Annotated in this window: 692 protein-coding genes, 2 tRNA genes and 2 pseudogenes (1 of these 696 running past the window's edge); 244 read left to right on the top strand and 452 right to left on the bottom strand. The window is 34.9% G+C overall.

Features of this window, described 5'->3' with window-relative positions; all coding sequences use genetic code 11:
- From L3049_RS00515 to L3049_RS00570, 12 genes are all read left to right on the top strand, one after another.
- Positions 1–1,516: the 3' portion of an NAD(P)H-dependent oxidoreductase subunit E gene (locus L3049_RS00515; RefSeq protein WP_275107811.1), read on the top strand. 827 nt of this gene lie to the left of the window's left edge; 1,516 of the gene's 2,343 nt are visible here — the last part of the coding sequence; the start codon falls outside the window, past its left edge; its stop codon occupies positions 1,514–1,516.
- Positions 1,517–1,569: 53 nt separating this feature from the next.
- Positions 1,570–3,120, top strand: a complete 1,551-nt coding sequence (locus L3049_RS00520; RefSeq protein WP_275107812.1) for a 2Fe-2S iron-sulfur cluster-binding protein — start codon at positions 1,570–1,572, stop codon at positions 3,118–3,120.
- 609 nt (positions 3,121–3,729) lie between these two features.
- Positions 3,730–4,839 (top strand): beta-alanine-activating enzyme beta-propeller domain-containing protein, encoded by a 1,110-nt coding sequence (locus L3049_RS00525; RefSeq protein WP_275107813.1) that lies wholly within the window; start codon positions 3,730–3,732, stop codon positions 4,837–4,839.
- A gap of 382 nt (positions 4,840–5,221) precedes the next feature.
- Complete coding sequence (locus L3049_RS00530; RefSeq protein ID WP_275107814.1) at positions 5,222–5,905, top strand: ABC transporter ATP-binding protein; 684 nt, start codon at positions 5,222–5,224, stop codon at positions 5,903–5,905.
- A 60-nt stretch (positions 5,906–5,965) separates the two neighbouring features.
- Positions 5,966–6,157, top strand: a complete 192-nt coding sequence (locus L3049_RS00535; protein ID WP_275107815.1) for a hypothetical protein — start codon at positions 5,966–5,968, stop codon at positions 6,155–6,157.
- 67 nt (positions 6,158–6,224) lie between these two features.
- Complete coding sequence (locus tag L3049_RS00540; RefSeq protein WP_275107816.1) at positions 6,225–9,506, top strand: ABC transporter permease; 3,282 nt, start codon at positions 6,225–6,227, stop codon at positions 9,504–9,506.
- A gap of 29 nt (positions 9,507–9,535) precedes the next feature.
- Positions 9,536–10,753 (top strand): PQQ-binding-like beta-propeller repeat protein, encoded by a 1,218-nt coding sequence (locus L3049_RS00545; protein ID WP_275107817.1) that lies wholly within the window; start codon positions 9,536–9,538, stop codon positions 10,751–10,753.
- A gap of 45 nt (positions 10,754–10,798) precedes the next feature.
- The gene (locus tag L3049_RS00550) at positions 10,799–11,659 is read left to right on the top strand and encodes an ATP-binding protein (RefSeq protein WP_275107818.1); all 861 of its coding nucleotides are present in this window, start codon (positions 10,799–10,801) and stop codon (positions 11,657–11,659) included.
- Positions 11,660–11,714: 55 nt separating this feature from the next.
- Entirely contained in the window at positions 11,715–12,908 is a 1,194-nt protein-coding gene (locus L3049_RS00555) for a radical SAM protein (RefSeq protein ID WP_275107819.1), read from the top strand.
- Between the two features lie 107 nt (positions 12,909–13,015).
- Positions 13,016–14,596 (top strand): polyprenyl synthetase family protein, encoded by a 1,581-nt coding sequence (locus tag L3049_RS00560; protein WP_275107820.1) that lies wholly within the window; start codon positions 13,016–13,018, stop codon positions 14,594–14,596.
- A 305-nt stretch (positions 14,597–14,901) separates the two neighbouring features.
- A complete protein-coding gene (locus tag L3049_RS00565) occupies positions 14,902–15,885 on the top strand; it encodes a prenyltransferase/squalene oxidase repeat-containing protein (RefSeq protein ID WP_275107821.1) in 984 nt (327 codons plus the stop codon).
- 251 nt (positions 15,886–16,136) lie between these two features.
- A complete protein-coding gene (locus L3049_RS00570; RefSeq protein ID WP_275107822.1) occupies positions 16,137–17,942 on the top strand; it encodes a prenyltransferase/squalene oxidase repeat-containing protein in 1,806 nt (601 codons plus the stop codon).
- A gap of 111 nt (positions 17,943–18,053) precedes the next feature.
- Here the strand turns inward: L3049_RS00570 and L3049_RS00575 are convergent, their stop codons facing one another.
- Positions 18,054–19,352, bottom strand: coding sequence for an exonuclease domain-containing protein (locus L3049_RS00575; protein ID WP_275107823.1), 1,299 nt, complete (start codon positions 19,350–19,352; stop codon positions 18,054–18,056).
- A 185-nt stretch (positions 19,353–19,537) separates the two neighbouring features.
- Here L3049_RS00575 and L3049_RS00580 point away from each other — a divergent pair, with 185 nt between their 5' ends.
- Entirely contained in the window at positions 19,538–20,839 is a 1,302-nt protein-coding gene (locus L3049_RS00580; protein ID WP_275107824.1) for a M18 family aminopeptidase, read from the top strand.
- Positions 20,840–20,943: 104 nt separating this feature from the next.
- Here L3049_RS00580 and L3049_RS00585 read toward each other — a convergent pair whose 3' ends face one another.
- The 9 genes from L3049_RS00585 to L3049_RS00625 all read right to left on the bottom strand — a co-directional run bounded on the left by L3049_RS00585 (position 20,944) and on the right by L3049_RS00625 (position 34,871).
- Positions 20,944–21,633, bottom strand: a complete 690-nt coding sequence (locus L3049_RS00585) for a tetratricopeptide repeat protein (RefSeq protein WP_275107825.1) — start codon at positions 21,631–21,633, stop codon at positions 20,944–20,946.
- 286 nt (positions 21,634–21,919) lie between these two features.
- Positions 21,920–23,752, bottom strand: coding sequence for a sensor histidine kinase (locus L3049_RS00590; protein ID WP_275107826.1), 1,833 nt, complete (start codon positions 23,750–23,752; stop codon positions 21,920–21,922).
- Positions 23,753–24,199: 447 nt separating this feature from the next.
- Complete coding sequence (locus tag L3049_RS00595) at positions 24,200–25,750, bottom strand: phospholipase D family protein (protein WP_275107827.1); 1,551 nt, start codon at positions 25,748–25,750, stop codon at positions 24,200–24,202.
- Between the two features lie 519 nt (positions 25,751–26,269).
- Entirely contained in the window at positions 26,270–28,066 is a 1,797-nt protein-coding gene (locus L3049_RS00600; RefSeq protein ID WP_275107828.1) for an ABC transporter ATP-binding protein, read from the bottom strand.
- Between the two features lie 338 nt (positions 28,067–28,404).
- Complete coding sequence (locus L3049_RS00605) at positions 28,405–28,836, bottom strand: hypothetical protein (protein WP_275107829.1); 432 nt, start codon at positions 28,834–28,836, stop codon at positions 28,405–28,407.
- Between the two features lie 52 nt (positions 28,837–28,888).
- Positions 28,889–30,058 (bottom strand): PAS domain-containing sensor histidine kinase, encoded by a 1,170-nt coding sequence (locus L3049_RS00610; RefSeq protein WP_275107830.1) that lies wholly within the window; start codon positions 30,056–30,058, stop codon positions 28,889–28,891.
- Between the two features lie 206 nt (positions 30,059–30,264).
- A complete protein-coding gene (locus tag L3049_RS00615; RefSeq protein WP_275107831.1) occupies positions 30,265–31,881 on the bottom strand; it encodes a DUF5018 domain-containing protein in 1,617 nt (538 codons plus the stop codon).
- Positions 31,882–32,155: 274 nt separating this feature from the next.
- Entirely contained in the window at positions 32,156–32,536 is a 381-nt protein-coding gene (locus L3049_RS00620; RefSeq protein WP_275107832.1) for a hypothetical protein, read from the bottom strand.
- A 298-nt stretch (positions 32,537–32,834) separates the two neighbouring features.
- A complete protein-coding gene (locus L3049_RS00625) occupies positions 32,835–34,871 on the bottom strand; it encodes a gluzincin family metallopeptidase (RefSeq protein WP_275107833.1) in 2,037 nt (678 codons plus the stop codon).
- Positions 34,872–35,126: 255 nt separating this feature from the next.
- Between L3049_RS00625 and L3049_RS00630 the strand changes: the two genes are divergently transcribed.
- From L3049_RS00630 to L3049_RS00715, 18 genes are all read left to right on the top strand, one after another.
- The gene (locus L3049_RS00630) at positions 35,127–35,834 is read left to right on the top strand and encodes a YebC/PmpR family DNA-binding transcriptional regulator (RefSeq protein WP_275107834.1); all 708 of its coding nucleotides are present in this window, start codon (positions 35,127–35,129) and stop codon (positions 35,832–35,834) included.
- A gap of 246 nt (positions 35,835–36,080) precedes the next feature.
- On the top strand, positions 36,081–36,857 hold the full coding sequence (locus tag L3049_RS00635) for an enoyl-CoA hydratase/isomerase family protein (protein WP_275107835.1): 777 nt from the start codon (positions 36,081–36,083) through the stop codon (positions 36,855–36,857).
- Positions 36,858–37,014: 157 nt separating this feature from the next.
- On the top strand, positions 37,015–38,325 hold the full coding sequence (locus L3049_RS00640; protein WP_275107836.1) for a 3-hydroxyacyl-CoA dehydrogenase family protein: 1,311 nt from the start codon (positions 37,015–37,017) through the stop codon (positions 38,323–38,325).
- Between the two features lie 21 nt (positions 38,326–38,346).
- The gene (locus tag L3049_RS00645) at positions 38,347–39,591 is read left to right on the top strand and encodes a thiolase C-terminal domain-containing protein (protein ID WP_275107837.1); all 1,245 of its coding nucleotides are present in this window, start codon (positions 38,347–38,349) and stop codon (positions 39,589–39,591) included.
- 87 nt (positions 39,592–39,678) lie between these two features.
- A complete protein-coding gene (locus tag L3049_RS00650) occupies positions 39,679–40,818 on the top strand; it encodes an acyl-CoA dehydrogenase (protein ID WP_275107838.1) in 1,140 nt (379 codons plus the stop codon).
- Positions 40,819–40,924: 106 nt separating this feature from the next.
- Positions 40,925–41,674 (top strand): electron transfer flavoprotein subunit beta/FixA family protein, encoded by a 750-nt coding sequence (locus L3049_RS00655; protein WP_275107839.1) that lies wholly within the window; start codon positions 40,925–40,927, stop codon positions 41,672–41,674.
- Positions 41,675–41,700: 26 nt separating this feature from the next.
- Positions 41,701–42,669, top strand: a complete 969-nt coding sequence (locus L3049_RS00660; RefSeq protein WP_275107840.1) for an electron transfer flavoprotein subunit alpha/FixB family protein — start codon at positions 41,701–41,703, stop codon at positions 42,667–42,669.
- A 128-nt stretch (positions 42,670–42,797) separates the two neighbouring features.
- On the top strand, positions 42,798–44,060 hold the full coding sequence (locus L3049_RS00665) for a 4Fe-4S dicluster domain-containing protein (RefSeq protein WP_275107841.1): 1,263 nt from the start codon (positions 42,798–42,800) through the stop codon (positions 44,058–44,060).
- A 69-nt stretch (positions 44,061–44,129) separates the two neighbouring features.
- On the top strand, positions 44,130–44,924 hold the full coding sequence (locus tag L3049_RS00670; protein WP_275107842.1) for a (Fe-S)-binding protein: 795 nt from the start codon (positions 44,130–44,132) through the stop codon (positions 44,922–44,924).
- 16 nt (positions 44,925–44,940) lie between these two features.
- Positions 44,941–48,291, top strand: a complete 3,351-nt coding sequence (locus L3049_RS00675; RefSeq protein WP_275107843.1) for a methylmalonyl-CoA mutase family protein — start codon at positions 44,941–44,943, stop codon at positions 48,289–48,291.
- Between the two features lie 104 nt (positions 48,292–48,395).
- Positions 48,396–50,003: a carboxyl transferase domain-containing protein gene (locus tag L3049_RS00680; RefSeq protein ID WP_275107844.1), complete on the top strand. Its 1,608-nt coding sequence runs from the start codon at positions 48,396–48,398 to the stop codon at positions 50,001–50,003.
- A gap of 49 nt (positions 50,004–50,052) precedes the next feature.
- Complete coding sequence (locus L3049_RS00685) at positions 50,053–50,853, top strand: enoyl-CoA hydratase-related protein (protein ID WP_275107845.1); 801 nt, start codon at positions 50,053–50,055, stop codon at positions 50,851–50,853.
- 172 nt (positions 50,854–51,025) lie between these two features.
- A complete protein-coding gene (locus L3049_RS00690; protein WP_275107846.1) occupies positions 51,026–53,026 on the top strand; it encodes an acetyl/propionyl/methylcrotonyl-CoA carboxylase subunit alpha in 2,001 nt (666 codons plus the stop codon).
- A 72-nt stretch (positions 53,027–53,098) separates the two neighbouring features.
- Positions 53,099–54,436 (top strand): acyclic terpene utilization AtuA family protein, encoded by a 1,338-nt coding sequence (locus tag L3049_RS00695; RefSeq protein WP_275107847.1) that lies wholly within the window; start codon positions 53,099–53,101, stop codon positions 54,434–54,436.
- A 13-nt stretch (positions 54,437–54,449) separates the two neighbouring features.
- The gene (locus L3049_RS00700) at positions 54,450–54,917 is read left to right on the top strand and encodes an AtuA-related protein (RefSeq protein WP_275107848.1); all 468 of its coding nucleotides are present in this window, start codon (positions 54,450–54,452) and stop codon (positions 54,915–54,917) included.
- Positions 54,918–54,995: 78 nt separating this feature from the next.
- Positions 54,996–56,141, top strand: a complete 1,146-nt coding sequence (locus L3049_RS00705; protein WP_275107849.1) for an acyl-CoA dehydrogenase family protein — start codon at positions 54,996–54,998, stop codon at positions 56,139–56,141.
- A gap of 57 nt (positions 56,142–56,198) precedes the next feature.
- Positions 56,199–57,278, top strand: a complete 1,080-nt coding sequence (gene buk, locus L3049_RS00710) for a butyrate kinase (RefSeq protein WP_275107850.1) — start codon at positions 56,199–56,201, stop codon at positions 57,276–57,278.
- Positions 57,279–57,625: 347 nt separating this feature from the next.
- Entirely contained in the window at positions 57,626–58,678 is a 1,053-nt protein-coding gene (locus L3049_RS00715) for a multiheme c-type cytochrome (RefSeq protein ID WP_275107851.1), read from the top strand.
- Positions 58,679–58,764: 86 nt separating this feature from the next.
- Here the strand turns inward: L3049_RS00715 and L3049_RS00720 are convergent, their stop codons facing one another.
- Positions 58,765–60,267, bottom strand: a complete 1,503-nt coding sequence (locus tag L3049_RS00720) for a helicase HerA-like domain-containing protein (protein WP_275107852.1) — start codon at positions 60,265–60,267, stop codon at positions 58,765–58,767.
- Positions 60,268–60,704: 437 nt separating this feature from the next.
- Here L3049_RS00720 and L3049_RS00725 point away from each other — a divergent pair, with 437 nt between their 5' ends.
- Positions 60,705–61,142 carry a hypothetical protein gene (locus tag L3049_RS00725; protein ID WP_275107853.1) on the top strand — a complete coding sequence of 146 codons (438 nt, stop codon included), beginning with the start codon at positions 60,705–60,707 and terminating at the stop codon, positions 61,140–61,142.
- Between the two features lie 11 nt (positions 61,143–61,153).
- Positions 61,154–61,561, top strand: coding sequence for a DUF4332 domain-containing protein (locus tag L3049_RS00730; RefSeq protein WP_275107854.1), 408 nt, complete (start codon positions 61,154–61,156; stop codon positions 61,559–61,561).
- A 177-nt stretch (positions 61,562–61,738) separates the two neighbouring features.
- Here L3049_RS00730 and L3049_RS00735 read toward each other — a convergent pair whose 3' ends face one another.
- The 8 genes from L3049_RS00735 to L3049_RS00770 form a co-directional block, all read right to left on the bottom strand.
- Positions 61,739–62,053, bottom strand: a complete 315-nt coding sequence (locus L3049_RS00735) for a heavy-metal-associated domain-containing protein (RefSeq protein ID WP_275107855.1) — start codon at positions 62,051–62,053, stop codon at positions 61,739–61,741.
- Positions 62,054–62,091: 38 nt separating this feature from the next.
- The gene (locus L3049_RS00740) at positions 62,092–64,311 is read right to left on the bottom strand and encodes a TonB-dependent receptor (RefSeq protein WP_275107856.1); all 2,220 of its coding nucleotides are present in this window, start codon (positions 64,309–64,311) and stop codon (positions 62,092–62,094) included.
- A 131-nt stretch (positions 64,312–64,442) separates the two neighbouring features.
- Positions 64,443–64,892 carry a hypothetical protein gene (locus L3049_RS00745; protein ID WP_275107857.1) on the bottom strand — a complete coding sequence of 150 codons (450 nt, stop codon included), beginning with the start codon at positions 64,890–64,892 and terminating at the stop codon, positions 64,443–64,445.
- Positions 64,893–65,105: 213 nt separating this feature from the next.
- Complete coding sequence (locus L3049_RS00750; protein ID WP_275107858.1) at positions 65,106–65,720, bottom strand: cytochrome b/b6 domain-containing protein; 615 nt, start codon at positions 65,718–65,720, stop codon at positions 65,106–65,108.
- A gap of 1 nt (position 65,721) precedes the next feature.
- Positions 65,722–66,528 carry a cytochrome c3 family protein gene (locus tag L3049_RS00755; protein WP_275107859.1) on the bottom strand — a complete coding sequence of 269 codons (807 nt, stop codon included), beginning with the start codon at positions 66,526–66,528 and terminating at the stop codon, positions 65,722–65,724.
- A gap of 237 nt (positions 66,529–66,765) precedes the next feature.
- Positions 66,766–67,170: a c-type cytochrome gene (locus L3049_RS00760; RefSeq protein WP_275107860.1), complete on the bottom strand. Its 405-nt coding sequence runs from the start codon at positions 67,168–67,170 to the stop codon at positions 66,766–66,768.
- A gap of 27 nt (positions 67,171–67,197) precedes the next feature.
- Positions 67,198–68,097, bottom strand: coding sequence for a DUF5777 family beta-barrel protein (locus L3049_RS00765; RefSeq protein ID WP_275107861.1), 900 nt, complete (start codon positions 68,095–68,097; stop codon positions 67,198–67,200).
- Between the two features lie 11 nt (positions 68,098–68,108).
- Positions 68,109–68,480 carry a hypothetical protein gene (locus L3049_RS00770; RefSeq protein ID WP_275107862.1) on the bottom strand — a complete coding sequence of 124 codons (372 nt, stop codon included), beginning with the start codon at positions 68,478–68,480 and terminating at the stop codon, positions 68,109–68,111.
- A gap of 419 nt (positions 68,481–68,899) precedes the next feature.
- Here L3049_RS00770 and L3049_RS00775 point away from each other — a divergent pair, with 419 nt between their 5' ends.
- Positions 68,900–69,511 carry a Crp/Fnr family transcriptional regulator gene (locus tag L3049_RS00775; protein ID WP_275107863.1) on the top strand — a complete coding sequence of 204 codons (612 nt, stop codon included), beginning with the start codon at positions 68,900–68,902 and terminating at the stop codon, positions 69,509–69,511.
- Positions 69,512–69,548: 37 nt separating this feature from the next.
- On the opposite strand, the gene L3049_RS00780 is transcribed toward L3049_RS00775, so the two are convergent.
- Together L3049_RS00780 and L3049_RS00785 are read right to left on the bottom strand one after the other, a co-directional pair.
- Positions 69,549–70,517, bottom strand: coding sequence for a CobW family GTP-binding protein (locus L3049_RS00780; RefSeq protein WP_275107864.1), 969 nt, complete (start codon positions 70,515–70,517; stop codon positions 69,549–69,551).
- 6 nt (positions 70,518–70,523) lie between these two features.
- On the bottom strand, positions 70,524–71,039 hold the full coding sequence (locus L3049_RS00785) for a nitroreductase family protein (protein WP_275107865.1): 516 nt from the start codon (positions 71,037–71,039) through the stop codon (positions 70,524–70,526).
- Between the two features lie 153 nt (positions 71,040–71,192).
- On the opposite strand from L3049_RS00785, the gene L3049_RS00790 reads away from it, so the two are divergent.
- Genes L3049_RS00790 through L3049_RS00800 form a run of 3 tightly spaced genes read left to right on the top strand, consistent with a single transcriptional unit; the run spans position 71,193 to position 73,686 of the window.
- A complete protein-coding gene (locus L3049_RS00790; protein ID WP_275107866.1) occupies positions 71,193–72,335 on the top strand; it encodes an MFS transporter in 1,143 nt (380 codons plus the stop codon).
- A 2-nt stretch (positions 72,336–72,337) separates the two neighbouring features.
- The gene (locus L3049_RS00795) at positions 72,338–73,189 is read left to right on the top strand and encodes a hypothetical protein (protein ID WP_275107867.1); all 852 of its coding nucleotides are present in this window, start codon (positions 72,338–72,340) and stop codon (positions 73,187–73,189) included.
- An 11-nt stretch (positions 73,190–73,200) separates the two neighbouring features.
- Positions 73,201–73,686, top strand: a complete 486-nt coding sequence (locus L3049_RS00800; protein ID WP_275107868.1) for a YchJ family protein — start codon at positions 73,201–73,203, stop codon at positions 73,684–73,686.
- 54 nt (positions 73,687–73,740) lie between these two features.
- Here the strand turns inward: L3049_RS00800 and L3049_RS00805 are convergent, their stop codons facing one another.
- The gene (locus tag L3049_RS00805; protein ID WP_275107869.1) at positions 73,741–74,400 is read right to left on the bottom strand and encodes a hypothetical protein; all 660 of its coding nucleotides are present in this window, start codon (positions 74,398–74,400) and stop codon (positions 73,741–73,743) included.
- Positions 74,401–74,573: 173 nt separating this feature from the next.
- Here L3049_RS00805 and dapA point away from each other — a divergent pair, with 173 nt between their 5' ends.
- The gene (gene dapA, locus L3049_RS00810) at positions 74,574–75,461 is read left to right on the top strand and encodes a 4-hydroxy-tetrahydrodipicolinate synthase (protein ID WP_275107870.1); all 888 of its coding nucleotides are present in this window, start codon (positions 74,574–74,576) and stop codon (positions 75,459–75,461) included.
- Positions 75,462–75,477: 16 nt separating this feature from the next.
- Here dapA and L3049_RS00815 read toward each other — a convergent pair whose 3' ends face one another.
- Entirely contained in the window at positions 75,478–76,782 is a 1,305-nt protein-coding gene (locus tag L3049_RS00815) for a dicarboxylate/amino acid:cation symporter (RefSeq protein ID WP_275107871.1), read from the bottom strand.
- Between the two features lie 205 nt (positions 76,783–76,987).
- Between L3049_RS00815 and L3049_RS00820 the strand changes: the two genes are divergently transcribed.
- The 11 genes from L3049_RS00820 to L3049_RS00870 all read left to right on the top strand — a co-directional run bounded on the left by L3049_RS00820 (position 76,988) and on the right by L3049_RS00870 (position 91,538).
- Positions 76,988–77,770, top strand: a complete 783-nt coding sequence (locus L3049_RS00820) for a hypothetical protein (protein ID WP_275107872.1) — start codon at positions 76,988–76,990, stop codon at positions 77,768–77,770.
- 511 nt (positions 77,771–78,281) lie between these two features.
- Positions 78,282–80,375 carry a hypothetical protein gene (locus L3049_RS00825; protein WP_275107873.1) on the top strand — a complete coding sequence of 698 codons (2,094 nt, stop codon included), beginning with the start codon at positions 78,282–78,284 and terminating at the stop codon, positions 80,373–80,375.
- Positions 80,376–80,398: 23 nt separating this feature from the next.
- Entirely contained in the window at positions 80,399–81,460 is a 1,062-nt protein-coding gene (locus L3049_RS00830; RefSeq protein WP_275107874.1) for a DUF6340 family protein, read from the top strand.
- Between the two features lie 91 nt (positions 81,461–81,551).
- Positions 81,552–82,790 carry a M48 family metallopeptidase gene (locus L3049_RS00835; RefSeq protein ID WP_275107875.1) on the top strand — a complete coding sequence of 413 codons (1,239 nt, stop codon included), beginning with the start codon at positions 81,552–81,554 and terminating at the stop codon, positions 82,788–82,790.
- A gap of 5 nt (positions 82,791–82,795) precedes the next feature.
- Positions 82,796–84,034, top strand: a complete 1,239-nt coding sequence (locus L3049_RS00840; RefSeq protein WP_275107876.1) for a competence/damage-inducible protein A — start codon at positions 82,796–82,798, stop codon at positions 84,032–84,034.
- 243 nt (positions 84,035–84,277) lie between these two features.
- Complete coding sequence (locus tag L3049_RS00845) at positions 84,278–85,612, top strand: TolC family protein (RefSeq protein WP_275107877.1); 1,335 nt, start codon at positions 84,278–84,280, stop codon at positions 85,610–85,612.
- Between the two features lie 26 nt (positions 85,613–85,638).
- On the top strand, positions 85,639–86,724 hold the full coding sequence (locus tag L3049_RS00850; RefSeq protein ID WP_275107878.1) for an efflux RND transporter periplasmic adaptor subunit: 1,086 nt from the start codon (positions 85,639–85,641) through the stop codon (positions 86,722–86,724).
- 66 nt (positions 86,725–86,790) lie between these two features.
- Positions 86,791–90,042 (top strand): efflux RND transporter permease subunit, encoded by a 3,252-nt coding sequence (locus L3049_RS00855; RefSeq protein ID WP_275107879.1) that lies wholly within the window; start codon positions 86,791–86,793, stop codon positions 90,040–90,042.
- A gap of 12 nt (positions 90,043–90,054) precedes the next feature.
- Positions 90,055–90,363 carry a hypothetical protein gene (locus L3049_RS00860; protein ID WP_275107880.1) on the top strand — a complete coding sequence of 103 codons (309 nt, stop codon included), beginning with the start codon at positions 90,055–90,057 and terminating at the stop codon, positions 90,361–90,363.
- Positions 90,364–90,381: 18 nt separating this feature from the next.
- Positions 90,382–90,570 (top strand): YgaP family membrane protein, encoded by a 189-nt coding sequence (locus L3049_RS00865; RefSeq protein WP_275107881.1) that lies wholly within the window; start codon positions 90,382–90,384, stop codon positions 90,568–90,570.
- Positions 90,571–90,707: 137 nt separating this feature from the next.
- Complete coding sequence (locus tag L3049_RS00870) at positions 90,708–91,538, top strand: YecA family protein (RefSeq protein ID WP_275107882.1); 831 nt, start codon at positions 90,708–90,710, stop codon at positions 91,536–91,538.
- A gap of 43 nt (positions 91,539–91,581) precedes the next feature.
- Here L3049_RS00870 and L3049_RS00875 read toward each other — a convergent pair whose 3' ends face one another.
- Complete coding sequence (locus L3049_RS00875) at positions 91,582–92,154, bottom strand: porin family protein (protein WP_275107883.1); 573 nt, start codon at positions 92,152–92,154, stop codon at positions 91,582–91,584.
- A 208-nt stretch (positions 92,155–92,362) separates the two neighbouring features.
- Between L3049_RS00875 and L3049_RS00880 the strand changes: the two genes are divergently transcribed.
- Positions 92,363–92,824 (top strand): hypothetical protein, encoded by a 462-nt coding sequence (locus tag L3049_RS00880; protein WP_275107884.1) that lies wholly within the window; start codon positions 92,363–92,365, stop codon positions 92,822–92,824.
- A gap of 19 nt (positions 92,825–92,843) precedes the next feature.
- Here L3049_RS00880 and L3049_RS00885 read toward each other — a convergent pair whose 3' ends face one another.
- From L3049_RS00885 to L3049_RS00970, 18 genes are all read right to left on the bottom strand, one after another.
- A complete protein-coding gene (locus tag L3049_RS00885; protein WP_275107885.1) occupies positions 92,844–94,016 on the bottom strand; it encodes a DUF418 domain-containing protein in 1,173 nt (390 codons plus the stop codon).
- A 163-nt stretch (positions 94,017–94,179) separates the two neighbouring features.
- Positions 94,180–95,166, bottom strand: coding sequence for a Gfo/Idh/MocA family protein (locus L3049_RS00890; protein ID WP_275107886.1), 987 nt, complete (start codon positions 95,164–95,166; stop codon positions 94,180–94,182).
- Positions 95,167–95,224: 58 nt separating this feature from the next.
- The gene (locus tag L3049_RS00895; protein WP_275107887.1) at positions 95,225–97,327 is read right to left on the bottom strand and encodes a tetratricopeptide repeat-containing sensor histidine kinase; all 2,103 of its coding nucleotides are present in this window, start codon (positions 97,325–97,327) and stop codon (positions 95,225–95,227) included.
- Positions 97,328–97,651: 324 nt separating this feature from the next.
- Positions 97,652–98,080 carry a pyrimidine dimer DNA glycosylase/endonuclease V gene (locus tag L3049_RS00900; RefSeq protein WP_275107888.1) on the bottom strand — a complete coding sequence of 143 codons (429 nt, stop codon included), beginning with the start codon at positions 98,078–98,080 and terminating at the stop codon, positions 97,652–97,654.
- 139 nt (positions 98,081–98,219) lie between these two features.
- Positions 98,220–99,437 carry a hypothetical protein gene (locus L3049_RS00905; protein WP_275107889.1) on the bottom strand — a complete coding sequence of 406 codons (1,218 nt, stop codon included), beginning with the start codon at positions 99,435–99,437 and terminating at the stop codon, positions 98,220–98,222.
- Positions 99,438–99,874: 437 nt separating this feature from the next.
- The gene (locus tag L3049_RS00910) at positions 99,875–100,525 is read right to left on the bottom strand and encodes a DNA-3-methyladenine glycosylase family protein (protein ID WP_275107890.1); all 651 of its coding nucleotides are present in this window, start codon (positions 100,523–100,525) and stop codon (positions 99,875–99,877) included.
- Positions 100,526–100,608: 83 nt separating this feature from the next.
- Positions 100,609–101,415, bottom strand: coding sequence for an arylamine N-acetyltransferase family protein (locus L3049_RS00915; protein WP_275107891.1), 807 nt, complete (start codon positions 101,413–101,415; stop codon positions 100,609–100,611).
- 61 nt (positions 101,416–101,476) lie between these two features.
- On the bottom strand, positions 101,477–102,013 hold the full coding sequence (locus tag L3049_RS00920) for a GNAT family N-acetyltransferase (RefSeq protein ID WP_275107892.1): 537 nt from the start codon (positions 102,011–102,013) through the stop codon (positions 101,477–101,479).
- 140 nt (positions 102,014–102,153) lie between these two features.
- The gene (locus L3049_RS00925; protein ID WP_275107893.1) at positions 102,154–102,618 is read right to left on the bottom strand and encodes a hypothetical protein; all 465 of its coding nucleotides are present in this window, start codon (positions 102,616–102,618) and stop codon (positions 102,154–102,156) included.
- Positions 102,619–102,748: 130 nt separating this feature from the next.
- Complete coding sequence (locus tag L3049_RS00930; protein ID WP_275107894.1) at positions 102,749–103,051, bottom strand: hypothetical protein; 303 nt, start codon at positions 103,049–103,051, stop codon at positions 102,749–102,751.
- A complete protein-coding gene (locus tag L3049_RS00935) occupies positions 103,044–103,403 on the bottom strand; it encodes a hypothetical protein (protein ID WP_275107895.1) in 360 nt (119 codons plus the stop codon). Before L3049_RS00935 ends, L3049_RS00930 begins: the two co-directional genes overlap by 8 nt.
- A gap of 271 nt (positions 103,404–103,674) precedes the next feature.
- Positions 103,675–104,388: a pirin family protein gene (locus L3049_RS00940; protein WP_275107896.1), complete on the bottom strand. Its 714-nt coding sequence runs from the start codon at positions 104,386–104,388 to the stop codon at positions 103,675–103,677.
- A 247-nt stretch (positions 104,389–104,635) separates the two neighbouring features.
- A complete protein-coding gene (locus L3049_RS00945) occupies positions 104,636–105,037 on the bottom strand; it encodes a DoxX family protein (protein WP_275107897.1) in 402 nt (133 codons plus the stop codon).
- 4 nt (positions 105,038–105,041) lie between these two features.
- Positions 105,042–105,563 (bottom strand): NADPH-dependent FMN reductase, encoded by a 522-nt coding sequence (locus L3049_RS00950; protein ID WP_275107898.1) that lies wholly within the window; start codon positions 105,561–105,563, stop codon positions 105,042–105,044.
- A 107-nt stretch (positions 105,564–105,670) separates the two neighbouring features.
- Positions 105,671–106,345, bottom strand: a complete 675-nt coding sequence (locus tag L3049_RS00955) for a Crp/Fnr family transcriptional regulator (RefSeq protein ID WP_275107899.1) — start codon at positions 106,343–106,345, stop codon at positions 105,671–105,673.
- A 57-nt stretch (positions 106,346–106,402) separates the two neighbouring features.
- Positions 106,403–106,756: a nuclear transport factor 2 family protein gene (locus L3049_RS00960; RefSeq protein WP_275107900.1), complete on the bottom strand. Its 354-nt coding sequence runs from the start codon at positions 106,754–106,756 to the stop codon at positions 106,403–106,405.
- A gap of 80 nt (positions 106,757–106,836) precedes the next feature.
- Positions 106,837–107,265: a DUF1801 domain-containing protein gene (locus L3049_RS00965; RefSeq protein WP_275107901.1), complete on the bottom strand. Its 429-nt coding sequence runs from the start codon at positions 107,263–107,265 to the stop codon at positions 106,837–106,839.
- Positions 107,266–107,326: 61 nt separating this feature from the next.
- Positions 107,327–107,926, bottom strand: coding sequence for a DUF502 domain-containing protein (locus L3049_RS00970; protein ID WP_275107902.1), 600 nt, complete (start codon positions 107,924–107,926; stop codon positions 107,327–107,329).
- Between the two features lie 547 nt (positions 107,927–108,473).
- On the opposite strand from L3049_RS00970, the gene L3049_RS00975 reads away from it, so the two are divergent.
- The gene (locus L3049_RS00975) at positions 108,474–109,004 is read left to right on the top strand and encodes a PH domain-containing protein (protein ID WP_275107903.1); all 531 of its coding nucleotides are present in this window, start codon (positions 108,474–108,476) and stop codon (positions 109,002–109,004) included.
- Positions 108,997–110,478 carry a PH domain-containing protein gene (locus tag L3049_RS00980; RefSeq protein ID WP_275107904.1) on the top strand — a complete coding sequence of 494 codons (1,482 nt, stop codon included), beginning with the start codon at positions 108,997–108,999 and terminating at the stop codon, positions 110,476–110,478. The genes L3049_RS00975 and L3049_RS00980 overlap by 8 nt, the downstream gene beginning before the upstream one ends.
- A 213-nt stretch (positions 110,479–110,691) precedes the next feature.
- Here L3049_RS00980 and L3049_RS00985 read toward each other — a convergent pair whose 3' ends face one another.
- Positions 110,692–111,015 (bottom strand): hypothetical protein, encoded by a 324-nt coding sequence (locus L3049_RS00985; RefSeq protein WP_275107905.1) that lies wholly within the window; start codon positions 111,013–111,015, stop codon positions 110,692–110,694.
- 312 nt (positions 111,016–111,327) lie between these two features.
- Between L3049_RS00985 and L3049_RS00990 the strand changes: the two genes are divergently transcribed.
- On the top strand, positions 111,328–112,395 hold the full coding sequence (locus tag L3049_RS00990; protein ID WP_275107906.1) for a methyltransferase: 1,068 nt from the start codon (positions 111,328–111,330) through the stop codon (positions 112,393–112,395).
- Positions 112,396–112,482: 87 nt separating this feature from the next.
- On the opposite strand, the gene L3049_RS00995 is transcribed toward L3049_RS00990, so the two are convergent.
- From L3049_RS00995 to L3049_RS01025, 7 genes are all read right to left on the bottom strand, one after another.
- Positions 112,483–113,151 carry a peroxiredoxin gene (locus L3049_RS00995; RefSeq protein ID WP_275107907.1) on the bottom strand — a complete coding sequence of 223 codons (669 nt, stop codon included), beginning with the start codon at positions 113,149–113,151 and terminating at the stop codon, positions 112,483–112,485.
- A gap of 455 nt (positions 113,152–113,606) precedes the next feature.
- Positions 113,607–115,019 carry an efflux transporter outer membrane subunit gene (locus L3049_RS01000; protein WP_275107908.1) on the bottom strand — a complete coding sequence of 471 codons (1,413 nt, stop codon included), beginning with the start codon at positions 115,017–115,019 and terminating at the stop codon, positions 113,607–113,609.
- Positions 115,020–115,032: 13 nt separating this feature from the next.
- Positions 115,033–118,185: an efflux RND transporter permease subunit gene (locus tag L3049_RS01005; protein ID WP_275107909.1), complete on the bottom strand. Its 3,153-nt coding sequence runs from the start codon at positions 118,183–118,185 to the stop codon at positions 115,033–115,035.
- A 35-nt stretch (positions 118,186–118,220) separates the two neighbouring features.
- Positions 118,221–119,378, bottom strand: coding sequence for an efflux RND transporter periplasmic adaptor subunit (locus L3049_RS01010; RefSeq protein ID WP_275107910.1), 1,158 nt, complete (start codon positions 119,376–119,378; stop codon positions 118,221–118,223).
- A 202-nt stretch (positions 119,379–119,580) separates the two neighbouring features.
- Entirely contained in the window at positions 119,581–120,117 is a 537-nt protein-coding gene (locus L3049_RS01015; RefSeq protein ID WP_275107911.1) for a GbsR/MarR family transcriptional regulator, read from the bottom strand.
- Between the two features lie 123 nt (positions 120,118–120,240).
- On the bottom strand, positions 120,241–120,969 hold the full coding sequence (locus L3049_RS01020; RefSeq protein WP_275107912.1) for a LytR/AlgR family response regulator transcription factor: 729 nt from the start codon (positions 120,967–120,969) through the stop codon (positions 120,241–120,243).
- Positions 120,970–120,981: 12 nt separating this feature from the next.
- A complete protein-coding gene (locus tag L3049_RS01025; RefSeq protein WP_275107913.1) occupies positions 120,982–122,040 on the bottom strand; it encodes a sensor histidine kinase in 1,059 nt (352 codons plus the stop codon).
- A 223-nt stretch (positions 122,041–122,263) separates the two neighbouring features.
- Between L3049_RS01025 and L3049_RS01030 the strand changes: the two genes are divergently transcribed.
- The 6 genes from L3049_RS01030 (at position 122,264) to L3049_RS01055 (ending at position 131,105) form a co-directional block, all read left to right on the top strand.
- Positions 122,264–123,370: an efflux RND transporter periplasmic adaptor subunit gene (locus L3049_RS01030; protein WP_275107914.1), complete on the top strand. Its 1,107-nt coding sequence runs from the start codon at positions 122,264–122,266 to the stop codon at positions 123,368–123,370.
- Positions 123,371–123,430: 60 nt separating this feature from the next.
- Positions 123,431–126,559, top strand: a complete 3,129-nt coding sequence (locus tag L3049_RS01035; RefSeq protein ID WP_275107915.1) for an efflux RND transporter permease subunit — start codon at positions 123,431–123,433, stop codon at positions 126,557–126,559.
- 23 nt (positions 126,560–126,582) lie between these two features.
- Positions 126,583–127,830 carry a TolC family protein gene (locus L3049_RS01040; protein WP_275107916.1) on the top strand — a complete coding sequence of 416 codons (1,248 nt, stop codon included), beginning with the start codon at positions 126,583–126,585 and terminating at the stop codon, positions 127,828–127,830.
- Between the two features lie 17 nt (positions 127,831–127,847).
- Positions 127,848–128,711, top strand: coding sequence for a DUF6268 family outer membrane beta-barrel protein (locus tag L3049_RS01045; protein WP_275107917.1), 864 nt, complete (start codon positions 127,848–127,850; stop codon positions 128,709–128,711).
- 163 nt (positions 128,712–128,874) lie between these two features.
- Positions 128,875–130,584, top strand: a complete 1,710-nt coding sequence (locus L3049_RS01050) for a histidinol-phosphatase HisJ family protein (RefSeq protein WP_275107918.1) — start codon at positions 128,875–128,877, stop codon at positions 130,582–130,584.
- 14 nt (positions 130,585–130,598) lie between these two features.
- Positions 130,599–131,105, top strand: a complete 507-nt coding sequence (locus tag L3049_RS01055) for a hypothetical protein (RefSeq protein WP_275107919.1) — start codon at positions 130,599–130,601, stop codon at positions 131,103–131,105.
- 1 nt (position 131,106) lies between these two features.
- Here L3049_RS01055 and L3049_RS01060 read toward each other — a convergent pair whose 3' ends face one another.
- Together L3049_RS01060 and L3049_RS01065 are read right to left on the bottom strand one after the other, a co-directional pair.
- Complete coding sequence (locus L3049_RS01060; RefSeq protein ID WP_275107920.1) at positions 131,107–131,382, bottom strand: hypothetical protein; 276 nt, start codon at positions 131,380–131,382, stop codon at positions 131,107–131,109.
- A gap of 234 nt (positions 131,383–131,616) precedes the next feature.
- The gene (locus L3049_RS01065; RefSeq protein WP_275107921.1) at positions 131,617–132,435 is read right to left on the bottom strand and encodes a Rossmann-fold NAD(P)-binding domain-containing protein; all 819 of its coding nucleotides are present in this window, start codon (positions 132,433–132,435) and stop codon (positions 131,617–131,619) included.
- 303 nt (positions 132,436–132,738) lie between these two features.
- Between L3049_RS01065 and hemA the strand changes: the two genes are divergently transcribed.
- The 7 genes from hemA to L3049_RS01100 all read left to right on the top strand — a co-directional run bounded on the left by hemA (position 132,739) and on the right by L3049_RS01100 (position 139,608).
- Positions 132,739–133,992 (top strand): glutamyl-tRNA reductase, encoded by a 1,254-nt coding sequence (gene hemA, locus L3049_RS01070; protein WP_275107922.1) that lies wholly within the window; start codon positions 132,739–132,741, stop codon positions 133,990–133,992.
- A 103-nt stretch (positions 133,993–134,095) separates the two neighbouring features.
- Positions 134,096–135,022 carry a hydroxymethylbilane synthase gene (gene hemC, locus L3049_RS01075; protein WP_275107923.1) on the top strand — a complete coding sequence of 309 codons (927 nt, stop codon included), beginning with the start codon at positions 134,096–134,098 and terminating at the stop codon, positions 135,020–135,022.
- Between the two features lie 82 nt (positions 135,023–135,104).
- The gene (hemB, locus tag L3049_RS01080; RefSeq protein WP_275107924.1) at positions 135,105–136,094 is read left to right on the top strand and encodes a porphobilinogen synthase; all 990 of its coding nucleotides are present in this window, start codon (positions 135,105–135,107) and stop codon (positions 136,092–136,094) included.
- Between the two features lie 43 nt (positions 136,095–136,137).
- A complete protein-coding gene (gene hemE / locus L3049_RS01085) occupies positions 136,138–137,169 on the top strand; it encodes a uroporphyrinogen decarboxylase (protein ID WP_275107925.1) in 1,032 nt (343 codons plus the stop codon).
- 82 nt (positions 137,170–137,251) lie between these two features.
- Positions 137,252–137,395: a hypothetical protein gene (locus L3049_RS01090; protein ID WP_275107926.1), complete on the top strand. Its 144-nt coding sequence runs from the start codon at positions 137,252–137,254 to the stop codon at positions 137,393–137,395.
- A 112-nt stretch (positions 137,396–137,507) separates the two neighbouring features.
- Positions 137,508–138,782: a double-cubane-cluster-containing anaerobic reductase gene (locus tag L3049_RS01095; protein WP_275107927.1), complete on the top strand. Its 1,275-nt coding sequence runs from the start codon at positions 137,508–137,510 to the stop codon at positions 138,780–138,782.
- 79 nt (positions 138,783–138,861) lie between these two features.
- The gene (locus tag L3049_RS01100) at positions 138,862–139,608 is read left to right on the top strand and encodes an acyl-CoA dehydratase activase (protein WP_275107928.1); all 747 of its coding nucleotides are present in this window, start codon (positions 138,862–138,864) and stop codon (positions 139,606–139,608) included.
- 60 nt (positions 139,609–139,668) lie between these two features.
- On the opposite strand, the gene L3049_RS01105 is transcribed toward L3049_RS01100, so the two are convergent.
- From L3049_RS01105 to L3049_RS01130, 6 genes are all read right to left on the bottom strand, one after another.
- Entirely contained in the window at positions 139,669–140,067 is a 399-nt protein-coding gene (locus L3049_RS01105) for a hypothetical protein (protein ID WP_275107929.1), read from the bottom strand.
- 78 nt (positions 140,068–140,145) lie between these two features.
- Positions 140,146–141,252 carry a hypothetical protein gene (locus L3049_RS01110; protein WP_275107930.1) on the bottom strand — a complete coding sequence of 369 codons (1,107 nt, stop codon included), beginning with the start codon at positions 141,250–141,252 and terminating at the stop codon, positions 140,146–140,148.
- Positions 141,253–141,390: 138 nt separating this feature from the next.
- Positions 141,391–141,906 carry a hypothetical protein gene (locus tag L3049_RS01115; RefSeq protein WP_275107931.1) on the bottom strand — a complete coding sequence of 172 codons (516 nt, stop codon included), beginning with the start codon at positions 141,904–141,906 and terminating at the stop codon, positions 141,391–141,393.
- A 30-nt stretch (positions 141,907–141,936) separates the two neighbouring features.
- Positions 141,937–142,878 (bottom strand): pyridoxal-phosphate dependent enzyme, encoded by a 942-nt coding sequence (locus L3049_RS01120; RefSeq protein WP_275107932.1) that lies wholly within the window; start codon positions 142,876–142,878, stop codon positions 141,937–141,939.
- Between the two features lie 57 nt (positions 142,879–142,935).
- Positions 142,936–144,228: a glutamate-1-semialdehyde 2,1-aminomutase gene (gene hemL / locus L3049_RS01125; RefSeq protein ID WP_275107933.1), complete on the bottom strand. Its 1,293-nt coding sequence runs from the start codon at positions 144,226–144,228 to the stop codon at positions 142,936–142,938.
- Positions 144,229–144,240: 12 nt separating this feature from the next.
- Positions 144,241–144,945, bottom strand: a complete 705-nt coding sequence (locus tag L3049_RS01130) for a uroporphyrinogen-III synthase (protein ID WP_275107934.1) — start codon at positions 144,943–144,945, stop codon at positions 144,241–144,243.
- A gap of 305 nt (positions 144,946–145,250) precedes the next feature.
- Between L3049_RS01130 and L3049_RS01135 the strand changes: the two genes are divergently transcribed.
- The 3 genes from L3049_RS01135 (at position 145,251) to L3049_RS01145 (ending at position 151,917) form a co-directional block, all read left to right on the top strand.
- Positions 145,251–147,446: a RelA/SpoT family protein gene (locus L3049_RS01135; protein WP_275107935.1), complete on the top strand. Its 2,196-nt coding sequence runs from the start codon at positions 145,251–145,253 to the stop codon at positions 147,444–147,446.
- A gap of 221 nt (positions 147,447–147,667) precedes the next feature.
- Positions 147,668–149,446 carry a DNA polymerase III subunit gamma/tau gene (locus tag L3049_RS01140; RefSeq protein WP_275107936.1) on the top strand — a complete coding sequence of 593 codons (1,779 nt, stop codon included), beginning with the start codon at positions 147,668–147,670 and terminating at the stop codon, positions 149,444–149,446.
- Between the two features lie 245 nt (positions 149,447–149,691).
- Positions 149,692–151,917, top strand: coding sequence for an NADP-dependent isocitrate dehydrogenase (locus tag L3049_RS01145; protein ID WP_275107937.1), 2,226 nt, complete (start codon positions 149,692–149,694; stop codon positions 151,915–151,917).
- A 97-nt stretch (positions 151,918–152,014) separates the two neighbouring features.
- Here the strand turns inward: L3049_RS01145 and L3049_RS01150 are convergent, their stop codons facing one another.
- The 9 genes from L3049_RS01150 to L3049_RS01190 form a co-directional block, all read right to left on the bottom strand.
- Positions 152,015–152,938: an SRPBCC family protein gene (locus tag L3049_RS01150; RefSeq protein ID WP_275107938.1), complete on the bottom strand. Its 924-nt coding sequence runs from the start codon at positions 152,936–152,938 to the stop codon at positions 152,015–152,017.
- A 101-nt stretch (positions 152,939–153,039) separates the two neighbouring features.
- Entirely contained in the window at positions 153,040–153,993 is a 954-nt protein-coding gene (locus tag L3049_RS01155; protein ID WP_275107939.1) for a helix-turn-helix transcriptional regulator, read from the bottom strand.
- 97 nt (positions 153,994–154,090) lie between these two features.
- Positions 154,091–154,549 carry a GyrI-like domain-containing protein gene (locus L3049_RS01160; protein ID WP_275107940.1) on the bottom strand — a complete coding sequence of 153 codons (459 nt, stop codon included), beginning with the start codon at positions 154,547–154,549 and terminating at the stop codon, positions 154,091–154,093.
- 96 nt (positions 154,550–154,645) lie between these two features.
- Positions 154,646–156,253, bottom strand: a complete 1,608-nt coding sequence (locus tag L3049_RS01165) for a cation:proton antiporter domain-containing protein (RefSeq protein WP_275107941.1) — start codon at positions 156,251–156,253, stop codon at positions 154,646–154,648.
- Between the two features lie 185 nt (positions 156,254–156,438).
- Entirely contained in the window at positions 156,439–157,791 is a 1,353-nt protein-coding gene (locus tag L3049_RS01170) for a TolC family protein (protein WP_275107942.1), read from the bottom strand.
- Positions 157,791–158,546, bottom strand: coding sequence for a Clp protease/crotonase-like domain-containing protein (locus L3049_RS01175; RefSeq protein ID WP_275107943.1), 756 nt, complete (start codon positions 158,544–158,546; stop codon positions 157,791–157,793). Before L3049_RS01175 ends, L3049_RS01170 begins: the two co-directional genes overlap by 1 nt.
- Before the next feature lie 5 nt (positions 158,547–158,551).
- Positions 158,552–161,599 (bottom strand): efflux RND transporter permease subunit, encoded by a 3,048-nt coding sequence (locus L3049_RS01180; RefSeq protein ID WP_275107944.1) that lies wholly within the window; start codon positions 161,597–161,599, stop codon positions 158,552–158,554.
- Between the two features lie 4 nt (positions 161,600–161,603).
- A complete protein-coding gene (locus tag L3049_RS01185; protein ID WP_275107945.1) occupies positions 161,604–162,683 on the bottom strand; it encodes an efflux RND transporter periplasmic adaptor subunit in 1,080 nt (359 codons plus the stop codon).
- 152 nt (positions 162,684–162,835) lie between these two features.
- Complete coding sequence (locus L3049_RS01190) at positions 162,836–163,405, bottom strand: TetR/AcrR family transcriptional regulator (protein ID WP_275107946.1); 570 nt, start codon at positions 163,403–163,405, stop codon at positions 162,836–162,838.
- A gap of 246 nt (positions 163,406–163,651) precedes the next feature.
- On the opposite strand from L3049_RS01190, the gene L3049_RS01195 reads away from it, so the two are divergent.
- From L3049_RS01195 to lgt, 4 genes are all read left to right on the top strand, one after another.
- Entirely contained in the window at positions 163,652–164,164 is a 513-nt protein-coding gene (locus L3049_RS01195) for a ferritin (RefSeq protein WP_275107947.1), read from the top strand.
- A 135-nt stretch (positions 164,165–164,299) separates the two neighbouring features.
- Positions 164,300–164,653 (top strand): hypothetical protein, encoded by a 354-nt coding sequence (locus tag L3049_RS01200; protein ID WP_275107948.1) that lies wholly within the window; start codon positions 164,300–164,302, stop codon positions 164,651–164,653.
- Between the two features lie 109 nt (positions 164,654–164,762).
- Positions 164,763–168,059 (top strand): preprotein translocase subunit SecA, encoded by a 3,297-nt coding sequence (gene secA / locus L3049_RS01205; RefSeq protein ID WP_275107949.1) that lies wholly within the window; start codon positions 164,763–164,765, stop codon positions 168,057–168,059.
- 99 nt (positions 168,060–168,158) lie between these two features.
- The gene (lgt, locus tag L3049_RS01210) at positions 168,159–168,962 is read left to right on the top strand and encodes a prolipoprotein diacylglyceryl transferase (protein ID WP_275107950.1); all 804 of its coding nucleotides are present in this window, start codon (positions 168,159–168,161) and stop codon (positions 168,960–168,962) included.
- 70 nt (positions 168,963–169,032) lie between these two features.
- On the opposite strand, the gene L3049_RS01215 is transcribed toward lgt, so the two are convergent.
- The 3 genes from L3049_RS01215 to proB form a co-directional block, all read right to left on the bottom strand.
- Positions 169,033–170,841, bottom strand: coding sequence for a MutS-related protein (locus tag L3049_RS01215; RefSeq protein WP_275107951.1), 1,809 nt, complete (start codon positions 170,839–170,841; stop codon positions 169,033–169,035).
- A gap of 572 nt (positions 170,842–171,413) precedes the next feature.
- On the bottom strand, positions 171,414–172,661 hold the full coding sequence (locus L3049_RS01220; RefSeq protein ID WP_275107952.1) for a glutamate-5-semialdehyde dehydrogenase: 1,248 nt from the start codon (positions 172,659–172,661) through the stop codon (positions 171,414–171,416).
- A gap of 41 nt (positions 172,662–172,702) precedes the next feature.
- Positions 172,703–173,773: a glutamate 5-kinase gene (proB, locus tag L3049_RS01225; RefSeq protein ID WP_275107953.1), complete on the bottom strand. Its 1,071-nt coding sequence runs from the start codon at positions 173,771–173,773 to the stop codon at positions 172,703–172,705.
- Between the two features lie 1,279 nt (positions 173,774–175,052).
- On the opposite strand from proB, the pseudogene L3049_RS01230 reads away from it, so the two are divergent.
- From L3049_RS01230 to rimO, 7 genes and pseudogenes are all read left to right on the top strand, one after another.
- Positions 175,053–176,365 (top strand): annotated as a pseudogene (locus L3049_RS01230) (M3 family metallopeptidase).
- 346 nt (positions 176,366–176,711) lie between these two features.
- A complete protein-coding gene (locus L3049_RS01235; RefSeq protein WP_275107954.1) occupies positions 176,712–177,614 on the top strand; it encodes a YitT family protein in 903 nt (300 codons plus the stop codon).
- Positions 177,615–177,904: 290 nt separating this feature from the next.
- Complete coding sequence (gene rpmB / locus L3049_RS01240) at positions 177,905–178,147, top strand: 50S ribosomal protein L28 (protein ID WP_125032071.1); 243 nt, start codon at positions 177,905–177,907, stop codon at positions 178,145–178,147.
- A gap of 12 nt (positions 178,148–178,159) precedes the next feature.
- Positions 178,160–178,342, top strand: coding sequence for a 50S ribosomal protein L33 (gene rpmG, locus L3049_RS01245; protein ID WP_125032072.1), 183 nt, complete (start codon positions 178,160–178,162; stop codon positions 178,340–178,342).
- A gap of 8 nt (positions 178,343–178,350) precedes the next feature.
- A complete protein-coding gene (locus tag L3049_RS01250) occupies positions 178,351–178,506 on the top strand; it encodes a DUF4295 domain-containing protein (protein ID WP_275107955.1) in 156 nt (51 codons plus the stop codon).
- Between the two features lie 165 nt (positions 178,507–178,671).
- On the top strand, positions 178,672–179,622 hold the full coding sequence (ftsY, locus tag L3049_RS01255) for a signal recognition particle-docking protein FtsY (protein WP_275107956.1): 951 nt from the start codon (positions 178,672–178,674) through the stop codon (positions 179,620–179,622).
- Between the two features lie 146 nt (positions 179,623–179,768).
- Complete coding sequence (gene rimO / locus L3049_RS01260) at positions 179,769–181,067, top strand: 30S ribosomal protein S12 methylthiotransferase RimO (RefSeq protein ID WP_275107957.1); 1,299 nt, start codon at positions 179,769–179,771, stop codon at positions 181,065–181,067.
- A 35-nt stretch (positions 181,068–181,102) separates the two neighbouring features.
- Here the strand turns inward: rimO and L3049_RS01265 are convergent, their stop codons facing one another.
- The 3 genes from L3049_RS01265 to L3049_RS01275 all read right to left on the bottom strand — a co-directional run bounded on the left by L3049_RS01265 (position 181,103) and on the right by L3049_RS01275 (position 184,882).
- Positions 181,103–181,693 carry a 3'-5' exonuclease gene (locus L3049_RS01265; RefSeq protein WP_275107958.1) on the bottom strand — a complete coding sequence of 197 codons (591 nt, stop codon included), beginning with the start codon at positions 181,691–181,693 and terminating at the stop codon, positions 181,103–181,105.
- A gap of 60 nt (positions 181,694–181,753) precedes the next feature.
- Positions 181,754–182,269 carry a thiol peroxidase gene (tpx, locus tag L3049_RS01270; protein WP_275107959.1) on the bottom strand — a complete coding sequence of 172 codons (516 nt, stop codon included), beginning with the start codon at positions 182,267–182,269 and terminating at the stop codon, positions 181,754–181,756.
- Between the two features lie 111 nt (positions 182,270–182,380).
- Positions 182,381–184,882 (bottom strand): ATP-dependent Clp protease ATP-binding subunit, encoded by a 2,502-nt coding sequence (locus L3049_RS01275; RefSeq protein WP_275107960.1) that lies wholly within the window; start codon positions 184,880–184,882, stop codon positions 182,381–182,383.
- Positions 184,883–185,181: 299 nt separating this feature from the next.
- On the opposite strand from L3049_RS01275, the gene gyrA reads away from it, so the two are divergent.
- Both gyrA and L3049_RS01285 read left to right on the top strand, forming a co-directional pair.
- Positions 185,182–187,677 carry a DNA gyrase subunit A gene (gyrA, locus tag L3049_RS01280; protein WP_275107961.1) on the top strand — a complete coding sequence of 832 codons (2,496 nt, stop codon included), beginning with the start codon at positions 185,182–185,184 and terminating at the stop codon, positions 187,675–187,677.
- 102 nt (positions 187,678–187,779) lie between these two features.
- A complete protein-coding gene (locus L3049_RS01285) occupies positions 187,780–188,952 on the top strand; it encodes a tetratricopeptide repeat protein (RefSeq protein ID WP_275107962.1) in 1,173 nt (390 codons plus the stop codon).
- Between the two features lie 134 nt (positions 188,953–189,086).
- Here L3049_RS01285 and L3049_RS01290 read toward each other — a convergent pair whose 3' ends face one another.
- The 4 genes from L3049_RS01290 to L3049_RS01305 all read right to left on the bottom strand — a co-directional run bounded on the left by L3049_RS01290 (position 189,087) and on the right by L3049_RS01305 (position 193,681).
- Entirely contained in the window at positions 189,087–190,796 is a 1,710-nt protein-coding gene (locus tag L3049_RS01290) for a response regulator (RefSeq protein WP_275107963.1), read from the bottom strand.
- A complete protein-coding gene (locus L3049_RS01295; RefSeq protein ID WP_275107964.1) occupies positions 190,797–191,900 on the bottom strand; it encodes an FIST signal transduction protein in 1,104 nt (367 codons plus the stop codon). It abuts the gene before it with no gap.
- A 169-nt stretch (positions 191,901–192,069) separates the two neighbouring features.
- Positions 192,070–193,239 carry an adenylate kinase gene (locus tag L3049_RS01300; protein WP_275107965.1) on the bottom strand — a complete coding sequence of 390 codons (1,170 nt, stop codon included), beginning with the start codon at positions 193,237–193,239 and terminating at the stop codon, positions 192,070–192,072.
- Positions 193,240–193,309: 70 nt separating this feature from the next.
- A complete protein-coding gene (locus L3049_RS01305) occupies positions 193,310–193,681 on the bottom strand; it encodes a DUF7670 domain-containing protein (protein WP_275107966.1) in 372 nt (123 codons plus the stop codon).
- Positions 193,682–193,912: 231 nt separating this feature from the next.
- Between L3049_RS01305 and L3049_RS01310 the strand changes: the two genes are divergently transcribed.
- Genes L3049_RS01310 through L3049_RS01320 form a run of 3 tightly spaced genes read left to right on the top strand, consistent with a single transcriptional unit; the run spans position 193,913 to position 196,521 of the window.
- Positions 193,913–194,314: a hypothetical protein gene (locus L3049_RS01310; protein WP_275107967.1), complete on the top strand. Its 402-nt coding sequence runs from the start codon at positions 193,913–193,915 to the stop codon at positions 194,312–194,314.
- A gap of 5 nt (positions 194,315–194,319) precedes the next feature.
- Entirely contained in the window at positions 194,320–195,354 is a 1,035-nt protein-coding gene (locus tag L3049_RS01315; protein ID WP_275107968.1) for a glycoside hydrolase family 130 protein, read from the top strand.
- A 6-nt stretch (positions 195,355–195,360) separates the two neighbouring features.
- Positions 195,361–196,521: a glycosyltransferase gene (locus L3049_RS01320; RefSeq protein ID WP_275107969.1), complete on the top strand. Its 1,161-nt coding sequence runs from the start codon at positions 195,361–195,363 to the stop codon at positions 196,519–196,521.
- On the opposite strand, the gene L3049_RS01325 is transcribed toward L3049_RS01320, so the two are convergent.
- From L3049_RS01325 to L3049_RS01445, 25 genes are all read right to left on the bottom strand, one after another.
- Positions 196,518–198,005, bottom strand: coding sequence for a glycoside hydrolase family 130 protein (locus tag L3049_RS01325; RefSeq protein ID WP_275107970.1), 1,488 nt, complete (start codon positions 198,003–198,005; stop codon positions 196,518–196,520). The genes L3049_RS01320 and L3049_RS01325 overlap by 4 nt on opposite strands.
- Positions 198,006–198,079: 74 nt before the next feature.
- On the bottom strand, positions 198,080–198,685 hold the full coding sequence (locus L3049_RS01330) for a trimeric intracellular cation channel family protein (protein WP_275107971.1): 606 nt from the start codon (positions 198,683–198,685) through the stop codon (positions 198,080–198,082).
- 103 nt (positions 198,686–198,788) lie between these two features.
- Positions 198,789–201,050, bottom strand: coding sequence for an NADP-dependent malic enzyme (locus L3049_RS21620; RefSeq protein ID WP_275107972.1), 2,262 nt, complete (start codon positions 201,048–201,050; stop codon positions 198,789–198,791).
- 800 nt (positions 201,051–201,850) lie between these two features.
- Entirely contained in the window at positions 201,851–202,585 is a 735-nt protein-coding gene (locus tag L3049_RS01340) for a tetratricopeptide repeat protein (RefSeq protein ID WP_275107973.1), read from the bottom strand.
- A 128-nt stretch (positions 202,586–202,713) separates the two neighbouring features.
- A complete protein-coding gene (locus L3049_RS01345; protein ID WP_275107974.1) occupies positions 202,714–203,559 on the bottom strand; it encodes a glucosaminidase domain-containing protein in 846 nt (281 codons plus the stop codon).
- 145 nt (positions 203,560–203,704) lie between these two features.
- Complete coding sequence (gene cobC, locus L3049_RS01350) at positions 203,705–204,241, bottom strand: alpha-ribazole phosphatase (protein WP_275107975.1); 537 nt, start codon at positions 204,239–204,241, stop codon at positions 203,705–203,707.
- 1 nt (position 204,242) lies between these two features.
- Positions 204,243–205,004, bottom strand: coding sequence for an adenosylcobinamide-GDP ribazoletransferase (locus L3049_RS01355; RefSeq protein WP_275107976.1), 762 nt, complete (start codon positions 205,002–205,004; stop codon positions 204,243–204,245).
- Positions 205,005–206,054, bottom strand: a complete 1,050-nt coding sequence (gene cobT / locus L3049_RS01360; RefSeq protein ID WP_275107977.1) for a nicotinate-nucleotide--dimethylbenzimidazole phosphoribosyltransferase — start codon at positions 206,052–206,054, stop codon at positions 205,005–205,007.
- Positions 206,055–206,091: 37 nt separating this feature from the next.
- Complete coding sequence (gene cobT / locus L3049_RS01365; protein WP_275107978.1) at positions 206,092–207,147, bottom strand: nicotinate-nucleotide--dimethylbenzimidazole phosphoribosyltransferase; 1,056 nt, start codon at positions 207,145–207,147, stop codon at positions 206,092–206,094.
- Positions 207,148–207,174: 27 nt separating this feature from the next.
- Positions 207,175–208,308, bottom strand: a complete 1,134-nt coding sequence (locus L3049_RS01370) for a BPL-N domain-containing protein (RefSeq protein WP_275107979.1) — start codon at positions 208,306–208,308, stop codon at positions 207,175–207,177.
- A gap of 13 nt (positions 208,309–208,321) precedes the next feature.
- Positions 208,322–208,843 (bottom strand): bifunctional adenosylcobinamide kinase/adenosylcobinamide-phosphate guanylyltransferase, encoded by a 522-nt coding sequence (locus L3049_RS01375; RefSeq protein WP_275107980.1) that lies wholly within the window; start codon positions 208,841–208,843, stop codon positions 208,322–208,324.
- A gap of 89 nt (positions 208,844–208,932) precedes the next feature.
- A complete protein-coding gene (gene cbiB / locus L3049_RS01380; RefSeq protein WP_275107981.1) occupies positions 208,933–209,880 on the bottom strand; it encodes an adenosylcobinamide-phosphate synthase CbiB in 948 nt (315 codons plus the stop codon).
- A complete protein-coding gene (locus tag L3049_RS01385) occupies positions 209,859–210,881 on the bottom strand; it encodes a pyridoxal phosphate-dependent aminotransferase (RefSeq protein WP_275107982.1) in 1,023 nt (340 codons plus the stop codon). Before L3049_RS01385 ends, cbiB begins: the two co-directional genes overlap by 22 nt.
- Before the next feature lie 169 nt (positions 210,882–211,050).
- A complete protein-coding gene (locus L3049_RS01390) occupies positions 211,051–211,965 on the bottom strand; it encodes a dihydroorotate dehydrogenase (RefSeq protein WP_275107983.1) in 915 nt (304 codons plus the stop codon).
- The gene (locus L3049_RS01395; protein WP_275107984.1) at positions 211,959–212,720 is read right to left on the bottom strand and encodes a dihydroorotate dehydrogenase electron transfer subunit; all 762 of its coding nucleotides are present in this window, start codon (positions 212,718–212,720) and stop codon (positions 211,959–211,961) included. The genes L3049_RS01390 and L3049_RS01395 overlap by 7 nt, the downstream gene beginning before the upstream one ends.
- Before the next feature lie 61 nt (positions 212,721–212,781).
- Entirely contained in the window at positions 212,782–213,210 is a 429-nt protein-coding gene (locus L3049_RS01400) for a helix-turn-helix transcriptional regulator (protein WP_275107985.1), read from the bottom strand.
- A gap of 1,042 nt (positions 213,211–214,252) precedes the next feature.
- Complete coding sequence (locus tag L3049_RS01405; protein ID WP_275107986.1) at positions 214,253–214,633, bottom strand: hypothetical protein; 381 nt, start codon at positions 214,631–214,633, stop codon at positions 214,253–214,255.
- Position 214,634: 1 nt separating this feature from the next.
- On the bottom strand, positions 214,635–215,357 hold the full coding sequence (locus L3049_RS01410) for a M48 family metallopeptidase (RefSeq protein WP_275107987.1): 723 nt from the start codon (positions 215,355–215,357) through the stop codon (positions 214,635–214,637).
- 52 nt (positions 215,358–215,409) lie between these two features.
- Positions 215,410–215,697 carry a hypothetical protein gene (locus L3049_RS01415; RefSeq protein ID WP_275107988.1) on the bottom strand — a complete coding sequence of 96 codons (288 nt, stop codon included), beginning with the start codon at positions 215,695–215,697 and terminating at the stop codon, positions 215,410–215,412.
- Between the two features lie 202 nt (positions 215,698–215,899).
- Complete coding sequence (locus L3049_RS01420) at positions 215,900–216,403, bottom strand: RNA polymerase sigma factor (RefSeq protein WP_275107989.1); 504 nt, start codon at positions 216,401–216,403, stop codon at positions 215,900–215,902.
- 190 nt (positions 216,404–216,593) lie between these two features.
- Complete coding sequence (locus tag L3049_RS01425; protein ID WP_275107990.1) at positions 216,594–217,472, bottom strand: MerR family transcriptional regulator; 879 nt, start codon at positions 217,470–217,472, stop codon at positions 216,594–216,596.
- Between the two features lie 103 nt (positions 217,473–217,575).
- Positions 217,576–219,363 (bottom strand): fasciclin domain-containing protein, encoded by a 1,788-nt coding sequence (locus L3049_RS01430; RefSeq protein WP_275107991.1) that lies wholly within the window; start codon positions 219,361–219,363, stop codon positions 217,576–217,578.
- 108 nt (positions 219,364–219,471) lie between these two features.
- Complete coding sequence (locus tag L3049_RS01435) at positions 219,472–220,776, bottom strand: dicarboxylate/amino acid:cation symporter (protein ID WP_275107992.1); 1,305 nt, start codon at positions 220,774–220,776, stop codon at positions 219,472–219,474.
- Positions 220,777–220,879: 103 nt separating this feature from the next.
- Positions 220,880–221,422, bottom strand: a complete 543-nt coding sequence (locus tag L3049_RS01440) for an FKBP-type peptidyl-prolyl cis-trans isomerase (RefSeq protein WP_275107993.1) — start codon at positions 221,420–221,422, stop codon at positions 220,880–220,882.
- 140 nt (positions 221,423–221,562) lie between these two features.
- Positions 221,563–222,048, bottom strand: a complete 486-nt coding sequence (locus L3049_RS01445) for a thioredoxin family protein (protein WP_275107994.1) — start codon at positions 222,046–222,048, stop codon at positions 221,563–221,565.
- Positions 222,049–222,230: 182 nt separating this feature from the next.
- Here L3049_RS01445 and bioA point away from each other — a divergent pair, with 182 nt between their 5' ends.
- From bioA to mtaB, 8 genes are all read left to right on the top strand, one after another.
- A complete protein-coding gene (gene bioA / locus L3049_RS01450; protein ID WP_275107995.1) occupies positions 222,231–223,520 on the top strand; it encodes an adenosylmethionine--8-amino-7-oxononanoate transaminase in 1,290 nt (429 codons plus the stop codon).
- A 6-nt stretch (positions 223,521–223,526) separates the two neighbouring features.
- Positions 223,527–224,648 carry an aminotransferase class I/II-fold pyridoxal phosphate-dependent enzyme gene (locus tag L3049_RS01455; RefSeq protein WP_275107996.1) on the top strand — a complete coding sequence of 374 codons (1,122 nt, stop codon included), beginning with the start codon at positions 223,527–223,529 and terminating at the stop codon, positions 224,646–224,648.
- Positions 224,638–225,330, top strand: a complete 693-nt coding sequence (locus L3049_RS01460; protein ID WP_275107997.1) for a DUF452 family protein — start codon at positions 224,638–224,640, stop codon at positions 225,328–225,330. Before L3049_RS01455 ends, L3049_RS01460 begins: the two co-directional genes overlap by 11 nt.
- Positions 225,311–226,078, top strand: a complete 768-nt coding sequence (bioC, locus tag L3049_RS01465) for a malonyl-ACP O-methyltransferase BioC (RefSeq protein WP_275107998.1) — start codon at positions 225,311–225,313, stop codon at positions 226,076–226,078. The genes L3049_RS01460 and bioC overlap by 20 nt, the downstream gene beginning before the upstream one ends.
- A gap of 2 nt (positions 226,079–226,080) precedes the next feature.
- Positions 226,081–226,761, top strand: coding sequence for a dethiobiotin synthase (gene bioD / locus L3049_RS01470; protein ID WP_275107999.1), 681 nt, complete (start codon positions 226,081–226,083; stop codon positions 226,759–226,761).
- A 397-nt stretch (positions 226,762–227,158) separates the two neighbouring features.
- Complete coding sequence (locus tag L3049_RS01475) at positions 227,159–227,803, top strand: ferredoxin--NADP reductase (protein WP_275108000.1); 645 nt, start codon at positions 227,159–227,161, stop codon at positions 227,801–227,803.
- A gap of 12 nt (positions 227,804–227,815) precedes the next feature.
- Positions 227,816–229,159: a tRNA (N6-isopentenyl adenosine(37)-C2)-methylthiotransferase MiaB gene (gene miaB / locus L3049_RS01480; RefSeq protein WP_275108001.1), complete on the top strand. Its 1,344-nt coding sequence runs from the start codon at positions 227,816–227,818 to the stop codon at positions 229,157–229,159.
- Positions 229,156–230,433: a tRNA (N(6)-L-threonylcarbamoyladenosine(37)-C(2))-methylthiotransferase MtaB gene (gene mtaB / locus L3049_RS01485; protein ID WP_275108002.1), complete on the top strand. Its 1,278-nt coding sequence runs from the start codon at positions 229,156–229,158 to the stop codon at positions 230,431–230,433. The genes miaB and mtaB overlap by 4 nt, the downstream gene beginning before the upstream one ends.
- Before the next feature lie 39 nt (positions 230,434–230,472).
- Here the strand turns inward: mtaB and L3049_RS01490 are convergent, their stop codons facing one another.
- The gene (locus L3049_RS01490) at positions 230,473–231,330 is read right to left on the bottom strand and encodes a universal stress protein (RefSeq protein ID WP_275108003.1); all 858 of its coding nucleotides are present in this window, start codon (positions 231,328–231,330) and stop codon (positions 230,473–230,475) included.
- A gap of 494 nt (positions 231,331–231,824) precedes the next feature.
- Here L3049_RS01490 and rpsF point away from each other — a divergent pair, with 494 nt between their 5' ends.
- From rpsF to rplI, 3 genes are read left to right on the top strand one after another with little or no spacing between them, the layout of a single operon-like run.
- Positions 231,825–232,175 carry a 30S ribosomal protein S6 gene (gene rpsF / locus L3049_RS01495; protein WP_275108004.1) on the top strand — a complete coding sequence of 117 codons (351 nt, stop codon included), beginning with the start codon at positions 231,825–231,827 and terminating at the stop codon, positions 232,173–232,175.
- A 2-nt stretch (positions 232,176–232,177) separates the two neighbouring features.
- Positions 232,178–232,447 carry a 30S ribosomal protein S18 gene (rpsR, locus tag L3049_RS01500; protein WP_129254426.1) on the top strand — a complete coding sequence of 90 codons (270 nt, stop codon included), beginning with the start codon at positions 232,178–232,180 and terminating at the stop codon, positions 232,445–232,447.
- 24 nt (positions 232,448–232,471) lie between these two features.
- Entirely contained in the window at positions 232,472–232,915 is a 444-nt protein-coding gene (gene rplI, locus L3049_RS01505) for a 50S ribosomal protein L9 (protein ID WP_275108005.1), read from the top strand.
- Between the two features lie 96 nt (positions 232,916–233,011).
- On the opposite strand, the gene L3049_RS01510 is transcribed toward rplI, so the two are convergent.
- Positions 233,012–233,515, bottom strand: coding sequence for a CAP domain-containing protein (locus tag L3049_RS01510; RefSeq protein WP_275108006.1), 504 nt, complete (start codon positions 233,513–233,515; stop codon positions 233,012–233,014).
- Positions 233,516–233,729: 214 nt separating this feature from the next.
- Here L3049_RS01510 and L3049_RS01515 point away from each other — a divergent pair, with 214 nt between their 5' ends.
- Entirely contained in the window at positions 233,730–234,434 is a 705-nt protein-coding gene (locus L3049_RS01515) for a TapB family protein (protein WP_275108007.1), read from the top strand.
- A gap of 71 nt (positions 234,435–234,505) precedes the next feature.
- A complete protein-coding gene (locus tag L3049_RS01520; RefSeq protein WP_275108008.1) occupies positions 234,506–235,801 on the top strand; it encodes a cobyrinic acid a,c-diamide synthase CobB in 1,296 nt (431 codons plus the stop codon).
- Here L3049_RS01520 and L3049_RS01525 read toward each other — a convergent pair whose 3' ends face one another.
- From L3049_RS01525 to L3049_RS01535, 3 genes are read right to left on the bottom strand one after another with little or no spacing between them, the layout of a single operon-like run.
- The gene (locus L3049_RS01525) at positions 235,802–236,671 is read right to left on the bottom strand and encodes a fructosamine kinase family protein (protein ID WP_275108009.1); all 870 of its coding nucleotides are present in this window, start codon (positions 236,669–236,671) and stop codon (positions 235,802–235,804) included.
- Positions 236,668–237,138 (bottom strand): low molecular weight protein-tyrosine-phosphatase, encoded by a 471-nt coding sequence (locus tag L3049_RS01530; protein ID WP_275108010.1) that lies wholly within the window; start codon positions 237,136–237,138, stop codon positions 236,668–236,670. Before L3049_RS01530 ends, L3049_RS01525 begins: the two co-directional genes overlap by 4 nt.
- A gap of 39 nt (positions 237,139–237,177) precedes the next feature.
- Positions 237,178–237,387 carry a zinc ribbon domain-containing protein gene (locus L3049_RS01535; protein ID WP_275108011.1) on the bottom strand — a complete coding sequence of 70 codons (210 nt, stop codon included), beginning with the start codon at positions 237,385–237,387 and terminating at the stop codon, positions 237,178–237,180.
- A gap of 440 nt (positions 237,388–237,827) precedes the next feature.
- Between L3049_RS01535 and epsC the strand changes: the two genes are divergently transcribed.
- Positions 237,828–238,667: a serine O-acetyltransferase EpsC gene (epsC, locus tag L3049_RS01540; protein ID WP_275108012.1), complete on the top strand. Its 840-nt coding sequence runs from the start codon at positions 237,828–237,830 to the stop codon at positions 238,665–238,667.
- An 8-nt stretch (positions 238,668–238,675) separates the two neighbouring features.
- On the top strand, positions 238,676–239,542 hold the full coding sequence (gene cysK, locus L3049_RS01545) for a cysteine synthase A (RefSeq protein ID WP_275108013.1): 867 nt from the start codon (positions 238,676–238,678) through the stop codon (positions 239,540–239,542).
- Positions 239,543–239,688: 146 nt separating this feature from the next.
- Here cysK and L3049_RS01550 read toward each other — a convergent pair whose 3' ends face one another.
- The 8 genes from L3049_RS01550 to L3049_RS01585 form a co-directional block, all read right to left on the bottom strand.
- Entirely contained in the window at positions 239,689–242,901 is a 3,213-nt protein-coding gene (locus L3049_RS01550; RefSeq protein ID WP_275108014.1) for a ligand-binding sensor domain-containing protein, read from the bottom strand.
- 40 nt (positions 242,902–242,941) lie between these two features.
- Positions 242,942–246,076, bottom strand: coding sequence for a sensor histidine kinase (locus tag L3049_RS01555; RefSeq protein ID WP_275108015.1), 3,135 nt, complete (start codon positions 246,074–246,076; stop codon positions 242,942–242,944).
- 13 nt (positions 246,077–246,089) lie between these two features.
- Positions 246,090–247,088, bottom strand: coding sequence for a hypothetical protein (locus L3049_RS01560; protein ID WP_275108016.1), 999 nt, complete (start codon positions 247,086–247,088; stop codon positions 246,090–246,092).
- A gap of 20 nt (positions 247,089–247,108) precedes the next feature.
- Positions 247,109–249,190, bottom strand: coding sequence for a PKD domain-containing protein (locus tag L3049_RS01565; protein ID WP_275108017.1), 2,082 nt, complete (start codon positions 249,188–249,190; stop codon positions 247,109–247,111).
- A gap of 18 nt (positions 249,191–249,208) precedes the next feature.
- Positions 249,209–250,129, bottom strand: coding sequence for a PorP/SprF family type IX secretion system membrane protein (locus L3049_RS01570; RefSeq protein WP_275108018.1), 921 nt, complete (start codon positions 250,127–250,129; stop codon positions 249,209–249,211).
- A gap of 1 nt (position 250,130) precedes the next feature.
- Entirely contained in the window at positions 250,131–258,887 is an 8,757-nt protein-coding gene (locus L3049_RS01575) for a T9SS type B sorting domain-containing protein (protein ID WP_275108019.1), read from the bottom strand.
- A gap of 379 nt (positions 258,888–259,266) precedes the next feature.
- Positions 259,267–260,529: an ABC transporter permease gene (locus L3049_RS01580; RefSeq protein WP_275108020.1), complete on the bottom strand. Its 1,263-nt coding sequence runs from the start codon at positions 260,527–260,529 to the stop codon at positions 259,267–259,269.
- Positions 260,530–260,581: 52 nt separating this feature from the next.
- A complete protein-coding gene (locus L3049_RS01585; protein ID WP_275108021.1) occupies positions 260,582–261,808 on the bottom strand; it encodes an ABC transporter permease in 1,227 nt (408 codons plus the stop codon).
- A 401-nt stretch (positions 261,809–262,209) separates the two neighbouring features.
- On the opposite strand from L3049_RS01585, the gene L3049_RS01590 reads away from it, so the two are divergent.
- Complete coding sequence (locus L3049_RS01590) at positions 262,210–262,851, top strand: class I SAM-dependent methyltransferase (RefSeq protein WP_275108022.1); 642 nt, start codon at positions 262,210–262,212, stop codon at positions 262,849–262,851.
- Positions 262,852–262,867: 16 nt separating this feature from the next.
- Here L3049_RS01590 and L3049_RS01595 read toward each other — a convergent pair whose 3' ends face one another.
- The 11 genes from L3049_RS01595 to L3049_RS01645 all read right to left on the bottom strand — a co-directional run bounded on the left by L3049_RS01595 (position 262,868) and on the right by L3049_RS01645 (position 275,150).
- Positions 262,868–263,272, bottom strand: a complete 405-nt coding sequence (locus L3049_RS01595) for an acyl-CoA thioesterase (protein ID WP_275108023.1) — start codon at positions 263,270–263,272, stop codon at positions 262,868–262,870.
- Between the two features lie 115 nt (positions 263,273–263,387).
- Entirely contained in the window at positions 263,388–266,627 is a 3,240-nt protein-coding gene (carB, locus tag L3049_RS01600; RefSeq protein ID WP_275108024.1) for a carbamoyl-phosphate synthase (glutamine-hydrolyzing) large subunit, read from the bottom strand.
- Positions 266,628–266,652: 25 nt separating this feature from the next.
- Positions 266,653–267,744, bottom strand: coding sequence for a glutamine-hydrolyzing carbamoyl-phosphate synthase small subunit (carA, locus tag L3049_RS01605; RefSeq protein WP_275108025.1), 1,092 nt, complete (start codon positions 267,742–267,744; stop codon positions 266,653–266,655).
- 67 nt (positions 267,745–267,811) lie between these two features.
- Complete coding sequence (gene argH, locus L3049_RS01610) at positions 267,812–269,149, bottom strand: argininosuccinate lyase (RefSeq protein ID WP_275108026.1); 1,338 nt, start codon at positions 269,147–269,149, stop codon at positions 267,812–267,814.
- A 68-nt stretch (positions 269,150–269,217) separates the two neighbouring features.
- Positions 269,218–270,285: a M20 family metallo-hydrolase gene (locus L3049_RS01615; RefSeq protein WP_275108027.1), complete on the bottom strand. Its 1,068-nt coding sequence runs from the start codon at positions 270,283–270,285 to the stop codon at positions 269,218–269,220.
- A 9-nt stretch (positions 270,286–270,294) separates the two neighbouring features.
- Positions 270,295–271,074, bottom strand: coding sequence for an acetylglutamate kinase (argB, locus tag L3049_RS01620; RefSeq protein WP_275108028.1), 780 nt, complete (start codon positions 271,072–271,074; stop codon positions 270,295–270,297).
- Positions 271,071–272,204 (bottom strand): aspartate aminotransferase family protein, encoded by a 1,134-nt coding sequence (locus tag L3049_RS01625; RefSeq protein WP_275108029.1) that lies wholly within the window; start codon positions 272,202–272,204, stop codon positions 271,071–271,073. Before L3049_RS01625 ends, argB begins: the two co-directional genes overlap by 4 nt.
- 10 nt (positions 272,205–272,214) lie before the next feature.
- A complete protein-coding gene (gene argC / locus L3049_RS01630; RefSeq protein ID WP_275108030.1) occupies positions 272,215–273,180 on the bottom strand; it encodes an N-acetyl-gamma-glutamyl-phosphate reductase in 966 nt (321 codons plus the stop codon).
- Between the two features lies 1 nt (position 273,181).
- Complete coding sequence (locus tag L3049_RS01635; RefSeq protein WP_275108031.1) at positions 273,182–274,378, bottom strand: argininosuccinate synthase; 1,197 nt, start codon at positions 274,376–274,378, stop codon at positions 273,182–273,184.
- 45 nt (positions 274,379–274,423) lie between these two features.
- Positions 274,424–274,993 (bottom strand): GNAT family N-acetyltransferase, encoded by a 570-nt coding sequence (locus L3049_RS01640; RefSeq protein WP_275108032.1) that lies wholly within the window; start codon positions 274,991–274,993, stop codon positions 274,424–274,426.
- A gap of 16 nt (positions 274,994–275,009) precedes the next feature.
- Positions 275,010–275,150: a hypothetical protein gene (locus tag L3049_RS01645; protein ID WP_275108033.1), complete on the bottom strand. Its 141-nt coding sequence runs from the start codon at positions 275,148–275,150 to the stop codon at positions 275,010–275,012.
- An 806-nt stretch (positions 275,151–275,956) separates the two neighbouring features.
- Here L3049_RS01645 and L3049_RS01650 point away from each other — a divergent pair.
- The 3 genes from L3049_RS01650 (at position 275,957) to L3049_RS01660 (ending at position 282,664) form a co-directional block, all read left to right on the top strand.
- Complete coding sequence (locus L3049_RS01650) at positions 275,957–276,229, top strand: hypothetical protein (protein WP_275108034.1); 273 nt, start codon at positions 275,957–275,959, stop codon at positions 276,227–276,229.
- A 402-nt stretch (positions 276,230–276,631) separates the two neighbouring features.
- Positions 276,632–281,152 (top strand): glutamate synthase large subunit, encoded by a 4,521-nt coding sequence (gene gltB / locus L3049_RS01655; protein ID WP_275108035.1) that lies wholly within the window; start codon positions 276,632–276,634, stop codon positions 281,150–281,152.
- Between the two features lie 90 nt (positions 281,153–281,242).
- The gene (locus tag L3049_RS01660) at positions 281,243–282,664 is read left to right on the top strand and encodes a glutamate synthase subunit beta (RefSeq protein ID WP_275108036.1); all 1,422 of its coding nucleotides are present in this window, start codon (positions 281,243–281,245) and stop codon (positions 282,662–282,664) included.
- Between the two features lie 301 nt (positions 282,665–282,965).
- Here L3049_RS01660 and L3049_RS01665 read toward each other — a convergent pair whose 3' ends face one another.
- Complete coding sequence (locus L3049_RS01665) at positions 282,966–284,405, bottom strand: hypothetical protein (protein WP_275108037.1); 1,440 nt, start codon at positions 284,403–284,405, stop codon at positions 282,966–282,968.
- Positions 284,406–285,177: 772 nt separating this feature from the next.
- Between L3049_RS01665 and L3049_RS01670 the strand changes: the two genes are divergently transcribed.
- Positions 285,178–285,687, top strand: a complete 510-nt coding sequence (locus L3049_RS01670; protein ID WP_275108038.1) for a DUF6155 family protein — start codon at positions 285,178–285,180, stop codon at positions 285,685–285,687.
- Here the strand turns inward: L3049_RS01670 and L3049_RS01675 are convergent.
- From L3049_RS01675 to L3049_RS01705, 7 genes are all read right to left on the bottom strand, one after another.
- A complete protein-coding gene (locus L3049_RS01675; RefSeq protein ID WP_275108039.1) occupies positions 285,684–286,631 on the bottom strand; it encodes an NAD(P)H-dependent flavin oxidoreductase in 948 nt (315 codons plus the stop codon). The two genes, L3049_RS01670 and L3049_RS01675, sit on opposite strands and share 4 nt — an antisense overlap.
- Before the next feature lie 328 nt (positions 286,632–286,959).
- Positions 286,960–287,041: transfer RNA gene (locus L3049_RS01680), tRNA-Leu, on the bottom strand.
- Between the two features lie 246 nt (positions 287,042–287,287).
- On the bottom strand, positions 287,288–288,613 hold the full coding sequence (gene nhaA, locus L3049_RS01685) for a Na+/H+ antiporter NhaA (RefSeq protein WP_275108040.1): 1,326 nt from the start codon (positions 288,611–288,613) through the stop codon (positions 287,288–287,290).
- Between the two features lie 199 nt (positions 288,614–288,812).
- Complete coding sequence (locus L3049_RS01690; protein ID WP_275108041.1) at positions 288,813–289,466, bottom strand: response regulator transcription factor; 654 nt, start codon at positions 289,464–289,466, stop codon at positions 288,813–288,815.
- A 2-nt stretch (positions 289,467–289,468) separates the two neighbouring features.
- A complete protein-coding gene (locus tag L3049_RS01695; RefSeq protein ID WP_275108042.1) occupies positions 289,469–290,761 on the bottom strand; it encodes a sensor histidine kinase in 1,293 nt (430 codons plus the stop codon).
- A 266-nt stretch (positions 290,762–291,027) separates the two neighbouring features.
- Positions 291,028–291,975, bottom strand: coding sequence for a universal stress protein (locus tag L3049_RS01700; RefSeq protein WP_275108043.1), 948 nt, complete (start codon positions 291,973–291,975; stop codon positions 291,028–291,030).
- A 10-nt stretch (positions 291,976–291,985) separates the two neighbouring features.
- Entirely contained in the window at positions 291,986–292,813 is an 828-nt protein-coding gene (locus L3049_RS01705) for a hypothetical protein (RefSeq protein ID WP_275108044.1), read from the bottom strand.
- Between the two features lie 243 nt (positions 292,814–293,056).
- Here L3049_RS01705 and L3049_RS01710 point away from each other — a divergent pair, with 243 nt between their 5' ends.
- The gene (locus L3049_RS01710; RefSeq protein ID WP_275108045.1) at positions 293,057–293,386 is read left to right on the top strand and encodes a hypothetical protein; all 330 of its coding nucleotides are present in this window, start codon (positions 293,057–293,059) and stop codon (positions 293,384–293,386) included.
- A 150-nt stretch (positions 293,387–293,536) separates the two neighbouring features.
- Positions 293,537–294,160, top strand: a complete 624-nt coding sequence (locus tag L3049_RS01715) for a VTT domain-containing protein (protein WP_275108046.1) — start codon at positions 293,537–293,539, stop codon at positions 294,158–294,160.
- Positions 294,161–294,266: 106 nt separating this feature from the next.
- Here L3049_RS01715 and L3049_RS01720 read toward each other — a convergent pair whose 3' ends face one another.
- Positions 294,267–294,620, bottom strand: coding sequence for a hypothetical protein (locus tag L3049_RS01720; protein ID WP_275108047.1), 354 nt, complete (start codon positions 294,618–294,620; stop codon positions 294,267–294,269).
- A gap of 135 nt (positions 294,621–294,755) precedes the next feature.
- On the opposite strand from L3049_RS01720, the gene mnmE reads away from it, so the two are divergent.
- Positions 294,756–296,153: a tRNA uridine-5-carboxymethylaminomethyl(34) synthesis GTPase MnmE gene (mnmE, locus tag L3049_RS01725; protein WP_275108048.1), complete on the top strand. Its 1,398-nt coding sequence runs from the start codon at positions 294,756–294,758 to the stop codon at positions 296,151–296,153.
- Positions 296,154–296,980: 827 nt separating this feature from the next.
- Here mnmE and lacZ (L3049_RS01730) read toward each other — a convergent pair.
- From lacZ (L3049_RS01730) to L3049_RS01830, 21 genes are all read right to left on the bottom strand, one after another.
- Positions 296,981–300,154, bottom strand: coding sequence for a beta-galactosidase, LacZ type (lacZ, locus tag L3049_RS01730; protein ID WP_275108049.1), 3,174 nt, complete (start codon positions 300,152–300,154; stop codon positions 296,981–296,983).
- 22 nt (positions 300,155–300,176) lie between these two features.
- Positions 300,177–301,661 carry a Gfo/Idh/MocA family protein gene (locus tag L3049_RS01735; RefSeq protein WP_275108050.1) on the bottom strand — a complete coding sequence of 495 codons (1,485 nt, stop codon included), beginning with the start codon at positions 301,659–301,661 and terminating at the stop codon, positions 300,177–300,179.
- A gap of 282 nt (positions 301,662–301,943) precedes the next feature.
- Complete coding sequence (locus L3049_RS01740) at positions 301,944–303,371, bottom strand: arylsulfatase (protein WP_275108051.1); 1,428 nt, start codon at positions 303,369–303,371, stop codon at positions 301,944–301,946.
- Between the two features lie 91 nt (positions 303,372–303,462).
- Positions 303,463–305,058, bottom strand: a complete 1,596-nt coding sequence (locus tag L3049_RS01745; protein WP_275108052.1) for a sulfatase family protein — start codon at positions 305,056–305,058, stop codon at positions 303,463–303,465.
- Between the two features lie 75 nt (positions 305,059–305,133).
- Complete coding sequence (locus L3049_RS01750) at positions 305,134–306,714, bottom strand: beta-N-acetylhexosaminidase (protein WP_275108053.1); 1,581 nt, start codon at positions 306,712–306,714, stop codon at positions 305,134–305,136.
- 38 nt (positions 306,715–306,752) lie between these two features.
- A complete protein-coding gene (locus tag L3049_RS01755) occupies positions 306,753–309,035 on the bottom strand; it encodes a family 20 glycosylhydrolase (RefSeq protein ID WP_275108054.1) in 2,283 nt (760 codons plus the stop codon).
- 161 nt (positions 309,036–309,196) lie between these two features.
- Positions 309,197–312,385, bottom strand: a complete 3,189-nt coding sequence (gene lacZ, locus L3049_RS01760) for a beta-galactosidase, LacZ type (protein WP_275108055.1) — start codon at positions 312,383–312,385, stop codon at positions 309,197–309,199.
- A gap of 137 nt (positions 312,386–312,522) precedes the next feature.
- On the bottom strand, positions 312,523–313,701 hold the full coding sequence (locus L3049_RS01765; protein ID WP_275108056.1) for an AGE family epimerase/isomerase: 1,179 nt from the start codon (positions 313,699–313,701) through the stop codon (positions 312,523–312,525).
- 8 nt (positions 313,702–313,709) lie between these two features.
- Positions 313,710–316,406: a sodium:solute symporter family protein gene (locus L3049_RS01770; protein ID WP_275108057.1), complete on the bottom strand. Its 2,697-nt coding sequence runs from the start codon at positions 316,404–316,406 to the stop codon at positions 313,710–313,712.
- 166 nt (positions 316,407–316,572) lie between these two features.
- Positions 316,573–317,484, bottom strand: coding sequence for a dihydrodipicolinate synthase family protein (locus tag L3049_RS01775; protein ID WP_275108058.1), 912 nt, complete (start codon positions 317,482–317,484; stop codon positions 316,573–316,575).
- 12 nt (positions 317,485–317,496) lie between these two features.
- The gene (locus L3049_RS01780; RefSeq protein ID WP_275108059.1) at positions 317,497–319,581 is read right to left on the bottom strand and encodes a GDSL-type esterase/lipase family protein; all 2,085 of its coding nucleotides are present in this window, start codon (positions 319,579–319,581) and stop codon (positions 317,497–317,499) included.
- An 8-nt stretch (positions 319,582–319,589) separates the two neighbouring features.
- Entirely contained in the window at positions 319,590–320,372 is a 783-nt protein-coding gene (locus tag L3049_RS01785) for a creatininase family protein (RefSeq protein ID WP_275108060.1), read from the bottom strand.
- Positions 320,373–320,512: 140 nt separating this feature from the next.
- The gene (locus L3049_RS01790; RefSeq protein ID WP_275108061.1) at positions 320,513–321,403 is read right to left on the bottom strand and encodes a peroxiredoxin family protein; all 891 of its coding nucleotides are present in this window, start codon (positions 321,401–321,403) and stop codon (positions 320,513–320,515) included.
- A gap of 287 nt (positions 321,404–321,690) precedes the next feature.
- A complete protein-coding gene (locus tag L3049_RS01795; RefSeq protein ID WP_275108062.1) occupies positions 321,691–322,170 on the bottom strand; it encodes a NanQ anomerase/TabA/YiaL family protein in 480 nt (159 codons plus the stop codon).
- A gap of 48 nt (positions 322,171–322,218) precedes the next feature.
- Positions 322,219–323,769: an alpha-L-fucosidase gene (locus L3049_RS01800; RefSeq protein WP_275108063.1), complete on the bottom strand. Its 1,551-nt coding sequence runs from the start codon at positions 323,767–323,769 to the stop codon at positions 322,219–322,221.
- Positions 323,770–323,921: 152 nt separating this feature from the next.
- Complete coding sequence (locus tag L3049_RS01805; protein WP_275108064.1) at positions 323,922–325,046, bottom strand: sialidase family protein; 1,125 nt, start codon at positions 325,044–325,046, stop codon at positions 323,922–323,924.
- A 96-nt stretch (positions 325,047–325,142) separates the two neighbouring features.
- The gene (locus L3049_RS01810) at positions 325,143–327,176 is read right to left on the bottom strand and encodes a family 20 glycosylhydrolase (protein WP_275108065.1); all 2,034 of its coding nucleotides are present in this window, start codon (positions 327,174–327,176) and stop codon (positions 325,143–325,145) included.
- Between the two features lie 271 nt (positions 327,177–327,447).
- On the bottom strand, positions 327,448–328,704 hold the full coding sequence (locus L3049_RS01815; protein ID WP_275108066.1) for a PNGase F N-terminal domain-containing protein: 1,257 nt from the start codon (positions 328,702–328,704) through the stop codon (positions 327,448–327,450).
- 117 nt (positions 328,705–328,821) lie between these two features.
- Positions 328,822–329,502, bottom strand: coding sequence for a GDSL-type esterase/lipase family protein (locus L3049_RS01820; protein WP_275108067.1), 681 nt, complete (start codon positions 329,500–329,502; stop codon positions 328,822–328,824).
- 70 nt (positions 329,503–329,572) lie between these two features.
- Positions 329,573–331,081 (bottom strand): RagB/SusD family nutrient uptake outer membrane protein, encoded by a 1,509-nt coding sequence (locus L3049_RS01825; RefSeq protein WP_275108068.1) that lies wholly within the window; start codon positions 331,079–331,081, stop codon positions 329,573–329,575.
- A gap of 21 nt (positions 331,082–331,102) precedes the next feature.
- On the bottom strand, positions 331,103–334,384 hold the full coding sequence (locus L3049_RS01830) for a SusC/RagA family TonB-linked outer membrane protein (protein ID WP_275108069.1): 3,282 nt from the start codon (positions 334,382–334,384) through the stop codon (positions 331,103–331,105).
- A gap of 414 nt (positions 334,385–334,798) precedes the next feature.
- Between L3049_RS01830 and L3049_RS01835 the strand changes: the two genes are divergently transcribed.
- Complete coding sequence (locus L3049_RS01835) at positions 334,799–339,004, top strand: hybrid sensor histidine kinase/response regulator transcription factor (RefSeq protein ID WP_275108070.1); 4,206 nt, start codon at positions 334,799–334,801, stop codon at positions 339,002–339,004.
- A gap of 621 nt (positions 339,005–339,625) precedes the next feature.
- On the opposite strand, the gene L3049_RS01840 is transcribed toward L3049_RS01835, so the two are convergent.
- The 39 genes from L3049_RS01840 to L3049_RS02030 form a co-directional block, all read right to left on the bottom strand.
- Positions 339,626–341,131 carry an ankyrin repeat domain-containing protein gene (locus L3049_RS01840; RefSeq protein ID WP_275108071.1) on the bottom strand — a complete coding sequence of 502 codons (1,506 nt, stop codon included), beginning with the start codon at positions 341,129–341,131 and terminating at the stop codon, positions 339,626–339,628.
- Positions 341,132–341,256: 125 nt separating this feature from the next.
- Entirely contained in the window at positions 341,257–342,465 is a 1,209-nt protein-coding gene (locus L3049_RS01845; protein WP_275108072.1) for an L-serine ammonia-lyase, read from the bottom strand.
- A 133-nt stretch (positions 342,466–342,598) separates the two neighbouring features.
- Entirely contained in the window at positions 342,599–343,732 is a 1,134-nt protein-coding gene (locus tag L3049_RS01850; RefSeq protein ID WP_275108073.1) for a hypothetical protein, read from the bottom strand.
- Between the two features lie 10 nt (positions 343,733–343,742).
- Complete coding sequence (locus L3049_RS01855; protein ID WP_275108074.1) at positions 343,743–345,206, bottom strand: ankyrin repeat domain-containing protein; 1,464 nt, start codon at positions 345,204–345,206, stop codon at positions 343,743–343,745.
- A gap of 125 nt (positions 345,207–345,331) precedes the next feature.
- Complete coding sequence (locus L3049_RS01860; protein ID WP_275108075.1) at positions 345,332–346,789, bottom strand: RagB/SusD family nutrient uptake outer membrane protein; 1,458 nt, start codon at positions 346,787–346,789, stop codon at positions 345,332–345,334.
- A 41-nt stretch (positions 346,790–346,830) separates the two neighbouring features.
- Positions 346,831–349,845, bottom strand: a complete 3,015-nt coding sequence (locus L3049_RS01865; RefSeq protein WP_275108076.1) for a SusC/RagA family TonB-linked outer membrane protein — start codon at positions 349,843–349,845, stop codon at positions 346,831–346,833.
- Between the two features lie 461 nt (positions 349,846–350,306).
- Positions 350,307–352,061, bottom strand: a complete 1,755-nt coding sequence (locus tag L3049_RS01870) for a tetratricopeptide repeat protein (protein ID WP_275108077.1) — start codon at positions 352,059–352,061, stop codon at positions 350,307–350,309.
- A gap of 1,230 nt (positions 352,062–353,291) precedes the next feature.
- Positions 353,292–354,842, bottom strand: a complete 1,551-nt coding sequence (locus tag L3049_RS01875; protein ID WP_275108078.1) for a sulfatase family protein — start codon at positions 354,840–354,842, stop codon at positions 353,292–353,294.
- Positions 354,843–354,879: 37 nt separating this feature from the next.
- Entirely contained in the window at positions 354,880–358,125 is a 3,246-nt protein-coding gene (locus L3049_RS01880) for a glycoside hydrolase family 2 TIM barrel-domain containing protein (RefSeq protein WP_275108079.1), read from the bottom strand.
- Positions 358,126–358,230: 105 nt separating this feature from the next.
- Positions 358,231–360,450, bottom strand: a complete 2,220-nt coding sequence (locus L3049_RS01885) for a sulfatase-like hydrolase/transferase (protein ID WP_275108080.1) — start codon at positions 360,448–360,450, stop codon at positions 358,231–358,233.
- Between the two features lie 11 nt (positions 360,451–360,461).
- Complete coding sequence (locus L3049_RS01890) at positions 360,462–362,111, bottom strand: right-handed parallel beta-helix repeat-containing protein (RefSeq protein WP_275108081.1); 1,650 nt, start codon at positions 362,109–362,111, stop codon at positions 360,462–360,464.
- 15 nt (positions 362,112–362,126) lie between these two features.
- Entirely contained in the window at positions 362,127–363,542 is a 1,416-nt protein-coding gene (locus L3049_RS01895) for a sulfatase-like hydrolase/transferase (protein ID WP_275108082.1), read from the bottom strand.
- A gap of 87 nt (positions 363,543–363,629) precedes the next feature.
- A complete protein-coding gene (locus L3049_RS01900; RefSeq protein ID WP_275108083.1) occupies positions 363,630–364,640 on the bottom strand; it encodes a glycoside hydrolase family 43 protein in 1,011 nt (336 codons plus the stop codon).
- A gap of 70 nt (positions 364,641–364,710) precedes the next feature.
- Positions 364,711–366,090: a glycosyl hydrolase gene (locus tag L3049_RS01905; RefSeq protein WP_275108084.1), complete on the bottom strand. Its 1,380-nt coding sequence runs from the start codon at positions 366,088–366,090 to the stop codon at positions 364,711–364,713.
- Positions 366,091–366,346: 256 nt separating this feature from the next.
- Positions 366,347–367,891 (bottom strand): RagB/SusD family nutrient uptake outer membrane protein, encoded by a 1,545-nt coding sequence (locus L3049_RS01910; RefSeq protein WP_275108085.1) that lies wholly within the window; start codon positions 367,889–367,891, stop codon positions 366,347–366,349.
- Positions 367,892–367,910: 19 nt separating this feature from the next.
- Positions 367,911–370,970 (bottom strand): SusC/RagA family TonB-linked outer membrane protein, encoded by a 3,060-nt coding sequence (locus tag L3049_RS01915; protein ID WP_275108086.1) that lies wholly within the window; start codon positions 370,968–370,970, stop codon positions 367,911–367,913.
- A gap of 289 nt (positions 370,971–371,259) precedes the next feature.
- Complete coding sequence (locus L3049_RS01920) at positions 371,260–375,330, bottom strand: hybrid sensor histidine kinase/response regulator transcription factor (protein ID WP_275108087.1); 4,071 nt, start codon at positions 375,328–375,330, stop codon at positions 371,260–371,262.
- Between the two features lie 272 nt (positions 375,331–375,602).
- Positions 375,603–377,108 (bottom strand): sulfatase, encoded by a 1,506-nt coding sequence (locus tag L3049_RS01925; RefSeq protein WP_275108088.1) that lies wholly within the window; start codon positions 377,106–377,108, stop codon positions 375,603–375,605.
- A 612-nt stretch (positions 377,109–377,720) separates the two neighbouring features.
- Positions 377,721–379,865, bottom strand: a complete 2,145-nt coding sequence (locus L3049_RS01930; RefSeq protein ID WP_275108089.1) for a class I SAM-dependent methyltransferase — start codon at positions 379,863–379,865, stop codon at positions 377,721–377,723.
- Between the two features lie 14 nt (positions 379,866–379,879).
- The gene (locus tag L3049_RS01935) at positions 379,880–380,692 is read right to left on the bottom strand and encodes an NUDIX domain-containing protein (RefSeq protein WP_275108090.1); all 813 of its coding nucleotides are present in this window, start codon (positions 380,690–380,692) and stop codon (positions 379,880–379,882) included.
- Positions 380,693–380,718: 26 nt separating this feature from the next.
- Complete coding sequence (gene nadE, locus L3049_RS01940) at positions 380,719–382,599, bottom strand: NAD(+) synthase (protein ID WP_275108091.1); 1,881 nt, start codon at positions 382,597–382,599, stop codon at positions 380,719–380,721.
- A gap of 5 nt (positions 382,600–382,604) precedes the next feature.
- Positions 382,605–384,272 carry a hypothetical protein gene (locus L3049_RS01945; RefSeq protein ID WP_275108092.1) on the bottom strand — a complete coding sequence of 556 codons (1,668 nt, stop codon included), beginning with the start codon at positions 384,270–384,272 and terminating at the stop codon, positions 382,605–382,607.
- A 4-nt stretch (positions 384,273–384,276) separates the two neighbouring features.
- On the bottom strand, positions 384,277–384,999 hold the full coding sequence (locus L3049_RS01950) for a protein phosphatase 2C domain-containing protein (protein WP_275108093.1): 723 nt from the start codon (positions 384,997–384,999) through the stop codon (positions 384,277–384,279).
- An 11-nt stretch (positions 385,000–385,010) separates the two neighbouring features.
- Positions 385,011–385,694: a vWA domain-containing protein gene (locus L3049_RS01955; RefSeq protein WP_275108094.1), complete on the bottom strand. Its 684-nt coding sequence runs from the start codon at positions 385,692–385,694 to the stop codon at positions 385,011–385,013.
- 43 nt (positions 385,695–385,737) lie between these two features.
- On the bottom strand, positions 385,738–386,526 hold the full coding sequence (locus L3049_RS01960) for a cysteine hydrolase family protein (protein ID WP_275108095.1): 789 nt from the start codon (positions 386,524–386,526) through the stop codon (positions 385,738–385,740).
- A gap of 33 nt (positions 386,527–386,559) precedes the next feature.
- The gene (gene pncB, locus L3049_RS01965) at positions 386,560–387,720 is read right to left on the bottom strand and encodes a nicotinate phosphoribosyltransferase (protein WP_275108096.1); all 1,161 of its coding nucleotides are present in this window, start codon (positions 387,718–387,720) and stop codon (positions 386,560–386,562) included.
- Positions 387,721–387,742: 22 nt separating this feature from the next.
- The gene (locus tag L3049_RS01970) at positions 387,743–388,441 is read right to left on the bottom strand and encodes an NUDIX hydrolase (RefSeq protein WP_275108097.1); all 699 of its coding nucleotides are present in this window, start codon (positions 388,439–388,441) and stop codon (positions 387,743–387,745) included.
- Between the two features lie 480 nt (positions 388,442–388,921).
- A complete protein-coding gene (locus L3049_RS01975; RefSeq protein ID WP_275108098.1) occupies positions 388,922–390,922 on the bottom strand; it encodes a fructose-1,6-bisphosphatase in 2,001 nt (666 codons plus the stop codon).
- A gap of 128 nt (positions 390,923–391,050) precedes the next feature.
- Complete coding sequence (locus tag L3049_RS01980; protein ID WP_275108099.1) at positions 391,051–391,584, bottom strand: leucine-rich repeat domain-containing protein; 534 nt, start codon at positions 391,582–391,584, stop codon at positions 391,051–391,053.
- A 278-nt stretch (positions 391,585–391,862) separates the two neighbouring features.
- The gene (locus L3049_RS01985) at positions 391,863–392,630 is read right to left on the bottom strand and encodes a hypothetical protein (RefSeq protein WP_275108100.1); all 768 of its coding nucleotides are present in this window, start codon (positions 392,628–392,630) and stop codon (positions 391,863–391,865) included.
- 296 nt (positions 392,631–392,926) lie between these two features.
- The gene (locus L3049_RS01990; RefSeq protein WP_275108101.1) at positions 392,927–393,883 is read right to left on the bottom strand and encodes an ROK family protein; all 957 of its coding nucleotides are present in this window, start codon (positions 393,881–393,883) and stop codon (positions 392,927–392,929) included.
- A gap of 13 nt (positions 393,884–393,896) precedes the next feature.
- Positions 393,897–394,544, bottom strand: coding sequence for a sugar-binding protein (locus L3049_RS01995; RefSeq protein ID WP_275108102.1), 648 nt, complete (start codon positions 394,542–394,544; stop codon positions 393,897–393,899).
- A 60-nt stretch (positions 394,545–394,604) separates the two neighbouring features.
- On the bottom strand, positions 394,605–396,932 hold the full coding sequence (locus L3049_RS02000; RefSeq protein WP_275108103.1) for a glucosamine-6-phosphate isomerase: 2,328 nt from the start codon (positions 396,930–396,932) through the stop codon (positions 394,605–394,607).
- A 135-nt stretch (positions 396,933–397,067) separates the two neighbouring features.
- Positions 397,068–398,174, bottom strand: a complete 1,107-nt coding sequence (locus L3049_RS02005) for a phosphotransferase enzyme family protein (protein WP_275108104.1) — start codon at positions 398,172–398,174, stop codon at positions 397,068–397,070.
- A 7-nt stretch (positions 398,175–398,181) separates the two neighbouring features.
- A complete protein-coding gene (locus tag L3049_RS02010) occupies positions 398,182–399,495 on the bottom strand; it encodes a sugar MFS transporter (RefSeq protein WP_275108105.1) in 1,314 nt (437 codons plus the stop codon).
- Positions 399,496–399,540: 45 nt separating this feature from the next.
- Positions 399,541–400,920 carry a phosphoglucosamine mutase gene (gene glmM, locus L3049_RS02015; protein WP_275108106.1) on the bottom strand — a complete coding sequence of 460 codons (1,380 nt, stop codon included), beginning with the start codon at positions 400,918–400,920 and terminating at the stop codon, positions 399,541–399,543.
- A 10-nt stretch (positions 400,921–400,930) separates the two neighbouring features.
- A complete protein-coding gene (locus L3049_RS02020; protein ID WP_275108107.1) occupies positions 400,931–401,833 on the bottom strand; it encodes a nucleotidyltransferase family protein in 903 nt (300 codons plus the stop codon).
- Positions 401,834–401,924: 91 nt separating this feature from the next.
- Positions 401,925–402,050 (bottom strand): hypothetical protein, encoded by a 126-nt coding sequence (locus tag L3049_RS02025; protein ID WP_275108108.1) that lies wholly within the window; start codon positions 402,048–402,050, stop codon positions 401,925–401,927.
- 8 nt (positions 402,051–402,058) lie between these two features.
- Entirely contained in the window at positions 402,059–403,150 is a 1,092-nt protein-coding gene (locus L3049_RS02030) for an ROK family protein (protein ID WP_275108109.1), read from the bottom strand.
- A gap of 370 nt (positions 403,151–403,520) precedes the next feature.
- On the opposite strand from L3049_RS02030, the gene L3049_RS02035 reads away from it, so the two are divergent.
- Together L3049_RS02035 and L3049_RS02040 are read left to right on the top strand one after the other, a co-directional pair.
- Entirely contained in the window at positions 403,521–405,062 is a 1,542-nt protein-coding gene (locus L3049_RS02035) for a YjjI family glycine radical enzyme (RefSeq protein ID WP_275108110.1), read from the top strand.
- Complete coding sequence (locus L3049_RS02040) at positions 405,037–405,894, top strand: YjjW family glycine radical enzyme activase (protein WP_275108111.1); 858 nt, start codon at positions 405,037–405,039, stop codon at positions 405,892–405,894. Before L3049_RS02035 ends, L3049_RS02040 begins: the two co-directional genes overlap by 26 nt.
- A 271-nt stretch (positions 405,895–406,165) precedes the next feature.
- On the opposite strand, the gene L3049_RS02045 is transcribed toward L3049_RS02040, so the two are convergent.
- The 5 genes from L3049_RS02045 to L3049_RS02065 all read right to left on the bottom strand — a co-directional run bounded on the left by L3049_RS02045 (position 406,166) and on the right by L3049_RS02065 (position 417,953).
- A complete protein-coding gene (locus L3049_RS02045; RefSeq protein ID WP_275108112.1) occupies positions 406,166–407,038 on the bottom strand; it encodes a hypothetical protein in 873 nt (290 codons plus the stop codon).
- Positions 407,039–407,102: 64 nt separating this feature from the next.
- Positions 407,103–408,611, bottom strand: coding sequence for an alpha-L-fucosidase (locus L3049_RS02050; protein WP_275108113.1), 1,509 nt, complete (start codon positions 408,609–408,611; stop codon positions 407,103–407,105).
- Positions 408,612–408,786: 175 nt separating this feature from the next.
- The gene (locus L3049_RS02055; protein WP_275108114.1) at positions 408,787–410,382 is read right to left on the bottom strand and encodes a RagB/SusD family nutrient uptake outer membrane protein; all 1,596 of its coding nucleotides are present in this window, start codon (positions 410,380–410,382) and stop codon (positions 408,787–408,789) included.
- 32 nt (positions 410,383–410,414) lie between these two features.
- Positions 410,415–413,483 carry a SusC/RagA family TonB-linked outer membrane protein gene (locus tag L3049_RS02060; protein WP_275108115.1) on the bottom strand — a complete coding sequence of 1,023 codons (3,069 nt, stop codon included), beginning with the start codon at positions 413,481–413,483 and terminating at the stop codon, positions 410,415–410,417.
- A gap of 318 nt (positions 413,484–413,801) precedes the next feature.
- Positions 413,802–417,953: a hybrid sensor histidine kinase/response regulator gene (locus L3049_RS02065; protein ID WP_275108116.1), complete on the bottom strand. Its 4,152-nt coding sequence runs from the start codon at positions 417,951–417,953 to the stop codon at positions 413,802–413,804.
- Between the two features lie 418 nt (positions 417,954–418,371).
- Here L3049_RS02065 and L3049_RS02070 point away from each other — a divergent pair, with 418 nt between their 5' ends.
- Together L3049_RS02070 and L3049_RS02075 are read left to right on the top strand one after the other, a co-directional pair.
- The gene (locus L3049_RS02070) at positions 418,372–420,834 is read left to right on the top strand and encodes a DUF294 nucleotidyltransferase-like domain-containing protein (protein ID WP_275108117.1); all 2,463 of its coding nucleotides are present in this window, start codon (positions 418,372–418,374) and stop codon (positions 420,832–420,834) included.
- A gap of 20 nt (positions 420,835–420,854) precedes the next feature.
- Positions 420,855–421,244: an FKBP-type peptidyl-prolyl cis-trans isomerase gene (locus L3049_RS02075; RefSeq protein WP_275108118.1), complete on the top strand. Its 390-nt coding sequence runs from the start codon at positions 420,855–420,857 to the stop codon at positions 421,242–421,244.
- A 345-nt stretch (positions 421,245–421,589) separates the two neighbouring features.
- Here the strand turns inward: L3049_RS02075 and L3049_RS02080 are convergent, their stop codons facing one another.
- Positions 421,590–422,105, bottom strand: a complete 516-nt coding sequence (locus tag L3049_RS02080) for a hypothetical protein (protein ID WP_275108119.1) — start codon at positions 422,103–422,105, stop codon at positions 421,590–421,592.
- A 306-nt stretch (positions 422,106–422,411) separates the two neighbouring features.
- Here L3049_RS02080 and L3049_RS02085 point away from each other — a divergent pair, with 306 nt between their 5' ends.
- Together L3049_RS02085 and L3049_RS02090 are read left to right on the top strand one after the other, a co-directional pair.
- A complete protein-coding gene (locus L3049_RS02085; protein WP_275108120.1) occupies positions 422,412–422,936 on the top strand; it encodes a PP-loop family protein in 525 nt (174 codons plus the stop codon).
- Positions 422,937–422,979: 43 nt separating this feature from the next.
- Positions 422,980–423,195: a hypothetical protein gene (locus L3049_RS02090; RefSeq protein WP_275108121.1), complete on the top strand. Its 216-nt coding sequence runs from the start codon at positions 422,980–422,982 to the stop codon at positions 423,193–423,195.
- A gap of 106 nt (positions 423,196–423,301) precedes the next feature.
- Here L3049_RS02090 and L3049_RS02095 read toward each other — a convergent pair whose 3' ends face one another.
- The 3 genes from L3049_RS02095 to L3049_RS02105 all read right to left on the bottom strand — a co-directional run bounded on the left by L3049_RS02095 (position 423,302) and on the right by L3049_RS02105 (position 424,651).
- Positions 423,302–423,760: an RNA methyltransferase gene (locus tag L3049_RS02095; RefSeq protein WP_275108122.1), complete on the bottom strand. Its 459-nt coding sequence runs from the start codon at positions 423,758–423,760 to the stop codon at positions 423,302–423,304.
- A 110-nt stretch (positions 423,761–423,870) separates the two neighbouring features.
- Complete coding sequence (locus L3049_RS02100; RefSeq protein WP_275108123.1) at positions 423,871–424,167, bottom strand: hypothetical protein; 297 nt, start codon at positions 424,165–424,167, stop codon at positions 423,871–423,873.
- 82 nt (positions 424,168–424,249) lie between these two features.
- Positions 424,250–424,651 (bottom strand): hypothetical protein, encoded by a 402-nt coding sequence (locus L3049_RS02105; RefSeq protein ID WP_275108124.1) that lies wholly within the window; start codon positions 424,649–424,651, stop codon positions 424,250–424,252.
- Positions 424,652–424,887: 236 nt separating this feature from the next.
- Between L3049_RS02105 and L3049_RS02110 the strand changes: the two genes are divergently transcribed.
- Entirely contained in the window at positions 424,888–425,925 is a 1,038-nt protein-coding gene (locus L3049_RS02110; RefSeq protein WP_275108125.1) for a quinone-dependent dihydroorotate dehydrogenase, read from the top strand.
- A gap of 151 nt (positions 425,926–426,076) precedes the next feature.
- Here L3049_RS02110 and L3049_RS02115 read toward each other — a convergent pair whose 3' ends face one another.
- Entirely contained in the window at positions 426,077–429,022 is a 2,946-nt protein-coding gene (locus tag L3049_RS02115) for a DNA polymerase III subunit alpha (protein WP_275108126.1), read from the bottom strand.
- Between the two features lie 151 nt (positions 429,023–429,173).
- Complete coding sequence (dinB, locus tag L3049_RS02120; RefSeq protein ID WP_275108127.1) at positions 429,174–430,388, bottom strand: DNA polymerase IV; 1,215 nt, start codon at positions 430,386–430,388, stop codon at positions 429,174–429,176.
- A gap of 73 nt (positions 430,389–430,461) precedes the next feature.
- On the opposite strand from dinB, the gene L3049_RS02125 reads away from it, so the two are divergent.
- The 4 genes from L3049_RS02125 (at position 430,462) to L3049_RS02140 (ending at position 433,607) form a co-directional block, all read left to right on the top strand.
- A complete protein-coding gene (locus L3049_RS02125) occupies positions 430,462–431,172 on the top strand; it encodes an XRE family transcriptional regulator (protein ID WP_275108128.1) in 711 nt (236 codons plus the stop codon).
- 105 nt (positions 431,173–431,277) lie between these two features.
- Complete coding sequence (locus tag L3049_RS02130) at positions 431,278–431,913, top strand: flavodoxin family protein (RefSeq protein ID WP_275108129.1); 636 nt, start codon at positions 431,278–431,280, stop codon at positions 431,911–431,913.
- Between the two features lie 32 nt (positions 431,914–431,945).
- Positions 431,946–432,776 carry a nitroreductase family protein gene (locus L3049_RS02135; protein ID WP_275108130.1) on the top strand — a complete coding sequence of 277 codons (831 nt, stop codon included), beginning with the start codon at positions 431,946–431,948 and terminating at the stop codon, positions 432,774–432,776.
- A gap of 243 nt (positions 432,777–433,019) precedes the next feature.
- Entirely contained in the window at positions 433,020–433,607 is a 588-nt protein-coding gene (locus L3049_RS02140; protein WP_275108131.1) for a lactoylglutathione lyase family protein, read from the top strand.
- Here L3049_RS02140 and L3049_RS02145 read toward each other — a convergent pair.
- The 7 genes from L3049_RS02145 to L3049_RS02175 all read right to left on the bottom strand — a co-directional run bounded on the left by L3049_RS02145 (position 433,583) and on the right by L3049_RS02175 (position 445,720).
- Entirely contained in the window at positions 433,583–433,957 is a 375-nt protein-coding gene (locus L3049_RS02145; RefSeq protein WP_275108132.1) for a winged helix-turn-helix transcriptional regulator, read from the bottom strand. The genes L3049_RS02140 and L3049_RS02145 overlap by 25 nt on opposite strands.
- 133 nt (positions 433,958–434,090) lie before the next feature.
- Positions 434,091–434,951, bottom strand: coding sequence for a carboxylesterase family protein (locus tag L3049_RS02150; protein WP_275108133.1), 861 nt, complete (start codon positions 434,949–434,951; stop codon positions 434,091–434,093).
- A gap of 135 nt (positions 434,952–435,086) precedes the next feature.
- Positions 435,087–435,857, bottom strand: coding sequence for a LytR/AlgR family response regulator transcription factor (locus L3049_RS02155; protein ID WP_275108134.1), 771 nt, complete (start codon positions 435,855–435,857; stop codon positions 435,087–435,089).
- A gap of 95 nt (positions 435,858–435,952) precedes the next feature.
- On the bottom strand, positions 435,953–437,332 hold the full coding sequence (locus L3049_RS02160; RefSeq protein WP_275108135.1) for a RagB/SusD family nutrient uptake outer membrane protein: 1,380 nt from the start codon (positions 437,330–437,332) through the stop codon (positions 435,953–435,955).
- A gap of 38 nt (positions 437,333–437,370) precedes the next feature.
- Positions 437,371–440,763, bottom strand: coding sequence for a SusC/RagA family TonB-linked outer membrane protein (locus L3049_RS02165; RefSeq protein WP_275108136.1), 3,393 nt, complete (start codon positions 440,761–440,763; stop codon positions 437,371–437,373).
- A gap of 95 nt (positions 440,764–440,858) precedes the next feature.
- Positions 440,859–443,549: a zinc-dependent metalloprotease gene (locus L3049_RS02170; RefSeq protein WP_275108137.1), complete on the bottom strand. Its 2,691-nt coding sequence runs from the start codon at positions 443,547–443,549 to the stop codon at positions 440,859–440,861.
- 239 nt (positions 443,550–443,788) lie between these two features.
- Positions 443,789–445,720, bottom strand: a complete 1,932-nt coding sequence (locus L3049_RS02175) for a histidine kinase (protein ID WP_275108138.1) — start codon at positions 445,718–445,720, stop codon at positions 443,789–443,791.
- Positions 445,721–446,359: 639 nt separating this feature from the next.
- On the opposite strand from L3049_RS02175, the gene pflB reads away from it, so the two are divergent.
- The 3 genes and pseudogenes from pflB to L3049_RS02190 all read left to right on the top strand — a co-directional run bounded on the left by pflB (position 446,360) and on the right by L3049_RS02190 (position 450,360).
- Positions 446,360–448,585, top strand: a complete 2,226-nt coding sequence (gene pflB, locus L3049_RS02180) for a formate C-acetyltransferase (RefSeq protein WP_275108139.1) — start codon at positions 446,360–446,362, stop codon at positions 448,583–448,585.
- Between the two features lie 121 nt (positions 448,586–448,706).
- Positions 448,707–449,431 (top strand): annotated as a pseudogene (pflA, locus tag L3049_RS02185) (pyruvate formate-lyase-activating protein).
- A gap of 80 nt (positions 449,432–449,511) precedes the next feature.
- Positions 449,512–450,360 carry a formate/nitrite transporter family protein gene (locus tag L3049_RS02190; protein WP_275108140.1) on the top strand — a complete coding sequence of 283 codons (849 nt, stop codon included), beginning with the start codon at positions 449,512–449,514 and terminating at the stop codon, positions 450,358–450,360.
- Between the two features lie 736 nt (positions 450,361–451,096).
- Here the strand turns inward: L3049_RS02190 and purT are convergent.
- A complete protein-coding gene (gene purT / locus L3049_RS02195) occupies positions 451,097–452,266 on the bottom strand; it encodes a formate-dependent phosphoribosylglycinamide formyltransferase (protein ID WP_275108141.1) in 1,170 nt (389 codons plus the stop codon).
- A gap of 273 nt (positions 452,267–452,539) precedes the next feature.
- On the opposite strand from purT, the gene L3049_RS02200 reads away from it, so the two are divergent.
- Entirely contained in the window at positions 452,540–452,866 is a 327-nt protein-coding gene (locus tag L3049_RS02200) for a hypothetical protein (RefSeq protein WP_275108142.1), read from the top strand.
- A gap of 142 nt (positions 452,867–453,008) precedes the next feature.
- On the opposite strand, the gene L3049_RS02205 is transcribed toward L3049_RS02200, so the two are convergent.
- The 8 genes from L3049_RS02205 to L3049_RS02240 all read right to left on the bottom strand — a co-directional run bounded on the left by L3049_RS02205 (position 453,009) and on the right by L3049_RS02240 (position 462,750).
- Positions 453,009–453,653, bottom strand: a complete 645-nt coding sequence (locus L3049_RS02205; RefSeq protein WP_275108143.1) for a tetratricopeptide repeat protein — start codon at positions 453,651–453,653, stop codon at positions 453,009–453,011.
- Positions 453,641–455,107: a tetratricopeptide repeat protein gene (locus L3049_RS02210; protein ID WP_275108144.1), complete on the bottom strand. Its 1,467-nt coding sequence runs from the start codon at positions 455,105–455,107 to the stop codon at positions 453,641–453,643. Before L3049_RS02210 ends, L3049_RS02205 begins: the two co-directional genes overlap by 13 nt.
- Positions 455,083–457,305, bottom strand: a complete 2,223-nt coding sequence (locus L3049_RS02215) for an urea transporter (protein WP_275108145.1) — start codon at positions 457,303–457,305, stop codon at positions 455,083–455,085. Before L3049_RS02215 ends, L3049_RS02210 begins: the two co-directional genes overlap by 25 nt.
- A complete protein-coding gene (locus L3049_RS02220; protein WP_275108146.1) occupies positions 457,302–458,654 on the bottom strand; it encodes an alanine racemase in 1,353 nt (450 codons plus the stop codon). Before L3049_RS02220 ends, L3049_RS02215 begins: the two co-directional genes overlap by 4 nt.
- Positions 458,655–458,801: 147 nt before the next feature.
- Positions 458,802–459,848, bottom strand: a complete 1,047-nt coding sequence (locus L3049_RS02225) for an ATP-grasp domain-containing protein (RefSeq protein ID WP_275108147.1) — start codon at positions 459,846–459,848, stop codon at positions 458,802–458,804.
- Between the two features lie 4 nt (positions 459,849–459,852).
- Entirely contained in the window at positions 459,853–460,101 is a 249-nt protein-coding gene (locus tag L3049_RS02230) for a PqqD family protein (RefSeq protein WP_275108148.1), read from the bottom strand.
- A 192-nt stretch (positions 460,102–460,293) separates the two neighbouring features.
- Positions 460,294–460,899: a helix-turn-helix domain-containing protein gene (locus L3049_RS02235; protein WP_275108149.1), complete on the bottom strand. Its 606-nt coding sequence runs from the start codon at positions 460,897–460,899 to the stop codon at positions 460,294–460,296.
- 252 nt (positions 460,900–461,151) lie between these two features.
- Positions 461,152–462,750, bottom strand: a complete 1,599-nt coding sequence (locus tag L3049_RS02240) for a hypothetical protein (protein ID WP_275108150.1) — start codon at positions 462,748–462,750, stop codon at positions 461,152–461,154.
- 245 nt (positions 462,751–462,995) lie between these two features.
- Between L3049_RS02240 and L3049_RS02245 the strand changes: the two genes are divergently transcribed.
- Positions 462,996–463,679, top strand: a complete 684-nt coding sequence (locus L3049_RS02245) for a LuxR C-terminal-related transcriptional regulator (RefSeq protein WP_275108151.1) — start codon at positions 462,996–462,998, stop codon at positions 463,677–463,679.
- A gap of 115 nt (positions 463,680–463,794) precedes the next feature.
- Here the strand turns inward: L3049_RS02245 and L3049_RS02250 are convergent, their stop codons facing one another.
- The gene (locus L3049_RS02250) at positions 463,795–464,160 is read right to left on the bottom strand and encodes a group I truncated hemoglobin (RefSeq protein WP_275108152.1); all 366 of its coding nucleotides are present in this window, start codon (positions 464,158–464,160) and stop codon (positions 463,795–463,797) included.
- A 108-nt stretch (positions 464,161–464,268) separates the two neighbouring features.
- On the bottom strand, positions 464,269–464,514 hold the full coding sequence (locus L3049_RS02255; protein ID WP_275108153.1) for a hypothetical protein: 246 nt from the start codon (positions 464,512–464,514) through the stop codon (positions 464,269–464,271).
- 270 nt (positions 464,515–464,784) lie between these two features.
- Here L3049_RS02255 and L3049_RS02260 point away from each other — a divergent pair, with 270 nt between their 5' ends.
- The 4 genes from L3049_RS02260 to pepF all read left to right on the top strand — a co-directional run bounded on the left by L3049_RS02260 (position 464,785) and on the right by pepF (position 470,178).
- Positions 464,785–466,017, top strand: coding sequence for a pepsin/retropepsin-like aspartic protease family protein (locus L3049_RS02260; protein WP_275108154.1), 1,233 nt, complete (start codon positions 464,785–464,787; stop codon positions 466,015–466,017).
- 113 nt (positions 466,018–466,130) lie between these two features.
- Positions 466,131–467,345 (top strand): MFS transporter, encoded by a 1,215-nt coding sequence (locus L3049_RS02265; RefSeq protein WP_275108155.1) that lies wholly within the window; start codon positions 466,131–466,133, stop codon positions 467,343–467,345.
- A 105-nt stretch (positions 467,346–467,450) separates the two neighbouring features.
- Complete coding sequence (locus L3049_RS02270; protein WP_275108156.1) at positions 467,451–468,047, top strand: hypothetical protein; 597 nt, start codon at positions 467,451–467,453, stop codon at positions 468,045–468,047.
- 232 nt (positions 468,048–468,279) lie between these two features.
- Complete coding sequence (pepF, locus tag L3049_RS02275) at positions 468,280–470,178, top strand: oligoendopeptidase F (RefSeq protein WP_275108157.1); 1,899 nt, start codon at positions 468,280–468,282, stop codon at positions 470,176–470,178.
- Between the two features lie 74 nt (positions 470,179–470,252).
- Here the strand turns inward: pepF and L3049_RS02280 are convergent, their stop codons facing one another.
- Positions 470,253–470,906 carry an NAD-dependent epimerase/dehydratase family protein gene (locus L3049_RS02280; RefSeq protein WP_275108158.1) on the bottom strand — a complete coding sequence of 218 codons (654 nt, stop codon included), beginning with the start codon at positions 470,904–470,906 and terminating at the stop codon, positions 470,253–470,255.
- A gap of 189 nt (positions 470,907–471,095) precedes the next feature.
- On the opposite strand from L3049_RS02280, the gene L3049_RS02285 reads away from it, so the two are divergent.
- Entirely contained in the window at positions 471,096–471,557 is a 462-nt protein-coding gene (locus L3049_RS02285) for a nuclear transport factor 2 family protein (protein WP_275108159.1), read from the top strand.
- A gap of 782 nt (positions 471,558–472,339) precedes the next feature.
- Here L3049_RS02285 and L3049_RS02290 read toward each other — a convergent pair.
- Both L3049_RS02290 and L3049_RS02295 read right to left on the bottom strand, forming a co-directional pair.
- On the bottom strand, positions 472,340–473,638 hold the full coding sequence (locus tag L3049_RS02290) for a glycoside hydrolase family 117 protein (protein ID WP_275108160.1): 1,299 nt from the start codon (positions 473,636–473,638) through the stop codon (positions 472,340–472,342).
- Between the two features lie 10 nt (positions 473,639–473,648).
- Positions 473,649–476,171, bottom strand: coding sequence for a glycoside hydrolase family 2 TIM barrel-domain containing protein (locus tag L3049_RS02295; protein ID WP_275108161.1), 2,523 nt, complete (start codon positions 476,169–476,171; stop codon positions 473,649–473,651).
- Between the two features lie 205 nt (positions 476,172–476,376).
- Here L3049_RS02295 and L3049_RS02300 point away from each other — a divergent pair, with 205 nt between their 5' ends.
- Complete coding sequence (locus tag L3049_RS02300; protein ID WP_275108162.1) at positions 476,377–478,014, top strand: tetratricopeptide repeat protein; 1,638 nt, start codon at positions 476,377–476,379, stop codon at positions 478,012–478,014.
- 57 nt (positions 478,015–478,071) lie between these two features.
- Here the strand turns inward: L3049_RS02300 and L3049_RS02305 are convergent, their stop codons facing one another.
- Positions 478,072–479,304 (bottom strand): threonine/serine exporter family protein, encoded by a 1,233-nt coding sequence (locus L3049_RS02305; protein ID WP_275108163.1) that lies wholly within the window; start codon positions 479,302–479,304, stop codon positions 478,072–478,074.
- Between the two features lie 242 nt (positions 479,305–479,546).
- On the opposite strand from L3049_RS02305, the gene L3049_RS02310 reads away from it, so the two are divergent.
- Positions 479,547–481,178 carry a SulP family inorganic anion transporter gene (locus tag L3049_RS02310; protein ID WP_275108164.1) on the top strand — a complete coding sequence of 544 codons (1,632 nt, stop codon included), beginning with the start codon at positions 479,547–479,549 and terminating at the stop codon, positions 481,176–481,178.
- A gap of 79 nt (positions 481,179–481,257) precedes the next feature.
- On the opposite strand, the gene L3049_RS02315 is transcribed toward L3049_RS02310, so the two are convergent.
- The 10 genes from L3049_RS02315 to L3049_RS02360 all read right to left on the bottom strand — a co-directional run bounded on the left by L3049_RS02315 (position 481,258) and on the right by L3049_RS02360 (position 486,779).
- On the bottom strand, positions 481,258–481,674 hold the full coding sequence (locus tag L3049_RS02315) for an acyl-CoA thioesterase (protein ID WP_275108165.1): 417 nt from the start codon (positions 481,672–481,674) through the stop codon (positions 481,258–481,260).
- On the bottom strand, positions 481,671–482,558 hold the full coding sequence (locus tag L3049_RS02320; protein WP_275108166.1) for a P-loop NTPase: 888 nt from the start codon (positions 482,556–482,558) through the stop codon (positions 481,671–481,673). Before L3049_RS02320 ends, L3049_RS02315 begins: the two co-directional genes overlap by 4 nt.
- Entirely contained in the window at positions 482,551–483,426 is an 876-nt protein-coding gene (locus tag L3049_RS02325) for an ATP-binding protein (protein ID WP_275108167.1), read from the bottom strand. Before L3049_RS02325 ends, L3049_RS02320 begins: the two co-directional genes overlap by 8 nt.
- Positions 483,416–484,276, bottom strand: a complete 861-nt coding sequence (locus L3049_RS02330; protein WP_342753424.1) for a damage-control phosphatase ARMT1 family protein — start codon at positions 484,274–484,276, stop codon at positions 483,416–483,418. Before L3049_RS02330 ends, L3049_RS02325 begins: the two co-directional genes overlap by 11 nt.
- A 1-nt stretch (position 484,277) precedes the next feature.
- Positions 484,278–484,610, bottom strand: coding sequence for a NifB/NifX family molybdenum-iron cluster-binding protein (locus L3049_RS02335; RefSeq protein WP_275108169.1), 333 nt, complete (start codon positions 484,608–484,610; stop codon positions 484,278–484,280).
- A 137-nt stretch (positions 484,611–484,747) separates the two neighbouring features.
- On the bottom strand, positions 484,748–484,945 hold the full coding sequence (locus L3049_RS02340; RefSeq protein ID WP_275108170.1) for a DUF5320 domain-containing protein: 198 nt from the start codon (positions 484,943–484,945) through the stop codon (positions 484,748–484,750).
- 12 nt (positions 484,946–484,957) lie between these two features.
- Entirely contained in the window at positions 484,958–485,143 is a 186-nt protein-coding gene (locus L3049_RS02345; RefSeq protein WP_275108171.1) for a DUF5320 domain-containing protein, read from the bottom strand.
- Positions 485,144–485,154: 11 nt separating this feature from the next.
- Positions 485,155–485,472 (bottom strand): NifB/NifX family molybdenum-iron cluster-binding protein, encoded by a 318-nt coding sequence (locus tag L3049_RS02350; protein WP_275108172.1) that lies wholly within the window; start codon positions 485,470–485,472, stop codon positions 485,155–485,157.
- Between the two features lie 4 nt (positions 485,473–485,476).
- Positions 485,477–485,881: a DUF134 domain-containing protein gene (locus tag L3049_RS02355; RefSeq protein ID WP_275108173.1), complete on the bottom strand. Its 405-nt coding sequence runs from the start codon at positions 485,879–485,881 to the stop codon at positions 485,477–485,479.
- 133 nt (positions 485,882–486,014) lie between these two features.
- Positions 486,015–486,779 (bottom strand): SDR family NAD(P)-dependent oxidoreductase, encoded by a 765-nt coding sequence (locus L3049_RS02360; protein WP_275108174.1) that lies wholly within the window; start codon positions 486,777–486,779, stop codon positions 486,015–486,017.
- A gap of 371 nt (positions 486,780–487,150) precedes the next feature.
- On the opposite strand from L3049_RS02360, the gene trpB reads away from it, so the two are divergent.
- Together trpB and arfB are read left to right on the top strand one after the other, a co-directional pair.
- Positions 487,151–488,356 carry a tryptophan synthase subunit beta gene (trpB, locus tag L3049_RS02365; protein ID WP_275108175.1) on the top strand — a complete coding sequence of 402 codons (1,206 nt, stop codon included), beginning with the start codon at positions 487,151–487,153 and terminating at the stop codon, positions 488,354–488,356.
- A 166-nt stretch (positions 488,357–488,522) separates the two neighbouring features.
- Positions 488,523–488,939: an alternative ribosome rescue aminoacyl-tRNA hydrolase ArfB gene (arfB, locus tag L3049_RS02370; protein ID WP_275108176.1), complete on the top strand. Its 417-nt coding sequence runs from the start codon at positions 488,523–488,525 to the stop codon at positions 488,937–488,939.
- Between the two features lie 56 nt (positions 488,940–488,995).
- On the opposite strand, the gene L3049_RS02375 is transcribed toward arfB, so the two are convergent.
- From L3049_RS02375 to L3049_RS02390, 4 genes are all read right to left on the bottom strand, one after another.
- On the bottom strand, positions 488,996–490,600 hold the full coding sequence (locus L3049_RS02375; RefSeq protein WP_275108177.1) for a fumarate hydratase: 1,605 nt from the start codon (positions 490,598–490,600) through the stop codon (positions 488,996–488,998).
- A gap of 185 nt (positions 490,601–490,785) precedes the next feature.
- Positions 490,786–493,098, bottom strand: coding sequence for a bifunctional glutamate--cysteine ligase GshA/glutathione synthetase GshB (gshAB, locus tag L3049_RS02380; protein ID WP_275108178.1), 2,313 nt, complete (start codon positions 493,096–493,098; stop codon positions 490,786–490,788).
- A 5-nt stretch (positions 493,099–493,103) separates the two neighbouring features.
- Positions 493,104–494,456, bottom strand: coding sequence for an MATE family efflux transporter (locus tag L3049_RS02385; protein WP_275108179.1), 1,353 nt, complete (start codon positions 494,454–494,456; stop codon positions 493,104–493,106).
- 80 nt (positions 494,457–494,536) lie between these two features.
- A complete protein-coding gene (locus L3049_RS02390; protein ID WP_275108180.1) occupies positions 494,537–494,986 on the bottom strand; it encodes a MarR family winged helix-turn-helix transcriptional regulator in 450 nt (149 codons plus the stop codon).
- A 237-nt stretch (positions 494,987–495,223) separates the two neighbouring features.
- Here L3049_RS02390 and L3049_RS02395 point away from each other — a divergent pair, with 237 nt between their 5' ends.
- Entirely contained in the window at positions 495,224–497,143 is a 1,920-nt protein-coding gene (locus L3049_RS02395) for a RecQ family ATP-dependent DNA helicase (protein ID WP_275108181.1), read from the top strand.
- Between the two features lie 23 nt (positions 497,144–497,166).
- On the top strand, positions 497,167–498,477 hold the full coding sequence (locus L3049_RS02400; RefSeq protein ID WP_275108182.1) for an MFS transporter: 1,311 nt from the start codon (positions 497,167–497,169) through the stop codon (positions 498,475–498,477).
- A 169-nt stretch (positions 498,478–498,646) separates the two neighbouring features.
- Here L3049_RS02400 and L3049_RS02405 read toward each other — a convergent pair whose 3' ends face one another.
- Both L3049_RS02405 and L3049_RS02410 read right to left on the bottom strand, forming a co-directional pair.
- Positions 498,647–501,256, bottom strand: a complete 2,610-nt coding sequence (locus tag L3049_RS02405; RefSeq protein ID WP_275108183.1) for a TonB-dependent receptor — start codon at positions 501,254–501,256, stop codon at positions 498,647–498,649.
- A 60-nt stretch (positions 501,257–501,316) separates the two neighbouring features.
- Positions 501,317–502,153: a GLPGLI family protein gene (locus tag L3049_RS02410; protein WP_275108184.1), complete on the bottom strand. Its 837-nt coding sequence runs from the start codon at positions 502,151–502,153 to the stop codon at positions 501,317–501,319.
- 228 nt (positions 502,154–502,381) lie between these two features.
- On the opposite strand from L3049_RS02410, the gene L3049_RS02415 reads away from it, so the two are divergent.
- The 3 genes from L3049_RS02415 to L3049_RS02425 are packed head-to-tail and all read left to right on the top strand — an operon-like array spanning position 502,382 to position 503,972.
- On the top strand, positions 502,382–502,867 hold the full coding sequence (locus tag L3049_RS02415; RefSeq protein WP_275108185.1) for an RNA polymerase sigma factor: 486 nt from the start codon (positions 502,382–502,384) through the stop codon (positions 502,865–502,867).
- Positions 502,851–503,504: a hypothetical protein gene (locus tag L3049_RS02420; protein WP_275108186.1), complete on the top strand. Its 654-nt coding sequence runs from the start codon at positions 502,851–502,853 to the stop codon at positions 503,502–503,504. The genes L3049_RS02415 and L3049_RS02420 overlap by 17 nt, the downstream gene beginning before the upstream one ends.
- Positions 503,505–503,531: 27 nt before the next feature.
- Positions 503,532–503,972, top strand: coding sequence for a hypothetical protein (locus tag L3049_RS02425; protein WP_275108187.1), 441 nt, complete (start codon positions 503,532–503,534; stop codon positions 503,970–503,972).
- On the opposite strand, the gene L3049_RS02430 is transcribed toward L3049_RS02425, so the two are convergent.
- Positions 503,969–506,032, bottom strand: a complete 2,064-nt coding sequence (locus tag L3049_RS02430; RefSeq protein WP_275108188.1) for a helix-turn-helix domain-containing protein — start codon at positions 506,030–506,032, stop codon at positions 503,969–503,971. The two genes, L3049_RS02425 and L3049_RS02430, sit on opposite strands and share 4 nt — an antisense overlap.
- A gap of 338 nt (positions 506,033–506,370) precedes the next feature.
- On the opposite strand from L3049_RS02430, the gene L3049_RS02435 reads away from it, so the two are divergent.
- Both L3049_RS02435 and L3049_RS02440 read left to right on the top strand, forming a co-directional pair.
- Positions 506,371–506,985, top strand: a complete 615-nt coding sequence (locus L3049_RS02435) for an ankyrin repeat domain-containing protein (RefSeq protein ID WP_275108189.1) — start codon at positions 506,371–506,373, stop codon at positions 506,983–506,985.
- A 101-nt stretch (positions 506,986–507,086) separates the two neighbouring features.
- On the top strand, positions 507,087–508,175 hold the full coding sequence (locus L3049_RS02440; protein ID WP_275108190.1) for an acyltransferase family protein: 1,089 nt from the start codon (positions 507,087–507,089) through the stop codon (positions 508,173–508,175).
- 112 nt (positions 508,176–508,287) lie between these two features.
- Here the strand turns inward: L3049_RS02440 and L3049_RS02445 are convergent, their stop codons facing one another.
- Entirely contained in the window at positions 508,288–509,094 is an 807-nt protein-coding gene (locus L3049_RS02445) for a hypothetical protein (protein WP_275108191.1), read from the bottom strand.
- An 838-nt stretch (positions 509,095–509,932) separates the two neighbouring features.
- Here L3049_RS02445 and L3049_RS02450 point away from each other — a divergent pair.
- The 4 genes from L3049_RS02450 to L3049_RS02465 all read left to right on the top strand — a co-directional run bounded on the left by L3049_RS02450 (position 509,933) and on the right by L3049_RS02465 (position 514,300).
- Complete coding sequence (locus tag L3049_RS02450) at positions 509,933–511,096, top strand: hypothetical protein (RefSeq protein ID WP_275108192.1); 1,164 nt, start codon at positions 509,933–509,935, stop codon at positions 511,094–511,096.
- Positions 511,097–511,296: 200 nt separating this feature from the next.
- The gene (locus L3049_RS02455) at positions 511,297–512,541 is read left to right on the top strand and encodes a quaternary amine ABC transporter ATP-binding protein (protein WP_275108193.1); all 1,245 of its coding nucleotides are present in this window, start codon (positions 511,297–511,299) and stop codon (positions 512,539–512,541) included.
- A gap of 1 nt (position 512,542) precedes the next feature.
- On the top strand, positions 512,543–513,403 hold the full coding sequence (locus L3049_RS02460; RefSeq protein WP_275108194.1) for an ABC transporter permease: 861 nt from the start codon (positions 512,543–512,545) through the stop codon (positions 513,401–513,403).
- A 24-nt stretch (positions 513,404–513,427) separates the two neighbouring features.
- The gene (locus L3049_RS02465) at positions 513,428–514,300 is read left to right on the top strand and encodes a glycine betaine ABC transporter substrate-binding protein (RefSeq protein ID WP_275108195.1); all 873 of its coding nucleotides are present in this window, start codon (positions 513,428–513,430) and stop codon (positions 514,298–514,300) included.
- A gap of 234 nt (positions 514,301–514,534) precedes the next feature.
- Here the strand turns inward: L3049_RS02465 and L3049_RS02470 are convergent, their stop codons facing one another.
- The 6 genes from L3049_RS02470 to L3049_RS02495 form a co-directional block, all read right to left on the bottom strand.
- Complete coding sequence (locus L3049_RS02470; protein WP_275108196.1) at positions 514,535–515,371, bottom strand: endonuclease/exonuclease/phosphatase family protein; 837 nt, start codon at positions 515,369–515,371, stop codon at positions 514,535–514,537.
- Positions 515,372–515,406: 35 nt separating this feature from the next.
- On the bottom strand, positions 515,407–517,593 hold the full coding sequence (locus L3049_RS02475; RefSeq protein ID WP_275108197.1) for a GH92 family glycosyl hydrolase: 2,187 nt from the start codon (positions 517,591–517,593) through the stop codon (positions 515,407–515,409).
- Between the two features lie 255 nt (positions 517,594–517,848).
- Entirely contained in the window at positions 517,849–519,456 is a 1,608-nt protein-coding gene (gene xylE, locus L3049_RS02480; protein WP_275108198.1) for a D-xylose transporter XylE, read from the bottom strand.
- 59 nt (positions 519,457–519,515) lie between these two features.
- A complete protein-coding gene (gene xylA, locus L3049_RS02485; protein ID WP_275108199.1) occupies positions 519,516–520,841 on the bottom strand; it encodes a xylose isomerase in 1,326 nt (441 codons plus the stop codon).
- A 46-nt stretch (positions 520,842–520,887) separates the two neighbouring features.
- Positions 520,888–522,369 (bottom strand): xylulokinase, encoded by a 1,482-nt coding sequence (locus tag L3049_RS02490; RefSeq protein WP_275108200.1) that lies wholly within the window; start codon positions 522,367–522,369, stop codon positions 520,888–520,890.
- A gap of 89 nt (positions 522,370–522,458) precedes the next feature.
- Positions 522,459–523,454 (bottom strand): GntR family transcriptional regulator, encoded by a 996-nt coding sequence (locus tag L3049_RS02495; RefSeq protein ID WP_275108201.1) that lies wholly within the window; start codon positions 523,452–523,454, stop codon positions 522,459–522,461.
- A 133-nt stretch (positions 523,455–523,587) separates the two neighbouring features.
- Here L3049_RS02495 and L3049_RS02500 point away from each other — a divergent pair, with 133 nt between their 5' ends.
- The 4 genes from L3049_RS02500 to L3049_RS02515 are packed head-to-tail and all read left to right on the top strand — an operon-like array spanning position 523,588 to position 526,264.
- Positions 523,588–525,045, top strand: coding sequence for an SDR family oxidoreductase (locus tag L3049_RS02500; protein ID WP_275108202.1), 1,458 nt, complete (start codon positions 523,588–523,590; stop codon positions 525,043–525,045).
- Between the two features lie 11 nt (positions 525,046–525,056).
- Complete coding sequence (locus L3049_RS02505) at positions 525,057–525,482, top strand: VOC family protein (protein ID WP_275108203.1); 426 nt, start codon at positions 525,057–525,059, stop codon at positions 525,480–525,482.
- A gap of 11 nt (positions 525,483–525,493) precedes the next feature.
- Positions 525,494–525,940 (top strand): NUDIX hydrolase, encoded by a 447-nt coding sequence (locus L3049_RS02510; RefSeq protein ID WP_275108204.1) that lies wholly within the window; start codon positions 525,494–525,496, stop codon positions 525,938–525,940.
- Positions 525,941–525,952: 12 nt separating this feature from the next.
- Positions 525,953–526,264, top strand: a complete 312-nt coding sequence (locus tag L3049_RS02515) for an ASCH domain-containing protein (protein ID WP_275108205.1) — start codon at positions 525,953–525,955, stop codon at positions 526,262–526,264.
- A 5-nt stretch (positions 526,265–526,269) separates the two neighbouring features.
- On the opposite strand, the gene L3049_RS02520 is transcribed toward L3049_RS02515, so the two are convergent.
- The 3 genes from L3049_RS02520 to L3049_RS02530 form a co-directional block, all read right to left on the bottom strand.
- The gene (locus L3049_RS02520; RefSeq protein ID WP_275108206.1) at positions 526,270–527,439 is read right to left on the bottom strand and encodes a lactonase family protein; all 1,170 of its coding nucleotides are present in this window, start codon (positions 527,437–527,439) and stop codon (positions 526,270–526,272) included.
- Between the two features lie 39 nt (positions 527,440–527,478).
- Entirely contained in the window at positions 527,479–530,115 is a 2,637-nt protein-coding gene (locus tag L3049_RS02525; RefSeq protein WP_275108207.1) for a T9SS type A sorting domain-containing protein, read from the bottom strand.
- Positions 530,116–530,273: 158 nt separating this feature from the next.
- Complete coding sequence (locus L3049_RS02530) at positions 530,274–531,629, bottom strand: MATE family efflux transporter (RefSeq protein WP_275108208.1); 1,356 nt, start codon at positions 531,627–531,629, stop codon at positions 530,274–530,276.
- A 302-nt stretch (positions 531,630–531,931) separates the two neighbouring features.
- On the opposite strand from L3049_RS02530, the gene L3049_RS02535 reads away from it, so the two are divergent.
- The gene (locus L3049_RS02535; protein ID WP_275108209.1) at positions 531,932–532,765 is read left to right on the top strand and encodes a mechanosensitive ion channel family protein; all 834 of its coding nucleotides are present in this window, start codon (positions 531,932–531,934) and stop codon (positions 532,763–532,765) included.
- A gap of 18 nt (positions 532,766–532,783) precedes the next feature.
- On the opposite strand, the gene L3049_RS02540 is transcribed toward L3049_RS02535, so the two are convergent.
- The 9 genes from L3049_RS02540 to L3049_RS02580 form a co-directional block, all read right to left on the bottom strand.
- Positions 532,784–533,122, bottom strand: a complete 339-nt coding sequence (locus tag L3049_RS02540) for a cupin domain-containing protein (protein WP_275108210.1) — start codon at positions 533,120–533,122, stop codon at positions 532,784–532,786.
- 35 nt (positions 533,123–533,157) lie between these two features.
- Positions 533,158–533,826 carry a DNA alkylation repair protein gene (locus tag L3049_RS02545; protein ID WP_275108211.1) on the bottom strand — a complete coding sequence of 223 codons (669 nt, stop codon included), beginning with the start codon at positions 533,824–533,826 and terminating at the stop codon, positions 533,158–533,160.
- Complete coding sequence (locus L3049_RS02550) at positions 533,826–534,533, bottom strand: DNA alkylation repair protein (RefSeq protein WP_275108212.1); 708 nt, start codon at positions 534,531–534,533, stop codon at positions 533,826–533,828. Before L3049_RS02550 ends, L3049_RS02545 begins: the two co-directional genes overlap by 1 nt.
- 232 nt (positions 534,534–534,765) lie before the next feature.
- Positions 534,766–537,165, bottom strand: a complete 2,400-nt coding sequence (locus tag L3049_RS02555; protein ID WP_275108213.1) for a TonB-dependent receptor — start codon at positions 537,163–537,165, stop codon at positions 534,766–534,768.
- 331 nt (positions 537,166–537,496) lie between these two features.
- The gene (locus L3049_RS02560; protein WP_275108214.1) at positions 537,497–538,240 is read right to left on the bottom strand and encodes a LytR/AlgR family response regulator transcription factor; all 744 of its coding nucleotides are present in this window, start codon (positions 538,238–538,240) and stop codon (positions 537,497–537,499) included.
- Positions 538,237–539,292: a sensor histidine kinase gene (locus L3049_RS02565; protein WP_275108215.1), complete on the bottom strand. Its 1,056-nt coding sequence runs from the start codon at positions 539,290–539,292 to the stop codon at positions 538,237–538,239. The genes L3049_RS02560 and L3049_RS02565 overlap by 4 nt, the downstream gene beginning before the upstream one ends.
- Before the next feature lie 5 nt (positions 539,293–539,297).
- Positions 539,298–540,011 (bottom strand): LiaF transmembrane domain-containing protein, encoded by a 714-nt coding sequence (locus tag L3049_RS02570; protein WP_275108216.1) that lies wholly within the window; start codon positions 540,009–540,011, stop codon positions 539,298–539,300.
- A gap of 24 nt (positions 540,012–540,035) precedes the next feature.
- Positions 540,036–540,380: a LiaF transmembrane domain-containing protein gene (locus L3049_RS02575; protein WP_275108217.1), complete on the bottom strand. Its 345-nt coding sequence runs from the start codon at positions 540,378–540,380 to the stop codon at positions 540,036–540,038.
- A gap of 224 nt (positions 540,381–540,604) precedes the next feature.
- A complete protein-coding gene (locus L3049_RS02580) occupies positions 540,605–543,238 on the bottom strand; it encodes a PAS domain S-box protein (protein ID WP_275108218.1) in 2,634 nt (877 codons plus the stop codon).
- 515 nt (positions 543,239–543,753) lie between these two features.
- On the opposite strand from L3049_RS02580, the gene ligA reads away from it, so the two are divergent.
- The 5 genes from ligA to L3049_RS02605 all read left to right on the top strand — a co-directional run bounded on the left by ligA (position 543,754) and on the right by L3049_RS02605 (position 549,201).
- Entirely contained in the window at positions 543,754–545,763 is a 2,010-nt protein-coding gene (gene ligA, locus L3049_RS02585) for an NAD-dependent DNA ligase LigA (RefSeq protein ID WP_275108219.1), read from the top strand.
- Positions 545,764–545,825: 62 nt separating this feature from the next.
- Entirely contained in the window at positions 545,826–546,413 is a 588-nt protein-coding gene (locus L3049_RS02590) for an exonuclease domain-containing protein (RefSeq protein ID WP_275108220.1), read from the top strand.
- 109 nt (positions 546,414–546,522) lie between these two features.
- On the top strand, positions 546,523–547,062 hold the full coding sequence (locus L3049_RS02595; RefSeq protein WP_275108221.1) for a DUF6913 domain-containing protein: 540 nt from the start codon (positions 546,523–546,525) through the stop codon (positions 547,060–547,062).
- A gap of 85 nt (positions 547,063–547,147) precedes the next feature.
- Positions 547,148–547,732, top strand: a complete 585-nt coding sequence (locus L3049_RS02600) for a penicillin-binding protein activator LpoB (protein WP_275108222.1) — start codon at positions 547,148–547,150, stop codon at positions 547,730–547,732.
- Between the two features lie 50 nt (positions 547,733–547,782).
- Positions 547,783–549,201, top strand: coding sequence for a COG3014 family protein (locus L3049_RS02605; protein WP_275108223.1), 1,419 nt, complete (start codon positions 547,783–547,785; stop codon positions 549,199–549,201).
- Here L3049_RS02605 and L3049_RS02610 read toward each other — a convergent pair.
- The 3 genes from L3049_RS02610 to L3049_RS02620 form a co-directional block, all read right to left on the bottom strand.
- Positions 549,193–549,744 carry a heme NO-binding domain-containing protein gene (locus L3049_RS02610; protein WP_275108224.1) on the bottom strand — a complete coding sequence of 184 codons (552 nt, stop codon included), beginning with the start codon at positions 549,742–549,744 and terminating at the stop codon, positions 549,193–549,195. The genes L3049_RS02605 and L3049_RS02610 overlap by 9 nt on opposite strands.
- A gap of 135 nt (positions 549,745–549,879) precedes the next feature.
- Positions 549,880–551,064: an alpha/beta hydrolase-fold protein gene (locus L3049_RS02615; protein ID WP_275108225.1), complete on the bottom strand. Its 1,185-nt coding sequence runs from the start codon at positions 551,062–551,064 to the stop codon at positions 549,880–549,882.
- Between the two features lie 179 nt (positions 551,065–551,243).
- Entirely contained in the window at positions 551,244–551,843 is a 600-nt protein-coding gene (locus L3049_RS02620) for a YceI family protein (protein WP_275108226.1), read from the bottom strand.
- A gap of 324 nt (positions 551,844–552,167) precedes the next feature.
- Here L3049_RS02620 and L3049_RS02625 point away from each other — a divergent pair.
- A tRNA-Arg gene (locus L3049_RS02625) sits at positions 552,168–552,241 on the top strand.
- A gap of 320 nt (positions 552,242–552,561) precedes the next feature.
- Here L3049_RS02625 and L3049_RS02630 read toward each other — a convergent pair.
- From L3049_RS02630 to corA, 3 genes are all read right to left on the bottom strand, one after another.
- Positions 552,562–553,461 (bottom strand): restriction endonuclease, encoded by a 900-nt coding sequence (locus L3049_RS02630; protein WP_275108227.1) that lies wholly within the window; start codon positions 553,459–553,461, stop codon positions 552,562–552,564.
- Positions 553,462–553,553: 92 nt separating this feature from the next.
- Complete coding sequence (locus L3049_RS02635; protein ID WP_275108228.1) at positions 553,554–554,126, bottom strand: fused DSP-PTPase phosphatase/NAD kinase-like protein; 573 nt, start codon at positions 554,124–554,126, stop codon at positions 553,554–553,556.
- A gap of 69 nt (positions 554,127–554,195) precedes the next feature.
- Positions 554,196–555,266 (bottom strand): magnesium/cobalt transporter CorA, encoded by a 1,071-nt coding sequence (corA, locus tag L3049_RS02640; RefSeq protein ID WP_275108229.1) that lies wholly within the window; start codon positions 555,264–555,266, stop codon positions 554,196–554,198.
- A gap of 75 nt (positions 555,267–555,341) precedes the next feature.
- Between corA and L3049_RS02645 the strand changes: the two genes are divergently transcribed.
- A complete protein-coding gene (locus L3049_RS02645; RefSeq protein WP_275108230.1) occupies positions 555,342–556,229 on the top strand; it encodes a mechanosensitive ion channel family protein in 888 nt (295 codons plus the stop codon).
- Positions 556,230–556,291: 62 nt separating this feature from the next.
- Here the strand turns inward: L3049_RS02645 and L3049_RS02650 are convergent, their stop codons facing one another.
- Together L3049_RS02650 and L3049_RS02655 are read right to left on the bottom strand one after the other, a co-directional pair.
- Positions 556,292–557,248, bottom strand: coding sequence for a mechanosensitive ion channel family protein (locus tag L3049_RS02650; protein WP_275108231.1), 957 nt, complete (start codon positions 557,246–557,248; stop codon positions 556,292–556,294).
- Positions 557,249–557,281: 33 nt separating this feature from the next.
- Complete coding sequence (locus L3049_RS02655; RefSeq protein ID WP_275108232.1) at positions 557,282–560,188, bottom strand: hypothetical protein; 2,907 nt, start codon at positions 560,186–560,188, stop codon at positions 557,282–557,284.
- A gap of 227 nt (positions 560,189–560,415) precedes the next feature.
- Between L3049_RS02655 and L3049_RS02660 the strand changes: the two genes are divergently transcribed.
- Positions 560,416–561,246 carry a mechanosensitive ion channel family protein gene (locus L3049_RS02660; RefSeq protein ID WP_275108233.1) on the top strand — a complete coding sequence of 277 codons (831 nt, stop codon included), beginning with the start codon at positions 560,416–560,418 and terminating at the stop codon, positions 561,244–561,246.
- 80 nt (positions 561,247–561,326) lie between these two features.
- Here the strand turns inward: L3049_RS02660 and L3049_RS02665 are convergent, their stop codons facing one another.
- From L3049_RS02665 to L3049_RS02890, 46 genes are all read right to left on the bottom strand, one after another.
- Positions 561,327–562,688, bottom strand: coding sequence for an MFS transporter (locus L3049_RS02665; protein ID WP_275108234.1), 1,362 nt, complete (start codon positions 562,686–562,688; stop codon positions 561,327–561,329).
- A 468-nt stretch (positions 562,689–563,156) separates the two neighbouring features.
- Positions 563,157–564,116: a hypothetical protein gene (locus tag L3049_RS02670; protein ID WP_275108235.1), complete on the bottom strand. Its 960-nt coding sequence runs from the start codon at positions 564,114–564,116 to the stop codon at positions 563,157–563,159.
- A gap of 20 nt (positions 564,117–564,136) precedes the next feature.
- Complete coding sequence (locus L3049_RS02675) at positions 564,137–565,150, bottom strand: glycoside hydrolase family 2 TIM barrel-domain containing protein (RefSeq protein WP_275108236.1); 1,014 nt, start codon at positions 565,148–565,150, stop codon at positions 564,137–564,139.
- A gap of 37 nt (positions 565,151–565,187) precedes the next feature.
- Positions 565,188–566,675 carry a glycoside hydrolase family 30 protein gene (locus L3049_RS02680; protein ID WP_275108237.1) on the bottom strand — a complete coding sequence of 496 codons (1,488 nt, stop codon included), beginning with the start codon at positions 566,673–566,675 and terminating at the stop codon, positions 565,188–565,190.
- A gap of 93 nt (positions 566,676–566,768) precedes the next feature.
- Positions 566,769–567,998 carry a glycoside hydrolase family 5 protein gene (locus tag L3049_RS02685; protein WP_275108238.1) on the bottom strand — a complete coding sequence of 410 codons (1,230 nt, stop codon included), beginning with the start codon at positions 567,996–567,998 and terminating at the stop codon, positions 566,769–566,771.
- Positions 567,999–568,157: 159 nt separating this feature from the next.
- Positions 568,158–569,648 (bottom strand): MFS transporter, encoded by a 1,491-nt coding sequence (locus tag L3049_RS02690; RefSeq protein ID WP_275108239.1) that lies wholly within the window; start codon positions 569,646–569,648, stop codon positions 568,158–568,160.
- A 73-nt stretch (positions 569,649–569,721) separates the two neighbouring features.
- Positions 569,722–570,732 carry a glycoside hydrolase family 17 protein gene (locus tag L3049_RS02695; RefSeq protein WP_275108240.1) on the bottom strand — a complete coding sequence of 337 codons (1,011 nt, stop codon included), beginning with the start codon at positions 570,730–570,732 and terminating at the stop codon, positions 569,722–569,724.
- A gap of 89 nt (positions 570,733–570,821) precedes the next feature.
- Entirely contained in the window at positions 570,822–571,760 is a 939-nt protein-coding gene (locus L3049_RS02700; RefSeq protein WP_275108241.1) for a glycoside hydrolase family 17 protein, read from the bottom strand.
- A gap of 3 nt (positions 571,761–571,763) precedes the next feature.
- The gene (locus L3049_RS02705) at positions 571,764–572,693 is read right to left on the bottom strand and encodes a glycoside hydrolase family 17 protein (RefSeq protein ID WP_275108242.1); all 930 of its coding nucleotides are present in this window, start codon (positions 572,691–572,693) and stop codon (positions 571,764–571,766) included.
- Between the two features lie 82 nt (positions 572,694–572,775).
- On the bottom strand, positions 572,776–576,234 hold the full coding sequence (locus tag L3049_RS02710; RefSeq protein ID WP_275108243.1) for a hypothetical protein: 3,459 nt from the start codon (positions 576,232–576,234) through the stop codon (positions 572,776–572,778).
- A gap of 68 nt (positions 576,235–576,302) precedes the next feature.
- The gene (locus L3049_RS02715) at positions 576,303–577,859 is read right to left on the bottom strand and encodes a sugar porter family MFS transporter (RefSeq protein WP_275108244.1); all 1,557 of its coding nucleotides are present in this window, start codon (positions 577,857–577,859) and stop codon (positions 576,303–576,305) included.
- Positions 577,860–577,909: 50 nt separating this feature from the next.
- Positions 577,910–578,749 carry a glycoside hydrolase family 16 protein gene (locus L3049_RS02720; RefSeq protein ID WP_275108245.1) on the bottom strand — a complete coding sequence of 280 codons (840 nt, stop codon included), beginning with the start codon at positions 578,747–578,749 and terminating at the stop codon, positions 577,910–577,912.
- 24 nt (positions 578,750–578,773) lie between these two features.
- On the bottom strand, positions 578,774–580,114 hold the full coding sequence (locus L3049_RS02725) for a family 16 glycosylhydrolase (protein WP_275108246.1): 1,341 nt from the start codon (positions 580,112–580,114) through the stop codon (positions 578,774–578,776).
- Between the two features lie 111 nt (positions 580,115–580,225).
- A complete protein-coding gene (locus tag L3049_RS02730) occupies positions 580,226–581,629 on the bottom strand; it encodes a PKD domain-containing protein (protein WP_275108247.1) in 1,404 nt (467 codons plus the stop codon).
- A gap of 74 nt (positions 581,630–581,703) precedes the next feature.
- A complete protein-coding gene (locus L3049_RS02735; RefSeq protein ID WP_275108248.1) occupies positions 581,704–583,266 on the bottom strand; it encodes a RagB/SusD family nutrient uptake outer membrane protein in 1,563 nt (520 codons plus the stop codon).
- A gap of 27 nt (positions 583,267–583,293) precedes the next feature.
- Positions 583,294–586,335, bottom strand: a complete 3,042-nt coding sequence (locus L3049_RS02740; protein WP_275108249.1) for a SusC/RagA family TonB-linked outer membrane protein — start codon at positions 586,333–586,335, stop codon at positions 583,294–583,296.
- 309 nt (positions 586,336–586,644) lie between these two features.
- Positions 586,645–589,575 (bottom strand): helix-turn-helix and ligand-binding sensor domain-containing protein, encoded by a 2,931-nt coding sequence (locus tag L3049_RS02745; protein WP_275108250.1) that lies wholly within the window; start codon positions 589,573–589,575, stop codon positions 586,645–586,647.
- 228 nt (positions 589,576–589,803) lie between these two features.
- Positions 589,804–590,757, bottom strand: a complete 954-nt coding sequence (trxB, locus tag L3049_RS02750) for a thioredoxin-disulfide reductase (RefSeq protein ID WP_275108251.1) — start codon at positions 590,755–590,757, stop codon at positions 589,804–589,806.
- 25 nt (positions 590,758–590,782) lie between these two features.
- Positions 590,783–592,063 (bottom strand): L-cysteine desulfidase family protein, encoded by a 1,281-nt coding sequence (locus tag L3049_RS02755; protein WP_275108252.1) that lies wholly within the window; start codon positions 592,061–592,063, stop codon positions 590,783–590,785.
- A gap of 176 nt (positions 592,064–592,239) precedes the next feature.
- Entirely contained in the window at positions 592,240–595,041 is a 2,802-nt protein-coding gene (locus L3049_RS02760) for a M16 family metallopeptidase (protein WP_275108253.1), read from the bottom strand.
- 398 nt (positions 595,042–595,439) lie between these two features.
- Entirely contained in the window at positions 595,440–597,431 is a 1,992-nt protein-coding gene (locus L3049_RS02765) for a protein-disulfide reductase DsbD family protein (protein ID WP_275108254.1), read from the bottom strand.
- Between the two features lie 470 nt (positions 597,432–597,901).
- Positions 597,902–598,306: a thioredoxin family protein gene (locus tag L3049_RS02770; protein WP_275108255.1), complete on the bottom strand. Its 405-nt coding sequence runs from the start codon at positions 598,304–598,306 to the stop codon at positions 597,902–597,904.
- Between the two features lie 219 nt (positions 598,307–598,525).
- Entirely contained in the window at positions 598,526–598,996 is a 471-nt protein-coding gene (locus L3049_RS02775; RefSeq protein ID WP_275108256.1) for a protein-disulfide reductase DsbD domain-containing protein, read from the bottom strand.
- A gap of 142 nt (positions 598,997–599,138) precedes the next feature.
- On the bottom strand, positions 599,139–599,384 hold the full coding sequence (locus tag L3049_RS02780; RefSeq protein WP_275108257.1) for a hypothetical protein: 246 nt from the start codon (positions 599,382–599,384) through the stop codon (positions 599,139–599,141).
- Positions 599,384–599,527: a hypothetical protein gene (locus L3049_RS02785; protein ID WP_275108258.1), complete on the bottom strand. Its 144-nt coding sequence runs from the start codon at positions 599,525–599,527 to the stop codon at positions 599,384–599,386. Before L3049_RS02785 ends, L3049_RS02780 begins: the two co-directional genes overlap by 1 nt.
- Positions 599,528–599,828: 301 nt before the next feature.
- The gene (locus L3049_RS02790) at positions 599,829–600,341 is read right to left on the bottom strand and encodes an SRPBCC family protein (protein ID WP_275108259.1); all 513 of its coding nucleotides are present in this window, start codon (positions 600,339–600,341) and stop codon (positions 599,829–599,831) included.
- 206 nt (positions 600,342–600,547) lie between these two features.
- Complete coding sequence (locus tag L3049_RS02795) at positions 600,548–601,684, bottom strand: TlpA disulfide reductase family protein (RefSeq protein WP_275108260.1); 1,137 nt, start codon at positions 601,682–601,684, stop codon at positions 600,548–600,550.
- A gap of 37 nt (positions 601,685–601,721) precedes the next feature.
- Positions 601,722–602,975 (bottom strand): thioredoxin family protein, encoded by a 1,254-nt coding sequence (locus tag L3049_RS02800; protein ID WP_275108261.1) that lies wholly within the window; start codon positions 602,973–602,975, stop codon positions 601,722–601,724.
- A 206-nt stretch (positions 602,976–603,181) separates the two neighbouring features.
- Complete coding sequence (locus L3049_RS02805) at positions 603,182–604,336, bottom strand: thioredoxin family protein (RefSeq protein ID WP_275108262.1); 1,155 nt, start codon at positions 604,334–604,336, stop codon at positions 603,182–603,184.
- Between the two features lie 116 nt (positions 604,337–604,452).
- Positions 604,453–605,901, bottom strand: a complete 1,449-nt coding sequence (locus L3049_RS02810) for a RagB/SusD family nutrient uptake outer membrane protein (RefSeq protein WP_275108263.1) — start codon at positions 605,899–605,901, stop codon at positions 604,453–604,455.
- Positions 605,902–605,966: 65 nt separating this feature from the next.
- Positions 605,967–609,104: a SusC/RagA family TonB-linked outer membrane protein gene (locus tag L3049_RS02815; protein WP_275108264.1), complete on the bottom strand. Its 3,138-nt coding sequence runs from the start codon at positions 609,102–609,104 to the stop codon at positions 605,967–605,969.
- Between the two features lie 104 nt (positions 609,105–609,208).
- Entirely contained in the window at positions 609,209–610,642 is a 1,434-nt protein-coding gene (locus L3049_RS02820) for a DUF6242 domain-containing protein (protein WP_275108265.1), read from the bottom strand.
- A 332-nt stretch (positions 610,643–610,974) separates the two neighbouring features.
- On the bottom strand, positions 610,975–614,310 hold the full coding sequence (locus L3049_RS02825; RefSeq protein ID WP_275108266.1) for a SusC/RagA family TonB-linked outer membrane protein: 3,336 nt from the start codon (positions 614,308–614,310) through the stop codon (positions 610,975–610,977).
- Between the two features lie 236 nt (positions 614,311–614,546).
- A complete protein-coding gene (locus L3049_RS02830; protein ID WP_275108267.1) occupies positions 614,547–615,569 on the bottom strand; it encodes a FecR family protein in 1,023 nt (340 codons plus the stop codon).
- Between the two features lie 77 nt (positions 615,570–615,646).
- Positions 615,647–616,219 carry an RNA polymerase sigma-70 factor gene (locus tag L3049_RS02835; RefSeq protein ID WP_275108268.1) on the bottom strand — a complete coding sequence of 191 codons (573 nt, stop codon included), beginning with the start codon at positions 616,217–616,219 and terminating at the stop codon, positions 615,647–615,649.
- 104 nt (positions 616,220–616,323) lie between these two features.
- Positions 616,324–617,109: an SDR family NAD(P)-dependent oxidoreductase gene (locus tag L3049_RS02840; protein WP_275108269.1), complete on the bottom strand. Its 786-nt coding sequence runs from the start codon at positions 617,107–617,109 to the stop codon at positions 616,324–616,326.
- A gap of 66 nt (positions 617,110–617,175) precedes the next feature.
- Entirely contained in the window at positions 617,176–617,601 is a 426-nt protein-coding gene (locus L3049_RS02845; protein ID WP_275108270.1) for a BLUF domain-containing protein, read from the bottom strand.
- 113 nt (positions 617,602–617,714) lie between these two features.
- Positions 617,715–620,060: a TonB-dependent receptor gene (locus L3049_RS02850; RefSeq protein ID WP_275108271.1), complete on the bottom strand. Its 2,346-nt coding sequence runs from the start codon at positions 620,058–620,060 to the stop codon at positions 617,715–617,717.
- A 359-nt stretch (positions 620,061–620,419) separates the two neighbouring features.
- On the bottom strand, positions 620,420–622,579 hold the full coding sequence (locus L3049_RS02855; RefSeq protein WP_275108272.1) for a S46 family peptidase: 2,160 nt from the start codon (positions 622,577–622,579) through the stop codon (positions 620,420–620,422).
- A 90-nt stretch (positions 622,580–622,669) separates the two neighbouring features.
- Positions 622,670–625,027 carry a zinc-dependent metalloprotease gene (locus tag L3049_RS02860; RefSeq protein WP_275108273.1) on the bottom strand — a complete coding sequence of 786 codons (2,358 nt, stop codon included), beginning with the start codon at positions 625,025–625,027 and terminating at the stop codon, positions 622,670–622,672.
- A gap of 86 nt (positions 625,028–625,113) precedes the next feature.
- Positions 625,114–626,646, bottom strand: coding sequence for a hypothetical protein (locus L3049_RS02865; RefSeq protein WP_275108274.1), 1,533 nt, complete (start codon positions 626,644–626,646; stop codon positions 625,114–625,116).
- Between the two features lie 51 nt (positions 626,647–626,697).
- Positions 626,698–628,131: a RagB/SusD family nutrient uptake outer membrane protein gene (locus L3049_RS02870; RefSeq protein WP_275108275.1), complete on the bottom strand. Its 1,434-nt coding sequence runs from the start codon at positions 628,129–628,131 to the stop codon at positions 626,698–626,700.
- Positions 628,132–628,159: 28 nt separating this feature from the next.
- Entirely contained in the window at positions 628,160–631,132 is a 2,973-nt protein-coding gene (locus L3049_RS02875) for a SusC/RagA family TonB-linked outer membrane protein (protein ID WP_275108276.1), read from the bottom strand.
- A gap of 15 nt (positions 631,133–631,147) precedes the next feature.
- On the bottom strand, positions 631,148–633,037 hold the full coding sequence (locus L3049_RS02880; RefSeq protein WP_275108277.1) for a 4Fe-4S binding protein: 1,890 nt from the start codon (positions 633,035–633,037) through the stop codon (positions 631,148–631,150).
- 424 nt (positions 633,038–633,461) lie between these two features.
- Entirely contained in the window at positions 633,462–634,088 is a 627-nt protein-coding gene (locus L3049_RS02885) for a hypothetical protein (protein WP_275108278.1), read from the bottom strand.
- 256 nt (positions 634,089–634,344) lie between these two features.
- Complete coding sequence (locus tag L3049_RS02890; protein WP_275108279.1) at positions 634,345–635,409, bottom strand: helix-turn-helix domain-containing protein; 1,065 nt, start codon at positions 635,407–635,409, stop codon at positions 634,345–634,347.
- Between the two features lie 255 nt (positions 635,410–635,664).
- On the opposite strand from L3049_RS02890, the gene L3049_RS02895 reads away from it, so the two are divergent.
- Positions 635,665–636,411 (top strand): NYN domain-containing protein, encoded by a 747-nt coding sequence (locus L3049_RS02895; protein WP_275108280.1) that lies wholly within the window; start codon positions 635,665–635,667, stop codon positions 636,409–636,411.
- Between the two features lie 110 nt (positions 636,412–636,521).
- Here L3049_RS02895 and L3049_RS02900 read toward each other — a convergent pair whose 3' ends face one another.
- Positions 636,522–638,669: a M1 family metallopeptidase gene (locus tag L3049_RS02900; RefSeq protein WP_275108281.1), complete on the bottom strand. Its 2,148-nt coding sequence runs from the start codon at positions 638,667–638,669 to the stop codon at positions 636,522–636,524.
- Between the two features lie 550 nt (positions 638,670–639,219).
- Here L3049_RS02900 and L3049_RS02905 point away from each other — a divergent pair.
- The 6 genes from L3049_RS02905 (at position 639,220) to L3049_RS02930 (ending at position 648,717) form a co-directional block, all read left to right on the top strand.
- On the top strand, positions 639,220–641,877 hold the full coding sequence (locus L3049_RS02905) for a TonB-dependent receptor (protein WP_275108282.1): 2,658 nt from the start codon (positions 639,220–639,222) through the stop codon (positions 641,875–641,877).
- 28 nt (positions 641,878–641,905) lie between these two features.
- The gene (locus L3049_RS02910; protein WP_275108283.1) at positions 641,906–643,141 is read left to right on the top strand and encodes a DUF4876 domain-containing protein; all 1,236 of its coding nucleotides are present in this window, start codon (positions 641,906–641,908) and stop codon (positions 643,139–643,141) included.
- 161 nt (positions 643,142–643,302) lie between these two features.
- Positions 643,303–644,853, top strand: a complete 1,551-nt coding sequence (locus L3049_RS02915) for a DUF6850 family outer membrane beta-barrel protein (RefSeq protein ID WP_275108284.1) — start codon at positions 643,303–643,305, stop codon at positions 644,851–644,853.
- Positions 644,854–644,863: 10 nt separating this feature from the next.
- Positions 644,864–645,811 (top strand): ChaN family lipoprotein, encoded by a 948-nt coding sequence (locus tag L3049_RS02920; RefSeq protein ID WP_275108285.1) that lies wholly within the window; start codon positions 644,864–644,866, stop codon positions 645,809–645,811.
- Positions 645,812–645,935: 124 nt separating this feature from the next.
- Positions 645,936–647,258 carry a M16 family metallopeptidase gene (locus L3049_RS02925; protein ID WP_275108286.1) on the top strand — a complete coding sequence of 441 codons (1,323 nt, stop codon included), beginning with the start codon at positions 645,936–645,938 and terminating at the stop codon, positions 647,256–647,258.
- A gap of 4 nt (positions 647,259–647,262) precedes the next feature.
- Positions 647,263–648,717 (top strand): M16 family metallopeptidase, encoded by a 1,455-nt coding sequence (locus L3049_RS02930; protein WP_275108287.1) that lies wholly within the window; start codon positions 647,263–647,265, stop codon positions 648,715–648,717.
- A 116-nt stretch (positions 648,718–648,833) separates the two neighbouring features.
- Here the strand turns inward: L3049_RS02930 and L3049_RS02935 are convergent, their stop codons facing one another.
- Positions 648,834–651,695, bottom strand: coding sequence for a helix-turn-helix and ligand-binding sensor domain-containing protein (locus tag L3049_RS02935; protein WP_275108288.1), 2,862 nt, complete (start codon positions 651,693–651,695; stop codon positions 648,834–648,836).
- 285 nt (positions 651,696–651,980) lie between these two features.
- Between L3049_RS02935 and L3049_RS02940 the strand changes: the two genes are divergently transcribed.
- Positions 651,981–654,101: a tetratricopeptide repeat-containing sensor histidine kinase gene (locus L3049_RS02940; protein WP_275108289.1), complete on the top strand. Its 2,121-nt coding sequence runs from the start codon at positions 651,981–651,983 to the stop codon at positions 654,099–654,101.
- Between the two features lie 50 nt (positions 654,102–654,151).
- On the opposite strand, the gene L3049_RS02945 is transcribed toward L3049_RS02940, so the two are convergent.
- Positions 654,152–655,450, bottom strand: coding sequence for a hypothetical protein (locus L3049_RS02945; protein WP_275108290.1), 1,299 nt, complete (start codon positions 655,448–655,450; stop codon positions 654,152–654,154).
- 153 nt (positions 655,451–655,603) lie between these two features.
- Here L3049_RS02945 and L3049_RS02950 point away from each other — a divergent pair, with 153 nt between their 5' ends.
- The gene (locus L3049_RS02950; protein ID WP_275108291.1) at positions 655,604–656,032 is read left to right on the top strand and encodes a hypothetical protein; all 429 of its coding nucleotides are present in this window, start codon (positions 655,604–655,606) and stop codon (positions 656,030–656,032) included.
- A 62-nt stretch (positions 656,033–656,094) separates the two neighbouring features.
- Here L3049_RS02950 and L3049_RS02955 read toward each other — a convergent pair whose 3' ends face one another.
- The 4 genes from L3049_RS02955 to L3049_RS02970 all read right to left on the bottom strand — a co-directional run bounded on the left by L3049_RS02955 (position 656,095) and on the right by L3049_RS02970 (position 660,199).
- Positions 656,095–656,679, bottom strand: a complete 585-nt coding sequence (locus L3049_RS02955) for an indolepyruvate oxidoreductase subunit beta (RefSeq protein WP_275108292.1) — start codon at positions 656,677–656,679, stop codon at positions 656,095–656,097.
- A 37-nt stretch (positions 656,680–656,716) separates the two neighbouring features.
- Positions 656,717–658,339, bottom strand: a complete 1,623-nt coding sequence (locus tag L3049_RS02960; protein WP_275108293.1) for a thiamine pyrophosphate-dependent enzyme — start codon at positions 658,337–658,339, stop codon at positions 656,717–656,719.
- Between the two features lie 472 nt (positions 658,340–658,811).
- On the bottom strand, positions 658,812–659,606 hold the full coding sequence (locus L3049_RS02965) for an ABC transporter permease (RefSeq protein WP_275108294.1): 795 nt from the start codon (positions 659,604–659,606) through the stop codon (positions 658,812–658,814).
- Complete coding sequence (locus tag L3049_RS02970; RefSeq protein WP_275108295.1) at positions 659,603–660,199, bottom strand: ATP-binding cassette domain-containing protein; 597 nt, start codon at positions 660,197–660,199, stop codon at positions 659,603–659,605. Before L3049_RS02970 ends, L3049_RS02965 begins: the two co-directional genes overlap by 4 nt.
- Positions 660,200–660,526: 327 nt before the next feature.
- Between L3049_RS02970 and L3049_RS02975 the strand changes: the two genes are divergently transcribed.
- Positions 660,527–663,004, top strand: coding sequence for an FAD-dependent oxidoreductase (locus L3049_RS02975; protein WP_275108296.1), 2,478 nt, complete (start codon positions 660,527–660,529; stop codon positions 663,002–663,004).
- A 481-nt stretch (positions 663,005–663,485) separates the two neighbouring features.
- Here the strand turns inward: L3049_RS02975 and L3049_RS02980 are convergent, their stop codons facing one another.
- The 7 genes from L3049_RS02980 to L3049_RS03010 all read right to left on the bottom strand — a co-directional run bounded on the left by L3049_RS02980 (position 663,486) and on the right by L3049_RS03010 (position 670,473).
- Positions 663,486–665,636, bottom strand: a complete 2,151-nt coding sequence (locus tag L3049_RS02980) for a M20/M25/M40 family metallo-hydrolase (RefSeq protein ID WP_275108297.1) — start codon at positions 665,634–665,636, stop codon at positions 663,486–663,488.
- Positions 665,637–665,702: 66 nt separating this feature from the next.
- Positions 665,703–666,278 (bottom strand): glutamine amidotransferase-related protein, encoded by a 576-nt coding sequence (locus tag L3049_RS02985; protein WP_275108298.1) that lies wholly within the window; start codon positions 666,276–666,278, stop codon positions 665,703–665,705.
- A 137-nt stretch (positions 666,279–666,415) separates the two neighbouring features.
- Positions 666,416–666,754 (bottom strand): hypothetical protein, encoded by a 339-nt coding sequence (locus L3049_RS02990; protein ID WP_275108299.1) that lies wholly within the window; start codon positions 666,752–666,754, stop codon positions 666,416–666,418.
- Positions 666,755–666,795: 41 nt separating this feature from the next.
- Positions 666,796–667,773, bottom strand: a complete 978-nt coding sequence (locus L3049_RS02995; RefSeq protein WP_275108300.1) for a deoxyhypusine synthase family protein — start codon at positions 667,771–667,773, stop codon at positions 666,796–666,798.
- Entirely contained in the window at positions 667,763–668,617 is an 855-nt protein-coding gene (gene speB, locus L3049_RS03000; protein WP_275108301.1) for an agmatinase, read from the bottom strand. Before speB ends, L3049_RS02995 begins: the two co-directional genes overlap by 11 nt.
- Positions 668,614–670,023, bottom strand: a complete 1,410-nt coding sequence (locus L3049_RS03005) for a type III PLP-dependent enzyme domain-containing protein (RefSeq protein WP_275108302.1) — start codon at positions 670,021–670,023, stop codon at positions 668,614–668,616. Before L3049_RS03005 ends, speB begins: the two co-directional genes overlap by 4 nt.
- A 195-nt stretch (positions 670,024–670,218) precedes the next feature.
- Positions 670,219–670,473, bottom strand: coding sequence for a hypothetical protein (locus L3049_RS03010; RefSeq protein ID WP_275108303.1), 255 nt, complete (start codon positions 670,471–670,473; stop codon positions 670,219–670,221).
- 222 nt (positions 670,474–670,695) lie between these two features.
- Here L3049_RS03010 and acs point away from each other — a divergent pair, with 222 nt between their 5' ends.
- A complete protein-coding gene (gene acs / locus L3049_RS03015; RefSeq protein ID WP_275108304.1) occupies positions 670,696–672,609 on the top strand; it encodes an acetate--CoA ligase in 1,914 nt (637 codons plus the stop codon).
- A gap of 112 nt (positions 672,610–672,721) precedes the next feature.
- Positions 672,722–673,096, top strand: a complete 375-nt coding sequence (locus L3049_RS03020; RefSeq protein WP_275108305.1) for a VOC family protein — start codon at positions 672,722–672,724, stop codon at positions 673,094–673,096.
- A gap of 53 nt (positions 673,097–673,149) precedes the next feature.
- Here L3049_RS03020 and L3049_RS03025 read toward each other — a convergent pair whose 3' ends face one another.
- A complete protein-coding gene (locus tag L3049_RS03025) occupies positions 673,150–674,490 on the bottom strand; it encodes a cysteate synthase (RefSeq protein WP_275108306.1) in 1,341 nt (446 codons plus the stop codon).
- A gap of 322 nt (positions 674,491–674,812) precedes the next feature.
- Between L3049_RS03025 and L3049_RS03030 the strand changes: the two genes are divergently transcribed.
- The 5 genes from L3049_RS03030 to L3049_RS03050 all read left to right on the top strand — a co-directional run bounded on the left by L3049_RS03030 (position 674,813) and on the right by L3049_RS03050 (position 681,548).
- Positions 674,813–675,790 carry a Gfo/Idh/MocA family protein gene (locus L3049_RS03030; RefSeq protein ID WP_275108307.1) on the top strand — a complete coding sequence of 326 codons (978 nt, stop codon included), beginning with the start codon at positions 674,813–674,815 and terminating at the stop codon, positions 675,788–675,790.
- Positions 675,791–675,793: 3 nt separating this feature from the next.
- Complete coding sequence (locus tag L3049_RS03035; protein WP_275108308.1) at positions 675,794–676,264, top strand: hypothetical protein; 471 nt, start codon at positions 675,794–675,796, stop codon at positions 676,262–676,264.
- Between the two features lie 281 nt (positions 676,265–676,545).
- Positions 676,546–678,168 (top strand): AMP-binding protein, encoded by a 1,623-nt coding sequence (locus L3049_RS03040; RefSeq protein WP_275108309.1) that lies wholly within the window; start codon positions 676,546–676,548, stop codon positions 678,166–678,168.
- Positions 678,169–678,395: 227 nt separating this feature from the next.
- Positions 678,396–680,705 carry a GH92 family glycosyl hydrolase gene (locus tag L3049_RS03045; RefSeq protein WP_275108310.1) on the top strand — a complete coding sequence of 770 codons (2,310 nt, stop codon included), beginning with the start codon at positions 678,396–678,398 and terminating at the stop codon, positions 680,703–680,705.
- Positions 680,706–680,981: 276 nt separating this feature from the next.
- Positions 680,982–681,548, top strand: a complete 567-nt coding sequence (locus L3049_RS03050) for an acetate uptake transporter (protein WP_275108311.1) — start codon at positions 680,982–680,984, stop codon at positions 681,546–681,548.
- A gap of 538 nt (positions 681,549–682,086) precedes the next feature.
- Here L3049_RS03050 and L3049_RS03055 read toward each other — a convergent pair.
- From L3049_RS03055 to L3049_RS03085, 7 genes are all read right to left on the bottom strand, one after another.
- Positions 682,087–682,401, bottom strand: coding sequence for a putative quinol monooxygenase (locus L3049_RS03055; protein WP_275108312.1), 315 nt, complete (start codon positions 682,399–682,401; stop codon positions 682,087–682,089).
- Between the two features lie 65 nt (positions 682,402–682,466).
- Positions 682,467–683,921 (bottom strand): DUF3360 family protein, encoded by a 1,455-nt coding sequence (locus L3049_RS03060; RefSeq protein WP_275108313.1) that lies wholly within the window; start codon positions 683,919–683,921, stop codon positions 682,467–682,469.
- A 564-nt stretch (positions 683,922–684,485) separates the two neighbouring features.
- A complete protein-coding gene (locus L3049_RS03065) occupies positions 684,486–685,268 on the bottom strand; it encodes a DUF2202 domain-containing protein (protein ID WP_275108314.1) in 783 nt (260 codons plus the stop codon).
- A 106-nt stretch (positions 685,269–685,374) separates the two neighbouring features.
- Complete coding sequence (locus tag L3049_RS03070) at positions 685,375–685,830, bottom strand: hypothetical protein (RefSeq protein ID WP_275108315.1); 456 nt, start codon at positions 685,828–685,830, stop codon at positions 685,375–685,377.
- Positions 685,831–685,915: 85 nt separating this feature from the next.
- The gene (locus tag L3049_RS03075; protein ID WP_275108316.1) at positions 685,916–686,446 is read right to left on the bottom strand and encodes a Spy/CpxP family protein refolding chaperone; all 531 of its coding nucleotides are present in this window, start codon (positions 686,444–686,446) and stop codon (positions 685,916–685,918) included.
- Positions 686,439–686,876, bottom strand: a complete 438-nt coding sequence (locus L3049_RS03080) for a hypothetical protein (RefSeq protein ID WP_275108317.1) — start codon at positions 686,874–686,876, stop codon at positions 686,439–686,441. Before L3049_RS03080 ends, L3049_RS03075 begins: the two co-directional genes overlap by 8 nt.
- Positions 686,877–686,921: 45 nt before the next feature.
- The gene (locus tag L3049_RS03085) at positions 686,922–687,491 is read right to left on the bottom strand and encodes an RNA polymerase sigma factor (protein WP_275108318.1); all 570 of its coding nucleotides are present in this window, start codon (positions 687,489–687,491) and stop codon (positions 686,922–686,924) included.
- A 270-nt stretch (positions 687,492–687,761) separates the two neighbouring features.
- Here L3049_RS03085 and L3049_RS03090 point away from each other — a divergent pair, with 270 nt between their 5' ends.
- Both L3049_RS03090 and L3049_RS03095 read left to right on the top strand, forming a co-directional pair.
- Complete coding sequence (locus L3049_RS03090; protein ID WP_275108319.1) at positions 687,762–688,559, top strand: alpha/beta hydrolase; 798 nt, start codon at positions 687,762–687,764, stop codon at positions 688,557–688,559.
- Positions 688,560–688,617: 58 nt separating this feature from the next.
- Positions 688,618–691,422, top strand: coding sequence for an AAA domain-containing protein (locus tag L3049_RS03095; RefSeq protein ID WP_275108320.1), 2,805 nt, complete (start codon positions 688,618–688,620; stop codon positions 691,420–691,422).
- Between the two features lie 169 nt (positions 691,423–691,591).
- On the opposite strand, the gene L3049_RS03100 is transcribed toward L3049_RS03095, so the two are convergent.
- The 6 genes from L3049_RS03100 to L3049_RS03125 all read right to left on the bottom strand — a co-directional run bounded on the left by L3049_RS03100 (position 691,592) and on the right by L3049_RS03125 (position 695,956).
- The gene (locus tag L3049_RS03100) at positions 691,592–691,969 is read right to left on the bottom strand and encodes a DUF2200 domain-containing protein (RefSeq protein ID WP_275108321.1); all 378 of its coding nucleotides are present in this window, start codon (positions 691,967–691,969) and stop codon (positions 691,592–691,594) included.
- A 203-nt stretch (positions 691,970–692,172) separates the two neighbouring features.
- Positions 692,173–692,898 (bottom strand): tRNA-uridine aminocarboxypropyltransferase, encoded by a 726-nt coding sequence (locus L3049_RS03105; protein ID WP_275108322.1) that lies wholly within the window; start codon positions 692,896–692,898, stop codon positions 692,173–692,175.
- A 243-nt stretch (positions 692,899–693,141) separates the two neighbouring features.
- Positions 693,142–693,735, bottom strand: coding sequence for a hypothetical protein (locus L3049_RS03110; RefSeq protein ID WP_275108323.1), 594 nt, complete (start codon positions 693,733–693,735; stop codon positions 693,142–693,144).
- A gap of 146 nt (positions 693,736–693,881) precedes the next feature.
- Positions 693,882–694,457, bottom strand: a complete 576-nt coding sequence (locus L3049_RS03115; protein ID WP_275108324.1) for a hypothetical protein — start codon at positions 694,455–694,457, stop codon at positions 693,882–693,884.
- Between the two features lie 138 nt (positions 694,458–694,595).
- Positions 694,596–695,177: a hypothetical protein gene (locus L3049_RS03120; RefSeq protein ID WP_275108325.1), complete on the bottom strand. Its 582-nt coding sequence runs from the start codon at positions 695,175–695,177 to the stop codon at positions 694,596–694,598.
- Between the two features lie 299 nt (positions 695,178–695,476).
- Positions 695,477–695,956 carry a nuclear transport factor 2 family protein gene (locus tag L3049_RS03125; RefSeq protein ID WP_275108326.1) on the bottom strand — a complete coding sequence of 160 codons (480 nt, stop codon included), beginning with the start codon at positions 695,954–695,956 and terminating at the stop codon, positions 695,477–695,479.
- Between the two features lie 304 nt (positions 695,957–696,260).
- Here L3049_RS03125 and L3049_RS03130 point away from each other — a divergent pair, with 304 nt between their 5' ends.
- A complete protein-coding gene (locus L3049_RS03130; protein ID WP_275108327.1) occupies positions 696,261–696,914 on the top strand; it encodes a hypothetical protein in 654 nt (217 codons plus the stop codon).
- A gap of 29 nt (positions 696,915–696,943) precedes the next feature.
- Here L3049_RS03130 and L3049_RS03135 read toward each other — a convergent pair whose 3' ends face one another.
- From L3049_RS03135 to L3049_RS03160, 6 genes are all read right to left on the bottom strand, one after another.
- Positions 696,944–697,837, bottom strand: a complete 894-nt coding sequence (locus L3049_RS03135; RefSeq protein WP_275108328.1) for an SMP-30/gluconolactonase/LRE family protein — start codon at positions 697,835–697,837, stop codon at positions 696,944–696,946.
- A gap of 94 nt (positions 697,838–697,931) precedes the next feature.
- Complete coding sequence (locus L3049_RS03140) at positions 697,932–698,192, bottom strand: hypothetical protein (protein WP_275108329.1); 261 nt, start codon at positions 698,190–698,192, stop codon at positions 697,932–697,934.
- Between the two features lie 93 nt (positions 698,193–698,285).
- The gene (locus L3049_RS03145) at positions 698,286–698,801 is read right to left on the bottom strand and encodes a PLDc N-terminal domain-containing protein (protein ID WP_275108330.1); all 516 of its coding nucleotides are present in this window, start codon (positions 698,799–698,801) and stop codon (positions 698,286–698,288) included.
- Between the two features lie 96 nt (positions 698,802–698,897).
- The gene (locus L3049_RS03150; RefSeq protein WP_275108331.1) at positions 698,898–699,335 is read right to left on the bottom strand and encodes a hypothetical protein; all 438 of its coding nucleotides are present in this window, start codon (positions 699,333–699,335) and stop codon (positions 698,898–698,900) included.
- 407 nt (positions 699,336–699,742) lie between these two features.
- Entirely contained in the window at positions 699,743–700,768 is a 1,026-nt protein-coding gene (locus L3049_RS03155; RefSeq protein ID WP_275108332.1) for a hypothetical protein, read from the bottom strand.
- A gap of 148 nt (positions 700,769–700,916) precedes the next feature.
- On the bottom strand, positions 700,917–703,016 hold the full coding sequence (locus L3049_RS03160; RefSeq protein WP_275108333.1) for a hypothetical protein: 2,100 nt from the start codon (positions 703,014–703,016) through the stop codon (positions 700,917–700,919).
- A gap of 294 nt (positions 703,017–703,310) precedes the next feature.
- On the opposite strand from L3049_RS03160, the gene L3049_RS03165 reads away from it, so the two are divergent.
- Together L3049_RS03165 and L3049_RS03170 are read left to right on the top strand one after the other, a co-directional pair.
- Positions 703,311–703,547: a hypothetical protein gene (locus L3049_RS03165; RefSeq protein WP_275108334.1), complete on the top strand. Its 237-nt coding sequence runs from the start codon at positions 703,311–703,313 to the stop codon at positions 703,545–703,547.
- Between the two features lie 282 nt (positions 703,548–703,829).
- The gene (locus L3049_RS03170) at positions 703,830–705,590 is read left to right on the top strand and encodes an ATP-binding protein (protein ID WP_275108335.1); all 1,761 of its coding nucleotides are present in this window, start codon (positions 703,830–703,832) and stop codon (positions 705,588–705,590) included.
- Positions 705,591–705,781: 191 nt separating this feature from the next.
- On the opposite strand, the gene L3049_RS03175 is transcribed toward L3049_RS03170, so the two are convergent.
- Both L3049_RS03175 and L3049_RS03180 read right to left on the bottom strand, forming a co-directional pair.
- Positions 705,782–706,903: a DEAD/DEAH box helicase gene (locus L3049_RS03175; RefSeq protein WP_275108336.1), complete on the bottom strand. Its 1,122-nt coding sequence runs from the start codon at positions 706,901–706,903 to the stop codon at positions 705,782–705,784.
- A gap of 242 nt (positions 706,904–707,145) precedes the next feature.
- A complete protein-coding gene (locus L3049_RS03180; protein ID WP_275108337.1) occupies positions 707,146–707,622 on the bottom strand; it encodes a hypothetical protein in 477 nt (158 codons plus the stop codon).
- 351 nt (positions 707,623–707,973) lie between these two features.
- On the opposite strand from L3049_RS03180, the gene L3049_RS03185 reads away from it, so the two are divergent.
- The 12 genes from L3049_RS03185 to rlmF all read left to right on the top strand — a co-directional run bounded on the left by L3049_RS03185 (position 707,974) and on the right by rlmF (position 724,050).
- Positions 707,974–708,348, top strand: coding sequence for an HYC_CC_PP family protein (locus tag L3049_RS03185; protein ID WP_275108338.1), 375 nt, complete (start codon positions 707,974–707,976; stop codon positions 708,346–708,348).
- A 157-nt stretch (positions 708,349–708,505) separates the two neighbouring features.
- The gene (locus L3049_RS03190) at positions 708,506–712,267 is read left to right on the top strand and encodes an efflux RND transporter permease subunit (protein WP_275108339.1); all 3,762 of its coding nucleotides are present in this window, start codon (positions 708,506–708,508) and stop codon (positions 712,265–712,267) included.
- A 146-nt stretch (positions 712,268–712,413) separates the two neighbouring features.
- A complete protein-coding gene (locus tag L3049_RS03195) occupies positions 712,414–713,649 on the top strand; it encodes a TolC family protein (protein ID WP_275108340.1) in 1,236 nt (411 codons plus the stop codon).
- 71 nt (positions 713,650–713,720) lie between these two features.
- Positions 713,721–715,502 carry an efflux RND transporter periplasmic adaptor subunit gene (locus L3049_RS03200; RefSeq protein ID WP_275108341.1) on the top strand — a complete coding sequence of 594 codons (1,782 nt, stop codon included), beginning with the start codon at positions 713,721–713,723 and terminating at the stop codon, positions 715,500–715,502.
- A gap of 27 nt (positions 715,503–715,529) precedes the next feature.
- Positions 715,530–715,865: a heavy-metal-associated domain-containing protein gene (locus tag L3049_RS03205; protein WP_275108342.1), complete on the top strand. Its 336-nt coding sequence runs from the start codon at positions 715,530–715,532 to the stop codon at positions 715,863–715,865.
- 317 nt (positions 715,866–716,182) lie between these two features.
- Entirely contained in the window at positions 716,183–716,986 is an 804-nt protein-coding gene (locus L3049_RS03210) for a DUF4382 domain-containing protein (RefSeq protein ID WP_275108343.1), read from the top strand.
- A 130-nt stretch (positions 716,987–717,116) separates the two neighbouring features.
- Positions 717,117–717,500 carry a hypothetical protein gene (locus L3049_RS03215; RefSeq protein WP_275108344.1) on the top strand — a complete coding sequence of 128 codons (384 nt, stop codon included), beginning with the start codon at positions 717,117–717,119 and terminating at the stop codon, positions 717,498–717,500.
- A 343-nt stretch (positions 717,501–717,843) separates the two neighbouring features.
- Complete coding sequence (locus tag L3049_RS03220) at positions 717,844–718,578, top strand: peroxiredoxin (RefSeq protein ID WP_275108345.1); 735 nt, start codon at positions 717,844–717,846, stop codon at positions 718,576–718,578.
- Between the two features lie 262 nt (positions 718,579–718,840).
- A complete protein-coding gene (locus tag L3049_RS03225; protein ID WP_275108346.1) occupies positions 718,841–720,274 on the top strand; it encodes a TlpA family protein disulfide reductase in 1,434 nt (477 codons plus the stop codon).
- 260 nt (positions 720,275–720,534) lie between these two features.
- Positions 720,535–722,220 (top strand): asparagine synthase B, encoded by a 1,686-nt coding sequence (gene asnB / locus L3049_RS03230; protein WP_275108347.1) that lies wholly within the window; start codon positions 720,535–720,537, stop codon positions 722,218–722,220.
- 147 nt (positions 722,221–722,367) lie between these two features.
- On the top strand, positions 722,368–722,937 hold the full coding sequence (locus tag L3049_RS03235; RefSeq protein ID WP_275108348.1) for a hypothetical protein: 570 nt from the start codon (positions 722,368–722,370) through the stop codon (positions 722,935–722,937).
- A 126-nt stretch (positions 722,938–723,063) separates the two neighbouring features.
- On the top strand, positions 723,064–724,050 hold the full coding sequence (gene rlmF, locus L3049_RS03240; RefSeq protein ID WP_275108349.1) for a 23S rRNA (adenine(1618)-N(6))-methyltransferase RlmF: 987 nt from the start codon (positions 723,064–723,066) through the stop codon (positions 724,048–724,050).
- Between the two features lie 495 nt (positions 724,051–724,545).
- On the opposite strand, the gene L3049_RS03245 is transcribed toward rlmF, so the two are convergent.
- The 11 genes from L3049_RS03245 to L3049_RS03295 all read right to left on the bottom strand — a co-directional run bounded on the left by L3049_RS03245 (position 724,546) and on the right by L3049_RS03295 (position 746,813).
- Positions 724,546–725,514, bottom strand: a complete 969-nt coding sequence (locus tag L3049_RS03245) for a glycoside hydrolase family 130 protein (protein ID WP_275108350.1) — start codon at positions 725,512–725,514, stop codon at positions 724,546–724,548.
- Positions 725,515–725,561: 47 nt separating this feature from the next.
- Positions 725,562–727,427, bottom strand: a complete 1,866-nt coding sequence (locus L3049_RS03250) for a sodium:solute symporter family protein (RefSeq protein WP_275108351.1) — start codon at positions 727,425–727,427, stop codon at positions 725,562–725,564.
- 10 nt (positions 727,428–727,437) lie between these two features.
- The gene (locus L3049_RS03255; RefSeq protein ID WP_275108352.1) at positions 727,438–728,730 is read right to left on the bottom strand and encodes an MFS transporter; all 1,293 of its coding nucleotides are present in this window, start codon (positions 728,728–728,730) and stop codon (positions 727,438–727,440) included.
- A gap of 32 nt (positions 728,731–728,762) precedes the next feature.
- Positions 728,763–730,997, bottom strand: a complete 2,235-nt coding sequence (locus tag L3049_RS03260) for a GH92 family glycosyl hydrolase (protein WP_275108353.1) — start codon at positions 730,995–730,997, stop codon at positions 728,763–728,765.
- 185 nt (positions 730,998–731,182) lie between these two features.
- Positions 731,183–733,198 (bottom strand): glycoside hydrolase family 97 protein, encoded by a 2,016-nt coding sequence (locus L3049_RS03265; protein ID WP_275108354.1) that lies wholly within the window; start codon positions 733,196–733,198, stop codon positions 731,183–731,185.
- Positions 733,199–733,200: 2 nt separating this feature from the next.
- Positions 733,201–735,234: a kojibiose hydrolase gene (locus L3049_RS03270; protein WP_275108355.1), complete on the bottom strand. Its 2,034-nt coding sequence runs from the start codon at positions 735,232–735,234 to the stop codon at positions 733,201–733,203.
- An 89-nt stretch (positions 735,235–735,323) separates the two neighbouring features.
- Entirely contained in the window at positions 735,324–737,618 is a 2,295-nt protein-coding gene (locus tag L3049_RS03275; RefSeq protein WP_275108356.1) for a GH92 family glycosyl hydrolase, read from the bottom strand.
- A gap of 13 nt (positions 737,619–737,631) precedes the next feature.
- Positions 737,632–739,908 carry a GH92 family glycosyl hydrolase gene (locus L3049_RS03280; protein ID WP_275108357.1) on the bottom strand — a complete coding sequence of 759 codons (2,277 nt, stop codon included), beginning with the start codon at positions 739,906–739,908 and terminating at the stop codon, positions 737,632–737,634.
- Positions 739,909–740,140: 232 nt separating this feature from the next.
- Positions 740,141–742,003, bottom strand: a complete 1,863-nt coding sequence (locus L3049_RS03285; protein WP_275108358.1) for a LamG domain-containing protein — start codon at positions 742,001–742,003, stop codon at positions 740,141–740,143.
- 65 nt (positions 742,004–742,068) lie between these two features.
- Positions 742,069–743,631, bottom strand: a complete 1,563-nt coding sequence (locus L3049_RS03290) for a SusD/RagB family nutrient-binding outer membrane lipoprotein (protein WP_275108359.1) — start codon at positions 743,629–743,631, stop codon at positions 742,069–742,071.
- A 20-nt stretch (positions 743,632–743,651) separates the two neighbouring features.
- Positions 743,652–746,813, bottom strand: a complete 3,162-nt coding sequence (locus tag L3049_RS03295) for a SusC/RagA family TonB-linked outer membrane protein (protein ID WP_275108360.1) — start codon at positions 746,811–746,813, stop codon at positions 743,652–743,654.
- 434 nt (positions 746,814–747,247) lie between these two features.
- On the opposite strand from L3049_RS03295, the gene L3049_RS03300 reads away from it, so the two are divergent.
- Complete coding sequence (locus L3049_RS03300) at positions 747,248–749,767, top strand: hypothetical protein (RefSeq protein WP_275108361.1); 2,520 nt, start codon at positions 747,248–747,250, stop codon at positions 749,765–749,767.
- 128 nt (positions 749,768–749,895) lie between these two features.
- Here L3049_RS03300 and L3049_RS03305 read toward each other — a convergent pair whose 3' ends face one another.
- The 4 genes from L3049_RS03305 to L3049_RS03320 are packed head-to-tail and all read right to left on the bottom strand — an operon-like array spanning position 749,896 to position 754,665.
- On the bottom strand, positions 749,896–751,323 hold the full coding sequence (locus L3049_RS03305) for a glycoside hydrolase family 125 protein (protein ID WP_275108362.1): 1,428 nt from the start codon (positions 751,321–751,323) through the stop codon (positions 749,896–749,898).
- Between the two features lie 19 nt (positions 751,324–751,342).
- Positions 751,343–752,440 (bottom strand): ROK family protein, encoded by a 1,098-nt coding sequence (locus L3049_RS03310; protein WP_275108363.1) that lies wholly within the window; start codon positions 752,438–752,440, stop codon positions 751,343–751,345.
- 22 nt (positions 752,441–752,462) lie between these two features.
- Entirely contained in the window at positions 752,463–753,620 is a 1,158-nt protein-coding gene (locus tag L3049_RS03315) for an MFS transporter (RefSeq protein ID WP_275108364.1), read from the bottom strand.
- A 49-nt stretch (positions 753,621–753,669) separates the two neighbouring features.
- Positions 753,670–754,665 carry a LacI family DNA-binding transcriptional regulator gene (locus tag L3049_RS03320; RefSeq protein ID WP_275108365.1) on the bottom strand — a complete coding sequence of 332 codons (996 nt, stop codon included), beginning with the start codon at positions 754,663–754,665 and terminating at the stop codon, positions 753,670–753,672.
- Between the two features lie 260 nt (positions 754,666–754,925).
- Here L3049_RS03320 and proC point away from each other — a divergent pair, with 260 nt between their 5' ends.
- A complete protein-coding gene (proC, locus tag L3049_RS03325; RefSeq protein ID WP_275108366.1) occupies positions 754,926–755,723 on the top strand; it encodes a pyrroline-5-carboxylate reductase in 798 nt (265 codons plus the stop codon).
- A gap of 49 nt (positions 755,724–755,772) precedes the next feature.
- Here the strand turns inward: proC and L3049_RS03330 are convergent, their stop codons facing one another.
- Positions 755,773–757,860: a PKD domain-containing protein gene (locus L3049_RS03330; protein WP_275108367.1), complete on the bottom strand. Its 2,088-nt coding sequence runs from the start codon at positions 757,858–757,860 to the stop codon at positions 755,773–755,775.
- A gap of 248 nt (positions 757,861–758,108) precedes the next feature.
- On the opposite strand from L3049_RS03330, the gene L3049_RS03335 reads away from it, so the two are divergent.
- The gene (locus L3049_RS03335; protein WP_275108368.1) at positions 758,109–758,498 is read left to right on the top strand and encodes a response regulator; all 390 of its coding nucleotides are present in this window, start codon (positions 758,109–758,111) and stop codon (positions 758,496–758,498) included.
- Here L3049_RS03335 and L3049_RS03340 read toward each other — a convergent pair.
- The 5 genes from L3049_RS03340 to L3049_RS03360 form a co-directional block, all read right to left on the bottom strand.
- Positions 758,491–759,675 (bottom strand): SpoIIE family protein phosphatase, encoded by a 1,185-nt coding sequence (locus tag L3049_RS03340; RefSeq protein WP_275108369.1) that lies wholly within the window; start codon positions 759,673–759,675, stop codon positions 758,491–758,493. The two genes, L3049_RS03335 and L3049_RS03340, sit on opposite strands and share 8 nt — an antisense overlap.
- Positions 759,675–761,528 carry a [Fe-Fe] hydrogenase large subunit C-terminal domain-containing protein gene (locus tag L3049_RS03345; RefSeq protein ID WP_275108370.1) on the bottom strand — a complete coding sequence of 618 codons (1,854 nt, stop codon included), beginning with the start codon at positions 761,526–761,528 and terminating at the stop codon, positions 759,675–759,677. The genes L3049_RS03340 and L3049_RS03345 overlap by 1 nt, the downstream gene beginning before the upstream one ends.
- Positions 761,529–761,561: 33 nt before the next feature.
- Positions 761,562–761,813 carry an NAD(P)H-dependent oxidoreductase subunit E gene (locus L3049_RS03350; RefSeq protein ID WP_275108371.1) on the bottom strand — a complete coding sequence of 84 codons (252 nt, stop codon included), beginning with the start codon at positions 761,811–761,813 and terminating at the stop codon, positions 761,562–761,564.
- A gap of 123 nt (positions 761,814–761,936) precedes the next feature.
- Entirely contained in the window at positions 761,937–763,124 is a 1,188-nt protein-coding gene (locus L3049_RS03355; protein WP_275108372.1) for a SpoIIE family protein phosphatase, read from the bottom strand.
- 3 nt (positions 763,125–763,127) lie between these two features.
- On the bottom strand, positions 763,128–764,846 hold the full coding sequence (locus tag L3049_RS03360; protein ID WP_275108373.1) for a [Fe-Fe] hydrogenase large subunit C-terminal domain-containing protein: 1,719 nt from the start codon (positions 764,844–764,846) through the stop codon (positions 763,128–763,130).
- Between the two features lie 416 nt (positions 764,847–765,262).
- Between L3049_RS03360 and L3049_RS03365 the strand changes: the two genes are divergently transcribed.
- From L3049_RS03365 to L3049_RS03380, 4 genes are all read left to right on the top strand, one after another.
- Positions 765,263–766,495, top strand: a complete 1,233-nt coding sequence (locus L3049_RS03365; RefSeq protein ID WP_275108374.1) for a PQQ-binding-like beta-propeller repeat protein — start codon at positions 765,263–765,265, stop codon at positions 766,493–766,495.
- 51 nt (positions 766,496–766,546) lie between these two features.
- The gene (locus L3049_RS03370; RefSeq protein WP_275108375.1) at positions 766,547–767,743 is read left to right on the top strand and encodes a hypothetical protein; all 1,197 of its coding nucleotides are present in this window, start codon (positions 766,547–766,549) and stop codon (positions 767,741–767,743) included.
- Positions 767,744–767,981: 238 nt separating this feature from the next.
- Positions 767,982–768,926, top strand: coding sequence for an endonuclease/exonuclease/phosphatase family protein (locus L3049_RS03375; RefSeq protein WP_275108376.1), 945 nt, complete (start codon positions 767,982–767,984; stop codon positions 768,924–768,926).
- 121 nt (positions 768,927–769,047) lie between these two features.
- On the top strand, positions 769,048–770,610 hold the full coding sequence (locus L3049_RS03380) for a C1 family peptidase (protein WP_275108377.1): 1,563 nt from the start codon (positions 769,048–769,050) through the stop codon (positions 770,608–770,610).
- A gap of 60 nt (positions 770,611–770,670) precedes the next feature.
- Here the strand turns inward: L3049_RS03380 and L3049_RS03385 are convergent, their stop codons facing one another.
- Positions 770,671–771,048 carry a RidA family protein gene (locus L3049_RS03385; RefSeq protein WP_275108378.1) on the bottom strand — a complete coding sequence of 126 codons (378 nt, stop codon included), beginning with the start codon at positions 771,046–771,048 and terminating at the stop codon, positions 770,671–770,673.
- 69 nt (positions 771,049–771,117) lie between these two features.
- Here L3049_RS03385 and L3049_RS03390 point away from each other — a divergent pair, with 69 nt between their 5' ends.
- Entirely contained in the window at positions 771,118–771,693 is a 576-nt protein-coding gene (locus L3049_RS03390) for an anthranilate synthase component II (RefSeq protein WP_275108379.1), read from the top strand.
- 103 nt (positions 771,694–771,796) lie between these two features.
- On the opposite strand, the gene L3049_RS03395 is transcribed toward L3049_RS03390, so the two are convergent.
- A complete protein-coding gene (locus tag L3049_RS03395; protein ID WP_275108380.1) occupies positions 771,797–774,412 on the bottom strand; it encodes a putative LPS assembly protein LptD in 2,616 nt (871 codons plus the stop codon).
- Between the two features lie 164 nt (positions 774,413–774,576).
- Between L3049_RS03395 and L3049_RS03400 the strand changes: the two genes are divergently transcribed.
- The 9 genes from L3049_RS03400 (at position 774,577) to L3049_RS03440 (ending at position 785,023) form a co-directional block, all read left to right on the top strand.
- Complete coding sequence (locus L3049_RS03400; protein ID WP_275108381.1) at positions 774,577–775,767, top strand: N-acetylmuramoyl-L-alanine amidase family protein; 1,191 nt, start codon at positions 774,577–774,579, stop codon at positions 775,765–775,767.
- A 56-nt stretch (positions 775,768–775,823) separates the two neighbouring features.
- Positions 775,824–777,053: an MlaD family protein gene (locus L3049_RS03405; RefSeq protein ID WP_275108382.1), complete on the top strand. Its 1,230-nt coding sequence runs from the start codon at positions 775,824–775,826 to the stop codon at positions 777,051–777,053.
- Between the two features lie 389 nt (positions 777,054–777,442).
- Complete coding sequence (gene dnaA, locus L3049_RS03410; RefSeq protein WP_275108383.1) at positions 777,443–778,873, top strand: chromosomal replication initiator protein DnaA; 1,431 nt, start codon at positions 777,443–777,445, stop codon at positions 778,871–778,873.
- A gap of 113 nt (positions 778,874–778,986) precedes the next feature.
- Positions 778,987–779,847, top strand: coding sequence for a hypothetical protein (locus L3049_RS03415; RefSeq protein ID WP_275108384.1), 861 nt, complete (start codon positions 778,987–778,989; stop codon positions 779,845–779,847).
- 23 nt (positions 779,848–779,870) lie between these two features.
- Complete coding sequence (locus L3049_RS03420) at positions 779,871–780,482, top strand: IMPACT family protein (protein WP_275108385.1); 612 nt, start codon at positions 779,871–779,873, stop codon at positions 780,480–780,482.
- Between the two features lie 384 nt (positions 780,483–780,866).
- On the top strand, positions 780,867–781,772 hold the full coding sequence (gene pyrB, locus L3049_RS03425) for an aspartate carbamoyltransferase (RefSeq protein WP_275108386.1): 906 nt from the start codon (positions 780,867–780,869) through the stop codon (positions 781,770–781,772).
- Between the two features lie 33 nt (positions 781,773–781,805).
- Positions 781,806–782,264 carry an aspartate carbamoyltransferase regulatory subunit gene (pyrI, locus tag L3049_RS03430; protein ID WP_275108387.1) on the top strand — a complete coding sequence of 153 codons (459 nt, stop codon included), beginning with the start codon at positions 781,806–781,808 and terminating at the stop codon, positions 782,262–782,264.
- A gap of 136 nt (positions 782,265–782,400) precedes the next feature.
- On the top strand, positions 782,401–783,060 hold the full coding sequence (locus tag L3049_RS03435) for a hypothetical protein (RefSeq protein WP_275108388.1): 660 nt from the start codon (positions 782,401–782,403) through the stop codon (positions 783,058–783,060).
- Positions 783,061–783,520: 460 nt separating this feature from the next.
- On the top strand, positions 783,521–785,023 hold the full coding sequence (locus L3049_RS03440; protein WP_275108389.1) for a dihydrolipoyl dehydrogenase family protein: 1,503 nt from the start codon (positions 783,521–783,523) through the stop codon (positions 785,021–785,023).
- A gap of 76 nt (positions 785,024–785,099) precedes the next feature.
- Here L3049_RS03440 and L3049_RS03445 read toward each other — a convergent pair whose 3' ends face one another.
- Positions 785,100–785,471: a DUF805 domain-containing protein gene (locus L3049_RS03445; protein WP_275108390.1), complete on the bottom strand. Its 372-nt coding sequence runs from the start codon at positions 785,469–785,471 to the stop codon at positions 785,100–785,102.
- A gap of 254 nt (positions 785,472–785,725) precedes the next feature.
- Between L3049_RS03445 and L3049_RS03450 the strand changes: the two genes are divergently transcribed.
- Positions 785,726–786,040 carry a hypothetical protein gene (locus L3049_RS03450; protein WP_275108391.1) on the top strand — a complete coding sequence of 105 codons (315 nt, stop codon included), beginning with the start codon at positions 785,726–785,728 and terminating at the stop codon, positions 786,038–786,040.
- A 59-nt stretch (positions 786,041–786,099) separates the two neighbouring features.
- Here L3049_RS03450 and L3049_RS03455 read toward each other — a convergent pair whose 3' ends face one another.
- From L3049_RS03455 to kduI, 23 genes are all read right to left on the bottom strand, one after another.
- Positions 786,100–786,903: an FKBP-type peptidyl-prolyl cis-trans isomerase gene (locus L3049_RS03455; RefSeq protein WP_275108392.1), complete on the bottom strand. Its 804-nt coding sequence runs from the start codon at positions 786,901–786,903 to the stop codon at positions 786,100–786,102.
- 189 nt (positions 786,904–787,092) lie between these two features.
- Positions 787,093–787,758, bottom strand: a complete 666-nt coding sequence (locus L3049_RS03460; RefSeq protein ID WP_275108393.1) for a hypothetical protein — start codon at positions 787,756–787,758, stop codon at positions 787,093–787,095.
- A complete protein-coding gene (locus L3049_RS03465) occupies positions 787,751–788,266 on the bottom strand; it encodes an RNA polymerase sigma factor (RefSeq protein ID WP_275108394.1) in 516 nt (171 codons plus the stop codon). Before L3049_RS03465 ends, L3049_RS03460 begins: the two co-directional genes overlap by 8 nt.
- Positions 788,267–788,515: 249 nt before the next feature.
- On the bottom strand, positions 788,516–789,028 hold the full coding sequence (locus L3049_RS03470) for a hypothetical protein (protein ID WP_275108395.1): 513 nt from the start codon (positions 789,026–789,028) through the stop codon (positions 788,516–788,518).
- A 40-nt stretch (positions 789,029–789,068) separates the two neighbouring features.
- Positions 789,069–789,425, bottom strand: coding sequence for a hypothetical protein (locus L3049_RS03475; RefSeq protein ID WP_275108396.1), 357 nt, complete (start codon positions 789,423–789,425; stop codon positions 789,069–789,071).
- A gap of 3 nt (positions 789,426–789,428) precedes the next feature.
- Positions 789,429–789,644: a PLDc N-terminal domain-containing protein gene (locus L3049_RS03480; RefSeq protein WP_275108397.1), complete on the bottom strand. Its 216-nt coding sequence runs from the start codon at positions 789,642–789,644 to the stop codon at positions 789,429–789,431.
- Between the two features lie 25 nt (positions 789,645–789,669).
- Positions 789,670–790,344 carry a hypothetical protein gene (locus L3049_RS03485; RefSeq protein WP_275108398.1) on the bottom strand — a complete coding sequence of 225 codons (675 nt, stop codon included), beginning with the start codon at positions 790,342–790,344 and terminating at the stop codon, positions 789,670–789,672.
- A 92-nt stretch (positions 790,345–790,436) separates the two neighbouring features.
- Positions 790,437–791,189 carry a hypothetical protein gene (locus L3049_RS03490; RefSeq protein ID WP_275108399.1) on the bottom strand — a complete coding sequence of 251 codons (753 nt, stop codon included), beginning with the start codon at positions 791,187–791,189 and terminating at the stop codon, positions 790,437–790,439.
- 53 nt (positions 791,190–791,242) lie between these two features.
- Positions 791,243–791,524, bottom strand: coding sequence for a hypothetical protein (locus L3049_RS03495; protein ID WP_275108400.1), 282 nt, complete (start codon positions 791,522–791,524; stop codon positions 791,243–791,245).
- Between the two features lie 11 nt (positions 791,525–791,535).
- Entirely contained in the window at positions 791,536–792,930 is a 1,395-nt protein-coding gene (locus L3049_RS03500; RefSeq protein ID WP_275108401.1) for an SNIPE associated domain-containing protein, read from the bottom strand.
- Positions 792,931–793,276: 346 nt separating this feature from the next.
- The gene (locus L3049_RS03505) at positions 793,277–793,804 is read right to left on the bottom strand and encodes a GNAT family N-acetyltransferase (RefSeq protein ID WP_275108402.1); all 528 of its coding nucleotides are present in this window, start codon (positions 793,802–793,804) and stop codon (positions 793,277–793,279) included.
- A complete protein-coding gene (rsgA, locus tag L3049_RS03510) occupies positions 793,804–794,868 on the bottom strand; it encodes a ribosome small subunit-dependent GTPase A (RefSeq protein WP_275108403.1) in 1,065 nt (354 codons plus the stop codon). The genes L3049_RS03505 and rsgA overlap by 1 nt, the downstream gene beginning before the upstream one ends.
- A gap of 14 nt (positions 794,869–794,882) precedes the next feature.
- The gene (locus tag L3049_RS03515; RefSeq protein WP_275108404.1) at positions 794,883–795,671 is read right to left on the bottom strand and encodes a GNAT family N-acetyltransferase; all 789 of its coding nucleotides are present in this window, start codon (positions 795,669–795,671) and stop codon (positions 794,883–794,885) included.
- A 2-nt stretch (positions 795,672–795,673) separates the two neighbouring features.
- Positions 795,674–796,210, bottom strand: coding sequence for a TetR/AcrR family transcriptional regulator (locus L3049_RS03520; RefSeq protein WP_275108405.1), 537 nt, complete (start codon positions 796,208–796,210; stop codon positions 795,674–795,676).
- Between the two features lie 189 nt (positions 796,211–796,399).
- Entirely contained in the window at positions 796,400–796,693 is a 294-nt protein-coding gene (locus L3049_RS03525) for a hypothetical protein (protein ID WP_275108406.1), read from the bottom strand.
- 201 nt (positions 796,694–796,894) lie between these two features.
- Positions 796,895–797,842 (bottom strand): radical SAM protein, encoded by a 948-nt coding sequence (locus L3049_RS03530; RefSeq protein WP_275108407.1) that lies wholly within the window; start codon positions 797,840–797,842, stop codon positions 796,895–796,897.
- Positions 797,843–797,995: 153 nt separating this feature from the next.
- Positions 797,996–799,579 (bottom strand): beta-N-acetylhexosaminidase, encoded by a 1,584-nt coding sequence (locus tag L3049_RS03535; protein ID WP_275108408.1) that lies wholly within the window; start codon positions 799,577–799,579, stop codon positions 797,996–797,998.
- A 553-nt stretch (positions 799,580–800,132) separates the two neighbouring features.
- The gene (locus L3049_RS03540) at positions 800,133–801,455 is read right to left on the bottom strand and encodes an MFS transporter (protein ID WP_275108409.1); all 1,323 of its coding nucleotides are present in this window, start codon (positions 801,453–801,455) and stop codon (positions 800,133–800,135) included.
- Positions 801,456–801,484: 29 nt separating this feature from the next.
- On the bottom strand, positions 801,485–802,156 hold the full coding sequence (locus L3049_RS03545; RefSeq protein ID WP_275108410.1) for a bifunctional 4-hydroxy-2-oxoglutarate aldolase/2-dehydro-3-deoxy-phosphogluconate aldolase: 672 nt from the start codon (positions 802,154–802,156) through the stop codon (positions 801,485–801,487).
- A 111-nt stretch (positions 802,157–802,267) separates the two neighbouring features.
- Positions 802,268–803,308, bottom strand: coding sequence for a sugar kinase (locus L3049_RS03550; RefSeq protein ID WP_275108411.1), 1,041 nt, complete (start codon positions 803,306–803,308; stop codon positions 802,268–802,270).
- Between the two features lie 35 nt (positions 803,309–803,343).
- Complete coding sequence (locus L3049_RS03555; protein WP_275108412.1) at positions 803,344–804,612, bottom strand: DUF4861 domain-containing protein; 1,269 nt, start codon at positions 804,610–804,612, stop codon at positions 803,344–803,346.
- A 125-nt stretch (positions 804,613–804,737) separates the two neighbouring features.
- Complete coding sequence (locus L3049_RS03560; protein ID WP_275108413.1) at positions 804,738–805,529, bottom strand: gluconate 5-dehydrogenase; 792 nt, start codon at positions 805,527–805,529, stop codon at positions 804,738–804,740.
- A gap of 48 nt (positions 805,530–805,577) precedes the next feature.
- Entirely contained in the window at positions 805,578–806,420 is an 843-nt protein-coding gene (gene kduI, locus L3049_RS03565) for a 5-dehydro-4-deoxy-D-glucuronate isomerase (protein ID WP_275108414.1), read from the bottom strand.
- Between the two features lie 323 nt (positions 806,421–806,743).
- On the opposite strand from kduI, the gene L3049_RS03570 reads away from it, so the two are divergent.
- On the top strand, positions 806,744–807,763 hold the full coding sequence (locus L3049_RS03570) for a LacI family DNA-binding transcriptional regulator (protein WP_275108415.1): 1,020 nt from the start codon (positions 806,744–806,746) through the stop codon (positions 807,761–807,763).
- Between the two features lie 144 nt (positions 807,764–807,907).
- Here the strand turns inward: L3049_RS03570 and L3049_RS03575 are convergent, their stop codons facing one another.
- Both L3049_RS03575 and L3049_RS03580 read right to left on the bottom strand, forming a co-directional pair.
- Complete coding sequence (locus L3049_RS03575; protein WP_275108416.1) at positions 807,908–809,464, bottom strand: sulfatase family protein; 1,557 nt, start codon at positions 809,462–809,464, stop codon at positions 807,908–807,910.
- 326 nt (positions 809,465–809,790) lie between these two features.
- Positions 809,791–810,696 carry a hypothetical protein gene (locus L3049_RS03580; RefSeq protein ID WP_275108417.1) on the bottom strand — a complete coding sequence of 302 codons (906 nt, stop codon included), beginning with the start codon at positions 810,694–810,696 and terminating at the stop codon, positions 809,791–809,793.
- 221 nt (positions 810,697–810,917) lie between these two features.
- On the opposite strand from L3049_RS03580, the gene L3049_RS03585 reads away from it, so the two are divergent.
- Both L3049_RS03585 and L3049_RS03590 read left to right on the top strand, forming a co-directional pair.
- Positions 810,918–812,549 (top strand): DUF5060 domain-containing protein, encoded by a 1,632-nt coding sequence (locus L3049_RS03585; RefSeq protein ID WP_275108418.1) that lies wholly within the window; start codon positions 810,918–810,920, stop codon positions 812,547–812,549.
- A 75-nt stretch (positions 812,550–812,624) separates the two neighbouring features.
- Positions 812,625–814,280, top strand: a complete 1,656-nt coding sequence (locus L3049_RS03590) for a glycosyl hydrolase family 28-related protein (RefSeq protein ID WP_275108419.1) — start codon at positions 812,625–812,627, stop codon at positions 814,278–814,280.
- An 89-nt stretch (positions 814,281–814,369) separates the two neighbouring features.
- On the opposite strand, the gene L3049_RS03595 is transcribed toward L3049_RS03590, so the two are convergent.
- The 4 genes from L3049_RS03595 to L3049_RS03610 form a co-directional block, all read right to left on the bottom strand.
- Positions 814,370–815,473 (bottom strand): hypothetical protein, encoded by a 1,104-nt coding sequence (locus tag L3049_RS03595; protein ID WP_275108420.1) that lies wholly within the window; start codon positions 815,471–815,473, stop codon positions 814,370–814,372.
- Positions 815,474–815,605: 132 nt separating this feature from the next.
- A complete protein-coding gene (locus L3049_RS03600; RefSeq protein WP_275108421.1) occupies positions 815,606–817,270 on the bottom strand; it encodes a RagB/SusD family nutrient uptake outer membrane protein in 1,665 nt (554 codons plus the stop codon).
- A 74-nt stretch (positions 817,271–817,344) separates the two neighbouring features.
- The gene (locus L3049_RS03605; protein ID WP_275108422.1) at positions 817,345–820,371 is read right to left on the bottom strand and encodes a SusC/RagA family TonB-linked outer membrane protein; all 3,027 of its coding nucleotides are present in this window, start codon (positions 820,369–820,371) and stop codon (positions 817,345–817,347) included.
- Between the two features lie 481 nt (positions 820,372–820,852).
- The gene (locus L3049_RS03610) at positions 820,853–822,067 is read right to left on the bottom strand and encodes a glycoside hydrolase family 88 protein (RefSeq protein ID WP_275108423.1); all 1,215 of its coding nucleotides are present in this window, start codon (positions 822,065–822,067) and stop codon (positions 820,853–820,855) included.
- 474 nt (positions 822,068–822,541) lie between these two features.
- On the opposite strand from L3049_RS03610, the gene L3049_RS03615 reads away from it, so the two are divergent.
- Both L3049_RS03615 and L3049_RS03620 read left to right on the top strand, forming a co-directional pair.
- Positions 822,542–826,603 carry a hybrid sensor histidine kinase/response regulator transcription factor gene (locus L3049_RS03615; protein ID WP_275108424.1) on the top strand — a complete coding sequence of 1,354 codons (4,062 nt, stop codon included), beginning with the start codon at positions 822,542–822,544 and terminating at the stop codon, positions 826,601–826,603.
- Positions 826,604–826,726: 123 nt separating this feature from the next.
- A complete protein-coding gene (locus L3049_RS03620) occupies positions 826,727–827,944 on the top strand; it encodes a hypothetical protein (RefSeq protein WP_275108425.1) in 1,218 nt (405 codons plus the stop codon).
- An 803-nt stretch (positions 827,945–828,747) separates the two neighbouring features.
- Here L3049_RS03620 and L3049_RS03625 read toward each other — a convergent pair.
- The 4 genes from L3049_RS03625 to L3049_RS03640 form a co-directional block, all read right to left on the bottom strand.
- Positions 828,748–830,469: a family 43 glycosylhydrolase gene (locus tag L3049_RS03625; RefSeq protein WP_275108426.1), complete on the bottom strand. Its 1,722-nt coding sequence runs from the start codon at positions 830,467–830,469 to the stop codon at positions 828,748–828,750.
- Positions 830,470–830,497: 28 nt separating this feature from the next.
- Positions 830,498–833,713: a chondroitinase family polysaccharide lyase gene (locus tag L3049_RS03630; protein ID WP_275108427.1), complete on the bottom strand. Its 3,216-nt coding sequence runs from the start codon at positions 833,711–833,713 to the stop codon at positions 830,498–830,500.
- 225 nt (positions 833,714–833,938) lie between these two features.
- A complete protein-coding gene (locus L3049_RS03635) occupies positions 833,939–835,048 on the bottom strand; it encodes a glycoside hydrolase family 88/105 protein (RefSeq protein WP_275108428.1) in 1,110 nt (369 codons plus the stop codon).
- 30 nt (positions 835,049–835,078) lie between these two features.
- The gene (locus tag L3049_RS03640; protein ID WP_275108429.1) at positions 835,079–836,374 is read right to left on the bottom strand and encodes a BNR-4 repeat-containing protein; all 1,296 of its coding nucleotides are present in this window, start codon (positions 836,372–836,374) and stop codon (positions 835,079–835,081) included.
- A gap of 224 nt (positions 836,375–836,598) precedes the next feature.
- Between L3049_RS03640 and L3049_RS03645 the strand changes: the two genes are divergently transcribed.
- Positions 836,599–837,750: a hypothetical protein gene (locus L3049_RS03645; protein WP_275108430.1), complete on the top strand. Its 1,152-nt coding sequence runs from the start codon at positions 836,599–836,601 to the stop codon at positions 837,748–837,750.
- A 127-nt stretch (positions 837,751–837,877) separates the two neighbouring features.
- On the opposite strand, the gene L3049_RS03650 is transcribed toward L3049_RS03645, so the two are convergent.
- Positions 837,878–839,407 carry a sulfatase-like hydrolase/transferase gene (locus L3049_RS03650; RefSeq protein ID WP_275108431.1) on the bottom strand — a complete coding sequence of 510 codons (1,530 nt, stop codon included), beginning with the start codon at positions 839,405–839,407 and terminating at the stop codon, positions 837,878–837,880.
- 434 nt (positions 839,408–839,841) lie between these two features.
- Here L3049_RS03650 and L3049_RS03655 point away from each other — a divergent pair, with 434 nt between their 5' ends.
- Positions 839,842–840,894, top strand: coding sequence for a LacI family DNA-binding transcriptional regulator (locus L3049_RS03655; RefSeq protein ID WP_275108432.1), 1,053 nt, complete (start codon positions 839,842–839,844; stop codon positions 840,892–840,894).
- A gap of 73 nt (positions 840,895–840,967) precedes the next feature.
- On the opposite strand, the gene L3049_RS03660 is transcribed toward L3049_RS03655, so the two are convergent.
- Complete coding sequence (locus L3049_RS03660) at positions 840,968–841,258, bottom strand: tetratricopeptide repeat protein (RefSeq protein WP_275108433.1); 291 nt, start codon at positions 841,256–841,258, stop codon at positions 840,968–840,970.
- Positions 841,259–841,388: 130 nt separating this feature from the next.
- Here L3049_RS03660 and L3049_RS03665 point away from each other — a divergent pair, with 130 nt between their 5' ends.
- The gene (locus L3049_RS03665; protein ID WP_275108434.1) at positions 841,389–841,979 is read left to right on the top strand and encodes a flavin reductase family protein; all 591 of its coding nucleotides are present in this window, start codon (positions 841,389–841,391) and stop codon (positions 841,977–841,979) included.
- Positions 841,980–842,068: 89 nt separating this feature from the next.
- Here L3049_RS03665 and L3049_RS03670 read toward each other — a convergent pair whose 3' ends face one another.
- The 3 genes from L3049_RS03670 to L3049_RS03680 all read right to left on the bottom strand — a co-directional run bounded on the left by L3049_RS03670 (position 842,069) and on the right by L3049_RS03680 (position 846,219).
- The gene (locus L3049_RS03670) at positions 842,069–842,530 is read right to left on the bottom strand and encodes a DUF4293 domain-containing protein (RefSeq protein ID WP_275108435.1); all 462 of its coding nucleotides are present in this window, start codon (positions 842,528–842,530) and stop codon (positions 842,069–842,071) included.
- Between the two features lie 202 nt (positions 842,531–842,732).
- Positions 842,733–845,162, bottom strand: a complete 2,430-nt coding sequence (locus tag L3049_RS03675) for a DUF5916 domain-containing protein (RefSeq protein WP_275108436.1) — start codon at positions 845,160–845,162, stop codon at positions 842,733–842,735.
- A gap of 244 nt (positions 845,163–845,406) precedes the next feature.
- Complete coding sequence (locus L3049_RS03680) at positions 845,407–846,219, bottom strand: prohibitin family protein (protein ID WP_275108437.1); 813 nt, start codon at positions 846,217–846,219, stop codon at positions 845,407–845,409.
- A 193-nt stretch (positions 846,220–846,412) separates the two neighbouring features.
- Here L3049_RS03680 and L3049_RS03685 point away from each other — a divergent pair, with 193 nt between their 5' ends.
- Together L3049_RS03685 and L3049_RS03690 are read left to right on the top strand one after the other, a co-directional pair.
- Positions 846,413–847,288 carry a nucleoside phosphorylase gene (locus L3049_RS03685; protein ID WP_275108438.1) on the top strand — a complete coding sequence of 292 codons (876 nt, stop codon included), beginning with the start codon at positions 846,413–846,415 and terminating at the stop codon, positions 847,286–847,288.
- 88 nt (positions 847,289–847,376) lie between these two features.
- Positions 847,377–848,237: a transglutaminase family protein gene (locus L3049_RS03690; RefSeq protein WP_275108439.1), complete on the top strand. Its 861-nt coding sequence runs from the start codon at positions 847,377–847,379 to the stop codon at positions 848,235–848,237.
- A gap of 52 nt (positions 848,238–848,289) precedes the next feature.
- Here L3049_RS03690 and rny read toward each other — a convergent pair whose 3' ends face one another.
- The 3 genes from rny to L3049_RS03705 all read right to left on the bottom strand — a co-directional run bounded on the left by rny (position 848,290) and on the right by L3049_RS03705 (position 850,610).
- Positions 848,290–849,822: a ribonuclease Y gene (gene rny / locus L3049_RS03695; RefSeq protein ID WP_275108440.1), complete on the bottom strand. Its 1,533-nt coding sequence runs from the start codon at positions 849,820–849,822 to the stop codon at positions 848,290–848,292.
- Positions 849,823–850,013: 191 nt separating this feature from the next.
- Positions 850,014–850,304, bottom strand: coding sequence for a cell division protein ZapA (locus tag L3049_RS03700; protein ID WP_275108441.1), 291 nt, complete (start codon positions 850,302–850,304; stop codon positions 850,014–850,016).
- A gap of 9 nt (positions 850,305–850,313) precedes the next feature.
- Positions 850,314–850,610 (bottom strand): hypothetical protein, encoded by a 297-nt coding sequence (locus tag L3049_RS03705; RefSeq protein WP_275108442.1) that lies wholly within the window; start codon positions 850,608–850,610, stop codon positions 850,314–850,316.
- A 137-nt stretch (positions 850,611–850,747) separates the two neighbouring features.
- Here L3049_RS03705 and L3049_RS03710 point away from each other — a divergent pair, with 137 nt between their 5' ends.
- The 3 genes from L3049_RS03710 to rplS all read left to right on the top strand — a co-directional run bounded on the left by L3049_RS03710 (position 850,748) and on the right by rplS (position 854,955).
- Entirely contained in the window at positions 850,748–852,478 is a 1,731-nt protein-coding gene (locus L3049_RS03710; RefSeq protein WP_275108443.1) for a M23 family metallopeptidase, read from the top strand.
- 167 nt (positions 852,479–852,645) lie between these two features.
- Positions 852,646–854,361, top strand: a complete 1,716-nt coding sequence (locus L3049_RS03715; RefSeq protein WP_275108444.1) for a dipeptidase — start codon at positions 852,646–852,648, stop codon at positions 854,359–854,361.
- 246 nt (positions 854,362–854,607) lie between these two features.
- Entirely contained in the window at positions 854,608–854,955 is a 348-nt protein-coding gene (gene rplS / locus L3049_RS03720; RefSeq protein WP_275108445.1) for a 50S ribosomal protein L19, read from the top strand.
- Between the two features lie 80 nt (positions 854,956–855,035).
- Here rplS and L3049_RS03725 read toward each other — a convergent pair whose 3' ends face one another.
- From L3049_RS03725 to folP, 16 genes are all read right to left on the bottom strand, one after another.
- Positions 855,036–856,559 carry a carboxypeptidase regulatory-like domain-containing protein gene (locus tag L3049_RS03725; RefSeq protein WP_275108446.1) on the bottom strand — a complete coding sequence of 508 codons (1,524 nt, stop codon included), beginning with the start codon at positions 856,557–856,559 and terminating at the stop codon, positions 855,036–855,038.
- 438 nt (positions 856,560–856,997) lie between these two features.
- A complete protein-coding gene (locus L3049_RS03730; protein ID WP_275108447.1) occupies positions 856,998–857,531 on the bottom strand; it encodes a hypothetical protein in 534 nt (177 codons plus the stop codon).
- A gap of 73 nt (positions 857,532–857,604) precedes the next feature.
- A complete protein-coding gene (locus L3049_RS03735) occupies positions 857,605–859,446 on the bottom strand; it encodes a hypothetical protein (protein ID WP_275108448.1) in 1,842 nt (613 codons plus the stop codon).
- Between the two features lie 343 nt (positions 859,447–859,789).
- Positions 859,790–861,430 carry a hypothetical protein gene (locus L3049_RS03740; RefSeq protein WP_275108449.1) on the bottom strand — a complete coding sequence of 547 codons (1,641 nt, stop codon included), beginning with the start codon at positions 861,428–861,430 and terminating at the stop codon, positions 859,790–859,792.
- Positions 861,431–861,784: 354 nt separating this feature from the next.
- Entirely contained in the window at positions 861,785–863,248 is a 1,464-nt protein-coding gene (locus tag L3049_RS03745) for a CsgG/HfaB family protein (RefSeq protein ID WP_275108450.1), read from the bottom strand.
- 35 nt (positions 863,249–863,283) lie between these two features.
- Positions 863,284–863,706, bottom strand: coding sequence for a curli production assembly/transport component CsgF (locus L3049_RS03750; RefSeq protein WP_275108451.1), 423 nt, complete (start codon positions 863,704–863,706; stop codon positions 863,284–863,286).
- A 16-nt stretch (positions 863,707–863,722) separates the two neighbouring features.
- Entirely contained in the window at positions 863,723–864,193 is a 471-nt protein-coding gene (locus tag L3049_RS03755; protein WP_275108452.1) for a CsgE family curli-type amyloid fiber assembly protein, read from the bottom strand.
- A gap of 218 nt (positions 864,194–864,411) precedes the next feature.
- Positions 864,412–865,431 (bottom strand): PorP/SprF family type IX secretion system membrane protein, encoded by a 1,020-nt coding sequence (locus L3049_RS03760; protein ID WP_275108453.1) that lies wholly within the window; start codon positions 865,429–865,431, stop codon positions 864,412–864,414.
- Position 865,432: 1 nt separating this feature from the next.
- Positions 865,433–870,205 carry a T9SS type B sorting domain-containing protein gene (locus L3049_RS03765; protein ID WP_275108454.1) on the bottom strand — a complete coding sequence of 1,591 codons (4,773 nt, stop codon included), beginning with the start codon at positions 870,203–870,205 and terminating at the stop codon, positions 865,433–865,435.
- Positions 870,206–870,408: 203 nt separating this feature from the next.
- Positions 870,409–870,597 carry a helix-turn-helix domain-containing protein gene (locus L3049_RS03770; RefSeq protein ID WP_275108455.1) on the bottom strand — a complete coding sequence of 63 codons (189 nt, stop codon included), beginning with the start codon at positions 870,595–870,597 and terminating at the stop codon, positions 870,409–870,411.
- 157 nt (positions 870,598–870,754) lie between these two features.
- Positions 870,755–871,165: a hypothetical protein gene (locus tag L3049_RS03775; protein WP_275108456.1), complete on the bottom strand. Its 411-nt coding sequence runs from the start codon at positions 871,163–871,165 to the stop codon at positions 870,755–870,757.
- Between the two features lie 365 nt (positions 871,166–871,530).
- Positions 871,531–872,916 (bottom strand): sigma-54-dependent transcriptional regulator, encoded by a 1,386-nt coding sequence (locus tag L3049_RS03780; RefSeq protein ID WP_275108457.1) that lies wholly within the window; start codon positions 872,914–872,916, stop codon positions 871,531–871,533.
- A 22-nt stretch (positions 872,917–872,938) separates the two neighbouring features.
- Positions 872,939–875,395, bottom strand: a complete 2,457-nt coding sequence (locus L3049_RS03785; RefSeq protein WP_275108458.1) for an ATP-binding protein — start codon at positions 875,393–875,395, stop codon at positions 872,939–872,941.
- Positions 875,396–875,587: 192 nt separating this feature from the next.
- Positions 875,588–876,466, bottom strand: a complete 879-nt coding sequence (locus L3049_RS03790; protein WP_275108459.1) for a TIGR01777 family oxidoreductase — start codon at positions 876,464–876,466, stop codon at positions 875,588–875,590.
- A gap of 10 nt (positions 876,467–876,476) precedes the next feature.
- Complete coding sequence (cdaA, locus tag L3049_RS03795; RefSeq protein ID WP_275108460.1) at positions 876,477–877,268, bottom strand: diadenylate cyclase CdaA; 792 nt, start codon at positions 877,266–877,268, stop codon at positions 876,477–876,479.
- A 52-nt stretch (positions 877,269–877,320) separates the two neighbouring features.
- Positions 877,321–878,196 (bottom strand): dihydropteroate synthase, encoded by an 876-nt coding sequence (gene folP / locus L3049_RS03800; RefSeq protein ID WP_275108461.1) that lies wholly within the window; start codon positions 878,194–878,196, stop codon positions 877,321–877,323.
- A 98-nt stretch (positions 878,197–878,294) separates the two neighbouring features.
- Between folP and L3049_RS03805 the strand changes: the two genes are divergently transcribed.
- From L3049_RS03805 to L3049_RS03825, 5 genes are all read left to right on the top strand, one after another.
- Positions 878,295–878,840, top strand: coding sequence for a DUF1599 domain-containing protein (locus L3049_RS03805; RefSeq protein ID WP_275108462.1), 546 nt, complete (start codon positions 878,295–878,297; stop codon positions 878,838–878,840).
- Positions 878,841–878,853: 13 nt separating this feature from the next.
- Positions 878,854–880,098: a BT_3928 family protein gene (locus L3049_RS03810; RefSeq protein WP_275108463.1), complete on the top strand. Its 1,245-nt coding sequence runs from the start codon at positions 878,854–878,856 to the stop codon at positions 880,096–880,098.
- Positions 880,099–880,103: 5 nt separating this feature from the next.
- The gene (tpiA, locus tag L3049_RS03815) at positions 880,104–880,859 is read left to right on the top strand and encodes a triose-phosphate isomerase (protein ID WP_275108464.1); all 756 of its coding nucleotides are present in this window, start codon (positions 880,104–880,106) and stop codon (positions 880,857–880,859) included.
- A 101-nt stretch (positions 880,860–880,960) separates the two neighbouring features.
- Positions 880,961–881,803 carry a 50S ribosomal protein L11 methyltransferase gene (gene prmA, locus L3049_RS03820; RefSeq protein WP_275108465.1) on the top strand — a complete coding sequence of 281 codons (843 nt, stop codon included), beginning with the start codon at positions 880,961–880,963 and terminating at the stop codon, positions 881,801–881,803.
- Between the two features lie 129 nt (positions 881,804–881,932).
- Entirely contained in the window at positions 881,933–886,405 is a 4,473-nt protein-coding gene (locus L3049_RS03825) for a hypothetical protein (RefSeq protein WP_275108466.1), read from the top strand.
- 85 nt (positions 886,406–886,490) lie between these two features.
- On the opposite strand, the gene L3049_RS03830 is transcribed toward L3049_RS03825, so the two are convergent.
- Positions 886,491–886,718 (bottom strand): YwbE family protein, encoded by a 228-nt coding sequence (locus tag L3049_RS03830; protein WP_342753430.1) that lies wholly within the window; start codon positions 886,716–886,718, stop codon positions 886,491–886,493.
- A 155-nt stretch (positions 886,719–886,873) separates the two neighbouring features.
- Between L3049_RS03830 and L3049_RS03835 the strand changes: the two genes are divergently transcribed.
- The 5 genes from L3049_RS03835 (at position 886,874) to L3049_RS03855 (ending at position 892,608) form a co-directional block, all read left to right on the top strand.
- Positions 886,874–887,995: an aldose epimerase family protein gene (locus L3049_RS03835; RefSeq protein WP_275108467.1), complete on the top strand. Its 1,122-nt coding sequence runs from the start codon at positions 886,874–886,876 to the stop codon at positions 887,993–887,995.
- A gap of 117 nt (positions 887,996–888,112) precedes the next feature.
- A complete protein-coding gene (locus L3049_RS03840; protein WP_275108468.1) occupies positions 888,113–888,568 on the top strand; it encodes a hypothetical protein in 456 nt (151 codons plus the stop codon).
- Between the two features lie 104 nt (positions 888,569–888,672).
- Positions 888,673–890,766 (top strand): polyphosphate kinase 1, encoded by a 2,094-nt coding sequence (gene ppk1, locus L3049_RS03845; protein WP_275108469.1) that lies wholly within the window; start codon positions 888,673–888,675, stop codon positions 890,764–890,766.
- Positions 890,767–890,802: 36 nt separating this feature from the next.
- Positions 890,803–891,306: a SixA phosphatase family protein gene (locus L3049_RS03850; protein ID WP_275108470.1), complete on the top strand. Its 504-nt coding sequence runs from the start codon at positions 890,803–890,805 to the stop codon at positions 891,304–891,306.
- A gap of 735 nt (positions 891,307–892,041) precedes the next feature.
- Positions 892,042–892,608: a YdeI/OmpD-associated family protein gene (locus L3049_RS03855; RefSeq protein ID WP_275108471.1), complete on the top strand. Its 567-nt coding sequence runs from the start codon at positions 892,042–892,044 to the stop codon at positions 892,606–892,608.
- A gap of 199 nt (positions 892,609–892,807) precedes the next feature.
- On the opposite strand, the gene L3049_RS03860 is transcribed toward L3049_RS03855, so the two are convergent.
- The 4 genes from L3049_RS03860 to L3049_RS03875 all read right to left on the bottom strand — a co-directional run bounded on the left by L3049_RS03860 (position 892,808) and on the right by L3049_RS03875 (position 900,309).
- The gene (locus tag L3049_RS03860; protein ID WP_275108472.1) at positions 892,808–895,171 is read right to left on the bottom strand and encodes a type IA DNA topoisomerase; all 2,364 of its coding nucleotides are present in this window, start codon (positions 895,169–895,171) and stop codon (positions 892,808–892,810) included.
- A 114-nt stretch (positions 895,172–895,285) separates the two neighbouring features.
- Positions 895,286–895,687, bottom strand: coding sequence for a response regulator (locus tag L3049_RS03865; protein ID WP_275108473.1), 402 nt, complete (start codon positions 895,685–895,687; stop codon positions 895,286–895,288).
- A gap of 30 nt (positions 895,688–895,717) precedes the next feature.
- A complete protein-coding gene (locus L3049_RS03870) occupies positions 895,718–899,335 on the bottom strand; it encodes a BamA/TamA family outer membrane protein (protein WP_275108474.1) in 3,618 nt (1,205 codons plus the stop codon).
- A 41-nt stretch (positions 899,336–899,376) separates the two neighbouring features.
- The gene (locus L3049_RS03875; protein ID WP_275108475.1) at positions 899,377–900,309 is read right to left on the bottom strand and encodes an SdiA-regulated domain-containing protein; all 933 of its coding nucleotides are present in this window, start codon (positions 900,307–900,309) and stop codon (positions 899,377–899,379) included.
- Between the two features lie 181 nt (positions 900,310–900,490).
- Between L3049_RS03875 and L3049_RS03880 the strand changes: the two genes are divergently transcribed.
- The 5 genes from L3049_RS03880 to L3049_RS03900 all read left to right on the top strand — a co-directional run bounded on the left by L3049_RS03880 (position 900,491) and on the right by L3049_RS03900 (position 905,228).
- Entirely contained in the window at positions 900,491–901,684 is a 1,194-nt protein-coding gene (locus L3049_RS03880) for a Pycsar system effector family protein (RefSeq protein WP_275108476.1), read from the top strand.
- Positions 901,685–901,764: 80 nt separating this feature from the next.
- Positions 901,765–902,466: a 16S rRNA (uracil(1498)-N(3))-methyltransferase gene (locus L3049_RS03885; protein ID WP_275108477.1), complete on the top strand. Its 702-nt coding sequence runs from the start codon at positions 901,765–901,767 to the stop codon at positions 902,464–902,466.
- A 3-nt stretch (positions 902,467–902,469) separates the two neighbouring features.
- Complete coding sequence (locus L3049_RS03890) at positions 902,470–903,129, top strand: DUF4159 domain-containing protein (protein WP_275108478.1); 660 nt, start codon at positions 902,470–902,472, stop codon at positions 903,127–903,129.
- Positions 903,130–903,258: 129 nt separating this feature from the next.
- A complete protein-coding gene (locus L3049_RS03895; protein WP_275108479.1) occupies positions 903,259–904,461 on the top strand; it encodes a 6-phosphofructokinase in 1,203 nt (400 codons plus the stop codon).
- A 122-nt stretch (positions 904,462–904,583) separates the two neighbouring features.
- Positions 904,584–905,228: a hypothetical protein gene (locus L3049_RS03900; protein WP_275108480.1), complete on the top strand. Its 645-nt coding sequence runs from the start codon at positions 904,584–904,586 to the stop codon at positions 905,226–905,228.
- 10 nt (positions 905,229–905,238) lie between these two features.
- Here L3049_RS03900 and L3049_RS03905 read toward each other — a convergent pair whose 3' ends face one another.
- The 4 genes from L3049_RS03905 to L3049_RS03920 form a co-directional block, all read right to left on the bottom strand.
- Positions 905,239–905,424 carry a type II toxin-antitoxin system antitoxin gene (locus L3049_RS03905; protein WP_275108481.1) on the bottom strand — a complete coding sequence of 62 codons (186 nt, stop codon included), beginning with the start codon at positions 905,422–905,424 and terminating at the stop codon, positions 905,239–905,241.
- A 9-nt stretch (positions 905,425–905,433) separates the two neighbouring features.
- Complete coding sequence (locus tag L3049_RS03910; RefSeq protein WP_275108482.1) at positions 905,434–906,288, bottom strand: SPFH domain-containing protein; 855 nt, start codon at positions 906,286–906,288, stop codon at positions 905,434–905,436.
- A gap of 104 nt (positions 906,289–906,392) precedes the next feature.
- Complete coding sequence (locus tag L3049_RS03915; RefSeq protein WP_275108483.1) at positions 906,393–906,632, bottom strand: hypothetical protein; 240 nt, start codon at positions 906,630–906,632, stop codon at positions 906,393–906,395.
- 112 nt (positions 906,633–906,744) lie between these two features.
- Positions 906,745–907,335 (bottom strand): RNA polymerase sigma factor, encoded by a 591-nt coding sequence (locus tag L3049_RS03920; RefSeq protein WP_275108484.1) that lies wholly within the window; start codon positions 907,333–907,335, stop codon positions 906,745–906,747.
- Between the two features lie 203 nt (positions 907,336–907,538).
- Between L3049_RS03920 and uvrA the strand changes: the two genes are divergently transcribed.
- Complete coding sequence (gene uvrA / locus L3049_RS03925; RefSeq protein ID WP_275108485.1) at positions 907,539–910,328, top strand: excinuclease ABC subunit UvrA; 2,790 nt, start codon at positions 907,539–907,541, stop codon at positions 910,326–910,328.
- 32 nt (positions 910,329–910,360) lie between these two features.
- Here uvrA and L3049_RS03930 read toward each other — a convergent pair whose 3' ends face one another.
- Together L3049_RS03930 and L3049_RS03935 are read right to left on the bottom strand one after the other, a co-directional pair.
- Positions 910,361–910,792, bottom strand: coding sequence for a hypothetical protein (locus L3049_RS03930; RefSeq protein WP_275108486.1), 432 nt, complete (start codon positions 910,790–910,792; stop codon positions 910,361–910,363).
- 38 nt (positions 910,793–910,830) lie between these two features.
- Positions 910,831–911,688 carry a hypothetical protein gene (locus L3049_RS03935; protein ID WP_275108487.1) on the bottom strand — a complete coding sequence of 286 codons (858 nt, stop codon included), beginning with the start codon at positions 911,686–911,688 and terminating at the stop codon, positions 910,831–910,833.
- A 247-nt stretch (positions 911,689–911,935) separates the two neighbouring features.
- Here L3049_RS03935 and L3049_RS03940 point away from each other — a divergent pair, with 247 nt between their 5' ends.
- A complete protein-coding gene (locus tag L3049_RS03940) occupies positions 911,936–912,457 on the top strand; it encodes a hypothetical protein (protein ID WP_275108488.1) in 522 nt (173 codons plus the stop codon).
- 36 nt (positions 912,458–912,493) lie between these two features.
- Here L3049_RS03940 and L3049_RS03945 read toward each other — a convergent pair whose 3' ends face one another.
- The 4 genes from L3049_RS03945 to L3049_RS03960 all read right to left on the bottom strand — a co-directional run bounded on the left by L3049_RS03945 (position 912,494) and on the right by L3049_RS03960 (position 916,306).
- Positions 912,494–913,498: a dihydroorotate dehydrogenase-like protein gene (locus tag L3049_RS03945; protein ID WP_275108489.1), complete on the bottom strand. Its 1,005-nt coding sequence runs from the start codon at positions 913,496–913,498 to the stop codon at positions 912,494–912,496.
- A gap of 119 nt (positions 913,499–913,617) precedes the next feature.
- Positions 913,618–914,313: a YggS family pyridoxal phosphate-dependent enzyme gene (locus L3049_RS03950; protein WP_275108490.1), complete on the bottom strand. Its 696-nt coding sequence runs from the start codon at positions 914,311–914,313 to the stop codon at positions 913,618–913,620.
- 40 nt (positions 914,314–914,353) lie between these two features.
- Positions 914,354–915,052 (bottom strand): response regulator transcription factor, encoded by a 699-nt coding sequence (locus tag L3049_RS03955; protein ID WP_275108491.1) that lies wholly within the window; start codon positions 915,050–915,052, stop codon positions 914,354–914,356.
- Positions 915,053–915,061: 9 nt separating this feature from the next.
- Positions 915,062–916,306: a sensor histidine kinase gene (locus L3049_RS03960; protein WP_275108492.1), complete on the bottom strand. Its 1,245-nt coding sequence runs from the start codon at positions 916,304–916,306 to the stop codon at positions 915,062–915,064.
- Positions 916,307–916,515: 209 nt separating this feature from the next.
- Here L3049_RS03960 and L3049_RS03965 point away from each other — a divergent pair, with 209 nt between their 5' ends.
- Together L3049_RS03965 and L3049_RS03970 are read left to right on the top strand one after the other, a co-directional pair.
- A complete protein-coding gene (locus L3049_RS03965) occupies positions 916,516–916,896 on the top strand; it encodes a hypothetical protein (protein ID WP_275108493.1) in 381 nt (126 codons plus the stop codon).
- A gap of 115 nt (positions 916,897–917,011) precedes the next feature.
- Positions 917,012–917,590 (top strand): tetratricopeptide repeat protein, encoded by a 579-nt coding sequence (locus L3049_RS03970; RefSeq protein ID WP_275108494.1) that lies wholly within the window; start codon positions 917,012–917,014, stop codon positions 917,588–917,590.
- Here the strand turns inward: L3049_RS03970 and L3049_RS03975 are convergent.
- Complete coding sequence (locus tag L3049_RS03975; RefSeq protein ID WP_275108495.1) at positions 917,579–919,597, bottom strand: monovalent cation:proton antiporter family protein; 2,019 nt, start codon at positions 919,595–919,597, stop codon at positions 917,579–917,581. The genes L3049_RS03970 and L3049_RS03975 overlap by 12 nt on opposite strands.
- 401 nt (positions 919,598–919,998) lie before the next feature.
- Between L3049_RS03975 and L3049_RS03980 the strand changes: the two genes are divergently transcribed.
- Together L3049_RS03980 and L3049_RS03985 are read left to right on the top strand one after the other, a co-directional pair.
- Complete coding sequence (locus tag L3049_RS03980) at positions 919,999–920,964, top strand: hypothetical protein (RefSeq protein WP_275108496.1); 966 nt, start codon at positions 919,999–920,001, stop codon at positions 920,962–920,964.
- Between the two features lie 99 nt (positions 920,965–921,063).
- Positions 921,064–921,333, top strand: coding sequence for a 4a-hydroxytetrahydrobiopterin dehydratase (locus L3049_RS03985; RefSeq protein ID WP_275108497.1), 270 nt, complete (start codon positions 921,064–921,066; stop codon positions 921,331–921,333).
- On the opposite strand, the gene L3049_RS03990 is transcribed toward L3049_RS03985, so the two are convergent.
- Positions 921,330–922,169: a prephenate dehydratase gene (locus L3049_RS03990; protein WP_275108498.1), complete on the bottom strand. Its 840-nt coding sequence runs from the start codon at positions 922,167–922,169 to the stop codon at positions 921,330–921,332. The genes L3049_RS03985 and L3049_RS03990 overlap by 4 nt on opposite strands.
- Positions 922,170–922,746 lie beyond the last annotated feature (577 nt).

Raw genomic sequence — 922,746 nt, forward strand, 5'->3', positions numbered from 1 at the left:
TATTCCAAAGAGTTCAAATAGATATAACGCCAATGAAAAAGATACACCAATTGCAGAATTCTTAAAAGGTCAAATTAATATCGCAACCGAATATCGAGGTGAAATTCGACCTTCAGATTTTGAAGAATATAAGAGTAAAGAAGGATTCAAGGCTTTGGAAAAATGCTTGAAAGAAATGAATCCCGATCAGATTATAGATGAAATTGAGAATAGTGGACTGAAAGGTCGTGGAGGCGCTGGTTTTCCATCAGCCATTAAGTGGCGTTTGGTTAAGCAAGCTCAATCTGAAAAGAAATATATTATCTGTAATGGCGATGAGGGTGACCCCGGCGCTTTTATGGATAGAATGCTGTTGGAATCCTACCCATTCCGTGTAATCGAAGGAATTATCATTGCTGCTTATGCTGTTGGTGCTACAGAAGGACGATTGTACATTCGTGCAGAATATCCTTTGGCTGTAGAACGAATCAGAGAAGGCATTAAGATCTGCAGGGAGAAAGGTATTCTGGGTAAAAACATCTTAGGATCAGATTTCTCTTTCGATATGGAAATTTTCGAAGGAGCGGGAGCTTTTGTTTGCGGTGAAGAAACAGCTTTAATTGCTTCAATAGAGGGGCAACGAGGCATTCCAAAATTACGTCCACCTTACCCCGCAGAAAAAGGACTTTGGGAGCAACCAACCCTTATTAACAATACGGAAACTTTCTCATTGGTGCCATGGATTTTAAGAAATGGAGCAGATGATTTCAATAAAATTGGAACGGAGAAAAGTAAAGGCACCAAGGTGTTTGCTTTGGCTGGAAAAATAAATAGAGGTGGATTGATTGAAGTTCCAATGGGTATCACAATTCGTCAGATTGTTGAAGAAATTGGTGGTGGAATTGCAAACGGGAAAAAATTTAAAGCGGTTCAGATTGGAGGTCCATCGGGAGGTTGTATTCCGGCTGATATGGCTGATACAACCATCGATTTTGATTCCTTGAAGGAAGTGGGAGCCATGATGGGATCGGGAGGACTAATTGTTCTCGATGAATCCGATTGTATGGTTGATATTGCTCGTTACTTTTTGTCATTTACTCAGGAAGAATCTTGTGGACGATGTACCTTCTGTAGGATTGGAACCCGAAGAATGCTTGAAATTCTTGATAAAATTAAATCAGGAAAAGGCAAGCTTGAGGATTTAGATTTGCTAGAGAAATTAGCCATCAATACAAAGAAAGGAAGTATTTGTGGTTTGGGACAAACAGCACCAAATCCAGTTTTATCGACTCTGAAATATTTCAGACACGAATATGAAGCTCATATCAAGGGAACTTGTCCATCAGGTAAATGTGAAGATCTGATTTTGTATGAAATCGAAGACGAGTGTACAGGTTGTACGAAGTGTGCACAACGTTGTCCGGTTGATGCTATCGAGGCAAAGCCATATGAATTGCATAAAGTCGATAACGAACTTTGTATTAAGTGTGATATTTGCAGGCAAATTTGCCCTGTTGATGCCATTGAAATTAAATAACTAAAAGACCTGACAGGTTTTTAAAACCTGTCAAGTTTATAGATAATATAAAGATGCCAAAACTAACAATAGATAATATAGCCATCAATGTTCCGGAAGGAACAACAATTCTCAATGCAGCTCGATCTGTTGGAATCGATATTCCGAGCATGTGTTATTTGGATGGTTGTTCTAATCACCCAACTTGTATGGTTTGCATGGTGAAGGATACGCAGACAGGTAAAATGATGCCATCATGTGCAACAAAGGTTGTTGATGGGATGAATTTGGCAAGTGAGGATGCTGAAGTTTTTGAGGCAAGAAAAGAAGCGGTTGAACTTCTGTTAAGTGATCATGTTGGTGATTGTGAAGCACCTTGCCGAGTGGCTTGTCCTGCTTTTATGGATATCCCAAAAATGAATCGTTTCATTGCACAAGGGAAGTTCGATGAGGCTCTTGAAATTGTAAAAGAAGAAATTGCTCTGCCACATATTTTAGGACATATCTGTTCTGCTCCGTGCGAGAAAGTTTGTCGTAGAAAAGATGTGGATGAAGCGGTATCAATTTGTATTCTAAAAAGAATTTCTGCTGTAGAAAAATCGGATATTTATCTTCCAGAAAAGAAAGATGCAAGTGGGAAAAAACTTGCTGTTATTGGATCTGGTCCAGCTGGATTGTCGGCGGCTTATCATCTTGTTTTGGAAGGTCATTCTTGTGCGGTTTTCGAGAAGGAAAATAGCTTAGGAGGAAGCCTTAATTTATCTGTTAAAAATGGAGAGTTGCCTCAGGATATTTTGACTCATGAAATAGAACTGTTGAAGCAATTTGGTGTTGTTTTTCATACCAATCAAAAAATAGAAAAAGAAGACTTGAAAAAAATCAATTCTGATTTTGATGCAGTAATTCTAGCAATTGGAAATGTATCTGATGAGGGAGAGTTTTTAGGTCTAAAAGCAGCGAAGACTGGAGTGTGGGTTGATGCCGACACATTCGCTACCGAAACCAAAGGAATTTTTGCAACTGGTAGTATAATCCGACTTCAGAAAATGGCAGTGAAAGCAATTGCTATGGGCAAAGAATGTGCCTGGTCGGTAAATGAATTTTTACAAAAAGGAGAAGGGAAACCTACAAAGAGAGAATTTAATTCACGGTTTGGAACCTTGCGAAAAGCAGAGGTAGAGGAGTACCTAAAAGAGTCGGTTGAAGGAGATCGTATAGAAGCAAAATCTGACAGAGGATTCACAAAAGAAGAAGCAATTGCAGAAGCAAAAAGATGTCTTCATTGTGACTGTAGAAAATTAGATAATTGTAAACTTAGAACTTGTGCCGAAACACATCAGGCCGATCGCAGAAGATTTCTATTTGGTGAAAGAAACAATGTTGTGAAGTACTTCAATCATGAGAGTATTGTTTACGAACCAGAGAAATGCATAAAATGTGGTTTGTGCATAGAAATTGCAGGGAAACACAAGGAACAAACCGGATTAACCAATATGGGTAGAGGTTTTACCGTTAAAGTAGCAGTTCCATTCAATCAAGAAATTGATAAGGCATTAACTGTTGCGGCAAAAGATTGTGCTGAAGCTTGTCCAACAGGAGCGATATCGCTTCGCTCTAATTATTAATTACGAATTATCAATTAATAATAAAAAGAAAGACTTGACAGCGTTTAAATAGTAATTAAGAATTATCGATTAAGAATTAATAATTAAAAAATAAGTGAGGCATTTCGACATGAAGTCCGGAGATCGGGACCCATTTAGTGAAGATGGCGTTAAGAACAAAAATCTGTTTGATTCGATATAATTTAGCGGGACTCATCGATTTCGTTTCTCTCAATTGAGCAAAGCGAGTTCTTTTTGTTTAGTGTTCAAGCTATTAACGGGTGGTTGAGGACGAACGTCAAAGATTTTTTCTCTAGTTTTTTATCTTTAAAAAAGTAGAAGCCTGTCCGGCTAAAGGACAACGAAAAAAGTAAATGCAGAGGCTTGTTAAAATAGGCAATAGCATTGAAATGAATGTTGAAATAAAACCTCACCCTTAATCCCTCTCCTTAAGGAGAGGGAAATTAGAATCTAAATAAAGGTTGGGGAATATGAAATAACGATCAAAGCCAAGCTCCCCTTCGCCTTTAGGAGAAGGGGCTGGGGGATGAGGTTAATTAGAAATTATTAATACGAATTAATTTAAAACGACCTGACAGCGTTCTTGAACCTGTCAGAGTCTTGATAGTTATGAAGCAAATAATACTTAGCATATTAGCAATGGTTTTGAGTCTATCATCAATGGCCCAAAACAAGTACAACTGGTTATCATTTCGAGGTAATTCTAAGTTAACAGGTATTACTGAAGCAAGCATACCAAAGGCTCCAAAGCTTTTGTGGACCTATAAAACAGATGATGCGATTAAGTCGTCACCTATTATTAGCAATGGGACTGTTTTTGTGGGCTCCAATGATGGGAAAATGTATGCCATTTCAAAAGATGGTGAACTAAAATGGACATTTGATGCTAAGACTTCAGTTGAGGCTTCACCTCTTTATTTGGATGGAAATATATATATCGGATCCTTGGAGGGAAATTTCTATTGCTTAAATGCCACTACTGGCGAGCAAAAATGGAAATATACTACAGACGGACAAATCTCTGGATCAGCAAGTTGGTTTTACGATAAAAATACGAAAACGAAAAAAATACTTTTCGGTAGCTACGATTACTTCTTGCATTGTGTAGATGCCAAATCAGGGAAAGGTCTATGGAAATATGAGTCTAACAATTATATTAACGGCGCTCCTGCCTGCGACGGAAAAGTTGTAGTCTTTGGAGGTTGTGATGGCTTCATCCACCAAGTTGACGTAAAGACAGGAAAGGCTAAAAACAAGTTTGATATCGAAACCTATATCGCTTCATCTATTGCTTTAGATGATGTGCGCTGTTATTTTGGAAATCATGATGGTGAATTCTTTTGTATTGATTACGAGAAGAGTGTCATCAAGTGGAAGAAGGAGGGTGCAATATCGTATTTAGCTTCTCCGGCAATTTCTGCAGATCAGGTAATTATTGGAGCGGAGAACAGACAAGTATATTGTTTCGATAAGGCTAGCGGAAAAATCCAATGGCAATTCAAAACCAAAAATAAAATAGAAGCATCTCCTGTAATTGCAGGTAATTCGGTAGTTATTGGTTCTGGAGATGGCAGAATATATGTGCTGAATCGCAAAACGGGTCAACAAATTTGGTCGTACGAAATTGGTAGAGCCATTGTAGGAACGCCTGCTGTGGTAGAAGGAATGATTGTTGTTGCTTGTATGGACGGAAGCATTTATGCTTTCGGTGAAAAATAAGAGCGAATGTTCTTCCGAATTGATTCGCTGGCAAGCATGTAAGGTATAAAGAACAGCATGGAAGACATAAGGGCAAGCATGGAACACTTGAAAGTGAGCATGAAGGAGTCAAAGTTAATCCTGTAAGGTTTGAAGAGCAGTATGGAAGACATAACGGCAAACATGGAACACTTGAAAGTGAGCATGAAGGAGTCAAAGTTAATCCTGTAAGGTTTGAAGAACAGTATGGAAGACATAAAGGCAAGCATGGAACACTTTAAGGCCATCATGGAAGACATGAAGGCAAATGTATAAGACTTATAATTTGACAGGAGAGACTTGTAAGCAAAGATTGATATTTTGAGACTTGATAGGGTCTCATAACAATAGAAAGAAACAGATTATGATTGTAGAACTTAAGAACATCACCAAATATTACCAAAACTCTGGTAGTGCAGAGAAGAGAATCATTTTAGATGATCTTTCCTTAGCCATTGCAAAAGGAGAGAGTATCGCTATTGTGGGGCCTTCAGGATCCGGCAAAAGTACTTTGCTGAATGTGATTAGTTCATTGGATACCTGCAATTCTGGTAACATGATTTTTGATGCACAGGATTTATCGAAGCTAAATGAGAAGGAATTAGCCAATTTTCGCAATCAGAATTTGGGTTTTGTATTCCAATCTCATCATTTACTGCCGCAATTAAGCCTTCTTGAGAATGTCTTGTTGCCTTATCTTCCGGAAAAAGATAAAACTGTAAAGAAAGAAGCGGAGAAAAGAGCTTTGGACTTATTAGAGTTTGTTGGGTTGTCGAAACAGATTCATCAACGCCCAGGACAAATGTCGGGAGGGGAATGTCAGCGTGCTGCTGTAGTTAGAGCACTCATTCATCAACCCAAACTTATATTGGCAGATGAGCCAACAGGTTCTCTGGACAAAAAATCCGCTGAGCAATTGGGTGATTTATTGGTTGATATCAACGAAAAACAAGCTGTGTCCTTGGTAGTAGTTACTCATTCAATGGATTTGGCTAAGAAAATGAAGAAGATATACCAATTGGAGGATGGAAAATTGAATTTATTATAAACCTGACAGCTCGATTGTAGTAAGTGTTTCAGTAAAAATATCTATTAGAACCAATTATTAATGAATGATCCTGTTTTTAGTTTTATTGTTGAAATTCTAGGAGCCTTCGTAGTTTGGTCTTTTAATGGATTTAAAGGAAAGCTTTCAGATGAAATGGATGGGCCTTATGACTCGACAAAGAAGGGATACAGGAATATGATTATCTCTTTTATTATTCTGTTTATTGTATATCAAGTTGTAATTAATTTTTAGATAAAAATAACATCTGATAAGCTATTCGACACTAAACCTCTACTTTATAAACGCTATGTGCTAAAATATGACAATATTAAAATACATCATTAAAAGCTTTTGGTTCTTCAGGAAGCAGCATTTTGCAGTCTTTTTGGGAACAGTGGTAAGTACTGCGGTTCTTACGGGCGCTTTAATTATTGGTGATTCCGTAAAATATAGTTTGCGCGAATTGGTCGATTTGCGATTGGGAGAGGTAAACTATGCCATGCCAACTGGCGATCGTTATGTGAGAGCTGAACTGGCTACCGACTTAACGAAGGACATGACTGTGAATTTTGCAGCTGTTCTACAAGTAAAAGGCATTGTTATTCAGCCCGAAACACAGGCACGAACCAATAATGTTCAGGTGTATGGTATCGATGAAAATCTAAATTGGCTCGCCTTACAAGACTTGCCTAAACTTGAAGCTGATGAGGCTTTGCTAAGTGAGAATTTGGCAGAGAAAATGAAGTTATCACTTGGCGATGATTTTCTGCTTAGAGTAGAAAAGGGCAGTTTGATTCCTGCCAATGCACCTTTTGTTTCCGATGAGGATCAAACATTGGCTTTACGATTGAAAGTGAAAGCGATTGTAGGAGATAAGGAACTAGGTAGATTCAGTTTGAAAAGTAATCAGGTAGCACCTTTTAATGTTTTTCTATCGAGAGAATATTTGGCTCAAGAGATGGAATTGGAAGGACGAGCAAACCTATTACTTGCCAGCGATTCTGATAAAAGCTTAATCAAATTTAAAAATTACCTGGAGAACAATTGGCAATTGAAAGATGCTGGTTTAGAGCTTCGAGAGGTCAAAGGGAAAGATCAATTGGAATTGATATCCGATCGGGTGTTTATTGATACGCCACTTTCTGATACTATTGCAAACATGGATATTCAGCAACAAAGGCTACTTACTTATTTTGTAAATAGCTTTACTTGTCGTGATAAAGAAACACCTTATTCATTTGTTTCTGCCATTGATGGAGATTCTCATTTAGCAGATCTTTCACCGAATGAAATGATCATTAATCAATGGTTGGCAGATGATCTTCAAGCCAAAGTTGGAGACGAAATAAATCTAGATTACTTCGCTATTGGTGCCATGCGAAAGTTGGAGGAACGCAAACAATCTTTCATTGTTAAAGAAATATTACCTTCAAGTAATACTTTAATCGATCAGGCTATGATGCCTTCTTTTCCTGGCTTATCGGATGCAGGTAGCTGTAACGATTGGGAAGCAGGCGTACCTGTCGACTTCTCGAAAATCAGACCGAAGGATGAGGATTATTGGAAGAAATACAAAGGAACACCCAAGGCATTTATTGCCGAGGAAAAGGCGCTTGAATTGTGGAGTAACAAGTACGGAAAGTATACTGCAATTCGATTCGATAAAAAGGATTTGACCATTGCACAATTGGATTCAAGCTTACTTGCTGCTTTAAGTCCCGAGATGCTGAACCTTAGTTTTGCTTCGGTAAGGCAAGAGGGAAAGAATGCTGCCGATAATATGGTCGATTTTGGCGAGTTGTTCTTAAGTTTAAGCTTCTTTATCATATTTGCGGGTATTCTACTCACAATATTAATTTACTCTCTTAATCTGGATAGTAGAACCCAAGAAACGGGTATCCTTCTCGGATTAGGTTTCAGTAAAAGCAGAATTGTGCGAATCAGAATTCTAGAATCATTAATCACCATTATTTTGGGTGGTGCTATTGGTGTGTTAGGCGGAATACTCTACAATAAATTACTTCTTGATGCATTGAACTCGGTATGGACAGATGTTGTGAGAACCAATATGCTGAACGTCCACTTAAAAGGGAATACGCTGATTACGGGCTTTCTAATTGGATTGTTAATCGCTTTGCTATGCATTTTGGTGGTAACGAGAAAAAAGATGAAGAGATCGGCTCACTTGCTGATTAATGATGTTGCTGAGGATAGTGTTTCAGTTAAAAAGAGCAAGCTATCTATTTTGTTGGCTGTCGTATCCATTATAGGAACCTTTGCAATAATCGCTTATGCACTTGCATCTCCAAAGTTAAATGCAGAACTCTTGCTTTCGGCAGGTGGTTTATTCATGATTGGGGCATGTGCCATTTTCAATTGGTATTTGCAGCAATTGAGCGCTAAGAAAAGCATTACGACGCCTAGCTTGTATCAATTGGCAGTTAAGAATAGTGCAAGAAATCGAAAACGCAGTCTGGCAACCGTTGCTTTATTGGCCTTAGGTACATTCTCTGTATTAATCACAGGAGCCAACAGAAAAACCTTTTACGATACTGAAAATGCTGCAAGTTCAGGTACTGGAGGTTACGAGTACTTCTTCGAAACAAGTATGCCTGTCTTGTTCGATCTAAACACTGCTGAAGGCCAAGAGAAGATTGGCTTTTGGGAAGGTGATTTGGATAAAACGGTGAGCTTTGCTCAATTCAGAGCTTTAGATGGTGATGATGCTTCTTGTTTGAATTTGAATCAGGTTCAACGCCCAAGAGTTTTAGGATTTAATCCTAGTCAGTTTGATAAGGCTGGAGCCTTTTCATTTGCGATACTGCATAAAGATGTTGATCAAAAGCATCCATGGCAAGTTCTAGAAAAGGAATATGGTGAAGATGTTATTCCAGCTATAGCTGATCAAACGGTAATCGTTTGGGGATTGAAAAAAGCTGTTGGCGACACTTTATACTATCAGGATGAATATGGAAAAGAGGTGAAGCTTTTGCTGATGGGAGGCTTGAACAATTCCATCTTTCAGGGAAACCTTTTGATTGCTGATTCTTACTTTCAAAAGCATTGGCCTTCGGTTAGTGGTTCGAAGATATTGTTGGTTGATTATCCGAATGTTAGTGATGATCAATTCATGCAACAGTTTGAGAGTAATCTACAAGATGTAGGAGTAAGCGGAATGAAGACTTCTGATCGGTTGGCAGCTTTCTATTCTGTTGAAAATACGTATCTAAACATGTTTATGTTGCTGGGAGCATTAGGTGTGATGATTGGAACCTTAGGTTTAGGAATTGTTTTGATGAGAAACATATTGGAACGTAAAAAAGAGTTGGCTTTACTGGCCGCCATAGGATATCAACAAGGCAGTTTGTTTAAATTACTGTTTTTCGAAAATGTATTTTTATTGCTAGCAGGATTAGCGTGTGGTGTGAGTGCTGCTTTCATTGGAGTTCTGCCATCCATTCTTTCACCATCTTTTCAAATGCCAGTTGGCTACATTTTGTCCTTACTCTTTGGAATCTCAATTAGTGGATTAATCTGGATTTACATTCCAGCTCGCATGATCAAGAAATTTAAAATAGCAGAATCATTAAAAAACGAATAATAATTAACTATTACTATAAAACAAACCCAATGAAAAACCTAAGTATCGTATTAATCGCAGTATTATTTTTCGCTTGCAATGCAAAGCAGAAAAAAGTAACTGAATGGAGAGGTGAGAACCGCTCTGGTATTTATAACGAAACCAATTTGTTGAAAGAATGGCCAACAGAAGGACCTACTGCCTTGTGGGATGTCGAAGGAATTGGCAATGGATATGGATCGCCTGTAATTGCAGAAGGTAAGATCTTTTTGAATGGTGAAATTGATAGTGTAGCCTATTTATTTGCTCTCGATTTACAAGGGAAAACACTTTGGAAGACTGAGTTTGGTAGAGATTGGATGGTAAATTTTATTGGAAGCCGTTCAGCTCCAACTGTTGTTGATGATATGATTTATGTAGCTTCAGGTTTGGGAGATATTGCTTGTATACAGGCAGAAACAGGTGAATTGAAATGGAAAGTGAATATGCTAGAGAAATACAAAGGGAAGAATACTCGTTTTGGATATTCGCAATCTTTATTAATAGATGGTGATTTGGTATTTGCTGCCCCTGGAGGAATTGATAACAATATCATTGCTTTGAATCGTTTTACAGGCGAATTGGCTTGGACAAATCCAGGAGTTGGAGAGATTTCGGCTTACTGTTCTCCTTTGTTGTTAGAGTTCCCATCTCGAAAAGTTTTGGTAACTTTCTCAGACAATGCTTTAATGGGTATTGAATCGCAAACAGGAAAGATGTTGTGGACGGAACTGCAGGACACGTTATGCGATATCAATGGAAACACACCAATTTTTGAAGATGGTTATTTGTATTACGTTGCCGGATGTGGTAATGGAACTGTGAAAATGAAGGTTTCAGAAGACGGAAGTCAAATCACGGAAGTGTGGAGAAACAAAGAATTGGATAACATCATGGGTGGTGCTGTGAAATTGAATGGTAAAATCATTGCTTCCGGACATCGCAAGAAAGTTTGGAAAAGCGTTGATGCTGAGACTGGAGAAACAAGAGATACCTTGAAATTTGGTCGTGGTGCAACAATTGCTGCCGATGGAATGTTATATTGTTACAATGAAAGAGGTCAGGTAGGACTTGTAAACGTTACTCCTGAGAGTATGGATATTGTTAGCAAATTTAAAGTGACCAAAGGAACGAAAGAGCATTTTGCTCAGCCTGTTATCAACGATGGCGTTTTGTACATTCGTCATGGAGATGCTTTAATGGCATACGATATCAAGAAGAAGATTTAATAATCATTTTAGTGAGTAGCTAAAATTTGAAGTAAAGCAGAGAACATGAGCAAACAAATATTCATTTGCGGGTGCGAAAAGGATGGAAAGATCGAAAAGGAATCGGTTCAGAAGTTGAGAAGCACTTTGGAGGAGAAGAATATAGGCTATACCTATATCGAGGATATGTGCGGTACAATTTTAAAGAATCCCGACGATTTGGAAAGTTTGTACACCGCTGAGGATGCTATTGTATTTGGTTGTCAGGCTCGCGCGATGCAGCATTTAGTTGATAATTCAGGAAAAAAGATAGAAAAGAATGTTACCGAATATCATCACGTTGAGGATGAAAATCAGGAAGAAGTAATTTCTCAATTGGAATCCAATACAGGTGAACCTTTGAAAATAAAGTATACTGATTCTTGGAAGCCTTGGTATCCGGTTATCGATTATGAGCGTTGCAATGGCTGTCGCAAATGCTTGAATTTTTGTTTGTTCAGTGTTTATTCTGTTGAAGATGATGGAACTGTTGTCGTTTCTGCTTCGGCGAATTGCAAGGACATGTGTCCAGCTTGTGCAAGAGTATGTCCTCAAAATGCAATCATCTTCCCAAAACATGCCGAAAGTCCTATTGATGGAGGAGAAGGCGATGGAACAGAGAACGAAAAGACAGATATTCTGGAACAAATTCAAAATGAAGATGTTTATTCAGTATTGAGTGCTCGAAGAAAGAATTTTCAGGTATCATTGCTAAAGAATGATCAGTTTAAAATGGCGGAAGAAGAGCGACGAGCTTGTTGTAGTGGGCCGGATAAAAAAGAGGAAGTAAAGGAAGAAGAAAAATGTGATTGTGACTGCAATTGCAAGGAAGAACCGGAGAGTAAATGCGATTGCAAAGATGGAGATTCCAATTCAAGCTGTTGTTAAAATTAATAGACCTAATAGGTTTTTTAAACCTGTCAAGTCTGAATAATAGATATAAATGATATTTTCATTAGGAAGTAGAATATTGAGACAGGTAGATGCCCGATTACTTTGGAAACTTGGCTATAATCTGGGTTGGAAGGGAATGAAAGCCGTTTCGAAACACAAAAAACGACTGAAAAAGGGTGAGTTATTTCCTGCATTTTTAATGATTTCTTTAACTGACAATTGCAACCTGAGTTGTCAGGGCTGTTGGGTAAGTATCGACAATAAATCCAAAGGAATGGATGTTGACACCCTCAATAATGTGATTGAATCTGGAAAGAAGAAAGGATCTTATTTCTTTGGCTTGCTAGGCGGAGAACCCTTAATGTATCCTCATTTATTTGAGGTGATGGAGAAACACTCCGACTGCTACTTTCAACTCTTTACGAATGGCACGCTTTTATCTGATGAGTACGCTCAACGTATGCGCAAGTTGGGTAATGTATCGCCATTGGTTAGTGTTGAAGGATTAAAGGATGTCAGTGATGTTCGCCGTGGCGCTAATGATGTATACGGAAGAACTATGAAAGGTATAGAAGCTTCGGTCAACAATAAGCTTTTTACAGGTGTTGCAACTTCGGTTTGTAAATCGAATTTCAAGGAACTGGTTAATGAAGATTTTATAAATGCTTGCATCGACAAGGGTGTTCATTACTTGTGGTATTATATATACCGACCAGTTGGAGCTCGCCCAACGACAGATTTGGCTTTATCCGAAGAAGAAATACTGGAATTGCGCCAGTTTATGGTTGATATTCGTGTGAAAGCACCATTGATGATTATCGATACTTATTGGGATGGAGATGGCAAAGCCTTATGTCCTGGTGCGATTGGCTTAAGCCATCATATTAATCCCTTTGGAGATATTGAGTTTTGTCCACCAATTCAATTCGCAAAAGAGAAAATTGATAAGGACACCGATATTGTAAATCTGATTGAGAATTCGAAATTTATTGGTGGTTTGCGAAAAGGCATTAACGACTGTACCCAAGGATGTATTCTATTGGATAATCCACAGGAACTGCACACGATGCTAAAAGATACAAATGCCTATGATTCTTCGAAAAGAAATACTTCCTACGAAGAGTTAAAGAAAATGAAAGCATGTGCTGGCCATCATATTCCTGGGAAAGAGATTCCTGAGAAAAGTTGGCTGTACCGATTTGCCAAAAAGTATTCCTTTTTTGGGTTCGGTGCTTATGGATAGTATTGTGATAGAGACGCAAGGCATTGCGTCTGTACGATTGAAATTAATAGGGGTATTAGGATAATTGATATTTGTACTAGATGATTTTAAGAAACAACCAACCAAATATGAGCTTTGGAAACGATTTACCTCAGCATCCTGAAAAGCTGAAGCAGATTCGTGATTTAATTCGCGATTATGCTGCTGAGAGTGAATTGGTGCCACCCTTACAGGAAGAAGAAGTCATTTTTCATTCTGGAGAATTGATTCAAAAGCATCCTGAATTGTTTCTTTATCAAAAGCTCTTGGCTGTCATGATTAACAATTATGCTTGGAGCAATATTGTGGCTGGAATTCCATTTAATCGCCGGATCTTACTATTGCCAAAATGCATTAGCCATTCTACTAAATGTCCTGCAAAATATGATGAGCTGGGATTACTTTGCGAACAATGTGGACTTTGTGATTTAGCAGGAATCATTTCACAAGCTGATGAATTGGGTTATCATACCATCGTTAGTGAAGGAACAACATCTGCAAGTTTGTTACTTTCTTCAGGTCAGGTGGAGTGTGTTGTTGGTGTTGGCTGTTTGCATTCATTTGAACGCTCGTTTCCTTTGGCTGTAAAAGAAGCTGTTCCATCCATTGCAATTCCGCTTTACAACAATGATTGTAAGGATTCTAAAGTTGATAGAATTTGGTTAGATGAAGTTCTTGCAGTACGAAATGAAAGCAATTGGAAAGGCTGGATTAACTTAGATACGTTAAAAACGCTTGTGAAAGAATGGTTTGCGACTGATAAGCTAATAGCTCTTTTCGGAGAAAATGATCCAACTATTGATATTGCGATAAATTGGATGGAAAAGGATGGTAAACGCTGGCGACCTTTGATTATGGTAGCTGTTTACGATGCTTTTACTGGAAAATCTGGAGAATATGACGAAACAATACAGAAATTAGCTGTTTCTATTGAGTGTTTTCACAAGGCATCCTTGGTTCATGATGATATTGCAGATGAAGATGATGAACGTTATGGAAAGCCAACGCTTCACAAAGAATATGATGTTCCAGTTGCACTAAACGTTGGAGATCTACTGGTTGGGTATGGTTATCAAATGATAGCAGAATCAGGTGCTAAGCACATTCGGAAATTACTAAAAGTCGCTTCTCACGGACATCGTGATTTGTCTCTCGGACAAGGAGAGGAACTATTGTGGAGAAGCAATGAAAAATTGCTAACACAAGAAGAGATTCTACGCATTTTTAGTAATAAAACATCTCCGGCTTTTGAAGTGGCTTTGCAATTTGGAGCAATTTTAGCTGATGCAAATGAGGATGTTCAGCAAATAATCTCAAATTACAGTAAAGCATTAGGGATTGCTTACCAAATTAAGGATGATTTGGATGATTTCAGACAGGACAGTATTGCCAGTGGCTTTAATACTGTTCAGCCATCTTTGGTATCTACACTTTTAAATAAAAAGCATCCAGAAAAGATGCAAGAATGGTTCGATCGCATGCAAAAAGGAGATACAAGCATCGCAACAGAATTTTTACAGTGGGATGAAACAAAAGAGGCGATGAAAGCAACTGAAGAGATGTTGGTTGAATACAAGCGAAATACGCTGAAATCACTCAAACCATTAAAGCATCCGACATTAAAAATATTATTGACTCGCTTACTGAATCGGATTGTACCAGAAAGTTAAAAATACAAGGAGTCAAATTTTCGGAATTTAGTCCGGAAACCGGGACCCGTTTAGTGAAGAATGCGTTAAAAACAAAAGACTGTGTGAGCGGAGCGAGTTTCTTTTGTTTAGCTTTCGAACTATTAACGGGTGGTTGAGGACGCTATCCGTGGCCTTTTGTTTACTTTTTGGCAATAAAAAGTAAAAGCCCATCGGCTTGAGCTTGAGATAAAAAAATAATAATAGAGCTAATATTTAAATGTATTGGCCTTTCTTTTGAGTTATCGATAAAGAATAAAAATTCATAATTATCAATTCATATCATTTTGAATAAAAATATAAACTGTAATCAATACATTCTAGAAGCACTTCTAAAATCACAAGAAGTCTTGAGTGAAGAAGCACAGAATCATATTAAAACCTTCGTAATTACTCAGAAATGTGTTGATGGTGGGTTTAAGGATCGTTCTGGTAAGGCAGATTTATATTATTCTGTTTTTGGCTATACGCTAGCCTTGATTTTAGATTACAAACTAGATATCCTTGAAGAACGGAAATACTTGAGAAGGCTGAAGCGAGATGAGGAATTGGATTTTGTTCATTCCGTTTGTTTTGTTCGCTGTGATTTTTTGCTGCAATTAATAGAATTGAGACAAAGATCAGGCTTAAGCTCATCCAAATTTCTATCCATAAGCTTCGCTAAAGAATTAATCCTTGGTAAAGTAGTAAAATCACTGAAAAACAATTGTTCCGAATTATTATGGGATATTGAAGAGTATATAAGTGAAGATGGAGGATACAACCACAATAAAAAAGGTGCAGTGAGATCTACAATCTATGCAAATTACCTGATGTGGACACTTTATCAGGATTTACAAACCGAGCAAGAGGTTTTAGATGAGATTACCGATGCAAATAAAATATTGCGAGCAACGAACGGATCATTTGCTAATGAAGAAAATAGCACAGATGGTGTTACCTCTTCAACTGCTGCAGGATTAATCATGAGTATTGCTGGAAAGTCTGCAGAAACGGTTAAGACAAAGGAATGGCTGAACCAGATGTTATCTAAAAGAGGTGGGTTTATGGCAGCTAGAGAGGTGCCAATTGCAGATTTATTATCTACATCAACGGCATTGTTCGCTTTGAAGGTATCTGGAGAAAATATGCAAGAATATGCTGAAAATTCCGTAAATTTCATCAATCTTCACTGGGATGAGTCCGGTGGGTTCTTTGGCAGCATTGCCGACATGACTTGTGATGTGGAGTATACTTATTACGCACTTTTGGGTTTAGGAGTACTATCCTAACTTATGAGTTATGAGTTGCGGATTTCATTGTCATCCCGAGGAACCGAGGGATCTGTTGAATCTGAAGAGATCCTTCACTTCGTTCAGGATGACGATTTAAAGGGTATTATTTAAGTTACCTGTTGGCTGGCATTTATTTTAAGGAGCTTCTGTTTTTTGTATTTAAGACAAAAAATGAAGTCGGGTTTTGGCGGATAGCCCAATACAAAAAATAAATAGCGCAATATTGATTTGAAATTAGATTGGTTTAAATGACTACAAACTACGAGAACATGCAATCCCTCAAACAAAAATTAGATGAGCACATCATCTCTCTTCGAAATGAGGAAGGATATTGGGATGGGAAACTGTCTAGTAGTGCATTGTCAACGGCAATTGCAGTGTTTGCTTTGTGGGAGTACGATTCCAAAAAATACAAACATCAAATAACTCAAGGCTTAGATTGGTTGGTGAATAATGCCAATATTGATGGAGGATGGGGCGATACCATTCGAAGTAAGAGTAATTTAAGTACAACACTATTAGCTTGGGCTTGCCTGTCTATTGTAAAGCAACATTTGGTTTATGGTGATTGTATTCATAGTGCTGAAAGCTGGCTAAAAGGTCGTTTAAAAAAACTAGATCCAAAATCCATTAGTTCTGCCATATTGAGTCATTATCAGGATGATCAAACTTTTTCTGTTCCCATATTGGCCATGTGTGCTTTGTCAGGACGATTAGGAGAAGATGGTTGGAAACTCGTTCCACAATTGCCTTATCAATTGGCCGTTTTTCCAGATAAATTCTTCAAACTTTTGAATCTATCTGTTGTTAGTTATGCCATACCTGCATTAATTGCAATTGGTTTGGTGAGATCTGTCAATTCTAGGGCAAGTAAGCCTGTTGCTACATTCAATAAATCAATAAAAAATAAAGTTTTAAAGATTCTTGCTGAGAAGCAACCCGATAATGGAGGCTTTTTAGAGGCCACACCGCTAACTGGTTTTGTTCTCATGAGTTTAGTTGGCTCTGGGGAGAAAGAGCTTGAGGTTTGCTCTAAGGCTGCTGATTTCTTAGGTAAATCCATAAGAGAAGATGGATCTTGGCCAATCGATACGCATTTGGCAACTTGGGTGACTTCCTTAAGTCTAAATTCCTTAAGTGATGAGAATCTGGAAGCTTTATTAGAGAAAAGTAAAACGATAAATGCTTTGTTGGATCAACAACTGAAAGAAATACATCCTTTTACAAAGGCGGAACCTGGAGGTTGGGCCTGGACGCATTTACAAGGTGGCGTGCCTGATACGGATGATACTTCTGGAGCTTTGATAGCTTTACATCGTTTAAAAGAACATCAAGAAATTCCTATTCAGGCAATTGAAGATGGGATCAATTGGCTGATGAAATTGCAAAATAGTGACGGTGGAATGCCAACTTTCTGTAAAGGCTGGGGAAAATTACCATTCGATTGTTCTTGTCCGGATATTACAGCTCATGCTATTAAGGCTTTAATCTTGTGGAAAGATGAGTTGGATGAACTTTATCAGGCAAAGGTAAATCGTAGCATTAAAAATGCTTGGCGATATTTAATAAATTCTCAGCAAGAAGATGGATCGTGGTTACCCTTATGGTTTGGTAATGAAGATGATCTAAAACATCAGAATCCTGTTTATGGAACTTCTGTTGTTTTGTATTCTTTATCTGATTGCAAACTAGATAGTTTAGTGGATTCTGATGAAGTAAAAGATAAAGCGCTTCAATTCTTGTTAAAGGTTCAAAATCAGGACAGTGGATGGGGCGGAAATGCCTCTGTAATATCTACCATAGAAGAAACATCTTTGGCAGTTCGTGCCTTAAGTGCTTCTGGGAAATTAGACGAAACTAAGAAAGGAATTGACTGGTTGATGAAGAACTTACCGAAAGATTTATCTGAGATTAAAGCCACACCAATTGGCTTGTATTTTGCTTCACTTTGGTATTACGAAGATATGTATCCATTGGTGTTTGCTAGTTCTGCTTTGAACGAAGCTTTGGTGTCAATTAAGAAATACCAACTGGAATTAACGAGTGAGGTGTAAGCTATCCCAGATTTGTATTCTGGGATCATGGAGTTCTTAAATTTCTTAATTTAAGGATTGGAAATCCTAAATCTCAAGACCTGCCAATTACAAATTAGCAGGAACTTCCAATTATTCATCATCTACGATTACCCCAATCATCTCCCAAAAGATTCTTTCATCAATCACATTTACATGATACTCCATGGCTTTGCGGTTTTTGCGACCTTTGCCAGAGAATTGCTCAGCGTGAGCTGTAATTAGGTAATCAACATTTTTAGAAACGACACGTTTTACTCTTAAGCCACGTTCCTTAACTAGCTGCTGTGCTAATTCACGATCGATACGATTTCCATTGATTTTGCAATTGAGGTGACCAGAGAAGCAAACACTTTTACCAGCCAATGTTTTTAATTGCTTTTGAACTCCAGGAGTCGTAATTGGAATTTTAGTACGTTCGTATTTAATCAATAAATCCAATTCCTTTGGAAGGATGCAAAGCAACTCAGAAACCAAGTTAAGATCATCCATTTCTACATTGGTTAATATTTCATCAAGTAAATAAATACGGATTAACTTTCGCAGGTATTCTTCATGAATTTCCATTACCTGATCTTTCGAAAGCTTGTAGTCCTTTGCCAAATCAACCAATGAGATAATTTCTTTTTCTTCCAGAATTCGATCTGCCAAAGCACGATCCAAAACATTCAAATATTGACGCACTGGAACTGAATCTCCAGCGTTAGAAGTTAGACGATTTAATAAATCGTATAACTTCGTTTTTTGAATGGTTGCAATGTTTTTGGCCTCTTTACGCTTAATAAAGAGGTTTCTTTCTCTCGGACAATCTTCAATTTTTGTAAGATGAAGAAATCCCTCCATGAAGGTTTCGAGCTCGAACTGCTGCGAAAACAAATTCTTAAGGATAGAGAATAATTTAGCTGTTGCCAGTGAGTCTGATTTTGCCGAATGACGAAGAGATATATCAATATCGTAATAGGTACACAATTGTTCTAATCGACGTAAACCAGAATCTGGCGATACCAGATTGAAAAGCTTTAAAGTACAAATGCCTTTTAATTTTTGAATGTTGCCATTTAAGGCTGGTTCCAAAAAGCGAAGAGCAAAATCCAAATCGTGAGCAACTAAAGTTTTACCATTTAGCCTGGACAATATATCTGGTACAATCTCAGAAATAGAAGGAGCATTTTTCACCATCGCATCGGTAATACCATGAATTTGGAATCCTTCTACATCAATACCTGGATGAATTAAGGTTTCATAGCTATCGAGTAATTCACCGTTCCAATTCACCGTTTGAATGGCCAATTCGATTAAATGATCGCCATGTTGAGGCGAGATACCTGTGGTTTCCAGAGAAATAATGGCAAATTGATGCTTATAAAGTTCCAGTATTGGATCGCTTGTCATAGGTTGATTTTGCTTAGGGTTGTACGATTGGTAACAAATATAATATTATTGAATAAATTATAACGAAAATTATAAGTTATGAATGATAAATTATAATGAATAACTCATAAATAATAATTCCTAATTATTAAAATTAATGTAGTTTTGAAATTCAATTAATAGAAAACACAAAACATACATATACTATGAGTCTTGAAAAGCAACAAGCACAGGAACTGATTGATTTTATAGATCGCAGTCCTAGCACATACCATGCAGTAAACAATGTCAGAGAAGAGCTTATCGAAGGTGGATTCCAGGAACTAGATCTTCGTGATGAGTGGACGATTAATAAAGGTGGTAAATATTTTACTGGAAAGAATGGTTCTGCAATTTTCGCTTTCACAATTGGAGAAGGTGAGATTGAAGAAGAAGGATTTCAATTAGTTTGTGCACACAGTGATGCTCCAGGTTTCAAGATTAAGCCTAATCCTGAAATTGAAGTTGAAGGAAACTACATTAAACTGAATACTGAAGTTTACGGTGCCCCAATTCTAAGTACATGGATGGATCGTCCATTATCAATTGCCGGACGTGTTTGTGTACAATCAAACGATCCTCTTAATCCGGAACATTTATACGTTAAGATCGATCGTCCATTGATGGTTATTCCTAACCTTGCTATTCATCTTAACCGTGAGGTTAACGAAGGTGTTGCTTTAAACAAGCAAAAGGATATGCTTCCTTTACTTTCTATGATCACTGATGAGATGGAAAAAGAGAACTGTCTTATCAACCTTATTGCTGAAGAGTTGAAAATAAATGCACAATCTATTGTTGATTTTGATGTGACTTTATTTGAAGTTGAGAAAGGAAATATCTTTGGCTTAAACGAAGAGTTCATTTCATCTCCAAAGCTAGATGATTTAGCAATGGCACATGCTGGACTAAAAGCATTGCTAGACTCAAAAGGAACTAAGAAAACACAAATGCTAGCTATCTTCGATAACGAAGAAGTTGGTAGTGTAACAAAACAAGGTGCTGGCTCTCCAGTATTACGTCACCTATTGCAACGTATCGTTTATAAGTTAGGAAAGAATATGGAAGAGTTCCAGAGAGCTATTTATAACTCGTTTATGATCTCTGCAGATATGGCTCACGCTGTTCACCCTAATATTTCAGAAAAGCATGATCCTACTAACCGTCCAGTGATTAACAAAGGGCCAGTTATTAAGATTCACGCGAACAATAAATACACAACTGATGGTGATTCAGGAACTGTATTTGAGACTCTATGCAAGAATGCAGAAGTACCATACCAAAAGTTTGTGAACCGTTCTGATCTTGTTGGAGGAAGTACCTTAGGAAACGTTTCTACTGGACAAGTTGATATTCGTACTGTAGATATAGGAAACCCAATGTTTGCGATGCACTCTGTTCGCGAAACAGGAGGTGTTAAAGACAATGCTTACATCCGTCAAGTATTCTCATATTTCTTCAGTTTGTAAACCAAACCAATATGATATAGAAAAGGCAGCACACACGTGCTGCCTTTTTTTATTTTATCGGTCTTGCTAAGTTTCTTGGTATAGCAATCGGGATGAAAGAGTAATTAATCTTCAATTAGCGTATTCATCAACTTTACACAAGCTTTTTGACCTTTAATAATGTCTTTGTATATATTTTTATCTTGTACTGATTTATCAGCAGCTTCAAAGGCATCTACTGCTTTAATGTAATACTTCTTGGCAGCTAAGTTTCGGCTAAGCAAAGTACTTACATCAGCATAAATTAAAAAATCTTTATAATCAGGATTTTCCATTTGCTCTACCAACTCAATAATTTTTAATAAACTCGATTCAGCTTTAACCCTATGCTTTTCAGCAAAACTTAAAGGCAAATGATAATCTGTAAAAAGTGCAAAATGGGTACCTGCCTTACTTTTAAGGTAAATCGTGTTTTCAGGATCTAAAGTTAAGGCTTCATTAAAGCTTTTTAGAGCTTCTTGCTCTTGTCCTTTTTTATGCTGAATGGCTACTCCTTTGTAGTAATGTCCTGCTGCAACTTTTGGATCTAATTTAATAGCAGCATCAGCGTAGGTAGACAAATCATCAAAATTCTTAGTTCTTACCAGGCACTCACACGCAAGAAGGGCGAGTTCAATGTTCTCAGAATCATTATCTAATTCAATAAGAGTTTTATTTAATGTCGGTTTCACCTTACCAGAATAATACAAAGTTTTAAGTGTTTCATAAGTTTCTCCTTTTTTCACTACCTTTTTTTCTTTCTTCTCGTTACTCATGTATTCTATAAATTATGTTTTAATCTAATACCCTTCTAGTTGGTGGTGTTCATCTACGAACGCGACAAAGTTACAAATTGAAAAACTTATTATTGCTATTTTGAGGAATCTATTTGTCTATTTAAGTTGAAATATTACTTCATTCATCTCGCTTAAAGCGATAAAAATAAACAACTATAAGCTTGTAATTTCAGGAGGATTTTTAATTTATTAGAGCTCAGATGTTAGAAAAAGGAGCTCCAAGAGAAAACAGGATATATTGTGATTCATTGATTTGCCCATTGCCTCAAATTGCTTCTGAATCACTTTCTAATGGTATTGATACAATAAACTCACTACCCTTATTCACTTCGCTCTTAACAAGAATTGAACCTCCATTTCTTTCAATGAATTCTTTGCAGAGAATGAGTCCCAATCCTGTACCTATTTCATTGTTGGTTCCTTCGGTTGATATTCCTTTGTCTATTTTGAATAAATTATCAATTACCTCAGCAGTCATGCCAACACCAGTGTCCGTAATGATGAGTCTAATACTATTCTCAGTAAGCTGAGAATCAATTGTAATGCTTCCTCCTTTATGTGTGAATTTTATAGCATTGTTTACGATGTTTCTAATGAAGGTTAAAGCTGTATTTTCATCGATTGATATTATTAAATCAGCTTGTACTTTATTAAGAACACTAATGTTTTTGGAATCGGCATTTAATAAATAGGTCGAAATACTTGTCTCTACCAATTCTTTCAGATTTAAATTTTCTTTGTTGATTCTAATTTCATCTGTTTGAGTTCTAGCCCAAGTTAAAAGGTTATCGAGTAGGCGATAGGCAAAATGGGATGAGGTATTGATTTCTTGAATGCAATTTTTTCTTTCCAAGTCCTCAAATAAATCATAATCTGTATTTAATAATTCGGAAAAACCAATGATGCTATTAAAAGGAGTTCTAAGGTCATGAGAAATAATTTTAAGGAACTTATCCTTTGTTGCATTGGCACTTTCAGCCGCAGCTTTAGATTTTGTTAGTTCCTTTTCAATGTTTTTTTGTTCGCTTAAATTTGAATCAATAGAAGCGATGCCAAAAGGATTGTTTTCTTCATCAGTCAATAAGGAAAGCGTTATAAGAACAGGGATTTCCTTGCCATCCTTGTTCTTTCGCAAGCATTCAACATCACGAACCAATTTACCTTCCAAACAAAGTTCAATCAACTCATCCATTTTTTTATGCAACCCATCGGGCACCAGTAACTTAATCGATTTGTCAACCAATTCGGTTCTCGAAAAGCCATATACATTCACAGCCTCATCGTTCATTTCCAGAATATTGCCATTCAAATCTTCTATAAAGCTCGGATTTGTTCCATCCAAAAATACCTTAGAGAGTTTTCTAATTTCATTTTCGGCCAACTTTCGTTCGAATATTTCCTGTTCAAGTTGCACGTTTAGCTGCTTTCTTGTTGTTATTTCTTCTTTTAAGTCCTTATTAAGAGCTTCGTTACGAATGCCTAATTCAAACGCACGTGCACTAGAAGCATTCATCACTTTTCCAGCACGTAATAAAATTGCAATGAAGAACAAAGAAAGCAAAGCCATTAAAATGTAGAGTGTTCCTCCTTCATAGAAAAATCGTATTGATACTGGTAATGCAGAAAGAATTAGAAATGAAATGTAAGATGGTCGCCATGTATAATAGGTTGCAACCGCAGCGGTACTCATAGGAATAACAAAAATTGGCCATACCAACTGATATGTAAATTGCTCGCTTGGCCAGAAGAATACGAAAGGAATAACCCAGCTTAAGCCAGAAGAGATAACACCGATGGTATGGAGCTTTGCCCATCGATCAATATCTGCCTTTGCTGCATCCCTTTTTTTAAACGCAAATACATTTGCTGCTCTTGCTAAAGTGAGGAGAACGATTATTCCTGTCCACAAAGAAAGTTGCCATTGAGGAACAATCTCCCAAAAAACAATGCAGGCAGTAAGTGTAACACTAAGAACACCTAGTAGACCAGTATTGGTTTGCTTGTAAAGCAGTTTAACCTGGGCATTACGTACTTTTTCATCGATATTGGTGAATTCTTTTGCAACAGAATTGTCCATTATTCCATTATTCCTCGTCATAATGTCACTTTTGTAGATATTTGTCTTGATTCAGGTTTTTTCATGTTGACTCGCTCGTTTGAGGGAATCAATGTAAAATATCCTTAACTCTGTGGCCGTTAAAATAGAACAACACGACCGAACATCCTAATAAATTCTAAGTATTTGTGATACGCAATAGCATAAGAAAATGTTCTTTTGTTTTTGAAAATCGGGTGGGGCACATCACTGTTAAGTGACTTAATTTGACTCCTAAATACTTTTGATGTTTACCTTATTTTCAAAAAAATGTTACTTATTTGGATTGCAGAAAAAAAATATAAGAAAAGGTAACTCTTATAGATGTTGCCTTTCTTGATAAAATTCTTAGATTTTCAAATGCTACCGTACGATGGTATCGTTTGGTAAATGATCTAACAAATTGTTATAAAGTTTATAAAAACGCTTTCTACTACAACTGTACGAAGCTTATAAAATCGATTTAGGAAGAATTTTCCTTGTCCAGGTTTTTAAACGCTTGTACTTATTCACTTCTAAATCGGGATTGAACTCCAATGTTGTTTCCCAGGAATTCTCAGGTTTAAACTCTTCTTCCATACCATTTAATACACCTCTCGATACTTTATCGGAATGAACAATTACAACACATTCGGTATTTAAATTTGCACTTCGAGGATCAAGATTAAACGAACCGATAACGGTTATTTTTTCATCAATTACCATCGATTTTGCATGAAGTCCAAAAATGGGTTTGTGATTTAGCTTTTCTTGCAATTCTCCAGTCATTATTTTGGTTCGCTCTGCTGCATCAGGACGAAATTCGAAGATTTGAACACCTGTGTTCAATAACTTTTTGCGATCTGTTTGGTAGCTGCTAAATGCTTCCACATTATCTGTAGAGGCTAAACTGTTGGTTAATATTCTGATTTTCACACCTCGATTAACCGCTTCTCGAAATAAATTCTTACTCAATTCAGAGGTAATTAAATAGGGTGTTTGAATAACTATAGAAGATTTGGCATTTTTAATCAAGCTAATTAAAGCCGTTGTAGAGACACCGCCACCACCTAAACCCTTTGTTCCATCATTCTTCCCTGGTGCATCGGATATGAAATGAACATTATCTACCCAAACTAAGTCACCCGATTTTTTAATGGAATTAAAGGTTGCTGGCAAATTCTCTATTCTTTTTCTTACTTGAGGCCAAAAGTTAGCTGGATTGCAGGCATATTCATGAAGTCTTTTGTATCGATCTGCCGATTGGCTGTCCGTATCTTTATTTTTAACTAAGTTTTCAATCCCTGTAGTTAGGGAGCAGTTCCAAAACTCATTAAACGATTTAGTTACTTTCCTTGATTCTTTACCCACTAATAAAATATCTCGATCTCTGAAATTATACTCATGATCGTAATCAAAATATTCATCAGCAATATTACGACCACCTGTGATTACTACTTTGCCATCTACAATAAGGGTTTTGTTGTGCATTCGTTGATTAGCTCCTCTAAAATCGGTGGTTAATTTGCCGATTTTTTGAAATAGATTCTTGCCCAAATTAATCCCAGGGTTGTAAATTTTAATGCTAATATTTTCGTGCGATGCAACGCTTAAAAGATCTTGAATGTCGGCATCGAGCATGATATCATCAACAATGATTCTGATTTTAACTCCGCGATCCGCAGCTCTTATTAAGTAATCACAAGCAATCAAGCCAACATTATCTGTAGAGAAAATGAAATATTGAATGTCAATGGTCTTCTCAGCATATTCGCTAAGCCATGCTCTGGCTACCAAAGAACCACTTCCATCTTCAAGAACATATACTCCTGTTTTTGTCTCCATCAAAGGGGCAATTTCTTCAAGTGTCTTCGATAGAGTGATCTGATCATTCCGATGAATCTTCGAACAAAAACTAGTTTCCTGTGTGGTGTTCTTCTTTTCAGCACATGATACCAATAAAATTAGGGCAAGGAGATAGTAATACTTAAACTTTAGAATGGATTCAATTTGTTTTATCATAAGTTGCGTTGCCCTTTAATTGTAAAAGTTGATAAAGATAATAAAATTGACTGTTTACTTCGAATACTGAAATACCTTTGCGACTGCATGAGTCAGGTCTTTTATTAATTGCAGGATTTAGTTTGTGAATCGTAATGGGGCATTGAGTGCTTTAGCATAGTCCCGATAGCTGCAGGATTGATTCTTTTGTGGTAATGACTACCGATCCCGATTCATCGGGAGAGATCATGCACACCCGTGAAATAATCAGTGAATAAAAGAATAGCCCGTCCGGATTTAGGACAGAGAAAATATATTATCTAACACTGAGATCACCGAGTAACTCAGAGAAGAGAAATCTTTAATGAATGTATGCAGTGATATTTTGTTTTTTTTCTCTGAGTACCACCGTGTCATCTGTGGTTAATTTCCTTATTTACTCAAAGTTCAATATGAAATCTGATATTTTAGGTAGATTCGAAATCATCATTAATCATACGAAAACTTAAAAATCAGCGTCTTTTTTTATCATCTAAATGTCTAATTCGAATACTGCAATTGAATCAGTTTATTATATTTTCCTTCAGGTAACTCCATTAAGGTTTCATGAGTACCCTGCTCTACAATCTCACCTTGTTCCAGTACAATAATTTCATCGGCTTTTCTGACGGTAGATAAACGGTGCGCAATCACAATAGATGTTCTCCCAGCCATAAGCTTCTCAAGAGCTTCCTGAACCAATTGTTCCGACTCTGAATCCAAGGAAGATGTTGCTTCATCCAAAATCAGAATTTTAGGATCCTTCAGAATAGCACGTGCAATAGCTATACGTTGACGCTGGCCTCCCGATAGTTGTGTGCCACGCTCACCTACTATGGTATCAAACCTCTCAGGAAAACGGTCGATAAATTCCAAAGCATTGGCCTTTTTAGCTGCTTCGTATATTTCCTCCTGGCTTGCACCAGGTTTCCCATAAGCTATATTTTCCCCTATACTCCCACCAAACAGAAAAATATCTTGTGGAACTAATGAAATCTGCCCCCTTAAGGCCGATAAGGGAAAATCATGACTATCATGCTCATCGAAGAACAAACTGTTCTTTGGTGGCTGGTGCAACATAAGCAAGAGAGAAGCTAAAGTACTTTTCCCAGCACCACTATGCCCCACAAGAGCAATCATTTGATTACTTTTTATGTCTAGATTGATCTTATTCAGAACATCTTGTTCCAATCGCGAAGGGTAAGCAAAGGTCAAATTATTGAAACTAATTTCTCCCTGTAGCTTAAACTTAGGATCTATTTTCTGCATTTCTTGAATTTCTTCGGGTACCTCATCGTAAATCTTAAACAAATCTTCGGTAGCCCCTATAAATTTCTGAATGCTCGTATACACATTCGCCAATCCGCTAATGGTTCCCCCTACAAAAACCGAATAAATAACAAATGAGAACAAGTCTCCGGATTGCATTTCTCCTGCTTGCAATAAACGAGAACCTTGCCATACCATAGCAGCAATGGCACCAAATAGGCCTAGAATAATAAAAGAAGAAAAGGCTCCTCTATATTTACCTCTCGTCATGCCTAAGTCGGCTATCTCCAGGGTTTTCTTTTTGTAACGATTTATCTCAACATGTTCGTTGGTAAATGCTTTTACCGATTGTATACCCTGCAAAGTCTCCTCTATAATGGTATTGGAGTCAGCCAATTTGGTTTGTACATCCTTAGAGAATTTCCGAATAAATCGACCAAAGAAACGTGCTGCGACCATGGTAGGCGGTAAAGTGATCAGCATAAAAGCCGTTAGCTTTATAGATATAATACCCAAGAGGATAATCCCGCCCGTAATAACGATAATTTGACGGATAAAATCGGCCAAAGTGCTGGTCATGGTTTCCTGAAGTAAAATAACGTCGGCTGATATTCTACTATTAAGCTCTCCCACTCGTCTTCTTTCGAAAAATTGCAAAGGCAACTTGATTAAATGACGGTAAGTAGCTTGTCGTAAGGCTGCCAATGATTTCTCTGTAACATTAACAAACAAGACAATACGAAAATAGGCAAATGTGGCTTGAGCGATCAAAACAAGGGCAATCAGAATAGCCGTTTGATTTAAAGTCTGTCCCAATGTGGTGCTATTCCCCGTGTTCACCAAATCACCCAATAGTTTTGGGAAAGCCAAACTGGCCAAACTCGAACCTAACAAAAAGAAAATACCTAAAAAATATTGTCCTCGGTAGGGTTTAATATATTTGTAAAGTCGTAATGCACTTCGTAAACCGCTTTTGTTAATTTTTCCTTTCGGAGCATTTGAAGTATCTGCTGTATGTGTTCTAGACATTCTCTTTTATACCATTTAAATTTTAAAATAATTGAGGTATAATGCCGATATACATTTATATATCATTTAGAAACGAGCGTACTAAATGGTCGTTATGAATGATAATCGGTATCACTATTTGGTATTGTTCTTAATAATACGCAAAATTGCTGAGATAATGTTTTCCATAGCTTGTTTTTAATTGGCTGACTAAGATAAAAGCGGATGCAGTCGATTAAAATATAAGAACGGGAGCTATTCTTGTCTGATATGATAGATTAATGAGGTAGACTGCAGAGTTTACTGATGGGAAATGTTCTTTTTAAAACAGGTGTTTAAGAGAAGGTTTTAAGGTTTATTTAGGGTGTTGATAAAATTTCTATTTCTTTTTCGATAAAATCAAGATTTTCAAGATCGATATTAAGCCATTTAACAGATGCAGCTAAAGTGCTGAATGTTTTGTACTGAAGTGGGGATATGTTTTCGTTTAAGGAGAAGATGATTGTTTTCGTTACATGGTCGGGTGTAGAGGTTAATAAAACAAGCCTCATTAGTCCGGTTAGTTTTAAGTTTTCGTTCACCCAATTACCATATTCCAACAACTCATTTTCTGTTAAATTCACCTTTGCTTTTCTAATGTCAACAATAAATCCAAACTTAGGATTGAAATCTTTATCATTAATAATATTACTTTTAAGCTGTTTCATCCTTTCTTTAGTAATATTATTTTGATGGTATTGAATGATTAGCCCAACATCTTTTAAAATAGAGTATTTGTAGACATCTATCATAGTTTATTTAAATTAAATTATATTTTTTTAATGACTCGGGGAAATACGATTATTATTTATTTATAGCTTGTTTTGAATGATTTAAGGGTAATGTGAATTTGAAAACACTACCTTTTCCTCTTTCACTTTCAGCCCAAATTTCACCACCATGTTTTTCCACAAATTCTTTACATAGGATCAAGCCTAAACCAGATCCTTTTTCTTCTGCTGTGCCATTAGTTGAAATATTGGTATTTGTATCAAATATCTTTTTAAGAGTTTCATTATTTATCCCAACTCCATTGTCTGAAATAGAAATTTCAATATCGTTTTGTTTGGGAATTGTTGAAATGTTAATATTTCCTCCTGGTTTTGTGAATTTTATTGAATTTGAAATAAGATTTCGTAAAATAATCTGAATCATATTTTTATCTGCATTCACTACGATATCATCTGATTTAATCTGATTTAAAGATATGTTTTTGGTGTTTGCTATTGATGTTGAGTCTTGTATTATTTCTGTAATAATTGATGACAATAGTAATTTTTGTGGCTCATAGACTATTTGTCCTGTTTGTGATTTTGCCCAGGTTAATAAATTGTCGAGCAATACAAGTGTATTTTTTGTTGTAGAATTTATTATCCCTAAGTATTCTTCCCTTTCTAAAACATCTAAATCGGTTCCATCTGTAATTAGTAATTCCGAAAACCCTAAAATACTATTAAAGGGTGTTCTTAAATCGTGTGCAATTATTGAAAAAAGTTTGTCCTTTGTAGCATTAAGTTGCATTAGGTGCTTTTGGTTTTCTTTCAGAGTTTGTTCAGCCGTTTTACGTTCAGTGATATCAAGCATAATACCAACAATTCCACAAAACTCATTATTTTCATTAATGATATTGGCCTTGTGAAATAATATATCATGAATCGTCCCGTTGGCATATTTTACCTTACTTTCATAGCTCTGATTTTTCAAATTGTCTCGTAATTCGCAATCTGCATTATAGTATCTGTCTGCAAGTTCTTTAGGCGAAATATCATAGACGCTCGAGTTTATGATTTTCGTTTTGGGCAAGCCTAGATAGTTTGCAAAAGCTTCATTACAATTTGTATAGATAAAATCTTTATTCTTAACAAATAGTGGGTTTGGAATAGTATTAATCATTTTATCTTGAATTTGTAATTCAAGCTTCAATTTGATTATTTCTTTTTCCAATTCTTGATATGTAGGAGTTTCATTGGTCATGTAATATTTGTATAATAATTTCTATAAATAGGCATAACAAATATTTGTACGGTAAGCATTGTGTTCTTGTTTGCATTTTTAGATATTTTAATAAGTAAATGCATCTGAAATGACATGCAATAGTGAGAGGGATGACATTAAGAAAGGGCAATCCTTGCGGAATGCCCTTTGTAAATTATTCACATCTATACTAATTTAAACCAGATTTAATCGAATTCAATGATTGTATCTGGCAGTTTTAGTTGAAGAGCATCAATATCTTCCTGTGTTAGATTTATAGACTCATTTAAATATAGGAACTCTAGTTTAGAAAGGTTTTCTAGTAAGGAAAGATCCCAACAATTGGTGTTGCTCAAGTTTAAATGTGTTAAACCAACTAATGATTCCAATCCTGATAATACTTTAGCTCTTGTTCCCTGTGCATGAAATTGCTTTATGCTCGTTAGGCCTCTTAAAAACTCATAACCATTATTATAAATCTGATCTGTATAAACGTAACTCATTGCAAAAAATTCAAGTTTCGTAAGTTTCTCAAAAGATGGAAATGCTTCTATTGGATTGTTACCAAGCGAAAGATATTCGAGTTCAATAAGATTAGGGATCATAGAAATATCAACGATTTTGTTCCAGCTTAGTTGAAGATTATTAATTGTAGTCATATTTTCTAGTGCTGAAATATCTACAATTTCATTACTTCCTAGCCACAATACCTCCAAATTCTCAAGTTCAGACAATTGACTAAGAGTACTAATTTTATTGGTTGTAAGGTCTAAATGCTCTAAACTTGTTAGATATTCAATACCACTAATATCTGTGATGTTTTTATCAACAGCTTCGAGCTTTGTAATTTCTGAAACTTCTCTAAGATAAATATAGCCCTCAGGCTCTCCCGAATATCTCATTGCACCTCTTACAGCTAGTTCTAAGTTTGAATCTGCAATCTCTATTGGTAATACAATATTAACAGTATAAATTGTCTGGTAATCCTGATTCTGTGCTGTTATCGTATATTCAACAGGGTTTGAGAAGTCTTGAGATTCTTCAAGTGAAGGAAGAATTGTAGCCTCTTCCGAAATTTCTAGAGTTGGGATTAATTCGCTTAGCTCAACTCCTTTTTCAGCATAAATCAAGATGGTCTTATTCTCTTCATCAATAATTGTTTCGCGATACTGGTTTTGGATGCTAAAAGATGAAATTTTACTTTCCGTATTATCAAGCATTTTCACAGTTACTTCGTAAGACTTTACTTGCCCATCTTGAGCAGTTACAGTATAATTCACCGCATCCGAAAAATCAGTAACAATACCAGTTTCTGGTAAAATAGTAGCATCAGAAGAGATTTCAACTGTAGGTACTAAGTTGGTAAGGTCCGTACCGTAAACCACCTCAGCATAAATTGTCTCGCTATCTATTGCTGCAGTTACAAAAGGATCTAATTCATTAAAAACAAAGCTCAGAATATCTCGCTCTGTATTTTTAATAACTTCTACTTCAACAGTATATGTTTGAGTTTGACCATCCTCTGCAGTAACTGTATAGGTTACGGGTTTGGAAAAATCTTGCTTCACATTAGTATTTGGAGATATCGACGCTTTGTCTGATAATTCAATGGAAGCTGCCAATTGATTTACATCAGTGCCATAAGGAACCACTAATAGAATAGAATTTCCATTTATTTCTGCATGTACATTAGGATTAAGTTGATCGAAAGAGAAAGCTAAAATATCCATTTCAGAAGATTTACGATCTTCTTTATCACATCCAGCAAGCGTTATAGAAAATAATAAAAATAACAGAATAGATAGATGGTTCATTTTATTCATAATAAATAAATTTATTTTAGTTAGTGATTTTTAATCATGTAGATTTAGAAGTAGATAGAGGTGATTTTTTCCGCTTATTTATTTCATTACATAATTTTATATTTCAAAGTTTGAATATATATAAAATGAAAAAATAAATTTAACAATGGCTTTAGTTTATACTCATTCTTAGATTGCATTATAGATGCCTCAATTTGATGCAAATTATGAATCATAAAAAAGACCATCCTTCGGGGATGGTCTTTTTTATTTTGATTGCTCGTTAGAACAATTGCTAAGGCAACTGTTTCCATGCTTCATCAGGAGCATTTTCAATATCATTTGGAACAGGCTTATCAAGCAATAACTTTACTGTTTTAGGATGGTTGGGTAGAAACAAAACAAAAAATCTCTTGCCAATCAAATTGCGATCATATGTGTCAGTTTTAGAGAAATCAGTATAGATTTTGTTTTTATACTTAAAAGTAAAGTTAACAGATGCCGCAGAGTGACGATCGTCAATTATATGAGTAATTACACCAATGGAGTAAATACCTTTTTTCGGTAACTTCTTGTATCTAATAATATCTAGACTTGCAGGTATAATTATCCAAATAAGTACAATTAATGAGATGATACCAATTACTACATTCCTGCCTATTTGAGATTCGGTCATTTTTAAGAATAAGAGTTGAACAAATATAATCTAAAAAGATTGGTGAGAAGAAATTAATATCGATGTCTGTGACAATACTTTGTACTTAATGATCTTTTAAACCATCGAGATCATCGTTTTTGTTGTAATGAATACATGCGATTCAACTTTTTTTCCTCTGTGGAACTCCTTGCTCTCAGTGGTTAATTAAGTTTTCTCACCACAGAGTTCCCCGAGTAGTAGGAGGGTATAATAAAAAAGACCATCTCTTGCGAGACAGCCTTTAATATCATAAAGCGTAAGGCTAAATAGCAATAGCTTATTTAATTTCTTCCAAAGCTTCTTTAGCAGCTTTCAATAGTGGTTGAGCCGATAAATCATTACCAGTTGCTTCAACCATCCACTGGTTAGGAGTTAAACGACCTTGCTTAAAAATTCTATCAACCTCATTCGGGAAACTCTTACCCTTAAGTTGCTCCTCTAACTGGAATTCAATCACATTACCAAAAGCATAGTTCGATAAGTATAAAGGACTATTTAGCATGTGTGAATACACAGCAAGAATTGTCTGATCTTTCATTCCATAAACAGGCGCATAAAACTCATTCCAAACCTCCTTAGCAATTTGCATCGTTGCATCACGCAATTGAGCTGCATTTGCCTCAGGATTTGCATATAACCACTTCCAAACACGGATGTCAAGAACTGATACTCCCATAATCTCGTATGCACTCCAGAATAAGTCTAACTTCTTTAAAGCATCCTTCTCTGCCGATTCAACATTTCTCTCTAAAAGAACCATATCTCTCTTCTGAAAGATGAAAGCTAATGCCTCAGTAAATGCTGTATTTGGCACACCATTCATCGTGAAATTATCAACATCATACAAAGAAATGGTTTGCTCAACATTGTGTCCAAACTCGTGAATCGCAATATTATAACCTTTATAATCCATCCCTTTTTCGCTAATACGAGTACGAAGGTGAGCCTTCTGTCCTTTTTTAGCACCACCCCAAGCGTGTCCTGATCCTCTTGCCGGATCAACAGCAATATGGTCGGCAAGGAATTTAGCTCTGGCTTTATCGTAACCAAGCTTCACCAATAAGTTAGAAAGATCTGCTTCAAGGGCAGCCGCATTAGGATATAGTTTTCTAGTCTGAGCATCAAGCTTAGATTCATCCATACCGCTACGTGCTTTAAACCCATCGTACCAAATATCGAAAGGTTCAAGATCACGACCTAATCTCTTCTTAATTAACTCACCAACTTGCTTCGTTTCTTCAGATCTTAAGAAATCAGTAAAGATTTTCTCAGTATTCTCATGAGAAATCTCTTTAGCTCCAGCATATTGTCTTTCGATGAAAGTACTCTCACCTGGATAATAAGGGTCAATCGCCTTATTTGCGTGAAAATTATTTAAAATCTGCTGATATCTCTCATTTGGCTCCGGAGTCGCTTCAATCGTTTTACCATTCTTATAAACCACGTTTGCATATGGATCCCATTCAAAGTCTCCGCTATTGATTACTTTTTCAGGAATTTCCTGAGAAATAATGCGCTGCATTACCTGATAAATAATCTTCTGCTTCTCTAGTCCGTCTTTTGAATTTGCATAGTTTGCTTTAATCTCATCACGTAGATTCCAGTGCGAAAGAAGCACCTTATCTTCTGGGAAGAAACGCTTACCAGCTTCATCTGTCAAATGCCCCACATAAATATTGTAGTCCATAATATAAACATCAGATCCTGCTGCTGCCTTATTCGCATTCTGCAACAATTCTGCAGGAACTCTAGCTGTAAAGTAATCACCTAAACGAGCGTATGCCCATTCCTGACGTGTCCATTCGCCTGCCAATTTTTCTTTCTCTTCTAAACTAAAAGGAGGAAAATTTAAAGCAATAATGAAAGCTATTTTATTCTTATAGAAATCATCTTGCCAATGTGCACCAACACTGTAAGCACCAAACTGGTTATCAATAGTATGCTGTTCGAATGTATTCAAATGAACAGGCTCTAATAAATCAAGTGTAATTTTATTAAAATGCCCCGTAATGATTTCGATATTGCGAGATATTTTATTAAAAACCAATTCGCGCTCTACAGGATCAGCAATGTAGTTTTCCTTGCAGAATGCTTCAAATTCAGCTTCCGTACCATCACTTTCGCGCCATAAGTTAGCTGCATGTTTTACCCCTTTTGCAAGAAGCGTATTGTCCTCAATAGAGTTTGTATTGGTCATATCATTAACGAGTTGACTCAGAGCATTGGTTTTAATGTTCGAAACATCAGATCCCTGTTTATCTCCGAATGACGATAAAACTAGCCATGCCGAAAACAGAATTAAAAATTTTCTCATTTTATTAGCTTTGATATTGGTTTAAATATTTGTTGCTAAAATAGGAATTTACTAATGAGTAAACAATGAGCTTTTTCATACTTTATTACTAATTCAGAAGGAATGCATGAGAAATAATAAGAGGAGATAGGCTTCTTTTTCTTTGCTTTCTGCTTTTTCCCTTTTAAGCTTTCTCCTTTCTGTAAAAAAAATGTACTTTCGCTTTAAAGATTGAATAACATGTGTTACATTTGCCGAAAATTATAATCATAAATCATGGGAAGAGCATTTGAATTTAGAAAGGCACGCAAATTTAAGCGTTGGGATAAAATGGCTAAAACCTTTACCCGAATAGGAAAAGAAATCGTAATCGCTATTAAAGAGGGCGGACCTGATCCTACATCTAATTCACGTCTTCGTGCGGTAATTCAGAATGCAAGAGCAGCTAACATGCCTAAGGAGAATGTTGAGCGTGCGATTAAGAAAGCGACATCGAAAGATCAAAAGGATTTCAAAGAAATTGTATACGAAGGGTATGCACCACATGGTATTGCTGTTTTAGTAGAAACTGCCACAGATAACCATATGCGTACTGTTGCTGATGTTCGTTCTTACTTTAGTAAGACTAAGGGTAGCTTAGGAACTACAGGTAGTGTAGAATTTATGTTTGAGCATAAGTGTCACTTTAAAATAGAGAACACAGGTCAGGATCTTGAAGAGCTGGAGTTAGAAGTTATTGATTTGGGTGTAGAAGATGTTTTTGCTGAAGAAGATGGTATCATGCTTTACGGTAATTTTCCTGACTTTGGTAAGATTCAAGCTTATTTGGAAGAAAATGAAATGGGTGTTCTTGAATCTGGTTTCGAAAGAATTCCAATGGACACTAAAGAACTTAGCGAAGATCAGGTTGCTGATGTTGAAAAGCTTCTTGATAAATTAGAAGATAATGATGACGTATTACATGTTTTCCATAACATGGCATAAATATAAAGTATAATTAATTTATATTTTGATGATATAAAGCCTGATCCTATAAATGGATCAGGCTTTTTTATTTTAATCACTTTAATAAAAAGAATTGAAGATCTTTTTTAACTTTTTTATTTTCATAAAGCCTTGTAAATGTTATAGGTGTGAGCTAATTGTGTGCAAGTCAGAATTCTTGCCTTTTGTATCTTAAGAGTTTTTATTATATTTAGATATGTAGATGAAAAATGCTTAAACACACCTATGAAATTTAATTACTTAAAATTTGAAAAGAGAGACAAAATTGGAATTTTGACTCTTGACCGCCCAAACGCCTTAAACGCCTTAAATGAGGATGTTTTTAAGGAACTTACCGGTTTCTTCAATGATAAAGAAACCATTCAAACCATTCGTGCTTTGGTAATCACCGGAGAAGGAAAGGCTTTTATTGCTGGAGCAGATATCAAAGCAATGCAAGAGTATTCCACACAAGATGGATATGACTTTTCAGAAATTGGAAAAGGAGTATTTGATCAGATCGCTAACCTGGAAATCCCTGTAATTGCAGCGATTAACGGTTTTGCCCTTGGGGGAGGGCTTGAACTCGCACTGTCTTGCGATATTCGAGTTGCTAGTGAAAAAGCCAGATTAGGATTGCCTGAGGTAAATCTTGGTTTGATTCCTGGTTTTAATGGAACTCAAAGACTACCACGTCTTGTTGGAGCAGGAAATGCGATGTATCTAATGATGCTTGGTGAAGGAATTACAGCTAATGAAGCATACCAATTAGGTATTGTTCAAAAATTAGCAAAGCCGGAATCAGTTCTTGAAGAAACAATAGAACTAGCTGAGAAAATTGCTGGGAAAAGTCCAAATGCGTTGCGTTTAATTAAAAAGATGGTTCACCAAGGAGTTGAATTGAATTTTAAGGATGCAGGTAAAATGGAATCCAAGGAATTTGGTCGCTTGTTTAAAGAGGATCAGAAAGAGCGAGAAGAAGGAATAAATGCCTTTTTAGAGAAGCGTAAGCCAAACTGGTAAAAGAAATCAAAATTTAGTGGGGAGACTTATTGTATTGATTACAATAGGCGGGTAGTGCAGATGGGTTTTTGATTTAGCTCTAATGGAAGAGGTATATCATATAACAACTAGGAAAATCAAAACTAAAAAACAATAAAGTATGGATTTTGTCCAAAAAATGGAAAACGTAAGTGTTCTGGGAGCTGCTGGTAAAATGGGTAGCGGAATTCTTGTATTGCTATCATTTGAGATGGCGAAGCTTAAATTAGGCAAGAAGGAAGATAAAGAATTTGTCTTAAATGCGATTGATGTTTCGCCAACAGCATTGGTAAACTTATTGGGATATGTAAAATCACAATTGGTAAAGCATGCAGAGAAGAATATCGTAGAATTACGAGATTGGTATAAGGAGGATGAAAAGCTTATTTCTAACGAAGATGTCATCAATCAGTTTGTAGATGATGTTATGGCAATGATTCAAACATCTACACGTATTGAAACGGCTTACAATTCGCAATTAATCTTCGAAGCAATTAAGGAAGATAAGGATCTAAAAGTGAAATTGTTTTCACAGATCAAACAAAACAATCCAGATGCCTGGTTTTTAACCAATACATCTTCAATTCCAATTGGTGGAATAGAGAAGGATGCAAATTTAACCGGAGATATAATTGGTTATCATTTCTATAATCCTCCAGTAATTCAGAAATTATTAGAGATTATTAAGACAGAGAACACCAAACCAGAATTAGCTGAGTTCTCAGTGGCTTTGGCTAAATCTATGAGAAAGATTGTAGTTCAATCAAGAGATGTTGCGGGATTTATTGGCAATGGTCATTTTATGCGTGATGCTCTTTATGCATTGAAACAAGCAGAAGAATTGGCTAAAACAGAAGGATGGGCAAAAGCATTTTTCTTAATCGATACCATCAGTCGCGATCTATTGGTTCGTCCAATGGGTATTTTTCAATTACTTGATTATGTTGGAGTAGATGTAACTCGCTTTATATTAGATAGTATGCAGCCATCGTTTCCGAATGAGACTTTATCGCATGAAGCATTGAATCAAATGCTTGATAACGAGGTGAAAGGTGGTCAATATGCCAATGGAACTCAAAAAGATGGCATTTTTAAATATGAGAAAGGAAGAATAAAAGAAGTTTATGATCTGGGTTCACAGAAATATATAGCAACGGAAAGCATCGAAATGGAATGTGCTGCAATATTAGGTGAATTACCGACTCTGAAGATATACTGGAAATCAGTTGTTCGAGATAAAAATAAGGCGGAAATATTGCAGAAGTTTTTTGAAGAATTACACCAGATAGATAGTGTAGGAGCCAATATAGCAGTTGCTTATGGTAAGAATTCAAAAGCAATTGGACAGATGTTAGCCGATACAAATGTAGCGGAATCAACATCTGATGTGAATACCGTGATGGAAACGGGATTTTTCCATGCTTATGGTCCGGTTAACGATTTTTTCTAGAAACCCACTCAAACACTAACAATGAAAACTTTACGCAAAAAAATATTTATGGTAGCCGGTTACAACACCATTTCTATGGGAACTGGTAGGAAAGAATTTCATCCTAAAAAGCCTCGTCCAGATATGGAGCATTATATCAAAGAGGCGGGACAAGCAACGCTTGGAATGATTGGTGGAGCAGCTAATGTTGATGAGGGAGTTATCGGAAACTTTATGGCTTCTCGATTTAATAATCAGGCAAACTTACCAGCATTTCTTCCAATGGTTGATGAGGGTTTAAAATACAAGCCTGCAATTAGCGTTGAAGGTGCTTGTGCATCAGGTGGATTGGCGCTAGCAACCGGTATTAAATCGATTTTGGCTGAAACGGCAGATGTTGTCTTGGCAATTGGTTTTGAGGTTCAGAATACAATGAAAGCAATGTATGGTGCTGATGTTTTGGCAGGTGCAGGTTGGATGAAAACCAGAAAAGAGGGACATGCATATTATTTCCCTGGCGTTTTTAGCGATCGTGCAGGTGCCTATTACGAAAAGTATGGTAAAGAAACCACTCGTAAGGCTATGGCTAAATGGTATTGCAATGCCATTGAGAATGCTCGCTTGTGCAAGACAGCCCAGGAATTTCACAATAAGAACAAGGATTTGGAAGCTACGGCAAACGCTCCAATGAATCCAAGAGCTTTTGTTGAGAATTTGAACTACTTCGACTGCTCTAAAGTATCAGATGGTGCATCAGCAATTGCAATTGTTTCAGAGGAAGGATTAAAGAAGATTGGTGTAGAACCAAAAGATGCAGTTGAAGTCCTAGGTTTTGGTCAAGCTACAGCTGATATTACTGCCAAACCAGAAGTGCCAACTAAATTAACAACGACCCAAAAAGCAACAGAGAAGGCTATGCTAATGGCTGGAATTACTGTTGATGATATTGGAACCGTTGAGGCTCATGATTGTTTTTCCATTGCTGGAATTATGGCAACAGAGGCAATTGGATTTGCCGAAGAAGGAAAAGGTCCTGAGTTCGTGTTAGAAGGAAATACGGCAAGATGCGGTAAGGTGCCATTCAATACAACCGGGGGACTGATTGGCTGGGGGCATCCAACAGGGGCAACTGGTGTACATCAGGCTGTAACCGTATGGGAACAATTAACTGGTAAAGCGGGTGATGCACAGATTGAAATAAGTGCAGACAGACCGTATGCTCTTAGTATCAATATGGGAGGAGACGATAAATCGTTAGTAGCAATTGTTTACAAAAGAGGAGAATAATTAAAAGAATGAGATAATCATTATATAAAAAAAGCTAGTGGCTCTAGGTAGCCGCTAGCTAAATATCACACCTAAAAAGTTAATACTATGAATTTTGAACTCACCGAAGAACAAGAGATGATTCGAGATGCAGCACGTGATTTTGCTCAACGTGAATTATTACCAGGAGTTATTGAACGTGACGAAAATGCAATTTATCCTAAAGAACAAGTTAAGCGATTAGGAGAATTAGGTTTTCTTGGCATGCTCGTTGGAACAGAATATGACGGTGGAGGTATGGATACCGTATCCTATGTTCTTGCAATGGAAGAAATTTCTAAGGTTGATGCTTCAGTATCTGTTATTATGTCTGTGAATAACTCTTTGGTTTGCTGGGGAGTTCAAAAATATGGTAGCGAGGCGCAGAAAGAAGAGTTTTTAAAGCCAATGGCCAGGGGGGATAAAATTGGAGCTTTCCTTCTTTCCGAACCGGAAGCCGGATCGGATGCTACTTCTCAAAGAACAACAGCTGTTGATATGGGAGACCATTATTTAGTAAATGGAATCAAGAATTGGATAACATCAGGTGGAACGGCTTCAACTTACCTGCTTATTGCGCATACACATCCAGAGAAAAAACACCATGGTATTAATGCTTTCCTGATAGATTCAAACTTGGAAGGAATTAGTGTTGGCCCACATGAGAATAAAATGGGAATGCGTGCCTCTGATACGCATTCTGTGATGTTTAATAATGTAAAGATCCCTAAGGAGAATCGTTTGGGAGAAGATGGACAAGGCTTTAAAATCGCCATGAAATCACTTGAAGGTGGTCGTATTGGTATTGCGTCTCAAGCTTTAGGACTTGCCTCTGGTGCTTACGAATTAGCATTGCAATATGCTCAGGAACGAAAGACCTTCGGAAAAGAAATTATCAAACATCAGGCTATTGCTTTTAAACTTGCTGATATGGCAGTTGAAATTGAAGCAGCACGATATTTTTGTTTAAAAGCAGCTTGGTTAAAGGATCAGGGAAAACCATACGGACAGGCCAGTGCTATGGCTAAGCTTTATGCCGCAGAAACCGCAATGAAAGTTACGACTGAAGCTGTTCAAATTCATGGAGGAAATGGCTATGTGAAAGAGTACCATGTAGAACGCTTGATGCGTGAAGCCAAATTAACTCAGATTTATGAAGGAACCTCGGAGATACAAAAAATTGTTATTTCAAGGGGTTTAATGGATTGATAATTGAAATTGAGAAAGTTTTATATAGTTGATCTGTAGGTTTTAAGATCGACTTATCTAAATAAATAGAATACTATAAATAACTGATACTTAAATTAAACGCTATATGAAGATACTGGTTTGTATAAGTAACGTACCGGATACCACAACTAAGGTGAAGTTTAAGGAAGACAATACCTTATTTGATGATTCAGGGATTCAATGGATCATTAATCCATGGGATGAATTGGCTCTTACAAGAGCTTTGGAATTGAAAGAGAACGCTGGTAATTCGGTTGATGAGGTTTGTGTAATAAACGTTGGAAGTGCACAAACAGATGCAACATTAAGAAAGGCTTTAGCAATTGGAGCCGATAAAGCAATACGAATTGATGCATGTGCAGGAGATGCTTATTATGTAGCAGGTCAAATTGCAGAATATCTTAAAGAAAATCCATTTGATATCGTTTTTAGTGGGATTGAATCTAGTGATTACAATGGCTCTTCTGTTGGTGCCATGATTGCTGAGTTTATGGATTATCCAGGAATATCATCGGTAACTCATATTGATCTTGACGATGATGAGATTGTATTGCATCGTGCCATTCCAGGTGGAAAACAAAAAATAAAGACAGAAGCTCCTTTTGTTGCGGTTGTGCAAAAGGGAATTACAAATGAGCCAAGAATTCCGGCAATGCGTGGCATTATGATGGCTCGAAAGAAACCATTAGAGGTAAAACCAGCTGCTGAAATCGAAATGTTAACCAAGTCTGTAAAATTCGAGCTTCCAGAAGCGAAAGGAGCTTGTAAAATGATTGATGCAGAACAAGCGGAGCAGTTAGTTGGGTTTCTAAAAAATGAAGCTAAGGTATTGTAATTCAAAAAAAACTAAAAAAATAGCCTATGTCAGTAATAGCATTTGCCAAAAATTGGAACGGAAAATTTAAGGGTTCTACATATGAATTGGTTTCCTATTCAAAGAAGCTAGCTAGTGACCTAAGTGTTGGTCTAGTTGTCGTTTCTATCGGAGAGATAGCTGAAGAGGAACTTAAAAGTTTAGGGAAATATGGGGCAGACAGAATTATTTCTGTTAACGATCCTAAAATGAATATATTAACAAGTCGCGTTTATGCCGATGTACTTACAAAAATCTCTGAAAAGGAGAATGCAAGTGTCGTTGTCTTAAACGATAACAATAGTGGAAAAGCAATTGCACCTAGAATTTCGGTAAAAATGAAAGCTGGAATGGTTGCTGCTGTTCAAGAATTACCTGTTTCTCTCGACCCTTTTATTGTGAAGAAGAGAGTGTTTTCAGGAAAAGCATTTGGACATGTACAGATTGATTCACCCCAAAAAGTGATTACGATCGCTAAAAATTGTTTTGGTTTAGTTGAGATTCCAGTGGAATCCGTGGTAGAAGAATATATTCCAGAAGTTGATACGGCACTATTCAAAGTTCAGGTGTTGGAAGAAGAAGAGCAGAAGAATAAAGTAATTCTTTCGGATGCTGATATCGTGATTTCTGCAGGTAGAGGAATGAGGAGTCCTGATAATTGGGGACCAGTGGAAGATCTTGCAGAAGTTTTGAATGCAGCAACAGCTTGTTCTCGTCCAGTTTCGGATGAAGGATGGCGTGGTCATGAAGAGCATGTTGGACAAACAGGAAAAGTAATTGCACCAAATTTATACATCGCCGCAGGTATTTCAGGCGCGATACAGCATGTTGCAGGTATTAGTCGAAGCAAGTGCATTGTTGCCATCAATACAGACCCTGAAGCACCTATTTTCGGAGTTGCTGATTATGGAATTATTGGTGATGCTATGGAAATCTTACCAAGATTAACAGAAGCGTTTCGAAATTCAAAATCTTGAGGTAAGTATCAAGTAAAAAGTATCAAGAAACAAGAATTCTTGGTACTTGAAACTTGCTACTTCTTGACTTTTGCTCAGTGTTAAATACTAACATCATAAATTGTAAGTGAATTCTTAATATCTAGAATATGACCAAACAGATTCTCTTTATCATCGCATTGTTGATCACGCTTGGCGTCTTTGCCTATTCGGTAAGGCGATTGTGGTCATTTTTCAAATTGACCAAGCCATCTTATCCAATTCGAAACATTGGTGCTCGAATTTCACACACTTTAAATGTGGCTTTCGGACAAACGAAAATCTTTCGTAAACCAGTGATTGGTTTGATGCATGCATTGGTTTTTTGGGGCTTTCTTGTGATTACATTGGGAAGCGTTGAAATGGTTGTTGATGGTGTATCAGGAGTTGATAGAGCATTTGCTTTTACCGGATGGTTTTATGATGTGGTAATGGCCTCTGGTGATGTTTTTGCTTTGTTAATCATTATTTTTATCAAGCTTTTTAGCATTCGCAGAATGTTCATGAATGTTAAACGCTTTTCTGGCGTGGAGATGACTCCAAAAGCAAATTGGGATGCTCAATTGTCCTTGTTTTTTATTGGATTCTTGATGGTTTCCTTGATTTGTTTCAATATGGGATACATTAGTAATCATCCAAATGGATACGAAGGTGTTTACCCAGTTTCTGCTACTTTGGTTGATTTATTTGGCTGGAATTTTGGCTGGTTGCAAGAGCCAGGTTGGTGGATTCATATTTTATTGATATTCACATTTGCGAATTACTTACCGTATTCTAAGCATTTCCATGTGTTTTTATCCATACCGAATGTATTCCTAGCTAATCTGGAACCAATTACAAAGTATCCAAACTTAGAAAGCATTACTCGTGAAGTAAAATTGATGTTAGATCCAGAAGCAGCTTATGATGAGAATGCTGAGGTAGCTCGTTTTGGAGTAAAAGATGTGGAAGACATAAGCTGGAAAAACTATATGGATTCGCTGTCATGTACGCAATGTGGCCGTTGTACGGATGTTTGTCCTGCAAATATTACGGGTAAGCTATTATCTCCAAGAAAGATTTTTGTTGATGTCAGAAAACGAATGGATGAGAAAGGGCCATTAGCAGCATTGGGAAAAGAGGATAGCAAATCACTTTTACGAGATTACATTACCGAAGAAGAAATTTGGGCTTGTACAACTTGCAATGCCTGTGTTCAGGAATGTCCAATTGATATCAGCCATCCGAATTTAATCATGGATATGAGAAGATATTTAGTGATGGAAGAAGCTTCGGCACCGGCAGAATTAAATACCATGTTTACTAATATCGAAAACAACGGTGCTCCATGGCAATTCTCTCCTGAAGATAGAATGAAATGGACAGAAGAATAAATTGTAAGTTTTTATAGATAACAAGTGTAAAGACGTATTGCAATACGTCTCAACTAGAAATAAAAATAAATGACAGATATAAAACTACAAGTACCTGTAATGGCTGATGTTGTCGCAAAAGGCGAAACACCTGAATATTTGTATTGGGTTGGCTGTGCAGGAGCATTCGATGATAGATATCAAAAAGTAGCACGAGCTTTTGCTAAAATTTTAAATCATCTTGGTGTGACTTATGCAGTTTTGGGTAAAGAGGAAAGCTGTACTGGTGATGCTGCCAAAAGAGCTGGAAACGAAATGCTTTTTCAGATGCAAGCCATGCAAAATATTGAAATCTTGAACGGATATGAGGTAAAGAAGATCATTTGCACTTGTCCGCATTGCTACAATACACTAAAAAATGAATATCCAGAATTGGGTGGTAATTACGATGTGATCAATTACACCGTCTTCTTGGATGAAATGATTCGTACTGGGAAGTTAGATTTGGGAAACAATCCATTCAAAGGAGAAACCATTACTTATCACGATCCATGCTATTTGGGAAGAGGAAATGACATTTACGATGCACCGAGAAATGTTGTGAAGGCAGTTTTCGGAGAAGTAAAGGAGATGAAGCGAGCAAGAAGTTTTGCTTTGTGTTGTGGTGCTGGAGGTGCTCAAATGTTCAAAGAGGCCGAAAAAGGAGACAAGGAAGTGAATATTGAGCGTACGGAAGAGGTGATGGATACAAAAGTAGATAAAGTAGCTTCTGCATGTCCGTTTTGCATGACCATGTTGACGGATGGTATCAAGCTGAAAAATCAAGAGGAGAGTTTACAGAATTTAGATGTGGCAGAAATTATAGAGAAAGCGTTGGAATTGTAGAACTAAATCAAGGGGGATGACAGAAAATACAGCATATAAGCTGAAAAATACGGTTCGAATTGTAACGGCAACTTCTCTTTTCGATGGCCATGATGCTTCGATAAATATCATGCGACGTATTATTCAGGCATCGGGAGCGGAAGTAATCCATTTGGGACACAATCGTTCTGCAGAAGAAATTGTGGATTGTGCCATTCAGGAAGATGCACAGGCAATTGCAATTAGTTCCTATCAAGGTGGACACAATGAGTTTTTCAAATACATGTATGATCTACTGCAAGAGAAAAATGCTAGTCACATACAGATATTTGGAGGTGGTGGAGGTGTTATACTTCCCGCTGAAATTAAGGAATTAGAGGAATATGGCATAGCTGGGCTTTACTCTCCTGATGATGGAAGGAATTTGGGCTTGCAAGGAATGATAAATGAAGTTCTTCAAAAGTCTGATTTTGAATTCGAAAATTCAGAACTTCCTAAAATAAAAGAACTTAATGATGGTAATGTAAACTTATTATCGAGGTTGATTACATTAGCGGAACAGGATGAATTACAAAATACTGATCTGTTTGTAGAACTTAAAAATAAGGCTGAAATCAGTAATATTCCTGTTGTTGGAATCACTGGAACTGGTGGTGCAGGTAAATCTTCACTTACGGATGAACTGATTCGAAGAATTCAAATTGATTACCCTGAATTGAAGCTTGCTATTTTATCTGTAGATCCATCGAGAAAGAAGAGTGGTGGAGCTTTGTTAGGTGATAGAATTCGAATGAATGCCATCAATCATCCAAATATTTATTTGCGTTCATTGGCAACAAGAAGAGCAAATTTAGCCTTATCCAAACATGTAGGTGATGCTTTGATCTTGATGAAGGCTGCAGGATTTGATTGTATTTTTCTGGAAAGTTCAGGAATTGGGCAATCGGATACGGAGATTGTTGATTACAGCGATGTGAAATTGTATGTTATGACTCCTGAATTTGGTGCTGCAACTCAATTGGAGAAGATCGACATGCTTGATTTTGCTGATTTGATTGCCATTAACAAGTTTGACAAACAAGGAGCACAAGATGCCTTACGTGATGTGAAAAAGCAATATCAACGAAATAATCTTCTCTGGGAGCAAAATCCAGACGATATGCCAGTTTATGGGACAGTTGCTTCTCAATTCAACGATCATGGCGTAAATGAGCTCTATCATGCCTTAATTGAGTTTTTATCTGCAAACAAAGAGACTGCATTTGCAAAGAATGGGAAACCACTTCTGGAAGCCAGTCAAAAGATAGAAATTGTACCTCCAGCAAGAGTAAGATACCTTTCGGAGATAGCTGAGACTGTCCGCAGATACAATCGAAAGGCAGAAGAACAGTCTGAAATAGCTGATCAATTGTATGCTTTAAATAAAGTGAGTAAAGCACTTAAAGAAGAAGGTGTTAAGGAGGTTTTATTAAAAGAATATTCTAGTCTATCTAAAGGCTTTAAACATCAGGATGTTATTGACTCTTGGGAAGATAAAAAGAAAAGATACAAGGCTGATATTTTCTCCTATAAGGTGAGAGGTAAAGAGCTAAAGGTAGACACCCATTTCGAAACTTTATCTCATTCTCGCATTCCTAAAATTGTTCTGCCCAATTACAAATCATGGGGCGATATTCTTAAATGGAATTTGAGAGAAAATGTACCTGGAGAGTTTCCATATGCTGCAGGTGTTTTCCCATTTAAGAGAGAAGATGAGGACCCAACTCGCATGTTTGCTGGTGAAGGAGGCCCCGAAAGAACAAATAAACGTTTTCATTACTTGTCGAAAGGCATGCCGGCTGTTCGATTATCTACAGCTTTTGATTCTGTAACTCTTTACGGAGAAGATCCGCATGAGCGACCTGATATTTATGGTAAAATTGGTAATGCCGGTGTTTCAATAGCTAGTTTGGATGATGCTAAGAAATTGTATTCGGGTTTCGACTTGGTTTCGAATAAGACATCAGTTTCTATGACTATTAATGGCCCTTCCGCTGCAATGGTAGCCTATTTCATGAATGCTGCTATCGATCAACAATGTGAGATGTATATCCGAGAAAATGGATTGGAAGAAGAGGTTAAAGTAAAGATTGAAGAGATTTACGCTGGGCGAGACAGGGTAGTGTATGTAGGCAATTTACCAAAAGAAAATAATGGTCTGGGATTGATGTTGTTGGGACTTACTGGTGATCAGGTTTTACCGCATGAAGTTTATCAGAAAATTAAGACAGAAACCATTTGTAAGATAAGGGGAACGGTTCAGGCTGATATTCTAAAGGAGGATCAAGCTCAGAACACTTGCATTTTCTCTACAGATTTTTCTTTAAAATTGATGGGGGATATTCAAGCCTATTTTATTGATAATGAGGTTCGAAATTTTTATTCGGTTTCTATTTCGGGATATCATATTGCCGAAGCTGGGGCTAATCCGATTAGCCAACTGGCTTTTACTTTGTCGAATGGCTTTACTTACGTGGAGTATTATTTATCAAGAGGGATGAATATTAATGATTTTGCTCCAAACCTGTCTTTTTTCTTTTCGAATGGTATAGATGCAGAATATGCCGTTTTAGGACGTGTTGCTCGTTTGATATGGGCAAAGGCCATGAAATATAAATACGGGGCTAATGAGCGCTCTCAGAAGCTTAAATACCATATTCAAACCTCAGGACGATCCTTGCATGCACAAGAAATGGATTTTAATGATATCAGAACCACTTTGCAAGCATTATATGCGATTTATGACAATTGCAATTCACTCCATACGAATGCTTACGACGAAGCACTAACGACACCAACGGAGGAGTCTGTTCGTCGAGCTATGGCAATTCAGTTGATTATCAATCGTGAATTAGGTTTGGCTATAAATCAAAATCCTATGCAAGGTTCTTTTATTATCGAGGAATTGACTGATCTGGTTGAAGAAGCTGTATTGCTCGAATTTGATCGGATTACAGAGCGGGGTGGTGTATTGGGAGCGATGGAAACCATGTATCAGCGCAATAAGATTCAATCTGAATCATTACAATACGAAAGTTTGAAGCACAATGGTGGCTTGCCAATAGTTGGCGTGAATACTTTCTTGAGTAAGAAAGGTTCGCCAACAGTACAACCTAAGGAGGTGATTCGTTCTGATGAAGAAGAAAAGGTAAATCAAGTCAAATTCAAGGAGTTGGTGCAAGAGAATAACAAGGATAAGTCGGTTAAAGCTTTACTTGAACTTAAAGAAACGGCTTTGAAGAATGAAAACGTGTTTGCTGCATTAATGGAGGTGTGTAAGTACTGCACCTTAGGACAAATTACCAATGCATTGTACGAAGTTGGTGGTCAATACAGAAGAAATATGTAACTTAATATTACGCTAAGTAACCTAAAATGAAAAAATAGTTTTTTCTATTTTTTTAGATGTAAAAAAGAATAAAAGATCTGAAATAAACAATAAAACAAATAACATTGAATCAATTAGAATCAAAAATAGACGTGCAATCAGATGATTTTTTGAATAACAAAAAGTCATACGATAAGCTAATGAGTGTATATCGAGACCGATTGAAAGGGATTTTGAATGGTGTTGATGAAAAGGCTAAAGAACGCCATTTAAAACGTGGTAAGCTTTTGGTTCGAGATCGAATTGAGCTACTGCTCGATAAGAATACCCCATTTTTGGAGCTTTCTGCAATGGCTGCCTGCGATCAATATGAAAATCAATTTCCATCAGCTGGAATTGTAACTGGTATTGGTGTTATTCACGGAAGAGAATGTATAATTGTTGCTAATGATGCGACTGTTAAAGGCGGTACATACATTAAAGAGACCATTAAAAAACACATCCGAGCACAGGAAATAGCTATGGAAAATCATTTGCCATGCATTTATATGGTCGATTCTGGTGGCGTTTTCTTGCCCGAGCAATCCAAGGTTTTTCCTGATAAATATGATTTTGGTCGATTTTTCTTCAATCAGTCCAAGATGTCAGCAAGGGGAATTCCCCAAATCTCAATTGTGATGGGTTCATGCACTGCTGGAGGGGCTTACGTTCCTGCTATGAGCGATGAAACCATTATTGTTCGAGGACAAGGAACCATATTTATTGGTGGACCTCCTTTGGTTAAAGCGGCAACAGGCGAAGACGTTAGCGCAGAAGAATTAGGCGGAGCAGAGATGCACACTTCTATTTCTGGTGTTGCCGATCATTTGGCTGAAGATGATAGACATGCCGTTCAGATTTGTAGAAATATTTTTGAGAGTATGCCAAAGATTCAGAAATACAATTTAGAACGAGCTGAGGTAATAGAGCCAGTCTATCCAGCGAGTGAATTGTATGGATTGGCTCCTTTAGATCTTAAGAAACCTGTTGATGCGAGGGAGTTAATAGCCAGAATTGTTGATGGAAGCACATTTCAGGAATTCAAAGAAAGATATGCACCAACTATTGTTACTGGTTTTGCAAAAATCATGGGGTTTCCGGTAGGTATCATTGCAAATAATGGTATTATTTTCTCTGAAACATCTTTAAAAGCAGCCCATTTTATTGAATTGTGCAGTTTCCGGAAGATTCCATTGGTATTCCTGCAGAATATTACTGGTTTTATGGTTGGTAAAGAATATGAACACAAAGGGATTGCTCGAGATGGAGCTAAAATGGTTCATGCAGTTGCAAATGCTCAAGTGCCAAAATTCACCGTGATTGTTGGTGGTTCTTTTGGAGCAGGAAATTATGCAATGGCGGGTCGTGCTTATGAACCTAGGTTGTTGTTTATGTGGCCAAATGCCAAGATATCTGTAATGGGTGGAGAACAAGCGGCTGGTGTATTGGTTCAAGTGAAAGAGCAACAATTGCAAAAACGAGGACAAGAATTCCCAAAGGAAGAGCAAGATCAACTAAAGCAAAGTATTCTTGATAAATACGAGAAAGAAGGTTCTGCTTATTTCAGCACTTCACGATTGTGGGACGATGGAATAATTGATCCTGCTGACACTCGAAAGGTTTTGGCGATGGGTATTGCTTCTTCTTTAAACAAAGAGTTTGGTGATCCTGATTTTGGTGTATTCAGGATGTAGTATAATTTTTTAAGTCCTCTTTAGGGGATTTAGGGGTAAATCAAAGACAATGAAAGAATTTCAAACAATAGAATTCAATATAGAAAATCAAATTGGGACGATTACTTTGAATCGTCCGGATATTCACAATGCTTTTAACGAGGTGATGATTGGTGAAATCATCGATTGTTTTGAAGAAGTTGAGAAGATGGACTATGAAACTTTGCGAGTAGTAATCCTGAAAGGAAAAGGAAAATCTTTTTGTGCAGGAGCTGACCTAAAGTGGATGAAAGGTGTTGCCAATTATTCTTATGAAGAGAATTATGTGGAGAGTTACAAGCTATCGATGTGCTTTAATGCAGTTTATGCGTGTAAGTTTCCGACCATTGCTGTGGTTCATGGAGCTGCAATTGGTGGTGCAAATGGATTGTTAGCAGCATGTGATTTCGTTTTGGCACATAAGAATACGGTTTTCTCACTAAGTGAGGTGAAAATTGGAATTGTACCAGCTTGTATTTCACCTTACGTGATGAAACGTGTTGGCGAATACAAATCGAAAGAGTTGATGCTTACAGGAATGCGATTCGATGGGAAAGAGGCTAAACAAGCAGGTTTGGCTAATTGGTCCTTTGGGGAAAAGAAGCTAAAATCAAAATTAGAAGATTTGATTTCTAAATTAAAATCGAGTGGACCAATAGCAGTTTCAACTTGCAAACAATTGCTTTATGATGTTGAAAATGTCTGGAATCATGAAGAAGCAATGAAAAATACGGCTAAGATGATTGCTGAACTTCGCCAATCGGATGAAGGACAGGAAGGAATGAGTTCATTTTTGGAAAAACGCAAACCTAATTGGACTTTAGATAATTAAGAATTATTAATGTTTAATTAAAAATTTGGTCAGAATTAGATTAACGGCATTAAGCCTTGAAAAACACTTTACTATTTTATTTGGGTGCTTCGAGAAGCCTAAGCTGAGGAACTCTGCCAGATCTATCAATTTTCATGAATTAATAATTTATCATTGATAATTATCAATTAATATGTACTACAAACGACTACTCATAGCAAACCGAGGTGAAATAGCCCTTAGAATCATACGAACAGCGCGTGATTTGGGTATTCATACCATTGCACTTTATACTGATTTGGATCGCGAAGCGGAACACGTTTATCAAGCTGATGAAGCCTATCCATTGATCGGGAATAGTTTGCAAGAAACTTATCTCAATTCGAATCAAATTGTGGAGATTGCTAAGAAAGCACATGCAGATGCTATTCATCCAGGTTATGGATTTTTAGCAGAAAATGCCGTGTTTTCTCAATTGTGTAAGGATCATGACATTGATTTTGTTGGTCCGGATGCAAATGCTATCCAGTTGATGGGAAATAAAGTAAATGCCCGAGAGTTTGCCAAATCGATTGGTGTTCCAGTTCTTGAAGGAGTGGTTGGTAATGCCGAAAAATTGATAGCCGAGGCGGAAAAAATGCAATTCCCACTCCTAATTAAAGCTGCTTCAGGCGGCGGAGGTAAAGGAATGCGGATTGTTCATAAAAAAAAGGAATTGAGAACTGCCCTAGAAGCCACATCGCGCGAAGCGGCTACCTATTTTGGAGATGGAACGGTTTTAATTGAGCGATATATTCAGAATCCACGTCATATTGAAGTACAAGTTTTAGCTGATAAGCATGGAAGTGTAGTTCATTTATACGAACGCGAATGTTCCATTCAAAGGCGTTTCCAGAAAGTGATTGAGGAAGCTCCATCGCCTACGCTAACATCCGAATTAAGAAAGGAAATGGGGAATATGGTGGTTTTCCTAGCACAGGAAATGAATTATACCAATGCAGGTACAGTTGAATTTCTGGTTGATGAAGATTTAAATTATTATTTCCTGGAAATGAATACTCGTATTCAAGTGGAACATCCGGTAACGGAGATGATTACTGGTGTGGATTTGGTAGAGCAACAATTGCGCGTAGCTTCTGGTCGCAAACTGCAAATGAAACAAGAAGACATTCAATTAAATGGACATGCAATAGAAGCAAGGATATATGCTGAAGATCCGGAAAGGGATTTTATACCCTCACCAGGTGATATCAGTTTTTACAAGACACCTAAACTCTTTGAAGGGCGATTGCGTTTAGATTCTGCAGTGAAAGGGGCTTGTACGATACATCCTGATTATGATCCAATGATTGCTAAATTAGTAGTTTGGGATGAAAATCGTGATTTGGCGATTGAAGGTTTGCATCATGCCTTGCACGAATATGAGATACATGGTATTAAAAATAACATCATGTATTTGCACACTTTGCTGAATACAAATGATTTTAAACAAAATAAGATCTCCACTCATTTCTGTCAGGATCATGCGGATTCATTGCTTAAGAAAATGCAAGAGGAGAAACGAGAGATCCCTCCAGTTTTATTTCACATCAGTTTTGCATTGTTTGAATTGAATCGCGAAAAATCGAATAATGTTTGGGAGGAGATTGGTTATTGGAGGCAACAAGGGAAACGAGTAAGAATTGTTGATGAAGAGATTGTTGATATCGAAATATTGAAAGAAAATCCTTATTGTGTTCGAATTATTGATGATGATTATGTGCTTGAAAATCTAATAATTGGCGATGATCATCTATTGTTTGAGTTTAAAGGTGCAAGGTATCAGTTTTATCGTTCGAAAAATTCGGAAGGAAAGAGTTTTGTGAGCTGTAAAGGTATTGTTCATGAGCTAGAAAGGTGGTCTGAAATTCAATCAGAAATAAATGAAGGCAGTTTATCCGATCAATTGAGTGATGGAAGTATTTTAGCTCCGATGCCTGGAAAAGTTGTAAAAATTGAAGTGGTAGAAGGTCAAAAAGTGACTAAAGGAGATGTCTTAATTATTGTTGAAGCAATGAAGATGGAAAATAGCATACGTGCTCCTTTTGATGGAACAATTGAAAATGTATTTGTTAAGGAAGGGGATCAAGTGAAAAATGCAACAGAGTTAATGAAATTGGAAGCACTTGAAGTACCTGAAATAACTGCTTTGTAAAAGCTTTCTGCAAGTTGCAGAAAAAACTCAAGATGAAAATGATGGAATACTAAATATTAAAACACACTAACAATGAAAGACAAAATTCGAATAGCAAATGCCGGTGGCTTTTGGGGAGATGATCTTGGCGTTTTGAGACGTCAGTTGGAAGGTGGAGAAGTGGACTATATTTCTTCAGATTTTTTGGCTGAGGTTACCATGAGTATCCTTCGAAAACAGCAGTTAAAAAATGAAGCCATGGGGTATGTGGGCGATTTTGTTGATCAGATTGTTGATGTTGCAGCCCTGATGAAAGAAAAGAAGGTGAGAATGCTAACCAATGCAGGCGGTATTAATCCTTTAGCTTGTGCTCGCAAAATTCTATCAGAACTTAATAAAAAAGGTATAGATTTAAAGATTACAGTTGTTGTTGGCGATAATATAATTGAAAGGATTGATGAGTTTTATCCTGATAAAACCATGTTTACCGATATGGAAACGGGTGATGACTTTGCTCGTATCAAAGAGAATATTCAATCTGCAAATGTTTATTTAGGTGTACCGCCTTTATTAAAAGCTTTAGAAAGTGGAGCAGATCTAATATTAGCTGGACGTGTTACAGATACGTCAATTACTATGGCACCTTTTATTTATGAGCTTGGATGGGATCTCGGAGATTGGAATAAATTGGCTGCAGGTTTGGTAGCTGGTCATATAATAGAATGTGGTGCGCAGGCCAGTGGTGGTAATTTTACAGATTGGCAGAAGGTTAAGTCATGGAACAATATGGGTTATCCAATTGTTGAGATGAATAAGGATGGAAGCTTTGAAGTTTACAAGCACGCAAACACGGGTGGTTTAATTAGTTGTGATACCATACGTGAACAGCTAGTTTATGAAATGGGAGATCCTAAACATTATATTAGTCCAGATGTGGTTGCTGATTTTAGCCAATTGGAATTAACAGAAGTGGCTCCTAACCGAGTTTTAGTTAAAAATGCGAAAGGTCATCCTTCCACACACTTTTTGAAAGTTTCAATGGCATACGAAGATGGCTATAAGGCTGTTAGTTCTATTGTGATTTCGGGAGGAAGAGTTTTGAATAAAGCTCGTGAATTTGAAAAGATATTTTGGGAGAGATTAAATACAGATTATAAGAAAACCAATACGGAATATATTGGTTATAATGCTTGTCATCAGGATTTGGTAGAAGATATTGATCCTAATGAAATTCTTTTGCGTTTCTCAGTTTACGATGATGATTTAGAAAAGATTAAGGCTTTCTCAACAAGTATTGCTCCCTTAATTTTGAGTGGCCCTCCGGGTGTTGCTGTAACAGGTGGTAGAGCTCGTAGTCAACAGGTTATTACTTATTGGCCGACTTTAATACCCAAAAGAACACATCACTTCTGCTGTTCATATTTTAAATGACGAGGGAGAAGTTTTGGAGAGTTATGAAATTGGTTCCGTTTTAGGCAATGAAGAAGAGATGCTTGTAATGGACTTGAAGGAACATACTGAATATGTTGATCCTTCGTGGGAGGAAGATCGATTGATCACAGTTCATTTACGAGATATTTGTTTGGGTAGATCAGGAGATAAGGGTGATACGGTTAATGTTGGTGTGTTGGCAAGATCTGAAGAGATATATCAGTACTTAAAACATGATTTAACAGCCAAGAAGGTTAGGGAAATGTTTGGTAAAATGACAAAAGGAAAAGTAACCCGTTTTGAAATTGATAACCTATTGGCATTGAATTTCTTATTGGAAGAATCGCTAGATGGTGGAGGAACAAAATCTTTAATGATTGATGCTCAAGGAAAGACTTTTGCTTCTGCATTGTTGAATCAGGAAATCATGATTCCGGAAAAATTACTTTCATCAAAACAAAAGGCTGTATCACAAAAATAATTTAAGGAAAAGCCCATGATGATTGGGATAGTTTATGATTATTACTAACTTAAAAGTTAAGAAGATAAAGAGAAAAATATGAATTTTGATTTAAGTGAAGAACACAATACAATAAGAAAGGCTGTTCGGGATTTTGCCGAACGGGATATAAAACCATTGGCTGCAGAATTAGATGAGAAGGAGACATTTTCTGAAGAATTAACAAAGAAAATGGGAGAGTTAGGCCTATTTGGAATGACACTACCAGAAGAATATGGAGGTCAAGGAACTGATTATTTATCATACATTATTGCAGTTGAGGAAATTGCTAGGGTAGATGGATCTCATGCAGCTACTTTGGCTGCTCATAATTCACTTGGCATTGGTCCATTATATGAATTTGGTACAGAAGAACAAAAACTGAAATATCTTCCAGGCCTTTGTTCAGGAGATGAACTTTGGGCATTTGGATTAACGGAACCAGAAGCGGGTTCTGATTCGAGAGGATCTAAAACTTACGCTAAAGATTTGGGTGATCAATGGGAAATTAATGGATCGAAAATTTTCATAACCAATGGTTCGTCTAAATTGTGCAAAGGAGTAACTGTACAGGCAATAAGTGCAATTAATGACAATGAAAAGGAGTTTACAACTTTTATTGTAGAAAAAAATACGCCAGGATGGACGTCAAGAGCTATGCATGGGAAGATGATGTGGAGAGCTTCTGACACTTCGGAAATGTTTTTTGATACTTGTTGTATTTCTAAACAAAATATTCTTGGAGAACATGGAATGGGATCAAAAGTGATGCTAAAAACACTTGATTCAGGAAGATTGTCTATTGCTGCGATGGGACTTGGTTGTGCTCAAGGGGCATATGAACTTGCCCTTGCTTATGCGCAAGAGAGAAAACAATTTGGTAAACCGATATCGAAATTTCAAGCAATTTCTTTTAAATTAGCTGATATGGCTACCAAAATTGAATTGGCTCGCAATCTTTTGTACAAAGCGTGTTGGTTAAAAGACAATGGGAGAGAGTTTGCCAAGGAGGCTGCAATGGCTAAATTGTATTGTTCGGAGATTGCCAAAGAAGTTGCTGATGAAGCGGTTCAAATTCATGGTGGATATGGCTTAATGAAGGAATATCCGGTTGAACGTTTTTATCGTGATCAGCGTTTGCTTCAAATCGGCGAGGGAACATCGGAGATTCAGCGCTTGGTTATTTCAAGACACATTGGTTGTTGAAAGAAGAATAAAAACAATAAGACAATAAACATACTTGCTAACTAAATAGGACTAAAAATGAGTAGAGATCTTATACTTGCCTTAAATCCACGTATGCAATTTACGCGTATCGCGGTTTATCGGATGAATTCTCCGGTTTTTTTGAAGAAAATTAACCACAAAGAGGAAGAAATTGGTGAATTTGATTGTTTTTGTGATCAAACAGAAGTTCGTGCTAAAATTATTTTAGCCGAATTGAAAGCAAATGATATTCCTCTTGATGAAATAAAAATTATTATTGGACGCGGAGGATTATTAAAACCTGTAAAATCTGGTGTATATCGCGTTAATGATAAAATGCGTAAAGATCTTTCTGATTGTGTATATGGTAATGATGTTGTTAACTTGAGTGGCTTGTTAGCTGATTCAATCGCAGCACAAATAGATGGTGCAAGTGCTTTTGTTGCTGATCCAGTGGTGGTTGATGAATTGGAAGATATTGCTAGAATTACTGGACGTCCTGAGTTTAAAAAGCGCTCTATCTTTCATGCTTTGGATCAAAAAACGAGTGCGAGAAAATATGCTCAAAGCATTTATAAAAAATATGAAGAACTGAATTTGATTATTGCTCATCTTGGAGGTGGTATTAGTATTGGTGCCCATCAGAAAGGAAAAGTAGTCGATTCAAATCAGGCTTATGATGGAGATGGACCTTTCTCACCAATTCGAAGTGGTAGTTTGCCAATGGGAGAAATGATTCAGATGTGTTTTTCAGGAAAATATACTGAAGAAGAGCTAATGAAAATGCAAACTGGAGAAGGTGGTTTGTATGCTTATTTTAAAACCCACAGTGGATTTGCTGTTTGTAAAATGAGAGATGCAGGCGATCAGAAGGCGGCAGAAGTTCTTTCTGCAATGGCTTATCAAGTTGCCAAATCGATTGGTGCTATGTTTCCAGTTTTTGGATCTGAAGCTGTTGATGGAATCATCATTACTGGAGGAATGGCAAAAGATGAAACTTTTGTAAGGGAAATCAGAACAAGAGTAGAAAAAATTGCTCCAGTAACTGTCTATCCTGGAGCAGAAGTTTTAGGAGCTCTTAGTCATTATGGCAGAATGATTGAAAGAGGAGAGACTGAGATATTAGATTACGAATAGTAATTATCTTTATTTATAATCAATAAAAACCGGTAGTAGCCGGTTTTTTTTATGCTGTTAATTCAATACTAAATCCTTACTTCTGTTGTATTTAGTGCACTTTCGTGGATTTTTTTTTGACCAGAGAAAAAAGAGTCGACATAGATCGAAATTGTAAAGATAAAAATCGATTTTAAAACCAAATTTCTCGTTTTTTAAACAAAGTAAACCTCTTTATTCCCGTTTATAAATCTCGCTATCCTTTTATTGATAAGGTTTTTACATTCTTATATATTTAATAGGTATAAGGATGGAACTTCTTATAACCAATAAAATAACTACTAAATTTAAATCTTATATTCTCGATTATGAAAAAAACTCGCTTATTTTTTCAGTTTGTAGGAATTGGAGTTTTTGCAATTTCTCTTACAATAGCCAGTTGTACAAAAGAAGGACCGATGGGCGCTGCAGGTGCTGATGGAACCGATGGGGTGGATGGCACCAATGGTACCGACGGAACAACAAGTTGTTTAGCATGTCACAATACAACTACGCAAACTACAATAACGGCACAATACGAATCATCCACTCATGGTGGTAGTCAAAATTTTTATCCAGGTAGCCCATTGACAGTGGATTATGCTGGTGGTAGATATAATTGTGCTAAATGTCATTCACATGAGGGATTTATAGAAACACAATTAACAGGTATGGATACGACTGCTGCTGCGATTCCACTACCAACAAATATTACTTGTAATACATGTCATTCGACTCACGATTCGTTCGATTTTGAAACCGATGGACAAGATTATGCATTAAGTACAAGTATTCCAGTTGCTTTATTAATTGATAAAAATTCAGAACTTGATTTTGGTAACAATAGTAATTTGTGTGCTAATTGTCATCAACCAAGAACAGGACCAACAGTAGCAGATGTAGATGGTAATTTTGCTGTAACAAGTTCTCGTTATGGTCCTCATCATTCTCCTCAAGCAACTATGGTTGCAGGTATTGCAGGATATGAAACCTTAACGGGTAGTTATCCAGCAGCTGGAACAGCTACTCATGCTACAGCAGGTGCTTGCGTTCTATGTCATATGGCAGATAAAGATAATGTTGCAACACATGATTGGGTACCAACTATCGAATCTTGTCAAGAATGTCATACTTCTCTTACTACATTTGACCATAATGGATTTCAGACAAAGATTCAAGGATTACTTGATGATCTAAAAGCGGAACTTACTACTGCTGGATTACTTGATACAGATGGAAGTATTGTTTTGGCAACTTATCCAGCTGAACAAGCAGGAGCCTTATACAATTATAAAACGGTATTAGAAGATCAAAGTTTAGGAGTTCATAATCCTGGTTATACAGAAGCTCTATTAGTAGAATCTATTGCAATTTTCGATTAATAAACTTTTTTTTAAACTTATGTAAAAATATAAAATCCTGACTCGAAAGTCAGGATTTTTCTTTTACAGGTCATTCATTTCTTTCTTTATCTTTTTCTTCTTCTTGTGCTAGTTGAAATGCCAAAAACGCCTAAAATACCTCTGGTTAATTCACGAACAATGGTTGTGCCAATAGAACTACTCATAATTTTTTCAAACTGATTTTTTTCTCTTCTCTTTGTTCTTGGTCTAGCCTTACGTCTGTTTTTTTCTTCTTTATCTTCTTCATCCTTTTCAAGCATTTGTTCGATTCGCTCCATCAATATCTCATGGGCGCTTTCGCGATCTAATTCTTTGTTGTATTTAGCAATTAATTTTGAATCTTTTATAATGGTTTTAATTTCTACGGATTCTAGTATATCCATTCTAGAATAGGGTGGACGCATTAAAGAATGAACCAACGGTGTTGGTCTTCCTTTACGATCAAGTGAGGAGATTAAAGCTTCTCCAATACCCAATTCAGTAATTAGGTTCTCGACATCGTAAACATCACTTTCGGGAAAATTTTGTGACAATAGCTTAATTGCTTTCCGATCTTTTGCCGTGAACGCTCTTAAGGCATGCTGAATTTTAAAGCCAAGTTGACTAAGAATATTTTCTGGAATATCATCAGGTGTTTGTGTAATAAAAACAACTCCAATTCCTTTAGAACGAATTAATTTTATAATAGTATCCAGCTGATTAAGAAGTTCTTTGGATGCATTTTTGAATATTAAATGAGCTTCATCAATAAATATCATTAATTCAGGTTTATCGACATCTCCTTTTTCAGGAAACACTTCAAAAACCTCAGCAAGTAAAGCCATCATAAAGGCAGAGAATAATGCTGGTTTTGATTGAACATCCGTTAAACGTATAATATTTACCATGCCCAATCCATTTTCATCTGTCTTACATAAGTCATCTACATCGAATGATGGTTCTCCAAATATTCTATTTCCACCTTGTTGTTCCAATTGCGTTATTCTTCGCATGACAGCGTGTGCTGAATTGATCGGTACCAATCCGTATGTTTTTTGAATTTCAGATTTTCCTTCTCCAGCAGCATATCGAAGAACTGTTTTTAAGTCGTCCAAATCAAGTAAGGGGAGTTTTTTATCATCGCAGAACAGAAAGAGAATTGACAGAAGAGATGTTTGCGTGTCATTTAGAGAGAGAATTTTGCTTAAAATTACAGGTCCAAATTCAGATATGGTGCTTTTAAGAGATACGCCGGGTTCTTCTGATATGCTCATGAATTCGATTGGAAAGCCTTTCCCAATCCAATCCATTTGAATATGATGTGCACGTTTTTCAATTATCTTGTTTGTACTGCCTTTTGCACCCAAACCACTAATGTCACCTTTAATATCCATAACTAAAGAGGGTACACCTATTCCGGAAAGTTCCTCAATCAAAACTTGTAAAGATTTTGTTTTTCCTGTTCCGGTAGCACCTGAGATTAATCCATGTCTGTTTAATGATTTTGCGGATAATGTCACTCTTTGCCCATCAATTGGAGTGGAATCAACCATAACACCTCCAATTAATAATGTAGTTTCTTTTGTCATGTGTATTCTTCTTTAAGGCGAGTTAATTTTTATTTTTTTATACTACTAAATTTAATTAAATTAGTCTAAATAAACTAAATACTTTTGCAAAACTATTAGTAACGAAAGAGTTGAAATAGAACTTGAATTGTTTTTAGTTATTTGATCCGCCTTCAAATCGTGCTTCGAAAATAATGCATGATCCTTGAGAATTCTCTTAAAGAACTTTATGGAAAGTATTATTTGTTCACAAATTCAATACCCATAATTCTTCAAATCGATAAAAATAATTAGTGATCCTCTCGTTTCGCAATATTGAAACAAGACTTAAGTTCTCTGATTGCATGAAAGCATTTTGAGTATTCCATAGATACCATCAATATTGTTTGAAGGCAAATTAAATGACTACATGTTTTAATGCTGAATTAATATAGTTAATTCGATAATAAATAAACATAATGATTAAAGATTTAATAAGTAAAGCACTTAGTAGTGAAGGGGCAGGTTTACTGGAAGGAATGGGTTTACCTTCTAATAAAAGTGAAAAAGCATTGGATTTAGCTAAGGATAGTATTCTTGGTGGACTTACAGATTCTTTTACATCTGGAAATATTGGAGATATAACAAGTGCCTTTTCTGGAGGAGGATCTAGTTCGTTAATAACATCTATTACTTCAAAATATGGCTCTAGTTTGATTTCAAAGCTTGGAGTTAGTGATACAATGTCTAAGATGATTAGTTCGGCAATAATTCCAATGGTATTTAAATTCATCAATAATAAAGAAGAAGCACCAACTGATAGCGACGAAGGGGTAAAAGATTTGTTAGGTGATTTAGTTGGGGACAGTGTTAAAGAAAAATTAGGAGGAATGTTAAAAGATAAGTTTAATTTTTAATTTTTAAAAAGATGGCAAAAAAGATTTCAGAAATTGAAGGCATAGGGCCTGCTTACTCGTCAAAATTAGAAAAAACTGGCATAAGCACAGTAGATGCTTTGCTAAAAAAAGGTTGTACTAAAGCTGGTAGAAAATCTATAGCTACCGAAAGTGGTATTGATGAAGGCAAAATTCTTGATTTTGTTAATATGGCAGATTTATTCCGAATTAAGGGTATTGGAAGTCAATTCGCAGAGTTATTAAAAGTGTCAGGTGTTGATACTGTAAAAGAATTACGTAATCGAAATGCTGAAAATTTGCATTCTAAGTTGTGTGAAGTTCATGCAGAAAAGAAAGTTACTAGAGTTGTTCCTGGAGAGGGTCAGATTGAGGGGTTTATTGAACAAGCGAAGAACTTACCACCTATGGTAACTTATTAAATTACGCTCAAATTTGAAATAACCACTCCTAAAATGAGTGGTTTTTTTTATTGTATGATAACAGAAAATCAGCTTAATCGTTTCTAGAGGGTAGAATGAACGATCTTAAAGTTGTAGCACAAAAAAAACCGAGAAAATTCTCGGTTTTAAAAATAGTATTTTAAAGATGTGAAATCATTACCCTTTTATTTCTTCCACTTTAAATTTTAATTTTTCAATTGCTTTTTTTAAGTTGTCTTTATTCGTTTTGTCCGCTTTATAAGTAATGCTAACTTTTTGATTCTTAAAATCAACTTTGAAGTTTTTTACCCCTTTTTCGTAAGGTAAATTTTTCTCAATTTTTCCAGCACATCCCATACAGTCCATTTCAACTTTAAAAACAACTGTATCTACTTTTTTTACATCTTTGTTTCCTGCAAAAGCAATAGTGGTTAATACAACTAAGCTTAAAGCCATAATGGCCGTCTTTAGGTTTTTAGTTATTTGCTTCATCTTTATAATTTTATTGTTCCTGTTATTAAATGTTTGTTTTACTCTATCGTTAAACGGATTCCTAAATAGAATTTACGTTCCTGTATTGGTCCCCATATCATAGAAGCATCAAAATATTCACCATGAGGATTATCAGCTCCAATAATTGGATGTTTTTGAGTGTAATTACTTAGGTTTTCAGCTCCCAAATAAAGCTCCCAAATTCTAAATCGTTTTGTGATTTGTGCGTTTAGTAGTGCATACGCTGGTGATTTTTCCCTTCGCTGAAATTCACTTGGATTTTCTTGGGTCGAAGGAATTCTCATATCTCCATTAAATTGTGTTGTGAAATCGAATTGCCATTTGTTAAAATTCGTGGCGTATGATAAATTAATCAAACCTTTGTAACGATTCACATAAGGAACTTTTCTAAATTCATTATTGATATCAGCTTTCACATCAGAAAAACGAATCGCAGTAGTGACATCTAGTCTTTTGATTGGCTCGAATTTTATTTCAACTTGATAGTTATTGGCCCATGATTTTCCATTCAAATTATAAAATTGAACCTCGTTAACAGTTTGGTCTAAATCAGTAATAATTTGATTGTTAAATGTTGTTCTGTAGAAATCAGCAGAAGCTGTAAATCCTTTTCCAAATAAATTGAAATATTGTGTCATGCTAAGTCCAAAATTCCATGCTTTTTCTTGTTTCAAATCATCATCTATTGTAATTGATCGGTTTGAAGCTAAAAGAAAACTATTTTCAGCGATGGGATTTGACGTTCTTCGTCCACTTCCTGCAGCTAATCGGATTGTAGATTTAGGTGCATATTGATATCTGAAGTGTAAACGAGGGGTAACAAAGCCACCATAAACAGAATTGTGATCGTAGCGCAAACCTGTTTGCAAAGTAATTTCATCATTGGGCAAATAGGTGTATTCTATGTACGCACCAGCAACTTTCTCAGTTTTGTTTGTTCCTAAGTTATCTCCAGTCAAATAGTCCTTAAAATCATCGTAGATAAAAGATAAACCAGCTGTATACTTATGGTTTAGATTTCCGATATAAGATTGAAACAATAAATTAGCGTACAAATATTTCTGATCAGCATTGTAGTTTCTTAATCCATAAAATGATTTTTGCTCATGAGAAGAGAAGTTCGTAATCAGTGCGAAACTCTTATCATCATCCTTCGGAAACACATAACCGATCTTGGCAAATGCCTCATAACGACGTGTATCGATATCAATTCGATAAGCATTATTCATGTCGTTGGTTTTACTTTCATCATATCCTTTTTGACCACCAACTCTTGATTCATCGATAAATTTTACACCAAATTGAGTAATCCATTCTTTACTTGGTTTCCAGTGCCATCTGTTAACAATATTGTATTGACGTACCATTGGATCATCAAGGAAATTATCGTCATTGTGATCAATTTCTCTGGTATTATCCTGACCATGAGCCAAAATAGATGTAGAAAGTTTATTCGAAAACTTAACCCCTGTTATCAGGTTGCCTTCAGACATTCCCATACTATTGGTATACCCATTTAAATATAACTTTGGTGCATTCTGAGGTTTTTGATATTCAATATTAATTTGACCTGTAATTGATTCAAAACCGTTCACCACTGACCCAACACCTTTTGATACCTGAATAGATTCCATCCACGGACCGGGAACATAAACCATTCCATATACTGAGGCTAATCCTTTAAAATTCGGATTCTTTTCAGTCATCATCTCAATATACTTCCCTGTTAAGCCAAGCAGTTTTATCGATTTTGCACCAGTTGCAGCATCAGCATAAGATACGTCAACCGAGGCATTGGTTTCAAAACTCTCCGCCAAATTACAACAAGCCGCTTTACACAGCTCAGCGCCTGTAATACTTTGAGACTGAATTGGGTTTTCTCTATCTAAAACTGTTCCTAATTTTCTCTTGGAAACCGTTACTTCGTTTAGATTAATATTTGGTACTAATTCAATAATAATTTCTTCTTTATTGATATCATCTAGCTTAATTTCTTTAGAAGTATATCCAACAAATTGAACAACCAATGTATTGGATTTCACACTCGATGCTAGCTCAAAATGTCCATTTACATCTGCTGCGGTTCCTATATTCGTATTTTTCCAAAATATAGAAGCTCCAGGAAGTGCCACAATTTCTCCAGCCGATGATTTTTCAATAATCTTACCTTTAATAATAACACCAAATGATAATAATGGTAAGATAGAGAGTAGTACTGTAAGTATTTTAATTTTCATAATAGTACATTCTAACATAAGTATAGAGCATGTTAATGCTGCACTTATCCCAATTAATTTTAAAATAATATTGCGTATTGGTTTAAGAATCTACCGATTAGATAGATGTGTGGAATGAAATTGGTTTTGAATCAACACAGATAGGTACAAAGAAGATCCAGATCAGTTCCTGAATGCTTAAGAAGGTAAAACTTTGTATTCTCTGTGAGATTTGTCTCTGTCTGAATGGCTAGAAAATTAAAACTCGGCTGAATGAATAGAATATTTTCATTCGCCAATGGAGCCTTATTTTGTTTCGTTAAGATAGTTGTAGGACTATTCTTAAGGTAAATCAATTCGTAATCACAGCAAATTGTATTTTGATTATCATCAATTTTCGTTTGAGAATTATCTTTGGAATGATCGTGTTCGCCACAGGTGCAATTTTGATTATTTGTTTCAGGATTCTCATTTTGAGCTATTTGTATGCTAGAATGATCACATGATGAACAGCTGTGCTTCAATAAATGAATACCACAAAAGCCTGCAAGGTAAAATACCAGCAAAACCATGGAAATGATATTTTTTATTGGTTGCTTCATCTAAATAATATTGCCTTATTTCATGTTCTTCTAATGTAAAGACATTTAATTCTTGCAAAAGGGTGAACTAGAATTGACTTTTTTTTTGAAAATTGTTGAAATTCAATTTGGCAAAAATATCTATCTTATTTGTAAAATAATAATGTCTTAGGATTTTTTTAACAAAAAAACCGAACGAAATCGTTCGGTTCTGCTTTTTGATTGTTGTTTATTCTAATGCCAGCCTGTTATCATGCTTTTGAAATTGCTACTTATTGAGCTTCCTATTGTGCAAACATATAAATGGATAAATAAGAATAGAGATAAAATAAATCCAATAACTGAATGAAGCAAAGCAGTTACTAATATGCCACTAATGCCAAAGATTTGTGGAATTATAATTTCTGGAAAAAACAATGCTAAACCACTAACGATTATGATCGGAAAACCTACATACATTGCTGTAGCATAAATAAATCGCTGAAGTGGATTAAACTTATTCTCTACAGAAATAGGATAGGGGGCATCTTGTTTTTTAAACATACCGAACAAATAGAAAATACTTTGTTCATATAGTCTGGTAAACAGCCCTTTCGTTTTCATTTTGTACTGTTTTCCATTTGAAGTAAATAGGTTACCAATGAAGAATAGTAAATAGTTGATACTTATTAAAATTCCACATAGGTTATGCAATTGAACGGATAGTTCGAATGAAACCAACAATGGATTTTCTGGATTGGAATACTGCATACTAATTCCAGTAATCATCAACGTTATAAATAATACTGCGTTTAGCCAATGCCAAATTCGGATCCAAATCGGATAAAGATATATTTTGTCGTTTGCCATCTTATTTACGTTTAATTATTCTGAAAAGAGCATGAATGAATATTCCAAAAAGGACTAATCCAAAAAGAACAACACTTAAAATATTTAGGTATTTATTTCGGTTTGCACCAATTACATAGGAATCATTAATGATAACTGCATTTAAAAAGCCAACACTTTTTCGAGATTCCATACTTTTGTATTTGTATAGACTAGCCATTAAATGAGAATTTTCGGAATGACATTGAGTACATTCGCGAATTGCACTATCTTTAGGCATTACAACATGACTAACTAATAAACTGTCATTTAGTTGGGTGTGACATTCAATGCATCGTACATTTTTGAAATGCAATTCTTGGTTAGGCAACCATTCATGCGATTTAATAATGTTGATATTTTCCCTTTCGGTAAGCAATTCATATTGACTTACATCAGCATGACATTTTAAACAGATTTGATTGTCGTAAGTAACTGTTTCAGATATTTTTTCGCCAACTCTTGCTTGTGTTTTATAGGTGTGAGGATTGTGACAACTCCAGCAATTGAATGCATCAGGTGCTCGATTGTAATGCATGCTCTCATAAAATGCTTCCTCTATTTCATCAAAATGAAATTTGGCGTATTCAGGATCTCCTCCATGACAATCATTACACGCATACATCATTTCCATTCTCAGATTCCCAGCATGAGGAAATGTTTCATATTCGGGAGAGTGGCAGTCCGTACATTTGAACATTCCGTGGTTTGATTGGGCATATGCAATTGTATCAATTAGTCTATCGCCATACATCTTTTCTTTTATCTGAATGCCGAAATCTTCATTCATGTATTTGAATGTGTGATTACCATGGCATTTTATGCATTTTTGGTTTTCGGTATTATTGGCGAGGTTTTCCGTTTGAGTTTCTTGCGAGATACAATAAAGAGAAGAGCAAAGGAAACTGATTACCAGAAATAAATGTATTAAACTTCTTTGCCTCATAGCAATTGGGATTAAGAATGTAATTGTGATTAGTAAGAAAAAAAGGGTATAAATATTATACCCTTTTTTAATTAAATGAATTTACTTTTTAAAGGAGCGCATGTAGATAACAACTGCCCATCTGTCTTTTTTACTTGGAATTTTTTTCTCGTAATTTGGCATTTCATCCCTACCAATAATCGATTTATAAAGGATTTCTCCATCTGTTTGACTGTGGAATTCAACACTAGAAAAATCACCTGGAAATGTTTTTAGACGAGCTGCTTTTGGTCCATCTCCTAATCCTTTATTGCCATGGCATGAACGACAATGCTTCATGTAAACCATTTTACCTTTATTTACACTTGCCTTATCATTCGCAATAGGATTTTCCATGCTTTTGTACTCAGTAGGAACCTCCCAAGCTTCAGCTTTCTTTTGTTGTACTGTAAACGCAAATCCGATAAAGATAATTGCGATAAAAATTAGAAATTTGATTGTTTTCATATGTATTTTTTTTAATGAGAGAATTAGTTAAAATCGTACAAGGATATTAAATCCAAATAAGAAGTCTCCGTCTCCTATTTTATTTTTATTGTATAGTATATTCCTCTGTGGAGTTATTCCCTCATAGTTCGACATAAACACTTGGAATACGTGAGTACTAGTACCAATTTCCATACCAAAAGATAAATTTGCTTCAGGATCTGTTTGATCAGAATTGGTAAATTCTCTCATATCATCAATATTTAATGGATGATCGTATTCAAAAAATAGCGACATCGATGGACTAATCTTAGCTCTACCTGCAAAGTTTAAAGCAAATTTATCATGTTCAACCAAGGTATCTGTTTTGTTAAAGTGAGTAAAACTTGGTGCAAACTGTAAGGAGAATGTCTCATTAAATTTATGTGCTACTATTATCTGAGAGAAATAGCCTAATCGATCTGAAAAAGCGTAGTCGTTACCAAAAACGGCTTCATCTTGAGAATTAATGGCTAGATTTCCATAAACAGCAACAGAAACAGGAATGGAATTAGATTCTGTTTGTGTTAGTACTCTGTATTTACCATGAAATTCTTGAAGTTTATATTCTTTTGTATATCCATATCCAATCATGAACTTTTCAGTAACACCATAATCAATACCCATTCGAATGTTCGAAGTTGAATAGATTCCAAATACATCTTCTAACCCGTTTTCAACAAGTCCGAATCGATGTTGAACATGCAAGCCAAACTCTCCAGCATATGGAGTTACTGTAGTTTGTGTTTCTCCTAATAATCCTGATTCAAATGTGCCTGTTACCGGATCATTTGCAAATTCATCATCTTGAGCAAAACAGGTTTGAGATGCACTCAAGATAAAAACTACGAATAACGCCATGGATAATAGCCACGAGCAGGTAATTTTTGTATAATTAGATTTAAGCATAGTGTGAATTTTTAGTTGTTGTTAGCTCCTCGGGTTATCCATTCAAGAATCAATTGTTTTTCTTCTGCAGATGCACGAGTACTATGAGATCCTTCTAATAGTACTTTATACAATTCACTGTCAGAAGGGTTGTCAACGTTTAAGTATCCACCGTTAGTAAGAGAGTTGTATGCATTATTTGCTCGCAAATCTGGATCTATTCCTCCATCGTGGCAGTCGGTACAACCAGATGTGAAAATAGGAATGATATCTGAATCGAAACTAACTTCCTGATCTGGAGGTATTACAATCTGATCCTGTTCAATTATATCGTATTCGCAGCTAACTAAACAGAGGGTTACCAGGAAAACTAGTAAAAGATGTAAGTAATTGCTCTTTTGCATAGTATAAGGATTTAAGATTAAGTACTAACTAGTGATAATAAGAAGTTGACCTTCTTTTCTAAAGATAAATATTTGCCACTATTGCTCTCTTATTGTTATGACGAGATTTATTTTATGAAAAAAAGGAATTTGTCTTATTCAGATCGACATTTATCAGTAATTTACTAGGCTTATCCCTGTCTTTTAGTTATATTTAGTTTTTGTAATAAGAAAACTAGTTAACAATACGACCTTGCTTTAGTAATGTATTTTATAGGCTAATTTTTGTTTTTTTATTATGGAATTGACTACTAACTGATTAAATTAACTTATTGTTCTAACCCATTATGGCTAAATTCTCTAGATCTGATAATTGTAAAAATTGTGTAGATTGTAATACGCGTGTTCCGATGTTTAATTACTTGACAAATCAAGAGCTGATGGAACTAAATGATAGTCGTTTTGAAGTTAAGTTTAAAGCAGGTGAAACCATTTTTAAACAAGGAACTTCAGCAACTCACCTTTTAATTTTAACAACAGGATTGGCGAAATTATATGTAGAAGGTGTTCAGGATAAGCAATTGATAATTAGAATAATTAAACCATGGGAAGTGGTTGGGCAAGCATCTTTGTATTTTGATAATAGACATCATTATTCTATTGCAGCTTTAGATGATGTTACAGCATGTTTTATCGAGATAAATTCATTTAAAAAAGCAATCCAAACCAATACTCTTTTTGCAGAAGATTTCATTAAGAATTGTACTCAAAAAGGAATTTTCTCTTTTGAAAAAATGGTGAGTTTATCACAAAAACAAATGCATGGTCGTATTGCAGATGGCTTACTATATCTTTCTACTAAGATTTATGAAAATTTGAGTTTCAATTTACATTTATCGAGACAAGATGTTGCTGATTTAACGGGGATGTCAAAAGATAGCGCAATACGGATTTTAAAAGAATTTCATAATGAGGGAATTATAGAACTAGATGGAAGAAAGCTAACCATTATGAATTTCCAGCAGCTTGAACGAATAAGCGAAACAGGTTGATAATATAGTAAAGAGAGTGGATAGTTCCACTCTCTTTTTAATTTACTAAAAGTTCGTCGAGGTTTTTCTTTATGGCATCTCGATTTAGATTTTTCCCAATAATCACGATTTTACTTTCTTTTAAATCATCCTCTTTCCATGCTTTTCCAACCGTTGCTTGAATTTGGGTGTGAACCGACTGTAGCACAATTCGATTATTAAGACCAGCTAAGTTTAAAATGCCTTTTATTCGATATATACTATCTTGATTGAATCTCAAAAAAGCATCGAGCCACATCCCTAATTTTAATTGATCCATGGGTATTGTAGTAGAATAGATCATGTTTTCAATACCATGAGTAGAGCCTATTTTTTTCGACTCATCTTTTCTTACTCCAAGTACAAATTGATATATTTTAGTGGGATCGTAAGAATATGAATCTAAGATATCTTGATTGTTAGGTTTTGCGTGAACACATTCATCAATACGAGCAAATTGGTTTAAGGCTTTAAGCTCTTCTCTAAGACGATTTGTTTTTTCTGGACCGGCTAAATCTGTTTTGTTCAGTAAAATTTTGTCTGAAATGGCAATTTGCTTTTTTAGTATTTCTTCTTGCGTAATCATATGAGCAGCATTTTCAGCATCTACCAAACAAATAACCGCATCCAGTGCAAACTCTTTTTTAATAAAAGGATCAGTAACAAAGGAAGCCAATATGCTTCCAGGGTCAGCAATACCAGTTGTTTCTATTAATAGATGATTGAATTGATGATCCGATTTAATAAGATTCTGTAGAACAACATACAATTCATCGTTTAAACTACAGCAAATACAACCATTACTCAATTCAAAAATATCTTCATTCTTGATATTGGTAACGAGTTGGGAATCGATGTTTTCTTCACCAAATTCATTTTCGATAATGGCAAATTTCTTCGATGGATAAGTTTCAATAATATGATTCAGTAAACTAGTTTTACCTGCACCTAAAAAACCTGTGATAAGCGTAACTGGTATTTTAGCCATATCAAATTAAAATTTTTCCCAATGAACGATTTCTTCTAAAGATTTTCTTTTTTTGACAGGAGCCTGCTTGTTTTTTGGATATCCTAAAGAAAGGATTGCAATTGGCTCAATATGTTCTGGTAAATTGAAATAATCTTTACATTTTTCAACATAAAAGTTACAAATCCAGCAAGTTCCTAAACCTAGTTCTGTAGCTTGAAGAGTCATGTGATCAATGGCTATTGCGGCATCAATATCACAGTGATCTTTTCCATCCTCCTTACGTTTCCATGCTTGGTCATGATCTCCACAAACAACAATGTAAACAGGAGCTTCATTAAACCAATCTCTATGGTAAATCTCTGAAAATTGCTTGTGGTTTTCTGCTTCTTGAACAACAATAAAATGCCAAGGCTGATTGTTAACTGCAGAAGGAGCAATTTGACCAGCTTCAAGAATTGTTATTAGCTTTTCTTTTTCTACCTCTTTATCTTGATAAGATCGAACAGAATATCTTTGTTCTATAAGTTCTTTAAAATTCATACACTTTTGATTTTCTTATAATGTATGGCAAAAATGAGAAATATATTAGACATGTTCTATTGATTCTGTATTTTATTCGACATGTTGCATTTGTATATCTATTTTATCAACAATTTAGTACCTTTGGCATTCATTTTTTAGGAAGATATCTAGATGAATAAAGAGCTGAGGAAAAATATCATGTTCCAATACTTGATGTTGTTGGTAATTGCTGCTACTGCAGGTCACCAGGCATGGCGTACGCTTTTTAATAATTTGGCTGTTGATGAGGTTGGGATAAATGGGTTTCAATTGGGTGTTATTCAGTCGGTTCGCGAAATTCCTGGTTTTTTAGCTCTACTTGTTGTTTATTTATTATTGGTTATTAAGGAGCATCGTTTATCTGCTTTAGCGGTATTATTTGTTGGTTTAGGTGTTGCCTTAACAGGATTTTTTCCATCATTTATTGGTTTAATAGCGACTACCTTAATCATGTCAATTGGATTTCATTATTTTGAGACGACTAATAAATCTTTAACCCTGCAATATTTTAATTACGAGCAGGCGCCTTATGTTTTTGCTAAGCAAAAGAGCTGGGCAGCAGTTGCTAATATTGGTGTCGGGGCATTTATTTTTGGTATTGCTCATTTTATTTCTTTGCAAGCTAATTTTATTTTGATTGGTACTGTTATTTTTGGATTAGGAGTTTGGGCACTCTTTTGGAAACCAGCTGATAAAGAGATCGTGCCTCAAAATAAGGGTATGGTTTTGCGTAAGCGTTATTGGTTATTTTATGTTCTGAATTTTTTAAGTGGTGCCCGACGACAGATTTTTGTTGTGTTTGCAGTATTTATGCTGGTGCAAAAATATCATTTCAGTATACAGCATGTAGCTATACTTTTCATCATCAATAATATTATCACCTATTTCATATCACCCTATATTGCGAAGGGAATTAATCGCTATGGTGAACGGAAAATGCTAAGCTTAGAGTACATCTTTTTAATATTTGTATTTCTTGGTTATGCCTTTATCGAAAATGGTTTGGTAGTAGCTATCCTATACATTATCGATCATATTTTCTTTGGTTTTTCAATGGGAATCAACACCTATTTTCATAAAACAGGGGATAAGAAAGATATTGCACCATCTATGGCAGTTGGTTTTACAATTAATCATATATCGGCAGTTGTGATTCCAGTTTGTGGTGGTTTGTTATGGATGTGGCATTGGCAAATACCATTTATAGCAGGCGCTATACTGTGTGTGGTTTCACTTGCATTTGTGCAGAAAATACGAATACAGAATAAAATTTAATTATGACAGAAGAAAAAATATACAAGTCGCTAATAGAGACTTATAACAAAGGGATTGAAGCTAAAGATCCTAAGATGATTCGTGAATTTTTGGGTGATAAGTCGGTAGATGAACTTAGTGCAATGCCTCAATATTATCTAGAAATACTTCAATTGAGAGCAGGTGCATTTTCTTTATTTGGTGAGCTAATCGAAGCAGGAGAAGAGTATCGTAAAGGATACAATTCTTGTTCTAAAAATGGCAAATGGGTTTATGGATTAAATTGGGCATTACAGTACATGGCCGAATTTTCTTTTAAGCGTGGAGATGAAAAAATTCATGAAGCAATGACAAAAGGAGTGGAGGTTTTAAATCAGGCCATACTAGATCTTCCAGAGGACAAATACCATGGTTTTTATTACCTAAGTCTTATCAATGTAAAAGCTTTTATGCTTATGGCTTCTGGGGAAAAAGAAGAAGCAATTAAAGCTTATTCCGATTGTAAATTTACTCCTGTTCCAATCCCTGAATATAATGATAAAGAATCGCTTCAGATTTTATTTGCAAATTACACCAAAGGGATTGCGGTTGCTATCGAATTAAAGGATTACGACTTATTAATGAATTTACTGAAAGTGATTTCGGTTGATGATCAAATTTTACAGTCGGAAGGAATGCTTTTTAGATTGTTTTATGAGACTTTAGTAAGTGCATTTGATATGCGTGCTGAATTTATCACGGAATTTAATGCCATGTTCAAAATCAAAGAAGCTTTGGAGAGTTTGACTCCAAATTTCTCTAAGTTTTTGAGTTTAATCGGAGAACAAGACTTTGATAAGTTAGATTTGTTTTTTCAGGAGAATTATCAGCGATAAGAAGAAATAGGATGGTGCAGAACTGTTATTGTGGTAAGAAGTTTGAATACGAGCATTGCTGTGGGGCAATTCACTCTGGTAAAAGTGCTGCAACAACTGCAGAAGATTTAATGAGAACTAGATATTCAGCATTTGTGAAGGCAAATATTGATTACATTCTTGCAACTTATGCTTCCGAAACGAGACCTTTAGAGGAGAGAGATGATATTTTAGAATGGACAAGATCGGTTGAATGGTTGGGCCTTGAAGTTTTGAGTACGGAGAAAGGAAAGGTGAATGATTCCGAAGGTTGGGTAGAGTTTAAAGCTAGCTTTAAAGAGGATGGGCAAAAGCAGATAATGCATGAAAAATCTTATTTTCAAAAAGAAAATGGATGCTGGGTGTATGTTTCGGGAGAATATCCTAAAAAGGAACTTGAGCATAAATTGCCAAATCGAAATGATCCTTGTTTTTGTGGTAGCGGTAAAAAATTTAAGAAATGCTGTTTCAACAAATAGATATAAAACATGGGGATCTTTAAGGATCCCCATTTACTTGTAAGTTATTTTTGATCAGCTATTTCCCATGTTTTTAAGAACAGAAAATGTTTTATCAATATCTGCGTCATTCACAACTAATGTAAATTCATTGGTTGTTGAGATTACCTCTTTAATATTGATGCCTGCCCAAGCTATGTTTTTTAAGATAAAGTAGTAAAAACCAAGTTGTTGGCTGTTTGTTGATGGTAATTTAAGCGTTACTGATGATAAATTTTCACTTTTACTAACCAGTTGTTCTTCACTAAAAGTCTCGAGTACTTTTTGATGTAACATGTTGCTCACGACCAAGTTAGATTCAAAAACGCCTTGCACCATAGTATAGAAAAACTCTTGATTTGGTCCAATTGATTTTAACAATTCTGTGTGTTTTTCAATCAGCGTATTTGAGTTTTTATACGTGAAATCGACCAGTTGGGAGCGTACAATAATATCCCCAACATTTGTTATTACTTCTTTTAATCCAGGATTTATTTTCACTTCGAGGTTTGGTGCTAATCTATTTAAAGCCATTATTATAGCGCCAATCTTGACTGGTTTTTTTACACTGTCCTCAACTTGGGTTTGGATTTTACGCGCCAATGATGAAACGTTAATCAATCCTTCAACTAAAGCTTCCGCTAAAAAAGGTTGTGAGCTAACTATTTTTTCTACAACTTGTGGAATTGTTATCATGAATCGAAGTTTGTGTTGAAATTCTCTACAAATATGTTCAAAAATTAACAGAATGTAGAATTATTGAGTAAATTTTCTAAAAATTTCGTTCGCTATATTGTAGAATCTATATTTGCAGCCGTTAACAAAATCTTACAGATGGCTGTAAGTATTAATCAAGGAGTAAATATATAATGAGAAAAGCTTGGCAAGGATCTATTGTTGCTATTGTAACACCTTTTAATATTGATGGTAGTATTGATTATACTGCTTTCGATAATTTGATCGAATTTCACGTTGAAAATGAAACCGACGGAATCGTAGTTTGTGGAACCACTGGAGAAGCAGCAACTCTTAATAAGGAGGAGTATGCTAATTTAATCAAACATACAGTTGAAAAGGTAAATAAACGTATTCCAGTAATTGCTGGTACAGGAACTAATTCAACATCTGAAGCCATCGAAAATTCTTGTCTGGCTGAATCTCTTGGCGTAGATGGTATTCTAGTAGTAGCTCCATATTACAATAAGCCGAGTCGAAATGGATTAAAAGATTATTTCACTCAGATATCTAAAGCTGTTTCGGTACCAATTGTTCTTTATAATGTTCCTGGAAGAACGGCATGTAATATTCCTGTTGATTTGGTAGTTGAATTGGCTAATGAGTTAGATAATGTTGTTGGAATTAAGGAAGCATCTGGAAATTTAGAACAATTGGCTTGCTTATTAAAGGACAAACCAAGTGACTTTATGGTTTTTTCAGGTGATGATGCTTTGGCATTTCAGGCGGTTTGCATGGGTGCAGATGGTGTAATTTCAGTTATTGCCAACATAATACCAAAGGAGTTTCATACGTTGATGAATGCAGCTGAAAAAGGCGATTTGAATCAAGCACGAGCTATTTATTTTAAATACTTAAAGCTAATTCAACTTTGCTTTATTGAGTCGAATCCAATTCCAGTAAAAACAGGTTTGGCTGTGATGGATAAGCTTTCAGAAGAATTTAGATCTCCTATGTGCAGAATGATTGATGACAACAGAGATTTACTTGTTGCAGAAATGAGAAAACAAGGATTAATCTAAATCCAACTAAGATATTTTATTCAGAGCCACTTTTTTTAAGTGGCTTTTTTATTATCTGTCTTTCAACAATTGCTGCTCCTACGCTATCTCCCCATACATTAACGGTCGTTCGAAAGCGGTCTAACAACCAATCTATAGTTAGTAACAATCCAATGCCTTCTATTGGTAAATTCACCGCTTTTAAAACAATCACCATAGTAACAAGCCCAGCTTCTGGAATACCCGCTGCGCCTATAGCCGCAAGTGTAGCAGTTATAAATATAATAACTTGTTGACCAGTACTTAATTCAATGCCATATATTTGAGCAATGAAAATAGCTGCAACGGCCTCATATAGAGCTGTACCATCCATGTTTATTGTAGCTCCTAATGGAAGAACGAAATTACTAATTTTCTTAGATACTTTGTTTTCCTGTTGAACTCCTTGTATTGTTATAGGTAATGTTGCAGTACTTGAGGCAGTGGAAAATGCATTTAAGAGAGCAGCTCCAACACCTTTGCAATATGAGAAAGGGTTTTGTTTTCCAAAAAGTTTTAAAGCCAAGCTTAAAATAACAATTCCATGAAATAAAAGGCCCAAAAGCACTGTTAAACTGAATTTACCAAGAGATTGTAATTCTGGAATAAATCCTTCAAATCCGCCAGCTTTACCAATTCTTGCTGCAATAAGTCCGAGAATTCCAATAGGAGCCAAATACATAACCCAATTAACGAGTTGCATTATTCCATCATTTAATGTTGAAATGATATGAATTGTTTTTTTTGATTTTAAGCCTAAGGATGACAAAGCTCCGCCAAAAAACAGAGAAAATACAATTAGTGGAAGAATATCCATTTTAACCATGGCCAAAAATAGATTGTATGCAATCAATCCTTGTTGATCTTTAGCCGCGTTACCAACAATTAACTCCTTAATTGTATCTGTAACATTGGAGCTTTTGTTGATAATAGTAAAACTATCGTCGGGTAATAAAATATCAGCACCAACTCCAGGTTGAATAATATTAACTAAAATCATTCCAATACAAACTGAAATTGCTGTAGTTGAGAAATAATATAAGATAGTTTTACTTCCTATTTTTCCTAATGAGCGTAAGTTTTTAATACGGGCTATGCCAACAACCATAGATAGAATTACCATGGGTACAACTAGCATCATTAAGATATTAAGGAAAGCTTCCCCAAATATTGATAAATGAATAGAAAATTTAGGATAGATTCCACCTATTAAAAATCCTAGGGCAATAGCAATAACAATGCTAATAAGAAGATATTTTTCTTTTATTGATTTTGATGAAAGACTAGTGTTTTCTAAAAACATGGTGAAAAATTGAAACCAAACATCATTTTATAAGTACAAATACCTGTATTCTTTATCATTTTAAGTAGATACTGTAGAATACGGATGAGCCAATAATAGTAGTTACGACTGTAATTGCTTGTGGTTTCAAAACTTAGCAATTAGTTTGATTAATTAGAGAGTTAGGTTTACAATAATTATCTTTTAAGAAAGTAATATAGCATATATGAATAAAGATTTACTCTTTGCATTAATACAGAACCCTAATTTAATTCCTGGAATATATAATTATTGTGATGGCTGGTGTGATAAATGCAGCTTTAATAGTAATTGTCTTAATTATAAGATGATGGATGAAGGTGTACCTGAATTAAAAGAAAGCGATTCGGAAGCGAGTACAGCCATGGATAATTTGGACGAAATGTTTCAATTAAGCATGGAACTTTTACGACAGGCAGCTAAAGATTTGGGAATGGAATTTCCTGACACCCAGGAGGATTTTGATCCTGAAATAGAGGATGAGAAAGACAATCTTATTTTTAAGAGCCAAATAATGGTTCAAGCAGATCAATATTCAGAATTGGTTGATGACTGGTTTGCAAATTTTGAATCATCTCTATTTATTGGTAGTTCTAGTTTAAAAGAATTATTAGATTTCCAAGATCTTGAGGATATGTCTGATTGTCAGAAAGAGATCTTTAGTGCTTCAGAGAAAATACATTGGTATCAGTTTATTATTCCAAGCAAGCTATTTCGTTCATTAAGAAGTAAAGTTAATACTGAAGAAACAGCAAATGAATTTTATGAACATGATAGTGTTGCTTCAGCTAAGGTAGCTCTTCTTTCAATCGATAACTCGATAGATGCATGGACTTGTTTTATGAAATATTTTCCTAAAGCTGAAGATGAAATGTTGCCAATATTACTATTGCTATCTGGTTTAAGAAATTTAGTTGACATCGTGTTTCCTGAGTCCAAAGATTTTATTAGACCAGGGTTTGATATATAATGGAAATTAAAACAATGAGTGAAGAAATTGCTAGTTTTAATCGTATAACTACTCGATGACTTAGGTGTAGGAGATGAATTGTTGAATCCTTTTTTAAAGGAAACCACCACTTAAAAGTTGGTTTATGGTTAACTAATATTTGCAGATGATTGGGATTTATTTACAAAGGAAGCTTTGGAAATAATGAAAACTACACGAAGCAAATGAGCAATGATAATTAAAATATAGAGCACAAAAAAAGTCGGTAACCAGCCGACTTTTTTTATTCACTTTAAAACCCTAATTCTATATTATGAAAAAACTCTTTTTGTTCTTTTGTACACTACAAATGTATATAGGAATGAGGTTAATTGGTCTAAACAAGTGTTAAAGAAGATTAAAACGTTAAATTAATGCTTCAATTTTGAATTTAAATCTTAATTAAATCGAAAAATAGAGGATATTGTTGCTGTTAAAAACTAGCAATTAAACTTAGTTTGTTAAATTTGTTGAAACTCTAAAATTACATAAGTTGGATATCAACATTGTTACAGAACACTCTCTTTGGTGGGTGTTACCATTTATACTCGTTTCCTTTTTACTTGTGTTTTGGTTGTACTTTTATAAAAAACCATATCATAAGGACATATCCTTACCTAAAATTATCCTTTTGTCAATTCTAAAAGGGACTTATTTTTTCTGCTTGTTATTTTTGTTGTTAGGACCTAAATTGAAATATTCATCTAAGAGAATTGAAAAACCTATTTTGGTTTTTGCTCAAGATAATTCGCAGTCTATAAGCGTAGGTAAAGATTCCCTTAAATATCTTAATGAATATCCAAGTGTAGTTGAAAATTTTATTAAATCGGTAAGTTCAGAATTTACGATTCATCAATTAAGCTTTGGAAATAGAGTAGAAGAGTTGACAAGTTTTACTTTTTTAGATACCAATACTGATTTCTCTCAGTTAATTGAATATTTGAAGTCAACTTATGGGTACTCTTCAAATTTTCAGGTTCTTGTAGCAAGTGATGGAATTTATAATAAAGGAAGTAATCCTAATTATTTGTTGGATGATGTAAATTTCCCGATTCATACTTTGCAATTAGGAGATACAGCAAGGATAGAGGACTTGGCAATTTATTCCATTAGATCAAATAAATTGGGTTTTGTCAAAAGTAAACTACCCGTAAGAATTGAAATAAAGGCTCAGAATTTTAAAAATGAATTGGTAAAGCTTAGAATCTCTAATGGTTCTAAAACATTGGTGACAGATCAATTTAAAATTAGTTCGAATTCGTTTTTTGTCGAAAAAGATTATTTTGTTAGTCCAGATAAATCAGGATTACAGAGGTTTAAGGTTGATCTTGTTCTGAACAAAAATGAGCAAGTAAAAGAAAATAACCATCACGAATTTGTTGTTGATGTCTTAGATAATAAGCAGAACATTGCTGTTTGTTTTGATCAATATCATCCTGATGTCGCTGCACTAAAATCAGCTATTGATGACAACTTAAATTATACTAGCGAGACTATTAATTTATCGAAGAAGAAATTAGATCTTGAAAAATACAACCTTATTATTCTTTATCAAATTCCTTCGAAGCTTAACGCTTATGCTAGTTTGATTGAAAAAATGAAGAAAAAAGAGATTCCACTTTTAATGGTATTAGGTGGTACTTCTAATTTGAATGCAATAAATTCGAATGAGCTAGGTGTAAAGATTAGCAATGTTGAAGATTTATTTTCCGAGTCAAGTTTTAAAATGGCTGAGAATTTTAACTTATTTACTTTTAAAGATGAAGAGCAAAATATTCTTGAAGATTTACCTCCATTATTATCTCCAATTGTGAACTATGATTTTAATTCTGAATATCAGGTTTTCGGAGAGCAAGTTATTAAAACAATAGAGACGAAAATTCCACAAATTGCTTTTTCAAATATAGGAAACCAAAAAATTGGTTGGGTTTTTGGGGAAGGTTTATGGCGGTGGAAATTGTATTCTTATCGAATGAATAATTCGAGTGAATCTTTTTCTTCGCTTATCAATCGGATGATTCAATATTTGGCGTTGAAGGTAAAAAGAAGTCAATTGCGCTTAAGTTATCCAAGAAATATTGGAGAGGGAGAGGAAGTCGTAATCGATGCAGAATATTACAATAAAAGTTATCAATTGGTAAATGATGCGAATTTGGAATTTTTATTAAAAGATTCGCAGGGAAAAACCTTTAATTATCAATTTGAACAAAATTTGGATCGATATAACTTGCGGCTTAATTCATTGGCCAAAGGAAATTATTCATTTGTAATAAATTCTAATGATTTGGTTCCTGAGTTAAAACAAGAGGGGAATTTTATTGTAAGTTCAAATAATAATGAAGCGAGGAATCTGCAAGCGCAAAAAGAAACATTAGCTCAGATCTCAAAAATTACAAGTGGTAAATATTTTAATCAGGATGAAATACCTCAAATTGCAAATCACCTTTTAAAAAGTGAATATTCAAAATCGACCATTTCTGAGGAGACAAAGTATTCAAATTTGGTTGAAATGTTATATTTATTGATTATTATTATCATATTAATAATACTGGAATGGTTTTTGAGGAAATACTGGTTAGGAAATTGAATATGATTAAAAAAACATGAATGATGAATAAATCCTTTTCGACAATGCTCTTTAATATGAAAAGAGCAGTTTTATATCTTTTGCCATTGTTAATCTTAACATCTTGTCAAAGTTATTCTTTATACCAGTTTCAAGGCTTAGAGGCTCCTTCTATTGTAATCCCTTCCGATGTTAAAACAATTGGTTTTGTTGATCGAAATACAAGTTTCCCTATTGATTCCTTGAATAAGATCTATATGCTCGATGAAAATGTTTTGCGAGATACTACAGATTATAATGAAATATGTGCTGCTAATTGTTATTATGGCTTTGCTGAAAATTTCTCTGGTGAACTTGGTATCGATTCTATTCAATTTATTTCTTTGAAGCAGAAGGAAATTATGGGTGATCGAGATTATTCACCATTAAAATGGAGTGTTGTAGACAGTATCTGTTCAGCAACTACATCAGATATATTAGTTTGTTTAGAAGATTTACAAGTTTTTGTTAAATATTCGACTTTTAATAATGAGGGATATTATGGAATAACGGATATCAATCATTTTTCAGTTTGGAGAGTATATGATCCTTTAAATCAAATGATATATGATGAGCGCATTGTTGTGGATAGTTTATTTACAGAGGTGTATGCGAATTCATATTCAAAATTAATAGAAGATAAAATTCCAATTCGATCGGAAATAATTCCTGATGTATCTTATGAAATTGGACGTTCTTATGTTGATTTACTTTCACCCAAATGGAATAATTATACCAGAAAGTATTTTATATCTGGAGACAATCGTTTTTCTGTTGCAAAATATTATTTAGCTCAAGAAAATTGGGATGCAATGATAATTCTTTGGGAAGAAATAGCAAAAGAGGAAGATGATAAGTTAGCAGGAAGAGCATGTTACAATTTGGCTCTTGCTTATGAAGTTAAAGAAGATTTTATGGCTGCAAATCAATGGATTAGGAGGTCTATTTTTCATTATAAGAAAATGAAATCAAAATCTGTCGAATTTGAAATGGTCAAAGAATATACCATGGAGCTTATTAAGAGAACAAAAAATAAAAAGAAATTAGATTTGTTTTTTAAAGAGTAAACTCATTTTGAAATGAAATATATAACCCTGAAGGACAATATTCCTTCAGGGTTTTCTAATTTTGCAATACAATAATAAATTGATTTAAAAGATGACATCAACAACAGTACTTTATATTATTCTCGGAATTCTAATTGCCGATTTTATTTTAGAACGTTTTCTAGAGTTTTTAAATCAAAAAAAGTGGTCGCCAAATTTGCCAAAGGCACTAGAAGGAATTTACGATCAAGAAAAATATGAGCAATCGCAAAATTATCAAAAGGATAAGCTTTTACCTTCTTTAATCTCTTCAGCCCTAGGTTTTATAGGAACAGTCTTAATGATTGTGTTAAGTGGATTTGCATGGGTAGATGAATTGGTTCGAGTTTACTTTGAACATCCAATTGCAATTGCCTTATCGTTTTTTGGAGTGATCATGTTACTTTCAAGTTTGTTAGGCTTGCCATTTTCTTATTATTCAACATTTATTATTGAGGAAAAATATGGTTTTAACAGGACAAGTTTAAAAACTTTTATTCTTGATAAAATAAAAGGAGGTATTTTAAGTATTGTGATTGGAGGAGGGTTATTAGCTCTTTTGATATGGATCTATTTGCAAACTACAAATAACTTTTGGTGGATGGCATGGGCTGTAATCGCAGCTTTTATGATTTTCATGACGATGTTTTACTCCTCCGTTTTGGTACCTCTTTTTAACAAGCAAACACCATTGGAAGAGGGTGATTTAAAGAATGCGATTAGTCAATTTGCAAGTAAAGTAAATTTTAAGTTGGACAATGTCTATGTAATGGATGGATCGAAGAGATCATCTAAAGGAAATGCCTATTTCAGTGGCTTAGGTGCCAAAAAGAGAATTGTATTGTTTGATACTTTAATAAATGATTTGAGTAAAGAAGAAATTGTAGCTGTTTTAGCTCATGAAATAGGTCATTACAAGAAGAAGCATACGCTTAGTGGAATCATATTGTCATTATTACAAACTGGTTTGATGTTTTATATTTTTTCTTTGATTATTGCAAATCCATTGCTTTCAGAAGCATTTGGAGCCACACAACATGGTTTTCACTTAGGCTTAATTGCTTTTGGAATTCTTTATTCGCCGATATCCACTTTTTTAGGTCTGGGAATGAATGTTTTGTCTCGTAAAAATGAATATGAGGCAGATGATTACGCTTTGAAAAATTACGATGCAAAAGCTTTAGGAAATGCTTTAAAAAAGCTGTCTGTGAGTTCCCTTAGCAACTTAACACCACATCCGCTTTATGTGTTCTTTTACTATTCGCATCCAAGTTTATTGCAAAGATTAAAGGCGTTACAATTACTAAAATAAGCAAAATGCAAGCAGAAATAATTACCATCGGAGATGAAATATTAATTGGTCAAATTGTTGATACAAATTCTGCATGGATGGCCAAGGAGTTAAATGCCATTGGGATTAATGTAAGTAAGATTACAAGTATCTCTGATCAAAAAGAAGATATTGTTTCCTCGATGGAACAGGCAATGGAAAGAGTTTCTTTGGTATTAATTACTGGGGGCTTGGGACCAACCAACGATGATATTACCAAGAAAACATTAAGTGATTTTTTTGAGATGGCTTTAGTTCAAGATGATTTATTATACGAGAGAATAAAGGAAAGACTAGCTGCAAGAGGGATTCCAATGAATCGTTTTAATGAAGAACAAGCATTGGTCCCAGATCGAGCCAGAATCATTACCAATAATTATGGTACGGCGCCATGCATGTGGTTCGAAAAAGAGGGTAAAGTGATAATTTCAATGCCAGGTGTTCCTTTTGAGATGAAAGGCATCATGAGAAATGGCTTATTAGGAAATTTGACAACGCACTTTTCAACGTCAGAAATTCTTCATAAAACCGTAATGGTTCAAGGTATAGGTGAATCGGTTTTAGCCGAAATGCTTGAGGAATGGGAAGCAAATTTACCAACTTGTGTTAAGTTGGCTTACTTGCCTTCTCCAGGAGTACTTCGTTTGCGATTGAGTTTGATAGGGGAAGATCGAAAAGAATTGGAGAGAATTGTAGAAGAGCAAACAGCTAAATTGATTGAAATTATACCTGAAAATATATTCGGTTTTGATGATCAGCCAATGGAGTTAGCTGTTGCTAAGCTTTTATCTGATAAAGGAAAAACGGTAGGAACAGCAGAAAGTTGTACCGGTGGAAATATTGCACACTTATTTACTTCGCATGCGGGAAGTTCCATTTATTTTAAAGGTGCTGTGGTTGCTTATTCAAATGAAATAAAGGAAAGTGTTTTAAAGGTTAATGCTGATGTTTTGTTAAAATTTGGTGCAGTTAGTCAACAAGTAGTAGAACAAATGGCTATGGGTGTTCGAGATTTATTAAATGTCGATTATGCAATTGCTACTTCTGGTATTGCTGGACCTGATGGTGGAACGGATGAAAAACCAGTTGGAACCGTTTGGGTTGCCATTGCTGGACCGGACCATTTAAGCTCAACGAAGCTTGATTTATACAAAAACAGGGAACGGAACATAAAAGTTGCTTCCTTAAATGCATTGAATATGTTACGCAAATTATTAGAAAAATAAAAGACTCATACGTCTTTATATGCAAAGGCTTTCCTCAAATAGGAAGGTCTTTTTTTATGTCGTGATTATTTTCACATTATTTAAAATAATAATTGTTTTTTAGTCCGTAATCTGTTAAATTTCAATGTATATAAAGAAAATCAAATAGTATATAGAAAAATAAATAAAACCACACACATGTATATATTTGGATGTTTGGATATTCTTGATTAGATTTGAACCGAAATTAAAGAACATATAAAAATGCGAAACCTCACTATTTATTTCACTTGGCTACTATTATTGTTTTTCCCTTTAGCAGGAAAAGCTCAAGAGTCAGTATTGAAGTTAAGTTTGAAAAATGCTATTGAAAAGGCTTCCGAAAACAATTGGGAAATCAATAAAGCAAAAGAAAAAGGGCGAGCTGCTAAAGCAGATTACCGTCAAACGAATTCTGTTTTTTTACCTATTGTAAACCTTTCTCATACAGGTGTTATAACAAATGATCCTTTAGCAAGTTTTGGGTTTAAACTCAAACAAAAAACTACAACTCAAGCAGATTTTAATCCAATATTTCTTAATGATCCAGGAAGGAGTGAAAATTTCAATACTAAAATTGAAGTTCAGCAACCTCTAATTAATATCGATGGAATATATGGCAGAAGAGCGGCAAATGCTAAGATGCAAGCCATAGATTTTCAAACAGAACGAACAATAAAGTTTACCAAGTTTGAAGTTAAAAAGGCTTATTACCAACTGGAATTAGCACAAGAGGCTGTAATTGTATTGAATGCATCAAAAAAAATGGCCAATTCGGCTTTACAGGTAACCAAGAATAATTTAGATCAAGGATATGTACAAGAAGCAGATTTATTATCTGCTAAGGTGCGGGTATTAGAAATAGACAATCAACTTTCTGATGCCAAAAACAATAAAAGAAGAGCAGGAGAATATTTAGCTTATTTGTTAGGCCTAGATATAAATGTAATTATTGAAACTACAGATTCATTAAATAAGAAACCAAGTTTATTAAGTGGTTTAAATGAATCATTCCAGGTTGAAAATCGATCAGATATTAATGCTTATCGAAAAGGTGTTGAAGCTCGCGAAAGCATTTTGAAATCGCAGAAAATGCAATTCTTACCACGTTTAAATGCTTTTGGAGCCTATGAATGGAATGATGATCAACTATTGGGTAGCTCTGCTAATAATTACATGATTGGAGCAAGTCTATCGTGGAATTTATTTAATGGTTATAAGAATATTGCAAAAGTACAGAAGGCAAAGGCTGAATTGAAAATTTCAGAATTGGATTTTGCAGATTACTTGTCTAGAAATAGCATGGAGGTAAAATCAGCAAAAAGAGATTTGCAAGTTGCATACGATAAAATAGAGTTGAGTCGATTGGCTAAAGAGCAGGCAGAAGAAGCACTACGAATTAGAACCAATAGATATAAACAAGGTCTTGAAAAAACAACGGATATACTCTATTCAGAAACCATTTCTATGGCGAGAAACCTGGACTATATCAATAGCTTGTACAATTATCATGTAGCTGTTTTTCAATTGGAATTACTGCTAGAGAAAGAATTACAATAAACAATCTTACTAAAGAATTAACCGATATGAATTCAAAGAATCTTTTAATTATAGGACTTATAACTCTAGGAGGATTGACCTTACAATCTTGTGGAGAGAAAACGACCGCAAAGGAAACTGCAAAAGCAGATCTTATTGTATCCGTAAAGACTATAAAAATGGAAAACCAACCGGAATTGATGAGCTTTTCGGGTAAAATAGAGGCAGAAACACATTCGAATTTAAGTACTCGAATCATGGGTCAAATTGCAAAGTATAATGTAGAAACAGGACAAAAGGTTTCTAAAGGACAAGTTTTAGTTCAAATTCATGCTAAAGATATTGAAGCTAAAAAAGCACAAGTAAAAGCAAATAAATTGGCAGCAAATGCAGCTTATGAAAATGCTAAGAAGGACTTTGATCGATTCACTGTGTTGTTTGAGCAGAAAAGTGCTTCTCAAAAAGAGATGGATGATATCACAACGCAGTACAATATGACAAAGGCCAATTTAGAAGCTGCCAATGAAATGGGCGTAGAGGTTGAAGAAATGTTGCGATACACAAGTATAAAAGCTCCTTATAATGGTGTGGTTACACGTAAATATATGAATGAGGGAGATTTGGCTTCTCCAGGAATGCCATTGGTTGCCATTGAGAAACAAAATCAGTTTAAAGTAATGGCTAGAATTCCCGAAACTGAAATTTCAAAAATTAAAAAGAAGGATCCTGTTCTTGTAAAAGTAAGTGCTTTGGGTGATGTGCAAATTAGTGGTGTTGTTGCAGAGGTAAATCCATCGTCACAATACACCGGAAATCAATTCGAAGCTAAAATTGTTTTACAACCGACTAAGGAACAAATAGCAAAATTGTACTCGGGCATGTATGCCAATGTAATGATTGAAAAAGGGGGTATGCCTTCAATTGTGATTCCAAAAAGTGTGCTGGTTCATAAAGGACAGTTGACTGGTGTTTATACCCTCAGTCAAAGTGGGACAGCGATGCTTCGTTGGATTAGAACTGGAAAATCTTCCGGAGAGAATATTGAAGTTCTTTCAGGCTTGAGTGCAGGAGAGAAGTATATTTTGTCTTATAAAGGTAAAATATGGGATGGTGCCAAAGTAGAAGTTCAATAAAGAGGTTTATCAAGTTGATTTCCTTCTTACAGATAAAAGAAGGTTAAATTCTAAATCAGAAAAAACATGAAAATAGGATTTGCTGGCGGAATAGCCAAACTCTTTATAAATTCGAAGCTAACACCTCTATTGATGGTCGCATTTTTGATCATCGGAGCTTACAGCTCGTATCTAACACCTCGGGAAGAGGAACCTCAAATTGATGTACCTATAGCTGATATCTTTTTAGCTTATCCGGGTGCCAGTCCAAACGAGGTTGAATCAAGAATTGTAAAACCACTGGAAAAAGTGGTTGCGAATATATCTGGCGTAGAATATGTGTATTCCACATCTATGTCGGAACAAGCCATGCTTATTGTACAATTTTACGTGGGAGAGGATGTGGAACGTTCTCTTGTGAAAATGTATAACGAGATCATGAAGCATATGGATGAGATGCCTAAAGGGATATCATTTCCATTAATTAAAACACGTGCCATCGATGATGTTCCTGTTCTGGGATTAACGCTTTGGAGTGAGAAATACGACGACTTCCAGCTGCGAAGAATTGCTCAGGAATTGAATAATGAGGTTGAAAAAGTAAGCGAAGTTTCATCTACTGCAATTAGAGGTGGCCGTTCGCGACAGCTTCAGGTGATTTTGAATCGTGAGTTGATGGCTAGCTACCATATCGATGCTTTAAGTATCGCGCAAAAAATTCAAGTATCAAACCAACAAATGGGTTCAGGTTCATTTAATAATAACGATAATCAATTCTTGGTTAAGACGGGTAATTTTATTGAAAATGCCGAAGAGCTTTCGAATCTCGTTGTCGGCGTGAATAATGGAAGTCCTGTTTATTTAAAGCAATTGGCTCAGGTGAATGATGGTCCGGAAATTCCATCTCAATATGTGAGTTTTGGTTATGGTGATGTGAACGAAAAACAAGCCGCTTTTAAAGGTGAATACCCTGCAGTCACACTTTCAGTTGCAAAACGTAGAGGAGCCGATGCTATGAAAATTGCCGACCAGATTCTAAGCAAACTAGAATTGTTGAAAAAGGATTTGATCCCTTCTGATGTGCATGTTGAAGTAACTCGTAATTATGGAGCAACGGCATCCGATAAGGTGGCTGAACTTTTATTACATCTGTTGGGTGCAATTATAGCTGTAACTTTTGTGGTGATGTTAGCTATGGGCTGGCGTGGAGGTTTAGTCGTATTTCTTTCGGTACCTATCACCTTTGCATTAACCATGTTTAGTTATTACTATCTGGATTATACTCTAAACAGAATTACATTATTTGCACTGGTCTTTGTCACGGGAATTGTGGTGGATGATTCCATCATTATCGCCGAGAATATGCACCGTCATTTCAAAATGAAGAAAAAGTCCTTTATGGAGGCGGCCCTTCTTTCTATCGACGAGGTAGGTAACCCAACCATTCTGGCAACCTTCACTGTAATTGCAGCGGTTCTTCCTATGGTCTTTGTGTCAGGACTAATGGGACCATATATGAGCCCTATGCCTATTGGAGCTTCCATTGCCATGATATTCTCACTCTTAGTTGCGTTAACCATTACGCCATATTTAGCGTACCGTTTATTGCGTTTTAATGATGATGAAGACAAATCTAAAAAAGCATTTAAGCTTGAAGATTCTATCGTTTATAAAATGTACTCTGCAACGATTTTACCAATGTTAGAATCGAGATGGAAGCGCTGGACATTTATCAGTGTTGTTACAGTTTTATTACTTGCTTCTACCACTTTGGTTTATTTCAAGATGGTTGCCGTTAAAATGTTGCCTTTCGATAATAAAAATGAGTTTCAGGTGATTATTGATATGCCTGAGGGAACAACCCTTGAACGCACAGCAGCAGTAACCAAGGAATTAGCAGCTTATGTCGCTCAGCAAAATCATGTAATGGATTATCAGTGTTACGTAGGAACAGCAGCTCCAATGAATTTTAATGGCTTGGTTCGTCATTACGATTTACGTCGTGGAGCTAATATGGCTGATATTCAAGTGAATTTAACACATAAGCACGATAGAGACGAACAATCGCATGATATTGCTAAGGCAATGCGTCCGGGTTTGCAGAAGATTGGTAAGAAATTTAACGCCAATGTTAAGGTCGTTGAAGTTCCACCAGGACCGCCAGTGATGTCAACTCTTGTAGCTGAGGTTTATGGTCCTAATTTGGAAGGACAGCAAAATGTTGCTGAGCAGGTGAAGACTATTTTTGCGAAGACTGATGATGTGGTTGATGTGGATTGGTTGATTGAAGATGATCAGAAAGAATACCAATTTGATGTGGATAAGGAAAAGGCCATGTTAGCTGGTGTTAGCACTCAACAAGTTGTTCATACCTTAAATATGGCTCTTCGAGGTCATGAGGTTTCAAATTTGTACCAAGAGTCGGAACACGATCAGGTTGGTATTAACTTGCGCTTACAAGAGCAGGATAGAAGCAGTTTAACTGATCTTAAGAAAATCAATATTCTTACTCAATCAGGACAATTGATACCGTTGGGAGATATTGTAGAGATTAAAGAAAAGATTAAAGAGAAGAGTATCTACCGTAAGAATCAGAAGCGCGTTGTATATGTAACTGCCGATGTAGCCGGTAAACTTGAAAGTCCGGTTTATGGTATTATGGGCATTTCTGAGAATCTAGGTGAGATTCAAGTGCCTCAAGGCTTTTCTTTAACAGAAGAATACACACAACAGCCTTTATACGAAGATGATTATAGTCTGAAATGGGATGGAGAATGGCAAATTACTTATGAAGTATTTCGTGATTTAGGAACTGCTTTTGCTGTCGTTCTTTTAGTGATTTATATGCTGATTATTGGTTGGTTCCAGAACTTTAAAGTGCCATTTGTAATGATGGTATCCATTCCTTTATCCTTAATTGGTATTTTACTTGGTCACTGGTTAATGGGTGCTTTCTTTACAGCGACATCTATGATTGGTTTGATTGCCCTCGCGGGTATTATGGTTCGAAACGCCATACTGCTCATCGACTTTATTAATCTGCGATTGGCAGAAGGTAGCCCACTTAAAGAAGCCATAATTGAAGCAGGAGCGGTAAGAACCACACCTATTCTATTAACAGCAGGAACAGTTGTTATTGGAGCTGTAGTTATTCTATTTGATCCAATTTTCCAGGGTTTAGCAATCTCGCTTATGGGAGGAACAATTGCATCAACATTCTTAACGCTATTGATCGTTCCATTGATCTATTATATTACCGAGAAAAAGAACTATCCTGTAAAAAACAGTGATCAGTTATCAGAAAGCAGTGAAGAGGTATCAAATAAGAGTGATCAATAAAAACATGTCGATATGAAAGTTGTAATTATATTTTGTGTAAGTGCTTTTTACGATGATTTGAAAAAGATTTATCAAGCTTCAGGAGTAGAAGCTTATAGCGAGTTTGATGTGAAAGGTTATACACAAAAACACAATAAAGATTGTGAAGCACCCAATTGGTTTGCTTCAAGTAAAGACCATTACGATTCAACAGCAACTTTTGCCTTCCTAAACGAAGAAAAAGGTTCTGATTTAATGAATCAGATCTCAAAATTCAACAATGAAATAGATTGTTGTAGTCCAATTCATGCTTATATGCTGGATGTTGAAAAGTTTATTTAAAGTTTTAATTACAATAAAATGAGAGAACGAATTATTAGAGCGATTGCTGGAATTTTGGTGCTTGTTAGCATTCTATTGGCATTCTATGTTAATATTAATTGGTTGTTGCTAACTGCTTTTGTTGGCCTTAACTTATTACAATCATCAATTACCAAATGGTGTTTGATGGATGATATTTTACGAAAAGTTTTTAAAGTGGAGAATTAATCTCTATAGGTTTAGTTTTGAATTGTGAGCCCTGAATGTAAATTCAGGGCTTTTTTATGCTCGTTACTGTTGTAAAGAATCTAATTAATTCCTGATAAGAATGAATAATCTATATCTTTGCCGAATAATTTAGAATTATGATCCGATCCACAAAACACGCATTCGATACAATCGATACCCAATTAAAGGGAATTCCATATGAAGCAATTGATTTTTTGAGAAATCAGGAAAGCAATAAAGATATTAGTGAAAAACTAGTGTATGCACTTAAAAATGCCTACAATGGGGAAGCATTCTATTCCGATGAATACAGAATGATGATGCCAGCTCCTTTATGGTATTGTGTTGTTGCTGAAAAGCATTTGTCAACAGATTTAATAGCACCTTTATTAGATTTGTTTAACGTAGAAGAAGATTGGGATTTATTGAACGAACAGGCGGTTTATTTAGTAGGTTTATTGGCACGAGAATATCCAGAAAAGTGTGTAAGCGCAGTACTGGATTTTATTGAAGAAAACATCAAAGAGGACAATAAGAAACCATACATTTACTGTTTCGAGGCTTTGTATTATGCCCTTGAAAATCAGTTTAATCGCATTCATGCAATTCTAGAGAAAGAAAACTTTCATTGGGTAGATCATTATGTACGAGTACTAGGTGACTTGATGAGAGAAGATACGCTTGCCAAGTTTAAAAGCATGCGAAGTAAATTCGAGGGAAAGCATACTGCTATTGAATTGCAATACTATATTGATGTGATGGAAGGTAAAGTAAATGATTTTCAAAAAGGAAGTGCTTTTTGCGAAATGCGAGATCCAGAATGGAAAAATCATTACCAACACATGGAACACATATTTGCTTCAGCTGAAGCTCCAATTGAGCAAGGAGGGAAGATCAATAGAAATGATTCTTGTCCTTGTGGATCGGGGAAAAAATACAAACAGTGTTGCTTAAAGAATAAAGCTTAAGAGAATACTAGCCAAGAGAATTATCTTTTGGCTATTTTTTTGCTTAAAAACGAAACGCCAGACCTAGTGAAAAAGCTGAATTCTTAGCTGATGATTTTATTTCAGATTGATTGTAAAAATCAGACAGGCCTAAGTAATACCTGACATCAATTGAAAATTGTTCAGATAGTTGGTATTCCATCCCAACAGTAGCTCCATAATCCAATTCCTCAAAGTTTGATTTGTCGGTATCGCTATCTCCATCAATCGTGATATTGGAATCTAATAAGTAAGAAATCTGTGGGCCAATAATTAATTTGAATTGTTCGTAATTGTTTAATGTAATCTTTAGAAGAATAGGTATTTGTAGGTATCCAAGTGAAGTTTTAATTTTAGTGTCGTTTATGGTGTCTCTGTGGCCTATTCTAGCGTAAACTAATTCCGTTTGAACTTCAATATTTTGATTTATTTCATAGTTCGAAAATACACCTGCATATCCACTTAACTTGTATTGACCTCCATCATTTTCTCCACGATAGGTGCTTAAATTTAAACCGCTTTTTAATCCAAATTTGAAATCTTGAGCATTGCAGAAAAAAGGCGATATCAGTAATAAGAGTATAGTAAGATATTTCATTTGTTGTAATTTTATTGTGATAGAGTCATGATTTTAAAATTTACAACATTTTCTTCAAACAACACATCTTAGGGCTTTCTAAATTATAGTTTGAACTTAGAATTGAGTAACTAAATCAATATAAAAACAGAAGAATGGATACATTTAAATAAATTAGTCAGCCTTCGCTGCAATCTATTTGTTAAATTAGCCGAAAATAAAGGATGCTATGCATAAGCTTACAGATATAAAAAAAGGATTGTACCAAACTGCCTGTCGATTAATTGGAGAGAAATTGGATCGAAACAGGAGCACATTATCAGAATTAAAAGAGTCGGCTGGAAGTGAGACAAAGAGCAGTGCAGGAGACAAACACGAAACCGGGCGTGCAATGGTTCACTTGGAACAAGAAAAAGCTGTAAAACAAATGGCAAACAATCAGGCTCTTCAAAATGTATTGGATAAAATAGATGTTACTTTATCCACGCCGATGGTTTCAATCGGTTCACTGGTAATAACCGATAAGGTTCATTTTTTTATTTCAGTACCATTAGGTAAATTAAATTTTGACGGACAAGATTATTTTCTAGTTTCGCTCACTTCTCCTTTTGCCAAGAGTTTTGTTGGCAAACAAAGGGGAGAAAGAGTTTTCTTCAACGGACAAGAATATCTAATAGAAGAGATTTTATAGCCCGTATTGCGTTTTAGGTCTACTTTGATCCAATCCAAGTAGCTTTGTGCCAAATTGCCTCTAACGGACCGCGCGAGTTATTTTTATCCCACCAATAACAAAATACTCCTAGTACGATTGCCAAGAAGATACCGATTAGCATACTTTGACTTGCTCCTGTGTATTGATACATGCTCATGCCAAATCCATAATAGATACAAGAACCTAGAATTGATTGGAATACATAGTTGGAGAGACTCATTTTTCCGATTGGTGAAAAAATGCCTAATATTTTATTAAATCGCTTGGTATTGAATAGTAAAACAAAGCCAGATACTAGAAAAACCATAAAATAAAGATTAGTCCAAGAAGTTAGAATTGTTTTGACTGATCTTAAAATAGCCTTGCTGCTAAGAATGGAATTTAAGTTCATTTGCAAAAGGAACAAAGGAATAAAAACAACGATGGATATTATCAGAGCCTTGGTCCAAAATTTTTTGTTTTTATCTGAAATAGCAAATAGGTTGAGTCGGCCAGCTAACATTCCAAATAAGAAGGTGGCTAGTATGTGAAAGAAGCGTCCATTTTCCCAACTCCAGTTGAGTACAGCCATTTTCCCATTGGTTAGATTTCCATAAGCTGTTGCGAAAAATGAATCTGCTTTAATGTACTCATTCATTTTACCAAAATAAGTCCATGATTTTGGGTTTGCAATCTTTAGATCTGGTGTTTGAATTGCGGTAAACAATTGAAAGAGTTCGTAGGGTTGTAAAAAAAGAAGTAAGGCAATGGCTAAAATCCATTTGTTGTTTAGTTTTACTAATGGAATTAGAAATAAGCCAACAAAAGCATATAATGTTAATATATCTCCTTGGTAAAAAATGGAGTTGATCATACCAAATAGAAAAAGGAGGACCAAACGCCATGCAAAACGAGCTCTAAAATCATTTCCCCGTTTGTTTTGGTTATTGGTTTGGATGAAAAAGGTTAAGCCAAACAGAAGAGCAAAGATAGCATATGATTTACCAGCAAAAATAAAGAACAAGGTATCCCAAATCATTTTATCCATGCTAACCATCCAAGTTGGAAGGTTGGGAGGTAAAAAATATACATCGAAGTGCTCTAGATTATGAAGTAGCATAATTGAAACAAGAGCAAATCCTCTCAAGGCATCAACAACATGAAATCTGCACTTAGGGCTGGGAGCGTTCATTATCTGTTTTTTGAAATTAAATTAACAGATGATAAAATTATAAAGTTTTTTATGCTTTACAAGAAGATAATATGCAAAAGAAGGGGGGATGCTTCAACGATTAATATTTTATTATTGAAAGCTGTTAGAATAGACTATTCAAATAGTAATTATTGGGCTACTATTAATTTGACTTTCGAACATTAAGTATTTGATCCATAACCCAAGCGGTGTGTGCTGCACTTTGTCCTGTTGATGGATGTTTACTATTACCCAACAAATGTTCCCTTATGTTTTTAACATGGTAGAGCTGAATGTTTTCTGGATTTTCGATAAATAACTCATTCTTTCCTTTTGCAGTTGTTAGTTGCAAGGATTTTTCATCGAATACAGAGAATTCAATTTTCCCTTTACTGCCATATATTTCAACAGAATCTTCACGAGTATTACAGCCAAAATTCCAACTTCCCGAACCAGTCACTCCATTTTCGTGTATCCAGCATGCAGTAACGGCATCTTTTGAAGAATATAAATCTTGTTGGTTTAGGCTTAGCCCAGTAACGGTTTTAATATCGCTAAGCAAAAAACTAAATAAGTCGATACCATGACTGGCCAGATCATCAAAGTAACCGCCAGCTGCAATCTTAGAATCGGTTCTCCAGTTGTATTTTTCAGACAGATCAAGTTCATTGGCCGGTTTGCTTAAGTGCCATCTAATGTGTCTTACTTCACCAATAAAGCCTTTATATAACCAATCTTTTACCTGTTTAAAACGAGGCAATGACCTTCGGTAATAGGCTACAAATAAAGGCAATTCCTTTTCTTTAAAAGCATCACAAATTTCTATGCAATCCTGAGCATTAGGTGCCATAGGTTTTTCGATGCAGCAAATTTTTCCAGCTTCGGCTACTTTCAATGCATAGTATTTATGCGAATCGGGCGGGGTAGCAATATAAATTGCATCAATTTCAGGATCTTGAATAATTGCATCTGCATTGGTATTGTATTTTTCAATGTTATGTCTAGAGGCATAATCTTCTAGTTTAGCTTTATCGCGTCTCATTACAGCTTTCAGCTCAAAGCCATTTATTTTTTGATAAGCCGGCCCACTTTTCACTTCAGTAACCTTTCCACAGCCAATAATTCCCCAACGAATATTTCCTTCACTCATTTCAGTATCTTATATTTCGATAGCACAAGCATATTTTATTAAGTGTCATTCGGGAATTTTAATTCGTTGTATAAAGTGGTAAAGAAAAATACAGTTCACTACCTACACCAACTTCACTTTTAACCCAAATTTCGCCATTGTTTTTGTTAACGAATTCCTGACAAAGAATTAAACCCAATCCAGTACCTTGTTCTTCTGCAGTTCCTTCTCTTTGTACATTCTTTTCGATTTGGAAAAGACCATCCATAATCTGTTTGCTCATACCAATACCAGTATCTTGAGTGCAAACCTCAACATTTCCATTGTTTAGTTTACACGCTAAGTTGATTTCACCACCCGCATTGCTAAATTTAACCGCATTATTAAACAAGTTAGAGATTACAATTTTCATTGTTTCCTTATCTGCCAGAATATTAATATCATCAGCAATGCTATTGTTGACATGAATGTTTTTAATTTCTGCAGCTCCAACGTAAGCGGAAATACTTTCTTCAACAAGCTTTTTAAGAGAATGAACTTCTTTGTTGATTTCGATAAAACCACTCTGTGATCGAGACCAAGTGAGTAGATTTTCTAGAAGTGAGAAGGTTGATTTAGCCGCTTCGCCAACGACTCTAATCATCATTTTACGTTCTTTATCATCGTAGTCTGAATAATTAAGAGCTAACTCTTCATTAAAACCAAGAATTGCACTAAAAGGACTTTTTAAGTCGTGAGCAATAATAGAGAAGAATTTGTCTTTGGTAGCGTTTAGTTTTTGTAAAGTTGATTCACTCAATTCCAACTTCTGAATGTTTTCTTCAAGTAATACCTTTTGCTCATTAATCAACTTGTGTTGATATCTTAACTTTTGATTGTTCTGTCTTGACTTAAGGTAAAATCGTGTTACTATGCTAATTAGTAATATCAGCAATACAATAGTGATTATAGCGATGTGGTACCTGTTATTGATTTTAATTGTGGCATTTTCAGCTTGCTGCTCTTTTAGGGCTAATTCTAGTTTTTGCTGGTTTAATTCTTCCTTAGCTTTTTGAGCTTCAAATTCATCAAGGAAGGTTGCCACTTTTTTTGATTCTAAAGAATTTAAAGCAACATTAGATTTTTGTAAAGATTTGTATGCTTTTGAATATTCTCCTAATTGGGCATATGCCTCAGCCTTCATTTTATAAATTCGCGGAAATTCTTCAGAAATTCCAATTGTCTCTGATAATTCGATACCCTTATCGTAATATTGAATACTTTTTTTATATTTCTTTTCCTTCAAAAACAACTCTCCATATTGGCGATAAACCCTAGCTAATATATGTTGATAGTTGTTTTTAATACAAATTTCATTCGCTTTTGAAAGGTATTGTTTTGGAAGTTCAAACTCGTTAATCCCAGTGTAATACGCTGCTAAAGAAATGTAAAGATAGGCTACAGTATAATTGTTTTTAATTTTGGGGAGTAATTCTGTAATTTTATGATAGTCAGCAGAAGCCTCTTTAAATTTTTTATGCTTTACCTTTAAAATACCCATATTGGAATAAGTAATTGCCATATCTTGAGGATTCTGACTTTTTTTCTCAATTTCAAGGGTTTTTTCGAAGTAATGAATGGCAGGTTGATAATTGTCTAAACCAATATAAATGGTAGCAATGTTGTTGTAAATGATAGAAAGACTAAGACTATCATTTAATTTCTCTGCTATATCTAATGCTTTTCTATTGTAATCAAGACTTGCTAATTGATTACCGCTATAGGAGACAACGTAGGACATACCTCTATATATATCTAAGATATTTAAAGAATCAGCTTCACTTAGAAATATTTCAAGAGCATTATCGTAATGTTCAAGTGCAACTTTCATTTCACCAATCTGTGCATTTGCTCTAGCTACGTACGAGTGAGATACTCCTAAGCCGTGAGTATAATTAATATTTTTGGCAAGTTCTATTCCTTTTTTGCTATATACTAAAGAACTGTCAATACTAATTATTCCATAAGTTACTGCTATTTCATTGCTTAGATCAACTAGTTTAAATTGGTCGGTTTCTACCTTATTTAGTTCTTTTAAGGAATCAACTTTTATTTGCTCTTGTTTTATATTTTGAGTTGATGCATAACCAGCGAGAAGGTTGATGCAGGTAAATGCAAAAGTGAGGGCTAGAACTTTTCTCATACCAGAGGTTTAAATAGTGTGCTTAAAAGTAGCAAAAAATATGAAAACTCAGCTTAGTGTTTGGAATAAATATTACTTGTATGAGTTTAAAATAGGGCGATTGGGCTATTTTATGTAGCTGCTAAATAACACTTATATGATATGAGCAAAACTGTTGGTTTTGTCCTGTTGTTGGTAAGTAGTTTTAGATTCTGACTTAATCTTTATAGTTAGAAGATATTTATTTTTTATAAAGGGAAATGAATAAAAAGCATATAATTCCGAAATATGATAGCAAGTAGCTTGTAATTTGTTGCTTTTTAGATTTTAAAAAGGGAAGAGTCACTAAATTCTTTCCCAACTTTCTATTTCACCCTTTACCATTTTAAATAGTGGGTGGATTTCGTAAGTATGAATCTCTTTTATTTGATTGTACGTCTTGGGATCTCTTTCTTTTAGTTTAGATCGTAAATGATTCATTTCAAATTCGAGTTGATCAGAATTCACTGTGATTTTCTTAATGGAGCCTACTTCGGAGAATTTGCTGCTATCGAAATTGTAATTTCTTTTACAAGCTTCTTCCCATACAACTTGCAGATAAAAATTAATGGATTGTAAAGCATTTTCACCTTGCTTAAAGCGGATCAGCTGGGGATGATTTTTATATCCTTTTGTTTTATTCTCTAATACATTTTTAGCCAATAAAGTTTCACGCCAAAGTGCTACTAATCCTTTGGCATCTAGATATTTTGGGTGTAAAGACCATATTCTCATTTATCAAAGCTTTAATTGAAATATATTTTCACTCAACTTAAAGATACAAACATCGATTGGGGATAACAAGAAAGCCCGCCAGGATTGAAACTCCTGACAGGCCTTATCAAATTATGCTATAATGTGCGCTTTGTACTTTTTAAAAAATTCGATATCCAAAGATTACAGACATTGTTTTATAATCAGATCCCCAATAGGTGTAGCCATTCAAAATATCTCTTTTCGTTTGATATCTAATTTCTAAACTATATTTATTATAAGTGTACCCAGCACCAATGGCTAAATTTTTATTTGCTTTAATTTTTAGGTCAAATATATCTTTCCTTTCCGATTGTATTGTACTTGAGGATGGAAAATCAAAAATGTACGAAATATTAAAAAATAATTTTGAATGATCATTAATAAATGAATAGTGTCTAATTCCAATAGGAAGTTCAATTGAACTATAATCAACTTCTACATTTGCTGTACTTGCATGCGTTAACGTTTCGGCAAATACTGTTTCTTTTTCTGATTTATAGTATTGATAGGTTGGTTCAATTAGGACAGCCCATTTATTTTTGTTGTATGGTAAGATAAATTCAGCTTCAATACCAAATCGAAATGCTAATTTAGTGTCAAAATCAATATTTCTGCCCTCTGCAGAACCATTTCTGATCGTTAGAGAAGAGTGATTTAAGCCGGGGCGTAGGTTTAAATTAAATAATTTTTTTTCTTGTTTTACTGCCAAATTGAGATACTCTGAATTATTCTTTTCATTGTATTTGATAAAGAAATCTACTAAATCCTTTTTGTTGTAATCAACTTTTTTAATTTGAGATTGAGTAAGATCTTTATATTTTAAATTAGAAAATAGTTGATGTTTGTACCAATTGTTTTTAGAAATTTTCTTTTTAGATACCTGATAAGTTTTAAATATTAGTTGCTTTACTTCAGAGTCCTGATTATTATAAAAGTATCTCTTAAAAGTCTTATTTTGATATTTATATAAATTAGCTTTTCCTTCTACTAACACCTTAAAAAAAAGCTGTTGTTCTTCATATATGGGATCTTTTTGCTTGCTCAGGTGACTAATGTTCTCACTTGAGATATCAATCTTAACAGTAAATCGGACAAATTTAGAAATTCCATATATTCCAAATTCTTTGACTGATTTTAGTTTCAAAGTTTCAGGAGTTGCATCTTTCGAAAGTATAAATTTAAATTCTGTAGGATTATTCTTCCAATCAAGATTTTTAATTAAACAATCTGTTTTTTCACCTTTATTATTAATAAAATAACCTTCTTCGAAAGTGATTTGAGAATAACAATTAAAAGTTAAAATAATAAATAAGAAAAATAGAAGTTGTTTTTTCATTTTAGTGTGATTTGTGTATTAAAATTAGATATTGTTAATTGCTTTTAGTCAGGGATTTGCTTCTTACGTAGTTAGTGAATAAAATATGACTGTTTTCATTTTGCTCCATAGATGCTAAAAAAAATGAAAGTAAACATCTTTTTTTTATGCAACAAAGGAATCATAAGAAAATATATGAGTAGATTATTTGGAGAGGATGTTGAATTGAAAAGCCCGTTAGGTGAACGAAAAAACGGATGGGGAGAAGAGGGTGATATTAAACAATAGTTCCTAATATTTTATTATTTCAATTATAAGACAAGTGTTACTGGTAAAATGATTTGTTTGAAAACCTAGTTTGTTACATCTATATTGTTATCATTGTTGTTGATTAATAATGAATCATTTGCATTTAAGCGGTAACTATTGAAGTTGGTAAACTTTAGTATTGGGCTTTATTACTTTTTCTTTTGTGGTGCATAATCTTTCATTTCGGGAATAGCGCCACCTGCAATAGCCCATAAGTAGAGGCTGGCTACAGATCCATTCGGCCTGTATCTTCTTTTGTATTTAGCAAACTTTTCTGGTGTAATTTCTCTGTGATGATAAAGCATTCGCATGCCTCTCACAATTGCCAAATCACCGAAGCTTACAATATTTTTTCTTTGCATGGAAAAGAGCATTATCATTTCAGCTGTCCATATGCCAATGCCTTTAAGCTTTGATAATTCAGAACAAACTTCATCATTTGTTAAGAATTGTAATTTTGATAAATCCAATGCCCTCGTATGTACTTTTTCTGCAATATTCTTAATGTATTCAACTTTTCGGAAGCTTAAGCCTAAACTTTGCAATTCTGTATCCGACAAACTTAAAATTGATTCTGGATTGATATCTATTAAAGCGGTTTGCATCCGTTTCCAAATGGTTTTTTGTGCTTTAGTAGAGATTTGTTGACCAACAATTGCATTGATTAAAGCACTAAACAAGTCAGGATTTACACCTCTTTTTATCATTCCAATTTTATCGATGACTTCAGCTAGCTTTTTGTCGTTCGATTTTAGCTCATCAATTTCAGCTTGACCATATATAAAATATTCAGTTTCCATTTTTATAAAGGTTTAGTCAATCAACTTGTTAGCGGGTTTAGTATCAAATTTAAATACCAAAGTATAACTTACAATATAAGAAATTAACTCTCTTTTTGTAATGGTTTTAAATCTTCAAAATTAGCATCGATTACGATTCCAAACTCTTGTTTTAGGATGTTCAAGTAAGACTGATTTTCATCAAGCAAAGCTGTGTATTCCATTCCATTAATTGTTTTCTTGAGCTTGTTGTTAAGTATTGTTACGCTACCATTTTCAATTGGAAGGGCTGCAACTCGCGAGCTAGTAAAGAAAGAGTTTTGGTTTGTAGAGGTATAATGATTTCCGTATTCGATATCTCCTTTACAGACGTAGTTCAAATCAAAACTGTATAAGTTTTTCCAATCATTCTCTTGCTTGGTTTGAAGCATGTAACCGTACAACTTGCTTTCTGTTAATCGAAAGGTCTGATTCTTAAATGAAACGGGTTTATTATATACTAAGGGTATGGGAATAGATGGAGATTCCGACCCAAATCCTAAATCTACCATCCACTGTTTGTCTTCAATTGTAACTAAAGTAACTTGATGGCTTCTACCTGTTGGCTCACCTGTTTTATGAACTCTACCCAGTAGCGCACGTGCTTCGAATCCGAAAGATGTAAGAGCCAATAAAAGAAGTCCATTCAACTCAAAACAATAACCGCCTCGTTTATTTTTCACCAATTTATGCACCAATGCTTTTGGTTCAAGCTCGATATTTCTTCCAAGACAGATATCAAAATTTTCAAAAGGAATAGTTCCGTGCTGAGCATGGTGAATTGCCTTCAAAGTCTCAAAGTTATTTGCAATTACCCCTTCAAAATTGATACGTTTTAAATATTCCTCTTGATTAAAAATGGCATCATTCATTTCGCTGTTGTATTAAATTGTGCCTCGCTGTATTGCCACGTTTCTATGGGTTATCAGGATTCTATTTTTCAGTTTTTAATTTGCTGTATACTACTAAGTCAGTAAAAATGTCTCCTGTCAACAATTCACCCTGTCGTTCAATTCCCTCAAACTTAAACCCAAGTCTTTTCGGGATGTTTATACTTGATTTGTTCTCAATAGCACATTTTATTTGAATCCTATTCATGCCTTGCTTGTTGAAGGCAAAATCACAGAGCTTTTCAACTGATTTCGTTACAATCCCTTTTTTTAGATGGTTTTTGGAAAGCCAATATCCAATTTCTGTCTTTTTATTTAATTTATCGGAATCTTTATATCCAATCAGTCCAATAAACTCTCCTTGTTTCCTAATAGTGAATATGTATTCTAAACTTTCCTTGGGAGCATTTACAATTTTTGATACGAAATTTTCAGTATCACTAAGTTTTTTAGTGAATTCAACAAAAGGCAACCATTTTCCAAAATGCTCTCTTTGACTATCAATCATTATAAAAATATCATCAGAATCTGATTGTTCTAATTGCCTCAATTCTATGTTTGTATCTACTTTTATTATCATGTTTTTTCTTTTGGTTCTGTATTACAGCTAACGATTATATTATTTTCTTGGACTTCTGGTAGCTATTGGGATCAAACTGCTCGTCAGCATCCATGACAATTTCGCTTTTGTTGGGCGTTGGCTTTATTTACTTTTTCAATTTATATGGTATTGTTTTTAATCTTTTCATTCAATACACCAGAGAATTCAATAAACTCCCTTTTGGATAAACTTATCAATTTCCGTATAGTTTTGCCATTTGTTCTTTTCAAAACCAACCACTTAAATGTAAGAGCTATGCTTTTTATCTTATATTCATAAATATTTTCAAATACAATCCCAAATTCATTAACTAGGTTTGGATGCGGACCAAATTCTCTTAAAACAATTGCATCAATATGAATTTTCAGATTTAAAATTTTAAAATACCAACCGATCGCAAGTGTTAAGGTTGGAACTGTAACGAATACTACCCAATCAAATTTAGAATTCCAATTAGGAAGAAACTCTAGGATTGAAAAAGCAAGTAGCATCATGCGAAGTGTAACCAGAAATAATAATCCCCAAATTGTTATAACAAAGGTATTTCTCAAATAGTTTCTATATTGAAAAAGAGGTTTCTCCATATATAATTTCTTTGTACTTCAGCATTAGCTTGCGCCTAACGGTCTTGCTAAAATTTGTGGGCGATTTATAACTGTCGCCTTATCAAAGCCGCCTATGTTTATTGTTTTTGTTGCTTTATCTAACTGAGCGTCAACGCCCATTAATTTTAACTTTTGTTGTAGGGCGTTTTATTAATGTTTTTATCACTCTATAAATCACATATCCAATAATTATCAGATTGATTACATGCCATATATTCAATCCTATATAATTAGCTTTTTGCCAAAAAGTCATACTTTCTAAGCTCCAATATTCCCCTTTGCTTTCATCATAGAAATCGTCATAATTCATTAGCATTAGCCCAAGAAACATGTAAACCGCAATATCGAAAATAACTAGTCCGATAGCGGTTAAAATATTCTTAATTGAAAAAACTCTTTTCATTTTATCCATCCCAAACTGAATAGTCAGTAACTATATTATAGTTATCAAATTTGATTGTTAGTCTCCCAGTATTTATTCCTCGTTTTGAGTATCCCAAATAATACCCAAATTCGTTTTTCGTTTTAGATTCAAGTTCTCCTAGCAAATTAATGATTTGGTTTTTTGTCATTCCTTTTAGTTTGTAATTATTTTTCAAACTATTCATCATTTCCCAACGAAGAGACCATTCAGTTTCCGATTCAGTCCAATTTTTCCATTTGTCAGAGTCAAACCGATCTTGTGTAATTCGTCCTTTAAGTGCAAACCCGATTAGAATTGCTACTCCAATCTTCAAAATTCCATATTTAAGTTTCTTGCTCAATTCTTGGTTTCTTTAAATGCCCTAAAACTAGTTTATAACAACAATATTGTCATTATCCTTCCATATGAAAATGTATTGTGCACCTTTTATATTTAATAGAGTTTGAAAGTAGCCATCTTTCACAATTGATCCAAGAAATCATAAGAAAATGTATTGATCGTTATTGATCTCCATTAGTGGAGTAAATAGGACGGTGTAGAGGAAAATAAAAAAAGCCAGCAGAAGCTAGCTTTTTTGTTTAAGGTGAATCACCAATCTCTTTTTATAGGAATTAAATATTCATTGGTACTTCCATTAATAACACACGAGCCTTATCGGTGGCTGTAAGATTAATCATTTCGGTGTCCCAAATTCCCATTCCATCTCGTTTAGAAAGTTGTTCTCCATTTATTTCGACTTCACCTTCAAGTACAAAAGCGTAAACGCCATTTCCTTTTTTCTGGATTTTATATTGATCGGAATTTCCTTTGGTAAACTTTCCGAGGCTAAACCAAGCGTCTTGATACATCCAAATACCTTCATCGTCTTTGTTAGGAGATAAAATTTGATAGAATTCATTATCCTTTTCAATTTCTTGTAATGAGATTTGGTCGTAACGTGGTTTTAGGTTTTTCTTGTTTGGGAAAACCCAAATTTGAAGAAACTTGACATCCTTGTCATTATTTTTGTTGAATTCACTATGATAAATCCCGGTTCCCGCACTCATAATCTGCACATCTCCTTGCTTTATTATGGCAACATTCCCCATACTATCTTTGTGCTCTAAATCTCCTTCGAGAGGAATGGATATGATTTCCATATTGTCGTGATGGTGTGTATCGAAACCTTTTCCAGCATCAACGTTGTCATCATTTAAGACTCGGAGTGCACCGAAATGCATTCTTTCTGGATTGTGATAATTGGCAAAACTAAAGCTGTGGTGCGAGTGTAACCATCCATGATTTGCGTGCCCTCTTGATTCTGCTTTATGAATTACTGTTTTCATATTATTACATTTTTTATGTGGTAAGCGAGTAAAACCTACCTTTTTAAGAACTTATCATAGCTAGATCTTTTGACTTAATCCAAAAAATCTGGAGGAAATGGAATTGTAGATAGTGAATCTTTTAGTGTAAAAACCGCTGAAGGGGCTAGGGAAGATGAACAAAGCCACCAAGAGATGGCTTTGTTGTATTTTTATTGTAGACAAATGGAATGATTAAGCTGTAATGCATTCCATTTTTTAGAATTTATTAATCCCATTTATTCGAATTCGAAAGGGCGTATTTGCCACTGCCTGAAAAAGCTAAGGCGATTGCTCCAAAAAGGTACAAACCTAATAATTCAATGGCCCAGCCGCCATGTTCTCCCATTTTGAAAATGTCGCTGCTATGAACCATTAAAATGGCAACCAAAGCGTTGATTGCAAAAATAGCAGAAGCAATGCGAGTTCTAAAACCAACAATAATGGCTATAGGCGCAATTACCTCACCTACTATAACCCCATATGCAACAAAGGCAGGAATTCCCATTTCGCTTAACATTCCTTTTATAAAGTCTAGGCCTCCTGTCAATTTACCAAAGCCATGCAATAGCATTAATAATCCAATTGTGATTCGAAGAATCAGTAGTGCCGTGTCGTTATTCTTTTTCATGTTATCAATTTGTTTTGCGATTGTTTAAAACTTGTTTTATTTCTTTAATTATTTCTTCCTCAATTATTTTACCATCCTTAAAAACATCAAAGAAGCTTCCAATGCTAGTAGCCGAATTAATTGTAGCTCCAAAGAATGGTAAGGTAGTTTCTGTTATTTTTAGGGCAGATGCAGCTCCAGTTTTTCCTGGAGAAGTACTAAACAAGAAAATGTCTTTGTTTTTTAGAAATTGATTGTCCTTACGGGATAACCAGTCTAAAATATTTTTAAAGAATGCACTTAGGTTTCCGTTGTGTTCCGCTACAGAGATAATTAGTTGATCTGCTTCTGCTAATTTCTCGGCAAGCTTATTTATACTATCCGGAATTCCATCCTGTGTTTCAAGATCGATATTGTAGATTGGTGCATCGTAATCGGTAAGTTTTATTAGCTCAACTTGATCTGTTAAAGTTGCTATATAGTTTACCAATTGTTGATTGATTGAGTTTGAACTGTTGCTTCCAGCAAATGCTATTATTTTCTTCATCATTTATAATTTTAATGTTAAAACAAAGCTGGGAAGAAATGAATCGATAAAAGTTAATGTAGATTAAGAAACTGTTGTAAAAACATTTTTTAACAGCTTTTAAGGATTTATTTATTGAATGTTTTTTTACGCAAAAGGCTTAGGAATTCAGGAGTAATACCCAAATAGCTTGCAATGTGTTTTTGTGGAATTCTTTGTTCAAGGTGTGGATATCTCTTAATAAATTCCAAAAATCGCTTCTCAGCTGATAAGGATAATTTTTCAGTCAATCGCAATTGGAGCGACAGCACACCGTATTGGAATTTTATTCGTGAATAATGTTCAAATGCAGGCATGGTATCCATAAGTAGATTCATCTGATCGAGCTTTATTGCGAATACAACGGAGTCTTCTAATGCTTGGATATGATACGAGGCAGGAGTTTGATTATAATAGCTTAGGATATCGCCAATCCACGATTCCTCTATGCCAAATCTATTGTTGTGTTCATTTCCTTTTTCGTCAATAACAAAAGAGCGAATACAACCTTTTGCAATAAAGTACTCATACTGCGAAACCTTACCTGGCTTAAGAAGAAACTCTCTTTTTTTGACCGGAATTTCTATAAAACTGTCACTTATCGTCTTTAATTCTTCGGAGGATAGCTCTGTTTTAGTCAAAATATGAGAAAGAAGAATGTTGATCATGCTTTTTAATATGTTGAACGTTAGTGTATGCTGGGCATTGGCCGTTGGTAAATAAAAATAGTCATTCTCCTTACTTGTTCCAAGAAAAAATAGCATTGCTATTAGGAACAGATTTAAACGTTGCGAGGCATTTGGTTACTTGTTCTTGCGTTTTTATTCAATTGGTAAATTATGCATTTTTAAAAAGGATAGTTTGTCCCAATACCCTCTTTGAAATACAATCTTTCCCTCTTTTATCTGGAAAAAACCGCAACCTCTTAAGCCTAACGGATCTTTCCATTCTAAAATTCCCCATTGGCCATCTTCGAATATATTTTCTATGATACAGGTCATATCAGCTTCGGAGAATTCTTTCTCAAACATTTGTTTGATAGCTGTCTTGCCTTCAATTGCTTCATTTGCTACCTGATGATTAATTGCATCATCTGAATACATTTCGGCAATCAATTCTGCATTTCCATCATTAAATAGCTTAACCCAATTCTGTATCAATTCTTTATTTTTCATCTGATTCTTCTTCTCTTGATTTTAATGTCAATATTTAGTGTAGAATGCGTTTTTGTTCCTTGTAGTATGCAGTTTTTAAATCACATTCCCAAAGTTGGCAAATGCTTTACCTTGTGATAGGTTAAGGCTGCTTTTATACAGTGTTTTAAATCTTCAATGGGAATTTTGTCGCTCAGATGAAACACGATTGCTCTGTTGCCTTCAAAGTCAAAACGCTTATTAAATATCATTTTAAAAACCTCAACCAATCGACTTGTGCATTTGAAGTACATTGCGAATTGGTCAGGTGTTTTTGACTTCCAATCTATTCTGATTGTACTTCCACTTTTCGTCAAATAACTAGGCTCTCCCCATTTTAGTGTTTCTTCGATGTTTGTTATTCCATCTATTTCCCTAGCTGTCTCAAGCACCAATTCTCTCAAGGCAAACATTTTATCCCGAACCGAATCAGGGTAATTGTCAAAAACTACTTTAACCTCTGGGTTGATTTTTATTTGTAAATCTTTCATAGGTTTTCAAATTACATACAAGTAACACTGTAAAAGCAATATTTTTTTAATTGACAAATTTCTAATTGTCGCTTTCACTTGTTTCGTGTGTTTCATAGATATCAGAAATACCACCAGATACAATAAACTTCATGGCAACTGCTGGATTTATATCGAGTAGTCTGACTTGGGTTTTAGGAACAATGAACAATTCTCCTGAGAAATTATAAGAATGAGGGAAATATACCGCAACCTTATCTTTCTCATCTATTTTGCTTAAATCTTCTGCCGTTAGGAACCCCAATTTTTCCAGATTAGAGATTGGATTTACCAATACAAGTACTGGTTTGTTAAATTTTCTTTCCTTTCCTACAAATGCTGAGAAAAGATCATTTAATGCTGAATAGATTAGTTTTAATAAAGGAGCTTTTTCAATTAACCGTTTAAATAAGATTTTGAATGGTTGGGCAATTATGCTTCTGCCAATGATTCCAATTAATACCAGAATGAAAAAAATGACAACGAGCCCTAATCCAGGAATGTCAATGTTAATGACCTTTTCTAGGTAATCATCCAATAAATTGTTTGTGAAATTGAAAACCACATAGATTATGTATGCTGTAATTCCAAAGGGTGCGGTATATAGCAAGCCTTGCAGGAAATAATTCATTACTTTCTTCATAAAGCAAAAATATTTAAAGTAAAGTATTTTCTCTGATCCTTTTTATAGTCCAATAAATGTATTAAAAACTCTTCTTATCCTATCCAGATTGCTCGTAATAATGTTGTGCCAAGCCATCGTTTCAAAAATATTATTTTATACATTTTGAAAATAGCCATCTTTCCCACATGTTGCAAGAAATTATAAGAAAGATATTTGTGATTCTTGAAGTGTGCTGGGGAAGACGATACCCCTTATGTGGTCGATCTCGAAAGCTTTCGGGACCATACGGCGGTTTGTTTAAGTGTAATGCGAAACAATTTTGGTGCAGTTGGTGTTCTAAAGCGCCGTCAGGGGTGAAAAAACCGCTGATGGGCCAGGTGAGATGAGAAAAGCCATCTGTGGATGTTGGGCATGGTTAATATTTAACTAATTTTACTTGACCCAAGGGTGATATTTTAGATATTACAGTAAGGGAAGCAAATGAAATAAATGTGTTTGACGAATGGCGAACCGAAAGTTGTTATAAAATACCATCTCAAAAATATATTCTAATCATCCAACAGATATGCTAGTAAACGAAGAATTCTCAAATCAAGTTGTATTACCAGATCTACTCGCACCAATAGAAGTTCAAGAGTTTGAAGATTTGGAACCTAAGTATAAACTTGTAAAACAAATAAGCTCTGCAATAGTATTGATATTAGCTTTGGTTGGTTTTTTTCTATTTGTTAATTTTTCATCGGGAGACATTCCAATCAAAGTAATAATAGGTGTCCCTTTTATTTTTGTAGTATTATTTGTTTTGAAACTAGTCTTCGTGATTCTCGCTTTTCCTAAAAAAGGATATTTACTTCGAGAACAAGACATAAGTTACCGTAGCGGACTACTGATTTACAAACTTACTACCATTCCGTTTAATCGAATACAACATGTAGAAGTTAGTCAGAACATTATAGAGAAAAGTTTTGGTTTGTCGAGAGTAAAAGTATTTACAGCTGGAGGCAGTGTTAGCGACCTTTCGATTCCTGGCCTTTTGCCAGATAAAGCTCACCAAATAGAATCATTTCTTTTATCAAAAGTAAGCAAGCATGAATAAGCCAGATTTAACAAAACCAACTCGACAGGAGTTGCGAGGATTTTTGGTGATTTTCGTTTTTGAAGTTCAAAAAATATTGCGAGCATTTTGGCCTGTTTTCATCCTTATTTTTGCTCAGAAGAAGCTATTGCCAGCATCAATAACGATTCCTATGGCAATAGGGATTGTTATCCTATTAATACTTGTTCATGCCATTCTTTATTACCTGAATTTCTACTTTTATATTGATGACAATCAATTTATTATTAAGAAAGGATATATTCGAAAAAAAGTTCTTTCGATACCACTGGAACGCATACAAAGTGTCAATACAAAGCAGAACCTTTTACAACAACTTTTAAATGTATATTCGCTTGAAGTGGATACGGCAGGGTCGGCAGGAAAGGAATTGAAAATTTATTCCTTAAGTGGTTCCTATACCGATCATTTAACTCAATTCTTGCAATCTCATAAGGAAAATGCAAATGAAGAAAAGTCGGAATCAATTAGCAACACCAATGAAGAAGTTGAAATTATAAAATTAAGCCCTTCCGATTTATTGCGAGTAGGAATAAGTCAAAACCACCTGAGGACAGGATTAATTATTTTAGCTTTCGGTTCTCAAATAGTAGATCAAATTCAAGATTTATTTAAGGTAGAAACCGATGCGTATTCAGATACCTTTCAAAACATAATGTCTAACTCAGGTATCTTGTTTTATACTGGATTAGCAATTTTCGCTTTAGTTGTGTCGATTTTCGCAACACTCGTAATTACTGTGATAAAATATTACGATTTTAAACTTGTCAAGTATCAAAAAAGTTACCGCATTACTTCTGGTTTATTTAATAAACGTAAGGTTTTGCTTCCATTCAATAAGGTACAGCAGCTCAACTGGGAAACCGGACCTATAAAAAAGATGTTTGGTATCTTTAAAATCAGCTTTAAACAGGCAGTTAGTAAACAAGTACAGCAAAAACAAGTGGTTGATGCTCCTGGTTGTCTTGAACAACACATTGAAAGTGTTAGAGATGAATTGTTTAAGGGTGATTTGCCTGATTGTAGCGAAAAGATTTATTCACATCGCAGATATTTCAATTTGTTATGGTTCGTAAGAGGATTACTTCCTGCTATAATCCCAATTCCATTATATATTTTTGAGCCACTTTGGTTAATTGCCGGAGGAGCATGGTTAGTTTTATCTGGATTTTACTGTTGGATGATGGTTAGGAAAAGCTATTTTCAATTTAATAAATCTCAATTGATCGTTGGCAAAGGAGCGATAAATACGGTGTGGCAACAGGCCGCAGCATTTAAAACACAATCGGTCGATTTTAGACAATCGTTTTTTCAAAAAAGAAGAGGATTAGCTTCCTTAAGGGTAAACAATGCATCAGGACAAATAGATATCCCATACATCCCAGAAGATATGGCAAGTAAATTGATGAACTATCTTCTTTATCATGTTGAAACATCCGACGAGAAATGGATGTAAATTAGTTTGACTAAAAAATCAATGCTTAAGAAATCAGTAACAGATAAATTGCTGTGGGCTAGGAAAGATAAGAAAAGCCACCTATCAGGTGGCTTTTATATGAAAATGAGTTTAAAACTCTAGTATTTTCTGATAGGTATAGAAATAATCATGTGTCTCATTAATAAAAAATATACATGACGAAATCTGTTTTGAATCTTGGTAATAGAGAATTTACTTCTTTAAGATTTCATCAGCAATTTTCTTAGCATCTTGGCAATATTTGTCATTACCTTTTAATGTCCACTCGCCAGTTTTTTCGATATAAAACTTAACGGTTTTCTCTACAACTTCTGAATAACCGCCATAGGATGCTAACATTTCAAGCACCTCTTCATTATACTCAGCTCTGGTTAATTCATCTTTTAACACTAAATCCCATTTTCTATTAATACGTTTAGATTTCTCTTTGTAGATTGGGTCTATCGTTTTATAAGCCATTAAAAAAAGAGAAAGCGCTTTCGCTTCTGCTGATGGTTTTGATGATAATTTTGTCATACTCTTTGGTATATATTAAAATAATGAGTCAAAAGTAGTTTAATATTATCATTCGATTCTTTTTCGCACAATTTCTTTTGTGTAGTAGTGCGCTTCTTAATAGAGCGCGAAAGTAGGTATCTTTTCTCAATTGCTGAAAGAAGTTCTAAGAAAAGATATTTGAAAATAGTAGAGTGTGTTGCTTAAAGTGCAGTTGGGAATAGAAACACCATCTATTTTGTTGGATCCATTGGAAGATAATACTTTGACAATATCTCAGTAATGAGTATTTAAAAAGTATCTTTGCAATTTATGTAAAAGCACAACTAAGCGATGACTACAGATATTAAAATACACAGACCAGAGCCTATTGAGCCTGGAAAAGAAATAGCAAGGTTTAATCGCTCTACAGATATTGAGCTTGCGATTAATACCTTAGTAGCAGGCAAACCAATATTAATAACCTCTTTTTACAGCAATGGATTAACATTACTTAAGGAGTTGCAAATGCATCTTAAAAGTAAGTTGCCCAACAAGTCATTTCAAGAACAACGCGAGTACAGATCGGAATACCGTAAACTGTCAAACCTTATTTTAATAGAAGTTGTAAATCATAAATTGGCCGTGCGAAAATCGCCTAATATCGGTTGGTTAGAGAAGCTATATCCAGAAATTAGTGATTTTTTATTGTCCTTTCCTCAGGTTCAAGGATTAAATAGTTCGTGGCAGTGGTATCAAAATGGGATCTCGATTCCTGCATTGCGAAATAAATTGCATCCTTACTATGGTACCTATTTTCCTACTCGTTTTGATCATTTGAAACTTTTTGATAATTGGTTAAAACGTTACGAAGGACCTAAAAAGTCTGCAATAGATGTTGGGATTGGAAGTGGTGTTCTTTCTTTTCAGATGGTAGCACATGGCTTTCAGAAGGTTTTTGGTACCGATACAAATCCGAATGCAATTGTTGGATTAAAGGAGTTTATGGGAGAAACAAAGTTGTCTAGAAAAATAGAATTAGACTTTGGACATCTTTTTGGAATTTGGGAAAAACAGACTGAATTGATTGTCTTTAATCCGCCTTGGTTACCAGCATCTTCTATGATGGATAGTATTGATGAAGCTATTTATTACAAGGAAAATCTATTTCCTGACTTTTTTGCAGAAGCAAAGAAAAGGCTATTGCCAGAAGGTAAACTTGTAATTATCTTCTCAAATTTAGCCCAAATAACCAATGTGACAAAAAATCATCCAATAGAGAAGGAACTGTCCGAAGGTGGAAGGTTCCAATTGGAAAGATGTTTAAAGAAAACAGTGAAAGCTGCTTCTGATAAAACAAAACGAGATCAACATTGGCGTGCTTCCGAAGAGGTTGAACTTTGGGTACTAACTAATAAATAAAATTTAAAGTCGTATAGAAGCGACTGATGATCTAAGATGCAATACCAAAAAGCTACCCAAAAGTGGCTTTTTGGTATTGCTTAATTCTTAGTTGAGAATTTCTTCAATTGTAATGTAATCTCCAACGCGTCCAGTCATTTTTTCTGTATCAGTATTAACGGGAAGTGTTTTCTTTCCTGGTCTCCATCCAGCAGGACATACTTCTCCAGTTTTAGTTGCATGTTGCCAAGCTTGTACCTGACGGAGGAATTCATTTACATTTCTTCCTACTGAATCAGCTTGCACTTCCTGTGCTACACAAATTCCATCAGGATTAAATAAAAATCTACCACGCAAGGCTACACCTTCTTCTTCTATAAGCACACCAAATGCACGGCTTACTTCTTGATTTCCATCAGCACCCATAGTCAATTTTAAACCTTTAAGGATTGGTTCTGTTTCAACAAATCTTTTGTGCGAAAATTTAGTATCAACTGATACAGCAAGAATTTCAGTATTTAAGGCTTGAAATTCATCATATTTAGCATTCATTGCAGCAATTTCGGTTGGGCAAACAAAAGTGAAATCAGCAGGGTAGAAGCATACTACTGCCCATTTTCCTTTGTAATCATCGCTCGATACTGTTGTGAAATGACCTGTTGCTGCATCATAAGCATCCATTGTAAATTTTGGCATTTCTTGTCTTACCATTGTTGAACTCATAGTTTTTTCCTCTTTTACTAATTGATTACCATTTTCTGTTTTTTCTTCTTGCACTTTTTTTCTGGGTTTTAAACCTGTGTCGCATCCCATAATTTGACCTCCTATTTATTAATTTGTTTATCCATTTCTGATTAGATAAAGTTATACATTATAATCTCCAAATGAGAATATTCTCAATTGAAAATATATATTCCATAATAGGAAAAATCTATAAGTATGATTTTAACAAAAAAAATCAAAATGTTTTAAGAGTGTCAAAGTCGATTATTTTTTAATAAATTGTGTTTAGGGTTATTATTGTTTTGATGTGCCTTTTATTTTTTTTATGTAAGCCTTGTTAGCTAGAACAAAAAAGCAGCATGTTCACCTATTAGGCAATCATGCTGCTTGTTACTGATATGCTAAATCAATAAAATAGATTTGACCGGATTACTAAATTGAAGCACCACCTTCAAGACCATCCTACAGGTGTAAGCCGGCCAAATCTAACCCACTATAAAAATTATAAATTAATTGCGATTCCAACCGCCACCTAAGGATAGATATAATTCTACCAAAGCATTTAATTGTTGGAATTTTGTATCAATTGTATTGATCTCCGAAGAGAGCGCATTACTACGAGCTGTTAATACTTCGAGATAAGTTGTGTTTTGGTAGCCGTTGTTCAGTAATTCTTCTGAATATTCAACTGCTTTGGTTAAAGCTTCCAATTCCATTTTCTGGATTTTGTATTTCTTCTGCTCCGACTCATAGCTGTACAAAGCATCAGAAACTTCTTTGCCTGCTTGTAGCATGGCTTTTTGGAAGTTGTAGCGTGCTTCGGCTTGTTGTGCTTTGGCTACTTCGTATTTTGTGCGGATGCTTCGTTTGTTAAAAAGTGGTTGAGCCAAATTCCCAATTACGTTACTAAACAAAGAAGAAGTGCTGAACCAATCATCGAAATTGATGCTTTCCAAACCAGCACTAGCACTAATGCTAAGGCTAGGGTAGAAGTTACTTCGAGCAACATTTGTTAGCTCAAAAGCATTCATTAAGCCGTATTCTGCAACCATTACATCTGGTCGATTTCTTAATAATTGTGCTGGAAAACCAGTTTGTAATGCTACCTGAATGTTTTGCTCATCTAGTTTTGAACGAACAATAGTTCCAGCATTTTGTCCCAAAATCAAAGAAATTGTATTCTCTAAAAGCTTTACATTCTGCTCTAAATCTAACAGCAAAATTTGTGTACTATAAAGTTGTGCTTCTGTTTGCTTAACAGCTGCTTCAGTTACCTGACCTGCCTCTTTCAGACTTTTCATTGTCTCAAGACTTTCCTTACGATTGGTTACCGTTCTTTGAGCGACTTCAACCTGAGCATCCAGTGCTAATAATTGATAATAAGCCGAAGCCATATTGGCTACCAAAGTACTTTCAACTGCTCTTCTGGAAGCTTCAGATTGTAAGTAAGCAGCTTGTGCAGCTCTTCTACTACTTCTTATTTTACCCCAAATATCAGCCTCCCACGAAATATTACCATTCAATTGGAAGTTCTCGAAACTTGAACCTTTTCCTCCTGCAGCTATCGCGGCAGAGCTATTATCTGATGTTTCATAAGTTCCTCCGTTGGCACTTAGATTTAAACTTGGCAACTGTCCCATCTTTCCTTGCTTAAAGTAGGCCTCAGCTGCATTTACACGCTCAACGGCCATTAATAAATCCAAGTTCTTGTCTAAAGCTTTATGGATTAATGTCTGCAAGTTAGAATCGGTAAACAATTCTTCCCAAGGCATATTGGCTAAAGTTGTCGAATCGTTTGTTGTAATGTTACGATATTGGTCGACAATTTCGATTTCAGGTTGTTGATATTTTCTGGCAACAAAACACGATTGAAGACTGAATGCTGTTAATACCAGACTAATGATTATATATCTTTTTTTCATTATTTCGATCTATTTATTCTGCTGTTTGCAATTCATTTTCTTCTGGTTTTGGTGCTCCACTAATTTTTTCTTGAACGATTTGAAAAACCACAAAGAAAACCGGGATAACAAATACACCAAAGACAGTTCCAATTAACATTCCACCAACAGCTCCCGTACCAATTGATCGATTACCAACAGCACCCGCACCGTTTGCAATCATTAAGGGTACAAGTCCTAATATAAAAGCAAAAGAGGTCATCAAAATTGGTCTTAATCTGGCCTTAGCTCCTTCGACAGCAGCTTGTAATAACTCCATACCTTGTCTTCGACGCTGAAGAGCAAACTCAACAATCAAAATAGCATTCTTAGCTAACAAACCAATCAACATAATTAGTGCCACCTGGAAATAAATATTATTCTCAAGGCCAATCAGCTTCACGAAAAATATAGCTCCAAATATTCCAATTGGTAAAGACAGGATGATTGAGAATGGCAGAATATAAGATTCATATTGAGCAGCCAATAGGAAATAAACAAAGATCAAACTTAAAATAAAGACAATGATTGCCTGATTTCCTGCTTTCTGTTCTTCACGAGTCATAGCTGAAAATTCATACCCGTAATTTGACGGAAGAACTTCTGCAGCAACTTCTTCAATAGCTTTAATTGCATCACCAGTACTATAACCAGGATTCACATTACCATTGATAGTTGCCGAATTGAATAAGTTGAATCGATTCACCACATCAGGACCATTCACCTTTTTCATATTTACAAACTGACTTACTGATACCAATTCGTTTTTTGCATTTCGAATAAACACATTATTCATCGACTCTATAGTCTCTCTATCTTCCGGTGCTGCCTGAATCATCACACGATATTGTTTCCCAAATCGGTTAAAATCAGCAGCATACCAACTACCATAATACCCCTGAAGTGTCGCAAATAAACCATTTACTGATATGCCTGCTTCCTTTACTTTCTCAACATTAACTTCCATCTCGTACTGAGGGAAACCTGTGTTGAACGAGGTCATCGCATACTTTATCTCCGGGCGTTGGTTTAAAGCGCCAAGGAATTGGCGGCTTTGAGCCATCAAATTATCAAAAGAACCATTTGATTTATCTTGCAAGCGCATCTCAAAACCATCTGAGTTACCAAAACCTCTTACCGTAGGAGGTGTAAAGAATAAAATTCGGGCTTCGTTAATTCCTGCCGTCATTCCAAACAACTGTCCAACAATAGCATTCACCTTTTGATGATCTTCTTTACGTTCTTTCCAGTCTTTTAATTTAATCACGGCAAAAGCTTTTGATCCTCCGTTAGTGCCACTCATCAAACTAAAACCAACAACGAACATCTTTTCCTTAACCACATCAATTTTACTGATTATAGCTTCTACCTTACCCGTTACTTCACTTGTTCTGTCCAAGGTACTTCCAGCTGGTAAAGTAATATCACAAAATATAATCCCCTGATCCTCATTAGGAATAAATCCGGTAGGAGTTGTTTTAAAAAACCATCCTGCCAAGGCAATAAACACAACCAGAATAACTCCCGACAACCATTTTTTACGTACCAGAAAACGAACCGAATTGGTGTAACGTTCTGTAACAACATCAAAACCGGTATTAAATGAAGTATAAAAACGATTGACTATGCCCTTTTTATGCTCTGCACTCGGATCGTGTGGTTTTAATAATAAGGCACACAATGCCGGACTTAAGGTTAGGGCATTTATCGCCGAAATAACAATAGCTACAGCTAATGTAATAGCAAATTGCTGGTAAAAAGCACCTGTGGGACCTTTCAAAAATGAAACCGGAATAAATACAGCAGACATAACCAAAGTAATGGAAATAATGGCACCCGTAATTTCGTTCATTGCAGATAGGGTTGCTTTTTTAGCGCTCTTAGCTCCATTATCCAATTTGGCATGAACAGCCTCAACCACCACAATGGCATCATCTACTACAATTCCAATGGCCAGAACTAATGCAAACAGAGTAAGCATATTAATTGAAAAGCCAAACAAATTCAAAAAGAAAAAAGTACCAATAATAGCGACAGGTACAGCTATTGCCGGAATTAATGTTGACCTGAAATCTTGTAAGAATAAGAATACAACAAGAAATACCAATAAGAATGCTTCAAATAAGGTTGTTAACACCTTGCTAATTGATGCATCAAGAAAATCATTGGTATTAAATGGAATCACATAGTCAATTCCCTTGGGAAAATCTTTTTTTGCTTCTTTTAAGGTGCGTTCTATTTCTTTTATAATTTCCTGTGCATTGGAGCCTGATGTTTGATAAACCGCAATAGCTGATGATGGGTAACCATTCGTAATATTCTTGGTTCCGTAATTAAAAGCTCCCAATTCAATTCGTGCAACATCTTTTAATCTTAAAAAATCTGAGTTTCCTTCCGATCTTAATATGATGTTTTCGTACTCACCCTCTGTTGATAATTTTCCTTTATAACGGATAACGTACTCAAAAGATTGACGGGAGTTTTCGCCAAATTTACCTGGCGAAGCTTCCAGATTTTGTTCATTCAAAGCAGCAACAATATCTTGAGGTGTTAAGCCATAAGCCGCCATTTTATCTGGCTTCAGCCAAATTCTCATCGAGTAATCGCGCGAACCGAACACATTTGCATCTCCAACACCCTTAATCCTTTTAACCATAGGGATCAGGTTAATACGTGCATAATTCTCTACAAACGTGGCGTCAAAATCTTCATTCTTCGACAATAAAGAGAAGAACATTAAAACACTATTCTGAACTTTCTTAGTCGTTACCCCGGATTGAATAACCTGCTGTGGCAACTTACTATTAACAGTTGCAACTCTGTTTTGAACATTTACAGCCGCAATATCAGGATTCGTTCCCAATTCAAAATAAACACTTATAGTTGCCGATCCATCATTACTGGATGTTGATGACATATAAGTCATATTTTCCACACCATTTACGGCTTCTTCGATAGGAACAACAACACTTTTTAGTAAGGTCTCAGCATTGGCTCCGGGATAAGATGCTGTGATTTGAACCGTTGGAGGTGCAATCTCAGGAAACTGTTCTCGTGGTAAATTAGAGAGTCCTAAAATCCCTAAAATTACGATGAGTATGGATATTACAGTCGATAATACCGGCCGTTCAATAAATCTTTTTAACATGATTTTTTCTTAATTAATCAATTAAAAGATTGTGATTATTTTTTAGAAAATGCAGCGTTTCCATCAGGCGTATGCTTTTGATTCATAGGTTGAATTAGCATTCCTTCACGTAACTTTATTAATCCGTCGATAACGAAAGTTTCTCCTGCGTTTAGGCCATTTTGAACGATGAATTTTTCATCTACTGAAGCACTAACCAGAACTTCTTTCGCCTGCACTTTATTTTCCTTTCCTACCAGATAAACAAATCGTTTTCCCTGCAATTCATAAGTTGCTTTTTGTGGAAGTAATATAACATCGTTTATAGTTGATGACATCTTAACTTTACCACTGATACCACTTCTCAATAAATTTGATGGATTAGGAAAAATAGCACGATAACTGATGCTACCTGTCCTCGGGTTAACCATACCGTTAATTGTTTCAATTCTTCCTTTGTGATCGTAGGTTACTCCATCAGCAAGAATTAATTCAACTTCTGGTAATTCCTTTATTTTACTAGCAATACTATTGCCATTTAGTTGACGATTGAATTGAAGTAATTGCTTTTCGTTTAAGGTAAAATAGGCATATACGTTGTTTATACTCGAAACAGTCGTAAGAGGTTGTGTTTCTGAACGACCTACTAAGCTTCCCTCTTTGTATGGTAAACTACCAACTATCCCATCAACCGGACTTTTGATAATCGTATAAGCCAAATTCTCTTTAGCATTCTGATACTGAGCTTCAGCTGCAATTAATTGAGCCTGGGCAGCATTCAATTTACTGTTCGCTGTTTTTAACTGAATAGGACTAATAATATTCTTCTCTACAAGAGGTGTTACTTTATCTACTTCAACCTGGGCAGCAACAACTTGGGCTTTTGCTACTCCCATATTAGCTCTAGCCGCATTGGCTTGCTGATTTAAAGTCTCAGCACTTAGTTTAAAAAGTAACTGTCCTTTTTTTACCTGGCTACCCTCGTCAATATAAATTTTATCAACAAAACCATCTACCTTTGGTCGGATCTGAATATTTTGTTCTCCCTCAATATTAGCAGCATATTGGTTGTATACAGTCACATCATTTCTCTCAGCCGATTGAACTGGAAAAGGCATTGGGCCTTGCGCTGTCTGGTGGTTCTGTGGATTATTGCATGATGATATAGCAAATAGGCTTATCATTAATCCTGATAGTAGGTAATTTTTAATCATTTGATGCTAATTTGTTTTAAATTTTTACAAAACCTGCACTGTCTGTTATATTCTTGGTTTTGAACAATAACTAGTGCAGGTTTCTACTTTTAGTTAGTGTGTAATTATTTTAGTTCGTTTAGTTCGTTCTTAAGCGAACTAGGTAATCATACGTTTTGATAAATCTTTGTACAGATCTTAAATTATTATCAATTAAATCGTTTTATTTATTTGAAGATTCTCGATTGTAATGTTGAAAAACAGAGCACTTACTTTGAATTCCATCTCTAAGCTTTTCTATCGTTGAGATAGTACTTACCAGATAATCTAAATATGGAGTTTCGTGTGAAAGTTGGAATTTTTCTTCTGGATTTTTAATAATTTCATTGGATTCAATCTTAAAGTTGATTATTTCTGATGCTAATTGATGTTCTGCTTTATACATTTTTAGATCATCTTCAATTCTAGCAAGAAATCCAATAGGGTTTAAAGTGAAATACTTTTTTCGATCGCCAGGTTTGGTGAAAAAATCTACAATTTCTGATTTTTGTAAGGTTTTTAAATTAGTAGATACTGTGCTCTTACTTGCACCAAGAAAAGCAACCAATTCGTCGAATGTAGTTCCATTTTCTTTATTAATAAGTAGTGTTGCAAAAATACGAGCAGCTATGGGAGCAAGTTTTTCCTGTTTCTCCATAAATAGGCCATATCTTTCTACTAACAACTTTTTTCTTTCTTCTAATTCTTGTAAATTCTTCATGCTTTATAAACTTAACAATGCAAATATACACTTAGTTCGGTTGTGTCCGAACTAAAAAATGTTAAAATTGTAAAAAGAATGCTACACAAACGATGTAGAGATGAATTTCTTTACATTAAGAACCTATTTTTTAAGGAAAGGATTAATAAGATTCATGAAATTTTGACGATACATTTGCCCTATAGGTAATTTTTTATCTGCAATTTCAACCTGATTGCCATTAATCGCATCAATGTGCTGAAGCGAAACAATATAGGATTTGTGTACACGAGGAAAATCATTTTCGGGCAGTAACTCTTCCATTTTTTTGATTGTTAGTTTGCTGATAATGGTTTTCGATTTGGTGTGAATTTTAATATAATCTCCTAATCCTTCAATATATTTAATATCCTTAAAATTGAGTTTAATGGTTTTCTTATCAGCTTTGATAAAAATGAAATCCAGAATTGTGTCCGTCGGTTTTTCTTGAGAAGTAATTAAGGAATTACTTCTTATTTGCAGTTTCTCTTCAATTTTGGAAATGGCTTTTATAAATCGTGGGAAAGGTATTGGTTTGTGCAAGTAATCAATCACGTCCAATTCGAAAGCGTCAAGTGCGTATTCTCTATAGGCAGTTGTAATTACCACTATCGGAGGATTTTTTAAGCTTTCTAAAAAATTTAAGCCAGTAAGTTTAGGCATGTTAATATCCAAAAACATGGCATCGATTTCTTGATTTCGCAAAATATCCATAGCTTCTATGGCATTTTTGCAAGATTTCACAAGTTTTAAATGTGGCAGGTCCTGAATGTATTTTTCAATGACTTTTCTCGCGTGAATTTCGTCGTCAACGATGATGCATTTAATATCCATCTGCTTGTTATTTTAAGATAATTGTAAGATTAAGTTACTTGTGTAGAGTCCATTACCACGTGAAATATTGAAAGAGTGCTGGTTTTTGAACAGCAAATTAAGTCTCTTTTTTACATTTTCAATGCCTAAACCACCAAATTGTTTCTTTTTTTGTTCCTCTGATATGTCATCAAGTGGATTGTTGATTTCTAGTTCAATTTTATGCTTTGATATCTTTAAAGTAATATTTATTTCCGATGTTGTTTGTTCTGAAGATATACCATGTTTAAAGGCATTTTCAATTAAAGGAATAAAAAGAAGTGGAGGCACCTTATGTCCGGGGTCTTCTCCACTTATATTTAAGTTAATTTTAGCAATATCTTCAACTCTAACAGATTCCAGATCGATATAATTTTTGATGAATTGAATTTCTTTCTCTAAACTGACTTCTTCGTCTTTACACTCATAAAGCATATAGCTAATAAGCTGACTCAGTTTAAGAATCATTTCAGGTGTTTTGTTCGAGTCATACAAACTCATCGAATAAATATTATTCAAGGTGTTGAAAAGAAAGTGTGGGTTGACTTGTGCTTTTAATATGCTTATCTCTGCTTCCAGTTGTTCTTGTGCTTTCTCAGTATATTTTAAGTTTTCATCTTTCAGTTTCATCCATTCTTTTGCAAAATGGAATAAGCTGGTTGAAAAGATAAAAATATTGGTTTTGAAAGTACTCATCATGACGACTTTTGCAGTGCTTAATCTGATAAAGCTTTTAAATTCTAAATCTGGAAAATGATAGAATAAATAACTTAAGCTAGCGATTGTGAATACTTCACAAATAATAAATATAAGTAGATATTTTCCATATTTTCCGGTATTCCAATATCGAGGAATTAAAAATCTTAAGTTAAAGTAAACAAGAATTGCAATAAATGCATTTTGGATTCCTTGGAACAGTACTTCTCTTGGTATTCTATCTGGATCCAAATCGGTAATGCGACCCATTTCCAATAATAGAAAAACCGACCAAAAGGAAAGGTGCTGAACCCACCTAATTGAAAAAATCTGATATAATCTGTCTTTTAAATTCATGAAATACGATTTAGTTCCGCTAAAGAACAAAATTTAGTTTTCCAAAACACCTTTTGTCGATGAACATGAATAAATGAACTGCAAACGCATAGTATTTTGACGACAAGCAAAGGTACCGACAATTTTTCTTTTGATACAGCCAAATCCGGCATGTTGGTCGATAATATTTACTTTTTATAGTCTGTCGGTATACTATTGTAACAGATTTTAAAACAGAAACGTCATGTTAAAAAGAAAAAGTATCCTTTTAGGAATTTTGGTCATTGTTGGAACAATGGGACTCGCGGTTGTATTTGCAGGTATGAAAAAAGCACCAAAAGAAAAGAAAGTTGTTTCGAAGGAAATAATTGTTCCTGTTCAAAGTATTAAGAACAGTAAAATTGATTTACAGCTATCAGTAATTGGTAATTTGGAAGCAAGAGACAAAGTAGAGGTTTATGCTGAAGTAACAGGGATTCTGAAATCTGCAGGTAAACAATTTCTAGAAGGTGTAAGTTTTTCAAAAGGCGAGAACTTATTGTTGATTCAAGATGATACATACAGAGCCGAAGTATATTCAAAGCGTAGCAGTTTTATGACAGAAATTGCTTCTGTTTTACCAGATTTAAAATTTGATTATCCTGAAAGTTATTCTGCATGGGAAAAATATCTACAAGAATTTGATGTTGAGAATACATTAGCGCCTATTCCAAGCGCGCAGAACGATAAAGAAAAATATTTTTTAGCCGGTAAAAATATCTACACTGAATATTACAATATTAAAAGCTTTGAGCAACAACTCTCAAAGTATTCTATAACAGCTCCTTTCGCAGGTGAAATTATCGAATCAAACATTAAACCAGGTACTTTAGTTATGAGTGGCCAAAAGTTAGGTGAGTTTGTTAATACAAGTGCCTACGATTTGATTGTTGGTGTTGATTTGAATAATCTCGAAGGAATCAAGGTGGGGAATAAGGTGAATGTTTATTCAAAAAATACCAATGAAAATTGGGCTGGATCGATTCGTCGCATTAGTAAAAAGGTAGAATCAGATACGCAAATGGTTAACGTATACATTGCAGTTGTTGGTAAAAACTTAAAAGAAGGAATGTTTTTAAACGCAGATGTGCAGTTGAAAAAGGATGTGTTTGGCGTAGAAATTCCTCGTAAGCTTTTAGTGGATTCAGAATATGTTTTTACTGTCAATAAAGGGATTATTAATCAACAAAAAGTTTCTATCGTTCAAAAGAAAGAGGATGCTGTTATTGTAGAGGGATTAAATGATGGTGTTCAACTTGTTTTAAAAACGTCTGGAATTCACAAAGGAATCTCCGTAAATATCCAGGAATAATAAAAATATTGATTTTAGAAAAGATCAGAATTGTCTGACAATCATTAGAAAAATAATAGAATGAAGTCATTAGTAAAATATTTTATAAAATATCCTTTTGCAGGAAACTTGTTGGCAGGAGTATTTGTGATATTAGGAATATTCGGAATGTATTCCTTGAACTCATCGGTTATGCCTCAAATAGATCCTGGGATGCTTACCGTTACAGCTACATATCCTGGAGCTTCGCCTGAGGAAGTTGAAAAAGGAGTTGCCTTGAAAATTGAAGACAATTTAAAGGGAATTAGTGGGGTAGAGAAGGTTACATCATCTTCGAAAGAGAACTATTGTTCTATCATGGTTGATTTGGAATCTGGATACGATCCTAATGTTGCCTTGCAGGATGTGAAAAATGCTGTTGATGGAATTAGTTCGTTTCCAGCGGCTGTTGAGAATATCAGTGTATCAAAGAGGGAGTTTTCAATTCTCGCTATTGCAATTGCTATCAGTGGAGATGTTGATTTAAAAGATCTTAAAGAATATGCAAGGTCTATTGAAAACGATTTGCGAGGAATAAATGGTATATCGCAAGTTGATTTAAGTGGTTTCCCTGATGAAGTAATTGAGGTGAGTGTAAACGAAGATGCGCTAAACGCTTACAACATTTCGATTGATGAAATATACAATGCAGTAGCTGCAGCAAATATTGATCAAACAGGAGGAACTATTCGTGGTGAAAATGAAGAATTGAAAATTCGAGTTCGCGAAAAGCAATACTATGCCGAAGGCCTTAAGGATATTGTAATTCGTTCGCAAGAGAATGGAGGAACTGTTCGTTTAAGTGATTTAGCTGTTGTAAGCGACAAATGGGACGAAGAACCAAATAGAACTTACATTGATGGAAATCCAGCTGTTAAAATTGAGATCACTCAGACCTCTCGAGAGGATATCCTGTTAATATCTGAAGCAATTAATGAGTATGTAGTTAAGTACAATACAGAACACGAAATAGTAAAATTAAATGTACTGCATGATAATTCATCAGCGATAAAAGTGATGAAGGATATTTTGGTTGATAATGGTATTATAGGATTTCTATTAGTAATGCTTTTTCTTTCACTTTTTCTGAATCATCGTCTTTCCTTTTGGGTGGCACTTGGTATTCCAATTTCCTTTATGGGAATGTTTATGGTAGCAGCTGCTTATGGAGTAACGTTGAATAAAATATCTCTATTCGGGATGATACTTGTAGTAGGTATTTTGGTGGATGATGGTATTGTTATTTGTGAAAATATCTTTCAACATTATGAAAGGGGAAAATCAGCCTTGCAAGCTGCAATTGATGGAACAATGGAGGTCATGCCTGCTGTTTTCTCGGCAGTTTTAACAACCATAGTTGCCTTTACAGCATTCTTTTTTATTGAAGGAAGATTGGGACAGTTTTTTGTTGAATTGGCATTTGTTGTGATTTTTGCCCTGATATTCTCATTGGTTGAAGCTTTTTTAATCCTTCCAGCTCACGTTGTACATTCTAAAGCACTTAGAGCTGATAAAAAAGAATCCAAAATTGAGCAAATTTCAATGAAGGCGGTTGCTTTTTTAAGAAGATGGACTTATGAGCCATTGATTCGCTTTTGTTTGCACAATAAATTGGTAACGGTGGGTTTTGCGATTGGATTATTCGCCATGACCATTGGTGGTCTAACTGGAGGAATCATTAGAACGGGTGATAGTTCGGTTTCCAATAATGACTATATAGATGTAGAATTAGAAATGCCAGCTGGTACTCCGGAGAATGAGACCCTATCGTATATGCAGATGATTGAAAATGCTGCTTTAGAAGTTGGAGAAGGATTACAGGATAAAAGTTTAAATGGTGATCCTGCTATTACTGGATCAGAACTAAATATAACAGCTTCCAACATAGGGAAATTGAAAGTGTATCTATTGGGCACACAGAAAAGAGATTTCTTATCTACTGAGTTTAGTAATTTATTAAAAGATAAGGTAGGTGAAATTCCTCAGGCGCAATTGTTAAGTTATACACAGGAAAGTCATTTTGGAAAAGCAGTATCGATCTCTTTACAGAGTAGCAATTTAGATGATCTGAATCAGGCTAAAAATGAATTTAAAGAAAGATTATCCAAAATGGAAGGGTTAATGAATGTTTTGGATAACGATCAGTTGGGAATGCGTGAAGTTAAATTGAAATTAAAAGACAGTGGCTATAAACTAGGTTTAACTTTAAGTAAGCTTTCGAGTCAGGTACGAGCAGGGTTTTATGGAAAAGAAGTGCAGCGTTTACAAAGAGGAATAGACGTTGTGAAAGTTTGGGTGCGTTACCCAAAAGAGGAACGCTCGTCGATAGGGAATCTTGAAAATATGCGAATTAGAACCGATAATGGTGGAGAGTATTATTTAAAAGATGTTGCTGAAATAATTTATGAGAGAAATTTAGTTCAGATAAATCATTTAGAAGGTCAAAGAGAAATTACAGTAGAAGCTGATGCGGCAAATTCAACCGTTAATATGTCGGAAATAAACAGCGAAATAGAAGATCATATTTTACCAGATTTAAAAGCAAAATATCCAGGTCTACGATTCCGTTATGGAGGTCATGCTGAAAATTTACAAAAGGCTAAGTCTTCAGGAATTCTAATTGCACCAGTTATTCTTGTTTTACTTTTTGCGATTGTGATTTTCACATTCCGCTCTTTTTCACAAGCCTTCTTAATTTTCACACTCGTTCCTCTTGGATTTATTGGAGTTGGTTGGGGACACTGGTTGCATGGTGTAGCATTGGATATGCCATCCTATTTGGGAATGGTTGCCTTAATGGGGGTAATGGTTAATGATTCGATTGTACTCATAAGTACTTTTAATGAACAATTAAAGACTGGTAAAGATTTTATGACTGCTATATACGATGCCGCAGTTTCACGATTTAGACCTATTGTATTAACCTCTTTAACTACAGTTGTTGGTATTGCGCCATTAATTGCATCGAACGAACCAGAAGCTAAAATGGTGATACCAATGGCAATTTCTGTGGCATATGGTTTAATAACTGCAACCTTCTTAAATCTTCTTTTATTGCCAATATTATTGGTAGGATTTAATTCCTTAAAATGTAAAATTAAATGGCTAAGCACTGGTGTAATGCCATCTAGAGAGAGTGTAGAAGTTGCTGTTAAGGAACTTGCGCAATAGTATTTATTTTAATAGAGATAATAATGAAAAATCGAATTATAATAGCAGTTATTCTGTTGACTTTTGTGTTGCCAACAAAGGCACAGGAAGCTTTAACATTGGAATCATCAATAGAAATTGCTTTAAGTAATAACCTAAATATAAAAATTGCAAAAAATCAGGCAGAAGTATCAGCGAATAGTGCAACAATTGGAAATGCAGGATTACTGCCAACTTTAAATGCCAGTGGAGGAGTTAATTATGCCGAATATTCTACCGATGAAATTACTTCTTCGGCAGGTTTGAATTTCTCTTACACCTTATTTGATGGTTTTGGAGGCAAGTACAATTATAAAATATTAAATCTGCAAAAAGAACAAGGAAGCCTTACGGCTAGATATACAATTGAGAATATTATTTCGAGTGTGATTTATGAATTTTATGAATTAAGTAAAGCATTTGATGAATTAGGTGTAGCCTCTAATAATTTAGAAATTTCAAAAGATCGTTTGTTACGTAATGAAAGCAAATATGAATTTGGAACGATGAATAAGTTGGAAGTTTTGAATGCTAAGGTAGACTTTAATAGAGACAGTAGTAGTTATTTAAAATCACAGCAATTGTACGAAGAATTAAGCAGGGAAATGAATGTATTGTTAGGTCGTAATGCCGAAATCGAATACCAAATTATACCAGATGCTTCTACTTTTCAGGAGTTTGATTTGTCGGAATTAAAAAAGCAGGCTTTGTCGAAAAATGCTGATTACCTTATAAAAGCAAGTCAGATGCGTGAGGATGAACTGACTGTGAAAAAAGCAAAGTCGGGACAATTACCATCTGTCAATTTAAATTCGTCCTATTCCTATTACGAAAACAAAGTTTTGGGAAGCAATTCCAACACTCAATTAACCGGTGGTGTTAGCATGAGTTTTAACCTATTTGATGGTAAAAAGAAGAAGACTGAAATAGCAAATGCTAAAATTCAGAAACAGAATGCGGAATTAGAGTATTATAACAAAATGTTAGAATTGGAAAAAGATTTGGTTAATGCTTACGCTGATTATCAATACAATTTAAAAACTTTGGCATTGGAAGAGGATGCTTTAGAGGCAGCACAATTAAATTTTGAGCAAACCAAAGAATATTATCAATTGGGGCAGGTGAGTTCAACAACTTTTCGCGAAGCACAGCTAAATTTGGTCGAAGCTCAAAATAACAAGGCTTCAGCTCGCTACGATGCAAAACAATCGGAAGTGAGTATTAAAAAGATAAGTGGAATGCTACTGCAATAGAATTTTAAAAGTTACCTATGATAAAGAAATATATAGTAAGCGTTTTTGTATTGTGTTTATCTGTAACGACTAAGGCTCAAATGAGTAAGGATTTGGTTGGAGTAGATTATAGTACAATAGGGAAAGGATCCGCTAGTAGAGGTGTTGGTTTCGAAAAATATAGTGTTAGAGTAACACTGCCTAAGCGAATAAAATCCTCAGGTGATATGTTGCTTAATAAAATAGAGTACTCAAAAACAAATATTGATTACACTGTAGATCCTAGTTTGGGTGGAGATGTATCTAATTTTCATTCTATAACTTATAGTTTAGGTTATATTCATAAACTTAATAATGATTGGACCTTAATTTCAATGTTAAACCCCAGTGTGTCTTCAAATTTTAGTTCCTCAATTAATTGGGATGATATTCGCTTGTTTGGGATGCTTATGTTTTCAAAAAAAGTAAAATCCAATAAGAAACTTGATTTTGGTATTGCCTATTCGACAACATTAGGAAGACCGTTTCCTATGCCAATGTTTAATCTGATGTGGAAACCCAATCAAAAGTGGATCTTTAATTTTGGTTTTCCACGAATGGCAGCTCAATATCAATTGACAAAGAGCACAACATTAGGAACTGATCTTTTCATGGCTGGAGATAACCTTACATTGGGTGATGATCTTTATAGGGGTGAACAAAAAGTTGATAACATACAGATCATGAATATGGGTGGAGGAATAGAAGTAACTCAAAAGTTGTCGAAATTTCTAAAGCTAAAGCTGAGTTCAGGTTATACATTTTATCGTCAGTTTGAATTTTTGAATGGAAACGACACTGTAAAAGAATATGACTTAGATAATAACCTATACATAAAAGCTGGAATCTCTATTGGTATGTAGTTGAACGAACTTAGTCGGTTAGAGTACTGTAGTGGCAAGTCTAATTGCACCGTCTTCCTTAATCTGGGAGACGGTTTTTTATTAGAACTCTTTTAAAATTTGGCATTACTTTCTATTCAAATGACTATTTTTACTCTTCGATTAACCAACTTAACCACAAGTAATGCCACAAATAAAGATAGAAACACCTGAGTATTTTATATGGGAAACACATGGAATACATACAGGTACGGGAAACGACCATGTGAAACATGGAGTAGATGAATTGGAGAAAATTACCGAGTTGGCCATTGCTAAAGGTCATCCAAACATTGCTTTTATCATACATACCCCGCGTTTAACTCGCTATAGATATGCCGCGGAGAAAAGACTTGGAGTAAAGTTTATTCGAGGCGACAATGCATATTTTAATTACCCTAACCAGATAGAAAAGCTGAAATCGAAATATGGTAATCAAATTACGATACGATTTGGAATTGAATTGGAATGGTTAGGACCAAATTTAGGAATGCAATGGAATCGATCTAAGATTTTTCAAGCTCAAGATGCTGATTTTGTTATTGGATCCTTACATTTCTCAAGAGAGGGGATTCCTTACGATGGATCGGCGGAAGAAACTGAGGAGTTAATGAAATTGCGAGGTGGACTAAATAACTATTGGCTCGGATATATAGAAGAAATGATCGAAATGGTTGATTCAACCTGGGAAATGATTCAGGTGGTTGGACATATCGATTTGCCTAAATTGTTTGCACCTATTCCACAACCTTTATTAGAACTCGATACTTCTGATCATATTTTAGCTCGTAGAATGCGTTTTTTACTCGAGATGATAAGTGAGTACAATCTTGCTTTAGATGTGAATTTGGCTGGAATAAATAAGGGCTGTGGCATTTACCCTGATCTGTCAATTTTAAAAAGAGCGAAACAGCTTGACATTCCAATTTCAATAGGAACTGATACGCATACGCTTCAGAATTTAGGGAATCATCATGAAACTGGAATCATGTATGCTCATGATGCAGGTTACAAGCATTATTTGAGTTTTTCTAAATGTATTCCAGAAAAAAGACCATTACGCAATCAAGCGTATAAGTTAGAGGAGTATAAAGTTATGAATCTGGGTATTGAATTGTTAAACCTTCGTTTTGAAGACAGAAAGCAACGAAGAATACCTAAGTTTTCATTTGGAGGTACTTTTCGTACCTTTTTAGAACACCATAAAAATTCAACGTCATTAGGAGATTTTGAAGCAATTCGTATTCGAAAAGGGAATAAATCAATTACCATAAGTAATACACTTCCTATAAATGATAAGGAGAAAAAGAAAGGACTGTTTTCCCATCATAAGGATGAACCAGGGGTTTTGTCGATGATATTTAATGCTTTAGCTTCTGAAGAAATTAATGTTGAAACGGCTTATTTAAATGCCAATGAAGATGGAACTGCAACAGCATTTTTAACGTTATCGGGTGATGAAAATTCAATTCATGAAGCGGTAGAATTTGTTAAAGGTACTGGAGGTGATAGCTTTATTGAAATTAGAATAGGAGATAATTTGGAATTACCTGAATTAAGAAAAGGGAATAATTATGTGTTGGAAGTTGATGGTGTAAATTTACCAATTGCCATAAGCAAACAAATGATCCTTTCAATTCACAACAATACTTCGGGTATTTTATTGATTTTGCTATCTGCTTTAGCATCTCAAAACATAAATGTAATCGACTTAAAGTTAGGCCAAAGAGGACAGAAAGGTTATGCGATATTAGGAATTGAAGGCGATTCGCAAATGGCAAAAACAATTCTAAAGAAACTTGGGCCTCAATTCTTCGAAACAACTCACCTATCCTTAAATGGGGTAGAATCATAACCAGATACAGAAAATTGAATAAGCGTTTATCCATATCGAGTGAAGCCATTGGTCAGATTGTAGATTTTTATAAAATACAACCAAGAATAGGCGATGTTAATATTGAGAAAATAGAAGAGTATTTGCTGGTGATGAATTCACATTATTCCGAATCAATCACAGATTTAGATGACTTGTCAGAATCCAATGAAGATCTTATTTTTGAAGATATTATAGATGTCTTAAATTCTTATTTAAGTTTGATTGGAGAGGAATTGAGCAAAATATTTAAAGAAGAGAATAAGAATTATTTACCCATCGATTTTTATGATGAGATGGCAATGAATGAGATTCAGATAGTAGAATTGTTGCAAAAATTTAATGGAGGAGAAGAGGACTTATTTCAGATTAAAACAAATCTAGACGAAATTGAAATGATGATTTATGAGGAAAATTTTTCTCAATCTCTTTTAGAATTGATCAAAATTTTAATTTCAACAATACATGCAGAATTAGTTGTTCGTGTTGATGATTTGATATAACCTATTCAATCTCTTTTTTTGGAACTACTTTTATGGTGGAAGGTTCTTGGTCTTCCAATTCTTTAATCATTTCGAATGATTGAGACTCTAGAAATTCTTGAGCACTTTTTTGATTTACCCATTTAGAAAGAATAGTGTGTTCACTTTCTTCTTCGCTTGGTTCGAGAATTTCGCATGAAAGTTCACCACCAATTTTCCGATACTCTAGAAATTGATCAAAAGCATCTTTCCAGACAACGTAATCTTTTATAGATTGCTTTATTAGTAAATATACCATTAGTGTAGTTAATATTATAAAATCTAAATTAAACAAAAACAACTTACCATCATTCAACTTATTGATTACCTGCTCAAAATTCAGGACTATTAACTCATTTTTAATTATGAAGTAAAAAAAACACGTTTTATTAGGCACTAATAAAATTAATCATTTTTTTGAAATTGCAAAATTTGTAATTATCTGTAACATTTGAACTTATGGAGGTTTAGATTACTTTCAGAATTTAATGAGTTAAAATGGAAGCGCATCAATAGGGTTAGCATATTTAAATGAAAAGCCTGTATTGATTAACTTCTCACAACTAATAATCTTAAATGTGTTTTTAGAGTGTTTGAAATTCGGTAAGCTAAAACCACCAATTGCAGCAGCTTTTTCATAAAAATCTTTTTTTGTTGGATGTTCAGGACAACAGGCATTATATACCTCTCCCCAAAGATTATTTTCGATTACATGTGATATGATATTTATACAATCATCTTGATGTAATAAATTAACTGGTGATTTTCCTTCAATTGCAGTTTTCATTTTAGAAAGGAAGCGTCCAGGCTTACGATCATAACCAATTAAGCCACCAAAACGAATAATTGTAGTACTGAATTTACTTTCACTACACAACATCTGTTCTACTTTACGCAAAGCTTTTCCGCTAGCCTTTTCTGGCATCTGATGATCTTCTTCCGTAACTTCTCTATTCAAATTAGCATAAACAGATGTAGAACTTATAAAAATTACTTTAGTAATAGTTGAATTGTTTATTTGTTCTATTAGCGAATGAAACTGTTTTGGATGAAAATCTTCAATATCATCTCTTCTTTTAGGTGGAAAGTTGATAATAAGTATTTCAGAATTAAAAAATTCCTTTTGGAAATCATCATTTATATTTGGGTTCAGGAATATTTTATATGCTTTAATCCCCGATTCTTTTAAGGAGTCTAATTTGCTTTCAGTTGGTGTTGACCCTTTTACTTGGTGGTTAGTTCTTACTAAAAACTTAGCAAGTGGCATACCTAGCCAACCACAACCTAGAATACTTATAGTTCTTTGTGCCATTTTAGACGTTTTATTCATGTATTTATACCTAAATATATCGGTGGTCAAATTTATATTTAATTTAAACAATTAAATATTTTAGAAATATAAAATTATGAGTTAATGTTGAATTATTTTGGTATTTAAGATATTAAAATCCTTTTAGCGTATTTACATTTTGCATAATAATTAAAGTGCTCAATAGAATTATAGCAAAGGATATGGAAACACAAGGAATTTTGAATAATTACTTTTATATTTGACACGGGTTATACATACCTTCCATTGCAAGGAATGCATGATCATCAAAATAAATTTCGATTTATGTCATCACAAATACGAGAAAATTTACAAAAATTATTCGTTTTAGGAATTAGTTATAGAAAAACAGCTCTTGATGTCAGGGGGAAATTTTCGTTAACTGCTGGTCAGCAGGAAGATTTATTGAGAGAAGCAAAAGAAAATCAAATTGATGGTATGGTAGTTTTGTCTACCTGTAATCGGACGGAGATTTATGCACACTCAGGAGAATCGGAATTAATAACTAACTTATTTTTAAAATATTGCCAAGGGAATCACAAAGATTTTGAATCTAATGGTTACACCTTGTTTGGAAATGATTGTATCCAACATTTATATAAAGTTACCTCAGGATTAGATTCTCAAATAATTGGAGATTTTCAAATTGTTGGGCAAGTAAAGAATGCTTATCATTTATCCGAGGAATTAGAAATGGCTAATCCATTTCTGAATCGTTTGTTTTCATTTGCATTTCAGGCGAGTAAAAAAATTAAGAATAACACAGAAATTAGTAAAGGAGCTGCGTCTGTTTCACATGCTGCCGTTCAATACATTAAAGATAAGGTTTCTACTTTGGAGTCCTGTAAATTTCTTTTGTATGGAACTGGAGATATCGGAAAAGATACTTGTGGTAACTTGCTAAAACATATGAAAAACCGTTCAATTACTTTAATAAACAGAACGGAAGAGAAGGCAGAAGCCTTAGCAAAGAAATTTGAAATTAATTACCAACCTGTAGCGAAACTAAAAAATGAGGCGATTGAAGCTGAAGTTATTATTGTTGCTACTGGTGCACCACAACCAACACTACTGCCAGAACATCTGGAAGGAAGTGAAAGTTGCAAGTTAATTCTAGATCTTTCAGTTCCTAGGAATGTACATTCGGATATCGACAAGTTAGATCATGTTTTGGTAATTACTGTTGATGAGTTGTCCAAGCATATTTCAAATGCTATTCAACAAAGAAGAGAGTGCATACCAATGGCTGAAGGTATTATTTACGAGTCAATTGCTGAATTTTACAGCTGGCTTGAGGTGAAATATTTATCTCCGGTTATTATTGCATTAAAAGAAAATTTGCAGAAAGTTCAACGAAAAGAGTTGGATTATCACAAGAATAAATTGTCGGAAGACGAGTTGAAGAAAGTAGAACACATTACCAGTAACATTGTGAACAAGATTGCCAGAGCATGTATTAGTCATTTGAAAGATCATCATAAAACACAATCAAGTCCTATGGAAACATTGAATATGATTTTTAAAGATATGGATTCGTAAAGCATAATAAGCTTTCGATAAAAAGCTGTATAAACCTTGTTTTATATGGCTTTTTTATTTTCCTAAATAATTATTCACAAATAATTCTGAAAATAAAACCACTATGACATCTAAAAAAAAGATTGTTGTTGCTACCCGCCCAAGCCTATTGGCATATACACAAACCATGCAGACTGTAGAACTTCTACAAAAAGCTAATCCGGATATCGAATTCGAAGTAAAAAAGTTTAGTACACAAGGCGATCGTGTTTTGAATCGTTCTCTTACTGAATTTGGAACAACAGGTTTGTTTGTTAAAGAACTGGAACATGCACTTTTGGAGGGAGAGGCAGATATTGCTGTACATAGCTTGAAAGATGTACCCAGTTTTCATCCGGCAGGCTTGAAGTTGGTAGCTTATCCGGAGCGTGAAGATGTACGTGATATCTTCCTAACAAAAGATGGAAAAACTTTGGAGGAAATGCCTGCTGGTTTTATTTTAGGAACAGGTAGCCCTCGTAGGAGAGTTCAATTGGCTAATGTTCGAGATGATATTGAATTCAAAGAAATACGTGGGAATATTGATACCCGCATACAAAAACTGCACGATGGCGAATACGATGCTATTATTTTGGCTGCTGCAGGATTAAATCGCTTGGGAAAAGAATTTAATGAAAGTGCATTTATAGATGTAGATCAGTGCATACCCGCTATAGGACAAGGTGCTATTGCAATAGAATGCAGAAGTGATGATGCTGAAACAATTTCTATTCTTGAAAAAGTAAATCACAAAGCAACTGAACTTGCAGTTTTGGCCGAACGTGCTTTCATGGCTGAGATTGAAGGTGGTTGTAAATTTCCTTTAGCAGCTCATGCAGTTGTTGATGGGAAGCATTTAAATATGATTGCCATTGTAGGTGATTTAAAGACCAATCAATACATTACTGAAGGAATCGAAGTGTCTGTTGATGAATCGGTTGCGAAATCGAAAGAGTTGGCTAGTAAGATGAAGGAAATCTGTAAAGAAAAAGGAATTAATTTCTATCTTTAATCTAAGCTAGTAATTATGCTTAAGGATTATTATTTTTAAGCTTGAGATCAAAATTATACACAAATACAAAAAACATAACATTATGAGTTTAAGACCTCTTTTCCCTGATACAAGAATGAGAAGATTGCGTTACAGCAAAGTTGTACGTGATATGGTTGCAGAAACATCGCTTTCAGCAGATGATTTAATCATGCCACTTTTTGTTTGTCCGGGTGAGAAGGTTAAAAATCCAATTAAGTCGATGCCGGGTAACGATCAGTTATCGGTTGATATGTTGGTTGAAAAATGTAAAGAACTGCATGCTGCAGGTGTTAAATCGGTATTGCTTTTCGGTATTCCTGAGTCGAAAGACGAGGACGGATCAGTAGCGACTCATGAACATGGTATTGTTCAGAAGGCAACCCGTGCCATTAAAGAGGTTTTACCAGAAATGTATATCATTGCTGATATCTGCAATTGCGAGTACACAACTCACGGGCATTGTGGAACCATCATCGATGGTGATGTAGATAACGACAGCACTTTGGTAACACTATCTGCACAAGCTGTTTCTTTGGCTGAAGCTGGTGTTGATATGGTTGCTCCATCTGATATGATGGATGGTCGTATTGCTCATATGCGTGCTGCTTTGGATGAGAATTGTTTCGAGAAAATGCCAATTATGGCTTACTCGGCTAAATATGCTTCAGGATTTTACGGACCATTTAGAGATGCAGCTGATTCGGCTCCTCAGTTTGGTGACAGAAGTACCTACCAAATGGATCCTCGAAACAGCGACGAAGCCATTCGTGAGGTTGAGATGGATATTGCTGAAGGGGCAGATATCGTAATGGTGAAGCCGGCATTGAGTTACCTTGATGTGATTTACCGTACCAAGCACGAGTTTAATACGCCTGTTGCAGCTTATAATGTAAGTGGTGAATTCTCTATGGTAAAAGCAGCTCAGGAAAGAGATTGGATTGATGGAAATCGTGTGATGATGGAAATTATGACATCGATTAAACGTGCGGGTGCTGATATCATCATTACTTACCATGCACAGGAAGTGGCTGAGATTCTTAATAAAAAATAAAAAATACGCCAATTTTGTTTACTAACTACTAACAGGAAACTAAATGAGTCAATCAATATTTCTAGATACAATAAACGGCATTAAGCGCGAAAGACCACCTGTGTGGTTTATGCGCCAAGCCGGACGCGTGTTACCTTCGTATATGAAACTTCGCGAAAGCTATGGCTTTAAACATATGATGGAAGAGCCAAAGCTGGCAGCTGAGGTGACTTTGCTTCCTATTCACGATTTGGGTGTCGATGCGGCTATTCTATTTTCTGATATTCTTGTGATTCCTGAAGCCCTGGGTATGGAGTTGAGCTTTGAAGGAAAAGGACCGACCTTTAAAACAGCCCTTAAGGATGTTGAAGATCCATTGAAATTCCTGACGGATATGCCTGAGAAATTGGAGCATATTTATAAGGCAATTGATGAAATTTTAGCGACCAAACCAGCTGAAATTCCTTTGATCGGATTCTGTGGCGGACCCTTAACCACTTTGTGTTATATGTTCCAGGGTTTTAGCCAGAACCTGAACTTTCCTGACTTTGTACCTGCCATTTACCGCGATAAGGCGACCATGAAAAAGTTGGTGACTCGTATTACGGAGATGAGTATCCATTATGCACTGAAGCAAGTGGAGCATGGCATACAAGCTTTTCAGTTGTTCGAAACGCATGCAGGTTTAATTCCTATCGAATTGTATAAAGAGGTGTTCTTACCATCGGTAAAAGCAATTCTTGGAGCCGTACGTGCCAAAGGTGTAAAGACAATTTACTTGCCTAAGGGATTGGGTACAGGTATCAATATGGTGAATCACGATTTGTGCGACTGTGTGAGTGTCGATTGGCAAACACCCTTGCACGAGGTTCGTAAGATTGTAGGCGAGGATATGATTCTTCAGGGAAACTTCGATCCCAGAACCTTACTTGCTGATAAGAATGCCATTGATCAGGAATTCGAATACCATCTGAATTATGGTCGTAAAGATCACAAGTGGATTTTCAACCTGGGACATGGTTTGTTGCCAAACATCCCTGTTGAGAATGTGAAATACTTGATTGATAAAGTAAAAACCTCTGATTGGGGAAGATAAGCTTTCCCAAGCAACAAAATATAAAGGAGGTACTAGAAATAGCACCTCTTTTTTTATGCCTAAAAGTAAATCGTTAATTCTTATGCGTTTAGAAATATCAACACCAAAAGGAGCTACAACGAATTCGAAACCTGAAGAAACAAAATCTTGTTGTGAAAATAAACCAGATCGATTTACTTTAAAAGGGAAAGCCATCACAAGTGATGGCTTTTTTGTTCGTTTATAAGCTTCGTTAATTATAGAAAATTATTTTTATGTTGAAAAACTTACGCTTGAGTTAGGAATGGGTAATTATGATTTCTACTTTCGCAGTCCAAATAAACAAAACATATTATACAATGGCAGATTACACAAAAATGTGGACAGATCTTGGTTTGAACCATGCTAATCACGATGCTTTATTAGAGAATTTAGGTGGAGCATACCAATCTATTTTTATGTCTCAGGAGCAACGTCCTGAAGGGATGGGATATTTTGATTTCGTAATGAGTGAAGCTCATGGGCTTAGAATTCAAGAATTGGGTGAAGAGCAGGAGGCAGGACGAAAGATTATTGGTTCTTTTTGTGTTTTTGTTCCAGAAGAGTTAGTATTGGCAGCTGGTTGTACTTCTGTTGGCTTATGTGCTGGTGCAGATTTTGCTCAAGAAGAAGTTGAAAAAGTACTGCCTCGTAATACTTGTTCTTTGATCAAATCATTTTTTGGTTTTTCGTTGGGTAAGGTTTGTCCTTATATGGAAGTTTCTGACCTTATTGTTGGCGAGAATACTTGCGATGGAAAGAAAAAGTCATTTGAAACTTTTAGTCAAATGGTGCCAAATTTCTACCAAATGGACCTACCTCAAAACAAGGCTCCAATGGGAAGAAAACTATTAAAGCATGAATACATGGCTTTTGTTGCTAAGTTAGAAGAAATGACTGGCAAAAAAATTAGCTTAGAAGATTTAAAGCAGGGAATTGCTACTGTAAATGCAAAACGAAATGCCTTAGCTCGCTTGTCTAAAGTTCGTATGGCAGATCCTAGTCCAATTTCTGGATTGGACGCTTTATTAATCAACCAAATTGCATTTTTAGACAATCCTGCTCGTTTTACTGAGAAGGTAAATGCTTTATGTGATGAATTAGAATTGTCTGTAAAAGAAAATAAAGGCGTAAAAGCTGAAAAAGCTCCTCGTATTGTTATTTCTGGTTGTCCTATGGCAATTCCTAATTGGAAAGTCCCTGCTATAATTGAAGCCACAGGTGCTGTAATTGTTGGTGAAGAATCATGTATTGGTGAGCGTGGTCAGCGCAATACAACTGATGCTTCTGCAGATTCGCTTGATGGTCTTATTGATGCAGTTGTTGATCGTTATTTCAAAATTGATTGTGCAGTATTTACACCAAATCAAGAACGTGTAGAACACATTAAAGAGATGGCTAAAAATACAAGCTCTGATGGTGTAATTCATTACGGACTTCAATTCTGTCAGCCATATATCATGGAATCTTATTCTGTAGAAAAAACCTTAGAAAAAGATGGTGTTTCTGTTTTGAGATTAGAAACTGATTATAGTCAGGAAGACATGGGCCAATTATCAACTCGAGTTGAAGCTTTTGTTGAAATCATAAAGTAAATTACGATATAAAAGACTGAGGAGCTATTGACTTCTCAGTTTTTTTTATTTGATCAGAATAAGTTATTGAAAGGACATAATGAGACAAGCAGGAATAGATATTGGCTCTAGAAGCATTGAATTGGTAGTAATTGAAGAGGGAAAGGTAGTTGTAAGTAAGCAAGCTGAATCTGGTTTCAATCCGGTTGAACGTGTCGAGGAATTAATTGCAGATGTCTCTTTCGATAAGGTGATGGCTACTGGTTATGGCCGTGCCAGTCTGGAAATAGCATTTGATTATCCTACCATTACAGAGATTAAAGCATATGGAATAGGTGCAGCAGCTTTGCATCCAGGTGTTCGTGGTATTCTTGATATTGGTGGTCAGGACACCAAGGTTATTTCTTTGAATGAAAAGGGCAAGGTGTTTAAATTTGAGATGAATGATAAATGTGCTGCAGGGACTGGTAAGTTTCTGGAAATGATGGCAACAAGCTTAGGTTATGAGCAACATACTCTTGGCTTGGAAGCATTGAAAGGACAGGAGGGAATCGAAATTAATAGCATGTGTGCTGTATTTGCTGAATCTGAAGTAACTTCTCTTTTGGCAAAAGGATGCCAACGTGCTGATATTGCATTGGCTATTCATCAATCAGTTTGTCGTCGTGCTGTTGGTATGATCAAACGTCAGGATTTAAAAGCACCAATACTATTTGCTGGCGGTGTTGCAAACAATTCTTGTATGATTCATTTACTGCAACAAACGCTAGGAGAAGATCTAATTATTCCTGAATCTCCGCAATTTGTAGGTGCTTATGGTGCCGCTGTTTTAGCAGGATTACAGTAAAATATTGGATAAAGAGAGGCATGTATATAAAAAGCCACCTTATTGGGTGGCTTTGAAAATTTAGTAATGTTCTTTCTTTTCAAATTGTTTAAGTTTGTCGATATCACGCTGAAAGCGCTCCATTAAATCTTTCGAAAATGAGTTGATTATTTTGGATTCTCTTTCTGTAATTCCATCCGATGCTTCTGCAACAATCTTCATTGCTGATATAAATTCATCGTATTGTGGTGCTGGTCCGTACATATGGCAAAAATTAATCACCTTATTGTAAATTTCTTCAACCGAAGAATTGTGAGCTTCTTCAAATTCGAACGACCATAGAATTTCTGAACCTAAAGAATGGTTCTTTAATAGTTGCACTAAAGTTTCCTTTTCCGACCGCTGAATTACTCCATCAGCTTTTGCAATAGCATAAAGTAATTCGCCGAATACTTCATACAATTTCTCCTCTTTCCTCATATCCTTAATTTTTAAATCGATATTCTATCTTCCTATAGTCTAAGTTAGGACATTTGAGTGTAAATGGACAATAAATTTTTAGTCGATAAAGGAATTACTGACTTTGATATCGGTGTCGGAGTGCATTGAAATACTCGGATATACTGGATACCAAGAACCTCCAGTATTATTCTGAATCACAGAATTATCAATGATAATATTACCCGTATGGTTGTTCGTTACAAAAAAGATTGAAGCTCCGTGTTGTACAACTTCATTGTGCTCAATCAATGAGCCAAATATACTCAAAGTCATTTCGTTTCCATCATTGTAAATTGCACCGCCACTGCCACCACCGGGAGTTCCAGATTGTGATGGATTTCCTCCATTGCCAATTGCTTTATTGTAGGAAAACAAGCTGTTTATAATTGTCCAGGAAACACCAATGCTACTAATTGCTCCACCATTTGAACCAACATTACCATATCCTTCAGCACCTCCAAATGTACAGTTAACTACATAGACTGGTTTGTTTTCGAACTGACTAAACACACGTACGGCTCCGCCACCAACATCTGGGCCCAAATCGGCACATACATTATTGAAAAAGCGGCAGTTTATCATTTTTAAACGACCACCTCGAACCCAAACAGCACCGCCACCATCATATTCCTTTTCCGATTTTGAATTGCCATTGATAAAAGTGAGGTTTTGCAATGTTAATTTAGGATGATCTTGATTCTGACAATGTGAAGTGGTCCAATTTTGATCCGAATCGCAGGTATTCATATACAATATTCTTGTTTTTCCTTCGCCACTAAGCGTAACTAATCCTCCACCATCAATCACGACATTTTCATTAGCATCATTAAAGATCTTAGCTACTTTGTCAAGTTTTATTGTAATTGGTTCCGTTCCACAATTAAAAACAATCTTTCCTCCTTTAGCGACTGCATCAATAAAGGCTTGTGCAGTGCAACTTTCAGGAGTTCCATCTCCAATAATTTGATCTGGCTCCGAAACATCCTCAAGACCCGCTTCTTTAGGAATAGGAGAGTCGCCATCTGGGTTGCCGGCCTTTGGACCATCTCCTAATAATTCTATTAAATCTTGTTTTGTATTGGTATGTTCGTGATCATTGGAAGAACATGCTATTCCTATGAAAAGAAGAGTGAAAAGGAAACAATTATTTAGTTTTACTAGCATAGTTATCTTCCGTTTGGTTGGTGAAACAGAGCTGTGTTGCTCTATTTAGCATAGAACGAAAGAATCAATTGAAAATTATATCAGATGTTAATATAAATTAACCTAATGGGTTAAAATAAAAAGGGAGGAAGTAAGTATTTATTTTGATTTGGAGATTGCTTTGAGAATGCGCTTGGCTCTAGAACAATATCCAGCCGTTCCATTTTCCATACCTTCCTCAATTATGAGAGCTAGTTCATTTTGTATGTCTGGCTCTTGCAAAGAGAAATTGTAAAGAATTTGCATTGAATATACCTTTAATGCAATAGCTGAATTGCTAGATATTAGAACATCAAAGCAATGATTAATAAATTCTCCTGAAATATTTCGTGGAAGAGGTTCGAGGCTAACCAATTTTAGGAATTGTCGAATTTTGCTCTCATTTTCGAGTTTAGGGATTAACTCAATCATTTGAGGAATGTAGAGGCGAATCAAATCCGGCGCCACATTGTAAACCTTATCCATCAACCAAGTCGCTCTCCAAGAGTGTTTTTTATCGCTAACGCTGATCTCCCAAAGATCTTTAACGTATTTTGGATTTTCAGCTATACTTTGCGCAACTAGTATTGCTTCTTCCTTAACAGGAAAAGGATCAAGTAGTTTTTCTAAATCCATATTTGTTAATTTTCCTTGCTGATTTTTATTTTAAAAAGGCAACTTACTCAACTCAACATTACCACCCGAAAGTATGATGCCAATTTTCTGTCCTTTGTACTTTTTCTTCTCTTTTAGTAAGGCTGCAAGAGCGACGGCACTTGATGGTTCTACAATGAGTTTCATTCGCTCCCAAATTAGCCTCATAGCAGCTATAATTTCTTTTTCTTCCACCCTAATTATTTCCTCAACATGTTCTTTAATGATTGGGAATGTTTTATCTCCAAGAGAGGTTAGAAGTCCATCAGCAATTGTTTGAGGATTGGTTTGTGGCACAATTTCTCCTTTTTGCAAAGATTGCCAAGCATCATCTGCACCCATTGGTTCACCTGCAATTACTTTTGTTTTTGGAGAAAAATGATGTGCAGCCATAGCAGTTCCGGCTAACAAACCACCACCACCAACAGGTGTAAAAATAGCATCCAAATCATCATGTTCTTCAATTAACTCCATTGCAGCAGTTCCTTGTCCTTCAATTACCTGATAATCATTATAAGGATGTAGAAAAATTGCTCCAGTTTTATTTACAATGTCATTTAAAGTCGTTTCTCTAGCTTCAAGTGTAGGAATGCATTCAATTACATCGCCACCATAACCTTTAACAGCAGTCTTTTTTATTTCTGGTGCGTTAGATGGCATTACCACATAAGCTTTAATGCCTTGCAATTTTGCAGCAAGAGCTAATGCTTGAGCAAAATTACCTGATGAATGCGTAGCAACACCGAACTCTCTCTCGGTTTCCGATAATTGAAGTATTGCATTTGTAGCACCACGCATTTTAAATGCTCCCATCTTTTGAAAATTCTCACATTTAAAATAGATTTCCACACCAGCAATTTCATTTATCAATTGAGAACTCATAATTGGAGTTCTGTGAACAAAGGGTTTTATTCTTTGTTGTGTTTCCTGTAAAATTTCTTTAGTGATTTTCATGATGGAAGTGTTTTTGAAAACCCTACAAGTTTAGGTAAACCTGCAGGGTTTATTATATTATTTCATCGCTTCCAATGATTCCTTAGCAGCTTGAATGGTTTTGTCAAGCATCTCATAAGTTAATGAGTTAGATAGGAAATAACTCTCGAATGATGATGGTGGCAAATAAACACCGCGCTTCAACATTTCATGAAAGAACTTGGGGAATAACTCGTTGTTTGCCGTAGCTGCTGTATCGAAATCAACCACATCAACATCGGTGAAAAAGATGGAGATCATCGACCCACAACGGTTTATCTTGTAATCAAATCCTGATGCAGTTAGTACCTTATCTAAACCTTTATGAAGGTATTCACATTTAGCAGCTAGCTCAGTGAAATGCTCTGGCTTCTCGTTAAGTTCAGTCAATAGAGTGTAACCAGCAATCATGGCAATAGGATTACCTGATAGGGTTCCAGCTTGGTAAACAGGACCTACAGGAGAAACAACTTTCATAATTTCATCTGGTCCGGCGTAAGCGCCTACAGGCATACCACCACCGATAACCTTACCAAAAGTTACCAAGTCGGCTTTAACGCCAAAGTATTCTTGTGCACCACCTTTTGCTAAACGGAACCCAGACATTACTTCGTCAAAAATCAAAAGAATACCTTCTTCATCACAAATCTGACGCAACTCTTCAAGGAAGCCTTTTTTAGGCAATACACAACCCATATTACCAGCAATCGCTTCGATAATAATAGCTGAAATTTCACCCTTATTATCGGCAACAACTTGCTTTACGTTTTCAATATCGTTGTATTTTGCCGTTAAGGTATCGTTAGCAGTTCCTGGTGTCACTCCTGGTGAATTTGGTTCGCCAAAAGTACTTGCACCTGAACCTGCTTTAATTAAGAAAGAATCAGAGTGGCCATGATAGCAACCTTCGAACTTAATAAATTTGTTGCGTCCCGTATAACCACGAGCGACACGAATAGCCGACATACAAGCCTCTGTTCCTGAATTTACCATTCTCACCTTGTCGATATTTGGAACCATATCCACAATGAGTTTAGCAATTTCAATTTCCAATCCTGTTGGTGCTCCAAATGATGTTGAATCTTCAACCTTATCCTTAATGGCTTTAATCACACTTGGATGGGCATGACCAAGAATCATTGGGCCCCATGAAGAAATATAATCGATATACTCGTTATTATCTTCATCGGTAAGAATACTACCTTTTGCTTTCTTAATAAAAACAGGCGTACCACCTACCGATTTAAAAGCTCTAACTGGTGAGTTAACACCTCCTGGAATATATTGCTGAGCTTGATCGAACAGCTCTGAACTTCTTTTGTATTGGTGCATATTATTTGTGTTTTATGAGTTTAAATAATTGTGACACATTTCTAGTAACGAATAAACATTTGTATTATCCGCCATAACAACGTGTTCTGAGTAATCTAATAACTTAACGGCTGTTGTACTTCCAATTGCTACACAAGGTATCTTTTCATGGATTTTGTATTTACTAAAAAAACTAACCACTGCACTTGGGCTACAAAAACAAACAGCATCAAATGTGGAAACCTCAAGGTCTGGTTGTGTTAGATTTGTTTTGTAACATTCTATTTCTTCAAATTCAAACTCTTTTTCTTGCATGAACTCAGAAATATTACTTTGACGTAAATTACCTGAAAAGTGAATGTAAGAGTTTGCACTTTGCGTTTCTAATAAATCAATTAATGATTGTGAATTGTGAAGCTTAGGGACACTTGCTTTTATTCCTAAATCAAGCAGGGCATGTGCTGTTTTAATGCCAACGGCAAAAGCTTTTTTGTCTTTTATATTTATCAAATTGTCGATATGATCAGAAATACTTTTGACTGCATTCTGACTTGTGAAAATCCAACTCGATTGTTCTTTCGTGTTAATTCGATTAATTGTATCTTCAGTAAGTTCTTGCAAATCAACTGTAATAAATGCTTTAGCGGTAACAGAAAGATTTAATTCTTTTGCGTATTTTAAATGTTCAGAGTTTAATGATCTTGTTACAAGTATATTATTTGATTTTGCTAATGGCATGAATAAAAGTTCAATTAAGTTTGTGTTCGCAAGCTAACAAATTTAACAAATCCGTTCACTTTTATACTCAGGATTTATAATAATTTATCAAATGTTTGAAAATTAGATCATCAGAAGATTTAGGATGAAAGAATCAACCTTTCATACGTTAAAAAGTATTAATCTGTTTGCCTATCACTAATAGCTTTTATACTTTTAGTGTGCTTAAAATAGGGATGAAAGTTTTTTAGATACTGATTGAATTAGAAATATCAGTATACTTCAGTTTTAAGAATTCATCAAAGACTAAAATCAGTAGAATATTTATGACTGAGAACAATAGAGAAGAAGAGAGAAGACAGATATTATTTCGTTACAAGCATTTGCTTAAAACATGCACGAATATAATTACAAGGGCAGATTTAAAATTGGTTCGAAAAGCATTCGTTTTAAGTTTAGAAGATCATGATGGAGAGAGGAGAACGAATGGGGATCCCGCCATTTACAAAACGCTATCAACGGCGCAAATTGTAGTTGATGAATTAGGTTTAGGGCGTACTTCAGTTATTTGCTCATTATTATATGATATTGTACAAAAAAAGAGAATTACTTTAGATGAAGTAAACAATCTCTTTGGACCGAAAGTGACCCAAATTATTGATGGTCTAGTTAAGGTTACCGATATCTATAATCAAAATCCAACATTGCAATCAGAGAATTTCAGGAAACTGTTGCTAAGCTTTGCCGATGATGTTCGAGTGGTGTTGATTATTATGGCTGATCGTTTGTTTAACCTGCGAAGCCTAGAGAATAAAACAGCTAAAGAGCAAGTGGCATTGGCAAAAGAAATCGAGTTTCTTTATATTCCATTTGCACATCGTTTGGGAATGTACAATGTGAAATCTGACATGGAAGATTTGGCATTGCGATATTTACAACCAGAAATTTACTTCGATATAGAGAAGAAATTGAAGGATAGTGAAGAACAGCGTCAAAAATTCATTAATGATTTTATAGAGCCAATAAAAACAGAATTAGATCAGCAAGGTTTAAAATATAAAATTAAAGCAAGAACAAAATCGATTGCTTCTATTCTTCACAAAATGAAGACAAAGCAGGTTGAATTTGAAGAGGTTTACGATATTTTTGCAATTCGAATTATTCTAAAAGCATCGGCCAAGAAAGAAAAATCGGAATGTTGGAAAGTTTATTCTGCAGTTAGTGATTTATATCGTCCTAATCCAAAGCGATTACGAGATTGGATCACCATTCCCAAGTCGAATGGATATGAGTCTTTACACACAACTGTAATGGCTCCAGATAAACGTTGGGTTGAAGTTCAGATTCGTAGCAAGAGAATGAATAAGGTTGCGGAACAAGGATTTGCAGCACACTGGAAATACAAAGGAGGAAAAGGTGAAGGTGGCGGATTAGATTCATGGCTTCAAGATATTCGTGAAGTTCTTGAAAGTCAAGGTGGAGATTCTATTGATTTGATTGATAACTTTAAGGCAGATTTATACAATAAAGAAATTTATGTATTTACTCCTAAAGGAGATCTAAAGCAATTATCTGCTGGAGCAACTTTATTGGATTTTGCTTATTCCATCCATTCAGATGTGGGTGATAAGTGTATTGGAGGTACCGTAAATCAGAAAAATGTTCCCATAAGACAAGTTTTAAACAATGGAGATCAAGTTTCGGTTACAACATCCAATTCTCAAAAACCAAAATCCGATTGGTTAAATTTTGTAGTGTCTACAAAGGCAAAAAACAAAATTCGTCAGTCGATGAATGAGGAAATGCTAAAAGAGGCTGATTTAGGAAAAGAGACTCTGAAGCGTAGAATGAAAAATTGGAAAATTGAGTTTTGTGATGAAAACATCAGAAAATTAATGACCTATTACAAGTACAAGTTAGCTGTTGATTTGTATTGTGGAATTGAGTCGGAAGAGCATGATTTATCCGAAATAAAAGACATCCTTACTGATAAAAAAGAAGTAGAGAAGGTTGTCGCTCCTGAATCTCCAGATTATTCACAAAGAAAAATTACGAAAGAGGGAGAGGATGTTCTAATTGTTGATGAGAATATTTCGAATGTTGAATATTCCTTAGCAAATTGTTGTAATCCTATTTTTGGAGATGATATTTTTGGCTTTATTACCATAGGAAAAGGAATTAGAATTCATCGTATAGGTTGCTCAAATGCGAGGGAAATGCAGAGTCGTTACCCATATCGAGTTGTTAAGGCAAATTGGACTGATAAAGGATCTGCTTCTTATCAAGCAATATTGCACATTACAGGTGACGATGAATTAGGGATAGTAAGTAATATTTCTGATGTAATTTCAAAAGATTTACGTGTTCAGATGAGATCAATATCTGTTGATACCAATGCAGGTGCATTTGTTGGAAATGTTACCGTAGTAATTGCGAGTACAGAGCATTTGGATACTTTAATCGTTAAATTAAAAAAGATTAAAGGCGTACATCGTGTTTCAAGATACGATGCAGTAAGCTAATAAAGAGAACATTAAAGTATAGGGATGGGGATTGTTAATCTTCATCCTTTTTTTATTTCTGTATGATATTTATTGTACATTATTTTTAATCGGCTTTCACTAAGAAGTTTATCAGAAATTGATTAAAATCTTACCAATGTTTGGTGTTTTATTTGGATTGATTCTGTATATTTGGAATTCGAAAAAATAAGAACCAAAACAGGTTCTTTTGTTTGAGTTTTATGGAGAACTTTATCGTTTCAGCACGAAAATATCGCCCCTCAAGCTTTCAAACAGTAGTTGGTCAGCAGTCTATTACCGTAACCCTTAAAAATGCCATTAAAAATGCTCATTTAGCTCATGCTTATTTGTTTTGTGGACCTCGTGGTGTCGGTAAAACGTCTTGCGCGCGTATTTTTGCTAAAACAATTAATTGCTCAAATGTAGGGTCAGATTTTGAAGCCTGTAATGAGTGTGAATCGTGTTTATCCTTTAACGAAAATCGTTCTTATAATATACATGAGCTTGATGCTGCATCAAATAACTCGGTTGACGATATTAGAACTCTGATTGATCAGGTACGTATACCTCCACAAATTGGTAAATACAGTGTGTATATTATTGACGAGGTTCATATGTTATCGCAGCAAGCCTTCAATGCCTTTCTTAAGACCCTTGAAGAACCTCCTGCTCATGCTATTTTCGTTTTAGCAACAACTGAGAAGCATAAAATTATTCCTACAATTTTATCTCGTTGCCAAATTTTCGATTTTAGTCGAATTAAAGTAGGTGATGCGGTGAGTCATTTGAAACATATTGCCAACACCGAAAATATCAATATTGACGAAGAAGCTTTAAATGTGATTGCACAAAAGGCAGATGGTGCTATGCGTGATGCCTTATCAATTTTCGATCAAATTGTAAGTTTTTCTGGAAAGGATATTAGTTTCGAGAATGTTATTCAAAATTTAAATGTATTAGATTACGATTACTATTTCAAGATGGTAGATGCTTTTCTTCAGGGAAAAGTAACTGATGTTTTGATACTATTTAATGAAATTGTAGAAAAGGGTTTCGATGGGCATCATTTTGTTGCTGGTTTAAGTTCACATATAAGAGATATACTGGTAGGAAAAGATGCTGCAACACTTCAACTTCTTGAAGTTAGTGATAGTGTTAAGGAAAAATATACCCAACAAGCTAAAAAGTGCGAAGTCGATTTCCTATACGATGCTTTAGGTATTCTTAATGAATGTGACATACATTATAAGAGTAGTCAAAATCAACGCTTACTTATCGAACTTACCCTAATTCAATTATCCCAGATAATTGAATCAAAAAAAAAAGGACTTAGGTTAAATCTTAAGTCTAAAAAGCTTCTAAAAATATTCGTTGATGGTGAGTCAATTGGGTCAGTAAAACAGGTAGTTACAGCAGTAAAAGCCAGTGCTCAGTCAACAGAAGTTGTTAGTGATCCTAACAATGGCTACAAAGCAAGAGAAAAGAAAGATGTTGTCACAATAAGCTCATCAAAATCTAATTTTGCACCCTCTGTATCTATTAAACAAGCTTTAAAAAAGGGTATTCCTCGAAATACTCCAATTTCGAAGCCAAAAGATAAGCCAGCAACAAATGGAGTAGAGGAAGTAATAACGGGTAAAGAACCAATTACCAAAGAAAAAATTGAAGCAAAGTTAAAGGAGTTTATTGTTTCACGTGGTAGAAGTGAAAGGGTAAAACTTGCTCTTGGGGTTATTAAACCTGAAGTGAATGGTGAAACTGACGTTGTATTTCAAGTTAGCAATCCCCTACAGGAAGATGATGTTAATTCTGCAGTAAATGAAGTAAAGAATTATTTGCGAAGAGAATTGAATAATTCTAATATCGAAATAACTGTTAAAATTACAAAAGCAAAACTTTCAAAAAAGGTCTACACAGAAACAGATCGATTTAATTATTTATGCGAGAAAAATCCGGCTTTAGGATTGCTTAAGCAGAAATTATCCCTTGATTTTGAATAAAATTGAAAAAACATGATTTACAGCATATATATAACCGCTTAAATAAGGCTTCTGTTTTTGTACAGGAGCCTTGTTTTTAGCATGTTATCATTAAAGAAAAAAATCGTTAAAAAAAAAGCACTTTTTTATCCTGAAATAAAAAAAATCTATATGTTTACCCTCGAATTAAACGCTGTTTAATTCACAAGAAAAACAGACAATCAAGTTTTATTTTTTAATTAAAAATTACCAAAACACCAACTGACATGGCAACAACATCAAAAATCATCTACACTAAGATTGATGAAGCACCGGCCCTAGCAACGTATTCATTATTGCCTATTATTAAGGCATTCGTTGAGGCGTCAGGTATCGAAGTTGAGACCAAGGATATTTCTCTTGCAGGGAGAATTATCGCTAACTTTCCAGAGAATTTGACTGAAGATCAAAAGATCTCTGATTACCTAACAGAACTAGGTGATTTAGCAAAAACTCCAGAGGCTAACATTATTAAGTTGCCAAACATCAGTGCGTCAATCCCTCAGCTTAAAGCTGCTATTGCAGAATTACAAGCTAAAGGTTACAACTTACCTAACTATCCAGAGGAAGCTACAACTGAAGAAGACAAAGCATTACAAGCTCGTTTTGCTAAAGTTCTTGGTTCAGCAGTTAACCCTGTTTTACGTGAAGGTAACTCAGACCGTCGTTCAGCTGCTTCAGTTAAGAAGTATGCTCAAAACAACCCTCACCGTATGGGTAAATGGTCTGCTGATTCTAAAGCACACGTTGCTCACATGACAGGTGGTGATTTTTATGGTTCTGAGAAATCAGTAACTATGGAAAATGCAACTGATGTGCGCATTGAGTATGTTGACAATGCAGGAATTGTTTCTGTATTGAAAGAGAAGCAAGAGCTATTGGCTGGTGAAGTTGCTGATACTTCAGTAATGAACGTGAAAGCTTTACGTGCTTTCTATGCAAAAGAAATTGCAGCTGCGAAAGAAGAAGGTTTACTATGGTCGCTTCACTTGAAAGCTACTATGATGAAGATTTCTGATCCTGTGATGTTTAAGCATGCAGTAGAGGTATTCTACGAAGAAGCTATCGCTAAGCACGCTGATACAATCAAAGAATTAGGCGTAAACTTCAACAATGGTTTAGGTGACCTTTATAATAAAATTCAAAATCTTCCTGAAGCTAAGAGAACTGAAATCGAAGCGGATATCATGGAGGTTTACAAGTCTCGTCCTGATATGGCAATGGTTGATTCTGACAAAGGAATCACTAACCTACATGTACCAAATAACGTAATTATTGATGCTTCAATGCCGGTAGTTGTTCGTGATGGTGGTAAAATGTGGAATCCAGCAGGCGAGTTACAAGATACCAAAGCATTGATTCCGGATCGTTCTTACGCTAGAATGTTCCAGGTTTGTTTCGATGACTGTAAGAAAAATGGAGCTTACGACGTAGCAACTATGGGTTCTGTATCAAACGTTGGTTTGATGGCTCAAAAAGCTGAAGAGTATGGTTCTCATGACAAGACTTTCATGGCTCAGGGCGAAGGTGTTATTCGCGTTGTAGAATTTGACGGAACTGTTGTAATGGAGCAGGCTGTTGAAGAAGGTGATATTTTCAGAATGTGTCAGGTTAAGGATGCACCTATTCAGGATTGGGTTAAATTAGCTGTAAACAGAGCTAAAGCAACTCAAACTCCGGCTATTTTCTGGTTAGACGAGAACAGAGCTCACGATGCTCAGATCATCGCTAAAGTAAATGCTTACTTACCAAATCACGATACAACAGGATTGGATATTCGTATTCTTGCTCCAGTTGATGCTATTGAGTTCTCATTAGAGCGTATCAGAAAAGGTTTAGATACGATTTCAGTTTCTGGTAACGTATTACGTGATTACTTAACTGACCTTTTCCCAATTATCGAGTTAGGTACTTCTTCTAAGATGTTATCTATCGTTCCATTGATGAATGGTGGTGGATTATTCGAAACTGGTGCAGGTGGATCAGCTCCTAAGCACGTTCAGCAGTTCGAGAAAGAGAATCACTTACGTTGGGACTCATTGGGTGAATTCCTTGCTCTAGGTGTTTCTTTCGAGCACTTAGCTGAATATGCTAACAATAAAGAAGCTAAATTATTCGCTGAGACACTTGATTTAGGTGTAACTAAATTCTTAGCTGAGAGAAAATCACCTTCTCGTAAAGTAAACGAGTTGGATAACCGTGGTTCTCATTTCTATTTAGCAATGTACTGGGCTGAGGCTCTTGCTTCTCAAGATAAGGATGCTGAATTGAAAGCAACATTTACTAAAGTTGCTGCTGATATGAAAGCTAACGAAGTTAAGATTATAGCTGAGTTGAACGATGCTCAAGGTGAGCCAATGAACATTGGCGGTTACTTTATGCCAAATGAGGAATTAGCTTCTAAAGCGATGCGTCCTTCTGCAACTCTAAATGCAATTATCGACGCTATCTAATCGGTAGTATCGATTTATATATTGAAAGGCCTTCCATTTGGGAGGCCTTTTTTTATGGTATGTCTCGTCCTAAAATAAGTTGACACAAATGTGATTATTACTTAATTGCCATACAAATGTCTGATATTAAGTCTTTAGGTTCGGTTTCCATTGGGCTGTTTCTGTAAAATTCCATTGGTGGAATCTTTTTGTTTTGCTTAAACTCTTTTGCTCTGTCCATGGCCATAATCGCACTCCATCCATTACCCGACAATTCGTAAGGACCTATGTGCCGTACTGTATGCACTTTGGTAGCAGGAAGACTGCCTTTAATCATTCCGGCAGGTATGCTTTGTGGATCTGATTTGATTCCAACACCGCTGGTGTATATGACTCTGTTCTTATTAAAATCGAATTTGTGATAAATTGAGAACCAATCGCATGTGACATTGTCCTCATTTTCTTTGGCAAAATCAGTTAGTTTTTTGAAATCTTCAGACATGACTTCACCAATATTGTCGATTGTACATTCATTTTTTATTCCAACAAATTGACAACCTTCAAATTGAGATTCACCAAGAAATTCCAGTTTAGCTTCAATCTCGCCTTTCTCAATATAATCTTTCAGCATGAGTAAACCACGGTCGTAATCCATTCCAATCAAGCGTTCCATCATTTTTTTCATCCAGAACATGAAAAATGGTAAGGAACTATCCATTGTCCAGCTTAGCTTGGTACTGTTCTCATCTATCTTCTCAAGAATAAAGTCGGTTTTAGCTTGCGATTTCCAAGGCTTCAGAAACTTTAAGTCATAATTAATCACTGTATCACTTTCAGCAATCACTTTAATGATTCCCGATCCAATACGTTTACCTTCCCATTCATGGGTTTTTCCATCGAGCGAAATGCTCACCTTTGCTTCTGGCTCAAGAATAAACCATGGCGACCAGGGTTTCCAATAATTGAAGTCGGTGATGACACTTTTAACTTTCTCAGCGCTTGCAGCGATTGTTATCGATTTTTCTACACGAGTTCTAGGCATAGAATTGGGTATTTAGTTAATTCGGTTAAAAGGATTTCATTCAAAAATGAATTTCTATTAAAGTTAAAGAGAAAAAGAATTCATTTTAAGTATATGTAGGACTAGCTTTTTTGGTATTTCTCGCAAATATTTTGAATCATTTCAAGCAATATGGTATTTAAGCCAATGGGGAAAACGATTTCAACCTTTGCCGACATCGTTAAAATCCACTTTGCAAATCCATTTAAATCTGGATTTAGGAATTTCATCGTAATTTTGCTTCCCTTTTTTTCTTCATTTAAAAAGCCATACCAATATTTTGATTCCTGTATTTCAAGAGATAATGGTTCACTTATTTTAATTTCAATTTCAAAATACTGATGCTGCTCTTTTTCTCTTTCCAAATATTCGTCGAATGCTTTGTCTAATTTTTTATTGTAGGTTTCATTACTTATCTCTAACTCCCTTATTCTATCTAACCTAAAATCGCGATAAGCTTGTCGTAATTTGCAGTAAGCTATTAAATGCCAGTTTAAGGCATAGTATAACAAGCCAATGGGTTCAACATCACGTGTAGAGAGTATTTGATTGTATTTTGCAAAATAAGCTATCTTCAGGACTCTTTTATTCACTAAAGCTTGCTGAATATCATGTAGATAAATTGAATCTCTTTGGGGAATTTCGGAAATGCCCGTAAATACCTTAACCGAATGATCCAGTTTTTCTAGTAACTCTTTGTCCTCGGCTTTCATTACCGATTTTATTTTGTACAGAGCATCCTGAAAGGCATGATCTACATTTTTATCAGATAAATGTGGAATGATTTTGCCTGCCATTAATATTGCTGAAGCTTCCTCTGTCGTAAACATGATGGGTGGAAGTGTATAATTATCATCTAAAAAATAGCCAACACCAGCTTCGGCTCCAATGGGAATGCCACCTTCTTCAAGAGCTCGTATATCGCGGTACACGGTTCTTAAACTTATCTCAAACCTATCTGCTATTTCTTGTGCTTTTACGACCTTTTTTGTTTGCAGTTGCGTTAAAATTGCCTGTAATCTGTCTATTCTATTCACAACGCTTTCTTGCTTTAGGTTTACTACTAAAAGGGTAATCCTGGAATACCAATTTCTTTATGAAATAAATATTCCAGGATAATTTGAGCTATGCTATTTAATTCGCCTGAAATTGAATTTCTGTAATATTATTCGCCAAGTTATCGAAATCGCAATTGATATACAGTTCTCGACAGGATTTCTTTGGTTCTATAAGACAGGTTTTCATTTCTTCCGTTAAAGTTTCGTACGAGTCTTTAAGCTTATCCCAGGCACCCAAATGGGTTTTCTTAACATGTACATATTCTTCAAGCTTTTCCAATTTAAATTTATCACTCTTAAATGAATTACCAAATGTTGCGACAGGTAAACAAATTTTCAAATCGAATTCAGCTTCCATATCACAGGTTTCCCAAGTGTAAATCCAGCATTGTGGTCCTGCCGGATGCAGGCCAGCCTGTACGGCTTCCTTCACGATTGCTTGAGGAAAATCTTCTATATCCTTCATTAAATCTTTAAATGTTGTTTTAATTTCTTTTGACACGACTGTCATTGCTGGGGCTGTCTGTTTTTCCATAATTTCAATATTTAAATTAACAATGGTACAAACATAAATGGCCGTTGTGACAGCAGTATGTCAGTAGGAAATTTGAATTGAAATATTTATAGTTTACTAAATAGGCTTTTTTATTTCACAGCCAATGTCCATATAGCTACAAACGTGGTTGGCAAAACCGTAACCCGCTTCAGAATAAATATCATAAACTGCATCAACATCCATTTTCTCAAGCTGTTTACGCTCATCTTCAAATCGAGCTATTGCTGCTATGCTTCCTTCGTAGGTAGTTGATTTTAATCGTTGAATAGCAAATACATTTGACTTGTGATCATTCATACAAAGCATGATAAGTCTTACATTACAATGATTTGATGTTTCAAATATACTTTCCCAAAATTCACTATCAGCCGCATCATCTTGCTGAACCAATTTGCCCTCTTTTTTTAATCTTTGAACTACATCATAGTTGTAATCCAATCCAAGCACTTTTCGGCCATGGATTTGATTCAATTGGTTGTAAACAGATAATCCTAACTTACCCATTCCAAAAACTAAGATTTCAGCATTACCAATATCGAAAGTCTTATCGTAAATCAAGCGTTTTTTAGTCTCAAATTTTCGCAAGTAATCTTTTACCCAATGATAAATTTTATGGGCTTGTGAATTAAGTGGGGTAGATATAATAAATGTAATGGCAACAGCAATGGCAATGGTAACTAGCCAATCAGAAGGAATATGGTTTTTAGCAACTGCAATTGAAGCTACAATTAAACCAAACTCACTGAAATTAGCGAGGGTTAAGGAGGTAAATAAAGATGTTCTGGCACGAACTCTGAATCGCGTTAAAACAAAGAAGTATAGAATTACTTTTAGATTGATAAGCAAGGCTAGAATAAATGCTACTTCTAACATTTGAAAACTTGGTAAACCCATTAAACCAATAGATAGAAAAAATCCGATAAGGAAAATATCCTTAAAGTTTAGAAGTGAATCTGCAAGTTCTTTGGCTTTTTTATGATTCGAAATCAACATGCCGACAATTAATGCACCCAAATCAGCCTTTAAACCAACATATTTAAAGACTTCTGCACCTACCACTAAAGCTAAAAAGAAACCATAAAGAACGAGAATCTCACCGTGGCCAATTTTATCTAAAATGAGTAACAATAAGGGGCGAATAATTACGAATAATACAGGCAAGCCAATTGCATATATAGAAGGCAACTTACCTGCCACTATTACAATGTATAGAACAGCGAAAATATCTTGAATAATTAATATTCCAATAGAAAGTACTCCATATGCAGATTTCAATTCACTTTTGTCCTCAAGAATCTTTACAGCATAAATCGTACTGGAGAAGCTGAGCGCAAACCCGATTATTAGTGCTTGTTTCCAGTCAAAGTTTGTGAAAATAGTTATAGATGTATAGCTCAATCCAAATAAGATGGCACCTAAAGTTAAAGTTACCAGTAACATATGAATTGAAGCTCCGCCCCAAACTTCCCTATGTAGTAAGTCTTTTATTCTCAATTTGAGACCGATGGTGAACAACAGTAAAGTAATTCCAAGTTCTGAAATGCTTTGAATTAATTCATTTGATTCAGCACCAAAATATTTAAGAGTAAAGCCTGCAATTAGATAGCCAATTAAGGGTGGTAATCCAACTAACTTTACAAGAAGTCCTAATGCAAAAGCAATAGCTAGCCAAAGTGGATCCATAGTAGTTGATTTGTGGTTATTTCCGCGTTTTGTAACGGAATACTAAAAATAGAGATAAATTTTAAGAGATAAAGGAGTATTGCATTCTATTTTTAAGAAAGTTTCTTAAAGAAAAATGGGACATCCTTTGTTTAGGATGTCCCATTTTCACACTTTATTTACCACAGTTTGCAATGGAGTAAAATTTAAGAATTTAATTGACCTATTGATTTGTAATATTTCGCTATGCTTGTTTTAACTTTCGTTTTGGCATTTATAAAATTAGCATGCGATTGTTGCCATTGTAATTGAGCGTTTAAAAGCTCTCTGGTTGTAGATACACCTTGTTTTAACCTATTACGTTCCAGCTTTAAATTCTCATTCGCCTGTTCTAAAGACGTTTCTGTAAAATCTAATTTTATCAGAGATTCCTTTAGTTTAAAAATAGCCTGATGAATTTCTAGGGTCATTAATTCAGTACTTTGATCTAATTCATATTCGGCTTTTTCAATATTCCTCTGCTCAATGTGTTTTTTTAGTTTTTTTTCACCCCAATGAAAAACAGGAATACTTAAAGATACTCCTGCATTAAATGTAAAATCATTCTTTTGTTTCCCATAATGATCTGGATTTTGAGAAACATAGTTTGCGAAAGAAACCAATTGTGGCAAATAATCAGCACTAACCAATTTTTTCTGAGTTTTTGACATCTCTAACTGAGTGTTTAACATCTTAACTTCTGATCTACCCAAAAGCTGTTTTTCATCGAATGATATATCTGATAAATGGTTTGGAATGATAATAATAGAATCTTGAATTTGAAGGGTAGACATTATTTCCTCACCAATGCTTTGATTCAGACTCATTTTAGAAAGTTCTATGTTGTCATTTAATTCAATTAAAGAGAGTTTTGCATTATTCAATTCTACCTTAGTCTTTAATAACTCATTTTTAGTAACAATTCCGGTTTTGTACCTGTTGTTAACCTCCTTTAATACATCTGTTAAAAGCTCTATTGATTTCTCGATTACCATTTTTTGTTCCTGTAAAGAAACTAGTCCCCAATACTTGGTTTCAATATCTAGAAATAAGTCTGACTTTGTTCTGTCAAGATTATCATCGGCCAATTGTACACCAAGTTTTGATAAAGTTTTAACGTGTTGCAATTTACCACCCATATAAATTGGCAGGCTCATCCCTAAGTTAGCAGAATAAGAATTTGTATACGCTAAATCGGTAATACTTCCTGGTGAATAAACACCACTGGGTTGACCATTTATTGTAGGTAACTCATATCCCGGAATTACCATTTGATTGGGATCACTTAAATAAGTATAGTTAGATGTCAAATCAAAAGTAGGCAACATAGCACGTTTGCTTAATTTTAAGGAAGCTTCGCTCGACTTAAAATCAGATACAGCAGATTTAACCGTTTGGTTGTGCTCTAGGGCTTTTTCCTTACAAACTTGTAGTGATAGAACCTCTTGAGCAACAATTTGCTTTGTAACCAGTAATCCTATCGTTAATAGGAAAGCTGTTTTAAATATATTATATCTCATTATTTACTCTTATTTTTCATTTTTCGAATACAAGTCAATAAAAACTCATCCTCTTTCTGGAGAGCGAATTCAAATTTTCTCTGTTTTTTGTGCTCAAAGATTTTAACAGCCTCTATTTCTATGTAATTGAACTTATTATATCGATTCGCAATTAAAAGCACCTTGTTTATCAGCTCTTCTTTATTGAATATCCCATCGATAATATGTTTGTTATACAGTTCATCAGAGAATACCTTATCCGTGTAAAACAGTAATTTTAATGGATTTAAATACATTAAGTGATATTCCGAGAAAACAGCTCCTCCTTTAGGGATATTGAGCATATTGCAATTGTCATTATCCAGATAAAATTCTTGTGATGCAAACCTTAAATCAGCCACCATGCTAAAACAAAATAGCATTGGAGTAATTGGTTTTGAATTGATTGAAATGATAACCTTTTCAAGAGATTTAATTTTTAAAAATACTTGGTTAAAGGAACGAAACACTCGAAGTATTGCACTTTCATAATCACTTTCTTCAAATATTGAATTCCATTTACTTTTAAATTGATCTATGGAATATTCTGGATGCTCATTATTAATAACTAGGGTTTTAATCTCATCTTTAGAATTGATTTCATCAAGAAATTCCAATAATTCATTTTTATGAACGAAAGTCTCCTTTTCTAAAAAAATGGAGTAATCCAACTTAAGCATCATCACCCCTTGGACAAATTCCGTTCTAAAATATTTACTGCTTATATTTTCAATCATGATTATTAGTTTAGTTCTGTTACTTTGATTCGGTAAAAGATGACATAAAGTAGAGGTACTACAATAAGTGTAAGTACTGTAGCGAATAACAATCCAAATATGATTGTTACTGCCATTGATCCATACATTGGATCAGTTACGATAGGCAACATTCCTAAAATGGTGGTTAAAGCAGCAAGAGAAACAGGTCTTAAACGGCTGATGGAGGCATTAACTACTGCAGAAAATGCTTGCATTCCTTCTGTATTCAGATTAATGTTGATTTGGTCCATTAACACAATGGCATTTTTAAGTACCATTCCAATTAGACCCAAAAATCCAACTATTGCCATAAATCCAAATGCATTATCTGTTACAAATAATCCAATTCCAACACCAATAATCGATAATGGAATAATGGCAATAACTACAAGCGATTGTCTTACACTATTGAATAACATGATGATGATAAAGACCATTAACAATAAGGATACAGGCATAAATTTATTCGTTCCTTCCTGCGATTCCATCGATGGTTTTAGCTCACCATCCCACATAAAGGAATATCCTTCAGGTAAGGAAATAGCTTCAATATCCTTTTTCATATAACTTAAAAGGGTGGCTCCGGTAACACTTGGATCTTCAGGATCACACTTAATGGTAATGGCTCTTTGGCGATTGAACCTTTTGATAACGCTGTTTTCCCATTTAAATTCTACATTATCAACTACGTCTTTTAAAGGCACAGAATAAGCTCCTTGTTGCGACCAAACACCCGTATTTTCAATACTTGAAATACTGTTTTGGGCATTTTGATTTACTTTTAGCATTACAGGCATTTGCTCTTCGTTTTCACGATACACACCTATGCCTAAACCTGTACTTGTCAATTGCTGAATTGCATTCCCAAAATCGCTTCTTGAAATGCCTACTCGAGATGCTTTTACTTGCGAATACTGAGGAACCCAGGTTAATACTTTATTTCTCCAATCATCACAAATATCTCCACACAAGGGTTCGTTCTGCATAACGATCTTCGTTTGCTCGGCTAAATCTCTTAATACTGCAGGATCAGGCCCCATAAAACGCGCTTCTACCTTATACTTTATTGGTGGTCCAGCAATGTAATCTTTTACTCTGCATCGAGCTTGCGAATAATTGTCAGCAAAGAACTTCCTTAAACTTGGCTTCATTGCATCGGCTTCCTCAGAGCTATTTGTTTCAATCATCAATTGACCAAAACTAGTGTTGTAACTTTCATTATGTGCTACCAATATATAGCGAGGTGGTGTTTGACTAATGCTACTTACAATATTGATAATTTCAGGATAATTCTTAAATAGTTCCTTTTCAGCTTTTGCTAGATCTTCTTCTACTTTATTAACAGAGCTTCCCTCGGGTAACCAATAGTCAATCTCTACATATGATTTTTCAAGAGGCATAAAGAAAGCTTGTTTCAAATTGCCAAATGCAACCATAGATACAATTAAAAACAAAATTACTGATGCCAAAGAAATCCACCGATAGCGCAAACTCTTAATTAAAAACTCTTTAAATTTGATATACATCCTACTTGCATAAGGATCTTTTATCTCTTTAGGTACTTTTAGAAACCTTTCATTGGTTAATGCTGTTTGTGTCATCGCAAAAAACCAGCTCAATGTCAATGATATTGCCAAGACCAAAAATAAATCTCTACAAATTTCACCTGCCGCATTAGGTGCTAAAAATACTGGTAGAAAAGCTAGGATGGCAATAATCGTTGCACCTAATAATGGAAGAGAGGTAGAGCTTGAAATATTAACAATTGCTTTTCGTCTATTTAAGCCTCTTTGTAAGGAAACTAAAGCACCATCAGTTACCACAATTGCATTGTCAACCAACATTCCCATAGCAATAATAATTGCAGCCAAGGAAGTTCTATGAAGACTGATGTCCATTGCATTCATTACAATCAAGGTTCCCAATATAGAGAAGATAAGACCACTTCCAATTAAGATACCAGACTGAAATCCCATAAATATTAACAGAACGATAACAACAATTCCAACTGACATAATCAAGTTTGCAATAAAATCGTCGTTAGCTACTTCCACCTCATGCGCTTCATTATAAACGGAATTGATTTCTAGACCTAAAGGAAGGTTTGGTTTAATGATATCCAATTTAGCTTTTAAGTTTTCAGCCAAAGAAAGCACATTACCTCCTTTAGTTGTAGAGATAGCCAATCCGATAGCATCATTACCATTTCGTTTCATCAAGCCCACAGCAGGTTCGAGGTATGATTTTTTGATCTCTGCGATGTCTTTCAAATAAAATTGTTCGTCGCGAACCTGTACAATTGTATTTTTGATTTCTTCGAGATTTTTAAAGGCATTGTTTCCCGAAACTCTTACATATCGATCTTGTAATTCAATTTGACCCGCCGCAGCAATACTGGCTTGTGAATTGAACACTTGGGCAATTATACCAGGATTGATTCCCAATTCAGATTTTTTAGCATCATCAATAATTACATCGATGCACTCAATTCGATTACCAAAAAGTGTAATCTTACCCACATGCTTAACAGGCAATAATTCTCTTTTCAGATATTGAGCGTAGTCATTTAGTTCTTCATGAGAAAACCCATCACCAGTAATGGCATAGAACATGCCATATACATCACCAAAATCATCAATAATATTTGGTGTTTTCACATTTGCAGGTAAGTCTGGGGAAGCATCTGTAATTTTTTTTCGAAGAATATCCCAAACCTGAGGCATTTCATCAGAACGAAGCTTTTCCTCAATATCAATATCTACAATAGAGAGTCCGGCGTATGAACTAGAAGAAATTTCTTTTATATTATCCATACTTTGAGCAGCTCGCTCAATTACTTCGGTAACCTCTTGTTCTACCTCATGAGCCGAAGCTCCCGGGTATTGTGTAATTACTAATGCCGTTTTAATTGTAAACAAAGAGTCCTCAAGCTTACCCATACTAAAGTAAGATGATATTCCTCCAACCATCACAATTAATAGCAAAAAGTAAATTACTATTTTATTTTTAAGTGAATATTCTGTTAAACTCATTTTACTACAATTTATTACCTATGTTTGTTTTTGAGAATGCTTCCAATTTTTTAACCTTTTGTCCTTCGCTTAAAAAATGTACTCCTGTTTTAACGATAAATTCACCACCTTTTAAGCCTTTTTCTATTAGAATCATATCATCCGATAGGATTTGTCCTTTACGAACTTCCTTGGCAGATACTTGTTCGGTTTTTTCATTGTAAATCCATACAAGTGTTTTATCTTTTTTTGAGAATACGCAGGAAATAGGCACTTGCAGAAAGGAATTCGAATCAGTATTGCTTTCGCAAATTTCCAAATAGGCAGTAACTCCTGCTCGTAGCTTAATATTTTCTGGTACATCAATTAAAATAGAAATAGGGTATGATTGTTTTGATGAGCTGGTTTTATGCCCAATTTCTTTTAATCTGCCAGGAAGACGAAGTTTTTCACCACTACGTTCAACAAGGCAATTAAACTTAGTACCCTCTTTAATTTTGGATAAATCTTCTAATGAAATCGATGCTTTAACCTCAAATTTAGATAAGTCAATTAATGAAACGATCCCTTGGCCAGGATTTACTTCCTCATAATTATTTACAAAAGTGTTGTTGATATATCCTGCAAATGGGGCTCTTAAATCAGTATCATTCAATGCATTTTTTGCAGACTCATAAGCAGTTTTAGCTGAAGTATAGTTCGATTCAATTTGATCGAAAGTACTCTCAGCAACACTTTCCTGTTCCAACAATGTCTTATAGCGATCATATTCGGCACTGGCGAGTTTATAAGAAGCTTGTGTCGCCTCTAAGGCAATTTTATAGTCACGAGGATCTATTTTTGCAATTACATCACCTTTTGATACGAAATCACCAATAATATCATTCAACTTAACGAGTGGTCCTTTTACTCTAAAGGCAAGTTTGGTTTCTCTCTTTTCATGAATACTAGCAGGAACAACAGTGTTGTTATTTTGCTCTGAACTTAATTTTGTTTCAATCACCCGTACCGATCGTAGGTATGTTTTTTTCTTCGCTTCTTCTTTGCAACTTACTACGTTAAGTAGTATGATTAGTAAGCAACAGGCATTTCTTAATTGTTTCATTATTAATCTTTAGTTTAAAATATTTGTTATTTATATGTTGTCAATGTAAACTAAAAGAGTGTAAGTAGTTTACTTGTCGTTGAAAAAAATAGGGAACAAGCAGCTGACTATTTGCTGTTTGTTTCCTAATGCTGCGATTTAGTTTTACTGCACTATCTTTTCTGAATGGAGGAGAAGATATATTTCAATTCCTCTCTAATTTTAGATTCAAATTCTGTTTTAGTTTTGCACATATTGATATTGAACTCCATTAATGCACTCACAATGTTGGTAATTACTCGAGATTCGACACTCTCATGTATATACCCCATGGCTTTCCCTTCTTCTAAAAAATCAATAAGCATACTTCTTCGAGTAATTAGTTTCTCGTGAATCATAGCTTCTATTCTGGGGTATTCAGTTTTAATCGTTTTAAAATTGACAATGATAAATTCCTCAACATGTTCAATTTGTTGATTCGCCATGTTTTCAAGTAAAGTATGGTAATCCTTATCTTGCTCGGAGTAGGTTTTAAAGGAATTGATGACTATGTCCATGTTATCAGAATAACATTTGTATAATAAGTCTTCTTTATTGCCTATGATCTTATAAAGGGTTCTTTTAGACATACCGCATTCTCTTGCCAAATCATCCATGTTCCATCCCTTAACTCCAGATTGCAGAAGGAGAGTCTTTGTGCAATTCAATACCACTTTTTCTATATTCTTATCACCTATTTTCATATAAGTATACTAAATAATCAAAATCAGTTTACATTGTGCAAACCTAAGCTAGATTTTTGAACTATCAAAGAAAATTATTAATAAAAAATATACTTACTCGATGATCTTAACATTTTTTAGGATCAAATTTAGGAATGTGATTTTACAGTATATGCAAAATAGAATCAATCTACATTAGCATTTCTGCTGCATTCACTTAATTCTTCTTATTTTTGGGTAAAATTAGAATACACTAAAAATATTATTATGGCTTTAAATAAAAATGTAGAGAAGATCTTGAATGAGCAGATTAATGCTGAATTTTGGTCTGCATACTTTTACTTATCAATGTCTAACTATTTTAATACAAATGGCATGTCGGGATTCTCAAATTGGATGAAAGTTCAGTTCGAAGAAGAGACTTCACATGCTATGAAAATGTTAGATTTTGTAAATGAGCGTGGTGGAAGAGTTATTCTTGAACCAATTGCTGAAGTGCCTTCGGAGTGGGATGGTGTTTTAAACATTTATGAAGAAACATTAAAGCACGAAGAGAAAGTAACAAGCTTAATTAACGAGTGTGTTAATGTTGCTATTGCAGAGAAAGATCACGCAACAGTTAATTTCTTGCAGTGGTTTGTTGACGAGCAAGTAGAAGAAGAGGCTGGAGTTGGTGAGATTATCGATCAGTTAAAAATGATTGGTTGCCAAGGTAATGGTCTCTACATGATGGATAAAGAATTCAGATCAAGAGTTTTTATTGATACAACAAAAGCTTAAGGATTTTAAACCATTCAATATTTGAAAGCCTCACATAGTGGGGCTTTTTTTTATGATGTAAAGGTGTTAAATCAATAAAAATTTCTACTTTTGGTCTCAATGGACATGAACAGGTATCTCATAGTAGTTTTTTGTGTGCTCACAGGTTGTGCGGCAGCAGTTCCAACGGCCAATGGTCAGGAGTTTGCTATCGATCAGCAACTGTTTGCCGAATGGTATGCCGATCATGTTGATAATATTGATGAAGCTTATTCATCACCAATTCTTGTTCAAGTTGAACAGGATCACTTTACTGGATCTTCTATTCATACTACGAATGAAGTTTCTTTACTTCAAAACTTACCAAAATTTCCACCTTTAAATCAAGACATTGACGTAGAAAGTGTGCCAATTTTGGAAGACTTTCAATGCTTCAAACTTGCACCAGAAGTTTACATCTCGACTATTCTGGATGGTGATTTTCGGGTTAGAGCACCTGTATTAAGCTAATTCTTACCAATTTGTCGTTCAGACAAGAAATTATTACATCATAAATATATTGAGTTTTCGACGCATTGCATCGAGGGCGTTTATTCATATTGAAATCAATAAACACAAAATGGGTTTTATAGATAGTGCATTAGGTAAACTGTTTGGCAATAAGGCAGATAGAGACCTTAAAGAGTTGAGTCCATATTTAGGACAAATTAAATTAGAATACGATAGGATTACGCAACTTACAACTGATGAACTTCGTGGAGAGTCAGATAAGTTAAAGCAAAAAATACAAGATCATATTCAAGCTGAAAAAGATGAAGTTTCAAGCTTGAAAGAGAAGATTGAAAATGGTAAGCTTTCTGTTAATGAAAAGGAAGAAATATACGATAAAATAGATAAGATTGAGTCGGATATTGATGATAAGATTGAAGAGGTTTTAGATCAAATTCTTCCAACGGCTTTTGCTGTTGTTAAGGATACAGCTCGTAGATTTACTGAGAATGATGAATTGGAAGTTACTGCTTCTCAGTTTGACAGAGATTTAGCGCCACATTACGATAATGTGCAAATTGACGGAGAAAAAGCGGTGTATTTCAATTCATGGCTAGCAGGGGGTACAGAAATTACATGGAATATGGTTCACTACGATGTTCAGTTGATTGGTGGTATTGTACTTCACCAAGGTAAAATTGCTGAGATGGCGACTGGTGAGGGTAAAACCCTTGTTGCAACCCTTCCGGTATTCTTAAATGCATTAACAGGTCGTGGTGTTCATGTTATTACCGTGAATGACTATCTGGCAAAACGTGACTCGGAGTGGATGGGACCTATTTACCAATTCCACGGTTTGTCAGTAGATTGTATCGATAAGCATACACCTAATTCAGATGAGCGACGTACAGCTTATGCTTGCGATATTACTTTCGGTACAAACAATGAGTTTGGCTTCGATTACCTACGTGATAATATGGCAACCAATCCTAAAGATTTGGTTCAGCGTCGTCATAACTATTCAATCGTCGATGAGGTTGACTCGGTATTAGTTGATGATGCTCGTACGCCATTGATTATTTCTGGTCCTGTTCCTAGAGGAGAGCATCAGTTATACGATGAGCTAAAGCCTAAGGTGCAGAAATTGGCTAAAGCGCAGACTGATTTGGTGATGAAAATGTTCACCGATGCGAAGCGTTTATTAAAGAGCGAGGATAAGAAGGAGCTGGAAGAAGGCGCTAAGTTATTGCTTAGAACTTTCAAAGGGATGCCAAAAATGAAGCCACTTATTAAATTCTTAAGTGAGCAAGGAAATAAAGCTTTATTGTTGAAGACTGAGAACTTCTACATGCAAGAGAATAACAAAAACATGCACATCATTACAGATGACTTGTATTTTGTTATTGATGAGAAGCAAAACTCTATTGAGTTAACTGATATTGGTATCGATTTGATTACGGACGATAGTGATGATTCGTCATTCTTTGTTCTTCCGGATATTGGATCAGAAGTTGCAGTTATCGAGAAATCGGACATGTCTGATGAAGAGAAGCTGAAAACTAAGGATGAGATGATCCAAAGCTATGCGGTTAAATCTGAGCGTGTACATACCGTAAACCAGTTATTAAAAGCCTATTCACTTTTCGAGAAGGATGTTGAGTATGTTCTTATGGATGGTAAGGTCAAGATCGTTGATGAGCAGACGGGGCGTATTATGGAAGGTCGTCGTTATTCCGATGGATTACATCAAGCGATTGAAGCAAAGGAAAGTGTGAAGGTTGAGGCTGCAACACAGACTTTTGCAACCATTACACTTCAGAACTACTTTAGAATGTACCACAAGCTTTCGGGTATGACAGGTACAGCAGAAACTGAAGCGGGTGAATTGTGGGATATCTATAAGTTGGATGTGGTTGTTATTCCAACAAACCGTCCTATTTCTCGTGATGATAGAGAAGATTTAGTTTATAAGACGAAGCGTGAGAAGTACAATGCAGTTATCGATGAAATTGGAGAGCTTGTAAAAGCAGGTCGTCCGGTTCTTGTGGGTACAACTTCGGTTGAGATTTCGGAACTTTTGAGCCGAATGTTGAAACTAAGAGGCATTAAACACAATGTACTGAATGCAAAATTACACCAGCGTGAGGCAGATATTGTTGCCGAAGCAGGTTATAAAGGAACCGTAACGATTGCAACCAATATGGCGGGTCGTGGTACCGATATTAAATTGAGCGATGAGGTGAAAGCTGCCGGTGGTCTTGCGATTATTGGTACAGAGCGTCACGATTCTCGTCGTGTCGACCGTCAGTTACGTGGTCGTGCCGGTCGTCAGGGAGATGTTGGTTCTTCTCAGTTCTTTGTTTCTCTTGAGGATGATTTGATGCGTCTGTTTAGCTCAGATCGTATTGTGAAGTTGATGGATAGAATGGGTATTGAGGATGGTGAAGTGATTCAGCACTCAATGATTTCTAAATCTATTGAAAGAGCTCAGAAGAAAGTTGAAGAGAATAACTTCGGTATTCGTAAGCGTTTGCTTGAATATGATGATGTTATGAACTCTCAACGTGAAGTCATTTATAAGCGTCGTCGTCATGCTTTATTTGGTGAGCGTATTCAGGTTGATATTGCTAATATGATGTTCGATGTTTGCGAAGCGGTGGTTAATGAATACCATGGTGGAGATTTCGAAGATTTCAAACTGGAACTAATTCGTGTACTTTCAATTGAATCTCCTGTTACTGAGGAAGAGTTCATGAAAGAAAAGCCGGAGGATATATCAAGCAAGTTACATGAAATTGTTTTAGATGCTCATAGACGTAAAGTTGAGACAATTAGCAAGCAAGCTTATCCTGTAATCAAAGATGTTTATGAAACAAAATCAGAAATGTACGAGAATATTGTTGTGCCTATTTCTGATGGAACGAAGAATTTCCAGGTTGTAACTAACTTGAAGAAAGCTTACGAAACAGAAGCGGAAGAATTGGTTCGTGCCTACGAAAAAGTAGCTATTCTGGCAACAATTGACGATTCATGGAAAGAGCATCTACGTGAGATGGATGACTTGAAACAATCGGTTCAGAATGCATCTTACGAGCAAAAAGATCCACTATTGATTTATAAATTTGAATCTTTCAACTTGTTCAAGTCGATGGTCGAAGGTGTAAACAAAAGCGTTATCAGTAGCTTAATGAAAGGACACATTCCATTGTCTGATCCTGAAGAAGTAAGACAAGCTGAAGAGCGTAAAAGGACAGATATGAGCAATTTGAAAACGACCAAAGAAGAAATGGGTCGTGGTGGTGAAAAAGCTGAACCTAAAAAGATGGAACCAGTTCGTAATGTTCAAAAAGTAGGTCGTAACGAACCTTGTCCTTGTGGTAGTGGTAAGAAATTTAAGCAATGCCACGGTAAAGGAATTCCAGCTTAATTTTCATAAATAAAAAAAACATACTAAATTCACATGGATTGTTCTGTTATAAGAACAATCCATTTACTGTTTTAGTAATGCACACTTAAAATAACAACTATGCTACTATCAATCCTTTGGGATGTAGATCCTGAAATATTTAAAATTGGCCCTATTGCTGTACGATGGTATGGTTTACTATTTGCTCTTGGTTTTTTACTGGGATATCAACTTGTTGAGCGAATGTTTAAAAAGGAAGGCATTCCTTTAGAGTGGCTTGAGAAGCTTTTTATGTATACCTTAATTGCTACCGTAATTGGTGCACGATTAGGTCATGTGATTTTTTACGGTTGGGAATTTTATTCTCAACACCCTGCTGAAATTTTAAAGATCTGGCATGGAGGATTAGCCTCTCATGGTGCAACAATTGGAATTTTAGCCGCACTTTATTTCTATTCGAAAAAGGTGAGTAAGAAATCTATTTTATGGGTACTTGATAGAGTTGCTATTCCTGTAGCATTGGCTGGATTCTTTATTCGTACGGGTAACCTGATGAATTCTGAGATTATTGGAACTCAAACTCACTCTGAGTGGGGATTTCAATTCGTAAGAGCTTCAATATTTGAACCTCTGGCACCAAGACATCCAGCGCAATTGTACGAAGCAATTTGCTATCTTATCTCCTTTGTTGTATTGTTCTTTATGTATTGGAAAACAAATGCAAAACAATATAGTGGAAGGCTATTCGGAGCTTTTTTCATATTGATTTTCACAGCTCGTTTCTTTATTGAGTTTATTAAAGAAAATCAGGAAGCTTTTGAAGAAGGTATGGCTTTAAATATGGGACAATGGTTAAGTCTTCCATTTGTTTTAATTGGTTTGTTCTTTTTTATACGATCTTTCAAAATAAAGCCAGAAGCTTAAAAAATTTAAAATATAGAAAAAGCCGAATCTGTAAAGATTCGGCTTTTCTTTTTTTCAGTGCCTATCTGTCTTATTTTTCTAGCAAGATATCCATATCTATTCCCATTTTTCTCATTAAAATTGGAGCATTAAAGGTTTTGCAAACACCATTTCTCACCTTGTAATCAAAATAAAGTTGTTCTCCATCAATTTGTATGTCGAAGAATTTATTTTCAATCTGCCCAGGAAGTTGTTCTTCTAAGTCAGATAACTCAAGATCATGCGTTGCAACCATGGCAACCGCGTCATATTTAATTAGCTGCTTAATAAGTGCTCTCGATCCAGTAGACTTGTCTTTCGAGTTCGTTCCTCTTAAAATCTCATCCAATAGAAGTAATGTATTTTCTTTTTTATTTACTTTCTCAATAACTTGCTGTATTCTTTTTAATTCGGCGTAAAACGATGATTCATTATCTTCAATTGAGTCTTTTATTCTCATGGAAGTGTTTACTTCTACATTCGAAACAATCATTTTATTTGCACAAACTGGTGCGCCTGTAAGAGCCATTACGATATTTACACCAACAGTTCTTAAAAATGTGCTTTTGCCAGCCATATTAGATCCAGTAACAATGTGAACGCATCCTGGGCCAATTAATGAGTAATCATTGTTAACTCTTTTTTGCTGATCAATCATAGGGTGTCCAGCTTCTTTTAAATCTAATTCAAAATGTTTTTCAGAAATAGTGGGAAAGCACCAATCTTCGTGATTAAAACTAAGGTTCGCGATGCTTGATAAAGCTTCAATTTCTCCAATTGCAGAAAACCATTGCTCTGTTTCACTTCCATGCTTTTGTTTCCAACGATCTATTCTAAATAGAAGATGTAGCTCATAAAAGAACAAAAGGTTAATCATGATTTGAACAGCAATGTTTAAACGTTGGTCAAGTAACTCTATTAGCTTTGTTAACTGATCTATTTTTTTTGATGTAGCCCGACCTTTGCTCGCAAATTGATTTTTTAAAGCACTCAGTTTGTCAGAACTCCAATTCTCTTTTTCGAATGTTTTAATGATATAAGAATAGGTCTTAAGCATTTTACCTCTTTTGGCTGTTTGTTCATGAGCCAGATTAACTTTGCTATGATTAAAGTAGTGAATTACGATACTAACAAGCACCATGATAATGATTGGCGCCTGAGATCCAATAAAAGAATAAATTAAGGCTCCTAAGGATAGCAAAGGCATTACTATTATTGTGATGAAGAGTAATTTATTTCCGTGAAATGGGGATGCTTTCTTTCCCCAGCTAATAACAAAGTTAGGGTCATCATTTTTTAGATTACTGGTTAGCCCATATTGAGTGATATCTTGTCTCCAATCAATTTTATCAGATAATTCCTTTACTGCATTTTGTCTTATTTTAATTTCCTCATTTGTTGATTGCTTAGAAAGCCAGTTAGCTAAAATGTTATTACCAATTTTAGTGACACTACGATTCATTAATTGAAATAAGGAATGTTGTCCAAAAATATCCAGATCGGAAGAGTAGGAGTGGTTTTGGTCTGCGTATTCTTCTCCATCGTAAAAAAGATCACTATGTCGAGTCTTTAAACAAGAAATTTCATTCTCATTAATCGTTAGTAAGGTTTTTAACCTTTTTATGTTTTTACTGTTTCGGTTGTATTTTCTTACAAAATAAACCAGCATAGCAGCTAATGTTATCGCAATAGCACTTGCAATTGCAACAGAATAGGATAGAAATACATAAAACAATACAAGTGCTCCTACAGCACTGGTAAGACGAAAGAATGACAGTATTCTATTCTGTTTTCTTAGATCAGAGATTTGATTTGTAAATGCATTAACTCGATCTATATAAAAGGAAAGTTTTTGTTCCATTATTTTGCTTTAATATTTGGGTCACCAAATGTAAGTAAAAAGATGATTTAATGATAGGGCGTAAGGCGTTCTAATTGAATCTGAATGGAAAATATTGTGAGAGGCCTAACTATTTTTCTAAAAGTAGATCGGTAAAGAGATTTACTGATTTTATATCAATAATAACGGATTATGCCTGCGAAGTATTTATTGAAAGTATAATTCATGCCATTCGCACTCTTAGTGAACAGTGCAAAATAATGAAGTTGATCCTCTGTTTACTTAATATTCATATAGTTCTAATAAATGACGCAGAGGCGTCTCATGTAAGGATTTGATTCTTTCGTGTATATAATGATGATTTTAATCATTAAAATAATACCGCTTGAATATTAATAATCATTTAAAATTGTAGCTGTTTATTAAATCTAATCAATGGTAGTTTTTTACTAGCGTAAGATTTCGTGATTTTTCATTCGAATATATGATAATGTCAGCACAAATCATAGAAAAACTTATGAAATGCTGTAAAGGGATATGAAAAATCCAATCAATTTAAATTGATTGGATTAGTCTATTTCTTAAATTAAAGTCTACTCTCTAATTTGTCCATCTCCAGTAATGATCCATTTGTAGGATGTTAATTCCTCTAAAGCCATTGGCCCTCTCGCATGTAATTTTTGAGTGCTGATTCCAATCTCTGCACCTAAACCAAATTGAGCTCCATCTGTAAAAGCTGTGGATGTATTTGAATAAATTGCTGCAGCATCAACAACAGAAGTGAAGATATTAATAGTCTTACTATTTTCGCTAATGATAGCTTCACTGTGTTTTGAACTGTAACGATAAATGTGATTGATTGCGTCCTCAAAATTATCAACCGTTTTAATCGACATTTTATGGCTCAAAAATTCAGTGCCAAACGAATTTTTATCTGTTTTGTTAAGTAATGACTTAGGATAGGATTCTTTAATTGCAGCATATGCTATTTCATCTGCAAATATTTCAACCTGCTTATCTTGCAACTTATTTGTTAAACTAGGTAAGTCAGCTATCCTATCTTTGTGAATAATTAAGCAGTCAAGAGCATTACAAACACTAACACGCCTTGTTTTTGCATTAAATATGATGTCAATTCCTTTGTTTAAATCTCCATCTTTATCAAAATAGGTATGGACAATTCCGGCTCCAGTTTCAATTACGGGTACTTTAGAATTCTGACGTACAGAATTAATTAGATTTTGTGAACCTCTTGGAATTAACACATCAACAAAGCCAACAGCGTTCATTAGTTCTTTGGCTGCTTCTCTTTCTGGAGGTAGCAATTGAATAATATCTGAATTTATTTCAAAACGATCGAGTGTAGCTTTTATTAAAGATACCAAAGCCTTATTCGAATGTTCAGCATCGCTACCTCCTTTAAGTACACAAGCATTACCTGACTTAAAGCACAAGGCAAATACATCAAGTGTTACATTAGGACGTGCTTCGTAAATAACCCCAATTGTACCTAATGGAACACTTATCTTTTTTATTTCAAGTTGATTGTCAAGCGTTTTATTAGATAATTCTTTCCCTAATGGTGAAGGAAGCTGTAATGTGTTTTCAATATCATTCGCAATTCCATCAATTCTTTCTCCATTAAGTAAAAGTCTGTCGTATTTTGGATCTTGTATCGACATTTTGGCTAAATCTTTCTTATTTTCTACAATGATAAGATTCTTGGCTTCTCGTAGCGATAGAGCAAGTTGTTGTAATACTGTATTAATTTTATCAGATTCAAGTAAACACATGCTTCTAGAAGCTTCCTTTACTTTATATAGTTGTTCTGTGCAATTCATTTTATTTTGATTTAAGAGATTCAACAATATCTATTGAAAATTTAGTATAGGAAAAGATAATCGTAGTGTACTAAAGGTTTAGCTCCTGATTTCCCAATATATTTACTTGCTTTTTCTTTGTTGTATTGTGTTTTTCCAAGACCAATAACCTTTCCCGATTGTCCAACGATTTTAATGATATCACCTTTTTCAAATTCACCTAGTATTTCAATTAAGCCTATTGGTAATAAGCTAGTCGCCTCGGCAGATAATAAGGCATCTTCAGCTCCTTTGTTAATAATTAGCCTCGCTTTTTCAAATCCATCAGAGCCTGCAAGCCATTGTTTTACTGTTGATGCTTTTTTGCTAGCTGTAAAGCTTGTGTGCATTACCTCATTTGGAGAGTTGATTAAATTCAACAAAATATTATCTACGCCACCATTTGCAATATGAACTGGAATACCAGATTTCGCTACTCTTCCTGCAATGCTGCATTTTGTGAGCATTCCACCTCTTCCAAAATTGGATTTTTTTGTTGTAATGAATTGTTTTAAACGATTAATATCTCCATTTACAGTAGATAGTAATTCTGAATCATCATCTTCTGGATTTCCTGTGTAGATTCCATTAATATTACTCAATAAATACAGTGCTTCAACATCCATCATCGATGCAATTAAACCAGATAGTTCGTCATTATCAGTAAACATTAGAGCAGTAACCGAAACAGCATCATTTTCATTTACAATTGGGAGTATGCTGTTGGTTAAAAGGGAATTTAAACAATTTTTCATGTTTAAATAATGTTCCCTTGTTCTAAAATCTTGCTTGGTAACCAAAACTTGAGCACACTCTATTTTAAATTCCTTTAAAAATGAAGAGTACATATTTAAAAGTTCCACTTGTCCAACAGAAGACCAAATTTGTCTAGCAGAAACAGTATCTAGTTTTTCAGACAAACTAAGCTTGCTTTTTCCTGCAGCCACAGCACCTGAAGATACTAGAATACATTGGAAACCCTTTTTATGTAATTCTGAAATCTGAAATACAATATTTTTAATTCTGGAAGTGTTTAATTCTCCATTTTCTTTTGTGAGAACATTAGAGCCTATTTTAATGCAAATTCTTTTCATGATATAATAATATATAGCATCGCTAAGCAAGAGGTGAGTTCTCGAGCTTCGTATATAATTAAAAGTAATTAAATTGAAATGCCTTCCTTGTTCTAAAGGAAAGACAAGAGTATTTGGATACTCTATTAGCGCATAGGGAAATACCCCATGGGATGGGATGGTAGACGTAGAGGAGAATACGACAAATTAGATGCATAGAAATACATTCTTGCTTCTGTTTGGTAATTCTTTTTGATATGCAAATTTTTGTTTCTCATTTCTGTAACGCTAGATTATTACTAATCCCCCTGTTTAAACTAATTCAAATATAGTGAATATTCATGAGAAATAGCCTTGCGCCTTGATATTGTGATTGTTGTGGCGACAATGGAAAGGTTTGCATAGACTTCATTTTAACTAAATGTCGAATGGTATATTAGTGTTAATTAATTGATATTCAGAATTTATACGACTTTTTAGGAGTGTTTTGATCATTTTTTCAAAAGATTCCATTTTTTTCAGGATTGATTGAATCTTCAATTTTATATCTTTGTTCTTAATCTAAATAAAAACAAATATGACTATACATACAAATCCATTATTAGAAGAATTTAAAACACCTTATGGATCGGCACCTTTTGAATTAATTAAGCAGGAGCATTTTTTACCAGCTTTTACAAAGGGTATTGAAAATGCTAGATTTGAAATCGATCAGATCGCTGAAAATTCAGATAAGGCAACATTTAAAAATACAATAGAAGCTCTAGAATATACAGGACATCAATTAGATCGTGTTGCTTCTGTATTTTTCAATCTGAATCATGCTCATACCAACGATGAAATGCAAGCATTAGCACGAGAAGTATCTCCTATGTTAACAGAGTTTTCGAATGATATTATCATGAACGAAAAGCTTTTTGAAAGGGTTAAAGTAGTTTACAGACAAAAAGAAGAGCTTGGTCTTACCTTAGAAGAAGAAAAGCTATTAACGGATAGGTACAAATCATTTGTTAGGTCTGGGGCCAATTTGAATAAAGAGCAAAAGGAGCAAATTCGTGAAATTTCCAAAGAATTATCAAAATTAAGTCTTGAGTTTGGAGAAAATGTATTAGCTGCAACGAATGATTTTAAACTTCACATTACCAACAAAGAAGAGTTGTCAGGACTTCCTGATGGAATAGTAGAAGCAGCAAAAGCTGCTGCAAAAGAAAAAGAATTAGATGGATGGGTATTTACCCTTCAGTTTCCTAGTTATGTTCCTTTTATGCAATATTCAGATGTTCGATCATTGCGAAAGGAAATGTTTAATGCTTACTCTTCACGCTGTTTCAATGATCAACACGACAATCAAAAAATTGTGAAGCGTATTGTTGAATTACGACTTAAAAAAGTGAAGCTATTTGGTTATGCATCTTATGCGGACTTTGTTTTAGAGGAAAGAATGGCAAAGAAAGCAAGCAATGTGTTGATTTCCTAAATGAACTACTTGAAGCTTCGATGCCTAAAGCGAAGGAAGAGTTTAAAGAATTGCAAGAATATGCAAAAAAACTTGGAGCCAATTTTGAATTGCAACGTTGGGATTGGGCATATTATGCAGAAAAGCTAAAGACAGAAAAGTATCAGGTTAATGATGAATTAACCCGTCCGTATTTTGAACTTGAAAAAGTGAAGGCTGGTATTTTTGATTTAGCGACTCGTCTTTACGGCCTTGAATTTAAAGTAAATTCTAATTTGTCAAAATATCATAAGGAAGTTGAAGTTTTCGAAGTGTTTGATGCTAATGGTGAATTCATTTCACTATTATATACTGATTTTCATCCTCGAAATTCAAAACAAGGCGGTGCCTGGATGACTTCATTCGTAGATCAATATAAAAAAGATGGTAAAGATCATCGCCCACATATTTCTATCGTGTGTAATTTCACACGTCCAACTGAAACGAAGCCCTCTCTATTGAGTTTTGGTGAAGTAACCACATTCTTGCACGAGTTTGGACATGCCTTGCATGGTATGCTTTCACAATGTGCGTATCCAAGTTTATCAGGAACTAGTGTTTATCGCGACTTTGTGGAGCTACCTTCTCAGTTTATGGAGAATTACGCCTTTGAGAAAGAATGGTTAGATAAGGTTGCCAAACATTACAAAACAGGTGAGAAGATTCCTGCCGATTTGGTTCAGAAAATAATTGATAGTGGTAATTTTCATCAGGGTTATGCCTTTATTCGCCAGATTAGTTTTGGTTTAAATGATATGGCTTGGCACAGTGTTTCAGAGCCGGTTGTGTCATCTGTTGCCGAATTTGAGGATAAGGCAATGTCATCTACAGAATTGTTTGATAAGGTTGAGAGTAGCTGTATGAGCCCTGCATTTTCACATATTTTTGCTGGAGGGTATGCAGCAGGTTATTATGGCTACAAATGGGCAGAAGTGTTGGATGCAGACGCTTTTGATGCCTTTAAACAAAATGGAATTTACAATAAAGAAATAGCTGATTCTTTCAGAGAGAATGTATTGGAAAAAGGGGGGAGTGAACACCCTATGGATCTTTATAAACGATTCAGAGGAGAAGAACCATCTATTGCACCATTATTGAAACGAAGTGGACTAAAATAGATTCAAATACAATCATACAATAGCTGTTCTTTTATAGAACAGCTATTTTTTTTGCCAAATTTTAATGACGATTATCATAAGACAATAAATAAGCTTTGTTTAGGATCGTATTTATGTATATCTATTTCAGGAGGAATGATCATCGAAGCATTTTCATAAGTGAAAAATTGACGTCTTTTTTTTCTTTTTTTGGAAAACATGTTAAAAAAAATAATCCCAATTCAACTTTTGTATTGAAATACAGTGTGTTGCGAACGTACGATTTTTCATGATTTTTCTTGTAATTACAATGCGTGAATCTATTTTTGTCGGCGAAATTTTAAACACTTAAACTAACGATTAAAAAATGGCTTTTATTACTAAAGAGAAATTTTTGTCAAACGAATGGCTTTCTGCTTATGCTTACCTTATCCTAGGTAGTATTATCTTCGCTGTTTCTGACATTTTATTTGTGGTTCCTTACAAATTGGCACCAGGAGGTGTTTATGGTATCGCTACAGTTCTAAACACAATGTTTAACTGGAAAATTAGTTATTGTACGTTTGCTATGGAGATTCCATTGGTGATTTTGGGTACAATTATTTTGGGTCCTCGATTCGGAATTAAGACAATTGTAAGTATTGCGATAATTTTGATTACTGTATGGATTATGGAAACTTATGTTTCTATTGGTTACCCTAAGGTTATTCTTGATCCAATGTTGAATTCTATCGTTGCTGGTGTATTTTACGGCATTTCTATAGGTCTTATCTTTAAATCACGTGCAACATCAGGAGGATCTGATATTATAGCAATGATTTTAGCGAAATTTACTAAGATGTCTCTAGGTAAGTTGGTTATGATTGTTGATGGTATCATTGTAATGTTCACACTGATTCAGCCTACAGAAACAGGTGCTATCGGATGGGAATTTGCCATTTATTCATTAATCATTATTTATATTGAAGGTAAGATTATCGATATGGTAGTAAGTGGTGCTAGTTACCATAAAACTGTTATGATTGTTTCTGACCACTTCGAATCTATTGCTGATAAAATTAAGAATGACCTTAAACGTGGAGCAACTATTTTTCAGGGAACTGGTGCTTATTCTGGTGAGGATAGAAAAATGGTTTACTCAGTAATGAGTCGTAGAGAATTAGAGATTCTTAAACTACATATTAAAGAAGTAGATCCGGAAGCTTTTGTAAATGTTACTGAAGCTAATGAGATTATTGGAAAAGGATTTCAATCTTTGAATGAAGAATAAAGATATTTATTGTTTTTAGATCAAAATCCCTCTATTATTAGAGGGATTTTTTTATTTTTGTACCCGCTTATTGAGTTCATTTAAAAGTCTGTAAAATAAATGATCTTATTGTTTGTAAGAAAAGGCATATTGTAAATATGACAGCTGTTGTGTTTGTAATGCTTATCGCAAATATGAGCACATTAAAATATATCTGTAAAAAGTTGTGAAATAATTTGATTTTTCAGAAAATTATTGCGTATTTTGCGCACTGTTTGAAAAGCATTTAAGGAAAAAAAATAATCTGGACTATGTCAAGAGTTTGTCAAATTACTGGAAAGAGCGTGATGGTGGGAAATAACGTTTCTCACTCTAAAAGAAGAACTAAAAGAAGATTTTATCCAAATCTATTCGATAAGAAGTTCTATCTTCCTGAGGAAGATCGCTGGATTGAATTAAGAATTTCTGCTGCCGGTGTACGTCTAATTAACAAATTAGGTGTTCAGGGTGCTTTGAAAAAAGCTCAAGAAAAAGGATTTATTAAAAAATATTAAAAGGCATATAAAATGGCTAAAAAAGGTAATAGAGTACAAGTGATTCTTGAGTGTACTGAGCATAAAGATAGTGGAATGCCTGGAACTTCAAGATACATTACTACTAAGAACAAGAAAAATACTCCTGATCGTATGGAGTTGAAGAAGTATAATAGAATTTTGAAAAAAGTTACTCTTCACAGAGAAATTAAATAATATAAGTTATGGCTAAGAAAGTAGTAGCATCCTTACAAAAAGGTGAAGGTCGTGGTTACGCTAAAGTAATCAAGATGGTTAAGTCGCCTAAAACTGGATCATATTCTTTTAAAGAAGAAATTGTTCCTAACGCTGACGTAAAAGATTTCTTTGCTAAAAAGTAAAGACAATTCATATATCACTGAATTTTAAAAGCTTCCTAATTTGATTAGGAAGCTTTTTTAGTATCTTAAGGTATTACTTTAATCTTTCAGTTTAATTCATTTATTGTTAATTGCTTGTCAGTTCATTTTTTTGTAATTTAGCGGACCTAAACTGTATAATGTACTATGGGATTATTTGGCATTTTTTCGAAATCGAAAAAAGAAAATCTAGATAAAGGACTTGCAAAAACTAAGGATAGCGTATTTAAAAAGTTGTCGCGAGCTGTTGTAGGTAAATCGAAAGTTGACGAAGAAGTTTTAGATGAGTTGGAAGAGATCTTGATCTCATCTGATGTGGGGGTTGATACAACTGTTCGAATTATTGAAAGAATTGAAAAACGTGTTGAAGAAGATAAATTTCTTGGAACATCAGAGTTGAATCGTATTCTTAAAGAAGAGATTTCTGGCTTGTTGCAAGAGAACAACAAAGGCGAATATGATGCTTGGGAATTACCAAAATCTGATAACCCATATGTAATAATGGTTGTTGGTGTAAATGGTGTTGGGAAAACAACAACCATTGGTAAGTTGGCTCATCAATTTAAACAGTCGGGACGTAAGGTGATGTTAGGTGCAGCAGATACTTTCCGTGCGGCAGCTGTTGACCAGTTACATATTTGGGCAGATAGAGTACAGGTTCCTGTTGTAGATCAGGGAATGGGAGCAGATCCTGCCTCTGTAGCTTTCGAAACATTAACTCAAGCAAAAAAAGATGGTGTAGATGTGGTAATCATTGATACTGCAGGCCGTCTTCACAATAAGATTAACTTGATGAATGAGTTGAGTAAGATCAAACGTGTCATGGATCGTGTTATTCCTGATGCACCTCATGAAATACTTTTGGTTTTAGATGGTTCTACGGGACAGAATGCTTTTGAACAAGCTAAACAATTTACTCTGGCTACTGAAGTAAATGCATTGGCTATTACGAAACTTGATGGTACTGCCAAAGGTGGTGTTGTTATTGGCGTTTCCGATCAATTTAAGATTCCTGTAAAATACATTGGAATTGGTGAAGCAATGACTGATCTTCAGGTTTTTAATCGAGATGAATTTGTAGATTCGCTTTTTAATTAGAGAATTTCATAAATAATATAGCATCTAGGCTGTCTTAAAAGGCAGCCTTTTTTATTTCGGAGATTTAATATCTCAAATTCAAATGGGAAAAAGAGTTTTTTCTCTTATTTTTGCCAAAAATAAAGTCTACAAAAGGAAAACGATATATGAATCAGACAAAAATCAACATCGTTAGTTTAGGTTGTTCTAAGAATCTTGTGGATACGGAACTTTTGATGAAGCAGTTGGATGCAAACCAATTTCAGGTGAGCTGTGATGAAGATAGTAGCGATGCACGCACCATAATTATTAACACTTGTGGCTTTATTGGTGATGCTAAGGAGGAGTCTATCGATATGATTTTGCAATATGCCGATGCTAAGAAAGCAGGTGTAATTGATACACTTTTTGTGATGGGCTGCTTATCTGAACGTTATCGTGATGACTTAGCAGTAGAGATTCCGGAAGTTGATAAGTTTTTTGGAAAGTTCGAGTGGAAGTCAATTGTTAAAGAATTGAATAAGGAGTATAAACCTGACTTCTCTAATATGAGAATGATTACCACACCTAAGCATTTTGCTTATCTGAAAATTTCTGAGGGCTGTAATCGTTCGTGTTCATATTGTGCGATTCCTATTATTACCGGGAAGCATATTTCTCGTCCTATAGAGGAAATTGTAGAAGAAGCGAAAAATCTTGCTGCTACTGGCGTGAAAGAATTTTTGGTTATTGCTCAGGATTTATCTTACTATGGTCACGACTTGTATGGCAAATCGATGTTAGCTGATCTGGTTGAGAAGCTTTCAGAGCTTGAAGGCTTGGAGTGGATAAAACTACACTACGCATACCCAACACAATTCCCGTACGATATTTTAAAAGTAATGCGTGAGAATCCAAAGGTATGTCGTTATTTGGATATTGCTCTTCAGCATTCAAGTGATCATATGCTCTCGCTAATGCGTCGTGGAATTAATCGTGAAAGAACAGTTGAGTTGATTAATCATATTAGAGAAGAAGTTCCTGGTATTACTTTGCGTACAACCATGTTGGTTGGTCATCCGGGAGAGACAGAAGCAGATATGGAAGACTTGAAAGATTTTGTGAAAGAAATGAAATTTGAGCGTTTAGGTGTTTTTCCATATTCTGATGAGGATGATACTTACGCCGCCATAAATTACGAAGATAATATACCTTTGGAGCTTAAAGAAAGTAGAAAAGAGGAGATTATGCTTTTACAGCAAGGTATTTCGTATGATGTAAACGAGAAAAGAGTAGGGGAAGAGTTGAAAATTGTAATTGATCGCAAGGAAGGAGATTATTATTACGGAAGAACGGAATTTGACTCTTACGAGGTAGATCCAGAGGTTTTGATTCCTGTTGATGGAAATCAATTAAATATTGGTGAATTTTATACTGTTAAAATTAATGATTTTGAAGATTACGATCTCTTTGCAGAGATAATATAAAAAGGAAAGGCAGATCGTTTGATCTGCCTTTTTTATTAAAATAAACTTCCCTGTTCTTGGTACATTCCTGTTTTTTTCAGTTCAAAGAAACAATCGGCACATGCCTTAACATCAGCAAGTGCATCGTGAGCGCCATCGAATCCTTTCTGGAATAAATGCTGATGAAGTTCTGTTAAGTTAGGCCATTTATAACCATATTTACCCGGAATTTGGCAAATGTTGGTAGTGGTTTTCATGGTGCATATTTTAGGAATGTCAATTAACCTGCTATTTGTGTCTTTTCTTAAAAATTCAGCACCCATTATTACTTCATCAAAGCTAATATTGTGGGCAATAAGAAAATCTGCTTCGTTTAAAACTTGGCTGAATTCGTTTAAAGCTTCAGATAAATCAACTCCTTCTTCGATGGCTCTTTCCGTAGAAATTCCATGCACATTCGAGGCTTCTGTCGGAATAATAAATCCTTCTGGAATAATTATTCTATTTGCTCGTTTAATTTCCTGATTCCTACTGTCGTAAAGCAGCCATGCTAGCTGAACAAGCCTAGGCCAATTGTCTAAATCAGTAACTGGGGCATTCCAACGCTTGGGAAGACCTGTTGTTTCCGTATCAAAAAATAAGTACATATTGTGTATTTAAAAAAAGCCCCATAATGGAGCTTTTTAAGTTCATATCATTAATGATTATTAAACCAATTTCTTAGCGACTTCTAATGCAGCTTCGTAATTTGGTTCGTCAGTTACTTCAGGAACATATTCTACGTATTGAATTGTATTTTCCTTGTCAATAACTACTACGCCACGAGTCAATAAACGTAATTCTTCAATGGCGAATCCATACTTATATCCGAAATCCATTTCTTTGTGATCTGAAAGCGTGATTAAATTTTCAATACCTTCAGCACCACAAAAACGTCCTAAAGCAAATGGTAGATCGTTAGACAAAGTGATGATTTGTACATTCTCACCTAAATTAGAAGCCTCTTTGTTAAAGCGGTGAGCTTGAGCTGAACAAACGCCGGTATCAACAGAAGGAAAAATAGAAAGAATCTTAACTTTTCCATCGAAATCGGAAAGAGAAACAGGAGCTAAACCTTGATTAAGAGCAGTGAAATTTTCTGCTTTGTCACCTTTTTTTATTTCTGATCCTACTAGAGTCATTGGGTTGCCTGCAAAGGCAATTTTATTACTATTTTTATTCATAATTTTAATTTATTGTTGTTTAAACCAAAGATAATAATTGTTTTCAATTTTGTCTAAATAAAAATAACAAATAGAAATAAATAAAAGCCGGAAATTACTTCCGGCTTTTATTTATTCTACTTCCTTATTTTGTTTCAAGATCTTAGTGATGATCTTACTTTTATTCTTATCTAAACCGACCGAAATGGTATCGCCTTCGGTAAGTGAGGCTTTAATAATGACTTCAGCCATTTCATCCTCGAGGTATTTTTGAATAGCTCTTTTTAAAGGTCGTGCTCCATATTGAACATCGTAGCCTTTTTGCGCAATGAAATCTTTAGCTGCACCAGATATTTTAATTTTAAAGCCAAGTTCTTCAATACGACCATAAAGGCCTTTTAATTCAATGTCAATAATCTTATGAATATGTTCTTCGCTTAATGAGTTAAACATGATCAGATCATCTACACGATTGATGAATTCAGGAGCAAAGGCCTTGCGAAGGGCTTTTTGAATGATACTATTTGCATAATCGCTATCTCCGGAAGATTTTGACTGAAAACCAATACCCTTGCCAAAATCCTTCAATTCCCGGGAACCAATATTAGATGTCATGATGACAATACAGTTTTTAAAATCAACTTTACGGCCTAAAGAGTCGGTCAATTGACCATCGTCAAGTAATTGAAGCAGAATATTAAATACATCAGGATGAGCTTTTTCAATTTCATCCAGGAGTACTACAGAATAAGGCTTACGACGAACTTTTTCCGTTAATTGACCACCTTCTTCATAACCTACATATCCTGGAGGTGCACCTACCAAACGAGAGACAGCGAACTTCTCCATATACTCACTCATATCGATACGAATAAGAGCTTCAGAACTATCGAATAGATATTCTGATAAAACTTTAGCTAATTGTGTTTTACCCACACCGGTAGGACCTAAAAAGATGAATGAACCAATTGGTTTGTTAGGATCTTTTAATCCAGCACGGTTTCTTTGAATGGCTTTAACAATTTTTCCGATGGCATCATCTTGTCCAATTACTTTGCCTTGAAGTTGATTACTCATTTGAAGTAGGCGAGAGCCTTCTGCTTGCGCGATTCGCTTTACCGGAACTCCGGTCATCATAGCAACTACTTCAGCTATATTTTCTTCTGCAACTTTTTCCTTTTGTGTACTTAAATCTTTTTCCCACTTCTCTTTCTCACGTTCTAAATCTTCAGAAAAGTTCTTTTCTTTATCTCTAAAGCTAGCGGCGAGTTCAAATTTTTGAGCTTTAACGGCTTTTATTTTATTCTGACGAGTCTCCTCAATTTTCTTTTCAAGCTCCTCAATGATAACAGGAACATTGATGTTCGAGATATGAACTCGTGAACCAGCTTCATCAAGAGCATCAATAGCTTTGTCAGGAAGATGACGATCACTTACATATCGTGTTGTTAGCTTTACACAAGCTTCAATTGCATCAGGTGTATAAAAGACATTGTGATGATCTTCGTATTTTTCTTTGATATTATTCAATATTGATATTGTTTCATCAATGGATGTTGGCTCAACCAGAATTTTCTGGAATCGACGCTCTAATGCACCATCTTTTTCAATATTCTGGCGGTACTCATCCAGTGTTGTTGCACCTATACATTGAATCTCGCCTCGAGCTAAAGCTGGTTTCAGCATATTAGCAGCATCAAGTGAGCCTGTAGCGCCACCAGCACCAACTATGGTGTGAATTTCGTCGATAAATAGAATGATATCAGTTGTTTTAGCCAATTCATTAAGAATAGCTTTCATTCTTTCTTCAAATTGACCTCTATATTTCGTACCCGCAACAATAGAAGCTAAGTCGAGTGTCACAACTCTTTTGTCGAAAAGAACACGAGAAACCTTTCTTTGAGTAATTCTAAGGGCCAAGCCCTCAACAATAGCAGATTTACCTACGCCAGGTTCACCAATTAGAATTGGATTGTTTTTCTTTCTACGACTAAGTATTTGTGCCAGGCGCTCAATTTCAGTCTCACGACCTACAATTGGATCTAAAGTTCCTTCTTCAGCCGCCTGAGTGATATCAACTCCAAAATTATCGAGAACAGGTGTATTTGATTTTCCCCTTGCTGCAGTTCTTTTAGAGTCTCCACCTGAAACGCCACCTTTATCTTCGCGATCTTCTGGAGGATAATCTGCCTGTGCTTTTGGGAAAAGAGTTTTTAAATTCCCTTTTACTTTGTTGTAATCTATGGTGTTGTCTTCCAATACCTGCGTAACCAAGCTTTTTTCATCTTTCAAAATGGCTAACAATAAATGACTAGTGTCAATGGTTTGGTTCTTTAAAGCTTTGGCTTCCAGATAAATTAATTTCAAAACACGTTCAGCTGATTTTTGCAGAGGAATATTGTTTTGGTCCAATTCTGAAATAGCATCAGACTTAAGATTTTTTTCTATGTTTTTTCGAATGTCGTAAAGATCAACGCCCAAAGAAATGAGGATGTCGACAGCAACACCTTCACCTTCACGCAGAATCCCTAAAAATAGATGTTCAGTACCAATGGCACTGTTTCCTAATCTTTCGGCTTCATCTTTGCTTAAAGAAAGGACATCTTTTACACGGGGTGAAAATTTTGAGTCCATATAGTAGGTCTTTAAAATTTCATAAATAATATTAATTAATTTGGAATTTTTTCTTCCAAATTTTGAATCGTAGCATTAAAATAACGAAAATTATTTAGATACAAGCCTAAATTGATGATCTATTTTTTGTCGAAATGATATCAAATATCGGTTTTAAACTAATAATCAAGCTCTAATAGAAAATGGGCTAAATATTTATCTTAATTCACGTATAAATATCGCTTCTTTTGTTACGCAGAATCTACATATTTTGTTACTTTTGTATTTCCGAGAAATGTTTAGAATTTTAAAATAAATATATGACCACGGGAGAAAGAATCATACGCATTAATATTGAAGAGGAAATGAAGTCTGCTTACATCGATTACTCGATGTCAGTAATTGTTTCCCGAGCTTTACCAGATGTTAGAGATGGACTTAAGCCTGTTCACCGACGAGTATTATTCGGAATGAATGAATTGGGTATAGCCGCAAATAAACCTCATAAAAAATCTGCAAGAATCGTAGGTGAGGTTCTCGGTAAGTATCACCCACATGGTGATAGCTCAGTTTATATGGCCATGGTTAGAATGGCTCAACACTGGTCGTTGCGTTACCCTTTGGTTGATGGACAAGGAAACTTTGGTTCGGTTGATGGTGATAGCCCTGCAGCTATGCGTTATACCGAGGCTAGAATGAAGAAGATAGCGGAAGAAACCCTTGCTGATCTTGACAAGGATACAGTTGATATGTCTTTTAACTTTGATGAGACACTTAAGGAACCAACTGTACTTCCAACTCGTATCCCAAATTTATTAGTAAATGGAGCATCGGGTATTGCAGTAGGTATGGCAACTAACATGCCTCCTCATAATTTAACTGATACGATTGATGCTACCATTGCTTATATCGATAATAACGATGTTACAATTGATGAGTTAGTTGATATTGTTAAAGCTCCTGACTTTCCTACTGGCGGTATCATTTATGGCTATCAGGGTGTAAAAGAGGCTTATGAGACAGGTAGAGGGCGTGTTGTTGTTCGTGCTAAAACAAATATAGAGGTTACAGATTCTGGCCGTGAGAAAATCATCGTATCAGAAATTCCTTATATGGTTAATAAGGCTGAGCTTATCATGAAAGCCGCTGATTTAATCAACGATAAAAAGATTGAAGGCATTTCTAATGTCAATGACGAATCGGATAGAAAAGGGATGCGTATCGTTTTTGATTTGAAACGTGATGCGATTGCAAATGTTGTATTGAATAAATTATTCAAATACACACAAATGCAATCATCTTTCTCAGTGAATAATATTGCACTGGTAAAGGGAAGACCTAGATTATTAAATCTTAAGGATTTGATTCATTACTTTGTTGAGCATCGCCATGATGTGGTCGTACGTCGTACTCAGTATGAGTTAAAGCAAGCAGAAGCAAGAGCTCATATTCTTGAAGGTTTAATTATTGCTTTGGATAACATCGATCAGGTTATTGCTTTAATTAGAGGTTCGAAAACGCCAGAAGAAGCAAGACTTGGTTTAATGTCTAATTTTGAATTAGATGAAATCCAAGCGAAAGCAATTTTGGATATGCGTTTGCAAAAGCTTACTGGTCTTGAACGAGATAAGCTACATGCTGAGTATGAGGAATTGATGAAATTGATTAATCATTTGAATGCGATTCTTAACGATGAGCAAATGAGAATGGGTATCATCAAAGATGAATTACTTCAGGTTAAAGCGAAGTATGGTGACGAAAGAAGAACTGAAATCGTATACGCTTCAGAGGATTTTAACCCGGAAGATTTCTATGCTGATGAAGAAATGGTAATTACTATTTCTCATATGGGCTATATCAAGCGTACACCATTAACAGAGTTTAAAACTCAAAATAGAGGTGGTGTAGGAGCGAAAGGATCTCATACCAGAGATGAAGATTTCCTTGAGCATATGATTATGGCTACTATGCACAATACCATGCTATTCTTTACTGAAAAAGGTAAATGTTTCTGGTTGAAAGTGTATGAAATTCCAGAGGGATCGAAGCAATCGAAAGGTCGTGCTATCCAGAACCTATTAAATATTGAGCCAGATGATAAAGTAAAAGCTTATATCAATGTTCTGACTCTAAAAGAAGAAGAATATATTAACAACAATAATATTGTTCTTTGTACAAAGAAAGGTGTTGTCAAAAAGACTTCCTTAGAAGCTTATTCACGTCCTCGAGTAAATGGTGTAAATGCAATTACTGTCCGTGAAGGTGACCAATTATTGGAGGCGAGATTAACGAATGGTAAGAAAGAAATATTAATTGCTGCTCGTTCTGGTAAAGCAATTAGATTTGCTGAAGATCAGGTTAGAGCAATGGGAAGAACAGCTTCTGGAGTACGAGGAATTACGCTACGTGACGAGGCTGACGAGGTTGTTGGCATGGTTTGTGTTGAGAATTCTGACGAAGACATTATGGTTGTTTCTGAAAACGGTTATGGAAAACGTTCCAATATCGATGACTATCGAATTACGAATCGTGGAGGGAAAGGTGTTAAGACCATAAATATTACTGATAAAACAGGTGAACTGATTGCACTTAAGTCTGTAAGTGATAACGATGACTTGATGATCATCAACAAATCCGGAATTACGATTCGTCTAGCAGTTGCAGGATTAAGAGTTATGGGACGTGCTACACAAGGAGTTCGCCTAATTAACTTAAGCAAGAAGGACGATTCGATTGCAGCTGTTGCTAAGGTAAATTCTTCGAATGAAGATGATACCGAGACTAATACAGAAGAGGCTACGGAAGGAGAGAGTTAAATAATAGATACTTAGACTGATTATAAAGAAAACAATCTTGTACTAAATATTAAATAAAAAATTATTTTTGTCCAAGATTGTTATTAAAACTAAACATTGATTATGAAAAAATTATCATTCATTATGGTTCTTCTTTTGTGTGTTTCAATGGTAAACGCTCAAAAGAGTAAAGTAACAGGAGCTAGTAATTACCTGAATTCAGGTAAGCTAGATAAAGCAAAAGAAGCTATTGATGCAGGTATAGGACATGAAAAATGTGTTGCTTGGCCAAAAGCCTATCTAATTCAAGGTAAAGTGTACCAGGCTATTTTTGAAAGTCCACTTCCTGCATATAAAGGGCTTTCTGATAATGCACTTGATGTTGCCTTTGATGCTTATATGAAAGCTTTAGAGTTGGATCAAAAAGGTAAGATGATGAAGCCTGTAAAGGCTCAAATGACAAATATGATACCTGATTATACCAATGAAGCTGTTAATCTGTATAATAAAGGTGACTTTTCAGGAGCGTTGAAAGCTTTTGAAAAAGTTTTGGAAATTGAAAACATGGAGATGTTCAAAGCTGATAACTTAGCTGTTGATACTGCTGTTATCTTTAACGCAGGTCTTGCTGCACAGAAAGCAAATAATCTTGAAGCTGCAATTAAATATTATAAGCAAACAATAGGTTATAATTATGGTGGTGCCAAAGCTTATGCATACCTTTCTAAAGTATTAACTGATAGTGACAAAGGAGAGGAGTCATTAACTTATCTTCACAAAGGATTTGAGTTGTATCCAAACGATGCTTATATGTTAGTTGAGCTAATTAACCATTACTTATTAGGTGGTGAACCAGAGAAAGCTGCAGAATATCTTGATAAAGCAATTGCTTTAGATCCGGAGAATGGTTCATACTACAGAGCGAAAGGCACCTTATATGAGAAAACAAATGAGCCTGCCAAAGCTAAGGAGATGTATGAAATTGCTTTCGAAAAAGATCCTAAGGATTTCACATCTCAGTACAACCTTGGTTTACTTAAGCTTAATGCAGCGATTACAAACCATAAGGCAGCTAACGAGATTATGGATGCAAAGAAGTATAACGCAGCTATTAAAACTGTTTATACAGAGTATGAAGGCGTAATTCCTTACTTCGTAAAAGTACTTGAATTGCAACCAGGTGAGAAAAATTCTTTAATTACTTTGAAAGAGCTTTATTTCAAGCTAAGAAACGAGAAGCCTGAGTACCTTGAGAAATATAATGAGGTTAAGGCTCAATTAGAAGGTTTGGAGTAATTCATAAAATACCATAAAAATAAAAGGGAGTTTTTTAGCTTCCTTTTATTTAATGTATTCTATTTAACGTAATGTTGATTATAGGACTTTTAGATATTTCAAGAAATTCAAGTCATTTTTTAGAAAGATGGTAATTATAAGAATTTTTGTAGAATTTCAATAAGCTTATGTGGATCAATAGGCTTCGTAATAAAGTCATCAGCACCGGCAGCTAAGCATTCCTCTTTTTCATTATTTAATGCAAAAGCAGTTTGCACAACAACAGGAATTGTTGAATCAATTTCCTTTATCTGTTTAATCGCATCTAAGCCACCAATTTCTGGCATTCTAATGTCCATTAAAACCAAATCAATACTATCGTTAGATTTACAGATATCAATAGCATCGGCACCATTTTTAGCCCAGATTACCTCTGCGTCGGTTAATTCTATTATTGCGTTTAAGTATTTAAAATTGGATTTTACATCCTCAGCAATAAGAACCCTGCGATTCGAAAAATCAATTAATTTAACTTCTGAAGAATCATTCTCTGAACTTGCTGAATCTTTAGAATGATTTAATAATTGGAGATTTGATTTTATAGAATCATGTAGTTTAAAGTAAAAATTTGAACCAACCTCAATTTTTGAATCAAACCAAATTTCACCATCTAAAAGATGAACTAGCTTTTGGCAAAGTGTTAAGCCAATTCCAGAACCTTCAAATTTTCTTGTTGAACTGTTTTCTCCCTGCCTGAATATTTCGAAAATTGTATGTTGTTTTTCCGTACATATTCCGACACCTGTATCTTTTATGAAAAAAACAGGATCAATATCATTTTCAATGAAATAACCTATTTCAATAATGCCATTAGCCGTAAACTTCATGGCGTTATCAATCAGATTGTCAAGGATTTGTATAATCTTATTCTTATCCGAAAAGATTGAAATATTTTCACTGTTAGGTGGTAGCTTTAAGCGTAAATCTACATCTGATTTAATATTTGAATTTCTCGTATAAGCCTTGAATAAATCCATAATCACTGGATTTAAAACAAATTCATTTTTGCTTACAGCGAGTTGATTTGTCTCCATTTTCGAAACATCAATAAGATTGTTTATCAGCTTTAACAGTTTCTCACTATTGTTAGAGATATGCTCAATAAATCCTTTGTGTAACTCAGCATCTATATCTTTATCTGATAATAAATTGGAGAATCCAACAATCGCATTGATCGGAGTTCTTATTTCATGGCTAATATTAGAAAGAAAGGCTGATTTTAATTTTTCAGACTCCTCCGCTTCTTTTTTTGCCTTTTCAAGAAGTTTTTTAGTTTCTGTAATTGTAATTAAATCCTGAATCGATTTTTCATGAAATAAACAAGCTTTAATCGAAATAGAAAACTTATCAACCACATTACGTAATTTGGTTAAGTCGATATCATTCCAGATTCTCTTTTCTGAAGAGGAATATAGCATGATAAAACCAAGATTTTGCAGTTGGAAAAAAGTAACAGCTCCCCCCTCTTTTACCTTAAAACCAATCTGTTCACTTATTTCCTTTGTTAGTATACATGAAAATGAAGGACGGTCATTGAAGCAATGATCTAAAAATAAAGAATCATCAATGTCAACAGTCTTTAGTTTTATTATAGGATGCGAGTAGATGGCCTTATAACCTGAAGAAACATTAGAATAAGGTATGTTGTAATTTTTAATCCAAACACAACCAAACTCAATGTTTTTAAAGGACATGAGTGTATGTAAAAACTGTTTGCAATTTTCCTTTTTATCTAATGAGCGACCTACTGATAAGGCTAGCTCATATAAAAATGAAATGTCTTTAATGAGGTCGTTTGTTTGCATTTATTCTGTATATGAAAATCCTAAAACAATAGATTTATTTAATAATTCAGGGTATCCTTCTCCGCTAGAATAAATTTCACCAATGGATAATACACCTTCTAAATTTACATTATTTTGATTCCTTTTGATTTGTTCAGTCAAGTTAATTAATTCTGTATAAAAAGCGTCACTTAAATGAATTGCTCTTGAAATACAGTCAAAAATTAAAACATCGTTTACCGTAGATTTCTTATCTATACTTTGAGAAACAATTCTTTCAGGAAGTGCATGTAAATCATTTTTATCTACAGACATCAAATCAATGAGTGAGTTTTCAGGTATATTTCCAACGCATTGTAAAAATCCTTCACGAGAGACTTTCATAGGATCACGAACAATGTATTCTTTGTTTTCTTTATAAATTCCAAATGGATAATGTATTGAATTTAATTCAAAATTTTCATGATCTATAAGGATGTCTAAATGTTCTTTTAAGAAACGCTGATATACCACAAAAGCATTCTCCCAGTTTAACTCTTCGATGAAATTTTGATTCGTTTTTGTGGCAATAAAGGGGCCAAATATCTTAGACCAACCGTGTAAGGATCCTGTAGTGGTTCTTTTTTTAGTTAAGGTAACAATTGTGCCATGAGAAAAAACTCCATCCTTACAAAAGAGGATTCCTTCATTATTTTCAATGGTGCGTCCTGTACCTCCACCTAAAAATTTCACATCATTGCCTAAATTAGTGTACAATGTGCGTAAATGATCAGAACTTTTTGATGATAGTCCTGAAGTAAGAACATAAGCTGTAGTAAATGTTGATTCGGTGAATTCCGTAAATTGAGTGTTGAATGTTTCTGTTGTATCAAAATAAATGGATACATTTTCATCTGAAATCAATTTTATTATTGCTCCTGAGGAAGAAACATTGTTATTGTTAATCACTTTAGGGAAAATCCCACCTGCAAATTTTATGTTTTTGCTATTTAGGATATTAACTAGTTTTGTGAGATCTATTCGTGTTTTTTCTCCAAGAAGAATAAGAACAGAATAACGATTAGAAAGTGTTAACTTTTCTACGGAATCTACGATAATATTTACACTTGGATTTTCTAAATACATAGTCTCTGCTCACGAATTATTCAAATACAATTTTAACGAAATTATAAGCTTTAATCGATTGGTTTTGATTAAAGATGAATTTCAAGCTGTCAAGGAGCAGCATTGTGCTACAAGAGTAAAAAATAAAAAAAAACTGACTTTACGTATCGTAAAGTCAGTTTTCAAATCATTATCGGATTTTCTTAAATGAGTTATTAACAACATCCGTAAGCCTTTGGAATATTTCTTCTTCGTTTCCAACTCCATTTACGCCTTCAAACTTATTCTGTTTGGTGTAGTAACTACTTACCTTGGAACTTCTTTTCTCATATTGCTCCAATCGGTGAATAATTATATCTGTATCAATATCATATTTTCTTTTTCCTTGAGTCTTACCTCTTGCTGTTAATCGTTTTATTGATTCAAGCGTTGAAACATCAAGGCTTATAGATGATGTAACAGTCGATTCTAGTTTACGAAGCAAGCCATCAAGAATATACGCCTGAACAATTGTTCTTGGAAATCCCTTAAAGATAAATCCATTGGCATCAGGATGTGTTTTAATTTGACGCTCAATCAATTTAATAGCAATCTCATCAGGTACGATATCTCCTTTTTCGATATACTCTTTGGCACTCATACCCATATCGGTACCTTTCTTAATCTCCTGACGCATCAGGTGACCTGTTGAAATATAAACCAAATTAAATTTCTTAGCCAACATACGACCTTGTGTACCTTTCCCTGAACCAGGAGGGCCCAGAAGAACCATATTGATCCATGTACGCTCAAGAGTTTGATCAACCACAGAAGTTAAACGTCCAAAAATCTCATCGATATCCCCCATCCCATCAATGGGATGATAGATTTCCTTTTCTTTATAAAACTCAGCTACCGGGGTCGTTTTTGTTTCATATTCTTGAAGTCGAACATTTATAACTTCCTCAGTATCATCAGAACGGTTTTCAGTTTCTGCTCGCTTAAGTAAACGATTCTTCAAATTTTCATTGGGAACCTCTAAACTTAACATACAATCAAGTTTCGTATTCAGTTTAAGCAATAAACCTTCCAGAATATAAGCTTGAACAGTAGTACGTGGAAAACCATCAAATAAGAAACCATTAACATCATTATTAGAGGAAATTTTCTCCTCCATAATTTGAACAATGATCTCATCAGGTACCAGACCACCTTGTTTAATGATATCTTTCGCCTGAAGACCTAATTCAGTACCTTCAGCAATTTCTGCTCGTAAAATATCACCGGTAGAAATGTAAGCGAGATTATATTTCTCAACCAACATCTTAGATTGAGTTCCCTTACCAGCACCCGGAGGGCCGAATAATGCTATATTTAACATGTATCAGTTTTTATTTTTTGTGTTTAAGTATGTTTAATTGATCTTTAAATTAAGTAATTTTTAAACAATTTTATCTAAGGAATATCAGTAATGTTTTTTTACTTTTTTCTAAAATTAAGATACTAATTACCCAACAAAAAAGGTGTAATAAGCCTAAAAGTAAAAAAGTAGGAAATACTGGACCATTCCAAAATGCATAATTGGCTACAGCAAAGAAAGAATACCCACCTATAAGCAATAAACTACCTAAGAATTCATATTTCCAAACAGCAATTAGTCCCATTAACATGATCACATTTGCTGCGAATAACCTTACTTCTTGTTCTGACATTAGATCAAAATCAGGGGAGCCAATTTGAATAGCAAACCAAATAAAAAATAGGAATAAGAATATTCCTAAGAATCGTGCAATCCAACGAATTATGGTTATGGCTAGTTTCAATTTGAATTCTAATTTAACGGTTAGACAAATTAAAATAAACTTGCCTTTTATCAAATATAGATGTTTTAATATTTAATTGAAAATGAAGAGTGGAGATAAAAACATACATTTAATTGAGTTGCCTTAATGTTACTTGTTTTACAGGCCTGATAATTAGTGGATTTAAATTGACATTCTTCTCTGAATGTCTTATATTTTATTTAGCGAATTGTTGAACTAAAATATATCGATATGAAGGCAAATTATATCTGCCCAAATTGCAGAACGTACCTTAACGTTGGAGATCGAATTGTTATTTCTGCAAAAAATCATAAAGGAGATAAAGGAATTCTTCTCTTCAGTATTCATTTAGGAGACTATGAAATTCAAAAACATTCATGGTTTGATATTGAAGAAAACGAAGTCATTCGTATGTTTTGTCCTTGTTGCCATAAAAGTTTAAAACACCCAAAAGTTCACGAAAACATTTACAAGGTAATCATGCAGGATGAAGAAGATCAGGAGTATGAAATTCTATTCTCAGGGATTTATGGTGAGAGGTGCACTTATCAAATAAGTGAAGAAAAAGTAAATACATTTGGTGATGATGCAGGCAAGTATCTGAATTACACCAATCTGATTAATATGTCGTAAATATTATGGAACGACACAAAGCGAACCCGTTAATTGTTCCAAAAGACGTAAAAGCTTCAAATGCTGCTTACCAAGTATTAGGTGCCTTTAATCCTGCTGCAACAAGCTTTAAAAAGGAGATAATCCTCTTACTGCGGATTGCGGAGAATTGTGTTCCAGAAAAAGACTATGTCACAATTCCTTTTTATGATGTAAATGGTGCAAATACGATCCGAATAAGAAAGGATGACAAGGATTTAACTTTTAAAGATACTCGTGGCTATTTTTACAAAGGGAAAGATTATTTATCGACAATTAGTCATTTGCGAATAGCGAGAAGTTTGGATGGAGTTAACTTTTTAGTAGATCATACTCCCTTTATATACCCTACTTTACCGGAAGAATGTTTTGGTGTTGAAGATGCTAGAATTGTAAAAATAAAAGATCTATATTACATCAATTACACAGCAGTTTCTGGTGATGGATATGTTACCATACTTGCCTCTACCGAAGATTTTATTTCAGTTCAAAAAATAGGGATCATTTTCCCTCCTTTAAATAAAGACGTGGCTCTTTTTCCAGAGAAAATAAAAGGTCAATATATGGCCTTACACCGTCCAGATAACAAAGGTTTTGGTTTGCCTTCTATTTGGTTAGCAAGTTCTCCTGATTTAATAAATTGGGGAAATCACAAATGCTTATTACGACCAAATGGATCTAAGGAAGAAAGTCAGAAAATTGGAGGCGGATCCTCTCCAATTAAAACGGATTCTGGCTGGCTAGTTATTTACCATGCGAAAGGTGATGACAGTGTTTATACTCTCAAATTATTGCTGCTTGATATTGATGATCCTTCAAGAATAATAAGTATTGGAAAGACACCAATTTTGTCTCCTCAAGAAACTTATGAGAAGGATGGATTTTTTCCAAATGTTGTTTTTACGAATGGAACAATCGAAAAAGATAATGGAGAATTATGGATATATTATGGAGCTTGTGATGAAACTGTTTGTTTGTTTAAAACATCAGTTTTTGAATTATTATTACGACTAAATAAATAGTAAGTCATGAGAATAGCATACGTATCAACATACCCTCCAAACGAATGTGGGATAGCAACTTACACCCAATATTTGAGTGAATCTGTTGAGAGGAAAGGTAAAGAAATCAGAATTTTAGGTCAATTAGGGGCTGATGGGAAGAATGTGTTTGAAGTATTTGCACCTACAGATAAAGACATTGCTGCTAAACTTTTCTTTTATATTGAAAGACTATCACCAGATGTGGTGCACATAGAGCATGAATTTGGTTTGTTTGGCGATCAAAGAGGTGTTCAAATTGTAGAATTACTAATACGCTGTAATATAGCAGATACACCTGTAATAACAACCTTACATACTGTTTTTGAAGATTTGAAATATGAGGAAAGAATAATTGTTCAGCATATCTTAAATTGTAGTTCTACGGTTGTTGTTCATGAATATTTCCAAAAAGAAATTCTCCTTTCAACTTACGATTGCCCAAATCCAATTGAGGTTATTCCTCATGGAGTAAGAATTGTAGAAACTTTAGAGAATGCAAAGGAATTACTATATCTGGAAGGTAAAAAAGTATTGTTGTTAGCTGGATACATGCGCTCAACCAAAAATTTTGAGAAAATAATAAGCTTACTACCAAGTTTAGTTAAAAACATTCCCAATTTTATGTTGTTGATTGCCACTAGGAGTCGCATTAACGAACATTCAAAATATGGAGAAGAACTTTATCAGTTAATTGAAGATTCTCAATATCAGGAGCATATTAAGGTCTTGCATGGTAAATTTCCTCAACACACACTTGATACCATTTTAAGTGCTTCCGACTTATTAGCTCTGCCCTATACTAAAGGAGCTCAAAGCGGTGTTTTAGCGCAAGCGTCTGCTTTTAATCTACCTGTGATTACATCAGATTTACAAAGTTTTAAGAATTGGATATTTGAAGTTAATGGAGGTTTGTATGCAGAATCGGATGATGAATACGTTTCGCACATAAGCAGATTGTTAAAAGATGATGAATTGCGTTATGATTTTATGGACAATATTAAACAAAGTAACCTCGAACGAAATTGGAATACAATTGCGGATAGACATATACTTCTGTATAAAAAAGTAATAAAATCACCAACTTCGAAAGCTGAGTTTTTCCATGTTGAATCAACCAAACAGCATAAAGTTAATTTGATCACTTAATAGTAAGTCATTTTCTGAAAGAGATCATCTAATTCTAGACTGGCAATGCCTGAACGGGAGTCTGCCATTGCATATGGTATTATTAATTGATTGCTGTGCGCAATTGCTCCGCATGAATAAACCACATTTGGAACATATCCGTTACGTTCATTTTCATCGGGAATTAAAAAAGGTTCTTTCAACAATCCAATTACTTTAGTTGGGTCATTTAGATCAAGTAAAATTGCACTAATTGTGTACGTACGCACAGGCCCAACGCCATGTATAAGCAGTAGCCAACCTTTGTCTGTTTCAATTGGTGATCCACAGTTTCCAATTTGGAAAAATTCCCAATAAAATGCTGGTGGCTTTAACAATATTGGTTTCTCCCAAAATTTAATATTGTCGGAAAACATGATGTACAAATTTTCATTGTCATTACGAGAGATGGTTACAAATTTGTCGTTTACTTTTCGTGGGAACAAGGCCATTCCTTTTCCTTTTGATCCTTCACCAAGAAGAACAGACACCTTGAAGTGGCAAAAATCAGTTGTTTGTATCAACTGCGGTAAAGCTGTAAAGCCATTATAGGCTGTGTAAGTTGCATAGTAAATGTGCTTTCCTTTTCCATTTCCATTCTTGAAAAATACGAATCGTGCATCTTCAAGCCCTTTAATTTCATTGTTTGATACTGGAAATATGACCCTTGCGCTAATGTCTAAATCTGGTGAAAATTTAATCTCATAATTTGCATTTGCTAGCCAGGTTAACGTTTCAATCGCATTTTCAACTTTATCGCTAATCTTCTTATTTTTCGATTTTTTTATTTTCCTGAATAATTCAATCGCCTCTTTTAGTTCTTGAAATGAAAATTCATCTAAAAGATTATCCATAATCTTCTTTAAGGCATCAAAAGAATCCAATTCCTTTAATTTAAGAATGAAATCACTCTTATGGTAACTAGGATTTGGAATTCGGTCGACCTTTTCAACTAAAGCACTTTTCTTTTGAACAACTAAATCACCATTATTTTTTAGGATTCCTCTTCTGAACACAATCGATGAAATGTGACCTTCGCCAACAGCACGAAAGCTTAAAATAACTTTGAGACGGTTGGAATCTGACTCAAATTGTTCAGGATGAATAACAATTGAAGGATTAAATAAGGCCGCGGATTCGATAGAATATTCCATGGTAAAGTAAGAGCCAATTAATAATTTTTGCTCTAAACTATAATCAATATCTAAATTTATTGATTTACTAATTTGATCGAAATTATCTTTGAAAATACGTTTAATGTTTCGGTGTCTCTTTGAAAAACTTTTTAGGGTAATACCTAAAATTCTTTTCACTTCATCATTTGGAAGAATTAAAATTCTATCAAAAATACTCTCAATTCGTTTCAAGTTTCCAGGAGTGAAAAATCGCGCAACAACCCTTGAATCATCTGGTGTGAAATGAAGTAATTGCTTTTTTACTGTTATTGGAAGAATCCTATTTGTCATCCTATTTTAATAAGGTGGTATTCTCTTAAATATACGAAATTCACCAATGAAAAGAAATAGGAAATGACTTGTTCTTAGTATTTTAATACGGGTAAAGATATTTTAAATCGAATACAAATTATCCGAATAGCTATAATACAGGATATTGTAATAAATTGATTTACTGATGAACTAACTCCTAAAAATCCAAGAAAAATAAACAAAACACCTCCTATTAAACAAGCTGTTGCATAAATTTCTTTTCGGAATATTAAGGGAATATCATTACAAAGCGTATCTCGAATGACCCCTCCCATTACAGCTGAAAATAAGCCCATAATAATGGCCAAAACGGGATGAATGGATAGTGAAATAGCTTTCTCAATTCCAATTATGGTAAACACTCCAATTCCAATAGTATCAAAGAGAAACAGAGTTCTCTTTAACTGCATAATCATTCCTTTAAACAAGAAAGTTGCAAGGACTCCAATAGTAATAACTATTAAATAATTTAAATCAGATATCCAAGCTACCGGAAAGTTTCCAAGTATCAAATCACGCAATGTTCCTCCTCCGATTGCAGTTATAAAACCTGTAAAGAAAGCACCAAACAAATCAAGTTTTTTATTGGCAGCTGAAAGAGTTCCACTGATAGCGAATACTAGGGTACCAAGTAAATCTAAGATGTATAATATACTCATGTCTTTATTTTAAGAGGACAAAAATCAGTAAAAAAAATGAATTGGATAAAATAAAAGGATGGAATTTTAACAAAACCATCCTTTTATAGTAAATTTTAGGTTTTTAGCCTTGAGCATCAACAACTGCAATTGCAGTCATATTAATCAATTCACGAACAGTACAACCCATTGGCACAACGTGAAATGGCTTTGCTGTTCCCAAGATGATTGGTCCGATATTTTCAGAATCTCCAAGATCTTGCATCAACTTATATGCGATATTTCCTGAACTTAAGTTAGGGAAAATCAATGTATTTACATCTTTTCCTTTAAGCTTGTTGAATGCAAATGTTTTGTCTCTTAAGTTCTTGTCAAGAGCAAAGTTCAACTGCATTTCTCCATCAACAGATAATTCTGGATGTTCTTCATGCAACTTCGTAATTGCTTTATTAACCTTAACAGGACTTCCCTTTCTAACAGATCCAAAATTAGAATAGGAAACCATTGCCATAACAGGTTCCATATTGAAGGATTTTAATGCTCTTGCAGCACTTAATGTTGTATTAATCAATGATTCCTCAGTTGGCTCAGAGTTAACCGTTGTATCAGCAAAGAATAAAGGCCCTTTCTTTGTCATCACGATATTCATCCCAACAAGAGTTTCCATTCCCTCTTCTTTACCAATTACCTTCTCAGCAATATTGAGCGTTTCGAAATAACGTGTCGCATAACCTGAAATAAACGCATCAGCATCACCAGCTTCAACCATAGTTGCAGCAAAGTAATTACGATCAAACATTTTCTCTACAGCTTCCTTATGAACTAGTCCCTTACGTCCAAGCTTTGTACAAAGAATATCAGCATAACGCGTTCTTCTCTCACGTTCAGCTTCAGAACGAATATCGATAATTTCAGCACCTTCAAGATCAAGTTCATTCTCCGCTACCAAGCGCTGAATATTTTCAGTATTTCCCAACAAGATTGGTTTTGCAATACCTTCGTGAAGTGCTATTTGAGCTGCTTTAAGAATATTAAAGTTATTTGCCTCAGGGAAAACAACACGCTTAGGTGCTTTTTTCGCTTTATTAAAGATCGTACGTAGAAGTTCGTTCTCTGTTCCCAAACGCATTTTTAACTCCTCTGCATAAGCATCCCAATCCATATCAGTTTTACGTGCAACACCCGACTCTACAGCTGCCTTTGCTACTGCTACAGCAACACGTGAAACCAATCGAGGATCCATTGCCTTAGGAATAATATAGTGCTTACCAAAAGTAATATTAGCTTCGTTATATGCAGCATGTACCGATTCCGGAACAGGTTCTTTTGCTAGCTCAGCAATAGCATGAACTGAAGCAATTTTCATCTCTTCATTAATTGCTGTTGCACGAACATCTAAAGCACCACGGAAAATATATGGGAAACCTAACACATTATTAATCTGGTTAGGATAATCCGATCGCCCGGTAGCCACAATTACACCATCTTTAGCTTCAATTGCATCGTTGTAAGCAATTTCCGGATCTGGGTTCGCCAAAGCAAAAACAACGGGGTTTTCAGACATACTGCATACCATTTTCTTACTCATGATTCCACCAACTGATAGGCCAAGAAATACATCACATCCAACAACAGCTTCCTCTAAACTTGATAAATCTCTCTGTGTAATAAATTGTTTTTTCTGCTTGTTCAAATCAGTACGCTTTGCATTGATAACACCACGGCTATCACACATCACGACATTCTCAGGCTTCACTCCTAACGAAATATAAAGTTTCGTACAAGAAACGGCTGCAGCCCCTGCTCCATTTACGACAACTTTTACATCTTCAATTTTCTTATTACCAATCTCCAGAGCATTCAATAAACCTGCCGCAGAAATAATAGCAGTACCATGCTGATCATCGTGCATCACCGGAATATCCAGTTCTGCCTTTAATCTCTCCTCAATTTCAAAACATTCAGGAGCTTTAATATCTTCAAGATTAATACCACCAAAAGTTGGTGCAATCGCCTTAACTGTATCAATAAATTTATCTACATCAGTCGCGTCCACCTCAATATCGAATACATCAATATCAGAGAAAATTTTAAATAACAAACCTTTCCCCTCCATAACCGGCTTACCAGCCAATGCACCTATATCTCCAAGGCCCAAAACTGCAGTACCATTAGAAATGACTGCCACTAAATTACCTTTTCCTGTGTAACGATACGCGTCTTCAGGATTCTTCTCAATTTCAAGACAAGGCTCTGCAACTCCCGGGCTATAAGCCAGAGATAAATCACGTTGCGTTCTGTAGGGCTTAGTAGGTATCACCTCTATTTTCCCTGGTCGTCCTTCGGAATGATAATTTAATGCATCTGAAATGCTAACTTTTGACATTGTTGTAAGTGTTTTGTTGTTTTTTATGAATTGTAATCCATAAATATGCTTATTCAAGGTAAAGATGGGAATTATTGTAACAGTAATAAATGCTAAATAGCTCAAAAACAAGCACTGTGTTAGTATTTAGCTGAAACTCTATTAATTAAGAATAAAAAAGAATAACGGAATATTTCTTGAATTGATACAAGTTTTAGGAGAACTGTGACATCGTATTTACTTTGATGAATTATTTGTGATTCGGAGAGAGTATGAAAGATTCTTATCAATTAAATAATTCTTGTCGAATGATGTTTGTTGCCCTAAAGAATCTTCAATAACAATTCGACTAATCTTCCAGATACCAATCTCAGATTTCTTTTTAAATAGAATCCGACCTATGAAGAATCCTAATTTTGTTTTTTTCTTGTTAACACAAGAGGTTTGTATTTGTTCATTCCCTGATGGAGATTCAAAATAGATCACAGCTTTTGATAATATTTCTTGAGAACATGCTCTTAAGGAAAAATATACGGTTTGATTTGAATGGGTCACATCAATTGTATTTTGTACAAAATTGATAAATCTTAATTCCGATTTGGTTTCCCCGCTTGAGCTAAAATTTGAACTGAATCCTGTTACACTGATACAACAAAATAACAGAAAGATTATAGATCTAACTGTTTTAAGAAAACATGAAGTATGTTGGTATTCTTGCATCGCTTAGTATTTCATTCAAAATACAAACTTTTATACGATGGCAAATAAAAAGGGATACCTAAAAAAGGCATCCCTAATCAATTTATATTTTGTCTAAGCTATTATTTCAACAATCCTTTAACCGTTGTCATAGTAGTAGAAATATCTTCTCTAGCTGGAGCAATTGCCTTAGCTTTAGTTAGTTCAACAAGAGCTTTCTTAAAATATGACTTAGCTTTAACTGATTCAGCCTTATATTTTTCTGGCTCAGTATTAGCAACAGGAGTAGCTGCTTGCATAATTTTTGCACCTTTATTGTAGTATAAATTACCTAAGCTCAATAAAGCATCAGCCTGCAATTTTGATTTTACATTACCAGCTTTTTGGTATAAACCTTCAGCATCTTCAAATTTATTTGCTTTTTGTGCTTTCTGTCCTTCTAAAAGGTAATGCTTTGATAGCATAGAAACCATTTTAGACTTTTTAGTAGGACAAGCCTTGATACCAGCATCTAATGTGCCGACCATATCAGTGTATTTCTTTTGGCTTTTTTGTACAGTAGCTAAATACAAATAAGAAGAAGATGGCTTGTAATTGTTCTTTACAGATTGAGCAAAAAGTTGTTCTGCTTTTGCATAATCTTTAATTTTTCGTGCACAATACCCAGCATTAAAAACAAGTGGCAAATCTTCAACAGTATCTTCTGCTGCTAAAAATTGCTCATATTTAGCAAGAGCTGTTTTATAATCTTTTGATTTTAAAGCGGCATTACCTTCATTTTTAAATTGTGCTGCCGATTGAGCAAACACTCCAACTGCGCTAAAACAAACCGCAAGAATCAGAATAAATTTTTTCATACTAAGTTACTTTTATGATTAATTAAATTATTTATTTTTTTCTAAACAAGCCTAAAAATAATGATTTCAAAGAAAATTCAAATGAAAATAGCGAAAAAATAATCTTCAATTTCTTTTTTGAATTCAAATTAAATAGCCTCAGAAAGGAGAATTTCTTTTTCAAGTAAGAATTCTTCTTTTATTACATATGTATCGTATTTTGTTAAGTCGTTACTTTCAATTAGTTGCTTTAATTTATTTGTGTAAATTTCCCCTACTTCTGAATAACGATTCAAAAATGATACCAATTTTAACGGCTCTTCGCAATTGTAACGCTCAATACGAAATTCTTTGTAAGCATTTACTCTAGCTATCGTTTTAAAATAGTCTTCTACTGAATTTTCTATTGATTCATAGCTTCTTACATAAATGCTAGTAGAATCTCTGCCAACAAGAGCTTTAATTCTATTTTCTCCTGCATGATAAGACCATATACCAAATACATTATTACCTTCTTTAAAAAAGCGTGAAGATCCCCAACCTGATTCTAAAGCAGCTTGTCCCAAAACAATACTTGCAGGATGTGGTTTTAACCTACGTTTAAGCTCTGGTAATTCATTACACTTATAAGTTTTAAATAAGTCCGATAAAAATAAGCTGTCTTTTTCTAATAAGATAGGATTTGTTTCTTGCCATAATTGGATATGCTCTACTCTTTTGATTTTTGCGAATAAATCGTGCTTCGCAACCAATATAGATGGTAATAACATTTCTACAAACTTCTGCTTTTTCTCTATTACCGGTAAGTCTCTTAAAGAGATAACTTTTGTGTAAACATATGGTGTGATACAAGTATCTGTAAAAGAGAAAATATCTTCTTTCTGATTAATGGTAGCATATTGAGACAAAACAGAACTTTCCTTGTAAGTAATTGGTTTTTCGCAAGATACTAATAGAGTCGTTAGTCCAAGAATTAAAATAAAAATCGATCGCATTACAAATTATTGTTAATTTTCAGTCGCTAAAGTAACAATTTCTTTGTCATTACTGTATATTTCACATTCGAAATGAGCAAGATTGAAATGGATAAAAAAAAATCAGAAACTCGTGTTCCTGATTTTTCACGATATAAATATGAAATTACTTTTCGATGGTAATAACATTTACATCTCCATAGTCTGCTGCAGGTTCATTAAAAGAATCTTCTAGCTTAATATTTTTATGAATCGCATTGATGGTACGAATAACACCTCCATGCGTAAAAATAGCAACATTTGAGCAATCCATCGATTTTACTTCATTCCAAAATTCTAGAACTCGGTCGCGAAGCATTATAAATGATTCTCCGTTAGAACATTTTTTATTTACAAAATCTTCCATCCATTTAGGTAGTAATGGATCTTTAATCTCATCCCAAACTTTTCCTTCCCAGTCACCGAAATTCAATTCCATTAAGCGATCATCGGTTACAGGATTGTCTCCACATATATCTGTTGCTAATTTTTTTGCTCTACTTAAAGGACTTGTGAAGACGGCATCGAAATTAATATTTTTTAATTTTTCTTTTACCGTCTCTAGTTCTTCAGGGTAACTTTCCGCTAAATCTACATCTTTTTGCCCGTAGCAAACTCCCTGACCTACATCTACTTTTGTATGTCTAATTAAATAAATTTCCATATTATAATATCTGATTTACAATTATCATATAAGATAAATAAAATACAATTTCGCACACTTGTTGTGTGGCTCCAATACAATCTCCAGTGAAACCGCCTATCCATTTGTTAAAGTACCTAGCAAGTAATATTTTAGATAAATATACAGGAATAAGAATCAAGAAGAATTTATAATTCCCAAGTAATAAAATAGGTAAAATACCAGTTAAAATTGTAAAGATATAGTTGCCAATTGATAATTTCTGAGAATAATCTTTTGCTTTAGAACTATCTACTCTAGCATATTGGTGGGTATTTACTAATGTTGCAGCAAACATTCTTGATACTGAATGAGATGCTATCAAAACCATAACCAATTGATTTGCTGAGATGGAAAACAAGCAGAAAAATTTAGTTAAAACTAAAAATACAATTCCCGTCACTCCGAAAGCTCCAATTAAGGAATCCTTCATTATTTCAAGGATACGATCTTTTGTCCAACCTCCGCCAAAACCATCACAAACATCCATGAAACCATCCTCGTGCAAGGCTCCTGTTAATAAAACAGTGAAACCCATGCAGAGTATTATGGAAACATTGAATGGAAGGACTAGATTAGACAGATAGAAAACCAAAGCTGTTAATCCTCCGATAATGATTCCTGAAATTGGAAAAAATTTTATTGCTTCATGCTGATATTCCTTTTCAAATCGAGCCCATTTTGGAAATGGAATTCTAGTAAAAAAAGACAAGGCAGTGAAAAATATATCGATTTCTCTTCTCATTTATGCTTCAACGATTTTATCACTATTACTCACTCCAGCATCCTCAAAACTTGCCATTTGGTTAAGAAAATTAACCGCCGACTCGATTATTGGATAAGCCACCGCAGCACCCGTTCCTTCACCTAATCTCATTCCTAGGTCTAAGATTGGTTCTGCATTTAAATGCTTAAGCATAAATTGATGTCCATTCTCATTCGATTTATGCGTAAAGATGCAGTAATCTAGCATATTAGGGTCTATTTTACTCGCAGCTAATAATGCCGATGAAATAATAAAACCATCAACCATAATCACCATTTTTAACTCTGCAGCTTTAAGCATTGCCCCAAGAATCATAATGATCTCAAAACCTCCAAAATGTGCTAGAATACTTTCAACTTTATTGTCTCCTTTGTAATTTAAGACTGCTGTTGCTAGAGTTTCATATTTCTTTTTCAGACCTTCATCATCCCAACCTGTTCCACGACCAACACATTCTTTTAAGTCAACATTACCAAGAAGATGAAGTAATATAGCTGCAGAAGAGGTATTCGCTATCCCCATTTCACCAAAACCGATAATATTGCATCCTTCTCTGTGTACTTTATCGCATAGATCAGCACCTCTTTTTAAAGCAATTTCAAATTGATCGGCTGTCATAGCTGCACCATTTAGGTAGCTTTTTGTTCCGTAATCAACTTTAGCATTAATTACGTCTGTATTTTTATCAAAATCGTAATTTACACCAGCATCAACAATTTTAATATCGATACCATTTTGTCGACTAAAAACATTTATAGCGGCACCTCCATTAATAAAGTTAGCAACCATCTGCCAGGTAACTTCCTGTGGATATGGGCTCACTCCATCTAGAGCAATTCCATGATCTGCAGCAAATACCATAATGGTTGGTTGCTTTAATTCTGGAGTTAATGTATTCTGAATACAACCAATTTTCACAGCCAATTTCTCCAAAACACCCAATGAACCGATTGGTTTGGTTTTTAAATCAATTTTATGCTGAAGTTGTTCTCTAATTTCAGTATTTGATTTATTTATGTTGAAATTCATTCAATCAATTTTTAATTAAAAACTAAATATAAAACAATTAACTGATTGTTTTAGTTTCTTCCGATTCACTGACTCCAGCTTCCTGAAAAGAAGCCATTTCGTTAATGAATTGAACCGCACTTTTCACCAGTGGATAACACACCATTGCACCAGTCGCTTCTCCTAAACGCATGCCAATATCTAAAATAGGTTTAGCCTTAAGATAGTTTAGCATTTTTATGTGTGCTTGTTCATTAGACTTATGAGCAAATATACAATAGTCCAATACTTTAGGGTTTATTTTTGAGGCTGCTAATAAAGCTGATGTAATAATAAATCCATCAATAAATAAAGTCATTTTTAACTCTGCGGCTTTTAGCATTGCCCCAGCAATCATTACAACCTCAAAACCACCAAATTGACTAAGTACATCAATCGGATTATTACTTCCATCGTATATCGATAGAGCCTCATTTAGCAAGTCAAATTTAGATTTTACGCCATCTTTATCGAGTCCAGTACCTCTTCCTACGCATTCCTCGAGAGGAATATCAGCTAAAAGACTAAGTATTAGTGCTCCTGATGATGTATTTCCAATTCCTTTTTCACCAAATGTAATAAAGTTACAACCTTCTTTATGGATATCTGAGACTACTTCGGTACCTCGTTGAATTGCTTCCAAACATTGTTCTTTGGTCATTGCTGGCCCAAAACGATAATTTTTCGTTCCATGAGCAATCTTTTTATTAATGATGCTTAGGCTTGGATCAAAATCATGATCTATACCTGCATCAACAACTTTAAAATCGATACCATGTTGATTTGAAAAAACATTTATCGCTGCACCACCTTGCATGTAATTATAAAGCATTTGGTAGCTTACTGATTTCGGGTAAAAACTAACTCCATCATCAGCAATTCCATGATCTCCTGCAAAAACTACTACATTCGGATTGTCAATTTTTGGCGTTAAGCTATTCTGTATTTTTCCAATATTAAATGCAATTTCCTCAAGCATTCCCAAAGAACCAAGGGGCTTTGTTTTCCCATTGATTTTATTCCACAACTCCTGATCCAATTTTTCGGATACAGGATCAATCTTAAATTCTATCATGCTTAATAAAAGATTTCTAATAAGTTCTTATAATTGATTACTGATTTCTTTTAACTTGTTCAAATTCAGCATCATTGATTTTTTACAATTTGAATTTTCTTCATTTCTAATTGCTGAAACTAAATCTGGAATTGCATCTGTGCGCTCCAATTCAACCAAAGCAAAAGAAGCTTTTTCTCTAACATCAACATCCTTATCTCTTAGCATTCCAGGTATCCATTTTTTAGATGACCAACATGCTAACTCGATTACCTTATCAATAGCAAGCAGTTTTTCTTCTTTTGTACCAGAAAGCATTGTTTGATATTTAGATTGAAGATCTTGAACTTCTTTGGTGTAGATAATCTCATTCTTAAAGAAATCCGGACGAACCACATTCTCAGGATACGAAATTAATTCCTTATTGCAAGTCCAACGCACGATACGAGGTAACATCCAACGCATACCCGGCGTACACTCAGGATGACCAACAAATGAAGCCACTCTACCTTTTCCAACTGATGCGCTAACAATAAAAGGTTTGTTATTTGTCATATTAGCTGGACTGCCATCAACTGTATGAACATCAGAAAGCATTACAGCTAAACTATTTCCATCTGTATTTTTAGCAGGTACCAAAACAGGACCTTCGTAGTACTGACAAAATGAAATTTTTCTGTCCTTCAGCTCAGGGAAAATGGCTTTACCTTCTTTCGTCAATGAAAATTTAGATAAGCCATGACCGCGGTGATCATGTTCAATATCAATGGCTTCACAACCATTCAAATCCAAACTTGGGTAATCAGGTGTTTCGGTCATAATATAAGCACCAGCACAAATACCAACCACAGATTTGCCTTGTTCTTTTACCATTTTCACCAATTTTTCCATACCAGCATCGCCCAAACTCTGAGTCTCGCCTCGTCCGCTACCGCCAGGAAATACAATAGCATCAAATTCATTTATTTCATCAGATACTATTTGACTAGCGCGAATTACTTCACAATCAATTGCAGGATCTATTTTTAATGCTTCAAGGGCATCGGTAATACACCAGGGGCTGTCACCATTTTTATCGAAAACGCCAACTTTAATTATTTTGATATCGACTTGTCTATCTACTCTTTTACAGCTAGATAGAATGAGTGAACTAAAGATTAGGATGGTTAGTAGCTTGTTCATGTTTCTTGTTGTTTTATTGTTTAGGTAGTGTGTTTTTTAGTTCAAGAGGTAATCCAGATACAATTAAGGTAACACAATCAGCTTTTTGGGCAATATACTGATTGATTGCTCCTTGCAAATCATTAAAGCGCATCGCAATTTTATTCCCAGGATGTCCTCCAAGACCTAATTCATTTGTGACAATAATCCAATCGCAATTTTGCTTTAAAATTTTGTCTAATTCTTCTTTAGCCTGACGTAAAGATTCTTTATCATCTTCGCCATTGTCAAAAAAGAAGTTGTTGATCCATAGAGTTATACAATCTAGAAGAACTACTTTTCCTGTAAAATCATGCAGGCTTAAATTTTTTTCTTCTTCAATAGTTGTCCACTGATCTCCTCGTCGTTTTTTATGTATCTCTATTCGCTCTCTATGAGCTTCATCCCAAACTCTGGAGGTTGCAAGGTAAAAGGGGCTTTCACTTAAGGAAAGAACTAATTTTTCTGCAAATAAGCTTTTCCCAGATCTTTGTCCTCCTGTAATCAAATGAATCATCGCAAATTTCTTTTGAAACAATAAGTTTCAATTAATAATGATGTGAAGTTACAAATTAATGGTTCTAGCAAGAACTAATAAACCCTTTTTTATAACAGTGTTTGAAAAGGAAAATAAAGTGTGATAATAATCAAAACAGTTAACAAACATACCGAATGGTTAACGTATGCGACTTTGTTAATTTCTTCGTTATTTATTGGTCTGTTATTTTCACCAATGTATGGTTTGTCTACATTTTTCCCGCCATAATCATGAGGACCACCAAATTGGCAATCAAGTATTCCTGCTAAAGCAGATTCTGGATATCCTGCATTTGGACTTATGTGTGCATTTCCATATTTAAAAAGATATATAAATCCTCTTCCACTAAAACTTACAAGTACCATTAATAGTGCAGTAATTCTTGCAGGTATATAGTTAACAACATCATCTAATCTGGCTGCGATCCTTCCAAACAATATGTATTTCTCATTTTTATAACCAATCATGGAGTCCATGGTGTTGATCATTTTGTAACACATCATTCCCGGAACTCCGCCAATAGCATAATAAAACAAGGGAGCAATTACTCCATCTGATAAATTTTCTGATAAAGTTTCTAGAACAGCTAACCTTATTTCTTGTTCTGATAAATTACTTGTGTCTCGGCCTACAATCCATGAAAGTCGCTTTCTGCCAGCAACAATCCCTTTTTCGTTAAGGTGTTTAAACACCTCGCGTCCTTCTTGCAATAAGCTCTTGTTTGCAAGGCCATAAAAAACAAAAATAGATGTGAATGTTATAAAGACAATTTCATTCCATACAAGCAATAGATCTCCGAGAAGGTAGAATATAGAGTATACTAGTATGGCTAATGCAAATGCCATTATGCCACCTTTTACTAATTGTAATTTCCCTTTGTTAAGTTTTTTTGTGAAAAAAGAGATTGTATTACCGAATAAAACAATTGGGTGTGGTAATTTTCTTGGATCACCAAAAAGCAGATCCAAAATATATCCGAAAAGAAGAGGGAGTATTATGAGTTTAATTTGCTCCATTGAATTAATGCATCGATTAGTAATTGATTTTTTTCTTCAGTTTGAGTAGCCAATCTAAAGTAAGAAGAATTTAACCCTCGAAAATTAGCAGCATCGCGAATTAAGATTCCAAAATTCGAAATAAGATACTTTTTTAGCTCAAATGCTGTGTTTTCTTCTAGTTCAACTAAAAAGAAAGAAGTTTTTGAAGGGTGAATTTTAAAACCTGGAATTTTTTCAAGTTTTTTAATGAATTTTTTAGTTTCTGATTTATAGTAATTTACGGGAGGTAAAAAATCAGTTTTTTCTCTTAGTAGGAATTTTCCAGCCTCAATTGCAATGGAATTAACCGTCCAGGGAGGCTTGAAAAATTGGATATTCTGTACCATAGCCCTGTTTGCAATCAAATAGCCCAATCTCAGGCCAGGTATTGAGAAATTTTTCGTCAGGGACTTCACCAAAATCAAATTTGGGCACACATCAAGTAAATCGATGGCCGATGAAATCGCATCAGTAAAGTCGATATAGGCTTCATCTACAACAAAAGTAGATTTTACATTGCTTTTTAATAAAATCTCTAAATCTGATTTTGATAGGATATCGCCAGTTGGATTATTAGGGTTGCATATCCAAACCAATCCTTCTTCAAATTTGTATTCCTTGCTTAACCAGTTTAAATATAAAAGCTCGTGTTTATTGACTTTGCAAGCATCTTCATACTCGGAGAAGGTAGGGATTACAATGCTGGATTTAGACTTATAAAAGGTTTGTGCTATTAAATAAAAGGCTTCGGTAGCACCATTAGTTGTAATAATTTGATTCGTATTGATATTTAAGTCTGCCGATATGGCAGATACCAAACTTTCAGCAGCTGCTTCGGGATAGGAATGAATCTTATCCCAATTAGAAAATAAGTGTTCTTTTAGTTTATCAGACTTTCCTCCAAACCAAACATTGCTGCTAAAATTAGCAACAATCTCTTGTTCATATTGGTATCCATCATCACCGTGTCCGTGTAACATACTGTACTATAGTGTTTAAGCTTGTTATTTATGCGTTTATTTGTCCTTTTAAATCAATAGAATATTAAGTATATTATTGATTAAAAAAGGAAAGTTTACAAATGTAATTACAAATGTAAACTCTCGGAATCATCATTAAAGAAATATTTCTTTAATTTAAACTATTGATTTACTGTTGGTTAAGTGCACCTATTAAATCAGTGACGTTGTCAACTTGATGTCTGATCATATATTCTTCAATTCCTTTTACAACTTTTTCTGTTACACAAGGATCAATAAAATTCGCAGTTCCAATTTGTATTGCTGAAGAACCAGCTAATATAAATTCGATTGCATCTTTAGCATTCATAATGCCTCCTAAACCTACAATAGGAATATTTACAGCATTAAAAACTTGCCAAACCATTCGTAAAGCTACTGGTTTTACAGCTGGTCCAGATAAACCTCCTGTAACTGTTGATAAGAGCGGCTTTCTGGTTTCTGCATCAATAGCCATACCCAACAGGGTGTTGATTAGAGAAACTGAATCAGCGCCTTGCCCTTCAACAGCCTTAGCAATAGACGTTATATCGGTCACATTGGGTGATAACTTCACCATCAGGTGCTTTTTATAGACCTTACGGACCTCACGAACCACCTCTTCGGCCGAAGCACAGGACGTTCCAAAGGCCATACCACCTTCTTTCACATTAGGGCAAGAGATATTCAGCTCAATACCTGGAATATGGTCCAATTCGTTGATCATAGTTGCTGTTTCAACACAATCCTCTACTAGAGAACCCGAAACATTCACCATGACATTGGTTTTATAATCTTTTATACGCGGGTAGATATCATTACAGAAGTTTTCAACCCCTTTATTCTGTAAACCGACAGCATTAAGCATACCAGACGGCGTTTCGGCCATTCTAGGGTAAGGATTGCCTTCTCGGTGGTATCTTGTTGTCCCTTTTACCAAAATGCCCCCTAATTGGCTTAAATCGATAAAATCAGCGAACTCTTCACCAAAGCCAAAGGTTCCTGATGCAGTCATAACCGGGTTCTTCAAAACCAGATCCTTAAGTTTTACTTCTAAATTTACCATTTTAAGTCCTTTACGTTGAAGACAGGGCCCTCAGTACATACACATTTATTACCTTCTTTTGTATCTGTAACGCAGCATAAACAAGCGCCAAAACCGCAAGCCATGGTATTCTCAAGAGAAACCTCACAAGTCACGTCATTCGCATCAGAATAAGCCGCCACAGCCTTCATCATCGGCTCCGGACCGCAAGTAAAACTGTAATCGAAGTCTTCTTTAAGGACAGAATGCTGCGTAGGATAGCCTTTTTCGCCCATTGTACCATCTTCAGTAGTAATGAATACACGTCCATACTCCTTGTACTGATCAAGCTCAATAGCATCTTCAGCAGAACGAATCCCTAGAATTGTAGTTACTTCGTTTCCAGCTTCCTTTAAATGTTTAGCTAAGTATAATAGAGGAGCAACACCACAACCACCACCAATAAGTACTGCTTTAGAGTTTTTAGGGATAGAATAAGAGTTTCCTAATGGGTAAATAAGGTTCAATTTATCGCCAATCTCTAACTCTCCAAGTTTGTTTGTTCCTTCGCCGATCCTTTTAATGTATAATTTGATGATATTTTTGTCGTAATCAACAAAATGGATTGATAAAGGTCTTCTAAGGAAGGTATTCGTTGCATTTTCTACAAGAACATTAACAAATTGTCCTGGTTTAATATCAGGCAAAGCTTCAGATGCCTTTATTTCCAAGACAAAGTTATCTTTATTAAGTTCTTTTTTGTGCAGTACTTCAAAGTCCTGTACTAATTTTTTCATGGTGCCTAGTTGTATTTTAAACTGTTAAGTAAAAACCCAGGCAAAGATAAGGGAAATATGCTTATGAAGGATTGTATTCCTTAAAAGTTTTGTCTGTATAAAACACAACTACTTTTTCAATCTGTTTACCAGGCACAAACGCGTTCATCTCGAGCACAGGCTCAGATTTTAAGCTGCGATCAGGGGTTGGTTCACGATTTAATTTAGGAGGCTGATTAACTTGGTTTTCAATAGGAGAATGATCCGTATCTATCTCAGTAAATAAATTATCCGCTTCCTTAGTTCCATACATTTCACCTTCTCCAGCTATTAGCCAGTTAATATTAATAGATGGAAATGCAGCCATAATCTTTTGAATGAAGTCTAAGCTAGGCTTATTCCTTCCAGAAAGGATATGAGATATACTAGATCGCTGAACACCAATGGTATCTGCGAATTTAGAAGAGGTTAATCCTTCATTATTAATCAGCTGGACAATTCTATTTTTCATACTAAAAGTGTTTAAATGTGAAATTTACAGATGTTAATTTCATTTCTGTAACAAAAATAGAATAAATTTTACAAAAGTCAAAATCTAAAAGAGTTTAATATTTACATTTGTGGTTTACATTTGTATTTAATAGCAAAAGACTAATTGCGTATTGTAATCTGAATTGTAAATTACTCTTGTAAACACAGATAAGCCTAGTTTAGTAAGGATTGCAGCTCAACCTATGTATAGATTGCTATATATCTATTATGGCTTTATAATATTGATCTAATAGATATTTTGCCAGTTGTGTATCCTATATATCCTAAAACACTTGTTAACAAAGACATTTAGAGTGTTTACAATTGAATATTGGCTCTTATTTACAATATCACACTATAATCTATGGTTTTTAGTAATAAACATCATTTATTAATGGTTTATATAATCTAGACATTAGTCAGATTATTAGCTAGTTATAAATGATAATTTACAGAAAAATAGGTGTTTTACTATAGATATTACACATATGTAACCAATGACTTAAAGTAATAGTTAATTTACACCTTATAAAAGACTGATTAACAGAATAATATACTACTGTGAGCAAGTGTTTATTATCACTATGCAGAATTGTATTCAAGTAGTTTAATGATGATCTGATGTAAACTCCCGAAATTAAAGCCTAAGTACATTTGTAAATTACATTGCTAACTACTTGTGAAGTTTATTGTCTAAATTAGTTTACAAAGGTGAAAGTGAATTTCATTTGTCAAATTACTTTTGTAACCACATAAATGTAGAGAAGTGTAAACTACTTTGTGGGATTTGGAGAGAAAATTTACGGAACTAGCGTAAATCTGAATGTAATTTGTAAACATTCCCCCATGAGTTTACAAAAATTAAACTCTCAGGGGGTTAAATTGTTATTAAATCGGTGTAATTGCCTTTATTTAATGGCTTGTAGGATTATAATAGAATATCCAGAAATAGGATAAAATAGAAAATTAGGTATCTAAATGTAGATTGAAGTAATATTTTCACCTAAATAAACTCTTGTAAGTTACTGATCATTGTTTTTACGAGATTTCATTAGTTTTAAAAATCCCATAAAAAGAATGTAAGCTGCAAATACAACAATTAGTATTCGAAGAATCAATTTCTCATCGTAACCAGTCTGATTGGATAATATATCTCTAGATAAGGCTGGAATCATAAAAATAAGCAAACCAAAAACTATAAATAATTGAATGTATAGAAATACCGTCTTCACTTTCTCTTTTCTCTTAGAAGTGCTTAATTGCAGTCCAGACTGTTCTTTCCCTTTGGGTTTCTTTTTGTTGTTCCCTTTTGTCTTTGACTTCTTGTAATGCTGTTTGAGCTTATGCCCAATTAGAAATGCAAATAAACTTATTCCAATAAGAATGTAAATCTGGGTATTCATGCTAAAAAATTGTTGTTGAGTAATTTTTAATCTCTTTTCTTTTTCTAACTAGGTCTGAACAGTGCATTCCCAGTAAATCATAAAAGTCTTTGGAATGATTTTTCACTAATGTATGGCATAATTCATGAAGAATAACCATATCACACAACTCCTTGGGCAAGCGCATTAAATGAATGCATAAATTTATTTTATTATCGTGTGTACAAGATCCCCAGCGACTTTTTGTGTTCTTAATGTGAACAGAAGTGTACGAAAAGCTACACTTTTGTGCTAATTCATCTATTCGTTTAGGCAAATAATAACTAGCTTCTCTATGAAGTGTTTCAATTATTGATTTCCTAATGAAATTTTGTAGAGCTTGATTAAGGATATCTGTATGTATAGGATATACCACTTCAAGCAAACCATTATGCAGTTTTGCTGAATACTTGGTGACCTTATCTGCTTTTAATTGCAGAATATGGTAATGAGTCTTAAAATCGGTTGAATCAGTAAAAATTGTTTGTTTCTTTTCTTTCCTTTCTGTCTTTTTTAGATTGTCAATAATCCATGCCTTATTTTCTTTAGCAAACGAAATTGCTTCCTGATAACTTATACTATATGGTACGTTGATCCAAACTCCTTTAATTGGAGCCAATCGAACAGATAAACGTTTAAATCTTCTGTTTTTCTTAAGTAGTATTTTTCCTACATCTTCTAAGATTAGGATCTTTTCTTCGGGCATAAAAAAAGCTTTGCAATTATGCAAAGCTATCAGAAAAATCTTTTTAAAGAAATTATTTCTCTTTAATTAAAGCGCTCAATTTTTTGAAAGATTCATCCACACTTGCGAACAATTCTGTATAAACAGATTTGTAATAAGCTTTCACTAATTTTGGATTATCTTTTCCATCAGGATGGTTTACTCGAGCAATTAATTGATTACGAGAAACAATTGTATCCTTTACAATCTCTGTAACTTGCTCTCCTTTTCCTGGATGTAAATAGTTGTAGTTGTAACAGTCAGAGATAACCTCAAAACTTAGGAAATCGATATCTTTTTTTAAGCGTCTTCTACTTGCCATATCTTTACGTTTTATTTATTAAGTCGGTCACCGATAATGTAACTTAGGAACAAAGATAGTAAACACTTGTTAATAATCATATCAAGAAATGTGTATTCTTTTCTATGCAAAAACCGGAAATAATTATCGACGTAATTCTTTCCGGTTTTTTATAAACACAAATTCAAACCTAAAACAAATAATTCATATTAATGTAAGCTTCTTAATTATAAGATGAAAATTCTTTAAGATTCACCATTAGTTCTTTACGCCCTTGAAATATTCGACTTTTAATAGTGCCAATTGGCAAGCTCATTTCTTCTGCGATTTCCCTATATTTAAAACCTGCAAGGAACATTCTGAAAGGCTCTTTAATTTGCACTTCCAGCTTTTCTAGTTCATGCATAATATCTTTATAATTTTGTATTGAAGTAGGATTGTCATAACTAATATTCGACATGTTACGATTCGATTTTGTTTCCTGTGCCATCCACTCTCTCTGAACCACTTTTCTTCTATAACCGTTAATGAAAATGTTTTTCATGATGGTTAGTAGCCATGCTTTCAGATTAGTATGAGTAAATTTATTTTTATAAGTCAATGCTTTAAGCATTGTATCTTGAAATAGGTCTAGAGACTCGTCATGATTAGTTGTTAATCTATATGCATAACTTTTAAGATGCTTATCTAAACTTACTATATGGCTATTAAATTCAATTGTTGTCATGATTTCTCTTTTTAATTGTTTAACTAATTTAAGAAAAGATTAAACAAAAAGCAATTGAATGTTAGTCACAAATCAAAATCAATGCGTCTATTCTAAATAAGAAAACCCTACTCCTCTTTCTTTATGGAAGATTCATAGGGTTTTGATTGAGAACTAAAAATAAGACATGTAAGTCTTTTATCTTTAAAGCTTATACTAATATGGCTTGTTTAAAGTCTTTCATTGAGGTAATTGTTTTCATCCCTTTAGGAAATATAACTCCTTGTTGCTGCAATTGCATTCCAGTAATATAAAGATCAACTTTCGCAAAGCTAGATTTTAAGTTTTGTAAATATTGATTCAATTGATCGACTGTTGTTGGTGTAATGAAAGAAGTGAAAATGCTATTGGGCTGATAATCTTTAATTACCTTTTCCAATTCAGAAAATGGTAAATCTTGCCCCAAATATAAGGTTTGCATGCCATTTTTCTTTGCAATGTATGTGTAAAATAAAATGCTAATTTCGTGCAGTTCACCTTCGGGAAGATAAAAAATAATTTTATGCGCGCCCTCCTTTTTAAAGCCGGAAACGGAATCTATAGCTGCAAATAATTTTTGACGTATTAAATTCGATATAAAATGCTCTTGAGCTGGACTAATGGATCCAACTTGCCAGAGAATTCCAACACGATGAAAAAATGGAAATAATATTTGTGCAGTAGTTTCTTCCATCCCTTTTTCAATCACACTTCTAGATAGTGTAGACTCGAATAAATCTTCATCGAAATTTAAGGTTGCCAAAATTAATTTTTCAATACTTGTATCCTCGAGTTTATTGACTCTTGATAGCTTCAAAACATTAGCTTCTAAGTCGACAACATCCATTTCTGCGAGTCTGGATATCTTAATACCTGAAGCATTTAACATGGAAATATTCAATAATTTTTTAAGATCCTCGTCTGAGTATGTTCGAATGTTTGTTTTGGTACGTTCTGGCTGAATTATTGAATACCTTTTTTCCCAAATACGAATGGTATGCGCTTTGATACCTGTAATTTGCTCAAGGTCTTTAATTGAATATTTGCTCATGCTCATATTGTTAGAAGTAAAAAGAGTGAAAACTCTCTGGATCATAGTAAATCTAATAAAAAAAAGTAAAACCTGTAGAAGCCTACAGGTTTTTTAAGAGGTTTTATTCTGGAAGCAATACTTTGTCTATTGCATGAATAACTCCGTTTGTTCCCTGAACATCAGTTGCTATTACATTGGTGTCTTCATTTATAACAACACCTGAGCTCGTATCAATATCCAATGAATTTGAATCATTTAAGGTTGGCACCATTCCTGTTGTTACTGCCGCTGCTCTAACATTTCCTGAAACAACATGATAAAGTAAAATTGGTGTTAATGTCTCAGCACTTAAGTCATCTATCCCTGAAACTCCTAATTCAGTAAATAGAGCCTCGAATGCTGCATCGGTAGGTGCAAAGATTGTAAATGGACCATCGCCGCTTAATGTGCCTGCTAGATCAGCTTTTACAACTGCTGCTACTAAATGCTCAAATGTTGAATCCGCAATCGCAATATCCACGACGTTAGGAGGAAGTAATACTTTGTCAATGATATGAATAACACCGTTAAACGCTTCAATGTCAGCAGTTGTAACTGATGTTTCTTTGTTAAGCATTACTCCTCCATCAACATCTGCACGTAAAACTACAGGATCTGCATCTGGACTATCTGTGCTTAGTGTTTCTAAATACCCTGTTGTTAAGTCTGTTGACATCTTTTTAGTTGTCAAAACATGATAAAGTAATATTTGAGTTAAAGCTTCCGCTGATACCTCGTCAATGCTAGTTATACCTAAGTCAGTAAATAAAGCTTCAAAGGCCGCATTTGTCGGTGCAAACACTGTAAATGTACCTTCTGAGTCAAGTGTTTCAACCAAATCTGCCTTGCTTAATGCTGCTACAAGACTTGTGAAATCTTCATTTGCTCCAGCAATATCAGCAATGGATTGAGGTTCTTCTTCTGCATTTGGAAGCAATACTTTATCAATAACATGCACTACTCCATTTTTTCCTTGTACATCCGTTACAATAACATTTGTGCTACCGTTAATCATTACTCCTGATCCATCTGCATTAATATCAAGCTCTGCCTCTGTATTAAGCGTTGGCACCATTCCTGTACTTACATCTGCTGCTCTAACATTGCCTGAAACAACATGGTACAGTAAAATTGGTGTTAAGGTTTCCGCACTCAAATCTTCAATTCCTGTAACTCCTAATTCTGTGAAAAGTGCTTCAAATGCTGCATCTGTTGGTGCAAAAACGGTAAATGGTCCGTCTGCCATTAGAGCATTTACTAAATCCGCTTTAACAACAGCTGCAACTAAATGTGTAAATGATGGATTTGCAATCGCGATATCAACTACGGTTGGAGGAAGTAAGACTTCATCGATTATATGAATTACACCATTTGATGCCATGATATCTGCTGAAGTAACATTTGACATGCCATTTATTTGTACTCCTGATTCTAAATCAACTAGTAACTTAATGGCATGGTCGCCTGGCGTAAAGGCACTTAGTGTTTCAACATAGCCGTTGGAAAGCTGAGTTGACTTTACCTCTGACCCTATTACATGATACAATAAGATAGGTGTCAGTACTTCAGCGCTTAAATCTTCTATACCAGTTACGCCGAGAGCTGTAAATAAATTTTGAAAAGCTGCATTTGTTGGAGCGAAAACCGTAAATGATCCTGTGCCATTAAGTGCATCGACTAAACCGGCTTTGCTAAGTGCATCAACTAAAATAGAGAAATCTGCATTACCAACAGCTATATCTACAATGGTTTGCTCCATTGGCTCTGGTTGCATTTTTTTATCATCGTCATCACTACAAGCTACTGTAAAAGCTAATAATGTAAATAGGAAAAGTACTCCTAAGCTAAATTTGTTATTCTTGAATTTCATATCATTATTTTTAATGGTTCAAACAAGAAACAAAAGTACGATCACTTTTGTTCATGAAAAAATCAAAAAAAATAAACAAAACAAACAAAGATCTTGATAATAAGGCTTTTAGATTTCCACTTTTTTTGTGATAACTGTTGGCTGATAATTTAATTGTCCCTCGGTTTGAGCAACAATTGTTGAAACTGTAGCATCTCCTGTAACATTTACAACAGTTCTTAGCATATCCAATGGTCTATCGATTCCTAAAATTAAAGCAAGCCCTTCAATTGGGATTCCTACAGAAGTTAATACAATAATTAGCATTACAATACTTCCACCTGGTACTCCAGGAGTACCAATAGACGCTAATGTGGCTGTTACAACGATTATTAACTGATCGTAGATATCCAAATCAACACCAAAAACTTGTGCTATAAAGACTGCCGCAATAGCTTGATAGCAGCTAGTTCCATCCATATTAATGGTAACACCTACAGGGAGAACAAAACTTGCTACTTCGTTGGAAACGCCAAGTTCATTCTCAACACATTCCATTGTTACTGGCAGTGTGGCTGCACTAGAACTTGTAGAAAAAGCCAATAATTGAGCTGGAGAGATCGATTTGTAGAAGTTGGTGTATTTTACAGGTGTGAAAAATTTTAAGAAGAGTGGATAAATGATAAAAATCATAACCAACAAGCCCAATACAACGGTTATTGCATAGAGACCAAGAGCTGCAAATAGATCAATATCGCCAGAAAAATCAACAATTAATCCAGCTATTAATGCGAATACACCATAAGGCGCAAAAAGCATGATGATGTCTATTATTTTAAGAATTATCGCATCTATTCCTTCGAAAAAATCGCGAACAACTTTAACCTTCTTCTCTTCTAATATTACCATGGCTACACCAAACAAAATGGCAAAGAATATGATTTGAAGCATTTTAGAATTGTCCGTTGCGGCTTTGAAAAAATTAGAAGGGACAACATCAACAAGAAATTTAAGCGGAGATTCCTCTTTTAATTCACTGGCTTGATCTTTCTTTAGATCGATTGTTGCATTGTATTTTTCTTGTAATTCTATCTTTTTGTGGTCTGGAAAGGTATTTCCCGGTTGTATGGTGTTTACCAGAAGTAATCCGAAACTTACAGCAATTACAGTAGAAATTACATAAAGTGAAATGGTTTTAATTCCAATTCTCGATAATTTAGAAATATTCGATAGACTTGAGATTCCCTTTACCAAGGATACAAAAATTAAAGGAACTGCTATGAGTTTTAGTAGATTAAGGAATATACTTCCCCAAGGTTTGATCCAATCATTAGTGAATTCTCCTAAATTAAAATATACTGCCAACAAACCAGCAATCATTCCAAATAACATTCCAACCAAAATTTTAACGTAAAGAGGCATTCTTTTCCACATATCGAATCAATTTTATATTGAGCTTAAAGGTAAGTTTTCATCATAAAAAAACAAAGCCCGAAAACCAAAGGCTTTCGGGCTGTATATCTTTTTTATAAAAGAATTAGCATCCACATCCACTACCGCATCCGCCAGTATCACAGCTTCCGCTATCGCATCCACCTTGAGGAGCATAAGCTTCTTTCATTTCTTCTTCAGTAGCATCTCTTACTTCTAAAACTTCTCCTTTAAAGAAAAGATCATCACCAGCTAAAGGATGATTAAAATCCATTTTAATAGTAGCATCAGTTAATTCAAGAACGATACCATTCATTCTACGACCAGAGTTATCTTGCATAGGAACAACATTACCTACTTTAATAACTTCAGCATCAAATTCACCGTTTACTTCAAAAATATTTTTTGGAAGATCGATTACTGCTTCTTCTGAAGCTGCACCGTAAGCTTCTTCTGTAGCTAATTTAAAATCAAAAGCATCGCCAGTTTTTAAACCCATAAGGTTAGCTTCAAATTTTTCTAACATTTGACCTGCACCACATAAAAATGTAAGTGGAGTTTCTGCTACTGCTTTCTCAATAATCTCTCCGGAAAGATCAGTTTTTAATTCATAAATAACTGAAACAACCTTATCTTTTGAAATCGTCATAATATTTTCTTTTTTATTTTATTATATCCTTCGTTTTTCACCTGAAATGATGAAATTCTGTACAAAGAAAGTACAATTATTCCTTTATTCAAATAAAAACGGAGTTCTTAGTCTAAAATTCAACTTTTTACCTTTATTATTTATTTGTAATGATCAGGATTTAAGGCATCAGGGCGCCAATTGTAAAGGAATGATTTCACTTTTTTGAAATCATATGCTTTTGATTCCTCCAGATTTCCCGTGTTTTGCGTATGAATTCTTTCTCCATCTCCATTTAAAATAACCATTACTGGAAAACCAAAGCGTTGAGGATAATCAAGTTCGGCGAGCGCATCTAAATTTTTATTTTCCTTACTGTAATTAACCTCCAGAAATATATAGTTATCTTTTAATAAGGTATTTATTTCTGGATTTGAATTAAGGTATTTATGCAATTTAATGCACCATGGACACCAATTCCCTCCTACTTGTAGCATTACATGTTTTCCTTCCTGCTTCGCCTGAAGTAATGCTTTTGCAATATCATTTTTTGCATTAGCCGAAGGATTATAAATTTTTTGCGCCAATGTATTGACGCTAAAAGCAAGTATAAAACTCACTAAAATGGCAATTTGCTTTGTTTTCATGTTCTTGTTTCTAAGTTTGCAGCAATTTATATTAAATTGCAATAAAAACAAGAGGTACAGCTATTTTTAACGAATTGGTAACAATCCGTTTTGTGTTATATATGTTGTAAAAATACCCCGTAATTGGCTTCTTTCAACGGATTAATCCTAGTTTTACCAAGAATTAATTTGAAATTTGACTTATGTCGGAACAATTTAAGCCAAGCGATCTTCTTTTTGATAAAGAACACATTTGGCATCCATATACATCTATGCACGATCCTCTTCCTGTATTTCCTGTAAAATCAGCGAATGGTGTTAGATTAAAACTTGATAATGATACCGAAATTATTGATGGTATGTCTTCGTGGTGGTGTGCTGTACATGGATATAATCATCCTGTATTGAATAAAGCCATTCAGGATCAGTTGCAGAATATGTCGCACGTAATGTTTGGTGGCATAACACATCAACCAGCAATTGATTTAGCCAAATTGTTAATCGACTTAAGTCCAAAAAATATGGAAAAAGTCTTTTTTAGTGATTCTGGATCTGTTTCTGTTGAAGTAGCAATGAAAATGGCACTTCAATATTGGTTTACAACAGGAGAAAAGAAAAAGAATAAATTCTTAAGCATCCGTTCTGGATATCATGGAGACACATTTAATGCCATGTCGGTTTGTGATCCTGTAACTGGAATGCATGAGATATTTAAAGGTGTTTTACCTGTAAATTATTTTGCAGATTCACCAAAAGGCGGCTTTCATGAGGCTTGGAACTCTTCAGATTTTGAATCGATGCAAAATATGCTTGAAAAGCACCATGAAGAACTGGCTGCAGTTATCTTAGAGCCTATTGTTCAGGGTGCTGGAGGAATGAAATTCTATCACCCTCAATACCTACTCGAACTGCGAAGGGCTTGTGATGAGTATAAGGTTCTGCTTATTCTCGACGAAATCGCGACTGGTTTTGGTAGAACAGGCAAATTTTTCGCTTGTGAACATGCAAACATTAATCCTGATATAATGTGTGTTGGAAAAGCAATTACAGGAGGCTACCTTAGCTTTGCGGCAACACTTGCTTCAAAGAAAATTGCTGATGGTATTTCAGAAGGTAGTCCTGGTTGTTTTATGCATGGACCTACTTTTATGGGAAATCCTTTAGCATGTTCTGTTGGTGTGGCAAGTTTAAACTTATTGTTAGATTCAGGATGGAAAGAAAAAGTAAATGCAATTGAAAAACAGTTAATTACTCATCTTTCTAAGGCAAAAGAATTAAAACAGGTCAAGGATGTTAGAATTCTTGGTGCTATTGGAGTTATCGAAATGAATGAGCCAGTAAAAATGGCCTCGATTCAGAGACAATTTGTAGATCATGGAGTTTGGGTTAGACCTTTCGGTAAATTGGTTTACATTATGCCTCCGTTTGTAATTTCAGAAAAGGATTTGACCGAACTTTGCGAAGCTTTGGTTAAAGTCGTATCATTGCAATAAATGAAAATGGATCAAAAATTAAGCAAATATAGTAACGAATTAGGCGTACTGAAGAATTCAGGTAATCTTCGCTCTTTGAAGAGGATTTCTTCGAGTGATTATCATGTGAATTTATCTTCAAATGATTATTTAGGTATCAGCAAAAAGAATATTCCGAGACCAAAAGGAAATGCATTTGGCTCTGGTTCTTCTCGACTACTTACTGGTAATTTTGTTGAATATGAGTGGCTTGAATCTGAATTAGAAAAATTATATGGTCGCCCTTCCCTATTTTTCAATTCGGGTTATCATGCCAATATTGGAATTTTACCTGCTTTAACAGAAAAGGATGATTTAATTTTATCAGATAAGCTTAATCATGCAAGTATTATAGATGGAATGCGATTGTGCAGTGCTGAATGTATGCGTTTTAGACATGCTGATTATCAACATCTAACTCAGATTCTTGAAAAAAAACGCAAAGACTACAATCGTGTTTTTATTGTTAGTGAATCTGTATTTAGTATGGATGGTGACCTTGCAGATCTTGAAAAACTGATTGAAATTAAAAAACAGTTTGATTGTTTTTTATACATTGATGAAGCTCATGCACTTGGTGTTAGAGGAGATAAAGGTCTTGGCTTATCTGAAGAGAAAAATTGTCTCGATGAAATCGATTTGCTAGTTGGAACTTTTGGTAAAGCTATGAACTCTATTGGTGCATATGTCGTTTGCCATGAAGTACTTAAAGATTATTTGATCAATAAAATGCGCTCTCTTATTTTCACAACATCTTTACCTCCTATTGTCGTGAATTGGAATCATATCATGTTAAGGACCATCGTGAAAATGCGAATGGAACGAGAACATTTACAAGGCATATCAACTCAATTAAGAAATGCATTAAAAGAGTTGAATATACAAACAATGGGAAGTTCAAATATTATTCCTGTTCTTGTTGGAGACAGTCAAAAATGCGTTAATTTAGCTGAATATTTGCAAAAAAAAGGTTTTTTAACATTTCCAATTAGACCACCTGCAGTTCCTGTAAATTCTGCTAGGTTAAGGATATCTGTGTGTGCGGATATGGATTGGGATGAGTTAAAAGATTTACCAAATTTGATAAAAACCTATTGTGATGAAAATTGAATGGTTACATAAATCAACTAAAGATAAGTGTATCGTATTTATGAATGGTTGGGGATGTGATGCTAATCCATTTCAGTCCATGCAATCAAACGATTATGATGTTTTGATGTGTTATGACTATAGAGATATTCTATTGCCGAAAGAAATTGAAAGACTTTTTGAGAATTATCAGGAAGTACATTTAATTTCATGGTCACTAGGTGTTTTCGTTGGAAACTTAGTCTATAATCAGTGGAAAGAGCTTTTTACTAGCACAATAGCTATTAATGGTAGTTTACATCCAATAGATAATTTAAAAGGTATTCCTCCAGCGATATTTCAGGGAACTATTGATGGATTGAACGAAAAAAGCATAGAGAAATTTTGGCTTCGCATGTGTGGAGGGAAAGATAATTTTGACCTCTTTAAAAACCGAATGCCAAAACGAAATATTGATGAGCAAAAAGAAGAACTAATTATATTACAGGAGGTTATCCAAAATCATTTCATTGAATGGAATGTATACCAAACAGTTATTTTGGGAAATAAAGATTTAATATTTCCATTTGAAAATTTAATGAATAGTTGGGGTGAGCATAAGAACCTTATACAAAAAGATGGTATGCCACACTTTTGTTTTTACGAATGGGATTCGTGGGATGATTTAATGAGAGAGAGTAAAGGTGAAACATCAGCAAATTAATAAAGATCAGGTTCAAAAAGGTTTTGTGAAGAGTATCGAAACCTACCGAAAACACGCTATTGTTCAGGAGGCTATTGCATCCAGATTAATAAATGAGCTGTCGCATCAACCTGCAGTTAAATTTTCGAAAGTACTTGAAATTGGCTGTGGCCCAGCAGTTTTAACTGAGAAATATTTTCAACATTTTAATGCTGAAACTTATTATGCGAATGATATTGTTGAAGAATATGCTTCAATTTTAAATGATATTAGTCCGAATATCAATTTTCTACCTGGTGATATTGAGTCATTGCAATTACCAAAGGCTGTAGATTTAGTTATCTCCAGCTCTACATTTCAATGGTTCAATAATTTAGATGAATTTCTAGGCAAAATCCATAATATCCTGAATCCGAATGGATATTTGGTGTTCAGCACCTTTGGTCCAGATAATTATAGAGAAATTAGAGAGGTTAATGGTAAAGGCTTAAATTATTTGTCCTTTGGAAAGCATGAAAAATTGTTATCCGATAAGTTTGATATTCTTTGGAGCGATCGCGAGAATATTACTAGATATTTTGCTACCCCGCTTGGAGTTCTTAGTCATATGAAACAAACAGGTGTAAATGGAATACCTGGTAAAGCATGGACAAAAAGCGATTTAAGAAAATTTGAAGAAGATTATCAGGATTTATTTGGTATGGATTTGGGTGTTCCACTCACCTATCAACCATTATATTTTATTGCTAAACCAAAAAAGTTGAAATAAAAATGCCAACATATTTTATTGCGGGAATCGATACCGATACAGGAAAAACATTTGCTACCGGATTGATGGCTAAATATTTATTAGAACTAGAAAAATCAGTAATTACCCAAAAATTTGCACAAACAGGTTGCAAAGGAATATCAGAAGACATTCTAATGCACCGTGAAATAATGGGAATTGAAATTCAAGAAGTTGATAAAAAGGGAATTACTTGTCCATATGTATTTGATTATCCAGCTTCTCCACATTTGGCTGCACAAATGCAAAATCAAGTAATTGAAGTGGAAAAAATAAATAAATCCACTAAAATACTTGAAAGTCAATATGATTATTTATTGCTAGAAGGAGTTGGTGGAATGCATGTGCCGATTACCATGGATTATTCTCTTCTTGATTTTTTAGAGGAAAAAAAATATCCTACCATTTTAATTACATCTTCAAAATTGGGAAGTATTAATCATACCCTTCTCAGTCTTGAAGTGGCGAAGCAGAGAAATATTCCAATCAAAGGATTAATTTATAATCGCTATCCTGCTAACAGTAAATTTATCTTAGAAGATTCAATTAAGGTGTTTAGATCGTATTTGGATAAATATGGATTTGATTGTCCAATAATTGAAATTCCTGAATTTTCGAAAAATGAAAATCCAAATGTTAATTTTGGAGAACTGTTTTTTGCTTAATTCCAGAATGTGATCAAACTCACAAAATTGAATTTCAAACTTTAAGCGATATACGTAAAGTATTGCCTACCATAGCACAGACACAAATAAAATATTAAATTCTCAAGCATTTAATTATCCTTAAAATACAGCTTAATTACCGCATAATCATGCATTAAGCTTATGATATTTAAGGTTAAGATCTGTTTTAATCTAGAGAAAATAGACTGTTTTTCGATGAAAAAACACATTTCTCTATCATTTTTTATAAAAAGGTGGCTTAAGCAGCATATCCTCTTGTTTATTCGGATGTTTTTGTCTTTTTTTGTATTCGCTTATTTGTAATCATTCCACATAGGAAATCATCATGATTATTTCAGTTTGATAGTGGAAGCGTAAACAGAATTTAAAATAAAGAATGAGATCACATAAAGTCATTGAAGTACGAAACCTAACTTCTTCTACTTACATTATAAAAATGGAGAAAAAAGATTTCACATTTAAAACAGGACAATATATAACACTGGGGTTTAGTGGTAGCATTGATCGTAGAGAATACTCAATATACAGTTCTGAAAATAGTAATTTTTTAGAGGTGCTAATTAAAGAAGTGGACAAAGGTTTGGTTTCAAAAAAACTTAGACGATGTAAAGTTGGAGATTACCTTGATGTTGATGGGCCATTTGGTCATTTTTCTCTTGAGGAATCCGAAATTAAAAATAAGAAATTCATGTTTATAAGCACAGGTACAGGTATTTCTCCTATCCATAGCTTTATACACACACATCCGGAAATGGATTACACCCTTCTACATGGGATTCGCCACAAAGAGGAAGCTTACGAAAAGGAATCTTACGACTCAAATCGATATGTTTTATGTACTTCAGGTGAAAATACTGGGGATTTTAACGGTCGCGTAACAGAATATCTTCTGAAAAACCCTGTCTCACCTGATACAATCTGTTATCTTTGCGGCAATTGTCATATGATTTACGAGGCCTATGATATTCTTGAAAAACAAGGTATCAAACTAGGTCCTATCCATACCGAAGTTTATTTTTAAGAGATATAAAAAATGAAATATCATCTTATATCATTAGGTTGTCAAATGAACGCTTCTGACGGAGAGCGCGTTAGAACCGTGATTGAACAAATGGGTTACACCTATACTGAAGACGAAACAGAAGCTAATTTAATTGGGATTTTGGCCTGTTCAGTGCGTCAGAATGCTATTGATAAGGTTTATTCTAAAATATCAAAATGGAATAAATGGAAGAACCGTTCCAACCTAATCACCTTTGTTTCTGGCTGTGTACTACCTTCTGATCACGAGAAATTTCTAAAGCTTTTCGATATTATCTTTCAGATGAAAGATTTACCAAACTTGCCTGAGATGATCCATCAGTATGGAATTACGACAGCTAATGGTGTACAGAAAGGTTTTGACGCTCAAAACGATAATATTTCGGAATTTTGGAATGTAAAACCTGATCATACTTCCGATTTTGAAGCTTTTGTGCCAATACAGAATGGTTGCGATAAATTTTGCTCATTCTGTGCTGTACCCTATACCAGAGGTCGTGAAGTTTCTCGTCCTTCAGTTGAGATTGTCAATGAAGTTAGGTCATTGGTTGAAAGAGGATATAAATCAATTACCTTATTAGGTCAAAACGTGAATTCCTATGGTTTAGATAAAAAAGGAGATGAGATTGATTTTCCAGAATTATTAAGGCAAATTGGAAATTTAGGAGATGATTTGAAAACCGAATTTTGGCTTTATTTTACTTCGCCTCACCCTCGTGATATGACCGATGAAGTGATTGAAGTTATTGCGCAATACAAGTGTCTGGCTAAGCAAATTCACTTGCCATTACAATCTGGCGACGATAAGCTTTTAATTGCCATGAACCGTAAGCATGGACTTGAAAAATACCGTCAATCCGTTTCGACCATTAAACGCTTAATTCCTGAAGCAACCCTGTTTACCGATATTATTGTTGGCTTTACAGGTGAGACCAATGAGCAGTTCGAAAATACTCGAAAAGCGATGGAGGAATTTAAGTACAATATGGCTTATATAGCGATGTACTCTCCTCGCCCTGGTGCTTTAAGCCACAGGTGGTTTGATGATGTTAGTTTGGATATAAAGAAAAGCAGGCATCATATTTTAACCGAAGATCTGAAAATTCATTCGAAGAATTACAATTCTACAATGCTTGATAAGGTATTTAAGGTACTTGTTAAGGGAACGGCTAAGCATGATGGATATTTAGCTGGATTAACAGAAGGACGTATAAATGTTCGGTTCTTATCTACAGATGAAAGCCTTATTGGTCAGTTTGTTGACGTGAAGATTACTTCAGCTGCTAATTTTTCAGTTGAAGGAGAAATGATAACTATTAAAGAAGGTGTAGTGTGAAAAAAGTTGCGTTTAAGACCTTAGGTTGTAGACTAAATCAATATGAAACTGATGCATTAGCATCTCAATTTCAAACAAAAGGCTATCATCTTGTCCCCTTTGACGAGTCGGCAGATGTGTATGTTATAAATTCTTGTACCGTAACTCATCAGAGCGATCACAAGTCAAGAAATTTTATTAATCAAGCCAATAAACGTAACGCAGATTCAGTTCTTGTGGTAACTGGATGCATGGCAAACAATGCAAAAGAGGAACTAGAGAATCGTGAGGAAATCAACTATGTAGTTGAAAATGATCAGAAAACTTCGGTTTATTCTCTTGTGGAAGCTCATTTCGAAGGTGAAATTATTCATCCATCCAAATTAAATGCGGACCTCTTCTCCTATGGCTCTACAGAGAAAGGATTTCATACGAGAAGTATGATAAAAATTCAAGATGGCTGCGATAATTTTTGCACTTTTTGTATTATTCCTTCTGTTAGAGGTAGAGCAACAAGTAGACCAGTTGAAGATATTTTATCGAATATTAAAGAGGTGATTGCACAAGGGGCCAAAGAAATTGTGATTACTGGTGTTAACATTGGTCGATATGATTTTGAAGACTATAAGTTTGATGATTTAATTGAAAAAATATTGAATTTAGATGGTGATTTCCGGCTTCGAATATCATCAATTGAACCAGATGGTTTTGGCGATAAATTTTTAGGTTTATTAAGTCATCCTAAAATGACACCACACCTGCATTTGTGTTTGCAAAGTGGATCTGAATCGGTTCTACTACAAATGAGAAGAATGTACACGGCAAAAAGATTTAAGGAAATCGTTGATAAAGTAAGAGGTTACAGACCAGATTTTAATATCACAACGGATATTATTATTGGGTTTCCAAATGAAAGTGATGATGATTTTAGTGCTACATGTTCTGCAATAAAAGAAATGAATTTTGGACATGTTCATACCTTCAAATATTCAATTAGAAAAGGTACAAGAGCAGAGAGAATGCCTGATCAAATCGATGAAAGAATTAAAACAAAAAGAAGTGAAATTCTTCGTAATTTATCCGAAGCAACAAAGTTAGAATACAGAAAAAGCTTTGTCGGAAAAGAGCAAACTGTTTTAGTTGAAAAGTGTAATGACGAGATTGGTAAGGGATATGGAGAACATTATATTCCAGTTGAATTTACGGGGAAAAATATTCGAAAGAATACTTTTTACAAGGTGAAAATCACCAGTTTAGAAGATGGAAATGAACCCGTTTTAAAAGGGGAATTATAGCATAAAAAAAAAGACGCATTTTCATGCGTCTTTTTTATTTTAATGAAATACCAGAATTGGAATGTGCGTTTTAATAAATAGTTTTCTTGACATTTGACCGAAAAACAAACGTTCAAGTAAATTGTGTTTTCGGGCTAGAATAGCAACCATTCCAATATCATTATCCTGTATGTATTGTTCAATTCCTTTCATCTTTTCTTCCATATGCTTGATCTCACAATGCACATCAGACTCACCTAAAGTTCTTTGTAAGTATTTTTTCAACAACTCCATTTGATGTTTTTCAATTGGATCATCTTCAGAAAGATCTTCAAAATGAACACAATGAATTTTCATATTGTATGGTTTGGTAATGTACTTTAAATTGGCAATTGCTTTAAAATCTGCTTTATCAAAGTCTGTTGCATACATGATATTATTAATATCCTCCAAATCGATATTTTCTCCCTGGTCAGATAAAATTAGCATAGGAACTTCCGCTTCTTCAATAACATTTGAAACAACACTACCCAACAAGTTTGTTGTACCTGCAGTTTCACCACGGCTTCCCATGATCACTAAATCCGGTTTATATGTTGTGCACATATTTAATATTTCGGATGATGCAGTGCCACCACTAAGTGCATAATCAACTTCTATCCCTTCTATTTTTTCAAGTTCTAATTTATTCCGAATATCATAGTAAAGCTCTTTAATTCTTGCTTTTGCATTCTTTTCCACTTCCGATAGAACTTCAACAACTGTTGCATTGTATGTATAACTATCCGAGAATGGCACGGTTTCTATTGCTGATGCGAAATAGGTATGGAAAAGTAATATATCTGCATTAAACTTCTTTGCAATTCCCATCGCATACTCACATATTCGTGGCGAAAAATCAGAGAAATCAACTGGCACTAAGATTCTGTTTACTTCTATTTTTTGTTGAGGAAATGCTTTCTCGAATTCTTCTTGTGCATAGCTTAAATCTAATTCTTCTATAATTTGTAAGGCTGCTTGTAAATCTTCCTCTTTAATTCTTAACTTTACTCCGCCTCCAACTGCAGATTGAATTAAATTTAAATTTTTCAGAAAACATTGTATACCTTCTGATTCTAATCAGCTTTTAAGCAACTGTGCTCTGGAGTAGCTATAGGTTGCTAATGTTATCATCCTGTCCTTCATAGCTCTGAGTTTGGTTCATCTTTATTTATAAGATACAAAAAAAAGTTATAGCTAACAAGGTAGAATTTGATTCAAACCTGTCTATTATTGTGAAGACTCAAATTCACAAATGCAAAGCAGAATACAATTAACCCCTAGTATTCTTGAAATATTAAAAAAAGATTGATTACTTTTGCGGCTTAGTAAAACTATTAGTAACTAGTTTATTAATTAAACAATTTTAAATTATGTTGAATCATTACGAGACCGTTTTCATTGTAACTCCCGTTTTATCTGAAGCTCAGGTAAAGGAAGCGGCAGAAAAATTCAAGGCTCTTATCATCGAGAATGGTGGTAAGATCACTAATGAGGAGAATTGGGGACTGCGCAAATTGGCTTATCCTATTCAAAAGAAAAGCACTGGTTTTTACCAATTGCTTCAATTTGAAGCTCCAGGCGATACTATCGAGAAATTGGAACTTAACTACAGACGTGACGAGAAAATCATCCGTTTCTTAACTTTCAAACTTGATAAATACGCATACGAGTATTCAATTAAAAGAAAAGGAAACCTTAAAGCATCTAAAGAGGAGAAATAGTCATGGCACAAAATCAATCAGAAATCAGATATTTGACTCCACCAACTGTAGAGATCAAAAAGAAAAAGTATTGTCGTTTCAAGAAGAACAAGATTAAATTCATCGATTATAAAGATCCTGAGTTTTTGAAAAAGTTCTTAAACGAACAAGGAAAGATTTTACCACGTCGTATCACTGGTACTTCTTTAAAATATCAAAGAAAGGTAGCTACTGCAGTTAAGCGTGCTCGTCACCTAGCTCTTCTACCTTACGTAACTGACATGATGAAATAATCTTTTAAAGAAGGAGGAAACGAAATGGAAGTAATCTTAAAACAAGATATCCATACTTTAGGGTATAAAAACGATATCGTAACTGTTAAGAACGGTTACGGAAGAAATTACTTGATTCCTACTGGTGCTGCTATTCTAGCGACTGAGTCTGCTAAGAAAATGCACGCTGAAAATATGAGACAAAGTGCTCATAAGCAGGAAAAAATCAAGAACGAAGCTCTTGAGCTTGCTAAGAAACTTGAAGCTGTTACAATTACTTTAGGTGCTAAAACTAGTACTACAGGTAAGATTTTCGGTTCTGTAAACAACATTCAAATTGCTGAAGCATTAACTGCACAAGGATTTGAGATTGACAGAAAAGTTATCGCAATCAAAGATGCTGTTAAAGAAATCGGTAAATACACTGCTACAGTAAAACTTCATAAAGAAGTGAAAGTAGATATCGCTTTCGAAGTTGTTTCAGAATAATCTGAGTACAGCTCAATTAATTTAAGTTAAGACACAACTTAAATCTTTTCAAACAAACATATAAAAGCCACCCTGATTAACGCTTGGGGTGGTTTTTTATTTCTTAGGCTTTCCAAAATCCTGAGTCCAATAATTCCCAACTCTCCCCACTCCCATTTCTGTATATTTCGGATTCATTATATTGGCACAATGTCCTTGACTATTTAGCCAGCCATTTATTACACTTTCTTCACTCGAATAACCATTGGCAATATTTTCACCTATTGACAAATAAAGATAATCTTCCTGCTCAATTCTATCTGAAAAACTATTACCATTAAGAGAAGTATGACTAAAGTAGTTTTGATCAAACATGTCTTGACTGTGCTTTAATGCTGCTCTTTCAAGTTTCTCATTCCATAATAACGGATCTACTGAAGGATAATAAGTAGAACCACAGCTTGTCCCTGAAGCCCTTATTTCATTTACTAGTTTTAAGATTTCCTGTAGCTCTACTTTGTTCTCGTCAATTGTAGATGGAAGATCTTCTTCACTTTTACTGCAGGCGGTAAAGCTGTTTGATAGTATTAGTAAACTTACTGCAAAAAATAATCTATTCATTTGAATAATTTAAAGATGATTAGAAATGCAGGTTGAGTATATTTTTGGTTGTTTGCGAAAGATAAAAATATTCTATCTTTCTTGATAGCACTAACTCTTATTTATATTGATTTTTAAATTTCTAACGAAATATGTAAAATATTGTTTCCAACTTAAAGGATTATATGTAATTTTAAGTACTGAAAACGACTATATAAGCCATTAACAGCTGTCTATGAGAATATTCTACACTATACTTATATTATTATCCATTTCATTTTCTTCTTTTGCACAAAGAGATAATACCTATCTTCCGTCCAAGAGGAATTTTAAGATAAAATACGTTTCGTATGATGCGAAGGATAGAAGAGAATACACCGAGGTTTGGCAGTTGGTAGGTAAGTCTAAACAAAATAGACTTATTCAGTACAATATAGAATCTGAAATCACCACAAGAAAACAAAATACATTTTACCAATATTTTAGGTTGGTTAGTAAGGATTCTGTGTTTTACGTTGGGTCAGAACGCTATTTAAATCCAATAGAACTAGATTCTTACCAACGAATGGTAATAAAAATTTCTTCGGATAGTGTAGCAATACCAATAAAGCCAAAAATAGGTCAGATGTTACCAGAAGCAACTTGCGAAGCTAGTATTTTGAGAGGAACAGGATCAGTACTTATGTCGATGAATGTTCTTTTGGTTAATCGCAAAGTAGATGCTATCGAAAACATTAGCACTCCTGCTGGCACTTTTAATTGCTATAAAATATCAACTGACAAAATTACATATAGTGGAATAAAGAAAAAGAAAACCAAGGTATATGAATGGTATTCTATAAATGTAGGCCTAGTAAGAATGGAAGAATATCATTCGAAAGGCAAACTTATTTCGTACAAAGTTATTGAATCACTTGCTCAAGATTTCTTTCTCCCTTAAACAATTTATTACTTCTATATTCATCGTGATTTGTCTGTATCAATACAGATAAGTTATAAGTTTTCATTGAAATGAATCAAAAACCTCAATTTTTAATAGCCGCTCCATCGAGTGGATCTGGTAAGACAACTATCACACAGGGGCTGTTACGTTATCTTAAAAATAAAGGTATGCATGTGCAGCCATTTAAATGTGGTCCTGATTATTTGGATACAAAACATCATGCTTGGGCTGCAGGCAACGTATCAATTAATTTGGACACGTTTATGAGCAGTTCAGAGCACGTTTCAAATATTTACAACAAATATAGCACGGATAGTGAAGCGTCTGTTGTGGAGGGCGTAATGGGCTTATTTGATGGCGCGAAGAAAATGGAAGGAAGTTCTGCACAAATTGCAGAATTACTTGATATTCCAATAATATTAGTCGTGAATGCTAAGGCAACTGCCTATTCTGTTGCACCATTACTTTATGGATTTAAAAATTTCTATCCTGGAATTAAAATTGCGGGAGTAATTTTCAATTTTGTTAATAGTGAATCTCATTATCAATTTTTAAAAGATGCTTGCGAAGATGTTGGCGTAACACCTTTAGGTTATGTTCCTAGAAATGAAGGAGTAAACTTACCATCAAGACATCTAGGATTGCAAATCACAGACGCTACACAATACGATTCTATTATAGAAAAAATAGCATCGCACATTTCTAAAACTGTAGATATTGAAAAATTGTTAGAAATATGCTCTACTCCATTTCAAAAACAATTACAAACTACCCCTAAAACAAAAGGCAATCTGAAAATAACGGTGGCTAAAGATGAAGCTTTTAATTTCACTTACCATGAAAATTTATCTGCCCTAAACCAGCTTGGAGAAGTGAGCTACTTTTCTCCTTTGCAGGATGAAGAATTACCAGAAACTGATTTTTTATACTTAGCTGGCGGTTATCCTGAACTCTATCTGAAACAATTAAGTGCTAATGTTAAAATGCGAGAGGCGATAAGTACTTATTGCGAAAATGGAGGCAAAGTATTAGCTGAATGTGGAGGAATGATGTATTTATGTGATGAAATTATTGATTCAAAGGGTGGTTCGTATCCAATGCTTGGAATTTTAAAACAAAAAGCAAGCATGGAGAATATGAAATTAAAACTGGGCTATCGCAAAGTCATTGTAGATAATCAAGAGTATTTTGGGCATGAATTTCATTACTCAAACCTAATGGAAGCTGAGAATGAATTTTCTATTGGTGAGATTTATTCTGCAAGAAATAAAAAAATGGACACAATTTTATTTAGAAAGAACAATGTTGTTGCCTCTTATGTGCACTTTTATTGGGGCGAGCGAAATATTATGGATTTATTTTAGCTAATGAAGATAGGACCATACCAATCTAACAGCTTGTCCATAATAACTGTTGCCAAATAAATTAAGATGGTTTAGTACGTGATATAACAAATATATATTTTCACGATAATCAAATCCTTGGGGCAAGGGATTCTCTTTTTGATAAGCACGATAAAATTCATCTGGAAAACCACCAAACAATTTAGTCATTGCTAAATCGGCTTCTCGATGCCCATAATATACTGCAGGATCCATAATACATGGATTAGATTGTTGGTCACATAAAAAATTTCCACTCCATAAATCACCATGCAATAAGCTCGGTTTTTCCTCGCTTCCTTCTAATATTTCTTCAATACGACTTTCCAGAATTAGAAATCCATTTTTTAATTCATTTCCAACCAGACCATTACTCTCTGCAAGTTCATATTGATATAATAGCCTTTTGTTATAATAAAAATCACACCAATTGGTTGCCTCTGTTTTTATGGCAATATTAGTTTGAGGAGTCGCACCTATGAAATTATTCTCCTTAAAGCCAAATTTACTAGAGGTTTTCCTATGCAGGTTTGCCATTTGAAAACCAAAACGACTGAAAAAATCCTTGTCTTTGCGCCCTTCTTCTATAAACTCAAGAAGTAATAAATCTGAGTCTACCAATAATACCTTAGGGGCTCTAATGCATTCAGTTTTATGAATTTCCTTTAAGCCATTTGCCTCCTTAAAGAACATTGTATCATCATAAGGATTTGTTTTTAAAAAGGCATATTTTCCATCCTCAAATCGTATTTGATTTGAAGTTGCAATACTCCCACCAGAAATTGATTTAAAGCCAGTAATTTTTTGGCCAATCAAATCTTCAATTTTGGAAAAAACGCCTTCTATCCTCATGTTAATTCTTTAAGTAGACCTTCACAAGCATCTTCTAAGATATCTAAAACTAGTTCAAATCCATTTGCTCCTCCATAATATGGATCTGGTACTGAATTGTAATTGACAAAGCGAGAGCAATAGGCTGTCATAGATTTAATCTTATTTAAATCATCTGAGTTTCGTGCAAAAGATTTAAGATCGCTTACATTTTGTTCATCCATCCCAAAAATCAAATCAAATTCATCAAAATCATTTTTTGGATTAAATTGTCTTGCGATACTCGTTAAATTATAATCTCTTTTTATAGCATGTCGTTGCATTCGACTATCTGCAGGGTGACCAGCATGCCAACCACCCGTTCCTGCCGAATCACATTCAAATTCGGTATCTAATTGGTTTATTCTAAGGTAAGCATTCATTACAGCTTCTGCACTTGGAGAGCGACAAATGTTACCTAAACAAACAAATAGCAATTTCTTTTTCATGAGTGAATAAATTATATCGTTAAATATCTATTCATTTTATTAGTTTGTAAAGAAATCAAATATATTTCCAAGCTGACTACTACTTGCTTTATAAATTTCAGTATATGAACATCTTGTGCAACTAACTGTGGTAAATTTTTTATTCTGAATATCAAATATCTTTGAAAAAACACCACCTGTTGCTCTAAATTCATCCGCTTCATAATTTTGATTTCCACACTTCGGGCATTTATATCCAGATTGATTCATAATTATTGTTTTAGATTACTTTATATAATAAAAATAACAAATTAGATTTATTGCTGCCATTTTTCAGAAAGAATTAAATAACATTTTTTTAACAGAAATAATAAGACCCATAACTCCTAATTAGATTTTTTTTTTTAGATTTGTGGTAAGAAACTTCTAAATGGTAAGAACATTCACATATAAAAATACAACTAATCAGATTCGATTCTCATCGGATATGCTACATGTATGTGATCAAAAGTCTCCTACCTCTATTTATTCCCAAAAATCTATTGCGATAAACTTTAACAACAATCAAATTTGTTGTTGCTGTTCTATGCCTTGCTGTTGTTGTTAGTAAATCTATCATCTCCACAGTATAATTAGCGTTTGCCTTTGTTAATATTTTGAATAGATCAAGTATTAACAATATTTAATCCTGTATAAAATTTTATTTAGCAATGACTTACTTAACTAAAGTTATGGAAGAATTACAAACTTCCAGAAAAAATTCTGAACTCGATATGCCAGGAAGAGATTTAGCACATCGGTTTGTAGAAGAAGCTATGAATACCCTTTTCCCAATTAATGCAAGAAGATCAAAAAGTAGTTGTGAGCAAGAAGCTCTTCTATATCAGTTAGATTCTCTATTAAAATTATTACTTCTTCCAGTGAAAAGTGAGTTAGACGCACCATTGGAAAAAGTTACGCATGATTTTATGAAAAGTTTACCTGTTGTATATCGTGCTTTACTAAAGGATGCGGAGGCCATACAAAAATTTGATCCAGCAGCCCAAAATATTGGAGAGGTAATTATAGCCTACCCAGGCTTTTTTGCAATTATGGTTTACCGATTAAGCAATGTCCTTTACCACTTAAACGTCCCTATTATTCCACGTTTAATGAGTGAATATTCACATACCAAAACGGGTATTGATATCCATCCTGGTGCTACGATTGGGGAATCATTCTTTATTGATCATGGAACCGGGGTTGTTATTGGGGAATCTGCCATTATTAAAAATAATGTTAAGATATACCAAGGTGTTACTCTCGGTGCCTTGCAAGTCAAAAAGAGCCTGGCTAAAAAGAAAAGACATCCAACTGTTGAGGACAATGTAATTATTTATTCAAACACGACCATTTTAGGTGGTGAAACTGTGATTGGAAGAAATAGCATTATTGGTGGTAATGTTTGGCTGACTTCGAGTGTAGAGTCGAATAGTATCGTATATCACAAACATGAGACCAAGGTTAGAACTAATCTTGACGAAAGTAAAATTATTAATTTTCAAATATAAATTGCCGTATGAAATTAAGTAATATATTAGAAGGAATTGGAAATACTCCAGTTGTAAAATTGAATAAATTATTTGGAGAAAATTCAAATGTCTGGATGAAATTGGAAAGATCTAATCCGGGTGGAAGCATAAAAGATCGTATCGCTCTATCAATGGTTGAAACAGCTGAAAAGGATGGCTTACTAAATCCTAATTCAATAATTATTGAACCAACATCTGGTAATACAGGAGTAGGACTAGCAATGGTTGCAGCTGTAAAAGGCTATAAACTTATTCTTGTAATGCCGGAATCTATGTCAATAGAACGAAGAAAATTGATGTCAGCTTATGGTTCTGAATTTGTCTTAACTCCTCGTGAATTAGGAATGAAAGGTGCTATAAATAAAGCTGAAGAACTTATTCAAGCTACTCCTAATAGTTGGATGCCATCACAATTTGACAACGAAGCAAATGTAGATGCACACAGACAAACTACCGCTCAAGAAATTATTGCAGATTTTCCTGATGGCATTGACTATCTTGTTACTGGAGTTGGAACAGGTGGACATATTACAGGAGTTGGAGAAATACTAAAAGTAAAATTCCCAAACCTAAAAATATTTGCTGTAGAACCTGAAGCTTCTCCTGTCATTAGTGGTGGTGCCCCAGGTCCTCACCCTCTACAAGGAATTGGAGCTGGCTTTATACCAGAAAACCTAAATACCGAACTTCTTGATGGAGCTATCTCTGTTGGTAAAGATGAAGCCTTTTTAAAGGTAAAGGAATTGGCACATAAAGAAGGAATACTAGCTGGTATTTCGACTGGAGCATCACTAGCTGCTGTAGCTAAAAAAATAGCTGAATTGGATAAAAATGCTACCATTCTTAACTTTTAATTACGACACAGGAGAACGTTATCTTTCAACTGAAGGTTTATTCTAAAATAGAATATATAAAAGGCCATCAAATTGATGGCCTTTTATTTTGAATAAATTATAATTTTAAGAATCAAACTCACAAGATTAAATGCAATAACAAAAGATTAAATTCGAATTCCCATAATTGTAATATCATCTATTTGTTCTGTGCCATTCATCCATTTTTTCATTGTGTTTTCCAAAATGGTTTTTTGCACCATCATTGGCTTTTCGTGGATTTCTAACAACATATTTTTAAATTTTTTGGAAGTGAATTTTCGATCATTTTCACCACCAAATTGATCAGGATAACCATCTGTATACAAATAAAGCATATCACCTGTAAGCATTTCTATTTTATGATTCGTAAAATCAACAAGCTTATGATGATATATTCCGATTGGCATTCGATCAGCTTTTACCGTAATTAATTTATTGTCCCGAACTATAATTAACGGATTAAATGCACCGGAAAAACTCATCTCATTTTTTTCGTGATCCAACACAACTAAGGAAATATCCATTCCATCACTCGTTGTTTTATCCTTATGGCTTTGTCGAAGAGATACGATTACATTTTCCCTTAATTGATTCAAAATAACATTTGCCGTTAATTCCTTTTTATGATTTACAATTTCATTTAACAGTGTTACGCCAAGCATACTCATAAAAGCACCTGGAACACCATGTCCAGTGCAATCGGCAAGTGCAACTACCGTTTTCCCATCTACCTTTGTAAACCAATAAAAATCTCCACTAACTATCGCTTTTGGTTTGTTAATAATAAATGTTTCATCCAATATAGATTCTAAGTATTTCGTTGGTGGAACGATTGCTGCTTGTATCTTACTTGCGTATTTAATACTATCCGTTATGTCTTTATTTGCTATTGTAATTAAATCACGTTGTTTTTCAATTTCTTCCTTTTGTTTTACAACCTCAATGGTTCTTTCGTTTACTTTTTCTTCCAATACCCGGTTCTCTCGTCTTAGCTTCTTCTCTCTTTGTTTAATGTAGATAATAATTAAGACGATTGATAGGAAAGATAAAGCAAGATAAAACCAAGCTTGTTTCCAAAATGGCGTTTTTACATAAATTTGTAAATTTAGTGGTTGTTCATTTGTTAAACCATCACTATTAGATGCTTCTAGACGAAAATTAAAATGTCCATCATTAACACCATGATAAGTTACCTCACTATTCGTAGTAAAGTCACTCCAATTGTCATCATAACCATCTAAGATATGTCTATATTTTACAAGTGAAGGGTCCTTAAAATGGATACCAACATACTCTATTTTGATCTTATATCTACCTGGTTTTAGAACTATTTTCTTTTCAAAATTTATTGGTTCATCATTTACTCTAACCGACTTAATTTTTAATAAAGGTGGAGTTAATACAGCCTTTTCAATTGTTGGATTGAAGCTAAATACCCCATGATTCAATCCAAACCATAAATTATCTTTGCCATCAACAAAACCTGCATTAACTTGAAATTCATCACTCTTATTAATCCCTACATTATCTTGTAAAGGCTTTATACTTAAATCATTTATATTTAATCTACTTAAACCTCCTCTATGTGTAATCCACATTCTATCCTTGTGATCAAATGTCAAAGAATAACAATAATCGGATAAAAGACCATCAACATTGGTGATATTTAATAAACTGTTATCTTGATACAAGAATACTCCACTTCCTAATGTGCCAACCCAAATATTCCCATTAGAATCTTCTTCAATGGAGCGAACTTTATCGGACGATAAATTAAATTTTAAAATTTTATCATTGGAGAGATAAGCAATTGAACTACTTAAGGTTGCGAACCACACTCTATTTTTAGAATCTATTAAAATATGATTGACACAATTGTGTGGTAATCCACCCTTGCTAATTGTATACCATTTTAACTCATTTGTTTTAGAGTTGATACAACATGCGCCTTTTTTTGTTGCAATCCATGTGAATTTAGTATTCCCGGTAATAGAATTGATCGAATTTTCTAAAATCCCATTATCAATGAATTGTCTTGTTAACTTGTCTGTTTCGATATTTAATCGATAAACTCCATTTTTCTCAGTCCCAATCCACAAATCATTTTTATCTTTTTTATAAAGTGCAGTAATTTTATCGAATGGTAATCCTTTATAGCTATCGTAATATTGAACAGATTCTTTATCGACAATACTCTGTCGCAACAGACCTTTTTCAGTACCCAACCATTTGTAATTGGAATCTACATATAAAGCTGAAACTAATGTACCATACCGATCATTATCCGGCACAAAAAATGTATATGCTGGATCAATCAATCGGGATAAGCCTTTTCCGTAAACACTAAGCCAAATATTTCCTTCCGAATCTTCAAAGGCAAGCTTAACATTATCACTTTGCAAGCCATTAGACTCATTATAGGTTTTGTAAATATAGTAGCCAGTAGTATCCAATTTAACCACATGCACTCCTTCACCGAATGTGGATATCCAAAGGTTAGCATATTGATCTTCAAACACGCTCTGAACACCTTCAAAATCTACCCCTCTATTTTCTCCAATTAAATGAGTTGAAAATATTCCATTTGTTATGGTCAAATAATAAATAGAACTGGTTCCACTTAAAACAAAATACCCTTCTTTTGTACGTGCCTTTTCAATACTTTTCACGCGGTTAGATACGATTCCAGGAATATTTCGTATGACCTTTAGTTCGTCCTTTTCATTGTATCTACAGTATTTTAAGCCATCAACAGTTCCAATTAACAATTCATTATCCCCAATAAATTCAAATGAGAATACTGGAAATGATTCCTGTTCAAATTTTAGAGGTAAAGCATTATTTTCCTGATCAATTCTTACTAAACCATCAGTTTGATTAGAGAACCAAATATTTCCATTAGATGCTTGTCCTATATCAGTTATTGTGCTTTTAGTATTTAATCCAGGGACTATTTTATAAAAACCATCGCTATTTTTAAAGCTTAAATTACCATTGTTATGACCAAACCAATCCCCTTTTTCTGTATTTAAAGTACAAGTTATAAAATCGCCTCCTAAGGAATCTGAAGAATTGTAATTGGTAAATTGAAGTCCATCAAAACTAGCCAATCCGTTTGCTGTTCCAACCCAAAGGTACCCATCGGGATTTTGACTAATCGTATAGATATATGCTTGAGGAAGACCCTGATCAACACCGTAGTTAACAAATCTGTTTTCTTGAGCCACAAGTAAATTTATGGTGCTGATAAAAACAATCAGCATCACGAACATTGCCCTAATTATCTGTTCATTAGGCAATGTCTTTGTATATTTTATATCCTTAAGTTGACTATGCATTATTAACTAAAAAATCTAAATGTAAAAACAAAAATATCGACTATTTACTCTTAATTGGTAAGGTGAAATAAAAATAGGATCCAACTCCTTGTAATGATTCGACTCCGATTTCTCCACCGAGCAAATGAACCATACTTTTAGAGATTGCCAGACCTAATCCTGCACCTCTGTATAATTTATTCCATCCATTTCGATATTCCTTTCTAAATCGTTCGAAAATCACCTCTATTTGGTCTGCATTTATTCCTATTCCGGTATCTCTAACAAAAAACTTTATTTTATCTGGAGATGTCATTTCATAACCAAATTCAATGGTCCCTTTTTCCGTAAACTTTATCGCATTACCAATTAAATTGGATAATATTTGTTTAAGTCTTAAAGGATCTGATTGAATTGTAATATTGGTCGCATTAGAAACACATACCAATTCAAGATCTTCAGATTTAAGGTCAATTAACTTCTTATTATGAACATCGTTTAACTCTGATAAGATTTTATCAACCTCGCAATCTTGAATCTTTAACTTTAATTGCCCCGCTTCTATACTTGAAATATCCATTATATCATCTATTAAAGACAATAAATCATTGGTGTTTGATTTTAGAATAGACATGTATCTACCCTTTGAGCTTGGATTTACATTTGGTTCCTGAAGCATGGTTGAAAATCCAACAATCGCATTCAATGGCGTTCTTATTTCATGGGACATATTTGATAAAAAAGCTGTTTTTAATCGATCTGACTCTTCTGCTTTTTCTTTAGCAACTATTAATTCTTGCTCAGTACGTTTTCTTTCTTTAATAACCTCTTCCTTAGCAATAACCTCTCTTGTTTTATCATCAAGATTCTGAATTAAATTTCTTTGAATTCTTTTCAAATTCTTTTCTCTCAATACTATAAACAAATAGATAGCAAATATTAAGCAAATTAATGCTACGATTTGAAACCATGTTTTCTGCCAAAGTGGATACCTAATTTTAATTTTAAATTGCAATGGTTCTTTCGATTCTATTCCATTAGCAGTAAGTGCCTTTAAATTAAAAACATAATCTCCTGAACCTAACTGTTTATACTCCGCTTTTCTTTGATTTTCAAACCTTGACCAATCATGATCATACCCCTCAAGTTTATACTTGTATTTAATTAATTCAGGTTCGTTTAAACTAATTCCTTTAAATCCTAATTCAATTTTATAATGGCCAGATGGAAGTACTAATTTTTTCTCTGAAGAATATTCTTCTCCATTAATTCTTATTGATCCAATTTTTAAAGTTGGAGATACTAATTGTTGTACTTCTTTTGAAATATCATATTGGTAAATTCCTTTATTGGATCCGAACCACAAAATATTTTCATTAGAAACGGTGGAATTTCTATTAAATTCTACAGATTGGTGTATTCCCGCATTTTTCTGTATCGTTTTAATGTGATAATCAGAAACTCTAATTTGGCTAATCCCTCCCCGATGAGTAACCCAAATATTATCTTTATCGATGTTAAGGGAATAACAATAATCTGATAATAAACCATGTTGAAAGTTAACATTCAGGGTTGAATCCTGATTAATTACATATACTCCACTTCCTTGAGTGCCAATCCAAATAGCTCCATTATTATCCTCTATAATAGAAGAAATATTTAATAGATTACTCCCACTCGACAAATTTAAATTTGTTAAAATACTATTTTCGATATAGGATAAGGTATTACTTAAGGTCCCGACCCAGATTTTATTATCTTTATCCTTAAATAGATGATTTACTGAATTGTGAGGCAATCCTTCTTCTCTTAAGGTATACCATTTTTTATCTTCAGTATCAGGATTAAAACGACAAACACCTTTCTGTGTTCCAATCCAAACATGCTCGTGGTCGGATACAATAGAACTAATGGATTTTTCTAAATTACCCAAGCGAAGAAATTGCGACTGTATTTTTCCTGTTCGATAATTCAAGCGATAAACACCAGATTTTTCAGTCCCAATCCAAAGTTCGGTATTATTTCTATCACAAAGAGCTGTAATTTTATCGTTTGGTAATTTTCCATTAATATCATAAGAAGCTAAAACCTTGTTAGTGACTAAGTCACATTTTAATAATTCCTTACTAGTTCCAATCCATTTAAAGTTTTGATTTATACATATGGAATAAATATCATTACTGTAATATTTAGAGTTAAAATTGATAAAAGAGTTAGATGAAGGAACTAAACGACTAAGGCCACCGCCATATTTACCCACCCAAATATTTCCTTCACGATCTTCAAATACTGCTTTGATAGCGTCTGTTTGAAGTCCATTATCTTCTCCGTAATTCTTAATTGATTGAAGTGAACCATTTTCCGATAGGCTTAACTTAAATAAACCACTTGCCAAGCAAGATACCCATAAGTTGTCATTAGAGTCTTCAAATATATTTTGAGCGCGAGAACAATTGGTACTCTTTGTCAGTAACTCTATATTGTGCCCTTCGTTGTCTAATTCCAAACTAAATACACCTTCATCTTCGGTTAAAATATAATAGACATTTAACTTTGACGATTTAATAATATCCACAATTTTATTTTCACCAAGCTCGGTGAAATTGTATTTTTCTTCTACTTGTTCATTTTTATTTAACTCACATAATTTTAAACCTTCAGAAGTGCCTACTAGCATTTGTTCTTTAGAGGTAAAAATAAAGGTGTAAATGGGTTGGTGAAACAAAGATTTAAAAGCTTTTGATGATTTCATTTTAAGATTTAATTTCTTAAAACCATCATTTTGATTAGCAAACCAAACGTTACCATTAAAATCTTGTTGGATATCTACAACGCTACCAATACCTTTTTTAGCATTTTGAATGGGTTTAAAAATTCCGTTTTCATAATAACTCAAGTTACCATTGAAGTGGCCAAACCACAATCCTTCTTCGGTTTTTAAACCACAAGTGATGAAATTACCACCTAAAGAATCTTGTTCTGTAAAATTTTTAAAGTTATACCCATCAAATCGGGACAAACCATTACCCGTTCCTATCCATAAATTCCCCTCCTTATCTTGAGTGAAATTATAGACATATGCTTGTGCTAATCCATCATCAACACTATAATTTATAAATCGACTTTTCTGTGCAAAAATTAATGCTGGAAATAAGAGAAGCATCAAGAATATACACCATGTCTTATTTAGTTTCATAGTAAGTTCTTCATTAATTTTTTCTCTTTTTACCTATTGGTCTCATTTTAATTTTTGGAGTATAAACAGGAACGCCACCAATAGGAATAACAAAGAATGGTAGTGCTTTACCATATTGGTTTCTAACTGATATTACTACATTATTATTTTTAACCAAACTTGATCTTTTCTTAATAAACTGAAGCTCCAACGATGTGTTTTTTTCTCTTTCAATTATTGGAAATTCATTTCTAATCCATTGATTTTCACTGGACAAGTCACACAGCGCTCCGTTTTTAGCAATGGAGTTAATTCGAATATAACCATCATTGTCCCAATCAAAATTTGTTACTTCAACAGAAATGGTTTGATCATCAACGAAAGGATATATTTGAGAAATGTCATTCATATCATTTGATAAACGAAAAGCATATTCGTAAGTAAATATATTACCCCCTTCAACTTCTTTATTCTCTTTAGAATTTGTGCTCAGAAAAAACCTGTATAAATTACCATCGTCACCAGATTTACCCGTAACAATCACTTTAAAAACACGACCTCCAAACTTCTCGACCATCTCACCTTCAAAAGGATTAAATGGTCCAAAAGTATACCAGCCATCATCATATTTTGCATCATTTTTAAAATTCATTGATGCTAGTAGGTTTCCACTATTGTAATTCCCCTCTGGTTGGACTTCTTGTGCATCTTTATTGGACCAACATTCGAAACCTCCATATACAGAAAAATTAACTGTTGTATTATAATCCATCTTTTGTTCATCATGAGCTCCTCCGATTTCAGGATCGAATACGCGAATGTAAACAGGTTCCATTTGATTTTCAGGAATTAGGAAAAAGAAAACTTGTGAAAAATCATCATCTCCCCATGAGGTTTCAGCTTCTGATCCAAAGGTTACTAAGTAAGGAATATTTTCCTCCTCGGCAGGCGCAGACTGTCCATTTGTTAATTTTGGAATCACAAATCCTAATAGTAATAGACAATAAAAAGAGGTTAATTTTATAGGTGACATATCTAATTTTATTTTGTATGTTATTCTTTGATAACGATAAATTCGACTCTTTCTGAGCTTACAGATTTCTTTTCTTCTGCTGAAATTCCATAAACTGCAGTTCTCAATCTATATTTCTCAACGCCCTCTGAAATTAAATAATCTTGTATTAAATTGGCAGAAGCACTTGCTATATCAAAATCACTACTACTTGCAACTCTTACGTGAAATCCTATTTTTAGTTCTATCATAGGATTTTTCATTATGATTTGTAATAAACGAGTTAAGATAGGATTTGCCTTTTCCTTTATAAGATTTGCTTTTTGATCTATAAAATTATAATCAAACTGCTTGGATAAGAGTTTTAATTCTTCCTCAACAAGTTGAATTTGTTCATTACTTTTCTGTTTTTCTCTATTCTCACTTTTAAGGAAAAGATCTTTTGCAGGATGACTATTTAAATCAATCTCAGATTTAACATCCTTATTTTCATCTATTAATGGAAAACTTTTTTCCTTTACAAAGGATTCAAAAAATGTTAAATTTAATTTTTTGAGGATTTTAATTCGATTGTTTGGCAATTGAACTAAAATTGCTTGCTCAACAAAAGGTTCAATTAATTGTTCCAATTTAAACGCTTTTTCACCGGTATCTTTATTGGTTTCTCCTCTCTCCGCCTTTAGTACCATCAATGCAGAAGTATTTTTAACAATTTGAACTTCTTTTTCCACACATATTTTCTTACGAAGACCATTTTCATCCTTCTCACTTAATAGGCCTAAAATAACTTTATATGTTCCTTTTTTCTCAAATATATGATTGGTCGCAATACCTTGATCTAAATTACCATCACCATAATTCCAGAAATATTGCTCAATATTAATATTTGGTAAATTTGTTTTTGTAGCTTCAAAAAGAATCTCTTTTCTTGATACTTCTATGTCCTTACTTGAGATATAAGCTTGCTCATAATCTTGAAGTTCAAATTCATATTTTGTTTGTTTCAAGAAAACTTCCCCAGTTTGTTTATCTATTATATTTAGCTCTACAACGTAATTTCCTGGACCATCGTAACAATGTTCAGCTTCTTTTCCCTTTACCTTAACGCCATCACCAAAAACCCATTCGTAATAGGTTTTAGAGGTATCAAGAGGAGTATAATATTCATCGTAGAAAAGAAAACAGTATTCATTTTCTTTAATCGTATCGCAGTTTACAAATTGTGGTATGATTGTAGAAAACTCAAAAATATTATCTCCACCATTTCGATTACTGGAAAGATAGCCACTTTCAAAATTCTTATCGGTTATAAGAGCAAAATCATCAAATTCTGTATTGATTGGCGCATTTAAATGAAGAATATCTTCCCATCTACCATATTTTTGCTGAACTGAAAACAAATCAAGTCCACCAAGACCATCATGTCCATTGGATGCAAAATATAATTCTCCAGAATCTGAAATAAAAGGGAAACTCTCACTCTTCGAAGTATTGACCTTATCTCCCAAATTTTTTGGTTTAGACCATTCTCCATTGTTTAACTCAGACACATAAATATCTAATCCACCATAGCCGCCTGGCATATCGGATGCAAAAAATAAAAGAGAACCCTCCTTATTTATAGAAGGCATAGTAATATGGTAATCTACTCCATTGTATTTAAATGCTTCAGGCTCTGACCATAAATCATCTTTAAAGTTAGAAGTGAACAAGCCTAACTTATTTCTTTCATCCTTAACATCTCTTTTTTTGCTGTTTACCACATTATTTCTTGAATAAATAATGGTCGAATCATTATTTGTAAAGCACGCTGGACCATCATTAAAATTGGTCATTAATTCTAATGATAAAAGCTTAGGCTTACTTCCTATGCTATCCCCTTTTGTAGGAACATAAAACATATTGAACAACTCTTTATCTTCGGGCGTAGAAAAAGTAACAAACAGATCTGTTCTTTGGTTAGAGCAAAAAACAAGACCTTCCTTATAATATATGGCAGAATATTCATCATCTACAGTATTGCAAAATGATGCCATATCTACTTTGTAATTTAGATTCTGACCAACCAAACAAAATGGTTTAACCAAAATATATAATAACAATGTGAGTAAAAATCTATTCATATCAATTCTATTTACAAGCTATAGATTTCTTGGACTGTGTACTTTAATGGTGTATTTAAAATCATAACGAAGCATTACCTCATGAGAACCCTTTCGATATTGATTAATCTTTGTTGAATTGAAATCTCGAACATAACCCAAACTAAACTGTCTGTTTAACTGCATTTGAAACATACCTTTATACACCTTTTGTTCGCTATCAAACGCCATTCCAACTGAATATTTATCCATATAAATCAATCTATTCATAAAAATAAAATCTGCGTTATCCGATTTTTGATATTTCAACATTATACTAGGAACGTATTTAAATTGTTGCTCTAAATCGAAAATATAATCACCAGTAAGAATATAAGTATACTTAGCGAAATCATTTTTGATCATGTATTTGTCTTTGGTAGAGTTAAATGTGTAAGAAAGCATATGTGGCAATGAGAATCCTACATGATACTTCTTTGTTGAATAATACACTCCTAAACTAACTTCTGGTATTAAATAAGTTGGTGAGTTGTTTTGAATCAAATCATCGTTAGGATCGTTCGCACGCAATTCTGCCCATGCCGAATTTAACATGATAAATCCACCTCCTAATCCAAGATTAAGAGTTCCTTCCCTCATTTTTATTTTAAAGGAATAGTCGCCAATTATACTTGTTTCACTACTTACACCTATTTGATTATTAATTACTGATAATCCCAAGCCCATATTCTGCTTTCTCATTGGAGTATGAGCTGAAAATGTTAATGTTTTAGGAGCTCCACTAAAACCAACCCACTGATTTCGGTACATTAGATTAGCTGTTAGAGCATCACCTGTGCCGGCTACTGCAGGATTAAGAGCCAAAGGATTAAAAATAAACTGATTCGTAAGAAGAGGATTCTGTCCAAATAAATAGAACGGAGCAAGAAGCCATATTATAATAACTAATGTTTTTCTCATTCTATCTCTTTATCACAATGTAACCTTTGTAAATTTTACCATCATTTAATTCTAAAACATAAAAATAGGTGTCAACAACCAAATCAGTACCATTTCGATCTTTACCATTCCAATCATTTCGATAGTCTGTAGAGGTATATACTTCTATTCCTCTTCTATCAAGAATCGTTAAACTGATATTTTCCAGATTCTCCAGGCCTCTTATTTTAAAGAATTCATTATTCTGATCGCCATTTGGAGTAATTACATTCGGTATAAATATCTTGGATACTGCTATTTTAATTTCGTCAGAATCAACACAAAAGCTATTCGTTTCTATCCATTCTAAAATATTTTCACCAATTCCTAATTCAGTCACATGTGTACTTGGTGAAAATCGGTCAGAAATAGTAGCATTTCCTTTAATAAGGAACCATTCTCCTGTTCCTATTGTTGATAGTTGAGCATTAAGTTCTGTTTTTTCAGCATATTCCAGACTTAAATCAATGCCTGCATTGGCTATCGGTTGTTTTGCAAATTCAACTGTTATATTATCCTGATCCGTGCAAATACCATTCAACTCTGTCCATGAAAACTGGTAAGTGCCATATTCATCAACCATTACTTTCGCATCGGGATCATTTTCGTTAGGTACAAAAATTACATTGCCTTGACCGTTAATTTTATTCCAACTACCTATTCCCGCACTAGATATAGCATTCAATTGAAATTCTAAGCTACAAGACTCTCCATTAGTTCCCGCATTTGCATTAGGTTGTTCATAAAAGTTAATGGTTATGTCATCAGAATTAGAGCATACTCCATTATTTTCAGTCCATGTAAACGTATAGCTACCATAAGTATCTACCACAACCTGTGCATTTGGATCATTTGAGTTTGGTGTATAGCTAGCATTCCCATTTCCAGAAGAAATAGCCCAAGTTCCTATTCCTGCACTGGCATTCGCAGATAGATTATAAGTTAAGCCACAAACATCACTACCTGAACCGGCATCTGAATTCGGTTGCAAATAAAAATTTACTATGATAATATCTGAATCACTGCATACTCCATTTGTTTCTTTCCATTCAAATTGATAAGTATCAAATCGATCTACATTAACAATTGCATTAGGATCACTTTTGTTAGGAGTAAAAGTTGCTAAACCAACACCTCCAACTTGAATCCATTCCCCAACTCCTACACTAGGAATCGCAGTCAAATTAAAGTCTAAATCGCACTCATCACCTCCCAAACCTGCATTCGCAATAGGTTGCTCATAAAGATTCACTATGATTTCATCTGTATCTGAACATGTTCCATTCGTTTCTGTCCAAGATAATTTATAAGATCCATAAAGATCAGCGCTAACAATAGCGTTCGGATCGTTTTCATTAGGTGAAAAAATCAAATTTCCTGGGCCAGAAACTTTTGTCCAAGTTCCAAGACCAACACTAGATTTTGCTGTAAGTTGATAATCCAAATCACATTCATCACCTCCAATACCAGCATCAGTATTTGGCTGCTCATAATAATTAACAGTAATTATTTCACTATCCTCGCAACCATCGTTAGATTCCGACCATTGTAGTTGGTAAGTTCCATAGGAATCAGCAGAGGCAACTGCGTTTGCAGTATTTTCATTTGGTGTGAAATTTATATTCCCTGGTCCAGTAACTTTAGTCCAAATACCTGTCCCTACACTTGGAATCGCAGACAAAGTGAAGTCAAGATCACATTCATCACCACCAGAACCTGCATTTACAACAGGACCAGAAGATATGGTAAGTATCATATTATCGACCGCTGCAACACAAGATGGATTACTTACCGTTTTGGTTAAAGTTATTACTCCGGTATCACTAATACCACGTATATAAATCGGATTTTCAATCGAATTATCGTTAAAACTTCCATCTCCACTAGTAGACCAAACTATTGATCCATTTGTTGACGTACTGCCCATAATCTGATATGATGGGCCACATAATTTATCATCTAAACCAGCATTAGAAGATGGTGCTGTATTATAATTTACAGTGATATCAGCAGTACTTAAACACGTAGCGTTGCGAATTGTCCAACGATACACATAAGTTCCATAAATATCGGCGGTGGCTATAGAATTTCCATTATTAACTGCACTAAAAATGCTAGTGCCAGGACCTGATAATTGAGACCATTCTCCAATCCCAATAAGAGGAATATTTCCATTTAAGGGATTGCTATTTAATAATTCACAATGATTCTGATCAGGACCAACTGTTGCCGTGCTTGGAGCCTCTTTATATTCTATTGTAACATCGTCAAAACTCGGAACGCAAGAGCCATTACTAATTGACCAACGATATACGTAAACTCCGTACGTGTCGGCGCTTGCAGTTGAATTTCCATTATTTGGCAAACTAAAAATTGTTGTCCCTGGACCCGAAACTTGCGTCCAATTACCAATACCAATAGTTGGAGTATTTCCGCCCAAACTCGCACTACTTAATACACCACAAATAAATTGATTTGTACCAGTTGATGCAATTGTAGGCTTGTCGTTATATGTAACTCTTATTTCTTCAAAGGTAGAACATGTTCCATTTGCAATGGTCCATCGGTAAATGTAAGTTCCGTAAGAATCAACTAAGGCAGTTGTATTCCCATTTGAAACATCTGCAAAAGTTGTTGATCCTGGGCCTGATATTTGTGACCAATTTCCAATTCCAATAACTGATGCATTACCACCTAAATTATTACTTGTGAAAGTTTCACATAAATCTTGATCCATTCCAACAGTTGCAACTGTCGGTATTTCATAATAAGTAACAGAAATATCGTCATAATTTGCAGAACAGATTCCGTTACTGATTGACCAACGATAAATATAGGTGCCGTAAGTATTTGCTGTAGCAGTAGAATTTCCATCGTTAACAGAACTAAAAACTGTCGATCCAGGTCCAGAAACCTGTGACCAAGTTCCAATTCCAACTGAAGGTGTATTTCCTCCTAAAGCATTAGAAGAAGATAAACCACAAATATCTTGATTTAATCCAACATTTGCCGCAGAAGGTTGTTCGTAAAAAGTAACAATCAGTTCTGCTGTAGATGATACACAAGGTCCACTCGTTAATGTCCATCTGTATGTGTAACTTCCATAAGTATCTGCTGTAACCGTTGCATTACCATCATTTTCATCGCTAAACACACTAGAACCAGGTCCAGAAACCTGTGACCAAGTTCCATCTCCTAAGCTTGGCGAATTACCCGCCAGAATTAAACTTGTTAAGGTTCCACATCTCTCCTGATTGCTTCCTACTGTAGCAACTTCTGAATTATCGTAGTATGTTACTGTAACATCAGCAGTTGATGAAGTACAGGTCCCATTTGTTATTGTCCATCTATAAACGTACGTTCCATAATTAGAAACTGTAGCAATGGCATCTCCTAAATTACTATTGCTAAAAGTGCTTAAGCCTGGACCTGACTCTTGATACCAAGTTCCGATACCAGCTGTTGGTGTATTTCCTCCTAAAGGTAAACTTGTTTTAACTCCACATCTTTCTTGGTCAGTTCCGACAGAAGCAATGCTTGGAGTTTCCAAAAAATTAACTGTTATTTCATCCTGATCTGAGCAAGTACCATTTACTTCCGTCCATCTCAATGTGAAAGATCCATAGGTATCTGATGTTACGGTAGCATTTGGGTCATTAGCATTTGGTGAAAAGCTTAGATTTCCTGTTCCAGATACTTTTGTCCAAGTTCCCGTTCCTACGCTTTGTGTTGCTGACAAATTAAAGTCAAAATCACATTCATCACCTCCAGAACCAGCATTAGCGATTGGCTGCTCATAAAAATTAACTGTTATTTCATCCTGATCTGAGCATGTTCCATTTACTTCTGTCCATCTTAATGTGAAGGATCCATAGGCATCGGATGTTACGGTAGCGTTTGAATTATTAGCATTTGGTGAAAAGCTAAGATTACCAGTGCCTGAGATTTTTGTCCAAGCTCCCGTTCCTACGCTTGGAGTTGCAGATAAAGTAATATTTAAATCACATTCATCACCTCCAGAACCAGCATTAGCAATAGGCTGCTCATAAAAATTAATTGTTATTTCATCCTGATCTGAGCAAGTACCATTTACTTCTGTCCATCTTAATGTGAAAGATCCATAGGTATCTGATGTTACAGTAGGGTTTGGATCATTAGCATTTGGTGAAAAGCTTAGACTTCCTGTTCCTGAGATTTTTGTCCAAGTTCCTGTTCCAACACTTGGCGTTGCAGACAAAGTAATATTTAAATCACATTCATCACCTCCAGAACCAGCATTAGCAATAGGTTGCTCATAAAAAATAACTGTTATTTCATCCTGATCTGAACAAGTACCATTTACTTCTGTCCATCTTAATGTGAAGGATCCATAGGTATCTGATGTTAGAGTAGCGTTTGCATCATTTGCATTAGGTGAAAAGCTAAGATTTCCTGTGCCTGAGATTTTTGTCCAAGTTCCTGTTCCAACACTTGGCGTTGCAGATAAAGTAATATTTAAATCACATTCATCACCTCCAGAACCAGCATTAGCAATAGGCTGCTCATAAAAATTAACTGTTATTTCATCCTGGTCTGAGCAAGTTCCATTTACTTCCGTCCATCTTAATGTGAAAGTTCCATAGGAATCGGATGTTACGGTAGCGTTTGGATCATTAGCATTTGGTGAAAAACTTAGATTTCCTGTGCCTGATACTTTTGACCAAGTTCCTGTTCCTACGCTTTGTGTTGCTGACAAATTAAAGTCAAGATCACACTCATCTCCTCCTGAGCCAGCATTAGCGATAGGCTGCTCATAAAAATTAACTATTATTTCATCCTGGTCTGAGCAAATACCATTTACTTCCGTCCATCTTAACGTGAAGGAACCATAGGTATCTGATGTTACAATAGCGTTTGAATCATTAGCATTTGGTGAAAAACTTAGATTTCCTGTACCTGATACTTTCGTCCAGTTTCCTGTTCCAACACTTGGCGTTGCAGATAAAGTGAAATTTAAATCACACTCACTTCCTCCTGAGCCAGCATTAGCAATAGGCTGTTCTTGGAAATCTATAGTAAGTTCCGCAGAAGAAGACACACATGGTCCATTTGTTAATGTCCATCTGTACTGATAGCTACCATAGGTATCAACTGTAACGGTTGAATTTCCATTATTTGCATCACTAAATACACTTGAACCTGGGCCTGATAATTGTGACCAAGTTCCAATCCCAACACTTGGAGCATTTCCTCCAAGAATCAAACTAGTTAACGTTCCACATCTTTCCTGATCACTTCCAACAGTTGCAGCATCAGAGTCCTCATAATAAGTTATCGTTACATCGGCACTTGATGAAGTACAAGTGCCATTCGTAATTGTCCATCTGTAAACGTATGTTCCATAATTAGAAACAGTAGCAATTGCATTAGCTAAATTATCATCACTAAAAGTGCTTAATCCTGGGCCCGATTCTTGAGACCAAGTTCCAACACCAATTGTAGCTACATTTCCCCCTAAAGCAAGGCTTGTTTTTACCCCACATCTATCTTGATCGGCTCCAACACTTGCTACTGTTGGGGTTTCATAGTAATTTACAGTTACATCAGCAGTAGTTGAAGAACACGTTCCATTACTGATTGTCCAACGATATACATAAATTCCAAATTGAGTTGGTTTAGCGGTTGCGTTACCTAGATTCACATCGCTAAATGTTGTTGACCCTGGACCAGAAACCTGAGACCAAGTACCTATCATTGGCGAAGTTGGATCATTACCTCCTAGGGATGCGCTCTGAGTTGTAAGGATATCAGAACTACAAATATTTTGATCTGTTCCAACCGTTGCAGGAGCAGGTGATTCTAAAAAGTTAACACTTATATCCGCAGTTGAAGATGTACAAGTTCCATTACTGATCGTCCAACGATATACATAGTTTCCATACTGCGTAACGGTAGCTGTTGAATTTCCTAAAAGATCATTACTAAATATCGTTGTTCCTGAACCAGATACTTGTGACCATACTCCACTGCCTACTGTTGGTGTATTTCCACCTAAACTGGCACTTGTTAATACTGCGCAATATTCTTGATCAGCACCAGTACTTGCTATCGATGGTGTTTGATAATAATTTAAAGTTACATCAGCAGTAGTTGAAGCACACGTTCCATTACTAATTGTCCACCTGTACACATACACACCAAATTGATCAGGTTTAGCTGTAGAACTTCCTGAATTTGAATTACTGAATGTTGTTGATCCTGGTCCAGAAACCTGAGACCAAGTACCTGTCATTGGCAAAGTTGGATCATTACCTCCTAAGGATGCGCTCTGCGCTGTAAGAATATCAGAACTACAAATATCTTGATCTGCTCCAACTGTCGCGAGAACTGGTGATTCAAAAAAGTTAACTGTAACATCCGCAGTAGTTGGTGTACAGGTTCCATTACTTATCGTCCAGCGATAAACATAAGTTCCAAATTGAGTTGGTTTAGCTGTTGCGTTACCTAGATTAACATCGCTAAATGTTGTTGATCCTGGACCAGAGAACTGAGACCAAGTACCTATCATTGGCAATATTGGCGTATTTCCCCCTAAGGATGTACTTTGAATTGTAAGAATATCCGTAGCACAAATATTTTGTTCTGAACCAACTGTTGCTGATATTGGAGATTCATAAAAATTTACGATAATATCAGCAGTTGTCGATGCACAAACTCCATTACTTATTGTCCAACGATAAACATAGGTACCATATTGAGTTACCGTAGCTGTTGAAGTTCCTAAAATGCTATTATTAAATATTGTTGTGCCAGAGCCAGATACTTGTGTCCACAATCCACTTCCAGAGCTTGGTGTATTTCCATCTAGGCTCGTACTTGTTAAAACACCGCAATTATCTTGATCTGTTCCTACACTTGCTGTTGTAGGTGGCTCTTCGTAATTCACAGTAACATCTGCCGAACTTGATGCACAGGTTCCATTACTTATTGTCCAGCGGTATACGTAAGTGCCATAGTCACTAGCAGTAGCGGTCGAACTACCTGAATTAGGCGCACTAAAAGTACTTGTGCCCGTTCCAGAGAACTGTGTCCAAGTTCCTGTTCCTATGCTTGGATTATTTCCTCCTAGACTAGTACTTATTTTGTCACAATTGTCTTGATTTAGTCCTACGCTTGCAACATCTGGAGTTTCATAATAATTTACTGTAATATCAGCAAAACTTGAGCAGGCTCCATTTACTATAGTCCATCGATATACATATGAACCATATTGGGTAGCTGTGGCAGTAGAACTACCAGAATTTTCATCTCCAAAAATTGTTGAACCTGGACCAGATATTTGACTCCATGTGCCAACACCTACAACAGGAGTATTTCCACCAAAACCAGAACTAAGAAGGCCTCCACATACATTACGTGTTCCTCCAACCGTAGCGGTAGTAGGTGCAGCAATGAAACTTACATTTACATCAGCTGTTTTAACAATACATGGTCCGTTGCTTATAGTCCATCTGTACACGTAATCTCCTACTGCATCAACAGTTGCGGTTGATGTTCCTAAATTTGCATCACTAAAAATTGTTGTACCCGGGCCTGAAACTTGTGACCAAGTTCCTATACCTATATCTGGAACATTACCTCCAAGCGCTTCACTAACAAATGTACCGCATGAATTCTGTGCAGAACCAACACTTGCATCGGATGGCGTTTCAAAAAAGTTAACAACTAATGTATCTATTGAATAACAGGAGCCATTAGATACCTCTAAATTAAACACATATCTTCCATAACTGGAAACTCCTACATTAGAAACAAATCCTGTTGGAGAAGCTATTATTGCCATTCCTGGGCCCGATTTTATAGACCACAAACGATCTCCAACACTAGGATTTTTAATCGAAATTGTTGTAAGGAGACCACAAATATCCTTATCATCTTCAGGCGACGCGAAAGTAGGAGTTGAAAAGTCAACATTAATCTTATCTGAACTCTCGCAAGTTCCATTAGTGACTGTCCAAGTAAATTCATAAATACCGGTATCATCGACAGAAACTGTGGCATTTGGTGTAAATTCATTTGGTGCGAAAGTAGCATTTCCTGAACCTCCTGTTTTAGTCCATGTACCTGCACCAACACTTGGGCTTACTGCAGAAAGAAGATAATCGTAACCACACTGATCGCCACCAGTTCCTGCATCAGCAATCACATCAGCACATGCGCCAGATGAACAAATTTGAAAATCACCTGTTATATTTCCTTGATCATATACTCTAATATAAAGGATTTCACCAGCAGTTCTACCCGTAAAGCTTCCAGATGTTAATGCAAAAGCTGGATTTACCGATTCAAAACAGCCTATTTCTGTTAAATTGTCACATGTCCCCTGATAAACGGTAAAATTCACTTTATTTAACCAATCTGTTGTTCTTAAAGTAAATGCTTCAATCGTAATTTCTCCAGAACTTGGAACAATTGCTGTAAACCATACATCTGCTCCTGAATAACTGCCACAAGACGGAACATCAACTCCACTATCACTAGCATCTATATTAGAATAGGTTGCATATGTGCAGGTTAAGTTGGTTGTTATAGGTGTTGCACTACATGGATTATCGTTCGAAGGAGGTGCCGGAAAACTGGCTATATATGGCGCTGAAGTATCAAATATTGATGTATCATGAGCAGAAAGTTTACCTATTCCCACTATCATACCAACAGCAAATAATAAAAAAATAACTACTAAAAGTAGATGTCTTTTCATAAATTAATTATTTGAATTAATCACAAGTAACTATAAATAATAATTAAGCAAAATCAAAGATATGCATAATACCCTTGATTTCACTTATCATTATTATAATAATAAGGTCAATTTACAATCCAATATATTTTACAGTCCCAACCCGAATAAGTTAAGTGTAGAATAATAAATACGAGATAAGAACAATTTTGTTCCTTTCTAAAAATAGCATATTCTACAGATAAAATAATTGATCATTAAAAATAAAGAAAAGAATGAGAAGTACAAGCTATTAAATGATCTCTAATGGTAAAGTTTGCAGGTTATAAATTGCAATGAAAAAAGAGATTTTAAATTATAGCGTTTTATTCTGAACTAATTACCTGAGAAGGGCATCCATTTACTCATCCCTAATCGCCTCAATAGGACGAACTTCCATTGCTCTTTTTGCAGGTATAACTCCAGCAAACAAACCTGCAAAAATCAAAATAGTTAAAGCAATCATGGCAATAGAGAAATCGACTTCAGGATTGGTAAACATGGAATTATCTCCCCCACCATTTTCTATTGCTTTATTGATCAGCTCAAGAATTACCACACCGAAAACTAAACCAAACCATCCAGCAATAGCTGTTAGTACAACTGATTCAGTAATTACTGAACTGATAATCATTGAAGGTGATGCACCAATGGCTCTTTGAATACCAATTTCTTTGGTTCGTTTTTTTACAATGAACAACATGATATTACTCACCCCTATAATACCGGCCATTAATGTTCCAATACCAACAATCCAGATTAGACCAGAAATTCCCATAAAGAGTTGATTGATTTTAATAAATTCTTTCTCAACATTATGAGACCCAAAAGCCCTCGTATCTTCAGGGTGTATTGTATGGCGCCTTCTTAGCAGTGATTTAACTTTTTCTTCAACGTAAGTTGCTGTGTATTCTTCTTTTGAGGTAATTGAATAATGCCCTACAATAGTTCCGTAATTATAGGTTTTTTGAAGGGTGGTAAAAGGAATAAATACGCATTGATCTTGCCATTCGCCCCAACCTTGATTGTGCATCGATTTATAAGTTCCCACAACTTGAAAATATACTCCGTGAATTTTAATGTATTCCCCTATTGGTTCCTCGCCCTCTTCAAATAAAACTTCTACAACGCGTTTTCCTATTACTGCAATTTTTCTACTTTCATTTATATCCACTTGATTTAAAAATCGTCCTTTAATCATGGTCACTGGATCAATCTTATTCACATCAGGCACATCACCCAGAATACTAAAAGCACCAGTTTTATCTTTTCTAATTACATTATTATTGGCATTTCCACCTCTGGCTTCTATACGTGGAGCTATAAGTTTAATTTCGGGCACATTATCAATAATAGCTTTGGTATCTTCATTGGTAAAGTTATAGCGTCTACCCTGCTTAAATCCTTTATATGGTTTACTTGTTGGCTGTGTCCAGATAAAAACAGAATTAGTAGCAAAATCGCCCATACCATAATACACGCCATTTTCCAGACCTTTACCTGATCCTAGCATAATAATGAGCATGAAAATACCCCAAAAAACACCAAAAGCAGTAAGAAAGGTTCTTAGCTTATTACTCTTCAAGGCCATATATACTTCGGTCCATCTATCTTTATCAAACATGATATTATATTTTCATTAGTATTTTTATTATTTTCAAAAAAGCAAGTACCTATTATTCATCCGACAAAGCTTCTATCGGCCTCACGCTAGCTGCTTTCCATGCTGGAAAGAAACCTGCCAAAAGACCCGCAAACACGAGCACTGCAGTAGCAGTTAAGCCAACATCCAAATCCACCGACGGGTTCATAAAGAATTCGATTTGTGTATGAGGTGCTAAAAGTTCCAAGAGAATGACTCCCATAGCTAAACCCACATACCCAGCAACACTTGTGATAAGCACCGATTCAAACAAAACAAGTCCAATTATTGAACTAGGACTTGCTCCCAAGGCTTTCCGAATTCCTATTTCTCTTGTTCTTTCCCGTACAACAATAATCATGATATTACTAACACCAACAATACCGGCGATAATCGTGCCTAACCCTATAACCCATACGAACAGTCGAATACCTGCAAACAAAGACATAGTTCGCTGATAATTTTCCATATTGTTATTGATGAACATAGCCCGCTTGTCTTTGGGATCGAATTTATGTCGGGCAGCAAAGGTGTTTTTTAGATGTTTTTCCATATGCTTCAATTCTTCAATATCATGAGTTTGAGTTGTGAAGGACATATTGGAAATTCGATTGGCTCCATCGAATACACGTTGGGCCGTTGAGATAGGTATATAAACACGCTGAAGATCTCTTTCTGAATGGTCGGTGAATGTTCCAATCACCTGAAAAGGAATATTGTTGATTTTAACATACTTACCTACAGGCTCCTCTTTTTCAAATAGCGCATCCTCTACAACAGTAGAAATAGAAACAACTTTTCGGTATTGCTTGACATCAATTTCATTTAGGAATCGACCTTTTAAGCTAGTCGTGTTTTCAAGAGTTTCGGTATCAGGATGAACAGCAACAATGGAATAATTAACGAATTCAGTTTTGTAGGTTATCAGGTTGTTTCCTCGAATGGTAAAGCGAGAACTAATTTTGTCAACATCCAAACCAGATTGTTTAGTTCGTGAATAATCTTCGTTGGTAAATTGAATACGTCTTCCGGGTTGCATACCATCATAGGCCATGCTGGTTTGCCCGCTATAGAGCCAAAGACTGTTTTCGGCGTCAGCTTTAAACTGATTCACGACACCATTTTGCAAACCGTTACCTGAACCCAAAAGAATGATGAGCATAAAAATTCCCCAGGATACACTAAAGCCTGTTAATATAGTACGCAGTTTGTTCTTTCGGATGGTTTCATAAATCTCTTGCCACTTATCAAGATCGATCATGCTGTTTTATTTAGAATTACACAACTAATGTATAGGACGCACGAAGCAGTCTTTACGTTACAATTGTGGTATCCTAAAATTTGGAAGGTATAATAGCGGTGGGTTTTCTAATTACAATATAAAGAAAGAATTTTAAGAAATCAAGAGCTCAATCATTTAATACTAATCGATTTTATTATTTATGAAAACTTAAACAAGGGATTTTCAACAAGTTGAGAATTAATCTTATTTAACTTTCCTTAGGAGCTCTTAACCATGCTATAAACTATCTTTACAATATAAAGTAGAATAAATAAGTAGTTTTTTATAGTAGATTGAGATTAAGGTTAAATTTTAGGGTAATGGGTCAGGTGGTTTCTGATCCATTTTTTTTGTACAAAATTCTATGATACCTTTACTTTATGGATGCTACTCAACTAAACCACATCTACAAAACAATCCCTGAGGATAAAATTCCTTGGGTAATGGATCATCTTCCTAACTGTCTATTAGAGGTGCTGAATAAGCAAGATATAAAAGCTTGTAAAATAGCTGATTTAGGATGTGGAATTGGAACTTATAGTTTATACTTGGCTAGGCTTGGCTTTGATATATTTGGTATTGATTACTCTGAAGTAGCCATAGAAAAGGCCAAACAAATCTTTAAATTGAATCAGATGAAAGGTGAATTTATCACTCTTGACCTGACTCAAAAAACAGAACGTATTTTACCTGTTTCTGATTTTGCTTTCGACTACGAAGTACTACATCATATCTTTCCAAAAGATAGAGTTCAATATTTTAAAAATGTCTTTGATTTATTATCAGACAATGGCATGTATCTATCCGTTTGCTTTAGCGAGGATGATAAATGTTTTGGTGGAGAGGGTAAATTTCGCAAAACACCACTTGGAACAACATTATATTTTTCCAACGAAAATGAAATCAGACAATTAAGCTCTCCTTTATTTGAAATATTAGAATTGAAAACCATTGATATTCCAGGGAAACGCGATTCTCACAAAGCAATCTATTGTTTGATGCAAAAAAAATCCACAACCTAAGGTCGTGGATTATATTTTAAACCAGATACTGAGCAAAAAGCTCGTCGAAAACTTCCCCTTTCGACAATCGCCCATTTACCAAACAAATGGTGTATACTTTTCCTTTTGCACAAAGCTTATTATCTGAGATACGATAAATGTCTTCATGAAATATAAGTTTTGGCCCATCCCTATCAATATTCAATTTCACAAGAAACTCATCACCTGAACTAAGCGAAGTTTTAAAGTCAATTTCAACACGAGCTACCATAGCATCAAGCCCTTGCTCATGCAAAAGTTTAAAATTACTTCCTGCAGATTCTAAAAACTCATGACGCGCATGCTCCAAATAATTCTGATAAACTGAATTATTAACAACACCCTGTAAGTCACACTCATAATCGCGAACCTTCAGCTTTAATTCGTAAATATAATTTTTCATATTCTTATTTTAATCAATGGTAAAGCTATAAACTATTTGAAAAATGACCCCATCTATAAACGAAAAAACAGAGCCGAATTATAAATCCGACTCTGTTAATATAAATTTGAACAATTTAAAAATCTGTTTTGCCCTCAACATAATCGCTAAAGCTATCAATTCCTAAATCGTCTATAGATTTTTTACAGAAAGAATAAATAAAGGCACTAGCCAATCTTGCATTGGTAACCAAAGGTACATTTAAGTCAATCGCAGTTCTTCTGATTGAATAATCGTTATTCAGCTCCGTTTTGCTTAAGTTCTTTGGTATGTTAATTACCAAATCAACTTTATGTTCTTTTATCAAACTTTGAGCTGTAATTTCAACATCTTCATCAGGCCAACCTACACTTTCGATGGTAACACCGTTCTCTTCCAAGAATTTTGCAGTACCTCTAGTTCCATACAATTTATGCCCTCTTTCTTCAAGCATTTTTGCACTTTTTAAAAGCTCTATTTTCGAGCGAATAGGTCCGCTACTAATCAAAACACTCTTCTTCGGAATTCGATAACCCACTGACAACATTGACTTTAGTATCGCATCGTAATAATCTGGTCCAATACAACCAACTTCACCTGTCGAAGCCATATCTACACCCAAAATAGGGTCGGCTTTTGACAGTCTCGAGAAGGAGAACTGTGAGGCTTTCACACCAATATTTTCTAATTCAAACATAGATGGCATTTGCGTAGGAATTGGTCCATCTAACATTGCTGTAGCAGCCAGCTCTACAAAATTGTAATCCATTACTTTGGATACAAAAGGAAAACTTCGACTAGCTCTTACATTACATTCGATCACTTTTATATCATTATCCTTTGCCAGAAGTTGCATGTTAAATGGCCCAGTGATATTCAATGAATTGGCAATTTCACTTGCAATCTTTCTGATACGTCGAATTGTTTCAAAATACAGTTTCTGCGGAGGGAATACCAAGGTCGCATCTCCTGAGTGAACACCTGCAAATTCAACATGTTCAGAGATTGCATCTATCAGAATTTCACCATTTTTAGCGACCCCATCAAACTCAATTTCCTTGGCTTGCTGAATAAATTCACTCACCACGACAGGATATTGTTTAGACACCTGTGTCGCCAAATTCAAGAAATGTTCCAACTCATTTTTATTAGACACCACATTCATAGCGGCACCTGAAAGCACGTAACTTGGACGAATCAAAACAGGGAAGTCTACTTCATCGATAAAGGTATGAATGGCTTCAATACTACTCAATTCTGCCCAACGTGGCTGATCTACTCCCAAATCATCAAGCATTGCAGAGAAAGTCTTTCTATTTTCAGCTCTGTCAATACTCTCTGGAGATGTTCCGAGAACCTTGACTTCAGACTTATGCAATCTCATAGAGAGGTTATTAGGAATTTGACCTCCCACCGATACAATTACGCCTTTAGGTTGTTCCAAATCAATTATATCAAGGACTCTTTCAAAAGATAGTTCATCAAAGTATAATCGATCACAAACATCATAGTCTGTACTTACCGTTTCCGGATTGTAATTGATCATAACTGAACGGTAACCTTCTTTCTTCACACCACTTAAAGCATTTACACTACACCAGTCGAATTCCACGCTGGAGCCAATACGATATGCACCAGAACCAAGAACGATAACTGACTTATTGTCATTCTCATAAACCAAGTCATCTTCACTTCCACTATAAGTTAAATAAAGGTAGTTGGTTTGAGCAGGATATTCGGCTGCAAGCGTATCAATTTGCTTTACAACCGGAGTAATTCCAAGTTTTTTACGTGTATTCCTTACCTGTAAAAGCTCAGATTCCATATTTCCACTTTCAGGTTTTAGAACAAAACGAGCGATCTGAAAATCAGAAAATCCATACACTTTTGAATCTTTAAGTAATGCATCAGGTAATTCCTGTAAGTTGTTATATTTCTGAAGATCCCATTTCAATTTTGTGATGTGCTCTAGCTTGCTTAGAAACCACTTATCGATCTTCGTAAGATCATGTATTTTATCAATAGAATATCCTTTTTCGAAAGCCTGAGCAACAGCAAATATTCTCATATCTGTAGGGTTAGCCAATTCTTTATCAACATCCTCAAACTTAGAATGGACATTCCCCACAAAACCATGCATGCCCTGCCCGATCATTCTCAGACCTTTTTGAATAGCTTCCTCAAAGTTTCGACCAATGGCCATCACTTCTCCAACCGACTTCATGCTTGAACCAATCTCCTTGGTCACGCCTTCGAATTTATTCAAATCCCAACGCGGAATTTTACATACCACATAATCGAGAGCTGGCTCAAAACAAGCTGTAGTTGTCTTGGTTACAGCATTCTTTAGATCTTGCAATGCATAACCCAATCCTAATTTTGCTGCTACAAAAGCTAGTGGGTAACCTGTTGCTTTAGAGGCTAATGCTGAAGATCTAGATAGACGAGCATTCACCTCAATCACACGATAATCCTCTGAATTTGGATCGAGTGCGTATTGAACGTTACACTCTCCAACCACGCCCATATGGCGGATAATCTTAAGAGCGAGTGATCTTAACTTGTGGTATTCCGAGTTCGTAAGAGTTTGCGATGGCGCAATTACGATACTTTCACCCGTATGGATTCCAAGCGGATCAAAATTCTCCATATTACATACCGTAATACAGTTGTCGTAAGCATCACGAACAACCTCGTATTCTACCTCTTTCCAACCTTTCAGAGACTCTTCAATTAATATTTGAGATGAATAGGACAAAGCATTTTCTGCTAAGCTTCTTAGCTCATCCATATTATTACAGAAACCTGAACCTTGTCCACCTAATGTGAAGGCTGCACGAACAATGATTGGGAAACCAAGTTCTTCTGCTGCTTCCAAAGCCGCATCAATCGACCCTACAGCCATACTGTTTGGCGTTTTTACGTCAATCTTGCGAAGTTCATTAGCAAATATTTCCCTATCTTCTGTTTTAATGATTGTCTCGATAGGTGTTCCAAGTACTTTTAGATTATATTTTTCAAGAGTTCCTGCATTGAAAAGCTCAATACCACAATTCAGTGCAGTTTGTCCACCAAATGCTAAAAGAATACCATCCGGCTTCTCTTTTAGGATCACTTGTTCTACAAAATGAGGCGTAACAGGTAGAAAGTAGATTTCATCTGCAATACCTTTTGATGTTTGTACGGTTGCAATATTGGGATTTATTAGTACAGTTTTGATCCCTTCTTCCTTCATGGCCTTTAAAGCCTGAGAACCTGAGTAATCAAACTCACCCGCTTCACCAATCTTAAGTGCTCCGGAACCTAATACTAATACCTTCTTTATATCTTGCTTCATTTTATATGCGAATTAAAGGGCTAAACTATTTTTTATTGCTTTTAAAATCTTCAATCATTTCTATGAAATCATCGAATAAGAATTCCGTATCAGTTGGTCCACTTGAAGCCTCAGGGTGAAACTGTGATGAGAAGAAAGGTTTGCTAGCATGCTTAATCCCTTCGCAAGTATCATCATTTGCATTTACAAATAATGGCTCCCATTCATTTGGCAATGTGTCCATATTAATTGCATAACCATGATTTTGTGAGGTAATGAAACAACGCTTGCTGCCTTTCAAAACAACTGGTTGGTTGTGACTTCTGTGACCATACTTCAATTTGTAAGTGTCAGCGCCAGCTGCTAAAGCCATCAATTGTGTACCCAAACAAATACCCATTATTGGTGTATCTTTTTCGAAAACAGATTTAAGGTTAGCGATCGCTTTCACATTTTGCTTTGGATCTCCAGGACCGTTCGATATAAATAGCCCATCATATTCTTCGTTCGTGAAATCATAATCGTGAGGAACACGAATTACTGTTGTATCGCGCTTCAACAAACAACGAATAATGTTGTTTTTCACACCACAATCAAGCAATAATACTTTGTGTTTTCCATCTCCATAAACAATCTTTTCCGATGTGCTTACCTGCGCAACAAGGTTTTCAAGATTTGGATCCTTCCATTCTGGCTCTACATCTTCAAAAACAATTTTTGCAAGCATACTTCCTTGTTCACGAAGCTTCTTAGTTAATGCTCTTGTATCCACACCATAAATACCTGGTATTTTATGCTCTTTCATCCAATCACCTAAACTAAGGCTTGCATTCCAATGACTAAATTCCTCGGTGTAATCAGAAACAATAAAAGCCGACACTTGAATTTTTTCAGACTCGTAAAAACGAAACAAATCATCCTCTTGAAGTGTTCCTGGAACGCCATAATTCCCAATCAAAGGGAAAGTACTCACTAAAATCTGTCCTCGGTAAGAAGGATCAGTTAAGCTTTCAGGATAACCTGTCATAGCGGTGTTAAATACCATCTCCCCTGCAATGGATTCCTGATAACCAAAAGATGTACCGGTGTACTCCGATCCATCCTGTAAAATCAATTTAGCTTTTGTCTTCACTGACATAAAAGTTCTATAAAATGGTTTATAATTAGTTTTTTATATTGTATTAGAACAGAATTAATGGCTGCTCTTATATTCTATTTAATAAATTCATGTAGGCTTCTTTCGTTTTGTTGAAATTAAAACCAATGAATATATCATTCATCTTATCAACGATCTTATCGTTACACAAGTTCCCAATACTTCCTTCATGAACATGTTTCACTTTTCCATCGTATTCAAAATTACCTTCTTCAACAATTTGCCCAATCTTCTTATAAGCATCTCGGAAAGGAATGCCATCAAGTACCATTTGGTTTACCTCTTCCACAGTAAACATGTATTTGTAACGCTCGTCTTTAATAACTTCTTTATTGATTTTCACATTAGATAACATGACTCTAGTCATTTCAATACAAGCAATCATTTTATCAAAGGCTGGCATAAAAAATTCCTTTGTCAACTGATAATCTCTATGATATCCAGATGGTAGGTTAGATGTTACAGCTTGAATTTGAGCAGGCAACATCTGCAATGCGTTTGCATGAGCACGAATCAATTCAAAAACATCAGGATTCTTTTTATGTGGCATAATGCTACTACCTGTCGTTAATTCATCAGGAAAGCTTAAGAAATTAAAGTTTTGACTGTTGTACAAACATGCATCCATAGCTAATTTGGCAATTGTCATCGCCATATTTGCTAATGCCGAAAGAACTGTAAATTCCATTTTGCCACGACCCATTTGGGCATAAACAACATTATAGCTCAAATCTCTAAAGCCTAATAAGTCGGTTGTCATTTGTCTATCTAGTGGGAAAGATGAACCATAACCAGCTCCAGACCCTAAAGGATTCTGATTAACAACCTTGTAAGCTGCTTGAAGAACCATCATATCATCCGATAAGCTTTCTGCATAAGAACCAAACCATAAACCAAATGAAGATGGCATTGCTACTTGAAGGTGTGTATAACCAGGTATTAAAACATTCTTATTTTTGTTACTTTTTGCGATCAACTCATCAAATAGAAGTCTTCCTTCTCGTACTATTTCTTCTAGTTTATTTCTTGTAAATAGTTTCAAATCTAAAAGAACTTGATCATTTCTAGATCTTCCACTGTGTATCTTTTTTCCTATATCCCCTAAGGTTTCTGTAAGTTGATATTCTATCTGAGAATGAACATCTTCAATACCATCTTCGATTACGAAAGCATCATTTTTTATTGAAGAATAGATTTTGCGCAATTCTTCTTGAATCATTTTCAGTTCTTTCTTCTCTAATAATCCAATAGATTCAAGCATTTCAATGTGTGCAAGTGAACCTAAAACATCAAATGCTGCAAGTTGCAAATCCAATTCTCTATCCATACCGACAGTGAATTGTTCAATTTTCTTATCAACCTTTACGCCTTTGTCCCAAAGTTTCATAGTATTTCTTTTTATAGGTGCTAGTGTATGTTATTGTTTAATCCGTTTTGCCTTTTTCGATCAGAAATCTAATCGAGTTTCAAACCATCCAACAAGTTATAATATTTTTCGATTCCATCTCCAATTTCATTTATGTAGATGAACTCATCGGCAGTATGAGAACGTGCAGAATCTCCAGGGCCTAATTTTACTGTTGGAAATCCTTTCATTATCGCCTGATCTGAAGTTGTTGGTGATCCATAATATTTCATTCCTAAGTTCAATCCATTCTGTATTAATGGGTGATCCATAGGAATCCCAGATGAATTCATTCTGAAAGAACGAGCAGAAACTTTACTTTCCAATTTCTCTTTGATGATTGCGAATGCTTTTTCGTTCGTATAGTACTCGTTTGTACGTACATCAACAACAAACTTACACGATGATGGAACAACATTGTGCTGTGTTCCTGCATTAATTTGAGTTACAGACATTTTAACTGCTCCTAATACCTCCGACTCTAAAGCAAACTTGTATGAATGAAGCCATTCAATATCTTTAATCGCGATATTAATTGCGTTAACACCTTCATTTCTTGCTGCATGACCAGGAACCCCTATCGCATCGCAATCCAATACCATCAAACCTTTTTCAGCAATTGCCATCTCCATTAAAGTAGGTTCTCCAACAATTCCCACATCAATTCGACCAATTTCATCCTGAATTAATTCAAAACCTCCAGTACCTGAAATCTCTTCTTCTGCAGATGCAACAAAAACTCTATTGTATGCTTGATCTGAGCCTTCTAAAGCTAAAAAAGAAGCAAAAAGAGAAACTAAGCATCCTCCTGCATCATTACTACCAAGCCCATATAATTTTCCATCTTCAATACATGGATCAAGTGGGTTTTTAGTATATTTTTCGGAAGGTTTAACGGTATCTAAATGAGAATTTAGCAATAGAACAGGCTTTGTTGAATCAAAATCCTTATTATAAGCCCAAACGTTATTTCCTTTACGATGAACCTTATATCCGAAAGAATTCAATTTCCCTTCCATTACATCAGCAACCTGATCCTCCTCTTTACTAAAAGATTGAATGGAAATTAATTCCTTGAGTGTACTTAAAGCTATTTCTGTATATTTTTCAAAATTCATATCTTCAGCTTAAGAATTAATTACCTGTGTTCCTGATGATTGATGTTTTTCCATTGAAACGAAGTTTCCAATATAAACCTCTTCAACACCCTTTGCCAATGCATAAAATGCGTTTTGGGTTTTAGGTAACATCCCAGTATTAATTTTTCCGGCAGTAACCATATCCGAACATTTCTCTTTCGACAAAACAGGGATAACACTACTTTCATCTTCTGCACTCATTAACACTCCGAGTTTTTCAAAACTATATATCAGTTTCACTTTATAGAATCTACTTAATGCTACTGCAACTTCTGTTGCTACAGTGTCTGCGTTCGTATTTAATAATTGTCCTTGCCCGTCATGAGTTATGGGAGCAATAGCCAAAACAGAATTACATTCAATTTGCTTACACAAAGCCAATGTATTAACATTAGTGATATCACCAACGAAACCATAATCGACTTCATCTACAGGTCTTTTTTCTGCTCTAATTAGATCTAAATCGGCGCCGCACAAACCTAAAGCATTAACGCCTCTTGCTTGCAATGCTGCAACAATATTCTTATTGATTAAGCCAGCAAAAACCATACTAACCAATTTTAAATTTTCAGCATCTGTTATTCGCCTACCATCTATCATTTTGGTTTTTACACCCAATTTGCCAGATAAATCCGAAGCCAATTTTCCACCACCATGCACAAGTACGATTTTACCGCTTAAGTTCGAAAAAGCATCCAAAAACTCATTCAGTTCTTCTGGATTATCAATAACATTACCACCAATTTTTACTACCGTTAAATCTATCATACTTCTACAATTTGGGTTATTTTTTGAAATGCCTCAATGAATTGGTCTGCTTCCTTTTTTGTAATTGAAAGTGGTGGTAACAATCGCAATGTTTTATTACCTGATGATCCAGTAAAAATCCCATGATCCTCCAAAAGCTGTTTTCGAATTACAGTCATGTTTTCCAAATCGATACCAATCATCAATCCTTTCCCCCTTATTGTGTTTATAGCTTTATTATCTTCTAGTTTAGAGATTAAATATGCTCCAATTTTTTCTGCGTTTGCAATCAACTGTTCTTCTTCAATTGTTTCAAGAACGGCAATTCCTGCAGCACAAGCCAAATGATTCCCTCCGAAAGTCGTACCTAACAATCCGGCTTTCCCTTCTAGTTTGGGATGAATCAGAACACCAGCAAGTGGAAAACCATTCCCCATCCCCTTAGCAGTTGTTATGATATCGGCTTTGATATCGGCGTGTTGGTGCGCAAAAAACTTCCCTGTTCTTCCATATCCCGATTGAATTTCATCTAAGATCAGAAGAGCATTGTTCTTCTCACACAAGCTTTTCGCTGACTTTAAAAACTCAACAGATGGTTCAACAACACCGTTAACTCCTTGAATTCCTTCGATAATCACAGCTGCAACATCCTGATTACTTAATTCTTTCTCAAGTGCAGTAGTATCATTCATATCAACAAAAACAACTTCATGTTTTGCATTAAATTCTGATGACAATTTAGAATTATCAGTTATCGCCAAAGCACCACTACTTCTGCCATGAAAAGAACCTTTTAGAGCAATTACTTTTGATTTGCCAGTATGAAAAGAGGCCACTTTTAAAGCATTTTCATTGGCTTCAGCTCCTGAATTACACAAGAATAAATTATAGTCATCGTAACCTGATATTTTTCCAAGTTTGCAAGCTAATTTTTCCTGCATATCATTCTTTACAGCGTTTGAATAGAATCCTAAACAGTGTAGCTGATGTTCAATTCTGAAAATATAATGTGGATGACTGTGACCAATTGAGATCACACCATGTCCACCATAAAAATCCAGGTATTTATTCCCTTTATCATCGGAAATTTTAGAACCTTTTCCGTTAACAAGGTTTATATTATAACAATTATATACGTCGAATAATTTCATTTCTTCTTCTTTAAAATCCAATTGGCTTTAAGCCTAAACCTAAAATTTCTGGCATCCCAAAAAGCAAGTTCATATTTTGTACTGCTTGTCCGGATGCACCTTTCAATAAATTATCAATAACTGACACAATCATCAGTTTACTTCCGTGTTTTTCAAAGTACAACACACATTTATTTGTGTTAACGACTTGTTTTACATCAGGAGTTTGATTTGAAATGGTAACAAATGGATGATCTTGATAATATTTTTTATAATTCTCTACAGCTTCTTCTAATGACCAATCACAATCTGTATACATGGTTGCCATAATTCCTCTGCTGAAGTTTCCCCTTACAGGAATAAAGTTGATTTCCTTCTCAAAATTTGGCTGTAATTGCAATACTGTTTCTGTAATCTCTGCCAAGTGTTGATGAGTAAATGCCTTGTAGACAGACACATTATTGTTTTTCCAACTAAAATGAGATGTTACTGTAGGATTTTGACCTGCTCCGGTAGAACCAGTAATTGCATTAACATGAATTTCTTCTTTTAACTTGCTAGACTTTGCCAATGGCAACAAACCTAGCTCTATACAAGTCGCAAAACATCCAGGATTAGCAATTCTATTTGCACTAACAATTGCGTCCTTATTCAATTCTGGTAATCCGTAAACAAAACCTTCTGTATTTGTCTTTGGTCTAAAATCAGTACTTAAATCAATGATTTTAACAGCTTCAGGTAATTCATTATCCTCTAGAAATAATTTCGTTTTACCATGACCAGAACAGATAAAAATAACATCTGTATTTGAATAATCAGCTTTGGAAAATTCAAGATCTGTATCACCTAGCAAATCTCTATGGACATCCGTTATAGGATGTCCCATATGGCTCGTACTCTGTACGAAACTAATATTCGCTTGAGGATGCCAAATTAAAATCCGCAACAATTCACCAGCAGTATATCCTGCTCCACCTATAATTCCAACATTTACCATCTTATTCTTGGTTTACGGTGTAATAAATCTTCAATGAATTCGCTAAAATATTGGTAAAGCCTTTTACATCATCAGCTGTCCAACCAACATTTGTTTCGCCATACTGTCCAAACAGGTCAGTCATTAAATCATTAGGAGAAGTTATTCCTTCTACCTGAAAATATTTCGGGCTTAACTTTAAAGTAGCAGTTCCAGTCACCTTCTTTTGAGTATCCACAAGAAATGTCTCCATGTTTCTCATCAGTGGCTCCAGGTATTGAGCTTCGTGCAGAAGCATGCCGTAGAAATCACCTAACTGATCTTTCCAGTGCATTTGCCATTTGCTTAGGCAATGTTTCTCCAGCATTTCATGAGCTTTCAGAATCAAAACTGGCGCGGCTGCTTCAAAGGCAACTCTACCTTTTGTTCCCAAAATGGTATCACCAATATGCATGTCTCTACCGATACCAAACTGTGAACCAATAGCTTCAATTTTCTTAATTGCTTCAAGAGGTGAAAGTTTTTCGTCATTCACACTTACCAATTCACCTGCTTCGAAACCAATGCTTAGCTTTTCTGATTCGGTTTTAACAACTTGTTTTGGATAAGCCTCTTCGGGTAATGGCTCACTAGAATTTAAAGTCTCTTTTCCGCCAATACTGGTTCCCCAAATTCCTGCGTTAATTGAATAGGCCATCTTCTCGAACTCGTCATCGATACCTGCTTCTTTCAGATATTCAATTTCTTCTTCTCTACTCAGCTCCAAATCTCTGGTTGGGGTAATGATCTTGGCATTAGGTGCCATTATTTGGAAGATCAAGTCGAATCTGATTTGATCGTTTCCTGCTCCAGTACTACCATGGGCGATATAATCCGCTCCAATTTCGTGGGCACATTTAGCAATAGCCATAGCTTGAAAAGCTCTCTCCGAGCTCACTGATAAGGGGTAGCAATTGTTCTTTAGAACATTACCCATAATCAGGTACTTGATGCACTTTGCGTAGTATTCTTCGGTAAGGTCGATGCTAGTATGATCTATCACACCTAGCTTTTGTGTTTTTTTCTCAATTGCGCACAGTTCTTCATCACTAAATCCGCCAGTATTTCCTAATACTGTATAAACTTTCATGCCCAAATCCTTTGATAAGTGAAGGGCACAGTATGTTGTATCTAATCCGCCACTGTAGGCTAAAACGACTTTTTTCTTTGTTGATGTCATTGTAATGTTTTTTTACTTCTTAATTTGATGATTGAATTGCTTTTGCTATTTCTTATCCTTTTTATTGGGATCAAATAGCATTCCTGTGCACAAACACATTTTTTGTTTGGTTCTAGTCAGTATGTCGTAATTCACGCAACCGCTGCAACCTTTCCAAAATGTTTCGTCTGTGGTTAACTCCGAAAATGTAACTGGTTTATATCCTAAATCAGAATTGATTTTCATTACAGGAAGACTTGTGGTAAGACCGAATATTTTAGATTCTGGATAGCGCTTTCTAGATAACTCAAAAGCTTTGGCTTTAATCATTTTAGCCAAACCAACAGCTCTATATTCCGGATCAACAATTAATCCTGAATTAGCTACGTACTTTCCATGTTCCCAGGTTTCTATATAACAGAAGCCAATTACTTTATTCTGATCAAAAGCAATGATTGCTTTTCCTTCCTGAATTTTTTGTACGATGTACAAAGGATTCCTTTTTGCAATTCCAGTACCACGTATTTTCGCAGCACGTTCAATCATATCACAAATCTCCTGGGCATATTCGTAATGCCTCAAGCTTGCTACAATGACACTTATTTTTTGTTCAATTTCCATTGATGTTTCTATCATTTCAATCTAACTATTACTAAATTTCCCAGAAAAGTGCTACAGCAGTTAAGCACAACCATTTGTTATTTAATTCTACCACAAAATCCGCTCTTACGGTTTGATTGTTGTGTTCCCGATAACAGCGTCTTCGGAAGCCTAAGGAGTTGAAAAAATTCATTTTTTTTATTTTTAATTAGTTGATACAAAAAAAGCTTACCGTCCGAGAACAGTAAGCTATATAGTAAATGATATTTCGATAATAGAAATAGCAAGCTCATCCGTCCCTCCTGGGTAACAGTTACTTCGCAAATGGCGTCGACTCTCTGTATGGATAATTTGTTTCATTTCTATTGCTAAAATTTTATTCAAAAAAAAGGCTTACCGATAAAAACGGTAAGCCTTAAATATTGTTGTTAATCATTGATTACACGACAATACGACATCAACCGCTTTTCCAATTGGAGAGCTAAATCTTCGTCGTCGTATGTTGTGAAATAAAATCATTTGTTCTGAATTGTTAATTATTAATCAAAAAAAAGGCTTTCCGATATGGAAAGCTTGGAAAATAATGATACCAACGCTCCTCCTTATCGTTTTGATAAAGATCTATTGCGTCGTCGTCGAATTATTTGTACCATTTCCATGCTTATTCTGATTTGTTGATTACAAAGATAAATGCAAAAAAGGGAATAATCCTAATAAATCTATTATTATTTTCTCACCACTTAAATTTATAACCTTTGCGTAAAGATTTTTCTATTTAAATATAGAAATACCCCTAAATATATCACCAACAAACTAATAATAGCTATATTCTATAATTAAAAGGAATAAATAAAAGTTGTCCATAATTATAAATTACCTCCTACTTTAAACCCCTAAACCATCTCAATTATAGTTTTTTAACAATTTAATTGAAGCCAAATGAATAACCATTTTAAGATTGTGCCGTAGAATGTCATTAGTATTTATAATTAAATTATCATGGAGCTAAAAAAAATTGTTGGATTTGTGTTGTTGGGCTTAGCAGTAATTACTTTCTTCCTTTATCTTTCCTTACCTTTTCTTCTTTCTGGTTCTAGTAAAGTCATTTTATTTACAGCGTCAGTTTACATTTTAAACAAAGTATTTTTTTATTCATCTCTTTATATATTAGGAAAGCAATTTGTTTCTAAAGTAAGCAAGTACTTACCAAATTGGATAGAAAAACCTCTATTGAAATTTTTAAAAGTTCAACCTATTACAGAAAACAAATAATTTTGACATCGTAACAATTACGATAAGAGTAAACATAATCAAATAAGAGCTGTTTTCATATTTCTTAATCAGATATAATTATCCTATTTTTATAAAGGCCTGAATATCACGAAAACCTTTGCAATGATTTTTATCATGTTTTTTTCACATTACAAACGTTTTCGACACTCAACTTAACAATAATACTTGCAGGTCTGGTTTTTTTTCGTTTATATTTGTAGCAACGGATTAGACAAGCAAAAAAAATATCACCTCCATTTTCTGGGTGTTTCTTATGGGACAACGACAATCGGATTCTTTATTGTGTCGTTACAATTTATATAGAACTGGGGATTTCTATACATTTTTTATGTCCTTATTCAAAAGACAAAATCACTTCTGGCTTCGCACTAAAAATTGCCTATGCGAAACCTTAGACCAAAACAACAGGGTCTTTACGACCCTGCGAACGAACATGACAATTGTGGAATTGGCTTTGTAGCCAACATTAAAGGAAAGAAATCTTTCGAGATTATTACTCGCGGACTGGAGGTTCTATGCAATATGGAGCACAGAGGAGCTCGTGGTGCTGATAATGTTAGTGGAGACGGAGCTGGTATTCTTATGCAATTGCCACATAATTTCTACAAGAAGATTGGAATTAAATTACCCTTACCTGGAAGATATGGTACCGGTTTAATTTTCTTACCAACAGACGAAACCGAAGAAAAATTCTGTATTGAAGTATTGATTCAAATACTTGAAGAAGAAGGATTGGAATTTCTTCAATTACGTGACGTGCCTACTGACACTAGCGCAATTGGGGAAATTGCAAGAGAATCTGAACCTGTAATTAAGCAAATATTTGTTGGCGGTAATTACGAACAGGATGATTTGGAGAGAAGACTCTATTTGGCAAGAAAACAAGCTGAAAGCTATATTCGCGCAACTAAAATGAAGGAAAAAGAGATGTTTTATCTCCCAAGTCTTTCTTCTAAAGTTCTTGTATACAAAGGAATGTTTGCCAGTGATCAATTGGGAAAATATTACGGGGATTTGCAAGATTCTCGTATGGAAAGTGCCATTGCAATGGTTCACTCCCGTTTTAGTACAAATACTTTTCCTTCATGGGATTTGGCCCAACCGTTTCGAATTGTTGCTCACAATGGTGAAATCAATACGATTAAAGGAAACCGATTGTGGATGCAAGCTCGTGAATCTTTGCTAAAATCAGAGATGTATGGAGATGATATCAAGAAATTATTCCCTGTTGTAGAGCCAAACAAAAGTGATTCTGCATCTTTCGATAATGTATTGGAATTTTTGTTCTTAACAGGAAGAAGTCTGCCACATGCCTTAAGCATGATGGTACCAGAATCTTGGAATGAAAAAAATCCAATTCCAGACAGTTTAAAAGCATTTTATGAATACCACTCTACTTTTATGGAGCCATGGGATGGTCCTGCATCATTAGTTTTTTCTGATGGAAGATACATTGGTGGAACATTAGATAGAAATGGTCTTAGACCATCTCGTTATGTGATTACACAGGACGACATGATTGTAATGGGTTCTGAAGTAGGAATTCAACAATTTAAACCAGAGGAAATTAAAGAAAAAGGAAGACTCAAGCCAGGTAAATTACTTTTGGTAGACACTCAATTAGGAATTATCATTCCAGATCAAGAGGTAAAGTCTCAACTAACCTATCGTAATCCTTATCAAAATTGGCTGAAAGAGAACCGTTTGGATTTGAAGGCTATTCCCGTTGAAAAACGTGTGCCCTCAGATATTGGGGATCATTTCGATACTTGCCAGAAAACTTTTAATTACTGTAAAGAAGACTTTGAAAGGGTTATTTTACCAATGGCAACAGGCGGACAAGAACCTGTTGGATCCATGGGAAATGATGCGCCAATACCTGTATTATCACCTAAGCCTCAATTGTTTTTTAACTATTTCAGACAATTGTTTGCTCAAGTAACGAATCCTCCTATTGACTCGATCAGAGAAAATTTAGTGATGGATTTAACCAATTATATAGGTGCTGTTCAAAAGAATTTATTGGATGAAACACCTCAACATTGCAAGCTGATTCGTTTTAAAAGTCCTTTGATTACAAATACTGATCTCGGCAAGATTAAAAAGTTAAAGCACGAAGAATTTAGACATACGTCTATTGATATGCTATTTACAGCATCTCAAAATGGACAGGGTTTAGAAAATTCATTGGATAATATCTGTGAATTAGCTGAAAAAGCTGTTGATGAACAGAAGAATTATATCATTTTGACGGATAGAAATGTATCTGAATCAATGGCTCCAATTCCAGTATTGTTAGCTGTTGCTGCTGTTCACCATCATTTAATTAAGAAAAGGAAAAGAATGCAAATTGGGCTTGTTGTAGAAACAGGAGAAGCCCGTGAAGTAAATCATTTTGCTTTGTTAATTGCATATGGTGCTAGTGTTATCAATCCATACATGAGTTATGCTGTAATTGATAAATTAGTGAAGGATGGTCGAATTAGTTTAGAATACAAAACGGCTCGTAAAAACTACATAAAAGCTGTAGATAAAGGTCTATTAAAGGTAATGTCTAAAATGGGAATTTCTACCATTGGAAGTTATCTTGGAGCTCAGATTTACGAAAGCTTAGGAGTAAGTAAAGAGGTAATTGACAAGTATTTCACAGGTACAGTTTCAAGAATAGAAGGTATTGGTTTAAAAGAAATATCAGAGGAAGTTCTATGCCATCATACAAAGGCTTACTCGGAAGAAAATCCTTTTGACAATCAGGATCTTTTAAACAATAATGGAACCATTCATTACCGAAAAAATGGAGAACCACATAGTTGGAATCCAGAATCAATTGGTTTATTGCAATGGGCCACAAGAACAAATAACTATGCCAAATTTAAAGAGTATAGCACTATTGTAAATAAAGAAACAGAGACACCTACATTCTTGAGAGGTTTCTTCAACTATAAGAAGAATCCAATTGACATTAGTGAAGTGGAACCTGTTGAAAATATCATGAAACGTTTTTGTACAGGTGCCATGTCATATGGTTCTATTTCCAAAGAAGCTCATGAGGCTTTAGCTATTGCCATGAATAAGATTGGCGGACGAAGCAATACTGGTGAAGGTGGAGAAAGTGCTAAACGTTTTTACTCAAGCGCAAGAAGTTCAATTAAACAAATTGCTTCTGGTAGGTTTGGTGTAAACACAGAGTACTTGGTTAATGCTGATGAGCTACAAATAAAGGTTGCACAAGGAGCTAAACCAGGTGAAGGTGGTCAGTTACCAGGATTTAAGGTAGATAAAATTATCGCTAAGTTGAGAAACTCAACTCCAGGTATTACATTGATATCTCCTCCTCCACATCATGATATCTATTCGATTGAAGATTTGGCTCAGCTGATTTACGATTTGAAAAATGTAAACCCTACAGCATGCGTTAGCGTAAAACTAGTATCTGAAAGTGGTGTTGGTACCGTAGCAGCTGGAGTAGCAAAAGCGAATGCAGATCTTATTGTAATTGCTGGTAGTGAAGGTGGCACGGGAGCAAGTCCGCTAAGTTCTATTAAGAACACAGGTTTGCCTGTGGAACTTGGATTGGCAGAAGCACAACAAACGCTAGTAATGAATGATTTACGTGGCAGAATTAAATTACAAACCGATGGACAGCTAAAAACCGGTAAGGATATTGTTTCAATGGCCTTGTTAGGTGCTGAAGAATTTGGTTTCGCTACGAGTGCGTTGGTTGTATTAGGTTGTGTGATGATGAGAAAGTGTCACTTAAACACTTGTCCTGTTGGTATCGCAACTCAGAATAAAGAGTTAAGAGAAAAATTCTTAGGTCGTTCTGAATGGCTAGTTAATTATTTCACATTCTTGGGAGAAGAGTGTAGAGAATTGATGGCTGAATTAGGAATTCGTAAGTTTGATGACCTTGTTGGTCGCTCAGATTTATTGGAGAAGAAAGCAAATATAACCAACTGGAAAGCTAAAACAGTTTCGATTGATAACTTAATTCATCTTCCAAAGACTGATGGACATACTATTTGTGGAGCAAATGCTACAATTAAATCAATTGGAACGGTTTTGGACCATGATTTAATTAAGCAATCAGAAAAGGCTCTTCATGATGGAGAAAAAGTTTGGATTGATAAAAAAATTACAAATACAGATAGAACCACGGGTGCAATGTTATCGGGTAAGGTAGCACTTATGAAACCTAAACGTGTTCTTGAAGATGATACAATTCACTGTCGATTCAGAGGTTCTGCCGGTCAAAGTTTTGGAGCATTCCTAGAGAAGGGAATTACATTTCGCTTAGTAGGTGACTCTAATGATTACTTTGGTAAAGGTTTATCAGGCGGAAAAATAGTTGTTTACCCATCTACCAAGAGCAAATTTAAACCAGAAGAACAAATTGTTATTGGTAATACTGCTCTTTATGGTGCAACTAGCGGGTCAGCCTATATTAGAGGTATGGCTGGAGAACGTTTTTGTGTTCGTAATTCAGGCGCAGTCGCAGTAGTTGAAGGTGTTGGTGACCACGGTTGTGAATACATGACAGGAGGTCGAGTTGTAATTTTAGGAGCAACTGGAAGAAACTTTGCTGCTGGTATGAGCGGAGGAATTGCCTACGTTCTAAATATGGAAGATCGATTGGATTATTTCTGTAATAAAAGTTTGGTATCTCTTGAACCTGTGGAGCATTTACAGGATGTTCATGAGCTACAAGGAATGATTCACGAACATTTGTTATTGACTCAAAGTAGTGTAGCCTCAAAAATACTAACTCATTGGGAAGAGTATCTGCCACATTTTGTGAAAGTAATTCCATATGAGTACAAGAAAGTACTTGAGGAGAAAAAACTGAAGAAGATTCGTAAAAAGCTTAAGCAAGCACAATCTCAAACAGAAGTACACGAATAAATCGACAAACTGTGAACAATTATCTGTTTGTAATACACAATCAATTGCAAACTGATAACTGTTGATAGACAACTGTAAATTGAAAAGATTATGGGAAATCCGAAAGGTTTTTTAGAAATAAAAAGAAAAGAAGCCGGATATCGTCCGGTAAGAGATAGAGTTGGTGATTTTGGAGAAGTAGAACAGACTTTAAATTTAGAAGATAGAATCGATCAGGCTGCAAGATGCATGGACTGTGGTATTCCTTTCTGTCACTGGGCCTGTCCTACTGCCAGTAAAATTCCAGAATGGCAAGATGCCATTTACAGAGAAAACTGGGAAGAAGCGAGTCAAATTTTACATTCGACAAATAGTTTTCCTGAATTTACCGGTCGTGTATGTCCTGCGCCTTGTGAAAAGTCATGCGTGCTTTCATTACACAATTCTCCCGTAACAATACGCGAAAACGAAGCGTCTGTTATCGAGAAAGCTTTTGAGTATGGATACATAAAGGCGAAGCCACCAAAAAAACGTACAGATAAAAAAATAGCAGTAATTGGCTCAGGACCTGCAGGTTTATCCGTTGCTGATCTTTTAAATAAAGCTGGTCATAATGTGACTGTTTATGAAAAAGACGATGCTATTGGTGGACTATTGCGTTATGGTATTCCTGACTTTAAACTCGACAAAGGAGTTATTGATCGAAGACTAGAAATTTTTGTTGAAGAAGGAATTGAATTCAAAACAAGCCAAGATGTTGGTGGCGATGTGTCATTTAAGGAATTGGAAGCTGAATATGATGCTGTTTGTTTGGCAATTGGAGCAATGAAACCTCGCGATTTAAACATTAAAGGTCGGGAATTAGAAGGTGTTCATTTTGCAATGGATTTTCTTAAACAACAAAATAAAGTCATTAGAGGAGACGAATTCACAAAACAAGAAAGAATATCAGCTAAAGGCAAAAGTGTTGTTGTTATTGGAGGTGGTGACACTGGATCCGACTGTGTAGGAACTTCAATAAGACAGAAGGCAAAATCAGTTTTACAAATTGAATTGATGCCAAAGCCACCAGAAGAAAGAAAAGAAACAAATCCTTGGCCTTATTGGCCAGATACATTGAGAACTTCAAGTTCGCATTTAGAAGGTTGTGAAAGAAGATGGTCATTAAGCTCCAAACAACTAAGTGGTGACGATGGACATGTAAACAAACTTACCATTTGTCAAATTGAATGGACAAAAGATGATAACGGTAAATTTCAAATGAATGAAGTTCCTGGTTCTGAAGAAACGATTGATGCTGATTTAGTATTATTAGCAATGGGTTTCGTTCATCCTGTGCACGAAGGTCTTGTAAAAGAATTGGAGATTGAATTAGACGCTAGAGGCAATATCAAAACCGATACAAAAGGCCAAACTTCTAATTCAAAAATCTTTTGCTCTGGAGATGCAACTTCAGGTGCAAGCTTAGTAGTTCGCGCATTGGATCACGGGCGTAAAACTGCTCTAGCTATTCATCAATACTTAGGAGCATAACTAAAAAGCAATAAGGAAACACTAAACATAGGCAGTTAAGTGGTAGGAACCGATAGTTTAATCTCGACAAAGATAGCTATCGGTTCTTTTTTTATTTAAAACAAATAAGGAATGTTCATAATGAACATTCCTTATCTTGCTCTTAATAAAACCTAATTCACTTTCGTAATTTACAACCACACAAATTACGTTTTCCTTTTAGATCTTATCTGTATTGAAGTTGATTAAACCTTTAATAAAATCAACTTACAATTTAAAATTAGCTGTCTCTAGAATTCTAAGGACAGCTAAAATATTTTAATTATGGATTAAGAGAATTTGCTTGATCAACAATAGCACTATTTCCATTACCATTTTGCATTACAACACTTGAATGTTCTAATCCTACTTGATAAACTTCAGCAGTGTTATTAGAACCATTTTGTAAAATTCCAGAGTAATTATAATCACCGTCTTGAGTAACAATTGCATTATTATTATCTCCATTGAACTGATATATCTCCGAATAGTTATAGTTCCCAGTTTGAATTACATCTGCGATAGAATTTGTAACATCCTGCTGTAAAACTCCTGAATAATTCATGTAACCAAGTTGACCTACCATTGCAAGATTATTTTCTCCTCTTACTTGATAAGTTTCAGCCATATTGTAATTACCTTCTTGCTCAATAAGTGCTCCATTATTTACACCACCAATTTGCTCTGTATAAGCCATGTTATCATCACCAATCTGATATACTTCTGCAGCATTACCTTCGCCACCAATTTGCACCATTGTTACCCAATTAGCAATACCAGCTTGCTCTGAATAAACAGAATTACTCATACCACCATCTTGATAAGACTGAGCAAAATTGAAATCACCGTACTGAACTAATCCTGCCCAATTTCCTTCACCACCTAATTGTGTCGCATATGCTTCATTAGCATATCCTGTTTGAGCTATACCTGCAAAATTATAAGATCCACCGTTTTGGTAAATTTCTGCATAATTCCAGTTTCCTAGTTGTCCTACATAGGCTCTATTCATAATGCCATCATATTGATCAACATATGCAGTGTTGCTATTCTGATATTGCTCTATTTCAATATTGTTTCCTTCACCACCGATTTGATTTGTGAATGCCCAATTGTCATAACCTGTTTGCTCAACTAAAGTTGAATTAAACATTCCACCTTCTTGGAATACATCAGCTAAATTAAATGTTCCATCTTGAATAACTGCAGCCCAATTAGAATATCCGTCATATTGTCTAATTCTTGCTTCATTATAATATCCAAATTGAAGAATAGCTCCAAAGTCAACAATTCCACCCATTTGTGAAACTTTCGCCCAATTACCATCACCAAATTGATTAATTAGTGCTTCCGACCAAAAGTTATCCACTTGCTGGACATATGAAGTATTGAACCAACCATTCTGAAGTACATTTGCGATATCCCAAACACTATTCTGATATACAGAAGACATATTTAAGAATCCGTATTGCTCAACGTAAGCTTCTACCCAAACACTATTAATTTGATTAATAAAAGAAAAATTTAAATCACCAATCTGTGTTGCTGATGCAATATTTAAATCTCCTGATTGATTGATAGTACTATAATTCCATAACCCAACCTGCTCTACTGTTGCTTCTTGGTCATTTCCATTTTGATCAACCATAGATTGGTTTACCTGTGCCATTGAGACTCCTGCAGTTAATACAACAGCCATCATAATTAACATTAGTTTTTTCATCGTTGAATTTTTTAGGTTTAAATGAATATTTGAATAAAGATTTAAAAGTGAATACATATGGTTGTGGTTTAAGACACTTTTACTTCATTCATTTTTAAATTATAATTTTATAAGTTCTTACTTTTGAATTAATAATTACTAATGAACTATATTTATAGTGAATAAGCTTAACGAAATAATTAAGCATATTTGTTCCTCGGAATAGAATTAAACTGATTAAATTATGCGGGTTAGAAACAATTCTTTTAATTGGTCGGGAGACCAAATCACTTATAAATTGAAATATTTTATAAGTAAAAGATAATAGCGAAATAATGATTAAAACGATTACGTTTTTCACAATTAATGTTCTAAGGTTACAAGTAAATGTTAAATTAATTGGTCGATACCTTGTGGCTATAAGGGTTAAACATTAATTTCAATATAAAATATCATAATTGTTTAACAACTCTTCAATTACTCAACAAAATAAATTTACGGAAGTCTCTTCAAATGAATCATATGTATTACATGGAAATGCTTAAAAATGTGATTAGTAGTCTTATTTTATTGATTAAAAATAAAAACATTTGTTTTTTTAAATTTTTTTTTAATAAAAATTAAACAAGCATTGAATACTATTATGAAATATCATAATTCATTAGCAACTAATAATAATATATCCAAGTTTAAGTATCCTAATCAAATCAAGCCTTACACCACTACTCATTTTGAATTTTTATTAGGTAAATTAAAATTCAGATGTAACTTTAGCATATAATTTACAATTGTCATGAGCAAAAGAGATCTTAAAGAATACATACAGCAACTAACAAAAGAGCAACTAAAAGAACAAATTACAGACCTGTACAGCCGATTTAAGGAGGTGAAGGAATTCTATGACTTTGCTTTTGATCCCCAGGAGAATAAGTTATTAGAAGAATGTAAATTCAAAATTTCGAAGGAATACTTTCCAGTGTCAAGCCGAAAAGCGAAGATGAGACGTTCAGTTGCACAAAAGTTTATTCGACATTTTAAAAAACTAGGTGTAGAGCCAAATTTAATTGCTGATGTAATGCTTTATCATATTGAAATAGCACAAACCTATACATCGCATAAATTCGTTAAGCAAGAATCATTTTACAAAAGCATGCTGAAATCTTTTTCTGAAGCGATCGCTTATATTGATGAAAATAGAATTCGAAAAGATTTTCAGGAACGACTAATTAGAATCGCGGATGATACGGCAGAACAAAATTGGATGAATTGGAGAGGCTTTGAAAAGCAAATTAAAATGATTTAGTCAATCAGATCTCTAATTATCTCTTTTACGGAGCGAATGCTATTCACAGATTCAATGCTTGGGCCAGCACACCAAACACTCTTATAACTTGCTTTAAAAGCTGATTTTTTCACCTTATTTATTCCACGCCAAGCAAGAAACAACTTAGCATATTTTTTAAGAACTGGACTGTGGTTTATTAACCATTCCAAAAAATTAGGTTTTGTTCCTATTTTTTGAACAAATGGAGTGTTAATTACGGTAAGTGCAGAGCCAGTTAGTTTAGTTGATTTTACAATATCTTTGCTTCCATACTGAACTACAGCATTTTTGTATTCTAAGGAAACATCAGATTCATTAGTGGCAATAAATATGCTTCCAATTGAAACACCAGCAGCTCCCCACTCAAGCATCTGATTAATGTCTTTTTTGCTAGTAACTCCTCCAGCAGAAATGATTGGCAAGGAAGTCTCCTTTAGCAATTGATGAATTATATCATTTGCCGACAAAGCACCACAATGCCCACCAGCTTCCGAATTGACAGCTATTAAAGCATCTGCGCCAAGCAATTCTACTTTCTTAGCATATTTTGCATCTGTTACATCGCAAAACACTTTTATTCCTTTCGGTTTGCAGGCATTAATCACATTCCTCGGATTTCCAAGAGAAGTAATAATATAATCCACCTCTAAATCGAGCAATACTTTTAGCTGTGATTTGTATTTCAGGTTAGACTTATTAACAATTAAATTAACCCCAAATGGCTTATTGCATGCTTCTCTTATCTCTAAAATTGCTTTTCGAAGCTCTTGATTGGTACGGTAGTTTAATGCGGGAAAAGCGGCCGTACAACCACTTTCTAATGCTGCAATTACCATTTTACTATTGCTTATTAAAAACATTGGAGCCATTAAAATAGGATGCTCAATCCCTAATAATTCGTCTAATCTTTTCCTCTCTCTCATAAATATCATTTATAAAAAGAAGATACAAAGAAATTATTAGCTTATCATCTCTAGACAGATGCCTTGCATAAAACACAAACTAACGTAAGTAATAAATTCAGCTTTACTTTTCTAAAGTCGAGTTTGTGGTCAATGACACATCTTTCTCATAACGAATATCTTTAGAGTTACATCTTTTATTCAAATTGATATGTAGTTAAAAGCTAGAAAAGGAATGTGTTTTATCAATTGTTTTCGAAGGTTATCGGACCTGTTTATGTGTCGAAAATCAGAAGTTAAATATTCTATAGAATAAAAAAAGATCGACACTTTCGTATCGATCTTTTTGTGCGGATGAAGGGACTCGAACCCCCACGCCTCTCGGCACTAGATCCTAAGTCTAGCGCGGCTACCAATTACGCCACATCCGCGTTATTGTTGATTGCGATGCAAAGATGGGTATTTTTTCTTTCCCTCCAAATTATTTAGAAAGAAAAATATCACTACACGTCTTTAACCATAGGCATCACAGGACTAAACTATCTGAAATACAAGTCAATCTGAATATTAAAAAAAATTAATATTTATGAATAATAACAGTCTTTATAAATGCAAGAAAGCTGGAACATACATTCCAGCCTTCAAAAAAACCAATCTATGAAAAATATGCATTACGCTTATTTACGACAAAACAATTTTAAAATTGCAAATCCTACTACTCCTGATCCTATTGATGCGACTAGAACTGCTATTTTAGCTAAGCTTAAAACAGAAGGATCAGTAAAGGCAAGTTGAGAGACAAAGAATGACATTGTGAATCCAATTCCTCCCAGAAAACCAATTCCAATAATTTGCGACCAACAAATTTCTGATGGTTTTTGAGCAAACCCAAAATAAACACCGATATAGGAGAATAAAAAGATTCCTAATGGTTTCCCAATGAATAAACCTAGGATAATCCCTACTGAAATCGGGTCAAAGATATGACTTAATAAATCGCTACTTACCAAAACTCCTGCATTGGCAAAAGCAAACAAAGGTACTATAAGATACGCTACCCAAGGATGGAGAGAATGCTCAAGTCTTTGTAATGGTGAAATTACTTCAATACAGTTTCCTTCTATGGCACTAACCGAGGCCTGGATATGCTTCTCTTTGTTGGTAAGCTTTTCCTGTCCAGGTGTGCTGACCAATTGTTTTAATAAAACAGTATTGGATCTTATAAATTCAACAACATTACGGCTAGCTCTTGCAGGTATCGTAAATGCTAACAAGATCCCAGCTAGAGTAGCATGAACTCCCGACTTTAAAAGCACGTACCAAAGCAAAACTCCTAAAGCTAAAAATATTGGAATACTTCTTACTTTTAAAAGGTTTAAACTCCACAATAGGATATAAATTCCACCACCATAAATGAGGTAAATCCAATCAATTTCATTTGTATAGTATAGTGCAATAACAAGTACAGCTCCAATATCATCCACAATTGCTATTGAGGTTAACAATAGTTTTAAGGATAGCGGAATACGTTTTCCTAAAAGAATCAAGATTCCTAGGGCAAATGCGATATCTGTAGCCATGGGAACTCCCCAACCATGCGTACCTGATCCCGTTTGATTAAAAACAACATAAATTAGAGCAGGTACCAACATACCTCCAATGGCTCCAAAAATAGGCAAACTGGCTTTTTTAATCGATGATAAGCCCCCAGTAAGTAATTCCCTTTTAATTTCTAATCCTACCACAAAAAAGAATATTGCCATTAAGCCATCATTGATCCAATGCAAAAAGCTCTTATTTAATTCCCAACTACCAAATTTGAATCCCATATATTGTTCCCAATAGGCTAGGAACGATTCACTAATTACTGAATTGGCTAATACCAAGGATAGAATAGTAAACAGCATTAAAACAATGCCTCCGAAGGCTTCCAGTCGTACAAATTCTACCAAAGGATCCTTTATTCTATCAAATATTCTTTTTTGCTTAAAAAAACGTACCATATCTTAATTTTCTATGTAAACGAATCAACCAAGAAGGTCTGAAATACAAACTACTTTATCAAATTATCTCTGAAGATTACTTAGCAAAAATAATATTGCGAAAAAATGCTAACAAGGGGGAAATCCCTACTTTGAAAGATAAAGATGAAACTTGCATTAAAGTGCTATTATTTTAGTCAGTAGATGTGAAACAGACAAACTAGAACTTTACGAGCTGATGTTTGAAAGTATATATCACCAAATTTACCGTGTTATAGGTTCCGGTCTTTTGAAACAAGCTACTTTTATGTTTCTCAATGGTTTTGGGACTCAAGAAGGTTTGTTCTGCTATTTGTTTATTACCAAAACCTTTGCAAATTAATTCAAGAACTTCTTTTTCTCTATCTGTTAACTCAGGTAATTCTTGCTGTTTTACCTTCCGTTTTCGTAATATGCTCAACCTATCTGAAAGAAGAGAAACAATTTCATCTGAAAAATAATTACCTCCACTGTACACTTTTAAAATAGCCTTTTCAAACTCCTCTAAATCGGCACTCTTAAGCATGTAGCCCTCAACGCCAGCCATTAGCATTTGCTCCAAGTAATCATCATCAAGAAAGGTTGTTAAGGCAATTATTTTTAACTCTGGATAAGCCTGTAATGATCTTTTACTTGCTTCTACGCCATCCAGTTTAGGCATGTTTATATCCATAAAAATAATATCGGGAACTTTTGTTTCCAAGACTTTCAATAGCTCTAAACCATTTGATGCTTCATCGACAACTTCAACGTATGGAAAACTCTGCAATAATAAACGAAACCCATCTCTAAAAATCTTATGATCGTCAACCAATATTACTTTAATTGTATCCATAACTACTGTCGTTTATCAATTCCTATTTCGATGCTTATTGCAAATCCATTCCCTTTCGATGTATCAATAAGACATTGTCCACCAATCGATTCAACTCGATCAATAATATTGGTCAAACCCATCCCATTAATGTCGCTGACTAAAAGCTCGTCACGATTAAACCCAATTCCATTATCCTGATATTTTAACATGACTTTAGTTGTCCGACTTAAAACAATAGAAGCTTTAGTTGCATTAGCATGTTTTATGGTATTATTGATTAGTTCACTACAAATTCGATAAAGAATTACTTCCCTACTTTTATCCATTTTGCCAAAAAATTCATCAGCGTTAAACTGCAGCTTTAAATTTCCAACTTTATTAATTCTAGAGCAAAATCGATCAAGTGATTCTACAATGTTATGACGTTTTAAAATTGATGGATTCAAATTATTAATAACCTCTGAAACTGTCTGTAAGGCTTGATTAGACAATTGTGTAATTTGGTTTAAATTACTACTTGCTTGCTTATTATCCTTAAACTCTTTCTCTAATATCTTACTATACAAGCCAACACTCGATAACATCGCACCAAGTCCATCGTGAAGATCCATCGCAATCCTTTTCCGCTCACTTTGCTCTACCTTCATTGTGTTTCGCAATAATTCACGGTTTGTCCTGATTAGCGAATTCATTAAACGAACAATCAAAATCAGACTAATTATTAGAATAATAAAAACAGCAGTAAGCAAAATAAAAATCTTCCTTTTTAAAAGGTTATTGCTTTCGCTGATATAGGAATGTAAGCTTTTCTCATATTCGTTAAATATGAGAATAAAATTACGGTTGGAGTTTAATAAACTTGAATCATTTCCTTGCTGCCTCTTATTCAAGCTAAGCTGAACTATCTTTTTTATCTCCACAATAGACGAATCCAATTTAGTTAGCTGATACAGGAATCTATTCCCTTGATCTAATTTTAAACTGTCTGAATTAGTGGTTATCAGACCAATACCTTTGATGTAATTATTGGCTTTGCCATAACATTCAAGAATGGAACCTTTTTTAATGGAAGTATCACCATCCAGAAATTCATCCAGCATTATTCTTGCATTGAAAACTTCAATTTCTATTTTCTCCGAAGATTCCACCAATTGAATGTGTTGAGCATCTAGATTGGAACTGGTTTGAAATGTGTAAATAATTCCTGCGAATGCAACAAAACTGAAAAGTAATAATACAATTACAATCTTTTGTTTGATGAAAAAATTCTTCTTTATTCGCATATATTTTAATGCATTTGTTAAAAGTGCCATTTTTGTATGAAGAACAAATTTACAAATAATATAGCTAATCTTTTTAAGGGTAAGCTTGCTTAATCTACTGGTTTTAAAATCCACAAAGTATTCAAACAATAATCTTAGGAAAAGTCAAATAAGGAAAGCTAACGATCTAACTATGTTTACACGATAATAATTATTTTTCGTAAAGCTTTCCTTTGGTATCGGTCACTAACCCATTCCCTTTAATAAATACTGTGACAATACCTTTTTGACTTTTTATTATTGATTTATTGTTTGTTTTAATTGTTCAATTCAATAGCATTGGTTAGATTTCCTTTTTCACACGTCACAGAATTTGTATTACCAGATCTAAGTAAATCAGTAAAAATATTTTCCTGTCCCACCCCTAAAAACATTACTGGCTTTACGGATTTATGCAAAAGTTCGATGTGCAATCGTTCAGTCTGTCCATCGCTAAATATCATTTCCTGATGTCCCTGTACCAAAATGAGATCGGCTGCTTTATTTTTTGCACCCATAACAAGCGCTTCTAAACGATTTTCTGCTTCTTTTACTTCAATAGAAACCTTACACTCTAGCCCCTCTTTTTCAATTATCTCTTTCATTAAATTCGCCTTTTTATAAGCAAGGCTTCTTTCCAAGTCAATCTTTACGGTTAAAGCCGCAAGAATATGGATTCGGGCATTCATTAATTGACCTAAAAAAATAGACCACTTCAGTAAATCTCTTGATTTTCTTACAATATCAATAGGAACCAATATGTCCCTGACGCCCCTATTCGTCCACTGATGCTTTACAGTTAATACGGGACATATTGATTCACCCACTATTTTTTCAGCACTGTGTCTTCGAAACTTATCTGCAATACCATGTCTTTTCTCATTCTTATTAATGATTATCAAATCAAACTTTTCTTCTTTTGCTATTTCATTTATTATTGAAACATGTTGGCCAATTTCGACTCTTAATTCCATATTGTCTGGCACTTTGCCTTTAAAATGAATTTTTACGAACCTAACCAAACGAACCATGGCTCTAGCCTGCAAATTTTTATCTATATCTGTTTGAATCACATTCGTTAATCGCAAGCTTGGCGGGATTACATGAAGTAATGTAATTCTAGATGATAATCTTCTTCGGAAAAAAAGGGCTTGCCTGAAAGCACTTTCTCCATCTCCAGCTAAACTAATTGGAACTAAAATCCTTTTTAACATTCGAACTTTCATAGCATACGATTTATGAATTACCTACACATATTCCTTTACTTCTTAAAAACCACGAATCAATATATGATCTGAATTTAGTGTTGTATTTTCGTTGATAATTTTCATCAAAAACGATAAGCCTTTGACCATTCTCTTGTGGCAAATTTTCCAATCCTAGTTGATTGTCAGTATTTTCAGATTCATAAAACTGCAAGGATGAACTTTTGCATACTTTTGAAAATATTCTTTTACATGCTTCTATTATTGAGACAGAAAAAGTACTTGAATCGAGGTAAACTCTAAATTCAATCTCTTTATTTAAAGCCATTTTTGCTAAACTAGACAGAACCGATTTAGATGGTTTTACGGTTGTAGCAAAGACATTAACATCATCTATTTCTGTATTTGAACTTTCTCCTGTAAGAATGTATAACGGTTGCTTTATTCCATCAATAATTTCCGCTATTCTTGGATTAGATGACAGTTTGCAAGAATTTTCACAAGGAGCCATTACAACATGCCACTTTTTATCTTGAAAAACTTCACTTGAAAAAAATGAAAGTAAATTACCTTCAAAAGGATATAGCTTAATTTGAGTATCGTCAAGCGGATAATTCTTCAATAGCTTCGTTTTTATTACCTCTAACTCGTTTACAGCAATGTTTTGAAGAATTGGAGCAAGATCTCTTACCATTGAAAATCCAAAATTTGCTTTTTTCCACGTTTGTACAATACAAATTTCGGAACCTGACTGATATAGATGCTTCATGGCAAATTGAATTGCTCTCCAATTTCCTTCTGAAAAATCTGCAAGAATTAAAATCTTCTCGTTTGGCTTATTATTTCTTTTGGTTTGCATGTTTCTTTTTTATTTACAAAACTACAGCCCAGCGAAATGAATCGAAACAGGATGACACCTACTTCGTATGGGGAGAATCCCTACTTCTGCTTTTTTTTCTCATAAAGATTTCATGCAAAGAGGTGAACATTAGCTTTTACCCACACTTATTTTGAATTTATAACGAACATTAACATTTTGAACACTAAAAATCAATCTAACCGATGGTTATTTTTTATACATTTGCTATTCGAAAATTTGAATATGAAAAAACAGTCTATTTTATTATTACTCTTGGCTATTTTATTTGTAATGGTGCCAGTCATGCAACATATCAGTAAAATAAATCAGGAAAATAGTATCGAATCATTTGCTGATTTGATGCCTGAGGCTGAAGATATTTCATCAGAAAATGAGAATATAGACGGAGAAGAACTAAATATGTCAGAAACAAGTCAAAGTTATTTATTAGCAAGCACTTCGTTTTATTATTTTAGCTATTCGGAACACTTTCATTATCCTAAAAACATTGTATCCCCGCCTCCACAGGGTAAATTTTTAAACTTCAAGAATTCCTTTCAAATTAGATCTTAGATAATCTAGTAATAGTATTATCAAACTTTTTTCAGACAATAATATCTAAGGTGAGTATTTGTGCACACTAATAAAAGAATAATAGTCTAGAACATGATAGCCTATTGTATATTCTGTTGCGCATATCAATAAAATAAGAATAAGTAAGAAATGAAAACACCAATTACTCAAAAAAATAGGAAGTCTAGATTTCAACTTCTTCATCAGTATTATTCGTATACTGGCTTTTATCAATTCTTAGGACAAAATATCAAAAAAGCAATACTACCATTGGTTTTACTAATTGGAGGAGCTATTTTATTAGAGCACTACGTTTTAGATTTCCATACGCTCTTTGAAGAAACAACTAAAGACTATTCTGTTATTAGTATTTTCTCGCTCTTTTTTGCTTCCGAATCGTTTTTGGGGCTAATCCCACCTGAATTATTCATTGCTTGGGTAAAAACTTTACCTGAACCTGCGCTCCATTTATCACTTTTAGCCTTGCTCTCCTATATTGGAGGGTGCATATCCTATATTATCGGAAAAACAGTATTAACAATTCCTGCTGTAAAAAAAGTAGTTGAGAACAGAATGAAGAAGCATATTGTTAATTTAAGAAAATGGGGTGGTTTTCTTATCGTTGTTGGAGCCCTACTTCCTTTACCATTTTCAATGGTAAGTATGGCTTCTGGGATTATCAATTTTAGCTTTAAGAAGTACCTTTTATTTGGCTTATTTCGCTTTTTAAGATTCTTTTTATTCGCTATTGCTATTTTCAATATCATGAACTAAAATAGCTTTGCATTCTGCTATTTTGGAGAGAATAATTACCTGTAAAAACAAGAAAAGATCGACAAGTTAAGTATCGATCTTTTTAAGCTTAATGATGTATTTTTTTTTACAATTCGATTGGCGACATTACAAACACGCCAAAGCATTCCTTGTTATCGTAACTGTGTCCTACAATCTGATTGTTAGCATTCAAAACACCTTCCCAAGTATCCAAATGGTACTCGAACTCTTTTTCAACATCCAATAATTCAACTTTTGTACCTGTAATCTTCAAATTGCAGCCATCAAACGTTCCTTCGACATCTTGTTGCACTCGAAAAGGAGTTTCTCCTTCAATACGCTCTGTATAAACAACAACTCCTGTAATACTTTCTCCTGTTTGTGTAAATTCAGCAAAGCCTTCGTCTTTACCAAAACCAAAATCTTCGTTAAAAGTCCAACGACCTGTAATATTCTTCATGGCTTGTTTTTAATTTTAGAACAAAAGTAATAAAATGACAAAAGTGATGGTAACTGAATCATAAATTTAATGAAGAAAAAACCTAGCATTCATAATTCTCTTCTATCTTTGCAAAAGTTTATAACAATAAAGAATATGATTGATCAATCTACTATATGTGCGATTTCTACAGCTCCTGGCAACGGAGCCATTGCGATTGTGCGCCTTTCTGGAGCAAATGCTCTAACAATTTGCGATAAGGTGTTTGTTGCTGCAAGCAAAAAATCTATTGCAGAACAAAAAGCAAATACCGTTCATTTTGGAACCATCCAAGATGGCGAAGATATTATCGACGAGGTTTTGGTGACTATTTTTAAAGCACCGCACTCCTACACGGGCGAAAACAGTATCGAAATTGCCTGCCATGGTGCTCCTTTTATTCAATACCGTATTTTACAGGTATTACTTAAAAATGGTGCTCGTAGTGCTAATCCTGGAGAATATACCCAACGAGCCTTTTTAAATGGCAAAATGGACCTTTCACAAGCCGAAGCTGTCGCTGATTTAATAGCATCAAGTTCAGCTGCTGCTCATAAAGTCGCATTGCAGCAAATGCGTGGAGGTTTCTCTAACGAAATAGCCAATTTACGCGGCCGCCTGTTAAACTTCATTTCTTTAATTGAACTAGAACTCGATTTTGGTGAAGAAGATGTTGAATTTGCAGATCGAACTCAATTAACCAGTTTAGTGAACGAAATTCAGGGATTAATCCAGAAATTGGTTAATTCTTTTGAGTTGGGTAATGTAATTAAGAATGGTGTTCCTGTTGCTATTGTCGGCAATACTAATGTTGGAAAGTCAACTCTTTTAAATGCTCTTTTAAATGAAGATCGCGCCATTGTTTCCGATATTGCAGGTACTACACGTGATGTGATTGAAGATACCATTAACCTTGGCGGGATCACCTTCCGATTTATCGATACAGCGGGTATTCGAACAACTCTTGATAAAATTGAGAGCATGGGAATTGAGCGTACTTACAGCAAAATGAAACAGGCTCAAATCGTTCTTCTACTAATTGATGCTGACCGTAACATTGAAGATGTAAATGATTCAATTCTTAAAGTAAACGAAGCTATTGATCGTGAGGCACAACATTTGATTATATGCATTAATAAAATTGATTTGATTCCAGATCCTCAAGGATTTGCAAAAAGCTTAATCGGTGTACAAACAGATGATAAATTGCTTTTTATATCTGCAAAACAAAAGCAAAACATCGATTCCTTAACCAAGGAACTTCTAAAAACAGTAAATATGGGTACAATTAATGAGCAAGATGTAATTGTGACCAACATTCGCCATTTCGAAGCTCTTAAAAATGCCTTAGGAAGTATTGATAGAGTAAATACTGGCTTAGAAGGCCAGATCCCTACTGATTTCCTTGCTCAAGACATTCGTGAATGCCTTCATTTCCTAGGTGAAATTACTGGAGATATTAGTACTGATGAAGTTCTAGGGAATATCTTTAAGAATTTCTGTATCGGCAAGTAACCAACTTAACTAACTGAATTGTTGATGATTGCATTTCCATTATTAACAAATAGACACATAATAAATTACAACCCGAATAATTAAAGAAAGCCCTATTTTAACCGGTAAAATAGGGCTTTCTTATTCTCACCTTTTGATCTTTCTATTACCATCCCCTAATGGTATAGGATTTTTTCGTATCCCATTTGCATCATTATTTCGGAGTGCTATCCCAGAGATTTTTTGTTCTATCCACTCCAAAAATCGAAGCGAGGTCATCAAACCCAGTTACGGAAATTTAACAACCGTTACATAAAATATCTTGGCTACAAAATAAGGCACTTCAGATAATTCATAAAATATTTTGTCAAATTTTTGAGGTGAAAAAATTTTCTTTTTTACACTGATAATTCTTTGCTGTATTATGACAGTACTTACTTCATGTGCTCATTTTGTTCTTCCATGCTTGTTAATTTGTAGCCACTATAAAACCGTCTGCATCAGCTTAAAAAAAAGCTCCTCCTGCCTGCACCACTATTACACAATGCTTCAATAATTTGAAATGACAGGCGGATGCTTTAATTACTAACCACTAACTATTTTTAATATAATTCCAAATTGATTAGAATATCGATTCGACGATAAAACTAAACTCTTACGTTTAGCCGTTTTGTACATAAGTTTACACTTAACCCAAAAATATCCTAATCACGATAAAAGTTCTATGTGAGCTTTTAAAAAGCTCCACCTGCCTGCACCACTACTACACAATGCTTCAATAATTTGAAATGACAGGCGGATGCTTTAATCACTAATCACTAACTATTTTTAATATAATTCCATATTGATTAAAATACAGGTTCAATACTAAAGTTAAACTCATAATCCATCGCCGACACCGAATACTCTGGATATGGCGTTGATCCCCAGGAATCATCTCCTGCGACACCCATCATTCTCAGGTCAAGATTCACAAAAACCCCGTCTTTCTTAACAATATCGTTGGTATGGCGAAAATCGGTGTGTGTAATCTGATCGAAATCTTCAAGTGGATTGTGATGTGCAGAGAAACCAACTTGAGGCTGGCCACTTATGCGAATTCCAAAACCATTTTCATTTCTCAACTCAAACCAACGTACTTCGGTCTTGTAACCATTCTCCTGTGGTCGCACATAGTTGAAATACTGATCGGCCACTTTGCTTTTGTAATTTCCTACAAAAGTTCCATTATTACGATCAATATAGTTCTCCTGAGGTCCACGACCAAAATATTCCAGATTGTCGAAATTTACAGGTAATTCAAGTCGCATTCCAAATCGAGGCATATCCGGCAAATCTTCCTTACCAAGCTTTATATTACTCTTAACGGCTACTTTTCCATCTCCAGTAATGGTATATTTTATACTCTGAGAAGAATTGATTTTCGGAAGATTATAACTTACTGTTACAATAACTTTTTCTGATTTGCTTTGAACGCTTTCAATTCCTGATAATTCAGGAGAATTGGATACATCGCGCCAAATACCCAAGCGTTTAATCATATTACTTCCCTTATCATTATCGTTGGGTGCTCTCCAAAAATTAAGTAAAAAGCCTTTCTGAATCAGTTCCTGACCTGCCATCTGATAAGAAGAAAGTATTCCATTGGATTTATCAAAGCTGATCTCGAAGTTTTCACCTGTGATGTTCACAAAATCAGAAGTATCTTTCAATTTTAGCTCAGGACAGCTTTTTTCAGCTTTTGCGATCATTGGCAATACTGGCAAGGCAAACTGATCGTGTGCCACTTCAAATCCTTTTGGCCTGAATGGCTGATCAACTGTCAACACAACAGAGAAATCCACAAAATACTCTATGCCTGGCTCTTGCTTAATCTCCGAAAGTGCCAAATTAACGACTTGACTTTCCTGAGCATTCAGATTAAAATCTTCTATAACCTTTGAAGTGATCTCCTCGCCATTTTCCGATAAAGTCCACTTGATTTGATAGTCCTTCAGATCGATAAAATCGTGAAAGTTCTTAATAAGAAAGCTTCCTTTTTCAAGATCCTCGCTATAGAACCTTACATTCTGGTAGGCGTATTTCACTTCCCACATTGCAGGGTGAGGCGTATAATCTGCTGAAATAATACCATTAATGACAAAGTTATAATCTGTCGGCAGTCCTTCGGGGCCATAATCACCTCCATAAGTCCAAAAATCAAGCCCATTTTGATCGGTTTTTACAAGGGCTTGATCAATCCAATCCCAAATATATCCCCCTTGCAACTGGGTGTTCTCTTCATCGTAAATCACATTCCATAAATCAAGTAGGTTACCCGTACTATTACCCATGGCGTGCGCATACTCACTGATGATCATTGGCAGGGTCTGCTTTTTAGATGCATATTTTTTCAAATATTTAGCACCAGGGTACTGGGGACAATAAAGGTCAGTATTCGGACCCATGATAGCACGTTCGTAATGAATCGGACGTGAAGGATCACGATCTTTGATCCATTTGTACACAGCCGTAAAATTCTCACCATCACCAGCTTCATTCCCCATAGACCAGACAATGACCGAAGGATGATTCTTGTCGCGTTCCACCATACGGATGTTACGATCCAAATGAGCCTGCTTCCAGTCAGGATTTTTGGCTAATGAATGCTCACCATAGTACATGCCATGAGATTCGATATTGGCTTCGTTGGTAATGTACAAACCATATTGGTTGCATAATTCATAGAAACGTTCATCATTGGGATAATGGCTAGTTCTGACAGCATTAATATTGAACTGCTTCATCAGTGCTATTTCCTTTATCATACCCTCTTCACTTACCACATGACCTTTGAACTGGTCGTGTTCATGGCGGTTAACTCCCTTAATAAGCGTAGCCACACCATTGATGTAAAAAACAGCGTCTTTTATTTCAACTTTTCGGAAACCTACTTTACAAGAAACGACCTCAGAAACATTTCCCTTCTTATCCTTTAGTGAAATAAGTAATGAATAAAGGTTAGGCGTTTCGGCCGTCCACTTTTTAGGGTTCGAAATCTCTTTAGTAAAATTTAGCTTAAAGTCTGATTTTCTATCGATAAGAACTTTTTGTGAATCAGCAGCTACTAATTTTCCTTGCTCATTAATCAAACGATACTCAACTTCATAATTGCCTGAACGCAATTTTTGGGTATGGTTTTGCAAATCAATATCCAAAGACAAGAGACCATTCTTGTATTGAGAATCCAGATCAGCTTTAGCAAAGAAATCACGAATACGAACCTTTGGAGTAGAATACAAGTAAACATCTCTTTCAATTCCACTAATTCTCCAAAAATCCTGACATTCCAAGTATGATCCATCAGACCAGCGATAAACTTCTAGAGCTAACACATTCTCACCTTTTTCAAGATATTTAGTAATATCCCATTCTGCTGGTGTTTTACTTCCCTGACTGTAACCTACTTTTTTCCCATTTACCCATATATACATGGCAGATTTAACCGCACCAAACTGTATAAAGACCTGACGACCATCCCAATTTTCAGGAATAGTAAAATTTCTTCGATACGAGCCAACAGGATTGTAATCATGTGGTACTTTTCCTGGGTTTTTAGGATAGATTTTTCCTGTAAACTCAATCTCATCAGAAACCGGAGCTTTATAATCTGCAAATTCGTACTGATGATTGACATAAATAGGTGCTCCATAGCCCTCTAATTCCCAGTTTGCTGGCACCGGAATATCATCCCAAGCTGAAACATCGTAAGCTGTTTTATAAAAGTCTTTAGGACGATTAGCTGGTTTACCTACCCAATTGAACTTCCAGGTTCCACTTAAACTTTTATAATAAACAGACTGATTCCTTTTTTTTGTTAAAGCCGCATCAAGGCTTTTAAAAGGCATTAAAGTGGCGTGGGCAACTTCTTTGTTCTGATCAAACATCTTAGGGTTCTCCCAATCTGTGATTTTATCCTCCATTGTCTGTGCACTGGCAGTTAATACCAATAGAGATAAAAGTTGAATAATTGAAAATTTCATAATTCTATTTCAGATTATCTGATTAATGTACCTCAAGTTGCCCTTTAGAATCTGCTTTTTTAAGATTTCTTACACCTGTTGTTCCACCACCATTTAAAGTCAAATCTATTGGTTTATTGGTTTTCCATGCACCTCTTGTAAAATCAGGAATTTCAATAGAATTTGATTTATTGGCAATAGACCATTCACTTAAAGGTGTAATACAACTCCAGGATGCAGCATCATATACATCCATATCCATTGGCAAGCCGTTACGTAAGCAGTCAATTAAACGCCAATCCATTACGAAATCCATGCCACCATGACCACCAACTTGTTTGGCCATTTCACCAACTCTTCGGATAATTTCAGGAGTGTATTTTTCTTCTAATTCTTTAAATTTTGTATCATCTATCACGTTATGCCCGAATGCAATATGCTGTTTAGGCCATTTTTGTGCAAAACATTTTGTTCCGCTCAACATATGAATTCTTGAATAAGGTCTTGGAGAACTAATATCATGCTGTATCATTATGGTTCGTCCCATATTGGTACGAATCATCTGCATATCCATATTACCTCTCATTTCCCATCCTACGAATTTTTCAAAGAAGGAATCTTCTTTAGCCATCTCAGCAATTCGATGCTTCAATGTAAAATCTTCAGACATCATGGATGTTAAGTAATCCATTTTGTCACCTCGATTAATATTCATTGCTTGGCAAATAGGTCCTAAACCATGGGTTGGGTATACATTTGCCTTACGTTTGTTCTCATGTAAACGCCACATTCTAGTGTATGCTCCATCAGACATTTTATCATCTTTTGGCTTATTAAAATGCCAATAATCAAGATCGTGAATATAGGCGCCTTCTCCGTGAATAAGATCACCAAATGCACCTTGCTGAGCCATGCTAATGGTTAACATTTCGAAGAAATCATAGCAACAATTTTCTAAAATAACACAATGCTTACGGGTACGCTCTGATGTTTCAACCATTTGCCAGCATTCGTCCATTGTTTTAGCTGTAGAAACTTCAACAGCCGCATGACTGTCAGCTTCCATTGCAGCGATAGCCACAGGTACGTGCCATTCCCATGGTGTAGCTATATAAACAAGATCAACCAAACCACTTTCACACAATTCCTTGAATCCTAAATCACCTCCAACAAATTCTTTGGCTTTTGGTAAACCTGCATCTGATAGAATTTTTTGCCCACCATCAACAGCAGCTTGCCTAATATCACAAAGAGCTGTTATTTCGACACCTTCGATATAAGTCATACGTTTTACTGCTCCTGAACCACGATCACCTATACCAACAAATCCAACACGAACTGTATCGAGTTTTGGGGCAGCATAACCACACATATTGAAATTCATTGATGGATTTCTTGATGCAGCAGCTTTTATATAAGCCAAATTACTTTCATCTTTGGTGCTTGAACAAGCTGCAAGTGGTGCTGCAGCAAGTACACCGGCTCCAAGAGCCAAATTACTTAGAAATGATCTTCGGTTTGTTGTCATGTTTATACTTGATTTTGTATTTATTTCTACTATCCAAAACTATTAAACATTAGGAATGAAAAGGGGGAAAAATCATTCAACCTATGTGTACAAATCAGTAATTATTGCATTTTATTCAACTATTAAAGCAAAAAACAATGATTATCACCTAAAATCTTCTTTTGTTTACTTCTTATTTACCAAAATATTATAAGTAAGCAGATTGGATTTTAACTACATACTACATGATTTTTTTATCTACTCTCCCTTCTGCAACTATTCAGAACCTATTAACTTGAATGCCTACTTGATTTCCTTCTCATAGAGAAATGGAAATTCTATTGACTCTTCATGTTCCTTCTCAAAGAGTTTTTTCATCTGAGCAACAACATCAGGATGCTGTTCTGCGATATTTATCTTCTCGTAAGGATCAGATTCTAGATCGTACAACTCAATTGGAGTATTCTCTTTCGTGATTTTCACACGAACTGCTTTCCATTTCCCCTTTCTTATAGCCTGCTTATCGCCAGTGTAGCCATGGAATTCCCAATAGAGCAAGTCATGTTCAGCCTGTTTCTCTCCAAGCAGCTCTGGCAAAAATGATATACCATCTACATCTTCAGGTGTTTCCACTCCTGCCACATCACAAAAAGTTGAAAAAATATCCCAAAAGGCCGAAACATGATTCGACACACTTCCAGCTTCAACATTACCTGGCCATTTCACAATAAAAGGAGTACGAATTCCCCCTTCATATAAAGATCTCTTATTCCCTCTTAATCCTCCAGAACTATTAAAAAATTTAGGATCATTTCCTCCTTCAACATGAGGTCCATTATCGGAAGCAAAAATGATAATTGTATTCTCGTCCAAGCCTAATTCCTTTAACAAAGTATTCAATTTGCCGATATCTCCATCCATATGTGATACCATTGCTGCATATGCCGCTCTGGGGTGATCCTGTTTCCCATAATGACCTCCCGACCATGGTTTTTCGGGAAATTCCCCTTTAAACTTCGCCAGATATTTTTCAGGAATAACCATTTCAGCATGTGGGATTGCGTAGGCCAGATAAAGGAAAAATGGCTTTTCTTTATTCTCCCTGATAAAATCAATTGCTCTTCGCGTTGTTTCATCATGACTATACATCTTTTGCTGTCTATTCTTATTTTCAGGGTAGAATACCTTTTTGTCATTCTCCCACAAATACTCTGGAAAGTAATGGTGTGCTTTCATCTGACAGTTGTACCCAAAGAAATAATCAAATCCCATTTTCAGAGGATCACTATCTGATCCTGGAAAGCCAAGTCCCCACTTACCAACACAAGCAGTAGTATATCCTGCATTTTTTAGAGAGTGAGCTACAGTGCGGGTCTCAGATGGCATAGCCATTTGCCCTTCAGGTTTTATTTCCTTATTACCACGAACAATAGAATGTCCGGTATGTTTTCCTGTCAAAAGGGCACATCTTGATGGAGCACAAACCGTACAGCCCGTATAATGATTGGTAAAACGAACCCCTTCCGAAGCCATTCTGTCCAGATTAGGGGTTTCTATGATCTTCTGTCCGTAACAGCCCAGATCACCATAACCCAAATCATCAGCAAGAATGTATATAATGTTGGATTGCTTTGTTTCTGGTTTTTTATCCTTAATAGAACAGGCAGACAGGCTTAGTAAAGCTGTTGCGCCAAGGCTTATAATTGATTTGTTTGAAGTTAATTGCATCATCAATTTTAAATTGAATTATTAATCTGATATCAGGCTAAACAAAAGAGTATTAGGTTTTATTTATTCGCTTCCAATTATTTGTAAACTCTAATTAGTGTTTCAAATTCTTGGCATCCAAAAATCTCTGAAGATGCTTCTTATCATTTTCATCACTATCGTCATACTTGATTCTTAGTTCAATCAACTTTTTATGCATGTCTTTTTGAACATCAGCGTAAGCTAAATTGTTATACACGTTATTCATTTCAGTGGGGTCCTTCTCCAAATCGTACAGTTCCCATGTATCAGAATCGTAATAAAAATGAATCAGCTTATACCTATCGGTTCGAATTCCATGATGACGTTGCACATTGTGCTCACCAGGAAACTCATAATAGGTATAATAAATGGCATCTCTCCATTCACCCGATTCTCCATTTACAATCTTCCGAAACGATTCTCCTTGTATATCCTTAGGGATTGTAATTCCAGCATAATCTAGAAAAGCAGGTGCAAAATCAAGGTTCTGTATCAGTTTATCCACTTCGGTACCCGCCTTAATTTCCTTTGGATATCGCATCAGAATAGGAGTTCTGAATGACTCTTCGTACATAAATCGTTTGTCGAACCAACCATGTTCTCCTAAATAGAAACCTTGATCGGATGTATAAACAACAATGGTGTTTTCTGCCAATCCATTTTCATCCAGATAATCCAAAAGTTCACCTACTCTGTCATCAACGGATTGAATGGTGCTCAGATAATCTTTCATGTATCGATCATATTTCCATAAGGCCAATTCTTTTCCTTTTAAACCCTTAGCTTTAAATTCAGCAATAAGTGGTTTATAATGAGCATCCCAAGCTGCTTTTTGAGTCGAATCCATACGCTCGTACATCCATTGGGCATTCTTTCTTAATCTTGTTTTTATTTCACCCTCTTCATCAAGCATTTTCAAATCGTAAGCCAAATCCATATGCTCATAAATTCCCATTTCATGCTTTGCTGCTACAGGACGATTTTCATATTTATCGAAAAAATTTGCTGGAGGTGTAAATTGTTTGTCTTTGAATAAATCAAAATATTTTTTCTCTGGCATCCATGTTCTATGCGGTGCTTTTTGATGATAAAGCATTAAGAATGGCTTATTCTTATCTCGCTTATTTTCCAGCCATTCCATTGCAATATCGGTCGTTATGCCTGTGCAATAACCATGGTATTGTTTTTTTACACCATTCTCGATAAAATCGGGATTATAATATTGCCCTTGACCCGGTAAGACATTAGAGTAGTCAAAACCCTGAGGCAAACCGTTAAGATGAATTTTCCCAATCATAGCAGTCTGGTACCCTGACTTCTGAAGCTGTTTGGCAAAATTATCTTGTTCCCAATCAAAGGGCATTAAGTTATCCACTTTTCCATTTACAAAACTGTGCTTCCCAGTTAACATCACCGCCCTGCTGGGAGCACAAATAGAATTGGTGACAAATCCTTTGGTAAAAATGACACCTTCCTTTGCAATACGATCAATATTTGGGGTATTATTCAGCCCGCAACCATAAGCACTGATCGCCTGGTAGGCATGATCGTCGCTCATGATAAAAACTATATTCGGTTTTTCTCTTTTTTCAGTCTCCTGTTTCTTTGCTGAAGAACATCCAATTAAAGATAAACCTGAGAATACGCCTAAAAGGATTGAATTTCTCATTTGTTTTAGTTTTTCACACTTAAAAATAAATTGGAATATCAATTTATCAATATTCCAATTCTAAACATTTGAATATTATTTTTCTGTTATTACTTCATCTACCCAGGGAACCAGTGCAGATTTGTAATAATTAATATCCATAAATTCAAAACGAGTTTTTTGTTTGGCTAACCGAACTTTGTACTCATCCCAGCTCTTATTTACATCTGAAGACCAACCGAGCTCTGCATACCCAGGCAAACGAGGGAAAACCATAAATTCAATATCATCCATTGTTTCAATGGTTTCAGTCCATAGAGGAGCCTCAATTCCCACAATATCCTCTTTACTAATACCTTCTACATTACTTTCAAGAGTCCAGTTATAAGCCTTGTCGACCTCAATGTATCCCGACCAATTAAGTCCTAAAGGACAAAGCTTATTATATTGAATATCCATATAAGCTTTAGCCGCTGGAGACATAATTACCTTAACATTTTGATTCACAGCCTTTAATGCATTATCTGGTTTTATTTGCCAGAATTGTGCCAAAGAGTTTTCTTTTAATGAACCGGCAGCAATATCAGCCCATCCAATCATTTGTTTGCCATGTGCATTTACAATGTCTTGCACTTTGTCGATAAACTCAATATAATCGTCTTTTGCCGTAACGTGTGATTCATCACCTCCAATATGGATGAAGGGACCAGGAGTCATTGCACTTAGTTCACGAATCACATCATCGATAAATTTATAAGTGATCTCTTTGTTGGCATCCAGCGTACTAAAACCAACATTGGTTCCTGTATATAAGTCTCTTGCTTTACCATCAGCATTCAATTCGGCATACGAAGCCAAAGCCGCATTGGTATGACCTGGCATATCTATTTCAGGAATAATGGTAATAAACCTATCCTGTGCATACTTTACAAGCTCAGTATATTCTTCTTGAGTATAAAAACCACCTTTACCACCATCTACTTGTGTACTACCACCATGCTTTGTCAGATTGGGCCACGATTTAATTTCAATTCGCCATCCCTGATCATCAGTCAAGTGCAAATGCAGAACATTCATTTTATAGGCCGCAATTAAATCGATAAATCGTTTCACATCGGTCACATCAAAGAAATGACGTACCACATCCAACATGGCACCTCTGTAGCCATAGTCTGGTGCATCTTCAATTGTTCCACTAGCTATCTCCCATGATCCCATTTGCAAATCTTTCGATTCTATACGAGCTGGTAATAATTGTCTGATAGTTTGAACACCTCTAAACAAACCTGCCAATTGGTAGGCTTCCAAAACAATTTTCTTTTCATCTATGCTCAATATATAGCCTTCTTCACCTAAATCTTTATTTTTTTCAACCAATGCCAAATAAATTCCTTTTTTGAAGTCAGCGTTTTTTACGCCTTGTACTTCAGTTTCAAATCCGGTAGCTGGTTTAATCAGATCAGCCAGGTAGTTTCCAATTGGTCGAATTGTTTCATCATTTTCCTCAACATAAATAGTCGTTTTTCCTGTCAATTCGAATGAACTACCCGTTGCAAAGAGTTTTGTAGGTTTTGGGATCAGGTTTTCCTTTGCCAAATCTTTTACTGTTGGTGTTTTGCAAGAAAAAAAAATCATTACAATAATGAGCAACTGTCCTGCTTTAAAAAATGTATTCATATCTCTGGTATTTTAGTAGTATAGTTAGATTCTGATCATTAGTAAGCAATAAGATTTCCTGTCAATTCTCTTTTATTCTCCTTATTATTCAAATACCAGACGTTCAATTCAGCACCTCCTGTTCCTTGCTGAAAGAATACTGAAACTGGATGCCATCCTGTTTTAAGAGCAATCATCCCCGATCGTTCACGTGGAGCATGATGACCTCCATTATCCACGACCATTTCATCTTCGATGTATAACAAGCTACCATCATCAGATTTGGTGAAGAATTCGTAAATACCATCATTTTCAGCATAAAAATACCCTTTGAATGCCATAAAGATCTTCTCTTCCTTTCTGTATTCTCCCAAGTCAATCTGACTTACTAAATTCCAGTCATTATATTCCTTTAGATCAAGTTTTTTGACTGCATCAGGATGATCTTTTATGACCCATCTCTTCAGCTTTCCCTTTTCTGGAGAAACTGTTTGAGCCTCGCGTAAGCTCTGCTTTTCGACCGTTGCCTTAGCCAATCCACTACCCGTATTTCCTTTAAAGGCTCTTGCCTTAATTTCACAATTCGCTTTAAGAACAATAGGCTCATTGTAAAGCTTCGATTCTTTTGATGGTACAGATCCATCTAACGTATAATAGATCTCCAATCCCTTCATTGGAACGGATAAATTTATTATTGCACTATCTACAAAGGCAATCTTTTTATTGAGCCCTTCAACTGAAGGAATATAGTAATTGATGTTCATGACATCCATACGGTCGCTGTGTAACTGAACCCTGGTATTAAACTCGTCATAATCTTTACTTTCTTTGTTCGTCCAGGCTGTTTCAGACAGCGCTAAAATTCTTGGAAAAGCCTGATATTGCAGTCGCTCAAAATTCGGTATCCATTCCGCCCAAAGATTGGCCTGAATTCCCATTACCAAATCTTTCTGTGTCGAAGTAAATTTGGTAGGAACAGGTTCGTACTCGTAAACTTTCTTCAAAGGGGTAACCTCATTTTTAGCATCAAAATAGTAAGGTGTACCGGGAGTTATTATCATTTTATTTCCATTGATTGCTGCGATTGATAATGCTTCAGGTGCCCAATTTCGCCACCACATAACATGAGCATTATTACTAAGACCACCTTCGGTAATTTCATCCCAACCCATCAACTGTTTTCCTTTTGACTGCAAAAACTTTTCAATTCTTCGATTAAAATGAGATTGCAATTCATGTTCATTTTTTAAATGATGTTTGTGAATTTCTCCCTGACATTGGGCACAATCTTTCCAGGATTGAATATTTACTTCATCTCCACCAATGTGAATGTATTCAGACGGAAAAAGTTCGGCAACTTCTCCAAGAATCGTTTCAACAAATTTGTAAGTCGTTTCTTTTCCTAAACAAGCAGGAGTTGTAAATACTTTTCCCCAGCCCGCTTCTTCTTTACAGGATAAGTAAGGGTAATTATCAATGGCTGCTTTAAAATGACCGGGCATATCAATTTCTGGTATTACAGTAATACACCTTTCATCCGCATATTGAATGATTTCTTTAATCTGTTCCTGAGTAAAGAATCCCCCATACATCTTTTTGCCATCCTTCATATGATACTTTTCCGGATCAATGGTATAAGAAGGATCTGTTTTGGCATTGTCGATACACACCTTATCGTGTCTGCTTACTGTTCGCCAGGCACCCTTTTCTGTCAGCAAAGGCAATTGTTTAATTTCAATTCTCCAACCTTCGTCATCTGTCAAATGCATATGATAAGTGTTGAGCTTGTACAACGCCATATAATCCAGAAAGGTCTTCACCTCGTCTATATCAAAGAAATGACGGCTAAAGTCCATATGCATACCTCTCCATGCAAAACGAGGTTCATCTTCTATCTTCACTGAGGGAACCAACCAGTCAGCACTGACTACCTCTTTGCTTTCAATAGCATGAGGAAGGAGTTGGCGAAGGCTTTGAACAGCATAGAAATAACCTGCTTCTCCATTGGCGGAAATTAAGATTCTCTCAGGGCTTACTTCAAGTTGATAAGCTTCAGGTGCCCATCCTTCAATATGTTGAAAAAGGATCCCATCCTGATCTGAATGATCCCGTATTTCCAAATCAAATCCTGCTGCAGAATTAAAAAGTCCCTTAAGATATCTAACTGCCTTTTGCTGATTTTCATCTCTTGCTACAATCTTAGTACTGGCATTAATCCTAAAAGATTCTTTTTCCAGACTCAAATGATTTGGCTTGGGTACAATAGCAATTTGATCTTTCTTAAAGCTCGGGCTTGAGCAAGAAAGAATAAAAAGGGATAGCACTACTAATAATCGATTCATAATTTTTGAGTTTTGTGTGGTTATTTTGATTGATAAGCATTTCTGACAATATGCTCATCTTAAAAGATTTTATATAAAACGAAATTAAGTGTAAAAAGGGAACACGCTTTGAATATGATTCGAAGGATCTGATACGCATTCCCTTTCAACTAAATCTCATGTTAGTCTATAAATTGAATTTCGTATCTTAGTTTGTAAGTATTCTCAGACAAACGGTACTCAGGATGAGCAATGGCAATTGAAGACCAGGAATCATCTCCGCCAAGGCCAAATTGTTTAAAATCAATATTTAAAATATAGGCATCCGTTTTGTTCAGTTCATTGATATGAGTAGCCTTTTCAAGGTTTTCCATACTATAAGGCCAAACTGAAAAATCAAAAGATGGGCTCCCTTGAATTCGAAGAGTCTGTTTTTTAGTCGTCATCTCGAGCCATCGCACATCACTTCGGTTTCCATTTTCCTGAGGGCGAACATAGTCATAGGCAATTTCAGAACTTTTCACAGAGTAAAAACCTAATCTGGCACCTGTTTTTCTATCCCAGTATGATTCATGTGGTCCTTTTCCATAAAAACTTAGGTTTGAGTAATCTTTAGAAATACCGCACTGCATACCAAAACGAGGAATCCATGTGCTGTTGTACATTTTCTGAATTTGCATATCCACTTTTAAAATTCCCTTTGAAGCAATCTCATACTTGAGCTCTAACAAACTACTGTCAACTGAGATGTGATACTTACCAACCAAAAGAATAGTCTCCTTATTCTGTTCTACTCTCCAATTTAGCAGTTGCATATTTTTGGCCGCATTTTTCCATTTTAAAACATCTTTCGCCATCCAGTTCGCCCCCTTATCATTATCAGTTGATACCCGCCAAAAGTTAGGTCTTAATTCCTGTGTAAGAATCTCTTCTCCATTTATTTTACACGAGAATAAACTGCCTTCCGATTTATTAAACTGCAACTGAAATCCATCTCCTGCGATTTTGCAAATATTTTTTACTTCCTGGATACTTATTTGCCCCTTGTTTTTCCAAGTTTTAGCGGCTATTGAATCCGGTAAAACGAACTGATTCCAAGCAACTTCGTAGCCTTTATCAGCCCACAATTTAGGTTCCTTCAATAGATAATTTATCTCTAGGACATACTCCTTGCCAACCTCATTATTAACCTTTTGGACCGGAAGTTTTATGTTTACACTATTTCCAGGTAAACATTCGGGCGCAGATAGCTTTCCATCTTGAATGGTTTTACCATCGGCCATAATTTTCCAATGCAAATTGTATTGAGACAAATTGGTGAAATGGTGTCGGTTAAAAATAGTGAATTCATAATCTGCAAGATCAAAAACATTTGTTTGAACCGGCTGAAACACTTTTTTACATTCCCAAAGAGCTGGCTTTGGTGTTTGATCAGGAGCTACAATGCCATTGATACAGAAATTACCATCATTGGGTTTGTCTCCAAAATCGCCACCATAAGCCCAATACTGACGACCATTTTCATCCGTTTGCTGGATCCCCTGATCCATCCAATCCCATATAAAACCACCAATTAGGTTCGGATATTGATAGATTAAATCCCAATAAGATTTCAAATCACCTAAAGAATTCCCCATGGCGTGTGCATATTCACACATCATAATCGGCCGCTTAATGTAGGGACTGTTGGCCAGACCTTCCAATTCTTGTGGTATAGGATACATTCTGCTAATTACATCAACATAAGCCGGATCGGTGGGATTAGCCATATAAGCTACTTTTTTATTTGACCCCGGTTTTACATATGCCGGATGTTCATGATTCCCCTGTGCTCCTTCGTAATGAACAAGTCGCGTTGGATCAAAATCTTTTACCCAGCCTGCTGCTGCTGCATGATTGGGTCCGCAACCTGATTCATTTCCTAATGACCAGTAAATTATAGATGGATGATTCTTGTCACGTTCAACCATTCGTATAACACGATCCATGAAGGATGTATTCCATTCTTGCTGATTAGATAGATAACCGCCTAGGCCATGAGACTCAATATTGGCTTCATCCATTATGTAGATTCCATACTGATCACATAACTCGTAAAAATAGGGATCATTAGGGTAATGAGAAGTTCGAACGGCATTAAAGTTGAACTGTTTCAATAGCTCAACATCCTTCTTCATATTGGCACGACTTACAGTTTTTCCATTTTTCTGATTATGATCGTGACGGTTAACACCTTTTAACTTCACAGGTTTGCCATTAACCAGTAACATCCCGTTTTTATTCTCAACTTCCCTGAACCCTACTTTTGATGATACAGCTTCAATTACTTTTCCTTCAGAGTCTTTTAGACTAAGAACCATTGTGTATAAATAGGGAGTTTCAGCAGTCCATTTTACTGGATTATGAACCTCTTGCTCCATCATACCGAAGTAAATATTGTCGCGTTGAGGGTACCATTCATGAATAATTCGTTTAGCAGATAATTGCATTGGTTGAGATAAAACATTATTCCCTTTTGCATTTAGCAGTTGAGCTTCTACTATCCAATTTTTCAAATCTTCTTGATGAAGATTTGAAATTTCTGGGCGAACTTGAAATTGAGCATGCTGGTAATTTTGATCCAAGCGTGTACGCACTGCAAAATCTTCTATTCTTACCTTTGGGCGAGCCATAAGAAATACCTCACGGTGAATGCCACTCATTCGCCAATGATCCTGGTCTTCAAGATAGCTTCCATCACACCAGCGATACACTTTCATTGCCAATTTATTCTTTCCTTTTTTTAAGAAAGAGGTAATATCGAACTCTGCAGGTAAACGACTTCCTTGGCTATAACCAACGTATTCTCCATTCACCCATAAGTAAAAGGCAGAACTTACACCTCCAAAATGCAGGATCACATCTCGTTTTGTCCACCCTTCTGGAATGATAAAATCCTTAATATAACTTCCGACTGGATTTTCCCTTTCGATATGAGGTGGATTTACAGGAAATGGGTAAATCACATTGGTGTAAATTGGGGTACTATATCCTTTCATTTCCCAACAGGAAGGCACTTCGATATCATCCCATTCTGTTGCATTGTATTGCTTTTTATAGAATTCACCTTGTGTTTTCTGGTCATTTTCGGCATAATGAAATTTCCAGAGACCATTTAGCATCTGTATATATTCCGATTTATCTCTGTCTCCCTTTTCTGCATCATTCACATTACTAAAAGAATATAAAGTGGCATGAGACTTTAATTTATTCTCTGAAATCACAAGTGGATTTTCAATTTTATTATCAATTGCGATACTGATTTTTCCCCAAAAACATATCATCATGAATAATAAAAAAGCCCCTTGGCTTGTTTTCTTTCTAACGTTCATATTATAATATTTTTCAAATAGTTCTATAGATATTGATCTCCTCAACCAAACTAATACTAACCAGTTGTTGAATTTAAAAGAAGGAGAGTTCTCTATATGTGAGAACTCTTCCTTCTACCCATTAATAAACATTCTAACTATAAAGAGTTTTTTTGAATCAATTCTAACGATTGCCATGCCATTAAATACATACGGGGAATATGGAAAGGCCCTTTCCAAATATTACCCTTTAAAGTTGTTGATATTCGACCATCCCGATGCAGATAGCCATACCATTCACCATACTTTTCATCAGGAAAATGTTTGAAAGTCCAATCGTGAATTTGTTCGTGCATTTTCATATACTTTTCATCACCAGTTAGCTCGTAGGCCATTAAAGTGGCAATAATGGTTTCGTTCTGAGGCCACCAAAATTTCATATCCTGCCAATACTCCTGAACAGGCAAACCTTTCACATCGCGGAAGTACAAAATCCCTCCATATTCTTTGTCCCAACCAATTTCCCACATCCAATCGAGCATTTTAGTTCCCATCTTAATGAGCTCCGGGTCATTATCGCGATATTTTGCTTCCTGAAGAACAAACCACGCACCTTCTATAGCATGCCCTGGATTCAGCATTCGTCCGTCAAAATGATCAAGGAATTCTCCTTCAAGACCAACAGTCTCCATAACTGCCTTAAATTCATCATTGATAAAATACTTCTTGATTTCAGCAATCCAATTGTCAATGTAAACCGTGTAGGATTCATCCTTCAGGTTCTTTCTCAATTCCTGGGCGGTAACAATTCCAATCATAGGTGTTCCCATTCCTCTTGTCTGGCGATGTTCGGTAAACTTGGGAGCAATTAAATCTGGTGTGTTATTATAAAGAAAGTAAGTATCAAAAGCTTTGCGAGCTTTATCGGCATACACTTCATCACCTGTTGCCTTATAATAAGCAGCATAGGCAATTGCGGCAAAAGATTCGGAGTAAACATAGCGACGCTTGCGAACAGGTTCCCCTTTCTTATTTACAATGAAAAACATTTCTCCATCCGTATCATAACAATACTTATCTAAAAAATCAACACCATGTTTGGCCAGCCTTAACCATTCTGGATTCTGCTCTACCTCATTGTACAACGTTCCTAACATCCAGGTAAAACGACCTGTTTGCCATACTCCTTTATCTGTATCAATTACGGTTCCATCCCGATCCAGACAGAAAGTAAACCCACCATCTTCTCCATCAACGCAATTTTTGATCCAGAAAGGAATAATATTTTCCAATAAACCTTTCTTGTATATCTCGATATAATCTTTGATATCTTTCATTACAATTTTTATTTTGAATTACTTAATGAGTGAACCGTTAACCCATCCAAATCTTTTTTCTTTTCCGGAATAATAAAACTTACAATTAGGCCAATAATAACAGAACTGAACATACCAATAAAACCAAATAGTAAGAAATGAACCTTGGTATACTGACTTAAAGCAACAAGAATAATAGTCCCTGTAAAAAACCCAATTAAAGCTGCCTTTGAATGAATTCGCTTCATGAAAATACCCATAACAAACAAACCTCCTAATCCACTAGCCAGCAGGCCAAGTATGTAATTAAAGTAATCGAAGAGCGACAGGATGTTCCAAGTTGCCATTAAGATTGCCAATACAATTCCTAAACCACCAAAAATGACGCCCGACAGACGAGCTACATATAAAACTGTTTTATCACTACTTCCTTTAAAAAAATGTTGATAAATATCTGATGTAAATGCTGTCGATAATGAATTGATATTGGATGAAACAGTAGACATCGTAGCCGCAAAAATCGCAGCTATTAAAAGGCCTGCCAATCCCATAGGCAATTTGGTCATGATATAGTAAGGAAACAAAGAATCAGGATTCTCCATCGCATAATGCAACTGATCAGGTGATTCTGAATAATAAGCAAATAAGGCTGTTCCTATGAGATAAAATATCAGAGAAACAAAAATACTTAAGAAACCATTTAGAACGATGCTCTTCCCTGCAGACTTCTCATCTTTTGTAGTTAAATAGCGCTGTATAACCGTCTGGTCGCTACTGTAGGATATCAAATTATTAGCTAAACCACCTATTAGAACGACCCAAATGGTTGCCTTTGTTAAATCTAATGAAGAATCTAAGATTGTAAATTTGGAGTTATCCATGGATATTTCGATAAGTTGATTCCATCCTCCCTCCAAACCTCCTACAAGAAAGAAGACAGCAAGAATAGCACCACCCATCAATACAAATCCTTGAATAACATCACCCCACACAACAGCCTCAACACCACCCATGGTGCAATAGATAGTGGTAATAACCCCCATAAGCACTATACAAATATAGATATCAATACCGGTTACTACTGTTAAAGCTAATGACGGCAAGAATAATACCAATGCCATTCGTGCTATCATAAAAATAATAAACAGACTACTAGCTAATAATCGAGTGCTATAATTAAAACGTTGCTCGAGGTACTCGTATGCTGTCGTTACTTTTAACCGTCTGAAAAAGGGAAGATAGTACTTTACAACAGGAAATGCCATGACTAAAATAGTGATTGCCATTGGATAATATTTCCAGTCGGTAGCAAAAGTTTTTGCCGGAATTGCCATAAAAGTAATTGCACTTAACATGGTCGCAAAAATACTCATCCCGGCAGCCCACCAAGGAATTCTGCCTCCTCCTTTAAAAAAGTCATCACTGCTTTTTTCTTTTTTCATAAAGAAATAGCCCAAATAGAGCATCCCAAACATGTAAAGAATCAATACCAACCAATTCAAAAAGCCAAATACGGGTTCGGTAATGGTTTCTCCATAATATACTTTTGGTGAACGAACACCTGGTTTTACTTCTCCATTAATAACAAACCAACCTTTACCTGATTTTACAAGTGGAGCTCCTGTTGGTGCTTTAAAAGGGTAATCGCAGCCATTTGACCATGCATTGGTTATGGTATTAAAAACGATCACCTTATCATTAAACTGATAGTTATCTGTCTCTTGAGTGTAATAAGTTAAGAGTTGTTTTTTTAAGTTTGACAGGCCAAGTGTGTCCTTACTATTTTTTAAGAGTGAAACTTTTCGTTCCAGCTCCCAGCCTTTTCTAAAAACATCCTTGTTTACACCACCTACAAAAAGAATATGATGGGTACCTATCGCAATTCCTGCCCCTCCATGCAATGTTTTAGAATCTTCACCTTTAACTTGTATTTCAGGCAATGAGTTCCATTCCTCAGTTTTAGGGTTGTATTCCAGACCATCGGTACAAATTGTTGCTGATTCTTGATTTTCAGGATAACTTGAACCTCCAAAAATGAATAAGTGACGTTCTTCTGCCTCGTTTTGAGCAACAACAACTAATTGCACTCTGCCTGGTCCTGGAAAATCGGGTAAGACCTTCCATTCAAATCCAGCACTTCCTTTTTTATTCAAATCAAGAGATAAAAAGGTATTTGCAACTTTACCATCAGAGGTTCCGCCTGCAACATAAATTTTATCATCGACCAAAGCAGCACCCATATTTTCCATTCCGTAAGGAAGAGAAGGCCAGTTTTCTACATTTATTTGCCTAGTACTCTCGTTCCAACTTATCAGACGAACATCCTTAACTGATTTTTCACTATTTCGTCCTCCAATACAAAGTAAACCATCTTGTACAACTACAGAAGCTCCATAAGCTAACTTATCAGGTATTGACCCTACTATTTCCCATTTAAAACCTTCATCCTGATTTTTATTCAATATAAAAATATCACTATAATACTTTTTCTTGCCTCCTTCGTAAACGGGAGTATCAGGGAAATTACATCCTCCTACAACAAAGACATGACCGTTAACATCACCTGCGAATGGGTTGGCTAGTCCGACTTGAACTTTGCTATTGATATTTGGAAGAAGCGAAGGAATCTCTTTCCAATCAAAATTATTTTTATAGTATCCTTGTGCAATACACTCATTCACAAACATGGTATTTGTGAAAATAACGAGTGATAAAAGTGTAAGCAAAGGGCTTCTCTTTAGTATAAAAGATAGATAACTCATTTATTGTATGTGTTTTTTTATTCTGCTTCTCAAGCTTATTTCCCTAAATCAAGCTCAAAGGATATTCATATCAACAAATAAGTAATTGTTTCAAAATATATCCTTTGTGGCTCAGCTCTAGAAAATTTAATTATTTATTGCAAAAACTAAAAAAGTCAATGGCTTCCAATTCTTGTTTTACCAAAACACTTTCCTCTGGTGTTATGGTTTGCATTGGCAACCTATTTGGACCACAATCAATGCCCATAAATTTCATCATATGCTTCCCAACAACAATGTTTCCACGAAACTTACACAGTACATTAATAAACAAATGTGACTTATGCTGCAGGTCACGAGCCAATTCGAAATTATGACTTTCGAAAGCTTCAGCCATTTGTTTATACACACCAAAAATATGGTTGTATGTACCACCTACACCAGCTGTATATCCAAAAGCTAATGCCGACAGATAAGTTTCATCCAAACCGTGAAGCATTTCGAATTTACCATTTGCCACATATTTGCACAAATCAAACTCATAAATATTATCATAAGTATATTTAACCCCAGCAAAATTTGGAATCTCCTTATCTGCAGCGGTTAGTAAGTCAACCATCGACAAGCTAACGTTATTTAAGGGAGGAATGTGATAATAGTAAAACGGGAGCTTTGGCGCCGCATCAGCAATGGTTTTGCAATAAGCAACTAACTCTTCGTTTCTACGAGGCGGTAAAAAAGCAGGTGACATTGAAGCAATAGCAAACACTCCAATCTCCTGAGCATGAGCAGCCAGTTCTTTTTGCTCGCTAAGACAAGTACCGCCCGTATGAACAATTACTTTTAAACGGCCCGCAGATGCTTCCATCCATTTTTCAGCAATTGCTTTTCTTTCCGAACTCGTTAATAAAGCACCTTCACCCGAACTTCCACAAATAAAAACACCATCTATTTTATTATTCACCACAAACTCAGCATAATCTGATATTTTATCATAATTTACTGCTCCATCTGCATGCATTGGTGTAAATGGTGCTGTTATAGACCCGTTAATTTTTTTCATCATTTTAGTATTTTACAAATTATATTCTGTTGAAAATGTTGATGCAGGGAGCCCCTGGTCATTCACTAAATTAGCTTCATTAAAGGCTTGCCATCCGTATCGGACATTTGTAATTTTCTTAACTAATTTATTTCGTAGTATTAATGTATTCTCATTCACACTAACTTCTGCAGGAACAAACAGGTCGTCACTGCCAGCAATTTCAAATCCCTTTATTACATCCCCGTTCTTAGCCCTCATACCACTACAATGATCGAAATAAACTATAGCACATTCTTTCTCAAAAACCATTTTCACAGGCACAGGACCACTATATTCTAAATCGAAGTTGTATGTTTCCGAGAGTGACAGTCTAGCTAAACGTTCCCCAATGGGTTTCTTATTCTTAGGATGAACATCGTTAGGATGTCCTTTATCACTTGATACCACCATACCTGAATTGGGAATCAATTTGTTCATTCTGCGCTGACTATCACGAAAGTAACCCCAACTTGGGCGATTTATTGCAGACAATTGCACATAGTAGAAAGGAAAATCATACCCCCATGACTTGCGCCAACTTTTAACTAACTCCGGAAATAAAACTTCATGAAACTCAACATTATGAGCATTCGATTCGCCCTGATACCAGATGGCACCTTTTATTGCAAAACCTAGCAAGGGTGCAATACCTGTTTCGAACAAATAAGCTGCCTGAAAAGGATGACGCTGAAAGGAACCATCCTGATTATCTAAATTTTGTCTGGCACGTTTTCGGCACCAACTGTGTACAAAATCATTATTTAGCCAATCGTCTAAAACATTCACTAAAACAGGATGGTGTTCCAGACTTTTCCTGTCGATCCAGGCCTCGGTAGTTGAACCCCCGACAGCATTTAAGATGACACCGATTGGCACATTCAAACTATCCTGTAAACCAGAAGCAAAATGATAGGCAATGGCCGAAAACTCGGAAGCTGTGCATGAATCGCAAGCCTTCCATTCTGAATTAAAATAATCTAATTGATTTACCTTTTTTAATACTTCCCGCCCCCACTTTTGATCATTGGGCAAGGCCTGAGCTTTCATATTATAAAGACGTATATTTGATCTATTGGCTTTAGTAATATCCTCTTTTCCTGTGCTCGATTCCTTTAGGGTAAATGCCATATTAGACTGCCCGGAACACAACCAGACTTCTCCAATTAAGACATCCTGAAAAACAATGGTTTTATTCTTACTCTCAATTCTTAATTCGTAGGGTCCCCCGGCTTTCATTGCAGGTAATTCCACTTTCCACTTTCCATGTACATTGGCTTGTGATACAGCCATTAAATCATTTAAGAAAACACTGACCTTGTCACCTGCATTTGCCATACCATAAACAGGAATGGAAACCTGACGTTGCAAAACCATATGATCTCCAAAAACCACGGGTAATGAGAGTCCACCATAATTCCCACTAACTTCCTGATAAACAGTCGTGGCGAGTATCTTAGCCCCTTCGGCATTGGGGTGCAATGCATCCGGGAACAAATCAGGTCGGCAATACAAAGGCGTATGCAGGTCGATGATTCCGACTTGTTTCACCTCAGCTATTTGTTCTATCTGTTCTTGAATTTGCCAAAACCAATCACGCGTTCCCGACTTAAAACGGGGATGCTGATTAAAGATTGGTGTTAAACGGCAAATCCAAACTTTGGGCTTTGCAGTACCCTCTAGCTCACAAAACGCATCAATTAAATCGTAATAATCCTTTTTAAATTCATCTTTATAATTAGGCCAGTTTCTGGGATCAGTATCATTTAATCCCAAGTGAAGAATCACAATTTCAGGTTTAAAAGCTTTGGCCTGTGCAAAAGCATCCTTTTCCCAATAAGGATTATGTCCTTTTTTCAAAAGGGTAGCCCCACTGTGCCCAAAGTTTTTCACCTCATAGGCATCGCCCAATAGATTTTGAAGTTGAGTCGGATAACAATTCTGTTCCCGATTCTCTATGCCGTATCCAAAAGTGACTGAATTCCCAATACATGCTACTCTTACTTTATTCTGAGACCAAGCCGATGATTGGATCAGAAAAATAAAAACGCAAGTTAAAAACATAAAATATTTCTTCATTTCACTCACTATTTATAAATATCATCTGTTTTTACAGCGCTCAACTCAACCAGAAACGCTCCAATTCGCTCGGTCAAATAGTTGAAGAATAATTCTCCTTTTTCAGGCCTTGCTGCAATAGGATTACCAACTCCAGTATCCTCGGTAATCTTTGTCCAGTTTCGGGGTGTCCAAGCCAGTTTACTTTGCAAACCTTCTAAACTAAAACCTTTTGCGTTTCCTGTTCCTGCTTCGTTAAGCGGAAGAACCAGATCAGGAAAACAATACTGCATAATTGAGGTTTCCATCTCTCCTGCATGATCGCCTGGACTTTCAAAAAAATCGTTACATTCTGGAATTTTGAACCAATCAATTACGCCTATAAACATGTTCGGAAATTGAGGTTGCAATTCCCGAATCATACTTCTAAAATCATTTCCTCCATGACTGTTTAAAATAACAAGTCTGGAGATATTCTGTCGGCTCAAAGCCCACAATATATCCTGAAGAATAGCTAGCTGAGTAGAAGGTTTGATATGCAAACAAAAAGGCAAATCAATTTGCCCTGAATTTTGAACTCCCAAGGGAATGGTTGGCAAAACCATTACTTTACATCCTTTTTCCCAGGCAATTTCTGCCGCCTTTAAAGCAATAGCTTCTGCTTGCAGGTTATCAGTTCCGTATGGAAGATGTAAATTATGAGGTTCTGTTGCACCCCAAGGCAAAACTGCCATTTCAAACTGAACTTCCTTAACAGATTTCCAGTTGGTCTGATTCAGTATCCACGGGTTTATTTTATTTGAATTAGCCATAGCGTAATATTTTAATTATAATCTTCCTAGGTATAGTGTGTGCTGATTATCAATTAGCTATTTCTAATTGTTATTTTGTTAGAATTCATACTTACGTATCCAACTGCGCCAACCTTGTAATATTCCACTATTCCATAGCGTTATTCTTCATCCAGTTGTTTCTTTAATGATTCCTCAATTTCAATGTGTTTCTTCTCATCTCCACCTTCGCTATAATATGTAATATTACCTTTGGGATTTACAATAATATTTTTCGGAAATGAACCTCCAAATATTTTGAATATTTCTTTATTTCCAAATGTTTGTAAATATTTGAACTCATTGTTTTTTAAATAATTCTCTAATCTATCTTTTTTATCAGGTGAGATAGCTAAGAATATTATGTCTGGGGTTGCCTTAAATTTTTCAACTAGGGCATTAAGTCCTGGAATTTCTGTTCTGCATGGAACACAGCCCGTGTGCCACCAATTAATTACAATATATTTTCCAGCAAAGTCTTTTGTCGAAATATTTTCTCCTTTTATTGATTCTAATTCTAAAGTCGGAAATTGTCTATTCTCTTGTATTGGTTTGACCACATTTGTAATCACTACTTTTTTACTCTTCGCGTTATTATTCAGCCAGGTATAAACAACTTTATCAGTTGAAGGTTGATGCATCACCTGGACCGAAATTCTTTTAGCAGACTTATCAAATTCAATATCTATTTTTTTTGTTGGAATTTCTGAAGAATCGCTTTTTTCAAGTGTGACAGTCGAAAAAGAGGTTAACTTGTTATGGCAATAAAGAGAAACCCAATATCCATTGCACGCTCCTTGGGTCATTTCTCCAAAAATTACATTGATACTATCTGTTCTCGTTTCTAGAGTTGCATATGAAATATCTTTAATCCCAAACTGTTTCTTGAAAGGTTCTATTTCAATAGGACATCCTGAAAACAATTTGCATGTCAAATAAAATTCTTGATTTTGTGCTTTCAAGATTACTGGAAAAATTATTCCAATTATTAAGAAGACAATCGTTTGTTTCATACTTTTCTTTTAATGCCGTATAACAATGTAAATATCTAAAAAAGGGAAGTTATCAAGAGGGGATAAATATTACAAAAGGGGAGATAAATAGGAGTATTTAAAATTATCTAAGTCAAAAACCCTTCCTTTTAGCTAAAAAGGAACAGGTAACAATATTAATCAACTTCGCTCACCACTAGTCTCCTACCAAACAGAACTTTCATTCCCCTTCTTTCATCCTACTACTTAAACAAAAAAAGAGTTAACTGTGAAAGCCAACTCTTTTTTAAATATTCTAAGTAAGGATTTTAATCAATCTTCACCTTCACCACTACCTTTTCGATTAATTGAGATTGCCCACAGAGAATACAAGGGGCATGCAAGTCTTCAGGATAAAGTACTGATGCCATTCCTGCTTTCATTCGCAAGGTTGACCATTGCTTAAGTTCAAACAACTCAAAATCATTCTCCTCAACGTATGCCTGATTAACTTTAGCTCCTTCTATATCCGAAACAAAAATTAATTCACTACCCGAATGCAGATACTGCACATCAATAAATTTTCGATGTGCCTCGAAAATAGGTTTCGATCCATCTTTTGAATCGTATTTCTGATATACGGCAAATATCCTTTCGCCATCAATTTCCACTTTTTGTGAGCTTCCCTTTTCCAATTGGTTGAATACTGCCTGATGATCTGAACAAGTCAGAAAATCAACAGTAGATTGCAAGTCTTCTCCTAGATTTTTTTTCTTTTTAAAATCTCCTATTTTTCCAAATTCTGTCATATACTACTTATAATATCTTTCAACATCCAGTAAACTGAAAGCATTTGTTTAATAATCTCTTTTTTCTCTATATAACCCAATTTCTGAAATCATTGGGCAGTCTCTCGATTGAAGAATTTGAAATCGGAATTTATTGCTGGTAATTTCAGAAAAACGAATCAGCCTTTTGTGCCCAATCGTCGTTCCCTTGCATGCTTCTTTCCATTGATCTCCTTGGAGATACTCCAGAACAAATCGTTCTACCCTTTGACCCTTTTTAATATATTCCTGAAGCATTAATACATTAACGGCACAAGATTGATCTAACTCCATATTTAAGGTCGAAGTAAAAACATCTTCCTGTGTAATAAAATAAGTTTCCTTATTATTATCGATACTGTTTGTAGCTGAGTTATTTCCCCCATCGTTTTCGCTAATTTTTGCTCCTGAAAGAAAATTCTCTTTAAAAGTATCATCTAAAATTTGTCGCATCCCCTGCAAAGCTGCAACATCTTTTTCATGAATACGTCCCCTTTTATCAGGAGGAATATTTAACAGTAGAACACTATTTCGCCCAACTGACTGATAATAAATATTAACCAATTCTTCAGGCGATTTAACAAGTGAGTCCTGATTTTCATGGTAAAACCATCCTGGACGTATAGATACATCAACTTCAGATGGATACCAAACTAATGATTTTGCATCTATTATTATTTCACGACTCCCCAAGTCCCCTCCAATTCTATCTTTGGGTTCAAATACGGGTTCTTTCTCATCTTTCTGAGAATTATTGGTGATCACATCAAGATTACCAGCCTCAAAAGGTAGCACGGCCCATTCTGTCTCACGCCCCAATCCTCCTTCGTTACCGACCCATCTTACATCAGGACCCATCGTTGAAATTACAGCATTAGCTTGTAACTGACGTATTATCTTGTAATAACTATTCCAGTCATAAACCTGCTTGTTCCCATTGGCCCCTTCACCACAAGCACCATCAAACCAAACCTCTGAAATTTCACCATAGTTAGACAGTAACTCTCGCAGTTGATTTCGAAAGAATTCATTATACACAGGGCTATTCCCATAATCTGCACAGTTTCGGTCCCAAGGCGAAAGGTAAACTCCGAACTTCAACTCGGCTTGCCGGCAAGCCTCTGAAAGTTCTTTCACAATATCTCCCTTACCATTTTTGTAAGGGCTGTTTTTTATTGAATGCTCTGTAGTTTTACTCGGCCACAAACAAAACCCATCGTGATGTTTACAGGTTAAGATTATTAATTTCATTCCTGCGTCCTTGGCTACATTAACCCACTGATTAACATTCAAGTCGGTAGGATTAAAAATGGCAGGATCTTCCTTTCCATCCCCCCATTCTCTTCCAGTAAAAGTATTAACCGTAAAATGAATAAAGCAAGTAAACTCCAAATCTTGCCAAGAGCTTTGCCTGCTTGTTGGAACTACAAAAGCTGCCTTATTTATAATTCCCAGAGAATCCTCTTCAGGCTCAATGGTAACCGTATACTCATAATACTTATCCTTTAGGGCTGTTTTACAGCTAATACAAGCCAGAAAAGAAATGACAATAAAACACAATACAATTATACTTTTATTCATTCTATGAAAAATTAAACAATACTTAAGATGCTCACAACTAATTAGTTTATAAGAGCCTCTCAGGTTTGAGTTATCCTTAGAAAAACAAAAGACTGAAAATAACCCACGCTTATATATTTTTTTTTGCCCTAAAAGCTCTTACTGCACTCTCTTTATTTCCTTGCCTTTTTATATTTATCCTTTCCATCAGTCAACCATTTTAAAGAGAAGCTCACGAATGCATTCTCTGTGTAATCGTCCTTCTCGAAGAACAGACCAATATCCCCATTTTCTAGAACTGTTAATGATGAATAAGCCGAGCCTTCAGTATAAATCGTTTTCCCTACAGACCAAGTTTTGCCTTCATCATAACTGATACGTACGCTCATATTTTTGCGGCCCTTGCTCATTTTTGCATTTGAAAAAAGAAGACGATTCTTTTTGTACCCATCTTCAATTGAGGTATATCGAATAATACTTGCATTACAGCCTGGATCAATAAGTGCCGGCTCTTCATTCGTCTCCCAGGTTTTTCCCTCATCATCAGAGGTGTGAACATATCGCATCCCTTTACCATTTGCACGACTGTTAATCATCCATGTTCCGTCAGCCAACTCAACAACTTTCGACTCATCAGCAGGTTGAACTGGAGTGTCAATCAGAAACCATGATTTTCCATGATCATCGCTACCAAACAAATGTAAGCCGTTATTCAGGTTTACCATACAATGCAAGAGTTTCCCTGAGCGTGTCTGGATTCCACGTCCAGAGGTAATAAACTTAAAATCAGAATGCCATTCGGGCTTTGCAATCTGGGATGTAATATCCTCTGGTTTCCCCCAACTTTTACCATTATCAGAACTTTTTACCACATGCAGATAATAGATATCCTTCTCCTTATCCAGATCCATGAAATTGTAAAACATGAATATTTCTCCAGTCATCTCATCTACTATCATGGATGGATCAGAAGCAGACTGTCCGTAAGGAAAATCAACAGCCATCTCAATATCCGACCATGTTTTTCCATTGTCGGTACTTCGGCGCACCACAATATTGATGTCTTTACTCCACTTCAGATCTCCGCAGGAAGGTACTCTCTCATCAATAGCTGCCACAAGATCGCCATTAGGCGCTGTTACAATTGCAGGTATTCTATAACAAGAAACATCTTCGTTCATTGATTTGTCAAACAAACTATGGTACTCTTTTACGCCTTTAGCAATTTGAGGCTTTTTATCCTGTGCATCCACACCCAATACGATAAGGACTAACAAGGCTACAATTGTTTTCTTCATAATGTATAAATCTTTAATTCTATTTTTTTGAAATAATCTGAAATGTCTCAATCAACAAAAAGCAATTTGTATGCCAGTCGAGATCTTCGGTGATTTTCATAAAATCTCAAACCTAAGGTCTGAAACTTCAGACACATTCCCATCTATTATCTTCACAGGTATACAGGTAAACATCCATTTCCATGAAGTTCTACCATGAGGTACTTTTAAAAGTATTTTATTCCAGCCTTTTTTCAGTTTGACTATAGATGGAGTACGATAAAAATAATCTTCATCAATAAAGGGTATTTCAGCTGTATTTGCTGCCAAACCAGCTTGTTTCCAATCTGGTGCTGCTACTTCTTCTTCGTTTACCCAAATTTTAGGTTCGGTAGTGTGCCATTGTCCTTGCTTCGGTGCGGGACCTCCACGACGTCCACCCGAACGAGACCAGCCATGGAATCCGATCCAGAAACCGATTTCCTGCTCTTCAGGTGACCACACCTGTGTCATAGCATATACTGTTCCTTCTTTTTCTTTAACAGGAGATGGAAATCCAAAGAAGTGTTTCAAATGTACAGTTCCACCGTAAACATTTTTTGACCACCATTGGTATTTTTTCCCATTTATCTTATATTCATCTTGAATTGTATCTTCAACAGGAAAACTCACTGACATATCTCCATCATGATCAAAAGGCCCAATAATTTTCCAAGGTATATGTGCATTTTTCAAGTAAGGGAATTCCTTGCCTTGAAAATAGAGATCTCTGTGGGCAATGAGTTTCTCTTCAAATTTCCTGTAATCCTGATACTCTGATGTTCCTTCAGAAGGAAGTTGAGCCCAGTATTGATTTCCTTTGTAATTCTTTTTTCCTTTCCAGACAGCCTCACTGTAAACCAGCATAGCAGGATAAACAGGATTTTGTTTGATCAGATTTCTTTCATCCTCAACACGGTTATCATTCCAAAGGCACAAAATGCCACCTAAAGCCAATTCATCTCCATGTTCCTGACGACAGACTTGTTGGTAGAATAAACGACTCATTCCGGCCAAAGGATCAAGATGATTGATATAATTGGCCCGACTATCAATAAAAGGATGCCCTTTAAGAGATTCATGCTGAGCCCACAATTGTTTCACTGAAGTACTGTCATCTGGTGAAACCATACCATGCCACCAAGAAATATATTTTCGTTTGCTTTGCTCAACGCGTTGAATCAAGGGTAGTAAAAAGTCTGAATCTACCATTTCTTCTGTATTCCGAACCTCATCGGTACCCAAATGAATGTAAGGCATTTTTTCAGCAGGTACTAAGGCGCACAATTCATCAATCAAATCAAGCAGTATCTTTTGTACTTTGGGGCTATTCATTGATTTTAAGCCAAAAGCTTTGCGAAAAGCTTGGGAATGTCCGGGAATATCGAGTTCCGGTATAAGTGTAATATGCCGATCGGCACAAAAATTTACCAGATCAATAAATTCTTCCTGAGTGTAGTATTTACCAGGTTTTCTACTGGTGGCTTCAGGAGATTGCAACTGAGGATAAATTTTACTTTCCAAACGCCATCCCGGATCATCGGTCAGGTGAAAATGAAAAACGTTGTACTTGTATGCTGCCATCACTTCGATTTGTTCTTTCAGCAATTGAGGCGACTGATAATTTCTGCCTACATCGTGCATAAAACCACGTACTTTAAAAGCAGGCCAATCCTTTATATCGCAATTTGCAATATTAATCTCATTTTTTTCTTTGCGGATTAATTGTTTTAGAGTCTGAATGCCGTTAAAAATCCCAGTGGAATTGTTTGCTGTAATGACCACTTGATTTCCTACAGTCAAGTGATAAGCTCCCTCAAAACCTAGTGGGTTCATCACGTTTCCTTCTCGTAACTTTATATGAAGTATATTTTTTCCAATACCTGAACTTAACTGTACCCCCTCACTGGATAAATAATCTTTGAGATACTTTTCCTCTTTTAAAAATTTAGCATCAGAAACAATGCTGATACTATTAAAATTTGTCCACACATGCTTCCATTCCACCTGTTGAGTTTGTGGGATTAGGGGAAGTTCTGTTTCAGATTTGCCTTTATTAGATAAAAATAGGAATAAGAGAAGTAGCATTGTAAATAATTGAAATCGCTTCATTATATTAGCTTAACAGGTAAACAGGTTGAATTATAATTTGTAAATATGCAATTTAACAGCATCATTGGAGGGATGCAAACTTGTCAAAATGGGATGAATTATCTTACCTAGTTCAATTTAATATCCCGAACAGACAAAAAAGGAGTAGTTCCCATATATAAGTGTGAGAGCTATTCTATTTTCAAAGTATGAATGGGGCTCTTCCTTTCTTAAGAGAATCACCTTTACTTGTAATGCTATTATTAACTCAACAAAATATCTAAGTTTTCATTTAATCAACATCCCAAACCAGATAGGCGGAAATTAACCAATGATTCATCTCATTATCTGCAGATGGCTGAGCTTCTGGTATGCTAAAGGTGAATTTATGAAGGCCTGTATTCAAATTTGGCAATGCAATCTCTTCAGGAATCACACAGGATCCCGGACACCAGTTCGATCTGCTAAAATCAGAAGAACTGATTCTTTCATTCAATTTCTTAGTCTTATACTTTTCCTCTTTCCAGTCGATATATTCTCTATCACGTTCTTCCTCAAACCAAGTTCCTGAACTAGGATTAAATCTACGGAAAGAGGCGCAATCATCACGCCAAGGAATAAAACTGAAAACTTTTTGTCCGTCAACATAGATGATATTTTCTTTTTTCACGAACTCATCGCCACCCGAATGTCCACCATGACCTGTAGTAATATATTTCAACCTGATGTTTTTTGCATTTTCGGGTATTTTAGCTTCAACTACAATATCTTTTCGGGCAAAAATATCCGGATGCTTTTGAGAATTAATATAGTATACTGTATTCACCAAAGGTAGCATTGCCGTTTCTGTTTTAGCATAACAAGGTCCCTCGGTTTCATCATATTTAAATTCGAAACTTACTTGATATCCTTCAGGCGTCCATGTATCAATCCATATTCCTATCCAAACTTCCTGTTCCAATTCCGATAAAAAGTCAGTAACATCAACCTCCCAATTCACATCATCCTCCCAAACTGGGATATACGAAGGACGTCTCAATTCCATTTCATCATTGTAGAAGCCAACACCAAAAGGTGTCATGAATCGCATTAATTCTATGCTTGACTTATACTCCTTAGTAGATACAATCCCAGCAAAGCCTTCAAGTTCTTCACCAGATTCTGGAAATGACTTTTCCCCAGTGGCAATAGTAAGAAGATTAACATCACTTCCAGACGGAATAATAAAACAAGAGCCAGACTTGTCCCATCGATCACCTGCTGATTTTAGTGTAATATTTGCTAACACATCAACATGGCGCTTATAAATTGGTAAAGTTATATTTTTCATAATAATCCTCCCGTCAGCAAAGTGTAGTACTTGGCTACTGTCTGAGAATATCCCCTCCTTATTGATAGAAGGATCAAAACGAATATGCTCATTACTGAAAACCTGAATGATCTGATCTCCTTTGGACGGTATATCTCTGTGATAATTACAAGCACTCATGATGCTTCCAATAAAAAAGAAGAATAAAAAATAGTTGAGGCAAATACGAATCAATTTCATAAAAATATATTTTTAAAATACATACAAAACGAAGCAAGCTAAGTTCGATATATAAAGAAGAAAATAGTAATCTCGTTAGAATGAGATCATTTCTTTGTTATGTATAAATACTTAATTTCAGTCGGTCAATCCGATAATTTCCTTTTTCCAAATCAGATACCCTAAACCATTCAAATGTATACCGTCTACACTTAAATCATCACGGAGTTTTCCATCAACATTTACCATTTTTGAAAACAAGTCAACAAAAACATAACCTCTATCTCTACAAATAGATTTTAGTTGTTTATTGATCTCTAGAATAGAATCTCCTTTGTTGGTATGGCTTGAGAAGAGGCCATATCTATTGTTAACTGGGAGCAAACTCTGTACTATGACTTCTGTCAAGGGACTTTCCTTTTCAATTTTATTGTATATTTTCAAATGATTATTGACAACATAGTCTACACTTCTTCCTCGTGCTAGATCATTGATCCCAATCATTAAAAACACCTGCTTTGGTTTACAACGGGTAATTTGATTAAGTCGATACAGAATACCATCAGTAATGTCACCACTTATACCTCGGTTTTTAAAGCGTAGGTCACCAAAAATTTCACTCCATTCACAACCATCTGAAATGCTATTTCCTAGAAAGAAAACCTCATTATCTGTATCTGGCAATTTTTCAAAATGATCTACACGATGAAAATAATAGGGAGAATAATCAGGTTTTTCAGAATTCTCTTTTCTATTCTGAGCCTGAACCTCAAGAACAAAAATCATACTTAGCAAGCAAATTAAAAATAGATATTTCATAATTGTAAAAGTAAAGAAAGCTACCCTCCTTATAAAAGGAAGGTAGCTTATCTTAAAATATAATTTCGAATTAATTAGAATAACCTGGGGTTTGTTCCAATAAAGGGTTTCGTCCCATCATACTTCTTGAAATAGGCACCAATAACTTATACTCATCACCCGGATTTAAATATTGATTGTTATCAATCACATATTGATCTCCAGCGCGGCGTAAATCCCACCATCGTTTTCCTTCACCAATAAATTCTTTCAAACGCTCATCCAATATTTTTTGAATATTAGCTTCTTTAGTACTATTGGTATAATTATGAATTGCCTCAACGTAGTTAGAACCATAAGCTCGCTCTATAATTCTGTTGATTTCAGAAGAAGGATCTTCTCCAAGCAAGTTTTTAGCTTCAGCCAATAGTAACAAAACGTCAGCATAACGATAAAGAGGTATATCACTCACATAATTACGTGAACCAGCATCCACCATGCCCATAAATTTATTTAGATAAGATGCTGAATAAGCAGGGTCACTTTCAACATAAACAGGATCAGCTGGTGCAGCTGTGTATAACAATACAAAAGTTGCATTTCTTCGGGTATCCTGAGGATCATTCATTTTTAAAAGAATTGATTCAGAAACACCATATCTGTTGGCAGCATTTGTACTTTCAAGGTAATCTTGAACCAATAGACCGTTTTGATCATACTTACCCAATAACTCCGTAGTACGAGAAGTAAATAGAGAATAAAAATTAGATGCTTCATCAATTGCATAATCAAATGCAAAAATCAATTCTTCGTTATTTTTATTTTCAAAATTAAAAATATCCGCATAATTGTTTAATAAATCAGCATTTGCTATACTTGTCAAAGCCGTTTTAGCTATGGTATAATCAGCGTTTCCACCCCCCATATGGGTTCCTGACCAAATAAAAACTTCACCTTTAAGCGTTTGAGTAGCATTTTCCGACCAATAAACTCGCTTGCCATTGAAGTAAGAATCATCACTTCCAAATTTTTCTAGTGATGCGGCAAGGTCAGCTTTAACTTGTGCCATTACAGCCTCCTCGGTATCACGAGCTTTGCTCAATTCATCAATTTTCAGCGTAGTTTGAGGTAATGTACTTAAGGGTACACCACCCCAGACTTTTAACATGGTAAAATAAACATAAGCACGCATACCATACGCTTCACCTAACATGTGTTGCTTTTTAGTATCATCTAAAAACTCCACATTAGGCGCATTGGCTATAAAATCATTTAGTTTGTGAATTAAAGAATAGAACCCTGACCAGTTACTCCATGGAACATTTTCCACATCTATCGTATGTTCAATAACCCACTCATTGGAAGGAGATTCGAAAGTTTTCCCACCCCAAATATCACTTCGTAGCTCTCCCATTTGCCACATTGTGTAAGAATAACCTCTAAAAGCAGAGTACACCCCAGAGTGAGCCGCATTTACGGCCTCTTCACTTTCCCAAAACCCATTAAAGGTAAGGCTACTCGTAGGAGTTAGTTCTAATTTGTCATCACAAGCCATCAGTGTGATAGCAAGAATGAATAATGTATATAATATTTTCTTCATATCTATCTTATTTATTCGTTATTAAAACTTCACATCTAAGCCAAAAGTAAAGGTGCGAGGCATTGGATATAAACCATAATCATTACCACCTTTTTCTGGCATCCAGCCTGAATATCCAGTAATATAAGCCAGATTCGATCCTGTAAAATAAACTTTCAGTGCAGAAAGATATTTGGAGTCAAACAGAGGTTTGAAAATCTTACCTGTGAAATCGTAACTCAAAGTAAGCTCTCTTATTGCCAAATAGTCACCTTTCTCCCAATACAAAGAGTTTCGATAGTGATTCTTTTGAGCATCCACAAATGTATATCTTGGGATATTGGTATTCGGGTTATCAACCGACCAAGTATTCAATACATCAGAAGTTGAATTCAAAGAACCTTGAGTCTGAGCATTTCCTTTAACTCTTGCCTCACTGCGGATTATATGCCCCATTGCAAAATCAGTTTTCACAAATAGATTAAATCCTTTGTAATACAAGTCGGAAGTAAATCCACCCATAATATCTGGAGTGGTTCGCCCAACAAATACACGGTCTTTGCTGTCAATAATTCCATCTTCATTCAAATCTTTCCAACGTGCATCTCCCAAATAACGGGTTTTACGATATTCAGCTCCAGTGACAGGATGAGTTCCTCCTGCCAAACTCATATCAACACGATCAGCATCGGCATCTAACTGTGCTTGATCAGTATAAATAAATTCCTGCTTGTAAGCATAAATTGCATCCGTTCCAACACGTTGGCCTTCCTGAAGTCCTCCTACCCATTCAACCTCTCCGCTGCTTGGATTATAAACCTCTGTTCCTCCCTGTCTGTTACGATCATTATCGTTATCAGGTAATTTTATCACTTTATTTTTAACCGTAAAGAAAGTTGCTCCTAAATTCCAACTAAAATCTTTTTTATCGATGATATTGGCATTGATTTCCAATTCAAAACCCGTGTTACGTAATTTTCCATTATTTGATTCGATTGATGAAAATCCAGTCCATAATGGTAAGGTTATATTTGCTATTTTATCAATTACATCTCGACTGTAATAATCAGCAAGTATATTTACCTTATTATTGAATAACCCCAAATCAAGACCAATATCGAAAGTTGTAGAACGTTCCCATTGTAAGTCAAGTGTTGGTAATCCAGTATTGGCAAAGCCAGTCTGACCATCATAAATTCCTTGAGAACCATAACGTCCATATACTTGAAAATTTGATAATGTTTCAATATTTCCATTCACCCCATAACTTACACGAGGCTTAATCTCTGAAATAAGCTTATCCACGCCCATATCAATAAAGAAATCTTCATTGTGCAGATTCCAACCAGCTGATACACCAGGGAAAAATCCCCATTTGTCATTCCCTAACTTAGAACTACCATCTAATCGGTAACTTAAATTCACAATGTACTTTTTCTGGTAATCGTAAACCAATCGACCAAAACTAGAGACAATAGCATTTTCAGTATAAGATGAATAAGGCTTCCCATCTGCCTCACTACCTGCATTTAGAGTTGGAATTAAATCGGTAGGAGAATTTTTCGTTCCAGCCCACAGATAAAAATAATCACTCTTATAATATTCTCCTCCAACTAAAACATTAACATTATGGTCTTCGAAAAAGGTCTTGGTATAATTCAACATCGCTGTATACTGGCTCTTTTGTTCTCTAGTATGCGTTACTGAAGCTTCTCGTCCTGTTCGCAAACTACCTCCACTTAATTGAGCCTTATTAAAGGATTCGTCAGTATTATTTACCGTAAAATAACTTCCCTTAGCGGTAAATTTAAGTTCCGGAAGAATATTCCAGTCCATGGTTACCCCGGCAGTTAAACGTTGTTCAATATTTCCTTTAATGGATTTATCTCTGTAGTAAAGCGGATTCCCAAAACTACTATTAACTCCTGAATTCACCACATTACTTAAGCTACCATCAGCGTTGTTGTTATAGATACGAGATGTTGGTGGCTGTCCTGCAGCTCTTCTGAAAATCCATTGATCTGGAGCATAAGCTTTTGTGAAAGTTGAATTTGAGTACAAAATACTAGTGCTCACCTTCACATTGTCTTTCACATTATAGGTGGAATTTAACTTCCCTGAATAACGTTCGAAACCGGAACCAAACACAATACCATTGTTATCCATATAACCCAAACCAAGGGAATAGGTTCCTTTCTCATTTCCTCCATCGAAAGACAAATAATGATCATCTACATAACTGTCCTGAAAGAATAGTTCAGACATATCGTTCTCCATATACAAGATTGTTTTGGAAGCATCCAAAGGATCAGGCATCGTATTCCAACCCGGCTGATTAAGCAAGTAGCGATTATCATCGGAAAGAAATTGCGTAGTATAAGGTGAATCGGTAGTATTATTTCCCGTTGCAAAACCACTGGTAGTTCCGTTCAAAAATGCATTGTCAAAATTGGTTTTCCCAGTTACTCTGGTATAATCCTGAACAGCTAAACGGTTCATTCGAATAAACTGCTCTCCATTCAGATAATCGTAACCTTTTCTTCTTTTATTCGTTCCTCTTTTGTATTTGTAACTAATAGAAGACTGCCCAGGAGTACCTGATTTTGTAGTAATCAACACGACACCATTGGCCGCTTTCGCTCCGTAAATAGCGGTAGATGCAGCATCTTTCAACACTTCTACCGAGGCAACATCCTCAGGATTTAATGCGTAAAATGAACCTTCTATTCCATCAATTAGCACCAGGGGTGAACCTGAACCTGAAAAACTAGTCCCTCCTCTTAAAACAATTGAAGGAGTAGATCCTGGTTGTCCAGTATTGTTTGTTACCCGCAGTCCGGCGATAGTTCCTTGCAGTGCCGTCGCAAGGTTAGCGCGAGGAGAACTTTCCAAAACTTTAGTATCCAACTTAGAAACAGAAGTTGACATTTGAGATCTAGTTTGGGTACCATAACCTACAACAATCACTTCATCTAGCTGTTCCGTATCTTCAACAAGAACTGCATTAATCTCAGGTTGGCCTGCTACTGGAATTTCCTGGCTAATAAAACCAATAAAAGAAAATACCAATACATCTTCGTTATTGGCATAAATAGAATAATTCCCATCAATATCTGATGTAGTTCCATTCGTTGTTCCTTTTACGATAACAGTAACACTTGGTAAGGATAATCCATCCTCTGATAAGATTTGTCCGGATACTATCTTTTGTTGCGCACCAACAATGGTTTGCATACATAATAACGCCATAAGCGTCAAAAATAGCTTTAGTCTCCCAGGTAATACTGTTCTCCTAAAGAAATCAATCTTCATTAATTTTTTCATAAATAGAATATTTTAGGTTAATAAATTACGATCCTACGATTATGCAGGAAAACGTTTGCAATGTATAATCGATAAAGGTTTGACAGGGGGGACATATCTTTCAGGAAGGGGGATAAAAGCGAAAAGCAACTGAAATTAGGGTTTCAGAGTGAAAAACATTTTAGAATTAGATATTCAAAATTGTTTTTTTTTCTACCTTCGACACCTAACAGTACCTACCACTAAAAGAATAACTGTTGATGTTCAGAATGTATTCAAAAAAACAAACTGAAAACTGCACAAATAGCAAGACAATAAATAATACAACTAAAAGAATTTAACTTATATTACAAATAGCATCTATTTATTTACAACTCATACATGACAAATAAGTTAACATATATATTAGTGCTTTTTCTGATAATATTTTCACATGTGTCCACGGCTGAAAATATTATCAGATACGACAATTCATCATTACGATTTAAACATCTTCAAGTAGAGCATGGTCTATCATCTAATGTTACAAGTTCTATTTTACAAGACAGTAAAGGTTTTCTTTGGTTTGGTACTGATGCTGGGTTAAATCGTTTTGACGGATTTCAAATTAAAATCTTTGAATCTAGAAGGGATCAAAATAATTCACTTAGCAACGAAGTAATTAAATGTATTTTTGAAGATAGTAAAGGAAAAATTTGGATTGGAACCGAACGTGGACTGAATTACTATGATCCACAAACAGATCAATTTCGATATTTCCTTTCTCAAAAAGAAAACACCAACTCTCTCTCCAATAATACTATTACCTCTATTTGTGAAGATAATTTGAATAGAATATGGGTGGGTACTTTCAATGGGTTAAATCAACTTATGGCTTTTAATAAAGAAGGAGAACCTGTATTTAAGCGATTCAATCACAATCCTCAAAAAAAAGGATCTATAAGCAATAATCGAATATTTTGCCTAACCATAGACAAAAATGGTAATTTATGGGTAGGAACAGAAGGTGGAGGACTTAACCTGTTAAAAGCCGAAGAGATCACAAAAAAAGAGTTAAACTTCATTCATTTTACTCACTTGAAATCGGATCCCCTTTCAATTGCCAACAATATTGTTTACAACATTTACCAAATTAATGATGGTAGCATATATGTTGGTACTGATAATGGACTAAGTATTTTTCAAGAAAAGGGAGAAGAATACCATATTCAAAATTACCCTAATACAGAAGAACAAAGGAGAAAATTTAAAGAGCACAAAGTATACTCTCTGGCTCAGGACAAAAATAATAAAATTTGGATCGGTACTTTTGGAGATGGCTTAATACTACTCAATCCTGAGGAAAAAAACTATATTACGTATAATAATGAACCTTATAACAATCAATCCTTAAGTCGTGATTTTATATTTAATGTTTATATATCAACAGAAGGAATTATTTGGCTCGCCACCCGTGAAACTGGAATTGATAGAATTGATCCAAATACTCAACGATTTATTCATACAAAACACAATCCCAACAATCTCAACTCGCTATCAAGTAATGTGATTAAATCGATAGCAGAGGGACCTAATGGTAAATTTTGGTTTGGAACTTATGGTGGAGGTCTAAATGTATTCGATCCAAAAACCAATAAATACAAGAGCTATGTCCATTCCTCATCCGACCTCAACAGCCCTAGTAGTAATATAATAGAATCCATCGCTTTTGATCATTTTAACAGATTATGGATTGGAACGTCGAAAGGCTTGAATCTTTTTGATCCTAAAAAAGAGAAATTTACCCGCTTTGAACATGACAGTTACAACACAAATAGTCTGGGGAATGATAATATCTGGTATATACTTCCATCTAAAGACAAAAAAGGGCTTTGGATTGCGACTTACGATGGGGTGGATAAATATGACTGGGAAAAAAATAAATTCTACCATTTTAAAAACGATCCCAACGAACCAACAAGTTTAAGCTTTAATTTCACACGTGCCATACTGGAAGACGACAATCAGGTGTTATGGGTTAGCACTTGGGGAGGAGGTCTTGACAAACTTGATCTGAAGCAAAAATATGATTCAGGGAAAGCTAAATTTGCCCATTTTCGCCATATTCCTGAAAAGAAGAATAGTATTAGCAGTGATCTTGTGAACACCACGTTTTTAGACAGTAGAAACAATCTTTGGGTTGGAACCCAGGATGGACTTAATCTATTTAGAAAAGGCAGTGATGATTTTATAAGATATACCGAAAATGATGGTCTGGTAGACAATGTGATAAAAGGGATACTGGAAGATGATAAGGGACAGATTTGGATCAGTACACAAAAAGGTATGTCCAAATTTAATCCTTCAACTAAAAAGTTCACCAATTATTTCAGAAAAGATGGACTACAGGGGGATATTTTCAATCTTTCGTCGTGCCTGCTCAATTCCAAGGGTCAAATGATGTTTGGAGGCAATAATGGAGTAAGTATTTTTAAACCAGAAGAAATAATTGATAGAATTGATTTTCCGACTGTTTATATCAATCAGATAAAAATCAATAATCAACTAATTCAGTCAGCACAGGAATTTAATGGTAGAATACCTGTTCCGAACGCATTAGACAGGCAGGAAATCATCAATTTAAATCATTATGAAAACACGATAAATATAGAATTTAGTGCTATTGAATATTCTTCTCCAGAGAAAATAAAGTTTGCTTACCTATTGGATGGCGTAGATACTAAGTGGAACAAAGCTAACTACCAAAACAGGCAGGTCACTTATTCCGGTCTCAAGCCAGGAAAATATCAATTCCAGGTAAAATCAACCAATACGAATGGAGAATGGGGCCAAAATGTAGCAAGACTAACTTTTAGTATTGCCCATCCTCTGTGGGCCACAAATCTTGCCATTTTTTTATACATCTTAATACTCACTGGTTTTGTTTATTACTTGGGTACAATTTTTCGTAATCGGATTCAAATAAAGAAAGAACTTCATCGTGAAAAAGAAGAGCACAAAAAACGAATCGAATTAAACAAATTTAAACTTCAGTTTTTCACTAATGTCTCCCATGAAATTAGAACTCCCCTCACATTAATATCTCTTCCATTACAAAAAATTCTCAATGATAATGACAAAATGAATTCTAAGGAAAAAACATCTTACCTGGAAGCCATGGATCGTAATGTTCAAATATTAATGAGATTGGTAAATCAATTATTGGATTTCAGAAAGGTGGAAACTAAGAACATTAAACTTAAAATTGAACAAGCCAGCCTGTCAAAACTATTGGCTTATTATACTGACAACTTTAAAATTATTGCAGAAAAAAAAGGAATTAATCTAAGTTTTGAAGATACAGATATTGAATCTATCATCTGTATTGATAATGAAAAACTAGAAAGTATCATTAGCAACCTCTTGTCAAATGCATTTAAATATACTCCTGATAATAAAAGTATTAAGGTGAAACTTCATAATAAAGGGGAAATTGCATTGCCAAAATCAGCTTCAAATGAATTTCATAATTCGGACTTCATATGTTTCTCTGTGCAAGATACAGGTATTGGAATTCCACACGATAAAATAGACTTTATCTTTGACCGATTCAACCAAATAACCTCAAACTCCATTACGGAGATTGGAACTGGAATTGGCCTTGCCATTGCGAAATATCTTACAGAAGCTCATAAAGGGTTTATTTCTGTAGAAAGTACCTTAGGTGAAGGAAGTGCATTTTTTGTTTGGCTACCTGCCAAAAAAGATTTTTATGCTAATGATGAAATTCAGGAAGACTCATCAGTAGAATTTACCCCATCTAATTTTATTGCTAAACAATCTTTTACCTCTTCAGAATTAGACGAAACTGTTCCTGAGCAAAACGATTCAATAGGGAAAATTAAAGAACAGACCATTTTAATAGTGGAAGACCACCCTGAGATGCGATCTTACATAAAGGATTCCTTATGTCAAAAATATAATATTCTTGAAGCAGAAAATGGCAAAGACGGACTGGAAAAAGCATTAATTGATGGTCCTGATTTAGTAATTACGGATGTTATGATGCCTGTAATGGACGGGATGGAATTCTGTAAAAAACTCAAAAAAAATATAAACATCAGCCATATACCAGTAGTGATGTTAACAGCTAAAAATAGTTTAGAAAATGAATTGAAAGGACTAGACAATGGTGCTGATCAATATCTAGTAAAACCCTTTAATATTGAACATCTTTTACTTGTTGTAAGAAACCTTCTAGAATCAAGGAAAAAAATGCAGTTAAGGTTTTCTGGAACTAGCATACCGGAACCAAAAGAAATAACAGTTACTTCGGCCGATGAAAAATTTTTCCAGAAAACTACTGAGATTATTGAAAAACACATAGCTGACTCTGATTTTAACGTTGAGTTATTATCCCAACAAACTGGCTTAAGTACGGTACACTTGTATCGAAAATTAAAATCAATAACGGGAATGTCAACGAATGAATACATCCGTTCTTTTAAAATGAAACGTGCAGCTCAACTACTCAGACAAAACAAACTTAGAATATCTGAAGTAGCTTATTCAATTGGATTCAATGATCCAAAATATTTCAGGAAGTGTTTTAAAAATGAATTTGGAAAGAGCCCTTCGGAGTACGCAAAGGATTTTGACTAGTCCCATATAATCCAATAGATTATTTGTACTAAAAACACATATTGACTATTTTAATATCCCCTTAATATTAGGCGATTATAATTATTTTATTGATTGAAAACTAGATTATAGTGCTATTAAATCTTGTTTCTTCGCGTTTATAATAATCATTTGCTTGAATTCATCTACTTTTATGGATTTCGACATATAATAGTCTTCCAAAATAAGTAAAATCAAATTTCCTATTCTTGTAACATCATTGATGCACTTTTTAATACAGTGCAATCACGTTGATTTATAATAAGATTTCCCATCATAATAATTTAAACTTCAGGAAGAATAAACAACCCTAGGGCACGCCCACGGAGTATTTAATGACATCTCACTTTCGTGAGACAAACATTTTTAAGAGGCAAGCCTCTCCTTCATTAGTGAGAATACCCTTTTAAAAAAGCGTTATTAAAATCTTAGGATTTCAAACTTTTCTCTTGTAACCCCGAAGCAAGCCTCGAGGAATTCTATTGATTAAAAACTCTTATTGAAATTTAAGGAGAATATTAGTATAGAAAAACCCAAAGTGAATCAAGTTTCTTCACTTTGGGCTAACACCACCTAACACACTAACATAAAATCTTAATCATCCTATTTTATTATTTTTTTTGATCCATTTTCTGAAAGATGATAAAATTGACCGTCTTTAATGAGTAGAGCCTGATCTGGCACATTACTATCAGCCAACGGAATATTTACATCTATAATTCTGCCGTCAAATGTACTACTCAGAATATCTGTTTCTGTATGACCAACAACAATGGTAGAGAGTTTTAATTTGTCCAAAACTTCACTTAGTTTATCTTTCGAAATTTTTGGATAACGTTTCTCTCTAGACATAAAGTATCCTCGATACCAAAAAGGTCCATGGGATCTCATAATCTGATTATATTTTTCTTCATTAATAGGATTTGTTCCAGCTAGCAAGAATTTTCTAGTCAAACTATTAATTTCCTCTAAAGAAATGTCTGAATCTACTTGATTAGGAGAAATTCCACCGTGAACAAAAAGGACATCATTAATTTGCATGGTCGAATTCTGTGATCTAAGCCACTCACCCAATACAGAGTTAGGATGAAATAACTCCGTATAATTAAGACCTAAGTTACCACAAAGATTTTTATATTTTTTAGCAATATAACGAATGTCATTTTCCAATACCATCAACTCATGATTCCCAAAAACAAAATGAACTTGCCCTCCTGCTTTTTTAGCCTCTTGTCCGATTCGATAGATAAACCAAAGAGTTTCTGTAACCTTCAATCCTCTATCAAAGATATCTCCTACATATACTAGATGACCTTTGCCCCAATTCCAATTAAGTTGCTCATTAATCACCCCATGATTTTTCAGATTTTTCACCATTCTATCAAACTGACCATGAATATCACCTAATACAAAAATGGGCTCAGTCGTTACAATTTTTGCTACAGGAATTTTAGTGTCTGGAATTTGGTAAGTCATTGAATCACCTGCCCAACCATGAAAAGAACGCGTCTGACGATCAAAAGACTTTCCCGATAGGAATGTAGAGCCTGTGAGAGAATCCTGCTTTAGATAATACGCATACATACCTTTTTCAGTCCAATCTACGAAGGGACCATCACTTAAATTAGCTAAGTGGTTTTTATATACTACAGCACCATTTCTCAATAGAATACGAATAACCTCTTGATTGCAAGCCTTGACTGCATAATTTAAAGGAGTATAACCATCAGCATCTTTTATGTTGATATTACAACCATGCTTTATTAGTTTTTCAGTAACTTGTGGTAAAGCACGTCTAGCTGCCCAGTGAATCGGTGTTAATCCTACTGAATCAAGAGCATTAATATTTACTCCCTGATCAATTAAGAGAAGTGATGATGAAACCATTCGGTTTTGAATAGCTAAGTGCAAAGCTGTTCCCTTTTTTGTTAAGTGATTAAGATCAACACCCTTATTCACCAGTTTTTCAACTAAAGGAGAATCTGAAGCCCGAATAGCATTAAGAAGATCTTCACTATTGGAGGATGATTCACATGCTGATAATAATAATAATAATAATACTAGTAGCAAGAGGATAGTTAATAAACAAAATACTGATTTAATTTTCATTTTAAAGAATTATTTCATGCGTTACAACACTCTAGTTTTAATATTTGTTTTATAATTTCTTTGATATAGTTAATAGATTAAAGCACTAAATAATTCACTAACTATTCAGTATCCTATAAATCGAACTATTTTCTAATATTAGGGCGGACAATTCGAGCTAATCCTCCCATACTAGTTTCCCTGTATTTAGATTGTAAATCTTTGCCTGTTTGCATCATAGTTTCAACTACTTCATCAAAAGTTACTTTGTGAATTCCGTCAGAAAGTAAAGAAAAGACAGCGCATTCCCTCGCCTTTTGGGCTATAAAGGCATTTCTCTCAATACAAGGTATTTGAACATACCCTTCAACCGGATCACAAGTCAATCCTAAATTGTGTTCAAATCCCATTTCGGCTGCATATTCAACCTGTTGAGGGGATCCACCCAAAGCTTGTGTTGCTGCACCTGCAGCCATAGCACAAGCAGTTCCTAATTCGCCCTGACACCCCACTTCAGCTCCTGAAATGGACCCATTGGTTTTAACAATATTTCCAATTAAACCTGCAGTGGCTAATGCTCGAAGAATTCTCTGATCACTGAAACCCTGATTGTGCTTCAGGAAATAGAGAACCGCTGGAACGACACCTGAAGCACCACAAGTAGGTGCAGTAACGACCAAACCACTAGCTGCATTTTCTTCGGCAACGGCCAAAGCGGCAGCAAAAATGAGTCCTAAATTTCCGGATGAACCTGCGGTTTGTTGGGAACGAATGAAATAGGAGCTGGCCTTTCGGGGCAAACGAAGGGTACCAGGCAACACACCTTCCTCTTCCAATCCTCGTTTTATAGTATTTTGCATCACCTCCCACACTTTTTGCAAATATTCCCAAATTTCTCGACCTTCACACAATTCCACATATTCCCAGAATGTACAACCTTCAGTTTGACACCACTTTAGAATATCACTCATATTAGAAAGAGTATAGAAAGAGGTCGCATCATTCAAGACACCCGAGTCATCCTGAAGATCACCGCCTCCTACTGAATATACTTCCCAGGAATCAACAACCTGTTGCTCTTGCATCGCCTCGAAGAGCAAACCATTTGGATGAATGGGTAGTTCGACATCTGGTTTCCAAATAATCTCTACTTCGTGAGGAAGTAAAACAGCCTGAATCACTGCATCTGTACCATGCCCGACACCTGTTGCAGCCAAACTACCATATAAGGTGACCCTAAAGTTTCTGATTTCGGGATTCTTTTCCAAAAATATTTGTGCTGCACGCCCAGGTGCGATGGTATGGCTACTAGAAGGACCATAACCAATTTTAAATAGTTCTCTTATTGATTGCATCTGGTTTATTTTTTGATTAATAAAGAATGCCCATGGTTGTTAAACACGTAATTTAAAACGTTTCCTTTTTTAAAATCTCAAGGGCCACACATGTATGTGTGACCCTTTTGTCAAATAGGCTACAGTTTTAAATTCAATTAGTTAAAATGGCAACTTGATATGTACCTATCGCCCCGTAATCTCCATTACTTCTAATTTCAATCGTATAATCTCCCGCGGGTAAATTACTTTCGCCCTCTGTTGCTACTTGTTGATTATCCTTATTAAAGACTCCTACATCCAGTAAAGCTGCTGAAACACTTACTGCACCAGCTGATAATTTAAACTTACCACCTCCCCATGCAAAAGTAAAAACATCAACATCATCTGGGCTTCCCAGGATACCTTGACGATATCCACCACCAGATTTATTATCATATAAATAGAATTTTTCATTATCTAAAAAATCATCTTTACGCCACCCATTAGATTTCGAATCTACAGACCTAATTTTTTGACGAATGATATTCATGGTATTTTGTTTTCCTCCATCAGAGTCCTTTGGATAAGCATCATTACTCCAGCCATTTCTTTGACCTTTTCCTCCTCCTCCCATAATTGTTCCATATGCACGATCTCCATTTGACCATTGAGGCCAATCTTCCCATTTATAAAATTCACCATTGTTCCATATACCTGAATGTTCCAAACTAAAAGTATGACCAATCTCATGAGCTATTCTTCGACTTTTATCACTACTCGTCAAAGTACTACTTCCACAGTAGGCTTTAGACCATGGATATGTGCCAAAGGCACCTTTATTTGCTCTTCCTCCAGAATGGTCTTCAGTTACTATGATTGAACTCCAGGCTTTTGATGCATCTCTTACTTCCTCAATGGTAGTAACATTAACATCAAACATTGCAAAGTAATGTGCCATATACTCTAAGGATCTCACAATATCAGCTTGCTCTTGTTCATCAAAAGTATCTGGAGAACCATTACGATTATATCCCGACAATATAAAGTTTCCTTGCGAACTACTTCTATAATCTCCCCCATCATAAGCAACATATATAGATACTGGTGCGTCAGGATTGCTCTGGTATATAGGTAAACCTGCTGTTGAATATTCAATTGCTGAAACTTCTGGAACATCAATAACGTCATTAATTATTCCTTTTGTATACCCTTCAATTTCTGGATCTAACTTTTCTTTAGATGAATCACACCCATTAAAAGAAAATGCCAAAAACGTAAACAAGCACAACGCATAAATCTTTTTCATTATTATTTTTTTACAGTTTTTCTTTTTGTCCTTTATCATCTACTCGATAAAAAGTTTCACCATTTACTATTAATAAGGCCTGTGCCTCCTCATGATGATCAACATCAACTCTTACAACTCGACCACCAAAATCAAATGAAACCTCATCAACAACATTATGTCCTACAATTATTCTTTGGGCTTTATAGAAATCTAATAGTGCATCTAAGTTTTGACTTGAGATCTTAAGATAATCTTTATAATCAACCACCATACCTCGATACCAAAGAAGTCCCATTCTTCCATACAGAAAATCAATCAATTCAATACCTGCACGCACATCTCTATCAGTTCCAATATAAGGAATCGCTGTATTATTTAACTCTTCAACAGATAAGTTTTTATCCAACAGTTCTTTGCTCAAACCAGCATGAACAAAAATACAATCTCCGACCTTTGCTATTAATTTTTTTGTTCTCAACCATTTCCCAAGCTCGGTACCATTACCATATAAATCCTTATACCCAATAGCCAAAGAACTTGCAATTGCCTTATACTTCTGTTGTGTGTATTTCCAATTGCCACGTAATAGCATATCTTCATGATTTCCAATAATAAAATGGACCTTACCTCCTGCGTTTTCAGCTTCAGATTCGAGCTTATAGATTAGCCACAAAACCTGTGTTACGTAGTTTCCGCGGTCTACAAAATCACCATTGAGAACAAGATGTCCATTCCCAAAAATCCATTTATAATCTTCATCAATAACATGATTAGACTTTAGCAGATCTACAAAGGCACTTATATCTCCCTCTATATCAGCAACAACCAACACTTTTTCAGCTATTGGATAAATGGCTTCTTCTCTTTCGTGCTTTCCTTTTAATTGAACTTTAAAGGTTTTGTATGGTTCTGGTAATTCAACATCAAATTCAGATTTTCCAGACATATCTTCACGAACAAGTTCATGTTTAATATTGACGGATACAGATTCTACTTTCTCGTCTGAATAAAATATATAAGGTCCATCAACACCATCGTATAAAGTAATATGATCAGCTAATATGGACATTACTTCTCTATCAGCATATTTATTCGCATAATACAAGACATCATGACCATCAGGATTTTTCACATCCAAGTTAGCCCCCTTCTCTATCAAAAGTTTGAGAACCTCCAGCTGCTTGTATTTAACTGCGTACATCAAAGGTGATTTCGAGGACTTAGTGGTACTCATTGCATTAACATCGGCACCACTCTCAATTAAGAAAAGAGCTATTGAGGATTCTTTCTCCTTTATCGAATAATTCAATAAAGAATAACCTGAAGAATTAGTCGTATTTAAATCGCTTGAAGCATCTACAGCAGCTTTAAATTGTTCTAAATTGCCTTTCGCAATAAGCTCAAATAGCTTATCACCTGCTGAATTTTCTGATTTGGTACACATGACAAAGGCAAGTGCTAATAATAGAAATATATATGGTGTTTTTTTCACTTTTCTTGATTTAAGATTACAAAAAGAGGCTGCTCAAAAACAAGTCTCAAACAGCCTCATAACCAACTAACTAATATACATAAGTTTCAAAAATTGTTTACTGTAGCATCAACAATAATATGCGACTAATAATCTGGGTTTTGAATCAAATTTGGATTCGCATTTCTTTCTGAAATAGGAATTGGATAAACTATCTTGTAATAGTTCCAATCAATAAATTTTGGAACACTTGAGCTTTGCCTCTTAGTCAACCTGGGTCTGTCAATATTCAACTTATTTCTTGTCAAATCAAAGAAACGATGCCCTTCTGAAACAAATTCTTTTCTTCTTTCAAGTAATATTCTATCCAAATCAATATCAGCTTCAGCAACCGTTGCTGTAGGGTCAGCACGCTCAACAATTTTATTCAAATACAAAGTTGCATTAACAGGATCAGCTTCCTTAATTGCAGCTTCGGCAGCGATAAGATAAAGTTCAGAAAGTCTAAAAACAGGCGTATTACTTGTATATGACGGATTAGAAAGGGTTTTCCCTTCTTCCCATGCAGCTACAATTTTGTCTTTAGTATTTCCTTTCCCGGGAAACTTAAGCACTCTACCTTGAACATCGTATTTGTAAGTTCTGTAATCGTCATACAAAAGCTCTTTACGAATATCAGCATCGTCGAATATTAAAGTTAACTTCTTTGTCGCAGCAAAAATATAATACCCATCAGGATCAGCATAATTACCTATAGATTCAAGTCCTCCATTATCGGTCAGAGTATTCGAAATAGAAAAAATAGATTCTGATGTGTAATCGTCAGCCCATGAATCAACATACTTATCGCGAGATACCAATTCATATGGGCTATTATCGATAATGTCTTTAGCAGTAGAATACGCTAAAGCATTGTCTTCTTTATAAAGGTAAACTCTGGCCAAAATAGTTTTTGCTGCCCAATGATTGATATAACCATCAGTCACCTCAGTATCCATTAAAGGAATAGCAATAGTGAGATCATTTATTACTTGCTCGTAAACTTCTTTAACCGTGTTTCTTTCTTTTTTAGCATCCCAATCAAGAATCGTGGTAATAATAGGTACACCTAGAGAGCTACCACCATTGTGAGAATAAGGAAGACCAAACATTCTACAAAGATCAAAATGAGCAAGTGCGCGAATAGTTAGGGCTTGCCCTTTCATGCTATTTTTCATTGTCACATCCGATTCTGAAACAGCTTCAATAGCTTCAAGGTGATTCAAAACTCTGTTTGCCTGGCGAATTGCAGTATAAGGTACTGACCACATTCCTGAGGTACATTTCTCAGGTGTATATTGATACCTGTTTTCAGTTCCTAATCTGGATGAAGATAAACTTAGCATATCATCAGCCCGAACGTCACTTCTAGCTAAATAACCATTATTGTAATAATCATTATCCGATAATATATTGTAGGCTCCATGCAAAAGCATCTCTACATCATCAAGTGTATTTACTGCATCCATACTCTGCGATGTGCTCGAGTCCAGATCAAGATAATCTTCTGAACATGATGAAAGCAACAACACAAAACTAAATGCTATTATATATATGTTTTTCATTTTTATCATTTTATTTACTTTAAATTATTAAGCTTTATCATTTAAAAACCCAACTCTACACCAAAGGTTATGGTTTTGGTATTAGGTATTTCGAATGTTGTTCTTCCACTATACGCTTGCTCCGGATCACACAAATCTTGTTCTGACCAAGTCAAAAGATTTGTAGCTTGCAGATAAACTTTTAGAGAACTTAGCTTAGCTTTATTAGTAAGCGATTTCGGAAAACTATAGGCTAATGAAATATTCTTAAGTCTTATAAAATCATTGTCAAATAAAAATCGCGTTGAATAAGCTGCTGAATCATCATCTCTATCCCATATTCTTTGTGGGTGAGCAGCGACATCACCTGGCTTCTGCCATCTGTCTAACTGATCTTTCTGGAATGAATAAGAAGTTGAGCTAGCTCCGTCTCTCCATGATTTATAACCTGATGAGTACCAAATTTTACCGCCAACAGCAAAATTAAATAGGAAGGATAGCTCCAAGCCCTTATACGAAAGTGTATTGGTTAATCCACCAAAAAAGTCAGGATCAGGGCTTCCTGCAATCATCTGATTGGTATCTCCGTAGTCATTGGTTATTTTTTTAACCTCTTTCCCATCAGCATTTGTTTCATATTCATAATTACCTTCTTCGTCGACAACATACCATTGAGGTTTTCCATTATCAACATTAACCCCAGCCCATGGTTTTAGATAAAAAGTATAATAAGGCTGTCCTTCAATCTTAATTGAGGTTGTACCCGAAATTGGCTCATTATTATAAAGTTTAACTACCTTATTTTTCACATGAGTGATATTGAAACTGGTAGCCCACCTGAAATTATCTGTGTTAATATTTTCAGACCTTAACTCAATTTCAAAACCTTTGTTCTCCATTTCCCCAATATTTTGCATTGTACTGCCAAAACCAGTAACTCTAGAAATAGGGACACTAACTAACAAATCCGATGTTTTACGTTTAAAATATTCAACTGAACCTGAAAATTTAGTCAAGAAACTAAACTCAGCAGCAAGGCTTAAATTATGGTTCTTCTCCCAAGTTAGATCCTGATTTTCGTACTGAGAATCAATCCCTGCAGGAACAGAATTGTATGATCCTGTATAAGAATACAATTGCTGGTAGCCATAATAAGAAGAAGGTAAGTTTCCACTTGTTCCATACGAAGCTCTTAACTTTAAATTATCAATAAAAGTTAAGTTCTTCATAAACTCTTCTTCGCTTAATCGATAAGATCCCGATAGCGACCAAAAGTTAGCCCAACGCTCATTTGTTCCCAATTTCGAACTTCCATCACGACGAATACTTGTTGATAAATAGTATTTGTTGGCATAATCGTAATTAAATCGTGACAAGTAAGAGATCAGTCTTTTCTCAGATTCTGAACCACTCACACCAGCAGGGTCAGAAGCTGTACTAAGAACCTTAATTTCTTCACTCGGAATATTCTTACCATAAGCTCTATAATATGAGCTTTTACTACTTTCAACTTCGAAACCTGCAAGTACATTTATATGATGTTTTTCTGAGAATGTTTTATCGTAAGTTAGAATAGACGAGGAAGTTGCCATGATTCTTTTTCTATTCGTATTCTCCATAGAACCATGTGATTTTCTTCCTGCACGAGAATTAGGAGATGAATAATCAAGTTCATCGTTATTAATCCAGTCGTAATAAGCTGTTGTTTTTGCTGTTAAACCTTCTGTAAGTTCATATTCCGCCCATGCTGAAGTTGTACTTCTGTATATCTCTGTGCTTTGCTCATTTAATTCATATTCGCGGACGATATTATATGAATTCCCATGCAAGACTTCTCTTAATTCGCCATTCTCGTCGTAAGGCGTTTCTGTAGGCCACGCTTTACGTGAAAGAAAATAAAATGGATTAGAATAGGAACTACCTCCAGATTGATAATTCCGAATTGTTTTGGCATTAACCATATTAACACCTATTCGAAATTTATCATTCACATTATGTGTCAAATTAATTCGCCCTGTATACCTTGTTAGATCTGAATATTCTGCAATACCAGTTTGATCGAAAACATTTGCTGAGATATAAAACTTCGTCTTCTTATTACCTCCTGAAGCAGAAAATTCCAGATTTTTAGTAACCCCTGTTCGAAACAATTCATCTTTCCAATCGACGAAACCTCCGGCAGGTTCTTCCCATCCATTATCTTCCAATTCGTCAGCAATTTCGTCTGCATCCATACCTGCGTTTACCATAGATTCATTAAGCAGAGTTAAATAATCTTCACCATTCACATTTTCAAAATTATCTGTAGCAAAGTCTGAAAATCCCATCGAAGCCTTAAGATTAAATTTAGCTTTTCCAGCCTTACCTTGTTTGGTAGTAATCAGGATAACACCATTGGCAGCTCGAGAACCATATAATGAAGCAGCGGCAGCATCTTTAAGAACAGTTAATGCCTCAATATCACCAGGATTAAGAGTCGACATATCGCTTGAAGAAACAGGAATACCATCGATAACATACAGTGGGTTGTTTCCTGCAGAAAACGATCCCATACCACGAATTCTAACTGATGTTGAAGAACCTGGCTGTCCACTCGAATTACTAACCGACAGGCCAGAAACCAGGCCTGTAAGTGATTTTTCGAAAGAACTAACAGGAATACGACTAATATCCTTTGTTTTGACAGTTGCTGCCGACCCTGTGAATGAAGTCTTCTTTGTTGTTCCATATGCAACAATCATCACTTCATCTAAATCTTTAGAGTCAATTTCCAGGCTCACATTAATAACATTAGAACGACCAATTATTATCTCCTGTGTTTTCATTCCTATAGAAGAAAATACCAAGACACCACCAGATGTATTTAGTTTTATGGAATAGTTTCCATCGATATCTGTTGAAGCGCCATTGGTTGTTCCTTTAACAACAACAGACACTCCTGGTAGTGATAAACCATCTTGGGCAGCAATCACATTTCCAGTTATTATTCGATCTTGGGCATTTACTTGCGCAAAAAAGAATGTAAAGAAGACACTTAAAAGTGCCATTCTGAGAATTACAAAATTCCTCTTTTTCATAAGCATACTCGTGTATTTTTAGATTAGTAAAAGGGTTAGTTTTGATTTACACAGTAAGTATTGCTCATTTTTTTTGAGGAAGAAAAAAAACAAGACACACAAGCTTAATACAGTTCTTTTTTCCTATGATACAAAATACATACACACCAACTTATAACACTAGAATACAACACACTAGACAATTGTGCGTTTTATGAACTATTATAGACTAATAGTTGGTGAATTCTACAAATAAGCAAGGTTCAAATGGGAATAATAGAAAATTAGGGGAGAAAAACTAAGAGTAACAAGATTCACCAAACCCTTTAAATTGATCTAGGAACTATCAGTCTAATAGCAGAATATTCGTAATATTTTATAAGTACAAAACAGTAGGTTTACAATCTTCAGATTAAAGACAAAATACACTTAGGGAAACGTAATGAGAAGAGGTTCATTCAATAATTAGAAGTAGTAATTGTCTACGATTTACTAAAATCATTAAAAAACTCCGCAAAACTAATATCCTTATTAGCAATACCCAGCTTTTTACGCAGACGTGTTCGTGCCACATTAATACTATGAGGTGTCTGTTTGGTAATAAAAGATATTTCTTTAGTATTTAAATCCAACTTTAAAAAAGCGATCAATTTTCGCTCATTATTAGTTAGATTGGGAAAAGTAGCCGTTAAACTTTTAAAGAAGTCACTATTTAACTGCTCGAATCGATAATCCAATTCATCAAATATCGAATTATTCTTATTCAACTCAATATTTTTAACAACATCCCGAACAGCTTTTTCTCTTTTGTTAGGAGACAAGTTTAGAGCAGATTTAAACTCAGAAGCCACCTCATCCATAAAGTTACTTTTTTCTCTAAGACTAATCATTGTGCTTGTTAATTCCTTTTTCTGACAAATAAGATTTTCTTCCAGAATATGTTTTTCAAGATTCATTTTTTCTTGTCGCAACTTATTCTTCTTATTTCGCATTGATATAAGAACAAGTAAGAATACTAAGACAACAATCGAAATGAGCAAGGATGAAAGCATCATTACATTAGAATTTCTGGCTTTCTGCAAGGCAATTTCTCTATCTTTTAATTGTTTATCTACTTTATAAGAACTTTCGATATTTACAATTCTTCTGGCCTGACTGATATTGAAAAGGCTATCGCTGGTTTCTTTATAAAGCTTAAAGTAGTCCAAAGCTTTTTTATGCTTACCATTCTGCTCAGCAATCTTATATAAATAATGATAATTACTATTGATATCAATTAGTATTCCTAATTGCTTTGACAGATCCAAAGCTTTTTTATAATAATACTCGGCAGAACCATATTCCTTATTCCTGTAATAGATGAATGCCAGCGTATTATACTTTGAACAAAACTCTTTAGAATCCTTATTTTCATCCAACAAACTTAAACTCTTTTGAATATAGGCATGTGCTTTATCAAATTGATTAATTTTAGCATACACCATTGCAATATTATTATACTGAGTCGATAATGAAGTTCTTGATGCTGCGTAATTCTTTTTAATCTCAACACTCTTCATATAATAATCGAGTGCAATATCATATTCTTCCAAATTATTATAGATAATACCAATATAATTATATGAGGAAGCGATGGATCGTGTATTATCATTCTTTTTATAAATATCGAGCGATTTTATATAATAAGCTAATGCCTTTTTATAGTGCTTCTGGTATTTATAGACGGAACCTAATGTATTGTAAACCCTAGCCAAATCTTTATCAGAGCCTTCGTTTTGTTCCAATAAGGTCAGGCTTGCTAATGCATACTCTACAGCCATAGAGTAGTTACAAATTGTTTTGTAGATAGAAGCAATTCGAATTTTATTGAGAGCTATTTTAGAAATAGATTTGCTTAATTTATAATGTTCATTAGACTTCTCAAGGTATTCTACAGCTATACTATACTCGTATAACTTTTCGTATTCACGACCAATTTTCCCATAAATTTTGGCTCTTTTTGTTATACTTAGATCCAAATTCAGTAAGGATGAAAATTCAGAAATCGCTTTAGTATGGTTCTCAATAAAAGAATAGTATTTTGCTCGTTTATATCGATATTTGTAAATGGTTTCCTTATTCTGATTTTTTACTGCCTTACTTTCAGCCTTATTAATTATTGATAAAATCTTAGAGGTGTCATTTTCGTAATAATAGTCGATTATTTTATCATAAATAACATTTCTATCCTCTCCCATAGGAGTGCTTACACTTTTATATAGCAGACTGTCAATATCCGCTGAGTAAACCGATAATGAGATAAATAAGATGCAAATAAAAGTAACGAATCGATACACAGGCTAAAGGTATTATTCAAGATTCTATTAAAAACTGGAGCACTAATATAGTCTTATCAGGCCATATTTCAATAACAAAACCATTTATGCTTTTTAACTTAGAATTAATTGAAATTAGGATGTTTTTCAAACATAGAGAATATTATCAAATGCTTTATGGAGAGGACATTTTTTGCTTATTAATTGAAGAGTCATTGGCTTATTAATGTTCATATTTTCAAAAATTTCTATTAAGATGATTGTTCCGTCAACAAATCAAACTCATCCTCTAATTCCTCAATTCGGCATCTATTATTATGACGGAGATAATTTAAATCATTTACTCATACATATAATTGTTTTGAAAATTGCCATAATATTAAAGAATACACTCCAGTTTGGGATATAAAACACCTTTAGAAAAAGAAATTGAATTAAGAGCTTATTATAAATTAGCGACCTAATCTTTAGGTACTATATTTTGTTACAATTCCAATGTTCAATTTTAAATAATAAGTGCTAACTCCTAAATAATATTTTAGTTTTTTTAATGTGATTTACTTAACTTTAACACATGAAATTTGGTAAACATATATTTCAATAAATCATTTTACAACAAATTACATTTAAAGCTTTATCTATAACCTAATTAGGTAAACACCTTGCCACTTATTTGTACTTAAATCACATAACATTCTAGTTTATTACCACTTGCATTTTCTGTATCGGCAAGTAACCAACTTAACTAACTGAATTGTTGATAATTGCGTTTCCATTATTAACAAATAAAAATATATTACCACAAGCTTTCCATTCCGCATAACATCACATATATAACTAAACTATAGAAGCTTATATCATTATTATTTCACATGAAAAAAGAGACAAAAAAATCATACAGATTATTTTTGTCTCTTTTTTGTATCGTATTTTACTGCACATAGTTTACATTTTTCACTGAAACAAAACTTATGGCTACCAACTCTTAGTCCATAACTAACAGTCATTAATATCTATTGGGTATATCCATTATCAGGAATATTAATCTTGTTTATAGAATAAAAAACTCTTATAAATTACAAAAGCCTTTACAGCATATAAGACGCGGTAAAGGCCAATTATATCAATTTAGATGTGAATGAGTCAGCATTGTTACTTTAATTCTATTTTTTCGATGTTCGAATAGTCTTTTCCTCGCACCGCTTCAAAACGAACAATCATTTCATTCAACTTCTCTTTATTAGAATCGGCTAAATTATTCTTTTGCCCGATATCCTCTTTCAAATTATACAATTGATATTTTAAAGAGTTTCCTAATTCGATATTCACATACTTATTTACTGCTGGCCCTTTATATGGTGGAATCATTATCCAGTCCCCTTTCCTAAATGCAGTTCGGCTTGTTGCTTCAATTATCAATTCTTCTCTACCGACGTTATGCTCTCCAATAAAAGTATTCAATATATTTTCACTATCCGGACCTCTCATTTCAATATCCACTAAGGCAGCTATTGAAGAAATCAGATCTATTTGACAAATCAATGCATCCGATACTCTTGGCTCAATTTCACCTTTCCAAAAGGTAATAAATGGCACACGTGTTCCCGCTTCAAACAGACTATATTTTCCACCCCTAAGTGTGCCTGAAGGTGTATGAACACCATTTTTTTCAACAGCATCATCGTGGTAACCATCATTCAAAACAGGACCATTATCACTCGTAAATACAATCAATGTATTTTCTAACAATTCTTCTTCTCTTAAAGTTTTCATAAACTCTCCAATACACCAGTCTGCCTCTAAGATCACATCTCCACGAGGTCCCATGCCTGATTTCCCTTCAAATCGAGGATGTGGCGTACGGGGAACATGAGGTTGTTGCATGGCATAATAAAGAAAGAAGGGTTCATTTTTATGTGCTTTTAAATATTCCTGTGCTTTTCCAAGAAAATGATCCGCCATATCCACGTCACTCCACTTAGCTGTTTCACCACCTTTCATAAATCCAATACGTGGAATGCCATTTATAATACTATTGTTATGCCCATGGTGCCATTTCAAACTTAGTAATTCTGGATTTTCCTTTCCAGTTGGCTCTCCTTCGAAATTCTGCTTATAGCTTATCTCAATAGGATCATTTGGATCCAGATTATCGACATAACCATTATTGATATAGACCGTTGGTACACGATCTTGTGTTGCAGCCATAATATATGCATCATCAAAACCAAGTTCGTTAGGCCCAGGAACAACACGCTGGTTCCAATCCACATCTCCAGTTCCCAAACCAAGATGCCATTTTCCTACAATTCCAGTATGGTAGCCTTGTGATTTTAGCATTTTTGGAATTGTCATCTGAGAAGTATCGATTAACAAGGGTGCACTTCCCGGTAATATTTTAGCATTTTTATTCCGCCAAGGATATTCACCAGTAAGCAATCCATATCTACTTGGAGTGCAAGTAGAGGAAGTTGCATAAGCATTGGTGAATCGAACACCTCCATTTGCCAAAGCATCAATATTTGGTGTCACTAATTCTGTTGCTCCATAAGAACTAAGATCTCCATATCCCAGATCATCAAGATATATTATCACAATGTTTGGTTTCTTTTCTGTTGCTGCTTTCTGTTTATTTCCAGATTGGCATGCTACAAGCAACCCTATTATTATAACTGGTAATAGTAGCTTAATAAATTTTCCCATTTTATTAGAAATTAATAGTTAGTTATGTTTTTGGATATTACCTTTTTATACTCTTTCTATCCTCTATTCCTTTTGAATCTAATGGCTTTAACCAGAAAGAATACCCATAATTATCTGCTGGAATTCTGTATTTTTTAATCGGCGCGGCATTTTTACTCCAGGAATCGTTTCCTCCAACTCCCATATGTAGTCCATCTATCTGCACTTTAATAAAATTATTTTGTGGTAACTGATATGGGTGTGCAGCTTTTTCTATTTGTTGCCAAGTCCATGAACGTGCACTCATATTCAATTTTTGACTACCAAGAATCTGCAATCCATATCCTTCACTATTCCTAATACTCATCCAGCATATTCCGGTACGGTTGGCATTTTCTTGAGGGAACACATAATCCTCCATAAAATCATCTAATTCCTTTTGATATAAACCGATATAAGTTGCTGAATTTCTATCGCAATAATTCTCAAATGGACCATGGCCTAACCATTTAATGCTTTGAAATGAGTCAGGCATCTCCAAAGATTGCCCCAGACGCGGAAGATTGGGAAGATTAACATCTGCGTTCAATTTGATATCAAGATGAATAAATCCATTCCCAAAAACATGGTAGTCAGCCTTCCATCTCGCTTTTCCATCTGCTAACAGAAAGCTCACAGATACTAATGATTCACTATCACTAACTTTTTTCACATCCAGACTTTGGAGTACTCTCACTTGAGATGCTTCTTTCCAAACTTTCATACTTTCATGAGTTCTGGCACCTCTTTTATCGTTATCGGTTTGTGGACGCCAGAATTCAGGTAGAAAAGAAGGTGAATTAATCAATTCAACACCTCTAAAAAGGTAAGAAGTTAGTGCACCTGTTTCCTTGTCAAATACTACTGAGAATTTATCAGATCTTAGTTTCAGAATATTTTCATTTGACTCAGCAGTTAGCATTGACAATTTCTCAGCGTTTAGATTTTTAATCTTTTTCCTTTTCCATATTAAAGGAAGTTGCTCTGAAGCAATTTCGTGGCCGGCTTTAGCCCAATCTGTATTCTCTTTCAAAACCAATGAAAATTGAATGAAATACTCCGCTCCTTCAAGCTTGTTTTTAGGCTCATTAATTTGCAAATAAATTTTCTGAGATTCACCAGGTAAGATATTTTTCAATTCCAAGTCTGCTGATTTTAGAATCTCACCATCTTCTAGAATTTTATATTTCAGTTGATATTGATCAAGAGAAACAAAAAATTGTCTGTTCTCTACTACAATTGTATTTATTTTCTCTTTGCTCCAGCTAATTTCAATTGGCTGAAAAGCTTTCTTAACCTCCCAAAGGGCAGGATGTGGATTCAGATTCGGATCTACAACTCCATTAATACAAAAATTATTGGAATTAATTTTGTCACCAAAATCGCCACCATAAGCAAAGAATTCTTCTCCTTTTTCATTTTGCTTTAGAATGCCTTGATCTCTCCAGTCCCATATAAAACCACCAACTAGTCGCTTATGACTTCTAAAAGCTTCCCAAAACTCTTTGAAATTACCTGTTGAGTTTCCCATAGAATGAGCGTACTCACTAAAAACAACAGGACGATTATCTCCATTTTGCTTAGCAATTTTCAAAGCCGATGTAGGTGAAGGATAAAATCGTCCTACAATGTCGACATAATCCAAATCTCTTGGATTGGCAAGACGATCATCATTATGAGGATAGTTCGGCTGTCCTGGAGCAATGTATTTTTTCGAATGATGATTTCCTTGGGCTGGTTCATAATGCACCAAACGGGTAATGTCAAAATCTCGAATCCAACTCGCCATTGCGGCATGATTAGGACCTCTTCCCGATTCATTTCCAAGCGACCAAAATATTATAGAAGGATGATTTTTGTCTCGTTCAACCATTCGAATAGCTCTCTCCATGTGGGCATGTGTCCATTCCGGATTATTGGAAAGTAAGCCTCCTACTCCATGAGTTTCCAAGTTGGCTTCATCCATAACATATATTCCATATTTATCGCACAACTCATAAAAATAAGGATCGTTAGGATAATGACAAGTCCGAATAGCATTGATATTAAACTGTTTCATCAGTATAATTTCCTCTTCAATATCTTTCCTTGTTAGTGCTTTACCTCGAATGGGATGATGATCGTGACGATTGACGCCATAAAGCAGAATAGATTTCCCATTTACCAGCAATTCCCCTTCCGGAGATGTTTCTACCGATCGAAATCCAATACGCATGCTCTTAGCCTCTAACAAACTTCCCTTTGCATCTTTTAGTGCAAATACCAAGGTATATAGATTTGGTGTTTCTGCGGTCCATTTCAAAGGATTCAAGATTTTCTTCTCTAACAATGCAAACTTCACATTGTCCAATCGAGGATACTTTTCTTTTACAATTTTTTCTACAGAAATTTCAAGTGGCGATTCAAAAACAGGATGTTGTTTATTATCATAAAGCATTGCTTCTAGCTTTGTCCCTTTCAAATCCGTTGTTCCATCCCAATAAATTTCTGGTCTAATTTCAAGATTCGCATCTTTGTAATCTTCATCAAGCTTTGTTTGAACAAAAAAATCGTTGATATGCAACCTTGGTTCTGCCAATAATAGAACTTCCCTATGAATTCCACTTAATCTCCAATGATCTTGATCTTCCAAATAAGAACCATCACACCAACGATAAACTTTTACAGAAATATTGTTTTTTCCTTTTTTCAATTGAGCGGTGATATCAAATTCGGAAGGCAAACGGCTTCCCTGACTGTAACCGACAAACTTTCCATTAAGCCAAACATAAAAGGCAGAACTAACCCCACCAAAATGCAATTTAACATTCATACCATCCCACTTCTCCGATAGTTCAAAATTTCGCTGATAACAACCAACTGGGTTATCATCCGAACTGATAAAAGGAGGTTTAACCTTAAAAGGGTATATAACGTTAGTATAAATTGCTGTACCATACCCGTTTAATTCCCAGTTTGAGGGCACTTGTATCTTACACCAACCCTGAACATCTTCCTTATAAAAGTCATTGCTTGCTTGCTCTGGATTATCCGTAAAAGAAAAATTCCATTCACCATTCAATGAAAAAACTCTATCAGAATAAGCCCTGTCACATTTTAATGCATCTTTATTTGAATTATAAGAATACATAGTAGCTCGTGCTTGTAACTTATTAATTCCTGTAACTAAAGGATTTTCCCAGTCGTTTGATTTTTGGGCACTTCCGTTAAGAGAGATCAATAAAATCAATATAATGGAGTAGCCTTGCTTTAAAATTTTGTGCATATACTTACATTTATTTCTATAAAGGAAAAAGAGTGTCTAAAATTGAAAAGCTTAGCCAAGCTTGCCTTGTTCCATATTCTAGACACTCCACTTTTATTAATTATTTTATTTTTTCTGATATACTCTCACGTAATCAACTGTATATTCCCTAGGAAAATTAGTTTCCGAAGGATCTCCTCCATTTGCTCCAATAGCCAAGTTAAGCAGAATGTAATGTTCCTGATGAAATGGATTAAAACCATCGGAATTTATTGTTTTACTCAAATCTATCTCATTCAACAATTTATCATCTAAATAAATTCGAATATACTCTTCAGTCCAGTCCATTTTCCATATGTGAAACTTATCTGCCCAGTCTTTTTCTTTTTCGGTGAACTTCTGGAAAACTATCTTCTCGGAATCCCAAACCGCATTATTTTCGGCATTGGCCCAAGCAGCATTGGCAAATATCTTGGCCTTCCCTTCGTGACGGTAGAATTCCATTAAATCGATCTCACCATTGGCTGGCCATTTCTGATCTACTCCTAATGTCCATATGGCTGGCCACATGCCCATACGAGTATCAATTTTGGCTCTCACTTCCAATACGCCATACTGGAAACTGAATTTATCTTTTGTCTTGATACTCGAAGAAGTATATTCCGCTTGCTTTCTATTTACTCGCCAATTCTTACTTTTCCTTTTGTATTCAGGGTTCTTTACCTGTTCCTTTCTACCTTCAATTACGAGTGCCCCATCGCGTACATTTGCATTGGCTGATTGATACCATTGCAATTCATTATTTCTGACAAAGCCTGCTTCGTAAGACCATTTTTCTGAATTTGGTTTTCCATCCTGATCAAACTCTTCTGCCCAAAGCAATTCATAGCCTTCAGGCACTTGTGCACCACGTGTATCCACTTTAAAAGGACTGACCATTTTAAATCTTTCAGGGTGAAGTTTATTGTACTCTTTTCCCCTCATTAAACCTAAAAAGACAGGATCTTTCATTTCATCTTCCCAAGATTGATATCCTGACTTCAGATCAGAATAATAATTCTCATCACTTAAGGCAAGTGAATTCTTTTCACTTATATCCTCATCCAAGTTGTAGATTTCATCTGTGACTGATTTATATCTTACCAATTTGTGATCTCCACATCTGGTAGCATACGCCTTCTGATCATATTTACGCCAAAACAATTGTTCATGAGGTTGTCCTTTTTTCTCTCCATTTACATATGGTAGCAAATTAACCCCATCAAGCTTGTTTTTCGGGCTTGCTTTCGCATAGACTACAGCTGTAGCAAAAATATCGAGTGAACTTACCGGATTGTGATATACTGCCCCTGCGGGGATTTCTTTTGGCCATTGAACGGCAAATGGCACATGAATTCCTCCTTCGTACAAACTGCCTTTCCCATCTCTCAATTCACCATTTCCTGATGCATTATGATGTTCTGGCCCCCCATTATCCGACAAAAAGAAAACAATCGTATTTTCATTAATTCCCAATTCCTCTAACTTATCCAAAACCCTTCCAACACCATCGTCCACAGCACTCACCATGGCAGCATAGACTTTTCTCTTCTTGTTGTTGATATGCGAAAATCGCTTCAAATATTTCTCCGTTGCTTGTAAAGGCGTATGAGGTGCATTATATGCTAAATACATAAAAAAGGGCTTATCGGCCTTACGTTCAATAAAGGAGACTGCTTCACGACTTAAAGCATCTGTTAGGTATTCTTTTTCATCAACTCTGCCATTGTCCCGCATCAAACGGGTATTGTAAGCATCAAACTGAGCTTCTATTTCACTTACATCATTTAAGGTCCATTCGTCTGGGAAATATTTATGCCCGCCGCTTAAAAAACCATAAAATTCATCAAAACCTCTCTTTAATGGATATTGAAATTTATGAGCTCCAAGATGCCATTTCCCCAGTGCGATACTAGTATATCCAGATTTAGAAAGTGCTTTGGCAATGGTTTCTTCCGACAATGGTAAACCTTGTAAACTATCTTTAGGAGTACATAATGGATTACGCCCAAAACCAAAACGGTCTTGATAACGTCCTGTAATAATTCCCGCTCTACTTGGTCCGCAAACGGCATAAGTAACGTAAGCATTGGTAAATTTCACACCATTTTTAGCAATTCTGTCAATATTTGGAGTTGGTATATCCGTACAGCCATTGAACCCAACATCACCATATCCTTGATCGTCGGTAAGAATTACAATAATATTTGGTTTCTGTTGTGCTTTTAACGGTTTTGTGTTAGGCAAACATCCTGCAAACAAGATCAATCCTGTTATCAGGAAACTATTTATGTTTCTATGCATCATATCTAATACAATTATTTTAATTCTATGGCACCCATGTCAGGAAGACCTTCAATTCTATTACCTAAAATATCATGTTTTAGCTGTAATCCAATTGATAAACCAATGCTGTCACTAGGGATTTTATGTATCTCAATTCCTTTGTTTTTAATCAAATTTGAATTAAGAGGCATATAATCCACTATTTTGTCTCCACCTACATTAGCAAAATCAGGATTCCCAATGATTGCTCGATCATCTTGTATCGGTAGTTCCTTTGGCCAATTGTTATTTCTCAGGAATAGATTATTCTGAAAAATCAGGTTTTTAATAGTCGTTTCACCCTCCTTTTCAGGATTGTATTGATCACCTAAAACTGCCTTCGATTTTCCTTCTATAAAAAAAATGTTGTTGGCAATCAAAACACCCGAGGCAGCCTTATCGATGGCAATTTTTGTCAGAATGTCCTGCTTCACATACATTGTATTGTTGTAGAAATAGGAATTGTAAGGTCCTCGTCTCTTTCTCTTGCCATTATAACCACTCAGCCAAAACAGTTTACCTTCCTGAAAAGCGCCGTTCTTTCCTTTTATACGATAACCATCATTCACACTAATATTATAGCGATAGGCACAATTGTAATTATTCCCAAGTATTTCACAAAAGCCACCTGCATTGTTGGCGGTGAAATTGTATTGCAAAACTACATTGTTACAATTATAATCGATATGTGCACCGGCAGAGTCACCAGGTCCCTTTGCATTTAAAAAGTGATTCTTTTCAATCAATATATCTTTGGACCCCCATGTCCATAAACCGCTTCCTCGTCCCCATTTTCTGGTATCATCATGACTTCCTGATCGGTTCACCTTATTGTTTCGGACAATTACATTTTTCACACCCGACATTTGAATTCCAGGACCTCCTGTTTCCAATACTTTATTATTTTGAATACTGATATTTCGAAGACTATAATTTATGGAATTCCCTGTAAACTTAATCCCAGTATGAGCCACATTTTTAACGAGACAGTCTTCAATTTTAATATCCTCCACGAAAGCTCCGTCGATTGCAGTAATAAAGCGGATTCCCCAGCCATAATTCTGTGATCCGTTTGCGGTTTTCACTTCTTTGGCTCCTCTTACAAATCCTTTTTCTTCGTAAAACACATCAACCACAAGTAGATTATTAAGGTAGATGTGTTTGTAATTTCCACTTTTACTCAGTTTCACAAGAACGCCACATCGCATTTGTTTCTTCTGCTTTCTATAAGGTGAAGAAAAGCCTCCATTTGCTGTGATTTTAATATTTTCAAGTTCGATAAAACTGCAATTCTCCAATAGAATCCCATTCAAACAGCCTTTGGCGTCAATCTCTGCCTTATGATCGTTAATATCATTACCGGATTGATAGCTTGTTATCACAATTGGCTTTTGCTGATTGCCATGAACATTCTTTAATTCCAGCGATCCATAAAAAGTACAATCTGAAGCTAGCAATAGACTATCTCCTTGAGATAATTTTAGAGAACCCAAGCTATTCAGGCTTTTAAAGGGGGAATGAATCTGGGCCCCTGAGTTAGCATCATTCCCCGTTTTTGCATTCACATAGTAGGTTTCAGCCATTATTTCTGATCCTGAAACAATTAGTAAAACAAGTAATATAATCTGTATACTTATTCGCATCTGTCTTCTCATTTTTTAGTTGTGAATGGTACTTTGTAAATCAGAAGGTGAATTAATTAAGGATTTCCTGTTTTCCATCAAAGCTTTGTGAATTTCAAAGGTCACCTGATTCCAGTCTTTATCTTCTGTCCACAAAGGAGTCATCAGTCCTTTCTCCCAGTCTTCAAGGGCAAGTATCATTTTCTGGTACTGTACAATTTCATTTTCATGCAAATCTTTGGTCTCTCCAAGATCTTCACCCAAATTATAAAGTCGATAACCATAGCCATCTACTCTGATCAACTTCCATTTGCCATCGCGAACTGCTGCCATACCTTCTTTGCGCCAAAACAACTGCTTGTGAGGTTCTCCTTCTATATTCTGAGTAATATAAGGCAATAGATTAGTTCCATCCAATACTTTCCCTGGAGATTTCTCCTGTCCAGCAACTGCTATTGATGTGGCAAAAATATCTAATGATGAAGTCAAGCCATCGTAGCTTTGACCAGCCTTAATTTCTTTGGGCCATGTCATCACAAAAGGCACACGATGTCCTCCTTCAAATTTGTTCCCTTTCCATCCCTTTAAGGGTAAACAGGATGATTGATTATTATGAGCACCACCATTATCGCTTAAGAAAAAGATGAGTGTATTTTCATACAGATTTTCCTTCTTTAATTTAGCTACGACCTTGCCAATGGCTCTATCCATAGCCCAGGTCATAGCTGCTAAATCCTGACGTGCATGGCCTTCATATCTTTTCAAATCCTCTTTGGTAGCATGCATTGGTGTATGCACTGCGTTAAAAGAAAGATAAACGAAGAATGGATTCTCCTTTTGTGCATCAATATATTCAACAGCCTTATCTCCAAGCACGTCAGTTAAATACCCTGTAAATTCAACATGCTTGCCATTGTGTTGGATCTCGTGTGGATCACCCGGTCGATCATTCATTTTATGTGGGAAATAAGATCGGCCTCCTTCTAGGAATCCATAAAATTCATCGAACCCACGCTGATTAGGTTGATATTGTGCCTTTTCTCCTAAATGCCATTTCCCAAATCCCGCTGTTTGATAGCCCTGTAGTTTCATAGCAGAGGCAATGCTTACTTCACTAGTATCCATACCCAAATTGTGAGGTGGGATATTGCATTCATGCCCAAATCTTTGTTGATATCTACCTGTAAGCAGGCCCGCTCTGGACGGACTACAAACAGTAGCTGACACATGAGCATCAGTAAAAATAACTCCAGCACTAGCCAGTTTATCGATATTTGGGGTTTCCAGATCTGAACTTCCCATAAAACCGAAATCGGCATAGCCTGCATCATCAGCTAGGATAACAATTACATTAGGCTTTTCTAACTGGGTATTATTTTTTTTCTGTTTACAAGCACTTGTCATTAAGGCAAGCATTGCAAAACCAATCAGTATTGAATGTTGAAAATTCATTTTCTATCTTTTTGTTTTGTACGAATATTCGGAGACTGAATAAATCAGTCTCAAGAATTATCTTTAAAGGAATTTGCCTGATTTCATTTAATCAATACTCCATTCCTTCTGCCATTCGATTTTTGCTTTTCCATTTTCAAATGTTAAGGGGAGCCATACATATCGAGAATCTTCCAAATTGGTTTTGTTCCATCTATCTCCCATATAGATATACTCACCTTTCCTATTTGGATTTGGCAAGACGTAAGTACTTTGCGAGAAATAAGTTTTCTTTGAATTCTGCCCAACACAAGGATCGTAAACAGTTTTCCAATTGCCCATAACAGAATCACAAATGGATATTTGAGCAGGGTTAGGCGACCAGCCAGTACAACCCGATGATATCATATAATATTTCCCTTCATGCTTCCAAACTGCTGGTGCTTCACGCGATTCCATTTCTAAAATTCGTTTAAATGTACCTGATGGTGCCGTATATTCATCATTCAATAAGCTGACATGCATGGTTTTATTATTCTCCGAAGAATAAAAATGATAAGCTTTTCCATCTTCATCCTTAAAAAGAGTCAAGTCTCTACTCATAGCTCCATTGGGGCGCATGCTTTGTATGTACGTGTAAGGCCCTTGTGGATTATCACTAATGGCAACACCCGCTCTGGCATACTGATAATCCTCTGAGTCAATGTGCATCCACATAACAAACTTTTGTGTTTTATCGTTGTAGATAACTTTAGGTCTCTCAATTACTTTAGATGTATGTAAATCATGAGTTGTATCAGCCTTCACAGCTGTTAATGCTACCCCTTCATTCTTCCAGTTTACCAAATCTTTCGATGAATAACAATTAACACCTCCAGCCTTACACCTGTAGCACTCCCATTCTAAATAAGGCACGCGCCAAGTTTCTCCTTGTTTTATTTCACCATACCAATAATAGGTTCCTTCATGCAAAAGAATTCCTCCTCCATGTGCATTTATTGGATTTCCGTCTGTATCCTTAAAAATTTCTCCTGCTTGAATTTTAGCATTTTCTGTTTCTACACATGAGAACAAAGTAAAAATCATTCCTATAATCAATCCTATTCTGCCAATACTCATTATTTCTAAACTTTAATTAATAAGGATCTACTAATTTATGAATCAGCAGATCCTAATCATTCTTACCTATTTATTCCTTTTCCTTTATCAACACATTATCTACATAGAAAGGAGGCATTGCAGGATCAGTTTTTCCTTTGTACAACAAAAAACGAACACTAGATATACCTTCAGGACATGTAAACTCTGTTTTATTTTCCACCCATTCAGTATCTTTTGGAATATCTAGTGAATGCAAAATAGCCTTTGCACCACCTTCTTCTTTAATTTTCATTGCAAATGAATGGTCAGTAGCTTCATCCCACTTGCTATAGAAGCTAATTTCATAGGATTTACCAGCTTCCACAGAAATAATCTGATAAATTGAACCATCATTATTTTCAATACGTCCGCAATAGCCACCAGTATGGGTATCAGTAGTAGCTTCACCTACTGTTGCCGATTTAAAACCAGCCCATGGTTCAAACTCACCTGTTTCAAATGTTCCATTCACAATGATATTGTTAGGATCTTCATCAATCACTTCAATAGGCTCATCATAACCAGCTCCAATATTTTCATTAGGGTCAAAATTTGCATAATACTCGCCAAGAGCAGTTAATTGATCATTTTCATCGAAAAGAATTGATGAAGTCAAAGGTGCATCCTCTGGTTTAGCATTATACCAGGCATAACGATGAACATAGCTTAATCTATCAAGTTGAGGAAGTACCTCCTTCATAAAACTTAAAACCTGAGTCGCTGTGTATTTATTTTCAGCTGGACTTGTGGCATTCCAATCACCAACTGCAAATTCTGTAATCCAGATTGGTTTCCCATACGTATCGTAGGCCTCTTTAACTTTAGCTAAAAAAGCATCAACATTAAGACCACCATAACTATGCATACAAACAAAATCAACGCGCAATTCTTTTGCTTCAGCTTTGCTCATAAAATCCTTTAGCCACTCACTTTCCGATGGATTACCTACTACAGCAGGACTACCGAGAGGTACGCCAACAGTTTCTAATTTAGTCCATAAATCGATGGCTTGATCAACCGTCATATTGGCTTGTTTCTCACTATCTGGTTCATTAAAACCAAGCAAATACCTTATTTTACCATCAGATTTCAATTGTTTGAGATAAGCGAGGGTTTCATCTTCAACATTTTTCCCCCAAAACATAGGCACATAATCGACATTCGTTGGTTCATGTTCTTTCAATTCATTTCCCCATGAATAATGCCAATGTGCTTTTAACCTTGAGATACGAGTGGACCATGTTGTGTTGTTATATGACATACATGATCCTTTTTTGTTCTCGATTACAGGTTCTTGAACAGGAGTTTCTTCGTCGTCAGGTATTATATCATCCTCAACTGACTCACTATCACATGAAGCAAATAATGCCAATGCGATAAACAGAAAGAAATATTTCCTTAATGGGGACTTTATATTTTTAGTGATCATCTTACTTTGGATTTTTTGATGGGATAGTATTGTTTAAAACCAAAACTTGTCCCAGTTATCGTTTCAACATTAATTCTTTTTCATAATTTTTAATAATCAATAAAAAAGAATCGGCAATATTTTTCCCATATACACAATACCTTGGCTTGTGTACTTTTTAATTAACTCTGAATGAGAAAAAAGCTTTGATACTAATTCCGGAGGGAGCTTAAGCACCCTCCAAAATTATTCACCAATTAATATTATTTACAGGTGGTTAGAGCCAAACTGAATGTTGTTCTAATTCAGAATTTACATCTATTTCTGATTGTGGAATTGGCCATATAAGTTGTTGGGGGCCTAACCAGTATCTATCGCTTAACTTACTATTATTAGCTCTTTCATTTGCCATATAATAATCAATGGCACGCTCTTTAAGAATTCCCCATCTTTTTAAATCAATATAACGAAGTCCTTCAAAAGCTGTTTCAATTCTGCGTTCATGACGCACCATATCAACTAAGCTTCCACCAAAGTGATTATCTACTTCAGCTTGATCAACATGTGGCATTTGCACACTTTCACGATCGCGTAACTGATTGATCAAAGCAAATACCTCAGTAGCTGATGCTCCGCTTTCAGCAAGAGCTTCGGCTCTCATCAGAAGAACCTCTCCCAAACGAAACACATAGAAATCTTCTTCAGCATCAAAGTGATTCTCACTGTTATCTTCTTCCATGTATTTACGCTGAGCATAACCCGTTCTGGTTTTTTTGTAAGTATCAAAGGGAACTCCTCTCCATACCGAACCCTTACTTACTATCGAGGCATCAAAACGTGGATCTCTATTCTTTGATGGCACTGCTGAATTAAACAAATCAGACTCGATAATCATCTTACCGTCGGTACAGTAATACTCATTTGCAAGATTAGGCAATACTTCCTCGTAATTTTTTAAAGCTGTACCCCAGTAACCCGCAAAATTAGCGCCGTCCTCATCAGGACCTCTCATAAAACGAACAGGGAAAATCACTTCGTCGTTAATTTCATTAGCATTTTGAAAAAGATCCTGAAAATTAGGATATAAAGAATAACCCAAATCAATTACTTTCTGAGACCAGCTTGCAGCTTCCGTCCAATTCTCATTATACAAATTGATTCTAGCAAGGAGTGCATAACCAGCTCCTTTGGTTGCTCTTCCCCATTCAGTATCCCCTGGCATTGCCAGATCCTCAACACATGATTCCAAATCCGTTAATATAAAATTAACAATTTCAGATTTTTGTGAAACAGGAGTTTCCGCCTCTTCAACAGATTGAAGTTTAGTAATTAATGGTGCATTTTCAAAGGTCATGCTCATTAGGTTATAAACCAAGGCTCTTAAAAATTTTGCCTCTGCAATAATCTGTTTGGAATTTGTTTCAGAAATAACCTCAACACCTAAAGTAGGTACTGTTTCAATTACACGATTGCATCTAACAATTGACTTGTAACAATTCTGCCAAAAATACTTCACCAAATCATCTGTAGTAGAATGCTCACCTCGAGACATTGCTCCTCCTTGCATCCAGCCCCAACGTACCCAACCGTCGTCTGTCATATAATCCCAACGGACAGTACCTCCTGCCCAAGGATCCGAATCATAAATATTTGCACTCTGTAAATTTGAGTAGCATCCAGCCAATGCCATTTCTGCATCCGCCTCAGTAGTCCAAAAATTTTCATCCGCCAATGCGGTTAACGAATTTCGATCAAGGTACTCATCCGAGCATCCAGCCAAAAAAATCGTTACTAAAAATAATATTGAATATATTCTGTTCATAATATTTGCATTTTTTTGATTAGAAAGTGACATTTAAACCAAGAGAATAAACTTTGGATTGCGGATAATCCCTGTTGCGATCATCACCGGTAAGTTTCTCTGGATCATAATCATCCACATCCGTTTTTGTCCATAAATTTACACCTGAAAAATAGATGCGTGCATTCTCAATATGCATTTTCTTCGTTAGCTCTGATGGTATTGTATAACCAACTTCAAGGTTTTTCAAACGCAAATAAGAAGCATCTTTCAACCAAAATGTAGAATATTTTGTGTTGTTCGCAAGGTTACCCCATCTAGGAGTTGGAGCGTTACGATTCTCTTCTGTCCAATAATCCAAAGCTACATCCGTAAGTGTTCCACTGGTTTCGGTATTGTACCAATAGTAACGGTCTATTCCTGAAATTCCCTGGAAGAATGCGTATACGTCAAATCCTTTATAGCTTGCACCCAGATTGAACGAGTATTGTAATTTAGGAAATTTGTTACCGATAATAGTACGATCATAATCAGCAGAAATTTTACCATCAGGAGTTCCATCAGGACCACTAATATCACGATATTTTACATCCCCAAGACGTAATGGTTTCCCAAATTGCGTAGGCGCATTATCCAACTCTTCTTGCGACTGATAGTATCCATCTGCAATAAATGCATAATAGGATGAAATTGCTTCTCCTTCTTTGGTGATCGCGTTGTTGCTAATGGATTCCAATCCACCATAATTTGTCACTTCATTCTTTACGTGGGTTAGGTTGAAACCACCAAATACGTTGAAGTCTCCAAATGTTTCATTCATTTTCACGTCAATTTCCCAACCTGTGTTTTTCACTTCTCCAACATTTTGGAAAGGAGCGGATACATTCCCAAGAGTAGTTGGAATAGGCAAACGAACTAGAATATCTGAACTTGTTTTATCAAACCAATCGGCAACAATTTGAATTTTGTTTTTGAACAAATTTATATCTACTCCAATATCAGTAATTGTTGTTGTTTCCCATGTAAGATTCGAATTCGCCAAACTTGTAACAGCAACACCAGGAGCGATGTTATTACCCCATAAGTAATTTTGTCCTGTTCCAATTGTTTGTGCATAAGGATAAAAATTACTGCCTCCAATATTTTCATTACCCAATTGTCCCCAACTTCCTCTTACTTTTAAGAAAGAAAGCGGCCCAAAATCAGATAAAAAATTCTCATTACTTGCAACCCAACCTGCAGAAACAGATGGGAATCCACCCCAGCGATTGTCTGAACTCATGCGAGAGGTTCCATCGTAACGGTAATTCGCTTCAATAAGGTATTTATCTGCAAAGTTGTAATTAACCCTTCCGAAGAAAGAGTTCAAAGCCAACTCTCTGGCAGATCCACTTACATCTTTGTTATTGATTCCACCATTCAGCTCATGAATGTTATTATTCGGAAAATCTTCTACTGATGCCTCAAAAAAGTCAAGTCTAAACAATCTTGAAGATTGTCCTGCTAATACTCCAATTTTATGATTTTCATTAAGCGTTACATTATAAGTTAACAGGTTCTCAATCTGATATCTTTTTGTAGTCTGATTGTTGTTAATAAGCTTATTATGCACATTTTCATTAATTACATTTCCTTCGACATCATAGGTTTCGTAGGTTGGCGTAAATTTCGAAAGCAAGGATGAATTATACACATATGAAAAATTTGGCTTAAAATGTAAGTTTTTCAAAATCTCCACATCAGCAAAAATCTTTCCTGTAAAATTGTATTTCTCTGTTATATTTTCACCTCTATTAGCTAATTCAACTGGATTTTTTATGCCTCCAACCGTACTACCTGGTAAATAGTAAAGTCCATTAACCTGTCCCCAGTTTCCATTGGAATATTTAACCGGAATAGTTGGGTTTGCAAAACGACGAATAATGTAGTTGATATCCTGATCCCCATTAGATGAACTTGCATTGTTCAAAGTTTCCTTAACATCCCTTTTATTTCCAGAAAGATTCAATCCAATTGTTACACGATCTGAAAGGTCAACACTAATGTTTGATCTGAAATTATATCTCTTCTGACCCGTCTTAATCATGGTACCATCCTGATTAAGATATTCTCCTGAAAACATGTAACGAACATTTTCCTTTGAACCACTTACCGATAAATAAGTTGTATTCATTGGTGCTGTTCTGTACATTTCATCAAACCAATTTGTATTGGCCCAACGATCAGGATCTGTCCCATCTCTCATCATCTGAATTTGCTCATCAGTATAAAGTGCATCCTGTCCTTGTTCTGTTAAATCCAGATTCTGAATGCTTGCATAATCCCATGAATCAACAAAATTTGGCTCTACAAGAGCTTGTTGCCATGCAAAAGACTGACGTAGGCTAACTTTTGGTTTTCCACTTTTTCCTTGTTTGGTGGTAACTACAATCACACCATTTGCAGCACGAACTCCATAGATCGCAGCTGAAGCCGCATCCTTTAAAACAGAGAGACTTTCAATATCAGCAGCCGGTATTTGACTTAATGAAGATTCAACACCATCAACGATTACCAATGGTTCCTGCCCTGCATTCAAAGTACCAATACCACGAATACGAATCTGTGGATTATCTTCTCCAGGTTGATTACTGAAATTACTCACAGTCACACCACTCATTTGCCCTTGCAATAATGATGCAGTGTTAGCTGCCGGTCGAGTTTCAAGATTGCCAAAATCAACAGACGAAACAGCACCTGTTAGATTGGCTTTCTTTTGAGTGCCATATCCAACAACAACCACTTCATTCATTCCAATTGATTCTTCAAGCATCACTGCATCTATAATAGGATTAATTCCTACAATAAATTCCTGATTGGTAAAACCGATGAAGCTAAATACCAAAACATCCTTGTTTTCTGCTTTAATAGAATAATTACCGTCTATATCGGTAACCGTACCATTGGTGGTTCCTTTGACCACAATGTTTACTCCGGGGATACTCAAACCGGAATGATCCGTAACCTTACCGCTTACTGTTAATTGTTGCGCGTTCGCTGCCCCAACAATTAATAACAGCATCACGATAAGAAGACTAAGTTTTTGCATAATTCTTTTCATAACTAGTAATTAGATTAAAATAGCAATAAATATTACACACAGAATTGCGACAAGTAGGACAATAGCCACAAAGTTTAGCACTTTAAGACTCCTTGATTCGCTTTTCTGCCCTTTCAAAAAATTTGATTTACTCATTTCTCTTACAAATAATTTCTATTGGCAAGTTGGCCGAAATCAATCCAGTTTTAGAATTTATTAGGGCAATAAAAAGGGGTAAATCAAGCATTTATTGCAGGGGTATTTGTTGCATAATGGAAGGTTTAATCCTTCACGCCACACAACTTAATTGCTAGTTTTCAAAGCTTTGCCTATATTCCGACGGAGAACTCCCGAACATATCCCGAAAACATTTGCGAAAATATTTTAAGTCAGAAATACCAACTTGAACAGAAATCTCCGCAATCGATTTATGTGGATCAGCTAATAACTGAGCCGCTCTTTTCAATCGAATCGATCGGATAAAAATATTAGTTGACATTGTAGTCAATTCTTTTAATTTACGATATAGAGTCGAAGTACTCATATTTAGAGAAGATGCGAATACTTCCGCACTAAAATTATGATCGTGCATACGTTCTTCTACAATTTTTACTGCCTTATTCAGGAACTCCTCTTCATAGGAAGAAATTTCAACATTAGTCGGTTCCAATTTCACCTTTTTGCTAAAAGAATCTCTTAGTATTTTCCTACTTTGTAGCAATGTATGTATCTGAACCAATAATTCTTCGGTGTTAAACGGCTTCGTAATATAGGCATCAGCACCAGTTGTAATTCCCTTTATTTTAAACTGATCTGCTGTTTTAGCTGTTAAAAGAATTACCGGAATGTGAGCTGTTCGTTCTTGTTTTTTTACTTTCTCGCACAATTCGAATCCATCCATACCCGGCATCATCACATCAGAAATAATTAAATCCGGTAAGCTTTGCATACTATTTGCGTAGCCTTCTATCCCATCAAATTTCTGTATTACATCGTAATCATCCTGAAGAAGACTTGCAATATAATTATTAATTTCTTCCTGATCTTCAACAACTAGTATAGTCTTTTTATCACCTTTCGTTTTTTTGACATGCTCCTTTACTCCTACTGTATCCTCGTTCAATTTAATAAAATCTTTACGTGACTCTTCACACACAAAATCAGTAATAATTTGATCTTTAGAAAAATGCTCTCTCCCCAGCAAGAGATCAATAGCAAATACAGTTTCAACATCCCGAGTACTCGCAACAGAAATAGTTCCCTTATGAAGTTCTACAATCCGTTTGGTGAGTGCCAAGCCAATTCCTGAACCCCCTGTTGCTCGATTCAACGTGCTGTCAACCTGATAAAATCTGTCGAAAATACGTTTGAGCTCAGATTGCGAAATTCCTTTACCATTATCCCTTACTTCAATTCTAGCAGTTTTTTCTTGCTTAATTAGCATTACCGATATTTCTCCATATTTAGGAACATACTTAAATGCATTGGATAGCAAATTATTCATCACGATGCCCAATTTTTCAGCATCAAACCACAACATCATTTGACTGGCTTCTGAATGGAAAGAAAGTTTTATTTGATTGCTCTCAGCCAATCCTCTAAAGGCATTAACTTCCTGTTTCATAAACCTAATCAAATCCAATTTGGACGCACACATTTTCATTTTGCCAGTCTCAGCTTTTCTAAAATCAAGCAACTGACCAACCAAGCGAAGTAAACGTTTAGAATTCTGCTCAATTATCTGTAGCTTTTTCTTTCCTGCAGACGAAATATTTTCGACTGACAATAATTCTTGAACAGGCGCTACAATAAGCGTCAAAGGTGTTCTAAATTCATGTGATATATTGGTGAAAAATTGTAGTTTCATTTCATTTATTTCTTGAGCCTGATCACCCTTTACTCTCTCTAATTCAATAGTGTGGGCCATTCTACTTTGCCGAACTGCCACCCACCGAATCAAAGCAACTAATCCTAATGCAATTAAAATATAAATCATAATAGCCCACCACGATTTCCAGGGGGCAGGAATAACTATTATCTGAAGACGCACAGGCTCTTCATTCCAATTATTGTGATTGTTGGAAGACTTCATCTCAAAAACATATTTACCAGCACGCAATTGATTATAAGTTACCATTCTATTAGTACTAGAATAATTCCAGCGGTCATCATAATTTAACAAGCGATAGGCATAATTGTTTCGTTCAGGCGCATCATAGCCCAAAGCCGAAAAAATAAGACTGAACTCCCTCTCGCGATGCGTTAATACTAATTTTTGAGTGTAACTGATATCCTCATCAAGAATCACCCGCCCATGCAGTTCTTCTCCTGGAGCTACCTTCTTATTGTGCATACTCAGACTAATGATAGCCGGCTCGGGTAGGTTTTGATTATCCTGAATTTTATTAGGTTGAAAATAGTTAAAACCACTCGCCCCTCCGAAATAGATTTCCCCTACTGAATTTTTAAATGCACAATCTTCTGAAAAACTTCGTCCTTGCAAACCGTCGCTTTCATCGTAATTCTTGAAGCTTCTGTTCTTTGGGTCAAAACGTGCAACTCCACAATTGGTACTTATCCACAACTTATTCTCATCATCGCTTACCAGTGCATGTATGTAATCATCTGGCAGGCCATCTTCCTGGTGAAAATGTTCAATTTGAAAAGTTCCAGATTCTGCTTCTGTCAACAAATTCAATCCACTCGGAGTTCCAATAAAAAAGGTGCTGTCGTTTAGCTGACACCAAGATAAAATAATATCACTGGTCAGTTTTTGATTTTTTACAAACCTCAAAGATGCAAACGTTTCCATCTTATCATCAAAGAAATAAAGCCCCTTATAGGAACCAACCCATATTCTATTCTGATTATCAGCCCGAATAAATGAAATTCTCTCGTTTTGAAGAATCGAATCATTTCCTGGGACATATTGCTTCCAATTTTCATCCGGATTATCGATTTGCTTCCCTAACCAAAGGCCATTCTGTTGCGTTCCAACAAATAAAATACCCTCCTTTTCGAACAGCGATAAAATTTTTCTAATTTCTTCCTTCTCTGTAGTAATTTTATTCTTTAAATAGTATTTCCCATTTTGAAAAACCAATTGATGTAAACCATAATTAGTTCCTACCCACTTGGTACCATCCGAAGATTCATAAATGCATTTCACGACCTTAAAGTCGGGTCCATTGGTATCAGCGCTCAAATTATCAACCTCTATAAAATGCAGGCGATCTTTTGAATAATACAACCCACCTCCTTTTGTGCCGATCCAAACATTTGCATCTTCATCTTCGATTATTGTCAGTACATGAAAGTTCTTTATTCCAGTCTGATTATCATCATTGACAGCAATCCCCTGAAAAGGCAATTGATTTCCGATTCGGCATACACCACCACCATCAGTGCCAACCCAAATGGCACCACTTTTATCTTCAATAATTTTTAATATGATATCGTAATCGGTATTCAATTCACCCAGATTTCTGGGTTTTATCTGAACTTTTGAAAAGTGTTCTTTTTCAGGATTAAAACGATACAATCCACCGCCCCAAGTTCCCATATATATCTTCCCTTTTGAATCTAAAAGAATGGAATATGAATTACTATTAAACTTTCTATTCAGTTCAGAAGAACTTTTCGGCAAATAGTTGACGGATTCTCCCGTTTCAAGATTAAATCCTGTTAAACCTTTATTCCAAGATGTAATCCAAAGGGTATTTCTTTTTGAATCAATCACCAGGTCATTCACACCATATTTACTGGCTCCTTTTAGATTTGATCGCGTAAAGGTTTTATTGTGCGAATCATAAGCGTAAATCCCATTATTTGTTCCAATCCAAAGATTCCCAATTGCATCTTCTTTAATCACCGATACCTTCTGGTTTTGAAGATAATATTCAAAAGTATCCTTTTCTTTATTCCAAATACTTAGACCTCCAGACCAACCACCAAACCACATATTTCCATTTTTTTGTTCATGAATGGATATAATCCGATTATCCCCAATACTATGTATGGAATCACTGTCTTTTCGAAAATGCTTGAATAAACCTGTTCTTGGGTCATAGAGATTAACTCCACCAGACTTTGTTCCAATCCAAAAACGACCATGACTATCCTCATACAGACATTCAATTGAAGGATTGGAAAGACTATTGGTATCGCCTGATTTGGGTTTAAACTTCACGAACTCATAACCATCGTAACGATTTAACCCCCCCCGTGTTGCAAACCATACAAATCCTTTGGAATCATAGACAATTCCGGTAATTTCATTCTGTGTCAAACCATCCTCCACGGTAAAATAACTCACAACCTCATTCTCAGCGCACAGCTGAGTTGAAAGAAATAGAAACAATGTCAAAAGATATGCTCTCATAGTGTTCTTTTATATTATTATCTGTATTCTCCATCAATGCGAATACAAAGCTTTGTATAACTCAAATTAATACTTTTAATTACTTTCAACCAAATCAGATCTCCGTTTACTCCTTCTTAATAGGACATTTTGTATTATTCATTTAGCTCAATTCGAAGAACGATTAGCCCTTTTTACAAAAGAAGACTTGTTTTTTAGCCACTGCCAAAAACAAGCCTCTTTTTACATAATCTTTGTCTGAAAGACATATTTCATAATGAATTGAAATATATCTATGGTTGATATTCTGGATTTAGCATTGGCATTTTAGCATGAATTTCCTCTCGCCATCGATGCAACTTACTTTTTAAGTCGAGCACAATTTTCGGATATTTATTAGCTAAGTTAACTCGTTCTTCCATGTCGTCCTGCAAATCATACAACTCAACGTGCATGTCTTCATAAAACTCAATAAGTTTATATTTTCCGCTGCGAATAGCGCCACCTGGTCTGCCTCCTTGATTACTATAATGGGGATAATGCCAATAAATAGCATCTCGTATTAAACTATCCTGATCTTGCAATAAAGGAACTAAACTTATTCCATCTGGATGCTGTTGAGGCAAGGCTTGTAAACCTACCACATCAAGTATTGTCGGATAGAAATCGGCACTAGTAACGGCTGTTTCACAAACACTTCCTCTTTTCGTAATTCCATTCCATTTAACAATTAAAGGTTCACGTATTCCTCCCTCATACAACCATCCTTTTCCTCCCCGTAAGGGTAAGTTTGAAGTTGGTGAACCTTCCGAGGTTGATAGACCTCCATTATCCGAGGTAAAAATGATTAGGGTATTGTCATCCAAATTCAATGCTTTAATTTGTTGTAATAACCTGCCAATATTTTCATCCATGCTCTCTACCATAGCAGCATAGACAGCATGATCTTGAACCAATCTCTCCCTAAATCTACCTTTACCAAATACATTTTTCAACTCAGAACGATCTACAAACCGATCTTCCTTATTTATCCCTAATTGCTTTGCTTTCTTTCTGTATTTCTCGATTACTTTTGGTTTTGCATTCAAAGGATTGTGAACCGTATAATAAGACAAATAAAGGAAAAAAGGGTTCTTTTTATTGTCTTTAAGAAAATTTATGGATTCATCCGTTAATCGATCAGTTAAATACTCTCCTTCTGGTCCATCTTGTAATCGTGGATTCAAATACGGACTAAAATAACCTCCTTTAGGTGATCCAACCTTCCAACCTCCTTTATTTATATCAAACCCCTGATATTCCGGCCAATAAGTCGACCCCTCACCCAAATGCCATTTACCCGCAAAAAAAGTTTTGTAGTTATTATCTTTTAGAGCTTCCGCAACGGTGTATTCTTCAAGACTCATCTCTTCTTTAAAATCCTGAGGTAAGAGTTTTTGTCCTGAAGTGGCCGCATGTGTAGCCTGTCTTCCAGGAATCCAATCTGTTATATCTAGACGTGCAGGGTATTTCCCGGTAAGAATGCTTGCTCGAGTTGGTGAACATACCGGACAAGAAGCATAAGCATTGGTGAACTTTATCCCCTCTGATGCCAAAAGATCCAAATTTGGTGTTTCATAAAAGTCTGACCCATAACATGCAAGATCCGACCATCCTAGATCATCAACAAGAATAAAAACAATATTTGGTGGATTTTTACTATTCTTAGTTTTACTATAAACTATTTCAGATTTTGCCAATAATCCAAAACACATTAAAAGTCCAAGAAAACAAGAGATTTCTTTTTTAAAAAAATTCATATATTTTTTTCCATAATTTATATAAGCTAATTCAACTTAAAGTTTTGATAGAATTAGTTTCTGCAAATTGCTAAAAATATCATTAAAAATAGAGAATATTTAGTCTTTTAAAGGGGGATAAGAATGATATTATATGGGTGACATTTTAAGAATTAAGGAAGGTGTATCAATTCACCACCATATTATAACCTACTTTAAAACAACTGATTTGCAACAATCATGTCCAAATGAAATATATCTTAAATAAAAAGAAGAAGCTAAAATTATATAAATAAAATTCTTGTTGAAATAACGTAATTACTCAATTTTGTTTAGCTTTAGCATTATTAATGGTTGGAAATAATTAATTAACCATAGCATTCTATACCAAAATACATCAGTCCACTATAATTCACTAAAAACAAGAATCTTACACTCCACCCTTTTGTAATGGTTTGGTATGTATTGGTAGCTTTTTGTATCCTATTTGCCGATACAGAAAGTCTAATCTTAAATAGACTAGATTGTTAAGGGAAATAAGTCTAATTAAACAAAAGCCCTCATTGCAGGGCTTTGTTTATTTTACTAAATCTTATGTAATAAAATTGAATTTCAGAGTTGAAGAGATAACAACTATCTCAATCCTAATGCATTTACTAACCTGAAAATAGAAATAAGCAAGTGCCCATCTCTTATCAGCTCTATATTCTTGTACAGTTCAGTCAACTTCACCCATTTTAGAGTATCGTTGTTGTGAGTCAATTCAACAACATAAGGATATGCTTGCTCGGGAGTAACTCCCACGCTTGGGAAGAACTTTTCGCCCAATTTTGAAAACTTGGTGATTTGGGAACCAAAAATGCTGGTGTTCAATATGTGATTTTCTAAGGCTTTAAAAGACGAAATTTGTTTTGGCAATCGCTGTGCTGGAGCTGTTAGAATGGTGCTGTTGCCCGAAAGAATTTGAGGAACTGGTAAATTTCTAACCTCCAATCCCACGAAATACTCCTCGTCCTGTTTTACCAAGGGAAGAGTGATGAGCGTATTCAAGCTCACATGTTGCGGAGAAACATATTCCAGGATATCGCTGCTTTCGTTTGAGGACTTTTCACCAAATTTAGCTCTGCTTTTTTGGAGATAATTGGCCGATTCACTGCACTTCACAAAGAAATTGGTCTTGACTTTCAGTAATTCTGCAAGTGGTGTTGGTATCACTTCAAATTCACTATAAGTAATTTTACCACCTAGCCATTGGGGAAAAGGAATATTTAGGCTTTTGAGCAAATTGTAAAGATTAAGCTCTAGCCTAGCCTCTACCAAAGCACCCGTTTGCGCCGTTTTTAGGAGTTGAATGGCATTGAATCTGCGAATCAATCCTAAATCGGAAAAACCATTAGCCGTGGTGTTAATCGGGAAATCGGTGCTGGCTCTTTCATTGAGCTTTACAAAGAATGATTCAACTTTCTCCTCTATGCCTCCCGGCGATGGGTAATATTCAAGCGATTGGATCTCATTTTCAATATCAGCCTTGTCTAAGTTGATTCTTTTGGAAAGAATATCTTGTATGCTTAGATCCTTACTAGCTGTAATTCCTTCGGTTATATATCCGCTAAAGCGTTTTTGATCAATAATAGGACTGTCGGTTTCCACATTTACCAAAGGACGAGGATAGCCATGCTTTGCAAGTATCTCTACCTCGTTATTGTGAATGTAATAAGGAATAATATCGACAACGCTTTGAGGTCGTTTCACTACATCGTAAAGATGCTTGGTGCTAGTATTCTGGTGGGTTGAATAATCCAGAAAAGCTTGCTTTAGTTCGGGCAGATGCCTTACCAAATGAATATTAGTTCCTCTATCGCCAATTTTCTCAGCAGCTATTAAATAATTTGTGGGCGGAAAACCAATATCTTCCCCATCCATGTTGTAGATCGTGAATTGATCTTTATATCGATTCTCTACAATCCAGGGGTTAAAAATTGGATTCGAAACGATGATTCGAAGTCCGAGACTGGTAAAGATCTCTTCAAACTCTTTTTGTGTAAAATAGCCATACTCTTCCTGCAACTCCACATTCCAATTCTCATAGTAATCTTTCCTTCGAACAAATTCAACTGCATCGGCATAATACAGTTGAAAGCATCGGGTATTTTCCGATTTTGATTCTACCTCTTTTATTGGAAATCCCTGCTCCTCTTTAGGAGCTAAAGAACGTGCTGTTTTAGAAAATTGAATCAGCAAATCGGCATTACTTGGATCGGTAGCTGTGGCAATGGAACTCACTTCAAGAATCACTTCCATTTGGGGCGCTTTCACAAAATCTCGAATGACTATAACACCACCTGGTTTTAGAAGTTCTGCCTCTCGTTTAATGGTATTAAATGCTCTATTGGGGTTGTATTGATTAAAGGAGGTAATGTGATGAATCGATGAGCAGTTAAAAAAGCCATTTACGCTGTTCTCTTTAAAACTTTGAAGTGTTTCACCATCATCTGCACGAAACTCAAGATTTTTACGAGAATAGTTATTTTGAGCCAACTCAACCATGGTTGGATTAATATCTATTCCAATAACATTAGTATGCGGAAATAGATTGGCAATAATATTGGAACTCGCACCCGAAGCCATTCCTATATCAACAATAGTATTGCCTGGTGATGGATCGAAAAACAGACTTGCCGATGCCACTTTTTCAGTGATCACCTTGTCCATGGAAGCCATGTATTTTTGATAATCACTAGCTGAGCCACGATCTTGAGTTTTATAGGAATTGGACATATTATAGAGTGAATTTAGATATTCAATTTTTGTTTTAATTCTGCTGTTATGGTCTTATCAATTGGCGATGACTTGGATTGAAGCATCTCTTTAACAGCCAGTAAAAGAGACAATCCGTGATTGGCATAAAAGGAAGAAAGTGACTCCGTTGTAATGGGAAGCCATTTAAAATCGGAAGCATCATCTCCTGCACAAACCTGCATTTCTGAAGCATTCTCATAAGCCAAATGCGTATGTATAACTGTCGTTTCCATCCATGCATTGTCCGTGTTTCTGGGATCGTCAACATATCCGCTGGCAAGCGTTTCTTCGTAAAGATGATTGGCCAAATCAGTAGACTTAACAGACACTTCCTCTTCTAGTTCTCGATTTCTAGTTCCCATGGCCGTTTCTCCCGCATCAACCATTCCACCTGGCAAAGCCGTTTCGCCTGTATCACATCGAGTTATAGTGAGGACTTCAAGCAGATTTGAGTATGGGTTTAGTGTGGTTACAATACCATCAACGGCAAAATTAGCACCCCATTTGCCCAAAACACCACGACCTTTTAATCCGGTTCTACCTATCGGGTTAAGTGGCACGCCTATCGCATTGAATTTCACATCACCTTCGAAGCTTTCGAAAACCCGCGTAAGAGCCGTAATATCATGTGGATCGGCCCAAGTCGTATTCCGATCCAACACCACAGGAGCAGTAAACTCAGTTGGTTGATAGGCATCAAAGGGAATATCCCATATAATCTTATCATCGGGCACAAAGTATCGGGATGGATAGCTGGCGTGTTTCTCGGTGCGCGACTTTGTGTGTGATTTATAGCTCTTATTCATCTAATATATTCTGGGCTTACATATAATTATTGACCAAGTATTTCCTCTTTCAATTTCAGATACTCTCGGGTGAAATGGAAGCCGTTTTGCGATTCGCGCAAATCAAAACCAAAAGCTCTTTTACTAACAGCAATAATTGGAGGCGCCTGTATTCGCTTGAAATAGTTGATTTTATAAATTCGCCATTTGTGCTCTAAATCAGCAATAAAACAAGCTGCAGTTGGGAAATAGCTATCGATAAGATCTTTCTCGCATTTACAAATCTGACTCAATTCGCCATTTTTATAGTATCGCAAAATATCTTCTGGGTCGAGTCGGAATTCGACAAATGCCCGCACCAATTTATCGTGATAAGGGTAAAGAATTGGATCGCCTTTTCCTTCATCAACATTATGATTTTCACTTAATTCAGCCGAAGCTGGAATCATAAAAATTGCCTTCGGAATCAGCTCTTTCTTCCTGTTTATGAATCTTGCTAATTCGTAGACTTCCTGCTTGTAAAGATCGGCAATTGGAGCCAAAGCACCATTCACATCGCCGTAAAGGGTGGCATAACCAAGAGCCGTTTCTGTTTTGTTACCGTTGTTCACAAAAACAGCATTTAGTATGGATGCAACACCTGCCAAAATGCGGGAACCTCTATCGCGCGATTGAATATTTTCGCGGTTGAGTGCTGAAAAAATCAGCTCTGTTTTCGTATTCGATCCATCGAGTTGCACAAACTCAGTGGCTTCAATCTCTTTTATAGTGTTTTCGTAAGAGTTCTGTATGGATATGCTTGCATAGTGTATGCCTAGATTTTGTGCCAAGCCTTGAGCGATATCTTTTGTGGTTTTCGAGTTGTATTGACTGGGCATATTTATGGCGTAAACATTTTCAGGCCCCAGCGCTTGCGCGAGCAATGCGGCACTTAATGCGGAGTCGATACCACCACTTAATCCCAAAACCACTTTTTTATTGGGCAGATTCTCGAAAAAGCGTCTAATTCCATAAATCAATGCTGCATAAAGCTCTTCTCTATCGCGCGCATCGCTTACTTTCAAATTAGGAATTGATCTTGTTTCCTCATCAAAAAGAGTAGTTCTAATGATCTCTTCCTTATAATCAGTGGCAACTTTTAACAGTGTACCATCGGGATTGTAAATGCTTGAATTCCCATCGTATAGGAATATGTTTTTGCCATTATTTTGGATGCCTACGTTGTTCGCATAAATAAAATAAGCTGGATGCTTTTCTATTCTACTTCTTACAACGGAGTGGCGTTTGTTATTCTTACGCCATGTCCATGGAGAACAGGAAAGGTTCACCAATAGTTCAGCATTTTTACTGAGTAATATTTCTATGGGATTTACGGAGTAATCGTCACTCCACATGTCCTCACACAAAATAACACCGAGCTTTCTGCATTCTCCATTAATCTGTACTTCTACAGGCTCAATAAGCTTCTCTGTCTTAGTACCATTCTCTTCTGCCTCTTTTCGGAGGGAGTAGAAATGGCGTGCATCATCAAACTCTCTGTATTTTGGCAAAAGAGTTTTGTGAATGGGTGATTTGCCCACATACTCTCCATTTTGTGCTACAAAAGCAGCATTGTACTTTCTAATTCGACCATCCTCGTTCCTTTTTGAGCTGTCGATATCCACATTTCCCCAGATGGCAACAATGCCCTGTGTTGCACACTTTATATCTTCATTGTAGGCAAAGCAATCTTTTACGTAGGAGTTGCTCTCCCACTCGTCGCCCAATAAATACCCAGGAACAGCCATTTCGGAAAATACAATGAGTTCATCTCCTTCTTTTTTGGCATTCTCAATTGCTGAGATGATCTTCTTCGTGTTTAAATCAGGGCGTCCGGCAATAATATCTATTTGAGCAAGCGCTATTTTTAGTTTCTTGTTGAGAGTCATATTAATTATGAATTTCGGTTGATAAGATACAATACTTGGTTTTCGAGCAAAAGAAGTCCCGATTTAGTGATAAATAGTTGCGATTGTGACGTGGCCTCTTCAAAATTTATGCTGTCGATTGTTTCAAAATCACTTGATCGAAGAATGTCGATTTTGCCATCCTTGGGTACAAAAATGTAATTTGTAGTACCAGATTGCTTAACTGCGAAGGATAAAATCTCATCTGTTTCTTTGCCAACTTCTAAGTGTAAGCCATTTATAATTGCCCAATTGTACTTCGTTTTATCGCCGCCAAGATAAGAAATCACGCCAATATTTCCTTTTAAATTCAATGTTTTTGCATGAAGTGGCAGTTTTATAGAATTGATGGTATCGCCAGTTCTGAAATGAGTTCTTGCCACTCCTCCTGTAAACTGAATGGGACTTGGGTCGAACTTGAAACCACGTCCCCAGGAATTTACTTTGTTCCAGGCAATGTTTTCATTCACGACCTTATCGGGATTGAAGTAATATATATTCTCCCAATCAACACCAACAACAAGATGATCTATTTGAACAAATTTGAAATTTTCTGGAAACTCAAAGTTGCGAATCTTCTCCTTTCGTAGGGTAATAACATTCTCTTTCACCTTTAGAATGTTTTTATTACCCACCCATAAAAAGTCATATTCACTATTTGCCACCCGCTCAGTTAAACTCAAGCTACCTATATAGTCACACAGAAAAAGGTCTGTAAATTCATCCGTTTTTATATAACCAGCCGATTCGTTAAAATAGAAGCCTACCACATTGCTGGCCAGAATTTTCACATGTAAGTTATCGCGAGTCGTCAGTTTACTAAGTGGCACTCTTTTAATGGTGCTAACCTGATCGATATGAATAAGAAAGCGATTCTTACTGTTAAAAATCTGTTTGAACTGATCTTCCAAATAGTGATCCTTTATGGGCTCATAAAATGCAGGAATAATTAAATCTGTTACATCACCCAAAACAGAAATCTGTTTGATGGCTCTCTCCTCCAAGCTTTTCCAGCTTTTGTGAATTCCTTTGTAAGGATGAAGGTAGGTGAAGAGTCTAAAAACGTTTACAGCAACAGCATAGTAATCGCTCATTTCGCTCACTCGCCCCAAGTAGTAATGATCTCTTACTTCATCTAACAAACGACCAGAGTGCTCTTGGGCAGGAGTCTCAAAGCTATCAACGTCAATAATTTGGATGTCGCCAAGCTTATTAATAAAAATGTTGTAGGGATTAAAATCCCCTAAGACAATCTGCTTCGCATGCGCCTCTTTTACAACTGAGATGAGCTCTTTTGATATCTTGTTTTTAACGGTGTCGCTTATTCCAAGTTTGGTGCATTGCGACTTGGTGTATATCTGCGAGATTCGAAAGAAACTTTTATCAAGCAAATCCATACTAAAGCCCACTAAGTCTCCACGCTTATCGAATAAAAGCTCGTTGGGTTTAATAAATCTGCTGCCAAGTTGCTTCAGGTAGTTCCAAGATTCAATGCTTAAGCTGGGTTTAATGCCTAAATGGTAAAGTTTTAGAACTTGATCGCTATTTTTAGGGTGATTAATAATAGATCCTTCTCCACCACGATCGATCTCTTTAGACGGATCGGCTGCAAAAAGATAGCTGCCTTTGCTGTTGTATAGTTTAACTTTCGACATGGCTTCATTCTATTATAATTCGTACTATCGTTAGGTCATCGTAATGTTCATATCCCTTTTTTTTGATGATATTTAATTTGCGTTTAAGGGATGCAGGATTTTGATACAGAAAATCATCTTTTACCAGATAATTCGTGTAATCAAATTTCGCTTCGCTCCCGATGCTTTCCTTAAAAGTGAAAATTCCATCGGAAGTAATTGAAAAGTCCTTGGTAATGGTTCTAAAACTCGGCTTTTGCTTATAATAGTTTGCAAAGGCTGTTTTACTTTTTAGAATGTCTGTCAGTTGATAAGCCAAATAGTCGGGTTTGTTCTCTTCATCGTTATTGAAAAAATGCAAATCCTCCTGATTTGAATAGGCACATCCATCGCCAAAGAACTTGACCAACAACTCATTACTTTCGAGTTCGCAGATAAACAAAACAGCTGTAGATAAGCTTTCATCAATAGTTAAACCTATCGCCTTTATAGCCTTATTTAGATTCTTACAAAACCGATGAACTAGTGTCGGGAATGTTTCAATTTCAAGCCTAAAGTCCACTTCTTCAACCGTTTTATTCAGGATATTTGCAAAAAGTTTAGAGGCGAAGAACGAATCCTTTCCAGAACTGCAACCATCAAAGACAGCACCGACAATTACCTTATCCATTTCATTGATAAAAAAATTATCTTCATTCCAATCAGGATGAGATGTTCCTCGCCTCGAAACAGTTGATGTATAGATCATTCACTTACATTTTAGAATACAACAGGATTATTTGCAGATGAACTTTGAGAGATCGATGCTGAAATGAATCCAATCATCTTGCGAATCTCTTTACCCGAATTACCAATTTTCGCTAAGTGTTCGATGCCCATGTCTTTTTGTGCAGCCTCAAAACTGGAGTCGTTGCCCACTCCAAAAAGAATGGTCTCAAAGTTGAAAGCATTTTGTTCCTCTTTTAAGATTGTATCCAAGCCACTTTTCACAACAGTAGCACTATTTTTAGAAGAATTATCTTCTCCATCAGTAATGGTGAAAATGAGTGTTTTGCAATTAACACCAGAGTTTTCCAGATTGGTACGATAATCCACGGCATTGGTAATGCCATACAAAACTGCGTCGTATAAAGCTGTACCATATCCACAAGGTGTGAATTTCATCTTATTAAGATCTATAGAGTTGATGGGCTGAAAACCTGTTCGAACCGTAATCTGATCATTAAATTCAATGATTGAGACCATTAATTTCTCGGCTACGTGGCTTCGTTGCATTTCCTCTAGGAACTCTTTAAAGGAATTATTCAGCTCGTCAACATAACTTCCCACAGAGGGAGAAACATCAACAATCAAAACAGCATTAATGGTCTCATCAGAAGTAATCTCCAATGGATCGAAATTTCCGAAATCAATATTGAAATTAGGTAGATTGAAATTATCCATAACAAGGTTTATTAGGTAAAAAAGTTTATAAAATCTACTTACACTAAAGAGTAATCTCAGTTGTTTTTGAAAATCGCACTCCTAAGCTCTTAGCCTTGGCATATATCGGATCTCCTAAATGACTAAGACCAGTTACATCAGACATACAATCTTCAAGAATAATAAATTTACTTGCCAAGTTTGGTGCTTCCTCCATGGCTTGTTTTAGACTGTTTGCCACACAATGAGATTTTGCCTGCCCAACTAAAAACACATTTTGATATCTCTCTAAAGTATCGATAAGAGCTTGATTCAATTGCGTTTCAGGACGATTAGCAATGGGTACATTTGCTCTAAAAATACCAAAGTGTTCGGTTAGTGGATAAGTACCTTTAGCTACTACCTGATAGAATTTACCCTCTTTTGTCCAATCAATAAGCACCTCCATAATATTGTCGTCGATTGCTGCACCGCGAGAGCCAATTAAGCAGTGGTAAGGCCAGATAAAGTGACCAAATTCTCCTTGTTGCTCAAGCGTTTCTACATACTGTATCGCTTCTTTTGGAAAAAATCTTGGACTCCATGTTCCATCTTTAATTTCTTGAGCGCTAATGGCTGTAAAAGGATTTGGAAAATTACCCTCTTTATCTTGCCAAAAAGATGGATGTGAAATATCATTAACTGGGTGACTATCCATAGTAACCGAGATATGATCAATTTGAGCTTTATTGGCTTTTATCCAATTGGCTAATCGCTTCATATCCGCATCGGCTCCATCCACGAAAAGTGCACCCTGTGGGTTGCAAAAATCGTATTGAGCATCAATGATCAGAATTGCATTTTGATTGTTCATTTTAGCAGTTTTAAAGGTGAATAAGGATGTCTATTAATGTTTTTTGAGTATTCTTTCGCAAAGTTCAACTTCTTCTTGTTCGCCAGTGTGTTTTCCACTAACATCCGATAATTTAACCGTTGGAATGTGTTTGCTATATCCCTCTGGCTTAGCTGTAAAAAGTTTAATCACCATATTTAGTGGTTTAACTCCCGTATCGTTAGAGAGGTAAGTACCTATTCCATAAACATCGTGGATACGTTCATTTACATATTTCTTAATTTCTTTTACTTTCTCTAAATCAAGCCCATCACTATAAACAATGGTTTTACTTTTTGCATCAACTCTGCTTTTTTCGTAATGTTGCAGCGTTTTATCTGTGAATAAAAGAGCATCACCGCTATCCCAACGCACTCCATCAAATAGCTTTGCATATTTAGGCTTGAAACTTTGGAAGAAGTTATCGGTTGTAAAGGTGTCTGTTAGGGCAATTCCTAAGCTACCCTGATAAACATCAACCCAATTCTCAAGTCCAATGGCGTTGGCCATTCTATAGCCATAATGGGCCCCATGATACATGAACCATTCGTGTGGATGTGTGCCAATTGGTGTTAAATCGTGTTTCATGGCAAGCAACACATTGCTAGTTCCGTTGAGATATTTGCCCATCTGTTCTTTCAAAATCTCCACCACTCTATTTTGTACTTCGAACGAGAAACGACGACGTGTTCCAAATTCTGAAATTTCTGCACCTATGGCTTTAAACTCTTTCGCTTTAGCGATTGCTGTAGCTTGGAAATCGTTAGCCTTTTGATTGGTGAGTTTGAAGTAAAGCTCTGATATAACAGCCATTAGTGGCACTTCCCAAAGAACTGTTCGGTACCAAAGTCCTACTATCTCTACCTCTAAATCGCCACCATTTTGTTTTATGATTACTTCGTTTGGATTAAACCGATAGCCTTTCAAGAGATCAACAAATACCGAATCGAAATAATAACATTTCTTCCGTAAGAAAGCCTCGCCCTCGGCCGTAAGTACAAGATCACTCATCGCATCCACCTCTTTTCTCAGCTCTTCGGCAAATCCATTAGGAAAATCCGTTTTGCCTCTGTTAATGAATTTATAGAGCACTTCGGCGTTAGGAAATTTCTTTTGTATAGCGTTCATGGTGGTGAACTTGTACAAGTCGTTGTCTAATAAATCGCGTATAATCATCTTTCAGAGTATTAAAGGGTTATTATATTTCGAAATTAAAGCCTGTATTTGATAGTTGCTGGTACTTGCCTTCATCGAAGCTATACAGATTAGCACCTTTATGAGGTTGACCTTTTATGGATTCGTTGTGATCAATTAGCAAGCCAGTAGCAAGAATCTTCTTTCTAAAGTTGCGCCTGTCTAATTTAATTTCGAGAACTGTTTCATATAAGTTCTGAAGTTCAGGAATTGTGAATCTTTCAGGAAGCAACTCAAAACCTAATGGCTGATACCTGATTTTTCCGCGAAGACGATTAATTGCCATGCGTAAAATTCTATCATGGTCAAAAGCCAATGGAGGAATTTGGGATATTGGAAACCATTTAGCATTATCAGCATCGTCACCTGCTTGAATATTATATTGAGTTAATTTTACAAGAGCATAATAGGCAATTGTAACAACTCTCCCTCTAGGATCACGATCAACATCAGCAAAAGTAAAGAGTTGCTCAATAAATATGTCTTGCAATCCGGTCTCTTCACGAAGCTCCCTTTTTGCACACTCATCGCTATTCTCATTCTCTCTCATAAAACCTCCAGGAAAAGCCCATTTTCCTTTACAGGGTTCAATACCTCTTTCTATCAAAAGGATTTTAAGTTCTCCATTATCGAAACCAAATATTACACAATCAGTAGTAACAGATGGTCTGGGATATTCGTAGCAATAATTTTTAGTTTCCATATATTATCTTTGCGTTATATATACACAAAGGTAAGTGGTATTTTCACTTCTGCAAATATTAATGCGTATTTTTTACACAAAGATGCGTTTTTATATCTAAAACGATTCTCTTTCGCCTATAAGACCCCTAATCAAAAACATCCCATCAGCCTATTAACATGTACATTACACAAGCATCTTTCAATTATTACTACAGATTTTTGGAGAGGAAAATAATAGATGCTATATAATGAGATTATATATTTTGGCTGAATTTACATAGTGATAAATCGAGGCGTAAGTTTAAGTTTGTAAGAGCTATCTTCCAACGAATGCAAATTCTTCATTTATAGTTAATGCTTTAACAATTACAAATTCAACCAAAAAAGACAAGCCTGAATCAGTAATGATTCAGGCTTTTTATGCTTACTTGTCAATTATCTTTACAACTCCTTTTGGAGTCTATCTATTTTATTATGCAAACAAAGGCTAATTATTATTCTATGCCTTCTTAATTTTCACAATTCCTTTTCGATAAGCATCGAGCAATCGATTCAAATCACGAATTTGTTGACGCAGATTTGCTCCAATATGAGTATCTCCCACGCGAATTCTCTTGGTTGCATGCTCAATCATACTTCTAGTTGAAACGATATCAACTTCATCGAGAATAGCTTTTCGTTTTGATTCAAAAGAAGCATGTTCTGCAAGAATCAAACTATAAGAATCGTAAATTAAGGTATAACCAGCAATGCCTGTTACCTTTTGATAGGGTTTCGACATTCCGCCATCAATTACAAAAAGTTTACCATCAGCTTTTACCGGACTTTCACCCTTTGCAACCTTTACTGGCACATGCCCATTAATAATATGAGAAACCTCTGGATCGAGTCCAAACTCTTCTAAAATTCGGCTACAGCTCGCAGGATCATCTCTCAGCTTGTAGTACATATTGCTTTCCTCTCTCTGTACTTCCTTATCGTCAAGAAAGTAACGTTCGAAAGTGGCCATTTTCTTCTTTCCAAAAAGAGGTGAATAGGCTCCACTCCATAAATACCACATATACACACGATCCTTGCTTGTTCTTTCAGGGTGTTCACGATTAAAATAAGCTCGTCGACAAATCAAATCAAATTGATCACACAGAGCCTTTCCTTTGTATTCTTTACCTTGCAAAGTCAAACCTTTTAATTCTCCATTTTCATCGAGTGGGATGCAACCATGAAATAGCAAATTGGAATTGTAAGATAGATAGGTACTTCCCTTAGAAAATAAGGTTTTAATATGGCGTTGCAATTTTTCACAATACAAGAACGAATAACGAAGTTTTTCAGTTAACTCCTTCTCCTCTTTAGTTAGTTGATAAGGATTTTTGGGATCAATAGTTGGAAACGATTTATCGTTCAAGTCTAATTCTCGTCCATCAATAATTACGGTCCCTTTTTTATAATCGATTTTATCGAGCAATAATCGATCATCCATCTCCATTTCAGGACTGCGTCGGATGATTTCACCGGCCAGTTTCATCTCAATCACCATAATGGCTTTGTGCATTTTACTGGTCAATTTAATCTGCGTAGATCCAATATTCTCTCGAGGTGTATTTTTGGGGATGAATGCTTCGCATGGATCGCCCTCATAGGCTTTCATGGCAAAAGTAGCCAAAGGCATTAGGTTAATTCCATAACCATCTTCTAGAGTATCCAAATTGTTGTAGCGAGCACTCAAGCGAATTACTGCTGCAATGCTAGCACGAATTCCCGTAGCAGCAGCCATCCAAACAATATCATGATTTCCCCACTGTATATCTACCGAATAATGATCATGTATTACATCCATCACCTTATCGGCAAAAGGTCCCCTATCGTAAATATCCCCAATAATATGCAGACGATCAATCAGTAAACGTTGAATAAATTTACTAATTGCCACAATAAATTGATTTGCCCGATCAACATCAATGATTGACTGTATGATACAATCGAAATACTCCTCTTTCTTCGCATTTGGCTCATTCAGCAACTCATCAATTACATAAGCAAAATCGGGTGGCATTGCCTTTCTTACCTTCGATTGGGTATATTTATCAGCTGATACACGGGCCACATCTATTAATCGGCGGAGAGTAATCGAAAACCATTGGTTCAAATCCTCTTGCTCGTTGGTAATGAGCTTTAGTTTCTCCTCTGGGTAGTATATCAGTATCGCCAACTGATTTTTTTCTTTTTCGCTCAGTGTTTTTGCATACACAACATCAATTTTTTTGCGCACCATGCCAGAGGCATTTCTCAGAACATGACTAAACGTCTCATATTCTCCATGTATATCCGTTAAAAAATGCTCGGATCCTTTAGGAAGGTTTAGAATGGATTCAAGATTTATTATTTCAGTACAGGCAGCCTGTACTGTAGGGAATTTTTCAGCAAGTAGATTTAAAAACCGTAATTCATCTTCACTGTAATCGTTCTGTAACAATTCATCCTTTTGGTAGTTAAGATCCATTTATCTTTATTTTTGTAATTGATTCATTAAAATCATTGCCACATACAATGGCAAATTTGGTTTACTCACGAATGGTTAAATGTTAATCAAGCAACATTTAGAAAGACATTTGAAGAAAACTAGCTCATTCAAAGATGAAAAAGTTCGATTTTTGGCAATTCATCTGGAATATTTTCAATGTTATTTTCCATTAAATTCAGCTCTACAAGTCTCTGGCTATTAATAAGGTGAAATGGAAACACTTTTATACAATTGTTTCTCAAATAAATATTCTTAATGGATAGGGAGTTTAAAAGGCATTCCATTCCTTCGAAAAGCTCATTGTTAGTAAAATCAACGACTTCTAACTTAGGACAATCGTAAAGAATTTCAGGTACTTTAGTAAACTTATTATCACCTAAATATATCTTTTGGAGAACAGTCAAATTAGCAATTAATTGCGGCAGTGAATTAATTTGATTCTGCCGAATATCCAAACACCGCAAATTCTTTAAGTTTGTAATCTCATTTGGAATATAATCCAGGTTATTTCCTTGGATATCTATAAATTCTAAATGTTTAAGTCTAAAAAGTGCTGAAGGCCATTTTCCTTTAAGATTACATTTTGAAATATTTATATGTGTTACCTGATCTAACTTGTTAATTTGAAATCCTTTTATCAACCAATTAACTTTAGTGACTTTTTTTATTTTTCGCTTTATCTGAGTACTTAATTCTTCAATAATATGTGAGTCTCCCATTTACAGTATATCCTTATTTTTATTTCACATTAATACAAAATAGCAAAAACTTACTACTTATTGCAAACAATAAATACAAATGTCAGGTTCTGAAATTGACTAACAAAAAAGTATCCTAATTTATTAAGACAAAAAAAAGCTTGACAGTTCTGATCAATCAGTACTGTCAAGCTTAATAATTATTAGCATATCATCCTTTGTTAGCGAAAGTCTTTTAATGCTTTTTGTACTATTTTAAGATCGCTTTCTTTATTGCGTTTAATTTTATTTTTATCATCGTACTCAAAATCAGAATAAGAAATTACAATCATAGAAATTTCATTCTCTGGAAGAACTTTTGCTCTTCGTTCATCGTATATTCTTCGCTGCTCTTCTCTTGATAAAGTCTTGGTGTTTTCATTCTCTTCCTCGTCTTCATCTTTATCAACAACAGCAAGAGGTCTATAATTCTGTATTTCTTTGTATTCAATAACCAATTGCAATTCTTCATAATAAGCATCTACAGGAAGCATAGTTTGAGTCTTTCCATTTTTATGTAGATCTCCTAAAAGAAAATCAAATCTTTTTTGACGATTCGCTTTTAGCGATAATACTTCATCACATAAAGAAATAACATAGGTTTCGTCACTGTTTAAACGAATGGCAATAGCATCATTTTCTAATTTCTTTTTTTCCTGCTTGTATGGTGTCTCTGGAACAGTTGCACTGGCCGGAACGAAATACCAATACGTATGTTCGCCATGTCTTTCTGCATGAACACGTGGTATTAAATCCAATTGATTACTTGCATCTAATTCTCTAAGAATTAAACGAATTGGCAATCCCTTTTTAATATCTTTCACAAATATCCCAGCTTTAATAAAAGCTGGCATTAGTTCTTTTACAGGTACTATTGTAAGTGATGAATTCGCATTTAAGTATTCTTCAATTACCTTATTTATCTTTTCTACTTTGGAAAGATCCTTCATATTCTTGTAAATTATTTATCTACTTTATCATTCTTACCTCTAGATGCGGACAACTGTTTACCATTACCCAACCCATTCTGGCAAGAAATATTCCTTTTTATTCCTATTCTAACAGTTTGCAAATATAGACTTAATATCACTGATAAAGGCAATACAAACCACTCTTGGTAAAACAAAAGACCTCACAAGTTCTAAAACTTGTAAGGTCTTTTGCTATTTATAGCCAATTTCGCTTATTCTCTTTACAGGATTAAAGCAATTAAATAAAACAGTTTAGTTTTATTTTTCACGTTATTTCAATTCAATTTATCGTTCCAAATTAAAGCTGAAGCACCTAAAACAGCTGCATCATCACCTAGTTCGGATGGCAATAAACTGATCTTATCCTTATAAAGAAATAAAATATTTTTCTCTAATGCTTCCCTAATAGGCTCGAAAAGTAAATCTCCTGCCTTTGCCAATCCACCAAAAAAGAAAATTGCTTTTGGACTCGTTACCGCTGCAACATTAGCCAAAGCCTCACCCAACATTTTACCTGTATAAGCAAAAATCTCCATAGCGAGTAAATCTCCCTCATTTGCAGCATCCGCAACCATCTTAGCTGTTAAACCATGATAAGGTATATTTCTTAATGAACTTTCGCCCATATGCTTTGCTAACATTTTGTAAGCTGATCTTTTTACACCAGTTGCCGAAACATAGGTCTCTAAACATCCTCTGCGACCGCAACCACATTCACGACCACCAGGACGCATAATAATATGCCCAACTTCTCCTGCAAAACCATCATGACCATATAATAAATCGCCATTAACCACAATTCCACTACCTAAGCCAGTACCTAAGGTAATTACCATGAAATCGCTCATGTCTTTTGCCCCACCAAACATACGTTCGCCTAGAGCTGCTGCATTCGCATCATTCGTAAGTTTCACAGGAACTTTTAGTCTCTCTTCTACCAAACGAACCAATTCCAATTTACCCTTCCAACGAAGGTTGGCTGCTTTGTCGATGGTTCCAGTTCTATAATTTCCGTTGGGCGCACCAATTCCTACACCTATGATATTCAATTCATCATTTGACGAATCGACAATTTGCTTGATGTTTAAGATCAAATCATCAATAAAATCTTCAAATCTATCCTTTGTCTGCGTGGGAATGACTCCAGAAACCAAACATTCCCCATCAGAAGTAATGCCTGAAAAAACGGTGTTTGTACCACCTATATCAATACCAATTGCTATATCTATCATCCTATAATTCAATCTAGTTCTTTTCCAATATCATTTTACCAAATGATGAAGGAATATGAAAATCTGCTTTCTTGGAATTGGGTTTAACCCAAGAAATCCATCTTAGTTCAGTCCCCTTTTTATTATTTGCTAATTCAATACACTGTCCTCGATATAATCCTGCTTCCAAAATGTTGTTCTTCAACAGTCCTAAATCTAATAAAGAAGAAAGTTGAATTGCTCCTTCTACAACATAAGCATTAAGGCTACTTGAAGCTTTTACATCTATTGCTCCCATTGGCCATTGCCATTTGTAATCAAAATCACGATAATATCGACAGACATAATCTAGAACCCTCGCCTTAGAATCCATTTCCAGACAATAATATGGATTCAATTTTTCATCTTGTCTGAAAAAAATCTCGACTCGATCGGAATCTACAACTTCCATTTTATGATTTTGATCAACAAAAGTAAGTACATTTTCCTCCTGAACATCAAATCTGAAATAAAAATTTTCCTCATCAAATAAAGCTCTAAAGATAATTTGTGGAGCCTTCGCATTTTCCCAAGGATAAGAAAAATCAGTAATAACGTTTGCCATTTCCCAAACAGGATGCATTTGCTCTCCTGAAATGCTCAACAGGTTCGATTTTATTCTTTTTACAAAATATTCTTTCATCTGCTAAAAAAATGGACCGAAAGACAATAGCCCTCCGATCCAAGGTATTTACGTGTGGATCTAAAACGGATTTTCTTCAACTGCTTTTTCCAGATCTTGTGCCATAGCTACAAACTCATCGGCAGACATTTCTTTCATATACACTAAGCCATGGGTTGCTCTTACCAGGGGATGTTTGTTTTCGTAAAAGAAATTCTTCCCTAACAGCATCTGAATTTGTTTCAATTGATCGACCCATACTTTTTGTGTTAGTTCATTGAATTTCCCGTCGTATTCGTAACTTGGGAATGAGGCGTTCACCTGACTCATATACGATTCGGTAAAGGAATTCTCAAGCACGTCCAATGCGTTCAGGGATACGGGTACGATCGTATCGGCATCGGCCGGATGGTATTTGAACCAAACATTTCGGTAGCCTATGATTCTCAAATTTGACAGGTCTTCTTCTTCTTTCCACTCTTTTACAGCTCCGGCAATGGCTTGCAACACTTTATAGTGTGTATCGGGTCCTGACCCTTCGGGATCCATGGCTAAACTGATTGTTGTTGGTTTGTATTTTCTGAATTCTTCGAGAACGGGTAACATGTCGCGGTTCTTCTCCGGGGTTTCTGTAAAGACATCGCCTTTGTAAAAGCCTAATCGCAGGTGATGGATGTTTTTTACCGGGGTTCCAAAGTGTGCCCAAACGAGTTCTTCTTCAAATTCCCGAATCATACCTTTCATCTTCTGAACTTCCGGGGAGTTTTTGCCGCCATCGTAAGCGTTTTCAAGATCGCTTATGATGTTTGTTATTGTTGTATTCAGGTTTTCTTTTCCTGTCACGTCCCAAATCTCAACAATAGAGCGTATCAGGCGATGACATAAGCCTCGGCGTTTGCCATTGGCATTTCTGGCTGCTACTGAGTTCAGGAAATGGTAAACGTCTTTGTCCCATTTTTTAGAATAGCCTGCTTCAAAGAAGTCGGGGTAATTCAACATTTCAATTTTCCCTTTTGCTATAAAGTCCTGACATTCTTTAAGTACATCAATGACAAAACGGTTGGTGACTGCGGTAAAGCCGGATGTTAGGACTGAGAAGTGAATTTCGTTACTTGCTGAACGCATTTGACGGTTGGTGTATGGCATAATGCCCAACATGATATCGTCGTGGTGTGGTCCTGTGTGGTAAACGGTTTCATTTTCGTCTGGTTTCATGCCTTTGTTCAGCTTCCCTTTTATTGACTCTATTACAGTTTGAACGGTTCCTTCATTTAAATTAGGAATCAGGCTTGTGTAAGGATCAGCTTTTAGGTCTTCGAGTCTTAGGTGATGTCCGTACTTGTTGGACTTGTTACAGAGGTCGATTATTGATTTCTCTGTTTTGGTATGTGACCAGTCTCCGGCCTTGTAATATCTGTTAACACTATCGGTTAATTTACAGGCGGCTCCTGTGGTTAAATAAAATCGACTGTTTTTCTGACGTTGCAGAACGCTTGCCGGATAGATTGCATCGGGCTGGCTTTCCAGCGAGCCTTTTACAATATCGGCTTTTGCTTCGCCTGCTGCAAAGATAATCGATACGGCGTCTGGCTTATGGGTTATGGTATCTAATCCTATGGTAATAACCAAGCGGTTTCTTGAAACTTCAATTCCTCCAAGGTCTCCGGCTGCTACGGCTTGTGTTTCGAAATTTGTCTTCGTCAGACGTGTGGTTGAGTAATGATCTGATCCTCGGGTGTTGAAAGCTATATGTCCATCTGGGCCTATTCCACCTAAAAAGAAACCAATTCCGCCTTTATCACGGATTTGCTGCTCATATCCTGTACACCAATTATCAATCATGAAAATTGATTTTTGCTGCATTTCTTCTACGACGCTTTTGGCATCCCGGTAACGTAAGGACAGATCGATGTTGTAATCGGGGAAGACTTCCAGGAAGTGCTTGTTATCGACCAGTGGTATTTCATTGGAGTTAATTAATAAGGAGTTGTCTTTTTCCAAACCAAAGCCTTTGATATAGTAGTTCATCACATAGTTGTAGAAGCTATTGTGTTGATTGGGATCAATTGGGTAAAATTCATCGATTTGAACGAACTCCAGGCCTCGCAAATCCGGTTTTGACATGTTGCCTAACCCATACTGGCTTCGGATGTCCAGTCCTTTTTTATTATTCCAATTCTCCAAAAGGTACTGGGTGTATTTTATGAAATACTCCGGTGTTTTTCCTGTTGGTAAACTTATTACGCCTTGAGGGTTTTGTTCTGCCCATTCCAAAAAACGAAGCGAGGTCATCAGACCTAATTTTGGAAAGTTATCGACTTCTACATAGGGAATTTTTGTGGTGATCTCCTCAACACTTGACAATTCATAGAAGGCTTGCTCTACTTTGGATGTAAATATTGTTCCCATTTTTCTTTTTATTTCTATAATCTCTTAACCTTACTCGCTTAAAACAATTCACTTTCCCTAGGAAAGAGTATTTGTTTTAATTTTCGTTACCACACGATTAAATACCGGGTTTGGTATCAGAAATAAAATTCTAATTTATTGTACTGATAATTCTTTGCTATATGTCACCACGATCTGCTTCATTTGCTCGTACTGCTCTTCCATACTTGTCAACAATTTATATTGCGCTTGAGTACGTATCAGGTTATGCTCCAGAGATTTGATTTTATAATAATTATCTCCATCGATATAATCCATTAAGAATCGAAGAACTTGCTCGTAAGTAATGTACTTGGCTGAAAATGCCAGATATTCTAGCTCCGGCGGAGATAAAAATGAGATTGTCTCTTCCAGGTAGCCTTTTGTATAGGCTTTAAAAATTTCCATATCCATATTCACATTATCCAGATTCTCATCATCTTCTAAACCTGTATTTGTGTACGAACGCATTGCATCACCAAAATCATTTAAGACTGTACTATTTAGCACTGTATCCAAATCGATTACGCACAACACGTCTCCTTTTTTATCGAATAGAATGTTATTGATCTTGGTATCGTTATGAGTCACTCGTGTTGGAATTGTTCCATCTTCCACTAATTCCCAAAAATCCAACATTTCCTCTCTACGCTCTTCAATCCATGAGATCTCTTTCTTAAGATTCTCTTTCCTTTTTTTTGGATCACAATCCAAAACCTCATCCCATTGAGAAAAGCGGAATCTTATATTGTGGAAACCCGGAAGAATATCAACTAAAGGTTCCTTCATGTCCGATAGCATCGACTGAAACTTACCAATGCCTTTTCCTCCGGAATATGCTAACTCAGGACTATCAGCAGCTTCATATGTTAGGTTATCTTTTATGAACAAACACATAGCCCAAAAGTCTCCCTCCTCATCTTCAAAAAATGGGTTCCCATTCTCCACCTCAATAATTGTCATTGCCTCACGTATGGGATCTCCATTTGCTACTACAATTTTAGCTTTAAGATGATCTGTTACTTTTTGGATATTCCCCATCATTCCGGGAACATCTTTAAAGATATTTTTATTCTTACGCTGAAATAAATAATCGGGATCATCTTGTTTCTCAGTCTTCACCAAAAAAGTATCATTGATAAATCCTTCTCCCAAAGGTTGAATACTATCGACCTTTCCTTCCGTTTTAAACTTTGATACTATCGTAAATAAATTCTTGTCCATTTGATCTTTATTTTCCTAGTTCCGTACTTGCCTCACGACTCTTTACACTACCTGGTTTCCAAGATCTAATCTTGTATCCTTTAACAGCATAAAAGAAAATAAACAGATAACATGGAACAACAACCCAATAAGCTTGTTGAGTACTAAACACATCCGATAAACGCCCCCAAATTAATGGAAGAATTGCTCCTCCTGAAATAGCCATCACCAACAATGCAGAACCTGTATTAATAAAGCTTCCTAAGCCTGACAAAGCAAGTGGCCAAATAGCAGGCCAAACCAATGCGTTTGCTAATCCAAACATTGCGACAAAAATCACGGAAGTTAATCCCGAAGTAAATATTGCTCCCATTGCGAAGAGTATTCCTAAAATGGCTGAAACTTTCAGCGCAAAGCGTTGATCTATTACTTTAGGAATTAGCGTTACACCTAACAGATATCCAACAACCATTGTTACCATGGTATAAGATGTAAAAGCTTTAGCTGTATCTAATTCAATACCTAACGAAAGACCATAATTAATAATGGTATCACCTGCAATAACTTCTGCTCCTACGTAAAAGAAAAGAGCAAACACACCTAAGATTAAGTGTGGAAATTCCATAATTGAATTTTTCTTATCTCCACCATTTTCTGCTTGCTTATCTTCTTCACTTGTTTCAATCTCAGGTAGTGGAGCCATTCTTACACCAATGCCCATTATCACAAGTACAATGGTCATTACAATGTATGGATTGATTACTCTAGCAGCCAATGAATCTAAAGCAACGGTTTGAGCCGCGGCATTCATAGCTTTCAAACTTTCTACAAAAGCATCTCCATCGTTAAGAATATAATATGCCAAAATTAGTGGAGCCATTGCCCCTGCAAACTTGTTGCAAATACCCAAGATACTGATTCGTCGAGCAGCACTTTCTTTTGGACCAATTACAGTGACGTATGGATTCGAAGCTGTTTGCAATAGAGCTAAACCTGTTCCCATCACAAACAATCCAGTTAAGAATACTCCATAAGTTCTAGACATAGCAGCAGGAATAAATATCATTGTCCCAATTGCCATTACCCAAAGACCAATTGACATACCATTTTTGAATCCTGTTTTTTTCAAGACCCAAGCAGATGGTAAGGCCATAATGGTATAAGCTATATAAAATGCGAAAGCCACAAATAAGGCCTGAAAATCTGTTAATTGACAAGCAATTTTCAAATATGGAATTAAGATTCCATTCAACCAGGTAACAAAACCGAAAATAAAGAACAAAGCACCAATGATAATCATTGGCAAAATAAAGTTCTTAAACGAAGATTTAGAAGTACTCATATTTGGTTTAAGTTTTAGAAATCAACTTTAGTTAAAGCGATATCGTTAGTTTTTAATTTTTATCAGTTGTTTAATGCATCCAACCAAATCATTTGCATATTCTTGAGTTTTAGCCTCTGAATAAATACGAATAATTTGTTCTGTATTAGATTTTCTCATATGTACCCACCCTTCAGGGAATATAATTTTCAACCCATCTATGGTGTTATTGGGGTAATCAATGAATTTTCTACGAACTTGTTCCAGAATTCCATCTAAATCGACAACACCATCTAATTCGATTTTTTGTTTTTCGATCTTGTAATCCGGATAAGTTGCTCGTAATTCAGCCAAAGTCATTTTATTTTTTGCTAAATAGGTCAGGAATAAAGCAACACCAACAAGAGCATCTCTACCATTGTGTAATTCAGGATAAATAATTCCTCCATTTCCTTCTCCACCAATAACAGCAGCTTGCTTATTCATTTCTCGAACAACATTGACTTCTCCAACTGCTGATTCAAAAAATTCCACACCATGCTTCTTTGCAATATCTTTCAAAGCCATGGTTGATGACAAATTTGCAACCATTGTTCCTTTTGTATTCTGAAGGACATAATCAGCTACAGACACTAAAGTATATTCTTCGCCAAATGGATTACCATCATTACAAACAAGAGCCAAACGATCTACATCAGGATCAACAATAATTCCCAAGTCTAACTTCTCATTTTTAACAAGCTCACTTATTTCCACAATATTTTCAGGAAGTGGCTCAGGGTTGTGAGCAAAATGCCCATCAGGTTTACAATTAATCTCTTTTACCTTATTTACGCCCAGTGCTTTTAATAAACGTGGAATAGCAATTCCTCCAACAGAGTTAACCGCATCAACAGCAACCGAAAAATCAGCTTCTTTAATAAGTTTTACATCAACAAGGGGTAAATCAATTATGTGCTGAATATGAGTATCCAGATAATCCTCTTTCTCAGAATATTTACCTAGTTCGTCTACTTCATTGTAATGGAAACTTTGCTCTTCAACTAAACTAAGTAAATCCTTGCCATCCTGATCAGAAATAAACTCGCCTTTACTATTCAATAGTTTCAATGCGTTCCAGTTCTTTGGGTTATGACTAGCCGTAATAATTATACCTCCACCTGCATTCATATCAGTTACAGCCATTTCTACGGTTGGCGTTGTTGCCAGGCCAAGATCTATTACTTCTATTCCTACCGAAATCAATGCGCCTACTACAAGCTGGTTTACCATTTCGCCACTGATTCTCGCATCACGACCAATCACAAGTTTTTTTGAAACGCCACTATTTTGTAGCCACATACCAAATGCGCCAGCAATACTCACCACATCCATAGGTGTCAGTGCTTCACCTGGTCTACCACCTATCGTGCCTCTGATTCCTGATATTGATTTTATTAAAGTCATTCTTATTCTCTTAAGATTCCCACAGTTTTGAAGGGTAAACTCCTTTCTCAACCAATTCCAGAATTGCTTTTGTTGCTTTTTCTTTATCTTCACGATAAGTCACACCAAACCATTGAGCATCTGACTTTAATACCTTAACACTTGTATTGTCACAGTCAATTATTTTAGCAACAACAGAAGGTATAAAAAATTCAGATTTTAACTCCTGTCCAGCTTCAACCAGAAAACGTCTAAATTGATCTTCCAAGTGATTAAAAAGTTGAGGCTTAAACCCCCAAAAATTCATCGAAACAGTTGTATCTTCAGCAAGTGGAATCCACTTATCATTTTCTTTATAAGCAATTCCATCCGGAAGCCTCTCAATATGGATTCGTTCAATAACCGTTTCTAAGTGCTCAATTTCATTTGTAACACATACGCCACGAGAAACATAACCATTTTCAGAAATAGTGTTGGCAAGTTTATAGCCTACCATAGCATATTCTTGCTCTGAATTTGAATGCGTTAAGAAATCTGCCATACTCACAAAAGCCTCTACTCCATAATAATCATCTGCATTAATCACGGCAAATGGCTCATTAATACATTCTTTAGCCATTAATATGGCATGACCTGTCCCCCATGGCTTTTCTCTATCTGATGTGAAAGATGCCCCCTCAGGTACTTTCGCAATTTCCTGATTCACATAGTCAACCTCAATTTTCCCGGCAAGTTTTGCATTAAAGAGTTCCTTGAATTCTTTTTCAAATCCTTCTCTAATTACAAAAACAATCTTTCCAAACCCTGCTGCAATTGCATCATGAATTGAATAATCAATAATAGTTTCATTTGATGGCCCGATTGGGTCAATTTGTTTTAATCCACCATATCGGCTTCCCATTCCTGCTGCAAGTACTAATAGTGTCGGTTTCATATCTTTTCAGTTTATATAAAATTGATCCCTACAAGAACACTACTTCTATAATTTCACTACCAAATGAAAAACCGTAGGGACCAATTTCTTACTAATCAATATTTAATACTTTTTCCATTACATTTGCCATTGTTCCCATCAATGCTGCATTATCCAGTAAATCTGAACTAACCAGTTCTGTTTCGGAACTAATACGATCCATAGCATACTTGTTCATAGACATGCTTACTGGTCCAATAATATATTTACCAGCACGCGCAAGTTTTCCACCAATATTATCATTTCGGGGTTAAGCAGGTGAATTAAAGTAACCAGACCTTTACCCAAATACTCACTCATTTTATTCAGCTGATCAATTGCAAATTGATCTCCTTCAAGAATAGCTTTAACAACTGCTCTCAAATCTATTTCTTTACCTTCGGCTTTATATTCTGTTAAAAGACTTGGCTGACCTTTATCAATAGCCTCAGTAATATTTTTTACTAAAATTGCTCCGGATGTTAATGTCTCCAGACAGCCTATTTTCCCACAATAGCACAAGTCACCATCAGGATCAATTAAGATGTGTCCAAACTCTCCGGCAAAACCATTCTTTCCACTGTATAGCTTGCTGTTTAGAATAATACCGAGTCCTATACCATTACTTAAATTCAAGCACAGAACATCTTTTTTATCCTTAGCTTTACCAAAAGCTTTCTCACCCAAAGCCATCATTCTGGCATCATTATCCATTAAAACAGCAAAGCCTAGTTTGTCTTTTAAATAAGCACTCAAGCTCTCTTCGGTAAAAGTCAAATGAGTATGACTTAATCCATTTTCAGCATCAACCAAACCTGGTATTGAAACGCCTACGGCTAAAACTTTCTCTTCTACTATATTTAATTTACTTAGCGAGAAGCTAATTTTCTCGCACAAGGCATCCGTATAGTCAACAGAATTTTCCAATTCAAAATCCTTATACTCCTCACGATGCACCAATTGATTATTCAAATCAAAAATCGCAACATTCAGCGTATGCAAATTAATATCAACTCCAACCACATATTGATATGCCGGATTAATACAAAATAAACTTGGCCTTCTTCCACCTATAGATTCCCCAATTCCACTTTCTAGTATCACACCAAACCCAATCAAATCCTCAACTAAGGATGCAACCAAAGGCTGACTTATCCTAGCAGATTTTACAATATCAGCAATTGATGCGGCACCATGAGAATACAAATGAGATACAATTTTTTTGTATTGCTGTTGCTTTCTCTTTTTAGAATTAAGGGTACCCGTTAAGTACTTTTCATATAGAAATACTGGCTTCAAATCAATATCTATTTTAGATTTATACTATTTGCTGGTCTAAAAGTAGAAAATTATTTTTTAAAAAAGCCTCATCTTTTAAAAATTATTTTAAAAGATGAAGTTTATAATAAATTTATTAGGCCTACTATTATAGATCCTTTGAAAATTAACTAATGCCCTCCTTTATCCTATACCTTTAATAACAGTACCTTAGGGCACCAATATAGTTTATCAATTGAAAAATTACATTCATCATTCATTTTCAACATATGACTTACTTACTCCACAAGATTTTTTTTCACAAAACAAATTCTTACACTGCGGTCTTTTAGCTATTTTTGAAGAATCATAAATCCTCAGGATTTAAGAATGCATAGAAATTAAAAAAGGAATGGAAGATATTAAATATAGAGTTCACGAAGTATTAACGGACGGCAATCTGGATTACAAGCAAAAGAAACACCATTTAGCCTATATTGCTGAAAGTACTCAAGCCTATCCTAATGTTTCTTCGGAAGCAATGAAGGCCTTAAGCGAGAAGGTGATTTGTGACTTATTTGAAGGCTCTGCTCCCTATCGTCCACGCTATGTTCTTCCAGATTATAAATTGGCTCTTAAAAAAGGTGTCGCATATCTCGAACTCGACCCTCCATCTGACTTTGACGAAGCCATTAACTTTCTATCTATTCTATATAGCCATATTCCATCTATTACAGGCTATTCCGTTTATTTAGGTAATATCGATCAGCTTTTACTTCCTTTTGCAGATGAATTATCTGAAGAAGCAATCTATAAAAAGCTTAAACTATTTTGGCGATACATAGATAGATGCTTGCCGGATGCTTTTGTACATATTAACATTGGTCCTGAGGACAATATTATTGCCAGAGCAGTTTTAAGAATTGAACGGGAACTAAAACAAGTGGTTCCAAACTTAACTTTGAAATACGATACAGAAAAAACATCGGATGCACTCCTAACCGAAGCTGTAAAAACGGTGTTTGAAGTGGCTAAGCCTCATATTGCCAATCACAATATGACAGCTTCTGATTTTAAAGGGGAATATGGCGTTGTTAGCTGTTACAATTCCCTACCTGAAGGTGGAGGTTCACATACTTTAATTCGCCTGAACCTAAAAAAAATCACCGATTCTCATCAAGGGAACGTAGAAGATTTTATCTCGAAAACATTACCCCAATATTGCCAAATGACATTGGATGTTATTGAAGCAAGAACAAAGTATTTGGTTGAAACAGTCAAGTATTACGAAACTGATTTTCTTGCTCAGGAAGGCATCATCAAGCTTGAAAATTTCTCTGCCATGTTCGGTTTTTATGGACTAGCAGAATGTGTCAATACATTGATGAAAAACAATGGTAAAGATTATACCTATGGTCATAATGAAGAGGCAAACCAATTAGGACATCGCATTCTTGAAGAGGTGAAACGCATTGTTGACTCAAGACAATTACCTTATTGCAAAGCCAATGATGGGAAAGCATTCTTCCATTCACAATCGGGTATTGATATCGACATTGATGAAACAGCAGGAGCAAGAATTCCTATAGGAGACGAGCCAGATATCTATTCACATATAAAGGCGGTCGCTCCACACCACCAACTTTTTAATGGTGGTATTAGCGATATATTTCATTTTGATGAAACAGTAAAGCGCAACCCTCTGGCTATTCTTGATATTATTAAAGGTGCTTTTAAGAAGGGAATGAGAATGTTCACTTTTAACTTATCGGATAGTGAGTTTATTCGAATAACTGGTTACTTGGTTCGTAGAAGTGATTTAAAGGATTTTCGAGAAGAAGGCTCGAGATATGGTAGCGCTTTGTTTGCTGCTAACTCTATGGATAATGCGAATATAGATAATAGAAAAGCCAAAAGAGTCAACTCACATGAGCGAACTGCAAGCCAATATTAGTGGCATCATTAAGTCGAGTGTTATTGATGGCCCAGGCAACAGAATGGTCATCTTTTTTCAAGCGTGTAATCTCAATTGCATGTATTGCCATAATTCACACACCATTGGTTTATGCAATTATTGTGGCATTTGTGCTGAAATTTGCCCAACTCAAAGTTTAATCGTTGACAAAGAGAACAAGCAAATTACACACAACGAAGCGACTTGTACGCATTGTGATACCTGCTTAAAAATTTGCCCTGAGGATAGCAGTCCATTCTACAAAAAAATGTCAGTTGAGAATTTAATTTCTGAGATATTAGAAGTCAAAGATTTTATTTCGGGTATTACAGTTTCGGGTGGAGAGGTCATGTTGCATTCCAAATTCTTAAAGCTTTTATTTGAAACGATCAAAACACATCCTAAACTTCAAAAGTTATCCATTTTAGTTGATTCAAATGGAAATGTAGATCAAGACAAATGGGACTCTATACTACATTTAGTAGATGGTTTCATGCTTGATTTGAAGGCGTATTCCATAGAAATACACAAAAAGATAACGGGATACTCAAACGAAAAGATTTTGAATTCAATTCAATACGTGAATTCAAAAGGAAAACTCAAAGAGCTTCGTATGGTTCTTGTTCCCGATTATAATGATAACGAAATTGAGATTAAGAAGATAGTTCATTTAATGAAATCTCTATCTCCAGAAGTTGAGAATGTACTGATCAAAATGAGAAAGCATGGTATCAGAAAAGAGTATGCACATCTTTCAGAACCCTCGGAGATACAAATGGAGCATACCAGAAAATTATTTGAGGAATCGGGCCTTCCAATTCAGGTTATTTAATTAAAATCTCCTACGCTAAAAATATCTTTTTATATAGAAAAAGGATGCTTCAAATTACTTGAAACATCCCTTAACACTAACTAATCTATTATCTAATCCCAGTACAATTCATTTACACTATCTCCTCTAATTGGCCACTCAAAACTACAAATATACCCTTGTCCTTATTGATTTTGAAAAATCTCAATAGGTGATCTTTTAGTAAGATATTATCTTTATACTGATATGCACCAACAATTTCTTTTTGAGCCCAATTGTCCACTTGTTAATATCACTTAATTCCATCACCAATAAAATCTCGGAATTTTGAAGGAGATCCATTATCATCACCTACTAATAGATAATAAAATAAACCGCAATCTGAAATATCAGCATCTCCTCCGCTATGTGCCTTCGCCCTCGTGTACATCCAACGAATATTAGGATCTTTATGATCTCTCATCCAATACCAAACCGAAAAGTCTTCTTTCGAATGCCATAAATTATTAGGATTATCTTTATCATTTTGATCCTTAATTTTCTTATACTTAATACGCTTGCCACAAAGGTTTTGTACATCACCCCAAGTTCGGTGGTAATCACGTCGTATCTCATTTTCATTAAACTTACTATGCGACAATAAATAAACATGGTTTAAGGCTTCAATATTTCCCTGTTTTATAACTTCTTCGACCACCTGATATAGAAACTCTGAAAGTCCGGCATGCATAAAATACAAGGGATCTGAAGCGGTGGATTTCCCAATTTCCTTAGCCAAATGTAATTTTGACTCTTTCAGTTGTTTAGTTACATCAAAGAAGTTGTCTTTGTTGAATCCCCAACGGTCAACAACACCATCAGCACTTATTTTTAACTGATTTTCATTGTCAGGTCCGGCTGGAGCATCAATGAAGTTATTATAGGAGCAATGCACCAAGTTTTCTTGTAAACCCAATTTTGCCATTATTCCGCATGAAGCTACAAGCGCTCCCCAATCATCGGGATCGCCCGTTGGCCACTTGTATTGATTGTCGGGCGCGCTATTGCCATCAAAGCTTGCAGCTACACGGTTATTATTATTATATTCCCAGGACTGCGCAACTACCATATTTTCTGCTAACACGATTGAAATAAGTAGCAATAGCAGTTTTGTATTAATTTTCATCCGTTTTAATTTGAATTTAAGAGGAAGTTTCCAGTATTCAAGCTAGAGAAATTTCAATTTATTCTTAAAACTTTACTTTAAAAACATAGGCAGCTTCACTTTGTTTCTCTCCTGCCACATTAATTTGCAAACCTTCAGCAGTTTGTTTCCAGTCAATTTTATTATTTGCACTAATAAACTCAACCGATTTTACAGCACGAGATTCATGTGGATTATTGTTTGCCAAGGATTTGATTAAGAATGTTCCGTTTTCAGAATAACCAAGAGCCGTTGCATACAAAACATCATCCATTGTAGTAAATCTGATATCCTCTGAAGTTAAAGCTTCATTATTTCCTTCTGAGTGATGACCTTCACTAGCTTTGGTTGGTCCTTCACCAAAAATCTTCCAAGGTCGTGTATTGTAAACAGCCTCTCCATTTATGGCTAACCAATCACCCATTTCCAAAAGTACATCTTGTTGATCTTGAGGAATTGTTCCGTCAGCTTTAGGCCCAACATTCAATAACATTGTTCCATTCTTACTCACAATATCAATTAAATCATCAATTAAAGAATTAGAAGTTTTGCTATCCCATTTGTTGATATGACACCAAGAGTTCTTTCCAATTGAAGTATCTGTCTGCCATGCTTCGTCCTGAATATCCGATAGTTTCCCACGTTCAATATCCAATACATTAGTTCCTTTAGGAAAAGATTCATATCCCATATTTTTACTTTGCAATACTACGCCTTTCTTTTCATCGATTCCCATATTGTAATAATAGGCAGCTAATTTGGAATGATAGGAAGCAAACTCTGGTCGATCCCAATAAAAATCAAACCATAAAATATCAGGATTATATGAATCAATTATATCGGTAGTTCGTTTCCACCAAAGATTCATAAAATTCTCGCTTACCGGAGCATACCGAGCATGCGATGGTCCGTAAAGATCTGCCAATTCTGGATTTCCAGTATCAAAACGAGCTTCGTGATTATAGTAATCCCAGTTAAAGGCAAAATGTGAAGAAACACCGAATTTTAAACCTGCTTTTTTAGAAGCTTCTTTAATCTCCTGTACAATATCTCGTTTTGGCCCCATTACGGCAGCATTCCAACGAGTAACATGAGAATTGTACATCGCAAAACCATCGTGATGTTCTGCAACTGGAACAACATACTTTGCTCCTGCTTTTTTAAATAAATCTAACCATTGGTTTGCATCGAATTTTTCGGCTTTAAACATTGGAATAAAATCTTTATAACCAAAAATAGATGGATGTCCATAGGTTTCCTTGTGATGTGTATATACTTTATGGGTTCCTTTTTCCGACAAGCTAGGATCTGTTTGATGCCATAGCATCGAATCCTGATACATGTGTCGTGGATACCACTCATTGTCATATGCTGGAACTGAATACGGTCCCCAATGGATAAATATTCCAAATTTGGCATCCTCAAACCAAGATGGGATCTCATACTTTTGCAGGGATTCCCAATTTGCGGTGTATTTTTCTGTTTTCTTATTGCTTTCGGAGCATGCCGTTATTAGAAAGACTGCTAAGCTTAAGAATAAAGTTATTTTTCTCATTACTAAAAGTATTGGTCGCTTCTTATATCTGCTTATTAACAGATTATTTGAAAAGAAGCCAAACCCAAAATTGTGGTTTGGCTTCTTCTTTTTAATTCTCAAGTAAGGAAATGTAAAGGTTAAAAGAATACAACTGTTACTTAAGCTTTATTCTTGTTCAGTTACATTTTCTATATTAATGTGGCAATGCTTCGCTTGGATATTCAGTTAAAGTATTTCCAGAATTACCTTGCTCTGTAAGTCCAATAGGCATATAAATATGCTTGCTCCAATCAACACCAGAATAAATAGCTCCCATTACGCTTGGAGCTCTTCCACTTCTCACTAAATCGTACCATCTATCGCCTTCTCCTGCTAATTCAACCCGTCTTTCATACCAAAGTACATCAAGAGTTGTTGAAAATCTAGAAGGATATGTAGCAATTAATTCATCTACACCATCAAAAGTAGTAGAACCACCGTAAACGTGATTCTTTCGAACTTCATTGATAAGCATTTTTGCTTTTGCTTCATTTACTGTTCCTCTTAGATTACATTCTGCCAACATCAAATAAACATCAGACAAGCGTATAATACGCTCACTACCCGGACGATTAAGAGCTAAACCTCCTACATAATCATAAGCTTTCCATAATGAATATTTCTTTTGTGCATATCCTTCAAAATCCAACTGATTATATTGACCAATTGCCCATTCAACATGATCTTCAGCAGGCTTATCAGCATTATAATCAGTCACTAATTCATCGTAAGTCCAAGCAACAGCAGTTTTTCTAGCAATATCATCAGCTAAATAATAATCCATCAAATCACTTTGAGGAAGTAAAAATCCCCATCCGCCATCTATTTGATCATTTCCTGGATATCCTCGAGGGCCACAAAACTGTGCCCAGAAGTTTCCTTCTGTTGTTTCATCTACATTACTCCAATTGCTTTTACCACCTTTTGTTGTGCGTTGAATTTCGAAAATAGACTCAGAGTTATTTTCAGCATTAGCTGCAAATAATAGTGTATAATCAGTAAAAAGAGAATAGTTTGGATTATCAATAACTTTCTGCAGATAAGTTGCAGCTTCATCAAAAGTTGCTTTATCATCATTATTCCAGTCTGCTTTATAAAGTAAAACCTTACCCAATAATGCTTGAGCTGCAGCTTGAGTAATACGACCAAGATTAGCAGCATCATGCTTAACTTCTAACATCGGAATAGCAGCTTTCAAATCGCTAATGATCAAATCATTCACCACAGTACGATCTTCTCTTACAAATTCCTGGCCTTCAGGAAAAAGAGTTTCTGTAATTACCGGACATGGTCCATAAGTTCTTAAAATATCAAAATGATACCAAGCTCTTAAAAATTTTGCTTCTGCTTTATAAATATCAGCAACAGTACTCTCAAACTCTGAATTGATTACCAAGTTAGCACGATAAATACCCGTATAATTTTTTTTCCAGATACCATCTGAAGCGGAATTCACTGAATTATTTGTGTATGTCTCCAGTGCCTGCACATCCGGCTGATCACCTTCTCCACCTCCACCAGTTTTCATATTATCAGAACGAATTTCGCTAAAAGGAACACATGAAGCAGCTATCCCTCCCCATTGCAATGGATCATAAGCTGCTATAAGAGCTGCAAACATCTGTGCATCTGTTTGGTAGAACTTATCCTCTGTGGATTTGTTCACAGGATCTGTATCCAGGAATGAATCAGAACATGAAGCCGCCACTATTAAGACCGCAAGAATGAATATATATTTTATTTTTTTCATAAGTTTAAATTTATTTTTAATCATATTAAATATTAGAAACCTACGTTAAGACCAAACCTGATTGTTCTAGCCTGTGGATACATAGAATAATCTAAACCTGTATTTAGGATATTTCCTTCCATAGCACCTACTTCAGGATCAAACATTGGATATTTTGTAAAAACAGCAACATTATCGGCAGCAGTATAGATTCTTACTCTTGATAAATTCACAGCCTTAGTCCATCTTTCAGGTAAAGTATAACCTAATTCAATAGTACCAATCTTAAAAAATGAAGCATCTCTAACATGGAATTCAGAAGCTTTTCTTACGTTATCATTAGCATCTGTAATGCTTAATCTTGGCACGCCATTGTTATCTCCAGCTTGTTGCCATCTATCCAACCAAAATGATGGTAAATTAGCACGTCCGTAAGCTTCATCTCTATATTGTGCCATCCAAATATCAACATCTGCTTTACCGTGCATCATCATACTAAAATCTAGACCATTCCATTTCGCATTAATAGTCATCCCATAAGTCCATTTAGGCCATGGGTTTCCAATATCAGTTCTATCATCTGGTGTAATTTCTCCATCTCCATTAGTATCATGCCATTTAAAATCACCAGGCTGTGCATTTGGATACATTGCACTGTTGATATCTGCTTGATTCTGGAAAATTCCATCAATCTTATATCCGTAGAAATAACCAATCGCTTTTCCTTCTTCCATACGGGTAACATTAGTTGATCCTTTCCAATATCCACCTTCCTCGTAACCATTATCATTACCAACTTTAGTAACTTCATTTTTCAAATAAGAAGCATTAGCATTTACTGCAAAATCAACTTCCCCAACTTTAAAGTTGTATCCGATTTGGAATTCAAGGCCAGAGTTTTTAATCTCACCTGCATTGTAATATGGTGCTGAATTACCTCTAACTGCCTCAACAGTACGTTTAAATAATAAATCTTGAGTCGTTTTAGTATAATAATCCATACTAACTCTTAATTTGCCATTGTAAAAAACCATATCGGCACCAATATTTAATTGCTCACTTGTTTCCCATCTAACATTAGGATTTACTAAGTTGGATGGAGATGAACCTGTAATTACGGATCCATTACCAAGTGTGTAATTTCGATCATTAGCAATTGTTGAAGTGTAAGAAAATGGACTAATTGCCTCATTTCCATTCTGCCCCCAACTCGCACGAAACTTTAACTTATCAAAATTCTCAATATTCCAAAAATCTTCGTTTGAAACATTCCAACCAAAACTAACTCCTGGAAAAACAGCATACCTATCCTTTGGTCCGAAATTAGAACTACCATCTCGACGCATAACAAACTCAGCCATATATTTTTCCTGATAGTTATAACTTAATCTACCAAAATAGGAAGAAATAGTATGGACAGGATTTGCTTCACCATAATTGGTAGCACCTTCAATATTACCTGAATTAAGCCACCAAAAATTATCATTAGTATCCGCTTCTGCAGGATATCCAACTCTTGAGCCACCTAATCTTTCATAAGTATTTTGAGAAGCAGATGTACCTACTAAGGCAGTAATGTGATGATCTCCTATCTTTTTTGTGTAAGTTAAAGTATTCTCCCATTGCCAAAAAGTAGATCTATCTGAGTTTTGAGTCACCTTATTAACATCCGAATAATTAGATACATTATGATAATATATTGGACTAAAACTTCTACTACGACCATTATTGAAGTTTGCAGCAAGATCTGTTTTCAAAACAAAATCTTTTAAGAAAGTAATTTTTGCATAAGTGTTTCCATATATTCTCTCACTGCGATTAAATCCATTTCCTGTAACATCCATAAATGACATTGGGTTCCACATTCTTGTAAATGGAACACCTGTTGTACCATAACCTTTTTCATCTGCAGCAACATATCCATCTCCGTAAACAGGAGTTGTTGGATCCATTAGTAATCCATAATAAACTGGATTGTAACCATTAGTACCAGTTCCAATAGCACCTTTATCAATATGTGTGAAATTAATATTAGCACCAATGCTTACGTTTTCGTTGATATCTAGATTTGCATTCATCCTAGCATTGTAGCGCTTAAAGAAAGATTTTTCAAAATCCCCTCCAATAATACCATCTTGGTTACGATAACCCAGAGATAGCAATACGCTTCCTTTTTCGCTACCCATAGTTGCAGTAACATTGTGCTCCTGAACCGGTGCACTAGAGGCAATAACACCTAACCAATCCGTATCAATTCCCATGTTTTGAGTTGGCATTGCATCTGGGTATGCTGTACCATCGTTTGCATAATATTCCTTCATTAACATTAAATACTCATCAGTATTTAATAAGTCAGGCTGATTAAAAGCAGACTGCACGCCATAAAATCCATCATAAGTAAGAGTAGTCTCTCCTTTTTTTCCTTTTTTAGTAGTAATTAAAATTACCCCATTTGCAGCTCTAGCACCATAAATTGCAGCAGATGTTGCATCTTTTAATACTTGCAAAGATTCAATATCATTCGGATTTACCGAATTCATATCGTCCATTGGCAAACCATCAATAACATACAATGGATTTGAGTTACCATTTGTTCCAACTCCTCTAATCGTTATTTTTGGGCTTGAACCTGGTTGTCCAGAAGATTGCGATACAACAACACCGGCAGCTCGTCCTGTAAAAGCTTGATTTATATCAGCTGGTCTCGATTGTAAAATGTCTTTAGAATCTAAACTACTAATAGAACCTGTAACAACGCTACGCTTTTTTACACCATAACCAACTGCAACGACTTCATCAAGTCCAATTGAACTCTCTTCTAACTGAATGTCAATCACTTTTTTACCATTTACAAGAACTACTTGATCCTCATATCCTATAAATGAGAATACCAATGTGCCATCAGCTGGTACATTAATTAAATATTCTCCAGATATCTGTGTAATTGTACCGTTAGTAGTACCTTTTTCCACAACATTTACCCCTGGTAAAGGTAATCCGTCACTATCTATAACAGTACCGCTAATTGACACATTTTGGGCAAAAGCCGAAACCCCTAATGCTAAAAAAGCTACTATTGTTATGAGCAACTTTTTGCTTAAACAATTTAATGTTCTTTTCATAAATTAAAATTTTATTTGATTCACGAACAAATATAGTTGAGCAGCTCTGCTATGGGAGGGGGTGTTTTTTTACGAACTTAGGGTATACATACTTAAGGCTATTTTTTGTTTCAGAAAACGTTTCCGAAAACCACCTTTTCCTTAGTCACAAAACATTTTAAATTAGGGGGTGTTTTTTTACAAACCAAGGGGGTTGGCTATTTCAAATCACAGTTATTTATGAAGATAATTTGAACTTAAATAGTCTAATTAACAAAGGAACCATGATTAAATATTATGGTTCCTTTACGAATTACTATACAAATATATTGACAATACTCAAACCTCACTTTTTTGCTTTGCATATTCCGACGGATTCAACTTGAATTCCTTCTTAAAGCAAGAACGAAAGTATTTTAAATCTGAAAACCCAACTTCATATGTTACATCTGCAACCGTGTATCTACCTGTTTTTAGTAATTGAGAAGCACGCTTAAGTCGAACATTGCGGATAAACGTACTTGCAGTTTGTCCAGTTAGAGATTTCAATTTTTTATTAATATTTACTTGTGGCATACCATACAAAGTAGCAAGTTGCTCAACAGTAAATTCATAATTTGAAATATTATCCTCGATAATAGCCAACAACTTACTTAGAAAACGCTCATCGGCAGATGTTGTTGTTACTTCTGAAGGAATAATCTCTATGGCTTTCTTAAATCTTTGTTTTAGTTCACTTCTATTTTTTAGAACTGCAGCTATTTGTGCTTCGAGAATATATAAGTCAAATGGCTTAGAAACGTATGCATCTGCACCACACTGAAAGCCTTTTACTGAATCTTCTGTAGATGTTTTCGCAGTAAGTAAGATAATTGGTATATGACTTATTTGTTCATTTGTTTTAACCTCCTGACACAATTCAAAACCATCTTTTACTGGCATTGAAACATCACTAACTATAATATCAATTTCATTTTTTTCAACTAATCCTAATGCTTCTACTCCATTTTGAGCTTGATATATATTATAGTACTCACTAAAATTATCAGCTAAAAACTCCAGTAGTTCAACATTATCTTCAACAATTAGAAGAGTCTTTTTATTAGCCTTAGGTTCAGAATCCTTTTCAGGGCTAGCAAGTTCTCGTTGAATCATTTCAAACTGTGCATTCTCTTTAATTAAAGGTTCACTAATACGATGCTGTTCCTTGGTAATATCAGAAGAATCATAGTGTTCTTTTCCTCTTTGCAACTCTAATTCAAAACAACTTCCCAATCCCTCAGCACTTTCAAAACGAAGTTCTCCACCATGCAATTCAGCTAATCCTTTGGAATAAGACAAGCCAATCCCTGTTCCATTGTAAGAAGGCTGCACTAACTTCGTTCCCTGATAAAATCGTTCGAAAATATGCTCTTGCATTTGCTTTGGAATACCCATTCCATTATCCTTTACCTTAATTGTTAATCTATCTTCATCTATTACCAAAGCAAGTTCAATGTGACCTCCATCCTTGGTAAATTTAAACGCATTAGAAAGCAAGTTGAACACAATTTTCTCAATCTTATCAGTATCAACCCAAACATTCAATTCCTCCTCATTAACTACTAAGTTGAACTGAATATTTTTATTGGAAGCCATTTCTTGAAACGAAGAATAAATATCTTTCAAGAGCTTTATTATATTCACAAGCCTTACTGATAACTTCATTTTATCCTGTTCCATTTTCCTAAAATCCATCAATTGATTTATTAGGCGAAGCATAATAGACGAATTACGTTCTATAGCTAAACACTTACTTTTGGCCCTAGCCGATAGTTCTACTTCATTTCGAAGTAATTTTTGAACCGATCCAATAATCAAAGATAAAGGGGTTCTAAACTCATGTGAGATATTAGTGAAAAATCTAAATTTCATTTGATTTAATTCTTCAATTTTCTCTTTTTCGAAGTGTTCCATAATAAGATCATTCTTCTGCTTACTTCGAATTAAAGAGTATCGTTGAAAAAACCATAACATAACCATGAATAGTAAGACATAAACAAAAAGGGCGAAATTACTTTGCCACCATGGTGGTATTACTATTATTTCCAACTGTTTAGATTCTCTACACCAAACACCATCATTGTTTGATGCGTATAGTTTGAACACATATTTACCAGGATCAAGACTAGTATATTTTGCGAATCGCTCATCGGATCCCTTTACAATCCAATCATTATCAAAACCTTCCAGCATGTATTTATACTTGTTTTTTTGGGGTGCTGAGAAATGTAAGGCGGAAAAATAAATTGCAAAACTATTTTCCGAAGCATTAAGTCGAATACTATTTGTTTGATTAATTACCTCACTTAACAGAATTCTACTACCAACTTGGTTACCAACTTTTACAGATTTGTTTAATACTTGCAAATCAGTGAAAGCAACTTTGGGAGGTAACTTATCTTCACTAATTTGTTCTGGATAAAAAGTATTGAATCCATTAACACCTCCAAAAATCATCATTCCATCGCTTAATTTGCAGCAAGCTAATTCTCCAAACTCATTATCTTGCAAACCATCACTAATGTCATAATTCATGATCTCATTAGTTTCAGGATTAAAACGTGTTAAGCCCTTATTCGATGAAATCCATAAACAGCCATTTTTATCTTCTAAAATTCCTTTAATCACATCATTTGGAAAACCATTTGATGTATCATATGTCGTAAATGTAATGGAATCAATATTTTCATTGTAATTTATTTTATTGAGCCCTCCTCCCATAGTACCAGCCCATATATCGCCATTTTCAGCTTGAAAAAGTGGTAATATATAGTCATTACTTAAGGATGTAGTATCTCCTGAAATATTTTTAAAAACCTTAAAATTTGGATTCTTTTTATTGATTTCGTTTGCAGCAAGGAAATTTAGACCAGCGTCAGTTCCAACCCAAACATTCCCTTGCTTATCTTGCAATAAACTTCGAACAATATTTGAAGATATATTGCCCACTTCCCCCTTTGCCCGATAATTTATTAGGTGACTCTCCTTCCCTTCTCTTGTATATCTAAACAAACCTATTCTACCATATGTACCTATCCATATATTGCCATCATGATCTTTAAGCATTGTAAAAACCGAAGCTTTAAAGCCTGGAATCTGATCATCTTCAATAGAATAATGCTTGCCATTAATGTCAAATCTAACCAATACCTGAGGGAAGGCGGCTCCTGCCCAAATTTCATTTTGACCATTTGCCTTTTTAGTCTCTAAAACTGAATAAAATCGATTCTCAATCCGATAACCATCATTAAAGTAATTCTTGAAACCAGATACAAAGTTTCTATTTTGAGAAGCAGGCAAATAATCAAGACCTCCACCCTCTGTTCCAAACCAAATATTTTGCTTGCTATCTTCAAAAACAGCTCTAATTTTATTAGATGACAAACCTCCCGGCATACCTGTAGTCTTGTAATGGCTGATTTTTTTTCTTTTGGGATTGTATTTATTTAGACCTCCTCCACAAGTTCCTATCCAAGTAATACCAGCAGAGTCTCCATAAATACACATGATTAGATTACTGTTTAAATCAAATTTGGAAATTCCTTTTGTTAATCGTTTCGTTAACTCAAATTCTTGTTTTTGAAAATTGCAAGTATAAATTAAGAGCTCAAGGTGACCCGCGACATAAAGATTTTGATGTTCATCTAAATAAATTGAGGTGGTAGGATTATCATTTATTTGAACAACTTTATTCTCCCTGTCATTATTGAAATTTTCTTGTAAAAAGAATAACCCTTCTCCTGTACCGATAATAAAACCATTATCAACAGGTACAATGCTTCTTATATTATAACCATCAAATTCCTTAACCTTTATGGTTTTCATATGGTTTTCTTCTTCTTTACAAATAACCAAGCCCTTATAAAAACCTAACCACTTTCTGCCTTGTGCATCCTCTGTAACTACATTACAACCCCTTGAAACTAAAGGTGTGTTAGCTACAGTAATTAAATTAGTGGTTTCATAACTTCCATCTACTTCAGATATAATTGTAACACCTTTATCTGTGGCTACCCAAACTTTACCATTATCCATACATTCAATATCCAAAACCCTATTATCTGCTAATTTAATTGGGTTCTGTGCTGTATTTTTAATTTGAGTAAAAAGTTCCTTACCTACATCAAAAACACAAACTCCTTCGTTCGATGTTCCAATCCATAACTTTCCACTCTTATCCTCTTTTACCTTATAAATCAAGTTACTTGATAAACCTTCACCTGGCTTATTCTTTTTATCAATGCGAAAAGTACGAAATGAATAGCCATCGTATCGGTTTAATCCATCATTAGTTCCAATCCACAAAAAACCATTATGATCTTGAAAAATACAGTTTACATCGTTTTGTGACAAGCCATTTTGTGTGGTAATTTTATCAAAAATATACTCTTGGGCATTAACTATGCTTACATGTAAAAACACTAGAATTATTAAGGAAAGTTTTTTCATAGTTTTAGTAGATATTTGGTACTGCATATTACAAAAAACAAACGATTACGGATAGGAATTTTAATGTGATAATAGGGGGTAAAATTCATTAAACTAAGGGATAAACTTATTAATTATAACAAATACATATAAACTTTATAAATGAGCATAAATTTATTCCATAATAGTTGCAGTGTCTGGAGTATTAATAAAATATCTATAAGACTTAATTTTTGCTTTGATAACAAATTTCATCTCAACAAGAAAACGAACGAGATATACCATAAGTAATTTATAAATTGACCTTATGAGTGTAAAAAACAAAGAACTTATTCTAATAAGAAAAAAACGAATTAATTATTTTTATTAAGTTTAAGATTCAATTTTATTAGAACTTAGTATCTTCCACTTTCAATTAATAACAATAGAATAAAATGGTATGATGGATCGAAAAGCAAGTAAGTTTATTTATAGTATCGTAGCTCCTACCATATTGGCCATCACCATGTTTATTGTGTCATTCTATCTCATTATTATTCCTTCCTTTGAACGGAGCATAATGGATCGTAAGAAGGAAATGATACTGGAGCTTACCAATACTGCATGGAGTGTTCTTGCAGAATACAATGATGAGTACAAAAAAGGATCATTATCTCTTACAGAAGCGCAGAAAAGAGCAGCCGAACAAGTGGGTAAAATGAGGTATGGCAATGAACAGAAGGATTATTTCTGGATTATTACAATAAGTCCAAAAATGATCATGCACCCGTACCGTCCCGATTTAAATGGAAGTGATTTGTCTAACTTCTCCGATAATCATGAAAATAAACTATTTGTTGATGCAGCTCAATTGGTAAATGAAAAAGGAGAAGGAAATATAGAGTATTACTGGCAGTGGAAAGATGATGCCTCTAAAGTTGTACCCAAACTATCTTATGTGAAAGGATTTCAAGAATGGAATTGGGTTATTGGTACTGGAATTTATTTACAAGATGTAGCATTAGAAATTAAGCAGCTAAAAAAGCATTTACTGCAAGTGTCTTTCATAATTGTACTGCTCATTGTAATGATATTGTTTTACGTACTGCGACAAAGCAAAACAATAGAAGAAAAACGAATTAAGGCCGAGGAAAAATTAAAATTGTCCATCCAAAAATACAAAAGCCTAGTTGATGCTTCAACAGAAGGAACTTTGATGCTAATAAACGAGAAAGTAGTATTTGCAAACAATCGTTTCATTAGCCTTTTAAATAATGAAGAGAAAGAAATAATAGGTTTGGACTTCTCTAGTTTGTTTGAAATAAGTTGGAATGATTTACTTTCTAAAATCGATAATCCAAAAAGCACCTCTACTTTTGAAACCAAACTAATCGAAGCTAAAGCTGGCTTGCAAAATGTGGTTGTTTCTCTTAGTCAAATTACACATTCAGGCGAAATTGGCTATATTCTAGTTGTTAGAAACGTAACAGAACAAAAACGCTTGCGTTTAGATGCTCAAAAACTCTCTGATGACATACAACTATCTTTGCAATTAATGAATCAACCAGTTCTTAATCTTGTTAATAAAAATATAAGCTGTCGTTTAAACGATAAAGTAAAGGATGCGGCCAAAACAATGACAGACAAACGATCTAAATTAATTTGTGTTACAGAAAATGAAGATATTGTAGGCGTTGTTACCGATACGGATTTACGAAGCAGAGCTCTTGCTCTTGAAGAATCTGAGAACATGCCCATTTACAATGTTATGACTTCTCCTGTAAAAAAAATAAATCAGGATGCCCTTTTATACGAAGCACTTTTACTATTTAAACAAGAGAATATATCGCATTTATTGATTGAGAACAATTACAAGCAAATAATTGGCAATATAAATCATCAGCAATGTCTTGAAATGCAACGAAATTCTCTTACCTATTTAATACAAGAAATAAATGAATGCTTTGTAATTAAAGATTTAAAGCGGATTTATAACACAGTACCAATCCTTATACAAGCTGTATTTACAAGTACAGATAATATTAACAGCATATCAAGAATTATTACGTCTATAGCCGATGCTATAAACATGAGAGTTATTGAATTGGCTATAAAGGAGGTTGGAGAAGCTCCTTGCGATTTTGCTTTTGTTGCCATGGGAAGTGAAGGTCGTGGAGAACAAACACTTAAGACAGATCAAGATAATGCGATTATCTTTAAAGATCAAAATGATAGCAATAAGGAATATTTCTTACGCTTATCGGAAATTGTTAATGAAAATCTTCATGAAATTGGTTATTCCAGGTGTAAAGGAGATTTAATGGCAGGAAATCCAGAATGGTGCAATTCTTTATCTATTTGGAAAGATTATTTTTCAAATTGGATTGACAATCCAGATACTCCTAATGTTTTGGATAGTTCTATCTTTTTCGATTTGCGATTAGTCTACGGCAGTAACACGCTTGTTACCCAACTATTTGATCATATATATACGATTTCAAAAGACAATCTTACCTTTTTTAATCAATTGGCAAAACCAATTATTAAAAGAAAGCCAGTTTTTGAAAAGAAACAAGTTGATTTAAAGAAATTCCTATTGCCAATCATTGGATATTTAAGAATTAATGCTCTTTATCATTCGGTACAAGAAACAAACAGTCTTTTGCGCCTAAATAAGTTAATGGCACTTGGCGTGATATCTGAAAAAATGGGTGAAGAAATTGAGAACATGTACAATTTTTTAATGCATTTACGTATTAAATGGCAGGTTGATTTACTTTTAGATAACGATCTGCCTGATAATACGATAATGCTAAAGAACTTAACAGATCTTGATAAGAACACCTTAAAACAAATTATTAGTGAGATTTCTAAACTTCAGGATGATTTACAAAAATCATTTAAGACTTCGGAAAATCAGTAATGTGAACAAAAACTTTATAAATGACAAAATCCAATTTCAAAAATACAAACGAAGAAGAAATCAAAGCCTATATTGCTAAAAATAAGCTTGACGCAAAAAAAAGTGACACTGGTTTATATTACGTAATAGCTAATGAAGGTGAAGGAGCTCGCCCTACTTGCGATTCGAATATAACGATTAGTTATATTGGCTATTTAACCAACGGCACTATTTTCGATCAAAGTGAAAGCTTGGAGATTAATCTATCTGTTGTTATTGAGGGCTGGAAAGAAGGAATTCAATATTTTAAAGAAGGTGGTGAGGGAATTTTAATCATTCCTTCTCATTTGGCCTATGGTAAAACCGACTATGGATCAATTCCTGGAGGTTCGGTTCTTATTTTTGATATTCTCTTGACTAAGGTATTTTAGATTTACAATAGGCTTTAACAGTACGAAGTTTTAGCGTCTCGTTCTTCTTCGACACGTTACCAATTCGTAATTAAAAAAATCAGTAATAATAAGGGGAATATAACAATTAAGCCTAACCAAGCGTTACCCGGATGTTTGCATGTATGAGGATACGAAGGCTTTTCTGTTCCCTTGATTATACTTCGCGCTACTTGAAACAGATATCGCAAAGCACCTCCTAACAGACAAAAAAATGCTAAATGCATGTTAACTTATTTAATAAAACCTGATAAGTTGTAATACTTATCAGGTTTAAATATCGTAAAAGCCAATTAGACGGCTTGGTAATTAATGTTAAGACAAAAATTAGATGCGTTTCATCATACCTTCAATTTCTCTAATTTGAGCCGTTAATGCTTTGTGTTTATCTAGCTTTTTACACTCTTGTAAATGGTACTTAGCCAACTTCTTGTTACGTTTCGAAAGACAAATCCCAGATAAATTCAGTCGAGCTACAGCCTGATCGGTTGATACTCGTAGTCCTATTTCTAAGGCTTTTTTAAAGTTCTTCTCCCCTTGCGAAGTTCGATTACTCTGTGCATCAACTAAACCTGACAAATAGTAATAGTAAGCTTCTTGCCCTTTTATCATATTTTCAGGATGCTTTATTTTAGATAGTATTCTTTCTGCTTTTGCAAACTTATTTTTCCTCACAAAATAAAAAGCAATTAGATTCTTTTCATTTTTGAAATGAAATAAAACAAAAATTCCGGAAACCAAAACTGCTAATACTCCATAGCCAATTATGGCCTGAACAAAAAGAAGGATGGATCCTAAAAATAGAATTCCTGCAATTATCAAGCGCACATATTTTCTTATCATGATACTGATTTTTAATTTAACGCTACAAAACAAAGCATTTTTTCATATAAAGCAAGCATTTAGGGCCTGTCTTTTTTCTCGTTTCGTTAAATAAGGTTCCAAATTCGCGCTATATCACTCAGTAAGCGCATCATGCATTTAATAAATACTTTTTGGCACACTCACAGTCTAAATTCACTATTTTTTTGTCCTAGCATATATTATTGCACAAGATTATTCTAACTGATTTTAAATTGTTAGAAAAATCGTGAGTAAGAGAAGATTCTTCTACTTTTGGCATTTTAAAGGAAAAAGAAAATTGATAAATTGAAAAAGCCTAAAACAGAAGAAGAGAAGAAAGAAGCTTATTTTCTTAGAAAAGTAGCTAAGCGAATGGGAAAAGCTATAAGTGATTTTGACTTGATTGAAGAAGGTGATCGCATTATGGTTGGGGTATCAGGAGGAAAGGATTCTTTGGCCTTGCTTGAATTGTTGGCATTAAGACGCAAATACAAAAAGCAAAATTTTGAGGTGATTGCTGTTCATATCAATGTATTAGAATTACCATACGAGGTTGATCGCGATTTTTTAAATGAATTTTGTGAACGCTTGGATGTACAAATAGTTTATCGAGATATAAATGTTGATTTTGACCGTCCAAGCAAAAAGCCTGCATGTTTTCGCTGTTCGTGGCATAGGAGAACAACGCTTTTCAAAATGACTGACGAGTTTAAATGCAACAAACTTGCTCTAGGTCATCATATGGACGATGCTATTGAAACACTTCTAATGAATATGATGTATCAAGGAGCAGTGTGTAGTATGCCTGCAAAATTGAGTATGTTCCGGTAATATTGTTTTAATTCGACCGCTGATACTCTTAAAGGATGCTGAGATGCGTGAATATAGTCGAATCAGGCAGTTTGTTCTAGAAAAGGAGGCATGTCCACATGAAGATGTAACTAAACGAAAGGAAACTGCAGGCCTTGTTGAGCGCGTTGCTGGTGATGATTCTCGTATAAGAACCAACCTGTTTCGTTCTATGAGTAATGTGCAGACGGAATATTTACCTATAATTCCTGAAAAAAAATCTAATTTTTTTAATCCTTGATATTTTTTGTTTTCAATAAGAGCAAATAGTTAATAATGCAATCCAAGAGCTTCGTATTCACTATCGATGGGAAGCTCTTGAAGAAAAAAAGGCATTGTTTTTCACCTTAAGAATATTTCATTTTTAAGTTTCTATCATACATGATAATACTTCCGGCTACTGAAACATTTACACTTAATCGTGTATCAAATTTCACCAAATGATGTGACTTCTCAATGGCATTTTTTGTTAAACCATTATCTTCGGCACCCAATAAATAAACACAACGTCGCGGATGTTGGAACTCCTCCAAAGCAACTGCTTTCTCATCCAATTCTACACCAACAAGAATAGCACCTTTAGGTAGGTGCTTATAGAAATCGTCAAAATTGTCGTAATGAAAATAAGGCATCGCGCCTACCGCCTTATGCGTATCGCAGGCTTGTTTAGCGTAGCGTTTCCCAACTGTAAATATAAAGCTGGCTCCCATATTCTGAGCTGAACGCCAAAGCACACCTAAATTCTCAGGTGTTTTCCCATTCTGAATACCAATTCCAAAAAAACCTTGTTCCAATGTATCTATCATTTCTATATTTTTTTGAAGGTGCAAATATAGATTATATATCTATTAAGCAAAAAAAAGACCTGACTGGTTTAATCCAATCAGGTCTAAATATATATTCAAAAATATTTTTACTACTCTCCTATTGCCTTTCGAAAAGAATTTGCTCTTTCTACGAAATCTTCAAACTCACCATATTCAATAAATCGGCTAACATGTCCTTCGCACTTTTTACAAACTCCTTTAATCAGAATGTCATTCATATCATTAAGAATGTTTTCTCTGACCTCAACTCCTTCACTGCACACATCTTTACAATGAACACAGTAAGTTCCTTCTTGAACTATAAAGCGATAGGCTTCCTTTTCTTCTTCATCTAAAAGAATATTTAACTGAAACTGGTTTAAATATATTTCTTTTAATTTATTCATAGTTTTTTAACCTATTTGTAATTTAATGAAAATGAGAACTTAAAATCTTAACTGCTAATTAAGCGTCGTATGCTTTTACACTTTAATTTTCCTTTAGCAGTTTTCTGCCAGTTTCAATATGATTATCCCAAAAGTAATAAAATTCTGAGATATGCTTGTTTCTAATTCGAATTATCTTCATCAACCACAAGCTAGATAGCGACAAAACCATGGCTAATAGTAAGACAAGATCAAAAAACACAGGATTCTCCGATGCTATTTTTTGAAGTGCTTTTAAACCAAAATAATTGCCAAAAAACTGACTAAGGCTTGCAAAATACGAACTCAACAATAGCATTATTGACCCAATAGTAGCACAGGCAAATACGATGCGGAAAAATGTATGTAAGACACGCATTTTAATAATCGTTGGACCACTTTTGTATATTTCAAAAAACTTACCTGTGGATGCTTTCATCCAACTTTCAAACTTATCCTTAATCATTTTATAAAATTTTCACCTCATTTTTTAAAAGCGAGTACGAAATTAGTAAAACAATCATAAAATAAAAACTTATGTTGATAAGTTTTTTGATAGAGCATTAGAAATTAGCAATATCAAAACAACTCGTGTTTATTTTGTAAATTCATATTTTAAATAAATACCCACAACCTTAAATAAAGACTAAAAACTCTTTTTATTATAATAATCCTATTATCTTTGTATAAAAATTAAGATAGATGAGTTTATATAAATTAGTCGTACGCCCTGTTCTTCTACAGTTCGATCCGGAAAGCATTCATAAGTTTACCTTTGGTTTTTTTAAGTTTTTTCAAAAATTTAAATTAATACGTGCAATTGTATCAGCTCAGTTTAGAATTAAACACCATTCCTTAGAAAGGCATCTTTTTGGCCTAAATTTTCCTAATCCTGTAGGATTGGCTGCAGGTTTAGATAAGAATGCCGAAGCATTCGATTTTCTGGGAAGTATGGGCTTTGGTTTTATCGAAATTGGTACCGTCACACCTAAAGCACAAGCAGGAAACCCTCTCCCACGTCTTTTTCGCTTCGTAAATGATAAAGCCTTAGTCAACCGAATGGGGTTTAATAACGAAGGTGTAGAAGAAGTTGTTCGGCGTTTACGCAAGAAGAGAACTCAGGTGCTTATAGGTGGAAACATTGGAAAAAATAAACTTACGCCAAACGAAGATGCTACGAGCGATTATATCAAATGTTTTGATGCCCTCTACCCTCTTGTTGACTACTTCGTCGTGAATGTAAGCTCTCCAAACACACCAAACTTAAGAGAGCTACAGGATAAAGAACCTTTAACTGAGCTTTTAAATCAAATCATGGATTTGAATAGAAGCAAAGAGAAAACTAAGCCGGTATTGTTAAAAATCGCTCCTGATGTAAGCGAATCGCAATTAGATGATATTATTGAAATTGTTCAGGAAACGAAAATTGATGGAATTGTCGCTACCAATACGACTATTTCAAGAGACGGATTATCTTATCCAGATCGTAAAGTGAAAGAAATTGGAGCTGGTGGTTTAAGTGGACAACCTTTGCGTGAACGATCAACTCAAGTAATTCGCTACATTCATAAAAAATCAAAAGGTAATATCCCAATTATTGGCGTTGGCGGCATTTTAACTAAGGAAGATGCAATTGAAAAATTGAATGCAGGAGCTTCACTTGTTCAAATTTACACTGGATTTATTTATGAAGGCCCTGCTTTGGTAAAAGCAATTAATAAAGAATTGATCCGAAAATAGGTACGCAAGAGTCTTAAAGGTCTTGAATGGTCGAAGAGTCTTAAAAGTCGAAAGGTCACTAATCATTACCCCTAAATCCCCTAAAGGGGACTTTCCCCTTCTTTATTTCAATTTTGGGATGAATTACTAATTCATCATTATTAATTTATAATTACTTAGTTACATCTTCTAAACTCAAGTTTGGCATTCGTTCCATTTTACTCACTTCTATACTTAAAAAACCATACTCTTCGGTCACTTTTCCTTCTATGCAATAGCAACCAGGCCCACGGAAAGGAAATTCTTTGGCTACAGGTGGAAAATGAACCGTATCCAACCAATGTCCATCCAAATCGATCCAAGTGCCAAAATACATGATTTTACCATTGCTTGCTTTCGTTGGCTTTCGATGAATTAGAAAGCCTACAATTCGAATGTAACGATTGATGAGTCGTGACAAATGGCAGACCTTTAAATCGGACGGCAATGCATCCTTAAGCAATTCAAAAGGTGATTGAATAGATAATCCTAGCAATTCAATTTCATCAAAAGCATCTTCTAATTTATGTTTCCAAAGCTCAGGCAATTTAAATTCTTTTACTTCAGTCTGAAATAAAGTTTTCTCTGGCTTGGTTTTCTTACTATGCCCTAAAAGATAATGAGCATCCCAAAGCAATTCCTTCTTATTCTTACCACAAAATCGAAATGCTCCAGCTCTAATTAAAATGATTAGCTGTTCCAAACTAATCGGAAATCGCGTAACAAAATTGCGTAAGCTGGTAAAAGCGCCATTCTCATTCCGCTCTACAATCAATCGCTTCCCTGTTCCTCGCTCTAAATCGCGCAACAAATAAAAACCTAACCAAATGGTTTTTCCATTAATGATATTCTCCCAAGCACTGTTGTTTACACAAGGCGCCTCCACCTCTGCTCCATGCATTACCGCATCGTGTAAATAAAGTTGTGCAGAATAAAAACCGCCTCCGTTATTTAAGGTGGCTACCATATACTCCAAAGGATAATAAGCTTTTAAATAAAGCGCCTGAAAACTCTCTACCGCATAACTTGCTGAGTGACCTTTGGCAAAGGCGTAATTGGCAAAACTCTCTATTTGCCGCCAAATATCCTGCACAATTGCATCGGCATAACCCTTTTCCTTGCAATTGGAAAAAAACTTATTCTTCACCTTAGCAAACTCATTTCGCTGCTTAAACTTCCAAGACATTCCTCTGCGCAAAACATCTGCTTCGTCTAGAGATAAACCGGCGAAATAATGTGCCACCTTAATCACATCTTCCTGATACACCATTACGCCGTAAGTTTCCTCCAAAATTCGATACAATTCGGGAATTTCCCGGCGAGCTTCTTCTCTCCTATTTTCATCCTGAAAGCGAAGGATGTATTCGCGCATCATACCGCTTTTTGCTACGCCAGGCCTAATGATAGAACTAGCAGCTACCAATCGCTTGTAATCTTCCGCTTTTAGCTTGGTTAAAAGCATTCGCATAGCAGGCGATTCCACATAAAAACAGCCAATGGCTTCTCCTTTTTTCAGCATGCGTTTTACGCGTACATTCTCCATAAACAACTTGGTGTTGTGAATATCGATATCAACACCATGATTATTTTTAATGATCGCAAGCGTATCCTTTATTTTTCCTAAACCTCGCTGACTTAAAATATCAAATTTATGCAAGCCCAAGTCTTCGGAAATATACATATCGAACTGCGTAGAAGGGAAACCTTTGGGCATGAGCTCGGTTGCCGAATAATTGCTTATTGGCTTATCGGATATTAAAACACCACTGGAATGAATACTGCCATGACTTGGAAAACCTGCAATGTACTTACTGTAGCGAATCACCCACTTGCCATACTCGTCGGCTTCCGCCGGATTTGGATTTCTTTGCAGACGACTTATTTCCTCATCGGGCAAACCAAAAACCTTACCTATTTCCCGAAAGGCTGATTTGTGATTAAACGTAATAAAAGTGCCCAATAAAGCCACGTGATCCCAGCCATATGTATCAAACAAATAACGGGTCACATCATCACGATCGGTCCATGAGAAATCGATATCAAAATCGGGAGGAGAAGTTCGAAAGGGATTGATGAAACGCTCAAAGTAAAGGTCTAAGTCAACAGGGTCAACATTTGTGATTCTTAGCAGGTAAGCAACCAAACTATTGGCTCCACTTCCTCGCCCAACATGATAGTATCCTTTACTCATAGCATACTTTACCATATCCCAATTAATCAGAAAGTAGGAACAAAAATTCAATTCTCGAATCACCTTTAATTCCTTATTTAGACGATCTAAAATCTCATCGGTTACCTGATCATATCGATACTTTAAGCCTTCAAAAGCCTTATCTTTCAACAGTTCAAAATCTTCCTCCTCCGAATTGGTAAAGCGCTTTTTGTTTTTGTTCGTACCAAATTCAAACTCCATGTTACAATTGACCAAGAGCTTTTCTGTGTTCTCAATTATCCGTGGATATTCTTGATAAATGGCCAACAATTCCTGTTTACTTCGGTATTGATTCTCAAAATCAGCTTGCTCATCTTTAGCTAGTTTGCTCAGTAAAGTATTTTTATCGATGGCACGCAATAATCGATGGATATTGTAGTCGCGTTTGTTACGGAAACTAGCTGTTTGTAAAATCACCAACTTATCTTGATGATTTTTCCATTCGGTAAATGGCAAACGCAATAAATCTTGTGGACTAACACCCATATATTCATGCTCTTTTAAATCTCTAAGTTTAGATGAAAAAGGGTAAACAACATAAGCGTGATCAAAGTTTGGAGCTTTTGCTTCAAACTCTTTTTTATCATGTAAATGTGGTGTTAAAAACTCATTGAGCTCCCGAAATCCATCTGCATTTTTTGCAATTGCCACATACTGCTGCTTTACCCCATTTCGAAAATCAACACCTACAACTGGTCGAATTCCAAATTCTTTGCTTCTTCTTACAAAATCGAGACTTGCCGCCGTGTTGTTGATATCCGTTAAGACAACAACCGAAAAGCCTCCTGAAGTAACTTCCTTTAAAAGCTCTTCGGTGGAAAGTGTTCCGTATTTAAAACTATAATAGGTATGGCAATTTAGAAGCATGATTCTGAAGTCTAAAAGGTCAAAAAGTCGAACAGTCGAACAATCAAATAGCTCAACCGAGACTCTGACAGGTCTTTCTATTCTAGCATTACGAGTAAATATTACGGTGCGCTGCACCTAACAATTTAATTTTGCGCTAACTGCTAACTGATCATTCTCTTCGGTGTGCAGGAATAATTGGAGCTTGTCCATTAAAAGGGTTCATGCCACCAATGTTTTTTGATCCCATAGCAATGGCTCTTTTTACTGCATTTTGCCCGTAACGATTTCGAACATGATCCATAGCTTGATACAATTTAATTAGCTTTTCGGAGTCTTCGAATAAACGAATTTGATAGGTTCCTCCAACCAAATTGCTAAAGCGAACTCCAATCAATCGAATGAGAACTCTGCGCTCATATACCTTATCAAATAAATCTAAAACAACTGCGATTAGCGTATGATCTAAAGATGTATAGGATATTCGCTTCTGTTTTGTGTAGGTCTGAAAATCGGAATACCGAATCTTAAGCGTCACACAAGCAGTTAGTTTGTTTCCTTTTCGCAGCTGATAAGAGAGATTTTCGGCCATAGCTACCAATAAACTACGCAATTTTACAATATCAGTAGTGTCTTTCTCAAAAGTTCGTTCGCTAGAGATGGATTTTCGCTCACTCCAAGCCACCACAGGTGTGTTATCTATTCCTTGTGCTTTCTTCCAAATTACAGCTCCGTTTTTGCCCAATACACGCTCCATTAATTCCATGGGCATTTCCTGTACTGTTCGTATCTTCTCCACACCCATGCTTCGAAGCTTGTGGTAAGTTTTATCACCTACCATAGGAATTTTCTTTATGGAAAGCGGTGCTAAAAAAGGCATCTCATTTCCCTCAGGAATTTCGATGTGATTATTGGGCTTGGCCTCTCCGGTTCCCACTTTCGAAACGGTTTTACTTGTAGATAATCCAAAAGAAATGGGCAAATGCGTTTCCTTCAGAATGGTTTCTCTTAATTCTTTAGACCACAAGTAACTGGTCTGCACAAAACGATCCATTCCCGTAATATCAATGTAAAACTCATCAATGGAGGATTTTTCGAAAATCGGTGAACGCTCCTTTACAATTTCTGTTACCATATTCGAAAACTTACTGTACGTTCCACTATCTCCTCTGATCACAACAGCATCTGGGCATAATAGCCGAGCCATTTTCATTGGCATGGCAGAATGAATGCCATAAACACGCGCTTCGTAACTACAAGCCGCCACAACCCCTCTATCCGACGTTCCTCCAATCAGCACTGGCCGATTGTTCAATCGACTGTCTAATAGTCGTTCACAAGACACAAAAAATGTGTCCAAATCCATATGTACTATTGTCTTTCTCACTAAATGTCGATAATTTCGTCAATAATCTGTCGATAATTTAGTCTTTATTTGTTATCTTTGAAAAAAAGAAGCTATGTTTTTTGCAGAAAATATCAAGTTCCTTCGCCAGCGAAGGAAGAAATCGCAGCTTAGTTTAGCTGATCAACTGAGCATTACACGAACCACTTTAGCAGGATACGAAAAGAGTGTTCAGCCTCCTTTTCATGTATTGATTAAATTCGCCGAATATTTCGGTGTTTCTATCGATGCCTTAGTCCGCTATAGGCTAAAAGAGCTATCTGAATTTCAGCTTTCGCAGATTGAAGATGGATTTGACATTGATGTGACAGGTAAAAAATTACGTTTGCTTACCATATCAGTAAACAAAGACGGAGAAGAAAACATAGAAATGGTTCCCCTAAAAGCACAAGCTGGCTATACCAACAGCTATGGGGATTTGGAATTTATTGGTTCATTGCCAAAATTCACGCTTCCCTTTCTACCAAAAGATAAAACCTACCGAACTTTCCAAATACAAGGCGATTCGATGTTACCAATACCTGAAGGTGCATGGGTAACTGCTTCCTTTATTCAAAACTGGGAACTAATTAAAGAGGGAACTCCTTGTATTATTGTAACCGAAGAAGATGGAATTGTATTTAAAGTTGTATATAAGCAATTGGAGAAAAATCAAACATTACTTCTGGTTTCCTCTAATCGGAACTACAAACCATATGAGCTCGCTATTGGAAAAGTAATTGAAATATGGAAATTTGAAACTTTTAATGGGTTTGAGATTGAATAAATATGGATTTTTAACATCTGCTTAAACAGGATTCTCTAAAATAGACCGTAATTTTGCAACGGTTTTAATTAAATCCGAAAAAAAACAAAACTCAAAATAAACAAAATGAAAGTAGTTGCATTTAACGGAAGTCCAAAAAAAGAAGGAAACACATATCATGCATTAAAATTGGTTTGTGAACAGTTGGAGGAAAAAGGAATTGAGACAGAAATCGTAAATGTTGGCATTAAAAATGTAAAAGCATGTACTGCCTGTAATATGTGTTTTAAAAATCGAGATGAAAAGTGTATCATCAAAAATGATGATGTGAATGAGTGGATACAGAAAATGAAAGAAGCAGATGGTATTATCCTTGGTACTCCTGTTCATTATGCATCATTAAGTGCCAGTTTTAAATCTTTCTTAGACAGAGCTTTTTATGTTGCTGGAGCAAATGGAAGTCTGTTACGTCACAAAGTTGGCGCTTCGGTTGTTGCTGTTCGTCGTTCAGGAGGTTTACCAGCTTTTAACGAATTAAACAACTACCTAACCTATTCGGAGATGATGATTCCTACTTCGAACTATTGGAATGTAATTCATGGCTTGATGCCTGGTCAGGTGGAAAAGGATGAAGAAGGGGTACAAATTATGAGAGTATTAGGTAAGAATATGGCTTATCTTCTTCAGCTTGTAGAAAACGGAAAAGATAAAGTTGAAGCTCCTGCAATCGAAAGAAAAGTAATGACCAACTTTGTTCGATAAGTACACTAATTCCAAATCAGAAAGAATTACTGATGTTAGATTTTAAAATAGAAGAAGAAAAGTGTATTGAATGTGCTTTGTGCGCTCAGGATTGTCCTGTTCGCATCATTAAAATGGATCCGAAGCCAATCATTCTTCCTAACAAAGAAAAGAACTGTTTGCAATGCCAACATTGTTTGGCCATTTGCCCAACCGGAGCTTTATCTATTTTAGGTAAAAAACCGGACGATAGTGTATTGGTTAAAGGCGAAATTCCAAAAGCGCAAACTTTAAGCCGATTAATAAAAACAAGACGTTCGATTCGAAAATACAAGCAGGAAGAAATTGAACCTGAATTGATTCAAGAATTAATGGATACTGCCTCTTATGCTCCTACAGGACATAACGACAATGCAGTTCTATTATCTTTAATTGATAACAAATCGGATTTAGAAAAGTTTCGAGAGCAAGTGTATGTTTCAATTAAAAAAGCCAAAGAAACTGGTTCTTTAGAGAAACAATACGAACACTTGTCTGTTTTTCAGAAAGTATGGGAATCGAGTAAAACGGATATCATTTTTAGAGATGCTCCACACTTGCTGATTGCCTCGGCTCCTTCGGTTGATTCTTCTCCTGAAGCAGATTGTTTAATTACTTTAAGCTATTTTGAATTATTGGCTAATACTCATGGCATTGGCACACTTTGGAATGGTTTGGTAAAATGGGCCATTAATGATATTGATCCAAATCTTAGAGTTTTAATCGGCATTCCCGAATCGCATACAATTGGTTATGTTTTACTATTTGGAAAACCTGATGTAAAATATACCCGAAGTATACAATCTGACGGTCTAAAAATTAATCGGATACAATTGGAAAAATAAATATCAACAATATTATAAATTAAATAGAAACCCGAGATGAATATCATTTCGGGTTCTTTTTTGTAAAAAAACATCTCATTCCAATGATATAAAAATCAAAATTATTATTAACAATAATTAACACTCTATTATCTTTCTGCCATTCAGCATTTAGCACATCTATGTAACCAAGGATCATCCGTGTAAGATATTGTTTGCGTCATTAAATCAAGCTAAAATTGTACTGAATTTAAAAGCGTAAATATGAAAGTCGGTATAATATTATTAATGAGCATCAGTCTATTTTTCTCGACCAATGCTGAAGCAAATAAGAAAGATATGAAAGAAGAAAAAAAAGAGTATCCAAGAGCTTTTTCCCATATTGGAATCACAGTTCCAGATTTGGATAAAGCTGTAGCATTTTACACCGAAGTGATGGGATTTTATATTATTATGCCACCTACCGAGGTTGTTGAGGAAAATGAGACTGCAATTGGTCAAATGTGTATCGATGTGTTTGGCAAAGGATGGGAAACATTTCGCATTGCTCACCTCTCAACGGGTGATCGAATAGGAATTGAATTGTTTGAATTTAAAGAAAGTAAAGAACAGAAACCAACATTTGAACCCTTCAAGACTGGATTGTTTCACTTCTCGGTTCAGGATCCTGACGTAGAAGGCTTGGTTGCCAAAATTGTTGAACATGGTGGAAAGCAACGCATGCCAATCAGAGAATATTATCCAGGAGATAAACCTTACCGTATGTGTTATGTAGAGGATCCTTTTGGTAATGTTTTTGAAATTTATTCTCACTCCTACGAATTGCATTATTCACCCGGAGCGTATAAGTGATGATCCCTTGCAAAATTTTGTCCCCATTTATCTAATTCTAGGATAATGGGGATTATTGCTTTGCCCGATTCGGTTAATTTATAAACGACATGAGGAGGTACTTCTGGATACACTTCACGACTTACCAATTGATCATTCTCTAATGCTCTTACAGAAAAGGTAAACATTCTATTTGATAATCCATCTATGGATTTCTGTAGTTCTCCAGATCGCATCTCACCATCCTTTAAATGAAAAAGGATTAATGATTTGTATTTGTCACCTATTAAACGAAGTGCAAAGGCAAGAGAACAAATATATTCCTTTCCATCGTAGTTGATTATCTTAGGAGTACAGTTACTATTTTCCATATAAATCTAAATTTATTAGCAAAGATAAGGTTTTACGAACTTGTATTCATCATCATGTTTAAAACTTACATTAGCAATAAAGCCATTATTCTGTTACTAGAATAATGGCTTTGCTCTTTATATAAATACTTATCTAATTCACTTCTGATTCTTTTTTCTCATGCTTTAACATCCATGTAAAGATATCAGTGGTAAATGAATCGCAATCTTTATTTTCTTTTCCAATTCCTGTTCCTTCATAAGTACAAGTCCATGAATTGTGTCCCAAATTAGGATAAAGTGTAATTTTAGCTTTTTCGCTTGGGTTAATCTTATTAATTGCCTCAATCATACTTTTTGATTGAGAAGGAGCAACAGTTGCATCACTCTCTCCATGAAATGCCCAAACAGGGATATTTTTGAAATTTTCCGCTTGGTCAGTATTACCACCACCACAAATCGGAACAACTGCTGTTACGTGAGACTCATCGCCAAATGTTCCAACATAATTAAAACATCCAAATCCGCCCATACTTAATCCAGTTATATATATTCTTCGTTCATTAATTTTATATTTTTCAATAATATATTCAACAAATTTTTTCATCTTATCTGCACGCCAGCTTTCGTCATGGCACTGCGGAGAAATTACCAACATCGGATACTTCGGCGCCCAATTTCCATTTTCAATCATCTTTGGAGGTCCGTTTACAAGAATTCGCTCCAAATATTCCGGATGCTTTAGACTATTGCCTTTTTCACCTGCACCATGCAAAAATATTAGTATTGGATACATTGAATCTTGATCATCATCGTAGCCTGAAGGTTGATATGCATAATAACCATATGGCGTATTAGCTTCTCCTAATAAATGACTGGAATGAATTCCCCCGTCATCCGAAGGAAGGTTTGAAAGGTTATAGTAATCGGTTTTAGATAAACCTTCATCATCGGAACAAGAAGCAAAACAAAATAAGAAGAGAATACAAAAGAATAAAACTATACAGTTTTTCATGGCACGAAATCATTTTATAATTATCAATAAATTTTAATTATGCAATAATACGAGATGAAAGTTCTTTTGTAAGAAAAGAATACAATAATTTTATGTTTTTGTTAAATAATTCACACTTTTACATCAGGGTATATTTTATTGATTCAACCACTTCTTAAAATCTGCACACCGATCCTGACTAACAATTGCATCGATACATTCTGCATGATTAGGGCTCAGAATTAATTTTATTCTATTTTTCGAATAGTAGTGCATCTCGTTAATGGCTTGGTAGCTAACCATGAATTTACGGTTAATGCGAAAAAATAATTTTGGACTAAGTTTGTTTTCTAAAGACGAAAGTGTTCCATCAAAAAGATAGCGATTCCCATCAAATCCAAACAAATAAAGCGCCTTGCCTTCTGCCATAAAATACGCTACTTGTTCAACTTCTAATGAACTCAAACGATCGCCACGACTCACAAGAAATCGTTCCTGATATTGCTCTCCAGTCATTAGATTATTTAAGGATTTATGAAGAGCATTAAAATCGAGAGTCTCCTTCTCTTGAAATAACTTTTCGAACTTTTCTAATGCAATTTCCACATCATCACAATCCATTGGTTTCAATAAATAATCAACACTGCAATGTTTAAAGGCCTGTATAGCATATTGATCGTAAGCTGTTGTAAAAATGACCGGTGTTGTCACATCCAATCTGTCGAATATCTCAAAACTGTTACCATCTCCCAGATGAATATCCATAAATATCAAATCAGGCTTATTTTTAGATAGATACCGCACAGCCTGTTCAATATTTTCTAGATGTGCTTCAATTTTAATTCTATTTGGGCGTAAAGTAAGCAGCATTTTCTCCAACTCTCTTGCTGCCAATTGTTCATCCTCAACAATAACTATTCTAATCATTTATGTCATTTTTTTACGCGTCCAAATTACAAAAGAAAAGGGGTAATCCGTAATGGAAAACCCCTAATTTCAATGTATTAATATGCTAATTTAACCTAATTATTCAAATTTGGATTGTTTTGTACAACTTCGTTTGGAAAAGGAATTACATAACGAGCATCATTTTCGTTAAGAATAAACTCTTTTGATACTTCACTCGTTTCTTTTACGATATGAGTTATCGAAGGCTTTCCCATTCTCTTTAAATCGAACCAACGATGACCTTCCGCGCATAATTCTTTAAAACGTTCGTTAAAAACACGTGTTTTCAAATCCGTTTCTGAAAGATTATCAATAATAGCTTTTTCAGCTTCAACAGTTTCTGTCGTATATCTTTTCTCAATTAATGATTTTAAAAAGCTTTTTGAGGCATCAAAATCTTTCAGGTTAAAAGCAGCTTCTGCTGCAGTTAAATAAAGTTCCGACAATCTGAATGTTGTTTTAAATTGATCGTAACTAACCTTATTTCCTGAAAATTTATATCCTGAAGCATCGTAATCGTACTTCAGATATTTTGAAAAACGCATATCATTTGTTCGATCAAAAGCATCAGTTAAAGCTGAAGATGCAACAACAGCACTATGAATTTTAAAATCACATGTTTTTTCTAAGGCCAAAATCGATTCTGATGACTCAAAATGAGTTGGTAATACATCATCATCGCCAAAACTTGCAAAATTTACAAGTGAATAGGCTTCATTATTAATCACCTTTTGAGCAGCATCAAGCGCCAAAGCCCATTGCCCTGTGTACAGATAAAAACGAGCCTCGAATGCATTGGCTGCATTTAGGGAGAAACGGTATCTTAGAACAGCTTCTTCTTGTTTATCAACACTCATCAACTTTTTTCCCTTATTAATATCAGCAATAATGCTATCATTCATTGCTTTTAATGTGCTTGGGAAAGGATTTACATCCAAATCAACTAAAGTTACTAACGGAGCTGTCCTTAACTGATCGTTAGTACCTGGTTGATATTGATCTCCGAAAATGTTTGACAAAATAAAATGAGAATAAGCTCTCAAAAGATAAGTTTCACCTTTGGTTTGATCAATTTCTTCTTGCGTACCTTCAATCGCGTCATCAATATTTTCCAGAATATAATTACAATAAAAAATTGTTTTATACATTGGTAAATATCCAAGATCAGACTCTGCTCCTCCTGCATTTTGATCCCACTGATAAATATTTCTGTAATCGTACAATCCTTCAGAATCGCCTGTTTTTAAATCCATTTCGTCAGAAGCAATTGCTACTAATCCCCTACTGTTTGGAAAATTACTATATGCCTTTGTAAGCATTTCTCTGAACTCAATCGCACGTGTTGGAATTACTTGCCCTTTGGGTTTCACATCCAAATAATCATCGCAAGAACTGAATCCAATTGCAATAAGTGCAAATAATAAAAATATGTTATTTCTTATTCTATTCTTCATTTTGAATATTCTTATAAGGTTCTAATCTGCTTTAATTTTTAGAAATTTGCTTTTACCCCAAATGATACCGTTTTAGGAAGAGGTTGTGCCAATGGATTTCCAATTGTTTCAGGATCTAAATAATCCTTATAGTCTCCATAAAGCACTGCTAAATTTCTCGCTTCAACAAACACTCTTAAACCACTAAGATTAAGTTTTCTTACAAAATCATTTGAGCAAGTATAACCCAATCGTACTGTCTGCAGACGAGCATAACTAGCATCACGAACATTTGAACTCAATAAGCGTTCTATTGCAGGGTTTGTTGCCAATAAATAATAGGTACTATACAATGGATCCGATTTAGAAGCTCCATCTACAATTCTTGGTAATGTAGCCTCCGTATTTTCAGGAGTCCATCTTTCTAAGACTGATTTATTCCAATTCAATCCTCTATCAAAATTAGTCATACTGTATTTTGGCTGAGCAAGAACCTTATGACCAAGATTGAAAACAACACCTAAACTTAAATCAAAACCTTTATAGGTAAATTTATTGGTTAAACCTCCTGAATATTTTGGGTTTGATGATCCCGAATAAGTATATAGTTCGCGTTGTTCAGCAGCTGTTAGTTTCGAAGTAAAAGTTGGAGGCACAATATTCAGTAATTCTTCATCTGTTAAAACATAACCAAAACTTTCATACAATGCTTTTAAATCTTGTCTGCCTTTAATCGATGTATCTTCCATTTGGAAAGCATCCGCCAACTTAATCTTATCCCCATTTTTCTTATAAATCATAGGAACGCCATTTTCATCTAAGCCCGCTTGTTTCAGCGTAAATATCGAATTAATAGGATGTCCTACCTGATTTACCGATGGTGTTAATAAATTGTTCGCATTTAAAATCTTATCTACATTGCTAGTATTGTAAGCAATATTTAGTTGAGTTGACCATGAGAAATCCTTCGACTTAATATTTCTTGTGTAAATAGATAATTCAACTCCCTTATTGGTAGTCTCAGCAAAATTTACCGATGTTACATTAAATCCAGTTGAGTAGGCAAGTGATTTAGGCCCAATCAAATCAGACGATTTACGAACATATCCATCAATACTACCACTAATGGTATTCTTGAAAAAACCAAAATCAAGTCCTAAATTATAGGTCGAAGTTTTCTCCCATCTTAATTTTGGATTAGGTGGAGATGAAACGGTTAAGCCATTCTCATCAGCTCCTGGTAAAACTTTAATTCGGTTATAAGTTCCAATTACATATGGAGAGGTTGATTTATCGATATTACCTTGTAAACCATATGATGTACGCAACTGTAGTTTATTCAAAAATGCAACCTCCTTCAAAAAGCTTTCTTCTTTTATTCTCCAAGTTCCACCAATTGACCACAATGGCAAATATTTATATTTTCGATTTACACCAAAGAGATTAGATCCATCCCATCGAACGCTTCCGAAAACAGTATATTTATCCCTGTAAGTATATCCACCAGTACCAAAGAAAGAAACGTATCTATCTTTTACATCTCCTGCTAAATAAGAAGGGAAAGTTTTATAGTCTTTATCATCACGATATGCTATTGCTTGTGTAGTCAAATTAAGTTCGTCATAACCATAACCAAAACTTTGAATCGTTTTTAAAGAAGACTCTCTTAGTTCATTACCTAACATGAAAGAAACATCATGATCCCCATTGATATTCTTGCTGTATTTTAATATGTTTTTTAAGGTATATTGAAAACGATCACTTGCATAGTTTCGAATAATTCCTCCTGTTTTAGGAAGAAGAAAATCTTTTCCACCATTATAACGACTGCGATAGCGCATGTCTCTTACATAATAACTGTCCTGTTTTGCAAGTTTTTCGTTTGCAAGCTTATCTATCTGTAAGCCTAATTGAGATTCAAATGTAAAGGCATTCGTCAATTTCCATTCGATATTGAAATTTGCCAACACACCGTCACTTTTTAGTTTGTTTCCAGTATTTTCGCGTTCTTCCAATATATTGTAATCTAACAATTGTCCTGTTGTACTATTAATGTCCTTGTCGTATAGATAGGCATTATTTTCGTCGCTAGGTAAATAGTAAGGATTTGCTTTACGAGAATAATATACAGGATTAGTAAAAGATCGGCTATCCGTTAAATAACTTTTATTAATTCTTCTGTTAACCATTAAAGAAACACCAGCCTTAAAACGACTGCTAACCTTAAAATTATTTTTTACTGAAAGGTTATAACGATCTACAGAAGTTCCTGAAAGGTTTCCTTTTTCGTTATAATAACCAGCCGAAATATAGAAATCGTTCTTATCAGTTCCTCCAGAAATACTAAAGTGATGATTTTGCGAAATTGCATCTTCATACAATTGATCATTCCAATTGGCATTCACATTTCTTAATGCGCTTATTTCCGACTGGGCGTCAGCTGGAATAGCAGACAAACCACCCGATTTAAACAAATCCAATGCGCTGTGATTGCTTAAAATACGACCAATAGCACCCTGATTAGGTTTATATGAATATCCTGATTTTGCCAATTGAAGTTCCAAATCAACTTTCTCTGATGAATTCATCAAATTTAATCGATCAATATTTGGCTTTGGTTTGTAACTAAACGTTCCTGAATAGTTAACTCTTACCTTTCCTTTTTTTCCTTTTTTTGTTGTAATAACAATTACACCATTTGCTGCACGAGCACCATAAATTGCTGTTGCCGAAGCATCTTTTAAAACTGTGATACTTTCGATATCATCAGGATTTACTCCAGCAATTGGCGAACTTGTTAATTGATCAACATCGATATCATCCTGATCCGAAGGTAAATCTGTTCCTTCTAATGGTATACCATCAAGAACCCAAAGTGGATCTTGTGGCCCATTAAGTGAAGCCGTTCCACGGATACGAATTCGTGCGGGTGCACCAGGAGCTCCTCCAGTTGATTGTACGCTAACTCCTGCCAATTGTCCTTCTAACATTTGGTCAACACCAAGTACAGCTGCCTGCTTACTTTCCTCAATATCAAGCGTTGTAACAGCGCCAGTTAACTTTCTTTTTTCAATTTTTTGATATCCTGTTACAATTATCTCTCCTAGCTCACTAGTTGATTCGCTAAGTTTAATTGTAACAACTGTTTTGCCTGTGATATTAACCATTTGAGTTTCAAAACCAAGAAAGCTACAAGCTATGGTATTTAATCCTTTAGGAACCTCTAGGGTAAAATTACCATCAAAATCGGTAATGGTTCCTAATGTAATGTTCTCTATAATCCCTTTCATATTGGTTTCTGTACCGATCGTTGATTTATCGATATATACCGATGCTCCGATCAGAACTTCCCCATCCTTTTCAGAGAGAACCTTTCCTGAAATTTGCTTCATTTCTTGAGCCGATACAAATAGCGGCATCAAAATCAAAAGCAAGCTTAGCAGTCTTTTCATAAATTCTTGTTTTTATTGGTTAGTAAAATAGTGGTTAATTCATACAAAAAAACAGATTAGGAGAATTTTACACTCCTAATCTGCTATGGTCAATATTATTTATTACTTAATGCGTGTTCTATACGAAGAATAAGATCCTGATAATGAAAGCGTGTTGCTTCATTACCAATATTTTTCTTTCTCTTCAATAAATCTTTAATTCGGAATAATTCTCCTCTTTTTACCGACACTTCATCTGAAACACGGTGCATAGTGGCAAAAAATAAGTTGCGCTTCGCATAAGTACTCGCCTGTTCTTCTTTCTCATCAGCAAATATTGCATTGTTCTTCACGCCATACTCACAAAGCATTGGCATATGTCCATGATCTGATCCACAAGAGCAATCTGAAGCATGCAATGATTTTTTACTTGTCTTTTCTAAAGCTTTGTTCTGAGCAATAATTAAAGCATCTACAAAATTCTTTTGCGACTGACGCTCAAATACTGATAAACTTCTTCCCTTAATAGTCTGCGCAAATACACCTTGGTGCAAGTCGCTCATCATTTCTGTAAGTGAATATGCATCATTCCCATTATCGGCTTCGTTTTGTAGCATTCTTAACAAACGCTCTTTCTGAAGTAATGAGTAAAAGATATGTGCGTGTAAATCACGAAATAGTGTCGTTGGCGCATATTCAATATCGCCAATAGGCGATTCCTTAATAGGATATGTTTTATTGTAGATATCTGCTTGGGTCAACCATTCCGGAATATCAATTACCTCTTCTAATAAGTATTTAATAGCATCCTTTTGCTTTGCCTTCTCAACGTGAGTATAAGCCGCTTTTTTCTCACCATAAACAGGTTGATCAAGATATATACCTCCAACATTGGTCACCACATGGTTGGCATAAGTGAACCATTGCCCAATAATACCCATCATCATTTTTCCAGCCTTCTCGTAATCCTTACCTTCTTCGTAAGTCCAATCTTCAACTTGTGGTACAATGCGTTCCAGGTTTTTTAATCCATAGCGACTTGCATGCATTGAATTATCTCCCAAATCTTCGCTTTGCGCCGATGGATCAATTGTATTCTTTCCGTTCTGCTGAGGTCCATAGTGGTATAAAGGATCCGTTTCGTGTTTACGGAGCATAGCAGTTTGTTCACTTAATTCATCCCAAGGATTGGCTTTATTATTCCATTTGTAAGCCCATCCAATTGCAAAAATATCGTAAACTCCAATTTGCGGTGTAATATTCTTAACACCATCTCCAGGTTGTGCAACATAATTAAAACGAGCGTAATCCATAATCGAAGGTGCTGTACCTCCCATTTTATCTGTGTAAGTTTTCGATCTTAATGAATCAACCGGATAAGCATATGAAGCTCCCATGTTATGCATTAACCCTAAGGTATGACCAACCTCGTGCGAGGATACAAAACGAATTGCATGAGCCATATGTTCGTCTTCGAATTTATTAGCTCTTGCTTTAGGATCGATGATACCTGTTTGAATTCTAATCCAGGATTGTAAGGCCGTCATAACATTATGCCACCAAATAATATCGGCTTCTATAATCTCCCCGGATCGAGGATCGACAACTGAAGGGCCCATCGCATTAGCTTGGCTTGATGCTGCATATGTCACCATTGAATAGCGAACATCATCACCATCAAAATCAGGATCGTCTACAGGAGCATCTTTAGCAATAATAGCATTCTTGAAACCTGCTTGTTCAAAAGCAATTTGCCAATCGTTTATTCCATCTTTTATTGCTTGACGCCATTGAGCAGGTGTAGCAGGGTCTACATAATAGACGATTTGCTTTTGTGGTTCTACCAGCTCTCCAGCCAGATACTTTTCAACATCTTCTTTTTTAGGCTCTAAACGCCATCTTGTAACCAATTCACGATTTTCAAGAGCTTGCTGTTTGTCGTTAAAATAGTGTTGTTTGGTTGTAAAAAAGCCAACTCGTTTATCAGCAAATCTAGGTTTCATAGGGTTTTCATCTAATAAAACAATATTAGTCGTCACCTCAATAGAAACAGTAATACCTTCGGCTTTAGTTGTAAGCAGCGATTTCATAATCAAGTTTTGCGGAAAACTTTTTGCTTTACTAATTTTAGATAGGCTCTTTAATGCCGATCCTGGCATTCCCAAAACAGTAAACAGATCATTCAAGCTCTTTTCAGAACCATCAAAAATCTTATTCACTTTAAAAACACATGAGGTCGAATCTTTTCCAAAACAAGCTAAGTCAAAGCTTTCTCTAATAGAAGGGATATAATTGTCGCGAACCGATTTGGTAATGGCATCGCCCTTTTTTCCTTCGTAGTATGGATGATAAGTAGTCACCCAAACTTTTTCATTTAAGGTATCGGCCTCGAAACGAATTAAAAGGTTCTGGTAATTGATTCCTTTATTAATACCCATCTCATTAATTTGAGAAGGAACCTTAGAGATCTTATTGACTAAAAGAAAATCACGGCTAAGCAGTGAATCAGAAATCTCGAAATAATAATCCTTTTTTACTCTGTGAATATCAATTACCCCTTTTTTTGTAATTGCATCAGAAGAAATTATTTCATCATACTTTTTTAATTTAGAATCGGAGTCTTTACCCTGAATAGAGTCTGACTCGCTTTTTACATTCTTCTTTTTCCAAAAATTGAAAATACCATCCTTAGCTGAAAGAATGGATCGTTCTGATGCTTGCAATTGTAAACTCGTTCCCCCAAGAATGCAAGCTATCAAGAACAATCGCGAAAATTTGTGATTTGGTGTGATTGTACTTAATTTCATTTAATATATTTTGTTTGTAGTTGTGAGCATCGCCCTACACGAATACTCACGGCACTACAAAATTCATTTTTGCGTTTTACAATACCCAATGAAGACCATTGAGCAATAATTCGAAACAAAAATGAATTAATTCTTATCTACAAGAAAAAAGAAAGGAGTGAATCGGAAAGATTAAGGAGTGAATGACAATAAAACTGGTGTGAAACAATAGCACCAATTCAAAAAACAATCATTAAGTGTTAAAACAAGGGCAATTTAACTCTGAAAAAGCCATTTTCTATACCATAAACAGGTTGCTTATCACCTAGAAAACCATACAAAGCCTCCAACGTTTTTAATCCCGTACCAGAAGTATGGCTTAGGTCTGTTCGAGGTTGGTATTGATTTTCAACAATTAAATAATATTCATCGGAAACGGAGATTTTAATTAGAAGTGGTTTCTCACTTGTAATTATATTGTGTTTGATGGCATTTTCCACTAATGACTGAATACTTACAGATGGAAGCTTTTTGCTAAGTGCTTCTTCTTTTATATCGTATTCTAAAAGTAAATTTTCGCCAAAGCGAATTTTCTGCAAGAAAAGATACTGCTTAATAAAATTCATCTCCTGTTTTAAGCTGATCAGATTACTGTTATTGCTATCCAATAAATAACGATACACCTTCGATAAATTCAAAATAAATTTACGCGCTAACTTTGGTTCTCCTTCAACCAATGCATAAAGGGAATTTAAAGAGTTGAATAAAAAGTGTGGATTAATCTGATTTTTTATATTCTTTAATTGTGCTTTTACTTTCTCTTCTTCCTCTTCAATAGCCTTTCGTCGAAGTTCAAGTGTTTCACTAATATCAAAGCGAAAGCTGGAAACACCTACCACTTTTCCTTCAACATCGGATATTGCATTAAAAATTTGCTGGTAATCTATTCCATGTCTTTGAAATTCAACCAAAAAATGATCTCCTAAAAGTGCTCTGTCCAAATATTTTTTCATTTGAATACGAAAATCTCCATAATAGGCGTCTAATAAATTATCTCCTACCTGAATTGAACCACCTTCTTTATTTTCAATATTATTTTTGTGGACACTATTAAAACTTGTGTATTTATAAGTCTTGCCAACCGAAAAAATCATAATCTGATCGGTACTTTCCATGATTGAAGATAACTTATTCACTTCATTTCGATGTTTTTTCTCGGCTCTTTGCCTTTTTCCAGATTCATAAAGCCAACGACGCTGAGAAAAATAAAGAAAGACCATTAACAAAAGAGCCAATACCAAACCAATTAATATGGTTGAATTTCTTATTTCCTGGACCGATTCTTTCACATTAAAAAGAGGAACACTTACGGTAATTAACCAATAATCCCTACCATTTGCAATTCGAATTGGTTGGTATACCCTCATTACTGGGAGATTCAAAAACTCGGAATGAACTTCCTTCTGTTGCTTTTCACCAGTCTGCAATGCCAACTGTACAAAACTCGAATCTAAATGATTACCTACCTGCTTTCCAATTAGGTTTTCATCAGGATGTGTAATACAAATGCCATTTTTTGAAATGATACTCACAAATGCTCTCCCCAAGGATTTTACATCATAGAAGATTTGTTGGAACTTTTTCAAATCAATATCAAAACCAATAATTCCATTTAAGTGTGAATTTACAATTACTGGAGTAAGAATACTGATGATCTCTTTACCTTGATCATTTATATAAGGCTGTGATAAGACAGTTCCTCTTAAATTTTGCAGTTGATTCAATAATATTTTCTCATGAATAGCAGAAGGAGATTTCACTATAATAGAGTCATTTATTTTTTCCAAAGCGACTCCACTCATTGTATCATTTTTATCTATCCTAATAAACCATCGAGCAGATATTTCCGGACTTACCATTAGGTCCGATTCCAATATCTCTTTAATCACAGGAAGTTCTCGTCCAAAAGCGAATTCTTCAACTGCATCGGTATAAAGTTCGGCTTGTCTGCAACTATTTTCTATCTCAGTCTGAACAATTAGAAAACTATTTTGCGCTTTCGACAATGCCAAATCAACACTCATTTTACGTGCTGTAATGGTCATTTTATCGCCAATAAAATAAGCTACTATCCCAAAACTTAGAATAATAACAAGGCCTATGAATATAATGGATTTATTACGTAATTTCATTTTCTTTTGATTTCATATTTTAATACAGCTCTAACAACTTACAAAGCTTTAGTGTTAATAAAGAAGTGTTGTTAATTTCTATTTAGATTACAAATGTAGTGTTTCACGAGATTGATTGAGTAATTTGAGTAAAATTTATCTTTTAGCCATCACTAATGCCTCAAGCTGCAATAAAATCAGATTAAACAATTCATTAACAGGGTCAATATCCTTTTTCAGCCTTTACGTACATTCAAGGATATCAAACACATCTGAAAATGTAAAACTAAATGTTATTTGGCCAAAAACAGCCTTTCTTCTTCATACCCTTTCTAAATTACATGTTTTCTAACATATTTTACGATATTTGCTAACTGTTCCATTTTCAGATCCTTTGCCATTACAATATCGTTTGCGCTCTCAAACTCACTATAACTAGGTATTGTGGGAGAAAATTAAAAGATGTTCCTTTGCAGCCTGAAAGCAAAAAGGAGTTAAGAGTCTTCTTCTTTTACTGATCAGTAGATCGGGTTTTCAATAGAGATAACAACCAAAATTTTAAGCGAACAAACACCAATAAGTCATGGTGCTTAATTGATTTTCAATTGATCCCTGACTGATGATTGTTCCATTCAACCATTGAAAAAAATCATTATTAGAATGAAAAGAGTTCAATTCAAAGCCGGTGAGTGGCAAAAAACTATTAACGTAAGAGATTTCGTTAGTAACAATCTAACTTCTTACGAAGGAGATGCTTCATTCTTAACTGGAGCAACAGAACGCACAAAAAAATTATGGGACATCTGTAAAGATGCAGTAAAAGAAGAGCGCGCAAACAACGGTGTTCGCTCTATAGATACTGAAACAGTATCAACAATTGCTTCTCACGGAGCAGGATATATCGACAAATCATTGGAGTTAATCGTAGGTCTTCAGGCTGACGAATTGCTTCGTAGAGCAATGAAACCTTATGGTGGTATTGCGGTTGTTGAGAAAGCATGTACTGAGCAAGGTCTTGAAGTTTCAGATCGTGTTAAGGATATTTTTCGCAATTTCGCAAAAACTCATAATGATGGTGTTTTTGATGCTTATACTGATGAAATTCGTAAATTTCGTTCATTAGGTTTCCTTACAGGCCTTCCTGATAACTACGCTCGTGGTCGTATTATTGGTGACTACCGTCGTGTGGCTCTTTACGGTATCGACCGTTTGATCGAAGTAAAGAAAGCTGACTTAGCAGGTTTGACCGGATCTATGACAGATGAATTGATTCGTCTTCGTGAAGAGGTTTCAGAGCAGATTAAAGCTTTAGGTGAAATTAAGGCATTAGGTGCGAAATATGGTTTAGAGTTGAATCGTCCGGCTGAAACAGCTCAAGAAGCTATTCAGTGGGTATATATGGGTTACCTGGCTGCTGTTAAGGAGCAAGATGGTGCTGCAATGTCACTGGGTAATGTTTCTACTTTCCTTGATATTTATATCGACAGAGATCTTCAGGAAGGTACAATTACTGAAGAATTTGCTCAGGAAATGCTTGATCAATTCGTAATGAAATTGCGTATGGTTCGTCACCTTCGTATGAATGCTTACGATGAGATTTTCGCTGGCGACCCAACTTGGGTAACTGAGTCAATTGGTGGTAAAACTATGGACGGTAGAACTAAGGTAACTAAAACCTCTTTCCGTTTCCTTAACACGCTATACACTCTGGGAGCTTCTCCAGAGCCAAACATGACTGTTCTTTGGTCAGACGAATTACCAGAAGGATTCAAGAAATTCTGTGCTCAGGTTTCTATCGATACGTCTTCTATTCAGTACGAGAATGATCAATTGATGCGTGATACGCGTAAGTCTGATGATTATGGTATTGCTTGTTGTGTTTCTTACCAGGAGATTGGAAAGCAAATTCAGTTCTTCGGCGCTCGTTGTAACTTGGCTAAAACACTTCTTTTGGCTCTTAACGGTGGACGTTGTGAGAAAACAGGTACATTACTTATCGAAGGTATTCCGGCAATGTCTAGCGACGTGTTGAACTATGACGAGGTAATGAGCAACTATATGATTGCGATGAAGCAAATGGCTCGTGTTTATAGCGATTCAATGAACATTATCCACTATATGCACGATAAGTACTACTACGAGAAAGCTCAAATGTCTCTGGTTGATACAAACCCTGCTATTAACCTAGCATACGGTATTGCCGGTCTTTCTATTGTAGCTGACTCGTTATCTGCAATTAAAAATGCTAAAGTAACTTCTGTACGTAATGAAGAAGGTTTAACAGCTGATTTCAAAATTGAAGGTGATTTTCCATTTTATGGTAACGATGATGATGCAGTAGACTGTTTTGCTGTTGAGATTCCAAACATCTTTAATGGTATGTTGAAAGATCTACCAACTTATAAGAATGCTGAAGCTACTATGTCTATTCTGACTATTACTTCTAATGTGGTATATGGTTTGAAGACTGGTGCAACTCCTGATGGTAGAGCAGCTGGTGTGCCTTTCGCTCCTGGTGCGAATCCAATGCACGGACGTGATAAGAATGGTGCTATTGCTTCATTGAACTCAGTAGCTAAGATTAATTACGAAGATTCTTTGGATGGTATCTCAAATACTTTCTCAATTGTTCCTAAGTCATTAGGTGCAACAGAAGAATCACGTCAAGAGAACTTGGTGACTATGATGGATGCCTATTTTACTAAAGGTGCTCATCACTTGAACGTAAATGTATTGAACCGTGAGCTTCTTATGGATGCAATGGAGCGCCCGGAAGAATACCCGCAGTTGACTATTCGTGTATCAGGTTACGCAGTAAACTTCGTAAGATTGACTCGCGAGCAGCAGTTAGAGGTTATTTCTCGTTCTTTCTTCGAGAAAATGTAAGATCGTTTAACGATGATATAGTAAGAGTACCGGAGCTTTCTTTTGAGAGTTTCCGGACTCTTTTTTTAATTTCATTGGTAAAGATGTACATCTGTTCTTCTCTATCACTAAACAAGCCAAAATGCTAAACGTTCATTCATTCGAATCACTAGGAACCTATGACGGGCCAGGAATTCGACTCGTAGTTTTTTTACAGGGCTGCGCATTTAAGTGTTTATATTGTGCGAACCCTGATACGATTACTTTTAAAGGAGGAACACCAACTCCACTTGAAGAGGTAATGAGAAAAGCACGTAACCAACGCCCTTTCTTTGGCAAAATTGGAGGTGTAACCATCTCTGGTGGTGAACCACTTTGGCAAGCAGCCGAACTAAAAAAGCTTTTCAGGAATTAAAAGATGATGGTTTTAATACGTGTATCGATACCAATGGTAATGTTTTTAATGATGATGTTAAAAATCTTCTTAAGAACACAGATTTAGTTCTTTTGGATATCAAGCATATTAATGCCGATTGGCATAAAACTATTACAGGTAAAACAAACGAAACAACGCTAAAGTTTGCAGAATACCTTCGCGAGAAGAATGTGAATGTGTGGATGCGTTACGTATTGGTTCCTGGTTACTCTGATCAACCTGAATACCTTCACGAAATGGGTAAACATTTTCAGGAATACAGCAATATCGAGAAATTGGAGATTCAGCCCTATCATAAACTAGGTATTCACAAGTATGAACACTTAAACATGGAATACAAGTTGAATGAAGTCCCTGAAAACACACTAGATCAACTTCAGACCGCAAAGGATATCTTCAGCCAATATTTTAAAGAAGTCATAATTAATTAAGAATTACGAATTAATAATTAGGAATTAAGATTTGAATTCAAACTTTTAATTACTAATTATTCATTATTAATTGAACAATCATGTCGTTTCAAGAAACTACAGATGTAATTGAGGTGCAAAAGCATGCACCAATCGTCAAAGTGCAACAAGGTTTTAATTCACCTAAAGAGACAGTTAAGGTTGTTAATCATACAGCGGAAGCAAAACGTGACACAGCATCCAAGAAAGTGTTTGTCTTAGCTATTTTAGCTGGTGGATATATTGCCATGGGTAGCCTTTTGGCTCTTGTTGTAGGCGGTGCAATGCCAGGCTTGGCTGCAACCAATCCTGGTTTGCAAAAATTCTTTTTCGGTGCGGTTTTCCCGTTGGGATTAATATTGTGTGCTCTTGCTGGTGCTGAGCTTTTTACAGGTAATACAGCTTACTTTATTCCGTCGGTCTTATCTAAGCGTATGTCTGTTAAAGTGCCATTGAAAAATTGGACGATTGTATATTTGGGTAACTTTGTGGGTTCGTTAATAGTTGCTTACTTTTTGGTATATCTTACCGAGGCAATTATGCATTCTCCTTCAATGGATTCTGCAATTAATATTGCAGTTGCTAAAACATCAAATCCTTTTTACAAGACCTTTTTAAAGGGAATTGCTTGTAATTGGATGGTGGCATTAGCTATGTGGTTGGCTTATGCAGCTAAAGATACAACAGGTAAAATACTGGGAATTTGGTTTCCGGTAATGGCCTTTGTTGCAATGGGCTTTGAACACTGCGTTGCAAATATGTTCTTTATTCCTGTTGCTATATTTCATGGTGCTGATATCACTTGGATGGATTTTATCGTGAAAAACCTTATTCCTGCCACTTTGGGTAATATTGTGGGGGGAGCTTTATTTGTAGGAACTGCATATTGGTACGCTTACGATAAAAAATAGTTAGCAGTTAGCAGTTAGCAGTTAGCAGTTAGCAGTTAGCACAAAACTAAATTTCTTGGTGCAGAGCACCGAGATATTTGTAGAAAATTAAATGGATTTTTAAGCTTAGGTACAGCGTACCCTTACCTTAATTTCATATATAAAGAGGATGTTCATAATATGGACATCCTCTTTTTCGTTTATGGATTTTGTAGTCTTAATTTTAAAAGCGGAGTTTCTTCTAAAATATTTGTATTCGTCTTTAAGCCAGACAGGCTGTTCTTTTATCATTACCATAAAAGAACCAAAAGGACTAAGCCACAACTCTTAGCTACCCATCACAGCTCAAAGTCTAAACAGAATAATATTCATTCGTACCTCATTCATGGGATTCTGTTATTAACACCTTTTTCACCTATGGGTGCCCAGCTTCGAGTTGAATGCCGGTTGGTATAAAATTCTAGCTTTCTAATTGTTAAATTCACATCAAAAGTAAACTCAATACTTCTCTAATTCGGAATCTGCCGATTGTGCGCGATGCGGGGCATTCAGTTGCTATAGAAAGCCAAACAGCTTCCGAGAGGCTTGATTCTTTTGCTTACTTTTTCATCGAAGTACCGAACGAAGTGAGATCATGAATGCCCGTTAAAATTATGAATGAATCAAAAAGTAAGAGCCAGTCCGGCTATAGAACAAATAAAACAAAAAGGATGTCCGATCACTCAAACATCCTTTCCCATATCTATTTAGTAAAATTCTACTTATTCTTAACCGTAACAAGCGCAGCCATTTCTTTGGCTTGATCAACGCAAGTGAAAACATTTGTACCAACCGTATTGTAGGCTAATGTTACACCCATTCTTCGGTGCTCGCGACTTGTTGGTTTTCCAAAGAAACGCAAATCTGATTTTGGATAAATTGCAGCTTTCTCCACTCCCTCAAAATAGGGGTTATTACCTTCTTTATCGGCTAAAATAACAGCACTTGCTCCTACTCTTTCCAAGGTAATTTCAGAAATTGGCAAACCCAATACGGCACGACAATGCAATTCGAATTCACTAAAATTCTGCGTTCCTGCTAAAGTAACCATTCCTGTATCGTGAGGACGTGGAGATAATTCAGAGAAGACAACACCATCTTCGCAAATAAAGAACTCTACTCCCCAAAGTCCTGATCCCGTTAAAGAGGAAGTGACCTTGGCTGCCATATCTTGTGCAACTTTTACATCAGCATCAGAAACCACTGCTGGCTGCCAACTTTGTTGGTAATCACCACGTTCCTGAACATGACCAATTGGTGGACAAAACAGTGTTGAACCATCCTTTTGAGTAACGGTTAGTAAGGTAATTTCTGAAGTAAACTTCACAAAAGCTTCTACAATAACATCACCAGAATCGCCACGACCTTTCGATCCTGCAATTTCCCATGCTTTTGCAATATCATCATGGCATTTAATTACCGATTGACCTTTTCCGGATGAAGACATTAATGGTTTAACTACACATGGCATTCCAACCTCTTCAACAATTGGGTACATCTCTTCTAAAGAGCTTGCATACAAATATTTTGCCGTACGTATTCCTAAATCTTTAGCTGCTAAATCGCGAATGGCTCTTCTATCCATTGTAAAATTTGCTGCCTTAGCACTTGGAACAACCTGAATTCCTTGCTTCTCATAATCGTAAAATCGTTCGGTACGAATGGCTTCGATTTCTGGCACAATTAAATCTGGCTGATGCTTGGCAACAACTAAATCTAAAGCGTCACCATTTAGCATGTCAATTACCTCAAAGGCATCTGCTACTTGCATTGCTGGAGCTCCCGCGTAACTATCTACGGCTACTACATTTTGACCTAAACGCTGAGCAGCAATAACAAACTCTTTTCCTAGCTCCCCCGAGCCCAATAGTAAAATCTTTTTTACCATAAAAAATTTCTTTCGATTTATAAAATGGTTTATTTAAAATAGTGTTTGGTTGTTCGGCTGCAAAAATACATTCAATTTTTCTAAAAACTTATTGAATACAATGGTTTTTCGATATTTTGAATCAATATTATCTTTTGCATCAATGTTAAGTTTTATTAAAATAATTACTACATTCGATTAATAAAACTAAACAGTATTACTATTAAAACTTCAAAAACAAACAATACAAAACGACTGGTTTTTTGAAGTGATCTCTATTTAAATAAGACTTATATGAGTAAAGAACACAAAATCCTTACTGAGTTTTTCACATTTCTTGCCACCAAACAAGATCATTTACAACTTCAAGCTCAAGACGCTGAAAAAAATATTCAGGATTATTTCAATCATCGAATAGAACTGGCTGAGATTGCTAAAGAAGAGAAAAGACAAAAGCAGTTAAAAAAGTTAGAGCTAATTGTAAAAAAAAGAGAAGAACAACAAAAACGAGCTAAAATACCCATGCAACAAACCAAACAGGTAAAAATAGCCAGTGATAAACGTCCAAAAGCAAAAACAATAAGGGAGATGCAAGCCTTGATTGATCGCATTAGAAATTAAGCTTCACTAAATTGATATTTTTTGAATGACAATCTAAAAATAGCCGTAAGCTTTAAAAAAGTTGCGGTTATATTTTTTTTGTAAATAACTCAAACAATATAAAACCAAAAACTTGGATCGCTAGATCATATTGAAAGCATTCTTATTTACCATTGGTTTTCAACAACTTTAGGCCTTCCATAGCAGATAAATCATGAGGAAAATACCAAAGACTCTTCTCAAAAAGGACTAAGGCTTCGCGACTTTTTCCCATATGATAGTTAGTCCAAGCCAGCATAATCAGTGCATCATATTTAAACGGATATAAATCAACCACTTTTTTAAAATGAAAATGTGCCATTTCATAAGACTCCTGCCCATAATAAATTAGTCCTAAACGATAATTTGCTACAGTTTGATTGGGAGAGATCTCTAGAATTTCCTTATAAAGATTTACCACCTCAGTCCATTTCCCCATAGCAGCTTTAGGCAGAACCAATCCGAATTTTGCCTCCTCTGCATAAGGTTTTAAATTTATCGCACGTTGATAGTGTGCAATAGCTTCGGTAAATACTCCTGCTTGATAATTAAGCCATCCCAGACGCAAGTTTATTTCATACGAATCTTCATCATAAACTTCTTTCAATTGCTCAAGTGCATGAGAAAAATCACCTTCTTTTTCATACTTATAGCTCTCATCGAACGCAGTTCTAACAGTCTCAAAATTCTGACCTGATAAACTACTAAATTCAAGAATTAGCATGATTAGACTGAACAATACGTATTTAATAATCCTTAGAATTTCCATTTTACACCTCCAGTTATCGATTGTACATTAACATGCTGACTGTTTAATATATCAGATATCACATAAGTGTTTTTTTCTTTTTGATGTTGATATAATAGAAATAAGCTCAATTTTCCTTTAAATACATATTGATAACAACTTATATCAATTTTAGTTTTTACATGATTGACCCCATTAAATACCGAATAGCCTTCATTCTCTACTTGCATATACATATCTCCAAAGCTATATCCCACTTGCCCCCATGTATTTTTTGCTATTCGAAACCCTAATCCACCTTTCCAATACTGCCGATTCAACCAACCTGTTTCTAATTTTTCTTCCATTTGATTCGTGAAACCACCCATTAGATAAAGATTTAGATTTCCTTTAGGATAGTAACGAACAGACAGCTCCTGTTGCCATCGAGTTAAATGATTTGCCTCAAAATACAATAGTCCAAGGCTCACTTTCCAATTGGATATATCCTGATGAAGTCCTAAAATCCCAATATAACTATTTTGAGTATTCACATAAGGCTCAATTTCAACAGTAGATGCAGGAACACTATCTTCGCCGTCACCACTTCCTTCATCGCCATTTCCACCTTCACCGCTTTCACCATCACCATTTCCTCCATTACCATTGCCATTACCATTACCATTACCTCCATTACCATTTCCAGCGATACTGGCTCCTTTCAATTTTGATATTTTCATTGCTGATTCAATTATTGTTTCTGCAGAAAGAGGATAGCCTTTCAGCTTAGTTCTTAGCCAATGTCCTCCAAAAATCAATTCTGTTCCGCACCCTAATCGAAAAGAGCTTTTCAAATAATATTGATTTTGGCTTATTTTCTCATTAAAAGAAATACCTTCCAACACACTTGAATTCTTCAAATCTACCCAGCTGTAGGCATGAAATAATGATACTCGACTCCCCAATTGATGATTCAGCCCTAAACTATAATGGTGAAAATAATTGCGAACTGTTTGCTCTTGAATCTGATCAGAATCGACCGTATAATCATCAATAAATTCATATTTCGTTTCAGTATAAATTCCAGAAATAAGTTTCGTTTTACCAATGCTGTATTTTTTCTTAACAGATTGAGGCAAATCATTTTGCATACGTATTGCATCTATATTTCTACCCCCTAAGATATAGGAAAAGTACAAATACTCTTTCAGGCTAACATCCTCAGGATTCTGTTGAGAAAGCTTTTGAAAAAAAACAGCCGATTTCCGATATTTCTTCAGTTCATAATAGGCAATCCCCATTCGTAAACGCAAATAATAAAAATCAATACCTTGCTCAATATATTTTTCACCTAGCAATATGAGTTGTTGCCATTGCTGTTTTTGATAAAGCTCATAGGTCTCCTTGTGCACTTGATTAACACTCATCATTTCCTGAGCATAAACATGTGTACTAATCAAAATACTCAATATCAATATGCCTGCATATTTCCACATTTTATTTCTAATGTTTCTCCATTTTTATGAATCCTAATTTGAATAGAAGCCGAGTTTTCTAGAACAATTTCACTTTTAAAATGTTCCTTCTTAGTAAGATAATTACAAATTACTTTAGATGTAAGCTCAATTTTATCGGTAGTAATTCCATTGACCTTATTCAAATAATTTAATTGATACTCCGACTTTAAATAAATGTAAAATGGAGCTATAAAATCCTGTATGAAAAGTTTTCCAACTCCATAAACTAGGTTAGGGGGAACTTCTTCCCTCACATTTAAATTCGGATAATAGCCGAGGTAAACTTTATAACAAGAGAGATACAAATAATACAAAAGAGAACGTTTATTACCTAGATAATTATGGAACTGTAAAACGTTGCCTTCTATACTAAAGTAGGCTCGTGAATTGGTGAAGCTACAGTATAGATATGTATTCGCTAGAATATCTGACTTCACTTCAAAATGCCATTTTTTTTGGTGTAAAACCATTTTAAGATTGTCTCCTGATATCACATCAAAGCAAAATTTCTGCCCTGTTTGAAAACTCAATGCTTGATTTAAAAGAGGATGAGCTTCTCCCCTTAACAATTTAGCAGACTTTAGGGGACGAGAGTAAGATTTAAGTTCAACTTGCTTCTTTACACGCTCCATATAATGCGGCAAAGCGACATCGAAGGTAGCTGAACCAATATATGGTGTGGTTTGAAATTGAAAATGAATGTGCGGAAAGGGTGATCTGCCCGAATTACCACAAGCTCCCAACACATCTCCCTTTTTTACAAAATCTCCCTTTTTCACCTTAATACTCGCTTCCCGGAAATGGCTAAGCTGAGAATAGAGCCCATTTTGATGGTGAATGACCAAACTATTTCCCCAATTCTGATCTAAATTGACTTTGCCAATCTCGTTATCTGGTACACCATCTAAAACATTTACAATTTGACCTTCCGCTGGACATAGAATTGTTTTATTGTAACAGTAGTAGTCATCAACAATATCACCTTGATTCGTAAATTGTTTATTTTGTTCATCAACAATTGCAAAATCCCAAGCATGACGCCATTCATCCTTATGCGTATATTCTCCATCATAAGCTTGAGTAACTGTCCATTCGCCAATAAATGGCAATTGAAAATCTGACAGCATAATGGAAGATTTTCGAAGGAAATTATTTTTAGAGAAATACAAATTCTTTTCGGGAGAATTATGCTGTACACTTACCTCTTGCAATTTTTCACTGGGCTTGTATCTTAATTTTAAGATGTACAAAAATATTAGGGTAACTACATTAAATGGAAGTGCATAAATGGAAAGCCGATAAGGTGCGAACCAATGCATGCTACTAAGCGTAACTAATACAACTATTGGTAAAAGAAGTACAATCCATAAATAAGAATACAAAGAAGGGATAAGGTAAAATCCTCCAAGAGCTATTGAAGTTAGTATAAAGTTAAAGCCGATATAAGTATAACTCAATTCATTGATGTTCGCGCCAATCAAACCATAAAAAAAATAGGCAACATAAAAGCCAAATATCGCCAAAGTAAAAGCGATTCTGGAATAGATAAGTAAGCCAAACAGAATAAGTAAACCTGCCAACCAATTACTTTGAAAGAAAATAGCACCAAGTGATTTTAGAAAAACAGAAACCGAATAGAAGAGTTCAAAATTTTGAATCCGATGATAGAGATTTACAAGCAACTGACCTCCCATATCATAAAATTCATTGGCTTCATAAATACCTCTTTCACTAATCCCCAAAGTTGTTAAATCACTACTAGCCATCATGATCATCCAAAGGCCTAAGAGAAACGGAACACTTAAAAAAGGCAAAGCATATTTTGTAAAAACTCCCTGCAGAAATAAGCTTATAAAGAGTGTCAATACAGAAGATAAAATAACAAGCAAAGCAATTTCTATACTAGGTTGAAAATATAAGCCGATCCCTAAACCAACCAATAGACTATTAAAGCCGTAGGTCCCATCTTTGATATAATAAGACGAGAACCCCATTGCAAAAGCAATAACATTTGCGGCCACTAATGAAATAAGTCCAGATAGACCTGCCCAAACATCAAAAAAACTGACCAATAGCAATAGAAAAGCAAAGGTTTTGTTTCTTGAAAAAAACACCTGAGCATAACTGTTTAGGATGGCCTCTCCTAAAAATAGTATGTTCTTTTTTAATGCTTTCATTGTGATTTAAGATGTTCTGGAATATTTTCCATAGCATTGAACTGTTCGTAGGTTTCTTTCTTACGAATAAGATGTATTTTTCTATCCTCATCAATAAGCAAAACTGGAGGTCTTAATTTTATAAATTGCATCCACTGAGTCATATTATAGGCCCCGATTCTAGGAATCACAACAGTATCGCCTCTTTGAAGAAGAGGAAACTGAACAGCTTCTCGTATTACATCAATATTCATACAAAGCGGCCCGTAGATAGTCGTATTTTCTGTTTGTTCCGATTTCTGACGTGTTGGTAACACATCATGTTCGTACCAAAAAGATGTAAATAGCATATTCACTCCAATATCAATAACGGTTGCTCGGCGTCCATCTACTAAGCGTTTATTGGCTAAAACACTTCCTAACAAAAAACCGGCATCGTCAACCAAAGCCCTGCCCGATTCTAGAATTAAAAGAGGCAGATTTTCTGGAGGCAATTCACTAGCTAGCAAAGCAGAAGTTATCGCTTCAGCATAATCATCGAAAGATGGGCAAGTATCAGTACCGGGAAGATAAGCCCCTTTAAGGGTGTTTTTTGATGCAAAACCTCCTCCTAAATCAATATATTTCACGTGAGAATTAAACTTTCGAAACAAGCGAGTAGACAAATCAGCCAATTTTTCAGCTGCAATAGCATAAGCTTTTACGGCTGTTATATAAGTTCCCATATGAGTATGTAAGCCCAATAACTCCATATGTTCATGCAACATGATACGATTCATAGCATGCCATGCCTCACCATTCTCAAGATTAAATCCAAAACGATCCCATCGAGGATAAATACCCGCATCTAAATTTATTCGAATCGCTACATTTGCTTTTTTATTGAGTTTTTGAGCCAACTCTCCAAGGAAGTAAAATTCATCTAAACTATCCAAATGAATCATAGCTCCATCTTGAATGGCCCTTTCCAAATCCTCTTTTGATTTTTCTGGACCGTTAAATATGATCTGATCACCTGAAATGCCATTTTCAATAGCCTTAGTGTATTCAAAGCCAGACACGACTTCGGCCCATGCTCCTTCTGAATGAAACACTTTACATACCGCATTTAAATAGTTGGTTTTATAAGACCATGCGAACTGCACTCTCGGATAACGAGAAGCAAATGCCTTTTGAGCCTGTCGATAGGTTTTACGAATACAGGGCTCCGAAATCACGTATAAAGGAGAACCAAACTGTTCCATAATATCTGCTATGGCAACCTCTTCAATATGGCTGATGACAGGAACTCGGGTACTCATCCCAAATTTATCGGGCATCCCTGCATTAACTTTATTAATTATAGGCCGTTCGTAATCTAATTTTTTCATCTTATTCTGATTTTAAATTATGCCCATAGAGTAGTTGCCTATTGTTAGGCTTCTTTGTGCAACAAGTACTGTTAAGAGCTAGTTTCTACTTATTCAAATTTCAGTTTCTCATATCTATTCGAACTTGATATTGGAATTAAAATAACATCACATTTCTCCTTTAACAGATAGGCTTCCAAACTGAGAAATATCTCCAATTAAATCGTATGAGTATCGAATAAACATTTTCCCTACTTCATAACTCGAAAATGGTGGAGGACTCATTCCTAAAGCAAGTTTTACTAGAGCTTCCGGTAAATTTTGTCCTGCTGCAACAGCCAAGTAAACCCAAGCAGGAATTCTAGGATTAATTTCAATTAAATAATACTCATTATTAACTGTTTTTATTAATTCCAATTCCATTCCTCCTTGCCATTTGGTATTTCGAATCAGATCTCGAGTTAATGCCAACATTTTATCGTTCTGAATGGTTATGCCTCCCCAAGCTTTTCCCTTATCAGTAATATATTGTTTACGCATTGGAACCGCGCCTATTGTATTGCCCAAACCATCACCAAGCGCAATCACATTTACCTCGGTGCCACGAATAAACTCTTGAATAATTACTGGCATACCCCACTTTGCTGAAATTCGGTTAAAATAACTGTTTACCTGCTCTGTTGAATAAGCCAAATAAGCATCGTAAAATTTACCTTTTACAAGTAGTGGAAATTCAAAAAAATCCTTAAGCTTTTCAATATCACATCTATTCGTAATCACTTTACTAAAAGGAACTTTAACACCATATTTTTCACCATATTGATTAAGATTTGCCTTTTGCCGCTCCTCAAACTGATCTATCGTAGGTAAGAAAGTTTTGATTCCAATTTTCTCAAGTCTTTCCTTAGATTGGATGAAGGTGAATAACTCTGCATCAAAATTAGGGATGATAACATCAAGTCTTTCTTTTGAATGAATGAATTCAATTCGATTTAGTAAGGTATCTATTCCTGATGATGGATAAGGAATTTGATAAGTTTTGTCAACCATTTCAGGCATATAAATGCCTGGTTCTAGGTTTTCGTAGGCCAAACCAATAACTCGCACATCAAAATCTTTACTTTCTCTGAGTCCACGAATAACGGGTATTCCAGGTCCTGGATTGTCCGTATTATTTAACCCAGTTACAGCGATATGATACTTTGGTTTTTTCATTTTGTCACTTTTTACTTTCAAGCAATTCGTGATGTTGTAATATTTCAAGAAAATCATCCATATTTTTCTCAAGAGTTACCAAATCCACTTCATATTTATCCAAGATTAACTGCTTGATATCTGCAACCTCATTCCCCTCCTTCAAATGATTCATAATTTCTTTTGCAATAGGATTTAGGAGAAAGGAGTCTCCTGTTTCCGGATTAAATAAAAATCCATTTTCACTAATCGCTATGTTTTTTTTTAACTTCATAACTTTGAGATTAAAAAATAATTTGATTTGAATTTCATTATGCTTTTTTCAAAAAAACAATGCCGTAAGAGCTATTCTTAGTTTCGATAATTCACAATAAAAAGTTAAAACAAATGCGATTAGATTTCGTTACAAAATTTTGTAAAAAAGTTATGATATTCTATTTTGGAATTGGAAGAATTTAACCTGATTCTAATACAAGGCGTTTAGGGATTTTTTATTTTTTACCCCACATTTTTTATATTCCGATACCGAAATGCCTGTCATTTTATGAAACTGGTTTGAAAGATATTGAACGCTACTATAATCCATTATAAAAGCGATTTCGCTGAGTGTTAACTCATCCTGATCAACCAATTCTTTTATTCGTTCAACTTTATTAAGAATAATAAATCGCTCAAGAGTAATGTCTTCGTATTTGGAGAAAATTTTGGATAATTGTTGATAGCTGAGTCCTAATTTGTCAACTAGGTATTCTGACTTTTGTACAATGGAGTCTACATTATTCATTTGATGAATCAATTCGATTACAGCAATTTTAATTTGCTCAACAATTTGTCGTTCATGGCCAATTATAATTTCCATTCCAATCTCTTGAAGAATGCTATTTACTTTTTCTAAGCCTAGTTGATCTGGATTGTAAGTTATGGTGGCCATACCCAATTTAACCTGATCGATACGAATACCATTCTCCTCAAAAACAGCACATAATACTCGCACACAACAATTACAAACCATATTTTTAATGTAGATGGTTTCGGTTTGCAAATTATCATTTTTAGGTAGTAATTTGTTCATGCTTAGAAATGATATGATTGTTATATTAAATTTAAGGAAATTATTCTATATCATAAATTGATTAAACCAATTCACTATTTAAGCCAAAGTATGATGTTATTAGGGAGTAATAAGAATTTGAAAGTTTAGCGTAGTGATAGGTAAAAAATAATTCTGGAAATTATATCACTATTTCAAATCTGCGTATGGTACATTAAATATAAGAGTGCCTGAATGGCACTCTCATATTTCCTAAGTTAAATTTATATATTACTAATTTCTTCCGCCTCTACGTCCTCCACCAGAACCGCCATCATCACCATCTGAAACAGAATCATCATCGCCATGTCCATCTGGCTTGTTTCCATGAGATTCTTCGTCTGGCACGTAATTAAATGGTGCATTACCGCCTCGATCAATAAAATGACCGATACCCCAAGTAGGAGTTCCTATTTCCCAAACCAAAAACTCTTCATTGTTATGAACAACTTCTAGAGCTTGCACATAATCATCAGCCTGACAGGCAAATCCAAGTGCACCAGTAGTTGGCTGCTCTTCTTTTTGTGTATATCTATAGGTTGCTATAGCATCAACTGTCAATGGAGCATTTCCCATTAAAATATCATCCAATAATAAATCTTCAGCAAGAGTTTCGTTATGAGAACCGATTAAATTTCCATCTTCATCGTAGTCTCCTACAATCGTAACGTAATCTAAAAGAGTTTCTTTAAATTTCCTTCTATCATAAGAAAAACTAGAAAAATCAACATAGTATCTATAGCGAGAATACTGATGCTTATCCGTTTTATCCATCATTCGAATTTCCTGTTCGATTGTTGGTAAAAAACAATTAACAGTAGTTGCTGGTTTATCTATTCCATTCCCAATCACTTCGGGAACTCCCATAAATAAATTCACAAAAACAATTTCATCGATTATTAGTGTATTTGTTTTATCTGATCCTGCAGAAATACAGGCAGCTGCTACATTCATAATCAACTGAACTGGGTCAGATACTTCAGAATAGGATTTTGCCCCACCTACCCAATCATGATCAACTCTAAATTGCATATCATAGCCACCATAACCATTATCGATTTCGATTAAAAATTTTAATCCGTTCTCATCTACTCCTCCATTAAATCCGTTCAGCAATAATTCTTTGTATATGGCAAGATTTTCAAGAGGAGAATCAATTGGTTTATCTTCTCCATCAAGGTCTAATGCTGCATCAGTACGCAACATCATGATCCTTCCGCAAAAATCTCGAGTAACATTGGCGACGGTTCCATCTCCAAAATTTTTAATGACTTCGGATAAACGTTTTGAAATAACCGAAGATGGTGACCGAATGATGTTTAAACGACCCATTTCGATAGGTGTTACATGCTCTGCTACTGTTGGCATAATCTCACCTTCAGCATCGTAAAGAGCAATTACATTAGCTTCGCCTTCAACATATCCATCATCATTTAGTACGACTGTGACCTCTTCTGTAAGAGGATTCTCCTCAGATTCATAAATAACATATCCTTCTGCATCTCGAGCCAAAGCGTCAAAAGTAAAAGGCTCATCAAGTTTTGGATTCACCACATCAATAATTCCAATAACAGGTACATCCTTATATTCTACATGATAATTTAATTCATAAGTAATTGGAACACCAGAATTATCACGTTCCATCACCCATAAATCTCCATACAAATCAGCTTGATCTACTTCTGTCTTTTTACCCCCTTTTTTTAAAGATAGGTTTTGTTGTTCTTGTTCTTGATTTCTTTCAGGTTCCATAAACTCATCTTCGCAAGAAGAGAAAAAAGCCAAACCAATAATTAGAAAAAACACACAAGGTGCGAATAGTTTTTTTTTCATGACATACGGTTTTAAAGTGAACAAAAATTGTTTAATAAGTAAAATACTTTGAAGTAATAAGTTAAGCAAAGAACAAAAAGTGATCAATCCTCATTTCGTGTATTTTACTCCGCCCATTTCGCTCACTCCCTGTCAACAAAACGATTAGCTAATCAATCAAAAAGAGATGTTGCTTTAAAAAAAATCAATAAAAATAATATACCCTTTAATAAAAACTCCGTAACTTAAGTAAACAATAAAGAATTATGCTACAAGTTAAGCACATAAGTATATTAATATCCTATGACCAATGTATGGTAGCCGAAGGTTTTAAGGCAGTACTTTCGGGGCATGAAGAATTGCATGTAGCGTCGATAAAGAAAAATGGAGAATCCCTTACTGAATCAATCCTAGCGAATGAAATAGATTTACTTATTATGGAAATTGAAGACATCTCTCGGGATAGCATTCAGATCATCAATAAGATTCACACAGAATTTCCTCAAATAAAAATATTAGTTATTTCTAGCACTCCCCCTCATGAATTATTAAAACCACTTATTACTATTATTAATGGGTATCTAATACGATCTTGCTCTTCAGATAAATTATTTTTAGCTATCCATGAAATTTTCGAATCTGGGAAATACATCTGCTCAAAATTAATTTCAATACTTTTTAAGGATGATGAAAAAGATAATTTCAACATTCAATTAACTGCAAGAGAAAAGGAAATATTATTCTTGCAATTTACATTAAAAGACAATTGTGAAATTTCTAAAAGATTACATATTAGTACGACTACAGTTCGAACGCACCTCAAAAACATTAGATACAAATTTGGCGATTTTAACCAAATTCAGATGTTAAGATATGCTTGTAATAAGAATTTGCACAAAAAGCAATGTCTTCCTCTTTGTCCTAATTGTCGTTTTTTTTGCAAACAATAACTGACTCATATCTTCTATAGCTTAAACTTGAATGCAATTGCATTTACTTTACGAGTGCAAAAAAGCCGCTATCCCATAATTAGGATGCGGCTAGTCTATTTCATAAAAAAAAGATTTACACAGCAACAATATCTTCTCTCATACTGTACAAAACAAATAAAACTTCTTCTTTCTCTCGCTGATCAATATGATTCATATCCAAAGCCTTCATCATATCAGATATTACAGCCAAGAACTCCGTATCGCTAATGTTTAAGCCTTTGTGTGTAGCGAGCATATCCATACCTTTGTATACACTTGGACCGCCCGTACCAGCAATAAAAAAAGTAGCTGCACCATTTTTCAATGTTGGCATATCCATCTTTGCATTTTCAAATCTCGTTGCAATTGCTGGATTTATTAGATGCAAATCTACAACGTCATTAGCAATCTTTGTTATTCCCTCTGTTCCACCTAATCGTTCATAAAGTGATCCTTCCATCTCTCGTCCTCCTGTTTTTAGTGAATAGACAAGAAGTTAAGGATTTGACAAAGCAAAGTCAATAAGCATATCTTATTTAGACCGTAAGGCACAACACAAATGCATCTCCTACTTGTTAACCGCATTTCGCCAACTAATATCGCAGGCTTCATTTAAGATCGTATACACATCGTACTCATTAAATTGATTCCGGTTTTGCAACTGATCACGAAAATTATCAGCATACATGTTCATATAGGAAAAATCGCCTCCCGAAGCCAAAAGGTTCTGTGCATAAGGCGTAAATAATTTCACAAGCTCTTCTCTTACTTCTTCTTTGCTACTCTGCTTGTTTATTGCTGATAAATCAATCATACGATAATGTTTTTTCTATTTGAATAATGCGGCTCGAATTTAATGAAATTATATGAATGAGCGACTGCCAAAGGGCTAATCAGGATCTACAACAACAAGTAAAATTAACTTTAATCTAATTCTTACAGGTTATTTAAATACTTTCTTAATTTACCTGAATTATTATTTCATAATTAAATAATATGTAAATTCACCTAGCTTTCTTACCTAATACGTTTATAGATCAATAGTAGATGTAACAGGCTTATTTATTCATCAAACAAAACCAAAATGAGTTTAAAAAAAGCAATAAAGATAATATTATTTGGGTTTTTAATCAGCTCAATTACAGCAGGTATATATTTCATTTATAATGTCTCTCAACAATTTAATAAACTTGAACAAGGGACAGCTTATTTGTTCAACAAGACCGATACGATTCCTTTCACCTACTCCACATCTGGTCATATTCTAATAGATGTAAAAATAAGCAATAGCGATCAATCCTATCCTTTCATGTTGGATTGTGGGGCGGCTAATTTCATTTTTAAAGGTCGATTTAGTGAAGATTTTTTTCATAATAATGGCTTCGGAATTGGGATAGGATCAAAGGGAAACTTTTTTACCTCCAAAATAAAAAGTATTGATTCTTTAAAAATTGGGACAACCAAATTTCATGATTTAAATGCAAAAGAAATCGAATTTAACCACGATTGCTCTCAAGAAATATACGGATTGATAGGAACAGGTATTATGCATCATTTCGAATGGAATATTGATTTTGAAAAAAAAATAATTGTACTCTCTAAAAATATCGATGATTTTAATATTGATGAAAGTGCAATAAAAATACCATTAAGCATTAATTCCCGCAGTCATCATTTAAGAACATCCATTTTATTCGGAAAAAATAAAAAAGCACATGAAGTATTGGTTGATATTGGAAACAGTGGAACTCTGCTTATGAAGGAGGATCTGATAATTAAGGATTCTTTAAACGCAAAATCTATTATTATAGCAGGTGAAATTTCAAGTGGACTTGGGAAAGCCGATGTTAAAAATCAAATTGAAAAAATCTATTTGATAGATAGTATGCTTTTCAATAACACTGATTATAAAATCTCATCTATACCAATTCAAACAAGTACTAATGCATTAAGTTTGCTAGGTCTAGGTTTCTTTGAGCAATACAAAACTACATTAAGTTGGAAAACAAAAACATTGTATTTACAGCCTTACAAAACCGAACAGAATTTTATTTGGGAGACTTTTGGAATTAAAATTGAATATGATGACGATTTAGAAAAAGTAAGGATTAGTAATGTTATTGAAGAGTCCGCTGCATTTTACGCTGAAATTCCAATTAATACTGAGGTGATATCAATTAATAATATTTCGCTAGATAATGAAAAATCACTTTGCGATTTCAAATCACAAAAACATGGAAAATACATGAATTTAGTTCTTTTAATTAATGGCATTGAGCAAGAATATCAATTGGAAAAGGAACCTGTGTTTGAATAGGACATTACAACCAGAAAAAGGTTACCTACATAGGTCTTGATAGGTAAGTGACAGTTGTCGGAAGTCGAAAAAATAAGTAAGACAGCTTGTGCAAATAATTAAACTTATAGAATATGTCATTAAAGAAGAGTGTTTTCGTTTTACTCATTTTAAGCATTATCCCCATATTAATGGGCTATGATTCTCAGTTATCTACTCATTATGAGCATTTATTAGCAAATCAGCAGCATCCTAGCTACTATGTTGACATTTTTAACTTTTGTTTTAGCCTGCCTGCTTCGATAGGCTTACTCGTTGGTGCTTTTGCTGTTGACAAATGGAATGTAAGGAAGTTCGTAACGATCATTCTTGCACTACTTTCCGCATCGAGCTTACTCCTACAATTTCTTGATTCTTATGGTTTTCTTCTATCTCAAAGGTTTGTCTTAGGCTTTTCATCGGGTTTCTTGCTAATTAGCTGTAAGGTGTTTATTACAGATATTGCCGATCCAAAACACAGGGGGAAATTCTTATTCTTTTTCTTGGGCGCATCAACGATTGGATTTGTTTCTTTTCAAATTTTCAACTCTTATTTTTATGAAATATTGGCCGATTTCTCTTATGCCAGTCTTCAAATTCCATTTATTATTCTTCCTTTATTCTTATTTTTTATAATTCGATATTTACCCAATAATTCGAGTGTGCCTAAAAATAACTTGTATTCTCTTAAATACTTATTTAAGCCAAAACAGAGGGTCTTGATCTTGATAATGGTACTTGTTGCCACACTAACTACATTCGCTAATTGGAATCTTTATTTTTACGTTTCTAGTCAGATTATTTTTGAGCAACAAAATGATTTACTAGGTTTGCTTCCAACTTTCACAGGAATTGCAGGAACAATTTTCGGTTTCATCTTTATCGACATTTTTGGTAGAAGAGGGCTTCTAAAATTTGGAATAATTGCTCTAATTATTTGTTCTGCAACTAATCTTGTTGTTTCGCTAATTACAGCTGAACCCTTACTTATTTTTGGCTTTCTTTATTTATATTCTTTTTTATTCTCCTTTACAATTCTCTCTACCGGTTTTATAATCATCCTAGAATATTTACCATCTCAGATTAGAGGTCGCGGGATGCTTTTGTTTTCGATCATTTGGTGGGTACCCGATACGATTAACAATATTTTAAACAAGACGCTAATATTAGATTCAAATTACAATGTGGCAATATCCTCCTTAATAATACTAACAACACTCACAATAAGTCTGGTAATAACACGGAGGCATTTGATTGAGACAAAAGGATTATCATTAGAAGCAATTAAAAACAGAATTAATATTGAATAAATAAACGCGGTATTTCAAAAGCTTACTTAAAACGAAATTAAGAAAGAACATACCAATAATAGGCATTTGAAATTGATTAGAATATTAATCTAAAACCCCAAGAACATGAAAAAATCATTATTAATTATCCTAGGTATTTTTCTACTTGCTATCCTATCGAATACCGAACCGTTAAAAAACATAGTGAGTCCGTATATACACACAATAGCCAATTTAACTGCTGCTGGTGGTTTGGTTGCCTTATTTTTTCAGTTTAAACGCGAGAGAGATTTAAACGAAGCCGATTTTATCTTACGGATTAATAATGATTTCATGATGAATGAATCGATGTCTAGAATATATAAGCTTTTAGAAGAATCAAAAGTTGAAGGACAAAAGGAGAATCCTTTTTCTCAAGATGATATCATCGACATGGCTAATTATCTTACCTATTTTGATCCATTTTATTCTTTAATAGAAAGGAAAATTGTCAAAATTGAAAGTATTGATCCTGTTTTAGCATATCGTTTTTATCTGGCAGTCAACAATAAATATATGCAGCAAATGCTAATCTGTTCGAAGGACAAAGAAATCGCATGGGAATCGATTTACAAGTTGTATTCTTATTGGGGTAAATACAGAGAAAATTTAGGAAGAGAAATTTGGCAAAGCAATCATTCCTTATCAAAAAACGACTGCTACAACAAAATTGTAAGAAGTTAACTGAATGCTTCTGCTGGAACTTACTTGTATCGCTTTGCATTTTATAAGCTAAGCCACAGGATAAAATCATGCAGTAGCTAGGGAAGATAAACTTCGCTAGCCTATATCCAACCGCTTACATCCCGAAGATTTAGCCGTACATCGAAAAAAGATTTTTCATCATATCAATCCTTATATATTTGTGCTATCTATAATTTGCATAGATAACATACACTAAATAAATTAAGGAAAAATGAACTTAACACAGGTAAAAAGAATCTTTTTATTAGCAGTTGTGGCCGTTTCGATGCTAGCACAAGCTAATGCACAGGTGAATTACAAAACCCGTGAAGAAATTCCAGAGAAATACAAATGGAACTTTTCTGATATTTATAAAACATGGGATGCTTGGGAAGCTGATTTCGGAGCTATAAAAACTGACATGGAAGAGATCATCTCTTACAAGGGAACTCTTGGAAATAGCTCAAACGATTTATTGAAGCTAATGAAAACCCAAGAGAGTTTAATGAAGAAAGCCTATAAGGTTTATCAATTTGTTTCTTTCCAATCGACTGTAGACTCTCGTAATATGGAATTGCAAGCTAAATTGCAACAAGTTGGACTTTTGTTTGCCAGTTTTGGACCTACAACAGCATGGATTGCACCAGAAATGATTGCGATACCTGAAGCTACCATGAAAGAATGGTTGGCTGAAAACAAAGACTTAAATGTTTACAAGTTTGAATTGTTAGACATGTATCGTATGCAGAAGCATGTATTAGATGAAAAAATGGGACGATTGGTTTCTTTCTTTTCTCAGTCATCGGGTACAGCTGGTAGCGTATTTAAAGCCTTGTCTACAACAGATATCGAATTCCAGGAGATTGAATTGTCAGATGGTAAGAAGGTAAAAGTAACTCCAGGCATGTATTCACATATCACGAGTACTAACTTGAATCAGGAAGATCGTAAGAAAGCTTACGAAGCCTTATATGATGTTTATTACAAGAATAAAAACACTTATGCTGCTATTTACGAAGGTATCATTCAATCGAAATGGGCTAATGCTCGTGCAGCAAATTATGAGTCAAATTTAGATGCATCTCTTGAAGGGAATAACATTCCTAAGGATGTTTATTTGAATCTTATCAATACAGTTAGAGAAAATACGGCTCCTGTGCAGAAATACACAAAACTTCGTAAAAAGATTTTAGGTCTTGAGAAGTATTATGGTTTCGATGGTTCAATGAGCTTAGTTGATTTCCACAAAACATACCCATATGAAGAGGCTGTTGAGATCGTAACAGAATCTGTTCTTCCTTTAGGAAAAGAATATCAAGCTAAACTAGCTAAAGCAACAGCTTCAGGATGGTTAGACGTGTATGAGAACCCGGGTAAGCGCGGTGGTGCTTTTTCTGCCGGAGTATACGGCGTTCACCCATACATGTTATTAAACTACGATGAGACTTTAGAGTATGTATTTACTTTAGCTCACGAGCTTGGTCATACCATGCACACAACTCTATCTAACGAAACTCAGCCTTTCGCAACGCATGGTTATACCATTTTTGTTGCTGAAGTAGCTTCTACTTTCAACGAGCGTTTACTGTTAGATCATATGATGGAGAATACTAAAGATCCTAAGGAGCGTATTGCTTTATTGAATCAAGCTATTCAAGGAATCATTGGAACTTTCTATGCTCAAACGATGTTTGCTGATTTCGAATATCAAGCTCACACAATGATTGAGAAAAATCAGCCGGTTAATGCAGATATCTTCGCAAAGATTTGGGGTGATATTGCACAGAAGTACTATGGTGATGTTTCAGAGAAAACGAAATATTCAAACTACCCTTGGACTCGTATTCCCCACTTCTACAATTCACCTTTCTACGTTTACCAGTATGCAACTTGCTATGCATCATCGGCTAAATTGTACAAGGATGTAACTGAAGGTAAAAAGAAAGATAGAAAAGCGGCTCTTAAGCGCTACACAACTTTATTGCAATCTGGTGGAAACGATTTCCCAATGGAGCAATTGAAAAAAGCTGGTGTTGACTTGTCAAAACCAGAAGCTATTCTAGCGGTAATCAAACAACTTGATGAATTGGTTGACCAATTGGCTATCGAAATTGAAAAGCTTGAAAAATAATTGTCCTTAATTATAAATAGCAAAGGCAGTTCCTTAGGGAACTGCCTTTTTTGCTTCTATGCTTTTCTTTTTTTTTATTTCAGATACGAAAACGCATCTCTATTTTCGACCGTATTGTGTCCCGAACCTTTTATGCCAACTCTAAACATGGCTTTTGCCAAGTCTGTTGACTTTATACTGGCCGATGGTCCCATTAATTTAATCAATGGATAAAGTGTTCGGTACAGGCGATAACTAAAATTAGGTTCGTATCGCTTGCTTACCGGATAAATGTATCCTGGCCGAAAAGTAGAAATGTTATCTAAGTTAGCGAACAGATAGTTTTCAGCCATTCCCTTGTACTTCGCAAAAGATATACGACTTTTTTCTTTTCGATCGGCTCCTGCTCCACTTAAAAAAATCAAATTAGCTTTGGGACTATGCTTTTTCAACATCTTAGTAAAAGCGATGGTAAAATCTACCGTAATCTCTTTAAATTGCTCATCGGGAACTGCTCCTGTGTACACGCCAATGCAAAAATAAACCACATCGATATTTTCAAACGCATTTTCATGATTTGAATAATCTAAAAAATCAGTAATTACAAGTTCATTCAGTTTATCATGTTGTTCACTCCTCTTTTTTCTCACTAAACTGGTCACTTTACTGATTTCCTGAGAATCTAAACAGTATTGCAGAATTAAATCCCCTATCATTCCACTAGCTCCAGTTATTAGTACATTCTTCATGCGTGTTTTATTTCAATTAGATCTTATAATAAGGAAGAATCCTAGCTTCTTCATAAAGCTCGTAGCAAGATAAGAAACTAATCTGCCTTTTTATATTCGATTGGCAAAGTTGAATCTTTTGGCTTATATTTAATTCTGCTATTAAACCACATACCAATTATACATTTTCATCCTTTAAAAAGCGAAAAAATGAAACGATTAATTCTTGTATTTGCAGTAATTGCGATGTGCACGCATGCTTTTGCACAAGATGTAAGCCAAGACAAAGAGGCTATCAAGAAAGTAATTCAAACAGCTTATGTAGATGGATTACAGAATGAAGGCGATATGGATAAAATTGATTCTGGAATTCACCCAGACTTCAACCTACTGGGAATTGGTGAAAATAACAACATGTGGAAGCTTCCTATTGACAAATGGAAAGAACAAACAGCAAAGAAAAAGGCCGATGGTAAATTTCCTAGAACTGGAGATAAATTGGTAAGTGTAAAATTTGAATCTATTGATATTACAGGAACCGCTGCGGTTGCAAAAATCCAATTCTATGTAGGCAAAAAACTAACTTACGTTGATTACATCTCCCTTTACAAATTCGATAACGGATGGAAAATGGTGAATAAAATCTACTACAAGTTTCCAGATATGAAGTAATTTAATTTAGAAAATGAAAGGCCACTGCGAAATTGAATTGCAGTGGCCTTTTAATTTCTAGATCTACATTAATTTGGAATGAGGAACACAGAGAAAAACATTTAACCACAAAGGTAAACGAAGGATATCACAAAGAACACAAAGGAAATTAATTCCACGATACAATAAAACATTTACCACAGAGGCACAGAGGAACACAGAGAAAAACATTTAACCACAAAGGTAAACGAAGGATATCACAAAGAACACAAAGGAAATTAATTCCACAATACAATAAAACATTTACCACAGAGGCACAGAGGAACACAGAGAAAAATTTTAAACACCAAGGTAAACGAAGGATATCACAAAGAACACAAAGGAAATTAATTCCACAATACAATAAAACATTTACCACAGAGGCACCGAGGAACACAGAGAAAAATTTTAACCACAAAGGCAAACAAAGGATCTCACAAAGAACACAAAGGAAATTAATTCCACAATACAATAAAACATCTACCACAGAGGCACCGAGGAACACAGAGAAAAATTTTAAACACCAAGGTAAACGAAGGATCTCACGAAGTAAATGAATTGCAAGATTCATTAAAAACATTTACCACAGAGTTACACCGAGAAAAAATATTTAACCACAAAGGCAAACAAAGGATCTCAAAAAGACAAAAAGAAAAATAATTGCACGATACAATAAAACATTTACCACAGTGTTACACAGAGAAAGGCCACTACAAATTGAATTGCAGTGACCTTTTCATTAGCCTAAAATAAGATTCAGAGGCTTATTTTTTTGCCTCCTGAAGTGCCTTGTTTTCCTCAAGAATACGTGCTTTTTGATGTCCATTCAAGCCATGCTTGTAATAATGTTCAGGTTTATAATAAATATGATTTTGCTTCATTCCCTCCTCATGCACATCCTGGCTCAAATCACAATCAAAACGCAATAATACCGCATGGTTTTCTTTCCATGTTGTAACCGTTGTTAAATGTGAAATTCCCCAAGTAATTCCTCTTCCATCTTTTGTGTCGGTAAAAGCATCTGGAATAAATGGACCTCCAGCATTAGGCATCAACGAAACGATTGAAGCAATGTTAAAATTTACTCCATCTTTGGCATACTGAATGGTATTGTGCTCGTTACCATCACGAATTACCAAAGCTGCAATCCCCTCTTTAAATGGAAAGAGTGTGGTTTCGTGTCCTGAGTTAATTACCGGATTTAGCGAACATTTTGTAAATGGTCCCAATGGATTATCTGCCGTTGCTAAACCTTGCATACGAATCAAATTTGGCTTTCCATTCGCATCCGACTTGTAATACAAATAGATTTTCCCTTTGTACACCAATGGATATGGATCGTGAATAGAATACTGATCCCACGCTCCTGCTGCTCCGTTTGGAATCACAATTTTATTGTAAGGAGTCCATGGCCCATCAGGCGAATTTGCGTAAGAAACTGCAACTGGGCAATCGTCACCACGTTTGCCACTAGCTTGCATAAAACCTTGATAATACAAGTAATATTTGCCTTTCCATTCCAAAATATCTGTTGTTGAAACCGATCTCCATCCTACATGAGGTTTCGGTGGACGAGGTACAGCAACACCTTGCTCTTCCCAAGTAAAACCATCTTCACTAGTTGCATACCAAATTTCACACAAATCCCAATCGCTCGATGGAATGGTATCATTACACTTCGCTGCTCCTTGAGGCGGCGTTGGCGTATTACGATACGTATACCAAACGTAATACTTTCCATTGGCAAAAATTACCTTAGAAGGATCTCGACGAGAAATAGTACCATTGTGATTGTTGTAATCAAAACCTTTTAGCTCGGTATATTTGAATTGTGTATAAAGTTCATTGCCCTGAGGGATTGGTGCCATATACGCATCGTAGTTACGCTCCATTGCGGCACTTAAGGCTCGTTTTGGCTTCTCTTTCGGAAGTTTAAAAGGAAACGCATCCTCCGAAGAATAAACAGCCCTATCAGAATCATCATGACGAGCACTTTGTTTTGAATCATTACATCCCGACAAGGCAATTACAATACCTGCAAGAAATAGAAAATATTTTTTCATAGCGATCTAATTATTTAATTGAAAGTTGAATGGTATTACTCTTAATATCTTCTGATGAAGCTGAAATTTCAGCAGAGCCTGTTTTGGTTGTTGACTGAACAATCATCATGCAACGGCCTTTGTGACTTGTAACACTGTTCGATTGATAATCTTCTGTATTTCTAGCAGAACCATTATCAACGCCCAACAATTTAACATCTCCTTCTATCTCAAAAGTAATTTTTGCATTCTCAGCAATCACAGGATTATTATCCTTATCGAAAAGCTGAGCAAAAATATGAGCTACTTCGTATCCATCCGCAGTTAACCTTGTTTTATCAACAGTTAGTTTAATGCTTACCGGCGCAGATGATGTCGCAATTTGACTAGAGGTATCTTTGCCATCTGTAACACCTTTTGCTACTAATTTTCCTTCTTGAAAAGGAACAAACCATTTGTAAATACGATCTTCAAAATCTATCAGATTTTTAGAACCTAAAGATTTTCCATTTAGGAATAACTCAACCTTTGGGCAATTTGAAATTACTTCAACAATTACATCTTGTCCTTTCTTATAATTCCAGTGTTCTTCTACAGGATACCACACCCAAGTACGTTTTTGCCATTTCCCTGTTTTTTTCTCGACAATCTTCTTATTTAGCAGTTTGTATTCAGATTTTTTAAGTGTGTTAGAACTGATATAGATATGAGCATCATCTTGCCAAAGTGTTTTGTACATATGGAAGTTAGGTTTTTCGAAACCAGCCAAATCGAGCAATCCACTTTCGGTAGCTTTGCGTGGCCATTGTCCGTTCGATTCCCCTAAATAATCCGTTCCAGTCCAAAGAAAAGTACCAGAAACAGAAGGACGTTCCTGAATGGCCTTCCACTCGTGCCATTGTCCTAAATTTTCAGTTCCCATTACAATTTTATCTGGATAGTTCTTTCTTGCATAATCATACATTACACGACGGTAACTAAAGCCAACAATATCCAAGGCATCGGCATAACCTGTTTCAAAACTTGCCGATGGAAGGATACAATTTGCAATTACTGGGCGGCTCGTATCCAACTCTTTTGTCAATGAAGCTAATTTTTGAGCTGTTGCGCCAATGTTATGATCTTTTGCAGAAAGACTATTGTATACTGAACGTATTTTTTCTGTTGAAAAAGGAGGTTGAGACCAGAAATATCCACCTTGCCAATCCATATTATTAAAAAATCCTGTAGCTATTTTATTTCGAGGGTAAGTCCATTCAATTTCGTTACCAATACTCCACTGAAAAACAGATGGATGGTTGCGATGAGCCAAGATGGTATTCTTTAAATCAAATTCAGCCCATTCTTGAAAATGCTCTGTATATCCACGAGTAATGTAATCATCATGACGCTCATTCATGTTTAAGCGTTTGTCTTTTGGATAGTCCCACTCATCGAAAAATTCATCTTGAACCAAAAATCCCATTTCATCACATAACTCTAGCAACTCTTCGGATGCTGGATTGTGCGAAATACGTAAGGCATTACATCCTCCATCTTTCAAGATCTCTAAACGACGTCTCCAAACACCTTTAGGAACTGCGGCGCCAACCAAACCACCATCGTGATGCTGACATACGCCTTTAATTTTCATATTTACACCATTCAAAAAGAAACCTTCTTTCTTATCAAAACGGATCGAGCGAATACCAAAAGTCGTTTTATAGGAATCTATTGTTTGATCTAACTGTACAATTTTTGTTACGGCTTGATATAAATTAGGAGAATCAATACTCCACAATTCAGGTTTTTCAATTGAAACAGATTGCATTAAAGTCGTTTCTCCTTTCTTTAGTTTCAATACATTTGAAACAGCTTCGCCAACTTTAACTCCTGCAGGGTTAAAAAACGCAGTACTAACTATGCAAGATTGCATCTCATCATACTCATTTGATACTTTTACATCAATAGAAACTGTCGCTTCATCTTTAGATACCTTAGGAGTCCTTACAAAAGTTCCCCAAATTGGAATGTGTAGCTTGTTGACCGTAATTAACTTTACATTCCTATAAATTCCCGATCCGCTATACCATCGACTATCCGCATATCTTGTATGATCAACCTTTACAGCAATTACATTGTCTTTTCCAGACTCGTTCAAATAGGGAGTTAAATTGAAATAAAAAGGGGTATAACCATTAGGGTGATTGCCTAATTTATTCCCATTAAGCCATATTTCAGAGTTATTATAGATGCCATCAAATAAAATATAGGTTGATTCGTTCGTTTTGGCATCTATCGAAAAATGCTTTCGATACCATCCTAATCCTCCTGGAAGATACCCAGTACAACCTTCTCCATTAATTGAATCAAAAGGGAATTCAATACTCCAATCGTGCGGTAAATCTACGGTACGCCATGATGCATCATCTGTGTTTAAGAAATAGGCATCATTGACTTTCTCTAAGGAAAATTTCCATCCAAAATTAAAATCCGATTCTCGGTCTATTTTCTGGACTGATTGGCATGCGCACAAAATGAGAACTGACAATCCTAGAATTAATTTATTAATCATACGGGGAATACTTTTACTTAATTTCATATTACGATTACCCGAAGATGCATCAATAGATGTGCAACACCACAAAAATTACATGGACAAAAACTGAACAATGCCCATTTTAAAAGCTTTTAATACTGAACAAATAAAGTTTTACATTTAAATTTATACCTTTAAAAATGGACAATACACTACTACACTGACTTAACAACAACTCGAAATGACATATAGACTAATCATCCTTCTGTTTCTACTTCAACCATTCATCCTTTTCGGCCAAAAAGACTCAGTAACTACTATTCAGAATCCGAAACAATCAGATGATGTTTTTCTAAATTTAGACAATCGGTATAGCAAAAAATACTCAGAAGAAACAGTGTATGAATTAAAAAATCAATACGCCAAACAAATGGCTAATGGTGATACCTTAAAAGCAATAAACACCATTTCGAAGCTTGGTAACATTTATGCAAATCATGCATCCTATTCCTTAGCTTATCAGCAATTTTGGGATGCTCTTTTATTAGCTGATGAATTGAACGACATAAAAACTACCGCTAGATCCTTAGAAGACCTAGCTTGGCTATACATCTCCTTCAAAAGAAAAGAAGAAGCAATTGAATATTTTCAAATTTCCTTAAAAATAAAGAAACAACTAATTGCAAAAAATGAATTAGCTAAAAAAAATCTAATCCCTAATTATTATGGTCTTACAACACTTTATAGAGAAACGAATGAACCTTTAAAATCAAAAGCTTACCTAGATAGCTGCTTCATGATTCATTACTCAGGAAGAGATTCTAAGCAAGATAAACCGTTCTTACAAGCAGAAGAAAGCTACTATCACTTAAATCAAAATCATGACACTCAAGCTCTTGAAAGCATGCATTCCATTGAGCCATGGTTTATAAAAAATCAACCAGATTATCTGGTAATGCTTTATTCATTTATAGGGGATGCCTACAAAAAAACAAGACAATACGATAAGAGTGAACGCTACTATAAAAGATCTATAGAAATAAGTAAGAATTATAAAAGTCACATGAATTACATCCCAAGAGTGTATGAGCATTTATCGGAGCTTTATATAAACATAGGGAATTATAAAAATGCGCACCAATATTTACTGGAAGCCAAGCGCTTAAATGAACAATTATTTGACAGCAGAAGTGAAAACAACAAAGCCTTATTTGAAATAAATGATGAATTTAGAAAGGTTAAAGAAGCTCAAAATGAATTAATACAAGAACAACGTTTGGCTCAATTAGAACAAGAGGATCGCATTTGGTTTTTACAAAAACTATTGCTGATTGGTACGATCATTTTCATCCTTATTGTGGTAATATTTTACGTTCGATATTTAAAAAGCAGACATCAAACACAACAAAAAATAGCGAGAGAAAAACGGGAGTTAGAAAATAGAAAGAATAGAGAATTGCTTGAACTCAAAAATAAAGAATTAGCCATATCTGCTCTTCAACTTATTGAAAAAGATGAGCTATTAAAACAATTGAAGACCAGTTTAACAAATAATCCTGTTCCTCCAACTGAATCTGAAGTAAACAAACTATTTAAATCAATTTCGCTTAGCAATGCACAAAACTGGAAGCAATTCGAAGCTCGTTTTGTATCTGTAAATCAAGCTTTTTTTAAGAAGATTAACAGTACTTACCCAAAGCTTACCGCAGGAGATCTAAGATTGTGTGCTTTGGTTCGATTGAATTTTTCGAGCAAAGACATTTCCAAATTAATGGGTATATCGAATGAAAGTGTTCACACGTTGCGTTATCGTTTAAGAAAGAAAATGGGACTTGCTAGAGCTGATAACTTGTTTAAACATCTTGAACAATTAGGGTAAAAATGAAAAGGGACGTAAATGATGATTTACGTCCCTTTTTTTTGAATTTATATATCCTTATTTCTGACTAACAATTTTAGTAGATGGCCTCTTATTATGACTATCGATAAAACTTCCTGAGAAAATTAACCCACCAATTATTCCCATAAATATATATAGCACTTGAGTTCCCATGTTGCTCTGTACTCCTCCAGCACCAAGAAAAACACTGCTTAAACCTATAAATGCTTTGCTACCCGGAACAAGCATTATGATTCCAGGAACTAAAAATACCAATTGAGGCGAACGTGTAATTTTACTAAATAACTTACTGATACTTACAGCCACTATTGTTCCAATAAAAATACTCACCAATATACCAGCAAAGTCAAATAATGTAGTCGTATAAAAACTTACAAATCCAGCAATTACACAATATATTATATCTCTTGATCGAACCTTAAATACAATTCCAAGACTCAGTGCCAAGGTAATAATTGCAATATAGTCAAGCCATTCAGGAACATCATTTACCACATGATTCGGCTGTAAATCTATAAACAAAGGCAAAATAGCTAAGCCCAATACAACTCCAAAAAATTGCTTAAAAAGAGACACCAGCGCATCAAACAACTTTGCCGTTCCTGACACCAAACTCCTTGAAGTAATTTCTTCCAAAGCTGTTGTAATCGATAAACCTGGAATAAATACAATGATTGAGGCCAAAATGGTCATGGAAATATTGATTTGCTCAAAATGCAAAGACAACAAACCTGTAATTACCGTTGCTACAAAAGCAACTAGCGACTCTAATGCACTACGAATATATCCCGATTTTTGAGCTAAAATTGTAATCCCATAAATAATCGCACCTATAAAAGATGCAGTTATAGCAGAAGCCCAACTGGTATCTAATATCATACTAAAAGCACCTGCCGATAAAATGAAAGCAAGTGATTCCAATATTTTACCATAACTCAAAGGTGCTGTCTTCAATCTTTCAATTTCAACCTTAGCTTGTTCAAAACTAATCGCATTTGATATTACACCGTTGGTTATTTCCACAATTCGAGAAAGTGCACCTAAATTTAAATCGCCTGGGTGCACACACTCTACATAATTATAGGTTTGCTCATCCTCCTCGTAAAATACGTAGTTTATCCAGGTGGGTGTATCCATAAAACTGCCTTTAATCCCTTTCTTCTCTGCAATCTCAGTTAAATAAATTTGAGATTTATAAGAAGGCACACCGTAGGTATGTAGAGCTTTGCCCAACTGCACTATAAATTTGTATTTCTCTGGAATTTGCATTTTCTAGTTTTTAACCAATCTTTTGTTTCGAAAAATCGAACAAAAATACAATTAATTTAAGCAGTACAATTCACTTAGAGCAAATATGACAAAAGAAATCAACTAGTAAACAATACATATTTCAATCATCTTATATTTCATTTTGATAAATTTTTCACTTTTTTAAAAATATAGCAAGTATTGAGGATAACGAGAGCCAATATGCATTACTTTTGCAGGCTCAATCAAACAAAACTTAAGAAATGAAGTCTATTTTTAGACCTAAATTATTCTCTGTTCTCAAGGGTTATAATGCTCAATCTTTTCAAAAAGATTTATTTGCAGGAATAATTGTAGGTATTGTGGCACTGCCATTAGCTATTGCTTTTGCCGTTGCTTCGGGTGTTTCGCCAGAAAAAGGATTAATAACAGCAATTGTAGCTGGATTTATAATTTCCCTTTTGGGAGGTAGCCGCGTTCAAATTGGAGGTCCAACTGGTGCTTTCATTGTTATCGTTTACGGTATTGTTAGCCAATATGGAGTAGATGGTTTAATGATTTCGACCTTTTTAGCCGGAATTATTCTCATCCTATTTGGTCTTTTACGATTAGGTGCTGTTTTAAAATTTATCCCACACCCCTTAATTGTTGGCTTCACTTCGGGTATTGCTTTAGTGATTTTCTCTACTCAAATGAAAGCTGCATTTGGCTTGCAAATAGACGAAATCCCTTCAGAGTTTATTGCTAAATGGGTTTGCTATTTTTCAAATTTATCGAGTATTAACCTGTATTCTATTGCGATTAGCGCAGGTACAATTTTACTTACCTTATTCGCTGGTAAAATTATTCCTAAAATACCTGGTTCATTTATTGCTATACTCGCAATGACAGCCTTGGTGCAAGCATTTGATATGCCTGTAGATACGATTGAATCGGTTTATGGAAGCATTCCTAATTCAATTAGCTTTGATATGCCTAACCTCGATTGGTCTCAAATACCTAATTATATTCAACCTGCCATTACCATTGCTATTTTAGGTGCAATTGAATCTTTATTATCTGCTGTTGTTGCCGATGGTATGATTGGTGGAAATCATCGTTCGAACACCGAATTAATAGCTCAAGGAGTTGCAAATCTATTTTCACCAATATTCGGCGGTATTCCTGCAACAGGCGCCATTGCAAGAACAGCTACCAATGTAAAAAATGGCGGAAGAACACCAATTGCAGGTATCATTCACGCGTTAACTTTACTTCTAATCATGTTGATCTTCGGACAGTGGGCAAAATTAATTCCAATGTCTTGTCTTGCGGGTATCTTAATTGTAGTATCCTACAACATGAGTGAGTGGCGATCTTTCCGTTCAATACTTAAAGGATCAAGATTTGATATCATTGTATTGCTTACTACTTTCTTTCTAACGGTATTGGTAGATTTAACTGTAGCCATTGAAATGGGAATTGTTTTGGCTGCCTTAATTTTCATGTATCGTATGTCGAAAATTAATGGTGTATTTCAACCAGAATTCGAATCCGATGAAATTCAGAATTACAATCAACTTCCAAAGGAGATTGAAATATATGAAATTAGTGGACCGTTCTTTTTTGCTGCCGCAAAACGTTACCAGGAAACATTGCGAAATCTTAAAGGTTCAACTGCTGTACTGATCATTCGAATGCGACACGTACCATTTATCGATGGAACTGGAATTCACAACTTCACCGAAATCATTAAAAGCATGGAAAAAAGAAAGACAAAGGTGATTTTATCTGGAGTGAACAAAGAAGTTTTGCAAGAAATTAATCGTAGCGAAATTGCCGATTTCATATCACAAAAAGACATTTTCGATAATTTTGATGATGCTCTTCAATCAGCAAAAGCATTTTTAAAGTAAAAGGAAAACCGGACGTAAGCAAAAGCTAATCGTCCGGTTTTTTTCATATTTGAAATCTAATCGTAAAAGTTCAAATTAATTAGCTTACCATTTCAAACTCTGCTTGTAAAGCATTTAAAATCAATTCTGGAGTACGTTGAGGCTTTCGACTATCCTTATCTACAAATACAACAGTTGAATCGGCTTTGCACACTTTTTCTCCTTTATCATTTTCAAAAACAAACTCAATATAAAAACGAGTAGTAGGTAACTTTTTAATACATGTTCTAATCGTTAGCTCATTATCGTAGCCTGAAGGCTTTAAATATTTCAAGTTCATCTCAATTACGGGCATCATAATCCCATTATCTTCCAAAACTTTATCATTAACACCAAAGTTACGCAGTAATTCTGTTCTCGCTTGATGACAATAGCTCACGTAATTACCGTGATACACGTATCCCATTTGATCAACCTCGTCGTAACGTGGTCTTATTTTATATTCGCCTGATATCATTTCTTTGCTTCAATTACTGGCTCTGTAACATTGTGCCAAATTTCTCGAATTGTTTCTGAAATATTAGATTTAGGATCAAATTCAACAATTGTTTTCTTTGCTACAATAGATTCTACCATGCATTCGCTGAAAGGTATTTTACCAATTACTTCAACTCCTTGAATAGTGAAGAAGCGTTCCATTTGCCCTGTTATTTCAGGGTTAATATCATGCTTATTGATAACCGCATACATTGGAACAGAAAAACTTTTTACCAGTTCCATTAATCGAATTGCATCATGAAAACCGGATTTACTTGGTTCCGTAATTAAAATTATTTTATCGGCACCAGTAACCGATGCAATTGCAGCGCAGCCAACTCCTGGAGGTCCATCATTCAATATAAAATCGGCATTTATACTACGAGCTTTTTCTTTGGCTTTTTTTCTAACTACCGAAACCAGCTTACCTGAATTCTCCTCACCGGGACCCATTTTCGCATGCAAAAGAGAACCAAAGCGAGTATCAGAAACGAACCAATGGTTATTTATACTGTGCTCCGAATCGATCGCTTGAACAGGACAAATTCTTTCACAAAGTCTGCAACCTTCGCACTCAAATGGATTTATCTCTAATCCACCTTGCGTTTTATAATGAATTGCCCCAAAGCGACACTCGGCTTTACATATCCCACAATTGGTGCAAATCTCGGTATCAATACTTGCAATTCGAGCACCTTGAAAAACATGAGTCTCCTTGATTTTCGGTTCTAAAATTAAATGAAGATCTGGAGCATCTACATCAATATCAGCAAATACTGTATTGGAAGCAACCGAAGCTAAAGCTGCAGTTAACCCCGTTTTTCCTGTTCCGCCTTTACCGCTAAGTATGGTAATTTCAATCATTTTTCATTCTGTTTTTCAAGTAAATTGCCAATTTTAAATATTCTTGTTCAATTAGCGGTGGAATATTTGTAAGCAACTGCCCTTTTGCATATTGCACTGCATATTCTTTATCAAAAGGAATCTCTGCAAGCAATTCTATATTCTCCTCTTTTAAATATTTGTAAACCTCTAAATCACCTAAACCGGCCTTGTTAATAACCAACCCGAAAGGTTTCTTCATTTCTTTCATCAGGTCTACGGTTAATTGCAAATCATATAAGCCAAAAGGTGTTGGTTCTGTTACAAGAATTACAAAGTCTGCTTCGGAAACCGTTTCAACCACAGGACAACTGGTACCTGGAGGCGCATCAAAAATGACAATTCCCTCTTCTACTCCAATACTTGATTTTAAATCTTTTATAATTCGTGTTTGCATTGGTGAGCCAATACGCAAGCTTCCCTCAACTAATCTAGCTCCATTCTCTGTCCGATAATGTGTTATCTCTCCAATAGTATGATCTACTTCTGCAATTGCATCAAATTTACACGCATGAAGACATGCGCCACACGAATGGCACAAGTTCGGATCAACAACAGCATAATTCACCGAGGGAATTATTGAAATTGCATTAAATTCACAGTACTCTTCACACTTTTTACAAAAAGTACATTTCTCTGTATTAATTTCAGGAACAGGCTGATTAACGACCTCATGACTTTCAACATTCGTATTTCTAAAAAATAGTAAATCATTTGGCTCTTCTACATCACAATCTACTAATTGAACATTTTTTGTCCATTTTTCGTCAATTGCAGAAAACAAATTAACAGCAACAGTTGTTTTACCTGTTCCTCCTTTGCCACTAACAATAGCAACTTTATAAGCCATAGTTTCCTCTCTTATTTTCAGTAATAACCAAGTCTCTCTTTTTTACACCAAGTTTATTAGCCATTAAATCACATTTAGTCATTAAAAGAAAGAATAGATTCACTCTTTTCTCATTTAGTAAACCTTCAAAATTTCCTTGGCCTTTAGAAATCACTACATCAGCACTCTCAAATAAGGATTGTAGGTTTTCAGAACAATTCTCAAGTAATGTAGATGGAGCATCATGTCCGTTAGATATGACCGTACAAACATCCTGTAATCCTATCGAATTAGCATCTTGAAGAGTCACATCATTAATAATAGGTTCGTCACGAACAACAAATGTTAAATTTGGATGTTTTAAAGTTTCAATAAATAACTTATCGAATACAATTTCTCCTGCATTATCGCCTATATACAAAACACTTTTTGCCTTATTTATTGCATCGAACATTTTGCATCGATCATCTATCGCAAACTCTTTCTTTAGAAGCGTTTCAATTTCAGCAAGAATATCATCAGGAACAGAGTGTGCTCCATAGTCAATAATATTTCCTATTACGGATAATTTTGCAGCTAAATGCAATGGGTTCTTGGCCTCATTTACTAACGTTTGCCAATTTTCATACTGTGAATAGAGCAATTCGTTTGCTTCTTTCTTTTCATCAGCATATAAGTTTTCTGTTGCAAAGGTTTTTTTTGCTAAACGATGCAAAAGCAAAGAAATATAAGGTGCTGATAAGGATTTACTATTGGTGATAATATAATCTGCTTTTGTGAAAAATTCCTTTGCCTGCCTTGGCTCAGGTTTAAATTTCCCCACAATCTGTTTTACCGTTTTTGCTTGACAAACCAAACATTCAGTATTCATACTAGTGATCACAACAGTTTGCAGTAAAACTGATACTCTTATTCAAAAATCCTTCTACCAATTGCTTTGCCTCCAAAGCTGGAGCACCAACAAATACGTTAACGTTGTTGCTGTTAAAAATCTGAATGGCTCTTCCACCCATTCCACCAGCAAGTACATCAGTAACACCTAAATTCGCCAAAAACGGAGGTAATTTACCTGGTTCATGTGGTGGTGCTGCAATTAATTCTTCCGCAACAATTGACTGATTCTCAACTTCCATTAATGCAAAATGGCTACAATGTCCAAAATGTGCATCTAATACACCTTCTTTTACTGGTACTGCAATTTTCATACGAAATATTTTAATTGAAAATTCTGATTTTAAATTTCCTTCTTATTAATAATTCAATTTTTAAAATTATAAAACACAAGCGCATACAAAAACAAATTCTTATACACTTGTGCTTAGGCTACTCAAGATAAGTCTGTTTACTGATCGCGCCCTAATCCTTGTCCGCGTCCCTTACCCCTTTTTGCTCCAAAACCTCTTCCCAAACCTCTTCCCGTAACTTTTTCTTCAGAATCATTCTGGGCATCTTGTTTTTCTCCTTGAGAATTGCATTTCCCTAATCCTCTTCCTGATCGGGAACCTTTTCCCTTTGGGCCTGTTCTGTCTAATCTGGGCATCTTTACCTCCTTTTAAACCGATTTATTGCTCTTTAATCTTTTCCCTCTACCTTTACCACATCCACTTTTTCTTTTTAGGCCTTGACCTTCTCCTAATTTTTCTAGCAGCGTTGGCATATCATTAGAGGTGCATTTGCCAAGTTTTCGTCCTTTTTGGAATCCTGTTCCATCAGGTCCTGTTCCATCAAGTTTTGGCATCATGAGAAATTTTAAGAATTTAAATTATCGATGATATTTTGAACTGTATTGTTATCATCTTTTAAGATTACCATTTGAATGTTGAATTTTTCGAGTAATTCTTTTGCTTTAGGTCCAAAATCACCTGAAATCACCTTCTGAACACCCAAATCTGCGACTGTTTCAACAGCCTTGGTTCCTGCTCCCGAAGCTGCATTTATACTTTCATTTTCGAAAAACTGAACTTCTTTTGTTTCTTCATCAAATAAACAAAACCAACCAGCTCGTCCAAAACGCAAATCAAAAATCGAATTCAATTGATCTCCTGTTGATGTTATTATTGTCTTCATATTTTTATTTGTTAATTAATTCTATAAGATTTGATTTACATGCTGGACATGCATCACTCTCAATGGTTTTAGGAATATTAAATCGAGCATGACATTTATTACACACATACCAATCCTTATCCATAATTGCATTTCCAAAAACCGTCTTAATTATTTTTGTTTCAACTAGTGCTGTTGCTATTTTACGGCGAGCAGTTTCATAAATCCTTGCGAAGGTTGGTCTAGAAACACCCATGATTTCCGCAGCCTCTTTATGATTTAGTAAATCATAATCTGCTAACTTCAATGCTTCGTACTCTTCGTAAAACAAGTCAATTGATTTTTTCGTACCTGCATTTACTCCAAAAGGCCTATAACCTTTAAATCTTGGAGGCTCCACTACTTTTCTTAATCGTATTTTTCTCGGCATAAGGAAATATTTTCAACAAATATAATGAGAATATTCTCATTTCACAAATAATTACAATCCTATCTAAAGACAAATAAACAAAAAAAGAGAGGCCTTCTCGGGCCTCAATATTTAACACTTATACTTAGCTAATTTAAACTTTTTCTTCTTCGGATATAAAATGAGCAAATTGCTTCTCAACAGTTACAGGTTCTGTAAGATATAATTCTCCAACTTGTTTTGACATTACATCTGGAAACACATATTCTTTTCCCTCTATCAATCCGTTTACAATCTCTTTAGCAACATTAATAGGTGAATCTTTCTCCATATCCAAATCTTTCGTCATCTCTGTCTCAATTGGACCAGGATAAACGCCCATTACTAAAATATTATTCATCAGTAACTCACCTCGTAAACCTTGCGTAATACTATGAACAGCAGCTTTAGAAGCGGAATACGCACCCGCAATAGGCATACTCGCTAAACCCAAAACAGATGAAATATTAACAATTGCAGCACATTCTCTTTGTTTTAAACGATCAATTAATGAAACGGTAAGCTTTACCAGACCCCAAACATTAACTTCAAAGTTAACTGCCATACTATCTAGAGTCTCATCAGAACAAAAGCCTCCTGCTTCATAAACGCCAGCATTATTAATTAATATTTCAACATCCTTCGTTAACCTTGTTGTTTTAATTATTGACTTATCATCTCGTAAATCTAAAAAAACAGGTACCAAACGATTCCCATATTCGGGTTTAAGGTCATCCATAGACTTTAAATCACGAACACCGGCATACACTTTCTTAGCACCCTTCTCAAGTAACTCAATGGTAATAGCTCTTCCGATTCCTCTGTTAGCCCCACTAATAAAGACTACCCTGCCTCGAGGGGACACTTTAATTTCCTTCATCACAACCTCCTATTTTAATTCAAACCATTATTTAAATTGATTCTACCTAAAATACAAATATCCTCGTCCAATAGCAATGTAAATTATTCACTCATTCCCAATTTAGAATGCAAGAACATGTATCAAGGGGGTAAATGAACTATTTTTATTATCTTTGTTTCTGTCGTTTTATTTTGGCAATTTCTTATCGGGGTGCGAGTAATCTATAATCTTTTCCAATAGCATTCCTGGCTGGAGATGAAAAGAAGTAAAACGTCTGATAACCGGACTCTAGAGACTAAATCTTTACGAATCCGGTTATTTTTATATTGTGAATAACCACTTGCATTGTAAAATGCAATTATCAAATACGAACCAAAATTATTAATAACATGTCAACGAATTATTTCAAGACAAATCCTGATGAAAAAGGATATTTTGGAGATTACGGCGGAAGCTTTATTCCAGAAGTTTTAGAAGAGGAAATGAAACGAATTAATGAAGCTTACTACTCCATTAGTAAATCCCATGAATTTATTTCCGAATTAAGAAGTATCCGTAAACACTTTCAGGGGCGTCCAACACCTGTTTACTACTGTAATCGCTTATCAGAAAAGTATGGTGGACGTATTTACCTTAAACGAGAAGATCTAAACCACTCTGGAGCCCATAAATTAAACCACTGTATGGGTGAGGCTTTATTGGCTAAATACATGGGCAAAAAGAAACTTATCGCTGAAACCGGAGCTGGCCAGCATGGTGTAGCTTTAGCTACTGCTGCGGCCTATTTCGGCCTGGAATGTGAAATTCATATGGGTGAAGTGGATATCGCTAAAGAGCATCCCAATGTGATGCGAATGAAAATACTTGGGGCGACAGTTATTCCTGTTAGTCATGGACTAAAAACACTTAAAGAAGCTGTAGATTCAGCCTTTCAGGCATATTTAAAAGATCCTATCAATACAATCTATTGCATTGGTTCTGTTGTAGGCCCTCATCCATTTCCGATGATGGTTCGTGAATTCCAACGTGTTGTAGGTATTGAGGCTCGTGACCAGTTTGAAGAGATGACTGGTGAGCAGCCTGACAATGTAGTCGCTTGTGTTGGTGGTGGTAGTAACGCCATGGGTATTTTCTCTGCTTTCCTGGACGATACAGATATCAAACTTCATGGTGTTGAGCCGGCTGGTCATGGTATTGATAAGGAAGGCCAACATGCTGCAACACTAACATTGGGCAAACCAGGTGTTATTCACGGCTTCAAGTGCTATACACTGCAAGATGAGAAAGGAGAACCTGCACCCGTCTATTCTGTTGCCAGTGGTCTTGATTATCCAGGTGTTGGCCCCGAACATTCAATGCTTAAAGATCTGGAGCGAGCAGAATATCATCATATTAATGATAAGGAGTGTATTGATGCCTTTTTCGAACTAAGTAGATTGGAAGGAATCATTCCAGCTCTTGAGTCGGCTCATGCTATTGCTTATGCAATTAAATTAGCCAAAGCTAAGCCTAAGCAATCAATACTTGTTAACCTTAGTGGTCGTGGAGATAAAGATCTTGACTATGTTCTTGAAACATATGGTTTACCAGAATAAATAAATTAATATATTTTATTAATGCCATCCAATTTGGATGGCATTTTTCATATCTAATTAATCCCTCATACTAAAATCTATTTTTGTACGTTTGTATCTGAACAGGAATTGAGCAAGAAAAATATCTTTTGTTCAGTTACTATTTTCGACTTATATTTACAATACTATGGCAGAGCAATATAAATTTACAAAAGACTTATCAAAAGAATTCGAATTCATTACTTCAAGAAGTAGTGGACCAGGGGGACAAAACGTTAATAAAGTAAATTCTAAAGTAGAATTACGCTTTCCACTTTTTGATTCTAAAATTTTAACTGATGAAGAAAAACAAATTATTTTTGTGAAATTGTATCATCACATCAATTCTGATGGAATTTTATCGGTTACGGCTCAAAATGAAAGATCTCAAGTACAGAATAAGGAAATTGCCATTGAAAAATTTTATCAATGGGTTGAAATCGCGTTAACTCCTGTCAAACCAAGAAAAAAGACTCGACCAACAAGGGCTTCAAAAGAAAAAAGACTAGAAGGGAAACAGGCTCAAGCTAAAAAAAAGGAAAGTAGAAAAAAACCTGAATTATAAAATACAAAAAGGGTGACCCAATGGATCACCCTATATTTTTGTCCTAAAATGACTTCTTACATATCTGCAAAGAAGTCATTTCCTTTATCATCAACAATAATAAAAGCAGGGAAATTCTCAACGCGAATCTTACGAACTGCTTCCATTCCTAATTCAGGAAAATCAATTACTTCGATAGACTTAATACTGTTTTTTGCTAAAACTGCAGCTGGTCCACCAATCGATCCCAAGTAGAAACCTCCATTTGCATGACAAGCATCAGTAACCGCCTTAGAACGGTTTCCTTTAGCCACCATAACCATAGAGCCTCCTACTTTTTGGAATACATCAACATATGAATCCATACGGCCTGCTGTAGTTGGTCCAAAACTTCCTGAAGGCATTCCTTTAGGTGTTTTAGCTGGTCCGGCATAATAAACAGGATGATTCTTGAAATATTCAGGCATTTCCTTACCCTCATCCAACATTTGCTTAATCTGTGCATGTGCAATATCACGTGCTACAATCAAAGTTCCGTTCAGGCTTAAACGCGTTTTAATTGGATACTTAGACAACTCCTTACGAATATCTTCCATTGGTTGATCCAAATCAATCTCAACAGCATCCTTCAAGTGTGGTGCCTCCTTTGGCAGATATTTAAATGGTTCCTTCTCTAATTCTTCTAAGAAAATACCATCTTCGTTAATCTTCGCTTTAATATTTCTATCTGCTGAACAGCTCACCCCTAATCCAACAGGACAAGAAGCCGCGTGACGTGGCAAACGAATCACCTTAACATCGTGTACGAAATACTTACCTCCAAACTGAGCTCCAATTTCACTGTTACGACAAATATCAACAACACGTTTCTCCCACTCTAAGTCGCGAAAAGCCTGACCACCTTCGTTACCTTCATTAGGCAAATGATCGAAATAACCTGTTGATGCTTTTTTAACTGTAGCCAAATTAGCTTCAGCTGATGTTCCACCTATTACAAGTGCTAAGTGATAAGGAGGACAAGCCGAAGTACCAAGATCTTTAATTTTCTCAGTAATAAACTTAGTTAAGTTCTCTTCATTCAACAAAGCTTTTGTTTGCTGATACAAGAATGTCTTATTACCTGAACCTCCACCTTTGGTAAGGAAAAGAAATTCATATGCATTACCTTGATTTGCATAAATATCGATTTGAGCAGGGAGGTTATTGCCTGTATTCTTTTCTTCGAACATGCTAAAAGGAACCACCTGAGAATAACGCAGATTACGCTCTTGATAAGTATCGTAAACACCTTGTGATAAATGCTTAGCATCATCAGCACCTGTATAAACGTCTTCTCCTTTTTTTCCAACAACAATAGCTGTCCCTGTATCCTGACATGTAGGTAATTCTCCTTCAGCAGAGACAACCTGATTCAGTAACATAGTATGAGCCACAAATCTATCATTATCTGAAGCCTCAGGATCTTGAAGTATCGTTCTTAATTTCTCCAGGTGTGCAGGACGTAAATAAAAAGAAACATCGGCAAAAGCTTGCTTAGATAGCATCTCTAGTCCCTTAGGATCCACTTTAAGAATTTTTCTTCCATCTACTTCGATAGTCGATACAAAGTCTTTAGTCAATAGACGATATTGGGTCGTATCCTTTGTTATAGGAAATGGTTTTTGGTAGTTAAAATCAGACATGATATAATGTTTTTATAATTTTGTATTTACAAATCAATTGCAACAATCAAAAATGGAAACATCAATCCTTGATTATTGTCATAGACAAATATAAGATAAATTGCAGTTTGCTGTTCGATAAATTAGCTATTCTAAAACATTGCCCTGCAACATAAGCTCAATGATTTCGATTCTTTCAGATCGTATCAAAATCCCAAAGAATCTAATATTTTCTCATTCAACTGACGATTTTTACCAATATATGGATAACAATGAATGTGAATTGCAGGATTAAAATTCATCTCAATAATTGCATAATTATCTTTCGTAGCAGGAACAGTAACATCTTCTATCATCATGTCTAATCCTGTTATCTTAACGTCTAGGGCCTTCGATGACTGAATGGCTATATCCTTATACGACTGATGAATATCATCTGTATAATCGATACTATCGCCACCGGTACTTATATTCGAATTTTCACGTAAATAAACAATTTGATCCTTCTTTAAAACACTTTCAAAATTGAAGCCTTGCTCCTTCAAAAACATTTCTTCAGCTTCTTCCAATCTAATTTTTTCAAGAGGAGTTCGATATCCTCTTCCGCGCAAGGGATCCAGATTTTTAATTTCGACCAATTCGCGAATCGACTTTTCGCCATCTCCTTTCACATTGGCAGGCACACGATGTAAGATCCCTGTAACCTGATCGTTAATCACAAAAAATCTAAATTCTCTTCCCGATATAAATTCTTCAATTAAGATGCTTCCATCATGTTCAAAAGCAATATCAACCGCTCTTTTGTATACTTCTTGGTTATTATTTTCTTTTAAAATTGTAATTCCCAAACCAAAATTGGTTGATTTTGGTTTTACAACTATTGGTTTGCCTTCAAACAAATCAAAATCAGAACGAGCTTGTTTGGCATTTTGATAATCGAGTCCACAAGGAACACGAACCGAACTTGCTTCTAATATTTTCTTTGTAACCAGCTTATTTTCCATCATTAATACACTCGAATAATTGTCCAATGATGTACGAGTTGCTTGCATTACATATTCCATTTTATCACCTTGAGTTAGGCTGATAAAATTTTCACTTCTATCCAAAATATTGAATTCAACTCCTCTTCTTAAAGCTGCTTTCATAAGTAATTGTGATGACAATTCAAGGTCTTCAAATCCGTGGAAACGGAAACCACTCATTTCGCTTTCTTCTTTGTGTTGTTTGGCTTTATTTAAATGAAAATTGATAAACCCTTCCTCCAAAACCTTTTCCTTAACCTTGAAAGACGACCTTTCATTTGGATTGTCAATCAATCCTTTCACTTCGGATAATGCGGATGAATACTCCTCATTTTCATTCAATTTACAATCAGCCATAAATTTTTTGATGTCAGCGAATAAATCGTTTAACATCTGATCACATCCTGTAGAATTTCCATCAGTACTCATCAATAATAAATCTGGATTCATACCCGAACAAGAAACTAAATCTTGATTCTTAGCTGCTATTTTTTGATCCTTATCTTGATAAGCATCCTTTTCCTCTTTGAACAAAGAATACAGTAAAAACAAATGAGTAAAGTACAATCTGTTTTTAGAAACTCCTGATTTTTCAAATGGATCTAAATCGAGAATTCGAACCTCTAAATGTGAAATTTGTTTACTATCCTCATTAAATTTTAGGCGAATTGGCAAATACAATTCATCTCCCGATAAAATATCTCCAGATTCGATCAATTTAGAAAGTGATGAAAAATATCGATCTAAGCTATTAAAATCAACGAAGTATTCTTCTTTATTTCGATAACCTACAGAACTGTTTCTTATTGAAATAGCATTGCTACAGCCCATTGAAGTTTTTTCTCCCGTTTTCAAAGATTTCATCTTTAAGGAAGGATCTGAAACCGGACTTTCTCCAAATAACCAAATCAACATCCAGCGGTGACGCATGAAATTCCTAACCATCTTAAGGTAAATCGTTTCTCTAAATTTTTCTAGATCACCATTCCATTTGATAGCCTTTTTTAATTTGCGCTCTAATCTAGAAGTAAGTGAAAAATTAAAATGGATGCCAGAAAGCATTTGCCTTTCCTTACCATACTTATGAGCTAATTCTTCTCTGTATTTTTCTTTATGAATTCCCTTTTCGCCAAACTTTGCAATTGGAATTTCCTCCTCCTGCGGCAGCAATGGCGGTGCACTTTGTGGCCAAAGTAATTCATCTACCAAATTCTCTGAAATAACATCTTGTAAGGTTTCCAAAAAACCATGTACCTCTGCAACACTTTGCAATGGAGGTGTTATCATTTCTACCTGACTTTCAGAAAAATCCGTGGTAATAAAAGGATGATGAAACTTATCTCCTAAAATTCCCGGGTGAGGTGTTCGAGCCATTCCTCCCTTGTAATCGACTCTTACATTTTCCTTTTCAATCCCAAATTGCCCATTAATTAGGCTATTCTGAATTCCCTCGTTCTTTAATGATTCAGTTATATTATTAATCAAATGATCCATATCAATTAGAATTTACCAAATGTATTGTTCTTAAAATAAGCTCTTAATAAAAAGTAAAGGACGATTCCTTTTAATATACTACTCCCTGTAATACTCCACCAAACCCCATTCAAACTTAAGAAGGTATAAAAACCTAAAAAATAAGCTCCAGGCAAGCGAAGGGATGTAAAAATAACACTCACGGCAGCTGGTATTTTTGTTTTTCCTAATCCATTAAATACCCCTGCAGATATCATCTCTAAACACATAAATAATTGCGAAGCTGCCAAAATCATCAAATAATCTTTTCCCATTAGTATACTCTCCGCCTCTGGAACGAATATGGAAAATAAGGTTTGAGGTAATAGTAAAAAGATTGCGGTTGTAACCATTGCAACTACAAAAGCTATTCGCCAACCAGCGCGATAAATATTTGGTACTTCGGTTAAGTTTTTTGCACCATAACTATGACCAACCATAATGGTTACAGCTTGCATTAAACCTCCTACAATCATAAAAGTAATAGATTCAATTTGCACACCAATTTTTTGCACGGCAATCGCATTTGGTCCCCAATCAGCAATAATCCTTGCAAGAAAAATATAGATAACAGAAAAGGAAATTCGTTGCACAGCAGCTGGCATACCAACCGCAAATAGTGTTTTTAATTTACTCGATTTTGGAAACAATCCATTAAATCGAATGTTCTCAAACTTCTTCATGGTAGATAAGAAAAACAGCAAACTAAAAGTTCTTCCTACAATAGAAGCAACTGCGGCTCCTTCTACACCAAACTCAAAAACAATAATTAATAGTGGATCGAGTACAATATTTATTAATGTCCCGATAACACTAGCCTTAAAAGATATTTTGGTTTTACCATGCGCATTAAAAATGCTAATAAAAAGAAGGTTAACAAAGCTAATAATTATACCAAAAGCACTGATTACCAAGTACGAAGTAGCCATCTCATTAACAGCAGCATCCTTCATTTGAAAAAAGCCAATAAACTGTTCTGGTATTGCTAAAAATACAGAAGTAAAAAGAATGGCAATGCTACCAATCCCCCACAAACCTGAAGTTGAATATCGACCTGCATCATCCATATTTTCGGCACCAACCGAATGAGCAATTTTCACATTGGCGCCAACAGTTACAATGGAGGCCATTGCCCAACCCAGATGTAAAAAGAATCCTGCAGAACCTACTGCGGCAACAGCACCACTACCTAAATAACCAACCCAAATCATATCGGTTAGATTATAAGTCATGTGTAACAAATATGAGCCAATAATTGGAAAAGCAAGCTTTAAAAGCTTTCTTCCAACAGCCGAATAGGTTTGTTCTTTTTTAAGAAAATTGGTAATATATTTTAACATCAACAAAAGTTCAAAATGATGGCATTTAGATATGCACAAAAATCGTAAGGAAACAAATTTCTAAGAATAACAGCAATATATTATTTAAGCATGCGGCCTATTAGATTATCCAATTCCTTTTTAAGCCCCATTGCTTTTTCCATATCGCACTCTAAATTAGTCGCCATATCTATTGGGATTTGTTGTGCTTTGGTCTTGCTAGATTTGCCTTTATCAGTAAGATAAATTAGAACTTTCCTCTCGTCCTCACAACACTTAATTCTTTTTATTATATCAAGCTGCTCCATGCGCTTTAGCAATGGAGTAACCGTATTGGTATTTAAATACAACTTGCATGCAATTTCATTGACACCAATCCCCTCTTTCTCCCACAAAATCAACAATACCAAGTACTGAGGATAGGTGATTCCCAAGTCGTCAAGGTAAGGTTGGTACATTCTTGTCATTAAACGAGAAGCCGCATAAATCGAAAAACACAATTGATTTTCCAATTTCAATAAATCGACCTCTTTATTATCTGTTTTATCCATGCCTTTTGTTTGTATCGCTTGCGATACAAATTAACGAAATACTAAACTTAGATCAAAGGAAATTTCATTCTTTACACTATTTTAACAGAAGCGTATCCAACCATTAGTTTTCTTAATTTTTACAATAATCTATTAATAATTGACTAATTTCGATGTTCAAATTTTATGAAGTAATTTCTTAGGCATACATGTTATTTGCCTCAAGTAATTATTGTCTTTAAATCTTTATAATAAAACATGTTACACGATCTATTAGAGGATAATTTCGGCTTTTCAACTTTCAAACCAGGTCAAGAAGAGGTAATTTCTAACGTACTCGATGGCAAATCAGCGATAGCAATTTTCCCAACAGGTTCAGGTAAATCCTTATGCTATCAATTGCCAGCTCTTGAATTACCTGAACTAACTTTAGTCGTTTCTCCTTTACTGGCACTAATAAAAGACCAAATTGACTTTTTGCAGTCCAAAAATATATCGGCCGTTCGTATAGATTCATCTCTCTCGAAAGAGGAGGAACAAGATATCATGAATGGAATTCGTGGCAAACGACATAAAATACTAATGATTTCGGTAGAAAGATTTAAAAATGAACGCTTTCGCAGATTTCTAAAAGAAATTCCAATATCACTAATGGTAGTTGACGAAGCTCATTGTATATCGGAATGGGGACACAATTTCAGACCTGACTACCTGAAGCTTCCCGATTATAAAAAAGAATTTAAAGCCAAGCAAGTTCTCTTACTTACCGCAACCGCAACGCCAAAAGTAATTGAGGATATGTCTCGAAAGTTTACGATTCCAAAAGAGCAAGTTAGCATTACTGGATTTTATCGATCGAATCTAAATTTGGAGGTAATTCCTGTTACTCAATCCAAAAAGAATGAACAGCTAATCTCCTTGCTAAGCACAAGAAAAAATGAATGCGGAATTGTTTATGTAACCCAACAAAAAACAGCCGAAATAGTTTCATCTATTTTAGCGTCAAAAGGAATTAGTTCAAAAGCTTACCATGCTGGATTGAAAAGTGAAAATCGAGAGGATATTCAAAATCAGTTCATGGATAACAAAATAAATTGTGTTGTTGCAACAATTGCTTTTGGAATGGGAATCGATAAAAGTAACATTCGATATGTGATCCATTACGACTTACCAAAATCTACCGAAAACTATTCGCAAGAAATTGGAAGAGCGGGACGAGATGGAGAAAAATCCGATTGCATTGTTTTGGCAAATCACGACAATGTTAATGTGCTTGAGAATTTCATATTTGGAGACACACCTGCCCTATCAGGCATAAAAGAGATTCTCACTCGTATAAAAAAGGCTGAAACTAGCTGGGAAATCAAGTTAAACACCCTTCCTTCTGTTAGTAATATTCGTATTCTTCCAATTAAAACCTTACTGGTTTACATGGAGATGCGTGGTATTATCAAACCTCAATTCAGTTATTTTGCTGATTATCGATTTAGCTTAAATAAGGATGAAAAAAGTATCGTAGAAAACTTTCAAGGAGAACGAAAGAAATTTATTCAGGCCATTTTCGATCATTCCCAAAAAGCTAGAAAATGGATAACCGTAAATTTTGATACCATCAGTAAAAATTATGCAACGGATCGAAATCGAATCGTATCGGCTCTAGAATATTTTGATGCGCAACAAATAATAAATTTGGAGGCAAAAGTGATGGTTGATGTTTTTGCCGTAACGAATCCAAATTTTGACATTGATGTACTTTCCGAAGAACTATACTCTAGCTTCAAGGCAAAAGAAAAAGTAGAAGTTAACCGAATTCGTGAAATGTTAGCCCTTTTTGAATCGGAAAATTGTTTAAGTAAAAATTTGGCAAATTATTTTGGCGAAGATCCTGAATGGCAAAAATGTGGACATTGTTCTGTTTGCAATACTGGAAGTGTTAAAATTGAAAATTCAAATCACTTAAAAGGTTTAAATGAGCACAACTTTAATGAATTGTGCCAAGAAGCAATCGCTAAGTTAGAAGATAAATACACTAGTGAATTGTTGACTAAATATTTATGTGGAATCAACACGCCAAGTTTTACTCGATTAAAATTAAAACAGTTAAAGCATTTTTCATTCCTTGAGAACTATCGCTTCGAAGATGTTTACAATTGGATTAAAGAAAATAGCTCTTTATAATACAGATCTTAAAAATTACTATTTTGAAAAGAAATCCGAATTTCCCTTTCGCTCCTAAAAAATTTCCATTCTTTTATGGATGGATGAGTATGATTGCAGGTACCATAGGTATATTGTGTAGTATTCCAGGGCAAACCATGGGCGTTTCGGTTTTTACAAATTACTTGATGGAATCGCTGCAACTGAGCAGAGATGCATTGAGTTCGGCCTACTTGATAGGAACAGTAGGAAGTTCATTATTCTTAACTTATGCAGGAAAAATTTACGATAAGTATGGTGCTCGATTTACCGCTATAATGGCAGCTTTATGCTTGGCTGCCACCTTGTTTCTATTTTCCTATTCAGATACTGTTTCTAGTTCCTTATCGCAATTTAGTGGGGTTAAATATTCAATTGTTTCCTTCACCTTTATATCTCTTCTATTCTTTTTCCTACGCTTTTCTGGACAAGGCGTATTAACACTGGCATCGCGAAATCTTATCATGAAATGGTTCGACCAAAGAAGAGGTTTGGCAAATAGTATTTCCAGTGCTTTTCAATCTTTCGGATTTGCTGTTTCCCCATTGTTTATAGCTCTTATAATAAGTCAATTCGATTGGAGTATTGCTTATCAAATATTGGCTTTTCTTACCCTAATATTTGTCTTATTTGCCTATATTTTTTACCGAGATAATCCAGAAGAATGTGGACTAATTCCTGATGGGAAAATAATTGCACCTAAGCAAAAAAGCAATCCTACATTTCAGACAAAAAAACAATACACCTTAAAAGAGGCTCGCAGCACATGGGTATTTTGGGTTTTTGCACTTGGCTTAAGTTTTAATGCCTTTTTTATAACAGGCTTTACATTTAATGTGATTTCTATTTTTGAGTCTTGTGGTTATTCTGAACAAAAAGCATTAAGTGTTTTTGTTCCTGCATCCATCATTTCTATCATAACTGCTATTGCTGGTAATATTCTTAGCGATTACATTCGAATGCAAAAAATCCTGATCGTATTTCTGCTTGGTTGTTTACTTGCCAGTTTAGGTGTTGCTATTCTTGAATATGAAATTGGATTTTATGTGCTAATTCTAGGAAATGGTGTAATGGGCGGATTGTTTTCGGTTATTGCCGCAATTACCTGGCCTCGTTTTTATGGAAGAGAAAACTTAGGCGCAATCAGTGGTTTGTCCATGTCACTAATTGTATTTTCGAGTGCCATTGCTCCCTTGTTTTTCAGTAGAATATTTACACTAACCAACAGCTACAGTTTGGCTGGATACATTGGAATAGTTGTTGTAGTATTACTTTTAATTCTATCTGTAAAAGCCAAAAATCCTCAGCTACAATAAAAAAGCAGACACAAAACTTAATTTGTATCTGCTTATATAAGCATTGTGCTCTATTGTATTTTGACAAATGCAAATGGCATCTTTTATTTAAATATCATACTTTACAGTAAACAACAAATAACGAGGCTGCACAAAATAGGTTGAAGATGAGAATGAATAATCGGACTCACTACTTTTGTCTAAGGAATCTTGTATCCAATAAATTCTTCCCTTTTAAACCAAATTCCCAATGACTATCTTTCTTCTGATAAGTAAGTGCAGCATCAAGAAAACTATATTCGTTTTCTATTGTATTGTCCTTGTCAGAATAGCTGTATAGATCATAGTCGGCCGTAAAAATAAAGCCCCCAAAAAATGCTGCATCCAATTTCGCATATGGCCTTTTGGTATAATATGTTGTTGTTGTAGAACCTCGATCGTACTGACTAATTCCATATTTGTAACCCACTTCTAAATTAGGAGCTTTCTTAAAATTTGTTGCCAATGATCCACTATAATTCTGATTCAAGGATTCAGACACGCTTGGTTTCGAATTAACCAGATTATTGGTTTTTGCCCAAGAGAAATTCGCCTTTAACGATCCTTTTATTTTCTTAAAAGTTCTTTGATATCGTGCATTAGCACTTACCGATTCATCATTAAAGTTTGAGTTAATAGTTGTTCTAACTTGATTAATACCAATTGGCATTACATCATTTTTTAAGGCATCAATTCGTTTGGTGTAGGTTACATTAGCAAACATGTTGGTAAAATTGAACATATTGAAACTAAAGAAATTCAAAGAAATGTTATGATTTAAAGAACTTTCCAAATCTCTATTCCCAGAATATACCGAATTGTAATTGTTCAAGACATACGATTCTGCAAACTTACTAACATCGGTAAACGAACGGGTAATTCGATAATTAAAACGAAGATTCTCAGACTTTTTCAATTGCATATTAATGTACATATCAGGCAATACGGATGTTAATTCATCATTTATTGTTGTTCCCGATTGCGTATTTTTCACATTGTACTGGTGCAAACTTACACCAGGATTAAAAGTAAATATTCCTGCTTTTAATTTGTAATGAAAACCGAAAAACAAATCTGACACATTAAATTTCACATCGTTTTCAAATTCATTTCCCTCCATATTTAGCTTCGATTCATCATCTAAAATTTGAAAAATATCAGAATCGAAATTTTGATGGCTTTGAGTCGTTCCTAAAGTAAATTGAATGTTACTACGATCTCCTGTAATGTGATAGTATTCAAGTTTGGCATCAACTTTATTACTAATAATTTTCTTTTGCTGATTGATATTGTAAAAACCTAAAGATTCATCCAAAGGAAATAGATCTACAAAAGCAAACTCGTCTCTTACTGCATTGTAAAACGGATCTTCATCCTGATAAAGATGTTGCGCTTCAAAAGAGAGGATATTTTTTTCATCTACAGTATAATAAATATTCGTATTCTGATTGATCGATATTGGTTTTTGCTTTTTAAACTGACTGATTTGATCACTTCCCCCATCAACACTGGAATTTACCTCTTCCTTTTCATCATCATCCGACTGCTTCATCATAATATCATAATCGAATTGAAAATTAGCATTTGGCTTGTAAACAGAACTAAATTTCAGTAAACCTAAATTTACTTTCTGATCGTTATAATTGATTGCCTCTTCAACCTTAGATTTATTATCGTCTAATTTAAAAGTTGTAGTACTTCTTGTTTCCATTTCGGTGGCTGTGTAAGAATAGATTCCAAAACCACTTAAATCCCATTCCTCTATTGGTGAATAAGAGAAATTTACTGCTGCAAACCTTGTATTAATATCTTTTGCACGATTATTTTGCGCAGTTGATATTCCCAAACCATTAGAGCCAACTCCTATAGAACTTCCACCACCACGGTTAAAACCTCTAAAGCCACCAGTAAAATTCATATAATCTCGTCTTGTGAATGGAACTTCTCCAATGTTATTTGCATCGGTAATTACGTTCAAACTAAATTTAGGGCTGTAGTAAAACAATTTTGGATGAGCCAAAAATTTATCATCTGGGCCTGCACCAGCGGTTACTTCACCAAACCAAAATTTGTTCTTTCCTTTTTTCAATTTTATATTCAAAGCGATATTTTCATCATCATTAGTCAAGCCTTTCATCTGACCAATTTCATTATAGTTTCTGAGCACTTCAACTTTATCGACAGCATTAGCAGGAATATTATCTGCAGCAATTTTTGAATCACCATCAAAAAAATCTTTTCCTTCAACCATCACCTTCTGAACCGTTTTCCCTTCTACCTCAATTTGTCCATCATCATTCATTTCGACACCAGGCAAACTAACCAAAACATCTTTCAATTTCTTTTCGGTACCAGTCGTAAACGAATCTGTATCATAAACGATGGTATCTCCTCGAACCGATACGGGCATTGTATAAGTAACATCAACCTCAGAAAGCATACTATTTTCTTCAGACAAACGAATGTTCCTTTCGGCATCTACTTCTTTTGAATTAAACACAAACTCCTTTGGGGCAAATCCAATAAAGCTAACTTTAACATTATAGTTTGAGTTTTCCTGTAAAACCAACTTGTACAATCCATTATGGTTGGTAACACAATATGATTCCATTATTTTAGTGTCTGAATTAATCGCAATAATATTTGCCATTTCAACTCCAGATCCGATGCTATCTCTTATAATACCGGTAAGTGATATTTTTTGAGAAAATGCTTTCGCAGAGAAAACAATTAATAAGAGTAAGAAAAAATATTTCTTCATTTGGATTAAATTTTACTGAATTTGGAAAAAATTAACTGTAGATCTCAAAGCCTCCAAATACTATCGATGTCCTGATCCTCCTCCACCTCGACGACCTCTTCCAAACGCACCACTCTCGCGCATTTCTTTCATTTTATTTCTTGAAATGGTATCAAATTCTTCTTGTGTTACTTCTTTCCCTTTTGATGGAGCTTTTATTTCTATTTTGTCTTTTGGATTCAATACAATTTGCGAACACAAAATACTCGTTACATCATCACTAACTTCCAAAATTAAACCAGGCAAACCACAATAATCAGCAGGTCCCTGATTTACTGGGATATCCATGGAATACCATGCAACAATCTCGATTTTTTTCTCCGTGAATTCTTTCCCTTTATTGTTCTCGTTTCGATTAAAAAGAGCAGACATATTTGGGCGTTTTACTGTTTTTGTTGCAGTAGCTTTAAATGCAGTATACTTGCCAATCATTTTAGTCTCTCCACTCATTTTCCATTCCAATTTCGGTAGGCTATCTTTCACTAAAAAAATCTTGCCAAAAAGATCTTTCTTAACTGCATAAGTTCCATCTTTTATACTTTTATAATAGTCTTCTCCTCCAGATCCCATCATCCCAAATCTCATACCTCCACGTGATTCACCTGGCTGTTCCAACTTCTGCTCTTCCTTATACAGCGATTCTATTTGGTTAAAACTTAACACAAAGGTTTTCTCCCCAGCTTTCTTCATTCTTTCCATGATCATTTTTTTCCTGTCTTCAGGAATGTTTCGACCCGAAAAATCCATCTTCATAACTGTTTTACTTTCGTATACAGCCTTACCCTGAAATCCTTGTGCTGAAATTATTGTGCTAAAGCCAAGCAAAATTCCCATGGCTGTTAATAGAAGTTTTCTCATGTTAGATAATTTATTTTTAATGAAACACAATACTAAGACAGTAAAATCTAATTATGGTTTAATTGACAAGCAAGAAAATAAAAAAATAAAAAACATCATTTTTACACGAACCCCTTAATCTACTCATTACCATATCCTTATATACCTATTTGAGATTATAGGTATAAAAAAAATATTCCTTACGTGTAATAATCCTATATTTCTACCACTAATTAAGAAAAAGCTATCGTGAGTACAGATTTTTATACATCATCAATTTTACCCTATGCTGCAATTATCATTAAGATTTGTAGAGCATATACAAATACGCAAGAAGATTTCGAAGATTATTATCAAGAAGTCTGTTTGCAAATATGGAAGAGTAATGAAAATTTTCGAGGACAATCTGAATGGTCTACATGGATCTATCGACTTAGTCTAAATGTTTGTCTTACACTTCTAAAAAAAAATAACAAGCAAAAAGTTGCATCAGATCAAATACCAGACGTGGCAATTGAAGAGTGTAACAATTTTGACGATGAATCTTTAAACTTTCTGTATGTCGCGATCAAACAATTGTCAGAAGTAGACAGAGCAATTATACTTCTTTATCTCGAAGAGAAAAGTTACCAAGAGATTGGAATTATAATTGGAACCAATGCCAATAATATTGGTGTGAGAGTTAAACGAATTAAAGAACGATTAAAAAAAATACTAAATGGAAAAGTCAATTGAAACAATTTGGAAAGAGGGATTTTTGAAAAATGACGCCTTAGTAGCTCCAAAACTAAACGACTTATACAATCAAAAATCAAAGCATATTATTGATAAATTTAAGAGGATGTTCAAAATCAATTTGAATGCAATATTCATTGGCTCATTCGTAGTGCTAATTGCTTCTTATTTTGTGGGAATACCTGTTATGGGTGTTGGCTATTTCTTTATCCTAAACGGAATTGTAATATTCAATCGAAAATTGAATAAAAGCTTGCTTAAAATAGATAAAAATGTGAGTAGCTATGAATACTTAAATGCCTTCAATAATTGGATGAAAGAGCAGTTGCAAGCCAATAGAAAAATAGCCAGAATTTATTATCCTTTATTCTTTCTATTTATGGTGCTTGGTTTTTGGTTTTCAAATGATATTCAGAGTGAATTTAACGAATTTATGGAACAAGGGAATGACCTAACTTTACTATTTGGAATACCAGTACTTTGGACATTACCCATTATCTTCATCACCAGTTTATTGGCTTATTTTGGCGATCGAATTTACAATTTTGATGTGGGTTTAGTGTATGGACCAATTTTCCGTAAACTGAAGGAGCTGATTACAGACATTGAAGAATTAAGAGCCACAGATATCAATTAGTCGAATTTAAAAAAAAATCTTGAAAATATGACGATTAACAATATAGCACCCCTAAGAAATACTGGTGGCAATAGACGCCTTAACAAAGCGTATCAGAAAATGCAATCTTTAATTGATGCTCTAAATGAAAAGCAAATTCCAGATGAAATTCAGCAATCCATTAATAGAGATATTGAATCCATTAATTCGTTTGAAGGTACTGATACTGAATTAAGGAAATACATCAAGAAAATACGATATAAAACCTTAAAACTTGTAGAGAATGAACTTGAATTGGTGGCAATTAACCACTACCGTGATTTATATATGGCTATTGGAATGGCTTTAGGAGTCGCTGTTTCCACCTTTTATGACCACAATGGAATCAGTTTAATCATTGGTTTGGTCGTTGGAATGACACTTGGTGCTAACATGGACAAAAAAGCTGCTGCAAAAGACAAACAACTAAACCTTATAAATCAATCTTAGTCTATCAGTTCTTTTTTCTTAAGAGACTTTTTAATCTCTTTATGGCCCTTCCAGAATTTATTATTGATCTTCTTCACTATTTTCTTAAAATCTGGATGGTCCTTAAGATTATCAACTAATGGATCGATCTCTAAAAACAAAAGAAGCCAAAACTGATAATTGTCTTCCTTAGAAAACAAATCTAAGTGTTCAAGAGCCTTCTCAACTTCTCCCTTGTGCGCAAAATACACCGCTAAACTTGCATTTTTATAAATGGATTTATCATTGGTAGCGTATTCGAAATAATTGGCAAATAATTTCTCAGCTTCTGCTTTTCGTCCAGTTTTTTCCATAACCAAAGCAATCTTAATATCCTCATGAGGATAAATACTTAGCTTGTAATTTTCTCTGGCGGCAACAAAATGCTTGTAGTATGCATAAGAGGTTTCATAATCCCGAATATAGTAATACATTTTGCCAACCTCTTGCAAAATATCTAAACGAGTTGTGTCTTTTTCAAAAGCAGCTACTAAGAGATTTTTTGTCTTTATTAAATCTTCATTTTTCGCATATAAAATATAGGCTTTCAAATATTCAGAGAACAAATTTTTTGGATTGTAGTCGGTCGATTTATTAATGTAAAACAAGGATTCTTCAATAAAACCCGATTGCACAAGTGCATTACTAACATGCAAATAAACATAGCTAGCAGTTACCGAATCTTGCGCTGCTATATCCAAACCTATTCCTCGTAAGGCATACTCCAAATATTTTTCGGTATTGGGCATATAAGTAGTATAATAATCCGATAAAAAATTAATAGCAAGAGCTGAATTTGGATTGTAGTGCAATGCCTTTTCTAAATAGGGAAGTGCCTTATCGTATTCGCGTATATTCATGTAATATAAGGCCTTTGCCAATAGGGATTGTGGCAATTTCCCATCTAAGAGTAATGCCTTATCTGCATTTTCATTGATAATAGAAGTGTGATTTTTCTGAGCTTTTGCAATATCTAAATAATAGTAAGCCATAGCTATATCTGCATAAGCTTGAGCAAATTCTGGATCTTCAGCAACAGCTTTCTGGAAGTAAATAATGGATTGTTCTAACCCCTCTCTACTCCCTCTATGAAAAAACTCCATACCCTTCAAGAAATAGTCATAAGCAAGTAAATTTTCGGTTGGCACCTTATTAATCTGCTCTTCCTCTTCTGGTGTGATAATTGCTTTTATTTCGCTTGCTATATTTTTGGCAACATCTTGCTGTAAAGCGAAAATATCCTTGGTTTTTTTGTTGTATTGCTCTGCCCACAAATGCTTATCGGTAGGTGCTTCTATTAACTGCACAGTTAACTGAATCTGATCTCCTATTTTCTGTCCACTACCTTCTACAAAATAACTTACATTCAACTCTTCTGCAATTTCGGCACTGGATTTTGCATTGTTTCGATATTTCTCCACAGAGGTACGACTAATCACTCTTACATCCTCAATTTGTTGAAGCTTGGTAAGAATCGATTCCATTAAACCATTAATCAGATAAACATTCGTAGAATCATTACTATCATTTTTAAAGGGCAATACAGCAATCGACTTTTCTAAACCAAGAGGTTCTTGCTTTACTGGTTTTAGAAATACATAGCCAAAAACTGAAATGAGTATCAATATAAAGAATACAGCAAGTATCAATTTTCTCTTATTCCCTTTTTTTGGTTCTAACCAATACGAATCATCTACTTTGTTTTCTTGTTTTGTGGCTTCCCCTGGAGGGTATCCATAATGATCACGAAAGCATTTAATAAAATAAGAAACACTGCTAAAGCCAACCTTATATGATATTTCAGAAACACTAAGATCAGTATCTTGCAATAATTCCATTGCATATTTAAGGCGCACCTCACGAATAAACTGGCTTACCGATAAATTATTTATTTTTTTGATTTTACGCAACAAATTAGAACGACTCATTCCTACTTCATCTGCAAGTTCCGAAACACCAAATTTTTCATTCGAGATATTCTCTTGAATAATAGTAGTAATTTTTAACAGAAAATCATTTTCTGAAGAGGATTGATCAGGCATGTTTATGTCTAAATAAATAGGATTAAATAATTCTTCGGAAAAGATACGAATCCTTATACTAAGATACAATTGAGAGCACTTAAAGAAAATTTTCCTAGGCAATTAACTTGATATACTATCCTTATGACAATGTTAAAAATACTTCCTTTTAATAGCTCGAAAAGCCTTATTTTGGGCCAATGCGTCATCATATGCGTCATAATTTATACTCATGCATCATAGTTTTTAGCCTGTAATTAAACTTGATATCATTCGCTTCATAACTGTTTAGCTGTGCATCACGATTTGATAGATCTTTACAGTAGAAAATAAATGTTGAACTTTTAAATAGATCAGTTATGAAAACGAAACAAAGTATTACAATTAAGCTAGCAGGATTTTATATTACATCCATGATTGCAGCCTTACTTATAAGTATGAGTGCTTGCAACAACACAGCTAAAAAAACAAATGAAGACCAAGTTAAAACTGAAAACAAAGTAAAAGCTCCAAGTATTGATATTCATGCTGCCACTTTTATGGGTAACGTAAATGCAACCACACAACACATTGCTGCAGGAAGCGATATCAATGCAAAAGACCAGTATGGTTCTACTCCATTAATGGTTGCGGCGACTTTTGGAAAAACAGATATCGCTATTGCTTTGATTGATGGAGGTGCAAAATTAAACATCCCAAGTAATGATGGATCGACAGCCTTGCATACAGCAGCTTTCTTTGGACGTACAGAAATTGTAAAAGCCTTACTAAAAAAAGGTGCAGATAAAAGTATCAAGAATAATTATGGATCAACTGCCCTAGAATCGGTACAAGCACCATTCGAAAGTGTTAAAGCAATCTACGATCAAATTGGAAAAGATCTTGGCCCTTTTGGCTTAAAGTTTGATTATAAAGAATTAGAAAAGACTCGACCTGTAATTGCTAAATTGCTTGAAAATAAGGAGGAATTATAAGTGATTAATTTGAAATAATCTCTCCCCTTTACTGGGGAGAACTTAAAAATTAACAGAGGGCAGAAATCCATTGAGATTTATTGCCATTAAAAACGAACAAGATGTTACGAGCAGAGAGAAGATACGATATAGACTGGTTACGAGTAATAACCATTGGATTGCTTTTAATTTACCATATCGCCATTGTATTTCAACCATGGGGAGTACTCATCCAATTTATTCAAAGTAATCAGTCACTGGAAAGCCTTTGGATTCCAATGTCAGCCTTAAACATTTGGAGAATACCTTTATTGTTCTTTGTATCGGGAATGGGCGTTTGTTTTGCAATCCGAAAAAGAGATTGGAAAAGTCTGATGACTGAACGATCAAAAAGAATTCTACTACCCTTTTTGTTTGGTGTATTTTTCATTGTTCCCTTGCATGTTTTTATTTGGCAAAACTATTACCAGCAAGATTTAAATTATGCGATAAACCCAAGTCATTTATGGTTTCTAGCGAATATATTCCTTTATGTGTTTATCCTTTCGCCAGTATTTTTTTACCTGAAAAAGAATGAAAATGGCCGAATCGTACAAGCGTTTAAAAAGCTGATGAAATATCCATTAGGCTTACTTGCAGTTATTCTACCTTTCGTTTTGGAAGCCATTATCGTAAATCCAGATCCATTCGAAATGTATGCGATGACTTGGCATGGATTCTTCTTAGGATTATTAGCCTTTTTCTTTGGTTTCTTATTCGTTTTAAGCGGTAGTAATTTTTGGCAAACCATACTTAAATGGAGATGGCTATTCTTAGGCATTGCCCTAACAATGTACCTAATTCGCCTGATTGCTTTTGAACTAAAAACGCCTAATTTTTTAATGGCTATCGAATCGAACATTTGGATTTTTGCCGTATTCGGATTTGCATACAAATACCTTAATCGCCCTAGCAAAGCCTTAAGCTATTTAAGTCAGGGAGCTTATCCAATTTACATTTTGCACATGGTATTCATGTTTTGGGGATCTGTTTTAATTTTACCTTTAGCATTACCGATATTTGCTAAGTTTTTACTGGTTATTGCTTTTACAAGTATTGGATGTTTTGCGGTATACGAATTGCTTATTAAGAGAATTGCAATTTTACGCCCTTTGTTTGGTTTAAAAAGTAAAAATAAAAAAGAACAAATTTTAAAAGTCAGTTTACCTTAAAAAAATAAGCCCGCATTACGATGCGGGCTTTAACCTAAACAAACTGTTAAAAAGCCAAAAGGCTAATTAACTAGTAACATTTTGAATACTACCTCAAATATTCAAAATCAACTTATTTATCCTTATCTGGAGCCTGATATTTTACGGTTTTCACCAAAGTTCCTACATAGGTCCAGTTTAAATCTCTTGTTTTTAAAGCTTCATCTAACTTTGCCTTTGTTTTGGCATCCACGTCCATTTCAGCTTCCGCTTCGTAAAATGCAAAATACTGCTTAAAATCCTTAAACATATCGAAGGTGAGATGACTTGTTTTAACCTTACTACCAGATGGCATTAATACTCTCGCTAAAGCCCAATGTTCCAAGTTACCATTCTTCACATTCTCCTGATGAATTGGTAAGAAATATTCCTTCTCAGTATCCTCATATGCCTTGTATTCACCAGGAAGAGCATCCATAAAATTCATTCGCATTACCGTTCCCAATTCCATCTTAAAATCATCATCGGTAGTCGCAATTCTTGTTACAAACATTCTCTTACTCATTTCCCTAGATTTCAAGCCTTCCTGAATAATACTATCTAGATCAGTATCGGAAATTAATGGGTATGCTCTTTGTGCTGCCTCCATAATTTGTCCTGGATCCATTGCACTAACTGCACTATTATATATGGTAACCGTTACATATTGATAGCCTTGCTCGGCACCTCCCGGCTTCAGCGACCATAAATCCCATCCTTTTATATCACCACTTTTTAAGCGCTCGGCATGAATTTTCTCCCAAAATGTTTCGGTTTCCCAATAATTTGCATCCTGATTATCAGCAACTTTCATAAAATCAAAAACCAGAAATTTCTCATGTTGTGCCATGCTTACACTGCAAAACATAGCCATGAAAATAAGTAGTATTATTTTTCTCATAACAACTAGTTTAGGTGAATAATACTTAAGTTACTATTTTTTATTCCTTTCCGCAATGGGCAAAATAAAAAAATAGAAAGGAATTTAAAGATTAAGCCACAAAGAAACTAAAGGATAATGGTATCACCTCTAGTATTTCGAGTCATGATCTAAAACATGTATCTGAAGTTTGTAATTGTTTTATACTACTCGAGGATGGAGTGATCGTGCAGGATAAAGACAATACCTAAGAGATGTTAACTGAATTAGAAAGTTACTTTACCTTGATTAAATTTATTCTTTGATAAGACATTTGAAATTAAACCCCATTCGGGGTTCTTTCTTGTGTTTTGTATGTGTCTGCCTTAATCAAATTCAATCTATCTGGGACTTAAATACAGAACCAGTTTCTTAAAGCACAAAAAGGTCCAAAAACAATAATATCGAATGAAATACGTGCGACAAATAAAAACAAAATGAAGGCATAATTTGGTTCAACAAAAGTAACCATCACAAACCACTACCCAACTTTCAATTAGCGGGTAGCAAGAATTTAACTGAACAGTAAAAACAATAAAACGTCTCTTCTTATAATTTGAAAATATTTCTAAATCAGGTAATTATATTGCGAGGGAGTAATTAATAACTACCTTTGCGCGCTATGGGATTAAAACCAAGTGAACTTCACAATAAAAGGAATACCAGAATCTATAGCTTTCAGTTTCTTATTTTCAGAATTCTGTCCGAAAAATTCCTCCCTCCATCCAATAATTAAGCTAACCTAATATTCGTTTTATTAACGAATACTCAATCGCATGCATCCATTATACTGCATGTTATATTCATCTAATACACATTTATGTTTTATTTAAAAACGTGGCTGGGGATCTGTTTCCTTATGGCCACTATTTCTGTTAATGCTCAGGAGAAACCTACTGTTGAAATTGGCGGTGCATTACGATTCAATTACAATTATTCAAGCTGGAAAGATGCTCAAAAGAAACGTGGTGGCGATTTTGGTTACGATGTATTTCTTTTAAAAGCTAAAGCAAAGTATAAAGGATTAAAACTAAATGCTGAGTACCGGTTTTATTCCGAAGACTTTGGAGGAGGTATGTTAAAACAAGGTTGGATTGCCTACGATTTTAACGAAAATGACGAACTGCAATTCGGTTTAACACAAGTGCCATTTGGTATCACTCAATACAATTCAAATTCCTTTTTCTTTAGCTTAAATTACTATGTGGGACTCGAAGATGATCACGACATGGGACTTAAGTATATTCACCAGGGTGAAAAATGGGATTATACCTTGGCTTTCTTCAAAAATGCCGAAGAGCTTCGTTTTGGTGGAAATTCAGATGTTTCTAATAGTCGTTATTCATACGATGTTGGTTCAATTGATCTGAATGGAGATGGTAATTTGAATATCAGAAATAAAGAAGTCAATCAATTGAATGGAAACTTATCCTATAAAATTGAAAATCCCAATGCGAAACATCGTGTAGGTGTTTCAGCTCAATATGGGGGTCTGTTTAATTTGGATACCGAAGAGATGGGAAATCATTATGCTTTAGCAGCCTATTATGAAGCACAAGTTGGTAAACTAGGTGTGAAAGCACAGCTTGTTAATTATAAATACAATCCTGAAAACCCGAATGGTGAAGCTGATGGTGTTGTTGCTATGACGGCATACGGTGCCCCATATCTGATTGCATCAGAAGCAAGTATTTACACGCTGGGCTTAAGCTATTCTGTTCCTCTTGATTGGGGACCAGTGTCTAATGTTGTTATCTATAACGATTTTGGGTATATGGATAAAACTGAAAGCAGTTTCGAAGATTCTATGATGAATGTTACGGGTGCTATGTTTACAGCAGGTAATATTTACACGCTTGTTGATTTTGCTGCAGGTAAAAATCAACCATGGTTAGGAGCAGAATGGACAAATGCCTTGGCTGCCGGAACACCTGATGCCGAATGGGAAATGCGTTTCAATATTAATATCGGTTACTACTTTTAATCAACACAATACCTCGAGGCTTGCCTCGAGGTTACGATAGGAAAATTTGAATATATCAGGTTTTCATAACGCTTTTAAGAAGCGTATTTTCACTAATACTTGAGAGGTTTTCCTCTTAAAACGCTTGTCTCACAAAAGTGAGATGCCATTAAATACCTCTTGGGCTTGCCCAGAGCTGTTTATTAGAAAAATGAGATGTTATGGCGGATAATAGAAAAATAAAAATCAAGGTTGAAGATTTAACTCTGATTTTCGGAAAACGCAAACAAGAGGCCCTTACCCTACTTGACAAAGGGGTTTCAAAAGAAGAAATTCTGAAGAAAACAAAATGTACTGTTGGGGTAAACAAGGTTAACTTTGAAATTAAGCAAGGAGAGATTTTTGTTATTATGGGTTTATCAGGTAGTGGAAAATCTACTTTAATCCGCTGCTTGAACCGACTTAACGAACCTACCGCCGGTAAAGTTATTTTCGATGATCATGATATTACTCGTGAAACAAATAAAGAACTATTGGAAACCAGACGTACAGAAATGAGTATGGTATTTCAAAAGTTTGGACTACTACCACACAGAACGATTATTGAGAATGCTGCTTTTGGATTAGAAATTAGAGGAGAAGAAAAGCAGGAACGCGAAGCTAAAGCCCAAGTCGCACTCGAAACCGTTGGCTTAAAAGGTTATGAACAGCAATATCCATCAGCAATGTCTGGAGGTATGCAACAGCGAGTAGGTTTAGCACGTGCCCTAGCAAACGATCCTGAAGTTTTGCTTATGGACGAAGCATTTTCAGCACTTGATCCACTAATTAAATCGGATATGCAGGATGAGCTACTTGCAATACAAAAAAAATTGCAAAAAACGATCGTATTTATTACTCATGATTTGGACGAAGCCATTAAAATTGGTGACCGTATTGCTATTATGAAAGATGGTGTTGTAAACCAAATTGGAACAGCAGAAGAGATTCTAACAGCTCCAGCAACTGAATATGTTGAAGCTTTTGTTAATAAAGTGGATCGGAAAACTATTATTACGGCTGAAACGCTGATGTTTAAAAAGAATACGCTTGTTCAAATGCCCAAAGATGGTCCTAGAGGATCCATCCGTAAAATGCGTACTGTTGGTGTTGATGTGCTTCCAGTAGAGGATGAAAATAAAGTATTTCTTGGTTATGTCTGGTTGGAAGATTGCCTAGAATTAGAAAAAGAAAAGGAATCTTCTATTGAGAAAATACTGAAGACAAATGTCCCAAGTGTATATAAATCCTATTCTGTAGAAGATATGTTACCACTGATCACAGGGATTAAATATCCTTTGGCTGTTATCGAGGAAGAAACTGGAAAGTTACTTGGTCTAGTATCTCAAACTTCATTAATTATTGAAGCCACTCGATTTGGAAAAAAGGAAATAAGTGAACTAAAAGAACAAGCAAACGAGATGTAATATGGAAAAATTAATTGATCTTGGTAAATATATAGAATACGGAATTAATAAACTGGAAGAGAACTTTTCTGGATTATGGAGTGCTATAGATGACATAATCTCGTGGACTGTTGATGGTATGAATGACGTATTTCTAGCCATTCCTTTTTATATCATTATTGCATCCGTAGCCTTGGCTGCTTATTATGCTAATGCTAGAAAAAGTGCTTTTAAAATAGAAGGATTAAAAAAAGGTGGTGGAATGACAGCATTTGTCATTTTTGGCTTATTTCTGATATTCGCAATGGGATATTGGGAAGAATCGATACAAACAACCACCTTGGTTATTGTTTCAACCGTGATTGCTCTACTTTTTGGTATTCCACTGGGAATTGTGGCTTCCAGAAGCAAAACAGCAGATTTGATTATTAGACCCATACTTGATTTAATGCAAACCATGCCGGCCTTTGTTTATCTGATTCCGGCTATTTTCTTTTTTAGTGTGGGAAATACTCCTGGAGTTATTGCTACTGTAATTTTCTCACTCCCACCGGCAGTACGTTTAACATGTCTGGGAATTAATAATGTCCCTTCGGATGTGATCGAAGCAGGTCGAGCTTTTGGTGCAACAGAAAAACAAATTTTGTTTAAAATTCAATTACCCTTAGCAATGCCGACTATTTTGGCCGGAATTAACCAGGTAATACTATTGGCTTTATCAATGGTGGTTATCGCTTCAATGGTAGGTGCTAAAGGACTTGGAAGTATTGTTTACCAAGGAATTCAGCAAAACGATGTTGCAAAAGGTTTTGAGTCTGGATTGGGTATTGTGATATTGGCCATTATTTTAGACAGAATAACACAAGCTATTGCAAAAAAATAATTATAATAATTTACAAATAAAATTATGTTTAAATTAAGAAATTTAGGAATCTTACTTGTAGCTGTAGTATTAACTGTTTCAGTTAGTTCATGCAACAACAGTGGGAAGAAAAAAGAAAAAAGTGAAGACAAAAAAGAAGTTAGCATCTTTTATCCAAATTGGAGTGAAGGAATTGCTTTCACTTATTTGGCAAAAGCAGCACTTGAAGCAAATGGTTATGCAGTAGAAATTACCAATCTAGCCCCTGGAATGATCTATGGCGAATTATCAAAAGATAATTCAAAAGGTGATGTATTTCTTGATGCGTGGCTTCCGAATACACACAAAGATTATTGGGCCGACTATGGTGATAAGCTAGTGAAATTGGGAGAATCGTTTAGCGAAGGTACAACTGGCTTGGTAGTTCCTGCGTATGTTACAATTAACTCTATTGAAGAGTTGAATGCGAATAAAGATAAATTTGAAGGTAAAATTATTGGTATTGGTAGTGGTGCAGGTATTCATGCCAACACGCTTAAAGCAATAGACGAGTATAAACTTGATTTCGAACAAATCACTTCAAGTGGACCTGCAATGGTTGCTAGTCTTGAGAAGGCAATCAAGCATAATGAGTGGGTTGCAGTAACTGGCTGGAAACCTCATTTCAAATGGACAAAAAATGACTTGAAATATTTAGAGGATCCTAAGGGAATTTATCCAAAGGATGCTTGCACAATCATTTCAAGAAGAGGATTTGAAAAAGACCAACCTGTGGCTGCTACTTTTTTCAAAAACTTTAAACTTGAAGAAGCGCAGTTATACGAATTAATGACTGCGATTAAAGAAAAGGGAGAAGAAACAGGAGCTACTGAATGGTATACAGCTAATAAAGTATTGGTTGATTCTTGGATGAAATAATCTAGAAGCAGAAGCTTTATTAACTCATAAAAAAAGAGATACAACTCCATGTTGTATCTCTTTTTTGTTTCCTCAAATTGTTATAGCATTTTTGACTTTAACCCCATTCTGTGGTCTTTCCCTTATCTACTATCACAGCCATTGGTTGCACCTACATTTATTCAGGTTCAATCACTTCGGGATTTCAAATGCAAAGCACAAAGTGCGGGCTAACCACGAAGTGGTTCAACAAACCTACAATTCCATCTCAACCAAAACTGGCAAATGATCTGAAGGATACCTCTCCTCTACCTGATCATCAATAACCTTATATTCTTTTACCTTAGCATCTCCTTTACTGATAAAAATGTAATCAATACGATCGGTAACAGTTTTATCATGTTTAAAGCCGTTAAAGGTTCCCTCAGCACCTGAAACACTTTCACCAGCTAAACCTTTAGAATCATCCATTTGCATGCTTAAATACAGAATTGGATCCGTTTCGGGCAACAGGTTTAAATCACCCATTAGCACACAAGGGTAATTCTCTGGATTATGCTCTGTAATCTTACTAAAGATCAACTTAGAACTATTCAATCGAGCAATATTACCTACATGATCAAAATGAGCGTTAAAAACATAAAAGCGCTGTTTGGTTTCCTTATTCTCCAAAAGAAAATAAGTACAAATTCGCTCTAAAGCTGCATCCCAACCAACTGATATTTCTTCTGGAGTTTTAGACAACCAAAAAGTCGATTGCTTAATAACATTGTACTTAGCTGTTTTGTAAAAAATAGCACAATATTCCCCTTTCTGTTTTCCATCATCACGTCCAACACCGATGTATGAATAGTTTGTCAATACACTATCCAACCAGGTAATCTGATCATTTAAACCTTCCTGTGTTCCAAATACATCAGGTTGATAATTTAGAATTAAATCAGCTACATTTTCTTTGCGCACTTCCCACCGATTTTCACCATCATTTGGATTGTTGTAACGCAAATTGTAAGTCATGAATGTTTGTACCTGTTCCTTTGGACTGCAAGAGAATAGCACGATTGCCAGTAGGCAAAAGATATAATTTTTCATTGAATATTATTTAATTTTATACAACTGGCAGTAAGTTACTTATTAGCTCCCAAAACAAACTTCAATTCTCCACCATCCATAATTTGTTGGTGTGTAATTGTTAGCTGTTTGTGCTCCTTACCATTCAAATACATCTTTTGAATGTAATGATTTTCAGTCCCTTGATTTTCGGTTGATACCGTAAAAGTCTTTCCATTTTTCAAGTAAATTACCCCATTTTCAAGAGATGGTGAAGTAAGGTCATAAATGCCATTAGCGGGATTCGTTGGATACATACCCAAAGAAGACATCACCAACCATGCTGACATTTGTCCACAATCTTCGTTACCACAGTATCCATCAGGTTTGTTTGTGTACTGAGAAGTCACAATTCTTCGAACCATTTCTTGTGTTTTTTCTGGTTGCCCGATATGATTGTAAAGGTACGCCACATGATGACTTGGCTCATTTCCGTGAGCATACTGACCAATCATACCTGTACTAAAAATTGGAAGATCATCACTTGCCTCTGGGTAATAAGTGAACATTGAATCCAGCTTGGCTGTAAATTTCTCTTTCCCAACAGTTGCAATAAACTCAGGAATATCTTGTGGAACATACCAAAAATATTGCCAAGCATTACTTTCACAGAAGTAGTTAGTATACTCTTTCGCAACAAAATTTGTGACAAATTTCCCATGTTCGTCTTTCGGACGGAAGAAAGTAGATTTTGGATCGTATAAATTCTTCCAATTCTCTCCTCGCTTTAAAAAATATTGGTAATCCTCTTCTTTGTTTAATGCTTTTGCAAATTGCGCAATACACCAATCATCGTAAGCATATTCCAATGTTTTAGATACCGACCAATTTTCTCCTTCAGCATCGGTAGGTACAAAACCTAATTTCATGTACTCATCGATTTCTCTGCCTTTTTCCATTGCAGATTCCTTACACGCACGAAATGCTTTCTCAGCATCCATTTCAATTCCTTTAAAATAAGCATCTACAACAACAGGAACAGCGTGGTAACCAATCATCATATTGGTTTCATTTCCAGCCAAAGACCAAACTGGCAACAAGCCTGTTTCATCGTAATGGGCTAAAAATGATTTGATAAAATCTTCTACTTTATCGGGACAAAGAATCGTATACAATGGGTGAGCTGTGCGGTAAGTATCCCACAAAGAAAATGTATCGTAACGATCAAATCCTTCGGCTTTGTGATATTTCCCATCTGCTCCTTTGTGCATTCCATCCACATCGCTTAACAAAGATGGCGTAAGATACAGGTGATACAAATTGGTGTAGAATACTTCTTTCTGATATTCCGATCCACTTACTTCAATCTGTGAAAGCAATTCATTCCATTCTTGATCCGCTTTTTGCACTGTAGCATCAAAATTCCAATCAGAAAGTTCGGCCTGCAAGTTCTTCTTTGCTCCATCAACCGAAGCGGAAGACATTGCTACTTTTACTAAAATTTGTTCCTTATCCTTCGTATTAAAATTAGCGATCATTTTTGTTTTAGGACCATTCACTTTCTTCTGATTCAAATTCAAATTGCCTTCGAATAAATCTACTTTGCTAAATGCTTTTGAAAACTGAGCTACAAAATATACATGCTGATCTCTCGCCCATCCATTTGATTTTCGATATCCAGAAATGGTTGAATCATTTTCGATTGTAATTTCTGTTGCATACGGATTATCCCAATTCATTTTGAAACCTAAATCCAAAATGATCTGTGACTTTTTATCTTCAGGAAAAGTATAGCGATGAAAACCAACACGCTTTGTTGTGGTTAATTCGGCAACAATGCCCGAACTCAACAAATCCACCTTGTAATATCCAGGTGTGGCTTCTTCTCTTTCGTGAGAAAATTTAGAATATGCACGAAAATCGTCATCTGGCGTAAGATTATCTGAAAAACGACTATTAGTAGGCATTAGCAACAGATCGTACATATCTCCCGCTCCGGTTCCACTTAAATGTGTGTGACTAAATCCTGCAATGGTAGAATCGGGCCAAAAATAGCCAGCTATACGATCCCATCCTGGCAAACCATTATCGGGACTCAACTGTACCATTCCAAATGGCAAAACTGCACCAGGATAGGTATTTCCAGGACCGTCTGTTCCTACAAAAGGGTTAACGTATTCTGTTACTTTTTTACTGTCTTTAGGCTGCGTTTCAGAGCACCCGAAAAGAGCAATCATTGCCCAACAAATGGCGAATAATCTCATAATCTTTTAATAATTTGAACTTCTAATGAATTAATAGCATCAGAAATAAAATTGAAAATGTGGCTTTTGGAGATTATGTGTGCAAATATACAGAAAAGAAGCATTAAGATATCATGCAAAAGACAATCAAAAACAAAAAAAGGATCGGCCCCCGCCGATCCTTTACATTATCCCTTATCTTAAATCAATAAAACCCACCAACTTATCTATTAACTGTCGATAAGGGATTAACTTTAACAATCACTAACTAAATATTTATTTTTTCCACAAGCGTCCCATTTCTTCCAAAGTTTTTCCTTTGGTTTCAGGAACTACTTTCCAAACGAATATTGCTGATAATATTCCCATCGCACCATAAATCCAATATGAAAATCCATGATTAAACATACCTGTTAGCCATGAGTTATCATTCATCATTGGGAATGTCCATGATACAATCATATTTGCAATCCACTGAGCAGCAACCGCTAAGGACATAGCACTACGAATTGAATTCGGAAAAATCTCCGAAAGTAGCACCCAAGTAACTGGTCCCCATGACATTGCAAAGAAAGCAACGTATCCTAACATAGCAAACAAGGCAACCAAACCTAATTGATTATAATAGAAGGCTGCACCTAATGCAAACATACAGATTCCCATTCCTACACCACCAATAATCATTAATGGCTTACGACCAAATTTGTCTACTGTAAAAATGGCAAGTACGGTAAATATTAAATTTATTGCTCCAACAATTATTGTCTGATACAAAGCATCTCCTGTACTACTCCCCAAGTTTCTAAAAATCTCAGCGGCATAATACAATACGACGTTAATACCAACAAATTGCTGAAAAACAGACAATAGAACTCCTATTGTTATAATTAATCCTCCAAAAGTTAACCATGGAGCATTTTTTTCTTTTAATGACTCCTTGATATCAGCCATTAGCTGAGGAGCTTTAATTGTTCCTACTATTTTATTCAATACACTTTCTGCTTCCTCTTCACGAGATTTCATGATTAAATATCGTGGCGATTCAGGAACAAAATATAACATGACTAAAAAGATAAATGCAGGGATTGTCTCAGATGCAAACATATATCTCCATCCAATTTCATTCAACCAATTAGCATCACCATTTAAAGAAATGGTGTAATTCACAAAATAAACCACCAACATCCCAAATACAATTGCAAACTGATTAGCAGAAACTAATGTCCCACGGTATTTTGCGGGTGCAATTTCGGCGATGTACATCGGTGAAAGCATAGATGCAATACCTACTCCAATACCACCTACAATACGATAAAAGATAAATGCGCTAATGGTACTTGCTCCGAAAAAGTTCATGATTTCGGGCATTGCAGAACCGACTGCTGAAATTGTAAATAGTACTGCAGCTAAAACCAATCCTCTTTTTCTTCCTAATCTCTGACTTACATAACCACAAATAGAACCTCCAATTACACAGCCAATTATAGCACTGGAAATTGTGAATCCATTAATCGAATTTAAGGTATTTTCGGTAAGTTCGTTTACGGATACCCAAAATTGAGTATACCAAATTACAATTCCTGCAAGAATTAGAATTGAACTGTAGATAATCCCCTTTTGTTTTCCATACATGCGAAACATGAAGCTAGAAATCAGTGAGGAAACCACTATAAAACAAATTGAAATAATAATCTTGTATTCTCCTAAAACTTGCAATGCAAGTGCACTATCGGATTCTAATGGAGTAACAAAAAATACTTTTAGGGCTTCAGTAGCGCCACTAATTACAGCAGTATCGTAACCAAACAGCAATCCCCCTAGTGTAGCCACTAAAGTAATTCCTATTATAAACAATGTACTGCCTTGTGTTTGGGTTTGAGTCATGGGTTTGGAGTTATAATTAAACTCTCGCAAGTTTTCTCACGAGAGTTTAAATGTAGTTATTAAATGTACCAGTTGATTAACTGCTCTAACATTTCTTGTTTTCCGCTTGTTGCAGTTGGTTCGCCAGCATCTTTAGCAATCTTTCTAAGATCTTCTAAAGAAAGGTCACCATTAGCAAATGCTTTACCATTTCCTGATTCGAAAGAAGCATAACGATCTTTCTTCAATTTCAAGTATGGTGATTCTGTTCTTACTCTATCAGCAATTACCAAAGCACGTGCAAATACATCCATTCCACCAATGTGAGAGATAAAGATATCTTCCATATCAGTTGAGTTACGACGAATTCTCGCATCAAAATTGATACCTCCGTGAGTGAAACCACCATTCTCTAAAATTGGCAACATAGCAGCAACAGTCTCGTAAATGCTTGTTGGGAATTCATCCGTATCCCATCCATTTTGGTAATCACCTTTGTTTGCATCGATACTTCCCAACATGTTGTTATCAACAGCTGTTTGCAATTCGTGCTCAAATGTGTGACCAGCTAAAGTAGCATGGTTTACTTCAATATTCATTTTGAAATCATCAGCCAAACCATATTTGTTCAAGAATCCCATTACGGTTGCTGTATCGAAATCGTATTGGTGCTTCATTGGCTCCATTGGCTTAGGCTCAATAAGGAAAGTTCCTTCAAAACCATTCTTACGACCGTAATCACGAGCCATAGTCAGGAATTGTGCCATATGATCCAATTCTTGTTTCATGTCAGTATTGAAAAGAGACATATAACCTTCACGACCTCCCCAGAATACATAACCAGTACCACCCAAAGCGATAGTAGCATCCAATGCATTTTTAACCTGAGTTCCAGCGTTGGCAACAACATTAAAATCAGGATTTGTTGAAGCTCCGTTCATGTAACGAGGATTCGAGAATGCATTTGCAGTACCCCACAACAACTTAACGCCTGAATCTGCTTGCTTTTGCTTTGCATAGTCAACCATTGTAGTCAATCTCTTCTCAATCTCGAAAACAGATCCGTCTCCTACAACATCCGTATCGTGAAAACAGTAAAATGGTACGCCTAATTTTGTAATAAATTCGAAGGCAGCATCCATTTTAGATTTTGCAGCATCAATTGCGTTAGCCTCAGTTCCCCATGGGAATTTCTGAGTTCCAGGTCCGAATGGATCTCCACCATCTCCACAGAAGGTGTGCCAGTAAGCCACTGCAAAACGCAAGTGATCTTTCATTGTTTTACCTGCAACAACACGATTTTCATCGTACCATTTGTACGCTAATGGATTTTTTGATTCTGGTCCTTCGTAAGCAATCTTACCGATTCCAGGAAAATACTCTTGATCACCTTTTACAATAGTCATGATGTTCTTCTTATTAAATTATCGATTGTATAATAGCTATCTAACTCTATAAATTCTTCTTCAATTCTTTACTCCAACGAGCATATGCTTCTAACATCTCTTCTCTCACACTTTCGTCAGGCTTGATGGTGCTGATTTTTTCCAATCCAGCAAATGCTTCTTCCAATGAAGAATAAACACCTGCGCCATAACCTGCTCCACGAGCTGCTCCTAAAGAACCATCTGTATCGTACAACTCAATAGTTGCGCCCGATACTGTCGATAAGGTCTCTCTGAACAATGGACTCAAAAACATATTTGCATGGCCTGCACGAATTACATTTGGCTTCACACCAATTTCTTTCATTACTTCCATTCCGTAATGGAATGAAAAAGCAATACCTTCTTGTGCTGCCCTGTAAATGTGAGCATCAGTATGGCGATTTAAGTTCAAGTTTGAAATTTGTGCTCCTACTTCACGGTTGTTTAACACACGCTCAGCGCCATTACCGAATGGTAAAATTGTTATTCCATCGGAACCTACAGGTATTTCCATTGCCTTTTCGTTCATTTCGGCATATGACAATCCTTTTGCAACATTATGATTTAACCAGGAATTCATGATTCCTGTACCATTAATGCAAAGTAAAATTCCCAATCTATTATCTTTTTCGGTATGATTTACGTGAGCAAAAGAATTCACTCTTGAATAAGGATCAAATTTCACCTCATCACTTACTCCGTAAACAACTCCTGATGTTCCTGCTGTTGTAGCAACTTCTCCTGGTTTCAATACATTTAAAGACAATGCATTGTTTGGCTGATCGCCAGCGCGATAAGAAACTACTGCGCTACTTGAAAAACCTAATTCCTCAGCAATTTCAGGAAGAACCTGTCCTTGATTTGAGAATGTATCAACGATTTCAGGAAGCATCTCTTTCGAAATACCATATGTATTCAAAATATCTTCGGATACTGAATTTGTTTTAAAATCCCAGAAAATACCTTCTGACAAACCAGAAACAGTAGTACAAGTTTTTCCAGTTAATTGCATGGCAACAAAATCACCAGGCAACATTATTTTATAAATTTTTGCGAATGTTTCAGGCTCATTTTCTTTTACCCAAGCTAATTTACTTGCTGTAAAATTTCCTGGAGAATTCAATAAGTGCGAAAGACATTTGTCTTTACCAATACTATTAAAAGCATCATCACCAATAGCAACAGCTCTACTGTCACACCAAATGATAGATGAACGAACAGGCTGTAAATCTTTATCAACACAAACCAATCCATGCATCTGATAGGATATACCAATGGCTTTCACCATTTCCTTATCCACATTTGCCGTTTGCATTACACTCTTAATTGCTTGCTTAAGATTATCCCACCACATTTGTGGCTCTTGTTCTGCCCAACCAATTTCATGCGCAGTAATCTGCATTTCCTTTTTTGGGAAAAAGTCAGTAGCTAAACATTTGCTACTCTTAGCATCTAATAACGATGCCTTAACGGATGAACTTCCAATATCTAATCCTAGTAAATACATTTTATAATCTTTTTATACCGTTCTGCTCTGTTCTGTTCTGAGGCAAATATATAACTGTTTTTGAAATAAAAAAAGAATCTTTCAAAAAACTATAATGATTTTCTTAAAATAAGCTTGGTTGGAACGCAGTATGATTCTCTTATTGAGTTATTTACAAAATCAGCAACTTTTTTACCCATCATTTCAAAATCTGTAGAAATAACTGTAATTCCTTTGTCTATATATTTTTTCATTGGCGTTTCATTGTAAGAAATCAAACCAATATCAGTACCAAACTCTAAATTCTTAGCTCTTGCTTTGTCTAAAATCTTAACCATCGCCCGATCACTAACCGAGAAGTAGACAGTATTCTTCTTCACTTCTATGGAATCAGAATCCGTTACGATAGAATGCTTAACCCCATTGGCTTTGCAAAATCGAAGAAAAAACTCAACAGTTTCGTATGGATGATAGGTATAATCTGGATACACCAAACAGAAATGATCGTATTTTTTAATCCGCTCAACACCAGATTGAAGGGAATCAAATACCGACCCTCCAAAATCCTGAAAGATCTGCGATTGTTGATCATTAGCGTTAACATTCCAGTCAATGATTAATACTTTCTTAGGATCAATCTGTTGCAAAGCCTCTACTACTTCAGGATGGTCAAAATTCATGACAATATAAGTACTGTATTTCCCGACACTTTCTCTTATCTGACTTTTAAATACATCGATATTGTAATGATGAAAATGCAAATCTACAGCAACATTATCTGGCAAACTTTTTCTAAAGCTATCGTAAAGAACTTCTTTATAAGCCTTAAAAGTATCCAAAAACAGAAAGACTCTGGTAATCTCTCCTGCTACAAAATATCCCTTATTTGGAACAGACTCAATTACATTTCGCTTTTTAAGTTCTGCATAAGCTTTAAAAACAGTATCTCTCGACAATGAGCACTCCTTACACATCTGATTAACAGATGGTAACACATCTCCTGGAACCAGTATCTTCTGACTAATAGCATCTTGAAATGCCTGTATTAGTTGTTGGAATTTTGGTGTTGGAGAATTGCTATCTGGTGTAAATTGAAATGCTTTCATATGGGTATCTTATTCTAGTGTTCTGTTCTGTTATGCTCCAAAAGTATAAATAATAATTTAATCTGATCTATTATAAAATTATATTTTAGTAAATTGAATCTTTGGCAATTATGAATACAATAGCTTTTAAGATATGAAAATACTACTAACCGGCGCTAACGGGTACATCGGAAAACGACTATTACCAATCCTTTTGGATCAGGGACACGTTGTAGTCTGCAGTGTTCGAAACAAAGAACGATTCTCTCCCAAAGAAATAAATCACCCCAATCTGCAAGTGTACGAAGCAGATTTACTCGATTACAAATCACTTTCCAAACTCCCTACCGACATAGAAGTTAGTTATTATCTAATTCACTCGATGTTGCACGGAACGGATGGATTTGAAGAATTGGAAAGTATCTGCGCAAAGAATTTCGTGAAGTTTATTGATAAAACTCAAAATAAACAAGTGATCTATTTGAGTGGGATTGCAAATGTTGAAAAATTATCGAAACATTTAGAATCGCGAAAGCAGGTAGAAGACATATTAAAACAAAGTAGAAGTTATTATACCATATTACGAGCGGGAATTATAGTCGGATCAGGTAGTGCATCCTTCGAAATAATAAGAGATTTAGTAGAGAAGTTGGCGATAATGACTACACCAAACTGGCTCTTAACGAAATGTCAACCCATTGCCATTCGCAATGTAATTGATTTTTTAATTGGTGTACTTCAGCACGACGATTGCTTGAATAAAACCTTTGACATTGGTGGACCTGAAGTTCTAACTTATAAGGAAATGTTATTGCAATACGCCGAAGTAAGAAAATTAAAACGCTGGATTTATTGTCTTCCCATAATGACACCACGTCTCTCATCATATTGGTTGTATTTCATTACATCTACTTCCTACAATCTTGCTGTTAACCTAGTAAACAGCATGAAAATTGAGGTTATTTGCCGACCAAACGATTTGGCTTCAAAACTCCAAATAAGATTGATGCCATACAAAGAGTCCATCGAAAGAGCTACTGGTAAAATTAAGCAACAAATGGTTATCTCCTCATGGAAAGATGCCTTAAGCAGCGGTATTCTTCCAAATGAAAAAATGAAATATGTTGAACCTCCAACCTATGGTTGCTTTACTGATGATAAACTGTTTCAGATTGGACAAAACACAGAAAGAATAGTAGATAATATTTGGGCATTGGGTGGAGACAGAGGCTGGTATTATGGAGATTGGCTTTGGAAATTGAGAGGATTACTAGACAAACTTTTTGGTGGTGTTGGCTTAAACAGAGGGCGAAGACATCCAACAGAAATCGTAATGGGCGATTCGCTGGATTTTTGGCGTGTATTACTAGCTGATAAGGAAAATGGAAGACTGTTGCTGTATGCTGAGATGGTATTACCGGGAGAGGCTTGGTTAGAGTTTACGGTCAAAAAAGAAAAAGGTGAAAATTACATTTCTCAAAAAGCAATCTTTCGCCCAAAAGGAATCATGGGAAGACTGTATTGGATTATGAGTTATCCGTTCCATCTATTTATATTTAGAGGAATGGCAAAAGGAATTATTAGTTACAATAAAAACGAATCACAATTATAACCTCCTAAAATATGAAGAAAAGAGTAACGGGAATTGGCGGTATATTTTTCAAAAGTGAAAACCCTAAAGCAACAAGAGAATGGTATAACAAACACTTAGGAATTCAGTGTCCTGATGAATATGGTGGAATGTTTGAGTGGCAAAAAACAAGTAAACCTGAAGAAACAGCTTATACAATTTGGAGTCCGTTCGAAGAAAAAACAGAATATTTTCAGCCATCGAAAAAGGATTTCATGTTCAATTACCGAGTGGAAAACCTTGTTGAACTTTTAAAAGTACTAAAGGAAGAAGGTGTGGAAATTGTTGGCGAAATGCAAGAGTTTGAATACGGTAAGTTTGGATGGATTCTTGATCCTGAAGGTAATAAAGTAGAACTTTGGGAGCCTATTGAAGGACCATTTAGCGAAATGTATAAAGGCAAATCCACCTCTGAATAATTATCAAATACATGAATCTACCAATTGTTGATTTTTTAAGTTCGCTCAGCATTCTTGAGCAAGAGCTCACCTACTCCATTGTTTGTTCCCATTATCAAAACAAATGGGTATTTGTTCGACATCGAGAACGAGAATCCTGGGAAATGCCAGCTGGTCATATTGAAGATGGAGAATCGGCTCTTGCAGCTGCCAAAAGAGAATTGTACGAAGAAACAGGAGCAATACAATTCTCTTTACGTTGCATTTGCGATTATTCATGTGTTTGGAAGGGTGAAAAAAAGTATGGTCGGATTTTCTTCGCGAATATTCTGCAATTGGGTAAATTGCCACAATCGGAAATTGCAGAAATTAAGGTTTTTAATGATCTCCCTGAAAAATTGACCTATCCAGACATTCAGAATTTGGTATTTGAGAAGGTATCAATGTCTTTAAACAAAGCTATCTTTACATCTAAATAAAATGCTAAAACCATGTCTCAAATCCACTTTCACGAAGACTTTTACATTGCAATTTTAAAGGGAAGTAAAATACAAACAGCCAGAATAGATGAGCCTGTTCCAAATTTAGGAAAAGGCGAAGCTATCTTTTCTGATGGAAGAGCCATCCCAATTGAAATTAAGGCTATTTCTTACAAGACATTTGATGATATGGATGCTGAAGATGTTCAAAAAGATGGATTTCATTCTAAAGGTGAATTGTGGTATGCACTTCGCACATTTTACCCAAATCTTCACGAATCGGATGAATTAATGCTAATCGAATTTACATGTATTCACCAATAAAAAGTTTACTTTTTAAAGAGAATACATACTGGACTTGGAGCTTTTATTTCATCAACGAAGCTTAACAAACCTGTTTTCTGATCTCTTTTAAAGCAAACAATGTTATTTGCATTTTTGTTGGCAACCAAAAGGAATTTATCGTCGGGAGATAAACTAAAATTTCGAGGATGATCACCTCTGGTTGATTCGTGTCCAAGCAAGTTTAAAACTCCATCCTTTTGCACTTCGAAAATTGCGATGCTGTTGTGTCCACGATTAGATCCGTAAAGGAATTTACCATCTGCAGAGATGTGAATGTCGGCAGTAAAACTAGCCTCACTAAAATCGGCAGGTAGCGTACTTACACTCGACTTCAATAGCAATTCCTTTCCTTCCATTACTTCAAAGGTACTTATCGTATTGTTTAGCTCATTAATCACAAAAAAGAATTTCCCGTTTGGATGAAAAGCCAAATGTCGTGGCCCAGAATTAGCTGGTAAGGAAAGTTTATTTTTATTGGCCGGTACAAATTTATCGGTTTCCACATTGATACTCGAAACCCATAATTCGTTAGTCCCCAAATCGGCAGCTACTATTTGATTCGAATTTGGTTGAAACCAAACAGAATGCGCATGTGGCTCATTTTGACGCTTGGGATGAGTTCCTTTCCCATCATGCTGTTGTACATCTAAAAGATCCGACAATTGCCCCTCATCATCAACTTTTAGGTAACCTATATTACCTCCAGTGTAATTTGCTGTTAGAACGACTCCTTCGCAATTTGCTGCAACAAAGCAAGGATGTGCTCCCCCACTAGCTTTGCGACTAATCAATTTTAGTGAATCTTGAACTTGGTAGGTCTCCACTGTACCCATTTTATTGTCTAAACTGATCTCATTAACCGCTAATAGCGTTTGTTGATTGTTGGCAAAGGCTAAAAATGATGGATTTTTTGTTTCTGCTGCTAAACCAATCATTTTCATTTTACCTATGCTATCCATTTCGACTTTATAAATCCCTTTGGATTCTCCATCAGTATAGGTTCCTAAAAAGAAGGAATAGTTATTTTGGTTCACAGGTATTTCGTTTTTAGTGTTTTTGCATGCTGAGATTAACAGAACTGAAGCAAAAAGAAGGATAATGTTTTGATACATGAAGATGAAATTTGGTAAAGCATAAAGATAAGAATTTCCCATACGGAGAAAAGCTTATTTGAAGTAATACCAGTATAAGATTTAGATTATTACAATCTTTTTCTTTACCGTTTTCCCCATATATTTTATCACTAAAAAATAAAGACCTGCAGTTAAAGCACTTAAATCCATATCAGTTCTATTGCCCGATTCTTGATGCTGAGACATCATGCGTCCATTGGAGTCATAAATATTTATCTCAAATTCATTGACCTCATCGTCATCTATTTCTATAGAAAATTCCCCATTATTAGGATTGGGATATACTTTTACAAGCCCTAAACTCTCCTCGCCTGGCTCTTCCGGATCGGGATTATCTGGATCAGGATCGTCTGGGTCTGGATCGTCTGGATCTGGGTCAGGATCACCCGCGATTGTATCTTTAACCACAAGCGTATGATTTCCCTCAGAAAGGTCGACGCTTAATTCCAAAATCCCATCTGAATTGGAATCTCCTGTTCGCTTTAAAACCTCATCTTCGAATACTCCAAAAGTAGTATTGCTCTTTAAATCGAGCGCAAAAACTTTTATCGTCCGACTACCTTGAAGCTCGCTTACCGAATAAAACACCGAAGCTGTATCGCCTTTTGCATGAAACAAATACAAATGATTTTCCCAATCTACACCAATGGTTGTTTCATTAGAATGCAATTTTCCACCAGCATTGGCTGGATTCGTATTGTCTGCAATTTTAATGGTGTGTAAAAATACCTGATTTTCTTTTACAGCGGTTGGCTCAACTTCGATTCGCCAATATCCAGGATGTTCATTTTCTAAATCTATATTCTGATTTGGAGGGTAGTTTGTTCCATCAACCCAATATTCATAGCCACTTCCGCCAATTAATGTGGTAGACGTTAACTCCGGTAATAAAGTTCGAATTGCAACACTACCTTTTCCATTGGTGGTTTTGTAATCTTTACCATTGTAGGTAACAATTCGATTGGCAACTTGTGTATTGGTAACACTACCATTAATTGTTGGTCTATTTACAAAATGATTAATGTATTTTGCTTTACGCACTCTCGAACTTGTATTTAGTAAATGCAGATGATCCAAAACAATAACCCGATCGGGTTTGTGATACAACAAACGACGCTCAAAACGATCCAGTTTATTAGTTTGATAAGAATCAGCCGCATCTGCCAATTGGTAAGAATAATGATCAGCGGAAGCGTAACGAATCCATTTTCCTCTTCTGTGTTCTGCAGAAAAAACATCATTCAAATTTTCCAATCGATCCGATTCTATTTGACCCCCATCATTAGAAACACTTCTACCCAAATTTCGATAACTTTCGGTTCCATCGTAAACACAAATTGAATTATGTGCTATGGTTCTCGTGTAGTAATTGTTATAATGGGATGTTGCATAGGAATCGTAAAATCCTGCATCTACGATCAAAGGCTTATCCTTAATAATGGTAAAAGTATTGTTATCACGATGCTCATGATCCGTACGCTTTGCTGGCGCATTATAAAACCAAAGCATGGTCGCATCCTCATTCCAAGATGTTCGACTAACCGATAAGCCTGTTTTATCGGCCCAATAATTTAGTGGAGGTTGAGGATGTGGTACAGTAGACCGAGTAAAATCCTTATACAACAGCTTAGCAAAAACCAAATTGCTATTTCGCAGATATTGTGATTGATTGTACACCTGCACAAGGTATTTACTTCTGGCATCGTCGTATTCTGCCGCATGTCGATACATTACTCGATTTGCCTGATCTAGTTTTACAATCGCATCTCCTAAATGAATGCAATAATTATCAGGGCGATAAAAATACCAATACTGATTGATGGATTCCTTTATCCAAGCTTGACTTTGATAATAATCACGATCGGTTCCATATTTCATATCATCAAAAAGCTGGTATTGAGGAGGAAAACCAAACATTCCATAGGCAGCTCCCCAATTCCATGCACCATCATCATCACGAAAGTGCGCAAATGCAGGAAGAATGCCACTTTCCCATTTATCTAGTAAAGTTGTAAACCACGAATTTACCTGTGTTTTTTGAGATGATGATAGACCATCGGCTCCATGCAGGGCAATGGCTGCACGCATAGTCATTACACAATTGCGAATATTATGGCTAGACACATAACTGTTCCCCGATGAAGTTAAAATGTAATTTTCCATGAAGAATTCCAACATCCTATAAAACGACACTGCTAAGTCCTGACGAAGAGTTGAATTGATGTGATCGTAAGTCCAATCAAGAAGAATTCCTCCATAATCGCAATTATTTCTCAACAGGTTTTCTTGAGTATCGCCAGAATAATTGTTAAAGTTTATTCCATCTAGGTAGGTAATGTATTCTCCAACGATAAACTCACAACGATCTTTTGCCAGATTATCGCTTCCCAATTGAAGCAAAAAAGCAGTCATTTTTGACAAAACAAAGGCATCGGTACTGTTCCAAGAGTAAGACCATTGATTAGCATCTGATCCAGCCAAGTAATGGTCTGAATCGGTAATCCAACTGTTATCGTAACTATTCTTGAAAGAACCGTAAGTATCTCCGCTATCGCCACTCGAAATATTTGATTTCAACCAATCAAACCTCTCCTTACCCAACTCAATTCTTGGTCTATTGGCATTCACCTGAGCATAAACCTGAAAAGAAGAAATGGAAAAGAAGCCGATTAATATGAAAGTTGATAAATATTTCATTATTCATGTCGTAAAGTGATGAACCATAATTTACGAAAAAATCGAATATTAAATTTCAAAATATCGCATAGAACACTTATTTAGAATAAGAAATAAGTTGTTTTCCATTATTATAACGAAGAAAAATGATCTCTAGTACAAAGCAATATTTTTGATACTTAAATCATGCGATTGAGCTTTCGCAGCTCACGAAGTAAAAAGGTTCCTGAAACCATTGCAGAACCAACATCGGCAATTGGACTTGCTAGCCAAACACCTGTAAGACCCATAAAGTTAGGCAGAATAAACAAAAGTGGAATTAATAATATTACTTGGCGCATTAAGGTTAATAGAACAGAAATACCCGCTCTTCCGACCGATTGAAAGTAATTCCCAACAATAACCTGAAAACCAACAACTGGCAAGGCAATCAGTATTATCCGCAATCCATATGTTCCAACCTCTAACAATTCCGTATTCGAATTATTAAACGCTTTTACAATCATTTCTGGAAACAACTGAACTACTAAAAATCCAACAATTACGATTCCTGTTGCCGCTTTCATACAAAGAATTAAACATTCTTTTACTCTTGCATAATTCTGGGCTCCATAATTAAAGCCGAATATTGGTTGAGCTGCCATATTAATCGCTACCACTGTCATTACAATCAGCATAGCAACAGAGTTAATCACGCCCATTGCAGCAATGGCAATATCGTTACTGTATTCAACTAACTGAACATTATAAAGTGCATGAACAAAACTTCCTGCCAACTGCATCGAAAATGGAGCAAAACCAATTGTTAGAATGTAAAAAACAATTTGCCAATTCAATTTAAAATTAACAGCTCGCAATTTTATTACTGATTTAGATCCACGAAAGTGTTGAATAACCCATATACAGAGTATTATTTGAGATATAATTGTAGCCCAAGCTGCACCTGCAACCCCCATGTCTAAAGCAAATATGAAAATAGGATCGAGTATGATATTAGTACCCGCACTAATCAGCATAGAGTACATGGCAATATTTGCATTTCCTTCGGACCGGATTAAATTGTTCAAAGAAAAGCCAACTACACTAAAAATTGATCCGTAAAGAATGATATTGAGATATTCGTTGGCAACAAACATCGTATCGTCGCCAACCCCAAACATTCGCAGTAAAGGATCTTTTATTAAAAAGCCAACTATAGTGATAATGGCAGACACAATAATCATTAAAACAAAGGAATTACCTAAAACCCACTCTGCTCGTCCAAAGTCCTTTTTCCCAAGATTGATAGAAATTCGTACTCCTGCTCCAATACCAATTAGCATTCCAAATGCCATCATGATTAACATAATTGGAAAAACTGCACTTAAGCCCGATAATGCAATTGCACCAACACCTTGCCCGATAAATATTCTATCGACAACATTGTACATTGAATTAATCACGACTCCGGTAAAAGCAGGTAAAAAATACTTCCACAACAAGCTTTTGACACTTGTATTTTCCAAGGCCTCTACATTTCTGCTATTTATATCCATAAGTAAAATTGGTGTGCAAATGTACCAATAATGATAGTTGACGCTTAATTATTAAGCTTAAAAATGCCTAAAAATCGGTAAACTCCTGTATTTCTTCGGTAAACCTGAACTAAAGGAACTATTACGCTCCTTTTCAATGTAAAATCCATTAATTCCTTATCTAAAATGTAATAAGATGAAGAATAATTATTAGTTTTAATTTTAAGATCCATATACAATTTACGATAAAAAAAATTGAAGTTTTACGAATGTAGGTAGCGTAAAAAGTCGATATATCTAACTATTCTTTTAATAAGACCAATATGATTGAAACAATTACAAACATTTTAGAATTTGAACTTTTAAATATTGGAACTTATAAAGTTAGAGTCTTTAGCTTGGTAAGTATTTTTATTATTTACATTATAACCAGAATAGCACTTTATCTCATAAAAAAAGCTTTATTCCGAAAAAGCAAAAGTAAGAAGCTAGATACGGGTAACACTTACGCTCTATTTCAAATCATTAAATATATTGTTTGGGTCATGGCCATAGGCCTTATTCTAGAATCATTAAGTATTAAAGTGACGGTTCTTATTGCTGGTTCTGCAGCTTTATTAGTTGGTGTTGGTTTGGGATTGCAACAGACCTTTAATGATGTAATATCTGGTATCATTTTGCTCTCCGAACGATCTATTAAAATCGACGATGTACTGGAAATTGATGGCGACGTTGTAAAAATTCAAAGCATTGGTTTGAGAACCTCAAAAGGCTTAAATCGCGACGACATCTCAATTATCATTCCCAACTCGTTAATTACAACAAATAAGGTTATTAATTGGAGTCATCAATCTAAAAAAACACGTTTCAGAATTGATATTGGAGTTGCTTATGGCAGTGATGTTGACATGATCATAAAAACTCTAGAAGAAAGTGCATTTGAGCATCCTGATATTGACGAAAGAGAATCAATAGAAGCTCGTTTAATAAATTTTGGCAACTCATCTCTGGATTTTCAACTATTATTTTTCAGTAAAAACATATTCAGAATTGGTAAGGTTAAGAGTGATATTAGAAAAATTATTACTCAAAAGTTTACAGAAAAAGACATTATCATTCCCTTTCCACAAATGGATGTCCATTTTAAAAAGGAATAAGTCACTAGCCACAATTCATTATCCTTTTTTAGGCTTATAGCGATCCTTTTCTGCGACATAGTCCATTAGGAGTGTTCTGCATTTAAATTTAGCAGAATGTAAAACCTCAGCTGGTATACTGTAGCAATCACCTTTCCGATAATTCTTCTTTATACCATCAATGCATAATTCCATATCTCCAGTTATCACAATTCCCCACCTCGCACCATGGGCATGTCTTGGGATTTCACCGATACCATCAAAATCAAAAAATACAATTTGCTGATTTTCTCCTTGTGAGATCCAAGCCTTAACTCCTTTAAAAGGAATGTCTGCCTCTGGTAAATTTTTAATTATTTCGGGATAGATATCTTCCATATTGACATTATTTTAATTTACATTGATATTAAAACTTATAAATATTTGCTTCCTTCTCGAATGCTGAGTGGAGATAAAGAATGAGTTGAAATAAATATTTTAACCCAATCAGGATTAAATTTTGAATATTGTCTCAATGCCCATCCAATTGCCTTATTCAAGAAAAATTCTTTTGTCATGTTATTTCTTAGAATTGCCTTTTTAAGAAATTCGGTATCTGTTTGGTCTTTATATTTCAATTGAAAAATGATGCTTACCCTTTTTAACCATATATCCGAACTTTCCATCCAATTCATCAATACTTCTTCTTTTAACACTGGATGTTTTTGACACAAAACACCAACTAATGGGGCTAAAGCATCTACTGAATCCCACCACGACTTGGTTTTTATCAATTTCTCGAGCATTTCGATATCTGATTTTTGCAATGTTTTTTCAAGCTTACGCAAATATTCCATTGCCAAATACTGAAATTCCCTTTCTGATTTTTCAAACATTTGAAAAACAAAATCCCAATCAATTATCTTGACCTTTGTTTTTTCCTTTAAAAACGGTTTGCTCAATTGAGCTCTTAATGGTTTTGGAATGCCTAAAAACGAAAAGTGATTTTTCATATAGGATTCCATTCTAAGTGCTAACTCACGGTTAGCATTTTTCTCATAGATATCTACGATTTTAACTGTATCAATAAATTTTGTTTCCATTAGCAACGTGCCATTTTTCGTTTTTTACCTAAACTACCTCTGTTAATTACTTTCTGAATATAATCGGGAGCGTAAGGAACTTTACAGGATGTTCCTCCCATTTCGACCTGAACTTTTCCAATCTTATAAGCAACTTTCATTGCATCATCTGTTAAAGAGACAACAGAGGCTCCAACAGCAATTACAAATCCATTCATGGTATAGCGAACTCTATTCTTAGCTTCATGAATTTCTTTTTCCACCTTTAAGAGCAAGTCTTTTAACTTCTTCAAATCTAAAACCTCATCCTCTTTTATGCCAACTAAACTTGATAAAGTAGCCCATCCTGTAGCTGCAATTGTCTCCTCTTCCGATTCAATCCATTCCAATGCCAATTCGTAACCAAAATTACTCTCCGCTGCAATCCAAGGCACTGTGTATTCACTAATCATATACCAATAAGCTTCCTTTGCCCATAATTGCAAATCAGCTTTGGTCATTAAATCAGCATCTGCAATTAAACCTGCCAAATACATTGCATCGGAATTTCCGGTTGCATATAGTTCAAGAGATAAGTGGTAATCCTTCTTAATTTTCTTCACAATCTTCTTCAAATCCTGAACCTTTACACCATAAAAAGGTTCGCGAGCGCCATGTTTCATTAAAACTTTTTTGGTGCCCTCATTTCCATACAATTCCAATTCTTTAAACACTTCTTCTACTGTCATTTTTCAATCTATTTTATCATTATTGATATTTATTTTTTTTGCCATTTCGCTCAAAACACCTTTGATTGTAAGATCATTTAAATTTTCAATTCCATCCTCTTATATACAATAAAATAGAAATTAAGAAAGATAGATTGCAATGTCAATAGTTGAAGGGATTTTATTCTTATTTAGTTTAAATAACATTTAACCAAGCATAAAAAAACCTCGTTTTTCAACGAGGCTTTTTTTATTAAATGTCTTTAGTCTTGTGCTCTTGTACGTATTTGCGCTTTTTAGTTTTTAAAACACTATATTTTTTACCGAAATAATAGGTGAATGTAAAATATGCAATCCTATTTTCGAATTGATATCTCATTCGATGCTTAAAACGATCATCAGAGGTACTGGTTGCAATTTTCATCGAATTGAATAAATCATAAACCTTTAATGACACTACTGCTTTTTTCTTCATAATTCTCTTAGCAAGAGTTAAATCAACATGAAACGTTTCGTCAGAATTACCTTGCGCGATTGGCATTTCCGAATAGTAAGTCATTTTGGTTTGCACCGTAAATAATTTTGGTATCCGCATCGTTGAAGTAACTCCTCCAAAATATCCAAAATCACTCCTATTTTTAAAATCTAGTTCTTTTGTAGAATAAAATTTCTGATAATTTCCAGTAAGATAGGAATTAACACTCCACCATTTATTCAATTTAAACGCCATGTTTAAATCAAGTCCAGCATAATGTGTTTTATCAATATTTTTTGAAGTAAGTACGGTATTGTCATTCGAATCTAAACTACGCAATAATTTAATGCAATCATTCCTAACTTGAAAATATAAATTAGTAGTGTAGGTAACTTTTTTACTCCTATAAATATAGGTTAATTCAGGTTTATGGGTGTAATATTGTCTAATGTCTTGAGATCCTAATCTTTGATTTAGGGAGTCTAACACATTTTGAAATGGGTTAAGGTTACCTGAATTAGGTCTAACAACCATTTTCGCATAAGACAATTGCAATTGCTTGTTCTCACTTAATTTGTATGACAAATGAAAACTAGGAAATACATCTAAATAATCTTCATTATAAGTCTTGTTCGTCTTAACATCTGAATACTCAGCTCGTAAACCAAACTGATAGCCTAGATTGCCTTTTTTGCCACTTATTTGTGTATATGCTGAATGTATAAGCTCTTTGTAATCGAAATTCTCCTCTGTTTGAATTGGCACTTTAAATTCAATTTCATTCGACCTATACATAAAACCAGATTCTAAAGAACCATTTTGTCCTAATGCTTGTTGATAATCAACTTGAATAAGTCCTTCTTTTCTTCCAGCATCAAATTTATCAGAAGATTCAGACATTGACGAAGATAGAATATTACCAAAATCACGATATAAACCTTTATTTGTAGCACTATTGTCTGTGTAAGCAGCATCAATAGAAATCTGTTGACCTTTTCTTTTGAACTTATGAATATATGCCATGTTATAATTCATAGAATTATAATCTAAATCTCTCGACCCATCCCTAAAACTCTCTTCAGGCATAACGCTACTTGGGATATCCGACCTTAAATAATTATATTCTCCATTCCAGTTTTGTTTAATATCTTGTTTGGATAAATTAAAACTCAAGGTGTTATTATCATCAATCAATAAATCCATTCCGAATTGCCCCAGATGAACTCTTTTACCATAGTCTATTTCTGCTTTCGATTTGACTAAATTCAAATCATCAATTAGTAAAGAGGAAGAATAATCTCTTCCAAACCAATCATCAGTATAAGAATAAGAGCCCGAGAAATTAAATTTCCCTGTTCGTAAACTCAAACTTGTTCTACCCGTTTTTTTATTTTTCGTTCCAAGTTTAATGGATGTATTACCTTTAAATCCTTTAGAACGATTCTTTTTCATTATAATATTAACAATCCCAGCAGAACCTGAAGCATCAAACTTAGCTGAAGGATTTGATATAATCTCAACTCGATCTACATCATTTGCAGGTAAGCTATTTAAAATATCGGAGGCCGATACGCCTAATAAACGGCTCATTTTACCATCTATTAGAACTTTTACATTTGAGCTTCCTCTGTATTTCAAATTCCCTTCTGTATCCACATTCAATTTAGGTATTGTAGTCAACACGTCAGTAATATTACCAGCATTAGAGGCAAGAGAATTGGATACATTGTATACTGATCTATCCAATTCTATTCTTTCAAAGTCTCTATTGCCTGTAACTTCAACTTGGGATATCAATTCTGTATCTACTTTTAAGGCAATAGACTTATTTAAAACAAGTTTTTCATTCTCTTGAAGAGTTAAGTCTTTGCTTTTATAATTCTGATATCCTAAATATTCAACTTTATAAAAGTACTTTCCTTCTTTAAGGTTTTGAATAAGAAAATCACCTTTACGGTTTGTAATTGTTCCTTTTATTAATAAAGAATCAGGTAAGGAAAAGATAGAAACAGTTGCATACTCAAGTGATTTATTCAAATTAAAATCAACAATATTTCCTTTTAATTCAGAGCTTTTAGGATGCTCAACCTCTTTTTGTGAAAAGCTTTTTTCAGGGGGAAATAGAAATACTAGAAACAGAGGTAGTGCCCTTTTCCAGCTATTAAATTTAAAATTCATTAGTAGTGTTTAAGGTTAGTGGTATTTAAATTAGTTAGTTATTGCGGTCAGCACAAAAATAAAAAATTTATGTTATAGAACAAGTCCAATCATAATATTTTTCAATCACCTTTCACAAACAGAAAATATCCGTTTATCACAAAAATCACACATCTCACCTTAATCATCAGAATAATAACACTTTATTAAAATCCATCAAAACAATAATGCCTATTAAGCAAATCATGATTTATTTTTCACAATTCAATATTCAAGCATTTTTCAAATGATTATCAAATTAAAACCATCATTTACAAGTAAATGATGGTTAGTATCAACAATTTTCCTAATGTTATATTTCCAATTGATGTTTCAAAAGCTTGAACCCATTTCTACTTACTTTTAAGCTTTCTCCGCTTTTCAGTATGACAAGCCAATGATCTTTTTCATATGGCTGTAATTGTGAGATTTGATCAATCTTCACCAAATAGGACCGATGTATACGACAAAACTCATCTGAATTTAGATGTGTTTCGAAATATTTCATGGTTTTTTGCTTTAAAAATCTTCCCTCTTTTGTGTAGATCATTACATAATCATCTTGTGCTTCAAAATACTTGATCTGATCTACTGCAAGTACATCAATTTTATTTCTGGATTTAACGACAACTCTTGTCAACAACTCATCCGATGAATCATTATGTGATTTTATTTTTTCTATTTCTTCCTCACCTGTTACAGAACTAGAAACACGTTCCTTAACCTTATTAATCGCATCCTGAAATCGTTCTTTTGAAAAAGGTTTCAAAAGGTAATCGACAGCATTGTGTTCAAAAGCCTTAATTGCATATTCATTGTAAGCTGTTGTAAACACAATATTACATGGTTTATCAAGCAACTCTAACATCTCAAATCCTGTTAATTTGGGCATTTGCACATCTAAAAAAACCAAATCCGGCTGCAATTCATTAATGGCTTTTAATCCTTGAAATCCATCTGAGTACTCGCCTAAAATTTCAATATCATTATAGCAATCAAGAAAAGAGCGAACTAAATCTCTTGCCAATGCCTCATCATCTATTATAATTGCTTTCATAGCTTATTTACTTGTGGAAATTCCAGATTTACTGTAAAATTCTTTTCTCCTTTCACAATTCTCATCAAATCTGAACGACCATAAATTAAATTTAATCTTTCTTGAATATTTTGTAAGCCTATACCGTTCCCTTTAGGAGGAATTGAAGTTGGATCAAAATTATTACTAATACTTATTTTAAGGATATTGTTCTCTACTCGACACTTTGTTTTAACACTTACTGGATCCAAACTTTCATGTACCCCAAATTTTATAGCATTCTCGTATAAGGGTTGTAAAATTAGATTCGGAATTTTCAAGTTCTCACAATTTGAAGAAAGATCAAAATCTAAATTTAAACGATCCCCGAAACGAACTTTTTCAATTTCCATATACAAGCGGATATTACTCAGCTCGTTACACAAACTATTCAATTCTTTTAAATCTTGTGCTAATGAGTATCTTAAATAGGTAGAAAGTTTAACTACCATCTCCCTCGACTTTTCTGGTTTGGATAAGGTCAATGAACTTACCGAATTAAGGCTATTAAACAAAAAGTGTGGGTTAATCTGAGACTTTAGGGCTGTTAATTCTGCTTCCTTAACCAACTCTTTCAGTTCAGATTCATGTAGTAATTTATCTTGAAAATTTCGATAATAAATAATCAAGTAATACAATAGAATGATATAATCATAAATCCCAAATGCCATGAATACCTGCCAATGTACTGGAATGATATAATCTAAGCCCTCACTTGCTGCTCCAAAAAGAACTACTCTTAATTGATATGCAAGTGAAACCCATATTCCAACAACAATAATTCCTGCCGTAAAATGGTGTAATATAAAACCCCAGACGCCTAAATTCTCAATACTTACGTAGACTACAACAAACCAAATACAAGCCCCGAGTATTAATAATGGAAAACAAAAACTAAAGGCATTTATAATTGCATCATTAATGGATCTACCTTCAAAATACCAACCTATTATAAATAATAGTGCAGTGAAAAAAATCCAAGATGCTAAATACACAACAAGGGCTAATCGATTCTTCAATAAGGGATGTTGCATTTGATTTATTTATAAGATTTTATTTCACATCCTCCCATTAATACAAGTCCTCTAATAATTAATTCTTTTTTAGGTTCTACAATATAATTTGTAGTTGCTACTCTTTTATCTGATACACCTCCCATAATTGCGGTAACCTCAACCTTAACATCCCAATCAGATGGAACAACTAAAACACAGCCTCCAAACATGGCAAAAACATCTATCACATTGGTTCCTTCGGCCAAATCTGCACTGCTCAAGTTCAATTCTGTACCCCCAAAGACACAAGTAACCTTACCTCCTCTAAAATTTTTGTTGTTGATCATTTTTTCACCACCTCCAAAAATATTTAACTCATCAATATAATCCGAATCGATTCCAACACCTGATCTACTATGGCCTTCACAAGCATTGCGTTTACGAATAACGACCACACCTACAACAATCATAACTACTGGCCAAAATAAGCCTCTCCAATTAAAGCTCCAATCAAATATAATTGGAAACATAAATACACCACCTACTGCCATCAAAACAATACCTGTTGTTTTATCTTCTTTGCCAAAAAAGAAAAGAGCACCTAAACCAATTAATAATCCTGGCCAAGAGAATATCATATGCCTTAATTCGTAGGGAATAAAGTCTAAATTTTTAAGAACCAATAAGCATCCAAATAGGATTAAAAAAATACCGAATATTGCACGGTTATTTGGGTTTGATTTATGTTGTGTTTTCATAATGATCTATTTTACGATATGAATTTATTTATTTTTTGAACAATAAGGCGAATCAGGAGCAAAAATAAATGCTATTCCTCCTAAAATAAGTAAAGCTGGAAAAAACCACATATGCCAATTCTCAGGAATAAAATACAAATCATCCATAAGGAAATAACCACCTGCTGCAATCGCTATCATTCCACCAAAAATTTTTCTTCTAACCAATACCTGTAATAATCCGAAAAGAATTAAAAAGGCTTCCCATCGATACAGGTATGCTTCGATAAAATTAGATTGATAGTTAAGCCGCTCTAAAACAATTACAATTCCAACAATTATTAGAAGCAGTCCAACAAATAGACTTTTATTTTTTTTATTTTCATCCATGATAATATGGTTTAAGATTTGGGTTTCCTTTGTTTCTATTGCTAAAATAGAATAATAGTATAGCTTTTACTTGTTCAAATCGGTTAAGTGCTGTCAAGAATCGGTAAATGGTTCAAAAAAGAAAGATCACTCAAAGGTGATCTTTTATACAAGTTATAAATACTCGAATATTTACGAATTTAACCTTAAATCTAACTCTTATATAATGCAGCTTGGTATTGGTTTTAATTATTAGATTTATCAGATGCAACTGAGTTTCGTATAGCTTGGTTAACATCTACAGACACTTTAGAAGGTAAGGTGAAATAAAATGCAGAGCCTTCACCTTCTTTACTATCTACCCAAATGTCACCATTCAGCATTTCAATGTGAGCTTTGGTAATCGCCAAACCAAGTCCTGCTCCTTCTCGAGCCATAACATCCTGAATATCTGCCTGAACGAATCTTTCAAAAATTGCATCCTGACGATCTTCTGAAATACCAATTCCAGTATCCTTTACAACAAACTTAAATATTGAATCTTCTCCATTGCTTATCAACTCGTAACCATATTCTATATTACCTTCCTCCGTATATTTAATTGCATTTTTTATTAAATTAGAGAGAATCGCGATAAATTTATCCTTATCAGTATTAATTTTAGCTTCTTTATTTAATAGTCCTTTTTTAAATAAAAGATTCATTCCCTTAGCTTCAACTTCTTGTTTAAAGATATTATATAAATAATCTATCTGTTCATTGATATCAAATTCCTCAATTTCTACTGTCACAAGACCTGCTTCAATTTTTGAAATATCCATAATATCATCAATAATATTCAGCATTCTATCTCCACTTTTCATTATTATACTGAGGTATTTATCCTTTTTAGCGATCGTGAGATTACTGCCACTCAAAAGCCCCGAAAACCCAAGTATACTATTCATTGGAGTTCGAATCTCATGACTCATATTTGCTACAAAAGCAGACTTTAAACGATCACTTTCCTCAGCTCTCTTTTTAGCTCTAACCAACTCTACCTCTGACCATTTATGTTCTGAAATATCTTGAATAATCCCAGATAGAGCAATTGGCTTCCCATCCGAATTTAGAATATGTTTTCCAGTGGATTTTATCCAGCGCATTTTGCCATCAATCCGTTTTATCCTGCACTCAAAGTTCCAATCTGAAATCGTCTCTAATGCTTTCTTAAAAGTTTTTTCCACATCAGTCCTATCCTCAGGTAAAACATGTTCCATAAACATTTCAAAAGTCCATTTACTCTGTAATGTTTTATATCCAAAAATCTGATCATGGATTAGTGTTCTATGTGATGATTGGTCTTGTAAATTAAGATCCCATGCGCCAATATGTCCTGTTTCTAATGCTAAACTTAGTCGATTTTCACTTTTAGCCAATGCCACTATCGCATTTTTCTGTACCGTAATATCGTGAATAGATCCCACTAAAAACTTATTTCCTGACTCATCAATAAAACGAGTCTTGCTTGTAACTATAGTTTTCGTAATTCCATCTGAAGTCAATGTTTCTTCTCGCAAATCAGGTATACCTGTATCAAGAACTTTTCGATCTGTAGTTAAAAAATGTTCTCTTTCATTTTCTGGAACTTGCTCTGCAAGTGTGTATCCAATCACCTTATTCTCATCCAAATTGAAAATATCAAAAAAAGCTTTGTTTGCCATTGTAATTCGATGATTATCATCTTTTACAAATATTGGATCATTAACAAGATTCAGAATTGTTTTTATTTGCTCTTTTTCATCTCTCAAGTTAACATCGGCATGTTTACGTTCAGTAATGTCAATGGCTGTGGTCAAAATTGCTCGCGTTCCTTCATAATCGATAAGAGTAATTGTTATATCGACCCATTTGGTTTGGTTCGATTTTGTAAGTATTTTCATTTCGTAATGATCGGGAACCGTCTCACCAGCTAATCTTCTGGTAGCTCTTTCATTTACCATAGCTCTTTGGTCGGGATGAACAATATCTAAAGCTTGTAATTGGAATGATTCTTGCTTCGTATACCCAGTAATTTTCTCCCAATATTTATTTACATATAAAATTCCCTTTTCATAATTTGTTGTCACAATGGATATAGCAACTTGAGCCGTATCAGCCAAGTTCCTAAATTTTTCCTCACTTGCTATAAGTGCACCTTCAATAAGTTTACGCTCAGTGATATCTCTTGTAAACATCGCCAATTCAACATTCCCATTGGTATAACTAGGAAATATATGAGTTTCATAAAAATGCCCACTTCTTTCGTCGCTATAAACAATTGGCTTTCTCTCCTTTATGATTTTATCGGCTGCTTTTTTTCGTCTTACACCATCCTTTTTGGGTAATAAATCATAAACATTTAAGCCGATTAACTTATTCACAGAAACACCAAAATTATTTGCAAATGCTTCATTTGCTATCTTTATGTTTCCATCTTGCTCTAGAAGAAACATAAAATCAGTACTGCAATTTATTAATGCATTTAAACGAACCTCCAACTCTGTATTTTCAAATTCTCTTAATTTACTTTCTGTAATATCACGCCCAGTAGCATAAACTGATTTCTCACATGAAACAGACGTAGCTTTCCATTCAATATATTTTACCGAACCATTCTTGTGGATGTATCTATTATTAAAATTTATTGTTTTTTCACTTATCAGCAGATTTTCAAATTCTTTATTTGTTTTTTCAAGATCATCAGGATGTACTATATTAAAAAAAGGTTTATTAATAAGTTCCTTAGCATCATAACCAAGCATATCTGTGTAAGCTGGATTCAAAAAGGTAAAAACACCTTTATCATCCGTTATACAGATAAGATCCTGAGATAATTCAATTAATTTATTTGCGTTCATAATTGAAATTTAAGATTGAAGTCTATTGATATCACTTGCAGCTTCATATATGGCAAAAATATCATCATCGATAATGCGCTAATTCACTCACCAAGTTCTCCATTTTTAATAATAGCTTATTCTTATTTTAGTCTTCATGATTCATAGCTAATTGATCTTTAAATTGACTTCTCAATATTCTAATTCAATAAAAAGAACTACCTAATTAACATTGCTTTATCACAAATAAGTAACGGCTAATCTTAAAGATAAGTCATGCATTATCCATTTCAAAGAAGTTAATTCATTTTTTTGTTCGATCGAAATGGCTACAAAAACATATTTTCTGGACAGATACCTCTTCCTTAAACTTATCAACAAACTCATTTTCATCATGATTTTTAAATTACTTTTCCTAATCTCAAAAATCATTGAAATCATTTGCGAAATCACCACAAGGTTTACTATTTTTACGATTCGAGGTTTGTTTTTAACGACATCCTCTTCTATTCACACAACGATAGACCTTTATTATTATGAATCAGGCAGAAGCAAAAGTTCGCATAGAAGAATTACGTGGACAATTACATACTTACAATCACAATTATTACGTATTATCGCAACCAAGTATTAGCGATTATGACTTTGATATGCTCTTAAATGAGCTAATCGATCTAGAAAAACAATTTCCTGAATTTAACGATCAAAATTCACCAACCCAACGAGTAGGTAGTGATATAAATCTTGAATTTAACCAAGTGGAACACAAATACCCGATGCTCTCTTTAGGAAATACCTATTCGGAGGAGGAAATTCGTGATTTTGAAACCAGAATTAAAAAACTGATTGATGGTGATGTTGAATATGTATGCGAAATGAAATACGATGGCACTTCCATTTCTTTGACTTATGAAAAAGGAAAATTAGTGCAGGCGGTTACTCGTGGTGATGGTGTTAAAGGTGATGATGTTACTGCCAATGTAAAAACCATTCGATCGGTACCATTGCAACTAAGCGGTAAAGGGTTTCCAGATGAATTTGAGATTCGCGGAGAAATCCTAATGCCTTTTGAAGTTTTTAACAGCTTGAATGAAGAGCGCGAAGAAATTGGCGAAGCAGCATTTGCTAATCCTAGAAACGCAGCTTCAGGAACTTTAAAAATGCAGAATTCATCAATCGTAGCCAAACGCAAATTAGACTGTTACCTATACTACCTATTGGGCAAAGAAATTCCAACTAGAAATCATTACAGTAATTTGCAATCGGCAAAGGATTGGGGCTTTAAAGTCCCTTCCAACACGAAACTTTGCAAAAACATTGAAGAGGTAATTGCCTTTATTAAAGAGTGGGATGAGAAAAGAGATGATTTACCAGTACCAATTGATGGAATTGTAATTAAGGTGAACTCATTGGACATGCAAGAAGAACTCGGGTTTACCGCCAAATCACCGCGATGGGCAATATCGTACAAATACAAAGCAGAAAGAGTATCAACCAAATTGGAAAAAGTAACTTACCAGGTTGGAAGAACAGGTTCCATTACACCCGTTGCAAACCTAGAAGCAGTTCAATTAGCAGGAACCACAGTAAAAAGAGCATCTCTTCACAATGCTGATATCATTCAAAATTTAGATTTACACGAAAACGATACTGTTTATGTAGAAAAGGGAGGCGAAATTATTCCAAAAATTGTTGGAGTAGAATTGTCTGAAAGATCTGCGGAAGCAAAACGAATTGAATACATTGATAATTGTCCTGAGTGCAATACCGCTTTGGTTCGTAAGGAAGGTGAAGCTAACCATTATTGTCCAAACGAAATGGGCTGCCCTCCTCAAATAAAAGGAAAAATTGAACATTTCATAAGTCGAAGAGCTTTAGATTTAGATGGATTGGGGGAAGAAACAATCGATTTATTGTTTCAAAAAGGTTTGATTAAAGATGTTAGCGGCCTGTTTCGCCTTACAAAAGAAGATATTGTACCATTGGATCGTATGGGTGATAAATCGGCAGAACGTATTTTAAATAGCATTGAAAATTCCAAACAAGTACCTTACGAAAGAGTTCTGTACGCCCTAGGAATTAGATATGTTGGAGCTACTGTTGCAAAAAAATTAGCCAAAGCAATCCCTTCTATCGATAAATTAGCGACTTCCACTCTTGAAGAGTTAATTGAAGTAGATGAAATTGGTGGAAAAATTGCTGAAAGCATTGTTGAATATTTCTCTAATGAGTATCATCAAAATCTGGTGGCTCAATTAAAAGAATTTGGCTTGCAATTAGAGAAAAAAATTGTTGAAGATGAAAATTCCAGCAATACCTTGGAAGGCTTATCAATTGTAATATCGGGTAGTTTCAACAAATACTCCAGAGACGAATTAAAAGATTTAATTGAATTACATGGTGGCAAAAATGTAGGATCTATTTCCAAAAAAACAAGTTTCCTTTTAGGTGGAGAAAAAGTTGGTCCAAGCAAGTTAGCTAAGCTAGAGAAGTTAGGCCTTGAAATGAAAAGTGAAGATGAATTTCTAAAAATGATTGGATTGTAACATTCAATTAAAAAACGAGGATTATTTTTTCACTTCGTTATCTTAACCCTAATTACTAAAAAATGAATTTTACAGCAATAGATTTTGAGACTGCTAATGGAAAGCGAAATTCTGCCTGTTCCCTAGGTCTTGTGCGTGTCGAAAACGGAATAATTGTTGAGAGTAAAGATTGGTTGATCTCCCCTCCTGAAATGTATTTCCACCCAATGAATATCAGTATACATGGCATTACTGAAGAAGATGTAATGAACGAACCAAGTTTCAATTACATTTGGGAAGAAGTAGAGGAATATTTAAAAGATGAGATGGTAATCGCTCACAATGCTAGTTTTGATGTCTCGGTATTGCGTGCGTGCCTCGAAACTTATGGCATTGCCTTTCCTAATTTTGATTATATGTGCACAGTTCAGATTAGTAAAAATATTTGGCCTAATATGCCTAATCATAAACTAAATACCTTGGCACATATTTTCGATATTCCTTTAAAGCATCACGATGCATTAGAAGATACTTTGGCTTGTGCAAAAATTGCAATTAAAGCTTGTGGTGTAATGAATAGCACTAATCTTTTACAATTGGCTAACGAAATAAGCATTACTCCAGGCAAATTATACAACAAAGGTTACCGAGCTCCAAAAAAAATTAAATAAGCTTAAATTATGATTTGGAAAATGAAAATTTTCCTAACTTGTCAATTCGATTTACAAACGTTCAAATTGACCCAAAATCATAAGCCTACATCTTAACTATTAAAAACAAATGAGTTTTTTACAAAATATTAAAAATCGCCTTGCTAATAATCACATTCGGAACAAACAGAAGAAGAATCCGAGAATAAAAGAATTTCACAATTTAGAAAGCGCAAAAAGCATAGGGATTTTGTTTGATACGCTTGATGACAAAAATCATTCGATTGCTAAAAAATTCTCGGAAGATTTATTGCAAAAGGGCTATAAAGTGCAAACAGTTGGTTGGATAAATGCGGATGAGTTACCAGATTTTGGTGTAGCACAAAAGATATTATTCTACACCAACAAAGATGTTAAGTGGAACGGGGAACCAATTAGCGAGGAGCTAGCTGAATTTGTTACTAAAAAATTCGATTTGCTATTCATATTTACAGAATCGGATCATCTTTCGATAAAATACCTTACACAATTATCAAATGCTTCATGCAAAGTAGGCTCATTAGCTGACAATTGCGAGCATCTAGATTTAATGATTGATCAAGGCAAAAATAAATCATTAGCAAATTTAATCAGTGAAAGCTTAAAATACCTTGCTATTATTAAAAAGTAGTTGATAAACTGGCATAAATATTGTGTTTAATTTTAACAAAAAAATTTAAAAAAAGGATATTATTTAAACAAAAATGAAAAATATTATGAAGTATTCATTTCGCCTAATTGTTTTTACACTGGCTATTTTTGCCAGCGTTTCTTGTTCCAGACAAGTAACCCGTGTATCTCCTGATCAGCAAATTGACTTGAGCGGACGTTGGAACGATACGGATTCTAAACTAACTGCAGAAGCATTAATAGAACAACTACTAACTCGTAATTGGATAGAAAACTATCAACAAGAAACGGGTAAAAAACCAGTAGTTATTGTTGGCCTAATAACGAATAAAAGTTCTGAACATATCGATTCTGACACCTACATTAAGGATATTGAAAAAGCTATTTTGAACGATGGTAGAGTTCGTTTGGTTCAGGCTGGAGCTAAAAGAGAAGCACTTCGCGAGGAGCGTGCAGACCAGCAAGATTTTGCCTCTAAAGCAAGCATCAAAAAATGGGGCCAAGAACTTGGCGCTGACTTTATTTTACAAGGAGATATTAGTTCAATAATTGATAGTTATAAAAAAGAAAAAGTTAGATACTACCAATTAAACTTAGAGCTAACCAACCTTGAAACTAGCGAACTGGTTTGGATGGGTGACAAAAAAATTAAAAAGTACGTTAATAAATAAATTGGTACAATCAGGAAGTCACTTTTGACTTCCTGAATTTCTTTATTTGGATGAACAAGCTTCTCTTACATATTACTGCTAAAATACGAACTGCATTTCTACTCGTTTTCCTTCTGTTCTTATCTGGCTGCGCTACTTATTACATGCAAAATGAAGCTTTTAATGCTTCTTTTTTACGTGGAGACATTTCGGGTGCTGAAAAAATTCTAGATCAGGACAAAAAGAACAATCGAAATAAAAATCGCGCTTTATTTTTATTGAACAAAGGAACTTTAGCATGGATGCAAGAAGATTATACTGCTGCAACTAATTATTTTAACGAAGCGGATCTATACATTGAAGATCAAAGAAAAAGTGTTGGTTCGGAAGCTCTTGCTATGCTTACCAATCCAATGACAAAACCCTACCAACCTGAAGATTTCGAAAATGTAATGCTCAATTTCTATAAAGCCTTAAGCTATTTAGAAATGGGAGATTCAGAAAAGGCTCTTGTTGAATGCCGCAGAGTTAATGAAAAGCTATATGCTCTGAACGATAAATACCCGAAAAAATTTCAAAACAGGTATAGTGATGATGCTTTTGCTCATACGCTTATGGGTTTAATTTATGATTCTACTGGAGATTCAAATAATGCTTTTATTGCTTATCGAAATGCTTTAAAAATATACGAAGAGAATTATCTAAAAAATTTCAATACTTCTGCGCCATTGCAATTGAAAAAAGATCTTTTACGTACTGCATTCCAAACTGGTCTGAATCAAGAATACGAAAACTATAAAAATGAATTTGGTTTCGACTATCAAAAGAAAAATAATAACGAGGGAGATGTAATCTTAATTTGGCTATCTGGATTAGGGCCTGTAAAAGCTGAATGGAGTATCAATTTCAGTGCTCTTAACGGCCGCGATGGATACCTTACGATGGTAAATAATGAAGAAAATGTTACGCTTCCATTCTTTGTTGGGAACATGGATCGAAACACAAGAAGTGCTTTTAGCGATTTAGATTTTGTTCGTGTTGCATTCCCAAAATATCAAGAAAGAATTCCATTTTATACTTCGGCAGATGTGCGAATAAATAATTCGACCACCTACCATCTAGAAAAAGCACAAGATCTAAATGCGATTGCCTTTAAGACATTAAAAGATCGTATGGTTAGAGAGATGGCAAATTCTCTTTTACGCCTTGCGACTAAAAAGGCTCTGGAAAGCTACGCAAGAAGTAAAGATGAAAACATTGGTGCTCTACTTAGTATTTTTAATGCTGTTACCGAGAAAGCTGACACACGAAATTGGCAAACACTGCCTCACTCAATTCACTACACAAGAATTCGATTAAAAGAAGGTAAGCATCAACTCATTTTACAAGTTAATTATCCTGGAGGAGGAAGTAAGGATCAAGAAATAGAAGTAAATGTGAAAGCAGGTAAAACAAATTATTTTACATTTCACAATATGGAATCAAACTAATATAGGACTTTTTGAAAGTGTAAAACAAACCAATTTACTCCTCTCAGAAATATACTCTGTATTAAGCGTTATTTCTTCATTAAAAAATCGTTGACAGCCCATTAACAAACCAATGGCCAAATCAACAAGTATTTTTTCTGTTTGATAACTTATCTGGAAAGTACTCTCGTTAATTTTAATAGCCCTGAACTTCGGAATTTTTAATGCTGGAAAAGAATTTTGCATTTTTTCATGAATGAATTCATCGACCTGATCGAGAAATTCAAATATGTTACTATTCCCTGCAAAACTAGGTCGGAATAAAATTACAAGGCGACTAAAAAGATATTCTCCAAAATTTTTAGCGACATCGGACGATGAGTTGCCAATTTCACGGCCTAACAATTCACATAGTTCAACAAACTGTGCACAAGGATATCCAATTTCTGATTCGTATACCCCATTATTACCAACTCCTAATTCTGAAATAATTTTTTCTGTAAGATTATGACCATATTCCTTTTCTGCCATTTCCAGAAATTCCGTAAAAAATATTCCCTTCATTATTCCTCCTCTTTACATCATTCAAAGTAGTACTTCGCACAAAATAAATCATTAATACAGTAACGTACCAATAACGGAGAAGAAGAAAACTAATTGTGTAAAGGGGTAATAAAAACCTATAAAAGTATATTCTACTTATAAATCAACACTGTTTAATGCATCAGCTTCCATTTCTTTTAAGGTTTTTTGAAGCGCCAGATATTTTTGTTCATAGTCCCATCTGCCACGATCTTTGTTGTGAGCAATTTCGTAAAACTTAAAAGCTTCTTTAGGTTGATTAACACTTTCGTAGATTTCACCAACATGATAAAACGACTCTGCACGCTTAGGGTAATTTTTAATCGTATATTTTAAAAAGGCCATCGCCTCATTATACTTTTTCGCATCTTTTAAATTAACACAAACACTTTCTAACAAAGAGTAAGGCAATATCTCCTTACGTCCATAATTCAACAATATATCTCTTGTGTAATTATTTGCAACTTCTACTCCCTTATCGATTAAAAGCTGTTCATCGGGATATTTATAGTCTGTAAAAATGATTTCCATTCCTTGCATTAAACTTTTACGATACAAAGTGTAATGGCTTTGATCAGGCATCCATCCATAATGCCATTTTAAATCTGCCGGTGATTTTGTTTCTAAAGCTAAAATAAGTGCCTTACACGATTTTAACATCTCCTCAGCCTCTTCGGCAAAAGAAATAAACAAATGCTTACGAATGGAAGAATTCTCTGTTAAAAACTTCTCAACATCCCTAACGATTGCTTTATTGTTCCACCATAAAATTGGACTAAATGCCAAATATTTATCGAATAAATCTGGTCGAGTAGAAAAAGCATGAACTACAAACAGTCCGCTATAACTATGTCCCATAAGCAAGCGTTTAGAATTAGATCTAAAATTCTTTGCGATATGAGGAAAAATATCCTGCTCTAATGATTTGATAAAATTGTTGGCACCTCCTCTTGTCTTATAGATGTTTTTATTCATGATGGAATCAACAGGAGTCATGTCACGAAAACGATCAGTATTTGGCAAGCCAATAACAATATGAGGAGGAATAAAATGATTATCCATTAAAAAACTAAGGATCTCAATTCCCGTATCAAAATTGGTTTCGGCATCTAACAAATAAATGGTAGGATATTTATAGTATGTATTGTTGTACTCATTTGGCAATAAGATCCGAACATCCCTATACTCTTTTAATACGGAAGAATATACCCTAGAATTCCTTAAATTTTTAGGATTAACTTCGGCGTGAATGCTAGAGCAAGATATAATTGCAAATAAAGCTAATATTAAAATTCGCTTCATAATTAGTTTAGTTTTGATTTAAAGCTTGGTGTAAATTACAATTATTTATAATAAAATCAAAGAATTCCATTGATTTACAAGGCCATTACTCTATTTGTCATATTTTTAATCCTGTATATCTGCAACAAAAAAAATCCGGAATAAAAATTATTCCGGATTACTATCATAATAGATTTCAATTACTCTAAATACAAATCTAGATTCAATTCAAAGTCATCATAAATGGTTTTATCCCCTAAATTATCAAAGAAACTTCCAGAACCATAACGTACATTAAACTTCGTTCTGTCAATAAGCATTTTTCCGCTAATATGAACCGATTCATCATGCTTGTGAAGATTAACCGTAAATTCAATGGACTGGGTAATTCCTTTAATTGTTAAATCTCCTTTAACCTTATAATTTCCATCTCCCAGCTCACTAGCATGGGTAATTTCAAATACTGCGTTTGGAAATTTTTCAACACCAAAAAAATCATCTGATTTAAGATGCCCTTCTAATTTCTTTTTATACTTCTCATCTTTTAAATCTGTACAAACAATAGTGGTCATATCTACCACAAAATTACCATTCTGTAATTTCCCATCCTTTAAAGTTAATTTACCAGCAGTAATTGAAATAATACCAGAATGCTCTCCTGTTACTTTTTTACCTAACCACTCTAGTTTACTTTTTTCGGTTTTGAGCTTTAAATTTTTATTTTCTGCAAATAAGCCTCCAGTAGTTATAAAAACACCTAGTAGGATTGCAAGCGTGGTATACAATGTTTTTCTTTTCATAAGTTCTAATTTATTTTAATCCTTTCTTCAATTCCATTTCTATATCTAATAATTGAATTCTCTTTTTTATTTTTTTGAATACAAGTAAATTTAAGCAAATAAATTCAGACCTAAACATCTTTTATCTGTTAAAACCTTGTTAAAAATGATATAAAAAGACCATCAGAGTCGAATTACACAATTAATTTTAAAAAAAATCATCTTGTAAAATTCTACTTATAAAGCCCTTAGAGGAAATAGCATTTTTTTATTAAAAAAAAGTACTAAAACATTTGCAGAGATCAGTCTAAAACCCCTATATTTGCAGGGCAATTAAGAAATAATGGATGCGTAGCATAACTGGATAGTGCACTACGTTACGGCCGTAGAGGTTGGGGGTTCGACTCCCTCCGCGTTCACAATAAAAATCTTTCTTAGATCAAGGGGCTTCCACCCTCTAAGCTAAGAAATCGTCATCCTTCATTGGGTGGCGATTTTTTTTTGCCCTTACTTTAGCTAACAAGCTGCACTAAAAAAGTGCACAAATCTTATAGATACACGTATTTCATGGCTGACTCCTATTTGTTCTTAGTCGATAAAGCCATTACTATCAACTCATTAATAGATTTATAGTTTGTTAATATTTCTTTTCTAACGAACTTCTAAACATAAAAGTTAGATCATGAAAACAAGGATATATCCCACAACTTTGCAAATTAACCCCAATTATTTGTAGGATTTAACCACAAATTTCAAAAAGTTCTTCTTTTATTAATTTTTGTTTTCGATCGTTTAATAAAATGCTATTTAAAGCATTCAAATCCTCTTTTAACTGAAAACAAGTCACAATACCTTTATTTAATAGTTCCTGCTTCTTCTTTTTTGTTAAATGGTGCAATATGGTTACGGGATACAGACGAAGCTCTTCTACGATTTCCTTTAGGCCTTTATCATGAGGATAATCCCAAGCTAATAGATTCAAACCACTGCAAGTACCATATTTAATAGAATCTTCGGAAAATCTTGTATTGGTAACAATCCATCCTTCAAAGCTAAGCTCCGAGTATTTTGGTATTTCTTTTCTCTTATCTATAATATCATTTACACGAGAACGAACATATAAAGGTACCTGAACACTTACATGCTTTCCCTGATCTTTATGATATTTACACTCAACGAGGTGTTGCATGTGATCTTGAGTTGCAATGACATCCATTTCGTGAGTAACGCAATAGCCATCAACTACTACTCCTACTTCAATTTTATATCCTTGCTTTTTAAATAGCTGTCCAATAAACTGTTCAAACGGATAACCTGTTGGTCCCAACTCAATAATTGCCTGCTTTAATCTATAGCGCATGGCAAAAGATTTCTTTTCACGGCGTAATAAGGAAAAAGCACGAGAATATATTTGTTTGGTGGTCACACCTGTATAAACCCATTCTTCGATATCAATCAATATTTTTTCGATGCTCTTGCTATCAGCTCCAGCTTTACGAAGTGAACGAGCCAATTTATCCAGAATAAATGGTTCTTCTTCCCCTGAGGCTTTTTGTATTAAAATTACCTTAGTATTATCTGATTTGGTCTCAACAGATCTAGTATCTTGATGAGTTCTCTTTTTATTAGAAGCGATCATGTTAAAATTTGCTTGTTATTATTTTCCTGAATCATATAAATCTAAACAAAAAATTATCATATCTCTCCTGCCATATTTGCCAAGTTGAATATTTACCTTAAACTCTTATTTTTTTCAACTCCCAATTTCTTTCTTAAACGTTCCACATTAGTATTTTCTATCAGTTTAGGAATGTTACGATACCCTTCGTGAAAACGATATCCACCTTCAATCATTTCTTTCAGAGCCTTTTCTTTTTCCCATCCTTCGAATACGATTCTATACATTGCAACAACAGCACCTGTTCTGTCTGCTCCTCTTGCGCAATGAATTAAAATTGGTTTATCAGCATTTTTGATAATTCGCAATGCTTCCATCAGTTGCTTCTCCGTAATTTTTTCCGGAATCATTTTTATCCTGTACAATTGAAAATCCTTGGTTAATTTCTCGTTCCCATGCGAACTTCTCAAATTAAGTATGCTTTTAACCCCTTGTTGCCGCAAACTCTTAAAACCTTTTTCTGAAGGTTGTTCTGAACGCAATAGATCATCAGTAATAAGATATAAATTTGAAAACTCTGCATTGCTAATGCGATGAGCCCATGAATCTGGACGATTCTCTTGCTGTGCATAAATCAGACTTGTAAAGCTTAGCATTATCATCAAGCATAGAACTATTTTTCTCATCATAAGATCTTTTTCGGATAAAATAACAATGACGAACTAACAAAAATCTAACAAGTAGAAAATTCATCTCTACAGCCACTTTTTCTTTTTAAAATACCATAGCATACCAATTGCTACCAAAGCCATTAATGAGAGTAAACTAAAGTAACCATACTTCCACTCTAATTCTGGTATGTACTTAAAATTCATTCCATAAATACCAGCTAAAAAAGTTAAGGGTATAAAAATAGTCGCAATCAAAGTCAATAACTTCATTGTTTTATTTAACTCATTATCCTGCTCTGATTGGTAGGTGTCCCGAATATTTGTTAAATAATCCCTAAGGTAGTCTAGTTGATCAATGACGAATAAAATATGATCTTGTGTATCTCTAAAGTACTTTATATTCTCATCTTTTATTAATTCAGATTCACTTTGTATGAGTAAATTATATGCTTCCTTAAGAGGTAAAATACCTCGTCGGGCTTTCATTAATTCTTTTTTGAAATCTTGAATTTTTCGGGGTACTGAATCTGAATCTTCATTTTCAATAAAATCTTCCAACTGATCTAATTGATCATTCCATGTTTCAATCAAATGAAAATAATTGTCTACAACGGTATCGGCCAATGCAAAGAATAAGTAGTCTGTACCTTTAGATCGAATTCTACGCGTACTATTTTTAAGTCGTGTGACTAATGAATCCAAAACCGGATGATGAGAATCCACAAATGAAACAACGTAATTCGCACCCAATATAAGATTCACTGGAATTGAACTAAACTTATAATCACCAGGCTTAATAAGCATCAATTTTAAAGATAAAAAGCTATAGCTATCCAAATCTTCAAATTTAGGTCTCAATTGCGAATTAAGAACATCTTCTAAGGTTAAATTATGAATGGCTAATTGCTGACCAATATTCTCAAATGCAGAAATGTCAACCCCAGAAAAATGGATCCAGGAAACAAAATCTGAATTGCAAAAATCATAATTCACTTTATCTAAACCAGTTTTAATTTCTTTTGATTTCAACTCTTCTGTATTGTACTGAATATGCCTAAGTGTTGGATTTTCAACTTCTTTATATCCAATATGCAGTAAGGTCCCTGGAGCCATTCCTGTTTTTTCTGAAATTCGTCTTGATTTTTTCTTTGCCATGATAAAACAAATGTGAATAATTGTATCTTTAAATTACACAATTCAATTAAAATAAAACTATTATTCTTGTAAGTAATGTTAGAAACTCTTGAAACATTAATTAAAGATCTTGGTATGGGCTATAAGCTTTTGTTTATCGTCTTAGCCATTGCTGGAGGTCTTATTCTCTCAAAATTGATTCATTTTTTCATGAATCGAATGTTGAAAAAAGCAGCAGACAAATTAAATGTCGATCCTACAAATTATAATTTCCTGAAAAATGCTGTCAGTTTTTTAATCTTCATTATTGTCGTAATTATTAGTTTCTATTCAATTCCTGAATTAAAAAGCATTGGAGTTAGTTTACTTGCAAGTGCAGGAATACTTGCTGCAATTATTGGTTTTGCTTCTCAACAAGCATTCTCAAATATAATAAGTGGTATTTTCATTGTCATATTTAAACCATTCAGAGTAGGTGATTTTATTAAAATTGGAAATTTACATCATGGAACTGTTGAGGACATAACACTTCGCCATACCATTATTAAAAATCCTGAAAACAGAAGAGTAATTATTCCTAATTCTGTTATTAGTTCGGAGACAATATTAAATTCAACGATTGCAGATCCAAAGGTATGTTCCTTTCTTGAAATAGGTATTAGTTACAAATCCAATATCGACAAAGCAATTGAAATTATTCAAGACAAAGCCATTACACACCCTAATTTTTTAGACAACCGCAGTGATGATGAAAAAGAAGCAGATTCGCATCCTATTCTTGTTCGTGTAATTAGTTTAGGAGATTCAAGTATTCTATTAAGAGCTTATGTTTGGGCTGCCGATTCTGGTAAAGGTTTTGTGATGAAGTGCGATCTTTTAAAATCAATTAAAGAACAATTCGATATCGATGAAATCGAAATTCCATTTCCTCATCAAACTGTTTATCTTCGACAGGAATCTCCTCTTAAAATCACTAAAGAATAATAAACTATTTTTAGAGAGCAATTGGCGACATTCCTAAACCGAGTTGTCGCCATTCTTTTGTATTATATCGAATTCTCTGATGAAAGAATATTTGATTCAAGCAATTCTTTGATCACATTCTCGGTAAGTTCACTTTTAAAAGCAAACTCAAAACGAATATCCATCACATAAGCCTTTAGTCGCATTTTGTAACACAACTTATCATGCTTGATATCATTTACGAAAATTACTGCAATTGGCTTCACCAAATAGATGTATTTTGACACTTTAGCTACCTCTGTAGCAATTTTTCGGACCTTGTGCGTGTCAATTGTGATCGGTAAGTATATTTCTGCAACAACCTGACAATTCGTTTCTCCTGAATTTGAATTCGAAATGGATTGGTTCATTAACTCACCATTGGGTACAGTTACCAGGGAATCATCTGCAGTATGAATACGTGTTGATCGTAAAGACATATCAAGCACTTCTCCGTACGTACTTCCCACTTCAATCTTATCTCCAATTTTAAAAGGCCTATCGATGAGAATTACAAAACCACCAAAAATATTTTTAAGAATATCCTGAGCTGCAAAACCAACAGCAACTCCAATTGATGCTCCAAATGCAATTAGTGATTCAACAGGAGGGCGAAATATGCCCCGAACAATTAGATAGCCAATTACCATCCAGCAGATAATTTTTACAACTGGAACTATGGCCTTTCCTTTTACCCTTCGATCGGGACTTTTCTCAGACCAAATCTCTATTGTTCGAGTTAAAAAACGGATAATAAAATAGCCAATAGCTATAAAAACCAATGCCCAAAATATTTTGGTAAAAGAGACTATTTCAGAAACATCTGGAGGGTTTAGTTTCTCTTCCAATGTTTTCACAACGTCACTTGCTGATGTACTTAATGTATCAAGATTTATTTCTGTTTTTGTGACAGAAATACTATCCTGACTTTGAGATTGTACTACAAAAGAATACAACAAAAGACTCCATAAAATAATTAGCACACTTATAAACTGTTTCATATATTCTGTAGGTGTTTTTCTAAAAATAATGCATTAATGGATATAATTTAAAACATCCAGATGATTAACAACTTGTCTATATACTAATGAATTAATATAATAGTAGTTTTCTTTTTTTATTAATATTCCATCATCTGTAAAGACCATTAAATGAGCTAAACTTTCTTCTTTTTGCCAGGCAAGTATCGTCATATGCTCCTCTAGAGTAAGGCATCCATGCAAAAGCAGATTATACAAAGTAATTACTTGCGAATTACTTAAGGAGGTGAAAAATGAATAGTCCAAATGTCTGTATTGTAAGTAGAAGTTATTGTCCTCGACATTCACAACAGATCGCATCCAAAACACCAAAGCCAATGACAGATTATTTTGTGCATAACTATAGAGCCGCTTGAAATAATCTTCTCTTAAATAATCCTGTTTCTGCGATTCAGTCATTTTTTTATAACTGCGTTTAGGATTGAAATTCTTTGCTTCTAGAAAGTTCAATTTAAATCCACTAAACTTATGCCGTTTTGTGATGATCTCGGTTAATTGATCTTTATTCAAATTTTCTAGCCTAACAATATGACCATAGTAATTGCTTACTTTCAGTGTATAATCAAAATAGTTAAACGTATATAGCAAGCAGGTACTTAACCAGAAGATCTTTTTGTTTGACTCCGAAATTAGCCTAAAGAAAAGTGGCAAAACTTTAAAACCATTTACTTTTCTGAGAAATAAATGATGCATATTTTCGATTATGATAATGCGCCGACCTTTTAATTCTCCTATTTGGCTATGTAGTTCATCCATAGACTCAAAACTGAGATCATCAAAAACTGTTTTTAGAAATTCAATAAACTCATGCTCAGTTGTAATTTTCCGTTCCAGACTAAAACGATAAAAAGGATATTGGTGACCGAATTTTTCTTCAAAAATATTCACCGAGGAAGTCATACCGCTCCCCGTTTCTCCAACCAAACAAGTGGGTGCAAATTTACCACTCGTCCAATTACTGTATGCAATTTCGAATTGTTGTATAACTTTTGGTCTTTCTATTCGAAACTTGGCATTTGCTAAAGGTGCAATTTTAAACAATCGCTGATACATAAGCGGTAGACGAGCAATGGCTTTCTCCGTTTCCGAAAGATAATTTGACAATTCACTCCCAATTGTTTCTGATTTATCTGACAATCCTAAAACTTCCCGATAAGCTGTATATTTTATACGTGCTTGTTTTATCAGTCCAAGAAAGCGAACATGAGATTTGGTAAAAAGTTCTTTCGCAAATACCAAGACATTCATTACATTATTCCGAGCATCTTTGATTCGCTTTTTACGAATCATTTCTGTTTGCTTCTGATTCAAATTATCAGGCAAAATAGCATTGGTAATTTCCTCAATAAATTGCCTGTTAATTTTACCTAATTCTTCAATCAAATTTCTTGAAAGATCAAGATTGTGTTGTTTGTTTTCTTTTGCTTTTTTTAATGCTCTTTCGATACTATTTGCAAATTCTGCATGTTGATCAGCTGAATCTTCTACATCTTTTGTATTGTAATACTCAAGCGCATACTCAACAACACCAGCTAAATCTCCAGCATTAGAAAGAGACAACTGAATACTATTTATCAATTCATTTTTCTGTTTTAAAATGGTTTCTTCAACCGATTCAGACAAGCAACCTCGAACGATGGAGGAGACATTTGTTTCTCTTAATTTAGGAACCCTTTCGTCTTGATCCCAGGCTTTTTTTACGGGCAACAAGTAACTCTCCATACTATTGGCATATTCTTCGGAGCATGAAGTATTCAACAAATCAAGATGAGCAATAAAATCCGTTTCCATTATCCTCTCAGTATAGGCCGGTATACCTTGCTTCAACAATTGTTCTGATAGTAAATCATTTTGAACAAAATGTAAATCTTCTTCTGTTGAAATTTTTTTGAATGCAGTTTCGAGAAGAGTCACAAAAGAATCATCTTTTGTAATAAGAATCTCATCAAACATATCTCGTAAGCTAACCTCTTTATTAATAAAATGATTTGTAAAGGATAGGTTCGAAAAACGTATTTCGTATACCAATCGCCAATGTTCGAATAAGGCAAATGCACGTCGCTGATAATTATTTAGCAGGGTATTTTGAATCTTCAGGTATCGAGCAGATTTCTTTTTAAGTCTGCCTTGCTGAATCCTGCGCAATGGAAATTCGATTGTCCCAACTTTTGGATATAATTCCTCATAAAGAGCATCTAGATTTCTCTTTAATTGATCAAAAAATGCTTCAATTTCTTTTTTCCTTGACTGAATTAGCTCTGCACATTCCTTCAATTCTTTTTCCAGCTCATTTTCGCCCCAAGTTTCCTTAACAAGAATAAAGTTTTCAATCTGCCGATCTACAGCTTTGATTCTTTGAAAAATTTCTTGTCTAAACTGAAGTGTTTCACCGATAATCTGGTTCGTATTATCCAAAAAGTTTACCAAATAGACCAATTCAGCCAATTGTTTTTGGTTTACCTTATGTTTCCAAAATGTCTTGGAAATCGGACTCTTTTTAAATATCCTTCGAAAAATATTTACGCCACCTATCAGCATCCAATTGATCTTGAGAAAGAAAAGTTTCCCAAGCTTTCGGATCTTAAGAACTAAACGATCGGAGCTTTGGACATAAAATCTTTCTCGATTTTGAATTTCAGAAACAGCATCTTCAAAACCTTCAATGTATTCATTCACATCGGTAAAATGATCAAAAAATTCTGTTCCCTCAATTGCATCTAATTCATTAAAGTGATCCTGAACATGCGAACTAAATTGTTTACTTAAATCAAAATATGCTGAATTATTTTTATGATCTCCTTTGCTCGCCTCTACCATATTTATAGTTTCTAGCAAAGTAGAAATCATATTCTCAGCGGGATGAAAAGATTCCACCAATTTTAAGGAGTATTTAGTGTACATAGCTTATTGATTTATAATAGCAATTAAATCAAATTACAAAAAATACTTGATATCTGTATCTCTATGGTGTTATTTAAAATAAACAATTTTTATGATTCTTTATTTTTTGCTATACATTCTTAATTCATAGAGTGTTGACAATTAAAATCTACTCCTGAAATCTCTTGCTATCAAATCTAATTTTTGTAACTTAAATTAGATATTTACTTACCATTAAAACTTGCCATATGTTTGAATCTTTAATTGATTTTGAAGCACTAAGAAGTTATTTTACGCTATTGGTTCCTAAATTAGCAACGGCATCATTAATTCTACTATTCACTTGGTTATTATGGTTTTCGTTGAGCAGAGTTCTTCAAAAAATTTTTAAGAAAACATCCTTTGATTTAACCTTACAAAAGTTCCTTTTAACAGTAAGTAAAATTACAATTATGACTATTGGAATTATGACTGCTTTGGGGCAAGTAGGTATTAATATTGCATCAATACTTGCAAGTTTAGGTGTAGTTGGACTTACCATCGGTTTTGCTGCTAGAGATACTTTGTCTAATATTATATCTGGCCTTTTTATATTCTGGGATAGACCATTTGTATTAAACGATCTTATAGAAGTAAAAGGAATGTATGGCAGAGTGGAAAACATCACCTTACGATCGACTAGAATTGTGACCAATGAAGGAAAAATGCTGGCAGTCCCAAACACAACAATTATTAATGAGGTTGTTGCTTCTTATACCAACTTTCCACATCTAAGAATTGAGGTGGAATTTACTGTTGGATCTAATGAAAATCTGACGAAAATTAGAAAAATCCTCAAAAACCTGGTTAGTTCAAATGATGTGTATATGCAATCTCCTATGTGTGAACTCTTAGTTGATGCTATTAATGATTATAATTTAGCCTTAATTTTTAGGGTTTGGATAGATAATGAGAGAGATCATATTCGCCTGAGAAACCAGCTCATTGAAGATATTTACAACACCATGCTTGCAAATAAAATCGAAATGCCTCTTGAAACAATTCAAATGGCTCCTTTTGAAGTTAAGGTACAAAAATAAAAAAGACCACCTCTTTACGAGGTGATCTTTACCAAAACGAATGCAGGTGAATGCCTTCACCTTCATCAACATCAAACAAATTACTTTGTAGTTTCAGCAAGTCTTCGCTGATCCAAATCGGACTTCATTATAACACAGGTTTCATGATCGATGGTGTAGAAATATAACAGAATAGCACAGGACATGTACAATATGCCTGGGATAACCGAAACCATTAGCTTAATCCCTGTAATAGCTGTTTCTGTTTGTTCTACATTGGGAGTAAACTTGAATATAGCCAACAACCAACCTGCCAATGCACCTCCTATACCCCAACCTGCTTTTTGCGCGAAGGTAGCCGCTGAAAATACTAAGCCGGTAGATCTTCTTCCTGTTTTCCACTCCGAATAATCGGCAGTATCTGCAAGCATAGTCCACAACAAAGGCACTGCAGGCGCATAAGCCATTTTAGCCAGAATATTAAAAACGTAAATCATTGTTGTGTTTTTATTCCCAGGCAAATACAGGCAAATGAAGAAAAATCCAGAAAGTAATGAACTAGCCAAAAACACATTACGTTTGCCGAATCTTTTTGCCAATGGTTTTGAAAATGGAATTGCCACAATTAAAGCAACTGTACCAATCACATTAAACAATTGAACATTTTCTTCATTTCCTATATAATATTTGAAGTAGTAAGCAATGGACAAATTTTGCATTGCAAACATGATAAACGATATAATGCCAACAAAAAACAGAATGACCCAAGGTTTGTTTTTAAATAGATTTTTAAAATCTTCCTTTAGGTTCTCTTTTTGTTCTTTAGGTGGTTGCACTCTCTCCTTAGTGGTTTTAAAGGTGATCATGAAGAGTGCAAAACTGATAATAGAAAACAAAATCAACGTGTACTGATAACCTTTCGCATTATCGCCCTGACCAAAATACAAGGCTAAAGTAAGAGCTGTTCCTGACACGATAAACTGACCAATAAAAGCAAAGATAAATCGGTACGAATTAAGGCCTGCTCTCTCGTATGAATCAGAAGTCATTACAGCTCCTAATGATGAATAAGGAAGATTGATAGCCGTAAATACTGTCATTAATAACATATAGGTCACACCAGCATAAATCACTTTACCTGTTGGGCCCAGATCTGGAGTTGTAAAAGTCAATACTGCCAAAACACTATAGGGTAATGCCATCCATAGTATATAGGGTCTAAATTTTCCCCATCGAGTGTTTGTTCTATCAGCAATAATCCCCATTAAGGGATCGCTAAGCATATCCCAAAAACGGGCAATCAGCATAATGGTACCAGCTGCTGCTGCAGAAATTCCAAAGGTATCGGTATAGAAAATTAGAATCCAGAAACCGACCATGTCCCACACAAAATGGGAGGCGGTATCTCCTAAGCTGTAGCCTATTTTTTCTTTTATCGATAGTTTTGACTCTATTTCATTCATTGCTGTTTGTTCCTTTTATTCTAAAGTTTTAACCTAATAGTTCCACTATTCGATCTTTTTATCCTCAAGCCGGATGGGCTCCTACTTTGTTTTTACCATCGGCATTTTAGAAATAGGAACTACCTCCATTTTCTGTCTACAGATATAATAAAACCGTAAGATCTTTATTTTAATTCTAATTAATGTGCTATTTACCGCTAGTATTGGGCTATCCGCCCAAACCCGACTTCATCTTTTTGGCTTGATCCAAAAAACGAAGCAAAAAAAATCAAGACTGATTTTAAAAAGCCTTCTTATTTATCTCTAAGTTAAAGTGCGGCCGGGTGATCTTCGAACAAGTTCTCAGCTTCCCGGTCTTACTAAAGCTTAAAGCCAAAACAAAATCTCTTTAAAATAATGCCAATCCATACGTAACTAAAACAATACTTTTAAAAATAATCATGTATTATAATTGAATCTAAAAGCTTCTTACTTTATTTCAAATATATTATATGTTCTACTCCACTCAGTTTCCTGATTTGGTTTTAGGTTGATATCAAAAAATAACTCCGGACTCACAACATGTTTCCATCCCCAAAGGTTGACTTTGTTTGTTTTAAAACTGCCTGTTTCTCTTATACCAATTTTACTTTTCGTGTTGATCAATTCCCATATGGCACCAACTTCTTTATTAGCTGAAAGATTCCCGTAAAAAAATTGTTCTTCAGGCGTGCTATTAAAGGTAATTTGATCCTTCTGAACCAACACTTTTCCTTCTGGATTAATTGCAGCGTCAAATAAGTCAGTATTGAGTTCGAATGGAAATTTTAAGATATAATCAGAACCTATTAACTCTTTATTGATGGCTAAAAAATTGTGGTTGTATTCATTGGTCGAAATGTTTTTTCCGCCCGTATTGTGTAAATGATATCGAATTGCAAAACTACTTTCTAATAGTTCTATTTCTTTTCGTAACACATAAGAATAGCCGTTAACCATCGATGATTCACATTCAACAATTAGTTTGTTGGTATCTTTAATTACATTAAAATTAGCTGGCTTAATTTCATAAGCCTTACTAAAAGCATAGGTCTCTCCTTCTTTCGTTAATAAGCCGACTCCTATCTTAGGAAACCAGTCTCCTTCCTCACAGTCATCAAAGCCTACTGGTGTTTCAATCCCAAATTCATTGTAGAAGCCTTTGCCATAAATATTCTCTTTGTCTCCATCAATTTTTTCTTGAGTAGAAACAGGAATTCCTTTATATGTTACTGCCGTAATTTTTCCTGTCCAATCGAATCTTGAAAATTGGTAATTTTCCAATGGTAAATCAATGCAAATTTCTAGATTTTCATTTTGTAGGATGTGTGCCATGTTCGTATCTTTTTTCTGCTGAGCATTACTTATAAATGCGTAACATATCAGTAATAAGAATATTGTTTTTTTCATTCTTTAGAGCTTGATAAAGGCTATTTTGACTTCGATAAATTGATGTACTTCTCTTTTACTATTTGAAACGCCTCTTTCTTATTTCTTTCAATATCAACAATCCCCCAGTATTCTTCATTTGGTGCTCCGTCATATGGAACGCCGCTACTATTAGGTGCCCATCCACCAGTATCCAAGCTGTTATTATTCCCAGCTTTCCATAGCTCATCAACAAAAGCAAAAAGAGTTACTCCCGAACAAATTTCCTGATTGCTAAAAACAGATTCCAAAATATGTGATGTAGCATCAGCCTGAGCTAACTGGTTTTCACCTTGCTTATAGCCGTTCTTTGAAATCGTCATGTAACTGTCTGCTCCCGCTTCGGACAAATACATGGGCTTATTACTTATTTCAGCCCACTGTGAAAAAACCTCTCCCGGCTTATCCCACCGATAGACATTCATCCCCCACACATCAATATTTGGACACATTTTAATCGCCAGTGAATCCGGTAATTCTCCATGAGCAGTGGTAACAGGGTGAGAAGGATCATGCTGATGAATTTGCATTGCAGCCTTGTTTAAAGCTGTGTACCAATTCTTCATATCACCACCAAACCACTCGGGATGATAATTATATTCATTGCCAAGTTCCCAAAGCAGAATTGCATCATGATTCTTGTAGGTGTTTATGTAATTGATAAAGGTTCCTGAAAGAATATCATTATGCCCACCTTGGTTGTAACCAAAGCCAATAATTACTTTTAGTCCGGCCTCATGTATCTCATCAAGAACAGAAACATCTGTTATGGGAGCATAAACCCTAATGGTATTTATTCCCGCCTCAAGCATTAAAGCCAAGTCTTCAGACAAATTATCAAAATTTCTTTTATCACTGCCTTTGGGAACAGGATGATAGCATATCCCTTTGATTGTATAAACTGAATCGTTTAATAAAATATTCCTACCATCAATTGAAATGCTATTGATATGAATTTCTTTACATGAAATAAGCAGCAAACTTATTGCAAAAATCAATACACTATTTTTCATCATAGTAAGCATATTTATTAGGTTTTATTACTATCAAGACTTAAACAGGAATAATTACAGTTTGTAATGCCTGAGCATTAATCTGCACATCAACGGAACGATTTCCTAAGGAAATCTTCATGTTTTTAGCTTCTTCTTTCATATTCAAAATAACAAGAGCTATAGATCCATCAGGATTTTGTGCCGCTGTCATCATCAAATCATCATCTGAATTCTCAAAGCCAATACGAACAGCACCTGGTCTGATGTATTTGCTAAAATGAGCCAAAGTATAATACATTGGGGTAAAATACACCTCATCTTTTGCAGGATCAACAATTACAGGTGCCAAACACCAGTTACTGGCCCAATTGGGTCCACCTTGTGTATCCAAAACCATATTCCAATCTACCCATCCTTGTACCCAGTTGTTTAAACAACCAATAATATCTCGTGCATAACGATATACCGGTACATATTTCGGATGAAGATATTTCTGATCATCCGGTGCCCAATCCCAGCCCCAATCGGTAGCTTCTTTCTTCCAATACCAGGCATCATCATTCCAATGTGGCACTTCTGCATCAACACAGGCTTCCGACTGAATCATTAGCTTATTCGGTGCTTTATCATGCGTATATTGTAAGACATCAGGCATATAATCGTAAGTACTGGCATACCAGTGGATCGCCATTCCATCAAAATATTTTGCTGATTCTTCATCTTTATACATGATATCTGCCCACTCTTTAAGCTCATCTCTGTTCTGATCGTATCCTAAAATCTTAACATTATGACTGTGATCTTTTAATTTTGGTCCCAGATGCTTGCTTACAAATTCTACCATTTCTTCTGGTGTATAATGCATACTCTCCCAGTTGCTGTTATTTCCCAAAGGCTCATTCTCTACAGTTAATCCCCAAATATCAATTCCTTCGCTTTTATAGGCATCAATATATTTTGAGAAAAATAGCGCCCAGGTATCGTAGTATTCAGGTAATAATTTACCACCTTTCCAATCCTTGTTATCCTTCATCCAAGGTGGTGCTGTCCATGGGGAAGAAAGAATTTTGAATCCATCTTCTGATAGTTCCATTGCAGCCTTAATCATTGGAATGATATCATCTTGATCTTCTTTAATTGAAAAGTTCTCCAAAGCCATATCTCCTGCTACAGGAGCGTAAGAATAGTTGCTCAATGAAAAATCACATGAATTAATATGCGTTCGAGTTAACGAATATTTCGCTCCATCAGAACCAAAGTATGCGTCTAAAATCAAATGACGATTTTTCGGACTAAGCTGATTAAGCAAATAGGCCGATGATTCCGTAAAAGACCCACCAAAACCTGTAATCGTCTGATATTTTTCGTCAGGTAAAATTTGAATCGTTACAGCCTCATTTCCCGCAGAAAATTCAGTAATTTTTGTGAGTTTATTACCACTTGCTGATGTTTCGTATACATCAACTGGCAATTCGTTTTGCTTTGCGTTACATCCCATTAAAACAAGTATGAATAAAAAGGATAAATAATGTTTTAAATTTTTCATATTCAATTTTTATCGTGCTATACTAGAATCAAAATATCCATCAATTTATTTGTCACTCCCGCATAATTCTGTGCGTTATTTAGAAGAGATATTTTAATCAAAAAATCCTAAGGCCTTGCAATAGCCCTCATTCGGATAACAATTTTCAAACTTGCTATTTTCTACATACCGTTTTAACAAGGCCACCATTTCTTTCTGTTTTATTCCACCAATACTATCTTTCAGAGTCCTTATTTTAGCAAATGAACTTCTATCACTTTCGGCGTATGTTATAAAATTGTCATAACCACTAGGTTCCTCAAAGTTCATTGGCCCACGTGTGTTATCCATTTTTTTGTATGGCCAAAAGGTCCAATGAATTTCATTCTCATCTAATAATACTCTAAAATTCTTCACCCATACATCCTCATTCTCACCACTTTCTCCCATCAGCAAAGGCACTTTATATTTATCTCTAAAGTCTATATATTGCTGTATTTCCTTTTTCTCAGGAGGCATCCAATATTTATGAAATGTATAAACTAATTGATCATCAAACGGTTCAGAAAACACAGAAAAATCCGTCTCCCAAACAGCCCCTCCTAGAAATATGATATGCTTACCATCCACCTCTCTTATTGCTTTGGTAATCTTTTTATAAAGCGGCTCTAAATATGGTTTTAAATGATCATCATCAAAATATTGTGGAATGGGCTCGTTCAAAAGGTTATAACCAATTATTGTATTATTATCGGCATACCTCTTTGCTATTTCCTGCCAAATATCAGAAACCTTTTGTTGCATCCCTTCATCTACCATTAACCAAGGATAGCCATCACTATTGTCTATATTATCACCAGTTTGACCTCCTGGAGCAGCATGCATATCTAGTAATACATAAATATTGTATTTCTCACACCAGCTAATGGCTTTGTCCAAATATTTATAACCATGCATATCTTTTCCCAAAAAATCATCATGAGTCAATAAGCGATAATCGAATGGTAAACGGATGATATTTACTCCGACCTCCGATAACCATTTTATATCGGCCTCGGTGATGTAATTATCCAAAAAAGAGTCCCAAAAAGCGGTAGTAGCACTATCCCCTATCAATTCGCGTATGCTTTGATCTATTTTGCGTGGCGAGTTACAATCTTTCAATTTGAACATATAACCCTCGGGTAACAACCAATTTCCCAAATTCACGCCTTTTAGATGCAATAGATCACCGTTTTCCGAGTAAATATTTTCACCATCCACATAAACAAACTTTTTCTCTGCCTTCTGACAAGATGCAGACAGCAATAGTAAAATGAAGAATATCCAGATTTTTGATTTCATATTTATTGATTTAGCATAGATTAAACGATACAATTTTGCGTATCAAGATTTGAAAATTAACTTGTTTTGCAAACCTTATTTATTTGACGAAAAAGATAGAAGCAAATCAATTCCTTCTCAACATAACTTGTCATTCACAACTAGTCAACTAAGCCGATTTCATTTTTTATCAGGTACAATCTCGACTACAACTTTATTATGACCGATCTCATTACCTTCATGCTTTGCCTTACCTCGACGTGCAATTAATGCTGCTCGAATTTCCAATGCTCTACTTTCAGTAATATCATATTTCCAGACCAATAGAATAGCCATTCCTGCAGTAACAATTGGAATTACGATATCAGCAATTCGCAGATTAGTTAAGGTTTCGACACTTTGATGATCGATTGATTGATTAAACCCAACGGCTTGCAAAACAATTCCACTTGTAAGCAATGCAAGGGCAGTTCCCAATTTCACCATCAACCAATACACGGCTCCAAACATTCCCTCACGGCGTGTTCCATTATTCAATTCATCTAAATCACAAACATCTGCAGTCATCGACATCATTAGGGTAAACAAACCGCCTATACCGAATGAGATTAATGGCAATGGTATAAACATTAACCACGGGTTAGCAGGATTAAATCCCCACCACTTTAAAGCATACCCAATCATCGAAATAAGTGTTGCTATAACAAAGGCATTTTTCTTACCTAATTTTTCTGATATTTTGGTTACAATAGGAATCACCAGAAAAGCTGTTGCCATAGCACTTACAGTTCCAAACATTGCGGGCCAGTATCCTGCGCCAACCTTATCTCCATCAAACAGATAGTAAACGATAATAAACATGGCAAACTGTGCGATTGTTTGAAATCCATTAAATATGAAAAATGTTGCGCCACAAAGTTTCATAAAGGGTTTATTTTGAATGGTTAATTTGATCCCTCTTATGAATTCCTTTGTATTCACAGCCAATTCTTTCATCGATAAATTGGCCTGTTTGCTATTTTCTGGCAATATCATTTCTTTATTAAATAAAGCTGGTAAAATTCCTAATACCATACAAATAGCTCCTACCCAAATCGACAAAATGCGTGCTCCTTCGGGTGCTGACTCAAAAATGGTAGGATCGTATATAATCACCCAAAACCATGGAGCAATCACCCATGCCATCTGTCCAAAAAACTGACCAACTGCCATTAATCTGGTTCGTTCATTGTAATCCGGTGTCATTTCGTATCCCAATCCAATAAATGGTGTAGAGTAAATAGTAAACGACAGGAAGAAAATTACTGATAGGATTAAAAAGTAAAAGAAATTATACATTTCAGAATTCTCTGGGTGTAATTGCCATAATGCCATAAAAGCAATACCGGTAATCATACTTCCCAAAAGAATATAAGGTTTTCTTCGCCCCCATTTTGATTTGGTATTATCTGAAATGAAGCCCATTATAGGATCTGTTAATGCATCTAACAATCGGGGCAAAGCACCCAAAATTCCAGCCAAAACTGGATTCATATTTAAGGACATAACCAAAACAACCATAAACACACCAAGTGCAGCAGGAAATAACTGATTAGCCAAGTGTCCTGATCCAAATGCCAGCTTTTGCCCAAAAGGGACAATATCTTCCTTTGCAGTTTTAGAATGTGTCATGTTTATTGAATTACGAATTAAAAATTAGGAATTATGAATTGGGGTATCAAAACAACAGTTATGGAAATTTGACTTAATTATCAAAGTATTTTACCATCACTTTTTTGGGTTTACGGTCGACTGTAAATAATCCCCAGTGTTTTTCAGCTCCTAAAGGATTGGCTGTTTCTCCTTTCCAATCCTCATCAAAGGCTTCAAAAAAGAAAGTAGTTATATTCACATCAGCAGACCATCTCATCAAATCGTTATAATATTGTTCTTGCTTTTCTTCACTTGCGCGCTCTCCAAATTCTGAAGCAACAGTGGCCCAACCGGCTTCAGTAATCACTATTTTACTATTGGGTAAAGCATTACGCACTTTTTGTACATTTTCTATTGTGTAAGACATGGCTTCATCAATATCTTTTCCTTCCCAAACCGGATAGACATGGATAGAGATAAAATCCACAGCTTTGGCAAGTTTTTTACCATTTAAGGCCCACCAGTCATAATTATCAGCAACGGTAACTGGTTGTTTAATTGCCTTCTGAACTTTCTGAACATAGGTAATAATAGAATCTGTATCTACCTTGTGGTCATTCCATTCAACTAATGCTTCATTACCAACATTAACAGCAACAATTATATCTGAATATTGATTTGCTAAGAGAATTCCTTTCTGAATTTCTTCCTGATTTGCTATACTATTCTTATCAAGAACTTCTTGTCTAATAGGTTCAGTTAACCATTCACAAGTTTCATGAGCACTTAATTCTGCTTTTAACCAAATGCCCAGCATTACTTTGATATCAAGCTTATTTTCTTTGATTATTCGCAATACGGCCTCTGAATTTTCACCAGAATCGTAAAGACGAATCAAATTGAAAAGTGAATCCTGAGAAATAATCTTCAAATCTTCAAGAACCTGCTCATCTGTAGGATTTATAGCACCTTCACCTCTGTCTGGATGCTGTCCCGTTCTAAAGCCTGAATAACAAACTGCTTTAAAGGTGCCATTTAACAAATCTTTTTCTGTTTGCTTAATTTCAATTTTTTCCGATTTATTCACTTCACTATCCTTTTGTGATTTTTTATTTTTGTTCATACAGGATGTTAATATCATCGCTGAAAGCAACATTATTATGGGGAGACTTTTATTCATGATTAAGTTTTTAAAGGTTTCGGAATGAGTTCTTACTTCTTGGTAGCAAATAATTCTTGCATCACTTGCTTTGGCTTCCTATCAATGGTAAACAGCCCCCAGTGTTTTTCAGGCTCCAAGGGTTCATTTGATCCTTTCCAAGACTCATCGAAAGCTTCGAAATAAAAAGTAAGAATCTCTTCCTCATCTGTCCAACTCATTAGGTCTTCAAAATAAATCGCCTGTAAATCTTCACTCACATTATGAGGATCAATCCCTCTACCATTAGAATTTGTTGCCCATCCAGCCTCAGTAATCACAACTGGTTTGTGAGGGTACCTGTCAGCAACGCTATAGTAATTCTGCTTGGTGTATTCTAAAGCCTCATGAATATTTTTATATTCCCAAACCGGATAGGTATGTATCGAGATGAAATCAACTTCTTCCACCAACTCGTGTAATTTTTCCTGCCATGGCACGTAGTTCTCGCAAAATGTAACAGGCTGTTTGGTTCCCATTTTAATTAGCCTCACATACTTAATTACATCTTGAATCGGTACGTAATGATCTGTCCAATGCACCAAAGCTTCATTTCCTGCAGATAAGGAAAAAATAATATCAGGGTATTCATTTGCCAATTGAATCAGCTTCTTAATTTGGTTAAGGTTCTTCGCCTTGTTTTCAGCCAATTCCTCTTCAGAATAAAAACCTCCCCATGGGCAGCCAAAATTATTCATCTCAGCCCCAATGTAAGCTCCAAGCATAACCTTAAAATCCAGATTTTCATTTTGAATTACTTCCAAAACAATATCCGTATGCTTATCACAGTCGTACAAACGCAAGTATTTCCAATGGCCATGAAGAATTAAAAGATCCTCCTTTATTTGTTCGTAGCTTGGAAATATACCTGATTCAGGGCTTTGTCCCTCTCTGAAACCTGAATAACAAATCGCTTTTCCAGGTTCTATATTTAATTGTTCTTTGATCTTCATACTTTACTGATGTGTGTGCTTAGCTTGTGATTGTAATTCAACTGATGGTTTAAATTTTGGTTTCTCATCCTTATCCCAAATTCCCCAATAGGCTCCAACATCACCCTCGTCGTCGGTTTTCCAGGTCTCATCGAAAGATGAAAAGTAGAAAATATCAATATCCTCTTTCTTAGACCATAATTGTGTATTGATAAAATATTTAAGAGCATTTTCTTCAGAAGGCTCAGCACCATGAAATTTTTCGCCAACATTAGGCCAGCCAGTCTCTGTGATGATTACTTTTTTCCCATTACCAGCTCTAAGTGCACGATTGTACATATCCTTCATATAAAGATAAGAGTGTTCCAAACTGCAACCTTCCCAAAAGGGATAGCAATTCGCCAATATTAGGTCACAAGCTTCAGTAATTCTTGGACGATTGCCAAATTCATAATAGGCATCAACGTAGCCAACCTGAATCCCTGGAAGCGCTTTTTTCACCCTGTAGATATAGTCCAAAAGTTCATCTTCAGTTAAGTCTTCACGGTATAACACCTCATTACCTACGGCAACAATATCAGCATCACCAGCTTTCGCGACCTTAATAAGCCCCTCTATTTCCAGCTCATTAATACTTTTGTATTTGCCCAACCAGGCTCCAACCATGGTTTTCATACCATTCTGTTTGGCAATTTTAGGGATTAACTCATTTCCTTCGGTGCATGAAAATGATCTCACCCATTGGGTATGCGGTTTAATAATATCGATTCGTCTTCTGATTTGTTCTTCGCTTATTTCTGTGCCGGGCTCCTGTCCATCGAGATAAGGGCTGAAACATAGTCCATGCATCCCATCATTCAACATTTGATTATAAAGAGCTAATAGTTCAGCCTTTGTTTTGTTAGAAAAATCACTACCAGCTAGGGACATTAAATATTCACTGCGTACAGACATGGTATAGGGATTAAATAGTTAGATTAAGAAGTATCTGCATAAGCAAAGCATAAAACGATGCTTATACAGATACCTTATTTTATTAATTCGTTGTGATTGATAATTCAATCCTTTCAACTTCACCACCTCGATTAAATATCAAAGCACTTGTCTCCTCGTCAATTCTATTGTTTGGAATGACTTCTGTTTTTCCACTTTTAAATGCAATTACGATTTGAGTCTTTTCACCTGAAGTATAGATTACAGGCACTTTACAGAATGTAAATCCTAATTGCCCTGCACCAAGAGAAATTATCTGCTTCTCTCCATTCATATCATAGTAAACGAATCGTTCGCCTTGACTCAACAATTCCTGATCGTTTAATAGAGATGTGTCAAATACGATTTCTCCGTGATTAACATGGATACCCAGTTCACCCATTCTAGAGATGAAATCCTCTTTTACCTGACCTGTCATACCTGGTTGTTGAGCTCCAGCAGTAGAAGGTGTATGAGAATAGGCATCGGTTGGGAAAGCGCCATATAAATCAGGTGATTTATATAATCCAATACCAGCCTTAATCTCAAAATAATGGTCTTTAATTTTGCCTAAAGTAATCGGGCTGCCCCCTTCTTGTATGGCGTTAAAATAGCTTTCCTGTGCAGCCAGTAATAATTTTGAAACCATATGCCAGTAGATACTGCCCAATCCTTCAAAACCATAAAAAGTACCCGAACGACCCGTAAAAGATTGGTGATCGAATATCTCTTCGAAAATATCTAGCACCTTGTCTTTCTCTTCCTTAAGAAGCTGAGCGTAAACATCTGATTTTAGATCGTTCATTGCATTATTCAATACTTCTGCATTTCTGAATGTGCCATTAAAGTGATACCCACCCATGCCGTCAACAGTAATAATTGAAGAATCATTATCAGCAATCAGCTGACTCAACAATTTGGATTCCTTAACACGATTTTCTGGGATATTATTTTTTTCGGTAAAACGCGGTAATTGTCTGTTTGGATAGAGGAAATAACTGTATTGATCTCGTCTAAACAGTTCACTCCACTTTAAACAATTCAACACATCAAGACTTTCCTCAGCATTTAAATAACCAGAACTTAAAACAGCAACCTGTCCTTCAAGCATTTCATATAAATAGCGAACAGAAACAGTATCATCCGCAAAAGAAATGAGATTATAGGCATGATAAAGCCCGTCTTCACGCTTGTTCACTTTTATGGATTGATCCATATACATTAGAGCCAGATTGGTGAATTCGAGTAATTCGCTCACTTTTACAGTTTCTTTCAAACCTGAAAAAGAATTTTCATAAATTCCATTTCGATACGTGCTTCCTGCTTCACCCAAGATATCTGCGAAACGACGTCTGTCTTCATCTGAAAATCCATTTTCTAAAAGACCTGCATTTGCAACAAACAGACTATAAATGGAATCCAATAAGGTTTTGACTTCCTCTGAAATATGAATTTCCTCTATTGAAATTTCATTAAACTTTTCAGACCAGAACTTTAGGAATCGCCTTAGGTAACACAAAGTAACCATAGACACACCATTACCTACAAGGGCATTGTTGGCATCATTCCATTCCGGACGTTGTGTATTTAACCAAATACCCGCTTCAGGAATAAAGTTGCTCAGCTTAGTCAAAAGTGTTACTAATATCTTTTCAGTTAGATTAACTTGATACAAGCCATCGTCACCATTCTTCAATAATCTGGCATCAGCACCAATATGGTCAACCATTTCTCTAATCTGATCATTTAGATCATAATCGAACTCAATCGTATCTTGTGGATTCTTTACGATATCCTTATATGATTTAATTCTGTAAGGCACATTGGCATAGACAAAATTCTCTTTGGTAAGTAGATTATCCAATCTCCCAGGATGGTATTCATTGGATAACTCAAGAAACTTTTGAAGATATATGATCTGGTGATCGCCCCAGTACCCAATATAAGCCCATGGATCATTAGGATCTGGACACTCCCAGTCAATACCTTCTCTTGTAATTCGGTATGGATTATAACCATCAGCAGTTGAAGCGTTGACAAACTTACTGATCATACCTTCCAAAAACTCAGGGTATGAAAGCCCTAAAGCCTCCCAGTTTTGGAAAATATCACGCCAGTTTCCCTGATAGTTTAATTTTGGTGAGCCGTCATCATTTTTTGTTTCGATAGCGAACTGATTCCAAGGTCGACTTGGATCACCATGTCTTCTACTAAATGTTAAAGGAAGATATTCATAACAGATTCTGATCAAATCTGAATTGCCTGTCTTTTCAGCCAATTGGTTCAGTTCTGTATAAGTAATTTCAGCTGGTAATTGATCAATCCACTCCTGAAACTGATTAGCGATTGGTTTATTCGTTTGTTGAACAAACAATTTAAAATCAGCAGAGTCTACAAGGTAATTATCTACAAAAATACCACCTCGCATCACATTGAATAGGGTATTTGAAAAATGACGAGCATAACTCAAATCATCCTCTCCCATTTGCAAACCATCGGCATCAGCAACAATTTTGATCAAATTCTTAGTTCCTAAAGCAATATCTTCCGCTATTAAATCGGCAATATTCTTTTCGGTTTTAATAAACTTATCCAGATTGGCTACTGCTACGCTATCCTGATTCAGTTCTGTAATAATCATCCATTCTCTGGATTCATTTTGCTCCAACTCAAGCTCTGAATTCAAAAAATAAGCGCCTTTAGCAGCTCTTATGTCAACTTCAGTTTCAACAGGATACCCCTGTTTAAAGCGATCAACTTGTTTAGCTGACAACAGAATTTTACTACCTTCTAATCCATGGGACCAAACCGTTGAAGTTTTCAAGGACTCACTGGGTTCCGCTCTATCAACAGGAATTGAGCTCAGCATATATAAACCAAGACCACTTTCCTCAAGTAGTTCACACTTTTTATAGGCATCTAATAAATTACTATATTCATTCTGAAAATCGTAATCAACACCACTAGGAAGGATATTTTCAATCCCATCAATAATCTCGAATTTTACTGTTTTATCACTTAGGTTGGAAACCTTGGATGTTTTCACAAAACCAAATTTCTCGGTATTACTCCAAGCATATTGGAAACTCATCCCCAAGTCAAAGTTGACCTCTTCAAAAATGACCTTGTTGCCGTAAATACTCTTATACAGATTTCTTTCAATCTTGTATATATTTCTAAGACCATTAGAGAATGGTTTCCACAAAAGAGTTTTCTCATCCTTTTCAACTAGAACAATAGTTTTACTCCCTGTTTTATCTCTATAATCGTGAATTTTATCAACAGTATAATAAGGGAACAAGGCATTGTTCCTGTCTTTTCTTCCAGCCGATAAAGAACCATTACTCGATATGAACATCCAGTGATCGGAATCACTGACAATACTCATAAAGAAGTCTGACATTTGATCAGAATTGCTGATCTTGTAAAACTTTTCATTATGTAGCTCAACGAATTTCCCCTCAACTTCAGCCCCGCTGTAATTCAAATTCGTGTTTCCCAAATAAATGTTATTCTTCTTCATTTTAATATTAATTGATTCTACTTCAATCATTTTCTATAGTAAAAACTTCTGCTTTTTATATCAAATAGCTATTCTTTTACAAGTATCAATTCTAATTCTTCCAAAGATTTTCCTTTCGTTTCAGGTAGCATAAAAAAGACAAACACGAGTCCTATTGCTCCAAAGATTCCATAAATGAGAAAGGTTGTTGCATTCCCAAAATTCATCTGTTCCCATGGAAACACAAGTTGAACGAGGAAGCTTACTCCTGAATTGATCAAACCAACAAAGGAAATCGCCAGTCCCCGAATTCGGTTTGGAAATAGCTCTGAAAACAAGACCCACATAACGGGTCCGATAGAAATAGCGAAAGAGGCAACAAAGCCAAGAATCCCAATTAAGACTAACCATGGGTTAATGCTAATTGCTTTCGAGATAAAATCTGTTTGATGCTCTTTAAAAGCCTTATCGCTTATATTATTTTTTAATGCCTGATTAAAATCCAAATCGCTATAGAAAACGATATTTTGCATTGATGAAAAATTCTCTGAACCTGCAAATGACTCGCATTCCTGAATATCTTTTTCTGTCAATTGATAAGTTGCTTTGCCAAATCCAGCAGAAAGGATAAACATTGAAATTGCAATACCCGTTAAGCCAAAAATCAAAAGTGGTTTTCTTCCAATACGATCGACCAACCAAATAGCAAAAAGTGTAAATACAAGATTGATAAGCCCAACTAGAATGGCCTGCGAAAATGAGGCGTCAGTTCCAATTCCAGTCTGTTCAAAGATCATAGGTGCATAAAAGAACACTGAATTGATTCCGGTAATCTGCTGAGTGACAGCGATGACAATTCCAATCAACAATACGAGTTTCATGGAAGGCTTAAACAATTCTTTTAGTGAAGTTTTCTCCTTTTGTGGAGATACTTTTATACTTTGAGTGATCGATTGTAATTGAATTTTTGCTTCTTCAGCTGCCAATGACTTCTCCATCACCTGTAATGCTTCATCATCCAAGCCATTCATCGCTAACCATCTTGGGCTGCGTGGAACAAAAAACAGAAATATAAAATATATGATTGCAGGTAAGGCTTCCAGTCCTAACATCCAACGCCAATTGTAATTTTTAAACTGTAATACTTCAGCCCAGCCTGCATTGGATTTACCCAATTGTAAAATCATGTAATTGGTAAAAAAAGCGACGGATATCCCTAGCACAATATTCAATTGATTTAAAGAAACCATCCTTCCCCTCATCTTTGGAGGAGCAATTTCAGCAATGTACATAGGAGCAATAATCAGCGATGCTCCAACACCAAACCCTCCGACCATTCTGGCCAGAACTAAAAACCAAAAGCTGGGAGCTATCGCTGATCCTATTGCAGAAATAAAATAGAGTGCTGCGGCATATTTAAGAACCGCTCTTCTGCCTAATTTATCACTTAAGGGACCAGCCATAAGCATGGCCAAAGTCGCGGTTAGTGTTAGACAGCTAACAGCCCAGCCCAATTGAATTTTTGTCAAATCAAATTGAGGTTCAATAAATTTCACAACACCCGATATAACCGACGCATCGAATCCCATTAAGAAACCTCCCAATGCCACTATAAACGATACAAAAACTGTATATCTTAAATTCATATATTCTAAGCTTGTTTTAAATTCATTACACCATTTAGTAATGAGGGAGATTATTTTTTCTGATATATTCTGACATAGTCAACTTGCATACTTTGAGGGAATGCATCTTCATCAATCCCTTGTACATTGCCCCAAGCGCCACCTACAGCTACATTAAGAATCAGATAGAATGGTTTGACATATGGCCATTTTGATTTGCCCAGACCTTCATTTTTATACTCAAAATAAAGTTTGTCATCGACATAAGCCCTCATAACATCTGGCGTCCATTCACATATATAGGAATGAAATTTTTCAGCCACATCAGATATATGTATTGTGTCAGTTTGCTGTGTCCCAGTCTGCCACTGATAATCTGCTGAGTGAGCCGAAGCATGAATGGTTCCTAAGTTGTGTCCCACATGTTCCATAATGTCGATTTCACCAATATTTGGCCAATTCCCATCATTATAGGTCCAGCCATCTGGCATCATCCATATGGCAGACCAAGTTCCTCTTCCCTTTGGAAGTTTAGCTCGCACTTCTATTTTTCCATGTAGCCAACTTGTTTTTGAATTTAAGCGTGCCGAAGTATATTCTTTTCCATCTTTTTGCTCTTTTAAGGCAATGATATTTAGGAATCCACCTTCAACCCAGGCATTTTCTTTTTTGGCGTTGGTATAATATTGATCTTCATTATTACCCCATCCGTCAGCATTACCTTCGGTATCGTAAATCCATAGGGTTGAATCGGGTAAACCCGTATAATCAAACTCATCGCTCCAAACCAATTCATAAGTATCCTTTTGAGAGTCTTCGGCCTTTTCTGAATTGGTTTCTGATTTTTTCCAATTGCAGCTTGACAAAAGGAATAAAACTCCAGATAATATGATTGTATGTTTTAGTAGCATGATGTCTATTTTGAAGTTTTTCGTTTACTGATAAACTCTTACATAATCAATTTCCATAGTTTGAGGAAAGATTGTATTGTCAATTCCCTGTGCACCACCCCAGTTTCCGCCAACAGCTACATTTAAAATGAAGAATTGAGCTTTATCAAATGGCCAATTGCTATCCGTTTTTGAAGTTGGGTTATAGGTGTGAGTAATATTTCCTGGAGTATCGATATAAAATACGATTGCATCTTCATCCCATAGCAATCCATAAATATGAAACTCTTCTTCTGCAGTTTCTAAAGCTTTACTACTGCCGTTCCCATTTGAGCCAAAACCCGAAGTTGTATGTACAGTAGCATGAACCACATCAGGTTCATATCCTACGTATTCCATAATATCAATCTCACCACATGCAGGCCAACTTACGGTACTTATATCTTCACCTAACATCCATATTGCTGGCCAGATTCCTTTTCCTGAAGGCAATTTGGCGCGAATTTCCATTCGTCCATAGGTAAAGCTTTGTTTGCCTTTTGAGATCATTCTTGTAGATGTATATGATCCAGCAGCTTTATTTTCGTTTACTTTTTTGGCAGTAATAACCAGTTTTCCATCAACGATTTCAGCATTATCGCCATTGGTGTAATTTTGTAATTCGTTGTTGCCCCATCCACTAGCTCCAGTTTCAAAGGTCCAATAATCTGTATTTATGCTTGTGCCATCAAACTCATCCGACCAAACTAGTGTCATGTTATCCAGATAATCTGGATCATCTTGAGCGATGCTTATTTGTTTTGTTAAAATCTTTTCGACATCACCCTTATAGACGTGCAATTCAATATCATATGTTCCCGCTTTGTGTAAATAGATTTCAGTCTGATCGATATTATCTCCTGTAATATCCTTATCATTATATCTCCATGATATATGATCGTAATCACCTGTTGTTGTATTGTTTAACATGACAAAATTAGGTTTTGCCTCATTTATTGTATAGGTAAAATCAGCAACAAAAACATCCTGAGCAATACTTACTGTTTTTGTTACATTCTTATTATTAGACAGAACATTATCAGGTCCCCAAAGCGTTAACTGAACTTGGTAATCTCCTTTTTCCGAGTAGAAAATGGTATAATCTTTTGTACTAGCTCTTACCTTTTCGGAAATCTCTCCATTCCCAAAATCCCATTGCATAAATAAATACGATCCTGTACTTGTATTTGAAAAGACAATCTTATTTGCGTCATTCACATCTTCAGTAAATGTAAAATCAGGTGTATAAGTTTCATCATCATCACTTTTGCTACATGATAGAAATGTAGAAACAAAAAGTATTGACAAGAATATCTTGACAAGTGAAAGTAAATGGAATTTTTTCATAAGGATTTGTATTGGTAAGTCCTCTACTATATCGTAAAAGACTTTTATTCAAAATACCGCTATAGCGGATAAATTTTGCTGGAGCACTAAAAGTGCTCCAGCATAATATAATTATGGTAGTAGTTTAAAATCATCGATGTAGAACAGTCCTGTATTACAGTGACCTTCCGCACCTAATTGAATAACAACCTGATCAAAATCAACACGATCGGTAACATCACTATAATCAAATGTCAATTCAACCCATTGTCCAAACTGATCTGCAGTTAAAGTATGACTACGAACTTGCTGTGTCTGCCATGCATTTCCGCCCAAAGAACTGTCTTGAAGCTTCACGTCAACTTGAGGCTTCAAATTATGCTCTGCAAGCCAATCTGTTCCAGGATTACATTCTGTAACATAGTCGTTAAAAGCAGGTATAAATACCTTCATTGTGAATTGATTTCTTGTTGATAAATCAATTTTATAATCAAGTACAGTAAGAACATTTGTCCACTCACCTGCGCCTTTTTGATACTTCACAATTTTCTCTGATGAATTCACATCTGATGGAGCAAAGTTATCGATGATATCAAAACCTTCGATGTCTTTAGTTTCCCAAACAACATTACCATTTCCTTCGAAATCATCAGAGATATCATTACTCTCCAACTCTTTAACAACTGGTTCTGGTTCTGGTGTCAATTTATCAACTGGTCTAAATCTTGTAAACCAATAAAAGTTTGATTTTGTATCCCAAAATGCTACTTCTAATAAATCTTCTGTAAGGGTCATGATTTCATATTCCGATGCACCAGCATAGTATCCTAAGAAACCACCACCTGTTACATTCAAAATATCGCCTGCTACTGTACAAACAAAATCACCACCATCAAAAGGCATAATGAAATCACCACCTGAAGGTTCTTCGTTACCAGCAGTAGTACCTAAGTCGGAAGCCCAAGCACCATTTGCATATACTAAACCATTAGTTACTTGAGTCACAGTTAATCCTGACGCAGTAATTTTAAAGGTAAATCGATCATCATATAAACTTCTGTCAGCTTTATCGTTTACAGCAGCTCCATACCATTCTACAGGATTTGCTATCGTTGGTCCTAGGCCAAAATGAGCTTTTGAATAGGCATCAATTGCCCATGTTTGTTCACCACTTCCAATTAACTCATCGTAAGGATATCCAGAAAGAAAAGAAGGATTATCAACATCTGTTGTAATTTTATCTTCTACTACGGTTACTCCACCTTGAGATATAACTGTTAGCGTAACAGTGTAAGTTCCTGCAAAAGTATAACGTGCAGTTACGGTATTCCCTTTTTGGGTAACGCCATTTCCAAAATCCCAAATAGAGCTTACACCAGGAGTATTGTTATATAGGGTATACTCATTTGTAACATCTGTTGCATTGTATCCCCATTCGATTTGTTCTGCCATTAGGTTCTCTTGCGCACTGTACTCATCTGGAGAACAAGACACAACAACCGTTAAAAGCAAAATAAAATATAATATTTTTTTCATAATTTGATTTTTAAATAATTACCATATAAGTCTAGAAATTTATCACTCTTTTAAATGATTTAACCTCTAACCTATTAATAACCATCGTTTTGCTCTAACATAAAGTTCGAAAGTGCAATTTCCGTTGAAGGAATTGGCCAAAATCCTCTGGCTGCAGAATTTACAGCAGAATCATAAATACCACCTAGGTTTGTAACCTGAACAGCACTTTCAAGAACTGGCATACCTCTTCGAAGTAAATCCCAATATCTGATTCCCTCTAAAGCAAATTCTAATTTTCTTTCTTCAAAAATTTGATCTAAAGTCACTGAACTAACAGGAGAGTAAGATTCAAAAGCACGAGAACGAACTTTATTGTAATGAATCGCTGCTGTTGCATTCGAACCAATGTGAAATTCCATTTCGGCAGCCATTAGTAAAACATCAGCATAACGAATTGAGATGTAATTTTGAGGGAAATTAAGTTGCTCTTGTCCAACTGCAGGAACTTGACTTTTTAGACCTGCATATTTTTTATTCAAGTAACCAGTATACTGATCTGCCTCTTCAAAATTTCCTTCTCCTAATTCGGCTACCATATCAAGCAATGTAAAATCACGTCGAAGGTCACCATCTTGGTATGAATCGTAAAGCTGCTGTGTAGCTGGTGAAAAACCCCACCCAGAATAATATTCTGAATCAGATGTTGTTCCTCGTGGACCAACAAAAACTACCATTTTGTTACCAATATCGAAAGGTGCACTATACCACTGCCATCCTTCTCCTTGATTTGAAAATTGTACTTCAAAGATTCCTTCTATTGAATTCTCAACCCATGAGTCGGTAAATTCAGAATGTCCCCAAAGGTTTCCAAAATCAGGTAAAAGATCAGCACCACTATTGGTGATAATTTCATTTAGGTAAGTTAAAACCTTAGCACCAGTAACATCACCTGGCATTGTAGTGCTAGCATTTTTACTACCATAAACACCATCATAAAAAAGGTACATTCTAGCTAATAATGCTCGAGGAGCCCATTCAGTTATTCTCCCTTTTTCATCATTACTATAAGTAACATCTTTTAAGTAAGTAATAGAAGTTTCCAAATCGCTTGCGATTTGAGCATACACTTCATCAACAGGTGCTGCAGCTTGTGAATATTCAGAAGTTGCAAGTGTTTTTGTTATCAAAGGTACATTCTCAAAAGTACGAACTAAGTTGGCGTAATAATAGGCTCGCAAGAATAGAGCTTCACCCTTGAGTTGTGTCTTCAATTCTTCTGTCATCTCCGATGCATCAACCTTTTCCAAAAAGACATTTGCACCATAAACACCGGCATAACTATCATTCCACATAGCGCTCCACATTCCTTCTGAAGGAGTAGTTAAACCTCTGTCGGCTTTTTTTCCTCCAACTCCATCGGTAGCAGATCCACCTCCACCATAAGCATCATCTGAAACGATATCCATGGTTAACTGTAAACTCTCTCCCCAATTTCTTTGCAATGGTTCATAAGCAGCAATTAATGCTCTAAACATATCGTCTTCTGTACGATAGAAACTTTCTTCAGTCTGCTCTGTTACTGGACTCTTTTCGAGATAGTCGTCACAGCCCATGAAAGTAACAGCAAAAAGAAGTATATAAATTATCTTTTTCATTGTTTTTGTTTTATCTGTTAAAATATCTTAGAAAGTAATATTAGCACCTACTGTAAAAACTCTAGCTTGAGGATAAATCCCTTGATCTACACCTGTGTAGAACACATTACCATTGTTTCCAATTTCAGGTTCCAATCCAGAATACTCAGTGAATGTTAATAGATTATCTCCAGAAACATATAGTCTAAACTTCTCAATATGAAGCTTATTCAAAACTGATTTTGGTAAAGTATATCCAATCTGCAAATTTTTAAGTCTTATGTAATCTGCATCTTCAACCATATAATCAGAGAAATTACCTCTGTTGTTATTGTTATCGCTCCAAGACACTTTAGGAGTTGAGTTCGTAGAACCTTCTCCAGTCCAACGATCAAGAACAGATGTTTGGTAATTGGCATTAGGTAAATCGTAACGACGAGTTGCATCAACAATTTGATTGCCAAAAACTCCGTACCAGAACATACTTAAATCGAAATTCTTATATGAAAAGTTTAGATTTAAACCAATTGTAAAATCAGGATGTGGATCACCTAAATTGATTCTATCTGCATCATCCATAACACCATCTCCATTTTGGTCAACATAAACTAAATCACCAGGAGTTGCACTTGGTTGATGAGTTCCATTTGCATCAATTTGTGCTTGATTTTGATAGATACCATTAGTTTCCCATCCCCAGAAGTAACCAATAGGTTCACCTTCTTTAGCGATTGTTAAATTTTTCATTCCTGAAGGACCAATATTTACATTACCATAAATAATTCCTTCATCGTTGTTAATCTTTAACATTTCGTTTTTGTTAGCCGAAAAGTTAAGTGTACCACCATAAGAAAAATCATTTGAGCGACCATTGTATCCTAATAATGCTTCAAAACCTCTATTTTGAACAGTTCCACCATTTACAGTTGGTGCACTGTTACCAATATATCCAGGGATTGGTGCATCAATTAAAAGATCTTTCGTTCTCTTGTCGTAATAATCTAGATTCATGTAGAAATTTGAACCGAAACGAATATCAAGACCTATATCTGTTTGTTCTGAAGTTTCCCACTTAAGATCTGGATTGGCAATTTTAGAAGGCGAAGAACCATTTACAATAGTACCTGCATTAAAAGTATAGTTGTGATTATTTGCTATAGAAGACAAGTATCTAAAGTTTCCAATATTCTCGTTTCCATTTTGTCCCCAACTTGCTCTTACTTTAACAAAAGTGATTGGGCCAAGCTTCTCCTTCAAGAAATCTTCTTCCGATAAAATCCAACCAGTAGAAATTGAAGGGAAAATAGCATAACGATCGTTTGGTCCAAATCGAGATGATCCATCACGACGAACTGTTACCGATGCCATGTAGCGATCTTTAAAACTGTAGTTAGCACGTCCAAACAAAGACAATAAAGAATTTGAATCAAAGGTTCCACCTGCGGACTTACTTTCGATATTACCAACATTATCGATATAAGCATAATCAAGTCCATCAATAATCAACTCACTACCACTACCGCTTAGATTCTCATAATCGTTATTGTAAGCAGTTGTTCCTGCAATAACATCAATCTCATGCTCTCCGAAAGTATTGTTATAGTTAATTGTTGTTTCCCAGTTAGTACTGTACCAGCTATTCATGGTTTTACTAACCTTGGTTTTATCATTCTTTGTAATTGTACTCAATTCAAAAATTGGAGTATAAACATCATGCCATTGGTATGCGTAGTCAATACCTAATGAAGTTTTCACTTTTAGGTGATCAACAATTTTGTATTCTGCATAAAGATTAGCTACAATTTTATCCGTTTTGTATTCATCATTTAGATAAAACATTCCAGCAACAGGATTAACAATTTCCTGCATGTTACGAATAGGTCTTCCAAACTCACCATTTTCATCCATTACCGTAGCAATTGGATCAATATTAATAGCACGAGCTAATGGAGAATTGTAAACATTGTTAGGATCTACTCCTTGAGAAGTAGAATGAGAATACACCATTGATGTTCCCATCTTCAACTTCTTATCGTAAGAAGTATAATCTCCTTTTACTCGAAAGTTAACACGCTCATAGCTAGATTTGTCTTCTGATACAATACCATCTTGGCTAAAGTAAGATAGTGCAGTTGAATACAAAACTTTTTCGCTACCACCATTCAAAGACAATGTGTGACTTTGTATTGGAGCATTCTTTCTGAAAATTTCTTCTTGCCAATCGGTTCCAGAACCAATACCTGCAATTTCAGAATCTTGAATCCAATCTGCAGAAGTATTATCTCTACCAGCATTCAATAATGATTCGTTAATAATCATTGCATAATCCTGTGCATTCAAAACATCCATTTGTCTCCATGCATTCTGAACACCATAATAACCATCATAAGATAGTTTTGCAGCACCTTTTGTTCCTTGTTTAGTTGTTATAATAACTACCCCGTTTGCACCCCTTGCACCATAAATAGCAGAAGCAGAAGCATCTTTCAAAACCTCCATACTACCGATATCAGTAGAAGCCAAGTAAGAAATATCGCCTACAGGATTGCCATCAATAATATAAAGTGGCTGAGAATTTCCTGTTGTACCAATACCTCTAATATTTACGGATAAACTAGCTCCTGGCTGACCAGAATCCATTGTTACCTGCACACCTGAAACTTGTCCCTGAAGTGCTTGCTCTGCACGTTGGATAGGCATCTTTTGAATATCTTCTGCTTTAACTGAAGATATAGAACCTGTTACCGAGCTCTTTTTCTGAACACCATAACCAATAACTACGACCTCATCTAAGCCCATATTATCGGTAAGCATTACTACATTTATAACTTCCTGCGTTCCAACAGTAAATTCCTGATTGGCAAAGCCCACCATAGAAAACACTAAAGTTGCATCTTCAGGAACTTCTATAGAAAACTTACCATCAAAATCTGTTGAGGTACCTATTGTAGTTCCTTTTACTACAACTGAAGCAAAAGGGACAGGGCTCCCATCTTCTGCTGCAGTAACGACACCAGTCACCACATTCTGTTGTGCAAAAATCTGCAGGCTAAGAAATGTGAGAAATAAAAACAAAACCGTTTTTTTCATAAAATATCAGTTTAGGTTAAAAATTCGTTCGATGCTCTGTTTCCCAGTTTACACCTACAACGATTGCAATGTAAGAGCAACATCTTCCCTAATCAAAAAAACCAATACATCACAAACTCACCAGTCTAAAAATAGCAATACATCATTACTACATCATACGAACATTCCATACTCTTAATGTTTTACTAGTCAGATAATTAACATCTATTAACAAACTCGCAATTTTCAAAATGCCAATACATCAAAAATGAAAAAGGGTTAATGATTTACATCATTAACCCTTTTTAACTATAACTTATTTCCCCCTTACTATACGTTCAAAATAAAGTCAATTAGGTTTTCTTCTCTTGATAAATTGAATTTTTTACGCAAACGATAGCGACTAATTTCAACTCCACGAACTGAAATATTCATAAGCGGTGCAATTTCTTTAGTAGATAAATTCATTCTTAGGTAAGCACAAATTCGTAAATCTTTTGGAGTTAATTGTGAATGTTCTGTTCTCAATCTCTTTAAAAAGTTTTCATGTACCTGATCGAAATGAAGTTCGAATTGATCCCAATCCTGTTCACTGTTAAATTCTGCATCAATGGTTTTCATTAGCTGTCTAACCTGCACCAATGCTGTTGGATCTTTTATCTTCTTTAAAGCCTTTTTTAATTCTCCTACAGAATAGGAAAGAACTTCATTCTTATGAATAATATTCATTGTAGAACCTGCAAGTTCACGGTTTTTATACTCAACTTCACTTTTCAATTTGTCATTACGTAATTGTACAATTTCCCGTTCTGTTATCAATGCCTCTTCTCTAAACTTTTGTTCTTTTAACCTTAATTCTTCTTCCTGCTTTCTTTTTAGTTGATTTTGAATCTGCTGCATTCTACGTCTAACTAATAAAATAGTAGCATAAATACAAAATATCCCAAACAAGAAGTAGATAAGATAAGCAATAAGTGAACGATACCATGGAGGTAAAATGGTGAAATGAAACTCATCTTTCACAGAATTAATTCCATACTGATTTCTAGAGATTACTTCAAATACATATTCTCCTTCTGGAAGATTAGTATACTCTTTCTGCAGTGTATTATCCCAAGTAGATGAAAGTTTATCAAAACCAATCAATTGACATTGATATTGAATTAACTCTGGATTCGTAAATTGAGGAGCCGAGTACTGAAATCGAATGGCATTATTTTTAAATGCCAATTCAATTTTATTTTCACCATCCGAATCTAATTGAATCTCTTTAGCATTAGCGTAAGTTCCGTAATAAATAACAGAATCTACTGCCCCCCTAATTCTAACCTCTCTGATAAATACATTAAAAGCCTGATTGTATTTTTTCACTATGGTAGGATCATAATGTACAAAACCATCCTCTTTCCCAATCAAAACATTTTCCTTATCAATTACCGTAACATTCTCGAAAGCTCCTATAAAAGAAGATTTTAAAGGTGCAAAAGGTTTTTTAAGCATTTCATAAGAATTGTCTACTTGCGATTTTAACAAGCCAATGTTTTCCCCTTGAAAAAACCATACATCACCATTTTTCTGCTCAAATAATTTCTTCGTGTGCTCTTCTCCTTCAAATAGATTATTTAAGTACTGATGCTTTTCAAATCGATCCGATTCTGCGATATACTTGTAAAAACCATTTTTGGTAGAAAATACAGGTTCATTTCGTAGCTGATGAACATCAATCCCCAAATTCGATTGAAAGCCATCTTCTATGCCATAAAATTTATAATTAATAAACTTATCGAATTCATCATTCAAATTTAGACGAAATACCCCTTTATATCCATGACACATCCAAATGCTGTTATCATCATTCCAGATCATTTCTCTAGATGATTCATCAAAACCTTCAATTCTCTTCACAAATTTCCATTTGTTATTTGATTGATTCGATTTTTCAAAGAGAATTAAACCGGTATATGTACCACCTATCATTTTATTAGGATACTCACTTTTGTAAAGGTAATTCCAACCTCCAGCTACATCAGAAATTAAGGTTCCTACATTTTTTTCGATTCTAAATGTTCCTTTATTGTGTCCACAAATTAATTCATCACCTGCAATTTGTAAACTCCATACTTGACCAGAAGTATTTTTAACCAATTCAAACTTCTCTTCCCCATTCATGTTTTCACTAGAAAAATTATATTTCCTTGCGAATAATCCTGTATTTGTACCCAAATACAAAATCCCCTTGTAATAAATGGAAGCATAACCTGCACCTAAATCCTTATCCTTAGGAAAAATAGAAAGAGGAGAACTAATTTCAAGATAATCAATTCCATTATCTAAGCCGACCCACAAATTTTCCTTCGTATCCAAAAATAAACTTAACACAGTGTTATTCTGTAAACCTCTTTCAGTATTAATATTCTGAAGAATTTCCCCTTCTTTATTAATTAGATATATACCATTCCGAACCGTACCAAAAGCAAATTTTGATTCTCCAACGGGTATTGCTGTAAACACTTGGTTTTTTTTGAATATTTGGCTGAGTTCTTTTTCCCAAGGATAAATCTGAGTTCCATCGTATAGAAATAAACCATCTAATGCTGTAGCAATCAAAATCGTATTGTTGACAAATGGAAGTATGCTAACAATTTCAGTATCCGCAAACAGTTCCCCACCATTTACTAAATCTACAGATCTACCGTCTAATTTGCAGAGTCCTTTTTTCTGTTCACGCACAAAAAAATCATCTCCTACAAGAAAACCAAAGTGAAATTTATTTTCATTTTGAATTTGGGATATTGCACCATTTCGATAATAAAGAATCTTTTGAAATGTATGAAATATCATTCCTTTTTTATACGGGAATATTTGCCAAACCTCTTCAAATCCCCTATCCTTTTCAGGTAAAAGATCAACAAGTGAATGGTAATTTAGCTTCCCATGACGATCAGGTTTTAAATATCCAAATTCGTTGGATGCACCGACAAATACTTGTCCTGTACTATCTATTGCCAAAGAACGGACAACTGAATTATTAGGCATTGGAATAAGGCGCCAGTCATTTCCATCACATTCTAAAACACCTTCATTATTAGCAAAATAAAAAATACCATTAGGTGCTTGTGCAATATCCCAATTTTGGGTTCCTCCATTGTATTGACTTCTAGGAAAATTTTTTATGAATGGAATCCCTACATTCTTCACTTTAGAAAAAGCATGAAGACTAAAAAAGAGAATTAGAAGAAAAATAATTGAAAATCTTTTCAAGATAGATTGGATTAGTTTTCTGAAATTTAATAGGATTCCTAGAAAGATCCAAACTATAATAGCAATGATTCTGATAAGTTAAGATATAACCAATTGATAACAACATCATTTTCATGGCATAGTAATACTAACTAAAAGTGTAAAAAAAACTCATCAAATAAATCATTTGATGAGTTTCCTTCATTGTATTCCTATTTTATGGTATCCTAACAGAATCATGTAGTATGATTAATTCAGTTCAGCTAAAAATCGTTCTGCCTCAATAGCTGCTTGACATCCTGATGCTGCAGACGTAATTGCTTGTCTATAGTTTGGATCCTGAACATCACCACAAGCAAAAACACCTTTAACATTAGTCATGGGAGTACCAGCTTGGGTTATAATGTAACCTTCATCATCAGTATCAACATATTTATTAAATACATCTGAATTAGGATGATGACCAATAGCCAAGAAAAAACCATCGATAGCAATCTTTACTTCTTCTTCTAATGGAGAACCAGCATTCTTAATTAAAGTACAGCCTTCAACTCCATTATCTCCAGTTAATTCCTTTGTATTGTGCTCGAATAAAACTTCGATATTTTTTGTGTTAAATACGCGATCTTGCATAGCTTTAGAAGCACGTAAGAAAGGCTTACGAACAATTAAGTATACTTTATTACAAAGGCCAGCTAAGTATGTTGCTTCCTCAGCAGCAGTGTCTCCACCACCTACAACAGCAACATCTTTACCACGGTAAAAGAAACCGTCACAAGTTGCACATGCAGAAACTCCTGAACCTCTGTATTTCTCTTCACTTTCTAAACCAAGGTATTTGGCAGTAGCTCCTGTCGCAATAATTACAGATTCTGCTTCAATATCCTTATTACCATCTACTTTCAACTTAAATGGTCTTTCGTTCAAATTCACATCAGTTACAAGTCCCCAACGGCAATCTGTACCAAAACGCTCAGCTTGCTTCTTAAGATCAGCCATCATTTCAGTTCCAGTTATACCTTCAGCGTATCCTGGGAAGTTATCAATTTCAGTTGTTGTTGTTAGCTGTCCACCAGGTTGCAAACCTTCAATAACTACCGGGCTAAGGTTAGCACGAGCAGCGTAGATGGCTGCTGTATATCCAGCAGGACCTGATCCAACGATTAAACATTTTACTTTTTCAATCTTTTCTGTACTTTCCATATTAATCTATCTTGAACCTTTTTACTTAGGATACTTTTTTCATCTTCTCTAACATGGTTTTCAAAATTACCTCATCGGTAACTTCCATACCTTCATTTGCTAAACGACCAATATTTCTAATGGTAAGCTCTACATCATCATCAATAATTCCATTCATGCCATTTAAACAATTGTGGTTTATTGCTAGTAATGATGATTGAATACCAGCACCTACACTTGCAGATATTTTCTGAGCACAAGAGGAGTTTGCACCATCACAAATCATTCCTGTTACACTACCAGTCATATTCTTTAATGTAGAATTTAAATGCTGCATGTTTCCACCCAACATATAAGTAATACCACAAGCAGCGCCAGCACCTGACAATAAAACACCACAAAGAGCAGATAATTGTCCAACAAAAGTTTTCATATGAATTGAAACCAATAGGCCTAAAGCCAAAGCTCTTAGTTTTATCTCTTCATCAATTTTTAGTTTTTCCGCAGCAACCATAATAGGAAGAGTCAAACTCATTCCCTGATTTCCACTTCCGCAGTTAGACATAACTGGCATTGAACATCCGGCCATACGTGCATCCGATGCTGCTGCAGTTAACATGATTGAACGATTCATTAAATCTTTCGACAATAAGCCTTTCTTAATGTTTAATAGCATTGATTTACCTACCTGTAAGCCATAATTACCTCTCAAACCTTCTTCGGCAATCGATTTATTAAGACTAATTCCTTTCTCAATAAATATAATATCTGCAACATCTACTGTATTTACAAAATCATAAATACTTTCAAAATTCCACCCGTCAAGAATTTTAGCATTCCCTTTGGTAGTTTCAGGAACATTCTGATAAAGAATGTTACCATTACGCTCAGCCATAATCACATTCGTATGGCGATCTTGAATAATTACGCGTCCTGCATTCTCCCCTTTATAACAAATACACTCGATATATAATTTTGCTACTGCTGGCTTAACATCAACACTTACAGATCCATTGTCTACAAATATTTTTGCTAATTCAAGAATATCGTCATTGATACCATCAAGAACCTCGAGTCCTGCTTTTGGATCACCTCCTAAAGCTCCCAAAGCAACTGAAATTGGTAATCCCACCAAGTTGGAACCAGGGATTCCTACTCCCATCACATTTTTAAAAACATTCCCACTTACCTTCATTTCTACTCTTTCAGGTACAGCATTTAATGTTTCACTTGCTTTAGCAGCAGCCAAGGCAATTGATGCAGGTTCTGTACAGCCAGCGGCCGGCACAAACTCTTTCTTTAACTTTTGTAAGTAAACTTCTTTCATTATCATTTTTTAGAGAAAACAAGGAAATGCTTTCTCTTTAGGTTTATGTTTGTTTGTTTGTTGTTGTGGTTGTTGTGGTTGGTTAATAGTATTTAGATAAAAGAGCAGACCGGCTAGCCTACTGCAACCAACCGGTCCTAAAAACTAAATCAAAACAGACTAATGATTTTGTTATATTATTTTAATGGATTCATGATTACTTCAACAGTATTCACATTTTTCAATAAGCCTTTTGCAAATTTCTTAATCGCTTTTGCATTGATATTTTCAACCATTTTTTTGTAATCTTCTTTAGATGTGAATTCAGAACCTAACATCAAGTTCTTTTGAATTGCACCCATCCAGAATGAATTCTGTAATTCAGCTTCTTCTCTACCTTTGATGAAATTATTCTTAATCTCAACAAGGTCAGCTGCATTACAAGCCTCTTTCTGAATTCTTACAATCTCTTCTTCAACAATCTCAACCAAACGATCACGCTTAGCAGGATCACAATCGAAATTGATATTTATTGAGAATTCAGGATTTGGTAATTTTGAAGATGAAGGGCTACAACCAACACCATAAGAACCACCTTCTTCTTCACGAATAGTAGTCATATAACGTTTAGATAGAAGTTGACCAACCACATTAAGCATCAATCTGTTCTTAAGATTATAATCTAAATCTCCACTTACAGCATATGATACTGTTGTTTTTGGCACAGCCATCTTACGATCGAAAATCTTACTTGTTTTTCCCTTAGCAGGACCTACTTTATGATCTACAAATGATTCTTTTCTGTTTGAAGAGCTTATGTTACCAATATACTTCTGAATCATTGGCAAGTGCTTTTTTTCGTCGATATTACCAACAAAAATGAAAGTAAAGTCGCTGGCATCAGAGAAACGCTCTTTATAAATTTCAGAAGCTCTGTTGAAATCAATATTCTTCACAAACTCTTCACCAAACAATAATGTACGAGGAGAATAATTTGTACTAGCTAAAGAAATAGTATCCTTAAGTGCTTTCTTATTATCAACACCTATATTCGCTAAGTAGTTATTAATACGTGCCATTTGAGCATCAAATGGAGCCTTCTCGAAACGTGGTGCTTCAAAGTTTAAGTATAACAGTTGCATTAAAGTCTCAAAATCCTGAGGAGATGCTGAACCAGAAAAACCTTCAGTTAATCCACCTAAATTTGCCTGCAAACCAACAATCTTACCAGCTAACTTCTTCTTCAAATTTGTTGCATTAAATTCACCAACACCAGACATACCAACAATACCGGTTGCCATATCAGCAGAAGCAAGATCTTTAGTATCTAATAAAGATGTTCCACCAAAACTAAATGAAGACATAGAAATATTATCCTTGCTTAGCTCAGTTGAAAGTACAACTACCTTAGCTCCATTTTCAAGAACATAACCTTTAGCATCAGTTCCTTCAACTTCGAAATTACTTATGATCTTAGCTGGATTCAATTTAGTTGAAACAAGTGGCTTGTCACTACCTTCTTCTTTATAAGCTTCTACATTAGAAGATTTCACTTTAGCTGCAACAGCAAGTAAGTCTTCTTTTGTTGGATAAACTTGAGTTGCATTATCAGGACCTGTAAGAATCAAAGCTGAATTTGCTTCATTTGAATATGTCTTAACAAATGCGTTAACCTCATCTAATGTAATAGAAGGAATCGTTTTTCCTGCAAATTGCATCTCCCACTCGATAGAAGGAAATGACTTTGCTTTTAAGTATAAATCACCTAGTTGCTTAGCCCATGAATCATTACTAATTTTTGCACGGTTAGCATAGTAAGATTCATATGATCTTCCAACTTGCTTTTTAGTTCTGCTAAGCTCCGAAGTTGTAAAACCATGACGCTTAACACGCTCAAGCTCCGTTAAAACTTCAGCAAAAGCATCCAATTCCTTACCCTGCTTAGGTGCTACATAGATATAATCAGCACCTTTTGTACGAGCCATATCGAAACCACCAAACTCCATACCTACTGAAGAACATTCTAATTTCTTCGTTTTTTCTGAGATACGAGACTTAAGCATTTGCTGAGCCATGCTCTTAATCATAGCTTTTCTCTCTGTTGATTCAGTTTTAACTGCATCTAAATCACGACGGAATAACCACATGATATTCATGCGCTGCGCTTCCTTATCCTTAGCAACAATATACTCTAGTTCCTTAGAATCTTCAATTTGCGTATACGTACGTTCTGCAGCATTCTTAGGCATTGGAATTTTAGAGAAAAGTTCTTTTACTTTAGCTTCCATTTTCTCAGCATCAATATCACCTACGATAACCACAGCCTGAAGGTCCGGACGGTACCATTTCTTGTAGTAGTCACGAAGTGCAGAATGCTCAAAATTATCGATCACATCTAAAGATCCAATAACATCACGCTCAGCATATTTTGAATGATTATACATTACAGGACTCGTTTTACCATTCAATCTAAATCTTGAATTACGGCGTGTTCTCCATTCTTCATGAATGACACCTCGCTCCGATTCAATTTCTTTTCCTTCTAATAGTAAACCACCAGACCAATCATGTAAAACCAACAAAGTAGAATCTAACAAATTTTCACTTGCCGTTGGAATATTACTGATATTATAAACAGTTTCGTCCTGAGCTGTGTATGCATTCATATCACGACCAAAAAGAATACCATTCTTCTCTAAGTAATCAAGCATGTTTTTACCTGGAAAGTTCTTAAGGCCATTAAAAGCCATATGCTCCAAGAAGTGAGCCAAACCATTTTGAGCATCATCTTCAAGAATAGCACCTACATTCTGAACAAAGTAAAAACTTGCTCTATCCTTAGGTTCCTCATTGTGCATGATATAATAAGTCATTCCGTTAGATAACTTACCATGCTTCACCTTCGAATTCAAAGGAATTGTAGTTGAATTCTGAGCTTTTGAAAACAAAGCTGAGAATAAAAAAATACTCACGAAGAGTACTGATAAAATTTTCTTCATACGTTTTATTTTATTAATAAGTATTACTCAATTGATATTGAGAGTACTTGAGAGTTCCAGAACAAGCATCTTCTATAAAATTATTTGATATGAAATTACAAAAGATGTTGGTTTAATAGCATTCAAATTTCTTAAAAAGAGCAGGGTAAATATTAGATCAGATATGGGGTAAATTCTTTTATCTCCCTGCTCTTTCACCACTAACTAATGTTTGTTGTTGTTATATTTTATAAGTTTCAATTCGTTTGGCAATGTTTAAATGACAGGGATTGCCGGCCCTGCCATCTATAAACATCCTACTAAGCATGTTTTCATTTAAAAAAAATGAAAACTCACTAACTAATTACACAAACTAATATTGAACTCAAATTCAATCGTATTATATGAGCTACAAGTGATTATTTAATTACTTGAGCCGTTTTCTTATCCTTAAAATTCTTTATTCCCTCATCAAGGAATTTAATAAAATTATCTACGTTAAGATCGTATGCTGTTGGCTGAACCAAATCCTTACCTTCCTTATCTAAAAGCACATAATATGGCTGTGCATTTACATTATACCTTTCAATCTGGTAATTTGCATTTATCTTACCTAAAGTCTTCTTTTTCTTACCATCGTAGTTCGATACAATCCACTCCTCCTTAGGTAGCTTCGTTTTATCATCAACATACATTGCTACGATAATATATTCATTCTTCAATCTCTTTGCTACTTCAGGGTGAGACCAAACATTCGATTCCATTTCACGACAGTTTACACAACCGTGTCCAGTAAAGTCAACAAACACAGGCTTATTCTGAGCTTTAGAAGCTGCTATAGCTTCATCCATATCGAAGTATCCTTGAAACCCTGGAGGTAAATGAAGGAAATCACTGTATTTTCCACTAATTTTTTCATGCTTAACACCACCTGAACCTGCATTTTCAACAATCATTGTTGGTAGATCAAAATCTAAACCTGATTTTGGAGGTGTAAAACCTGATAACATTTTTAATGGAGCACCAAACATACCCGGGATCATATACACCACAAAAGAGAATGAAGCAATTGCCAACATTAATCTTGGAACACTAATACTCTTAAGAGGGCTATCGTGAGAGAACATTAATTTCCCTAATAAGTAGAAACCTAATAATGTAAAGATCACAATCCAAATCGCTAAGTAAACTTCTCTATCTAGAATTCCCCAATGGTAAGTCTGATCTGCTACACTTAAGAATTTCAATCCTAAAGCTAATTCTAAGAATCCTAATACAACTTTCACTGAGTTCAACCATCCACCAGACTTAGGCATATTATTCAACCATCCCGGGAAAATTGCAAACAATGTAAATGGAAGTGCAAATGCTAATGAGAATCCCAACATACCAATAATTGGCATAAGAACTTCTCCTCCAGCTGAAGCAACCAAAATAGTTCCTACAATTGGTCCTGTACATGAAAATGACACAAGCACTAAAGTAAAGGCCATAAAGAATGAACCCATGAAACCACCTTTATCTTCGTTTGCAACAGATTTATTTACCATCCAACTCGGCATTGTCATTTCGAACATACCAAAGAAAGAAAATGCAAAGACAACGAAAATGATAAAGAATAAAATATTTGGAACCCAATGCGTACTTAGGAAGTTTGCAAAATCTGGTCCCATTACAACTGCCAGAATTGTTCCTACAACGGTATAAATAGCAATAATAGAAAAACCATAGAAGAATGCATTCATTCTACCTTTTGCTTTATTACCCCCACCTGAATGCATAAAATAACTCACTGTCATTGGAATCATTGGGAATACACATGGTGTAAAAATAGCAGCTAAACCTCCTAAAAAAGCAAAAATAAACACGCTCCAAAGTCCTTTAGTATCTTTTGCTGGAGCAGAAGTTTTTGCTTTTGTCTCTTGTGCTAGCTTAGCAGCTCCACCTTTAACTTGCAAATCAAATTCATCGTCTCCCATCACACATTGCCCACTTACATCGGAACAAGACTGAAAATCGAAAGTACCTTCCACTTTTAAAGGCAAACTCTTTACCTTAATGGTTTGACGCAATTCAGCTTTCTTCTCAAAGTAGCTTACTTCACCTTCCCAAACTTCGTCGTAATGTTTATGAGGTTTAATTGGTGTTACTTTACCAACTAATTCGTAAGAATCATTTTTTTCAAAATTAAAAGTCGCTAGAATAGGACCTAATTCCGGATCGAAGTCATTCGAAAATACATGCCATGTCTTATCAATCTTTGCTTTAAAAACAACATCAATTACATCCCCCACTTTAATCTCTTGCTTCGACAATTCAACTTTCCACTTAGAAGGTGTTAAGATTTGTCCAAATGAAACCCCGCTAATCATTACCATTAAAATGGCCAGAATCGTAAATTTCAATTTCATTTTTTAATCTTTTAGTACTTTAAATTCTTCTTACAAAAATAGAATTCAAGAGAATTGAGTTGATTTAGTTTATTTATTTGTTCTGTTTTTTCCTGCTTGTTACTCTAAAGACAACCAAAATCGCAAATAGGGTGAAAGTAATTCTTAAAATTTTGTTAAGATTTATTAACCCTTAGCACTTTACAAGATTTCAATTTATCTTTCGTTTTTTTATTTTATTAAATTGTAGCTCGCTAAATATCCTGATAATCTATACGAATCATTTTTTCTTTCAATCTAGATTAGATAAAAATTATACTTGTAGAAAAAAGTATATATTTTTAAATTATTAGTAATAAAACGCATTTAAAATTTGACAAGTTTAGAATACATCAGATTAAAAATTCAATAATAAGGTAAGGCTAGAGTCAAAAAATAAATCCCTTAGCGATAAATAGCCAAGGGATTTAAACTTATATTTTTAACACTACTTATTTTGCTAATTCTAGTAATTGATCTCCTGTTTTCATTCCCATTACTTTCTTCAATTCTTTACCAGAAGAATCTGTAAAAACAAGTGTAGGATAAGCTCTTACACCATATTTCTTAGCCAAAGTAGGTCCTTCTCCTTTTTCAGCATCAATTTTTAAACAGATAAACTTCTTATTGAACTTCTTACCTACAGTTTCCAAAGTAAAATACTTTTTTGCCATCATCTTACACGGTCCACACCATGATGTATAAAAATCCATAAATATTTGCTTACCTTCTTTCTGTGCCTCTACTTGTGCTTCAGCAAATGTTCCATGAAAAAACTCTATTCCCTGGGCTTTAACTGTTGACGAAAGAAACATCAACATTATTCCTACAAACAGTACTAATTTTAACTTCTTCATATTATTATTTTCTTTGGTTAGAATATTGTTATTTTTAAGACGGCTAAAGATAATAATTAAAGTATTATTTACCTTCTTTGCACACTAGATGATTTTACGGATTTTTGTTAAAAAACTGTTATCTTTTGTTTTAAACAAAATCTTTATAATAAAAAAAGGCCATCGTGAAGATGACCTTTTGCGTACTTTTAAAATATTATATCCGAAGACAATAATTCACTAATTAGAATAAGTGAACTCAAATTCATCATCTCCCATTACACATTGTCCGCTTTCATCCGAACAGGTCTGGAAATCGAAAGTTCCTTCGATTTGTAATGGTAAACTCTTTACTTTTATTTTTTGGCGCATTTCAGCTGTGTTCTCAAAATAACTTACTTCACCATCCCAAATTTTATCGAAATGTTTCTTTGCATTCATTGGTTTAACCTTTCCAATGCGCTCATAACTTACATCATCTTCAAAATCGAAAGTAATTAATATTGGGCCTAAATCTGCATCAAAATCGTTAGAGTACAAATGCCAGCTTTTATCAATTGTTGCTTTAAAAATAATTTCGATTTCATCTCCTACCTTAATTTCTTTCTTAGATAATGATGAAGTCCATTTCGCAGGTGTTAAAATTTGTCCAAATGAAACACTGCTTATCATCATTAGCAATAATGCTACAATCGTAATTTTCTTATTCATATCTTTTAATTTTAGTTTTTTTATTGATTTCTTATGCTTATTAATCCTCTATATTCTGCATTAAAGACAGCTAAAGATCATAAAAGGGTGAACCAAAAAGCAAGAAAAAGTATTAAAGAAAGTTAAAATCCAAATCGTGGATTTACAACCGTGTTAAACATGGATCCAAATGAGTACTAAAACCAATTGTTGTATAGTAATTATAGCCAGATTGTACTTGTTTCTGGCGCAATAGCAATTCATCCTGCGACACATCTCCTCCTGCAATGTTTATTTGATTTCGTGTAATTTGATAATTGCCTCTAAGATTCATATTCAATCCTTTTAACAATCGAATACTACAACCTAAACTAAAATCAAAAGCATAAAGAGATGTTTCATCTAGCATCAAATTATTTCCTGAATCAAAAATGTCATATCACAAAAAGTACAATCAAGGTAAACTTTCAATTTTGTGTACTCTCTTTTCTCTTCTTGCGCCATCAGTACAGAACTAATGAACATGCAAAACACAATTAATAATTTTTTCATACTTACAGTTTTGTAGTTAGCGTTTATATATAGACAAGCAACTATCGATATAGGATGAAAACCTTTACTAAATATTTTTTTCACATTTAGTGCACCCTTGCTTACATTACCCTACCGCTAATGAAAAATAGAAATAAAAAAGCTACCATTACAGGTAGCTTTTTTATTACATTCACTATTAACAATTGTGTTTTACGTGATTTAGTTAGTGAATTTTTTAAGTATTCTAATTAGAGAAAGTAAATTCAAACTCATTATACATTGCCTACTTTAATCGGAACAAGTTTGAAAACCCAAGAAACTAATTGTTAAAATAATTTTGAATTCCCTTTAGTGTTATTGATAATTCCTTACCAATTGCCTTGAAAGTTTTTGTTTTAGCAGCTCCATTATTAACTTTAAAATAAGCTTCTAGAGTTACCTTACACTTTTCTTTTCCTGAAGGTTTTATATGATAGTTTACAACAAAATATTCTACAGGATATTGCGAATCTTCCGACCTAAAACAAATGTCTTTAGTAGCCTTTGCAAAAATAGTAATTTCTTCACCTCTTTCTGTTCCATCACTCATCTTGCACAAGCGATATGCTTCATATCCATCGCCTTCTTTTTCTACTGATTTTACTAATTCAGAATTGTACTCATTTACTTTATCCAAAACCGAAATAACTTTCCAAACTTCATCTGCTGTTGCATTAACAACGGCTTCCCTTGACATTGTTGGTGGAATTTTCGTTGCTGCCGTCATGGTTTGTGCCCTTGTAACAATAGTGCTGGCGACAATAATTAGTAGTAATAAAAAGTATTTTCTCATTTTATACATATTTATATTCTTTGTGATTATCTAATTTAAAGACCAACTTGCTCCTTACTTTCACTAAAAGCATTTGATCTTTTTTTCAAAAAAATCCCAATCACTAAAAAAGTGACTGGGACTCCAATTCTAAAAACTAATCTAAAGCATCGAAATTTGTCTTCTTACATAAGAATATACATTTCAATGGCACTTACTAGATGATTTTACTTCTCAAAAATTTTCTTTAATGTCTCAGACATTTTTTCTCCTCGTAAGTTCTTACCAACAATTTTACCTTCTTTATCCAAAAGAATAATGTAAGGAATTCCCGAAAACTGATATTCTTTCATGATATCTTTTCCTGATCCCGGAGCTTGAATTTGTGGCCAGTGCATATCTTCCTGACGCATGGCTTTTTTCCAGGCATTCTTACTCTTATCAATAGAAACACTTAAAAATTCAACATCTTTATCTTTATACACTTCATACAACTCCTTAAGGTGAGGAATTTCTTTACGACAAGGACCACACCACGATGCCCAAAAATCGACAACTAAATACTTCCCTCTAAAATCCTTAAGGTTAACCATTTTTCCATCAACTGTTGGGAATTCAAAAATCGGTGCTTCTTTTCCAATGGCTAATCTTTCCTTTTGAGCCTTAGCCTTAGCAGTTGCTTCCTTATAATCTAACAAAGGTTGGTAGTTAGGGTTCTTCGCTTCTAATGTTTTAATAATCTTCTCGAGCAAAGGTTTATCGCTATCTTTTCTTAAAGAGCCCAACATAGAAATAATTGAATTACGATCGGCATAGTGTTCGGCTATATAACGCGTTCTTGCATCCAAATCATCGTAAATCTCATTGTAACGTCCATTTGCATAATCTTTCCAGTCCTTACTATCGGATAATGATGCTGCATAAATCTCTTTCCCAGCAACAATCATATTCTGATAATTACGATGATAATTGTATGCTAATAAATTCATTACTTCATTATTCTCTCCTCCCTTAATGTAAACATATGGAGGATTTTTGATTTTGATTTTTGCCGTGTCTTGACCTCTAAAATCAATTTCTAAATCCTCATCCTCAGCCCAAATCTGTACCGATTGCCATTTCTGACAATCCAAAGTATATACTCCTGGCTTATCGGTATTCATTGTAAACGAGTAATTACCATCTTTATCAACCTGAGTAGAATCGATAATGGTTTTATCAAAACCATCACGTTTTACAATTGTCATTTTAAAGTTGGTATCTGGAAATTTTACATTTCCCTTAATTGTTATTGAATTTTTCTGAGGCTGTTGCCCGCAAGAAAAAAGGAGTACGCTTAAAACTGCAATTATTATTGTTCTCATTATTTAAATTTTATAAGTTCATCGTATCAGTAAATTATTACTTGGCTTTTTTCATTGATCTCATCTTAAATGCAGGGATTGAAATTATTTTTGTCCCCGCTTTTTCTGCGGCTTTATCAGCCTTTTCTGATTCAATTTTAGCCGTTTTTGCATCCTCTGCATTTCCTACCAATTCTAATAAATTCGCTTTAGTAGCTAAATAACCAGACTTGTGCTCAACTCTTTCCTCTTTTTCTGATGCATAACTTGCCCAACGAAGCGCTCTTTGCAACATAGCTTTATCGGTTGACGCCTTTGCAATCATAGAAGCTGCAGAGTCAAAATATCTCATTTCATTCTCATACTGCTTCAGCAATGCGAAGTCCATAGCTGCATCAACCACAAATGCATACTTATCCCATTCATTCTGACGAGAATATTCATTTTTTAATGCAACAGCGATTAATTCTTGAGCTTTTGAAAAATTAGAATTTTGTAAATCCTCAATCAACGTATCAAAACCTTCTTTGTCATATACTCTTCCTTTTCCAGGATAGAAATATGCATATGATTCAATTTTCTTGTTGTAAGTATTGTAGATTTTCATTTCAATTTCCTTTTCCCCTACTAATTCTGCCAACTTGCCCTTGTTTTTCACAACAAAACGAAATTCATCAGTAGCAGGGTTCTTCATGAAATACTTAACGATATTCCAGTTTTCTTTCTTCAACAAATCTTCTTTTTCAAGACTTGAAATATAAGCATCCGCTTTTTTGGCTTCTTCTTTTCCAAGGTTAGCCATACGAAGCGATCTCAAATAAGAAAACATGAATTCACCATCGCGCTTACCTGCTTTGTATGCCTTTTGCAAGGCTGCAAAATTCTTATCTTCTGACTGAGCTTCTTTCATATAACCGATAAATTCATCAGCTCCGTAAGCTCCAACAACACGATGTACGACTTCTCCCTCTGAATTAATAACCAGAAAAGTTGGATAAGCATTAATCTTCCACCCTGGCTTTAGCTCTGGCCCCTCACCTTTTTCCATATCAATTTTGAAATTCACAAAATTGGTATTGAAATAATCAGCCACATGATCTTGTGTAAACACATCCCTAGCCATCATCTTACATGGACCACACCACGATGTGTAACAGTCAACAAAAATGAGTTTTTTTTCTTTCTTAGCTTTCTTCAAAACCTTAGACCATTTTGAGTGTTCGAACTCAACAGAACGGTTCTGAGCCAGAACTGATGTTGAAATAAATAGTGCACATAGAGCTAATAAGCCCATTTTTAGTAAATTCCTCATGTCTATATTTTAATATGTATTCAATTATCGATATCGAGACAGACTGCCATCTGTTTTGTAAATTAAGTTCCGAATCGACAATTATTATTTAGTTAAAAAATAATATTCCTAATAGATTCTTGTTCTCGTGACTTTGCACCTTTAGTAGTATGACCAATAAAAATTGAATGTTCACTAATTAAAAAATGTTAATTATTTACTTTACATCACATTTTATTTGATTCCTTAAGTAAATTCTCCTTCAGTTTCATAAATGCATTCTTAAAACCTGCATCTACATCAACTGTTTCCAAACCCATATCACACCATTTAGCAGCCTCTGCTCGAAGCTTTTTATCATTGGTTGCTCTATCGATTGGTAATGCATAATTATACAAGGACATAACTCCCTTATCAATTAAGCCATCTCCCAAGTGTTTTGATACATCAGAAACAAACTTCTGCCAATTTTCAAGAGTTCTTGCGGTTGAAATATTTGAATAAGCCAATATCTGTGCCCTTCCTTTAATATTGAATTTCTCCAAATCAGCAACGAATTGTGATTTCCGTTTAGCATTTAAATGATACTTTCCTGACTCCAATTTATCACAAAGCTGATTTCCTTGACGTAAAAATGTATAGTAGATTTTCTCTCCTACTATTTTTGCTCCAAATTGAGTTTCAAATTCTACTCGCTGCTTTAATAAATACTGAAAAGCCTTATTATCTATTGAATGGATATATTTATTTAGCAAACCCCAATTCTTTTGTTCTAGCAATTTCTCAGAATTCAAATCATTAAGGTATTTCTCGGCAACACTCTTAAGCTTCGTTTTTTCACCAGCAGATTCAAGAACCTTAAGATAGTCTACTAAGAATTCATAGCTTGATACTCCTTCTCTTTCATATATTGTATTGTAATCCGAAAGATTCACTTCACCTTTTAAAGTAGTATTCGCAAAATTTAAAAATTCTAGTTTATTTAATGCTCCTACAGCTTTATGCTCAATATTTTCATTCGCATCAATAAAAATTAAAGTTGGATATGCAGTAACATTCAATTTTGATTTTAAGCTCAAACCAGGTTCTTTTTCCATATCAAGCTTTACATTCACAAAATTCTGATTAAAAAGAGAACCTACATCTGTATCAGTAAAGACATTTTTAGCCATCATTTTGCAAGGACCACACCAGGTAGTGTATGCATCGATAAAAATAAGCTTATTTTCATTTTTAGCCTTCAAAAGTATCTCTTGCCATGTGGCATGTTCGAATTGAATACCCGAATCATTATTTTTATCTAACTGAAGTTCTGCATGTCCTAGAGAACAAGCAATCGTCAAGATAGATAACAAAACAAGCTTTGTTATAAATATTTTCATCTGAGAAATTTTGAGTGTAGAATTCTATTTGTATTTGAAAAACACTAGTCATTAATCATGAATAGTATTTTCCAAATACAGAACTTAAATTTTTATCAAGAAAACTGAGTTAGAGATTACAAGTAGCCAGGATTCTGAACCAGGCTACCTTTTGTAATATCAATTTCTCTCTTTGGGATTGGCAGCACATATCGATCAGCTGGTACGTCTTCATAAACTCCATCTTCATTTCTAAACTGAAGTTTTCTTCCTGTGCGGATGATGTCGTAACGGTGTATGCCTTCAAAAGCCAATTCCTTTTCACGCTCTAGCAGAATACGATCAATTAAATCATCTGCTGTGGTAAAATCTGATAAGGTGTAGTCAACAAAAGCTGCATCAGCACGCGAGGCTATAGCATTCAACAAATCAACCGCTTCCTGAACCTTTCCACTGGTATTGGCAAGTGCTTCTGCTCGCGTTAGATACATTTCTGACAGACGTATCATTGGAATATTATCACGACCATCATTATTATTAAACTTACTTGTGGTCGGTTTTCCAGGATTGTAACTTGATAATGGATTGCCATTCCAGATTAACTCCGACTTTCGTTGATCTGTTTCTGTAAATTTCCCTAAATAATCGTCAGAAACATAACCAAGAGTTTTTGAATAATAGGGGTAAAAATGGGTTCCAAACTGATGATTACCTCCATTATAAGTTAAAGGTATAGCATAAATAAACTCTTCGTCCAGCTCCACGTCTACACCCCCACTCATTGGGAATACAGAACGTAGGTTTGAAGCTAATCTGTAAGTCGAATTATTAACGAAAAATGCTGATTCTTCAGCTGCTTTCTGATAATTCCCCATGCAAAGATAAACTCTTGACAATAAAGCATGAACACTTCCTTTAGTAGCACGTGCTCTTGTTTCTAAATCATCATCATATTCATCATTTAAATCAGGCAATGCCTCAGTTAAATCATTTATAATTTGAGTGTAAACTTCACTATTTGTAGAGCGAGTTAATGCATTATTAGAAACAAATTCTGTTCCTGCATAAGGCTTAAGCTGTAAAGGCAAGCATAAACCATCCATCTTACCTTGCAAAGCACCATCGCCATATAATCTTAACATGACAAAGTAATTATAAGCTCTTAAAAACTTAGCTTCGGCAACATGTTGTCTTTCTAAATTCTCATTGTAGGTTCCTAAATCCGGAACTGACTTGATTATAACATTTGCCACGTTTATAGCCGAATATGTATCAGACCATATTTTCTCTGGCGTGTAATCATCTGTCAGAAGATTACCAGAAACCAATGCCATTGAAAATGTACTTGTTACTTCAATAAGTCTAGTCGTAACATCACCTATTGAGTATGCCGTCGATTTGTTAGCTTCATAGGTTTTGTTATAAACATCCATCAAGGCTGATTCGGCAGAAGCTGCCGTCTGAAAAACTTCAGATTCAACAGTAGTATCCTCAGGAGCCAGATCCAGTTGTTTGTCGCAAGCCGATAAACTACCCATAATGGCTAGAAAGGCAAGACTGTATATATTAATTATTCTTTTTTTCATTGTTTTGAAATTAGTATCCAAATACGAATATCACATTTGGAATAATTACAATAAACTCTCTTATATTACCTTAAGCCGATTTTAACTCCAATTTGAATGGCTTTCTGCTGTGGTATTGTCAATTCATCGTTACCTGCATAGGCCGCCGATGAACCAAAAGCACTAACCTCCGGGTCAGGACCTGAATAGTTTGTCCAGGTTACTAAATTCGACCCTTTAGCATAAAGAACTAAACTTTGTAATCCCAGTTTGCGGATTCTATCAGGATTAAAGCGATAAGATAATGAAATATTCTTCAATCGTATAAATGATCCATCTTCCAGGAATCTGTCAGACTGTCGACTAACGGTATAATCCGTTCCTCCACCTACTTTACTTGGCGTAGATTTATTATACTTTTTAGGAATTTTAGTTTTGTGTCCGGCAATAATCCACTCATCAAGTATCTCCGTACTTAGGTTTCTATTTTTATTATCTGTATATGTTAAAAGCTCTGCGCGAGTTCCGTTCATAATTTTTCCACCGTATGAGAAGCTTAAAAGTGTATTCAATTCAAAATTCTTATATGTGAATATATTCGTGAATCCACCAGTAAACTCAGGCAACCTGTCACCCATCACAAATTTATTCTCATAGGCTTCGTTCCCCGTTTCAGAAGCGGGAGGTGTTGTAGAAATACTACCATCAGAATAACGCCACAATGGATTACCCGTTAATGGATCAACACTGTGCCAATCGTACAAGAACCAAGCCGTTGCTGACTTCCCAACTTGATAATAGGCGTAACCGATTTCTGCTCCACCTGCAACATATCCAGCTAAGTTTAATTTTGTAATCTTATTGGTATTTCTTGCAAAATTAATATTCGAAGTCCATTTAAACTCTTTGTCAATATTTATAGTGTTTAATGAGACCTCGATACCCTTATTTTCCATATCAACTAAATTCTGAGTTTGCGTTGAATAACCTGAATATAAAGGTACGCTTGAACCAATTAACATGTCTACACTTTTCTTATTGTAATAATCCAAACTTAGAGAAACTCTTGAATTAAACATAGACATGTCTAAGCCTAAATCAATGGTATGGGTTCTTTCCCATTTCAGATCAGGATTACTGGCCTGTTGTACTTCAAGGATATTTGTATTACCATATTGCTTAGCGTAATCTCTTGCTACATACTGACCTTGATTTCCATAATAGCCACCAGAACCTGAAATCCCTGAGAAACCTAAACTTGCACGTAGTTTCAAATCATCAAGCCACATATATCGCTCCATGAAGTTTTCATTTGAAATTCTCCAACCTGCCGAAAATGAAGGGAAACCAACATATCTTTCGTTCTTATTAAATCGAGATGAACCATCAATACGGTAAGTTATCCCCGCCATATATTTATCTTTCAATCGGTATTGAATACGACCAAAGAAAGAAACCATTGCCCACTCTCTTAAAACAGCACCATCTACACGAGAGTCATTAGCCGATCCGATACTTAACACATCATTCGAAGGAAAGTCTGAACCTGCAATTCTTACATAGTCTTCTTTTGAAGTTTCAAAACTTTGTCCTATAACTCCATTAATTACATGATCTCCGAACTCTTTATAAACTGAGGCCGTATTATTAATAACCAGTTTTAGATTATTAATATTTGTCTGGCTGGCACTTCCCTGAATTATTTGAACTTCCTCGCCGCCAACAATTCCTTTGTATTCCTTATTTCGGTTATAAGATTTTGAAGACATTAAGTCCATTCCTATTTCCGTTTTTAAGGTCAACCAAGGTAAAGCTTTATACTCGGCGTAAACATTACCAATAACTCTTTTGTCTTTTACAAAATTAATATCTTCCCTTGCTTTAGCTATTGGGTTAAATCGATCACGATTACTCTGAACAAATTCATAATCCCCGTTTTCATTTTTAATTCGTGTATTAGGAGATGCTAGTAATGAATTACGGTAAACACTACCCGAGTTTAATGAATTATTATCTGTATATGAAAGAGTAATATTGTTTCCGAATCTGAATTTCTCACTTGATTTATATTCGTAGTTTATACGAGCAGAATAACGTTTAAAATCGTTATTAATCACATAAGAATCCTGATCAAGATAAGCTAGAGACAAGAAGTAGGTACTCTTATCGGTTCCTGCAGATACTGTTGCCGTAATATTATTAGTAACGGCGGTACGAGTTGCTGCATCAAACCAATCGGTATTTACTCCTTTGGAAAAAAAATTATCCTCATTACTATATTCCTTATAGTAATCATTGTAAAATCCTACATACTGATCCCCACTCAATACATCAGGAACATCTATTGGGTTTGCAATGGAAGTTGAAATATTAAGATTTACTTTTGGTAAACCTTTTTTACCTTTTTTAGTTGTAATTAAGATAACACCAGCTGCTCCTCTCGATCCATAAATTGCAGTAGCATAAGCATCCTTTAAAACCTCAATTGACTCAATATCATCCATATTTAAACTAGCCAATGGATTTCTTTCAAATTCTGAAGTCGCACCAATTGATCCAGAAGTAGAATTTCCACCAATTGCAATTGCAGATACAGAGCCTGATTGAAATGAGGTTGAAGCACCGGCTCCCACACCATAAACAGGAACACCATCGATAATATAAAGTGGATTATTATCTGCAGAAAGCGAAGTGATACCTCGAATGGTAATAGCTGTAGCACTACCAGGAGTACCGCTAGATGAATTAACCTGTACACCAGCAATTTGACCAGCAAGTGCATTATCAACACTTAAAGCTACCTGATCTATCTGCTCAATATTTACAGATGCTACGGCTCCGGTTAAATCACGTCTTTCCTGAGTTCCATATCCTATAACAGCAACCTCTGTAAGAGATATTCTGTCAGGCTCAAGATTCAGGTCGTAATGTGTTTGCGTGTTAATATTAATTTCTTTGGATTGATATCCTATTGATGAGACAATTAGGAAATCTCCTTTATTAGCAATAATGGTAAAATTACCATCAAAATCGGCCGCTACACCATTAGTTGTACCTTTTACGATAACCGTAGCTCCTACAACAGGATGATTATCTTCCGAGCATTTGAGCGTGCCCGTAATTTTAATCTTCTTTAATTCCTGAGCCTTTACGCTTTGAGCCTGCGTACTCAAAGTAGTTGTTAGCAGGAAAATAGAAAATATAACACAGAGTATTTTATTCATTATATTGGATTTTACTACATGGTATTTGAAAACAAATGATGATTCTCGATGAGAAGTTGATATTTGGAGACTACCTGCCAGTAGTCTCCCTTTTTGAATCCAAATTAATTTAATGTTCCTTTCCAAGAATCGGTAAGCACCTTCGCTGCACCATCAGCGTCAACTCCCAATCCTCCGAAAATATGAACCACATTTCCATCCTTAACAAAAGCGTGACCTGAACGTCCGACAAAGCCTTCCGGAAGTGCACCTTCAGTTACCTTAGTCCAATTTAAACCAGCATCTTCAGACACCCAGGTTGCATTGGAAGGGATAGCCACTTCAGCAGTTCCATCCAACTCACCATTAGCAACTTCACCACCTACTAAGTAAAATCTATCGTTATATATATAACAGATATGACCTGCACAAGCATCAAATGGAGTAGCAACTTCAACCTTAGTCCAGTTTACACCATCAGCTGACTTATAAATTTCATTGAAATATTTATTAGGATATCCTGTACGTCCACCAATTAAGTATAACTCATCATTATAAGCTATCAATTGTCCTTTAGCTCTGGCAACAAATTCAGCCCCAAAATCAGCTTCTAAGTTTGTCCAGCTTGCACCACCGTCAGTCGATTTCCAAACATCAGACATTGCACCTTGTGCAGCACCAAAAGCAACAGAAAAACCACCCACTAAATATAAATCACCATTCATATTAACAGCAGCATTTGTTCTAATAGAATATGTATTTACTAAACTATCATTACCGTTTACGTCAAGTTCTGTTTCAGTAATCTGCTCCCATGTTGCACCATCAGTTGATGACCATACCACATTAACTCCTTTACCATTACCAGTTGCATTCCAATCGTCATAATCAGATGGTGTATAACCACCAATAAGCAATTGCTTATCACCATGCTTAACCACTGCACTACCTACAGCAAATCCGTAATCCTGAAAAATGGTCGTTGATTCTTCAGCAAATTCAACTCCATCAGTTGATGAATAAATTCCATAAGTATGACCACCCCAACCAGAAGCACCTTTTTTACCACCCATAACGAAATACTTATTATCAATAGCAAATCCTACTAGAGAAGTATAGTCTGGAAACTTAGCATCAGGAGCTAAATTTGACCATGCAGATAAATCAGTTGCTACATTTAGTCGAACGGTATAATTTATAGAGTTATCACCATCTTCTGCAACAACAGTGAACATTACATCATTTGTAAAATCCATAGCCGTTGTACCTGATACTTGATCAACTCCAGTTATACTAACTGATGCTAAAGGTGCAGCAGTAAATACAGGAGTTAATGAAGATGCATCAAAGCCATATGGCAATCCAATCTGATTGGTTATTACATTATCACTTCCAATTGTAAACTCATAATCAGCTAATGCTGCATCAGAGAATCCAAAACTTAGGAATCCGGTTAAATCACTTAATTTATCATCATCACTACAAGAGCTAAATACTCCACTAAACAAAATGGCTACTATTGGTAATGCCAATCTAAATGAATTCAAAAACTTTTTCATAAAATTTTAATTTTTGGTTATCAAAAGGGTTAATTAAAAATCAATACCATGCATACAACTCTATATTACATCTACTTACAAGAAATAAATACAACTTCAGAGTTGTCCTTCCAATTCTAACACAACACAATTTCTTAACTTAACTTTCGTAATCTTTGAAAACTTAAAGGCGTGTTTATAACCATTTACCAGTCTTTTGACTAATATTAAATTACGTTTCGAATGTGTTGTTTTGTTATTTCATAAAAGGGTTATTTTATCCTGCCAGACGCCATAACTTTATACATTTACTACATTTATTTATTACATTAATTACTTGACGATATTTATTTTCACAAACTAATTCGTAAGCCAAGACTTACTGATTTTGTTTGTGGCATGGTTACCTCATCGTAACCAGATAAGAGAGACGAAGCTCCAAAAGCACTTACTTCCGGATCAACTCCTGAATACTTTGTTAGTGTGAACAGATTTGTTGCTTGAACGTATAGTTTTATTCTTTCAAGCTTTAAGCTATTCACTATTTTTTCTGGAAAATAATAAGCCAACACAAGCTTCTTAAGACGTAAAAATGAGGCATCCTCATAAAACCGACTACTTGTTCGACTGGTGGTATAATTATATTGACTTGTTACTGAATTATTACTTAATGCAGGTTCATTTGTAATATCACCTGGATTTTTCCAATAGTTCAAAACATCAGGAGAAAGATTATTCGTTTCTGTCGTTGTATAGGTATGTAAAATCGCAGCTGTACCATTCATTAATTTCTTTCCTTCCGCAAAAACAAAAAAAGCATTTAATTCAAATCCTCTATACTTGAAATTATTATTAAATCCTCCATTGTATTTTGGCATTCCTGATCCAAAAGCTTTTCTGCTCTCAGAATCATTTGGTGGAGTTTCGCTCAACATTCTATTTTCATTCCAAACAGGATTACCCGTAGCTGAATTTACACCCGACCATTCGTACAAATAAAATTGAGCAGCTTCTTTTCCTTCTTCAAAATATTTGTATGCTCTATCTTGTTCCCAAGTTTCATTCCCCACATAATTTAGTTCAATTACCTCATTTTTATTGTAAGCGGCAGTAAGAGCTACATCCCATTTTACCTTACGATCTATAATTCTACTTTCCAGTGTAAGCTCCACACCAGTATTTTTCATAGCACCAACATTAATCCATTGCTTTGTGTAACCCGAAACTGCTGCTACATCAGCAAAAAGAAGCAAATTGTTTACTTTTTTCGCATAATAATCAATAGATCCGCTTAATCGTTTCTTTAAGAATGAAAAATCGAAGCCAAAATCAAAATTCTTAGTTCTCTCCCAAGAAAGTCCTAGATTTGAGCCATTACTCTCCACCAATATAGTTTTGCCTCCATAAGTCAAATCATATTGCTGAGTTTCATAAGTTCTCAAGGCACCATATGTATATGTCGATTGTTCCACACCTGAATATCCGAAACTCGCTCTTAATTTTACTAAATTCAAGAATCTATTATCATCATTTGATTCTATAATCCACCCTGCAGAAAAAGCTGGAAATATTTGATACCTATTGGCATTACTAAATCGTGAAGAACCATCAAGTCTGTAACTGATCCCCCCAAAGAATTTTTGTTTGTAATTGTAATTCAATCGTCCAAACCACGACGCTAGGGCATATTTTCTTCGAATGGTTTCAAAATCGAGTAAATCGTAACTATTCCTATTTGTTACAGCGTATGAACTTTCATATAACAATTCTTCTTCTTTTTGTCTTGACTGTTCAAAACTCTGACCAAGAACAAATTTAAATCGATGATCACGAAATGTCTTTCTCCCGCTTAACGTATTTGTTACCACCCATTTTCGTGAATATCCATCGCTATCTATCGTGATTTTTTTATCAGGATATGATGAATTTCTATAACTAGAAGTGGCATCTGTATCAATAAAATTAATGCCAAAATCTAATCGGTATGTCAGCCAGTTCGTTAAATCAAAATCTGCAAATACATTCGCAATCATGTAATTATCAGAAATTTCTCCTTTATCATTTAAAGCCATAGCTAATGGGTTCTCAGTATATCTCCCATATGGATTACCAAAATTGCTAAAAATGAAATTTCCTGCCTCATCATATACAGGAACATTAGGTGCTTTTAAAATAGCATCACGATATATTTTTGGGGCTAAAAGTGAATTATTCCTTTCTGAACTCATTGACAAGTTTGCACCTAATACTAACTGTTGATTTAATTTTTGTTGGAAATTTAAACGACCGGTATACCTTTTAAAATCAGATCCAATAATATATGCCTCCTGATCTAGTTGGGAAAGACTTAAATAGATATGACCATTGTGTTTCTTATTTTGAAGAGAGAATGTTAATTTGTTGCCTTTGGCATTTCGAATAACTAGATCATACCAGTCAGTATTATAATTTGAAGGAAAAATAACTTCTTCATTCTTTAACTGAGTATAATAACTACTATAAAAACCGGCGTATTCTTCTCCATTCATTAAATCAGGTTTACCAATTGGTTTGGAAACTCCTGCTTCCATTAATAAGTTCACCTCAAGACCTCTCTTTTTTGGCTTCTTGGTTGTTATTAAAATAACACCTGCAGCTCCTCTCGAACCATAAATAGAAGTTGAATATGCGTCTCTTAATACAGATATAGATTCAATATCATCCGTATTAAGCATATTTAAACCATTCTTTTGAAATTCATCAGATTCTCGAATATCATTAAATACGAAATTATCAAAAAAGCTAAAACCGGCACCTGAAAAAGAACTAGTTCTTATCGTATTTAGATTCTCATCTCCACTAAACAATGGAACTCCATCAACAACTATTAATGGACTATTGGCATCTGGCTGAAGCGAAGTTACCCCACGGATAGAAATTGTAGACGCACTCCCCGGAACACCAGAGTTCTTTTGAAACCATAAACCACTTGCTGTACCTCCTAATGTTTCATCAAAGTCATTAGGGATCTCTCCACTCATTGCAGTTGTAATGGTGCTCATTGCACCAATTTTCTCTTCTTTAGCTTCTTCACCATATCCAATCACATTCACCTCTTGCAGATTTACTACATCAGTTTTCAATCGAATATCTTCAATTAACTTTAAACCTACAATTGCTTCATATTTTAGAAAACCAATAGCACTTACAACCAATGTATCTCCAATAAAACACTTCAAATCATAAAAGCCATCATGATCACTTGCCGTACCCCTAAATTGTTTTTTAATTCGAACAGATGCTCCAATAATGGGTTGATTATCATCATTACATAAAACCCGACCAATGAGTATTTTCTCCATTCGATTTATTTGAATGGCGGATATCTGACTTGAAGATTGAAGTTTGTGCATTGGCACAACATTCTCGATGTTTTTGATAATGATTTTATCACGATATACTACAAAACTAAAACCAAGCGGACTTAGTACAATACCCAATAGCACCTCCAGCTGAATATCTTCGCCACCAGGTGCTTTTATTTGAATTCCCTTTAATTTATCGGGATTATATACGAATGAAAAATTTGATTGTAACTCAACCTCTTGAATAAAAGATTCTAAGCCCATGCTTCTATCCATATTCTCAAGAGATATTAAGTTATCTTGAGCGTAGGATGTAAGCGATAAAAAGGTAAAAAAGATCAACATAAGCTTTTTACAACTGCATGAGGGCGCAATTGATTTGCAAACTAAAATGATATTGTTTGCCGCGAATGGATATTTTTTCCTAATTTTGTCGTACATAATGCTAGTTGAACTAAGAATCTTATTTCAATTACATGTGTTTACTTGACGGTAAATTTACTACATGTCACTTAAAATACCGAAGAACTGCCATTCTTTGGTATTTTTTTTTGTAGAATATCTTAAGCTTCTTCTAATATTTAAAATTCATTTTCTCCTCCAATTACAATCAAATCATTCTTAATCTGATAAGAAAATTCACTTGTCATTTCAAGAATTTTCATCACTTCTTCTAATTTCTCATTCTCAAAACTTGCGGTAATTTTCAAATCCTTCAGATCATTATCTGTGAATTTAAACTTCACCCCATACATTCTATATAAGGATTTAGTCAAGTCGGCTAATGCTGTATTGGAGAAATTCAAGTTCTTCTTCATCCATGCAATATCCAGCTGATTATCAACATTAAGCTTGTCAACTTGATTTCTCTTTTCATTGATGAATCCCTTGTCTCCCGGAATTAAAAAAATAGATTCTTTTTCTTTATTCAAAATACCTTTAGTCGGGGTAAATGCGACTTTACCAGTTAAAACCGAAGTTTCCATCGTTTCATCATCAGGATATGCCTTCACATTAAACGATGTTCCCAAAACTTTTACATTAGCACCATCCATATTAATTACAAATGGTTTTTGTTCATTTCTTGCAACATCAAAAAATGCTTCTCCCTCTAAATAAATATTTCTTTCAATTCCCGGTAGATTCTCTTTATACTTCACACGACTATCACCATTCATTACAATTTGGCTACCATCAGCAAGTAGAAAAACACTATTCTCTCCTGCCTCACATTCTTTAACCTCATAACCAATCGTATTCAAAATTGAAAAAGGCTCGCTTAACTGATAATAAGCAAGAGATCCAAGCGAAATGGTTAATGCTACAGAAGCAGCAAGTCTATACCAATTGCCATAAAACAAATTTCGTACAGATTTCTCACTCTTCTTCTTTTCAGCTCTTATTCTTTCCTTCACATTATTTAAAACACGTGTTTTATCATTCGAAGAACTAGATAATTCTAGCGCATCCCACTTTTGTTTTAAATCATCAAATAGCATTTTATTTTCTGCAGAAGCATCAAGCCATCCCCTTAATTGGCTCATCTCTTCAGAAGAGATATCTTCAGCAAAATGCTTTGCTATTAATTGATGTATTTTATCCATTTCTATCATTGTATTCTAGGTGTTCAATTGTAAGACCATATTTTTTGAGAGTTCCACTAAAAGAAAATGAAAAAAAATTATTTTTTTTTCGTTTTCCCTTTATAACCTAACATTTCAGTAAGTTTTTTAATGGCGATTCCCATCTGCGTATCAACAGTATTTACTGAGACTTTAAGTCTATCGGCCACCTCTTTGTATTTCATGCCTTCAAAACGAATCATTAAAAATACTTCTTTGCATTTTGGAGGTAATTTGTCTATACTGATGTTGATTTTATTCTGTAACTCATTTGCGACAAGGAAATCTTCAGCTGTATTTCCTTCTGTCAACTTATTAGAAATAACCTCATCAATAGAATCTTTTGGTATTCTTTTTTCCTTATTGATATAATTTAGAGATTGGTTTCTAACACTCACAAAAAGATAATTATCCAAATTTTTAACTTCCGACAATTTTTCTCGATTTTGCCATAGTCGATAAAACACATCGGAGACAACTTCCTCAGCCAAATCTTTACTTTTCACGACAAAAAATGCCGACGACAATAACTTATCGTAGTAAATATTAAATAATTCATCTAGAGCCCGTTCATCAGATTTTTCAGATAATCTTTTGATCAGTAGTTTGATATTTTCAGTATGAGTTTTCAAAGGTTTGGGTTTCTTAGGTAGTTAGATTAAGTCATTCAAAGATGCAAAAAAACTTAGAAATTGAAAATTTGATCTAAAATATTGACAAACACAAAGTGGATATTTTAATCAATTTTTCTATTTCTCTCCTGAAGTTTACGAACAATAGAAGCAGCTGTACGCACTGGAATAAATCTGTGGAAATTCGCAAGAAAACGATTTATCAATCCAGGAATGGCAAGCACTTTATTTTTATTCATTGCCTTTATTGCATATTTGGCAACACTACTTGAAGAGGTGATGTTCCAATTCCTTCTTGTTCCAATCTTGCAATTGGTTTGTTGAAACTTAGTTTTCGTAATGCCGGGACACAGAACAGTAACACTAACACCTGTCCCTTTTAACTCATTTGCGAGTGCGATACTAAAAGAAACTAAGTAAGCTTTTGTGGCATAGTAGACCGACATTAATGGACCAGGTTGAAAAGCAGCAATTGAAGCGACATTCAGAATTTTTCCTTTCCCGCATTTTATCATTTGTGGAAGAAACAGTTTGCATAAATGTGTTGCAGATAGTACATGTAAATGGATCATATCACGTTCATCCTTCCAATTTGTATTGGAGAAGGTCCCAAATACTCCAAATCCTGCATTATTAACCAACACATCTAAAGAAAGATCTAAATCAGATAATTCTTGAAAAATCTCATGAGCTGCATTAGGTAAATTTAAATCCTTAACTAAGATTCTATTTTCAAATTCTGAAAGTTTTGAAAATTCGGTCTTCACTTCCTGCAATTTTTCAGGATCCTTATCAACTAGGATCAATTGATAAGAATCCAATAGCAAAAGCTTCGAAATTTCGTAGCCAATACCATTTGCAGCTCCAGTTATCATGCCAAGTTTAGCCATGAATAATGATGTAACTATATTAAGCAGGTCGGATTTTAGATTAATAGATCTTACAAAAATCCTAAGTCAAATATATCTTCTAAAACTATTCAAAAGGATTACAACCTGTTCCGCAATTCCCGGCATAGGTTCAGAGGAAATCTCCTCTTTCAATAAATCTGAAAAACCAGGAATATTTTCAGTTTCCTTATTGCTAATTATTTTAAATCCCATTGACCAGTCAGGAAAAGATCTCTTGGCAATATCTTCTTCAAGCAATTTTACGATATTGGAGTGACGACTATCATTTTTCACATTTTGAAAAAGATTTTGGACCGTTTTCTTCTCTCCTTCTACAACTTGAATAAACATCCCCTCATTGTACAACAACAAACCACTGACTTGTAATTTCTTGTTTTTAGCTCGAATTACCGATAAAAAATCAGCTAGTTCCTTCTCAGATAATTCCTGCTTCGAAACACTTAAATATACGATATGAATTAATTTGGACATTTTGCAAAATTTACCGTTAAGGAATGTGATTTAGCGATTATATAAGTTACGCATACTATTTAAGTTTGATCAAACCTTCAATCAAAGTATAAGATCATTTGATGTAAATTCTGCTAAAAATCAAGAACAAAACCGATGGTAGGAATCGGTTTACCATCATCTTCTGCAATTTGAATTAAATTACGAGGATTTTGAATATTCCCCATATTATCTCTCTGTAAAACATATTCTGGTGCCTCTGGAGTATTTCGCATAAGGATATTTTGAATCTCAAGAAACAAATCAAGTGACAACTTTTTAAAATTCCATTTTTTATCAATACGAACATCTAGTTGACTAAAAACGCCTAGTTTCTCTTCTCCTAAGCGATTATAATCCAATACAACATCTGGATAGCGAACGGTTGTTTCCTCAATATTTGTTGGAACAATTGGTGTTTCTCCCGCAAATCGATAACGTGCACTTAACTCCCAGTTTCGTTTCAATTTGTATCCTCCGGTAAAAGATACCAAGTGTCTACTGTCCCATACTGATGGCAAATAGTTGTTTTTATTGAAACCTGTGAACTCGCTGTAGAAAAAGGTATAGGCAAAGATCCCATAAAATCGATGACTTAATTTTTGTTGAAAAAGAAATTCCAAACCATACGAACGTCCATTTCCTACTGATTTCACTTCTTCGTTTCCCAGCACATTAAAATCAGCTCCCTTATTGGCTAAAGAAACTCCATCTTTTACCGATACTGGATAATCCTCGTATCGTTTGTAAAATCCTTCTACACTAAGATTAGAAGCTGGCCCGAGTATTCGCTCAATTCCTAACACATAGTGATCACTCCTTGTATACTTGATCTTCTTATTTGAAAATGCATTATTTGCCTTATAGCCCAATATCGTATAGGGCGGCAACTTGTAATATCTTCCTACACTCGTCTTTACTTTCCAATCATTTGCAAATTCATAAGCTATGGCCAGACGAGGCGAAAAGGTCGAAAGAAAATCATTCCCTTGTGTAAAACTGTCCCCATCTACTCTAAAGCCAAATGAAAAATCTAATTTTTGATCGAAAAATGATTTGGTTAGGTTAGTGAAAAGACCATATTTAAGAAAATCTATTTCTGTTTTGTATTGAAAACCTTCATTTAGATCTAAGGTTTCATTTTTGTAATCGCTTCTCTGTACATTAAATCCGCCCATTAGCTTCCAATCGTTGGTATAATAGGTAAGGCTGTAACGCAATTTAGTCTCCATCTCACGCGAATCATTCTTAAAATACAAACCCGATTGTTCTTCATTATCTTCGTATCTGGAAAAATCATTTACCAACAAATTATTACTTATGGTAGTTTGCATGAATCCCTTCCCATTTTTGAAACGATTCTTCCAGCTTAAACCCATCGTATTTGTTCGTTGTTCGATAAAAGGAGCTTGATCGAGCGTAGACTGTTCATTTTCGTCAATATCATCTGAAGCTTCAATGGCAAATTCGTCAATAGAGCCAAGACCAATAAGGTTTAAGGTATTGTACTTGTTTATTTTGTGCGTAATTTTATACTGATAATCCCAATAATCTGGACGGATAGGTAAGCCTATTAGCTTGAATAAAAACTGCAAATAAGAACGACGAGCAGAAATAATGTAGCTTGTCTTACTTTCCTTATTTTTCCCCTTAAACAATGGTCCTTCATGTGTAAGTGCTGCCTCGCTGGCACTCAAACGAAAGTTCGTATTGTGTTTTCTATTGTTTCCTTCCCTTTGCGAAAACTGTAATACCCCGGAAAGAGGATTATCATATTGACTTCCAAAAGCAGAACTTGCTAAACTTACATCATCAATAAAAGATACATTCAAGATTCCCACTGGTCCACCCGAACTACCTTGCGTGCTAAAATGATTGATATTCGGAATCTCTACTCCATCTAGATAATAGACAGATTCGTTAGGTGCGCCGCCTCGTATAATCAAATCGTTACGAAAGCCTCCAGGAGATGGAGATATGCCAGGCAAGGACTGAGCAACACGAACCACATCATTATTACCACCTGGATAAGTCGCAATTTCTACGGCACTTAAACTTTGAGTAGAAAGTGGTGTTTCTCTAGGTCTAGTGACTTTATTTTTATTAGACACAATAACTTCTGTTAAGTTCTGCGTCTGTTCAAGCAAGGTGAAATTGTATAATGGATTTCCTACCGATTTAACTTCAATATTGTAACGAGTTTGTCCATCGTACCCCAAATACCGAACAATTAAATTGTAATTGCCAGGCTTTACACCTGTTATTCGATAATAGCCATTTTCATCAGAAATGCTACCATCAGTTGTATTTTCGAGGTAAACAGAAGCTCCAATCAAAGGAAATTCTGTTTTATCAGTTACGTATCCTGTGATTTCCGTTGTTACTTGTCCAAAACAAGTGATGGGCAATAAAAGAAGAAAAAGAAGCAGGTATTTATTCATTTTATGCAAGGGCTATATTATTAGTATTTGTTATTTAGAAGAAACAAATCATGCCTATGTTTTGTTCACAATAAGTTGTAATTCATCAGCATAAAACTCAAATCTCTTCCAATTGTATTATTAAAAATAACACTAATAACATCAAGATGAACAATAATATTCAATCTACTTTAAATACGGACAAAGAAAAAGGGACTCTTGCGTGCAAGGTCCCTTTTTCATTTTACAACAAAATGCAGAGAAACTTTGATTATCAGCCGCACTACTGACGATAACCATTTTTTGTTTCTCTGCATCACAACCACTAACTAAAGCGTTTTATACTTTATTCCTTTTTACTTGTTCCTTGGAACTTTTTTTTACTTCCACTCTTCTAATAATGCTTTCGCTTTAAGCTGATTTTCCAAAACAAATCGCACATAGCGAATATCAACTGAAATTTGACGGGTTAGCTCTGGCATAAATTTATAATCGCCAACCAAACCATTTCCTGCGCTATCGAAATTCAAACCAATTAGTTTTCCTTTTGCATTTAATACAGCACTTCCTGAATTTCCTCCAGTTGTATGACAATTACTGATAAAACAAGTAGGTATTGTTTTCTTAGTCGACTCTATAGCCTCTTTACAAGATTGTGCATAAGCTTCTGGAACAGGGTAAATTTTAGAATTCTCCTGATTTTTTTCCACCAAGTCATTTAAACTTGACACATATGTGTATTCTACTCCTTCATCATTGATCCCTTTTATCTGACCGAAAGAAACACGCAAACTTCTGTTCGCATCTGGAACCAATTTTTCACCCTCTTTCATTTCCCTTATTCCACCTAAATACAATGTATGATATTTCCCATACTCTTTACGGACTTTACCACGCTGTCTCATTACATGATCTTTGTTGATCAAAAAGTAGCTCAAACACAATTGAAAAACAGGATCATTATCGATCTTTTCCGCATCTTCCTTTGTGAAATACTTTAAAAATTTGTTCACTTTATCTTTCGAAGAAAATATGGATTGTTCAAAAGCTTCATCAATATACTGATCGAAATTACCATTGTATTTTTTGCGTGCCTCAACAATTTGTGATGGTTTTAAAGAGTCTCCAACATTTTCATCGTAAAGCTTCACCATAACTTTTAAAAACTTCTTTTCCGTCTCTAAATCATAATCATTAAAGAAATTTGACACACCAACTCGTAAGTTTCTCAACTCTTTGTTCAACCTTTTCTCATTTACATTTTTTCGCGAACAAATTGCATTAAGCATGTCGAATTTGCCAGCAAAAGAAACAAAGTTTCCTCCATTAATTCCTGCTTCGAAAACGTACAAATTCAACTTCTCGAGCGTATCTAATCGAGCCACACATGACTCTATTCCTATTATAACATCGCCATATTTTGCCTTCAATTCTGCTGATGAATTTACCCAAGCAATAAATTTCTTTTCTTCCTCTTTTTTCAGATTCACTAAATCAAGCTTCTCAATTCCTCTCGACTCAGCTTTCCATCGCAACAAACTGTTCGAGGTTTTTGCCATATAATCAGAATACTTCAACCATAATTCTTCACTCGAATTCATCGCATCAGTAATAATCGCCATTTTTGCATCTCGAATTTTAATTCCGTGGTAATTCTTCACCTCTGCCACTTGCTGAATGGCTCTTGCTGTGAGATATTGCTTTGTTCCTCCGGGAAATCCATAAACCATTGCAAAATCATCTTCTTCGTATCCTTTTAACGATAGTTCCAAATGATTAACAGGAGTAATCGGTTGATTAGTAATTGAATATTTTAACGATTCATTATTTGAGTTTCCATATACTCTTAAAATTCCAAAATCAGCAGATTGACGTGGCCATTTCCAATTGTCATTCTCTCCACCAAACTTACCCAATGATAAAGGAGGCATCGCAACAATACGAACATCACGATACACTTCATACACCTGAAGAAACAATTGAGTGCCTCCAAAATATGCTTTAATGTCAGCGGTTATTGTTGCATTTGTATTCACGGCCTCTACCAACTTTTTTCCACGAGCATTCATTAATCTGCTTGCTTCTTGTGCGCTCAATGTATCTGTACCTTCTTTCAAGTGAGCAGTAACATCTTCCATTCGTATTAAGCGCGAAAGCGTTAATCCTTTTGCCGGTAATTCCTCTTCTTTCGTCGAGGCATAAAAACCATCACGCAGGTAATTGTGCTCATCAGAGCTGTGCTTATGTAAATATGAAACAACGGTATGATGATTGGTTAAAACCAATCCTGTTGACGAAATAAAAGATCCACTTCCACTGAAAGTTGTTGGGCGAGAACCTTTTCCCAAGCCTACAATTGCATCTTTCAAACATATCTTATTGATATCATAAACATCCTCGGCAGAAAGTTTAAAACCTGCCTTTTTCATGTCTTTGATATTGTATTTTTTTAATAAAGCAGGAATCCACATTCCTTCGTCAGCCTTTGCCGATGCCATAAATAAAGCTAAGCAAATAAACAATAATTTTAGTCTAAGCATTTTTATATTTTGTTGTAGGTTTCCCGTTTTGACAAACGAGTAGTTCGCCAATTATTAATTTATTTGTTATTTAACTAAGAAATAAGTATCCTATTTCAAAATGAAATTCAAGTACGAAAAGTGTTTCCTTACGGATTCATTTCCTTTTTCAGTATTCTTGTTTGCAAGCGTTTTAATTGCCAACAACTCAGCTTGAATATCCGCCATCACAACATTATTAAAAGGATGACCGCCATCAGTACTTTTCTCATCGAGCATTTTTTGCAAAGCTTTTACATACTCCGCCTGCATATTTCTCAACCAGTTTGTACTTTGTTTCTTTTTGGATACTTCGAAAAGCTTCTCTGTAAGATCTCCTAAATACTCACTTACGTAATATGGATCTGAAGATCGATTAGAACAGGTAAACATCCTAACCAATACAGCTCTATCAATCAAACCTTTTATGGTTTTCCCTTGTGATATCATGATATCTTGATCTAAGGATCCCATTCTCGCAGAAAAATCAGAAGTATTCATCCAATCGTACTGTGTTAGCAATTCATTCATTATAAAATCAAGCGCTTCTTTCTGTTTGTCTCGGCTAACTGCTACAAATTCATCTGGATGGGTTTCGTTTGTAATATCAAACTCAAACATGCCGCCCAAGCGAGCTTCGGCATGTTTTAAATAACGATTGTATTGCTTAACTACAGCAGCATACATGGTATCTAAATCTCGTTCAGAATCTTTTTCAGTTGCAGTCCAAGCGATTAAATTTTCCATGATTACTTTGATGTTTGCAACACCGTATTTTCCTGCTTTAACAACATCATCACCTAAAGATTCCGTTAAAACGGAAGGATCTAAAGTACCATCGCCCATTCCATTTTTTGTTCCGAACAAATACATGTCATCCTTACTAAGGTCAGCAATCCATTGGTTCAATACAGTTTCTTCTTCCTGTGGACAGCTTGCCGAATATATAGGCTCGTATGCCCATTTAATTGAGAAGTAATCGTAAATTCCCAAAATTGGAGGTGTTAGACTCACACCCTTATCTTTTGGCTGAGCGATATAATTGTTTCGAGCGTAATCCATTATGGATGCAGCTGTTCCGTACTTTTTCGTGAAAGTTGCAGAACGCAAAGAATCTACTGGATAAGCATAGGATGCTCTGTAGTTGTGTTTCAAACCTAAAGTATGCCCAATTTCATGTGCTGCTGCATAACGGATCAAATCACCAATAACTTTTTCTTCTACTTCGTTTTTATCACCACGAATGGCAGGATCAACAGCAGCTGTTTGAGCAAATCGCCACTGGTACAATTTGCTAATCACATTGTGGTAAAACAATACGTCACCTTGAAGTATTTCACCAGAACGAGGATCAATCCAATGCAGTCCCATTGCATTTGCTTTCTCTGTTGTAACATATCTGAAACACGAATTTGTAAAATCGTTCGCATAAAAAAGACTGTCGTTTACAGGATAATCTTTTGCGATGATTGCATTTTTAAAGCCAATGGCTTCAAAAGCATTTTGCCAGTCTTCTATACCAGCTTTAATATATCCTTTCCATTTTTCAGGAATAGAATTGTCTACATAAAAAACAATCGGCTTTTTAGGTTCAACCAATTCCCCATTTTTATGACCTTCTATATCTTCGTTTTTAGCTTCTATTCTCCATCGTTTAATGAATGCATAGGATTTTGCATCCATAAAATTTGAAGATAATTCTTTTTTAGGCTCATCGTAATAGCCAATTAACGGACTAGACAAACGAGCTTGCATAGGTTCTTTAGGTAGCAAAACAATTGAGCGTTGCATAGAACACATAAATGACTTGCGTTTTCCAGCAAATCCCATTTGCGTTACAATTTCTACATTCTCAGGGTAGGCTCTTGCACTAATTGTTTTGGTTACTTCAGAAATTGATTTTCCGAGGCTAGCGCCTCCAAAGGGAGAGATTTTTGGGATTTGAGAATTAAAGAGTTTGGTCACATCGATTACCGATGCCTTATTTTTTATATTTCTTGCTTCAATTTTAAATGCATGCATTACTGTTTGCATGTTGTTTCGATCAAAAGAAATACCAATTGGATCATTATCATCCATCTGATTTTCAGTATCCATTAAGTGAAGGTAAACTGCCTTATCATCCTGGCTAAACCTTACCATTATTGGATTGTGCATCATTTGCCCTGCTACAGCATTTCTAGTTGAGCTAATTTCTTCTACCCTACTACCGATTAACAAATCTCTTCCCATTATGCTATCAGGAATCTCTAACCAAAGCTTCGTATCACTTTTGTGAACGGTTATAAATCCATTTTCATGGATATCTGCCTTTTTCACTAGGCTCTGATACTTTTTTGCATCAGCAGAAACATTTGCTTGTCCCTGAGATGAGAAACTAATGGCTAAAAAGCCAATAAGAAAGAGGAAGGATAATTTGAATCGTAACATTGGGTAGGATTAAATTAATCTGATTAGTTGAATTGTTATAAAAAAGAATGATCGGGACGATGCCCAATCACTCTTTTATCTATTTTTTATTTTGTTGGAATGTACTTAATTTTCAAAGTATAAGAATTACCATCATTAGCAATATAGTATTTAGGATCAATACTAAAATCTGCATCATCACATGTAAAAGTAACTTCAAAAATAATTTCTTTTGTAGAACTATTATATGTTCCAAGAGATTTTGCAACGTCAATAGAAACAGGTGTAACATTAGTTGATTGAGACAAATCTCCTTGAGTAGTTTCAGAATCAGCATACCAAGCATAGTAAGATTCTGTGCCACCTTCTACATCAACAGTTGTTTTTTCTTTCCAGTCATAACCTTCTTTAATTTTATAAAGAGTAATGGTTTGAGCAGGAATTACAACAGTACCTTCAGTCGCAGTACCGTCAGTCGTTACAAAACGAAACCATCCATTCTCTGAAGCGATCATAGTTTTTGCATAAGTTGCTTCATTATCGAAAAATTTGGTTAAGCCAAAGAAATCTCCACCATGCATTTCATATCTCTCTTGCTCAACAATATCAATACCTGTACCACCAAGATCTTTATGCCATATATTAGTTACTTCTTTCCATTGGTTATTATCATCAACATTAACATCAAAATAATGATCTCCAGAGAATATTTTCCATTCTACTTCCGCAACATCCCAGTAGTAACGCTTAGGATTATACGCAGGTAAATCTGTACGGTAAGTTCTACCATCTGCATCCCATTTGTCAAAGAAATAGTTGTATTCATTTTCTTCATTAAACCAAGAAGAGAAATCAACCTGAGGGTCAACAGCATTTACTGCAACAGTGTTTTCAGTTGCTTTCACAGCATAATCAGTAACACTAGGAGTCGCAAATGCAAATTCTAGAGTCTTGTCCATATCAACAACTGCTGTGTTCATTAGTGTAACCGTAAAGTCAGCAGAAACAGCTCCAGCAGGAATAGTTATTGCATCGTTCGTTAAACCAGCAATTTCATAATCTGTATCTGCAACTAAATCTCCAGTAATTGTTAAAGGAATTGTTAAATCAGAAGCAAATGTTTTGCTTAAACCAACAGTAATCGTCTTCACTTCTTCTAAATATGGATTGGTTACAATATTCGAAGTCGCAAAAGAAACTTCTGGAGCATCCGATGGAGGATTTGCATTATCAACAATTGTGATGGCCACATTTGTAGAAGCTGTTAATTCATAAGCTGTACCAGCCTTCAATTCAATAGTAACAGTTTTACTATCCTCAATAGCCGAAACATTAATAGGGGTTACAAAAATGTTTGCAGAAGATGCATCTGCAGGAATTGTAATTGTTTTAGAAATGTCTTGAAAGTTTACACCTTCTAATGCCGTTCCTGATAAGCTGATACCAACATTGTAAGCAGTTTCTACAGTAGCATCTGCATTTACCTTTACAACTAATGCAGAAGTTGCGGTTTCTGAAATTTCAACAACATCCGCAGTAATCGATAATTTAGGAATTACAGGATCGTTATCATCACTACAGCTCACAAAAAAGATTGCTGCTACAGCAAGCCACATAAGGTTTAAATAGTTTTTTTTCATCTGGTATTAGATTTTAGTTATGGTTAATAAATATATTTTTGATTTTTTCTTTTAGTATCCTGGGTTTTGAACCATCTGACTATTGCTTTTTATAGCATCCTCAGGAATTGGCAATACAAATAAATTACTCGGATAATCAACATTTACATTGTACAGTGCATTACAATCAACTCTTCGTAAATCTCTTCCCATTCTTACAATATCGAAGAACAAATGACCTTCGAAGGCTAGTTCTCTTCTGCGCTCTTGGAATAACTCTTCCTTAAGAGCAGCACCCGATAATTGCAAGTTGGCTACAGCAGGATTGGCACGTTTACGAATTAAATCTAAATCGGCACGAGCTTGAACTTCATTACTTACAGGTAGATTTAAGGAAGCTTCTGCACGAATTAGATACATTTCAGCCAAGCGAAGCACTGGTGTAAAATGATCTTTAGTTCCAGAAAATTCAGTCCACTTGGTTGTTAATGTCTTTTCCATCTGGATGGCAAATAAGTTTTTTCTTATATCTCCATTTTCATACAAATCAATAATATCGTTACTTGGTAATAAGTAAAGAGTAGTTCTGTCTTCCTTAATTCCAATTCGAGCTGATAGAGGAGCAGCAATACTCCTACCTGAATTGTCTAAAACAAAAATATCCTCTTTCGTAGGAGTTGAGTTTGAATAATATGAAAGCACTTCAGAATTATCAATTAAAGAGACGCTACCATCTTCAATTACTTTAGTAGCATATTCTTTCGCCTTATCCCAATCGTTTTTATACAAATAAACCCGAGCTAATAAAGCCTGTGCTGCTAGTTTTGACATATAAGCCTTCGCGTAGTTTGCATCCTCAATACCAACTGCCGTTCCTAAATTACTTTCAGCCTCTAACAAGTCTACAATGATATTTTCATAGTTGTTAAAAAGAAGATCTCGTCTTGTGTATTCATCGTAAGCAATATTCTTTAGCATATAAGGAACACCTAAATGTTGTGCATTTGCAGTGTACGAATATGGTTGAGAATATAAACGTGTTAAATCGAAATGGGCCAATGCACGAATTGCTTTTGCCTCTGCTACCGCTTGTAGTTTTTCAGTTTCACTTGCATCTAGAGCATATTCAATATTCTCAACTACACTATTTGCTGCGCTTATAACTTTATAGATATCACCGTAAAAGTTTTCAAAATAATCATCATCCCCTTCCCATGTATGCGTAAACTGAAAAGCAGGAAGATAATTTGAAGCAAAAGGAGATCCTTGAGTTAAGTCGTCAAATTTTAAATTTCCACCTTTTACCTCTGCTGCCATAATCATATTACAACCGTAATAGGAGTAATCTCCCATTTCGTAGTAAACTCCATTTAAAGCCTCTTCAACACCACTTAGGTTAGAGAATATTTTATCGTTGGAAATTTTAGTTTTATCATCAACATCCAAAAAATCGGAGCAAGACATCATTCCAAATGCTAATAATCCTATGTAAAGTATATTTTTCATATCTGTTATCATTAATCTCTTATTACCTTTAAATTCCTAAGTTTAATTGAAATCCGTACATACGTGATTGCGGAAATGGATAGCGGTATTCTGCCAATCCATTTCTTCCAGATTCTCCACCTTCTTTATACCAAGTATAAACATTGGTCACATTCACACCTAAGGATGCATTAGCAAGTCGAATTGACTCACAAATGTGTTTTGGCAAATTGTATTTTAAGGAAATTGAACGAAGAGAAAGATTGGTTTGATCAAATAAAAATCGATCACTGTATGCATTATACGAAATACTTTGATCCAACCTTGGAATATTGGTAATATCACCTGGTTTTTGCCACCGATCGATCAAATTCACACTCTTGTTAAAATTATATAAACTTCTTCCATTTTCCATCTCTCTGGCAGGATAAGGCATCATTTTATCTGCTCCATACTCAAAAGAAAGCATGCAAGACAAATTAAATCCTTTATATGAAAAACTATTTGAAAAACCTCCTGTAAAATCAGGATCACTTTTTCCAATTACAAATTTTCTATCGTTACCTGAAATATCAGATGTATTTTCGGTTAATGTTCCGTCTAATTTATACCACTGTGGATTTCCATTCTCAGGATTCACACCTGCATATTTAGCACCCATAATCAAGGCTGTCGATTTTCCAACAATCAATCCTGCCGTACCGGAAACTAATCGATCAGAATAGATATTCAATTTATCCAATCGACTCTTGTTAAAACCAATGTTAAAATTAGCCCTCCATCTTACTTCTCCCAGATTAATGTCATTGGCTTTTACTGTGAACTCTAATCCATAATTGGTTAAATCTGCTGTATTAACAGCAATTCTATTCCATCCTGTTTCTGGTACCACACTTAAATTCATGATCCCATCCTTGGTTTTGTTGTTGTAATATTCAACATCTAAACCGAATCTCTTTAAGAATTTAATCGTTAAACCAGTATTGAATTTAAATGATGTTTGCCAACCTAAATCTTCATTTGGAGCAGTATAAGGTGTTGCAACCAATTTGCCGTTGTAATTTGAAGATGTATTGTAACCGTATAAACCTCTTGCTGAATACGAACCTACTTTAGCATTCCCCAACTTGCCGTAAGAAGCTTTCAATTTCACAAAATTGACAATGTCATTTTCAATCCAGAAATTTTCTTTTGAGATAATCCATGACCCACCAATTGATGCAAAATTTTCAACTTGTTGATCGCCTCCAAAATAAGATGATGCATCAGAACGAAAACTGATAGCCATAAAATACTTTTTTGCAAAATTGTAATTCAATCTCCCATAATATGATCTACTCGCACTCTCACTTTCAGATCCCTTTACAGTACTATCCTCAGTGTCAGACTGCCCTGGAACCCTAATTTTCTCCGAAATCATATTCTTTTCGGTAACAGTAGTGCTATTGGTTTGATCATGCTTTAACTGAATTCCAGCTGATGCACTAATCGTATTTTGCTTATAAGAACCATTATATTCCAATTGTGAATTAGCAATCCAATTCATATTTTCACTTCTAGATTCTCTCAAGTAACCATTATTTTTTCGACCTCGTCCATTTTCTTTTGAATAAAAGGTGAATTTTTTGGTGCTCGTATAATCCAAACCAAACATAGAGCGAACACTAAAGTTTTTAGAAACTTTGGCCTTTAATGTCAAACTATTATTTGAATAAAATTTCTTCGAATTATTCTCATTTTGTGCTAAATCGGCCAATGGGTTTGCATAAGTTTCCATTTGTGTATAATCTCCATTTTCATCATACACAGGAATGTTCGGCTTGTAAGCGTAAGTTGCAAAAGCGGAATATTTATCTGCCTTAAATGAGGTTAAACCTCCCCTATAAATCAAACTAATTCCTGAAGCCAATTTAGTATCTAAACTCAAACGAGAATTTATCGATTCAAAATCATTCCCCTTGGTAGTTGTTTCGTTATCCTTATATCCTAATGATAAACGGAAAGTAGATTTTTCTGATCCACCTGATATGGTCAAATTAGAAAGATTTGACATGCCATTTTGCAGGGTTAAATCTCTCCAATTGGTATATACATCTGTACGGCCAACTTCATCTGGGATACTTTCTTCTGAATAACCAGAATTGCGATAAAACTCTTCTGATAATTCAACATACTGCTCTCCATTCAAATACTCAATTTTATTGATTGGTGTGCTGTATATTGTTTTCTGCGAAAAAGTTACTCTTGTTTTCCCTACAGTTCCTTTTTTGGTGGTAATAATAATTACACCATTTGCCGCATTGGCACCATAAATTGCTGCTGCCGATGCATCTTTTAATATCGAAATAGAAGCAATATCTTCAGGGTTGATTAGGGCCAAAGGATTAATTACAGTTTCTGTTCCTGTATTCACATTCGGATTTAAAGCATCAATTAAGGGCACTCCATCTAAAATATACAAGGGTTCACTAGATGCTGTAAAATTAGACGACCCTAAATCTGGCAAGGAATTGTTACCACGAATACGAACTTTAACAGGACTAGTTGGGTCTCCAGAATCAGATTCAATTTGCACTCCCGCAACCTGTCCCTCTAACATTTGATCGACACTTTGCGCATTAGAGTGCTTCAACAAATCTGCAGACTTTACTTGTTCTACAGAACCTACAACAGCCTCTCTACTTTTCACACTTCCGTAACCCAGAACAACAACTTCTCCTAATTTCTGATCTGCTGATTTTAGTTTTATATTAACTGTAACTTTTCCCTTTAAGGATACAAACTGCGTTTCGTATCCAATAAAAGAAAACAACAATATTGCATCCGCTTTACTTACTTTTAATGTGTACTTTCCATCGATGTCTGTGGTTACTCCATTCGATGTTCCTTTCTCAAGCACTGTAACTCCAGGCATACCGAGTTTGTCTCCTGCCTCTACTACTTTTCCAGTTACCGTCAATTCCTGAGCAAAAACCTGAAATTGAAGGCAAACTAAAAGTGCTATTAGATAAATTTTATTCATAGATTGGTTATTTAATTAGTCTAGTGGGTTAAGTTGGTTATCCAAAACAAAAGAGTATGGGTTTTCTTTTTGTTCTATTTCTCCGGTTGTATAAACCAAAGTCATTTCATCTTTGCTAATCCAATCCAAAATTGCTTGAGGCTGAATCTTATCTTGTATGTAATAAATTTTAAGCATTGGACTTTCGTTATAAGCAGCATCCATTCCTACAACTCCATCGTACTTTTTACCAATATGATTGGCTAACAAATTAAATTTACCTTCATTTTTAGGCCAGTCTTTTACCTCAACACTTAAAGAACGAATCTGTTCTTTAGGATAAGTTTTGATCTTATTAAATGTCGATTTGAAATTTCTGAAAGTTCTTTTCATTAAACCAAGTCCATTAATAGGTACAGGTGATTTTACAACACCAGCGACTTGATATGGCGTATTGCGACCAATTTTCACAGATTGAATCAAACCTTCAATGGTAGCTTCGTTGATGCTAGCATCACAAAATGCCAACATTCTTATTTCCGTATCAAATTGAGTTTCTAACTGATAAATTTTTGTACCTAATAATCTTTCAGCAATCTTCGCTAAATCGTCTTTTGAAATGTAGTGCTTGAAACGTAGTTTGTGAACGACAAGGTTTTGATCCAATGCAGGTGCTTCTATAAATTGCTTAGAACGTGTATAAAGCATTTTACGAATTCCCAATTCACTAACTTTAGTTGTATCAAAAATAATGTTGGCAGAATGATCGCTGATGTAGGTAGATACACCTAAAATACCATCAACTTCTTTCATTTGGCGAACAAAACCCATCGAACTACTAAAGCAGGTAATATGACTTAAGTGTTCTAATTTAAATTCTTTTGAAGTTTCCATTTGTTCTGGGCTACCCCATGCTTTGGATACTGTTGGTAAATCGTATTGATTACCAATTACTAATCCAACAACAAACAAAACAACTACTATTACCGATGGCAACCATTTTACATTTAACTTCTCGTTTAGGGTTAATGCTCCTTCTTTTGGACAAGCAGAAACACAATCACCACAAATATTACAATCAGGATGTTTCACCAACTCCAAATCAGCTACATCAATTCCTTGAGGACAAGATCTTGAACACAAACCACAATCGATACATGTATGAGGATGACGAATTATCTTTAAAACTGATTGCTTTTTAGTCTGTATTTTAAAAATCTCCAATGCATATCCCGCCAAGCAAATGATTCCAACAATGTATGCAACATCAATACCCACTTCGAAAAAATACATAGAGCTTAAAACAACAATTACAATTGCTACACCAACCCAGTATTTGAAAATATTTGAAATCGCTCCAAGAGGACACATATACTTGCACCAAAATAATCTGAATACCACATTACCAATAACAAATATGGAAATTGAAATGGTAGCATATAAAAAGTTTACTCGATGGCCAAATAAGGTAATACTCGTATAAAAAGGATCGTATTCCTTGCAAAAAAGCTCACCTGTTTTTAATGTAATTGTTAAGGTTAAAAACAGAAGTATGTATTTTAAACTTCGAAGAAGTTTATCTGGAATTCCATTAATTTCTTTACGGATTTTAAAACGATCACCTATTTTCCCAAGAGCTTCGGAAACTGTTCCTAGTGGACAAAGATGACTGCAAAATAATTTCCCCAACACCAATACAGTAAATATAAAAATAGCACCCAATACCATTTGAGTAACTGTCATATTACATGCAATTAATCCGTCTTGCATTAAAGTTAATATGGCTTGGATTCCTCCCATTGGACAATACGCCTCAAAATCTACAACTCCTAAACCCAACTGATTCCCTATGAAAAAGAGAATAATAAGAGCTAATACAGAAAACTGTAATATATTTCTGAAAAGGCTAACTCGTTTTTTACTCATAACAGTGATTAATTATTTTTTTTGATTCCAGCCGAAAAGTGCTAAACAATCTTTGCTCTATCGCTCCAAATTGCGATTTGAGACTTTGAATGAGGTGTCATTTCACAAATAGACACGTCCTACCTCCTGTATTTCAATCACTTTTAATCCTAATTTGATTCACTCTAAAGAAGCTTGCAAAATTCTTATTCGAATCTATTCTCAATAAAAAATCAACATTTGATATTCCTGCATTTAAAGAACCATTCTCCTTCACACATATTTGATAACATGAGGGCACAAAGGTTGAAAACGGAGCATGTGTTTGCAATACCGTAATCTTGGTATTCTTACAATCCGCAATCATTTGCGTTCATTTAAATAAAAAAAGAGCTAATACCTTAAGTAGATATTAGCTCTTTCCTGTTCTAATTGTATTGATTTATTATCTTGGATTTTGATGGCGATTTTTTGCTTTTCTTTCAGCATGTCTTTCTTTGTGTAGTTTCTCAAAATCTTTTATTCTCTCAGGACTAGAACGCCAAGCCTGCTTCAAGAACATTTTATTAGTCATGGTCAGAACATCTGGATTACTTGATGCTTTTGCCACCTTTTTCCTTAATTTCAACATTCGTTTTTTCATTGAGCCGTCCCACTTCTCTGGTTGTTTCATATATGCATAGAATCGATAGGTATGCTCAACATTGTATTTTTCACAAAGCTTCTTTGCTTTTGATTCTGTAATCCAAAGATGATATGCTAATCTTTTAAAGCTATAGGTAATATGTCCTGTTGCAATTCGACACTTATGCCAATTGTTAAACTCTCCCATAGTTACAACACTAATGGAATCTTTCCACTCTTCTATCCTTTCTGGAATGAAACGATGTTGCTCAACAATTGACTGAAACTTCTCTGAAGAAATATGAATCTTAAAATTCTCATCCAAATGCTCATACTTGTGGCTTAAATAATCGTAATCCAATTCTTCCTGCGTCACAGTCCTATTTTGTGCACTAAGACCTATGGAAATTAATAGTAGTGGAACAATCAGGAATTTAATACTTCTCATACACGTTTTGTTTTAGTAAATTATCTAGATCAAACAAAGGATTACAAGCGAACTAAATAATTATGAATTAGTAAAATTTTGTTTACTAAAAATAGAGGATATCACTTATGAAAGTTAGTGTATAAGAACCAAAATGTGTAGTATTTTAGAATATTGCACTCCTATTCAATTCATTTTGCATCAATTAGCCATTACTTAGATTCTATCTAAAATAATATTGTAATTAAATGTTAAACTAAAAAAGGAATGAGAGTTTTTAATTAGAGCCTCTACTTTTTATGTACTCGGTAGGTGTTATTTCATGAAACTGCTTGAAAACTCTATTGAAGGAAGATTTTGAGTTGAATCCACATTCGTATGCCAAATAAAGCAAAGTTTGATCTTCGTGTGCATTTTGCTCAATTTGTTCAATGAAAAAATTGATTCGATAAGCATTAATAAAATCAGAATAAGATCGGTCGGTTACCCTGTTTATTAGCTGAGAAATTGTATGTTCTGGAATGTTTATTTTCGATGACAATTTACGAAGCGTTAGGTCTCCATCTTTGAACAACTGATGTTCTTCTATGTAAGCACATATTTCATTGTATTGTTCTTCTTCTTGCTCCAAATAATCATCCAATTTCTTAAATCCTTCTGTTTCTGCCGCAGCTACATTCTCAAATGGATGTGCAAAAATATATGCATATTTGGTATACATGTACACAAAGGAAATCACAAAAACAGAAACGATAATATTAATCAGCATTACCTGATCGATAACAAAATTGATTTCCAGACTATCTAGAATTCGAATCGTAAATACCGTAGCTAGAAGAATTAAAACACCATTCCCAATACTAAAAATCCATTTTACACCATATGGATTTATCTGTTTAAACTGATTATCCTTTTTGATTTTCCATACAATAGAATATGCTGATCCAACGTAAGCTATAATGATTAGGAATTTCATATATACTGAAATTACAGCATAAATATTATCAGAATGTGAACAACCGCCTTCCTCTAAACAATCAACCAAGCCTAAAGACTTTGTTGTTGTTTTATAGCCCATATAAACTGCAAACGGAATAACATGAAGTAAGTCTTTCTTTTTAAATTGAAAGGTGGGATTTACCAGGCTTAACACATAAAAATAAAATACAGTCCCATGCAAAACATGACTGCCACATGCAAACTCATAAACCCAATGGAAATCTTCGAATAAATTCTGAGAGGAAAGAAAAAATGTTAGTTCAGCAAGAAGCACCAACACCAACCAAAACACAAAAATGCGGTCAGAAATATGATTTATCTCCCGTGAAAAAATGGATGCCATAAAAAATATCAATATGGCCAAACATATTACAAATAAATAATCCATCTTATAATAATCCTTCTTTAACTTTTCTACCTTGCCTCTAAATCAGGCACAATCTTAATAATTTTTAAGCTTAGATACAAGATGTATAAAGCCCTAAAATCGTACTATTTACAAATACCGTTTCTTAAAATAACATAATTAACACTTTAAATAATTTACAATTCTTCAATACAATTCCTTACCTTAGTAGTATATCAATTACGATAAACAATGAAAGAAAAAACAGATTTAAATCTTGCGGTATTAATTGATGCCGATAACATACCTTATAAAAACATAAAAGGAATGCTTGATGAGATTGCTAAGTTAGGGACTCCCAGCATTAAACGTATTTATGGTGACTGGACGAGGCCAACAGTTGCTGGATGGAAACCAGCACTTTTAGAGCATGCCATTACACCAATTCAACAATATTCTTATACCACTGGAAAGAATGCAACCGACTCTGCCATGATTATTGATGCTATGGATATTTTACATAGCGACAAGGTTGACGGATTTTGTTTGGTCTCTAGTGATAGTGATTTTACTCGCTTGGCCACACGACTTCGTGAATCGAGCAAGTTGGTTATTGGTATTGGTGAAAAGAAAACACCAAATCCCTTTATTGTTGCTTGTGATAAATTCATCTACATCGAAATTATTGGCGCAAAAGAAAATGAAGAAAAGAAAAAGGAACCATCTGCAAGCGATGCAAATAAATTCGATAAAATCGATAAAAAGTTCATTCGCCTTCTGAAAAATTCCATTGAGGATATTGCCGATGATGATGGTTGGGCATTCTTAGCTGAACTTGGTTCGTTAATCAACAAAAAGAAACCCGATTTTGATCCTCGAAACTATGGTTTCGCCAAATTAACTCCGCTGATCAAATCAATGCAAAAGCATTTTGACATTGATGAAAGAGATAGTGGAAAGCGCAATATCAAACACATTTACGTGCGCATTAAAGAATAACTCTTAAACTTTTAAGGGGTGCATTGAACTGAATCAAATACACCCCGAAAAACACACTAACTAAATCATTGAATTGGCTTCCTTGTAATCGTTAAACAAGGAAGTTTTTTTTATTGCATCTCACCCAAAAGTGATCGTTTAATTTCTGCTGTGTTGTAATTTGACAAATCAATTGTTCTGTTCAAATTAAATATCATTGGAGAATCTAAAATTGGAAACATACCTTTTAATGTATTCTTGCCTTCAGCGCCTTCAAAACCTAAAAATGAATAGCCTCCATAATGTCCCATTTTCATAAATATTCGGGTAAGCTGCTTTGTATCCTTTGAAGCCATAAAAGCAATTTCCTGCTCTTCTACAGATTGAATATAGAACAAACTACCAGTATTATTTTCAAACGATTCTTGTACTTCGCGACTTAAACCAGCCGTCAGCTTTGATTCAATCTTAGCTTTATTTGCAAATTTATTGTCTTCTCCTAAAACCAAGACATAGTCTGTAGATGGAAATGTCTCTAGTTCATCATCTCCTACAATTTCAACCTGCTTTCGAAGCCTCAGTTGTTTCATTTTGAAAGCGTTTGCCATTGCCTGGTAATCTGCAACATTTGGATTTTCTCTTGGCAAAACAACAGTACACTTCTGAGCTCCTAGCATTCCAGATAAAGTGACGGCTACCTCTTTAGAGTCCATACCTCTCATTACATCAAATTCTGGATCAAACTCAACTCTTTCAATCTCAGAATCGAACTCAAAAGTGAAATTATTCGATTGTTTATTGATATTTATCGTTTTCTTCACAAGCTTACCAATTCCTTTCTGGAAGATAGAAATAGGCAAATCAAAACAAAATGGAGCCGTATTTTGTGTTTGCACAATTGTAAAAAACAACTTGTATTTCCCATTCGTTTCTTCTTGAGTTAAATTTTTCACTTCTATTTCAGGAACTCCTTTCCGCTTAGTCCATTGCTGGAAGTAATCACTAAGATCGTCTCCTGTTACTTTTTCAAAACTTGCTTTAATTTCATCGAAAGAAACTTTCTTGAAACGATTTGTTTTATAAAAATCAGCATAAGACTTCAAAAAGATCTCTTCACCATACTTTACTCTAAGCATATGATTAAACATCACCACCTTATCGTAACCAATAGCACTACTGGCTTTTGTTGTTCTACTTTTAAACTCAACAACTGGAAAATCGTTCTCTGCATTCACATAGCTCGAATATTTCTGTAGGCTTGCTTGACGATATTCAGCACCTTGCCCTTTCATTTCCTTTAACAAATGATCAGCCATATAAGTGGTAATCCCTTCGCACCAATTTCCTTTATCGTAATCTACAAATACACTGTTTCCCCAATAGTTGTGCAACAATTCATGTGGGTATGAGGAACTAATTATCCAAGGCATACGAATTACCCGTTGCCCTAACAAGGTAAATGAAGGCATTCCATAACCCGTTTCCCAAAAATTCTCTACCAATGCAAATTTCGAATAAGGATACTCTCCAATTAACTTCTCATACATTTGTAAATATTCCGAAGTTGCCGACATGTATTTATTTGCCAATGCTTCATCTGCATTTATCAAGAAAGCTTGTACATCAACATCGCCACTCTTGATGCTATACTTTGTCCACTTATTTCCTAATAAATAAATCTGATTTGTTGGTTTCGAAGACTCATAGACAACCTGTCTTTTATTATTTATGATTTCATTAGATACTTCTTGTCCTTGCGCAACAACATTCCATTCTTTATTAAGAGTGGCTTTAATTTCAAAAGTAACTAGCGGTATATTATTAAATCGAGGCACCCAAGCTGTTGATCCAGACAAATAAATACCTTTCTCAAATACAATTCCTGATGTTTCTTTACTCTGACCATGTCTTGGAGGAGCACTTAATTTTTCTTTTTGATCAGCAATTACACCAGCGTATCGAATAAATAACTTCTTGTTCGGATTAGCATTCTTAATACTATAGGCATTCCATTCCTTACTATCTTCACTCGTTAATTTTTCAAACGTATAATTACAAGAATCGATTACCAGATTCTTATTTAAAGAAAATTGCATTGCCTCGTTTTCCGAAAGATTAAGACCAGATAAATCGATATAATTATCAACCTTTATTTTCGATTGCTCAACATCAATTCTCACATTAACTTTGTGATGAATTAAATTATCATTTTTCATTTTTCCATTGGCACATGAACCAGAAAAAAGTAGAATAGAAAATAAAATTAAAGCGTTTTTCATTGGTGTGAAATTTTGATATTTCGGTAACGTTTGTATTAAATAACAATTCAAATGTAGCTGCTTAATTGTAAAATTGAGAAAACCATTTTGAGTATTTTGATGTAATTTTCAAAGCCACTACAGACTTCAATTCATTTTTATTCAATACATTAACACAGTGCAACATGAGAAAGAATCTATTTTTGTTGATGTACAAGTTATGTAGTTTAGACTTGAGATATTAGAATCATCATGAATTTTATAATTCGCTGTTTCCCCTTTAATATGCGCCTTTTGAAAATTTCAAATGAAAACAAGGCTCTTTTCCCAATATATCACCATAACAAGGCTTCTGAAATACTAAATCAATATAATTTCAAATACATCAACCCCATCAAAAACACTTCATATACATTTTATCACTTTCTCACCTTTTACTTACTCTTTCTCCTCATTTACTGATTTTTACAACTCAGACTCTACTCTAGAATTACATCAATTTACCCTATCATGCTTTTGTACCTAGCATTGTCAACTACTACATTTGGAATAACCAATAACCATTTGCATAATGAAATTAACCAAAGCTCTAATCCCTATTTTTGTTTTGTTATTTGTCTCAATTACTGCACAAGCACAATCATTGAGTCTAAAAGGAAAAGTATTCGATTCCAAAACAAAAGCTCCTCTATACTATACAGTAGTGAACCTAAAAGGAACTCACGTGTATGATTTAACCAAGGAAGATGGTTCCTTTTCTTTAAATGAAATAAAGAAAGGAAAATACACCATGTTTATTTCCGTGCTAGGCTATCAAGCTCAAGAAAAAGAAATAGATGTTCAAACTTCGCAAAGTGATATTAAAATTTACTTAAATCCATCGAGCCTCGATTTGAAAGAGGTTACCGTTACAGCAAAAGTTAGCTCAAGCAAAGCCGGTAGCACAACCTACAAAATTGGAAGCCAAGCTATACAACAAGTACAACCGATAAGTGTAAGTGATATTCTACAGTTAATTCCGGGTAACCAAGTTGGTGCAACCAATTTAGCTCAGGTTAGTCAAGTAAACCTTCGAAGTGCAGGAGGAAACAATGACATCAATTCGTTTGGAACAGCTGTTATTATTGATGGAAACCAATTAAGCAACGACGGTAACATGCAAGCTTTTAATACAGCAATTGGTGATGCTGGTGGGAATAATGTAGCAAACCAAGGTGTTGATTTAAGAGATATTCCAGCGTCTAATATTGAGTCCGTTGAGGTTGTTTCGGGTGTTGCCAGTGCAAAATTTGGGAATATTACTTCTGGTGCTGTTATTATCAAGCGTAAAGCTGGCTACACACCATGGAGGGTTAGTTTTAACAGTAATCCAACCTCATACCAAGGTGGCATTAACAAGGGGTTCAAGTTAAACAAAGGTGGATTCCTAAACGCTGATTTCGATTACACTTACGCAAACAACTCAGCAACTTCAAGAAGAAATTTTTATCAAAGAATTAACACAGGACTTAGATGGACCAAAGAATTCTCCAAAAAGCTATCCTGGTCAAACAATCTTGCTTTTAGCTATAGTCTTTCCTTTGATGGTCAAAGAAAAGATCCAGATGAAAAGGTAGTCATTAGTGATACCGAATACAAAAATCAGAGTTATCGATTGTCAAACAATGGTAGTCTAAATATATTCGGAAGAACAAACTATAGTTTAAGTATAAACTATACCGATCAATATTCAAGAAAGGATATTCTATCAGCAGGTCCAATTCCAATTATTGAATCTCTGGAAGAAGGAACCTATTTCACAAATTACACACCAATTTCATTTCATCAGAACACTGAATTGTATGGTGCACCACTTAACATTAATGGTCGTTTTGATACAGAACAAATTTTCACAACTGGAAAACTGAAACACAACACCAATATTGGTATTGAATACTCTTTCAATAAAAATTATGGAAAAGGCAAAGTATTAGACAAGGATGGGCAAACAGCAAGTATTAGTGGGCCAGGATCTAGAGAAACAGATTTTTATAATGTTCCAGCAAGTCTAATCTATTCGGCCTATTTTCAAGATGATATTAATTACTCAAGAGCCAAATCAAATTATCTTTTAAAATTAGGCGCTCGTTATGATTACATGATTGAGAAATATCATTTGCTATCTCCTCGACTTTCACTTTCGGCAAAATATTTTGACAAATTTAGAATTCGAGCCGCCTATGGATTATCCTACAAAGCTCCATCAATGCTACAATTAAATCCAGCTCCTGCTTATTTCGACATTCTTAACCTTAACCATTATGCCAACGACGAAGCTCGTAGGCTAGCCGTAGTAACAACCTACATTCACCAACCTGAAAATGGATATTTAAAACCTTCAAAAGGAGAAACTTTTGAAGGTGGTATTGACTTCGAACATAAAGAATGGAATTTTAGACTTACCCTATTCCAGAAAAAAATTACCAATGGAATAACGAGTAATAGCATATTAAAAACATTTGAAAAAGAGATTTGGGAAGTTTTAGAAGAGTATCCAGACAAACAACCATTAGTTGGTCCTACTGGTAATTCAATTTATGTATCAAGTAAAATGAATACTTACGTAAATGCTTCTAAATCGAAAACAACAGGTATAGAACTGAGTGCACAATTTCCTAAAATAAAAGCGACAAATACCAGATTTAATTTATCAGGAAGTTATCTAAAAACCAACTCGCATAGAGATGTCCCATCTGTTAAATCTTCAGGCTCCTTAACGGGTAGTCAGACAAACAGATATGGCGTTTATGAAACACCTGCCTATAATGCGTATATATGCCGATCTAACCTTACGGTAATTCAGCATATTCCTGAAATTAAATTAATGGTAACCTTAACGGGAGAAGCCAATTGGAAAAATAAGAATGAAGTTTCAAAATACCCTAGCATCTACCCTATTGCATATTACGAAAAGACTGGAGAATATGTTGAGATTCCTGAGAACATGAGATCTAGTGATGAATTCTCTGACCTTTTCAACTCAGACAATCGCTATAAGAACACACCAATCCCAACATATTTCAATTTTCACCTTCAAATTAGAAAAGAAACAAAGCAAGGGCATAGCTTTTCTTTTTATGCCAACAATTTCATGTGGTATAATCCCTCATATATTGACGAAAACAACAAGACTAGGGTATACCAGAATTCCAAAGTTACATTTGGTTTCGGGATGAATTTTAAATTGTAAATTTTTAACCATTATATCTATTAACACTATGAAAAACAAAAGAAGTTTATTAATTGGAATGTGCACGTTATTTGCACTTGGCTCAACACTGATTTCGTGTAATGACGACACTGAAGTTAAATTGGCAAACCTAGACGTAACTGTCGGTACTTCTGAAACATTTAGCGGTATTACTACTGATAACCTATACGTTTATCTTCAAAACACAACGGATCAAGCTAAAGATAGTGCCATGACCAATGCAAGTGGCGTTGCAAGCTTTTTAGATATTGCACCGGGTACATACAACCTTTCATGCGTTAAGAATCTAACAGCTTCAGAAGCTTCAGATGCTTCTGGTTACTACGAAGCCATTACCCTAAATGGAACGAAAGCTAATGTTAGCCTATTTGGTGGTGTTGATTCTGTTGATGAATTGGTATTGGATGGCAAGCCTTCTAGTTCTTTAGTCATTAAAGAATTTTACTACAGTGGAGCAAATGATCCATCTTGGGGCGTAATGTTCAAAGATCAATTTGTTGAAATCTATAACAATTCGGCAGAAGTTGTTTATGCTGATGGCTTATACTTAGCAAGTATCGTTCCACAAAGAAATGGTAGCAACGATAATGATGTAATTTCAACTTTATCATTCGAAGAATTTATTTATGCTGACAAAATTGCACAAGTACCAGGTTCTGGACAAGATAATCCAATCCTACCAGGAGAAAGTATTGTAATTGCATTTGATGCAATTGACTGGACAGATGGTGGAACTAAAGATTTCACTGTTGATTTAAGTGGTGCAGACTTTGAATTGTACGCTATTGATTGGTTAGAGTCTTTAGGACGTACAGGTAGCACATGGTTTGATCTTGATAATGCTGATGTACCAAATATGAATATGGTTTATATGAATATCGAAAACAATGGTTTTTTCAGTTTTCTTTCAACTGGTGCTAGTGTTGCGATTTTACGTTGCGATGAAACTCCAAGTGAAATCATTACTGATCCTGAATCATCAGATAGTAACCCAATTTATTTTACGAAATTAAAAGTAGAAGATGTAATTGATGGTATTGATATGCTTGCAAATGCAGATGCAGGAGCATACAAAAAACTTCCATCAAGTATTGATGCGGGATTCAATTACGTTGAAGGAACAAGTTACACTAGTTTAAGTGTTTCTCGTAAAGTTTCAAAAACAACTGCTGACGGACGAATTATTTATCAGGATACAAACAACAGTTCTGAAGATTTTGAGTCTGGAAATGTTGCTGAGTAAGCTATACTCATACTTATAGATTTGATTCTTTAAATCTATAAATACTAGAACTAGGTGGAAAATATGATTTCCACCTAGTTATATATTAATTTATTTATTGTGAATTTCTACTCTCAATAAGAATTCAATTAAAAACCACAATTTCATTCAAGCTTAATCGTATGAAAAATCATTTGTTCCTTTTCATATTACTTCTTTCCTTTTATTCAACTAAAGGCCAGGAAAACAATACTCACAAAAAAGAAATCCTCAATTTAGATGTTGAAAGAGATTTTTTTATTGAAAAACAACTTGATTTATATACGGTTCTTCCTTCCACCCTATCCCTTTGGGCTCATAGCGATTGGTCTACTATTTCATTTAATGGAACCTATAGCGAAGGTGATTTTAAAACAACTGATGAGTGCAAAACGAATTCGGAACTCGCATTTAAAACAGAATCCGTTCAATCGTACGATTCCAAGTCTCTAAAGCTATATGGTAGTTTTTCATTCAGTAGCGGAAATCATGAAGAGGCAAACTGGAATCAATTTTACAAAAAATCTACTATTGGTAGTCCATTTAAAATCGTAACAAAAAGAATTGGTGACTGGCGTACTAAGCATTATGGTTTAAGTGGAATGCTTACAAAAAAAATTAACAAACGCATTGAATTAGGAGTAAGCCTAAAGTATGATGGCGATCTATATTTAAGAACTCTTGATACCAGAAATGAACAATATAACTTAAGGATAAATCTTCAATCATCTATGACCTATTCTATGGGGCAAGATAAATATCTTTCCCTAGGAATTGCATATAAGCGAAAGAAATCAAAACCAGAATTTCACAATTCATTTAAAGCTACGAGTGAGGAATACTATCTATACCCTTTATCAGATATGGGAAATTTTGATGATGTATTAAATAGCGAGAGCGTAATCATTACAGATCAAAATCCCTCATTTACTCTAGCCTTTCACAGTGGAAGTAAAAACAAATTCTCAGCCAGCTACACTTATTATCCTGGTCTGGAGAAATGGAAAAACCCAATTACCTCAGTAAAAGGAGATTTATCTGATAAACTATTCAAATATGATTACAATAGACATAATCTAGTTGGATCCTATTTAACAAACAGCACACAATATTATTTGCTTAGTAAAGCTAAAGTGGAGCTAATTAGTGGAAAGGGATTTAAGTACAATAAAGGATATCGCGATTCCTACATTTACGATGGTATTAAATTTAATAGTTCAATTGATTTATTGCGAAATCAAAAAAATATATTTGATCAATCAGGTTTAGAATTAGATGTGGAAAATGTTAGCAAGAAAGATTTAACGAATGCCCATTTAATGGAATACACCAATCTTAAAATTAATTTACATACAGGTTTTAATTTTGACCTAAACACTCCAAATAAATTCAAATTTACGATGAATGGAGGATACAAATACAACTTATCCTATAACCACGATCTAGCCTCTGCGTCATCTATGCATTACACGACCAACTTAGCGCATAACGAAATGGCATTCTATACGGCCGATTACTACAATATTGGTGCAAAATTATCATGGTTTCATAAGTTCAAAAACATTAAAACAGAATGGGCTTTAAATTATGATAAGATAAGTCCTACTAATATTAAAATCAACAACCAGTACTCAATACTCGAAAAATCAACTAACCAAACTTATATCGGATTAAGTTTCAACCTTATTTTTTAAATAAAACACCATGAAAAGAATTTTAACAATTGTGTTTTCATTGCTAATACTATGTTCCACTAACGGAGCCTTTGCAAAGAAAAAAAAGTCAAAAGCTGAAGAGAAAGCATTCCAGAATGATTTGCCAGCATACATGATCTATGATAAGGAAGGCAAAAAAGTCACTTACTCTGCAATGATAAAGGAGTTAAAGAAACATGAAATACTTCTTTTTGGAGAATTACATGACGATCCAATTGCACATTGGTTAGAAAAATTAGTTACGAAGGAAATTGTTGCTGCTAAAAAGGATAGTGTTATTCTTGGTGGTGAAATGTGGGAAACAGATCAGCAATTGCTACTAAATGAGTTGTTAAATAGAACAATCGACAAAAAAACATATATGCAATATGATGTGAACTGGCCTAATTTTCGAGATTACAAGCCTTTGATTGGTATTGCAATGAAGAATAATCTTCCATTTATTTGCACCAATATCCCTCGTCGTTATGCAAATATCATTTACAAACAAGGTGAACAATATTTAGATAGCTTAAGTGATGCGGCAAAGAGCTACTTACCTCCTATGCCAGTTTATTACGATTTAGAGCAACCTGCTTATGCTAATATGCTATCTCTATTTGCTTCGGATGATGATAAAGGACACAAAAGTCACAATCCAATGGCAAAGTTTAAAGGCCCTAACCTGGTAAAAGCACAGGCTATTAAAGATGCGACCATGGCTCACAACATTTTAAAGCACTGGAAAAAAGGAAAATACTTTATTCACTACAATGGTGTATACCATTCACAAAACTATCAAAGTATTTACTTCTATCTAAAACACTACAAACCTGAGGTAGATATTGTTACCATCTCTGTGGCTCGACAGGCTAATGCATTAGAATTAGAAGGTCGTAACAAAACAGGTGATTTTAATATTATCGTGAATGGATCTATGCATAAAACTTACGATTGATCTCTCTTCGCTTCACAACAATATTAATATAGAAAAAATAATCAAGTGGGTTCTAGGCAATGAATAAAAGTGCTATTCTTTTGCTCGTTTCCTAGATACCCTATGCATTTACACCCTTAGCAAAATGAAAAAAATAATATCATTATTACTTATTCTATGTCCGCTGTTAACTTTTGCGGACGACGGATATAAAATAAATTTCACTGAGTATAAGCTCGATAATGGATTGCATGTAATACTGCATAAAAATAGCAGCTCCCCTAATGTTGTTATCGGCGTAAAATATCATGTCGGTTCTAAAAATGAAGATCCAGAATTAACTGGTTTCGCTCATTTCTTTGAACATTTATTATTTCATGGATCAAAGAACATTCCACAAGGAGAATTTAGTAAGTACACTTCAAATGCTGGCGGTTACGACAATGCCTACACAAGCTACGACATAACTTACTATTACGATTTTCTTCCTTCTCATGAATATAAATTGGGCTTATGGCTAGAATCTGAAAGAATGCTACAGCCAATCATTACCCAAGAAGGAATTGATACTGAAAGAGAAGTGGTAAAAGAAGAAAAAAGATTGCGTTATGACAATAAACCATTGGGTAATGTATATAATGATCTATTTTGTAGTGCTTTTAAAGAACATGGTTACAGCCATCCCATTATTGGCTCTATGGATCATTTAAATGCTGCCACAACTGGAGATTTTAAAGAATTTTTTGATACCTACTATGTTCCCAACAATGCCTGTTTAGTAATTGCCGGGGATATAAATATTGAGGAAACTAAAAAATATGTAGCTCAATATTTTAAAGATATTCCGAGAGGAAAAGATATTGTACGCCCTGTTTACGATGAAGAAAGACCAGGTAAAGAGGTGGTAATTGAAAAAAACTTAAAAGGCATTAAAAAACCTCATATCGCAATGTCTTATTTTGGTGCTCCGGAAAATACTCAAGAGGCCAACGTAATGACAATGATGATGGTGCTTTTATCGGGAAATGGAGAAGATTCATTCTTGAAAAAACACATTCAATTAGATGATGAATCTGTTAGTAAACGAATTACTTCATCATGCGAACTGTATGAGCAAGCAGGTATGCTTTGGGTTAGAGGAGACATTGAAGATGGTAAAAGCCAAGATGAGTACTTTAATGCAGTTGAAAATGAACTGGATAAATTAAAGAATGGAGACTATTCTAAATCTTTATTATTAAAAGCAAAAAATAGTATTAAATCACAGTACATGGATATGTACTACGATATGGAAAGTGTAGCCGATATGCTTACCTCCTCTTATCACATTTGGGGAGAAGCTGCTGAATTCAATAACAAAATTGATAATTACATGAAAATATCTGTTAAAGATATCCAGCGAGTTGCTAAAAAATACTTGAATACTGATAACAGAACAGTAATTATCTATCACCCAGAAAAAGAATAGATCCATGAAAATTATATACATACTATTAATTGCATTATTTCATGCAGGAGTTTTGTCGGCCCAAGTGGATCGTTCTCACGAACCAAACCCTGACAAACCAAAGGAAATTAATCTTGGAGATTTAAAATCTATAGAACTAGATAATGGATTAAAAGTGTTTTTAGTACCAAAAGCTGGTTATGGAAAATTCGCATTTTCCCTTACTGTATCGCAGCCCGATATTAAGAAGGATAGTGAACCTGAATTAAGAGCAATACTTGGAAAGGTTTATTACCAAGGGCATTCGCAAAACTATACCGAAAGCTTGACCGATTCCATAATTGATTTTAACGGAGCAAAGGTCGGCGTTACAATTAATGGTGGTTTTGTGATTGGATTGCATGATAACCTAAATGAATTGATGGATCTTTATACGGATCAATTGTTTAATCCATCAATTACAAATGGCGACATTCGAAAACTTATCGATGAAGCTAAAAAGAAACAGGAAGCTAAAAAAACTCAAAAAATAAATAAGAGAGAGATTACTGGCTTGAGAGACTTTAGAATGATTGTAATGGACTCTTTACTGAATAAGGGTGGTCGTTCTCAAAAAATAGAGCAAAAAGAAAACAACTACGATCTAGTTACCGTTAAAAAGTTAAAAGAGTTTCAAAAAGAACGAATTGCAGCCTGTAATTCTACTGCTATTTTAATTGGTGATTTCACACCAAAATCAGCAGAAAGAATGCTAAAAAAACATTTTGGAAAATGGCAAAAAGGCAAAGAGTTCGTAAAAGAGGCTAATAAAAAAATCACACCAAGCTTTTTAAAATCACGTAAGATATTTGTTATTGACAAACCTCAATCAGTACAAGCATCAGTTAGCTTTAATTGGAGTCTTGGTGATGCCTATTCATACTCTGAAGATCAAGAAAATTTAGAAGTTATGAACCAGATTTTAGGAGGTTATACCGGTTCGTATATTTATGCAAATTTAAGAGAAGATAAAGGTTTGTGCTATTCTGCATTTTCAAGCATCTCTCCTTCTGCAGGCGGTGGTAGTGGTTTTATTAAAACTGATGTAAGAACAGAGAAAGCTCCTTTGGCTGTTGAGAATATTATTTATGAGATGTTACGCATCCGAAATCAGAACGTTAGTGATAAAAACTTGCGTTTGGCTCAAAACAGCTTAATTGGTGCCTACGCTCGTTCATTAGGCGGAATTGCTCTTCAGCGTTTCTTATCTTTTGCAATGGTAAAAGATGATTATAATTTACCTGATGATTACCTAAAAACATATCCTTTTCATATTGGCGAAGTTAGTAAAGAAGATGTAAAGGCCATGGCTATAAAATATGTAAAACCAAACAATTGCCTAATATTTGTAGAAGGTAATGCGAAAGAATTACATGGTAAACTAGAGCAATATGGACCAGTAGAATATTATACCAAAGAAGGTAAAGAAATAAAGTTCTAATACTTAAATTAGACGATCGTAAAAACAAAAAGGACACCGGAAAGGTGTCCTTTTTTAATGCTATAATTTTTAGTTAAAGAATAGAAAATCTTATTCAACTCACTCAATTATCCTGACTATAAGCTATTCAAAAAAGAGGTGAAATTTATATTTCGATCCAATTCCAATTTTCGTCTTAATCGATACCTTCCAATCTCTACCCCTCTAACGGTAATATTCATTAATGGAGCAATTTCTTTGGTGGCCAAATTCATTCTTAAATAAGCACAAAGCCTAAGATCTTTAGAGGTTAGGTTTGGATATTTCTTTTTCAATTTAATAAAGAAATTCTCATGTACTGTATCAAAATAATCTTCGAATACTTCCCAATTTTCTTCTTTATCAATATCTCTATTTACTTTTTTTATTAACCTACGGATATCTTCAGTTACCAATTTGTTTGTCTCCGAATACTTCTTTATTTGCTCTAAATCTCCTTTAAAATCGGTTAAAACCTGATTTTTTTGAATCAAATTAAAGGTGAGATTTGCCAATTCTTTTGCCTTATGCAAGTTATCTGATCTCAGTTTCTCATTTCTTAATCGAATTAGCTCCTTTTCAGATGTTAATTTATCTTGAGTCAATTGCTGTTTTACTCTTTCAGCTTCCTCTTTCTGCTGTTTTATTAACTTACTTTTGGCCTTATCAATTGCATAATGAACTACTATAAACACTGAAAACAAAATCAATAGAAATAAAACAACATAAGCTATTTTCATAAGTCTTGTGAGATACCAAGGAGGTAAAATTGTAAACTCGCAAACTGCAATTTTACTGTATTCCTCTGCATCGTTAATTGCACGAACTACAAAACGATAATCTCCTGCTGGCAGATTGGTAAATTCACGACTATTATCTCTACTCCATTCTGACCACTTTTCGCTAAACCCATATAGGTGTGTTTGATAATAAGCCCGATTGTAATTTGGCGCACCTGCAGCAAAAATAAATTCTATAGAATTGTCAACAAATGCAATTGGTTCTTTAATATCTAGCGAATAACTATTCCTACTGTCAGAAATGTCACCCCAAATATTTCGACCTCCTTTAGATCTTGAGGATATATTAATATTTCTAAAAATCACTGAAGAATAGGTTCCTGTATTATATTTTTTCTCTTCATAATAGTAAAACCCTTCTTCACAACCAATTAGGTAAGCAGAATCATTAATGTGGTAAACATTCTCAAATCCGATGGGATAAGTTCCATCTATAAATTTAAAAGGCTGGTTTCGAGTCTGATAGAATGTATTATTTTTTATCTGATAATGCTTTAATTGCTCTCCAGTATATACCCAAATATCATCAGAATTTTCGCTTACAATATTGCTTACATTCTCATTTTTTGAATTTATTCCTTTCAATAAGTTTGGCGCATAAAACTCCTTTAATTCTCTGTTGTAAAAATAAACCCCACTATCTGCAATGAAATAGAGTTCATTTTCAATCTTTCTAATTTTTTTAATCCTATTCTCCTTCCCTACTCGAGTATGGAATCTTTTCTTCTCCGGCTTGTCCCAATTAAAAGAGTAGATTCCATTATCATATTCTACCCATACGTTCCTCAAGCTATCAAATTCAAAATTATGAATCTCCCTATTTTTTCCATTCAAAAACCCACTTGGTTTTAATATTCCATTTTGTTTTTTTAGCACTATTAAACCATTAGTACTACTGGTAATATAAATATCCTCCTCAAAAGGAACTTCTTTAATAATAGCACCTCCTGGCCTGTGAATTACAGGTTCCATTCTTTGACCATTTATTAAATAAATTCCCGAAGGATGTCCTACATACAATACATCATCAATGGCTGTTAAACCAAAAACATGGCCTGGCAATAAAGATTCAAAATCATTTTCATTCTTGTTATCTAAATTCTTTCTCCACAAACCATGGCTGGTACCTAAATAAACCTCCTGTTTAATTTTTATTGCTGAATAACCAGTTCCCAAGCCTGATTGTGAATTGTAAATCGTAAAAGGAAGATCTTGACGTAATACCGAGATTCCAGCCGAAGTTCCTACCCATAAATTTCCGTACGCATCTAAATTTACCCCAAAAACCGTATTGTTTATTAAACCTCCCTTTTGGTTGATTTTTTTTATAATTTCACGATCAGAACTAACCAACAATAAGCCTTTGTAAAAGGTTTTAAAAACGTATTCATTTGAATCAATTTGTTGTATCCCATCAACAATATAATCCTTCAAAACATTATTCAATTCATTTTCAACAACAACAAGTTTATTATCTTCTATTTGATAAGAATCACCTGAACGTTCCCAAATTACAACACCCTTTGAACCACTTGTAAAACCCCAAATGTGTCGATTTTTCATTTCATCGCTTGTAGTAACATCATTAACTTCACCATCAGAATACTTATACAAACCTGATTTTGGGCTATACAAAAACAACTCGTCATCTACTTTCTGAGCAATACGATAGCTATTATTATTCTCGATAATCCTTATTCGTTTATCTGAATACACCACCAGCTTATTATCAACAACAAATAAGGTTTCATCGTTAATTTGAAAAACTTCGGCTTTACGAAAAGCATTAGAATTGATATGATTTGTAACCAGATGATTTAAGGAATGATACTCTATTTGATTCAATGAATCTCTTTGCAAATAACCAATTCCTTCTTTACCTGCTACATACACTTTATCTTTATGACTTACAGCTAAGGAGTTAATAGGAAATCCTGTTTGTATTTTTTGCCAACTCTCTCCATCAAATTCAATAATTCCATTTTTATCTCCGGCATACATTAATCCATTAGTTGTAGTTACTACAGAATAAATTTTACTTCCACCCTCATACTCTGTCGGACTAAAATTTCGAACCAGCAAAGATCCTTTTTCGTCAGCAAAAAGAGAATAAGGAATTACAATCAGAAATAAAATTAATGAGATATTGGTAAGTTTCATAAATGTGGTTTTTGGGTAGCTAAAAATAGTAGTTTTTTTCCACTTAGAGGTGATTACACCTTAAGTTGATTTGATTATTAATAGCCAATTAAAAGGCTAGAAAACATAAGATTACTTTTCATTGTCGGATAGGAGAACTAGCTTACACATGGGTTGAATATTTGTTCAATTAACAGTGCTATTTGAAAGTTTTCACTTTATTTTATCTAGAATAAAACTATTTCCAACTTGCCGCGTAAATAGATTAGCATTTGTAAATACAGTAGCCTTTATAATATTTCATTTATGAGATTCCTTTTTACCTATATTCTTTTTAGTCTATTTGCCTTATCAGTATTAGGACAAAATAAAATTGATAGTCTTGAGCAAGTATTAAAAACATCTAAAGCTGAAGAGAAAGCTTACATTTACTACCAGTTATCTAAGGAGTTATATTATAAGGATGTGTTGCAAGTAAGATATTATTCTTTAAAGGCAGATTCCCTTTCAGCTATTTATGATATCGACACTACTAGAGTAAATGCCTTGAATAATCTCACCTATGTTTCATTACAAACTGGCACGGTTAGAGATGCATTAATGTATAATCAAAAAGCCCTAGAATTAGCAGAAAGGAAAAATCTGAAGAAAGAAAAAATAAAAAGCATATTCTTTAAGGGATATTACCTATATGCCACAGGGCAGCCCGACAGTTCGCTCGTATATTTAGAAGAGGCATACAAAAAGGCCTTTATAGCCAAGGAAAGTAAAATAAAAATGCAATGCCTAAACACTATGGCTGCTAACTATCTAAATCAGGGAAAATATGAGAAAGCGCTTTCCAATTTTACGAAAGCCTATGAAATTGCTGATAGCTTGCAACTAAAGAAAATGCTTCCAAATATTTCTTTAAATATAGGTACTACACTACTTTATAATGAGGATTTAGAACAGGCTATTGGTTACTTTGAAAATGTAATTGAAATGTCAGATAGTACTGATGTCAATTTGGCCTATGCCTCAGCCTTGAACAATCTAGGATCCTGTTACAGCAGAATGGCAGATCATAAAAAGGCACTAACCTATTTCGAAAAAGCCTTACCTCCTTACCAACAAATAAACAATAAGCTTCAAATTGCACAATTGTATGCAAACTTGGGGCAATCGAATTATCACCTAGGAAGAATTGAAGCCGCTGAGCCTTTTTTGAATAAAGCGATTGAGCTTAATCGGACGAGCAGATCGACCAACCAACTAATAATAAATCTAATAATACTAGGAAACATACAACTACAGGAGAAAGAGTATCTACACGCTAAATATTCTCTTTTTGAAGCCAAGGAATTGGTAGATAAATACAATATTAATTACAACAAAGTGGATTTGTACTTGGCCTTAAGCCATTATTATGAAAGTACCAATCAATATAAAAAGGCATTAGATTTCAAACAAAAACAACTTAACTATAAGGATAGTATTTTTAATGTTGATCATCAGCGTCAAATTACTGAATTGGAAACTAAATTTCAATCCAAACAAAAGGAAAACGAGAATCAAATTCTTCGGAAAGACCTGAGTCTGGAAAAAATGCGAGTAAAAGAACAAATCAACATCCGTAATTTTCTTCTTGCATTAAGTCTACTCATTATTATCTTGGTTGTTATCCTCTTGAATCGTGCTCGAATAAAAAAACGCACACACAAAATAATTGAAAAGCAAAAAATTGAGCTGGAGAAAGCGAATAATACAAAAGACAAATTCTTCTCCATTATAGCTCATGATTTAAAATCACCCTTTAGTGCATTATTAGGCTTTAGTGAATTATTGGCTACCTCGTATGATGATATGGATGATAAGGAACGAAAATCTTTTATTAATGACTTACATACAGCATCGCAAAGCACTTACAGTTTAGTAGAGAACTTATTAACTTGGTCCAGAATTCAGCAAGGAAACCTTGCCATGACTAAAGAGAAAATCGATATTTTCAATATAATCGCAAATGGAATACTTGCAAACCAATCCACTGCAAAGCTCAAAAACATCGCTATTAATAACAATATTAGCTCTCATGATACGATTTGGGTTAACAAATTTTCAATAGAAACAATTATTGGTAATTTAGTTAGCAATGCGATAAAATTCACCCCCAAAAAAGGAAGTATTGACATCTCGACTGAAGAAAAAAATGGAATGTTAATTGTTTCTATTACTGATACAGGAGTTGGTATGACTAGTGAGCAAGTTCAAAATCTGTTCAAAATTGATAAAAACATTTCTACTACAGGAACAAACAACGAAACAGGAACTGGTTTGGGCTTAATTCTTTGCAAAGAATTTATTGAGCAAAACGATGGTAGTATTTGGGTGAAAAGTGAGCTAGGAAAAGGTTCTATCTTCAGTTTCTCGGTTCCCATTTACAAATAAAAAAGCCGATAAGCAATCAGTCCATCGGCTTCCATTCTTTTAATAATATTTTATCTCAAATTCTCAGGAACCTGAGGTTTCGAAATCAATTCTGTAAACAATTCCCAACGCTTAGCCGAATTTTCTTTTGTTCCTCCTCGGCTTTCAATATATTCTTTCACCAAATCTTGTCCCCAGTTGTAATTTATGATATAGCTACGATAAGTCTCAGGAAATCGGAATGTAGATTCTGATGCTCTTCGTAAAGCATATTTTTCCATCCAAACTCCTGTCTCCTCTTTGCTCCATTTTCCATCTAAATAATTTCGCATGGCAACTGTTCTTGCGTAAGTTAATTCATGTGTCAAAGCCTGAATCTGATAATACAAATCTACTTTTGAAGCATCCAATCCTGCTAAAGGAAAAAGAACCTCCTTTTCGAATTTCATACGATCCTCCTTCGGAAAAACAACATTAATTCCATAATTTGCAGTTCCTTCTGCAATTAAAGATTGTGGGCTAAACAATGGATAAACTGAAAATTCTACCCATTCACGTTTCTTTACCAAATTCGTTTCCAATAAAGAATTGTATACATGATGTCCTGGATAACCTTCATGACTAGCCAAATCAATTGCTCTATCGATTAAAATTGGGAAATCGATATTCACCTGTATCAAGCTGAAATTATTTCCCTTGTACCAGTTGTATCCTGCCCACGCTTTATCGGTAACGTATTCCAACTCAAAATTTTCATTTTCTGGCAAATCAATATGCATTTTCGTTCTTCTTCTCGACTCTTCAATGGCTGCACGAAAAACAGCATCTACCTTGTCTTTCGGAATAATAAAAGCTTTATTAAAAGCTGCAACTCTATCAATTAAATCTCCCTCACCAGATAAAATTTTATCAAGCTTTGCAATTACTGCGGCAAAGTGCTCATCTTCAAAATTAGGAACAACAGCATCATATAATCGATTGGATTCTTCGTCGAATGTAAAGCTTTTGCCTCCTAACATTTCTACTCTGGCCTTAACTGCAATTAATTGCTTCTCCAAATATTGCTTTCGAAGACTCAACATCTTCTCTTTTGGGTCAACCGAAATCTTTGCCAGTGTAGTTTCAAACTGTTCCAGCTTACTTAGAAGCTTTTTAACGGGTATCTCGTCTTCTTTTAAAGCTTCCACTTCCTTCTTCCATTCGTCAGGACCATAATATGCATCAACATACATTGGATCGTACAAGCCAATTTCTAATATAGTTTTTACATATTTTTCAGCTAAAGAATTCATCAAAACATTAGCATCTTGCTTTTTAGTACAGCCCAGAAAAAGCGAGCTTAACAGAAGTAGTAATAAAGTATTTTTCATCGGTTGTGTTTAAGCAGTTTGTTTAAAATCATACCAAAAGTAAGAAAAGCAAACTTATTTTTCGATCACATTTGACAATAGATACAAAGCCTATTAAGATTCTCACTTATTTCTACTATTTTAGATTGAATTTATATAAATCAGATAATAAGAATGGACCCTATATTACTCAAAACACCTCTCACTGCTGCCGATATTAATACATTAATTGAAGGTGGCGCTAATGATATGGATATCAATCAAAACAAAAGAGATGAGATACAAGAAGAAGCAGAAAAGCTATCTCAAGATTTTGTTGACGCAATTAGCTACCACATGAAAAATGGTGAAGAGCCAGATGCTTCTTATGCATTTCAAATTGCCCTAGCATTTAATAAAATGCTTGAAACCTACCGACAAGTTTTTGCCGATAATCATAAAAAGGATTTGTTAGTTGCCTTCGGAATAAGTGCTATATGGATGGGAATTCTAAATGGGCTTGATGCTGAAAGTGGTATTATGCCCAATCATCCATTCAAAAGGGAAATTGCCAATACGATCAGAGCAATTACCGATATTTTAGACGAACAAAAAAGACAATAACATAAAAATCCCCGTAAGGAATTACTTCCAAACGGGGATTTTATTTTTAGTATAAAGCGATTCTATTTATTGTCCTGTGAGAATTTACGCCCCGCATGAAGAGCATCGATGTTCATTTTAACAACATCCTCACCTTTTCTACCAAAAATCTTACGAATACCTTCTTCTAAATACTCAAAAGGCACATCAATAAATGGAGAAGCTGCACCTAACATGACGAAGTTGAAAGCTCTTGTAGAACCTGTTACTTCTTTTGCAATCTCATCAGCATCAATCAATACATAGTTTGGAAGAGCCTCAATCGTCTTTACCAACTCTTCTTCATTTGGATAATTAGGAATGTTGATGAAAGGAGATGAATTTGCTACCACATAACCACCTTTTTTAAGGAATGGCAAATAGCGCAATGCCTCCATTGGCTCCACTGACAAAATAATATCAGCGCCACCTTTAGGAATTAAATCTGAATAAATAGGTTTATCAGAAATTCTCATGAATGACTGAACATCACCACCACGCTGACTCATACCGTGAGTTTCAGCTTGTTTCATGTGTAAATTGTTATCTAAAGCAGCAGATCCTAAGGCAGCAGCAATGGAAAGAATTCCCTGTCCGCCTACACCTGCAATAACCATATCTGTTTTCATAATTCTATATTTTTGAATGTTTAGGTTTAAGATTAAATTAAGCTTTTGCAGCTGCTTTTTTCAATGCTTTTTTGATCTTCTGGTCACGAACATTTTTCTGAACGCAAATACGACGTGGAATAATTACTGATACACCTTGGTAATCTAATTCCTTACGAATAATATCCTTTACATCATCATGCTTCTTAGGTAAAGAAGTGTAAACATGAATATGATCAGGATGAACACCTAAACCAGCACATATATCTTCTAATTTACCTTTAGCAGAAGATTTTTGTCCACCTGTCATTGAGATAGACTCATTATCAGAAATAATAACAGTAATTGGAGAATTCTCGTTGATTGCATCCAATAAACCAGTCATACCCGAGTGAGTAAACGTAGAGTCACCAATCATTGCTACTGAAGGAATAAGACCTGCATCAGCAGCACCTTTAGCCATAGTGATTGAAGCACCCATATCAACCACTGCATTAATAGCACGGTATGGAGGTAAAGCACCTAATGTGTAACATCCGATATCAGAGAAAACACGACCTTCACCATATTCAGCGATTACTTCATTCAGCGCCTTGTATACATCATGATGATGACAACCAACACACAATGCTGGTGGACGTGCTGCTACCATTTCCGGAACCGGCATACCTTCAACAACTTCAAAACCTAATGCAGCTCCTACCATATCAGGGTTCAACTCCCCATCACGAGATAGTGTACCATCAAGACGACCAATTACCTTATCATTTTCTAAGAAGCCTTTTAACATCTCCTCAACTACTGGATAACCATCCTCTAAAACCAGAACTTTATCACATTCGCTGGTGATTTTTTGAATCATTTTACGAGGAATTGGATACTGGCTAATTTTTACAACTGGATAAGGACAATCTCCATTCGGATAATTCTCCATTAAGTAGTTGTATCCTAAACCGCAAGCAATAACACCCATCGATTTATCGGCAGCATCAGTATACGTATTGAATGAAGATTCTTCTGAAGCCAATTCGAATTTTTCCTGATTGCTCAACAACATTTTATAGCGCTTGCGAGCAATTCCTGGAAGCAATACAAATTGAACCTTATCTTCAGGTAATTTCATGTGGTTTTGAGGAGTAACTTCAGTAGCCCTTGTGATCCCAGCACGAGAGTGAGCCAAGCGAGTGGTAATTCTCATTAACACAGGAATTTCACAAGCTTCAGATAATTCAAATCCAAAACGAGTCATTTCATATGCTTCCTGCTGATTTGATGGCTCCAAGATTGGAATCATAGCAAATTTGGCATACACACGTGAATCCTGCTCATTTTGAGAAGAGTGCATAGATGGATCATCAGCAATGGTAACTAACATACCACCATTAGATCCTGTAATAGCCGCGTTCATAAAACAGTCAGCTGCTACATTCAAACCTACGTGCTTCATACAAACCATAGATCTTTTTCCAGCATATGACATACCTAAGGCAGTTTCCATAGCCGTTTTTTCATTCGCAGACCACTCACTGTGAATCTTACGTTCTGCGGCAAGTTTTGAATGCTGAATGTACTCTGTAATTTCTGTAGAAGGTGTTCCTGGATAAGCGTAAACACCTGACATTCCAGCGTCAATTGCTCCTTGAGCAATAGCTTCGACACCTAATAATAGTGACTTTTGCATTTTGTGTATGTTTAACTATTTTGTATAATTCTGAATATTTGACAGATAGCACTTATCAATGCTAAAAATCATGTATCTATAAATTATTCAATGATGCACATGTACATCACTTACAATTTACTCCAAAAAAAAATATAACGAAAGAAAGATGACCCATATGGATCATGATAAGGAAAGGATATTAAAGTCCTCCGAAGATTTCAAGGTAGCATACAAGGTAAGCCATCACATAAAACTTAATTGCAAGAAAATCCATTTGTTTACTTAAAAATTGTAATTAAATACAAGTGTTATTCCTAATAATTGTTAGCAATATTACCAATATTTGATTTAAAGTCAATAAAATTAAAAGTAAAAACAAGAAGTTTAGAATTATTTCAAATAACGAAAACGGTTGCATAGATTTAACCAAAAAGGCTTAAACCTTGCTTTTCAGTAGATTGAAAGCACAATACATTACAAAATAGCACTATTATTTCTTTAAAAATAAATTTGCTTTAATTCGTCCAAAAGAATCAAAAACGAATCGGTTGGCCAAAAGAATACTCAACATCAAATTCAATGAGCAACCAACAAATATGGCTATCATGATTAGAATTTGGTATTTTATGGCAACAACAGGAGAACTACCACCAAGAATCTGACCTGTCATCATACCTGGCAAGGAAATTAGACCAATAACCGACATGGTGGCAATTAAAGGATTTAAACCACTCTTTATAGCAGAACGAATAAAAGGTGCAAGAGCATTCTTTTTGCTGTTGCCATTAATTAAAAGGAAGTAATACAATTCCTGTTCTTTACTTAAGCGGGTAAAATAATTATTGATTCCAACAATGTTGTGATTTAGAGCATTTCCCAAAACCATTCCCGATATAGGTATGAAGTATCTGGCATCGAATACATAATCCAGTCGAATTACAAATCCCAGAAAAAATGTATCTATTATAAGGATGCTAATAAATCCTGATAAGGCAAATGGTAGAATAAAATATCGATAGGCTAAACCTGCCCTTTTAATGGTTGTAAAAGTGCCAACAAAAATCATGGAACAAACCCAAATCAAATTCACCCAAGCATTATTCCATTCGAAGATATACTCCAAATAAAAGGCAATTAAAGAAAGTTGAATCAGCATTCGAATCATCGAGATAACCGTCTCTTTAATAATTTTAACCTTAAAGTAGATAAAGCCTGCAATAGGAATTAGCATCAGTAAAAACCCCAATGCTAAACTCTCTATACTTATATCAATGATTTCCTTCATAGTTTAATCGTTCGATTGCAATAACTAATCCATTTCTCATTATGCGATGTAGATATTATTGTAGTATTCTTCAAAGAATCCAAAGTCCGAAATAAAAGATCAATAGAACTATCGTCTAATGCAGAAACGGGTTCATCAAGAAATAAAATAGGCTTATTGAGACTTAAACATGCGGCCATTACAATTCGCTGCTTTTGACCTCCACTTATTTCGGTAAAGCTATTTTTTTCTCCGCAGTTTAAAACATCCAATTGATTCAAAAACATTCGAAAATTTTCCTTTTGATCTTCATTCATTTGAAGCAAGTCAATTAATTCAGATCCAGAATCGACAGGAAGGTTAATGTTCTGAGGTAACCAAAGCATTCTACTTCTGATCTGTTCTATGTTTTCTCCATTCAATTCCAGCCCGTCTACATGTATTTTTCCAGATTGAGGTATCAAAAATCCCATCAGCATTTTTAATAAGGATGACTTTCCCTTACCTGAAGGTCCACTGAAACACATAGATTCCCCTACTTCAAGTTCAAAACTAAGATCCTCACAAATAACTTGTTGGGGGAAACTTAAATTTATATTCTCACATTTTATCATGACATTCGATCTATACCCTAAAGAAAATAATATTCTTTCAATTCTCGTATCAAATTGCAATTCTTTCTTTCGTAATTCATGGTTTAATCAGTCAATCTGCATAATGGGAATATTCTCATTTAATTTACATGTGAAACAATTCACAATACCCCATAACACCCTTATTTTAAGTTGACACAGCTCCTATAGAAAGTTTGAGGTGTTGTATAACATATCGACATTTCAATACTAAATGGTATTAAATTTCATTAAAACATTACTTTCGCACTTCATATATGTGGATATCTACATATAAAGATGATGAATATAACTTTTTGATATTATAAAATGGCAAAATATTTAATCGTTGGAGGTGTGGCTGGTGGTGCAACAACGGCTGCGCGTTTAAGAAGAATAGACGAATCAGCAGAAATCATCATGTTCGAAAGAGGAGAGCATATTTCCTATGCTAACTGTGGCTTACCCTACTACGTAGGTGGAGTGATTACAGAACGTGAAAACCTATTACTACAAACTCCAGAGAGTTTTAACAAAAGACTTAATGTTGATGTTAGAATTCACAATGAAGTCGTTAGAATCGATCGTGAGAACAAATTGGTAGAAATAAACGATCTTCTAAACAAAACTTCTTATACAGAATCATACGATAAGCTTATCGTTTCGCCAGGTGCTGAGCCTATTAAACCACCAATCCCGGGTATTAATGATGAAGCCATTTTCACCGTTCGCAATGTAAAAGACACGGATAAGATTAAAGGCTTTTACGATGAGAAAAAACCTAAGAAGGCCGTTGTAGTTGGCGCAGGGTTTATTGGTCTCGAAATGGCAGAGAATCTTCATCATATGGGTATGATGGTAACTATAGTTGAAATGGCTGACCAGGTGATGACACCTCTTGATTATGAAATGGCAGCTGAGGTACACATGCATCTTAAAACTAAAAACGTTGAGTTTTATTTAAAAGATGGCGTATCTGAATTTAATCGCGAAGGTGATAAACTAAACATCCATTTACAGTCGGGTCGTAAGATAGATGCTGATATGGTTATTCTGTCCATTGGTGTGCGTCCGGAAACCAAACTAATTAAAGAAGCTGGCCTTGAATTGGCACCAAACGGTGGAATTAAGGTAAACGAATATTTACAAACGAGCGATTCAAATGTATATGCCTTAGGTGATGCCATTGCATTTCCTCATCCTATCACAGGAAAATACATGAATGCATATTTGGCTGGTCCTGCAAACAAGCAAGGAAGAATATTGGCCAACAATTTAGTTTTAGGTCACAAGCAAAAATACAAAGGCTCTATTGCAACGGCTATTGCTAAAGTATTTGATATTACTGTAGCCTCAACCGGACTTGCTGAGAAAGTTCTTAAAAAAGAAGGCATTAAGTATATTTCAAATATTACACATGGTGCATCGAATGCCGGCTATTATCCGGGAGCCATGCCTACTACCATCAAAATCATGTTCGATCCTGAAACAGGCAAATTGTTTGGTGGACAAATCATTGGTTATGTAGGTGTTGATAAGCGTATCGATTTAATTGCAACCGTACTCAAAAATAAGGGTAGCATTTACGATCTTCAGGAGATTGAGCATGCCTATGCCCCACCATTCTCATCTGCAAAAGATCCGGTGAACCAAGCAGGTTTTACCGCAGGTAATATTATTGAAGGCTTAGTCAATATTATTCATTGGGATGAATTGCACCAACTACACGCACCCAATAACTTTATTTTGGATGTGAGAACGCCGGATGAGTTTGAGCTTGGACAAATTGAAGGTGCCGTAAATATTGAAGTCGATAAAATTCGTGAACGTATAGACGAAATTCCCAAGGACAAAAAGATTATCATTTATTGCGGTGTTGGGCTACGTGGTTACTTTGCTGCCAGAATTCTGATGCAAAGAGGCTTTAAGGATGTTGTAAACCTAAGTGGTGGTTACAAAACTTACGAGCATGCTACTTGCAAACAAAGCAACGAAGATATTTTTGAGTCGAGTTATATTGCTAACGATGGTCATATCTACCGTGGGAAAGATAAGGATGCCGAAGACGAGAAAGATATCAAAACCATTGAGATTGATGCTTGTGGTTTGCAATGTCCCGGACCAATTATCAAACTGAAAAAAGAAATTGATAAACTTGAAGATGGTCAACGTCTTCGTCAGAAGGTGACTGATGCCGGCTTTACAAAAGATGTGGCATCCTGGTGTAAAATGACAGGAAACAAGCTGATTTCTTGTGATTCAGAAAAAGGCATTATCTCGGCTGTTATCGAAAAGCAAAGGAAAAATGGTGCAACGACCAATACCAATATCGAATTACCAAAGAACAAAACCATGGTCGTTTTCTCCGATGATCTGGATCGTGCTTTGGCTTCACTGGTTATTGCAAACGGTGCAGCAGCTACGGGTAGCAAAGTCACCCTGTTCTTCACCTTTTGGGGACTTAACGTAATTAAGAAAACGGACAAACCTCGTGTTGAGAAAGATCTTATGGGTAAAATGTTCGGTAAAATGATGGCTAGCGATGCTGGTAATCTTAAGCTATCGAAGATGAACATGATGGGCATGGGTTCTAAGATGATGAAGAAGAGAATGCTTTCGAAAAAGGTTGATTCTCTTGAGGATCTATTGAAAACTGCTATGGACAATGGAGTTGAGATGATCGCCTGCCAAATGTCGATGGATGTGATGGGCGTTGATGCTGCTGAATTGCTTGAAGGTGTAGAAATTGGCGGTGTTGCCACTTACCTTGAAGAAGCTGAACAATCAAATATCAACTTGTTCATCTAAATATTATTAAACAAAAAGAAGGGCTGTTTCATAATTTGAAACAGCCCTTCTCTTTGTATTAAATTAAATTTCACAACTCAATCCTAAGTTTTTTAAAATGAGATATTATCCGTTTGATTATCATTACTTAAACAAATCAATTTAATTTTTGCTCAAGCCAATAAATCATTCTTTTTTTCTGGACTTTAGTGTGTTTTTTTTGTAATTTGAGTATTACCATTTTTTAAGAGTTATTCGAAATATTTTGAACTGATCCCCACCCTCTCCAATTCTAACAATTTTTTAAAATATTATAGTTTCAATTGCCTTCAACCTTAATCGGAAATCTCAAAACTCAACTTGGTAATTGATAACATGTTTTAGTGCAAATCTAATATTTCTCTCAAACCAAGGAGAATTATTAGTGGTTAGTGGTTAACCGAAATAGCAGAGTTTTTCCAGTCCCTTTTTTGAAAAGTTCTGCTATTTCTTTTTTAACAATTCATTTCTTCCCAATTAACAAGGCTATAAGTAAGGCTCGTTCAATTAAGCTGTGTCGCAAAATATACTCTGACTTTTGCTTATCAAAACCTCCAATCGGTCCCAATCCATCAATTTTAGGAATATGCTGATCGATATTGCAAATATCTGCAGAACTCCATCGATGTTCTGGTAAAACCCTTGCATCAATAGAGTTAGCAATCGACTTCACCCTATCGAATAAATCATTATTAAGTGTTGAATCAACCATTGGAGGTCGCATTACACCACCCTCAAATTGAGTCTGAAACATTCGATTTTTACTCCTTGGTATCGCAACAAGTTTCTTAATTTTTGTTTCTGCTTGTTGAAATTCTTCCATGGAATTAAATCGTACACTAATCTTGGATGATCCGTATGCTTGAACTTTAAAAATATTCGATTTAAATTCGGACTGATAGGGTGCGATTACATTTTCTGGATTATTTTTACTTAAATCAACTATAGAAGCAATTGTTTTAAAGAAAAATTGGGATACCGTTGTCACATTCTCTGCAGCACTAGCATCTATCAACTTAATATCATACGAAAAAGATGCCGATCCTGAACGTGAGGTGATTACAGTTCCTTCCGCTCCTCCTCCATGCATACTTAAAACTTCTTTTGCATTATTTGCTTTTTCACGAATAATATTCTTCGAGAATTTACCACTTATTGATGAATCAGTAATCAGCAATATTCCAACTTTTGTTTTGCGAATTAATTTAGAAAAACGAAGAGCTTGCAATGCTGAAATACATGCTACAATTCCTCCTTTATTTTCCCAAACACCTGTTCCATAAAGATGGTGTTCTGTTTCTTGATAGCTCTCATGTTTTGGCATTGTAAGAAAATCATCGACAGGCAAGAGCAAAAGATAATCAAGTTTTTCATCAAATGAATTTGAAAGGTACATCATATTCCCAACTTCAAACTGCGGAAATATTTCGTTCGTAAACCCTAACTGAGTAAGCTCTTCCTTTATAATATTTGTGCACTTGTTTACTCCTTCAATATTTCTAACGTGAGAATCGATATTGACCAGCTTCTCGAGTAATTTTTCTGAATTTTGCTGTCTGCTTCTCAAAAAAGAACGCAATCGACTATTGAATGAGAGTTTTTTATGCTTTTCTCCTGGTAGTTCAGACATCAAACTATTTGAAAAATAACGAACAGCTGCAACATCCAACATTTTATTAACCAGCTTAGGAAAATCATAACCCGCTACCTTTGCTGCTGTTGGATAGGAACCCGTTTCTCCCATACTAGCCATTGAATTGATTTCTAATAAGTAGATATTGTTATTTTCATCCATTCTAATATCAACTCTTGCAAAATCTCTTAATTGAAGAGCTTTAAAAGCTTCAATACTTTGACGCACCATTTCGTTTGTCACCTCTTTGGGTAAATCGGCAGGGCAAATTTTTCTTTTAGGAGCCTCTTTTTTATCAGTTACCGTTTGTATGGCATCTGGATCATTGTTTAAATCAATTTCCAGAATAGGAAAAGTCTCAACCGGCTCATTGCCTAGAATTCCAACGCAAAACTCTCTTCCTCTAATAAATTGTTCTGCTAGCGCTTGTTGTTGAAATTCTTTTACAATAAAGTTTACAGATTCTCTAAGATCCTCTTCATTATAAACGACCTTTAATCCAAATGAAACACTTTCCATTTTAGGTTTCACAATCACTGGAAACTTAACCACACTCAAATCTTCTTCAGGCGTATTAAATACCCAAAAGTCTGGCGTTGGCAAATTGTTATTTTTCCAAATAACTTTCGTCAAAACTTTATCCAATGCAAGCGCATGTCCTGATGGAGAAGAACCTACATAAGGTATTCCCAGCATTTCAAGCATTGATGGAATATGAGTGTAACGACTTTCTCCTTGGATACCATAAGCCATATTGAAAACCATTCCCATCTGTTCGCCATCAACGACTTTGGGCATAAAATTTTCTAAGCGCTCTATAATTTGCTTGTTTCCATCAAGAATCGCAACATTATGCCCAGCTTTTTCAAGACTTTGGGCTACTTTTTTTACTGTTGCCTCATTATAAAACTCCTTATTTTGCATTCCAAAAGTATTTATTACTCCATGAATGTCTTTGTTATAAATCAATGCTATTTTCACTTGATATACTTATAATTGTTATGACCTAACTTTTAAATTATCGTAATTCCAATACGATCCAAACTGCTAAATAATTTTGCAAATTCGGAGAAAATTCTCTACCATCATCATTCCGTCTTTACCCGAAACCTCAGGATGAGATTGAAAACCATAAATCGGTTTGCTCTTATGTTTTATGATTTCGTTCGAACAAGTATCTGAACCAGCTAAGCTTTCAAACTGTTCTGGAAGTTCTGAAACATGAAAAGAATGCCGTTTAACCAAATTCACTTGCGCAGTATCTAGTCCGTTAAATATTGGATCATCAGATTTAGTAATGGTGATGATTTCCTTTTTTGCATGATACTCAGGAAGTTTTTTAATTCTTCCGCGATAACTAACCGCAATAATTTCGTGTCCAAGACAAAAGCCCAATACAGGAACATCAAAATTCATTAAGGCAACATAATTTGAGGTCAGATTTAATGGTTCATATGGATTCCCTTTCCCTCCAGATAATATTATTCCTTTTATCTTGGATTTAGCCGACAGCGTAATGGGTTGATTGTGGTCAAAAAATACATAATCAAAATCTTGTTCCGACAAGTATTGTCTCTTAAATTTTTTAATAAACGCACTCTGATTATCAATTATCAGTAACATATCGATACATTTAAAACTGTTTGAAAAATTTAAACTTTAACACTGATAAGAAGGTACAAAAAAGGCAACAAAATCATTCCTTTGATTTTCTTGCCCTTCTAATCCTTTAATTGATGTACTATGTAGTAATTACGGGCCTAATCATCATCGTCCTCATCATCTTCTGAGAATAAATAATCTACATCAGCATACTTATCTTCATATTTTTCACGTCTATTTGAGAGCAAAACACCATCCTCATCATAATCAGAATCTTCCTCGATAAGTTCCAAAGCCTTACGAATTGACATTCTAACCATGTAAATTTTTTCATCAGTTTCGAATGGAAGAGCACTAACCAGTTCTCCTTTCGAATTTGTAAATTCGATCAAATTATCAATATAGCCATCAGGATAATATAATTTTAATTGCTCCTGTATTTCTAGAGTGAGCTTTTCGTAATTCTGAATTACTTTGGGTTTTGAAATTTGAGTCATGATTATTAATTATTAGAAATTAAGGCATAAATCTTAATAAACTACCAGCCTAATAAATAGGCAAAAATTAAAGGAACGACTATTGTTGCATCAGATTCTATAACAAATTTTGGCGTATCAATTCCTAATTTACCCCAAGTGATTTTCTCATTAGGTACAGCACCTGAATACGATCCATAACTGGTTGTTGAATCAGAAATTTGACAGAAGTAACTCCAGAATGGCGTATCGCTCCTTTCCATATCCTGATAAAGCATTGGTACAACACATATTGGGAAATCACCTGCAATACCACCACCAATCTGGAAGAATCCGATTCCTTTGTCTTCGGCATTTTCAGTATACCAATCGGCCAACCATGTCATATATTCAATTCCTGACTTCATAGTTGATGCCTTAAGTTCTCCTTTAATGCAATATGATGCGAATATATTACCCATTGTAGAATCTTCCCAACCAGGTACTACAATTGGTAAGTTTTTCTTTGCTGCTTCTAGCATCCAACTATTTTTTGGATCTATTTCATAGTATTGCTCCAAAACACCTGATAGGAGAAGTTTGTACATAAACTCGTGTGGAAAATAGCGTTCTCCATTCTTTTCGGCTTTTTTCCAAATATCAAAAATATGCTTCTGTAAGCGGCGGAATGCTTCTTCCTCTGGAATACAAGTGTCGGTAACACGGTTCAACCCACGCTCTAAAAGCCTCCATTCATCCTGAGGTGTCAAATCTCTGTAATGCGGTACTCTCTCGTAATGCGAATGAGCAACCAAATTCATAATGTCTTCTTCCAGATTTGCGCCAGTACAGGTGATGATTTGCACCTTATCCTGACGAATCATTTCTGCTAATGATCGTCCTATTTCTGCTGTACTCATTGCACCAGCAAGAGTAATCATCATTTTCTTCCCTTCAGCAAGATGTTTTTCGTAAGCCTGAGCCGCATCTATAAGAGTTGCCGAATTAAAATGACGATAATGCTCTAAAATGAATTTTGAAACAGATCCTTTATTTTCCATGATTTTCGAATTTGTAGCTTAAAAGCTTATAATACAATTTGGCAGTCAAAAAATCCGAGGCTTTTTGCCCTTCTTGTGGTGCCAACTCCACAATATCAAAACCCACAACATTTTTGTTGCGGAATACTTGACGTAAATACGCAATAACGGTATACCAATCCAACCCTCCGGGTTCTGGAGTTCCCGTGGATGGCATAATCGATGGATCAAAAACATCCAAATCAATAGTGACATAAACATGATTGGTCATCCTATTCAAGGAAGCATCCATCCAACCCATTTTGCGATGAATATCCTCAGCCAGAAAACATTTGTCCCGATTTAAATAAGGCAATTCACAGCTATCCATACTGCGGATTCCCACCTGAATTAAATTGGTGTTCTTACTCGCGTTGTGCAATGCACATGCATGATTGCATTTTGATCCATCGTATTCCGATCTCAAATCTGCGTGAGCATCTAACTGCAAAACCGTTAGATTTTTGTACCTCTCATAAAAAGCCTTGATAATACCAATGCTTACAGAATGTTCTCCACCAAAAAAAGTGGGGAATTTCCCTGTTTTTAAAATATCATTGCTTTTTTGATAGACCATGGAACACATCGATTCTGGTGAAGACGATTCCTTAATATCAGGTAAAATGTGAACCCCTGTTTTGTATACCTCCGAATCAGTCTCAATATCGTACAACTCCATGTTTTCCAATGCTCTTAAAAAAGCAGGGAATGCTTTATCTGCTCCTTTACCCCAAGTGCTTGTTCCATCATAAGGAATGGATTGCAAAAGAGTGGCAGCATCTTCAAACGAGCAATACTCATCTTCTATTCCTGCAAAATTTCTCATTTTTTCTTGTATCCTAACAGTTTAAACATTTCATCGGCTGATTGTTCATTTCTATACACGTAGTCGAAAAAATTACCCTTTTCATCCCTATCAATTATAACGTGCTTTGGAGATGGTATTAAGCAGTGCTTGATCCCGCCATATCCACTAATGGAATCCTGATAGGCTCCCGTATGAAAAAATCCAACATACAAAGGTTCTTTTTCCTCTCTTGAATAATCAGGTAGTAAGACTTCTTGATTTAAGTCTTCAGAGTTATAATAGTCGGAGTGATCACAACTAATGCCACCAATGTTTACACGCTTATATTCATTTTTCCATTTATTAATTGGTAGTAAAATAAATTTTTCATGAATAGACCAGGCATCAGGTATCGTATTCATTAGACTGTTGTCAATAATATACCACGACTCCGTATCGTTTTGCTGTTTTTGTTCTAAAACTTTAAAAATAATAGCTCCGCTTTCTCCAACCGTGTATTTGCCAAACTCGGTATAAATATTGGGTTCAGGAATATTTTCCGCTTCGCATGCATTTTTAATGTTTGAAACAATTTCATTGATCATATAATCATAATTGTATTCAAAGCCTAAGTTGTTTCTAATGGGAAAACCACCACCTAAATTGAATGAATCCAGGGTATCACTCTCTTTCTTCAATTCAGTATATACCTTTAACGCCTTTTGAAATTCTCCCCAATAGTAAAGGCTATCCTTAATTCCTGAATCCACAAAAAAATGTAGCATTTTCAATTCAAATTTAGGATTGTCTTTAATTTTTGTTTTATAGAATTCAATTATTTCTGAATGACTAATGCCTAATCTTGATGTATAATAAGCCGATTGGGGTTCTTCATTAATTGCCATCCTTAAACCAACTTTCACCACTTGATCTTTCACAATATTTTCTAGTCGATCCAATTCTTTCACGCTATCAAAAATGATGATACTATTTGTAAAGCCAAACTCCTGCATGGCAAGAATTCGTCTCAAATAGTCATCCGTTTTGTAACCATTGTGTACAATGATCCTGTCCTTTTCAATTTTATTCTCTTTATAGAGGTTTAATATTAAATCGATATCAAACGACGATGAGGTTTCTAAATTGACATTATGCTTTAATGCTTCTCCAATTACATGTGCAAAATGATTACATTTTGTGCAATAACAATAATGATACTTACCATTATAGTTGTTTTTCTTTATGGCTCGATTAAAAAGATTACGAGCTTTTTTTATCTGATCTCCAATTTTAGGCAAGTAGAAGAAACGGAAAGGAGTACCGTGTTTTTCAATTAGATATTTTAAAGAGATACCTTGAAAGGTTAGAAAGTCATCTCTTAAATCAAAGCCTTCCTGAGGGAAGTAGTAGCTTTGCTCGATCAAATCAAAATAAGTATTTTTCATTTATAAAACCATATAAGATAAATGTTGTTTTAATCTGCGTTTTTTTTGCAAATAAAAACATTTTTTCAATTCAAAATACATTTACGAAAAAAAAATGCATCAAAAAGATGCATTTTTTTCAACCGATGACATTCAATCCCTTATAAACTCTATGATTCAACCTCCATGTACGTTCCATGGCCTTATGTTATTTTATTATTCACCCTTTTCTTCAATCTTATTATCAATATATTCTTCTTCCAAGTTCTCTTCCTTTGATTTTCGAAGACGTAAATAAACCAAACCCATAACACTTAAAAAGCCAATCACCTTAACATATTGCTTAAATATCGCTCTTGATTGAGCTGTCCAGTCTTCTGTCAATTCTGGAATCCCATTTACAACTAATACGGTACAAATAGAAATCAGTAAAATAAATAGTAAGAGGATTGTAATTGTTTTCTTATTCATAAAATTTAAAATAGTAAGAATTATTTGATGTTAAAATAAATCCAAAAGGATCTTTTTGAACTGACAAGGTAAGCAAATCTATTACGAAAATCATCTCATATTTTTACAATCCATCTATTAATCTGACTGATTATTACTGCTTCTTATTTTATTTTTTCATGAATGCAGAATTTCATATATTGAGATATCTAGATTTAAACTATTAACCAAAATAGATAACACATGATTGATAAGATTAGTACTCTTGGTGGTTATATCCATGAATATCAAAAGAGTGTCGAGAATCCAGAAGCTTTTTGGAGTCGAATTGCAGAAAGTTTTTTTTGGAGAAAAAAATGGGATAAGGTATTGGATTGGAATTTTTCGGAACCTCGAATCAATTGGTTTGTTAACGGAAAAATGAACATTACCGAAAACATTTTTGAAAGACACCTATTTACTCGTGGAAATCAGCCAGCAATCATCTGGGAACCAAATGATCCTAAAGATGAAAATAGAGTATTAACTTATTCTGAATTATTTGAAGAAGTTCAAAAATTTGCCAATGTCTTGCTTGAATTGGGCATAAAAAAAGGAGATCGAATCGCAATTTATATGCCTATGATTCCTGAATTGGCAATTGCTATGTTAGGCTGTGCAAGAATTGGAGCAATTCATTCCATCGTATTTGCGGGTTTTTCATCGAATTCTTTAGCGGATCGAATTAAAGATGCTGAAGCCAAATTGGTAATCACATCGGACGGAGGATATCGAGGCAATAAAACAATCCCAATTAAAGATATTGTTGACGAAGCTGTAGCAACTTGTCCTACAATTGAAAAGGTAATTGTTGTTCAACGTACCAATACGAAGATTGCTTTTAATGATAAAATCGACCTGTGGTGGCACGAATGCATGGCCAATGCTGAAGAAGTAAATCAAGCTGAGTTAATGGATGCTGAAGATAATTTGTTCATCCTTTATACTTCAGGTTCTACTGATAAGCCAAAAGGTATTGTGCACACATGCGGAGGTTACATGGTTTATTCAGCTTATACTTTCAAAAATGTTTTTCAATACAGCGATGGAGACATTTATTTTTGCTCTGCTGATATTGGTTGGATCACTGGTCATTCCTATATTGTTTATGGTCCTTTATTAAATGGTGCAACAACAATGATGTTTGAAGGAATACCAACCTATCCTGATGCTGGAAGATACTGGGATATCGTAAATAAATACGAGGTTGCCCAATTTTATACTGCTCCTACTGCCATTCGTTCTTTAATGTCGATGGGACAAGAATACGTCGAAAATAAAGATCTTTCCTCATTAAAGGTCTTGGGAACTGTTGGAGAACCAATTAACGAAGAAGCCTGGCACTGGTATCACGATCATGTTGGAAAAAATCGTTGCCCAATTGTAGATACTTGGTGGCAGACCGAAACTGGTGGAATTTCCATTAGCCCTATTGCAGGAATTATTCCTACCAAACCAGGATTTGCAACTTTACCTCAGCCAGGAATTCAACCTATTATTGTTGATGGCGAAGGGAAAGAATTGTCTGGGAAAAGTGTTGAAGGAAATTTATGTATCAAATACCCATGGCCTGGCATGCTTCGAACCATTTGGGGAGATCATGAACGATTCAAGAAAACCTACTTTAGCACCTTCGACAATTTATACTTCTCGGGAGATGGAGTAAAGCGTGATGAAGATGGCTATTATCGCATTTTAGGAAGAGTTGATGATGTGATTAACGTATCTGGGCATCGAATGGGAACGGCAGAAGTAGAAAATGCCATTAATGAGCATCCATTGGTAAATGAATCGGCTGTTGTAGGCTTTCCACACGATATTAAAGGTCAAGGAATTTATGCCTTCGTAGTTTGTGGAGAATTATCAACTGGTGGCGCAGAAGGCATCAAAACAAGTATCCGTAAAGGTGTTACCAAAATAATTGGCCCTATTGCGAAGCCAGACAAAATACTCTTGGTAAAAGGATTACCGAAAACCAGATCGGGTAAAATAATGCGACGAATATTAAGGAAAATTGCCCAAGGAGACTTCGATAACTTTGGAGACATATCTACCCTATTAGACACCTCAGTGGTAGAAGAAATAATTAACGGCGCATTAGAAGATGTGAAACAATAGAAAATTAAAAGCTTATCAATAGGATAAGCTTTTTTTCATGACCTTTCACCTCTAATAATAGCAAATCAAATTACAATTGATTATTTTGAAATACAAAGCAAAATAAATACAAATGAAAAAAGAATTTCTGGGTTTAAGAACAACCGTTTATAAAGTGAACGATTTAAAAAAGGCAAAAGAATGGTATGAGAAAGCATTCAATACTCAAGCCTATTTTAACGAAGATTTTTACGTTGGATTTACTATTGGTGGATACGAATTAGGCTTATTGCCTGATCCTAATTCATCGATAGCTAAAACCGAGAATGTTGTTGCCTATTGGGGAGTTGACGATATAAACGAAAGCTACGAAAGACTAATTAAAGCTGGAGCAATTGCAAACGAAAAACCTGAAAATGTTGGTGGAGAACTTTGGGTAGCCAGTGTTAAAGATCCTTGGGAAAACGTAATTGGAATTATTTACAATCCTCATTTTAAACTACCATAATAAACTAAAATACAAGCAATAAAAAAGCAGGCTTTAAGCCTGCTTTTTTTATATTATATAATTTCTGAACCTTCTATTTTAAAAAGTTTTTCTAAAACTTCTTTAACCGTGCTTACATCAGGATTAATATCGAAAACATGAGAAGGTTTTAAATAAATCACTTCTTTTTCTCTTTTGATACGCTCTTCGCCACCACCAGTGATGTTTAGCATGACACAAGCATCCTTATCAAGATTTCCAACCTTAGCTTCTTTAATTAAAGTTGCTACAGCTACAGCTGCTGCAGGATGAATATCATTCCCTTCGGTCTCAAGGAATAGTTTACCCGCCTCTATAGCTTCTTCATTCGTTGCTACTAAAACATCGCCACCCGCATCTTTCATTGCATCGAACAAACCACCAGCAATTGGGTATGGAGGCTTACGGTTAGAAAGAACTTTTGCGTCAATCTCCTCAACTTGCTTACGAGCTAATTCATCCTCTAATGGTAACATAGCTCTGGAATCTGCTTTCCAAGCATCATGAATTGGTAGAAATGGTACATTCTGAGAAACCATTAGTTTCATCTTATTTGCTCCGTAACGACCATCTTCAATAAATCTCATATTAGCTTCCCAAGCAGCAATTGCGCCCGTTCCACTACCTACAGCCTGGAAATAATAATCAGGAATCTGACCTATTTCGCTCACAGCAGAAAGTACTGTTGTTCCCATACCATCGCGACGAGCAACATTCTTTGCTCCTCCTTCGGCAACAAAACCATCAAGTCCACATACAATATTCGAGAGATGGATGGCATCGAAATAATCACTCCCTGATTTAGTTGCGATCAAACGAACGTTATCCTTTATCGGCTCATCGAACCAAAGGGCCGATAAATTATCTTCAGGAACCGAAAGAAGCAATGGTATATTATTATCGGAACAAACACGTGCAAATGCTCTGGCCGTATTCCCGGCAGAAGCAACCACCAAAACCTGATCAGTTGAATTCAATCGTCCACTTACAGCATAAGCTTCCGTCTCTTTAAACGAACAAGTACGAAAGTTAGCACCTTTCTCCGGCCAGTAACCACTAAATGTGATATACAAGTTATTCAAGCCTAAATACTTTGCTAAGCCTTCACTTTTATAGGTAGCAGGTGCCGAAGACCCCTCCAGTGTTTTATGAATTGGCAACCAATCAGAAAACTTATAAATCCCTAAAGACTCATCTTTTACCTCCAATTGCTTCTTCTCATAAATTGCTCTAATCAAACAGGGTTTATCCTCCGCTGGTGCATCAAGAGTCCATCCTTCATCTTCAAACTTCTTTCCAGTCTGTAACGACTCAAGAGTATATTTAGTAGCTTTAAAATCCATAGCCATTCTTACATGTTTTGATTTTGAAAGCATAAAAATAGTCATTTTGAATGTCTTGTTAAACAATTTTCACCTATTTAGAAACATTTCCCCTAACAACTTCTTTATTTCACTACCATAGAATTGCCTCTACAATCGTAAAAATTACACTTGAATTTCTCAAAATTAATTGTTTGTCAATTCTCACTTGTAAAATGTGTTTTTGAAGAATAATTTGCTAAACAAGATAAATTAGACCTCAGTTTTTCAATCAAAAGCTTATATTTAACAATTCATATTTTATTTAACGGTTGTTGATTTTTCACTAGGAACTAATTCCTATTGTGGATATACAATTGACACAAATACTTTTGTTATGACGATTAAGTGGGGAATATTGGGTGCTGGTAGAATTGCAAAGAAATTTGCAGCTGATTTTAAAGTGGTAACTGAAGGTGATATAATTGCCGTTGGCTCAAGATCTAAAGACAGATCAAATCAATTTGCTAATGAATTTGGAATCGCCAATGCGTATTCATCTTACGAAGAAATGCTAAAAAATGAAAATATTGATGTTGTATATGTAGCAACTCCACACAATTTTCATTTAGAACATGCTCAACTTTGTCTTCATGCAGGGAAATCCGTTTTATGTGAAAAACCAGTAACAGTAAATTCTTCTGAATTTGATATTCTGCAAAAGCTTGCCAAAGAAAAGAACTTATTTTTTATGGAAGCGATTTGGACCTATTACTTACCAGCTATTATTCAAGCGATGCAATGGATAAAAGAAGGCAAAATTGGTAAGGTTAAACAAGTACAAGTCAGCTTTGGATTTAGAGGTGATATGGATAAAAAGGAACGATTGGCCAATCCAAACTTGGCTGGAGGTGCCTTATTGGATATTGGAATATATGGCATTGCCATAGCCGAATTAGTCTTTGATAAAGAAGTAGAAAAGATTCAGGCAATAGCAACCTTTTCAGAGACAGGAATTGATGCCTCCAATAGCATTCAATTGCAATACAAAAATGGAGGAATGGCACAAATTTCAAGTTCGCTTGTTGCAGAACTTAAAAATGAAGCAATTATTTATGGTGATAAGGGAAGAATTGAAATCCCACAGTTTTGGATGGCAAAAAAGGCCATTTTAGTCAATGATAATGAGACTTTAGAATTTAAAGATGAAGCTCCACAAATGGGCTACAATCATGAAGCTGATGCCGTTAACAATCTGATAAAGAATGAAAAAGCGGAAAGTCCTGTAATCCCTTTAGTAAAAAGTAAAAAAATATTATCTTTAATGGACAAGGTAAGAGAACAGATTGGTTTAAAGTATCCATTTGAAGCATAATAAATGAACTCAAACGACATCATATTAGGGAAAGGTATTCTTGGCATCCAGTTTGGTATGATTCAAGCCGAAGTGGAAAAAATTCTCGGGCAAGCCGATGATGTTGGTGAATATTCATTATCTCCAGAGGAAGCTAGTGTTACGCTTTTTTATCATGATAAAGGTCTTAGTTTTACATTTGAATCTATCGATCAAGACAAACTGAGTTACATTTCTGTTCTTAAGGAGCAATACAAATTATTCCAATTCATTCAAGTTGGCTTAAGCAAAAAAATGCTAATGGATGAATTGGAACATTTTCAATTGGGTGAACCGGAGTTTGAAAATGCCGATTCGGAAGAATTCCCTACCCACGAGTTGATCTTCTTTCCAAATGAAAACCTTCACTTATGGTTTGATAATAATAAAATTTCCGAAATCCAATTTGGCCCTTTTTGGGAAGATTTTAAGACAATAGTTTGGGAGGAAGAATAATTCTCCCAACTTTCCTGAAATTAAAAATAGTACGCCACAAAGCAATTTTTCTGTTAAATGTTTTACAATCTCAAATAAATTATTGCACGATAAAAGATTTTTTATAAATTGCACACCATATTAAAACAAAGGAGTTCATGCTCCATCACAACAATATTACTTCCTAATCAATAGTTGAACTTATTCAAGTCAACTTTAAAAGATGGTTTTTAGTTAACAACTGATGTTTAAATCACATCACGGAAGAGTTGCGCGCAATTCGTTCCGGAAAAATCATAAAAATGAACAAACTATCTTACGAGCATGGAAGCTCGAACCTACCGCTTTTAGGCGAAACGATTACAGAACGATTACGCAAAACGGTTGAACTTTATGCCGACAGAGATGCACTTATAGTACCTTATCAAAACTATCGTGTTAACTACCGCGAATTTTGGCAACAAATTGAAGAGGTAGCAAAAGGATTACTGGCTTTTGGAGTTGAAAAAGGAGATCGTGTTGGAATTTGGTCACCAAACCGACACGAGTGGGTAATTGTACAATTTGCTACTGCAAGGATTGGTGCAATATTGGTAAATGTAAACCCTGCATACAAAGCTTCTGAATTGAAATTTGCACTTCGTCAATCGGAAATTAGTTTATTAATCATGTCAGAAGGGTTTCGCAAAACCAGCTATTTTGAAATCATTCAAGAAGTTCGTCAATCGTGTATTCACCTGCAACAAATCGTAATTCTAGATAGAGATTGGCAAGCATTAATTGAAGCTGGAAAAAGAATCTCTACAGAACAAATCGAAGAAATTGAAGCTCATTTGCAATTCGACGATCCCATCAACATTCAATACACATCTGGAACTACAGGTTTTCCAAAAGGTGCAACCCTTACCCACCATAACATCCTAAACAATGGATACTTTATTGGCGAGCGTTTAAAATATACTGAAAATGATCGTGTTTGCATTCCTGTTCCCTTTTATCATTGCTTTGGAATGGTTTTAGGAAATCTTGCATGTATTACTCATGGTTCAGCAATGGTGATTCCTGGAGAAGCTTTCGAAGCTGAAACGGTATTAAAAACCGTACAAGATGAAAAATGCACATCTCTTTATGGCGTTCCTTTAATGTTTATTGCAGAATTAGAACATCCTAATTTTGAGAAGTACGACATGAGTAGTTTAAGAACTGGGATTATGGCCGGAGCCTCATGTCCTGAGAAAGCGATGCGCGAAGTACAGGAGAAAATGAACATGAAAGAAGTGGCGATTTGCTATGGCATGACAGAAACATCTCCAGTTTCTACTCAAACTTTTGTTAATGATGAAATTAGCAAACGTGTTGGAACCGTTGGTCGAGTGCATCCTCATCAGGAAATTAAAATTGTAAATCCGGAAACGGGAAAAATTGTTGAAAGAGGACAAGGCGGTGAATTTTGCACACGTGGTTATTCGGTAATGCTAAAATATTGGAATAACGAAGAAGCAACCCAGTCGGTTATTGATGATGCAGGTTGGATGCATACAGGAGATTTAGCCAGTATGGATGAAGATGGCTATGTTACGATTACAGGAAGAATTAAGGACATGATTATTCGTGGAGGAGAAAACATCTCCCCTTTTGAGATAGAAGAATTTTTCCATTCGCACAACAGCATTAGCGAAGTGTATGTAATTGGTGTTCCTGATTATAAATATGGCGAAGTTGTTATGGCTTGGGTAAAATTCAAAGAAGGAAAATCGGCTACGGAAGAAGAACTTAGAGAATATTGCAAAGGGCAAATTGCGACTTACAAAATTCCTAAGTATTTTAAATTCACTACAGAATTCCCAACTACTGTTACTGGAAAAATCCGTAAAGTAGAAATGAGAGAAATATCGAGCAAAGAACTTGAGGTGACCAGCAGATAAGTTAAGCACCTATAAAATAATATAGACCAGTAAACCAATTATGTTTGCTGGTCTTTTTTGTGCATGAAAGCCTATTAATTACCATTCTCTATAATTATATTTTACTACATTAGCCACTCAACACACTAACTCTATTTATTAAAGTAATGATTCAAATATGAAAAGACCTAAACTTTTCTAAACTCAGCAACAAACAATAATACAAATAAACCCTAAACCCTGCCTAAATGAGACTCCTAATACCATTATGTTTTCTTTTTCTGATTTCCTGTGAAAATCAAACCAATAAAAAACAATTATTAGTTGAAAGCAATCTAATTGATTATGTAAACCCCATGATTGGAACCAAAAACATGGGACACACATTCCCTGGAGCTTGTGCTCCTTTTGGAATGGTTCAACTAAGCCCAGATACCAATCAGGAACCAATGTTTATTGATGGAGAATACAACAAAGACACATACAAATACTGTTCTGGATACCAATATGAAGACAATACAATTTACGGATTTAGTCACACCCACTTAAGTGGAACTGGTCATTCTGATCTGGGTGATTTTTTAATTATGCCAACAACGGGAAAACTAAATTTGGAGCCAGGACAGGCGAGTATTCCTCAAAGTGGTTACCATTCACAATTTTCGCACGAAAATGAATTCGCTAAACCTGGATACTATAAAGTGTTGCTTGACGATTATGGAATAAGCGCAGAACTAAGTACATCAGATCGTGTTGGTTTTCACCAGTACACATTTCAAAAATCAGATAGTGCTCATATTCTATTAGACCTTGTTTCTAATATCTATCATCATGAAGATAAAAATATATGGACTTTTATTAGAGTAGAGAATGATACTTTGGTAACTGGTTATCGTCAAACAAATGGTTGGGGACGAACACGTAAGGTCTTCTTTGCCATGCAATTTTCGAAAGCTTTCAAGTCCTACGGTCATAAAAAGTATGACAAAGAAATTTACAATGGTTTTTATCGAAAGTTCGATGAAGAAAATAATTTCCCTGAAATGGCTGGTAAAAACATCCGTGCTTTCTTCAATTTCTCAACCAAAGAAAAAGAACAGATTAAGATCAAATTTGCTCTTTCATCAGTAAGTACAAATGGTGCCCTACTAAACCTAACAAGTGAAATTCCACATTGGGATTTCAACAGAACAGTAAAAGAAACCCAAGAAAAGTGGAATCAGGAACTTTCTAAGATATTGGTTGAAACAGAAACCAAAGAACAAAAAGAAACCTTTTACACAGCTTTATACCACAGCATGCTGAGTCCTTGTATTTACGAAGATGTTGATGGAAACTATCGTGGTTTGGATCAAAATATTCATCAATCGGACAATTTTACAAATTACACCGTTTTCTCACTTTGGGACACCTACAGAGCTTTGCATCCCCTATTCAATATTATTCAGCCAGAAAGAAATAATGATATGATCAAATCATTATTGGCTCATCATGATCAAAGTGTGCATCATGCGCTTCCAGTTTGGTCGCATTATGCGAATGAAAATTGGTGTATGATTGGCTATCATTCTGTTTCGTTAATTGCAGATGCCTTGGTAAAAGGAACAAGTAATGTTGATAAACAAAGGGCTTTGCAAGCTTGTGTAAATTCAGCCACACTCTCCTATTTCGATGGAATTGATTCCTATATAAAATACAAGTATGTCCCTGAAGACAAAAGTTCATCTTCTGTATCCAAAACCTTGGAATATGCTTACGATGACTGGTGTATTTCTCAAATTGCTAAGTTAGCTGGTGATAAGGAAGAATACGAAGAATTCACCAATCGCTCCTTGAATTACAAAAATGTTTACGATCCAAAGATTGGCTACATGCGACCAAAACTCTCTAATGGAGAATGGCGAAAAGAGTTTGATCCCTTGAACACTCACGGACAAGGATTTATTGAGGGAAATGCATGGAATTATGGCTTGTATGTTCCTCATCAAATCGATAATATGATAGAAATGATGGGTGGACAAGAACAGTTCTCAAATCATTTGGATAAAATATTCACCACCAAAATAGAAGACAAATACATCGAAAAGAATGAGGACATCACTCGTGACGGTATAATCGGAAACTACGTACATGGAAATGAACCCGGACATCATATTCCCTACCTATACAATTGGTGTAATCATCCGTGGAAAACGCAAGAACGTGTGCGAATGATAATGGATAGCATGTACAGCAATCAAGAAGATGGTTTGTGCGGCAATGATGATGCTGGACAAATGAGTGCCTGGTATGTTTTTAGCTCAATGGGCTTTTACCCAGTACTACCTGGTTCTGACGAATATGCAATAGGAAGTCCATTGCTTAAAGAAGCAACTATTCAACTCCCAAATGGAAAAAAATTGCATATTAATGCCATCAATCAAAGCAGTAAAAATATTTATGTGCAGAAAATTGAAATCAACGGCGAGGAACACAAAAGCAATATTTTAAAACATTCAGCTATTACAAATGGAGGAGCAATTACCTTCTACATGAGTGATTCTCCAATAAAGAAATAAACACTTTCTACATCCTCATCCTACTAAATGGATGGGGATTTTTTATTTTCTAAGCGCTTATTCACTTTTAATCATAGTAGTTACACAACATTTTTCTCTAAAAATACTGCAATAAAGCGCCCTTAACACAACCTATACTACTATAAACCAAAACCTTATAATTCACAAACAATTTCAGACAAGTAAACGTATGTTTCATAACTACTTAGAGCGATCACCTCACTTTTAATCAATTTGTTAGTTTTGCGCACTGAAAAATCAAGATAAATTATAAAAATGAGCGACGTAAAATTAGGAAATCCAGCAGTAGTTGGACTTGGAGGATTCGGATTAAGTACAATCTTATTGCAATTACACAACTTAGGATTGTGTGGATTGGGTCCAGTATTGGCAGTAGGTTTTGCCTTTGGTGGTATCGCACAGTTATGTGCAGGATTATTAGAACACAAAAATGGTAACAATTTCGGTTTTGCAGCATTCTCTGCTTACGGTTCTTTCTGGATTAGCATTGGTATTATTTGGGTACTAAACTATTTCGGAATGTACAAATCATCAACAACAGATGTTGGTTACTTTCTAATTGGCTATACGTTTTTTACGCTAATTTTATGGTTTGCTTCTTTATTTATCCATTCAGCAATGGCAACTACTTTTAGTATTTTAATGGTTGGTTTTATTCTATTGGACTTAGGACACTTTGGTTTCCCAGCAATGAACATTGCAGCTGCTTACGTATTAATTGCATGTGCTCTTGCAGCTTGGTATATGATGGGTGCAATCATTATTAATGATGTTGCTGGTCGTGCTATTGTTCCTGTTGGAAAAGCATGGTTAAAAAAATAAATTCTCTTGGATTTTGTTCCTTATGAACAGAATTTATTAGATATATAAAAGAGGTGAACCGATAATTCTCAAATCAGATCGGTTTGCCTCTTTTCTTTTTTTATTACTTCCTGATCACAAAGATTCTTAGCTTATCAGCTTTGTAAACTACTCTTTGATCTTTACAATACTCTTTCTTCGTATTTAAGTTTTTTTCTGTATCACTCAGCGTTCTCTGTTGTGATTGTTTTTCTTTGCGCTTACACCATCTACCTTGTCCTCAAGTCGGACGGACTTTTACTTTCCCATTGATGAAAAGTAAACAATCCCGAAAGCTTTCGGGACTAGGAGAAAGCCCTCGGTGACCCATCACGAATCGACAATGCAATTAATCCTTTTGTGCTATTCTTTATTTTTATCTTCGTAGGTAAATTTTGCTAGGTGTTCATTTTGATAGCGTTTTTTTCACACCAATAAGACACATTAGGCAACAAAAAAAGGCAAACCGATCTAAGATCAGTTTACCTCTTTTAATTTTATACTCTTTGCAAACTATTCCTTAAGGAAGAATCTCTTTGTGAAGACTCACATCAAATTCCTTAACGTGAGCAGGATTTCCATCCATAAAAAAGTCTACAATATATTTTTGATTGCAATGCTCATCAAAAGTTTTCTGATCGTAAAATTTCTCTACAAAAGTAATTACATGCGGATTATCAATACTTTGATTTAATTCGTAACGAATACAACCACCTTCCTGGTGAGTTGGCAACATCAAGGCATGTAAATTTTGGATTAGCTGATCTGCTTCTCCCTCTTTTGCAATAAATCTGGCAATACATACCAGTTGAGTTTCATTTTTTCTTATTTCCATTTTGCTATTTTTTTTCGAAAATCAAACTTAAAGAAATTTTACGAAAGAAAATCATTTTACTGGTATTAGAATATGCCCGGGATGCCTGGTAATTGACCAACTAAGGCTAGTGACACCACACAAACAATAAACATGGCACCTGGAATAATCAATTTCTCTTTTAGAGATAATTCCTTAGCACGCTCACGATCTCCAATTAAGCCCATATTATCAAGAAGCATCGTAAATGCCCATCCGAATACTGGGTTAACAAAAGCACATGCAAAAATACATGTTCCTGCACTTAGAGAATCCTTGTGCTTGTGAACCATCTGCATACCTGCCTCAAGTAATGGTAAGAATACACCTACAATTAGAGCTATACGTAATACTGGTTCCCACATTGCTAAATCCATAGGGTAACCCAATACAGCAGCTAATACACAAAGGATAGCTGTAAGAATAGCACCACCTGGAATAGGACGTTTAGCAATTGCTGCAGGAATCATATATGTTCCCCAGGATGAAGCAATATTACCACCGCCTAATGCAACACCAATAACCTGACGAATAGAAGCAACAGTCATTGTATCATCAACATCCATAAGAACGCTCTTTGCTTTCTTTGGGTAGTTTAATTCTTGGAAAACACGGTGTCCTAAATAATCAGGAGACCACATTGCTACAGCTAGAATAGCAAAAGGAATAACAGCAACAAAATGACCTATATTAGGCAAGCCAAGTTTCCATCCTGTATCTTCGCCCCACCACCACATTGGGTTAAAATGAGGAAGGCCAGGCTCTGTAGTAAAAGCAAAGTCGGCACCCATTGTAAAGGCAACAATACCTGCAATTGCCGAACAAAGAGGAATAGCTAACCAACGTTTATTAACACGAGCCAAATAAGCATAGATAAGAATTGTAATACCAATAATGGCAAAGGATAAGGCATTGATACCGGTTCCTGATGACCAAATTTCTAGTTTGCTAATTTGACTGATTAGTCCAACTGCACCTAAGTAAATTAATAGACCACCACGAACACCGACACCAGTTAAGGTCATTAGCTTGGATCCACCTTTAGTGATACTTAGTGCTAGTCCGAATACACCAATTAAAATACCCAAAGCAAGAGGGTGACCACCGGCGGCGGCAATAATAGGAATAAGTGGAATCATGGGACCGTGAGTTCCAGCTAAGTTTGCAGTAGGGTTAAGAATTGCGGAAAATAGTAGTACAAAAATACCACCGGCAATTAAAAGTTCATAACGAACGTTTTCTGCAACAAATTCAGGAGAAAGCCCGAATTGTACCGCAAATACGGCAACCATTGCAGTCACCATTACAACTTTACCAATTGTTGCTGCAAGAGCAGGAACTAAATCTTCTAATTCAACGTTGAAATCTCTGAATGGCAAGTGGATTCTCCATTTCCTAAACTTCATAATGGATAATTCGTGTTCCAAGTATTCTTCTCTACTTGAAAACTCCTTAGCCTTCTTACGCTTCGATTGGTAAGAATTTTGTTTTTCTTCTGTCATCTTATTCCTTTTTTCGGTTTTACATACCCCTATTCAGTTACTTACACGTTTTCAGGGGCAAAAAATCGCCGTAAAACTAAAAAAATTAAGATGCTATGCAAACTCCACTAACCCCCACATTTACAAAAAGAAGCATCTATGAATTACCTCAAAAATATTTAGCAAAATGCATTCACTTTTTAAGATCAACAGAAATAAATAGTAACATCTAGATATCTTACTTTTCCTAGAAGTATCCGTTTGATTAATAGCAGCATTTCAAAAACAATTATATTATTTACCCAATAGATTTTATTTTGATCTACTGAACAGCTTCAAAAATATTTTTATGTTGACTAAAGGAATTTTACTTCAATATTTTTAAAGCAAAAAAACAAAGCTGCAAACGATATAATTTAGACTTAAACTAAATAACTCTATTTTAAATTATACTTACCCCGATTAATTATAAAACACAATATTGTCTAACTCATGAAAAAATTCCATTTGCACAAAAGGCTGCTAGCATAATGCCAACAGCCTTTCCCTCTAAACTATTCTAATCAATATTTAAAAAAAATATTATTAATTGCCACCTCTGTATCTTCTTCCTTTCTGATTTTGATTCTTGTTCTGATTCTTATATTTATTTTGAACCTCAGCTTGACAACCATTTCCTCTTTCCATATCCGAAGAGATAATCTCATTAAAATCTTCTTCGCTCAAAACGCTTGGCACGTAATCAACAGAATAGTTCTCCAATACGCGGTTAAAAGCCCGTAAATGATTTCTCGATCCCCTCATTAAATTATCGTACACCAAAAGGATATCCTCATTGTCTGTTTCAGCCATCAAATCAGCCAAATCTTTAATATCTACCTCTTCGATGTAAGCACCAACCTTCAAAGCCTCTTCAATCGAAACTTTACCCTTTTCTGTTAGCTCATCATACAAAGCTTGTAAAGTTTCATTCTTGTACTCTCCTTCTATTCCTATGGCAGGATCTTCAATCTCAAATAGATTCAACAAGCTTAATACGGCTTCTGCGTGCGTTGCTTCTGAACGAGTGATGTTACTGAAAATTCTCAAATCGTAAAGCCCCGAAAATAAATTGTAAACATCATGAGCAAACAACTCTTCTTCACGCATCAAAAGTAAGCCTTCTTTCTCGCTAGGCTCAACACTAGCCAATTTAGTTCCCAATACACTATTCAAATTAGAATTCAATAAATCTGTATAGCCATCAAGCGATACCTCAACCAAAGGTAAATTAGCCAAAGCTTCCGTACCACTCTCTTCATTATCGCAAGCAAGAAAGCCGCTTATTGCGATAAAAACAATTAAAAATTTTGTCAATTTGCTTTTCATCTGTCTACATATTTAAAGTTAATTGGATAAAGTCTTCGATAAATATTATATTAACCTGTAAGCTATTTAATTCCACTTTATTCCTTTAAAATCTCATTCTGACACCTTACGAATTTGCACTTCCTCTGCAACCTTTACCTCTTTTTCCTCTTTTTCCTTTGCCACAAGCATTCCCTTTACAGTTTCTCTTTCCATTACCATTCCTTACAGCACATTGGCCTTTCGAATTTTTATTTTGCTGATATTGTGCCATTTGTTCTGGAGTTAACAATTTTGCCACAGCAGCTTTATGTCTGGTCAGTTCAACTTTCATTTGCTCTCTCACCTTCGCCTTTGCATCTGCATTTGTCGTTGCTCTTCTTTCTGCACGCAATCCTTCCATGATCTTTAAATGCTCTGTTCTCAATTGATCAATTTGCAAATTTTGCTCACTCGTTAAGTTGCTAATCTGACAATCTACACCTCCTCGTCGACTCTGATTCTGAGCGTTAAGTGCAGGAATCATTAATAGACACAATACAATTACTAGCCCTGTTTTTTTTAGTAAGTTCGTTGTTTTCATTATTTCCATTTTTTAAATTATAAGACATAATTCTCCCGGGTTGCAACATTACATCACTACCTAACAATTTTATTATTATCTGTTTTTACTGATTTTGATGCCAGGGACCACGTCCTTTACCCCTGCCTTTTCTTTTTCCTTTTGGTATATTTACTTCATCACTTTTTTGCAATAAGCTGCTAAATAAATCGTAGAGTTTAGCTTGCTGATTCTCGTTCAGTTCAGCTTTCATATCCTGATAAAATTGAACGGTTTCCAATTTTAACGCCTCATGTTTTTTACCAATTTGTTCGGCTACACTCCTCAAAGCTATGCTATCGAATTGTTCTTCGCCTAAATATTGTACCATCTCAGATCGTAAATCATTAAGCTCAATCATAATCTCATTGGCATTGCGATTATAACTTCTATTTAAAATTCTAAATGCATTTTTCTGTTCCTCGTTCAAATCCAATTGTTCCTTTAGAAAGCGCGTTCTGTACTCGGTAGGCAATTCAACTTTGCTGGAAACTTGTTTTTCTTGGTAAGTATGATACCAAAATGATCCAATGGTAGAAATATTAGTTGCCAAAAGGATTAAGGCCAACCACATCCATGTTTTATTTTTACTATTCATGATCATCTGTATTTAGAAAAAACAATTCAATGGTTTCATTTTCAATCTCATTAAAGTAAGGATCAACCAAATCGGAGTGTTGAAATTTTTCTGTACCAACTACAAAATTCGATCCCATAAAAACACCCGAACCAATTGCTACAACAAACAAAACCATTATAAGCACAGGTTTTAAAATCCTTGCAAATTCAAATTGAATCTCATTCTTTTCACTCTCTTTTAATCGACTAACAGTTTTAGAAACAAAATAAGGATTCATCTCTATAGACTTCTCCTCTTCTATACTTCCCATTGCCTTTTCTAAAAAAGACAAACTCTCCGAACAAGATTCACATGCAGAAAAATGCTTATCCATTTCTAGCTTCTCTTTTATGGGAAGATCATTCTCCACATAAAAAATCAATTTGCTATTTATTCCTTTGCACTTCATTTGTTCTGTTTTTAGTTTAGACACCTATTGAAATAAAAACTTGCGCTACTTTTTAAGATTTTTGTAATAAATCAATAATTTCTTCTGTAAGTTAGTCTTTGCGCGAAACAAAAGTGACTCTACAGAAGATTTAGAAAGCTGCATTACTTCTCCAATCTCCTTATAACTTAGTTCTTCGTACTTGCTTAATGCAAATGCTATTTTCTGATTTTCGGGCAAAGCCTCCATCGCCGAATGAATGGCTTTTGCATGTTCTTTCTCCTCTAAACTTTTCTGAGGGTTTAAATTACTAGCAGCTAACTCCTCTTTATTGCCCTGGAAAAAATCTTCAATACGAGTAAAAAAATTTCTCTTTTTGCTATCGCGGATAAAGTTTAAGGAACGAGTAATGGTGATTCGGTACAACCAGGTTTTTAAACTAGAATCACTCCTAAACTTAGTAATTGAATAATAAACCTGGATAAATACCTCTTGTGCTACATCCTCAGCATCGGCCTGATTGTGAAGCATACCCATAGCAGTATTCACCACCATTGCCTGATAAGTCTCGACAAGCTGGCGAAAAGCACTTTCCTTTCCGGATTTGAGTTGTTCTATTAGCTCCTTTTCAATCATTCAAATGATTCGATACTGGTTATGTGAATTTAATTGCTTAGACACCCATTCGCAAAAAAACTTGCGCTTTACTCAAAAAAAATCTCTCATCAATCTCAAATAAGTTTATAAACCTAAAAAAACCGTAACTAAACAATAAATGATATGAAGACTGATTGTATTATCCTTCTTTTTGCTATGTTAAATGAAACACATTATCTATATTCACAAACTGATTATTAAAATCACTTACAATATTATTTACGATAAGAATATCTAAGTCCGTTAAACATGAAAAAATTCTTCTTCCGAGGCCTAAAAATCATCAGTCTACTTGTTATCATAGGGCTTGCACTATTCTATTTCAATCAAGAAAAATTGATTTTCCACCCTCATCAATTAGAGAAAGAATATCAATTTACATTTGATAGAAGTTTCGAAGAAATAAACATCAAAACAAAAGATGATAAAATGCTAAATGGTATTTTACTCACAACAGACAATTCAAAAGGCTTGGTCTTTTACCTTCATGGCAATGCCGGATCCTTAAAAAACTGTGGCGATGTTGCGCAAACCTATAGCAAGCTAAACTACGATGTTTTTATGCTCGATTACCGAGGATTCGGAAAAAGCGAAGGGGAAATTTCTAGTCAGCAAGAATTGTTTAGCGATGTTCAACTAGCATATGATCATCTATTAAAACGATACTCAGAAGAACAAATAATTGTACTTGGCTACTCCATTGGAACTGGACCTGCAAGCTATTTGGCAGCCAACAACAATCCAAACCTACTCGTATTGCAAGCGCCTTATTTCAATTTATCAGATATGATGAATCACTACTACCCTTATTTGCCAACGGTACTTTTAAAATACAAATTTCCAAACGATGAATTCATCGCAAAGTGTAAAATGCCTGTCGTTATTTTTCATGGCACAGATGATGAAGTTATTCCCTATGAGTCTTCACAAATGCTTCATGAAATTTGCAAACCAGAAGACCAATTCATCACGCTAAAAGAAGTAGGACATGCCAATATCAACAGTAATCCTCAATTTAATAGCGAACTTGCTCGAATATTGAACTAAGCAGTATCTCTGTTCCACGGATAATTCATATCTAAAAGCCTTCAAAATACAATCTACTATGTCAGATACAATTACTAGACTTATCAGCTATTTTCATGACTGCTATCAGGCAGACAATCGAGAATTAATCATTTATAACTTTTTAGATCAGAAAGTTGAGAACAAAATGTATTTTGAAGGTAAAGAAGATCTTCTTACCGATAACCATCCATTAATCCCAATTGATTCCGTTAAGGCATCAACAATTCTAAAGAAAATTGAACTTTTTCAGAAAGAGAAAGAATTGCTATATGGAACCTTTTTTATTTGTGGTAGCTATACAGACTTTAAAGGGGATGCTAAAACCTTGTGCGCACCGCTCTTCTATTATCCTGCTGAGATAAAGCAAAAAGATGAATTTTTCTATCTGTCAATTAACACGAATGAAAGAAGGTTGAACTATCCTATTGTTCAAATGCTTTCCAAGGATTCCAATGGAGATCTTCTTCAGGATCCTTTGTTCGAAGAATTACCTAAGGACTATATTCGATTTGAGCACATCGAATCAATTGTACGGCTATTTAAAAAATACTTTCCAAATGTTAACATCGATAACATTTACGCTTACCCAGAAAATGCAAGCATAAGCTCAGTAAAAAAGACCATAACAAGATTATCGAAAGAGCAACAAGACGAGCATGTTCTTATGCCAACCAGTATGCTGGGTATTGTAGCAAAATCATCAAATACAAGAGGCGTATTAAACGAACTGAGTGAAATGTCTTCTATGGTTGATCACTCCTTTCCATTGCAAGCATTACTAACCAATGCAGACCAAAAAGAAAATTCTAAAAAATATAAAAAAGGAAACCTCCCTCTGATTTTGAGTGAAGCACAACAAGCAATTCTAAAGTCGAGCTCGATTAATCCACTGACTTTAATTGTTGGACCTCCAGGAACAGGAAAGACTTATACGATTAGCGCTATTGCTCTTGAACACATGAGCAGAGGTGAATCTGTATTAATCGCCTCGCGAACCGACGAAGCTGTTGATGTCATTGTTGAAAAAATAAAAGATCAACTCGGGATTGATAAGGCAGTTGTTAGAACAGGTAAAAAACGTTCCTACTCTACTCCGTTGAACAGATTTTTAAAATCTTTACTGATTCGTGTTCGAAAGCTAAGCTATCTTCTTAAAGAATTTGATTTGCCAAAGATGACATTTGACGAATTAGAATCTAGAATAAAGTCATTATCAGATGAGATCGAATCGAGAGAAAGAACAATTAGAAAATTAGAATCTTCATTTTCAAAGGAAGTGGAGCATGAACTAAAATGGGGAGAACACCTAAGCAATCCAAAATCTAGTGTTTTTAATAAAATAAAAACGCGTTACATCAATATCAGAAATAAAATGCAAGTTCCTATTTGGGAATACAGCAACAAACTTAATCTGAACGATCACAATCAGATGAAGGATGTTCAACTGCTTATGCGCTTACAATATGTTTCCCAAATTATTAAAGTAATGAATGTTAATCGGAAAAACATTCAACGTTTTCATGAAGCTCTTAAAATGTCGAGCGACACAGAAAAACTAGCTAAGTTTTCTGAAATTGATTTTGATGCCGTTTTAAAAGCATTTCCAATTTGGCTAACGAAGCTTTCTGAAGTAAAAGATGCTCTTCCATTTGAAAAGGAATTGTTTGATGTGGTTATTATTGATGAAGCTACGCAATGCGATATTGCCAGTTGCCTTCCATTAATACAAAGAGCAAAGCGTGTTGTTTTCGCAGGCGATCCAAATCAATTAAGACATGTATCTTTCTTGTCAAAAGGCATTCAAGCTATTTTTAGAGGTAAATACAATCTTCAAAAGATCGATAACAGCATCTTGAATTATCGAGACAAAAGCATTCTAGATGTAGTAATGAGTAGCTTACAATCGAATGATCAGGTAGCCATGCTCGACGAACATTTTAGAAGCCTATCACCAATCATTGCTTTTAGTAACGAGCAGTTTTACGATGATCAATTAAAAATTATGACCTCTCGGCCAGATGAGACAGAACAAGGATTATATTTCGTTGACAATAAAGGCACAAGAGATAAAAGTGGCACGAACGAAAAAGAAGGGAATGCCATACTAACAGCCGTTCGTGAATTGGTTGTTAAAGAAAAAGAATTGGATGCAAAAATCTGTTCTAGCTTAGGCATTCTTTCTCCTTTTAGAGCACAAGTTGACTGGCTTGCAAAGCAGTTGTTAGAACAATTTGAGATGGAAGAAATTGAGAAGCACAAAATACGAGTTGGTACTGCTTATAGCTTTCAGGGAGAAGAGCGAGACATTATGCACTTGTCGATGGCTGTAGATGCAGAAAGTCATCATTCTGCAATTAACCACATCAACAAAGAGGATGTTTTTAATGTTGCCATTACACGTGCTCGAAACAAACAATTCATACATCACTCGGTTTCAAAAAAAGAACTTAAAGCAAATACTCTTTTGCGAACCTACTTATCGCAATCTGTTACCATTGAAACAAAACCTGAAACCAAAGAAAGTTCGCATGATGAATACCTGAACGAGGTAAAGGAACTTTTAGAAACGTGGAAGATAAAAACCTATTGGGAAGGCTATTCTATTGCAGGCCTTAAGATTGACTTACTGGTGAAACACAATGGCAAATACTTGGGAATCGATTTGGTTGGTTACCCAGGCGAATACGCCGATATTTTTGGGATAGAACGATATCGCATTCTTAATCGAGCTGGTGTTCATGTATTTCCTCTTCCCTATTCCGATTGGCATTTTGAGAATGAAAAATCGAAGAAGGTTTTGAAGGATTTTTTGTTCGGTGTTAATGCTGTTTCGGCTAATTAATTTTCACAACTTATAATTTATTAGTATTATCTCTGTCTATTGTAAAATGGAATTTATTGTAAGTCTATTCGGTAATGAAACAATCCTACAGAACAAAATACTTCTCGCTGAACACGAGCTACAAGCTCGCGCTATCTGCGGGCAGTTTAGGTTTTGCTAGCAGCAATTTCTACTTTTTTTCTTCACGCAAAATCTTTTCCATTTTTCGACCTCTTGCCAATTCATCAATGAGCTTTTCCATACGTCTGCATTGTTTATACAATTCAAATTCATCCTCTATTTCTTCAATCCGATAACCACAAACGACTCCTTTAATCAAGTGTGCGTTAGGATGTATTTTAGCTTTTTGAAAAAATGTTCTAAAAGTTACTTTCTTTTCAATAAGTACTTGCAAAGCATCTTGATCAAAACCAGTGAACCATTCAATTACCTGGTTGAGTTCTTCTTTTGTTCTACCATTCTTCTCCAGTCTATCCAAATAAAGTGGATAAATGGATGCAAATATCATATTGGCAACCTTTTCATTTTTTTCGGCAGTAACTTTCATCTCTATTTAATTTTGAATTAATTACCCTTAACCTTATACGTATAAACGAAGTAGCGGCTAAAAAAGCCGAAAATTTGAATTAAGCACGGACTATGTAAATATACGAGAAACTTGAATTAAGCACTAATTTCGCTATTTTGCTTATCCTTTTTTAGCCAGTTTTACAATTCTTTATATCTTCCTTATTGATTTTGTAATTACATCTATTCTTGTTTAAAAAAAATACTTCTTTGTGCTCTCTTCTTATACCTGTCCTTAGGAATAATCTCTCTTGTCTTACTTGGACGGTAGCTGTTAATATTTGGATTTAGAATATATTCGACTTGATGCTCAATCATTTTTTCAAAAGGAATAAGGAAGTCCTTCGTCTCGCATTGTTCTACGTCACCTTCCTTAAGTAAATTTAAAACAGTATAGGTTGACTCGATAGTACTAAGACAAAGAGGTTCTGGCTGTTGCTTGATAATAAATTTTGATTTTATTTCATTATCAAAACTCACTCTTTTTAGTTTTTGCAAGTTCTTACTTAGTTTAAGCATTTTACGGGCGCAGGGCCATGTGCCATCCAGAATAAAGATGTGTGGATTATCACCCATAAAAGAATTTATTTCTGAACTTTTTCTTATCGATAAGTTGAAATTATCTTCTCCCGGATAAAGTAAGAAAGAAGAACTATTTTCTTTATTCAGTATTTCATTTACACGTTTATTATTGGTAAAATCGACACCAACTATAATTTCTGAATTTTCAAGTTGAAGATTAGTCATGTGTCCCGTTCCATTTTTTTCTTTTTTGTACTCCTTCGGGTGCATAAGAATAATAAAACGAGTCTTAGTCTGGAAAGGACTAATGTGTTTACAAATACATGTGCTTGAAGGCCTATTGCATTTGTAACATTTAATTCTTGGGTTTTTTATTTCTACTTGCAAGGTGAATATCTTTTTATTTTTCTAATTGGCTATAAGGTTTGAGCTATGGTTTCCTTGTGGAATTGTCCGCGAGAACCAAACGATGGTCTAAAGGTAAGGATTTCCGCTTATGAAATTCCTTCACAATGAATTATAGATATTGGTAAGTCTATTAGGTAATAAAACACACGTCTCTAGTGCTTTCGCAGAACACGAGCTATAATCTCGCGCTAGAGGGAGCCTTTCAATTTTCATTACACGTTTTCAACCTCCTATTTTCATCAACTCATTATACAAATCATCTAAAAATTTTTGTTGCTTTGCATCATCTTTAAAATACCTTTGATAAGAAACACTGCAAGATTCAACATCCAAAATGTTTTGTTTGTTAAAAGACCAATCATCTGTGTTTTTCACAGTTATTCCTAAACTACTATTACAATTTTGCCACAGATTAGAGAATTCAGTTTCTTTGCTTTTATCTAAGCTATCGAAATCAGCATAGACAGTAAAACCTTTCATTTCTGAATTGTAAAACTTTACGATTGAAGTAATTGGTACTCCTCCCCAATCTAATGCTGTACCTTCCGCAAAAGAAAAATCAGAAATATCATTCTCATTGAGTAGTTTTTCTTGCTCATATTTCTCCCAGAAATTTCGTTTTTTATATGTGACTTTCGTTCCTTTTGGCAACAATATGTTTTTAATAGTAATTGGCTTAGTAGTTACAAAATAAGGGCTTTGATCAGGCTTATTAAGAACCCACATCGAAGCAAGTGCCTTTGAATAAAAATAAAAGTATCCAATAACTACAAGTAGTATTATACCAAGTATTATAAATATTATTTTCTTCTCCATTTTTTATTATAATTTTTGCTTTTCAGATAGCAGGCAACAACTTTCTAAGTTTCTCCTCCCCCACGCTACCGCACGAATCCTTTCGTGTGGCTTTTATCTTTTTTCGAAGAACGCGATACAATCGCGCACTAGCGGGGTTTTGTTTTTCATTCAGAGTCATTTTCAGTTTCAATATTTTTATCAATAAAATCCTTATAGTACTCCATTAATTGATTCTCAGAATATAAAATATCTTGTAAATGTAATATAACTACCATTTTACTTTCTTTTGAATTACTAAAGGCATTTGAATAAATAAACTCAGAAAATTTATCTAACTTTTTATCAATAATCTCTGATAAGAAATTCATATTAATAAGTGTTGACATCATTTCAAAATCAATTGAATTTATTTGATTTCTTTTATAAAACTCTAATCCTGAATTGTGTATTGTGGCATATTGCAAACCATTTGATTGCTTGAATAAGTCAACAATTGTACTTGAATCTTCAGTATATTTAATAAGAGTATCTAGTAAATTTGTTTGATCTTCAACAATCCCGTTTAAACTTGAATAGTTCGATTTAATTTCACTATTTATAGTTTCAATCGATGCAATGTGATACTTTCTTGCTTGATCATATTCTTTTAAGTTGCTTAAAAATAATGCGATCAAAACACCAATGGTAACTATTGTAAGTTCTATTAGATAGGTCTTAATTTTTCCTCTCTTTGAATTCATATTTATAGTATTTTTTAACAATCAAAATATTTTACGCTCTTTTATATCTCTATAATTTTTTTTAAAATATCGTACACTAGGTTATTGAATTCTCAGCCTTCTGTTAAATTATACACAACGGTTAGTATAAAATGCATTTTATACAGTGTTAGCACTTGTTTTTCTTCTTTCTTTTATTTTGCTTATTCCAAGCATGAGTAGAGTTATAATCAATGCAATAAAAAAGACTGTTGTTGTCATACTTTTAACCACTGAAAAAACATTTGTGACTTTCGCAGTGAATGGCGAAAAATCAGGAAAATTGTACAACATTGTAAAAATCCCAAAATTTTCTAAATAATCAGCTATTCCAGCTATTAGAGGTAAGAAGCAGAGATAGAAAAAGAAAGAGTCTAGTTTGTTTAGCTTTTTTAAAAAGAACCCAATCAATAGGCAATAGCTAATTCCAAAGAGAAATGGATAAATCATATCGACAGGAAGTTGATTCGTTAAATAAACCTGCCTTCCATTTTCTCCTAATGTCTCGAAAAGCGTGTTTATATATTCTAAATCGTATCCTAATGGCATCATGTCCAATAATTTCAGACCATTTGAAAATGTCATTGTTTTTGGAATTGTAACTGTCAGCATAACTGCATAAACAATATTTGTTAGAAGAAAAAGCAGTAGTACTTTTTTGCCGGTCAGATTCGTAGCTATAATTTTCCTTATTCTCTCCATTTATTTTTAATAAGTGCTAACGGCAGTTTGTCTAAAAACACATTAAACTGCACATTTAAGGTTTAAATATAGCAGTTTTAAGGATACATAAAAATTGCTAAACGTTTAATTTCAAACTGAATTAAGCTTTATATTTGGGCCAATTTCGCCTACTAGCGAATGCTTGTAGCTCTCGCCAGCAGGGTGTCTGAATATTTTTCGCAGATTTTGAATTACTCAGAAAACATTTTACTGTACACTCTTGTTTGCCGTAATTTATTAATTGGACTCAATAGAATTCTACCTCATCCTTTATTCATCTATTTTGCAAGCGACTGATGCGAATAAATCACTTTCCAATTATTATCAATCAACTCGTAAACAAATGACCAGTGAAAATTAGCGGTAATAACTCTTCCATCCTTAAGAGTAGCCTTGGCCACTCCTGAAGCTGTCATAAGAACATTTTTAGGAGATAGAACAGTAATCTTTTTATCTTTAATTGAAATATCTTGATGGCTTATCCCTTGAGCATTTGATTTAAAATCACTAATCAAGGAAGGATAATCTGCATAATACTTTCCATTTGTTATAAATCCAGCCTCATGTTTATCGTCAACTCCTGAACTCAATCCATTAAAATTAAGTTCCTCAGCAGAAACTAGCATCTTTTGAAAAACAGAATCTACTTCATTTTTTATAAATTCCTTTTGAACTTTAAAAACATTTTGACCTTTAGATTGTGCTACAAATCCTAATAATAAAAACAAAAAAATCGAAACAAGCTTTAGTTTTTTCATCAGTACAGGCTTTTTTAAAATTAAACTTCCTATCAAATATAAATTATTTAATTATAAATCATCCAATTGCAAGTTCTCTGCTATTAAAAGGCCCTGTATTTATAGTATTCCTTATAAAATCAAACTGAATACTAACAAACACATTGAAAAATTGAATAGCTTTGAAACCTCAATATCGATCAGCTTTTTTAATTCAATAGTTTAATCAAACCAATCTTTTAAGCGTTTCCTTATTACGAGTAAATTTCCCATTCAGCAAACGGATATCTTACCATAATAGCCATTACAAAACACAACTTATATTATGAAATACCTATTTTTTCTTATTATCCCTATCCTATCGCTTTATTCGTGCAACAAAGCTAAAATAGAATCTGTTAATGGTGTGTTTACTGATGAGTTTAAATACAAATGGAATTCTCCCTGGATGGATAAATCTAACGAATATTTAAAATATGAACCCTTTGGATCCAGATCAGGTTTAAAAATCAGAAATATCTCTGACTATCATACTGGCCTAAACTATTATGATTTTCCCGTGAAAATGATGGATGATTTTGAGATGAATCTAAAGTTTATCATGTTTGGAGAAAATACATTCACCCTTTTTATTGGATATAAAGACCCTCAACACCGTGAATCGTTTTCATTTTCGAAACGAAAAAAGGAATTTCGATATACCCGATTCCGGGGCAAAGGAAATCCACTAAGATTACGATCCAGTTGTGAAGTAAATAAAGGGACTTTTAAGTTTAAAAAAGGTTTAAATAAAATAAAACTCATAAAAAAGAACAACGAGGTATTTGTCTATCACAATAATACCTTGCTTATGCATGAAAAAAACCTGCCAAGCTTTTGCAATAGTTTCGGTTTCGGATTAGGACCTAAAACAAGTGTATACTTAAGAAAAATAGAAATTATCGAGACTAATTTTAAGCATCAACAAGCTACTAATTAAATAACTAACACAAACTCGCAAGCCATTTATTAATCCACCCCTTTCGTATCTAATTTAACTCTATAAATTGATGTACGTGCAGTTATAAAAAGTTGATTTCTATTTTTTCCCCCGAAACAAAGGTTAGATGGTTTTTCTGGAACTGAAATAGATTCTAATAATTCACCCGAAGGAGAAAAAATATCTACAGCTTGTTTTCCGCTAGTGGTTAAATAAACATTTCCCTCTTTGTCGATGGTCATTCCATCGCAAGCAAATTCAACAAAAAGTGCTTTATTTGCTAATAATCCATCTTTTTTAATATCATACTTATATGTTTTACCTGCTTTAGCATCCGTTACATATAGGATTTTTCCATTAGGAGTTCCAAGCACACCATTGGGTTTTACCAGATCATCGCATACCCGAATAACCGATTTACGATCTGGACGGATATAATAAACATGCATTCCATCTTGAGAAAGTTCGTTCTCCCCACCACCATATTTAGGATCGGTGAAATAGATACCACCTTTTCCATCGGGCCATAAATCGTTGGGCTGATTAAACCTTTTACCTTCGTACGCTGTGGCTAATGGTAAATAAACTCCTTCAGGACTTGTTGAAGTAATCTGTCCCTTTTCTCCTTCACAAACCAATAAGTTTTCGTCTTTATCAAAATATAAGCCATTTGCACGACCACTGTTTATCCGAAAAGTATCTAGTTTATTATCTAATGTCCAAATTAAAATTAAATGTGCACGAAGATCAGTAAAGTATACATTTCCCTTAGCATCAACCGCTGGTCCTTCGGTAAATATAAAATCTCCAGCTAATTTCTCTATTTCACTACTTACTAAGCTTTTAAACTCACTCTTTTTACTTTGACTACTTGCACAAGAGACTAATGCAAAAACAATTAGCAATGCTAAAATATTCTTCATGATTAAAAGGTATTAGTTAATAATTCTGAAAATATTAAAGTATAAGTTATATCTATTTCACTAGTCCTTAAAAAATATTTTGCACAACCTTTTCTTATTTTAAGTTTCTAGATTCAAGCTCTGTCTGCAATTCATTTTCTAATATTTTATTATTCGTCGAATTTCTTACGATTACATATGCTAATAGTAATGGAAAGAATGTAAAAAACTCAAAGCCATTTTTCACTGCACCATAAATAGCAATTCCAATAGTAACCCCAACAATTGTAGCATCAATTATTTTGTTGGTTTTTATTTTCTTTATTTTCTGCAAAATTTCTTTATCGGTTAATTCTGCCAAGTTATTCGATTTCATATAATTGTTTTATTAGAGCGAGACAAATTGATTTGCTGGTGTTTTCTAATTGTACAGAATTATGAACTTGTCAACGCTTATGATGATTTAGCATTAGTTAGCGATAGTTTTAATTTGTTTCCTTCCTAGTATTAAGAATAATAAAACTCCCATTACCGGTGCAAATATGATTGTAATTACCCATGCAATTTTATCCTGTGGATTTTTAAATTCATTCTTCATCGTTAGGTAAAGACATATCATTCCACCAATAAAATATAGAATAATTCCTCCCAAGAGTAGTATAGGATATGCATAAAAGAATAGACTATTCGATCCTGACATATGACTAGTATATGTTATGATCACATTATTCTTATTAGCAATATTTATAATTGTACTTGCAAATACATTAAAACTTCCTATTTGCATTTTTCGCTTAGGCTTATTGACTTCCTCTTTAAAAACTATTAGAGCCTCTTTCCTATCCACTACATCAATCTGCTTTACTTGATCCGTTTCTATTAAATTTATTAGTTCCTGTTTTTGAATTGTTTCGATTGTTTTATTACATGAGCTGATAAATCCAGCAAAAATAATTGATACAAAAATTAAAATTTTAGTCTTCATATTTATTTCGTATTGTTGTGAATGGGCTTGCTATGAAGCGTAGTCTTGTGTTGCGCTCGGCAAGGCTATGATTTATAAACATTGTTGGCTAACTTATTATAGGTAATTGAAGAATAGTTCAACAAACACGCCCAATACAACACTTAATATAGCAGCTATATAAGATAAACGTTTTAATTTAAATGTGTTTGCAAATGCTAACCATAGACATAAGAGAGCACAAGTCGATAAAAATATTGTTCCGTATAAGGGTACTATGCTGTTGAAAAGCCCTAATTGATTAAAAAGAGGATCTAGCAAAGCAGTAAATCCAAAAAAAGCTAAAGTGAAATTCGTTTTTTTATGACCTATAAAAAGGTAATAACTTGCAATTAATAGCTCAACACTTATTACTAAAGGACCAAATTGGTTATAGTATTCTCTTTTAAAATAAGCTTCGAATCCTTGCGGAAATTCGATCTTTATTATAAATGCAACACTTAAAGCAAGTCCAATAATCAAAAGTAATAATGAAATAATTTTTCTTTTATTCATAAGGCGTTTCTAATTGTTTGTTCCGACAGTTTGTCTAAATACTCATCAAACTGCTCAATTAAGTTTTAAATATAGCTGTTTTAAGGATACATAAAAATTGCTAAACGTTTAATTTCAAACTGAATTAAGCTTCATATTTGGGCCAATTTCGCCTACTAGCGCATGCTTGTCGCTAGTGATAGCCTGGGTAACAATAACCAATCAGGGAATTGTTCTGTTTTCTTCTTTAAACAGACAATTTGGTCTATTTAGCTCCATTTTAAGCCTGCAATAATTTAAGATTGAGAAAAATAAAGCTGAAACAAGAAGCTCTAAAATCTTGTTAATTCACATGATTTTAGAGCTTTTAATGTATTTTTGAGAAGAATTACTTGCTTGTGCAACGGTTATTTTTGTTAGGCACTGTTTTAATTATTCCAACTTTGCCACAATCCCATTTTAAGAAGAATCATTTGACGAGCTAATGATTGAACATTAAAAATATCATAGGGACTAATATGTTGAGTCAATTCGTTAAACTTATGTGCTGCAATAAAATTCCTCAAGTAACTGGCATTATGTATTGCTTCTGGTAAGGTTAAAGTCTTATCTCTGACATCTTCTCCATAAATCACCCATTGAGAGTCAAATCCAAAGAATGGTTTCATTTCTTTCTCAATACATGTAGGCATTCCTCTGTAAACCCAGTCAAATGTCACATCCGTAGCGATACCAGAATCAACAAGTCTTTTGTTAATATTAGATAGAACTTTAGGATTCCATTCTCCAGTTTCATTATTTGTAAATCGTTTGTTCTTGGAACTTGAACGAATTTCCAATCCTAATTCTTCAATTACTGAGAATGCGGATGTTATTGCAAAAGCTGCTGTTGTATGATAATTATGCTTGACGTCATAATGATCAAAGATTTGTCCAAACCTGGGATTTACTGAACCAGGAGAACAAGAATTTAACTCTAAACTAACCCTATACTTCTCTATCGAATAAATAACAACTTTGTTGTTGTACGCTAAATTTGCTACTAAACAACCAAAACCAATATTCTCACAATACTTGAAATACTTACGAGTATGCTTATCTGAATAGTATTTATCATTCTCTTTTCTATACTCTTCAATAAGTCCAATCTTCCCAGTTAAACTAATGTCAGGATATGCTAATAATGTTCCACCCTTGATAATTGACAAAATATCTTCTGCTCTTTCTTCTGATTCACATTCAATTATTAGTTCATTCTGTGGTATTTGATTTTTATTTACAGATTTTGCATCCTGTCCGAATTTATGATGAGAATATGATGAACCATCAATCGATTCCCAATAACATGTAGTTGGTTCTGGAAGTAAGATTAGTTTAAAATTATCAACTGATAATTTATTTATCTTTCTAGAATCACTATGGTTGACAATTATATGTGTTCTGTATCTCTTCATTAAAAAAAATGGTGGCTAACGGTTCGTGTATGTGGCATTGGGCATTTCAAACCACATCACTTCCAAGCTGCTAATATGTTTATTAAATATTCACTTGTTTCAATTTGTTACTATCTGCCCAATGACATGTGACACATTGTTATAGCCTTTAATTCTTTATCGTTTCAATATATTTTGCACACTCTTCGATAATAAACGATGGTACTAAATCATATTCATTAGGATCTAGTTGACAGATAAATTCATTTTCAATATGATATGATTCATTTATGAATTTTCTTAAAACACTAGAAATTTCATTGGTTTGATTATCAAAGATTAACCTGAATATATTCATTTTCTCATAGTTATTTTGAGCTGATTCAAAAAGAACTATTAAATTTCCTGTGTCGGATAATAATGATAATGTATTTGGATAATCAAAGTCTGGTATATTGATTTTTATTTCAGCAATCCCACTTTCATAAGCTGATTCTTCTAATTTGTCATTACCAATTTCTTTGCGTGTATCTTTCAACTCAGAAATTTCTCTTTTATGAAATAGGTTCGAGAGTACTTCATATTCATCTCCTAAATCATCAAGGATTTCATAGTGGCGTCTCAAATATATTAGCTTAATTATATTTTCTGCTTCAGACGCAATTGCTTTTTTACAGATTTGAGTGAAAGTTAATAGACTCTGCCTCTTTATATCTTTTTCATGAAGTGAACCTGCTGTTGTTGTAATAAATTTTGCATCAACAATATTTGAGAATTCTTTTAAAACCTTAACCGAATCAATTATTGGATCCAAATCGTGAGTTAGCATTATCACATTTTTGCTTTTAAGGCATTCTGAACTATCACCTCTAAACAACATGTGCATTATAGCATACTTCTTACTTTTATCAAAAGATGAAATAGGATCATCAAGTATTATTAAATCAGATTTTTTTGAAAGAGCTTCATACATAAACAAGACAAGAGCAAATGCATTTTTTTCACCAAAGCTTAGATGCTGTGAGCCTCCGTGTACGGCTGTATCTGAATCATTATGTTTTAATAAAAGTTTATAATTGCTTGCATCATCATCTGACAGAATAACTTTATATTTATATCCTGCATTTTCTAGATAAGAATTAATTTTAATTTGGTGTTTTTCAATTAACTTTTTGACTAAATTTTGTTGTTGAATAATCTGTCCCTTTAAAAGACCAACTTTATCTAATACTGTATTGAGTGATGAATTTAAAGTATCGACTATAGATTCTGTCATATCGGATTTGAATCGGTCATATAATTCAATATTTATTATAAAACCTTTTAGCTTTTCTTCAATATCATCTCCTTCTTTAAAACTTAAAAAAGATATGTTTTTAAGAGTTTTAAGCTTTTGAAGTAAATTGTCAATTTGGTTCTTAACTTCAACTATATAATCTTCTTCCTCTTTCTCCAGACTCGATTGCTTCTCTGTAATTTGTGTTAATGTCTCTTTTGCACTTTGTGAGAAATAATTACCAAGATTTTCTATGGCATCTAAAATAATATTAAAGTTTTTAATGACTGCCTTATTGTAAACTTGAGAAACAGTTTTAATTGTTTCTTTCTTGTCTATAGTAGGCGACGTGCAATAGGGGCAATCATCAGATATGTCGAGATATTCTTCACCTTTAATTTGCCAATCTAACCATTTAACACAGTTTTTATCCTTTATTAGTTTGGAATAGCCTTTCAAATTATCTGGAACGTGTTGAATTTGGTTTCCATCAATTAATCCCTTGAAAAGTGAAGATGATTTTGAAAGTCCCGTTTTTGTAGTTTTGAAGCTATCAGATAAACTTTGAAAATCATTGATAATCTGCTCTAATGCATGATTGTCTAAAAAAACTTTTTTAATTTCACTAAGCAATATATTGATTTGCTCAGTAAACATTTGATATTCGGGCGTTTTTATGAAGATTTCATAACTATTAGAAATTAGTTCATCTTCTTTATATAAGAATTGATCTAAATATTCTTCATTGAAAATTGATACACTTTTTATACTGTCAGGAATTTCAACTTCAGGTTTCAAAGTAGTATCTGTCCCAACTAACTTAAAAGGCATTAATGAATTTAAGCCATCTGATTCTTCAATACTATATTTAATTGCTTTAGTAATAGTACTTTTTCCCGTACCATTGATACCAAACTTTATATTCAATTTTCCTGGCGTTATATTAATAGTACCATTATCAATATTATTGCAATTTCTTATAATAACTTCCATCTTAAGTATCGAATTTCAGTTTTTATTGGTTATAACGTATGTGTATATCGCATTAGTGCGCTTTACAACACCAAATAAGGTGGCTAAGTTGCACTAATGCATTTTCTGCTCTCGAATTTACGAAACAATATGTGGCTCACAAAAGAATTATCTTGTTAATTTAACAGGGTGTTATTAGGCGAGTAAATAAGGATACAATATTTCCGTTACATGCAAATAGGCTTCCGTAACAGAGCTACACCTTTCCGTAACACATCTTTTCCCTTCCGTAACATCATTTAAGCTTTCCGTTACATGATAATAGACTTCCGTAACCCGGCTATACCTTTCCGTTACAAGGACAAGGCCTTCCGTAACACTATAAATCGCTTCCGTAACAATAAGGACACTCTATCTATTGTTACGGAAGAACTGAGATTGTGTACGGATACACAACTTGCTGTTACGGGTGAGATGAAATTCCGTACGGAATACTATGCTAATGTTACAAAACAAGTAGCTAAGCGAACAGATGAACAAATATTCGTATAGGAAAGCTTAGACTCGCGTGCAAAATTCGGTATAATGGAAAGAACGAAAACCAGATCATATTTTATTGTAGAACGAATCTGCAATATGAACCCACAGAAGGATGTCTTTATATTTTTAACTACATCTCGCCTAAGCATAAAGTTGAAAGCCATGCAATTTTTCAAACACAAATTTAAAATCCCCGTATTATCAATTCTAAACTCAATCCTTTTCTATCAATTAATAATTTAGTAGCTTTAATTAACTATCAATCAACAACTATTCATTACACACCTATAGAGAATGAATCGCATCACAACTAAAAAGAACAATAATAATTTGAATTCATCATCCATTCGGAATGTATTTAAATACATTTCTCCGTTGGTTTTTATATTATCATTCCTGCTAATTTTCTCTATTATACTTCATACCACTTATCAAAATTCTAAAGAAGAACAGTCTAACGATATCAGTTTATTAACGGAACGAATTAGCAAAGGAATTGAGATTAAACTAAAAGGAAACCTTGACTATTTAAACCTGCTTGCCAAGGAAAGGTCGGCTGGAGATTTATCTGAAAATGATTTTATTGCCAGAACAAGTAGTTTTTTAAAAGATCATCCTGAATTTATAAACATTACCTGGATCGACTCCAGTTTTGTTATAAGAACAGTTTGCCCCTTAGAAGGCAATGCTCATATTATAGGATTACCCATAGAACTGGCAGAGCCAAAATACGCTTCGCGAAAAGCCAGAAAAACAAAACGAAGCATTTACACGCAACCATTTGAAGCAATTCAATCAGCAAATTCTTTCGAAGTTTGGATTCCCATTTTCAACGAATCTGAATTTATCGGTTTATTTGCAGGCGTTTATTCATGTGATAATCTTCTTCTCAATTCCATTCCTAAGCAATCTTTTATCAATACGCATGTGCAATTACTGGATAAGAATACCACAATTATCTCAGAGTTTCCAAAGCACAAAATTGAAAAAGATCATATTTCCATAGTGACACCACTTCCCTTTTTAGATAACGGAATGAAAATTCGCATTCTAATGGAAAATGTTCAGCCTTATAGTTGGACAATGATTATTCTTTCTGTTTTATCTCTAATCCTTGTTCTTGGCTTTGCATATAGCCTTTGGAAAGTGAATATGGAGAGTGAAATGCGGAAACAAATAGAAATCTCATTAACGAAAAATGAAAGAATTTTAAAACAGCGAAACCAAAAATATTACGACTTAAATGAAAAGTTGATAAAGTCCAGTCAAGAATTAAAAAAAACGAATAAAAATCTTCAAAAAGAAAAGGATCGAGCGGAAGAAAGCGATCGTCTTAAAACTGCTTTTTTACAAAATATGAGTCATGAAATTAGAACTCCAATGAATGCCATAATCGGTTTTTCAGATCTCTTGAGTGATAATTTTGACAACAAAGCAAAATTGGAACGTTTTACCAAAATTATTAATCAACGTTGCGATGACCTTTTGCATATCATTAATGACCTGCTAGATATAGCCAAACTTGAATCAGGACAACTGCCTATCAACATCAATGCATACCCTTTAAACAGTCTTTGTGATGATCTTAACAATCTATTCGAAGATTTTGAAACACGAAATAAAAATAAAAACCTATCATTTCAATTTGAAATTCTTTCAGACCTATCACAACTTACTATTTTAACAGATCAGGCAAAACTGAAACAAATATTCGTTAATCTTCTTAGCAATGCTTGTAAATTTACGGACTCTGGGAAGATTAGAGGCACAATAAAAGTTGATAAAGGGAAAAATATAATTTTCCAAATAACTGACACAGGTATTGGTATTCCAGAGGATAAGCAAGTGGCAATTTTCGATCGTTTTGTCCAAATAGAACATCCTTCCAATAAAAACATTGGCGGAACAGGAATAGGACTTTCAATCGTAAAAGGACTCGTTGAACTTTTAGGAGGTGAAATTCATTTGGAATCCGAATTGGGAAAAGGCAGTACTTTTTCATTTTCCATTCCTGAGGTTTGCTTGCAAAATGTTAATACCGTAATAGAAAGTTAAAATAGATCTTACACTTGTAAGTATCTACAAAAAAAGACGCGAATCACATCGCGTCTTTTTCGTTTATATTTTTTATTGCCTTTTTTTACCCCATCCCGATAGCTATCGGGACCCTAAAGGGAATTGTTGGAGTATTTTGTTTATGGCTTACTGCTAACTGATCACTGTTTACTGATCACTGTTATCTGAAACTATTTTCTTGGTCTAATCTGGCTAAAAGCAATGTTTAAAGCTTTCTGAAAATAGCGAATGCTTTTCAGTTCTTTGCTGTTTACCAATGCCAACGAAACACCTTCTTTACCAGCACGAGCAGTACGTCCACTTCGGTGCGTATAATATTCTTCCTTATCAGGCAACTGATAATGCACTACGTACGACAAGCTATCAACATCGATACCTCTGGCTGCAATATCGGTAGCAACCAATACTCGTAGGCTTTCGTTTTTAAAAGCACGCATCACTTTGTCTCTCTCGATCTGCTTTAAATCGCCATGAATGGCATCGGCAGGAATATTTTTAGCAATTAACTGCTTGGCTAATGTTTGTGCAGCCGCTTTCGTTTTACAGAAAACAAGGCCTCTATTATCGCGCTCCGACTGTAAGAACTGAATTAGAATGTTCAATTTTTCGTTGTCCTCGCAAATCAAGAATTGATGCTGAATGTTTTTATTCACCACATTTCTACCACTCACCTCAATTTTATGAGCACTTGGCGAAAAGTGTTTTTTAATCATCTTCATGATATCCTGAGGCATGGTAGCCGAAAACAACCATTTGTTCTCAACACCTGTTACGTAATTCAAGATCTCATCTAACTGCGTTTTGAAACCCATGCTCAACATCTCATCGGCCTCATCTAAAATTACAGTCTTCACATAGGTCAAATCGACTGCTTTTCTTTTTACCAAATCGATTAAACGTCCTGGTGTAGCAACAATAATATGTGTTGGTCGGCGCAAAGCACTAATTTGCTTTTCAATTCGCTCTCCTCCGTAAATCGATTCTGTAAAGATCTTATCAGAATATTTGGTGAATTTGAACAATTGTTTTGCAATTTGCTGTCCTAATTCACGCGTAGGGCATAAAATTAATCCCTGAACCTTATCCACCTTAGGATTAATTCGGTGCAATAAAGGCAATCCGAAGGCAGCAGTTTTACCTGTACCTGTTTGTGCCTGTCCTATTAAATCGGTATTTCCGTTTAGAAGTACAGAAATTACTTCTGCTTGTATTTGAGTAGGTTTAACAATGCCAAGTTCATCTAAGCCCTTAACGATATCTTTGTTTATACCTAACTGTTTAAAATTTTCCACAACTATTCTTTTTTATTGGATTGCAAAGATAGTGTAAAGAATTAATAATTAGCAATGAGTAATTATTAATTAACGGATCGGAATAATTACATAGATCGGTAGCCTCCATTTTTTTTGTATCAAGACAACAATTGGAGCAAAGCGGAAATCATGAATACAAATAAAAGTAGACTTTAATGAATAAATAAAGTCGGGTTTGGCGATTAGTCCGATACAAAAAAACAAATAGGACAATATTGATTTTAAAACAATTCTTTGTGTTCTTCGTTTTCAATATTCATTGCATGTACCAATGTCCACTTAAAAGGAAAGCTTTTACTCAATGTGTACAATACCATTATCCAAGGTAAAAACCACATCAAATTTTGAGTATAAGAATAGGCAAATAAGGTAATTATGCCTGTTAAGCCCCCAAATATCATTTTTACAGAAAATGCTTTTCTGTAATACTTCAATTTCTCCTCCAAACTATCGAAAAGGCTAACGTATTCTAATTTCTTTTTGTACATCATCTCCGAAAGGATGATTTCAATAACAATCAATGAAATTCCAATGATGTTCTTCCAAATAGGAATGTTAAAATCTTTATGAATGCTTAAAATTGAATATTCACCGCTAATGGCAAGAACGCCAAATAAAAGTTCTACGATAACAACAATAAAAAATGCGGAAACCAGTCCAAATCTTGTCCACTGAACAAGCTGTTGTAAATTCTTCATAATGATAAATTAAGCAATTAATAATCGGTTTATTCTGGCGTGGAATGGGAACAATTTTAATAAATAATCCCTCTCATACTAACTAGAAATGGCAAAATCAGTAGAATTTTAAACTTATTTAACACACAAACGATTCCATTTCATCGCGAAAAATGCTTGCCATACAAAAAGCATATTTATTTTACTGATTTGGTCACGTCAATCCACTCATCGCCAAAAGTTCTGTGAGCACCTTTCACTGATAACTGTTCACTGATAACTGAAATAGTTAAACCTTTGTTAAGCTCACAACTTTTCTTTGGGATACGAGTATAATTCTTTAGTTTTGATTTTGAATAATGCACCCAATGTATGCTAATTAAGAAATTTGGACATATCATCATGATACTTCTTCTGCTGATCTCAACGGCAGGTGTGAGTATTAACAAGCATTATTCTGGTGGCGAACTTTTCTCTACTGCTATTTTTGTAGAAGCCGAAAGCTGTTGCGAAACGCCTTGTGGCTGTTGCGATGAAAAATCAGAACAGATTAAAGTAGAAGCGGATTATTTGGCCTCTAGCTTTGATCTTACTGAAGCCGCTCAATTGGATTTGTTGTTTTCAAGTATTCCTTTGTTAATCGAATTCGAAGCAAGAACAAGCTCTGCAAACAATTTTATTATATGGGATACTTCCCCACCCTTATTGCCTGATTTGTGTATTCTCAATCAGGTATTCCGTTTATGATAAAAATCAATTAAGAATTGCGAATTATTAATTAAGAGTCAATTGTATTGACTGGTATGGCAATATCTAATACCATTCTTCCTATTACTCTATATTGAAATTTGTAATTCGAATCATAATTGCTCATTCGTAATTAATAATTCGTAATTGATTTCACATGTTGAATAAAACAATCAAATTCTTTCTAGAGAATAAACTCGTCACAGCCATACTTCTTGTTGTGTTCGTAAGCTGGGGAATTATCACATCACCTTTTCCTTGGGACGTAGGATTTCTACCTAAAGATCCGGTGGCCGTTGATGCCATTCCAGATATTGGGGAAAACCAGCAAATCGTATTTACAAAGTGGGCAGGTCGCTCTCCTCAAGACATCGAGGATCAGATCACCTATCCCCTTACCACATCCCTACTGGGAATTCCGGGTGTAAAAACCATCCGTAGTTCTTCCATGTTTGGATTTTCAAGTATCTACATCATTTTTGATGAAGAGATCGAGTTCTACTGGAGTAGATCCCGAATATTGGAAAAGCTGAATTCCTTACCGCAAAACCTCTTACCTGGAGATGTGCAACCAACGCTTGGACCTGATGCTACTGCTCTCGGACAAATTTTTTGGTACACCCTTGAAGGCAGAACGCCAGAAGGTGAAGTTACAGGAGGATGGGATCTGCAAGAACTTCGAAGCATTCAGGATTTTCAGGTGAAATATGCCTTGGCAGCAGCCAATGGTGTATCTGAAGTCGCATCAATTGGTGGTTTCGTAAAGGAATACCAGGTAGATGTTAACCCTACGGCAATGCAAGCCCATGGCGTTAACCTGATGCAAATCATGAATGCCGTTAAAAAATCCAATTTGGATATTGGGGCTAGAACAATTGAAATTAATCAGGCAGAATATTTCGTACGTGGCATTGGTTACGTTAAAAACCTTGGCGATTTGGAAGAGGCTGTTGTTCGAGTGAATGACAATACGCCTGTGCGAATTCGAGATGTGGCCAATGTACATTACGGTCCTTCCGATCGTCGAGGAGCACTCGATAAAATGGGTGCCGATGTTGTTGGTGGTGTTGTGGTTGCCCGTTATGGGGCAAATCCTTTAGAGGTAATCAACAACGTAAAAGAAAAGATTGAAGAACTTTCGGTTGGTCTGCCCCAAAAAGAATTGGCCGATGGCACCATCTCTCAGCTTACTGTAGTTCCTTTTTACGACAGAACACAACTGATTTATGAAACGCTGGGAACACTTGAGAGTGCTCTAACACTCGAAATTATTATTACCATTATCGTGATCATTATTATGGTGATGAATTTGCGTGCAAGCATTCTGATTTCGGCATTAATTCCGATCGCTGTGCTCATGACTTTCATTGCCATGCGCTATTTTCATATCGATGCAAATATTGTTGCCCTTTCGGGGATAGCCATCGCCATAGGTACCATTGTTGATGTTGGCATTGTGCTCTCCGAAAACATGATTCGGCATTTGGAACTCAACAAATCGAAGCGGAACATTCGCGATGTAATATACGAAGCGACCATTGAGGTTGCTCCTGCCGTTATTACGGCTGTTCTGACAACAATTGTTAGCTTTATTCCTGTATTCTCGATGGAAGCAGCAGAAGGAAAACTATTCCGACCATTGGCTTTCACCAAAACCTTTGTGCTCTTTTCTGCTTTAGCAGTTGCCATTATTATTTTACCTGCAATGGCTCATTGGTTGTTTTCCATTCGAACCAAAAAGAGAAACATCAAATTGGTATCCAATGCTTTGCTAGTTCTAGTAGGAATCTATACCCTATTTGCATTCTCTGCTTGGATCGGTATCACTTTGATTTCACTAGGTGGAATTAATCTTGCAGCACAATACTTTACCAAACACGAAAAGAAGTTATTCTGGGCAAATCTGTTGGTCATTGCACTTGCGGTTTCCTTTTTATTAGCAAAAGAATGGTTGCCATTGGGAGCATCAAATTCCCTCTTTGCGAACTTCCTATTTGTGATCTTAAGTATTGCACTCTTGTTATCTGTTTTCCTGATTTTCATGCGATTCTATAAGCGGATATTGAACTGGGCACTGGAATACAAATTTGTCTTCCTTTCTATTCCTACATTTATTGTTTTGTGGGGCGTAATCATTTGGTTAGGCTTTGGAAATACATTTGGATTTGTTTCCCGAGGACTCGATAAAATAGGCATTAATATAGCTAATACTTCCGCATGGAAAACAATGTATCACAACTATCCGGGAATTGGAAAAGAATTTATGCCTTCACTCGATGAAGGATCATTCTTGTTGATGCCAACCTCAATGCCACATGCAGGAATTGAAGAGAACAAGCGCGTACTTCGTGCTTTGGATATGGCCGTTGCTAACATTCCGGAAATAGAAATGGTAGTTGGTAAATTGGGTCGTGTAGAGTCGGCCTTGGATCCTGCTCCTATTTCCATGTACGAAAATGTAATCAATTACAAAAGCGAGTACAAAACCAATCAGTATGGTAAAAGAATTCGCTTTGCAGTTGATGACGACGATAATTTTATTCGCGACGAAAAAGGGGAATTGATTCCTGATGATCGTGGTGAATACTTCCGCCAATGGAGAGATCACATTCAATCACCAGATGATATCTGGACTGAGATTGTGAATGCTACTAAAATTCCGGGCGTAACCTCCGCTCCTAAGCTGCAACCAATCGAAACCCGATTGATCATGTTGCAAACAGGTATGCGTGCACCTATAGGAATTAAAATATCGGGCAGTAATCTGAAACAAATTGAAGGTTTTGGTCTGCAATTGGAAAAGATTATTAAAGATATTCCGGGCGTAAACGAAGCATCTGTCTTTGCCGAAAGAATGGTGGGGAAACCTTATCTGGAAATTCGAATCGATAGAACAGCAATTGCCCGTTATGGCATTCAAATCGAAGATGTGCAAAAACATTTATCGGTAGCTGTAGGTGGTATGGCACTCTCCAATTCGGTTGAAGGAAGAGAACGTTACCCGATTCGTGTTCGTTACCCTAGAGAATTGAGATCCGATCCTGATCTTTTGCATAAAATTCTGATTCCAACAACAATGGGAAATTCAGTTCCCTTGGAAGAATTAGCAGAAATTGCTTACGTTCAAGGTCCTCAGGTTATCAAAAGTGAGAATACATTTCAAGTTGGTTACGTGATTTTCGATAAACTGGAAGGGTTTTCGGAAGTGGATATTGTGGAAAATGCACAGGAATACATTGCCGGGAAAATTGAACGCAATGAATTGAAAGTTCCTGCCGGAGTGAGTTTCAAATTCACGGGAAACTACGAAAATCAGATTAGAGCCGAAGAACGATTGGGCATTGTTATTCCGGTTGTTCTCATCATCATTTTCCTGATTTTGTATTTCCAATTCAAAGGAATTGCTCCTACCCTAATGGTATTTAGCGGTATTGCCGTGTCCTTTTCAGGTGGTTTTATCATGATTTGGTTGTACAGTCAAGGCTGGTTCCTGAATTTTTCAGTTTTCGATATCAATCTGCAAGAACTGTTTCAGGTTCATCCTATTTATTTAAGTGTTGCGGTTTGGGTCGGCTTTATTGCCCTGTTTGGAATCGCTACCGATGATGGTGTGATCATGGCTTCTTATCTGGAACAAGTATTTAAGAAAAATCAACCAAAAACCAGAGCAGAAATCAGAAAGTCAGTTATCGAAGCAGGTTCAAAGCGTATTCGTCCTTGTTTAATGACAACGGCCACCACTCTTTTGGCTTTGCTACCGATTTTAACCTCAACAGGAAGAGGTGCTGATGTAATGATACCAATGGCAATTCCTGCATTCGGAGGAATGGCAATCGAACTAATCACCTTATTTGTTGTACCCGTTTTATACGCCATGTACAAAGAATTTCAATTGAAAAAAGAAGGAGGTCTGTCATGAGAATTTCAACAAGCATACTCGCATTAGTATTCAAAACAAAGTTGCAAATCAAAGTCCCCCTTTCAAGGGGGATTAGGGGGATGTTTAGAAATCAACAAAACACTCCCCTTACTCCCCTCTCAAGAGGGGAATTTAAAACTGCAAATATGAGACGCTCCTTATTATTGATAGCAGCATTTCTTCTATTTTCAGGTACTGTCAGATCTCAAATAATCACAAAAGAACTGCAAACGTATATCAATTTTGCAATTGCTAACAATCCGGAACTAAAAGCAATGGATTTGAAGTACCAACAGGCATTGGAGATGGTTCCGCAAGCGAAAGCCTTGCCCGATCCTAATTTTTCGGCCGGTGTGTTTATTCAACCAATCGAAACCCGAGTTGGTGCGCAAAAAGCAAAACTCTCACTTTCGCAGCTATTTCCTTGGTTTGGTACTCTTGGTGCCAAAGAGCAGCAAGCAAGTTCGCAAGCACATGCACAATACCTTAACTATCTGGATGCAAAAGGCAAAACAGAATTAAAGGTGAAACTCTCCTATCTGGATTTGATTTTAATGGATCGTAAAATCTTCTTCACACAAAAACGTGTTGAAATTCTTGATTTATTAGAAAAACAAAGCCTAACTCGTTTTGAGAACAACCAATCGAGTATGGTAAACGTGCTTTACGTTCAAATGCTAAAAGAGGAATTGATTGCGAAGCTTGGCTTATTTCAAGATAAAAAACAGACACTTCAATCGGCATTCAATAAAATCCTAAATCGAGATTTGAAAATTGCTGTTGAATTACCTACAGATGATTCTTTTCTGTTGCAACAAGCATCATTTGATACGGAGTTCTCTTTTAATGAGCATGCAAGAGTCAATTCTTGGATAGCAATGAAAGAGGCAGGTTCGTTTGGTGAGAAGGCAGCAAAGCTAAGCGGATTACCAAAAATTGGTATTGGTCTTGACTATGCAATTATTGCAGAAAGAAAAAATATGGATCTTGCTGACAATGGAAATGATGCCATCATGCCCATGATTTCTGTGAGTATTCCACTGTTTCGAAAGAAATACAAATCTGCAGTTAAGCTCAATCAGTTAAAACAAGTACAATTCGAACAATTAAAAATCGAAGAATTGAACCGACTTGAATTGGAAAAGCAAAAAGCAATAGAAGAATATTCTACAGGAAGAAGAGAATTAAAGGTCTACCAGAACTTATTGATAAAAGCCAAACAATCATTTGAGATTCTAACAAGCAGCTACGAGACCTCATCAAGTAGGTACGAAGAGGTTTTGAACATGCAACAGAAGATTTGGATCTACGAACAGAAACAAATTGAAGCACAAGTAATGATTCAAAAAAGCATAGCAAAATTCCAATATTTAGGTTTGTAGGGACACACGATCATGTGTCCTATAAATAAATTTTCAATCCATATTAATGAGAATTTTAAACAAAATAGACAATGAAAAACACAATCAAATATATAACAGAAAACGGGAAGCAAAAACTCATCATATTAGTGGTCGGCTTGCTTTTGGGCTGGGTCATTTTTGGTGGACAAGCAGAAGTATCAACTGGACATGAAGGACATCAGCATGAAATGGAAAATGCAAGCGCTGAACCAACAACTTGGACTTGCTCCATGCATCCGCAAATTCAGCAACCAAACGAAGGCGATTGCCCTATTTGTGGAATGGATTTAATTCCATTGGACAATTCAGGAGGAAATACTTCAGCAGCTGTTATCTCCATGAATGAAACAGCTATTAAATTGGCAAATGTTCACACCACAAAAATTGAAAAAGGGAAAGCTACAAAAGAAATTCTCTTGAATGGAAAAGTACAGATTGATGAGCGAAAAATTAGTTCACAAGCCATTCATTTCGATGGCCGAATTGAAAAACTAATGGTCAATTTTGAAGGTGAAAAAGTACAGAAAGGCCAAACACTGGCAAGAGTTTACGCGCCCAAATTGGTAAGTGCTCAACAGGAATTGCTACAAGCTTTAAAAACAAAAGATTCCTATCCGGACTTGGTAAAAGCTGCAGAGCAAAAATTGAAATTCTGGAAGCTAAGTAATGCACAAATCAACAGCATAAAAGAGAGTGGTAAAACACTTGAGTATTTCGACATCAAAGCAGATGTATCTGGTTACGTAACCAAACGAAACACAGCCGAAGGAAAGTATGAAAAAGCAGGATCTGTCCTTTTCGAAATTGCTGACTTGAATCAAGTATGGGTCGTTTTTGATGCTTATGAGAAAGATTTGGCTTTCCTTAAAAAAGGAGATGAAATTGAGTTCACAGTTTCTGCTTTTCCTGGTAAGACATTCAATTCGAAGGTAAGCAATATCGATCCAATTATTAATGCCAAAAAACGTACTCTTTTGGTTCGTACAGAATCTAATAATACAGATCTATTGCTAAAACCAGAAATGTTTGCATCAGGAATTATCTATGCTGAGATAAATCAGATGGACAATGCTTTGATTGTTCCAAAATCTGCCATTATGTGGACAGGAAAACGTTCCATAGCCTATGTAAAAGTGGAAGGTGGTTTTGAAATGCGCGAGCTTGAGCTGGGTGAATCTCTTGGTGAATTCTATTTAGTCTCTGATGGTTTGGAAGAAGGTGAAGAAGTAGTGAGTAAAGGAACCTTCACTGTTGATGCTGCAGCTCAACTCAACAACAAATACAGCATGATGAATCGTCCAGAAAGTAAAGAAGGAGCGCAAAACTTACAGCAATATGTTTCCATGGATTTCAGCATGAAATTGGAACTCTTGCTTACCTCCTATTTTTCACTGAAAGACATTTTGGTTGAGACAAAAGGCAAGGAAAGTCAAGCTGCAGCTAAAACTGTAATGACCAGTTTAATGAAACTGAATCCGAGTGAAGCGGAGTTAAAAGGAAAAGCGATCAAATTTTGGAAAGAGAAATACAGTATTCTACACGATCATCTTGATGAAATTACAAAGAGTGAAGATATTGAGGTTCAGCGTAAGGCTTTCAAACCTTTCAACGAAGAATTAATTGCAAGCATGAAGTCTCTGGGGACAGGAAATAAAAAAGTTTACATCCAATATTGTCCAATGGCCGACAATGATACTGGCGCCTATTGGTTAAGCTCAGAAGAGAAAATAATGAATCCATATTTTGGAGATGTAATGTTGCATTGTGGAGAAGTAAGCGAGACAATAAATCGTGAGGAAGAAAAGATAATGCAGCAGCAACATCAGCATTAAAATAATTATCATTTAAAAATAAGAAATATGAAAAAAGGAATTTTATTCGTTGCAGTCATCTTTTCGATGATTACCATATCATTCACAGCAAATGCAGAAGTAAAAAAAACTAGTTTTAAAGTGTCTGGAAATTGCGGGATGTGTGAAAAAACAATAGAAACAGCTGCCAAAACAGTTCAAGGTGTTGTTAGCGCCGATTGGGACAAAAAAACCAAGGAAATGATACTCAGTTTTGACACTACTAAAACGACACTGAACGATGTACACAAAGCCATTGCTAAATCGGGTTACGATACCGATAAGGTAAAAGCAGATGATTCAATCTACAGTGAACTTCATTCGTGCTGCAAATACCGAAAATAAACTCTTTGGGGTATTCCTTATAATTTTTAACTACATACATTACTTACACCAAAATTATACCAACAGGAATACCCCTTTTTCATCCTTATTTATTGAGGATTTTTGGCACATGTGTGGAAATCTTCCACATAATAAACCACAAAGCAAACCACTTCCCCACCACTAAAATTCCGTCATCACTTTGATAGCATACACTTTAGTGAAACTGGTGCTTTCTATGGCATACTTCTTGACTTTATTCAAGCTGTAATCTGAAACAAAATGTTTTATTTTGCACTTTTACTGAAGAATTTGATTTAATTAAAACTAAACATCCGATGAGCTTTCTAAAACCACTAAGTACAATTGCACTAGTTATTATGGCATTTATTTTTATCCAATGCTCCGATGATAATGTAAAACTAACTACACCCGTTAAAATTCGATTAACAGATGCTCCAGCACAATACGATAAAGTCAACATTGACATCCAGTCCATTCAGTTTCATTCTTCGAATGATGATACAGATGAAAATGGATGGCAAGAAATGGATCTATTAAATGCAGGTGTTTACGACTTGTTGCAATTCAATAATGGTTTGGATACTCTTTTAGTTGATCAGGAGCTACCCAGCGGAACCGTTTCACAAATGAGACTAATTCTGGGTGATAATAATTCCGTTGTTGTCGATGGCGTTTCTTATGATTTAGATACTCCTTCAGCTCAAACATCTGGTCTTAAATTTCAAATTCATGATGACTTCATAGCAGGAATTGAATACAAATTATGGGTCGACTTTGATGCTGCCAGATCAATCGTTAAAACTGGAAATGGTAAATTTAAGTTGAAGCCAGTCATTAGAACTTTTAATGAAGCAACATCAGGTTCTATTTCTGGGCTGATATCTCCAGCAGAAGCAATGCCAACAATTCATGCGGTAATTGGTTTGGATACAGTTTCAACTATTGCTGAAGAAAATGGCAAGTTCCTGATTAAGGGATTAAATGCTGGAACTTATAAGCTATCCATCGAGCCAATTGAAGCTTACGAGAAAAAAGAAGTTGAAGATATTGCTGTTACCATAGGAGAGATAACAGATGCTGGTACAATTTCAATTGAAGCTACCGTACAAAACAATTAAATCAACATAAAATATTCATAAGGAAGTTGCTTCAATCTGAAGCAACTTTTTTTATGCCCTCCCAATTGACAGTTTCTTTTTTTTGCTTTGCTAGAGCGATATTCTTATATTTAATTGAAATAAGATCTATATGAAATTCAAATATAAAATATCACCAGAGCTAAAACTAATAAACGAATACTATTACGGGTATTTCAAGTGGAACGATCTAATTGAACATACCCTTAGTACACGCAACAGCCCTTTATTTGACGAAACATATAATATCATTTCTGATTTTACCCAAGCAAAAGTAATCCTTAACATTAAAGACTTGGATGATTACATCGATGAATACGAAAAATACAGTACGATATTAAACAAGTGCGCTATAATTGTGAGTGATTCCTACGATACTCCAATGGCCATGCTTTTTGAAATTCAAGTTCGCATACAAAATGCAAAAGTATTCCATAATCATGAAGAAGCTTACGAATGGCTTGAAATCGATCCCGTTCTCATAGCGAAAGAATAAAACCTCTTCCAAAACTTATTCAAACTGATTTAAAATTAGCCTTTTACCTTCTATTTGGCTTGACTTCCTTTTTTCGATGGCTTAACTTTAATCTACACTCGTGGATAAAAATAAGTATTATCCCAAATCCCTACGATTTCCATCTGTGAAATCTAAAAATTGGCTTTATTCTTAAGCCTTTATTGTAGATAAAGAATTCGTTTTAATAGGTAATTAAATAACGAATACAATCAAATATGATGTAGTTAATAAACCTGACTCTGTAATTGTTATTCCAAAGAATTGACCATTTGCCATATTAGAACTAAATCAAAAAAACATTCACAATTTTAAACCTAGTATTATGGATGAAAAAATTGTAAGACCACCTAGTCCAATGCCGAGAATTGGAGATAAGGCTCCTGAATTTAGAGCTGTTACCACACAAGGCGATATTCACTTTCCGAATGATTACAGAGGCCGTTGGGCAATTTTGTTTAGCCACCCAGCTGATTTTACGCCTGTGTGTACATCTGAGTTTATGACCTTTGCAAGCAGAGAAGAACAATATCGAGAAGCCAACTGCGAACTGGTAGGTTTATCTGTTGATGGATTGTATAGTCATATTGCATGGCTTCGTACCATCAAAGAAAAAATCGAATACCGAGGAATGAAAGATGTAGAAGTCAATTTTCCATTAATTGAAGACATTACAATGGAGGTTGCTCATAAATACGGCATGATTCAACCTGGAGAAGACAGTACGAAAGCTGTAAGAGCAGTGTTTTTCATCGATCCTCATGGAATCATTCGTACCATTATTTATTATCCATTAAGTCTTGGTCGTAATTTTGATGAAATCTACCGTGTATTAATAGCACTGCAAACTGCTGATAAATTTTCAGTTGCTACTCCGGCCGATTGGAATCCAGGCGATGAAGTAATTGTACCTCCTGCTGGATCTTGTGGAGTAGCTAAAGACCGCATGGAAAATACAGATGAAGATGTACATTGCTACGATTGGTTCTTCTGCACTAAAAAAATAGGCAAAGAAGAAGTTCTAGATGCCATTCTAAAAAAAGAAGAACACTTTCACTAATAAAAATAAAGGCTGTACATGATTCATTCATCTGCAGCCTTCTTTATTCCTACGATTCAATCTCCTAAATTACCAAGTCTCCCTCCTTTTTTTAAGTACCAAATCAAACTTCATATTACTATGGAATGGTATTTGCTTCTTTTCGTGAGAAGTATTGTGAACTGTTATTTACAAGCCAATAATTAAGGGTAAAATAACACATAGAATTAAAAAAGTTTTGTAATTTTCGCTTCCAATTGTACTTAATAAGTTAAAATTAAAGATGAAGAATAATTTAATAGTCCTTTTTTGTGTAGGCTTTTGCTTGCTATTCTCCTTACAGGTTAATGCTCAAAAATATCATATCGATATAGAATTAATTGGAAGCACGGATAGTACAGCATATTTAGCTCACTATTTCGATGGCAGAATATTTGCTGATGACACAACTCAATTAGTTAATGGGAAAGGTTCGTTCGTAAAACAAAAGCAATTGGATGAGGGTATCTACGTGATCTATCTACCATCTCAAAAATATTTTGATTTGTTAATTGGGAAAGATCAGGAATTCTCAATTAGTGCAGATCCAAAAAATTTTATTGAGAGCATAAAAATAACAGGAGCTGATGAAAGTATCGCTTTTCATGACTTTCAACAATTCATGAAAAAACAGAATACAAATTCAAAAAAGATACAAGAAGCATACAAGGCGAATAAAGATAATCCTTCTGAAAAAGAAAAGTACCAAGCAGCCTTTAAGAAAGCAGATAATGAAGTTAGATCCTATATAAAACAACTTCATGTCGATTATGCTGCTGATTTTTTCGTTTCTAAGTTTGCCCAATTTACGCTATCTCCTAAAATTCCTGATTTTTCAAAAGATGTTGCAGAATCAGTTACCGATAGAGATCAAGTAATTAGAAAGAAATCCTACTTATACAATAAGAACCATTACTTCGATTATGTCGATTTCGCGGATGAACGTTTTCTAAGAACACCTATTCTTAAAAATAAATTGGAGTTCTTCTTCGAAAAAATATTGGTTCAAAGTCCTGATACGATTGTAAAGGAATCGAGCTTGCTAATTGAAAAAGCCAGATCGAATGAAGATTTCTTTCAATATTTGGTTCAATACACTTTAAATTATGCGGTAAAAAGTAAAATCATGGGTATGGATGCTGCCTTTGTAAATTTAGCCAAGAAATATTACCTAAGTGGGCAAGCAAATTGGGCCGATTCAACTCTATTAGCAAACATCAGAGAAAAAGTGATCAAACTTCAGTTTAATCTTATTGGCATGAAAGCTCAAGATTTGACAATGGAAACTCCAGAAGGTGAATTTGTGCGCTTACATGAAGTTGAAGCACCCTATACGATATTGTATTTTTGGGAGCCAGACTGCGGTCATTGCAAAACAATCACCCCTCGCTTAAAAAGTGAAATCCTAGATAAATACAAACAGAAAGGTGTTGAAGTTTTTGCTGTTTGCACCCAAAATCAAAAAGAAGAATGGGAAAACTTTATAGCTGAGAAAGAATTGTTTGATTTTATTAATTGCTATGACCCACATCATCAAACAAACTTTAGAGTTTATTACGATGTTTTTAGTACACCCATAATATATTTACTCGATAAGGATAAAAAAATATTAGCCAAACGGCTTGATGTCGATACCCTAAAGACATTTCTCGAAAACGAGCTAAAAAATACTAAATAATAGAACATAAGGATGCCAGAAGGCATCCTTTCTTTTTGGACACAACTTTTTAAGAAAACACCCCCTACTTAAAAGCACCTTTCCGGAATAAAAACATGAAAATCCTGCAAAAGGATATTTTTTTGACATCCGCAAACGATATAGGGCTTTAAACATGGTAGATTATAAAATGAAAATCGTATTTTCAACATCTAATACCAAAAATTAATCAGCTTAACCATATTTTTCATAGCTGAAAAGTAACTATTAAACAATTTTTTATGTGTGGATTTGTAGGAGTTTTTGATTTGAAGGTGGACGCTCAAGAGTTACGCCCTCAAATACTCGAAATGTCTAAAAAAATTCGTCACAGAGGTCCAGATTGGTCTGGTATATTTTGTGATGAAAAAGCGATATTGTCTCATGAGAGACTATCGATTGTAGATCCTCAGTCAGGAGGACAACCACTTTATAGCAAAGATGGTAATTTGGCCCTGGCTGTTAATGGAGAAATCTATAATCATATGGATATTCGAAATCAGATGAACGGATCCTATGAGTTCTTGACAAAATCTGACTGTGAAGTTATCCTTGCCCTATACGACAAGAAAGGAATCGATTTTATCGATGACCTGAATGGAATATTCGCTTTTGCGCTATACGACAAAAAGAATGATTGTTACCTAATTGGTCGTGACCACATGGGAATTATTCCTTTGTATCAAGGTTGGGATAAACATGGTAACTATTACGTAGCCTCAGAATTAAAAGCCTTAGAAGGATATTGCAACAAAATAGAAGAATTCTTACCTGGTAAATTCTTGTACAGCAAAGATGGTGTTGTTAAAGAATGGTACCAACGTGATTGGATGGATTTCGATAACATTAAGGACAATAAAACGGATATGGCTGAACTTCGAAAAGGTTTGGAAGATGCTGTACACCGTCAGTTAATGTCTGATGTACCTTATGGAGTATTACTTTCAGGAGGTTTAGATTCTTCCGTAATTTCGGCTATTGCAAAAACATATGCTGGTAAACGTATTGAGTCGGGCGATGAAAAAGATGCATGGTATCCTCAATTGCACTCTTTTGCAATTGGTTTGGAAGGTTCTCCAGATTTAGCTGCTTCTCGCAAGGTTGCTGATTTTATCGATACCATTCACCACGAAGTAACCTTTACGGTTCAGGAAGGTTTGGATGCAATTAAGGATGTAATTTACCACTTGGAAACATATGATGTTACCACAGTTCGTGCTTCTACACCAATGTATTTAATGGCAAGAGTTATTAAATCGATGGGAATTAAGATGGTACTTTCTGGTGAAGGTGCCGACGAAATGTTTGGTGGTTATCTTTATTTCCATAAAGCCCCAAATGCGAAGGAATTTCATAACGAATGTTTACGTAAATTAGATAAACTTCACCAGTACGATTGCCTACGTTCTAACAAATCGATGGCTTCGTGGGGAGTTGAAAGTCGCGTTCCATTTTTAGATAAAGAATTCTTGGATATTGCCATGCGCATTAACCCAGATGACAAAATGTGTTCGAATGGTAGAATGGAAAAATGGGTGCTTCGTAAAGCATTCGAAGACTATTTGCCAGAAGAAGTAGCTTGGAGACAAAAGGAACAATTTTCTGATGGTGTTGGTTACAATTGGATTGACACTTTGAAAGAAATTGCTGATAAAGAAATTTCTGACGAGCAATTGAAAAACGCAAGTTACCGATTCCCAGTAAATCCTCCGATGTCAAAAGAGGAATTTTACTATAGATCTATATTTGCTGAACAATTCCCTTCAGAGACTGCTGCATCTTGTGTACCGTCGGTACCATCAATAGCATGTAGTTCTCCTGTTGCAATTGCCTGGGATGCTTCATTCCAAAACAATGCTGATCCGTCAGGAAGAGCTGTTAATGCGGTTCATAATGATGCGTACAAAGAAAAGACCGAAAGCAAGTAATTATTGCTTATCGAGAATATATAAAGGCCATTTGCATGATGCAAATGGCCTTTTTCTTTGTTATTGTTTTTCAATTATGATACATATTGATTCTATCTAAAACATATTGTAAATTCAAACTTTATAACCATATTATTAATTACAATCATGAATACAGAAAATATCAGTTTCAAAAGCTCAAAACAAACAGTATTATTCAAATACTTCTTCCCTTTCTTATTTCTAATAGGTTTCATTTCCGCAATCAGTGCAAACAGTATTCTAGGTAAAACTCCTGATGGATTTCCACAAGCCTTTCTTATTATAACGATTTGGCTCAGTATTTTTTTAGTACAAGTACCATTTCGATTAAAAAACGTTACTGCTTTAAATGATGGAATAATAATTAAAGGCTTAGATAAAAAAATAATTCCATATAAAGATATTATAAGCGTTTCAATGTTTGATTTGGCAGGCCCATGGTTTGTAACAATACAGTATGAAGAAAAGTCAAGTTTACAAAGAAAAAAAATCTGCTTTATACCTTCCTCATCTGATAAACGAATAATGGCTGATGATGAAATGACTAAATTTATTAAAAATAAAATGCAGATTGAAAATCCATCTAATTATGAATTAAATCAGAAATCTTCAATTAAAAACTTTTTCATAATGATGCTACTTGGCGCTCCTTTTGCTATTCTGGCTTTTTATTTCCTAAGCAGTAGTTGGTTGTAAATTTATTTCACAATAAAATTTCGCGGATAAAGAGGTATTGTATTAGATTAGTGCAATACCTTTTTTCATGATGGATTCTCCTATTTATGTTCTAATTTAGCAGATTCAAACAAGAGAATCACATCCATGCTAGATAAGAAGAGAAAACATCCTGAAGTAAAGTCGAGATTACACCAAAGAAATAAAAACCGATCACGATACGATTTTAAACAGTTGGTTGAAACCTGTCCTGAATTAAAACCTTTTGTAATCTTAAACAAGTATGAGGATGAATCGATTGATTTTGCAAATCCTGATGCTATTAAGATGCTAAACAAAGCACTTTTAATACATTTCTATGGATTGGAAACATGGAATATTCCTGAAGGCTATCTTTGTCCTCCAATACCAGGTAGAGCAGACTATATTCATCACATTGCTGATTTGTTATGCCAAAACAATTACGGAAAAATACCAAGAGGTGCTAATTTTACTTGTTTAGACATTGGTGTTGGTGCAAACTGTATTTACCCAATTATTGGTAACAATGAATATGGATGGTCTTTTATTGGTTCAGAAATTGATCCTGTTGCCTTAAAATCAGCAGAAGAGATTGTCAATTCAAATCCAAGTCTAAAAGGAAATGTTCAGTGCGTTATGCAGGAAAATCCTAAAGACTTTTTTTACGGTGTAATTCCAAAAGATGGACTTGTAGATTTATCAATTTGCAATCCTCCGTTTCATGCTTCGGCTGAAGCTGCAATGGAAGGAACAATGCGAAAAACAAGAAACTTGGCCAAAGAAAAAGTAAGCAAACCTAGCTTAAATTTTGCTGGTCAGAGTAATGAATTATGGTGCGAAGGTGGTGAAGCCAGATTTGTTAGAAACATGGTTAATCAAAGCAGAAAGTTTGCAAAATCATGTTTTTGGTTCTCAAGTTTAATTTCAAAAGAATCGAATCTTAAAAACATATATCAAGCACTAAATGAAGCAAATGCTGTAAAAATAGAAACTCTTCCTATGGGACAAGGCAATAAAACAAGTAGAGTTGTTGCTTGGACATTCCTTACGAAACCAGAACAGCAAAAATGGAAAAGCACAAGGTGGAATGTGAAGCCCAAGAAAAAGGAATAATTTAAATAGTAAGAGCTTCACCATTGGTGAGGCTCTTAAATTATCGTTTAATATCATTTTACTATTTATCTCCCCACATTATATAGCTATTGTCTTCAAGCCGTATGGCTTTTACTTTTCTCCTTAAATGAGAAAAGCAAACAAAAGAATCAAGTCAGTCTGATCCTTGTTAACTCTTTGTTCTTACCAACTTACACGCCTTGCGGCAGGCTGACAAAGCACGCTCAAATCATATTCTATAAATACAATTGTAATTCTTAAAAATTGCAATCAAGCTATTTAGATTTATCGAGCAGTCATACCACGACCCACTTGGATCGCTTATAATAAGATCATTACAGCTTTTATTGTTTTGGGAAAGCGTTAGGGATTGAAATGGAAAACCCACAGCGAAGAATGAGCGAAGAGTTGGAGTGGAAAGCCCGCCCGAAGGGAACGCCCATAAAAAAAGGCCAATACCCGAAAGTACCAGCCTCTTAACTCTAACCTAACTTCTTATAATGAATTGTTTTTTATAAAGTCGATTAATTCATCGATGTAAGCAAAGCTCATACCAACTACTGTATCTGCGGCTCCGTAGTATACTGCAACCTTATTTCCTTCGGTTAAGGCAGCACATGGAAACACAACATTAGGCACATCGCCCATTAGCTCGTAAGGCGCTGCTGGAGCCAATAAATATGGTTTTGTACGAAACAATACCTTATCGGGATTTTCAAGATCGAGAAGCGCTGCTCCCATTGAATAACGGAAACCATTACAGGTATTGATTACACCATGATAAAACATTAACCAACCATCTTTGGTGCGAATTGGTACCGAACCTGCTCCAATTTTAGTACACTGCCAAGCACTGTCTTCAAAAGGAGTCACTTTCATAGCGCAACGGTGCTCTCCCCAATATTTCATATCAGGACTATAAGAGATGTAAATATCGCCAAAAGGTGTGTGTCCATTATCGCTTGGACGACTTAGCATTGCATATTTACCATCGATTTTTTCTGGGAATAATACTCCATTACGATTGAAAGGCAAAAAGGCATTTTCGCACTGATGAAAAGTTTTAAAATCGTAAGTATAAGCAATTCCAATAGTTGGTCCGTGATATCCATTACACCAAGTAATCCAATAACGATCTTCAATCCAACAAACACGAGGATCGTATTTGTAATCAGATTCGATCATCTCGGTATTGCCCGCTTCCATCTCAATTGGTTCATGATTGATTTCCCAATTGATTCCATCTTTACTAAAACCGGCAAAAATATTCATTTGTACCGCTTTGTTATCGCAACGAAAAACTCCGGCAAAGCCATCTTCGAAAGGAACTACCGCACTATTAAAAATACTATTGGAAGTCGGTATATCATACCTTCCGATTACAGGATTTTGAGAATATCTCCACATTACATCCGTACATCCTTCCGGCCTATCTTCCCAAGGCATATTTGCTTTACTAGTCATCTTTAATTTGTTTAATTCTTTATGAATTTGATTTTATCAATATCGTTTTAATTTTCTTCTGTTTCTTTTTTACAATAGGTATAATCTGCTGGATAATCTTCCAGCTTTTTGTACCAAGTATAATAAAGTATAATGCTCGTAATAATAAACAATGCAATTACCCATGAAAGGGATGTGTATTTACCAATTACAAAATAGATTGGGATCAATGGCAACATCATTTGCCATCCTGCTCCAATGGTGCAATTGAACATGTCCTTTAAAAAATCATTATTTGGCAATGCTTCGGGCTTTTGTGCTTTCAGCTTTAGGTAGACAGGCTTCCAAAATCCCCATGGTCGAACACTTTCGTAAAATTTAATTAATACCTCATCGGATTCAGGATTGGTTAGTAAACTACCAATAATAGAAACTGCAAAAGAGAATAGAAAAATAAATGGAAAAGCATAAATTGGTGAGACTTCGGGAAACACTACAGGTGCAACCAAAGAAGCAAGTAAACCGGCTAGCATTCCATAAAAATATCCATAACCATTGAATCTCCACCATACCCATTTTAAAAGGTTTGATGCTGTATATCCGCCAAATAAAGCTCCTACCAACCATTTCATTACCGTATCGATGCTTTCAGCAAAAAAGCCAAAGAATATTCCTACAATTACGACTGCGAATGATGCGAGATAACTCATTCGAACATATTTCTTTTGAGAAGCATTTGGATTGATGAATTTCTTGTAAATATCATTTACGATATAAGCTGGTCCGGCATTTACATTTGCTGCAAAAGTGGACATGAAAGCCGCGATTAATCCTGCTAGTAATAAACCTTTAGCTCCATCGGGAACGAAATTATTTAAAGCATAAGGTAAGACCATCTCAAAATCGATGTTATTACCCATTTTATTAAACTCTGGAGCCAAATAAACCAAAGCCAAAGCAGCTAAACCTGCAATCATCAAATAGCGAGGAACAAATAGTACTAAAGATACGATTCCACTCATTTTAGCCGCATCTTTAGGTGTTTCTGTAGAAAGTATACGCTGCATATCGTAACTAGGAACTGGTCCAGCAATACTCACTAATACACCTTTAAAAATCATCATCATCATCAAAACGGAGAACATATTGTATCCGTCGATGTCTATTTTGTGATTTACCGCAGGTATTAGATTACCCCAATCCAAATCAAGAGTCCAACCAAAAGAAATATCTGCCCATCCTGCAGGTACAGCAGCCGCAATTTGCTCTGGTGTAACTAAGGAAATAGCAATTACACCAACCATTATACAGGCAATAGCCATAATCACAAACTGCAGTATTTCTGTAAAAACTACTGAATACATTCCACCTTTCACAACATATAAGGTGGTTAAACCCATGATGATTATTGCGTACATATTTTCAGATGTAATCGTTAGACCCAAAACAGTCGCATGCAAATCCCAAGGGAAAAATGTTTGTGCGAATTTACCAACCCCTACAAATCCGTAGGTTATAAAACCGATTACACTTATAATGGCAAATAATACAACGATTAAATGCGAAAGTTGTGATCCTCGACCATCACCAAAACGAGTTTTTAACCACTCGGCTCCTGTCATCACATTCGAACGACGTAACCAGATAGCCATGAACATCATTAGGAAAATTTGATTCCAAACGGGCCATAACCAAGGAATCCATAATGACTTTAAACCATATACAAACAAAATGGTAACCGTCCACATTGTTCCAGTAATATCGAACATACCCGATGCGTTGGAAACTCCAAGCATGTACCATGGTATTTTATTTCCTCCCAAAAAGTAATTGGAAAGATTCTTAGAGGCTTTTTTTGATAGAAAATAACCTATAAAAATGGTTAAAATAATGTATCCTAAAATTATGGATAGATCGAGTGTTGATAAGTTCATTTAATGAAAATTAGATTTTATCTTCATCTGCTTCACTTTCTTCTGAATGAACAAAAGGAACAAACCTTGCTGCTAATAAAGATGGAATTATAACAACAAGTATGCATATAAAAAACAACTTATAGCCTAACCAATCGCTCATAAAACCACTTAACATTCCCGGTATCATAATGCCTAGATTCATAATTCCTGTAGCAAATGCATAATGAGCCATTTTATATTTACCAGGAGCAACTTGTTGCATCATGAACAACATTAAACCCACAAAGCCAAAACCATATACAAAGTATTCAACCACAACTGCAGATCCAATTAGAAGTACGCTTTCTGGGCGGTAAACAGCTAATAGAGCGTAAATTATAAATTGAACGTTAAAAATACAAACTAGAGTGAACAAAGATTTTTTTAATCCTCGGGCTGAAATATAATAACCTGCTAATATTGAACCTAGAACAAAAGCTGCAGAACCAAATACACCATAAATAATACCTATTTGCGAAGTACTAAGTCCCAAACCACCCTCTTCGATAGCTGCTTTAAAAAACAAAGGAGCAATTTTAATAGCAAAGCCTTCGGTAAATCGATATAAGATGATGAAGCCAATAAACCAACCAATATATTTTTTCTGAAAAAAGGTTTTTATGACATCCCATAAGGTTTTAAATCCCTCCTTTAAGGAAGCTACCTCACTGCTTGCATTTCCTCCCGATGGTAACATTTTAATATGATACAAAGCCAATGAAATCATGATTGCAGCATAGGTTAGCATAACAGCCATCCATGCATGCAGCACACCAAATCGTTCTTCCAGAATTCCTGCTAAATAAACAAAAGCACCGGCAGTTAAGATTTTTGCTAAATTATACGAAGCACCTTGCCATCCAATATATTTTGCTTGCTCTTTTCCTGATAAAACACTTAGGTAAACCCCATCGGTGGCAATATCGTGAGTTGCACCACTAAAAGCTACAACAGCCAATAATGCAATAGAATAGGTAAAGAAATGATCCAATGGTAAGGACAATGCGACCAGAACAAATGTAATACCTGTTACGAGTTGAGTTGCAACAACAAAATGTTTTTTTGTTTTAAACATTTCTAATATAGGACTCCATAGTGGCTTTAATGTCCAAGGTAACATGATCAGTGAGGTCCAAAATGCAATTAACGAATCGGATATCTCGAAGCTCTTAAACATTAGTACAGATGCTTGAGCGATAGCAATAAAAGGTAAACCCATTGCAAAATATGCTGTCGGAATCCAAGTAGCTGGGTGTTTTAGTCTTTTAGTAGTTTTTGACATTTCTAATTAAGAGGTATGATTAGGTTATCTTTTTATTTCTTTAGGGAAATTTCTAGTTTTCCACCTTCGCTAATTGTTTTGTGATTAATGAAATAAGAATTTTGTTTCTTTCCATTGATCATCATTTTATCAATAAACAAATCGTCTTTATTCTTGCGGCGAGTTAGAATTTCGAATGATCTTCCTTTGTGAAATTCAGAATCCAATTCGATTGTAATTTTATCGAAAACAGGACTTGTAATTGCATAATCGGTATCTCCAGGACAAACTGGATAAATGCCCATCATACTGTAAACAATCCAAGCAGATAAAGTTCCACAATCGTCGTTACCAGGAATTCCATCAGCTGCATTTTTATAATAAGTATCGATTAAATTACGAACTTCCTTTTGTGTTCTCCACTCATCACCTTTAAAATAATTAAACAGGTATGGATAGTGAATATCAGGTTCGTTAGCCATATCAAATAGCTTATTATCGAAAACAGATTGTAAGGTATTTATGAAATTTCGCTTCCCTCCCATTAATTTGGTCAAGCCCTTAACATCATGAGGTACACAAAATGTATATTGCCAAGCAGTTCCTTCATGAAATCCCGGACTTGGTTCGAAGTTCTCTCCTTGTTGTGGATTAAAATTCTTTAAAAAGCTACCATCTTCTAATTTCGGACGAATCATATTAAATTCCTTATCGAAATACTCTTTGTAGCGAAGAGATTGACCTAAAAACCTCTTGCAATCATCCTTTTTATCAAGAGCTTTTGCGAATTGAGCCAAATTCCAATCTGCAATATAATACTCCAATGCATGAGAAACTGAATTATCGAATTCCTCTTTTAAAGGCACATAACCTTCTGCCAAATAATGATCGATATCTGGTCGTAATTTATTATTCCTTCCTTCGGTAGTTGCTGATTTATACATTGCTTCGTAAGCAGCATCAACATCAAAATCGGTTAATCCACGCAAGTAAGAATCTACAATTACAGGAATTGCTGGATCGCCTTCCATCACATGAGTTTCCTTGCTATTCAGTTCCCACTTTGGTAACCAAGCACTTTCCTTGTACATATCAACCATAGAACGAACCATATCTAATTGCTCTTGCGGATATAAAAGCGCCATTAAGGGATGAAAATTACGGTAAGTATCCCATAAGGAGAAAACGGTATAACGATCACAGTTATTGGTTTCACGAATTTCAAAAGACTCCATTGCTGGATATTGTCCATTTACATCGTTGATGATATTCGGGTGAATTTGTGTGTGATAAAGTGCTGTGTAAAAGATGGTCTTCTGGTCTTTTGTTCCACCTTCAACTTTCACTCTGCTTAAAACGTCATTCCACTCAACTGAAGCCTGCGACTTTGTCTTCTCAAAATCAAATCCGTTTGATTCAGCATCCAGATTCATTCTCGCATTTTCAATGCTCACATAAGAAACACCTACTTCAACTAATATTTGTTCGTTCTCCTCAGTATCGAAAGTAAAGTATGCACCAATTTCATCTCCATACATTTCTTGAGTGAAATTCTGATAATATTTGATTTGTCCATCGGTATCGCTCCAAGCAGATTCGGCTTTCATTTCTGGCATTTTTTTCCAAACACCTAAGTCTTCCGCCTTTTTACTAAAGCGAGCAACAAAAAACACGGGGCGCTCCGAACCATCGTTGTAACAGAAAGTTCCTGTCATACGTGAACCTTCAATTTCTTGATTGTTCACAATTTTTATTTTAGCTCCTGATTCATTCGTTAAGCCCAAACCAAGATTCAGTAAGATATTTGATTTTCCTTTTGGGAATGTGTAACGGCTAATTCCTGTTCTTTTGGTAGAACTCACTTCAGCTTTCACGCCATATTTTTCCAGATCTGTAGTATAATATCCAGGAATAGAAACTTGATTCTTCATGATGGAACCATATTCCTTATGATCGGCTTTAACTTCTCCAGTTGTTGGCATTAAAATGATAACACCTAAATCGGGACAACCAACGCCACTTAAATTTACATGGGAGAAACCAGTTAGATAGGTATTATCCCATGAGTATGGCGTAGACCACCAACGTGCATCTTTATCCCATGTATTGATATCGGAACCAGAAACATTGAAAGGTGTTACGGATACCATTCCTCGTGGTACAATTGCCCCTGGATTTGTAGTTCCAAAATTTGTAGTTCCAATAAATGGATTCACATATTCGGTAAATTGTGCAAAACAATTCATACCGAAAAAAAGAAAGATTAAAATTCCTGATAAACGTTTCATCAAGTTAGGTTTTGTTGAGTTGTAAATCTAAGTTAGAAATATAATACCGAACGGGATATGGCCAGCCAAGCTTCTTCCCGAACGGTTTCTAATTTCTAATCTGTTATCAAAATAAAGCTTTGGTGATTAAAAGCTGATTAATTTTGAGGTTAATCGGCTCTATCATTCATTAATCCTAGAGAAATTTACATTCCTATTTCTACAATTTCAATGGCCTGTCCTCCGCTTTCAATCATACTTACCTCCAATTTTGTAGTGGAATTAAGCTCTTTTTCAAAGATTTTAATATCCGTTGGGTTGTCTTGAAGAGCAGCTTTTTCTCCATCGGCATATATGGTCGCCTTGTATTTTTTGTTCACTTTCAAGAATGACAAATCCAATGTAATATTTCGTGCATTTTCATCTGTAATTGCACCAACATACCATGAATTTCCTTTTCTTCTCGCTACTGCATATACATCGCCTATTTCAGCAAGAAGCACCTTCGATTCTTCAAAATCAGCAGGCAAATTTTCGAAAAATTTAAATGCTGGTTGATTCTCGTAATTACTCACCAAATCGGATGCCATTTGCAAAGGACTGTACAAACAAACCCATAAAGCCAATTGCTTTGCGAGAGTTGTATTCACTCGACTGTTTCCTTTGTCGTTGCTATTCCATTTGATGTATTCTTTTCTGTTCTTATACAAAATATCGAATGTTCCTGGCGTATAATCGATAGGACCGCCTAAACAACGTGTAAATGGTAATATCAGGTGATGCTCTGGTGGATTTCCTTCACTCCAACCATTCCACTCCATTCCTCGCGCTCCTTCACGAGTCATCATGTTTGGATAAGTGCGACTAATTCCTGTAGCTTTAATTGGTTCATGCGCATCGATCATCAACTCATACTTTGCTGCGGTTTCAACAACTTTTCGATAATGCTGAACCATTTTTTGTCCATGGTGAAAATGACCATTTGGAATTGGACCAGCATAGCCTGTCTTCAAAACTCTAATTCCATTATTGTGTAATTTTGCAAAAGCCTTTTCCATGCACTCTTCGTAAAAAATATAATCGCCACCAGTCTCATGATGTCCAATTAGCTCAATCCCTTTTGCGTTTGCATACTTCACAATTTCATCAAAATCGAAATCTGCATAAGGAGTTGTTTGATCGAATGCTTTTGGTTTTCCCCAGTTTTCCCAACCGGTATTCCAACCTTCTGCTAATACTGCTTCCACCTTGTTTTTTGCAGCGAAATCGATATATTTCTTCATATTCTCGGTAGTCGCACCGTGTATTGGTCCTGGAGTCCATGTTTCAACGCCTAAATGCATTCCCCACCAAATGCCAATATATTTCATTGGCTCTATCCATTTTGTATCTGAAATAACACTTGGTTCATTCAAATTTTGAATTAAATTCGATTCAACTAAGCCCGCTGCATTTTTTGATATTGTAATTGTTCTCCATGGAGAAAGCAATGATCCTTTTGCTTTTACTTTAACACCATTAGGCCAAGGAACTAAATTCGCCTGAAAACCTGTTCCGCCAGTATTTTGCAATGTCATTCCTGCATAATCTGTCAAATTCGCCTCGTGAATACTTACATGATATCCAGATTCTGTCTTCACCGTAATTGGTGTATTTGCATTAACTACTTCATCTATTTTAGTTGTTCGATAAAGCATTTCGTAGCTCTCAAAGTTTGCAGGAATAGACCATGCAGTGCCATTTTCTACAAAATTAAATTCAGTCAATTCATTAATGATATTAATACTATCTAAAGCATTTTGCTTAGGAATTTCGTATCTGAAACCCATTCCATCATTAAAAAGACGTACGTGCAATTTAAATTCCTTATTAGTTCCATTAAGTAAGGAAATAACCAATTCGTTGTAATTGTTATGAATAAATTCATTTGGTCCCCAAACCGGTTCCCAAGTCTCATCCTTCTCATTTTTACTTACTGAAACAATCTTTACTTTATCAGTAAATAATGAGTCTTCTTTTAAAACCAAACCCAGATTGGACTCGCTCATGATTTCATATTCATCAGCTTTTAGCTTGTAATACAATTTTCCTTGCTGGCTAATTTCCAGCTTATAAGTCAATTTCCCATCTGGTGATTGCAATTCAACTGATTTCTGCGAACTGCACGCAACACCAATAAAAATAGCCGTCAGTAATCCAATTATTCTAAAATTCTTATACATACTTATTCAATTACAAAAGTTTTCTTTTCGATTCCAATCCCTTTTATCGTTAATTTCTTCCATTGTTTTGGCAAACATGGATTTTTCTGTTCAATTCCTGAATCCGTAAAGTGCAAGCCTCCAAAACCAAATAACACGGCTTGTAACATTCCTCCAGCGCCTGTTGCGAAATAAGGATTATTACTAAATGCTGATTCTGACAACGCGCCAAATGGAGGTCGTTTGTTAGGCTCATATGCACGTTTAAACAATTCAAAAGCTTTTTCTCTCTCGCCTAATCTTGCATAAAGAACAGCTAGGACTGAGTGAGACATTGCAGGACCTTCGGGTGCCATTTTTTGTTCGTAATATTCTAAATCCTTACGTATTGATTCTGGATCTTCAATTACATTTAATGGATATGCCAAAAGGTTTACATCTGCTTGTTTGATAATTTCACCATCGTATTTTCTATTCTCTTTGGTCACTCCATTCTCAAAGGAATAAAAGCTTAAGCCCTCTGCAAGCTCATCCCATTTTGAATTTGGTTTCACATTTAGCACTTTGGCTGCCTTCACCGCAAATTTCAAAGCCGTTTTTGCAGAACCATTGGTAAATGCATTGTCATCGGCATGATGATAGAATTCATTTGCTCCCACAACGTTATTAATAGAATAGCTCCCATCTGAGTTTTTAATCGCTCTACTTTGCCAATAGTCAGCCACCTCTTTTAATACGGGAAAGCCAATATCTTTCAACCAAACAATATCTCTTGTTATTCGGTAGTAATTCCAAAAAGCAATACCAATATCCGCAGTTATGTGATGCTCAAAAGTACCGGTCAAAGCCCAGGTAGGTGTAGCTTCTTCTCCAGTATCATCAGATTCCCAAGGGAACATTGCTCCCTCGTATCCATAATTTCTAGCCTTTCTTTTAGCAGCATCCAATCTATCAAATCTGTAATTAAGCACAGACTTAGCAATATCCTGATTAAAAGCCAACAAAGGAGGATACATCCACAGTTCCGTATCCCAAAATATATGACCATTGTAGCCTTGAGCAGATAAGCCCATTGGTGCAATGCTTAAGTTTGAATCATCTCTTGAAAAAGAATACAGATGATACAAAGCCAACCGTACATCTCGTTGAGATTCCAAATCACCATCAACTTCAATATCGCCTTTCCAAAGATCTGCCCAGAGTTCTTTATGACGAGCAATTACCGCCTTCTTATTTCCTAGCAATTGAAAAATTACCATTCGTTCCGATTCACTTTTCGGATCAGAAAAATCTTGGGATGTACAAACTGCGCCGGACCATGCAAAACGATAATTCTGTTTGGCTTTTACTGATTTTGAAAAGTTTAATTGAGGATTGAATTTATCATCAAGTTTCGCTTTTAATTCTGGAGACACATCATCAAAAATAAAAGCTGCAGTTGTTGCCAATTGATGTTTTTCGAATGGGCTTTTGGCAATGGTTTGAAGGATAGGCATACGTGCATCTAAATCTTTTAGAACGCGAAAACCTGATTGTACTTTTTTATACTCGCCAGGACAATTTAATTGTCCACCAACCTGAATAATGATATCCTCTTTTAATGCCTTAACCTCAACATCTATCAAACCAGAATATGGCATTCCTCGCAAAGCATATAGCGTAAAAGAAACATCTGCATAATTTTTAAAGCGACATGTTGTAGTAAATGATGCCGATTTCAGGTCCAAAACTTGTTGCCAATTACTGCAATTCTCAATTCCAAGAGTGTCCTGATTAATGATTAACTCTAAATTGGCAAAATTAATCCCCAACAAGACCTTGCTAACTCCAAATTCCGATTCTTTATCGTAAACATTATTTAGAATTATTGTCTTTGTTTTTCCAGGTTCTGCTGATGGTACAATGCCTATTCTCCCATTAGCAACAGAAACACCTGTATAGTTCAAGTTTTCATTTGCAGAAATGTGCCATGGAGAATTTGAAAAGCTTTGGGCTCTGCTACTATTGAAGCACATCAGAATTAATATTATTGCAAGACCTTCTCTTAAATAAACCATAGCTCTTCTTTAATTTCCTATAAAAAAGGCTCACAAACCAAAGTTTGCAAGCCTCTTCCTATATTAATATACTAATATCATATCTCTTGTTATTTACTCATTGAATAAGGAAAACTTTCCTCTGAAGTTCCTCTTTCCTTATTCGGTTCTGCTGACATCTTAAATTCAAGATTTCCCCCGTTCAAGAATTCGTTGTGTTTAATGTAATTTTCACCATAAGTTTTTCCATTCAATTTGATATCATTCACATATACATTTTCACTTGTGTTTCCAGAACTTGTAATCGTGAATGTTTTACCATTTTGCATGGTCAGTGTTACTTTATCAAACAAAGGTGATCCAAACACATACTCGTCGGTTCCAGGACAAACAGGATAGAATCCCATTGAACTAAACACATACCATGCAGAAGTCTGACCATTATCTTCATCACCACAATAGCCATCAGCTTGTGGCGTGTATAACTTGTCCATTACCTCGCGAACTCGCGACTGAGCTTTCCAAGGTTGACCTGCAAAGTTATACAAGTAAATCATGTGTTGGATTGGCTGATTTCCATGTGCATAATTCCCCATATTAGCAATCTGCATTTCACGAATCTCGTGGATGGTAAATCCATAATACGAAGCATCAAATTCAGGAGCCATTTCGAATACACCATCCAAAGTAGAAATGAACTTTTCTTTGCCTCCCATTAAATTAATCAATCCATCAATATCCTGGAAAACAGACCATGTGTAATGCAAGCTATTCCCTTCTGTAAATGCATCACCCCATTTTAATGGATTAAATGGAGATTGGAAATTACCATCCTCATTTTTACCACGCATTAAGCCCGATTCCTTATCAAATACGTTCTTGAAATTTTGTGCTCTTTTAGCAAACAAATCAATCTCCGCTTGCGGACGACCTAACTCCTGAGCTAACTTCCAGATACAGAAATCAGCATAAGCATACTCCAAGGTTCTTGCGGTATTTTCATTTACGCCAACATTGTAAGGTACATATCCCAATTCATTATAATAAGCTGCACCAAAACGGCCAACAGAATTAACTTCTTCGTTGTATCCTTGAGTGTTTTTCAAAATTGCTTCATACAAAGTTTCAATATCATAACCACGAATTCCTTTTAAATAAGAATCAGCAATTAAGGATGCCGAATTCGAGCCAATCATACAACCTCTGTGACCAGGACTTGCCCATTCTGGCAACCATCCACTTTCTTTGTAGGTATTTGCCAATCCTTCCATAATTTGAGCATTCAAATCTGGATACATCAAAGTAAAAAATGGAAAGACTGCCCGGAATGTATCCCAAAAGCCATTATCTGTAAACATATAGCCGGGCAGCACCTTACCATTGTATGGACTGTAATGAATTACTTCATTTTTATCATTAATTTCATAAAACTTGCGTGGGAATAACAATACTCTGTACAAACAAGAATAGAATGTTTTTAATTGATCATCTGTTCCACCTTCAACTTTAATTCTGGCGAATTCAGTTTCCCAAGTCGTTTTTGCATCTTCTTTCAATTGATTAAAATCTTTCGATCCTATTTCACGAGATAAGTTCAATTGAGCTTGCTTTGGACTAACAAATGAAGAAGCAACTTTCACATGAACAGTTTCTCCTTTTTTTGTCTTAAAACCAATAATCGCACCAACATGTTCTCCCGTTTCTCTTTTAGATCCTTCATTTAATTTGTCCCCATTCCAAGTATGAGTCAATTCAAAATCTTTATCGAATTCAGCAACAAAATAGTTATGGAAATTATCAGGAACACCACCACTATTGTTTCTACAATATCCTATAATCTTGCGTTCTTCTGGAAGAATGGTCACTTCTGATCCTTTAAAAAAGCCATCTAAAAGGATATACGAATTATCGTTCTCTGGAAAGGTAAAGCGAAACATAGCTGCACGCTCTGTTGGAGTAACTTCAGCCGTTACGTCATAGTCGGCTAAATAAACGCTATAAACGTATGGCTTTGCTTCTTCAGCCTTGTGAGAGAACCACGATCCTCGTTCCTCTTCTTTATACTTTAAATCACCGGTTACAGCCATCAACGAGAAAGCCGCATAGTCATTAATCCAAGGACTAGGTTGATGTGTTTGCTTGATTCCTCTAATCTTTTTTGCATCATAAGCATAGCACCAGCCATCTCCCATTTTACCCGTTTGAGGGGTCCAAAAATTCATTCCCCAAGGCAAAGCAATTGCAGGATACGTATTTCCATTTGACAACGAATGATCTGAATCTGTTCCCATCAAAGGGTTGGCAAGATCAACATTTGACATACTCGATTCTTGAATACTTTGCTCTCCCGCACAAGCTGATAAAACAGCTACAAACAACAATATAATTAAGTTTGATTTCTTCATTTCTAATATAATACTAGTAAACAATTGATTTAGGTCGATCTTGACTGGCAACACCAAAATTCTTATTTGGTTTATTTCCCATTTCGAATTTTAATGTACCTCCATTAAGGATATCCTTATGAGTGATAAAAGATTTCGTATAATCTACTCCATTCAATTGAACTGATTGGATATAGATATTCTCATCGTTATTATTATTTGCTAAGATTGTAAACTTTTTATCTCCTTCAAGATTAATACTTGCTTCATCGAAAAGAGGACTACCAAAAACATAAGCACCATTACTTGGATTAACTGGGTAAAATCCCATTGAAGACATTACATACCAAGCTGACATTTGGCCACAATCTTCATTACCACACAAACCATCAGTTTGATCAGTATACAATTCATTCATAATGTAACGCACCTTATCGGCAGTTTTGTATTGCTCACCAGCATAAGCATAAAGGTATGTGATATGATGGCTTGGTTCGTTACCATGAGCATATTGTCCAATTAAACCAGAGATATCAGAAGATGCACCTTCTTCTAATTCTGAAGAAATTGAGAATAAACTATCCAATTTTGATACAAATGGTTTTTCACCTCCTAAAAGATCAATTAATCCTTCTGGATCTTGAGGAACCAGCCATAAATATTGCCAAGCATTTCCTTCACAATAATCATTTACTCTATGTTGTGCTGAATAAGGATCAAAAGGTGTTCTCCATGAACCATCCTTCATTTTTCCTTTCATAAATCGATCTTTTGGATCAAAGTATTTGGTATAAGCTTTTGCTCTCTCAGCAAAATATTTCGCATCCTCAGTTTTGCCTAATTTTTCAGCCAACTTGCTAATTCCCCAATCGCTAATTGCATATTCCATTGCACTTGCAACAGACTCATGCATCATATCACAAGGGATATAACCGAACTTTTGCAATTCTTTAACGCCAGGTTCAAAATCGCCCATAGCTGTGGTTTTCACCGCCTCATAAGCTAACTCATGGTCAATTCCAGGAAATCCTTTTAAAATAGCATCTACAACAACAGGAACAGCACTGTAACCTACCATTGTTTCAGTTTCATTTCCACGAAGATGCCACACTGGTAGTTTTCCTTGTTGCTTATAAATTGTCAACATGGAATTGATCATATCAGGAACTCGTTCTGTTTGAGTTAAAGTATACAATGGATGTGCTGTACGATAAGTATCCCATAATGAGAACAAAGTATAATTCGTAAAATCAGCACCTTTGTAAACTTTCTTATCAGTTCCTCTGTAATCCCCATTTACATCATCGAAAATATTTGGAGCAATTAAAGTGTGATAAACAGCAGTGTAAAACACTCGTTTTGCTGCTTCATCTTTTGTTTTAATTTGAATTTTTTCAAGCTCCTTATTCCATTTGGCTTTATTATCTGCTAGAATTTCTTTGAAATTCCAATTTGGCATTTCTGTATTGATATTCAATAAAGCATTCTCCATACTTACAGGAGACATACCAAACTTAAAAAGAACCTCTTCAAATGCTTCCGTTTTAAATTCTAAACATGCCTTAACAGAAGTTCCTTCTGCAGCATCTCCTTGTATTAAATTCTCGCCATTGTAAACAATAATATCTTTGATTGGTTTCGATAAAACCATTGCAAAATACTCACGCTGATCACTAGCCCATCCAGTTGAAAAACGGTAGCCAGCAACAATTGTATCATTTACCTTATGAACAAATGTTTTTGTAGCCGTATCTCCATTTCCCTCTTCTAAATCAATAATTAATTTCGCATCATCTGATTTTGGATAGGTAATTTTATGCAATGCTACTCGTTCAGTAGTAGTCATCTCAATTCCAATATCGTATGTGTCCAAATGTACTTTATAGTACCCAGGCTCAACTTTTTCAGTATTATGATTGTAGTAAGATGCATATCCACTTTCTGGATTTTCCTGTGAACCAGGATTCATTTTTAAATCACCTACTACGGGCATAATTAAAAATTCTCCTAAATCAGTACAACCTGTACCACTCAAATGCAAATGTGAAAATCCTTTTACTATACTATCTGAGTAATGATATGAAGAACACCAGTCCCAACCTTTGTGAAAATTACTTGGTCCGGCTTGAATTGCTCCAAACGGAACGCTTGCTCCAACAAAAACATGTCCATGTCCTCCTGATCCAATTAATGGATCGACAAATTGGATGTAATCATTTCCTCCTTTAGCTTGCTCTTTATTACAGGAAAGTAATGCTGAGCAAAAGAAAAACAAGAGAATTAGTGTTTTAAAAGAAATATGGTTTCGCATTTGGTTTTGGTTCTTTGATTGTTCTAAAGATTGCTATATGTTGTAGCTCAAAGGCTATTTTTATCTTCTAGTTAATACACCTTTTGATAAAAGGCTATAAAACGATCCTTCCTTTTTAGGTGGAAGCAAACCTTATTCTTAACTCTAATTGGAATGTCAGACGAATAGACATTCTTAAAAATCTTATAAAAGGGAGCTGCCTTAAGACAGCTCCCAATATTGTATTTATCAATTAATCTTCAACAACGTTCCATGAGATACCTCTCATATCACCTTGGTAAGTTCCTGTTTCATCAGAGAATTTAACGCCTTTCACTCTATCAAGAGGGAAATAAACATTCAATCCAGCTTCTGTACCATCAATGACAGCATCAAGGTCGGCAGCATCACGAGCAACATCCCATAAACGGAAATCTTTCATGTAACCATCCATTTTACCCCAGCCATTACCAAGCCACATTTCACCCCATCCTGAGTTGTTTGGAGCACCTATGTCTTCTTGAATACCTTTGGCAACTCCATCAACATATAATATAGTTGTTCTAGCAGCGTCATCATGAACAATAGCAACATGTTGCCATTCTCCCGCTTTAATGGATAAAGCTTCTGCTTTTGGTCCTTGCCATCCATTTCCAGCATTCGTAAAGTTCCAAAGGCGACCTGTATTTAATACATTCTCTTCAGTAAGTTCTTCATAACCATAAACCCAGATTCCGTACTCTCCATTATTAAAGAATTCACCTGTACCGTATCCAAAGAAAGACTTAACTTTTACATTAAACTCAACAGTGTAATCTTCTTGAGGAGTATAATTTGGCGTAATTCTTAAACCAACTGCAGAAGGAACATCACGATCAATCAAGATACCATCAGCATCACCTACTAACATTGAATTAATCAAGTCAGTTGCGGCAGCTAATGCATCAGCTTTATCATCTAAACCTGATTGACGAGTCTCATTAATAAGAGCATCATTAGCATCAACAATTAAAGCATCGATATAAGCAATTGTTCCAGCAGGATAATCACCATCCATATCACCTTCAACAACTGTAGCCTTAAAATCAGTAATATCCTGAATTGCAGCAGTTAATTTAGCTTTGTCTAAAACGATTACTGGTGGTTCGCTTATCCACTCTACTTTACCTTTAATCGTTGCAGTGTATTTCCCTGTAACATCTACAAAAGATTCTCCTAAATCTGATCCAAAAGGAAAATAGCATTCTAAACCAGACTCTGTACCTTCGAATGAAGCAGTTCTATTTGCATTAATGGTAGATTCGTCTAATACAGAATTCCACACTCTAAAATCTTTCACCAAAGTATTACAGACACGATCAGTCCATGTTGGGCTGTTACCAATAACAAATGGAGCGTCAGCAGCTACTAAGTGAGTATTATCTACTTCAGCAACTTTTGAACCATTAATAAATAATTCATGATGAGTTCCCGTACTTGTCATGGTTACATCCATCCAATCTCCAGCTATCATAGTTCCTGGGCCAGCTTGATCACCTGAATCTACCCAATTACTATTACCTGTTACGATCTGAATTTTACCATCGCCGAAATATCTAGCTCCAAATCCACTATCTGGTCCCATTTGCTCAGCAGAGAATAAATTATTTGAATACCCTTTAGTATTCAGATCAACGATATAACATTTCAATTCAATTGTCCATTCTCCACCTAATACAGTCTTAATGTTATCAGATATCTGAATATAAGTATCATTTTCTTGCTGAATCCAAGGCATTGCTACTGCAACTGTATTTGCTTTAAAAATGTCAATGTAACGTTGCAATTTAACAGCTGCATCCGAAATATCTTCTTGATTATCTGCTCTGTCGATAGTCCATAAAACCCAATCAACAACTGTTTGCAATTCTGCTTTGGCTCCTGGCTTAAAATCTCCAGCATTTATACCTTCTTCACTGTTTGCAATTAAGCCTTCAGCCTCAGTAACTAGAGCTTCAAGAGAACTAGTCTCAAAAGTCCCACTTTTATCATCATCATCACAAGCTGAGATAGTAAAGACCATCAGAAAAGCAGCCAGATATGACAACATTTTTATATTTAATTTTATTGCTTTCATATAATAAAGTTTAAATGATGTGCATCAACCATAAATGAATCAATGCACATTCATCTGTTTTTTATTTAAAAATTGCTATTCATTAAACCAGAACCATCTTTTGTTTTGGTATCTGCAGTATCCCACCAAAGTCTAATATCCATTTTATCAGAATCTAAAGTGTTTAAAGCAGATGGCATGTTTACCTCATCTTGAAGATGAGCATTATCAGGATAACGTACTCTCTTAACCCAAGTACCTGATGCTACAGATGAACTACCACTTACTCCATCTTTTGGTAGCGTAATGTCTGGATAATCAGTTCTTCTGAAATCAGCCCATCCTTCTACTCCGTTAGGAAAGTTAGCTAACCATTTCTGAGTAATCAATTGCTTTAATTGTGCTTCATTACTTCCAGAAAGATTTGTTAAACCATCTACATAGCTTGTTGCATCACCTCCGTCAACTCCAACATAATCCATTGAAGCTTCTACACCTTCTAAGTATAATGCATTTGCATCACCAGAAACCCAACCTCTTAGAGCTGCCTCAGCCTCCAAAAATTTAACTTCAGAGTAGAACATTACTGGACAATACATTCCATTCTCTCCTCCATCGCCAACAAAATCAACATAACCACCTTCTAGATTGATCGTTGCAAAGTTTTTATCAGCATCTGCAGGAACAAGATTGTATCCATTTTCGATACCTAAATACTTATCAAAACCAGCATCTTCTTTAGTTGTAGGTTCTCCATCAACTTGATAAGCAAACCATTTAGCAGCTCTTGGATCCTCTCCAACAGTAGACTGGTTGTATAGGTAATCTGAGAATGTTTTAGACATTCTAATGTTATTCCAGTTCCAAGCCATTTGGTGCAAATAATCGTACCATCCTTTGCTCCACATAGGAACTTTTGCTACATCAGCATTACTTGTCATTAATCCACCAGGACCATTAACTGCTGCTTGAGCTTCAGCTTGTGCTTTAACTGCATCAACATTAGAAATACGCATTGCCAATCGTAAACGTAAAGAGTTTCCAAATTTACGCCATTGTAATGCATCTCCATTAAAAATTATATCGTAACCATCACCATATGCATACTGAGCAGCATCACCTGTAATGTTTGTAATTGCAGCATCAAGCCTTGCAAATAAATCCGTATAAATCTCTTGTTGAGACGTATAAGGCACAGCTTCACCTGTTCCTGCATCAAAATATGGAATATCTCCATAGGTATCGGTCATTCTTGACCACCAATAAACCATCCAGATATCTTTAATTGCAACTGCATCAACAAATACTGGATCTTCTCCAACCATATCTTGAATCGCAACAGCTTTACGTAACATATCTGCATAATGCTCTCTCCACTGGTTTCCTATCCAACCGTCCACATACTCGTAACGAGGTGAACCAAATCCAGATACAGTGTTTGCCCAATACTGAGAATATAGGTCTGGGTACAAATTAACATTACGTTGGTAATTTGAAAAAGTCCCTTGAATCATTGTGTTGAAGAAAAACTTCGGCTCAACATCAACAACTGCATCCTTTCTGACATTCATGTCATCAAAATCGTCAGAACATCCTGTGCTCATAACGGATAGTCCCAATGCAAGTAGTACTATATATATTTTATTCATAATCTTATCCTTTTTAACTATTAAAAACCAACATTAAGAGAGAACCCATAAGTTCTAGTAGAAGGAACTGGAGAAAAATCAAATGCCTGAGCAGCAAAAGCTGTACTGTAAGCACTTGCATCTGGAGCAGTTCCTGGTGTATCCTTGTAGAAGTATAATAAGTTTCTACCAACAAGTGATACCCTTGCACTCTTAATCGGATTATGAGGTATTTTACTCAATAGAGATTTTGGTAGGTTGTAACCAATAGCTACTTCCTTCAATTTCATGTGTGAAGCATCGTACATGAATTCTTCATCTACTTTTGCCATTTGTCTCCAGTATTCTTCAGCAGAAACAATAACATTATTTGCTCCACCAGCAGCAGTTACACCATCAACAAAGAAAGCCATTCTGTTGTTTTCTGTTGTTCTTTCAGCAGTTCCTGCAGATACAGCTCCACGTTCCGAAGAAGAAAGGATATCTCCACCCTCTTGAATTGAAACTAATGCACTTAAGAATAAACCTTTGTAATCTACACTCAAATTAATAGAACCTGTCCAATCTGGTTGGATATTTCCAATAACATGATCATCACCTTGAGCAACCGTCATTAAACCGTTTTCATCAATAATGATTTCACCATTTTCGCTACGCTCGTATACACTACCTCTAATTACTCCTAACTTTTCACCAGGAATAGCCATTACATTAGAACCAAAATTATACTCAGGAATACCAGGAGCTAATTTCTCCATCATACTCTCGTTTTTCGCAAAATTAAAGTCTAAACCTATCGTTAAATCCTTAGTCTTAACAGGAACAGTTGATAACATCAACTCAATACCTTTGTTGGTAATTAATCCTGCATTAATCAGTAAAGTTTCATATCCAGAACTTATAATACCTGGAGCAGGTAAAATTTGATTCTTTGTCTCTTCGTTATAGTAAGTAAAATCAATACCTACACGATTACCTAAAAATCTTAAGTCAGCACCAACTTCCCAAGAAGTAGAAATCTCAGGCTTAAGATCTTCAATAACTCTTTGTTGTTCTACGATACCTCTTGTTAAGTTAAAGTTACCACTCTCCAATCTAAATGATTGACTTGTATTATATGGAGTTGTAGCCTTTCCAACTTTTGCCCAAGAACCTCTTACTTTAGCGAATGACACCCAATCTGGCAATTCTGTCATTTCAGAAACAATACCACTTAAACTAAGAGATGGGTAAAAATATGAGTTATCGTAATCCGCATCAGCTGCAGTTAATGTTGACGACCAATCATTACGAGCTGTGAAATCTAAAAACAACATGTTTTTATAAGCAACTTGTCCAGAACCGTAAATAGAACGAACTTCACTTTCTAAAGCTGATTCAGAAGCTTTAATATTTGCTCCAGCAGCTAAGAAAAAATCACCTTCTGACGATAAGCGACCAGAATTTGCGCTCAACCCTTTAGATACACGTCTCATGCTGTTTGCACCAAGGTTTACTCCAAGTGTGAAATCTTCATTCAATTCTTTATTGTAAGACAATAAGAATTCGTAGTTTTCTTCCTTAAAGTTTGACTGAGTTGGATTGTAGTTTGGTCTACTTGAATCTACATTATCAGCAAACAAATATCCTTCAACTGAAGTAAAATCATAAAAATCCATTCCATACTTAAATTTTGCCTTTAAGTCAGAAGTAATTTTGATGTTAGCAGCCACATAACCAAAAGTTCTATTCTTTTCGTCATAATTTGTTGTTTGAGCTTGCAAGAAATATGGATTTCTGTAATTAGCATTTGCAGTTGTATAAAGTTTTTCAACATGCTGTCCACTTACGATATCATATCCTGGAGCTAAATCTTGGTTACGAATATTCATTGGCATACTATTAAAGTATGATACGTATGAATAATTTCCAATTTCAGGACGCTCATTACCTTCTGTCTTGAAAAATGAAACTTTAGTATCAACGTTTAACCAATTATTAATATCGTAATCCGCTCTTAAATCAAAAGTTAACTTTTCAACTTCATGCTCGTCATAAATACCTTTCATGATATCCTTACCAACTGAAACACGGTAAGCTCCATCATCATTTCCACCTGTAAAAGCAACATTGTGCTTTTGAGTAGTTCCTGTGCGAGTAAAATCTTCTAGACGGTCTTTTTGCGCTTCATATGGAAGCATCTCACCAGTCCATGATTCTAGCATTTGTCCATTCATTTCAGGACCCCAAGAAGACTTACTACTATTATCATATGCACCATTAGTACCTTGACCATATTTATCTTGAAGATCTAGCATGTATGCAGCCTTAGACATTGTAAATCCACCAGAATACGAAATTCCAAGTCCTTTACCTCTTGTACCTTTTTTAGTTGTAACTAATACGACACCATTACCACCACGTTCTCCATAAAGAGCAGCAGCATTAGGTCCCTTCAATATCGATACGGACTCAATATCCTCAGGGTTCAAGTCAAAAGCACCACCTGCTCGAGATGTTCCACCCCAAATACTACCATCACGGCTATTTCCATTATCAAATGGAACACCATCAACGACCCATAAAGGAGCATTATTTCCACTCAACGAACTGGTACCACGAATTTCAATTCTCGAAGTTCCTCCAACTCCACCACCAGACTGATTGATCTGCACACCTGCAACTTTTCCTGCAAGAGACGAAACCAAATCAGAATTACCAGCTTGTGTTAACTCTTCAGACTTTACGTCCTGAACGGCATAACCAAGAGCTTTTTTATCTCTTTTAATACCCAATGCAGTAACAATTACTTCATCAACCTGCAATGCGTCTGTTGCCATAACCACATTAATTACAGCTTGAGAACCAACTGTAATTTCCTGTGTTAGCATCCCAACAAAACTGAATACTAAAACACTGTTTGCATCTGGAACTGAAATTTCATAATTTCCTTCAATATCAGTTACAGTTCCAATAGTAGTACCTTTAACAACCACTGATACTCCTGGAAGTGACATTCCAGAATCTTCAGTTACTGCTCCAGTTACTACTTGTTGGGTAGCTGAAACAGTTGAATTGTTATCGGTTAAGTTGTCAACGTTTGCATTCGCAGACAATGGCAAAACCATTATTGCAAAAAGCAACGCAAAAATCCCAATCTTACTTCCAGTACCTAATGGGTTAGATAGGCCTGAATGAAGATTTCGTAAATAGCATTTCTTCATAGTTAGAATTATTAATTATACAATGAACAAAAAAAATCGTGTTATTTTTTTCTTTAACCAATATTAGCGCAAACGTATTAATTCACGATTAATATTGAATTAATCGCCTACTCAAAATCATTAATCAACTCCTTAATTCTTCACTTTCAACCCCTTACATTAATATGCTTTTAATTAAGATATTTTAACAAATAGAGAATATTATCTTCTAGACCTCTTCCTACTAATCCTAATTCGAAAACCAAATTCACATAACAATTCCCAAATCCTTGTAATAAATTCTCACAAAGACTTTGTTATTCATTTTAACTAAAACTTCACACGTTTCTCGCAAGGCTTAATCAGTCAATAATCTCAGTCTTTTTAGGCTTTTATCTTTAAAGTCTTGCTATATTTAGATATATTTGAACATTATCAAAGCCCACTATTATATAATGAGATTTTTACTTGTATTATTTGCCCTAACCATATATTCATTTATTCTCCATGCAGATCATGGTGTTTATTTTAAGTCCAATGAAGTTTCGAAGGAAAATCGAACAGGAATAGACATTACTCATAAGAATAACATTTCGTACGTAAACAGTTTTACTCTTAATTTCATGATTTCTTTGCGGAGTACTGAAACTCACTATGGCGAAATATTATCCTTAAAAGAGCAAAATGGAAAAAATCTGATTCAGATTACCTATAATGAACCTGACCTATATGTTATTCTAAACAAAAGAGAAACTAAAATCCATTGTAATTTGGATGATCTAGATCTACTTCGAAACAGATGGATACCACTAGAATTGAAGATCGATTGTGAAAACAATATGATCTATTTTTCATTAGGAGGGCATAAATTTGAAAACGCTATAGAATTTCCTAATTCTTCGAAATTTTCACTCTCATTAGGTGTTGTAAATAAATACGGCTTTTACATTGAAGAAGTACCTTCCATGTCTATTAAGGATTTAGGCATACACGTTAACGGAACTCCTAAACATTTATGGCCTTTTCGCAAAACAAACCAAACTGAAATAAAAGATATCTTATCGAGCAGAACTGCTAAGCTATATAATCCTAGATGGGTAATTGATTATCACAACAAATGGAAAAAAGTAAATACTTTTTCATTTGATAAAATTCCTGCAATTGCATTTGATAAAAAGAATGAAATACTTCAATTTGTTTTTACAAGTGGAGAAATTAAATCATTCGATTTAAGAACAAATACACTAAGTGCGATTAAAGACGTTAAAGGCCTACCAATACTAGAAAAATCACAACAGATAATTTATGGTATTAATTCACAATTAACCACCTATAGCTTTAATGAAAACTCTACAACTAAGTTTTCAAAATCGTCCAATTCATGGGAACAAGATGCTCCTCGAAAAACAGATGACACGCCTAAATTCTGGCATCACAACAAAACAATACATCCAATATCTAAAGAAATAACAACTCTTTTCGGATATGGCTATTACTCTTATTCCAATTTGATTCAATCTTTTGATGAAACAGAAAAGAAATGGAAAACACTTCAATTTTCAGGTGATACTATTGAACCTAGATATCTATCATCCTTTGGAATTGGAAAGCAAGACTCAACTATTGGCTACCTTTTTGGAGGACTTGGAAATCCACTTGGAAAACAAATTCTAGGTAAAGAATTTTACTATGATCTTTATAAAATAGATTTTGCCAAAAAGCATATCAAAAAAATATGGGCTTTAGAGCAGGATGATCAATTTCAATATCTACCTGTTAATTCATTAACATTAACCGAAAAAGATAGCTCATTCTATACTTTAATGTTTCCATGTCAAAAAAGCAGCACTTATCTAAAAGTTGCAAAAGGCTTTCTCAATGATCCAAAGCTTTACTTTATTGGTGATAGTATACCTTACGAATTTGTTGATATTAAATCTTTTGCTGATTTGTATTATTGGGAAAGCGAAAACAAATTAATCGCTCTAACATCAAAAGAAACTGAAGGTGAGAGTTATGAAATTTCTGTTTATACAATTAGTTATGAACCTGGTTCAGCTAACGAAATAAACATGTATAATAACACGCTTCCTTTATCCGTCAAGCTATTTTATGCTTTATTAGCATCTATCCTTTTGTTTCTTATTTTCTTTATTCGACAAAAAATTAAAGCTAAACTCAAAAAGGAGCAAATAATTCAGGAACCTATAAATAGTTTTCAGGAAAAAATACCAACCTATGAGCTACCACAAATTAATGCGATACTTTTATTTGGTGGCTTTCAGGTATTTGGACAAAAAGGCAAAGATATTACTTATCGTTTTAGCCCTACGCTAAAGGAATTATTCCTCCTTATTTTGCTTTATTCAATTGAAGATGGAAAAGGCATTTCATCGAGAAGAATACAAGAATTTTTATGGCCAGACAAACCAGAAGCTAAAGCAAAGAACAATAGAGGTGTAAATATTAAAAAATTAAGGAGTATTCTAGAAGATATCGATGGAATTGAAATTGTATTTGATAACAACTACTGGAAAATAATTCTACAAGACAATGTTTTTTGCGATATCGCTAGCATTCAAGATGAGCTTAAAACTACCGACAAGAATAAAATTCAATTCGAGAAAATAATTCATATCTTAAACAGAGGTACATTACTTAGAGATATTGAACCTGAATGGTTAGATCCATTTAAAGATAAAACAACAGGACTGATTGTTAGCTCATTAGAGGACTGGGTAAGCAAACTAAATCTTGACACCAATATTAGGTTTGCCATTTCGAATGTGATCTTTGAATTTGATCAGATGAATGAAACTGCCTTAAGGGTAAAGTGCAGTCTCCTTTCTAAACAAGGAAAACACAGCTTAGCAATGGAAAGCTATGAACACTACGTTAAAATGTATGTGAAATTATACAATGAGGAATATCAATTTTCATTTAAGGAGATTGTTTCAGAAAATATTACCGCATAAACAAAAAACCCAGGCCACAGCCTGGGTTTCTAATCTAATCTCACCTCTTATGAAAAAATCCGGAAAGGAAAATCATTTAATTTCCCAATCCGGGGTAGCACACTACTACTACAAACTTTAAAGACCAATTAAATTCTTGATAAAATTTCAGGTCTTTCCTTATACAGTTTAAATATTAATTCCCCGAACAGAGTATTTGCCCAAGCAAACCACGATCGAGTGTAATTTTCAGGATTGTTTTTATGAAATGTTTCGTGCATAAAACCAGTATCTGCATGACTCGCAACCAGCATTTTTAAACAGGAAATAATTTCCTCTTCATTATCTGAGGTTAATGCTCTCATTACGATGCTCATAGGCCATATCATATCAATTCCGACATGCGGCCCCCCAATACCTTCGGCATATTTACCTTTAAAAAACCATGGGTTATTTTTACTCAAAATGTACTCTCTAGTGTTTTGATATAAGGAGCTTGAATTACTAATTGCACCCAGATATGGTAAAGAAAGTAAACTCGGAATATTTGCATCATCCATAAACAACTTGTTACCGAAACCATCTACTTCGAATGGAAGAATCTCTCCAAAATGCAAATGATCAGAATTTGCATAAGCCTCAAGTGCTTCCTCCACTTCGGTTGCTAATGAAAGTGCTTCGTTTGCCAATTTACTATTCGATCCAGTATGTGTGAAAATTTCAGCTAACTGCCTTAAGGAAACAACAGCGAAATAATTAGATGGAATTAAAAATGGTAACACCGTTGCATCATCAGATGGTCGGAACGAAGACACAATTAATCCAACTGGATTAATTGGATTTCCATAACCTCCACCAGGTAACGAGTCGTATGTTCTGGTTGTATTTCTCTGAAAGGAATAAGGACCCTGATTTTCTTTTCGTTGTTGCTCCTTAAATGTTTTCACAATTAAACGAGCTGCACCTTGCCAATTTTCATCAAAACAAGAATCATCTTTAGTCGTTTTCCAGTAATGGTAAGCCAAACGAATGGTATAACAAAGTGAATCTATCTCCCACTTTCGTTCATGCAATTCTGGCTTCATTTCAGTTAAATCACTCTCCCAATGACTTCCATCAGCTCCTTTATTAAAAGCATTTGCATAAGGATCAATCAATACACATTTTGTTTGACGATTGATCAATCCTTGAAACAATGCTTGTAATTTTTTGTCTTCCGAAACCAATGGTAAATATGGCCAAACTTGTGCGGTTGAATCTCTCAGCCACATCGCATTAATATCTCCCGTAATTACAAAAGTGTCGGGAGATCCATCCTGCTCCGAATATTGTACTGTCGTATCTAAAGTATTTGGAAAGCAGTTTTCAAACATCCAAGACAATTCTGGATTTGAAATTTCCTTCTTAACCTTCTCAATTGTTTGTTCAACTGCATCACTAACAAACTTCCGCTTAGCTATAGCAGGTCTATTAGAAACATAGGAAATCTCATCTGCATGAGCAATATTACCTGCTCCCAAAAGAGCGATTCCACCAGTAAATAAAATTGAATTTCTCAAAAAGCTTCTTCTTTCCATAATTACTATAGATCGTTTGTTACAAATTCTTTAATGCAAAGGCATAAGCTCCAATACCAATAGCCTTGCTTGCTCCTAGTTTACTAGAACAAATAGCGATACTTGGATTCGGATCATATTTTATGGTTTTATTCGTTCCTGGAATATTTATATCTGAAGATTTATCTTCTGCGAATTCAACAAATTCCGAGTCGACATCAATATTATAAACTTTTTGCACCAATCTTGGAAGAGATTCCCCCGATGCAGTATAACATTTTCCGTTCATTTCATTTAATGCTGCTGGCATATACAAATCATGAGCTCCAGTTAATCCCCCTCCAATAACTGCAATACCATCGATCACAGTTAAAAGATTGGCCAAACTATCGCCCAAACATCTTCCGAACATTTCAAAAGCCTCTAGTGCTGCTTTTTGATCTGAATTATTAGCATCCATAGCGACATCGTAAACATCTTTAGGCATTAATTCTTCTGAATAATTACCTTTTGCTTTTTCTAAAAAGACTCTTTGAATAGCACGTGTACTAATTCCTTCTTCAGCAAAACGCTCTGGAAACAATCGTGAGCTTGTTAACCAAACTTCCGTAGCAATTGAATTGTCACCAACAAATAACTCCTCGTTACGTACCAAACCACCGCCAAAACCGGTTCCTAGTGTAACTCCAAGAATATTCTTATACCTTTTCGGACTATTTGCCTCTTCTAATTTTTTATTGATCTCAGGAAGTACACCACCCAAAGCTTCGCCATATGCAAAAAGATCTCCATCGTTATTAATGAAAACTGGCAACTTAAAGTGTTCTTGTAACATTGGTCCTAAAGCAATTCCTCCTCTAAAAGCAGGCAAATTAGGCAAATCCCCAATAATTCCACTTTTATAATCAGCAGGACCTGGGAATGCAAAACTAATTGCAACTGGTTTTTCCTTTACTATATTTAAAACCTCCTGAAAACCATCAATAATCGTTTGTAAACACAAATCTAACTGATCTGCATTTGATGGCTTACGAATTGGTTCTACAATTTCATCTCCACTTTTCATTGCAGAGAAAACAAAATTTGTTCCTCCTGCATCAAGAGTCAATACAACTCTCTTATCGTTCCAAATATTCATAATCTAAATCGTTAATCGAATATTACTTCGCATCCGTTTTGGTAAATAATCTTCCCAAATAGAAGAAATATAGTAAGCATACTAATAAAACAGCAACTCCACCCATTTGACTTCCAACATAGTCTGAAACCATTCCTAAGAATAAAGCGATAGCACCACCAGAAACACCCATAATCATTAAACCAGATACCTCATTTGCTCTTTCTGGTTGTCTTTTAAGTGCGTAAGTAAAAATGATTGAGAATAAATTAGCACATGCAAAACCAACGATAAATATGAATACTGAAAGAACAACTAAATTGGTTACAAACAACATTCCTATGAATCCAAAAACACCAAGAATAATACTATAAACAAAGATTTTAGCCGGCGCATATTTTGCCAGAATAATTGCTCCTAAAAATGTTCCAACAGTACGAGCTACAAAATATAGACTAATACCTAAAGCTGCTTGTTCCAATGGAATACTGCATCTCTCCATTAAGAATTTAGGAATGGTAATGTTTAAACCAACATCAATTCCAACTACTAGTAAAATCCCCACGAAAAAAGCTAAAATATAAGAGTCCTTAAGTAGACTAAAACATCCTAAAATAGATACATTTTTCTCTTCTTGTTCTTCTTTAATAATCGATGTTGACCACAACCATATTGTTGATAATAAGGTAATTCCAGCGTACAATGGGAAAATTAATTTCCAATTTCCCATACTACCTGCAGCAAAACCTGCGATAATTGGTCCTAAAAAGGCTGCAATCGCTTTAACAAATTGCCCTAAAGTTAAACTACTAGCTAATTTATCTCCCGAAACAACATTCGTTAACAAAGGATTTAATGCAACCTGAATAATTGTATTCCCTATACCTAATAAAGCAAATGCAACTAATATAACTGTAAAATTATATGCTATTAAAGGCACAAGCATCGCCAAAAATGTAATTGCCATACTCAACATGACCGTATTTTTTCGGCCAATTTTATTCATTAACAATCCTGTAGGCACAGAAAAAACTAAGAACCATAAAAACACCATTACGGGCAGCAGGTTCGCAACGGTATCACTTAAGTTAAAATCAAGCTTGACATAGTTGGTTGCAATACCAACAACATCAACAAATCCCATAATAAAAAATCCAAACATTACAGGAAGGATCTTTCCAATTGAAGTTTTCTCTTTCATAAAATTTAATTTATTCGCCTACCTCAGTAGGTAAAATTAATTGTCTAATTTAACGTTCTATTAATCTTGGTTTCAATTCTATTCTTTTACTTTCTTCTTTGTTCGATTTCATTACTTCTTCTAAAATATCAACCGAATATTGCGCAATTTCCTTAATTGGCTGTGCTACAGAAGTTACTATAGGCAAAGAATAATCGAACAAGTCAAGATTATCAAAGCTCACAAAATTCATTCGATCCAAATCTTCCCTAAAGGCTGTATTCATTAACCAAATTGCATGTGCTGTTATCTGGTTATTTGTAAATGCAATTGCATCCACCCCTTGCTCCATTAGGAAGGTTAATTGCGTTTTCGAACTTTCTTTTAAATCATCGATTTCAACAACACGAATCAAATCTTCATCTACATCGATATTATTTTCAATTAAAGCTTGCTTATATCCGTCTATTCTTAATTTTAGAGAATAAACATTTGGTGTAATTGATAACAAGCCAATTCGTTTGGCTCCTTTATTAATCACCTTATCAACTGCCGATCTCATAGCATTTTTGTTCTCTACTAATATGTAGTTTCCATTAAAATCTGGACTCTCTCTATCAAAGAAAACCATTGGAAATCTTTGAGCCGCCAATGTTTTTAGCATTCCTAAATTTTCAAAACATGAAGCTACTATCAAAGCATCGACCTGTCGATTTACAAACATGTTAAGCACCTGAGTTTCTTTATCTTTATTCTCATCAGTACTTCCAATAAGAAGGTGATACCCCTTTTCCCAAAAATAATCTTCAAGCAAACGTCCAATTTTTGCAAAGAATGGATTGGAAATATCCGGAACTAAATAACCAATGGTATTGGTTTGTCCTTGTTTTAAGCTCTTTGCAATTTGATTAGGATGATAATCTACTTTTTTTACATAGTCAAGAATTTTTATTTGCGTTTTTTTGCTAATATTTTTCTCATCTCCTTTGTTATTAAGTACAAAAGAAACAGTGGTTTTTGATAGACCAAGATCTTGAGCGATATCTTTAATTGATTTCTTCTTCAAAGTATATTTTTTACTAAATCGGTTTACTAAATCGGTTTACGAATGTAGATATTTTTTTTAAAGTAAAAAATGAAAGTTTAAATGAGACAAAATCAAAGAAAATTCACCTACTAAAATTAGATTTCACAGACTATTAATTACTACAAAATAATAGTAAAGCAAATTTACAAAAGCACTAACTCCCCAAAAATTAGTATTTTTATATTTCAGATTTAAAAGTTGTCACACCTCTTTCAAAATCACCTTATATTATTTAGTGTATGAAAAATGAAAAAATTAGTGTTATTGGTTGCGGTAACCTTGGTAAATCGATAGCAAAAGGACTTCTAGATGATAAAGATTTTTCTTCTGAGAATGTAATTGCTACCCGACGTAATCTATCTCTAATTAAAGATTTGGAAGAAGCAGGTGCAGAAATTACATCTGACAATTGTTACGCTGTTAGCAAATCGAACATTATTTTAATTGCTGTTAAACCGTATAATGTCTCTAAAATTATAAAGGAGATTAAACCTGCTTTAATTGAAGGAGAACATATAATCGTATCACTAGCTACAGGACTTGGTACTGCTGAAATCTCTGAAATGTTAGATGGCAAATTTCCCGTTTTTAGAGCAATGCCAAATATTGCTGCCAACATTGGAGAATCTGTAACTTGTATTTGCGGTAAGAATTCAGATCAAGAACAAACAGCGAAAGTAAAATTCATTTTTGATTCCATTGGTGAAAGCCTAATTATTAATGAAGAGCTAATGGAGGCTGCAACTGTATTAGGTGCTTGTGGAACGGCTTACGTTCTACGATTTATTCGTGCTATGGTGCAGGGGGGAATTCAAATTGGTTTGGATTCAAAAACTGCAACTGCCATGGTAAATCAAACGGTAAAAGGTGCAGCAGAATTGTTGATTGAGCGTAAAATGCACCCTGAATTTGAAATTGATAAGGTAACAACACCAAAGGGGTGTACTATTCTTGGTTTGAATGAGATGGAGCATAATGGTTTTAGCTCATCATTGATCAAAGGAATTGTAACCTCTTTTGAGAAAATTGAGAAATAGAATATTTGCTCTCATCCAATAAGCTATTTAATGGATGAGAGTGTAATTCTTAATTCCGAAGTAGTAGGTTTCGTTGTAGTATTTCTCCATCAATTTCCAATTTTAAAATGTAAACACCCGAGGACATTCCTTTTAAATCGAAATTGATTAAACTATTGTAATTAAAAACGATACCAGAACGCACTTGAGCTCCTTTCGAGTCGTAAACCGTCCAATTGGTTCTTATATAAATAATCTGGCTCAAATCAACTGCAAATAAACCATCTGATGGATTTGGATAAACCTTAATCAAATCATTATAATTCATCTGAACCATTTTTGCAAAAGAATTAGTTCCACATCTATTCTCTGCCTCTAGCGTAATGGTGTAATTTCCCGAATTCTTGTATTCGTGTTCTGGATTCTCTTCACTAGAACTGGTTCCATCTCCCAAATCCCATGAGTAAGTCTCGCCTTGCTCCGAAGAATTAATGAACTGTATTTTTTGTAAATCAACCGTAAAATCAAAGTTTGCGCTTGGAAAATCCATAGCTAAAATATCACGACTCACACTATCTAAAATCCCATTTTTCTTAACAATCAATTTTATTTCTTTCACACCAGAACTCGTATAACTGATTTCATGAGGTCCTTCTTCTGTCGAACTTTGCGGTATAGCACCTTCTCCAAAATCCCACAAATATTCATCGGGTTCGCCTTGAGATATATTTTCCAAGCTAAGCTGACTAGAATAACAAATACTATCATTTGACGAGATAAAATTAGCTCTCAGTCCCTTGTAAGGATCCATACCATCCAGTACATTCAATCCTAAATTCAAAGGATCTAACCAAACTTTTAATTGTTGATTGGCTTCCGAAAAATTTGCCCAACTCTCGGAAAATTTTGCATAATAGTCATTAACAGACTCCTCACAATCAGCCTCTCCACCAGTCAAATCGCCTACAATTCGATGATTTTCATCAAACAAAGGGGAACCTGATGATCCTCCTTCTGTTGTTCCAATCTCCCAATCGACAATTCTCCAATGTGTGTTGATATCGAATGTATATTTTGTATCGGAGTAAGAATCTGTAATGGGAGCATCAAAATCCATTGATATTTTTTTCACATCGGCATTAGGATGATGTATACAAGTCGTATTTAAAGGTATTCTTCCACTTCTATCCCAACCTGCATAATAGGGAGAAAAAGAAGCTGGAGGCATTACTGACAATTCTAGAAGTGTAAAATCTAAATGACTGGTTGTTGCTAACAGGTCTGCTCCCGAAATTGATTGAGATTTTGAACCTGTAGTTGATTCGCAATCTGCCGCCTCATAATTAAAATAAAAAATGGCATCCTCCGCATCTCCTTGTGAATCGATAACATGATGAGCAGTTAAAAGATATGGTTTACCATCAAAACTAGTATTGTTAATTAATGCTCCAGAAGCGATAAAGCCATTGTACAAAATGTGACACACTGATTGCTTCTCAATTTGCCAATCATCACCTTCTGGGCAGTTTATATTTACATTACAAGAACCTGATGTTTTAACGGATGACTTCTCACCTTTTAGTTGATTAAAAATATTCTTATAATCATGCAAAACTGCACCAATTTCAATTTCAGCTTCGAATTTAGCACCGAAAGGCTCAATATATTCAACAATAATCTCATCTCCTTCTAATGGCTCTATAGAAAATTTCCCTGATGCCTTGTTGTTTTTTTCTGTATAAGCACCTAAAACTTGAGCCGTTTGATAATTATAGACAAACAACATTGCATTCTTAGGCAATTTGAACTTAGAAAACTCAAGACCTAAAGAGAAGGCTCCTGGAGATGATATAAAGATACGCCACACCATTCTTCCATCTTCCAACTTTTCCCATTTCCCAGAATTGTTCGAATTATAAATGTTTTGATATTGATAAGCATATTGTGCGTGTTTCAAAAAGCTTTCCCCACTTACAAACACTTCATCTTTAAGCATCTTAGCTTTTTCAAATCGTGGCAAATAAGTAACCGGAATTGTACTCTTAAATTTTGCATCTTTGAACAAAGGACTGCCCCCGTGAGAAATTTGTGCTTTCGAAAAAAAGCAAATAAGAGATAAGCTAACAATTAGCCAGAATTTGAGTAGTTTAGAGATCATGTAGGTATAAAATTCAATCAATGATTATCAAAAATAACAATTAAGGAACGAAAGACAATCAAATACCGTAAAACAAATCTTTCCCCCTACTAATTCAATAGTATATTAAAAGCAATAATATTAATCATTATGCTAGAAATTATTCTTATTTTATAGGGAATCTATATAACCGAACTTATTTTTAATACGCAGAATTTTGTATAAATTTGAATTATTCGCGTGCTATTTACAAAACCAAAAATCACCCAATGAATCAAGAATCCTATGATTGGTCATCGAAAACAATTTTAATTGCAGAAGATGTTGAATCCAATTTTCTTTTTCTAGAAGAAGTTATTAAAAGAACTGGTGCTTCAGTACTTTGGGCAATGAATGGCAAATTAGCTGTTGAAATGTTCGAAGATCATAAAGATAAAATTGATCTCGTTTTAATGGATATCCAAATGCCATTTATGAATGGTTTCGAAGCTACAAAAGCAATAAAAATAATAAGCCCTAACATTCCTATTATTTCTCAGACAGCCTATGCAATGGCCGAAGACAGAGTGAAAAGTTTGGCCGCGGGTTGTGATGATTACATTGCAAAACCAATCGCTAGCCAGAAACTACTAAATTTACTTGCAACCTACATTAAATAAATGTTAGACTCACGTCTTTCAAAAATTTCTCTTCTAAAAGACTTACAATCTTTTTCACAACTGTTCTTCTAATTTCCAGTTCAATTGGCAAACTAGGATCTTGATGTGCAAAGTTTATTCGTGTACCTGAAATAATAGAGATCTTATCACTTTGCAATAAGTAATGAACAATTTGATCTGCAGGACCTTCACCAAGATCATAATCACTATTGTAATCTTCCAAAATACGTGCAACCTTACCAATTGTTAGAATCCCTTCCGTTACTAGGTTTATTTCTTCCATGTAAGAAGCAGGAGGTAATTCAGGATCAGTAATTTTCATACCCGCAGCAAATTTCAAATTGAGTTCTCGAGCCAAAATTTCAGCTGTTGTACCTCCACTTATAATTTTTTTGCCTTTAAAATGATACACTCGCATTGCCAATTCTGCATCCTTATCTTTTTCGAAAGGCGGACCTGTACAAATTAATAATTTACGAGGTTCTCTGTAATAAATAACACCTGCACTAGTGTCGTCTTTTAATTCATCATGATCGTTTCGAGCAGCTTTCTTTACCAGCTGCATACCAAGATTACGAGCAGATATATAAGGTGTTGATTTTACGATATTGGTAACATACTTTAAAGCACTCTCATGTCCCCAACCAAATGGCAATTCTCGACTTCCCATTCCCGACTGCATAATCCCATCGGACCAAAAAAGAATCCGATCCTCTTTACGAGCAGTAAATTCACAAGTACGAAGTTCTTTTCCTTGATTTTCTTCACTATCCAATAGAATCGTTCTCCAACCAGGATCAAAAACTTCTGCCCCACGCATCACCACACACAATGGATTATCAAACTCTATTATTCGAGTTCTTCCATCATATTCGATATCTATAATGGTAAAAGTGGAATAGCTAACCTTTCTTACGCTACAAACCGGAAGTGTATTCATGATGATTTCGGCAATGGTTTTAACATCCTTATGCTCTGCCGTAAAATTCATCGCCATGGAAGCTGTTAAGGTCGCCAAAACATTCGCTTTCACACCACTTCCCATCCCATCGCTCAAAACTGCAATGGTCCGATTTTCCTCCTTTATTCTTTTGGAAAGAAACACATCTCCACAAATCATTTCACCATGATGAAAAACCTGCTGACAATCTATATCTATATGAAATTTTTCGTCCATTATTTTCCTTTCCCTTCTTCTCCCGAGGCGTGAGATTTAATAATGGAATTCAATAACTTTTCTGTTTTTGAAGCACTTTCGCCTAATAAGAAAGCAATTTGTTGCACTGTTTGAAGATTTTCCTTGATAACTGCTCTGGCCCTTCCAATCACTTCTTCTCGTCTTACCTCAGGAGCGTATAAATCCCTTATTATACCACCAACAATCTTATTTTTTTTGATTGTAAAAACTGAGACATTAAATAATCTATTCCCAAAATGAACATCTCTATTTAAAATATCCTCTCCGTTTAATATTACAGAAGAAAATAGTTTATGAAATGGTATTAATTTGGTTAAATCGGCATCTACTAAACCTGGAATAATTTCATTTAACATACGAGTTTCTTCTCCCAACAAATCAACGAAAGTTTTATTCGACTCTATTACTTTTAAACTTTCATCAACAATCACAACACCTGAAGGAAGCTTTTGCAACATCGCTGAAACCGTTTCGGATGCCTCTTGGGCTAATTTCCTTTCCTCCTTAGCTACTCGTTCAGATTCTTTAAGAGCGGTTTTTGTTTTAGACAATTTATCATTAATATTTCCGAGCTCTTTTATGTAGTTGTTCATATTTTTAATGGTAAAAGACGAGCACATCTCATAATTGGCTAAACCTTGACATTTTGCTATAGCAAACTCCCTACAAGATTCATATCCACAAGATCCACAACCTAACTGATCCTCAATCTTGCCTTTTCCCATCTCAACCAAAACATCTAGAATTTCATCTTCTGTAGGCACTGGTAATTCACGACCATTTGATTTAAAACCTCTGCTTAAATCAAGATCTAAATATTCATTAATTTCTTTCTGCCATTTCTCTTCATCAAAAGTCTTCAGCCTCTTACGTACATATCTTATTACCTGAGATCTACGAGAAAATTTCCGCCCTCCAGGTGAAGTTCCTGGTCCCATAATACAACCCTCACAGTAAAATAAATCCAAATGTTGATTAAGGTCATGTTGAGTTTTGAATTCATTTATTGATCGAAGGAAATTATTTCTTCCTTCGGTACTAATTATTCCTCCATTTAGCATGGATATATTAATATCAGCAGCTTGAAACAAACCATGACTTATTGGAAATAATCCTCCCAATTTAGCAAATGGCGGATCAAACTCAGAAAATTCGACCGAATTTTCTGAAACTCCATATTCCTTAAATAATTTTCGTAGTTCAACAAAACTAAGTACCGCATGAATATTACCATCAGTACCATTAAATGCCTTCACATCATCCTTACTAGCTACGCAGGGTGAAAGGGAGACAATTTTTACATTCTTACCATATTTTTTTCGCACAACTTTTGCCATTGCAACACCTGGAGGTACAATTGGAGCCAAGTTATCCACTAAATCAGGATGAAAATTCTCAATGTTATTTACCAAAGCAGGACACTTTGTTGAAATGTAATATTTTCCATGAAAATTCTTAAACAAATCTTTATATCGATAAGCAACAAGATCAGCACCAAATGCAGCTTCCACTACAAAATCAAATCCCAAAGCACGAATCATTCCTACAAAATTCCTAAAATCGAGGATATCGTCGAATTCACCAGATATACTTGGATCGCAAATTGCAATCACAGGCTCATTACCTGCTAGCAATTGTTTAACAAGATCTTCTGAGCTTCTGTATTCAATCGCATCTTGAGCGCAAACGGATACGCAGTTTCCACATCCGATGCACCTGTTTTTTATGATATTAGCAAAATCATCTTCAATTTTAATTGCTTTTGCAGGACAAACCCGAATGCAAGTAAAACTAAGATTACACTTGTCCTTATTGGTTACGATTAAAGGCATAAGAAGAATTTTTAGAATGGTAAATAGATGGCATTAAACGAGTCCGAAAACGCCGTTTAAAATCTCAACAACACTCTCATGGTCTACCTCTTCGTGCAAGTCATCCCCAACCTTTAATATTGGTCCTTTCGCACAATTTCCTGTGCACAATTCTCCATGAAAGAAAACTTTATCTTTCAATTTATTTTCTTCGAGAAATGTATTAATTGCTTTTAGAGCTTTCCCGTTACCTCTTGAAAAGCAGGAGCTTCCCAAACAAATGGTAATTTCGATTTTTTCGGCCATTTAGTTTTGTCTTTAGAATCATGTTTTATGAGGATCATTACAAATTCCACTTCATCAACAAAACCATCCACCTCTTAGGAATTTTTAAAACAATACCCCATGCCACTTTAGGTTATTTACATTTTAAATATAGCTAAGATCTACTTCTTTTAAAAACTTTTCCTCTAGTAGTGTAACAATATTCTTCACAACCGTTCTGCGAATCTCTAACTCCATTGGTAAATTAGGATCTTGATGTGCAACATTAATTTTCGTTCCATTAACAATAAATATCTTATCACTTTCCAACAAAACTCGAACCAACTGATCCGCAGGACCATGACGCAAAGAGGAAAGATCCTTATAACTTTTAAGTAATCGCTGCACTTTTCCAAGAGTCAAAATCCCTTCAGTTACCAAATCGATACCTTCAATATGTGATATGGGTGGTAATTCAGAATCGGTAATTGTTAATTCAATCTCAACTGGTTTATCAAATTCACGGGATATAATACCTGCTGTTGTACCACCACAAACTACTTTTTTTCCTTCAAATTCTTTTACCTGCTTTGCCAATTGAGCGTCTTTTGTACGTTCATAAGGAGGTCCAGTGCAGATTAATAAATTTCTCGGCTCACGAAAATAAAGAACCCCACAGGAGGTATCGTCCTTTGGTTTATTTGCGTAATTAGCACAAGCTCTGTCTACTACCGAAGCTCCTAGTTGCCTAGCTGAAATATAAGGTTGCCTACGAATTAATGACTTTACAAACTGATCCACATTCTCCATTCCCCAACCAAAAGGCAATCGCTGCGTTCCCATTCCAGAATTGCTTACTCCATCGGAACAAAATATGATTCGATCTTCTTTTTCTGCCTTAAATCGATAGGAATACAACACCTTACCAAGATTGTTATCGCCATTTAATTTCAGTTCCTCACATTCAGGTGTAAAACTCTCTAAACCTCTTACAATTAAGCAATCTGGACTATCATAGCGAATAATTCGAGTTTCTCCGTCGCACTCAATTTCAACAATTGTGAAAGTAGAATAGCTAGCCTTTCGTTTACTACAAACTGGTAAAGTTTTCATTATTACCTCTGCAGCTTTGCGAATATCCTTATTCACTTTCATATAATTCAGAATCATAGAAGCTGTTAAAGTTCCAAGGACATTGGCTTTTACACCACTACCTAAGCCATCGGATAATACCAAAATTGTTCGGCCTTCCTCTTTAATTTTTCGAGACATAAAAACATCTCCACAAATTGCCTGACCATCAAAATTCTTTTGTTGGCACTCAACTTCTATGTAATAATCGGATTTTACCATAGGTTATTTCTCCTTCGCTAATGTATAAAACTCAACGATTGAGTTCAGCATTTCTTCCGTTTCTGAAGCATTTTCACCTAAAAGATAGGCGATTTTTTGAACCGTTTCTAAATTCTTCTGATTAACTGATTTTGCTCTTGAAATTACTTCTTCACGTTGAATGTATGGCTGTGACATATCGCGAAGAATCGCACCGACTAATTTGTTTTTATGAATACTAAAAATTGTAATGTGAAACATTTTATTACCAAAACGAATGTCTCGCTCTAGATTATCAACACCAGTAGATAGTGCAGATGAAAATAATTTATGAAAGGGAGCAATTTTATGCAAGTCTGCATCAACTAAAGCTGGCACTGTATCGTACAATTGTTCTATTTCTTCACCCATCATTCTGGCAAAGCTTAGGTTTGCTTCCCTAATTTTTAATTGATCATCAACAATTACTACACCAGAAGGAATTTTGCGCAACAATGCTGTTGATTTCTCGTGTGCAATTTTACGCATATAGGACACGCACATATTTGGCTCAGATCGATCTTCAAGTAAGGCACCTGCAAATTCACGACAACTGTTGTAACCGCAACCACCACAATTAATTTCATCTTTATCGGAATATTTACCGACCATGGTTAAGGCCTCTTTTATACTATTTTCCGAATGCTCAACAATTTCAATTGCTTCTATCGAATCAAAATCTCTAGTAATTGGGAAATCTACATTTAATGTAATTCCCGCTTCATCACCTACCTTGTTTATTACTTCCAAACGCTTTATAGCTGTTGAGTAATTTTTATCTGTACCTGGCCCATTAACACATCCACCGTCACAAGCTAAAAGTTCCAAAAACATCACCCCAGGTTTTTTATATTTCTCCAGGTCTGTTAAAACATTTTGTATGTTGTTAATCCCTGAGAATGTCATATATACAGCATCGGTCGCGGTGGTGTTTTTTTTAACACCCATAATCATACCACCATCTATAGGATATAAAATTCCCTTTCCAGCTTTACCTGGAACAAAAATATCATGCTTCTTTTCTTCTGGGAATAAATATGGATCAATATTTTCTTCTTCAAACCATTTTTTAAGATCCAAAAAAGTTAGTGATGCCTCTAACAAATCAGGAAATTCATCACTTTCGGATTTCTTTGCAATACAAGGACCGATAAAAACAACATGATTATCTTCTCCATATTCTTTCTTAAGAAACTTTGCATGAGTCAGTAGAGGTGATAAAAAAGGAGTAATATTATTCTTGTACTGTGGATAATGCTTACAAATCATCTCCACCACAGAAGGGCAAGCTGAAGATATGTAAATACCCTGTTTTTGATCTTCAATAAAACTGGAAACCTGCTTTGAAACTTCTTGAGCACCTAAAGCAGTTTCCGAGACCGCAAAAAACCCAAGAGATTTTAAAGCCGAAACCATCTGATCATCAGATAAATTAGGGAATTCGGTAACAAAAGATGGTGCCAAAGATACAATTACTTGTTTCTTTCTTTTGAGCAGACCTTTAACGCTTTTTAAATCATCACGAACTTTCTTTGCATTTACAGGACAAATTAAAGTACAAGTTCCACAATAAATACAGTCGTTATGAAGAATTTGTGCCGAGTTATTCACCACCTTAATGGCTTTTAATTTACACTCTCTAATGCACTTGTAACAATCCTGACAATCATTCAATTCGGTGTACACCGGCTTAAAAACATCCATAAAATCTCCCTCTATTTATTCTAACCATTCACAAAAAGGCTCTTTCAACTTTCAATTATACAAATCTCAGAATTTATGTAATAGATATTAGATTCTAAAGACTATTCTAGAACACATCCATACAATTAATAGACATTTTAAATAAGACCTAAACAAATACCATAAGCACTTGTTTTTAATGCATTACAAGCATCCAATTACGAACACATACTGTTCATTTCCGTGCGCATTTTGAACAAATTAAAACATCTAGAGAATTCGTAAAAATCTAAGTAGGTGCTACTTCTAAATAATGGCGTAATGTTTGCTTCACAAATACTTGTGAACGTTTTGATTTACAGGATACAAAAGTATTTAATATGCATCATCAAAACTCATCTACTTTATAATTTTGAAACATCTAATACCAAATAAGCATGAAAACAATTAAACTAAACTTTTGCATTATAGCAGCCATACTTGTTTTTCAGGTCCCCTTTGCTAATGCACAAGATGCTCCATCAAAAGATTGGAATCAATTTAGAGGCATGAATAGAAATGGAGCAGTCAATGAAGAACTTAAACTAAATCAAATTCCAACAACTGGTCCCAAATTACTTTGGAAGAAAAAATTAGGCGATGGATTCTCTGAAATCACAATCTCTAAAAATCGCTTATACACCATGATTAGCGAAAAACAGGATAGCATTACCGGTTCCGAGTTCATTGCTGCTTACGATGCCAAAACAGGAAATGAAATTTGGAGAAGCAAAGTGGACTCCTTGTTTTTTGATGAATTTGGTGATGGCCCAAGATCAACTCCTGCTATTGATAAAGATCGCATTTACTGTCTAAGTAGCTACGGAAAACTTACAGCATGTCATCGTAAAGATGGTAAAATTGACTGGCAAGTTGATTTCATGAAAGACTTTGAAAGTAAGATTCCCCGTTGGGGATTTAGCTCATCTCCGGTAATAATAGACAATAATCTCATAGTAGAAGTTGGTGGAAGTAATGAAAAAGCATTCATCAGTTTCGATAAAAACACTGGTGATGTGCTATGGAAAAGTGGTACAGGAATAGCAGGTTATAGCTCTCCAGCAATAGCAAATATTGATGGAGTTAAAAACATTATTTTTGCAAATTCAGGTAAACTTTACGCCTTAAACACTCAAGGTGATACACTATGGACGAACACTTCAAAGTTTGCCAACACAATGGCTATGCCTGTAGTTTTTGACGACAGTAAAGTTTTCTTGTCATCAGTTCGAAGTAGCGGTTTCATTGTATTCGATATTAAAGCAAATAAACCAACAGAAATCATCCGTGGTTCAAGCATGAAAAATGATTATTCTTCATCTGTTTACCACGATGGTTGTATTTATGGATTTCATGTTGCAGCTCTTCAATGTGTCTCTTTGGAAACTGGCGAGAAAAAATGGACAAAAAGAGGCTATGGAAAAGGCAGCCTTATACGTGTTAATGACCAATTATTAGTATTATCCGATAAGGGTAAATTAATACAAGTAAAAGCAACACCAAGTGCATATACTGAAATGGGCAGTTTTCAGGCCATTACAGGAAAATCATGGACTGCTCCATCTTTTTCTGGAGGTAAACTTTACCTAAGAAACCTAAGTGAGATGGCTTGTTATGATTTAGCAAACTAAGCCAAATCTTCATTACAATTAACTTGACTTTTACTATTTAATGAAATACTCATGAAACGAAGAAATATTCAAATTCTATTTATCGTTCTTTTTCTCTCCTTTCCTTCTCTTCTTTTTGCCCAAACAGCTGAAGAAATAATTGCGAAACACATAGAAGCACATGGAGGATCAGACAATTGGAATAATATTGAATGCATAAAAGTAACAGGTACATTCACCGCTTTTAGTCTTGAAAAAGATTACATGGCTTACAAAACTAAGAAAGGCAGTTACTATGCAGACTTCCATTTGGGAGAACAACACATAATCGAATCGTATAATGGAAAAAAAGGCTGGACGATTGATCCTTGGCAAGAGATTCTTTACGCAAGAAACATCAACTCAAAAGAAACTGATGTTTTCCAGCAAAAAGCAGAGTTCTTTACTCCTTTCTTAAACTATAAAGAAAAAGGTCATACTGTTGAATATTTGGGAAAGAAAGACATAGATGGAACCGAAACCTATGCTCTAAAAATCAACAAATCCAACGGAACCACGCAAACATGGTATTTGGATACAAACACCTATTTGGAATACAAATGTGAAGCTCCATGGGTAGACTTTGCACAGCCAGTTCCTGCAGAAATGTACTTTGATGACTTTAGATCAATTGAAGGTGTAGTTATCCCCTTCTACACCGAACGAGGCTTTTGGCAAAGAAACAGGGTTGTTCAATTAGAGAAAGTAGAAATAAATCCTGAATTTGATAAAAACCTTCTGGTAATGCCTAGAAGGGAGGAAATTTCTAAACTTGATTTTTTGGAAGGCGAATGGGAAGTAAAAATGGAATTCATAAATCGCAGAGGAGAATGGCAAGAAATGGGAACTACTCAATCAAAAATTAGCTATATTTCGACCAATATGCTGCAAGAAGAAATGAGCTACGAGAGAAATTTCCCAATAGGAATTAATGTTCGTTACACTTATAACTCAGACCTAAAATCTTATCAAATTTCTGCTTTTAACGACTTCACTTCCAACATAGAAGTGATGCAAGGTAACTTTACTAATAAGACCTTGGTACTAGATGATACTAATGTGTCATTTACAGCAGAAAAGACCCCAAAGAAAATGTGTAAACAATTCTCTTACACAAAATTAAATGGCAATAGCTTTTCCGTGGAAAATAAAACGTCACAAGATCAAGGAAAAACATGGACGTCCAGAGTTAAATTTACCTACACAAGAAAAACAGAGCAAACTAATTAAAAAAAAGATCTTCTTATTTAAACCTCGAATCTCAACTTTTCGAGGTTTTTTTTATCGTTTAAAACTGAATATACAAGATGCTATTTGTTGTTTCAATCGCAACACTTACGTCGTAGCAACTATAAACTATTTGAAAGTGCCAAGTGAACCATACTTTTAAATTATGATTATATTTAAGCGGAATGTGAAAATATTCTTAATTTTCCATTGAAATAATAGTTACACTTAACGCTAACCAATGCAACAATCCATAGCCTTCTACAATCTCGAAAACTTCTTCGATACGGTTGATGATCCTATCACAAATGATGATGATTTCTTACCCAATGGCTATAAAAACTGGACAGAACTTAGGTATTTAAAGAAATTAGAAAATATAAGCGCTTCGATTGCTTCTATTCCAAATGGGCTACCAGCATTAATTGGTGTAGCAGAAATAGAAAACAAAACGGTTCTTACGGATTTAATTTACCAAGCTGAATTTAAACGAGACTACGATTATATCCATTTCGACAGCAAGGACAGAAGAGGAATTGATGTTGCTCTTTTATTTAATAGGCAGCACTTTAACCCGATCCACAAAGAAAAATTAAAAGTGCATTTAAATGGCAATCCAAACTATATTACACGAGACATTTTATATGTAAAAGGAGAATTATTGGGAGACGTAGTTCATATTTTCGTCAACCATTGGCCATCAAGAGGTGAAGGAACATTAAAATCGATGCCAAATCGTATTGCAGCCGCCCAAAGCTTATCCAAAAAAGCAAAATCAATTTTAGATTTAGATGAAAATGCCAAAATAATCATAATGGGTGATTTTAACGATCTTCCTGTTAGTAAGTCAATTACTCAATATTTAAAAGCTAAATCGAACAGTGAATTAAGAAAACACGAATTCTACAATCTGGCAGCAATACCCTACCAAAACAAAGAAGGAACGCTTTTTGCCCAAAAGCGATGGTTGATGTTCGATCAAATCATTATCAGTAATGGAATGATAAAGGCAAAAGGAATTAAAATAACCGCAAATAGATTGCAAATACACCACGATAAAAGCTTATTATATTACGACACTCAGAGAGGTATTTACAAGCCTAACAGAACCTATGCTAGAGATAAATACTATGGAGGTTCTTCGGACCATTTGCCTGTTTATGTTGCAATCGACATTGAAAATTAAAAATAGAATTGTAAATTGAATACTGTACAAAATTAACCATTCTCTCACGACAGTTTGAAAACAAACCATACAGAACAGAAAAGAAGCCTAGCTAGCGCAACTATACCAAGTATTTTTAATCATGCCAATAAGAATTAAAAAGGACAGTGGATCGAGTAAATCACAACAAAGAATTTCTAGAAGACGAAGAAGTTCCAGCAGTGGCTCAGGTGGTGGAGGTGGACTCATAAATATACTTCTCCCAATATTTATAAAGCTATTTAAAAAGAATCCTAAAATAGCCATCATTCTTATTCTCTTAGGTGTTGGCGGTTATTTTCTACTTAGCAAAAGCAGTATTAGCACAGATAATTCGACCTTAAAATCCTTGCTTCTAAGTACTGGATTAGAGATGGATGAACGTGTTTACGACAAAGCTGAGGTGTTCGAACCCTTGGCTGATAATGTAAACAACCCTCTTCCAGAAAGTGTGAGTTTGGAAGAATATTGTCCAAAACGAATGAATCAGGGCGGACAGGGTTCTTGTGTTGGCTGGTCGAGTGCTTACGCAGCCCGCACAATTATGCACGCCAGAGCAACTGGTCAGGATCCCGACGAGGTAACCTTTAGCCCAGCCTATTTATACAATCAAATTGCCTTACCCAATTGCCAAGGGACCTACTTACAAAATGCCATGGAGGTAATGAACAAAGGTGGTTTACTCCCCTTTTCACGATTTGCTTACAATGAAAATTCTTGCGCAAAAAAACCTACTAACACAGAACTTCAAGCAGCTTCAGATTACCGAATTAAAGGATTTAACAGACTTTCAAAAGATGGCGACAATTACACCACCGATTTACTGGCCATAAAACAAAATTTAGCTCAGGGAGCTCCTGTTGTTATAGGAATGATGGTGGGCGGTAGTTTCATGTCAAACATGAGAGGTAAGAAAGTTTGGACACCTACCCGATCTGATTACTCAATGCAAGGATTCGGAGGGCACGCCATTTGTGTTATTGGTTACGACGATTATTTTGAAGGTGGTGCTTTTCAAATAATGAATAGCTGGGGTGAAGATTGGGGCCAAAATGGACTCTTTTGGGTTAGATATAACGATTTTGAATATTTCACACGCGAAGCTTATGGTTTGTATCCAATGGGTAATGCCGATGCTCCAACAACTACAATTCTAGAGGTTGAGATTGGTTTAATCGAAAACGCCACTGGAAAGAACATTCCTTTACATCAAGAATCTGGCATTTTATATACAAGCCAAAAATCTATCTCTGCAAATACAGACTTTAAAGTAGAGGTTACTAATTCGCTGGAATGTTACACTTATATTTTTGGAGCAGAAACCGATGGTTCCAGTTATATCCTTTTTCCATACACAAAAAAGCATTCCCCTTACTGTGGTATTACAGGCACCCGCTTGTTTCCTAAGGATCATTCGTTATATCCTGACGAAATAGGAGAAAGGGACTATATCGCAATTGTTATCTCCAGACAAAAACTGGATTACAATCAACTAAACGAAGCTTTTAATCAGTCTTCTGGCAATTCTTATCAGGAAAAAGTATACAATACTCTTGAATCTGAACTAGCCCTCGATGTGAAATACTTGCCTGGAAATAAAGTCTCTTTCAGCACAAATTCATCAATGAAAAATACTGTAGCGGTAGTTCTAGGAATAAATAAATAATTGAAAAAAAAATGGCCGCTAATCGAAAGATTAACGGCCATTTTTAATATCAATAAGCGATTACTTTACAGCAATAGTTTCGATCTCAACCAAAGCACCCATAGGTAGATCCTTTACAGCAAAAGCTGCACGTGCCGGACAATCTTCTTTGTAGTACTCGCCATATACCTCGTTCATTACAGCAAAACCTGACATATCGCTCAATAGGCAAGTCGATTTAACCACATCTTTAAACGTGTACCCCGCTTCTTCAAGAATGTAACCAATGTTTTTCATTACCTGCTCAGCTTGCTCTCTAACGCCACCTTCTACAAATTTACCTGTTGTTACGTCAACTGGAATTTGTCCCGAAATATATAAAGTACCATTAGCTTCTACTGCTTGTGAATAAGGGCCAATCGCCTTTGGTGCCTTCTCTGAATTGATAAAACGTTTCATTTTTAAAATCTTAGTGTTTGTAAAAATTTCACTTATTTTGCGGCACTAAGGTAAAACAAAAATAAATTAATGAGAATAGTAATCATCGATAATTATGACTCATTCACCTACAACCTGGCACATTATGTTGAAGCATTTTGCGATCAGGTTAATGTGATGAGAAATGATGAAATTAATTGGGAAATAATTGACACTTGTGATAAAATTATTTTCTCTCCTGGCCCTGGACTTCCTAGTGAAGTTTCAGCAATGGGCGAAATAATGGATCGTTATTCAAAAACCAAAGCTATTTTTGGTGTTTGTTTGGGAATGCAATTCATAGCTGAATATTACGGCGCCAAACTAATCAACTTAAAGGAAATTGTTCATGGTGTTCCTAAAACAACCCTAATTAAAGATTCCTCTGATTCCCTATTTCTTAATATTCCTCCAAAATTTCAATCTGGCAGATACCACTCATGGGCTATTTCAACTGAAAATATTCCCAATTGCATAAAAGTTACAGCCTCAGATGAAGATGATGTAATCATGGCGATAAGACACAAGAAATTTAATTTGTGTGGCGTACAATTCCATCCAGAATCAATCATGACCGAATATGGAAAACAGATTCTAAAAAATTGGATTGGATTAAATGCAGACTAAAACTTCCCTGCACAACAATTGACAAAATTTCCAAGCAAAATATCTTACAAAAAAAAGCCAAGAATAAATCTTGGCTTTTTCATATCTTATTTTGAGCTAAACACTAGAAACTAGCATCTTGCCAAGCTTCTTTCTTCTCGTACTTCAAATCTTGTAAAATTGACGATTCCACATTAATTCGGAAATTGTATGACTGATAGGTTCCAAATGGGATCGCATTAAAAGACATTTGCCAACAGTGCAAGTCACGTGTAATCGTAAACTGGGTTGCTGTTACTTCACTCTCTGAAAAATCATAACCTGAAGAAAAACTAAACTTCCATTTTGGTGTTAAACTAAAATTACCCGTTACGCCCATATTCTGATTTACCGTACTTGTTCTTTTAGGTTTAGAATAAGTCCACCCATAATCAATAGAAAATGACCATGGAATATCAAAATTTACATATCTAGAATCTCTCCACTCCTTTTCCTCTTCTTCATCCTTACCTTTGCTTTTCGATTTAAAATCGTTAGCCGAAAGACCAAAGTCAACATCAATAGATGCATTTGTTAATCGAGGACCAAATTCATCAATTTTTATATCCCTTGCGTTTAATTTATACGGATCAATGGTTGAACCTATGTTAATACCAAGTTTTTTATTGAAGATCTTTGTACGGCCAGACATTCTAATATTCGACCAGTTTAACGAATCGGCAAACATATTATACGAAGTGGAAAATTTCAAACTCTCAATAATCTTCACCTTTTTAAACTCTTCTGTACCAGTAGAATCATTTGCAATACGCATCTTTGCTTCTACATTATTATCAAGGCCTAAGCTAATACTCCCCGCTTCCATGGCTCCAGTTGGTGTTCCATACAAACTTCCATCAAAGATTGAATATTCAATATCTTTATCTGTGCTTTCGTTTCTATAAGTCTTATAGTATTTACTTCTTGAAACTCCTATTTCTGGCGTATAACTAACACTTACACTTGGTGTCATCACATGTCGAATTGCCTTTATCTTAGAGCTTTCCTTAAATTCATACATACCATAGATCTTTGGACTTAAAGATAAGGAAGCAGATGTGGAATAATTATGAGCATAATTAAATCCTTGAATTGTATCAGTTAATACACCACCTTCACCTTCATTCATTGTATCATCCCAACTTTTACTTATCGATTTAGTATAAGCAACACCCTGATAATTTAAAGTGGGTGAAAGCGTAAGGTCTTTAGCCAATTTAAAATTTGTAGTCACCGGGATAGTATGCTGATAACCATTTTTCCAATCCTTTGTAAGAGAGGAAGACATTAATTCCTTTTCTTTAATATTCACACGGTTCTCCATTTTAGAAGAATAGCTAACTCCTATGTTATCATACCATTTTAAATCTGAACTTTTACCTTTTTTTCTAAAAGGGTAAATCTGAGTCATATTTAAAGACATGCTTGGCAAAGTTAAAGCAATGGTCGTATCACGACTATTCTGCGAATGACGTAATGATCCATTCAAACTAAAAGGGCTTCCAGGCCATTTTTTACTATAAGAAATACTCGACTGCTTCTGATTATTTACAATCTTATCAATGCTCTGTGAGTTATTTCTATCGTTCTGCGAAGTAGAAAAATTTACCGATGCAGAAAAAGTTCTGTATGGATTTGCTTTTGCATCCTGAGTATGAGTCCAACGAACTGCAAAATCCGTTACCTCAGAATAATCATCTAAGCCTTTATCACCATATTTGTTAAAATGATATTCAGTTTGAATACCACCACTATATCTATATCTCTTTTTGTATTTGGATTCTAAATAACCACCCCATGAACCATTTGCAAATATATCTCCCTTAATGGCCATATCAACATAATCATTGATTGCCCAATAATAACCACCCCCTCTTAAGTTAAAGCCTCGTCGTTTTTCTTCTCCATAACTAGGCAATAAAATACCTGATGAGTAAGAATTACTAAAAGGAAAAAATCCGAAAGGCAAACCAATAGGTAGCGGCACATCTTCTAATACCATGTGCAAAGGCCCCGAAACGATTTTATCATCTTTAATCATTTTAGCCTTTGTCATTCGCACATAAAAGTGAGGATGCTCGTGATCACATGTTGTATATTTTCCATTCTTTAAAAAGAATGTATTCTCATCCATCCTCTTCGTTATTTCACTATGAACGTAGCCACTCTCCTGTTCTGTTATAACTTCATTTACCCAAGCCTTCCCTGTCTTAAAGTTATATTTCAGCTCCTTACAGGTAAACTCCTCGGCACCATCTTTAAATTCCGGTGTATGAATAAACTGTCCTGTACTATCTTGAATCCCATATGCAAAAGCCTCTTTATTAGCCAAATCCAGTTCAATGTAATAAGCTTTTAATTCTGTCTCACCATATTTTACAAAAGCATTATTTGTTAAAAATACCTTTTGTCCGATTAGTGAAAAAATAACACTGTCATCAGCATTGTATTCAATAGCAGTTTCAATAAAGGGTTTTTCCTCAATTTTAGCAGAATCAGTAACCAAAGTATCCGAAACGGTTTCCAGTATCGTATCATTTTCAGTTAATTTCTGACTAAAAAGATGTGAAATATCCTCGTTACTCCAATTGGTAACTGGCTGACTATAATCACGATCATTCGCTGTATCGATAAAAGCGTAGATGTTCAATGGAATTATGGCTCCAATGAAAAGTATAAAAAGCTTTTGTTGTAATTTCAATTGCAATTTTTATCTGTTATTTTTGTACAAGAATCAAGTAAAGAGGTGCTAGGTAACTTCTGAATAAATTAACGCTTGCGCTTCCTTAGGACGCCAAAATTACAAATAAAAGTACTATATTCCCTAATCTAAATGCAGTTCAGAATCATTTTTTAAGTTCTTTTATGAAGATTTTTCTAATGAACATTATTTACATCAAAATATCAAATGGTCTAATCGTAAGATCATCAGTCATTTTATTACTATTATTTGCATTCTGTTTTGCAAGTAAAAAAGGATATGCACAAAGTGATCATTATACAATTAAGACAGTTGTGATTGATGCAGGACATGGTGGTAAAGATCCTGGTGCGGTTGGAAAATCCGTAAAAGAAAAGGATGTTGTGCTCAGCATTGCTTTAAAATTAGGTGGATATATCGAAAAATATTTCCCTACAATTAAAGTAATCTACACTCGAAAAACAGATGTTTTTATTCCTTTGGGAACCAGATCTGATATCGCAAATCACAACAAAGCTGATTTATTTATCTCCATTCACGCGAATGCCAATAACAACCCAAAGATTCGTGGTACCGAAACCTATACTTTAGGATTGCACAAGACAAAAGAGAATTTGGAAGTGGCGATGAAGGAGAATGCGGTTATGTTATACGAAGATGATTACAGTACAAAATACGAAGGATTCGACCCCAACAACCCAGCTTCGTATATTATTTTCAACTTAATGCAAGGTATCAACAGAGATAAAAGCATTAGCCTTGCCGAATTAACCGAATTTCAGTTTAAAACAAGAGTTGGACGCCATTCTAGAGGTGTTCGAGAGGCTGGCTTTTGGGTTCTAAAACAAGTTAGCATGCCATCTATTTTGGTTGAAGTTGGCTTTGTTTCCAACCCTACTGAAGGCAAGTATCTGAAGAACAACTCAAATCAAGATTATTTAGCAAGTGCGATTTTTAGAGCATTTCGAGATTATTACAACAAGGTAGAAGAAACCAGTGTTGTTTTAAAGCAAGAAGAAAAAGTAAACACAAGTGTTGAAACAGAACTAGAAAAAGATATTGTAGAAGAGGTTCCTCTTCCAAAAACTGAAAATTCTGTAGAGTTTTGTGTTCAGATAAAATCATCGAGTAAACCAATCCCTTTAACTTCAAAAGCCTTTTATAATTTAAAAGACATAAAAGAGCGAAAATTAAAAGGAAGCTACAAATACACAATTGGATCAACTGATAAGTATAAAGAAATTGTGCGTATTCAAACTGAAGTTAGAAAGACAGTTAAAGACTGTTTTGTAGTCGCTTTTTACAAAGGAGAAAGAATTTCACTCTCAAAAGCGAAAAAACTTCAAAAAACATGAGTAATTTTACCATAAAATAACTTAATACTACAAAAGCACATATTTAATATAGCTATATGAAATTCTCAAAAGATGCTAAAATAGGACTTGTTGTCATTGGAGCAATTGTAATTCTAATTTGGGGAGTAAGTTTCTTGAAGGGATTTAACGTCTTCTCCAGCGAACAGTTTTTTTATGCCAGCTATGACCGCGTAGATGGTTTAAAGAAATCAAGCTATGTCACCCTTAAAGGTTTTAAGGTAGGACAAATAAAATCAATTCGATTTAGCAATGCATCAGCAGATCAACTACTCGTTCAATTTTCTATTTCTGAAGATTTTAAATTGCCAGTAAATTCTATTGCGCATATTGAAAGTTCAGATATCATGGGAACAAAACAAATCAAACTGATTCCTGGAAATTCAAAAAGTATTCTTCAATCAGGAGACACAATTAAAGGAAGCATCGAAGGGGATTTAAAGGAGCAAGTAAGTATGCAAATGCTCCCTTTAAAAAAGAAAGCCGAAAAATTGATGTCTGGAGTGGATTCCGTACTTACAGTAATACAATATATATTTAATGAAAACACAAGAGACAATCTAACGAGAAGTTTTGGGAGTATCGAACAGACATTTAAAAAACTGGAGAATGCATCAGGGACTCTTGACACAATAATTACAGGACAAAAAAGTCATTTTGAAAATATCTTTTCGAATGTCGATTCAATAACAACAAACTTAAAAGATAACAATAAAAATATCTCAAGCATATTAACCAATTTCTCTTCCATTAGCGATTCATTATCCGCAGCCGACATTGCCCAGACAATTAATAACGCTAAGCTAACATTAAAGCAAACCAATGAAATTCTTGATAAGATTAATTCAGGAAAAGGTTCAATGGGTATGTTAATAAATAACGATACCTTATATATGAACTTAGAGGCTGCCTCTAATGGTTTAACGAATTTATTAATTGATGTAAAGAATAATCCTAAAAAATACATGCACTTTTCTTTATTCGATACAGGTAAAACTGTTTATATGAATTCTGATAAATCTAAAAAGAAAAGAGATAAGTTAAATCAAGTTTATTATCGAGTACAAATTCTTTCAGCTTCGAAGCAAATAGCGCTGGATGACACTAGTTTAAAGGGACATAAGAAAGTTCAAGAGATCTTTTTTAATGGTCGATACAAATACACAATTGGACATACTCAGAACTATAAAGAAATTATACGTCAACTTAAAAAAATCAAGGAAGATTTTCCAGATGCCTTTGTCATAAAGATTAGCCCTGAGAATTGAATTTTATTTAACGACTGTGATTATAGTAAATTAAAAGCTCATAATCTATTGAACCACTACCAACTAGAACAAGTTTGTAAAACTACTTAACAGACTTTGTTTTATGTTTAATCTAGAATGAGTTTACATTAGCTAATAAAGACCTAAAAGTATGTTACACGGAAATGATTAGATACCAGAAAGTTAAACAAACTAAAGCTTTAAGTTATTTATTCTCAGCCTATTAACAAATGTCATTTTTTTTACATTTCTGTATCCCTTATTTTCCGCATGCTAGTAAATGTTTTTAAAAAGTCAAGAGCAAAATAATTTTTTTTTAAGTTTTTTTTTCACAATCTTGCATAAGCAAAATTTGACACACCCATATTTTTTAAAATTCTGAACAAGAAATGAACAATAATCACTTCCAAATCTGGGAAAATTGCTTATCGGTAATTAAGGATAATGTTTCGCCAATCAGTTATAGTACATGGTTTCAACCTATTGTACCACTGAAATTGGAGAATGAAATTCTTACTTTACAGGTACCTAGTCATTTTTTCTATGAGTATCTGGAAGAGAAATATATTGATCTTCTTAGAAAGACTTTAAGAAAAGAACTTGGGGCTAGTGCAAAACTGGAATATAATGTGGTAATGGAAAATAATCACATGAAAGATGTGAAACCATTATCAGTTGTTGTGCCTGGAAATAATCCGGCAAACACAAAAAATCGTCCAGTAAAGAATCCTTTTTCACAAGAGGAACCAAGCATCAAAAATCCATTTGTAATTCCTGGTATAAAAAAATTACAAATTGATTCTCAACTAAACCCGGATTATACTTTTGCTAACTTTATTGAAGGTGACTGTAATCGTTTAGCTCGTTCAGCAGGTTGGGCCGTTTCGGAGAATCCTGGTGGAACTGCATTTAATCCTCTTGTATTATATGGTGATTCTGGATTAGGGAAGACACATTTAGCTCAATCAATAGGGTTAAAAGCAAAAGAATTACATCCTGAAAAGACAGTTTTATACGTAAGCTCTCAAAAATTCCAAACTCAGTTTACTGAAGCAATTCGTAACAACAATAAAAATGACTTCCTTCATTTCTATCAAATGATCGATATCTTAATTATTGACGATATTCAAGAATTAGCTGGTAAAGAAAAAACACAAAATACATTTTTCCACATTTTCAACCATCTGCACCAATCAGGTAAGCAATTAATTTTGACATCTGATAAAGCACCCATTGAATTGAAAGGAATGGAGAATCGTTTACTTTCGCGTTTTAAATGGGGATTATCAGCAGATTTGCAAAATCCTGATTACGAAACAAGAGTTCGTATTTTGCAACAAAAAGCTTATAAGGATGGAATCATTCTTGAGAATGATGTCATTGAATATATTGCTACACACGTCATCAACAATGTTCGTGAACTAGAAGGTGCTTTAATTTCACTTTTAGCTCAATCAACTCTAAATAAAAAAGAACTTAATCTTGAGCTAGCAGTTGAAATCATCGATAAATTGGTGAAAAATACGAAGCGTGAAATTTCTATTGATTACATTCAAAAAATTGTTTGCGATCATTTCAATATGCCAGTTGATCTTCTTCAGGCTAAAACAAGAAAACGTGAAATTGTTCAAGCTCGTCAAATTGCCATGTATTTTTCAAAATCGATGACTAAAGCTTCGTTATCGACTATTGGTTCACAAATTGGTAAAAAAGATCATGCTACTGTTCTTCATGCTTGCAAAACGGTAAACAATCTGATTGATACGGATCGAGCATTCAAAACTCAAATTGATGAGATAAATAAAAAATTAAAAATGTAGTTTTTAACTACTAACTACTATTATTACTACCCTAGAAAGCAGATTCAATTTGAATCTGCTTTTCTTATTTTAAGATCAGGATTTTTTGATTACTTTGCGCCAAATTCGAAAACATGCTTAATCTACTATTTGCAATTCTTACTTCAGCCGGAATCTTTATCACCTTTAAATACCTTGAAAAATATAAGGTTGATATTTTACTAGCAATTATCATTAACTATATAACCGCCGCTATTTGCGGGTATTTATTATCCGACAAAGCATTTGTTGTTCAAAATATAATTCACGAAAATTGGTTTAATATCTCGATATTAATTGGAGCTTTATTTATCGTTGTTTTCTTTATTATAGGTCGCTCAACACAAAAAGCAGGAATCTCGGTTACCACCTTGGCCAGCAAAATGTCTTTTGTATTGCCCTTATTATTTTCAATTCTATATTATCAAGAAGCTGTATCTACAAATAAGATTTTAGGTATTGTAATTGCAATTAGTGCCGTTCTCTTAAGTATTTACAAAGGGAAAAGTGATAAATTAAATCGACAGTACATTTGGTTACCGGTGCTTCTATTTTTTGGAGCCGGAACCGTTGATTCTTTGGTTAAATATGCACAACAAGAATTCCTAAGCAATGGAGGTACAGAACAGTTCTCTACCCTATTATTTGCTATTGCGGGAATATCGGGAATACTTACTTTATTAATTAAAAGAGAGAGCCTATTAAAGCTCTTACAAGTAAAAGTTTTAATTGGTGGCCTTGTTCTTGGTCTGGTAAATTTCGGATCCCTTTATTTTTTAATCGCATCTCTAAACAGTTCTGGATTTGATAGCTCGGTTGTTTTTAGCATTATCAACATAGGAATTGTAGCTTGTTCGGTGTTAATTGGACTAGGCATTTTCAAAGAAAAACTAAACAAAGTGAATCTATTGGGGATTGTACTTGCATTTATTGCTATTTTTATTCTTACAAACTAAACAACACTACTTTTTAGCTAGTAATGAGCAACGATACTTACAAAACAATAAGCGAAACGTCCGAGGGATTATACAAAGAAAAAGGAAGTAAATTTATTGCCTATGCTTACCCTGTAACTTCCGAAGAAGAAATTAAAGCACATATTGCAAGCCTAAAAAAAGAATATTACGATGCTCGTCATCATTGTTATGCATATATGCTTGGCGCTGATAAAAAAGATTTTAGAGCCAACGATGATGGTGAACCTTCTTCTACTGCTGGAAAGCCAATTCTAGGACAAATACTATCGAAAGATCTTACCAACATTCTAATTGTGGTAATTCGCTATTTTGGAGGCACAAAATTAGGCGTTAGCGGTCTTATTCATGCGTACAAAACTGCAGCATCCGAGGTAATTTCAAATGCTGAAATTCTCGACAAAACAGTTAACGACATCTACGATATTCATTTCGATTATTTGGTGATGAATGATGTAATGAAAATCATAAAAGATGACCAGCCTTTACAATTAGGGCAAGATTTTAACTTGACCTGCAAAATTACCTTGAGCATTCGCCAAAGTGAAGTCGATCGAATCATCGAAAAATTTAACAAAATTGACAGTGTAAAAACAGACTTTGTTAAAACAGTATAGTTTGTTTGTTTTCAAGATTATACATAAGTCGAACAATCGTATTTTCTATTTTACAGGTTAAATTGTTAATAATTATTCTTTTTTTGATTTGAATATAAGCATAATTTATACCTATATTTGTAATCTAGAATGAAGAGAGTATTAAATCAATCTAGAACCGCAATTAATGCAAAAAGAAGTAAATGCCTTTACTTCTTCTTTCACATTTTTCATTTCTTATTTAGATGTAAACACGATGTAAGGATTAATTCCCTTTTCTGTTATTTGGGTAATCCAATTCAACAATATTTTTCAAAAAAACCAACATTGTCTATTTCATCGACAATTGTTGGTTTTTTTTTGATATTAAAACAACCATTATATACAAATTCTAAAAATTAAGAAATGGATAACAAAAGCTTAGTGTCTATCGACGACTACACCAAAGAAGAAATTTTGGAAGTGCTTGCCAAAGCAGCAGAATTTGAAAAGAATCCCAACTCCAACATGCTTGAAGGCAAAGTTGTTTCATCTTTATTTTTTGAGCCATCAACAAGAACTCGCCTCAGTTTTGAAACAGCTATAAGTCGTATGGGGGGTAAAATTGTTGGTTTTACCGATGCCTCGTCATCAAGTACCACCAAAGGAGAAACATTAAATGATACGATTAAAATGGTTAGTAACTATTCGGATCTAATCGTTATGCGTCATCCAATTGAAGGTTCGGCTCGCTACGCCTCTGAAGTATCAGACGTTCCTGTAATTAATGCTGGTGATGGTGCCAACCAGCACCCTACTCAAACCATGCTCGATCTTTACTCTATTCAAAAGACGCAAGGTACGCTTGAAAATCTGAACATTTTCATGGTAGGTGATTTGAAGTATGGCAGAACAGTTCATTCATTACTAATGGCTCTTTCGCACTTTAACCCAACCTTCCATTTTATTGCACCCAAGGAATTAGAGATTCCAAGAGCGTACAAAATCTTCATGGATAAAAACAATATTAAATACCAAGAACATACCGAATTCAACTCGATCATTAATGATGCTGACATTCTTTATATGACACGTGTTCAGCGTGAGCGTTTTGCTGATCCTCTGGAATATGAAAAAGTTAAAAATGTATATATTCTTAAAAATGATATGCTAAAAGACACCAGAGATAATCTACGTATTCTTCACCCGCTACCAAGAGTCAACGAAATTGCTGTAGATGTGGATGCAAACCCCAAAGCCTACTATTTTGAACAAGCTTTAAATGGTGTTTTTGCAAGACAGGCTATTATTGCCAAAGCACTAGATTTATAAACTTATATTCACGTCAAAAAAGCAGATCAACATATGAACGCAAAGAAAGAATTACAGGTAAGTGCCATTGAAAATGGAACCGTTATCGATCATATTCCAGCAGAATATCTATTTCAAGTAATCACGATTTTAGGTTTAGACAATTGTGGCAATTCAGTAACATTTGGAAACAACTTAGAGAGTAAATTATTAGGAAAGAAAGCAATTATTAAGATTTCTGATAAATTTTTCGAAGATGAAGAAATCAATAAAATTTCTTTGATTGCTCCTCATGCAAAATTAAACATCATTCGCGACTATAAGGTTTCAGAGAAAAAAATTGTTGAAACACCTAAAAAAGTAATTGGTATTGCTAAATGTATGAATCCAAAGTGCATTACTAATGTAGAGGCGGTTACTACACGCTTTAAAGTAATCGAAGATTCTCCTATTACCTTAAAATGCCACTACTGTGAGAAAATCACAGATCACAAGCACATTGAGATTATTTAATTGATACTGTATATTAAATGAATGAAAAGAAGCCTATTTGGCTTCTTTTTTTTGAACCAATTTGTAGCAAAGAATACAGATCAAAGGATAATTATTACCTTTGTCGCTCTTTACAAATTGAATAAAATACAAGCATATGAATTCTTCGACCGAGCAAGTTCGTAATCGCATAACACAAGCTATTGAAAATGGACAAAATGGGAAACTTAGAGCCTGTAAAGAAGATTTACGTATTCTTTATACTAGCATAAAGAACGAACCTTTCCTACTTTGGGAAGATGCTTTTATTTCTCAATTGGGAAAAGTAATTATCATGATGCTCCATATGGATTTAATTGATGATGAAGAACAAAACATTGGTTTAGCCCATCTCTCCTATGTTTATATTACAAAAGGAATTGAAAAAGAAGAGAGCCTAGCTCCTGACTATGATACTTGTGAACTTTTCCGCTTAAGAAAAGATCGAATTATTCTTTTGAAAAGCTTTGATGACTCCTTTGTTGATAGCTTACAGGAATTCTACTATGCAAACGAAAAGGCAAAAGATCGTGACGCCTATAACCTTCAGCGCAAAACGGTTTTAAGTCGTATGCCATTCCTACAATTTGCAGACATTCATGCCATAGAGAAAGATTACAAGAATTTACGAAATGACGAGTATTTACTTGAGACTGCCAATTATATTGAACACGATAATGAAATTACTGCTGAAACTTTAAATGAAGGTTCTCTCCTGCATAAGATATTGTATAAGCATACTTTGCAGAAATTAAAAGATGGTAAGTTGCTATACTAAATGGCAGTAATTCTTATTTGCCTGTGTTCTAGCATCATGGGCTTTTACTTTTCTCCATTAATGATTGAAGTAAGCAAAACAATTAAGCCAATTGAAAGCTTTACGGCATTCTATTGCGACAGATTATCCCGAATCACGATCAATTCGTAACTACAGATCATAATTTCGGAAAAATACCAGTGAATCATTCTGTGAGGGATTGTAGTGATATCCTTTTTCGAGGTACGATGGAAAAGATTTAACGAAAAGCCCGACCCGCGGGGACACAGCCAAATAAAAAAAAGACTTTTTTATCCGTAAAACATATAAAAGCTTATCGATTTGCTCTTTTATTTATATCTTAATGCTTGAATTGGCAAAAAGCACGAAATGGCTGTAATTCTGCCCGCCAATATACTGTATTTCGAATGTTAAATACAGGATAAAACCAGCCGAATAAAACAATAAACGAAATTATTTTATGAGTATAGAAAAATACGACCTTGTTGTTTTGGGGAGTGGACCAGCAGGTTTCTCGGCAGCAATGCGCGCCATAGATTTTAAAAAATCGGTTTGTATTATTGAAGCGAATCATTTGGGAGGTGCTGGGATCATGAACGGTGCGCTTACTTCTAAAGCAATGTGGGAACTATCGAGAGATTTCTCAATTGCCTCATCGGTGACCAGAGGATATCGCGCATCTGGATTGAATGTAGAATACGACAAGGTACAAAAGACGGTTATACAAGCTGCGAAACAAAAGCAATTGCAAATGCTTTCGCAGATCGAAACCTACTCGAAAGCGTCAGAAAACTCTGGTAATATTACGCTAAAATATGGTTGGGGAAAATTTCTTGATTCGAATACGGTAGAGATTATTTCTCATGATAAAATAGAACAGGTTAAAGGAGATAATTTTATTATTGCTACAGGATCAAGACCTCGCCCGATGCCAGATGTAGAGGTTGATAATGAGCGTATTATCGATTCAGATGGAATTATGAATCTAAAAGAATTCCCTGAACGAATGATCATTATCGGCTCGGGTATTATTGGTTGTGAATATGCCACTATTTTTTCCAATTACAATCAAACAGAAGTTCATTTGCTTGATCGCCAACACAAAGTAATCCCTTACGAGGATGATGATGTGAGCGATTTTGTATCAAAGGGACTTGAAAAAAATGGCGTTATTATTCATCACACAGCAAATCTTAGAACCATTAGAAAACGATCTGATTGCTTAGAGGTTGTTCTCGATTATCAGGATGGGCATTCAAAAGTAATTGAAGTGGATGTTGCCGTTGTAGCAGTAGGTCGTATTCCAAACCTTGATAATTTAGGCCTGGAAAACGTTAATATCAAAACTACAGAAAGAGGCTATTTGGATATCAATGAAGCTTGTGCAATTGACAATTTTAAATCCTGTAATATTTTTGCCGCGGGTGATGTATCGGGACATGCTCAACTCTACTCTGTTGGTGAGTTGCAAGGTCGTTTTATTGTTGAAGCCCTATATGGCAATTTAGAATTCCCTCTGGATTACTCCAATATGTCAACTCTCATGTTCTTTAAGCCAGCAGTTGCTGCAGTTGGCTTAAACGAAAAAGCATGTAAAAGCCAAAATATCCCGTACAAAGTAGCTACTTACTCTAATTCTCTTATCAACAGAGCTATTGCCATGAGAGCCAGCGATGGATTTGTTAAGATAATAGTTAGCGATGATGGTGAAAACCGCATATTGGGTATGCGAGCTGCCGGACCTCAAGCTTCAACACTCATCACATCAATTGCTTACCAAATTAGTCAAAAAGGGACTCTCAAGGATATTCGAAAGAATGTACATCCTCACCCAAGCATATCTGAAGGTGTGCAGGAATGCCTGCGTGTGTTTGAAGGAAAATCGATATACAAACCTCAAGCATTCCCTGATTTTATCAAATTAGAAAGTTGGCATCCTGAAGTTGTGAAAGAAAACAGTTGATGACTAGCTTTTGGCAAAAAATAAATAAGAAAAGACGCAATGTGAATTGCGTCTTTTTGATATAACTAAATCAGCATTATGCTAATACTTCTTTTGGATTAGATCCATATTCATTTTCTTCAACGTCACCATCAAGCACTAATAAAACCAGTAACCAAATAGAGCCTATAAATGGAATTAATACAATAAGCATCCACCAACCATTTCGTCCTGTATCATGTAACCTTCTAACACCAGCAGCTAAGCCAGGTAAAAGCAAAGCCAAACTATAAAGAATATATATAACCCCATAAGGTAAAACTCCCATTGTACTGCCTATAACGTTATCTAATATAGCTGCTACAATCGCAAAAATTAAATTAAACAATACGAACATCCAATACTCTTTTCTTCTTGCGCGACCACTAAAATCCACATACTGCTTTAAAGCTTTTAAATAATAATTCATTTCCTTGTCTTTTTGTTCCTACTCGTTAGGCTTTTCGAATACTCCCCGTTTTTAAATGGTTTCTGGCTCCATTTTCTTTCCCACTAAACTACAAAACATAACGCAATTAACAAAATAAACTAAAATGAAAACTAAATCGACTAACTAATCTGAGTCTTTTTTTTCTAAATCTATCATTTGCAACCTTTACTTCGACTATTAATTCACAACAATTTTTTGTAACTTATAGAAAGCAAAACCTTAAACTCAAACAAATGAACTCAAAAGAAATGATGGAAATTATTATGTCTGGAAATTGGCATAATGTAGACAATAATATTGTATGTTCTTTTAATTGGGCTGATTTAGACAAATCGATAAGTATAAAATACCATTCTGGAGACAAAGAAGGGCAATCGGATTCACATCAATTTGTGAAATTGTACCATACCGCCGAAGAATTAGCAAATTGCACTCTACTACGCTACCAGAGCAATTTATTTACTAGCGAGTTTAGGCTAGAATCGGAAAATGGTCCTTTACACATTGATTCGAATGTTTTTGGAAAATTGAAATTGGTTCGTAAGTAATCCAAAATCGATTGATTTCCAACTTCACTGACATTTCTGAATCGTATTTTACCGCCTTATTATTTCTTTTTACTCAGTTCTTTTAGTTTCATTTTTATTTGTTGATTATCTGGAGCTTTAACAAGAAGTTTTTGTAATATGTCTTTGGCTTGGTTTACTTTACCCAATGCCTCTAAAGACATAGCTGCTTTGTATTTTAAACGAGAATTATCGGTTAATTCTGCCATCGGGAAAATAAAATCGAATGCTAATTGGTGCTTTTCTTCCTTGCTAAGCACATCGTGAATGCGAAACAGTTGCTCGGTGTCTGTATGGTACTTGGTGGAATCCAATCCATTGGTTATCTCTTTGTATTTGGCAATGCTTTTCTCTGCATCTTCGGCTTTAAGAATAGCTAGCAATGTATCCGATAGAAATAGCTTTGGTTCCTCTACGCTGATCACTTTAAACTGATCGTACACAATAGTAGCGAACGGTGGAATGATATCTCCTGCTCCTTTTGCTCCGTAAGCCAAAGAATCCGGTAAAATAGCAATTACTTCATCGCCCTCACGAAGTAGCATTGTTATTTCGGTAAACCCTTTAATTAATCTGGAATAGTTAGCGACATAGGTAAAAAGAGAATCAGGAAGTTCGTTGGTATTCCAAACTACGCTGTCTTGCACTTTTAGGCTAAGATAAGTACCAACAGCTGATCCAGTTTCAATCTTTCGTCCTTCACCCTTTTTCAGGTAAATGTATTGCAATCCACTCTTGGTGGTAAGAGTATCGCCCAAGGCAATTTCATTTGTGGCCTTAGGCTTTGTGTTACACGAGCAGATAAATAAGATAGCAAGCATCGCAATGATGTGGATGGATTTCATAGTGCTGATTTTGATGTATGGGTTTATTAATGTGTGTTTCAGGTTTGAATTTAACATTCTTCTTACAGCTATCAAAATACTTGAGATTATTAGTAACTAGAATTAGATATCCAATTCATTGTTTGTCTAAATAAAAAACCATCTCACAAGAAGGTGTAAGATGGTTTAAACTAGAATGTATAGAGCTTATTAGCTTTCAATCTCTCTAATTAGTTCAAGAGCATTGTCCCGTATTGGTTTGAATCGAGCAAACCATATGGCAATTCCAAGTCCAAAAGAAATAACAACCATAATAAAGAAAAAGCTTAGACAAGCCATGACAATTAGCAAAGGGAATTCATTAGATGTTTTAGAAATCATTTCAAACCAATTATTCCCACTATTTAGCACCTGCCAAGCTGTAGTAAAATAATCTCCTAAACTAAAATCTAATTTTAAATAATCTTGACAAGCAAGATATACTTTTTCGTTAAGTGCTAATCCAATCGCTAAAAAAAACAGAGCAGGAAAAACAACTAAGTCTAAAGGTGAAAACACCCTGTATCTTTTAACTGTTTTCTTTAATAATACTAAAGTAGGCACTGAGTAGTTTATTTTTTTTATTTTGTGTTGCGCATAGGCCATAGAAAATAAAAACATCGAAAATCCTAATACAATGGAAGCTACTTTAATGATTGAATAAACTTTTCCTCCATCTATTATATCGTAAAATATAGGGATATATACTATTAAAAGAACGATGTATGTTACTTTTAAAATTTTAAAAATCATCTCAAGATTAGAATCTTCCTTTTTTAATTTACTCAAAAAGGATCCTATATCGTTTGTGTCCTGTGAAATCTTATTCTTATTCATGCTTGCCTCCTGATAATTTAGATTTTAACTGTTCTTTAATTCTGTGAATCTTTACTTTAACGTTAGGTTCAGTAATGCCGATAACATCAGCAATTTCTCGCATCGAAAGGCCTTCAAGTAATAATGACATTAAAGATTTATCGATTACCGACATTTGATTCAACTCCATTTGTAGCTGATTCAACTGAGATTCTTGTTTCAATTTTTCTTCCAAACCGTCATCAAACAAAACACCTATGTTTTCGGTATCGGTATTTACCATCATCTGCATTTGCTTGAATGCTTTTCCGGTAAACCCCAGAGAAGTATTTACTGCAATTCGATAGATCCAAGTGCTCATTGCAGCATCACCCCGAAAAGAATCAAGGCTTTTCCAGATATTAACCAATATCTCTTGGTACATATCTTTGCGATCTTCCGAATTGGGACTGTAATAGCTACAGATCCGTTTAATTCTCTCACTATTGTCAGTGACTATATCATTAAACTTTTCTTCCTTTTTCACCATTTTTATAGTTTGTGTACATATACTTAGTAGGCAAGCCTAAGCATTAGTTACATTTTTATTAAAAGTTTTTTCAAAAAAGTTTATTTTGATAATTGAAAGGTCGCAAATTCTTTTCCTTTTTAGAATGAAAAAGTCCCGATAGTTATCGGAACTTTTCATTCATCCTCTAAGAATATTGTTGGCTTAAACATTTTACTTGTCGCTCATAAAAAAAACGCTGACAGGTCTTCGACTCTGCCAGGATTTGTATTATCGTACGCTAATTTCGGCTACAATTGCGTTTGGATCTTCTAAAATAGCTTGCTCTTCTCTATTCAACTCCAATTCTGCAATCAATTTTTCTTTCGATGGGTAATTAATCGCAAACAATATCATGATCATACCTGCAAAGGCTAATAGTAATATTTCACCTGTAAGCATAAAGGTTATAATAGCAAAGAATGCTGTTCCCTCAAGCAGAGCATATCTTATGATATTAACAGAACGATAATCTTCCATCTTAGCTTTTAATTCAGCCTTCTCTTTTGCCAACTTCAGTTTTTTACCAGCAACTAGTTTGCCGATGCCAAAACTCGCCAAAAAGAACAATGGAATCATTATCATGAAAACAGTTCGAAGAAATTCATCAGCTGCAAGAGGTCCTTCGGTTTGATTTAAAAAAATCACAAATGACGCAAAAAACACCTGCCCCATTAATAATGCAGCGAATATAATGGTACTGCTTTTTTGATACTGCTTAAAATTCTGTTTTGTTTTTTCCATCTTGGGTTTGTTTATCAATTTATCGTTTTAATTGTATTTACTAGGAATTCATATAGGCTTTAACTGATTTTGAGTTTAATAAAACCAAAAGACCGATTAAAGTAACAATTAGTAATCCATAGGCAGTTGCATAATTCGAACCCATTCCAAAAGCCCTAAAAATTGTTACGAACAATATAAATCCTATTATTATTCCTGCAATATTCCACATAATTTTCCATTTTGCAAGCAAACCAATGGCCAGAATAATACTGAAACCTCCCATAATTTTATAATTCCCCGTTTCAGATAAGAAAGACTCTTTATAAATATCCGTTACAATTGGTATCGCGAGTAGTATGATCGCAGCACAAAGCGTTGCTAAAAAACCCTTCTGTTTATAAAATTTTAAATTCATGCTTTACTTATATATTTTGTTAGTTTCTCTTAAATTGAAGTAAAGCATAGCACCCAAAATTGGCATCACTAAAACTAAAATGACAAACAAAAACTTCCCTTTACTTGTTAAATCTTTTGCTCTAAGAATATGAACAATTGCGTAAAAGAAAAAGGCAAAAACTAAAACCGTAAAAAGCATCCAAATTCCACTTCCCAATTCTGGCGTTACTAAATCCATAATCATTTATTTTTTTCTTAAATTTTCATTCCGCGATAAAACCATGTAACAAATCCTGAATTTGCATTTCATTGCGCTCCCAAACCTTTTCACTTGTCCATGTAGTAAACTGAACCGATCCCAAGTCATTTGAGTAATAATAAGAATCAAATATGAACGCAATTCCAGAAATATTTGCACTTAAAACACCTCTTATTACTTCTTTTCCATTCACTTTTAGCAATTCCGTTTTTAGAGATGTAGCTTTCGTACCAGAAAAATCTTCCATATTCTTTTTAGCAATGAGGAATAACTTATCTGCTAGAATAGGAGTTTGTTCAGAAATTACGGCACACCAGATATCTGATTTTTTTGATTCAAAAGCAAATTCCGCTTCATCATTCAAAGTTGCTGGAGGAACTCTTTTCCAAAGTTTATCATCGTACTTTATTCTAAAGATCTTTTCTGCATTTTTAACTTCTTTTTTGGCATTAGGTGGACATGTAAATTCCGTTTTAATAGTATCAATTTGTAGTTCTGCATTTAAAAAATCCAATTCATTCACTACGGGCATTTCATCTAGTAATTCAAAACTCCATGTGCCATTATCATACACATAAATCGTGTCACCATTTACAGTCACTGCCTTAGTCTGGGCTTTTAATCCAGAACAGAAGAAAATAAGTAATCCAATTAGAAAAAGAGTAAAGTTTGTTTTCATGTTTCTATTTTTTATAATTTAATCGTCAATGTTTTTTTCATTTAAACTCAATATTATAAGCAAGCCTAATATTTATTAAGCTAGTAGTAAGATTATTTTTGATACCTGCCTCTTCTACTTTCTTTATGAGTCTCTTTCTGAACTTCTTTACGAGATGACTCTTCTCTTTTTACTTTGGCAATATTCTTCAATGTAGTGTCAGGATCATCACTTAAATAAATTGCTTCTTCAGAACTCGATTTTATTTCCAAAACCTTCTCATATTTTTCAGGCAAGTCTAACTGGCCAGGCTCTTTCCATTCTCCCCTACCCAGTACAGCAATTTTTTCACCTCTTTCTAGAACACCTTCCTTGTAACGTAGTGTTCGATTCATGCCCAGAAAACCCTCACTCTCCTCACCTTTACTTTTTAAGTATGCTTCAAGATTCTCCGTTGCATCCGTCCAAAAGCCAGAAGAAAATTTCACATCCTGAACAATATAGGATTTTAGTTTACTATCATTAATAATCGCAAAATGATCTTCTTCTTTAATTAAAAATTTGCTTGATATTTCTTCTTCAATAAGAGTTTCCCATTTTGAACTCTTACCCGACGACACTTCTTCCTCGATGTGAACATAATAATGTGCACATTCTCGATTAGAAAGAGGTGAATACAATGGTTTACCTACAAACTCAACTGCCCCAACAATTTTGGCAACTTCACCATTTTTGAAATCAGCAATTTTTTTAAATTCTGATTTTTTTAGTTTGCGTTTTATAACAGCCTTAGTGCTGAAATAATAGCCAATAAAGAAAGCGATACCTACAGCTGCTACAATTAAAATAATTATTACAGAATTCATTTAAGATAATTTATGATGTGATTTAATTAATTTTTTGTGATGATATAATAAACTTAACCATGCATACCTTTACCACTTTCATAAAAGCTCCCTTTTCCTTTGTTTAGTTTGGCTCTTTTGCTTTTGGTCATGGTTCCCGACTTGTGTTCTATGATTCCCTTAAAAATGGCATACCATGCAAAAGGAACCAACCAGACCATTGTAGAATGAATCAATTTACCTCTATCGCTTAACACAATAGACTTTTGTATGGTTTTATACATATTTACTGTCTTGTAGATGTAAAGGACAACTACAAGTGTAAAAATGATTGTTAGAATGGTTGATTTATCCATGAGGTTTTATACTAATTTACAGAACTTGGAAATTCTTCTTCAATTTGTTGTTCTATAGTTTTCTCTACTTCAACTGAATTCATTTTTTGTAAAACTGCTAAGGTTTCCCGATACTCTACAGCTTCAGGTAGTTTTGTAAATTCAGCCTCAATTCCTGAATCTTTTATTTGATTTTCAATTTCATCCAATGTTACATTGAAAAATTCTTTTCGGTAGTTTAACATGTTCACTTTCTTAGCTTCAAATGCTCTGTGCAATTCTTTCTCGAGAGTAGGCGCTTCGTCAGAGTATATCATAGCATGAATATCAAATTTAAATGGTACTGAAGCATCTCCCAATTCTTTAACTCTATCAGTTGGCTCCAACCTTCTTGTCATACCGATTTTGTATACATTTTCTCCAAATGAGCCAATATTTGAAATAATATAAACATGACCTCTTTTTGTCTGTTGAGCCATAGATATTGCTCTTTCCTTTTTTTCTTGCGCGTCCTTAAGCTCTTGTTCTAACTTTTTGATTTGATCTTGAAGCTTATTCTGCTCATCTCCAGTAACTTTTTCAATTTCCTTTCTAGCTTTATCTAAAGCTAATTGATAATTTTTCTCCTCCTTTTCTGCATCTTTTTGTGCTTTTTCAAACTCACGTTTAGCCTTTTCTTCTTCTCTTATCTGTTCTTGTATTTCTCTTAATTCTTCTTTTTCCTTTTGCTTCTTCAATTGAAATTCATGTTCCAGAGATAATTCTTTAATTTTCAGATCTAAATAATTATATTCAATGGATATTGTTGAGCTTTTTCCAAGTTTATTAATAGCCTCATATGATTTTCTAATTCTCTCTTTCATTTGACCTACATTATTCCACTTAACCTTTGTAATGAGAGAATTACATTCACCATTGAAAGCTCTCAATACAAGTTTAATATTCCTTTTTGTAGATGCCCTCCCTTTTGCCTCACTACCATCAATAGTCCAATTAGTAGGACAAGTTGCAGCAGTTTCATTTTTTATCATCTCTTTCTGGAGAGCAATAATTCTTTTTTGTTCTTCTCTATAGTCATCCGATTTTTCAAATTCATAAATAGGATCATAAATACCAAATTCAATTAAATCAAGCTTCGATTCATACAATCCTACTTCTTTTCTTAATTTCTTATATGTATTTAATGAATCCTTATATTTTTGATTTATTGAGGATAAATCTTTTTTGACTTTATTAATTTCAGTTGATGATTTCTTGTAGACAAGTTCTAATTCACTCTCTTTGTCTGCAATTAACTTTTTAATCTCACTTTCCTTAGTCGAAAGTTCCTTATCAATATCAATTAAGGGTTTATATTTTTCAAGCTGTTCTTTTAAATTAGCAATTTCATTAAATTCTTTTTTCTTTAAAAAATCAAATAGTCCCATTTATCTTATTTTTAGTAATCGTATAATTTTGATTTAATTAAATAATGCCCCTTAACTAACAAAAGTTGTTGCAATCCCAAAAATCAGCAGTAAAACCAATAAGTATTATCAGATTTGATTTTCGAATCTACTAAACTATGTTTAGTGATCAAAACAATTTTATCCTAAACTTTAAATAATCTTATGCTTACTAATTAAAGACAAACAAGTCCTTTTAAATTTAACTAAAGAGAAATTCTTTGTATAAAAAGTACTAATCCTTCTTTATGTGTGTTTTTAAGACATAAAAAAAGCCCCAACTCTATTAAAGTTGGGGCTTGTCTATAATCTTTATACATCTAATAGTTTACTTCCATTCACTTTTTAAAATGGCGTAAACAATGTCATCAACCCATTCTCCATCAATCAAGAGACTTTGCTTAAAATGAGCCTCTTTCCGAAATCCTAATCGTTCCAGTAGGCCAATAGAGCTTGTATTTAATGGATCGATTGAACCAATAACTCTATGCTTGTTCTGTTGCATAAACAAATGATCAATTACTGCATGCAAAGTTTCGGTGGCATATCCTTTTCCGTGAAATTGCTTGGCTAATGTGCAACCTATTTCTACTTGATATTCATCTATAAAATGAATGCCAATATCGCCAATTAAGCAATCACTTTCCCGATCGATAATAACCAATTGAAACCAAGTATCCGCTTGATTAAACTCAGTGGGATTTCTAGCTATAAAATCGGCAACTTCATCTATGTTTTTCGGAACAAAACCTTGGTATTTATTGGTTTCTGCATCGGAACGATAAGAAAAAACAGCTTCTTTATCACTTGCTGCTATCGGTCTTAATAAAGTTCTTTTCGATTCAATCATATTCATTAAAACTTACTGTTTTTACGTTGCTTTTTCACATTCTTAACCATCTTCCCAAAGTCTTTGTCCTTCTTTTTTCTTTCTAAGGCATCCGATTCATAATGCATTTTTTCTTTTTCCATTTTGCAATAGTTCGCATAAGAATCAGCATCAATTTCGCCCGAGTCAACTGCTGCTAAAATAGCACATCCTTTTTCGTGCAAATGAGAACAATCTTTGTACCTGCAATTTTCAGCATAGGCTAAAATGGTGTCGAAAGTCATCTCCAAACCTCCACTTGTATCGGCGATTCCTACCTCGCGCATACCAGGATTATCAATTATTATTCCTCCACTCTCTAAAACTATCAACTCTCGATGAGAGGTAACATGCTTTCCCTTGTTAACACTTGAACTAATTTCACCAGTTTTCATCTGCTCCTTACCCGAGAGCGCATTAAGCAATGTTGATTTACCGACTCCCGATGAACCCAATAGACAATAGGTCTTTCCTGGCTTTATTAATTCTTCGAGCTGAGCATAAACGGCTTGAATACTGCTAATGGCAATTACCGGAATGTCTTTCACTCGTTGTATTATTTGATCCTTTATTGCTTCTAATTCCAATTCATCAATCAAATCGATTTTGCTCAACACAATTAAGGGCTCAACATTAGAGGCATGGCAAATGGTCAAATAGCGTTCTATTCTGTTTACATTAAAATCTCTGTCAACCGCTTGAACAATTAGAGCACAATCGATATTTGTAGCAATAATTTGTACTTGTCCTGATTTTCCAACTGCTTTTCTTTCCAAAATAGAATGTCTTGGATAAATCGCATGAATAAGTGCTTTTCCTTCATCATATGCGGAGAAAGCCACCCAATCTCCAACTGCTGGAAAGTCGTATCTACTTTCTGCTGTAAATCTTATATTCCCCATCAATTCAGCCTCGAATTCATGGTCAGGAGTTTTCACAACATACCTTTCCTTGTGTTCCAATGTAATTCGACCAATTTCTAATTCACTTAAATTTTGATCGATTCTATAGTCACCAAGCTTATTGTTGTATCCTAATTCTTCTAGTTTCATTGTTATTATTTTACCTATTCTATAAAGTTAAGATCAAAAATGATATTAGAACAGTGAAAACCAGCTTTTTCTATCGCATTTTTCGACGCAACATTATCTAAAGTCGTTGAACAAATTGGTTTTCTATTCGCTTTTAGAACTCTTTTTATTTGCTGTTTTAAAATTTGGGTCGCAATTCCTTTTCCTTGATGATCCTTACTTACAATTACGCCTAAATCGGCAAATTCAACTTGTGAGTCACTCCATCGACACTCGCTAGTTGCAACTATTGAGTCACCTTCTTTAACAAGGTATAACTCCTTTCTTTGTACTAGATTTTCAGTATATCCGAAGGTATCATCAAAGCCTATTTGATTTTTAAAGAATGCCTTTACTGAAGCCATATCCTTTTCAGAAACTGGCACTATTGGTATGTCTGTTCCATTTTTTATTGCCCTATTCGAATATTCAAAACAAAATGTATTTGTGTGCATCGATTTCGCATAAAACAAACAGGCATTAAATGAAATTGGCTCGTTAGCACTTACACTAGCCTTACAAATCAAGTCCTCATTAATTAAAGCATTAATGGTTTGCATCGTTAAGTAAATGTAATCGTCAATCAGAAATATCTGCTTCAAACTTTTCACTTCGTCAATACAACAATAGCCAATTGTTTTTGAATCTTTCTCAATTGTGTAATGTTGAGCAGAAGCAATATACAATTGCTCCCACATAGCATCTATTGGACCTCTTAGTTTCTTATATAATTCTACTCGTAATCGAGCAATCGTTTCGTTGTTATCTATTGTATTAAACTTCATTTCTAGTTGTATTTCTTTATCAGTTCTTCCTTGATTTCATGTAAAGGATAATCTTCAAAAATCCCTAAATAATTTAAAGCAATTCCATCCAACTCCGCAATAAAAAGGTAGCTTTTCACAAGTGAATTTTCAAGATCTATTTCATTAAATATGCGCCTCACCGATTTCATGATGAATGAAGATCTTTCCTCAATCAGATCATTTAAGATCTCTCTTGTGGTGGGCTGCAAAATCACATTTAAGTTGAGCTGAAAAAACAACTTGTCTACTTCTAATTGTAGAAAAAAGGAATCAATTAGTTCAAGCAATCTTTCTTTGCCTGAAAGCTGATTTGTTTTGGATTCATTAATCTGAACAATTAATTCTGTTGTTGATTTAAAAATCTCTCTTAATAAGTTATTTTTATTTTTGAAATGATGAAATATTAGTCCTTTGGACACATTTGCTGCTTCACAAACTGCCGAAAGTGGTGTTTTTTCAAATCCTCTTTCTGAAAACAATTTGGTTGCTACCTCGAGTATATGCTGTCTTTTATCCATAAATTTTAGATTACCTCAACTCACTGACCGTTCGGTCGGTTTGTAAATATACATATAAAATTAGATTTACAAAGAATTAGACTTGATCCCAATTCATTTCAAAATGAAATATTTAAAGGCATAAAAAAACCGACATCTTTCGAAGTCGGCTGAACCATTATTTTTAATTCTAAACTATAATGCAAATCGTTAAGCTACTTTGTTGCTTTTAAAATATTTCGAAACAATTTCTTTTGGCAGTTCTTCTCCATTCTGATCCCAACCATACATTCTCTTATCTGCAATTTTATGAGATAATTCACAAAGCAGATAACCATTCTCTTTGTCGAAAATATATTCAAATCCCCATGGAGAAAATTTATAAAGCTCGTTATTGTAAGGCTTACTGGTAGAAAATCGTCCTTTCATCTCTGACCTTTGATAGGTCTCTCCACATAAATTATAATAATTTTGCTGTTGAATTTCTGATAAATTTGTATACATATCCGTCAACTTTTAATTGAATCTAAAAAGCAGTTTAGCTACTGCCATTTACCAAATCATATCTCCTTTTAATTTTAGAGATATCATTATTTACGGAAGAAATTGTATTAGGTTTCTAATTTATCGCATTCTTATTTTATGTTGTTCCAGAATGCCAATGATATCAGGAAAACTTCAATTATTTTTTTAACGATTTGATGATCAGTCCATATCCTTTTCCAACAACTGATAAAAAACACCTCTATCTTGCGCTACAGATTCGAGCTTACATTCTTCAATCAACTGCTTAAGCTGTTTTTCGATCTCCTCACTTTTTAAGCCTAACATTTTAGTCAAATCTTCCAATGTACAAGGTCTTCTGGCAACTGTTTCCAAAATTGCACTTGCTGTATCTTTCCGATAAGTTTGCTGCGTTTCAACTTGCTTTAACTTGGCAACAATTTCGACCTTATCCATTTGCCAAAAATCTACAACCCTCTGTAACTCTTCTCTGCTTGCTCCTCTCAGATTAGCAACGGTTCCCGGTCGATCCAAAGTATTTAAATGAATAGAATCTGGATTTACTTTTAAAATGACCTCTTTAAGAGCAGTCAGCTCTTCTTTGCTATCATTGTAACCAGGTAAAATAAATACCTCAAGCCAAATTTTACCCTCAAATTCCTTACGCAAAGAAATAATTCCTTCAATGCACATCTCCACAGTTAAATCCTCTGCTGGGCGATTAATTTTTTTGAAAACATCATTGGTCGCAGCATCAAGAGAAGGAAGTAAAAGGTCCGCTTTCATCATCTCTTTTCTTACTTCTGGATCGTAAAGTAAGCTGCCATTCGTTATTAGAGCAACGGGAATATCTGCTTTAGTTTGCTTTATAAAATCGATAATTGCACCTAAATGCTGATTTAATGTTGGTTCTCCCGATGCGGTTATGGTAATGTAATCGGGGCTAGGATTATTTTTTAGGTAATGCGTTAATTCATCTTTTATGCAGTCTGCATTAATATACTCTTTGCGCTCAAGTGAAAGTTTTGTGGTTTTACCTACTTCACAATAAACACAATCCAAACTACACACTTTTTTAGGAACTAAATCAACTCCCAAAGACATGCCTAGTCTTCTTGAAGGAACAGGTCCAAATAAATATTTATACATTCTATTCTTATCTATTTTATTTTCCAATAGCCAAAGCTATTCTATGCTTCAACAAATATAGGCTTTAAGTAGCTTATAAAAACAAGTCACCTAAAAAATCGACTACAAAAATGATCCGAATTTTAGGTGACTTCAAATATGTTTAACAAAAAATTACTCAACTACAGGCGCTACTTCCTCAACAGCCCAAGGTATTTTTGGAGATTGATAATAATTAATCTTCATATACTCAAAGCGTTCTTTCTGCTTGCCCAAACGAATCTTGTATTCATCCCAATTTTTATTTTCACTTTTCGACCAGCCCAATTCAGCATATCCGGGTAAACGAGGAAAAACAAGGTATTCGATATCGTCGATGGTTTCAACAGTTTCCGACCACAGTGGTGCTTCTATACCAATGATGTTTTCACGAGAGATACCTTCTACATTGGTTTCCAAATTCCAGTCGTAAGCCTTATCTACTTCAAGATAACCTGCCCAATGTAAACCCAGTGGGCAAATGGAATCGTACTGCATATCCATATAGGCTCTTTTTGCCGGCGACATCAATATTTTCACATTCTGCTTGACTGCTAATAAGGCATTCTTTGGCTTGGTTTGCCAAAATTGTGCTAATGAATTATCTTCCAATTCCGCTGCAGCAACATCGGCCCAACCGATCATTTTTTTCTTGTGCTTCGTCACAATATCCTGCACACGGTTTATAAACTTGATGTAATCTTTCTTCTTAGTCGCATTCGATTCGTCTCCACCAATATGAATGTACTCACCTGGTGTTAGAGCAACCAATTCACGAATCACATCATCGATAAATTTATAAGTGATCTCTTTGTTGGCATCCAGCGTACTAAAACCAACATTGGTTCCTGTATATAAGTCTCTTGCTTTACCATCAGCATTCAATTCGGCATACGAAGCCAAAGCCGCATTGGTATGACCTGGCATATCTATTTCAGGAATAATGGTAATAAACCTATCCTGTGCATACTTTACAAGCTCAGTATATTCTTCTTGAGTATAAAAACCACCTTTACCACCATCTACTTGTGTACTACCACCATGCTTTGTCAGATTGGGCCACGATTTAATTTCAATTCGCCATCCCTGATCATCAGTCAAGTGCAAATGCAGAACATTCATTTTATAGGCCGCAATTAAATCGATAAATCGTTTCACATCGGTCACATCAAAGAAATGACGTACCACATCCAACATGGCACCTCTGTAGCCATAGTCTGGTGCATCTTCAATTGTTCCACTAGCTATCTCCCATGATCCCATTTGCAAACTATCCGATTCAATTTTTGCTGGCAAAAGCTGTCTAATGGTTTGTACTGCTCGAAACAGTCCAGCAGCTTTATTAGCCGCAATAATAACTCGTTTTTCGTCAATTGTTAATTTATAACCTTCCTCTCCCAAACTTTCATTTTCTGATATCACCAAAGCAATTCCTTTGTTACTTGCTGGATTAGTTGCACTTACCACTTCCGTGGTATAACCAGTAGCTGGAGCAATTAAATCTGCAATATAATTAGCAACTCCTTTACTGTCTTCTCTGCCTTCTTCAACATATATTTTCGTTTTTGCAGTCCAGTCGAAAGAACTTCCAGTCGCAATTAAATTTGTTGGTTGCGGAATTAAAATTTCTTTTCCCAAATCTTTTGGTGTTGGTGTTTTACAAGAAAAAAGCAATAACATTATTAAAACTGCTTGTCCAAGGTTTAGTAGTTTACTCATTAGTTGTGTGTGTTTTGTATCGTATTTGTAATGGAAATTGGATAGAAAGATAAGAAGAAAAATCAGGACAATATCAACTGCTTCTTACTAAAACGAATACATTTGTTTATTACAATCTAAACAATTGAAAAACGAACCAAACAAAAAAATTCAACTATCAATACAAAAAATTCCTCGCTTGCATATGGAATTGTGAATGAGAAAAGAGACAATTAATATCTATGATTCAAAAAGGTAAGTGATACAATTGAGACATTGGTTTGAGTCGAAACTTCCTAAAAAAGAAGTTGAGAGGATCGCTTAGAGCGAGTAAACATTCTGCATAGTATAGATCGGTGAAATGAATCAAAAAATATACAATTGGCCTCGCTAAGCTTTACTACCTATGTACCCGAGGACTTGGATTGGGTACTATTTACAAGTAGACTCATAAAGAATAAACACTCTCATCATAAATGTAAAATCTACAAATTGGCGTTAAAAAAACAAGCTTGCATTCAAAAGAATACAAGCTTGTTACATCTAACCAATAAATGTATACTAAATCACGATATTATTCTGAAACAATCTTAAAATTTTCATCCAAAGGAGTTAGTTTTGGTAACATTAAATGTATAATCAATAAAATAACCAGATATAACATACCAGCTACTAAGAACATCCAGAAGTAAAAAGAATTTCCTGTTGCATCTAAACCTTGACCAAGTGCAAAGTCAACAACCATACCTGATATGGCACCAACCATTCCACCAATACCCACAACGGAAGCAATCGCCTTTTTAGGCATCACATCAGAAACAAGGGTAAACAGGTTTGCAGACCAAGCCTGATGTCCACCAGAAGCCAAAGCAATTAAACTTACAGCGATCCACACATTACTTGTCAGTGCAGCCAGAGATACAGGTGCAATACAAAGTGCACAAATTAATAATGAAATTTTACGTGCTGAATTCAGAGTCCAGCCTTTATTTATAAATATCTTAGATAAGTAACCTCCTCCGATACTACCAAAATCAGCTACTATATAAATAACTACCAGTGCTCCTCCCAATTCCTTAATACTATCGAGCCCGAACTGTTGTTTAAAAAAGATACCCGACCAAAACATAAAAAAGAACCAAACAGCATCGGTAATTTTACCAATAGCAAAAGCCCAGGTTTGTCTTAATGGCAATACTTTTGCCCATGACACTTTCTCGTTTTCTTTCTCCGCATCAACTGGCTTATTATCTTGTAAAATGTAGTCCAATTCCTCTTTAGAAACCTTAGGGTGCTCCTCTGGTCGTTTATATATCTTAAGCCAAACGGCAACCCAAATAGCACTAAAACTAGCTGTTACCAGAAAAGCAAATTGCCAATTATCACCATTGGGAGCAACGACCAAAGGAATAATGGCTGGAGCCAAAACTGCTCCTACATTGGAACCTGCATTAAAAATACCGGTTGCAAAGGCCCGGTCTTTCTTTGGAAACCATTCAGCTACAGTTTTCACTGCCGCAGGAAAGTTTCCCGCTTCACCAATTCCAAGACCAAATCGTGCTCCAATAAAGCCTACTAAAGCGAAAGCTGGCTGAACTGCGGCATGCAGAACACCAAAAACACTCCAAATCGCAATTGAAAGGGTATAACCAAGTCGGGTTCCGTAACGGTCAATTATACCGCCCATTGTAAGCATTCCCAGAGCATATGCCGCCTTAAAAGCCATATTAATATACCCATAATCTGCGTTGGTCCAATTAAACTTCTCCATCAATGTTGGTCCTAACACCCCCATTATACTACGATCCATATAATTAATTGTCGTAGCAAAAAAGAGCATCGCCAATATCCTATAGCGATAATTTCCTTGTGGTTTTTCCATAGTTATTGCAGTCATATTAATTCATTTTAAAAGGAATAATTCCTTTATGATTTTAATTTTTCAATGATTCTAAAAGCCTTACTACAGGACTCTTCAATCTCTGGATAGTTAAATGAACCATCCTCTTTTTTCACCATCAATTGCGAGCCCATACCCACACAGTGAACACCGGCATTAAACCATGCTCTTAAGTTCTCTTCATCTGGTTTTACACCTCCTGTTGGCATAATAGATGACCATGGAAATGGGCCTTTAACTGCTTTTACAAATTCTGGACCTCCTACCTGAGCTCCAGGGAATATTTTCACAACCTCAGCTCCCAGCTCTTCAGCATAGGAAATCTCAGTAAGTGAACCACAGCCCGGAGACCAGGCTACTTTTCTGCGGTTACAAACTTTTGCCATTTCTGGGTTTAAAATTGGAGAAACTACAAAGTTTGCTCCTAATTGAAGGTATAATGATGTGGTTCCTGGATCAATTACAGAACCAACACCTAATATCATTTCAGGACATTCTTCTGCAGACCATTTTATTAATTCACCAAAAACTTCGTGAGCGAAATCACCTCTATTTACAAATTCGAATAATCGTGCTCCACCATAATAACAGGCGGCTACAACATTCTTACACACTTCTATATCTGAATGAAAAAACACAGGAATCATTCCCGTTTCTTTCATTTTTAATGCCACTTCTATTCTAGAAAATCTAGCCATTTTTATTTTAATTATGAGATATAAGTTATGAATTATGAGTTGCCTTGCTTTAGTAAGAAGAGCATTCTATTTTTCTAATTCATAATTATTAATTCATCATTTATAATTCATTTATCGTGCTACTCTTCCAGAAGCGTCACCGTTCATTAATTTCTCAACCTCTTCAACCGAAACTTGATTGTAGTCTCCATAAATGGTATGCTTTAAACAAGATGCTGCAACGGCAAAATTCAAGGCTTTTTGATCATTTTCAGGCCAGGTTAGTAGTCCATAAACCAATCCTCCCATAAATGAATCGCCACCACCAACACGGTCAACAATATCGGTAATTTGATAGGTATTACTTGCCTTAAACAACTCTTTCCCATCATATAAAACACCTGACCATGAATTATGATTGGCATTAATAGAACCTCTTAAAGTTGTAATTACTTTCTTACAACGAGGATATTGCTTCATGATTTGTTTCGAAACGGAAAGGTATGCGTCAGCATCAACACGACCACCTGTCACATCAACACCTTTGGGCTTAACACCTAAGACTTTCTCTGCATCTTCCTCATTACCCAAAACAATATCAGTACCAGCAACTAATGCAGGCATAATTTCTCCAGCTGTTTTTCCGTAATTCCAAAGGTTTTTACGATAATTTAAGTCACAAGAAACGGTAATCCCTCTTTCATTTGCCGCTTTAATTGCCTCAAGGCAAACATCTGCTGCTCCCTGAGAAATAGCTGGTGTAATTCCAGTCCAGTGGAACCAATTAGCTCCTTCAAAAACTTTGTTCCAGTCGATCATTCCCAATTCAATTTCGGAAATGGCAGAATGAGCTCGATCGTATACAACTTTAGAACCACGACTAACGGCTCCTGTTTCCAAAAAGTAAATACCCAAACGATCACCACCGTATATAATATCCTCGGTTTTTACGCCATATTTCTTAAGATCCATTTCGCAAGCACGAGCAATATCATTTTTAGGCAGTCGAGTTACAAAATTCGATTCTATTCCATAATTTGCTAGTGATACTGCAACATTTGCTTCTCCACCACCAAAGGTGGCTTTAAATTCTGATGCCTGCGAAAATCTCTCATATCCTGGTGTCGCCAAACGCAACATGATTTCTCCAAAAGTAACTACCTTATTACTCATCACTTATCTTTCTTTATAATTTATTGAAACAATTCTTACTTTACTGTCACTCTAATGGGCAAACTCAACTCTTCAGATTGTGATTTCATTAAGCCCTCGAAATTCGTTTGCTTGCTCCAGTCTTTATTCTCAACTTCCCATGCAGCAAAAAAGTAGTGTCGAGCAGATTGATTATTCTTGATTTTTTGGGTTACAAAATGAGTTTCACCAACCGGCATATTGTAACGAGATCCTTTCACTCTTTTCTTACTCAACAAAGGAGCATCACCTGTTCTCATTTTACTATCTGCAGGAAGCAGAATTCCCATTCCCAAATAGTCGTTATTCATTGATTGTACATCATGAGTTGCAACAGCAGTAAATTCTTTGTTTGCGGTAAAAGAAAAAGGCTTTTTCTCTTTTAAATAACTTGTTACAATTCCAGTAGCCAACTCCGTCTCATCGCTCAAGCCACTTACAAGCACATCGCTTTGAAACCAATATTTACCTGCCCAAACTGTTATGGTTTCTACTGCATTTAAAGTTTTCCCATCAACATGCCAACCCGAAGATTTTAATTCGAATATTGAGCGAACCGGACCTCTCGTAATCAATTGAAATTCAAATTTATCTGTAGATCCTAAACGATACAATGAATCATTATGAAACATGGCTAAACCACCAGAACCAAGAGAAGGTCCAACGTGGAGTACATCCATTCCCCAATCAGAAAGCTCATGATAGCTCCCACTTTCATGGGTGCCGATTTTATCCATGATCATTTCAGGCGTTAACTTTCCAAAAAGGTCTTTTGCATTTCTACAATCAAAATAGTCTCTAAATCCCATTTTGTCAGTTTCCCAACTTACACTTTCAGCCTGATAACTCAAGGGAATTCCAACAAAACCCTTTGGTGATACTGCCTGATCAACTCCTTTAAATCCATCTTCTTTGTTTCCAATTCCTAAGCGAACATTTGTACGCATGGTAAATTTTGGTGCTTTATCAGCTTCAATAAAATTCACCTTAAATTTCTTCACCTCATTTGCAGTAAAATCACAAACGAAAGCCATTTCATCCCAGTTTCCATCACGATCTAAATCATCAAGCTGACTTGCAATTGTGTTTCCTGCTTCATCGGTTACAACTGGTAATTTTGCAGTTGGTATCTCTCCAACTAATTTCTTTACTTCTGCTCTAGTTAAAACTACTGGTGCATCTTTTCTCGCTTGCTCCATTTCGTTCGTTAACTCAAGAAAAGTTGATGTACTACATGCACTTAATACGGTAGCCATTACAGCAACAACAAAACTATATTTTATCATACAAAGTATTTTAGATCTTGAAACACAGACTTATTTGATGTAAAAAGAGGAATAAAAAGAACATAGATTAACTCCCCAGCTATTCACACCTACTGCTCTTTTTATTCCTTCTTCCTTCACACTAACTATTCTTCATTCGAAGGTTTACCGATAGTAGCTAAAATACCTCCATCAACGTAAACGACGTGTCCATTAACAAAATCTGATGCCCTGGATGCAAGGAATACAGCAGTACCAGCTAAATCTTCCGGATTGCCCCAGCGAGCGGCAGGCGTTCTATTAATAATAAATTCATTGAATGGGTGTCCATCAACACGAATCGCTTCTGTTTGAGATGTTGCAAAATAACCTGGTCCAATACCATTAGTTTGAATACCAAATTTAGCCCACTCTGTTGCCATATTCTTTGTCAACATTTTCAAACCGCCTTTTGCTGAAGCATAGGCACAAACATCATTACGTCCTAATTCACTCATCATTGAGCAAATGTTGATGATTTTACCCTCGCGTCGCTCGATCATTTTACGACCAACATATTTCCCCATAATAAAAGGACCTACTAAATCGATATCAATCACCTGGCGGTAATCTTTCACTTCCATATCCTGCATTGGAACACGTTTGATGATACCCGCATTATTCACCAAAATACCAATTGGTCCAACTTCTTTCTCTATCTTATCAACACCGGCAATTACGCCAGTTTCATCTGTTACATCGAAAATATATCCTTTACAATCAATTCCTTTTTTTGCGTAATCAGCAATACCTCTATCAAGGTTTTTTTTGGAAATATCGTTCACAACAATTTGCGCACCAGCCTCTGCCAATGCTGTTGCTATTGCCATTCCAATACCATGTGTTGCTCCGGTAACTAAAGCAACTTTTCCATCTAACTTAAACGAATCAAGAATCATATCTATTTCTTTTTAAAAACTTACAATTAACATCTATAAAACAACTGCTTAACGCAAATCATTGGCCTGGCAAATATCCATATCTCCATAGTCCAAATTCTCACCACCCATACCCCAAATAAAGGTATAGTTGCTTGTTCCTGCTGCCGAATGAATCGACCAGGTTGGAGAAAAAACAGCTTCTTCATTGGCCATCCAAATATGGCGAGTCTCCTTAGGGTCTCCCATAAAATGGCAAATTGCCTGATCGCCTGGCACTTCGAAATAAAAATAAGCTTCCATTCTTCTGCTGTGTGTATGCGCTGGCATTGTATTCCAAACACTTCCTGAATGCAGTTCTGTCATTCCCATCTGTAACTGATTTGTTTTAATAGTATCAGATACAATAAGCTTATTAAGTGTTCTACGATTTGAATTTTTAGCTTCACCTAATTCAATCACAATAGCATCCTCACGGCTAATTTTTACCGTCGGGAATATCTCATGAGCCGGGGCTGAATTCAAATAAAAATGTGCTGGAGCAGAAGCATCCGAGCTATTAAACACAATTTCTTTTTTTCCTTTTCCTACGTATAGTGCTTCTTTGTATTCTAATTCGTACACCTCACCATCAACACTTACGCTACCTTTCCCACCAACATTTACAACACCAAGTTCTCTTCTTTCAAGAAAGAATTCTGCTTTTAGAGGATCAATTGTTTCCAGATTTAAAGCCTTATCTGTTGGTACAACACCTCCTACAATCAATCTATCGTATTGAGAATAGGTTAGATTAAGATTTCCCTCTTCCATGATATTCTGCACCAAATACTCATCTCTTAAACGATTCGTATCGTAATTCTTTGCATCTGCTGGATGAGTAGCATATCTCTCTTCGTAATTTAGGCTCATTGCTATCTATTTTTATTAATTTAAATAATCTGATATCCCAAGAATATTTCATTTTCACTTCTTGATCGACACAAAGAAATAAAATGCAATTGAATTGTGCAATCGATTGTCTAATTTTTCTTTTTCAATTCAAATAATCTTGTTGATCCAAGTTAGACACAAGCCGCTAAAATCAACAAACACAAGCTTAATTGATAGGATTAAAATTTGATATTTATTTAAATTCATTCCGCGCAATCGATTACCTTTTATTTTCAATTTTTGTCCTATTTATAAAAAATAGTTGCATCTTTGTAATGGATTTTATTACCGTTACAACAAGAATGAAGAAGGAAAATAACATTACAATTCACGATATAGCCAAAGCATTAAACACTTCTGGATCTACTGTCTCCAGGGCTTTAAACGATAATTCACGCATTAGCGAAAAGACAAAGAAGGCTGTTCGTGAGATGGCTAAAAAGTTAGGGTATCAACCCAATGCTTTAGCTTCAAATTTGCGCACCAATTGCACAAAAACCATTGGTGTGATCATTCCGCGCATCAGTCGCTACTTCTTCTCTTCTGCGATCACTGGTATCGAAGAATATGCACGAGAAAAAGGTTATAATGTTATTATCTGCCAATCAAACGATCAGGAAGAACGAGAAGCAGACTGTGTTCAAACTCTATTTGCATCGCGAGTCGATGGTGTCATCTCATCTATTGCCTTAAAAACAAACAATTACGATCACTATAAAACTTTTACAAACAGAAATATCCCTTTGGTATTTTTTGACAGAGTGTGTGATGAATTGGAAACTAATAAGGTGGTAGTCGATGACTTTAAAGGTGGATTTCTAGCTGCTGAACATCTAATATCAAAAGGATGCAAACGTATTGCACACATCAGTGGCCCACAACACCTAAACCTATACATCAACCGACTTCAAGGCTATCTTAAAGCAATGCGAAAGCACAATATCCAAATCAATGAAGACCAGATTATTGAAAGTCCGCTTAGCAGGGAAGATGGCATGGCATGTGCTAAAAGGTTACTTGAATCTTCTAATCCTCCTGATGCAATCTTTGCTGCCAATGATACAACTGCCTTAAGCATTATACTCTATGCTAAAGAAAAAGGAATTAGGATTCCCGAAGATTTAGCCGTAGTCGGATTCAGTAATGAGCCTTTCTCTGAATTTCTATCTCCATCATTAACAACTGTTGAACAATCTGGTTTTGATGTCGGCGTAAAAGCCACGGAACTTCTTCTTAATATTATAAATAACAAAATAGGGAATACACAAGAAACAATAGTTTTACCCGTTAATTTAATTGAAAGAGAATCAAGCAACAAATAAACTCAAATCGGCAACCATTTATAAATTACAAAAGCTTATCGACACCATTCGATAAGCTTTTTTTTTCGCAGCTTGTTCTTTAAAAAAAAGTGCAGCCTTAGCCACACCAATTTCAAACTAACATCAACAAACATCACAATTATATTATTTTAATTCTACGGCTTCTACATTTTTGTAGTCTATACCACGAATCGCTTCAAAGCCAGTCAACATTTCTTTTAATTTATCAGGTTTAGATGCTGCTAAATTTTTCTGCTGGCCTATATCTTCTTTCAAATTGTAAAGCTGAAATTCATCAGAATTACCAATCTCAATATTCACTTCATCTAGAACTTTATCTCCCTTGTATGGAGGAATCATTAACCAATCTCCTTTTCTGTATGCAGTTCTGGTTGTTGCTTCTATAACTAAATCCTCACGTCCTTGCTCCTTGGTCCCCATAAATGCTTCAAGAATCTCTTCACTATCATTCACAGTAAGATCACTTCCAACTAATTTGGCGATAGAAGTAAATAGATCGACTTGACAAACCAATGCATCGGAAACTTTAGGTTGAATTATACCTTTCCAATAAGTAATGAAAGGAACACGAACACCTGCTTCAAATAAGCTGTACTTTCCTCCTCTTAAGGCTCCTGCCGGTTTATGATCTCCTAATTTCTCAACGGCATCATCATAATATCCATCATTTAATACAGGACCATTATCACTAGAAAAAATAATTAGCGTATTATCTAAAATTCCTTCTTCTTTTAATGTTCTCATAAACTCACCTAAGCACCAGTCTGCTTCAACAATAACATCTCCTCTAGGTCCTAAACTCGACTTTCCAACAAAACGTTGGTTTGGAGTACGAGGCACATGTGGTTGTTGCATTGCGTAGTACAAAAAGAATGGTTTCTCTTTATGCTCTTTCACATACTTTTGAGCTTTTGCCAAAAAGTGATCAGCCATATCCTCATCAACCCACTTAGCAGATTCTCCACCTTTCATATAACCAATACGTGGAATTCCATTTACAATACTGCTGTTATGACCATGATGCCATTCCATTCTCAACAACTCAGGATTATCTTTTCCTGTTGGTTGTCCTTCAAAATTCTCAGCGTAGTTAATTTCAATCGGATCCTTAGGATCTAATCCATCAACAAAACCATTATCGATATAAACAGTAGGAACACGATCTTGGGTCGCTGCCATAATGTAAGCATAGTCGAACCCTACTTCGTTTGGACCAGGAGTTATCTGCTTGTTCCAATCATTAACCCCAGATCCTAATCCTAAATGCCATTTACCAACAACTGCAGTTTGATAACCTTCGGCTTTCATCATTTTTGGAATGGTCATTTGTTCCGTTCCAATTAGCAAGGGTGCAGTTCCTGGGAGAATTTTAGCATCCTTATTTCTCCAAGGATATACGCCTGTTAATAATCCATATCTACTAGGTGTACATGTTGCCGAAGTAGCATATCCATTTGTAAACTGAACACCACCTTTAGCAAGCGCATCAATGTTTGGGGTTTCTAATCCTTTCGCTCCGTAAACACCAACATCGCCATATCCTAAATCATCGAGATAGATCACAACAACATTAGGTTTTTCTGAATTGTCCTTTGTCTTTTGCACATTATTTTTGCATACAGAAAATAGCAGGACAGAAATCAACACATAAAACAAATTTCTTTTAGTAAATAGATTCATTTTTATTTTTTTGATTTTAGTAGTCTTATTAATTGAGTTAAGTACAAATTTACCTAACAAATGATGATTCGAAGGGTTAAAAAACCCATTATATAGGGGTTAAATCGTTCGCTAATGAAGGCATTATCATTTACGCTAGTAAATACCGCCTTCTGATTAAGAAAGAACAATTCAATTGTTTCATTCTGCCTTTGTGTTACTTGAGTAAAATTCACCTCATACAAAACCAATCTTACCCTATAAAAAAAGCGATCTGCCTATATTTTTAAAATAAAAAACCTTTGACAAATCGCCATAAATGAATCAAATAATATTCTCTATGAATATTAATCTTTCTGAATTGGATTCTCCAATATATCTTTAATCATATTAGGATTTGTTTTCTCCACTCCAGTAAGAAAATAAATGGCCATTCCAGCATCTGATGGATCGTAATGCTTACTCTTATTTTTAGTGCAAGTTATCAATCGAGAATACATCCAATCCCATGCTCCTGACTTATAGAATTTATCATTACGAGCTTGCGAATTTTTCATCCAATCGTAATATTTTTTAGGACAATTTAAACCAAGGTAATCTTTCCCTTTATTCTGATCTAGAATCTTAATAAATTTCACATTGCCTCCTTCTTCACTACCAAATTCAGCAATCATTTCTTTAAAAGTCCAGCCCGTATGTTCTGGCTCTCCTTTGTTAATCTTATCCGAATGTCTATTGTTCCAAAACGAATGAGAAAGTACCGTTACAAATTGACGTTTTTCTGCTTTGGCACGATTTATAGCTTCTCCAACAACTTGCATTGGCCCCGCTGCAATAATAAACAAAGGATCATCAATGGATGATGCATTAATTGCCTTCGTCATTGCTTTGTAAGCTTTCCCTGGATTATCTACAGCGCACAAAAATTTAGTTTTCTTAAAACCAAATCTCTTTTTTGCTCCCAATGCACTTTCTCGCATGTGTTCATATGCATTCAATCCTTCCGGAGATGATGGATGCGCTAAGTTACTCCACCAAATATGGTCACTATACGTATATAAAACCAGTTTATCTTGCAATCCTCTTGCTGCCAACATAGCTAAAGTTAGCGGTGTTGCTGCCCAATCATCATGATCGTGTTCATTACCATCTGAACTGATAACAATTCGTCCTTTTCCTTGCCACATTGGCGACTGAGCTTGTACTCCAAAAGAAAAAACCAAAATCATTATTACTAATAATACTTTATTCATCTGTCTATCTATTAAATGATTTATTATTCCTGCGAATCTTTTAAGTGCAATATGCTCTAAACCATCAAAACACACTGTATATAATTGTATCCATTAGGTACAATAAAATTCAGTTGTACTTTATTGCACCTATGCAAAACGTTTGTACACCATCAAGTAGCGAAAGAAGAATAATTTTGAACTATTTATATAATCAAGTAGCTAATAATAAAAACAAAACAATGACTGCTAAGTTTAAAAACCTACTCTTACTACTTTTACTATTATCAGTAACAGTTGCCAATGCAAAAATAAAATCGACTCCATTTTCTTCAAGAAAAATGGTTGAAATTAAAAAATGGGAAGTTTTAGATATTGTTTTTACTGCAAAATCGAAAAATCCTTTCACAACAGATTTTTATGCTGTTTTCACTTCTCCAAGTGGAAAAGAACAAAAAGTAGCTGGTTTTTATAATGGCAACAAAGAATGGTTGCTACGATTTTCTGCGTCGGAAGCTGGAAAATGGAAATACACCACTTCTTCTGACATCAAAACATTGAATAACAAAAAAGGTACACTAAGTATAGCTAATGAATTAGCCGAAGCAAAAAAAGGTGGAATTGTAATTCCGAAGGAAGATCCTCAACATTTTTATTACGAAGATGGAACTCCTTACTTTTTAATGGCATTTGAATGTGATTGGTTGTTTGCCTTGGACTATCACAACGAAAAAGAATTACCAAAAACAGATCATCTTTTAAATTTGGTTAAAGAAAATGGAATGAATCAGGTGGTGATGAATGTCTACTCGTACGATGTTCATTGGAAATGGGGAAAAGATCCTCTTTTAAAAGAACACCCAGAGCATGAATTTGGTGCTCCTAAAGATATCTTTCCTTTTTTAGGGAATAATAACAAGCCTGATTTCTCAGCACTAAATGTAGATTTCTTCAAGAAATTAGACCGAACAATCGATTTGATGAATGAGAAGGAAATCATCTCACATTTAATGATTTACGTTTGGAATAAGGATGTAAACTGGCCTGATATGAATACTGATGCTGACAACATGTATTACGACTATGTTGTGAAGCGTTACGGAGCCTTTCCTAACATTATGTGGGATGTATCAAAAGAAGCCCTTTTCTATGGACGAGCAGATGATGAGTATATTTTGGAACGTATTAACAGATTGAGAGAAGCCAATACCTTTGATCGTTTGGTGACCGTTCACGATTACAAATTCTGTCAGCGTAATGCTAAAGATGTTGATTACATCTCTCGTCAAGATTGGACGCATTTACTTTACAGAAATATGCTTGATGATCACAACAAATATACAGACAAACCAGTTTTCAATATTGAGCATGGCGGGTATGAAGAATCACCATACGTTGTTTTTTCGGGAAGTTATATCAATGCGGAAGCATGTTTACGTCGAAATTACGAATGTCTTTTTGCTGGTGTTTACTCCACTTATTATTGGCAAGGAACATCGTGGAATGCAATTATTTGGAACCCTTTCGAACAAGATGCATCATTTTACAAACCTAAATTTGAATATTTTAAGCACATGACGGACCTCATGTCGGAGTACGAATTTACCAATTACGAGCCCGATCCGGCACATAATCAAGCTGGTTTTTGTTTAAAGGAAAAAAGCAAAGACAATTATTTGTACTATGTACCTAAAGAAACTTATTGGTATCGCACAGAGTTTATTTTTAAGCAAAATTCGAAGCCAATCAAATGCAAATGGTTCAATACGTTAACTGGAGAGTATTCCAAAGAATTTAGCATTACCAAAAAACAACATTTTATTTCTCCTTGGTATGGAGAAGCTGATGCCATTTTCATTCAACAAAAAGACTAAAAATAACTTCAAGTTCTGATGAGTCCAACTTATCAGAACTTTTTGTTTCTATATTTAACCCTATAATATCTGTTTATGCGCAATCTATTTATTCTTTTTACTTTGATAATTTTAGGAAGCTCTTGCCAAAATAGTGAGCAAGACAAACAGCCTAAAATCTTACAAGATTTCATCCAAAATGGCTCAAAAAGCATTCTTCCTGATTTCTCCTACGCTGGATATGAGTATGGTGAAAAAGAAATTCCAAACAGCGATGCAATAGTTTTTGATGTTAGTGAATACGGTGCAATTCCAAATGATAATATCGACGACACAAAAAGCATACAAGCAGCTATAGATGCAGCCGGAGCAAATCAGGGAGGAATCGTATTTTTCCCACCGGGTACTTTCCATGTAAATATGGATACAACGAAACTTGATATTATCCGAATCAACTACAGCAATATCGTAATGCGCGGCTCTGGAAGTAATTCTACAGGAACAACCATATTCAGCGGAAGTGCAACAACACAAGCGGCAAACAATAGCCCTTGGCTATCTCCTTTTGTGTTTCATACTGGTTTAAACCTATTTGGAACCGATCGCTTTTACAGCATAGACGAAGAACCGGTTTTTGCTCAACTCACGGCCGATTTACTAAAAGGTGAAGCTATTTTACAATTAGAAAAAACAGATGGTTTAAAAAGCGGAAACATACTTTTAATTGCCATGAGTAATACTACTGATGATGGTGATTTGATGAAAAATTTAATGGATCCATTGGAATACGATCCTTTTCAAACCAGTTATATAAATGCAGGTCGTGATCGCAAATCTTCATTCCAATGGTCTGTGGAAATAGATAAGGTGATTAACAACAAAGAAGTGCTTCTGAAACAGCCATCTAGAAGAGATATTAAAACCAAATTTAACGCAAGAGTTGCGATTATGCCAATGCTCAGAAATATTGGCATTGAGAACTTCCGTTTTGATTGTGCCTACAAAGGCGGATACGGCCATCACAAAACACGAGAACACGATTACGGCTGGGGAGCCATTTGTATGCATCGAGTATCTCATGCTTGGGTTCGAAATATCGATATCAACAATTACACGCAAAACACACATTTAGTAAACAGCAGAAATGTAACGATAAGCAACATCAGCATGTCTGGATTAAATGGGCATTACGGACCAAAAATGTATCATTCGAACGATAACTTGGTTCAAGACATTACAATTAATGCTCTTTATACTCACGGCCCGGGTTTAGAAGGTGCAAGCTTCGGAAATGTATACCGTAACATACAATTAGCTCATCCTTCTCCTATCGATTTACATGGAATTGGCGGCCCTGACTTTTGCCCTCCGATGTACAATTTGTATGAGAACATTTCAAACCTTACAAAATTAGGCGGTGGCGGTGCTACAACAAACATTCCTCATGCAGGTGAATACAATACTTTTTGGGGATTACAATTGGCTAGCTTTAATGATGATGACTTCAATGAGCTTTTCTATTCTTGGATTTGGAGAGATGCCAAACGCTTTAACAATGAATTCCATATTGATTGCCACAAGCAGTATCTGCGTAGCATCATGGTAGGTATCCATAACCCAAATAAAGAACTTTCGATAGAGCACAAAACAGAAGATCGTAACGATGAATGGATTTATGTTGAAGGATTAAATCAGAATATGAATTTACCTTCTCTTTATGAAACACAGTTAAAACTACGACTGAACAAATAATGCTATCCGAATTGATATGGCATAAACAAAAAAATCTCGTTACAAGTTGTAACGAGATTTTTTATGAAGAAACTTATTCTGAAAATTTCTTATTTCATTGTACAAATTTCAAGACTTACCCATCGAGCACGAGCTGTTGCTGTAGACTCTCCTTCAGGTATAAATCCATTCGTTGCATTCGTAAATTCAACCTGCAATAAATCTCCCTTTTCAATAGGTATTGCCACCCTATTCAGCACATGATTTTGAATGGTATAATCTGCAATAGAACTGCCATAAATTCGATCATTAACAACACAACCAACTTCTTTTCCATTCACTTTTAAGGTATATTTAGGTTCTCCATCTATTTCGAGCATGGTATTGATTTTAAATACTGCCTTACCTGATTTTCCTTTGTAAACAGTTTGAGCCGCAGCAGTTGCCAATGGAACCTTTACACTTAGAATCTCCGCCTGCTTCTTTTTATCTATCAAAGCACTTTCAAATCCCTCAATTCGAGAAAATTTATTGAAATCAACTGCATTAATTACCATTTTCTTTAATGCCTGAGGACGATATTTTTCATCGTTATTTGTCGCCAAATCAACAAAAGACTTAACGATTAAGGGAATACTTGTTTCGAAAAACAAAATGTAATCAATATTGGTTCGTTGCGCGCGCCCCGACATGGTGAAAACATACTCCTGTCCTTTCTTCAAATTGTACATGATGGCTTCTCGTTTATGGTGCTCTCCACCTTCACCTTTATAGCAAACACCCCAAGTATCTGTTCCACGACCATAAAACTTCATATCTTGTTTTAAATCATCGGTAGTAAACGCTTTTGATGCAGAAGTAAATTCACCTGCTAATCGCACATAAACATCGTTGCATTTGTCCTCTGCCAAGCCTAACAAACGTTGGTGCATTCTCATCACCATACGATACTCTCCCGTTTTAGGACAAGTAAACCTGTACTCCAAAGGCGAATTGGCTTCTCCTCCATTGTGATCGTTACCTGTAAACTCTAAATGCGTTTCATTCACAGGAGCAACTTCTCCTTCTAGACTAAAATAAGTACTATCCGTTGGTGTAATAAGCTTCCACAAACCAAGTTCAGATGTCGTATTCTCCGCTTCAATAACGATAAAGTTCTTTCCTATTGTTTGGGCAATAGCATTATCAATTAGCAAAATTGATAATACAGACATCAGCACTATTCTAATCGAAAATTGATTTTGTTTTTTCATGATTCTAAATTATTTCAACATTATCAAAGCTAAACTTTTTGACGTAAAAAAAAGTCCAGAGTTAACCTCTGGACTCTCTTTTTAGTCATATTCTTAGTATCCTGTATTTTGAATTAAATTCGGATTTTTATCGATTTCCTTTTGAGGAATAGGCCACAAGTAATGTTTAGGTAAAAACACTTGCTTCTTATTTCTCATTACAAATCTTTCATATCTAAGGTTTCCTGAATCTTTATCAACATAAACCTTCATTCCTGTGAATTTTTTATCGTTCAAAACCTCTTCAGATTTATTCCAACGAATTAAATCCCAGTAGCGTTGTCCTTCGTAAGCCAATTCAATATGTCTTTCATGTCTGATTACAGATCGCATAGCCTCTTTTGAAAGACCAGCAGCAATCGCAGGCATTTCAGCACGATCTCTAACTTCGTTAATGGCTGCATAAACTTCAGCAGTAGGACCATCAACTTCATTTTTAGCTTCAGCATAGTTCAATAATATCTCTCCATAACGGAAGGTTTTCCAACTGTTCGTACTTGGTCTTTCCTCTACAGGCGCCGATTCATGAGTAAATTTACGCAAATAGTAACCTGAAGCTGTGTGCAGTCCAGTTTTTAGAACTGCATCACCACCTGTTGGATCATACTTCTCTTTTTCAGCATTATATGTAAATGACATATCCATTACATCACCTTTATAAGATGCTCCATGATATAATACAGACTCGTAAAAACGTTTGTCTCTTCCAACATATGGATTTTGCTCATCATATCCTGATAAAGGATCAGTAATAGCTAAACCATTCGCCATTTCATATTCATCAACAATTTCTTGAACAGGATTGTATTGAGATCCTCCACCAAAACGAACTGGAGCAGCATCTGCTGCATAAGTATGTACTTTTAAAGGATCCTGAAACATAATTTCAAAAATTGTTTCTGGACTTGATTGATATCCTCCGTCAGATTCAAAATATGCACCATAATCTGAAGCTAAAGAAAATACACCTGCATCTATAATATTCTGGTTTAATGCAGCAGCTTCAGCATTACGTCCTGCAAAAAGCATAGCTCTACCATTTAATGCCCAAGCAGCTTCTTTAGTTGCACGCCCATAATGTAATGCAGTATTTTCAGCATGCGCTGGAAGAATATCAATTATTGCATTCAACTCGCTGTAAATAAAATCAAAAATTTCACTTTGTGAAGTTTGGCTCACTAATAAATCTTCATCGTTTATACCTTGAGCAACTTTTATCAATGGTACATTGCCATATTTCTTTGTTAAATCGAAATATTGAAATGCTCTTACAAAACGAGCTTCAGCACTAATTAAGGAGCGATCAGCTTCCTCACCAAAAGTAGCTTCTTCCATTGCTCCTATCAAGTTATTACAAACACGAATTGCTTTGTATCTTTTCTCCCATGCATCAATTTGATTATTTGTTGCATTTAAAAGCCCAGGAACGTAAACTTTTTCAGATTTGATCCAACCAGACTTATTACGCATCTCATCACACAAGGTAGAGAAGTTGAAAAACCAACCATTACCTGTATTTTCATGACCTACAGTTCCTCTATCTCCATAGCCCATTGGTAAAAAGTTATAAGCCTGTAACAAATAGGAAGTTGCATAATCTTCATTGTCAATAATTACATTATTGGCCAACTTATCAAATGGTTCTTTGTCCAGATAATCATCACAACCTGCAAAGAAAACTGTTGCTATAATTGCTATGTATATATTTATTCGTCTCATTTTTTCCATTTTAATTTTATGTGTTCTTTGATAATCATGCACAGTTTATTTGTGCATGATTTCTTTACAAATGATTAAAAGCTAACATTAACCCCAAGTGTGTATGTTTTCATTTGAGGGTAACTAATAATTGAATTTGCTTCAGGGTCCATAAAATCAATTGCACTAAAGGTTAATAAGTTTGTACCACTTAAGCTAACACGTGCACTGTTGATTTTAAATTTATTCAACAAAGTCTTTGGCAGATTATAACCAATTTGTAAATTCTTTAATCTGAAATAAGAAGCATCATAAATCCAGAAGTCAGACGTTTGAGTATTATTTGGATTTAATCCTATCTCCATACGTGGAAATTTAGCATTCTCATTTCCTTCTCTAAACGAATCGGCTAAGATATCTGGTGTATTTCTATCGTTCAAGAAAGCATCTATCACAATTGTCTTCTCATGTCCACCAGCTCCTTGAAAGTCTAATTTAATATCGAATGCGCGATATTTAGCTGAAAGATTTAAACCATAAACCAAAGTTGGAAATGAACTTTTACCAATATGCTGACGGTCATCACCATTAATTACACCATCTTCGTTAAAATCCTGGTAAATGATATCACCTGGACGTAATGAAGCATTTCCTTGACCATCCTGATCAATTGTCCATGTATCAATTTGTTCCTGTGTTTTAAATAAACCAGAAGATTTATAACCATATTTTTGCCCGAATGGACGACCTTCTTGCTTGATTGCATCAGGTACATCTGCGGCTTCATCGATGTTTATAACTTCACTTTTACTATAGGTTGCATTACCAGAAAGTGAAAAATCTACTTCTCCAATTTGCTTATGGAAATTCAATAGAACTTCAGCACCTTTCAAATCAACAATTCCCATATTCTCTTTTGGTAATTTACCACCAAAAGTTGTAGGTATTGATTTAGATCTAGCTACCAAGATATCTTCAGTACGTTTATAGAAACCACCAAGTTCTCCAGAAAATAAGCCATTCCATAAAGAGAAATCAACTCCAAGATCATAATTAGTTGCTGTCTCCCATGTAATGTTAGGGTTAGCAACAACACCATCAATAATCAGGTTCTGAGGAATACCATTAATTAAATAGTATTGACTTTTCTGAATGCTCATCAAATCTAGGTATTGGAATGCTCCAACACGATCATTACCAATCTGACCATATGATGCTCTCAACTTCAAGTTATCCAAAAACTCAAGATCATCCATAAAACTCTCTTCACTTACTCTCCAACCTACCGAAGCTGCTGGGAAAAATCCCCATCGATTCTCTCTTTCAAAAATATACGAACCATCATAACGCCCATTCAATTGGAATAAATATTTTCCTTTGTAACCGTAATTAACACGCATTACATAACCTTCACGAACATTCTCTCCATATGAACCATCATTTTCAACCAAGTCAACATTACCTGCAAACAATTGATCAACTGCTGATGATATAAATCCTGTACGAGCACCTTTTAGTTTAGAACTATTTTTCTCTTCACGCTCGAAAACGAAAACACCACCAATTTTATGATCGCCGAAAGTTCTATCGTAATTTACATGAAATTGATACACTTTATCAAACCACTCTTTACGTTCATCTGATAAAGAAATTTTTGTATCCTTATCATTTGCTTTAATAGCCCAAGCATCTGTCGATTGATCGTAGAAATAAACATCGTAAGGAGTATTAAATGTTCTGTTCTTTTGAAATGTCTTATCGAAAGAAGCCAATCCTTTTACAGATAGACCTTCAACACCAGGAATCTTATAATTAACGGTTAGCGAACTTTCAAAACGATCGTTATCAAGTGTATTGTAACCAGCTTGATCAACCATTCCGATTGGGCTACCACCGAAACCATTATAGCCCAATTCTCCAGCTTGTGCGTAACCTTCACCAACATATGGTTCAACGGTTGGATGTGCTCTAAGCACATCAGCAAAAGCTCCACTTAATCCTGAAGGAGGCTGCTCTGTTTTTCTCATTTCGCCATATAAATTCAAGGACACAGATAAATTATCTGTAATCTCTGTATCAATATTAGATCGAATAGAATATCTATCGTATGACAAACTTTTTGAAAGACCTTTTTGATTCAATGCACCAAAAGAGAAATAATATTTAGTTTTAGCCGTACCACCAGAAACGGATAAGTTATGCGTTTGCATTGGGGCATAGTCATCAAAAACTTGGTCGTACCAATTGGTATTCGGATAATGTGGATCAGTACCTAATTTGTACTTTTCAATATCATCTTCCGTAAATCGAAGATCTGCAGGCACTACACCACCATTCTGATTGATTTCTGCTTCGCGATAATATTTTGCATACTCATAACTATTGAATAGTTCAGGACGTTTGGTTGGTGTTTGTAAGGAGAAATTTCCAGAATAATTAAAAGATACTTTTCCTTCTTTTCCTCGTTTTGTAGTCACTAACACAACACCATTCGCTGCTCTTGCACCATATACTGCTGTAGCTGCAGCATCTTTCAGAATCGTAATGTTTTCAATATCATTTGGGTCTAATGATGAAAACGAACGCTCAATACCGTCAACAATTGTTAATGCATCGCTATTTCCTGTTGTACTTTGTCCACGAATAAAAAACTTAGGAGAGTCTTTACCTGGCTGACCTGAAGATTGCACTGCAAGTACTCCTGTCATTTTCCCTGCCATAGCATTCATGATGTTCGGAGCCTGAGCACGTTTAAGATCTTCACCTTTTACGGTAGAAACAGAACCTGTTAAATCTGCTTTTTTCTGAACACCGTAACCAACAACAACAACTTCATCCATGCCAATGGTTTCATTTTCCATTGTTACATTTATTATTGTTTTACCAGCTACTGGTCTTTCAATCGTTTTCATTCCTAGGAAAGAGTAAACTAAAAATGCATTCTCTTCTTCAACACCAATGGTATACTTACCATCAAAATCGGTAACGGTTCCTGTATAGGTACCTTTAATTACAATAGATGCACCGATAATAGGATCGCCATCTTGACCTGTAATTAGACCGCTAACTTGCTTTGACTGGGCAAACAAGCTTGTGGATATAAAAAATATAGAAACAAGCATTAACAAATACTTATTCCAATATGTGCATTTTTTAACCATAATAGATAAAATTAGATTAGAAATTAGTTTTTAATGTTTTATTCATGATAGTTGGTTAAGCAAATTCAAAACAGATCATCTCTTTTACTAATTAAGAGAATAACAAGTCGTCACTTTCTTCTTTTCCGAATTTCCTTTAACTACCACTTGACTTTATGATGTCAAATATAGATTTAAGGCAAACTTTCAATGTGCAGAATCGTTCCGAAACACTCCAATATCATACTAGATCCTGATTATTAATTAATTATATCTTCCCTAATGCAATATTAACTGTAACTTATAGAATCTTATTCTTGCATATTAGCAATTAGTACCTTTCAATATTCTTCTTCTCTTATTTAAAGTGTCAGTAATAATAAGAAACTTGTTTAATGATGACACTTAAATTCCAATAAAAGGTGACATATTAATGTCACCATATAGCATTAATCATTACAATTTAATAAGCCGCTAATTTTTCATTCTCCGTTTTCAGCAATCTCATTAGTGCTTCCACATAGTAATAATCAGCATAACACAAGGGAACATCAATTTCTGCATTGTGAGGTATACTTCCAACACTATGTTTTAAAATAAATTTACCATTACCACCTAGCTCGGCTCTATACTCTTTAGAGGATAAATTCTTAAGAATGAACTGTGCTTCTTTCATATAATTTTTTGTTGAATATCCATCTAACTCGATTAAAGCCGAAGCAATAACAGAAGCCGCTGAAACATCTCTCGGTTCTGAAGGAATCTTTGGAGCATCATAATCCCAATATGGAATACAATCTTTTGGCATTCCTTCATCTGTGAAAATAAAATTTGCGATTTCTTCCGCTTTGTCAAGATACTTTTTGTCTCTAGTATATCGGTAACAAATCGTGTAGCCATATAATCCCCACGCTTGACCTCTGGACCATGCACTCTCATGTGCATAACCTTGTGCTGTTTGTCTGCTTCTTACAACTCCGGAAACAGAGTCATAATCCACAACATGATAAGAACTACCATCTGGACGATAGTGATTTTTCATTGTGGTATTAGCATGTGTAATTGCAGCTTTTTTATACTTATCATCTCCTGTTATTTTCGATAATTCAAACAACAATTCAAGATTCATCATGTTATCGATAATTACAGGGTATTGCCAGCCACGTTTAGCTTGCCAACCTGAATCAACATTCCAGGATTGAATACATCCAATTGCAGGATTAAACCTTGTCATTAAAGAATTACCAGCATCAATCATGATATCCCTAGCATCCTTATCACCATCTATTCTAAAATTGTTCCCATAAGAACAATTAAATACAAAACCCAAATCGTGATTGGTTGTTAAAAACCGATGGTCAATATATAAGGACTGTAACTCTTCTGCATTATCCTTCCATTGGTTTGCTTTTGTATATTCATACAAATACCAACAAGTACCTGGAAAAAATCCTTCGGTCCAATCGAAGCCAGGCTTTGCCCAATGCATATCACCTGTAGCTGTAAGTGTCCTAGGTATTCTATTTACTTCAATTGATTCCTTTCTCAACAATTCCGTCTGTTTACAAGCAAAATCTAAACTCTCTTCACAAAACTCTCTTGTACTTTGCTTCGTTTGACAACTAAATGCAAAAAAAACGATTAGTCCTGTAACTAAATAATGTAAGGGTTGTTTCATTATCAACTTTTATTGATTTTATAATTGACTTTCTATTATCTTTAATCTCTGAAACAAAACTAGATCAATTCAAATACTCAACTGAGCAGGATACTTCTTATTAAGGTTAATATTGTACACCGCCACAAAAGCACACTGCCTTAAGCCTATAACATCTCAATAAACCAATTGACTGTACAATTTTATACCTCTTGTGAACGTTTTCACACCCCATTAACTATATAAGCTACTTACTTTGTACCTATTGTTTATAGACCGTTTTTAGCATAGAACTATTCTTGTATCAAGATCAATTTTAAAAGTTGTTTAGAGATAAATTTAAATGGCTAAAATCAGATATTAAGCATTGGCTTTTAATCCTTATTATTAAATTTGAAATTGATTATCAGATCAAAACAATTCATCAGTTTTTCTAAAATGAGCAAAGTCCTAATCAGTATCATTAAATTTTGCCAAAACAAATTAATTAACGGTATGACTGTAAAAGCTAAGATCTTATTGGTTGGTTTGATTTTCTTTTTCTTTACTGCAAAAAGTCAGCAAATCTCCTTCGATTATTTGGATGTGAATGATGGTTTATCGCAAAACTCCGTTACTTGCCTAACGCAAGACAGCTTAGGAAGAATTTGGATTGGTACCAGAGATGGACTTAATGTTTATGATGGTACACAGATTAAAACATTTAGACCCATAAGAGGTGATTCAACTTCTCTACTTGGACATTTTATTAATTCAATCATTTCCGATGGAAATGATTTATGGATTATTTCAAAAAGTGGTCTTTCTTATCTTAACACCATCAATTTGGAATTCGAGCAATATCAAAAAAAAGAACTAGTTTCCATCGCAAAATTCAACAATAAAATACTTATAGGAACTCATCATGGTCTTTTCTCATTGAACAAAGAGAAGCGTTCATTTGAAAAAATGAAAAACATTTTAAATGAAGATTTTACAATTCAAAATTTATATCCTGATCGTTCTGGTATATTGTGGATAGGAACTGACCAAGGGTTATTTGCCTATAATCCAGATAAAAAGCTAAGCGAAAAAATACTCAATACCAATACAACAAGCATTTTCACCGATTCTAAAAAGCAAGTCTGGGTTGGCACTGCAGAAAATGGGGTTTTCCTATTAAATAATCAACGAAGACAAATCGCTCATTTCACTCACAATGAAAAAAAATCATCTATTGTAAACAATACAATTCGTGATATTAGTGAAGATCCTAATGGTAACATTTGGATTGGAACTTTTCTTGGCTTAAGTATCGTAAACAATGATACGCATTCCATTTCCAATTATGTGAATAATAAAAATGACAACAACTCTCTGTCTCACAATAGTATTTATTCAATATTACGAGACAAACAAGGAAGTATGTGGTTGGGAACTTACTTTGGAGGCATAAGCTACTTTAATCAAGATTGTCAGCTGTACCAAGAATATCCTGTAATTGAACATGATGGCTATGGAATTAGCTTTAATGTTGTTGGTGAAATGATCGAAGACAGTAATAAAAATCTTTGGATTGCTACCGAAGGTGGAGGAATAGACTTTTACAACCGCAAGCACAATACATTCAAACACTATCGCCATGAAGAAGGACAATCTGGACTTTCTCATAACAATGTAAGAGCCCTTGCCTTTATAGATAAATACACCCTCCTAACAGGTACTCACATGGGAGGAATTAGCATTTTAGATATCCAATCAGGAAGATTTAAAAATCCAATAAACAGTGATAAAAATGGTACCTCTCCTCTATCTAACATTGTTAATGAGGTAGTTTCCTACAAGGATATTTTCCTTTTAGGCACTAAAGGAGGTATTATTAAATTTGATCCTATCACCTATCAATTTTCGCCTTTTTTTAAAATAGATGAAAAATTTCAACTACATAAAAAATCAATTAACTGTTTATTAGAAGATAGTTTTGGTGTTCTATGGATAGGAACAGAAGAGCAGGGTCTTTATTCTTACGATAGTAAATCTGGTGAGATTCGAGAATTTCAATCAACGCCAACTGACTTAACTTCAATTAGTGGAAGTAATATTTCCTGTATTTTTGAAGATCATCAGTTTCGTCTTTGGTTTGGCACACATGGCGGAGGTTTGGATCAATACAATAGAGAAAAAGACCAATTTATCAATTACAATATGGCAAAAAACAATTTGCCAAGTGATTTTATTCAAGGAATTAAAGAGTCTAGGTTTGGCAATTTATGGATTTCCAGTTCAAAAGGATTGTCTCGTTTTGACATCGAAAACAACAGATTTTATAACCATTCACATCAAAATGGCTTTCCGCTTAACGAGATTAACAAAAACGCTCTGTACCTTACTAGTGATGGAGAAATTTTTGTAGGTGGAATTAATGGTTTAGTATCTTTTAATGAAGAAGAAATGCTAAATCGTTCCAATAAATTCAAACTAATATTAACCTCTCTAAGTGTTAATAATACTGAAGTAAAACCTAGTGATCTTACTCAAATTTTAAGCAATGACCTTCCCTACACCAAAAAATTGATCCTTAAGCCAGGACAAAATGTATTCACGATAAACTACTCTGCCTGCAACTACATCTCAACAAATCAGAACACCTACCAATATCAACTTGAGGGCTTTGATACAGATTGGATAAATTCTGGAGATAAAACTGCTATTACCTACACCAACCTAAATCCAGGAGAATACACACTTCGCGTTCGGGGCTTAAGTGGTGTTGAAGAAACAATTATTGATGAAAAGCAACTGGTGATTCAAATTAACCCTCCAATTTACAAAACCTGGTATGCACTTCTCACCTATTTCTTATTGGTAGTTGGTGTTTCCTGGTGGTTAAATCACATTTACCGATCTCGATTAAAATTGGAACATACCATTAAATTAGAGCAAAGAGAAAAGACTCAAATAAAGGAACTGAATCAATCCAAACTAAATTTTTTTACCAATATTTCTCACGAATTCAGAACTCCTTTAACCCTGATTACAGGAACAATCGAATCCATTTTAGAAGATAGTAAAACAAGGCCTGCAACCTATAAAAAACTCATTACAACGCACAACAATGCAGTACGTTTAAACAATTTAATTACTGAATTATTAGATTTCAGAAAGTTGGAACACGGTAAAATAAAACTTAAAGTGAGTGAAAATGATTTGACTGTTTTCTTGAACGAAATAAACCAATCTTTTGTGCAATACGCACAATATCATGAAATCAAATTAGATTTTATATCTTCCTTAAGTTTATCCCTTTGGTTTGATAAGAAACAGTTGGAAAAGGTTTTTTACAATATCATTTCTAATGCTTTTAAATTTGTAAAAGATAAAACTGGTACCATCTCCATTTGTACACTTGAAAGTCAAAAACACATTGATGTTATAGTAGAAGATAATGGTTTAGGCATGCCTGCTGATCAAGCTAAAAAAATATTCGACAAGTATTACCAGATTGATAATTTAGAAGGGAAAACCAACCGCCATGGCAGTGGTATTGGACTTGCTTTATGCAAGAATATTTTAAAATTACATGACGGTCAAATTTTTATTGACAGCGAAGAAGGGAAAGGAACAAAATTTACTGTTCGCCTAAAAAAAGGAAATCGCCATTTTGAAGAGGACGAATTCATGTCTGAAAGCAATGTAATAGATGACGCTTCGGAAGTTTCGCAAACACTCTTATTAGAGAAAAAAGAAGAGATCGACGAGGAAAATCAGATACAAGAACAAGCGCATAACTTATTAATTGTTGAAGACAACCCAGAGGTTCAAAAAATGTTGTCCGATTTATTGGATAAAATGTACAATATTATAATCGCCTCGGATGGAAATGAAGGCATCAAATTAGCCATTGAACATCAACCTGATTTAATCTTATCTGACATTATGATGCCAAATCTAACCGGTACTGAAATGTGCGCAAAACTTAAACGAAATGTACAAACCAGTCACATTCCAATAATACTTTTAACAGCAAAATCAGCAACCAAATACAAAATTGAAGGCTTGGAAACAGGTGCTGATGACTATTTAACGAAACCATTCAATACCAAAATATTAAAGGCTCGTATTAAAAATCTCTTACAAAACCGAGTATTGCTTCAGCAAAAATTCAGACAAGATCCAAAAGCAGAAGTAAAAGAAATCACCTCAAATTCAATCGATCAAAAGGTACTTAAACTGGCAAAAGAAATCGTTGAACAAAACTTGGACAACACTGAATTTGATGTACAAGAATTTGCAAAAGAAATGGGCATTGGCAGAACCAGACTCTATTCAAAAATTAAAGGTGTAACTGGTCAAACTCCTAATGAGTTTATTCTATCGACCAGACTAAAAAAGGCTGCTGACATGATACTTACCAATGATGAAGAAATGAATGTTTCTGAAATTGCCTACTCGGTTGGTTTTAGTACACCACGATACTTTAGTCGTTGCTTTAGAGAACACTTTGGCGTTTCCCCTTCCAAATATGGTAAAGTTGAGGTAGAAGCAAAGAAAGTCAATGGGGAAAATCAAGAAGCTTAATAAGTTGAATAAATCTTTACTTACGTGTATAATAAGTGCTCATGTTTGAATTTTATTGTCAATGGTATTCTTAAGCAATGGGTAAATTTAACTTCAAAATTTATCAACCAAATCATTATTCAAATGTCATTAAAAAATAAAATCAGCATCAGCTCAATCATTCTACTTTTGAGCCTCTATTTACCAGTTACAGCACAGTTGCAAGTTGGTGATCCCGGCGTTAAATTCGATGAAAATAAATTCGATTCGAACTACCCACAAATGAAAATTTGGGCTACAGCAGGTGTAGAAGGAGGAATACCTTTCATTGAAAATCTAAAAATTAAGAAAAGACTGAAATCTGGATCAAATAGTGCTGACATTAACAAGGCAATTCAAAAGGTAGCGAAGTCTGGTGGCGGTGCAATCTTTTTAAAGAATGGAACTTATAACATCGATGTACAGGTTAATATGGCAAGCAATGTTTCCCTTATTGGAGAAAGCCAGGAAGGTGTAATTTGCCAGCTGCACAAAGACATTAACGAAAACAATGCCGACAAAAACCCGATGTGTAACGATCCTAAAGCATGGGATGATGGAAACGGTGGGTTTAAATTTGGCAAAGTAGAAAATTGTGGAATCTACAGATTAACGATTAATGGTGCTTGGGGAACGCCAAAGTATGCATGGAACATTGGCAATCAAAAGCTCAACAATGAACTTCCTGGCAATGAAAATATTTCGGTATGGTTTCTAGGTTCTAGCAATTGTTGGATTGATGAATTGACCATTTTAAACAGTGCCGATTTCCCAGTAAGATGTAGCGGTACTCATATTACGATGCGTAATTTAAATGTAGATGGCGTATTTAATAAATCTGGCGGTTGCCACGGCTATTTTTTCCTTCTAAATGGATCGAAATACAATTTGGTTACGGGCTGTAAAATAACACACCTTCGTCACATCTCCTTGCAAGGTGCCGGCGTAGAATACAATGTAGTTTACGACAATGATTTAGCACAGGAAATAAGCTTTCACACAGCCGATGATGGGAACAACCTGATTGAAAACAACAGAATTACATTACCTGAAGATATCAGCAAAAGTTATTTTGCGATCATGGGTCCATGGGCTTCTTTTCACCACATCTCAACAAGTCCAAATTTCTTGTTTAAAAACAAATGTTTGGAAATGAATCACAACAACAAAACACCATGGTCCGATCCATCAGTAGTGTATTCTGGTCCAATTGCGGTAAGACCAGCGGATCATTGGACAAACTTTCCAGAGTTACCAAAAGAAATGACTCCAAAAGGCGGAACACTTTATCCGATCCTGCTAAACGGAGCAACAAGCAAGTAAAAAGGAAGTATTTTACAATCATCCCTTTGTTATCTCTTTTTTCTCAGTCCCGATCCTTATCGGGAGCTCAAATAGAATAGCCCAGGGTAAATGAGCACAGCGAATGCCACCCAGGGATAATAATGTAGCAGTAAATACCGGCGCAAGTAGAAAAAACATTTGGAAAGCAATTCCCGTTTGCGTCGGAATAGCGAAAGGTAGATTGTTGAAAGATTGCATTCTTGCATATTCAAAGCTTGCTTTTTAGGATACTTTCTGTTGTTAAGGATTTTCAATAAAAGGAGCGAATCTCCTTATTTTTTGCTTGTCCTTTAGCCGGACGGGCTTCTACTTTTTCCTTGGATGAAAAAGTAAACAAAAAATCATTGACAACGTCCTCAATCACCCGTTACTAGTTCGATTGCTAAACAAAAAGAACTCGCTACGCTCAAACAGCTTTTTGTTCTTAACGCTCTCTTCACTAAACGGGTCCCGATCTCCGGACTCAATGTCAAATCCAAATCCTCGAAAGGTTTCGTGAATTGAGATAAGGTCTTAGCTCCTAAAACTTGTCCTATTTTGATGATTACTGATCCATAAAAAAAACCTCAAGCCTGATCACAGACTTGAGGTTTTTCATTTAATTCAAGAAACTGTCCAAAATAGCAAGTTCAATCTATAATTGTCATGTTGAGCGTAGTCGAAACATCTGTAAATTACGAGATAGATTCTTCGACAAGCTCAGAATGACGACAGAAGATAGCTATTTGGACGCCTTATTCTTATGGAAGATGAAATGAGCCCTGCAAGGGCAACTGAAACCTTTATTCAGCTCTTGAAATCAAAGCTTCACTTTTCACAATCCCATTTTCATTGAAGGCTTCAATGGTGAAAAAGTATTCCTGATTGCTATTCAAACTTCGAATCGTTACTGCTGTATCGCCATAAACAAGGTAATTGTGATACAATTTGTCCTTCGCATTTCCATAGCTGATGTTGTATCCTGTGGCATGTTCCGATTTATTCCAACTTAAATCAACTGCTCTTCTGTCCTTTTTTCGTAAGACTGTCAAAGACTTAACTGCCGATGGCTTAGCACCCGAACCTTTTCCAAACACTCTAAATCCAGAAATGGCGAAACTACCATCGGGAACCTGAATGTTTATAACGCGCAAATAACGATAGCTTACCTTCTCACTCAACTGAATGTAATCATGCGAATTGTCATTGTCGTTCTTCGATTTATCAACAAGCACGGCCCAATCTTTATTGTTGTTGGAAGCCTCAATTACATACTGATGACGCAAACCAGCAAGTCTACCAAACAAATTGGTATTTTGCTCTGCAAAGTTCATCTGAATAGCGTAAACATCGTATTGCTCGCCCAAATCGATACTAGCCCATTCGCTACCATCTCCCGTAGCCGCAGCCCAATAAGTACGAATATTCTCATCGTTGATATTACTCGCTTGGTAAGCGTCTAAAGTAGACGAAACGCTCACTTTTTTGTTGTAAGACAAAAGCATCCATCCTGGAAAGATATCCTCAAAGCTTTTAATCTTTTTATTTGGAATTGCAATTGGGTAATCGCCATATTTTGTAGTGGAATACATTATGCCATCCTCATCCCAAAAAGCTGGGTAAAATCCCACTCTACGTTCAAATTTATGCTTTACCGATATGGAAATGGTTCCCAAATGCCAGAAATTACCATAGGCATCTTCAATTGTACTTCCATGACCTGCACCACAAGCAAAACCTTCTGGTTTGTATGCAAACGGATTGTGCTCCGCCAAAGCAAATGGCCCCATCGGATGATCAGCAACATAAACCCCATCAGCATAAGACTTCTCTCTTGTACCTGGCGCTGAATACTGCAAATAGTATTTGCCATTGTGCTTGTTCATCCAACAACCTTCAAGCCATGGTGCATTTTCATATTCTGTATTGTAATCACCTCTTACTTCCCAACCATACTCAGCTGGGTTCTGATTCAACACCTCCTTGGTTTCACCAATTACATTAAAGGTGTTCACATCTATTTCACTAACATACAAAGGCTTCACATTCGAACACCCCCAATACAAATACAATTTCTCATCTGTATCCTGATAAAAGCAAGGATCTTCAACCGGAAAATCCAAATCATCAACTGCCAACCATTTTCCACTCTTTGGATCGGCCGATTTGTATACCTTATTGTTGCCCTTGGAGGAGATCGCCATAAAAATCGTATCTCTCAAAACAATTGCTGTTGGCGCATAATCCTCGACTGGAATTTCGTTGGAAAGCACGAAAGTCCATTGCGCTAGATCTTTCGAATGCCAATAGCCACCCGATTTCGAAGCAAACAAATAGTATTCTCCTTTAAATTCAATAACGGTAGGATCGGCCGCTTCCCTTCTCGATTCCCCATCGGGTCTGAATCGGTAAGACAAATTCATTGGATTGCACACCGTCGCTAATTCTGTTTTTGCTATAGATGGCTTTTCGGCACAACTGGCAAACAAAATTGCTACGAGTAAACTCAGTACTAACTTTCTCATTTTTTATCTCTTTTATCTTTTCAAATAATTACTGAACCAATAATACCTCAGCACTTAATCCATCTCTGCACTCGAACTCGATTACGGTTTTGTTCTTGTCTACCGATACAATCTTAGCCTTCTTTTCTTGGGCAGTTTCCATTTCTTTCAACTGCTTTTCGATCTTCCAATTTCCCTTTAAAGTCAACTGTACTTTCGTAGATTTACTTTTCCAGAAAAACCATTCTCGTTCGTATATCGACAATTCGCAACGGGAACCATCGGGCAATAAATCATCTTGACCGTCGTAGATATTCAAATCAGGATCGGCAACAGATACGACAAGATTCTGCCCATCTTTTTTCACCAAGAAGGTGGCTTGTTTGTTGACAGCAGCAATCACTCCTTTTCGAAAAGCAGCTCCTTGCTTTGCATAAACCGCATAAGCAATGGCATTTTCATCATTCAATTTCACAACATGCGCCTCTTCATTTTGCTGAAGCACTACAATTGGCTGCTTCTTGCTTTCCATACGCTCGGCAAATGCTTTCATTTTTGCAGCATCTGCATTAGCTAGTAAAACATATTGGTAAGAAGCATTTTTAGGCGCACTTCCGTGATTTATGTAGGCAGTAGCAAAATTTCCTTTTACTTCGGCCTTGTTCTTGTGATCTGGATTCTGCTGTTCCGAACGTTTGAAAATCAATTCGGCATCTTCACCAATATCTGAAATATAAAAACCAGTATTTCTACTGTCAATCATCCACAAAGCATTCTTAACACCCATACTTTTGGCATATGGAAATGTAGTGATTTCGCCAGCAAAACTAGTATTGGTTTGTACATTACTTTCCTCTAAATGCGTTTGAAAAAGACTTGTTTCTACATCGTAAGTCAAATCAGATTGAATATCTGTTCCCAAACAAAGTACTTTATCCTTGACAAAGAAATAGGTTTTTTTACCCGTAAAACCTTGTAAGTTAAACTTGTCGTGACCTTTAAATTGAAAGGCGTAAATTCCACAGCCATAAGAAGTAGAAACGCCACCCGAAAAGGCCTGATCACTCAACAAATACTCTCCCGCCTCATCGCGGACTTGTCCCGGATCGGTCAACATTTCGCTGTATGGCAAATGTACAGCTGTCACACCCGGCCACAAATGCCAGTCGTATCCTTTAAACCATTTATCATTTTTAGGTGTTGGACTGTCGACACTTTCCGGATAAGCAACATCCAAATAACCATTGGCGATAAACAAAGGAAAGGCTTGAAATGATTTCCCCCAACTTTCGAAGGGGTATACATATTTGCTGTGTGCTCGAACCGAAATCATGTAATCATCCTGCTGACGATTCATGCCTACACAAGTGTATGGAAACACCTTGCAGCCGGTGTAATTGTAGTCCTCTTTTGTCAATCGCAAAGCAGCCAACTTCTTTGTCCAGAACTTATGGTCATCCTGTTCTTTTCCATATTTCGCTAACAAATCATCATACAAAGCGGCCATTTCCTCATCAAACTCTTTCCCCGAAAGAGCCAACATTGCAGGGATTGGAAAGAATAAATCTGGCAGAGTATAATTGCTAAAACGAATGCTGGCAAAAGCCTTGGGTGCCATAATCTCATCGGTAAACATTTGAAATAAGTAGGTCTCGGTAACTTTTTTCATTCGAGAATAAGAAGTTTCGCTAGCCGCAAAAGAAGTTCCCGATAGTATGTACATGGTAGAAACCGCACCATTAATCGCACGACCACCATAACCAAAAGCATGACCGGCATGATGAAAAACCGTACCATCTGGCTTAAAAGTTTCGTCTAATGCCTGAGCATAGCCCGTTGTGATGTTCGAAAAATAAGACGAAAAATGACGCAAATCTCTTAACTTTTCAGCAGAATCTTCCTGCATTAGAGCAGTTAGTAAACGGGGCATCAACAGACCTTGAATTTCATCGGCGTTACCAGCAACACGCCCTGCACACCCATAAACTTCTTGCTCATTATATACCTGATTAAAAGAATAAAACCATCGACAAATATCAATTGCCTTGTTCAATCGCTTGTGTTTTTTCAGTACATCGCGCATGATAAACATGGCTGGGCCATATTCGCGAATGTTGTAAGAATAATGATGCAACCACCCCAAACCAGCTCCAAAATCAAAACCCTGATCAACGCCATAATCAAAAAGGTTGATGAACATTTCTTCCAATTCATCCTTTATTTCCTTGTTATGGCTATAGTAATGCAGGTTCGAAATATCGCGCAAAACGTAATTAAAATCCTGTCGCCAGCGCATTAAACCATCAAATTTCTCCGCTTTGGGTAATTTTAGCTCTTTAAAATGATCATTCATGATGTGCTGATAGATTAAGGGACGCCCGTAAATCTTATCTCCCTCACGCCTAATCTGAAAGCTCTCGTATTTCGCCTTCACCTTAGCAAACTTATCATCGCTGTTTTTTTCACGATTGTAGTCTGGCCAATACAGATCCATCACCTGATGTTCTATTTTTCTAAAATCTGCAATGTCATTTTTGTCTAACTTTTCCAATTCATAAGTTGGCCTGTATTTACTGTACTCCATTAACAAATGCGGATATTGAGAAACCAAGCGTGGGTGCTGATCGATGTTTGGCAATTGCAGATTTGGCCCTACCGTTCGCGGATTCATCGTAACCGAAGTGCCCAACATATCGAAAAAGAAAGTTCCCGAACCTGTAGCCGGCGCATTAATGGTCATTCTTGTCATGTCTTCGCGAGGAACACCACGCATATCGCCACGATCGTAAGCAATTGCAATGCTTCTCCAGCCTTTAAAATTCAGGTTGAAATCGAATTCGCAATCAACAACATTCTCACGTCCGAACTGAATGCGCAAACGCTGATTTCTTGCCTCATCGTTATACACCCACATAAAAAATCCCCTCGGATCTTCCAAAATTGGATTGCTAAGCGAACCGCCATGTCCATCTCCTTTTTCCAAAGCATCTGCTCCCAACATTCTTTGTTTGTGGTAGCCAATGGGTGTATCAAATACAATTTGATCGTTCCCTTTCCATTGCCATTTCAAAGATTTCTCACCTTGCTTCATTCGATGTTCATCGATGGAAATGGCTCGACCTGTGGCCGATAATCCTTTGGGAATTCCCTCTTCGAAACTTTCTAGAATTTTAGCCGGAGCCTGCAATTCTTCCTTTGTATTCTGAGCAAAAATTGGAATGCTAGCGGAAATAAACACCCCAATTGCAAGTAGCTTTAATCTCATGGTATCCGTTTTTTCAAGTACTGTAAAATTACATCTTCCAAATTTCGCCTTTTTAAAACTAAGAAAGGGCTACAATTGTGCGCAAGCTAAGCACTTATTATTCAGCTAAAGTGCAAGTATTTGGCGCTTTTCATTAACAAACAGTTCTTTAGCTGTCGAGCTGATGAAAAAAAGCCTAACAATTCACACTGTTAGGCTTTCTACTATCTAATAAATCTATTATTTCTATTTGCTATACAATTTAAATACTTCCGAACCGGCACTTAAGAAAGCACCTGTACCGTACACTTCCGATTTATCGGGCCAAGCCTTACCTGGTGCTGCGCCAATTGGCTGCACATAGCCCAACATGCCATCTTCGGTAATGCAATTGCACATTGCATTCCATGCTTTTCGCACTACTGGCTCATAGGTTTCCGCATCTAATATTCCTTGGTTAATTCCCCAAGCCAAACCAAAAGTAAAGAAGGAAGAACCGCTGGTTTCTGGTGTAGGGTAATGTTCTTGTCCCAACAAACTCATTGCCCAATGGCCATTTGGCGTTTGAATCTCCACCAACTTTTTAGCCATCTTCTTGTAAATTTTAAGGAAATATTTGTACTCCTTTTCTTTCGGATCTAATTCCTTTAAAATGTTTGCCAAACCAGCAAACACCCAACCATTACCTCTTCCCCAAAATATTTTTGTTCCGTTGTCGAGTTTGCCCATATAACCCTCATCGCGATAGTACAGATTCTCTTTTTTATCGAACAAAAAGTCGGTAGTTGCTTTGTATTCCGAAAGCATAAAGTCCAAATACTTTTTCTCTTTGGTAATCTTATACAATTGTGCCCAAACTGGTGGCGACATAAACAGGGCATCGCACCAATTCCAACGATCTTGATGAAATGGTGTTCTCCAATTCAATTTACTCTGAGAAGGATGGTATAGGATAAAATCGAACTGCTTGCGCGTTGCTTTAATCATTTTCTCGTCGCCATACTTGCGGTACAATTCGCAATACATTTGCCCTATGGTATGATCATCGGCATGATACTGGCGCTTGTGCAAGGTCCAATTCTGCTCTTCTCCAATATTTTTCAACCAATTGTAATAGGCATCATCATCGGCCATTGCAGCCCATTTTTGCATGCCTACATAAAGCGCGCCATTGGTCCAGTCGGCAATATGATGTGCTTTATCTCGCCCACTAAAACAATCTTTAAAATGTTCTATTTGCCAATCGGCAACTCGTTTCATTTCCTTTTTCACCTCTTCGGGCTTAATGCTTTGTGAAAATCCAGGCAGCATAAATAAGAGCAACAGGCTCAGTAAAATAAATTTGTTAAGTCTCATATGAATTAATATTTGAGTTTCAGAATCTAATTAATCTAAGGTATAATCTATTCGGGTTTTATAATTGGTATAATGAACATATTTCTCGTTTACCATCCAAAGCAAGACGGTCTTATCCCCACGTTTCATATTTTGCGGAACAACAGGTCGTACATTATCGTATTTCGAATTTTGCGTTATGGGCGTAATGTCCCACGATTTTCCATGATCAGAAGTTACTCTCTTTTCAATTTCGAATATTCCATTCACATCTTTCGAAATGTAAATGGTATTCGCCTCTAAAGGATGAATGCACATGCCTCCCGAATAGTGGGGCTCTTTTTCAACTTTTCCTTCTTGAGTTTGCGGAAACCACTTCCCCGAATTACAAAGCTCATGATCGATCCATTCTCCTTTTACATATTGCGCATAACGATACAAATGCTCTGTTTCTTTCGGATATCGCGCATACAGAATAACCGGATTTCCTTTTTTGTCTGCATTTATATCGTATACCCAAGCTCTTCCCTCCTGCTCTGTCGCTTTGTAAACTACCGATGCCTCTTTGGGTTCAAAAGGCAATTGATCGAAATCACAAATTTTTGTGCCATCAATTCTCCAAAAAGCTCCCTTCTCGTAACAGGCATAATAAACCGAATTGTTTTTTTCATTCCGCGGGTGACCATCTGTAAAGACAATATGAATTTTTGATTGCCCATCGGAATAGTAACGCACATATGGTCGATTTCCGCCTTGAAATGGTTTGTTAGTGATAAAGACGCGCGCATCAGAAAATGTTTTCCCATTGTCATCCGACCACATTACATTTGGTTTAAAACCTGTCCATCTGCCAAAACAATAAATACGCCCATTTTCCTTTTTCAATTGAAATGGGTTTACATAAGTCACACACTTTCGTGGATACAGCTTAAACTGCTCCTTATTCAGTACCTTTTTTGCAATCAACGATGAAAATTCTGTTTCCCCCTTGTTCAAATGATGAAACCGAACCACTGTATCCATGTGCTTGGCATAGCTCATTAAAACGTCGCCATTCTTTAATTCTAAAAAAGAAGGGTTGGCATGATCATCCTTATCCAATTTTGAGCTCACATTTTGAATTTTCTTCTCTCCGGATTTCAAATTAAGAATCGCACTAATAATGGAACCATCTTCACTCACCCAACCGGTTGCAATTTCATCGGCAACATTGTGTTTGTAAATGGCTCTTGGTGCTGAAAACCAACACCAGGCACCATCATCAGTAATGGTTTTTTGCTGTGCAAATAAATTACTTGTCAGCAATAAAAAGCAAACGATTGATAAAATGGCCTTTATCATTTTCATGGATTTTAATTTAAATATTCATCAACTTGTATAATCGTAGATAGAATTGAGATTGGTGATAATTACCATTCCTCTCAACTACTATCTCAAATGAACACTATTTCGAGCATTTTGTTTATCTTTAACACTGTTTTAACGGTACTTGTAACGGTTAAATGCAACTACACCACACTCACTTACAGACACCTAGCAAGCAACAGTATAATTTGTCCCATTTTCAGTCAATGAATATATCCTCAGAAAAAAAACGATTAACGCTTGATAAAATCCGCAAAAGCGAGACTTTTTCGAAAGCTCCAACAAGCAGTTCGATGCTTCAATATTTGTTCGAGGAAACGCTAAAAGGAACCGATTTAAAAGAAAAGCTTATCGAGATCGATTTTTTTGGAGAATCAAAGAATACAGACAAAAGCAATCCTCGGGTTCGAGTAAACATTTACAACCTGAGAAAAAAACTGACAGCCTATTATGAGAAAGAAGGTAAAAATGATTTCTGGCAATTAATTATCGATAAGGGACAATATCAGGTAAAATTCGTTGCAAAAAATCCAAAAGAGCGATTGCTTAAATCAGCCAAACCTGCTATTCTAATCCCTTACCTGCTTTTGTTTGCTGTTCTAATACTATTTGCCTTAAGCCGTATGCCTAAAAAGCCACCAATGTTATGGCGTTCATTTCTTACCAACAAAAGCGCAACTACCTTATTTGTTGGCGATGTATTTGGCGTTATGGGCACAACTGCAACTGGCAATATAGGTTGGAATCGCGACTACAACATAAATGATCTGGAAGAGTTTTATCAATTTTGTGAAAATAATCCCGAACTTGCCAGTAATTTAAAAGCTGCAAACTATTCTTACACGAACGGAATGGCTGCCTTATCAACACAAAGACTTACGCTCTTGTTTAAAGATTACGGGAAAGAATTTAACATTCGATTTTCGATGCAAAGCACCATTGCAGATATCAAAGAAGGAAACTCCATCTACATCGGACCATTAAAAAACAACAATAAATTTATTCACTTTTTTAATGAGGAAAATCCTTACTTTAAAATTGATGGAGATAGTCTTCTATTTTCCAATCATCCTATCCTAAGAGATACTGTGCTAAATCTTATTTCTGACGGAAGTGAATCGGACTATTCCATTGTTTCCAAAATACTTGGCCCTGATAATAGTGAGCAATTCATTTTCTTTTCGAATCATGACATTGGCGTTCGCTCTACGGTAGAGTACTTTACAAATACAGACTCCCTAGAACATTTCACGGAAAAATTTCTAGACACAAAAGACAATTTTACTGCCGTTTTTCTTACCAAAGGAGTGAACAGAAACAACACCGATTTAGAATTGATTTTGGCTGTTGGACATTAACTAACTCAATAGTCTATAAAAAAACAGAAGAGAATGCCCTGATGGACATCCTCTTCTTTAAGGTACACTTATGTTCTTTCTTTTATTATTTGATTTTCTCAAACACCAATAAGCTTCATTAAAATGATTAGTAATTTAGATAATCACCACAAATTTCATTTTGTGACCATTTGTCGTCAATAGCTTTCAATTGCTTGACCAAGTCAGCATTAAACTTAGCCACCAATTTTTCATCCATATCGTCACCTTTAATTCGGTTCATTTGGTATGGATCTTTTTTGTTATCGTAGTAAAATGACTCTTTAAAGTCAACCGTATTCGATGTTGTTACCACATAGGTATAATCGCCTGTATACAATCCACGCGAATTGTAATCGAAATACAGTACTGCATTCGGAGCATTCTTTTCACTTTTCGGATTTTCGATTACATCAGCCAAATTAAGACCTTGTACCGAAGCTGGTATCTTATCTTCCAATCCAACCATAGCCAATAAGGTCGGCATCATATCTGGAGTGCTCAACATTACATCTTCTACACGGTGCTTTAACTTGTTTCCCCACTTAATAATGAATGGAATGTTAAAGGCCTCGTTTTCTGGGAATGGTTTTCCTTTGTGTCCATGACTTCCCAACATTTCGCCATGATCGGAAGAAAACACGATAATTGTGTTATCAGCAACACCCATTTTTTCCAACTTTTCCAATACCAAACCAATAAAATGATCTACCGCACTCACATTTGCAAAATAGTAAGGAGCATATTCCCCAACCTTTTTATCGGCATTACCTCTAAGTAGTAATTCATCCATTTTTACATCTCCATGGTCTGTGTACTGAGGGAAGAAAGTCATATCGGTACTTTCCTCTGTCCATGGATTATGTGGCGGATTTAATGCCCAAGTAATAAAGAATGGTTTGCCGGTATCACGCTGTCCGTGTGAGTTGTCTAGGTAATTCAACAATGCTTCCGCTTCAAATTCAGCAGAAAAACGCTTAGGCTGATACAAATCTCCATCTTTAATTCCTTTGATTGCCTTAGGATCATTTGAATAACAAAGTGGATCTTTATGCGTATCGCGCAAGGTTTGAAAGAAATAACGATAACCCAAACGATCTGCCCCTGGTGGAACGTAAGTATCGTATCTGTTTACGAAATGACCGCCCGGCGCCTCTTCGATTCCTACATAAGTACCTTTCTCGTCGAAAAGTGGTTCTGTTCTTTGCCAATGGCATTTTCCAAAATAAGCCGTTTCGTAACCCCCTTCGGCAAATACATTTGCCATAGCCTTGCCATCTACCTTAATTCCAACTTCGCGATCTTTTCGACAATTCGCTGTTAAGCCATTTGTGTATGGATATTGTCCACTCATTAACATGCCTCTAAAAGGACTGCACAATGGAAAATTACTCATGGCCTGACTAAAAACGATTCCTTCGTTAGCTAACTTATCCAAGGCAGGTGTTTTTACAGGGTCGGGCGTTCCATGTATGTATTTTGCATTGTCTCCCTGCGACCAAAAACCCAAACTAAACTGACGGTACTGATCAGGAAAAATGAAAATTACATTAGGCGCTGCTTCCTCTTTCACCTCTCCACATCCAGAAAATGACAAAACAAACATTGTCAAAATTCCCCAAACTATATTTCTTCTCATTTTATATTATTTAAAACATGATTCTTCTGTACATTCCAATAAAGTTCCTTCTCTACAGAAAGAAGTCTGACCAAAATTAGATAATCCAAGTCCATACAAGGATTACAATAGTGCAGAATAGGGCAAAAATCATACACTCATTAAATATCTGTAAGCTCAAAATCAATACCAATAGCTAATTTACATGTGATTGTGAAATTTATGTAATTGTAGCGATTCAATTAATCAAAAATGTGATTTTTATCAACTTTAATTTTGAAAAAGAGACATTCTACACATTAATTATTAGCAATTCCATTTTAATTGATTAATAATTGTAAAAACATTCTATTGATATGAACAGAACACTTATTTTTGTTCTTTAACTATAATTGTAAACTTTCTATTCAGAATAAACTGCTGTCCTATTCTGAGTATCTAGAAAAAGGAGAAAAATGGCGAAAATTCGTATTAAAGACATTGCTGAACAAGCTGGCGTATCGGTAGGAACAGTAGATCGTGTTCTTCACAATCGAGGTGAAGTTGCTGAAGAAACGAAGACCAAGATCCTAGAGATTGCCAAGAAAAACAATTATCAGCCTAATCTTATTGCAAGAGCCTTAACTTCAAAAAAACAATGTGTATTCGCCTCGCTATTGCCAACACCAACCGAAGAAGATATTTTTTGGAGAAGACCTTTGGATGGAATTAGTGAAGCTGCAGAAGAATTAGAACAATTTCAAGTCGTTGTAAAGAAGTACTTTTTCGAACATTACAACGAGCAAGACTTTATTGTACAAACCGAAGCCATTTTAAAGCTAAATCCAGCAGGTGTAGTCTTCTCTCCTATCTTCACTAAAGAAAGTTTAGCTTTCACAAAAAAGCTCGATAAAAAAGGAATTCCATACGTTTTTATTGAATCCAAATTAGAAAATAGTAATTATTTAGCCTACGTAGGAAGCGATGGATACAACGGTGGAAGAGTCGCAGCAAACCTAATTGATTTTGGCATTTCTAAAAATGCAGATGTTCTAGTAGTCAACTTGGCTAAAAATCTTGAAAATGTTCTTCACCTAAATCAGCGAACTCAAGGTTTTCTAAGTTACTTTATGGATAAGGGGAATAACGAGGGATTAAAAATATCAATCGAGATTCCAAAGTCAAAATCAGACCTAATTAAAGAAAAGCTAAATCACGTTTTAAAGCAAAATAAAAACATTAAGGCCATTTTCACAACTGGCTCCAAAGTCTATAAAATTGCTCGATACCTCGAAACGAATCAGTTGAACGATATCATATTGGTTGGCTTCGATCCCATCGATCAAAACATTCACTACCTGAATAGAGGAAGTATAAACTTCTTAATTGGCCAGCATCCATATCAACAAGGATTTAAAGCAGTCAAGAAACTGTTCGAGCATGTTTTATTACAACATAAAATAAGCAAAGATGAATACCTTCCAGTTGACATCATCAATTGTGAGAGCATAAAACTATACAAAGCATAGTCAAAAAAAGTAATTCATAAAAAAGCCTGACTTAAACAGGTCAGGCTCATAGAATCATTATATTTTAATCAAATCAAGGATTATAAAGGTCAGGATTAAAATAATCCATAATCGATTTAATCATCTCAACTTTTACCTTGGCTTTTTTATGATCTGGTTCAATATCTGTCACACGAAAATAGGCACTCATTGCTGCAGGTAACTCCCCTAACTGGTGATACATTTCTCCCACCTTAAAAAGAGCTTCTACATTTTCCTTATCTTCCTCAACTACCTCCTGATATTTTTCCAAGGCAGATCGAAACTCCTCCGAAGCCTCTAGCTTCCTTGCTTCGATTATCTTATTCTCTATATCTTTATTCATCTTATTAGTAATTTAGTCGCTTGTTGTACGAGGCAAATGTAAGTATTTTTCATTTCCGATCGAATAAATACACTCAATTGATCTTAAAAGAAAGACTTATTTGTAATTTTAAGGTCTAAACTTTACGAGTATGACAAAACAACACTGGAGACCTGGTACAATGGTTTACCCCTTGCCTGCTGTAATGGTAAGCTGCGGCAGTACACCTGAAGATTATAATATCATTACCATTGCTTGGACAGGCACCATCTGTTCTGATCCTGCAATGTGCTATATATCGGTTCGCAAAAACCGACATTCTTACGATATTATTAAAAATAGCGGCGAGTTTGTTATCAACCTAACAACGAAAGATCTTGCTTTTGCAACAGATTGGTGTGGTGTTAAATCGGGTAAAGATTTCGACAAATTCAAGGAAATGAAATTAACTCCTGGCAAATCAAAAGAGATATCTGCACCCATTATAGAAGAATCTCCTTTGAGCATAGAATGTAAAGTGACCAAAATTATAGAGTTAGGATCGCATGACATGTTTATGGCCGAAGTTGTAAACGTTCAAGCCGATGAACGATACATTGACGAAAAAGGAGGATTTTCTTTAGCTAAATCGGGTCCGATAGCCTATTCTCATGGTCATTACTTCGAACTAGGAGAATTGGTTGGGCGTTTTGGATACTCCGTAATGAAAAAGAAAACAAAGGAAAAACTACAAAAGAAATAAGTGAAGGAAATTATAAGCGATACTATTCACTGATTAAAACAACAAAACCGGCCTTTTGAGCCGGTTTTGTTGTTTTATTTTGTGGTCGCTTATCGAATTCGATCCATAGAACGAATCAAAGCTTCGTCTTTTCCAATTTCTCTAATTGCCAAATAGCATAAAACCAATGCAACCAATGGGAATGCATTAATAATGCTATAATTTGCAATGGCTCCCAATTCTATTGCCTGACTATTGATACTATAGTAGATCAATCCCACCGCACCAATCATACAAATCATATTAAAGATCGTTAAGCGAATTTGCAACATTCTTTTCTTGAATAAGAAAATTGTAACCAAGCCAATTAAAGCAATAATGCTTAATAAAACAGCTACAGGTAATGCATTAAAAACTGCAGGCTCACCTTCCACAAGTGCTGGTATACCGCGGTAAATAAATTCATATGCAACATTCGATGCATCAATTAGCTCAGCTAAAGGAAAAAAGAACATCATTGCAATTAAAATAAAACTCCCTAATAGGTATAAAGATTGAATTCTTTGTATCATCGTATATTTAATTTTTGCTACAAATTTAAACTTAAATACAAAAGCAGCAAATTTTCAATTGCTGCTTTTTACCATCATTACGTTACTAACTAATCACACTTAGTAAAAAAAAATAAAAACTTTGTTGAATTACCCCTAATAACAAAGCCGATTTTTTGCAAGCTTTTACAGCAAGTTAATTCTGCAAAATTTAAGTAGGTTATTAACCTTTTCGTTTTAACGACATGTAGTCGATATAATATAAAACTTTGACCGACAAACTATTAAACTGCGTCGCATCAAATGTGTTTTTCAAGTTATTTACAAAGCGATGAGCTACTTTATCATCATCACTAAAAATAGTATTCTTCCAAACCACAGCTAATTCACTCCCTGGAGCAAATCTCCACGAATAAACCATATCAATATTAAAACTGTTAAAATTGATATCATTATTTTCATTATAATCGGTACTCGCTAGTCGTCCGTTATTTTTTAAGCGATGAAAGCTATTGTATTCTGCTTTTGCCCAATAATGTCTAACTTTTAAACTTAAAGAACTTTTGTTATTGAAAATATAATCACTCGATAGTTTATTCTCAACATAAGTTCTGTTTCTATCTCCAATATAAACTGTTGAATTCCCATTAATTTCTTCATCATCAACGTAGCCTAAATCATTTAAGGTTCTTCCCCACTCTATTTCGTATTCCATCATGAACCGATCACTAAAGCGATAACGAGATTCAAACTCCATTTCAAACACTCTTAAGTTATCTGTCGATAATCTTTTACCATATTCACCTCTAATATCTATTGCCAAGGCTTTTCGGTAATCAGATGATACCCAACCACCAATAAATGCCGAAGATCCTTTTCTCAATTTCATTCCATCAATTCTCGGCTCATCAAAATCATATTGATGTATTGGTCTAAAATTCCCATAAATACCAGTTGATATGTGATTTTTAAATTTAACTCGAGCATTGTAAAAAATGGTAAACCTTGAAAATCTTCGAGGTGAATATCTTGCCTCATGGTGAAAGCGAATGTTTCCATTTCGAACCAACAAAGCTCCCTTGGGATCTGAATTGTTATAATAGAAATTCAAATTGTTATTGATCTGATTATTCCGATTTAAAAATCCCATATCATTAGGATTGTATTGATCTGAAATCATTCGATGGTAATAATCCCAAGTAAACTTTCCGTTAATTTTACCAAATTCCATCTCGTGATAATGTCCTATTTCATCTGATTCTCCCTTTTCAAATCGTTGCGAAACAATTCCTTTTCCTTGAAGACTATATGATCTTTCCTTATTTCGGAATTCGAATTCTGTACCACTAACATTTGCGATATAATCAGTTTCTGGAATGTAAACATTCGTATTGTAAAGACTAACATAGGACTCATTCTTGAGACTTTGATCCACCACCAACATATTATAATTGGTAAATGCCTGCGTCTTAATTTTACGTTCTACACTGGTAATTGTATCTTTAACTTCAGCAAAAGTATTTTTCGTCATTGCATTAAATACACCTATACCCAATCCTTTTGAATTTCGCCCTGATACTTTCGTCGCATTAATTATTTTTGTTTCAATCGGATTCTCTGTGATAACTTCATCGTCTTTTAACTCATCCTCTACATTATATAAATTAATAGGACGTCCACCAACCCTTCTCGAATAGAAAATTTCACCTCTATCGAACAACTCAGTAGCTTCGGTAAAAAATTGTCTATTTTCATCAAATTTCACTTCGAACGGAGACAGATTTAATATTTCATCGTCAGATTGTACCTGACCAAAATCGGGAACCAACATCATATCCAAAGTATAGCTTTCATTAATCCCATACTTTAAATCCATTCCTCCTCTGTAATTCATTTCTACAGATGAATGATCTGAAGATTTGTCTATATAAGTTGAAAAATAAGGTGTGAAAGACAAACGAACAGGAGGATTAACATTCTCAATTCCATTTAATATACCTGATTGACCGACCCAACCATCTTCTTCTTTATCTATAAAATTCCAACTAATTTTCTCTCTAACACTTTGAATATTTCGAATTATATTAATACCCCAAGTTTGCACATCCTTTGTAGGAAAACGCAAAGCCGAATAGGGAATTTCAAATTCCGCACTCCATCCTTTTCCATTAATCACTGTGGCACTGTTCCAAACAGCATCCCAACTAGAATCTTCATTTCCTTTTACAACCTTAGCATCCCACTGTACACCTGCAGGTGTAACAATAAATTCAAATGCATCTAATCCATTGTTAAAGGGGTCAATTAATAAGGATAGAAAATCAGAATTATTAATCTCATCTCTTTTACTCAGTTCCTTGAATATTTTTTCAGGCTCATTATCATACATCATCACACCAACTATAATCGCCTGATCAGTATAAATAAATTTTGCTTCTGTTTTAAAATTAGAAGGTGCACCATTTGAAGGTTCAAATTGGATAAAATCAGTTGCAACAGGAATTCCTTTCCAGATATCATCGGTTAGCTTCCCATCAATTATTGGTTTAGAGGAAACGCGGATAGCAGATATTTCTTTTTTGGTTTGCAATGCTTGAGTAGGCAAGGCAATAAAAAGAATGAAAATGCAAATTAGTAATGGCAATTTATTCATAGTCACTTAGGGGCAATTGGTTAATAGCATGATGGCAATTCAGATTGTCATCCGTTTACAAGCACATTTTATGCCAAGCCATCTCCTAGCACTAATTATCAAGCCCTTAAATAATTGTATGTTATTTATAACTGAACGTTATTGGAACACTAACGTACGTTAACGAACAGTCCATTGAAAAAATACACAAAAAAAACCGCCTGATTGCTCAAGCGGTTCGTCTTATATTTAGGATTAAATATTCCTAGTTATTTCCAAGAATTAGAGGCATACCTTCTTTCCCACTTCCAATAACAACAACTTTTGAATTAGGTGATTTCGACAATTCAATAGTTGCTTCAATTCCACGCATCTTCAGTAGAGCAGTAGTCAAACTACTATTAATAATCTTATTTGCTTTTGCCTCACCTTCCGCTGCAATACGCTTTCTTTCAGCCTCACTCTTCTCTCGATCAAGCTTAAATTTATAAGCTAGAGCTTCTTGCTCCTGTTTAAGTTTACTTTCAATAGCTTGCTTAATTTTTGCAGGTAGATTAATTGAACGAATTAAAAGAGCTTTCATTTCAATATTGTTCTTCTTAAGAATTAAAGAAGTCTCTGTAATGATAGCATCCTCAACTTCTTTTCTACGAGTAGAATAAATTTCTTCAGCAGTATAACGACCAGCGACTTGTCGAACCGAAGAACGTACTTCAGGAACAACTAATTGGTTGATATAATTCTTACCAAAGATTTCATGTAAATATCCAATTTTATTATAAGTTGGATTAAAACGAACAGACACATCAATATTCACAGATAATCCACTTTTATCCAAAACATCCATAGTCTCTTCACTTTTTTGTTCCTTTACATCATATACATGTAAGTCATTCCAAGGAGCAATCACATGGAAACCTGGCATAAAGACATTTTCTTTATCTAATCCGTCTGAGAATTTACGGAAAATAATTCCACGCTCACCAGGCTGAAGCGTTTTAAACATACTCGATCCTGACAAGACCAAAATTACGGCCATTATACCTAGTACTATTAAAAAATAAGGTTGTTTCTTCATCTTTTTTATATTTACTGTTTCAATTATTTTCTATTTCATGTTAAATATAGTACAATAATATTAGATATTACGGTATGTGTAGCGTCTAAATAAAAAATACACCTTTCTTATCAAAAGAAAATAAGATGTTAGTTTGAAGATTGAGAAAAATTACATAATTTCGGCTCTTTGCTCTCGTAAAATTTTAAAACATATGGAACCAATTAAATCATCAGAACTAATTATTAATCCTGACGGAAGCGTTTTTCACTTGCACTTAAGACCAGAAGACCTGGCTGACACAGTTATTCTTGTTGGTGATCCTGGCAGAGTGGAATTAGTTGCCAGTTATTTCGACGAAGTTGAGTTAACTATTTCGAATCGCGAATTTGTAACTAAAACCGGTACTTATAAAGGTAAGCGTTTCTCAGTTTTATCAACTGGAATTGGAACAGACAATATCGATATTGTAGTAAACGAATTAGATGCTTTGGTGAATATCGATTTGGAAACTCGAATTCCTAAGAAAGAACACAAAACTCTAACGCTTGTGCGTATTGGAACCTCAGGATCGCTTCAAGGAAACATTCCGGTAGATTCGTTCTTATTATCAAAAAAGTCAATTGGTTTTGATGGAATGCTTAATTTTTATGCAAATCGAGATTCTGTATCAGAGCTTGATTTTGAAGAGGCATTCAAACAATTTGTGAACTGGGATAAAAAACTAGCATCTCCTTATGTTGTACCTGCATCTAAATTACTTGTAGATCAACTTGACGGTGAAGATATGATTCAAGGTATAACCATTTCAGCAAATGGCTTTTATGGTCCACAAGGAAGAGTTCTCCGTTTGAAAACTCTTGACATGGATTTGAATGATAAAATTGAAGCATTTGAATACAAGGGGCAAAAAATTACAAATTATGAGATGGAAAGCTCGGCAATTTTTGGTCTTTCAGCAATGTTAGGCCACGAATCGGTAGCAGTTTGTGCAATTATTGCCAACAGAATCAATAAAGATGCAAGTAAAGACTATAAACCAACGATAAAAAAGTTGATTCAAACCGTTTTAGATCGACTTTGCAAATAGCTTTTACCCTTATTATCAAAGATTTAACCCGCAAGATTGTTTTTCCTTGCGGGTTTTACTATATTTAGTGAGGACTAAACCTATTGATATGAATAAGAATAAATTAGCTGCTCTATTGTCCTTACTGGATGATCCTGATCAAGAAATTTATCGAAGTATTGAAAAGGAGCTAGCAGAATTACCGATAAGTACGATACCTCAATTAGAAGATTCGTGGTTCAATTCAAAGAATGAAATGTACCAGGAAAGGTTGGAATCAGTTATCAACAAAATTCAATTCACTAATGTCAAGAAGGATCTAATAAAATGGGCCGCTTCCGAATCACCAAATTTGATTGATGGAGCTATATTAATCAATCAAAGTTACAATCCAAACCTCTTAACGGATCCTATTCGAAAAAATGTTCAGAAAATAAAGTACGATGTTAGCCTTGAACTAAACGAGCATCATACTGCATTGGAAAAGATTAAAATTCTTAACCATTTTTTCTACAACATTCATAATTATCATCCACTTCCTCCTAACCAGCCTACTAATTGGGACGGCGATATTGGAACTGTTTTATCTCAAAAAAATGGTAATTACATTATTCTAGCCATTATTTACGCTGGAATTGCCCAAGAGTTAAACATACCTGTCTATGGCATTAATTTGCCTGGAAGTGTTTTACTATGCTATAAAAACGAACAACACCCAGAATCAAAACGTACACCTTCCGACTCAATTCTTTTTTACATTAACCCAATCGATAAAGGAACCGTTTTCGGACAAAAGGAACTTGCGCAGATTATTTCAACAAAAAACATAGAGAATAACTCTAAATATTATCTTCCCACATCGAATAATAGTCTAATAAAAAGGTTGGTACAGCACGAAATTAGCGTGTACAAAAAGTTAAAATTGAATAGCTACATTCCAAATTTCAAAGAATTATTCAAATCCTTATAACAAAAAAGCACGCTTCTTTCGAAGCGTGCTTTTTTAACCTATAATTGTTTATCTACTTAGCGTAGTTAATGGCTCTAGTTTCACGAATAACCGTGATCTTTACCTGTCCAGGATAAGTCATCTCATCCTGAATTTTCTGAGCAATATCTAAGGATAAAGTTTCTGCTTCTTTATCAGAAATTTTATCGCTACCTACAATTACTCTTAATTCTCTACCAGCCTGAATTGCATATGTTTTCAACACACCTGGATGCGAAAGAGCAAGGTTTTCAAGGTCCTTCAAACGCTTGATATAAGATTCAACAATCTCGCGACGTGCACCTGGACGAGCGCCTGAAATAGCATCACAAGCTTGAATAATCGGAGCAAGCAAAGTTGTCATTTCAATTTCATCATGGTGAGCTCCAATTGCATTACAAATATCTGGTTTCTCTTTGTATTTCTCGGCCAATTTCATACCTAAAATTGCGTGTGGCAACTCTGGCTCATCATCTGGCACCTTACCTATATCATGTAACAATCCTGCACGTTTTGCTTTTTTAGCATTCAGACCAAGTTCTGTCGCCATAATAGCACAAAGGTTAGCCGTTTCACGAGCGTGCTGCAGTAAGTTTTGTCCATATGACGAACGGTATTTCATCTTACCAATCATACGAATTAACTCAGGATGCAAACCGTGAATTCCTAAGTCAATAGCTGTGCGCTTACCTGTTTCAGCCATTTCCTCTTCAATTTGCTTACGCGTTTTATTCACAACTTCCTCGATACGAGCCGGGTGAATACGACCATCAGTAACCAATTGGTGAAGGGCTAAACGAGCAATTTCACGGCGAACCGGATCAAAACCTGAAAGTACAATTGCTTCCGGTGTATCATCTACAATAATTTCAATTCCTGTAGCTGCTTCCAGTGCACGAATATTACGTCCTTCGCGACCAATAATACGTCCCTTAATTTCATCTGATTCTATATGAAAAATAGTCACTGAATTTTCAATCGCAGTTTCAGTAGCTACTCTCTGAATTGTTTTAATAACAACTTTCTTAGCTTCCATATTAGCCGACATCTTAGCATCCTCCATGATATCGTTTACATATGACATAGCTTCAGTTTTAGCCTCTTCTTTCAAAGATTCTACAATCTGATTTTTTGCCTCTTCTGCTGATAAGCCGGAAATTTTCTCCAACTGCTCAATTTGTTGACGCTTAGATTTTTCTAATTCCAACTCTTTTCTTTCAACCAACTCCATTTGAACATTTAAGTTCTCACGTATGGTATCAACTTCTTTCTTCTTACGCTGAAAATCTTCTACACGCTGATTTACTGCATTTTCTTTCTGTTTTACTTTATTTTCAACAACTAAAAGCTTTGCATTCTTTGCATTAATCTGCTTTTCATGCTCGGTTCTAAGTTGTAAGAATTTTTCCTTTGCTTGTAAGATTTTATCTTTTTTGAGAACCTCTGCTTCGGATTGGGCATCCTTAATTATTGAGCTGCTCTTAGTTTTAAGAGCTTTTTGCAAAACAAAGTAAGAAACAACACCCCCGCCAACAAAAGCAATGGACCCTATTATTATTTCAATCATATCATAGAATATTAAGTCAATATTATTATATATATAAAACAAAACCCGCACTATCACTCAGGCTTGCAGTCATAACATTAAATAGTATTATTTTAACGACCTTTAAGGTACGAGAAAATCACTACATAACATTAAAATTGCTAATCGCTTAAGAAATAATGCGGGTTTCTACTTTTTTATTCAAAAGTAAACTACTCTTTATCCAAAAATTCTCTTAACTCCTGCTCCATCACTTTAATTTCATCTAAAACTGGTGAAACATCGGTCTTATTTTCTGCTTCAATAACCTTTATAACGTATTGTAATGAGGCCATTGCCAAAAAATCTTGAGTATCTTTATCTTTATATCGTTGTTTGTATTGCAATACTTTCTCATTAATCATTTTTGCAGCTTTTCGGATAACCTCTTCCTGTTTCCGATCTATCTTTAAAGGATAGAAACGATCTGCTACATTAACTCTTATCGAAAGTTTTTCGTCCATAAACAAATTCTACCTGTTTAAAAGAGCAATACATTTATCAATCTCCCGCACAATTCGGTTAATTTTAACCTTAGCCTCTTGCGAATCTCCACTATTTGCCGCAAATGTTTTGGCTAACTTTAATGTATTGTATTGATGGTCCAATTCTTCCTTGTCCCTATTCAGATTTTCAATCTTCTCCATAAGTTCTAACTTCTCATGTATTAAAGATTCTTTTTCTTCCTTGGATTTTTTGTACAACGAAATTAGTTCTGAAATCTGTTCTTTCAAACTATTTACTATTTCGTTTGGTTCTTGGTCCATCATTAAAATTTTTCTTTTACAAAATTAACATTGCTGAGAAGATAATCAAATATATTAGTTCGTATTTTGTAAATCATTTAAGAAAAAAAAGCTTTTTTTTGTAGTTTTGGTAATCATTACACGAATCTTTTACAATTACGATGAAGCTAAGCACAACAAACATAATCACATGCCTATTTTTTCTACTAAATTCAGTAAGCTTTACAACATTTTCGCAGGATGCTAAATTTCCTCAAAATTATTTTAGAGCTCCTGTTGATTTCACAATGACCTTATCAGGAAATTTTGCAGAATTAAGAAATAATCATTTTCATTCAGGTATTGATATCCGAACTTTTACCACAGGAAAAAAAGTCTATTCCATTGCTGATGGTTTTGTTAGCCGAATAAAAATTGCAGCAGGTGGTTACGGGAAAGCCATTTACATCAATCATCCTAATGGCTACACTTCTGTTTATGCTCATTTGGATCATTTCAATCCAGAAATTGAAAAATTCATAAAAGCGCATCAATACAAAAAGAACTCATTCGAATTCGACCTGGAACTTAAAAAGGATCAAATACAAATCAAAAAAGGAAATATAATTGCTTACTCTGGGAATACTGGATCTTCTGCTGGTCCACATTTGCATTTTGAGATTAGAGACACAAAATCGGAACATCCATTAAATCCACTACTTTTTGGATTTCGAATAAAGGATACAACTCCTCCTAAAATATTCAATTTATACATCTATCCTCTTGATTCTATAAGTAGTGTTAATGGTCATAATACAAGACAACAATTTTCCGTTACCTATTATAATAATGCTTATCATTTAAAAGGAGATCCTAAAGTGCGCTTATTGGGTCAGATTGGCTTTGCTCTGGAAACGAATGATTACATGGATAACACATGGGGTAAATGTGGAATTTTCGAATTAAAAATGAATATCAACGATAGTTTACAAACTAATTATAAATTTAAAGAATTTTCTTTTGATAAATCAAGATTTATTAACAGCCATATGGACTATGCGTTGAATATTACTAAGAAAAAACGCATTCACAAAACATTTAAGGATCCCAACAATCAACTTAGTATTTACTCAAAAATGAATAACAATGGGGTTTATTCATTTAAATCTGAAAAAAGTTATAAAATAGACTTCATTATATCTGACGCAAAAAATAACATATCGAAATTGAGAGTTTATGCAAAAGGAGCTACGAGTATAAAAGCATTTCCACAAGAGAAATTTACAAAACTATTAAATTGGGAAACAGAAAATATTTACGAAAATTCCGGAATCCAAATTAAGTTTCCAAAAAATAGCTTCTACACAGATTTAAAATTTAACTATTCGGTAAAGAAGGATTCTAACTTTTATTCCGATATTTATTCCATACAAAATGAAAATGTTCCTGTACATACTTATTACACTTTATCTATAAAACCAAGAACTATTCCTAATCACAAATCAGAAAAACTACTTATTGTTAGAGTTAATAAGGACAAAAGCTTATCCTACGAAGGTGGGATTTATTTTGATGGGTCGATGAAAACCAAAACAAGATATTTCGGTGATTTTACGATTGCGATAGACACAGTACCTCCTACCATTAAGGCCAGAACTAATTTTGCTTTAAACAGTTTAAAAGGTCAGAAATCTATTCGTTTTTCTATTGATGATGAGCTATCAGGTATTAAATCGTACAAAGGTTTAATTGATGAAAAATGGGTTCTATTTGAATATGATGAAAAAAATAAACTGCTCTTCTATACTTTCGACAAAAAGAGACTAATTTCAGGGAGAAAACACAAGTTACAACTAATAGTTACTGACAAAATAGGAAACAAATCGAATTTCAAGGAAGAATTCATTTGGTAGGCAATCTTATGTACCATAGAGTATTATTTACAAACAAATATCTTATACAACACTCAAAACTCTTATAAATAGAGACTTTTATCACTTTTACCTATGATTTTTTTTTCTATTTTTGTACGATCGAAAACGATTTAATTCAGATTTGAATTCATTTAAAATAGCTAAACATGAAAAAGATTTTTGTACTTACCGCGCTTGCGCTGTTGGTGTCTGTTTTCTCAACACCAAATGCTAGTGCATGTACTAATTACCTAATCACTCGTGGTGCTTCCACTGATGGTTCCAACATGATTACCTATGCAGCTGACTCACACGTTTTATATGGTGAGCTTTACTTCCGCCCTGCTGCTGATTGGGCAGAAGGTACTATGATTGATGTTTATGAATGGGATACCGGAAAGTATTTAGGTCAAATTCCTCAGGTTGCACACACATATAATGTGGTTGGAAACATGAATGAATTTCAATTGGCTATAGGCGAATCCACTTGGGGTGGCGTTAAGCAATTGGGGTCACAAGAAGGTGCTTTAATCGACTACGGAAGTTTAATGTATTTAGCACTTCAACGTTCTAAAACAGCTCGTGAGGCTATTAAAGTAATGACTGAATTAGTTGAAACTTACGGTTACTATAGCTCAGGAGAATCTTTCTCAATCTCTGATAAAAATGAGGTTTGGATTCTTGAAATGATTGGAAAAGGAAATGGCGAAAAAGGTGCTGTTTGGGTAGCACGTATGATTCCTGATGGCTATGTGAGCGGACACGGAAACCACGCTCGTATCACAACTTTCCCATTGGAAGGCAAAACATCCATCTCTTCTGACAAAATGGATAAAATTTTCAATCCTGAAGTTACAACTGTTTATGCTAAGGATGTTATTTCTTTTGCCAAAGAAAAAGCTTTATACCCTAAGGATGGAAAAAACAAAAACTTTAGTTTCTCCGATTCTTATGGTCCTGTAGATTTTGGTGGAGCACGATATTGCGAAATGCGCGTTTGGACTTTCTTTAACCGCGTAAGCAAGGACATGGACAAGCATTTCGATTACGCAAAAGGAAATGTAAAACTTGATAAAAAAGGTTATGCAAGCAACCGTATGCCTCTTTGGATTAAGCCAGATAAAAAAGTTGAGCTTTCGGTACTAATGGATGCCATGAGAGATCACCTTGAAGGAACAGAATTGGATATGTCTAAAGATATGGGTGCTGGTCCATTTGGCAACCCTTACCGTTGGAGACCATTAACTTGGGAAGTTGACGGTGTAACTTATTGCAACGAACGTGCAACAGCAACTCAACAAACAGGTTTCTCTTTTGTAGCACAATCTCGTGACTGGTTACCCGATGCTGTAGGTGGAATCAACTGGTTTGGTGTTGACGATGCTGCTTCTTCGGTTTATTTCCCAATGTATTGTGGATCTACACGTGTTCCTAAATCTTTTGCTGTTGGTAATGGTAAAATGATGGATTTCACCAACAAATCTGCATTCTGGGTATTCAACCAAGTAACTAACTTGGCTTATACGCGTTACAATGCAATTCACCCTGAAATAAGAGACAAACAAGTTGCTCTTGAAACAAAATACCAGAACTTCACTAAGATTATCGATATGGCTGCTGAAGGTATGTTTAAAACTAACGAAGCTGCTGCAATCGAATTCTTAACCGATTTCTCTTGTAACCAAGGTGACAACCTTACAAATGAGTGGAGAGACTTCTACGGTTATCTATTTGCTAAGTTTATGGATGGTAACATCAAAACTAAGGATGGCGACAAGCAGAACCCAACAATGAAACAACCTGGTTATAGTAAAGAATATTATGAAACAATTGTTAAAACAACAGGTGATAAATTAAAGGTTATTGGTGGTGATGGCCATTAATATCATATGATATAATGAATAGAAAAGGAGTCGAACGACTCCTTTTTTTTATTCCAACTATTTTAATCCATTCTCAGATTAACTATATTTTCCATTACTCCTTATTTTTAACAACAATATTCATAACAAAGAGATGTTTATATCATATTTTTTATTAAATTTGCGGCGAATTCGTGCGTAATCTCTGGCATCAAGACAGTTATATATGTTTACATTGCGTTCGTGAATCTAAAAAAAATCATTACGATGGATTTAATTAAAGTTGCTGAGCAAGCATTTGCTACTAACGTAGAGCTTCCTGAATTTGGAGCAGGAGACACAATTAGTGTTTCTTACAAAATTAAAGAGGGAAACAAAGAAAGAATTCAGATCTTTAGAGGTGTTGTTATCCAAGTTAAAGGTACTGGATCAACTAAGACTTTTACTATCCGTAAAATGTCTGGTAACGTTGGTGTAGAAAGAATTATTCCTTTAAGTTCTCCTTTTATCGACAAGATTGAAGTGAACAAAAGAGGTCGTGTTCGTAGAGCTAGAATTTACTACTTACGTGAGCTTACAGGTAAGAAAGCTAGAATTAAAGAAAGAAGATTCTAATCAGCTTTTGAAAATATTGAAAAAAGCCTTCCATTTGGAAGGCTTTTTTTATATCTTCTATTCTCTTATTAAATTCATAATTAAGGATTATACAAGTCAGGCATTTCTCCATTAGTAATAATTTTCTCTCTATTACTACCGTCTATATCCATAATCCAAATACTTTTTTCTCCCTCACCATCATTGGCAACATTCATAAATACAATCTTACCACCCGTTTCAGTAAAACGAGCTTGTAGGTCATTTGTACCAGCAAGCTTATCATCTCCTGAAAGGTTTGTTATGTTCGTACCATCAATATCGATACTATAAATTTTAGCATTTAATTGTCGTCCATTATCATCTTCAAATAAACTATCTAGAGAAAAAATCACTTTAGTTCCATCTGGAGAAAAATGTGGATTTGACAAAGTTCCTTCTAAATTGTCAACCAACAAAAACAAATCAGACCCATCTGTATTCATTAAGTAGATTTCATTATCATATGGCTTCTCTCCTTGCGTTAAAACAGCAATTTTTTCCTGAGATGTGTTATTATAATGTTCGGTCCAATCACAAGATTTAAATTCTCTATCAACTGGAGCATTTGCAATTTTATTTTCACCTGTACCATTGTAATTAATACTATACAACTCTCCATAGTGTCCAAACAATAACTGATCTCCCGTAGGGGACCAAACAAATCCATTTCCATTGTTGTGATAACTTGCAACAGACTTATCGTTTGTAACTTTAAATACATTTTCACCTTTTGCATCCATAGTGTAAATATGGTATGCACTAGTTTGATTTGATGCATATGCAATCAATTCTTCATTAGGAGAAATTCTCGGATTCACCTCACTGCCGCCAAGATTTGTCAATGCTATTAAATGATTATCAGCTAAATCCCAAGAATAAATATTTTTACTACCCAAAGTATCTTTAACAAATAAATATCCGTTTTTAGGAAAATCTTCCGTTTTAAATTTCCATTCTCTACCTTCTGTTTTATAACGAGCGCGATTACTTGCATCAACTTTCCATCGATAATTTGTTTCGAATTTCAAATTTGTTGCTACAAATGTTGTATCCATAATTCCTTCAGCAATCGTATCGCCTTCAAACTCTCCATCTTCATAAAGGATTACATCGAAAAATAAGGTATCTCCCTTCTCGGTTTCGCCATTATTCCAGACCAACTCTATTTCTGTAGCTAAATTCGCAGTAGCATCTATAGGTGTTACATATACCGTCTCAGCTGGAGCTAAAGTTTCATCGGGAGCAATTTGCATAATAATCTGCATCACTACTTCCTGTCCTTCACCAACCTTAATACTGGTATTTACGCCTGTGTAATCTTCCTTTTTAGCACTGACAGAATAATCTCCGACCAAAACATCATCCAATAAGAATTTCCCTTCAACATCGGTAGAAACGGAAGTTGTTCCAGGACTAGTTGAGATGCTCACCCCTTCCATTGGGAGACCTTCTTCTGAAGTAGTCACTGTTCCACTTATCGATCCATATAATTTTGGATCAACCGTGCTTTCATTACAAGAAAAAATAATAACAGACAGACACATCGATATCGAAAGTCTGATGAGTAGGTAGAAATGTCGCATATATGATGTTAATTTTATTTTTTTTTAAATTAATAATTATCTCCATGGAAAACAACCAAATCTTGAGCAATGATCTCTATATCCTGATAAACATACAAGCTAAGTTCAAAAACATCGATATTAGAAGGCATTTATAGATTTCATTTTTTGATATTCTATCATCATTTAGAAGAATATGATCCTCAATTATACTATAATCCTACTGAAAAAATGCTTCTTAAAAACAGACACAACCTTATTCTTCTCACAACACATTCCCACTCCATTCTTAACTCATTAAAAACATATTTAAAAATATTCAATATTTACATTTCAATCAATACATTGTGCGTTAAATTATTATAATTACTATAAAAAAAAGTACTTATATGATAAAAATACATAAATAAAAAGGGTGTCTTTTTCAAGACACCCCATCAATTTAAACCTGCTCTGTATTCACAAACCACTTTTTATTATAACATTCATACCAGTTCCAACCTGAGTAACTATCATTCCGTTATTTGCTACCCCGGAAACTACCTCCAATTGGTTGTCATTACCAGCCTGAGTTATTTCAAAGCTCTTATTATTCCCAATAACTTCTTGTTGCAATGAATTGTTATCACCATCTTGATGAATGCTAGTGGAAATGTTTATCCCCTGAAGTAAGGATTCAATTGAGTTTCCATCACCTGCTTGTAAAATTGACAGACGATTTAAGTCCCCATTTTGCATTGCCTTAATCAAGTTATCCATTCCTACCTGCTGAATAATGGCCAATTGTCCTTGACTAAACTGATTTAAATCCAGCTTATTATCATCTCCAGACTGCAAAATCACAACTCCATTCTCCGAATTTATAGCATCAACAATACCATAATTCAATTGATTTAAAATCTGATCTTCAATATTATAATTTTGTCCAAGCAAATTACCGAAGCAAAATACGAACAGAGCTAACCATAAATACTTACGAATAATTAATGACATTTGAGTGATTGCATTAGTTAACAGAGGAAAAAAATCCCGCCGAAGCGGGAATTTTTTCTATATTTTATTTTCACTATGGTGTTACGAATATTGTACCAGCATTTCCTTGCTGTGTAACAGCGCTGTTATCGTTACCATCCTGGATAACTAAACCAAAGTGGTCGTTACCTACTTGCTCTAAGTATGAATAGTTATCATCACCAAACTGGTAAGTTAAAGCTGTGTTATCATCACCTGTCTGAATCGTAAACGCTTCATTTCTTGCTCCATCCATTTGTGCAATTACTGCAACGTTACCATTACCTTCTTGTAAGATGTCTGCTAAACTTTCTTCTTGATCGTACTGGAATACCCAACCTCTATTGTCGTCGCCTCTTTGCTCAACAAAAGCATCAGATTTTTCTCCACCAAACTGACCAACAAATGAGAAGTTATGCTCACCTTTTTGGAAAATATTAGCTTTATTTTTCTTACCACCTAATTGATCAATTATAGCAGTATTTCCATGATCTCTTTGAGTAATCTTAGCTTTGTTTTTAGTTCCCCATAATTGAGAGATATAGGCTACTTGACTATCACCAAATTGCTTAACGGTAGCTTTATCTTTTGAACCATATTTTTGAGTTACATCAGCAAAATGGAAATCTCCCTTTTGGAATACTTCAACATCTCCTCCTGATTCAAAAATCTGCTCAACAAAAGCATAATTAGCAGTACCAATTTGATTGGTTCTTGAAACATTATGGTCTCCACCAATCTGAACTGTACGAGCACGATTAGCTACACCATTCTGCATAATAAATGCCTCATTATCAACACCACCTCTTTGGAAGGTCGAAGCCATATTCCAAAGACCATTCTGATGAATATTAGCAAGATTACCATATCCACCTAATTGCATTGTATTAGCTCTATTAAAAGCATACAACTGAGTAATAGATGAATGATTAAATTCTCCACCCAACTGAGTTGCACGTGCATTATTTCTCAATCCCCATTGGTTTATGAAAGCTGAGTTATAAGCACCTCTTCTTTGGTAAATACTTGCACGATTAGCTCGTCCTTGCTGCATGATATCAGCAGAAGTGAAAATAGGTAAAATTTGAGTAATGGTAGCTGAATTCCATGCTCCCATTTGCCATACTGATGCGGTACTCAAAGCACCATACTGAAGAATATCACTATTATTAAAACGTCCCATTTGATTTACCATAGCCATATTGTTATGGTTTGCTTGTAGAACTGTTGAATAATTAGCTAATCCCATTTGCATAACTGTAGCATAATTTAAGAAATCATACTGAGTAATGTTAGACATGTTAAACATTCCTACTTGATAAGTAGACGCCATATTCCATGCACCTAATTGAGTTGTACGAGCAATGTTATGAAGTCCTGATTGAGCAACCATTGCGGAGTTAAAGAATCCCCACTGGTCAACATACGATACATTTAACACTCCCGATTGCGATACAGATGCTGTATTACCAACTAGGAATTGATTAACACTTGACATATTAAATAGACCATCTTGACCTACCATAGCACCATTTCCATCTCCAAGTTGAAAAATTTGAGAAATGTTATGAAGTCCCATTTGCCAAACCATAGCAGAATTCATAAATCCAGCTTGATCAACGTACGATACATTCAATATACCATCTTGAGTTACATTAGCCATATTGCCAATGAAGAATTGATCGACATAAGAAATATTTGCTATTCCCGTCTGATCAACAGTTGCATCATTAAACCAGCCTAATTGGTCAACATCACTACTATTGAACCATCCTACTTGAGTAACACCAGCTGTGTTTAACCAACCCGTTTGGTTGACATTCGAATTGTTCACCTGTGCAAATGCAGAAGATACTGCAAAAACAACGGCTACTAATAAAAATAAAAATTTTTTCATGGTTGAATTTTTTAAAGGTTTTAAAGTGAATTAAATTTAAAATCGTTTAAAGGTTTAAGAGCTCCGACAGATCTAATAATGCACTTATTACATCATCTAATCTTTTATCTAAATTAAGAAAAAGCCTTTCCAACCACTTCAGTTTTTACACAAACGCCTTGTATTTAGTGATTAAACCAAGTCTCTTTTATGCTAATTTTTATTCGTTCTAAAAAAGAATAAGAAAACTTAAACAAAAGTTTAAGATGTATTAATGTTTCTCAACAAAAAAACCGCCAAAATTGATTAAAAATCAAATTTTGGCGGTTTTATTATTCTATATTAATTAAATCAATGGATTCAATTATGGATTTAAACCTGTATTGTATTGACTAACAGTAGCAGTGTTTCCATTTCCATATTGAGTAACAGTAGAACTGTGACCATAACCCATTTGATAAACATCTACGCTATTATTACTACCAACTTGCAGTGTAGTTGAGTAATTGTTTTCACCAATTTGCTGAGTAAGAGCAACATTGTTTTCACCAAATGCTTGAACTGAAGTAGCGAAATTATCATCACCAGTTTGAAGTATTAAAGCTGAACTATTTACAACATCGTATTGTCCGATACCTGCAACATTACCGTTACCATATTGTCCAATACCTGCATATGTAAATGCTGTTCCGAATTGCTCAATGTAAGCTAAGTTTTCATTACCAATTTGAGCCACTTGAGCTGTACTTCCATAATTGTACTCCTGGTAAATTTCAGCTTCGTTATATTTTCCGTCTTGTCCAATATAAGCATTGGTAAAAGCACCTGCTACTTGCGTAATCTTAGCATCATTACCTTTTCTATACTGCTCAATTTCTGCTGTATTAAACTCGCCACCCAATTGATCAACGTCAGCGCTGTTCCCGCGACCTTGCTGGTAAACATCAGCAGTATTCCAATAACCATCAATCTGATCAACTTCAGTGTAATTAGATTTTCCTCTTTGAGTAACTAAAGCCCAATTTAAAGATCCATCAAGCTGATAAACAAATGCATCATTCATTTTTCCTCTTTGATCTACATCAATTAAATTACCAAAACCACCATCTTGAGTAGTCACTGCTAAATTACCTTTTCCTTGTTGAGCGATCAATGCTGTATTTAACCATCCACCATACTGTGTTGCATAAGCAGCATTTCCGTTACCTTTTTGAGATACAGAAATTCCGTTCATCCAACCACCACCTTGGAAAGTAGAAGTAAAATTATTTTTACCTTTCTGACTAATTAAAGAAACATTTGATTCTCCACCCCACTGGTCAGCGTAAGCAGTATTAAACATACCGTGCTGATCAATTTCAACAGAATTCATATATCCTAGCCACTGATCAACGAATGCACTATTCATAAAACCAACTTGATTAACAAGTGCGTAATTTGCGTAAGTATCCTCTTGCAATACATTTGCATAGTTACCTATACCCCATTGGCTGATAACAGCCTCATCATACATACCACCTAATTGAAGAACTTTAGCAGCATTAAACAATCCATGTTGGAATACATCAGCTGTTTCAGCATAACTAAACCACTGATCGATATCAGAAGTGTTGAAGAAACCTTTTTGAGTAACGTAAGCTTCGTTATCTTCACCAAAAAATTGAGTTACATAAGAAGAGTTCATTCCAATTTGATCAACAACCGCAAGGTTATTCCATCCTAACTGAAGTGCTGTAGAGAAATTAGACATTACCTGAGTAGCAAAGTATCCATTTTTTTCACCTACTTGCTGAAGTAATGATACGTTGAAGACACCTAGTTGGTCAACTTCTGCTTCATTTAAAGTTCCATCTTGGTAAATGTCGTTAATGTTAAAAACGCCAACCTGTGTAACAAGAGCTGAATTATCAGTTCCCATTTGATTAACACTCGATTGGTTAACTTGAGCGATAGAATACGCTCCTGTGAGTAATACTGTCAAAAAGACGAATAAAATCTTTTTCATGGTTCGGTTGTTTTAAAGGTTTAAAGTGAATAAATCAGGTTACCCTGATAAAAAAAATAAATTTGGTTTAAATGCATTTGATAACTTATGTTTCAAATACAAATTAAATGTAAAGAGTTCTATTGAATATATTATACCGAATTACATTAAACACATGTATTAAATGACAAACGCTTATAAATAATTGATCAAAATAAGCTATTCCTTTAAACACCTAAGGAAAAGTTAATTAAAATTAAACAAGCTCGCCAAAACACCTAAAAACACTAGACTAAAAGAAACATTGAGACCTGATAAGAATAAATAAAAAATGGCCGGAATTACTTCCGGCCATGTTGATAAGTTGTTAATATTTTATTCAGTAGATATAGGTTTTTCTTTCTGTTTTTTTCGTATTTTTTCTTTTCTATTCTTTTTCTTCTTACTTGTATCCCAAATTTTATCAAAGTAGAAATTCAATCCAATTTTACCTTCCCAGAAATAATCATTATAATTTCCTTGTTTCAAACCATCAATTTTATCATTAAAAATGTAATGATTTATTATTGAGAGATTCAAACCCAATCGATCATTAAATAAAAACTCGACACCTGCCCCATACAACGCTTGAGTATAGATAGAATTGGATAGATCGATAGTGTATGCCGATTTTTCCTGCTGAGAAAATACTCCTAATCCACCTTCTATATAAGGCGTCCAATCCTTATAAGGAAGCAAACGATACTTCGCGGTTACATCTAAGGAATTATAAGTTCTCTGGAAACTTTCAGTTGTAGCTAAATCTCCTCTACTAAAGTTAAGTCCAAACTGCAATGCTGATTGCGTATCGTATAATAAAGAAACACCTCCTGCTGCCTCCATTTCGGTATGACTGTAATCTCCCATGTAAAGCCATGAACCAGCATTAAATCCTAAGCCAAAATTACGACGCCGTGGAGTAATTAATTGATCAAAGAAATCAGATCCTTGATTATCCTCTTTACTTTCTACATATGCGGTAACAACATCTGAATTCACATCCTCTGGATTTTTCAGATCCCAAAGTCCCTCAATCACACCTTCAATAATTAAGGATTCAACAGCCTTCTCAATAGCTTCTTTAACTGCCATTTCAGATGGCTCATTGTAGGTAAAACCAACTTCTGCTTCCAATAATCGTTTAAATTTGACATATCTAAATACACTAGCATCTAATTTCTGAGAAAGAATCATCTTAGATGTATAGACAGTTTTTAAAATCCGACCATTACTTGTAGAAATAGCACGGAGATAAACCGTAACACGATCTTGTCTGTACTGCCCAGAAGCTCCTGCCCCAAAATATTTTAATCCAGCTCCTCCTGTAAGCACATTTGCATCGTAACTAATAACACCTCCTTCGAGAACTAATCCTGCAAATAAAAGTGGTGGTAATAGTTGTGACTTTTCGCTTTGTCCTGCATAATTAGCTCGGCTCGATCGAATTATTTTTCTCTCATTAAGCAAATTGGATAAGCCTTCTCTTTCGATTGGAATAAACCAACCAGATTCTTCGATTGCTTTTAAAAGTATGGAAGTAGTTCCTTGTGTTACCGCAGTAGACCAATTGGCTCCAGTAGCAGATGGTTTATATTGTCCTGTTTGATCTCTAAATTTATAAACTGCAGCAACCATTTTTTCTTTTGGCTCTGGCAAATTAACTAAGCTCTTTCTTGCAGGAGTTTCAGCACCAAGTTCTGCCCTTTGCTCCGAAAGAGGTTGATTAAAGTAAGGTACACAACCATTAATAAAAGGTAAAATTATAATAAGGCTATATAAATAGCGTAGACGTTTAAACATATAGAGAGAATTAATAATAGATAAGATTCGATTAACTAATAACTAGGAATGACGACGTTAGTGAAATTCCCGGTGGATATATCCTTAACGTTAACCGTGACCCCACTTCCATCTTCAAAAATATCAACAGAATAATTCCCTAAGTTATACGAACCTGTTTCCAATTCATTATTATCTCCAAATATTGAATTAACTAGTTTACTTGATAATTGATTCAATATTTGTCTATTCAAATTGGACTGAAAATCATCCAATGGATCTTGATTCAATGCATCATCAGAATTTGGGTCTTCAATTCTATTTTGCTGTGTTGCAGAATTCAACAACCAATTATAGTTATATGTATTTCCCCCAAAACTTGAATTTATAGGTGTATAAACAAAATCTTGAGCTATACCATCAACCGACATTATCAAACTCAAGAAAAACATTACTAAGCTTACTTTTAATATATTCATGGTTCTTATTTTAGGTTTAAAATATTCCTGACCCCTCCTGATCATCACCACCAAGCTGGGCTTTCATTTTTTCGTAGTTATTTAAATATTGAACAACTCGTTGGTTCGCATATTTTGTCATTTGCTCCAAGACATCATACCTTGGTTGAACTTTTTGCTTAAATACCAATGATTCATTTACGAGAACACTAATTTCTGTAGCTATACCAGGCATTACCATTTCTTTTATTGTAACGGTATAGTTCTTTACTTTCTCAGGAGCAATCCACACTGAGAAAAACATATCATAAAAATCTCGGCCTACCTTTGTCATGGTTTCATCCATAATTAATCCATCAATTTCCATATCGAAATTTGGATCTTCAGCCATTTTGTTTTTTTCTATAATTTCATTTAATGTTTTCTTTAAAATTTTTAGTGTTCGAATTGAATCATTGACATTTTTTTTCTCCTGCCCTTTTGCATCAGAAATCGATGAAAAAAACATAAAAAAAAAGAATAAAGCCACCCATTTACAAAACAATCTCATTTCTAGCTCAATAAAATCAATGATTATTACAACATAAATATATCATTTCTAAATTAAATATCATAACAATAAAGTAGCCATTCGTGTACTCTTAAGGAATCTTAACTTTTGTTAACCTGTTAATTTAAATTAAACCCCAAACATCCTTATTTACACACACTTCTATATCTCAACGGTTAAAATTTTGGACATTTAATTGCTCTAATCCTTCTTTTTCTTCTCAAAAAATGCGTTCCTGAGCAGGATGATTTTGCTTTTCCTAACAAATAACTTAAAGAAATTTCATGAGCACCTGAATTTGTCTTCACTAAATTTGAGATTACGTAATCATAGGAATACCCTATCCTAAACCGATCCGTCTGAAATCCCAACAAAAGTATAAAAGCATCAAAATCAAAAGATAGATTATGCCTCATCCATCCGCCAAGCACCCAGTTATTTCGATAAAAATACATTCCATAGTTGATTTGCTCAAAATCTTGTTGCTTCTGATAAAGAACGTTAGGTGAAATCGTATAATTACTTTTCATTAAACCTCTGGAATACCCAAGAGGAATACTTGCTCCAGCATGAATCGTATATTTACGAGGCAATATGGCAACGTTCTCATTTGATTTAAACGCTTCATTTGGCTCAGACATGTGATCAACGACACCTCCAAAGTACAAACTCTTGTAATTTACGATAAACCCAGTCGAAAAGTCCCAATAAGATTTACTCAACTCATTAGGTTGTATTTCTCTAGTCGGATAAATTACACCATACAATGGATCTATCATATCGGAGAAAACAAATGATTCCCACTCCAATTTTCTTTGAATATAGGTTGCTTTTAAACCAATATTAATTGATAAATTTCTATTGACATCTAGCGAATAAGAATATATCCCAGATGCCATTGTTGTTTTAATTGCTCCCTGTCCTTGATTATCTTGAAGAATTAAAACACCAAGACCTCCTCTCATGAAATCAACAAACTGATCATACGAAGCCGTATAAGTAACAAAAGGCCGATTGTTTTGTGGCCATTGATTTCGATAAGACATACTTAGTACGGGCACATATTCAGATCCAGCAAATGCAGGATTTAAATATAATCTATTCGCGTAAAACTGAGAAAACTCCACATCCTGCCCTTTAGCTAATGAAGCTAAAAACAAACAACAGATGATATGAATAAATCTCCATTTTATCATGTTATCGAATTAAAGAAACATTGCCATCTTGGCGTGCTTTACCATTTATAATTAAAACCCACACATAAACTCCTGTGCTAGCTATTTTTCCTTTGTAAGTTCCATCCCATCCCTGACCTAAATCTGTAAATTGATAAATTAACTCTCCCCAACGGTTGTATATAAACATCTCAACATCTTCACCAGTAATATCGCCGGTTATTGAAGGTCCAAATGTATCATTTACTCCATTTCCATCGGGAGTAAAAGCATTGGGCACAAAAATTCGATATCGGTCCATGTAAACCATTATGGAATCAGTTCCAACACAAGAGTTTAAATCAGTATACTCTAGCGCATATTTCCCTTCTTCTACAACAGTAAAAGTTGAAGCTGTTGATCCATCTTGCCATATGTACGTTCCAGGTAAAAACTTGATATCAATTGATGGAGTTAAAATTTTTGTTTCAGTATAAAAAATTGTCGTATCCTGTCCTAAATCAAAAATAGGCTTCTCATTAATCGTAAAATCTACTATTGCTGCATTTGAACATCCATTTTCGATTTTAGCATAAACACTACTACTTGATAAAATGGTATGGTTTAAAGGATTTGCAATTGGTACTAACAAATCAACATCCTCGAACCAACTTACTGTAACTGATGGATCCGTAGAAACTTGATTATTCAAATTAGACAAATTGTAATTTTTCACTTCTCCTTCTCCAGATACATCTTCACACAATCCTAAACTTAAATCTATAGCTTCAGGAAGTGGGTTAAGAATAAAATTCAATCGCCCAGAATTTTCACATGCGTTCGCATTAACCGCCAACACATAATAGGAACTCTGATTTGAAACAGTCACATTTAGCGGATCAGAAACAGGAATAATCAACTGATCATCTTCAAACCATTGAATGGCAGCATTTGGATCATTACTAACTTGCAAGTTATAGTCGGTTAAATTAACTCCCGTTGCAATTCCAGAACCGAAAGTATCTTCACAAAACATCTCATTCACCGTTGTAGTTTGCGGTAAAGCCACAATATCAAATGATAATTCTGCAAAATTTTCACATGTTCCATCCCAAACACGGACATAAAAAATATCCCCATTTGAAACCAAAACATTTCCTGTGTTTATAACTGGATTTGAATAAGCTGGATCGGAATACCAAATTAAAGAACCCGTTGTTAAGGTTGTAATATTAGGTTCATAAAAAGCTAAATCTTCCCCTTGGACTTGTAAAGTGTTAAATATGTCTTCACAAAGTGTAACCTGATAATTTTGAACATTAGGCAACGCATTAATTGTAAAGTCGACCTGCCCAACATTTGATTCTGTACCGAAACTCACTCGAACATAAAAGCTATCACCATCAGACACTGTTGTACTCATTGGTGATGGCACAGCTAAGGTCAATCCCACATCAAAAAACCATTCCTTTAAAGTACCTGGATCATTATTAACTGCTGTCTCTAACTGCGAAAGATCATAACTTGCAATTGAACTACTTCCCATCACTTCTTCGCACAACTGAATTTGCAAGTTATTAGCTTCAGGTAAATTTCTCACATTAAAAGTTAAAGTTGCTTGATTCTGGCAATTCCCATCATCAATCATCGCATAAAATATTGAACCAGTTACAACACTAAGGTTTCCAGGTGTTACAACGGGTAATGTTGAAGCGATATCGGAATACCAAAAAATCGTAGCTCCTGCAGTACTACTAATTAAAGAATTATATGCAAGTAAATTAATTCCTGTTGCAGTTCCTGTTCCAAAGCTATCTTCCCAAACATCCGTTGTTTGATCACTTGCATTCGGAAGTGAATTGACAGAGTATTCTACTATTCCTACGTTTGTATTAATAGCATCGCTAACTGCTGCAAAAAATCGATCACTATCATTAACAATTACGTTTGTAGGATCTGGAACAGCATTAATAGGTAAACCATTAGGTTCTGTTGGCCAATCTGTAAACCAAGCGAAGGTATCTCCATTACCTTCATTTATCTGATTTTCCAATAAGGTTAAATCGATATTAGCACTACCAGAACCTTCCGTATCTTCACATATTACAGGAAAAACATTACGTGCAATTGGCGTATTAACAACTGAAAAGTCTACTATTGCCACATTAACACAGGAACCATTCGAAACTAAAACGTAATAAACATCACCATCAGTAACATCATGATTAGTTGGATCAGTAACCAAATTTGTTAAAGCTGCGTCCAAATACCAATCAAGAGTATTAAATGCACCGCCTAGAATAGTATTATTGTAAAAAGTTAGATCAACTCCAAGTGATATCATTGAGCCTGGAACATCTTCAAATTCGACAATGGATTGATTATTTGCAATAGGTAATGCATTTACGGTATAATCTACTATCGAACTATTGGTTTCGCCTCCACTTTGCACTAAGGTGTAAAATAATTGTCCGTTACTGACCGTTACATTAGAAGGGTTGACAACTGCATTTGTTAGTCCAGAATCATTATACCAATCGACCGTACTTGGTGTTCCTCCATTTACTGCTGCATTTAGTAATGACAAATCAACATTCGTAGCAGTTCCACTTCCAAATGTATCTTCACAAACTTCAATGGATAGATCATTGGCTATAGGTGACGATCGAACTGTAAATTGAATACTACCTTGATTCAAGCATACCCCATTATCTATAAAACCATAAAAGATATCTTGGTCATTAACAAGCATATTTGTTGGATTGGCAATTGGAATCGTAAAAGCTGCATCTTGATACCAAACAATATTATTAGCTCCCGCTACTTGCGTATTATAGGCAGTTAAATCGACTCCCGATGCACTACCGGACCCAAAACTATCTTCCCACATTTGCACGGACACACTATTGCCCTCAGGCAAAGATTCAATCGTGTAATTTACTGTTGCAACACTAGTTTGAGTGCCTGTAGAAACTTGAGCATAAAAATTCTCTCCATTAGAAACAATTCTATTATTAGGACTATTCACCGGTTGAGTTAAAGCCAAATCATGAAACCACGTTACCACAAAGCCATTATTGCTAGTAATAGCAGGCTCTAATAAGGTTAAATCTACGTTAGAAACAACTCCAGAATTGTAATTATCTTCACACAATATAATGTTTTGATCCACAGCCATCGGCAGAGCGTTTACGGTATAGGTAACAACTGCAGCATTAGAACAAAATCCATCATTTACTTCAACCCAAAACTGCTGTCCATTGGTAACACTTACATTTGTTGGCGTACCAATTAAAGTTGTGAGACTTGCATCAGAATACCAGATGTAAGTTGTTCCAGCTTGTCCATTCACAGCAGTTTCATTAATTGTAAGATCTACACCACTCGCTATTCCAGTTCCTGCAGCATCTTCCCAAACGGTTACGGTTTGATCGTTTGCAACAGGTAAATCCCGAATTGTTATTGCTTGAGTCACATTATCTGTTCCTCCAGAAATTAAATTTACCTCTAAATTAACACTGTAGGTGTTCGCACTCGAATACACATGATTCACAGTAAATGGACTTGTATTTGAGGTGGTACTATTTCCATCTCCGAAATCCCATGTAGCGCTACTTATATTCGCTAAATCAGAAGTTATTGTGAACTCAGTATTGTCACCAACACAATCAAATTGATAGGCAAACTCTAGGGTAAATATGCTAGTAACAAAATTAGGCAATCCTAATTGGCATCTCCTTCCAGCTAAGTTCTTTGAATCAGCAACAAAATTGGCTCCTGCACCTGCAACATCAGGATTGTTAATCACATCTAAATTTAGACTGCCTGTGGTGCCATTTGTATTCGTTTTAGCCATATAGATTCGATTATCTGGGGCTAATTGCAAAGCTCCATACAACCAAGTACCACTTCCAATGACTTGAGCTGAACTATTAATTGTAGACTGATTATTTGAAGAAATATTGAATTGATATAAGTCTCCAGCCGAAAAGGAACTTACATATAAGTATTCTCCAGAGGGTGAAAATTCAACACCATAAGGCGTAGTGTAATTATTTAATTGAATTGGATTCGACACCACTCCAGTATTGGTATTGAAATCAAAAAGCTCAACTCGGTCTTGAGTATAAATAGCGACTGCCAATTTTGTCCCATTCGGAGAGGTTTTCATATAACCAATTGCTGTTCTTCTATCGCTGTTATGCCTTACCCCAATTGTACTAATCGTAGGAGTTCCAACTCCAGCTGCACTTAGTTGATAAGCATAAAAATCCCGACTATCATACAAATGCATTAAAATCCAAAAATCAGTTCCGTTAGCATGCTTAACTGCTGTAACTTTTTCACAAACCTCATTACCATTTAAAACAGTATTTTTAACCGTTACTGCTCCCAATCCACCATTCATTGACAAATCGACAATGGAATAATTTAAACCATTTCGTAATGCATTTTGGTGCGCATCTACTGTGAAAATATAATAAAGAATAGTACTTCCAGGTTGTTGAACTATGATTGAAGACTGTGTTGCGGAAGAATTGCCATCTAATCCATTCCCATTTGCCATTACAGCATGGTTCTTATTATATACTGTAATGCCATCTGTATAAAACAATAAATCTCCTTGTGCATTGCATACTGTTGAACATCCCTCTTCAGTATCCAAACTTCCATTCGTTAAGGCAACTGCAGGATCAACATTAAAATCTAATCCAGCATTTTCGCCAAAATACCAAACTCCTGCCTGTCCCTGACCAAACAAAACGGAAGGAGAGAAAAATGTAAAAAAGACAACTATGCGAAAGAGAAATTTCATTTGCTATTTATCTTTACAAACCTACAATAGTAGAAATGTTTAGTTATGCTTAAAATCTGATTTACTTTCAGTTATATACAATTTACAAAATATATTTAACCAATGAATTAGAACTTGTTTATAATAAATAAAAATCAGGCAATATTCACATTAGCTATGATAATTACCTGATTTTAATATTTGTTTATCAGCCTTATTATAAATTAGCTTAGGCCTAAGTAATCGAAGAGTTTTGATTTAACTGTTGTAGTCAAAGGTCGTTTCCCATTTAGAATATAAGACAAATACACATCGGTAATACCAATAATTTTGGCAACTTTCTTTTTCTTATCATCAAGAATTCGAAGTCTGTCTTTAATTCTAACCAAATCGTTCTGAACATCCTGCTTCATAAACTTCAGTTTTTAATTATATAATTGAGTATTAAGGTTTCATTTTTCTTAATTTGAACTGGAAACAAATGAGTAAAGCATTTGCCTCCAGATTCAAACTAGTTTTGTAAATTGAAATCAATCTACATGGTTGGTTTTAAGTGAATAGAGCTAAATATTAGTTCGGACTGTAATCCAATCCAGAACCAATAGCCTTTTTTAATTCGAAAATACGAAGTTGCTTTTGCAGCAATTCATAATTCGTATGAAGTGCTTTCCGGTTATCAAGTTTAGAGGTATACTCTTCACGATCGACCGTAATCACAACTTTGGTTTCTTTAAAATGATCGTTAATATATTTAAGCATATCTAAATTAGACAAGGCTTTTAACGGAATAATAACCAAATCAATTGTGGTCTGATTAAGAATAATTTCAGTTTCCGTTGGGTCATCAGCAAAATATGCTTTTGCGTCCAAGCTCTGAATATATTCTTTCAGCTCATCAATCAGTAATCTATTTTCTTTTATAAATAAGATATTCATTGGTTTCTCTGATGAAGGAAGACGGATAAAACTATTTCCTCCCATATTAATATATCCATTACTTTATTAGCGATTCAACAAAATCTATACTATCAATCAGCATGCCGCAAACAACAACTCTCTAACTTAATGATACTTATCCCGTTTGTGCGTCAGATTTACCTAAATATCTCCTATCCACTAACGGATATTTAAGTTTAAGAAAAATAAAACTTTGAATGTAACAAGCTGATATACTTGACACCTGTCAAAATCAATAAATTTTATCCATTTTCGGATACAATGAAAAACGGATATCAATATATCGATTGAAAAAATTATTTAGGAATTACTTTAGCTGAGTACGAGTAAAATGTTTAAAACTCTGGCAAATTGTGAATAAAAAAAAATACCTGATTAAGAATCAGGTATTACATTTCGATTTTATATTTTTTTATTCTTCTATCGAGTGATTGCCATGTGATATTGAGAAGATCTGCTGCTTTAGATTTATTATTATTCGTACGTTCTAGTGCTTTCTTAATACAATCTACTTCTACTAGTTCTAGGTCTAAATTATCATCTGTGGCAAAATTAATTTTCTTCTGTTCCTCTTTCGGGTGAGACAACTGAAAATGTGACAAGCTTAAGCGATTGGTATCGCAAATAATTACTGCACGCTCAACCATATTCTTCAACTCTCTAACATTGCCAGGAAATTGATAGGCCAATAAGCGTTTTATCACTGCTCCATCAATTTCATTAATGTTTTTCCCCATTACGCGGTTAAAATATTTCACAAAATAATCCAGTAGTAAAGGAATATCCTCTTTCCTTTCTCTTAGGGGATCAATATGAATAACAAACGAGCTAATTCTATGATATAAATCCAACCTAAAACCCTTTTCTGAATGCAGCCCTTCTATATTTTGATTGGTTGCTGCAATAATTCTTGTATCAAAAGGGATTTCAACGTTCGATCCAACTTTCATAATTTTTCTATCTTCCAAAACCCTCAAAAATTTGGTCTGAAGATTTAATTGCATATCGCCGATTTCATCAAGAAATAAGGTCCCATCATTAGCTGCTTCAAACCAACCCGTTTTTGTGTCCGACGCTCCTGTAAATGCACCTTTTGTATGTCCAAAAAATTCACTTTCGAATAATGATTCTGGAATGGCGCTACAATTTACAGCATAAAAGCAATTATCCTTACGATTGCTTAGGTAGTGAATTGCACGAGCCACCAATTCTTTTCCAGTACCACTCTCGCCAGTAATTAAAACCGATGTATTATCCGCTTTTGCAACCTTACTGATTAAATTGATTAAGTTTCTCATTTGAGGGCTATCTCCAATAATTTCATAGCCCATTGCTTCATAAAACTCTTTTGTAATTATTGAATAATTCCTCTTGATCTCTATCAAGCTTTTATTTAAATGGATAAATTTTTTGGTTCTTTCTATCGCACTTTCTACTTCACTAAGTCTAAATGGTTTTGTGAAGAAATCTAAAGCTCCCAATCGCATAGCATGGATAACTGAATCCATTTCACTATAACCACTTATCATGATAACTTCAATTTCTGGAAAGTCTTCTTTAATTTTTTCAAGAACATCTAAGCCACTCATTTCAGGCAGATTTACATCAACAATAGCAATATGGATATCATTAACTTCCATAATATTGAAAGCTTCAGATGGACTACCTGCCTTGAAAATTTTAAAGTTAGGGTCTATTAGAAATTCACTAAGCTCATCTCTAACTAGTTGCTCATCATCTAAAATTAATATTCTAAGATTACTTATCGACACCATTTTTATGATCTTTTACCAATAATTAATTCTTCTCAAAGTTTACTTCCTTTTTGCTACTTTCAAATTCATGAGGCAAAATTAATGTCATCTCAGTATACTCACCCTTTTTGCTATCCACTGAAATTCGGCCATTCATTTTCTGCACAATACCCTTGCTAATGTATAAACCTAAACCAGATCCAATACCAGATTGCTTTGTTGTAAAGAATGGTTCAAAAATATAATTCAGGTTATCTGGAGATATACCACAACCATTATCTTTGATAGAAATAAGCACCTTCTTGTCATCTAAGTTTGTTGCAATATTTATGTATTTATTTTCTGAACTTAAATCTTTAAACTTTTGCTCAATTGACTCATAAGCATTATTTAATACATCACCTATAACTTTCTGCAACTTATATTTATTTCCCATGACATAAAGGTCATCTTTAGATTCCTTAAAAGTCCATTCTATTTTACTATTCTTATATTGTTTTTGAGCTAAGCTTACAGCTATTTTAATGATATTATTTACATCGATTAACTCTTTGGTACTCTCTTTTTGTGAGGAGTTATAAATCCCAATTTGAGATAAGTATTTTTTAATCCGATCAATATCAACGAAAACCTGAGAACATTTTTCCCGAATATAATCTTCATCAATTTTATTCATAGACAAACGCAACAAAAGATTATCCATTATCATCGAAATCCCAGTTAGAGGTTGATTTATTTCATTAACCATGGAAGTAGCCATCTTTCCAAGAGACTCCAGCTCTGATTTTTTCAGCAACAGCTGACGATGAAAATCATTAACCTTCAACTCCTTATCAACTTTTTCCTTAAGTTCAATTGTGCTTTTTTCGAATTCTTTCTCCTGTCTCTTTAATCCTGTTATGATAGTTTTATATTCCGCTGTATCTTCTGCCAAATCGCCATCACTAGCTATTTCCATCATCATTCCACGAACACATTTCTTCTTATCTCCAATAATAGGATGCGCCGCTAAAACAATGCGTTTTTTCTTATTTTTTCTGGTAACAACAGACAATACCTCAAAGACAAATCTCTTCTCTAAATGACATGCCTTCAATACTTTCTTAATTTTCGAATCGTCTTCAAAGAATTGTAAAAATTCAACCCCTTTGGTCTTTTTCAATTCAGTGCATTCCAGAAAATTACAGGCAAATTCGTTCACGTAACTAAAATGATTGTGTTCATCTAACTCAAAAATAGCCTTATCGACATAAGCCTCATTTTCAAGACTTAAACTTTCCTTAAAAGTCATTTCCAATGCCTTTTCTTGCGAAAGATCACAAACCAAGCCAAACAAGTTTAAAATGTCTTCTGATTCATCATATTCACTATAAATCTCTATTTTGAAATGCTTTAGTGTTCCATCCGTGTAATTATATCGATGTTCAAATTCTATTTTTTGATTCTTTTGAGGAAAGTTTAATAACATCCTTTCTATAGCATTTCGATCTTCGATATGTGTTTTTAATTTTATCTGATCGAATAAACTCTGTTCCAAATCGCTAGATAATTCGTAAAGACGCATAAATTCATCCGAACCACGAATAATTTTTGAATAAGAATCCCATTCAAAGCTTCCGATACTAGTCTTTTTTTGAATTTTCCTTAGAACATCTTCCTTTTTAATTAAGGATTCTGTCATTTTTTTCCGATCAGATACATCGCGGCCTATCGCTAGAAAACAAGTATCCTCGAATTCGATTTTTTTGTAAATAGTCCATTCAAGACATACACAATTTCCATCAGAATTTACAAATGACTCTTCGAAAATAGTTACTCTATTCTTACCATTTAGATTCTCTACTCCTTTACTGATTTGTTCTTGCAAAAAAAGACTGATTTTTGACAAGGGATCCTTAACAATACCATCAATCGTATAATCAAAAAAATCAGTAAATGCCTTATTGGCAAAATCGACCCTTTTCTGGCTATCCATTTTCAAAATTAACTCCGATTGCCCTTCCAAAATCGAACGATAATCAGACGCCAAGTTGCGCAATCTGCTCTCTAAAAGATTTTTTTCCTGTAAAGCAATTGTTAACTTCTCATTTTGAGTCTCTAACAAACGCCTATTGGTATATAAATCAAGAAAAATATTTACCTTATTCAGCAATATTGCGGTATCAAAAGGCTTCATTATAAAGTCGACTCCGCCACATTTATAACCTTTAGATTCACTTTGTTTATCTAGAAATATTGCAGTTAGGAAAATGATTGGAGTGGATTTGTTCACAATACCACTTCTAATTTTCTGCGCCAACAAAAAACCATCCATTTGTGGCATTTGAACATCAAGAATAATAAGTGCATATTCTTTTTTTTCAATATCCTGTAAAGCTTTAATAGGCGACTGAATTAACTCCATACCAACCTCTAGCTTACCAAGTAAAGCTCTAAGTAGTTCAAGGTTTTCCGGACGGTCATCAACTATCAATAATTGAGGAGTAAAATCCAATTCCATAGGCTAAAAGGTTGAGTAACATGAACCAAAATAGAAAAAAAATACCCTTGCAGGGCATACCATTTTATTCCATGAGGCTTGTTTAATCAAAATTAAAACTAAACCAATTAATAATCAACCCCTTTATGATTAAAGCCCTTATAAACTACTTAAAAATACTGATATTAACGATCAACTATCCGAAAACGGGTACTAAGATTTTCTGGATGAGTAATTCACAATTGAAGAAATTGCTTGAATTAACTTGGGATATTTGAAGCGAAAGCCTGTATTTAAAAGGCGTTGAGGCAAAACCTTTTGTCCAGAAAGAAATACGTTTGCTCCATTTTTAAATAAAAAGCGAAGAACCGCTGATGGAACCCCAAAAATGGTTGGTCTATTTACTGTATTTCCAAGCTCTTTTGTGTAATCAAAATTTGATGTTAATTGAGGAGCAACGAGATTATAAACTCCAAGTATTTTAGTATTAGATATTGCATAGACATAGGCATTTATCAAATCATCAATATGGATAAAAGGAAAAGCTTGTTTGCCATCACCAAGTTTCCCTCCAAGTCCTATTCGAAATATAGGTAAGCTACGAGCAAGCACTCCCCCATGTCCACTTAGAATAATCCCTAATCTAAAAATAATTGTCCTAACATCTTTTGCCAATTTTTCAATAACAGGCTTCTCCCAATCTAAACACAAATTGCCTAAAAAATCATTTGAATAATGTGTACTCCATTCATCATGAGTGTGAATGGAATCGTATATACCCACAGCAGAAGTTGAAATTACTAGTTTGGGCTTTTTATCCATCAAAGCTATTGCACTTGTAAGATTTCGCGTTGTAAGCACTCGACTATCATAAATCCTTTTCATATTTTTGCTTGTCCAGCGACAAACAATAGAGGCACCTGCAAGATTAATGATCACATCACAATCGCCAATGTATTCCGACAAAGATTGAACTTCACCGTATAAATAAGAACGAGGAATCTTAAGAATATCCGCATGAAACTCCTTCTTTAGCCTTTCACTCAACTGCGAACCAACTAATCCAGAACTTCCAGTTATTCCTATTTTCATATTTCTAAATTTAAACAATAAAACCTGAAAAATCTCCTTCTAAAAATGTTCGCAATTCAGCGGTTGTTATTCTAACTTTAATCTTACCTCCCATTATATAGGAAATATTTCCTGTCTCTTCAGAAACGATTATCACATGAGAATCGGTAGCTTGACTCATGCCGATCGCAGCACGATGTCGTAAGCCTAAACTTCCAGGTATGTTACTACTATCTGTTACTGGTAATATACAACGAGCCGCAACAATTCTATTGTTTGCTATAATTAAAGCACCATCATGCAAAGGAGAATTTTTAAAAAAGATGGACTCTAATAAACTTGATGAGATTCGAGCCTTAAGGATTTGCCCTGTTTCTGCAAAACTAAATAAATCAGTACGTTTAGTGATTACAATTAATGCTCCCGTTTTTGTGTTAGACATGTTCTCGCAAGCTGCAACAATTGATACAACCTCTTCCTCTTTTACACCAACTTCTTCGAAAGAAAACCAATTATCTAAAGTAAATTTTTGACTGATATTATATCTGGAACCAACCAATAATAGAAAGCGTCTAACCTCTTGCTGAAACACAATTAGTAATGCAATTACCCCAACGCCAATAAATTTTCCAAGAATGTTACTTAAGAGTTCCATATTCAAGGCCGTTACAAACAACCAAATCAAATAGAAAAGGAATAGTCCAACAAAAATATTGATAGCCACAGTTCCTCTTGTTAGCATGTAAACCTGATATAGCAGAAAGGCTACCAAAAGAATATCAAGTATATCAAACAGTCCAAGAGTTATAAACGCTGTAGTCATTATTTTCTTTTAAATTCAGTCTTTAACAAAATTACAATTTTATTGGACATTTTTACTTTAATGATGCTTTGATCTTAGTATGCAAGCTTACACACTCAACAGCTTCTTTTACATCGTGCACACGCAGAATGTGCGCTCCACCATCCAAAGCCATCATATTTAAAGCTGTTGTTCCATTCAAGCTTGTTGTAGGATCTCCTCCTAAAAACCTATAAATCATTGACTTTCTGGATAAACCAATCAACAATGGCAAATCTAAATCTTTAAATTCTGGTAGTTTGCCCAATATTTCATAATTGTGATCTAATGTTTTTCCAAAGCCAAAACCAGGATCAAGAATTACATCTTTCACTCCATATTTATTCAATTTTTCAATTCTCACTCGAAAGAAATCAATCATTTCTCGCATTAAATTTTCATAAGTAGGATTGTTTTGCATGGTTTGAGGCGTTCCTTTAATATGCATCATGATGTATGGCACCTGAAGTTCAGCTATGGTAGCAAACATTTGATTATCCATCGTGCCTCCAGATATATCATTAACAATACAAGCTCCAAACTGATTCACTATCTCAGCTGCTATATCAGCTCTAAATGTATCAATTGATAATGTTGCCTCAGGAAACTCTTTACGAATACATTCAACAGCAGGAATCATTCTGGCTAATTCCTCTTTTGGTTGAACCAATACCGCTCCTGGGCGAGTCGAATAAGCACCCAGATCAATAATATCTGCACCTTCTGATACAATTTGTTTGGCACGTTTTAAAATAGAGTCAGTATTAATATATTGTCCTCCATCGAAAAATGAATCTGGCGTTAAATTCAAAATCCCCATAACCAAAGGCTTATCAAAATTAATTAATTTATCACCGCACTTAATGGACAGATTATCGCTGTTAAAAGAATTAGTTTTGTAATTTTGCATAATCAATTTTTTTGAACAAATTCCGCAGCAAAAGTAAAATAAAATACCATGGCTTGGCTGAAATTCTTATTTTTGAGGAGAAATTTCTAAAACAAATTATGAATAAAACAGAACAACAGTACAATACGATTATTAAGATCTGTACAGATATCTTCACTAAAAAAATGCATGATTACGGAACCGCTTGGAGAATTCTTCGTCCAAGTTCCATAACCGATCAAATATACATCAAAGCTCAACGAATCCGAAGTCTTGAAACCAAAGGCGTTAGTAAAATTGAAGATAATATTCGCGACGAATTTATCGGAATTGTGAACTATGCCATAATGGGAATAGTACAATTGGAACTAGGGCCTTCTGAAGAAGAACTTAATTCTGAGAAAGCTTTAGAACTATATCTTAAATATTTTACTGAAGCAAAAGAATTAATGGAAGCCAAAAATCATGATTACGATGAAGCTTGGCGTAGCATGCGAGTTAGTTCGTACACAGACTTAATTCTGATGAAAATTAACAGAACTAAGCAAATTGAAGATTTACAGGGAAAAACATTAATATCTGAAGGAATTGATGCCAATTACTTTGATATGATTAATTATTCTGTTTTTGGTCTTATTAAAATTGAATTCGAAAACGCTCAATAAATTCTAAAATATCATGAAAGTGGTACAATTTATTAGTCGCCTCTTAGTTGGCCTTCTATTTATTTTCTCTGGATTTGTAAAAGCCGTTGACCCTATGGGTTCGACCTTTAAATTCTCAGATTATTTTCTAGCCTTTGGTATGGATAGTTTTACAGGAATTGCTTTTCCTCTTGCTATCCTATTATCAACTCTTGAATTTACTGTAGGAGTAGCCTTGCTATTTAATGCTCGAATAAAAATCATAGCATATTTTGCTCTTATTTTCATGTTATTTTTTACGCCACTTACGCTTGTATTGGCAATAACAAATCCTGTATCTGACTGTGGTTGCTTTGGCGATGCTCTTGTATTGACCAATTGGGAAACTTTCGGCAAGAACATTATAATTCTAGCTTTAACGTTAATTGTATTTTTCGGAAGAAAAAAAATTGAAAAACAAGAAACAAGATTAGAACAAAACCTACTTCTTGTTTTTTCTCTTATTGTCTCTATTGGCATTTCTACTTATTCTTATCGCCATTTACCGTTAATTGATTTCCGACCTTACCATATTGGCGCTAACATTAGTGATGGAATGATAATTCCAGAAGGAGCTACTGCCGATGAATATCGAAGTCTTTTTAAATATGAAAAAGATGGTATCGTTAAAGAATTTGATGAAAGTAACTACCCTTGGCAAGATTCAACATGGAAGTTTGTAGATTCTGAGCAAATTAAAATAAAAGAAGGATACACACCTCCTATTCATGATTTTTCAATTTCGAATGAGATCGATGGAGATATTACCAACTCTGTTCTTTTAAATGAAGATTATTCATTTGTTTTGGTTTCGAAAGACCTTAGTAAAATCAATAAGACTTCTCATAAAAAGATAAGAGAATTATCCTATTTTGCTCTGGAAAATAACATTCAATTTATTGGGCTTACAGCCTCTGGATTTAGTGAAAAACAAAGATTCAAAATAGAACAAGATCTACCTTTTGAATTTTATGCGACAGATGAAATTCAACTAAAAACAATCATTCGTTCCAATCCGGGCTTAGTTCTATTGCAAAATGGAACAATTTTAAACAAATGGCATTTTAGAGATTTTCCTAAAGTAGAAGAATTAAAAGGAGATCTTGCGGCCCACTCAATTACGAAACATCAAACACTTAATATCAATCTATTTATTATTAGTATTACATCAACTTTGCTATTGTTGCTGGTTCTTTTCAGTTGGATAAGAATCCGTTATACAGGAGCAAAAAACAGATGACAGTTATGAGAAAAAAAATTGTTGCAGGAAACTGGAAAATGAACAACAACCTTCAAGAAGGTATTGTGTTGGCGGGACAAATCAATGATTTAGTTGAGAAAGCTGGGATTAATGGTGTAGATGTAGTTATTGGTACTCCTTTTATTCACCTAACTGAGGTAAACAAGATTGTTGGTGATAAAGTTGGCGTTGCAGCTCAGAACTGCGCCGATGAAAAAAGCGGAGCTTACACTGGAGAAATATCAACCTCAATGGTTGCATCTACAGGAACTCAGTGTGTGATTCTTGGTCATTCAGAGCGTAGAAGCTATTATGGCGAAACGAGCGAGATCTTGGTTAAGAAAACTAACCTTTGTCTTGAGAATAAACTGACCCCAATTTTCTGTATTGGTGAAGTTTTAGAAGAGCGCGAGAGCGGTAAGCATTTTGACATTGTTAAATCTCAGATTGCTGATGGTTTATTTCATCTTTCTGCTGAAGATTTTGGAAAAGTTATATTGGCATATGAGCCAGTTTGGGCTATCGGAACAGGTGTAACAGCATCTGCAGATCAAGCTCAAGAAATGCATGCCTTTATTCGTAAAACTTTGGTTGAAAAATACGGTAAAGATGTTGCTGATAATTGCTCTATCCTTTATGGTGGAAGCTGCAAACCATCTAACGCTAAAGAGTTATTTAGTAACGAAGATGTTGACGGTGGACTAATTGGTGGAGCTTCGCTTGTTGCTGAAGACTTCATGGGGATTGTGACTGCTTTTTAGTAATGTAAATACCTTATAAAAAAGCCGGTACGATTGTATCGGCTTTTGTTTTTCGAAGTAGATTAATATAACTTACAATACAATCAACTAATATCAACACAATGGATTACATTGAATTGAAGTGCCAAATTCAACCATTTACGGAAGAAATAGCAGAGATCTTAATTGCTGAACTTGGAGAATTAGAATATGAAAGTTTTACTCAAAGTGATGATGCAGTAGAAGCATACATACAAGTTCCGTTATTTGATATGGAAGCGGTAAAACAAATTAGCTTAAACCATCTATCCAATGCTCCATTTACCCTAAGCTATTCGCACAAAACAATCGAATCACAAGATTGGAATGCTGTGTGGGAATCCAATTTTAACCCTGTTATTATTGCTGACCAAGTTGTTATTAGAGCCTCTTTTCATACTGATACTCCTAAGGTTCCTCACGACATCGTAATTGATCCAAAAATGTCATTTGGAACTGGGCATCATTCTACCACTTCATTAATGGTACAGTCCATTCTTGAAACTGATTTAACGGATAAAACAGTATTGGATATGGGCTGTGGCACTAGTTTATTAGCCATTTTAGCTTCACAAAGAAATGCTGCTAAGGTTGATGCGATTGACATTGACGAATGGCCCTACAAAAACTCTCTAGAAAACATTAAAAATAACGGAGCTAATAATGTTTCTGTTTTTCTGGGTGATGCTGCACTACTTGAAGGAAAGAAATACGACATAGTCCTTGCTAACATCAACAGAAATATCCTTTTAAACGACATGAAGCGTTACGTTGCTTGCCTACCAAAAGATGGCCAACTAATTATGAGTGGTTTCTACACAGAAGACTTATCGTACATTCAAGATGAAGCAAAAAAGAACAACTTAAAATACATAAGCCATAAAGTTGATTTGAACTGGGTAGCCGTTCGTTTCATAAAACAATAAACTCATTTATTTGCCGGTAGCTGTGAATCCTGATCTCTAGGATACAGAACCGGCATTTTACTTTCCATATTCCCTCAAATTTGTTAAATTGCCTTAGCAAATTTATCTATACCCGAAAATTCATTTACAATGAATAAGCTACTCCTATTTCTTGTTCTTCTTATAGTAACAAGCATATTGCCAAATACAATCACTGCTCAAAGCTTGAAGTCATTCCCTCATGATTCTCTTGAATTTCAGAATGAATTTCTAAAATTTATGGACCATCCAACCAAAAAAAAAGAGAGCAAAGAATTTAAAGAGCAATTTCCTGGTTTTTGGCTATCCCCAGAAATGACGGCAACTGAAAGGCAAAACATCTACAAAATATGCGATTTATTCTTACTTAAAAAAGCTAGGTCATTCCCAGATTTTTACAATTATTTTAAAAGCTTAATGCTTTTTCAGAAGCAAAACAGGGATAAAAAAGAATATGAGAATTGGGAACAAGGCTTATTGGGGCAAATAAAAAACAAAAAAAATAAACTAAGTGCCACTAAGGACTTCCTTGTTCAAACACAAAAATTATTACAGGATACGATTATCCACGAGTCTTACACCACAAAATGGAAAGCAAAGAACGCTAAATTCAAATTCCAATTTGATCAACAACTCATGATAAAATTTGATCAGGCAGACCTTTATTGCTTTGCCCAACGGGATAGTTCGTGCATATACAATACAAGTGGAACCTACTTGCCTTTTGAAAAAAAATGGATTGGTAATAAAGGTAAAATAACTTGGGAAAGAGCTGGAAAGGAAGCATCAGAAGAATATGCAACTTTTGATTCCTACACAATCAATACAAAAAAATCAACTTTTGAAGTTGATACTGCAAGCTATTACAACTCCACTCTTTTTCAAAATCAAATTAAAGGGAAAGTGTCAGAGAAGATGAATTCTGTAAAGAACCCTGAAAAAGCAATTTATCCACGCTTTGAGTCTTTCGAAAAAGAAATAATAATTGAAAAATTGTTCGAAAACTTAGATTACAAAGGAGGTATTGCCATTCACGGAGCAAAATTTCTTGGAAAAGGAAGTTCCGAAATTCCTTCAGTGATTGAACTCTCACGTCATGACACCTTATTTCTTCGAGCCACTTCTGAGCATTTTGCCTTTCAGAACGATCGTATCGTAGGTAAGGATACCGAAATTGAAATACTCATTGACACCTGTCAAATTTATCATCCAGGATTACTATTCAAATACTTCACGAATAAGAAAGAAGTAAATCTAATTCGAGATGGAGAGGGAATTGCTTTAAGTCCATATTTTAACACATACCACAATTTAATTATGGATTTTGGAATGTTAATTTGGAATATGGATGAGAACTTGATGCATTTCAGCAGTATGAAAGGCGCAACGAAACGACAGGCTCGATTCGAATCTATGAATTTTTTCAGTATCAATCGATTTATGAAAATTCAAGGAATGGATCAAGTAAATCCATTAGTTCTTCTGAAAAAGTATGCTGAATATTCTTATGTGGAGACCTTTACCGCTATGGAATATGCCAACTATATTAAGAAACCTGTTAATCAGGTACGACAACAATTATTGGGTTTATCTTTCCAAGGATTTGTAAGTTACAATCGAAATACTGACGAGGTCACTCTTAATCAACGCTTAACAGATTACATAAAATCGGGAATGGGATTGCAAGATTACGATGTAATACGATTCTCAACTCAAACTGAGAATAATGAAGATGATGCCACTCTAAGAATGGGTAACTACAACTTGGATATTAATGGGGTTAAACACATTGCAGTTAGCGATTCTCAAAACGTGGTGATTTTTCCAAAACATAAAAAAATCACCCTTAAAAAGAACAGAGATTTTCAATTTGATGGGAAAATAATGGCAGGATTGCTAGATATGTATGGATCAGATTTCTATTTCTCGTATGAAAATTTTAAAATCGACCTTGATCTTATCGATTCCCTTCAAATTAATATTGTAAATGATACCTTATCCAAATATGGTAAAAGATACACGAGCCAGTTAGGTAGTGTTATTGAAAAAATATCTGGTGACTTATTAATTGATGATCCAAACAATAAATCAGGTCGTAAGAACTTCGATGAATACCCAATTTTTAATAGTTCCGACTCATCATATGTTTATTACGACAGCAAAAATATACAAGACGGAGTCTATAAAAAAGAAGAATTTTATTTTAAGGTTGATCCTTACACCATCAACAATATAAATGATTTTGAAAAGGAAGACATTACTTTAAATGGAACATTCGTATCAGATAGTATCTTCCCAAACTTTAAAGAGACGCTAAGCATCAACGACGATAATTCACTTGGCTTTTATCATGCAACACCAAACACTGGACTACCTGTTTATGGAAAAGGTGTGTTTACAGATACCATTCACCTATCGAATGCAGGTTTGAAAGGAAACGGTAGCCTAAACTATCTTACCTCGATAACCAAATCGAAGGAATTTGTGTTTAGGCCAGAAATAATGACTACAAAAGCTGAGAGTTTTGAGTTAAAAGAACTTGCCTCACACATGAACAATCCAGAGGTAAATGGGGTGGAAATTTTTGCAGAATGGTATCCTTACAAAGAAGAACTTTACGTAAAAAGTACTGCATTACCTCTTGACATGTATAGAAAATTGGCATCACTTGCGGGTACCTTAAAAATTACACCAACAGAAATTACTGGTGTAGGAAATATGGAATTGGTAAATGCAGAGTTGAACTCGGAATATTTTACCTATACGCCTAAAACGATTGTTGCAGATACGGCAAGTTTTAAAATTAGAAATGCAGAAACAGAAGGTTATGCATTTGAAAGTAATGATGTAAGAGCATACATTGACTTTAATACACGTACTGGAAAATTTGAGAGTACCAAAGAAGGTAATTTGAGTAGATTCCCTACCAATCGATACATGTGTTATATCAATAACTTTGGATGGGAAATTGATGCCCAACAACTTGTTTTTGGTAAAGAAGATGAAAGTATGTTAGCCAATTTATGGGAGCAAGATAATATGGAGTCTTTGCCAGAGCTTGCTTACAATGAATTCATTTCTACAAGCATGAAGCAGGATTCTTTAAGTTTCCTAACACCTTTTGCTCGTTACAGTGCAATAGATCATAGTATAAAAGCCAAATTTGTTTCAAAAATTGATGTTGCAGATGCAAGAATTTATCCTGATAAGGGAGATGTCAACATCGAGAATGAAGGTATTATGCAAACACTCCGGAATTCTACGGTAAGTGCTGATACGATTAACGACTTTCATAAAATATTTAATGCAACGATTAATGTACATGGCAAGAATTCCTATTCAGGATCTGGAAATTACACATTCATCGATGCACAGGAAAAAGAACAAGAACTATTTTTTGATGTAATTGATGTGGACAGTTTAGGACAAACAATTGCAATGGGAAATTTATTGGAAGATGACTCTTTTACCTTAAGTCCAGACTTTGATTACAAAGGAAAGGTTAGATTAGAAGCAAAAGAAAAATCACTATTCTTTAATGGTCAGACGAAGATTCATAACCAATGCGAAACAATTGGTGATAACTGGCTTGATTTCTCTTCTAAAATTGATCCAAAAGACATTTACATTCCAGTTGATTTGTATGTAACAGATGATGAGAGTTTGAAGCTATACAATAGTTTTTTCCTAACCAATGACTCCATTCACATCTACTCCTCCTTTCTATCTAGACGTATTTTTTATACTGATAATGTCCTATTAGAGGCCAAAGGATTTTTGACATTCAACTCTAAATTGCAAGCCTATCAAATTGGTAGTAAAGATAAATTACAGGATATAGATGCAACAGGTAATCTGCTTACTTTTTACCAGAACAATTGCAACATGAGCGGTCAAGGCTCAATTGAATTAGGTGCTGAACTAGGACAAATAAAGCAAATTTCGGCAGGAAAAATAGAACACGACTTAACAAGTGACATTGTAACTTTAGATCTTATTTATGGTATTGATTTCTTTATGAATGAGCAGGCCATGAAGATTATGGAGAACAGCTTTTCACAAGCCAATTTAAAATACAATAGGCTTAATGCTGAGACCTATACCCGCAAATTGGCTGAAATAATGGGCCGAAAAAGAGCCGAATTGGCAATGAAAGAGGTAGATGCAAATGGAATATTTAAAACGCTTCCTCACGAACTGGCTCATTCGCTTTACTTCAACAATCTCGATTTTATTTGGGACAAAGAAAGAAAGGCATACCAATCGATAGGTGAAATTGGACTTGGAAACATTAACGATAAACAAATCAACAAAAGTGTAAAAGGGAAAATAGAACTTGATAAAAAGCGTAGCGGCAACCGTTTAAGCATTTATCTTGAAATTGATAAATCAACTTGGTTCTTCTTCCAATATCATCATGGAGTAATGTTTGTTTTAACTTCAAATGAAGAGTTCAATAATATTTTACATGAAATGAAAGAGGATAAACGAGAGTTTAAAGATCCACTAAAAAAGAATCCTTACTCCTATATTCTTGCCCCCCGATCGATGAAAACTAAATTTAAGAAACGATTTAATTTATAAATGCATTTCATAACAAAGCCACAAACTATTAAGTTCGTGGCTTTGTTGCATCAACTGTAAAATCAGCTGTTTAATTTTATGATTTCTACTCTACAATCTCTTGTACACGGCCTACTTGCCCGTCTTCTAATCGTACTTTAATACCATGTGGATGAATCGACGAATTCGTTAATAAATCTTTTACAACGCCTTCTGTTAACTTTCCACTTCGCTGGTCGGCCTTTAAAACAATTTTAACCGTAACACCTGGCTTGATATTCTCTCTTCTTGTTCCTTCGTTCATTTCTATATTTTTAGATAATGCTATTTTCATTTGATCTCTTCTATGTAAAAGTAAAGCCTTTTTGCGGATTATCATATTATCGATAAGATAATTCAAATTTAGTGCTTAGCTCCCTATTCGCTTGGTTGCAATTATCATAAAGGATCTTTACTTTCGTAGACATCCCAAAACACAATATCCAAAACATGAAAAAACTACTTTTTTTAATAAGCATAGTATACCTTTTCTCATCTTGCACAAACAACAATTCGAATATAAAACTTGTTGATGCAAGAAAATTTGACATAACAATTGACGATAAGAAAGTAAGCCTTTTTAAGCTTCAAAACACAGAAGGAGCAACTTGCCAAATAACCAATTTTGGAGGCCGAGTCGTTAGCCTTTGGGTGAAAGATAAAAATGAAAAATATACCGATGTAGTTTTAGGATATGACAATATTGACGATTACCAAAAAGCAAGTGCGCAATACATAGGAGCTAGCATTGGAAGGTTTGCAAACAGGATCGCTGAAGGCAAATTCAACCTAAACGATAGCACTTTCATTCTCACTAAAAATAATGGCGACAATCATTTACATGGTGGCGTAAAAGGATTACACAATGTAGTATGGAATGCTACTCTTCTTTCCGAATCGGAATTGCAATTGAATTACTTGTCTATAGATGGTGAAGAAGGATATCCTGGTAATCTTGCAGTTATGCTAACTTATCGTCTTAGCGATAAAAATGAGCTGCAAATTTCCTATACTGCAACTTGTGACAAGGACACTCCTATCAACCTAACGCATCATTCCTTTTTTAATTTAAATGGTGCAGGCAATGAGGAAATAACTGATCATCTTTTAAGTGTAAATGCAGATATGTACCTACCAATAAAAGAAGGAGGCTTGCCAACAGGAGAAATTCATTCAGTGATAAATACACCATTCGACTTTACAAATGTTAAATCAATTGGGAAACATATTAATGATAATAACGAGCAACTAAAGCTTGGGAATGGTTACGATCATTGTCTTGTATTAAAAGGATCGGGAATTCGGTTTGTTGCCAAAGTTAGCTCACCTAAATCTGGTATTTATATGGATGTAATTACAAATGAACCAGGCATGCAACTATACACAGGCAATTATTTAAACGAGAAAATTCACATTGGAAAAAATGGAAAAGCTTATAAAAAAAGAACAGCTCTTTGCTTAGAAACCCAACATTTTCCTGATAGTCCAAATCAATCTCACTTCCCTTCTTGTATTTTAAAAGCAGGAGAAAGCTACTCTTCATATTGCACCTATCAGTTTGGATTAGAATAGTGAAGAAAACAACATTCTAATCATAAATTAACAATACCGTTAAATTGAATTTGTTTTTTTGATTATCTTTATCAAAACATAATTCTTATTTCCTGTATAACTTAATTCGAGATTAAAATGGAAGCTTCATCCTATCAGGTACTAAAAGCTAGTTTTTCTACCAATGAGCACATCTATTTTTCGTACACTAAACTCAGCTTTCAAACGAATATTTACAGTATAATTGTACCTATTGTAATTCTACCAATTTTGCTTATATCGAGTTCTCTTAATCTTTATAATGCTCAAAGAAATGAAAACGATATGGAAATACTATTTTTCCTCGGTACACTTATTATATCAATCGTTCTTGTTATTCTATCTTGGAGCCAGTATAACAAAGGAAAAAAAATAGATGGTAAAGAATATTATTACAGCCAAATTAAGAATCTTCGATTAAAAGAATGGAAACGAAATGCCAGATTAGCTTTCGAATTTGAAGATGGCACAAAGCATAAATTATATGTAAAAAAAGGTGAAAACTTTTCTCAATTTATTAGAAATCTAAATTTTGCTAATGTTAAACTAGCCTAAGAAGCAATTAAATCAATAAAAACAAGGTTCTACTTTCTAATAATAGAAAGCAAAAATTTGCTTATTTTTATCTGTACAGATAAACACACCTTAGCAAATTACATATGCCAAAATATCAGTTCCTTAATAGAGATTTAAGTTGGTTGTCCTTCAATAAACGAGTTCTTGAAGAGGCTGCTAATGCAAATCTTCCTCTTTACGAAAGAATAAAATTCCTTGCAATTTACTCTTCTAACCTCGATGAATTTTATCGAGTTCGTGTGGGAACATACAAGCGCTTTACCGAATTGCCTGCTGAAGACAAGTCAAATTTAAGAGAAAATCCAGATGCAATTCTAAAAAACATCAACGCCGAGGTGGATCGCCAACAAAATAAATTTGGTCAGATTTTTACTCAGGATATTATACCAGCTCTAAAAGAGAACAATATAATTCTCTATCGTGACGAAGAACTATGTGATGAACATCACCAGTTTGTTAAAGATTTCTTTCTCGACAATTTATTGCCACACGTGCAACCAATGCTTTTACTCAAAAAGCAAATACAACCCTTTCTACAGAATAATGTAGTATACATTGCAGTGAAACTCTTTAAAAAGCGAAGTAAAAAAGAAGAAGAAGGTGAGCCGAAGGTTCGCAGATCACGATATGCAATTATAAAAGTTCCGAGTCATCGTTTTGCTCGTTTTATTGAATTGCCAGAAAAAGATGGTAAGCATTACATCATGTTTCTAGATGATATCATTAAGAAAAGGATGAAAGTTTTGTTTCCTGGCTACAAAATTGATTCAAGTTATAGCTTTAAACTAAGCCGAGATGCCGATTTATTAATTGAGGACGAATACTCTGGAGACTTGATTAAAATGATTGAAAACAGTCTAAAAAAGCGAGAGATTGGTACTCCTTCCCGCTTTTTATATGATGAAAGCATTCCTAAAGATTTTTTAAAATTCTTAAAAGATTCCTTTAATCTTGTGGGCAATAACATGGTTAAGGGGGCTCGCTATCATAATTTTCAGGACTTCTTTGGATTTCCAAATCCTAATCACCCCGAATTGGAGCGGGAATCGACTCCACCTATAAAAGTGAAAGCTTTACAAGTGAACAAATCGATATTTAAAGTCATAGGTAAAAAAGATCATATTCTCCATTTCCCATATCAATCATATGAGTATGTCATTCGCTTTTTGAATGAAGCTGCTCTTGATCCTAAGGTAGAAGAAATTAAGGCCACACAATATCGAGTTGCTGAGAATTCTGCTGTTGTAAATGCATTAATTAATGCAGCCCTGAATGGAAAAAAAGTAACTGTTCTTGTTGAATTAAAAGCAAGATTCGACGAAGAAGCTAATATGAATTCGGCAAGAACAATGACGAAGGCTGGTGTTAAAATCATTTACAGTTTGCCAGGGCTAAAAGTTCATGCAAAAATTGCTTTAGTCATCAGAAAAGAAGATAAAGAGGACTACGCCTACTTAAGTACAGGAAATTTTAATGAAAAAACGGCTCGTATTTATGCTGATCATGGATTATTTACTTCTGATGAGCTTATTATATCTGAACTAAAGCAGCTTTTTGATTATTTGGAAAACCAAACTCCTGGCTACGAGTTCTCTAAACTTATGGTAGGTAAATTTAATTTGCGCTCTGGACTTGCAGCTTTAATTGACCAAGAAATTGAAAATGTAAAAAACGGTGGCAAAGGACATATCATTCTTAAGATGAATGGCCTTCAGGAAAGAAACATGATTACTAAATTATATGAAGCTAGTGAAAAGGGAGTAAAAATAGATTTAATAATTAGAGGTATTTGTTGCTTAAAGCCTAACAAAACTTACGCAAAAAACATTAGGGTAATTCGTATTGTTGATCAGTACCTAGAGCATGCGCGTGCCTTTTATTTCCATAACAAGGGAGAAGACTTATTGTATTTATCATCAGCCGATTGGATGAATCGAAATCTTCACAGAAGAATCGAGTGTGCTTTTCCAATACAGGATCCTAAAATCAAAAAAGAAGTCTTAGATATTATCAAAATTCAATTGAAAGATAATGTAAGCGCTCGCATTTTGGATAGCAAACTAAATAACCTTCCAATACCATTAAATGGAAATGAAAAATTAATTCAATCTCAATTAGAAATTACCCAATACCTAAGCAAGAAAGAAATTGTTAGAAAGCCCAAAACAAATGTATAAAAATCAGATCCAATAATAAACAAAACCCCACAGCCCATGAAACGACTTATTCTTGTTCGACATGCTAAAACAGAAGTAATTCGATACGATATTACTGACTATCAGCGAAGCCTAAAAGAGAGAGGAATTAATGACTCAAAGTTGATTGCTAACAAGCTGTTTTTAAAAGATATTATTCCTGGTTTAATAATATCGAGCCCTGCTAACAGAGCTATAGAAACTACTCTATTATTTGCGGATATTTTAGGATATCCGACAGAAATGATAGAAAAAATTGATGATTTGTATGATGGCTTTACAACGCAGGAATTCTTAGGCATGCTTGATCAATTAGGAAAAGATCATGAAACAGTTATGATTGTTGGGCATAATCCTACTATTGAATACTTGGCATTTAATCTGACCGAAGAATTTTACGAAGCAGTTCCAACTTGTACCGTAATTGGTATTGAGTTTAACATCGAAGAATGGAAAGATATTGAGGTTAGAACTGGAAAACTTTCCTTTTATGAATATCCTAAAAAATATAAGGAAGCCTAGGCTATTGAATTTATTTCAAAGTTGTAGGTAATACTTTAAGATCAAAAGATAAATTTTGAGATAAAAATATTAATGATTATTAGCTGTTTAGCAGCCTCTTACTTGTTTGTTAAGTTGGTATATAAAGACGTATCACCATTTTAAAAGTTGAATTTTGGATCACCTTGATAATTTCTTCATTATTTCTATTTTCTATTTATCCATTTATTCTTGTGTTTACAATGTTTTATGAATCTAACACACCAAATAGAAAATTCAACTCAGAAAATTGGAAATTAAACGAGAGCCAAAGGATAGAATTAATTGACGATTTAATCGAAAAAAAAACAACTAGCTAGCTTATTGGAAAAAGAAGTGATTGATTTACTAGGAGAACCATTAACAATTTGTGGTTATTTTTTTAGCTCAGGAAGAGACATGATATATTATTTAGGTCCAAATAGAAGTCTCATAGGTATAGATAGTAAGTGGTTATTAATATGAATGGAAAATGATCATGTGAAAAAATACGAAATTCGGATTGATTAACAACGTACTACCTACAACAAAAGCAAAATTTTCATGGGCGTTGATGTGCAGTCCGAAAATTTAGTGCAATTAATCCAGACGAGTCGGGATTAGCAAGCCAATTCAATTGGGTTTGTAAAATTATAATAAAGTAAATTTAATCGGCTTGCTTACTTGGCGCATTGATAAGCTAACTGTAAACGATCTCCCTGTACATACAATAAAGAAATGAACGAAATATCAACTCAATACTTTGTTGACAGAAAAGAATGGAGAAAGTGGCTCGAAACAAATTTTGAGGCCAAAGATGATATTTGGTTAGAATATCCATTAAAGAAGACAGGTAAGGAACGTATTTTGTATAATGATGCGGTTGAAGAAGCCCTCTGTTTTGGATGGATTGACAGTACTCTTAAATCATTGAACGAAGAGACTACTATTCAAAGGTTTTGTAAACGAAGAAAAAACTCGACTTTCTCACAGCCAAACATAGAACGCTTGAAGTGGCTCTTTGAGAACAACTTGATTCACAAGTCAATTGAGAACAACGTTTTAAAAACAATTCAACAAGAATTCGTTTTTCCGAAAGACATAATAAAGTACTTAAAGTCGGAAAAAGCTGTTTGGCAGAATTATCAAAATTTTTCAGAATCATACAAACGAATCAGAATTGCATACATTGCCTGTGTAAGAAAAAGACCTGATGAATTTAATAAACGCTTGAAAAACTTCATTGAAAAGACGAAAGAAAATAAGCTGATTAAAGGCTTTGGTGGAATTGACAAGTACTACTGACAATAAAAACTAAGGCCAAAATACACTTTCTACCATCTGGCTATCAGTCACTTGAATGGATTTTCGCTTTTAATTATGCTTGGTTTATGTTAGAATAAAAGTGCGGTAACAGTAAATAATAAATGTAAATAGATTTGGTCAGGTAGCAGCCATAAATCACCATCGTAAGCATGCGAGACCGTAATCCTCTTGGGAGTGATTACTGCCTCCCAAAGATAATTTTACCCTGATTATCTAGAATCAACTTCCCATTTACTGTTTCCTGCGATTGTGGATCTTTAAAACCTTTAATTAATCCAGTTTTTCCTTGTGTGGCCAGTGATTTTATTTGGGCTTCAGTTAATTTTTTATCCATAAATACAAATGGCACAATAAACTTACAACCATTCCTGTAATTGGAACATCCGTAGGCAGCGTTTCCTTTTAACAAACTACCTGTTTTACACACAGGACAAGTCCAAACTTCTGGCTCATCTCCAATAAAATCGATACTAAAATCTGGAGCGAAGGCTAGGTGTCCATTTTGCTTTTTCCCATCAATCTCAAATCCTTTTATTTTAGGCGTTTTTTGTTTTAAAACTAAGGCTTCCACTTGTTTGTCGGTTAGCTTTTTACCTGCATATTCAAAAGGAATTCTAATTTTACAATCATTACCCCAATTGGTGCATCCCCAGGCAGATTTGCCTTTTAGAATTTTACCTTCCTTACATTTCGGGCAAGACAGTTCTTTCTTTTCTTTTGGCTTTGCTTTTGCTTCTGCTTTTTTTCTGGCTTTTTCTTTTTCTTCATCAATCACTTCTATTTGACTGATATTTTTGCGAGACTTCACATCCCAGACAATGCCAACAACCATTTGCTTCAATTCAAGCATAAATTGATCTACTTCATATTCTCCTTGCTCAATATCTCTCAGTTTCTTCTCCCACATACCTGTCAATTCAGCTGATTTTAAAAGTTCATTCTGAATGGTATCGATTAACTGAATACCCGCAACTGTTGCAACAAGTCGTTTCTTCTCTTTCTTGATGTATTTACGTCGGAAAAGTGTTTCAATGATATTTGCACGCGTTGATGGACGTCCAATACCATTTTCTTTCATCAGCTCTCTCAACTCATCATCATCAACCTGCTTACCAGCTGTTTCCATAGCACGCAGCAATGTCGCTTCTGAATAATATTTAGGTGGTTGTGTTTGCTTCTCGGCTAAATCAGGTACATGTGCTCCACTCTCTCCTTTTTCAAAAACAGGTAAAATTGTCCCTTCTCCTACATTACTATCCTTCGAGAAAAGCACGCGCCAACCTGGCTCTACAATTTGTTTTCCTGTTGCCTTAAAATCAATATTTGTAACCTGCCCTAAAACTGTTGTGTGACTAACTTTACAGTCAGGATAAAACACAGCTATAAAACGACGCGTTACCAAATCGTAAACTTGTTTCTCCTCGTATCGTAATCCTCCTGGTTGAACTCCTGTAGGAATAATAGCATGGTGATCGGTAACCTTTTTATTATCAAAAACCTTTTTAGATTTACGTAATTTTTCGCCCAATAAAGATTCAGTAAACTCCTTATATGGGGTCAATTTCTTTAGAATTTCCGGAATCTTCTTATAAATATCATCAGTAAGATATGTGGTATCAACCCTTGGGTAAGTCGTTAATTTTTTCTCATACAAACTCTGAATAATACGTAAAGTTTCTTCTGCGGACAAATTCAGTTTTCTGTTACAATCAACTTGTAAAGACGTTAAGTCATAAAGCTGTGGTGGTAATTCTTTCCCTGCTTTTCTTTCAAAAGAAACAACTTCAAAAGGTTCTGTTTTTATCTTACTAAGAAACTCAACACCTTCCTCTTTCTTATCAAATCGCCCTCGCGTTGCTGAAAAAGTAACATCACGATATACTGTTTTAAGTTCCCAATAATTCTGAGGAACAAAATTATCGATTTCTTTCTGTCGATTTACAATCAAAGCTAAAGTAGGAGTTTGCACACGCCCTATTGAAAGAACATTCTTACCACTACCATACTTAAGGGTAAATAATCGAGTTGCATTCATCCCTAAAAGCCAATCTCCAATTGCTCTCGATGAACCAGCTGCATATAAACGATCAAATTCTTTACCTTCTCTTAAATTTTCGAATCCTTCACGTATTGCCTCTTCGGTAAGAGATGAAATCCATAAACGCTTAATTGGTACATTACATTTTGCTTTATGAAGTACCCAACGCTGGATCACTTCTCCTTCCTGACCAGCATCACCACAGTTTATGACTTCTTCAGCCCCTTCGATCAATTTCTCCAGAACATCGAACTGCTTTTGAACACCGGTATCATCAATTACTTTAATAGCAAAACGTCCCGGAATCATTGGTAAATCATTTAAATGCCAATATTTCCAATTAAGATTGTATTCACCAGGTTCTTTAAGTGTACACAGGTGCCCAAATGTCCAAGAAATCTGATAACCATTTCCTTCATAGTATCCATTTTTCTGACTTTTAGCCCCTAAAATCATTGCAATTTCACGTGCAACACTTGGTTTCTCGGCTATACAAACTTTCATCCGTTAATCTTCTAATTTTTTAGGCTAGGTATTCCTGACTATTCAATCTATAACTTCTAATTATGTCTACAAAAATAATGGAATAAGTAGTTTTTACTATTACTACTATCAAATTTATTTTTTATCTACATTAACCCATTTCTCTATCATCATGAACAAATCCATTTTCGAAACAGGTTTCGAGATATAATCATTCATTCCTGCTTCTTTTGATTTGGTCTTTTCATCACAATAAGCATTAGCAGTCATAGCTATAATCGGTCTTTTAAAACCATTTTCTCTTAGCGCTACAGTTGCCTTGTAACCATCTATTATGGGCATTTGTAAATCCATAAAAACCATCAAGACGGAATCTTTGTTCTGAAGATAAAAGTCAATCGCTTCTTTCCCATTTTTAACCCAATCGGTTGGGATATTGTCCATCTCTAGCAGGCGCGATATAATCTTACCATTTACAAAATCATCCTCAACCAATAATATTCGGCCATCTTTCAAATCTGGCTTTTCGTCATTCATTTTTTTCGCTTTTTTTATCTGCAAAACTATTTAAAACATATATTTAAATTCAATTGAGAATATATCATCTTCAACTGAGTGACTAAAATTAGCTGTTACCACCATTAACTTATAAGGTGTTAACCAAAATCCACCACCATAACCATGATGCCATTCATTCGATTTCTCATCTTCAACCCATACACGACCAAAATCATTAAATCCAAGAATTCCAAATTCTCCGTTTAACAAATAGGACTTAAAACGTGCAAGACGAAGTCTCAAATCTGTATTTTGATAAACCATATCATCTCCTGCAAAACGTTCTTGTCGGTATCCTCTTAAATTCGATTTTATGCCCAATCTATTTGCCTGCGCAAAAGAGTAGCCTTTTGTATTGTGTGCAGCACCGAAGCGCATGGCTAAAATGGTTCGTTGTGGCCTGCCAAAACTCAAGTACATTCGTAAATCGGTTTCCATTTTTTGAAAATCACGATCATTATCTTTTAATCCATTATAGTATTTCCATGAAGACGACCAGTAAATACCTCGCGAAGGAACTATCTTATTATCACGAGAATCCCACAAATAGCTTACCTTAAGACCTACATATTTTCTTGTGCTAAAATCTGTTAATGAATTTAAATTGTTATCCAAATTTGAAAAATCGGTAACAAATCGATCTGGTGTGGCCTTTAATTTTAATTGCTGATAAAAGGCACCAATGGCAATACTGTGATTTTTACCAAGCCATCTCCTAAAGCTAGAATTAAACTCAAATCGAGCCATTCTGATTCTATTGTAACGATCATCATCACTTTTGATGTTCTTTGTCTCATTTCCTAAACCATAATAATACCCTTGAAAATTTGGCGTATTGTAATGCACGTCAGTTAAGAAATCCGTTTTTCTATAAACCTCTCTAAATTCTCCTGAGTATTTTACTTCGACAGAAGGATATGCAAAAGCATAATTGGCAATAAATTTATGCAGTGCTCCATATGGTTCTTTATTATATCCTTGTTTTTTTACATTTACTCCTGCACCTAAAATCAATCCATCGTCACTTACAAAATTAAGGTTCACGCCAGGACTTACCACATCGTATTTAAAGGATTTACGATCGTAGTTATTTACTTCAGAACTTTTCCCCAGTTTATTCTTAAACTGTCCCTTCCCTTTAATATTTGTTTTCTTTTTGTCGTATAAACTTAGATTTCGTCTTTTGGTATCCTTCAGCTTAAATTTATCTTTTCCTTTTCCACCAATAATTCTCAATTTTATTCCATTCTCTTTATTTCCTTTCAATTCAAACCTATCTTTTCCATCTAATCCAAAGATTCTAACCTCATTGGTCTCTTCTTTCTTAAATGTTCGACTGTATAGAAGATCCTTCTTATTTCCTTTTTTGCTTAATCGATGTGTCTCGACTTTTAATCGTCCATCGGCCAACCAGTTAATATCAAATTGTTCCTGATCATTTGTTCCGACAACATCCACATCCTTTGCCAAAAAAGAATAAAATTCTTCAGCTAAATCTGTCAATTGTTCTCTTCTAGCTTTCAATTTCGCTGTTATTTCCAGTCCTGATATTTCATATACTTCAATTGGCAAACCTTTAACCGATTCTTCAATTACCTCATCAGATAATTTCGATTTCAGTTCTTCAGCCATAGCAATCCAATCTTCTTTTACTTTGGATTGTAAAAAGTTACGATCGAAATAACGCGCGTTAAACCCTAGGCCAACCACATTTTCAACAATCGAATCGAAAACTTGAAATTTTGGGATCAACCATTTACGACGCATTACCTTAGGAATTACACCATCGCTATAAAAAAATACTTGATCTCTATCCCTAGGTATTGGTTTTGCAATGATCTTACCCTCTCTCTCAAAGCTTGCCCAACGCCACTGGTCATCATGCCTATCCCAATCATTTAGGAAAATATCGAACAATCGCGCTCTAAGGACTGCTGTTTCATCAATTCGCAAATCTGAATTCTTAAATCTTTTGGCAAGTAATTTATCCGTACTCAAGATACTTTTGGAATTACCAAAATTGTCCCATCCAGACATATCTCCTTTAGGTCGTTCTTCAAACAAGAAAAGTTCATTCTTAAAATTATCTTGATAAATTCCCAAACGCGGGTCATCAGGCACATACACAATCTTAGGATTGGTATGATAAACGCCAACTGCATTAGCCATTTTTGGAACTGCTAAAGCTGCGTAAGGATAAGATTCTGAAATTCCGTCTTGTACTATTTTAGCAGCTAAAGTTCCTTGAAGACCGGCTGGAATAGCTTTTTCGGTGTACTTCTCAACTGATCGCAACACATATTGCTTTCCATCTTTAGCTTCCAATCTTAAGGAGCGAGTTTGTTGTCCTCCTCCTCGTTTAATTATTTTCAATCCGCCCTTTTCTTTTCCAATATCAAAAACAGGAACCTGAATTGGCGTTTCCCATTCCCTTCGATAATTCGTACCAAAAAACTTTAACTTTAATTTACTATCTGTTTTATAAAGCTGACTTGCTGCAATGGTAATTGTACTATCTGAAAAACAAATCTCTTTGTACTTTTCAAGTAAATCTTCAGCAGTAGGTACATCTTTGGTATATAATTTCTCACGATAAGCTAAATGCTCTTCTTTATTTCCATTCTCACCCACCGTCCAGAACTCTAGCCAAACTTCATTATTCGAATAAAAATTTAAACGTGTGAACCCAACTTCACGCAAAGCCACATCCATTTTTTTCTGAGATACGTATTCACTTTTGCTTCCAGAACCAGATACAATAAAAAATGATCCATCTTTTTTAGCAAATTGCAGGCTATTATCGTGAGCAGAAACACTTATCAAATTATCGTGCCCAACACCAATTTTACGTGCCATATATCGCATTTGCTTGTAAAAAGGGTAAGCAAAGTCTTGAGGTGTTCCGAACAATTTACGATACAATTCAACAGGACCTGGGAAAGCAAAATTACCGCCATGATTTCCTGCACTATAAACGGGATGGTGCGAAGCAAAAACAATCTTCTTGTTCTTATTCCTCTTTATTGCATCGCTAAGTAATATTAAAAAGTCAGACGTATTCTCTAATCCACATTCGGCCTCTGGCTTATCTCCTAAATGCAACCACCATTGAGAATCAACAATTAGCAAGACAACTTCATCTGTTAAATCAATTTCTATTGGCCCAGGACATCCACCTGATGGAAGAAAAACATCTCCTCTATCAAGATAATCCTCAACAAATGTTTCTAAATTCATTAAGGCTTCCCAACCATGCTTTCTGCCCTGATTCCATTCTTTCTCTCCTGGAATAAAAATTAGCTCTCCAGAAAAATCTTTAACCGAATTTAGTAAACTCACTAAATGTGGATCTCCTGAATCGATTTCTTCAACAGTTTCTTTTGCATACTCTTTCGAAATTGAATTTCCTAAAAATACAACTGTTCCTTTTTCATTCACCTCATTCATTTGACGCTTCAACATATCGATGTTCGCATCGATAATCGGGCCTTCTCCAATATCGCCAACAAAGAAGATCGAATGATCAAGTAAAACCTGAGAAGGTTTCTGCGTCAGATCCTTTTTTTGTGCAAAAACAGCTGCCGCTGATAATAATACACAGATATATATAATAATTATTCTTTTCATGTGTAATCGTATTTTTTCAAATTACAAGAGCATTCGCACAACTACTTCAAATAATTGAATTCATAAATATTAGCCTTTGATCCTTTTCCTTCATTGGATATAAACATACGTCCATCAGGAGCAAAACAAATACCTTCTGGTTGACGAAATAACTTCCGTTTTAATTTCACAATCGCCAAGAGTTTTCCTTCTGGATTTAAAACGACCAACAATTTTCCAACCGAACCAATAACATATAAATTCCCAGTAATTGGATGTACAGCAATTGCAGAAGGCTGAAAAGTAACATCTCCTTCGGAAGGATTTACTTTCTCCAATAATTTAACTGAAAATATCGTATATGCATTAAATTCTAGGGTTTTTCTTATTTCATCCTGATCAATTAAGAATCTTGGAGCATCGGAGATTTTATTTTCACCTGGATAAAATTCATAAATTGCTCTTTTCCCTTTTAATTTTCTATCATCTCCAGGACTCCCCTTGCAAGCAACCAACAAAGAATTATTTTGGGCATCATAGGCCAAACCTTCGGTATCATTTCCTGCATCGAGAACAGTTTTGCTTTTTACTGATTTAATATTCTTTTTTCGAAAATGATCCACTTCAAATATCGCACCATCAGACCGCAAAACATACACCTTATCACCAATTAATTCTATCCCTTCATAATCACCAGATTTATCAAAATGATACTTCTTAGATATTTCTTTTTTCTCCAAATGATATTTATAGATTATCCCCTTTTCATCATTAACGCACAATAAACTATGATCATTATAATAGGTAAGTCCAGATATTTCACGTAAATCCTCTTTTAATTCAAATTTCTTATCTGCCTCATAAATGGCATAAGGAAATTTATACCCTTCCTCTAATTCATAAATCATTTTGAACTCTTCTGCTTTTTGAGCACAGGAAGTATAAAAAGTAAGAACAGCAATTAAGCATAGGCTAAAAAATAAATATTTCATCATTATTTTCAGGTCTGTATAAAAAATTGATCGGGAACATAAAATTACACAAATAAGGAGCAATTCCCAATAAAAAAGAGGGAAGGAGTGCATTAATCCCAAAATTTCAAATCGGTTTCCGCTATAATGATTATATTTATTCACTACAATTTCAAGAAGTAATTTCAGAAAAAGAAAAAGAGAAATGGATATCATACATGAAGCCGAAGCATTTGCAAGCAATTTAATTGAAAACGGCCATCAAGCTATGTTTACATACCACAATTTGGAACATACTCAAAATGTGGTTAAACAGGCAAAAAAAATTGGATTAGAAACTGGTCTTTCTCCAGAAGAAATGGAAATTCTAATTATTGCCGCTTGGTTTCATGATACTGGATACTATGAAAATTTTGCGAAGCATGAAAAGATAAGTGCTGTACACGCTAAAAATTTCCTAGAAGAGAAAAATTATCCTGAAGAAAAAGTCAAGCAAGTTACAGATGCTATATCGCATACCAAAATACCTCATTTGCCATGTGATGAAAAAGTTTGCAATGTACTTTGCGATGCTGATTTACATCATTTATCTTCGAAGAACTACCTAAAAACATCCGAAAAACTTAGAGAAGAACGCAATGCGATTTTACAGCATGAAATTAGTCCTAAAATATATTGGGAGGAAACCTTAAGATTCTTAAAAGAGCATCATTACCATACCAATTATGGAAAAAAAACTCTTGCTAAAAAGAAAGAGGTAAATTACCAAAAAGTTGTAGAGAAAGTTGCTGGCTATCAAAATAAAGAGATCAAAAAACTAACCGAAATGGTTGGTAAATTGGAACAGCAAAATTACAAACTTAAAACTCCTCAACGTGGCATTGAAACCATGTTTAAGGTAACATCAAGAAATCAAATTAACCTGAGTTCTATTGCTGATAAAAAGGCCAATTTAATGATCTCTGTGAATTCAATAATTATCTCGGCGATCTTTTTTATCTTCAAAAATATTATGGATGTGCCCCACTTTATAATTCCGTGCATTATTCTACTTATTGTCTGCCTATTTACAATTACTTATTCGGTTTTAGCAACAAGGCCAAATGTTACCGACGGAACCTTTTCAGAAGAAGACATTAAGAAAAAGAGAGTGAATTTAATGTTTTTTGGGAACTTCCACCGAATGGAACTAACAGACTACTCTACAGCCCTTAAAGGCGTAATGACAGATTACGATGAACTTTACGATAGCTTGATAAAAGATCAATATTACCTAGGAAAAGTATTGGGTAAAAAATACCGTCTTCTTAGAATATCCTATACAATATTTATGTATGGATTAATTGTATCTGTATTAACGTTTATTATGGCAGCTATCTATCAGCCTATGATTTGGTAATTTTTATCTAAAAAATATTCTTCAAAAGAAATACATGAACTAACTTTGCAACTTCATGTTATTCTTACTTTGGAACACTTATGAACTTATTTTACACACCCAATATAAGCGATCAGTTTTATCAATTGGATGAAATTGAATCTAAACATTGCGTTCGCGTACTTCGATTAAAAGAGGAAGATATCATTCACCTAATAGATGGTAAAGGAAGTCTTTACAAAGCCAAAATAATTGATGCTCATCCGAAAAGATGTACAGTTGAATGTGTTGAAACGACACACGAATTTGGCAAGTTAGATTATCAATTGCATATCGCTCTTGCTCCAACAAAAAACATCGATCGAACAGAATGGTTTATGGAAAAATGCACTGAAATAGGAATCAGTGAATTCACTCCTCTATTGTGCAAACATTCCGAACGAAAAGTGGTGAAGCACGAGCGTTTATTCAAAGTTATAACTTCAGCTGTTAAGCAGTCATTAAAAGCCTATCATCCTGTTTTAAATGAACTAACTAAGTTTTCTGATTTAGTAACAGCTAATTTCGATGGTGAAAAATATATTGCACATTGCAATGAAGGTGAAAAAACTCACCTTAAAAATCTTTATCAGGCAAAACAAAATGTATTGATTTTAATTGGGCCAGAAGGAGATTTTTCAATAGATGAAGTACAATTGGCTAAAGAAAATGGATTTAAAGAAATTTCATTAGGCGAAAGTCGCCTAAGAACCGAAACAGCCGGTGTTGTTGCATGTAATGTTGTAAGCCTAGAAAATCAATAAAATTTGAAAAACAAAGCAATTCATATCGCCATTTTCCTTCTAATCAGCTTTTGTTGTTCAGGCCAGAGTACAACTATCCGTATCGGATTATTAAAATACAATGGTGGTGGTGATTGGTATGCAAACCCAGGTTCCTTGCCCAATTTAATTGAATTCTGTAATCAAAATCAAATTGCTAACATTCACAAGGAGCCACAAACTATAGAAGTAAGTAGTCCTGAAATATTCTCTTTCCCTATTGTCCATCTAACTGGTCATGGCAATATCGTATTCAACAATCAAGAGGTAATTAACCTCAGGAAATATCTTGAAGGTGGTGGATTCTTGCATGTTGACGATAACTATGGCCTAAATGCCTATTTTAGAAGAGAGATAAAAAAGGTTTTCCCAAATGATGAATTGGTAGAACTCCCCTACTCTCATCCTATTTATCACCAGACCTACGAATTCCCAACAGGCCTTCCAAAAATTCACGAACATGATGGTAAAGCAGCCCAAGGCTTCGGTATTTTTCACAAAGGTAGACTAGTCTGTTTTTACACTTACGAATGTGATTTAGGTGACGGATGGGAAAATCCATCTGTTCATAATGATACATACACCAATCATCAGAAGGCTTTAAAGATGGGAGCCAATATAATTTCTTATGCATTTAGTAATTAGACTTATTCTTAATTACCTTATTTTCTGAAGCTAAGCCAAACATCCTACTCTTTCCGTTTGAATTTTCCTTAACAAAATGATATCTTATAGTGATATTACATTGTTTTCAGTCACTTAATCTTTATTACTATGACAGGATCTAAAGCTACGAAGGGAATAATTGGAATTCTAACAGGCGGTGGTGATGTACCCGGATTAAATCCAGCAATACGAGCTGTTACCATTCGTGCGTTAAGAGAAGGGTATAAAGTAATCGGAATCCGTAAAGGATGGAGAGGATTGATAGATTTAGTACGTGATAAAAAAGTTGATAATAGTGAAAACTATGAAGTATTAACCGAAGAATTGGTCAATAAAGTAGGTAGAACAGGTGGTACTTTTTTACATACTTCAAGAGTTAACCCTTCAAAAACGGCAAGAGAGAGAATTCCTATACATTTAAAAGAAAAATACGACGAGGATGTTAACGACCTAACAGAAGAAGTCTTAGCAAATTTAGCATTCCTGAATATTGATTATTTAATTCCTATTGGTGGCGATGACACCTTAAGTTATGGGGTACGGCTTTACAAAGAAGGATTTAAAGTAATAGCCATTCCAAAAACAATGGATAATGACGTTCCAGGAACAGACTACTGCATTGGCTTTAGTACATGTATTACTCGAACAATATCCTTAACTCACAGTTTAAGAACCTCTGCAGGATCGCACGAACGTTTACTTGTTCTTGAAGTTTTCGGACGATATGCTGGATTTACAGCGATCCTACCAACATTGGCTGGTGCTGCAAATCGATGCGTAATTCCTGAATACGATTTTGACATTGAACGACTGACTGAATTAATGATTCAGGATCGCTACTCAAATCCAAGTCGATATTCTGTTGTTCTTATTTCGGAAGGAGCTAGTTTTTCTGGTGAACAAATGATTTTCCAAGACGATGTAATGGATGATTATGGGCACAAAAAACTAGGTGGTATTGGCGACCGAGTATCCGAAAACCTGAAGCTATTATCACCAAAGTATAACAATTCAAAACCCATAAATGTTATCAATCAGAAATTAGGTTACATGGTTCGTTGTGGTGATCCTGATGCAATAGATTCTATCGTGCCAATGGCATTTGGGAATCTTGCGCTCGATTTAATTATTAAAGGGATACATGGTAGATTAATTACTTTACGAAATGGTCGATACGATAATGCTCCAATTGACATCGTAACCAGTACAAAAAAGCTAGTTGATGTCGATCGTTATTACAATGTTGATCGATTGAGACCAAAATACAATAGTTTCGAATTACAGCCATTATTTTTAATGACAGGATTGTAGATATCAAAATGTTTATTACATTTGGGAAACCTTTCGGACTCGGAAGGTTTCTTCATTTAGAAGCACCCCCAAACCATTTTAGAATCCTCTGTTTGTTGTAACACATTACAAATAAATTGAATATGTTGGAATATAATTTCTTAGGCATCCAATTACTGGAATGGATTGGTTATGCCGCATCTGTTTTGGTATTGGTATCCTTAACAATGACTTCTATTGTTAAACTTCGCTGGTACAATCTGGCTGGTGCAATACTTTTTTCTACTTATGGTTTTTTAATTGGTTCTCTTCCTGTAGGGATTATGAACTTCCTTATTGTATGCGCAAACTTGTACAATCTTCGAAAAATGTATAAGCGTGTAGAAGATTTTAAAATCATTGAGATTAAAGAGAACGATGAGCTTTTAATGCACTTTCTAGATTTTTACAAAAAAGACATCAATGGTTTTTTTCCTGATTTTACAATGCAGAAAGGTCAACTTGGTATGTTCGTATTAAGAGATATGGCAGTAGCTGGGATTTTTATTGGGACGCTGCAAAAACAGGAATTACGTATCGAGTTAGATTATGCTCTACCTCAATATCGAGATTTTAAGGTTGGAAGTTACCTATACAAGCAATTAAGCAACATTTTGCATTTACATGATATTAACTCTGTTTATTGCGATACAGGCGCAAATCTTAAGTACATGGAGAAAATGGGATTTGAATCTAACTTGCAAGATGGAAAGTCTATAATGCGAAAATCATTAAAAAAGCCCTCTTAAAGGGCTTTTTTTATTTATCTAATTTGTCGGCATCCGTTGCCCCACTATCTTTTTTTCGACCCGATTCATTCAAAGCCTTATTAAGAATCCATTCGATTTGTCCATTGGAACTCCGAAATTCATCAGCAGCCCACTTCTCCAATTTCTTGTAGATTTCTGGATCTAAACGCAAAACAAAGGATTTTTTTTTCGCCATATTAAATAATTATTGATACAAACTACCTGTATTTAAAACAGGTGTAGCATCTTTATCTGAGCAAAGAACAACCATTAAACTGCTCACCATTGTAGCTTTCTTCTCCTCATCAAGTTCAATTACATCTTTTTCTTTCAATTGCTCAAGAGCCATTTCAACCATACTTACTGCACCTTCTACAATTTTGAATCGAGCCGCTACGACAGCAGTTGCTTGCTGACGACGCAACATTGCTCCAGCAATTTCAGCTGCATATGCTAAGTAATTAATTCTAGCCTCCATCACTTCGATACCAGCAATTGCCAATCTCTCAGACAGCTCTCTCTCCAATAGTTCGCTTACTTCATTTCCTCCTGATCGTAGTGTAATTTCTGCCATTTCATCTTCGAAATTATCATATGGATACGATCCAGCCATACCTCGAATTGCTGCCTCTGATTGGATTGCTACAAAATTCGCATAATCATTAACATCAAAAGTTGCCTTATAGGTATCTTTAACTCTCCAAACCAGAACAACACCAATCATTATTGGATTACCTATCTTATCATTCACCTTTATCGGATCACTATCAAGATTGCGTGCTCGCAAAGATACTTTTCTCTTCGAAAAAAATGGATTAACCCAGAAAAAACCATTGCCTAAAATAGTTCCTTTATAGGCTCCAAACAGTACCAAAACCGAAGTTTCGTTTGGATTTACGATCGTAAAACCAGGAATGCATCCTATTACCAAAGGAATTAGAATAACAAAAAACGGATTCTTTATTAGTACCAATCCGAAAATACCAATTACCAGCATAGTAAGAACAAGGAAAACCATTAAAAATCCGGATTTTGCAGAATAACTCTTTTCTTCTTTCATAATTATTTAGTTTGATATCATTTTGATATCAATATACAACTATTTTTTAAATTAGAAAAAAGAAGCAAAAAAAAAGGCTGAAGTAAATTACTTCAGCCTTCTTATTAGTTTAATGTGATTTCTGCAAGATCTGGAATTTTCAGATTTACATTTTTAGTGGATTGACGAAATCCCAAAATACGATGGACAAGGTTTGACTTTGCATCAACCCTATGCTTATCTAAATAATCAATCAAATCATTAGATTCAAAAACATCAGAATCACCTATTCGATCCATTAGATTAAAGATTTCTTGTCCAGCATTTTTACAGTCTAATTTAAAAAGAGTATAAACATTATCCATAGGCAAATAAAATTTTCATTTCCCTTATAACGCGCTACAAACTTTTTTATTATCCAAAAACAAAAAAGACTGAAAAACTTAAGCTTTTCAGTCTAATTATATCATATCCTTTTTATTGGAAGGTCAAACTCATCTTTCGATCCTCAATTGTCTTCCTCATATTAATTAAAGCATACCTCATTCGGCCAAGGGCAGTATTAATACTCACATCTGTTTGGTCTGCAATTTCTTTAAAACTCAAACCTTTATAGTGTCGAAGAATAACAACTTCTTTCTGATCATCTGGTAATTCATCTACCAAACTACGAATGTCTGAATGAATCTGATCTCGAATCAGTTCATCCTCGTAATTCCCTTCACAATATTTTGAAGAGTTAAAAATATCCAATTCATAATCGTCTTTCGAAAAAGTATTATTTTGCTTTTCTTTTCGAAAATGATCGATAATTAAATTGTGACCAATTCTCAGCACCCAAGCTAAAAATTTACCATTGTCTTGATATTTGCCCATACGGAGCGATCGGATTACCTTTATAAAGGTATCCTGAAATAAGTCCTCGGAAAGCTGATGATTTTTTACGATTAGATAAATATACGTATATACTCTATCCCGGTGACGGGTTATTAGCACATCAATACTATCATGATTACCATCAATGAATTGCTTAACGAGATCATAATCGGTAGGATTATTTTTTCTCAATTTCACAGCTATTTTAAATTAAACAGTGTAAAAATTACTCGATAAGCAGATCTCCTTTTTTAATTGATGGTGAATAAATATGTCTTACAATATGCAATAAACTAATTTTTAATGAGATTTGAAAATGTTTAGAAGTTAAATAACTTTGTAGATTCGTTTTTAGCAATGATACAGGAGACCGAATTTGCACTCGGGTGGAGAATATGACAGAAAAAAATTCAGAAAAATACATCTATATAAAAGGAGCTAAGGTCCATAATTTAAAAAATATTGACTTAAAAATTCCTCGCAATAAGTTTATTGTAGTTACAGGACTTTCCGGTTCTGGAAAATCATCTTTAGCATTTGATACGCTTTATGCAGAAGGTCAGCGTCGTTATGTTGAAAGTTTATCAGCTTATGCACGTCAATTCCTTGGTCGAATAAATAAACCAGAAGTAGACTATATAAAAGGGATACCACCTGCTATTGCCATTGAACAAAAGGTAAACACCCGCAACCCTCGTTCAACCGTAGGTACTTCTACAGAAATATATGATTATCTGAAACTTCTGTTCGCAAGAGTTGGAAAAACCTACTCTCCTATTTCGAATAAGTTAGTTAAAAGACATTCGATTACTGATGTTGTAAATTACATTCTAAAACAGAAAGAAGATGTACCTGTTATGATTCTTGCAGAAATGCACAATGGTGACAGAAGTAAAAAAGAGCAGCTAGAGGTTCTCTCTCAACAAGGTTTTTCGAGAATTGAAATTGATGGTAAAGCACATAAAATATTTGAGGCAATTGAAAATCCGGATCTTCTTAAAATAGATGAACCAATTCATATTGTCATAGATCGAATTCGAGTTTCCTCTGATGAAGATACACAAAACAGAATTGCAGACTCCTTACAAACTGCTTTTTATGAAGGTAAAGGTGAATGCCTATTGTCAATTGACTCAAGCACCAATTACAAATCCTTTTCAAATCGTTTTGAAGCAGATGACTTGACATTCGAAGACCCTAATACACACACATTCAGTTTTAATAATCCAGTTGGTGCTTGTCCTAAATGTGAAGGTTTTGGAAAAGTTATTGGAATTGATGAAGATCTTGTGATTCCAAACAAAACCTTAAGTGTGTACGAAGATGCTGTTGTGTGCTGGAAAGGTGAGAAAATGAAAAAGTGGAAAGAAGTTCTGATCTTTGCTGCTGACAAATTCGATTTCCCTATTCACAAACCTTTCTTCGAGCTTAGCGAAAAACAAAAACAATTACTTTGGACTGGGAATAAACATTTTAAAGGTCTGAACGCGTTCTTCGCCTATGTGGAATCGAAACAATACAAAATCCAATATAGAGTGATGCTTTCACGATATCGTGGTAAAACAACTTGTCCCGATTGTAGAGGAACACGATTAAAAAAAGAAGCAGGATACATTAAAATTGAAGGCATGAGTATTCAGGATTTAGTTCTGATGCCATTAAACCAACTAAAGGAATTCTTTCAAAACTTAACGCTTAACCAAACAAATGAAAAAATTGCTAGCCGCCTATTAATTGACATTAATAATCGCATCAATTTTTTATCTGATGTTGGACTTGGATATCTTACCTTAAACCGGTTATCCAGTAGCCTTTCGGGTGGAGAATCACAACGAATTAACCTGGCAACCTCATTAGGCAGTAGCCTTGTTGGATCACTATATATATTAGATGAACCCAGCATTGGACTACATTCCAGAGATACGGAACTTCTTATTAAGGTACTAAGGCAATTGCGCGACTTGGGAAACACGGTTATTGTTGTTGAACATGATGAAGACATTATTCTAGCAGCTGATGAACTAATTGATATAGGACCATATGCTGGCAGACTTGGAGGCGAGGTTGTTTTTCAAGGAAACTTAAAGGAGCTTAAGAGTTCGACCGATAGCTTAACTGCTAAATACATTTCAAAAACAATGGCTATTCCTGTTCCTGAAACCCGCAAAAAATGGAATAACTATATTGAAATTCTTGGTGCAAGAGAGAATAACTTAAAGTCTTTAGACATCAAGTTTCCTTTAAACACAATGACTTTGGTAACTGGTGTTAGTGGATCTGGAAAATCATCATTAATTAAAACGATCCTCTACCCTGCTCTTAAAAAACATTATGGCGGCTATTCAGACAAAAGTGGACATTTTGATGCATTAAAAGGGGATCTACATATGATCAGCAATGTTGAGTTTGTTGATCAAAACCCAATCGGTAAATCATCTCGATCGAATCCCGTAACCTATCTTAAAGCATACGATGAGATTCGAAAGTTATATGCAGAACAACAAGCCTCAAAATACAGTGGTTTTAAATCTGCTCATTTCTCATTTAATATTGATGGTGGCCGATGTGACGAATGTCAAGGAGAAGGAATTATAAAGGTAGAAATGCAATTTATGGCTGATGTTTATTTACAATGTGAAAGTTGTAAAGGGCGCCGATTCAAAGATGATATTCTTGATGTCAGATATCGTGAAAAGAACATACACGATATTTTGGAGATGACTGTAAACGAAGCGACTGAATTCTTCATGGCATCGGATGGAAGAACAGAGAAAAAAATTGCACAACGATTAAAACCCTTAGTGGATGTCGGTCTAGGTTATGTAAAGCTTGGTCAAGCATCAAGCACGTTAAGTGGTGGTGAAAGCCAAAGAGTAAAACTAGCTTCATTCTTGGCAAAAGAGAAAGCTGAGCCTTGCCTTTTCATATTCGATGAACCAACCACAGGTCTTCATTTCCATGACATTAATAAGTTAATGGATGCTTTCAATGCTCTTATTGCAAGAGGTCATAGTTTGATCGTTATTGAACACAATATGGAAGTTATAAAGTGTGCCGATTGGATTATTGACTTGGGGCCTGATGGCGGAAATAAAGGTGGACAAGTTGTTTTTGAAGGAATACCTGAAGATGCCGTAAAATGTTCCAAATCTTATACTGGACAATACTTACAAGATAAATTATAAAAAAAAAAGGTTCCTAATAGGAACCTTTTTTTTTATAATTCAATACCAAATAGAATAGAAATGCATCCATTTTCTAAGTTCTTTTCAGGATCTTCATCTTTTACAAAACGAATAGAAATAACAAGTGTTTTGGATGTTTCTAAAGTGAAATCATAAAAATCAACATACGCACTTTCTTGATTATCGAAAAGTAAATTATTGTCTGTATCCTTTACTTGAAAATGAATGGTAGGCAAGTTTTCTTCCTTCCCCACAACAATTCGATACTTTTGACCAACAAAAAAGGCTTTGTGTATTTCAACCTCTTCCTCTTCATTCAAAAAAGCACCATTGTAATTTCCATCATGAGCATAATTTTGCAATTTCGGTTTGCAAATTTCCTTTGCAAAATCCCGACATTGAGTATATCCAATATTTACATTGAAAAATAATAAAAGTAGAACTGTAATAATTGTATACTTCATAAAATAATACTTACAATTTACGTTTTAATGACTTTATATTATTGAACTAAATATTCTCTCATTTCACCAACTTTAGCAACTAACTGAACAAAAACCAGAGAATCAACAGATTCTCTAAAGTCATTAGTCTCTTCAGAATTAGTATTCTTTACGCATCTATCAAAAAGTTTTTCCAACTGCAATACATCCATATAAATAGGTTTTATTGTTGGATCAGACTGATTATCTCTTAATACAGTTTTGATACTTTCAAGAGACAATTTTTGATCTAATATTTGTTTGATTAAAAGCTGGTGAGATTCTTCGTCTAAAGAAACACTTTGAGTAGCCAGATAAATACTTTCAACCCAACCTCCAATTAGCATTAAAGCTGCCAAGGAGTATCGATCTTGCTCTCGCAATTGATCACTTGATTCCATATAAATTTCAGAAATGATATCGACAATCAAATCTTTATTGGTTACGTTATTTTCTAAGGTATTAATCTTCTCCTGATCAACCGTTCTAAGAACACCTAAGGACTCTGCCAAGTTACGCGCAACATTTATATATTCTATCGATATTTGATATTGCTCGTTTAGGCTAGCATAACTAAGATCGGCACAATACACTCCCAATGCAATGGCTCTTGACGGACTTGTTGAGTAACCAGGCAAGTTTTCTGTGCTATTCAATAAATTTTCCTGAAAATGAACTCCTGATTTTTTTATCAAAATGGAAATTTCAATTGGGCTTGGTAAAACGAAAAAAATTCGTTTCATTTTTTCTGTATTCTCTTCCATTAACTGGTGTTCCAGCATCTGTTCTTCGGTAATTTTATCCTTATTTTTTGATGAGAATAAATTACACGAAGAAAACAGCAACAAAATACAAATACACGAAATAATAATTCTCATAGTATAGGTGCTATAGATTAACATATTCCTTCTATCAAACTTAATTTACAATTTTTCAGGAATAATATATCATATTTTTAAACAATATTTAAATTTTAGCTTGCGAATAAACGTAAAGCATTGATAATCTAACAAAATTAACATCTTCTTTAATTCTGACAATCAATTTTTTAAATACTTGATTTTAAATTTGAGATGTAAACGAATAAAAAATAGTAATTTCGCATCAAATAAATTAAACTATTTCATGAGCGAAATTAATAAAAAGGATTTACACACAGCAATTATCTTAGGACTAGGCTCTAAGGACAATAAGGTAGTTCTCAATTCAATAAATCAATTACGACAAGAAGGAAAACCCGAAGATGTCAATCATTTATTTGATTTACTTTTAAGCACTCCTACTAGCGAAATTAAAGTGTCTATACTTAATTTTCTTGCAGATCTTAAAATTCAGGAAACAGATAAAATAATTATCGAAGCAATTAAGAATGATAAGTATCTTTCGATACGTAAAAGTATTGTTGAGGTATGTTGGGAGGCAAGTATTGATTTCTCAAAACATCTATCAGTTTTTGTAGACTTGCTTATTGAAGCAGATTTTGAAATCGCTTTTGAAGCTTTTACCGTAATTGAGAATATTACTGAAAAAGTTCCTGAAATGATAAAACCTGTTGAGATGACCAAATTAAAAAATGCTATTCCAGGCTCTTCAGCAGAGAAAAAAGGAATGATTCATGAAGCTATTCATATCATCGATCAGCTATAAAAAATAAAAAAGCCGCTTTTCAGCGGCTTTTGTTTTTTATATTAAAACTTCTTTTTGACTATTCGAAAAGTATTTCATAAACTGAGCTCTCTCGTACATAGCTGAATTTGGAATACTTCCATAATTCAAACTACCTCTAAATTCATCAATCGATTTGAATTCTTTTCTATTCATCCATTTGGATATATCCTCCAAGATATTTGTAATTTGATCGAAACCATTTTCATAAATGGTAGAACAAAGTTGAATCGTTTTAGCACCTGCAAGCAATTGCTTGATAGCCGCTTCACCATCGTGAATTCCAGTGGAAGCTGAAACATCAATACCACGAATTTTATCACTAACCATACCCACCCAACGCAAAGATTTACGAATATCCGCAGGCGAACTTAAAACCTCAGCTGAAGTCATCTCAAGCTTCTCAATATCAATATCTGGTTCGTAAAAACGGTTGAACAGTACCAAAGCATCTGCTCCACCAGCATTCAATCGATTTGCAACAGAAAATAAATTGGTAAAATAGATCCCAATTTTCAAAGAAACAGGAATACTCACCTCTTTTTTAACTGCCTTAAATATATTGTAGTACAAATTCTCATATTCTGTTGAACTCATATTTCTATCGTTAGGAACGATAAATACATTTAACTCGATAGCATCAGCACCAGCTTGTTCAATCTCTTTTGCAAAAGAGGTCCAATCAGAAGAACTTACGCAATTAATACTTGCAATTACAGGTATCGAAACTGCCTCTTTAGCATCTTTAATTAAGCTTAAGTAATTCGATACAGAATTTCCTTTTATGTAGGTCTGAATGTAATCTTCTGCCTCAGGATAACTAACATTTGCAGGATCTTTACTGATCAAATGTTTTGCTTCATTACTAATTTGCTCTTCGAAAAGAGATTTCAGTACAACAGCGCCAGCACCTTTTTCTTCCAATATTTTTATTTTACGAACAGAGTTGGTTAAACCAGAACTGCTAACTACAATGGGATTTTTTAAATTCAATCCCATATAGGTGGTTTCAAGATTTATCATGCTAGTATTCTTTATTTTTTTTTATAAATTTCAAACGTTAACGAACAAATATACTAATTTCAAAAGAGATATTAACATCCTTTTAAGTGACTTAATTCTCTAAAATAAATAAGCTTGTTTTATCTCGATCCAAAAATTGTGCTCCCAAGCCTGATCATCGTACTTCCCTCTTCAATAGCAATTTTATAATCACCCGACATTCCCATTGATATTTCCTTGAAGCTATCTTCATTCGAAAAGGATTCTGATTTTAAAGCTTCGAAAATTGTCTTCAAATTTGCAAATTCTCTTCTGATTTGATCCTCATCATTCGTGTAAGTTGCCATTCCCATAACACCAACAATTTTTATTGAATTCAATGCTTTGTATTCATCTGATGCTAATAATTCTTTCGCTTTAACTAAATCTAAACCAAACTTAGAAGCTTCATCTGCTATATGAAATTGAAGTAAACAATTAATTTCTCTATTGTTTTTAGCTGCTTGCTTGTTGATTTCTTTTAGTAGCTTCATGCTATCAACAGCATGTATAAGGTGAACAAACTCAGCAATGTATTTCACCTTATTTGTCTGAAGGTGACCGATAAAATGCCATTCTATATCTTTTGGTAAATCAGCATGTTTTTGTGTTAGTTCTTGTGGCTTATTCTCCCCAAAAATTCGATATCCTCCCTCATACGCTTTTAGAATATCTTCCTGTGGTTTGGTTTTTGAGACCGCAACTAATTTTACATTAGATGGTATTTCTTCGATAATGGTATTTATTTTCTGAGGTATGCTCATGGCAAATTGTAGATTTTTAAATTTCAGTTTCAAAATTACAATTTTTAAGGATTTTGTAATATTGATTCCTAACTTAATTACTGTCGGATAAAATAAATCCTACTCCATGTACATTTTCAATCTTAATTTTAGGATCAAGTTTTAAATGTTTTCTAAGTTTGGTGATAAATACATCTAAGCTTCGCCCCATAAAGTAATCATTCTCTCCCCATACTTTCACTAAAATATCTTCTCGGCGAAGAACATTATTTTTACTTTTCAGCAAAAGGTATAAGACTTCTCCCTCTTTCTGAGTAATTCGAGACACCTCACCATCCTTGGTAAGGGTTAAGTTTAAATGATCATACACAAAACCACCTAAATTAAACATCTGTTCCTTTAATTCTGGAGTTTTATTACTTCTCTTTAAAACTGCATTAACCCTTCTTACCAATTCGTCTTCGTCAAAAGGTTTGGTAATGTAATCATCGCCCCCTAAATCAAATCCTTTTAATTTATCTTCTTTTAATGATTTTGCAGTTAAAAATATAATTGGAATGTCTTGATTGGATTTGCGAATTTTAGTGGCTAATGTGAACCCATCCATTTTTGGCATCATACAATCTAACAAACAAAGGTCATATTCCGAAGATGTAAAAGCTTCTAAACCTTTTTCTCCATCTCTTGCTAAAGTAACATTGAAACCTTCCATTTTCAGGAAATCATTTAAAACAAGTCCTAAATTGGGATCATCTTCAACTAAAAGTATATTTTTTGAGTGAGAGTTAGTCATAGCCATTTCTTATAATGAGGGTAGAACAATAGTAAAGGTACTACCATTCTTTTTCTTACTTAATACGTTTATTTTTCCTTTGTGCAAATCAATAATCATTTTAGAATACGACAAGCCGATTCCAAATCCTTTTACATCATGTAAATCACCTGTTGATGCACGATAATATCGATCAAAAATATGATTTTGTTCTTCTTTAGTCATTCCTATTCCCTTATCGGATATAGCAACATAAAGATGGCCATTTATATTCTTACTTTCAATTTTAATTTCGGGTGCTGAATCAGAATACTTAACCGCATTATCTAAGATATTCAATAATACGTTTTGAATTAGACTTCTATCCCCACAAATTTTATCATTAACAGCTTCCAATTTAAAATCTACACTTCCTCCTTTTTCTGCTAATTGAACAGAAATACAGTCCGAACACTCCTCCATTAACTCATGCAAATGAAATTGATCTGAATTCAATTTCAGTTCTCCCCGTTCCATACAAGCTAATTTCAATAACTGGTCAACCTGAATTTTCAAACGATTATTCTCTGAGAAAATCATATTAGAATAATGCATAATTTGATCTGAATTAGAGTGTATTTTCTCTCGCTTCAACATCCCACTAGCCAATGAAATTGTTGCCATTGGCGTTTTAAATTCATGGGCAATATTGTTGATCAAATCGGTTGTTCTACCCAATATTTTTTTATCATTAATTAAGGAAAAGACAGTTACTCCAAAAAATGTACAAAGAATAATAATCAAGATTAAGGAGCAAATAAACATACTACCCATACTATCCATTAAATTCTTTTCTCTCTTCTGAAAATACACATTTAAAATCGCCTTATCATGACTCAAAGCTTTTCTTAGACTATAATAAAAGCATTTACTTTTTGGCTGTTCATCTTCCGTACTTAATACCTCAATGTTATAAGGAGATTGTATTTGGTAGTTTTTAAACTGCTGCTTTATAATTGAATCCAATCGGCTTACTTCTAATTCCAACAAAGCACTATCATTAGCATCGTATTTCGATTTACTCATGCATTTACGCATTTGCTCACAACTCTGCTGATCCTTTGTAAACTCATCAACAGATTCATGTAAAGCCAATCCTACACGATGATTAAATTGTTCTTCATTTAAGCTCCTAGCTCTGCTAATCCATCTAATCTGAATTAATAAAAGCAATAACAAGACTATAATTGAAATAACAATAAAGATTTGAATTCTATATTTTTTAATTTTATTCATTCGCTTCAGTAATCATATCAAACACTCCACATTCATTTAGAACACTTGGTGTTAGTGCGGAGTTTCTCACATCAAATTTAGTTTAATTTTTAAAAGATTTAAATCCTTTAACAATTCATTAACAAGAGATAAAAAGATCTTTTACAATCTTTATGAAACAATTCAAAAAAAAACTAAAACAGATTAATTAACATTTTAAATTTATAAACATGAAAAAGTTATTATTTGGACTTCTATTTGTATTTGCGATAAGTGTTGTTGGTGTTGCAAGTCAGCCAGCTACTTTAATTTTAGATAACGAAATTTCTTTAAGTCAAGACCTTGATCAAACACAAGATCAGGAGCAAAAAAAGGTTGAAAAGAAAAAATGTTCTAAAGATTGTACAAAAGCCTGTTGCTCGAAAGATGCAAAAAAGAAAGCTTGCTGCTCTAAAGAAGCTAAAGCTGAAAAATGTGATAAAGCTGAAAAGTGCACAAAAGAAGCAAAAGCTAAAAAATGTGATTCTAAGTGCAAAAAAGAATGTACTAAAGAAGCAAGTGCTAAGAAATGTGATGCTGATTGCAAAAAAGAATGTTGCAAGAAAGCATAAGGATATTATAAATATCTGTGAACCCTTCGGTAATAATCGAAGGGTTTTTTTATGCACTTTGGTACAATTTATGCTTCTATTTTTAAGTTGTATTAATAAATCAATAAGCACAAAAATGAAAAATTTTATTCTGTTAGCAATTTGCACGCTATGGTTTTCAGGGCTTAGTGCGCAAAATGTAGAACGATACAAAGCGTATCATGACAAAGGTAGAACCTTGATTCTAAAGGGAGATTACAAAAATGCGATTCATAATTTAGATACTGCAATTTCAATTATGCCCTATTACAGCGCTATTTTTCAAGATCGAGGCTATGCGCAAATGCAACTTAAAAATTACACTTCTGCTATTCAGGATTTCAATCATGTTTTAGACAAAAAACCCTATTTAGATGAAGTGCGATTACAAAGAGGCATGGCACTTTATCATCTTAATCGACTAATGGAAGCGGAAGATGACTTAATTCAAGTGGTTAACAGCACTCCAACCAGAATTAGAGAAGCAACTATCTATCTGGACAATATTCAAAAAGAGAAACAAATTATTACTCAAAACCTGAATCGCAGTGAATTAAACAAAATGCGCATTATTATTGAAAATGAAAGAGTAAACCGGGCACGTCATCGGGAAGAAATTATTTGGGGTACTGTCGTACCACTTGCCTTTTGGACTAGTGTCTTTTTATGTTGGTAAATCTGGGTCGGTAGGTATTGGCTTCCCTTTAAAGGATATTGTTTTTCCTGTAAAACGTGATTGTCTAAAATTTGGAGCATCTAAATTTTCCATTTTTAAACGCACTTTTTCAATACTTTCTATTGATCCTACAACGGTTAATACATCACCCAAACGCAATCGTGTATACCCAGTAGAAATTAGCGTATTTTGATTTCGTTTTGTAGCTAAAATAATTACGTCTGTAGGTATTTGAATATCACGTAAAGATACTCCATGCAATTCATGATTTTGCATTTCAATATCAACAGTATCATGGTTTTTCTCCATGCCCAACAATAAACTAGTAGCAATTGGAGAGCGTACCAAATGATCCATCAAACTAACCATAACCGTAGTTGGCTCTACAATTAAAGCGCCTAGTTCATGAAACTTGTTTATAAAGCTCCTCTCATGAACTCTAACAACCAAGTCTCTAGTACCAAAATGCTCGTAGGCAATTTCACAAACCTTCAAATTATCCTCATCTTTGTTCATCATCACAATGGCATCTGCTTTATCTGCTTTTAAACGTTTTAGTTCAACCAAGCTTAATTCTTTAACATAGCGAACATCTACACCTTGATATTCTAGCTTTGCTCTCTCTTCATTTCGAGTTACCACTTTTACAATCCAATCATTATCCATTAGTTGTCTTGCCAAAGCAAGTGATTGACCTTCTAGACCGAAAATGATAGCCTTTTGAATTCTATTTTCATGCTGTAATTCCTTTTTTTTATGGCTTTCTCCAACCATTAAAATAAACCACTTAAACAATGGAGGTCCTAATATTTCATTCATTACAATAACAGCAATTAAAATCGCAGCAAACTGTGGTCCCCATTCAGGATATTTCGAAGATACAACAGAAACCAATCCTATTGCAACACCCGCTTGCGTTACATAAGGCATCCATGCAAAACGATTTATTTTCATCGGATCGCCACCTAAGGCACCTCCGATTACCGCACCAATTGCCATACTCACCAATCGAATGATAAAAAACAACAAGGCAACAGACCAAGCCTGAGCAAGGACATCTAAGGATACTGAAGCACCTGTTAAAGTATAGAACAACACATAAATAGTGGGAACAACTAACTCTATTATTTTAGTAAATTCTCTTCTATTACTTCCGTAATTAACAACCACAAAACTACCTAAAATACAAATTAGTAATGGTTCTATATAAAGTTCAAATCCAAACCAAGAATTGCTTTTTATTCGAGCCAGATGAGCCAATAAATAAATACTATAGCCTAAAACAACCAAGCAACTAGCTTTGAACATTGTGCCCAATCTTAATCCTAAAACTAAGTTCATTACTTGGCCAAGTATAAAACCAATACAAATGGATAAACACAATTCTCCAAATAATATTGCAACTAACCAAAAGTCGAAAGGAACATTAGAGATTAAGGCACCAGCTATTGAGAAACAAATTGTGAACAATACAATTACTAAAACATCCTTAATTACCGTAACACCAATTGCCGTTTGAGTATAAGGACCTTTTGCACGCATCTCATTAATCACTGCAATTGCCGAAGCAGGCGATCTAGTAACAAAAATTGTTCCTATAAGCAATGCGATGGCCAATTTTACAGGCCATTCTAGTTCTGATAAAAAACCTATTCTATTAGAAAAGAATAAAATTCCAGCAATACTTAATCCAAATGTAAAAAAGAGTTGCCCAAAAGTCATCCACTTTATACTTTTCATTCGTCCTTTTAATTCCTTTAAATACAATTCGGCACCTGCAGCAAAAGCAATAAAGGCAAGAGAGGTTTCATTTATAAAATGAAGATGCTTAAGAGATTGTTTTGGTAGAAAATTTAATATGAAAGGGCCAGATAAAATCCCTATAAAAAGAAGACCAGTAATGATAGGCAATTTAATTCTAGGAAAATACTTGGCTATTCTATTAGAAGCAGTTGCTACAATTAGAAAACCAATAATAATTGTTGCTATTTCAAAAGCATTACCCATTCAAGTAATTTTATATTGACACCTTACAAAACTATTCAAACCTACTATCGCCCATAAGTTTCTATTTTAAGATACAGAATATAATCAACAAATTAATTTTCAATTCATTTTTGTTTTTAGAGATAAATCATAAAATGAAAATTAATAGCGTTTAAAATGGTAGTTCAACTCAATTTTAAGGAAATATTTTATTAAAGTGAATTTGTTCATATTCGAACACTAACTGTACGATAGCAATCACTATTAAGATTTATTAAAAAGAAACAAAGCAAAGCTTAACTCCTATATATTAACCACTTATAAACAATGGCACAAATACTGATATTGCCTAAGTGTAAAACCACAAATGCATCAAACAGATTAAAAGAGTAAGAAATCAAACATCTAATTAACCAAAGAAAATGAAAACACACAGATTGATATGGATTTCCCTTTTTCTAGGCATGCAACTATTGTTCTCCTCGTTGAGCTTTGCGAAAGCAAACGACTTAAAAGAGATTGAAAAAATATTCTCCGAAACGAAAGCCTTATGTTCCTCTGAAAATGGCTTACTATGGGGCCGAACTCTTGATGTTCCAATTTTATTAGTAGACGAAGAAAACGGAATCATTTATACAAATACAAATAGTTCAAAACTAGAATTAAGTTCGCACAATAACATTTATTCTGGTGCGCTACCCGAATTTATAAATATTGTAAAAGGACCTGCAAAAATAGACAATCGTATATGGGCTGTTATTCCTCTTCCTTTACCAATTAATACAATCGAAAGACAATGCATTATTATCCACGAAGCCTTTCATTGTGTACAGCCAGAGATGAACCTTAAACCAAAACCATATGACAACAACCATATGAAAGAGATGGAAGCTCGCTTTTGGATGAAATTGGAATGGAAAGCATTGGAATTTGCTTTGCAAAGTGAAGGTGAAAATATGAAGCAAGCGATTACTGATGCAATTTGTTTTCGTAATTACAGAAGAGCATTGTATAGCGAATGTGACGATTGTGAAAATCGATTCGAAATTCATGAAGGTATGGCAGAATACACTGCTCAGAAAATATGCAGGAGTAATGAGGGATTTAAAAATTATTTGCAAGATAAGTTGGAGAATATTTGGGAGTCAGATTCCTTCGTAAATTGTTTTGCTTACTATACTGGTCCTGTTTATGCGTATCTTTTAGATCAATCGGAAATGGATTGGCGAACTCATTTAGGTGCTAGAGATGACATTGCAACTTTAACAATGACAGCTTACAATATTTCTTTGCCATTTGATATGTATATGGAAGCAGAAGAGAGATCGGCTCTTTATAGTGGCGCTCAAATTATGGGTGAAGAATTAGACCGTGTAGTCTCTTTATAATATCTTATAAAAAATAACAAAGGGTAGCTATTTAAGCTACCCTTTACTATTTACATTGGTATTTTGTTTCCTTACCTTTATGTATTTAATGTAGACATCATGAATATATTACTAGACCAAGGATGGAGTGAAATAGACAGCAAATTAGTTAAAAACTATGTTCTGCCTAATTTTGCGGAAGGAATCAACTTTATCAATTTAATAGCCAATGAGGCTGAAAAAGCAGATCACCATCCAGATCTAAAATTGTACAATTATAAAAATGTACGAATCTCACTTACAACGCATTCCAAAAGAAGAATTACAAAAAAAGACATTGCACTTGCCAAAACAATCGATCATATTTATGATTCGATGAAAGTCTATTAGGTAATCACTATTCCCTTGTTATAAGTTCCTAAGATTGTCATTTCTTTAGCTGATTCCGATATTTTATTCATCACATTTTTAAACTGACTTGGAAGCTCAAATTCTAAATCGACATGGAAGAAATACTCCCAATTAATTCCTGGAATTGGTAAAGATTGAATCTTAGATAAATTAATGTTTGCCTGTGCAAAACAATCCAAAATATAAGATAAACTTCCAGGATTATGACTTGTACTAAAATAAAGTGACGCCTTGGTAAAACCACCATTAGGTCCAACTTCTTTTTTACGTTTTAAAATAAAAAAACGGGTTTGATTATTCTTAATACTTTCAATCTGCTCTGCTAGTATATCCAATTCATACAACTCAGCAGGTAAATCACCGGCTATTGCTCCTATACCTAGCAGCTCATTATCTCGAATATTCTTCGCACTCAAAGCTGTATCTTCCATCTCTACCAGTTTTATATGAGGATAATCTCTAAAAAAGGCTCGACACTGACTAATCGCCATTGGATGAGAATGAACTTCTTTTAAATCTTCAATTTTCTGACCTGGTAAAGCCATCAAATTTTGTTTTATTCGCAAAAAGATTTCTCCTTCAATAACAAGACCCGAATCTTGAAGCAGGCCATAGTTTTGAAGAATACTTCCTGCTATTGAATTTTCAATTGCCATTATTCCTCCATCACATACCGTATCGTCTTGAATTAATTCAATTAATGTCGCAAAATTACCAGAAGGTATAATCTCTACATCTTCTCCGTAATATGCATTCGCAGCCACATGGTGAAAACACCCTTCAACTCCTTGAATTACAATTTTTCTTTTGTCCATGGTTATTTTGGTTACTGTTAGATTTTGATCAAAAAAAAGAGTTCTGATTAATCAGAACTCTCTATGAATATTATTAAAATTTATTTCATTAGAATTCTGTTCTTCTCTCCACTAAAAAAGAAAAAAATAAAAAACCAATTATTAAAATATACTGTTCTCATATGTGCAAAAAAAAGAGCCTTTAAAGAGGCTCATCAACAATTACTAGTACATGCGAAACCTCTTCTAACAACAGTTGCTAAAAAAGAAAAATCGTTCGATATGCATGTTTCGTCTCATACTTAGTGTACTAATTCATTTCAAAGATAAAAAAATATCTTAACAATCCGCCAACTTCCACGACTTTGTATTGTCACTTCAATGAGCTAGTGCATTCACTTCACACCTTTAAAAGGACACTTAAGTCTGAAATATTACCACTTGAGCTTAATTAAGATGGATTAATTCTCCTATTAGTACAATCTTCGTACTATAAATAAAACACAACATTCAAATAACAAATCGAAATGTATCAAATTTCCACTTTATTATCATTCAAAAAAAAGCAACTTCATTCAATAAATATTCAACTAAAATT

It is taken from the genome of Labilibaculum sp. DW002 (genome assembly GCF_029029525.1).
Classification (GTDB): Bacteria; Bacteroidota; Bacteroidia; order Bacteroidales; family Marinifilaceae; genus Paralabilibaculum; species Paralabilibaculum antarcticum.

What these genes read in the sequence shown, in the direction of transcription:
- L3049_RS01460 (WP_275107997.1), top strand. Translation starts at nt 224,638, where the DNA reads ATGAAAATTGAATGGTTACATAAATCAACTAAAGATAAGTGTATCGTA.
- rimO (WP_275107957.1), top strand. Translation starts at nt 179,769, where the DNA reads ATGAATCAGACAAAAATCAACATCGTTAGTTTAGGTTGTTCTAAGAAT.
- L3049_RS03880 (WP_275108476.1), top strand. Translation starts at nt 900,491, where the DNA reads ATGGATATCATACATGAAGCCGAAGCATTTGCAAGCAATTTAATTGAA.
- L3049_RS02145 (WP_275108132.1), bottom strand. Translation starts at nt 433,957, where the DNA reads ATGGAAAATAGTAACTGTACTCCTAAGATAATCAACTACGATGGAAAG.
- gshAB (WP_275108178.1), bottom strand. Translation starts at nt 493,098, where the DNA reads ATGGATCATTTGATTAATAATATAACTGAATCATTAAAGAACGAGGGA.
- L3049_RS00660 (WP_275107840.1), top strand. Translation starts at nt 41,701, where the DNA reads ATGTCAGTAATAGCATTTGCCAAAAATTGGAACGGAAAATTTAAGGGT.
- L3049_RS02855 (WP_275108272.1), bottom strand. Translation starts at nt 622,579, where the DNA reads ATGCTTAGACTAAAATTATTGTTTATTTGCTTAGCTTTATTTATGGCA.
- L3049_RS00640 (WP_275107836.1), top strand. Translation starts at nt 37,015, where the DNA reads ATGGAAAACGTAAGTGTTCTGGGAGCTGCTGGTAAAATGGGTAGCGGA.
- L3049_RS01265 (WP_275107958.1), bottom strand. Translation starts at nt 181,693, where the DNA reads ATGTACTTATTTTTTGATACGGAAACAACAGGTCTTCCCAAGCGTTGG.
- L3049_RS03245 (WP_275108350.1), bottom strand. Translation starts at nt 725,514, where the DNA reads ATGACTAGTAAAGCAAATATGCCTTGGGAAGATAGGCCGGAAGGATGT.
- L3049_RS02695 (WP_275108240.1), bottom strand. Translation starts at nt 570,732, where the DNA reads ATGAACAAAAATAAAAAATCACAAAAGGATAGTGAAGTGAATAAATCG.
- L3049_RS03445 (WP_275108390.1), bottom strand. Translation starts at nt 785,471, where the DNA reads ATGAATTATTATTTAAAAGCTTTAAAGCAGTATGTGGATTTTAGTGGT.
- L3049_RS03440 (WP_275108389.1), top strand. Translation starts at nt 783,521, where the DNA reads ATGAGTATAGAAAAATACGACCTTGTTGTTTTGGGGAGTGGACCAGCA.
- L3049_RS02065 (WP_275108116.1), bottom strand. Translation starts at nt 417,953, where the DNA reads ATGAAAAAACTTTCCTTAATAATTCTAGTGTTTTTACATGTAAGCATA.
- L3049_RS01390 (WP_275107983.1), bottom strand. Translation starts at nt 211,965, where the DNA reads ATGGTAAATTTAGAAGTAAAACTTAAGGATCTGGTTTTGAAGAACCCG.
- L3049_RS01180 (WP_275107944.1), bottom strand. Translation starts at nt 161,599, where the DNA reads ATGAGTTTAACAGAATATTCACTTAAAAATAAAATAGTAATTTACTTT.
- L3049_RS00840 (WP_275107876.1), top strand. Translation starts at nt 82,796, where the DNA reads ATGCAAGCAGAAATAATTACCATCGGAGATGAAATATTAATTGGTCAA.
- L3049_RS02285 (WP_275108159.1), top strand. Translation starts at nt 471,096, where the DNA reads ATGAAACGATTAATTCTTGTATTTGCAGTAATTGCGATGTGCACGCAT.
- L3049_RS00685 (WP_275107845.1), top strand. Translation starts at nt 50,053, where the DNA reads ATGAAAGAATTTCAAACAATAGAATTCAATATAGAAAATCAAATTGGG.
- L3049_RS03370 (WP_275108375.1), top strand. Translation starts at nt 766,547, where the DNA reads ATGAAACGAAGAAATATTCAAATTCTATTTATCGTTCTTTTTCTCTCC.
- L3049_RS03590 (WP_275108419.1), top strand. Translation starts at nt 812,625, where the DNA reads ATGCGCAATCTATTTATTCTTTTTACTTTGATAATTTTAGGAAGCTCT.
- L3049_RS02805 (WP_275108262.1), bottom strand. Translation starts at nt 604,336, where the DNA reads ATGAAAATATTTATAACAAAGCTTGTTTTGTTATCTATCTTGACGATT.
- L3049_RS03135 (WP_275108328.1), bottom strand. Translation starts at nt 697,837, where the DNA reads ATGAAGAATATTTTAGCATTGCTAATTGTTTTTGCATTAGTCTCTTGT.
- L3049_RS01925 (WP_275108088.1), bottom strand. Translation starts at nt 377,108, where the DNA reads ATGAATTTTTTTAAAAAAGAAATCTCTTGTTTTCTTGGACTTTTAATG.
- L3049_RS01315 (WP_275107968.1), top strand. Translation starts at nt 194,320, where the DNA reads ATGGAACGACACAAAGCGAACCCGTTAATTGTTCCAAAAGACGTAAAA.
- L3049_RS02080 (WP_275108119.1), bottom strand. Translation starts at nt 422,105, where the DNA reads ATGATAAGAAAATATGTGCGCTTGATAATTGCAGGAATTCTATTTTTA.
- L3049_RS02530 (WP_275108208.1), bottom strand. Translation starts at nt 531,629, where the DNA reads ATGGATATAAATAGCAGAAATGTAGAGGCCTTGGAAAATACAAGTGTC.
- folP (WP_275108461.1), bottom strand. Translation starts at nt 878,196, where the DNA reads ATGCAAAATTACAAAACTAATTCTTTTAACAGCGATAATCTGTCCATT.
- L3049_RS01650 (WP_275108034.1), top strand. Translation starts at nt 275,957, where the DNA reads ATGGAGCTAAAAAAAATTGTTGGATTTGTGTTGTTGGGCTTAGCAGTA.
- L3049_RS01705 (WP_275108044.1), bottom strand. Translation starts at nt 292,813, where the DNA reads ATGCAAACCAAAAGAAATAATAAGCCAAACGAGAAGATTTTAATTCTT.
- epsC (WP_275108012.1), top strand. Translation starts at nt 237,828, where the DNA reads ATGACTTACTTAACTAAAGTTATGGAAGAATTACAAACTTCCAGAAAA.
- L3049_RS00835 (WP_275107875.1), top strand. Translation starts at nt 81,552, where the DNA reads ATGACATCAACAACAGTACTTTATATTATTCTCGGAATTCTAATTGCC.
- L3049_RS01385 (WP_275107982.1), bottom strand. Translation starts at nt 210,881, where the DNA reads ATGTTACACGGACACGGTGATGATGGATACCAATATGAACAAGAGATT.
- L3049_RS03200 (WP_275108341.1), top strand. Translation starts at nt 713,721, where the DNA reads ATGAAAAACACAATCAAATATATAACAGAAAACGGGAAGCAAAAACTC.
- L3049_RS03810 (WP_275108463.1), top strand. Translation starts at nt 878,854, where the DNA reads ATGAAAGTGGTACAATTTATTAGTCGCCTCTTAGTTGGCCTTCTATTT.
- L3049_RS02825 (WP_275108266.1), bottom strand. Translation starts at nt 614,310, where the DNA reads ATGTTGATCTTTTTTACCTTTTTATCGCTTACATCCTACGCTCAAGAT.
- L3049_RS02100 (WP_275108123.1), bottom strand. Translation starts at nt 424,167, where the DNA reads ATGAATAAATTAAAAGAAATATATTTAAACCAGTTTCAGTTAAATATT.
- L3049_RS03255 (WP_275108352.1), bottom strand. Translation starts at nt 728,730, where the DNA reads ATGTCAAAAACTACTAAAAGACTAAAACACCCAGCTACTTGGATTCCG.
- L3049_RS01910 (WP_275108085.1), bottom strand. Translation starts at nt 367,891, where the DNA reads ATGAACAGAATATATTCAATATTATTTTTAGTAACGATTTTTTTGGCT.
- L3049_RS00955 (WP_275107899.1), bottom strand. Translation starts at nt 106,345, where the DNA reads ATGCTATTTTTTCTTGGAACAAGTAAGGAGAATGACTATTTTTATTTA.
- L3049_RS02245 (WP_275108151.1), top strand. Translation starts at nt 462,996, where the DNA reads ATGCTACAAGTTAAGCACATAAGTATATTAATATCCTATGACCAATGT.
- L3049_RS02605 (WP_275108223.1), top strand. Translation starts at nt 547,783, where the DNA reads ATGAACAAGCTTCTCTTACATATTACTGCTAAAATACGAACTGCATTT.
- L3049_RS00905 (WP_275107889.1), bottom strand. Translation starts at nt 99,437, where the DNA reads ATGAAAAAACAACTTCTATTTTTCTTATTTATTATTTTAACTTTTAAT.
- L3049_RS00545 (WP_275107817.1), top strand. Translation starts at nt 9,536, where the DNA reads ATGAAAAACCTAAGTATCGTATTAATCGCAGTATTATTTTTCGCTTGC.
- L3049_RS01945 (WP_275108092.1), bottom strand. Translation starts at nt 384,272, where the DNA reads ATGTCGAAAGTTAAACTATACAACAGCAAAGGCAGCTATCTTTTTGCA.
- L3049_RS03455 (WP_275108392.1), bottom strand. Translation starts at nt 786,903, where the DNA reads ATGAAATCCATCCACATCATTGCGATGCTTGCTATCTTATTTATCTGC.
- L3049_RS03675 (WP_275108436.1), bottom strand. Translation starts at nt 845,162, where the DNA reads ATGAATAAATTGCCATTACTAATTTGCATTTTCATTCTTTTTATTGCC.
- L3049_RS00595 (WP_275107827.1), bottom strand. Translation starts at nt 25,750, where the DNA reads ATGATAAAACAAATTGAATCCATTCTAAAGTTTAAGTATTACTATCTC.
- L3049_RS01065 (WP_275107921.1), bottom strand. Translation starts at nt 132,435, where the DNA reads ATGGCACAAAGAACTATAAGTATTCTAGGTTGTGGTTGGCTAGGTATG.
- L3049_RS01030 (WP_275107914.1), top strand. Translation starts at nt 122,264, where the DNA reads ATGTTAAAAAGAAAAAGTATCCTTTTAGGAATTTTGGTCATTGTTGGA.
- L3049_RS02815 (WP_275108264.1), bottom strand. Translation starts at nt 609,104, where the DNA reads ATGAATAAAATACTCTGTGTTATATTTTCTATTTTCCTGCTAACAACT.
- speB (WP_275108301.1), bottom strand. Translation starts at nt 668,617, where the DNA reads ATGAGAAATTTTGCAGGAATAGAAGATGAGTATTGCTCGTTTGAAGAT.
- L3049_RS02420 (WP_275108186.1), top strand. Translation starts at nt 502,851, where the DNA reads ATGGAAAAGTCAATTGAAACAATTTGGAAAGAGGGATTTTTGAAAAAT.
- L3049_RS01115 (WP_275107931.1), bottom strand. Translation starts at nt 141,906, where the DNA reads ATGGATTTAGAAAAACTACTTGATCCTTTTCCTGTTAAGGAAGAAGCA.
- L3049_RS01430 (WP_275107991.1), bottom strand. Translation starts at nt 219,363, where the DNA reads ATGAAATTCAAGAATAACAAATTTAGCTTAGGAGTACTTTTCCTATTT.
- rsgA (WP_275108403.1), bottom strand. Translation starts at nt 794,868, where the DNA reads ATGAAACTAGAAGAATTAGGATACAACAATAAGCTTGGTGACTATAGA.
- L3049_RS00850 (WP_275107878.1), top strand. Translation starts at nt 85,639, where the DNA reads ATGAATTCAAAGAATCTTTTAATTATAGGACTTATAACTCTAGGAGGA.
- L3049_RS00760 (WP_275107860.1), bottom strand. Translation starts at nt 67,170, where the DNA reads ATGAAAACAATCAAATTTCTAATTTTTATCGCAATTATCTTTATCGGA.
- L3049_RS03855 (WP_275108471.1), top strand. Translation starts at nt 892,042, where the DNA reads ATGAACGAAATATCAACTCAATACTTTGTTGACAGAAAAGAATGGAGA.
- L3049_RS02305 (WP_275108163.1), bottom strand. Translation starts at nt 479,304, where the DNA reads ATGCAAATTCCAGAGAAATACAAATTTATAGTGCAGTTGGGCAAAGCT.
- L3049_RS03515 (WP_275108404.1), bottom strand. Translation starts at nt 795,671, where the DNA reads ATGAAGTTTAATACAATAGATAACAACGAAACGATTGCTCGATTACGA.
- L3049_RS03875 (WP_275108475.1), bottom strand. Translation starts at nt 900,309, where the DNA reads ATGATGAAATATTTATTTTTTAGCCTATGCTTAATTGCTGTTCTTACT.
- L3049_RS02755 (WP_275108252.1), bottom strand. Translation starts at nt 592,063, where the DNA reads ATGAAAGAAGTTTACTTACAAAAGTTAAAGAAAGAGTTTGTGCCGGCC.
- L3049_RS03180 (WP_275108337.1), bottom strand. Translation starts at nt 707,622, where the DNA reads ATGAAGAATTTACAACAGCTTGTTCAGTGGACAAGATTTGGACTGGTT.
- L3049_RS00755 (WP_275107859.1), bottom strand. Translation starts at nt 66,528, where the DNA reads ATGAATGAAGATTTCGGCATTCAGATAAAAGAAAAGATGTATGGCGAT.
- L3049_RS02615 (WP_275108225.1), bottom strand. Translation starts at nt 551,064, where the DNA reads ATGAAGCGAATTTTAATATTAGCTTTATTTGCAATTATATCTTGCTCT.
- trpB (WP_275108175.1), top strand. Translation starts at nt 487,151, where the DNA reads ATGTCAACGAATTATTTCAAGACAAATCCTGATGAAAAAGGATATTTT.
- L3049_RS02325 (WP_275108167.1), bottom strand. Translation starts at nt 483,426, where the DNA reads ATGGCTTATAAAGTTGCTATTGTTAGTGGCAAAGGAGGAACAGGTAAA.
- L3049_RS00720 (WP_275107852.1), bottom strand. Translation starts at nt 60,267, where the DNA reads ATGACAAAAGAAACTACATTATTAATTGGAGGTGTTATGGTTGATTCC.
- L3049_RS03775 (WP_275108456.1), bottom strand. Translation starts at nt 871,165, where the DNA reads ATGGGAGGAAATAGTTTTATCCGTCTTCCTTCATCAGAGAAACCAATG.
- L3049_RS03600 (WP_275108421.1), bottom strand. Translation starts at nt 817,270, where the DNA reads ATGAGACGAATAAATATATACATAGCAATTATAGCAACAGTTTTCTTT.
- L3049_RS02200 (WP_275108142.1), top strand. Translation starts at nt 452,540, where the DNA reads ATGAGTAAAGAACACAAAATCCTTACTGAGTTTTTCACATTTCTTGCC.
- tpiA (WP_275108464.1), top strand. Translation starts at nt 880,104, where the DNA reads ATGAGAAAAAAAATTGTTGCAGGAAACTGGAAAATGAACAACAACCTT.
- L3049_RS03970 (WP_275108494.1), top strand. Translation starts at nt 917,012, where the DNA reads ATGAAAAATTTTATTCTGTTAGCAATTTGCACGCTATGGTTTTCAGGG.
- L3049_RS01530 (WP_275108010.1), bottom strand. Translation starts at nt 237,138, where the DNA reads ATGAAAAAGAAATTGCTATTTGTTTGTTTAGGTAACATTTGTCGCTCT.
- L3049_RS03545 (WP_275108410.1), bottom strand. Translation starts at nt 802,156, where the DNA reads ATGGCTAGATTTTCTAGAATAGAAGTGGCATTAAAAATGAAAGAAACG.
- L3049_RS02935 (WP_275108288.1), bottom strand. Translation starts at nt 651,695, where the DNA reads ATGAAACTTACCAATATCTCATTAATTTTATTTCTGATTGTAATTCCT.
- L3049_RS01060 (WP_275107920.1), bottom strand. Translation starts at nt 131,382, where the DNA reads ATGGTATATTTACTAATAAAGCAATCTATAAAAGATTACGTTGTCTGG.
- L3049_RS03330 (WP_275108367.1), bottom strand. Translation starts at nt 757,860, where the DNA reads ATGATCTCTAAACTACTCAAATTCTGGCTAATTGTTAGCTTATCTCTT.
- L3049_RS00980 (WP_275107904.1), top strand. Translation starts at nt 108,997, where the DNA reads ATGAATAAGCCAGATTTAACAAAACCAACTCGACAGGAGTTGCGAGGA.
- L3049_RS03285 (WP_275108358.1), bottom strand. Translation starts at nt 742,003, where the DNA reads ATGAAAGCAATAAAATTAAATATAAAAATGTTGTCATATCTGGCTGCT.
- L3049_RS01785 (WP_275108060.1), bottom strand. Translation starts at nt 320,372, where the DNA reads ATGGCTAATTCAAATAAAATAAACCCGTGGATACTGAATCAGACCAAC.
- L3049_RS02665 (WP_275108234.1), bottom strand. Translation starts at nt 562,688, where the DNA reads ATGAATGAAATAGAGTCAAAACTATCGATAAAAGAAAAAATAGGCTAC.
- L3049_RS02685 (WP_275108238.1), bottom strand. Translation starts at nt 567,998, where the DNA reads ATGAAATCAAAAATCTGGATATTCTTCATTTTACTATTGCTGTCTGCA.
- dnaA (WP_275108383.1), top strand. Translation starts at nt 777,443, where the DNA reads ATGAACAATAATCACTTCCAAATCTGGGAAAATTGCTTATCGGTAATT.
- L3049_RS03840 (WP_275108468.1), top strand. Translation starts at nt 888,113, where the DNA reads ATGGAAGCTTCATCCTATCAGGTACTAAAAGCTAGTTTTTCTACCAAT.
- L3049_RS00920 (WP_275107892.1), bottom strand. Translation starts at nt 102,013, where the DNA reads ATGATAATAAAAGTAGATACAAACATAGAATTGAGGCAATTAGAACAA.
- L3049_RS01905 (WP_275108084.1), bottom strand. Translation starts at nt 366,090, where the DNA reads ATGATCACTAAAAATATAAAGTCCCCATTAAGGAAATATTTCTTTCTG.
- lacZ (WP_275108049.1), bottom strand. Translation starts at nt 300,154, where the DNA reads ATGAAATTTTCAATTATTCAACTTTTATCTCTATTGGTATTAACTGCC.
- L3049_RS03045 (WP_275108310.1), top strand. Translation starts at nt 678,396, where the DNA reads ATGAGACTCCTAATACCATTATGTTTTCTTTTTCTGATTTCCTGTGAA.
- lgt (WP_275107950.1), top strand. Translation starts at nt 168,159, where the DNA reads ATGCTACTATCAATCCTTTGGGATGTAGATCCTGAAATATTTAAAATT.
- L3049_RS03655 (WP_275108432.1), top strand. Translation starts at nt 839,842, where the DNA reads ATGGCGAAAATTCGTATTAAAGACATTGCTGAACAAGCTGGCGTATCG.
- secA (WP_275107949.1), top strand. Translation starts at nt 164,763, where the DNA reads ATGGGTTTTATAGATAGTGCATTAGGTAAACTGTTTGGCAATAAGGCA.
- L3049_RS03100 (WP_275108321.1), bottom strand. Translation starts at nt 691,969, where the DNA reads ATGAAAGTTACTGCCGAAAAAAATGAAAAGGTTGCCAATATGATATTT.
- L3049_RS00985 (WP_275107905.1), bottom strand. Translation starts at nt 111,015, where the DNA reads ATGACAAAATTATCATCAAAACCATCAGCAGAAGCGAAAGCGCTTTCT.
- L3049_RS01750 (WP_275108053.1), bottom strand. Translation starts at nt 306,714, where the DNA reads ATGAATACATTTTTTAAAGCAGGACAGTTGCTCATTATTGTAATGATT.
- L3049_RS01550 (WP_275108014.1), bottom strand. Translation starts at nt 242,901, where the DNA reads ATGCATAGTCAACTTAAGGATATAAAATATACAAAGACATTGCCTAAT.
- L3049_RS00845 (WP_275107877.1), top strand. Translation starts at nt 84,278, where the DNA reads ATGCGAAACCTCACTATTTATTTCACTTGGCTACTATTATTGTTTTTC.
- L3049_RS01235 (WP_275107954.1), top strand. Translation starts at nt 176,712, where the DNA reads ATGGCTTTTATTACTAAAGAGAAATTTTTGTCAAACGAATGGCTTTCT.
- L3049_RS01145 (WP_275107937.1), top strand. Translation starts at nt 149,692, where the DNA reads ATGGCAACAACATCAAAAATCATCTACACTAAGATTGATGAAGCACCG.
- L3049_RS02840 (WP_275108269.1), bottom strand. Translation starts at nt 617,109, where the DNA reads ATGGCTAAACTTGGCATGATAACTGGAGCTGCAAATGGTATTGGCTAC.
- L3049_RS01570 (WP_275108018.1), bottom strand. Translation starts at nt 250,129, where the DNA reads ATGAGAAAAACATTAGTTATTATAATATGGCTTCTTGCTCCGTTCTAT.
- L3049_RS02720 (WP_275108245.1), bottom strand. Translation starts at nt 578,749, where the DNA reads ATGCTACTAAAACATACAATCATATTATCTGGAGTTTTATTCCTTTTG.
- L3049_RS02865 (WP_275108274.1), bottom strand. Translation starts at nt 626,646, where the DNA reads ATGAAAAAAAACTATTTAAACCTTATGTGGCTTGCTGTAGCAGCAATC.
- L3049_RS03305 (WP_275108362.1), bottom strand. Translation starts at nt 751,323, where the DNA reads ATGGAAAGAAGAAGCTTTTTGAGAAATTCAATTTTATTTACTGGTGGA.
- L3049_RS03005 (WP_275108302.1), bottom strand. Translation starts at nt 670,023, where the DNA reads ATGAAAAATACTTATTTTGATTTGATCGAGCAAAGCTACTACTTCCCT.
- L3049_RS02270 (WP_275108156.1), top strand. Translation starts at nt 467,451, where the DNA reads ATGAAAAAATCATTATTAATTATCCTAGGTATTTTTCTACTTGCTATC.
- L3049_RS03415 (WP_275108384.1), top strand. Translation starts at nt 778,987, where the DNA reads ATGCTTAATCTACTATTTGCAATTCTTACTTCAGCCGGAATCTTTATC.
- L3049_RS02110 (WP_275108125.1), top strand. Translation starts at nt 424,888, where the DNA reads ATGAGTTTATATAAATTAGTCGTACGCCCTGTTCTTCTACAGTTCGAT.
- L3049_RS02230 (WP_275108148.1), bottom strand. Translation starts at nt 460,101, where the DNA reads ATGAAGTTAAAAAAAAACATAGCGATTAGTGAAAATGGATTTTTATTT.
- L3049_RS03185 (WP_275108338.1), top strand. Translation starts at nt 707,974, where the DNA reads ATGCTAATTAAGAAATTTGGACATATCATCATGATACTTCTTCTGCTG.
- pyrI (WP_275108387.1), top strand. Translation starts at nt 781,806, where the DNA reads ATGAACGCAAAGAAAGAATTACAGGTAAGTGCCATTGAAAATGGAACC.
- L3049_RS02660 (WP_275108233.1), top strand. Translation starts at nt 560,416, where the DNA reads ATGTTTGAATCTTTAATTGATTTTGAAGCACTAAGAAGTTATTTTACG.
- L3049_RS00715 (WP_275107851.1), top strand. Translation starts at nt 57,626, where the DNA reads ATGAAAAAAACTCGCTTATTTTTTCAGTTTGTAGGAATTGGAGTTTTT.
- L3049_RS03955 (WP_275108491.1), bottom strand. Translation starts at nt 915,052, where the DNA reads ATGACTAACTCTCACTCAAAAAATATACTTTTAGTTGAAGATGATCCC.
- L3049_RS01455 (WP_275107996.1), top strand. Translation starts at nt 223,527, where the DNA reads ATGGATCAAAAATTAAGCAAATATAGTAACGAATTAGGCGTACTGAAG.
- L3049_RS03750 (WP_275108451.1), bottom strand. Translation starts at nt 863,706, where the DNA reads ATGAATATATTAAAAGTAAGCTTAGTAATGTTTTTCTTGAGTTTGATA.
- L3049_RS02675 (WP_275108236.1), bottom strand. Translation starts at nt 565,150, where the DNA reads ATGATGAAAAATAGTGTATTGATTTTTGCAATAAGTTTGCTGCTTATT.
- L3049_RS02510 (WP_275108204.1), top strand. Translation starts at nt 525,494, where the DNA reads ATGAATCTACCAATTGTTGATTTTTTAAGTTCGCTCAGCATTCTTGAG.
- L3049_RS01575 (WP_275108019.1), bottom strand. Translation starts at nt 258,887, where the DNA reads ATGAAAAGACATCTACTTTTAGTAGTTATTTTTTTATTATTTGCTGTT.
- L3049_RS01410 (WP_275107987.1), bottom strand. Translation starts at nt 215,357, where the DNA reads ATGCCCGAAGAAAAGATCCTAATCTTAGAAGATGTAGGAAAAATACTA.
- L3049_RS02095 (WP_275108122.1), bottom strand. Translation starts at nt 423,760, where the DNA reads ATGATAGATACATTGGAACAAGGTTTTTTTGGAATTGGTATTCAGAAT.
- L3049_RS03490 (WP_275108399.1), bottom strand. Translation starts at nt 791,189, where the DNA reads ATGAATTCTGTAATAATTATTTTAATTGTAGCAGCTGTAGGTATCGCT.
- L3049_RS02260 (WP_275108154.1), top strand. Translation starts at nt 464,785, where the DNA reads ATGAGTTTAAAAAAAGCAATAAAGATAATATTATTTGGGTTTTTAATC.
- tpx (WP_275107959.1), bottom strand. Translation starts at nt 182,269, where the DNA reads ATGAATAAAAATAGTAATAAAATTGCCTTTGCAGGCAACCCAATGACT.
- L3049_RS02830 (WP_275108267.1), bottom strand. Translation starts at nt 615,569, where the DNA reads ATGGATAAAATACATCAATTAATAGCAAAGCATTTTGCTGAAGATATC.
- L3049_RS03070 (WP_275108315.1), bottom strand. Translation starts at nt 685,830, where the DNA reads ATGAAAACAACGAACTTACTAAAAAAAACAGGGCTAGTAATTGTATTG.
- mnmE (WP_275108048.1), top strand. Translation starts at nt 294,756, where the DNA reads ATGATTGATCAATCTACTATATGTGCGATTTCTACAGCTCCTGGCAAC.
- L3049_RS01005 (WP_275107909.1), bottom strand. Translation starts at nt 118,185, where the DNA reads ATGTTAAAAAGATTTATTGAACGGCCGGTATTATCGACTGTAATATCC.
- L3049_RS01275 (WP_275107960.1), bottom strand. Translation starts at nt 184,882, where the DNA reads ATGGACTCAAAATTTTCACCCCGTGTAAAAGATGTCCTTTCTTTAAGC.
- L3049_RS03610 (WP_275108423.1), bottom strand. Translation starts at nt 822,067, where the DNA reads ATGAAACAACCCTTACATTATTTAGTTACAGGACTAATCGTTTTTTTT.
- L3049_RS00730 (WP_275107854.1), top strand. Translation starts at nt 61,154, where the DNA reads ATGGCAAAAAAGATTTCAGAAATTGAAGGCATAGGGCCTGCTTACTCG.
- L3049_RS02340 (WP_275108170.1), bottom strand. Translation starts at nt 484,945, where the DNA reads ATGCCCAGATTAGACAGAACAGGCCCAAAGGGAAAAGGTTCCCGATCA.
- prmA (WP_275108465.1), top strand. Translation starts at nt 880,961, where the DNA reads ATGGATTACATTGAATTGAAGTGCCAAATTCAACCATTTACGGAAGAA.
- L3049_RS03900 (WP_275108480.1), top strand. Translation starts at nt 904,584, where the DNA reads ATGTTGGAATATAATTTCTTAGGCATCCAATTACTGGAATGGATTGGT.
- L3049_RS01890 (WP_275108081.1), bottom strand. Translation starts at nt 362,111, where the DNA reads ATGCGAATAAGTATACAGATTATATTACTTGTTTTACTAATTGTTTCA.
- L3049_RS02945 (WP_275108290.1), bottom strand. Translation starts at nt 655,450, where the DNA reads ATGAAAAATACTTTATTACTACTTCTGTTAAGCTCGCTTTTTCTGGGC.
- L3049_RS03975 (WP_275108495.1), bottom strand. Translation starts at nt 919,597, where the DNA reads ATGGGTAATGCTTTTGAAATAGCAACAATTATTATTGGTTTTCTAATT.
- L3049_RS03110 (WP_275108323.1), bottom strand. Translation starts at nt 693,735, where the DNA reads ATGGAGAAGAAAATAATATTTATAATACTTGGTATAATACTACTTGTA.
- L3049_RS01935 (WP_275108090.1), bottom strand. Translation starts at nt 380,692, where the DNA reads ATGAATAAGAGCTATAAATCACACACAAAGTCGCGCACCGAGAAACAC.
- L3049_RS01105 (WP_275107929.1), bottom strand. Translation starts at nt 140,067, where the DNA reads ATGAGGAAAGAGGAGAAATTGTATGAAGTATTCGGCGAATTACTTTAT.
- L3049_RS03580 (WP_275108417.1), bottom strand. Translation starts at nt 810,696, where the DNA reads ATGAATAAAGTATTATTAGTAATAATGATTTTGGTTTTTTCTTTTGGA.
- L3049_RS01885 (WP_275108080.1), bottom strand. Translation starts at nt 360,450, where the DNA reads ATGATGCATAGAAACATAAATAGTTTCCTGATAACAGGATTGATCTTG.
- L3049_RS00535 (WP_275107815.1), top strand. Translation starts at nt 5,966, where the DNA reads ATGAATGATCCTGTTTTTAGTTTTATTGTTGAAATTCTAGGAGCCTTC.
- L3049_RS01405 (WP_275107986.1), bottom strand. Translation starts at nt 214,633, where the DNA reads ATGAATACCCAGATTTACATTCTTATTGGAATAAGTTTATTTGCATTT.
- L3049_RS03470 (WP_275108395.1), bottom strand. Translation starts at nt 789,028, where the DNA reads ATGGAAAAAACAAAACAGAATTTTAAGCAGTATCAAAAAAGCAGTACC.
- L3049_RS03835 (WP_275108467.1), top strand. Translation starts at nt 886,874, where the DNA reads ATGAAAAAACTACTTTTTTTAATAAGCATAGTATACCTTTTCTCATCT.
- L3049_RS03295 (WP_275108360.1), bottom strand. Translation starts at nt 746,813, where the DNA reads ATGAAGAAATGCTATTTACGAAATCTTCATTCAGGCCTATCTAACCCA.
- L3049_RS00605 (WP_275107829.1), bottom strand. Translation starts at nt 28,836, where the DNA reads ATGATAGATGTCTACAAATACTCTATTTTAAAAGATGTTGGGCTAATC.
- L3049_RS03220 (WP_275108345.1), top strand. Translation starts at nt 717,844, where the DNA reads ATGGATGAAAAAATTGTAAGACCACCTAGTCCAATGCCGAGAATTGGA.
- L3049_RS03930 (WP_275108486.1), bottom strand. Translation starts at nt 910,792, where the DNA reads ATGAAGTATACAATTATTACAGTTCTACTTTTATTATTTTTCAATGTA.
- L3049_RS01780 (WP_275108059.1), bottom strand. Translation starts at nt 319,581, where the DNA reads ATGAAGAAATATTTTATGTTTTTAACTTGCGTTTTTATTTTTCTGATC.
- L3049_RS01050 (WP_275107918.1), top strand. Translation starts at nt 128,875, where the DNA reads ATGCCACAAATAAAGATAGAAACACCTGAGTATTTTATATGGGAAACA.
- L3049_RS01295 (WP_275107964.1), bottom strand. Translation starts at nt 191,900, where the DNA reads ATGTATTTAGAAAATCCAAGTGTAAATATTATCGTAGATTCCGTAGAA.
- L3049_RS02155 (WP_275108134.1), bottom strand. Translation starts at nt 435,857, where the DNA reads ATGATTAGAATAGTTATTGTTGAGGATGAACAATTGGCAGCAAGAGAG.
- L3049_RS01100 (WP_275107928.1), top strand. Translation starts at nt 138,862, where the DNA reads ATGAGACAAGCAGGAATAGATATTGGCTCTAGAAGCATTGAATTGGTA.
- L3049_RS01715 (WP_275108046.1), top strand. Translation starts at nt 293,537, where the DNA reads ATGAAAACACCAATTACTCAAAAAAATAGGAAGTCTAGATTTCAACTT.
- L3049_RS01720 (WP_275108047.1), bottom strand. Translation starts at nt 294,620, where the DNA reads ATGAAGAATATTACAGGTCGTTGGACTTTTAACGAAGATTTTGGTTTT.
- L3049_RS02540 (WP_275108210.1), bottom strand. Translation starts at nt 533,122, where the DNA reads ATGGAAGATATCTATCCCGAAATAATTAAAAATTTACCAGAGGCAGAC.
- rpsR (WP_129254426.1), top strand. Translation starts at nt 232,178, where the DNA reads ATGGCACAAAATCAATCAGAAATCAGATATTTGACTCCACCAACTGTA.
- L3049_RS00965 (WP_275107901.1), bottom strand. Translation starts at nt 107,265, where the DNA reads ATGAAAGATTTACAAATAAAAATCAACCCAGAGGTTAAAGTAGTTTTT.
- L3049_RS03315 (WP_275108364.1), bottom strand. Translation starts at nt 753,620, where the DNA reads ATGAAAGAGAAAACTTCAATTGGAAAGATCCTTCCTGTAATGTTTGGA.
- L3049_RS02430 (WP_275108188.1), bottom strand. Translation starts at nt 506,032, where the DNA reads ATGCCTGATCAATCCTCTTCAGAAAATGATTTTCTGTTAAAAATTACT.
- L3049_RS02265 (WP_275108155.1), top strand. Translation starts at nt 466,131, where the DNA reads ATGTCATTAAAGAAGAGTGTTTTCGTTTTACTCATTTTAAGCATTATC.
- L3049_RS02205 (WP_275108143.1), bottom strand. Translation starts at nt 453,653, where the DNA reads ATGGAAATTCTAAGGATTATTAAATACGTATTGTTCAGTCTAATCATG.
- L3049_RS03615 (WP_275108424.1), top strand. Translation starts at nt 822,542, where the DNA reads ATGACTGTAAAAGCTAAGATCTTATTGGTTGGTTTGATTTTCTTTTTC.
- L3049_RS02165 (WP_275108136.1), bottom strand. Translation starts at nt 440,763, where the DNA reads ATGAAAAGACTGCTAAGCTTGCTTTTGATTTTGATGCCGCTATTTGTA.
- L3049_RS02115 (WP_275108126.1), bottom strand. Translation starts at nt 429,022, where the DNA reads ATGCTTCTAAATTGCCATACCTATTATAGTTTTAAATACGGAACACTT.
- L3049_RS03205 (WP_275108342.1), top strand. Translation starts at nt 715,530, where the DNA reads ATGAAAAAAGGAATTTTATTCGTTGCAGTCATCTTTTCGATGATTACC.
- L3049_RS03505 (WP_275108402.1), bottom strand. Translation starts at nt 793,804, where the DNA reads ATGAATATGATTGAATCGAAAAGAACTTTATTAAGACCGATAGCAGCA.
- L3049_RS01110 (WP_275107930.1), bottom strand. Translation starts at nt 141,252, where the DNA reads ATGCTAGTAAAACTAAATAATTGTTTCCTTTTCACTCTTCTTTTCATA.
- uvrA (WP_275108485.1), top strand. Translation starts at nt 907,539, where the DNA reads ATGACAGAAAAAAATTCAGAAAAATACATCTATATAAAAGGAGCTAAG.
- L3049_RS03715 (WP_275108444.1), top strand. Translation starts at nt 852,646, where the DNA reads ATGAAAAAGATTTTTGTACTTACCGCGCTTGCGCTGTTGGTGTCTGTT.
- L3049_RS03150 (WP_275108331.1), bottom strand. Translation starts at nt 699,335, where the DNA reads ATGAATAAAAGAAAAATTATTTCATTATTACTTTTGATTATTGGACTT.
- L3049_RS02985 (WP_275108298.1), bottom strand. Translation starts at nt 666,278, where the DNA reads ATGTTACTGATAATTGATAATCAGAGTGCGTTTATTAAAAAATTTAAG.
- L3049_RS02970 (WP_275108295.1), bottom strand. Translation starts at nt 660,199, where the DNA reads ATGATAAAATGTGAGAATATAAATTTAAGTTTCCCCCAACAAGTTATT.
- argC (WP_275108030.1), bottom strand. Translation starts at nt 273,180, where the DNA reads ATGGTAAATGTTGGAATTATAGGTGGAGCAGGATATACTGCTGGTGAA.
- L3049_RS02650 (WP_275108231.1), bottom strand. Translation starts at nt 557,248, where the DNA reads ATGAAACAGTTTATAAGTGTGCTAATTATTTTATGGAGTCTTTTGTTG.
- L3049_RS03210 (WP_275108343.1), top strand. Translation starts at nt 716,183, where the DNA reads ATGAGCTTTCTAAAACCACTAAGTACAATTGCACTAGTTATTATGGCA.
- L3049_RS02930 (WP_275108287.1), top strand. Translation starts at nt 647,263, where the DNA reads ATGAAAATTATATACATACTATTAATTGCATTATTTCATGCAGGAGTT.
- L3049_RS02010 (WP_275108105.1), bottom strand. Translation starts at nt 399,495, where the DNA reads ATGAGTACTTCTAAATCTTCGTTTAAGAACTTTATTTTGCCAATGATT.
- L3049_RS02025 (WP_275108108.1), bottom strand. Translation starts at nt 402,050, where the DNA reads ATGAACAAGTATGCTATGGATCGTATTAGTTCCGAAACAGAACTGGTT.
- L3049_RS02595 (WP_275108221.1), top strand. Translation starts at nt 546,523, where the DNA reads ATGAGTTTTTTACAAAATATTAAAAATCGCCTTGCTAATAATCACATT.
- corA (WP_275108229.1), bottom strand. Translation starts at nt 555,266, where the DNA reads ATGGCAAAGAAAAAATCAAGACGAATTTCAGAAAAAACAGGAATGGCT.
- L3049_RS03865 (WP_275108473.1), bottom strand. Translation starts at nt 895,687, where the DNA reads ATGAATGACGAAAAGCCAGATTTGAAAGATGGCCGAATATTATTGGTT.
- L3049_RS03705 (WP_275108442.1), bottom strand. Translation starts at nt 850,610, where the DNA reads ATGATGGACCAAGAACCAAACGAAATAGTAAATAGTTTGAAAGAACAG.
- L3049_RS01345 (WP_275107974.1), bottom strand. Translation starts at nt 203,559, where the DNA reads ATGCGATCGATTTTTATTTTAATTCTTGGACTAACGACTCTATTAGTA.
- L3049_RS01775 (WP_275108058.1), bottom strand. Translation starts at nt 317,484, where the DNA reads ATGAAAAAAATTAACGGGTCTATAACAGCACCATTTACACCAATGCAT.
- L3049_RS00925 (WP_275107893.1), bottom strand. Translation starts at nt 102,618, where the DNA reads ATGGAGAAACCTCTTTTTCAATATAGAAACTATTTGAGAAATACCTTT.
- L3049_RS02035 (WP_275108110.1), top strand. Translation starts at nt 403,521, where the DNA reads ATGGAAGATATTAAATATAGAGTTCACGAAGTATTAACGGACGGCAAT.
- L3049_RS00970 (WP_275107902.1), bottom strand. Translation starts at nt 107,926, where the DNA reads ATGAAGAAAGTAATGAATTATTTCCTGCAAGGCTTGCTATATACCGCA.
- L3049_RS01870 (WP_275108077.1), bottom strand. Translation starts at nt 352,061, where the DNA reads ATGGGAGAGGATAGAAATGTTATTTATGATAAAATAATCGACTATTAT.
- L3049_RS01445 (WP_275107994.1), bottom strand. Translation starts at nt 222,048, where the DNA reads ATGAAAACAAAGCAAATTGCCATTTTAGTGAGTTTTATACTTGCTTTT.
- L3049_RS03160 (WP_275108333.1), bottom strand. Translation starts at nt 703,016, where the DNA reads ATGGAAGTTATTATAAGAAATTGCAATAATATTGATAATGGTACTATT.
- L3049_RS02710 (WP_275108243.1), bottom strand. Translation starts at nt 576,234, where the DNA reads ATGAAGAAGAATAACATTTATTTGGGAAACACGAATTTGAATTACAGC.
- L3049_RS03450 (WP_275108391.1), top strand. Translation starts at nt 785,726, where the DNA reads ATGAACTCAAAAGAAATGATGGAAATTATTATGTCTGGAAATTGGCAT.
- L3049_RS02995 (WP_275108300.1), bottom strand. Translation starts at nt 667,773, where the DNA reads ATGGAAAATAAAGGATCTGTTTCAAAATTCATTTTAGAGCATTATCGT.
- L3049_RS02580 (WP_275108218.1), bottom strand. Translation starts at nt 543,238, where the DNA reads ATGAACGCAAATAAATTAATTGAATTATCTCAGGATCTTATCTGTATA.
- L3049_RS01860 (WP_275108075.1), bottom strand. Translation starts at nt 346,789, where the DNA reads ATGAAAAACATATATATAATAGCATTTAGTTTTGTGTTGTTGCTTTCA.
- L3049_RS02505 (WP_275108203.1), top strand. Translation starts at nt 525,057, where the DNA reads ATGAAGAAAAGAGTAACGGGAATTGGCGGTATATTTTTCAAAAGTGAA.
- L3049_RS01645 (WP_275108033.1), bottom strand. Translation starts at nt 275,150, where the DNA reads ATGAATTTTTTCAACTCCTTAGGCTTCCGAAGACGCTGTTATCGGGAA.
- L3049_RS01975 (WP_275108098.1), bottom strand. Translation starts at nt 390,922, where the DNA reads ATGGATCTTAACTACCAAAAGGATGAATTGTTACAGAACGATTACAGT.
- L3049_RS02790 (WP_275108259.1), bottom strand. Translation starts at nt 600,341, where the DNA reads ATGAGAAAATACTTTTTATTACTACTAATTATTGTCGCCAGCACTATT.
- L3049_RS03075 (WP_275108316.1), bottom strand. Translation starts at nt 686,446, where the DNA reads ATGAATAGTAAAAATAAAACATGGATGTGGTTGGCCTTAATCCTTTTG.
- L3049_RS02060 (WP_275108115.1), bottom strand. Translation starts at nt 413,483, where the DNA reads ATGAAAAGAACATTAAATTGTTTAAGCAAAAAGTTGCTCATAACAATA.
- L3049_RS02800 (WP_275108261.1), bottom strand. Translation starts at nt 602,975, where the DNA reads ATGAGGAATTTACTAAAAATGGGCTTATTAGCTCTATGTGCACTATTT.
- L3049_RS02910 (WP_275108283.1), top strand. Translation starts at nt 641,906, where the DNA reads ATGAAAAACAAAAGAAGTTTATTAATTGGAATGTGCACGTTATTTGCA.
- L3049_RS03400 (WP_275108381.1), top strand. Translation starts at nt 774,577, where the DNA reads ATGAAGATTTTTCTAATGAACATTATTTACATCAAAATATCAAATGGT.
- L3049_RS01670 (WP_275108038.1), top strand. Translation starts at nt 285,178, where the DNA reads ATGAGCAAAAGAGATCTTAAAGAATACATACAGCAACTAACAAAAGAG.
- L3049_RS02135 (WP_275108130.1), top strand. Translation starts at nt 431,946, where the DNA reads ATGTTAGATTTTAAAATAGAAGAAGAAAAGTGTATTGAATGTGCTTTG.
- L3049_RS03270 (WP_275108355.1), bottom strand. Translation starts at nt 735,234, where the DNA reads ATGGTTTATTTAAGAGAAGGTCTTGCAATAATATTAATTCTGATGTGC.
- L3049_RS03650 (WP_275108431.1), bottom strand. Translation starts at nt 839,407, where the DNA reads ATGAGAAGAAATATAGTTTGGGGAATTTTGACAATGTTTGTTTTGTCA.
- L3049_RS03945 (WP_275108489.1), bottom strand. Translation starts at nt 913,498, where the DNA reads ATGATAAATCTTGAAACCACCTATATGGGATTGAATTTAAAAAATCCC.
- L3049_RS01045 (WP_275107917.1), top strand. Translation starts at nt 127,848, where the DNA reads ATGATAAAGAAATATATAGTAAGCGTTTTTGTATTGTGTTTATCTGTA.
- L3049_RS02680 (WP_275108237.1), bottom strand. Translation starts at nt 566,675, where the DNA reads ATGAAAAATTTAAAACATTATTTATCCTTTTTATTCATACTTGTTTTA.
- L3049_RS01185 (WP_275107945.1), bottom strand. Translation starts at nt 162,683, where the DNA reads ATGAAACAATTAAGAAATGCCTGTTGCTTACTAATCATACTACTTAAC.
- L3049_RS01525 (WP_275108009.1), bottom strand. Translation starts at nt 236,671, where the DNA reads ATGAGGATAGAAGGCGTTTTTTCCAAAATTGAAGATTTGATTGGCCAA.
- L3049_RS02950 (WP_275108291.1), top strand. Translation starts at nt 655,604, where the DNA reads ATGGACCCTATATTACTCAAAACACCTCTCACTGCTGCCGATATTAAT.
- pflB (WP_275108139.1), top strand. Translation starts at nt 446,360, where the DNA reads ATGAAAAGAGTTCAATTCAAAGCCGGTGAGTGGCAAAAAACTATTAAC.
- L3049_RS02405 (WP_275108183.1), bottom strand. Translation starts at nt 501,256, where the DNA reads ATGAAGAAATATTTTTTCTTACTCTTATTAATTGTTTTCTCTGCGAAA.
- L3049_RS03290 (WP_275108359.1), bottom strand. Translation starts at nt 743,631, where the DNA reads ATGAATAAAATATATATAGTACTACTTGCATTGGGACTATCCGTTATG.
- L3049_RS02590 (WP_275108220.1), top strand. Translation starts at nt 545,826, where the DNA reads ATGAATTTTACAGCAATAGATTTTGAGACTGCTAATGGAAAGCGAAAT.
- L3049_RS03645 (WP_275108430.1), top strand. Translation starts at nt 836,599, where the DNA reads ATGAATATATCCTCAGAAAAAAAACGATTAACGCTTGATAAAATCCGC.
- L3049_RS03940 (WP_275108488.1), top strand. Translation starts at nt 911,936, where the DNA reads ATGAGCGAAATTAATAAAAAGGATTTACACACAGCAATTATCTTAGGA.
- L3049_RS03155 (WP_275108332.1), bottom strand. Translation starts at nt 700,768, where the DNA reads ATGAAGAGATACAGAACACATATAATTGTCAACCATAGTGATTCTAGA.
- L3049_RS01960 (WP_275108095.1), bottom strand. Translation starts at nt 386,526, where the DNA reads ATGAACAATCAAAATGCAATTCTGATCATTGATGCTCAATACGATTTT.
- L3049_RS00895 (WP_275107887.1), bottom strand. Translation starts at nt 97,327, where the DNA reads ATGAGAAAAGTTCTAGCCCTCACTTTTGCATTTACCTGCATCAACCTT.
- L3049_RS03025 (WP_275108306.1), bottom strand. Translation starts at nt 674,490, where the DNA reads ATGCTTTCAAAATCAAAACATGTAAGAATGGCTATGGATTTTAAAGCT.
- L3049_RS01915 (WP_275108086.1), bottom strand. Translation starts at nt 370,970, where the DNA reads ATGAAAAGAATTATGCAAAAACTTAGTCTTCTTATCGTGATGCTGTTA.
- L3049_RS03020 (WP_275108305.1), top strand. Translation starts at nt 672,722, where the DNA reads ATGAAAAAAGAATTTCTGGGTTTAAGAACAACCGTTTATAAAGTGAAC.
- L3049_RS02075 (WP_275108118.1), top strand. Translation starts at nt 420,855, where the DNA reads ATGACAAAATCCAATTTCAAAAATACAAACGAAGAAGAAATCAAAGCC.
- L3049_RS03260 (WP_275108353.1), bottom strand. Translation starts at nt 730,997, where the DNA reads ATGAAACGTTTATCAGGAATTTTAATCTTTCTTTTTTTCGGTATGAAT.
- L3049_RS01400 (WP_275107985.1), bottom strand. Translation starts at nt 213,210, where the DNA reads ATGAAAAATAGAATTGTCCAGCTGATTAATAATGAAGGATTAACCTCT.
- L3049_RS02620 (WP_275108226.1), bottom strand. Translation starts at nt 551,843, where the DNA reads ATGAAAAGAAAAACATTGTATACCACGCTTGCAATCCTACTAGGTGTT.
- L3049_RS03480 (WP_275108397.1), bottom strand. Translation starts at nt 789,644, where the DNA reads ATGGATTTAGTAACGCCAGAATTGGGAAGTGGAATTTGGATGCTTTTT.
- L3049_RS01580 (WP_275108020.1), bottom strand. Translation starts at nt 260,529, where the DNA reads ATGTTTGATAAAGATAGATGGACCGAAGTATATATGGCCTTGAAGAGT.
- L3049_RS01710 (WP_275108045.1), top strand. Translation starts at nt 293,057, where the DNA reads ATGAAAAAACAGTCTATTTTATTATTACTCTTGGCTATTTTATTTGTA.
- L3049_RS03745 (WP_275108450.1), bottom strand. Translation starts at nt 863,248, where the DNA reads ATGTTTAAACGTCTACGCTATTTATATAGCCTTATTATAATTTTACCT.
- L3049_RS01035 (WP_275107915.1), top strand. Translation starts at nt 123,431, where the DNA reads ATGAAGTCATTAGTAAAATATTTTATAAAATATCCTTTTGCAGGAAAC.
- L3049_RS03030 (WP_275108307.1), top strand. Translation starts at nt 674,813, where the DNA reads ATGACGATTAAGTGGGGAATATTGGGTGCTGGTAGAATTGCAAAGAAA.
- L3049_RS02520 (WP_275108206.1), bottom strand. Translation starts at nt 527,439, where the DNA reads ATGGGAAATTCTTATCTTTATGCTTTACCAAATTTCATCTTCATGTAT.
- L3049_RS02770 (WP_275108255.1), bottom strand. Translation starts at nt 598,306, where the DNA reads ATGAAGAAGTTAAAATTAGTACTGTTTGTAGGAATAATGTTGATGTTT.
- L3049_RS03540 (WP_275108409.1), bottom strand. Translation starts at nt 801,455, where the DNA reads ATGACTGCAATAACTATGGAAAAACCACAAGGAAATTATCGCTATAGG.
- L3049_RS03085 (WP_275108318.1), bottom strand. Translation starts at nt 687,491, where the DNA reads ATGATTGAAAAGGAGCTAATAGAACAACTCAAATCCGGAAAGGAAAGT.
- L3049_RS03280 (WP_275108357.1), bottom strand. Translation starts at nt 739,908, where the DNA reads ATGCGAAACCATATTTCTTTTAAAACACTAATTCTCTTGTTTTTCTTT.
- L3049_RS02475 (WP_275108197.1), bottom strand. Translation starts at nt 517,593, where the DNA reads ATGAGATTATTCGCCATTTGTTGGGCAATGATTGCTCTTTTCGGGTGC.
- L3049_RS00675 (WP_275107843.1), top strand. Translation starts at nt 44,941, where the DNA reads ATGACAGAAAATACAGCATATAAGCTGAAAAATACGGTTCGAATTGTA.
- L3049_RS03965 (WP_275108493.1), top strand. Translation starts at nt 916,516, where the DNA reads ATGAAAAAGTTATTATTTGGACTTCTATTTGTATTTGCGATAAGTGTT.
- L3049_RS00790 (WP_275107866.1), top strand. Translation starts at nt 71,193, where the DNA reads ATGAATAAAGAGCTGAGGAAAAATATCATGTTCCAATACTTGATGTTG.
- L3049_RS00940 (WP_275107896.1), bottom strand. Translation starts at nt 104,388, where the DNA reads ATGAAAACAGTAATTCATAAAGCAGAATCAAGAGGGCACGCAAATCAT.
- L3049_RS01740 (WP_275108051.1), bottom strand. Translation starts at nt 303,371, where the DNA reads ATGATGCAATTAACTTCAAACAAATCAATTATAAGCCTTGGCGCAACA.
- L3049_RS00690 (WP_275107846.1), top strand. Translation starts at nt 51,026, where the DNA reads ATGTACTACAAACGACTACTCATAGCAAACCGAGGTGAAATAGCCCTT.
- L3049_RS00815 (WP_275107871.1), bottom strand. Translation starts at nt 76,782, where the DNA reads ATGTTTTTAGAAAACACTAGTCTTTCATCAAAATCAATAAAAGAAAAA.
- L3049_RS02210 (WP_275108144.1), bottom strand. Translation starts at nt 455,107, where the DNA reads ATGTGGAAATATGCAGGCATATTGATATTGAGTATTTTGATTAGTACA.
- proB (WP_275107953.1), bottom strand. Translation starts at nt 173,773, where the DNA reads ATGAAAAGAATTTGCATTAAAATAGGCTCTAATGTTCTCACAAAAGAA.
- L3049_RS03595 (WP_275108420.1), bottom strand. Translation starts at nt 815,473, where the DNA reads ATGTCTGTATTATCAATTTTGCTAATTGATAATGCTATTGCCCAAACA.
- L3049_RS01300 (WP_275107965.1), bottom strand. Translation starts at nt 193,239, where the DNA reads ATGTTAAATATAGCATTATTCGGCCCTCCGGGTGCTGGTAAGGGAACT.
- L3049_RS01170 (WP_275107942.1), bottom strand. Translation starts at nt 157,791, where the DNA reads ATGAGATATAATATATTTAAAACAGCTTTCCTATTAACGATAGGATTA.
- L3049_RS01250 (WP_275107955.1), top strand. Translation starts at nt 178,351, where the DNA reads ATGGCTAAGAAAGTAGTAGCATCCTTACAAAAAGGTGAAGGTCGTGGT.
- L3049_RS03145 (WP_275108330.1), bottom strand. Translation starts at nt 698,801, where the DNA reads ATGAAGACTAAAATTTTAATTTTTGTATCAATTATTTTTGCTGGATTT.
- L3049_RS02635 (WP_275108228.1), bottom strand. Translation starts at nt 554,126, where the DNA reads ATGAGAAAAATAGTTCTATGCTTGATGATAATGCTAAGCTTTACAAGT.
- L3049_RS00750 (WP_275107858.1), bottom strand. Translation starts at nt 65,720, where the DNA reads ATGGCAAACGACAAAATATATCTTTATCCGATTTGGATCCGAATTTGG.
- L3049_RS02810 (WP_275108263.1), bottom strand. Translation starts at nt 605,901, where the DNA reads ATGAAAAAAAGAATAATTAATATATACAGTCTTGCCTTTCTAGCCATT.
- L3049_RS02315 (WP_275108165.1), bottom strand. Translation starts at nt 481,674, where the DNA reads ATGATATCAGGCGAATATAAAATAAGACCACGTTACGACGAGGTTGAT.
- L3049_RS01090 (WP_275107926.1), top strand. Translation starts at nt 137,252, where the DNA reads ATGCGTTTAGAAATATCAACACCAAAAGGAGCTACAACGAATTCGAAA.
- L3049_RS02385 (WP_275108179.1), bottom strand. Translation starts at nt 494,456, where the DNA reads ATGTTAAAATATATTACCAATTTTCTTAAAAAAGAACAAACCTATTCG.
- L3049_RS03525 (WP_275108406.1), bottom strand. Translation starts at nt 796,693, where the DNA reads ATGTATACAAATTTATCAGAAATTCAACAGCAAAATTATTATAATTTA.
- L3049_RS02350 (WP_275108172.1), bottom strand. Translation starts at nt 485,472, where the DNA reads ATGAAGACAATAATAACATCAACAGGAGATCAATTGAATTCGATTTTT.
- L3049_RS01440 (WP_275107993.1), bottom strand. Translation starts at nt 221,422, where the DNA reads ATGACGATTTCAAAAGATAAGGTTGTTTCAGTTATTTATGAATTAAAA.
- L3049_RS00990 (WP_275107906.1), top strand. Translation starts at nt 111,328, where the DNA reads ATGACTACAGATATTAAAATACACAGACCAGAGCCTATTGAGCCTGGA.
- L3049_RS02240 (WP_275108150.1), bottom strand. Translation starts at nt 462,750, where the DNA reads ATGAAAAAAAAACTATTCGCACCTTGTGTGTTTTTTCTAATTATTGGT.
- L3049_RS02360 (WP_275108174.1), bottom strand. Translation starts at nt 486,779, where the DNA reads ATGAAGGAAATTAAAGTGTCCCCTCGAGGCAGGGTAGTCTTTATTAGT.
- L3049_RS00530 (WP_275107814.1), top strand. Translation starts at nt 5,222, where the DNA reads ATGATTGTAGAACTTAAGAACATCACCAAATATTACCAAAACTCTGGT.
- L3049_RS21620 (WP_275107972.1), bottom strand. Translation starts at nt 201,050, where the DNA reads ATGTCAAAAGTTAGCATTTCAGATGCATTAAATTATCATTCCGAAGGA.
- L3049_RS02870 (WP_275108275.1), bottom strand. Translation starts at nt 628,131, where the DNA reads ATGAAAAATATACTTTACATAGGATTATTAGCATTTGGAATGATGTCT.
- L3049_RS00635 (WP_275107835.1), top strand. Translation starts at nt 36,081, where the DNA reads ATGAAATTTAATTACTTAAAATTTGAAAAGAGAGACAAAATTGGAATT.
- L3049_RS00775 (WP_275107863.1), top strand. Translation starts at nt 68,900, where the DNA reads ATGGAACTAAATGATAGTCGTTTTGAAGTTAAGTTTAAAGCAGGTGAA.
- L3049_RS01805 (WP_275108064.1), bottom strand. Translation starts at nt 325,046, where the DNA reads ATGAAGAAAACAATTGTAGCCTTGTTAGTCCTTATCGTATTGGGTGTG.
- L3049_RS00625 (WP_275107833.1), bottom strand. Translation starts at nt 34,871, where the DNA reads ATGAGAAAATTTTTAATTCTGTTTTCGGCATGGCTAGTTTTATCGTCA.
- L3049_RS00645 (WP_275107837.1), top strand. Translation starts at nt 38,347, where the DNA reads ATGAAAACTTTACGCAAAAAAATATTTATGGTAGCCGGTTACAACACC.
- L3049_RS02310 (WP_275108164.1), top strand. Translation starts at nt 479,547, where the DNA reads ATGAAGTCTATTTTTAGACCTAAATTATTCTCTGTTCTCAAGGGTTAT.
- L3049_RS02705 (WP_275108242.1), bottom strand. Translation starts at nt 572,693, where the DNA reads ATGTCTGTACGCAGTGAATATTTAATGTCCCTAGCTGGTAGTGATTTT.
- L3049_RS01165 (WP_275107941.1), bottom strand. Translation starts at nt 156,253, where the DNA reads ATGGATCCACTTTGGCTAGCTATTGCTTTTGCATTAGGACTTCTTGTA.
- L3049_RS01985 (WP_275108100.1), bottom strand. Translation starts at nt 392,630, where the DNA reads ATGAAGGATCTTTCCAAAGTAGAAAAGATAAATAAGGTAATTGAAGAA.
- L3049_RS03560 (WP_275108413.1), bottom strand. Translation starts at nt 805,529, where the DNA reads ATGATTCTTGATTCGTTTAAGTTAGATGGAAAAGTTGCTTTAGTTACC.
- L3049_RS01695 (WP_275108042.1), bottom strand. Translation starts at nt 290,761, where the DNA reads ATGGCACTTTTAACAAATGCATTAAAATATATGCGAATAAAGAAGAAT.
- trxB (WP_275108251.1), bottom strand. Translation starts at nt 590,757, where the DNA reads ATGGAAAGTACAGAAAAGATTGAAAAAGTAAAATGTTTAATCGTTGGA.
- L3049_RS01970 (WP_275108097.1), bottom strand. Translation starts at nt 388,441, where the DNA reads ATGGAAACTAAAAATTATTGCTACGAATATCCCAGACCATCTGTTACT.
- L3049_RS02740 (WP_275108249.1), bottom strand. Translation starts at nt 586,335, where the DNA reads ATGAAAAAAACGGTTTTGTTTTTATTTCTCACATTTCTTAGCCTGCAG.
- hemB (WP_275107924.1), top strand. Translation starts at nt 135,105, where the DNA reads ATGAGTTTAAGACCTCTTTTCCCTGATACAAGAATGAGAAGATTGCGT.
- L3049_RS01310 (WP_275107967.1), top strand. Translation starts at nt 193,913, where the DNA reads ATGAAGGCAAATTATATCTGCCCAAATTGCAGAACGTACCTTAACGTT.
- L3049_RS02670 (WP_275108235.1), bottom strand. Translation starts at nt 564,116, where the DNA reads ATGAAAAAAACAATATTCTTATTACTGATATGTTACGCATTTATAAGT.
- L3049_RS02250 (WP_275108152.1), bottom strand. Translation starts at nt 464,160, where the DNA reads ATGGAAGGATCACTTTATGAACGATTAGGTGGAACAGAGGGAATAACA.
- L3049_RS03170 (WP_275108335.1), top strand. Translation starts at nt 703,830, where the DNA reads ATGAATCGCATCACAACTAAAAAGAACAATAATAATTTGAATTCATCA.
- L3049_RS02975 (WP_275108296.1), top strand. Translation starts at nt 660,527, where the DNA reads ATGGCAAAATATTTAATCGTTGGAGGTGTGGCTGGTGGTGCAACAACG.
- cobT (WP_275107978.1), bottom strand. Translation starts at nt 207,147, where the DNA reads ATGATAGAATTTAAGATTGATCCTGTATCCGAAAAATTGGATCAGGAG.
- L3049_RS02760 (WP_275108253.1), bottom strand. Translation starts at nt 595,041, where the DNA reads ATGAAGAAAATTTTATCAGTACTCTTCGTGAGTATTTTTTTATTCTCA.
- L3049_RS02525 (WP_275108207.1), bottom strand. Translation starts at nt 530,115, where the DNA reads ATGAAATATTTATCAACTTTCATATTAATCGGCTTCTTTTCCATTTCT.
- L3049_RS03235 (WP_275108348.1), top strand. Translation starts at nt 722,368, where the DNA reads ATGAATACAGAAAATATCAGTTTCAAAAGCTCAAAACAAACAGTATTA.
- L3049_RS03895 (WP_275108479.1), top strand. Translation starts at nt 903,259, where the DNA reads ATGACAGGATCTAAAGCTACGAAGGGAATAATTGGAATTCTAACAGGC.
- L3049_RS03765 (WP_275108454.1), bottom strand. Translation starts at nt 870,205, where the DNA reads ATGAAATTTCTCTTTCGCATAGTTGTCTTTTTTACATTTTTCTCTCCT.
- L3049_RS02725 (WP_275108246.1), bottom strand. Translation starts at nt 580,114, where the DNA reads ATGAAAAAATTCCATTTACTTTCACTTGTCAAGATATTCTTGTCAATA.
- L3049_RS02295 (WP_275108161.1), bottom strand. Translation starts at nt 476,171, where the DNA reads ATGATTAATAAATTAATTCTAGGATTGTCAGTTCTCATTTTGTGCGCA.
- L3049_RS03080 (WP_275108317.1), bottom strand. Translation starts at nt 686,876, where the DNA reads ATGAAGTGCAAAGGAATAAATAGCAAATTGATTTTTTATGTGGAGAAT.
- L3049_RS01425 (WP_275107990.1), bottom strand. Translation starts at nt 217,472, where the DNA reads ATGAGCAAATATTCAATTAAAGACCTTGAGCAAATTACAGGTATCAAA.
- L3049_RS02375 (WP_275108177.1), bottom strand. Translation starts at nt 490,600, where the DNA reads ATGTCTGATTTTAACTACCAAAAACCATTTCCTATAACAAAGGATACG.
- L3049_RS02895 (WP_275108280.1), top strand. Translation starts at nt 635,665, where the DNA reads ATGAAAGAAAAAACAGATTTAAATCTTGCGGTATTAATTGATGCCGAT.
- L3049_RS00705 (WP_275107849.1), top strand. Translation starts at nt 54,996, where the DNA reads ATGAATTTTGATTTAAGTGAAGAACACAATACAATAAGAAAGGCTGTT.
- rplS (WP_275108445.1), top strand. Translation starts at nt 854,608, where the DNA reads ATGGATTTAATTAAAGTTGCTGAGCAAGCATTTGCTACTAACGTAGAG.
- L3049_RS02290 (WP_275108160.1), bottom strand. Translation starts at nt 473,638, where the DNA reads ATGAAAAAATATTTTCTATTTCTTGCAGGTATTGTAATTGCCTTGTCG.
- L3049_RS03530 (WP_275108407.1), bottom strand. Translation starts at nt 797,842, where the DNA reads ATGTATAAATATTTATTTGGACCTGTTCCTTCAAGAAGACTAGGCATG.
- rpsF (WP_275108004.1), top strand. Translation starts at nt 231,825, where the DNA reads ATGTTGAATCATTACGAGACCGTTTTCATTGTAACTCCCGTTTTATCT.
- L3049_RS02515 (WP_275108205.1), top strand. Translation starts at nt 525,953, where the DNA reads ATGTCTCAAATCCACTTTCACGAAGACTTTTACATTGCAATTTTAAAG.
- pyrB (WP_275108386.1), top strand. Translation starts at nt 780,867, where the DNA reads ATGGATAACAAAAGCTTAGTGTCTATCGACGACTACACCAAAGAAGAA.
- L3049_RS01995 (WP_275108102.1), bottom strand. Translation starts at nt 394,544, where the DNA reads ATGAAAGAATATTTTGTAAAAAGAATAAAATCGAACCTGTTGAGCATT.
- miaB (WP_275108001.1), top strand. Translation starts at nt 227,816, where the DNA reads ATGAAATATCATCTTATATCATTAGGTTGTCAAATGAACGCTTCTGAC.
- L3049_RS00665 (WP_275107841.1), top strand. Translation starts at nt 42,798, where the DNA reads ATGACCAAACAGATTCTCTTTATCATCGCATTGTTGATCACGCTTGGC.
- L3049_RS00830 (WP_275107874.1), top strand. Translation starts at nt 80,399, where the DNA reads ATGAATAAATCCTTTTCGACAATGCTCTTTAATATGAAAAGAGCAGTT.
- L3049_RS03730 (WP_275108447.1), bottom strand. Translation starts at nt 857,531, where the DNA reads ATGTCATTAATTATTCGTAAGTATTTATGGTTAGCTCTGTTCGTATTT.
- L3049_RS02280 (WP_275108158.1), bottom strand. Translation starts at nt 470,906, where the DNA reads ATGAAGAATGTACTAATAACTGGAGCTAGTGGAATGATAGGGGATTTA.
- L3049_RS00655 (WP_275107839.1), top strand. Translation starts at nt 40,925, where the DNA reads ATGAAGATACTGGTTTGTATAAGTAACGTACCGGATACCACAACTAAG.
- carB (WP_275108024.1), bottom strand. Translation starts at nt 266,627, where the DNA reads ATGAAGCAAGATATAAAGAAGGTATTAGTATTAGGTTCCGGAGCACTT.
- L3049_RS02560 (WP_275108214.1), bottom strand. Translation starts at nt 538,240, where the DNA reads ATGAAAGCAATTATAATAGATGATGAGGCATTGGCAAGAGATTTAGTT.
- L3049_RS03460 (WP_275108393.1), bottom strand. Translation starts at nt 787,758, where the DNA reads ATGAATAAGAATAAGATTTCACAGGACACAAACGATATAGGATCCTTT.
- L3049_RS03225 (WP_275108346.1), top strand. Translation starts at nt 718,841, where the DNA reads ATGAAGAATAATTTAATAGTCCTTTTTTGTGTAGGCTTTTGCTTGCTA.
- L3049_RS00855 (WP_275107879.1), top strand. Translation starts at nt 86,791, where the DNA reads ATGAAAATAGGATTTGCTGGCGGAATAGCCAAACTCTTTATAAATTCG.
- rpmB (WP_125032071.1), top strand. Translation starts at nt 177,905, where the DNA reads ATGTCAAGAGTTTGTCAAATTACTGGAAAGAGCGTGATGGTGGGAAAT.
- L3049_RS03630 (WP_275108427.1), bottom strand. Translation starts at nt 833,713, where the DNA reads ATGAGATTAAAGCTACTTGCAATTGGGGTGTTTATTTCCGCTAGCATT.
- L3049_RS02470 (WP_275108196.1), bottom strand. Translation starts at nt 515,371, where the DNA reads ATGAAAAATTATATCTTTTGCCTACTGGCAATCGTGCTATTCTCTTGC.
- L3049_RS01625 (WP_275108029.1), bottom strand. Translation starts at nt 272,204, where the DNA reads ATGAAATTATTCGACGTATATAATTGTTATAATATAAACCTTGTTAAC.
- L3049_RS01665 (WP_275108037.1), bottom strand. Translation starts at nt 284,405, where the DNA reads ATGAAAAAACTAATGTTAATTATGATGGCTGTTGTATTAACTGCAGGA.
- L3049_RS00555 (WP_275107819.1), top strand. Translation starts at nt 11,715, where the DNA reads ATGATATTTTCATTAGGAAGTAGAATATTGAGACAGGTAGATGCCCGA.
- L3049_RS03300 (WP_275108361.1), top strand. Translation starts at nt 747,248, where the DNA reads ATGAGATTTTTACTTGTATTATTTGCCCTAACCATATATTCATTTATT.
- L3049_RS01595 (WP_275108023.1), bottom strand. Translation starts at nt 263,272, where the DNA reads ATGAAAAATTATATTTACGAATTAAAGCTGAAGGTTCGCGATTATGAG.
- L3049_RS03475 (WP_275108396.1), bottom strand. Translation starts at nt 789,425, where the DNA reads ATGAATTTAAAATTTTATAAACAGAAGGGTTTTTTAGCAACGCTTTGT.
- L3049_RS03905 (WP_275108481.1), bottom strand. Translation starts at nt 905,424, where the DNA reads ATGGCGAAAAAAAAATCCTTTGTTTTGCGTTTAGATCCAGAAATCTAC.
- L3049_RS00590 (WP_275107826.1), bottom strand. Translation starts at nt 23,752, where the DNA reads ATGACGAGGAATAATGGAATAATGGACAATTCTGTTGCAAAAGAATTC.
- L3049_RS01845 (WP_275108072.1), bottom strand. Translation starts at nt 342,465, where the DNA reads ATGCAATCAATAAGAGAACTATTTAAAATTGGTTATGGTCCTTCTAGT.
- L3049_RS03095 (WP_275108320.1), top strand. Translation starts at nt 688,618, where the DNA reads ATGTCAGATACAATTACTAGACTTATCAGCTATTTTCATGACTGCTAT.
- L3049_RS01815 (WP_275108066.1), bottom strand. Translation starts at nt 328,704, where the DNA reads ATGAAATTGATTCGTATTTGCCTCAACTATTTTTTATTCTTCTTTTTT.
- L3049_RS00780 (WP_275107864.1), bottom strand. Translation starts at nt 70,517, where the DNA reads ATGGCTAAAATACCAGTTACGCTTATCACAGGTTTTTTAGGTGCAGGT.
- L3049_RS02920 (WP_275108285.1), top strand. Translation starts at nt 644,864, where the DNA reads ATGAAAAGAATTTTAACAATTGTGTTTTCATTGCTAATACTATGTTCC.
- L3049_RS03760 (WP_275108453.1), bottom strand. Translation starts at nt 865,431, where the DNA reads ATGATAAAATGGAGATTTATTCATATCATCTGTTGTTTGTTTTTAGCT.
- L3049_RS02960 (WP_275108293.1), bottom strand. Translation starts at nt 658,339, where the DNA reads ATGCAAAAGTCACTATTATTAGGTGTCGAAGCTATTGCTCAAGGAGCA.
- cbiB (WP_275107981.1), bottom strand. Translation starts at nt 209,880, where the DNA reads ATGGAGCAAATTAAACTCATAATACTCCCTCTTCTTTTCGGATATATT.
- L3049_RS02175 (WP_275108138.1), bottom strand. Translation starts at nt 445,720, where the DNA reads ATGAAATTACGTAATAAATCCATTATATTCATAGGCCTTGTTATTATT.
- L3049_RS02410 (WP_275108184.1), bottom strand. Translation starts at nt 502,153, where the DNA reads ATGAGAAAACTTCTATTAACAGCCATGGGAATTTTGCTTGGCTTTAGC.
- L3049_RS00800 (WP_275107868.1), top strand. Translation starts at nt 73,201, where the DNA reads ATGGTGCAGAACTGTTATTGTGGTAAGAAGTTTGAATACGAGCATTGC.
- L3049_RS02780 (WP_275108257.1), bottom strand. Translation starts at nt 599,384, where the DNA reads ATGCTAGATGAAACATCTCTTTATGCTTTTGATTTTAGTTTAGGTTGT.
- L3049_RS02820 (WP_275108265.1), bottom strand. Translation starts at nt 610,642, where the DNA reads ATGAAAAAGTTTTTGAATTCATTTAGATTGGCATTACCAATAGTAGCC.
- L3049_RS02130 (WP_275108129.1), top strand. Translation starts at nt 431,278, where the DNA reads ATGAAAGTAGTTGCATTTAACGGAAGTCCAAAAAAAGAAGGAAACACA.
- L3049_RS03385 (WP_275108378.1), bottom strand. Translation starts at nt 771,048, where the DNA reads ATGAAACGTTTTATCAATTCAGAGAAGGCACCAAAGGCGATTGGCCCT.
- L3049_RS03825 (WP_275108466.1), top strand. Translation starts at nt 881,933, where the DNA reads ATGAATAAGCTACTCCTATTTCTTGTTCTTCTTATAGTAACAAGCATA.
- L3049_RS00890 (WP_275107886.1), bottom strand. Translation starts at nt 95,166, where the DNA reads ATGAGTGAAGGAAATATTCGTTGGGGAATTATTGGCTGTGGAAAGGTT.
- L3049_RS00865 (WP_275107881.1), top strand. Translation starts at nt 90,382, where the DNA reads ATGAGAGAACGAATTATTAGAGCGATTGCTGGAATTTTGGTGCTTGTT.
- L3049_RS03055 (WP_275108312.1), bottom strand. Translation starts at nt 682,401, where the DNA reads ATGGAAATAAGAAAAAATGAAACTCAACTGGTATGTATTGCCAGATTT.
- L3049_RS01215 (WP_275107951.1), bottom strand. Translation starts at nt 170,841, where the DNA reads ATGGAACAAAAACTTTCCTTTTATATAGATCGAGTTAATGCATTTACA.
- L3049_RS03420 (WP_275108385.1), top strand. Translation starts at nt 779,871, where the DNA reads ATGAGCAACGATACTTACAAAACAATAAGCGAAACGTCCGAGGGATTA.
- L3049_RS03625 (WP_275108426.1), bottom strand. Translation starts at nt 830,469, where the DNA reads ATGAGAAAGTTAGTACTGAGTTTACTCGTAGCAATTTTGTTTGCCAGT.
- L3049_RS00765 (WP_275107861.1), bottom strand. Translation starts at nt 68,097, where the DNA reads ATGCTTAAATCTAATTATACAAAAATTACCTGCTCGTGGCTATTATCC.
- L3049_RS03985 (WP_275108497.1), top strand. Translation starts at nt 921,064, where the DNA reads ATGAATATATTACTAGACCAAGGATGGAGTGAAATAGACAGCAAATTA.
- rny (WP_275108440.1), bottom strand. Translation starts at nt 849,822, where the DNA reads ATGATTGAAATAATAATAGGGTCCATTGCTTTTGTTGGCGGGGGTGTT.
- L3049_RS03990 (WP_275108498.1), bottom strand. Translation starts at nt 922,169, where the DNA reads ATGGACAAAAGAAAAATTGTAATTCAAGGAGTTGAAGGGTGTTTTCAC.
- L3049_RS00735 (WP_275107855.1), bottom strand. Translation starts at nt 62,053, where the DNA reads ATGAAGCAAATAACTAAAAACCTAAAGACGGCCATTATGGCTTTAAGC.
- L3049_RS00745 (WP_275107857.1), bottom strand. Translation starts at nt 64,892, where the DNA reads ATGAAGCAACCAATAAAAAATATCATTTCCATGGTTTTGCTGGTATTT.
- L3049_RS03435 (WP_275108388.1), top strand. Translation starts at nt 782,401, where the DNA reads ATGAATTCTTCGACCGAGCAAGTTCGTAATCGCATAACACAAGCTATT.
- L3049_RS03665 (WP_275108434.1), top strand. Translation starts at nt 841,389, where the DNA reads ATGACAAAACAACACTGGAGACCTGGTACAATGGTTTACCCCTTGCCT.
- L3049_RS01865 (WP_275108076.1), bottom strand. Translation starts at nt 349,845, where the DNA reads ATGAAAAAGAGGAATTTTGTAATTCTCAGAATGGCACTTTTAAGTGTC.
- L3049_RS03115 (WP_275108324.1), bottom strand. Translation starts at nt 694,457, where the DNA reads ATGAATTCAAAGAGAGGAAAAATTAAGACCTATCTAATAGAACTTACA.
- L3049_RS02460 (WP_275108194.1), top strand. Translation starts at nt 512,543, where the DNA reads ATGGAAAAATTAATTGATCTTGGTAAATATATAGAATACGGAATTAAT.
- L3049_RS02610 (WP_275108224.1), bottom strand. Translation starts at nt 549,744, where the DNA reads ATGAAGGGAATATTTTTTACGGAATTTCTGGAAATGGCAGAAAAGGAA.
- L3049_RS03805 (WP_275108462.1), top strand. Translation starts at nt 878,295, where the DNA reads ATGAATAAAACAGAACAACAGTACAATACGATTATTAAGATCTGTACA.
- L3049_RS01990 (WP_275108101.1), bottom strand. Translation starts at nt 393,883, where the DNA reads ATGATAGATATAGCAATTGGTATTGATATAGGTGGTACAAACACCGTT.
- L3049_RS02700 (WP_275108241.1), bottom strand. Translation starts at nt 571,760, where the DNA reads ATGAAGATCAAAGAACAATTAAATATAGAACCTGGAAAAGCGATTTGT.
- L3049_RS00770 (WP_275107862.1), bottom strand. Translation starts at nt 68,480, where the DNA reads ATGCAAAAGAGCAATTACTTACATCTTTTACTAGTTTTCCTGGTAACC.
- L3049_RS02150 (WP_275108133.1), bottom strand. Translation starts at nt 434,951, where the DNA reads ATGAAAAACTGTATAGTTTTATTCTTTTGTATTCTCTTCTTATTTTGT.
- L3049_RS03555 (WP_275108412.1), bottom strand. Translation starts at nt 804,612, where the DNA reads ATGATAAAATATAGTTTTGTTGTTGCTGTAATGGCTACCGTATTAAGT.
- L3049_RS03635 (WP_275108428.1), bottom strand. Translation starts at nt 835,048, where the DNA reads ATGAGACTTAACAAATTTATTTTACTGAGCCTGTTGCTCTTATTTATG.
- L3049_RS02775 (WP_275108256.1), bottom strand. Translation starts at nt 598,996, where the DNA reads ATGAATAAGAAAATTACGATTGTAGCATTATTGCTAATGATGATAAGC.
- L3049_RS00875 (WP_275107883.1), bottom strand. Translation starts at nt 92,154, where the DNA reads ATGAAATATCTTACTATACTCTTATTACTGATATCGCCTTTTTTCTGC.
- L3049_RS01790 (WP_275108061.1), bottom strand. Translation starts at nt 321,403, where the DNA reads ATGAAACAAACGATTGTCTTCTTAATAATTGGAATAATTTTTCCAGTA.
- L3049_RS02335 (WP_275108169.1), bottom strand. Translation starts at nt 484,610, where the DNA reads ATGAAAATTGCAGTACCAGTAAAAGAAGGTGTATTAGATGCACATTTT.
- L3049_RS01340 (WP_275107973.1), bottom strand. Translation starts at nt 202,585, where the DNA reads ATGAAAAAATTTATTCTGATTCTTGCGGTTTGTTTTAGCGCAGTTGGA.
- L3049_RS02005 (WP_275108104.1), bottom strand. Translation starts at nt 398,174, where the DNA reads ATGGACAAGAATTTATTTACGATAGTATCAAAGTTTAAAACGGAAGGA.
- L3049_RS03405 (WP_275108382.1), top strand. Translation starts at nt 775,824, where the DNA reads ATGAAATTCTCAAAAGATGCTAAAATAGGACTTGTTGTCATTGGAGCA.
- L3049_RS01520 (WP_275108008.1), top strand. Translation starts at nt 234,506, where the DNA reads ATGAATCAAAAACCTCAATTTTTAATAGCCGCTCCATCGAGTGGATCT.
- L3049_RS01840 (WP_275108071.1), bottom strand. Translation starts at nt 341,131, where the DNA reads ATGAAAATTAAATCAGTATTTTGTTTATTAACTATCCTCTTGCTACTA.
- L3049_RS03660 (WP_275108433.1), bottom strand. Translation starts at nt 841,258, where the DNA reads ATGAATAAAGATATAGAGAATAAGATAATCGAAGCAAGGAAGCTAGAG.
- L3049_RS02235 (WP_275108149.1), bottom strand. Translation starts at nt 460,899, where the DNA reads ATGAACAAATTACTACCTAAAAATGATAATTTGCAAACCGAAACCATC.
- L3049_RS02345 (WP_275108171.1), bottom strand. Translation starts at nt 485,143, where the DNA reads ATGCCAAAACTTGATGGAACAGGACCTGATGGAACAGGATTCCAAAAA.
- L3049_RS03910 (WP_275108482.1), bottom strand. Translation starts at nt 906,288, where the DNA reads ATGAAAGAAGAAAAGAGTTATTCTGCAAAATCCGGATTTTTAATGGTT.
- cysK (WP_275108013.1), top strand. Translation starts at nt 238,676, where the DNA reads ATGAAATTAAGTAATATATTAGAAGGAATTGGAAATACTCCAGTTGTA.
- L3049_RS03130 (WP_275108327.1), top strand. Translation starts at nt 696,261, where the DNA reads ATGAAATACCTATTTTTTCTTATTATCCCTATCCTATCGCTTTATTCG.
- argB (WP_275108028.1), bottom strand. Translation starts at nt 271,074, where the DNA reads ATGATAGATTTAACGGTAGTAAAAATTGGTGGTAATGTTATTGATAAT.
- L3049_RS03485 (WP_275108398.1), bottom strand. Translation starts at nt 790,344, where the DNA reads ATGAAAACAAACTTTACTCTTTTTCTAATTGGATTACTTATTTTCTTC.
- L3049_RS01555 (WP_275108015.1), bottom strand. Translation starts at nt 246,076, where the DNA reads ATGAAACTAAATAAGACATGGTGTATATTCTTGATGCTTCTCTTATTT.
- L3049_RS00650 (WP_275107838.1), top strand. Translation starts at nt 39,679, where the DNA reads ATGAATTTTGAACTCACCGAAGAACAAGAGATGATTCGAGATGCAGCA.
- ppk1 (WP_275108469.1), top strand. Translation starts at nt 888,673, where the DNA reads ATGCCAAAATATCAGTTCCTTAATAGAGATTTAAGTTGGTTGTCCTTC.
- acs (WP_275108304.1), top strand. Translation starts at nt 670,696, where the DNA reads ATGATTGATAAGATTAGTACTCTTGGTGGTTATATCCATGAATATCAA.
- cobC (WP_275107975.1), bottom strand. Translation starts at nt 204,241, where the DNA reads ATGGAAATTTATTTAATTAGACATACAAAAGTAGATGTAGGTCAGGGA.
- L3049_RS02455 (WP_275108193.1), top strand. Translation starts at nt 511,297, where the DNA reads ATGGCGGATAATAGAAAAATAAAAATCAAGGTTGAAGATTTAACTCTG.
- L3049_RS03790 (WP_275108459.1), bottom strand. Translation starts at nt 876,466, where the DNA reads ATGAAAATAGGAATAACTGGAAGTTCTGGATTAGTTGGTTCGCAGTTG.
- L3049_RS01220 (WP_275107952.1), bottom strand. Translation starts at nt 172,661, where the DNA reads ATGAATTGCACAGAACAACTATATAAAGTAAAGGAAGCTTCTAGAAGC.
- L3049_RS01950 (WP_275108093.1), bottom strand. Translation starts at nt 384,999, where the DNA reads ATGATCTATACATCAACTGTTTCGAGGCGAGGAACATCTCATCCTGAT.
- L3049_RS01285 (WP_275107962.1), top strand. Translation starts at nt 187,780, where the DNA reads ATGAAAAAATTATCATTCATTATGGTTCTTCTTTTGTGTGTTTCAATG.
- L3049_RS02990 (WP_275108299.1), bottom strand. Translation starts at nt 666,754, where the DNA reads ATGACTCAAATTTCAAAACCCAAAGTAATTCAGAATTACGAAAAGCTC.
- ftsY (WP_275107956.1), top strand. Translation starts at nt 178,672, where the DNA reads ATGGGATTATTTGGCATTTTTTCGAAATCGAAAAAAGAAAATCTAGAT.
- L3049_RS00695 (WP_275107847.1), top strand. Translation starts at nt 53,099, where the DNA reads ATGAAAGACAAAATTCGAATAGCAAATGCCGGTGGCTTTTGGGGAGAT.
- L3049_RS03570 (WP_275108415.1), top strand. Translation starts at nt 806,744, where the DNA reads ATGAAGAAGGAAAATAACATTACAATTCACGATATAGCCAAAGCATTA.
- L3049_RS02395 (WP_275108181.1), top strand. Translation starts at nt 495,224, where the DNA reads ATGTTACACGATCTATTAGAGGATAATTTCGGCTTTTCAACTTTCAAA.
- L3049_RS00670 (WP_275107842.1), top strand. Translation starts at nt 44,130, where the DNA reads ATGACAGATATAAAACTACAAGTACCTGTAATGGCTGATGTTGTCGCA.
- L3049_RS02875 (WP_275108276.1), bottom strand. Translation starts at nt 631,132, where the DNA reads ATGAATAAAATTTATCTAATAGCACTTTTAGTTTGCCTTCAATTTCAG.
- L3049_RS02330 (WP_342753424.1), bottom strand. Translation starts at nt 484,276, where the DNA reads ATGAATACTGAATGTTTGGTTTGTCAAGCAAAAACGGTAAAACAGATT.
- L3049_RS02000 (WP_275108103.1), bottom strand. Translation starts at nt 396,932, where the DNA reads ATGGGAACAATATTTACATCCAAAGTAGAGCAAGCCTTCTATGAATTG.
- L3049_RS02890 (WP_275108279.1), bottom strand. Translation starts at nt 635,409, where the DNA reads ATGGCATCCATTTTTTCACGGGAGATAAATCATATTTCTGACCGCATT.
- L3049_RS03735 (WP_275108448.1), bottom strand. Translation starts at nt 859,446, where the DNA reads ATGAAAAAATTTTTATTTTTATTAGTAGCCGTTGTTTTTGCAGTATCT.
- L3049_RS01875 (WP_275108078.1), bottom strand. Translation starts at nt 354,842, where the DNA reads ATGGGAAAATTTATTAAGCTACTATTACCAGTTATAATAATAGGGTTG.
- L3049_RS02050 (WP_275108113.1), bottom strand. Translation starts at nt 408,611, where the DNA reads ATGAGAAAAATAACTTTATTCTTAAGCTTAGCAGTCTTTCTAATAACG.
- L3049_RS01415 (WP_275107988.1), bottom strand. Translation starts at nt 215,697, where the DNA reads ATGGCAAGTAGAAGACGCTTAAAAAAAGATATCGATTTCCTAAGTTTT.
- L3049_RS00975 (WP_275107903.1), top strand. Translation starts at nt 108,474, where the DNA reads ATGCTAGTAAACGAAGAATTCTCAAATCAAGTTGTATTACCAGATCTA.
- L3049_RS03585 (WP_275108418.1), top strand. Translation starts at nt 810,918, where the DNA reads ATGACTGCTAAGTTTAAAAACCTACTCTTACTACTTTTACTATTATCA.
- L3049_RS01690 (WP_275108041.1), bottom strand. Translation starts at nt 289,466, where the DNA reads ATGGATACAATTAAAGTAATATTGGTTGACGATCATAAGATTTTTAGA.
- L3049_RS02925 (WP_275108286.1), top strand. Translation starts at nt 645,936, where the DNA reads ATGAAAAAAATAATATCATTATTACTTATTCTATGTCCGCTGTTAACT.
- pncB (WP_275108096.1), bottom strand. Translation starts at nt 387,720, where the DNA reads ATGATTATACGCGATTTATTAGACAACGACTTGTACAAGTTCACCACC.
- L3049_RS03065 (WP_275108314.1), bottom strand. Translation starts at nt 685,268, where the DNA reads ATGAAAAGCAAATTGACAAAATTTTTAATTGTTTTTATCGCAATAAGC.
- L3049_RS01660 (WP_275108036.1), top strand. Translation starts at nt 281,243, where the DNA reads ATGGGAAATCCGAAAGGTTTTTTAGAAATAAAAAGAAAAGAAGCCGGA.
- L3049_RS03915 (WP_275108483.1), bottom strand. Translation starts at nt 906,632, where the DNA reads ATGGATAATGTTTATACTCTTTTTAAATTAGACTGTAAAAATGCTGGA.
- L3049_RS00630 (WP_275107834.1), top strand. Translation starts at nt 35,127, where the DNA reads ATGGGAAGAGCATTTGAATTTAGAAAGGCACGCAAATTTAAGCGTTGG.
- L3049_RS00540 (WP_275107816.1), top strand. Translation starts at nt 6,225, where the DNA reads ATGACAATATTAAAATACATCATTAAAAGCTTTTGGTTCTTCAGGAAG.
- L3049_RS01955 (WP_275108094.1), bottom strand. Translation starts at nt 385,694, where the DNA reads ATGGATAATTTCAATCTACCTAATTTCAATATTGATTTCGGAAATTTC.
- L3049_RS02550 (WP_275108212.1), bottom strand. Translation starts at nt 534,533, where the DNA reads ATGACAGTAGAAGAAGTGTTTAAAGAATTGGAATTGTATGGAAATGAG.
- L3049_RS00950 (WP_275107898.1), bottom strand. Translation starts at nt 105,563, where the DNA reads ATGAAGAAAATAATAGCATTTGCTGGAAGCAACAGTTCAAACTCAATC.
- buk (WP_275107850.1), top strand. Translation starts at nt 56,199, where the DNA reads ATGAGTAGAGATCTTATACTTGCCTTAAATCCACGTATGCAATTTACG.
- asnB (WP_275108347.1), top strand. Translation starts at nt 720,535, where the DNA reads ATGTGTGGATTTGTAGGAGTTTTTGATTTGAAGGTGGACGCTCAAGAG.
- gyrA (WP_275107961.1), top strand. Translation starts at nt 185,182, where the DNA reads ATGACCACGGGAGAAAGAATCATACGCATTAATATTGAAGAGGAAATG.
- L3049_RS01095 (WP_275107927.1), top strand. Translation starts at nt 137,508, where the DNA reads ATGGCAGATTACACAAAAATGTGGACAGATCTTGGTTTGAACCATGCT.
- L3049_RS00945 (WP_275107897.1), bottom strand. Translation starts at nt 105,037, where the DNA reads ATGAAAAAGAATAACGACACGGCACTACTGATTCTTCGAATCACAATT.
- L3049_RS00575 (WP_275107823.1), bottom strand. Translation starts at nt 19,352, where the DNA reads ATGACAAGCGATCCAATACTGGAACTTTATAAGCATCAATTTGCCATT.
- L3049_RS03140 (WP_275108329.1), bottom strand. Translation starts at nt 698,192, where the DNA reads ATGAAATCGAATAACTTGGCAGAATTAACCGATAAAGAAATTTTGCAG.
- L3049_RS02545 (WP_275108211.1), bottom strand. Translation starts at nt 533,826, where the DNA reads ATGGAAACAAAATTTATTGATACAGTTAAAATCGTAGATATCTATGAG.
- ligA (WP_275108219.1), top strand. Translation starts at nt 543,754, where the DNA reads ATGAATCAGGCAGAAGCAAAAGTTCGCATAGAAGAATTACGTGGACAA.
- L3049_RS02215 (WP_275108145.1), bottom strand. Translation starts at nt 457,305, where the DNA reads ATGAAAGCATTAAAAAAGAACATACTATTTTTAGGAGAGGCCATCCTA.
- L3049_RS02225 (WP_275108147.1), bottom strand. Translation starts at nt 459,848, where the DNA reads ATGAAAAAACCAAAGTATCATATCGCTGTAACTGGGTTAAATAATACG.
- L3049_RS03785 (WP_275108458.1), bottom strand. Translation starts at nt 875,395, where the DNA reads ATGGAATTGGATTTTACTCCTCAATTATTGATAGTTGATGACCGTCCG.
- L3049_RS00615 (WP_275107831.1), bottom strand. Translation starts at nt 31,881, where the DNA reads ATGAATAAAATGAACCATCTATCTATTCTGTTATTTTTATTATTTTCT.
- L3049_RS02055 (WP_275108114.1), bottom strand. Translation starts at nt 410,382, where the DNA reads ATGAAAAAAATAAAATATATATTCATTCTTGCGGTCTTAATAGTGGCG.
- L3049_RS00820 (WP_275107872.1), top strand. Translation starts at nt 76,988, where the DNA reads ATGAATAAAGATTTACTCTTTGCATTAATACAGAACCCTAATTTAATT.
- L3049_RS02690 (WP_275108239.1), bottom strand. Translation starts at nt 569,648, where the DNA reads ATGACACATTCTAAAACTGCAAAGGAAGATATTGTCCCTTTTGGGCAA.
- L3049_RS01135 (WP_275107935.1), top strand. Translation starts at nt 145,251, where the DNA reads ATGACTGAGAACAATAGAGAAGAAGAGAGAAGACAGATATTATTTCGT.
- L3049_RS02565 (WP_275108215.1), bottom strand. Translation starts at nt 539,292, where the DNA reads ATGCAACATCCCTTATTGAAGAATCGATTAGCCCTTGTTGTGTATTTA.
- arfB (WP_275108176.1), top strand. Translation starts at nt 488,523, where the DNA reads ATGGCAGAGCAATATAAATTTACAAAAGACTTATCAAAAGAATTCGAA.
- L3049_RS02465 (WP_275108195.1), top strand. Translation starts at nt 513,428, where the DNA reads ATGTTTAAATTAAGAAATTTAGGAATCTTACTTGTAGCTGTAGTATTA.
- L3049_RS02045 (WP_275108112.1), bottom strand. Translation starts at nt 407,038, where the DNA reads ATGAAAATTAATACAAAACTGCTATTGCTACTTATTTCAATCGTGTTA.
- L3049_RS01000 (WP_275107908.1), bottom strand. Translation starts at nt 115,019, where the DNA reads ATGAAAAAAAGATATATAATCATTAGTCTGGTATTAACAGCATTCAGT.
- L3049_RS03860 (WP_275108472.1), bottom strand. Translation starts at nt 895,171, where the DNA reads ATGAAAGTTTGTATAGCCGAGAAACCAAGTGTTGCACGTGAAATTGCA.
- L3049_RS02570 (WP_275108216.1), bottom strand. Translation starts at nt 540,011, where the DNA reads ATGAAAACACAACATAAATCAAACCCAAATAACCGTGCAATATTCGGT.
- L3049_RS01560 (WP_275108016.1), bottom strand. Translation starts at nt 247,088, where the DNA reads ATGTCACCTATAAAATTAACCTCTTTTTATTGTCTATTACTATTAGGA.
- L3049_RS03550 (WP_275108411.1), bottom strand. Translation starts at nt 803,308, where the DNA reads ATGAGTAATAAGGTAGTTACTTTTGGAGAAATCATGTTGCGTTTGGCG.
- L3049_RS02785 (WP_275108258.1), bottom strand. Translation starts at nt 599,527, where the DNA reads ATGAAAAAATTATTAATTGTGTTTTGCATGTTCATTAGTTCTGTACTG.
- L3049_RS01330 (WP_275107971.1), bottom strand. Translation starts at nt 198,685, where the DNA reads ATGAGTATATTATACATCTTAGATTTACTTGGTACCCTAGTATTCGCT.
- L3049_RS00585 (WP_275107825.1), bottom strand. Translation starts at nt 21,633, where the DNA reads ATGAGTAACGAGAAGAAAGAAAAAAAGGTAGTGAAAAAAGGAGAAACT.
- L3049_RS03360 (WP_275108373.1), bottom strand. Translation starts at nt 764,846, where the DNA reads ATGGATGTTTTTAAGCCGGTGTACACCGAATTGAATGATTGTCAGGAT.
- L3049_RS02535 (WP_275108209.1), top strand. Translation starts at nt 531,932, where the DNA reads ATGATTGAAACAATTACAAACATTTTAGAATTTGAACTTTTAAATATT.
- L3049_RS01150 (WP_275107938.1), bottom strand. Translation starts at nt 152,938, where the DNA reads ATGCCTAGAACTCGTGTAGAAAAATCGATAACAATCGCTGCAAGCGCT.
- L3049_RS01475 (WP_275108000.1), top strand. Translation starts at nt 227,159, where the DNA reads ATGAGATCACATAAAGTCATTGAAGTACGAAACCTAACTTCTTCTACT.
- L3049_RS03335 (WP_275108368.1), top strand. Translation starts at nt 758,109, where the DNA reads ATGAATCAAGAATCCTATGATTGGTCATCGAAAACAATTTTAATTGCA.
- L3049_RS01120 (WP_275107932.1), bottom strand. Translation starts at nt 142,878, where the DNA reads ATGAAAATCACTAAAGAAATTTTACAGGAAACACAACAAAGAATAAAA.
- L3049_RS02160 (WP_275108135.1), bottom strand. Translation starts at nt 437,332, where the DNA reads ATGAAGAATAGAATAAGAAATAACATATTTTTATTATTTGCACTTATT.
- L3049_RS02765 (WP_275108254.1), bottom strand. Translation starts at nt 597,431, where the DNA reads ATGAAATTGAAATTTACGATTCTGGCCATTTTAATGGTAATGATTAGC.
- L3049_RS02850 (WP_275108271.1), bottom strand. Translation starts at nt 620,060, where the DNA reads ATGAATAAATACCTGCTTCTTTTTCTTCTTTTATTGCCCATCACTTGT.
- L3049_RS00900 (WP_275107888.1), bottom strand. Translation starts at nt 98,080, where the DNA reads ATGAGAATATGGTCTTTACACCCAAAATATCTAGATGCCAAAGGATTA.
- L3049_RS00930 (WP_275107894.1), bottom strand. Translation starts at nt 103,051, where the DNA reads ATGGATAAAATGAAAAGAGTTTTTTCAATTAAGAATATTTTAACCGCT.
- L3049_RS03670 (WP_275108435.1), bottom strand. Translation starts at nt 842,530, where the DNA reads ATGATACAAAGAATTCAATCTTTATACCTATTAGGGAGTTTTATTTTA.
- L3049_RS01175 (WP_275107943.1), bottom strand. Translation starts at nt 158,546, where the DNA reads ATGATTGAAAATATAAGCAGTAAATATTTTAGAACGGAATTTGTCCAA.
- L3049_RS03345 (WP_275108370.1), bottom strand. Translation starts at nt 761,528, where the DNA reads ATGCCTTTAATCGTAACCAATAAGGACAAGTGTAATCTTAGTTTTACT.
- L3049_RS01745 (WP_275108052.1), bottom strand. Translation starts at nt 305,058, where the DNA reads ATGAGAAATTCAATCCTTTTAGGCGTATTCTCAGGTTTATCTTTAATT.
- L3049_RS02735 (WP_275108248.1), bottom strand. Translation starts at nt 583,266, where the DNA reads ATGAAAAAGATAATTTATATACTTCTTTTTGCTGTTACTTTCATGGGC.
- L3049_RS03125 (WP_275108326.1), bottom strand. Translation starts at nt 695,956, where the DNA reads ATGAAAAAACTAAAGCTTGTTTCGATTTTTTTGTTTTTATTATTAGGA.
- L3049_RS03390 (WP_275108379.1), top strand. Translation starts at nt 771,118, where the DNA reads ATGAGAATAGTAATCATCGATAATTATGACTCATTCACCTACAACCTG.
- L3049_RS01515 (WP_275108007.1), top strand. Translation starts at nt 233,730, where the DNA reads ATGAGAATATTCTACACTATACTTATATTATTATCCATTTCATTTTCT.
- L3049_RS02390 (WP_275108180.1), bottom strand. Translation starts at nt 494,986, where the DNA reads ATGGATAAAACAGATAATAAAGAGGTCGATTTATTGAAATTGGAAAAT.
- L3049_RS03980 (WP_275108496.1), top strand. Translation starts at nt 919,999, where the DNA reads ATGAAAACACACAGATTGATATGGATTTCCCTTTTTCTAGGCATGCAA.
- L3049_RS02630 (WP_275108227.1), bottom strand. Translation starts at nt 553,461, where the DNA reads ATGATCGCTTCTAATAAAAAGAGAACTCATCAAGATACTAGATCTGTT.
- bioD (WP_275107999.1), top strand. Translation starts at nt 226,081, where the DNA reads ATGCCAACATATTTTATTGCGGGAATCGATACCGATACAGGAAAAACA.
- L3049_RS01700 (WP_275108043.1), bottom strand. Translation starts at nt 291,975, where the DNA reads ATGAAAGTTCGAATGTTAAAAAGGATTTTAGTTCCAATTAGTTTAGCT.
- L3049_RS03265 (WP_275108354.1), bottom strand. Translation starts at nt 733,198, where the DNA reads ATGTATAAGAATTTTAGAATAATTGGATTACTGACGGCTATTTTTATT.
- L3049_RS01370 (WP_275107979.1), bottom strand. Translation starts at nt 208,308, where the DNA reads ATGAACAAGCTACTAACCATCCTAATCTTTAGTTCACTCATTCTATCT.
- L3049_RS02955 (WP_275108292.1), bottom strand. Translation starts at nt 656,679, where the DNA reads ATGAAAACAGATATGGTTATTGCAGGTGTAGGCGGACAGGGAATTCTT.
- L3049_RS02140 (WP_275108131.1), top strand. Translation starts at nt 433,020, where the DNA reads ATGAAAGTCGGTATAATATTATTAATGAGCATCAGTCTATTTTTCTCG.
- L3049_RS03605 (WP_275108422.1), bottom strand. Translation starts at nt 820,371, where the DNA reads ATGCTTGTTTCTATATTTTTTATATCCACAAGCTTGTTTGCCCAGTCA.
- L3049_RS03035 (WP_275108308.1), top strand. Translation starts at nt 675,794, where the DNA reads ATGAACTCAAACGACATCATATTAGGGAAAGGTATTCTTGGCATCCAG.
- L3049_RS01140 (WP_275107936.1), top strand. Translation starts at nt 147,668, where the DNA reads ATGGAGAACTTTATCGTTTCAGCACGAAAATATCGCCCCTCAAGCTTT.
- L3049_RS01020 (WP_275107912.1), bottom strand. Translation starts at nt 120,969, where the DNA reads ATGGATATTAAATGCATCATCGTTGACGACGAAATTCACGCGAGAAAA.
- L3049_RS03755 (WP_275108452.1), bottom strand. Translation starts at nt 864,193, where the DNA reads ATGTTTTTTTCATCGATTTCTGATGCAAAAGGGCAGGAGAAAAAAAAT.
- L3049_RS01320 (WP_275107969.1), top strand. Translation starts at nt 195,361, where the DNA reads ATGAGAATAGCATACGTATCAACATACCCTCCAAACGAATGTGGGATA.
- L3049_RS01765 (WP_275108056.1), bottom strand. Translation starts at nt 313,701, where the DNA reads ATGAAAGATATCAAAGATTATATCGAGATATACAAGAAAGGTTTATTG.
- L3049_RS03680 (WP_275108437.1), bottom strand. Translation starts at nt 846,219, where the DNA reads ATGAAGAAACAACCTTATTTTTTAATAGTACTAGGTATAATGGCCGTA.
- L3049_RS01880 (WP_275108079.1), bottom strand. Translation starts at nt 358,125, where the DNA reads ATGCACAAAATTTTAAAGCAAGGCTACTCCATTATATTGATTTTATTG.
- L3049_RS02220 (WP_275108146.1), bottom strand. Translation starts at nt 458,654, where the DNA reads ATGAAAAAATTAGATTACGAACGGCCTATAATTAATAAAGTTAATGCA.
- L3049_RS01735 (WP_275108050.1), bottom strand. Translation starts at nt 301,661, where the DNA reads ATGACAACAAACCGAAGATCATTTCTAAGTAATTTGGCTCTTGGAGCC.
- kduI (WP_275108414.1), bottom strand. Translation starts at nt 806,420, where the DNA reads ATGAGCCTAAATTACGAAGAGAGATATGCTACTCATCCAGCAGATGCA.
- gltB (WP_275108035.1), top strand. Translation starts at nt 276,632, where the DNA reads ATGCGAAACCTTAGACCAAAACAACAGGGTCTTTACGACCCTGCGAAC.
- xylA (WP_275108199.1), bottom strand. Translation starts at nt 520,841, where the DNA reads ATGACTATTGTAAAAGGTGATCAAGAGTATTTTCCTGGAATCGGTAAG.
- L3049_RS02320 (WP_275108166.1), bottom strand. Translation starts at nt 482,558, where the DNA reads ATGATTGAAATTACCATACTTAGCGGTAAAGGCGGAACAGGAAAAACG.
- L3049_RS03355 (WP_275108372.1), bottom strand. Translation starts at nt 763,124, where the DNA reads ATGGTAAAATCCGATTATTACATAGAAGTTGAGTGCCAACAAAAGAAT.
- L3049_RS02600 (WP_275108222.1), top strand. Translation starts at nt 547,148, where the DNA reads ATGAAGTATTCATTTCGCCTAATTGTTTTTACACTGGCTATTTTTGCC.
- L3049_RS00600 (WP_275107828.1), bottom strand. Translation starts at nt 28,066, where the DNA reads ATGTCTAGAACACATACAGCAGATACTTCAAATGCTCCGAAAGGAAAA.
- L3049_RS02885 (WP_275108278.1), bottom strand. Translation starts at nt 634,088, where the DNA reads ATGAGAAGTATTAAATTCCTGATTGTTCCACTACTATTAATTTCCATA.
- L3049_RS03010 (WP_275108303.1), bottom strand. Translation starts at nt 670,473, where the DNA reads ATGAATAAGAAAACAATTACAATCCTCTTACTATTTATTTTACTGATT.
- L3049_RS03870 (WP_275108474.1), bottom strand. Translation starts at nt 899,335, where the DNA reads ATGAAAAGAATAATTATTATATATATCTGTGTATTATTATCAGCGGCA.
- L3049_RS01585 (WP_275108021.1), bottom strand. Translation starts at nt 261,808, where the DNA reads ATGATCGATCTTGATAAGTGGCAAGAGATTTATGAAACCATCCGAAAG.
- L3049_RS01420 (WP_275107989.1), bottom strand. Translation starts at nt 216,403, where the DNA reads ATGACAACAATTGAATTTAATAGCCATATAGTAAGTTTAGATAAGCAT.
- L3049_RS02900 (WP_275108281.1), bottom strand. Translation starts at nt 638,669, where the DNA reads ATGAAAAACGCTTTAATTTTATTTTCTATTCTACTTTTTTCTGGTTCA.
- L3049_RS01820 (WP_275108067.1), bottom strand. Translation starts at nt 329,502, where the DNA reads ATGAAATATCTATTTTTAATTTGCTTGCTAAGTATGATTTTTGTTCTT.
- hemE (WP_275107925.1), top strand. Translation starts at nt 136,138, where the DNA reads ATGAGTCAATCAATATTTCTAGATACAATAAACGGCATTAAGCGCGAA.
- L3049_RS02440 (WP_275108190.1), top strand. Translation starts at nt 507,087, where the DNA reads ATGTTACGAGCAGAGAGAAGATACGATATAGACTGGTTACGAGTAATA.
- L3049_RS02500 (WP_275108202.1), top strand. Translation starts at nt 523,588, where the DNA reads ATGAAAATACTACTAACCGGCGCTAACGGGTACATCGGAAAACGACTA.
- L3049_RS01435 (WP_275107992.1), bottom strand. Translation starts at nt 220,776, where the DNA reads ATGTGGAAAAGAATGCCTCTTTACGTTAAAATTTTGGTTGGAATGTTA.
- L3049_RS02965 (WP_275108294.1), bottom strand. Translation starts at nt 659,606, where the DNA reads ATGAAGGAAATCATTGATATAAGTATAGAGAGTTTAGCATTGGGGTTT.
- L3049_RS03960 (WP_275108492.1), bottom strand. Translation starts at nt 916,306, where the DNA reads ATGAATAAAATTAAAAAATATAGAATTCAAATCTTTATTGTTATTTCA.
- L3049_RS02170 (WP_275108137.1), bottom strand. Translation starts at nt 443,549, where the DNA reads ATGAAATTAAGTACAATCACACCAAATCACAAATTTTCGCGATTGTTC.
- L3049_RS02105 (WP_275108124.1), bottom strand. Translation starts at nt 424,651, where the DNA reads ATGATTAAGGATAAGTTTGAAAGTTGGATGAAAGCATCCACAGGTAAG.
- rpmG (WP_125032072.1), top strand. Translation starts at nt 178,160, where the DNA reads ATGGCTAAAAAAGGTAATAGAGTACAAGTGATTCTTGAGTGTACTGAG.
- purT (WP_275108141.1), bottom strand. Translation starts at nt 452,266, where the DNA reads ATGGTAAAAAAGATTTTACTATTGGGCTCGGGGGAGCTAGGAAAAGAG.
- L3049_RS01015 (WP_275107911.1), bottom strand. Translation starts at nt 120,117, where the DNA reads ATGAAGAATTTACAAGAATTAGAAGAAAGAAAAAAGTTGTTAGTAGAA.
- L3049_RS01325 (WP_275107970.1), bottom strand. Translation starts at nt 198,005, where the DNA reads ATGACAAATAGGATTCTTCCAATAACAGTAAAAAAGCAATTACTTCAT.
- L3049_RS03885 (WP_275108477.1), top strand. Translation starts at nt 901,765, where the DNA reads ATGAACTTATTTTACACACCCAATATAAGCGATCAGTTTTATCAATTG.
- L3049_RS02445 (WP_275108191.1), bottom strand. Translation starts at nt 509,094, where the DNA reads ATGAGAAAAATAATACTACTTATTTTCATGGCTATGTTTTGCAGTGTA.
- L3049_RS02715 (WP_275108244.1), bottom strand. Translation starts at nt 577,859, where the DNA reads ATGAATTTAAGATATACAGTTTTTGTATCGTTTATAGTGGCATTGGGA.
- rplI (WP_275108005.1), top strand. Translation starts at nt 232,472, where the DNA reads ATGGAAGTAATCTTAAAACAAGATATCCATACTTTAGGGTATAAAAAC.
- L3049_RS02425 (WP_275108187.1), top strand. Translation starts at nt 503,532, where the DNA reads ATGACGATTAACAATATAGCACCCCTAAGAAATACTGGTGGCAATAGA.
- L3049_RS03310 (WP_275108363.1), bottom strand. Translation starts at nt 752,440, where the DNA reads ATGAATATTTGGAACGATAAGAGAGTTGTATTGACTCTTGATGCAGGA.
- L3049_RS03710 (WP_275108443.1), top strand. Translation starts at nt 850,748, where the DNA reads ATGAAGCTAAGCACAACAAACATAATCACATGCCTATTTTTTCTACTA.
- L3049_RS00620 (WP_275107832.1), bottom strand. Translation starts at nt 32,536, where the DNA reads ATGACCGAATCTCAAATAGGCAGGAATGTAGTAATTGGTATCATCTCA.
- L3049_RS01395 (WP_275107984.1), bottom strand. Translation starts at nt 212,720, where the DNA reads ATGAAAAAATTAGTACAGGACTTTGAAGTACTGCACAAAAAAGAACTT.
- L3049_RS01190 (WP_275107946.1), bottom strand. Translation starts at nt 163,405, where the DNA reads ATGAAAATAGGTGATAAGAATATAGAAAAAGTGGTATTGAATTGCACA.
- L3049_RS02450 (WP_275108192.1), top strand. Translation starts at nt 509,933, where the DNA reads ATGTTTTATTTAAAAACGTGGCTGGGGATCTGTTTCCTTATGGCCACT.
- L3049_RS00870 (WP_275107882.1), top strand. Translation starts at nt 90,708, where the DNA reads ATGATCCGATCCACAAAACACGCATTCGATACAATCGATACCCAATTA.
- hemA (WP_275107922.1), top strand. Translation starts at nt 132,739, where the DNA reads ATGTCATCACAAATACGAGAAAATTTACAAAAATTATTCGTTTTAGGA.
- L3049_RS01795 (WP_275108062.1), bottom strand. Translation starts at nt 322,170, where the DNA reads ATGACAGAATTTGGAAAAATAGGAGATTTTAAAAAGAAAAAAAATCTA.
- L3049_RS02860 (WP_275108273.1), bottom strand. Translation starts at nt 625,027, where the DNA reads ATGTTACGATTCAAATTATCCTTCCTCTTTCTTATTGGCTTTTTAGCC.
- L3049_RS02555 (WP_275108213.1), bottom strand. Translation starts at nt 537,165, where the DNA reads ATGAATTTTAAATTTAATAGCTGGAAAAGGGCACTACCTCTGTTTCTA.
- L3049_RS03780 (WP_275108457.1), bottom strand. Translation starts at nt 872,916, where the DNA reads ATGGTGTCGATAAGTAATCTTAGAATATTAATTTTAGATGATGAGCAA.
- L3049_RS02905 (WP_275108282.1), top strand. Translation starts at nt 639,220, where the DNA reads ATGAAATTAACCAAAGCTCTAATCCCTATTTTTGTTTTGTTATTTGTC.
- L3049_RS01920 (WP_275108087.1), bottom strand. Translation starts at nt 375,330, where the DNA reads ATGAGAGCATATCTTTTGACATTGTTTCTATTTCTTTCAACTCAGCTG.
- L3049_RS03850 (WP_275108470.1), top strand. Translation starts at nt 890,803, where the DNA reads ATGAAACGACTTATTCTTGTTCGACATGCTAAAACAGAAGTAATTCGA.
- L3049_RS01755 (WP_275108054.1), bottom strand. Translation starts at nt 309,035, where the DNA reads ATGAATCGATTATTAGTAGTGCTATCCCTTTTTATTCTTTCTTGCTCA.
- L3049_RS02255 (WP_275108153.1), bottom strand. Translation starts at nt 464,514, where the DNA reads ATGATTGATTTATCAGCAATAAACAAGCAGAGTAGCAAAGAAGAAGTA.
- L3049_RS03725 (WP_275108446.1), bottom strand. Translation starts at nt 856,559, where the DNA reads ATGCGACATTTCTACCTACTCATCAGACTTTCGATATCGATGTGTCTG.
- L3049_RS02795 (WP_275108260.1), bottom strand. Translation starts at nt 601,684, where the DNA reads ATGAGAACAATAATAATTGCAGTTTTAAGCGTACTCCTTTTTTCTTGC.
- L3049_RS02040 (WP_275108111.1), top strand. Translation starts at nt 405,037, where the DNA reads ATGAGCGAACTGCAAGCCAATATTAGTGGCATCATTAAGTCGAGTGTT.
- L3049_RS01160 (WP_275107940.1), bottom strand. Translation starts at nt 154,549, where the DNA reads ATGGAAAAACAGACAGCCCCAGCAATGACAGTCGTGTCAAAAGAAATT.
- L3049_RS01830 (WP_275108069.1), bottom strand. Translation starts at nt 334,384, where the DNA reads ATGAAAAAATTAATGAAGATTGATTTCTTTAGGAGAACAGTATTACCT.
- L3049_RS01615 (WP_275108027.1), bottom strand. Translation starts at nt 270,285, where the DNA reads ATGAATTTTGAAAAATATACAGAAATAGCTTTAAGTACACTCAAGGAA.
- argH (WP_275108026.1), bottom strand. Translation starts at nt 269,149, where the DNA reads ATGAAACTTTGGGACAAAGGCGTAAAGGTTGATAAGAAAATTGAACAA.
- L3049_RS03935 (WP_275108487.1), bottom strand. Translation starts at nt 911,688, where the DNA reads ATGAGAATTATTATTTCGTGTATTTGTATTTTGTTGCTGTTTTCTTCG.
- L3049_RS02495 (WP_275108201.1), bottom strand. Translation starts at nt 523,454, where the DNA reads ATGAAAGCATTTCAATTTACACCAGATAGCAATTCTCCAACACCAAAA.
- L3049_RS00610 (WP_275107830.1), bottom strand. Translation starts at nt 30,058, where the DNA reads ATGACCAATGAAACTCCTACATATCAAGAATTGGAAAAAGAAATAATC.
- L3049_RS01025 (WP_275107913.1), bottom strand. Translation starts at nt 122,040, where the DNA reads ATGAATTTAAAAGACAGATTATATCAGATTTTTTCAATTAGGTGGGTT.
- L3049_RS02645 (WP_275108230.1), top strand. Translation starts at nt 555,342, where the DNA reads ATGTTAGAAACTCTTGAAACATTAATTAAAGATCTTGGTATGGGCTAT.
- L3049_RS03690 (WP_275108439.1), top strand. Translation starts at nt 847,377, where the DNA reads ATGAATAAGAATAAATTAGCTGCTCTATTGTCCTTACTGGATGATCCT.
- L3049_RS03830 (WP_342753430.1), bottom strand. Translation starts at nt 886,718, where the DNA reads ATGAAAATAGCATTATCTAAAAATATAGAAATGAACGAAGGAACAAGA.
- L3049_RS02300 (WP_275108162.1), top strand. Translation starts at nt 476,377, where the DNA reads ATGACATATAGACTAATCATCCTTCTGTTTCTACTTCAACCATTCATC.
- L3049_RS01895 (WP_275108082.1), bottom strand. Translation starts at nt 363,542, where the DNA reads ATGAATTTTCAACATTCAATACTGATTGGTTTTGCAATGCTTGCCTTA.
- L3049_RS02915 (WP_275108284.1), top strand. Translation starts at nt 643,303, where the DNA reads ATGAAAAATCATTTGTTCCTTTTCATATTACTTCTTTCCTTTTATTCA.
- carA (WP_275108025.1), bottom strand. Translation starts at nt 267,744, where the DNA reads ATGTCAGTGAAGACAAAAGCTAAATTGATTTTACAGGATGGATCGGAG.
- cobT (WP_275107977.1), bottom strand. Translation starts at nt 206,054, where the DNA reads ATGAATTTCAACATAAATAAATCAAATACTGAAATTAGAGAACAACTT.
- L3049_RS03520 (WP_275108405.1), bottom strand. Translation starts at nt 796,210, where the DNA reads ATGGATAAAAGACAGCATATACTCGAGGTAGCAACCAAATTGTTTTCA.
- L3049_RS01130 (WP_275107934.1), bottom strand. Translation starts at nt 144,945, where the DNA reads ATGCCATTAGCAAAATCAAATAATATACTTGTAACAAGATCATTAAAC.
- L3049_RS03040 (WP_275108309.1), top strand. Translation starts at nt 676,546, where the DNA reads ATGAACAAACTATCTTACGAGCATGGAAGCTCGAACCTACCGCTTTTA.
- lacZ (WP_275108055.1), bottom strand. Translation starts at nt 312,385, where the DNA reads ATGAACGTTAGAAAGAAAACAAGCCAAGGGGCTTTTTTATTATTCATG.
- L3049_RS00570 (WP_275107822.1), top strand. Translation starts at nt 16,137, where the DNA reads ATGACTACAAACTACGAGAACATGCAATCCCTCAAACAAAAATTAGAT.
- xylE (WP_275108198.1), bottom strand. Translation starts at nt 519,456, where the DNA reads ATGACTCAAACCCAAACACAAGGCAGTACATTGTTTATAATAGGAATT.
- L3049_RS02940 (WP_275108289.1), top strand. Translation starts at nt 651,981, where the DNA reads ATGAGATTCCTTTTTACCTATATTCTTTTTAGTCTATTTGCCTTATCA.
- L3049_RS01195 (WP_275107947.1), top strand. Translation starts at nt 163,652, where the DNA reads ATGGCTTTAAATAAAAATGTAGAGAAGATCTTGAATGAGCAGATTAAT.
- L3049_RS00785 (WP_275107865.1), bottom strand. Translation starts at nt 71,039, where the DNA reads ATGAATTTTAAAGAACTTATAGAACAAAGATATTCTGTTCGATCTTAT.
- L3049_RS03700 (WP_275108441.1), bottom strand. Translation starts at nt 850,304, where the DNA reads ATGGACGAAAAACTTTCGATAAGAGTTAATGTAGCAGATCGTTTCTAT.
- hemL (WP_275107933.1), bottom strand. Translation starts at nt 144,228, where the DNA reads ATGCACCAATACAAAAGAAGTTCAGAGCTGTTCGATCAAGCTCAGCAA.
- L3049_RS02125 (WP_275108128.1), top strand. Translation starts at nt 430,462, where the DNA reads ATGTTTTTTGCAGAAAATATCAAGTTCCTTCGCCAGCGAAGGAAGAAA.
- bioA (WP_275107995.1), top strand. Translation starts at nt 222,231, where the DNA reads ATGTCGGAACAATTTAAGCCAAGCGATCTTCTTTTTGATAAAGAACAC.
- L3049_RS00885 (WP_275107885.1), bottom strand. Translation starts at nt 94,016, where the DNA reads ATGAACGCTCCCAGCCCTAAGTGCAGATTTCATGTTGTTGATGCCTTG.
- L3049_RS02490 (WP_275108200.1), bottom strand. Translation starts at nt 522,369, where the DNA reads ATGTATTTACTAGGATTAGATATTGGAAGTTCATCCGTTAAGGCATCG.
- L3049_RS03685 (WP_275108438.1), top strand. Translation starts at nt 846,413, where the DNA reads ATGGAACCAATTAAATCATCAGAACTAATTATTAATCCTGACGGAAGC.
- L3049_RS01635 (WP_275108031.1), bottom strand. Translation starts at nt 274,378, where the DNA reads ATGACATCAACAAAGAAAAAAGTCGTTTTAGCCTACAGTGGCGGATTA.
- L3049_RS03620 (WP_275108425.1), top strand. Translation starts at nt 826,727, where the DNA reads ATGTCATTAAAAAATAAAATCAGCATCAGCTCAATCATTCTACTTTTG.
- L3049_RS03120 (WP_275108325.1), bottom strand. Translation starts at nt 695,177, where the DNA reads ATGGAGAGAATAAGGAAAATTATAGCTACGAATCTGACCGGCAAAAAA.
- L3049_RS00580 (WP_275107824.1), top strand. Translation starts at nt 19,538, where the DNA reads ATGAGTCTTGAAAAGCAACAAGCACAGGAACTGATTGATTTTATAGAT.
- pepF (WP_275108157.1), top strand. Translation starts at nt 468,280, where the DNA reads ATGAACTTAACACAGGTAAAAAGAATCTTTTTATTAGCAGTTGTGGCC.
- L3049_RS03215 (WP_275108344.1), top strand. Translation starts at nt 717,117, where the DNA reads ATGAAATTCAAATATAAAATATCACCAGAGCTAAAACTAATAAACGAA.
- L3049_RS03740 (WP_275108449.1), bottom strand. Translation starts at nt 861,430, where the DNA reads ATGAAAAAGATTTTATTCGTCTTTTTGACAGTATTACTCACAGGAGCG.
- L3049_RS00795 (WP_275107867.1), top strand. Translation starts at nt 72,338, where the DNA reads ATGACAGAAGAAAAAATATACAAGTCGCTAATAGAGACTTATAACAAA.
- L3049_RS03465 (WP_275108394.1), bottom strand. Translation starts at nt 788,266, where the DNA reads ATGGTGAAAAAGGAAGAAAAGTTTAATGATATAGTCACTGACAATAGT.
- L3049_RS03340 (WP_275108369.1), bottom strand. Translation starts at nt 759,675, where the DNA reads ATGGACGAAAAATTTCATATAGATATAGATTGTCAGCAGGTTTTTCAT.
- L3049_RS03250 (WP_275108351.1), bottom strand. Translation starts at nt 727,427, where the DNA reads ATGAACTTATCAACACTCGATCTATCCATAATTTTAGGATACATTATT.
- L3049_RS00915 (WP_275107891.1), bottom strand. Translation starts at nt 101,415, where the DNA reads ATGAATGATGCCATTTTTAATCAAGAGGAATATTTAAAACGTATCAAT.
- L3049_RS00910 (WP_275107890.1), bottom strand. Translation starts at nt 100,525, where the DNA reads ATGGAAACTGAATATTTTATATATGGTCAAGCTGAAATTGATGAGCTA.
- L3049_RS01290 (WP_275107963.1), bottom strand. Translation starts at nt 190,796, where the DNA reads ATGCAAACAAACGACCTCATTAAAGACATTTCATTTTTATATGAGCTA.
- L3049_RS02435 (WP_275108189.1), top strand. Translation starts at nt 506,371, where the DNA reads ATGAAAACGAAACAAAGTATTACAATTAAGCTAGCAGGATTTTATATT.
- nadE (WP_275108091.1), bottom strand. Translation starts at nt 382,599, where the DNA reads ATGACTCTCAACAAGAAACTAAAAATAGCGCTTGCTCAAATAGATATT.
- L3049_RS01535 (WP_275108011.1), bottom strand. Translation starts at nt 237,387, where the DNA reads ATGAATCAATCTGGATATAAATGCCCGAAGTGTGGAAATCAAAATTAT.
- L3049_RS01675 (WP_275108039.1), bottom strand. Translation starts at nt 286,631, where the DNA reads ATGAGAGAGAGGAAAAGATTAGACGAATTATTAGGGATTGAGCATCCT.
- L3049_RS00560 (WP_275107820.1), top strand. Translation starts at nt 13,016, where the DNA reads ATGAGCTTTGGAAACGATTTACCTCAGCATCCTGAAAAGCTGAAGCAG.
- L3049_RS01825 (WP_275108068.1), bottom strand. Translation starts at nt 331,081, where the DNA reads ATGAAGAAAATATTATATACATTATTCATTCTTGCTATCACACTGATG.
- L3049_RS02020 (WP_275108107.1), bottom strand. Translation starts at nt 401,833, where the DNA reads ATGAAACCGACACTATTAGTACTTGCAGCAGGAATGGGAAGCCGATAT.
- L3049_RS02655 (WP_275108232.1), bottom strand. Translation starts at nt 560,188, where the DNA reads ATGTACACTAAATACTCCTTAAAATTGGTGGAATCTTTTCATCCCGCT.
- L3049_RS01800 (WP_275108063.1), bottom strand. Translation starts at nt 323,769, where the DNA reads ATGAATAAAAGTATAATTGTATTGTGTTTTATTGTCATTTCTTTTCTG.
- L3049_RS03060 (WP_275108313.1), bottom strand. Translation starts at nt 683,921, where the DNA reads ATGACAGAAGAAAAACAAAATTCTTACCAATCGAAGCGTAAGAAGGCT.
- L3049_RS01510 (WP_275108006.1), bottom strand. Translation starts at nt 233,515, where the DNA reads ATGAATAGATTATTTTTTGCAGTAAGTTTACTAATACTATCAAACAGC.
- L3049_RS03495 (WP_275108400.1), bottom strand. Translation starts at nt 791,524, where the DNA reads ATGGATAAATCAACCATTCTAACAATCATTTTTACACTTGTAGTTGTC.
- L3049_RS01850 (WP_275108073.1), bottom strand. Translation starts at nt 343,732, where the DNA reads ATGAAAAAGATTTATGCGTTGTGCTTGTTTACGTTTTTGGCATTTTCT.
- L3049_RS03350 (WP_275108371.1), bottom strand. Translation starts at nt 761,813, where the DNA reads ATGGCCGAAAAAATCGAAATTACCATTTGTTTGGGAAGCTCCTGCTTT.
- L3049_RS01590 (WP_275108022.1), top strand. Translation starts at nt 262,210, where the DNA reads ATGGATGCTACTCAACTAAACCACATCTACAAAACAATCCCTGAGGAT.
- L3049_RS03575 (WP_275108416.1), bottom strand. Translation starts at nt 809,464, where the DNA reads ATGAATCTATTTACTAAAAGAAATTTGTTTTATGTGTTGATTTCTGTC.
- L3049_RS00860 (WP_275107880.1), top strand. Translation starts at nt 90,055, where the DNA reads ATGAAAGTTGTAATTATATTTTGTGTAAGTGCTTTTTACGATGATTTG.
- L3049_RS03050 (WP_275108311.1), top strand. Translation starts at nt 680,982, where the DNA reads ATGAGCGACGTAAAATTAGGAAATCCAGCAGTAGTTGGACTTGGAGGA.
- L3049_RS03380 (WP_275108377.1), top strand. Translation starts at nt 769,048, where the DNA reads ATGCCAATAAGAATTAAAAAGGACAGTGGATCGAGTAAATCACAACAA.
- L3049_RS03500 (WP_275108401.1), bottom strand. Translation starts at nt 792,930, where the DNA reads ATGGGACTATTTGATTTTTTAAAGAAAAAAGAATTTAATGAAATTGCT.
- rlmF (WP_275108349.1), top strand. Translation starts at nt 723,064, where the DNA reads ATGCTAGATAAGAAGAGAAAACATCCTGAAGTAAAGTCGAGATTACAC.
- L3049_RS03365 (WP_275108374.1), top strand. Translation starts at nt 765,263, where the DNA reads ATGAAAACAATTAAACTAAACTTTTGCATTATAGCAGCCATACTTGTT.
- proC (WP_275108366.1), top strand. Translation starts at nt 754,926, where the DNA reads ATGAAAAATGAAAAAATTAGTGTTATTGGTTGCGGTAACCTTGGTAAA.
- hemC (WP_275107923.1), top strand. Translation starts at nt 134,096, where the DNA reads ATGACATCTAAAAAAAAGATTGTTGTTGCTACCCGCCCAAGCCTATTG.
- L3049_RS03375 (WP_275108376.1), top strand. Translation starts at nt 767,982, where the DNA reads ATGCAACAATCCATAGCCTTCTACAATCTCGAAAACTTCTTCGATACG.
- L3049_RS03190 (WP_275108339.1), top strand. Translation starts at nt 708,506, where the DNA reads ATGTTGAATAAAACAATCAAATTCTTTCTAGAGAATAAACTCGTCACA.
- L3049_RS01040 (WP_275107916.1), top strand. Translation starts at nt 126,583, where the DNA reads ATGAAAAATCGAATTATAATAGCAGTTATTCTGTTGACTTTTGTGTTG.
- L3049_RS03165 (WP_275108334.1), top strand. Translation starts at nt 703,311, where the DNA reads ATGATAATAGACTTCCGTAACCCGGCTATACCTTTCCGTTACAAGGAC.
- L3049_RS03090 (WP_275108319.1), top strand. Translation starts at nt 687,762, where the DNA reads ATGAAAAAATTCTTCTTCCGAGGCCTAAAAATCATCAGTCTACTTGTT.
- L3049_RS00525 (WP_275107813.1), top strand. Translation starts at nt 3,730, where the DNA reads ATGAAGCAAATAATACTTAGCATATTAGCAATGGTTTTGAGTCTATCA.
- L3049_RS02090 (WP_275108121.1), top strand. Translation starts at nt 422,980, where the DNA reads ATGCGTGAATATAGTCGAATCAGGCAGTTTGTTCTAGAAAAGGAGGCA.
- L3049_RS02880 (WP_275108277.1), bottom strand. Translation starts at nt 633,037, where the DNA reads ATGAGTAAAAAACGAGTTAGCCTTTTCAGAAATATATTACAGTTTTCT.
- L3049_RS02070 (WP_275108117.1), top strand. Translation starts at nt 418,372, where the DNA reads ATGATGGATCGAAAAGCAAGTAAGTTTATTTATAGTATCGTAGCTCCT.
- L3049_RS00725 (WP_275107853.1), top strand. Translation starts at nt 60,705, where the DNA reads ATGATTAAAGATTTAATAAGTAAAGCACTTAGTAGTGAAGGGGCAGGT.
- L3049_RS03195 (WP_275108340.1), top strand. Translation starts at nt 712,414, where the DNA reads ATGAGACGCTCCTTATTATTGATAGCAGCATTTCTTCTATTTTCAGGT.
- glmM (WP_275108106.1), bottom strand. Translation starts at nt 400,920, where the DNA reads ATGACTTTAATAAAATCAATATCAGGAATCAGAGGCACGATAGGTGGT.
- L3049_RS03535 (WP_275108408.1), bottom strand. Translation starts at nt 799,579, where the DNA reads ATGAGTAAACTACTAAACCTTGGACAAGCAGTTTTAATAATGTTATTG.
- L3049_RS00880 (WP_275107884.1), top strand. Translation starts at nt 92,363, where the DNA reads ATGCATAAGCTTACAGATATAAAAAAAGGATTGTACCAAACTGCCTGT.
- L3049_RS00805 (WP_275107869.1), bottom strand. Translation starts at nt 74,400, where the DNA reads ATGATAACAATTCCACAAGTTGTAGAAAAAATAGTTAGCTCACAACCT.
- L3049_RS00550 (WP_275107818.1), top strand. Translation starts at nt 10,799, where the DNA reads ATGAGCAAACAAATATTCATTTGCGGGTGCGAAAAGGATGGAAAGATC.
- L3049_RS01900 (WP_275108083.1), bottom strand. Translation starts at nt 364,640, where the DNA reads ATGAGTATTGGCAGAATAGGATTGATTATAGGAATGATTTTTACTTTG.
- L3049_RS01930 (WP_275108089.1), bottom strand. Translation starts at nt 379,865, where the DNA reads ATGTCCAATTCCTATAAAACTCAAGATCGTGGCTCAGCTAGTGATTAT.
- L3049_RS03770 (WP_275108455.1), bottom strand. Translation starts at nt 870,597, where the DNA reads ATGAAGCAGGATGTTCAGAACGATTTGGTTAGAATTAAAGACAGACTT.
- L3049_RS02575 (WP_275108217.1), bottom strand. Translation starts at nt 540,380, where the DNA reads ATGGATGAAAATAAAAAAAATAAAAGTCTATTTGTTGGACTGCTTCTA.
- L3049_RS01565 (WP_275108017.1), bottom strand. Translation starts at nt 249,190, where the DNA reads ATGAATAGATTTTTACTCACATTGTTATTATATATTTTGGTTAAACCA.
- cdaA (WP_275108460.1), bottom strand. Translation starts at nt 877,268, where the DNA reads ATGACTACAGCGTTTATAACTCTTGGACTGTTTGATATACTTGATATT.
- L3049_RS03640 (WP_275108429.1), bottom strand. Translation starts at nt 836,374, where the DNA reads ATGAAAATGATAAAGGCCATTTTATCAATCGTTTGCTTTTTATTGCTG.
- L3049_RS03275 (WP_275108356.1), bottom strand. Translation starts at nt 737,618, where the DNA reads ATGAAGAAATCAAACTTAATTATATTGTTGTTTGTAGCTGTTTTATCA.
- L3049_RS01640 (WP_275108032.1), bottom strand. Translation starts at nt 274,993, where the DNA reads ATGATAGAAACATCAATGGAAATTGAACAAAAAATAAGTGTCATTGTA.
- L3049_RS01010 (WP_275107910.1), bottom strand. Translation starts at nt 119,378, where the DNA reads ATGATTAAAAATTACCTACTATCAGGATTAATGATAAGCCTATTTGCT.
- L3049_RS01810 (WP_275108065.1), bottom strand. Translation starts at nt 327,176, where the DNA reads ATGAAGCGATTTCAATTATTTACAATGCTACTTCTCTTATTCCTATTT.
- L3049_RS02355 (WP_275108173.1), bottom strand. Translation starts at nt 485,881, where the DNA reads ATGCCGAGAAAAATACGATTAAGAAAAGTAGTGGAGCCTCCAAGATTT.
- nhaA (WP_275108040.1), bottom strand. Translation starts at nt 288,613, where the DNA reads ATGGTACGTTTTTTTAAGCAAAAAAGAATATTTGATAGAATAAAGGAT.
- L3049_RS01355 (WP_275107976.1), bottom strand. Translation starts at nt 205,004, where the DNA reads ATGAGAAGAGAAATCGATATATTTTTCACTGCCTTGTCTTTTTTTACT.
- L3049_RS02730 (WP_275108247.1), bottom strand. Translation starts at nt 581,629, where the DNA reads ATGAAAAAAATATTATATTTTATTTTGCTTTTAACGGTTGTTGTGTCT.
- L3049_RS02190 (WP_275108140.1), top strand. Translation starts at nt 449,512, where the DNA reads ATGTCGTTTCAAGAAACTACAGATGTAATTGAGGTGCAAAAGCATGCA.
- L3049_RS00740 (WP_275107856.1), bottom strand. Translation starts at nt 64,311, where the DNA reads ATGAAAATTAAAATACTTACAGTACTACTCTCTATCTTACCATTATTA.
- L3049_RS02845 (WP_275108270.1), bottom strand. Translation starts at nt 617,601, where the DNA reads ATGTCCAAATTAATTCATATCGTATATTTAAGTGTTTCGAAGCAGGAA.
- L3049_RS00960 (WP_275107900.1), bottom strand. Translation starts at nt 106,756, where the DNA reads ATGAAAAATAAAGAATTGATACAGAATTGGGTTAAGCTATTTAATGAT.
- L3049_RS01375 (WP_275107980.1), bottom strand. Translation starts at nt 208,843, where the DNA reads ATGATTCATTTGATTACAGGAGGACAAAGATCTGGGAAAAGCTTATTT.
- L3049_RS00520 (WP_275107812.1), top strand. Translation starts at nt 1,570, where the DNA reads ATGCCAAAACTAACAATAGATAATATAGCCATCAATGTTCCGGAAGGA.
- dapA (WP_275107870.1), top strand. Translation starts at nt 74,574, where the DNA reads ATGAGAAAAGCTTGGCAAGGATCTATTGTTGCTATTGTAACACCTTTT.